This is a genomic window from Mangrovibacter phragmitis, assembly GCF_040429585.1.
In the GTDB taxonomy this organism is placed as follows: domain Bacteria; phylum Pseudomonadota; class Gammaproteobacteria; order Enterobacterales; family Enterobacteriaceae; genus Mangrovibacter; species Mangrovibacter phragmitis.
On the sequence record NZ_CP134782.1, the window covers coordinates 1,610,394 to 2,533,139 of the forward strand.

A 922,746-nucleotide genomic window follows, 5' to 3' on the forward strand; every position below is an offset into this window, starting at 1 on the left:
TTTCTTTCGTTGCCTTACAGTTGGTAAAAAGCCTCGGGGTTGTTTTGGCGGGAGAGTATACACAGGAGATTTATTCATGAAAATTCCTGCCGAGCAAAAAAAATGGTTAAACACATACTACAACATAAACATAATAAACACAGTCTCGATTATACTTTTTTTTGTTGCAGGTGGGATAAAATACATCTTAGATATCTTTCCATAAAGTCTTTATGGAAATTTAAAAAGCAAAATGATTACAATACTCCACACAAATAAAATAGAAAAACACAGATTATCGTTCAAAAGTAAAATTTAAAGTTGCTTGTATTTTCGCTGAATCATGACAGTGAAAATACAAGCTATTCATCGCGCAGATAACAGCAGTAAATTACAGGTGGTTTGCTGAATATCAAATCTCACAAACCAGTTAATTACCGTCTATTAATCTTGCATGGTATTGATAAACGAATCAGTAAGTGCATTTGTATCAGAAAGCCAAAATTCATCCTTTAACCATGCCCAATGCGGCGCATACACCCTCAGCCATGTACTCCGGTTCACCTCAAGCATTCGCGCCAGTGCAGCGCCAGAGTAATCACGGTACGTATCATTACCGAGAGATATCGCCACTTCTTGCCCGGCCATCCATGACGGGCGGCTCCATGTAACCCAGATTAAAACCGGAGCAATGCTGGCAATACCGCTTTCGCTGGAAATTAGCAGTACGCGCCTTTCCTCTGTCATTGACCGGTGCAGGTTGGTAAGCCGTTCTGCTTTTCTTATCAGCTCCGGCATCAGGAAAAACAGCCCTGATGGTTCAGTACATCCAGACAGTCTGACCAAAGGTTTTGTTAAAGCCCGAAATATGTCGGGAATTCAGTTTAATGACAACCCGCCGAGTTTTCATGAAATCAGGACCTTATCTGGCCGACTTCACGAAGAACAACGAGGCAAAGATTTTGCGCAAAAGTTGTTCGGGCATCGTTCAGAAAAAATGACAGAAAAATATCTTGATGTGCGTGAGAAAGTGTTTACTCTGGTTTGAGGCGAAAGACCGGATATGCAATTTCGTGCATTTTCGTGCAATCACCTCTAAGTCATTGATATATAAGGCGACAAAAAAAGACCGAATACGATTCCTATATTCGGTCCAGGGAAATGGCTCTTGGGAGAGAGCCGTGCGCTAAAAGTTGGCATTAATGCAGGCTATTTGCCTTGCCTTTTAAGAATAGATTACCGCGTCAGCTTTTCCAGTGTTTGGCAAAACTGGAGTATAAAAAACATTAACTGACCGGGACTGGTCGCGAAAAAGCCGTAACAGAACAAACTCTGTTACGGCTTTTCTTTTATTTATGGCATCAAAAAATCAACCAGTTAACCACAGAGGTGGCTTGCCCGTTCGATAAAGGGCTGTAATGACATTTTTTTACCTGGATGTTGAGGATCATCTATTCGAATGGTCGAAATTGGCTGCCCCGACACTTTCCCTTCGGCCACTTGTTGCTCAGCAACCTGATTCAGAGGATATTGCACCAGTGTGCTGGGATTAATGACATACAGCGCATTACCTGGTCGGCAAACCAGCATCACTTCTTCACGGTTGAAAGCCCATTTATCCTTGCCCACCTGAAACCGGCTTACCGTTTGTATTTCAGAAGACGCCTGTGCGACAAATGCTGTGCCCAATAACATCAGCCCAATCGTTAATTTTCTCATTTTGCGTGCTGCTCTCTTCAAGCCCGGGAAGCTGAGGAACTCAGAAAGCCCGGTTTGTTACCCAACAGAAATTTTTACCAGACTATAACGATTATTCACCGGCTGCGTCACTCTTGATGCGGTAAAGAATTTCTATGTAATGTATAAGGCTGCTGCAACACTTCGCGTTATCCCCGGGTTTATGATTCATCTATTACAGGGTACACTTCACGCATTATCAGGAGACTATATGAACACTAACCTTGCAAATCTTCCTCAAGAAGACATGGATAAAATCAATGTAGACCTTGCAGCCGGAGCGGTTGCGTTTAAAGAACGCTACAACATGCCCGTTATTGCCGACCAGGTTGAGCGCGAACAACCCGAATCTTTGCGTCCATGGTTCCGTGAGCGCCTGGCTGCCCATCGTCTGGCATCAGTAAATCTTTCTCGCCTGCCTTATGAACCAAAGTCGAAGTAATGATTACATCCAGTAGCAGTTAGTTACGTTCTGTCCGTTACTCTTCCTTATACAGATTTTCCTGATTGAAATATCTCACCCTGGCCGTGCCGGGGTGGTTGTGTAAGAAGTGTACTATGCATCAATGGAGTGGTGGTCTGTTGCCGAAATGATGAAATGTGGCAGGGAGAGACTCTGCCACTGGTTAACTGAAAACGGACAGGCTAACCCAGCCGTTGTTCAGCAAGTCCAATAAGGAAAGCGCACTCAAGTGCCACGGTATCGTAATACTGATAGCGACCTGATTTACCACCATGGCCAGTATCCAGGTCAGTCCACAATAACAGAAGGTGGTCATCTGTCTTCAGTTCTCTTAACCGGGCCACCCACTTTGCAGGTTCCCAATACTGAACCTGGGAATCGTGTAGACCTGTGGTGACCATCATATGCGGATACACTTGAGGTGTGACCTGGTCATAAGGGCTCCATGCCTTGATGGCCCAGTAATCTTCGGGGATATGTGGGTCGCCCCACTCTTCATATTCACCGGTCGTTAGCGGCAGAGATTCATCGAGCATCGTGGTCACAACATCAACAAATGGAACTTGTGCCAGAATGCCACGGAATAATTCAGGCCGCATGTTCGCCACGGCCCCCATCAACAACCCCCCTGCACTTCCGCCCATCGCATACAACTGCCCAGGTGCGCCCATTCCCCGGACCAGCAACGCTTCACACACATCAATAAAATCATTAAATGTATTAGGTTTGTGCGATAACTTGCCCTCTTCATACCAGGATTGCCCCAGCTCACCGCCGCCCCGTATATGAGCTATGGCGTATACAAAACCACGGTCGAGCAAACTGAGCCGTGTAGTGCTGAAATCAGCGTCGATACTCTCGCCATACGCACCATAGCCGTATACCAGTAAAGGGTTCTGCCCCATTCTGAACTTATCTTTACGCCAGACCAGGGAAACCGGCACCTTAACCCCGTCCCGTGAGTCAATCCAAATCCTGTCGCTCTGGTAATTCTGCGAATCAAACCCGAACACTTCCTGCTGCTTCAATAAACGCCGTTCGCCAGTGAGCATATTCATTTCGAATACTGTTTGTGGGCGGGTCATTGAGGTATAAACATAGCGCAGCCATTCATTGTCTGGCTCATGATTATTACTGGTCCAGACAACCCAGGCAGGGTCATCAAGTACCAGTCGCTGCTGGCGGCCATTTCTGTTGTCAATCAGGCGTAACTGCGTCAGTCCATTTTCACGCTCCTCAATAACCACCCAGTGAGTAAAGAGCGTAAAATCCTCGACCATTACGGTATGGCTTGCAGCCTGCACAACTGCCCATGTATCCCGTTTTGTTTCCGGACTGCAGTACAACCCAAAATTTTTGCCATCCTGGTTTGAACGTACCCAAAATTGCCCCTGGAAATGGTCAATGTCATACTCATGCTGCGTTTTACGTGCAAGAAAACATTGCGGTATGGCGGATGAATCATTGGCATCCAGTAACCAGGCTTCACTGGTTGTGGTGCTGTGCAGGGCAATAATCACAAATTCCGTTGAGCGAGACTTATAGATGCCAACATAAAAACGATTATCTTCCTCTTGATAGACCAGTTCGTCATTTTCTGTCGCGTCACCCAGCCTGTGGCGCCACACCTGGTAAGGCAGCAAAGTCACTGAATGCTTTTTGACATAGTAAAACGTGGCGGAATCATTCGCCCATACCACACTACCAGAAAGCTCAGTGACAGTGTCATTCAGCCATATGTCATTAGCCAGGTCTTTCACATGTAATTGATACTGGCGGCGAGAAACCCGGTCTTCCGTCACTGCCATCAGACGATTATCCGGAGAGACACTTAGTGCGCCCAAGTCGTAATATGCCCCTCCCTGAGCCCGCCTGTTGCAGTCGAGCAAAATTTGCCACTCATCGTCAACATTCAGCTCTGCTGGCTGACGTTGCCAAACAGGATACTCCGCATTTTCATCAAAACACTGCCGGTAGCGATACCCGTTACGTTGCCAGGGAACACTGCTCTCTTTTTTGGGCAGACGGGCAACCATTTCCTCGTAAAGGGCCTGCTGAAATTGCTCAAGAGGAGCCATAATTTGCATACAGTAATCATTCTCAGCACGAAGATACCCCAGCACTTCGTGTGACTGACGTGAATCATCCCGTAGCCAGAAGTAATCATCATGCCTGACATCGCCATGCCGGGCTAACAGGTGCGGGCGCTTTGCTGCCCGGGGAGGGATAACTGGCGAACGAGCCATAATAACTCCTGAAAATGGCACAACTGCCGCACAGGATATCACGCTAACTGCGCGTGGAGAGGAATTGCCTGTCATTATGAGGACATGCAAACCCAGCTGTACAATAAACCCACTATTGTTTACGTAAAACCGGGCATATATATGCCCGGTTATTCAGCCTAACGCTGGTAATCTGCATTACCTGCTTTGCAATCCACTGTTACCTGGTAGTGCAAATCTTGCTTTTGCCCCCGGACAACTAATGGTACAACCCATGTATCGCCATTGTGGTGCATGTCTTTGACATTGACCCAGGCCACGGGGTCATTCTGCCCCAAGGCTTTCTGGTCGTCAGACCAACGCTGTAACCGGTTTTGCAGGTAATCATTTTTAACTGTTGCGGCAATATTTTCCGCTTTCATGTTCTCACAGGGAATGAGATTTACGCGTTTGGTTACCGCATTCGCCGCAGCGGATACAACCATCACAGTAAATGCCACCATGCATCCTGTCAAAAAGCCTGTTTTATTCACATGCCACTCCGTGATTTATCAAGTTGTGAGAAAAGCATGGTACAAAACAGGCAACCTGCAAGTCGGTTCAGGCAACTTTCACTTTCTTTTCAACGGAAACTGGCAGGTTTTCGGTAACATCTGGTAACCTACCGGAGCGCAAAATACCGCTCAGTTCATCTTTATGTTCCGCAAGCCATAAGGCAAGCTCTTCGCGCAGCCCTCCTTCCAGCAAGACCGGAGAACTTTCCAGATAGTCAGTCAGGCATTCCGCCAGATCTAACATTTTGTCATAGGCATCGGCCTCTTTTTTGCTGACAAAAGACATTTTTTCCTCACCGTCTCTCACGACAACATATTTAACTACGACTGCCATCATGCTGCTCCAATTACTGTATTTATATCCAGCATACGTTAAAACTGAGCTAAAATGCAAACCCGCTGCCAACGCAAACGTTTTCGTATATACTGCCGCTGTTTTTCTCACATCAGGTACTGCGATATGGCTATTTTAGGAACTGCGCTGCGTCCGGCAGCAACACGCGTAATGCTTCTTGGCGCTGGGGAACTGGGCAAAGAAGTGGCGATTGAATGTCAGAGGCTGGGTCTGGAGGTTATCGCCGTAGACCGGTATGCCGATGCCCCTGCAATGCACGTTGCTCATCGTAGCCATGTAATCAACATGCTCGACCCACAGGCACTGAAAAACCTGGTTGCAGAAGAAAAACCTGATTATATCGTGCCGGAAATTGAGGCGATCGCTACAGATATGCTGGTTGAACTGGAAAACCAGGGCCAAAAAGTTGTTCCCTGCGCCAAAGCCGCACGCCTGACAATGAACCGTGAAGGTATCCGCCGGTTGGCTGCAGAAGAATTGGCCCTTCCCACGTCCACATACCGTTTTGCTGATACGAAAGCAGATTTCGTTGCCGCAGCAGAGGAAATTGGTTTCCCGTGCATCATTAAACCGGTTATGAGCTCTTCCGGAAAAGGGCAAAGTTTTGTTCGTGATGCCAGCCATCTGGATAAAGCATGGAGCTATGCGCAGGAAGGCGGCCGTGCAGGTGCAGGCAAAGTGATTATTGAAGGTGTCGTTGCGTTTGATTTCGAAATTACACTACTGACGGTGAGTGCGGCGGATGGTGTACATTTCTGCGCCCCTATAGGCCACCGCCAGGAAGATGGCGATTACCGTGAATCATGGCAGCCACAGGCAATGAGTGAGCTCGCGCTGAGCCGGGCACAGGCCATTGCTGAGAAAGTTGTTCTGGCGCTGGGTGGTTATGGCTTGTTTGGTGTGGAACTGTTTGTTTGTGGTGATGACGTCGTGTTCAGTGAAGTATCGCCTCGCCCGCATGACACCGGTATGGTCACCATGATCTCTCAGGATTTGTCAGAATTTGCACTGCATGTTCGCGCTTTTCTGGGGTTACCTGTTGGCGGTGTTCGCCAGTACGGCCCTTGTGCTTCAGCTGTCATCCTGCCGAACCTGACCAGCACAGATGTACGTTTTGGTGGTCTGGGAAATGCACTCAGTGCAGGCATACAAATCCGCCTGTTTGGCAAACCTGAGATTAACGGTACTCGTCGTATGGGGGTTGCGCTGGCAACGGGTGAAACGACAGAAGATGCAGTCGCCCGGGCAAAATCAGCATCCGGGAAAATACACGTTAAGGGTTAATCCCCGGCTCCAACAACAAAGACGAAAACGGCACCTCAGGTGCCGTTTGTATATGACTCAACCAGTTAACTGGCCTGATTATTTCGCGCCTTCAACAGCTTCACGGGCCAGGCGGGTAATACGGTCATAGTCGCCAGATTCCAGCGCATCAGCCGGAACCAGCCAGGAACCACCGATGCACAATACGCTTTTCAGTGCCAGGTAGTCGCGGTAGTTTGCCGGAGAGATACCACCCGTTGGGCAGAAACGCACCTGAGAGAACGGGCCAGCGATGGCGGATAAAGCTTTGGTGCCACCGTTAGCTTCTGCCGGGAAGAATTTGAACTCACGCAAACCGTAATCCATACCCAGCATCAGTTCAGAAACAGTGCTGATCCCAGGGATCAGTGGAATGGTACCTTCGGTTGCGGCTTTCAACAGGGAGTCAGTCAGACCCGGGCTGATAGCAAACTGCGCACCGGCTTCGGTCACTTCTGCCAGTTGTTGTGGATTGAGCACGGTACCAGCCCCAACGATAGCATCCGGCACTTCTTTTGCAATCAGACGAATAGCATCAATAGCGCAGGCAGTACGCAGTGTAACTTCCAGTACACGTACCCCACCGGCAACCAGTGCTTTTGCCATTGGCACTGCATGCTCAAGTTTATTGACAACAATAACCGGCACAACAGGACCTGTTTTCAGGATTTGTTCCGCACTTGTTTTCCAGTTTTTCATCAGAGAATGTCTCCCGACAACGTTTAGTCAGCGTTACGGCGCAAATGCGCCGGGTGTTAGAATGAAATACAGGTTGCGCCCTGTTCCGCCCCGGATAAGTTCTCGCGCAATGCACCGAATAACTCACGACCAGTCCCAACACGTTGAGCGCTGAGGTCCGGGTGGAACGGTTCACGTTCTTGTAGTTCCGCGCCGTCAACCAGCAAGGTTAGCTCGCCAGTCTGCCCGTTTACGCGGATCATGTCGCCATTACGGACTTTAGCCAAAAGCCCACCAGCATAAGCTTCCGGTGTCACATGAATTGCAGAAGGTACTTTACCGGAGGCACCGGACAAACGGCCATCCGTCACTAATGCAATTTTGAAACGACGGTCCAATAATACACCAAGTGGCGGCATGAGTTTATGTAATTCTGGCATTCCATTCGCTTTCGGGCCTTGATGGCGGACAACGACAACGCAGTCCTTATCAAGCAAACCCGCTTCAAATGCTGGAACGACATCGTGCTGGCTTTCAAAAACAATGGCAGGCGCTTCAATAATCTGATTTTCCACAGGCACTGCAGAAGTTTTCATCACTGCGCGCCCGAGGTTGCCACTCAATACTTTGGTGCCGCCATGTTGGGAGAATGGTTTATCAATAGAGGCAATAATATCGCTATCCAGTGATTCAGTTGCCCCTTCTCGCCAGTCAAGTTTGCCTTCATTCAGCCAGGGCTCCATGGTGTAATGTTGCAAACCAAAGCCCGCAACTGTATTGACATCCTCATGTAACAAACCGCCTTTAATCAGTTCGCGCATCAGAACCGGTACACCACCCGCAGCCTGAAAGTGATTGATGTCCGCCGGGCCATTGGGGTAAAGACGCGCCAACAACGGAACAACCGAAGAAATTTCGGAAAAGTCATCCCAGTTAATAATAATGCCTGCTGCACGCGCCATTGCGACCAAATGCATAGTGTGATTAGTGGAACCACCTGTGGCCAGCAGTGCGACGATGCCATTGACCACCACTTTCTCATCAATCATTTTGCCCAGTGGCATCCACTCATTCCCATTACCGGTAAGGCGTGTTACCTGACGTGCGGCTGCGCATGTCAGCTCTTTACGCAGAGGCGCATCCGGATGGACAAATGACGACCCGGGTAACTGCATCCCCATGAACTCAATCACCATCTGGTTGGTGTTCGCTGTACCATAAAATGTGCAGGTACCCGGCGCGTGGTAAGAGGCAGCTTCAGATTCAAGTAATGCTGCACGGTCAACTTTCCCTTCTGCATACAACTGACGAATACGCACTTTTTCTTTATTAGCCAGCCCGCTCGCCATTGGGCCTGATGGCACAAACACCGACGGCAAATGCCCGAATGAGAGTGCAGCCATCGCCAACCCGGGCACAATTTTGTCGCACACACCAAGGAATAACGCGCCATCAAACATATTATGAGACAAGCCCACCGCCGCTGACATGGCAATCACTTCACGACTGAGCAGCGAAAGCTCCATTCCATCCTGGCCTTGCGTCACACCATCGCACATAGCCGGAACACCACCAGCCACCTGGCCTACTGCGCCCACGGAGTGCAGTGCCTCGCGAATAATTTGTGGATAAGTTTCATAAGGTTGATGCGCAGACAGCATGTCGTTATAGGCTGTAATGATGCCAATGTTGCTGCGCAGCATATTTTTTAAAGAGGCTTTATCTTCTGCCTGGCAGGCAGCAAACCCATGAGCCAGATTGCCACACGCCAGTTCTGCACGGTGCACTGTTTTACTTTTCGCCTGTTCAACGCGGGCCAGATAAGCTTCCCGGGTTGCGTGTGAGCGTTCAATAATTCTATTTGTTACGCGTAACAATACAGAGTTCATAAAAGGTCCTCATAGTTCTGTCTGCCATCGGCAGTTTTGTCGGATATATCAGTGAGATTTAAAATAGCTCTGATTCCTGATATACCGCACTCCAGGGGCAAAATCGCTTCAGTTAGTGTAAATAAAAAAGCCCCGCTGGTGAATCCAGTCAGGGCTTTAATTTAAAAAAAATTACCTGCTTTCTGTGTTAGATCATGTTACCGGTAAAGTTACAGCTAACTGCTCCCCTGCAGAACTTACTCGAACTCGTTCCAGGAACGGCCATCACGGGTGATCATGGCGACTGAGGCTACAGGCCCCCAGGTCCCGGCCTGATAAGGTTTTGGCGCTTCATTATCAGCGGCCCAGGCTTCGGTAATGGAGTCAACCCATTTCCAGGCCTCTTCCACTTCATCGCGGCGCACAAACAGGGCCTGAATACCACGCATTGTTTCCAGTAGCAGGCGCTCATAAGCGTCTGCCAGGTGGGTTTGGTTAAAGGTTTCGGAGTAGCTCAGGTCAAGTTTTGTCGTTTGCAGGTTGTGCTTATGATCAAGACCTGGCACTTTGTTCAGAATCTGAATATCAACGCCCTCATCAGGTTGCAGTCGAATAGTCAGTTTATTCTGTGGTAACTCCTGCCAGGACTCTTTAAACAGGTTCAGTTCCGGATTCTTGAAGTAAACAACTACCTCAGAGCATTTAGCCGGTAAGCGTTTACCGGTGCGCAGGTAGAATGGAACTCCCGCCCAACGCCAGTTATCGATATCAACGCGGATGGCGACAAAGGTTTCAGTGCCACTGCTTTTGTTCGCTCCTTCTTCTTCCAGGTAACCTGGCACTTTTTTGCCCTGTGCAAAACCAGAGGTATATTGACCGCGCACCGTTTTTTCACGCACATTTGAGCGATCAATGCGGCGTAGCGATTTCAGTACCTGAACTTTGGCATCACGGATGCTGTCCGCCGTCAGGTCAGATGGTGGTGACATGGCAATCATGCACAAAATTTGCAGCAGGTGGTTTTGAATCATATCGCGCATCTGCCCGGCTTTATCAAAATAGCCCCAGCGCCCTTCAATCCCCACTTCTTCTGCTACGGTAATTTCCACATGGTCAATGGTCCGGTTGTCCCAGTTATTAACAAACAATGAGTTGGCAAAACGTAGTGCCAGCAGGTTCAGTACCGTTTCTTTCCCTAAATAGTGGTCAATACGGTACACCTGGCACTCTTCAAAATATTTCCCAACCTGGTTGTTAATCTCCTGAGAAGTTTCCAGAGACGTACCCAGCGGTTTTTCCATGACAACACGCGCAGGTTTGGCATTCAGTTTCGCCTCGCCCAGCCCTTTGCAAATAGCGCCAAAAGTGCTGGGTGGCATAGCGAAGTAGTTAATGGTGGTACGGTTTTTCTGATCAAGCACTTTACCCAACCGGGTAAATGCTTTGGTATCGTTGACATCCAGGTTACAGAATTCCAGCCGCGCGCTGAGTTTGTCCCACAACGCTTCGTTGATTTTCTCTTTCATGAAGGTTTCCAGCGCTTCACGAATCACTTTGGTGTACTCAGCTTTGTCCCAGTCAGCACGCCCTACGCCAATAATGCGCGTGTCGTCATGGAGTTGGCCCGCTTTCTCCAATTGATACAGGGAAGGCAACAGTTTCCGGCGCGCCAGGTCACCTTTCGCACCGAAAATAACCAGGTCACATGCCTGAGCTGTTTGCGTTACCGCCATCTTTGTCTCCTCGTTATGTCTGGCCTGATACTCAGCCAGGCGCTTATCTGTAATTTTCTTTCATACTAATGTACTGTGTTTACATCTTTAACAACACTGTACAGATGCCAAAAGGCATTTTATTGACTAAGTTTTAAAGAATTGTCAGTTTTACGCCTCGTCTGGCTTGTTTCTGCGGGCAAACAAGGCACGGTAAAGCAGATTTTGCTGTTATGAAAACAAGACTCTGATCATGTTATGAAAAAAAACAACAACATCCTGCCAGAGGTTGTATCCAATATCTGCTGCAAAAGCGTATATTCATCACAAAATTGACACGGTATCACCAGATGGCGAAATCGTCCTTATCAATGAGTGTGCTGTAATCTATGAACATGCTGGACAAAATTCAGTCTCAACTGGAACATCTTAGCAAGTCGGAGCGAAAAGTTGCCGAAGTAATTCTTGCTTCGCCTTCAGGTGCCATGCACTCGAGTATTGCCACTCTTGCCAGCGAGGCGGGCGTGAGCGAACCGACAGTAAACCGTTTCTGCCGCCGCCTGGAAACACGCGGGTTTCCCGACTTCAAGTTACATCTTGCCCAGAGCCTTGCCAGCGGGACCCCTTATGTCAACCGTAATGTCGATGAAGACGATACGGTTGAAGGGTATACAGCCAAAATTTTCGAATCAGCCATGGCAAATCTGGACCATGTGCGCCAACAACTTGATATGCAGGCGGTTAACCGCGCCGTAGACCTTCTTACCCAGGCAAAACGCATTGCATTTTTCGGGTTGGGCTCATCGGCAGCCGTTGCGCACGATGCCATGAACAAGTTTTTTCGTTTTAATGTCCCGGTCATCTATTCCGACGATATTGTTGTTCAGCGCATGAGTTGCATGAATTGTAGCGAAAATGACGTTGTTGTGCTGATTTCTCATACTGGTCGCACCAAAAATCTGGTCGAGCTCGCACAACTGGCTCGTGAAAACGATGCCATCGTCTTATCAATCACAACCAGCGGCTCTCCACTTTCCTGGGAATCAACACTTGCAATTCTGTTGGATGTTCCTGAGGATACCGATATTTATATGCCAATGGTTTCACGGCTTGCACAACTTACTGTGATTGATGTTCTGGCAACCGGTTTCATTTTGCGCCGTGGCGCAAAATTCAGGGATAACTTGAAGAGAGTCAAAGAAGCCCTGAAAGAATCGCGGTTTGATAAAGGTTTGATGGTACCCGGTGATCAGCATTGAAATTATAACTAAAGCTGTATCAGTCGGTTCGTTCGGTTAATGTTGTCTTTGCGTTACCAGGCGTGCAGAAATACCGGGTTTTATTCACGCAACACCAAGTTGTTTCAGTCAACGGAGTAATAAATGTCCAGACGGCTACGTAGAACCAAAATTGTCACCACGTTAGGCCCGGCAACTGATCGCGATAATAACCTTGAAAAAATTATCGCGGCAGGCGCTAACGTTGTGCGCATGAACTTCTCTCATGGCACCGCCGAAGATCACCAGATGCGTGCAGATAAAGTACGCGAAATAGCAGCCAAACTGGGGCGCCATGTGGCTATTCTTGGCGACCTCCAGGGGCCAAAAATTCGTGTGTCCACGTTTAAAGAAGGCAAAGTCTTTCTTAATATCGGCGATAAATTCCTGCTGGATGCGAACCTGGGTAAAGGCGAAGGCGACAAAGAACAGGTTGGTATTGACTATAAGGGCCTGCCTGCTGATGTTGTCCCGGGCGATATCCTGTTGCTTGACGATGGCCGAGTGCAGCTAAAAGTGCTGGAAGTTCAGGGGATGAAAGTCTTTACCGAGGTGACTGTCGGTGGCCCCTTGTCCAACAATAAAGGGATTAACAAACTCGGAGGGGGTTTATCTGCTGAAGCCCTCACAGAGAAAGACAAAGCTGACATTATTACTGCTGCAAAAATTGGTGTTGATTATCTCGCAGTGTCCTTCCCTCGTTGTGGTGAAGACCTGAACTATGCTCGTCGCCTGGCGCGTGATGCGGGCTGTGACGCTAAAATTTGTTCCAAAGTTGAACGTGCTGAAGCTGTCGCAACAGAAGAAGCAATGGACGACATCATTTTGGCGTCTGATGTGGTTATGGTCGCACGCGGTGATTTGGGTGTTGAAATTGGCGACCCGGAACTGGTTGGTATTCAGAAAACACTGATTCGTCGTGCCCGTAAACTTAACCGTGCAGTAATTACCGCTACGCAGATGATGGAATCGATGATTACCAACCCGATGCCAACGCGTGCTGAAGTTATGGATGTGGCTAACGCAGTGCTTGATGGCACTGATGCCGTTATGTTGTCAGCAGAAACTGCTGCCGGCCAGTATCCGGCAGAAACCGTGGCCGCAATGGCACGCGTGTGTGTCGGCGCGGAAAAAATCCCCAGCATTAACGTTTCCAAACATCGCCTTGATGTTCAGTTCGAAAATGTTGAAGAAGCCATCGCTATGTCTGCCATGTACGCGGCAAACCACCTTAAAGGTGTGACCGCAATTATTACCATGACAGAATCCGGGCGTACAGCACTGATGACCTCACGTATCAGCTCTGGTTTGCCAATTTTCGCCATGTCACGCCATGAACGTACACTGAACCTCACCGCTCTTTATCGTGGGGTAACACCTGTGCACTTTGACAGTGAGCTTGATGGCGTTTCTGCTGCGAACGATGCCGTTAACCTGCTGCGCGATAAAGGCTACCTGATGTCTGGTGATCTGGTTATCGTTACTCAGGGTGATGTGATGAGTACTGTGGGCACCACAAATACCACACGCATCCTTACTGTTGAGTAATATTTTCACTCTCAACTGACGCATAAAATAAAGGGGCCTGAAGGCCCCTTTAATATTTCTGCCAGACAAACAGTATGTTATCTGTGCGGACATGAAAATCTCTGTTACGCTTTGCCTCGCGGGAACAATTCTTTACGCCGGTAAGGTTCTGTCTCACCGGGTTTGCGTGTTTTCAGTAATTTCAGTATCCAGGTGTACTGCTCCGGATTTGGCCCAACCAGTTTTTCCACTTCATCATTCATGCGCCGTGCAATCGTAACATCGTCTGCTTCACGCAAGTCGTCCATCGGTGGGCGCAGGTAAATATCCAGCTTATGGGTTTGTGCGTTATAAACCGGGAACATAGGAACCACGCGTGCACGGCAAACCTTCATCAACCGCCCAATTGCAGGCAAGGTTGCTTTATAGGTAGCAAAGAAATCAACAAATTCACTTTGTTCCGGGCCGTGATCTTCATCGGGCAAGTAGTACCCCCAGTAGCCCTGCCGAACAGAACTGATAAAGGGCTTTATGCCATCATTACGTGCATGCAGCCGGCCACCAAAACGCCGCCTTACAGTGTTCCATGCAAAATCGAATACCGGGTTACCCTGGTTATGAAACATTGCAGCCATATTGTTGCCCTGAGCCGCAAGTACCATAGCGGGTATATCGACAGCCCAGCCATGAGGTACCAGAAAAATCACATTTTCGTGCCTGGAACGCAGTTCCTCGATGATTTCCGCATGATGCCACTGAACACGTTTTTGCACATGCTCAGGGCCACGCAATGCTAATTCGGCCATCAGAACCATAGATTGTGGTGCAGTGGCAAACATCCGGTCAATGACAGCTTCACGTTCTGCTTCCGGCAAATCCGGAAAGCAATAGAATAAATTGATACGAGCCCGGCGGCGCGCCCCACCTGCTAACCGGCCTGCTTTGACCCCAATAAAGCCCAGAAAAGGATCACGTAATTTAGGCGGTACCAGCGCCAGAGCGGCAAATGCACCCACACCTAACCATGCTCCCCAGTAACGTGGATGCAGGAATGCGCGGTTAAACTCAGGGATATATTCATTATTCGCTTTTTTGCTCATTTCCATGCCGTTATCAGCCAGTCCTCAGGATTACTTTTATTTTAGCGGGCTAAATCTACCAGATAAAAGAAAAGCCGGCACTTGATTAAGCACCGGCTTTCAGGCTGGCAAACAATTTAATTAAAGACTAATTGTGGTCTGATTTCACGAACCTGCGCCAGATAAGTGCGGCGATCAGCACCGGTCAGTCCTTCAGTACGCGGAAGTTTCGCCGTCAGCGGGTTTACCGCCTGCTGGTTAATCCATACTTCAAAGTGCAGATGTGGCCCGGTTGAACGCCCGGTGTTGCCAGAAAGCGCAATACGCTCACCACGTTTCACTTTATCGCCTGGTTTCACCAGTAGTTTCTTCAGGTGCATATAGCGTGTTGTATAGGTGCGTCCATGACGAATAGCAATGTAGTTCCCCGCAGCACCATCGTGTTTGGCTACAATCACCTCGCCATCACCCACTGATAACACTGGTGTGCCCTGTGGCATCGCAAAATCCACACCACGGTGCGGGGCTATGCGCCCGGTAACCGGGTTCAGGCGGCGAGGATTAAAGTTTGATGATACACGGAACTGGCGACTGGTCGGGAACCTTAAGAACCCTTTGGCCAGACCATTCCCATTTTGGTCGTAGAATTTGCCGTCAGCGGCACGGATAGCGAAGTAATCTTTACCACCGGTTTTCAAACGCACGCCCAATAAATGACTCTGACCACGCTTGCCATCAAGCTGTTCGCGTGAAATTAACGCAGAGAACTCATCTCCTGCTTTCAGTTTGCGGAAATCCATTTGCCACTGTAACGCTTTAACGACATCGTTAACTTCATTGCCACTAAGCCCTGCTGCTCTTGCGCTGGCAACAAAACTGCCGCTAACTTTGCCCTTGATAACCCGGTTGACCCACTCGCCCTGCTGTACTTCAACATTGCGCTTGAAACCGTTATCAGTACGGTCATAAACACGCGTTTCGCGTCGCGAAACATCCCAGGACAATTGCTGTAAGTTACCATCGGGGGTGAGCGTCCAGGAGAGTTGCTGGCCGATTTTGAGATTTTCCAGGTCCTTATCCGTGCTGGTTAACTGACTGATTTCTCCCATATCAATACCGTATTGATTAAGAATACTGCTCAGCGTATCACCGGTAGAAACCACATAATCCTGAACACCATTGCTGGACGTTGTCTCATCGCTGCCATCCTGTGTCGTTGTGTCATCAGGTGGTAACGCAACATCCACATCATCTGCCGATGTTTGATCAATTGGCTCGCTGGCATCCGGCATCAGCGTATGGACGGGCTTGTTGTCATGAAGATCCAATGCTTTCACAACAGGCGTGGCATCGGGATGGTAAACATAGGGCCGCCATACGGCGACCGATAAAGTGAGTACTGTCAAGGACCCCAGCAAAACGCGATGGGGTCTGGGCAGGCTGTTAAAAGCCATAGCGACAGAGCGGGCTATCTGTTGCACGTACAAAAATCCTCGTTAATCTCCTTCCAGACAGCTCGTGTACTGATGAGACAAGTGGGTTAAAAACTGCATGTAGCTGTCTTTACCCAACGCGATACCACTTCCTAACGGGTCCAGGGTCCCAATGCGCACCCCTGTACCACGGGCAACGGCCTCGACAACGGCTGGTCTGAATTGTGGTTCAGCAAAGACACACACCGCCTTTTGCTCAACCAACTCTGTTCTGATGTTATGTAAACGCTGTGCACCCGGTTGAATTTCAGGGTTTACGGTAAAGTGCCCGAGAGATGTCAGACCGTACTGTTTTTCAAAATAACCATACGCATCATGAAAAACGAAATACCCCTTCGTTTTCACCGGTGACAGCTCGTCTGCAATCTGCTTGTCCGTGCGGGCTAATTCTGCCTCAAATTGCTGCAGGTTTGCGTCCAGTTTGGCTTTATTTTTCGGCATAAGTTCCACTAATTTATCGTGAATTGCAACCGCTGCCAGTTTTGATATTTCAGGTGAAAGCCAGATATGCATGTTGTATTCACCATGATGGTGATCATCATCACTATTTTCGTCCTGTTTGTCATGATGTGCAGCATCACTCTGTACATGTTCATGGTCGTGATCATCGTCATCACCACCTTTCATGAGTAACGGTTTCACTGCTGCCAGAGTGGACAAGGCGATGTTTTTATCACCCGCCTGTTGAGCCACTGGCTTTTGCATAAAGGCCTCCATATCCGGGCCAACCCATACCACTAAGTCACTGTTTTTTAATTTTATTATGTCACCTGGTTTCAGCGCGTAATCGTGTGCGGAAGCGCCATCCGGGAGTAATACTTCTGTCTTAGTTACTCCATCAGCAATCGCGGATGCGATAAAACCCAGTGGTTTAATTGAGGTGACAACATCGGCCTGAGCCACTACAGTGGTGCCCGCCCAAAGTGCAACTGTAAAGCCCGCGCAACGAAATGTCTTTTTATGTAACATAATGCGTTATTCCATCATCATTCCAGCGAAGTTTGTGATATTATAACATTCGTTAACTTCTGCAACGTTTAAATCCATGAACAATCTTGTCTCACTGGAAAACGTGTCTGTGTCATTCGGGCAACGGCGTGTTTTATCAGATATTTCATTCTCCCTTAAGCCTGGGCGTATCCTTACGCTTTTGGGGCCAAATGGGGCCGGTAAATCCACTCTGGTGCGTGTCGTGCTGGGTCTGGTAGTTCCAGATGAAGGAAGAATCAACCGGGACCGTGGGCTGCGTATTGGCTACGTTCCACAAAAACTCCAACTGGATGCCACTCTGCCGCTTACCGTAAGCCGGTTTTTGCGCTTACGTCCGGGGGTAAAAAAATCAGACCTGCTCCCTGCTCTGAAACGGGTTAACGCTGCTCATCTGCTTGAAGCGCCTATGCAAAAACTGTCCGGTGGGGAAAACCAACGGGTTCTGTTAGCAAGAGCTTTAATGAATTCTCCGCAGTTATTAGTACTGGATGAACCGACCCAGGGCGTGGATGTCAACGGGCAACTGGCGCTCTATAACCTGATTGACCAGTTACGCAAAGAACTGGATTGCGCTGTATTGATGGTTTCGCATGATCTGCACCTGGTCATGGCGAAAACCGATGATGTGCTGTGCCTTAATCATCATATTTGTTGCTCCGGCACGCCAGAAAGCGTGTCTATGCACCCAGAGTTTATCGCGATGTTTGGCGCCACAGGTGCAGAGCAACTCGCGGTGTACCGCCACCACCATAATCACCGCCATGATTTACGTGGCCGCATTGTATTACGCAAAGGGAATGGCGCTTCATGATAGAAATTCTGTTACCCGGCTGGATTGCGGGTGTGTTACTGGCCTGTGCGGCCGGGCCCCTGGGTTCGTTTGTTGTCTGGCGGCGGATGTCTTATTTTGGTGACACACTGGCTCACGCCTCCTTGCTGGGCGTGGCTTTTGGTTTATTGCTTAATGTCAGCCCATTCTATGCCGTTATTGCAGTAACACTGGTTCTTGCAGCAGGGTTAGTCTGGCTTGAGAAACGGCAGCATCTTGCTGTTGACACGTTGTTGGGCATTCTCGCACATAGTGCACTGTCGTTAGGCCTGGTGGTGGTCAGCCTGATGGCCAATGTCCGGGTCGATTTAATGGCCTACCTGTTTGGTGATTTATTAGCGGTCACCCCAACAGATTTAGTGACGATTTCACTTGGCGTGTGTGTCGTTATTGGACTACTTTGCTGGCAATGGCGTAGCTTGCTGGCGATGACCATAAGCCCGGAACTGGCGTTTGTCGATGGTGTCCGTATCCAGCGGGTAAAACTGCTGCTGATGCTGGTTACCGCACTAACGATAGGCGTTTCGATGAAGTTTGTCGGCGCTTTAATTATTACATCGTTGTTGATTATTCCGGCTGCGACTGGCCGCCGCTTTGCCCGCACACCGGAGCAAATGGCAGGTTATGCCGTACTGGTGGGCATTCTGGCGGTTACTGGCGGTCTGGCCTTTTCCGCCTTCTATGACACACCAGCCGGGCCTTCAGTGGTGTTATGTGCCGCCTGCCTGTTCATGTTCAGCATGATGAAAAAGACGGTGGTATAATTGCGGTTCCCGTGAATATATAAGCCCTTGTCTGGTTTTGCCCGACAGGGGCTTTACTCTACATAGTAGTTGGTGCCGCTTTGAGAAAGCGCACCACAAGTAATCAGCCGTTCTCCGGTGGTGTAATCCCGAAGTGTTGCCAGGCGCGATTTGTGGCCATACGCCCACGGGGCGTTCGTTGAATAAACCCTTGCTGGATCAGATAGGGTTCAAGAACGTCTTCAATCGTTTCGCGCTCTTCACCAATCGCTGCGGCCAGGTTATCCAGGCCGACCGGGCCACCCATAAATTTGTCGATAATCGCCAACAGTAATTTACGGTCCATATAGTCAAACCCCTGGACATCGACATTCAGCATATCCAGAGCCTGGCTGGCAACATCAGCACTGATCACACCATTATGGCGCACTTCCGCGTAGTCTCTGACCCGGCGTAATAGCCGGTTAGCGATACGTGGTGTACCTCTTGCCCTGCGTGCCAGCTCCAGAGCTGCATCCGCCGCCATATCCAGCCCCATAAACCCGGCGCTGCGGGCGACGATATGTTGCAGGTCACTTACCTGATAAAACTCCAGGCGCTGCACTATCCCGAAACGGTCACGTAAAGGCGAAGTCAGAGATCCAGCCCGCGTGGTTGCCCCCACCAGCGTAAAGGGTGGCAAATCAATCTTGATTGAACGTGCAGCCGGCCCTTCACCTATCATAATATCCAGCTGATAGTCTTCCATTGCCGGATACAGCACTTCCTCCACCACCGGAGAAAGTCGATGGATTTCATCGATAAACAACACGTCGTTAGGTTCGAGATTAGTCAGCATCGCCGCCAGGTCGCCTGCTTTTTCAAGCACTGGTCCGGAAGTGGTACGTAAATTCACGCCCATTTCATTCGCAACGATATTTGCCAGCGTGGTTTTCCCAAGCCCCGGCGGGCCAAAAATCAACAGATGGTCGAGCGCTTCACCACGCAAACGCGCTGCTTCAATGAAAATTTCCATCTGCTTGCGCACTTCTGGCTGTCCAATATATTCCTGCAGCATTTTAGGGCGAATAGCCCTGTCGATGTTGTCTTCCGGGCCCTGGTTGTCTGGCGAAACCAGACGGTCGGCTTCAATCATTATTTACCTCACAGCACTGCGCGCAACGCTTCACGAATCAATGTTTCACTATTCGCGCCAGATGTTGCCACTTTCGAAACCATACGGCTTGCTTCCTGAGGTTTATAACCCAAAGCCACCAGTGCAGCCACGGCTTCAGCTTCAGCGTCATCGGCCGCGGCACTCGCGGGCGCACTCAAGACCAGATCAGCCGCAGGTGTGAACAAGTCACCGTGCATGCCTTTGAAGCGGTCTTTCATTTCAACCACCAGGCGTTCCGCTGTTTTTTTACCGATACCCGGAAGCTTCACTAGTGAAGCCGGTTCTTCCCGTTCAACAGCATTAACAAACTGCTGTGCCGACATCCCTGACAAAATAGCCAGAGCCAGTTTAGGGCCGACACCATTTACTTTGATTAACTCACGAAACAGTGTGCGTTCCTGCTTATTATTAAACCCAAACAGGAGTTGCGCATCTTCTCGTACCACAAAGTGCGTGAACACCACCGCTTCTTTACCTACTTCAGGCAGCTCATAGAAGCAGGTCATTGGCATATGGATTTCGTAACCCACGCCACCTGTTTCCAGCAATACCTGAGGCGGTTGCTTTTCCAGCACAATCCCTCTGAGTCGGCCTATCACACTTTGCTCCTGATCTTTATTGGACGGAATTAATGGCACCTATAATATAAAAAAGGCTGGATAAATATCCAGCCTGATTTATCGCAACCTGCCTCGCGCCAGGTTAAGGCGTGCGGACCCTGCCTGAATGGCATTCTGGCTGATGTGGCAATGTGTAATAGCAATCGCCAGCGCATCCGCTGCATCGGCCTGCGGATTAGAAGGCAGGTTGAGCAACCGGCGCACCATGTGCTGAACCTGCGCTTTCTCAGCACTGCCAATCCCGGTTACTGTTTGTTTAACCTGCCTTGCAGCATATTCAAACACCGGTAAGTCATGGTTAACAGCAGCAACAATAGCCACTCCCCGGGCCTGCCCCAGCTTTAACGCTGAGTCGGCATTTTTCGCCATAAAGACTTGCTCAATGGCGAAATAATCCGGTGCAAACTGGGTGATAATTTCGCTGACGCCAGCATAAATTAGCTTCAGCCGGGACGGGAGGTCTGTCACCTGAGTGCGGATACATCCGCTCCCAAGGTAACTCAGTTGCCGTCCCGCCTGCCGTATTACTCCATAACCAGTGATGCGGGAGCCGGGGTCAATACCCAGTATAATGGACATCGCCCGCCTCCGGCATATGGCGTATTAGCGCAATAATCAAAGGGTCGCTGCGACTTCGTCGGAGATCTCACCGTTATGGTAGACTTCCTGCACGTCATCACAGTCTTCCAGCATATCGATAAGGCGCAGCAATTTCGGCGCTGTTTCCGCGTCCATATCGGCTTTGGTTGACGGAATCATTGACACTTCTGCTGCATCGGCTTTCAGGCCTGCCGCTTCCAGTGCATCACGGACTGCGCCCATTTCTTCCCAGGCAGTGTAAACATCGACAGCGCCATCGTCGTAGGCAACAACATCTTCCGCACCCGCTTCTAATGCCGCTTCCATGATGGTGTCTTCATCACCTGTTTCAAAAGAGATAACCCCTTTTTTGCTGAACAGGTAGGCAACAGAACCATCAGTACCCAGATTACCACCGGTTTTAGTGAAAGCATGACGCACTTCGGCAACCGTACGGTTACGGTTGTCACTCAGGCATTCAACCATAACAGCTGTACCGCCAGGGCCATAACCTTCATAAATGATGGTTTCCATGTTTGTGTCGTCATCACCCCCCACGCCACGCTGAATCGCGCGGTTTAAGGTGTCACGCGTCATGTTGTTTGCCAACGCTTTATCGACAGCAGCACGCAAACGCGGGTTAGACCCCGGATCGCCGCCACCCAAACGGGCAGCCGTAACCAGCTCGCGAATAATTTTGGTAAAAATTTTACCGCGTTTGGCATCCTGTGCCGCTTTGCGGTGCTTCGTGTTGGCCCATTTACTATGACCTGCCATAACTTTCTCCAAAAACGCCTTATTCAGGCGGCATCGATTACAAACTCTTCAATCGCCTGCCGGTTACTCCAGGATTTAGTGAGTACCGCTGCATCTGTCGCGTTCACCCATTTCCAGTCCAGATGCTCTGAAATCACAACAGACCGTTCGTGGGGCAGAGCCAGGCAAAACCAGGACTCTACATTACGCACAATGCCCGGGGCATAGCGATGACGTAAATGTGTAAATATCTCAAACTCCACACGCCGCTGGCAGTCGATCAAGGCCAGTTGCTCATTGGCAACATCAATGGCGACCTCTTCCTTTACTTCGCGAAGTGCGGCATCCACGGCGCTTTCCCCCTCTTCCAGGCTGCCTGTCACAGACTGCCAGAAAGTGGGGTCATCACGCCGTTGTAACATTAACACCCGGCCAGTGTCCTGGGCATAGATCACCACCAGGACAGAGACAGGCCGTTTAAATGCCATGTTACTTATTCTCCTGAGCGTTCTTTTTCACCACTTGCAGGCTTAACTCTTCCAGGGCGGCCGGGTTAGCGAAGCTGGGTGCCTCAGTCATCAGGCAGGCAGCGGCCGTCGTTTTCGGGAACGCGATAACATCACGAATATTTTCCGTCCCGGTAAGCAACATGGTCAGGCGATCAAGGCCAAATGCCAGGCCTGCATGAGGTGGCGTACCAAATTTCAGCGCATCCAACAGAAAACCGAATTTTTCGCGCTGTTCATGCTCATTGATGCCCAAAATACCGAATACTGTCTGCTGCATTTCGCCATTATGAATACGCACCGAACCGCCACCAACTTCATAGCCGTTAATCACCATGTCGTAAGCATTGGCAATCGCAGTTTCTGGTGCGGTTTTCAGTTCAGCCGGAGACATATCACGCGGTGAGGTAAACGGATGGTGCATTGCCGCCAGACCACCTTCACCATCTTCCTCAAACATGGGGAAATCGATAACCCATAACGGAGCCCAGGCTTTATCATCGGTTATTTGCAGGTCTTTACCTACTTTAAGACGCAGCGCACCCATGGCGTCAGAAACGGTACGGGCTTTATCAGCGCCGAAGAAAATCATGTCGCCGTCCTGCGCTCCGGTGCGGGCCAGGATGGCTTCAATAATTTCTGCTGTTAAGAATTTTGCCACCGGGCTATTGATACCTTCGGGACCGGCATCACGCTGGTTAACTTTGATATACGCCAGGCCTTTAGCACCGTAGATCTCAACAAATTTACCGTATTCATCAATTTGTTTACGGGTCAGGTGTGCTCCGCCAGGAACACGCAATGCCGCAACACGACCTTTGGCATCATTGGCCGGGCCCGCGAACACTTTAAATTCAACAGATTTTACCAGGTCTGCAACATCAACCAGTTCCATTGGGTTACGCAGGTCTGGCTTATCAGAACCGTAGCGCCTGTCTGCTTCAGCAAATGTCATCACCGGGAAGTCACCCAGATCAACACCTTTGATTTCCAGCCATAACTTACGGATCATCGCTTCCATGATTTCGCGTACTTGCTCTGCGGACAGGAAGGAGGTTTCCACATCAATTTGGGTAAACTCAGGCTGGCGGTCAGCACGCAGGTCTTCGTCGCGGAAACATTTAACGATTTGATAGTAGCGATCGAAGCCAGACATCATCAGCAGCTGTTTGAACAACTGGGGAGATTGTGGCAACGCATAAAACTTCCCTTTATGAACACGGCTGGGAACCAGGTAGTCACGCGCGCCTTCCGGGGTAGCTTTGGTCAGCATGGGCGTTTCGATATCCAAAAACCCGTGCTCATCCATAAACCGACGCACAAAACTGGTGATTTTTGCACGCATTTTCAGGCGTTGGGCCATTTCCGGGCGGCGTAAATCCAGATAGCGGTATTTCAGGCGCGCCTCTTCAGTATTCACCTGATTGGAGTCCAACGGAAGCGGCTCTGAGCGGTTGATGATATTGAGGTCAGTGGCGAATACTTCCACTTCGCCTGTTGCCATATCACGGTTTACGTTCTTTTCATCACGCGCGCGAACAACACCCGTAACCTGAATGCAAAACTCATTACGCAATTCAGCCGCAGCACCAAAGGCCTGCTGACGATCCGGGTCGAAGAAAACCTGCACGATGCCTTCACGGTCGCGCATATCAATAAAAATAAGACTACCGAGATCGCGACGGCGATTAACCCAACCACACAGTGTTACCTGCTGCCCAACATGGGACAGATTGAGCTGCCCACAATAATCTGTACGCATGAGATATCCCTTAACTTCGCTGCACCGGTACTGTTTTCAGTTAGAGAAAAACACCCCGCAGCGTTGGCTGAAAGCCACAACTGGATGAAAAAAGGCGGCTATTATACTGGAAATTCCGCCTGCCGATAAGCCCATCACACCCTGGCTGATTGATTGCTGTGCACGGGCTTGCATCTACAGGCCAAATTTAACAAAAATAACTAGCCGGGTAACGGCATTAACACCTAAGGTGCCATTCTTTGTAACTTTTGCCATAACCGGTAACCCTGCGTAAATTGGTACGCTCCATTGCAAAGCTAAGCAGGTGCTAAACAGTTATGCTGTATATTGGTTTACCCCAATGGTCACATCCTAAGTGGCGACAATGGGGTATTACATCGCTGGAAGAATATGCGCGCTATTTCAACTGTGTTGAAGGCAATACCACGCTGTACGCTGTACCCTCTGCAGAAACAGTGATGCGCTGGCGGGCAATGAGCCACGATGATTTCCGCTTTTGTTTCAAATTCCCGGCCACTATCAGCCACCAGGCGGCACTACGCGACTGCGCCAGCCTGACTCAGGCATTTTTACAGCGGATGGAGCCACTGGCAGAGCGTGTTGCTCAATACTGGCTGCAACTCCCGGCGGCCTTTTCTCCGCAAGATCTCCCCGTATTATGGGCTTTTCTCGACAGATTACCACAAGGGTTCAACTGGGGCGTTGAAGTGCGCCACCCGGCATTTTTCGAAAAAGGTGATATTGAACGGGCGTTAAACCAGGGACTGCATGCCCGGGGCGTAAACCGGGTAATCCTCGACAGCAGACCTGTGCATTCTGCCGCAGCTTCAACACCCGCTATGGTCGAAGCGCAGCGCAAGAAACCACGGCTTCCGGTTCATGCGGTGCTGACCGGAACCATGCCTCTCGTACGGTTTATCGCCAGTGATGATATGCCGCAAAGCGCCAGTTTGTTCCATCACTGGATTAACCGCCTGTCTGGCTGGTCTGAGGACCATAACCCATTTTTGTTTTTGCACACACCAGACATTGGCGAGGTTCACCAAATTGTGACGATGTTATTACCGGTACTGCAACGCCTGGTGCCTGATTTCACACCGCCGCCAGCCCAACCGGAACAGCCCACCTTATTTTGATAGCCTGGCGACAGAGCAGCACGTTCAGGCTATTATTGTTTAGCTCACGACAGGTCAGGCAAAAAATGGAGTTTTTATGGTCAGTGCACTGTATGCAGTTCTTGGCACATTATTGTTGCTAAAGTTATCTGTTGATGTAGTAAGAATTCGCGTGCAGTACCATGTTGCCTATGGCGATGGGGGGTTTTCTGAGCTGCAAAGTGCTATTCGCATACATGGCAACGCAGTGGAGTACATCCCCATTGGCCTAATCTTGTTGCTCTTTTTCGAAATGGATGGCGCTGCCTACTGGATGGTGCATGCATGCGGCAGCATTTTGCTTATTGGGCGAATCATGCACTATTACGGATACCGGCACCGGCTTTTCCCCTGGCGCAGGGCGGGCATGGCCTGCACATGGCTCTCATTAGTGCTGATGGTGCTGGGTAATCTGTGGTTTATGCCATGGGAGTTGGTTTTCTCGCTCCGTTAACGCACAATACGGCACTTTGTAATTCTCGGATTCCTCGTTATGTCTAACCGCGACATGCTGTTCTCTGCGCCTATCGCAAGCCTTGGCGACTGGACCTTTGATGAACGGGTTGCTGAAGTTTTCCCGGATATGATCCAACGCTCGGTACCGGGCTACTCTAACATTATTTCAATGATAGGCATGCTGGCCGGGCGTTTCGTCACGCCAGCGAGCCAGGTTTACGACTTAGGTTGCTCTCTGGGCGCAGCTACGCTTTCTGCCCGGCGCAATATCAATCATGCAGATTGCCGGATTATTGCTGTCGATAACTCAGCGCCAATGGTAGAACGCTGCCGCCGTCATCTTGACGCTTTCCGTGCAGCCACTCCTGTTGATGTCTTAGAAGCCGACATTCGTGATGTGCCAATTGAGAATGCCTCACTGGTGATTCTTAATTTCACTTTGCAGTTTCTCGCCCCCGATGATCGCCTGGCACTGCTTAGCAAGATTTACCAAGGTCTGAACCCGGGTGGCGCGTTGGTGTTATCAGAAAAATTCAGTTTTCCGGACCAGCAAATGGGAGAACTGCTGTTTGATATGCATCTGGATTTTAAACGTGCCAATGGTTATAGCGAGCTGGAAATCAGCCAGAAGCGCAGCATGCTGGAAAACGTAATGCTGACTGACTCTGTCGATACCCACAAAGCACGGTTGCAGGCCGCCGGGTTCACACATTGCGAACTCTGGTTCCAGTGTTTTAACTTTGGTTCTCTGGTTGCCATCAAATCAGGAGAATCAGCGTGACGAACTTTGGGCAGTTTTATAGCCAGATTGCAACCGGCCCGCTGGCACACTGGCTGGAGACCTTACCAGCGCAAATAGCACAATGGCAGCGTGACGGGCAACATGGCCAGCTCAAACACTGGCAAAATGCTGTTTCTTTCCTGCCAGAGCGCGTTCCTGATCATATCGATTTGGTTAACAGCGTTAGTGCAGGCAGTACCACACCGCTTAGTGAAGGGCAAATCACCGGGTTAACCCGCCTGCTCCGGCAACTGATGCCCTGGCGCAAAGGGCCTTATCACTTTTATGGTGTCCATATCGATACTGAGTGGCGCTCTGACTGGAAATGGGACCGTGTCGCACCGCACATTTCACCGCTGGCTGACCGCCTGGTGCTTGATGTCGGCTGTGGTAGTGGTTACCACATGTGGCGCATGGTGGGCGCAGGTGCAAAACTCGCGGTAGGTATTGACCCTACACAGCTTTTTCTCTGCCAGTTTGAAGCGGTTCGCAAATTACTGGGAAATGACCAGCGCGCACATTTACTTCCTTTGGGGATAGAGCAACTTCCTGCGCTGGAAGCGTTTGATACCGTGTTCTCAATGGGGGTGTTGTACCATCGCCGCTCCCCCCTTGACCACCTGTGGCAGTTGAAAAACCAGTTGGTCAGTGGCGGAGAACTGGTACTGGAAACGTTGGTGATTGAAGGTAATGAGCATGATGTGCTGGTGCCAGGCTCACGTTATGCACAGATGCGCAATGTCTATTTTATTCCATCTGCACTGGCGCTGAAAAACTGGCTCGAAAAATGCGGTTTTGTCGATGTGCGTATCGTTGACCATAACTACACAACGGTCGAGGAACAACGCCGTACCGACTGGATGGAAACTGAGTCGTTGGCGGATTTTCTCGACCCACAAAATCCACATCTGACCTGTGAAGGGTATCCTGCACCATTACGTGCGGTGCTCATTGCCCGCAAGCCCTGACATCCTGCGGCTGTATTACAAGGCCATAAAAAAACGCGCCCGGTTGCGATTCCGTTGCGCGTTTTCTTTTATCGACCGGCAGAATTGTCAGATCGCAATATCCGCCACCAGTTCATCTTCCACCAACTCGCCTTCTGGTAACGGCGCTGTCTGGGTTACCGGCGTGGTGTTATGCACCAGTTCAAGCACATCGCTGGTATAATCCAGAATGTGTTCCGCCATTGCGCTGTCCTCATCCAGTTGATGGCCAAGAGAAGGCAACATGGCCTTCAGTTTGACCTGCCAGTCTGCACTCAGCATTTTATCGGCAAACAGGCTGCGCATCACTTCAAGCATAATGGGCGCAGAGGTCGAAGCGCCAGGGGAAGCACCTAATAAAGCTGCTATTGTGCCCTGTTTGTCGCTCACCACTTCCGTACCCAACCGCAATACGCCGCCTTTCCTGGTGTCACGCTCAATAACCTGAACACGCTGCCCTGCCTGCCACAAGCGCCAGTCTTCTTTTTGTGCCTGAGGGTAATACTCACGTAACGCTTTCAGACGATCTTTATCAGACTGTACCACCTGCCCGACCAGGTATTTCACCAGGCTGAAGTTATCAAGCCCGACATGCACCATCGGCAGCAGATTAGATGGCCGGGTTGTTGAAGGCAAATCCCACAGCGATCCATTTTTCAGAAAACGGGTGGAGAATGTGGCAAACGGGCCAAACAACAGTACACGTTTACCATCCAGAACACGCGTGTCTATATGTGGAACGGACATAGGAGGCGCACCGACAGAGGCTTTTCCATAGACCTTCGCCAGGTGTTTATTAACCACTTCAGGCTTCTCACACACTAAAAATTGTCCACCCACCGGGAACCCTGCATAAGCCTTAGCCTCAGGAATACCCGATTTCTGGAGCAGTTTCAGTGCCGCTCCGCCAGCACCAATGAAAACCGTTTTTGTTTTCACCCGGTGTTGTGTTTTGCTGGCTCTTTCAAGCAGGGTTACTGTCCAGGTATTATCCGGGTTACGGTGTAAATCCCGTACTTCAGTTCCCAGACGCAAATGGAAATTAGCTTTTTTCTTCAGTGAGGCAACCAGCTGACGGGTGATTTCGCCAAAATTGACATCGGTGCCACCTTCCGTCCAGGTTGCTGCAACAGGTTGAGACGCATCGCGCCCTTCCATGACCAGCGGAGCCCAGGTTTTAATTTGTTCGTGATTTTCTGAATAGGACATACCACGAAACAGAACGCGGTCCTTCAGTGCTGTATAACGGGCACGCAGAAAATTAACGTTATCCTGCCCCCAGACAAAACTAACGTGGGGAACACTACGAATAAAGGAACGCGGGTTTTGCAACACACCCTGCCGAACCTGCCATGCCCAGAACTGGCGTGAAATCTGAAACGCTTCATTAATATCAACAGCTTTTTGGGTACTGACCGCACCGTTTTTATCAACCGGCGTGTAGTTCAGTTCCATCAGCGCGGAGTGCCCGGTACCTGCATTATTCCAGCCGTTGGAGCTTTCCTGAGCCACATTATCCAGACGCTCCACCATAGTGATAGACCAGTTTGGCTCCAGCTCCTGCAAATAGGTGCCCAGCGTAGCGCTCATAATGCCGCCACCAATAAGCAAAACATCTATTTCCTGCATTTTTGTTGCAGTGGCAGAGGAAGCCAATCCGTTGTTCCCTGTTCCCGGCTCATATTGCCCGGCAGCGATTTTTTTCATAACTTCATAGCCTTATAACTTTATTATCGCAATTGAAAGCGTTTTCAGAGATTCGGTATGCCATCGAGAGTGATGATGCGCAGGGTTTTGTAGAGGTTAAACGTTTCACGGACCATCACCTGAGTTATTACGTTAACACCAGGCAATGAAAATTTAAATAATTTTTAAATTATAAAGTTTTTTGTTTTATTAATGTTTCTTAATTGTAAAACGAAGCATTCCTGTAAAAACAATCGATTGCATAGTTTTCAAACAACCATTCCCGAGCAATCGACAATAGCATTACCTTAACGTTTGGTGCAACACTCCCTGCAACCTTTGATTTTCCACGCTATTGCCGGATACTGGCAGGTATCGCTATCGCGTTATATTTCATAACCAGAAAAATATGTGAGTGGAACCGCATTCATCATCAATGCATGGTTATGCAGTAAATAAAACTATTTTAATAACAATGATCTGGAAGAAACGCCTGGTCACAGGTAATTAAAAAACACCCGCCGGATTCAGGTGTATCTATAATTTTTGGTTATTTATTGCAGAAGCAGAAATCCAGGCATAAAAAAAGCCCCGACAAAAGATCGGGGCCTGGTACATGCAAACATCATATTGGGCGACATGATGTGCGGCAAAAATCAGTTCTCCTTGTGACCGGACAGAATCGTTTTCATCTCCGTTACCGCAGAAGCACTTACCCGATAACGACGAAATTCATCTGCGTCAGGGTCTGCTGACATGGATACCCCCTGATGCCGGTAACGCATAACCGATGGCACATATTCTCCGGCTGAGCTGTGCAGTTCCTGAATACCGCTCTCAACAAACAACCGTATGTTGGACGGGCGCACACCCGCTCCTGCCATAATAATTGGAGTTCCGGCAATCCCAATAAGTTCCCTCAGCAACGTAATTCCTTTCTCAGCGCTGGCTGCCTGCCCGGATGTCAGTATCCGTGCAACGCCCAGTTCGCCTAACTGGCACAGAGCTTGCTGTGGTGACCGGCACACATCGAAGGCTCGATGAAAGGTGACTGCCATGCTCCCTGCAGCCGACATCACTCGCGACATTCGCTGCAAATCAACCTGGCCATCCTCTGTCAGTACACCCGTTACAATGCCCGGGAACCCGGCATCACGCATCAGGGAAATATCATCCAGCATAATGTCAAAGGAGTGCGCGTCGTAACAAAAGTCGCCACCACGCGGGCGAACAATAGGATGAACGGGCAGTGAAACCAGGCGGCGAACAGCCCTTAACAGGCCTGCTGATGGAGTGAGTCCACCTTCAGCTGGCGCGGAACATAACTCAATTCGGTCAGCCCCAGAGCGTTGCGCCACCATGGCGCAGTCCAGGCTATAACAACAGATCTCCAACAACGCCATTGACATTCTCCTTTTTACTCTTAACCTGGTAGATATCCATTTTGTCATTAGTCTGATTTATCTTTTCAAGCAGGGCAATCATGACATTCAATTTCGATGAGCATACCGACCGCTATCACAGCGACAGCATTAAATGGAATCACTGGCCGCCCTCTGTATTGCCAATGTGGGTAGCGGATACCGATTTTCGCTCCCCGCCTTGCGTGATTGAGGCGTTGCAGGCCCGTGTTGCACAAGGTGTGTTTGGATACGGTAAACATCCGGATGGTCTGGCTGAGGCCGTTGTTAACTGGCTGGCTAACCGTTATGACTGGCATATTGAGCCTGAATGGCTGGTCTTTATTCCGGGTGTCGCAACCGGGTTGAATCTTGCCGTGCGTGCTTATTGCGGCCCGGACCAGGGAACGCTCGCGCCCGACCCCATCTACCCTCCATTTCGCAAAGCAGCGCGTCTGGCGGGGCACACTCAGTTAAATGCCCCCTTGCATCTGCAAAATGATCGTTGGGTGATGAATCTTGAAGAAATCGAACCACAGTTGTTGGGTAACGAACGGTTACTGATGTTATGTAACCCACAAAATCCTGGCGGGACGGTATACCGCCGCAATGAGTTATCAGAACAACTGGCCTTTGCCCAGCGCAATAACCTGATTGTCTGTTCTGATGAAATCCATTGTGACTTGCTGCTGGACGAAGGCGCACACCATATTCCCTTTGCCAGCCTGAGTGACGACGCGGCACAGCGAACAGTCACCCTCATGGCACCGTCCAAAACGTGGAATATCGCTGGTCTGGGCGCGTCTTTTGCGATTATCGCCAATCCGGTATTGCGCCAGCGTTTTGTTGCAACGCGGGCAGGCATTGTTCCTGAGGTGGATATTCTGGCAATTACCGCCGCTGAAGCGGCACTACGTGAGGGGGGCTCCTGGCTGGACGCGCAATTGCAGGTGCTGCGTAACAACCGCGATACGCTCTGCGCAGCCATAAACGCCCTTCCAGGTTTAGCCGTGATTCCTCCTGAAGGCACCTACCTCGCATGGGTCGACTGTTCAGGGCTGCCCGTTGATAACCCGGCGAAATTCTTCCTGGATGCCGGGTTAGGTTTTTCACCTGGACGCGATTTCGGTAATAGCAGCTTTGTACGCATTAATTTTGGTTGCACTCAGGAAACGCTCAACGAAGCTATTCTGCGCATCCAACGCGCGGTTAATGCGCTGTAGTGCTATTTATCCCGTTCACTGCTGATAATGACATCCAGTGGCCATGGGTGGAATTTAATAGTCACAGTGCCATCGGTGACAGCGAGCGTGGGGTTAGGCAAGCGCTCACCTTCACCTGTGGGGGAACTGGTTTTTATGCTGATGCCAGGTCTTGCCAGCCCGGCATCAGAAAGCAGCGCCACCGCACGGGCGTTTAACGTTGACGGGTCGCCGGGAAGAACAATTTCAATATGTTCCCAGCCTTCATGGGGGTAACGCTTTTCACCAGGCCAGGGCAATTCAATCAGTGTGAAAGCCCAGCCCCCGGCTTCCACGGGTTGCTTCAACCGGAACAGGCAAACAGGGCGCCCATTAATCAGCTTTTCAGACAGTAATTCCCCGCAACGCAGAAATCCCGTTTTCCAGCGTTCAGCTGTCGTATTCTGGTGGCAGCGCAACGAAATATGGTCTGCCTCCCGCTTGCCCAGTTCCAGGCCTAACTGGCCGGCCAGTTGCGCCAGAGCCTGCTCAAAACGCGGTAAATCGGCTTTAATATCTGCAAGTTCTTCAATGATCTGCCAGTCGTTCATCGCCCACTCCTGTAAAAAAACGCTACTCTACCTGTTTACCCGGTCCAGGCCAACGCTACTCAGGTGCATTTTTAGACAAACAATACCCCCTGAGCCTGGCACACCGTGGAATGGCGGCGCGCTTACTGACGCCTTCAGACAAATGCAGTATAATCGCGCCCTTATTTCTGTATGTACACGCTTCCTGTCAGGGAATCGCGCAGCTAAAAAAGGTATTCAGGTGAATATTCAGGCACTTCTTTCAGATAAAGTCAGTCAGGCACTGATTGCAGCAGGCGCAAGCACAGATTGCGAACCACAGGTTCGCCAGTCTGCAAAAGTTCAGTTCGGTGATTATCAGGCAAACGGTGTGATGGCCCAGGCCAAAAAACTGGGAATGCCTCCCCGCCAGTTGGCTGAGAAAGTGCTCGAAAACCTGGATTTAACCGGAATTGCCAGTAAAGTTGAAATAGCCGGTCCTGGCTTTATTAATATTTTCCTCGACCCGGTATTTCTGGCGGCCCAGGTTGAGCTGGCGGTCGTTTCAGAGCGTGCGGGTGTCAGCGCCATTGCAACACCAGAAACCATCGTCATTGATTACTCCGCACCAAACGTTGCCAAAGAAATGCACGTTGGCCACCTGCGTTCAACCATCATTGGTGATGCAGCCGCCCGTACGTTGAGCTTCCTTGGGCACAACGTCATCCGGGCCAACCATGTTGGCGACTGGGGTACTCAATTCGGGATGCTGATTGCATTTCTGGAAAAACAGCAGCAAGAAAATGCAGGTGAAATGGCACTCGCTGACCTGGAAGGGTTCTACCGCGAAGCCAAAAAGCATTACGACGAAGATGAAGCTTTTGCTGAACGTGCGCGTGGGTATGTCGTTAAGTTGCAAGGCGGTGATGAATACTGCCGGGAAATGTGGCGTAAGCTGGTCGATATCACCATGACCCAGAACCAAATCACTTATGACCGTCTGAATGTGACATTAACCCGCAACGACGTAATGGGTGAAAGCCTGTACAACCCCATGCTACCAGGCATTGTCGCCGATCTGAAATCCAAAGGCCTCGCCGTAGAAAGTGAAGGTGCCACTGTCGTGTTCCTTGATGAGTTCAAGAACAAGGAAGGCGAACCGATGGGCGTTATCATTCAGAAGAAAGATGGCGGCTATCTGTATACCACTACTGACATTGCCTGTGCCAAATACCGCTACGAAACACTGCATGCGGACCGTGTGCTCTATTATATTGATTCCCGCCAGCACCAGCACCTGATGCAGGCCTGGACCATTGTGCGTAAAGCGGGTTATGTGCCTGAATCCGTTCCTCTCGAACACCATATGTTCGGCATGATGCTGGGCAAAGATGGTAAGCCGTTTAAAACCCGTGCGGGTGGTACAGTCAAGCTTGCCGACCTGCTGGATGAGGCGCTGGAGCGTGCCCGTAAGCTGGTCAGTGAGAAAAACCCGGACATGCCTGCCGATGAGCTTAACGTACTGGCAAATGCTGTAGGGATTGGTGCAGTGAAATATGCTGACCTGTCCAAAAACCGCACCACCGACTACGTTTTCGACTGGGACAACATGCTCGCATTTGAAGGCAATACCGCACCCTACATGCAGTATGCCTACACGCGCGTGCTGTCTGTCTTCCGCAAAGCCGGTATCGATGAGCAGTCAATTACCGCACCTGTCGTGATTGGTAACGAGCGCGAATCTGCGCTGGCAGCCCGCCTGTTGCAGTTAGAAGAAACCCTTGCTGTAGTGGTTCGCGATGGCACCCCACATGTTATGTGCGCCTACTTATATGATGTCGCCGGGTTGTTCTCCGCATTTTATGAGCATTGCCCTATTCTCAGTGCCGAACAACCAGTGCGTGACAGCCGCCTCCAGCTCGCGCGCCTGACAGCCAAAGTGCTGAAAATCGGTCTGGATACCCTGGGTATTGAAACTGTAGAGCGGATGTAATACTGCCGTTTTTCGTTTACCTGAAGCAGCTGGCGGGGCCATATGTCCCGCCAACTGTATTAAAGCTGAACCATCAGGTTTTAAAAATAACGGCGCAGGTATTCTGTCAGGCACAAAATCGCCATCGCCTGTCCATAAGGCATTGATGTGAGCGGAATATCACGGTAAAAATCCAGAGTACTGCCCATCCCGGTACCAAACGACACCTGCAACAGCTCCCCTTCCGGCGAGATATTTTTGACAATAGCCTGGACAGCACGCTCAGCAACTGGCAGATACTCAGCCGCTAAATAACGCTTGCGCACGCCTTTTAAAATACCACAGGCAAACCCTGCTGATGCGGATGCTTCCAGGTAGGAATGCGGGTCATCAAGTAAGGTATGCCACAAACCGGATTCATGCTGGCAGCCTGCCAGTGCCTTCACCTGGCTTTCCAGCACCTGGATAAGCCAGCGGTGCACCGGGTCATGTTCTGGCAAATTTAGCAACTCCAGAAAGTCAGGAATCACGATGGTCAGCCAACTGTTACCCCGCGCCCAGCGCGCCCTGGCAAAATTATGATTTCCCTCAAAGCTCCAGCCATGGAACCATAACCCTGTGGTTTTATCCTGTAAATGCTGAGTGTGAACCATAAACTGGTAAATAGCCTCATTTACCCATTCCGGTTTATGCAATAACTGGCCAATTTTCGCCAGCGGCAGCACGGTCATCATCAGCGTGTCGTCCCACATTTGCTGATGGTTTTCTTCCGCCAGAGTAATGTGCTGCATGCCCCCTTTTTGGGTACGCGGCATTTCGTGCATTGCCCACTCCCCCCAGGTTTCCAGCCAGGGCAATAACCGACTGTCGCCATTTTCCTGGTAACGCAATGCCAGAGTAAGAAACGGCGCCATGGTATTGACGTTTTTCGTTGTCGCGCCTTCCCTGAACCGGTCAGCAAACCAGTCATCAACGATATCACGCATCCGGGTATCACCTGTCTGTTGGTAATACTGCCAGAGGCCGTAAAGCCCCACACCGTGGGTCCATTCCCAGCCAGCCCAGCCTTTAGTGTCAATCACCCGCCCGTCATCCAGCCGCAGTAAAAACTCCCCCGTTTCATCCTGGATATTGACCAGGTTGTCCGTCACTTTGTTGATGAGCTGGCACAGTGTCGTGCGATCAATAAAACGTTCTGGTTGGCGTAACAATGGGCTGTGTTTTACAGGGTAGACTTTCATATACAACCTCAGATGTGTTAATTCCATATCAACCTGTGCCGCTAAAAACCGGCACCGGGTTACTGAAGGTAACGCTAGCGAATTATCCCTGGGCTAACCTTGCAATTTTTGCCAGCAAAGTTAATCCCGTGACAGTGATAAAAAGAGTGACGTCATCTTCATCACTCTTTTTATAAAATTATGTTTCTTTTTATTCAAACCGCATCTCCGAAAATGAGATGTGCCAGAAAAAGGGAGGGGAAATAACGAAAGGAAATCAGCGATAATTAACTATCACCTGGTTCGCACGTACGCGCATTACCGGGTAGAGGACACCCTGTCCATAAACACCCCAAACAAAATAAAAAGGCTGATTCGCGGGCTGGCCAGCAAAAGCGCTGGTAACGCCTTGCTGCCCGTCAACAATAACGCACTGAGTCTGGGTGCAGAGTTTTACTTCCAGACGATCAGGTGGAATAGAAAACAGGCTATAGCGCCAGTATACCTGCGTAATCACACCTTTGACCTTGTGCGGTGGAGCCAGCGGTTTTGATGAAGCAACAACGCCCCGGTGGCTTAATGCCGCGCCCATGCTTTCGGCCTGCCAGGAGCCTTCCCCCGCAGCCTGTACCAGCAGCGGGAGACACAACAGTGTGAAAAGGCTGTCTCTGACCCGCATTATTTACCACCAATGGTAGCCGTCATACGAATCTGGCGGTTATCTGACAACTCGAGATTTGACAACACAACCAGGTCCGGCAAGCTACGGCGCAAAAAACGAGCCAGTAGCGGGCGTAAAGCATGGTTGACCAGCAATACCGGAGGCGCGCCAAGCATCTCCTGGCGTTGCAGCGCTTCGCGGGATTGCTCCAGCAATCTGTCGGCAAGGCCCGGCTCCAGACCACCACCTCCCTGTAATGCCTGGAGTAACAGCCGCTCAAGGCCAGCATCAAGGCCTATCACTTTCACTTCGTCGTTACCCGGGAACCACTGCTGAGTGATTGCGCGGCCCAGGGCCACACGTAGCACGGTAGTCAGTTCTGCCGGGTCAGTTTGAATAGGAGCATGCTCTGCCAGTGTTTCCAGAATAGTGCGCATATCACGAATAGGCACTTTTTCCGCCAGCAAGTTTTGCAGGACTTTATGCAGCGTGGTCAGTGTCACCACGCCCGGCACCAGGTCTTCAGTCAACTTCGGCATTTCCTGGTTAACACGGTCAAGTAACTGTTGCGCTTCCTGGCGGCCAAACAATTCTTGTGCATAGAGGTTTATCAGGTGATTCAGGTGGGTGGCGACCACGGTACTGGCTTCCACCACGGTGAAGCCCTGAATTTGCGCCTGCTCTTTAAGCGCACTTTCAATCCAGACAGCTTCCAGTCCAAACGCCGGGTCAATCGTTTTCTCACCAGGCAAGTTCCCGGCAGCAGTACCCGGGTTGATAGCCAGCCAGCGTCCCGGATAAGCATCGCCGCTGCCAATCTCCACGCCTTTTAGCAAAATACGATAGCGCGCGGGTGGTAAATCCATGTTGTCACGAATGTGCACCACTGGCGGCAAAAAGCCCATTTCCTGGGCGAATTTCTTACGAATGCTACGGATACGCCCAAGCAACTCCCCATCCTGTTGCGAATCAACCATGGGAATCAAACGGTAACCTACTTCCATGCCCAGCGTATCTTCTAACTGAACATCGCGCCATGATGCTTCCACCGCCTGAGGGTTTTCTGCTACCACAACGGGCTGCGCTGTTTGTGGTTCGGCCATTTGGCGACCACGCACCCACCATGCCAGGCCCAGCAACGCTGCTGTAAATAACAGGAAGACAAAGTTAGGCATCCCTGGAACCATGCCCAGCAAGCCAAGTACCCCGGCACACAACAGCATAACCTGCGGGTTAGCAAACAGTTGAGTCACCATCTGCTCGCCAACATCCTGGTCTGAACTTACCCGGGTAACGATAACACCCGCTGCAGTCGAAATGACCAGAGAAGGAATTTGAGCAACCAGACCATCACCAATGGTCAACAGGGTATAACTTTGTGCTGCGTTGCCAACCGGCATACCATGCTGAACTACCCCTACCAGTAAGCCTCCGATAATATTGATAGCCATGATAAGCAGGCCAGCAACCGCATCCCCGCGCACAAATTTACTGGCACCATCCATTGAACCATAGAAATCGGCTTCCTGAGTGACTTCAGCACGGCGGCGCTTTGCCTCATCTTCACCAATTAACCCCGCATTGAGGTCAGCATCAATCGCCATTTGTTTGCCGGGCATACCATCCAGAACAAATCGCGCACCGACTTCCGCAATACGCCCTGCACCTTTGGTGATAACCATAAAGTTGATGATAACCAGAATGATGAACACCACGATACCAATCGCGAAATTACCGCCGACCAGGAAGTGGCCAAATGCTTCAACAACCTTACCTGCTGCAGCCGCACCTGTATGCCCTTCCATCAGGATAATACGTGTTGATGCCACATTCAGCGCAAGACGCAGCAACGTGGTAAATAACAGAATGGTCGGGAATGCGGCAAAGTCCAGCGTCCGCTGGGTAAACATCGCCACCAGCAACACCATTACAGACAGCGCAATGTTAAAAGTAAACAATAAATCCAGCACAAACGCGGGCAACGGCAGTACCATCATGGACAGAATCAGCATGATAAGGACTGGCCCGGCGAGGATTTGCCATTGCCCGGTTTTCATATTTGCGGGCAGACGCAGCATTGCGACCAAATTAGCCATCAGTGTCGTTCTCGTTCAAAAAGTCCAGTGACGCTGGCACAGGGAGGTTGTCAGGTTTCTTCGGCGCAACGCCACCAGCCAGACGCCAGCGACGAAGCTGCCATACCCAGGCCAGCACTTCTGCCACTGCTGCATAAAGCTGACCCGGAATTTGTTGCCCAATTTCGGCATGGCGGTATAACGCGCGTGCCAGTGGCGGTGCTTCCAGCACCGGAATACGGTTTTCTGCTCCGATTTCGCGGATCCGTAGTGCGACCAGTCCCGCGCCTTTGGCAAGTACTTTGGGAGCGCTCATCGTTGATTCGTTATATTGCAAAGCAACTGAATAGTGAGTCGGGTTGGTGACAATAACATCTGCTTTTGGGACATCTGCCATCATGCGCCGTCGGGCCATGGCCCGCTGTTGCTGACGAATACGACTTTTAACGTGCGGGTCACCTTCCTGCTGCTTGAATTCATCCCGAATATCCTGGCGGGTCATACGCAACTTTTTAAAGTAGCTGTATAGCTGGAAAAAAATATCGAACCCGACCATCGGAATAAGCCCGAGAATAACCAACAGACAACAGGTTGCGACCATATTCATTGCCGTCGCCATGGCATTAACTGGCGACTCACTAATTAAGTGGAGCATATCCGGCCAGTTGTGCCACAAGTACGCCCCGGTAACGATGGCAACACAACCTACTTTCAACATTGCTTTTGCCAGTTCTGACAGCGCCTGCATAGAAAACATGCGCCCAAAACCGCTTATCGGATTGAGCTTACTGAATTTAAATTCAAGAGATTTACCACTAAAGACCAGGCCACCCAGGAACAGCGGTGCCGCAATTGCCACCACAACCAGGCCACCAATCAATGGTAAAATTGCCCACATAGCGGTTTCGAGGAGCTGACCAACCTGGCGGATCAGTGCTGAGGGATCATTGATTATGCGATGGTCGAAACGTAGCCCGTCAGACAGCATTCCACCCAACTGATGCGCCAGAGTAGTGCCGCCCACCCAGATGATACTCATGCCAGCGAGCACCATCAGCACCGAGGTCAGTTCACGGGAACGGGGAATTTGCCCTTCTTCGCGCGCTTTCTGGAGTCGGTGGGGTGTGGGGGCTTCTGTTTTTTCCTGGTCGCTATCTTCAGCCACAGGGAAACCTCTATGAACATAATGACCATTGCATCATGCCAGAGGCACGCACAACTAATCCTGCAAGTAGCGCGTTAAAATAGGGTTTGTTTTGACGATTCAGACAGGTGGGTTCACTGTTAGCAGAAAAGCCTCAACAGGATGAGTATGACAATAGCGCCCGACACAGGCCGGGCCAGTGTTGCCAGTTGGCCTCTCTGCAACCAGAGAGACCAGTCTGTTAAAAGCCGAGGCTGTCCAGCAGGTCGTCAACCTGATCCTGGCTGGCAACCACACCTGCCGCAGTTGCATCCACCTGTGGCCCATTAAGCAGGCCTTCATTTTCACGCTTCTTACGGGCTGCAGGTTCTGGCATATTTTCCAGCAATACCATCAGCAATTGGCGCTCAATCTCCTGTACCACATCCATCATGCGCTTAATCACCTGCCCTGTCAGATCCTGGAAGTCCTGAGCCATCATGATTTCCAGCAATTGCGCATTGGTGAATCCGGTATGCTCAGGCACATCAGCCAAAAACTTACGTGTATCAGTCACCAGTTCTTTTGCATCGCCAAGTTCAATGGGGCTTTCAAACCACGCATCCCAGCGTTTGGTCAAATCTTTGGCTTCAGACTCCATCTGCATTTGATGGGGCTGCGACGCCTCAACACAGTTTAACGCACGTTCCGCGGCCTGAGCCGTCATCGTGACAACATAGTCGAGGCGATCACGTGCATCTGGAATAGCTTCTGCAGCCTCAGCAATGGCCTGATCGAGCCCCAGTTCTCGCAGGCTGTCACGCAACATACGTGTCAGACTACCAATCCGGGAGATGATGTCCGTTGCTTGTTGGTCATTTGAAGATGTCATCATCTCCTCCTTACATACCCAGTTTTTCGAAGATTTTGCCCAGTTTTTCTTCCAGTGTGGCTGCTGTAAAGGGTTTCACAACATAGCCACTTGCCCCTGCCTGGGCTGCAGCAATAATATTTTCCTTTTTCGCTTCTGCCGTAACCATCAGTACGGGCATGTTTGCCATTCCCGCATCAGCCCGGATAGTTTTCAGCAACTCCAGTCCATCCATATTTGGCATGTTCCAGTCAGAGATGACAAAACCAAATCCACCTGTCTGCAGTTTGTTCAGTGCGTCAACACCGTCTTCAGCTTCTTCAACGTTGTTAAAGCCAAGCTCTTTTAGCAAGTTGCGCACAATTCGACGCATGGTGGAAAAGTCATCCACGACAAGAAATTTAAGATCTTTATCGGCCATAAACTCTGAACTCCTCAATTAAATGCGTATTGCCTGTCCGGCACTAATTTTTGCCAGCATCTGCTGGCTGATTTGGCTTAAATCGACCACTTCGCTGACGCCACCGGTATTGATGGCCTCACGCGGCATGCCGAACACCACACAACTTGCTTCATTCTGTGCAATGGTCCAGGCCCCCGCCTGGTTCATCGCCAGCATCCCTGCTGCACCATCATTCCCCATACCTGTCAGGATAACGCCCACAGCATTACGTCCAGCATGTTTCGCCACGGAGTGAAATAATACGTCCACTGACGGGCGATGACGGTTCACTGGCGGGCCGTCATGAAGTCGAATCTGGTAGTTTGCACCACTTCTGGATAGCTCCATATGTTTATCTCCCGGCGCAATGTACGCGTGTCCCGGCAGAACCCGTTCGCCATCCTCTGCTTCCTTCACACTTATCTGGCAAATCTTATTCAGACGCTCAGCAAAAGAGCGGGTAAACCCCGGGGGCATATGCTGCGTAATCAATACTGCCGGGCTGGTCAGTGGCAGTGGCTGTAGCACATGGCGAATAGCCTCTGTGCCTCCGGTTGATGCGCCAATCACCAGCAATTTTTCTGAACTAAGCAAAGGACCTGATTTCAATACTGCGGGTGGTGCTGCTGTTGATGAACGAACTGACAATTTTGCCCGCGCCGCAGTACGAATCTTGTCAGCAATCATTTCACTGTATGCCAGCATGCCTTCACGAATTCCCAGTTGCGGCTTGGTAACAAAATCCACCGCACCCAGTTCCAGTGCCCGCAATGTCACCTCTGAACCCCGGCTGGTCAGGGAAGAGACCATCACCACTGGCATCGGCCGTAGCCGCATTAATTTTTCCAGGAAATCAAGACCATCCATACGTGGCATTTCCACGTCCAGCGTCAATACATCCGGGTTGAACTTTTTAATCAGATCCCGGGCAACTAAAGGGTCTGGCGCCGTTGCCACCATTTCCATATCGCTATGACGGTTGATTATCTCTGTCATGATTTGGCGCATCAGCGCTGAATCATCTACTGACAGCACTTTGATTTTCGTCATATTTTATCCTTACTTAGTCCATAAACAGTCTGACCACGCAGCCAGAACTCACGGCTGATATTACTGAAATTCTCAGAATGTCCGGCAAACAACAGTCCTTGTGGTTTTAGCAGTGGTACAAAGCGATGCAGAATATCCTGCTGCGTATTTTTATCGAAATAAATCATCACATTACGGCAGAAAATGGCATCAAATGGCCCCGGAACCTGATATTGTTTATCCAGCAGGTTCACGACATTAAACTCAATATAATTTGCCAGTTCCTGGCGCACCCGGACTAACCCCTGGTGCGGGCCAGTGCCACGCATAAAATAGCGCTGTAATTGCTGTGGTGATAATGTCTTAAGCTCATCCAGCCGGTAGATGCCTTTACGTGCCTTTTGCAGCACTTCAGTGTCAATATCACTGGCAAAAACTTTCCAGCGCCCAGGAGTCTGGCCCAACACATCAGCCAGAGTAATAGCAATTGAATAGGGTTCCTCACCTGTTGAAGCGGCGGCGCACCAAATTCGGTATTCACCTGTACGCTTACGTGCATGGTCCGCAAGTATTGGGAAATGATGCCCTTCGCGGAAAAACGCAGTCAGGTTTGTGGTGAGCGAATTGATGAACGCCTGCCACTCAGAGGTATTCGGATCCGCCTCAAGCATCCCCAGATACCGGCCAAAATCATCAAGTCCCAGATCACGCAAGCGCCGCACCAGTCGGTTATAGACCATGTCACGTTTGTGCTCTGCCAGCACGATACCTGCCCGCTGATAAATAAGCTGGCATATACGACGAAAATGCGCATCTGACAACGTCAGGCGTTGAGCCATCTGTATCAAGGGCGATGGTTGCCCCTTCGGCACAGGTGAGGTCATAGGGCCTTCTTCTATTATTATCAGGGTGAAACCGGCACCACAGAGAGTGCTAAGGTTGCTGACGGTTGCTCCGGTTCTACAGCCGCCAGTTGGAACACAGCCATCAACGTATCCAGATTTTCCGCCTGCTGACCCAGACTACTGGTCAATGAGGAGGAACTCTGCACTAACGCGGCGTTTTGCTGTGTCACTTTATCCATTTCAGTGACTGCCTGCGCCACCTGTTCAATACCACGCCGTTGTTCATCAGAGGCAGAAGCGATTTCCCCCATGATGTCATTCACTTGTTGAACTGAATGAACGATATCGGTCATGGTGCCCGCCGCTGTATCTACCAGAGTGGAGCCGTACTGCACTCGCTCTACTGATTCTTCTATTAACAGCTTAATTTCTTTGGCAGCCTGAGCACTGCGTTGTGCCAGATTACGCACCTCACCCGCTACAACCGCGAAACCACGGCCTTGTTCACCAGCTCTTGCTGCCTCAACGGCAGCATTAAGCGCCAGAATATTAGTCTGAAACGCAATACCATCAATCACACTGGTGATATCGCCAATTTTCTGGGAACTTTCAGCGATATCCTGCATAGTTTTGGCAACATGGGCTGCCTGATCCCCACCACGGCGAGCAGTTTGCGCGGCCTGGTTTGCCAGCCCTGAAGCCTGCCGGGCATTGTCTGCGTTTTGTCCTACCGTGGCCGTCAGTTGTTCCATGCTGGCTGCCGTTTGCGCCAGAGCTGAGGCCTGCTGCTCAGTACGTGACGACAAATCATTATTTCCTGCGGCCATATCAATAATGGCACTACGCATTTCCTGGCTGCCAGAAACGACCTGGCTCATCGTGTTACGTAGCGCTTGTCTCATCGCATCAAGGCTATGGAAGATTTGCCCAATTTCGTTACGTCCGGTAGTTGCCATGTCTTCACACAACTTACCGCTGGCGATAGCATCAAAATGACCACGCAACACAGTCAGTGGCATCACCAGTTGGCTACGCAACCAGTGCAAAGCACCCACAACCAACAGTACTGCCAACAAGGTCACTGCCACAAACACCAGTGCCGACAAGTGGTAATTCTTTAACCCTACAGCCTGTGTGGCCGAGAGATTGTTGTTAATCTCCTGCTGCCAGACCATAAATTGCTTATCAAACGAACCCTGAGCTTCTCCCACTGGCGCGGTCAAAAAATCTGACAACTGGTTGTTCTCAAGCCAGGTTGCCTGGTGCGCCAGTGCATCACGCCAGGCGATATAGCTTGCTCTGGTCTGTTTTGTGAGACTCGCAATATCGCCGACGGACTTCACCGCCAGAAACCCTGCAAATAAGGTGTCCGCTTTTTTTAATTGCTGGCGTGCGGACACCATCAGGCCTTTGATATCTTCCGGCGGGTAACTCAACGCCGTTAATGTGCCTGCTTTGCCTAACTCTGAACTGGCCTGCAGCAATGCTGCCCGGGTTTGCGCAAGGGAGTCGCGTTGTCGGTTGTTATTTTCAACCTTAGTAAAATTCTGGTAATCCCCACGAAACGCCCAAAATGACAAACCATTACTGCCAATCTGTAACACGCCACAGAGAATCAAAATCAAAAAAAGCGTGGTCGATATACGAATATTACTTAACATCCACTCTCCCTTATCCGGCGAAAAGAGCCGGTATTAAACGCTAATTAAACAATCAAAAAGTTTCCCAGTTTTCATTATTGACACTATGCTCTTGCTTTTGTGGTAATAATGCTGCTGCTTTTCTGGCCGCAACGACTGATGTGCTGGCAATACTTTGCGTGCCTGTATTGGTGGTAGTGGTGGCCGCAAGACGAAATGCTGCAACTGCCTTAGCCAATACACTTGCCTGCTCTTCAAGCGCAGCTGCCGCAGTTGCCGACTCCTGTACCAGTGATGCGTTCTGTTGTGTCACCCGGTCCATCTCTGATACCGCAAGGGCAACCTGGTCGATGCCACGGCTTTGTTCATCTGACGCCGAGGCTATTTCGCCCATAATGTCGGTGACTCGGGTCACGGCACTGACAATTTCGTCCATAGTCTCACCGGCGCTTTCAACCAGTATCGACCCAGTATCAACGCGAGAAACTGAGTCATCGATAAGTGACTTAATCTCTTTAGCGGCCTGGGCACTGCGTTGTGCCAGATTACGAACTTCCCCGGCAACTACAGCAAAACCACGGCCCTGCTCACCTGCTCTGGCGGCTTCAACAGCAGCATTCAGCGCCAGAATATTGGTCTGAAACGCAATACCATCAATGACACTGGTAATATCGGCAATTTTGCGTGAACTGGTCGAGATGTCCTGCATAGTCGAGACAACATTTGCCACCACTTTTCCGCCCTTCTGTGCGGTCTCTGATGCATTGAGAGCAAGCTGCGACGCCTGACGCGCATTTTCCGCGTTCTGTTTTACAGTCGCAGTCAGCTCTTCCATACTGGCAGCCGTCTCTTCAAGTGCGGACGCCTGTTGCTCTGTGCGGGAAGACAAATCCGTATTACCCGCGGCTATTTCAGACGTTCCGGCGTAAATAGCATCAGACCCATGGCGTACTGTTGTCACCGTACCAATCAGCTCCGTTTGCATATGCCGTACCGTGTCAGTCAGTTGGGTTATCTCATTACGGCCCGCCACAATAATTTGCGTGGTCAGATTTCCCTGGGCAATTTCACGAATATGTTCAATTACCCGGCTGAGCGGTTGTAACAAGATTCGGCGGATACCGAACCACACCATAATAATCACGGCTATCAGCAGTACTGCCAGTGCTACCATTTGCCATTTCGCAAATAAATAATTCGACTGTCCCTGCTCCCAGGCACTCTGATACAGGCGGTCATTTTCATTGACATACTGGCGGTACGCTTTTTCCATCGCATTCTGGAAACCCTGGGTGGGTTGTGCGAAATAGGCATCCATACGCCCATTTTGTAAATCATCCACCAGTTCGACCAGCGCCTGGTGATACTGGCGATATGTCTCATCCACACTCACCACAGCTTTATCAACATCAGGAGAGATGCTGCCAACGTTTTTAAATGCCGCATAGTGAGCCTCAACCTGGGCCAGGGACTGTTTGGCACTTTCCAGTAAGGCGTTTTTTGCACTGCTTTGCTGGTTGTTGGGATCCATCATCATGCGAGCAGACGAACGGCTCAGGTTAATGCGCGTTTGCAGCATTAATACCCACGCCTCATTGAGTTCAGATTGCTGCTGGCGTAGCGCCCGGTATGTTGCAAAATCGTCCTGGTTATTTTTTAAAGCTGAAAAGAAGAAGCCACCGGAGATGAACTGCAGGCAGGCAAATATGCCCAGAACAGCCATCAGCAAAGTGACAATACGCATCCGGTTAAACATAAAGCAAACACCCTTTTACATTCTTGTTAAGGGGGTTATCGGCAATGGTTGCGGGAACTTTACGTTAGGGAACAGGTAAAAATACGCTATCAGTGTGTACAGACAACGGCTTAGTTGACATTGCTTATCCAGGCATTTCTCCAGGCTGCCCCCCGCTTTACAGAGAATTTTCGCCCTTCGCTTACAAAAAGAACAAAACGTAAAAATATGTTGTATAAGTGAGCCTTATACTTCAATTTATAGCACTGAGGCAGCATGATTGATTATAAAAACGACAAAAAGTCAGCATGTTGTATTATTGTTAAATATGATGGGGTAAATTTCGTGGCAAGTAGTAACAAACTGACAATGTTTATTGTCCTGTTTATGATTGCGGGCATCCTGTGCGGTGCGGCAGTTCATGAATATGCTTCAACTGACAGCATTACCGCCTGGGCAACCAATATCACTCTGTTTACCGACATTTTTCTGCGGCTGATAAAAATGGTGATAGCACCATTAGTGTTCAGCACATTAACGGTGGGCATTATGCGTATGGGGGAAACCTCTACTATCAGCCGGGTGGGCAGTAAAGCTATGGTGTGGTTTATCTCCTCATCTGTGCTATCCATTCTGGTTGGGTTACTCGTAGTCTCTCTTGAGCACCCTGGGCGGGGGCTCAACCTGACAGTTCCAGCCGGTAGCGTAGAAACTGGCCTCGCAGTCAGTGGCATGAGTCTGAAGAACTTTATTGCACATTCCATTCCTACCAGTATTGCCGATGCCATGTCCCATAATGAGATCCTGCAAATTGTCGTATTTTCGATGTTTTTTGGGATTGCCGGCGCGTCATTAGGTGAGAAATTTAACGCACCACTGGTTGCTGCTCTGGATGTCGTTTCCCACATAATGCTGAAAGTGACGGGTTATGTAATGCTGGTCGCCCCGCTGGCAATTTTTGCAGCTATTTCCAGTGTTGTGGCAACTCAGGGGCTTGGCATTCTGCTGAACTATGCTTCTTTTATTGGCGGGTATTATGTCGCTATATTACTGACCTGCCTGGTATTGCTGGGCGTCGGGTATATGGTGCTGAAAAAATCCACCTTTACTCTGCTGAGTATGCTGAAAGACCCCGTTCTGGTGGCTTTCACCACCAGCAGTTCCGAAGCCGCCTACCCTAAAACCCTGGATGTGCTGACACGTTTTGGTTGCTCACGTAGCATCGCTTCATTTGTTCTGCCTATCGGTTATTCATTTAACCTGGTCGGCTCTATGGTGTACTGCTCGTTTGCATCAATGTTTATTGCTCAGGCGTATAACATCCACCTCACTTTTTCAGAAATTGTGGTACTGATGCTGACCCTGATGCTGGCTTCGAAAGGGATTGCCGGGGTTCCCCGCTCTGCGCTGGTTGTACTGGCCGCAACCATTCCCAGCTTTAATATTCCGGTCGCCGGTATTTTGCTGTTAATGGGTATTGATCATTTCCTTGATATGGGCCGCTCCGCCATCAACGTATTAGGGAACGGCATTGCCACGGCAATGCTGTCCAAAAACGAAGGTGAACTGGATGCCGCTGTGGCGAACACTACCACGGAGCAGGAAACTCAGGTTGAAGCCTGACAGTAAACACAAATGATAAAGGGCCGCAATGCGGCCTTTTTTATTGATGGAAAAGAAGGATAAAACGTGGTATTTCCTTCTATTCAGTTAGCAGCCGAAAATTCAATGAATTGATTTTCTATATTTTTTGGGTGGCATCCTCTCGTCTCGCGCGAACATGAGGTAGATAAATAGCCAGCCCATAAAAAACAAGCCCCCCGCACAAAAGCGCGGAGGGCTATGCAGACAACCTTGCTCTGGGTGTTATCAGGCAACCCGGGCGGCAGCGTTATCCAGCAGCGCCATTTCTTCGCTGTTAAGCAGTTTTTCGATATTTACCAGAATCAGCATACGCTCGCCAACCGCGCCCAGACCGGTAAGATATTCGGTTGATAAGGTCACAGCGAATTCAGGTGCCGGGCGAATTTGGTCTGATGTCAGTGACAACACATCAGAAACACCATCCACCACAATACCCACCACGCGTTGCCCCAGTGTCAGAACAATAACGACGGTATTTTCGTTGTAAACAACATCAGATTTAGCGAATTTGATCCTCAGGTCAACGATAGGGACAATTACACCCCGCAGGTTGGTTACCCCTTTGATGAACGGTGGTGTATTCGCGATACGGGTTACCTGGTCATAACCACGGATTTCCTGGACTTTCAGAATATCAATGCCGTATTCTTCATCACCCAGGGTGAAAACCAGGAATTCCTGCCCCGACGCCTCGCCATCCAGGTTTGTGACATTATTTGTTTCGGCCATGTTGTTACCTTTATCTAATCCAGTGGAAATCAGGCGGCAGTTTGCGCCACACGTTGTTCACGGTTTAAACCTTGCAGCGCTGATACATCAACAATCAACGCTACGCTGCCATCACCAAGAATTGTCGCTGCGGAAATACCCGGAACTTTGCGGTAGTTACTTTCAAGGTTTTTCACCACAACCTGGTGCTGACCAATCAGTTGATCCACCAACAAGGCATAACGGCGACCTGCACTCTGCAGAATAACGACGATGCCTTCTGTTGCTTCCGTTTTCGCGCCATCAACTTCAAAAATTTTCCATAATTCAACTAATGGTAAATATTCACCGCGCACTTCCAGCACCCGCTCACCACCAGCAAGAGGATAAAGGTCTTCTTCTCGTGGCTGGAGAGACTCCATTACTGCATTAAGCGGCAGAATAAAGACTTCTCCACTAACCTTAACGGACATACCATCAAGGATAGCCAGTGTCAGTGGCAGTAAAATACGAATTGTCGTTCCGGAGCCCTGTTTGGACGCGATTTCAACATGCCCCCCCATCTCCTGGATGTTCCGCTTCACAACATCCATTCCGACACCACGGCCAGATACATCAGTAACCTGTTCAGCGGTAGAGAAGCCAGGTGCAAAGATAAGCATACCCACTTCATCATCGGTCATATTATCGTGAACAGGTAACCCCGAAGATGCCGCTTTCGCCAAAATACGTTCACGGTTAAGGCCAGCGCCATCATCAGTGACTTCAATACAAATATTGCCGCCCTGATGTTCCGCAGATAACAACAAGTTACCCACCACAGGCTTACCTGCCGCCACACGTTTTTCAGGTGACTCAATGCCGTGGTCAAGGCTGTTACGCACAAGGTGAGTTAATGGGTCGATAATGCGTTCAATCAGGCTCTTATCCAGTTCAGTTGAACTACCAGAGAGTGTCAGCTCAACTTGTTTACCCAGCTTGCCGGCCAGGTCGCGAACCAGGCGAGGGAAACGGCTGAATACATATTCCATCGGCATCATACGAATGGACATGACGGATTCCTGCAGATCACGCGCATTACGTTGCAACTGACTCATGCTGGTTATCAAATCACCATGGATAACCGGGTCAAGCTCATTAGAACGCTGAGCCAGCATAGATTGCGTGATGACCAGTTCGCCAACCAGGTTAATTAACTGGTCCACTTTTTCTACCGCAACACGAATACTGCTATTTTCACCGCGTGAGGCTGGTTTTGCACCTGATTCAGCTTTCGCCGCGGCACGAGGCGCAGCAGCTTTCGGAGCTTCTACCGGTTTAGCGACTGGAGCCACAGGGGCTGGAGCCGGTACGGCAGACTCTTCTGTAGCAACAGATTCATCCCCAGAGGAGGACTCCACTTTAATCTGGTCGGTATCAATCACAAAGCACAGCACGGCAACGATGTCGTCTTCGCTGGCTGTGGTATCCAGTACCACATCCAGCACATCGCCTCGCTGCTCGCTGTGCACCACAGTCCCCAGATTTCCCAGTTCCTCAAGCAGCAACTCATGTTCTTTTTCTTTCAATTTGCTCAGAACAATGTGAAGACCAGCCGGTTTGCCAACTGCAGGCGCACTTTCAACTGGCTGCTCAGAAGCGACTTCAACAGATGCGGCAGGACTCGCTGCCGGGGAGGACTGACCTTTAGCTTCCAGCGCCAACTGACGTAATGCCTGACAGATATACTCGAACGAGGCGGCATCAGGCTCCTGGGAACTTTTATAAGCGTCAAGCTGTTCCTGCATAATATCTTTGGTTTCCAAAAACAGGTTGATGATATCGGTGGAGAGTTGCATCTCACCACGTCTCGCGTCGTCCAGCAGGTTTTCCATTAAGTGGGTCGTTTCCTGCAGGATTTTGAAGCCAAATGTTCCTGCGCCCCCTTTAATAGAGTGTGCTGCCCTGAATATGGCATTGAGCTGTTCGGAGTCCGGCGCCTCAGGCGACAACCCTAATAAGTGCTGCTCCATATCCGCCAGTAACTCATCGGCTTCATCGAAAAATGTTTGATAAAAATCGCTGATATCCATACTCACGCTATCACCTCGTACCTGATTGTGGTGGTATTGAGTTCGCTGCAGGAACCGCCGTTGTTGGGCCGGTTGCCGCCGGTTTCGGGGCCTGCCCCGATGCCACAGGTTGCGTTGCCGCTCCTTGTGGCGAAGCGCTTCCCTGTGCGCCAGTTGGCGCTACAGGTGTTGCTCCACCCGGTGTTGATGGCGCAGCATGTTGTGATGCCGGGCCAACCGCTGGCGTTGCCTGTCCTTGTGGCGACGTTTCCTGCTGTTTCAGAACACTTACTGGCGCATTCTGGCTCTCAGCGTTCTCATGAAGAATCGCCTCCTCAGTCTGTTTATTCAGAACTAACAAGCTGATTCGACGATTCATTGCATCCCCCGCGGTGCTGCCAGGCAAACGCATTGTTGCTGCCATACCCACCACACGTAAAACCTTACCTTCATCCAAACCGCCTACAACCAATTCACGCCGGGATGCATTGGCGCGGTCGGCAGAAAGCTCCCAGTTACTGTATCCCCGTTCCCCCTGCGCATACGGAATATCGTCGGTGTGCCCGGAAATACTAATTTTGTTCGGTATTGAATTCAGAATTGGGGCAATACCACGTAAAATATCACGCATATAAGGCTCCACTTCCGCACTACCCCGTTTAAACATCGGCCGGTTCTGGCTGTCGATAATCTGAATTCGCAAGCCTTCCTGCACTAAATCAATCTTCAAATGTGGGCGCATTGCTTTGAGTTTTGGATCAGCATCAATCAGTTGATCCAAATCGCCTTTCAGCTTCAACAGACGGCTACGCTCCATCCTGTTTTTCAGTTCATCAATTTTTGGTTCTTTTTTTACTTCACCCTGCTTTTGGGTAACATCATCACCGCCACCGGGAATCGGACTCGAGCTGTCGGCGATACGTTGACCTCCCGTAATCGCCTGAGCCAGCGGTGTTCTAAAATATTCGGCAATTTGCGTCAGCTCTTTAGGGCTGGATATTGATATCAGCCACATAACCAGAAAAAATGCCATCATGGCGGTCATGAAATCGGCGTAAGCAATCTTCCATGAGCCATGAGCGCCTTCATGACCTTTATGTTTTCGCTTCTTAACGATAACAATAGGATGCTTATCATGCTTCATGCGTCTTCAGTCGCTTTTTGTTGGTTAGGTGAACGCACTGCACGCATATGTTCATCCAGTTCAACAAAGGATGGTCGCTCAGTGGAGTAGAGTGTTTTACGCCCAAACTCCACCGCAATAGGCGGCGCGTAACCATTGAGGCTGGATAACAATGTCACTTTGACGCATTGCAGCATTTTTGTTGTTTCAGCACTGCGCTGACGTAATACACTCGCCAGAGGCGAGATAAACCCATAAGCCAGCAAAATCCCAAGAAACGTCCCTACCATCGCGTGGGCTATCAAAGCCCCAAGTTCCGCAGCGGGCCTGTCAGCCGAAGCCAGAGCATGCACCACTCCCATCACTGCCGCGACAATACCAAAAGCAGGAAAGGAGTCGCCCATTGCCGCAATACTGCCTGCAGGAACTTCACTTTCTTGCTCATGCGTTTCGATTTCCTCATCCATCAATGCCTCTATTTCAAAGGTATTCATGTTGCCGCTGATGATTAGCCGGAGGTAATCGACAATGAAATCTAACATGACAGGGTCAGCGAGAATCCGTGGATAACTGGCAAAAATCTCGCTCTCTTTGGGGTTTTCAATATCACGTTCCAGAGAAAACATGCCCTGTTGACGCGATTTCGCCATCAGCCGGTACAACAGTGCCAGCAGATCCATATACATGCTTTTGGTGTATTTTGAACGGCGGAACAGGACAGGCAGTGCTTTTAAAGTGCCTTTGATTGCTTTACCGTTGTTGCCGACAATGAATGCACCTACCCCGGCCCCACCAATAATAATAAACTCAGAGGGCTGGTATAGTGCGCCAAGGTGCCCACCCGTCATGGCGTATCCTCCAAAGACGGTAGCAAGCACAACAATATAACCGAGTAAAATTAGCACGACATCACCTTTCCGCTGTGTTAAAAGTCAAGGATAACAGTAGGTTACGTTGCATTCAGGGTAAAAAAAAGCAGCGGCACTTTCGTGTCCGCTGCTGGATTTACGAGCCTGTTACGCTACACAGCCTGTCCGATCTGTTCATCCAGCAGTTGTGGAATAATATCGGCAGCATTTTCGGAAAGTTTACGCCTTTTTACTGCTCTGGAAGGCGGCTGGCACAGGCTGCACACAAAGCTGCCCACTGGCTGATGCGCATGGGTGATAAATTTCCCTTTGCAGCAATTACAATGGGATAGCTCCAACATACCGCTTTCAACAAACCGCACTAAAGTCCATGCACGAGTCAATGCAAGTAATGGGCCATTTTCATCCTGAGGACATTGTTCCAGGTACAAACGATAGGCTTTAATAACTGCATCAACACCATTACATAACCCGGTCTTGAGCAAATACTGCCATGCATTGCAGAACATCGACGCATGAATATTTTGCTCCCATGTCATAAACCAGTCGGTTGAGAAAGGCAGCATCCCCTTTGGAGGCGGGCTACCACGCAACTCTTTGTACAACTTGATGAGGCGACCCCGGCTCAGGGTCGTTTCGCTTTCCAGCATCTGAAGGCGCACGCCGAGCGTGATAAGCTCCATAGCCAACTGAATTTCGCGTGCTTCCTGGACAATACTTTTATCACTCATAATCAGGCCCTTTTTTTCCGGGCTCCGTCTTCACCGGAGGCCTCACTCAGCAAACGACTCGAAAGCAATATTCCGGTGTGGACTTGTTGTAAATCATCCACTCGTGAGTCCTGCGTAAGACGCGTGATTGTATTGTGATCGCTGAAGCGGAACTGACATACCAGCTGATTGGTTTCAGCCAGTTTAACCATTTGTGGCAATGTCAGTTCACCCAGTGTTTGGGCCATTTCCTCGGTCACGCCGAGACGGAACATTGCAGAAGCTTTGTCCTGAGCTATCAAACGCTGAGCAAGCAGCAAATAGGATAAGTTGATATCGTAGATATGTTTCAGCAACTCGGATGTATGCATTTTTCCCATCCCGAATAACCAATTATTATGTTATGCGGTAAATCCGCACCCCGTGATGTCGCCGGGTAAACCCCGGAAAAATAAAAAAAATATAAAAGGCTAAAATGCATTTATTGAATCAGGCTCTGACACCGCGCTCCCAGGTTAGCTACCCCTGCCTTGCAGAGTGCGCTTCAGTCATCTCAGTTCGCTCCGAAAAAAACTAAGAATTTTCCTAATCCAAGGAAACTGTACTCGCCAGATGCCAATCGCACAATCTGGCTTGAGGTTCCTTTTGAAAAAAATGTGATGTGCGTCACACTTTTTATCTTAATATTTACAATAAATCAATCAGCATCACTTTTATGTTGCTCAATAATTAATCAAACATATTGTTCGACTCATGCAATTCTGCGATTGCCCATTCATGTTTATGTGCTATGCGTCATAAAAAATTAATTGAATAAACATCCACTGTTAATGCTTAGCAGACATACTTTACCGTAGGATATTGAGCGATATTTTTAATAAAACTATTTTTAATCAACAAGTTAAGTTAAAACAATTAATTATATTCCAATTTGGAATATATATTCCAAAATTCATTACCACCAGGAATATAAACACTTAATGGTGTTTTATGACCACTCTTTTATGCAGAGCAAGAAAAGTTATTTCATAAGAAATATTAATGTTTGGGCAATAAATTCACTTTTAGCGTATGATGCGCAACTGAAATTTCGAGTTGATAAATAGTGTTGTTCTGCCAGGCATACGAAAACGTTTGCGGCTCACTCAACCTGAAACGTGCCAGTCGCAATTGCTGGCGCACGATGCAGTGAATCACTGTATCACCGGAGTAATTGTTGATACCGAGCGCTTAACCGCACCACCTTATGAAGCTTAACAGGGAATAGTAGCGCCCAGAGGAAGTTGTTCTGTCACACAAACATACAGTGGAAGAGCCTTCCCTGGCTCCCTGTAAATCAGCTAAGGCATTGAACAACCAAGTGATGCAGAGGTGGAATCATTCTGTGTGCAACGTGTCTTTACTTGCTTTAGATCCCGAATAAAGGCCTCCTGCCAGGCGTTAATGTCCTGGTGACGTAACACCGCCATCATTTCGCTGTGGCGGGCAATACGTTCCTCTTTGGGCATAATCAGTGCCCTGTGCAAAGCATTGGCGACATCATCACGGTCATAAGGATTCACCAGCACCGCAGCAGAAAGCTCATTAGCCGCACCAGCAAATTGTGATAAAACCAATACTCCGGGATCACGCGGATCCTGAGCCGCAACATACTCTTTCGCGACCAGGTTCATGCCATCACGTAGTGGTGTGACCAGGCCAACATTGGTGTGACGAAAGACTTTCAGCAGCACTTTGCGGTCAAAATGTTGGTTAAGGTAATAGAGTGGTGTCCAGCCAAGCTGGCCAAACTTACCATTGATTCTGCCTGCTTCTGTTTCGAGTTGATGGCGTATATCCTGGTAGGCCTGCACATCCCCACGCGATGTTGGTGCTATCTGGGTATAACGAATTTTCCCAATATGTTCCGGGTATTTTTCCAGCAATGTCTCAAACGCCAGGAAACGCTCTGGCAGCCCCTTGGAGTAATCCAGACGTTCCACAGAGAAAATATTCTGTACCCGCCCCAGCTCGGCTTTAAGCTGCGCCAGTTTGGTTGGTAGTGGCCCTTTGGCCTGCTCGACAACATCTTCCGTCTCAATCCCAATAGGATAAACATGGGTCTGGAAAGATTTACCATCCGCCATGTGGTGACCATCCATATAGGTTGTTACCTGAGTGTGTAACCCCAGACTGTCGATAAACGCCTGGCGGTCACCTTCAGTCTGGAACCCTAACAAATCATAATCCGTCATTTGTTCCAGCAACGTTTTACCTGGCGGTAGCGCTGTAAATATCTCAGGTGTCGGGAAAGGAATATGCAGGAAGAAACCGATACGGTTATTAACCCCCAATCGGCGCAGTTCACTTGCCAGCGGCAGCAGGTGGTAATCATGAATCCAGATAATATCACCACGTTGAATCAGAGGAGCCAGTTGCTTCGCCATAGCAACATTCACTCGCAGGTAACCTTCCCAGGCCTCACGGGTAAAGTCCACCAAGTCCAGCCGGTAGTGAAAAGCTGGCCAAAGAACCCCGTTAGAAAACTGGCAATAATACTGCTCATAGTCCTCTTCATTGAGATTAAAGGTTACCCATTGAATGTTGCCCTGGCTGACCTTCTTTAGCGGGTCATCAATCTCCCCAGTTTCCCCACTCCAGCCAAACCACACCCCGCCTGAATTCTTTAATGCCCCAAGGATACCGACAGCAAGCCCACCTGCCCCATTTTTCTTCCCATCGGGCAAAGCGACCCTGTTAGAGACTACGACTAAACGACTCATAATCAGCCCTCCTCGACGTTATTGCTCGTTGTTGTTCAAAATAAGCGACCTGACCAGATAACCAGGCCCAGACAGCGGGTACATCTTCCAGCCGCCAGCGCGCACAGGTTGCTTCCTGACCAACTTTGATGCTGACTCCATGATACTGATTGACTGCGTCAAACCCGGCTTCATCGGTTAAATCATCACCCAGAAAGACAGGTATTCGCCCGGAAAACGGTGGCTCAGCCATAAACTGATGCACCGCCTCTCCCTTATTGACTCCACCTGGTTTAATTTCAACCACACATTTCCCTTGTTGCAACGTCAAATCTGCGTACTGTGCAACTATCGCCTCAGCGCAATCATGCACCCAGGACTCACGGTCAGGGGCATGCCGGTAATGCAACGCAAATGCCATCGGCTTCTCTTCAATTTGCACACCATCAATATCAGCCAGCCAGGACTGCAACTGCTGGCGTATCGCGTTCATCTGGTTTGTGGGAAGTGAAAGTATAAATTGCTGACCATTGATATCACGACGTTCCGCACCATGAACCCCTGCCACAGGGTAGTGCTCAGGTTGAGTAAACTTGTCCAGCTCGTTGATTGAGCGCCCTGAAATCAATGCCAGCGCACCCTGGCTAAGATCAGCCAGTTTGCGTAAATGGTGCTGTACGTTATCCGGAAGAGTGACTTGGCTGGGATGCGGTTTTAGTTTGACCAGAGTGCCATCAAAATCGAAGAAGAATGCATACTGGCCGGTCAGTAATGGCGGTTTATTTAATGCAGCTTCCACCCTCTGCCCTCCTTTTAGCTGTTGGTACCTTTTATATTCCAGGATGAGTTTTTGTGCTTTTCAGCCACACCTGCAGACTGGATTATTATTGGTATGATATTTTTGCGTATTTATCACCTGTATAAATGATTAGCTATGTAAGTATAGACAGCATGATGAAAAATGCCACCGGGTGAGCTGCCGCCCCCCGGTAGCTGTAATAGCCTGGTCAGATAAAACCCGCAACCAACGCGGAAATCGCAATGCTTCCCATCAGCAGGACGAACAGGTGACTTTTCCCTTCGCGCCAGCGTGCCATAGCCGGAACGGTGTAAAGTGCATAGACAGGCATAATAAATAAGATAGCGGCAATTACCGGACCACCCAAAGATTCAATAATATTTAAAATCCCCGGATTCAATGTTGCCACCAACCATACAGATCCAAAGAAAAACAGCACAATAGCACGCCGGGTCATGGTTTCATTAATACCCACACCCCGCAGTTGTGCCAGTTTAACAATCACGCCATGCAACCCTTCCCGCGCCCCCAAATAGTGCCCAAAAAATGAGCTGGAAATAGCCAGAATTGCCACCAGCGGGCCAAAGAATGAAATCAACGGGTTATCAAACTTATTCGCCAAATAACTCAGCATAGAGATATTTTGCGCTTTGGCCGCGACCAGGTCGTCGGGGGTGACGCTAAGCACACAACTAAACACAAATAACATAACAAATAGCAGCAGAATCCCTGACGTATTGCGCAATATACGGCTGGCCTGCTCAGCGGCAGTGTCCGGATACGCTTTTCCCACAGCCAGTGAAAAAGATGAGATTGCGGGGGAATGATTAAATGCAAACACCAGTACCGGGATTGTCAGCCATAAAGTCACTGAGAAGTCCTGTAACGCAGGCACCTCTTTAATTGCAGCCAAATTCCAGTGAGGAATAAGATACAGTGAAAGGAATATCAGAATGGCAACCAGTGGGTAAACAAGCCAGGTGGTAATGCGCAACATGCGCTGCTCATCAAGTAACATCACCGACATCAGCAGCCCGACCAGCACAAATGACAGCAACGCTCTGGGCAGAGATGCCATTCCTAACTGGTTCACAATTAGCGAATCAACAGTATTAGTGATACCTACCCCATAAATGAGCAAAATGGGATAAATCGCAAAGAAATAGAGCAATGTGATCAAAATACCAGCACGCTGGCCAAAATGAGCTTCAACCACCTGTGTAATGTCACTGCCTTTCGTATCAGAAGATAAGACAAACCGGGCGAGACCACGATGCGCGAGCCATGTCATTGGCCCCACCAGCAACGCAATCACCACTAACGGCCAGAAGCCTCCCATACCAGCATTGATAGGCAAAAAAAGCACACCAGCGCCCACAGCGGTACCAAACAGGCTTAACGTCCAGGTGCGGGAAAACCGGTGATGGGGAGGTTGTGTTGAGGGTGAGTTTTGATATTCGATTTCCTGACTCATTGAAATATATCTCCATGTTAAATATTTCATGCGGAAATTTATTTCAAAACTGACAAATATAACGTGATAAAAAACTGGTTTTTTAGCCAAAAACCATCAGTTAACCAATGAAAAACGCCAGCTGTTTAGCTGGCGTTAATCCTGGACGATTGCACTACTCAGGCAACGCGCTGCGCTTTCTGTTTGTAACGGTCAAAAATAACTGCTGCAAGCAGGATCAAGCCACGTACCACGTACTGAGCAAATGGCGAGATATTGAGCAGGTTCATCGCATTTTCCACCGTCCCCAATATCAGCACCCCGGCCACCACAAACGAAATTTTACCAATCCCGCCTTTCAGCGAAACCCCACCCAGAACACAAGCAGAGATAACAATCAGTTCATAACCAATTGAGGTCATTGGCTGCCCGCTGGTCATACGCGATGCCAGAATAATACCTGCAGCAGCCGAAACCAGGCCAGACAACACAAAAATAATGATTTTAGTGCGAACTACGGGTACTCCGGCAAGGCGGGCAGCATCTTCGTTGCCACCAATAGCCAGCGTGTTACGCCCGAAAGTGGTTTTATTCAATAAAAAACCGAACAACACAAAACAGACAATGGTAATCCAGATAGGTGCAGGGATCCCGAACCAGTTTGCATAACCCAGTTCAAAGAAGCGTTCATCTTCAATCCCCACCGCTTTACCATCAGAAATGATATAGGCCAGACCGCGAACTATCTGCATCGTAGCAAGTGTGGTGATAAGCGCATTGATCTTCAGACGGGCGATAACAAAACCATTCACAAACCCACTGACAGCCCCCAGTAACAAACCTGCAAAAACCCCTATCCACAGGCTTTCAGTCAGGTTAATCACCACGGCGGTAGTTACCCCTGCACAGGCAATAACCGAAGCCACAGATAAATCAAAATCACCCGAAGCAAGGCAAAACAGCATACCGCAAGCCACCATACCTGACATCGATACGGCAAGACCAAGGCCTTTCATATTGATAAAGGAGGCAAAATTCGGCACAAAAATAGCGCACGCCAGAAACAGCACTGCAAACACCACCAGCATTCCATACTGGTCCCAAATCCGGGAAACTGACAACCCGGCGCGACCGGTTCCTGATGTAGTTAATGAAGACATAAAAAGACTCCTCAATTAGGCAACGGCCTGGCTGGCTTTCGGCATAGCAAGGCTCAGTGCCTGCTTTTCCGTCGCCCCATCATGTGTTAACTCACCCGCAATCTCGCCCTCACACATCACGATAATGCGGTCTGCAACGCCCAGGACTTCAGGCAGGTCACTCGATGCAAACAACACCGCCACCCCCTGAGATGCCAGGGTATAGATAACGTTGTAGATTTCATGTTTTGCGCCGACATCAATCCCACGGGTCGGTTCATCAAGCAGAATCACTTTCATCTCCTCCGATAACCAGCGGCCAAGGATGGCCTTTTGCTGATTTCCACCGGATAGATTCATGATCAATTGATCAGCCCCGGGAGTTTTGATATTGAGCGCACGAATATGGTGGCCCGCATTTTCACTTTCCCAGAGTTTATTGATAAGGCAGCCAATACTGATATGCTTACGCCGTGCACTGATATTGATGTTCTCCTGCACCGAATGCACAGCAATAATACCGTCTGCTTTGCGGTCTTCAGGGCACAGCATCATGCCTGCTTTTATGGCATCTGAAGGTTCACGAATCGTGACCGGGTTGCCATCAATCAACACTTCCCCGCCGGTAATACGTGTACCACCAAACAGCCCTTTCATCAGCTCGCTACGCCCGGCACCCACCAGGCCAAACAAACCTACAATTTCTCCACTTCTCACCGTTAAATCCACCGGTTTGCGAACGCCTGGCGCTTTGACATTATTAAGTGTCAGGCGGGCTTCGCCATACGGTCTGGGTTTCCAGCCGTAGATATCGCCAATATCACGGCCTACCATCGCCTGAACGAGTGCATCATGGTCCACTTTCTGCATATCATCAAAAGTACAGACATACCGCCCGTCTTTAAACACAGTGATAGCGTCACTTAGTGCAAAAATCTCTTCCATGCGGTGAGAAACATACAAAATGACCCGGCCTTCTTCACGCAATTCACGAATAACGCGGAACAGATTTTCGATTTCACGCGCAGACAGAGAACTGGTTGGCTCATCAAACGCAATAACCCGGGCATTGCGTGCCAGCGCTTTAGCGATTTCCACCATTTGCCACTGGCCTATTGATAAATATTTAAGTGGCGTTTCAGGGTCAACATCCAGGCCGAGATGCTCCAGTTGCAAACGCGCTTCATAATTGAGGAGCGACCGGTTAACAATGCCGCCTTTATGCGGAATCTGACCGAGATAAATATTCTCAGCCACACTCATTTCCGGCACTAAATGGAGTTCCTGATATATGATAGCAACGCCCGCGTCCAGCGCCGCGACCGTATTGGCAAATGAAACTTCCTGACCTTTTAAGGTAATAGAGCCGGTTGTCGGCGCATAATTACCACTCAGAATTTTTAATAATGTGGATTTCCCTGCGCCGTTCTCTCCCATCAGCGCGTGCACCTGTCCGCTATAACAGTCAAAGCTGATATCCTGCAGCGCTTTTACGCCCGGAAACGTCTTTCCAATACCACGGAACGAGAGATACGGTGTTTGTTGTTGCATATAGCCTCCAAACCTTCCCCGGTAAACGGGCGTTCTGCACGCCCGTTATCTACCTGGAACGATTACTTGCCGCCCAGGCCTTTTTTAGCCAGTTCTTCTTTGAAGTTGTCACGCGTTATCAACACAACATCGGTGACTTCGGTAAATTTCGGTGGTTCAACGCCTTTGGTAACCCAGTTGTAAAGCATTTGGCTGGATTTATAACCATGCACATCCGGGCTGGGAAGCAGGGAGCCATAGAAGCCGGTTGCTTCTGCTTTAGACAGTTCGTTAACTGCATCCACCCCGTTGATACCGATACCAATTACGTCCTTCGCTTTGAACCCCTGGCCTTCAGTTGCCCGCACGCCGCCAAGTACTGTATTGTCGTTCATCCCGACAATCAGCCAGTGTTTAACTTCCGGGTGCTGCACTAATAATGAGTTACCGGCATCAAAAGCCCCCGGGATATCATTAGATTTTGTTGGCACCTGGTAAATTTGTTTAGCAGGGAAACCCGCTGCTTTCAGTGCATCCATTGAGCCAGTAGTTCTGCGCCGGGCAGTGTCAAGTTCATTAGCAGTGATAGCCATCACCCCAGTTTTACTGACATCCCAGCCACGTTTCTGCATCTCTTTGTACAATTCCTGCCCCTGGCGCTCACCAATTTTGGTTGCCGCCATCATAACCAATGGAACAGAAGTCATCGGTTTACCTTTGGCATTCACAAACTGGTCATCCACAGCAATCACTTTCATACCGTAGCCGCGAGCTTTTGCCACAATGGCAGGGCCCAGTTTTGGATCAGGGGTACAAATAACAAAACCTTTCGCGCCATTTGCCGCCAGGCTGTCAATAGCATTCAGTGTTTTCTCACCATCTGGCACGGCAATTTTAATCACTTCAAAGCCAAGATCCTTGCCTGCCTTGTCAGCAAAACGCCACTCAGTCTGGAACCAGGGTTCTTCCGGCTGTTTTACCAAAAAACCCAGTTTCAGATTTTCCGCCATAGCGGATTGTGACATAACTGCAGCAAGGCCAATTGCCGCCAGCGCTTTAGTAAATTTGTGCATGGTAAACTCCAGCATTTATTTTCTTGTGTGCAGGGTTGTGAACAGAAAATGTTCTTTTTTTCAAACGGTAACAGCGAAACAAAGTTTTTTAGCCCGAAACGCTGATAACGCAAAATAGTTTTAGCGGGAAATTAAAAATCCATAAGAGAGCAAAATCACACAGCTGAATTTTAGTAATTCTGTACATAGATTCAGCAAATAAAGGCATAAAAAAACGTCAATATGTATGACAAATAAGAACATGCTGAGCAGAAAAATCCATATGCTCAGCAACGAAATCCCTGTTACGTGTTACTCAATAGCAAACCTAATCTGTTCCTTGCTTCAGATTAGGTTTGCATATATTGACCACAAGAACGCGCACAATCATCTGCAAGATATTTCTCATAATAATTAATTAAATTTTTACAAAAAATTATCATTGATACAGAGAAAAGCTTTTCAGCACATTATATTTTACCGCGCGAATTTCCATTCTGTTTTATAAGCAAAACACTGCGGCATGGCACAGACGCATACAGGATAATAATGTTAACCAGAGTTAATTTATTTATTACGGTGGCTAAAACACTTTAATAATAAACAAACAACAAGTAATAGCCTACTCAAATAATCAGAAAATATCAGCAACCAGAAAGAAATAAACTAATTATTATCAATACGATACAACACAAAGCACACTTGCATTACAACAACACACTCACTTATTAGCCCGCGAATAGTACACCGAGTAAATAAAGTAATTAATCGTAAAAACTCACATTGAGAGTATCCTTATTTTAAATATGGCTGTATGCTAAGAAGAGTTAAACAAGGAATAACTGCTGATATGCATTATCCAGTTATGTTGAGGGCGATGGTACAGTGAACTGTTATGCCATTGCTCAGGCGATGATGTTTAAAATAATGCCGTAAAAAATAGATTCAGCTGATGATAAGCCTGCAGCATTTATTCAGTTTCTTCGTGAATTAGCAAAATCACAGGTTTCCAGAAAATAAGGATATTGTTATGGCCGTAACTGATATTGTTTCGAAGTTGAATGTACAAATGAACCGTGAGTTTTACTCATCTAACCTTTACCTGCAATTAAGTGCATGGTGCATTGAGCACGAACTGAACGATACTGCGCACTTCCTGAGAACCCAGGCGCAGGGGACGGTAACACTGATGATGCGTTTTTTCGATCATTTGAAAAAAATGGGAGGAAATCCGGTAGTGCAACCAATACCTAGTGGGTTAAAACCCGGTTGCAACTCACTGGCAGTGTTGTTTGAAAAAATGTTAAATGACTACCGTTTCCGTGCCGAAAACCTGGTTCAATTGCAGGATGAAGCAGTAAGCATCAATGATATGTCCACGCTGTTATTCTTGCAGGAAGTTGAAAAAATCCAGCGTAAAAACGGTGCAGTGTTAGTGAAAATGCTCGCGATGGTGCGCGAAGCTGATGCATCGGGAATGTGCCTCATGCAAACCGACCATATTCTGGCTAAGGCTGCAACGGCATGATGCATGATATGTAAAATGCCATAAGCAGCAGTGCAGGACACCCTCACTTAATTCCATCAGGCCAACCCCAAACCTCTCCCCGGGGTTGGTCATTTTCAATACAACCTGCCAGCAGAACACCCCTTATAACCCAGGGCTTTAGTGCGCATCGGTTGAGCGGGAAAACTTAAGTTCAATCAATGCAATGGCTTTTTGTACCGCACGCAATGTAACCGGATCAGCTGAGGGGTGACCAGCAAAGTCAATAGAACGAAGTTGCGTTGCCATTTTTTCCCGAACTTCCACAGGAGCGATAACATCAATGACATCCAGTATTTGTTTAATCACTAACTGGCATGCAACCACATCAGAAACCAGTTCATCTTCTTTGCTAAAGGAGCCAGACATTATTTTTTCCTCGTAAAAGCGCATATGGTACCGGGATACGGGTCAAAACGGTAGTTCAGCAGGAGAAATCCGTGTGATGGCAGGATAATGTCGGTATTTAGTTGAAGCAGTTCGCTAACAAGTGAGTGGAATGGCGGTATTTTTATTTCTTTATTGCGTATTACAACATAACCCAGCTACGTTCGCCGGGTTTAGCAGGCGGGAAACTTGAAGATATCAGCCCGGAAGCCCTCCGGGTAATTGAACAGAGGGTCGGCTACCCTTATGAGAATTGCTGGGGTAAAAGCAAATTGCTCAGTAAAGATAAGGCAAATACTACTGGCTCTGCATTCGCCGCTACGTCGGCTGTTTCATCACGCCATTCGTACCCTGTGATGCAAGCCGGGCATAAAAAAACCTGCTTCATGATGGAGCAGGTTCTTTTTATCAAAACATTGCGCCCGGCGGGACGTCTTTGAATGTTTTGCAGTAGTTTTCAAACATGCTTTTCAGAATGCGACGCAGACGCAGCTTCATGGTCAAACCTCATATATGTTATGCAGGTGTTGCTCTATCCGCACATATAATATGACCACCATCACAAAAATCAACTGATTTGTGATGCGCATCACAAAAAACCTCAAACTACACTATGCAATATTATTGTGACGGTACTGAACCATGAAAATCGCTAACAGAGAGCATATGACAAGGTATAGCTTTTTATCAGGTAGCAAGCCGTACTCAATACCAGGCACAACTGCATAACCACGCGGCTTCGAATGATTGTTTGAGGCATGAAAAAAGCCAGCATAAGCTGGCCTGCGAAATCATCGTATTGTTACTTAGCCAAGGAGTTCACGAACAAACGCTTCAATTTCTTTATCCTGGCAATGCTCAAAGAAACATTTCTGGAAACGTTCGCCAGACACCGCTGTTTTAACCAGTTCAGGATCCACTGCGCGTAAACCTTCCAGGTAATCTTTTACTAAAGCACCTTTCACCTGGTTGAGAATACCAGCGTTACGCACTTGTGGCTCTTTACGCTCTGGTGGGTAACCTTCACCTTTACGGCCAGTGAACGCTTTTTCAAAAATAAAGCGCACATTCAGTTCAGCACCCCACCCAAAGCCTTTAGCGAAAGGTAAAGAAAGCGCGTTACCATTGTTGATCTGGGCAAACAAGAAAGCATCTGCCGGATCAATACAGTAACCGCAAACCACTCCCGGGTGAATGTTCAGCGACATCAATGCGCCCTGGCCTGTGCCACACCCCGTCACAACGAAATCAACCGCTTTTGAGTTCAACAGCAGGCTTGCCATAATACCTAAATGAATATAGGTCAGGTGGTGGTCTTGTTCATCGCTCATGCCCACGTTGAAAACTGACAGACCTTTTTCATCAGCAACCGCGTTCAACTCGTTAAGGACGACGGCATTCTTGCTTGCCTGACTGTTTTCCATCATCAGTGCAACTTTCATTCTATTCTCTCCTGAATCGTAGCGTGGTTAACCCACCAGATTTGCGACTTGATGAGTTAACAATACCACTCCATGAACATACTTTCAAATTTAATAAAATATTGTTTTAAAAATTACAATCTGGTTCACAATTTACTTCCATGATACCGGTAATGCAAGCCATTTACGCAGAACAGACTGTCATGTTGCCTGCCCTATCACTCACGGAAAACACCTGCTTTAACCTGTTCATCAGGCAAGGCACAACGCCCTGATGCCTGCTCCACAGCCATCACATATTGAGTAATAACTCACTGGCAGAGCCCTTTTCCCCTTTATTCAGTCGATTGCCCCGACTGCCAGTCACCTACAATCTTTTTTATTTGTCACAGGCACTCGGCATGAGAACAATAATTTTAGCGGTTTTATGTGGGTTGGTAGCGGGTTGTACCATAACGAAGACACCTGAATTTGTCGGCGGTGACCGCACCAGTGGAGTTGTCCGCCTGGCCTATGACCTGCCGCCACTGCAAAACGCTCGGGTAGATCAGTACATGGCGCAGAATAACGCGAACAGGGCCTGCCAGGCATGGGGTTATGCCACAGCGCAGTCATTCGGTAACCCAATAACCACCTGTACGACAACCAGTGCGTCTGAGTGCCTGAATGAACAAGTAACAACATCCTGGTTATGCCAGGGACAATTGATTCAGAGTAATACAGCAGGCTATTAAGAGAGAATACCCGCTTCCCGTCACCAGGTAGTGGGCACCGCTCCGTGGCTAAGCACCGTTATAACCCGCATTAGTCACATTTTCTGAATGTTATCCGGTTTACCCGGGGATAGCACGGAAGCACTAAAGCAGTGTGTTCTTTTAAATTGTGGACCTTATCAGCCACACTTTACGCACGGCATCTATACTTAAACCTGTCCAGGGAAGTCGTTTTTCAGGTCTGATGACATTAAAAAAATCATTATGTTACAAGCCGCATTACGGCCCGGATGACGACATGAATGAAGATAATGAACGCCAGAAATTCTACTTACTAGAAAGGAATAAGCTCCTTTATGGCAATGCCTTTAACGGGCTGGCAATTAGCGGGTTGGCAGCCCTTACGCTGACACTGAGTTTTCTTACGCCAGAAAACCGCGCGGGAAAAATCACCTGGCTTACCGTGATGCTGGTTATTTTGGGTTTACGCTGTATTGGTATTTTTATCTGGCGTCATCTTCCGGCAGATCAACAAGGTGAAGGGCGTTACCACCGGCGCTTCAGTATTGGCGCCTTAATTACTGCAACCGTCTGGTCTGCTTACAGTCTGTGCTTCTACCAAAGCTTCAGCTCGGAAGAATTTACCTGTCTGGTGATTATTTTATCCGCCATGGCAGCGGGGGCAACCTGCATACTCTCGGGCCATCCATTGCTGGCGACCTTGTACTCCTGCATAATGTTACTTCCCTGCTCACTGATTCTGTTGATGTTTTCAGACAGTTATAAAACTCACCTTGGGTTCCTTGGTATTTTCTTCACGCTGGCAATGGTGTTTTCAGCGCTTACAGTCTCCCGTTATATTCGCAACGCAATTTTTCTCAAATACAAAAACCAGACCATGCTGGAACATATGGAAGACCTGGTGCGCCAGCGCACTCAGGATTTATACAAACTTTCAAGGATGGACCCATTAACAGGTCTGTATAACCGCTCAACTTTTCTGGAGCAGGCAAACCAGTTGACGGCACTGTTCCACCAGCAGCGTATTGATGGTTATAGTGTTTTTTTTATTGAACTGGATAGTTTTAAACAAATTAACGATACCCTCGGACATACATACGGCGATGCGCTCCTGCGCAAATTCAGTGACCGCTTACGCGAATTTTCCGATGACAATACCTGGTTTTGTCGTTGGGGCGGCAATGAATTTATCTTTGCCACTGCGCTGACCGACCCCGGCGAATTATACTGGATAGCTGACGCTATGCTGGTGCGGTTTAGCATGCCATACCGCGTTAATGAACAACAGATTACCCCTCGTTCAACCATTGGTATTGCCGTCTGCCCAGAGCATGGCGATAACATAAACAAGTTGATTCAACTGGCCGATATTGCGATGTACGCGCAACAAGATCACGTCCATGAACGTATCGCGTTCTACAACAAGTCACTGGAGCACAACCTGCTGCGCCGCACAGCGTTACTTGAAGCGTTGCGCTCAGCACTGGCGGTCGGGTCCCTGAGCCTGGCATTACAGCCTATTGTCAGCGCAGACAGCCAGCGTATTGCTGGCTTTGAGGTGTTACTACGCTGGAAGCACAATGGCGAAAACATTTCTCCGGCGGAATTCATTCCGCTGGCGGAGCAAAGTGGATTGATTGTCCCTGTCGGCTATTGGGTGCTGGAGCAGGCCTGCCAAATATTGACCGTAATACCTCACGCCACCGCCAGTCTGTCAGTCAATGTTTCCGTTATCCAAATACAGGATCCACATTTTGTCACCAATGTGGAACAATTGCTTAATAAACATAATATAGCGCCCTGGCGACTGCACCTGGAAGTGACAGAAACGTTCTTTCACCAGGCGCAACATGGTGTGAAAGAAACAATCAGCCGTCTACACCTGTTGGGAGTGAAAATTTCTATTGATGATTTTGGCACGGGCTACTCCAGTCTTTCCGTGATTCAGAACCTCAATATTGATTACGTAAAAATCGACCGCGCCTTTGTAGCTAACATCTTCGAGAAAGGTCAATCGATTGTTGCCGCGGTAATGACCATTGCCCACGGGCTTAATTTTCAGGTGGTTGCTGAAGGTGTGGAAACGCCTGAACAAGCCGCGCAGTTGGCTAAGCTTGGCGTCCATTTTATGCAAGGCTATTACTTCAGCAAACCCGTTCCCGTGAAACAGGCGCTGGCGTTATTACCACAACAAAGACAAGACAGTGCCTGATGCAGGTTGTTGATTTGATGAGCAGACGCACCACAATAGCATGTTGAGGAGCAGATTTGTGTTATATTCCGCATTCTTTATTGTCAGCGTTATTGGCTTTCCTTTCCGAATGACGCGCTGTTTTATGGCATGACGCAGCTATGCAAATCTCATCACGCACTAAAATTGTCGTTCATTTATGTGGTTTTCTGGTTCTCCTTTATAGTCTTTCGATGATCCCTCCCATGCTGCTGGCCCTGATTGATAAAGACCGCAGCCTGTTTGCATTTTTAATCACTTTTGTCTGTTTTTCCGTGCTGGGTGGTTTTTGTTGGGTTACCACGCGCCAGGAAAATGTACAACTTAAAACACAGGATGGCTTCATTATCATCGTCCTGTTCTGGTTACTGTTTTCGGTCATCAGCGCCATGCCTTTATGGCTTAACGACAGTCTGCATATCAGTCTTGCTGACGCATTGTTTGAAGGTGTTTCCGGAATAACAACCACGGGTGCATCGATATTCAATAATGTCAGTCTGTTACCCCGTTCCATACTGTATTATCGCGCCCAGTTGAATTTCATTGGTGGCCTGGGCGTTATCGTACTGGCTGTTGCTGTACTGCCTTTACTGGGTATTGGGGGAATGAAACTTTACCAGTCGGAAATGCCCGGCCCATTTAAAGAAGAACGGCTGACACCAAGGCTCGCCGATACATCACGTAATCTGTGGTTTACCTATTTGCTGCTTGGGCTGGCCTGCACCATTGCCTACATGTTTGCCGGGATGCCGTGGTTTGACGCACTGTGCCATGGCTTATCGACCGTCTCGCTGGGAGGGTTTTCTACCCGTAGTGAAAGTATTGGTTTTTTTGACAACCAGACAGTCGAACTGGTGGCCGGGGTTTTCTCACTACTGTCAGGAATCAATTTCACCCTCTACTTTGTTGCCATAATACGCCGCAGTATTCAGCCTTTTCGCCGTAACCCTGAATTGCGTTTTTACTTTACTGTTGCCGCTATTCTGGTCACCATCGTGGCCTTCGAAGTCTGGCGGGCCGGGATGTACTCACCAGGAGACTCGCTGGTTCATGCCTTTTTCCTCACCAGTTCAATGCTTACAGATAATGGTCTGGCTACCGGGGATTATGCCCACTGGCCCACGCACACAATCGTGTTACTACTCTGTGCCAGCTTTTTTGGCGGATGTGTCGGCTCTACCTGTGGCGGGCTGAAAATGATGCGCCTGCTGATTTTACTCCGCCAGAGCCGCCATGAATTACACCAACTTGCCCATCCGCGCGCGCTAATCAGCATTAAAGTAGGAAAAACCGTAATGAGCGACCGGGTTGTTCGCTCTGTGGGGAGTTTCTTTTTTCTCTACGTGGCCTGTACCTGTCTGTTCATCTGGTTACTGAATTTAATGGGCTACGACTTGCTCACTTCATTTGCGACCGTCGCCGCCTGTATCAACAACATGGGCCTGGGTTTTGGAGCGACGGCCAGCGGGTTCGGCGGGCTGTCAGAGGGCGCAAAATATTTGATGTGCGCTGCAATGCTGCTTGGCCGCCTGGAAATCTACCCGGTTCTTATCTTGTTTTCACGCACCTTCTGGCGCAGTTAATGCCCCCGGCTGGCTTTGCGTTGCCAAAGGTAGCGTAAAGCGGAAGCAGGCTCCCGGGCAGGGAACCAGCTCAATCCGGCTACCATGCAACTGCAGAATTTGGTGAACCACCATCAACCCCAACCCGCCCCGGGACAAGCTTTCCCCTTTCAGCAATGCCGGGCGGGTAAACAACTGACTACGTTTCTCTGACGGTATACCTGGCCCGTTGTCAGCAACCTCAATCGTAACATTTTCTGATGACAGCCAGGCGCGGACTGCAATTGTGCTCCTCTCCGGCGTATGGCGAATCGCGTTATCCAGCAGGTTCGTCAGCACACGTTCAATCATGCCCATATCCGCACAGACCACTGGCAGCCCGGCAAGTGGCTCAACCTGCAAACGCTGGTTACGTGTTTGCGCCGCCAGCGTCATTTTTTGCATCACATCCTGTACCAGATCTTCCAGAGAGAACGGCGTTTTATCCGGTGTTATCACGCCGTACTCCAGGCGAGCCAGCTCAAACAACGACTGCGCCATTTGGCTCACTTTGCGGCTTTCTGACAACGCGATTTCCAGATACTGACGTTTCTCTTCATCCGAAAGGTTGTCACTCAGCAACAGGATGGATTCAATATAACCGTGGATGGCGGTAAGCGGTGTGCGTAAATCATGAGAGACCGTTGCCAAAAATGCCCGACGTTCCTGGGTCTCCTGGGCAAGCTCAGCCCACTGACTGGCAATTTTCGCCTCCATCAGCGTGACCCCTTGCCACAGGCTTACCAGTTCCTGCGCCATACTACGGGTATCAGGTTCTTCAGCCGGTGTAACGCGTGGTTGCGCCAGACTGATTTGCCTGACCCGCCTCTCCAGCGCCCTGACGGGCCTGGCAACCCAATGATAAGTCGCGCCCCCCAGAATCAGCAGCATAATAAGCAGTAACACCAGAGAAGCTGCAACCATGACACCAATATTATGCTGCCAGGCCATGGCATGCAGTGCGCTGTAATGCTCTCCTTGCAGGATAACGTAGACATACCCGCGAACTTTACCCTGGGTAATAAAAGGGGCTGCACTGAATACTTTTTTCCCGTGTAGTTGACGGGGATCATCACCATAAACCGGGAACGGGTCGCCATGCAAAAAAGCAGTTACCGGCTCAACAGACACTTTCTGGCGCTTAAGATGCCCGGGTGGTGCGGCATCGTTAATGATCATCCCCTGGGGGTCTATCAGGTATAACTCCACATTTGGGTTAACCGCCATCAGGTTATTAAACAGCGCCCGGGTTTGTTCCCCTGCCATACCTTCATCCGCAAGGCGGGGATACTGGCGTACCAGATGTTGTGCCAGCCCGGCAGAAAGCTGCTGAACAACTGCATTACCGTAGTTACGCGTCAGCGAAACCTGAACACCAGCCAGCAATGCGCCGCCGGACACTAATAATAAGAGAAATAGCGCAGCCAACCTGCGTGATAACGTGCCAAATAGCCGGGTCATTCTCAACCCTCACTGCCTGGCGGCAGAAACTTATATCCCTGCCCCCATACAGTGACAATTAACTGTGGTTGTGACGAGTCAGTTTCTAATTTAATACGCAGGCGGTTAATGTGCGTATTCACCGTGTGTTCATAACCTTCATGCTGGTAACCCCACACCTGGATCAATAAATCCAGCCGGGAAAAAATTTCCCCAGGATGACGGGCGAAGAAATAGAGCAAATCGAATTCACGCGGTGTCAGATCCAGCAACTGTTCGTGCTGTGTTGCCTGGCGGCTTAGTGGGTCCACCGAAAGCCCGGAGAAATGCAACACCCCGGCGTCGCGTTTGAGTGTATCGCTCATGGCTTGCTGACGGCGAAACAGCGCATTAAGGCGGGCTAACAATTCAGGCGCCGAAAACGGTTTAGTCACGTAATCGTCAGCCCCCAGATTCAGCCCCTGAATGCGTTCAGTTTCCCCTGAGCGGGCACTGACGATGATAATGGGCATATAGCGTGCCTGAGTCCGTGCCTGGCGGCAAATCTCAAGGCCATCAATTTCAGGTAGCATCAGATCAAGAATCAGCGCATCCCAGCCGCCGCGGTTAAGTAACTGCACGCCACGCGCTCCTTCAGTTGCGAGCGTTGTTTCATAGCCCGCGTTGCGCAAATGTAGTTGTAACAAACGGGCAATATGGGGGTCATCTTCAATGACTAATACGCGCCTGGTCTCACTCATGAGGCCTCCTGCTTACCAATATCCCCTGAGTTTACACAAATCCTCATCGCAGATTTATCACATTTTATTTAACTTTACGCCAGGTCGCTTATGCGGTTGCCTGGCGAAAAAATGCCATTTATTCCCCACACAACCGGGAAATAAATGCATCTTATTCTTTTTTTATTTTATGAGTCATTATCAGTCCCACCGATAATGAACAGGTGTCTGTGGCAATAACCACGCAGGATTATCCGATATTAACTTCCTGCAATGGTATGTTGCTGAACAGGCCGAGGAAGAGAAACTATTTAAATCTGTTATTGATAAACTACGCCTTGTTGGCAACAGCGGTGAAGGGTTGTAATTCATTGATAAGGAACTGGCCACGCTGGATACCCAAGCCTGCTTCATAGCATAACACGATGCCAGTAAGATGATACTTGTGGGCATCGTAGTTTTACAGGTATGCGACCATCCCTTGTTTTGCGTTAATGCATTCTTAATGCTGGCAAATTTTATCCGGGCTTGTGGTAAAGCCCTGCCCTTCATCAATGAACTTCCCTTTCTGCGCCAGAAAAGCGACCAGGGCTTCAGCATCAAGGTCACGGGCAGAACAGGTGTGATACCGAGTCTGCTCGCCAAATTTTTCTTTGATTGCTGCTACCAGCGTTGCTGCAGTCCAGGCTGTTTCTGACCCCAGCATCATCTTCAATACTTCATGACCATGAACAGATTCCATCAAATATGCCTCATCAAAAATGAAGGATTTTACGTAATAACACCGACTACAGCGTTGCGCCAGAACAAAGAATGAAAGAATGGAGAAAACCCGCCAGTGTAAAAATTTCCGTTAGGTTATAAAATACAGAATGGAATATGGGGTGTTTTTTAAATAAAAAAACTGGCAGTTCGACATCGAAACTGCCAGCCAATCACAAACAGAGATATTGAGTAGGCTCTTCCTTAAGTCGAACTATTTATACAGGCTGACACCATACAGGTTCAACAAAATATTTTTGTGCCATAGCCTGATTAATCAAATTAAAGAAATTTGACCATAAAAAACATATGGTTAAATACAAAAAGCAATATAGGTATCACTATATAATCAATAAGAGGTATTGTGTATCCCACTAATGTTTTATCAGCCATTATCATTCATTGCGCTTACATAAAAAACAAACCAATAATCACATAATATTTAATCTGCAAGTAATCACAGGCGATATCATTTTAATCATTACTTAATGCCCATCTACATAAATTATTCAGGGCACAGAAGTGCCCCGGAATACAATGTGACTAAAAGCAGCTTTACCACCGGAGCAACGCCATCACAGCCTGAATATCAGTCAGTACATTATCTGCCACGGGTTGAAGTGGTCGGGGAAGACCATCACAAGGCGTTATTCCGGCCAGATGTGCCATAGCGGCGACTACTCGCAAGCTGCCATGCTGCCGGAACAGCTGCCATACAGGTTCAAGCTGCCTGTTTATCTCCTCTGTTTCTGCCTGAGCGCTGCGAAACAATGCCTGGCTAATCGCCGGATATAACCCGGCAAGTACGGAATACCAAATATCAAAACCCCCCGCTATTGCAGCCCACGCATGAGCATCGCCGCTAACGCCTAAAGTGACCCGCTCAGGTAACAGACCACGCCAGTACTGTGCAACACGGTTAGCTTCACATTGTTCTGCAGCGATACCCGGTAATTTAATCGAAGCAATATTGGGCAACCGGGCAATTTGTGTGAGCAGCTCATCACTAAAATCAAAATGAGTGGTACGTGGGTTAACGTAGACACAAACAGGTACAGATGACGCCTGGCTTACTGTTTCATACAGCCCAAATACTTCTCTGTCGGATAAGGGCTGGTAAGATAACGGAGCAAGCAGAACAGACGAAGCTCCTGCATGTTGGGCGTCATAAAGGTGTTGTAAAACATCACGCTGGCGATTGGCCCCAATTCCAACCATCACAGGGGTACCTTGTGCGGCTTCAACCGCCAACTTCACCAACAGAGCTCGCTCTTCGCGATTAAGATAGGCGTAGCTTCCTGTCGAACCCGCCACACAGATACCATCAATTTTCGCCGCAGAGAGTTGGCTAATAATCTGTGTAAATGCCCCTAAATGAAGTTGTTGTTCATCAAGTGGTGTTAATGGAAATGCGTACAGACCTGACAGCATAGTAACTCCTTCATTCAAGGTTACCCTTCGTCAATACGGCGAAAAGAAATCACATACAATTGCTGCTCACCCGGATATATCTGGCTGATAACATCCTGTAATTCTGCCAAAGACATATTTTCCTGCCTGGCATGGTCATTTGTTAAATCTCCAGGGGCGACAGGCACAACAGAAATGACCTCGATAGTGCAAAAAATGCTGCTATCGTCTTCGTACCCTACACGTAATTGTTCACCAGGGTGAAAATGTGATTCTGTTTTATCGCGAATAGTAATTATTTTCTTATCGCTTAAGATATCGGCGGCAAAGCGCCGGTAAAAAGTGATATCAGGTTTCATCGTTATCCTTATCAGGCAGACTCAGTCTATTCCGGCGAGTTTTATTACGTAATTACACTATGTTACGCCACTTTCATCTCTGCCGACGTACAAATTATGTAAATAATAATGCCTCACATTGTTAAAATAACCACTTATTTTGTGAGGATGTTCACGGTTATCCTTGCTTAATCCCTTTACATTGCGTGGGCATGTTCAGCCAGCGTTGCTGCTATAACGCAAATATTCTCATTTAAAACAGTGGGCTGCATAACTATTGCCGCAGTAAAGCAATAGCTGTAACTCAGTTTGCAACAGCATCCGGCCTGGGATTTTTGCTAACAACGGAAGGTACCGCTGCCTGTGCACCATGTTATTACTCTCATTAATGAACAGGGGAAGATCAATGTCGACATATTATTTCCTGCCCACCCGTAATGTATTTGGCGAAAACAGTGTTCAGGAAGCCGGGGTTCTGGCAAAAACACTAAATGTTAAAAAGATCCTTATTGTTACCGATGCTTTTTTAGCCAAAAACGGGATGGCAGACAAAGTTGCGGCCATTTATAAAGATGCCGGAATTGATGTGCATATTTTTGGCGGCGCAGAACCCAACCCGACTGATAAAAATGTGGAAGAAGGCATCACCTGTTATCGCGAACATGGATGTAACGCCATTGTTTCTCTGGGTGGCGGTTCTTCTCACGATTGCGCAAAAGGCATTGGGTTGCTTGCAGCAAATGGTGGCAATATTCGTGACTACGAAGGGGTTGATAAATCCAAAAACGACATGATCCCGTTAATGGCGATTAATACTACGGCAGGTACTGCCTCGGAAATTACACGTTTTTGTATTATCACTGATACAGAACGTAAAGTGAAAATGGCCATTGTTGACTGGCGTGTCACCCCGCAAATTTCTATTAATGACCCGGTACTGATGGTCGGCATGCCTCCTTCACTGACTGCTGCAACCGGTATGGATGCCCTGACCCATGCTATTGAAGCTTATGTGTCCACTATGGCGAACCCACTGACAGATGCTGCGGCGCTGAAAGCCATCACCATGATCACCCAGTACCTGCCTAAAGCCGTCGCTAATGGCGAATATATGAAAGCCAGAGACAATATGGCTTATGCGCAATACCTGGCGGGTATCGCATTCAATAATGCCTCTCTGGGATATGTGCATGCTATGGCTCATCAGTTGGGAGGTTTTTATAACCTGCCTCACGGGGTATGTAACGCTATCCTGCTGCCTTATGTCGAATCATTCAATTTGATCAGCAACCTGAACCGATTCCGTGATATAGCCGAAGCAATGGGAGAATGCGTTGAAGGCCTTTCTACTGATGAAGCTGCGGCAAAAGCTATCACAGCAATTCGCCGTCTGAGCAAACAAGTTGGTATCCCCGACTCACTTAAGAGCCTGGGTGTTAAACCAGAAGATTTCGCCATTATGGCTGAGAATGCGAAGAAAGATGTTTGCCAGTTGACTAACCCGCGTAAAGCCACCAAAGAACAGGTGATTGAACTTTACCGCCAGGCGTATGAAGGCGAATAACCCGAATTCTGTATGGGCTTATTACCTATGATAATAAAAAGACCTGATGCCTGGCGTCAGGTTTTTTATTGTCTTTGACTTTACACCTCCACGACATATCAATATTTTCTACTAATTAGCAAAGTTATAACGAAATAATAAAGATATATACATCATCACATCCCAGTTTATCGAATTTTATTCGACTTTCATAAACAACAAGAAGTACACTTACACGCTTATAGTTAGTTCGCGTTACTAACTGTATGCAAGAATAAAGTACATAGCAATATTGTCTTATAATAAGAAAGGATGCTAAGAGTGGGTAAATTGTTAAGAAATTATATTATTTGTTTAAAAAAGTATTTCACCTTTAAAGGCCGTGCCCCACGCGCAGAATTTGTAACATTTACATTAGTCAACCTGGTGCTGGAATCAGTCCTCAAATTGTATAGTCCGGATTATTATATTCTTTTGGATATCTTTCTGTTCATTCCAGGATTAACTGTATCCGTTCGCCGCCTTCATGATCTCAATCAGTCAGGATTACTCATCCTCGGGCCAATAGGTTTTGCCTTTGTAGGTTTTATTGCTTTGTTATTCAGTTATTCTTCGGCCACCAGTATCCCAGGAACCGTTATGCTTCTTCTGTCTGTCGTATTCACTCTGGGTTTGTTCATCTGGTCGCTGTTTTATCGCGGTACCAAAGGGAATAATCAATATGGTGAAGATCCGTTACAGTGTTAGGGGAATCCCCCCGAACAACCAGTGCTGCAGTAAGTAGAATTTCCCCCAGGGCTGAATGCAGGAGTCTGATCTGGGGAATATTCTTGTGCTACAGCCGATTATTATTGGGCACAGCACGATAATAATGGCAATGCGATATGCACACTTTGCCCCAATTCACCTTGATGCTGCAGTAGCGTTAAATCCGTTTGGTAGTATTTCAGAAAGTGCAGTGTTGGAAACCGATAATTAGTATCGCCACACTGCCCTGCCCCCGTTGCGGGAGACTGCCCCCGCCACCTGCGCGCATCACACTTGCGTGTTTTTGTGCAGTGGTGGAACTGGTCGCGGGCAGCGCCAGTGCAGGCGGTGCGGGTGCTCTTCGGGGGTAAAAAATTGTGCAATTCTGTGCACTATTGCGCGACAGAAAAAGAAAGCCTGGAGGGAAGAAAAGCCGCCTCAAAAGGCAGCTTCTCAGATTAGTGGGGGATTAACGGAAAGTCGGCGCAAAACAGAAGCAATATCACCGCTACTCAATGATCCCATCGCTGCGGATACTGTCAGCTCTTCAAGTTCGTCACCTTCATCTCGGATATCAATGTCGTTGCGCTTTAAAAAAGCCATCGCAACGAAAAAGGCAGTTCGCTTATTGCCGTCATTGAAGATTTGACCACGGGAAATAGCGACAAGATACGTTGCAGCGAGTTCGTGAATATCCTCAACGCCTTCATAGTAAAGCTGGTTCTGAACACGATAAATGATCGCTTCTGCTCTTCCCGGCTCTGGCATTCCCTGAACGCCAGGCAAAGCTGCAAGCAGACGGTCATGAAACGCTATCACCTCCTGAGCGCTAATCCATTTCATCTGTCGGCCAGCGCCTTAATAGTTCGACCATGCCGCCCCATAATTTCGGCAAATTCAGCATCCAGCTTTGCCTTCTGCCACGCGTTGAAATCATCCCGACTGATAAGCACAGCGGCAGAGCCATCGCGACGAGTTATTTCAACAGGCTCGCCAGCCGTAGCCGCTTCCATTACCTCGGCAATATTTTGCCGGGCCTGAGATATGGTATAAGTTCGCATATAACCTCCTTTGATGTACGTTTTAAATGTACAACATAGATGTACAACATAGATGTACAACAGGCAACGGTAAAAAATATTACTCTGTGTCAACCTCGTTAAGCGCCACCATGATCGCCAGCCTTTCAGCAGGTGTAAGGGCTGAATATTTCGCGCACCAGCGCTCAACCTTGCGCTTTATACGGTGCCGATCGTTGTAGTCTTTTCCGGCAAACGTGTGGGAATATGCGCGCCCTTCCGGGTAGTTCATCCAGATTTTTTCTGTTCTCACGCCGCCGCGTGTCTTGGCTCTTGAGCCCCGTAAGGACTACAGAAATTACTCGTCTAAAGTGCATATCCTTTTTGGGAAAATGAAATCTGAAAATATAAAACCTGAACATATCAGGCAGTATATGGATAAGCGGGGAGTTAAGAGTCGTGTACAGGCTAACAGGGAAAAAGCATTTATGTCGCGGGTAGTTAGGTGGGCATATGAGCGAGGTAAAGTGAAAATGAATCCATGCCAGGGAGTAAAGCAATTTAAAGAACAGGCCTGGACAGAACACCTGCATAAAGCAATTCAATCTGCTGAGTTACTGCTGCTGAACGCTGGAATGAGCAGTATTTATGTACTGCACCAACCGTCAGGATTGCGTTATACAAGAGCCGCATTCAAGGCGCAGTGGATGAAAGCTAAGAAAATGGCTAAAGAAAAATATCGGGATATGGATTTCCAATTTACATGCCATGATCTGAAAGCTAAGAGTATCTCCGATCTTAGTGGTTCCCTGAATGAAAAACTGGAAATATCAGGCCATAAAAATGTAAACCAGACTGCTCGCTACAACAGGAAGATTTCGATAGTACCGATGATCGGGGGGCTGTATTGCAATCTTACAGTGACGAAATCGAATGGCGAAACAATGGTGAAATGAGATTTGAGCCATAAAAAAACCGCCTGCTTGGGCGGTTTTAACGACACTGCTTTTCATTGATTTTATTCTTGATTTTCCCATGGTACCCGGAGCGGGACTTGAACCCGCACAGCGCGAACGCCGAGGGATTTTAAATCCCTTGTGTCTACCGATTCCACCATCCGGGCAGGGAAATTGGAGGCGCGTTCCGGAGTCGAACCGGACTAGACGGATTTGCAATCCGCTACATAACCGCTTTGTTAACGCGCCAAATTTTTGCCTTTATAGCTGATAACCGCTTTCGCCATTATCGATAACTGGAGCGGGAAACGAGACTCGAACTCGCGACCCCGACCTTGGCAAGGTCGTGCTCTACCAACTGAGCTATTCCCGCACATCGAAATAAGATAATCATTTGATTTTCTTACTAACCGGCGAACCGTGCCGCCGTTCGATGCGTTGCATTCTACTTACCTGACGCACTGAGTCAACGAAATTTTCTCATTCCCTGATCGTTTGCTGAATTTTGCGCCGAATAGATCACGGTTCGAGCAAATCGCCGCGCGCAGCGTTCAAATACTGGAACATTGACCAGAAAGTCAGAATGGTGGCAATGAACAGCAACCCAATACCGGTATATTCGACCCAGGCATTTGGCCGCCAGAGCATACCAATCAGCGCCAGCATTTGAGCCGTAGTTTTGACTTTACCTACCCATGAAACAGCAACACTGCTGCGCTTACCAATTTCTGCCATCCACTCACGCAAAGCAGAAATAATGATTTCCCTGGCTATCATCGTCGCCGCTGGCAGTGTTACCCACCAGCAATGGTAATACTCCGCCACCAATACCAGTGCTGTCGCCACCATGACTTTATCGGCCACTGGGTCAAGAAACGCGCCAAAGCGTGTACTTTGGTTCCAGAGACGGGCAAGAAAACCGTCGAACCAGTCGGTCACTGCGGCGAGGCAGAAAATAAATGCACACAAAAATGGTGCCCATTGGAACGGCAAATAGAACGCCAGAACAAAAAACGGGATCAGGATGACACGAAACAGCGTCAATAATGTTGGTATATTAAATCGCATAGCGTCGCTAACTGTTTGTCGTAAGTGAGAATTTGCTCTATGTTGCTACAGAGGCCCTAATGTTTCAATGCATAGAAAATCTTTTCTGCCAGTGCGTCTGATATTCCTGGCACTTTTGCAATCTCCTCAGCTGACGCATTACGCAAAGGCTGCAATCCACCCATGAATTTAAGCAACATCTGCCGCCGTTTTGGGCCGATCCCTTCAATAGATTCAAGGCTACTGGTACTTTTTACTTTCGCCCTTTTTTTACGATGCCCACTAATAGCGTGATCATGTGACTCATCACGAATGTGTTGTATCACATGCAATGCCGGTGAATCCGGTGGCAACGAAAAACCTTCCCCTTCGGGTTCGAAAAATAAAGTCTCCAAACCCGCCTTACGGTCACTTCCTTTTGCCACGCCCAACAGTAATGGATGCGTTTTATCCCAGGGGACATCCAGTTCAGCAAACACCGTTTTTGCCTGACGCAATTGTCCTTTTCCACCATCAATAAAAATCACATCTGGAATTTTGCTGTCATCAATCGCTTTACCATAGCGCCGGCGCAGTACCTGGTTCATTGCAGCATAATCATCGCCTGGCGTGATGCCGGTAATATTGTAGCGCCGGTAGTCGGCTCGTAATGGCCCACTGGTATCAAAAACCACACATGATGCGACAGTTTGCTCCCCCATAGTGTGGCTGATATCAAAACATTCCATTCGTTTGATTTTGGGCAACTTCAGAACTTCAGCCAGTGCTGTAAGGCGCTGGTGAATGGTTGACTGTTGTGACAGCTTAGTGACCAGTGCTGTCGCAGCATTAGTGCGGGCGAGTTTCAAATAACGCGCCCTGTCACCGCGTGGACGTGTTTGTACATGTATTTTACGCCCGGCAAGTTCCGACAGAGAATCACTCAGTAACCCGGGTTCAGCCAGATTGAAATCCAGCAATATCTCACCAGGTAAAGTACGCGACTGGCTTCCCTGCAGGTAAAACTGCCCAACAAAGGTTTCCACCACTTCGCTCAGCTCTGTACCACCCGGCACTTTTGGGAAATAACTGCGGCTTCCCAGCACCTTGCCCTGGCGAATAAACAGTACATGGACACAGGCCATGCCAGCATCAAATGCCACGCCAATTACATCCAAATCATCGCCAGTATTGGAAACAAATTGCCTTTCAGTAACCCGGCGTACAGCCTGGATCTGGTCTCTTAAGCGCGCCGCTTCTTCAAACTCAAGCGCCTGGCTGGCGGCTTCCATTCGCGCCACCAGCATCCGGATAACCTGGTCGTCTTTGCCAGACAGGAACAAACGCACATACTCAACTTGTTGCGCATAATCTTCATCGCTGACAATGCCTTTAACACATGGCCCCAGGCAGCGGCCAATTTGATATTGCAGGCAAGGCCGCGAGCGGTTGCGATAAACATTATTTTCGCACTGGCGTACAGGGAACACCTTTTGCAGTAACGCCAGAGTCTCGCGAACGGCATAACCATTCGGGAAAGGCCCGAAGTACTCGCCTTTAGCATGCTTCGCCCCACGATGCATCGCAAGCCTTGGGTGATGGTCGCCGCTCAGAAAGATAAAAGGATAAGATTTATCATCACGCAACAGCACGTTGTAACGTGGCTGATAAAGCTTGATGTAGTTGTGCTCAAGAAGAAGAGCTTCTGTTTCTGTATGGGTGACAGTGACGTCAATTTGGGCTATTTGAGCTACCAGCGCTTCGGTTTTTCGGCTGGAGACCTTAGTACGGAAATAACTGGATAACCGTTTTTTCAGATCTTTCGCTTTCCCAACATAAATGACTGTAGCCTGGTCATCATACATCCTGTAGACACCAGGCTTGTTAGTCACGGTCTTTAAAAAGGCTTTTGCGTCGAAATATTCACTCACTGACTTGCCAAAGGCTCCGTGTTACAAAGACCATGACGGATCGCCAGGTGGGTCAACTCGACATCGCCACTGATATGAAGCTTGCTGAACATCCTGTAACGGTAGCTGTTCACTGTTTTTGGGCTGAGGTTGAGTTGCTCTGAAATTTCATTCACCTTTTGTCCGCGCGTTATCATCAACATAATTTGCAATTCGCGTTCAGATAAAGAAGCAAAAGGTGATTCTGTTTTCTCCGGCTCTATCTGGCTGAGCGCCATTTGCTGAGCAATATCTGAAGCAATATAGCGTTGGCCTGAGTTCACGAGGCGAATGGCATTCACCACTTCTTGTGGTGCGGCACCTTTGCTCAAATAACCTGAAGCCCCTGCCTGCATAACTTTTGCGGGAAGCGGGTTTTCAGTATGGATTGTTAACATGATGACTTTAACTTCAGGCGTGGCGCGCACAATTTTACGGGTGGCTTCAAGTCCACCAATGCCCGGCATGTTCATGTCCATCAGGACAACGTCCACCGGGTTAGCACGGCAGAACTTAACAGCATCTTCACCACAGGCAGACTCACCCGCAATACGAATGCCTTTAACATCTTCCAGAATGCCTCGTATCCCTGCGCGCACCAGTTCATGGTCATCAACAAGAAACACGTTGATCAAGGGAGTATCTCCAGAAAAGGGATAACGCTTCATGCCCTTCACATTTCCAGTTGCCTGTACTGTGTATTGCCAGCACACAGGCTGTTGCCCTCAGCAACTCGATTTATTCCGGGTATATACATCATTTACTGTTTCATAGTACCGGGTTTTACAGCAACTTGAAATTGCTAAAAGAGACAACATCAGTTTTTTATGCCAATTGTGAAATTTTATCATGAGGCATAAGATAAAAATGCAACATAGTGGTTAAAAGCAACACAATTATGTAAGTTTGTAACACCAGGCACAAATTTGCCTTGTCAGGCTTTCCTCCACTCTTTTTTTCCTGCGCCTGTGTGAATGTTTTCCCCGCACTTACACATATCTGCGCGCATTTGTTCGTCAAGATGAAAGAAAACGATTATCGTTTATTGGATTAAACATGTTGAGATACAGTTTTGCTGACAGAAGGAATATAACTTTCGTGAGCTATGCTATAATGCGCGCCTTTCGTCACATATTGTGATTGATACATTGTATCATTTTTATGAGGTATCCAATGAGCCAACCTGATTTATCCACTAGTGAAAACCTCCAGGAAATTGCACTGGAAATCACCTGCCTGAAAGCAATGGTCACCCAAATGCTGAAAGCTATGGGCCAGGCCGATGCAGGGCGCGTGATTATTAAAATGGAAAAGCAGATTGCAGAAATGGAAGATCCGGCTCAGGCGGCCGTATTCACCAATACAGTTAAGCAAATTAAACAAGCTTATCGCCAGTAACCCTCTGCCATAAAAGAAAAGGCCGGTGGATATTGAGATCCCCTGCCGGCCTTTTCGCTTCTGTCTGCACGCAGAACAATGTTGCCTTTCAGATAAGCCCGGTTGCCGCGGCATAACAGGCTATTTGGGTTTTATTCGGCGCATTAAACTTCTTCTGCATATTTTTTTGGTGAAAATTTACTGTATTTTCTGAGATAGATAAAATCATGGCAATTTCTGCAGAGGTTTTACCTTCCGCAGTCCAAAGCAAAATCTCCCTTTCCCTTTTGCTCAGCTTGTACTCAACAGACTGCTGTACCTGTTCATCAAGACGATTAAGGGTAACCATGCTCAATTCAGTCAGTAACTGAAGATGCAATGATGTTTCATCATCGCTCAAAGCCTGTTTACGCTTACATTCCGTTGATACAGACAAGAATCCAATGGCCCTGCTCGGCGCAATCAGGCACTGGGTGACGCCAAATCGCAGGCCGTGCGCCTGCGCAGATGCCCAAAACTCGGGGACATCGCGGAACAGTGACTCATTCCACGGCAGATAGCCAAGATTATAGTTCTCTGGCCGTAACACCGGGTCTATATCAAAGTAGTTATTCGAAATATATTCATTCTGCCATTCCTGACTGTAAGTTGAATAAACAGTTAGCTTAGGTCTGGTAAAAGGAACCGGATAGCGAATACACAAAGCGAAACAATCATAACCTATCAATTGAGTCTCTTCAGTTAACAAATCCCACAGCTCCTGAGTTTGTTGTACTGAATTAAAGCGAGACTTCACTTCGCATCGCCAACTAAAGAAGTTGGTATTTCCCATTATTTTTCTACATCTCCTAATCTGCCACCTGGACCGACATGGATAAAATACCATACAAATAGGAAAACGTTAGTGTAAAAGGCATTTTTCTCAGGAAAAATCTTATTGATTATTGGGTGATTGTTCTACTCGCCTGTATTGACAGTATTTATACTCATCACGCTAATAATTACTCATATCGACAGTATTAAATCACTTAAGAGCCATCTTACCACTGCTTAATAATCTCATGCACACCACAGGCCATTTGCATTATGTACTGTTTGGGCTTCAGTATGACAAAGAGGAATAACCTATTGGCAGGCGAGTTGAGGGTGTCTGGTACGAGGAGGAAAATTGCCAATGGAAATGATACCTGGAGTCAATTCAGATAAAACCAGCGCACCAGCCGGCGCGCCGATAGTACTGGTTAATTGACTAAAAACTTTTCCAGAAACTGACGGGTTCTCGGATGTTCCGGATTGGAAAACAGTTGATGCGCAGGCCCCTGTTCAACGATGTTTCCCTGGTCCATAAATATCGCTCTGTCGGCGACATCCCTGGCAAACGACATTTCGTGAGTCACAATGACCATGGTGCGTTTTTCTTCAGCAAGCGCGCGGATTGTCGTTAACACCTCGCCCACTAGCTCTGGGTCCAGCGCTGATGTCGGCTCATCAAACAGAATTACTTCTGGTTGCATGGCTAATGCGCGGGCAATCGCCACACGCTGCTGCTGCCCACCACTCAGGCGCTTCGGGTACTGGTTTTCTTTGCCCGTCAACCCGACTTTTGCCAGCAGTTCACGGGCGACAGCAATGGATGACTCCCGCGATTCACCCTTCACGATAACCGGACCTTCGATAATATTCTCAAGCACAGTACGGTGAGGAAACAAATTAAAGTTCTGGAAAACAAAACCAACATGTTGGCGCAACTGACGTATTTTAGCGCGCTGGCGGCTGATGCCAGTCTGTGCATCAACCAGAATATCCCCAACTTTGATTGTGCCACTGTCCGGGATTTCCAGTAAATTGATACTACGCAACAAGGTTGTTTTCCCGGAACCACTTGGCCCGATAATTGCCACAACTTCACCGGGGCGGACATCAAAATCGATTCCGTGTAACACAGTCTGACCATGAAAGGTTTTGACCAGTTTTTTCACTTCAATGGCGCTCATTTAGGGTCTCGCTCCTGGCGGTTTAACTGGTTTTCAAAATAATTCTGCAGTGCAGACAGTACCGTAGCCATGACCCAGTAGATAACTGACGCTGCCAGGTACATAGTGAACACTTCCAGAGTGCGTGATGTAATTAATTGCGCCTGGCGAAACAGCTCAGGGACCTGAATGGTGGCAGCAAGTGATGTGTCTTTTACCAGGCTGATAAAGCTGTTACTCAGTGGCGGCAGAGCGACTCTCGCCGCCTGAGGTAAAATAGCGCGACGCATTGTCTGCCAGCGCGACATCCCAATACTTGCCGCAGCTTCCCACTGCCCTTTGTCAATAGAACCAATAGCGGCGCGCAAAGTTTCTGCTGCATAGGCCGCCGTGTTGAGTGACAGGCCAATCATAGCGGATGGTACAGGATCCAGCTCAATACCAAATTGAGGGAGACCGTAATAAATCATAAATAGCTGCGCTATCAGTGGAGTACCACGGAAAATGGAAATATAAGCCCGCGCCAGCCAGGACACAGGCCATACTGGCGACATTCTCATTAGTGCCAGTACAAACCCCAGAACCAGGCCAAAGAACATGCCACCGATACTGAGCTGAAGTGTAAATACCGCGCCTTTAAGTAGATAAGGCAGGGATTCCAGTATTAACTGAAGACTTTCTTGCATTATTATTGTTTACCCTGAAAAACGTTATACATGAGGATGATAGGCGAATAGCGCTGGCGCTCCACCGGTGTGAATAAACAGTACCGGGCCTTCATCTTTGAAGCGTTTCTGGTTGATACCGTCAATCAACCCTGCCATTGCCTTGCCGGTATACACCGGGTCCAGCAAAATGCCTTCCAGTTCAGCCACCAGTTTCACTGCATCATTGCCCGCCTGGTTTGGCATACCATATTCTGGAGCAAAATAGTCATCCCACAGTAAGATATCATCACTGACCTGGGTATCCAGCAACGTAGCCACTTCGTGTTGTAGTTTTACGACTTTGGGCCTCTGTTGCTCTGCAGTACGCGAAACTGTAACACCAATCAACTCCGTACCCGGCATGGCCAGTTCAAGCCCGACAGCAAGTCCCGCATGAGTGCCGGCACTACCCGATGCCACTATCACCGAAGAAATACGCGCGGCTTCATCACACTGCCCGGCAATTTCCAGCGCACTTTCGACATACCCCAGAGCGCCCAGCGCATTAGAGCCACCAACAGGCACAACGTAGGGACGAAATCCCTGAGCTTCCAGGCGTTCAGCAATTTCTGCCAGTTGTGCGTCAGGCGCATCCAGCGCGGCACACATTTCCACCTGGACATTAAAGAGATCCAGCAACAGCCGGTTACCGTTTGTCAGGTAGTTTTCTGCCTGAGTGCCGATGGGGTTTTCCAGTAATGCGACACAATGTAACCCCAGTTTTGCGGCAACAGCGGCCGTCTGGCGAACATGGTTGGACTGAATGGCACCGGCAGTCACTAATGTGTCGGCACCTTCACGCAGGGCTTCTGCCGCCAGAAACTCCAGTTTGCGCAATTTATTCCCGCCCATCGCCAGCGGCGTGGTGTCATCACGTTTGATGAAAATTTCCCGGCCAAGGTGGTCTGATAAACGTGGCAGGTATTCCAGCGCGGTTGGCGCACCAATCAGTTCAAGGCGAGGGAAACGAGTAAGATTTTGCAAGGACAAATTTTGCTGGAGCATAGTGCCTCCGGGTTACCGGTAAAAGAGTCATGTTATTGATTATGCTACAGGGATAAGCTAACCAACAGTTCCATAGCCAGAAACGATAAAAAAAGGTGCCAAAGGCACCTTTCAGAGATAATTCGTGCGGATGCGTCCTTACTTCGTGACGTCGGCACCAAACCATTTTTCTGACAGCGCTGGCAGGCTGCCATCTTTTTGCATATCGGCAATCGCACTGTTAATGGCTTTGAGCAAATCTTCATTACCTTTGCGCAATGCTACGCCAGACTCCTGACGGGAGAACGGCTGCCCGGTCACGGCCAGAGTATCGTGAGTTTTCTTGACCAAATCCAGTGCCGCCAGACGGTCGACCAGAATGGCATCTATACGCCCTACACGCAGATCCTGGTATTTGGTCGGATCATCATCATAGGTACGGATATCAACACCCGGTACATGTTCACGCAACCATTGTTCGTAGTTAGTGCCCAGGCCAACGCCCACTTTTTTACCTTTGAGGTCTGCGGCGGTTTTAATTTCCCCGGCATTCTCTTTTTTCACCAGCGCCTGAATACCTGAAACGGTATAAGGCGTGGAGAAATCATATTTTTTCTCACGCTCAGGTGAAATCGTAACCTGGTTAATGACCACATCAATACGCTTTGCATCAAGGGATGCCAACATGCCATCCCATTTGGTCGGTTTCAGGTCAGCTTTTACGCCAAGGTGATGCGCCAGGGCTTTAGCAAAATCGACTTCGAACCCGGCAAGCTTGCCATCCGCATCCTGAAAACTGAATGGAGGATAAGTGCCTTCAAGCCCGACACGCAGGGTGCCGCGCTCTTTAATCGTGTTGAGCAGGTTTTCAGCGGCAAAAGTTTTCACACTCATACCAGCGACCAGCGCAACTGCCATCATTCCCATCAAAGCCTGTCGGCCGAAGGTTGTTAATTTCATTATTAATCTCTTCCCAATGTGTAAATTGTGATGCAGTTTAGTGCCTGATTCAGATAAATCAAACACACTCTGCTACAACTTATGCCTTTTTAATATATAGCGGAAGTCGATTTGTTTTCAGCCTGGCTATCCGGCAGCTGGTTTTTTTGCCGTAAATACTGTGCGTACTTACGCAAGGCGATACGGTAATTGTTCGGGCTGGTTGCCGGTAACCACTGCTCCAGGGCTTCATCCGGCGTGAGATCACAGGCCAGCTCTTTTGCCACACCTTGCTCAGCCAGATGCGTCGCCAGGCGGCGCAGGCGCACAACATACTCGCGAATGGTGCCATGGCTCATATCGGTTTGTTCAAAAAGGTACTGTTTGAAGCCAATAATATCAAACCAGTCATTATGTTCGTTGCAATGCAAATCACTGCAAAAGCGGCACAATGCAATCCAGTCCTGTTTGACAATTTGCCATGTCGCTTCATCAATCAACGTATCCAGTTGAGCGATGGCGGTTTTATTGACGATTTCATCACGCCTGACCAGTGTTATTCTGTCCAACAACTTGCCACAGTGAGCACAGTGGGTTTGCGAGTGTTTGAAATCTTTAAGATAGCGGCTTAGCGGCCGTCTTTTGGGTTGGTGCACCGTCATGATAACTCCCTGGTATTAAAGGTCTATGGGGCGGCTCTACCAGGATCATGACGGTGTGTCAGAATCTATAACTTACCCAGCTTAGTGCGTAATCGTTTAATCGCCTGACTGTGCAACTGACTTACCCGTGATTCACCGACTTCCAGTACAGCGCCAATCTCTTTGAGGTTGAGCTCTTCCTGGTAATACAGCGTCAACACCAGTTGTTCGCGTTCCGGAAGTGATTCAATGGCCTCAGCCACGCGCTCCCGTAAATCGCTGTTCAACAATTGTTGCAGCGGGTTCTCTTGCTGGTGATCATCAGTCACCAACTCAATGCTATCGCCATGCTCTTCACGCCACTCATCATAAGAAAAGAGTTGGCTGTTATTTGTGTCGAGCAGCATCTGACGATAATCTTCGAGCGAAATATTCAGGCGCTCTGCAACCTCGATTTCAGTTGCGTTACGCCCTAACTCCTGCTCCAGTTGCCCAATCGCCTGCGCGACTTCTCATGCGTTACGCCGGACACTGCGCGGGACCCAGTCCCGACTACGCAGTTCATCCAGCATAGCACCACGAATACGTTGCACTGCGTAAGTGGTAAAAGCCGTTCCTTGCAGGGCGTCATAGCGTTCAACCGCACTCAACAACCCGATGCCGCCCGCCTGCAGCAAATCATCCAGTTCAACGCTCGCCGGCAATCGCACCTGCAGGCGCAATGCTTCGTGGCGCACCAGAGGTACATATCGCTGCCACAGCGAGTGTTTATCCATTACACCATCAGCGGTATAGAGTGAATTCACGATAAACAGCCCTGCGTTAATGAGTTATCGGCACCATTATCTGATTCTGGAGGGCATTTAATCCGAGGAATAGTGGGATAAATGGGGTTTTATTTGCGCCTTCCAGGGTGACACAAACAAATTCGCCTCACAATCAGCTAATTACCTGAACATGACGGGTTAAATAACTGACTAAATCATACCCGTCCCAAAGCAAAGAAAATTGCATGCTTTGCCCCAGTGGAACAATTCTGTCCACACCACGGGGATGTGTTTGAGACATAAAGCAATGAATATCTTCCACTGCGACACCAAAGGTAGTTATGGTCTGGCATTTTTCACCACACAATGGCGCAATATCATCCAGCGAATGAGCCATATATTCATAGAAATACCCGGACTGATGATGATCACGCAATTTATCCGCATCGAGGTGGTCTGACTCAACACGAAATACCATATTCTCGTGCCGGTTCACCAGGCGGCTACCAGAGTTTTGTGCAACATCCTGGCAAAAATGGGTAAGATTTTTTACTACATTAGCCGCGACCAACGTGTATTTATCCTGCAACCAGGCCGTATACATCTCCCAGAACATAGTGCGGGCCAGTGGTGTCCTGTTGCCTAACCACACAACCAACTTACTGGCTGAACAGGCCTGCTGATCGGTCAATAAAGTATCATTATAGAAATCTTCCAGTATGCGTGCTTTATTTTCCGCCGCCAGCCAGGCATCAGCATTAATGACTGAAAAAGAATAACGGTCGGCAAAAGCAATATCGATAGCACGCGCAGGCAATGGTGAGCGACGAATAGCCGCAATGGTCTGGTCCCCTCCCCAAATTAATCTTGCATGACACAAACCAGAAAAGTAATCCGTTATTTGTGATTCATGACCATAATTGACCAGAATAACCCGATGCTGCTGTGCGGAAAATTCAGTAAGGCATCGGCGCCATGCGTCACAAATTATTTCAACCTGAATAAAAGGCTTAGAAGGAAGTCGTACGATATTCGCATTGCCCGTCAATAACCCGGCCACCAGCGAATAGGCAAAATTAACTGCAACATTTGATGGCGCAATATGAAAGGCCAACCCACGACCTGTCTGGTGCTGAGTTACCGGGAATGCCCCTTGTTGTTGCTTTAGGGATGCCCGGCGGCACCAAAATGCAAGGCTCATTACATCCGGCCATTCACGCGTGCGGGGATCTTCTCGCAGGCAAGCGGAAAAACGTGCCACCAATGCCATCGTTTCTTCACTGAACGGGCGGCAGGGGTGCGCAGACAGTGCCTGGTGGAGTTGCTCTTCTCCACCGATACGAAAAGTAACACCTTTAAAATTGTGCGGCATATGTATCACTACATCCTCTTAATTCAGCCTGAGGTAGGCGCCCAAGAATTTTGAAATATTTCCCTGCCCGCCCGCACGGGCAATCATCTTCACCGAGCAAAACGCCTTCATCTTCTGTCAGTAAGGAATGCCCGGGATAGGATTCCGGGATTACCGACATCACCTGGACTATTCCGGGCTTACCGGGTGGGCACACAGAAAAATCGCGAGGATCACGAATGATGATGTCAGAAAACACACTGGCATGAAGATGTCCGTGTTCACATTGCATGTAAATACAACCTGTTTGCTCCACCATGCCGTAATAATCGCACACACGACTAATACCGCTTACAGCATGAAGCCTGCTGGCAAACTCACCGGGCGTAACGGCCTGATTGTGCAATTTTTTCCAGCCACCACCATGAATTAATATACCTGCGGATAAATCGACTTTACGCCCGGAGCCAGCCAGTGCCTGGTAAAAGTGCTGCCAAACCATAAAGGTAAAACCGAATAGCAGGACTGGCTTACCTTGATATTTTTTTGCAAACGCTTCCACAGCCTCCAGGTTTAACGTCATATCATCATTCAGCGCCCAGGTGCGGTCAGCGCCAAAGATTGAAAAACCCAGAATGCCCGCCCCCCGTGCCGAGAACATATTGCGGTCTTTCATTACCGAAGGTGCATCAATAATCAGCATAGGCATACGGGCAGCCCCGGTAAACGCGCTGACAATTTTCACCAGCACTTTTTGCTGGTTCGCCGCAGTCAGTTTATCAAGGTATATCTTTGATACCGCCTGACCTGTTGTGCCGGAAGATGTCATCGTTTTGACAATGTCTTGTTGTGCAACACTTGCCAGAGACAGTTGCTTAAACAATGAAACCGGAATAAACGGAACGGTTTCTGGCGAAACAATGGACTGAGCAGAAAGCCCCAACCCATCAAGGATCCGCTGATATGGCTGGCAGGCTGCATAATGTTGTGCTGTCAGCCACCGCATTCTGTCTGTTATCCAGGCACGTTTATCATTGCGCAGTAACGAGAATGGCGCATAGTTCAGCCAGTGCTGGTCATCCACTATAAAGCCTCCAGTTGCGCATACAGCGTCTTGCCTGCGGCATTTTTCGGGATAGTTTCTATCTGGCGAACATCGAATGCAGAATGGTGGAACTGAAAAATACCTGTCAGAAACTGTTTGACCTCACCTGGTGAGTATGACTCTGTTATCCATACCCGAATATGGTCATCCTCTCCGCCTGCGGCACATTCGATGCCAGCGAAACTGGCTTTGATGCGGTGTTCAATATCATCCAGCCCAACGCGGTTACCAAAAACTTTCAAGAACCTTTTTTTACGCCCAACGATGGTATAGATGCCCCCGGCATCCCGGCTTGCCATATCTCCCGTGACAAGACGCCCCCGGTTATCATCGCCACGGGCTAAATCTTCACGACAGATGGCGTAACCCAGAGAAACATTGTCGCCATAATAAACCAGTTCCCCCACCACATCGTTTTGGGTAATAACCTGCCCCTGCGCATCAAGCAGTTCAAAACGCCCACCGGGAATAGCCTGCCCCATGGCACCATTTTTATCGATACACAAATCCGGGGGCAAAAATCCCATTCGGGAAGTGGCTTCACACGCACCATACATCACAAAAAAGCGCTTATTCTCTTGCTTAGCCCAGTGCGCAAAAGCGTCCTGTAACACCGGTGCCAGTTTCCCTCCCGCCTGGGTTAAGGTGGTCAGGTGCGGTAATGCCATACGCATAAACCGCAGTTTATTCAGCATTTCAAAAGTATAAGGCACCCCGGAGAGCGATGTAGCCTGATGGGTTTTGATAAACTGCCAAAACTGGCTTTGTAATGGGCTGGCTTTAGTCAGTAGCAGTGTCGCCCCAACCGCCAAATGGCTGTTGATAATCGACAACCCAAACACATAATTCATGGGCAAATAGGCCACCGGCCTTTCATGCAAAGAGATATCCAGGTAATCGACAATGCTGTCGCAGTTTGCCTGTAAATTACGATATGTCTGCCTGACAAGCTTGGGGCTTCCCGTTGAACCCGAGGTTGTCATCAGTAGCCCTAACTCATCCGGCATTTCTGGAGACGGCTCACCCGTGGCAACCAGAACATAACCGGCATGGTTCAGTATCACCTCACCAGACACAGCCCGGTTTACGGGCTGCCATACATAACCGGGCTTCCAGACTGCGAACAAGTCCTGTGCAAGAGTGGCATCCAGCGCGTTATCCAGCATCAGTGGCACAGCCCCCGCGCGCAAACATGCCAAATACCCTACCAGCGCACCTGGTGTGTTTTCACACAGACAGAATAGTAAGCTACGCGGCTTCAGGCAGGCCGCCAGCCGGTCAACCAAATCAGATAACTGCAGATAAGAGAGTTGCTGTCCTTCATCGTCAATCACTGCGGTGCGCAGATTAAATTCAGTTGGCCATTGCCAGAATGGAAGCTTACTCATAGCAAGTTTCCTGTATTTTCCTGCTGACATGGCTGGGTGTCAGACCATGTTGTTCCAGCATCCATTGGTAATCACCTGCGTGGCCATAATACTGTCCAATTCCAATGGGAAGCACTCTTGGCCCGTGGGCCTGGAAACTACGCCATTCAGCAACCGCGCTCCCCAGTCCACCAATTGTACTGTGCTCTTCAATCGTCACCAGCCAGTTAAAATGCTGGTAAGTGGCCAGTATCTCAGTATCCAGTGGTTTCAGGGTATGCATATCAATCACTGCGACCTGCTTCCCTTGTTCTGCAAGATTTTTTGCCGCGCCCAACGCAACAGCCACCATGCTCCCGGTTGCGATAATCGCAACACTTTCCCCTTGCTGGAGAATATTTGCTTTGCCAGGAATAAATGTTGTCGGTTCGCGATACACCACCGGCGCACGCATTGCACCCGTTAAACGCAGATATACAGGCCCGTCCAGATTAGCAGCGACCTCGGTTAACTGTGCCGTCGCTGTTGCATCAGCAGGCGATAAAATCGTCAACCCTGAAATAGCGCGCAGTGTTGCGATATCTTCAATGCCGTAATGTGTAACCCCAAACATACCCATCGCAAACCCGGAAGCCAGCCCCACAACTTTGACATTCTCCTGAAGATAGCCAAGGTAGTGGCGAACCTGTTCACATGAGCGCAATGCAGCGAAATTGGCAAACGTAGTGGCAAACGGAATGGTTTGTTGTGACGCCATTCCGGCGGCGACCCCAATCAGGTTCTGCTCTGCGATACCGACATTAAAAAAACGTTCCGGATAAGCTGTACTGAAACGTTCAAGGCCCGATGTCAGCGCCAGATCCGCCGTCAGCGCAACAATGCCAGGATTTTCTGCCGCCAGTCGTTGCAAGGCCATGCCAAACGTCCCACGGGTTCCCATCATCGACCAGGCGCGAATATCAGCAGGTGAAATAGCCAGGCTCATTGCGCGCCTCCTAATTCTTGCAGTGCCAGCTCATACTGAGCACGGGACATTTTATTGCGGTGCCAACCGTTGTTATGCTCCATAAAAGAAACACCTTTCCCTTTGACAGTTCTGGCAACGATGGCTTTGGGTTTCCCATGAGAAGGCATAGCCAACGCGTCCAGAAGCGCATCAAGATCATGACCATCACATTCAATCACATGCCAGCCACAGCCTTGCCAGAGCGCCGGGAAATTCATCTCGACAGTTTCTCTGCATGACCAGTCAGACTGGAAGCCATTGCAATCAACAATCGCGGTAATGTTGCTTAATTTTTGGTGTGCCGCAAAAAGCGCACTTTCCCATATGGAGCCTTCATTACACTCACCATCACCCAGAATCACATAGTTGTGCCAGGGTTGCTGGCGTCGGCGCTGAACCAGCGCTATCCCACAAGCGTAGCCAATGCCATGGCCTAACGAGCCACCGGCAAAATCGATACCTAGCGCTGGATTCATTGGCGTCAGCGCGGGTAACAATGAGCCACTATGGTCAAATGTGGCAAGCTGCTCATCAGACAAAACACCGTAGTGGTGTAAAGTGCAATACAACGCCAGTGCAGCGTGACCTTTACTTAACAGCAGACGGTCACGCTCTGGCGAACCCATGTCAGTTGCCTGATAACGCATCACTTGCCCATACAGTGCTGTGGCAATTTCCACCATGGACAAAGCGGGTCCCAGATGAACACCATCAACGGGAGCCTGCCAGGCTGTGTGAATAATCGACTGACGGATTTGTTGTGCCGCGGTTTGCAACACATCTGCTGTACTTTTCATCGTAGACCACCATCCACCCGAATCACCTGCCCGGTGATATAACTGGCAAGATCGGATGCCAGAAACAAAGCGGTTTCGGCTATTTCTGAGGGCAACCCGGCACGACGTAAATCGGCCGTATTTTTTGCCTGCTCAATAATGTGTTCTGGCATGGTAGACAGCATATCGGTCTCCGTGATGCCGGGCGCTATGCAGTTAGCCCGAATACCCGACTCACCCAGTTCAGCAGCTATCGATTTGGTCATCGCTATCATTGCCGCTTTAGATGCACCATAAGCCGACTTACCCGGGTTACCATCTTCACCTGCCGTTGAAGCAATATTCACGATACTGCCGCGTTTATTTCTTACCATCAGTTTGCTGATGTACTGGCTGAATAAGTAAACAGAAAAGAAGTTCACCTCAAACTGCTGGCGCAACTGTGTTTCACTGGTCATCTGAAACAGGCTGTTAAGAGTGATACCCGCATTATTTACCAGGGCGTCAATCGGCCGCTTGTCAGCCATAATTTGTTTAACCGCCAGTTTCATCGCGCTGGTGTCGGTCATATCAAAGAACAGTGGGAAGATTTGCACACCATAACGTTCTGCCGTCAGTGCCAGTGACGCGATATGCTCACTGTCTTCTTCACGCGCGTGGGCATAAATTGTGGCACCGTTGGCGGCAAACACATCAACCATTGCCCGGCCCATACCACGCCGGGTGCCTGTAATAATTACTGTTTTCCCTTGTAAACACATGAACAAATCCTCCGGGTTACGCCATGCCGCCATCAATACGAATCGTCTGACCGGTGACATAACTGGCCGCGTCACTCGCCAGCCATACCATTACACTGGCAACCTCTTCCGGCAAACCCAGACGCTTCAGTTCACAACGGTTTAACTGCCGGGACATCGCTTCTTCAGGCAAGCCTTCCGTCATCGCAGTTTTGATGACACCAGGCGCAACCGCATTAACCCGGATCCCCTGAGGGCCGAGTTCCATAGACAATGTTTTGGTCGCAGCAAGCCATGCGGCTTTGGAGGCAGCATAGGCCAGTTGCCCACTGTTGCCATCCAGCGCCGATATGCTGGAAGTATTGATAATGCTGCCACGCTTATTACGCAGCATCAGACGAGTCATATATTGCGTAAAAGCAATTTGCCCAAAAAAGTTAATTGCAAATGTCTTTTGCAACTGCGCCTGAGTCATCATAGGGAACAACGCATCGAAATTCGCCCCGGCGATGTTCACCAAAATATCTACAGGCACTTTACTTTTCTGAATGACGCCTGCGGCCTGTTTAATTGCCGTATCATCCAGTAAATCGAAAATTACTGGAGTAATCGTGACGTTACAGGTTTCAGCGAGTGCTGCCATTTCAGCAAAAAATTGCGCATCTTCGTGCTGACAGCAGGCGAAAACATTCGCCCCCTGCTTTGCGAAAGCTTCAACGGTTGCTTTACCAATACCTTGTAAGGCACCAGTAATTACTGCATGTTTACCAGCCAGTAGCATGTGACACGCTCCCGTTTATCAGGCAATTTCGACATCGTATTTCTGCAGAATTTCTTTCCCTTTCTCCCAGGAGGAAAAATCGATGATGTCATCGGTATCCATCATGATATCGAAAGCATCTTCCAGTGCGGCAATCATGGTCATATGCCCCACAGAATCCCAGGCTGGCGTATCCTGGTATTTGTAGCCTGGTAGCATTTCCTCTGTCACTTCAAAGGTTTCAATAAAGATGCTGTTGTACTTCGCCAGATTGCTCATGGTTAACTCCTGAAAAATGACTCACCGCTGCGGTGAAGATTTAAAAACTTTGCCCTGATCATTGTTGCGCATGGCGCGTGCCGGATTTCCCAGTACAATTGTGGACTCGCTAACCGGGTTAAAAACCGCTGACCCCATGCCGATAATCGCGTCTTGCCCTATCGCGGTTTTCTCTTTGATGGCGCTGTTCATACCAATAAACACACGGTCCCCGGTTGTGCACCCACCCGCCAGCATTACCTGGCTTGATACCACACAGTGCTGCCCTATTTTAGTGTCATGCCCGACACAGGCTCGTGGCTGAACTAATGAATTTCGCCCCAAAACGACATTGCAGGAAATAAAAGCGCCGGTGCATACAATGCACCCGGCTTCAATCACCGTTGACTGAGGGATAAACACATCAGGATGTATCAGTGTTGCCAGTTGAAAATCGGCACTGAGTTTATCTGCTAACTGATGACGCAAAGCAGGCTCACCCAGCGCAATGACAATTTCTGTATCGGTGGGTATATCACCAACGCGTAATACCGGGCTCCCATTGACCTGTTGCTCTGCGGTCACATCATCAATAAAGAACACGCAAGACCAACGGCCTGTGTGCGCATTGATTTGTAACGCAAGTTCCCGCACTTCTCGCCCCAGCCCACCGGCGCCATAGATACCCAGATTCATAACGTGTGCCCTGTTGAATGCACCACCGCCGGGTCACTGGCACAACGAATATGGGCCGCCTGACGTAATACCGTGACAACCCGGTCCTGATCTTCGTGGGTGAGATCCGGGTAGATGGGCAGGCACAAAATACGGGCTGCGATATCTTCCGCGACCGGCATACGTCCCGGTTGTGCAGAAGGCAAATGCCGGTACATAGAAAAGGAGCTTATCAGTGGGTAGAAATAGCGGCGGCTGTAGATATTTTCCGCCTTAAGTGCATCGTAAAGTGCGTCGCGGCTTACAGGGAAATCAGGAGCGACCAGTACAGGGAAGTAAGCATGATTCCACTCAACGTTAGCCGGCGCATTGAATACACTCAGACCGGGAATGGTTTCGAGCGCATCACAATAACGCTGATAAATGGCTGCACGCTGTGCAAGAGCGGCGTCAATATGGTTCAGTTGAACTAACCCAAAAGCGGCCTGCACCTCATTCATTTTGGCGTTGATGCCTGGTGCCACTACTGTGGTCTCATCGGCAAAGCCGAAGTTTTTCAAATAATCAATTCGCGCTTTCATACGCGCATCAGGGCAAATAATCGCGCCGCCTTCAAAGGTATTAAACACTTTGGTGGCGTGAAAGCTGAGAATAGACAAGTCGCCACAACGCAGGATACTTTCACCATCTTTTTTCACGCCAAAAGCGTGGGCCGCATCGTAAATAACTTTCAGTCCCCAGGCATCAGCAATTGACTGGATTTTGTCAACATCGCAAGGAATACCGTAACAATGGACAGGTAAAATGGCAGTCGTTTGCGGTGTAATTAATGCTTCAATTTTTGCCGGGTCAATATTGCAGGTAATGGGGTCAATATCTGCAAAAACCGGGGTAAGACCATTCCACAGCAACGTATGGGAGGTCGCCACAAAAGAATAAGGCGTTGTGATAACTTCACCACTGATACGCAAGGCCTGGAGTGCCGTTAATAATGCCAGTGTGCCGTTAGAAAACAGGCACAAATGAGACACACCCAGGTATTCAGCCAACGCCGATTCCAGTTGCTGATGAAAAGTGCCACCATTGGTGAGATAACGGTTTTCCCAGATTTTTTCCAGGTAAGGCGTAAACTCCTCCAGAGGAGGTAACAGTGGGCTGGTAACAAAGATATTTTTATTCATGGTAACCTCACCATCATCGGGCAGACAGTCGTCGAGTTATTCACCCAGGGTAAACGACTGTACAGGTTCACCGTCAGTCCAGATTTGCCACACTTTTGTCAGCATGCGGGCAAAAACTTCAGCGGTGTCATGTTGTTGTTGTAAATCAGCCAGCACCCTGCCACGCAACTCACGGCGAATTGTGCTTAATGCCTCAGGGCGTGAGGCCCACTTCACGGCACACGCGACATAATCGTCCAGCGACTGAGCAACAAAATCACCAAGGCCATAGCCATTCATAATGTCCACACCCTGGCGTGATGCCATAGTTTGCCCGGCAAGGGTAATCGTTGGTACACCCATCCATGCCGCATGGTTAGTAGTTGTTCCCCCGGTGTAAGGGAAAGCATCAAGCAACAGGTCCACCTCTTTGTGCATCACAAGGAAATCTTTCAGCGGCTGCGTTTCACGGAACATCAACCTACTGGCATCAATTCCCTCATCGGCGAAGCGCCTGGTGAAGGCCTCGACCATGTCACGGTTTGCCATAAACCCAATCAGCATTTTGGCAGTGGGAACGGCATGCAGCACTTTTGCCCACTGAGCAACAACCGCCTGGCTGATTTTCATCGGACGGTTAAAACTGGCGAAAGTGAAATAACCATTAGTCAACGCAGGTAGCGGTGTGACATCCGGACAATCTGGTTCAGGGGTGAACTGACGCGGCAGTGAGACATATAACAATTTTTCTGAAAATTGCGGCTCAAGCAGCCCTTTTGGCGCAAGGCCAGGGCTGATGATTCGATAGTCAATTTCAGACAACCCGGTGGTTCCCGGGTAGCCAATCCAGGCCATCTGAACAGGCGCGGGCCGTAAAGCAAATGTCGTTAGCCGGTTATGCGCTGTATGGCCGGACAAATCTATCAGGATGTCGATTTCATCCTGTTTGATCATCTCTGCAAGTTCGATAAGACTTTTTTGGATAACTTCCCGAAACGCATGCGCCGATTGACGAAACCGTGCAGTGACGCTGTCATTTTTCCCCGAGGTGTTATATCCATAAATATCAAACCGACGACGATCAAGGCCTTCCCACACAGGCAACAAAAAGTTGGATACCGGGTGGTGGCATAAATCTCCTGACACAAAACCAATGCGCAACCGTTCATGTTGCGGATGATTATGGTGTTTATATCTTTGGTAATTCTGTTTGCGGATCCACTCATTGACACATTTTGCGAACTTAACATGCTCGGCAAAAAGTGCGTCAGGAGTGATATTCATGTTGTGGGTTAAATCAAACAACATTGCCGACCAGATATTAAAACTGAATTTATTGATAGTTAAAGCCTGACGCAATAATCCCAGTGCTTCCTCACTGCGCAGGTTATCGCTCAATAATGAGGCGCGGTTTGATAAAATCATCTCACTATGTTTTTCAAGGTCACAGGCCTTAACATAGCAGTACTCTGCCCGTTTAGTTTGTGATGCCAGAGTATGCAAGCGCGCCAGTAAATCCCAGGTGAACGCATTTTCAGGATCGCATCGCAACACTGCTCTGCAGACCTTACCGCATAGCCAGAAATATTGACGAAGATAATAGAGCGTTGCCAGTTCATAATAAACTTTCCAGCTCTGAGATTGCCAGACAAGCGTATTATACATTGCAGCCAGCCCTGGCTCCCGATTACTGGTACGAACATAAAAGTTTGCCAATAAATAATGGGCATGAACTTTATTGGGGAATGATGCAACCTGGGACAGATAAAGACTTTCCGCTTTAGCAAACTCACCGGCAATATACAGGTCCCGCGCTTTCTTCTGCACGGTTTCTGCCACCGGGGTCATATCAGGCTCTGAGTGACGCGGGTAACGTTTTGCCAGTTGCTGCTGGGTCTTACTCTGAAAGCCGCCAATATCTTCCGAGGCAGAAAAAACAATCAGCGGGAATATCAAACGCGATTTCAGCTCATCATCAGCAACAAAGAGTTGGGCCTGCAGATAACGTTGCCACGCAAACGGTTCTGCCTGCATCAACCCTTTAAAACAAAGCTGATCATGCAATGCCACACTATTTGCTGACACGGTGTAATCACCCTGTTCGAGAAAGGCACGCTCTTCCCCTGTCAGGGAAACAGGTTCATTCCAGATATTAGTAGGTACGTCACACTGCCATCCGGAGAAAGGAATAATCTGGTCTGCATCCACACTTATCGGCGGTAAAAACCCTTTCCGCCTGAATTGCAAGCCAGGCACGCCTTTTTCAAATAACGCAGACAATGAACGTAACAGATGGTTTGCGTCCATTATCCCCGGATCATCTTCAGGGAGATCAGGAATATGGGTCAGGGACAGAATCCGTTGAAAACTCAGGCTGAATGGCCACGCTTCCCCCAATACATCCATCACAGATAACGTATTGTCATCCGTAATGGTTATCGGTGTACCGTCATGAATACGAACCGCATTACAGGCGTTCATATCTTCCATAATACGGCGGAAACTGCCTGCCCATTCCATCTCACCTAATTTAGCTTTATCCGGGAAAACAGATAAATTTTCGGTACGAGCCTGGTGCCCCAACAAGCTGAAACGGGTACCGCGGTTCGTTGCAAAGTCCAGGTACTGTTGGCTCAGGATTTTGTTTGGCTCAGGGCAAATAGTAGACAGCATCTGGCTGATGCGAGAACTATAGTGCTCTGGCAGTTCAGTCCAGGGATTAAGATCACCTACATACCCCAACCCCAGTGCATTAATTTTGCCATTAAATTCAATTAAATACTGACCTTCATTCTGCCCAAGCAAATAGCGTTCAGTCAGCAATGCATCGGAGAGATTATCTGATTCCTGTAGTGCGGCTGACGCCAGAGGTGTCGTCGCCTGACCTTCATTAGTTAACGAAAACCAGGACAACATGCCGTGAACGCAATCTATTTGCTGTTCCAGACTACCGGCCATCGCCGCATGCATTTGTACTGCATCGCGCAATACTTCGCGGTTTTTTGCCCCCGGGTTACACGCCCAGGCCAGGGCGATTAACCCTTGTTCTGAGAGACGTTCCTGGCAATATTGCAGCACACATTCCAGCTTATGATTGCTGAGCATACTGAATGTATTATGTACAATAATATAATCATACTGCCCGATATCGGTATTGAGTAATTGCTCAAGCGTTGCACTGCATAACGCCAGGTTTCCTGTGCCCTGCGCCATTCTGCTGCTTTGACCGTCTTGCTTATTTTCAGACAGTAACTCTATTCCCGACCATGTAGCTTCAGGCCAGCGAGAAGCCTGCAACGCTAACCACTCCCCGTCACCACATCCCAACTCGAGCACCCTTGCCTGCACCGGCATCACTGCATCAAAACCATACAACCAGGCCATCGAGCCGATATAATCAGGTGTAGCCATCGCGAGTGTAAGGTCCGGGATAGACTCCCTGTGTTGAACAGCTGTTTGCACGTCATTATCCTTAGCAGAGGGAATTACCTTGTTACTTTACCCGCAACCCTCGTTGTTAATGGGGTGAGAAAGGGGTGAAATTTCCTTTAATTCGTTTTATTTCATCAATAACAAAAACAAAAAAAACCAGCCCGAAGGCTGGTTTTTGTATTCCTGACACTAAAGCGATTATTGCAGCAGAGACAGGGCGCTCTGAGGAACCTGGTTGGCTTTAGTCAGTACGTTGGTACCTGCCTGTTGCAGAATCTGTGCACGGCTCATGTTGGACACTTCCGTTGCGTAGTCTGCATCCTGGATACGAGACTGAGCAGCGCTCAGGTTGGTAACAGTATCGTTCAGGTTAGTGATGGTAGAATCCAGACGGTTCTGAACCGCACCCAGGTCTGAACGCTGGTTATCCACTGCTTTAATGGCGTTGTCGATGCTGGACAGTACGGTAGAAGACAGAACGTCGAAGCCACCGCTGTAGATTGCGACAGAACGGCTGGTGATCGTTGCGTTAGTGGTACCTGCTGCTGTGGTTTCAGAGCCCACAGTCTGGCCAGCCAGTTTGTTCCAGCCGCTGTTAGCGTTGATGGTGATCCCGATGGTCTGACCATCGTTTGCACCAACCTGGATGCTGATAGTGGTTGCAGAAGAGGTGCTTGCCAGAACGTTGATGCCGTTAAACTGAGTTTGACCAGCAACACGGTTGATTTCAGCCAGACGTTGGTTAACTTCAGACTGAATGGAGTCGATATCAGACGCTGAGTTTGTGCCGTTCTGTGCCTGAACAGCCAGCTCACGGATACGCTGCAAGTTGTTGTTTATTTCGTCCAGTGAACCTTCTGCGGTCTGGGCGATAGAAATACCATCGTTAGCATTACGAGAAGCCTGAGTCAGGCCGTTGATGTTAGACTGGAAGCGGTTAGCAATTGCTTCACCAGCTGCATCGTCTTTTGCGCTGTTGATACGCAGACCAGAAGACAGACGCTCGATAGCGGTGCTCAGAGCAGACTGAGATTTATTCAGGTTGTTCTGAGTAGTCAATGACATCAGGTTAGTATTGATGACTGCCATAATTATTTTCCTTCATGAAATTGGGTCTAGGTTCGGTGCCTAACACTTGCGGCGTCTCTCACCGTCACTTTGGGTATCGGCGCACCTGCCAGCAACTTTAGAAAATTAGTTCAAAAAAAATTATCTTATTGAAATTAAACATCTATTTTTGCATACATTTGATATTAACGTTATTCAGCCTGATTCCCTTAAATCAAATATAAAAAAAACCCGTGGCAGAACATGATATTTTTCTTTCATTAATATAAATTGTTTTCCATTTCCCTGGCCTCTAAAAGCAATCCCGCCATAAACCCCCATCACTGACTTCTATTCAACGGATTATTTTTTATCTCCTCATATAAACTTTTAGTGTCAGATGCCGATATGAGTCAGGACGACCATTGCAATCCATTGCTATGAAGGAAAAGACCAATGACAACCACTACAGCCAGTAGTAGTTTGCTTAGTAATCTGGGGGTTGGTTCAGGGCTGGATCTGACAACCCTGTACAACAACCTGCAAACGGCGGAAGAAACGAAATTAACTCCAATTTCGGATCAGAAAACGTTGTTTACGACAAAGTTGAGCGCATATGGACAAATTCAGAGTGCGTTGTCGAGTCTGCAAACAGCGACCACCGCACTGTCAACGGCATCTGACTGGAATGCAACCAGTGTAACCAGTAGCAATACCGCATTTTCTGCGACCACCAGCAGCAGTGCGACAACGGGCAATTACACAATGAATGTGAAGCAACTGGCCACTGCTCAGGTGTTGATGAGCGGGAGTTTTTCCAGCCAGACGTCACAACTTGGCGCGACTACCGGTGGAACACGTACGATTACGATTTCTCAGGCAAGCTCATCTACGCCGCTGACTGTGACATTAGCAGATTCCGATACCACGCTTTCAGGTATCGCCAGTGCGATTAATAAAGCCAATGGCGGGGTAACAGCCACAGTGGTGAAGGCCAGTGACACTGATTACCGTCTGATGCTGACCTCCAATACCACGGGGGCTAACTCTGCAATGACTGTAAGTGTGACTGGAGACAGTACATTGCAATCGGCTATTGGTTATGACTCTACGTCATCCAGCAATGGAATGTCCGTTCAGACTGCGGCACAGGACGCCATTGTTACCCTGAACGGCGTTTCTATCCAGCGTTCCAGCAATACTATCTCCGATGCGCTTCCGGGTGTAACGTTGAATTTGAAATCGGTCAGTACCGCCGATGAAACGCTGGCAATTAGCCGTGCCACAGATCAAAACGCCGCCGCAATTAATAACTGGGTCACTGCGTACAATAACGTGCAAAGTACTTTATCCAGCATGACACAGTACACTGCTGTTGCCGCCGGCTCATCCAGCCAGTCATCCAGTAATGGCCCTCTGGTCGGTGATGGTAACGTCCGTGCAATTCAGAACCAGTTGCGTGGATTATTAACTAACGTTCAAAGTGGTGGGTCTTATGCCATCATGGCACAACTGGGCATCACACAGGACCCCACTACAGGCAAGTTAAACGTGGACAGCACCACGCTAAATACTGCATTGACCAATGACCCCAGTGGCGTAATGAACTATTTTATTGGTGACGGTAAAACCACCGGATTTGCTACCCAGATGGGTAACACGCTGACCAGTATGTTGAGTACAGCCACAGGTAATTCAGGGATTATTCAGAACGCAGAAGACAGTATTAATGCCACACTGAAAACGCTGAATGACAAGTACACTGAAGTACAAAATCAGATCGATGCAACTATGGCGAACTATAAGTCCCAATTTACAGCGCTGGATACCCTCATGAGTCAGTTATCTTCAACATCAAGTTATCTGACCAGCCAGTTCAGTTCTTCATCTAACGGTTAAGATATATAGAGGCGCTCCGTATGTATAACAATACTGGTGCAAAGGCGTACCAGAAGGTTAGCCTTGAAAGCGCGGTGATGAGTGCCAGCCCACACCAGCTTATTGTCATGCTCTTTGATGGTGCCCTTAGTGCCCTTGTCAGAGCAAAGCTTTTTATGGAACAAGGCGCTATCCCTGATAAAGGAAAAGCATTATCTCATGCAATAAACATTATTGATTCGGGTCTTAAAACTTCTCTCGATACGAGTGAAGAAGATGAGCTGACCAATAACCTTATCGCCCTTTATGAGTATATGGTTCGTCGTCTTTTGCATGCAAATTTGCATAATGATATCGCTGCCATTGAAGAAGTTGAGCGCTTACTGACTAATATTGCTGATGCATGGAAGCAAGTAAAACCGACCTATCAATCACTTCAGGGTGCCAGCTAATGAACACCATCAACTCATCCCTTACTCTCTGGCATAATTTATATGGCCTGAGCAAAGCCATGCTCAATCTCGCCCATGAAGGAAAGTGGGATGAGTTGATTGAACATGAAGTCAGTTACGTTAAGCTGGTAGAAAACATTGCTAAAAACCCGATCCCGTTGGAGCAAACCCGACAAGTCGAAGAGGCTCGCCAGTTGTTGCATAAAATTCTGGAGAATGAAGCCCAGTTAAAAGGCTTGCTGCAAGAAAGAATGACAGAACTGCGTAAGCTGATTGGCCAGACGGGTACCCAAAAGTCAATTGCCAACACTTATGGTAAGTTTTCTCATGATATTCTTATTCCAACCAACCTGAATCAGTAACCGTCATGATGGTTTATAAGAACGGCAGCATTCAAATATAAATAAAGGCGCATTGTGCGCCTTTATTCTTGATTGCCACCAGGTTCCCACTACCCAGCACTTTCTGACCGGTGTGTTTATTACCCTCTTTACTTCACACTCAGCACTTCAAACTGCGCCAGTTTTTTCATAGCGGCCTGGCACTCAACAGTGGGTTTAGCCACACGTTTTAGCTTCATACCCGCATAATCCAGTTGCTCACCATTCTGTTTCACAGAATAAACATCGCGTTTCTGCGTAACGTTATACAGAGCATCATCCCGCTGCATCAGCTTGCCGGGCTCAGCTATCACCCGTTGCCACTGGCGGCAGTCCAGGGTATCGCCATCGCGTGTCACAACCAGGCTGGCAATCGCTTCCGGGCTTACCATTTCAGACTGCGGCCCTTCAGACTGCCAGTAGCCCACCAGCCACTGGGGCGCGGGGGCTTTAACCACTTTGGTATAATCATCAACCTGAACGCAACCGGCAAGCATAAGTGCAGCGATAGCGGGTAACAGTGTGATTTTTTTCATCATATTTCCCACATAAAAGAGAGTGCGTGTATTCTGGCACTAACCTGCAACGGATACCAGCCTGCAGCCTAACCACACTCTTACCGCCACGCGTTATTCACGTTTTACTGGCATAAACTGGCGCAGGCCAAAATGCAGTAACCCCATCGCACCATGAGCAAAGATATAGACCTCTATCAGGCCGGTTAAAAATTTATGCCAGTGGATGACATTGAAGCCAACAGTGTACCCCATCAGATACAGCGCCACGCCAGTAGCACCAGACAGCGCCACTAACAACAACGCACCTATGCCTAACCCCTGAACAGTGGCGGGTATCCCTCCTGGAGCTGTCTCAGGCAGACGAAATTTCGCCAGGGTGCGTAAATCTGCAATAATTCCGGAAAAATCGCCCAGCAGCCAGGCAAAATAATAGCGAAAACCGCGCAGCGCCAGGACATAAAACAGTATTGCAAACCCCAGAATCACCAGTATGGAACCGGCAATAATGTGCATCCAGGTAGATAAAAATACCAGTAACCCGGCACTCACATCAGTTATTGCATCTAGCTGAGTCGCATTGCTGTTTATTATTTGCGCTACAACCAGAACAGCTATCAAAATATGTATTACCCGCAATAACCGGGGCTGTGTTTCACCAAGGTAATGCCAGAATGTCCGTAACATTGTCGTGCCTCATCATGCTCTTATTGTGTGTAGAGAGTGACGCAATAAACTTAAAATAAGCTTAGCACTCGATGAAATTATCCAGCAGGGTTTCTTTTCAAACAGATAAGCCAGTAAATGGGGGAAGATACAGAGTTTGTGTGTGTTTCACTGGGAGTGCAAAGAGGACTTCTACGACAGGGATGATAACTTTGCATCTGGTGCTATAACAGATTAAATATGCAGAAGAGGCATTGACATAAGACGAATAAAATACCGGGAAGGTAACAGCCACCATGCGTGTTGCACCTGCCCGATATGCTATGCCGGTATCGCTGAATACTACACCTGCATGGACATGATATCCTGGTAGGCTGACACCAGCTTGTTACGCACCTGAACGCCCATTTGCAAAGAAATATTGGCTTTTTGCGCATCCACCATCACGTCATTCAGTGCCACGCCTGGCGTACCCAACTCAAATTTTTGATACTGAGCGCGGGCGGCATTCTGTGTGTCACTGATACGGTCCAGCGCAGACTTCAATTCACCAGCAAAACTGACGCCACCGTTTTGTGCCGTGGTGTCCACATCTTTGTTTTCCGCGGCGATGGCAGTGGCCTGAAGCTGCTGCAATACGCTTTCGATGCCCTGAATTGCCATGACTGACTCCTGATTACCTTTATGAGTGTTGGCAAGACTAACATGAGAGCCTGAAGATAAAAGCGCTAAATAACGTCAAAAAGTTCAGCTTATTGAGGCATCGAATTCCCCATAAACGCAAATAATAACATAGCCATTATTGTGGAACTTTTGTCGTGTTGCCGACCCGGGAGTTTGCTTTGTTTTATTACTCGAATAACTTTGACACCGCTGAGAAGAGAGGCGAGCAATGAATGCCACAACCTCCACTCAATCGCCGCAAGCCAAACCTCTCGAATGGCTTAACCGCCTGCGTGCCAATCCAAGGCTCCCCTTGATTGTTGCAGCGAGTACCGCTATCGCGATTGTGGTTGCATTGATTTTATGGGCAAAAACCACGAACTACAGTGTCTTATTCAGTAACGTTTCCAACGAAGATGGCGGAGCCATCATTACACAGTTAACCCAGATGAATGTCCCTTACCGCTTTGCGGATAATGGTTCTGCGATTCTGGTGCCAGAAGATAAAGTGTACGACTTGCGGTTACGCCTGGCTCAGCAAGGCTTACCCAGAGGTGGTGCTGTCGGATTTGAGTTGCTGGACAACGAGAAATTTGGCATCAGCCAGTTCAGTGAACAAATCAACTACCAGCGCGCCCTTGAAGGCGAACTGGCACGCACTATTGAAACACTTGGCCCGGTGAAAAGCGCCCGTATCCACCTTGCCATGCCAAAACCATCTTTATTTGTTCGCGAACAAAAATCCCCCTCTGCGTCAGTCACATTAAACCTCGAACCCGGACGTGCGCTGGACGATGGGCAAATTAATGCTATCGTTCATATCGTTTCCAGTGCTGTTGCCGGTATGCCGCCAGGCAATGTCACTATTGTTGACCAGGCAGGGCATTTATTGACCCGTTCAGACACCTCTGGCCGGGGTCTGAATGATGAACAGTTAAAATATGCCAGTGAAGTTGAAAGCCGTGTTCAACAACGAATTGAAGCTATCCTTGGTCCAATCGTTGGTACCGGTAATGTTCATGCTCAGGTTTCTGCTCAAATTGATTTCAATGCCAAAGAACAGACTCAGGAGCAATACGGTCCGAACACGAATCCGGCACAACAAGCGATTCGTTCTCAGCAATTGAATAACAACGTACAGTTGGGTGGTTCATCTGTGGGCGGTGTACCTGGCGCTTTGTCTAACCAGCCAGCGCCTGCCAATAGTGCGCCTATCGCGACACAGAATAATGCGCAAAATACGCAACAGGCTGGTCAGACCGGCGCGAATGCGCAGACGAATGCACAGAATGGTCAAACAGCATCAACCAATAACCAGGTTGTGCCAAGTAATACCACTCATGATGAAACCACGAATTACGAAGTTGACCGCACCATCCTGCACACCAAAATGAATATTGGTGATATTCAACGCTTGTCTGTTGCTGTCGTCGTAAACTATAAAACAGCCGCAGATGGCAAATCATTGCCACTGACTGCTGAGCAACTGAAGCAAATCGAGGATCTGACCCGCGAAGCAATGGGTTACTCCGCCAAACGTGGCGATACCGTTAACGTAGTTAACTCGCCATTCACGGCACCAGACAACAGTGCGGATAATATTCCGTTCTGGAAAACACCAGCCTTTATTAACCAATGTCTGGAAGCTGGTCGCTGGCTGCTGATTGCTCTGATTGCATGGATTCTGTGGCGTAAAATGGTACGGCCACATGTCGTGCGCCGTCAGGAAGCGATTAAAGCTGCGCAAGAACGTGCCCGTCAGCTTGAAGAAGAGGATAAATCAGTCACGGTTACCCTCAGTAAAGATGAGCAACAGTCTCAGCGCCGCAATAATCAGCGCCTGAGTGCTGAAGTAATGAGTCAACGTATTCGCGAAATGTCCGATAACGATCCACGAGTGGTGGCCCTTGTTATCCGTCAGTGGATGGGGAATGAACTATGAGTGATATGACCGGTACTGAAAAAAGCGCCATCTTGCTGATGACCATTGGTGAAGACCGTGCGGCTGAGGTGTTCAAGCACCTCTCTGCGCGGGAAGTACAACACTTAAGTGCCGCGATGGCGAACATGCGTCAGGTCTCAAATTCGCAGTTAACTGAAGTATTGAAGGAGTTTGAATCCAACGCGGAACAGTTTGCCGCTCTGAGCATCAACACCAACGACTACCTGCGCTCTGTGCTGGTCAAAGCGCTGGGCGAAGAACGCGCAAGCAGCCTGCTGGAAGATATTCTGGAAACCCGTGATACGGCTTCCGGCATCGAAACACTGAACTTTATGGAACCACAGAGTGCAGCCGATCTGATTCGCGACGAGCATCCGCAGATTATCGCCACCATTCTGGTACACCTCAAACGCGGCCAGGCAGCCGATATTCTTGCCCTGTTCGACGAGCGTATGCGCCATGATGTCATGCTGCGTATCGCCACCTTTGGTGGCGTACAGCCTGCCGCACTGGCTGAACTGACTGAGGTACTCAATAGCCTGCTCGACGGGCAGAACCTCAAGCGCAGCAAAATGGGCGGCGTGAGAACAGCAGCAGAAATTATCAACCTGATGAAAACCCAGCACGAAGAAGCTGTCATTGGGGCAGTTCGCGAATTCGATGGCGAACTGGCACAGAAAATTATCGACGAAATGTTCCTGTTCGAAAATCTGGTGGAAGTGGACGACCGCAGTATCCAGCGTTTGCTGCAGGAAGTGGAATCCGAATCGCTGCTTATCGCACTGAAAGGCTCCGAACAGCCATTGCGGGAAAAATTCCTGCGCAACATGTCGCAACGTGCTGCCGATATTCTGCGCGATGATCTGGCCAACCGTGGGCCAGTTCGTCTGTCTCAGGTGGAAAACGAGCAGAAAGCGATTCTGCTTATTGTTCGCCGCCTGGCCGAATCTGGCGAGATGGTAATAGGCAGCGGAGACGATGCCTATGTCTAAGCCTCAACCGAGTTGGCAAGTATGGATGCCAGATGACCTCAACCCTCCAGCCGCAGTCTTTGAAAGCCTGGTGGCGGAAAAAAAGCGTAAGCCGAAACCGGTTACTGAAAATGAACCGGTCAGCGAACCTGTTCAACCTCAGGAACCTTCGCCAGAAGAGATAATGGCAATGATGCGCGATGCCGCGCGTGAGCAAGGTTTTAATGCCGGTTACGCTGAAGGCAAACAACAAGGTTTCCAACAGGGGCACCAGGAAGGCCTGGCCCAGGGCCAGCAGGCGGGAATGGATCAGGCGCTGCAACAACAGGAGCCAATTAAAGCGCAGATGCAGCAACTGGTCAGCGAATTCCAGAACACGCTGGATGCCCTCGACAGCGTAATTGCATCCCGGTTGATGCAACTCGCACTGGAAGCGGCACGCCAGGTTATCGGGCAGATGCCGGTAGTGGATAACAGTGCGCTGATTAAGCAGATTCAATCCTTGCTGCAACAAGAGCCCATGTTCAGTGGTAAACCGATTTTGCGCGTTCACCCAGACGACCTGCAACGTATTGAAGAAATGGTGGGTGCTACACTTAATCTACATGGCTGGCGTTTACGCGCCGACCCGAGCCTTCACCCGGGAGGTTGTAAAGTCTCTACGGACGAGGGCGATTTAGACGCCAGCGTCGCCACACGTTGGCAAGAATTGTGTCGCCTTGCGGCGCCCGGAGTATTGTGATGACTGCCCGACTGACACGCTGGCTTAACACCCTGGATAACGTGGAAGCACGGATTGCACAACTACCCAAAGTACGCCGCTATGGCAGGTTAACCCGCGCGACCGGATTAGTTCTGGAAGCCACCGGGCTGCAGCTCCCACTGGGTGCCACTTGTATCATTGAACGCCAGGATAACCTGGGCACCACCGAAGTGGAAAGCGAAGTGGTCGGTTTCAACGGCCATAAATTATTCTTAATGCCGCTTGAAGAAGTTGAAGGTATTTTACCTGGCGCACGCGTCTACGCCCGCACACTGACAGGTGACGGATTACATAGCGGCAAACAACTCCCCCTTGGCCCTGCCCTGCTTGGCCGTGTGCTGGACGGCAGTGGGCGGCCACTTGATGGTCTGCCTTCGCCAGAAACCGGGTTTACCGGCGCACTGATAACCCAACCATTTAACCCACTACAACGTACTGCTATCGACCATGTGCTTGATGTCGGTGTCCGGGCTATCAATGCATTACTGACTGTGGGGCGTGGCCAACGCATGGGCTTATTCGCCGGCTCCGGGGTGGGGAAAAGCGTACTGCTTGGCATGATGGCGCGTTACACCCAGGCCGATGTCATTGTGGTAGGGCTGATTGGCGAACGTGGCCGTGAAGTTAAAGACTTTATTGAAAACATTCTTGGCGCTGAAGGCCGGGCCAGGTCAGTTGTGATTGCTGCGCCAGCCGATGTCTCCCCATTATTACGTATGCAGGGTGCCGCCTACGCCACCCGGATAGCAGAAGATTTTCGTGACCGTGGCCAGCATGTTCTGCTCATCATGGATTCACTGACCCGTTATGCCATGGCACAGCGTGAAATTGCCCTCGCTATTGGTGAACCCCCGGCGACCAAGGGATACCCACCTTCCGTTTTTGCCAAATTACCGGCACTGGTTGAACGCGCCGGGAACGGCATCGACGGCGGGGGTTCTATTACCGCTTTCTATACCGTATTGACCGAAGGCGATGACCAGCAGGATCCGATTGCAGACTCCGCGCGTGCCATTCTTGACGGACATATTGTGTTATCCCGCCGGCTGGCCGAATCCGGGCACTACCCGGCGATTGATATTGAAGCGTCAATCAGCCGGGCTATGACATCACTGATTTCTGAGACACACTACGCGCAAGTGCGTCATTTCAAACAATTACTTTCCAGCTTCCAGCGTAACCGTGATCTGGTCAGCGTAGGGGCATATGCAAAAGGCAGTGACCCATTGCTGGATAAAGCGATAGCCCTCTGGCCGCATCTGGAGGCGTTTTTACAACAAGGCATTTACGAACGCGCAGGATGGGAAGAATCATGCCAGTCTCTGGACCTGATTTTCCCGACAGTTTGAGTTAACAAGGGGAAGTGAAAATGAGTCAACACAGTGCGTTAGACACATTACACGACCTGGCTGCCAAAGAAGTTGACGACGCCGCCATTCGTCTTGGTGATATGCGCCGTGGCTGTCAACAGGCCAAAGAGCAGCTAGAAATGCTGCTTAATTACCAGAATGAATATCGTAATAATCTGAATAATGATATGTGCCAGGGTATCGCAAGTGAGCGCTGGCGGAATTACCAGCAATTTATTGCCACACTGGACATTGCCATAGAACAACATCGCCATCAGTTGGAACAGTGGAATAACAAAGTGGAACTGGCTCTGAATTTCTGGAAAGAAAAAAAACAACGGCTCCAGGCCTGGGAAACCTTGCAGGAACGTAAAGCAACCGCCGCCCTGCAAGCAGAAAACCGCCAGGATCAGAAAAAAATGGATGAGTTTGCCCAACGGGCCACACTGAGGAAAAGCGAATGATGACGTTACCCAAAATTGCCGTTACAGCAACAACGGACTCCGGCCAGGCGACTTCTGCTGCCAGCAAGGGCAAAGGTCTCAGTACGGATTTCCTCGCCTTGCTGGGCGAAACCCTGGGCCACAAACTCACGCTTGCCAATGGTAAAACAGTCTCACTGGCGCAACTGGCGCAAAGTTCCGGTACAAAAACCACCGGAACCAGTGATGACGAGACCCAAACTTCATTGAGTGCCCTACTGGAACAGTTTGATAACGCCACAAATGGTGATGCGCAAAGTTTGATGGCGCTACTTGGAGCGAAAACCGCTACGCTGACCACCCGTGAAGGTGTAACTACCGGTGAAACGACAGCAACAACCGCGGGAAAAGGCGCCACGCTTTCTGATCAGCAAGTGTCTGCGCTGAGCGCATTGTTTGCGATGTTGCCGCAGCAAACGCAGGCAACCCCGTTACAGGCCAAAACAGCTGACGACAGTGCAACAAGCAAAGTCTCTGGTGAGGGTAGCCTCTCCACGTCATTAGCCAGTATTTTGACTACCGGTCAAAACACGGCAACCAAGCCGCATACTGCCGTTAGTAGCAATGACAAACATGTGACGGACAACACTGCTGCGATAAGTGCTCAGCAAAACGCTTTTAACCCAATGGCCGCGCAGGCTGACGTGGATACATCTGCACAAACCGCTATAGATAACAGCGTACTTAAAACCGATAAACTGGCCTCTGCGGTAAGCCAGGCAACCAGCCAGCACGCAGCCACAGCGTCCGTTTTCAGCAGCACGAATATCCTCCAGCCTCAGTCTACCGCTCAGGCAGTGGCTCCAGCGACAGCGCAAATCAATGCGCAGTTAGGTACGTCCGAATGGCAACAAAATATTGGTCAGCAAATCACATTATTCACCCGTAATGGGCAGCAAAATGCAGAATTACGCCTGCACCCTGCAGAGCTGGGATCGGTACAAATTAGCCTGAAACTGGAAGACAACCAGGCTCAGTTGCATATGGTCGCGGCCCACAGCCATGTGCGCGCCGCACTGGAAGCCGCACTGCCAACCCTGCGCACACAACTGGCAGAAAGTGGTATACAGTTGGGCCAGAGTAGCATTAGCAGCGATAACTTTGCCGGGCAGCAGCAACAACAGTTCAGTCAACAAAATAGCGGCAGCAACAGTAATCAAACTGGGTTTATGGCCGATAACAGTGCCGACCAGGCAATCATCGCCCCGGTCAGTCTCACGGCAACAGGCTCTGGCAACAATGCCATTGATATCTTTGCTTAAACGTTGAAGTAGCGCGAATAATCGCGTCTTTTCCCGCTATTGTTCACCGGTGAAGACGCGATAATGAAATGACGCAGTACAGACACAGGAATAATTCGCCAAATGACTGATACAGTTACTAAAGGTAAAGGAAGCAAACGTAAAATCTGGATACCTTTACTGGTCCTGATTACTCTGGCTGCCTGCGCAGTAGCCGGTTACAGCTACTGGCGTATGCAACAGGCACCTGCGGGTAATACCGCGCATGCTGAACCGCCTCCGCCACCTCCTGCACCTGTTTTTTTCCCGCTGGATACGTTTACAGTTAATCTGGGCAATGCAGATCGTGTGCTGTATATCGGTATTACGCTGCGCCTCAAAGATGAAGCGACGCGCCAGCGTATCAGCGACTTTCTGCCGGAAGTACGCAGTCGTTTGTTGATGCTGCTTTCACGCCAGGATGCAAATGTGCTCGCAACCGATGAAGGTAAGCAAAAATTGATGGAAGCTATCAAACAAACGCTTGCTCCTCCTCTGGTGCCGGGGCAACCCCAACAGGTTGTCACTGACGTGTTGTACACTGCCTTTATTTTGCGGTGATGTGATGGGTGACAGTATTCTTTCTCAGGCAGAAATCGATGCTTTGCTCAATGGTGGCAATGACAGCAGCGATGAGCCAAAAAAAACCGGGTCAGAGGGTGATGTTCGCCCCTATGACCCCAATACACAGCGCAGGATGGTACGTGAGCGTCTCCAGGCACTGGAGATAATCAACGAACGTTTTGCGCGCCAGTTCCGCATGGGGTTATTTAACCTGTTACGTCGTAGCCCGGATATTACAGTTGGTGCGATTCGTATTCAGCCCTATCTGGAATTTGCCCGTAACTTACCGGTTCCAACTAACCTCAACCTGATTCATTTAAAGCCGTTACGCGGCACCGGGCTGTTTGTTTTTTCGCCAAGCCTGGTGTTTATTGCGGTAGATAACTTGTTTGGTGGCGATGGCCGCTTTCCTACCAAAGTTGAAGGCCGTGAGTTTACCCATACCGAACAGCGGGTTATCAACCGTATGCTGAAACTGGCACTGGAAGCCTACAGTGACGCCTGGAAAGCGATTTATCCATTAGATATCGAGTATGTTCGTTCTGAAATGCAGGTGAAATTCACTAACATCACCACATCACCGAACGATATTGTGGTTAACACGCCCTTCCATGTGGAAATTGGTACGCTGACCGGTGAATTCAATATTTGTCTGCCTTTCAGCATGATAGAGCCGTTACGTGAAACACTGGTTAACCCGCCACTGGAAAACTCCCGTCAGGAAGACCAGTCATGGCGTGAAACACTGGTTCGCCAGGTTCAGCATTCTGAGCTGGAACTGACAGCCAACTTCGCCGATGTTTCGCTACGCTTATCAGAAGTACTGAAATTAAAACCTGGCGATGTACTGCCAATTGAAAAACCGGATCGCATTATCGCCCATGTGGATGGTGTACCGGTACTGACCAGCCAGTACGGCACCCTCAATGGCCAGTACGCGCTGCGCGTTGAACATTTGATTAACCCGATTTTGAATTCGATGAATGAGGAACAGCCCAAATGAGTGATACCAACCAACCGTCCGATGGAAAAGAAGGCTCAGTGGACGATCTGTGGGCTGACGCGCTGAACGAACAAAAAAGTACAGAATCGGCCGATGACCCATGGGCGGAAGCACTGAACGAACAGAAAGAAGCGGAAAGCAAACCAGCCGCCAGCAGCGACGGTATTTTCCGTTCCCTTGAAGACAAAGACGTTACCGGCTCTTTACAGGATATCGATTTAATTATGGATATCCCGGTCAAACTGACCGTTGAACTGGGCCGTACCCGCATGACCATTAAAGAGCTGTTAAAACTGACACAAGGTTCTATTGTATCACTGGAAGGTCTGGCGGGTGAGCCGCTGGATATTCTGATAAACGGCTACCTGATTGCACAAGGGGAAGTCGTGGTTGTGGCAGATAAATACGGTGTACGTATTACTGATATTATCACGCCTTCTGAACGTATGCGTCGCCTGAGCCGCTGATGGCAAACCAGACCAGCACGGTAGTCGCGCAGGATGTCAGCTCACCTGTCACATCTCTTATCCAGGTGAGCGCAGCGTTGTGCGTCATCATCATTCTGATTCTGGGCATTGCGTGGTTTGCCAAACGCTTTGGTTTCACCCCGAGGCATAGTAATGCCCGGGGGCTGAAAGTTACTGCCAGTGTTACCGTTGGGCAGCGTGAAAAAGTGGTTATCGTTGACGTAGAAAATGCCCGTCTGGTTTTAGGCGTAACCGCCACGCAAATAACCCATTTACACACCCTGCCTCCGGCCATACCGGATGAAGAAGAAACCCATGCGGATGGTTCACCAGCGCCACGCAAACCGCAGAGTTTTCAGGATGCACTAAAAACAATTCTTAAACGTCAGGGGAAGCAGTGATGCGTCGTTTACTGCCTTTCGCTTTAGCGGGTTTATGGTTTGTCATGCCCGCCGCTTTTGCTCAGTTACCTGGTATTATCAGCCAGCCACTGTCCGGTGGTGGGCAAAGCTGGTCTCTACCCATTCAAACGCTGGTTTTCATCACCTCACTGACCTTCCTGCCAGCGGTGCTGCTGATGATGACCAGTTTTACCCGTATCATTATCGTATTTGGTTTACTACGAAATGCACTGGGTACCGCCTCTTCGCCGCCAAACCAGGTATTACTGGGTTTGGCGCTGTTTCTGACCTTTTTTATTATGGCACCGGTGTTCGATAAAATTTATACCGATGCCTATCAGCCTTTCAGCCAGAATCAGATTTCAATGGAGCAGGCAATTGAAAAAGGTGCGCAACCTTTACGGCAGTTTATGTTGCGCCAGACGCGTGAAGCAGATCTGGCGCTGTTTGCCCGGTTGTCCAAGTCTCCGCCTATCCAGGGGCCAGAAGACGTGCCGATGCGTATTCTGTTGCCTGCTTATGTCACCAGTGAGTTAAAGACAGCATTTCAAATTGGTTTTACCATTTTCATCCCGTTTCTCATCATTGACCTGGTGGTTGCCAGCGTATTGATGGCACTGGGGATGATGATGGTTCCACCTGCTACCATCTCACTGCCCTTTAAACTCATGCTATTTGTTCTGGTGGATGGCTGGCAATTGCTGGTCAGTTCACTGGCTCAAAGTTTTTACAGCTAACCAGGAGACCCTGCGATGACACCTGAATCGGTCATGATGATGGGTACGGAAGCAATGCGTATCGCCATTATGCTGGCAGCCCCGCTGCTGTTGGTGGCGCTGGTCAGCGGATTATTGATAAGCATGCTCCAGGCAGCAACTCAGATAAACGAAATGACGCTGGCCTTTATTCCTAAAATTCTGGCTGTGTTCCTGACGATTATTTTTGCCGGGCCGTGGATGCTGAACCTGCTGCTTGATTATATGCGCACGCTGTTCACCAATTTACCTTATATTATTGGTTAAGAATTATTTATGGTTGAGGTCACCAGTTTACAGTGGGCCGAGTGGCTGAACCTTTACTTCTGGCCATTGCTGCGCATTATGGCACTGGTTGCGACTGCCCCCGTTTTGAGCGAACGGGCGATTCCACGCCAGGTTAAACTGGGGCTGGGATTGATTATTACCGTGGTGGTCGCCCCGTTGTTACCTCCCTTCCCGATGATTCCCATTTTTTCTGCTGAAGGTATTTGGACAGCATTTCAGCAAACAATGATTGGTATTGCTATGGGCTTTACCATGCAAATTGCATTTGCCGCTATTCGTGCCGCCGGGGAAATTGTTGGTTTACAGATGGGTTTGTCGTTTGCAACGTTCCTTGACCCGTCCAGCAATATGAGCATGCCTGTGCTGGCACGGTTTATGGAGATACTGGCACTACTGCTATTCCTGACGTGGAATGGCCATCTATGGATGATTTCCCTGCTGGTTGATTCCTTTCACACACTGCCCATCGGCCCATCACTGATCAACGCCAATGTTTTTATGTCTCTGGCCCGTGCAGGAAGCCTTATCTTTATCAATGGCGTCATGCTCGCACTACCGCTGATTACGCTATTGCTCACGGTCAACCTCGCATTAGGCCTGCTGAACCGCATGACGCCGCAATTATCTGTTTTTGTGATTGGTTTCCCGATCACGCTTACCACAGGTATGATCATCATCGCTGTTTTGATGCCGCTTATCTCCCCCTTCGCCGAACGTCTGTTTGCAGATTTGTTTAATTTGCTTTCTGAAATCATTAGCAATCCTGGAGTACCGATGTCCTCCTGACGTATTCGGAACCTAAGGAAAATCTTAAAATAAAAATAACCAAACACCCTCAATCGTAAAGCGGGCCTGCTTTAAAAGGTTTTAGGCTCTTCATATAACAAAACATTCTCTTTACTTTGAGAAGATTCCTGGCAAATTATACAGAACTTTACGGGATAGTGACTTTACCTGAAATACAGAGATACTTCTGGTGAATGGCTTGTCTGCTGAATGTTTATTTGTGTTGCACAACACGCCCGTCAGGAAACAGATTTGAATGCACTGTATCCCAACTGCTATTCAGATGGTTGCAGTTCAGGAAAATAATGTCTGGAGATGTGGAGCATTTTCAGTGCTTATGTGTGCGCATGAGATAACCGTGCTAACAGGTATTTGTTTCAATCATAAAGAGCACAAGCAAACAGCCATTTTTGTCTTTCAGGCACGCTAATCCAGTATGGATTTTTGTTTAGCGTCACGACGCCAATGGTTAACATACGTTGTGCTTTAACGGATAACACGTTTAGTGAGGGTTTGCTATGTCGACAATTATCATGGACTTATGTAGCTATACCCGGCTAGGGCTCACTGGTTACCTCGCCAGTCGGGGGGTAAAGAAGCGACATATTTTGAATGTTGAAAATGTCGGTGAACTTGCCGTCTCTTGCCAGTCCGCCCAGCCTAATGTGGTATTTATAAATGAAGATTGTTTTATTCATGATGCAGAAAGTAGCCAACGGATAAAGCAGATCATCAATCAATATCCATCCACACTGTTTATTGTGTTCATGGCCATTGCCAATATTCATTTTGACGAATATTTGCGCGTTCGGAAAAACTTATTGATTAGTTCTAAATCAATTAAGCCTGAAGCACTGGACAGCATTATTGGTGATTATTTAGCAACCGAAAATCAGTGTATTACACAGATATCCGTTCCTACTTTATCGTTAAGCCGCACTGAATCCCATATGTTAAAAATGTGGATGTCCGGGCAGGATACCATTCAAATTTCTGATCAGATGAATATCAAGGCTAAGACAGTCTCATCCCACAAAGGGAATATTAAGAAGAAGATTAAAACACACAATAAGCAGGTGATTTATCATGTAGTACGTCTGGCTGATAACGTCACAAATGGCATTTTTGTTAATATGCGCTCGTAGTCATTACAACTCTTTACCCTACACGAAAATAATAGATAACCTGTACATCAACGGCATGTGTTTGACCCGTTAATCACATTGCCGTCGGCGGCACGAAAGTTACCGCAACAACCTGAATAACCATGAATAACCATGAATAACAATCAGTTAAAACCCTTCCCCTAAAAATATCCCAAAAAAACAACAGCCATTCAAAAACGGCAAAAAAAACCGGGCAGCATAATAGATAACCTGGTAGTGGTATCCCAAAGAGGATCAGGCGGTTTTCTCAACAAATATGCCATCCGGGTGGTCTTTTTCATTAAAGAACCAAATACCCAAGGGGTAATCTTCCAGTGAAACCAGATACATGGTGCCTTCACTGAATTGCTCCACTGCCAGCACAACCCCAGGGCGTCGCGGACCACCATCTGTTTTCACCGTCACATGATCGTTAATATTCATACCACCCTCCGAATCAATGTTGGGTTTAGTTTAGATGAATTTGCCAGACCAGGTAACCCCAAAAAATACAGCTATACTTTAACTGGCTAATTGGCGTTCAGAGGGGTAACAGAAATGACTTCCCGTAACACTGGCAGTAACGCTGTCGATGTGGATGCTTTACTGGCAGCCATCAATGAAATTAGCGAAAGTGAAGTGCGTCGGGCTGACAATGCGGAACACCCGCAGCGTGTGAGTGTTGACGGACGCAACTTTCACACCTGGCCTGAGCTTGCTGATGCATTCGAACTGGATATTCGTGATTTCAGCGTAGCCGAAATTAACCGTTAAAATAAAGCGCCCCGGCTATAGGTTTTATTCTATGGCCGGGGCGAACTCTTGCCTGCGCAAGCAGCATCATAAATTCGTTACACCAGAAAAACCGGTGCCGCAGGAAAACATAACTACAGATTCCCCTTAAAACAAGGATATATTCTATTGCTCCTGTCTTTACAAAGTGAAATACGCCGCAGGCTATGTATTGTTGCTGTTTTATCCATAAGAAAAACGACTGTCTGAACCGGCTGGAATCAGCGTATTCTTAGGAATAACCTGGCGACATACGCTGTCCCAATTCTGTAACCGTAATACAGCATGCTTTCTGTGTTGTAGTGGGCGATAAGGAAAGGAGGACAACATGCCGCATCTTCATCAGCCTTTGCTGATTTTTAGTGACCTCGATGGCACCCTCCTCGATCACCATACTTATGACTGGCAACCTGCTGCCAGTTGGCTGGCACGCCTGAAGCAACATGACGTGCCAGTGATATTGTGCAGCAGCAAAACTCCCGCCGAAATCACCCGGTGGCAAAAAATACTGGGTTTAACCGGCTACCCGTTTATCGCAGAAAATGGTGCGGCGATTCAGTACCCGGGCCCGGACAGTAAACCAGAACCACTGACCCACAATGGCATTACCCGGGCAAACATCGGCGAACAACTCCATTCACTGCGGCGGAATTTCCGGTTTACAGGGTTTCTCGATGTGGGTGTCGACCAGATTTGTAGCTGGACCGGATTAAGCCCTGAACAGGCCGCTCTTGCCATGCAGCGCACCGCATCGGAACCCCTGATATGGGAGGATACGCCCGAACGCCTCGGCCAGTTCCGTGAAGCGTTAAGCTGTGTTGGCCTTGGCCTGACTCAGGGCGGGCGTTTTTGGCATGTTGCTGATCTTGATGCAGGGAAAGGCCGGGGGGCGCAGGCCATCATTACTTTTTACCAGCAACATGATGGTATTCACCGCCTGACATTAGGGTTGGGTGACGCGCCAAATGACGTCAGCCTGCTTAATCAGATGGATTATGCCGTGATTATTAACAGTCACGGCGCGGGCACACTCTGCCCGGAACAAGAACAACGACAACCTGACCGTATTTTGCGTACCACGCACTACGGCCCTGAGGGCTGGCGAGAAGGCCTGGATCACTTTATTTCAGTTTCCGATTGAGGAGGAAATAATGACCGACTTTCACCAAAATGGTGTCATCACAAACTTTCATAACCTGGTTAAACGGCCAACGGAATCGCTGGAAACCGCTCTGCGCGGCTTCTCCCGTAAACATAAAATGGGTCTGATACTCCCCTCACTTTTTTCTGAGCTGGAAGGCCCCGCGTTAAAGAATATTATTACCCAACTGGCAAGCGTAGACTGGCTGGAGGAGGTAGTGATTGGTCTGGACAATGCCAGCAGGGAGCAGTTTCTCTACGCCCGCGAATTTTTCTCCCAACTACCTCAACATCACCGGATTTTGTGGAATGACGGGCCACGCCTGAAAGCTCTTGATGCCGAACTGGAAAAAGAGGGGCTCGCCCCCGGTGCTATGGGCAAAGGGCGCAATGTCTGGTTTTGCACCGGTTACACACTGGCTTCAGATAAAACCCAGTGTGTTGCCCTGCACGACTGCGACATTCTCACCTGGGATAAAGGCATGCTGGCACGGCTTTTTTACCCGGTTGCCAACCCGTCGTTTGACTATGTTTTCAGTAAAGGGTTTTATGCCCGGGTTGCCAATAACAAACTGAATGGCCGTGTGGGTCGTTTGCTGGTCGGCCCATTACTGCGTTCTTTACGTATGATTTATGGCAACAGTGACTACCTGGAATACCTGAGCAGTTTCCGTTACCCGTTGTCTGGTGAGTTCGCCATGCGCACGCAAGTTTTGAAAGGCATTAAAATCCCGGGAGACTGGGGGCTGGAAATTGGCGTGTTATCTGAAATCTACCGCAATTATGCAACCCGGCAAACCTGCCAGGTTGAAATTGCTGATAACTACGATCATAAGCACCAGAACCTGACGGGTGAAGACGGTAGTGGGGGTTTACGGCGTATGTGTAATGACATTGTCCAGTCATTACTGCGCAAACTGGCAACCCAGGGCGCACAGGTAACCGGGGATTCTTTTCGGGTACTTAAAGCGACCTATTACCGCAATGCGCTGGATGTCATTGAAATGTACCGCCATGATGCGGTGATGAATGGCCTGTCGTTTGACCTGCACAACGAAGAAGCCGCCGTTGAGATGTTTACGCAGGTGATTCTTGAAGCAGGCCAGGCCTTTGTAGAACGGCCTAATGACAAACCTTTCATTCCCAGTTGGAGCCGGGTTCAGTCCGCCTTTCCTGACCTGCTGCCACGGCTGTATGACGCAGTTGAACAGGACAATAAAGGCGAGGTTTAATGGCTAATTAATCTTCTGCGCAAACCCGGTTCCGGCCGCCTTCTTTAGCGGCGTATAACCGCTTGTCTGCAACGGATTGCAGATGTTCAAAGTCATAATCGCCTTTTTCTGTTGAACTGCTGACACCAAACGATGCGCTGATGGCAATAAGCACTTCCGCACTGTACACCACAGGCTTACTGGCAAGCCTTTCACGAATACGTTCAGCTGCCTGTGTCGCATCAGCGATACTGGCTCCTGGCATCACAATACAAAATTCCTCGCCCCCTACCCGCCCGGCAATATCCTGTTTGCGCACCGTATTGCTGATAACTGCTGCGGCATGTTTCAGCACTTTATCCCCGGCCTGATGCCCCCAGGTGTCATTGATGCTTTTGAAGTGATCAAGATCTAACTGGATCACCGAAAAAGGCTGTGTATTCGGGCGGCAACTGGCCGACAACTGCTGAGCCTGGTCTATAAACGCGCCACGGTTAAACAGACGCGTCATTGTGTCGTAGTTTGCACGCCATGAAAGGGTGTTTTGCATCACGGACATATTGATGACCAGACGGCGGATAAAATACCAGGTTCCTGTCAGCAATACGGTGAACATGACCCAGACGAAAAGCAGCAGCATAATGATATGCCCAAAATCGCCCTGAAACCCCTGGTAGAGATTATGCTCCCGAATCAGAACGCCATCGAAACTGTCCAGTTTCGCCCAGGTAATAAAACGGTTTTGCATCCGCAGAGCACCAACAGTATTGCTGCTCATATCCTGCGCCAGGCGTGCCTGATCAACAGGGCTCATCACCAGGTGCTCACCATGTCGCCCCATACTGGATGTCAGTGCAGTTAGTTTGCTGTCCAGCAGGTAAACCGCACCATCAGTAGTTGAATGTTGTTCAGCAATACCTTTAAGGTAGCCATGCAACACATCCAGCGTGAAATCCATGCCAATCACGCCATACCAGTGCCCTTCGTAATCCAGTGGGATACTGGCTGTTACCACCTGATACTCCGGGTTTTCCTTATCCTGATAATAACTCCAGCACACTGCGCGACCTGGGTTATTCGCCAGGGATTGCCGGGCAAAAGATGGCCGGGACAACATGCGCTGGAAAGTGGTCTGTAATGACTTATCCAGCACATGCCCGTTGCTGGAAACAAACATCCCGGCACGGGAAATATACCAGGTGTTGAACTGGAGCGTACTGGCATAACGCGATAGCGGCAGCAAGTAGCTCAGTTCCAGCGCGGCACTCAATTCTCTGTCGATGGTGTTGTTGTTACGCATTAAATCGCTGTGTTGCTCAACAAACGCTTCAGATACCCCAAACACAGGAATGGTACGCCGCTGGTCATAACTGACAGACCACCAGGGTTTATGGCGTTCGCGATTAAATGCTTTCATGCCTGGATGGGTGTTATTCGTAATAAAAGGCGTATCCAGTGAAAACTCCATTGCCTGCTGATAAAAAAACAAAATATCAACACTGTGCTGCAGTTGCTTGTCCAGAGAAGAGGCAATGTTATCCAGGGTATTACGCTGGTCGCTGATATAGGCCTGCTCCAGCATCGCGCCTTCACGCCACATCAATAGCGACGCCCCAAAAAACACAAGGGTAAAACAGAGCGTAACAAGTTTTTGGGGGTTTTTGATGGTGGTTAACTTAGCGAACATGCGGCCTCACTGGCTCCATCCGCTCTGCGTACTGGCAAAAATACGGTGCAACTGCCGTACTCAGATGCTGCGGAATCCCTTCATACATCAAATTGCGGCAACAACGGCAACTACGCCGGCGGTATTGATTTCCGGCAGCATCCATTTTCCGCAAAAAAGCAAAGCGGACACTGCATCGCAGACAGACATGCATAACAATTGAAAATGTTGGGTATGGACAGAATCACCGGCGTTACCGCCCACAGAAATGGAAATGGCGTAAAACCGGAGAAGATTTGCGCGATATCATATAGTCCGTGCCATTATCGGTAAATACGATATAGACTAATCCTGGATAACCGGCAGCCCATACGGGACTGCCGGGTACTGTTTATTTCTTTGCACTGGATAACGCGGAATGACAGCTCGCTAATCCATTCCACCAGCAATTAATTCATCCTCATGGAAGGCTTCACGTTGTACGCAAAAACCATCGTACCAACGGCACTCCACCATGCCACTGGCATAACCCGTGACTATCATCCGGGGTCCGCCTGATTTACGCCGCACTTCATCACTGACGAAAAAGACCATCTTTGCCTCCATTATCAGGGTGAATACCAACAGATAATGTATAGCAAGAGTTCTGGCAGTTTGCGCACAAAAAATGCGCAATTATTCTCCGTTTATTTACCCGCTTTAATGCGGTTCACCAGAGCCACGGCCCCGACAACCAGAGTGCCAAGCAGCATTCCCACAACCAGCGTAGCTACCGGGGTGATTAACCAGCCCGGTAATTTTTCAGATAATGCTGAAAGCGCCTCAATGTGATGGTGTAGCCAGGGGACACCATGAACCAAAATACCGCCACCCACTAAAAACATGGCAAGAGTGCCCACCACGGACAACACTTTCATCAACCAGGGGGCGAGTATCAATAACCCTTTACCCAGAATTTGTGCCAACACTGAAGGGCGTTTTTCCAGCCACCAGCCCATATCGTCAAGCTTAACGATAACGCCCACTATGCCGTACACCCCAACAGTAACCAGCAGCGCAATCCCTGCCAGTATCACTATCTGGTTCACTAATGGCGCACTGGAGACAATCCCCAATGTCAGCGCGACAATTTCTGCCGAGAGGATAAAGTCAGTGCGTATGGCGCCTTTTACTTTCGCTCGTTCGTACTGCATTGGATCCTGGTTCACCAGTTGGCTGAGCCGCGCCTCGCGCTGTTCATCTGAGTTTTCATGGCGTGATGCCAGGCTGTGCAGCACTTTCTCCATGCCTTCGAAGCACAAAAACGCACCGCCCAGCATTAATAACGGTGTAATTGCCCAGGGAATAAATGCACTAATAAGTAAGGCAAGAGGTACCAAAATCACCTTGTTGACCAGCGACCCTTTTGCCACCTGCCACACCACGGGCAATTCCCGGTTGGCCCTCACGCCAGTGACTTGTTGCGCATTGAGCGATAAATCATCACCCAGCACACCTGCCGTTTTCTTCGCGGCAAGTTTCCCCATAACAGAAATGTCATCCAGTAATGTTGCAATATCATCCAGTAAGGTTAATAAACTACTTCCTGCCACAGGTATCTGTCCTCATCATTATTATGTCTGTACATCGCTTGACCGCCAGGTGAAAAGAAACGCCAGCGCTGGCGCAAACAGGCGCATCTCACCCACTCGCAGCAGGATTACCCTGCTGAAACCGTGCATATGTCAACACAAAAATAACACCAATGACACAAGTAAATTACTCGCCAGTCAGATGCTTTTCCGGTTAACTATCAGGGTACTTATTATTAGTCGGATTTTGCGAGGGATTATGCGTATTGGCAATTTGTTGCCGTTAGTCGGTGCGTTGTTTGCGCTCTATATTATCTGGGGTTCAACCTACTTTGCTATTCGGATTGGCGTTGAAAGCTGGCCGCCACTGATGATGGCAGGAACGCGTTTTTTATGTGCGGGTATCTTGTTGTTAATTTTTTTATTGATTCGTGGGCATCGCCTGCCGCCTGTACGCCAGATTTTTAATGCGGTGCTGCTGGGTTTTCTGTTGTTAGCCGTAGGAAATGGCCTGGTTACGGTCGCAGAACACCAAAATGTCCCTTCCGGTATTGCCGCGGTAATGGTAGCTACGGTGCCGTTATTCACCCTGTGTTTTAGTCGGTTGTTCGGTATCAAAACACGGAAAATAGAATGGATGGGCATTGCCTTCGGTCTTGCAGGTATTGTGCTACTGAACAGTGGCGGCAACCTGAGTGGTAACCCCTGGGGCGCACTGATGATCCTGATTGGTTCATTAAGCTGGGCATTTGGCTCAGTATATGGTTCACGTATTACTCTGCCGCAAGGGATGATGGCCGGAGCCATTGAAATGCTGGCGGCGGGCGTTATTTTACTGTTTGCCTCGGCACTTTCAGGTGAACACCTCACCGCTCTGCCCTCAGCCTCCGGATTCTTTGCCATCGCCTACCTGACTTTATTTGGGTCGATTATTGCCATTAATGCTTATATGTACCTGATACGTAATGTCTCCCCGGCCATTGCGACCAGTTATGCTTATGTTAACCCGGTGGTGGCAGTCTTGCTCGGAACAGGATTTGCCGGTGAATCACTCTCAGGCAAAGAGTGGCTGGCGCTGGGGATTATTATTTTCGCCGTGGTGCTGGTGACACTTGGGAAGACGTTGTTTCCGGTAAAAACCGCCGCAGAACCTTGCCCGGCAGAGAAGTAACGCCATCTGGTCAGGCGGATACACTGCCTGACCGGTCATGAATGCCCTGCGAGTCAATTTCCGCCAGGAGTCCACCACCAAAAAGCCACTCCTCCAGCCGCGTGGAGAGTTGTTCGTCATTTAGTTTTTCTTTCCCGCGTAACGCACACTCCCATACCCACAATACCCGCCAGCCACTGGCAATTAATTGTTGGCTGTCACGCGCATCCCGTTGCACATTTTTACCCAGTTTGTCGAGCCAGAATTCGGTACGCGTTGCCGGAACCTTAAACAAATGGCAATGATGACGATGCCAGAAACAACCATGGGTAAACACCACACACTGTTGCGCATCAACAACAAAATCGGGGCAGCCTGGCAATGTTTTATCCTGCACACGGTAATCGAAACCCAGGCTGTCAAGCAGCCCGGCCAGGCGCTGTTCTATTGCTGTATCCCGGGTGTGAATGGCCTGCATATTTTTGCGCCGTACCGCTTTGCTGTGAACATCTGCCATCGTTTTTCCCTGTAGGTAAAAATATGTGCAACATGCTGCCAATAGGCGAAGCGTGCCATGTGTGGTAATCTTCGCGCACTTTCTGCGGATAAGATTGCACCATGGACGCGACTGAATCACTGATTACGCCAACAGCATTTACTGGCACAGATGCAGACTGCCTGCAGCATGTGCTGGCTGTTTATGATACCAAAACCGTTCTTGCGGCGCTGAACGAAGTCAGCCCTGGCCGCTGGAACCGCCCCAAACTACAACAGGCTTGTCAGCACAACGGCCAGGCATTAACCGAGGCAGAAATAATCCGGTTAGCCGCCATGCTACCTTCCCCCCCGCCGACACCGAAAGACCGTTTTCGCTTTATTGACCTGTTTGCCGGTATTGGCGGCATTCGTAGTGGGTTTGAAGCAATTGGTGGCGAGTGTGTTTTTACCAGTGAATGGAATAAACATGCGGTAAAAACCTACAAAGCAAACTGGTACTGCAGCCCTGCGCACAAATTTAACCATGACATTCGCGATATCACCCTGAGCAACCAGCCGGAAATCAGCCAGCAGGCTGCCTGGCAGCATATCGACGATAATATTCCCGACCACCATGTATTGCTGGCCGGTTTTCCCTGCCAGCCATTCAGCCTGGCGGGGGTGAGTAAGAAGAATGCGCTCGGGCGTGCACACGGTTTTGAGTGTGAAACCCAGGGGACACTCTTTTTCGATGTTGCCCGCATTATTGCGGTTAAACGCCCGGCTATTTTTGTGCTGGAGAATGTTAAGAACCTGAAAAGCCATGATAAAGGCAACACATTTCGGGTTATCCAGAACACCCTTGATGAACTGGGTTACGATGTAGCAGACAGTAGCGACAACAGTGCCTCAGACCCGAAAATTATCGACGGGAAGCATTTTCTGCCTCAGCACCGTGAGCGAATTGTTCTGGTCGGTTTTCGTCGCGATTTAGCCCTGGCTGATAACTTCACCCTGCGTGATATTACACAGTTTTACCCGGAACAACGCCCAACATTCAGCAATCTGCTGGATGATGAGGTTAACCCGAAATACATCCTCAGCGAAATCCTGTGGAAGTACCTGTATAACTACGCACGCAAACACCGGGAAAAAGGGAATGGCTTTGGTTTTGGGCTGGTTGACCCGCACAACCCCCATGCTGTTGCGCGAACACTATCAGCACGTTACTACAAAGATGGCTCCGAGATTCTGGTAGACCGTGGCTGGAACAGTGCATTAGGTGAACAGGATTTCGGTGATAAAGGCAACCAGGCGAATCGCCCCCGTAAGCTGACCCCCCGCGAATGTGCACGCCTGATGGGCTTTGAACAACCTGGTGAAGCCCGGTTCCGTATCCCGGTCTCAGATACCCAGGCCTGGCGCCAGTTTGGTAATTCAGTGGTGGTTCCGGTCTTTGCTGCAGTGGCAAAATTACTGGCATCGCGCATTGATAAAGCCGTTGAGCTGACACGCAAGCCATAAAAGAACCCGGCTTAGCCGGGTTCTTTATTAATGTACAGAGCAGTCTTCACAGAATAATCGCGTTATTCATTCTGCGAACGTTTCTGTTGCAACTCACGGTACCAGCGCGGGTGATGTTTTTTCGCCCAGGTACTGGTCACCCACCCTTCCACCATAGCCGTAATTGTGCCTTTCACCCACAGTGCTGCATAGATATGCACCATAATAACCACAATCAAAGTCACCGCAGCGAATGAATGCACCAACAGCGCCAGGCGAATAACCGGAATAGGGAAATACGGTGCAAACCATGGACGCCAGATAACCACACCACTGACCAGCAACAAAAGCAGGAGTAAGATTGCGCCCCAAAAGACACATTTCTGCCCAAAGTTATACCGCCCGGTGTCGCCCACCTCCTGGTTTTGAGCAATTTTATGGATATTTTTTGCCCATAAAATATCATCACGCGTCACCAGATTATGGTGCCAATAGCGGAAGAACATCAGGATAAACGAACAGAACATCAGCACCCCGGCAAAGGGGTGAAGAATGCGTGCCAGTTGTGGTGTGCCAAAAATATTCATCAGCCAGTTAAACGACGGGAAAAAGAACCCCAGGCCACTAATAGCGACAAACAAAAAGCAGAACGCGGTGACCCAGTGGTTAATACGTTCCGGTGCTGTGTAGCGAATAATCTTGTCTTCTTTCTTCATTATTCAGCCCCTTCCTTCTCTTTGTGTCCCTTGTGCTCTTTTCCCTTAGTTTCACCATCCCCTTCATCTTCCGGTTCTGCCCTGTTCGGCCCAACACCCACATAATGGAATATGCTGGCGGCGAAAGTGGCAGCAAAACCGATGGCTGCCAACGGTTTCCAGATGCCTTTCCAGAATTTCACCGTCTCGCTGATAGCGGGGTTTTCTGGCAAGCCATGGTAGAGCCCCGGCCGGTCGGCATGATGCAGCACATACATAACATGCGTACCACCCACGCCCTGCGGGTCATACAACCCGGCATTTTTGAAACCACGCGTATTCAATTCTTCAACACGTTCCTGCGCCAGTACCTGCATCTCTTCTTTACTGCCAAAGTGAATAGCTCCGGTTGGGCAGGTTTTTACGCATGCCGGCTCCTGGCCCACCGTGACGCGATCCACACAGAGTGTGCACTTATACGCACGGTTATCTTCTTTGTTAATACGCGGCACATTGAACGGGCAACCGGCAATACAGTAACCACAACCAATGCAATGTTCTGACTGAAAATCCACAATGCCATTAACATACTGAATAATGGCCCCTTCTGACGGGCAGGCTTTCAGGCAGCCCGGGTCACTACAGTGCATGCAACCATCTTTGCGAATCAGCCACTGCAGGCGGCCATCTTCCACCACTTCAGAAAAACGCATCACGGTCCATGATTTGGCACTGAGATCCATCGGGTTGTCGTACACCCCATGGTTGCGCCCCACTTCGTCGCGAATGTCGTTCCATTCCGAACACGCCACCTGACAGGCTTTGCAGCCAATACAACTGGTGACATCAATTAACTTCGCCACTTCCTGTTTGTGGTCACGGGCCTGTGGTGCGGGCGTCAAACCATTGGTTGCCGAGCGGCGTAAAATATCCTGAGATTGATATGACATTATTTATTATCTCCCTTACACCTTTTCCACATTCACGAGAAACGCCTTATATTCTGGCGTTTGTGAATTGGCATCCCCAATGCTGGGTGTCAGGGTATTTGCCAGAAAACCTTTACGGGTAGTGCCTTCGAACCCCCAGTGGCAAGGCACACCAATGGTATCAACTGTTTTGCCATCAATTTTCAGGCGCGGGATACGTTGCGTCACAACCGCTTTAGCTTTGATATAGCCACGTTTTGAGCTCACTTTCACTTCATCGCCCGCAACAATGCCCTTCTCTTTCGCCAGTTCACTGCCAATTTCTACAAACTGCTCTGGCTGAACAATCGCATTAAGCAGCGCATGCTTGGTCCAGTGACGGAACAGTTCGGTAATAGAGTAGCTGGTGGCGACATACGGGAAATCGCTGGCCGTGCCCATCATGGCTTTATCACTGGCGTAAAGGCGTGCCACCGGGCTCCAGGTGACTGCCGGGTGAAGCGGGTTAGTACCAATTGGCGATTCAGTAGGCTCATAATGTTCAGGGAATGGCCCATCGGCGAGTTTATCCAGCCCGAATAAATGCCCCATGCCATCCTGCATCATGATAAATGGCCCGACATTTTTCTCCGGCGCAGCTGTCACCGGGTAATCCGGCACATCCAGTCCCACCCACTTTGTGCCATTCCATTCAATCAGAGCACGTTTCGGGTCCCAGGCTTTACCCTGTGTATCTGCCGATGCACGGTTATACAGAATGCGCCGGTTAAGCGGCCAGGCCCAGGCCCACCCGGCAATTGCGCCAAGGCCGCTTGGGTCGGCATTATCACGCCGCGCCATCTGGTTACCCGCCTGAGTCCAGCTACCACAGTAGATCCAGCAGAAACTGGCCGTTGAGCCATCGTCTCGCAGTTGAGCAAAACTGGCCAACTGTTCACCCTTTTTCAGGCTGGTTTGCGTGGACACATCCTGAATATCCAGAACAGCATAGCCACTGGCCTCACGCGCCACTTCCTCAGGCATTGGGTCGCGTGGGTCATTGTACGCCCAGCGGGTATTCAGTAGTGGTTCTGGCGCAACGCCGCCTTCCTGCTGGTACAGCTCACGCAGGCGCATAAACAAGTGACCAATAATTTTACCGTCGTTCCAGGCTTCGCCAGGAGGCTGTGCTGCGGCCCAGTGCCACTGAAGCCAGCGCGAGGAATTAGCAACAGAGCCATTTTCTTCAGCGAAGCAGGAAGAAGGCAAACGGAAAACCTCTGTCTGAATAGAAGCTGAATCAACCGCATTCATTTCGCCCTGGTTTTGCCAGAAGCTGGCGGTTTCAGTGCTTAATGGGTCAATTACGACCATATATTTCAGTTTTGAAAAAGCCCGTTGCGCTTTGTTCTTATCCGGAAATGCAGCCAGTGGGTTAAAACCCTGAACCAGGCAGCCAGTGAATTTCCCTTCCGTCATCATTTCTGCCTGGGTAAGGCAGTCGTAGCTTTTATCCCACTTCGGCAGCCAGTCGTATCCCCACTGGTTGCTGGCCTGCGCCGCATCACCAAACATGGCTTTCATAAAGCTGACGAAAAATTTCGGTGTATTACTCCAGTAATTAACCTGGCCTGGCAATAGCGCGTGCGGGGTATTTTCCCCAAGATACTGCTCCAGCGAGATTTGTTTTTCTGATGGCAGTTTCAGGTAACCAGGCAGGCTTTGGGAAAGCAGCCCCAGGTCAGTAAAGCCCTGTACATTGGAATGACCGCGCAACGCATTGATGCCGCCGCCAGGCATACCGATATTCCCCAGCAACAACTGGATCATTGCCGCAGCACGGATAATCTGTGCACCATTAGTATGATGGGTCCAGCCCAGTGCATAAAGAATGGTTGCCGTTCGGTTTGGTACAGCGGTGGTGGCCAGTTGTTCACAAACATGCAGGAAATCTGCCTGTGAGGTACCGCATATGTTTTCGACCATTTCTGGTGTGTAACGTGCGACATGCTGTTTGAGCAGATTAATTACACAGCGCGGATTTTGCAGAGAGTCATCACGTTGCGCCATACCGTTGGCATCAAGCGCGTAGGCCCAACTGGTTTTATCATACTTGTGATGTTTTTCGTCGTAACCACTGAACAGCCCGTCGTTAAACGAGTAGTCGTCACGAACCAGCAATGCCGCATTGGTAAAGGCTTTCACATAGTCATGATGAATAGCGTCATGACTGAGCAGATAGTTAATCACCCCAAGCAAGAACGCCGCATCCGAACCTGCGCGAATTGGCGCGTAGCGGTCGGCAACAGACGCACTACGGTTAAAGCGTGGGTCCACCACCAGCAAGGTGGCTTTATTATGATTCTTCGCCTCGACAACCCATTTGAAACCAACCGGATGCGCTTCTGCCGGGTTACCCCCCATCACTAATACCACATTGGCGTTTTTGATATCGTTCCAGTTATTGGTCATGGCTCCACGACCAAAGCTGGGTGCTAATGCCGCTACAGTGGGCCCATGGCACAAACGTGCCTGGTTTTCCACGGCCAGCATACCCAGAGCCCGTGAGAACTTTTGGTCCAGAACCCCGGTTTCATTACTGGCGGCTGAAGAACAAAACATGGCGGTGGTGAGCCAGCGGTTAACTGTCACACCTGCACTGTTTGTTACCTGGAAATTTGCATCGCGGTCCGCCTTCATCAGGCGTGCAATGCGATCGATTGCGTCTTCCCAACTAATACGTTGCCAGGTGTTGCTGCCTGGTGCGCGGTATTCCGGGTATTTGAGCCGTTGTTCACTATGAATATAATCCACCACCCCGGCACCTTTCGGGCACAGCGAGCCGCGGCTAACCGGGTGGTCAGGGTCACCCTCAACATGGAATATTGAGGAGGTGGCATTTTTCGCACCATCACCCAGACTGTAAATCAGCATGCCACAACCTACTGAACAGTAGGTGCAGTTGTTGCGGGTTTCTTTGGCACGAATCAATTTATATTCACGGGTGCTGGCATGTGCAGTAATGGGTGTAAACCCCAGTGCAGCAAGAGTGGTGCCAGCCATTCCCCCGGCACAGACTTTAAAAAATCCCCTGCGATTGACTTGCATCCTTTTACCCACATTATTTTTATTGATTAACGTGGGGATACAGTATCAGCCAGTAGAAAATGTAAATTGATTGTAATCAAATTACGTAAAAAAATTTTCTACTGTTACCGAACCTGATGAAATATTAATCAATGCATTATGCCCTTAACATAAATTACGCTATGAGGATCAGGAAACGGAGGTCAGGCGTTCTGCCAGGAACAGCCTGACCGTTATATTACGCAGAAAACTAACAGGCAAACTGCTGGCGAATGTGCTCATCAACGCCGAGCAGTTCCCCATTCAGTTCAGCACATAATTTTGCCATGTAATCAACCAGGAAGTTTGCATTATGACGTGCCAGGCTGCGCCCGGTTTCTGTTTGCATTTTTGCCGGAAGGGCGAGAAGTTTTTTGCGGAAATGGTCCAGTGCAAAACGGGTATCATCCAGTTCGCGGGTTTCAGCCATTGGGTCTTCTGCATCGAATAAAGGCCGCCCCAGCGCACCAGATACATAGAAAACCCGGGCCAGCCCAATAGCCCCCAGGGATTCAAGCCGGTCTGCATCCTGCACAATTTTTGCTTCTGTTGTTTCAGGCACAATCCCGGCACTGAAACTGTGCGCGGCTATCGCATGAGCGACGGCATCATAACTCTCCGCCGGAAAGGCCGGAAAATGGGTCGCCAGAATGTGCCGGGTTTTATCGGCAGCCATTCTGGAAGCAAGATGGCGTTCCGGGTGATTTTTAGGCAAATTAACCACATCATGAAAATAACATGCGGTTAACACAACCAGTGCGTCCCCGCCGTGGTGGCGCAACATCTTTTGTGCCGTAAACCAGACCCGGCGGAAATGCGATAAATCATGAGCGGCATCATCCTGAGGCCCATGCTGCGACAACCATTGTTCAAACTGTAACTGCCAGTCTTGTAATAACATTTACGCTCCAGAGTTGCACATGTGGCTATACGTTGCCAGCCAATGATGACACTAAAGTGACATTCTAGCGGTGACTGACAGGCCGGGTATACCAAACAACAGCCCCCAGTATCAGGGCAATAGCACCCAATACCATTCCCCCAGCCAGGGCGTCCAGTAATTTGTCGGAAAATGTACCATGAACATTACCAGGAACAGGTTGCACAGCACTGACTACCCAGAAATAACGCAAAATAGCCCACAGGGCATAAAGGCAAAAAATCCAGAAAGCAAATAACGCCAGTTTGCCGCCCAGGTCGCGGCGCGGTTTATCATCCATAACAGTATGTTTCTCATGCAAAATTATCAGTCAGCAGCCGGTTGCCGCTCAATGTGATTTATATCACATTTTATGTTCAGTGAAGCCGGTTTCTTCCCTTCTGGTAAAGAAACCGGATTTTTCTGTGCTTCCGTTTTTCCATTCCTCCTGCGTTAAACCATAAAATGTCGAAATATTACAGACAGCATCCATTTTTTATTCATCATTTGAGTTCCAGGCATGATTTCATGCTGCAACCACTTCATTAAACGGAATAAATATTATTTTTGCATTTTGTGCTTTACAGATACTGTTCACATAAACATTTTCATGGAATAATCAATTCGTTATTGCCTTTTTATTCCACTGTATATTCCTGACGATTCAACTCCGCTTCAGGTCTACTGGCTCAGCAGGTGGCTCGATTACCACAGGGTGAGTATTACCTGGGCAAGTTGTATCCGTCAGGTGATTGTGATTACGCCAGCTGGCGGGCCTGCGCATATACTGGCAGGCTGATTGTTTGTTTATTTTTTATAATGTTTTCGTTTAGTGCCCCACACCAAATTTACCTGCTGCAAACAGCCTGCAAAAAATCCTGACAATAAAAAATACAGTTACGCAAATTTAAACATGCGTAAAAACAGTATATTCCCTGACCAATATTCTTTAATCTCCTGCATGCTTATTATATGGAGAGCAAAATAAATGATTTTACGCACTGGAATTGCTTTGTTTGGTGTAGTTGCTTCAATGACTGGTATTGCAGCAGAAAAAGTCGCATGCACTGATACCGATATCCCGCAGATAGAAGCGCGTTTTACTGCCTGGAATAACGCATTACAAACCGGTGATGCCCAACAAGTTGCGGCATTGTATACTGACGATGCCGTCTTGTTGCCAACGGTCTCCAACCAGGTACGCCTCACTAATGATCAGCGAATAGATTATTTTGAACATTTTTTGGAAAAAAAACCGGTTGGGGAAATCAACCAACGTACTGTACGCCTCGGTTGTAATACGGCAATAGACAGCGGTATTTATACTTTTACCTTTAGTGATAACACGAAAATTCAGGCACGGTATACATTCACCTACGACTACGTTGATAACCAGTGGTTGATTTCCTCTCACCACTCATCCGCCATGCCCGAAGGGCAGTCCTGAGCAATGTTGCCTGGTCTGGCATAATTCGGTTTCCCACCAGGTAAGGCGTTACGGGCACACATTTGTGCCCGTTATTATTCAATAGCGTTAATAGTTGGCTGGCAGAGTAATACCCGGGTTGGTTGAGGTGCACTGCAATACACAATGCCATACCGGCGAAACGCATAAGTTTATATAATGCGGCTTAACAAAATACCTTTCCGTGCTCTCATTTCGGTAAAATGAACAGAACAGATCCTCTGCGATAATATCGGGAGTACCGGCTCTTTCATTCCTGCCTTCCCTGCATAACAGTTTACTTAAAAAGCAACTTTATCCTGAAACTGTGCTGTTTCTATTCCTCTCAGTAAATATTTGTTACCTGAATTTCCCTGCAAAGTGATAAAAACGGATTATCATCTGTTACTTCGTTGCACAGCACCAGCCAGGTGATGTCCATTTTCTGAGCGTTGCCTCCCGGGCGGCAAAGTACACACCAGCAATAGCGTGAGGTGTGAAGTAGATCAAAGGCCAGACAATCGCCCTTACACAGCGATTGATATTTGCCACAAATCAGGGGATAACGACCCGTGGCTCTGGGCTGCGTCAGTGAGATGAGGCAAAAGAACAGCAACAACGACACACAATGGGCAATATAGGGAATGTGACCGTAAATCCAGTCTGGCAGGTATTGAATGAGAATAGCAGGCTTTACTTATGCACCGGTAAATTACGGTTTCGCATTTTCTCAACAGATTATCTTAGCGGGACTTTTTTCACTGAATAATGCAGAGTAACTGTTTGAATACTGGCGGAGAGAGAGGGATTTGAACCCTCGGAGGGGTTACCCCCTCAACGGTTTTCGAGACCGTCCCGTTCAGCCGCTCCGGCACCTCTCCGCGTCAATGGTTGCCATGATGCACCGGTTTTTGGCATTTTAACAGTCCCCGCTCTCCGCTTTACGTTTAACTGACGAGATTGCGAGCAAATAACGATGATTAAATGGCCATGGCAAGAAAGCGATACATCACAGGTACTTTCTCCCTTGTGGGAAAACGCACTGGCAATCCCGGTACTTGCCCCGTTGAATCCAGAAGAACAACAAAAACTGGTGCGCCTTGCCAGCCGCTTTTTGCAGCATAAACGCCTGGTGCCTTTACAGGGGCTTGAATTAAGTGAAGAAAACAGCGCCCGTATCGCCCTACTGTTCTGCCTGCCAGTACTGGAGCTGGGGTTTGAATGGCTTGATGGTTTTCATGAGGTACTCATTTACCCCGATCCTTTCGTTGTCGATGATGAATGGATTGATGACTTTGGTCTGGTTCACCACCAGCATATAGTGCAGTCTGGCCAGAGCTGGCAACAGGGGCCGGTGGTTCTCAACTGGCTCGATGTTCAGGATTCTTTTGATGCATCTGGCTTCAACCTTATTTTTCATGAAGTGGCACACAAACTGGATGGCAGAAACAATGGGGTAACCAACGGTGTGCCGATGATAGCGTTACGTGATGTTGTCGGTTGGGAACATGATTTGAATGCCGCCATGGCAACCATCCAGGAAGAAATTGATTTGGTGGGTGAAAGTGCTGCCAGTATTGATGCATGGGCTGCCGCCGACCCTGCTGAATGTTTTGCTGTTTTAACAGAGTATTTTTTCAGTGCACCAGACCTGTTTGCGACCCGGTTTCCATCACTTTGGCAGCGTTTCTGCCAGTTTTACCGCCAGGACCCGCAAAAGCGGCTTCAATCCGGTAGCGGCCCCCATTATCCCGTGCAATAAATATGCAAAACGATTGTTAATTAATCAATTGAATCAGTGAGTTAATCGGGGTGTTGACACATAACTACGGGCTCAGTATTATGCGCCCCGTTCACACGATTCCTCTGTAGTTCAGTCGGTAGAACGGCGGACTGTTAATCCGTATGTCACTGGTTCGAGTCCAGTCAGAGGAGCCAAATTTAAGAAGCCCGCTTAAGGAAACTTAAGCGGGCTTTTTGTTTTTTTATTAACCATTACTTTATACAGCCCCAGTCAGCAAACGCCAGGCAGCCACTTCTTCATCTATCCACCCCATAAAGAGAGCCGCCTCAGGCTTCATCCTGGTTAACTGAGGTGTCACCATCCAGTAAGGCCAGGGATACGGTGCGGTAAAAGGAGTCAGCTGAACCAGTTCACCACGAGTGATGGCATCCTGAACCAGAGAGCGTCGTTCCAGCGCAATACCTTTGCCGAGCCTGACAGACTCGAGGACTAAGTTTGAGTCGTTAATGCATAAACCGCCTGGTACAATATCTTTTTCAAGCCCTGCATTGAAACACCATGTTTTCCACGACTCCATGGAGAATATTATTTGGCTCTTAGCCACCTCAGTCGGCGTCTTTGGAAGGACGCCGCCGTTATAACCGGGCGCCGCAACAACAATCAGTTCATCTGAAAAAAGATAATGGCAGTCACTTCCTTCCCAGTTTCCTTTCCCCATCCGTATCGCAATATCTATCCCTTCCTGCTGCATGTTGGTGATGGTCAGGCTGGCCTGGATCCGTAACGTGATATGCGGATATTTTACCCGAAACCGTTCCAGACGCGGCAATAACCAGTGGCACCCAAAAGACGGCACCACCGCCAGCGTCAATTCTTGTATTCTTGGTTTCACCTGCACTAAACGGGTGGCATCTGCAATATGGTTTAGCGCATCGCGAACCTGTAAGGCATAGAGCCGCCCTTCTTCGGTGATCTGCACCCCTCGCCCATGACGGATAAACAGATTCACACCCACCATTTCTTCCAGCACTTTAATCTGCTGACTGATGGCGGAATGGGTCACATGGAGCGCTTTCGCCGCAAGCGTTACGCTACCAAGACGAGCGACGGCTTCAAAACTACGCAAACTTGCGATAGGTGGAAAATCCGACATGAAACTACTCCCTCAATATACTTAATCTTATAAACGGCAACCGGCCAATATGTCAGTAATACTAACCTGGGCCGTAAGATACTGATGATATTCGTCATAACGAATTTATTGTAATGTCTGTTTATCGTTTTCAATGAAGCGTTCTTTCACACAGACAGGAAAACAGGAATCATGATAAAACTGATTGGCATGATGGATTCTCCTTATGTACGGCGCGTGGCGGTCTCTCTGGAACTTTACGGCGTAGCGTTTGAAAGCCTGCCGCTGTCGGTATTTAGTACATTTGAGGAATTTTCCCGGATCAACCCTGCGGTAAAAGCGCCAACGCTGATTCTGGATAATGGAACTCGTCTGATGGATTCATCGCTGATACTGAATTATTTTGAGGCTCAGGCCACCCCCGAACTGAGACTCCTGCCCGTAGCGCCGGATGCGCTGGCAAACGATCTCCAGACTCTGGGCTTTATCCTCGCCGCCGCCGAAAAAGCCGTACAAAATGTGTATGAACACAACCTGCGCCCGGCGGAGAAGCAGCATAATCCGTGGATAGAACGTATCACCCTCCAGCTGCTGGCCGCCTGCCGGGAATGGAACGCGCTGCTGGAAACGCGTCCAGAAAACACGGTGGCCGATCAGGTTGCGGTCACCAGTACGGTTATCTGGACATTTATTCAGTCCATGATCCCTCACGTCGTTAACGCCGGTGATTTTAAAAATATTCAGGCAGTTGCCAGCGTTTTCGAAAGCCAGGCGGCATTTAAGAAATACCCTTTTAGTTAACACTTCATTTGATGTGTTATGGGGCTTTGCAGCCCCATTTTTTAGGCCAGAAGCGACAGACCTGTGTATGGTCTGGTGACATTTGCCCGAGTGCGCTGTTATGTTACAACGTCTCTCCTGGCTCAGCCCCCAGAGTGCCCACCCTTATGGCCGATGCCACGATGGCCCTGCCCTGTATGGCGCAAACCCGCCCCGTAACGCCAGCCACCACTCGCCATGAAGATAGTTCATGTTGGCGTGAAATTAACTCTCTTTCTCTCGTTCACCTGCTCTGGCATAACTATGCCTATTAACTTATTGATAACATGATGACCGCGATGAATAAAGAATTCACCTTTAAGATTAAAAGCAGTCGCTTTGACGAAAATTACAATCCGTCAGAAAACACGCGTATTACCACCAACTTTGCCAATCTGGCTCGCGGGAATAACCGCCAACAGAACTTGCGCAACACGCTGGTGATGATTAACAACCGTTTTAATAACCTGGCGTATTGGGATAACCCTAAAAGTTGTCGTTATTCTGTGGAGCTGGAAATTATTTCAGTTGAGATGGCTATTCCGGATACCACCACCACTTTCCCGGTAATTGAGATTTTGAAAACAACGATTGTTGATAAAAAAACCGGGCTGCGCATTGACGGTATTGTGGGCAATAACTTCTCTTCTTACGTAAGGGATTATGACTTCAGTGTATTACTGCCAGAGCATAATAAGCACCATGCTAATTTCAGTATTCCGGAGCACTTTGGTGAGTTACACGGACAGATATTCAAACATTTTGTTAATTCCAGTACATACCGGGAAACGTTCAAAAAAACGCCGGTAATTTGCCTCAGTGTTTCAAGCAAAGACACCTATCAGCGCACCGGAAACCAGCATCCGGTTCTGGGTATTGAATACCGGCCAGGCAGCACATCGTTAACTGAGAAGTACTTTGCAAAGATGGGATTACAGGTGCGCTACTTTATGCCGAACAATAGTGTCGCCCCGCTGGCGTTTTATTTTTCCGGCGACTTACTCAGGGATTACACAGACCTGGAGCTTATCAGCACCATCAGCACGATGGAGACGTTCCAGAAAATTTACCGGCCTGAGATCTATAACGCCAACTCAGCCGCCGGGCATTATTACCAGCCTAACCTCAGTCACCAGGATCATTCACTCACCACTATTGTTTATGACCGTGAAGAGCGGACGCAACTGGCGATTGAACAGGGTAAATTTACTGAAACATATTTCATTAAACCCTACCAGAATATTCTTGCGCAGTGGTCTGCCAGCTATGAAATTTCTAACTGCTTAATTTAATTAACGAAGAATAAAAGGTTCACTATTATTATGAAAAAATTGCTACCCACCTCCACGGCTGGCAGTTTGCCCAAACCGTCCTGGCTCGCGCAACCAGAAACCTTGTGGTCGCCCTGGAAACTGCATAACGGTGAGCTGGCTGAGGGGAAAAAAGATGCCCTGAGTCTGGCACTGTATGATCAACTGCGGGCAGGGATTGATATTGTCAGCGACGGCGAACAAACTCGCCAGCACTTTGTCACCACATTTATTGAACACCTCAGTGGTGTGGATTTTGAAAAACGTGAAACGGTCAGAATTCGTAACCGCTATGATGCCAGCGTTCCCACTGTCGTGAGTGCCGTAGAGCGCCAAAAACCGGTGTTTGTTGAAGATGCCAAATTCTTACGCCAGCTCACCAGGCAGCCAATAAAGTGGGCCCTGCCAGGGCCGATGACCATGATAGACACACTGTATGACAACCATTACAAGAGCCGTGAAAAACTGGCCTGGGAATTTGCCAAAATTCTCAACCAGGAAGCCAAAGAGTTAGAAGCGGCAGGTGTCGACATTATCCAGTTTGATGAACCAGCGTTTAATGTCTTTTTTGATGAAGTGAATGACTGGGGAATCGCCGCGCTGGAAAGGGCCATTGAGGGGCTTAAATGCGAAACAGCGGTGCATATTTGCTATGGCTATGGTATCAAAGCCAATACTGACTGGAAAAAGACTCTGGGCTCTGAATGGCGACAGTACGAAGAAACATTCCCCAGGTTGCAGTCATCGGGTATCAATATTATCTCCCTGGAATGCCATAACTCCCATGTCCCACTTGATCTGCTTGAACTGATTCGAGGCAAAAAAGTCATGGTAGGCGCCATAGACGTGGCAACCAACGCGATTGAAACACCAGAGGAAGTTGCCAGTACATTGCGTAACGCACTGCAGTTTGTAGATGCCGACAAGTTATACCCGTCAACTAATTGCGGTATGGCTCCGCTATCACGTCAGGTTGCCAGCGGTAAGCTCAATGCGTTAAGTGCAGGGGCGGAGATTGTCCGCCGGGAACTGGCCGACAAATAATTACGCCCACAAAAAAGCCTGCGCAAAGCAGGCTTGAGTCTCATGACAAACCTTATGTCCGCACAGAACGAGAGGATGTAACCCAATAAAAAACCAGGAAAATCAATTTATTGATTTTCGGCTGCTAACTAAAAAGAAGGAAAAACCACGTTTTTTCCTTCTTTTTCATCAATCTTAAGCCTGCACTAAGCAGGCTTTTTACTTCTTGAAGCTTATGTAATTACGCTTTCGTAAGCCAGGTGCCAGTTACCGCTTAATGGCTTTCGTCTTCATGATTACGGGTAACAATCAGCGGTTCAATATCACTCTCTTTTTGAATCACCAGGGTTTCATCTCCGCGCAGGCAGGCTCCGCCATAACTGCCACCAACAGTAAATGTGCACACCTGCAAATAGCGCCCTGAGACTTTCGGCAGGCACCACAATTGCTGGTAGATATTTTTCCGGTCAACAAATTTGCCCTGAGTCTTATCCAGCACTTCATCCTGCCCGCTGATAAGGTCAATATTACTGCCGCAACGGCCTGATATGGGCTTCACCGCATAACCTGTTTTCGCCAGTTCTTCGTTAACGTGAAAATCTGTATCCAGTAAATAGCGGTGGTGAGGGAACAACGACCACAGCACCGGCAAAATCGCTTTGTTGCCCGGGATCACCGTCCATAATGGCTCAAACACCATCACTTCTGGGCGCAACAACACATCTATCAGCCGAACTTCATTTTGTGGGTGGCCGGTACGAATAGGAACCGCGGCATATTCGGTTTCGCTGACCTCTCGTATCTGCTCAATCGCGGTTTCCCATGCCCAGGTTTTCCAGACACAGTTAACCAGGCGCCCTTCATCATCAATCAGTTCCCCGGCACTGTTCCAGCTCAGCGAAGAGAGCCCGCAAACGACCTTGCACTCAAACCCGGCATTTTCCAGCGAGCGCTGCATAAACATCGCATGGTATTTTTCCTCCACGTCATCATCCAGCATGATATGAACAAACGGGCGCACATCACTGTGTTTCCAGGCGCCGGAAAGTTCATCAAGCAATCCTTCCGCCGGGTTATACCCCATGCCCGGATAACCTTTTTTCGCCCATTCGCTGAGGATCAACCCACCTTCGGTGTGGCAGGAAGCCGAATCCGCATTGTATTCATAAACTTTTATTCCCCTCTCATCCATGCAAAAGTCCAGCCGCCCGGTAATCATGTGATGACGGCGTTGTTGCCATGACAGGCGCAAACGGGGCCAAAGAATTTTTGGTATATCAAACAACTCCAGCAAACTGTCGTCTTTAAGCACTTTATCTGTCGCATGCAAGTACATTAAATGCAGTTCATTGGTTGCTTTAATCAGCTCCTGCTCAGCATCTTCGCTAATGGTGAAATAACGGTAGGGATCCTGATTAATGCTGTAACCATTGGCTGCAATGTACGCTTCCTGCAGCGGGTCTTTATCATTAAGCCAGCGGCCATTAAACTGCCCCTGCTCAGAAAGTCTTGCGCCAGTAATCGCCAGTTTTTTTGCGGGAATTTCCGGTTGTGGCAGTGTGCCCTGCGTGTCATCGCTCTGAACCATCCACCCCAAAATGGCGGTGTCATCAAAGGTATCTTTGACTGTGTAGTGGCCGTTTTTAACTTCCAGCACCAGTTCCCGGGTCCATTGCTGGCCTGCCGGTAACGGTGAGTGAATAACATTCTGCTCCGCGATACGCACTTTATTGCCCAGAAGTTGCGTGATGACCGCAACATGGCCGGTGTGTTTAAATTCTCCACCCTTCTGCCAGATAAGCAATGCCCCCGCAACTGGAGGCCGGGTGGCACCATTAGCTACAGCCTGCAATGGTAGCAAATTGTCGTTTACCACCTGGCGCAAAAACCGCAGAGAAAATATCTCATACGCCATGCCCACATCAGTAAATACCACACCATAGTTCAGGAACATAAAACGCCGCGCAAACTCTACGCATTGCCATTTATGCCCCATATATTCGTTTCCGATATAACTACGAAATGCCGCGTCATCCGGAAAACTCTGCGGATCCAGACTGCTGTAATTAGAGGAATAGATAGCAACCCCGCCAGGTGCATACCCTAACAATGTGCCAAATGGCGCATCACACCCGGTTGTTCCTTTACTCATGTGCTGACCTTACATAATACGGCCTGAGTCACTCCCTTTACCCTTCCGTCATGCTCTTCGGCTCAGGCGCTGTCCAGACGGAGAAGTGATTATCATAGCACTGCGCATCTTTTTTCCAAGCCGTGGCCCGGCTACAACACTCGGACATTTTACATGCTTATTTGTATCAGTTTGTCACAGGCCAGTGAGATTAATTCCCCCCACGGGATGAGAGTAAAAACACGGATATTCAATTTATTACAGCCATTTTATGGGCCGGGATTATTTCAGTTCTCATATAACACGTCGAAAAAACCGCACAATTAGGGCAACGCGCGCTGAACAATCACCTATGGTTATTGGAATTGCAGGTTCCATAACCCAAAAGGAGCAGACACATGTCAAAAGGTCTCGATGGTAAAGTGGCCCTGGTAACGGGCGCGGCGCAAGGTATTGGCCGTGGAATTGCACTGCGACTGGCCGAAGAAGGAGTGAACCTTGCGCTGGTTGATCTACAAAAAGAAAAACTGGCACATGTCCTGGACGAAGTCACGGCGAAGGGGGTGCGGGCCACAACATTTGGTGCAGATATCAGTCAACGCGAAGATGTTTATGCCGCCGTTGACCATGCGGTTCAAGAGTTAGGTACGCTTGATGTCATGATTAACAATGCCGGTATCGCCCAGGTTAAACCCATTGCCGATATCATGCCCGGTGATCTGGAAAAAATACTGAACATTAATATTGGCGGCGTGACATGGGGTATTCAGGCGGCTGCAGCAAAATTTAAGGCGTTAGGTAAGAAAGGGAAGATTATTAGTGCATCGTCCATTGCCGGTCATGATGGTTTTGCAATGCTGGGCATGTATTCAGCGACTAAATTTGCCGTTCGCGCCCTTACCCAGGCTGCGGCCAAGGAGTATGCCAGCGCGGGCATTACGGTAAATGCTTATTGCCCGGGGATTGTTGGCACCGATATGTGGGTAGAAATCGATAAACGTTTTTCGGAAATAACAGGGGCACCGGTGGGGGAAACCTACAAAAAATATGTCGAAGGTATTGCTCTCGGCCGTGCGCAAACGCCTGCAGATGTGGCGGCACTGGTGGCATTTCTCTCCAGTGATGATGCCGATTATATTACCGGCCAGGCCATTCTGACCGACGGTGGGATAGTTTACCGCTAATCAACTGACTACAGCCGCTTTTTACTACAAACACAGGCTGCATACGCAGCCTGTTCAGTGCTCATCCCACAAAAAAAGTTAACGCAGATTGGCAGACTTCGTGCCATTCAGTACGTCTTCAATGGCCGAGCTCAGTTCATTGATTTCAAACTTCGCTACATAGCCATCGGCGCCCACTTTGCGGACATGGTCTTCGTTTGCTGAACCCGACAATGATGAGTGAATAATGACCGGAATACGCTTCAGTGACTCTTCTCGTTTGATATTACGGGTCAGCGTAAAGCCATCCATTTCAGGCATTTCAAGGTCCGTCAGGACCAGGCCAATTTTATCACTGATCGGCACGCCTTCTCGCTGAGCTTCATCCATAATTTTCTTAATGCGGTTCCAGGCTTCAAGCCCGGTTACATTAGAAATAAACGGAATCCCCATTGCATTCAGCGCCTGTTCCAGCATGGAACGCGCAACTTTTGAATCCTCAGCAACAATCGCTACCGCACCGGGCTTCAGGTTAAACCGCTTCGCTTCCATGGTATCTTCATGTACTTCACGCGCGGTTGGAATAATGTCACACAGGATCTGTTCTACATCCAGCACCAGTGATAAACGGTTACTTGCCGGGTCAGTATCCAGACGGGCAATACTGGTAATGTAACTGTTGCTCACCCCCGCCTCTGCCGCATGTACCTGGCTCCAGTCAAGGCGCACAATGTCATCCACTGTTTCCACAGCAAATGCCTGAGTACTACGGGCATACTCCGTTATCAATAAAATGTTCAGCCCGGTTTCTGGCTTACAGCCCACAACCGCAGGTAAATCAATAACCGGAATTACCTGACCACGAATATTCACCATTCCCATCATCGGTGGTTGCATACCAGCCGCTTTAGTCAGCACTGGCATGGGCACAATTTCTCGTAACTTAAACACGTTTATGCCAAACAGTTCCGGTGGCTCTCCCGGGCCGGGCACACCCAGGCGAAACAGCAACAACTCGAACTTATTGGATAGTGTGAGGTTTGTTCTTTCCTCAATCTCTTTTTGAAAGTTATCCATGTTTTCCTCAGTGTGGTCGGTGTTGGGTGAGATAACAAAACAACACGAGTGATTGAGACAAAGACGTAACAAATCTCCTCGCCTTCACTTCACGTGCTAACGGCAATTTTGTCCAGTTATCACTCTTTATCGGCAGCCTCCGGCAAAATTACAGTTGTTAATCCACCTTTTTCAATTTTCGTTAAGCTGCACAACATTTTTATTGTTATGCCCTAATTACTCAGCGGAAAACATACCTCTGGCGAGGTAACTGACGGGAGGTGACACACAGAATTGAGGTATTCAGAAATGCAAAACACCGCCCTGGGCGGTGTTTCAACTTAAAGCGCTGCTTATCCCAAAAAATTAGCCTACCAGCATCAGTTCGTTGCTTTCCAGAGACGGGCGGGAGACCAGGGATAACAAAATATCTTTTACTGCCTGAGCCTGAGGCGACAACTGAGCGCGAGCCGACAGGTTTAATGATAAAGGCAGGTTCATTGATGGTGTGGTAATACGGGCCATCCAGCCATTAGATGCACTGACTAAAGAGCGGGCCGCAGACTCAGGCAGGACTGTCACGCCCATACCACTGGCAATAGCCGCAGTCAGAGTAGAAATAGATTCAATTTCACCAATAATTTTGGCAGTCAGGCGGCGCAGTGAAAATGCTTCATCAACCCGCTTACGCACAGCACTGTAATCGCGTGGTAAAAACAGGTTCATTTCTGCAACAGCGGCGAGGTCAACGGTTTGCCCCGGGCACTCACTGGTGCCAACCAGATATAACTCTTCTTTCAATAGCGGCTGGCTGGTAATTCCGGCTGTTGGCGCACGGTCATATAATACAGCCATATCCAGTTGCCCACTGAGCAATTTATCATTCAGTACCGAGCCACTATTTTCATGGAGATAAACCAGCACATCGGGTAATTCGCTACGCACAGCCTGCAACAACGGCATAATAATGGACGACGCTGCTGTACCTGGTGCCAGACCAATGGATACCTGCCCGCTTAAGGTTTGCCCTACATTGTTAACGGCAAGCTGTGCCTGTTCACACTGGCGCAAAATAGTACGAGCATGGGCGTAGAGAATTTTTCCGGCTTCTGTGGGTGTTACTCCACGTTTCGTGCGGATTAACAGTTGCTGATCCAACTCCCCTTCCAGGGTAGCCACCTGCTGGCTTAGCGCTGGTTGCGCAATGTGCAAGACTTCAGCGGCCTGAGTCAGGCTACCAATATCGACGATTTTCACGAAGTACTTCAGTCGTCTTAAATTCATTTTGCCTCCTGTACGGAATGCCCTTGCCATGTCGGCAGCTATCATGTCTCTGAATGTATAGCAATATACTTGCCAGTTTTCTGGAACTCCGCTTTTATGAGCTAACAGGCTGGATAATAAGAGAAACTAATCGACTCCCCCATTATCATTACTAAAACGCGGGAATACCCCTGCCCCATAAGAGACACTTATGCACCATAGCAGTGCGCATGATGCCTGTTTTGGGCAAAAAAAGACCAACTGCTGAAATAGCCAGCAGTTAGTTTTAAAATTGCTTTCCAGGCTTTGACAAGCTGTTACACCCTCGTTATTATGCGCCCCGTTCACACGATTCCTCTGTAGTTCAGTCGGTAGAACGGCGGACTGTTAATCCGTATGTCACTGGTTCGAGTCCAGTCAGAGGAGCCAATTTCCTGTTTTCATGCATCCTTGCGAATCATTATATGATGTTGGTTCAACAGGTTAGCGTGAAAATTCTTCCCGGTGCATTTTGATTTTACCCTCCGCATCGGGAAAAATTGGTGGTCAAATCTGGGGTCAGGTTAGTTCGATAATGGAGTGACCCCCATATGTCCCTTACCGACGCGAAAATCCGCACTCTCAAGCCTTCTGATAAACCCTTTAAAGTCTCCGATTCCCACGGTCTGTATCTGCTGGTCAAGCCGGGTGGCTCACGTCACTGGTATCTCAAGTACCGTATTAACGGTAAAGAATCCCGCATTGCGCTGGGTGCCTATCCTGCCGTCTCCCTCTCTGATGCGCGACAGCAGCGTGAAGGTGTCCGTAAAATGCTGGCGCTGAATATCAACCCGGTACAGCAGCGGGCTGCTGAACGTGGCTCACGAACACCGGATAAAGCTTTTAAAAACGTGGCGCTGGCGTGGCATAAAAGTAACCGGAAATGGTCGCAGAACACCGCTGACCGTCTGCTTGCCAGCCTGAACAATCACATCTTTCCGGTTATCGGGAACCTGCCTGTATCAGAACTTAAACCCCGTCATTTCATTAACCTGCTGAAAGGGATCGAGGAAAAAGGTCTGCTGGAAGTTGCGTCCCGCACGCGGCAGCACTTGAGTAACATAATGCGCCATGCGGTCCATCAGGGGTTAATCGATACTAACCCGGCAGCAAACCTTGGCGGCGTGACCACACCTCCTGTCAGACGGCACTATCCTGCCCTGCCACTGGAGCGGCTGCCTGAACTGCTTGAACGTATTGAGGCATATCATCAGGGCCGCGAACTTACCCGGCTTGCCGTCCTGCTGATGCTGCATGTGTTCATTCGCTCCAGTGAACTGCGTTTCGCCCGCTGGTCAGAGATTGATTTCACAAACCGGGTCTGGACGATACCCGCGACGCGAGAACCCATTATTGGCGTGCGTTATTCCGGGCGCGGGGCCAAAATGCGAATGCCGCATATCGTCCCCCTCTCAGAACATGTCATCGCCATTCTGAAACAGATTAAAGATATCACCGGTAATAATGAACTGGTCTTCCCCGGCGACCATAACCCGTATAAGCCAATGTGTGAAAACACGGTCAACAAGGCATTGCGGGTGATGGGCTACGACACAAAAAAGGATATCTGTGGCCACGGCTTTCGGGCGATGGCATGCAGTGCGCTGATGGAATCGGGTTTATGGTCAAAGGACGCAGTAGAACGCCAGATGAGTCATCAGGAGCGCAATACCGTGCGCATGGCTTATATTCACAAGGCAGAACATCTGGAAGCCCGCAAGGCGATGATGCAGTGGTGGTCCGATTATCTGGATATATGCCGTGAAGCCTACGTTCCACCATATTTCCTTATCAGAAAATAAAGCATTACGCCAGATAGTTCATGAACTATCTGGCGTAACAAATCAACACCATATCGGCGTCAATTGATATGGTTTTTTTTAGTTTAAATCCCATGACTGCGAAGGAGTAATGACTCCTGTAAGGTATTTGCTTTTGAAAAAGGCTATTGCGGATGTTCTCTACAGAACATTCCATAGTCTTAAAACGGCCGACAAAGGAAAACTCTAAGAAATGCAGATCAGGCTCCTGACGTATCGAACACGCTGCTGGTTTAGGGCGAGAAGGTACTCGGCTATTAACTTGACGTGAACATTACTGTGTTTGCTTCCCAGCCCCACTCATTCTCCCGGTAAAACCGGAATGTTATCAAGACTGATTAAATAGCAAATAAAAACAACTTTCTCGTGAAAGATTGCATTCACTTTAACGGAATTGAAAACATCACACGCAAAATATCATGTAACTTTCATGGTTTCATGTGATAAGCTAACTCATGTCCTTTGTAAAGTTACATGAGTTTATCTTTCCGATGCGAGTTTGCAACGTCTTATGGTGCGCACACATCACAAAGTAACGCAGGTAAACGCTGTGACATGTAGGGGCCAACAAACAACTTAACTTTACCTTTATAACCACATGATTTTTGGAATGATTTATGACTGTATCGTTCAAACTTCGCATGTTGTGCTTAACCGGTACACTGGCTGTCATCGGGCTGTTCCTTTCAAAACAGAGCGTCATACCCGGCGCGTATGCACTTGAGACATCAAACTTTAAAACGGTGCGAACTACGTCCGCAGTTGTTCATACGGTAAACGACTGGGTCGAATTCTCGGGAAAACTGGAAGCCACCGATGAGGTCACTGTACGTTCAAAAGTTACAGGCTCGATTGTGGATGTTAAGTTCAGGGATGGTCAGTTGGTCAGGAAAGGCGATATTTTATTTATTATCGATCCAGCCCCTTATAAGACTGAACTGGCCCGGGCTCGTGCAGCATACGCGCAGGCAAAAGCGAAGCAGGACCTGGCATTGCTGGATCTGTCCCGGGGTAAAAAACTTATCGGGACCCATGCTATCTCACAGCGCGATTATGACGTTCTGAACAATGCCGCCCGGGAATCGAAAGCAGCCAGGGAGATTGCCGAAGCTGAGGTCGAGAGCGCCAGGCTCAGCGAAAGCTATACCCGGATCACCGCACCGGTAACTGGCCGTATTTCCAGAGCAGAACTGACAGTCGGTAATCTGGTCGCAGCCGGTATTGACAGTCCAGTTCTTGCATCCATTGTTGCTCTTGATCCCTTGTATGTCGCTTTTAATGCGGATGAACGAACCTATCTTAATTATATCGACAAGCTTTCAAATAAAGACAAACCTGAAGTGCTGGTAGGACTGGCCGATGAAAAAGATTATCCACATAAAGCCATTCTTCATTCTGTGGATAATCATCTCAGTACTGAAACCGGCACTATCAGGATGCGCGCACTTCTTGATAATCCATCATCAAGGTTGCTTCCCGGTTTACAGGCCCGGGTCAGACTCCAGGCAAGCAAATCTTATACAGCAGTATTGATTGACCAGACACTGATCCGCACCGACCAGGACAGACGCTATGTTCTGGTAGTCGGAAACAATGACAAAGTTGAATATCGCCCCCTCGAACTGGGAAACAGACAGGGGGAACTGATTGTTGTGAAAAAAGGCCTCAATAAGGGTGACAGAGTTATTTCCGGTGGGGCGCAGTTGGTCAGTCCCGGTGAAACAGTCGTTGTCAGCAAAGACGAATCCCCTTCGTCAAAATCCCGGGAAGGAAATAAGTCATCATGAAAGTATCAAAATTCTTTATCGACAGGCCGGTTTTTGCTGGAGTACTGTCTGCGTTGTTCATTCTGGCAGGGATTATCGCCATATTTCGTCTACCGGTATCGGAATACCCACCGGTTGTCCCCCCATCCGTTATCGTTCATGCCCAGTATCCTGGAGCCAATGCCACCACGATTGCACAGACGGTTGCAGCTCCAATAGAGGAAACTGTGAACGGCGTAGAGAATATGCTGTATATGCAGTCACTTTCAAATGAGGATGGCAATCTCTATCTGACAGTGACCTTCAAACTGGGCACAGATCCCGATCAGGCTCAGCAATGGGTGCAGAACCGGGTGTCGCAGGCTCTGCCCCGGTTACCTGAAGATGTCCAGCGACTGGGTGTCACAACGAATAAAAGCTCGCCGAATATCACACTTGCCGTTCATATGATATCGCCTGATGGCAGATATAACGATAATTACATCAGTAATTACGCCATACGTAACATCAAAGACCAGCTCTCGCGTATTGAGGGAGTTGGCCAGGTATCAGTATGGGGCCCCGGTGGTTACGCGATGCGAATCTGGCTTAATCCTGATGCTATGGCTGCTCGCGGACTGACGACATCAGATGTCGCCTCTGCTATCCGTGAACAAAACGCCCAGTCACCAGTGGGAAGCGTTGGCGCAGCCCCTATGGCAGAAGAAACACCGTTACAGTTGTCAGTTAATGCCAGCGGTCGGCTTAAAACGGCTGAAGAATTTGGCAACATTGTGCTCCATGCCCGACAGGATACCAGAACGACATTATTGAAGGATGTCGCCCGTATTGAACTGGCCGCTGAAAATTATGCCATGCGTACTTACCTGGATAAAAAGCCTGCGGTAGCGCTGGCCATACAGGAGTCTCCGGGCGCAAATGCTCTGGAAATTGCCTCACAAGTAAGTCGCACAATGAAAGATCTGAAAAAACAGTTCCCTGAAGGACTGGATTACCAGATAGTTTATAATCCAACCAAATCAGTCAGGGCGGGTATAGAAGCTGTGCTTCATACTCTTTTTGAGGCCATACTCCTCGTGGTACTGGTTGTTTTTCTTTTCCTTCAGACCTGGCGAGCATCAATCATTCCTCTGCTGGCTGTTCCCGTTTCAATAACCGGCACAATGGCATTTCTGTACCTTTTTGGATTTTCAATCAATGCCCTGAGCCTTTTTGGCCTCGTCCTGGCTATTGGCATTGTCGTTGATGATGCCATTGTTGTTGTTGAAAATGTAGAAAGAAACATAGAAAGAGGCATGACGCCATATCATGCCGCCTGCAAGGCTATGCAGGAAGTCAGTAGTCCCATTATTGCGATCGCGCTGACGCTGAGTGCCGTATTTGTTCCGCTGGCTTTTATGAGTGGCCTGACTGGGAGGTTTTATCAGCAGTTTGCAGTGACAATAGCAGTTTCAACGATTATCTCCGCTATTAACTCCCTTACGCTCTCACCGGCTCTCTCTGCCATGCTGCTGAAGTCACGTGATTCAGACAGCGACTGGCTTACGCGCATTATGCATCGTAGTTGTGGACGGTTCTTTACTGTTTTCAACCGCCTGTTCAACAGTAGTGCCAGGCGATATGAAAAAGGTGTTGGCGCACTTGGCCAGCGCAAGATTCTGATTATGGTGATTTATGGCATTCTGCTGGCAATTACGCTGTTACTGGGCAGGTCTGTACCCGGGGGGTTTATCCCTGCTCAGGATAAAGAATACCTTATCAGTTTTGTTCAGCTTCCTGCTGGCGCATCATTGTCCAGAACAGACCGGGTACTGGAAAAAATGAATGAAATAGCACGAAGTGAGCCAGGAGTATCTTCCACATCTTCTTATGCTGGATTGTCCGTAAACGGCACCACCACAAGCCCTGGTTCCGGCCTGACATTTGTCCTGCTCAAGCCTTTTGAGCAACGGCCTAGCATCAGCGCAGATGATGTTGCCGCCTCTCTGAATGCCAGATATCAGTCACTTCCTGGCGCAGATTTTGCGGCCGTTTTCCCGGCACCACCCGTTATGGGTCTGGGTTCCCTGGGGGGATTCAAATTGCAGCTTGAAGACAGAGGAAATATCGGTTATGACGGAATGGCCGAAGTACTTCGACGCTTTCAGGCAGAAGCAGCTAAATCACCTGTGCTGACGCCACTTTTTTCAACATACCAGAATAATTTTCCACAAATTAATGTCGATATTGACCGTAATCGCGCCAAACAACTTGGGGTGAACATCAGTGATATCACCGAGACATTACAATCCTATCTTGGCTCATATTATGTAAATGATTTCAATATAATAGGTCGTGTATATCAGGTAAGAATGCAGGCTGACGCAGAGTTCAGGGCAACCCCGGAGGATATACTGAAACTACACACCCGAAATGCCGCTGGCAATATGGTACCGCTGTCTGCCATAGCCCGTATTGAGCCGACACACGGTCCTGAGCTGGTTACCCGTTATAACGGTTTTACAGCGGTCGATCTTAGTGGCGCGCCTGCTCCGGGCTATTCTTCAAGTCAGGCGATGGAAGAGATTGAACGTATAGCGAAAAAAACACTTCCACCCGGCGTAGAGTATGAGTGGACAGACCTGACCTACCAGCAAATTCTTGCAGGCAACAGTGCCGTCTGGATTTTTCCACTCTGTGTATTCCTGGTATTCCTGGTACTTGCTGCCCAGTATGAAAGCCTTACGCTCCCTTTGGCTGTCATTATGATTGTCCCAATGAGTATCCTTTCTGCACTTACCGGGGTGTGGCTGACTCATGGGGACAATAATATCTTTACGCAAATTGGATTTATCGTCCTGGTCGGGCTGGCATCTAAAAATGCCATTCTTATCGTTGAATTTGCCCGAGAACTTGAGCTTTCAGGTAAGTCTGCCTGTAACGCAGTGAAGGAAGCATGCCGTCTCAGGCTGCGTCCAATTCTGATGACCTCACTGGCTTTCATCATGGGTGTAATCCCCCTGATGGTATCGCATGGAGCAGGCGCTGAGATGCGTCAGGCAATTGGGATATCAGTATTCTTTGGCATGCTCGGCGTCACCCTTTTTGGCTTGTTTATGACCCCCGTGTTCTACCTGTTAGCCCGACAAATATCAGGGAAACCACTGCACTCGGCCACTTTACCGGACGCGCCTGAGGAACGGCCGATAACAGAACAGGCTTCAGACTAAAATTTATGGTGACCTTTCAACAGCCGGACATTATATGATGCCCGGCTGTTGAATTTATTTATGTTTAAGGACTTCCGGCACAAGCTTATCAAGGGTAAGTTCAGCAAAGCGGTTCGTAATCAGACGTCTTGCCTCTTCAAGCGTATCACTTATTTCATTGTTAACTGCATCCTCTATCTGGCATTTGTCATGTTCAGTCGCCCAGCCTATTGAAAAAAGTTCAGTGCTGCCAATAGCGTGGAAAACCTGAAGGAGAGTGATGTCTCCGAGAGGTTTCTGGAGTGTCCAGCCACCTCCATGCCCTTTTTCAGAATGAATGATACCCGCCTGTTTGAGCCCCTGGAAAAGGCGTCTGACCACAACCGGATTCGTATTGATCATCGAGGCTATATCTTCGGAGGTAACGGGATCGCGGATTTTATCCATATGTATCAGCACGTGTAATGCACGGGACAGCCGGTGGTCTTTTCTCATTTTTTATCCTGTTTTCTGCGAAGTTGCTTATGAAACTTTCGTTGTTGCATAAGTGGCGCGATTTCATGTATCTTATACTATTACATGAAATCCATACAGAGAGTATTTTTTATGTCATTCGATAATGTGTTAGAACAGTTATGGGTCTGCCTCGTCATTGCACTGATGTCCAGTTGCATTTCAATCACCGTCACGCAGCAGGAAATGTTTCGCCCGTTGCGTGAATGGATGGTCAAAAAAAATGCCATGATAGGCTACCTGTTCAGTTGTTTTTATTGTTTTAGTCACTGGGTGGTTTTTGCCGGTGTTGCAATTTACAGGCCCGTTCTTGTTCATTCCGGATTCTGGTTAATTGACCTTGCGGTTACGGCATTCTTTACCATCGGTTTAACGGCTATGTTCAGCGGGATCATTCTGAAAGTAATGAGAAACGCTATCGCCAAAGCAATTGAAGAAAAAGAAATGAAAGACAAGCTGGGTTTGTAAATCGAACGGAGCCTGAAAACCTGGTGATGAAAACAGGACGGTTAGCCCGGCAATCTGCGCATATAAATGGCACTACTGCTTTACGCTTTCGCACCAGGTTTTGCGATGTTTTTACGTTCGTCTTCCACGCAGCTCACAGAGGTACAGGTACATACTGGTTCTTGCTGCCGATGTTGATGTGCCGGCAGGTGTTGCTGACATTTTTGTTACGAACGAAAATCCCACAGGTTATTCAGATAATCTTAATATCAGCATGAACTGTTAGCGTCCTGGAGTCTCAGTCCGGTTTACAGTGAACATTTGCGCATGAATATCGACAGTTGCAGATTAGTGTGTCGATGTCGCTGCTTCGAGTTGCGCAGGTTCCATCAGTGCGAATGCTGTGCGCATTTTACGCGTCTCCTCTCCGGGGCTGCGACCAAACAGTCTTTTGAACTCCCGATTGAACTGCGACGCACTTTCGTAGCCGACCCGCGCTGCTGCCCCTGCTGCAGTAACGTTGTCCCGTATCATCATCAGTCGCGCCTGATGAAGACGCACTGACTTGATGTACTGGATGGGAGAAGTCGCCGCAACGGCTTTGAAATGCGCATGAAAAGCCGGAACGCTCAGGCCAGCTTCGTGCGCAAGTGAAGCCACATCCAGTGGCCGGGCGTAATCGAGGTGGATACGCCGTAACGTACGCGCAATACGTCCAAAGTTGCCATGACAGGCCAGCGCAGCACGAATGGCTCCGCCCTGTTCACCCAGCAGAACACGAAAAATCAGCTCCCGCACAATCCCCGGCCCCAGAACCCGCGCTTCAAGTGGTGAAAATAATACCTTCAGAAGACGAACTGTCGTATCTGCCAGCGTGTCGTCAAGTGGTGTGGAGACAATGCCAACGGGTGAACCTGATGCAGTGGCATGGTGATCGACAGCCATAACCAGGTCTGCCACCGCTGTCATATCCAGACGAATGGACACAGCAAGCAAAGGCTCTGCCGGACTGGCATCTGTCTCGCTTGAAAATGGCAGAGGTACTGACAGCACCAGGTAGTGCAATGGGTCGTAGTGGTAAACCCTGTCAGCCAGGTAACCTCTTTTGTGCCCCTGACAGACAATAACAATGCCTGGTTCGTACAACACGGGGGTACGCCCCAGCGCGCCGTCAGCACGCATCAGACGCACGCCATCCAGCAACGTACGGGTGTGACCTTCATGAGGGGCGAGCTGGCAAATCATAGCCGCCATTTCGGACTGTTGAGATATGGAGGGCAATCTTTCTGGCATACAGCAGACCTGCTAATTGAATTTAATGATTATATTTTCACTCCCTGCATGCTTAAAAATCAATAAAGAAAATAGGATTAGGCAATGATGCAAGAGTGTCAGGCCTGTCGTCGTATGTGCCCTCTCTTTATGATACCTGCCTGTTTGATATTCCAATGACATTCCCTGTCCCGCTCGGTGACAGGCAAGGAGGAGTGATGAAAACAGTGGTATCAGAAACGTCTAAGGTGGTCATTCTTACCGGTGCCAGTAGTGGTATAGGTGAGGCCACAGCCCGTCATCTTTCCCGGAAGGGGCATCATTTGTTTATCGGTGCCAGACGTATTGAAAAACTGACCGCACTGGCGACAGAGTTGCGGGCAACGGGGGGTAATGTTGATGCCATGGCAATTGACGTCACGCGACCAGAAGATTTGCAACGCATCGCAGCCAGGGCGCTGGAGAAGCACGGACGCATTGACGCGCTCATAAATAACGCTGGCGTTATGCCACTCTCACCGCTGGCAGCGTTGAAGGTCGAAGAGTGGAACCGCATGCTGGATGTCAATGTTCGGGGCGTTCTGCACGGTATAGCCGCCGTCCTGCCGATCATGCAGGAGCAGGGTTATGGTCACATTATTAACATTGCCTCCACAGGCGCGTATACGGTCTCGCCCACAGCCGCTGTCTATTGCGCCAGCAAGTTTGCCGTGCGCGCTATTTCTGACGGACTGCGACAGGAGACCGACGCGATCCGGGTGACGCTGGTCAGCCCGGGAGTGGTCGAGTCAGAACTTGCCGATCATATTACGGACGAAACCGCCCGGGCTGCCATGCGCGAATTCCGGCGCATCGCCTTGCCTCCGGAGCCCGTGGCGCAGGCAATCGCCTATGCCATCGAACAACCCGCTGACGTTGATATCAGCGAACTCATCGTCCGCCCTGTGGCCAGTCCTCATTAACCGTAAGCATGTTTTCATTTATTCAGGAGTGTTCATGTCAGAGTCAGGCTCTTTTTCCAGGGCTATGCCCTTTGCAGGCCGTGTTGCGATCGTCACCGGTGCCGCCAGCGGTATCGGCCTGGCGACCGTCGAACTGTTGCACCGCCAGGGAGCACGTATCGTCGCAGTTGGCCGGGGGGAGAATGTCAATGCGCTTGCACGTGAAGGCATTGTCCCCGTTGTCGCCGACGTGACTCAGGAAGCCAGTGCGGAACTGGCCGTGCGGACTGCAACAGAACAGTTCGGTCGCCTCGACGTCTTAATCAACAACGCTGGCATCATCATCAACCAGCCGGTGGCAGAAATGACGCTCAGGGAATGGAACCAGGTCATGGCTGTTAATGCCACGGGCGCATTCCTTTTCTCAAGGGAAGCCATGCGCCCAATGATGGCGGCAAAATCGGGTGCAATCGTTAATATTGGTTCTTACGCCTGTTATCAGTCTTTTCCCGGTATCGCCGCCTATGCAGCTTCCAAGGGGGCGCTGGCACAGTTAACCCGTACACTCGCGCTGGAAGCTATCGCTCACGGTATTCGTGTTAATGCAGTCGGCTCCGGAGATGCGGTGACAAACATCACGAATACAATCCAGCCCGACGGGCAGGCATATCTGGCAGAGCATGGTCGTAAAGCGCCTGTTGGCCGTGCAGCCCACCCCGATGAAATCGCAGAAGTCGCCGCCTTTCTGGCGTCAGACAGGGCCAGTTACATTGTCGGCGCAGTGGTTATGGCCGACGGTGGTATGAGTGTCGCCATTCAGTAATGCAATTCATTTTTCAACAACAGGAGTCTCCATCAATGCAACAACAAACCTCCCCTGCAAAAGTCTGGTTTATCACCGGCGCTGCTCGTGGTATTGGCCTTTCGCTGGCACGCCAGTTACTGGCGCGAGGCGATGCCGTAGCCGCAACCTCCCGCACCCTGACCAGTCTGCGTCAGGCATTCGGCGACGATAACGCGCGACTGCTGGCGCTGGAGGTGGACCTGGTGAACGAAGCTAGCGTTCAGAAAGCCATCGACAGCACCATTGCCGCCTTCGGGCGCATTGACTGTGTGGTCAACAACGCAGGCTACGGCCAGCAGGGCACCATTGAAGCATTAACCGACAGCGAATTGCGTCGCAATTTTGATGTTAACGTGTTTGCTCCCCTGCATGTACTGCGCCATGCCCTGCCGCATATGCGTACGCGGCGCAGCGGCCATATCTTCAACGTGGCGTCGATCGTGGGCTTTCAGGGCGGTTACGCGGGCTGGGGCAGCTATGTCGCCAGCAAATTCGCACTGGCCGGTCTGACCGAAACCCTGGCGGCCGAACTGGCCGAGCTGAACATCAGAGCCACAGTGGTCTATCCTGGACCGGTGCGCACCGGGTTCCTGTCGAAGGAGACACTGGTCGTGGCCCAGCGCACAATCGCTGACTATACCGAAGCTCAGGCCTCGCTGGAACTCCATCTGAACGGTCTGGACGGCAAACAGGCTGGCAATCCTGATAAAGTCGCTTCTCTGATACTGCAGGCGGCCAGTGCTGACGCCCCACCCGTGCATCTTTTTGCAGGTAAGATTGCCAACACTCTTGCTGAACAAAAAATGCATGCATTGAGTCAGGACCTTGATGTCTGGCGAAGTGCGTCAGATGCCACGGATTTTGAAGAGTAATAACCCATTCCCCGGGGACATGTGAACCACACTGTCCCTGATCTTCTTTCTGGAGGATATCTCATGCATGACAGCCTGCCTGCGGAAAAAGCGTACCGTATTCTTGAAGCTGGTCCCGTTATTCTGGTGTCCACGAGGGGAACAGATGGCCGGACGAATCTGATGACCGCAGGTTTTCACATGATGATGCAGCATGCCCCACCGCTGGTCGGTGTGATTATCGGCCCCTGGGATTACAGCTATCAGGCGCTGTCAGATACCGGGGAATGTGTTCTGGCTGTACCGCCAGCCGGGATGGCAAAGGCCGTTGTGGACATCGGTAATTGCTCGGGAGAAACAGAGGACAAATTTGCGCGTTTCGGCCTGACCCCCGTTGCCGCGCAATCGGTCAGAGCGCCTCTGGTAGATGAATGCCTGGCTAACCTGGAGTGCAGAGTGGTGGATGACCGACAGGTGCGGCGCTATAACCTGTGGGTGCTGGAAGTTCGGCGGATTTGGCTTGACAGCGCATGGCAGGGACTGCGCCTGCTCCACCATCAGGGCGATGGCCGTTTCAGTGTCGACGGAGAGACACTTGACCTCAGTGACAGGATGGTAAAATGGCGCGATCTGATGAACTGAATTTTGCTCCATTCTGACTACAAGCGCTTGTTGGCAATACATTACCGGCAAAAACCGGTAATGTATTGCCATGAAAAAGGACGCACGACTGGTGATCCATCCTGTATCAGCAGGTGACGGCCAACAGAAGGAAAATGTACGCTAAAAAAAGTTAACTCTCTTTTTACGGACGATTATCCGGATGACTTAACGTTGCTCTGCTCCAGTCATAAAAAGCGCGAACCGAGGGCGGTATATACTGGCTATACGGATATACCAGGGATAGAGGTAACTCAAAGGTATAATTCTCAAGACAGGAAACCAGCTCCCCGCTTTGCAGGTAAGGTGTAACCAGATAACTGGCAACACGGATTAACCCAACCCCAAGTATTCCGGCCTGAATATAAGCATCAGTATCGTCAACAACCAGTGTTTCTCTCATACGGATTGCCCGGTCCCCCTCCTCAAGCGTAAAAAACCATTCAGTGGTGCGCCCGGTGCGGTGATTCAGATAGCCAACCGCGTAATGCTTTTCCAGTTCATCCAGCTTTTGCGGTTTTCCAAAGGTGTCAATGTAAGCAGGCGCGGCCAGAACAACCCAGGTAAAGTTGGGTAGTGGGCGGGCAACCAGAGTAGTTGAATCTTCGATCCTGCCGGTGCGGATCACGCAGTCATATCCTTCCCGAATGATATCTTCGACATTATCGCTTGAGCACAGAATCACTTCCAGTCCGGGGTACTGGCGGAGAAACACCGGGAGTTCAGGGATAATGCAATGCCGGGCGAGAGACTGGGGCATCCCGACTTTGAAACGACCGCTGGGCTGCTCAGAACGGATGGAAAAAGACGACTCCATGGCAGCAATATCCGTCAGTATCCGTTTGCATTCATTATAGTAGCGCTGCCCCCCCGCCGTGACGCTGAGCTTGCGGGTGGTACGCTGTAAAAGTTGGATCCCAAGCCAGGATTCCAGTTCCCGGATAACCCTGGAAACCGTTGAACGTGGCAGGCCAAGCACTTCTGCTGCCTTTGCAAAGCCATGCGAGTCCACCACGCTGACATAGACCTGCATTGCTCCCAGTTTATCCATCCCATCCCCTCTTGTCTGTACACGTTTATTATCCCATAACAGCGAATAGTCTAACCCGATTCCGTGATCTTATCGAAGGTACATCGCTGCCTTACACTTACTCCCACACAATGAACAAGTCTGAAAGCGTATAAGGAACCAATATGGCAGAGCATAAATTACACTCAGGTGAAAAAGTACTGGTGCTGGGTGCCGGACAACTCGGGGCGGCTGTACTGCGGCATCTGCTTCCGGCAGTCACTCAGCGCGAGGGCACTGTGTGCGTTATCGTTTCGCCTCGTGCCAGGGATGAACAAGGTCAACTGCGGGCTTCCACGCATCAAAAATATGTGGATGCCGGTGCAAAATTAATCCCTCTGGATATCGCCGCCTGCACGACGGAATCCCTGAAGGATCAATTTAAAGAGTTTGATACCGTTATCAATTGCATGGGGTTTGTTGCAGGCGCAGGTACTCAGATAAAAATCACCCGCGCAGTGCTGGAAGCCGGAGTTAATCGCTACTTTCCATGGCAGTTTGGTGTTAACTACGATGTCGTTGGCAAAGGCAGCGGCCAGCCGGTCTGGGACGAACAGTATGATGTAAGAACCCTACTGCGAGAACAACACAATACCGAATGGATCATTATCTCCACCGGTATGTTTACCAGCTTTCTCTTCGAGCCTGCATTCGATGTGGTGAATTTATCCGCACGGACTATCAATGCGCTGGGGCGATGGGACACACAGGTTACAGTAACTTCTCCGGAAGATATCGGCCGACTCACCACCGACATTTATCTACATCAACCGCGTATTGCCAACGAAGTAGTGTTTGTTGCAGGAGAAACGACTTCCTATGGTGAACTGGCAGAAACGGTCGAGCGAGTGACACAACAAACCTTTGCAAAAAAGGTTCTGACCCTGCCGACCCTGCTGGAGGAATTACAGGCCAACCCGGATGACCAGATGCTTCGCTATCGTGCGGCCTTCGCCCGAGGAGACGGTATGTGGTGGCCGATGAACGACACCTGGAACGTGCAGAACAATATTCACACGCAGAATATCGCAGCCTGGCTTAAGTCATCCATTTAATTATTAATCAAGGGATTATCAATGAAAAATATCATGACGTTATTCGTCTCTATAATCCTGCCTTTTTCAGTCTGTGCTCAAACCGAGACGGCAACAGGCGATACACTGGAGCAGACGGAAGAAAAAATTCGCCAGCAGGCTGACAAGCTGGGTGACAGGGATTATAAAATCACGGAAGCCCGCATGGGAAATAAAGTACATATCACAGCAGAAATCCTGCCGGAATAAATAGAACTGGGTGATACAGCACTCTTGAATTTACCTGGTAAGACTGTCGGCGCAGTCAAGGATATTTATATCTGTATTACATACTAAAGGTTTTTTATTTTGATTCATCAATAAATTTATAAAGTATAACGGGTGGGTAACTGAGAGTTTTACCGTCCGTATCAGGTAAAACTCCCCCACCATCATGTACAGCAACGCCAGTCTCCCCCTGGCTGCGGCGGATACCTAGTCCAGAAAAATGCGAATAACTTATATACCCGGCATTTCTGAATGACCTGTTCTGAATGCCAGGGGACTACTTACAGGCAGATATCATTACGTAACTAAAAAAGTCGCATAGGATTTTATCCTGAATAAAAATCAGTACGTAAGATGCCTGTTAAAAAAATAACGATTTATGGAAACCACATGATGTTTAGTTCTGCAATCTGATAATTCATAATAATTTGTACGACTGTAAAATTTAAAAAATTACCGTCAGGCAGAGAGGCGAGTAACTGGCGGGGCTACTCACCTCATACCCGGTATATGAATACTACAGGATACTGATAGTAATTTTCTCGTGGCTCAAATTTTCAGCCAATTAAGTCCTGCAACTCACTGACCGTATTGTGGCTTGAATACCTGTCAAGCTGACCAAACAACGGGTCCCATTCATGGATTTCAAGTTTAGCGATGAGACCTTCACGAGCAAAAGGGTCCGCACTGATCATGGACTGGACTTCATCGCGCGTCTCAGCCCTGAAAATAAGAAATCCCGCCCGCAGCGGCGTGTTTTTGAGCGGACCGGACGCTAACAGTTTGCCCTGTTCTATCAGCCCCTTCAGATAAATCACATGCTCACGCACAAAGATATTCCACCCGGTGCCATCCGGATGGTCCATTCTGACTATATAAATCTGCATCATTTTCGCTGTCCTGTTCATGAGACAAAAAATAAGCATAATAAGTATTAGCAGTTTTTAAAATTCGCCAATATTGAGTTCTGAAACAACCAGGAGTAGCGAATGCTGGATAAACTTACCGGAATGCGGGCCTTCGTTGTTGTTGTTCAGACAGGCTCTTTTGTCGCGGCCGCAGACCGGCTCGGTATGTCGCCTCAGATGGTGGCCCGCCATATCGCCACACTTGAGAAGCAGCTTGAAACGCGTCTGCTTAACCGAACGACGCGCAGGCAAAGCCTGACGCCGGCAGGCTCGCTGTACTACAGGCGTTGTGAAACAATTTTACAAGCCATCAACAGCGCAGAACGGGAAGCAAGCAGTACGAGCGAGGTTCTTGCAGGTACGCTACGGCTGAATGCGCCGGTAACATTCGGCCGTTATGTCTTAGTGGATTTTTTGAGCATATTTCTTGAGCGCCATCCGCAAATGCGCATTGAACTTACTCTTTCTGATGACGTTATTAATCCTGCTTCAGAAGATTTTGACCTGGTGATACGCATCGGCGAGCTTGATAAGAAACTCCGGCTTGCGGCAAAACCGTTGCCGCCATACCGATTTATTGTATGCGCAGCTCCTCAATACCTGACAAAGTACGGTCATCCAGAACAACCTTCTGATCTGAAACATCATGAGTGTCTGGTTTTTGCGCCCTGGTCTGCGGGATTAAGCCATTACTGGCCTTTTGCCAGTAATGAAGGACCTGCTGAAGTGATGGTAAACTCTCGCCTGGCGATTAACGACTGGGGAGCAATGCTTGAGGCTGCATTAAGGGGCACAGGTGTGCTGGTTGGTTATGAAAAAGGGCTCAGGAAACTTATCAACAGGGGAAAACTCATTCCTGTTCTGGAGGACTTCACTATTCCCTCACGGGAAATGCATTTATTGTACGACCCTTCTCGGGCTAACGAAAACCGGTATAAAGTTTTTATTGACGAATTGTATGAACATCTTAGCTAATTATTCCGGCAAACCTTTTAATAACAGCAATCTCACTTAGTATCATTGCTGTCAGTCAATTTCACAGCAGATGAGCAATAGCCTATCTCATTGGGCTATTTCTTTTGCCATTAAGAACGGACATTCGCCTGAAAGCTGAGATGAAATTTCTTTTTTTATTTAAGACACCTGTCTTGTCTTGAAGTAAGACTATCTCCTCTGTTCAGTTGGTTAAATTCAATCTGCCATTACAAAACGAGCTGAACGGTGTTTGAAGTGAGGGATTTTTGAAGTGCCCCCCCTCCCTGGACATTCCCCAAATGGTTAGTACCTGCCAACTTATCCCCGGAACAGGCATCTGCCTTAGACTGGATTCGTAGTGATCAGTAAGGATATATCTTCGGAGGTAACGTGATCTCGAAATGTATCCATATGAAACAGATAAAACCATGCCCGCGAACCCGCAGACGCATATTGCGGGTTCAGGGGGGCTGAAGGCAGATGCTAAGGCAGGGTTCAACGAGCTGTATCGCGAGTGACATATAAAGGAAGCGACAGCTGGGCTTACGCACAGCGAAAATCCACGACGTGCACGTGCGCACCCCGTCGGAAAAAACGACCGAAGCACTGCATCGCATCGGTGAACTGTACGGCATCGAAGCCAGTATCCGGGGTAAAAGCGCAGCGGGCAGGCTGGATATCCGCCATGAAAAAGCAATACCGCAACCGAACGCCCTGGAAGGTTGGCTACGTAAGAAACAGAAAATGCTCTCACAGCACTTGGATTCGGTTGCTGGAAATGCGGCTCATGATCCCGCCCCTGCGGATGAAAGTCGGATCCTCTGCGTATGCAAGAGGCTACGAGAGCTATTCGCCGTTCAGTAGGGAGTACGCACGAATGTTTGGATGTCACAGAAGCAGGATGCAACCATCGGTTCCCTGGCACTGGAGGATTATGTGGTAAAAGCACACGCCTAAGCAGGCGTTCTGCACCTCCGCAGAGAATGGGTTTGGTCGACCCGCCTTGATTGCCGTCAGCATAAACGGTCCGGTAGCGCCGTCAGCACAGGCGTGCCTTTTCATTTTAGGGAGAGGATCATTCCTGCTGCCCCGGCGATAAGAACCGCATCGATGAGAAACTCGAACGTGTGCATCTGGAGCCGCTGGACGAGACGTTTCGCAATCATCGACCCGGCGAGCAATGCGATGCCGATGGCAAACCCACGTGTGATGACGGCCGGTGCAAGGACGCCCGATATACCGAATGTACCGAGCTTGCCTGCGTAGAGCAGGATAGCGCTTGCCGCCTCCGATCCAAGAAACGCGCTGCCACTCATTCCGTACCCGGTGAATACCGGCACGCTGAGCGGCCCGGTGGACAGCACGAACCCCGTCAGGAACCCGACAATCGCCCCGGCAAAACTCAGGTGCCAGAGGTTCAGATTGAGGTTCGATCGTCTGATGAGGCGGCGCAGCGGGATCATCGCAAGGAAGAAAGCTGCCAGGAACATGTCCACAGTGGCAGGAGAGATCGTCAGCAGCGTGTGCGCCCCGAGCACAGCCGCAGGAACTCCCGCCAACGAATAGGCAAACACCGGCCGCCAACGGATCTCATGCCACCAGGCAATCACCCGCCCGATGTTGCCGAACAGGGACGCAATCGCCATAACAGGTACCGCGATCCGTGGCCCGTACAGAGTGATGAGGACGGGCAGCATGATGAGCGACGAGCCGGTGCCGACGACGCCGCTGAGCACTCCAGCTCCGAAGGCGAGGAAGAAGAGAAGTAATAGCGTGATCATCTGCCTGGGGTCAACCTGGACCATCGCTCGCAGCCGCAAGAAGCGGCACCAGGATATCACTGATCGGCGTTGGAATGCTGTGAACCCGGCCGCGACGCGCAATGACGCCGTTGCGGATATCCCATTCGAGCGGTCGGCCAGCTTCTCGATCCGTGAGGATGGAGGTGCTCATGTCTGCAGGAGCCGCCCGGAACTTATCGAGGATCTCCTGCGGCACTTCGTCGCCGAGTTCAGCGCCCTCTGCACGTGCCACGGCCAGGCATTCCTGCAAATAAGCCAGCGTAAGCCTGGCGATATCAGCACGGCCGAACATGCCTGAGCGGCGGTGCGTGAGTGCCATGAGTCCAGCCACCGCATTCTGCATCAGCTTGCGCCAGGCCAGGGAACTGAAATTTGCGGCCAGGTCTACGGAGCACCACGTGCCTTGCAGCGCTGCGGCCACTACACGGGAAGCTGGTGTGTCTGGCACGCTGAGGAGCGCCTCACCACGCAAGCGTACCGAGCCATCGGACTGCGCTTGCGCAGGGAACCATACGACAGCGGGAACGATCTGTCCGGGCAGAGGGTACGTAGCGAGCCTGTCCAACTGTTCGACTCCGTTCTGGAGCACGCAGACAACCGTCTCCGGGCCAATCAACGACTTGAGCCATTCTGCTGCCGCGTCGATTTGTGTGGACTTGACTGCCAGAAAGACAAGATCAGCCTTGCGAGTGATTTGCGCCGGATTCGTCTGTACCGGACCGGGTACGGTGATAAAGCGGTCGCCATCTTGCAGCGTCAGGTGATCGCGGGGAGTACGTCCACACAGCAATGGTGTGCGGCCGACTTCTTGTAACGCCGCCGCGACTGTGGTGCCGATGGCACCTGGCCCCACAACAGCGACAACCGTATTGATTTCAGTGTTCATGAATGCGGACTCCTTGCAACAGAATCTACTTACGTGGTGGTTGTGCCCTTCACAAAGGGTATGTAATATATTACATATGAAAAAAGAAATTGGTAATAGAATTTCAGAAGGTGAGCAGCGGTTACAGCAATGGCTTGGCAGCATTCACGCCCGAAGCGGCGACCTCGCTGCAAGTGAGGCTAAAGTTGTCGATCTCCTGCTTGTCGATCCTTTGTTTGTCGGTACCAGCACGACAGCACAGGTTGCCACCCGTGCTGGTGTATCACCGCCGACAGTAATACGCGCTGCACGAGCGATCGGGTTCACCGGGTTCACTGAACTTAAGATAGAGATTGCCCGGGCTCGTGGTACTGCCCGATTCTTTGCACCGCCTGACGTTCTCACAGCGGATGCGACGTTGGCATCGGTGCTGGAAACATCAGTTCGTACTGGTGTAGACGCGCTGACTGCGATCAGCGGTGCTATCGAAATCTCCGCCCTTGATGAGGCGGTCGATTTAATCCAGAGCGCACGCCAAGTATTTGCATTTGGTGCTGGCCCCTCGGCTACGGTTGCCGCTGATGCTGTTTTTCGTCTGCGAACGGCTGGTGTGATAACCATCAGTATCCAGGATTATTTATCAGCGATGATTGCTGCTCGCCTCCTCGGTCCAGGCGACGTGATGATCGTCGTCAGTTCAACAGGTCGCACATCATCCACACTCGCCATCGCTGATGCCGCATCCTCGGCCGGAGCATCGCTTATCGCAATAACTAACCAGTACGATACCCCACTGGCGACACTCGCCAACGTGTCGCTCATTGTTGGCGGAATGCCACTCCCGGCACAGATGGCTGCTGCCGGGAGTCGACTGGCCCAGCTCATCGTTATTGATACGCTGGTCGCTGCTCTCACTCTGCGGGATAAAGAACAAAGTCGCCGCGCTGAACGGGCGGGGATTGATTTGCCGGATATGTCCTGATGCAGCTCAGCACGATTGCGATGATTCTTACTGCTGCGGTAGCTCATGCAGTATGGAATATTGCCTCAAAATACAAGAGGGAAGACACACTTGTGTTCGTCTGGGCGTACAGCTGTGCCTCAGCATTGCTGTGGCTCCCGTTCAGCCTCATTCTGATAGTTGAGGGACAACAGGAGCGCGACTGGCGACTCGCAGTCGGCGCAGTTATCTCGTCTGTACTTCATATCGCTTATTCTCTCATCTTGCAGGCGGGCTACGAGCGCGCCGAACTGGGTGTTGTTTATCCGATTGCCCGGGGAAGTGGGCCGGTTCTGACGATACTTTTTGCAACCCTTCTCATGGGAGAACGGCTTTCACCAGGAGCTTTAATCGGCGCTTTTATCGTTATCGCTGGGATTTTCGTTGTCACCGGCAATCCGCTCAGGAGCGGAAACCGACCACTACAGGGAATGCTTTGGGGGGCAGCAACAGGCACCGCCATCGCTGGCTATACCCTCTGGGACGGTTATTCGGTAATCTCTCTGCACCTGGATCCAGTGAGTTACTACGCCAGCACACTCCTGCTACAGAGTTTGATTCTGACCCCTGGTGCGATGCGACGACGCTATCGAATTCCAACGGCTGTACGTGTGGATATCGTTCCAATCTTTATTATTGCTGTATGTTCTCCACTTGCCTACATCCTTGTGCTGACAGCTATGCAGAGCATGCCACTTGCACTCGTCGCTCCTCTCAGAGAATCTTCCATCATTGTCGGCTCTCTTCTCTCGTACTGGCTGTTTCGTGAAAATCATCTGGTGCGCCGCATTGCCGGTGCAGTGGTGGTGCTGGCCGGAATCGCAGTGATTAGCCTTTGAACGCTTTGTTGGATGCCGATACTACGAGTGGATTGTTATGGTCGTTAAAGGCAACAGCGCAGGAGAATGTCACCTCGCAGGAAAATGCCTGTGTTAAGGAATCGATACACAGCGAATACAACACCAAAAATTCCCCAACCCAAAAGTTGAGATCTAGGGTTTGAATCCAACAGCCACAAACGCATGTCGTGTGATGGCTTCCAGCGTGTTTCTTTCAGGATGGGTCTTTGCCAGAACATTAAGCCCTTGTGTCGTGCAAACCAGGAATGCGGCAGCTTCGGAAGCATTGACATCCCTCACAAGTTCCCCTGCTCGTTTTGCCCGCTCGATCGCACCGGATAACGCTGTCTCCAACCTGGCGAGGTGGAGTTGAAAGGCTTCACTGATTTGTGGGTCACTCATGGCAAATTCCACAATGGAATTCGTCACAAGGCATCCCCATCGCCGCTTGCCATCAAGCATCGAATCAACGAGCGCTGCGTAGTAATTTGTGATCCCTGCCCGGCCAGAGGGCGTGCTGTTCAGACGCTCGATTGTCTCTCGTGATGCAGCAGCCATATAGCGCTTGAGCGCTTCGATGAACAGCCCGTGTTTGTCGCCAAACGCTGCGTAGAGACTGCCGGGGTTGAGTCCAGTCACACGACAGATTTCTTGCATGCCCGCACCCTCATAGCCCCATTCCCAGAAAGTGTCCATCGCATGCTCAAGTACGTTTTCGAGATCAAAACTTCGTATACGTCCCATAAAAATGATGACTCATCAATCAAAAATTTTTCCGTTAGCTCAATCATACATTGCCATGATAGCAACTTGAAGCTATAGTTTTCTTGAATTTGAATTCAAGAAAAAATCCAGTGCCCCAGAGTGAAGCCCATAAGGGCTGGAGCTACTTCGTGGACTGGTTGACTCTCTTGCAATTCTGCTATCTGCAAAATTTTTGAGGCTCTTGCCGATATTTTTCCAGAACTCTCAACCTTAAGAAGGTGATGCTATGAATAAGATTATCGAAGATGGCTTTCTAAACATCGCAGGTAGTCGTGTTGCATATTCCCGTTACGGCCATGGAAGTCCTGTTGTTCTGATTCATGGCATCCCTACAAGTCGTCATCTCTGGAGAAATGTCATCCCCTTTCTTGTTGAATCGGGGCATGAGGTTTTTGCTATTGACCTACTCGGTTATGGCGATTCCGGGAAACCTACAGATGCCGACCTTGGAATCAGAGCTCAGTCAGAAATCGTTTTTGCGATGCTTTCAGCTTTGGGATGGGAGTGCGGGACGATCGTTGGTCACGATATTGGCGGGGGCATTGCTCAACTTTTGGCTATCAACCATCCAGGCATGGTGGATCACCTCGTCCTGATTGATTCAATCCTCTATGACTCCTTTCCCGAGCCAGGGATCTCCAGACTCAAAGATCCAATCTGGGATGAGATTCTCGGTGCGCCGGATTTCGATCTCAAGACAGGATTCGCTAAAGCTTTTCACCGTGGAATGTTCCACACGGAGCGGATTACCCCCGAGTTTATCGACGCCTATGAACGACCTTTCCATGGAATCGAGGGAAGGCACTCTTATCTTCGTGCTGCCCGGGCTCTGCGAACGGAAGAACTTTCGGCTATTTGCATTCTGAGGTAGGATCGCAGATTTAACCTGAAAATGGAATTCAGCCTCTTTTGTGCAAAACATGGTTGACGATCATGTTTAGGTTATAGTACCGTTTCGTGCAAAAAGTGGTTGGAGACCAGAATGAACGACTTTACGGGATCGGCAGCTTCACAGGCTGATTTTATTTGGAAGAACGCGGAAGATCTGTGGGGGGACTTCAAGCATACGGACTTTGGCAAGATCATCTTGCCGTTTACCCTGCTACGCCGTCTGGAGTGTGCGCTGGAGCCGACCCGCGAGGCGGTGAGAGAGGCATACGCCACTTTCAAGAATGCCGATGTTGAGCTGGACACCATTCTGCGCTCAACCGCTGAATACCCCTTCTTCAACACCTCAGAATACTCCCTTGGCACCCTGGGTAGCACCAAGACGCGCCGCAATCTGGAAGACTACATCGCCCTGTTTTCAGATAACGCCCGCGCTATCTTCGAGGAGTTCGATTTCGGCAATACCGTGATCCGGCTGGAGAAGGCTGGCTTGCTGTACAAGATTTGCCAGAACTTTGCCAAGATCGACCTGCACCCTGAGGTGGTGCCGGATCGGGTGATGAGCAACATCTACGAACATCTGATTCGCCGCTTTGGTGCTGAGGTCAATGAAGGAGCCGAGGACTTCATGACGCCGCGTGACATCGTTCACCTGGCGACCGCGCTTTTGCTTGACCCGGATGACGCCCTGTTTGAGGCCAGCCCCGGTTTGATTCGTACCCTGTATGACCCGACCTGCGGCACGGGTGGGTTCCTCACTGATGCCATGAACCATGTGGGTGATTACGGTGGCCGCGACAAGGTGCCGCCGGTTCTGGTGCCGCACGGGCAGGAGCTGGAACCGGAAACCCATGCGGTTTGTGTGGCCGGTATGCTGATCCGCCGTCTGGAGTCCGACCCTGGCCGTGATCTGTCGAAGAACATTCGTCAGGGCAGTACGCTGTCCAATGACCAGTTTGCCGGTGAGCGTTTCCACTACTGTCTGTCCAACCCCCCGTTTGGGAAGAAATGGGAGAAGGACAAAAACGCCGTCGAAGCGGAACACAAAAAAGGCGAGCTGGGCCGATTTGGGCCGGGCCTTCCGAAAATCAGCGATGGCTCTATGCTGTTTTTGATGCACCTGGCCAGCAAGCTGGAGCTGCCGAGCAATGGCGGTGGCCGCGCCGCTATCGTGCTGTCCGGCTCGCCACTATTCAACGGTGGTGCCGCGTCTGGCGAATCGGAAATCCGCCGCTGGTTGCTGGAAAACGACCTGATTGAAGCGATTGTGGCCCTGCCTACGGACCTGTTCTTCCGCACGAATATCGCCACCTACCTGTGGATTCTGTCCAACAAGAAGCCGCAGGAGCGCAAAGGCAAGGTGCAGTTGATCAACGCCACCGACCTTTGGACTTCGATCCGCAACGAGGGCAACAAGCGCCGTATTGTCAGCGATGAGCAACGCCGTCAGATTTTGGACATCTACGCCGCTGGGGAAACCGATGCGCTTTCCCGGATGCTCGACTACCGCACCTTTGGCTACCGCCGTATCAAGGTACTGCGCCCGCTGCGCATGACCCTGGAACTGGATAAGGCGGGCATGGAGCGCCTGGAAGCCGACCCCGCTTGGGAAAAGCTCCCTGACGCGCATCAGGCATTCTGGCGCGACGCCCTCAAGCCGCTGATCGGGCAAACGCAGACCTATGGCTGGGCAGAAACCTTTGCCAAGGACGCGATCAAGTCCGACGAAGCCAAGCAGCTCAAGGTCAAGGCCAACAAGACATTTATCGCCGCGCTGATCAGCGCCTTTGGTCACAAAGACCCGGAAGCCGAGCCGGTCACGGATGCCAACGGCAACCTGGTGCCGGATACTGATTTAACTGATTACGAGAACGTCCCTTATCTGGAGGACATCGACGACTACTTTGCCCGCGAAGTGCTTCCTCATGTGCCGGATGCCTGGATGGATGAGAGCTTTACCGATGCCAGGGATGGTCAATTGGGCCGCGTTGGCTATGAGATCAACTTCAACCGCTTCTTCTACCAGTACCAGCCGCCGCGCAAGCTGCAAGATATTGATGAAGACCTGAAGCAAGTAGAAGCCGAGATTGCCGCGCTACTGGCGGAGGTGGCCAGCGAATGAGCCAGTACAGAGCATATCCCGCATATAAGGATTCCGGCATTGAGTGGATTGGGCAGGTGCCTGAGCATTGGCAGGTAAAAAGGCTGAAGCATTTAATATCCCAATGCCAGAATGGCGTTTGGGGTGATGACCCACTGGAAGATGGCTCGGATACATTATGTATTCGGGTTGCAGATTTCGATAGGGATAACAACGTTGTCATTTATAACCCCTCAACGTATCGGCAGATTACCAAGGAACACCAAGATAGCCGGTTAGTTTCCAAAGGAGACATTCTCCTTGAGAAGTCAGGAGGCGGTGCACAAACATTAGTTGGTGCAAATGTGTGCTATCTGGGAGAAGAGCCTGCCGTTTGCTCCAACTTTGTAGCAGTTATAAAGCCGTCAAAAATGGCCGAGTCCGCATGGCTAAATTATCTAATGGCATCTATGTATGCGCTCAAGATAAATCTACGTTCCATTAAGCAATCTACAGGGATTCAAAATCTGGATTCTGAGCAATATCTTGATGAGGGCGTCGCTGCTCCTTCTCTTGACGAGCAGGCCACCATCGCAGCCGCCCTCGACCGCGAAACCGCCCGTATTGATGCGCTGATCCAGAAGAAAACCCGCTTTATCGAGCTGCTGAAGGAAAAGCGTCAGGCGCTGATTACCCATGCGGTCACCAAGGGCCTAGACCCCAACGTGAATATGAAGGATTCCGGCATTGAGTGGATTGGTAAGGTGCCGGAGCATTGGGATGTTAAGCCGTTCTTCGCTTTGGTGACAGAACTGAACCGAAAAAATGTGGGCCTAGTTGAAACCAATATACTGTCCCTCAGCTACGGAAATATCATCCAGAAGCCTGAAACTAGAAATATGGGGTTAACGCCTGAGTCTTATGAAACCTATCAAATCGTAGAGTCTGGCGAAATTGTATTTAGATTCACCGATCTGCAAAACGACAAACGTAGCTTGCGTTCAGCCCAGGTTACGCAAAGAGGAATCATTACCTCTGCGTATATGGCCGTGAAACCGCGCAGTATTGATTCTACATATTTTGCATGGTTGATGCGTTCATATGACCTTTGTAAAGTCTTTTATGCAATGGGTGGAGGATTAAGGCAGTCATTGAAGTTTGAAGATGTCAGAAGGCTTCCTGTACTTATCCCTCCTGTCGATGAACAGAGTGAAATTACCAATATAATTAATGCAGGAACTGCTCGCATTGATGCTCTAGTCGAGAAAACAGAACAAAGTATCACCCTGCTCAAAGAACGCCGCGCCGCCTTTATCACCGCCGCTGTTACCGGCCAGATTGATTTGCGAGGAGAACAATAATGCAGGCATCTGCCCATCAGGAAAAACACTTCCAGCAATACATCATCGACCGATTGGTAGAACAGGGCTGGAAGCTGGGTGACTCCAAGTTCTACGACACTGAGCGAGCGGTGTACCCCAAAGACCTGGAAAACTGGATCAAAACTAGCGGCCAGCAGGAAAAGTGGGACAAGCTGGAACGGCTCAACGGGGCCAAGACCCTTGAGGTGCTGATGGCGCGGCTGGACAAGGCGCTGGAAAAGCAAGGCACCATGCAGGTGCTGCGCCAGGGCTTTTCCATAGCCGGTTGCGGCCTGATCGAGATGACCGAGGCCGCGCCGGAAGACAGGCGTAATGAAGCGGTGATCAAGCGCTATCAGGCGAACATCCTGCGCGTGGTGCCGGAGCTGAAGTATCACCCCGCTCGTGAGTTCGCCATTGACCTGGTGCTGTTTATCAACGGCCTTCCCGTGGCGACCGTGGAGCTTAAAACCGACTTCACCCAGTCGGCTGAAGCGGCGATGGATCAATACCGAAATGACCGTTTGCCCTACGACCCCAAGACCAAGCGCAGAGAACCGCTACTGACATTCAAGCGCGGGGCGGTGGTGCACTTTGCCATGTCTGACTCCGAAATTATGATGGCAACCAAGCTGGACGGGGAAAATACCTTCTTCCTACCGTTCAACAAGGGTCGCAAGGACGAAAGCGGCGCGGTACATGCGGGTAACCCGCCCGGTGAGATCAAGGCCGATGGCACCCAGGAATACCCGGTAGCCTACTTCTGGGAGGCGGTCTGCCAGCCTGATGCCTGGCTACGGATTTTCCATAGCTTTGTCTATGTCGAGAAAAAGGACGTGGTGGATATTCAGGGCAACTGGTCGAAGAAAGAAACCCTGATTTTCCCGCGATTCCACCAGTGGACGGCAGTGAACCAGATGCTGGCCGACGCTCGCCAGAACGGTGCGGGCATGACCTACCTATGCGACCACAGCGCCGGTTCCGGCAAAACCAGCACCATTTCCTGGACGGCCCATGATCTAGTGAAGCTGCGCGAAGACAACGGCGACGCGGTATTCAACAGCGTGATTATTGTCACCGACCGCAATGTGCTGGACGGCCAGCTCCAGGATGCGGTGAAGCAGATTGACCACCAGTTTGGCGTGATCGCCGCCATCGACCGGCAGAAATCGTCCAAGTCCAAGAGCAAGCAGCTTTCGGAAGCTCTGTTGTCTGGAACACCGATTGTGGTGGTCACGATTCAGACCTTCCCCTATGCGATGGAAGCCATCATCACCGACAAAGCCCTGAAAGGGAAAAACTTTGCGGTGATCATTGATGAGGCGCATAACTCGCAGACCGGCGCTACCGCCGCCAAGCTGCAAGCCGCACTGGGGATGAGTGGGCAAGGCAAGATGTCCACCATGACGGTGGATGAATTGCTGGAACAACTGCAAAAATCTCGGGCTCGCCCGGACAATATCAGCTATTTCGCCTTTACCGGTACGCCGAAGCACTCCACTTTGATGCTGTTCGGTCGCCCAACAGACCCGAGCCAGCCAGCCTCTAACGATAACCCTCCACAAGCCTTCCACCTGTACACCATGCGCCAGGCCATTGAGGAGAAATTCATTCTCGATGTGCTGAAAGGCTATGTGCCCTACAAAACGGCCTTCAACCTTTCCAAGCAGCTTGAAGACAGCAAGCGGGTAAGCGGCAAGGCCGCCAAACGCGCCCTGGCACAGTGGATGTCATTGCATCCCACCAATGTGACCCAGAAGGTACAGTTTATCGTTGAGCACTTCACCAAAAACGTCGCCCACCGGCTGGATGGCAAGGCCAAGGCGATGGTCGTGACCAGCTCCCGCGCCGCTGCCATTCGCTACAAGAAGGCGTTTGACCGCTATATCGAGCAGCACAGCGAGTACGGCTTTATTCATTCACTGGTGGCCTTCTCCGGCAAGATGACCGGTAAGCAGGTGATGCACCAGGATGACAGCGAGTTCAAGGATGATGTGTTTATCGTCGATGAGAACGAAGAGTTCACCGAGCAGAGCATGAACCCGGATGTCCAAGGGCAGGATTTGCGCTTTGCCTTTGACCGACCTGAATACCGGGTGATGTTGGTGGCCGACAAGTTCCAGACCGGCTTTGACCAGCCCAAACTGGTAGCCATGTATGTAGACAAGAAAATCGCCAACCATGTGGAGATTGTGCAGACCTTCGCCCGCCTCAACCGGACGGCCCCCGGTAAGGATGAGGTCTTTATCATCGACTTTGTGAACGACCCAGAGAACGTGCGTCAGGCCTTTACCACCTATGACAAGGGTGCTCACATCGACGAAGTGCAAGACCTTAATGTGGTCTACGAGATCAAGGAGCGCTTGGACGAGCACGGCCTGTACGACGATAAGGACTTGGCCGCGTTCAAGGAAGCTCGCTTCAAGACCATTCGGGACATCACCCATACCAAATCGCCGCAGCACAAGGCGCTGTATGCCGCCACTGCTGGAGCGACGGCCTTGTATAACGACAAGATGAAAATGCTGCGTGATGGCATGGCGACCTGGGAAGCGGCTTTTGAGAAGGCCCGTGCCAAGGGTGATGAGGCAGGTATGAAGTCTGCCGATCACCATCAGGATGAGTACGCCGAGCAAATCAAGGCGCTGATTGGCTTCAAGTCGGATTTGGGGCGTTTTTGTCGTACCTACTCTTATATCGCCCAACTGATTGATTTTGGCGACCCGGAGCTGGAGAACTTCGCCGCGTTCGCCAAGCTGCTGCAAAAGCGTCTATTGCACGAAGCTCCGGAAACGGTGGACTTGACCGGCCTGGTGCTCACCGGCTTTGACATCAATGCTCGTTCAGATAACGCGGAAGACGAAGGCGAAACCCCGGTACTTCAACCGATAGGTGCAGGCGGTGGTGGCGTGGCTGGCGACAAGCCGAAATTCGTCAAAGAGATTATCGAGAGGCTCAACAGTCTGTTTGGTGAGGCGACGCCGATCCAGGATCAGGTGGCTTTCGTTAATCAGATTTCAGCGATTACCGGTGAAAGCGATGTCGTCATGGCTCAGGTGGAAAGCAACACCCGTGAGCAGGCTATGAAAGGCAACCTCCCCGGTGCGGTTCAGCAAGCGGTGGTTCGTGCTTTGTCCAGTCATCAGAAGCTGGCAACCCAGGTGCTCAAGTCTGACCGTCAGGGCATGACCGCATTGGTTGATATGGTGTATGACCTGCTGCGCGAAGGCAAAGACATCGACCTGGATATGGATTAAGCCGATGCTTGACCTGCTGAATCTGCCAGGCATCAAGCCTGTCGATATGCGCCACGAAGGCAAGTGCCTTGTGATAGTTGCTGAGCCGGTAACGGTCGATGTGCCATTATGTGGGGACTGCAACACCCCTATGCACAGACACGGTACGCGCAAAAACAAGTTCATGGACACGCCGTTGTACATGGAGCCCGTCCGCCTTGAAGTTCAGCGCCCGCGCTTTCGCTGTGAGTCGTGCGGAAAAATGTCCATGCCGGAGTTGAGTTTTCTGGATGACAAACGCCGAGCTACCAAACGGCTGGTCGATGTTATTCGGCAACAGTGCTTGGGAACCACCTTCCATGCTTTAGCCGAGCAAACCGGTGTGGCGGTGAACACCGTCAAGAACATCGCTCACGATCTCATTGAGGAACTCTCCCAAACCGTTCGTTATGAAACCCCGGTCATCATGGGTATCGACGAAGTGAACCTTGCCGGCGGGTATCGCTGTGTAATCACCAATCTGGCAACCAACAACGTCTTTGATATGTTGGAGCATCGTACTCAAGAGCACCTGAAGCCCTTCTTCAAGGATTTGCCGGATGCTGACAAGGTTGAATGGGTCTGTACGGATATGTGGCGACCCTTCAAACGTTCCTTTGCTCAGCATCTGCCCAACGCCAAACTGGTGATCGACAAGTTCCATGTCGTCAAGATGGCCTCTGAAGCCCTGGAAGCGGAGCGCAAGAACTATCAGGCACAGTTAAGCAAAGAAGATCGGATTTATGTCAAAAAGTCCATTCGCTGGCTAACCCTGAAGCGGCCCGGCAACCTGACGCCCGCGGAGCAAAAGGCGCTGGAAGTCGTGAAGCAGGCGATCCCTGAGCTTGCCGTAGCCTATGATTTCAAGGAAGCCTTCTTCTGCATCTACGACGAACCCGACAAGCAGAGCGCTCAGAACGCCTTTGAGGCTTGGGAGAACAGCCTGCCGCCTTATGGCATGGAGCCTTTCAAAAAACTGGTGAAAACGGTACACAACCATTACGACGACATCTTTGCCTACTGGGATGCGCCGTTCTCAATCACCAATGGCTATACCGAAGGGCTCAACGGCTTGATCAAGATGTCCAACCGGTTAGGTCGGGGTTATAGCTACCCCATCATTCGGGCAAAAACGCTGTACTCCAAAGAAGCCCGCAAGGTCGGCAGTGGTATTCGAGCAGGACGAGGCAAGGTCGAGTATGGACCGCACATTCCGACATTGTTGAAGCAGGCAGAAGGTGGAGAGTTGGATTAACGCGAGATAGGGCGCGACTGAGAATCCAACCAATGTTAGATTTTCTCAGAGTGGTGAAAAACAGAAAAATCCAACCAGAAGCTGCTTTTTGTCCGACTAAGAATCTAGGGTTAGAATAGATGAATTCCAACCCTAGAATGCAAATAGCCCAAATTTATAAGACTCTTGGGCGTATTTCTCCATGATTCAAACCCAGCCCCACCTTTCATTCCTACTAGTCCGCCAGCAAAAGAACCTCCTAACGCAAACCATTTCTGTCCGTCACTCCCTTCTCCGTATAAATGACCACCTATAAGGTCTCCAGCATATCCACCTCCTAATCCTCCAGCGAATCCTAACAAAGCAACAGCTGGCCCGACTAAAACTACTGATGCAGCAAGACCGGCGCATAGTAAAACAGTATTTACCCATTCAGGTATTTCGGGGTTTATTGGATCTGTTTGAACTTTCGCTCCTCCAATAAAAACGTTTGAGGAACCGGTATGTATTGATGCGCTACAAGTTAGTAAATCACCAATTCTCGCAGCAGGGAACCCATTGATATTGACTGAACTCGACCCTTGAGCAACTTTCTGTACATTAGGACTGTGCTCACTACATTTTCCAATGGATTGATGAGCTATAATAGCCGGCTTACCATTGATAAAGACATTCAATGACCCTTTATAAAGGTTTCCTGTCTCATGGGTAGGAGCCCACGACATGCTACCTAATACTTCTCCAAGTCCTCCACCACCTGCTGCACCTGCTATAGTTGCAGCAACAACAGCAGCACCAACTCCACCCGTCGCAATTGTGAATGCAGCCCCTACAATGGCCCCACCAATTAAGCCGACGACAAGCCAGCCCTTGGATGAAGAGTGGGTGATAACATCCTCTTCTCTTGCAGCCCCCCATACTTCTGAGCTGCTCATTCTTGATTCATCCTTTTAACTATATAAGACTCAACATCATTAATAGTTTCAATACCCGGTATCCCTCTTACACTTTTAGCCAGCAACAAACTATCAACAAGATTGGTTCGCTGTTCTCCATCTATTTCCCATAATCCATATCGTTCTGAATCGTCACCTGAATTCACTGGTGCCAGCATAAGGGAATGACCATCCTTATCAAAAAACAGATAATCTCCATGTTTAGCTCGTGTGAGGTTTACTCCACGGTAAAGGTCTGGAATTCCTGAAAATACAGATAACTCCCGGGAGTCCCGATCGAAAGTAAAAAATAATGATGTACAATCTGAAGGTATCTGCTTTCTCAGGTTATTGGATAGGTTTGTATTTGAATCGAAACGAATACTGTCAGTTATGCTATTGAAAACCTTATTGTGATATTCATTAAATGCATCTGGACATGTACCTATAAAGCATATTATTTTTTTACCCAGACCATTATCATCAACCAAAACAACTCGTTGCATTTGGAATATCGTACTTTGACCTGATTTGAACCGATAAAATATTTCAGAACCATTCTTACCTGATAGGCATATTTCCTTTGAGTGAATGAGTGAAAACTCGTTCATACTTGTCTCTAGCTCTTCGACAAGCCTTTTAGACATAGATATTACATCTTCTCCAACGTGTGCTGTTGCTCGAGATATTACAAAAGTGAATTCATTCGCGTTTGTATGACTCAGCGTAAAAAGATTCATAGTTCTATCATGAAATACTTCTGGAACTGTAACGGTACAGTCCTGGAGAGTGTACTCAGGCATCTTATTTCATCAATCCATATCAATTTACATGACTATCTAAAACGTATTAATAGAATACGTTTAAACATGATTGCGACATTAATATTCAGTAAAACACATTAGGCATTTGTAGAAATGCGAGTGCTCAACAGGCTAGTAACTGTAATAAGTATGGTGTTACTAGAGCAGATGAAAATTTTTTTTCTAAACTAACATTGTTTAATGGCTTGATGTTTAAGATTGCTCTTAAAACTTTATGCTTGCGGGATTCAATTTGCGGGCTGCTGTGTTATTCAATTCGTGGATATTATTTTTATAATTTCCACTGACTACTTTACCTGTATTCCGATTCACCCAATATTCTATCCCTGCTCATAACGTATGCCTGATATAGCGACATTTCATTTTATCAAAATCACATACGGTCTTTGATTTACTTAGTCATGATAATCCATCGACAAGAGTAGCTGATTTCTGAGTTACACCATTTTCAAACTGATACTCCCTAGCCTATAAAACAATATACTTGGCGATTTCACCGTGAAATTACATGAGTAATTTTAGTCTAAACAGTTAGTTAGCTTTGAAATCATGATGGCGAACATGGTACTTGTTCGCCATCATGTACATGACATCAGGATAGCTGCTTTTTCAGAACCTGCTCTATGGCACTATCCAACTCATCCTGCAATTCTTTAGGCAGCCTGTTAAATTCATAGCTAAACATTCTTCCTTTCGAACGTTTTCGTGCGTATCTATCCTTATCACTAAATGTCCACAGCATTGTTGTTATAGACTTATCTTTATCAGGTTTGGATGCAAGAACGGATGCCTCGCGAGAAATAACCTTCAGAATTCGGTTCTTAACTTCATCCTCAGCAAGCACTTCATCAGCTAAAAGAACATCAACTTCCGGTCCAACATTATCCACTAACTGGTCATAACCAATGTTTTTGCTGTCCAGAGACTCAGTAGCCGAAATCAGTACTTTGTAATCCGAAAATGCTAATTCGGACTGAACTGGGAATAAAGAAATTAAATCCTGGGGAACACTTGCTGCCTGAAGTGCCCTTGTAACTTTGGCCTGGGACAATCCTTCCTGCTCGGCAATCTCTTTTTGACTCAGACCAGCATTTTTCAATGCCAACAACCTGAAACCAATTTCGCGAATATTATGCTCACGAGCAGTCTGAATGTCTCTTGCAAGTTTCCTGGCATCTTCTGATGAAATTTGGTTATTAGTCACCATAACATTCAAACCAACGTGACAAAGAATCGCTGATGCCCGACGTCGGGAACCATCGATGATCTCGATTTTGTCTCCTGACTGAACACCAATGCATGGGAAAAATTGCTGAAGTTTCAGTGTTCTTGTAATGTCTTTCAGGGACTCTGGAGTTAATGCTGACTGGTCTCTTCCATTTGTTTCCTGCACAACAAATGTCTTTTCGATGACCTCATTAGCTGGAATATTACGTAAACTGAATGAAGCTCGCTTGCCGGAAGCAAGGACAAATGTCTGGTTTAATGATTCAGGGTTGGCCCGTTCTGAATTCAAAGATGTTTGATTCAATGTTCTGCCGATTGTGGCTCTTTTACCGTTCATGGGTCACCTCTAATATTAATTCGTTCTCAGAAACTCAATTCGATCGAATACAGCTTTAGCAAAATCCTCCGCTGCAGATCTCGCATTCTTCAATGCTTCACTACTCCCCACATATGTTGACGGGTTAGCAGATATAACTGTGTCAAATGATTCACCGCAGCGCTCAAAACCATCAAGACGAGGAATAGCAACATCCAGCATGTCACCACCAAAGATTTCTTTAGCAAGACTATGACAGAGTTTATGGTCTGCTTTATTTGAAAGCTTGGACATGAATCCTATGTTTCCAATCAGACGGCAACCATGGCCAGAATGCTCAATTAAGCCAACTAATTCAGGCAACCTTGTTAGATACTTCAGCGTTGAGTGAAAATCCACCTGGGCCGGAGGTATGGGAGTTAACAACAAATCTGCCGCAGCAATTGAGTTATTAAGAAATGCATCTAAATGGGGACCGCTATCGACAAAAATAAAATCATACTCACTTTGCAGCTTGTCGATAATATTCTCCCTTAAAACAGAGTGAATGTTTTGTCCAGGAAGATGCTTCTTGCATAAGTCTTCCCAACTTGAAGCAATGAATGCATCATCAATGGAAGCTGGTATAACATCAACACCAGGAACGACAGATGGAACGATGAACTCATTCAACAATTCTTCTTTCGTAACGTTCTGAAGCATAGCTTGTGCTGCCGTCTCCTCAACAATACCTATTGCACGAGTATGATTGAGAAACATTGTTGCCGACGACTGAGGGTCAAGGTCTATAACAAGAATTCGCAGGTCTTCATACAATAAATGGGGATGAGTACGCAGAGCATGCGCCAGAGAAACTGTCGATACAGTTTTAGAAACACCACCTTTTAAATTACCAACAAAAATGGTAAATGCGTCTGCGTAGCGATCTCTGTATTTAGGAACACCTCGATGACAATAAATATCGATGATATTTTGTATAGACATTGCGTACTTAGTAGATGAGCCTGCAGGGCGTTTATCGAAAACATATCCCTCAGCTTCCATCTCACTTACTGCATAATCTACGTTAGCCCTTGTTAATTTAGGTAGCTTAGAAAGCGCTGCTTTCGCATAAACCTGATAAAATTCATGTTCATTCAGCTCTTCTCTTTGCGACTGAATCTGCTCAGTCAGTGAAACTAGCATTTTTCCAGAACGTTGAGCCACTTTCTCAAGCTGATTCAACTTATCCATAGATATTTTCCTTTTATGCAGGATTTATGAATTTCATCAATATTCCTGCATAAAATTCTTTTTGTAAACAGATAAGTTCAAAGAAGCCGAATAAATTGTAAACAACATGACCGGACACATTTATAGAGGTGACACCTGAAAATGCTATCATGAAGCGAATGCTTAGGTAGAAGTGGTGATTTTCGATATGGTGTATGCTCGTAACCACGAGGAGTGTATTGACCATGTCACGGGAAGATCAAAATAGGCTTATGCAAAAAGAGGGGAGAATAACAACGAGACAATATCCCCTCAACATAAAACGATAGTACATCAGGCGGAAATTATGTTTGTGGTTAACGGTTCCATAAGTGTGACAATCAGCCCTCAGTATAAGACTCGGTGAACCGGTACATCCTCTGTAGCCCATCCGTGACAACACACCCTCAGTTTGCAACGCCGTAACTGTGACAATCTGCCCTCAGCATCAGACACGGTGAACCGGTACATCCTCCGCAGCCCATCCGTGACAACACACCCTCAGTTTGCAACGCCGTAACTGTGACAATCTGCCCTCAGCATCAGACACGGTGAACCGGTACATCCTCCGCAGCCCACCCGTGACAACACACCCTCAGTTTGCAGTGCCGTACTGTGACAATCGGCCCTCTATATCAAACACGGTGAACCGGTACATCCTCCGCAGCCCATCCGTGACAGCAAACCCTCAGTTTGCAGCGCCGTACTGTGACAATCTGCCCTCAGTATCAGACACGGTGTACCGTTACATCCTCTGGTGCTCATCCGTGACAACTTACCCTCGGTTTACGGTGCCACAACTGTGACAATCGGCCCTCAGCATCAGACACGGTGAACCGGTACATCCTCTGGTGCTCATCCGTGACAACTTGCCCTCGGTTTACGGTGCCACAACTGTGACAGTCTGCCCTCAGCACCAGACACGGTGATACCGCTACATCATCCGGTATTCGTCCGTGACAATTTGCCCTCGGGTCACGGTGCCACAACTGTGACAGTCTGCCCTCAGAACCAGGCACTGTGTACCAGTACATCCTCAGGTGCTCATCCGTGACAATCTGCCTTCAGTTTACGGTGCCACAACTGTGACAATCAGCCTTCAGTACCAGACACGGTGATACCGACACATCATTCACAGGCCTTCCGTGACAACAGACTCTCTGTTTACAGACTCCTAACTGTGACAACTTGCCCTCAATTCTATATAAAATTGCACCAGCACACCTGCCATAACTATAAGTGACAACTCACCCACTGTTTTCAACACAGTAGAGTGGCATCATTATGAACTCAGCTAAGGCAGGGAAATGAGGTGGTATAAACAAGTGCACAGATAATTACGCAAACAGTGACACATAGCCCTTAAACACCTAAACGGTTCAACGTATAGAAAGTAGTCAAGCACTACAGATTAAAGGACTCTTTACAGGAAATCTGTTTAAAAACAACAAGTCATGATGAATGGGGTAGGTTGACATTCTGAGAAAAGACTAATAATTCAATGAATTATTAGTTAATGGTAACAACAAACCCTCAAGCGCTGTCATACACCTGATTCAATAAAAGTAAAAACTATATGAGTCGTTTGGCGGCCTTTCTTTTTCTCAATATAAGAGACACGCATCGGTGTTCTGCTATTAATTTCGTCTACAACAGGTTGAAGAAAACGTCGTCTAAAGTCAGGCATGCGAAGGTAACTCTGAGGAAGCTGGTAACGTTCCATAATCCAGCCAATCTTCAAAGAAACAACACCAGAACCGTCAGGTTTGCGATACTGGCAAAGAGACTCATACAGCCTCATCGCGTAAGGACTGGTGATCTCCTTTGTCTCACTCAGCCTGAATTGCGTAAAACGGTTCTGTAAGCCAATAAAAAAAGGAATGAGATATGGATTGATGTGGACACTGTAAAGACCGCGAGAAGGGCTCTGAGCACGCTTAATGAACCATGGATATGATTCATATCCCTTCTCATCACCAGCGTCCTCTTCTGGACGGTAAAACACGACCTCTTTCCCGGCGAACCCCTTTAACGCCTGTCGAATATCTTTACTGGCTTCAGCAGAGGTTAATCCAAAAGTTTCAGCATATTGCGAAACCTGAATCTCACATATTCCATCATGTTCATTCAGTGAACCATCATGACGACGGATTTGTTCAACAAACAGATATAACATACGCTTCTGATCTCGAGAAAGACTATACGCAGCTTCTGTTAATTCGTTAGACTGAACAATACGGGGACTGTTCTTGCGACGCTTATCTCTGATAATTGCTAAGTCAGACATTTCAGTTCCGTAATGAGATTCGTGACAAGTTTCAAGATTGTCACTCTTGCATATTGGTTGTCAATAACTATGTGTTTTATATGAGCAATAGAGGGCAATTTGTCACAGGGTTAAGGGTTAATTGTCACAGTAAATAGCCGTTAAGGAGGGCAATTTGTCACAGACAGAGGGTAATTTGTCACATCAACTAGTCTGAAAGCCTTGTAATTACTGTTCTCAGAGTACTTCTAAAAAGAAGATCTAAAAAATGATCTTAAAAAAGATCTTATAAAAATAGCCAGTGTATATGTGGATAACTTTCTCAGTATTATTGTTAAACAAGTGCGTAAGCAGAATATGCTCATCTTGGATGACCTGGTGCTTCCTCGGCATGACAGACTGCGCTAGTCATGCCTTGCGGCGAGCACTGCCTTCTTTTTCAACCAGACAATGATCATCTCAGCATGGCCACAGGAATATCTGACCAGCGGGTCATCCAGGACGGGGATAACTGTTCCCGTTTCATCTGCCAGTCAGGCTGTATCCCTTTGCCCGCAAACCCAATCTGCCCCAATCCCGACTGGTTTATATGGTCAATCACCTTCATCAGCTTTTCACTGCCTGCCCGGGGCTGACTGTCGTCGAACAGGTTGAGCTGGACAACCCCGCCGGGGCTTAAATCATTGAGCATCACACCCGCTGCAGCATAACGGTGTCCCGGGACCCAGATCCGCGCCAGAGAAGCCGTGGCGGTACGGATGATATCCCGGGTATCCCGCGTGGGGACGGACAATGGTTCGCCCGCCTGGTTGCTGTAATACACCTCACCCGGCGTGTACGGAGACGTCCGGATGAACACACCCACGTAGCGGCAGTACTGGCCATCCTGGCGCAGTTTCTCTGCTGCCCGTTCAGCATACTGACAGATGGCCTGATGCAGGGCCTCTTCGTCCGTGATACGGGCACCAAAGGACCGGCTGCTGATAATCTGCTGCCGGGGAGGAGGCGCCTCCTCCATGGAGATACAGGCTTCACCATTCAGTTCCCTGACGGTTCTCTCCAGCACCACACTGAAATGCTTCCTGATAAACGCCGGTGGTGTTCTGGCCAGCTCCAGCGCGGTGGTAATGCCCAGTTGTGTCAGCTTTTTCGCGGTCCGCCTTCCGACCCCCCAGATTTCCTCCGCCGGCTGCCGGGCCAGCAGTTTTTCCGTTCTGGCCCGGGTGGTCACGGCCAGTACGCCCCGGAACTGGGGCCATTCCTTTGAGGCCCACTGGGCGGATTTGGCCAGGGTTTTTGTCAGGCCGATACCGACCCCCACGGTCAGGCCGGTATGTTGCAGAACGGCAGCGCGCAGTGCCCTGCCAAAGTCTTCCGGAGCCTGACAGGCACGGATACCGGACAGGTTCAGAAAGCACTCATCAATGGAGTACCGTTCAACGCCGGCGGCCAGACTCTCCATCACCGAGACCACCCTGCCGGTCAGAACATGGTACAGGGCATAATTACTGGAGAACGCGTAAATCTTCTCCGGAAAAGACTGCTCCCGGACCCGGAACCAGGGTTCGCCCATCCGCACATATTTTTTGGCGGACCGGCTGCGGGCAATCACACAGCCATCGTTATTACTGAGGATCACGATGGGTTTTCCGCGCAGGTCCGGACGGAACACCTCTTCACAGGAGGCATAGCAGCTGTTGATATCGGCCAGGGCAAACATCAGCGGCGCGCCCGTGTGCGGTGTATGAAGTGGGTGACCACCCCAAAAATGACCAGTTGTTCCGGATCAGGATATATCACCGGCCAGGCGGGATTCATGGGCTGCAGGGCCAGACGCGGGCGTAACAGCAGACATTTGACCGTGAATTCACCCTCCGTTTCGGCAATCACCACATCGCCGTGCCGGGCCTGCAGGGATCTGTCCACGACCAGCAGGTCACCGTCATGGATGCCAATATCCTGCATACTGCTGCCGGACGCCCGGACAAAGTAGGTGGCTGAAGGGTGCCGGATGCAGTAGTCATTCAGATCCAGCTCCGCCTCAACATAGTCCGTCGCGGGTGACGGAAATCCGGCCGGACACCGTTCAAGGAAAAGTGGCAGAGAAAGCCCGGTGGAGCCGGTGGCGGGAGACAACACGGTCAGGGACATAATGAATCCTCGTAATACTGTTTATTTATACAGTATATTCCGGCATTCAGGGATGGCAACACTCTTTTTATTTATCTCATATTTATCTCTAAATGGTCTCTTCTTGCTGTGGTCTTCTTTAATTAATACCTTTTTTATCTCTAAAATATCTCAAATATTTCTCAATAAACTGTTTATTACTGTGCATTCAGTCAGTATAATTGTTTTTGTTCTCTTATTTATCTCAAATATATCTCTTATTCAGTCAGGTAAACACACCATGAAAATTTTCATTGATGACGGATCGACCAATATCAAACTGCAGTGGGAAGTGGAGGGCGTGGCCCGGCAGGCCATCAGTCCGAACAGCTTCAAACGGGAATGGGGCGTGGCCTTCGGGAGCGAGCCGGTGTTCAATTACACCCTGAACGGCGAAAATTACAGTTTCGACCCCATCAGCCCGGAAGCCCTGATCACCACCCGTATCGACTGGCAGTACAGTGACGTGAATGTGGTGGCGGTACACCATGCCCTGCTGAAAACGGGGCTGGAACCTCAGCCCGTGGATATCGTGGTGACCCTGCCCCTGACCGAGTTCTACAACCACGACAATCAGCCGGACCAGGCGAAAATCGCCAGAAAGCAGGCCAGCCTGATGCGCCCGGTCACCCTGAATGGCGGGGAAACCTTCACGGTACGCAGCGTGCAGGTCATGCCTGAGTCCATCCCGGCCGGATACCGGGTACTGAAGGAGATGGATGACCTGGACTCCCTGCTCATCATTGACCTCGGGGGAACCACCCTGGACATTTCCCATGTCCGGGCGAAAATGCGCGGGATTTCCCGGATTTATGGCAGTTCCTCACTGGGCGTGTCCCTGATGACCGGGGCCGTGACGGAGGCCCTGAGTACGGCACGCACGAAAGTGAGCAGCTGGATGGCCGATGTGTTCATCATTAACCGTCATGACGATGATTTTCTGCGTCAGCGCATTAATGACGTGTCGTGCCTGGAGAGTGTGAAAGCGGCGCTTTCCGCCTCACAAAACCGCCTGATTAACCGGGTGACTGATGCGGTAAACACCTTCAGCGGGTATTCTCATGTTATGGTAATTGGCGGCGGGGCAGAGCTTATCGCCGGAGCGGTCAGGGAACACTGTGGCCTGCGTGATGACCGGTTCATCATGAGTGAGTCATCCCAGTTCGACCTGGTCAGTGGCATGTACGCAATTGGTTAATGATGAATATGGACACGCGACGCAAGATCAACTTTTATCTCAATCCGGAACGCAATGAAGCAGATCGCTATGTCTGCGAAGTGATTGACAGTCTGCCCCAGGGAGAGCGCGGGCAGGTCTGGCGCGCGGCCATGCTGGCCGGTTTTGCCCTGCGCAAGCAGGACAGCCGGCTGCCAAACCTGCTGGCAGAGCTGCTGACGGCTGAGACCTCGTTTGCGGATATCATCCAGCTGATGCGGGCGGTTTTCCCGGAAGAAATGGCCCGGACAGGCTGGTCTGTGCCGGCCGGACCGGTGGCCACGGCGCCACAGACCCCACCGGTGCCCTCTGTGGAAGATGAAACCCGTGACAACGCCCGGCAGATGTTCGGTCAGGCGGTGCCGGGAGGGAGCCATAAAGCATGAATATAACCCCCGTGATGAAACAGCGCCTGACGTCAGCCGTCAGTACCGTGCTGGTCCGGTGGGGTGTTCCCCGGAACCAGCTGGATGCGCGGATTAAAAAAGTGGGCAGGGGCTTCCTGCTGGTTTCCATTCTGTTTGTGGTGCCGTGCGCGGTATGGACAGACAGTCTGTCGTCGCTGGTGAAGATTGTCCTGCAGCTGGGGTTTGCACTGTGCATGTTCGCCGGTGTACTGCTGGCATTCGATGACGGGAAGCTGCCCCCGCGCTGAGTGGTGAGCCCTGCGAAAGACCTGCCTCCCGGCAGGTTTTTTTTGCCCGGTGGTCAGCCGGCTGCGCCGGCGCACCGGCACCCGGCAGGCCCGCCGGGTGTGATGACGTCCCACCCTGCGGTCGTGCCGGGCTGAAGCCGGTTCCCCTGTCTGCCGCTGATATCCCGCCGTTCCTGTCACCGCGCAGGAGCCTGGCACCCGGTCACCCCCCGTCAAAGGCCGTTTCACTGAAGGACTGCACCCGGTCCCTCCGGGCTGCGGCTTTGCCCTTCGCCTGTGACGGTGTGTTTTTCCCGGTCGCCCATTCCTGCTGATGCGGCGAAGGAACTCGGGGAAACATCATCTTAATCATGCAGGAGAAACAACATGCTTCAGAACAACGTCAACACCGCAGCAAAAGAATCTGAGGAATCATCTCTCACGGACAGTCAGATACAGGACCTGTTCAGCTGGGTGGTGCACAACACAGTGCCGGAGGGGCAGCCGGACGATTTTATCCCGACAGAAGGTCTGCAGGAACTGACGTCATTCACGGCAGAGGGGCCGGATTTCATCAGTGTCTGGCTGGATGAGACGGGCTGGCCCGTGGCCGCCACGGCTCCCATGGACACGTTTTTCCGGGTGATGCACAGGGAGGCGTGCTGATGAGGGCGCAACATCAGATAACCGGGCTGTCCCCGACCATGGCCCGGGCGGAATTCCTGCGGGTGTTTGAGTGCACGGCGCGCCACCACGGGCGGTGGCAGGTCTTTCATGACTTTGTCACGCTGGCCGCCAGTGAGCTGGATATGGCCCGGGTCTGCACGGCCGACAGCCGGGCCCGCATGGCGGCCCTCTGCGGGACGTATTCCCCGGCGGAACAGGCCGCGCTGCAGCAGCTGTTCTGTCTGATGACGGACGCCCTGTCCGGGGGCTTTCAGGATTTTCTCGGCAGTGTGTTCATGGAACTGGAGCTGGGCAATGACCGGGGCGGCCAGTTTTTCACGCCCTGGAGTGTGTCACGGATGATGGCCGGTCTGCTGGTACCCCGGCTGAAGGAGGCGCTGGCCCGTGAGCCCTTTGTGTCAGTGACTGAACCGGCCTGCGGGGCAGGGGGGCTGATGATTGCGTATGCGGCAGCCCTGGCGGAGGCGGGCTTTAACCCTGCGACACAGCTTCTGGTCAGTTGCACGGACATCGATGCTGTGGCGGCGGACATGGCATTCATTCAGTTGAGTTTGCTGGGCATGGCGGCCCGGGTTGACACCGGCAACACGCTGGCCGGGACAGTGACCCGCACCCGGTACACGCCAGTGTGGTATCTGGAAGGGTGGAATGACCGCCTGAAGACCCGGGCGATGCTGCAGGCATTCCGGACCCTGATGACCTGACGAATTTGTCCGCTCCCACTGCAGGTTATCTGCACTGAGTCAGCGTTAAAAGCACTGACCCGGTGCCTTCAACGGGAGACTGACAGTCTGCTGTGAGCGAAAAGCGGAAGTTGGCACTCTGGTTCCCACAAGAGTGGCCACTGAAACAGTCGCAATTCACTTTGCTGACTTTGGTTTGTGACAAATGAGTCAGTGGATACTGAAATGAACAAGGTATCTGCCATATTGTGCTTCAATGACAAACTCTTCGTGCAGAGAGCCATACCACACTGGTGGGCTGGTGATAAGAGTAAAGAACTCTGCAATACCGGTCATTTCATTGAGAGCATCTGCAAAATTGGCGAGAAGGTTCTGCTTGAGTGAGGAGGGCAGAAGTTGCATGTCCTCATGCTCAAAGAACCATAAAGCCACTCTCTCCATAAATATTTTTTGAGAGCATGCTTGAAGTTGTGGGTGCCAGTATGCGGACGGAAACTTATCTGTGATGGATGAGTGATACATCGCCAAAGACGTCAGCATGCTGTCACTTTCCTCAAGTCTAATCACAAAATAGTCAGATACGCGGTTTGCCGCATCATTCATACAGCCTACAGCCAGCATAAATCCTGTGAGTCGTTCCGCATATTTATCCATTTTTCCTCTCTAAGCGCGTTGCCCTATCTGAATTCACATATCTGGAGTAACGTTTCAGGACATTACAGCATGTCTGCAGGTGTCCATGTTAAACAACGCGAGGGGATAGTAAAACCTTGAACCGCCCCAAATGACCAAGACAAACTGCTGTAACAACTTCCTCTTTTGGCACTCAGAGGACATTAAGTAAATAAGCCACCAGGTTTGTTCTGAGCAAAAAAGAGGTACGCATATGCTGAGAATCACATTCCGGGTGCTTCAGAACTCATAACAAGGATGTCGCGTTGCTCCCCGTTATATTCCGCCTCCCGGCGGGATCTCCACTGCCCGTAGCCATCGTGCCCCGTCAGGCGGTCACGGGGCGGGCGGCTTTTATGGCTCATGTCTGTCGCCCCGGCTATTTTGCGCCATCCCTTCGCGGTCTGATGATCGCCCTTCAAGCTGCTTTCGCGGCATATCCTCGCCGCCATTAAAGACTGACGGCTGCGGTATTCCACGGTCAGCCTGACCCGTTGCCTGACGGTGCCTTGAGGCTCCGGGCAGCAGGGAACGGGCATCGTGGCGATGCCCTCCTGACGCCCCCTGTCACCGGAGGAGTACCGTTATGTCCCGTTTTGTCCTGGGTAACTGCGTCCAGATCATGTCCGGCTTTCCGGATAACGCAGTCGATTTCATCCTGACTGACCCGCCGTATCTTGTCGGTTTCCGCGACCGTTCCGGGCGTTCCATTGCCGGGGATACCACGGATGAATGGCTGCAACCGGCCTGCCACGAAATGTACCGCGTACTTAAACGCGATGCCCTGATGGTCAGTTTCTACGGCTGGAACCGGGTGGACCGGTTCGTGAATGCCTGGAAAGCGGCCGGATTCAGTGTTGTCGGCCACCTGGTATTCGCCAAAACCTACGCCTCAAATGCGTCCTGGCTGGGCTACACCCATGAGTGTGCCTATCTGCTGGCAAAGGGACGGCCCCGCAAACCCCTTAAACCGCTGGGTGATGTGATCCCCTGGCAGTACACCGGAAACCGGCATCACCCGACGGAAAAACCGGTGGCCAGTCTGCAACCCCTGATCGAATCCTTTACCGCGCCAGGGGGCATTGTCCTCGACCCGTTTGCCGGGTCCGGCTCCACCTGTGTGGCGGCGGCACAGGCCGGGCGGCGTTATATCGGCATAGAACTGCTGCCGCAGTACCACGCTGCCGGACTGCAACGCCTGGCGGCCGTCCGACGCGCCCTGCACCTGCCGGCGGCCAATGACGACTGGCACCACCCGGAGGCCGCCTGATGAATTACACCGGTCATGAGGACCTGCGCGCCGCCGTAGCGGCGCTGACAAACAGCATGTGTGACCTGCGTGACACCCTGAATGGTCTGGAAAGACAGTACCGCTATGACGCCCCCGCCCTGACGGAGCGGCTGGCCGGACAGACGCTGCGCCGGATTAACACCCTGTATCTGGCGGCATACCAGGAAGCCCTGGAACTGGACGAGAGCTTTAAAGACTGACACCCGGGCCGGGCTAACCGGCCTTCATGAATGAGGAAATACCGATGTTTGGAACCCGCGAAGAACTGTGTCTTGAACTGGAAAGAATGTTCACCCCCTCTGAACCTCTGCTGTTGTTGGTCTGGACCCCCGGATCGGTGGAGGCCGCCTGTGACCCGGAAGAACAGGGGGTGAGCGATGAAGAACTTCCGTCACTGATGGCCGCCCTGGGGGATATTCCCATGGACACGTACCAGGAAGAGGGTGTTACCCGGGAAGACGTGCGCCGGCTGCTGCGCTTCATGCGCGTGGCGTCCCGCCGGCAGGTGACGGTCCCGGCGGCGCTGCTGAACCGTGTCATTGACTGGGCCGTCCGGGAGGTGACGGCCCGGGAAAGCCAGTGTTTTGAGGCCGGTCAGCCGGTGCCCTGTTCCGTGACCCTGCTGGGTGAGGATCTGCGGACCCTGAAAGCGCGGGCCGCATGACCCCCGGCCCCGGGTGTCCGGGGCCATTTCATTAAGGACCGGTGCGGCACACCGCACCGCCATACCTCCGTCCCCGGCGTTGCCGGAAACGGCCGGGTTTCACCGCCGTGCCTTCACGGTAGCCCGGCGGCCTCGTCTGCAAGGGTTCGCTGTCGCCATTCTCCTCACCCGTTCCCGCCGTTCACGGTGCGTTCAGCCCGCTCACGGCGCGCGTGCGGCTTCCGGGAATGCCCCTGCTTCCTCAGCTTTTCGCCGGGCTTTTGTGGCGGCACGGCGATGGCCGTACACGAGCAACCTTAACTGAGGAGTCACATTATGCCGAACTGGTGTGCCAACCGGCTTTTGATCACCGCCCCGGATCTGTCCGGAATTCATGCCCTTGTCCGTGGTACGCAGACCCCGTGGTATGCGCAGGCTGTCGGGGAGGGAAGACAACTTTTTGCGGCCGGCTGTGCCGGTATCCTCCGTCCGGTTGAACCGGTAAACCGTGCGCCTTACCCCGCGTTATGCACGACACGCCCCGGTCAGGACACGCCGGAAAACCGGGCCTACAGTGACTGGCTGACCCTGCTGATGAACGGGGCTGAACTCACCCGTGACCGGTGCGGACACCTGCATGACCTGTGGCTGGGCAGTGGGCTGGCTGCCCGTCACTGGGAAAGCCTGTCCGGGGAGGAACAGGCGGAGGTGGAACGCCTGTTTCGGAACAAACGCCACGACTGGGGCACAGCCGGGGATACGAAGGTGGAGCTCTGGTGGAACAACCGGTGCCGGAATACGCCGCAGGCTGAGGGGCAGGTGATGGACATGCTGTTGTTACTGCCGACCCGGCTGGATGTGGAAGTGAACGGTTTTAACGGCAAACTGCTGGACGGGGTGCCCTCCGGGTATGACTGGTACAGCACCCGTTACGGTATTAAATGGCCGTGCGGATTCGAGGCCGGTATCACAGAGGTCAGCGGGAACTGTCTTCAGGTGGATTTCGACACGCCGTGGTGTCCGCCGTCAGGGGCGGTGCTCGCCGCCCTCAGTGCGCAGTATGGCTGCACCGTGAAGCACTGGTATGCGGAATGTGGCTGCGACTTCTGCGGTTTCAGTGAATATTCGGGCGGTGAACTCACGGAGTGGCTGGAAGACGCGCTGGAGTGGGGCGACGAAGATGAGGACGGCGGCTGTGATGTGTGCGGGCCGGACTGGCTGGTCGGGAATGTGGCGCATTTTGGCGGCTGATTAACAGGACGCACGGGCGGGGTGCCTGCCCGTGCGGGAGAACAGAATAAGGAGCAAACGATGAATGATATGACTGTGGGCGGGCTGATCCGCCGTCTTCAGCGCTGGCCGGAAGAGGCGCTGTGCTGCGGCACATTCTGGCTGGCTGATGATTTTCTGGCACTGGATGAGACACTCACGCCCGAAGAAATTGCCTGTGCGATGGACATTGCCACCGACCGGCATGACGCCAGTGTGGGGTTTAACTGGGATCACCTCGCTGCCGCCATTGCAGAAATGAAAGGGGAGGACTGACCGGCCGGGCAGGGACGCCTGCCGGTTTCACGCAATAAGGAAGTCGCCGGCTCCGCTTCTCTGCCGGCGCCACCCTCCGGGCAGCACCGGGGAACTGTCAGCCTCCGTGCGGTGACGGCCTTAGCCGTGCCGTTACTTTAGCCCGGCCACTGCGGCTGCAAGGGTTCGCTGTCGCCGACATCCTCACCCGTTCCCCCCGTAAACGGCGCATTCAGCCCGTTTACGGCGCGCATGCGGCTTCCGGTGTCGCCCCTGCATCCTCCGCTTTTCGCCGGGCTGGCGTTCCGTCACGGCTCAGGCCGGAACTGTTATCCCCTTTAACCGTGGAGGAAAAACCATGACCACAGCACAGGCTGCTGACAACGTATTGCTCACCGGGGCACAGCGCCTCACTTTTTTGCCGGATTTGTTTGGCAGCGATTTCATGCTGTCGGAGGCGTCCGTGTACGGCTATGCGCAACGTTTTTGCCCGGACTATCCGGGTGGATTCTGGCAGTTTTATCGTCTGCCGGACGGCGGCGGCTATATGGCACCGGATGTGGACACCCTGACATTCTGCAACACGGATAACGGGTTTGAGCAGACCGTGAGCGGGGACGTGGCGGGGATCATCCTGACCGCGCTTGTCCTGAATCACCGGAGCTGGCACCACAGCCACCATGACCGTGAGGAGCTGTGCCGCCACTTCTGCCGCCGCTATGAACAACTGATGGCATTTGCTGACACGCACCCGGATGCCGCCGTTATCTGGCGTGCGCTGGACTGACATTCGCACGGGCGGCACGGCCGCCCGTATTCCCGACAGAACACAGGAAAAACACCATGTACGGCACCACGACAGAAATCTGCATTCACCTGCTGACACATTTTATCCCCGGCGAAAACATGACCGTGCTTGTCCTGACGGAGGATGATATCCGGGAACTGACCCCCGGCATGCACCCCACGCCCGACGAAGCACGGCAAATCCTCAGTCTGATTGCCTCCGCCGACGGTCTGGAGTTTGGCGTGTCTGAAGACACGGTCATCACCCTGCTGTCATCACTGCGTGAAGCAGAAACCGGCCAGACGGTTACCGTTCCCGCACAGATGTTACGGGCGGTGATGCACCTGGCCGGGCGGGAAATGGAACGGATTGCGGATTGCGCGCGCGAGGGGGGCGGGGACGCGGAAGACTCCCTGCGCGAAGAAAACCATATGATGGCGACGCTGCATGGCGCGCTGGGCGATTAAGGGGAACAAATGAAACTGGCACCTGAATCACGCGACATTCTGCGTCGTTACCGCAGACTCATCAACGAACGGCGGGCGGCCGACGGGCTGACCCCACTCAGGACGGAGCAGGTGATTGATGACCTCTGCTATTTTCTGTCCTGCCAGAGCACGGTTTACCTGTGCGGGCAGTTTATTCGTCAGGGGGAAGCCGTCCGCTAAACGGACTCAGGCAGAGGGAACTGCCTGTTTCCCGTGATGCTGACCGGACGACACACGAAGTCTGGCTGTCATGAAAAACGGGAAGAGGATGTCGCTCAGGCGCTCCACTGTACCGGCGTCCTTCCACGATGTTCCAGTCCGCTTCCGGCGTACCGTGCCTGCCTGCGGCAATCGCCGTGCCTCTACTTTAGCCCGACCGCTGCCAATACAAGGGTTCGCTGTCGCCGCCACCCTCACCCGGTCGCAGTGTTTTAAGGCCGGTCGTCAGTCTTCCCGTCGTTACAGGCCTCAATATTCGGCCAGTAACCGTCCAGCCTGTCTCCGTTATTTATCTGCGCTGCGGCTTCCGGTGTCGCCCCTGCATTGTTCGCTGTTCGTCGGGCTGTCGTGTCGGCACGGCGAAAGCCGATCCCCGGATAACCCAGACTAAGGAGACGTTATGGAACACATTACCACCCCGGCGATTTATGTTGGCACCTGGCACAAATACAACGCCGGGAGCCTGTATGGTCAGTGGTTCGACCTGACCGAATTTGATGATAAAGACGATTTTTATGCCGCCTGCTACGCGCTGCATGCCGGTGAAGCTGATCCGGAACTGATGTTTCAGGATATCGAAGGGATTCCCGGCCAGTTCGCGTCTGAATCGTCCATAAGCTGGTCGTTTATCGACGCATGGAAACAGGCGTTTGAGGACGGGAATGCGGCAGCATTTGTCGCCTGGTCCGGGTATACGGGGCGCTGTGACTATGATGCCTTTGAAAATGCCTACTGTGGTGAGGCAGAAAGTGAAGAGGCGTTTGCCACCGGACAACTGGAGGATTCCGGCGTACTGAATGAAATTCCAGAGGCTCTACGCGGATATTTCGACTATGAAGCCTGGGCCAGAGATTTGTTTCTCAACGAATATGACCTGGTCGACGGATACGTGTTTTCACACTGACAGGGCACGGCTTACCTGTGCGGGCAGTGTATTCGCCAGGGGGAAGCCGTCCGGTAAACGGACTCAGGCAGAGGGAGCTGCCTGTTCGTGCGCCTGAACCCCTCCCGCAGGCCTCCGGCCTGCCGGAAACAGGCAGGCCGCGCCAGTGGCGCTGCTGCCAGTCTCCGGTCGGGGTGTGAAGGGATGCCCGATCATCCGGATGTCCCGGTATCCGGGATGGGGGTGACGGTGTTGGCCATCCGGGGTTTGCTGCTGTTTGATGTTCCTGATGTTCCTGATGTTCCTGATGTTCCTGATGTTCCTGATGTTCCTGATGTTCCTCTTACTTTTCCTACTGTGGTTCCGGAAAATGCACGGTCAGGGGCTGACTCTCCGGGCGTCCGGGCGGCTGTCATGCTTCGCACAGAGCCAGCGGGGCTGTCTCTGCCCGGGCCCGTTCCGGGCCAGCGGGTTTCCATCCTGACGCAACAGCGGCTTGCAGTGTCCGTTGACGGACACGCCGCCCTGTCGCGCCGGGGGCGGCGCTCCCTGCAGCCCGGTACTGCCAGGCTGTAAGGCGCAACGCCGTTTCGCTGCCGCGCGCCGTCGTTGCGGTGTCTGCCTGCTCATTCCCTGCCCGTGACCGTCACTCCCGTGTGAGTCCCTTCGCCCGGGCTGAGACAGCCACAACCCGTCTGGCTGTCCAGGGTAAATAAACGGACACGAAACTTTTTTGCAGGCAAAAAACTGTCGTGTCCGCCCCGGACATCTGCACCGGGCCGTGCCGGTTTACGCCCTCGCGGCGAGGGTTCTCAAACGGGTGACAGCAGTCACCACCGGCGGGAAACATCAGGAGGAAGAGAGGCAGGCCCGCGAAGCGACGGTGCCCGCCGCCGCACTCGAAATTGCGCTCAGGGTGGCGTGGGATTTTATGCGCCTTGAGGACGCACAGAGCGGCAAGGGGGCGGCCGCGCGGCTGTATCCGCACGAAACACAGGCGCTTTTACGTGTCAGCGCCGCGCTGAAAGCGCAGACAGACGAATAACCGCCCAGCGACAGCGCGGGGGTGGCGCAGCCACCCCCGATAAGGAGCCAAAAAATGTACGGAACCGTCAGCCAGCTTTACCACCGCCTGAAAACCGAATTTCAGGGCGAGGAAAAAATCACGCTCATCATCTGGCGTAAAGAGGATGTGATGAAGGTACTCCATGACGAGCACCTCACGGAGGAAACCGCCGCCGAAATCGTGTGCGACATCTCGACATGGGACAGGGATGCACAGCACGAAGCTGGCGTGGGCGCTGAAACCGTCCGGTTTATCGCCAGTGCCGTCCGGCACGCCGCAGCACGCGGTAACCGGCCAGTGACCGTTTCTGCCAGCGACCTGGAAATACTGGCTGAAGCCGCAGGCCGGCTGCTTGAAACCGGCGGAGATGATGATCCGCGCGCCATTGAAGAAGCGCTCAGTCGTGCCTGGGAGGCCATTAACCCGTAAACGCCGGGAGCAGGGCAGGGAAGCCCGACGCCCTTTCTGGCCCGGGCGAAAACACCGCCGCCTGCGGCGGCAGAACGGCAGAAGACGCGCCTGGCGGCGCGCTTCACGCCGTACTGCTGGTTCATACTGCTTGCCTGAGTTCAGGGAAAATAAAACCAGGTCGTTGAGATGAGAACATCGTTGATTTCAAAAACGGCAATGCTTTCAACCGGAGAGGGTGACTGACATGCCAGACCTCTTATTTTTTGAATTAATATGTTTTCTATTAGCATTAATATTCATTAGTGAGAGTTATTTAATAACACCTTTTTCAGGCCGCGCCAGTTTAACAGCTAAAGATCCTTTACCCCGGGCGTCCGGGCGGCTGTCATGCTTCGCACAGAGCCAGCGGGGCTGTCTCTGCCCGGGCCCGTTCCGGGCCAGCGGGTTTCCATCCTGACGCAACACCGGCTTGCAGTGTCCGTTAACGGACACGCCGCCCTGTCGCGCCGGGGGCGGCGCTCCCTGCAGCCCGGTACTGCCAGGCTGTAAGGCGCAACGCCGTTTCGCTGCCGCGCGCCGTCGTTGCGGTGTCTGCCTGCTCATTCCCTGCCCGTGACCGTCACTCCCGTGTGAGTCCCTTCGCCCGGGCTGAGACAGCCACAACCCGTCTGGCTGTCCAGGGTAAATAAACGGCCACGAAACTTTTTTGCAGGCAAAAAACTGTCGTGTCCGCCCCGGACATCTGCACCGGGCCGTGCCGGTTTACGCCCTCGCGGCGAGGGTTCTCAAACGGGTGACAGCAGTCACCACCGGCGGGAAACATCAGCCGGCAGACACAAAACGTCAACACCGCGGCTCCGGAAACTCAACGGGTGACGGGGTGTTAAAACCACAACAGAGGGGGATTTATCATGGCATCACGGGGCATCAACAAAGTGATTCTGGTCGGGAATCTGGGGCAGGACCCGGACGTGCGTTACATGCCGAACGGCGGGGCCGTGGCCAACCTGACGCTGGCCACCTCAGAGTCCTGGCGGGACAAACAGTCCGGGGAGCTGCGTGAGCAGACCGAATGGCACCGGGTGGTGCTGTTCGGAAAACTGGCCGAGGTGGCCGGGGAATACCTGCGCAAAGGCGCACAGGTTTACATCGAGGGCCGGATGCGTACCCGTAAATGGCAGGACCAGAGCGGTGCAGAGCATTACACCACGGAAGTGGTGGTGAATACCGGCGGCACGATGCAGATGCTGGGTGCCCGTCCGGCACCTGCCGGGCAGACCGGCCGGAAAGGCCGTCAGGACACGACCCCGGCTCCCCAGTCTGCCCCGGACATTCCTCCGGCAAACCCGGCAGATTTTCCGCCTTTTGATGATGAGGTGCCCTTTTAATTTCCCTTTTTCCGGCCCTGCCTGGCAGGGCCTTCACTGACACAGAACACGGAGAAAAATATGGCCTTTCCCCACCTGCCGGACGGTGAGTTTACCCGTCAACAGGCCGAAGCCCTCACGGAGCGGTTTCATAACGTCACGATTGAAGATGATCAGCGCAGCCATTTTCGCCTGGTGGTTCGTGACCGTGACGGTGTGCTTGTCTGGCGCGCCTGGAATTTTGAAGCCGGTGCCGGGGTCATGCTGAACCGCTATATCAGCCGCTACGGCGTGGCAAAACAGTAATCAGAAGGTGCCGGACGCAGCCACGTCCGGCATGAACAGTCATTAACACAGCGAGGTATTAATCATGTCCGTCACAGAGTCTGCCGTAAAAACCCCCCGGAAAGCAAACAGGAAGAAGCCTGATGCCGCACAACGGACGGCGCTGGATGAGGCCGTCAGTGCGGCTGAAACACGCCTGGTGCCGCTGTCAGCCCTGCGTCCGTCACCGCTGAATGTGCGCACCCTGCCATACAGCGTGGACAGTATCCGGGGGCTGGCGGAGTCCGTCGCCACCACCGGTCTGCTGCAGAACCTGACCGTCCATGCCCTCCCGGACGGATTGTATGGTGTGGCAGCCGGGGGGCGTCGTCTCAGTGCCCTGCAACTGCTGCGTGAAGCGGGGCGTATCAGCCCGGATTATCCGGTGGCGGTAAAAGTGATCCCGGAAGCCCTGGCAACGGTGGCCTCCGTGGCGGAGAACGAACAACGGGCGGCAATGCACCCGGCTGAGCAGATAACCGGGTTCCGCACACTGGCAGAGCAGGGGCAGACGCCGGAGCAGATCGGGGCGGCACTGGGGTTCGGGGTGCGCCATGTCCGGCGCATGCTGAAACTTGCCGGACTGGCGCCCTCACTGCTGGCCCTGCTGGCTGAAAACAAACTGACCGTGGAACAGGGCCAGGCACTGTGTCTGGAAAGTGATCCGGTTCGCCAGATGGAGATTTACGCGAACGTCACCGCACAGTGGTCAGGCGCCCCGGTGCATGCCCTGAAACGTGCGGTGACGGATACCGAAATATCCGTCACCCATGCTGCGTTCCGGTTTGTCGGTCGGGAGACTTACGAAGCCGCCGGGGGCGTGGTGCGTGAAGACCTGTTCAGTGCCGAAGAGGGGGCCGGTACGGCAGACAGTGGGCTGGTTTTCCGCCTGTTTCAGGAAAAGCTGGACGGGCTGGCCCGGGACATTCAGCAGCAGGAGGGCTGGGCGTGGAGTCTGGGCAGAAATGACCCTGTCCGGCAACACGGCGAAGACCGGGAAACCTTCCTTGTCCAGGAGGCCCCGGACCCGGTATACACCCGGCATGAACAGGGACGACTGGATGAACTGCAGGCGCGTTACAGCACCTTTGACACAGAGTGTGAGGAAGCGGCTGAACTGGCGGCAGAGATTCTGGCACTGGAAGAAGCCGGTGAAATCTGTGCCTGGCCGGAAGCGGTGAAGGCGGTGTCCGGGGTGGTGGTCAGCATGTTGTCTGACGGGGAAATCCGGATCCAGCGTGGCATTCGTCGCCGGGCCGACATGACGGAAGAGGAAAACAGCCGCCCGGTGGCGTCAGTGCTCAGTACCCGACAGCCCGATGCCGCAGAAGGGGTCAGTGTGCCGTTGCTGACAAAAATGTCCTCGGAACGGACGCTGGCTGTTCAGGCCGCGCTGATGCAGCAGCCGGAAAAAGCGGTGGCACTGATGACCTGGCGGTTGTGTACCAGTGTGTTCGGCGGGTATGTGTCCACCGCACATCCGTTCCGGCTCAGTGTGACTGTGTCACACGGTACCCTGACCGCAGAAGCCCCGTCCGGGAAGAACGGCGCGGCATACCAGGCGCTCATGGCAGAAAAACACAGTCTGGAAAACCTGTTACCGGCTGGCTGGGAAAAGGACTTCACCACCTTCTTCACCCTTGACGGCAGTGTGCTGATGGCGCTGCTGGCCTTCTGTACCGCCTGTTCCGTGGACGGGGTTCAGACCCGTGACTGCGGTCATACCTCGCGCAGCAACCTTGATCCGCTGGAAAACGCTATCGGGTTCCACCTGCGTGACTGGTGGCAGCCGGGGGCGGAGAACTATTTCCGCTCCCTGAAACACAGCCAGATTGTGGATGTGCTGAATGAGGCCGGGATGACCGGGGCCGCCCGGGATGCGGAGAAGATGAAAAAAGGGGAGGCGGCAGACCTGGCGGAAAGCGTGATGGCTGGAACCCGCTGGGTACCGGCCTGGCTCTGTGCGGCGGATCCCACGGCCCGTCCGCGCAGCACTGACACTGACACCCCGGCACACGCCGCCTGATGATGCAGACCGCCCCCGGAGGGGCGGTCATAAGGAGAACCCCATGTATTCCCTGACCGACCTGAATAATTTTTCTGCCTGTGATTTTGAAGCCATCCGTGAAAGCGGCGAGGTGACCCGCCAGTCCCTGACCAGCGATGTGCTGGCGACCATTATGATCCCGGAAGGGTGGACGGTTATCCCGGAATGCCGGGGTGAATTTGGCGGGCTGTTCCCGGTCCAGTGCCGGTTCTCACCGGTCGATAACCCGGCGGTGGTGGTGTGCCTGTGCAGCCCCGGCGAACTGAGCGGAACCTGGTTGCTGCTGCTGGCTTCGCCGGACGGCAGTGTGCTGCGCCCGCTGATGTCCGGCGAACAGCTTGAACCGCAGCTCACCGCGCAGTGGCTGGCGCGGGTGGCCTCCCTCTGCCGGTTCGGCTGTACCCCCCGCACGGTGGCCTCTCTGCTGGATGAGGAGGTGGTCGCATGATCCCCGTCAACCGTTCACTGACCTCCCTGCATCCTGCCCGGCAGGCGGCCCTGCAGGCCATTACCCGGGTGGAAGAAGACCGGCAGGCCGGGAACCGGCTGCCTGAACATCCGTATGCCCGGACTTTCCTGCGCCTGCTGACCGGGTCGGGCAGACTCAATGCCACCAACGCACGGGCCATTCCCGCACTGGTCTGGTCTCCCCGCAACGGGCAGGGAACCCTGAAAGAGGTGGAAAGCGCCCTGGATGAGCTGCTCGCTTCGCAGGGCGAACACTGCCCGCTGCCGCTCCCCCTCGCGGTCGCCGGTGCGCTGTTCCCGGATGTGGCGTTCCGCAAACGTACCCGCCTGGAGCGTCAGGCCGGACTGAAACGGCACAAGGCCGGCCGCCAGGAAGATAACCGCATGGCGCAGGCTGCCCTGCAGCAACAGAACCTGGTCAGTCAGGCCCGGACTGAACTGAATTTTCATTCCCCGGACACCGTGGGGGCCTGGTACGAACGCTGGCAGGATGACCTGAATGAGCGGGAACTGTCCGGGCTGTTTACTGCGTGGTGCAGCCGGTTCGCATCACTGGCTGACGTGGTCTGGCTGGAGCAGGCCGGTGATCCACTCTGGAGCCGGTTACTCGCCGTGCGGGATATCGTGGCTGCCTCATCCGTCCGGGTGCGCATGGCTGAACGCTGGCAGGTGCCCAACAAACTGACGTTCAGGCGGGAGGCCGCATGAAGAAAGTGAACCCGTGGCGGGAAGAACTGGCACTGGCCCGGCGGCACCGCCGCTATCTGACGAACGTGGTGAACCGGCTGACCGGCTCAATGACATTGTGGCCAGCCGTTATCCGGGGATGCTGCCGCCACGGGTCTGACTGTTATCAGTGTAACCCGTTGTAAAAAGATAAAAAAAGGAATGACTGCCCGGTGTTTTGGGGCGGTTTTTCCTGGTCGGTCAGGGTAAAGGGCGGTATAATGGCGGTGGCGCTTGAGGCTTTTTGCCTCATGACGTTTCAGGTGGTTTGTGCCGTTGTTGTGAGGCAGAAAGAAGAAAAGCCCCGTAGGAAGTTAATTTTATTAACCAACCACACGAGGCCATCTGCTTGACTAGACACCAACAGAATAGCCTCTTAGCTGCCGTAAGGCAAGGAGAAGAAGGCCATGAAACTGCCACGAAGTACCCTGATCTGGTGCGTATTAATTGTGTGTCTCACACTGTTGATATTCACTTTCCTGACCCGAAAATCGCTCTGCGAAATACGGTACAGGGACATGAACAGGGAGGTGGCGGCTTTTATGGCTTACGAACCCGCTAAGTAGCCAACCCCGGCGGGGGGAAACCCCCGCCATTCAGGGGCTGATGATGTCCTGTTCTGCCACAAGTGCCTTATGAAGGGGTTGCCGGTTCGCTGGCAGCCCCTTTTTCCTGCCTGCAGCACGGCGGGAAACCCCTGGCCCCTGCGGGGCCGGAAAAACCGGGATGCGCCTGCGGCGCTCCCCCGGCTCCTCCCTGTCTGTGTCGTTTCCCCGGGTGTTCTGTACCGGTACGCTGTCTGTCACTGGCTACGGTGTCGGGGTTTTCTGTTGTTATTCCTGTTCGTCATTTTCCTGTTGTGGCGGGGGCATCCCGGTCTGTGACACCGGGCGTCCGGGCGGGCTGTCATGCTCCGCACAGAGCCAGCGATGCTGTCTCTGCCCGGCCCCTCCGGGGCGGCGGGTTTCCATCCCTGACGCAGTGGCCACACCCTGTCGCTCACACCGGCTGGCGCCGGCGTCGCTTTCACTGCCCGGCGAAGAAGCCGCCGGGCGCTGAGGACGACACGCCCTGGCGTGTCGGGTGCGTTCATCCTGTTTCCGCCCCCCGGGTGGCCACTCACGTCAGTGCCTTACGCGGAGGGCTTTGTGTAGCACCGTCGCGTCGTCATCCAAGGGGTATATAAACTCCGCCAACAGTTTTTGCCCGAACGGCCGGACAAAAACTGTTGTCTCCGCCCCTTTCCTTCCTCCTTGCGCCGTCGCTACCCCGCCCTTTGCCGCGAAAGGTCCCGACGAGAGATGGCTTAACCCCCAGAGAAGGAGACACCAGGATGAACACACACAACGTCAACACCGCCGCTCAGGAGCCCTCGGAAAGATGGGGGGTAAAACCGTACAGACCCGCAGGGACCGAAACCGGTTATCTCATTCTGATGGCGGCAGGGAAGAAAGGCACCGCAGACGAGGATATGGATGTTTATGAGTTCCGGTCTGTCGCGCAGCTGAAAGCCTTCAGAAAGCGCTGGCCAGAGAAAATGTGTGAGCAGTATGCCTACCTGCTCAGTGCCGGTACTGACCGCCACGGGCACCATGTGGCGGTGGCGACGGGAAAGCACTTCCGCCCGTTCCTGCGTGAGATTAAACGGGCCGGGGTGGACATTTTCCCCCGGAAAACGCCGGACGCCGGGCATTAAAAAAGCAGGGTTGCCCCTGCTTCCTTAATCCGGATTCAGTGAGCCCTCACTGGTTCCGGGTTCATCAATCACTCACAAGGAGTACACCGATGAATTTCGACCCGCAAATCGTCTCACAGGCGAAAGCGTTTGTAAATGATCTCCATGCCGGGAAACCGGCCCGGGTTCCCCGTATGCCGTTCGCGCAGTGGCAGGTGTTTATGACCACGGTACAGGCCGAACAGGCTCACGCCATGGCAACCCTGCGCCCGGCATGGCGCGCGTTTATATCCACCCTCCCGGCCAGCCCGGTCATTCACTGAGGAAAACAGAATGGACGCATTACAGCGAAAATCGCTCTCCGGCCTGTGGCTGGTGAACCTGGAGAACGGCGCACGGGGCATCATTCTGAACGGGGTGGCCGTCACCGGCTGCCGCGACCAGGACGGCGCACCGGCGGTGACGCAGACGGGCGAAAATCTGGCGACGGCACTGGGGCTGATGCTCTGCTCTGTCAGCTGGAAAACCCCGCCACTGATGCAGTGGGAATGGTCAGACATTGCCGAAGACATGGCCCGTTGTGTGACGCTCACGGAGAGCCAGCGCCGGGATGTCACCGTGATCCACTCCCGGCTGTCGGGTGGCGAAGCCATACACTTTACCGGTCATGACGTGCTGAGTGGGGCAAATAAAAACCTCTGGTTTCCGGTGCCGCAGGAAGCAGACCTCTTTGAGTGGGTGGAGCACATCATGGTGATGAACCACCAGGCGGAGAACGTTACCAGCATGGAACCCCGAATCCATGGCGGGAGCTACACCGACTACCAGGTACGTTACAACGCGAACCTTCCCGGCCTGAAACAGGCCTGATAACCCCGGCGACCCTGCACCGGCAGGGCCGCCGCTTCAGGAGAACATGACATGACACAGAAACAGCATGATGCGGTGTGCCTTTGCCCTGGCGACATGGCACCGGAAGAAATCCCTGCCCGTGTACTGGAAGCGATCGCCGGGCGCGCTGAAGGGCGTGAAATCCCCCTGCGTATTGACGGAAACAGTGACCGGGCCGGGCTGGCTGCGCAGGCGCTGTGGCAGTATGCCGGAATGACCGGGCTGGCACAGGACGGTGAAACGGTCTGGACCGTGATGATCGACTTTCTGGCGAATATGATGCACCTGGCCGCCGAACTGGACATGATCACCCCGGAAAATAGTCTCTTTAACGACATCGTGGAAGCGGCAGACTTTCATTATTCAGCAGAAGACGGGAGCGAAAGCTGACCGGTGCCGGACTGCGGCCCGGTACGCCGGGCACGGTCTGTGCGCCCGAAAGGCCTGCAGCTCCCTGCGGGAGCCGGGAGACAGGGGGCCTGCGGCCCCCCGCATTCCCGTCCGCGTGTGTTATCCCTGACTGGAGACCGGGCAGGGTGTCTGCCAGTTCTGTCTGTCAGTGTCCTGGCTGTCCGGCGGGATTTTTATCTTTCTGTCGTGGTGATGGTGTGTCACGCATGGTCGGTGACACCGGGCGTCCGGGCGGGCTGTCATGCTCCGCACAGAGCCAGCGGTGCTGTCTCTGCCCGGCCCCTCCGGGGCAGCGGGTTTCCATCCCTGACGCAGGGGCCACACCCTGTCGCTCACACCGGCTGACGCCGGCGTCGCTTTCACTGCCCGGCGAAGAAGCCGCCGGGCGCTGAGGACGACACGCCCTGGCGTGTCGGGTGTGTTCATCCTGTTTCTGCCCCCGGGTGGCCACTCACGTCAGTGCCTTACGCGGAGGGCTTTGTGTAGCACCGTCGCGTCGTCATCCAAGGGGTATATAAACTCCGCCAACACTTTTTTCCCGAACGGCCGGACAAAAACTGTTGTCTCCGCCCCTTTCCTTCCTCCTTGCGCCGTCGCTACTTCGCCCTTTGCCGCGAAAGGTCCCGACGAGAGATGGCTTAACCCCCAGAGAAGGAGAACACCAGGATGAACACACACAACGTCAACACCGCCGCTCAGGAGCCCTCGGAAAGATGGGGGAAACGGCTGATGGCCCGCTTTCGTTCCGCAGTGGATGAGGCGGAGTTTAATGCTGCCTGTGGGGAAGAATCTCACCGGCACTACGGGGTGAAATTCAGTGCCTTCGACAATGTCTGGTATCTGTTTCAGGGGTTTAAGAACGGTCTGCTCCGTCCCCGTCAGGTTCCGGCAGACAAAACCACGCATCACGAAAATGGAAAGAGATAGTGACCGCAACACACAGGAGACTGATATGACTGATTTACTGATGGGAGCGGCCCCGGCGGCCTGCACGGATATGACGGAAGCGCAGACACTGCACAGCGCTGGCACGGAACTGATCCCCTCCGTGGCGATTGAACGCATTCTTGCTGACCGTGACGCAGGACTCAGCAAGTACGCGCAGGCCCTGACCCTGCTGCGTGATGCCCGTGAAATTTTTCTCCGGGCAGCAAATAAGGAGTGGCTTTCAGGTTATGACCTGCTGGTCTCTCAGGCCGTCATGTCAGCCAAAGGCCCACAGGCCGACCGCCGGGCGCTGTGTCACCTGGTTGACGGCAAAATCTGGGATCGCCTGATGAGTGATACGGGCATGTATACCCTGATGAGCCAGAAGCAGCGGGATGAGTGGGATCGCCAGCTTGAGGGGGAAAACCTGCCAGAAATCACCCTGGATACCGTTCTGGCCACGTTCCGCCAGCTCAGTGAAAACAGCGATGAAACTTTTGCGCAGGGGCTGGTTGACGTGTTTCGCCAGTTGTCCTGGGATTACAAAACCAATAACCCCTGTCGCTTTGGAAAACGCATTGTGGTCAGCCGGTTGCTCGACGTACAGCGGTACGGCACCAGTTTCAGCCATACCGGACAGGCGAAGCTCGATGATCTGGCCCGGGTTTTTTATCTGCTCGAAAAGAAACCAGTGCCGGATTTTCGGGTAGCCGCCGGGGCGCAGTTTGACGCCCATTTCCGGGCGAACGGTTTCGACGGGGACACCGTCTGGCCGGGGACATATTTCAGTGTGCGGTATTTCAAAAAGGGCACGGCGCACATCACGTTTAACCGACCTGAACTGGTTGACCGGCTCAATGATATTGTGGCCAGCCGTTATCCGGGGATGCTGCCGCCACGGGTCTGACTGTTGTCAGTGTAACCCGTTGTAAAAAGATAAAAAAAGGAATGACTGCCCGGTGTTTTGGGGCGGTTTTTCCTGGTCGGTCAGGGTAAAGGGCGGTATAATGGCGGTGGCGCTTGAGGCTTTTTGCCTCATGACGTTTCAGGTGGTTTGTGCCGTTGTTGTGAGGCAGAAAGAAGAAAAGCCCCAAAGGTAATTTTTCAATTAACCAGTGAGGCTCATCTCTATGTCTCGACAACATCAGAGTAGCCTCTTACCTGCCGAAAGGCAAGGAGAGAAGGCCATGAAACTGCCGCAACAGCCCGTTATCTGGTGCTTACTGATAGTGTGTCTCACACTGCTGGTATTCACCTTCCTGACCCGGAAATCACTCTGTGAAATCCGCCTGAAGGACGGAGATCGGGAGGTCGCTGCCGTGCTGGCCTACGAACCTGGTAAGTAGCAACCCGGAGGCGGGGGAAACCCCGCCTTTTCAGGGCTGATGATGTCCTGTTCTGCCACAAGTGCCTTATGAAGGGGTTGCCGGCTCGCTGGCAGCCCCTTTTTCCTGCCTGCAGCACGGCGGGAAACCCCTGGCCCCTGCGGGGCCGGAAAAACCCGGATGCGCCTGCGGCGCTTCCCCGGCTCCTCCCTGTCTGTGTCGTCTTCCCGGGTATTCTGTGCCGGTGCGCGGTTTGTCACTGGCTACGGCGTCGGGGCTTTCTGTTGTTATTCCTGCTGTTGTTATTCCTGTTCGTCATTTTCCTGCTGTGGCGGGGGCATCCCGGTCTGTGACACCGGGCGTCCGGGCGGGCTGTCATGCTCCGCACAGAGCCAGCGATGCTGTCTCTGCCCGGCCCCTCCGGGGCGGCGGGTTTCCATCCCTGACGCAGTGGCCACACCCTGTCGCTCACACCGGCTGGCGCCGGCGTCGCTTTCACTGCCCGGCGAAGAAGCCGCCGGGCGCTGAGGACGACACGCCCTGGCGTGTCGGGTGTGTTCATCCTGTTTCCGCCCCCCGGGTGGCCACTCACGTCAGTGCCTTACGCGGAGGGCTTTGTGTAGCACCGTCGCGTCGTCATCCAAGGGGTATATAAACTCCGCCAACACTTTTTGCCCGAACGGCCGGACAAAAACTGTTGTCTCCGCCCCTTTCCTTCCTCCTTGCGCCGTCGCTACCCCGCCCTTTGCCGCGAAAGGTCCCGACGAGAGATGGCTTAACCCCCAGAGAAGGAGACACCAGGATGAACACACACAACGTCAACACCGCCGCTCAGGAGCCCTCGGAAAGATGGGGGCGTAAAACCACACTGCGTACTGATGGTTTTATTCGCAATATTCCTTCCCGCAATCCGGTGACCGGAATTACCTCACTGGTTGTACTGGACAACGAATCCCGCCAGGACTGACCCGGCCCGGGAACCTTCAAATTTCATACACACAGGAGAATTATTCATGATTTCATTTGCATCCCGTTACCGTACCGGCAACACCATCCGCAAAGAACGTCCGCTGACCCGGGACGAACTGGCGCAATTTGTCCCCAGTGTCTTTTCGGAAGAAAAACATGAGTCCCGCTCAGACCGTTATACTTATATTCCCACCATCACCCTGGTGGATAAATTATTTGAAGAGGGTTTCGTCCCTTATTTCGCCACCCAGGCGCGGGTGAATGATGAATCCCGCCGTGAATATACCAAACACCTGTTACGCCTGCGCCGTCATGACCAGGTGAACGGGCAGGAAGTCCCGGAAATTATTTTATTAAACAGCCATGACGGCTCCAGCTCGTATCAGATGATCCCGGGCATGTATCGTCAGGTTTGTACAAATGGTCTGGTGTGCTGGAAGAACTTTGCGGAAATAAGAATTCCGCACAAAGGGGATATTGTCGGGCAGGTCATTGAAGGGGCCTATGAGGTTCTGGGAATATTCGACAAAATTAATGATGAAATGGAAGGGATGAAAGCCATTACCCTGTCAGAAGATGCACAACGTGCCTTTGCCGAATCCGCACTGGAATACCGTTACCCGGACGGTGAAAAACCGGTGACAGCCACGCAGGTGTTAAATTCCCGCCGCTGGTATGACAACAGCCCGGATTTATGGACCACGTTCAACCGTGTTCAGGAAAATATGATACAGGGCGGATTACGTACCCGGACGAAAAAGGGAAAACTCACCCGGACACGCGCGATAAAAGGCATTGACGGTGACATTAAACTTAACCAGGCATTATGGCGACTGGCTGAGGAAATGAAAAAAATCATGTCCTGAACCCTGTAAAAAGACCTGCCCGTATCCGGCAGGTCTTTTTATATTCACACAGTGCGGAGCGTTAAAAGTGTCATTCCCCCGGCGATGCCGGGGTTTTATTGTTCATTACCGTTTTAACATCATTCGCCGGGTGAGGGTGTGGTGACAGCAGCGCCTGCCTGGTCAGCAGTATGGTATAAATACTTTTTATTTTTTTGGCATACTCCCGACGAATGCCGATGTTTTTCACCGATGCCCCCGCATTATACATTCCAACACTGTCCCAGTTTTTCCCGTAAGCCTTAAAGTTTCTCGCCAGAACCCATGCCCCCGTGTACACACACAAACAGGGGTCATGTAACAGGGTGGCGCGGGAAATATTAAATTTCTTCAGCTCAGGATAATGAGAACTGTTTATCTGCATTCCGCACACATCTTCACTTCCGTTTTTGTTCGCCTTATTCACCGCATCGGGAATAAGTCTGGATTCCTGTATGGCAATAGCGGTCAGCAGTAGCGGGTCAATATGAAAATCCCGTCCCGCCTGGCTAAAGCACATTTGCGGCGCGGCCTGAACGGAAACAGAAAAGGCCAGCAGGGCCAGGAGTGATTTTTTCATTTCAGTGACCTTTGTCAGACGTCGTAAAATTGCCGCTGTTGAATCGTCCGTAAAATACCCCCGCCGATCACGCTCCGCAAGACTTTTCCTCACAAACGCGCCGGAAGCGCTTTTAATCATGGCCTTACAGCCAGGGCTGAAATATAAAATCAGGCAATCTGGGTTTTTAAATCTGCCGCTCTTTACTTACCTCCAACTACCTCACACCCCACGCAAGGCTTCGCCTTGCAGATAAGATGTTTAAATTCAGTGAGTTGATATTGATATATGTGCGCAATTTTGATGTATCACGTTAAAATATCGTAGCTTCCTCCGACATTGTAGTGTCGGATTGTACGATACTGTTGGTGTCAGGATGTCGTACAAATGTCTCACAATGTAGATACCGTTAACTATCATTGAGTTTAATATCGCACAGTGTCACACTGTGCGATATCTTAGTGTCGGATTGTACTACCTGTATAAGACCTGATGGTGTCGGATTGTACGATACGCGTGACCCGTGTCCGGGATGTGATTTCCTGGCAGATTTAATACTGACAGTGTCGGACCCGACACTGTCATCCGGAGAGAAAAAATATGGGAAGACTGGGGATTTACGTCAAGGATAAAATAGAGCGCGAGATACGCGACATTGTACAGATTGAAATTCAGAATGGAGCGACACCATCTGAGGTTAATGTGTCTTCCATGTGTAATGAACTGCTGCGCCTCGGATTGCTGGTTTATAAAAGCCGGGAAGAGAAAGGTGCGTTTGACCTGGAAGGATGGCGACGCGACCTGATAAAAAAAGTGACCGGTTCACGGGAAGGAATAATGATTCTTACGGCACTGGTCAGTGAAATGTACCTGAAAATGAACGGGGACAACTCGGTCGACAAAATTGATGACCTCATCAGTGGGAATATCACCGCCATCAATGAAGCCGAAGCGGCAGCAGAGAGACTTCATTTTTTGAAGGATGAATGATTTTCTGTCAGGCCAGCCTGCGGGCTGGCGCTGAGAACAATATTTATTTTTCTTTTTTATTCCAGGGTAACGCCGCTTTCTCGACGGATTCTGTTTGTTCTCTGATAAACTTATCAAAAGATAACGCCAGTACCTTGAGGGCCGTTATGTCCTTATCCCGCCCCACCCAGGTTTCCGTAAAATAATGCAGGGAGTGCATCAGCCGGGTCAGTATCTCATCATTGATACTGCGCTGGTTTATTTGTGCCATTAACCGGAGTTCTGTCGCCAGATTTTCCGGAATTCGCATACTGTACTGCTGTGTCTTTCCAGGCAACAGGACCCGCCTTTCATCTATCCAGGCATGTGTGGATTCGTCTGCCGTGGATTCCGCCTCCGGTTTAGGGGGTATTTCCGGATGAGTTTCTGTTATCCATTCATAGAATTTTCTCGACAACGCCTGCAGTTGTTGCCCCTCAACCGTTTTAATTAAGGGCATGTCAGGACGGTAATTCAGTGACTCCATCAGGCGCTGCATTATTTCATCATTCATGCTCCGCTGCCGTGTCCGGGCAAATATCCGCAATTCCATTAAGAGGTTTTCGGGAGCACGAATATTCCATTCCGTAATATCCCCGGCTTTGAACTTCCGGGGTCGCCCACGCTTTTCGTAAAGGTTCTCTTTAACTTTCATGTCGTTATCCATTTTTATTGCAGGGTTTTTTCCTGCCAGACCAAGGGTACAGGACGGGCATGTTCGGATAATTCCTAATAACACGTAAAAATGTGACATAGATCACAGTTTTTTTTTTTTACTTTCATGGGAAAATCGCGGTGCGTAAACAAAGACTTACGTAAATTCACTTTTCCTGAACATTGTGGAGATTTCCTGAATGCACTTAACAGGTAATGCCCTTCATACCAGAAAGGGATGGGCGGTAGCGTCGGTATTTCGCACCGTCCGTAATAAAATTGCAATGACCCTGAGCGGAAGTATTACCGGAGGTGGCAACAGTCTGTCTGTTTCTTCTGTTCTTCCCCGGATTCAACATAACCGCACGCAATATAAGGAGGCCCTGAAAACTCTTGCGGCTTTTGGTGGTGTACTTGCCCTGATGGTGGCAATGATGCACCCGGCACTGGCCACTGATTTATTATCGTCTCAGGACTCCAGTGTGACGGCGACATTTGGTCATGGCTCTTCGATTGAAAAGTATTTTTATTATGGCGAGATTTTTATTGCGGTATTTACCTATATTAAATCACGTTCGCCACTGTCATTTGTCGGCCTTGCTGTCATGATATTGTTTACCCGCATTGGCTTCCAAATCGCCGCCGGGGGTTAACCATGGACGGGGAAGTGGATAAATATGACTTCCCGGAAACACTGAATCAGCCGGACCGTATTATTGGTCTGCCAAAGGATGAATTCTTTGTCGTGGCACCGGTCATTGTTATCGGTATTGCTTTTAATATGGCCTTTGTCATGTTAGTGGTTGCCGGGACACTTTGGTTTGCTGTCAGGTATTTTAAGAAAGGGCAGGGCAGTTACTGGTTGCTTAATTTTTGCTACTGGTATTTACCCACCGCACTTTTCCGCACTGTCTTTCAGGCCCTGCCTGATTCCAGTTTCCGACACTGGAGGGCATAGCGGATGAAATACCGGATTCAGGGGAGTCGTAAGAAGTCCCTCGGATACGCATTCATGATTTTGTGTGCGTTACTTGTCCTCAGTATGACATCCACTGTCATCACCAGCCTTCTGGCCTGGCACTTTGCCTCCACCCAGCGCACCGTCACCACGCCCATGGTGTACAACCAGCCATTCTCCTCTGATGCGAAAAGCGGCGACTCAAATTTAATGAGTATGCTGGCGACCTCGTTCGTCTATCTTCGCCTGACCGTCAGTCCGGAAACCATCGACAACCAGCAAAAACTTCTGCTCAGTTACGTTCCGGCCGCCTCCCGGGATGCCATGAAGAAGGTGCTGGATGTTGAGGCTGAATACATCAGACGCAATGGTGTCACCACGGTTTTCAATATCGCTGATATTACGACCCTCGCGCCGGGTGACATGCTGGTCACGGGAACGCTGTCCGCTTCAACGACCAACGGTCGCCTGAATACCGGGCAGGCCACGGTCCCGTCACCGCTCAAGCCGGAAGAGAAAACCTACCGTCTGAAAATTCAGTACCTGAACGGTACGCCTGTTCTGCAGGAATTTTCGGAAGTCATTAAACCCTCCAAACAGAAATAACCAGGAGTCAGCCTGTGAAAAAACGTTTTTCTCCGGCGGCAGTCACTGTGTTGCTTCTGACCGGAACCTTTGCCGGCGGCCTTCGGGCCGCCTCCGGTCCCGCCGGCATTCCGTTTGACAACAACGCCCAGGTCCCGGTCACCCTGAGTGACACCAACCCGAACAAAATCGTTATCGACGGTCAGCTGATTACCAGTATCAGCGGTCCCGCCGGTGCGTATGACAAAAAGAGCACCACGGACGGTGCCCTGATTATTTCGCCGCTGGTCGGGCAGGATTTCACCATTTTCCTGCAGACCGATAAGGATGCGGCTGTTTCACTGAATGTTCATCCCCGCCCGGGTGCCGGCCGTACCATCCGCCTGACACCGCAGTCACTTCCGGTCCGCCAGAATCCGGAAGCCAGAGCCTGGGAAGAGGGGCAGTCCTATGAGAAAACCCTGGTGGATATCGCCCGCGCCGCCACAAAAGGGGATGTCCCGGATAATTTCGATGTGTATCCCGTCAGCCGCAGTACGGAGTACACCCCGCCCGTTCCGGTCACACTCACCCCCGAACAACAGTTTGTGGGGGCTCACCTGCGTATTGTCCGCTACCGCATGCGTAACAGTGGCCAGGTGACACAAGCCCTGCATGAAAAAGACTTCTGGCAGAAAAATGTCCGTGCCGTGATGCTCTCAACCCGCCAGCTGTATGCATCCGGTGAAGGCTATGTCTGGGTCATTTTCTCTGATGACGGAGTACGCCACTGATGGGACTGAACATTAATGTCACCACCCGCCGCAAGCAGTTGGCTGTCCTGATTTCCGTTCTGGTCATCGCCGGTGCGGCCACTGCCGGCATCATGGTCTTCGGCCGTGACGACGGACAGACCCGGGCAAAATCCGCCCCGGCCACCCCGAACATGGTGGGCGTGGTGACCGCCACTTTTGATGACAAACTGCAGACCTCCGCCATGCAACAGCAGCAGGCCGCCACCTCCGCGCTGGAGCAGCAGGTGCAGCAACTGGCGCAGCAGATAAAGCAGAACCATGATGATTTCACGCGCAAACTGCAGGAGAAAGACCAGCAGATTGCGCAGCTGCAGCAGGGTAAAAATACGGGCAGTGCCGCCCCGGCAGGCAACAGTCAGACCACCACCACGCCAGGTAACACTCCGTTACCGGGACCACTGGCCACCGGGCAGGCCAGACCGGCTGAATGGCATGTGCAGCCCACAGGAACCGGAAACCGGGCTGGTGTGAATCCGGCGCAGGGCGCCGGGTTTTATCCGGGCACCGGGAACTCTCCCCGGCTGACCGGCGGGCTGGACAAGACCGATTTCACCTATGACAGCCTGAAGAAGAAAAACGAAACGCACCTGCCCTGGATACCCTCCGGGTCGTTTTCAGCCGCTGTCATGATTGAAGGGGCGGATGCCAATGCCTCGGTCACCGGCAACCAGAACACCACGCCGGTGACCATTCGCCTTATCGGGCAGGTGCAGATGCCCAACAACCATGAATACGACATGAACGGCTGTTTTGTCAGTGGTGAAATTTACGGTGACATTTCCAGTGAACGCGGTGAAGTCCGGACCAGCAGTATCAGCTGCATCCTGAAGAACGGCAAACATGTGGACATGCCGTTTGAAGGGCATGTGAGTTATCAGGGTAAGGAAGGCATTCGTGGCAAACCGGTCATGCGTAACGGCAAGATTATCGGTTATGCCGGCGCAGCCGGTTTCCTCTCCGGGATTGGCGACGGCATCAAATCCGCGTCCACACCGACTGTGGGGCTCGGTGCCACCGCGTCCGTCAGTGGCCTGGATGTGCTGAAGCAGGGCTTTGGCGGCGGGGCAGAGAAAGCGGCCGACACCCTGAGCCAGTACTGGATAAAACGGGCTGAACAGTATCACCCGGTGATTGATATCGGGGCCGGAAATCTGGTGACCGTGGTGTTCCAGAAAGGCTTCCGTCTGGAAACGCTGGAAGATGCCGACGCGAAAAAGGCTGAAGCGACTGTGCAGAAAGCGGGGGAGACCGTCAGTAATGCCGTCAGCAGCACGCCGCCGACACCGTCAGGCAGTGCCGGCACTCTCAACCCGGATGAGATTTTGCGCCAGGCCAGACAGCTGCGCCTCGGTGACACCATTAACTGAGGAGACGGACATGCAGGGCATTCTGTCAAAACATCTGACTTCCGTTGTCCGGGCCATGACCTGTCCGCAGGCCAGAACCGGTCTGCGTCATATGACCATTCCGGCGCTGGTGTATGCCGCAGAACTGGTGATATGGGCACGGTTAATCCATACCGGGGTGGCGGAATTCATGATGTGAGCCGGGCAGACTCATTGCTCAGGGCACTGAACATTACAGGAGGCAGCACAATCCATGTTTAACTCTGATAATACCTGGAAAATTACTGTATGGACTCTGGCCGGCATATTGGCTGTGTATGGCAGTATTGCAATATGGATTCAGGAAAAACAGACCACTGCGCAGGAAAACCGGATACGGCATGAGTGCAGGCTGAAAATCGCAGGGGCCAGACCGCCAGGCTGGTTTTCATCCGGGGAGGATGCCTGGGTATGCCCGGATGGTGCCACCTGGTATATCTCAACCATCAAAAAATAATTCGTTCTTCATTATCACATCAGTTCGTTCCCGGCTCTGGCCGGCGTCACTTATCAAATTCGTCAGAAAGAGGTTATGCCAATGCTGTACAGCAATGCCCCGCATGAGGGGGAAGCAGACTCCGTCAGAAATCTGGATAAGCTCAGGCTTCGTATTATTTTTTCGGGGATGGCCTTTATTATTCTGGCTGTTCTCGTGTACCTGTCATCCTATACCGTAAACCAGGGCGACCGGGGTGTGGTACTCCGCCTGGGTAAAGTGGTCAGGATTGCGGAACCCGGTTTCGGGCTTAAATATCCCTTCATTGAGTCAGTCGTGGACATCCCGGTGCGTCACGATGCCATGCTTTACGACAATATGGGGGCTTACAGCCGTGACCAGCAGCCGGCAAAAATGACCGTATCCGTTAACTTTCATATTCTGCCATCCGAGGTGGCGCGGGTTTATGCCAGTTACGGAACAGTTGCGAATATGAAAACCAAACTGATAGCCCGCCAGATACCCACACAGCTGGAGAATATTTTTGGACAGTACACGGCTATCAGTGCCGTTCAGGACCGGGCAAAACTGGTACTCGACCTGCAGAACGCCCTGCGTAAGTCCGTTGCCGGGCCGGTCGTTATTGATTCCGTCCAGATTGAAAATATCGATTTTTCTCCTGCCTATGAGAAATCTGTTGAGGATCGCATGAAAGCGGAAGTTGCGATTGCGACCCGGGAACAGAATCTGCAGACGGAAAAAATCCAGGCTGAAATTGTGGTGACACAGGCTCAGGCTGCAGCGAACAGTAAACTGGCCACGGCAAAGGCTGATGCTGAATCCATCAGACTGAAAGGGGCCGCTGAAGCGGAGGCCATCAGGGAGAAAGGGGCCGCCATTAAAGACAATCCGGGGATGCTCAGCCTGACCACCGCCGAACGCTGGGACGGTAAACTGCCTTCCACCATGATACCGGGGGGTGCCGTTCCCTTTATCAGAACACCGGACACCACCAAATAACAGCGCAGGGTGGCGGCAGTGCGACACACCGTCCGGTGTGGTGTAAGGATAACAACCGGTACCCTGTTTTTATTGTTATCCCTGTTCTCATAATCTCATAAATCACCGCCCTGCAGGCGCTCACTGACCTGCCACTGACCTTAAATCTGAACCGGAGAATTCCGCTCATGCATAAACTGATGGGCGCTGCACTGCTGTGCGGCGCGTTAACCGGCTGCGCCGGTATGAATTCTGATTTTGACTGTAACAAAACCGCGACTGACCAGTGCCTCAGTATGACGGATGCCAACAAACTGGCAGCCCGGGGCAAAAGCCTGGATGACCTCAGCACCACGGAAGTTACCCCGGCAAAAAAGCCTGTAACTGAACCCCTGCCGGTCCTGACCAACACCCGGCCACTGGTCAGCCCGGACCGCCCCCTCTCAGTGGCGGCCGTTCCGGCCCGGGCCACAACGACCGGCAGTCTGCTGACACCCCGGACGGTGGCCGGCACCCGGCTGACCACCGGCTCCGCCCTGACGCCCACACCGGTATTACCCCCGTCAGCCCTGACGGCTTCATACATTCCGGTCCGGTCCCGTCAGACGGACAACGCCGGTCAGGTGGCTGCCGTGCGGGTACCTGATGCGGTCCAGCGCCTGTGGATTGCCCCCTGGGTGGACACGCAGGACAACTTTCATCAGCCCGCCGTGGTGGAGTTCGTGAAGAACAAAGCGCACTGGGATGACAACTTCCGGGTTATCGGGGAGGAATGATGAGTATCAACCGACTGAACACCACCGCCCGGCTGGTTCTGCCGGAAGCGGACGGCATGGACCTGGAACGGTTCTTTCTGGTCACTGGCCGGGGCGCACAGGGGCGGTTGTCCCTGCCCGGTAACCGGGTGTCCCACACAGACCGTCTGGAACTCATCCGCGAAGCTGATGCCCGGATACGTGACCGGCGGCGGGGGCACTGAGATGAAAATACTGACCGATCACCCGTTCATCCCTCTCGCCTGGCGGGATGAACGGTTCACTGAATGCCTGTTGCGCCATCTGCTGTCCGGACTGCGCCAGGCGCTGCTGGCGGAGACAATAACTGATGAGCAATGACCTGCTGGAATCGATACTGGATGCGGTCAACAGTACCCGCAGAAAGGACGGTGCCCGGGAAGCCCGTAATAATCTGGAGCAGACCTGGGGATACCCGTCCATTACCGCTGCGCTGCCATACCGCTATTTCGATGATGAAAATGAACTCTACATCAATGAGGGTTCGATTGGCTTTATCCTCGAAGTGGCTCCGCTGCCGGGAGCCAACGAGCAGATTGTGACCGTGCTGGATGACATGCTGCGAAAAAAACTGCCCCGCAAGACGCCCCTCAGTGTGTTTCTTGTGGCCAGCAAATGTGTGGGCCGGCGCATTGAGGACGGTGTCAGCCCGGACATGTGGAAGGGCGCTATGGCCGGGCACCTCAACAAAATCACCCGGGCCTACTGGGAAAAGTCTGCACTCGACGGCATCAGCAATAAACGGGAATACCCGCTGTACCTGCGCAATTACCGGGTGTTTATGGTGTATGCCCGGCCCTGCCGGCGGGTCACGTCGCGGGTGACGGATGAAATCAAACAGTTGCGCAGTACCCTGCGTGTTTCGCTGGAAGCAGCCCGTATCCCGACAGTGAACAGCTCCGTGAATGCGTTCCTTTCCCAGGTGCGTGAGCTGATGAATTACCGTAATGCGCAGGTCATGCCGTCCGATGACAGCTGGAATGAGGAAGAGGAACTGCACCGTCAGGTGGTGGACCCCGGCATTGACATTCAGGTGCACCCGTCTTACCTCCGGGTGGAACTGCCACCGGACCCGCTGGCTCCGCGCCGGTCGGGAGAGGACCCGGCCAGCCGGACCGCCTGCCGGGTGGTGAATCTGGAACTCAGCAAATCACCGAAACGGTTTGCCCTGTGGCAGGGGGCCGATAATCTGCAGAACCTGCGTTTCCCGGACCTCGGCATTCCCTGTCCCTTTGTCCTGTCCTGGTGTGTGGAGCTGGAAGAACAGACCCGCGCCCAGAGTGAGTCCTTCCGCAAGGACATGGATTTGCAGAAAAAAGCCGCGTCGGCCTATGCCATGCTGTTTCCCGGTGTGAAACAGGCAGCACGGGAGTGGCAGGCCCTGCGCCAGGGGCTGGCTGACAACACGGCCGCGCTGGGGCGCTGCTACTTTAACGTCACCCTGTTCACCCCGGATGATGACCAGGAATCCCTGTCCTGTGAACTGGCCGCCATCAACGTCTTTCGCAAGAACAACCTGGAAATGAACGCCATCCGCTTTCAGCAGATGCGTAACTGGCTGGCGAGCTTCCCGTTTGTGCTGCAGGAGGGCATGTGGGAGGACCTGAAAAAAGGGGGTTCCACCCTGCGCTGCAAGAGCTTCAATGCCGTCAACCTGATGCCGGTGGTAGCAGAGCGTCAGTTGTCGCCACTGGGCATGCCGCTGCCAACCTACCGCAACCAGATAGCCTTTTTTGACATGTTCAGCGAAGACAACGGCGGGACCAACTTCAATATCGCGGTCACCGGCACGTCCGGGGCCGGGAAGTCCTTTCTGGTGCAGGGCATTCTGCGGGAAGTGTTCAACTCCGGGGGTTATGCCTGGGTTATCGACATGGGGGACAGCTACAAGAACTACTGTACCCAGGCCGGTGGGGTGTACCTCGACGGGGCGCAACTGCGTTTTAACCCGTTTGCCGGTGTCCGGGACATCAATGAATCGGCGGAAGGGATTGTCCGCCTGGTGGCGGTGCTGGCCAGCCCGGCGGGTGACCTGGACGAAGTCTGTGAAGCCATTCTGCAGAATGCGGTGGTGGCCGCCTGGCGGAAAAAGTGCAACCGGGCGCGGATAGATGACATTCATGCCTATCTCACCAGTGAGACGGTGCTCGGTGAATACCGCGACAAACCCACCATTCTGGCCCGTATTGCGGAGCTGGCCCTGCTGCTGGAACGCTACTGTACCTGGGGGGCTGACGGGGTGTACTTCAATTCCGACAACCCGACCCTCAATGATGAGACGAAATTTGCGGTACTGGAAATGCTCAGTCTGGAGGACAAACCCAAACTGCTCAGCGCGGTGCTGTTCTCCCTCATTCTGGCCATTCAGGAAAAGATGTACCACACACCGCGCAGCCTGAAAAAGGTGGCCATCATTGATGAGGCCTGGCGTCTGCTCAGTGGCTCCAACAAACATGCGGCGAAGTTCATTGAGACCGGCTACCGCACGGTCCGCCGTCACCGGGGGGCATTCATCACCATCACCCAGGGGATTAAGGACTTTACCAGCAGCCGCGAAGCAGAAGCCGCCTGGAACAACTCGGCCACCAAAATCACCCTGCTGCAGGATGCGAAAGCCTTCAAAAGTTACCTGTCAGACAACCCTGACCAGTTCACCCCGGTGGAGCAGGAAGTCATCCGTTATTTCCAGAAAGCCGAAGACACCTGGTTCAGTTCCCTGCTGATTTCGTCCGGGGAACAGAGTTCCTTCCACCGGATGTTTGTCGATCCGGTCACCCGGGCCATGTTCAGTTCCCGGGGGGTGGACTTCGAATTCATGCAGAAGGCCCAGCAGGCCGGGGCAACCAGTGAAGAAGCCGCCTACTTACTGGCGCAGAACAAATTCGGACCGGAGCTTGAGGCCCTGGAGAACTGGATCAAAACCGATAAAGAACAGGAGCGTGCCGCATGACCCTGAAAGACGATGAAAAACCCACACCACCGGCGGATATCACGGTACCGGCGGCCGGTAACGCGCCGGGGAATGCGTCCGGTCAGCCTGGCTGGGTCCGGTGGCTGACGGGCGGACTGACACTGCTGCTTCTGATGGTGTGTGTCAGTCTGGTCACCGTGCGGATGACCACCCCTGACGTGGTGGCGTTTGACATGAAAGGGACCATTGACCTGTTCATGCAGCAGATGATGCAGCAGAAACTGGATGCGGCCCGTGTCCGCCATCAGACGGCACGGTTCAACGATGCCATGACCGCCAGCCTGACGGCCTGGCAGGACGGGCATCATGCCATCATCCTGGTGGCCCCGGCCGTGGTGAGTGATGTCCCGGACATCACATCGGCCATCCGCACGGACATTGCGCAGCGGATGCAGGCACCGGTACGTTAGTGGGGGACCCCAATGCGAAAACTGATAAGTGCCGGACTGCTGCCGGCATTGCTGGCAGTCACCCTGACAGCCGGTGCAAAAGACCTGGGTACCTGGGGCCACCTGTTCCCGATAGCTGAACCTGACCTGCTGGCCTTCATTCAGCACAGGCTGACGACCATGAAGCAGGATGGTGAACTGGCCCGGCTGCAGAGCGAAGCCATTGCACGGGTGAAAGCCCATGCCGTGCGCCCCCCACCGGTGGCCGGACTGACACCCGCCCGTGTGGACCGGCACTGGGACTATGACCCCACCTTTACAGTGGGACAGACCATCACGGATATGCAGGGCCATGTCATTGTCCGCAAGGGCGATAAGGTCAACCCGCTGGATAAAGTCGCGTATGACGAAACCCTGTATTTCATCGATGGTGACAACAAAGACCAGATGGCCTGGATACGGCAACAGATTAAAGGGCAGGTGAATTTCAAAATCATTCTGGTGAAGGGGAACATTCCGGACACCAGTTATGCGCTGGATGAGCGGATTTATTTCGACCAGGCCGGTGTACTGACGACAAAGTTTGGTTTTCAGCATACGCCGGTGCGCATTACCCGCGACGGCCGTCAGCTGAAGGTGGAAGAAATTGCCCTGAAAGGTGGACCGCATGAGTAACGAAAAACCCTCCCTTCCTCCACGTCCGGGCCGGTTGCTGCAGGACCTGTACCCGGAGCTGGGCGACATGTCGCCTGCGTTTCTGACCCGTCTGTGGAAACGGTATGCCATCACGCACAGGGATAAGCCGCACGATATTCATCAACGGGAAGACGGGTTCAGCGAGTGGATCTTCAGTTTCCTTGACCAGCTGGAGAATGACACTCCCCTCCCGGCCTGACGGCCCAACCCTTTCGTCCCGCAGGCTGTTCGGTGCTCACGGCGTTGCGCTCCGCCTCAGCCTGCAGAACGGCAGGGTTTTCTGACGAACAACACTGTTTCCCTTCCGGCTCCGGGGTCCCCGGGTCCGCACGTATTAAGGAATATCATGCAAAAATCTGTCCCCCTCCGGGCGGTGCCGGTTGTCCGTGATGATGACGGCTTCTGGACACACCCGGATTACTTTTCCCCAGCCGGTGACCGGGAATACGGTGCGCCGGGTGAGTTTGAACAGTGGCTGGAACGGCATCAGCTGGAGTACCTGATCTGCTGGATGGTTGATGAAGTCACTGACGAGGTTATGGAGCGCTATGCCCGCTCCGGGTCACCGGACTGCCGGGTATGGACACCGGAAACACCCGCAGGACCTGGCTGGTTTACCGGCAGTATTCATGAAACGGAAGATGACGGGCCGGTCTGTGTCTGGTTGCGCCCGCTGGAGGCCTCATGCGACGACTGCTGATTCTGGGGTGTCTGCTGGCCACCCTGTTCACCGGACTGATGAGCGTGAGTCTGCCGGCCCGGGCGGCTGCCTCCGGTGCCGGTGAGGGCCGCTGGGTGAACCCGATTTCGGACGTGTGCTGGAAATGCCTGTTTCCGATGACACTGGGGAATATCCAGCTGGCCTCCGGGCCACAGCCGGACACCACCAACCCCTCCATGCCCATCCAGATGTGTCCCTATGGCATCATTTATCGTCTCGGTCTGGCCATTGGTTACTGGGAGCCGGTGGCGATGACTGACGTAACCCGGGAGCCGGGTGTCATGGTGAACATGGGCGGCTTCAAAATTGACCTTGGCCGCACGGGGACGGGGACCGGGGGGCAAAGTGACCGGCCAGAGCCAGGTGCGTTTTATCATGTGCACTGGTACAAGTACCCGCTGATTTACTGGCTGAACATCATGACCAGCATGGGGTGTTTTCAGCAGGGGGATATGGACATTGGTTACCTGTCTGAAGTGGACCCGATGTGGAATGACAGTTCCCTGTCACTGATTATCAACCCGGAAGCTGCCCTGTTCGGCAACCTGATTGCCCAGGCGGCCTGCGCGGCTGATGCCGTTTCCAGTTCTGCCGGTTACCCGTTATCTCCCCTGTTCTGGTGTGCCGGCGCGCAGGGTTCCATGTACCCGTTTACCGGTTATACCAGTAATGAATTCTCGCCACTGGAAGCCTCCCTGCTGGTGACTGAGCGCATGGATTTCAAGCTGCACCGGGAGGGGCTGGTTCAGGAGACGGTGGGGGCGGATGTTGCTGTCTGTTATGAATACCCGACGCCCATCCTTCCGAAAGAACGCTGGCGCTATCAGATGGTGAACATGTATCCGGAAACTTCCACCTGTCATGCCTTCGGGGCCAGTACCCAGTTGTGGGGGGCCACGCATAATGCCCCGACATCCCGTAAGAACTTTGGTTATCTGCTCTGGCGCAAACGTAACTGCGTCTATCTGTGAGGACACCATGACCCGAACGCTTTTTCGGGCACTGCTGGTCAGTGCCCTGGCTGGCTGCACGCTGACGGCGGTGGCCAGTCCGGCCGTGTCACCGAATGATATGGCTTTTATGAAGCAGCAACAAAAAGAACTGGAAGCCTTCAAGGCACAACTGCCCCGGTCACTGGCCGGGATGGACGGACTGCCCCTTCCCCAGGAAGAACGGGTACAGGCGTTTGCCAACAGCATTCGCCAGAGTCTGCCACCGGCAGAGCAGGGCGGTGACAAAATGCCCCGGGCGATCTATTTCGTTAGTCTGAGTATTCCCACCGAAGGGCTGTTGCCGATGCTGGCTGATGCCCACCGTTATGGCGTCCCGGCCACCCTGCGGGGTCTGGTGGATAATGATTTCCGCAAAACGGCGTCGGCCATCTTTAACCTGTCGAAACAGAACAAGGATATCGGGGTGCAGATTGACCCGGTGCTGTATCAGCAGTTTGGTATCACGGCGGTACCGGCACTGGTGGTGACCTGTCCCGGTCACCATGATGTGGTGCGGGGCAGCCTGCCGCTGAAAGACGCACTGGAAAAGGTGGCCACCGGTGGCGACTGTGCGCAGACAGCAAAAGCCATTCTGGGAGGTAAATCATGAAACGAGTGCTCACGGCTCTGGTGCTGTTGCTGGTCAGTGCCGGTGTGATGGCCGATGACATGAATGACGCCTTTAATACCGGTTCCTCATACGGAAAGAGCAATGCCGGGCAGGGTACCGGCAGTCTGAATAATACGGATGTGATAGCCGGGGCTGTTCCTGGCTATACCAGCAGTCCGTCACAGAGCAGCAGTTACGGGGGGGTGACGGGAGGGGACGGCGGTATTGCGGATAAGGGGCAGCAGGCCCTCAGTACCGATGATGCCGCATCCGCCGTGATAAGCTCAGGGAATACCAATCCGGCGGTCAGTATTGACCCGAATGCTCCCTATATTACCAATGGCAAATCTGCTGAAAACAATGCCGACAGTATTGCGGATGGCACCAACAGTCAGTGCACCGATACCACCGTCTCCAAATCGACCTTTGAGAACTACACCTGCAGTGCAGATGTTGCGGTTAGCCAGACCTGTGTCCGTAACGCCACGCCGGGTGTGGAAGGGAGTACGACCGAGGTGAAACAGACACTGGATTTGGAACATGTTTCTTTCTCCCAGGATACCTGGACATTTTATTTTAATGTGACTGCCAACATCACGGGGACGATCACCCGTGCCACCTATTCCTACAACCTGAACAGCGGGAATGATCATTATTACTACCCGGTACCCGTGCGGATTACATTCCTGGGAGCAACATTAACCCCCACCTACCGCAGTACAGGAACTGATATCCCTTTTACTCCGACACAACGAAATATCACAGCCGGGCAAATCATTCCGGTGACGGAGGTCAAGATGATTAAAGTCAATAATGGTCTCATTATAAACAAGACCCCCAAACCGGTCACCGTCACGCTGACGATAGAACAGAGTACCGCGAAACCTGTGGTGACCTGGAATGAAGTCTGCCCGGCACAGAAAGCGGGGACCCTCAGCTCATCGGTCTGTACGCAGGCGGGCGGAACCCGGACGGTGTCCAAAGACGGCCATACTTACTCAGTATCCAGCAGTTGTTGGCAATATACCGACACGTATGTACTCAGTGAGGCGACAGAGGGCACCTGTGGTTCGCTGGAAAGTAATCCAGCCTGTACTCAGTCCGGTTCAACCTGCACCGAAAATGCGATAAACGGTGCCTGTTCACATAAGGATTATACCTTTCAGTGCCAGAAGACCTATTCCTCATCCGGCCTGTTATGTGGCGGCTCCTATTTTTGCCAGACCGGTGACTGCAGCGACACGAACGGAGCCGGGGACAGTGGGTTTGATACGGCGGTGGCCAAACTGGCCGGTCTGGCGTCAGCCGGGGAAGATGTTAAAAATGACCAGGTGAATATCAAAGCCTTCACCGGTGAGGCAATGAGCTGCCGTAAGGCTGCTGCAGGCTTTTCCAACTGCTGCAAGGACAGTGGCTGGGGGCAGGATGTCGGGTTGAACAAATGCAACAGCGATGAAAAAGCCCTCGCGGCGGCGAAAGCCAAAAAAATTACCGTCAGTGTGGGTGAGCGTTGTGACCACAGTGTACTGGGCGTCTGCATCCAGAAAAGTCAGGTGTACTGCGTCTTCGGTGGCAAGCTGGCCCGCATCATTCAGGAACAGGGACGCCGTGACCAGTTAGGTATTGGCTTCGGTTCCGGGGATTCCCCTAACTGTTCAGGCATTACCGTGCCACAGTTACAGGCCATCAATTTTGACAAAATCAACTTCTCGGATTTTTATCAGGACCTGATGGATAACCAGAAAATCCCGAATACAGACAGCATGGTGGCGCAGGTGAAGCAAAAAATAGCTGCCCAGGTTAACCAGACCACCGGAGGGACCACAAAATGAAACGCGGTTTACTCCTGCTGTTACTGTTTTGCAGTGCCGTGGTTCAGGCGGATGAGGACATTACGCCCCCGGCAAAACCTTTTACCGGCTGGCACTGGTATAACGAACCGAAACCGGCAGACACACCGAAGCCCCCGAAAAAGAAACCGGCACCACCTGCCATTCCTGACTTCAGCAAAATGACACCGGTGGAACAGACGAAGGTCCTGCATGAGTACACCATGGAAGCCCTCAACCGTGCCATTCTGTACCCCAGCAGTGCCAATACCGCCCGGTTCCTGCGCTGGCAGAAGTTCTGGACGGACCGGGCCTCGATGTTCAGCCAGTCCTTTGCCGTGGCACAACTGAATAACCCGGACCTGGACTACAACCTGCAGTACCCGCACTACAACAGCATGGCACCGGTGATGCAGGCCCGTGATCAGACGGCGCAGAAAGATGCGATTGCGGATATCGCCGCGCATTATGGCCTTTTTTACTTCTATAAAGGTGCTGACCCGATCGGTGTGCAGATGGCCGGCGTGGTGAAGGACTTTGCTGCCCTGCATCATATTTCGCTGATCCCGGTGTCGGTGGACGGCCAGGTGGCCCCGTCAGTGCCGGACAGCCGGCCGGATAACGGTCAGTCGCAGGCGATGCATATCCGTTATTTTCCGGCACTGTTTCTGGTTGACCCCTCCGACCGGCAGTATCACCCGCTGGCCTACGGTTTTATGACCCAGGATGACCTGTCCGCCCGCTTCCTGAACGTGGCCACGGGTTTCCGTCCCAATTTCTGAGGTATTTCCATGACTGACTTACACAATGGTGTGCCGGCACGGCGCACCCTTTCACGTTGTCTGCGTTCTGTCTGGTTTGTGGCAGATTCGCTGATGAACGGCTTTATTGTCTTTCCCGGTATCTTCCTGATGCTGTTCATTTTATTTTCATCCCGGACCGGGCCTGCCGGGCAGTTTCTGGATGAGGCGGAGGCGCTTGTCCGCCATACCCCTGACGGCATGGTGAGGGGCTGTGCCCCGGAGACAACAGCACCGCCAGCCACCCGCGATGAACCGCTTTCCCGGATTGGTCCGGCCCCCGTAACGAACCTGAAAGTCTGTCAGCCGGTACTGCTCTCCCGGGCGGTCTGGGTGGCGAAACAGAATACCCGGTGGTTCCGGCTGTGGGTGTTCTGGGGGCTGTTGTTCAGTTTGGCCAGTGGCGGACTGCGCTGGCTGTGGGCTCGGAGGGTTCGCCATGCCGGTCGCCCGTGAGTCACCCGGACCTGTCCTGAAGGTCATGTTGTCGTGGGCGCTGTATGCCTTTATCTGTGGGCCGGGCAGTCTGGTGATGTGTGTCTGGCTGACGCTGACACTGGCCAGCCCGTTTTCCCTGCCGCAGGTGCTGCTGACCCGTGCCGAATACCTGGTGCAGGGCGTCAGCCGGGGGGAGGTCCGTCACTGCACGGACTGGCACCTGGACGGTGACCTGCCGTGGTACCGGATGGGGTTACCCCGCCCGGAGGAATACAGCCCGCCGGATGAGGTTAAGCCATTGGTGGTAATGGCACACCCCCGGTTTTACCGCACGGTTCCGCCCTGTGAAAAAGCCCGCGAATCGCACAACAGCTGGGTCAGGGATACGGAAAAGGCCCTGATGGCTGCGTATGTTGTTCTGGTTGCCATCTCGGTGCTGATGCGCCTGATGGCTCACACACTGATATTCCCAGGGAGGAAGTCATGAGTACAGCCGTGAAAGTGGCCGGACTGATTGCGTCCGGCGTGGTGGTTCACTGCGTGACCGAACTGATTGAATACAGCCCGGGCGTGGCCACCGGGACGCTGAATGTCGTCACCGGCATTCTGTGGGTAATGGCCGGTCTGTGGTTTGTCAAAGGTCTGCGGGACATGAGTCATCCGCAGCCACCGGTCCCGGATAAAAAAGACGAGGTGCCTCATTCATGAAATGGACTCCTTTAGTGGCAGCGCTACTTTTGTTCCCGGTATGCGTGATGGCCAGTGTTCGCGATGAGATTGCCGCGATGGAAGCCGCCAAACCTGCTCCGGGTCGCCCCATGGCCCCGGTGTCCACCCGGGCCGTGAGCGCTGTGCCGGGCAGCATCATGCAGTTGCCGGACGGCCGCAAGGTGAGCATGAAGGATTACGGGGTGGTGCTGTTCATGCAGGCGCACTGTCCTTACAGTGCGAAATTTGACCCCACCCTGAAAAAGTGGGCCGATGCACACGGTATTCATGTGTGGGCTTACACCCTTGACGGGGGCGGGGATGTGTCCTTTCCGACGCCGATGATACCCCGCCGGTACACCCCGGATGAGCCGCTGGCCGATGAAATCCTGACCTTTTTTGGTAACGGCCTGCCGATTGCCACGCCCACGGCCTTTATGGTGAATGTGCATACCCTGAAAGCCTATCCGCTGACCCAGGGTGTCATGGATATCCCGACCCTGGAAAGCCGGTTTGCCACGCTGATCCAGGCCGACCTTGATCATGCTGACCCGCAGTCACTGCCCCCGTTACCGGCCAGCTCGCAGGTCACTCCGCAGTAATCCTCTGAACAGGTTTTACATCATGAAAACATCTTCCTTTGCGCTGTCGCGTGCAGAACGCGGCTGGCTGATGGTCAGCCTCGCTTTTTTGTCCTCCGCCCTGATTTACGGCTGGATGTTACGCCTGGTCATCCGGGCGTATGCGTCCGCCGGACTGATATGGATACAGCTGGTGACGGATGTGCCGGTGCTGTTCCTGCTCTCCCTGAGCCTGGGCTTTCTGGCCGCCACGACCGGGCACTATCTGTACCGGATTGCCCTGGTTCCGGAAAAAAAGGAGGTGGTGCGTGGCTAAATGCCTGTTTACCGCCATCCTGTTTCTTGCCACCGGTCTGGTTATGCTCCCGGCCCGGGCAGACGTCAACAGTGACCTGAACAGTTACTTTGGCAGTCTCGGATACAGCGGAAATGTCTCGAAAGCCCAGGCCTGGCAGGGGCAGGCCGCCGGTTATATTACCGGTGGCTCGGTGTATCTGCGTGACCCGGTCAAGAACGTGCAGCTCATTTCGATGCAGGTGCCGTCACTCAACGCCGGCTGCGGCGGCATTGATGCCTATCTGGGCGCATTCAGTTTCATCAACGGTGCTGAACTGCAGCGCTTTGTGAAGCAAATTATGAGTAACGCGGCCGGTTATGCTTTTGACCTGGCGCTGCAGACGGTGACCCCGGAACTGAAACAGGCCAAGGATTTCCTGCAGAAACTGGCGACCGATGTTAACTCCACGAACATGAGCAGCTGTCAGGCCGCGCAGGGGATTATTGGCGGTCTCTGGCCGGTCACCCAGGTATCACAGCAAAAAATCTGTCAGGACATTGCCGGACAGGACAACCTGTTTTCTGACTGGGCATCATCCCGTCAGGGCTGTACCGTGGGTGGCCAGTCTGACAGTGTCACCAGCCGGGCGGATGCCTCGGAAAAGGACCAGGTACTGAAAAACAAAAACCTTATCTGGGATGCCCTCAGCGTCAACCACCTGTTTGACGGGAATAACGAACTGAAAGAGCTGGTGATGAGTACCGTGGGCTCTATCGTGTTCAACCAGCAAGGCCAGGTGACCATCCTGGCTCCTCTGGTGGATAACCGCGACCTCGTCAAGGTGCTGATGCAGGGCGGGTCGGCCAAAATCTACGGCTGTGACACGATGGACCTGTGTCTGGGGCCAGTGGTGACCACCATCACGATTGACAGTAACCACGGACTGGTCACGCTGGTGAAAAACCTGATGCTCTCCATTCAGGACAAGCTGACGGAAGACACCCCCCTGACTGACCAGGAAAAGGGGTTTATCAACACCACCAGTGTGCCGGTGCTCAAGTACCTGACCAACTCCCAGAGCATGGGCATGAGTGCCACCTACCTGATGCAGGTGTCCGATTTTATTGCTCAGGACCTGATGATCCAGTATCTGCAGGAACTGGTCAAACAGGCCAGCCTGTCGCTCTCGGCCAAAAACTTTCCGGAAGAAGCCGCCAAAGAGCTGCGCCAGAACGTGGTGCAGGCACAGGGGTTGTTGTCAGACATGAAACTCCAGTCTGCCGCTGACCAGAACGCGCTGGACGGCATTGACCGCAACATGCAGTACCTGCAGCAGCAGGTTTCCACCATCCTGTCCACGTCCTACCAGAGTAATTACCACTGGGGAAAATGAGATGACTGAAATTTATACCATTTATGGTGGTGACATGTGGCGTGAGGCCCTCAATGGTATCGTCACCATCATCGGAACCAGCAGTTTTAAAACCCTGCTGCGCATTGCCGGCACCTTTTCGGTGCTGGGTACCGCCGGGGCATTTGTCAGTAAGCGCAACCCCATGGAGTTTGTGAAATGGCTGGCGGTGTTCGTCGGCCTGACGTCCGGGCTGTTGCTGCCAAAAACCAGTGTCCAGATTGTGGACATCACGGACCCTGCTGCGGTGTATGAAGTGGATAATGTGCCGGCAGGGCTCGCGGTCATCGCCCACCTGACGACCAGTGTGGGCTACGGAACGGCACGACTGTATGATATGGCGCTGTCCCGTCCGGATTCGGTCACGTACACCAAATCCGGGATGCTGTTCGGTTCGGAAATAGTGGCCCAGACCACCGACTTCCAAACACAGAACCCGGCGCTGTCACAGATGCTGCCGGACTACGTGGAAAACTGTGTTGTCGGGGATATCCTGCTGAACCACAAGTACACGGTCAATGACCTGCTGAACAGTCAGGACCCGCTGTCGCTCATTACGCGTAACCCCAGCCCGCTGCGGGGGATTTATACCAGCAGTGGTAACAGCCGGGTGTTTGAAACCTGTCAGCAGGCTGCGGGGCAAATCCAGACGCTGGTCGGGCAGGATTCACAGCCCGGCAGCAGTACCTTCAGCTGGCTGACCAGCCGGATTTATGGCCGTCAGGTCAACGGCCAGGCGCTGCTGGCGCAGGCCATGAATGACAGCTACGGGTATTTCTACAGTGGCGGCCTGACGGCGGCGCAGGTGATGAAGAACAACATTACCAACAGTGCCATCCGGGACGGTATCAAGGGGTTTGCGGCCCGGTCTGATGACACCGCCAACCTGGTGAATCTGGCAGCTGAAACCTCCATGACCAAACAGCGTCTGGCCTGGGCCACCATGTCCCGCATGGCCACCCGGTATCTGCCGTTCGCCCAGTCCCTGTTGATGCTGATTCTGGTGTGTCTGTTTCCGCTGGTTATCGTGCTGGCCGCCACCAACCACAGTATTTTTGGTGTCACCACCATCAAATACTACATCGGCGGGTTTCTGTACTTCCAGATGTGGCCGGTGATGTTTGCCATTCTCAATTTCGCGGCCACGTTTTACCTGCAGACCAAAACCGGGGGCACGCCCCTGGTGTTGTCCAACTATAGCCTGGTGGGGCTGCAGCATTCTGATGTGGCCAATATGGCCGGTTACCTTTCCATGTCGATCCCGGTGCTGTCTTTTTACCTGACCAAGGGAGCGGCGAGTGTGGGTTCCCAGGTGGCCGGGAGTGTGTTCAGCTCGATGGCGTTTGGTTCGGCTTCTCAGGCCGGCACGACAGCTGACGGCAACTGGTCATTCAATAATATGTCCATGGACAATGTGAACCAGAACAAGCTGGACACCAACCTGTTACAGCGTCAGGGGCAGCAGACCTGGCAGGCCGGTAACGGGTCTTCCCAGACCCTGACCAGCGATGGCCACCATGTGTTTGACAGTTCCGGCGCGATTTCGAATCTGCCGGTCAACCTGCGGCTCAGCCAGCTGGCTTCCAGTGGTTTTCAGGAGCAGGCGCGTAACGCAGAGGTGCAGGCACAGTCTTCACTGGATGGTTACAACCACAGTGTGGCCAGTGGCTGGAGTCAGTTATCTCAGCTCTCACACCAGACCGGGAACAGTGACAGCCTGACGCAGGGCACGGACAACAGCCAGACGCTGAATGCCACGAAAGGGGCCAGCCTGATGATGAATGCCGTGGAGAGTTACGCAAAATCGCACAATGTCTCGCAGCAACAGGCCTACAATGACCTGATGACCAAGTCAACGGAGGGAAGTGTGAATGCCGGTGTTGAGGGACGGTTTGATTCAAATAAAAGCCTGTGGGGTAAGGCCGGGTCATGGGCTACCGGACTCAGTGCTAATGCGCATGTGGGCGCAGAGCTTAAAGGCAGTACCGGACATACTCACGGCACACAGGATACAAACAGCAGTTCCACTGATTTCAGAAATGATGAGAACAGCCAGCAGGTTCGTGACTTCCGGCAGGGTATGGATATGGTAACCAGCAGCAGGATAACGGATTCCGGTAATCATACGGATAACACGTCCTCTGGCGAACTGCAGCAGTTTGGTGCCACCCTGAATGACACCAAAAGTCAGTACCATCAGTACACTGACAGCAATACCCGCAGCCGGGAATACAGCCGGATGGCGTCTCTGGCTGAAAATCAGAGCGCCAGCCTGGATGCCAACTACAATCAGGAATTTGTGAACTGGGCTGAGCAGAAATACGGACCTGATGCACAGTCAACCCTGACCAATGTAACCTCAGCCCGGGCCGCTGCCGCTGAGTTCGTCGAAGAACGGCTGAAGCCGGAGATTATGGGCGACTACCAGCAGGGGCGGGCTGATGTGCAGAGTGGCGGAACCCACGATGCCTTCCGTGGGGAAACTTCCCGGGTCAGACAGGGCATGGTGAGTGATGAAAGCAGCCCGGTATCGGTACCTCAGGTACCTCATGAACGTCCGACCATTCGGGCACACACGGGGCAGGGAGAACAGGTTATACGGCAGGGAAGTGAACAGATTACAGGGACTGACGGATTAAACCGGGGCACGATGCGTGAGGATTTTGAACGTAACCAGTCCGCACTGCCCGGAGCAGCCGAGTCCTTTAAAGGCGGCGGAGATATTTCCCGTAAAGTGGCAGAACAAAGATCTGCCAACGGTCAAAAAATCAGTAATTCTTCTGAAGAAATAGAGAAAAATAAATCCACTGTTCAGACATCCAGTGATATTATTAAAGGAGTAGATGAAAGTGCAAAAGGGCAATTCCAGAGGGGATACTCAACGGAGCAGGATAAACAAGGTGTTGATGATAATGGAAAGACCAAAAATGAGATGGATTTGCAAGAGCGTCTTAAACATCTGAGAGAAAGAAAAGTCGGGTAATCGATTCAGGAGTTGATATGTTAATAACACATGGCGAAGTTAATAGTGAGCTATCCTCTATCCTTGAAGCAATTAAATGTCCTGATAGGGAAGTTGCCTCCCCACTGCAGGCTTTAAAAATTAGTTCTGCTTTCCCATTGTTAATGTTGTGTTCTAACTTATTAACATGGGTCGTTTTTTATCTGTGGGAGGTTTTTTCCACGGGAGGGTTTGGATTTAAATGGGGTTTATACGTCGATGCAGTAGGCATAGTTATGGCAGATGAAGGATGGTATACCTTATTAGCTTCACTTGTTATTTCAGTATTAGCTATTCTCATTTTTTACCCTCAGACATTGATGCTTGTTTCTATCCCAAATGAGGTAAGATCTACATCACGTATCATAAGAAAAATTTCTTCCGGGTATAAAAAAATACTCTTTTCTCTTTGGGGAGTGAGTGTTTTTCTTGCTGTTATTGGCCTATGCACTGACAATTTCATTCTACTGTATTCCTTTCCTGTTGTAACTTTTATGTCGATATTTATATTTAACGGATATATTAGTATGGAGAGTGTGAGATATGGTCTGGGTCCATTTTTAGAGTCTGCAAGCTCTATTCTTAATAAGAAATAGTCTTTGTAGATCTAACTATCAACACACGATTACTTACCCCCAATTTCTGGTAGGGTTTTTGGTCCTCAGAAACCCTCAATAATTTCAATAAATTGCCGATAACCGTCTGGTTAATGGTCTGCCATTAATCAGGATGGTCTTTTGGAATTTTCAGGAAAAAATATATGACATTAAAACACGCAGCCGTGGCTGTTATGGTCACTTCCGTTTTTGCCCTTTCCGGTTGTGGTGCGATGAGCACAGCTATTCACAAGCGTAATCTTGAAGTCAAAACACAGATGAGCCAGACCGTATGGCTTGAACCCTCCTCACAGAAAACCGTGTATATCCAGGTGCGCAACACCTCCGATAAGGACATGTCTGACCTGCAGACCCTCATCAGTCAGGATCTGAAAGCCAAAGGCTACCAGGTGACGTCCAGCCCTGACCAGGCGTATTACTGGGTACAGGCTAATGTCCTTAAAGCCGACAAAATGGATCTGCGTCAGTCCCAGGGGTTCCTGACCAGTGGCTATGAAGGGGCAGCGATGGGGTCGGCACTGGGCGCGGGAATCACGGCCTACAACGGTAACTCCGGTGGTGCAGTACTCGGCGCGGGTCTGGCTGCAGGTCTGATTGGCATGGCGGCGGATGCCATGGTCGAAGATACGAACTACACCATGGTGACTGACCTGCAGATTTCAGAGCGGAGTAAAGCGTCAGTAACCACAGACAATGTGGCGGCCCTGCGTCAGGGAACGTCAGGCGTCAAACTGCAGACCAGCACGGAGCAGGGCAACCGGATGAAGTACCAGACCCGCGTGGTGTCCACCGCCAACAAAGTGAACCTGAAGTTTGAGGAAGCCCGCCCGGTACTGGAAGCCCAGCTGGCCAAATCCATCACCGGTATTCTGTAAACACGCCAGCGACTGAACCCGTAAATTTGTCAGGGCATACACTATGCGCTAAATTATGCGCATAGTTTCTGTTCTCTGCGGGAGAGGTTCCATGAAATCATCCGTCTCTGTTGTCACAAACCTTACCACGCCGGCGGTCGCAAGACGGTCCGGGAAACGCAGCACGAATGTATACCTGACGGCAGAAAACGTGGATGCGGCGCGCCGGATGAATATCAACCTGTCCGCGACGCTCGATGCCATGCTGGCAGAAGCCGTCAGACAAAAGCAGCAGGAAACCCGGAAAGCGGAGTTACACGCCGGTATTCAGGCGTTTAATGCCTTTGAGCGGGAAGCCGGGCTGTTCACGGACGATGATGAATACGGGGTTCTCTGATGGCGCAGTATGCTGTTTACGTCAACCGGTCGCCCAAAACCCGGCAACAGTACCCTTTCATCATTGATATTCAGTCTGACCTGCTGGATGAGTATGATTCCCGTGTGGTTATGCCACTGGCACCCATGACAGCGCAAAACTCACAGATCCGGTCACTGACTCCGGTTATCTCCGTGAGTGGCCAGCGTTATGTGGTCATTGTTAAATCTGTCACGACCGTCAGTAAAGACAAACTGAAAGAAGCGGATGTGGTGGCTGTTGTCCCTGAGATCCACGCTGACATTCTTTCCGGCCTGCATGGCATTGTGTCCGGCATCTGACAAACCGTCCCCGGCCGTTCACTGACCGTTTCTGTTCCACCTGACATTTATCTGAAACCCTCTCTCGTCCCGGGTCCGGGGCGTTGGTGCCCGTTTTAACTTTCATGCCCTTCCGCTTCCTCAACAGGACAGATTCACCGCCCTGCGGTTCACTCATCCTGTCTGCGGCGAGCGGTCCGTTTTTTTTCAAGGATTTCATCATGCAACACTCAGTATTCAAAGCCGTTACCGTCGCGGTGTTTTATATGGCCCTTTCCCTGATGTACAGCGCTGTACTCCTGCTGTCCCACGGAAGTGACGTCATTAAGTGGTACATGACCCATGCCTGGCTGTTCACAGCAACGCTTGCCGGGTCTGTCACCCCGGATGTGTGGGGATGGACCACGGCATTAAATACGCTCGCTGTGGCACTGATTTTCCTGGCCGCCGGGGGCTTTTTATCCGTTGCCACGGGGGTGCTGATGGTGCTGCCGGGCAGGCTTCTGGCCCGGGTTCGCTGGCGGCACTCCCTGCGCCGTTGCCGGCGCGCATCACTGTCCCTGAACTGAGTCACTTTCTCCTGCCCGGCCGCCCCTGTCGGGCATTTTCCTGAATGTATACGCACTGACGGTGTTCTGCCGCCGGTTATTTCCACCGGATATCCATCATGAATAAAAACGCCAAATACCTTACCCAGGGTGGCCAGATGACGGCCTACCGCTGGCGAATGTTCCTGCAGGTCAATAACTGGATAGGCTTCTGGGTGGCCATCCTGTTCCTGCTGCTCGCCGGCGCCCTGTTTTTCATTCTCACGCCAAAGGAAACCCTCGATAACGGGCTGTGGTACTGGTATGCCAGCCTTAACCACAGTTTCATCCAGCTGATGTCACCCGGTGCCGGGCGGTTCTATACCATTACTTACTGGTATGCCCCGACCGCCACCACCTACCACCTGAAAATGACGCTGGAGCAGATGCTGACAGACCCCTACATGCAGGCCATGGGGGCCCGTCTGTATGGCCACCTGAAAACCAGTGCGCTGGCCGCCGGCGTATTCTGCGCGACCGTTTACTGTCTGGTGGCCTGGTATGTCACGGCGGTCGGGCGCAGGGAGAGTGAAGATGAATTTATCTCCGGGATGAAACTGACAGACAACCCGGGCGAAACCAACCGGCTGCTGCGCAAAAACGGTGAACTGTCAGACCTGCGTATTGGTGACCTGCATATGGTGCGTAACGCGGAGGTGATGAACTTCCTTATGCACGGCACCATCGGGGTGGGGAAATCCACCCTGATCCGCTGGTTGCTGGACTGGATACGCAAACGTGGTGACCGGGCCATTATCTATGACTCCGGCTGTTCCTTTACCCAGACCCATTACCGCCCGGAGACTGACCGGATTATGAATCCCTTCGATGCACGCTGTGTCCGTTGGGATATGTGGGGCGAATGTGAGGATTCGGCGGATTACCAGAACCTGGCAACCAGTCTGATCCCGGAAGAAGGGGAATCCGATCCGTTCTGGGTGGCCAGCTCCCGCACGATTTTTGCGGACCTGGCCATCCGCATGTCGGCTGAACCGGACCGCAGTATTGAGAAGTTCCTGAAAACCCTGTTGTCCCTCAGCATGAAAAGCCTGCGTGACTATCTGGCCAACACGCCGGCGGCCAACCTGGTGGAAGAGAAAATTGAGAAAACGGCCATCTCCATCCGGTCAGTGGTGACCAACTATGCCAAGTCCCTGCGCTACCTGCAGGGGCTGGACGAAAAAGGGGGGGGAGCCGTTCACCATCCGTCACTGGATGACCAGCCCGGAGTATGACAACAGCTGGCTGTTTATCTCGACAAAATCCCGCCATCGCCCCAGTATCCGGCCACTTATCTCCATGTGGGTGTCACTGGCCACCCTGTTCCTGCAGAGCATGGATGAGGACCCGGACCGGCGGGTGTGGTTCATCCTGGATGAAACCCCCAGTCTGCAGCGTATTCCGGACCTGCCCGGTACGCTGGCAGAGGCCCGCAAATTCGGGGGTTGTTTTGTCATCGGTGCACAGAACATGCCCCAGCTTGTTCATGTCTATGGCCAGCAACTGGCACGCAGCATTTTTGACCTGCTGAACACCCGGGCCTATGGCCGCTCGCCCAGTGCGGAAGTGGCCCAGATGGTTGAAAAAGAGCTGGGACACCAGCGCAGGAAGGAAGCGCGCGAGCAGAACTCCTACGGTCTTGACCAGGTGCGCGACGGGGTGTCACTGGGCAAGGACAAGGTCAATAACCCGGTGGTGGATTACGAGCAAATCATGTCGCTCAGTAACCTGCAGTTCTACGTCCGTCTGCCGGGGGATTACCCGGTCACCCACCTGAAGCTGAAATACCGTAAACCGAAGGTACTGCAGCCCGGTTTTATCTCCCGTGACTTCCACGATGTGCTCAGCCCTGAACTGGAAAAACTTATCCGGAAAAATGAGCAGGCCAGCCGGGCCAGCGGCCTGACATTCCCCGAAGCTGAAACCGCCCCGGTCAGTGAGGTGACGGGTTCCCCGGTGACGCCCGAACCGGAGCGAAAAGAAGACACTCAGGCAGGTCCGGTAGCCCCGGTGAATACCCCCTGGCCGTTACCTCAGCCTGTGCCGGGAAAACCGGCCCCGGTCGTTCCCATTACTTCCCGCCCCCCGGTGATCCGGCCGTCCCTGACCGTGGTGCCGGGCGGGACGGCCGTGAATGATCCGGTCGGAGATGCGGCCCGTTCCCGGCAGAACCCCTCCACGGAAAAACCGGACACACCGCGCCGGCCCCTCCCTGAACTGACCCGCCAGGCCGCGCCGGACGGCACGGCGGTATCAAAACCCACCGCCCTCGATGCGCTTAACCGGGCCAGACGGTCACGCAGAGAGAATGCGGCGTCAGACAGTGACGATGCAGGGAACGGGGAAGACCCGGAAAACCTCAGTCTGGATATGAAACTGGAAACCCTGCCGGATGGCCAGCTGCAGGTGACCACCGCCGGTAAAACGCCCGCCAGAACGGCAGATGACACGCCCGGCCCGAAAGGCGCGGGCAAACAGATGCTGGACGATGAACAGACCATTCTCCGTCACCGCGAGGCGCAGTACGAACAGTACCGCAGCCAGCAGGACGGCCTGGACGATATGGAGCATGACTTATGATGAGTGTGGCCCCCATTGCCTCTGCCGACGGGGCAGCGGGTTATTACAGTAACAGTGATAACTATTATTTTCTGGGCAACCTGCAGAGCCTGTGGATGGGTGAGGGTGCCCGGGAACTGGGACTGGAGGGTGCGGTCAGGGGCGAAGCCCTGACGGCGGTTCTGGAAGGCCGTCTGCCGGACGGTTCCCGGCTGGGAAAGGAAATTAACGGAAATCATGTGCACCGGCCGGGTCATGACCTGACGTTCTCCGCCCCGAAAAGTGTGTCCCTGCTCATCCTCATTGGGGGGGATAAGCAGCTGCTCGAAGCCCATAATCATGCCGTCCAGGTGGCGGCGTCTTATATTGAAAAACTGGTCTCGGCCCGGGACACCCGGGACGGTATCACGTCCATTCTCCCGACCGGGAAAATGGTGGCGGCGGCGTTCACCCACGATACCAGCCGTAATCTCGACCCCCAGGTGCATACCCACCTGCTTGTGGCCAACATGACCGAACTGGACGGGAAATGGAAAGCGCTGGCCACCGACTATATTCACGGTGCCGGGTTTATCGAAACCGTGATGAAGATGCAGGTGACGCTGGGGAAAATTTACCGCAACACCCTGCGTGATGATGTGGAGAAGCTGGGGCACCGGGTGGAGGAAACCGGGAAAAACGGGCTGTGGGAAATCGCCGGTGTGCCGGAAGCCGTGCGGGAAGAATATTCCTCGCGGGGACGGGAGATTGAGGGTGCGGTGGGGGCAGAGGCCACCCTGCGCAGCCGGGATGTGGCGGCAAAAGACACCCGTCAGGCCAAACAGGACCCGTCACGCCTGCGCCTGATGGAGCGCTGGCTGGGCCAGATGCGTGACCTCGGGTTTGACATGAAAGCGTACCAGGCTGAAGCCCGGGAGCGTGCGCCGGAACCGGACCTGCATACCACGGTGGCCGTGCCGGAACCGGTCTCCCGGCAGCAGGACCGACCCGGACAGACGGTCCCCCGGGGGAAAGATAACGGCGTACAGCCGGGCGTGACGCTACCAGGTTCAGCAGAGCCTTCTCCCCGTCCGGCAGGCCCTGCAGTGCCCGGGCAGGATGTCCCGGCGTTGCGTCAGTCTGGTGAACCCGTTCCCGTTCGTGGTCATGAGACTGCTCCGGTCACGCCCGGCAGGGAAAACAGCTCACCGGCGGTGAATGCGCCGGATGCCCCGGCAAAAGCCCCCCGGTCACTGAAGGACCTGGCCCCGGACCTGTCAGTCGCCCTGCAGCAGGCCATTTCTCAGCTCAGTGACCGGCAGACCCGGTTTACGTGGGGGGAACTGATGCTGACCGCCATGGAATACAGTGACGTGATGCCCGGGGTGGATGACCTGCGCGCCGGGATGGATGCGGCGATGCATGACGGGCTGATTGTACCGCTGGATGCAGAGAAAGGCGTGTTCACATCGCGTATTCATCTGCTCGATGAGTTATCCCTGCAGTCGGTCACCCGGGACCTGGTGGCCGGAGGCCGGGTGGTCAACCGGGTCACGCCCCGGGACAATGTGCCCGGCAGGCTGTCGCCGGTGGTGACAGAACCGGTGGTGCTGTTCAGTGCCCCGGCCAGTGTGCCGGCCATCCGCAGTCTGGCGGAAGAGATTGCCGGGGTCAGCCTGTCTCACGGGCGTCAGGTACAGGTGCTGGCCAGCAGTGCTGAACGGGCCGGTTCCCTGGGAAAATCGGACAGGCTGAAGGACAGGCTCATTTCCCGTCAGCAAATTCTGTCCGGAGACGCCGGTCTGAGGCCCCAGGGCACGCTGATTGTGGAAGGGGCGGAAAAACTCGGGCTGAAGGAAACCCTGTTGCTGACGGCGGAAGCGCGGGCAAAGAACACCCAGCTGATTTTTCTCGACAGTGCGGGCCGGCAGGCCAACGGGAATGCCATGACGGTGCTGACTGAAGCCGGGGTGTCGCGCTCAGTGCTGTCTGAACCGGTGCCGGGGCTGGAAACCCGGGTGGTCAGTATTGCTGACAAACGTGAACGGTATGCGGCACTGGCGGAGCGCTATGCTGAACTCAGTGCCGGCAGCGAACCGGTCACGGCGGTGGTGAAAGGGGCGCGTGAGCAGAAAAACCTGACCGGACTTATCCGTGATGCGCTGCAGAATGCCGGACAACTGGCGCGTGACGGTGTCACGGTGGAAACCCGCACACCGGTCTGGCTCGACAACAAAACCCGGCGTCTGCCCTCCTCCTACCGGGCCGGACAGGTGCTGGAAGACCGGACACAGGCAAAAGAGACAAAACACTGGCTGATAGACCGGGTGCATGAAGACACCCGCTACCTGACCCTGCTGGATACCGGTACCGGGGAAATCCACCGGCAGAAAATCAGTGAGATGACACCGGACTGGCGGCTGTACGAGCGGGAGGAAATCAGTGTGAATGCCGGGGAGAAAATGCTGAGTCTGGCGGCGGACAAACGCCACGGACTGAAAGCCAAAGACCGTCTGACGGTGACTGCCACCGGGCCGGAGGGCGTGACGTTCCTGCGCGAAGGCGGGAAGGGGAAAGGAGACACGTTTACCCTGCCGGCTGACCAGCCCCTGTACATGACCCACAGTTATGTGGCCGCACCTGGCAGCCGTGACAATGAGCAGGGCGTGGTACTGGCTTCCCTCAATGTGCGCGATATCAGTGGCCGGATGGTGAATGACCTGGCCCGCAGCGGTGACCGGGCGGAAATTTTTACCGCCGAAACACTGGAGCGGGCCGAAACCCGGCTGGGGAGAATGCGTGATGTCGACACCCCGGTGCAGATGGTGTCACGGCTGTCCGGGCAGGACACGGTTGACCGTGCCGTCAGTACCCTGCGCGATAACGTGATGAGTGAGGCCCGTAAGGCCGTCACCCGGGCTGTCGCAGAGCAGCGGAACATCAGTTTCAGTGAACTGGTTCTGACGGAAACCGCCCAGAAACTGGCGGGCGGGAAAGGTGACGTCAGGGCGGAAATTGCCGCACAGATAAAATCCGGTGAACTGATTGAGGTGGTGGTACGGGGAGAATCCCGCCTGATACACCACGCCACCTGGGAAATGGAAAAGTCCATTATCAGCATGACGGAAGCCGGCAAGAATACCCGGTCTCCCCTGATGGATAACGTGGCCCCGGCCCTGCTGGCCGGCCTGACCCGGGGGCAGCAGGATGCCGCCACACTCATCCTGTCCAGTACCGACCAGTTTACCGGTATTCAGGGGTATGCCGGGGTGGGTAAAACCACCCAGGTGCGGGGGGTGCTGACGGCCCTGAACACCCTGCCGGCAACGGTCCGCCCGGAAGTCACCGGGCTGGCCCCGACGCACCGGGCTGTGAAGGAGCTGAACGATGCCGGCGTGGTGTCGCAGACCGCCAAATCCTTCCTGGTGGAGCATGACCGGCAGGTGGCCGCAGGGGAAACACCGGATTACGGCAACCGCCTGTTCCTTATTGATGAAAGTTCGATGGTGGGGCTGCAGGACACGGCTGCCGTATATCAGGCCATCCGGGACGGCGGGGGGCGGGCCGTCTCCATGGGGGACGTGGACCAGTTTGAATCCGTCGACAGCGGGGCGCCGTTTAAGCTGCTACAGGAGCGCAGCCCGATGGATGTGGCCATCATGAAGGAAATTGTCCGTCAGAACGACCGCCAGCTGAAGGAGGCGGTGTACGACATTATTGAAAACCGCCCGGCGGCAGCCATCAGCCGGCTGCAGTCCGTCAGTCCGGAGAAAGTGGCCCGTGAGGCGCAGGGTGAGGTGCCGGCGGCATCCGTGATGGAGGTGGACTCTCCGGTGGATGCCGTGGCCCGTGACTGGGTCGGACGCACACCGGAAGCCCGGGCACAGACCATCATCATCAGCCAGCTCAATGCAGACAGAAAAGCCATCAACCAGGCCATTCATGACAGCCTGGTCAACCGTCATGAACTCGGGAGCAAGGTCGCAACGGTGCCGGTACTGGAAAAAATCAGTCACACCCGTCACCAGTTTAACCGCACCGGTGCCTGGGAAGCCGGCATGGTGATGAAGCGGGGCGACAGTTACCAGGACGTGGTCGCGGTGGACCGGAACGGCGGCCTGATATCCGTGCGCAATGAGGACGGGAAACTGGCCCTGTATTCCCCCCGGGAGTTGCTGACCGGGGACGTGGAACTGTTTAAACGCGACAGGATGGAGGTGCGTGAAGGGGATGAACTGCGCTTCACCCTGACTGCCCGTGATGCCGGGCAACTCGGTAATGACCGCTTCCGGGTGACGGCGGTCCGGGACAGCGGTGAGCTGGAGCTGACCGGAAAGGACGGAACCCGGGTGATTAACCCGAAGGAGGTCCGCCATGAACAGCATATCGATTACGCCTGGGCGGTAACCGGCTATGGCGCGCAGGGGGCCAGCAGTCCGTTTGTGATTGCCCTGGAGGGAACGGAAGGGGGCCGGAAACAGCTGGCCACGATGCGGGCGTTTTATATCACGGCATCGCGGGCGAAAGACCATGTCCAGATATACACGGACAAACTGGACAAATGGCTGAGCCGGGTCAAATCACCGGAAACGGAACCCAAAACCGCCCATGACGTGCTGAAACCGGAGACCGAACGTAAGCAGGCCCGGGCCATCTGGGCGATGGGCACGCCCCCGGCAAAAACGGCGATTGGCCGGACCTGGCTGCGGCATCAGGCGATGAAGGATACGGCACTGACGGCGCGGGTCATCCCGGCCACCCGGCGTTTTCCCGACCCGGCACTGGCCTTTCCGCTGTATGACCGTAACGGGAAGTCAGCCGGCCTGTCACTGGTCTCCCTGGTTGCGTCACCGGAAGGCCGCCTGACACTGGGTGACACCCGGATGGTGGCCACACAGGGTGCGCAGGGTGCGGTACTGCAGCGCAGCCGTAACGGACAGACGGTGATAACCCGGAGTCTGGAAGACGCCCTGGCGGCGGCGAAAGCCGATAACCGCACCGGTGTTATCTGGCAGGTGGGTGACACACCACCCTCGGAGTGGATGGTGAAAGTCACCCGGGGTGATGTGAGGGAAAATAATGCACTGTTTCAGACGACTGACACTCAGGACATTCGTATTCCCCGGGAAGAAAACCATCAGGATAAAGAGGACCTCAGCAGGCGCTCTGACGTTGTCAGGTCGCAGAGAATGGAGGAACAGCAACGGGCGGATCTTGCTGCGCGCAAGGCAACTCCTGAAGAAAATCAGACCGCCCTTGTTGAAGTGAATAATCCCCCTGATGCAATCACGTTAAGGCGTATTGCAGGTGAGGAAGCGGCCGGTGGCGATATGCCATTGCCCCGGGTCTCTGTACCTGAACAGGAGCAGGCTCTCAGGGATAAGGAGGCAGCCTCACAGGTCAGAGCCGATATGCTGAATGAACAGACGGGACGTGCCATCCTGTCTGTCCGCGAACAAAACCTGCCAGACAGAACGATTGAACATGATGAACCGGCCCATACCCGGGCCATTCAGAAAGAACGTTAATACATCAGAGAGACAACCCCATGAAACTGACATTCAGCACGGTGGCCATGCTGGCCACACTGACCGGCGTGGCGCATGCACAGGCCCCGGCTTCCGCTTTTACCCCTGAACAGCAGGCCCGTATCGGGCAGATTGCCGGTGACTACCTGCTGGCCCACCCGGAGATACTGGTGCAGGTCAGTCAGAAACTGCAGGTGCAACAGCAACAACGGGCGCAGACGGCCATGGCCGCCCGGGTGATGGATAATCAGACAGCACTGCTGTCTGACCCGTCCACGCCGTCTGTTGGCCCGAAAGCGGCCCGGGTGGCCGTGATTGAGTTTTTTGACTACCAGTGTGTGTTCTGCAGCCGGCTGGCCCCGGAACTGGAAAAAGTGATGCAGGGCCATCATGAGGTGCGTTATGTCTTTAAGGACTGGCCCATTTTCGCTTCCCGCTGGCCGGCCTCCCATGATGCGGCGGTCAGGGGGCTTAACATCTGGAAGACAAAGGGCCCGGCCGCCTATATGGCGTTTCATAACGGCATTTACCGGACCGGTCATGATGAGGGCGCTCTGACCCCGGCGGATATTGATGCCGTCACCCGCACGGTGATGAAGGGCACTCCGCTGGCGTCCGGCGCAGACAGTGACAGCGTTTTGGAGGCCAACAACCAGCTGGCGCAAAAACTGGGACTGACCGGCACACCGGGCCTGATTGTGATGCCGGTGGATAATCCCACGCCGGACACGATTACGGTATTACCGGGTGCCGTACCGGTGGCTCAGATTGAGGCGGCCATCAGGCGGGCCGGCGGCAAAGCCACGAAATCGTAAATTCAGACAAAGACTATTGTTGTGGAGTATGTAAGGCGATGAAATCCCCTGTATTCACAAGGGAATACAGGAGCAAATACGGACCGTGAGACTCCACACATATCAGGCAAAATCTCTGGATGATATCTGGCTGGATGATATTCCGAATATCCGCAACCCGGCTGCGGCCGTTCAGGACCTGGAATATACCGCCAGCCCTGAGCGACGGATTCAGGAATGGGATCTGCCGGATGGCTACAGTGTTTATGTCAATAAATACCGGGTCTTTCACCGTCAGTTTACCTGGATGGCATACCGTGATGTGCTGAATGATGTCCGGCGCGGCAATGTTGTGCTGCTGAAGAGACACGATTCAGGGGACGAGATGGCCCGGGTGGTGACATCATCCGGGGCGTTGCGCGGTGACTTGCCGGTGGCGCTGCACACCCGGCTCAGTTATCTCATCCGCAACCAGTTACACCGCCCCCGATACATTACCGGTACCATCAACAGTAAAGCGGCAGGAAGACTGCTGGCTGCCGGGGGGATTTATAACGGTAATCCGGACGGATTCAGGAATACGGCCAGACAACTGGGAGGTGATGCCCCGGCCGGGTATGACCAGGTTATGAACCCCCGGACGAAAGGACTTATTATTGCCGGCGCATCCGTTGCTGCAGGACTGGGTATAGGGCGTCTGAATCCGACAAGTGAAGTTCAGGCACTGACCGATTTACCACAAGCAGCAAAAACTTTACCATCCGAAAATGTCAGTATCGCTCAAAAGCAACTGGTAAAAAAGTTCAACATGCTGTTGATTTTAACGTGACGCAAACGCCCAATGCTCAGGGGCTTTCATCCTATGAAAGTGCCCTGAAAAGTCATATAGATGATCCTCTCACCACACAAATAACGGGTAAGTACCGTGGAGCCAGGATGTCCTTCACTATTACAATCCAGAAACTAAACTTAATGTAATGACTAAACCCGATGGAACGTTCATTTCTGGCTGGAAGCTATCCGATACACAGGTAACAAGTCTGACAGGTGATGGCAATGTCTTTTAACACACATGAAGTCGCGATAATTAATCTGATTGATGCATTTATTTCGCAGGATATTAGTGCCCCAGAGTTTGAGCATAACTATTTAACAGCCTGGCGTACTTATCGGGATTCATCGGAAGATAAACGTGCAGATCTCAGGACCCAACGGTTTTTTGATACGGTATTTTCGCTGGTAGACAGTTACTGCTCAGACCCGGACCTAATGGATGACGATGATTTGAACGACGACGACTTATTTGAAGCCGTGTATGAACTACAGACTGCCTGGCGTGAGTCTGTTATGGTTTGAAACCGCTGTTTTGAACATACATGACCTGTAAGTTTTGGATGAGGTAGCCATGGTGAAGCATGAGCTTACATCACAGATAACCAGCCTGCCGGACAGGGAAAACGTTGTTTTTGAAATTTATGCTGGTAGTGAACAGGTGGCTGAAATCTCAAATGAGCCTGGAGAAGGCCTCCGGATTGAAATATTTAACTGCCCTGATGGGGCATGGAGTTTTGACCTGGATACATTTTCTTCACTTGTCGAGCAGGGTAAAAAAAGCATCATCTGAAGGGGCGTTAAGGGTTCTGGAACAAGTGAGGGTCAGCAACTTGTTCCAGTCCAAAATAAAAACATTGCGACAATTCCAAATTTCAAATCCCATTCAAGCCCCTGACAACGCATTTCATAAGTCGGGTCCAGCCCTCCCGGTATGCTAACGATAAGTTATTAGGCGTAATGATACGAAAAATTTACTGATAAACTGGTTGGCGGAAGCAGTTATCACAGTTAAGCTAATACACTTTGTAACAGCGAAGTGTAAGAACAACTGTCAGTATTTCTTATATATTATCACCAGGTGATTGAACATGGGTCTTTATAGCATATCGAATAAAATCCTCACGCCATTGGAAAAAACAACTTACAGTATCGAAGGGTTACAGGAACGTTATGACCTTCAGGAGGCAATTAAGAATAACATTGAGATATTAGCTCCTGAGTCTCTGGTAATATCTGAGGAGTTTTCTGACTGGGAGGATAGTAAAAGAAGAATTGATATTTTGGCTATTGATAAACAGGCTAATCTCGTTGTTATTGAACTAAAACGAGATGAAATAGGAGCACATATGGAACTTCAGGCTGTCAGGTATGCCGCTATGATTTCCACAATGAGCTTTTCTAAAGCATGTGAATATTACCAAAACTACATAACAAAAAATAATTTGGGTATTGATGCCAAGGAGCGAATACTGGAGTTTGTTGAGTTGGAAGATACTGAACTTGTTGATTTTGGAAAAGATGTAAGGATTATATTAGCCTCCGCAGGATTTAGTAAAGAACTCACGACAACAGCTATTTGGCTCAGGGATAAAGGTGTTGATATCAGTTGTGTGAAAATAACACCATACCATTTTGATGGTAAGGTGCTTATAAATTCGGAACAGATAATCCCCGTTCCTGAGCTTGACGAGTATCAGGTTAAATTTAGGGAGAAAAGAATTGAACAGATATCCAGTTCTAATAAATCTGATCGCGACTATTCTCGTTATAATTACAAAGGTGTGACTTATAATAAGAGGAATCTGGCTCTTGTGGTTATTACTGACTGGATAGAGAAGCATAATCCTGAAAATCTTGAAACTCTTAAACACAAACTATCTCATGTCATAAAGCAAAGGACAATAGCATTAGTTGAACAGATTACAGGATATAAAAAGAACAGGTATCATATTAATGATGATGACATCATTGAACTTTCATCTGGTGAAATGGTGGCTATATCCAACCAGTGGAGTATCGGTAGTTTGGATAGATTACTTAAGTTTGTTAGGGAAGATGGTTTCATTATTGAACAAATAAAAGATTAAATTGATGAATCTGTCAGTTGTTGACTGGTAAGTTGATCGTTTGTGGCTTGTATCTAAAGCTGTATGTTCTGTTCGTAGAAAAAGGAATGTCCAAATTACGTGGGTAGGATTAGGTTGGCTGGCTCAAAAATATTGCAAACGGAGAGTTTTCCCCGGAAAAAGTGAACCTGAATTATTACACTCACGAATGTCGTGAGTATGAGCGTTATTGCCATTTGGGGGGGGAACCGGTGAACCTGAAGGTGCCGCTGGCTATGAATTATGGAGCAATGCGCATACAGCAACGCAGGAAGATTATAAGCTGAAAGACAGTGATGTATTTCACCCGGATGTATACAAATGAAGCCGACTCAAACCGAACTAAATGTCTTAAAAGTGATGTCTGAAAAAGATACAGACTGGAACTGGATGGTTCTGGACAGGATGCTGGCCGTAAATCAAATCTCTGGTTTTGGCAATGTGGCCAACATTGTACTCAGTCTTGTAAAACAGGGGTTTGTGAGCGTTGTGCCCGGGGACACACCGTCAAAACCCCGTTACCGGGTGTCAGAACAGGGCCGTAATTACCTGTTCGATGTGGGGATTATCTCCAGAACCTGACCAATTCTTTTTACCTGGCTTTTCTGGAAGGGGGCAGTTTGGATATCGAAAATTATTGTACGTTAAGCGCATTATTTAACCACCTTGATCTGTAATTGATTGATTTAGTCTCAATGCCTATACCTTCCTCGTGTTCCTCTGCAAGGCCTTGCACTACCTCATTTACTCATTTGAGTTTATGAGTAAATGAGGTAGTGCAACTATTTTAACTATCTCTGCCGCCAGAACTTCAACTTCGGCTTTGGTTTCTCCGTCATTCGTATCAAACACGCCGTGTGTGTATTTCGTATGTTTTGTTTGTTTCGTTTATTGCGTTTTTCGTTTGTTTCGAATAATCTATTAAGTAACAGCTGCTGTAACACTAGAACTGAAATCGCATATTGAAACCATAAACTGAAATCGCATATTGAAACCATAAACTGAAATCGCATATTGAAACCATAAATTTATACAATTAAATCAACTAAATAACTGGAATACTAAAATGACAAACTCAATTCTTGATAGCCTTAGCCTTCCGGCTAAAGGGGAGATTGAGGCAGCTGTTCGTGGACAAAGGGAGCTTGCTGCCTACCTCTCCACAAAAATGGAAACACAAAAAATTGCAATTCAGGACGTAGATAACATAACCCACCAGATCGAACTGCCAACGTCTTCTCTGACGCTGCTTATGTCGATTTTAGGTGAACTGGCCCTCGGTAACGCGGTCCAGGTTGTTCCTGTACATGCAGAATTAACAACGCAGGAAGCAGCCAATATTCTGAATGTCTCACGCCCTCATATGGTGAAACTTCTGGAAGACGGGAAGCTACCTTTTCATAAAACTGGTCGCCATCGCCGCGTACTTTTCGCCGATTTGATGAATTACAAAGATCAGCGAGACAGGGAAAGCAACAAAGCAATGCAGGAGTTGGCAGATCTAAGCCAGGAGCTTGGACTTTACTAATGGACCATACACCTTATCCCGTAGTTTTAGATGCCTGCGTACTTTACCCGTCATTTCTACGGGATTTACTGATCCGCTTAGGGCAGACGGGGCTGTATCAACCGAAATGGTCAGCCATTATTGAAGATGAATGGCAGCGGAACCTTTTGGCAAACAGGGCTGATTTAACCTTGGCACAGATTCAACGCACAGCCGTACTGATGAATACAGCGGTTCCCGATGCGATGATTACCGGTTTTGAACCGCTAACTGAAAGTGTCGATTTACCTGACGTTGATGATCGCCACGTCGTCGCAGCTGCAGTTCGTAGCAACGCTGAAATCATTGTGACATTTAACCTTAAAGATTTTCCGGCATCGACACTTGATGCTTTTGGTATTGAAGCGTTGCATCCTGATGATTTTTTGATGGATTTGTTCGATTTAAATCGCGCTTTAGTACTCTCGGCAGTAACTACGCAGCGTAGCAATCTGAGAAAGCCGCCAATGTCAGCTGATGACTACTTAGAAGCCTTGCTACGTCAAGGCATGGCGCAAACCGTAAAAGAGCTAAGCAAGTATCGCTCGCTAATCTAGTCTGCTTAGTGGACGATAAGGCTACTGACTACGGTTACAGCCGATAGTGAAGGGGTACACTAGGGAAACTGAGAATATCATACGATTACGTTATCGCAGTAGGATACACCCTATTGCTATCGGTGATCTGAATGGTTAGATTTTCTCTAATATTGTGAGGACTACTCAGCAACAAACAGGAAGAATCATTAATGAATAATAAGAAAATCGAATGGATAGAACAAATCCCTGAAAACATTGATGAGTTAAAAAAGAAAGCGGGTAACAAAAACAACTATCATGACAGAATCAGCGCCATTAACTCACTCAAAAAGTTTAAGTGCAGACAGTCTATAGACATCCTTTGGCGTCTGATGATGAACGACTTGGTCTACACAGTCAAAGAAGAGGCATTCCGCGCATTACAAGCATTTGGTGAAAGTGTTAAATTGCCCAAAAAGAAAAAGGGTCATTTAATCAAAGATATAAACAAAAAAGTAATAGCAGTGGGCAATACGTTTAACGGTGATTTTGAGATTGAGGAATTCAAAACAAGATTCAAACAACGTTACCCTGAAGCTTATGACGTGTATCAGTTTGAAAAGAAAAATAAATTTGAAGAGTGGATTATCAATACTTTGAAGTCAGCCCCTAAAAAGTAAACTAATTTTTACCAGATTAAGGGGGTTATACGCCGTAACCCCCTTAACGTATAATAATTTTCGATATCCAAACTGACCCCTGGAAGGCCAGGTAACCGCACGAACAGCCAGTCATGCAGATGCTGCATTGATGATTTCTCCTTTCCCTGACACAGACACTTTTCCACACTTAGTTAGAACGGATCTGTCTGAAGTGTCAGGTATATATGAAGCAGAAATTACTGAAACCATTATGCGGATGTTACGATGAATTTCCTGAAAAAATGGTTGCGATGGCAACTTCGGTATTTTGCAAGTACCTTGATCCCGGTAGGGCTAATCATATTGTTTGGTATGCTGGCGGTGTCATTCTGGCCTGCGTTTGCCTGGGGATCAACAGCCATTTTCGCGGTCATTGTCTTTGGTGTGACGTTCTGGCTGGTCTGAGCATCGTCCACCTTTTTCTGACTGTATTTTCACAACAAACCCGCTTTAAATACACTTCCTTCACCCCGATACGGACTCACTGCATAACCCGCCAGTTATGCAGCTAACGACGTCCGTGCGTCAGGTATTCCCTTATACTGTGGTGCCTTTCCGCTTCCTCACGCAGGCCGTCATCGTCCTGCGTCTGCGGCGAGCGGTGTCATATTTGTTTGCATATCCGGATAATCCTTTTCCTGGAAAATTCTGAATTGTGACGGTATGCTAAGGCCTGTAACGGTATTTGAGCGGAAATGCCGTTGAAAATTCATAAGCTGCGACTTAACACACACTGTCAGGCCGGAACGGGTGAGGCGACCCGGACCGGATGCGGACTGGCAGGTTAAGTCACAGGTGTGTCCTGCGTCCGATAAAATGCGGCCGGGCGGGGGATGGAAGGAATCAATGGACGGGGCGTGTCCGTAATACGCCCGGGTGCAGGGTGCCCGTGTACGGGACCTGAATGCAAAAACCCCCTGAAATCTGTCGTGAACTTGGCGGAACAGGTCAGATATTCAGGGGGCCAAAAGCAGGCGCGTTGCCTGCAAAGGATTATAACGCATGTTCAACATAACACAATACACCCCCGCCATAAGTGCAGCGTGGGGTGACTGACCAGATAATTCTGCGCGCGGATAAGCGCCACCGTGGTACCCATTCCACGGCCTGCAAATGCCCGTTCCCGGCGTATCACCGCCCGGCGGGTTTCAAAAAACTGCCCAGTGTGCTGCAGTTTGCCGTCAACCGTATGGTCAGCCCCGAACGACCGGACGGGATACGTCCGTCAGCCCACCCCCTGGTGGTGCAGCGTATCCGGGCATACCGCCGGCGCGGAATGTCGGCCATGTCCCGGCGGCTGTTCGATGCCCTGGCGCTGGCGTTCCTGAATCATGTCAACATTGTCACCGGCGTGGTGACCCTCAATTATGGCCAGCTGGCCGGGGCCCTGAGTCCCCGGGATGAACACGGTGAGGTGATGGAGTCGCAGGCGGTGACGGCCCGGCGTATCAGCAATGCCATCCGGCTGTTTTACCGTACCGGTATTGCCGTGCCGCCGCCGGACCTGGCGGATAACTGGGACAGCATCAACAAAACCCGTCTGCCCCGTTACATCACACTGACTGATGAAGGTTTCCGGATACTCGGGGTGCGTGAGGACGACCTGATTCAGGCCCGCGAACAGCGACTGCATAACCTGCGGAGCGAACGTGAGGACTGGAGCCTGGATGCGGAGAGCCTGCGGAAGGACTGGTATGCGGATGCGCGGATGAATGCCCTGATTTCACGCCGGACCCGGGCTGCGGACGGCAAATTCCGCCGGCGCATGAAATCCCTGCCGTTTGAGGAGCGCAAGCGCGAAGTGGCCAGCCGGATACTGCGGCGCCACGGCCCGGAAGCCCGGCACATGCCCGCGAGACGGTTCGAGAAGATGGTGTGGGACAACCTGTACCAGCTCGACCTGGTGGACTTCGGCACACCGCCGCCCCTTCACTGACCCTGCTTTTCAGCCATCCGCCTGACGGCGGAGGCGTCCCCACGTCCGTATCCCGCCACTGTTCACTTCCTGTACAAATCCCTGCCAGTCTGACTCCCCGACAGACGTCATTCTGACGCCCGTTACCCCGGTTTCACCTGCCCGGAAAAGTTATCCACCCTTAACTGCAAATAAGCAGAAGAGGTTAGCGGCAACTGTCACGGGCGTTAACCGCAAGACCTACATAACCCCCTCATATAACAATAAAGAACAGTTATACAGGCCGCAGAATCTGTGAATAACGGGGACAACCCCCGACATCGGAAAAGGCCTTCGCCTGCAGCGTCCTGACGGACGCGCCACTCAGAAAAAAAGCAGATGCACCTCCCACCACTGCGTGGCGGGCCCCAACACCAAAATAGTTACAACATACGCAAAGAACCAAATCCTCCCCCACCTGACACACCTGCGTCCATTCTGAGGCACCATTGCCCACGAACACCCACAGAATTGCCGTACCTGCACCATCGTGCCCCTCTCCCCCTCCTGCAAAGGCCGCCCCCGCCCCGGGCCTCTGGCCCGGAACAGGCGTGGCTTTCAGAAGGATGTTGTAACTAGGTGGTCTTGTGTGGCTGCTGGTTGTGTGGCTTTTGGGTTCGGTGTACACGCTCGTAAGCGCCCTAAAAGGGCGCATAACGCGGAGATACGCCACGGCTGACGCCGTGACCACTCCGGCCGCGTAAATTAAGTTTTGCGTGGCTTTGAGCGGGTAGGGCTTATCAGGGTGGGGGATGGGCAAGGCAGAACCGGTTGATTTCGTACCGGCTGCGCCGGGCTCCGGCGGTTTACGTTCAGGGCAGTCTGTCACATCGGTGCGGCCGCCTTACATGCCCTGACGGGCACCGGAGGGAAATATCGTAGATTTTTGAATGCTTATTTCATGTTCAGCCAGCAAACCGCGTCATTGCCTAACTGTAAGATTTACTTTGTGCTGCATCAAAAAACACTCAAACATGTTTGATGTGAATCTCTATATATCGACACTAAAATATAATCCTCAACTACATCTGGTAGTAATCATCTTATATAGTAGTGCTTAACAGGACCTTACCCCCGATGCCAGTCGGATTCCTGTCGAGGTAAGGCCATTTAACCCGGTGGCAGATCTGAAAGGTCTTTGCTCAAATGGATAGGGATTCGTGCAGGAAGCGGATTCTTATCCGGCCACCTCAGAAATGAGGAGAGAAATAATGAAAAGATGGCCGCTCTTCAAAGCCTGTATTGTTGTTCTGGCACTGTGGTTTTTGCCAGTTTTACACCAGACAGACTTTAACTTAACCATCAGTAATCTCAGTCTTTCTTTATCACACTGATACATAAAAAAAGAAACCACCTGCCAGGGTGGTTTCCTCTGCCCCTCAGATTGAGTATCTGAAAGGTCTTTGCTCAATACTGATTATGCTTTTTCCTGGAAAACCAGGCAATACGCCTGTGCGAGTTTTCTGATTCAACACAACAAATCAGCACTTTTACGTAATCCTTGGTAACCGGATCTGGCAATCTTCATATTTATCTCAACTATATGTTATATATGAATTTCTCAGGTTACCTGAAACGTCTGATTTCCCGTACTCCGGAAAACAGGATGACTGTTCAGACAAAGTCCTCTGGCTTCAGGGTGGATTTAAAGACCGCCTTTTTCGCCCGGCGTGCCGGTAGCGTACAAAAAAACCACGCCGCCATAAGAAGGGTGGCCCCGGCTATTTTCAGGGTGATATCGACCCACCCCAGCAGCCACGGGACGACAGAACAGGTCAGCCCCTCAGTGGCTGACGTACAGGCGATTTCTCCCAACCCGGGGGTAAACATGTCGTACAGGGCCGACCCCGTCAGCCAGAGGCTCATGCCTGGCACCAGGAGGTAGTCAAGGACAAAACTGATCCCCACCCAGCATTTCCGGAACACATTATTCATTGTTATTGCGCCTCATCAGATTCTGCCATTACCTGCCGGTCAGTTTATTCATAAACGCTGAGCACAGCCCGGAACTGGCTTCCGGGTGTGTGAAGGGTTGCCGGCTCCCGCAGGGAACGGAGGGGGTTATGGCCAGTCCATCACTTCACTGATCGCATCGTCCTCCGTTACATACGGAAACCTCACCGGTTCATTCGGGGCAAAGGTATACTCCCGATCCAGTACCCGCTGTTCGTACCCGGACAGATCCATAAGGTCACCGGGATGCTGAAGGTAACCCTGCTCTGCCATAAACTGTCTCACCCGGCTGAAGAACCGGTCCACCTCCGGCGAAAACCAGACCGGCGTGATGTACGGAATGGCCTCCGGTGTCGCCAGCAGGGCGCTGAACAACGCGTCGAGGGCCAGCTCACCCGTTTCCGGGTCCACCATATCGGCCTGGAACAGGCTGTCAAACAGGTATTCCGTGCAGTAACTCAGTTCGCAGAGATATTCCATGCTCACGCCCGTTTCCCGGTGATACCACAGCAGGAACTCACCCCCGGTTTCGTCCGTCTTCAGCTGAACCGCCATCCAGCGCAGCTCCGCCACTTCCCGGGGATTATTCATATCGATGAATTCCCGGAGTTTCAGGACCCGCTTACACTGCAGGGCTGGCCGCTTGCGCGGGTCACCGGACACCCGCCGGCCTGTTTTCTTCTTCATCGTCATCTTTTCCTCAGCGTACCGGTGGCCGGGCCGGATAAGCCCGGTCAGAAAGGGTCTCCCTCACCCTGCATGTCCTGTGACCAGCCGGACCAGCCCGAGCAGCAGCAGGTGCCCGGCATAGACCCACCAGAAGAATGACCGTGGCATGAACCGCCGGCCATCCGGCGCGTGACCGGACACGGCCGTCAGGACACAGGACGGCAGCATCACGGTGGGGAGTACCGCCATCAGCAGAGTGGCCATTGGCCACAGTGGCAGCAGCGACAGCCCGTTGAGGGTCAGCAGGGAGACGCACAGCCCGCCGGTCAGCCACCGCCGGTAACGCACCCTTGCGGGGTGAAAGTACAGCGCGGCACAGAGTGCCAGCACCAGCCCCTGCAGCCCGTAACTGGCCGGGGTCAGTGGCCACAGCAGCAGCACCACAATGGTCAGCCCCGCCAGGGTTCCCCGCCAGCCTGCCCGGTCGGTCAGGGCCAGCAGCTGGGTGACGCCGGCGAACACGAACAGGATGTTCAGGGCATACCAGGGCACCAGTCCGTAAAAGGCCAGGGTGAAGCCGGGCTGTGTCACCACCGCCCACAGCCAGCAACGGTTTGCCCGGGCCTGCAGCGACCTGCCCGGGCGGTTCAGGTTGACGGCCCACATCAGGGTGAACAGGGGAAAGGCCATCCTCCCCAGGGCATACAGTTCCGGCCGCGACGGGGACAGAAACAGGGTGTTGATATGGTCGACCAGCATCGCCAGCAGGGCGACCAGTTTCACCACATCCAGTTCCCGGGGGCTCAGGGTGGCAGCCAGTGACAGCACCGGCGTCCGGGGACGGGGGGGCAGGGAAAGCGATTTCAGCATTCAGGCGCTCCTGTTGTTGCCGGCATTCACGCAGAATATAGTCCTGTACCCAGCGCCAGAATAAACGCCCGGACAGGGATGACACCCTGACCCCGGCTTTTTCCAGGATTTTCCGGGCAACGGATTCGCGTTTGTCCCGTAAAATCAGCATGGCCTGGTGTGAATTTCCCTGCGCAAGGCACAGGTGAAAAATATGAAAGTCATTCATGTATTATTCTCCCTTGATAATATTATTTATCGGCAATAATAGATATTTTATAAAGAGAGAAGTGTTTAATATTGTATCAGTTTTCACGGGAAGTATTACGTTAATAATGTCAGCATTAAAATATTGCCACAACGGCCAGATTACGATACAAAAGAGAAAATAATATATTATTTAAGCGTATTTATTACCGGGGGCTGAATATGAATAAAATGGATCTTATCCGGCAGTTAAGAAAAATTAAATCTGCCGACAATCTGGATAAAGTGGCGGAACATATGGAAATGAAACTGTCGGGGGATGACCGGTTTATCCTCCGGGAGGCCGCTGACCACCGGCGGGCAGAAATTGCCCTGAACCGGTTTTTTGACCGGGTACCCAAAGAGGCCTGGAAGTATGTACGCTGACCGGGGAGATGACGCAATGAACCTGAAAAACGGGCTGGCCGTGATGGTCACGCTGTCACTGAGTCTGTCCCTGCCACCGGCGGTGGCCGGACAGATCCGGGTGGGGTTTTCACCGGAAGGTTCAGCCCACGCCCTGGTGCTGGACACGATTGCCGGTGCCCGGACGTCTGTCCGGATGATGGCGTATGATTTCACCGACCGCTCCGTCGCCCGGGCACTGGTGGCAGCCCGGGAACGGGGGGTGGATGTCAGGGTGGTGATTGACGAAAGGGGAAACCGGAGCCGGGCCAGTCAGGCCGTCATGCAACGACTGGTGTCTGCCGGTATCCCGCTGCGCACGGATGCGGACTTTAAGATCCAGCACGACAAAGTGATCATTGTTGACGAAAAATCCGTGGAAACCGGCAGCTACAACTATACGATCAGCGCAAATAAAGCCAATTCAGAAAATGCCATTCTGATTGAGGATGACCCGGCCCTGGCCACACAGTATCTGGCACACTGGCAGGACCGCTGGCAGCGGGGTCAGGATGTGAATACCCGGAACTGAAATGATGATAAAAACAAATAAGCATAACGTCCGGATTCAGTTTATTGCTTTCTGCATTCTGTGGATGTTTTCCGCACCGGGGGGCCTGTACGCGCTTCAGAATGAAGCCGGGTATCCTTTTCTCTTCAGCCACCCCGGACTGTCTTATATACTTGTCCATATCGTTACCCTTGTTATTCTTCTGAGAGGTTACGGCGTTATCCGGGACTGTCTGGGGTACCGTTTTGGTCTGTGGATTAAAAATAAGGAAGGAATAAAGAATATTCATTCCCGGCTCTGGTTCAACCTGCAGGGGAAATACATATTCCGCCGGTTTAGGCACTGTTGCAAAGTTAGCGATGAGGCAGCCTTTTGTCTTATTCAAAGGCCTTACATTTCAAAAACTCTGCTTACCAGGCGCATTTCGCCCAGGGGATCACCATAATAAAATGCTGAGGCCTGGCCTTTGCGTAGTGCACGCATCACCTCAATACCTTTGATGGTGGCGTAAGCCGTCTTCATGGATTTAAATCCCAGCGTGGCGTCGATTATCCGTTTCAGTTTGCCATGATCGCATTCAATCACGTTGTTCCGGTACTTAATCTGTCGGTGTTCAACGTCAGACGGGCACCGGCCTTCGCGTTTGAGCAGAGCAAGCGCGCGACCATAGGCGGGCGCTTTATCCGTGTTGATGAATCGCGGGATCTGCCACTTCTTCACGTTGTTGAGGATTTTACCCAGAAACCGGTATGCAGCTTTGCTGTTACGACGGGAGGAGAGATAAAAATCGACAGTGCGGCCCCGGCTGTCGACGGCCCGGTACAGATACGCCCAGCGGCCATTGACCTTCACGTAGGTTTCATCCATGTGCCACGGGCAAAGATCGGAAGGGTTACGCCAGTACCAGCGCAGCCGTTTTTCCATTTCAGGCGCATAACGCTGAACCCAGCGGTAAATCGTGGAGTGATCGACATTCACTCCGCGTTCAGCCAGCATCTCCTGCAGCTCACGGTAACTGATGCCGTATTTGCAGTACCAGCGTACGGCCCACAGAATGATGTCACGCTGAAAATGCCGGCCTTTGAATGGGTTCATGTGCAGCTCCATCAGCAAAAGGGGATGATAAGTTTATCACCACCGACTATTTGCAACAGTGCCCAAATATCTGCTCCTTCGAGATCGCCATGTCGGGCCTCCTTTGGCCGGTTGTATGTTGTAGCGTGAAGCATACTACAACATACAACACTACGCAAGCGGTTTAGCTGAACTTTTTTTAGCGGCTAAAACGCGGGCAAAAAAAGCCCCGCTCGATGGCGGGGCGATGGGTGGGGGTCGGTGGTCGGCGATGCCCGGCGCTGGGCGTGTCAGCCCTCCAGCAGCGCGACAAGCTGCACGGTGCCAAGGTCGGCCTCGAACTCCTGGCCGTCATCCTCGTATTTGAGCCAGGCCCAGCCCTCGGCCGGGGGCCGGCGGTTGAGGATCAGCCGTGCCGGCCGGTCGTCGTGCTTGACCTGGATGATGGCCTTCTTGAGCTTGTCGGGGTCGGCCTCCTTCGGCTCCTTCTTCCCCTTGGCGTCATCATCCTGCGGCCCCTGCTCGCCGTCGCCGGCCTCGGCGTCGGTCTTGCCGGTCAGCGCATCGACGGTGTTGGGATCACGGTCGCCGTCCTCGTGACTGCGCTTGTCCTCCAGGAACTCGCGCAGCAGCTTCACCGAGCCGCGCGTCAGCTCCTGGCTGTCGTCGGCCAGCCAGGCGGCCACCTCGTCGGGGTTCTTCTTGTAGGCCGTCACCAGCTCGTTGATGACAGTCACGTCCTTGCCCCGGCCGCTATTGAACGCCTCGGCAATGGGTTCGGGCAAGTCCAGCAGCGTGACGTGCTGCGTGACGAAGGCCGGCGACTTGCCGATCTCCTTGGCGATCTCGCCCTTCTTCTTGCCCTTCGCCAGCTCGCGGCCGATGAAGTCGGCGATCTCACGCGCCGTCAGCTCGTTGCGTTGCAGGTTCTCGATAACCTGGTCGGCCTCGTTGTAGTCGTTGTCGATGAAGGCCGGGATCGTGGTCTTGTGCGCCCACTTCGAGCCGCGATAGCGCCGCGCGCCGTGGTTGATGAGGTAGCGCCCCGGTGCGTCCGGGTTCTCGCGCACGCTGATGGGCGACTTCACGCCGCGCGCTTTGATCGTCTCGCCGATCTCCGCGATGCTCTCCGGCGAGAAGCCGGGGTTGTCGGCCGTGCGCGGCTGGTGCGGGTCTTCGTCGATCAGGTCAAGCGGCAGCTCCTGCGGGCCTGCGCCGCCGGCGTTGGCCGCCGGCTGCTCGTTCAGCAGGCCGGCCAGGTCGCCCAGCCCGTCCAGGCCCAGCCCGGACGATTGCGGCTTGTCCTGCTCCTTCTTCTTGGCGTTGGTCTTGGCGCTCATTGCGCGATCTCCATCTTCGTGAACACGTAATCCGCCAGCGCACGCACCTCCTGGGTGGCCTTCCGCGCGGCGGTCTTCTTGATCTTCCACACCGGCATCTGCTCGCCCAGCGCCTCGGCGATGCTGTCACGCGCGCCGATGCTGAACGGCAAGATGAGCTGCGGGTATGCCTGCTGCAACGTCGCCAGGTTGTTGACGTGGCGCGGCTTCCGCGCGTCCACCTTGTTCGGCACCATGCCGAGGAAGCGCAGCTTGGGGTTCTGCTTGCGCAGGTTGCTGATGACCGCGACCATCTTCTTCATGCCCTGCAAGCTGTACGCCTCCATTTCGATGGGCGACAGCATGTAGTCGGCCGTCAGCACGGCCGCCGTCATGGCGACGCCAAGGGAGGGGGCCGTGTCGATCAGGCACACGTCGAAGAACTCGCCCAGCGCGGCCACACTGGCCCGCAGCGCGGCGGCCGCCTGGGAAAGCTCCATCTTGTCCAGGTTCGCCAGGTTGGCGTCTGCCGCGATCAGCGCCAGGCCGTCATCCTCCCGGTCAGCGAACCAGGCGCGCAGCTCGTCGCCGCCGGCGGTGAACATGCGACTGGCGGGATAGCCCGAGTCGTGGCCGGCCAGCGTCCAGCTCGCATTGCCCTGGGTGTCCAGGTCGATCACTGCAACCCGAAGGCCGCGCTCCTGGAAGTCGAACGCCAGGTGGCAGGTTGCGAACGTCTTGCCTTGACCGCCTTTCTGAATTGCCGTGACCAGTGTTTTCATGAGTTGGGTTCCTGTTTCCTCTTTCCCTTGGCGTCGGCTTCCCAACGCTTGACGATGAACGCTTGATGCTCCGGCAGTACCGCCGTCACCCGCTCGAAGCCCTGCGGGAGCACTTCCCCCGCCACTGCCCACACGCGGCTGACCGCTTGCGATACCGCCCCCTTGGTCAGCCCCAGCGAGGCCACAAACTCGGCCTGGGGCCTTCCATCGACCAGCACGCCGCGCGCTATGTCGATGGTCTGTTGCCCGATCTCCAGGCCCTTGATCGCCGCCTGGAATTGGGCTTCGGTTAGCCGTTTCTTCATGGAGAACACCCATATAAACTCCACACCCGGTTGTTGAACAAAAGGCGGTGCCAGCCGCCGACCATGTGCAGAAGTTTAGCTAAACTCGCCGCCCGCGTCAAGCGTTTTAGCGGCTAAAAATGGGCGCGTGATCTTCTTTCTTGGCGTTCAACCTGGCCGCGTCAACGGCACTCATGAAGAACGTCATCAGCGGGCCGACCGTGCGGCTCGAACCGTTGGCAAAGCACACGTCGAACTGACCGCCGGCGGTGTGCGGATCGACGCCTTCCACCAGTCGCCAGGGGTCAAGGCCCCATTCCTCGGATTGCGCGCTGTACCAATAGGCCGGCGCATCGCCGTTCAAGTCGCTGGCCGCGTACTCGCGCACCAGGACGGCCACCCGGCCGGTGTTCGGCTCCACGAATCCCGGCGGGTAGGGTAGGGTCTGTTTTTTCATGTCAAAGCCCCTTCGGCTTGTAGATCGAAACGAAGTAGGTGATCGCGGTCAGCACCGCGAAGTACGCCAGGAACGACCAACCGGCATACACGCCAGGCGTGTTCCAGTGGTAGAGCATCCGCACGAACTGGAAGAAGGTGGCAATCGACAGCACCCACTTGAGGATCGGCCAGACCAGCACGGTCGCCACCCATACGAACTTGACCAGGCCGGCCAGCAGGCCAGCACCGGGGGCCTTGTTGGGGGCAGCAGACGCGGCGGCAGGCTCCACCGGCGCGGGCGCGGCGGGCTGCTCGATCTCCTTGGGGAACTTGATGATGTTGGACATAGCTTGACCCTCCACGCGCTTACGTGTTGAATGCTGGGTGCTCCCACTCGGAAGCATGGTTACGGTGTGCCAGCACCAGGCCAAGCGCCCCGGATCACTCCGGGGCGTTCCTCCACCTGGGGCCGCCCTTGATCTTGCCTCGGCTCACGCAATACTCCTTCTTGGCGTCCTCGATAGGCCCGGCCGTTGCCGACCGGGCCATGTGCTCTTACCAGCCGGCCCGGCGCTTGGCCTGCTCGACGGCTTCCATCGACCAATGGCCCTTGGCCTGCCCCTCCAGGGAGCATCCGGCGAAGTACGCCTTGCCGCGCAGTTCCTCGGCTTTGCACACCAGCTCGGCCGCCTCGGCCATCATGGCCGCGATCTCGTCACGGCGGGCCGGGAAGTCGGTCGCTGCCGCGCCCTCCAGCTCGTCAATCCAGGGCATAATCTTGTTGTCGCTCATCGGACTTTCTCCGGTAGTTGACCTGGGCAATGTGCCCGGCCTTCAAGTGCTATATTAGGGCAAAATGCCCTAGCCTGTCAAGCACTTTAGCTAAACTTTTTTCGCTTTACCGGAATCCGAAGGCTAAACTTTAGCCGCTAAAACCTTTCCCTTGGCGTCAATCCTCTTTCCAGATCACGCCCAGCCCGGCCTGGTCGCACAGGATCGCCCATGCCGCATAGGGAATCGGGGTGTCCTCGCCGATCCAGCGGCGGATCGTGCGGTCGCCCTTCGCGCCCAGCCCCAGCGCCTTCGCGGCCTTGCTGCCGCTGAACCCGGCCAGGCGCAGCACCTCTCGGACTTCCTCGCCGGTCGGTTGCGCCCAGCGTTCGGCCGGCTTCAAGCACTCCAGCCGGATATTGGCGTCGTTCGTCATTCGTTCGTTCTCCTGGTCAAGTGATAAGCCGCAACTGGTCGAAGCCGTAGATCGACTGGATGCAGCTCGGGTCTGAATCGACCACGCGCCGGCCTGCGCGATTGGTCTTGTACGTTACCGGCCTGTCGTCGTGCGCCCACACCTGGCGGGTGTCGGGATGCACCTTCACGATGATGATGCGCTTGCCGATGTAGCGGTCGAAAACCGGGTGATGGACGCTCACGATCTCGCACCGCTGGCCGGGCTTGAACTCCACCAGGTCGGCCGGGCCTCCATCGCCATTCCTGGCGATGCTGCAGGTTGCCGCGCTCGCTCGCGGCATCGTTGTTTCCGGCGATACAGGCCCGCCCTCGCCCGGCTCGGCATCGTCGGCTTTGACGATGCTGCAGGTCATCGTCGTTTCTGGCGATGCGGGATCTCGCTCCGGGCCTGCGCCGGTGATTTTTCCCTTGGCGTCCAACCCGGCGGCCCTGGCCGCCTTGATCCTGGTCGCGGCCTCGGCCGCCCAGCGCCTGGCGATGAAGGCCCGATGCGAGGGCAGCACCACATCGACCAGGACGAACCCCGGCGGCACCAGGACGGTCGCCGGTGCGCGCCGCGCCGGCGGCTCCAAGCCGGCCAGCCAAGCGGGCAGGGGAGCATCGGCCAGGCGGTCGCGGTAGCTGGCCTCGACCATCACCGGGCGCTTCTTCTCGGCTCGCTGCGCAGCCAGGATGCCGCGCGCAACCTCGTCCACCGTCATGCAGCCCTGCGCCGTGTCGAAGTGCGAGCGGTAGCCCGTTTCGGAGATAAACGGCCTGTCCAGGTCGATGACGTGGAACTGGAAGTGGGCACCCAGCGGCCCGCCGTAGCCGGCCTCGTACTCCACCAGGGCGCGCATGTCGCCATCCGCGACCAGGAACTGGCCGCGCTGGCCCCACAAGGGCACGTCGCCAGGCACCGCCGCGCAATGGCGCTCGATGACCTGGCCGGGCGCGTCGTGGTCGGCCATGCTGCCCACGTGCGTTCCGCCGTTCATCTTCCAGATGACGGCCTCGTATCGGTCGCTGGCCGCCTCGGCGGCCGCACCGTCACCGCGCATGATCGCCGCGTCGATCTCCACCACGGCCGCCACGGCGGCGGCCAGCAGCTCGTCGCGGTCGGTGGGCAGCTCGGCCAGCAGCTCGGCCGCCGGCGCGTTCCAGTCCTGGCCCGGCTGGGCCGGCGTCTTGCGTTTCTTCGCCATCGGCCGGCCCCTCAAGTGTCAGCACGCCGCCACGCGATCACGTCGCGGGCTTCGTAGCCGTGGCGCTTGCAGTCGTCGCAGAATCCCGAGCTGAACCCCTTGTGGTTCGTGCCGATCCATGCGGCCGGCTTGCCGCATTCGTGGCCGTAGGTGCCCGGCTCGGCGTTGTGGCACTTGCCGTCCGTCGCGTAGCTGTTCGTCGGTGCCTGGGGAGCGTTGTTCCTGGTCATGGTCGCCTCCTGGAAGCCCCGGCCGAAGCCGGGGCCGCCCCTCATCAGTCAATAGCCCGGTAGATCGCGGCCGCCTCGGCGTGGCTGGCTGCGAAGCCGCGCAGGAAGTGATAGCGGTCGATCAGGGCATCGCCGGCGTCCGTGTCGGCGGCCTCGGCCGCGAGCTGACCCAGCGCGAACAGGGTTGCGACAATGCCGGCGGCGTCGGCCGACAACTCGCCTCGGAAGCCGTTGCCGTCCACCTCGATCTCCAGGCGGTCGGCCAGGTCGGGGGCCATGTAAAAACCGCCGTCCGACAAGGTGTAGTAGTGCCAATACGCGCCGCTGTAGCGTTCGCAGAGCCGGCGAAGCCAGGCATACACCAGGGCCTCGCCGCGCATCATCAGACGCGGGCCGAAGTAGGCGGGCAGGAAGTCGAGGCGCTGGGCCTCGGCGACCAGGGAAGCGGTAACGGGTTGCTCTTGGGTGTTCATCGGACTTTCTCCGGTAGTTGACCTGGGCGAAATGCCCGGCCTTCAAGTGCTATATTAGGGCAAAATGTCCTAATCGTCAAGCACTTTAGCTAAACGTTTTAGCCGCTAAACCTTGCCCTTTCCCTTGGCGTGCATTACAATGTAATTCACGAACCCAACCGGAGAACCAATCATGGCTGCAAACCAGCTCGTACAAACGCGCATCGACGGCGCGATCAAGGAAGAAGCGGCGGCCGTCCTGGCCGCGATGGGCCTTACCGTGTCCGACGCGGTGCGGCTGCTGCTCACGAAGGTGGCCCAGGACAAGGCGCTGCCCTTCGAGCCGCTGATTCCGAACGCCACCACCATCGAGGCGATGAAGGAAGCCCGCAAGGGCAAGCTGCCGCGCTTCGCCACCGTCAACGATCTGATGGCCGATCTGCATGCGGCAGATTGAGCGCACCGGCCAGTTCAAGCGCGACTACAAGCGCGAGGCGAAAGGGCAGCACCGGGCCACGCTCGACGCCGACCTGGTGCCCGTCCTGGTCGCGCTCGCCGACGACCAGCCGCTGGAACCTCGGCACCGCGACCACGCGCTGACCGGGGACTGGAAGGATCACCGGGATTGCCACGTCAAGCCCGACCTGGTGCTGATCTACCAGAAGCCCGACGCCGACACGCTGCGCCTGGTGCGCCTCGGCTCTCACTCCGAACTCGGCTTGTGATCGGCGCGGGCCTGGCCCCGCGTCTCACGTTTCATTGACACTTGAGGGGCGCTTTCCGCGCCACCGGCCGAGCTGGCCGACCCCCTTCCTTGGCGTAAAACCTGCGGCGGTGGAGTTGCTGCGATGCTTGAGGATCGCGCGGCCGGTCGAACCGCGGCGACCTGGTTGGGGAGTGTGAGGGGGCTTTGCCCCCTCGCAAGCTCTCGAACTTACTGCCTTCCGCCAGGCGCTTGCGCCTGGCTCTCCTAAGCCGTAGCGCCGAAGGCGCTCCATTGTGGGGTGAGGCCGCAAGGCGGCCGAGGGGCGTAGCCCCTGGGGGGATGGGAGGCCGCTTGCGGCCGGGTGGGATCGAGAAGGGGGGTTTCCCCCCTTCGGCGGCCGGTCATGCTGCGCGGTAGCTTGGGCCGTGTTGCCGTTTTTTTCGCCAGCCTCTGGTTAAAACTACCTGGTTATATAAAAAGGTTATAAAGACGGTTAAAAACCTGGTTAGCATGACCGAAAAACGCGCGTAAACCGTTGTCACGCCAAGGAAAAGCGCGAAGAGGCCGCCCCTCAAGTGTCAATGGATAAGCCCCCCATGTGTCAATACGCTGCCCCTCAAGTGTCAAGAACCGCGCCCCTCAAGTGTCAGTAGGGCCGCCCCTCAAGTGTCAATACCGGGGCAGGGTTCCTAACAGGGTTATCCACAACTTCGGTGGATAACTCCATGCCGATCAGGCACTTAGGCCGCCTCGGCGGCCGCCTGGACGGCTCGACCAGGCCGAAATCGGCCGCTGCCCCCCAAGTGTCAACATCGCGCCGGCCCCGCTGCCCCTCAAGTGTCAACGTCAGGGCTGCGCCGGCCGGCCTCGGCCGACTTGTCCCGAAACTGTCCACAACGGCCGCGCCGGTGGGGCAGGGCAGGGAAGGCCCCGGAAACGGGCCAGGAAGGCCCGTCAGGGCCGCAAAGCCCAGCGGCGAGGGCCACCGGCCCGGTGAGCGTCGGGAAGGCGCTGGAAGCCCGCCAGGGGCGAGACGGGCGGCTCTGCCGCCTGGCTCGATGCGCAGCACGACATAGCCGGTTCTCGCGGCCGCCGGCCGGGAGAATCCCCCGCAGCTCGGCCCCTCAAGTGTCAAAGGGTGGATCTCATCGTCAGAAGCGGCGATGCGAGATCCAGCGCCGGCGTCGGCCGTCATCGTCGGAACTGGCGATGGGGCCCTCGGTTCATCGTCAAAGGTGGCGATGGTCGACCGTGGCCAGGACGTGGCCAGCCTCGCCGGAAGTGACGATGCTGCAGCTCGACGTGCGCGAGCTGGTGCGCGGTACTGCCTGGGGTCGCCTCAGAAAACGGAATCTATGGTCACTCCCGTTTTTGCAACACCGATTTTGACGACAAGTTGGCTTGCTTGAATCTATCCGGCGTCTGAATGGGATTTTATTCCCGCGCCTTGATGAGTTCCGCGCCTGATGAACCTCCAGAAAATATACGGCTTCAATGAGCCTTTCCGTTTTACAGGTTCCTCAACAGGCCGGTGGGCCGTTAGTATCATCAATATCAGTATTCGCAAAACCAGATCAGTAATTCTTTAAACCGGTGTATTTCTGCCGTTATGCTACATAAGTTTGCTGTCGTGCCGTTAGGGCCCAGGCTATTCTGGCCAGCTTGTTTGCCAGAGCACAAGTGACGACAAAGTTGCTTTTCCGGCACAGTAAATCCCTGACCCAATCGGCCAATTTTCCAGACTGGTGTTCCAGTTTTTGTATGAATACCCTGGCACATTGAACCAACAAAGTTCGGATCTTTTTATTACCTCGCTTACTAATTCCCAGCAATGTCGTCCTACCTCCCGTGCTGTACTGCCGAGGTACAAGCCCTGTTGCCGCCGCAAAGTCACGGCTGCTGGCGTACTGCTTCCCGTCGCCAATCTCAGTTGAAATAGTACTCGCTGTCAGTGTTCCGACGCAGGGAATGCTCAGCAAGCGCTGTCCAACCTCATCTTCGTCCAACTTTCGTTTCAACTGGGATTCCAAATCTTTAATCTGCTCAACAAGATAGTGATAATGCTGTTGTAATTTCAGCAATAACTGGCTGAGGTAAAGAGGCAAACTATTGTCCTCAAGAATGGTACTCAGTCGGCTAATAACGGCAGCTCCTCGGGGAACGCTAATGCCAAATTCCAGCAGAAAAGCATGCATTTGATTGGTTGTTTTTACCTTATCCTGAACCAGGGATTCACGGACACGATGCAGAGCCCGCATTGCCTGCTGAGATTCCGTTCTGGGCTGCACAAAACGCATAGACGGACGCGATGCAGCTTCACAAATAGCTTCGGCGTCGACAAAGTCGTTTTTATTGCTTTTAACGAACGGGCGGACAAATTGTGGTGATATCAGCTTTGGGGAATGCCCCAACTCTTCCAACTTGCGTGCCATAAAGTGAGAACCGCCACAGGCTTCCATTGCGATGGTTGTAGCGGGGCATGTCGCCAAAAATTCGATCAACTTTGGCCGGGTAAATTTTTTACGGTAAACAGCCTTCCCGCGACGATCCTGGCAATGAATATGGAAAGAGTTTTTACCCAGATCGATACCAATGAGCGCAATGTTTTCCATGATAGTTCTCCGAATGAAAGCCTGTCCTCAGCATAGTACCGGGAAGGAGGGAGTGACCATCTCATTAAATAAAGCACGCTAAGCCGGTTGCAGCGGTCGTAGCGGCCTGAACTTGCCCGCGCCGATCATGGCGCTGCTGCGCCAGAGGTAATCGCCGGTGAGGTTGATGTGCTCCCAACCGAGCGGCGACAGGTACTGCAACAGCGCGTCATCAACGGCATGGCCGTTGCCACGCAGCGCGTGCGCAGCCCGTTCCAGATAGACCGTGTTCCACAACACGACGGCAGCCGTTACCAGATTGAGGCCGCTAGCCCGGTAGGGGTCTCCTCGTTTTCAGTGCAATAAGTGACGGTACGAAAAGCTAGCACTGGCGCGGAGGTGGTGTTGGTAGATCGTTGATTTCATTGACTTTCCTGTTCACTTTCAAATCTGCGATTCGTGGCGTCAAACCGTGGTCGGTTTCATCCATTGGTGCCAGTTATCGATGCATTTGGCCGCGAAGGCAGGATTTGGTCAGCATAGCGGTCAACCGGGAAGCGAAACACACCCCGCAAGTTGATGCTCTCCAGCCTGGTGGGCGCAATCTTCTCGATCAGTTCCGGTGGAATGACCTGGCGGCGGTTCGACCAGCGATCCAGGACCGCCTGCATCTGTGAGGTATTCCACGCCATCACGATGTTGGCCATCAGGCTCAACGCATCGGCCACAGCCTGCATTTCATCGACACGTTTGGCCTGCGCCGGGCTGATCCGGCCGGTATAAATGGCGCGCTTGAGGGCGTTAACAGCCTCGCCCCGATTGAGCACCCGGCGCAACTCGTTCCTGAAAGCGTCCTTGACAAAGTAGTCAGCCAAAAACGCCGTACGCAGCAACCGCCCCAATTGCACGCCAGCCTCATAGATTGGATCGCCCTGGGCGGCAGAACCGAACCGCGCAAGAGCTGCCACCGCACTGGCATGTCCGCTCATGACCGAGGCTGCCAGGTGCACCAGACTATCCCAATGCTTTTCGATCAAAGCGACGTCGACATTGGCTTCGCACACCGCAGCGATTTCTGCGGGCACTTTGGTGCCGCGTGGCACAAAGAGGTGGCGCTGTTTGAGTTCCTTCAACCGCGGGCAAAGATCAAAACCAAGCAAACGGGCATGTGACATGGCAAAGTCGGTGTAGCCATGGGTATCCACAGCAAGCTGGCTGGTCTCCAGCTTTTCTTGGCGGATGACACCTTCAATGGCCACGCCCGCCTGGCGCTCATTGAGCACAAAGGGCTGCGCATGGAAGATGCCCCACCGGTCTTTTACATGGGAGTAGATTCCAATGGAAGGTGTGTTGCGCCGAGGATCAAGCCGGGCTTGCCACACCCGTTTGGTGGTCTCCATGGTCATCATGTCAGAAGATGCCAAATCGGACCGCCCCCAGGTGGCGGCAATCGGGTGTCGCTGCATGAATTCCAGCACAGCCTGGCAGGCCTGGCTCAGACGCCGTTCGTCCCGCGCCCAGCGCATGGCCTGGCGAATGCTGGTGGCAGACAATTGCGGAATCATGCGCGCGCATTCGACCGCAGTCAGACTGGTGCCGTGGGCCATGATGCCGGCATAGACCATCAGCAGCTCGTCGGTAGAGCGCGGCTCACGTCCGAGCATGATCCAGCTAAAGCGCACCTGGGCGTCAACGGCCAGAATCACTTCCGGCAATTGAACCTCACCGATGCGGTGATCCAAAGCCGCGCGCAGCTTGGTCACTTCTGGGTCTTCGTCCTCTGCGGGCAATGGCGACAAATGGAGTTCATCATCCACGCGCAGTACGCCACTGCGGGCTGCAGCGGCCACCGCATCGACACCGGCAGTTACTCTGGCCAGCAAAGGCTTCAAGAAAGTGGCAGCCTTGCTGGGTAACGATAGACGGGCATAGTGTTTCTTGGACTCTGCCTGCCAACGCTCGTCCGTGAAGAACAAGCGCGCACGACCCCGAAAGCTCAGGCTGTGCTCAATCCAGACCGAGCCATTGCGCACCGCGCGGCGCAGGGCAAACAGGGTGGCCACCTCCAACGCCTGAAACGCCCGTTCCCGGTCTGGGCTGGAGATCGAAACCTGCCAGATCATTCCCAGACTTGGTGCCACCACTTCAACTGGCAGCTTTCTGGATCCTTTGAGATATAAAGCTTGCAGCTTGGCAAGGTACTCGATGGCAGGATGCTCGCCGGTGGCCTGCCAGGGCAGCTTTGCAATGGCGACGAGCAACGACCGCACGGGGCGAATTCCATCAATCAATCCCTCGCGGACCAGGGAGGCCCTGCTCGGTGGTTTGCGTTTCTGGGTTTCGGTGATCAAGGCTTCAAGACGGGCACGCAACTCAGCATCTGGCACCGCACCTTGCGCGCTCAAGGCAACAAGTTCGCCGAGCAGCGTTTTGTACATTGCGGCCCAATTGACGGTAGCGGGGACATCGGCGGCAGCCTGACGCCACAGATCGGCGATCCGGCGCTGCACCATAAGGATCAACTGGTCTGTGGTGGTGAACAGGCAATACCGAAGAAAGCATGCGACCTCCACGGTGCGCGCTGGCTCTTTGATCTTGGCTCCGGCTGAGGGCGGCCTGGAGACAAGTCGGCGCGCGTAGCGGCGCAAGATGAGATCGGGGATGTCTGCCAGGTGCTTATGAACGTCCAGCGTGTAAAGCAGGTCGATGCGCTCCAGTACCTCGCTGATTTGGCGGGTTGAGTGTTTCGCCGGTGCAGCCCATAGCCAACTCTGCTGGGTTTGTCCATCTGGGCGCAGCTCTGAAACTGAGGCTCGCCAGCGATCAAGTGTTGCTGGATCAACGCTGGCGGCGATGGCGGTGCCTGTTTCAACTTCAAGCTGGGCAAGTGCCGCCGCAATCAGTGTCCGAATTGCCCGCTCGTGCACGATCACCAGCTTGTTCTTGTACAGCCATTGACGCGCCCGCACGAGTAGCTGATCGCGGTCGGCGCAGCGCGCCACTTCGTCGCGCAGTTCACGTACCAGTGAGCGGCGCTGGTGCTCGCTCATCCACTGGAATCCAAGGACCGTGCAGGCTACTTGTTGGTGATCGAATAGCGTGCGCCCGCGTTCATACATGGCTCTCAGCGAGGCGACTTCTGGTGCTGCAATGCCAAGCTCGTTGCCAAGGTGGCGCCACAAGGCTACTGGAATTACCCGAAAGGCACCGAGCAAACGCCCACTCATGCGCAGGAAACCAATATGGAGCGCCAGACCAAGCTTGTGGGAATCACCTCGGCGTGCATTGATTGCGTCGCGCTCGGCACCATCGAAGGTGAAAAATGCGGCACTGTTGCAAAGTTAGCGATGAGGCAGCCTTTTGTCTTATTCAAAGGCCTTACATTTCAAAAACTCTGCTTACCAGGCGCATTTCGCCCAGGGGATCACCATAATAAAATGCTGAGGCCTGGCCTTTGCGTAGTGCACGCATCACCTCAATACCTTTGATGGTGGCGTAAGCCGTCTTCATGGATTTAAATCCCAGCGTGGCGCCGATTATCCGTTTCAGTTTGCCATGATCGCATTCAATCACGTTGTTCCGGTACTTAATCTGTCGGTGTTCAACGTCAGACGGGCACCGGCCTTCGCGTTTGAGCAGAGCAAGCGCGCGACCATAGGCGGGCGCTTTATCCGTGTTGATGAATCGCGGGATCTGCCACTTCTTCACGTTGTTGAGGATTTTACCCAGAAACCGGTATGCAGCTTTGCTGTTACGACGGGAGGAGAGATAAAAATCGACAGTGCGGCCCCGGCTGTCGACGGCCCGGTACAGATACGCCCAGCGGCCATTGACCTTCACGTAGGTTTCATCCATGTGCCACGGGCAAAGATCGGAAGGGTTACGCCAGTACCAGCGCAGCCGTTTTTCCATTTCAGGCGCATAACGCTGAACCCAGCGGTAAATCGTGGAGTGATCGACATTCACTCCGCGTTCAGCCAGCATCTCCTGCAGCTCACGGTAACTGATGCCGTATTTGCAGTACCAGCGTACGGCCCACAGAATGATGTCACGCTGAAAATGCCGGCCTTTGAATGGGTTCATGTGCAGCTCCATCAGCAAAAGGGGATGATAAGTTTATCACCACCGACTATTTGCAACAGTGCCCTCTTAAGTATCCAAAGATGTACATAAGCCCCTCAAAGTGACATTTAGATTATGATCTAAACAAGTGTGACAAATAGGTTATGACAAATCTACTTTTCGTGTCAATTTTTACGTGTGACTTATAAGTATACTTCATTGTCATACGAAGATCGTGATTTGATTTTGAATTTTAGTTGACCTATTATTGGTGTGTTAATTATTCACACATGTAGGTGGAAATATGTCACGCACAACTAGTGTTACGATTGGGTCTCAGCTAGATGAGTTTGTCGGCCAACTCATAGCGACTGGTCGCTATGGCTCAACAAGCGAAGTAGTTCGTTCTGCATTGCGGCTACTCGAAAGGCAAGAGAAACAAACCACGGCTCTAAAAATGGCGATTGAAGCCGGAGAGCAGAGTGGTCAATGCTCATTATCACTTCATGACATTGCGACTAAAGTAAAGCAGAGACACAATGTATAAACTTTCCAACCTCGCCGCAGAAGACTTTGAGCATATCTTTGAATACACCCTATTGAACTTTGGCATAGAGCAAGCAGATGCTTATACAGACAGTATGCATGACGTTTTGCTAACGCTTGCAGAACAACCTTTGATGGGTTACGAGTGCCCCGAAATTGCCGAAGGGCTTCGCCGCCACGATCACCATAAACATGCTATTTTTTATCGCCCACAACCTCATAGTATTTACATAATCCGTATTCTTCATCAGCAAATGGAACCATTGCGGCATTTCCATCCAGATATTTATTAAAATTCCTCATGGCTTACATGCCGGAAATGGGAAAACAATACGTCACTGATTTGAGTTTGTGTAACCAATAAGAGGTTTTGGCTATGCCCGTAGATTTTTTAACCACTGAACAAAAAAATAGTTACGGGCAATTTAATGGGGAGCCGAATGATGTTCAATTGGCGCGGTACTTCCATTTGGACGAGGCTGACTTAGCTTTTATTACACAAAGACGTGGTGAACACAATCGATTTGGAGTTGCGCTGCAATTAGGTTGTGTTCGCTTTCTTGGTACTTTCTTGATCGATTTAAATCAAATCCCAACGAATACCCAATGGTTTGTCGCAAGGCAACTGAATATAACCAATATTGGTATTTTGTCTGACTATTCTCAGCGCGAAACCACACGCCGCGAGCATACCGCTCTGATCCGCAATCAGTTGAAGACAGTGCCTCGGTTGAGCAATATTTACCGAATAAGATATGCCACTGCGGTGGGTGTGTTATTCCAAATCGAAAACCTTATAAACGACACCAAATCTTTGACTTGCCAGATATCTCATACACGCTTGTTGAACATCAAATCTTTAAAGGCGAGTGCGCATGGTGTGGTGATAAACACCAAGCGGAGCTTCCAGAGTATGTGCCCGATGTTCAAATGGGGCCAAATCTACATAGCTTTATCGCAATCCAGGCGACGCAGCACCACCAAAGCATAGGTAAAATACAATCTATGTTGAAAGACGTCTTCCAGCTTAACTTCTCAACAGGTGCAATATCAGCGGCGCAAGGACGAGTCACTGAATACTTAGCCGATACTCATACTCAAATTCATGAAACAGTCAAAGCATCTAAACTGATTATGGCTGATGAGACTTCGCATCAGCGCAATAATGATAAACGCTGGATGTGGGCCGCACTCAGCAATAACGTAGCCTTTTTCCAAATTAACAGCGGAAGAAACCAACATGCTGCCAAACGACTACTTGGTGAAGCGGTTTCACACCTTTTAGTGACTGACCAATATTCTGCCTACAAATATATCGACGAATCTAAGCGCCAATTATGCTGGGCTCACATATTAAGGAACGTCATCGCTATCGAGGAAAGCGTTTGTCCTGAAAACCAAAAAATCGGAGAAAAACTCGCTTTAATCGCTCATAGCGTATTCAGGTGTCATCACCGATATATCGAAGAAGAAATTACCGAAAGCCAATATTACCGCCGACTCAGGCGGTTACGAAAGAGCTGGCTTCATTGGCTCAAATTGGGTAGTTATCAATGCTCAAAACGATATCGAGGTAGATGTCGAAACCTCATCGCTGATGATGCCATGGTCTGGCGGTTTATGGACGACTCCGAGTGCCCGTTAACAAACAACGCAGCGGAGCGAGTTCTCCGTAATTACATACTGATGAGGAAGTGTTGTTACGTGACTCGCTCATATCGAGGCGACCAGTTCCGCGAACGAATGTTCTCGCTGATAGAAACAGCCAAACTTCAGCAGGTCTCTGCTTATAAATGGCTGCGTGAAATCGTCGAACATCACATGTTGAAAGTTGATTATCAGGCGCCAGTATTTTTAGCGTAAACCGTCGTCAATAGCTCGTGGGTGAATAGTTACTAGTACATGATGGGGTCGATGGGCTGTATCACGCTACCAGTGAAGAATATGACTTAATCCTCCTCGACATTATGTTGCCTAAACTCGATGGTTGGCAGGTGCTTAATACATTGCGCAGTAGTGGGATTCACACCCCAGTGATCATGCTGACAGCGAAGGAGCAAGTGGAAGATCGCGTGCGCGGTTTTGAGCTGGGTGCCAATGACTATGTCGTAAAACCTTACGCGTTTGCGGAGCTACTGGCGCGTATTCAAAACGTATTTCGTCATCATATTTCCGCGCAAGTGGTCGCATCGCCGCAAACATTACGTGTGGCAGATTTAGAACTTGATATGATCAAACGCGTTGCCACGCGCGCGGGGCAGTCGATGTCGCTTACCGCCAAAGAATATGCCCTGCTTGAGTTGTTGATGCGCAAAACTGGCCAAGTGCTTTCACGTACCACTATTGCGTCGTTAGTGTGGGATATGAACTTTGACAGCGATACCAATGTGATTGATGTGGCGGTCAAACGTCTGCGTAGCAAAGTGGACAAACCGTTCGATAAACCACTGATTCACACTGTCAGAGGGATGGGCTACAAACTCGAAGAGAGTTGTGATGCCTAAGTTTTCGCTCCCTTTTTCCATGAAAAATAAGCTCGTGCTGATGTTTGTTAGCATGACGTTCGTGACCTATTTTTCTTTGGCTTTCATCCTACAGTACGCCATTGAGCGCCACTTTTATTCGCAAGATTTCAGCTATATTTCCAGTAAGTTCAACGCCATTGAGAAAGCGTTAAAACGCTCGCCAGAGGATGTGTTCAAGCAAGCGAATAACAGCACGCTCTACATGTGGGTGTTTGAAGGCAAGCAGAACGTGTATCAGAATTCGAGCCTGACGATTCCTCAGAACCGAGCCTATAGCATTAGCTCACCTCAGGTTTTAAATCACGAGCGCGCCATCGAATGGAGTGAGGACTCGCTGAATATCCGCGCGTTTGCGTTTCAAGCTGGGGAGTATCAGGTGGTGCTCGGCATGAGTATCAACCACCATATTTTGTTTTTGGATAAACTCGACTGGATTTTGTTTTGGGCGCTCGGTTTGGCGTTTGTGATTTCTTCCGCGTTGAGCGGTTGGATTGTAAAACGTGGGTTGAAGCCGATTGTGGGGTTGAATCAGCACATTCAACAGATATCCCCAGAGCAAATGGGCATTCGTCTCGACCCCGATTCGTTGCCAATAGAACTGCGCGAGTTAGCCAACAAACACAACGCGATGCTCGATAGGTTGCAAACTGGTTTTCGCCGCTTGAGCGAGTTTTCTTCTGATATAGCACATGAGTTAAAAACGCCACTCACCAACATTACTACGCAAAATCAGGTCATTTTAGGTGCATGTCGAACGCCTGAGGAATATCAGGATGCGATTGCCTCAACGTTAGAAGAACTCAACCGCATCACGAAAACCATCAACGATTTGCTCTACATTGCCAAGGCTGAAAACAAGCTCATTCATCGCCATGACGAAGTGTTTGCGGTGCGGGAGGAAATCGACCGCTTGGTCGCGTATTTTGAAATATTGGCCGAAGATGCCGAGGTTCGAATCGTGAACTCAGGCGACGGTCAGCTCTATATGGACAAAAACATGTTTGAGCGTGCGGTGGGCAACTTGCTCTCCAACGCGATTCGCCATGCGTATGCTGATTCAACCATTGTGATTGACGTTCAAGAGGTTGATGAATGGGTTACGATATCGGTCAGCAACCAAGGTGACTCCATTGCCGAGCAAAACTTACCGTACCTTTTCGACCGATTTTATCGCGCAGATAAATCTCGCCAACATGTAGGTAGTGTCGGTGCAGGGCTAGGTTTGTCGATTACCCAATCTATCGTGCAAGCGTATGAAGGACAGATAAAAGTAACATCAGATAAAGACAAGACGCGGTTTGTTTTGATGTTGCCATCGGCAGGTGTCAATGGAAGTGATAAGTCCGTTGAAGCATAAAAGGCAAACCTTGGCTTGCCTTTTGAGACTCAAACTCGTTTTTATTTGGGTTATTGGCCCAGTTGATGAGCGGTTAGAATTGCAGAGTAGACATTTTCTGCCGTCACTGGGAATGGCATATTGTGGATGGTTTCTCCCTCGGCCGTTGAAGCTTCGGCGACCTCGCGCAATTTATCGTGATTAAGCTCTTTAACGCCCATATCAAATAAGTTGGTTGGTAGACCTACCGATCGGCAGAAGGCGAGAACCGTATTAATCTCTTCCATCGCTGCGTTTTCTAGCACCAGTTGAACAAGTGTGCCGAACGCGACTTTCTCACCATGATAGAGATGGTGACACTCTTCGAGCTTGGTTAGGCCGTTATGAATAGCGTGAGCGCCTGCTAGGCCACTGCTTTCAAAACCTATACCGCTTAGGTATGTATTGGCTTCAATAATATTTTCTACCGCTTTGGTGCTCACACCATTTTCTACCGCAGCTTTTGCTTTTACACCATCTTCAAGCAAGGTTTCATAACAGAGCTTCGCAAGAGCTTGCGCTGAACGCGTCGCTAAACCACCTGCCATTGTTGCCTTACCAGAGGTCATGTTGGCACGAGCTTCAAAGTAGGTGGAGAGCGCATCGCCCATCCCCGATACCAGTAGGCGAACAGGGGCTTTGGCGATGACTGATGTATCCATGATGACCATGTCTGGATTTTTAGGGATCATCAAATATTCTGCAAACTCACCTTCAGGTGTGTATATCACCGCAAGAGCAGAGGTTGGCGCATCAGTCGAGGCAATCGTAGGAACCATCACGACAGGAATTTTGGTGTAAAACGCAACGGCCTTAGCTGTATCTAAGGTTTTACCGCCACCAATACCGACAATGACATCGTGTTTTTGAGTGGCACAAATGTCCGTTATGCGTTCAATCTCAACGCGTGAACATTCGCCACCAAAAATGTTCATAGTGAGTAGAAGCTTTTCGTCAGCAAAGCTTTGTTTGACGTCATCACCAACCAGGTTAGTCACGAACTCATCGGCAATGACTAACGGACGTTCACCTAATGTTTTCACATAGTGAGCGATAGATGTAAGTACTTGTTCACCTTGGACGTATTTGCTTGGGCTGATAATAATTTTGTCCATAATTCAAACCTTTAACCTTTTTTATGTGTGTTTTGGACTGCAATGAAAATCCATTGTAGCGATAAGGTTTATATTAGGTTTGGTGAGGTAAGTGGTGAAGGATATCTCTGGTTTTGTTCCAGCTTTTATGACCTCGGTGTCAAACCGACTGTCAGAAGTAATAAGCATTAGTATGCTTTATGGCGCCGATCACTATTCAAGCGAATTCGTCGTTTTTCGTTTCATATTGAAACAAAAAATACCGAAGTCGTTGTTTCAATATGAAACGGATTGATTTTTGTTGAGCACGTTTTTTCTCTGTTTAAGATGAATTCATACCCTACATAAAAATATAAATGGAATGAGATAGAACGATGAAAAAGTTAATTAACCAAGTCGATGATGTTGTATTGCAGCAAATGGAAGGCCTGGCATTGTCCCGCCCTGAGCTAAAAGCCAACTACGAGCCTCATTACATGTGGCATGAGGAAACGCCGGGGCAAGTGGCATTGGTTTCTGGTGGTGGCTGTGGTCATGAACCTTTGCACGCAGGTTTTATTGGTAAAGGCATGCTGACAGGCGCCTGCCCTGGTGAGGTATTTACTTCACCTACGCCTGATCAAATGTACGAATGTGGCAACCAAGTGAATACTGGAGAAGGCGTGCTATTTATCATTAAAAACTACACCGGCGACGTATTGAATTTTGAAACGGCCGTGGAGCTGCTTCATACCGATGGCATCAAAGTTGGGTCGGTGTTGGTGGATGACGATGTTGCGGTCAAAGACAGCTTGTATACCGCTGGTCGCCGTGGCGTTGCTGGAACGGTATTGGTTGAGAAGTTAGTTGGGGCTGCCGCGAACAAAGGTTATTCGTTGGAGCAATGTGAAGCTCTGGCTCGTCGCGTTAATAATCACTGTCGCTCATTTGGCGTGGCGCTTAATGCTTGTGTTGTGCCAGCGGCGGGTAAACCATCTTTTGTTCTGGAAGATGATGAAGTGGAGTTTGGTGTTGGTATCCATGGTGAACCAGGTATCAAGCGAGTGAAATACACCGATGTCGATACGTTAGTGGATGAAATGTTTGCTGAAGTTGCTGAAAACACACCTTATCAGCGCACTTTGCGTATTTGGAATCGTGACGAAGGTGAATGGGGTGAAGTGGAATCCAGCATTGAGCCTTTTGCTGCTGAACACGACTACATTGTGATGGTGAATGGTATGGGTGGTACGCCAACTTCAGAGCTTTACGGGGTGTACCGCCGTCTTGCTCATAACTGCGAGCAAGCGGGGTTCCGTATCGTGCGTAATATGGTTGGTAACTTCTGTACGTCACTCGATATGGAAGGCGTTTCAATTACGTTGCTGAAAGCAGATAAAGAGATGTTGGAGCTGTTTGATGCTCCTGTCGATACGGCCGCGATCAAGTGGTAACAGGGGGGAGCAAACATGCAAATTGAAAAACAACATATCGTTCACTGGTTAGAGCTATGTGCAAAAACGTATCAAGAGAATCAAGATTTTCTGACCGACCTTGATCGTGATATTGGTGACGCAGACCATGGTCTCAATATGAACCGAGGCTTTAAAAAAGTCGCGGAAAAACTGCCGCAATTTGCGGACCAAAATATCGGCAGCATTCTCAAGAATACGGGCATGACCTTGCTTTCTAGTGTCGGTGGGGCAAGTGGCCCGCTGTATGGCACGCTGTTTATTCGCACGGCTGCCGCTGTCGGAACTCGAGAGCAACTAACGTTTGAAGAGTTGGTTGATGCACTAAAAAGCGGTGTGGATGGCGTGGTGTCTCGTGGTAAAGCGGAACTGGGTGATAAAACCATGTGTGATGTTTGGTTACCCGTTTTAGTTAGCGTGAAGGCGTCGTTAGAAAATGGCATGAGCGCTGACCATTTATTGAATGAAATGGTTGAGCTAGCAGAAACGAACGCGGTTGCCACGATTGAAATGTTGGCGAAAAAAGGGCGAGCAAGCTATTTAGGTGAACGTAGTATTGGTCACCAAGACCCCGGCGCAACCTCTTCTTTGTTAATGATTAAAGCACTACAGCAGGCAATAGCAGGTAATTAAGATGGTGGGAATTGTAGTTGTATCTCATAGTCGTCGCCTTGCAGAAGGGGTGGCCGAACTTGCCACCCAAATGACGCAAGGCAAAGCCAAGCTTGCGATTGCGGCTGGGATTGATGATCCAGAGAACCCGATCGGAACCGATGCCATAGCCGTGATGGAAGCGATTGAGCAGGTACATGATCAACAAGGGGTTGTTGTGTTGATGGATCTTGGCAGCGCGTTGCTTAGCACGGAAATGGCTCTGGATCTGATTGATGATCATGTGAGGGAAAATGTCACCCTTATCTCGGCCCCCATTGTTGAAGGGACCATGGCGGCGTCGGTGGCTGCTGCTGCCGGGCTACCTTTATCGACGGTAGTCGAAGAGGCACAGAATGCGTTAAGCGTAAAACGGGAGCACCTTGGTGATCAGCCACTAACATCCGCTGAGATAGCGCCAGTATCAGAGAACTTTGAGCAAGAACGGACATTTGATTGGGTAGTGCAAAATCCGAATGGATTACATGCTCGTCCCGCTGCGGCCATTGTTGGTGCACTCGCGCCTTTTGACTGCCAATTATGGTTGAAAAAAGGCGAGCGCCGTGTAAACGCGAAAAGCTTAAACAGCATTGCGAAACTTGGCGTTCGTAGCCAAGAGACGATCACGCTGTGCGCACTCGGCTCTCAATCCAGTGAAGCAATCAAGGAATTTGAAGCCTTAGCTAGTGAGCACTTCGGAGAAAAAGAGGCGGTTGAGCAAGGCATTATCGAATCTGAAGAGAGCACGGATACTTTGCTCGATGACATGGTCCCTAATCAGATTGAAGGTGCTGTTGTTGGTCTTCGAGTCAATGACGGTATCGCTACTGCTCCAGTTGTCCTTTTTACTCATGAAATGCCAGTTGTGCCTGAACGTGATTTCCAAAGTGAACAAGATGAAATTGAACGGGTTAAGCATGCGATAGGCGTGGTTGTTCAACATTTGCAGGAGCAAGCGAAGCAGCCGAAAGGGGAAATATTTTCTGCTCATAGCATGATGCTCAGTGACCCAGAATTATGGGCATCGGTCGAGTCGCGAATTCAAACGGGCATGATAGCCGAGCAAGCTTGGATAGAATCACTGCAAACGTTAGCCGACGAGTTTCGCCAGGCTGAAAGCCAGTACATGCGGGAACGCGAAGCTGATGTGCATGATATCGCACGCCAGGTTATGGTTGAAATGACAGGTGTAACGCCTAATGCCATCGACATTAAGGAACCGAGTATTTTGTTGGCCCGCGATCTGATGCCTTCTGATGTGGCCGGGCTTGATAAATCGAAAGTGCTTGGTATCTGTTTGAGTGAGGGAGGGAAAACCTCTCACAGTGCGATTCTTGCTCGTGCGATGGGGATTCCTGCCATCGTTAAAGCTCAGGGCTGCCTTGATGCTGTGCGTGCTGGTCAAGTGGTGACTATTGATGGCTTTCGAGGGCATTTATGGTTCTCTCCTTCAGATGCCGTACAGCAGGAATTAGAAGCTCAGCAAATTGAGTGGCAAAACTCCCGACAAAGTGCACTAGCGAGTGCTCAGCAAGCCGCAGTCACCTGTGATGGTGTCCATATTCCAGTATTCGCCAATATTGGTGGACCGAAAGATATTGATGATGCACTAACATCAGGAGCTGAGGGCGTTGGTCTATTCCGGACTGAGTTTCTATTTCAAAACAGTGATGAGTTGCCGACTGAGGAAGCGCAATACCAAGTGTATCGTGATATTGCCGCCGCACTTGGTGATAAGCCACTTACGATTCGTAGTCTAGATGTTGGCGGTGATAAGCCTTTAGTCGCTTACCCTATGCCAGCGGAAGATAATCCATTTTTAGGTCTGAGAGGGGTGCGGTTGTGCCTTCAACATGAGTCATTGTTTACCGCCCAACTTCGAGCCATTCTGAGAGCCTTTCACGAGCAACCGAATATTCAATTGATGATACCGATGGTGGCTCAGGTTGAAGAAGTGAGAAAAGTAAAAGCGCTGTTGGCACATCAAGCAAACCAACTCGGCTTGGATGCGACTCATTTGCCTGTCGGTATTATGATTGAGGTACCCGCCGCGGTATTAAATGCAGATGCGTTAGCACAAGAAGTCGACTTTTTCTCTATTGGCACCAATGATTTGACTCAATATGTTATGGCAGCCGATCGAGGCAACGCTGCCGTTGCTGAATTGGTGAACTACTTTGAACCATCGGTACTAAAAGCCATTGAACTCACTTGTGCAGCAGGCGATCGCGCGGGCATACCGGTCAGTATGTGCGGTGAGATGGCTGGTGATCCAAATGCCACAGAAACATTACTTCGTGTTGGGTTACGAAAATTCAGCGCCAGTTCGAGTCTGCTACCGGGACTAAAAGCGCAGATTCGTCAGTTGTCTGTCGATGTTTAATCGATACCTTTATCGTTAGTACATGTATACCGGCGTGCTTACGCCGGTTTTACTTTTATAGGAACGCCACTTCTTGGCTTAATACAGCTTCATTTGCTCCTTCAGCCCAAACTTATTAATTTTTCTCCATAAGGTCGTGCGGCCAATTTGCAATGCTTTCGCCATATCATGCATTTTGCCATCACACTGATTCCAAGCCTGAACGATAGCTCTTCTCTCGGCTTCTTCTAACGTGATTACTGGCGTATTTTCTGCGGTATGGCGAGAATTCAGTTTAATGTCTTCAGGAATATCGTTCAGCTTGATTAAGTTGGAACTGCGGTTCAGCAAAATTCGCTCAGTTCGGTTTCTTAATTCAGAGTTGTTGCCTGACCAACGAAAATTCATCAACGCTTCCAGTGCGACTGCCTCTATCGAGATCGTCACATTGTGGCGGCGTTCATAATGGCTGATAAGCTGCTGGACGAAAAATTCAATGTCTTCTTTACGCTTTCGTAGTGGCGGAATATGCAGTTCGTTCGAGGAGATTTCATAATAAAGTTGCCGACCAAATGAGCGCTGAGTGACATACTCGCTGATCTCTGAAGCGGTGCTCGTAATAAGTTGAAAGTCTACGGGGATCAATCGCAAACTGTCGCTGCGGCTGACGAGCCCAGTTTTTAACAACTTAAGTAACACGGCTTGTAAATCGGGCGACAGATGTTCCACCTTTTCTAGAAAGAGCGTACCGCCATGGGCGAGTTCAAACTTAGAAGGCATGCCTTGTCCTTCGTCGTAGCCTAGGGTTTCTTTGACCAGCTGCTCTGTATTGATAGAGCGACAGTTGAGCGTAATGAATGGCCCTTCTTTGTAGGTGCTTTCGTTATGAATCGCCATGGCGAGAGTGGCTTTTCCTACACCTTCTTCACCTGTAATTAGAATCGGTGATTTGGACTTTATGGCCCGTTTTGCCACGGTAATGACATGCTTCATTTTTCGTGAAATAACAGGCAAAGTGCTGAATGTATAGCGCGCACTGCCACCTATTTGTTGTTGAGCAAGTTCGCGAATTTTATCGATGGGGTGCAAAAACAATAAGTGCGTGCCGTCGTTGAGTGGACGCAAGGTAATGATCGCTTCAACAAACTCGCCACGAACCTCTACCGTTGTGAGCTTGCGGTTGATGCTTGCACCCGACTCAAGACTATTGAGGACATTCGGCGGGAAACGTAAAACCGAAAAGACTTCTTTATCCAAAACCTGACTGGCTTCAATGTTTAACAAACGCTCTGATTGATGATTTACCATGGTAATACGGCTTTCTTTATCCCAGGCCAGAAGGCCATCATCCATGCATTCTAACGTTGCGTTGTGCGCACAAGTGAGGCGGTTAATGTTTTCTTGTTCCGACTGAATATGGATTTGCAAACTGACTTCTTTCGCGCTCGACGCGATGATGACTAAGTTTTCTTTCTTATAGCTCTCTGCTTTTTTGAGAAGGCATGTTGTGCCGCGTAACTTGCCAAATTGGTCGAAAACAGGTGCTGCTACAGAGGCATAAGAATGTAAGTGGCGATTGAAATGTTCTGCTGCGAAAACTTCACTCGGGATATGAGTACTAATACAGAGATTGACCGCATTTGTGCCAATTTTTCCTTCAGATAGAAAACAGCCTTGTTTAATGCCGAGCGCCTGCATCTCTTGCTGCATAGAGTGATGTCCCACAACGGAAAGAACGCAGCCGTTGCCGTCAGTTACCATCAATAGCAGGTCTTCGTCTCCTAGCATGTCGTAAGTGTCTTCAAGTACGGTCGTGGCGCATTCGATGAGGTGCTCGTTGCGTTTCATCAGAGATGAGAAGGTAAATCCAGAGGCAATATGTGGCTTTGACCAGGTGTAAGGACTGCATTGCTTTATGCAACGCTCCCACGACTCAAGTACGGGAGTGCGGGAAAATTCTGGAGATACCCAATGGTGTTTCTGGAAAAACGCCCATTTGGTTTTAGTGTCTTCGATTGAAAGCATGCCATACCGTTTCAATACTAGCGATAGATTGGTCTGATATTACAGAGACATACGAATATGGACTGTGATGGCTTTCACGTACGTCATACAGAAAGGACACGTAAAGAAAAGGTAACTATTCACCCAGGAGCTATTGACAGCAAATTTATGTGACTGAGTGCGTATTTCGGTGATTGCGAACGCTTGTTTCGGTTTATTCCGAACACCTGAACCAGCACTTTTTCTCTTTCCCTATTTTTACTCTAAGTGTTCGGATTGTGCCAGTTTTCTCATTGATTCTCCTCCCAGTTCTATTCGATGACTATTGTGAACTAGACGATCCATTAGAGCGTCAGCGACAGTGGCGTTGCCGATCATGTTGTACCACTCTTTTACTGGTAACTGGCTGATGACGATTGTGCTGCTGTTTTGGTAACGGTCTTCAAGCACTTCTAACAAGTGACCAGCATGCTCTTGAGTCAGTTTTTCCATCCCCCAGTCGTCGAGGAGTAGTAAGCCTTTCTTAGCCAGCGACTGAAGTTGTTTTTGATAGCTACCATCCAGACGACCTGCGGTCAGATCATCAAGCAAGCGAGTTAATCGGTAGTACCTGACGGTTTGCTGTTGGTCGCAGGCACTGGTTGCCAGAGCGCAACCAAGATAGGTTTTGCCTGCACCTGTTGGGCCTGTGATCAAGATATTCTGATGCTTGTGCAGATAACTGCCTGTTAACAGTTCGCTCATCTGTTTACGATTGAGATTTCGTCCCTCTTTGTAGATGAGTTGGCTTGGCTGGGCATCCACTCTCAGCTTTGCTTGTCGCTTCAAGCGTTGGATTTTGCTCTGATTACGGTTCAAGATTTCACTCTCCAGGAGCAAGCTTAACCGCTCCTCGAAGTCCAGCTCTGCGTAGGTGGTCAGTTGCTCTTGTTGCTGCTCTAACGCTTTCGCCGCATGACTTAAGCGCAGGGTTTTAAGTTGGTCATTGAGTGCGTTCATATCCTTTCTCCTAGTGATAACAGTTCGGGCCACGAACATTGCTGTGAACAAGGTTCGGCGTATTCGCTTTATCTTTACTCAGGTGCCCCTCACGATTGTTCTTGAGTAGATTGTTGACGAAGGTGTAATTGGGTTTTGTTAGCATCAGTGCATCTTTACAGGCTTGCTCTAAGCGCGATTCGCCATGCGCTTTGCTCAGATTGAGCAGCCCAAGGCAGGAGCGATACGACTGCTCTGGATGAGGCTTGGAGTTCAGCATCTTATTGACGACTTCCCGTGTGGCGGGGCCGATATTGGCTCCCCAGTTGAGTAAACGTCCAGGCGACCACTTTTGATGTTGATGATTACTCGGCATGTGCTCAGGTTGAGTGCTGTTTCCGCGCTCCCTTTGGCTACGTGGGTGCTGGGCGATCAAGTTACCTTGATGGTAGATTTGCACCAGACGGTTGGAGGCTTCCAGTTCGACATGGTGGCCAACAAGTTGATGGGGAACCGAGTAGTAGTGACGGCGATATTCGATGTGATAATCAGGCCCAACCTTGGCTCGCTTGGTTTCAGTATATAGATATCGCTGCTTAGGAAGGGGCTTTAACGCGGGTTTATCAAGTTTGTCGAACAGCGCTTTGCGGCTTGCACCATAATGCTTCATCTCACGTTCGTTTAAGTCATTCATCAGCTCACGGATGGCAAGGTTCAGCTCTTTGAAGGTATAGAAGGTTTGATGGCGAAGTCGCATCATGATCCAACGTTCCACTAGGAGGACTGCATTTTCTGCTTTGGCTTTGTCTTTCGGTTTGTAGGGGCGAGCTGGCATCACGGCAGTTTGATAATGATTTGCCAGTTTTTGATAGCTTTCATTAAGCCTCGGTTCATAACGGTTAGCTTTGCTGACCGCGCTGCGTAGATTATCGGGAACCAAGAGCCGTGGTACACCACCGAAGTGTTCGAGCGCATTGGCATGCGCCTCTAACCAGTAAGACTTACCTTGACTCGGGAAGGCTTCCACATAGGTGTAATTGGACGCTCCTAAGGTCGCCACGAACACTTCTGCTTCGCGCACTTCACCTGTATCAGGGTTGACCACTTGAAGCCGAGGCCCACAGTAATCGATAAACAGCTTATCACCTGCAACATGGAGCTGACGCATACTGCGCTTTTGGGTTTTGAACCAACGAGTGAAGTGCTCGCAGAACTGAGTGTAAGCGTAAGCTTGCTCTTGATATTGCTCATGGTACTCCTGCCACAACAACATCTTTGTCATGCCTTTACGCTTGAGTTCGACAGCGTACTGAGCGAAGTCTGGCATGACCTTGTCTCGACTGGCTTTCTTCGAATGATAAAGAGATTTAGTAAGGTCTGTATCACTGTAACCTTCTGGAAGAGGCCAGCCTATCTGACTTTGCTTAAAACGAGCGACAAGTTCAGAGACTGTTGCAAGACTGACATTGAGACAACTAGCAATACTACGGTAGGACAACCCACACTCGTACTTAAGGCGTAATATCTCTTTGATTTTGTTCATTGGAGTTCTCTTTTTAGCCATTGTCGCTTCCTTACGTTCTTGTTTAAGAAGTAAAGAATAGCGAGCTATTGATTTAAAAGAGAAAAAGGAAGGATTTCGGGCATTCCGAACGCGGTTTTCGCTATTCCGAACGCTGATTTCGGAGTTCGCTTAAAAGTGTTCGGATAATCGCGGAATGTGCGTTCGGATTAAACCGAAATAGGTGTTCGGGTCATACCGAAATGGCTGTTCGGAATGCTCCGAAATACGCAGTAAACGAAATGAAAACAAAAAAGAACCGGCTTTCGGTTCTTTTTTTGTTTGATATAACCTCTAGTTCTTTATTCGCATGATAATGTCAGACATAGGCGTTGCTTTATCGGTACTAAGCAACCTACAGGCAATTCCAACTCTGAGAATATGCCTCGTCTCACAGAGGAGAGAGAGGTTTTGTCGAAAAACTTGAAAAAGGTCATAAGAGTTCTTTCTGCCTATAACCAGCGGTTTTATTGCGCGTTCAGCACGATTATTGTCTATCGATAAGTGACCGTCATCGATATAGCGGCTCAGCTTCGGCCACTGACCGAGCGTGTATTTTATCGCTTTACCCAGCGGGCTAGACTCAAGCACTTTCTGAGTTGTCATCCATTCATAAAGCTCATCCAGTATCGGCTTAGCATGCTCTTGGCGCTCTGCTTTCCGTTTTTCGGCACAGGCACCTTTTAAGCGTGATTCTATTCCATAGAGTTTCTGGATTTTAGCCAATGCACTATCCGCTTTGCCTGACTTGCCTTTGCCTTGCAGCTTTTTCGCCTCCATGAACTTGCGCCGAGCATGCGCGAAGCAACCGACATTGGTGACGAGATGAAGCCCATCATAAACACCATAGCCATCGGTTTGCAGATACCCATCATAGTCGCCCAAGAAGGCAACGGGGCACGCCCTCGCGCGACTGTTTTGATAGTCGTACAAGACGATATTTTTCACATTGGGGAGTGCGGCATCTGGCGAGTCTGCGCCCGAGCAGTAAAGCCACATATAACACTGTTTATCTTCTTTGAGGACATTGAGCGGCGTTTCATCCGCCTGAATCACCACTTGCTCAAGTAGGTGCGCTTTCAAGGCCGCGTAAAGCGGGGCGAACTTCTCACTGACTTGGATAATCCACCTTGCCATCGTGGTTCGTGAGAGTTCGATACCTGACTGGGTAAACAACGACTCTTGTCGATAAAGTGGCATCGCGTATTGGTATTTGCCGAGGATGATATTGGCCAACAAGCTTTCTGTGGCGAAGCTCTTCGGGATAATGCTTTGCGGCGCTGGCTTTTGAACGATGCGATTGTTGTCTTCAGTTTGCTCGCACTGGCGGCAAGCATATTTAGGACGAACATATTCCAGTACTTTGAGTACGGCTGGTGTGAACTCCAGCTTTTCACTGCGGTCTTCACCGATTTTATGCAGACTATGCTGGCAGCAAGCACATTGCTTTTCATGGTCGTCTAAATCAAGTTCGATAACCTCACGAGGCAAGGTCTTTGGAAGTGGCTTGCGTTTACCGCGTTTCTTCGTTGTGGTCGTCGTCGTGACCTCAACCTCTTCTTCTTTAGCGGCTTCACATTCCACTTCGTTGAAGAGGTCACCTTGAGATTCATTGTAAGGCTTTAACGCCTCTGAGCGTTTAGCGAACTGGCGGTCGAAGGCCAGCTTGAGCTGTTCAAGTAGCGACTGGCGCTCTTGTTTCAATTGGATTTCTGACGCCATCAGCGCTTTCACCATCGCTTGTAGCTCGGCAACATCTTGGCTTTCTGGGTTGATATTTGGCGTCTTTTTCATGGCATTGATTATACTAAAATCATGCCGTTAATGCTTGGTGGATATGGCTATATTATCGCTTAAGTCATTGTAAAATCGTTTATTCTAACGGGTTTATGGCCGATAATCGTGAAGCCAGAAAGCAGTCTATCAAGCTCGAATTGAGTTAGGGTAAACACCTCATTTTGCTCTTTTGATGGCCACTTGTACTTGGCTTTTTCAAGGCGCTTGTACCAAAGAGCAAAGCCTGTTTTATCCCAGTACAGCACTTTGATTTTGTCGCGCTGTTTGTTGGTGAACAGGAACAGTGCGCCGCTGCCCAAGGGCAAGTCGGTGTCATTTTCGATAATCGCAGCGAGGCCGTTGATGGACTTTCTAAAATCGACGCTTTCGCGATAGAGATAGATTTCGGGAGCACTGAGCATACGTTTCATGACAGCGCACCGATAAGCTCTGCGAGATAGGTCGCTGGCGTGCCTTGTGGGATGCTCAGTTCAACATCATTGACGAGCAGCGTCATATTGGTAACGACAACGTGAGTGGCTTGATACTTTGTGGTCTTTTCAACGACTTCTGCTTTAACAAAGCCAACCGTGTTCGGTTTTTCGATGTGCTTTAACTGTTGGCGCTTAGCGTAAAAAGTGGAGAGGCTCAGTCCGTTACGTTCACAGAATAATCGTTGTGATAGTTGGCTGGATTCATAGTGTTCGAACAGGGTTCGCCATTCTTGGTTAGTGCGTCGTTTGGCCATTTCAAATCTCCTTTGGGTTGGAGGTTTGATCTTATTATTCGGGCTAGGTGATTAGAATGCGGTGTTTATGACGCGCTTACAATATATCCAAATGATTTTGTTGAACACGACAGGGAGCCCAGAGCCCATTTTGACTGCTCCCCTCCCTAAAGGAAGGGGATTCCCAATTCAATGAAGCGGAACGCACGCTGCGTGGCTATGTGCTATGGCGCAAACGGAGCTACGGGGTGTGTCGTGGGGAGTTGTTTCGTCAACGGATACTCTCGTTGGTGGAAACTGCCAAACGCTTGGGGCGTGCTGCCCCCAGGAGTGGCTGCGCGCCATCGTCCGAGCCTGCATCGAGAAGACGGATTACCCGATCCCCTCAGAGTTGTGTAGTCTGAATAGGGGTTTCAGTATGGCGAATTTTATACTATTTTATGCTACTTAAACCCTTTTTGTTATGGTTAGACCAAGTTAGACTGTGTTTCATCTTGGTTTGTTACCTAGGGAAGGTGCGAACAAGACATGTTATTAGCGCAAACCGCGCTGAATTGTTTCTCTGAATTATAATTTAAATCTAAGAAGGTAAATTATGAGCTATCGTATGTTTGATTACCTGGTGCCGAATGTGAACTTTTTTGGCCCGAATGCTATTTCCGTCGTGGGCGAACGCTGCAAACTGTTGGGCGGTAAAAAAGCGCTGCTGGTGACTGATAAAGGTCTGCGAGCCATTAAGGACGGCGCGGTTGATAAAACCCTCGAACATCTGCGTGAAGCCGGTATTGACGTGGTGGTGTTTGACGGCGTCGAGCCAAACCCTAAAGACACCAACGTGCGCGACGGCCTGGACGTTTTTCGTAAAGAGCAATGCGATATCATCGTTACCGTCGGCGGTGGTAGCCCGCATGACTGCGGTAAAGGCATCGGCATCGCAGCGACGCACGAAGGCGATCTCTATAGCTATGCCGGGATTGAAACCCTGACCAATCCGCTGCCGCCGATCGTCGCGGTGAATACCACCGCCGGTACCGCCAGCGAAGTCACCCGTCACTGCGTGCTGACCAATACCAAAACCAAAGTGAAGTTTGTGATTGTCAGTTGGCGCAACCTGCCGTCGGTTTCCATTAATGACCCACTGCTGATGCTCGGCAAACCTGCGGCACTGACTGCGGCAACAGGAATGGACGCCCTGACCCACGCCGTTGAGGCCTATATTTCAAAAGATGCCAACCCGGTTACCGACGCCGCCGCTATCCAGGCAATTCGTCTGATCGCCCGCAACTTACGCCAAGCCGTAGCACTGGGCAGCAACCTGAAAGCTCGCGAGAATATGGCCTATGCCTCTTTGCTGGCGGGTATGGCCTTCAACAACGCCAACCTTGGCTACGTTCACGCGATGGCGCATCAGCTTGGCGGTCTGTACGACATGCCGCACGGCGTAGCAAATGCCGTCCTGCTGCCGCACGTGGCGCGCTATAACCTGATCGCTAATCCGGAGAAATTTGCCGACATCGCGGAGTTTATGGGTGAGAACACTGACGGTCTGTCCACCATGGATGCTGCCGAGCTGGCGATTCGCGCCATCGCTCGCCTGTCAGCCGATATCGGTATTCCGCAGCATCTGCGCGAGCTGGGCGTCAAAGAAGCCGATTTCCCGTATATGGCGGAAATGGCGCTGAAAGACGGCAATGCCTTCTCCAACCCGCGTAAAGGGAACGAGAAAGAAATTGCCGAGATCTTCCGTCAGGCATTCTGATCAATAAGGGGGCGCAATGTCACTTTCATCACCGGGCGTACATCTGTTTTATCACTCACTCTGGCAGGATACGCGCGTGCTTGATGAACTATGCTGGGGGCTGGAAGAGCAAGGCGTCCCTTGCCGGACAATCTGTTGCGACGAGCATGACTGCGCGCTGGCCCTCAGCAAGCTGGCGGCTAAGGAAGGTGCGAATAAGCGGGGAAATTCTTCTCGGCTGACTCAGTCATTTCATTTCTTCATGTTTGAGCCGTTTTTTCTCCCGTAAATGCCTTGAATCAGCCTATTTAGACCGTTTCTTCGCCATTTAAGGCGTTATTCCCAGTTTTTAGTGAGATCTCTCCCACTGACGTATCATTTGGTCCGCCCGAAACAGGTTGGCCAGCGTGAATAACATCGCCAGTTGGTTATCGTTTTTCAGCAACCCCTTGTATCTGGCTTTCACGAAGCCGAACTGTCGCTTGATGATGCGAAATGGGTGCTCCACCTTGGCCCGGATGCTGGCTTTCATGTATTCGATGTTGATGGCCGTTTTGTTCTTGCGTGGATGCTGTTTCAAGGTTCTTACCTTGCCGGGGCGCTCGGCGATCAGCCAGTCCACATCCACCTCGGCCAGCTCCTCGCGCTGTGGCGCCCCTTGGTAGCCGGCATCGGCTGAGACAAATTGCTCCTCTCCATGCAGCAGATTACCCAGCTGATTGAGGTCATGCTCGTTGGCCGCGGTGGTGACTAGGCTGTGGGTCAGGCCACTCTTGGCATCGACACCAATGTGGGCCTTCATGCCAAAGTGCCACTGATTGCCTTTCTTGGTCTGATGCATCTGCGGATCGCGTTGCTGCTCTTTGTTCTTGGTCGAGCTGGGTGCCTCAATGATGGTAGCATCGACCAAGGTGCCTTGAGTCATCATGACGCCTGCTTCGGCCAGCCAGCGATTGATGGTCTTGAACAATTGGCGGGCCAGTTGATGCTGCTCCAGCAGGTGGCGGAAATTCATGATGGTGGTGCGGTCCGGCAAGGCGCTATCCAGGGATAACCGGGCAAACAGACGCATGGAGGCGATTTCGTACAGAGCATCTTCCATCGCGCCATCGCTCAGGTTGTACCAATGCTGCATGCAGTGAATGCGTAGCATGGTTTCCAGCGGATAAGGTCGCCGGCCATTACCAGCCTTGGGATAAAACGGCTCGATGACTTCCACCATGTTTTGCCATGGCAGAATCTGCTCCATGCGGGACAAGAAAATCTCTTTTCTGGTCTGACGGCGCTTACTGCTGAATTCACTGTCGGCGAAGGTGAGCTGATGACTCATGATGAACCCTTTTTCATGGCTCCAGATGACAAACATGATCTCATATCAGGGACTTGTTCGCACCTTCCTTAATCGAACTACCAGATAGAGAACTTTAGTTGCAGCTAAAGTCTGGGTCTCACCTTACCCGATTGGAGCACTTATTATCCATACAAAGCATTTAAGAGGGACAATCAACGCGTGGCATTTTTTGGTTTGGATGAGCATTTGAGGTGACGGCTGGTTAGTTTTAGTGCAGTTGTTTACGTTGCTTGCCCCTTAATGCGGCGTTAGCTGTTTACAAGTTCTCATGTTCCATTAGCTGTACAAGTTTGTTTTTTAGTTATATACTTGTCTCATTAAACGTACATGTGGAGGTTTTATGAGAATTGTATCTTTTACCGAAGCTAGAAATAGCTTGAAGAGCGTTTTGGATGCTGTTGTTAATGACGCAGATACAACCGTGATCACACGTCGTGATTCTGAAGATGCCGTTGTTATGTCACTGGATTATTACAATAGCTTAATGGAAACGGTTCATTTACTTCGTTCTCCGGCAAATGCTGAGCACTTACATCGTTCAATTGCTCAATTTAAAGCGGGTAAGGTGAGCCAAAGAGATTTAATCGATGAGTAGTCGTTTATTATCTTGGACTGATGAATCTTGGAATGATTATGTTTATTGGCAGACACAAGACAAGAAAACACTTAAACGTATAAATAAACTCATCACGGATGTTAAGCGTTCTCCTTTCGAGGGCATAGGTAAACCTGAGCCACTAAAAGAAAACTTATCTGGTTTTTGGTCGCGCCGAATAGACGATGCGAATAGGTTAGTTTATGCGGTTGATGATAGTGCTATCACGATTATTTCTTGCCGTTATCACTATTAATTTAGGCTTTATCGTCAGGCAGCTAACAAACAAGGATAAGTATCGCGCAGCCGACACTTTATCTGGGTGTTGAACAAGCCCAAGCCACTTATATAGTAAATTGCAGATTCGATGTTTAGGGGTCTGAAGCCCAATGGAACGAAAACGTACTATAAGGACTTCCTCCCGATGTCAATGGGTGCTCTGAACGCAATCACAATGAAGATTAAGATGCAGTACTATAAGCGGTCATACTGGAATATTCTGTTCCGGACCAAAATGAAAGACGCTCGCAAGAACCTCATACGCTAATCGGATATTTAACATCCTAACGTTTTCTCAGGCACCTCTTGCGGGGTCTTAACCCTTATCATATTTGCGTTGTCATCATTGGTGGTAAGAGATTTATTTAGGTTGAATAACAATTTTCGAATGATTCACCATAGTGAAGTATTGCCCAACAGTGTCGTGCATTTTTTGCAGCTAAAGCAATAGCGGCTCGCCAGTAACCACGGCGATCTTTGACATCACAGACCCACTTACTGAGCGGATCGTCTTTTCGTCCGGCGCTAGCCATCATTGAACGCGCCCCCTGCACAAGCAGACTACGAATATAGTTGTCACCAGCTTTAGTAATTCGCCCTAATTTTGGTTTCCCTCCGCTGCTGTATTGAGAAGGCGTTAAACCCAACCAGGCCGCCAATTGACGGCCATTACGAAACTCTTTTCCGTCAGAGATCGCTGATACTAGAGCACTGGCTGTCATAGGTCCAACCCCCTTTAGTTGCATCAATAGTCGGCATCGTTCATCTTGCTCTGCCGTCTCTTTAATCAGTCGGTCGAACTTTAAAAGCCTGCGCTCAATGTTGTCTATATGAAGAAATAATTCATCCATGCAAGTTGCGGCTAAGGTTGGAAGGTGAACCTTCATGCTCTCGAACTCGTTACGCAATCGCTCCGGTGATAAAGGAGCAATCACACCAAACTCAGCGAGCAAACCACGAATGCGGTTGCATACTGCCGTCCTTTCTTCATTTAGGCCCTGCCTAGCTCGGTGCAAACATTGAATCGATTGCTGCTCTTCTGACTTGATGCTAACAAATCGCATATGAGGACGTTGAACTGCTTCACAGATAGCTTGAGCATCAGCAGCATCATTTTTCCCTGCTTTGCCAGACAGTCGATAAGGAGAGACAAACTTAGGAGCGATGAGGCGAACTTCGTGGCCGACATTTTTGAATAATCGGGCCCAAAAATGAGCGCTGCTACATGCTTCCATTCCAATCAGACACGGTGGCATATTGGCTACCGTTTCTAACTTGTCAAAGGGAATATTGTAGTGATAAAAGTATGTTACTTCACAAGAAGCTAATACACGGTAGAACACCAGCAAAGTTGAATAATGCGTTTTACACGCCTAAAAATGTGGCCTATGCCGCAATCCTAGTAATTTTATAACTCTAAAAGGTCTTAGTAACTGGATTGCTACCCCTCGATAAAGCCTTTGTAAAGTTTGTTCGCTAGTGATCCAGTTCATCTTTCGAGTCTTAAAGGTAAAAGGTGTTCCTTATTGGAACATTTAAACAAGAACTTTATGTCCCATTATGGAACATTCTATGTTTTTTAGTTATCTGAATTCCAAGTGGCATTATCAAGTCTATCTGTAGTGATCAATAATTTGCTTGGAGTAGAACATGAATAAGTTGTTTATTAACAACAAAGACACCTTAGTAGACGATTCGATTGAAGGTGCAATTTATTGCAATAAATTTAATAACTTAACTAGACTTGAAATAGATCCTAAGATAAGGGTTGTCTGTCGTAACGACTGGAACAAAGACAAGGTAGCACTAGTTTGTGGAGGGGGTTCTGGACATGAACCTGCACATGTTGGGTTCATTGGACGTGGAATGCTTACGGCAGCTGTATGTGGAGACGTTTTTGCTTCGCCAAGTGTTGATGCGGTGTTAAACGCGATTGTGAATGTTACAGGTGAAAAAGGCTGTTTAGTCATTGTAAAAAACTATACTGGAGATAGACTAAACTTCGGCTTGGCTTGCGAAAAAGCTAAGAAAATGGGGTACAAAGTGGAGATGGTTATTGTTGATGATGACATCTCAATTGAGGATAACCCACAGCCAAGGGGTATTGCTGGAACGGTATTTGTTCATAAAGTAGCTGGGCACGCTGCAGAACAAGGAAAAACATTAGAGGATGTAAAATCAGCGGCATTATCGGCTATTCAGAAGGTTTCAAGCATAGGGGTGGCAATCACCAGTTGTACATTGCCTGGAGATAGTTCTCAAAACAGAATTGCACCAGGAGAGGCTGAGCTAGGTTTAGGAATACATGGTGAGCCTGGCGTGAGAAATATCGATTCGTCATCTTGTAAGTACATGGTTGATACAATGGTTGAGCAACTTTATCGTACTCTTTCTAGAAATACTTCGAAGGTAGCGGTAATGATTAACAATTTAGGTGGGGTATCCCCTATCGAGATGGGCTTGATTACGAAAAATGTATTGGAATCTAAGCTTGGTGAACGTACTGCATTAATTTTGGGACCATCTACATTTATGACAGCATTGGACATGAAGGGATTTTCAATATCTTGCCTTGAGTTAGATATGGACTTAACACACTCTCTCTTATCTACTGTCGAAGCTGATGCATGGATAGAACCAGTCCAGAAAACAACATTGGATAAGAGAACCATTAGTAAAGTTCCTTCAACTTTGTCAGTTGAGCCATCAGAGAATGCAAAAATAGAAAATATTGTACGTATAGCGGCAACAACTTTGGTTGAAGCTGAGAATGAGTTAAACGCTCTTGATTCTTTGGTAGGCGATGGTGATACAGGCACGACATTTGCCGCAGGTGCGAAAAAGATACTTGCTGAGTTAGAAGGCAATAAATTACCTCTAGATGATACTGGTGCGTTATTTAGCGTAATTGGAGAAGAGCTATCTACAGTAATGGGAGGATCTTCTGGTGTATTGTTGTCGATTATGTTTACCGCTGCAGGTAATCACTACAATAATAGTAAAAACCTTGTTGAATCACTACAAGTCGGCTTAAAGCAAATGATGGCCTATGGGGGAGCAAGCCTAGGTGATTGTACTATGATTGATGCGATTCATCCTGCTTTGGAAGCATGGAAGAATGCTGGATTAGAAGAAGCAATTATTGCAGTACAAAAAGGTGCTGATAGTACTGCCTCTATGACTCAGGCTAAAGCCGGGCGCTCTTCTTATTTAAATAGTGAAACGCTAAAAGGTGTCAAGGATCCTGGTTCCGCGGCGGTTGAATTAGTTTTTTTGGCGTTTAGGTAAAATAACAGGATATTGGCCAACTCTGGGCAATATCCTTGCCCCATTTATACCTAGATTTTAGCACTATACGCTACACTTCAATAACGGTAGAAAATAGGACGTATGTACGATATGAACTACAGGAAAACTATTGATTGTAAAGTATGGCGTCAGTTTGTGGACTCAAGTTATAGAGAAGACAATTACCTAAACCTAGAACCCCATTTATTTGATGAATGGAATAGGTGTAAAGAAGAATAACATATGACCATTGGATTACGCCTCATAAGGCTAAAGGTGCTACTTACAATTCTATTCAGAAAAGAAGTGGCCAATTAATAAATATATCTTCTCCTATAATGGAAGATATATATGAATACTTGGAAAATGAAGATTGTATCTTATTTCTTTGTGATGAAACTGGTTGTACGCTAAATATGATTGGTTCTGCCTCCCTACAAGATAAAGTTGGGAAGCTTGGATTTGAGAAAGGAACCTATTGGAGAGATGGCATTATAGGGAATAATGCGATAAATAGCTCGCTAAAACTAGCTCATGAAATATCTACAGAAGGAGCTGAGCATTATAGTTTATCACTTCACGAATATTCAATATACTCAGCTCCAATTTTTAGTAGTGAAGGAAGGACGATTGGTTGTATCGCAATTATTTTGCATGAACGTAGTTCATCTTCTATTTTCCTGTCATTGATGCACTCAGCTGCTTTCTCAATAGCCAGTCAGATTAGTTCCGAAGACGTATTATTCGAATCAAATCAACACCTTTCTGAACTTAATATTTTGCTTGAAGGGGTAGAAGAAGGCGTTTTAGCATGGCGTAAATCTGGGAAAATACATTATATAAATAATAAGGCCAATGATCTTTTAGGGCTGAGTACTAGCGATCAAGGAAAAAATATTAGCTCTATTCTAACTCTCTCAGCAAGATTAAAAAATGCTATTAGGCTTGAGAAAAAACTAGATTTTTTTGAAACAACCATAGAATCAAAAGGCAAGTTAATATCTTTAATTGCTTCTTTAAAATTGTTTAAAAACAACAATGGAGAGGTTGAGAGATATATATTGCTATTATATCCTGTTAGGCAAATAAGAAATATTGTAAATCAACACTCTGGAAATAAAGCTAGATTGAATTTTGATGACTTGGTTTTCAGCTCCAATGAAATGTCATTTGTTATAAAGAAATGTATACAAGCAGCTAAGGGTCGAGGACCAATATTGCTTCGAGGTGAAGATGGATTAGATAAAAACCATATTGCACAGGCCATTCATAACAAGAGTGACAGATCAAGTGGTCCATTTATTTCAATAGATTGCCAAGCGATTCCAAAGCAAGCTATATCGTCTGAGTTTCTGGGTGATATCATAAACGATGAGAATTCTAGTCCTTCTAAGTTTGAGTTGGCACATGGTGGTACTATCTTCTTAGAAAATATTGAGTACATAAATACGGAGGTTCAGGCAGGGTTGCTTCACCTTTTAAAAACAGGCTTGTTAAACCTCCTAAATAGAAAAATAGTTCCTATTGATGTTCGTGTGATTGCAACTTCAAACATTGATTTGGAACACTCAGTTTCAGAAAAACTCTTTAGAAAACAACTTCTAATTGAACTTCAAACGTTCGATATTTCTATACCACCACTTAGAGAACGACTGGATGATATTGAATCAATTGTGACGCGAAAACTGTCTTACATAGAATCAGAAAAAAGAAGAAAGTTCACTATAAAGAAGCACGTTTTAGAAGCTTTGAAGCTCTACCCATGGCCAGGAAATCATCGCGAACTTAGAAACGTGATAGAAAGAGCTGCCAATTTTACTGAAAGTGGTGAAATAGATATAGGTGACTTACCAAATATCATTATACGTAAGGTATCTAACCAAGGTTCAGATGAAATTTCAAAGTCGAACAATCTTTCTGAAATTCAAAGTAAAGCGATTATTAGATCTGCAAAATCAAACAAAGGCAAGGTGAAAGACATGTGTTCAGATTTAAATATAGGAAGAACAACATTATGGAGGAAACTAAAAGAATACAATATTGATCTATCTCAATATAAGTAGGAGTATTTATAGCTCGCTACAATTGAAGGCAAATTGTGCGATTCATAGACATAATTTCAACTATACTGGGTGTCTATGGACAGAGAAATCCAACAAAGACTACTGTGGGTAAAAATGTATGAGGAATGTGGTGATGCAGGCCTAGTATGTCGACGCTGTGGTATTTCCAGACCAACATTACACAAGTGGGCTAAGCGATATAAGCAGTGTGGAATCGCTAGTCTGGAAAGCCAGAGCAGACAATTTCTTTCATCTCCAGATACCAAACTCAGTGATGAGCTAAGAGCATTGATCCTTACGATACGTGAGAAACGCAATTCAGGAGCGCGGCGTATACAAACGGAATTAATCCGACTTCACCAAAATACACCTAAGCACAGCAACACTCCATAAAGTTTTATCCGAAGCATCAGTCAAACCCATCGTAACTTACCGACGAAAAAAAGATTTCCAAAGATATGAGCGCCCAATTCCAGGTGATAGAGTCCAGATGGACACCTGCAAAATAGCGCCTGGGTTTTACCAATATACAGAACTGACGATTTCACCGCAGTTGTATGGTGTTCAAACCAAATATGCCAAGCAAAGAACCATTGAAATATCAGCTGAGCTACTAGCCCAGTTAAATGAGAAGTGGCCCCCAATTTTCGGACATGACTTTAAGTGGTCGATCTGTTTTGATAGTACCCAACAATACAGGGACAGATTATGACTAGAAAACGTAGAAACCACTCTCCTGAGTTTAAAGCTAAGGTGGCTCTCGATGCCGCTAAAGGCGATAAAACCGTCGCTGAGCTAGCTCAGAAATATAACCTGCACGCTAACCAGATCTCAACATGGAAAAAGGAGCTGCTTGAAAACGCAGCCATGATTTTTGCCACCGAAAATCACTCAGGAAAAGAGAGTTCCGAAGAAGTGGACAAACTTCACGCCAAGATCGGTCAATTGACCATGGAAAATGATTTTTTGGCCAAAGTGCTCGGTCGTTAGACCGAGCCCAGCGAAAGAGTTCGCTGGTTAAATCCACCCCATTGCCGATAAAGCGCCAATGTGAGCTGCTCAATATTGCTCGCTCTACCGCTTACTATCAACCCATCGGACTCTCTGCTGAGGAGATCACGTTACGACGAATGATTGACGAAATTCATCTGCAGTATCCGTTTATGGGCAGTCGGCGCATTCGAACTGAGCTGGCTAAAAATGGCCATAGCGTTAATCGTAAGCGTGTTGTTCGACTCATGCGCGATATGGGGATTGGGGCGATTTACCCCAAGCCCAAAACGACGCTGGCGAACAAAGCACACAAGGTGTATCCCTACCTGTTGCGTGATATCGAAGTCACTTACCCAAACCAAGCTTGGGCGATTGATATCACATATATCCCAATGGCGAAGGGGTTCCTGTACCTCGTTGCGATTATCGACTGGTATAGCCGCAAAGTGCTGGCTTGGCGACTATCCAACACCATGGACACGAGTTTTTGTATCGAAGCGCTTGAGGAAGCGCTGAAGCATTATGGGCCACCTGATATCTTTAACTCAGATCAAGGCAGCCAGTTTACCAGCACAGAGTTCACACAGAAGTTAATTGAGCATAACGTACGTATAAGCATGGATGGGAAAGGCCGCTGGGTTGACAATGTTTTCATTGAGCGATTATGGCGAAGCCTGAAATATGAGGAGGTTTACTTAAAGGCTTATACCACGCCCCGTGAAGCCGAGCTTGAAATCGGCAACTACATGGTGTTTTATAATGAAGAGCGTAACCATCAAGGACTCAATAACCTCACTCCTGATGAGGCCTACTTCGGTAGGCAAAGATACGCAGCATGAGCTGGGTCAACCACTTAAGAAATGAGCTTATGTGTCCAACCGTTGGGGTCCACTTCTGTCATAGGTCCAACCCCCTTTAGTTGCATCAATAGTCGGCATCGTTCATCTTGCTCTGCCGTCTCTTTAATCAGTCGGTCGAACTTTAAAAGCCTGCGCTCAATGTTGTCTATATGAAGAAATAATTCATCCATGCAAGTTGCGGCTGAGGTTGGAAGGTGAACCTTCATGCTCTCGAACTCGTTACGCAATCGCTCCGGTGATAAAGGAGCAATCACACCAAACTCAGCGAGCAAACCACGAATGCGGTTGCATACTGCCGTCCTTTCTTCATTTAGGCCCTGCCTAGCTCGGTGCAAACATTGAATCGATTGCTGCTCTTCTGACTTGATGCTAACAAATCGCATATGAGGACGTTGAACTGCTTCACAGATAGCTTGAGCATCAGCAGCATCATTTTTCCCTGCTTTGCCAGACAGTCGATAAGGAGAGACAAACTTAGGAGCGATGAGGCGAACTTCGTGGCCGACATTTTTGAATAATCGGGCCCAAAAATGAGCGCTGCTACATGCTTCCATTCCAATCAGACACGGTGGCATATTGGCTACCGTTTCTAACAGCTTGGCCCGACTTACTTTGGGTTTGCATAAAATGGTATTGCCTTTGTGGTCAACACCATGCAATGCGAACACATTTTTTGCTAGGTCGATACCTAATACAGTCACAGCCATGTTGTTATCTCCGTATGAAATGGTGAATTTATCATCTCAGAACTAACGGCTGAGTGATAGGGAGGAAGTCCATTCCATACGCTAAGAGCATAACCTTATATTCCTAAAGGAAAAATTTGCTTCGATTAATTCCTTCTTACAAAGTGAAGTCTTTGTCAGAGTTACCCTGCTTTTTGACCTTTGCAATAGTTGATCGGCTACAGCCCAAAAAGTGTTGAATCTGAGACCAACTTTTCCCCTCACTAAGCAAAAGTGCTACATTTTCTCTCAGCTTGAGATCTGGTTTTCTTCCTTGGTACTTACCCAAGGCTTTTGCTTTCTGTATTCCTTGTGCTTGTCTTTTACGTCGAGTCTCATAATCATCCCTGGCCATTGCCGCAGCGAGATCAATCATAAACTCAGTGAGCACTTTTGAAATCATAGAACTTTCGGCGTTACCGCTGAGGGCAGCATGAGTCATTGGCTGGTCAAGAACAACAATATGAAGTCCCGCATCAACTAATTGATGTTTGAGCAGCTTCCATTGTTCATATGGTAATCTTGATAACCTATCAACCTTTTCGATAAGCAAAATATCATTTTGGTGAGAATCACCTATTAAACGTGATAGCTCAGCTCTTTCTAGTCTAGAACCTGATTGGTTTTCAATATAGAAACTGGCAATACGTACACCTTTTTGATTAGCAAACCGCTCTAATTCAGCTTTAGCACGATTAGCATCCTGTTCATCAGTTGATGCTCTTAGGTATCCTCGTATGAACATTTTTGTTACTTCGGTCTGTTTTAAGTATGGTATTCAATATTAGTTCACATAGGGTATAAAACCAATAATAAACGAACCAGTTTTTCAAAGATGCGATATGGTTTGCTTGAGGTGTACCCAATTCAGACTGTTTTATTTCAACCGAGGCATTGCTTAACCATAGAATTTGCGTTTGTTATTTGTAGGGCTGAGTGATTGTATATAGACAAAAATCTATATAGAATATAATCTATACTAAGAAAGCAAAGATAAAACATGTGGAATGTAGTAACTAGACCGCTTTTTGACGAGTGGTTTCTATCACTAGATGAAAGCGATCAAATTAATGTCCGCGCATGCATCCAGGTTCTTCTTGAAAGAGGACCGCAGCTGAGCAGACCATACGCTGACACTGTGGAAGATTCAAAGCACAGCAACATGAAAGAGTTGCGAGTGCAAAGCAATGGGAAACCTATACGGGCTTTCTTTGCTTTTGACCCAGAAAGAACAGGAATTATCTTATGTGGCGGTGACAAAACTGGCGATAAGAGATTCTACAAAAAGATGATTCCGATTGCTGATGCAGAACTTGATGAGCATTTAGAGGAACTTAAAAATGAAAAGTAACCCATTAAGCGTACTTGACGCAAAAATGTCACCAGAAGCACTTGCTGCCGCTAAAGAAAAAGCAGCAGATATGCTTCTTGACATTCGACTTGCCGAGCTTCGAGAGATCACCCATCTATCTCAAGTAGAAATAGCTAAAGCTATGGGCATTAGCCAGCCATCAGTTGCCAATTTAGAGAAATCTGGCAAAGATTTACGTCTTAGCTCTCTAAAGAAATACATCGAAGCAACTGGTGGTAAGCTTCGCATTGATGTAGAACTCCCAGACGGAAAGCATTTTGGCTTCCCAGTGTAACGCTGGAATGCTTGCCTGAGTTGCATATTAGATTGCTTTCCCTGCTTGTAGGGACGCAAGTGCGGTAACAAATCATATTAAAATGGCAGCGAAGCATCGGGACGCTGCCATTTCTAACTTAAAAATGTCCAAAAACGATTCTGAGATTAAATATCCTTTATAAGGAGCAGTGCTTATCCTGTAAGCACTGCTCCTTATAAAGTTTCAATCTTTAATGTAAAAGTGGCGAACTTTATCGTCAGAGTTTCGATCTTTGTTGTCCACCGACAGCTAAAAATACTGGTGCCTGATAATCAACTTTCAACAGATGATGTTCGACGATTTCACGCAGCCATTTATAAGCAGAGACCTGCTGAAGTTTGGCTGTTTCTATCAGCGAGAACATTCGTTCGCGGAACTGGTCGCCTCGATATGAGCGAGTCACGTAACAACACTTCCTCATCAGTATGTAATTACGGAGAACTCGCTCCGCTGCGTTGTTTGTTAACGGGCACTCGGAGTCGTCCATAAACCGCCAGACCATAGCATCATCAGCGATGAGATTTCGACATCTACCTCGATATCGTTTTGAGCATTGATAACTACCCAATTTGAGCCAATGAAGCCAGCTCTTTCGTAACCGCCTGAGTCGGCGGTAATATTGGCTTTCGGTAATTTCTTCTTCGATATATCGGTGATAACACCTGAATACGCTATGAGCGATTAAAGCGAGTTTTTCTCCGATTTTTTGGTTTTCAGGACAAACGCTTTCCTCGATAGCGATGACGTTCCTTAATATGTGAGCCCAGCATAATTGGCGCTTAGATTCGTCGATATATTTGTTTATCACCACACCATGCGCACTCGCCTTTAAAGATTTGATGTTCAACAAGCGTGTATGAGATATCTGGCAAGTCAAAGATTTGGTGTCGTTTATAAGGTTTTCGATTTGGAATAACACACCCACCGCAGTGGCATATCTTATTCGGTAAATATTGCTCAACCGAGGCACTGTCTTCAACAGGGTGAAGCAGTCGGCGATGGCCTTTATGACCTGGTTGAGCTCCTTGCTTTTTTCCAGATTTCTTCCGATTTGGCGAAGTATTCTTAGCTTTATTATGCAGGGGTTGTTGAGATGATGGCACAGAAGAGTTTCGACTATTTTGATTTAGTCGGTCTTCAAGCTCTGCCAGCTTATTCCATAAAAAGTGGATGATGTCTTTCGCCTCTTCAGGCGAATCGAAATCTGGCGGTGGAGGTAATGTTTTCTTATTCATACCTCCAGATTGCCACCACAAAAAGATCACTCAAGTTGGATGTGGGATCAAGTTAACTCAGTCACATAAATTTGCTGTCAATAGCTCCTGGGTGAATAGTTACCTTTTCTTTACGTGTCCTTTCTGTATGACGTACGTGAAAGCCATCACAGTCCATATTCGTATGTCTCTGTAATATCAGACCAATCTATCGCTAGTATTGAAACGGTATGGCATGCTTTCAATCGAAGACACTAAAACCAAATGGGCGTTTTTCCAGAAACACCATTGGGTATCTCCAGAATTTTCCCGCACTCCCGTACTTGAGTCGTGGGAGCGTTGCATAAAGCAATGCAGTCCTTACACCTGGTCAAAGCCACATATTGCCTCTGGATTTACCTTCTCATCTCTGATGAAACGCAACGAGCACCTCATCGAATGCGCCACGACCGTACTTGAAGACACTTACGACATGCTAGGAGACGAAGACCTGCTATTGATGGTAACTGACGGCAACGGCTGCGTTCTTTCCGTTGTGGGACATCACTCTATGCAGCAAGAGATGCAGGCGCTCGGCATTAAACAAGGCTGTTTTCTATCTGAAGGAAAAATTGGCACAAATGCGGTCAATCTCTGTATTAGTACTCATATCCCGAGTGAAGTTTTCGCAGCAGAACATTTCAATCGCCACTTACATTCTTATGCCTCTGTAGCAGCACCTGTTTTCGACCAATTTGGCAAGTTACGCGGCACAACATGCCTTCTCAAAAAAGCAGAGAGCTATAAGAAAGAAAACTTAGTCATCATCGCGTCGAGCGCGAAAGAAGTCAGTTTGCAAATCCATATTCAGTCGGAACAAGAAAACATTAACCGCCTCACTTGTGCGCACAACGCAACGTTAGAATGCATGGATGATGGCCTTCTGGCCTGGGATAAAGAAAGCCGTATTACCATGGTAAATCATCAATCAGAGCGTTTGTTAAACATTGAAGCCAGTCAGGTTTTGGATAAAGAAGTCTTTTCGGTTTTACGTTTCCCGCCGAATGTCCTCAATAGTCTTGAGTCGGGTGCAAGCATCAACCGCAAGCTCACAACGGTAGAGGTTCGTGGCGAGTTTGTTGAAGCGATCATTACCTTGCGTCCACTCAACGACGGCACGCACTTATTGTTTTTGCACCCCATCGATAAAATTCGCGAACTTGCTCAACAACAAATAGGTGGCAGTGCGCGCTATACATTCAGCACTTTGCCTGTTATTTCACGAAAAATGAAGCATGTCATTACCGTGGCAAAACGGGCCATAAAGTCCAAATCACCGATTCTAATTACAGGTGAAGAAGGTGTAGGAAAAGCCACTCTCGCCATGGCGATTCATAACGAAAGCACCTACAAAGAAGGGCCATTCATTACGCTCAACTGTCGCTCTATCAATACAGAGCAGCTGGTCAAAGAAACCCTAGGCTACGACGAAGGACAAGGCATGCCTTCTAAGTTTGAACTCGCCCATGGCGGTACGCTCTTTCTAGAAAAGGTGGAACATCTGTCGCCCGATTTACAAGCCGTGTTACTTAAGTTGTTAAAAACTGGGCTCGTCAGCCGCAGCGACAGTTTGCGATTGATCCCCGTAGACTTTCAACTTATTACGAGCACCGCTTCAGAGATCAGCGAGTATGTCACTCAGCGCTCATTTGGTCGGCAACTTTATTATGAAATCTCCTCGAACGAACTGCATATTCCGCCACTACGAAAGCGTAAAGAAGACATTGAATTTTTCGTCCAGCAGCTTATCAGCCATTATGAACGCCGCCACAATGTGACGATCTCGATAGAGGCAGTCGCACTGGAAGCGTTGATGAATTTTCGTTGGTCAGGCAACAACTCTGAATTAAGAAACCGAACTGAGCGAATTTTGCTGAACCGCAGTTCCAACTTAATCAAGCTGAACGATATTCCTGAAGACATTAAACTGAATTCTCGCCATACCGCAGAAAATACGCCAGTAATCACGTTAGAAGAAGCCGAGAGAAGAGCTATCGTTCAGGCTTGGAATCAGTGTGATGGCAAAATGCATGATATGGCGAAAGCATTGCAAATTGGCCGCACGACCTTATGGAGAAAAATTAATAAGTTTGGGCTGAAGGAGCAAATGAAGCTGTATTAAGCCAAGAAGTGGCGTTCCTATAAAAGTAAAACCGGCGTAAGCACGCCGGTATACATGTACTAACGATAAAGGTATCGATTAAACATCGACAGACAACTGACGAATCTGCGCTTTTAGTCCCGGTAGCAGACTCGAACTGGCGCTGAATTTTCGTAACCCAACACGAAGTAATGTTTCTGTGGCATTTGGATCACCAGCCATCTCACCGCACATACTGACCGGTATGCCCGCGCGATCGCCTGCTGCACAAGTGAGTTCAATGGCTTTTAGTACCGATGGTTCAAAGTAGTTCACCAATTCAGCAACGGCAGCGTTGCCTCGATCGGCTGCCATAACATATTGAGTCAAATCATTGGTGCCAATAGAGAAAAAGTCGACTTCTTGTGCTAACGCATCTGCATTTAATACCGCGGCGGGTACCTCAATCATAATACCGACAGGCAAATGAGTCGCATCCAAGCCGAGTTGGTTTGCTTGATGTGCCAACAGCGCTTTTACTTTTCTCACTTCTTCAACCTGAGCCACCATCGGTATCATCAATTGAATATTCGGTTGCTCGTGAAAGGCTCTCAGAATGGCTCGAAGTTGGGCGGTAAACAATGACTCATGTTGAAGGCACAACCGCACCCCTCTCAGACCTAAAAATGGATTATCTTCCGCTGGCATAGGGTAAGCGACTAAAGGCTTATCACCGCCAACATCTAGACTACGAATCGTAAGTGGCTTATCACCAAGTGCGGCGGCAATATCACGATACACTTGGTATTGCGCTTCCTCAGTCGGCAACTCATCACTGTTTTGAAATAGAAACTCAGTCCGGAATAGACCAACGCCCTCAGCTCCTGATGTTAGTGCATCATCAATATCTTTCGGTCCACCAATATTGGCGAATACTGGAATATGGACACCATCACAGGTGACTGCGGCTTGCTGAGCACTCGCTAGTGCACTTTGTCGGGAGTTTTGCCACTCAATTTGCTGAGCTTCTAATTCCTGCTGTACGGCATCTGAAGGAGAGAACCATAAATGCCCTCGAAAGCCATCAATAGTCACCACTTGACCAGCACGCACAGCATCAAGGCAGCCCTGAGCTTTAACGATGGCAGGAATCCCCATCGCACGAGCAAGAATCGCACTGTGAGAGGTTTTCCCTCCCTCACTCAAACAGATACCAAGCACTTTCGATTTATCAAGCCCGGCCACATCAGAAGGCATCAGATCGCGGGCCAACAAAATACTCGGTTCCTTAATGTCGATGGCATTAGGCGTTACACCTGTCATTTCAACCATAACCTGGCGTGCGATATCATGCACATCAGCTTCGCGTTCCCGCATGTACTGGCTTTCAGCCTGGCGAAACTCGTCGGCTAACGTTTGCAGTGATTCTATCCAAGCTTGCTCGGCTATCATGCCCGTTTGAATTCGCGACTCGACCGATGCCCATAATTCTGGGTCACTGAGCATCATGCTATGAGCAGAAAATATTTCCCCTTTCGGCTGCTTCGCTTGCTCCTGCAAATGTTGAACAACCACGCCTATCGCATGCTTAACCCGTTCAATTTCATCTTGTTCACTTTGGAAATCACGTTCAGGCACAACTGGCATTTCATGAGTAAAAAGGACAACTGGAGCAGTAGCGATACCGTCATTGACTCGAAGACCAACAACAGCACCTTCAATCTGATTAGGGACCATGTCATCGAGCAAAGTATCCGTGCTCTCTTCAGATTCGATAATGCCTTGCTCAACCGCCTCTTTTTCTCCGAAGTGCTCACTAGCTAAGGCTTCAAATTCCTTGATTGCTTCACTGGATTGAGAGCCGAGTGCGCACAGCGTGATCGTCTCTTGGCTACGAACGCCAAGTTTCGCAATGCTGTTTAAGCTTTTCGCGTTTACACGGCGCTCGCCTTTTTTCAACCATAATTGGCAGTCAAAAGGCGCGAGTGCACCAACAATGGCCGCAGCGGGACGAGCATGTAATCCATTCGGATTTTGCACTACCCAATCAAATGTCCGTTCTTGCTCAAAGTTCTCTGATACTGGCGCTATCTCAGCGGATGTTAGTGGCTGATCACCAAGGTGCTCCCGTTTTACGCTTAACGCATTCTGTGCCTCTTCGACTACCGTCGATAAAGGTAGCCCGGCAGCAGCAGCCACCGACGCCGCCATGGTCCCTTCAACAATGGGGGCCGAGATAAGGGTGACATTTTCCCTCACATGATCATCAATCAGATCCAGAGCCATTTCCGTGCTAAGCAACGCGCTGCCAAGATCCATCAACACAACAACCCCTTGTTGATCATGTACCTGCTCAATCGCTTCCATCACGGCTATGGCATCGGTTCCGATCGGGTTCTCTGGATCATCAATCCCAGCCGCAATCGCAAGCTTGGCTTTGCCTTGCGTCATTTGGGTGGCAAGTTCGGCCACCCCTTCTGCAAGGCGACGACTATGAGATACAACTACAATTCCCACCATCTTAATTACCTGCTATTGCCTGCTGTAGTGCTTTAATCATTAACAAAGAAGAGGTTGCGCCGGGGTCTTGGTGACCAATACTACGTTCACCTAAATAGCTTGCTCGCCCTTTTTTCGCCAACATTTCAATCGTGGCAACCGCGTTCGTTTCTGCTAGCTCAACCATTTCATTCAATAAATGGTCAGCGCTCATGCCATTTTCTAACGACGCCTTCACGCTAACTAAAACGGGTAACCAAACATCACACATGGTTTTATCACCCAGTTCCGCTTTACCACGAGACACCACGCCATCCACACCGCTTTTTAGTGCATCAACCAACTCTTCAAACGTTAGTTGCTCTCGAGTTCCGACAGCGGCAGCCGTGCGAATAAACAGCGTGCCATACAGCGGGCCACTTGCCCCACCGACACTAGAAAGCAAGGTCATGCCCGTATTCTTGAGAATGCTGCCGATATTTTGGTCCGCAAATTGCGGCAGTTTTTCCGCGACTTTTTTAAAGCCTCGGTTCATATTGAGACCATGGTCTGCGTCACCAATATCACGATCAAGGTCGGTCAGAAAATCTTGATTCTCTTGATACGTTTTTGCACATAGCTCTAACCAGTGAACGATATGTTGTTTTTCAATTTGCATGTTTGCTCCCCCCTGTTACCACTTGATCGCGGCCGTATCGACAGGAGCATCAAACAGCTCCAACATCTCTTTATCTGCTTTCAGCAACGTAATTGAAACGCCTTCCATATCGAGTGACGTACAGAAGTTACCAACCATATTACGCACGATACGGAACCCCGCTTGCTCGCAGTTATGAGCAAGACGGCGGTACACCCCGTAAAGCTCTGAAGTTGGCGTACCACCCATACCATTCACCATCACAATGTAGTCGTGTTCAGCAGCAAAAGGCTCAATGCTGGATTCCACTTCACCCCATTCACCTTCGTCACGATTCCAAATACGCAAAGTGCGCTGATAAGGTGTGTTTTCAGCAACTTCAGCAAACATTTCATCCACTAACGTATCGACATCGGTGTATTTCACTCGCTTGATACCTGGTTCACCATGGATACCAACACCAAACTCCACTTCATCATCTTCCAGAACAAAAGATGGTTTACCCGCCGCTGGCACAACACAAGCATTAAGCGCCACGCCAAATGAGCGACAGTGATTATTAACGCGACGAGCCAGAGCTTCACATTGCTCCAACGAATAACCTTTGTTCGCGGCAGCCCCAACTAACTTCTCAACCAATACCGTTCCAGCAACGCCACGGCGACCAGCGGTATACAAGCTGTCTTTGACCGCAACATCGTCATCCACCAACACCGACCCAACTTTGATGCCATCGGTATGAAGCAGCTCCACGGCCGTTTCAAAATTCAATACGTCGCCGGTGTAGTTTTTAATGATAAATAGCACGCCTTCTCCAGTATTCACTTGGTTGCCACATTCGTACATTTGATCAGGCGTAGGTGAAGTAAATACCTCACCAGGGCAGGCGCCTGTCAGCATGCCTTTACCAATAAAACCTGCGTGCAAAGGTTCATGACCACAGCCACCACCAGAAACCAATGCCACTTGCCCCGGCGTTTCCTCATGCCACATGTAATGAGGCTCGTAGTTGGCTTTTAGCTCAGGGCGGGACAATGCCAGGCCTTCCATTTGCTGCAATACAACATCATCGACTTGGTTAATTAACTTTTTCATCGTTCTATCTCATTCCATTTATATTTTTATGTAGGGTATGAATTCATCTTAAACAGAGAAAAAACGTGCTCAACAAAAATCAATCCGTTTCATATTGAAACAACGACTTCGGTATTTTTTGTTTCAATATGAAACGAAAAACGACGAATTCGCTTGAATAGTGATCGGCGCCATAAAGCATACTAATGCTTATTACTTCTGACAGTCGGTTTGACACCGAGGTCATAAAAGCTGGAACAAAACCAGAGATATCCTTCACCACTTACCTCACCAAACCTAATATAAACCTTATCGCTACAATGGATTTTCATTGCAGTCCAAAACACACATAAAAAAGGTTAAAGGTTTGAATTATGGACAAAATTATTATCAGCCCAAGCAAATACGTCCAAGGTGAACAAGTACTTACATCTATCGCTCACTATGTGAAAACATTAGGTGAACGTCCGTTAGTCATTGCCGATGAGTTCGTGACTAACCTGGTTGGTGATGACGTCAAACAAAGCTTTGCTGACGAAAAGCTTCTACTCACTATGAACATTTTTGGTGGCGAATGTTCACGCGTTGAGATTGAACGCATAACGGACATTTGTGCCACTCAAAAACACGATGTCATTGTCGGTATTGGTGGCGGTAAAACCTTAGATACAGCTAAGGCCGTTGCGTTTTACACCAAAATTCCTGTCGTGATGGTTCCTACGATTGCCTCGACTGATGCGCCAACCTCTGCTCTTGCGGTGATATACACACCTGAAGGTGAGTTTGCAGAATATTTGATGATCCCTAAAAATCCAGACATGGTCATCATGGATACATCAGTCATCGCCAAAGCCCCTGTTCGCCTACTGGTATCGGGGATGGGCGATGCGCTCTCCACCTACTTTGAAGCTCGTGCCAACATGACCTCTGGTAAGGCAACAATGGCAGGTGGTTTAGCGACGCGTTCAGCGCAAGCTCTTGCGAAGCTCTGTTATGAAACCTTGCTTGAAGATGGTGTAAAAGCAAAAGCTGCGGTAGAAAATGGTGTGAGCACCAAAGCGGTAGAAAATATTATTGAAGCCAATACATACCTAAGCGGTATAGGTTTTGAAAGCAGTGGCCTAGCAGGCGCTCACGCTATTCATAACGGCCTAACCAAGCTCGAAGAGTGTCACCATCTCTATCATGGTGAGAAAGTCGCGTTCGGCACACTTGTTCAACTGGTGCTAGAAAACGCAGCGATGGAAGAGATTAATACGGTTCTCGCCTTCTGCCGATCGGTAGGTCTACCAACCAACTTATTTGATATGGGCGTTAAAGAGCTTAATCACGATAAATTGCGCGAGGTCGCCGAAGCTTCAACGGCCGAGGGAGAAACCATCCACAATATGCCATTCCCAGTGACGGCAGAAAATGTCTACTCTGCAATTCTAACCGCTCATCAACTGGGCCAATAACCCAAATAAAAACGAGTTTGAGTCTCAAAAGGCAAGCCAAGGTTTGCCTTTTATGCTTCAACGGACTTATCACTTCCATTGACACCTGCCGATGGCAACATCAAAACAAACCGCGTCTTGTCTTTATCTGATGTTACTTTTATCTGTCCTTCATACGCTTGCACGATAGATTGGGTAATCGACAAACCTAGCCCTGCACCGACACTACCTACATGTTGGCGAGATTTATCTGCGCGATAAAATCGGTCGAAAAGGTACGGTAAGTTTTGCTCGGCAATGGAGTCACCTTGGTTGCTGACCGATATCGTAACCCATTCATCAACCTCTTGAACGTCAATCACAATGGTTGAATCAGCATACGCATGGCGAATCGCGTTGGAGAGCAAGTTGCCCACCGCACGCTCAAACATGTTTTTGTCCATATAGAGCTGACCGTCGCCTGAGTTCACGATTCGAACCTCGGCATCTTCGGCCAATATTTCAAAATACGCGACCAAGCGGTCGATTTCCTCCCGCACCGCAAACACTTCGTCATGGCGATGAATGAGCTTGTTTTCAGCCTTGGCAATGTAGAGCAAATCGTTGATGGTTTTCGTGATGCGGTTGAGTTCTTCTAACGTTGAGGCAATCGCATCCTGATATTCCTCAGGCGTTCGACATGCACCTAAAATGACCTGATTTTGCGTAGTAATGTTGGTGAGTGGCGTTTTTAACTCATGTGCTATATCAGAAGAAAACTCGCTCAAGCGGCGAAAACCAGTTTGCAACCTATCGAGCATCGCGTTGTGTTTGTTGGCTAACTCGCGCAGTTCTATTGGCAACGAATCGGGGTCGAGACGAATGCCCATTTGCTCTGGGGATATCTGTTGAATGTGCTGATTCAACCCCACAATCGGCTTCAACCCACGTTTTACAATCCAACCGCTCAACGCGGAAGAAATCACAAACGCCAAACCGAGCGCCCAAAACAAAATCCAGTCGAGTTTATCCAAAAACAAAATATGGTGGTTGATACTCATGCCGAGCACCACCTGATACTCCCCAGCTTGAAACGCAAACGCGCGGATATTCAGCGAGTCCTCACTCCATTCGATGGCGCGCTCGTGATTTAAAACCTGAGGTGAGCTAATGCTATAGGCTCGGTTCTGAGGAATCGTCAGGCTCGAATTCTGATACACGTTCTGCTTGCCTTCAAACACCCACATGTAGAGCGTGCTGTTATTCGCTTGCTTGAACACATCCTCTGGCGAGCGTTTTAACGCTTTCTCAATGGCGTTGAACTTACTGGAAATATAGCTGAAATCTTGCGAATAAAAGTGGCGCTCAATGGCGTACTGTAGGATGAAAGCCAAAGAAAAATAGGTCACGAACGTCATGCTAACAAACATCAGCACGAGCTTATTTTTCATGGAAAAAGGGAGCGAAAACTTAGGCATCACAACTCTCTTCGAGTTTGTAGCCCATCCCTCTGACAGTGTGAATCAGTGGTTTATCGAACGGTTTGTCCACTTTGCTACGCAGACGTTTGACCGCCACATCAATCACATTGGTATCGCTGTCAAAGTTCATATCCCACACTAACGACGCAATAGTGGTACGTGAAAGCACTTGGCCAGTTTTGCGCATCAACAACTCAAGCAGGGCATATTCTTTGGCGGTAAGCGACATCGACTGCCCCGCGCGCGTGGCAACGCGTTTGATCATATCAAGTTCTAAATCTGCCACACGTAATGTTTGCGGCGATGCGACCACTTGCGCGGAAATATGATGACGAAATACGTTTTGAATACGCGCCAGTAGCTCCGCAAACGCGTAAGGTTTTACGACATAGTCATTGGCACCCAGCTCAAAACCGCGCACGCGATCTTCCACTTGCTCCTTCGCTGTCAGCATGATCACTGGGGTGTGAATCCCACTACTGCGCAATGTATTAAGCACCTGCCAACCATCGAGTTTAGGCAACATAATGTCGAGGAGGATTAAGTCATATTCTTCACTGGTAGCGTGATACAGCCCATCGACCCCATCATGTACTAGTAACTATTCACCCACGAGCTATTGACGACGGTTTACGCTAAAAATACTGGCGCCTGATAATCAACTTTCAACATGTGATGTTCGACGATTTCACGCAGCCATTTATAAGCAGAGACCTGCTGAAGTTTGGCTGTTTCTATCAGCGAGAACATTCGTTCGCGGAACTGGTCGCCTCGATATGAGCGAGTCACGTAACAACACTTCCTCATCAGTATGTAATTACGGAGAACTCGCTCCGCTGCGTTGTTTGTTAACGGGCACTCGGAGTCGTCCATAAACCGCCAGACCATGGCATCATCAGCGATGAGGTTTCGACATCTACCTCGATATCGTTTTGAGCATTGATAACTACCCAATTTGAGCCAATGAAGCCAGCTCTTTCGTAACCGCCTGAGTCGGCGGTAATATTGGCTTTCGGTAATTTCTTCTTCGATATATCGGTGATGACACCTGAATACGCTATGAGCGATTAAAGCGAGTTTTTCTCCGATTTTTTGGTTTTCAGGACAAACGCTTTCCTCGATAGCGATGACGTTCCTTAATATGTGAGCCCAGCATAATTGGCGCTTAGATTCGTCGATATATTTGTAGGCAGAATATTGGTCAGTCACTAAAAGGTGTGAAACCGCTTCACCAAGTAGTCGTTTGGCAGCATGTTGGTTTCTTCCGCTGTTAATTTGGAAAAAGGCTACGTTATTGCTGAGTGCGGCCCACATCCAGCGTTTATCATTATTGCGCTGATGCGAAGTCTCATCAGCCATAATCAGTTTAGATGCTTTGACTGTTTCATGAATTTGAGTATGAGTATCGGCTAAGTATTCAGTGACTCGTCCTTGCGCCGCTGATATTGCACCTGTTGAGAAGTTAAGCTGGAAGACGTCTTTCAACATAGATTGTATTTTACCTATGCTTTGGTGGTGCTGCGTCGCCTGGATTGCGATAAAGCTATGTAGATTTGGCCCCATTTGAACATCGGGCACATACTCTGGAAGCTCCGCTTGGTGTTTATCACCACACCATGCGCACTCGCCTTTAAAGATTTGATGTTCAACAAGCGTGTATGAGATATCTGGCAAGTCAAAGATTTGGTGTCGTTTATAAGGTTTTCGATTTGGAATAACACACCCACCGCAGTGGCATATCTTATTCGGTAAATATTGCTCAACCGAGGCACTGTCTTCAACTGATTGCGGATCAGAGCGGTATGCTCGCGGCGTGTGGTTTCGCGCTGAGAATAGTCAGACAAAATACCAATATTGGTTATATTCAGTTGCCTTGCGACAAACCATTGGGTATTCGTTGGGATTTGATTTAAATCGATCAAGAAAGTACCAAGAAAGCGAACACAACCTAATTGCAGCGCAACTCCAAATCGATTGTGTTCACCACGTCTTTGTGTAATAAAAGCTAAGTCAGCCTCGTCCAAATGGAAGTACCGCGCCAATTGAACATCATTCGGCTCCCCATTAAATTGCCCGTAACTATTTTTTTGTTCAGTGGTTAAAAAATCTACGGGCATAGCCAAAACCTCTTATTGGTTACACAAACTCAAATCAGTGACGTATTGTTTTCCCATTTCCGGCATGTAAGCCATGAGGAATTTTAATAAATATCTGGATGGAAATGCCGCAATGGTTCCATTTGCTGATGAAGAATACGGATTATGTAAATACTATGAGGTTGTGGGCGATAAAAAATAGCATGTTTATGGTGATCGTGGCGGCGAAGCCCTTCGGCAATTTCGGGGCACTCGTAACCCATCAAAGGTTGTTCTGCAAGCGTTAGCAAAACGTCATGCATACTGTCTGTATAAGCATCTGCTTGCTCTATGCCAAAGTTCAATAGGGTGTATTCAAAGATATGCTCAAAGTCTTCTGCGGCGAGGTTGGAAAGTTTATACATTGTGTCTCTGCTTTACTTTAGTCGCAATGTCATGAAGTGATAATGAGCATTGACCACTCTGCTCTCCGGCTTCAATCGCCATTTTTAGAGCCGTGGTTTGTTTCTCTTGCCTTTCGAGTAGCCGCAATGCAGAACGAACTACTTCGCTTGTTGAGCCATAGCGACCAGTCGCTATGAGTTGGCCGACAAACTCATCTAGCTGAGACCCAATCGTAACACTAGTTGTGCGTGACATATTTCCACCTACATGTGTGAATAATTAACACACCAATAATAGGTCAACTAAAATTCAAAATCAAATCACGATCTTCGTATGACAATGAAGTATACTTATAAGTCACACGTAAAAATTGACACGAAAAGTAGATTTGTCATAACCTATTTGTCACACTTGTTTAGATCATAATCTAAATGTCACTTTGAGGGGCTTATGTACATCTTTGGATACTTAAGAGGGCACTGTTGCAAATAGTCGGTGGTGATAAACTTATCATCCCCTTTTGCTGATGGAGCTGCACATGAACCCATTCAAAGGCCGGCATTTTCAGCGTGACATCATTCTGTGGGCCGTACGCTGGTACTGCAAATACGGCATCAGTTACCGTGAGCTGCAGGAGATGCTGGCTGAACGCGGAGTGAATGTCGATCACTCCACGATTTACCGCTGGGTTCAGCGTTATGCGCCTGAAATGGAAAAACGGCTGCGCTGGTACTGGCGTAACCCTTCCGATCTTTGCCCGTGGCACATGGATGAAACCTACGTGAAGGTCAATGGCCGCTGGGCGTATCTGTACCGGGCCGTCGACAGCCGGGGCCGCACTGTCGATTTTTATCTCTCCTCCCGTCGTAACAGCAAAGCTGCATACCGGTTTCTGGGTAAAATCCTCAACAACGTGAAGAAGTGGCAGATCCCGCGATTCATCAACACGGATAAAGCGCCCGCCTATGGTCGCGCGCTTGCTCTGCTCAAACGCGAAGGCCGGTGCCCGTCTGACGTTGAACACCGACAGATTAAGTACCGGAACAACGTGATTGAATGCGATCATGGCAAACTGAAACGGATAATCGGCGCCACGCTGGGATTTAAATCCATGAAGACGGCTTACGCCACCATCAAAGGTATTGAGGTGATGCGTGCACTACGCAAAGGCCAGGCCTCAGCATTTTATTATGGTGATCCCCTGGGCGAAATGCGCCTGGTAAGCAGAGTTTTTGAAATGTAAGGCCTTTGAATAAGACAAAAGGCTGCCTCATCGCTAACTTTGCAACAGTGCCGTCGAAATCGGCTACAAACCCGGCGCGTGGTACGGCCGTTCGGCATCGCCTTATTGGTTTTAGCGCGGCCTTCTTGCTGGGGGTCAGTTTGGATATCGAAAATTATTGTACAAAAGTGGTAAAAACCAAACAAACTGCCACTTTTACGAAACAAAACAGCGAAAAACTGACACAAATTACCAGTTTCGCAGAACAAGCAGCAAGAACTGGTAAAGTTTTACTACTACAAGTTGCCACTTAGCAGTATGAAACTTTATTGCTTAGGATGATACTTTATTATATGGGATGAAACTTTATTATCCGCATATAAATCTCTCGTCAACCAGTGAGTAAAGAAAACCCTCGTTTTATTAACCAACTCGCATAGTCCTGAAAGGCAACGGAGTTACAATGCAAACAAAGTAAATATACTCGGTTAATATTTCAATGTTAATATACCTCCTAGAGTTAAGAGTAATTTAACTTTTACGAGCGATGACCGGATAGCTGCGACAACTGCCAACGTTTTAGATCCGGTGGGAGCACCTAAAAATTTGTAAAGTTAGCTGGAGAGTGAGAAACACATGCTGGTTGGTTATGCGCGGGTCTCGACCGACGATCAGAACCTCAACTTACAACGGGATGCTCTCGACCAGGTCGGATGTGAGCAGATCTTCGAGGATCAGCTGAGCGGTGCCAAGGCAGAGCGTCCAGGGCTGCACCGGGCTTTGCAGTACGCGAGAGCCGGTGACACCCTAGTGGTTTGGCGAATGGATCGACTGAGCCGGTCACTCAAAGACTTGATCGAGATGGTGACATTGCTGGAATCCAAGGGAATCGGATTGAAGAGCCTCCAGGAAGCCATCGACACGTCTTCCAGCTCAGGCAAGCTGATCTTCCATATCTTCGGGGCGCTGGCCGAGTTTGAACGCACCCTTATCCGTGAACGTACTCAGGCGGGCCTCCAGGCTGCGCGAGCGCGTGGCCGCAAAGGTGGCAGGCCTAAGGCACTCAATAAGGACAAACAGGCACTGGCCGTAAAGCTTTACGACGAGAAGAAACACACGGTAAATCAGATCTGCGAAATGATGGGGATCTCAAAGCCCACGCTCTACAAGTACATTGAGGCGGCCAAAGGCAGGTGAATTTCGTGCAGGCATTTACGGTTTGGGTTGGCTCTGCGAGGGCGAAACCGTAAATTTCTGTTCAAATGCCCCCGCTACTCCATATAGTGTGATTCGTGCTCGTTGGAACCGATGATCCGAGCATTGAGGGCGCTGTGGTTGGCCACCAGTGTCATGGCCGTGATCCCTTTGTTGGTGCCGAAATACTTAGAGGAGTACCGGGTTTTAAAGGTTTCCAGATGGGTTTCGAATTTCTGACCATCCGCACTGGCATGCAGCTGGTCCTCCTGAATATGGTAGTGGCGGAAGATGGGTAGCGCTGCAACCGCATTATTGATCACGTCGCTGGCGTCATGCAGCGTTTCAGGCCGGATATAGTTGGCCTGCACCGTACTCAGGTGTTCATAGCTTCGATCGGAGATCTGCGCCATGCCATACACACCACGGTGAGTGGCGTTGGCAATCAGAATGGCCAGTAAATCATCCTGATGAGTGAACCCTTGTTTTTGTATCGGAAGTACATGAGTCAGACATTTCATGAACCCGGTTTCGCGCTCTACATACCGCAGTACATCCGCGATACCGACCGGTTGCATTCGCTTAAAAAAGGGATTGTTGACCAGAGATGTAGCGCTTTTGGTCGGCAGACGCCAGCGGGTACCGGTACGATTTTTCATGATCACATTTCGATTGTCTCCCTCATCAATATGGAGAGCAACGTCTTTGAGTGCACTTTCCAGCCGGTGTTGTTTCTCCTGTAACAATAACTCTGCGGGCTGTTTTAGTCTGTCCAGTGTTGATGAGGCCAGCAAGGTATCCTGCGATGTCTGGGGGATCAGGTCGTCTTCCAGTGCGCGGTATTTGGTAACATTTGGCAAATAAATGCGTCCATTCAGTCGTGAGGTTAACTGCCGGTAGAGCAGCCATTCGTAACGTTGCGGGTTAACGTTATCCTGTTTAACCAACCATGGGAGGTGCTTTTTCGGGATGAGCGACGTATCCATCGTCTTCAGTGGTCCACCGAATGCGATTTCCGTCTGCATCTGTTGAAGTTGGGCGACGACGGCTTCTGAGCCTTTACCGGCCTCACATTCAAGGCACAAGAACACCTGCCTTAACAGTTGCTCCAGGAGATTGCATTGTTCATCGTAATGTTGCCACTGGTACTCTTCCACGGTCCGTTTCTGTTTTTTCAGGTAAAGGCAGAGGGTCTGGATATCCCTGTCATTCATGACCTTCAATGCCTGTTGTCTGACTACTGAGAAGGGTTGATTATCATCAATGTTCTCATCCACAAACAGATGCAGTAACTCTGCCGCTTTCGTGACATTGTCCGCGGCTGACTGCCAGGACAGGAACACTGCTTGTTGTGCAAAGGTGTTGGCAGCTTCTTGTTGCTTGCGGATATGGTAAATGAACCCATCAGTTAACCGTTCCAGTGCCAGTTGTATCCGCTCTGTCAGGTGACATAGCAACCATAGATGCTGCTGTGCGCGTTTGAATCGTTTGAGTTTACTACCGTAATAGTTGATGAGCTCACCGAAGTGTTGTCGATTTTTAAGAGACAGATTAAGCCCATCGATAACGCCATTGATTTGCGTGCGCCATGGCGCTAACTGATGATAAAGGGCAAGCTCTTTTTTAAGTTCAGGTACGGTCAGACTTTTTGCACCGCCTCTGAGCTGGTTCAGGCTTAGTCCGTCATCAATGGCTGTTATGCTGTCCAGAAAGACGTGAAGTTCAGGACTGGTGAGTTGATTAAGTTGGTGCGCCAGGTCTTTTCTGACCTGCTGCATCGCTCTGCTTATCAGTCTCTGGAGTACGGTGTACCTAGGGATAGCAATGCTGTGACTGGTTAGGAATTCAATAGCAGTATCAAAGAGGTAACGCGGCTCCAGCCAGGCATTGCCCACCTGAACAAGGTGGTCGAAAAGAGAATTGAAGTGCTGACTTTCGTCCCATTTGTGATAACCAGCAAGGTCTAATACTTTTGCGTAGAGTCGATCTTTTTGTTTTTGTGAGGGAGTGAATGGTCTGAGCCCCTTGCCGCCAAGCAGCTCTTTACTGATGAACATTAAATCCTTAGAAACCTGCGAGTAAGCGATATCTAGGATGACGGGCTTTGATTTGAAGTATCCCAAAATCGCGACAAAGTAACATCTATGAGCTCTGAGACGAATTGACCGAAAAACTGCCAATTCCGCATCGTTCAGAGAAAAGTACAGACGTTGTTCTTCGATTGAAAAAATGGGTGGGGAATAAAGATTTGCCTGTTCTGCTCTCGTGAGAATAGTAATTTCGTTTTTGATGGCCATATCAGGGCTGTTCCGTATTAAATGTACGATATTTACCTAATTTGCCACACTTATAAGTAGTAACCCACCTCCGCAGCCATTTATTGGTGTGGTCTACAGAGGATTATGTCTTTTTAGAGGGGAAAATCCCTAGAACCCCATTTTGGTCCGGAACAGAATATTCCAGTATGACCGCTTATAGTACTGCATCTTAATCTTCATTGTGATTGCGTTCAGAGCACCCATTGACATCGGGAGGAAGTCCTTATAGTACGTTTTCGTTCCATTGGGCTTCAGACCCCATCTGCTGGTCCCCGGCCAACAACAGGTCGTGTTTCACCTTTGAGTTCAAGAAGGGCGTTTGCCACTAGGGAAACGTTAGGGCCAAAGCGGAAGCTATGAGTGAGATAGAGTTGGTCGGCGTTCATGAGCTCTTTGCTATCAAGGGCGTTATTTGCGCCTCTGAACCTATAGATCTGCTGGTGGCGATCTCCAACCAGGATTACCTTGCAGTTCTGCTGTAGGACGATGCTACTTGTTACGGGGTTAGCGTCTTGTGCCTCATCAAAAAGAATGGTGGTGTACCGGCGAGACAGATTCGGCATCCCGAGCTGATACTGTTTGAGGTAGCAGTCGTGTACGGTCGGGAACGGATCTTGAACGTTTGTCATCCGTTTCCATATGAGCTCAGCACCTTCGACCACCTGGATTTGGTATCTCTCCTGTTTGGACGTAAGCACTTTACCCGTATCGGCGCGAGCAAAATGCGTATAAAGAATCCGCATGTCTGCACTGCACATAAAGGCGTTGAGCGTATCGAGAATATCTTTGGCAAACGTCCAGTTCTTGGTATTCACCGCTTGGGCAATATCGGTGAGCCTTAGGTTGCCGGAGAGTTTGTGCTGGTAGCCTCTTCCTATAGTGGCGTAGGCAAGCTGGTGGGACGTTTTGCAGTCTACGTTTGCAGGAAACTTTTCTCTTGCCTCGTCGCGGATAGCCCGGTTGTATGCCAAGTAGAGGATACGTGAATCGAGGTTGTTGTGGGCGTACTTCACCAGTGTCGTGGTTTTACCCGTTCCAGCGTAGGCCTTAACGACAAGGCGAGGCCCTTTGTACTGAGTGATCAGTGATTGTTCTGGTGTGTCAGGAGGAAGTTGTTTCATGATGCCCCCTACGACAAACACATCTGGAGAGTGATGCGCTTCTTTTGTGTCGAGAGGAACGTACTGATCCGCTTTTCTTCTCGGGGGAGGGATACTTCACAATCCAGATCTGTCCACCAGTCTGGGGCTTTACCTTGAGCCACCTCCGTAACCCAACTATGGAGACGGTGTAACCAGCGATAGTCGCCAATAGATGAGGTGGCTAGTGTCATAGCCTCCTCAATCTTGGTTTGAAGAGCCGCAGCTCTGTGTCGCCACTCTTCTGAATATTTAGCCTTTCGCGCCATCAGTTTTCCTCTTTCTTTTTCCCTCCCTTACCAGCTTTAACGAGCTCTTGCTCCAACCCAGAAATTTTGGTCAGTGCATCATTGAGTCTTTGTTCGAGGCTCTTGGCCTGCTGGTCTTTTTCCTGCAACTGACCAGCCATCATGCCTTTGTCTTGAACAAGAGCGCGAGCTTCTGCTTCGGCGCTGGATAATTTGGCGTCCAGCTTTTCTACCTCTCCAGATAGGCGCTGGCACTCTCGTTCAGCGGATTCGCCATGAGCTTTGGCTGTGGCAAGGGAGTCCTGTGATTGGGCCAGTTTGGCCTGTACATTTTCGAGCTGCTCTTTCAACGATGTATTTTGTTCCTGAGCGGCCCGGAGCTTTTCTGTCTGCTCTATATTCTTGCCTTTTTGCACCTCCAACTCACCCTCTGTAGTTGCCAATTTTTGGCTCAAAGAGCGATTTTCGCTTTCAGCTTGCTCCAGGTGATCCTGTGCTCGGGTCAGATCTGCGGCTTTCGCCTCCAGCTTGTCTTCCAACTCAACGATCCGCTTTTCCAACTTATCAATGTCAGCCAGTGAGCGTTCTAGCTCCGCAGACTTGAGGGATAGCGAGTTTTCCGCCTTACCTAGGGCCGCATCGAGCTCTGTTTTTTTGTTGGTGAGAGCTTCAAGTTGTTCTTCCAGTAGTTCAGCCCGTTCGGTGGCATCATTTGCCATGTCCACGGCTTGCTGCATATCTTCCTGGTACTCAAGCTCTTTCTGTCGTAGCAGTTCACGCTCGCGCTCAAGCTGCTCATCGGCGCTTGCTTTGGCTACCGTATAGATCTTCTGTAGGAAGAGCTCAGCATCACTCATAACCGATTCTGGAAGGACTACCTCTACCGGCTCCTCATCGAGGGAGTGTTCCTCTGACCACTGTTTGAGATACGTTGAAATGGTGGTAAAGCTCCCCTTGCCAATGATGTCTCTGATAGCGATGACCGTTGGGCGTTTACCGGCATCCTTGAGCTTCTGGGCCGCAGCCGCTACATCGTCAAACTCAACCAATTTTCTTGCCATGAGAACGTTCCTTTTAATTTGTAATATTTATGATAATTACGGTAATACGGTAATTATCATAAATATATATCATGCTGCTGTCGATTGGAATTGTTTGGGTGGTACAAAGCCCTTCCGCCTGCGGAAAAGCCTTGTTACGTGGTCACGCTGGTTCATCCAGGGAAGGATTCGATGGTGACTCCACCGAAGGTGCCAAGGATTTCCGATGCCGCTTTATCAGATCGGGTTTTGCGTTGTTCTGAGGCGTCAAAGCTACGAAGCAATTTGAGCTGAACCTCCTTGTCCTGGAGCACGATCAGAGGCATTGGTGCGGTAACGGTTTTGAGTACCCCTGCGGCCATGACGTTTGCCACCGGCTGAACCTTTACTTCCCTTCGTTCCCGGAGATAAGGCTCCGGGGTGCTGGCGATCTTCTGGATAAGCTGCTCCAGGGGAAGTTGATAGTCTGGCCCAGATCGCTCCAGCTCCTCTCTGATGCGTTGCAAAAGCTCCTCTTTTACGGGCTTCTTCAAGGAGTCCTTCCGTTGCCAGGTGAAGCGGATAGAGTCGATGTCGCCATTGGTATAGCACCGAATTTGTCTGTAAAGGTGGAGAGTCATGACGCCAGGGCAGTCCACTCGAAGTGCTTCAAACCTTTCTTGCCTGGTGGGGTACGTCGAGATAATGAACTCCTCGATACCAGCTTTGGCCGCGTTGATGCGTTCAACCGTCGCCGCAATTTCGTCAGCTACACCAATCCTGGAAGGGGAGAACCAGAGTACCCCCACGGTGCGCCTGGCAGACTTCTGCGAATAGTCTGGGTTGATGTGAAGATCTCTGTAGCTGTGCGCTGCCAGTTCAAGAGCTTCGCGGCCAGTTTGTTCAGTTACGACAATCTTGTTGACGGGCTCGTTCTCCATTCCTTTTCTGGTAGGAGGGATGGCCGCAACTTTTGCGTACCGTGGCGGTAGTCGTTTGATAAGGGAGGACAGGTTCGTTAAGTCGCGGCACATGGCCGAGAATTGTTCTGATATGAAGTTTTTAGCCATGTTGCCGCCTATGGGTGAGTTTGTTCTAACAGATCATTGGTTACATAGTAGACAGCTTTAGACCATCATGCAACGAGGGGGAGGGGCAAGAATACGCCTCCGCTTCGCGTCGGCGGGTGTCCTGTTTGACCTTCGTGTGTGAGATTAGATTGAGAAAGAGAGAGAAAAAGAGAGAAAGAAGAAAAGCGCGGGGCAAGCCAGAAATGTGGCCGAGGGGGACTGCGGGGGTGGGGCTGGCACCCTCTATACCCCACTTTGCATGATGGTCTAAGTTTGTGGTGTTGGGACTCTTTCTAGGGTGCCTTGGTATGTGCGATTAGGACAGATTGCGGTCCATCCACGCTGATTGACGCAGCAGCGCGATGGCATCAGAAGGGGTAACTTTCCATGCGTTGGAGAGCTGGCGAACTGCGAAGACTGCGAGCTCCATCCGGTCGTCATCATTGATGAAATTCTGGAGCTGGTTTCCTCGCTCGCTCAGGATGATCGCAACACCGGCCTTGCCGTTGTTGTAAACCGCAAAGCTCTTATTCTTCGAGTCCCCGTGATAGGAACCCTCAGCCTTGCTACGCAAGCCAAAGAGAACGCTGCAAAACGCCGTCAGTTCGCCACGAGTGAGCTGCACCGTGATCTTGCTTTTCCAGTCTGGGCTGGACCCCGAAGCCCTGATCGGCGCAATCTCGATGCTGACCGTAGGATACTCACCTCTGGTTAGCGTGTGTTGCACATTCAGGCCGGTGCGTTTCGCGGGGTCCTTCTGCCAGTCTGAGAAAAATTTGATGCTATCGCCGTAGGATTGTTCTGTCATTCCAAATTACCTTTGCTTTGAAGCTCCTGGAGCTGGACCACGAGGTCACGTTGGACTTTGGCTATCTCTGTCACCAGGTCGGCGGTGGCAATAGCGTCGGTCGCTGCTGAATGGGCTCGACCTTTCCAGCTCACACCAGCCTCGCAGGTGGCATCGGCAAGTGAGATTGTGCCGTGCCGGTTGGTTGAGCCAAAGGCATCAGCCGCCAGCTTCATCGCGCATAGACAGTTCTGCTCTTGCCACCAAGAGAGTTGGTCTCCAAATGCACTGGCTGTTTGTCTCAACATCCTGCTGTCGAAACTGGAGTTAAATATCACCAGATGACGGCCCGACAAAAGCCGGGCGAGAGCTGGCGCAACTTGATTCCACGTAGGCTCATTCGACAGCTCTGCCTCGTTGATACCATGAACACCCATTGCCTGAGGGTCAATTTCCACGGTTGGCCGCAATCTGGTGCAGAGGAGAACAGCGCCTCTGATGTCTGTAACAGCCAGCTCGATCACCTGGTCTCTTTCACCAAGTCCGGTCGTCTCGGTATCGAGTACCAGAGGTTCCAGAGCGACCCACCTTTGTGCCAAGACAGAGGCCTTTGCTAGGTTGCTACGCATTCTTGCCTTGACCGAAAGGATGGATTGCGCCCGTATTTGCTTTTGTGATGCCGGTGAACAGCCCCTTCTCCGCATTGGTTGGCAATCTGCTATCCGGTACACTCCAAATTGGCCGCCATACCCGTTTTTGTAGAACGAAACTGGCTCTACTCCTGGCTTAGGCTTCATCCGAAATTCGTCCCTGAGCCGTCCTTTTGAAAAGCACCTATCGGCTTTCATGGCTTCGGCTCTGGCAAGTTCGAGTTCTTCATCATTCATGCTGTTAATCCGCTATATCGAGGCGTTGGCTTGCTCTCTTCAAGCGCTCATCGCCGCGCCTGTCATATTTCTGGGTAGTTGCAATGCTTGAGTGGCCCATTGCGTCCTTCACGGTCACAATATCCTCACCGTTATCCAGCATCGAGGAGGCAAAGGTGCGTCGCAGGTCATGGGGCGCAAACTTCTCCAGACCGGCTTCTACTCTTCTGGTCTCCAAGATGTGGTAGATGGCCTGATCCGACATCCGCTCTCCAGTCACATCATCAAACCGCCTGATCCTCGGGAATAAAGGCCCTTCATGCGTTCCTCGAACCTCTTCAACCCACTTATCCAGTCTTTTCCATGCGCCACCAGGCACATACGCCATTCTCTCTTTGTTGCCCTTGCCAAGGACCTTGAGAGCGCGGTCCTTGTAAATCATGCTTTCCATGTCCAGCGCAACGATTTCCGAGCGGCGCAAGCCACACCCGAGGAGCACCCCGAGAATGGCCGCATCCCGAAGCCCTTTGGCGCTTGAATCACTTTCACATGTGAAAAAGAGGCTGCGAATCTCATGGCGTTCAAGTGCTCGCCCTTTTGGGAGTCGAGATCCACGTACTGAACGGACTTGCTTAATGTGCTGGAAGCTGTCCGTATCAATTTGCTTCATCGTCCAGGCTTCAAGAGCCACCCCTTTGAGCGCTGACAGGTAGGTGTTGATCGTTGCCGGAGCCTTCCCTGCATCCCCCAGCATTTCCAGCACCGCCAATATGTGGTGCCGCCTCATTGAGCTCCATGCACAGTCACGAAGGTTCTGAAACCCGATCATCTTGGCGACAATGCTGAGAAATGAGCTCATTGTCTGCCTGCTTCGCTTTGACCCGAGGCTCACCAGATAGGCGACGGCGGGGTTGTCCTGGATGTTCCGGAGCGAGCTCGATGACGGCAACAGTTCACCGCGAATGGTTTGTTCTGCCGGAACATTCACTTTCGCATGTGAAACTAGCTCTTCCTTGTCATTGTTCGTGTCGTGCAAAGTCACCTCCGAAGTCCGACCGCAACGAGAAGCAAATCCCATATTTTGAGATGAAGAGGCAGCTCCTCCTCTATATGCTGCGTTTCGTAGCTTTGTATCAGCGGTTCAAACTTGGTTGGATTGCACAGCAATTCGTAAACTGTTCGGTTGGGCTTGGTGATCGGCTTATTCGGAGTGAATCCATGTTTGTTCTGGAGGTACAGAGTTACCGCGCCACTTCTGGATTCTCCGTAATAGCAATGAACGAAGATCTGATCGATACCGCTACCAACCAATCCATCCAGGAAGGTGGACAGCTTTTCAGCCTGGGATGAGTCAATGTAAGAGGCGTAATTCATCCGGAACGCTGCCTTCAACGTGTGGATGGTGTTCTCAGAATAGCCGCCGTCATAGAAGCTATCGTGGTACAACTGCTCCCACTGTCCGAGAGTGGCAGGGGACTTGTCTGGGTCAGTTATGGAGATCATGGCCGCACCGGCAACTGGCTCCAGCCTTTCGGCCTCAGACTGGCTGATAAAGGTAACTTTTTTCATCGGCCCCTCCTACATCATACGACGAGCACAAGGATGAGAAGCCATAAGCTCACGGGCCTGGCGCTCGCCTTCATCAGTACCGACCGGAGCGGTGGTATAGACACCACCATGCCTCAGGTCCACTATGTTGCTTCGGCAGCACTGACCGACGTTCTGCACCTTACTATCTGCATCCAACCCACCAAATGTGTGGCAAGGCCCAGAAAACGGCTTTTTGCACACTGAGCATCGGTTACTGTTCTTGTTGATGACTCTCGCCAACACCTTTTCAAATTTGTTTTTGTTTAACATCGAGTTCTCCACACAAAGTTACTGGCTGAGCATCCCAGCCAGGGCGGTCTGCTGGCCTTCGCTACAAGGTGCAAATCCGGCAAAAGTACCGGCATTAACCTTGAGCTCATCAAAGCGTCCATCGGTGTCCCGGTAGTACACCTTACGTTTTCCAATTCCACCTTCGAGGTTTGCGGCCAACCAGGCGATCACTGCATCAGCATCGTTCGTAACTGATGCTCCCTGATCCAGATCGACAAGTACCAGGTGGGTGTCAGTCTGGAGTGCTACCTCGAAGGTCGCTCTTACATCAAAAATCACTGATCGCGCTCCTTGTAAAAAGTGGGTATTCGGCACCACCTATCCTATTCCAAAAGCTCTACTTTTTCAAAGATACATTTTAATAAGTAGAACAAACCACGCAGACTTTACGATTGTTTACCGTAATTATCATAATTACGGTAATGCGATAATTTTACAGGTAACGACAAAACGGTATAATGTCGCGATGGAACATACTTGCGAGGGATCGGCTTAACAGCGATAGTGGATACATAATGTGCAGGTGCGAGAAATAATATGTATAAGAGCCTTGAAGGGCACTGTTGCAAAGTTAGCGATGAGGCAGCCTTTTGTCTTATTCAAAGGCCTTACATTTCAAAAACTCTGCTTACCAGGCGCATTTCGCCCAGGGGATCACCATAATAAAATGCTGAGGCCTGGCCTTTGCGTAGTGCACGCATCACCTCAATACCTTTGATGGTGGCGTAAGCCGTCTTCATGGATTTAAATCCCAGCGTGGCGCCGATTATCCGTTTCAGTTTGCCATGATCGCATTCAATCACGTTGTTCCGGTACTTAATCTGTCGGTGTTCAACGTCAGACGGGCACCGGCCTTCGCGTTTGAGCAGAGCAAGCGCGCGACCATAGGCGGGCGCTTTATCCGTGTTGATGAATCGCGGGATCTGCCACTTCTTCACGTTGTTGAGGATTTTACCCAGAAACCGGTATGCAGCTTTGCTGTTACGACGGGAGGAGAGATAAAAATCGACAGTGCGGCCCCGGCTGTCGACGGCCCGGTACAGATACGCCCAGCGGCCATTGACCTTCACGTAGGTTTCATCCATGTGCCACGGGCAAAGATCGGAAGGGTTACGCCAGTACCAGCGCAGCCGTTTTTCCATTTCAGGCGCATAACGCTGAACCCAGCGGTAAATCGTGGAGTGATCGACATTCACTCCGCGTTCAGCCAGCATCTCCTGCAGCTCACGGTAACTGATGCCGTATTTGCAGTACCAGCGTACGGCCCACAGAATGATGTCACGCTGAAAATGCCGGCCTTTGAATGGGTTCATGTGCAGCTCCATCAGCAAAAGGGGATGATAAGTTTATCACCACCGACTATTTGCAACAGTGCCCAGAACCGAACCGCGCAAGAGCTGCCACCGCACTGGCATGTCCGCTCATGACCGAGGCTGCCAGGTGCACCAGACTATCCCAATGCTTTTCGATCAAAGCGACGTCGACATTGGCTTCGCACACCGCAGCGATTTCTGCGGGCACTTTGGTGCCGCGTGGCACAAAGAGGTGGCGCTGTTTGAGTTCCTTCAACCGCGGGCAAAGATCAAAACCAAGCAAACGGGCATGTGACATGGCAAAGTCGGTGTAGCCATGGGTATCCACAGCAAGCTGGCTGGTCTCCAGCTTTTCTTGGCGGATGACACCTTCAATGGCCACGCCCGCCTGGCGCTCATTGAGCACAAAGGGCTGCGCATGGAAGATGCCCCACCGGTCTTTTACATGGGAGTAGATTCCAATGGAAGGTGTGTTGCGCCGAGGATCAAGCCGGGCTTGCCACACCCGTTTGGTGGTCTCCATGGTCATCATGTCAGAAGATGCCAAATCGGACCGCCCCCAGGTGGCGGCAATCGGGTGTCGCTGCATGAATTCCAGCACAGCCTGGCAGGCCTGGCTCAGACGCCGTTCGTCCCGCGCCCAGCGCATGGCCTGGCGAATGCTGGTGGCAGACAATTGCGGAATCATGCGCGCGCATTCGACCGCAGTCAGACTGGTGCCGTGGGCCATGATGCCGGCATAGACCATCAGCAGCTCGTCGGTAGAGCGCGGCTCACGTCCGAGCATGATCCAGCTAAAGCGCACCTGGGCGTCAACGGCCAGAATCACTTCCGGCAATTGAACCTCACCGATGCGGTGATCCAAAGCCGCGCGCAGCTTGGTCACTTCTGGGTCTTCGTCCTCTGCGGGCAATGGCGACAAATGGAGTTCATCATCCACGCGCAGTACGCCACTGCGGGCTGCAGCGGCCACCGCATCGACACCGGCAGTTACTCTGGCCAGCAAAGGCTTCAAGAAAGTGGCAGCCTTGCTGGGTAACGATAGACGGGCATAGTGTTTCTTGGACTCTGCCTGCCAACGCTCGTCCGTGAAGAACAAGCGCGCACGACCCCGAAAGCTCAGGCTGTGCTCAATCCAGACCGAGCCATTGCGCACCGCGCGGCGCAGGGCAAACAGGGTGGCCACCTCCAACGCCTGAAACGCCCGTTCCCGGTCTGGGCTGGAGATCGAAACCTGCCAGATCATTCCCAGACTTGGTGCCACCACTTCAACTGGCAGCTTTCTGGATCCTTTGAGATATAAAGCTTGCAGCTTGGCAAGGTACTCGATGGCAGGATGCTCGCCGGTGGCCTGCCAGGGCAGCTTTGCAATGGCGACGAGCAACGACCGCACGGGGCGAATTCCATCAATCAATCCCTCGCGGACCAGGGAGGCCCTGCTCGGTGGTTTGCGTTTCTGGGTTTCGGTGATCAAGGCTTCAAGACGGGCACGCAACTCAGCATCTGGCACCGCACCTTGCGCGCTCAAGGCAACAAGTTCGCCGAGCAGCGTTTTGTACATTGCGGCCCAATTGACGGTAGCGGGGACATCGGCGGCAGCCTGACGCCACAGATCGGCGATCCGGCGCTGCACCATAAGGATCAACTGGTCTGTGGTGGTGAACAGGCAATACCGAAGAAAGCATGCGACCTCCACGGTGCGCGCTGGCTCTTTGATCTTGGCTCCGGCTGAGGGCGGCCTGGAGACAAGTCGGCGCGCGTAGCGGCGCAAGATGAGATCGGGGATGTCTGCCAGGTGCTTATGAACGTCCAGCGTGTAAAGCAGGTCGATGCGCTCCAGTACCTCGCTGATTTGGCGGGTTGAGTGTTTCGCCGGTGCAGCCCATAGCCAACTCTGCTGGGTTTGTCCATCTGGGCGCAGCTCTGAAACTGAGGCTCGCCAGCGATCAAGTGTTGCTGGATCAACGCTGGCGGCGATGGCGGTGCCTGTTTCAACTTCAAGCTGGGCAAGTGCCGCCGCAATCAGTGTCCGAATTGCCCGCTCGTGCACGATCACCAGCTTGTTCTTGTACAGCCATTGACGCGCCCGCACGAGTAGCTGATCGCGGTCGGCGCAGCGCGCCACTTCGTCGCGCAGTTCACGTACCAGTGAGCGGCGCTGGTGCTCGCTCATCCACTGGAATCCAAGGACCGTGCAGGCTACTTGTTGGTGATCGAATAGCGTGCGCCCGCGTTCATACATGGCTCTCAGCGAGGCGACTTCTGGTGCTGCAATGCCAAACGATCGGCCGCTGCGCGATCAAGGCGCTCATCAGCCGGTGGGCCGGCATCCGGTCGGTCCCCCACTCCTTGGTGGCCTCCACGCCCCACGAGGGGGCCCTCACCTCCCAGTCCGAGCCCGAGAGTTGCACGACCTTCACCTGCCGGTGCCGGTCGTTCAGCAGCTCGGACAGGAACCGCTCGTGGTCGGTGTCCGGGATCCACACCGCACCGAGCCGAGCAGTGATGTCCCCGGCACCGATCGGCTCAGGCTGGACCTGCTCCAGAGCGACCACCTGCCGCGACCAGCGGCCCGGTTCGGCCACCTCCGCAGCCTGGGCTGCCTCCAGCTTCTCCCGCACGTTCCCGGACAGGTAGTGGGCGCGGGTCTGCCATTCCTCGCCCGGTCCCGGCACCTGGAACACCTGGTCGCCCAGCTCGGCGATCGCCTGGTCACGGTCGACGCCCATCAACCGGGCGATCTCGTCGACATCGACCCTGCCGAGTCGGTCCAGCACGACAGCGAGCCCATCGGCGGCAGAGTCCACACCCTCGACCGGCCGGCGGGGCACAATCAGCCGGTGTCGCAGCAACGAGGCGGGCTCGGCGGTCTGGGTGAGGTCGTCGAACACCTCCAGAGCTGCGACGACGGTGCCAAACGTTGAGCGGGTCACCAGCCGCACCGCCGGCGGCATCACCCGGGACTGGATCGCTTCCCCCGTGTCGGGATCAACCCGGCCCGTGGACCGCAGCGTGTACCGGTTGATCGGGCCCCATGCGGCCACGTAGGTCCGCCAGGACGTCGCCAGCCGGTCCCGGGCTGCGTCGAGGTCCGCAGTGTCGTCCAGGGTCGCCGCCTCGGCGCCGATCAGTGCGCGGGCCTGGTCGCGCAACTCCAGCAGCGCGCGCACTTCCCCCGCCTGGGTCCTGGGCACGTTGATCGGCACTTCGCCGCCGTCCTCCACCACGGCGAAGCTGCCATCGCTGCGGGCAACCAGCTGGCCGTCGACCGTGCCGGCCACCGCCGGTACCCAGCCTGCCACTGCGGACTCCTGCTCCCCCGTCCGTGCCGACATCAGCAAGCCGTGGGACGCGGCGGCCGCAGTGTCGGCCGCCAACCGGTCCCGCAACTGGTCAGACACTTGGTCCAGCGGCATCGTGGCGGCGATCGTCAACCCGGGCACGCCGTGCATGCCGATTTCCACCGCGGCGCTGCCCAGAACGTGGTCGGGGTTCAGCTGCCAGTACTCGTTGACCCGCACCTCCTCCTCTCCTGAAGGGCCGGGCACCCGGATCGGGCTGGTGACGATCCAGCGCTGGTCCGCCGGCGGACGGTTGGGTTCACGCCGTCGGACAACCAGCAGATCGGTGATTGCCTCGGTGCCCGCGGCCCGCCAGTGCGCCTTGGACGGCAACCGGACCGCTGTCACCAGGTCGCCCAGCTCGGCCATCGCGCGACGCGCCGACGGGTTGGTGGCGTCCATCGTGTACCTCGAGGTGAGCACGGCCACCACGCCGCCGGGACGCACCAGCTCCAGCCCCTTGACGATGAAGTGGTTGTGCATCGCCAGCCGGCCACTGTTGTAGCGCGGATCGTGGAGCACAACGTTGCCGAACGGCACGTTCCCCACCACGGCGTCGAAGTGGCCGGCCGGGAACCGGGTCTCGGCGAAGCTCTCCGCCCGGATCGACGCCTGCGGGTACAGGTAGCCGGCGATCGCCGCAGTGGTCGGGTCCAGCTCGACACCGGTCAGCTGAGCCCCACCAGGTGCCAACCCGATGAACGTTCCCGACCCGCAGCCCGGCTCCAACACTCGGCCGGATTCGAACCCCAGATTCTCCACCGCCCGCCAGATCTCGGCCACCAAGGCAGCGTCGGTGTAGTGGGCGTTGATCGTGGTCAGGCGGGCCGCTTCGTAATCCGCCGCCGGCAACAGCTCCCGCAGCGTGGCCCTGTCGCCGGCGAACTCTGGCCGGTCGTCATCAAGGATCTGCGACAGCCCCTGGGCGCCCCAGCCGCCCCACCGGGCCAGCACCTGCTGCTCCGCCGGCGTCGCCGGCCGGTCCGCGGCCTGTAGCTGTCTGAGTGTGGTCAGCGCCTCCACGTTCGCTGCGAGCCTCGCCCGAGTCCCCGAAGGCGCAAGATCGGCCTGGCTGCCCGGCCGGAACGTCGGCCCGACCGGACGGGTCGGGGCCGGGGCTTCGGGGGTTAGCTGTCCTCGTCCAGGACGGACCGCCATGCCTGCATCACGTCGCCCAGCGGGCCGGGATCGTCGCCCTCGTCGGGCTCCTGCAGTTCCTCCGGTGGTGTCAGCAGCTCGGCTCGGATCATCTCCTCGGCCTGCATCTTCGCCGCCTCGATCCGGCCCGCCTTGCTGAACAGGTTCTCCCCCGGGCTGTCCGGGGTCAGCAGCTGCGGCCACAGGCTCGCCCACTGGCTCTCCGCTTCCTCCCCCAGCTCCGAAAAGTGCCGGCTGGGATCCGTAATCTGAGCGAGGGCTGCCGGCGCCAGGGTCTGCCACGACTGCAGCGCGAACCTGCCGAACCTGTTCAACTCGCGCCTCCTCCGGCTCGAACCACCACGCTTCCAGCGTGGGCTGTGCGTCAACACGTCGCCGAACCATTCTGGCCCCTTCCGATCCGCCGGCACGGACAGATTCGGGCGGAGCAACCCTGCATCGAGCACCACAACCACCGCCTTCCCCCAGCCGGGCCGGACCGCCCAGCTCGCCGTCCTGACCCCTTATGCCTGCGCAGGACTCCGATCCGGACACTTTCCGGGGTCACAGTGGCCCGCAACGGACGCGCTTTGTCTTCGGTGAACTGGCCGCTCCGCCAAGGAGCGGCGGACCGACACCATGAGGAGGACCCAGCCGTGGCCGTGCCCAACCGCAACAATGAGACCCCGCGGCCTATCCGGCCAACGCCACCCTCGGGAAGGAGGCATCGACCCGTGACAGTGACGGTCCCGCCGCCTCCTGCACCGCTGGCCGGCACCGAGCCGCTCACCGGGGCCAATCGGCGGCGGATGGTTGCTGTGGCCCGGAGCCGGCTGCTCGAATCAACTTCCATCAAGGTCTTCTGGTCGGTTCTGGCCGCTGCCGTCGTGGCCGGCGCGATTGGGTTTGCCCTGCTGCTGCACGCTGACCCGGCTGCCTTCGCCGGCGTGGCGATCGCCGGCATGGTCGGCTACGCCATCTTCCTGTGGTGGGTTCTCAGCCCGCTCGCCGTGAGGCTCAAGATGCGGGCCATGGGTCGGGGTGGCTGGCTAGTCGGCTACTTCGACCAGACCGCAACCCAGCTGGTCCACCCGCGACGCGGCGGCTGGGAACTGTCCGCCTCGACCCGCACATGACCCAACTCATGGCTCCGGACGGCCCGTTCAAGGGCTGCGACCCAGAGCGTGGACACCGCCGCCGACAAGCAGCTCAACTGCCCGGGACACCCCCGGCCGGGTTGTTCTAGCCGCTCAATCCAGTGACGGAAACTGCTACACGCCCAACATCAAGCCCTACTGACACCTCAAAGGGGACTGCTGCACGAGAAGGTGACAACTAACCTGTGGGGCCGCGGGGCCCTACTGGAAGGATGTCTGCAATGCCGAAAGCCCATCCCAAAGAATTCCGCGACGATGTCGTGGCCGTTGCCCCCAAGGGCGACGCGCCGATTCCTCAACTGGCTAAGGACTTCGGGATCTCCGAGTCCTGCCTGCGTAACTGGCTCCGCATCGCTGATGTCCAGGACGGCAACCGATCCGGTCGGGCAAGACGAACTCGGATGGGGTGGGCGGTCACCGCTGAAAGAGCATTGCGTACCGCGCGACGGTGGCTTACCTCCGTTGTTTGAAGTGTACCGGAAGCTACTACCACACAACCAAGGACCCCCGCCGCGGCTTGGCAGGAACCACAGGGTCACCCCACCGAATACATGAAGTTCCCGACTTCTTCACCGGTCAACTCCCGCACGAAAACGAAGTCACCACGATATAGGGTCTGCCGTTCGACGATCTCGAACCGGATCGATCCCAGCTAAGCGAATCGCGTCCTTACCAACGCTCCGTCGGTTCATTCTTTGGTCAAAAAGCGGATGATGCGTTCATTGATTTCTTTCGGCTTCTCCACTAGCATGAAGTGACCTACACCATCGATGAGTTCGCTCTCGGAACCATTCCCGCCGTAGCCTGCAATTCGCTCAACTTGCTCCTGAGTGACCGTATGGCAACCATCCGTTGTGCCATGAAGGTAGAGCACCGGCTGTGACGCACGTCCGCCCCATGCTGCTTCTTGTTCCGCGACCCATGCTGGGGTGCCGAATCTGACGGGATCGAAGTTGCCCCAGTAATAACCCATTGCTGCTCTGAGATGCATCCGATCCCCTAGAGCTTCTCGAATGTAGGTCATATCCTCGTCATTATCGTAACCAGGCGACCAATCGCCCCACAGATCCTTGATGAATTCCAGTTCGTCTTGTGCCACGCGATCTTCACTGACGCCTACCATCTGGAAATACCAGTAATAAAAGCTGCGTTTGATTTGGTCGTAATGCGTCATATTTTCTGTGAAAATATCGAGTGGAGGGATATCCATTATCACCGCCCGCTTCCACGCGTCGGGAGCATGAACCAAGGCTCCCCACGCAGCCGTTGCATTCCAGTCGTGAGCGATGAGGACGGTGTTCTCGTCACCACCGAGGGCTTGCTGGAGGGCAATCTGGTCCTGGACCATTACGCTGGCGTGCACATGCTGCCTGAGCGCTGGGAGTTCCGTGGGTGCGTATCCGCGAATGAAGGGTGCGACAGCGTGAAAACCTGCGTCCGCCAGTTCAGGAAGGAGGTAACGGTAAGTATAGGGGGTATCGGGAAACCCATGGAAACACAGAGCTAGAGGCCCTTCTCCTGCTTCGAGATACTCGAAGGTGAGCCCATTTGCTACTACTTGGCCTCGCTTGAAATTCGGCATGAAACTTCTCCTCTCCGCTTTTTGCGGTTTTAGGTTAAAAACTGATAGGAACTGTCATTTCGGGATTTTTGCGGTTTTAGGTTAAAATTTTCGGTTTTTCCCTCGAACTATGACTTTTGTCAGCCCGAACAACTGATCCTATCACATTTTTTCGGCAACGCCGACTCTGCGAAGTATAATCCCAGTCAGTTTGTGCCGTCAAGCCCTGATTCGCGCGAATTTCTCAGAGCCTGAGTTATTGTCAAATCCTGTGTACGGCAAGTCAGGCGGCAGTCCTGTCTGACTGATCGGTCAAGGGCTCGCCGTCCTTGAACTGGACGTTGTTCACGACCAGCTCCAGCTTGTTGAACCCCTTGATCCGCTTCCAGCGCTTCTGGGCGCTCTGAAGCAGCTTGAAGACCATCGCCAGGGTCGTCGCTCTGGAGCCGCAGTTCCGGCTGCGCTTGCTCCGCAGGCGGACCGTGGCGAAGGTCGACTCGATCGGGTTGGTGGTGCGGATATGCACCCAGTGTTCTGCCGGGTAGTCATAGAACGCCAGCAGCTCCTCCCGATCCTTGGCCAGGCACTCCATGGCTCTGGGGTACTTGGCCTCGAAGCGTTTCACCGTGCGATCGAAAGCCTTGTGCGCCTCATCGCGGGTCTCGGCCATCCAGATCTCATGGAGGTCGGCCTTGACCTTGGGCTGCACGGATTTCGGCAGTTTATTCAATACGTTGGCAGTCTTGTGGACCCAGCAGCGCTGGTGCTCGGTCTCTGGATAGACCTTGCTCAACGCCGCCCAGAAGCCCATGGCGCCGTCGCCAACCGCTAGCTTGGGGGCCGTCGTCAGCCCGCGCTCGCGTAGCCCCGTGAGCAGCTCTTTCCAGCTGGCTTCTGACTCACGCTGGCCATCTTCGACGACGACCAGTTCCTTGCGACCCTGCTCGGTGACGCCGATGATCACCAACAGGCACAGGCGGTCATCCATGCGCACGTTGCTGTACACGCCGTCCGCCCACCAGTAGACGTAGCGCTGCTCTGCCAGGTCACGCTTTTGCCAGTCGGCATGCTCGTCCTCCCACTGCTTCTTGAGCCGCGACACGGTGTTGGCCGAGAGTCCCTTGGCCTGGTCACCCAGCAGGGCCGACAGGGCCTCCTGGTAATCGCCGGTGGAGACTCCCTTCAGGTAGAGCCAGGGGATCAGCTCATCGATACTGCGGGCCCGCTTCAGGTAGGGCGGCAGCAGCGCGCTGCTGAAGGTCACCCCGTCGCCACTGCGGTCACGGACCCGGGGCACCTTGATCTCGACATCGCCGATACCGGTCTGCACGGTGCGCTCCGGCAGGTAGCCGTTGCGGACGACGGCTCGACGGCCGTCTTCCAGCGTCTTGTCGGCATATAGCTCCAAGAACGTACTCAACTCCGCCTCCACGGCCTTGGCGATCAGGTCTCGGGCCCCTTTGCGCAGCAACTCATGCAACGGATCAGTAGCGCCGGCGTCTGGCTGCGTCACGGCTTGGAGAGTAGAATTGCTCATGGCGTATCCATCCTATGCTGGTTGTGATCTGGCGTGATCAATCAGCAGGATACGTCACCCTCTCGACTTCCCTCCATACACAAGACTTGAGCTTAACTCTCAGAGCCTAAGGATATATCTTTCCCAGGTCGCTGTATAAGCAACGATTTTGAGGTGTTATCATGTTCCGCATAAACTTCGTTTTTGGGTATTATACCGACACCAGAGCAAGCTCAGGAGGTGAACGAGCACAGACGGCCACTGGATGCTCCCGTTCCTGCTGCTTTGCCCAGGTAATAATCTTGGCAAGCTCCTTGGGATCCTCGATTATCGCCACAACCGACATTATCCCCTGGCACTTCGGGCACACGAAAGGATCGACCTCGTAGACTTTTTGTAACAACCGTGCCCAGCTTTGCCGCCGCAGCTTAGACCAAGCATCGGGAGCTTGGTCAGTTTCCTCGCTTTCTTGCGGCGATTTCTGCACAATCAGAGACTTGTCAGGATGCCTTTTTTGCCAACCCTCGGGTGCAAGGCGGTTAATACTGGGACGTTCTTGCCACTGCTTACGAACTTTTCCTGCATATACCCCATAACGACGAACCAGTTGCACTCTTCGCGGTGGTAAATGGGCCACAAGCTGGTCAACGAATTCAAAACCCTTGAAGGTCTCTGTTTTTCCTTACGGATAGGAAATTCAACCGCATGAGGCCAAGTATGGCACGAGTTTTGGGCCTCGAAACACGTTCGGCCAAGGAAGGTTGAGCGCTCGCTTGCCGCTCAATGGCAAGAGCTTGGGAGGCAGTATGCATTTGGGCCTGGCGCGCGCGCAGCTGCTTCCCCGCAGCGATGGATACCGCCGCTTCACTGGGTCACCAATTGACGCGCTGGTCTACCTCGTCGGGTTGAGCTGCCAGATCCCAATCCGGCTCGCCTTGCGCACCATCATCCACCGGCGCGTCGCAGCCCTCCCACAGCGGTGGCCCGCGTGCCGGGGTGATGTGCGGGGGGGCAGACTCCACCCCGATGTGGTTCAGGATGTGGCGGATTTCGGCGCTGTGGGTGATGAAGGCAATGATGCGCATCTGCCCACCGCACATGGGGCACAGCAGCGGAAATGCCTCGTAGATGCGGGCAATCAGCACCGCCCACAAGTAATGCGCCGCTCGCTTCGGGCGTGCTTCAGGTTCGGGTGTGGGTGTGGCCGCGTTGCCCGGCGCCGCCACCCCAGGTACGCCCGCGCCAGGTTGTGCAGTCTCCACCGTGGCTGGTTGCGACGCAGCAGGCTGAGCCAGCGCCGTTACCGCCGCTCTCAGCGGCGAGTTTGGTGCCAGCACACCAAAGTAGCGGTGCCGGTGGGTGCGTGGCGGTGGCACCAGCGCGGCGATGCGGTCGATCAGTTCCAGCGGTGTGAGGTGCAGCTCATCTGCCTTGGCACCACGCTTGTCACTGGTGGGCTCGCTGCGCTGTTTGGCACAGCGGTACACCAGTTTGCTTCCCTCTTTGCGTAGGCGCTCCATGGAAAACGGTGGACGCGCGCAATAGCGCAGCAGCCGCTCCAGCGCAGCGCGGTCGTGGGCTTCGATGCAGACACCGGCGTCCACCGAGAAGCCGCTGTGTTTGTAGCCCAGCATGTCTTTGGCGTCACAGTTCTCCAGCAGGCCCCGAGCAACGAAGGCGCGCAGGATGCGTTTTTGCAGTGTGGTCTGCACTGGGGCCACGGTAGCCGCATCGATGCCGGTGGCCGCGTGAAAGATGACACCCGGCGATGAGATTCGAGGGGTCGCATCAGCATCGCCCTCGCCCTCCACTTCCTCAAACACCCCGTCCACCACACAAACGTGGAAGTGGACGTGTTCATTGAGGCTGGAGCCGAATCGGTGAATGAAGGCGATGGCACCGATGTGCAGGCCTGCCTTGTCCATATGGGCCGCACCGGGGCTGTGGGTCTGCAGAGTTTGTGCGATCACCCGCAGAAAGATGCGCAGCACCATGCTCAGCACCGCTCCGTCGCGTTGCATGAAGTACCGCAACCTCTTGGGCACGGAGAGCACCCACTGGCGCACCGGCAGGCGGGGGAAAACGTGGTCGCTCAGGTGTGCCGCCGTCTCCACCATCCGCCGCGTGGTGCACGAGGGGCAGACTCCCCGGCCTTTGCAGGAGAAGGCTACAAAGTAGTCGTGCCCACAGTCGCCGCAGCGAGCGCGGGCAAAGCCATGGGCAAAGATGCCGCACTCAAGATACTTGGCAAACGCTTTGCGCACGAAGGGCTTGGGGGTGTGGTGGTCGCCCTGGCCGTCGAACTGACCCGCGCTGGCCAACTCTAGCCAGGTCTCGTAGTGCTCGGCTACCATTTGGTAGAGCAGCGTGCGTTCGGGGTGGCGTGGGTTGTAGAGCTTGGGCTTGGAAGTGGCTGACATGAATACTGTACAAATGCACAGTATTCTGCGGCGATTGTTTGGGTACGCAAAGCAGAGGTTGATGTGCTCCCAACCGAGCGGCGACAGGTACTGCAACAGCGCGTCATCAACGGCATGGCCGTTGCCACGCAGCGCGTGCGCAGCCCGTTCCAGATAGACCGTGTTCCACAACACGACGGCAGCCGTTACCAGATTGAGGCCGCTAGCCCGGTAGCGCTGCTGCTCGAAACTGCGGTCGCGGATTTCACCCAGGCGGTTGAAAAACACTGCCCTGGCCAGCGCATTGCGCGCCTCGCCCTTGTTCAGGCCGGCATGCACGCGGCGGCGCAGTTCCACGCTTTGCAGCCAGTCCAGGATGAACAGCGTGCGCTCGATGCGGCCCAGCTCGCGGAGCGCCACGGCCAGGCCGTTCTGGCGTGGGTAGCTGCCGAGCTTTCGGAGCATCAGGGAGGCCGTCACCGTGCCCTGCTTGATCGAGGTGGCCAGCCGCAGGATTTCGTCCCAATGGGCGCGGACGTGCTTGATGTTGAGCGTGCCGCCGATCATGGGTTTCAGCGCGTCATAGGCGGCGTCGCCCTTCGGGATGTAGAGCTTGGTGTCGCCCAGGTCGCGGATGCGCGGCGCGAAGCGGAAGCCCAGGAGGTGCATCAGGGCGAAGACGTGATCGGTGAAGCCCGCCGTGTCGGTGTAATGCTCCTCGATCCGCAAGTCGGACTCGTGGTACAGCAGGCCGTCGAGCACGTAGGTCGAATCGCGCACGCCGACGTTCACGACCTTGGTGTGAAATGGCGCGTACTGGTCAGAAATGTGGGTGTAGAACGTCCGCCCTGGGCTGCTCCCGTATTTCGGGTTGATGTGGCCGGTGCTCTCGGCCTTGCTGGCACTGTTGCAAAGTTAGCGATGAGGCAGCCTTTTGTCTTATTCAAAGGCCTTACATTTCAAAAACTCTGCTTACCAGGCGCATTTCGCCCAGGGGATCACCATAATAAAATGCTGAGGCCTGGCCTTTGCGTAGTGCACGCATCACCTCAATACCTTTGATGGTGGCGTAAGCCGTCTTCATGGATTTAAATCCCAGCGTGGCGTCGATTATCCGTTTCAGTTTGCCATGATCGCATTCAATCACGTTGTTCCGGTACTTAATCTGTCGGTGTTCAACGTCAGACGGGCACCGGCCTTCGCGTTTGAGCAGAGCAAGCGCGCGACCATAGGCGGGCGCTTTATCCGTGTTGATGAATCGCGGGATCTGCCACTTCTTCACGTTGTTGAGGATTTTACCCAGAAACCGGTATGCAGCTTTGCTGTTACGACGGGAGGAGAGATAAAAATCGACAGTGCGGCCCCGGCTGTCGACGGCCCGGTACAGATACGCCCAGCGGCCATTGACCTTCACGTAGGTTTCATCCATGTGCCACGGGCAAAGATCGGAAGGGTTACGCCAGTACCAGCGCAGCCGTTTTTCCATTTCAGGCGCATAACGCTGAACCCAGCGGTAAATCGTGGAGTGATCGACATTCACTCCGCGTTCAGCCAGCATCTCCTGCAGCTCACGGTAACTGATGCCGTATTTGCAGTACCAGCGTACGGCCCACAGAATGATGTCACGCTGAAAATGCCGGCCTTTGAATGGGTTCATGTGCAGCTCCATCAGCAAAAGGGGATGATAAGTTTATCACCACCGACTATTTGCAACAGTGCCCGCAGCATGGTCTCCAGCGGATAGGGCCGTCGGCCATTGCCCGCCTTGGGATAAAACGGCTCGATGACAGCGGTCATATTCTGCCATGGCAGAATCTGCTCCATGCGGGAGAGGAAAATCTCTTTTCGGGTCTGACGGCGCTTAGTGCTGAATTCACTATCGGCGAAGGTGAGTTGATGGCTCATGATGTCCCTCTGGGATGCGCTCCGGATGAATATGATGATCTCATATCAGGAACTTGTTTGCACCTTCCCTTATGTTGAGGCAATGTAGCATCGGTAAGCATGTTTGCGACCCCAACATTTTTATATGTACTGAGCAGATAAGATAACGTATTATAATTTCTTCACCAGGGCATAACTATCCATTCTAATACAAGCAGCTATATCATGTCAGTTCCGGGATATCTTTCCAGCATATCTACTTTCTCCTGATAGTTCCCGGTTCAGTCAACGCCAAGTTTATTATGGTATTTTCTCATCATACTGCCCAGTTTCTGTGCTGCAATTTTCCCAGCGTCAAGACCTTCCTTTTCAGCGGTACTTTCAACAGCAGTTACCTCATCAATCAGAAGTGACATACCTGCAACATACGTTTCCCTGTCATACCCCTCTACCGGGCCGTTCAAGATGGACTCTGCTGTTGATTTCAGATCCTGCATATCTTTCCTGAAAGATGTAACGTCCTCCTCCTTAAGTGCTGCGCGGTAGCTTTTATTCATCATCTTCATGGCATGTTCAACACCGTCAGAACCAGCTATTACACTGGTAGATAAAACAAGGGCTGTTCCTATTATAACACTATGCATAATTTTTCTCATAATAACCCCACATTGTTTACTATCATTTAAAAAAATCACAATCCGAAGACGTAACATTGAGCAAAGAAAATAATTATTTGCCAATTTCCCCGAAGAAAATCAGCATTAAAATTATTGTTTATGATTATTTACACTTCCATAATCAAGGCCACTTACCTCCTTAAAAAAAGGGTCAACATGCGTCATGACATTTAATACATGATGATTATCTAAAACTGATTTCCTGGCTAAAACAGCAATGTCATGCCCTACTTTCACTGATAAATTACCATTAATTTCCAGATGAACATCAACAACAACAAGATCTCCCATTTTACGGGTTTTGAGATCATGGATACCTTCAACTCCAGGCGTTGACAATAATGTGGTTTTTATTTTATTTTCAGTTTCAATATCCACGGATCTGTCCATCAAGTCATGAAGCGAATCTGACATAAATGAATATCCCATTCTGGTTACAATCAGTCCGACAACCATTGCAGCAACTGGGTCGAGTAATTTAAAACCTGATAAGTTCCCAATAATACCAATAGCCACAACCAAAGACGAAGCGGCATCAGAGCGTGCATGCCAGGCATTAGCGACCAGCATAGTGGATTTTACTCGGGTTGCTACGGCAAGCATATAGCGAAAAAGAAGCTCTTTGATAACCAGTGCGGCTAAAGCCACCCACAGAGCAACAATATGTACCTGAGGAATATCATCTGGTTGTTTCACTTTATTTACTGCTGACCATAACATGCCGATGCCAACAATAAATAAAATTGTCCCCAGAATTAATGATGCACCATTTTCATAACGATGATGACCGTAGTGATGGTCATCATCGGGATTTTTTTTACTTTTATGGTTTGCAATGAGTACAACAAAGTCTGAGACTAAATCAGACAGGGAATGAATACCATCCGCGATAAGTCCCTGAGATCCAGAAAATATACCAGTAATCACCTGCCCGGATGTCAGAAAACAATTAACAAGCACACTAACCCACGTACTTTTACGGGCCGCGATGAAACGCTCATGAGAACTAATATCAATATCATCCGTAAATTTGTTTACCTGCATCAGAAACTCCTTATAACAGCATCAACAGTTAATACTAAACAGACTATCCTTCCCGGACAGGTTCTGTGGCGAAAATATAATAATTGGTGAGATTTATTCCTGTAAAGGACGTGCCATGTTTGTGATGACATTCATTTATCATAATTTTTAAACATTAATTTATTCTTAACAGAATATGAAAAAATTGACAGTTACCACTGACCTGCCCCCAGGACTAGATACAACTTTCAGTTAGTAATGTCGGTTGATTTTTCTTCATATTTCCCGTTTCGCCAGCCCGCTGCAAATTCAGATGGCGTTAGGTAATCCAGCGATGAATGTGGACGACACTCGTTATAATCCTGCAGCCAGTCATTAATCATTTTCCTGGCGTGAACGATATCGCTGAACCAGTGTTCATTGAGGCACTCATCTCTGAATCGTCCGTTAAAACTCTCAATAAATCCGTTCTGGGTCGGTTTGCCCGGCTGAATAAGCCGTAGTTCCACGCCATGCTCAAAGGCCCATTGGTCCAATGCGCGGCAGGTAAATTCCGGTCCCTGATCGGTTCTTATCGTCGCCGGGTAGCCACGAAACAACGCGATACTGTCGAGAATACGCGTGACCTGTACGCCTGAAATCCCGAATGCGGTGGTAATTGTCAGGCACTCCTTCGTGAAATCATCCACGCAGGTCAGGCACTTTATCCTGCGACCGGTGGCCAGTGCGTCCATGACGAAATCCATCGACCAGGTCAGGTTCGGCGCCTCCGGGCACAGAAGCGGAGACCGCCCGGTCGCCAGCCCTTTACGGCGTCGTCTGCGTTTTACACTCAGTCCGTTAAGGTGGTAAATGCGATAAGAGCTCGGAGCGGCGCTCACCTTCCTGAAAATGCCTGACTGCTGCCTGGGACAGGAGCGATTCTACACCCAATGCCTCGACACGGTACCTGCTGTCGCTCAGCATGTCAACAACACTGCCTAATGACCGCTTTGGGGGTGCGGACGATTTCCTGGACTCTCAGGAGATAATTTATGTATTCAAAAGCTGAGCGCCTTCGTGCTATTGAGCTCTATTTTAAATTCGGTAGAAAGATCACCTCTGTTATTCGTGAATTGGGCTACCCCACAGAGCGCAACCTCCGGCGATGGGTACAGGCATGGGAAGCCAGCGGTGGCAATATCAGTTCCCTGCCCCGCAAAGAGCGCTACTCTGATTCGCAGAAACAGGCCGCCGTCGACCATTACTTTACGCACGGCTGCTGCCTTGCCCATACCCGAAGGGCGCTGGGATACCCCTGTAGTGCACTTCTTATTCGCTGGATAGATGAGCGTCATCCCGGTTGGCGACGCATCCACACCAGTGTGCAAAACGCCAGCGCGCCCTTTAAGCCTGAGGTTAAGCTGCAGGCCGTCAGGGATCTGTGTACCCGGACAATCCCCGCCCAAAAAATCGCACAGGACGTGGGTGTCAGCCAGCAGGTGTTGTATAAATGGAAAGACGAGGCTATCGGCGACGAGACTTACCTGTCCATGCGAAAAAATGACGACCCCTCTTTTATCCAGGAGCGTGATGCGCTACGGGAAGAACTTGCCCGGCTCACTCAGGCGGTAAAACGGCAGCAGCTGGAGCTGGATATTCTGAAGAAGGCGGAGGAAATAATAAAAAAAGACCCGGGCATCAGCATCAGCACCCTGACAAACAGGGAAAAGACGAAGATCGCTGATGCCCTCAGAGACACACATCCACTGCCGGTGCTGCTGAGCACCCTGAGGCTCGCCCGCAGCAGCTATTTTTATCACCGTGCAGCACTGCGAGCCGGTGATAAACATGCCGGTGTGCGTGTCAGCCTGTCGGAGATCTTCCACGCCAACTACCGCTGTTACGGCTACCGCCGCCTGCACGCAATGCTCCGTGATGAAGGCGTACGGCTCTCTGAAAAAATTGTGCGCAGGCTGATGTCAGAAGAAAAGCTTGTTGTCAGCATAACCCGTCGGCGGCGGTACAGCTCTTACTGCGGAGAAATCGGGGTGGCCCCTGATAATCTTCTTGCGAGGGACTTCACCGCCGGGTTGCCCAATCAGAAATGGCTGACGGATATCACGGAGTTCCATCTGCCCGCAGGCAAAGTGTGGCTGTCACCGGTCGTGGACTGCTTCGACGGTAAGGTGGTGAGCTGGTCGTTGGGTACCCGGCCCGACGCGATGCTTGTCAACAGCATGCTGGAAAGCGCGATCGGCACGCTAAAACCGCACGAACGTCCGATAATACACAGCGATCGCGGCGGGCATTACCGGTGGCCGGGGTGGTTACAGAGGATATCCTCCTCGGGCCTGGTGCGCTCTATGTCGCGCAAAGGCTGCTCTCCGGATAATGCGGCGTGTGAAGGGTTCTTCGGGCGGCTGAAAAATGAGATGTTTTATGGTCGCAACTGGTCAGGTGTAACGCTGGATGACTTTATGAAGCAGGTGGACGGCTACATCCGATGGTACAATGGTCATCGGATCAAGCTGTCGCTGGGCGCAGTGAGCCCTGAAACGTACCGGAAAAGACTGGGGTTAATCTAATCAATCAGTCCAGGAAATCGTCCGCACCCCCTTTCCGGTCTTATATCAGTGTTGCTGACAAGCACAAGGTCAAGGGCCAGCAGAATAGTGCTTTTCCCGGACTCATTGTCACCGACCAGAATGTTACGGTCATGAGTGAAGTGCAGGTCCAGTTCCGGAAACTTTTTAAAGTTTTGCAGCATAAGTCGCGTGATCAGAGGCATCTTTAATTCCTTTATATACCGCTGACTGAAAGAGTGTCCGGCAGCGCCAGACCGCCTGTTTTGTATTACAGCGTTATCTTACCCAGTCTTCCAGAACAAGATCCGGTACCCGCACAAATTCCCGCGTATTATTGGTGACCAGCACGGCGCCGGCCGCGATGGCATGCCCGGCAATGGCTGTGTCATTCGGGCCGATCGGCGTGCCTGCGAGGCGCAGCGCCACCCGGATGTCCGTGGTGGCGTCGACTGCAGCGCGGTCCCAGGGCAGGATGGCATCAAGACGGGCACAGAACGCGTCAACCAGCGGAAGATGGCGGGGTGAGGCCTTCGGACCGGTGGCCCCGAAGCGCATTTCGGCATAGGTGATGGCCGAGACCACAATACGGTGGTTACGCAGCACCGCCTGTTCAAGTTTTTTTATCACGGCTTCCGGCTGCTCGCGCATGATGAATGAGCAGATGTTGGTGTCCAGCATGTAGGTCCTGGTCATAAGTCAAAGCGTCCTTCGTCGCTGACCACGTCCCCGCGCTCCGCCATAAAGTCCGGGTCGGCTTTTTCCAGACTGGTAAACGAGCCCCAGGTCGGACGGACGGGACGCAGGATGATGCTGTCCCCGTCGCGGACAATCTCCAGTTCGCTGACGCCCTCAAAATCCAGATCGCGGGGCAGACGGATGGCACGGTTATTGCCGTTTTTAAAAATAGATACGGTTCGCATGATGTCCTCCTGGTTTCTGGCCTCATGGCCCATCTGCATATGCTCAGTATAGGCTGATGTGCTGCTTATGTATAGGGTCACCATATGCAGATGTGAAGGCTATGCGTATACATGGCATATGCATATCACTGACATATGGATATGCTGTACATATCCTGAACTGTCTCGTTTCCGTCTGAGATCCGAAAACCTCCAGTTCCGGATCTGCGTTCCTGCTCCCGGCGCGCAGCGGCCCGGAAATACCACATGTGATGCTGAATTCCCGTTCTGATCACCACATACTGTGTTATGCACACTTACCGTGAACCGGTCAGCCAGAGTGAAAAAGGGCGGTATGTGTATTTTCTCACCGTGGTACACTTCCGGAAAGTCGCTATACGCCAGAAAGTCGGATCTGGCCGGAACGGCCCTCCGGTAATTTATATATGTGGTTATATGTTCGCTTATTATTAGTAGAGTGATGATTTTATTCTGAGACATTATCCGGCGTGACCATCCCGGCTGAAGGGGGGTGAGTGATAACTACTCAGGACTATTAAAAGAGAAATTAAATGGCTACAGACAGGATTCAGTTCAAGATCGAAACACTAATACCCGTACTCACATCCTTAGGTCATACCAAGCTCTGGTTCCGAACAGTCAGTTACGGTTCCGGATATCAAGAGCTGGAGTTTATAGTCAACCAAGAAAATGAACGTCTTGCACAATGGAGCCCGAAATGTGAAGGGTGGATTGTGACTAACAAGATCCTTTGCATAAACCTGGGTGCCAGTCAGTCTGTTCCCGACGGAGTTCTAATTGATGAAATATGGGAGTTTAATAAAACGTTACTAGAACCACTTTCATCAGACAGCATTTAAGGCGGGATTTCTCAATAATGCAGCGTAACCAGTAAGGAGTTAAGGATGGGACGTTCCACTAAGGTGATTATCAGGGAGAGAACGTTTGCTTCCAAAAAAGCAGCCGTCGACTACTTCATGGATCGGCGTGAAGAAGTTAAAGCCTGCGGGCAGGTTACTGAAGGCGCGTTCTTTGACGAGCTGGCAGATCTCTACAGCCGCTACTGCAGTACTTCACCTGGCTGGGGACTGAACGGCCGCAACATCGTTGCCTTTGTTGTCGATTACGAACTACGGCAGAACGGGCAGTATGCCCAGTACCTTTGTTATAAAGTCCGGTTCAGCAATCAGGAGCTGCGCCCTTTTTCAATCGATAAAGCCCTGAGCGCAATCGTCAGAGCGGATGCCAGACACGCAAACGAATAATGAAGCAGGAGAACACAATGGACGTATTTGTAAAAGAATTCAGTACCATGCGCAAGTACGGCATGAATATTATCAACGTCACACAGGTTATGGCCACAGATTCTTACGTGAAATCCGACCCAAGGATGCCGAGAACACGGCTGCGTCGCTACCTGGGGCAGTACGGCCTGCGCGGTGAAGCGCTGAGCAGGGAAGTCAGACGCATCGTTGCGGGACCTGAGCGGCGGGATAACACGCTGAAAGACGGGATTTACTGTACGTGGCCCTATGGCTGGGAGCCTGCGGATTTCACACCGATGATGCGCCGTATTTTTCACGGAAAAAGCAAGCGTCATGTAATGATGTTTGATGAGGTGCCACTCATGTATCAGAACACAGAAGGCAGGTAATAGTGATCATCAGCAGATTACGGTCTGAACCGGAGCGGATGCCATGACCGCTGTCGTTCCGTTGTGGATGCCGGTGGCCTCAGCACTGGGGGGTATGGTCGGCGCACTGGGTAGCCAGTTTCTCTACCATTATTTCACTGCCGGACGCGAAAAAAAGGCTGCAGATAAAAAGCTGGCATCAGAGCGCGCATACCTCGGTAGCCAGCTTATGATCCTCCTGGCAGGATACCGGGAGCAGTGTCATGAGTTTTCACTCTCCCCGGTTAAGGACGATCATGTTCCGTCACGGCCCGAGGTCCCGGATTTCAGCAGGGTAAAGGGAGACTGGACTGTTCTGGATGGTGTGCTTCAGCTCAGAATTCACAGGCTGGCTTTTGTCCGAACTCAGCACGAGGCGCGGCTTGATGCTGTATTTGAACATTACTCGGATGGTCCCGAATACCGTGAAACCGCCTCAGACTTATACCAGAAACTGGTCGGTGAGTGTGACGGTATCATTCAGGAACTCAGCACGCTGTGTGCTCTTCCGTCCCCCTGGTCCCTGGATGAATAATTCCGCTTCCGACAGGAAAATAACATGACCCAGCTTGTGAACTACGGTTCGCCACCGGTGCAGCTGCCGGTGGTCATCGATTATCCGGCTGCACTGGCACTGCGCCAGATGGCCCTGGTGCATGATGAACTGCCAAAATACCTGCTGGCACCGGAGGTCAGCGCCCTGCTCCACTACGTCCCGGATCTGCACCGCAGGATACTGCTGGCCACCCTGTGGAATACTGGCGCACGGATTAATGAGGCGCTGGCGCTGACACGGGGGGATTTTTCGCTGGCACCGCCGTACCCGTTTGTGCAGTTGGCCACCCTGAAGCAGCGTGCGGAAAAAGCGGCCAGGACAGCCGGGCGGGCGCCTGCCGGCAGTCCGGCGCACCGTCTGGTTCCGCTGTCCGACAGCCAGTACGTCAGCCAGCTGGAGATGATGGTGGCCACCCTGAAAATTCCGCAGGAACGCAGAAACAAGCGCACCGGCCGGACGGAAAAGGCGCGTCTGTGGGAGATCACCGACCGGACGGCACGGACGTGGATCAGTGAAGCCGTGGACGCCGCAGCGGCCGACGGCGTGACGTTCTCGGTGCCGGTGACCCCGCACACGCTCCGGCACAGCTATGCCATGCACATGCTGTACGCCGGTATTCCGCTGAAGGTGCTGCAGAGCCTGATGGGACATAAAAGTATCAGTTCGACGGAAGTGTACACGAAAGTGTTTGCGCTCGATGTCGCGGCGCGCCACCGGGTGCAGTTCCAGATGCCCGGCGCGGATGCCGTGGCCCTGCTGAAAGGTCACTTATAAGTGGCCACCGTTGCAGGGGTAACAGATGAGTGGTTCATTTGACGGGTGTACCCCAGATCCCTGCAACAGTTCAGCAGCTCACATTAAGCATACCTATATGTTGCAGAAAGACACTACCAGCCAGACAAAAGCACGGAATGGTCGAGGTCAAAAAGCTGAATACAATGACCGGCTATACAACAGAACGACGCCGTGCCTGGAATGCCATGACGCCCCGCCCTTAAATGGATTACTTGTGTATTACATTTGTAATGCTATAGTACGTCAAATGTAGCTACATAAGTAATCCATTTGCATCCGTTAAGGAGCTGTCATGGCAGGTCAAAAAGCAGGATCTGGTGCGAAAATTTACGCGGTGATGAACAACAAAGGTGGCCCGGGTAAAACCAGCACCGCAACCAATCTCGCCGTCACACTGGCCAGAAGTGGAAATAAGGTTCTTCTGGTCGATTCTGATCAGCAGGCCAACTCAACGGAAGTGCTGGCCAACGGCAAAAAATATTATTCCATGTACGGTTCAACCATCTGCGATCTGTACAATAATCCTCGCAGCGACATTCGGAACGTTATCATTCCAGCCGTTGCCGGTGAACTCCCGATACCGAATCTGGATCTCATCCCGTCAGACCCGACGTTTGAAAAAATCATTGAACAGACCCTGACCCGCAGCCACCGTGAAAAAATCATGGCCAGACACCTGGAAAAAGTGCGGGATGATTATGACTACATTATTTTTGACTGCGCACCAGGACTTAACATTGCCACCGGCAATGCCATTTTCGTTGCTGATCATGTTCTGGTTCCCGTTGATGGTGGCAGTTTTTCCCTGAGTGGTCTGGAAATCATGCTGGATTACATGGATGAAATTTCCGAAGAGGATTACTCCCGTTTCAGCGTGTTCCGGAATAACTACAACGGCGCCAACAAAAAAATCAACGCCTTCATCGAGAAGGCACTGACGGAACACCCGCGTATTTCTGCACGGTTGCTGGAAACCCGCATACGAACTGACCAGGCGATTGTTCAGTCTCAGGTGGCCTGTGTACCGCTCTATTATTTCCAGAAAAGTGCCATGGCACTGAATGACTACAGCAAGCTTGCCCGGGAACTGGATGAGCTGATGGCAAAAGAGGTTGCGTAAATGAGCAAAGAATTAACCCGCCCCAAACTGGAAAAACCGGAACGAAGCACAACGGACAGCAACAGCAGCCGTCTCACCAGTTTCAGTACCAAAAAGAAAAACACCACCGGTGAAAGCCCAAAGACAGTAAGGATGACCCCCGCTGAGAAAATGCTGGCACAGGAGCTGGTTGAAGAAATTCAGGCCTTAACCCACAAAAACATTACCGTATCAACCTTATTGCGGGCAGGACTTTACCTTGCCCGGTCAGCAGGTCCTGACAAGGTACTGAAGGCAATCAAAGAAAATATTTAATGAATTACAAATGAATGACTTTTGTACTACACGGGTGATGAACATTTATACCGTTAAGGTTATAGCAATATAATAAAAAAGGCTCTTAAAATTAAGAGCCTATATTTTTATTTAACTTTATGCGCCAATTGGCGTCTGCGTACTCGGGCAGTCTGAGGACGTAATCTCATACGTTCTTCCTTCCGTTTCCCAGGTATGAACGTGACATATTCACATTCTTCTTCTTCACCTTCACCATCCAATCCGATGAGTTTGAGTGTGGATTTTATGCTAACCGTCACAGCTTGATAACCTTCAGAAAGACCATGCCCTCCTGCTAGGTGAAAAATTTGTCCGCTCGCTGATTCATTCATATTTCGGGCCATTGACTCAATGAGGGCCTTCCACTGTTCAGAATTAGGCGCTTTACCGTCAAAACTATTAGAGGGCTTAATACCTGTTATGAGAGTTGCTGGTATCTCATTCCACCACTTGGCCAGATTATACTCTACCTCGCGAGCTCTATAATGCGATGGTATATGACTGTTCCAGTAGACACCCGATTCGATACTCTCCGAGCTAGGCGTATGTACGCTGCCTGAATTTATTTCTGTTTCTGCCGAAACAAATTTTTCAGAAAAAATAACTCTGGCAAGATCCTGAGCAGCAAGTTCACCCGCCCTTTCAAGATCCACTTTCCCGGTCTCGGTCAGGTCGTCTCCGAATAAATCCCTCAGAGACTTTTTCTTTTTCTGAGTTGATTCATTAGTTTTGAGTGACATAACCCCTCCGCTGCAGTTGTACTATTATTATACAGCAATTTGTTCAAGATCTGAAATTGAGTAATTGAATGGCACTACCGAATCCAGCGTGTCTGCGGTGATGTTCTCATGAATGGTCTGGCTGAAAGCCGCTTGCCCTGGTATCTCTTCATATACATAAGCCCGGCAGCGCAACAACTTCCCCTGGAAGTCCGGATGCGAAAGCACATCTTTGATGGTCTGACGGACACGTAAAAAATTGTTGCAGAATACGTCAGGCCTGATTTTCCTGTCCCGCCTCATAGCATGCTTCCAGGCTATTCGGGGGTCCAGATATACATACATAATCTGAACCACATAGCTTCGCATGAGCGCTGTATGGACATTTCTGACAGCAGTCTCATAATGAGCAAAATTCGTATCATGAATGATATTAAAGCCCCCCTTCACCGCTTTATCAAAACAGCGTGACATTATTTTTGTGCAATATTTTTGGTAAACATCTGCATTATTTCCTGAATAATATGGAAATAATCCTCTGAATTCATCAGGATCAATATGTACTGTGTCCGGATATTCGTTGAGAATATGCTTTACGGTTTCACTTTTACCGCAGGCAGGCGCACCGGCGGTAAACATGATAATTGGACCTTCTGAAGCAGAAATCCCTTCTGAAAGATACTTAAACACATCATCTCTAATATGGGTGGCAACCTTATTTGATAGCCCCTGAATGTCATCCAGAAAGTCCTCAGAGATTTTAGTCAGTATTTCTTTTTTATGATTTTCGTTCATGACCCGTCACGTATCTTTCCTAGAAGCTGTGCTGAAAGTCTATCACAGGTCATTCATCTTATAACCCCCCTGAAACTGTGGCAGACCGCACAGCGAAGTTGCTTAGTCAGTTAGTGGAGTACCACTTCTGGTTCCGCAACAGATTCCGTTTTCGGTAATTTCCGGAAAACGCCCCCGGCGGGCGGGCTGATGCCCGGAAACCCCCTCATCCTGGGATATTTCCGCCTGCCGCCCCCCATATCCGGGTAAACCGGAGACCCGGGTTGTCCGCCGTGCGGACGGGGAACCGGTTATTGCTTTCCGTTTCCGGCTATACTGACAGAAAGCGGAAAATCCGCGCCCCGGGCGCAGCGGTTTTTTTCAGTGGCATCACGGCCCGTGAACCGGGAAAATGGGGGTGATATCTCACCGGATTGCGCTGCGCGAAAAATCCGGCACAGGCAGGGGCATACTCCTGCAGATTTTACACAGCGTGATCAGCGGCACAAATAAAGGAAGGACATGACACAGACCGCCCCCCTGCATTCCTCCGCCCTGCTCCCGGAGACGGTCCCGGTGCCGGCGGATTACGGCCGTGCACTTTCGCTCCGCGCCATGGCCCGGCACTACACGGAACTGCCCCGGTACCTGCTGGCTCCGGAAGTGGCCGCCCTCCTCCACTTCCTGCCTGACTGGCATCAGCACGCTTTCATCAACACGCTGTGGAATACCGGTGACCGGCTCACCGGCGAACGTCGCGCCCTGCCGGTCTGGGGGATCACGGACAGGACAGTCCGCAACTGGCTTGACCGGGCCGTGGACAGCGCCACCCGGCGGCGTCAGGTTCAGTATTGCCATCAGCCCGCACACTTTTCGTCACAGTTTTGCGATGCACCTGCTGTACGGACACGTCCACCCGAAAGTGCTGCAGGGGTTACTCGGCCATGAGAAATTCACCTCCACTGAAGTCTATACCCGCCTCTTTGCCCTGGATGTGGCCGCCAGTCAGCAGGTCCGGTTTTCCATGGATACACAGGGAGCCATCAGGCTGCTGATGGACAAAACGGGGAATACATAAACACCATAAAGATAGTCTGTTATGTTTATTTATGTATTACATTTAGAATACTAATGAACTACTGATGTAGTGCATAATAAATAAAAAAGAATGGCAAAAGGATGACTGATGGCACCTGTACTGTACCTCAACATGTATGAGCCGGTGAGGCGAGAATTCATCCGGTGCAACAATTTCTTTTATGACCAGTCAACAGAACGCCTGCTGGCGTCCTTCACTGATGACAGCATTGACGTTGCAGCGCAACAGGCCGCACAGGACCGTCTTGACCGCCTGAGCATCCACTTTGATCCGGAGACAATGGACCCGTCGGACGGTTTTGAGGAAGCGAATAATGAAGAAATCACCATCTGGCTGCAGCTGGATGCGATGCGCACCAGCACCCGGATCAGTATCGTCGCCGGGATGTTCCAGGAGTTCGAGAAATCCTTACGGGAATGGCTGGCGGACCAGTTGGCCGGGTGTGGCGTGCCTTACCATGAGGGAATATGGACGATGGTATTTTCAGGGCTGCTTGAGCATCTGAGTAAACCGGAATGCTGGAACATGCAGACCCAGCCGTTCTGGGAACGTCTCAGACAGGGCCTGATTCTGGTCAATGCGTGGAAGCACGGCAAGGGGCCGTCCTTTGATAAACTGTATCACGAATATCCCAGGTTCATCGATGTGGATGACCGAAGCCGGGCATCCATCGGCCCGCACAACCTGTCACTCCCTGCCTGGTGGGCACGGAGACTGACCGTGCAGCCCCGGGACCTGAAATCTTTTTCAGAAGCCATCAATGCTTTCTGGGCTCATATCCCGGAAGACACTCCCTCTGACCAGTTTTTATTTTTAAAAAAAAGAAATAATAAAAAGCTGAAAAATAGCCCATTGCAGCGTTTAAATGAATGACATTAATCCTCTTTTTGTATTCCAAATGTATTACATATGAATTACAGGCAGTATCTGTCTGTATGGCGAATTCCGGAGGTAACAGACAGCAATGAATAAATCAGAGAAAGCCGCCGGTGATGTTCAGGCACTGATGACTAACGGACTGGAGTTTCTGGAACGTGCCCGTGAGGCAATCGACACCTCTCCCAAGGATTCCGTCGTCAGTTTCTGGACCGGTGTCGAACTGCTCCTCAAAGTGCCCCTGCTGCAGGAGCACTGGACGCTGGTTTGCAGCAACAGCGGAAAAGGAATTGTCTCCCGGGAGAAATATCTCCGGGGAGATTTTCAGTCGGTCAGCTTTGATGAAACCTGCAGCCGTCTTGAGAAGGTGCTGGAGCTGCCCATACCGGAGAAAACCAGGGCGCTGCTTAAAACGGTCAGCGATCACCGTAACAGGGTGGTGCATTTTTATCATGACGGACTGATGGATAAGGCCCAGCGCGGGCAGATACTGAAAGAGCAGGCCGAAGCCTGGTTTGCACTCAACAGGATAATCCGGGACGGCTGGAAAAAGCTGGAAAACCATCATCTGGAACGCCAGATTGCCCTCCAGGAGACCCGTCTGCTGACCGGCAATAAGTACTATGCAGAGGTAAAATTCCGGGCTGTCAGGCCGGAACTGCAAAAACGACGTCAGGCCGGAGAAACCATAAAACCCTGCCCGACCTGTCACTGTGAATCAGCGGTCATCAGTCCCCGGATAATGCCGAAGGACACTCACTGGCTTACTGACATCCACTGCCTTGTGTGCTTTCACAGTGACCGGAACCTGCAATTTAAGTGTCCTGAGTGTGGCACAGAGAGCTGGCTGAAGTCCGGGGACGAGGATTTTGAATGCACCAATCCTGACTGCGGGCATCAAGACAATCGTTTTACTCTGCTGCAGGATATCTTTTATAAAAATGATGAGTGGTGTCTGGCACCGGTTCCTGCAGACTGCGAGGAGTGCGGAGGAGCCGGTTCAGTGTGTGAATTCAGCGGTGGTTACCTTTGTACCCACTGTTTTGACTTTTCAGAGACTCTTCCTGGTGAACGGCTTGCGTCTGATTACTTGGATGAAGATGATGCCTTAGACTTGCCTGCTGAACAGGATAACTAGCCGGCCCAGACACCTTTATAAGGTTACACGAGTAATGCATTAAGAGTACAAATGTAACACATTTGTATTCATTAAGAACTACAAAAGGATGCGACAATGAAGCTGGTATGGCGGAAGACCCCCCGGGGAACCGTTGAACGAAGCCTGACACAGGCCGAAACAGAGGCGCTCTGTGATACCTATGGGGCAGGGCGAACGGCGACCAAAGAACAGCAGGATCTGGTCAGAGACATAACCGGGCAAATGATTGAAGACAGTCTGTGGCTGCAGTGTTCCTGCCATCCTGACTTCCCGCCCCTGAATACAGTGGTGGATAAAGCCTCAGGTCGCCACCTGCGTCACCTTCACCAGTCCGGCCGTCATTCTCCTTCCTGTCCGCTGTTCCGGGTAAAAAAAACCGGCACGGATACGGAAACCGGACACCGGGAAGGTCACAAACATGCTTTCGCACCACTGGATGTGTCGGCCTTCATCACCCTGAAAAAAGAAAGTGGTAAAGGCACCGGTGTCCGTGACCTCACTCCAGGTTCGGGGGGCAAAGAGGAACGAATTAAAAAGGTTCCGGCACTGGGCAGAAAATTACTGACACTGCTCGATATGGCGGCCATCCATCGCCTCACCCTTATCCCTAAAACTCCTTCCGGGTCGATGCTGGATACATTGAAAACGATAAAACGCGTGGCAGGCAGCGTGAAACTTCACGGTGACCGGGTACTGGCCGATGTCATTATGACGCCCCCCTGGCTGACGCAGCAGGACCTTGAAAACACCATGACCGCCCTGGAAATGGATAACAAAGGCTGGCCCGCCCGCACCCGTATCGGCTTTTATCTCATTGGGCTCACCCGTGAAGTTGACCGGCAGACAGTCACCTTCAACACCAAAACAAGGGCCTACACCTGGTCACCGGCTAAACGCATGACGGTCAATGGTGAGCACAATGCCCTGCTCGGCAGCCGGGCACCATACTGGGTCATTCTGTCATTTTTTCGTGACGAGGCAGGCAAAGTCATCTGTGATGAAGGCTATGCGCACAGCGCCTGGTCAATGGTCAATCCGATCCCTGTAGACAGTCTCAAAGAGAAGGACACACTGGAAACCATCGTCCGTGAAGTGGGTAAGCTCCGGAAAAAACCGGCACGACTGACACTGGAAAAGCCCTTATTTGACATAGAATCCGGGCCTGATGGTGAAGAACTGGCACTGCCGGTGCTTCCCGATTTTCTGGTTCGTGTTCGCCCGGATACCGGCCCGGAAGAAGCGCTGTTCTGCATCGAAACAATGGGCTACGACTCTGAAGAATATCTGGAAAGGAAAAAAAGAACGCATGCGGAAATGGCGAAACTTGGCAAGGTGATCACTGATCCCGACCTGAGAGCAGGGAAAGACTTCAGCAAAACCCTGCTGGGATATATTGCGCATGCAGACACCTGGGCTGAAAAACAATGATATCCCCCGGACAGGCCTGGCGTGTGGGAAAAGCATCAACATGCGGCGCTGTGGGAAACACCTCAACTTACGGCGCGGCCGGGCACTGTGGGAAACACATCAACTTACGGCACGGCCGGGCACTATGGGAAACACATCAACTTACGGCGCTGCCGGGCACTGTGGGAAACACATCAACTTACGGCGCGGCCGGGCACTGTGGGAAACACATCAACTTACGGCACTGCCGGGCACTGTGGGAAACACATCAACTTACGGCACTGCCGGGCGCTGTGGGGAACGCGTTAACTTGAGACGCAGCCGGGCGCTGTGGGAAACGCGTCAACTTGTGGCACTGCCGGCGCTGTGGGAATCGCATCAACTTGTGGCGTTACCGGCGCTGTGGGAATCGCATCAACTTGTGGTGTTACCGGCGCTGTGGGAATCGCGTCAACTTATGGCGCGGCCGGGCAGTGTGGGAAACGCGTCAACTTCCAGCTCTGTCAGACGTTGTGGGAAATGCGTCAACTTTCTGCACTGGCGGGCACTGTGGGAAAAACATCAATATCCGAAAGGTCTGGTATCTGCAAAACGTTAAAGGAAGAAGGTATCCGCCCTGGGACAGGCGGATAATCAGGAAAGATTCAGAGGTTTATCAATTATGTTGAAAATAAAACGACCGTCATCCGCCGTGTTATAGGAGACCTTTAGTGGTGTCTTTTCATTAATTTTTTTGATGGCAGGCTCAAGAAATGTCCTTTTCATTTCTGCTGAATTGTTCTTCTGAGACGCTGGCAGCATAAAACGCTCACACATCCAGTCATGAGAGGTGATCCAGGCCCCGGATGCCCTGAACTGACATAAACTCTCATAAAGGCGGATCACTCTTACGCTGTTCAGCTGCCCGCAGTCATACAGGGAATATGTTGTAAACTGAGAGGACAGACCAACCAGGAAAGGCATTACCTTGTAATTGAACTCCAGCTGCCAGGTACCCCGTCCACGTTTCAGACCCGCTTCAGCCAGCCAGGGGCGTGTCACTTCTTCAAATTCACCGTCTTTGGGGTAAAAGGTAACGGTGGACTCGCCCAGAGCCTTTATACCGGATTTTACATCCCGGCTTGCCACGGCCGTGGCCACATTAAAATACCGCACGTAATCAGAGACATTAACCTTAAAAACCGGTAACGAATCTGACTCATCATCAGATGAACTGTCGCTAAAATAAGCCTGCATCAGGCACAGCCACAAAACACGCTTTGCCTGGAGGGGCAGGTAATACGCAGCTTCAGTCAGTTCGTTTGACTGCTTTATGCTGACTTTTTTTTTGAATTTCTTAGGTACCGCAACAGCCTGGTCAGTTGTCATCCATTTCACCACTGTGGGTAAATTTTTATTCACCCATAATGGCATCGTCTGCACAAATTGCAATAAATAATCGAGAGTTATCAACAGGTGAATAAGTAAACTGAGAAGTTGATGTGTTTCCCATAACTAGTTGATGCATTTCCCATAGTTACTTGACGTCAATCCCACTTCAAGTAGTGGTATTTCCCACAGAGAGTTGACCTGTTGCCCATAAAGGGAGAGGTGTATCCCACTAATACCAAGGGACAGGCGTGGGCTAAAAAGCTTAAAAAGCATAAAAGACCTGTAAAATGATCTTAAAAAGATCCTCTGTGAATATGTGCAGAAACTGGGAAATTTGGCATCAGGAGCGTAAGCAGAATATATCTGTCGGGGGTTACCTGGTGCTTCCTCGGCATGACAGACTGCGCTAGTCATGCCTTGCGGCGAGCACTGCCTTCTTTTTCAGCCAGGTCACAATTATCTCAGCATGGCCACAGGAATATCTGACCAGCGGGTCATCCAGGACGGGGATAACTGTTCCCGTTTCATCTGCCAGTCAGGCTGTATCCCTTTGCCCGCAAACCCAATCTGCCCCAGCCCAGACTGGTTTATATGGTCAATCACCTGCATCAGCTTTTCACTGCCTGCCCGGGGCTGACTCTCGTCAAACAGGTTGAGCTGGACAACCCCGCCGGGGCTTAAATCATTGAGCATCACACCGGCTGCAGCATAACGGTGTCCCGGGACCCAAATCCGCGCCAGAGAAGCCGTGGCGGCACGGATGATATCCCGGGTATCCCGGGTGGGGACGGACAATGGTTCGCCCGCCTGGTTGCTGTAATACACCTCACCCGGCGTGTACGGAGACGTCCGGATGAACACACCCACGTAGCGGCAGTACTGGCCATCCTGGCGCAGTTTCTCTGCTGCCCGTTCAGCATACTGACAGACGGCCTGATGCAGGGCCTCTTCGTCCGTGATACGGGCACCAAAGGACCGGCTGCTGATAATCTGCTGCCGGGGGGGAGGCGCCTCCTCCATGGAGATACAGGCTTCACCATTCAGTTCCCTGACGGTTCTCTCCAGCACCACACTGAAATGCTTCCTGATAAACGCCGTTGGCGTTCTGGCCAGCTCCAGCGCAGTGGTGATGCCCAGTTGTGTCAGCTTTTTCGCGGTCCGCCTTCCGACCCCCCAGACTTCCTCCGCCGGCTGCCGGGCCAGCAGTTTTTCCGTTCTGGCCCGGGAGGTCACGGCCAGTACGCCCCGGAACTGGGGCCATTCCTTTGAGGCCCACTGGGCGGATTTGGCCAGGGTTTTTGTCAGGCCGATACCGACCCCCACGGTCAGGCCGGTATGTTGCAGAACGGCAGCGCGCAGTGCCCTGCCAAAGTCTTCCGGAGCCTGACAGGCACGGATACCGGACAGGTTCAGAAAGCACTCATCAATGGAGTACCGTTCAACGCCGGCGGCCAGACTCTCCATCACCGAGACCACCCTGCCGGTCAGGACATGGTACAGGGCATAATTACTGGAGAACGCGTAAATCTTCTCCGGAAAAGACTGCTCCCGGACCCGGAACCAGGGTTCGCCCATCCGCACATATTTTTTGGCGGACCGGCTGCGGGCAATCACACAGCCATCGTTATTACTGAGGATCACGATGGGTTTTCCGCGCAGGTCCGGACGGAACACCTCTTCACAGGAGGCATAGCAGCTGTTGATATCGGCCAGGGCAAACATCAGCGGCGCGCCCGTGTGCGGTGTATGAAGTGGGTGACCACCCCAAAAATGACCAGCTGTTCCGGATCAGGATATATCACCGGCCAGGCGGGATTCATGGGCTGCAGGGCCAGACGCGGGCGTAACAGCAGACATTTGACCGTGAATTCACCCTCAGTTTCGGCAATCACCACATCGCCGTGCCGGGCCTGCAGGGATCTGTCCACGACCAGCAGGTCACCGTCATGGATGCCCATGTCCTGCATACTGCTGCCGGACGCCCGGACAAAGTAGGTGGCTGAAGGGTGCCGGATGCAGTAGTCATTCAGATCCAGCTCCGCCTCAACATAGTCCGTCGCGGGTGACGGAAATCCGGCCGGACACCGTTCAAGGAAAAGTGGCAGAGAAAGCCCGGTGGAGCCGGTGGCGGGAGACAACACGGTCAGGGACATAATGAATCCTCGTAATACTGTTTATTTATACAGTATATTCCGGTGCTCAGGGATGGCAATACCCTTTTTATTTATCTCATATTTATCTCTATATGGTCTCTTTCGGTTATTGCTTTCTTCAATCAATGTCTTTCTTATCCCTAAAATATCTCAAATATTTCTCAATAAACTGTTTATTACTGTGCATTCAGTCAGTATAATTGTTTTTGTTCTCTTATTTATCTCATATATGTCTCTTATTTAGTCAGGTAAACACACCATGAAAATTTTCATTGATGACGGATCGACCAATATCAAACTGCAGTGGGAAGAGGAGGGCGTGGCCCGGCAGGCCATCAGTCCGAACAGCTTCAAACGGGAATGGGGCGTGGCCTTCGGGAGCGAGCCGGTGTTCAATTACACCCTGAACGGCGAAAATTACAGTTTCGACCCCATCAGCCCGGAAGCCCTGATCACCACCCGTATCGACTGGCAGTACAGTGACGTGAATGTGGTGGCGGTACACCATGCCCTGCTGAAAACGGGGCTGGCACCTCAGCCCGTGGATATCGTGGTGACCCTGCCCCTGACCGAGTTCTACAACCACGACAATCAGCCGGACCAGGCGAAAATCGCCAGAAAGCAGGCCAGCCTGATGCGCCCGGTCACCCTGAATGGCGGGGAAACCTTCACGGTACGCAGCGTGCAGGTCATGCCGGAGTCCATCCCGGCCGGATACCGGGTACTGAAGGAGATGGATGACCTGGACTCCCTGCTCATCATTGACCTCGGTGGAACCACCCTGGACATTTCCCATGTCCGGGCGAAAATGCGCGGGATTTCCCGGATTTATGGCAGTTCCTCACTGGGCGTGTCCCTGATGACCGGGGCCGTGACGGAGGCCCTGAGTACGGCACGCACGAAAGTGAGCAGCTGGATGGCCGATGTGTTCATCATTAACCGTCATGACGATGACTTTCTGCGCCAGCGCATTAATGACGTGTCGTGCCTGGAGAGTGTGAAAGCGGCGATTTCCGCCTCACAAAACCGCCTGATTAACCGGGTGACTGATGCGGTAAACACCTTCAGCGGGTATTCTCATGTTATGGTAATTGGCGGCGGGGCAGAGCTTATCGCCGGAGCGGTCAGGGAACACTGTGGCCTGCGTGATGACCGGTTCATCATGAGTGAGTCATCCCAGTTCGACCTGGTCAGTGGCATGTATGCAATTGGTTAATGATGAATATGGACACGCGACGCAAGATCAACTTTTATCTCAATCCGGAACGCAATGAAGCAGACCGCTATGTCTGCGAAGTGATTGACAGTCTGCCCCAGGGAGAGCGCGGACAGGTCTGGCGCGCGGCCATGCTGGCCGGTTTTGCCCTGCGCAAGCAGGACAGCCGGCTGCCAAACCTGCTGGCAGAGCTGCTGACGGCGGAGACTTCGTTTGCGGATATCATCCAGCTGATGCGGGCGGTGTTCCCGGAAGAAATGGCCCGGACAGGCTGGTCTGTGCCGGCCGGCCCGGAGGCTACGGCACCACAGACTCCTCCGGTGCCCTCCGTGGAAGATGAAACCCGTGACAACGCCCGGCAGATGTTCGGTCAGGCGGTGCCGGGAGGGAACAGGAAAGCATGAAGATAACTTCCGTGATGAAACAGCGCCTGATGTCAGCCGTCAGTACCGTTCTGGTCCGGTGGGGTGTTCCCCGGAACCAGATGGATGAGCGGATTAAAAAAGTGGGCCGGGGCTTCCTGCTGGTTTCCATTCTGTTTGTGGTGCCGTGCGCGGTATGGACAGACAGTCTGTCGTCGCTGGTGAAGATTGTCCTGCAGCTGGGGTTTGCACTGTGCATGTTCGCCGGTGTACTGCTGGCATTCGATGACGGGAAGCTGCCCCCGCGCTGAGTGGTGAGCCCTGCGAAAGACCTGCCTCCCGGCAGGTTTTTTTTGCCCGGTGGTCAGCCGGCTGCGCCGGCGCACCGGGTGTGATGACGTCCCGCCCTGCGGTCGTGCCGGGCTGAAGCCGGTTCCCCTGTCTGCCGCTGATATCCCGCCGTTCCTGTCACCGCGCAGGAGCCTGGCACCCGGTCACCCCCCGTCAAAGGCCGTTTCACTGAAGGACTGCACCCGGTCCCTCCGGGCTGCGGCTTTGCCCTTCTCCTGTGACGGTGTGTTTTTCCCGGTCGCCCATTCCTGCTGATGCGGCGAAGGAACTCGGGGAAACATCATCTTAATCATGCAGGAGAAACAACATGCTTCAGAACAACGTCAACACCGCAGCAAAAGAATCTGAGGAATCATCTCTCACGGACAGTCAGATACAGGACCTGTTCAGCTGGGTGGTGCACAACACAGTGCCGGAGGGGCAGCCGGACGATTTTATCCCGACAGAAGGTCTGCAGGAACTGACGTCATTCACGGCAGAGGGGCCGGATTTCATCAGTGTCTGGCTGGATGAGACGGGCTGGCCCGTGGCCGCCACGGCTCCCATGGACGCGTTTGTCCGCGTGATGCACAGGGAGGCGTGCTGATGAGGGCGCAACATCAGATAACCGGGCTGTCCCCGACCATGGCCCGGGCGGAATTCCTGCGGGTGTTTGAGCGCACGGCGCGCCACCACGGGCGCTGGCAGGTCTTTCATGACTTTGTCACGCTGGCCGCCAGTGATCTGGATATGGCCCGGGTCTGCACGGCCGACAGCCGGGCCAGGATGGCGGCCCTCTGCGGGACGTATTCCCCGGCGGAACAGGCCGCGCTGCAGCAGCTGTTCTGTCTGATGACGGACGCCCTGTCCGGGGGCTTTCAGGATTTTCTCGGCAGTGTGTTCATGGAACTGGAGCTGGGCAATGACCGGGGCGGCCAGTTTTTCACGCCCTGGAGTGTGTCACGGATGATGGCCGGTCTGCTGGTACCCCGGCTGAAGGAGGCGCTGGCCCGTGAGCCCTTTGTGTCAGTGACTGAACCGGCCTGCGGGGCAGGGGGGCTGATGATTGCGTATGCGGCAGCCCTGGCGGAGGCGGGCTTTAACCCGGCGACACAGCTTCTTGTCAGTTGCACGGACATCGATGCTGTGGCGGCGGACATGGCATTCATTCAGTTGAGTTTGCTGGGCATGGCGGCGCGGGTTGACACCGGCAACACGCTGGCCGGGACAGTGACCCGCACCCGGTACACGCCGGTGTGGTATCTGGAAGGGTGGAATGACCGCCTGAAGACCCGGGCGATGCTGCAGGCATTCCGGTCCCTGATGACCTGACGAATTTGTCCGCTCCCACAGTAGATTATCTGCACTGAGTCAGCGTAAAAAGCACTGACCCGGTGCTTTCAACGGGAGACTGAAAGTCTGCTGTGAGCGACAAGAGGACTTAGTCAATTTTAGGGCTGTTTTTTTCGTAATAGAAAAACTGCGGCTGCCGTCAAAATGCCTATCAACGGCATCGTGCCAGCACCTGCTAAAAAGTTACGCTGATCTATCCGATTATCTGTACGAATGTTAGAAAGACGCGCCAGTGCGCTTTTTTTCGAAGTAGCACTAACCTCTTCAAATTGCTTTTCATAGCCCTGATTAATTAGTTTAAGAGCCTGGTTTTCTTCCGAACGTTCTAACACAACTATCTGTTTACCTTTTTGATAGAACTGGTAGTCAGGCATCTGGTCGTCCTTACAGTGAAAATTGATGAGGTGCTTCAGCTCTCAAGTTTAGCTATCTATAAAAAACCCGTTTTCTCTAAGCAGGTCAACACAAATATTATTCGCAATGTCTGCTCTTGGCACTCAGCGGGCAAGCTAACAAAACTGCAGGTCCGCTGTGAGCGAACTATAGTCATTCGCACCTTACGATAGTCTCGTCTATATTAACGATCGCATTCAGGGCTGGCAGGTAAAACAGACGCGTGACTCGCTATTGAGATGGTAAATTTTTTTGAAGATAATTGAGGAGATATATGGGCCGGGCCGATTATTTAACAGATATCAATGGAATTTTTTATCGGGCGATAGATCCTGCTTATCGGAACTTTTCTTTATCGGGGTCCAGGGCGCCGGGCCGTTACTCAGACAGTAATCAACCCACGCTGTACCTCAGTTCATCGCCGGAAGGCGTAGAAGCAGCCATGAAATCCCACAGTGGCAGCAGGAGTGCCAACCTTGAAATAGTCAAAGTAAGGGTTATCACTGAGAAAATTTTTGATTTAAGAAATGCAGAGGCATTACTGGCGGCAGATATTGATCTTAATGATGCCATTGCGCCATGGCAGGAAATTGTGCATGAGGGCGGCATTCCCAAGTCTTGGAAATTGCGTAATCGCCTCGAGTCACTTGGCATAAATGGTTTAATAGACCCTTCCCGAAAAGCACCGGGTCTTTGGCATTTAGTTCTTTTTTCCTGGAATCAGAACAGTACATCTCATGCATATATTCTTGAATGAACAAATGAGATTGACATCCTTGCAAAGGTTAAGTGTAGGTACAGAGGGTATGTAACCCTCAGGGTTCGAATGACTATATCTGGCACTAATCGGACAAGCTAACTGAGGTCCGCTGTGAGCGAAAAGCGGAAGTTGGCACTCTGGTTCCCACAAGAGTGGCCACTGAAACAGTCGCAATTCACTTTGCTGACTTTGGTTTGTGACAAATGAGTCAGTGGATACTGAAATGAACAAGGTATCTGCCATATTGTGCTTCAATGACAAACTCTTCGTGCAGAGAGCCATACCACACTGGTGGGCTGGTGATAAGAGTAAAGAACTCTGCAATACCGGTCATTTCATTGAGAGCATCTGCAAAATTGGCGAGAAGGTTCTGCTTGAGTGAGGAGGGCAGAAGTTGCATGTCCTCATGCTCAAAGAACCATAAAGCCACTCTCTCCATAAATATTTTTTGAGAGCATGCTTGAAGTTGTGGGTGCCAGTATGCGGACGGAAACTTATCTGTGATGGATGAGTGATACATCGCCAAAGACGTCAGCATGCTGTCACTTTCCTCAAGTCTAATCACAAAATAGTCAGATACGCGGTTTGCCGCATCATTCATACAGCCTACAGCCAGCATAAATCCTGTGAGTCGTTCCGCATATTTATCCATTTTTCCTCTCTAAGCGCGTTGCCCTATCTGAATTCACATATCTGGAGTAACGTTTCAGGACATTACAGCATGTCTGCAGGTGTCCATGTTAAACAACGCGAGGGGATAGTAAAACCTTGAACCGCCCCAAATGACCAAGACAAACTGCTGTAACAACTTCCTCTTTTGGCACTCAGCGGATATTAAGTAAATAAAGCCACCAGGTTTGTTCTGAGCAAAAAAGAGGTACGCATATGCTGAGAATCACATTCCGGGTGCTTCAGAACCCATAACAAGGATGTCGCTTTGCTCCCCGTTAGATTGCTGGTCTGGTTGATTAATGCTAATGTACACATACATTAGCATTAACAGGGCTTCAGCTTATGCGGGATGAAACGAAAAAAGCCATGCGGTTGTTTCTCGGTGGCAGATGTTACACGGTGGCGAACCTCGAAAGGGATTACCTGGCCGAAGTGGCCGGGTACAGTGACGATCGCTGGGAAGCGCCGCAGCGTGCTGCACGCCTGGCGGCGGCGGTAAAACGTTACAAGACCTCTGAAATGTTGCGCTTTATTTTTGCCACCATCGCCTACGATCCCGACCCGGACTTAACTCCGCTGGCCGTGAAGCGGTTATGTAATGCCCTGTTCGGCAGAACGGGGAGCCAGTGGCTGATTGTGGAAGTGTTCGGGGAGAAGGGGAGGCAACACCGCAGTGCCGACAGCCACCCGGAGGCCGTGGAAAAAATAGCCGCCAGATATCGGCGTGATGCCGGTCTGCACTGGTCGGCAACGCTGGCCGAGATTGAGCGGGTAAAGCGGCTGTATCAGGCGGGAATTCGGGCTTCCAGAGAGGAAGAGGGCTAACCACCCTGTTATTAATGCTAATGTACGCATACATTAGCATTAATACTGCTTTTAAATATGCCTTTTGAGGAGTTTCCCTGGTGACTATATCGTCTGGGTCGAGACTTCGGTTAACTTCCGGTAAAACCGAATACCGTTGAACGGTATAAAAAAACGCCTGGCAATCATTCTCTATGAAAATCAACCTCACTAGCTTAAAATTTAAGGAACTACCAGAAACGGTAATTCCTTCGCTTAAACACCTCCATGAACCCATTGAACGCATGAAATTAAATGATGAAGAACAAAAAATATGGGAGAAATTATTACGTGAGCATATTAAAACCACGCAGCGCTGCTCTGGTGATGAGTATATGAAATAATATTGCCGCTTATTTCGTCCCGCCCTGGACGTTCAGGTTTTTCTGTCCAGTTCTGCTGGTAGCGGGAGAACTGGCCTGATATTATTGGGTAATAACGACAGGAGGTAGACATGACATTTTTTCTTATTATTGCGTTTGCTCTGATAGTCGTCGGTAGGCTTCTGCTGCGAAAGAGCCTGAATAAACTCCACAATGAGTATTACCGCCGTGCTGACGAGCGGGGATGTGCTGAACGTTATGAATCCATCGTTCGCCTTTACAACTCCAGAGATCCCCGCGTTTTAGAAACTGCTTATATGGAAGCCATTTCCTGCACTAAGGCCGCTTAAGCGGCCTTTTTTACGGTGTAGCTTATGTGCGTATCACCTGTGGAAACTTATAGCCCTGAAGCTGATCTGCTCTCGGTATTTCATACCAGGGTATATTGTCTTCTCGTGCCTGCGTTAACGCAACCATATTACTGTTTCTTAGTCAGGCGACTTCAATAGTGCCGCAACTGAAAACCAGGCTCCGGGAAAAATTATGAACCCTCTTTTTCCCTCTTAGCATTACCGCCAGAATCACAGACTTCACTTTTCAGGTGTTTTAAGCCGGTAGACACCTTTCCACCATGAATCGAAAGAAATACCATCATCACAGCGCATAAACGTGCCGTTACGCTTGGGTGTGACAGTAAGATAACCTCTATTTTTCCCGCAGGTCTTATAAAAAAATCTTTTGCTTTAATGAAATTTTCAGCGCCAATAATTGAGGGGGATGTTAAATCCTTAGCCAACCATGTAGGGTAACTTTCCGCATTAACCCATATCAGGCGATCAATGAATGAAAAGATTACACATGCAAGGCCAATAGCCCAGAGTGTATTAATAAATAATCTTAAAACCCTAAGAGCAAAATATTTTGAGCGCTGCAACGGTGAGACTATAAAAGGCAATGATATGATGGCAGTAGTTACTACTGCACAGGAAAGTAAAGTGTATAACACTGCCCATGATTTTAAATATGCAGAAAATGCCACCATCATTGAAAGAACTATAACTATTGGCACGCAGATTTTTATGTTTTTTATTTTTATTTAATAAGTCCTAATTAAATCCATCTATTGTTTAACGCCATTTTATTATGTAATAAATGGCGTGTATTTAAAATTATTCATTATTTGCAATGATGATAATACCACCGAACATACAAAATATTATAATAGCTATAGTACATAATACGAGTGCAAGATCAGTTGGTGTTTCGTCTGGTGTGTTACAGAATATAGATATAAATACCCCAAGCAAGAAAACAAGAGAAAGACCAAATTTTGTACACAAAACACAAAATGTATTGTGTTCTTCAGTGCCGTCTTTTGTTTTTAAAATACAGAAAATCATATACCAAAAAATAATAATTAACACGGATGTTAGAACTGATATGAAAATTCTAAATGCATGGTTGTAACTTATTTGCAACCAGAATCCTCCCTTACCAATTAAATACATACCACCGAAGAAAAGAGCGACTGCACTTGTTACAAGGAATACAAAAGCAATACCTTTCATAAGGATAATTAAAACGTCCCTCATTACTGATATTTCTGTGTCTGTAACGCTATGAGTAGTTTTCATTTTTTAAACTCCATGAGACTCAGAAGGGAAGTTGCTGTATGCGCTGTCATATCACTATTCATTATTCTGGCGACTTCAGTAGTGGGACACATTCACGATCTGTGATTTGTATAAATTCTTCTCTCTGCTTTTCAATTTTCCGTCTTAATTCAAAATCTGCATATCTGTTTTTTTTGTGGGTATCTGTATCTATCTGCGAGACGAGTTCAAACCACAATGAACGCACCCCCCATGCGGCGTTATGATACATTTCCGCAACGCCTTTTGAGTCTGTATTAACCGCTTCGTTCATATAGTCATTTATACGTTCAGCGGTAATTTTTGTTATTTCATCATAATTCATGAATTACTCCCTGAATGACGGGAAGTCATCCCGCCGTCGGTTTACAGACTAGCCCATGACGATTTTGATACTGGCACCGCAGGCCGCAGCATATCTTTCCAGTGTTGAGATACTGGCTTTGCTGGCATTTCTTTCCAGTTTACTGACGGCTGGCTGCGTAATGCCCATACGTTCAGCTACCTGAGTGCTGTTAATGCCAGCTCTGCGCCGCAGGTCAGCAAGCAGTTCCTGTAGCTCTTCTTCCTTCTTTTCTGCGAGATAAGTGGCCATTACATCCGGGTTCTGTAATGCTTTTGCTTTTACATCTTCAAAGGAAATACCTTTAACTTTCATCTGTCAGTTCCTCCAGTCTTTGCAGTGCCAGGGCTATCTCTGCCGGTGGTGTCCTGGGCGTCTTTTTGACAAACGTTCGCAGGATATAAATTTTTCTTCCCTTAGCAAAGGCGAAAAAAGTCCGTGTAATGTCTTTCTTTCCCGCCCGTAACTCAAAAAGACCGTCCTGAATGATATCCGTATGCGGATACCTTAACTGGTTGCCCTGTAACTCCAGCTTATCCAGTGCGGCTAACGCCTTACCCTGAATCACACTGTCCAGGTCGAGTATTTCCTGTTGTGCTTCCGGGTGAAAAATCAGTTCAAACACGTTGCGGCCCCTTTCCTGTGCGGCATCGCATCAGATGGTCGTTCCATGTGCACAATCATAACCTACAGGTTATTATAACTCAAAGGTTATTTACAACCTTTGGGTTATTCACAGGAAAATGAAATGTTCCGGATACTGCGCGGAGTAGGGGCGGGTGTCGGGAAACTATCTGTAAAACCGAATACCGGCAAACGGCATAAAAAACCGCCTGGCGGCGGGATCTCCACTGCCCGTAGCCATCGTGCCCCGTCAGGCGGTCACGGGGCGGGCGGCTTTTATGGCTCATGTCTGTCGCCCCGGCTATTTTGCGCCATCCCTTCGCGGTCTGATGATCGCCCTTCAAGCTGCTTTCGCGGCATATCCTCGCCGCCATTAAAGACTGACGGCTGCGGTATTCCACGGTCAGCCTGACCCGTTGCCTGACGGTGCCTTGAGGCTCCGGGCAGCAGGGAACGGGCATCGTGGCGATGCCCTCCTGACGCCCCCTGTCACCGGAGGAGTACCGTTATGTCCCGTTTTGTCCTGGGTAACTGCGTCCAGATCATGTCCGGCTTTCCGGATAACGCTGTCGATTTCATCCTGACTGACCCGCCGTATCTTGTCGGTTTCCGCGACCGTTCCGGGCGTTCCATTGCCGGGGATACCACGGATGAATGGCTGCAACCGGCCTGCCACGAAATGTACCGCGTACTTAAACGCGATGCCCTGATGGTCAGTTTCTACGGCTGGAACCGGGTGGACCGGTTCGTGAATGCCTGGAAAGCGGCCGGATTCAGTGTCGTCGGCCACCTGGTATTCGCCAAAACTTACGCCTCAAATGCGTCCTGGCTGGGCTACACCCATGAGTGTGCCTATCTGCTGGCGAAGGGACGGCCCCGTAAACCCCTCAAACCGCTGGGTGATGTGCTGCCCTGGCAGTACACGGGCAACCGGCATCACCCGACAGAAAAACCGGTGGCCAGTCTGCAACCCCTGATTGAATCCTTTACCGCGCCAGGGGGCATTGTCCTCGACCCGTTTGCCGGGTCCGGCTCCACCTGTGTGGCGGCGGCCCGGGCCGGGCGGCGTTATATCGGCATAGAACTGCTGCCGCAGTACCACGCTGCCGGACTGCAACGCCTGGCGGCCGTCCGACGCGCCCTGCACCTGCCGGCGGCCAATGACGACTGGCACCACCCGGAGGCCGCCTGATGAATTACACCGGTCATGAGGACCTGCGCGCCGCCGTGGCGGCGCTGACAAACAGCATGTGTGACCTGCGTGACACCCTGAATGGTCTGGAAAGACAGTACCGCTATGACGCACCCGCCCTGACGGACCGGCTGGCAGGACAGACCCTGCGCCGGATTAACACCCTGTATCTGGCGGCATACCAGGAAGCCCTGGAGCTGGACGAGAGTTTTAAAGACTGACACCCGGGCCGGATTAACCGGCCTTCATGAATGAGGAAATACCGATGTTTGGAACCCGCGAAGAACTGTGCCATGAACTGGAAAGAATGTTTACCCCGGATGAACCGTTGCTGCTGCTTGTCTGGACACCCGGATCGGTGGAGGCCGCCTGTGACCCGGAAGAAGAAAGGGTGAGCGATGAAGAACTGCCGGCACTGATGGCCGCCCTGGGGGATATCCCCATGGACACGTACCAGGAAGCGGGGCTCACCCGGGAAGACGTGCGCCGGCTGCTGCGCTCGATGCGCGTGGCGTCCCGCCGGCAGGTGACGGTCCCGGCGGCGCTGCTGAACCGTGTCATTGACTGGGCCGTCCGTGAGGTGACGGCCCGGGAAAGCCAGTGTTTTGAGGCCGGTCAGCCGGTGCCCTGCTCAGTTGCCCTGCTGGGTGAGGACCTCCGGACCCTGAAAGCGCGGGCCGCATGACCCCCGGCCCCGGGTATCCGGGGCCATTTCATTAAGGACCGGTGCGGCACACCGCACCGCCATACCTCCGTCCCCGGCGTTGCCGGAAACGGCCGGGTTTCACCGCCGTGCCTTCACGGTAGCCCGGCGGCCTCGTCTGCAAGGGTTCGCTGTCGCCATTCTCCTCACCCGTTCCCGCCGTTCACGGTGCGTTCAGCCCGCTCACGGCGCGCGTGCGGCTTCCGGGAATGCCCCTGCTTCCTCAGCTTTTCGCCGGGCTTTTGTGGCGGCACGGCGATGGCCGTACACGAGCAACCTTAACTGAGGAGTCACATTATGCCGAACTGGTGTGCCAACCGGCTTTTGATCACCGCCCCGGATCTGTCCGGAATTCATGCCCTTGTCCGTGGTACGCAGACCCCGTGGTATGCGCAGGCTGTCGGGGAGGGAAGACAATTTTTTGCGGCCGGCTGTGCCGGTATCCTCCGTCCGGTTGAACCGGTAAACCGTGCGCCTTACCCCGCGTTATGCACGACACGCCCCGGTCAGGACACGCCGGAAAACCGGGCTTACAGTGACTGGCTGACCCTGCTGATGAACGGGGCTGAACTCACCCGTGACCGGTGCGGACACCTGCATGACCTGTGGCTGGGCAGTGGGCTGGCTGCCCGTCACTGGGAAAGCCTGTCCGGGGAGGAACAGGTGGAGGTGGAACGCCTGTTTCGGAACAAACGCCACGACTGGGGCACAGCCGGGGATACGAAGGTGGAGCTCTGGTGGAACAACCGGTGCCGGAATACGCCGCAGGCTGAGGGGCAGGTGATGGACATGCTGTTGTTACTGCCGACCCGGCTGGATGTGGAAGTGAACGGTTTTAACGGCAAACTGCTGGACGGGGTGCCCTCCGGGTATGACTGGTACAGCACCCGTTACGGTATTAAATGGCCGTGCGGATTCGAGGCCGGTATCACAGAGGTCAGCGGGAACTGTCTTCAGGTGGATTTCGACACGCCGTGGTGTCCGCCGTCAGGGGCGGTGCTCGCCGCCCTCAGTGCGCAGTATGGCTGCACCGTGAAGCACTGGTATGCGGAATGTGGCTGCGACTTCTGCGGTTTCAGTGAATATTCGGGCGGTGAACTCACGGAGTGGCTGGAAGACGCGCTGGAGTGGGGCGACGAAGATGAGGACGGCGGCTGTGATGTGTGCGGGCCGGACTGGCTGGTCGGGAATGTGGCGCATTTTGGCGGCTGATTAACAGGACGCACGGGCGGGGTGCCTGCCCGTGCGGGAGAACAGAATAAGGAGCAAACGATGAATGATATGACTGTGGGCGGGCTGATCCGCCGTCTTCAGCGCTGGCCGGAAGAGGCGCTGTGCTGCGGCACATTCTGGCTGGCTGATGATTTTCTGGCACTGGATGAGACACTCACGCCCGAAGAAATTGCCTGTGCGATGGACATTGCCACCGACCGGCATGACGCCAGTGTGGGGTTTAACTGGGATCACCTCGCTGCCGCCATTGCAGAAATGAAAGGGGAGGACTGACCGGCCGGGCAGGGACGCCTGCCGGTTTCACGCAATAAGGAAGTCGCCGGCTCCGCTTCTCTGCCGGCGCCACCCTCCGGGCAGCACCGGGGAACTGTCAGCCTCCGTGCGGTGACGGCCTTAGCCGTGCCGTTACTTTAGCCCGGCCACTGCGGCTGCAAGGGTTCGCTGTCGCCGACATCCTCACCCGTTCCCCCCGTAAACGGCGCATTCAGCCCGTTTACGGCGCGCATGCGGCTTCCGGTGTCGCCCCTGCATCCTCCGCTTTTCGCCGGGCTGGCGTTCCGTCACGGCTCAGGCCGGAACTGTTATCCCCTTTAACCGTGGAGGAAAAACCATGACCACAGCACAGGCTACTGACAACGTATTGCTCACCGGGGCACAGCGCCTCACTTTTTTGCCGGATTTGTTTGGCAGCGATTTCATGCTGTCGGAGGCGTCCGTGTACGGCTATGCGCAACGTTTTTGCCCGGACTATCCGGGTGGATTCTGGCAGTTTTATCGTCTGCCGGACGGCGGCGGCTATATGGCACCGGATGTGGACACCCTGACATTCTGCAACACGGATAACGGGTTTGAGCAGACCGTGAGCGGGGACGTGGCGGGGATCATCCTGACTGCGCTTGTCCTGAATCACCGGAGCTGGCACCACAGCCACCATGACCGTGAGGAGCTGTGCCGCCACTTCTGCCGCCGCTATGAACAACTGATGGCATTTGCTGACACGCACCCGGATGCCGCCGTTATCTGGCGTGCGCTGGACTGACATTCGCACGGGCGGCACGGCCGCCCGTATTCCCGGCAGAACACAGGAAAACACCATGTACGGAACCGTTAACGATATTTGTGAACAACTGCACCAGCGCTACAAATCCGATGAACTCATGACGCTGATTATCTGGACGAAAGAGGACGTGCTCAGTGTGCTGGATAACGCACGGATCACCGACGAAACCGCCGACGAAATTTTGCAGCAAATTGACGGGCTCGATTCGCAGCACGAATACGGCGTGAGCCTGGAAACGCTCCAGGCTGTACTGGATAACATCGGCGAGGAAGAGAAGCAGGCCCGCGAAGCGACGGTGCCCGCCGCCGCACTCGAAATTGCGCTCAGGGTGGCGTGGGATTTTATGCGCCTTGAGGACGCACAGAGCGGCAAGGGGGCGGCCGCGCGGCTGTATCCGCACGAAACACAGGCGCTTTTACGTGTCAGCGCCGCGCTGAAAGCGCAGACAGACGAATAACAGCCCAGCGACAGCGCGGGGGTGGCGTAGCCACCCCCGATAAGGAGCCAAAAAATGTACGGAACCGTCAGCCAGCTTTACCACCGCCTGAAAACCGAATTTCAGGGCGAGGAAAAAATCACGCTCATCATCTGGCGTAAAGAGGATGTGATGAAGGTACTCCATGACGAGCACCTCACGGAGGAAACCGCCGCCGAAATCGTGTGCGACATCTCGACATGGGACAGGGATGCACAGCACGAAGCTGGCGTGGGCGCTGAAACCGTCCGGTTTATCGCCAGTGCCGTCCGGCACGCCGCAGCACGCCGTAACCGGCCAGTGACCGTTTCTGCCAGCGACCTGGAAATACTGGCTGAAGCCGCAGGCCGGCTGCTTGAAACCGGCGGAGATGATGATCCGCGCGCCATTGAAGAAGCGCTCAGTCGTGCCTGGGAGGCCATTAACCCGTAAACGCCGGGAGCAGGGCAGGGAAGCCCGACGCCCTTTCTGGCCCGGGCGAAAACACCGCCGCCTGCGGCGGCAGAACGGCAGAAGACGCGCCTGGCGGCGCGCTTCACGCCGTACTGCTGGTTCATACTGCTTGCCTGAGTTCAGGGAAAATAAAACCAGGTCGTTGAGATGAGAACATCGTTGATATCAAAAACGGCAATGCTTTCAACCGGAGAGGGTGACTGACATGCCAGACCTCTTATTTTTTGAATTAATATGTTTTCTATTAGCATTAATATTCATTAATGAGAGTTATTTAATAACACCTTTTTCAGGCCGCGCCAGTTTAACAGCTAAAGATCCTTTGCCCCGGGCGTCCGGGCGGCTGTCATGCTTCGCACAGAGCCAGCGGGGCTGTCTCTGCCCGGGCCCGTTCCGGGCCAGCGGGTTTCCATCCTGACGCAACACCGGCTTGCAGTGTCCGTTAACGGACACGCCGCCCTGTCGCGCCGGGGGCGGCGCTTCCTGCAGCCCGGTACTGCCAGGCTGTAAGGCGCAACGCCGTTTCGCTGCCGCGCGCCGTCGTTGCGGTGTCTGCCTGCTCATTCCCTGCCCGTGACCGTCACTCCCGTGTGAGTCCCTTCGCCCGGGCTGAGACAGCCACAACCCGTCTGGCTGTCCAGGGTAAATAAACGGCCACGAAACTTTTTTGCAGGCAAAAAACTGTCGTGTCCGCCCCGGACATCTGCACCGGGCAGTGCCGGTTTACGCCCTCGCGGCGAGGGTTCTCAAACGGGTGACAGCAGTCACCACCGGCGGGAAACATCAGCCGGCAGACACAAAACGTCAACACCGCGGACTCCGGAAACTCAACGGGTGACGGGGTGTTAAAACCACAACAGAGGGGGATTTATCATGGCATCACGGGGCATCAACAAAGTGATTCTGGTCGGGAATCTGGGGCAGGACCCGGACGTGCGTTACATGCCGAACGGCGGGGCCGTGGCCAACCTGACGCTGGCCACTTCAGAGTCCTGGCGGGACAAACAGTCCGGGGAGCTGCGTGAGCAGACCGAATGGCACCGGGTGGTGCTGTTCGGAAAACTGGCCGAAGTGGCCGGGGAATACCTGCGCAAAGGCGCACAGGTTTACATCGAGGGCCGGATGCGTACCCGTAAATGGCAGGACCAGAGCGGTGCAGAGCATTACACCACGGAAGTGGTGGTGAATACCGGCGGCACGATGCAGATGCTGGGTGCCCGTCCGGCACCTGCCGGGCAGACCGGCAGGAAAGGCCGTCAGGACGCGACCCCGGCTCCCCAGTCTGCCACGGACATTCCTCCGGCAAACCCGGCAGATTTCCCGCCTTTTGATGATGAGGTGCCCTTTTAATTTCCCTTTTTCCGGCCCTGCCTGGCAGGGCCTTCACTGACACAGAACACGGAGAAAAATATGTCCTTTCCCCACCTGCCGGACGGTGAGTTTACCCGTCAACAGGCCGAAGCCCTCACGGAACGGTTTCATAACGTCACGATTGAAGATGATCAGCGCAGCCATTTTCGCCTGGTGGTGCGTGACCGTGACGGTGTGCTTGTCTGGCGCGCCTGGAATTTTGAAGCCGGTGCCGGGGTCATGCTGAACCGCTATATCAGCCGCTACGGCGTGGCAAAACAGTAATCAGAAGGTGCCGGACGCAGCCACGTCCGGCATGAACAGTCATTAACACAGCGAGGTATTAATCATGTCCGTCACAGAGTCTGCCGTAAAAAACCCCCGGAAAGCAAACAGGAAGCAGCCTGATGCCGCACAACGGGCGGCGCTGGATGAAGCCGTCAGTGCGGCTGAAACACGTCTGGTGCCGCTGTCAGCCCTGCGTCCGTCACCGCTGAATGTGCGCACCCTGCCATACAGCGTGGACAGTATCCGGGGGCTGGCGGAGTCCGTTGCCACCACCGGTCTGCTGCAGAACCTGACCGTCCATGCCCTCCCGGACGGATTGTATGGCGTGGCAGCCGGGGGGCGTCGTCTCAGTGCCCTGCAACTGCTGCGTGAAGCGGGGCGTATCAGCCCGGATTATCCGGTGGCGGTAAAAGTGATCCCGGAAGCTCTGGCAACGGTGGCCTCCGTTGCGGAGAACGAACAACGGGCGGCAATGCACCCGGCTGAGCAGATAACCGGGTTCCGCACACTGGCAGAGCAGGGGCAGACGCCGGAGCAGATCGGGGCGGCACTGGGGTTCGGGGTGCGCCATGTCCGGCGCATGCTGAAACTTGCCGGACTGGCGCCCTCACTGCTGGCCCTGCTGGCTGAAAACAAACTGACCGTGGAACAGGGCCAGGCACTGTGTCTGGAAAGTGATCCGGTTCGCCAGATGGAGATTTACGCGAACGTCACCGCACAGTGGTCAGGCGCACCGGTGCATGCCCTGAAACGCGCGGTGACGGATACCGAAATATCCGTCACCCATGCCGTGTTCCGGTTTGTCGGTCGGGAGACTTACGAAGCCGCCGGGGGCAGGGTGCGTGAAGACCTGTTCAGTGCCGAAGAGGGGGACGGTACGGCAGACAGTGGGCTGGTTTTCCGCCTGTTTCAGGAAAAGCTGGACGGGCTGGCCCGGGACATTCAGCAGCAGGAGGGCTGGGCGTGGAGTCTGGGCAGAAATGACCCTGTCCGGCAACACGGCGAAGACCGGGAAACCTTCCTTGTCCAGGAGGCCCCGGCCCCGGTGTACACCCGGCATGAACAGGGACGACTGGATGAACTGCAGGCGCGTTACAGCACCTTTGACACAGAGTGTGATGAAGCGGCTGAACTGGCGGCAGAGATTCTGGCACTGGAAGAAGCCGGTGAAATCTGTGCCTGGCCGGAAGCGGTGAAGGCGGTGTCCGGGGTGGTGGTCAGCATGTTGTCTGACGGGGAAATCAGGATCCAGCGTGGCATTCGTCGCCGGGCCGACATGACGGAAGAGGAAAACAGCCGCCCGGTGGCGTCAGTGCTCAGTACCCGCCAGCCCGATGCCGCAGAAGGGGTCAGTGTGCCGTTGCTGACAAAAATGTCCTCGGAACGGACGCTGGCTGTTCAGGCCGCGCTGATGCAGCAGCCGGAAAAAGCGGTGGCACTGATGACCTGGCGGTTGTGTACCAGTGTGTTCGGCGGGTATGTGTCCACCGCACATCCGTTCCGGCTCAGTGTGACTGTGTCACACGGTAACCTGACCGCAGAAGCCCCGTCCGGGAAGAACGGCGCGGCATACCAGGCGCTCATGGCAGAAAAACACAGTCTGGAAAACCTGTTACCGGCTGGCTGGGAAAAGGACTTCACCACCTTCTTCACCCTTGACGGCAGTGTGCTGATGGCGCTGCTGGCCTTCTGTACCGCCTGTTCCGTGGACGGGGTTCAGACCCGTGACTGCGGTCATACCTCGCGCAGTAACCTTGACCCGCTGGAAAACGCCATCGGGTTCCACCTGCGTGACTGGTGGCAGCCCGGGGCGGAGAGTTATTTCCGCTCCCTGAAACACAGCCAGATTGTGGATGTGCTGAATGAGGCCGGGATGACCGGGGCCGCCCGGGATGCGGAGAAGATGAAAAAAGGGGAGGCGGCAGACCTGGCGGAAAGCGTGATGGCTGGCACCCGCTGGGTACCGGCCTGGCTCTGTGCGGCGGATCCCACGGCCCGTCCGCGCAGCACTGACACTGACACCCCGGCACACGCCGCCTGATGATGCAGACCGCCCCGGGAGGGGCGGTCATAAGGAGAACCCCATGTATTCCCTGACCGACCTGAATAATTTTTCTGCCTGTGATTTTGAAGCCATCCGTGAAAGCGGCGAGGTGACCCGCCAGTCCCTGACCAGCGATGTGCTGGCGACCATTATGATCCCGGAAGGGTGGACGGTTATCCCGGAATGCCGGGGTGAATTTGGCGGGCTGTTCCCGGTCCAGTGCCGGTTCTCACCGGTCGATAACCCGGCGGTGGTGGTGTGCCTGTGCAGCCCCGGCGAACTGAGCGGAACCTGGTTGCTGCTGCTGGCTTCGCCGGACGGCAGTGTGCTGCGCCCGCTGATGTCCGGTGAACAGCTTGAACCGCTGCTCACCGCGCAGTGGCTGGCGCGGGTGGCCTCCCTCTGCCGGTTCGGCTGTACCCCCCGCACGGTGGCCTCCCTGCTGGATGAGGAGGTGGTCGCATGATCCCCGTCAACCGTTCACTGACCTCCCTGCATCCTGCCCGGCAGGCGGCCCTGCAGGCCATTACCCGGGTTGAAGAAGACCGGCAGGCCGGGAACCGGCTGCCTGAACATCCGTATGCCCGGACTTTCCTGCGCCTGCTGACCGGGTCGGGCAGACTCAATGCCACCAACGCCCGGGCCATTCCCGGCCTGGTCTGGTCTCCCCGCAACGGGCAGGGAACCCTGAAAGAGGTGGAAAGCGCCCTGGATGAGCTGCTCGCTTCGCAGGGCGAACACTGCCCGCTGCCGCTCCCCCTCGCGGTCGCCAGTGCGCTGTTCCCGGATGTGGCGTTCCGCAAACGTACCCGCCTGGAGCGTCAGGCCGGACTGAAACGGCACAAGGCCTGCCGCCAGGAAGATAACCGCATGGCGCAGGCCGCCCTGCAGCAACAGAACCTGGTCAGTCAGGCCCGGACTGAACTGAATTTTCATTCCCCGGACACCGTGGGGGCCTGGTATGAACGCTGGCAGGATGACCTGAATGAGCGGGAACTGTCCGGGCTGTTTACTGCGTGGTGCAGCCGGTTCGCATCACTGGCTGACGTGGCCTGGCTGGAGCAGGCCGGGGATCCACTCTGGAGCCGGTTACTCGCCGTGCGGGAAATCGTGGCTGCTTCATCCGTCCGGGTGCGCATGGCTGAACGCTGGCAGGTGCCCAACAAACTGACGTTCAGGCGGGAGGCCGCATGAAGAAAGTGAACCCGTGGCGGGAAGAACTGGCACTGGCCCGGCGGCACCGCCGCTATCTGACGAACGTGGTGAACCGGCTGACCGGCTCAATGACATTGTGGCCAGCCGTTATCCGGGGATGCTGCCGCCACGGGTCTGACTGTTGTCAGTGTAACCCGTTGTAAAAAGATAAAAAAAGGAATGACTGCCCGGTGTTTTGGGGCGGTTTTTCCTGGTCGGTCAGGGTAAAGGGCGGTATAATGGCGGTGGCGCTTGAGGCTTTTTGCCTCATGACGTTTCAGGTGGTTTGTGCCGTTGTTGTGAGGCAGAAAGAAGAAAAGCCCCGTAGGAAGTTAATTTTATTAACCAACCACACGAGGCCATCTGCTTGACTAGACACCAACAGAATAGCCTCTTAGCTGCCGTAAGGCAAGGAGAAGAAGGCCATGAAACTGCCACGAAGTACCCTGATCTGGTGCGTATTAATTGTGTGTCTCACACTGTTGATATTCACTTTCCTGACCCGGAAATCGCTCTGCGAAATACGGTACAGGGACATGAACAGGGAGGTGGCGGCTTTTATGGCTTACGAACCCGCTAAGTAGCCAACCCCGGCGGGGGGAAACCCCGCCATTCAGGGGCTGATGATGTCCTGTTCTGCCACAAGTGCCTTATGAAGGGGTTGCCGGCTCGCTGGCAGCCCCTTTTTCCTGCCTGCAGCACGGCGGGAAACCCCTGGCCCCTGCGGGGCCGGAAAAACCCGGATGCGCCTGCGGCGCTTCCCCGGCTCCTCCCTGTCTGTGTCGTCTTCCCGGGTATTCTGTGCCGGTGCGCGGTTTGTCACTGGCTACGGCGTCGGGGCTTTCTGTTGTTATTCCTGCTGTTGTTATTCCTGTTCGTCATTTTCCTGTTGTGGCGGGGGCATCCCGGTCTGTGACACCGGGCGTCCGGGCGGGCTGTCATGCTCCGCACAGAGCCAGCGATGCTGTCTCTGCCCGGCCCCTCCGGGGCGGCGGGTTTCCATCCCTGACGCAGTGGCCACACCCTGTCGCTCACACCGGCTGGCGCCGGCGTCGCTTTCACTGCCCGGCGAAGAAGCCGCCGGGCGCTGAGGACGACACGCCCTGGCGTGTCGGGTGCGTTCATCCTGTTTCCGCCCCCCGGGTGGCCACTCACGTCAGTGCCTTACGCGGAGGGCTTTGTGTAGCACCGTCGCGTCGTCATCCAAGGGGTATATAAACTCCGCCAACAGTTTTTGCCCGAACGGCCGGACAAAAACTGTTGTCTCCGCCCCTTTCCTTCCTCCTTGCGCCGTCGCTACCCCGCCCTTTGCCGCGAAAGGTCCCGACGAGAGATGGCTTAACCCCCAGAGAAGGAGACACCAGGATGAACACACACAACGTCAACACCGCCGCTCAGGAGCCCTCGGAAAGATGGGGGGTAAAACCGTACAGACCCGCAGGGACCGAAACCGGTTATCTCATTCTGATGGCGGCAGGGAAGAAAGGCACCGCAGACGAGGATATGGATGTTTATGAGTTCCGGTCTGTCGCGCAGCTGAAAGCCTTCAGAAAGCGCTGGCCAGAGAAAATGTGTGAGCAGTATGCCTACCTGCTCAGTGCCGGTACTGACCGCCACGGGCACCATGTGGCGGTGGCGACGGGAAAGCACTTCCGCCCGTTCCTGCGTGAGATTAAACGGGCCGGGGTGGACATTTTCCCCCGGAAAACGCCGGACGCCGGGCATTAAAAAAGCAGGGTTGCCCCTGCTTCCTTAATCCGGATTCAGTGAGCCCTCACTGGTTCCGGGTTCATCAATCACTCACAAGGAGTACACCGATGAATTTCGACCCGCAAATCGTCTCACAGGCGAAAGCGTTTGTAAATGATCTCCATGCCGGGAAACCGGCCCGGGTTCCCCGTATGCCGTTCGCGCAGTGGCAGGTGTTTATGACCACGGTACAGGCCGAACAGGCTCACGCCATGGCAACCCTGCGCCCGGCATGGCGCGCGTTTATATCCACCCTCCCGGCCAGCCCGGTCATTCACTGAGGAAAACAGAATGGACGCATTACAGCGAAAATCGCTCTCCGGCCTGTGGCTGGTGAACCTGGAGAACGGCGCACGGGGCATCATTCTGAACGGGGTGGCCGTCACCGGCTGCCGCGACCAGGACGGCGCACCGGCGGTGACGCAGACGGGCGAAAATCTGGCGACGGCACTGGGGCTGATGCTCTGCTCTGTCAGCTGGAAAACCCCGCCACTGATGCAGTGGGAATGGTCAGACATTGCCGAAGACATGGCCCGTTGTGTGACGCTCACGGAGAGCCAGCGCCGGGATGTCACCGTGATCCACTCCCGGCTGTCGGGTGGCGAAGCCATACACTTTACCGGTCATGACGTGCTGAGTGGGGCAAATAAAAACCTCTGGTTTCCGGTGCCGCAGGAAGCAGACCTCTTTGAGTGGGTGGAGCACATCATGGTGATGAACCACCAGGCGGAGAACGTTACCAGCATGGAACCCCGAATCCATGGCGGGAGCTACACCGACTACCAGGTACGTTACAACGCGAACCTTCCCGGCCTGAAACAGGCCTGATAACCCCGGCGACCCTGCACCGGCAGGGCCGCCGCTTCAGGAGAACATGACATGACACAGAAACAGCATGATGCGGTGTGCCTTTGCCCTGGCGACATGGCACCGGAAGAAATCCCTGCCCGTGTACTGGAAGCGATCGCCGGGCGCGCTGAAGGGCGTGAAATCCCCCTGCGTATTGACGGAAACAGTGACCGGGCCGGGCTGGCTGCGCAGGCGCTGTGGCAGTATGCCGGAATGACCGGGCTGGCACAGGACGGTGAAACGGTCTGGACCGTGATGATCGACTTTCTGGCGAATATGATGCACCTGGCCGCCGAACTGGACATGATCACCCCGGAAAATAGTCTCTTTAACGACATCGTGGAAGCGGCAGACTTTCATTATTCAGCAGAAGACGGGAGCGAAAGCTGACCGGTGCCGGACTGCGGCCCGGTACGCCGGGCACGGTCTGTGCGCCCGAAAGGCCTGCAGCTCCCTGCGGGAGCCGGGAGACAGGGGGCCTGCGGCCCCCCGCATTCCCGTCCGCGTGTGTTATCCCTGACTGGAGACCGGGCAGGGTGTCTGCCAGTTCTGTCTGTCAGTGTCCTGGCTGTCCGGCGGGATTTTTATCTTTCTGTCGTGGTGATGGTGTGTCACGCATGGTCGGTGACACCGGGCGTCCGGGCGGGCTGTCATGCTCCGCACAGAGCCAGCGGTGCTGTCTCTGCCCGGCCCCTCCGGGGCAGCGGGTTTCCATCCCTGACGCAGGGGCCACACCCTGTCGCTCACACCGGCTGACGCCGGCGTCGCTTTCACTGCCCGGCGAAGAAGCCGCCGGGCGCTGAGGACGACACGCCCTGGCGTGTCGGGTGTGTTCATCCTGTTTCTGCCCCCGGGTGGCCACTCACGTCAGTGCCTTACGCGGAGGGCTTTGTGTAGCACCGTCGCGTCGTCATCCAAGGGGTATATAAACTCCGCCAACACTTTTTTCCCGAACGGCCGGACAAAAACTGTTGTCTCCGCCCCTTTCCTTCCTCCTTGCGCCGTCGCTACTTCGCCCTTTGCCGCGAAAGGTCCCGACGAGAGATGGCTTAACCCCCAGAGAAGGAGAACACCAGGATGAACACACACAACGTCAACACCGCCGCTCAGGAGCCCTCGGAAAGATGGGGGAAACGGCTGATGGCCCGCTTTCGTTCCGCAGTGGATGAGGCGGAGTTTAATGCTGCCTGTGGGGAAGAATCTCACCGGCACTACGGGGTGAAATTCAGTGCCTTCGACAATGTCTGGTATCTGTTTCAGGGGTTTAAGAACGGTCTGCTCCGTCCCCGTCAGGTTCCGGCAGACAAAACCACGCATCACGAAAATGGAAAGAGATAGTGACCGCAACACACAGGAGACTGATATGACTGATTTACTGATGGGAGCGGCCCCGGCGGCCTGCACGGATATGACGGAAGCGCAGACACTGCACAGCGCTGGCACGGAACTGATCCCCTCCGTGGCGATTGAACGCATTCTTGCTGACCGTGACGCAGGACTCAGCAAGTACGCGCAGGCCCTGACCCTGCTGCGTGATGCCCGTGAAATTTTTCTCCGGGCAGCAAATAAGGAGTGGCTTTCAGGTTATGACCTGCTGGTCTCTCAGGCCGTCATGTCAGCCAAAGGCCCACAGGCCGACCGCCGGGCGCTGTGTCACCTGGTTGACGGCAAAATCTGGGATCGCCTGATGAGTGATACGGGCATGTATACCCTGATGAGCCAGAAGCAGCGGGATGAGTGGGATCGCCAGCTTGAGGGGGAAAACCTGCCAGAAATCACCCTGGATACCGTTCTGGCCACGTTCCGCCAGCTCAGTGAAAACAGCGATGAAACTTTTGCGCAGGGGCTGGTTGACGTGTTTCGCCAGTTGTCCTGGGATTACAAAACCAATAACCCCTGTCGCTTTGGAAAACGCATTGTGGTCAGCCGGTTGCTCGACGTACAGCGGTACGGCACCAGTTTCAGCCATACCGGACAGGCGAAGCTCGATGATCTGGCCCGGGTTTTTTATCTGCTCGAAAAGAAACCAGTGCCGGATTTTCGGGTAGCCGCCGGGGCGCAGTTTGACGCCCATTTCCGGGCGAACGGTTTCGACGGGGACACCGTCTGGCCGGGGACATATTTCAGTGTGCGGTATTTCAAAAAGGGCACGGCGCACATCACGTTTAACCGACCTGAACTGGTTGACCGGCTCAATGATATTGTGGCCAGCCGTTATCCGGGGATGCTGCCGCCACGGGTCTGACTGTTGTCAGTGTAACCCGTTGTAAAAAGATAAAAAAAGGAATGACTGCCCGGTGTTTTGGGGCGGTTTTTCCTGGTCGGTCAGGGTAAAGGGCGGTATAATGGCGGTGGCGCTTGAGGCTTTTTGCCTCATGACGTTTCAGGTGGTTTGTGCCGTTGTTGTGAGGCAGAAAGAAGAAAAGCCCCAAAGGTAATTTTTCAATTAACCAGTGAGGCTCATCTCTATGTCTCGACAACATCAGAGTAGCCTCTTACCTGCCGAAAGGCAAGGAGAGAAGGCCATGAAACTGCCGCAACAGCCCGTTATCTGGTGCTTACTGATAGTGTGTCTCACACTGCTGGTATTCACCTTCCTGACCCGGAAATCACTCTGTGAAATCCGCCTGAAGGACGGAGATCGGGAGGTCGCTGCCGTGCTGGCCTACGAACCTGGTAAGTAGCAACCCGGAGGCGGGGGAAACCCCGCCTTTTCAGGGCTGATGATGTCCTGTTCTGCCACAAGTGCCTTATGAAGGGGTTGCCGGCTCGCTGGCAGCCCCTTTTTCCTGCCTGCAGCACGGCGGGAAACCCCTGGCCCCTGCGGGGCCGGAAAAACCCGGATGCGCCTGCGGCGCTTCCCCGGCTCCTCCCTGTCTGTGTCGTCTTCCCGGGTATTCTGTGCCGGTGCGCGGTTTGTCACTGGCTACGGCGTCGGGGCTTTCTGTTGTTATTCCTGCTGTTGTTATTCCTGTTCGTCATTTTCCTGCTGTGGCGGGGGCATCCCGGTCTGTGACACCGGGCGTCCGGGCGGGCTGTCATGCTCCGCACAGAGCCAGCGATGCTGTCTCTGCCCGGCCCCTCCGGGGCGGCGGGTTTCCATCCCTGACGCAGTGGCCACACCCTGTCGCTCACACCGGCTGGCGCCGGCGTCGCTTTCACTGCCCGGCGAAGAAGCCGCCGGGCGCTGAGGACGACACGCCCTGGCGTGTCGGGTGTGTTCATCCTGTTTCCGCCCCCCGGGTGGCCACTCACGTCAGTGCCTTACGCGGAGGGCTTTGTGTAGCACCGTCGCGTCGTCATCCAAGGGGTATATAAACTCCGCCAACACTTTTTGCCCGAACGGCCGGACAAAAACTGTTGTCTCCGCCCCTTTCCTTCCTCCTTGCGCCGTCGCTACCCCGCCCTTTGCCGCGAAAGGTCCCGACGAGAGATGGCTTAACCCCCAGAGAAGGAGACACCAGGATGAACACACACAACGTCAACACCGCCGCTCAGGAGCCCTCGGAAAGATGGGGGCGTAAAACCACACTGCGTACTGATGGTTTTATTCGCAATATTCCTTCCCGCAATCCGGTGACCGGAATTACCTCACTGGTTGTACTGGACAACGAATCCCGCCAGGACTGACCCGGCCCGGGAACCTTCAAATTTCATACACACAGGAGAATTATTCATGATTTCATTTGCATCCCGTTACCGTACCGGCAACACCATCCGCAAAGAACGTCCGCTGACCCGGGACGAACTGGCGCAATTTGTCCCCAGTGTCTTTTCGGAAGAAAAACATGAGTCCCGCTCAGACCGTTATACTTATATTCCCACCATCACCCTGGTGGATAAATTATTTGAAGAGGGTTTCGTCCCTTATTTCGCCACCCAGGCGCGGGTGAATGATGAATCCGCCGTGAATATACCAAACACCTGTTACGCCTGCGCCGTCATGACCAGGTGAACGGGCAGGAAGTCCCGGAAATTATTTTATTAAACAGCCATGACGGCTCCAGCTCGTATCAGATGATCCCGGGCATGTATCGTCAGGTTTGTACAAATGGTCTGGTGTGCTGGAAGAACTTTGCGGAAATAAGAATTCCGCACAAAGGGGATATTGTCGGGCAGGTCATTGAAGGGGCCTATGAGGTTCTGGGAATATTCGACAAAATTAATGATGAAATGGAAGGGATGAAAGCCATTACCCTGTCAGAAGATGCACAACGTGCCTTTGCCGAATCCGCACTGGAATACCGTTACCCCGGACGGTGAAAAACCGGTGACAGCCACGCAGGTGTTAAATTCCCGCCGCTGGTATGACAACAGCCCGGATTTATGGACCACGTTCAACCGTGTTCAGGAAAATATGATACAGGGCGGATTACGTACCCGGACGAAAAAGGGAAAACTCACCCGGACACGCGCGATAAAAGGCATTGACGGTGACATTAAACTTAACCAGGCATTATGGCGACTGGCTGAGGAAATGAAAAAAATCATGTCCTGAACCCTGTAAAAGACCTGCCCGTATCCGGCAGGTCTTTTTATATTCACACAGTGCGGAGCGTTAAAAGTGTCATTCCCCCGGCGATGCCGGGGTTTTATTGTTCATTACCGTTTTAACATCATTCGCCGGGTGAGGGTGTGGTGACAGCAGCGCCTGCCTGGTCAGCAGTATGGTATAAATACTTTTATTTTTTTGGCATACTCCCGACGAATGCCGATGTTTTTCACCGATGCCCCCGCATTATACATTCCAACACTGTCCCAGTTTTTCCCGTAAGCCTTAAAGTTTCTCGCCAGAACCCATGCCCCCGTGTACACACACAAACAGGGGTCATGTAACAGGGTGGCGCGGGAAATATTAAATTTCTTCAGCTCAGGATAATGAGAACTGTTTATCTGCATTCCGCACACATCTTCACTTCCGTTTTTGTTCGCCTTATTCACCGCATCGGGAATAAGTCTGGATTCCTGTATGGCAATAGCGGTCAGCAGTAGCGGGTCAATATGAAAATCCCGTCCCGCCTGGCTAAAGCACATTTGCGGCGCGGCCTGAACGGAAACAGAAAAGGCCAGCAGGGCCAGGAGTGATTTTTTCATTTCAGTGACCTTTGTCAGACGTCGTAAAATTGCCGCTGTTGAATCGTCCGTAAAATACCCCCGCCGATCACGCTCCGCAAGACTTTTCCTCACAAACGCGCCGGAAGCGCTTTTAATCATGGCCTTACAGCCAGGGCTGAAATATAAAATCAGGCAATCTGGGTTTTTAAATCTGCCGCTCTTTACTTACCTCCAACTACCTCACACCCCACGCAAGGCTTCGCCTTGCAGATAAGATGTTTAAATTCAGTGAGTTGATATTGATATATGTGCGCAATTTTGATGTATCACGTTAAAATATCGTAGCTTCCTCCGACATTGTAGTGTCGGATTGTACGATACTGTTGGTGTCAGGATGTCGTACAAATGTCTCACAAATGTAGATACCGTTAACTATCATTGAGTTTAATATCGCACAGTGTCACACTGTGCGATATCTTAGTGTCGGATTGTACTACCTGTATAAGACCTGATGGTGTCGGATTGTACGATACCGGTGACCCGTGTCCGGGATGTGATTTCCTGGCAGATTTAATACTGACAGTGTCGGACCCGACACTGTCATCCGGAGAGAAAAAATATGGGAAGACTGGGGATTTACGTCAAGGATAAAATAGAGCGCGAGATACGCGACATTGTACAGATTGAAATTCAGAATGGAGCGACACCATCTGAGGTTAATGTGTCTTCCATGTGTAATGAACTGCTGCGCCTCGGATTGCTGGTTTATAAAAGCCGGGAAGAGAAAGGTGCGTTTGACCTGGAAGGATGGCGACGCGACCTGATAAAAAAAGTGACCGGTTCACGGGAAGGAATAATGATTCTTACGGCACTGGTCAGTGAAATGTACCTGAAAATGAACGGGGACAACTCGGTCGACAAAATTGATGACCTCATCAGTGGGAATATCACCGCCATCAATGAAGCCGAAGCGGCAGCAGAGAGACTTCATTTTTTGAAGGATGAATGATTTTCTGTCAGGCCAGCCTGCGGGCTGGCGCTGAGAACAATATTTATTTTTCTTTTTTATTCCAGGGTAACGCCGCTTTCTCGACGGATTCTGTTTGTTCTCTGATAAACTTATCAAAAGATAACGCCAGTACCTTGAGGGCCGTTATGTCCTTATCCCGCCCCACCCAGGTTTCCGTAAAATAATGCAGGGAGTGCATCAGCCGGGTCAGTATCTCATCATTGATACTGCGCTGGTTTATTTGTGCCATTAACCGGAGTTCTGTCGCCAGATTTTCCGGAATTCGCATACTGTACTGCTGTGTCTTTCCAGGCAACAGGACCCGCCTTTCATCTATCCAGGCATGTGTGGATTCGTCTGCCGTGGATTCCGCCTCCGGTTTAGGGGGTATTTCCGGATGAGTTTCTGTTATCCATTCATAGAATTTTCTCGACAACGCCTGCAGTTGTTGCCCCTCAACCGTTTTAATTAAGGGCATGTCAGGACGGTAATTCAGTGACTCCATCAGGCGCTGCATTATTTCATCATTCATGCTCCGCTGCCGTGTCCGGGCAAATATCCGCAATTCCATTAAGAGGTTTTCGGGAGCACGAATATTCCATTCCGTAATATCCCCGGCTTTGAACTTCCGGGGTCGCCCACGCTTTTCGTAAAGGTTCTCTTTAACTTTCATGTCGTTATCCATTTTTATTGCAGGGTTTTTTCCTGCCAGACCAAGGGTACAGGACGGGCATGTTCGGATAATTCCTAATAACACGTAAAAATGTGACATAGATCACAGTTTTTTTTTTTTACTTTCATGGGAAAATCGCGGTGCGTAAACAAAGACTTACGTAAATTCACTTTTCCTGAACATTGTGGAGATTTCCTGAATGCACTTAACAGGTAATGCCCTTCATACCAGAAAGGGATGGGCGGTAGCGTCGGTATTTCGCACCGTCCGTAATAAAATTGCAATGACCCTGAGCGGAAGTATTACCGGAGGTGGCAACAGTCTGTCTGTTTCTTCTGTTCTTCCCCGGATTCAACATAACCGCACGCAATATAAGGAGGCCCTGAAAACTCTTGCGGCTTTTGGTGGTGTACTTGCCCTGATGGTGGCAATGATGCACCCGGCACTGGCCACTGATTTATTATCGTCTCAGGACTCCAGTGTGACGGCGACATTTGGTCATGGCTCTTCGATTGAAAAGTATTTTTATTATGGCGAGATTTTTATTGCGGTATTTACCTATATTAAATCACGTTCGCCACTGTCATTTGTCGGCCTTGCTGTCATGATATTGTTTACCCGCATTGGCTTCCAAATCGCCGCCGGGGGTTAACCATGGACGGGGAAGTGGATAAATATGACTTCCCGGAAACACTGAATCAGCCGGACCGTATTATTGGTCTGCCAAAGGATGAATTCTTTGTCGTGGCACCGGTCATTGTTATCGGTATTGCTTTTAATATGGCCTTTGTCATGTTAGTGGTTGCCGGGACACTTTGGTTTGCTGTCAGGTATTTTAAGAAAGGGCAGGGCAGTTACTGGTTGCTTAATTTTTGCTACTGGTATTTACCCACCGCACTTTTCCGCACTGTCTTTCAGGCCCTGCCTGATTCCAGTTTCCGACACTGGAGGGCATAGCGGATGAAATACCGGATTCAGGGGAGTCGTAAGAAGTCCCTCGGATACGCATTCATGATTTTGTGTGCGTTACTTGTCCTCAGTATGACATCCACTGTCATCACCAGCCTTCTGGCCTGGCACTTTGCCTCCACCCAGCGCACCGTCACCACGCCCATGGTGTACAACCAGCCATTCTCCTCTGATGCGAAAAGCGGCGACTCAAATTTAATGAGTATGCTGGCGACCTCGTTCGTCTATCTTCGCCTGACCGTCAGTCCGGAAACCATCGACAACCAGCAAAAACTTCTGCTCAGTTACGTTCCGGCCGCCTCCCGGGATGCCATGAAGAAGGTGCTGGATGTTGAGGCTGAATACATCAGACGCAATGGTGTCACCACGGTTTTCAATATCGCTGATATTACGACCCTCGCGCCGGGTGACATGCTGGTCACGGGAACGCTGTCCGCTTCAACGACCAACGGTCGCCTGAATACCGGGCAGGCCACGGTCCCGTCACCGCTCAAGCCGGAAGAGAAAACCTACCGTCTGAAAATTCAGTACCTGAACGGTACGCCTGTTCTGCAGGAATTTTCGGAAGTCATTAAACCCTCCAAACAGAAATAACCAGGAGTCAGCCTGTGAAAAAACGTTTTTCTCCGGCGGCAGTCACTGTGTTGCTTCTGACCGGAACCTTTGCCGGCGGCCTTCGGGCCGCCTCCGGTCCCGCCGGCATTCCGTTTGACAACAACGCCCAGGTCCCGGTCACCCTGAGTGACACCAACCCGAACAAAATCGTTATCGACGGTCAGCTGATTACCAGTATCAGCGGTCCCGCCGGTGCGTATGACAAAAAGAGCACCACGGACGGTGCCCTGATTATTTCGCCGCTGGTCGGGCAGGATTTCACCATTTTCCTGCAGACCGATAAGGATGCGGCTGTTTCACTGAATGTTCATCCCCGCCCGGGTGCCGGCCGTACCATCCGCCTGACACCGCAGTCACTTCCGGTCCGCCAGAATCCGGAAGCCAGAGCCTGGGAAGAGGGGCAGTCCTATGAGAAAACCCTGGTGGATATCGCCCGCGCCGCCACAAAAGGGGATGTCCCGGATAATTTCGATGTGTATCCCGTCAGCCGCAGTACGGAGTACACCCCGCCCGTTCCGGTCACACTCACCCCCGAACAACAGTTTGTGGGGGCTCACCTGCGTATTGTCCGCTACCGCATGCGTAACAGTGGCCAGGTGACACAAGCCCTGCATGAAAAAGACTTCTGGCAGAAAAATGTCCGTGCCGTGATGCTCTCAACCCGCCAGCTGTATGCATCCGGTGAAGGCTATGTCTGGGTCATTTTCTCTGATGACGGAGTACGCCACTGATGGGACTGAACATTAATGTCACCACCCGCCGCAAGCAGTTGGCTGTCCTGATTTCCGTTCTGGTCATCGCCGGTGCGGCCACTGCCGGCATCATGGTCTTCGGCCGTGACGACGGACAGACCCGGGCAAAATCCGCCCCGGCCACCCCGAACATGGTGGGCGTGGTGACCGCCACTTTTGATGACAAACTGCAGACCTCCGCCATGCAACAGCAGCAGGCCGCCACCTCCGCGCTGGAGCAGCAGGTGCAGCAACTGGCGCAGCAGATAAAGCAGAACCATGATGATTTCACGCGCAAACTGCAGGAGAAAGACCAGCAGATTGCGCAGCTGCAGCAGGGTAAAAATACGGGCAGTGCCGCCCCGGCAGGCAACAGTCAGACCACCACCACGCCAGGTAACACTCCGTTACCGGGACCACTGGCCACCGGGCAGGCCAGACCGGCTGAATGGCATGTGCAGCCCACAGGAACCGGAAACCGGGCTGGTGTGAATCCGGCGCAGGGCGCCGGGTTTTATCCGGGCACCGGGAACTCTCCCCGGCTGACCGGCGGGCTGGACAAGACCGATTTCACCTATGACAGCCTGAAGAAGAAAAACGAAACGCACCTGCCCTGGATACCCTCCGGGTCGTTTTCAGCCGCTGTCATGATTGAAGGGGCGGATGCCAATGCCTCGGTCACCGGCAACCAGAACACCACGCCGGTGACCATTCGCCTTATCGGGCAGGTGCAGATGCCCAACAACCATGAATACGACATGAACGGCTGTTTTGTCAGTGGTGAAATTTACGGTGACATTTCCAGTGAACGCGGTGAAGTCCGGACCAGCAGTATCAGCTGCATCCTGAAGAACGGCAAACATGTGGACATGCCGTTTGAAGGGCATGTGAGTTATCAGGGTAAGGAAGGCATTCGTGGCAAACCGGTCATGCGTAACGGCAAGATTATCGGTTATGCCGGCGCAGCCGGTTTCCTCTCCGGGATTGGCGACGGCATCAAATCCGCGTCCACACCGACTGTGGGGCTCGGTGCCACCGCGTCCGTCAGTGGCCTGGATGTGCTGAAGCAGGGCTTTGGCGGCGGGGCAGAGAAAGCGGCCGACACCCTGAGCCAGTACTGGATAAAACGGGCTGAACAGTATCACCCGGTGATTGATATCGGGGCCGGAAATCTGGTGACCGTGGTGTTCCAGAAAGGCTTCCGTCTGGAAACGCTGGAAGATGCCGACGCGAAAAAGGCTGAAGCGACTGTGCAGAAAGCGGGGGAGACCGTCAGTAATGCCGTCAGCAGCACGCCGCCGACACCGTCAGGCAGTGCCGGCACTCTCAACCCGGATGAGATTTTGCGCCAGGCCAGACAGCTGCGCCTCGGTGACACCATTAACTGAGGAGACGGACATGCAGGGCATTCTGTCAAAACATCTGACTTCCGTTGTCCGGGCCATGACCTGTCCGCAGGCCAGAACCGGTCTGCGTCATATGACCATTCCGGCGCTGGTGTATGCCGCAGAACTGGTGATATGGGCACGGTTAATCCATACCGGGGTGGCGGAATTCATGATGTGAGCCGGGCAGACTCATTGCTCAGGGCACTGAACATTACAGGAGGCAGCACAATCCATGTTTAACTCTGATAATACCTGGAAAATTACTGTATGGACTCTGGCCGGCATATTGGCTGTGTATGGCAGTATTGCAATATGGATTCAGGAAAAACAGACCACTGCGCAGGAAAACCGGATACGGCATGAGTGCAGGCTGAAAATCGCAGGGGCCAGACCGCCAGGCTGGTTTTCATCCGGGGAGGATGCCTGGGTATGCCCGGATGGTGCCACCTGGTATATCTCAACCATCAAAAAATAATTCGTTCTTCATTATCACATCAGTTCGTTCCCGGCTCTGGCCGGCGTCACTTATCAAATTCGTCAGAAAGAGGTTATGCCAATGCTGTACAGCAATGCCCCGCATGAGGGGGAAGCAGACTCCGTCAGAAATCTGGATAAGCTCAGGCTTCGTATTATTTTTTCGGGGATGGCCTTTATTATTCTGGCTGTTCTCGTGTACCTGTCATCCTATACCGTAAACCAGGGCGACCGGGGTGTGGTACTCCGCCTGGGTAAAGTGGTCAGGATTGCGGAACCCGGTTTCGGGCTTAAATATCCCTTCATTGAGTCAGTCGTGGACATCCCGGTGCGTCACGATGCCATGCTTTACGACAATATGGGGGCTTACAGCCGTGACCAGCAGCCGGCAAAAATGACCGTATCCGTTAACTTTCATATTCTGCCATCCGAGGTGGCGCGGGTTTATGCCAGTTACGGAACAGTTGCGAATATGAAAACCAAACTGATAGCCCGCCAGATACCCACACAGCTGGAGAATATTTTTGGACAGTACACGGCTATCAGTGCCGTTCAGGACCGGGCAAAACTGGTACTCGACCTGCAGAACGCCCTGCGTAAGTCCGTTGCCGGGCCGGTCGTTATTGATTCCGTCCAGATTGAAAATATCGATTTTTCTCCTGCCTATGAGAAATCTGTTGAGGATCGCATGAAAGCGGAAGTTGCGATTGCGACCCGGGAACAGAATCTGCAGACGGAAAAAATCCAGGCTGAAATTGTGGTGACACAGGCTCAGGCTGCAGCGAACAGTAAACTGGCCACGGCAAAGGCTGATGCTGAATCCATCAGACTGAAAGGGGCCGCTGAAGCGGAGGCCATCAGGGAGAAAGGGGCCGCCATTAAAGACAATCCGGGGATGCTCAGCCTGACCACCGCCGAACGCTGGGACGGTAAACTGCCTTCCACCATGATACCGGGGGGTGCCGTTCCCTTTATCAGAACACCGGACACCACCAAATAACAGCGCAGGGTGGCGGCAGTGCGACACACCGTCCGGTGTGGTGTAAGGATAACAACCGGTACCCTGTTTTTATTGTTATCCCTGTTCTCATAATCTCATAAATCACCGCCCTGCAGGCGCTCACTGACCTGCCACTGACCTTAAATCTGAACCGGAGAATTCCGCTCATGCATAAACTGATGGGCGCTGCACTGCTGTGCGGCGCGTTAACCGGCTGCGCCGGTATGAATTCTGATTTTGACTGTAACAAAACCGCGACTGACCAGTGCCTCAGTATGACGGATGCCAACAAACTGGCAGCCCGGGGCAAAAGCCTGGATGACCTCAGCACCACGGAAGTTACCCCGGCAAAAAAGCCTGTAACTGAACCCCTGCCGGTCCTGACCAACACCCGGCCACTGGTCAGCCCGGACCGCCCCCTCTCAGTGGCGGCCGTTCCGGCCCGGGCCACAACGACCGGCAGTCTGCTGACACCCCGGACGGTGGCCGGCACCCGGCTGACCACCGGCTCCGCCCTGACGCCCACACCGGTATTACCCCCGTCAGCCCTGACGGCTTCATACATTCCGGTCCGGTCCCGTCAGACGGACAACGCCGGTCAGGTGGCTGCCGTGCGGGTACCTGATGCGGTCCAGCGCCTGTGGATTGCCCCCTGGGTGGACACGCAGGACAACTTTCATCAGCCCGCCGTGGTGGAGTTCGTGAAGAACAAAGCGCACTGGGATGACAACTTCCGGGTTATCGGGGAGGAATGATGAGTATCAACCGACTGAACACCACCGCCCGGCTGGTTCTGCCGGAAGCGGACGGCATGGACCTGGAACGGTTCTTTCTGGTCACTGGCCGGGGCGCACAGGGGCGGTTGTCCCTGCCCGGTAACCGGGTGTCCCACACAGACCGTCTGGAACTCATCCGCGAAGCTGATGCCCGGATACGTGACCGGCGGCGGGGGCACTGAGATGAAAATACTGACCGATCACCCGTTCATCCCTCTCGCCTGGCGGGATGAACGGTTCACTGAATGCCTGTTGCGCCATCTGCTGTCCGGACTGCGCCAGGCGCTGCTGGCGGAGACAATAACTGATGAGCAATGACCTGCTGGAATCGATACTGGATGCGGTCAACAGTACCCGCAGAAAGGACGGTGCCCGGGAAGCCCGTAATAATCTGGAGCAGACCTGGGGATACCCGTCCATTACCGCTGCGCTGCCATACCGCTATTTCGATGATGAAAATGAACTCTACATCAATGAGGGTTCGATTGGCTTTATCCTCGAAGTGGCTCCGCTGCCGGGAGCCAACGAGCAGATTGTGACCGTGCTGGATGACATGCTGCGAAAAAAACTGCCCCGCAAGACGCCCCTCAGTGTGTTTCTTGTGGCCAGCAAATGTGTGGGCCGGCGCATTGAGGACGGTGTCAGCCCGGACATGTGGAAGGGCGCTATGGCCGGGCACCTCAACAAAATCACCCGGGCCTACTGGGAAAAGTCTGCACTCGACGGCATCAGCAATAAACGGGAATACCCGCTGTACCTGCGCAATTACCGGGTGTTTATGGTGTATGCCCGGCCCTGCCGGCGGGTCACGTCGCGGGTGACGGATGAAATCAAACAGTTGCGCAGTACCCTGCGTGTTTCGCTGGAAGCAGCCCGTATCCCGACAGTGAACAGCTCCGTGAATGCGTTCCTTTCCCAGGTGCGTGAGCTGATGAATTACCGTAATGCGCAGGTCATGCCGTCCGATGACAGCTGGAATGAGGAAGAGGAACTGCACCGTCAGGTGGTGGACCCCGGCATTGACATTCAGGTGCACCCGTCTTACCTCCGGGTGGAACTGCCACCGGACCCGCTGGCTCCGCGCCGGTCGGGAGAGGACCCGGCCAGCCGGACCGCCTGCCGGGTGGTGAATCTGGAACTCAGCAAATCACCGAAACGGTTTGCCCTGTGGCAGGGGGCCGATAATCTGCAGAACCTGCGTTTCCCGGACCTCGGCATTCCCTGTCCCTTTGTCCTGTCCTGGTGTGTGGAGCTGGAAGAACAGACCCGCGCCCAGAGTGAGTCCTTCCGCAAGGACATGGATTTGCAGAAAAAAGCCGCGTCGGCCTATGCCATGCTGTTTCCCGGTGTGAAACAGGCAGCACGGGAGTGGCAGGCCCTGCGCCAGGGGCTGGCTGACAACACGGCCGCGCTGGGGCGCTGCTACTTTAACGTCACCCTGTTCACCCCGGATGATGACCAGGAATCCCTGTCCTGTGAACTGGCCGCCATCAACGTCTTTCGCAAGAACAACCTGGAAATGAACGCCATCCGCTTTCAGCAGATGCGTAACTGGCTGGCGAGCTTCCCGTTTGTGCTGCAGGAGGGCATGTGGGAGGACCTGAAAAAAGGGGGTTCCACCCTGCGCTGCAAGAGCTTCAATGCCGTCAACCTGATGCCGGTGGTAGCAGAGCGTCAGTTGTCGCCACTGGGCATGCCGCTGCCAACCTACCGCAACCAGATAGCCTTTTTTGACATGTTCAGCGAAGACAACGGCGGGACCAACTTCAATATCGCGGTCACCGGCACGTCCGGGGCCGGGAAGTCCTTTCTGGTGCAGGGCATTCTGCGGGAAGTGTTCAACTCCGGGGGTTATGCCTGGGTTATCGACATGGGGGACAGCTACAAGAACTACTGTACCCAGGCCGGTGGGGTGTACCTCGACGGGGCGCAACTGCGTTTTAACCCGTTTGCCGGTGTCCGGGACATCAATGAATCGGCGGAAGGGATTGTCCGCCTGGTGGCGGTGCTGGCCAGCCCGGCGGGTGACCTGGACGAAGTCTGTGAAGCCATTCTGCAGAATGCGGTGGTGGCCGCCTGGCGGAAAAAGTGCAACCGGGCGCGGATAGATGACATTCATGCCTATCTCACCAGTGAGACGGTGCTCGGTGAATACCGCGACAAACCCACCATTCTGGCCCGTATTGCGGAGCTGGCCCTGCTGCTGGAACGCTACTGTACCTGGGGGGCTGACGGGGTGTACTTCAATTCCGACAACCCGACCCTCAATGATGAGACGAAATTTGCGGTACTGGAAATGCTCAGTCTGGAGGACAAACCCAAACTGCTCAGCGCGGTGCTGTTCTCCCTCATTCTGGCCATTCAGGAAAAGATGTACCACACACCGCGCAGCCTGAAAAAGGTGGCCATCATTGATGAGGCCTGGCGTCTGCTCAGTGGCTCCAACAAACATGCGGCGAAGTTCATTGAGACCGGCTACCGCACGGTCCGCCGTCACCGGGGGGCATTCATCACCATCACCCAGGGGATTAAGGACTTTACCAGCAGCCGCGAAGCAGAAGCCGCCTGGAACAACTCGGCCACCAAAATCACCCTGCTGCAGGATGCGAAAGCCTTCAAAAGTTACCTGTCAGACAACCCTGACCAGTTCACCCCGGTGGAGCAGGAAGTCATCCGTTATTTCCAGAAAGCCGAAGACACCTGGTTCAGTTCCCTGCTGATTTCGTCCGGGGAACAGAGTTCCTTCCACCGGATGTTTGTCGATCCGGTCACCCGGGCCATGTTCAGTTCCCGGGGGGTGGACTTCGAATTCATGCAGAAGGCCCAGCAGGCCGGGGCAACCAGTGAAGAAGCCGCCTACTTACTGGCGCAGAACAAATTCGGACCGGAGCTTGAGGCCCTGGAGAACTGGATCAAAACCGATAAAGAACAGGAGCGTGCCGCATGACCCTGAAAGACGATGAAAAACCCACACCACCGGCGGATATCACGGTACCGGCGGCCGGTAACGCGCCGGGGAATGCGTCCGGTCAGCCTGGCTGGGTCCGGTGGCTGACGGGCGGACTGACACTGCTGCTTCTGATGGTGTGTGTCAGTCTGGTCACCGTGCGGATGACCACCCCTGACGTGGTGGCGTTTGACATGAAAGGGACCATTGACCTGTTCATGCAGCAGATGATGCAGCAGAAACTGGATGCGGCCCGTGTCCGCCATCAGACGGCACGGTTCAACGATGCCATGACCGCCAGCCTGACGGCCTGGCAGGACGGGCATCATGCCATCATCCTGGTGGCCCCGGCCGTGGTGAGTGATGTCCCGGACATCACATCGGCCATCCGCACGGACATTGCGCAGCGGATGCAGGCACCGGTACGTTAGTGGGGGACCCCAATGCGAAAACTGATAAGTGCCGGACTGCTGCCGGCATTGCTGGCAGTCACCCTGACAGCCGGTGCAAAAGACCTGGGTACCTGGGGCCACCTGTTCCCGATAGCTGAACCTGACCTGCTGGCCTTCATTCAGCACAGGCTGACGACCATGAAGCAGGATGGTGAACTGGCCCGGCTGCAGAGCGAAGCCATTGCACGGGTGAAAGCCCATGCCGTGCGCCCCCCACCGGTGGCCGGACTGACACCCGCCCGTGTGGACCGGCACTGGGACTATGACCCCACCTTTACAGTGGGACAGACCATCACGGATATGCAGGGCCATGTCATTGTCCGCAAGGGCGATAAGGTCAACCCGCTGGATAAAGTCGCGTATGACGAAACCCTGTATTTCATCGATGGTGACAACAAAGACCAGATGGCCTGGATACGGCAACAGATTAAAGGGCAGGTGAATTTCAAAATCATTCTGGTGAAGGGGAACATTCCGGACACCAGTTATGCGCTGGATGAGCGGATTTATTTCGACCAGGCCGGTGTACTGACGACAAAGTTTGGTTTTCAGCATACGCCGGTGCGCATTACCCGCGACGGCCGTCAGCTGAAGGTGGAAGAAATTGCCCTGAAAGGTGGACCGCATGAGTAACGAAAAACCCTCCCTTCCTCCACGTCCGGGCCGGTTGCTGCAGGACCTGTACCCGGAGCTGGGCGACATGTCGCCTGCGTTTCTGACCCGTCTGTGGAAACGGTATGCCATCACGCACAGGGATAAGCCGCACGATATTCATCAACGGGAAGACGGGTTCAGCGAGTGGATCTTCAGTTTCCTTGACCAGCTGGAGAATGACACTCCCCTCCCGGCCTGACGGCCCAACCCTTTCGTCCCGCAGGCTGTTCGGTGCTCACGGCGTTGCGCTCCGCCTCAGCCTGCAGAACGGCAGGGTTTTCTGACGAACAACACTGTTTCCCTTCCGGCTCCGGGGTCCCCGGGTCCGCACGTATTAAGGAATATCATGCAAAAATCTGTCCCCCTCCGGGCGGTGCCGGTTGTCCGTGATGATGACGGCTTCTGGACACACCCGGATTACTTTTCCCCAGCCGGTGACCGGGAATACGGTGCGCCGGGTGAGTTTGAACAGTGGCTGGAACGGCATCAGCTGGAGTACCTGATCTGCTGGATGGTTGATGAAGTCACTGACGAGGTTATGGAGCGCTATGCCCGCTCCGGGTCACCGGACTGCCGGGTATGGACACCGGAAACACCCGCAGGACCTGGCTGGTTTACCGGCAGTATTCATGAAACGGAAGATGACGGGCCGGTCTGTGTCTGGTTGCGCCCGCTGGAGGCCTCATGCGACGACTGCTGATTCTGGGGTGTCTGCTGGCCACCCTGTTCACCGGACTGATGAGCGTGAGTCTGCCGGCCCGGGCGGCTGCCTCCGGTGCCGGTGAGGGCCGCTGGGTGAACCCGATTTCGGACGTGTGCTGGAAATGCCTGTTTCCGATGACACTGGGGAATATCCAGCTGGCCTCCGGGCCACAGCCGGACACCACCAACCCCTCCATGCCCATCCAGATGTGTCCCTATGGCATCATTTATCGTCTCGGTCTGGCCATTGGTTACTGGGAGCCGGTGGCGATGACTGACGTAACCCGGGAGCCGGGTGTCATGGTGAACATGGGCGGCTTCAAAATTGACCTTGGCCGCACGGGGACGGGGACCGGGGGGCAAAGTGACCGGCCAGAGCCAGGTGCGTTTTATCATGTGCACTGGTACAAGTACCCGCTGATTTACTGGCTGAACATCATGACCAGCATGGGGTGTTTTCAGCAGGGGGATATGGACATTGGTTACCTGTCTGAAGTGGACCCGATGTGGAATGACAGTTCCCTGTCACTGATTATCAACCCGGAAGCTGCCCTGTTCGGCAACCTGATTGCCCAGGCGGCCTGCGCGGCTGATGCCGTTTCCAGTTCTGCCGGTTACCCGTTATCTCCCCTGTTCTGGTGTGCCGGCGCGCAGGGTTCCATGTACCCGTTTACCGGTTATACCAGTAATGAATTCTCGCCACTGGAAGCCTCCCTGCTGGTGACTGAGCGCATGGATTTCAAGCTGCACCGGGAGGGGCTGGTTCAGGAGACGGTGGGGGCGGATGTTGCTGTCTGTTATGAATACCCGACGCCCATCCTTCCGAAAGAACGCTGGCGCTATCAGATGGTGAACATGTATCCGGAAACTTCCACCTGTCATGCCTTCGGGGCCAGTACCCAGTTGTGGGGGGCCACGCATAATGCCCCGACATCCCGTAAGAACTTTGGTTATCTGCTCTGGCGCAAACGTAACTGCGTCTATCTGTGAGGACACCATGACCCGAACGCTTTTTCGGGCACTGCTGGTCAGTGCCCTGGCTGGCTGCACGCTGACGGCGGTGGCCAGTCCGGCCGTGTCACCGAATGATATGGCTTTTATGAAGCAGCAACAAAAAGAACTGGAAGCCTTCAAGGCACAACTGCCCCGGTCACTGGCCGGGATGGACGGACTGCCCCTTCCCCAGGAAGAACGGGTACAGGCGTTTGCCAACAGCATTCGCCAGAGTCTGCCACCGGCAGAGCAGGGCGGTGACAAAATGCCCCGGGCGATCTATTTCGTTAGTCTGAGTATTCCCACCGAAGGGCTGTTGCCGATGCTGGCTGATGCCCACCGTTATGGCGTCCCGGCCACCCTGCGGGGTCTGGTGGATAATGATTTCCGCAAAACGGCGTCGGCCATCTTTAACCTGTCGAAACAGAACAAGGATATCGGGGTGCAGATTGACCCGGTGCTGTATCAGCAGTTTGGTATCACGGCGGTACCGGCACTGGTGGTGACCTGTCCCGGTCACCATGATGTGGTGCGGGGCAGCCTGCCGCTGAAAGACGCACTGGAAAAGGTGGCCACCGGTGGCGACTGTGCGCAGACAGCAAAAGCCATTCTGGGAGGTAAATCATGAAACGAGTGCTCACGGCTCTGGTGCTGTTGCTGGTCAGTGCCGGTGTGATGGCCGATGACATGAATGACGCCTTTAATACCGGTTCCTCATACGGAAAGAGCAATGCCGGGCAGGGTACCGGCAGTCTGAATAATACGGATGTGATAGCCGGGGCTGTTCCTGGCTATACCAGCAGTCCGTCACAGAGCAGCAGTTACGGGGGGGTGACGGGAGGGGACGGCGGTATTGCGGATAAGGGGCAGCAGGCCCTCAGTACCGATGATGCCGCATCCGCCGTGATAAGCTCAGGGAATACCAATCCGGCGGTCAGTATTGACCCGAATGCTCCCTATATTACCAATGGCAAATCTGCTGAAAACAATGCCGACAGTATTGCGGATGGCACCAACAGTCAGTGCACCGATACCACCGTCTCCAAATCGACCTTTGAGAACTACACCTGCAGTGCAGATGTTGCGGTTAGCCAGACCTGTGTCCGTAACGCCACGCCGGGTGTGGAAGGGAGTACGACCGAGGTGAAACAGACACTGGATTTGGAACATGTTTCTTTCTCCCAGGATACCTGGACATTTTATTTTAATGTGACTGCCAACATCACGGGGACGATCACCCGTGCCACCTATTCCTACAACCTGAACAGCGGGAATGATCATTATTACTACCCGGTACCCGTGCGGATTACATTCCTGGGAGCAACATTAACCCCCACCTACCGCAGTACAGGAACTGATATCCCTTTTACTCCGACACAACGAAATATCACAGCCGGGCAAATCATTCCGGTGACGGAGGTCAAGATGATTAAAGTCAATAATGGTCTCATTATAAACAAGACCCCCAAACCGGTCACCGTCACGCTGACGATAGAACAGAGTACCGCGAAACCTGTGGTGACCTGGAATGAAGTCTGCCCGGCACAGAAAGCGGGGACCCTCAGCTCATCGGTCTGTACGCAGGCGGGCGGAACCCGGACGGTGTCCAAAGACGGCCATACTTACTCAGTATCCAGCAGTTGTTGGCAATATACCGACACGTATGTACTCAGTGAGGCGACAGAGGGCACCTGTGGTTCGCTGGAAAGTAATCCAGCCTGTACTCAGTCCGGTTCAACCTGCACCGAAAATGCGATAAACGGTGCCTGTTCACATAAGGATTATACCTTTCAGTGCCAGAAGACCTATTCCTCATCCGGCCTGTTATGTGGCGGCTCCTATTTTTGCCAGACCGGTGACTGCAGCGACACGAACGGAGCCGGGGACAGTGGGTTTGATACGGCGGTGGCCAAACTGGCCGGTCTGGCGTCAGCCGGGGAAGATGTTAAAAATGACCAGGTGAATATCAAAGCCTTCACCGGTGAGGCAATGAGCTGCCGTAAGGCTGCTGCAGGCTTTTCCAACTGCTGCAAGGACAGTGGCTGGGGGCAGGATGTCGGGTTGAACAAATGCAACAGCGATGAAAAAGCCCTCGCGGCGGCGAAAGCCAAAAAAATTACCGTCAGTGTGGGTGAGCGTTGTGACCACAGTGTACTGGGCGTCTGCATCCAGAAAAGTCAGGTGTACTGCGTCTTCGGTGGCAAGCTGGCCCGCATCATTCAGGAACAGGGACGCCGTGACCAGTTAGGTATTGGCTTCGGTTCCGGGGATTCCCCTAACTGTTCAGGCATTACCGTGCCACAGTTACAGGCCATCAATTTTGACAAAATCAACTTCTCGGATTTTTATCAGGACCTGATGGATAACCAGAAAATCCCGAATACAGACAGCATGGTGGCGCAGGTGAAGCAAAAAATAGCTGCCCAGGTTAACCAGACCACCGGAGGGACCACAAAATGAAACGCGGTTTACTCCTGCTGTTACTGTTTTGCAGTGCCGTGGTTCAGGCGGATGAGGACATTACGCCCCCGGCAAAACCTTTTACCGGCTGGCACTGGTATAACGAACCGAAACCGGCAGACACACCGAAGCCCCCGAAAAAGAAACCGGCACCACCTGCCATTCCTGACTTCAGCAAAATGACACCGGTGGAACAGACGAAGGTCCTGCATGAGTACACCATGGAAGCCCTCAACCGTGCCATTCTGTACCCCAGCAGTGCCAATACCGCCCGGTTCCTGCGCTGGCAGAAGTTCTGGACGGACCGGGCCTCGATGTTCAGCCAGTCCTTTGCCGTGGCACAACTGAATAACCCGGACCTGGACTACAACCTGCAGTACCCGCACTACAACAGCATGGCACCGGTGATGCAGGCCCGTGATCAGACGGCGCAGAAAGATGCGATTGCGGATATCGCCGCGCATTATGGCCTTTTTTACTTCTATAAAGGTGCTGACCCGATCGGTGTGCAGATGGCCGGCGTGGTGAAGGACTTTGCTGCCCTGCATCATATTTCGCTGATCCCGGTGTCGGTGGACGGCCAGGTGGCCCCGTCAGTGCCGGACAGCCGGCCGGATAACGGTCAGTCGCAGGCGATGCATATCCGTTATTTTCCGGCACTGTTTCTGGTTGACCCCTCCGACCGGCAGTATCACCCGCTGGCCTACGGTTTTATGACCCAGGATGACCTGTCCGCCCGCTTCCTGAACGTGGCCACGGGTTTCCGTCCCAATTTCTGAGGTATTTCCATGACTGACTTACACAATGGTGTGCCGGCACGGCGCACCCTTTCACGTTGTCTGCGTTCTGTCTGGTTTGTGGCAGATTCGCTGATGAACGGCTTTATTGTCTTTCCCGGTATCTTCCTGATGCTGTTCATTTTATTTTCATCCCGGACCGGGCCTGCCGGGCAGTTTCTGGATGAGGCGGAGGCGCTTGTCCGCCATACCCCTGACGGCATGGTGAGGGGCTGTGCCCCGGAGACAACAGCACCGCCAGCCACCCGCGATGAACCGCTTTCCCGGATTGGTCCGGCCCCCGTAACGAACCTGAAAGTCTGTCAGCCGGTACTGCTCTCCCGGGCGGTCTGGGTGGCGAAACAGAATACCCGGTGGTTCCGGCTGTGGGTGTTCTGGGGGCTGTTGTTCAGTTTGGCCAGTGGCGGACTGCGCTGGCTGTGGGCTCGGAGGGTTCGCCATGCCGGTCGCCCGTGAGTCACCCGGACCTGTCCTGAAGGTCATGTTGTCGTGGGCGCTGTATGCCTTTATCTGTGGGCCGGGCAGTCTGGTGATGTGTGTCTGGCTGACGCTGACACTGGCCAGCCCGTTTTCCCTGCCGCAGGTGCTGCTGACCCGTGCCGAATACCTGGTGCAGGGCGTCAGCCGGGGGGAGGTCCGTCACTGCACGGACTGGCACCTGGACGGTGACCTGCCGTGGTACCGGATGGGGTTACCCCGCCCGGAGGAATACAGCCCGCCGGATGAGGTTAAGCCATTGGTGGTAATGGCACACCCCCGGTTTTACCGCACGGTTCCGCCCTGTGAAAAAGCCCGCGAATCGCACAACAGCTGGGTCAGGGATACGGAAAAGGCCCTGATGGCTGCGTATGTTGTTCTGGTTGCCATCTCGGTGCTGATGCGCCTGATGGCTCACACACTGATATTCCCAGGGAGGAAGTCATGAGTACAGCCGTGAAAGTGGCCGGACTGATTGCGTCCGGCGTGGTGGTTCACTGCGTGACCGAACTGATTGAATACAGCCCGGGCGTGGCCACCGGGACGCTGAATGTCGTCACCGGCATTCTGTGGGTAATGGCCGGTCTGTGGTTTGTCAAAGGTCTGCGGGACATGAGTCATCCGCAGCCACCGGTCCCGGATAAAAAAGACGAGGTGCCTCATTCATGAAATGGACTCCTTTAGTGGCAGCGCTACTTTTGTTCCCGGTATGCGTGATGGCCAGTGTTCGCGATGAGATTGCCGCGATGGAAGCCGCCAAACCTGCTCCGGGTCGCCCCATGGCCCCGGTGTCCACCCGGGCCGTGAGCGCTGTGCCGGGCAGCATCATGCAGTTGCCGGACGGCCGCAAGGTGAGCATGAAGGATTACGGGGTGGTGCTGTTCATGCAGGCGCACTGTCCTTACAGTGCGAAATTTGACCCCACCCTGAAAAAGTGGGCCGATGCACACGGTATTCATGTGTGGGCTTACACCCTTGACGGGGGCGGGGATGTGTCCTTTCCGACGCCGATGATACCCCGCCGGTACACCCCGGATGAGCCGCTGGCCGATGAAATCCTGACCTTTTTTGGTAACGGCCTGCCGATTGCCACGCCCACGGCCTTTATGGTGAATGTGCATACCCTGAAAGCCTATCCGCTGACCCAGGGTGTCATGGATATCCCGACCCTGGAAAGCCGGTTTGCCACGCTGATCCAGGCCGACCTTGATCATGCTGACCCGCAGTCACTGCCCCCGTTACCGGCCAGCTCGCAGGTCACTCCGCAGTAATCCTCTGAACAGGTTTTACATCATGAAAACATCTTCCTTTGCGCTGTCGCGTGCAGAACGCGGCTGGCTGATGGTCAGCCTCGCTTTTTTGTCCTCCGCCCTGATTTACGGCTGGATGTTACGCCTGGTCATCCGGGCGTATGCGTCCGCCGGACTGATATGGATACAGCTGGTGACGGATGTGCCGGTGCTGTTCCTGCTCTCCCTGAGCCTGGGCTTTCTGGCCGCCACGACCGGGCACTATCTGTACCGGATTGCCCTGGTTCCGGAAAAAAAGGAGGTGGTGCGTGGCTAAATGCCTGTTTACCGCCATCCTGTTTCTTGCCACCGGTCTGGTTATGCTCCCGGCCCGGGCAGACGTCAACAGTGACCTGAACAGTTACTTTGGCAGTCTCGGATACAGCGGAAATGTCTCGAAAGCCCAGGCCTGGCAGGGGCAGGCCGCCGGTTATATTACCGGTGGCTCGGTGTATCTGCGTGACCCGGTCAAGAACGTGCAGCTCATTTCGATGCAGGTGCCGTCACTCAACGCCGGCTGCGGCGGCATTGATGCCTATCTGGGCGCATTCAGTTTCATCAACGGTGCTGAACTGCAGCGCTTTGTGAAGCAAATTATGAGTAACGCGGCCGGTTATGCTTTTGACCTGGCGCTGCAGACGGTGACCCCGGAACTGAAACAGGCCAAGGATTTCCTGCAGAAACTGGCGACCGATGTTAACTCCACGAACATGAGCAGCTGTCAGGCCGCGCAGGGGATTATTGGCGGTCTCTGGCCGGTCACCCAGGTATCACAGCAAAAAATCTGTCAGGACATTGCCGGACAGGACAACCTGTTTTCTGACTGGGCATCATCCCGTCAGGGCTGTACCGTGGGTGGCCAGTCTGACAGTGTCACCAGCCGGGCGGATGCCTCGGAAAAGGACCAGGTACTGAAAAACAAAAACCTTATCTGGGATGCCCTCAGCGTCAACCACCTGTTTGACGGGAATAACGAACTGAAAGAGCTGGTGATGAGTACCGTGGGCTCTATCGTGTTCAACCAGCAAGGCCAGGTGACCATCCTGGCTCCTCTGGTGGATAACCGCGACCTCGTCAAGGTGCTGATGCAGGGCGGGTCGGCCAAAATCTACGGCTGTGACACGATGGACCTGTGTCTGGGGCCAGTGGTGACCACCATCACGATTGACAGTAACCACGGACTGGTCACGCTGGTGAAAAACCTGATGCTCTCCATTCAGGACAAGCTGACGGAAGACACCCCCCTGACTGACCAGGAAAAGGGGTTTATCAACACCACCAGTGTGCCGGTGCTCAAGTACCTGACCAACTCCCAGAGCATGGGCATGAGTGCCACCTACCTGATGCAGGTGTCCGATTTTATTGCTCAGGACCTGATGATCCAGTATCTGCAGGAACTGGTCAAACAGGCCAGCCTGTCGCTCTCGGCCAAAAACTTTCCGGAAGAAGCCGCCAAAGAGCTGCGCCAGAACGTGGTGCAGGCACAGGGGTTGTTGTCAGACATGAAACTCCAGTCTGCCGCTGACCAGAACGCGCTGGACGGCATTGACCGCAACATGCAGTACCTGCAGCAGCAGGTTTCCACCATCCTGTCCACGTCCTACCAGAGTAATTACCACTGGGGAAAATGAGATGACTGAAATTTATACCATTTATGGTGGTGACATGTGGCGTGAGGCCCTCAATGGTATCGTCACCATCATCGGAACCAGCAGTTTTAAAACCCTGCTGCGCATTGCCGGCACCTTTTCGGTGCTGGGTACCGCCGGGGCATTTGTCAGTAAGCGCAACCCCATGGAGTTTGTGAAATGGCTGGCGGTGTTCGTCGGCCTGACGTCCGGGCTGTTGCTGCCAAAAACCAGTGTCCAGATTGTGGACATCACGGACCCTGCTGCGGTGTATGAAGTGGATAATGTGCCGGCAGGGCTCGCGGTCATCGCCCACCTGACGACCAGTGTGGGCTACGGAACGGCACGACTGTATGATATGGCGCTGTCCCGTCCGGATTCGGTCACGTACACCAAATCCGGGATGCTGTTCGGTTCGGAAATAGTGGCCCAGACCACCGACTTCCAAACACAGAACCCGGCGCTGTCACAGATGCTGCCGGACTACGTGGAAAACTGTGTTGTCGGGGATATCCTGCTGAACCACAAGTACACGGTCAATGACCTGCTGAACAGTCAGGACCCGCTGTCGCTCATTACGCGTAACCCCAGCCCGCTGCGGGGGATTTATACCAGCAGTGGTAACAGCCGGGTGTTTGAAACCTGTCAGCAGGCTGCGGGGCAAATCCAGACGCTGGTCGGGCAGGATTCACAGCCCGGCAGCAGTACCTTCAGCTGGCTGACCAGCCGGATTTATGGCCGTCAGGTCAACGGCCAGGCGCTGCTGGCGCAGGCCATGAATGACAGCTACGGGTATTTCTACAGTGGCGGCCTGACGGCGGCGCAGGTGATGAAGAACAACATTACCAACAGTGCCATCCGGGACGGTATCAAGGGGTTTGCGGCCCGGTCTGATGACACCGCCAACCTGGTGAATCTGGCAGCTGAAACCTCCATGACCAAACAGCGTCTGGCCTGGGCCACCATGTCCCGCATGGCCACCCGGTATCTGCCGTTCGCCCAGTCCCTGTTGATGCTGATTCTGGTGTGTCTGTTTCCGCTGGTTATCGTGCTGGCCGCCACCAACCACAGTATTTTTGGTGTCACCACCATCAAATACTACATCGGCGGGTTTCTGTACTTCCAGATGTGGCCGGTGATGTTTGCCATTCTCAATTTCGCGGCCACGTTTTACCTGCAGACCAAAACCGGGGGCACGCCCCTGGTGTTGTCCAACTATAGCCTGGTGGGGCTGCAGCATTCTGATGTGGCCAATATGGCCGGTTACCTTTCCATGTCGATCCCGGTGCTGTCTTTTTACCTGACCAAGGGAGCGGCGAGTGTGGGTTCCCAGGTGGCCGGGAGTGTGTTCAGCTCGATGGCGTTTGGTTCGGCTTCTCAGGCCGGCACGACAGCTGACGGCAACTGGTCATTCAATAATATGTCCATGGACAATGTGAACCAGAACAAGCTGGACACCAACCTGTTACAGCGTCAGGGGCAGCAGACCTGGCAGGCCGGTAACGGGTCTTCCCAGACCCTGACCAGCGATGGCCACCATGTGTTTGACAGTTCCGGCGCGATTTCGAATCTGCCGGTCAACCTGCGGCTCAGCCAGCTGGCTTCCAGTGGTTTTCAGGAGCAGGCGCGTAACGCAGAGGTGCAGGCACAGTCTTCACTGGATGGTTACAACCACAGTGTGGCCAGTGGCTGGAGTCAGTTATCTCAGCTCTCACACCAGACCGGGAACAGTGACAGCCTGACGCAGGGCACGGACAACAGCCAGACGCTGAATGCCACGAAAGGGGCCAGCCTGATGATGAATGCCGTGGAGAGTTACGCAAAATCGCACAATGTCTCGCAGCAACAGGCCTACAATGACCTGATGACCAAGTCAACGGAGGGAAGTGTGAATGCCGGTGTTGAGGGACGGTTTGATTCAAATAAAAGCCTGTGGGGTAAGGCCGGGTCATGGGCTACCGGACTCAGTGCTAATGCGCATGTGGGCGCAGAGCTTAAAGGCAGTACCGGACATACTCACGGCACACAGGATACAAACAGCAGTTCCACTGATTTCAGAAATGATGAGAACAGCCAGCAGGTTCGTGACTTCCGGCAGGGTATGGATATGGTAACCAGCAGCAGGATAACGGATTCCGGTAATCATACGGATAACACGTCCTCTGGCGAACTGCAGCAGTTTGGTGCCACCCTGAATGACACCAAAAGTCAGTACCATCAGTACACTGACAGCAATACCCGCAGCCGGGAATACAGCCGGATGGCGTCTCTGGCTGAAAATCAGAGCGCCAGCCTGGATGCCAACTACAATCAGGAATTTGTGAACTGGGCTGAGCAGAAATACGGACCTGATGCACAGTCAACCCTGACCAATGTAACCTCAGCCCGGGCCGCTGCCGCTGAGTTCGTCGAAGAACGGCTGAAGCCGGAGATTATGGGCGACTACCAGCAGGGGCGGGCTGATGTGCAGAGTGGCGGAACCCACGATGCCTTCCGTGGGGAAACTTCCCGGGTCAGACAGGGCATGGTGAGTGATGAAAGCAGCCCGGTATCGGTACCTCAGGTACCTCATGAACGTCCGACCATTCGGGCACACACGGGGCAGGGAGAACAGGTTATACGGCAGGGAAGTGAACAGATTACAGGGACTGACGGATTAAACCGGGGCACGATGCGTGAGGATTTTGAACGTAACCAGTCCGCACTGCCCGGAGCAGCCGAGTCCTTTAAAGGCGGCGGAGATATTTCCCGTAAAGTGGCAGAACAAAGATCTGCCAACGGTCAAAAAATCAGTAATTCTTCTGAAGAAATAGAGAAAAATAAATCCACTGTTCAGACATCCAGTGATATTATTAAAGGAGTAGATGAAAGTGCAAAAGGGCAATTCCAGAGGGGATACTCAACGGAGCAGGATAAACAAGGTGTTGATGATAATGGAAAGACCAAAAATGAGATGGATTTGCAAGAGCGTCTTAAACATCTGAGAGAAAGAAAAGTCGGGTAATCGATTCAGGAGTTGATATGTTAATAACACATGGCGAAGTTAATAGTGAGCTATCCTCTATCCTTGAAGCAATTAAATGTCCTGATAGGGAAGTTGCCTCCCCACTGCAGGCTTTAAAAATTAGTTCTGCTTTCCCATTGTTAATGTTGTGTTCTAACTTATTAACATGGGTCGTTTTTTATCTGTGGGAGGTTTTTTCCACGGGAGGGTTTGGATTTAAATGGGGTTTATACGTCGATGCAGTAGGCATAGTTATGGCAGATGAAGGATGGTATACCTTATTAGCTTCACTTGTTATTTCAGTATTAGCTATTCTCATTTTTTACCCTCAGACATTGATGCTTGTTTCTATCCCAAATGAGGTAAGATCTACATCACGTATCATAAGAAAAATTTCTTCCGGGTATAAAAAAATACTCTTTTCTCTTTGGGGAGTGAGTGTTTTTCTTGCTGTTATTGGCCTATGCACTGACAATTTCATTCTACTGTATTCCTTTCCTGTTGTAACTTTTATGTCGATATTTATATTTAACGGATATATTAGTATGGAGAGTGTGAGATATGGTCTGGGTCCATTTTTAGAGTCTGCAAGCTCTATTCTTAATAAGAAATAGTCTTTGTAGATCTAACTATCAACACACGATTACTTACCCCCAATTTCTGGTAGGGTTTTTGGTCCTCAGAAACCCTCAATAATTTCAATAAATTGCCGATAACCGTCTGGTTAATGGTCTGCCATTAATCAGGATGGTCTTTTGGAATTTTCAGGAAAAAATATATGACATTAAAACACGCAGCCGTGGCTGTTATGGTCACTTCCGTTTTTGCCCTTTCCGGTTGTGGTGCGATGAGCACAGCTATTCACAAGCGTAATCTTGAAGTCAAAACACAGATGAGCCAGACCGTATGGCTTGAACCCTCCTCACAGAAAACCGTGTATATCCAGGTGCGCAACACCTCCGATAAGGACATGTCTGACCTGCAGACCCTCATCAGTCAGGATCTGAAAGCCAAAGGCTACCAGGTGACGTCCAGCCCTGACCAGGCGTATTACTGGGTACAGGCTAATGTCCTTAAAGCCGACAAAATGGATCTGCGTCAGTCCCAGGGGTTCCTGACCAGTGGCTATGAAGGGGCAGCGATGGGGTCGGCACTGGGCGCGGGAATCACGGCCTACAACGGTAACTCCGGTGGTGCAGTACTCGGCGCGGGTCTGGCTGCAGGTCTGATTGGCATGGCGGCGGATGCCATGGTCGAAGATACGAACTACACCATGGTGACTGACCTGCAGATTTCAGAGCGGAGTAAAGCGTCAGTAACCACAGACAATGTGGCGGCCCTGCGTCAGGGAACGTCAGGCGTCAAACTGCAGACCAGCACGGAGCAGGGCAACCGGATGAAGTACCAGACCCGCGTGGTGTCCACCGCCAACAAAGTGAACCTGAAGTTTGAGGAAGCCCGCCCGGTACTGGAAGCCCAGCTGGCCAAATCCATCACCGGTATTCTGTAAACACGCCAGCGACTGAACCCGTAAATTTGTCAGGGCATACACTATGCGCTAAATTATGCGCATAGTTTCTGTTCTCTGCGGGAGAGGTTCCATGAAATCATCCGTCTCTGTTGTCACAAACCTTACCACGCCGGCGGTCGCAAGACGGTCCGGGAAACGCAGCACGAATGTATACCTGACGGCAGAAAACGTGGATGCGGCGCGCCGGATGAATATCAACCTGTCCGCGACGCTCGATGCCATGCTGGCAGAAGCCGTCAGACAAAAGCAGCAGGAAACCCGGAAAGCGGAGTTACACGCCGGTATTCAGGCGTTTAATGCCTTTGAGCGGGAAGCCGGGCTGTTCACGGACGATGATGAATACGGGGTTCTCTGATGGCGCAGTATGCTGTTTACGTCAACCGGTCGCCCAAAACCCGGCAACAGTACCCTTTCATCATTGATATTCAGTCTGACCTGCTGGATGAGTATGATTCCCGTGTGGTTATGCCACTGGCACCCATGACAGCGCAAAACTCACAGATCCGGTCACTGACTCCGGTTATCTCCGTGAGTGGCCAGCGTTATGTGGTCATTGTTAAATCTGTCACGACCGTCAGTAAAGACAAACTGAAAGAAGCGGATGTGGTGGCTGTTGTCCCTGAGATCCACGCTGACATTCTTTCCGGCCTGCATGGCATTGTGTCCGGCATCTGACAAACCGTCCCCGGCCGTTCACTGACCGTTTCTGTTCCACCTGACATTTATCTGAAACCCTCTCTCGTCCCGGGTCCGGGGCGTTGGTGCCCGTTTTAACTTTCATGCCCTTCCGCTTCCTCAACAGGACAGATTCACCGCCCTGCGGTTCACTCATCCTGTCTGCGGCGAGCGGTCCGTTTTTTTTCAAGGATTTCATCATGCAACACTCAGTATTCAAAGCCGTTACCGTCGCGGTGTTTTATATGGCCCTTTCCCTGATGTACAGCGCTGTACTCCTGCTGTCCCACGGAAGTGACGTCATTAAGTGGTACATGACCCATGCCTGGCTGTTCACAGCAACGCTTGCCGGGTCTGTCACCCCGGATGTGTGGGGATGGACCACGGCATTAAATACGCTCGCTGTGGCACTGATTTTCCTGGCCGCCGGGGGCTTTTTATCCGTTGCCACGGGGGTGCTGATGGTGCTGCCGGGCAGGCTTCTGGCCCGGGTTCGCTGGCGGCACTCCCTGCGCCGTTGCCGGCGCGCATCACTGTCCCTGAACTGAGTCACTTTCTCCTGCCCGGCCGCCCCTGTCGGGCATTTTCCTGAATGTATACGCACTGACGGTGTTCTGCCGCCGGTTATTTCCACCGGATATCCATCATGAATAAAAACGCCAAATACCTTACCCAGGGTGGCCAGATGACGGCCTACCGCTGGCGAATGTTCCTGCAGGTCAATAACTGGATAGGCTTCTGGGTGGCCATCCTGTTCCTGCTGCTCGCCGGCGCCCTGTTTTTCATTCTCACGCCAAAGGAAACCCTCGATAACGGGCTGTGGTACTGGTATGCCAGCCTTAACCACAGTTTCATCCAGCTGATGTCACCCGGTGCCGGGCGGTTCTATACCATTACTTACTGGTATGCCCCGACCGCCACCACCTACCACCTGAAAATGACGCTGGAGCAGATGCTGACAGACCCCTACATGCAGGCCATGGGGGCCCGTCTGTATGGCCACCTGAAAACCAGTGCGCTGGCCGCCGGCGTATTCTGCGCGACCGTTTACTGTCTGGTGGCCTGGTATGTCACGGCGGTCGGGCGCAGGGAGAGTGAAGATGAATTTATCTCCGGGATGAAACTGACAGACAACCCGGGCGAAACCAACCGGCTGCTGCGCAAAAACGGTGAACTGTCAGACCTGCGTATTGGTGACCTGCATATGGTGCGTAACGCGGAGGTGATGAACTTCCTTATGCACGGCACCATCGGGGTGGGGAAATCCACCCTGATCCGCTGGTTGCTGGACTGGATACGCAAACGTGGTGACCGGGCCATTATCTATGACTCCGGCTGTTCCTTTACCCAGACCCATTACCGCCCGGAGACTGACCGGATTATGAATCCCTTCGATGCACGCTGTGTCCGTTGGGATATGTGGGGCGAATGTGAGGATTCGGCGGATTACCAGAACCTGGCAACCAGTCTGATCCCGGAAGAAGGGGAATCCGATCCGTTCTGGGTGGCCAGCTCCCGCACGATTTTTGCGGACCTGGCCATCCGCATGTCGGCTGAACCGGACCGCAGTATTGAGAAGTTCCTGAAAACCCTGTTGTCCCTCAGCATGAAAAGCCTGCGTGACTATCTGGCCAACACGCCGGCGGCCAACCTGGTGGAAGAGAAAATTGAGAAAACGGCCATCTCCATCCGGTCAGTGGTGACCAACTATGCCAAGTCCCTGCGCTACCTGCAGGGGCTGGACGAAAAAGGGGGGGGAGCCGTTCACCATCCGTCACTGGATGACCAGCCCGGAGTATGACAACAGCTGGCTGTTTATCTCGACAAAATCCCGCCATCGCCCCAGTATCCGGCCACTTATCTCCATGTGGGTGTCACTGGCCACCCTGTTCCTGCAGAGCATGGATGAGGACCCGGACCGGCGGGTGTGGTTCATCCTGGATGAAACCCCCAGTCTGCAGCGTATTCCGGACCTGCCCGGTACGCTGGCAGAGGCCCGCAAATTCGGGGGTTGTTTTGTCATCGGTGCACAGAACATGCCCCAGCTTGTTCATGTCTATGGCCAGCAACTGGCACGCAGCATTTTTGACCTGCTGAACACCCGGGCCTATGGCCGCTCGCCCAGTGCGGAAGTGGCCCAGATGGTTGAAAAAGAGCTGGGACACCAGCGCAGGAAGGAAGCGCGCGAGCAGAACTCCTACGGTCTTGACCAGGTGCGCGACGGGGTGTCACTGGGCAAGGACAAGGTCAATAACCCGGTGGTGGATTACGAGCAAATCATGTCGCTCAGTAACCTGCAGTTCTACGTCCGTCTGCCGGGGGATTACCCGGTCACCCACCTGAAGCTGAAATACCGTAAACCGAAGGTACTGCAGCCCGGTTTTATCTCCCGTGACTTCCACGATGTGCTCAGCCCTGAACTGGAAAAACTTATCCGGAAAAATGAGCAGGCCAGCCGGGCCAGCGGCCTGACATTCCCCGAAGCTGAAACCGCCCCGGTCAGTGAGGTGACGGGTTCCCCGGTGACGCCCGAACCGGAGCGAAAAGAAGACACTCAGGCAGGTCCGGTAGCCCCGGTGAATACCCCCTGGCCGTTACCTCAGCCTGTGCCGGGAAAACCGGCCCCGGTCGTTCCCATTACTTCCCGCCCCCCGGTGATCCGGCCGTCCCTGACCGTGGTGCCGGGCGGGACGGCCGTGAATGATCCGGTCGGAGATGCGGCCCGTTCCCGGCAGAACCCCTCCACGGAAAAACCGGACACACCGCGCCGGCCCCTCCCTGAACTGACCCGCCAGGCCGCGCCGGACGGCACGGCGGTATCAAAACCCACCGCCCTCGATGCGCTTAACCGGGCCAGACGGTCACGCAGAGAGAATGCGGCGTCAGACAGTGACGATGCAGGGAACGGGGAAGACCCGGAAAACCTCAGTCTGGATATGAAACTGGAAACCCTGCCGGATGGCCAGCTGCAGGTGACCACCGCCGGTAAAACGCCCGCCAGAACGGCAGATGACACGCCCGGCCCGAAAGGCGCGGGCAAACAGATGCTGGACGATGAACAGACCATTCTCCGTCACCGCGAGGCGCAGTACGAACAGTACCGCAGCCAGCAGGACGGCCTGGACGATATGGAGCATGACTTATGATGAGTGTGGCCCCCATTGCCTCTGCCGACGGGGCAGCGGGTTATTACAGTAACAGTGATAACTATTATTTTCTGGGCAACCTGCAGAGCCTGTGGATGGGTGAGGGTGCCCGGGAACTGGGACTGGAGGGTGCGGTCAGGGGCGAAGCCCTGACGGCGGTTCTGGAAGGCCGTCTGCCGGACGGTTCCCGGCTGGGAAAGGAAATTAACGGAAATCATGTGCACCGGCCGGGTCATGACCTGACGTTCTCCGCCCCGAAAAGTGTGTCCCTGCTCATCCTCATTGGGGGGGATAAGCAGCTGCTCGAAGCCCATAATCATGCCGTCCAGGTGGCGGCGTCTTATATTGAAAAACTGGTCTCGGCCCGGGACACCCGGGACGGTATCACGTCCATTCTCCCGACCGGGAAAATGGTGGCGGCGGCGTTCACCCACGATACCAGCCGTAATCTCGACCCCCAGGTGCATACCCACCTGCTTGTGGCCAACATGACCGAACTGGACGGGAAATGGAAAGCGCTGGCCACCGACTATATTCACGGTGCCGGGTTTATCGAAACCGTGATGAAGATGCAGGTGACGCTGGGGAAAATTTACCGCAACACCCTGCGTGATGATGTGGAGAAGCTGGGGCACCGGGTGGAGGAAACCGGGAAAAACGGGCTGTGGGAAATCGCCGGTGTGCCGGAAGCCGTGCGGGAAGAATATTCCTCGCGGGGACGGGAGATTGAGGGTGCGGTGGGGGCAGAGGCCACCCTGCGCAGCCGGGATGTGGCGGCAAAAGACACCCGTCAGGCCAAACAGGACCCGTCACGCCTGCGCCTGATGGAGCGCTGGCTGGGCCAGATGCGTGACCTCGGGTTTGACATGAAAGCGTACCAGGCTGAAGCCCGGGAGCGTGCGCCGGAACCGGACCTGCATACCACGGTGGCCGTGCCGGAACCGGTCTCCCGGCAGCAGGACCGACCCGGACAGACGGTCCCCCGGGGGAAAGATAACGGCGTACAGCCGGGCGTGACGCTACCAGGTTCAGCAGAGCCTTCTCCCCGTCCGGCAGGCCCTGCAGTGCCCGGGCAGGATGTCCCGGCGTTGCGTCAGTCTGGTGAACCCGTTCCCGTTCGTGGTCATGAGACTGCTCCGGTCACGCCCGGCAGGGAAAACAGCTCACCGGCGGTGAATGCGCCGGATGCCCCGGCAAAAGCCCCCCGGTCACTGAAGGACCTGGCCCCGGACCTGTCAGTCGCCCTGCAGCAGGCCATTTCTCAGCTCAGTGACCGGCAGACCCGGTTTACGTGGGGGGAACTGATGCTGACCGCCATGGAATACAGTGACGTGATGCCCGGGGTGGATGACCTGCGCGCCGGGATGGATGCGGCGATGCATGACGGGCTGATTGTACCGCTGGATGCAGAGAAAGGCGTGTTCACATCGCGTATTCATCTGCTCGATGAGTTATCCCTGCAGTCGGTCACCCGGGACCTGGTGGCCGGAGGCCGGGTGGTCAACCGGGTCACGCCCCGGGACAATGTGCCCGGCAGGCTGTCGCCGGTGGTGACAGAACCGGTGGTGCTGTTCAGTGCCCCGGCCAGTGTGCCGGCCATCCGCAGTCTGGCGGAAGAGATTGCCGGGGTCAGCCTGTCTCACGGGCGTCAGGTACAGGTGCTGGCCAGCAGTGCTGAACGGGCCGGTTCCCTGGGAAAATCGGACAGGCTGAAGGACAGGCTCATTTCCCGTCAGCAAATTCTGTCCGGAGACGCCGGTCTGAGGCCCCAGGGCACGCTGATTGTGGAAGGGGCGGAAAAACTCGGGCTGAAGGAAACCCTGTTGCTGACGGCGGAAGCGCGGGCAAAGAACACCCAGCTGATTTTTCTCGACAGTGCGGGCCGGCAGGCCAACGGGAATGCCATGACGGTGCTGACTGAAGCCGGGGTGTCGCGCTCAGTGCTGTCTGAACCGGTGCCGGGGCTGGAAACCCGGGTGGTCAGTATTGCTGACAAACGTGAACGGTATGCGGCACTGGCGGAGCGCTATGCTGAACTCAGTGCCGGCAGCGAACCGGTCACGGCGGTGGTGAAAGGGGCGCGTGAGCAGAAAAACCTGACCGGACTTATCCGTGATGCGCTGCAGAATGCCGGACAACTGGCGCGTGACGGTGTCACGGTGGAAACCCGCACACCGGTCTGGCTCGACAACAAAACCCGGCGTCTGCCCTCCTCCTACCGGGCCGGACAGGTGCTGGAAGACCGGACACAGGCAAAAGAGACAAAACACTGGCTGATAGACCGGGTGCATGAAGACACCCGCTACCTGACCCTGCTGGATACCGGTACCGGGGAAATCCACCGGCAGAAAATCAGTGAGATGACACCGGACTGGCGGCTGTACGAGCGGGAGGAAATCAGTGTGAATGCCGGGGAGAAAATGCTGAGTCTGGCGGCGGACAAACGCCACGGACTGAAAGCCAAAGACCGTCTGACGGTGACTGCCACCGGGCCGGAGGGCGTGACGTTCCTGCGCGAAGGCGGGAAGGGGAAAGGAGACACGTTTACCCTGCCGGCTGACCAGCCCCTGTACATGACCCACAGTTATGTGGCCGCACCTGGCAGCCGTGACAATGAGCAGGGCGTGGTACTGGCTTCCCTCAATGTGCGCGATATCAGTGGCCGGATGGTGAATGACCTGGCCCGCAGCGGTGACCGGGCGGAAATTTTTACCGCCGAAACACTGGAGCGGGCCGAAACCCGGCTGGGGAGAATGCGTGATGTCGACACCCCGGTGCAGATGGTGTCACGGCTGTCCGGGCAGGACACGGTTGACCGTGCCGTCAGTACCCTGCGCGATAACGTGATGAGTGAGGCCCGTAAGGCCGTCACCCGGGCTGTCGCAGAGCAGCGGAACATCAGTTTCAGTGAACTGGTTCTGACGGAAACCGCCCAGAAACTGGCGGGCGGGAAAGGTGACGTCAGGGCGGAAATTGCCGCACAGATAAAATCCGGTGAACTGATTGAGGTGGTGGTACGGGGAGAATCCCGCCTGATACACCACGCCACCTGGGAAATGGAAAAGTCCATTATCAGCATGACGGAAGCCGGCAAGAATACCCGGTCTCCCCTGATGGATAACGTGGCCCCGGCCCTGCTGGCCGGCCTGACCCGGGGGCAGCAGGATGCCGCCACACTCATCCTGTCCAGTACCGACCAGTTTACCGGTATTCAGGGGTATGCCGGGGTGGGTAAAACCACCCAGGTGCGGGGGGTGCTGACGGCCCTGAACACCCTGCCGGCAACGGTCCGCCCGGAAGTCACCGGGCTGGCCCCGACGCACCGGGCTGTGAAGGAGCTGAACGATGCCGGCGTGGTGTCGCAGACCGCCAAATCCTTCCTGGTGGAGCATGACCGGCAGGTGGCCGCAGGGGAAACACCGGATTACGGCAACCGCCTGTTCCTTATTGATGAAAGTTCGATGGTGGGGCTGCAGGACACGGCTGCCGTATATCAGGCCATCCGGGACGGCGGGGGGCGGGCCGTCTCCATGGGGGACGTGGACCAGTTTGAATCCGTCGACAGCGGGGCGCCGTTTAAGCTGCTACAGGAGCGCAGCCCGATGGATGTGGCCATCATGAAGGAAATTGTCCGTCAGAACGACCGCCAGCTGAAGGAGGCGGTGTACGACATTATTGAAAACCGCCCGGCGGCAGCCATCAGCCGGCTGCAGTCCGTCAGTCCGGAGAAAGTGGCCCGTGAGGCGCAGGGTGAGGTGCCGGCGGCATCCGTGATGGAGGTGGACTCTCCGGTGGATGCCGTGGCCCGTGACTGGGTCGGACGCACACCGGAAGCCCGGGCACAGACCATCATCATCAGCCAGCTCAATGCAGACAGAAAAGCCATCAACCAGGCCATTCATGACAGCCTGGTCAACCGTCATGAACTCGGGAGCAAGGTCGCAACGGTGCCGGTACTGGAAAAAATCAGTCACACCCGTCACCAGTTTAACCGCACCGGTGCCTGGGAAGCCGGCATGGTGATGAAGCGGGGCGACAGTTACCAGGACGTGGTCGCGGTGGACCGGAACGGCGGCCTGATATCCGTGCGCAATGAGGACGGGAAACTGGCCCTGTATTCCCCCCGGGAGTTGCTGACCGGGGACGTGGAACTGTTTAAACGCGACAGGATGGAGGTGCGTGAAGGGGATGAACTGCGCTTCACCCTGACTGCCCGTGATGCCGGGCAACTCGGTAATGACCGCTTCCGGGTGACGGCGGTCCGGGACAGCGGTGAGCTGGAGCTGACCGGAAAGGACGGAACCCGGGTGATTAACCCGAAGGAGGTCCGCCATGAACAGCATATCGATTACGCCTGGGCGGTAACCGGCTATGGCGCGCAGGGGGCCAGCAGTCCGTTTGTGATTGCCCTGGAGGGAACGGAAGGGGGCCGGAAACAGCTGGCCACGATGCGGGCGTTTTATATCACGGCATCGCGGGCGAAAGACCATGTCCAGATATACACGGACAAACTGGACAAATGGCTGAGCCGGGTCAAATCACCGGAAACGGAACCCAAAACCGCCCATGACGTGCTGAAACCGGAGACCGAACGTAAGCAGGCCCGGGCCATCTGGGCGATGGGCACGCCCCCGGCAAAAACGGCGATTGGCCGGACCTGGCTGCGGCATCAGGCGATGAAGGATACGGCACTGACGGCGCGGGTCATCCCGGCCACCCGGCGTTTTCCCGACCCGGCACTGGCCTTTCCGCTGTATGACCGTAACGGGAAGTCAGCCGGCCTGTCACTGGTCTCCCTGGTTGCGTCACCGGAAGGCCGCCTGACACTGGGTGACACCCGGATGGTGGCCACACAGGGTGCGCAGGGTGCGGTACTGCAGCGCAGCCGTAACGGACAGACGGTGATAACCCGGAGTCTGGAAGACGCCCTGGCGGCGGCGAAAGCCGATAACCGCACCGGTGTTATCTGGCAGGTGGGTGACACACCACCCTCGGAGTGGATGGTGAAAGTCACCCGGGGTGATGTGAGGGAAAATAATGCACTGTTTCAGACGACTGACACTCAGGACATTCGTATTCCCCGGGAAGAAAACCATCAGGATAAAGAGGACCTCAGCAGGCGCTCTGACGTTGTCAGGTCGCAGAGAATGGAGGAACAGCAACGGGCGGATCTTGCTGCGCGCAAGGCAACTCCTGAAGAAAATCAGACCGCCCTTGTTGAAGTGAATAATCCCCCTGATGCAATCACGTTAAGGCGTATTGCAGGTGAGGAAGCGGCCGGTGGCGATATGCCATTGCCCCGGGTCTCTGTACCTGAACAGGAGCAGGCTCTCAGGGATAAGGAGGCAGCCTCACAGGTCAGAGCCGATATGCTGAATGAACAGACGGGACGTGCCATCCTGTCTGTCCGCGAACAAAACCTGCCAGACAGAACGATTGAACATGATGAACCGGCCCATACCCGGGCCATTCAGAAAGAACGTTAATACATCAGAGAGACAACCCCATGAAACTGACATTCAGCACGGTGGCCATGCTGGCCACACTGACCGGCGTGGCGCATGCACAGGCCCCGGCTTCCGCTTTTACCCCTGAACAGCAGGCCCGTATCGGGCAGATTGCCGGTGACTACCTGCTGGCCCACCCGGAGATACTGGTGCAGGTCAGTCAGAAACTGCAGGTGCAACAGCAACAACGGGCGCAGACGGCCATGGCCGCCCGGGTGATGGATAATCAGACAGCACTGCTGTCTGACCCGTCCACGCCGTCTGTTGGCCCGAAAGCGGCCCGGGTGGCCGTGATTGAGTTTTTTGACTACCAGTGTGTGTTCTGCAGCCGGCTGGCCCCGGAACTGGAAAAAGTGATGCAGGGCCATCATGAGGTGCGTTATGTCTTTAAGGACTGGCCCATTTTCGCTTCCCGCTGGCCGGCCTCCCATGATGCGGCGGTCAGGGGGCTTAACATCTGGAAGACAAAGGGCCCGGCCGCCTATATGGCGTTTCATAACGGCATTTACCGGACCGGTCATGATGAGGGCGCTCTGACCCCGGCGGATATTGATGCCGTCACCCGCACGGTGATGAAGGGCACTCCGCTGGCGTCCGGCGCAGACAGTGACAGCGTTTTGGAGGCCAACAACCAGCTGGCGCAAAAACTGGGACTGACCGGCACACCGGGCCTGATTGTGATGCCGGTGGATAATCCCACGCCGGACACGATTACGGTATTACCGGGTGCCGTACCGGTGGCTCAGATTGAGGCGGCCATCAGGCGGGCCGGCGGCAAAGCCACGAAATCGTAAATTCAGACAAAGACTATTGTTGTGGAGTATGTAAGGCGATGAAATCCCCTGTATTCACAAGGGAATACAGGAGCAAATACGGACCGTGAGACTCCACACATATCAGGCAAAATCTCTGGATGATATCTGGCTGGATGATATTCCGAATATCCGCAACCCGGCTGCGGCCGTTCAGGACCTGGAATATACCGCCAGCCCTGAGCGACGGATTCAGGAATGGGATCTGCCGGATGGCTACAGTGTTTATGTCAATAAATACCGGGTCTTTCACCGTCAGTTTACCTGGATGGCATACCGTGATGTGCTGAATGATGTCCGGCGCGGCAATGTTGTGCTGCTGAAGAGACACGATTCAGGGGACGAGATGGCCCGGGTGGTGACATCATCCGGGGCGTTGCGCGGTGACTTGCCGGTGGCGCTGCACACCCGGCTCAGTTATCTCATCCGCAACCAGTTACACCGCCCCCGATACATTACCGGTACCATCAACAGTAAAGCGGCAGGAAGACTGCTGGCTGCCGGGGGGATTTATAACGGTAATCCGGACGGATTCAGGAATACGGCCAGACAACTGGGAGGTGATGCCCCGGCCGGGTATGACCAGGTTATGAACCCCCGGACGAAAGGACTTATTATTGCCGGCGCATCCGTTGCTGCAGGACTGGGTATAGGGCGTCTGAATCCGACAAGTGAAGTTCAGGCACTGACCGATTTACCACAAGCAGCAAAAACTTTACCATCCGAAAATGTCAGTATCGCTCAAAAGCAACTGGTAAAAAAGTTCAAACATGCTGTTGATTTTAACGTGACGCAAACGCCCAATGCTCAGGGGCTTTCATCCTATGAAAGTGCCCTGAAAAGTCATATAGATGATCCTCTCACCACACAAATAACGGGTAAGTACCGGTGGAGCCAGGATGTCCTTCACTATTACAATCCAGAAACTAAACTTAATGTAATGACTAAACCCGATGGAACGTTCATTTCTGGCTGGAAGCTATCCGATACACAGGTAACAAGTCTGACAGGTGATGGCAATGTCTTTTAACACACATGAAGTCGCGATAATTAATCTGATTGATGCATTTATTTCGCAGGATATTAGTGCCCCAGAGTTTGAGCATAACTATTTAACAGCCTGGCGTACTTATCGGGATTCATCGGAAGATAAACGTGCAGATCTCAGGACCCAACGGTTTTTTGATACGGTATTTTCGCTGGTAGACAGTTACTGCTCAGACCCGGACCTAATGGATGACGATGATTTGAACGACGACGACTTATTTGAAGCCGTGTATGAACTACAGACTGCCTGGCGTGAGTCTGTTATGGTTTGAAACCGCTGTTTTGAACATACATGACCTGTAAGTTTTGGATGAGGTAGCCATGGTGAAGCATGAGCTTACATCACAGATAACCAGCCTGCCGGACAGGGAAAACGTTGTTTTTGAAATTTATGCTGGTAGTGAACAGGTGGCTGAAATCTCAAATGAGCCTGGAGAAGGCCTCCGGATTGAAATATTTAACTGCCCTGATGGGGCATGGAGTTTTGACCTGGATACATTTTCTTCACTTGTCGAGCAGGGTAAAAAAAGCATCATCTGAAGGGGCGTTAAGGGTTCTGGAACAAGTGAGGGTCAGCAACTTGTTCCAGTCCAAAATAAAAACATTGCGACAATTCCAAATTTCAAATCCCATTCAAGCCCCTGACAACGCATTTCATAAGTCGGGTCCAGCCCTCCCGGTATGCTAACGATAAGTTATTAGGCGTAATGATACGAAAAATTTACTGATAAACTGGTTGGCGGAAGCAGTTATCACAGTTAAGCTAATACACTTTGTAACAGCGAAGTGTAAGAACAACTGTCAGTATTTCTTATATATTATCACCAGGTGATTGAACATGGGTCTTTATAGCATATCGAATAAAATCCTCACGCCATTGGAAAAAACAACTTACAGTATCGAAGGGTTACAGGAACGTTATGACCTTCAGGAGGCAATTAAGAATAACATTGAGATATTAGCTCCTGAGTCTCTGGTAATATCTGAGGAGTTTTCTGACTGGGAGGATAGTAAAAGAAGAATTGATATTTTGGCTATTGATAAACAGGCTAATCTCGTTGTTATTGAACTAAAACGAGATGAAATAGGAGCACATATGGAACTTCAGGCTGTCAGGTATGCCGCTATGATTTCCACAATGAGCTTTTCTAAAGCATGTGAATATTACCAAAACTACATAACAAAAAATAATTTGGGTATTGATGCCAAGGAGCGAATACTGGAGTTTGTTGAGTTGGAAGATACTGAACTTGTTGATTTTGGAAAAGATGTAAGGATTATATTAGCCTCCGCAGGATTTAGTAAAGAACTCACGACAACAGCTATTTGGCTCAGGGATAAAGGTGTTGATATCAGTTGTGTGAAAATAACACCATACCATTTTGATGGTAAGGTGCTTATAAATTCGGAACAGATAATCCCCGTTCCTGAGCTTGACGAGTATCAGGTTAAATTTAGGGAGAAAAGAATTGAACAGATATCCAGTTCTAATAAATCTGATCGCGACTATTCTCGTTATAATTACAAAGGTGTGACTTATAATAAGAGGAATCTGGCTCTTGTGGTTATTACTGACTGGATAGAGAAGCATAATCCTGAAAATCTTGAAACTCTTAAACACAAACTATCTCATGTCATAAAGCAAAGGACAATAGCATTAGTTGAACAGATTACAGGATATAAAAAGAACAGGTATCATATTAATGATGATGACATCATTGAACTTTCATCTGGTGAAATGGTGGCTATATCCAACCAGTGGAGTATCGGTAGTTTGGATAGATTACTTAAGTTTGTTAGGGAAGATGGTTTCATTATTGAACAAATAAAAGATTAAATTGATGAATCTGTCAGTTGTTGACTGGTAAGTTGATCGTTTGTGGCTTGTATCTAAAGCTGTATGTTCTGTTCGTAGAAAAAGGAATGTCCAAATTACGTGGGTAGGATTAGGTTGGCTGGCTCAAAAATATTGCAAACGGAGAGTTTTCCCCGGAAAAAGTGAACCTGAATTATTACACTCACGAATGTCGTGAGTATGAGCGTTATTGCCATTTGGGGGGGGAACCGGTGAACCTGAAGGTGCCGCTGGCTATGAATTATGGAGCAATGCGCATACAGCAACGCAGGAAGATTATAAGCTGAAAGACAGTGATGTATTTCACCCGGATGTATACAAATGAAGCCGACTCAAACCGAACTAAATGTCTTAAAAGTGATGTCTGAAAAAGATACAGACTGGAACTGGATGGTTCTGGACAGGATGCTGGCCGTAAATCAAATCTCTGGTTTTGGCAATGTGGCCAACATTGTACTCAGTCTTGTAAAACAGGGGTTTGTGAGCGTTGTGCCCGGGGACACACCGTCAAAACCCCGTTACCGGGTGTCAGAACAGGGCCGTAATTACCTGTTCGATGTGGGGATTATCTCCAGAACCTGACCAATTCTTTTTACCTGGCTTTTCTGGAAGGGGGCAGTTTGGATATCGAAAATTATTGTACGTTAAGCGCATTATTTAACCACCTTGATCTGTAATTGATTGATTTAGTCTCAATGCCTATACCTTCCTCGTGTTCCTCTGCAAGGCCTTGCACTACCTCATTTACTCATTTGAGTTTATGAGTAAATGAGGTAGTGCAACTATTTTAACTATCTCTGCCGCCAGAACTTCAACTTCGGCTTTGGTTTCTCCGTCATTCGTATCAAACACGCCGTGTGTGTATTTCGTATGTTTTGTTTGTTTCGTTTATTGCGTTTTTCGTTTGTTTCGAATAATCTATTAAGTAACAGCTGCTGTAACACTAGAACTGAAATCGCATATTGAAACCATAAACTGAAATCGCATATTGAAACCATAAACTGAAATCGCATATTGAAACCATAAATTTATACAATTAAATCAACTAAATAACTGGAATACTAAAATGACAAACTCAATTCTTGATAGCCTTAGCCTTCCGGCTAAAGGGGAGATTGAGGCAGCTGTTCGTGGACAAAGGGAGCTTGCTGCCTACCTCTCCACAAAAATGGAAACACAAAAAATTGCAATTCAGGACGTAGATAACATAACCCACCAGATCGAACTGCCAACGTCTTCTCTGACGCTGCTTATGTCGATTTTAGGTGAACTGGCCCTCGGTAACGCGGTCCAGGTTGTTCCTGTACATGCAGAATTAACAACGCAGGAAGCAGCCAATATTCTGAATGTCTCACGCCCTCATATGGTGAAACTTCTGGAAGACGGGAAGCTACCTTTTCATAAAACTGGTCGCCATCGCCGCGTACTTTTCGCCGATTTGATGAATTACAAAGATCAGCGAGACAGGGAAAGCAACAAAGCAATGCAGGAGTTGGCAGATCTAAGCCAGGAGCTTGGACTTTACTAATGGACCATACACCTTATCCCGTAGTTTTAGATGCCTGCGTACTTTACCCGTCATTTCTACGGGATTTACTGATCCGCTTAGGGCAGACGGGGCTGTATCAACCGAAATGGTCAGCCATTATTGAAGATGAATGGCAGCGGAACCTTTTGGCAAACAGGGCTGATTTAACCTTGGCACAGATTCAACGCACAGCCGTACTGATGAATACAGCGGTTCCCGATGCGATGATTACCGGTTTTGAACCGCTAACTGAAAGTGTCGATTTACCTGACGTTGATGATCGCCACGTCGTCGCAGCTGCAGTTCGTAGCAACGCTGAAATCATTGTGACATTTAACCTTAAAGATTTTCCGGCATCGACACTTGATGCTTTTGGTATTGAAGCGTTGCATCCTGATGATTTTTTGATGGATTTGTTCGATTTAAATCGCGCTTTAGTACTCTCGGCAGTAACTACGCAGCGTAGCAATCTGAGAAAGCCGCCAATGTCAGCTGATGACTACTTAGAAGCCTTGCTACGTCAAGGCATGGCGCAAACCGTAAAAGAGCTAAGCAAGTATCGCTCGCTAATCTAGTCTGCTTAGTGGACGATAAGGCTACTGACTACGGTTACAGCCGATAGTGAAGGGGTACACTAGGGAAACTGAGAATATCATACGATTACGTTATCGCAGTAGGATACACCCTATTGCTATCGGTGATCTGAATGGTTAGATTTTCTCTAATATTGTGAGGACTACTCAGCAACAAACAGGAAGAATCATTAATGAATAATAAGAAAATCGAATGGATAGAACAAATCCCTGAAAACATTGATGAGTTAAAAAAGAAAGCGGGTAACAAAAACAACTATCATGACAGAATCAGCGCCATTAACTCACTCAAAAAGTTTAAGTGCAGACAGTCTATAGACATCCTTTGGCGTCTGATGATGAACGACTTGGTCTACACAGTCAAAGAAGAGGCATTCCGCGCATTACAAGCATTTGGTGAAAGTGTTAAATTGCCCAAAAAGAAAAAGGGTCATTTAATCAAAGATATAAACAAAAAAGTAATAGCAGTGGGCAATACGTTTAACGGTGATTTTGAGATTGAGGAATTCAAAACAAGATTCAAACAACGTTACCCTGAAGCTTATGACGTGTATCAGTTTGAAAAGAAAAATAAATTTGAAGAGTGGATTATCAATACTTTGAAGTCAGCCCCTAAAAAGTAAACTAATTTTTACCAGATTAAGGGGGTTATACGCCGTAACCCCCTTAACGTATAATAATTTTCGATATCCAAACTGACCCCTGGAAGGCCAGGTAACCGCACGAACAGCCAGTCATGCAGATGCTGCATTGATGATTTCTCCTTTCCCTGACACAGACACTTTTCCACACTTAGTTAGAACGGATCTGTCTGAAGTGTCAGGTATATATGAAGCAGAAATTACTGAAACCATTATGCGGATGTTACGATGAATTTCCTGAAAAAATGGTTGCGATGGCAACTTCGGTATTTTGCAAGTACCTTGATCCCGGTAGGGCTAATCATATTGTTTGGTATGCTGGCGGTGTCATTCTGGCCTGCGTTTGCCTGGGGATCAACAGCCATTTTCGCGGTCATTGTCTTTGGTGTGACGTTCTGGCTGGTCTGAGCATCGTCCACCTTTTTCTGACTGTATTTTCACAACAAACCCGCTTTAAATACACTTCCTTCACCCCGATACGGACTCACTGCATAACCCGCCAGTTATGCAGCTAACGACGTCCGTGCGTCAGGTATTCCCTTATACTGTGGTGCCTTTCCGCTTCCTCACGCAGGCCGTCATCGTCCTGCGTCTGCGGCGAGCGGTGTCATATTTGTTTGCATATCCGGATAATCCTTTTCCTGGAAAATTCTGAATTGTGACGGTATGCTAAGGCCTGTAACGGTATTTGAGCGGAAATGCCGTTGAAAATTCATAAGCTGCGACTTAACACACACTGTCAGGCCGGAACGGGTGAGGCGACCCGGACCGGATGCGGACTGGCAGGTTAAGTCACAGGTGTGTCCTGCGTCCGATAAAATGCGGCCGGGCGGGGGATGGAAGGAATCAATGGACGGGGCGTGTCCGTAATACGCCCGGGTGCAGGGTGCCCGTGTACGGGACCTGAATGCAAAAACCCCCTGAAATCTGTCGTGAACTTGGCGGAACAGGTCAGATATTCAGGGGGCCAAAAGCAGGCGCGTTGCCTGCAAAGGATTATAACGCATGTTCAACATAACACAATACACCCCCGCCATAAGTGCAGCGTGGGGTGACTGACCAGATAATTCTGCGCGCGGATAAGCGCCACCGTGGTACCCATTCCACGGCCTGCAAATGCCCGTTCCCGGCGTATCACCGCCCGGCGGGTTTCAAAAAACTGCCCAGTGTGCTGCAGTTTGCCGTCAACCGTATGGTCAGCCCCGAACGACCGGACGGGATACGTCCGTCAGCCCACCCCCTGGTGGTGCAGCGTATCCGGGCATACCGCCGGCGCGGAATGTCGGCCATGTCCCGGCGGCTGTTCGATGCCCTGGCGCTGGCGTTCCTGAATCATGTCAACATTGTCACCGGCGTGGTGACCCTCAATTATGGCCAGCTGGCCGGGGCCCTGAGTCCCCGGGATGAACACGGTGAGGTGATGGAGTCGCAGGCGGTGACGGCCCGGCGTATCAGCAATGCCATCCGGCTGTTTTACCGTACCGGTATTGCCGTGCCGCCGCCGGACCTGGCGGATAACTGGGACAGCATCAACAAAACCCGTCTGCCCCGTTACATCACACTGACTGATGAAGGTTTCCGGATACTCGGGGTGCGTGAGGACGACCTGATTCAGGCCCGCGAACAGCGACTGCATAACCTGCGGAGCGAACGTGAGGACTGGAGCCTGGATGCGGAGAGCCTGCGGAAGGACTGGTATGCGGATGCGCGGATGAATGCCCTGATTTCACGCCGGACCCGGGCTGCGGACGGCAAATTCCGCCGGCGCATGAAATCCCTGCCGTTTGAGGAGCGCAAGCGCGAAGTGGCCAGCCGGATACTGCGGCGCCACGGCCCGGAAGCCCGGCACATGCCCGCGAGACGGTTCGAGAAGATGGTGTGGGACAACCTGTACCAGCTCGACCTGGTGGACTTCGGCACACCGCCGCCCCTTCACTGACCCTGCTTTTCAGCCATCCGCCTGACGGCGGAGGCGTCCCCACGTCCGTATCCCGCCACTGTTCACTTCCTGTACAAATCCCTGCCAGTCTGACTCCCCGACAGACGTCATTCTGACGCCCGTTACCCCGGTTTCACCTGCCCGGAAAAGTTATCCACCCTTAACTGCAAATAAGCAGAAGAGGTTAGCGGCAACTGTCACGGGCGTTAACCGCAAGACCTACATAACCCCCTCATATAACAATAAAGAACAGTTATACAGGCCGCAGAATCTGTGAATAACGGGGACAACCCCCGACATCGGAAAAGGCCTTCGCCTGCAGCGTCCTGACGGACGCGCCACTCAGAAAAAAAGCAGATGCACCTCCCACCACTGCGTGGCGGGCCCCAACACCAAAATAGTTACAACATACGCAAAGAACCAAATCCTCCCCCACCTGACACACCTGCGTCCATTCTGAGGCACCATTGCCCACGAACACCCACAGAATTGCCGTACCTGCACCATCGTGCCCCTCTCCCCCTCCTGCAAAGGCCGCCCCCGCCCCGGGCCTCTGGCCCGGAACAGGCGTGGCTTTCAGAAGGATGTTGTAACTAGGTGGTCTTGTGTGGCTGCTGGTTGTGTGGCTTTTGGGTTCGGTGTACACGCTCGTAAGCGCCCTAAAAGGGCGCATAACGCGGAGATACGCCACGGCTGACGCCGTGACCACTCCGGCCGCGTAAATTAAGTTTTGCGTGGCTTTGAGCGGGTAGGGCTTATCAGGGTGGGGGATGGGCAAGGCAGAACCGGTTGATTTCGTACCGGCTGCGCCGGGCTCCGGCGGTTTACGTTCAGGGCAGTCTGTCACACCTGTGCTGCCGCCTTACATGCCCTGACGGGCATAAATGACAGCCAAGTAAAAATCAGAAAAAACTGTGGTATTACGCGGGGCGTAACCATGTTAAAGAAATCTCTGAACCGAACTTCTAATAAATACTCACTTAAGGAGAGAATATTGTGTTTTTCTATATCGCGATCATCCCCCTTGTTTTGCTTGCCGTTATCGCTTATTTGTTAGCCGTTATATCGTCAAAAATTAATGGGTTATATACGAACACCGAGGCTGGAAGCCTTTATAATGCAAGACTGGAACATCAGAAGTACATTCTGAATGACGCACTGGCAGAACTTGAAAATATTAAAGACAGTATTGAGCGCAATAATGAAACGCTCAATGATATTAAGTACGTCACTGATATTATCCTGAAATACAAACTTCCGGATGCCAGTGAGCGCAAGATGCTTGATGAGGTCAGACTTAATGAAGAAGTGTGGGACGGAATAAATCAGGCCAGAAATGATGCTTAAAGAGTGTCAGTGGTATTAGTGCTGTTTATCGTCCACTCATCTTTCATCGCTATTGCAATTCATAAACGCTGAGCACAGCCTTGGAACGGGCTTCCGGGAGTGTGGAGGATTGCAGGCTCCCGCAGGGAACTGTGGGGGCAGGGATAGTCCCACATTCACACCCGTTTCCCCGCGATACCACGGCAGGAGCTCGCCCCCGGTTTTATCCGTCTTCAGCTGGACAGCTATCCAGTGAAGCTCCGCCACTTCCCGGGCACCGGAACTCTCTGGGCTTCAGGACCCGTTTACACTGCTGTAAGGCAGGCTGAACTCTTTGATAGAGTCAAAAATAACAGACCTACCTCAGTACTTTTCCATCACTATCATCATCAAAAATCTCAGCCTTATTTTGAAGTGTTGGTTATTTTGCCCTTGAAATAAGATAAATCGGACACATCTTATTTAAATCTTTCTTTCCGAACGGGAGTAAGCAATGACTGATGTAAACAAGGCCAATCAAATTGGCGTGCGGATACTGAGCCTAAATGGTGGTGGTGCGAAAGGGATGTTTACAATCAGTGTGCTTGCTGAGATTGAGAGAATTCTAGCCCTCATGCACCCTGACCATGATGTCAAAATTGGAGACTACTTTGATCTCATCACTGGAACATCTATAGGTGGGATACTGGCGCTAGGGCTCGCTAAGGGCAAGAGTGCTCGGGATTTGGAAAATGTTTTCTACGATAAAGCGAACGATATTTTTCCAACAAAATGGGGTATAACCAATCTAATAAAGTCACTCGTTGCACCTATTTACAGTAGCACTCCTCTCCGTAAAACCATTGAAACGATGATCGGCAGTGAAACCACCTTTAATGATCTGACCAGGAGAGTGATGATTCCAGCGGTGAATCTTTCAACAGGAAAACCTCAATTTTTCAAGACTCCGCACAATCCCGATTTTACACGCGATGGCAGACTTAAACTGATTGATGCCGCGCTCGCAACCTCAGCCGCACCAACATACTTCGCCCCACACTATTGTGAAGATCTAAACACTCATTTTGCGGATGGCGGTTTGGTCGCTAACAACCCCAGCTATATCGGTCTGCTAGAAGTTTTCAGGGACATGAAGTCTGATTTTCCTAATGTTACTCATAAAGATGTACACATACTAAACATTGGTACAGCCGGTGAAGAGTATTCACTCAGTCCGAAGCTGCTTAGTAAAAAATGGTGGAATGGATACTGCCGTCTTTGGGGTACAGGTAAACGACTGATCCTTACAACAATGACAGCTAATCAACACCTCCAAAAAAACATGCTCCTGCGTGAACTTACACTCTACGATGCGTTAGGGAAGGTGCGAACAAGTCCCTGATATGAGATCATGTTTGTCATCTGGAGCCATGGAACAGGGTTCATCATGAGTCATCAACTTACCTTCGCCGACAGTGAATTCAGCAGTAAGCGCCGTCAGACCAGAAAAGAGATTTTCTTGTCCCGCATGGAGCAGATTCTGCCATGGCAAAACATGGTGGAAGTCATCGAGCCGTTTTACCCCAAGGCTGGTAATGGCCGGCGACCTTATCCGCTGGAAACCATGCTACGCATTCACTGCATGCAGCATTGGTACAACCTGAGCGATGGCGCGATGGAAGATGCTCTGTACGAAATCGCCTCCATGCGTCTGTTTGCCCGGTTATCCCTGGATAGCGCCCTGCCGGACCGCACCACCATCATGAATTTCCGCCACCTGCTGGAGCAGCATCAACTGGCCCGCCAATTGTTCAAGACCATCAATCGCTGGCTGGCCGAAGCAGGCGTCATGATGACTCAAGGCACCTTGGTCGATGCCACCATCATTGAGGCACCCAGCTCGACCAAGAACAAAGAGCAGCAACGCGATCCGGAGATGCATCAGACCAAGAAAGGCAATCAGTGGCACTTTGGCATGAAGGCCCACATTGGTGTCGATGCCAAGAGTGGCCTGACCCACAGCCTGGTCACCACCGCGGCCAACGAGCATGACCTCAATCAGCTGGGTAATCTGCTGCATGGAGAGGAGCAATTTGTCTCAGCCGATGCCGGCTACCAAGGGGCGCCACAGCGCGAGGAGCTGGCCGAGGTGGATGTGGACTGGCTGATCGCCGAGCGCCCCGGCAAGGTAAGAACCTTGAAACAGCATCCACGCAAGAACAAAACGGCCATCAACATCGAATACATGAAAGCCAGCATCCGGGCCAAGGTGGAGCACCCATTTCGCATCATCAAGCGACAGTTCGGCTTCGTGAAAGCCAGATACAAGGGGTTGCTGAAAAACGATAACCAACTGGCGATGTTATTCACGCTGGCCAACCTGTTTCGGGCGGACCAAATGATACGTCAGTGGGAGAGATCTCACTAAAAACTGGGGATAACGCCTTAAATGGCGAAGAAACGGTCTAAATAGGCTGATTCAAGGCATTTACGGGAGAAAAAATCGGCTCAAACATGAAGAAATGAAATGACTGAGTCAGCCGAGAAGAATTTCCCCACTTATTCGCACCTTCCTTAGATAACTACACCAATCTTGATGAAGTGATTCCTAATGAAGCAGCCGGTGATATCACGCTGGATAATGCCTCAAAGAGTTCCATGGATAACCTGAGCGCAAGGGGAAAACAACTTGCTAATGTACAGTTCGCCCAACTCCGGAAGCTTAAACACTTTTTCACCACACCTGCAAAACCCTTTAAGCGCACAATCGTGTAGGAGATACTCTGATGCATTGGGACTTTAACAATTACTATAGCAACAATGTCGATGGCTTAATTAGTAAGCTCAAGCTGAGTAAAGATGAATCCAATCAACTTAAAGCGCTTCGTCAGATAATTCGTGAACGAACCAGAGATGTGTTTCAGGAAGCCCGCGAAGTCGCTTATGACGTGAGAAAACAAGCACTGACGCTCGAGAGCGTCAGATTAAAACTAGAGAAAACAAATGTTCGCTACCTCTCCCCTGCAGACCGTGCCAATCTCGCGAGACTCATATTTGAAATGGAAGATGATGCCCGCGATGACTTCATCAAATACCAGCCTCGTTTTGCCACACAAGGGAGCTTTCAATATGATACGTTGAACAGGCCTTTTCATCCGGGGCAGGAAATGGACATTGATGATGGTACCTACATGCCCATGACAGTATTTGAATCGAAACCCAGCATTGGACACACTCTGCTGCTATTGCTTGTAGATACGTCACTGAAATCGTTAGAAGCAGAGAATGCAGGATGGGCATTTGAAGAAAAGAACACCTGCGGTCGCATCAAAATCCCTCATGAGAAAACACACATCGACGTTCCTATGTATGCAATTCCCAAAGATAAATTTCAGGAAAAGCAAACAGCAGCAGATTCTGCACACCTCATAAAAGCAGACTCAATGATTGAGTCTGCAGCTTTGAACCGAGCTGGGCTTGAGTCATTTGTCGTTGAGTCGGATAAAGTGAATTTAGCAATACGTGAAGGGATCAGAAGATGGTCGATCAGTGACCCAAAAATTGTAGAAGACTGGTTCAGTAGCAGTTGCAAACGTATTGGTGGACACCTTCGGTCTATTTGCCGTTTTATGAAGGCCTGGCGAGATGCTCAATGGGATGTTGGAGGTCCATCATCAATCAGTCTGATGGCTGCGATTGTATATATCCTCGATAGAGAGGCTCATAATGGTGCTGACCTCGCCGGGACAATGAAACTCGTTGCGAGGTTACTGCCAGGAGAGTTCAATCGTGGAGTAGAAAGCCCCGACGATACTGACGAAAAGCTATTGTTCCCTGCTGATAGTGATCAAAACAAACACCAGAGAGCCATAGTTGAAACCATGAGAAACTTACACGGTATTTTGCTTGATGCAGAGAACGCAGAAAGCAGAGAAGATGCGTTACGAAAAATCAATGAAGCGTTTGGTAAACGTGTAACCAATGCTTCGTTAATTACGTCAAGTGCTGCAGCTCCGGCATTTCTCAATTCGCCATCCAAAGAGCCAGCATCTAAAAAAATTAATGAAACGATGGTAAGTGGCTAATGGAGGACGGGCAACTCCATCAAGTGATGATAGGATGCGGGTATCGCTATACGCGTGCCCGCAATCTCCCTGAAAAATCTATTCTGCATAGTAAGGAACGCGGTGCAGGTTATTACACGAAAAAATACGCGACCGATGCCGGTGACTTTAATGTTGCTCTGGTAATTCGTCCCGATCCCTTCATAGAACTGCCAACAGCTTTCATTATTGAACTACCTGAGCAGTTCAAAAGTTGCCTTATGCCACACATCGCTCAGGAAGGGTTCCTCTGCTATGTTGATCAGATGGAAGCAGACTGGGATTCCAATGATCTGGAAGGGACATACAAAGAAATTGATGCACAGATACACAAGACCCTCATTAATTCGGTATCTGCAGCTACGAAAGGGCTAAATGATAAGAGAGAACTGGAAGGGGAGTTTGCCGCATACTGGCACCCCAGCGAGAAACTTTTTCTTCTGTCAAACGCAAGCCGAAGGACCAGACTTAAAACCTTTCTAGCAAAATCACTAAAAGCAGATGGAACTACCAGACAGGAGTACATAACGGTTGAGGAATCATCCTCAGAGGACTCAGAAGTAGTTATTACCAATTGGTTAAAACAAAGATATTTCCCCCGGAGTTCGTTAAATGAGATTCCCATTAACACGCATTACATTTCTGTAAACCCTAGCAGCCTTGCCGGGATGAAATGGCCACCGGCTTCATTCCGGGACTTACTGGAATGGCTTGAAAAATCAGACCACAATGCCAGAGACAGAGTCATTGAACACATCAAAGCCGAAGGGAAGAAAAGATACATTTTTCTATTTGATATTTTAAACCAAGACATCTTTGCTATCTATGTTGAGTTCAATACGCAATCTGTTGATTTCAGAAGGCACAGGAAGTCAGCCAAAAACTCAACAGTCAAACTCGCCGCGATGCTGTGTGGCAAAAGTGTTTGCACAGAATATCAAAGGCTGGGCGTCATTCGTGCTGACATTACGACGCTTCTTAGCCGGAATACACGACGGAAGGGTGCAGTAAGTCTGTCAACAAAGCGTATTGCGTTGATAGGCTGTGGAACAATTGGTGGATATCTGGCTGAATTATTACTCCGCAACGGAGCCGGATGTGGTAAAGGTTTTCTACATCTTTATGATGATGATACGTACAAACCCAGTAATTTTGGTCGCCATACGCTATCATCACATGATTTCGGGTGGCCTAAATCTCTTTCACTTGCAGCCAGACTCCAAGACTCTGTGCATTTACAAACAAAAGTTGTTGGATTTAATGAACAATTCTGTATCAGCACAGAATTAATGCAGAAGTACGACATCATTATCGATGCAACAGGGCGCCCTCCTGTATCAAAGCGCATCGCTGCAGTGGTTAGACAGATTCCTCTAGAGCAAAGACCATTTATTATTCACGCGTTCAATGATGGCAACGGCAGGGCATCAAAAGTATTTATTGATGATGGCCGAAGCTGTTATGGGTGTATGGTTTCTAACCCGGCAAGATACCATAACGGAGCCGATTCACGGTTTATTGGTCTTGATATATCAGGTGAAAAAAATAAAAGCTGTGGCAGTACTTACACCCTTTATGATGCAGCAGTTAGTAGCATAACATCATCTCTGGCCCAGATGGCTGTGTTAAGTACCCTCGAACCAGAGTTAAAGTGGACTTACAATGAATATGTCCTTGAGGGGGGGCGGTCGCTTAGGCCTCAAGTGTTGCCACATCAACCTAATTGCCCTGTCTGTAATGAACATAAATGAATTAGTATTCATCGATAATTTTGACAACCATGTAGTGATTATGAGCAAAGTCACACGACTGCTCCATTCATATCGCCAAGAGCATTATTCTTGCACTGAAGCCGGTGGAACCTTAATAGGGGAACGCCGTGGACAGCATATTGTAGTCACTGACATTTCAGAACCAGATTTGGATGACATCAGAACACGTAATCGATTTGAAAGAAAAGGCTCTCACCATCAACAGAAAGTAGATGAGCTTTTTAAACAGTCAGATGGCTTTCTTGTTTATTTAGGAGAATGGCATACTCATCCCGAAGATTTTCCTCAGCCATCGTATACAGACATACAATCATGGCTGACAGGAATTAAAGCAACAGAACCAATGGTTCTGCTTATTGTAGGCACAAAAGGAGAATGGCTAGGCATAAAACATGGCAATAACATTAAAGTATTAAATGAAAAAGAGGATTAAATTTAGGCTCACGATTTAACATTTATTCTTGATTCACTTCTTCAATTGTATTAGTCGCGATTTGATCCGATAGAGGTCAGTTTGGATACCCGACTGCTGCGTGGTCAGACAAAATCTTCCGGCTTCAGCGTGGATTTAAATACCGCCTTTTTCGCCCGGCGGGCCGGTAGCGTACAAAAAAACCACGCCGCCAGAAGAAAGGTGGCCCCGGCTATTTTCAGGGTGATATCGACCCACCCCAGCAGCCACGGGGCGACAGAACAGGTCAGATCCTCAGTGGCTGACGTACAGGCGATTACTCCCAACCCGGGGGTAAACATGTCGTACAGGGCCGACCCCGTCAGCCAGAGAATCATGCCTGGCACCAGGAGGTAGTCAAGGACAAAACTGATCCCCGCCCCCCATTTCCGGAACACATTATTCATTGTTATTGCGCCTCATCAGATTCTGCCATTACCAGCCGGTCAGTTTATTCATAAACGCTGAGCACAGCCCGGAACTGGCTTCCGGGTGTGTGAAGGGTTGCCGGCTCCCGCAGGGAACGGAGGGGTCAGGGCCAGTCCATGACTTCACTGGTATCATCCTCCTCTGTCGCATACGGAAACCTCACCGGTTCATTCGGGGCAAAGGTATACTCCCGATCCAGTACCCGCTGTTCGTACCCGGACAGGTCCATCAGGTCACCGGGATGCTGAAGGTAACCCCGCTCTGCCATAAACTGTCTCACCCGGCTGAAGAACCGGTCCACCTCCGGCGAAAACCAGACGGGGCTGATGTAAGGAATGGCCTCCGGTGTCGCCAGCAGGGCGTTGAAAAACGCGTCAAGGGCCAGCTCACCCGTTTCCGGGTCCACCATGTCGGTCTGAAACAGACTGTCAAACAGGTATTCCGTGCAGTAGCTCAGTTCGCAGAGATACTCCATGCTCACCCCTGTTTCCCCGTGATACCACAGCAGAAACTCGCCCCCGGTTTCATCCGTCTTCAGCTGGACAGCCATCCAGCGCAGCTCCGCCACTTCCCGGGGGTTCTCCATATCAATAAACTCACGGAGTTTCAGGACCCGTTTACACTGCAGGGCCGGTCGCTTACGCGGGTCGCCGGACACCCGCTGGCCTGTTTTTTTCTTCATCATCCTGTTCCTCATTTAACGGGTAACCGGGCCGCGCCAGACCGGTCAGAAACGGTATTCAGTACGCTTCACAGGACCAGCCGGACCAGCCCGAGCAGCAGCAGGTGCCCGGCATAGGCCCACCAGAAGAACGACCGGGGCATAAACCGCCGGCCATCCGGTGACTGTCCGGTTACGGCCGTCAGGACACACGGCGGCAGCATTACGGTAGGGAGTACCGCCATCACCAGGGTGGCCAGTGGCCACTGTGGCAACAGCGACAGCCCGTTGAGGGTCAGCAGGGAAACACACAGCCCGCCGGTCAGCCACTGCCGGTAACGCGCCAGGCCGGGGTGAAAATACAGCGCAGCACACAGTGCCAGAGCCAGTCCCTGCAGCCCGTAACTGGCCGGGGTCAGTGGCCACAGCAGAAGCACCAGAATGGCCAGCCCCGCCAGGGTTCCCCGCCGGCCAGCCCGGTCTGTCAGGGCCAGCAGCTGGGTGACGCCGGCAAACACGAACAGGATGTTCAGGGCGTACCAGGGCACCAGGCCGTAAAAGGCCAGGGTGAAGCAGGGCTGTGTCGCCACCGCCCACAGCCAGCAACGATTTGCCCGCGCCTGCAGTGACCTCCCGGGGCGGTGCAGGTTGATGGCCCACATCAGGGTGAACAGGGGGAACGCCATCCGTCCCAGAGCATACAGCTCCGGCCGCGACGGGGACAGAAACAGGGTGTTGATATGGTCGCCCAGCATCGCCAGCAGGGCGACCAGTTTCACCACATCCAGTTCCCGGGGACTCAGGGTGGCGGCCAGTGACAGAACCGGTGTCCGGGGACTGTTTTTCAGGGAGAGCGGGTTCAGCATTCAGGTGCTCCAGTTGGCGCCGGCATTCACGGATAATATAGTCCTGTGCCCAGTGCCAGAATAACCGGCCGGACAGGGAAGGAACCCGGACACCGGCTTTTTCCAGTATTTTTCTGGCAACAGATTCACGTTTATCCCGTAGGATCAGCAAAGCCTGGTGTGTATTCCCCTGTGCAAGACACAGGGTTAAAATATGAAAGTCATTCATGCATCATTCTCCCGTGATAATATCATTTATCGGCGCGTATTGATATTATATAAGGAGAGAAGTGTTTAATATTGTATCTGTTTTCGTGGATGTTATTACTTTAAAAATCAAAGTATTTAAATATTGCCATAACAACCACCGTAAGATACAAAAGAGTAAAGAATGTATTATATAAATGTGTTTATTACCGGGGGTGTAATATGAACAAAATGGATCTTGTCAGGCAGTTACGAAAAATTAAATCTGCCGACAATCTGGATAAAGTGGCTGAACATATGGAAATGAAACTGTCCGGGGATGACCGGTTTATCCTCCGGGAGGCGGCAGACCACCGGCGGGCAGAAATTGCCATGAACCGTTTTTTTGACCGGGTGCCCAAAGAGGCCTGGAAGTATGTGCGCTGACCAGTGGAGATGACGTAATGAACCCGCCCAAATTTTGCCACCTTTTAGACAGGATGTTTGATTACGTCCTTTTGCTACGTAAATCATCTTTCATCGCATCAATCATGTCTTTTTCTAAAATTTCATTTTTCCTGGCTTCATCATCAGTATAAACAGCTTCACTTATAAGACTGGCAACTTTGTCTGAACCAAATAGCCTGACCTTCATGTGTGCAAGCCCAAAATCTTTAGATGTCTCATGATTTTTTATGACTGATATCTTATGTAACGCCAAAAGAATCCCGATATATGCGTCACAAGTTTCAGCATATTGAGTTTTATTGCTACCAGATTTTTTATTTAAAAAATAATCCACAATTGATTTTAAAATGGCACCTAAACCAACCCCACCTAAAATCGCTAAGAGAGAATCCATTTTTATCCTTAAAATCATGTAGTTAATTTGATAGTTAAGTCTGAAATTACATTAAATCACGCCTGCCCGGCCATATTACGAGCAAGCGTTCGATAACCAGTGGGTGTGGTGGCGGTCAGTCCCGGCTCTCATTCACCTGGACAGTGACCGGCAGGCCTGCATCAAAACAGGCCTGATACCAGTCAGCCACCTGCAGGGGATCTCCCTCCTTCATCTGGCGTATGCCACCGGCATCCGTCAACTGCAGACAGGTGGTACCGTTCAGACGGACCACATAAGCCGCTTCCCGGAGGGTGTAATGTTCATCACCGAGCTGCAACGCCACCACGTCACTGGCAGCCGTCTGGCGTAATGGCAAACACCGGACTTCTGTCTGGCGTTGTCGTGCAGTTTCAGCATCGAGTGCTTCCTGGTAGAGCGGTTCTGCAATCTTGCGGCCGGCATCCGTCAGTTCGACGGCCAGCTGCAGGTTCGGGGCGCGCAGGGTGCGCAGCCAGCCCGCAGCTTCCATCCGGCGGCAGGAGGCCCGCAGGTTCGGCCCGTACACCGGGGCTTCCCCGGCCTGCGCCAGCATCCGCTCTATATCCCGCGTGGCTACCGGCCCCGGTCGTTTTGCATCGAGGGCGGCCAGCACAATCAGTATCCTTTTCTGCAGTGGCGACGGCCGGCGGGCGTTTTCTGCCGTCACGCATCCTCCCTTTTGCCAGCTTTCATGAGTGAAGCCAGATACTCAAAGTCCCTGTTCACGCGTTCAACGTCAGGCAGGAGCGGATAGCCACGCATCACGAGCGTATGCCAGAAATGCAGCAAGTCATGGGCTTTCGTCAGCGCCTGGACATAGTGGTCGGTGCCCTGGCGAAGATCACATCTTTTAATCTCGTTTTCAGTTACCTCTAAAAGCTGCTCGTAGCTGAGTGAAAACGTCACGTCGTTATCCATCCTGCACACTCCGTCTGATAATGCTGAATCCGGACTGATACCATGCCTGATATGATTTAACAATAATATGTTTATATAACATCAGATATCATTAATGTATAAAATGACAAATATCATATCTAATATGATTTTATTTCATTCATCATAAAATCATATTATGTACCGGTTTCCCGCCGCGCAGATCCGAAAACCGGCATTACCGGGTATCAGTATGATCACGCACAGGGCCTGGCCTGTGCGATGGCCTGTGCTGCAGCCACGGTGGTGCGCAACTATCTCGTCCGGGTGGGGGGACAGACCGGCCAGACACGAACCGCCCAGCTGAATACGCTGTCAGACCTGACAGGGGCACTCGGCATTGACGGGCGCTGTATTATGCAGAATGGCTACGCACTGATATCCCAGGGGTCAGCAGCAACACTGATATAAGACCAGAAAGCGGTCATTAGGCAGTGTTGTTGACACAGGACACGGTTCAGGCGGCCAGACGGCATATCACCGCCCAGAATGAAATGGCACAGGATACCCTGCGTCGCAGCTGCGTGTGGGTCTGCATGCTGGTACGTAGGTGACCATCCCGGTCACACTGGCAGCACAGCGGGTCACTTAGGTGCTCTGTTCTGCCTTAACCACGCGCCTGGGTTCAGTGGTAGGGCGTGTTGGCACGCTAAATACAAAGGGACTTTATGCCTCTTTGTTAAAATTTTCAGCCCTCTTTTTTTCACCTTTTTCATCCCCATTTATTATAAGCTGTTTCGCTGGGGATTAATCCCCTTTCTTCTGACAAGGCATAGCGTGGGGGCTTTATGAGTGATGATATGATTAGGAAAAAAGTCGGGGACTTAGTTGTTGAAATACCTTCTTCAATGATTGTCGACGGTGAAGAATTACCTTTATCCCCTTCTGACTTAGAGCCTGTATTTGCGGAAAACGGAGATCCAGATGACAACACTCCTATTGGTTTTAATTTAGTTCATGAAGTGCCTGGCAATGGAACTGTGAATAACGGTATCTATGTTGATGATTGGGGTGAAACCCATGTAACACCAGGGCCATTAGACGAACGTGATGAGTACGAACACCCTGATGATAGTCCGATAGATACCTACTTTACTCCTCCTGATGATTTTATTCAAAACGTCAACGTGTACGTCGAATACGATGACGAGGAAGAAGAAGAAAGCTATGATGAAGATCTAGACGATTAATCCAGTCTTATTCAAAAGGGCCCTGAAGGACCCTTTTCTTATCTGAAGATTATCACTTCTTAGCTGTTAATTTATCAATCTCTTGCTCAATAGCATGAGCCTGCATAGAAGTGAGTTCAATCATCGTTCTACGGAAATTAGCTCCGCCTCCGGTTAACTCTTTAAAGCGACGCGCGGAGATAGCCTTGAAGCCGGTTTTAAAATCTTTGAGTGGTTTAGCGTATTTATCATCAGCTATGCCGTAATGCTCGCTTTTCACAAGCTCACCATCCACAACACCAGAAGCAATGATGCCTACGCCACTCTGATACATAAAGACCTTATCACCTTTAGAAAGCTGGCAGATGTACTCCTTCCAACCTTCGCAAAAAGCCGCAGCCTCTTGGTTTTTAACCATATCGAAATGCGCTTCAACATCGTTGTTGTAGTTCGTATTCAACATGAAGGCTTTCCTATCAAGGAAGCTGGCTGCGCTTTCTTCACGCTGATCAACTAGCTGCTCTTTCATTTCAGCACTAATCAGAGAGTGCTCCTTTAGTAGCTCATTAGCAGTAACGACCCCGGCCTTGATAAATTCGCTGATTAGCGAGCTCTTAGAGCGATCAAGACTTAAAGATAGTTCGTCCAACTCGTTGTTTAAAATGGTAGGAAGGCGGATAGATATAGGCGCAGAAACGCTATCATCAACTTGATTAAAAAGACTATTTTTTAAAATCTCTTTCAGATCTGGCATGGATTCAATCTCGCTACCTGTATAACTACAAATTGTATTCATTAAATTATAATACAAATTGTAGTTATCTTCAATCGGGTAACGGTATGGCGGCAACCGAGCTGCCACACATAGCTGACGTGATGCAGAATCTCTGTTCCGGACTCTGGAATATGTGCCACAGTGGCCGTCGTCAGGGTTTAGAACGCTGAATGAAGCACGCAGTGGTTACCCACTGGTACAATGAAGAGCACCGGCACAGCGGGATACAGGATGTGACGCTGGGACAGCTCACTGTGGAGAAGATAATGCCCTGCTGAAGCGGAGTGATGAGCTGTACCGGACAGCACAGAAAGCGCATCCTGAGCGGTGGTCAGGCAGAACAAGAAACTGGCAGCAGGAAGGCCCGGTAACCCTGAATCCGGAGCGGGAAACACAGGCGGCTTAAATTAACACGGGTGCCAACTACCTTGACACTTACCGTTATAATTGCCTTCTAACTATCTTGACTTTGTCATTTCCTATGTAAAAATACAGAAAATAATTGAATAAGACAGAATAATGGAATTAAAAAAAAGTGCTTTTTATTTTGATAAAGTTGATTTTTTATCTAAGTGTATTAGCTTTGCAACGTTTATAATTTCATGCCTGTCGATCGCTGGAATTTTCTTAAATTCTCATTGGCTCTACAGCATTGCTACCTTCACTTTTTTAATACAACTTATCACCTGGATCGCAATGTATTATAAAACTGATTATGCAGCAAAAGCCATCTCAACAAAAAGATTAGAAATGTTGAGAGGAATTATAGGTGAGGATAATTTTTATCGTGAAAGGCTTTATATTGATGGCGATGCGGAAGATGATAATAATCATCATTATGAGAAATTAACACTCCTCATACAAGAAAATGCATACTGGAACTCTATTTTATATATCAAAACTTTCCATGATAAGCTATGCTATCTTTTGGTAACTATATTTGCACTAATATTAATCATCATTATAATGTATGCCTCTGTGACTGATAACTTAGATTTTCAATACAGCAGAACAATATTTGGAATATTGGTTTTCAATAATTTTTATAATTTATTTTCAGAGGCATCCGGTTCTCTTAGGGCTCATCATGAGATGAAAAAAATAGATGACTTTATAGAAATCAATAAACACAAATCTCCAAATTTCGTCTCTTATATTTATTCAAAATACGAACATGAAATATTCGTAGCGCCTAGTATTAATAAAGGAATCTATCAGAAAAACAATGAACGTATAAGGCACTCATGGATCCAGAGACTTTATAACAAAAATAATTTTCAAAGCGAAAAATTTATCAATGCAGTCACAGGATTAACATCGCTACTACAGCCCATTACAGACGAATGGAATATTACCGGAGGGGCAAATAGGTATTTACGAGGTGTCCAAATTTATGCCAATGACATTGATATAATCACAACAGAAAAAGGAGCCAATGAAATATGCAAATTAATCACTCAAAATTTCAATGGGAATTTATATAAAACAACATCAGGAAACATAAAATCATACTATTTTACTTTTACGTATAAAGGTATCACCATTGAAATAATGGGGGACCCAGAGAATAAAGATGAATTAGGATGGCATAAAAACAAGGAATGGGAAAAAAATCAAGATTATATCTTATTAAATGGCATTAAGGTTCCTTGTGTAAGCTTGGATTATGAAATTGAAATAAATAAACAAATTGGCAATTATAATGCATTCAAAGATACTGGTTTTATGGATTTCCATAGGTGATGAAAATTTTATGCATATCCTAATGATAGGATATCATTGTGATAATTTACCAGCAATCACTACATATTTTCAATAATGACCATCACCTTGAGTAGGCATTCTAGGTAGTAAGCTAAACAGAGGGAACTCAACTTTAATTTATTAATCTCCAGGATGGTGGGTAAGCATCCCGGAGTTGATAAAAAAGTTAATCAGGCAAATGAAGTTCTTTTAAATTTAATTCGAAATAATCGTCATAAACCTGTTCATTTTTAAACTTCATAGTGCGCTGAATTCCGTTAGGCACAGGAGGACAGGAAGCTCGGTAAGAGAAGATTTCGTCCTGAATATTTCTCAAGGTGTAACCCAAAGTGTCATAATCGACCCTGCCGGACACCTTTATATTTGATAATTCCTTCTCAACATACTTTTTCAGCTTCTCGCTTCTTTTCATACTGCTGCGGTTATCCAGAAACTGAAGCAAGAAATAACGGATGACCGGCAAAGTGAATACCACATAGAAAAGGATCTCATTCAGTCTGGATTTCATGGCGATGCCGTAAACAAGCATCGCGACAGGCGAGACAATGAAAGCTGAAAGATAAAACACATGCAACACTTCCCTGAGCGATTTATCCCAGCCGAGGTTTTTTCCGTGACACAGGAGCGCCATTACGGCCAGCGGCGCGTCATACACCTTACTTACATACCACCCCTCTTCGCCAAATCGCTTTCGTGCTTTTTCCGGGCTGTCTCTGAAATATGCAGCTGCCCGGATGATGTCATCCTGTGAAATATCCTCCACCTTCAGTTCATTGCGCCGGATGCCAAGTACCCTGCAGTCGTACTTTTCCTGGATTGAGGCTGCCTTCCTGCGCATTGCCGAGATGTGTCCGCTGATGATAATGTTAAAAGCAAGTACTAGGAGTCCATACATCCCCAACAGCGAAGACAGCAGCTCTGAATCGACAAATCCCCGGCTCCGATTGTATACGGTAACGAGCGAAAGCAGGAGCGGCACGATGATGCTGAAGATAAAATTAAGCCTGTTCCAGCTTTTAACCCTGTCGTAGACACGGGCCTGAGCATACAGTAAATCCAGGTTTTCCCTAGTCGACTGGTTTGTATAAATGGTATTCATATTTCACCCGTAAGCTGGAAAATGAGGGCCGAACACTTCCTGCCACTTGTTGATGGATTTTTCATAATCTTTATCCCTCTCGAACTGTCTCGCTTCCGCAGCCTTCTGCGCATCGAGATAGCATCTATCCGAAATTTTCTGACGAGCTTCCATCGACAGGGTATTTATATCGCCCTGAATACCCTTAGGGTCGTTAACAGAATACTTAACAGAAAGACCTAGATGATTGAAAAGGGCCTGAAGCTCCATATCGATAAACTTTGAGCAGTCTGTCTTGTTTGTATAATAATCCAGTATCATTGTTTCCAGCAGATAGGAGCTCATCGCAGGCATCGTAGGCCGCCGCTGCCAGTATTTAACTGCTCTGATGACGTTAAGGACATTCCCGTCATTTTTAACATTGATTTCCGAAACCCTGTTTCGGTCAACTCGGGGATCGGTTTTCTTCCAGTGCCCTTTTCCGTCAGGTATCAGGTAATAACTCTTACCAAACACATCTGCCGTAGAAATAAAGCAGGGCACGATGTCAAAATTCCAGTCCTTACTGCTCAGATTGAGAGTAACGGCCTCCTGATTACGTCTGATTTCAGCCTGTGCGTACTGAGAAACACCTTGTAGTCGGTTCTTAAAGGCATTCAGGATCCTTACAGAACAGATGGTATTTTCTCCAGTATGCCTGTACTGGTGAAGCCGCGTATTTTCTCCGGAAGAATTCAGCGCTATGTGATCGCTGTATATCGTGTGTGTCGCCGATTCCGCAGATAACCCGAGCATCAGATCGATATCGTCAAGCGGGCGTATTTTAGTCCTTCTGGCAAAAGAGCCGAATGGAATGTGTATATCCGGATAGTTAACCGGAAATGTTCCGTCCTTCTCAAAATCATTAATCTTACCGATAAGCCAGTCGCGACTTGCACGTGCGTCATCGGTATCTGCCTTTTTGAGATTCACGGTATCTTTCATAAATTCGTTAAAGGCAGCTATTACTGTGGTCGGCATGTTCAGTCCTTTAATTTTTTAGTGCAAAAGGCGCAGGGCTCTGTCGTACATCTGAACACTCCCGCTTCCTAGAAAGGTTGGGACAGTTTATTCTTAGTTCCGCAAGTTCACTACCGTCTCGCTCTCTACAGGGGCTTATAATTAACATGGGAATAAGAGTCTCGCACTTTTATTGACATTTATGTAAGTTGTTTCAATTATTGATGCCAATTACTCAATAATGCGATTAGGTTCAAAATCTATCTGTAGTATTGCATTTTCAGCACAAATCCTTCTACATTCCTCCTGAGATCCGATTTCCGGCAAAACCGGAAGTGAGTTAAGCAATGACAGAACAGGATGGGATGACAACATCAGATTGAGGCAGGAAAAAAGGCACCTTCAGCATCAGTGCCTGTGAGGATTATTTGCTCAGATAGGTCAGAGCTGTATGCACTGCACCGGATATCATGGGCATGGCACCTGCGATAGTGACGACACTGGCAGCATCTGTCAGCAGGGCCGAAATTTTCTCTCCGAACTGGCTCCCTGTGCCTTTGCTAATCTCATTACGATATTCGGGATACAGAACTGCCAGACCTAGTGTAGACTGAACAGCGTCCATTACCGGCTCCACACCGGAAATACTGTATGACTCCAGCGCCTCCTGAATCTGCGCTATCTGTTTCAGCAGCAGTGTTTTCATTGTATCGGAAAGCCCGCTCTCCCGAATTTCACGACGCAGTTGCGTTATCCGCTCCAGTAAGGCATCAATTTCATCTGCCGCTATACCGGCATGTGCCCCACGAGTTTCAAACAGATCGGACAGCATGCTAAGTTCTGTGATTGTACGCTCATCAATGTTATCCCGGAATGTATACCAGCCATCATTTAAGTTTTGTGAGAAAAAAGCCTTATCTACGTGACTTTTCCAGTAATTTGATTTGCCACGGAGCGTGGAAAAGTTGTCTTCCCTGACCTGGATTATGCGTCTGGACAGTGCCATAGCGCATGCCAGTCGGTTGATAAGATAATGTTCGTCCATACCTTCAACCTGCAGTATTTTTTGCCAGACGCTGCGACAGTTTTCTGTCCTCTGATATTTGTTTCCTCTCTCAAGTAAATCCAGCAATCTCTGGGCTGGATTGTCAATTTTCAGTTCACTCATTCTTTAAATTTTCCGTCATTATTTCCTGATATTATTTTACCCAGTCTTCCAGCTCCAGGCCCGGCACACGCTCAAATTCCCGCGTATTATTCGTCACCAGCACGGCACCGGCGGCGATGGCGTGCCCGGCAATCGCCGTGTCGTTCGGGCCGATCGGGGTGCCGGCCAGGCGCAGCGCCACCTTAATTTCCGTGGTCGCATCCACCGCGGCTCGATCCCAGGGCAGGATGGCATCGAGGCGGGTGCAGAACGCGTCGACCAGCTGGATGTGGCGGGGCGAGGCCTTCGGGCCGGTGGCGCCGAAGCGCATTTCAGAGTAAGTAATGGCCGAGACCACAATGCGGTGGCCGCGCAGCACCGTCTGTTCCAGACGTTTAAGGACGGCTTCCGGCTGCTCGCTCATGATGAACGAGCAGATGTTCGTGTCGAGCATATAAATCCTGTTCACAGGTTAAATCGCCCTTCATCGCTGACCACGTCCTCACGCTCCGCCATAAAGTCCGGATCGGCTTTTTCCAGGCTGGCGAACGATCCCCAGGACGGCCGGACGGGGCGCAGGATGATACTGTCCCCTTCCCGGACAATCTCCAGCTCGCTGATGCCCTCAAAATCCAGATCGCGGGGAAGTCGAATGGCCCGGTTATTTCCGTTCCTGAAAATAGATACTGTTCGCATTTTTTTATCTCCCGCCCGTGTGGGCTGCTGGAAAACTTTAAGCATATGTCAAGTATATGTGCCTTTCCGTTGTTTGTATAGGGTAAGCATATGCAGATGCCAAGGATATGCATAGGTAATACATATGTTAATTTCTTTCTTTTTCATGGCAGATCCGAAAACCCCAAGTTCCGGATCTGTCAGCGTGGCACCGGGACGCAGCGGCCATGAAACACAAGATGTGCCACGGCATCATCTGATTTTTCTGCTATATGTTGTGTTTCCCCCTGCCCGTGACCGGCCGCTCACTCCCATAAAAGGGCGCTTTGCTGATTCCCTGACCGTATCCCACTTCCAGAAATCTGCTAAAATGGCAGAAGTCGGATCACAAGGTAACGGGCTCCAGGTAATTTACCTTAGTTGTTATCTTGTGGGATATTATAAGTACGGTAATATCTACGACAGTGATAATAATTTGTATTACTGTGTATGATGCTGCATCACCATAATTTCAAAAGGTGACTATTCAATGAGGTTAGAACTTACTGAACTGTACCAATCTCTGACGATTCTCGGACACACCCATATCTGGTTCCGTGGAAATAGAGAACTTGGTCTGCCTGATTACTTTGAAGTGATTAGCTCTGACGAACGTGAGCTCGCTTGGTGATGTGCTTGTAAGTATCCCTGTAATCCGGACCATTCACTTTAAGAGATCTTACGACATACTGAATATGTCCCCTGAGGAGATCACCATGCGTAAAGCCCGATTCACCGAACACCAGATCATTGCTGTTCTGAAGTCTGTCGAAGCCGGACGTACCGTCAAGGATGTCTGCCGTGAAGCCGGTAACCCTGAATACGGAGCGGGAAAAACAGGCCGCTTAAATTAACCCGTGGTGCCAACTACCTTGACACTTACCGGAGTGATAAATTCTTTATGTTGTTCAGCGTTACATAATTTTGATAACTTCAAAGGCTAATAAAAATGTACTTTTGGCATACCCTAAGTTTTAAATTGTAGTGATATTAGTTGGTGGCGCTAAACTATTTTATTTTATCAAATTTTGTAATGGATTATCTAAACAATGAACCTTTATGTTTCCCTCGACTATTCTAATATAAGTAAAATTGAGAGGACTTTGTCTGCTATTTTAAAGAGACACCAACAATTTAGAAATTTGTGTTCTGGTCGTAATCCTGAAGAATTACTATACGAGTTGCTTTTCCCAAATAACATGCCAATTACGGGTTATGTTTCCAATAGGCAGAGAGACAAATCGAATCCACGATATGCTCAGATGGCAATTAGGATTAATGCAGAGGGAAGAGAATGGCCCTTTCGGGAGGGATGCTCCTTCATCGCCACGGGAAGCTGGCCCACCGAATCACCTTCGCCACTCTTCCTAATCAACGGTTTTATTGAGACGGCTGACCTGCCTGCGCGCTCTTTCGAACGTGAATTCACTGCATTTGCGGTGCATGACAGCTTGCAATCGGCGCAGGGCCAGCAACGCATTCAGCGCGTCAATAACCTACTCACACCGCAATTGCTGGCCGACTTGCCGCCAATCACGCAGCAAACCGAAAAGCAGTTGACCGAGTGGACCGAATTTCTTCGATGGAAAGAAAGCCTAATTCGCCACAAGGCGCGAGGTTTGCGCTACATCAGCCGCGAGTGGCGTGACGAACAGTTGGTTTTTTCCTTGATCTCGCACAATGCTCAGACCATGCAAAAAGACCGCAAGGCCTTGGGGCGGGATGATCTGGTAGCGTTTCAGACTATGCAATCCAAAGACCCATGGATATTCGGGTTGCCTGAAAGGGAGGAGCGTCGCCTTCCCCGACTGGGGCAGGCAGGCAAACTCTCGAAGCCCGCACCGTTGCCGAAAGAAAGTAAATTACCCAAGGACGAAAACTTGCCGGAATGCCCTTGGCCTACGCCCGTGCTTGCCGAGCTGATTGTCTCGCTGACTGAAGAATACGCGAACGATCTTGCTAATGCCGAGGAACCAGAAGTTGTGCGCGAGCGCATTCTGAATCAAATTCCGGAGTCCGGCTTTCTGTCCATTTCAACCGCAGGCGACATGAGCCTGATCAAACGCCATCAACAGGCGCTGCGACAGTTGCAGGAACAAGGTGGTTATGCGCCATACCTGACTGATTATCTGTTCGAAGCTGCTCAGGTTTCCGTGCCACAGCGTCTGGAGCCAGTGGCGCAGTGGGCTAACGACAAGCTCAACCCAGCACAGAAAGAAGCCGTGGTTAAAATTCTTTCTGCGCCGGATTTGTGTTTGGTTCAAGGGCCGCCGGGCACGGGCAAGACCACGGTGATTGCCGAGGCCATCGTCCAACTAGCTCGGCGCGGGCAGCGGGTGTTGCTGGCATCGCAGGCGCATACCGCCGTAGACAACGCACTGGACAGGCTGAGCCATGACGGTTCATTGCGCGTAGTGCGTTTGGCACGGAACGAACGCAAAGTGACCGAAGATGGCGCTGCCTTCGCGGGGCATGCATCCTTGCAGCGTTACTACAAGGCTTTGGCAGCACAAACAGAAGATCGCCTCACAGTGTGGAAGCGTGTTGATGAAGACTTGCGCTTCTTGCGAGAGTGGTATGACCGCGCAGCCTTTGTGCTGCACGACGAGAAGGAGTTGTACGCCAAACGCGGGAAACTTGAAATGGATTTGGAATCAGCTCGCAGTCAGACAAGGCTGGCTCAGCAGGTGTATGACGCTGCTTGCGCGATGCTGGATGAAGACAAAGCCAAGCGTCTGCGCCTGCAAAGTGTTCAGCTCTTCCTGCGCGGTGAAGCAGATACTCTGCATGGCGACTTACGCGATGTAGAGATACCCGCCAGAAATCTTGTGCAAGGCCTTGCCTCTTGCGAGGTGGCAGGATTGCTAGTGCGATTTTCTATGGATGATTGGCTGGCTCACGCGGGCAGTCGGGGCGGGATGCTAGCGCATATGCTCACCCGGTGGCGGCGTTTCACGAATGTGCGAGAAGCCATTGCCGCGGATATTCGACGCCTGCGTGAAGCAGCGGATGGCCCCATTCAGGATGCAAACACCCGGCTACGCATTGAATCGCTCCGAAATGAGGTTAGCGCTTTAATGGAGCAGATGGAGAAGGACGATGCTTACGTAGGAGCTTGGAGAGCTAAGCGCAATGAGCTTAAAGAGTTGGAGCAGGCTGGCGTTGGCTTGGAGCTCAGCCGTTATGACGGCCTATTTCGCCAAGCTTCTGAATGGTGCGCCCCGATTAAAAGCGCCACTCAACTGGCTGACGACATAGATGCAAGCCTGCGTGCGCTAGAAAGTATGCAGCCGGTTATCGAACAGGCGACGGAAAGCCTGAACCAATCCTTGCGGACACAGTTGGCGCAGCCAGTGCCTGAAGCACCGAACAATGGCCTTGTGCAAGCAGCGAGGAACCAAGAACGCAGCGCTCAAAGCAACATGGACAGCTGGGAAGAACAGCATTGGCAGCATGAGCAGAAGGTTAAGTCTCTGTTACAGGAAGAGGCGATCACGCAAGGCAACCGCTTGCCGACAGAACCTGCAGCAACTTTGTCACAGCGCATCGGAAGCGTTGACCAAGTCATTAGGGCCTTGGAACAACGCCAGGCTAGCCAACAATATGAACGCCAGACATGGGGGTTGTTACTGGAAGATTGGATGCGAGATTTGAGCCGTAGCAATGCTGGACAGGAAGACTGGCAGAACTTGGGCGCCGATTTTCTGGCAAGTTGCAATGTAGTGGCCATTACCTGCAATGAAAACGAGCGCACGCTTGATGAAGCCGGGCAGACGAGTTTTGATGTCGCAATCATTGATGAGGTGAGCAAGGCTACGCCGTTGGAATTGCTGATGCCTTTGATGCGTGCGCGTCGCGCTGTGCTGGTCGGCGACCACCGTCAGTTGCCTCCGCTGTTCCAGGAAGGCGACGAAGCTCGTAGCTTCATGGATGAAGTAGAGGAAAACGAAGCCAATGCTGAGGAGAACGGAACAGGCAATGTTGCAGAAGCGCAAACTTTACTGACTCACGACAACTTGCGCCGCTTCGAGAAGATGGTCACTGCCTCGCTGTTCAAGTCACATTTCGAGATGGCGGACGATTCCAACCGTGCACGACTCAATGTGCAGTTCCGCATGCATCCGCAAATCATGGCGATGGTGAACCATTTTTACGAAGGGCAGTTGGAATGTGGCCTCCTTCGGCCTGATGATGACCCAGACCCGAAGCTTCGCCGTGTTCACGGACTGACATTGAAGAATGTTGACGGTGGCTCATCTTTGCTCACTCCGGGTGACCACGCGTTGTGGGTGGACACAACCTACAACCTGCACAACCAGATTCATCGTGAGGACATGGACGGCAGCCAGCCACGGCGCACCAATAAGCTGGAAGCGGAGTTGATCGCCGAAACGCTAGAACAAATCGAACGGCAATCCGCTGCGCAAGGCTACTCACGAACAAACAAACGCAAAGTCGGCGTGGTGTCTTTCTATGCCAACCAATGCCGAGAAATTCGTGCCGCGATCCGCCGCCGCAGACCCAAAGAGTCAAACGGGCGATTTGAATGCCTGGATGTGGAAGTCAATACCGTGATTCGCTATCAGGGCAAAGAAAAGTCCATCGTGCTGGTTAGCCTAGTGCGTCATGATGGATACGACCCCTTGCGTTCAGGCAATCAACCCCGACGTCGTTCCAGCAAGGCCAATGTTGCTCGGTTTGAGTTTATTAATGTGGCATTTTCGCGTGCGCAGGAACTGCTGATCGTCTTTGGTGCGAAAAGTATGTATGCCTCTTACGAGGTGGACTTGCCGCGCATGGACAGCGCAGGCAGTGTCAAGCGAACTGTTTACAAAGACATCCTGGATCAACTGGAGCGCGATGCACGGCTGGTTCCGGCAAGGCAATTGATGTCGCCTGACATGCTACCCCAACAGCAAGAACAGCAGCGCGGCAGGTCTAGTGCCCCGACTCATCGGACGGCTGCGCCCAAAAACGACAAGTATGGTAGCCGGGGAGGTCGAGCATGAAGCTAGCAGAAATTTCCGTTCCTTTGCCCTTGTATCGCATTGAATCCGATGTGACCTATCACACTGAGCGCAAGCCCACAGTATTTGAACGGATGGTGTTGCGACTGTGTGATCCTGGACTCCATTTGCCCGACAAACAGAACTTGTCTTTGTTGGGTGTTTTCCGCGATCAACTGGGTGCAGGTGATGTGCGTGAACTGCTGGAAGGCTGCGTATCTGAACTTTCCGCTTTGGGAGCACTGCCCAAACGTTACGCTCAGGATAGGCTTGAGATGCCTTTAACTGAGCTTGAATTGACTGCCGACGGCTTGCAGTTTTTGCGTAGCGACAGCCTGCCGGTTCGCTCGCGCACGGTTAAGGTCTGGCACCGCTATGACCCCATCAGCGACGAGATTAAACCCACACAAAATGATGTAGCTCGTCTCAGTCAGCGTGATTTCAGTCGCGTCAGTGTCGCGGATCAGGCTTTAAGGCCGCAAAATCCACTGCCGCAGGTTGAGCGCGCCATAGCACAGGAAACGTATGACTGGAAAAACCCTGCGACAGTTATAGACCGCATCGCGCCCGTGGTGCAGCCTGCGGCATGGGGAGAGCGCCGACTCGAGTTATCGTGCAGCGAGGATGGCGCATTGTCTGCGAGTGCTCCGCGTGATGCAGCATTGCAGGGTTGGCTGGAGCAAGCGCAACCAGAACTGGTATGGGAAATTTTGCTTGCTGATGTTCTGACAAGCGAGACAGATTCCTTGCTGCCCAACGTTGACTCTTCTGTTTTACAAGAGGCCCGCACTGCTTGCCCCATTGCCGCAACTAAAGCGGTAACAGCCAGGGCGCGGTTCAGCATCGTTGCGCAAGGGGTTGTAGCGGCGGATGCAACAACACCCACTATCGTTTTATCGTCCGAAGTGAACGCACCAGAACTGGTTGCCAATGGCAAACAACCGACCATGTTCACATTGCTCGTGCCCACCCCAGCAGGGATTATGCCAGGATTTCGTAGCTTGTCTCTGCCACAGAACGACGCATTGAGCGTGCAAGTAGAAGTGGCCGGTATCTTCCGCCTCTACTGGGCCGGACAACCGCGCTTATGCGGCTTGACGGTTACATTGAAAGACCAATCAGCAACTGCGTTTTGGGCAACGCTACGCAAAGAATTAGAGCTCTCTTGTAAGCCATCCGATGATCCGCTAATTGCGTTGATGCCCGTTGCATGGCGTAGTTCCGATGAACTCGGAGAAACAGTTTGGCCATGGCTTGCTATGCGCGCTGAGAGGCCATTGGATGAGCTGATGGCGCTGGTGGAACCTGCGAAACAAGCAATTGGTTTGTGGCGCTCAGGTAGGAAAGATTGGAAAGCTGCTTGGGAAGAATCTCTGTCGAAAGCTATTGAAATGTCGCTGAAACATACGCACTATCAGCTTGATCCTGAAAATGTCGTTTCCCTATTAATTCAGATAGCTCAGGTCTTGTCTGCCGACAAGGAGGCCCCGCTGCAAGCCGCGCTGCTGCGTCATGTAGCGCCCATTCTCGCCTTGGACTCATTGGCAAAGTTGCGATCGGCTTTGCCTTCATCCACTGAAATTCCAGAAGAATTGCTTTCCATTGAATTACGGCAAGTGTGGCTGGAGCACGCATTGCAGCGCAAAGAGTTGAAGCTGTATGGCCCACACGCCATACAGCAACCAATGCAAATTATTGAGACAGCAGTCCAGGATATTTACCGGAGTATTGGCGATCAGGCGTTGAAGGCGGCGGGTAATGGCCAAATAGATGTGCGCACTCTGACCCCAGGTGCATTGAATTCCGTGCGCGCTTGGCGCAAAGCAGCTGAGCATTTCCACGCTTTAAATACATCATCGCCCCTCTGGGATGCGTTGAATAAAACAGTGGAAAGCTGGAATCTTCTGGCGCAGGACAAGCTGGCCCCGGTTGAGAATGGGCACCGCTTCGTAGTGTTCGACACCAGCGCTCTGATGGAAAGACCTGAGCTTTTGCAGGATCTTCGTTCAGATGATATTCCGGTTGTTCCCCATCGGGTCCTGAGCGAATTGGATGGTTTGAAGGCCAGTGAAGATGATACTCGTGCGGTCAAGGCGCGCGCAGCCATTCGCCAGTTAGATGCGACCTCATCTCGCATCCGCCATGCAACAGAATATACGGCCTTGCTGCCTGCAGAGTGGGATGCCAAGCAGCCTGACCATGCAATTCTTTCAACTGCATTGTTCTTCCGACTGAATGAAGTTTTGTTTGTAAGTAATGACATCAACCTACGCAACAAGGCGCAGTCGCTTGGCATTCACACACAAGACTCCAAGACATATGCGCCTTCGCGACTTGTACCCGCTGCCTCGCCAAGTATGCATACACAGAAGCAAGACAACAGAAAAAACAAAAGGAGATGAAAACATGAGTCGGGCAGACGAATATCGCTACCAAATTCAACGGCAACGTAAGCAAGAGCTTGATCGACAGCGTGTGCGCGAAACAACGCGTCCATTCCTTGAACGCTACCGCAGCGTATTGAATGATGTCATCGGTCAAGAACTAGATGCCGTAGTTCCGGAAGAGTTTCGTGAGTTGAGCATCGCTCTTGACCGAATGGAGATTTTGTTGGACTCCGACCCGTTTGCTGCCAGAGATATGAGCCGTTCCCTAGGGGGGCGATTTCATGGATTACCAAGATTTGCGCGTGAGCAGCGCCGTTCCCGTCAAGATGCGGAGCTAGCCGCCGCCGAAGCATTCCGCAAAGCGCAGCAAGCTGAAGCAGAACGACAGTTGCAGATGAGGTCTGAACTTGAGGCGGCATGGCGCGAGGGCTTGAGCGGCTGGAGCACTCCTGTCGCAATCAACGCAGCGTTTGCTGAGTTGCAGCAATTACGTGCGCGACTACTTGGCGATCTCACCAGCAACATGACCTCAGCGCAAATTTCAGCCGCCTTGCGCGAAGTTCGGCTGCGCTATGAAGATGATGCTGAACGTCAGTTGCAGGAAATGAAAAATCGTGCCCAGCGTGAAGCGGTTACCGATGTACTTACGCTGCAAAGAGAGCAGTTGGAGCAGGAAGCGAAAAAGAACGGCGGCGAGCGCGCCGCCAAGTTGCGCGAGGCGTTGGCTCATGCGACGGGACTTGCTCCTGAAGAGCAGGCTGAAGCCTTGCAGCAACTGGCGCAAGAGCAGGATGAAGTTGCCGTAGACGAAAGTCAGCGTCGTGAAGTCGTGCGGGCGGTTTATCTGTCACTGCAACAAGCTGGCTTTGTCGTGGATGGCCCCGAACATCTCACATCACAAGGGCAAGACGAAGTGCTGATTCGCGCCCGTCGTCCTGCTGGCGCGCAAGCAGATTTCCGTGTCAACCTGAGCGGGCACCTCAGCTACAAATTTCATCAATACAAAGGCAAAACGTGCGAGAAGGATGTCGCCCCCGTCATGGCAACGTTGCAAGATGCTTACGGGATTAGTCTGAGCGACAAGCGCGTGATTTGGGTCAATCCCGATGATCAAGATCAGGATGCTCGCCCTTACCCTGATGCTACACAGGAGAGAAGCAAATGAGTTCAGCTCTGTTGACTTGGCAGGAAGATTTTCGCCGCGAATGTGGCATACGGCGCGGTGTGATATTGCATGGCAACACGGGTGATTTGACCTCCGATCCCGAAGCGCCCGGGCAATGGATTTCTTTGCCTGCCGCGTTAATGCACCTGCTCCGTCAGCGAGGGTATCAGCATGTAGTTTTCTGGAACCGCGTAAATGGTGTCAGCGGCGTTGATGCGAGGACCTGGGGGGAATTGCAAAGCTCAGTTGCACCACATGCCGTGAAAGCCAGCACCTCCGAGGGGAGCGCCTATGATATGGGCGAATTGCCGACTACATCGGTGCCGAGCCCCGCATCCAGCGGCATTTCGGCAAGCGCGGATGACTTGCTGGCTGTTGCTGCGCAATGGCTGCGACAACCGCGTGGGGAAAAACCGGTAGCTTTTGTTCTGGACTGGACGCAATACTTGTTTGGTAGCGTCAACTCTTTGAGTGAAAACGAGCGCGGCTGGCTGCTGCGTCTGGGTCAGGCGACTCGTGATGCTGCCGTGGTTCGCAATGCTGAAAGCATTGGCCAACCTCAATCACTGCTGGTGCTTCTTTGCGGTGGCTTGAATGTGTTGCCACCATCGCTCTATCTGAATAATCCATTATTTAGGGAAATAGCAATTCCCTTGCCGACAAGACAGGTTCGCGAGTCTGCTGTACTGGGTTTGAAAGAAGTGTTTCGGTTGCAGCCCCCTTTGCAGCAAGGAGGGCGTGAATTGGCTGACTTCGTGGACGGTTTGGAAGGCCAGAGTATCCGCGACATTCACAATCTGGCACGACTGTCACGACAGGAGACTGAAGTCTCAAGTGCCTTGTCTTTACTAAATCTTTATCGCCACGGACGCAGACACAGTCCTTGGGAACAACTGGATCATAAAAAACTTCAGACCATTGTCGAAACACTAGGGCGTCGGGTCAAAGGTCAAGTGGAAGCCATTGAATCGGTAAGGCGCATCCTCGTGCGTGCCTTCACGGGGCTATCGGGGCTTCAACACTCCTACAGGCAACGCACTCCAAAGGGCGTGTTGTTTTTTGTTGGCCCAACTGGTGTCGGTAAAACCGAACTGGCAAAGTCCATTGCCGAATTCCTTTTTGGTGACGAAGAAGCCTGTCTTCGCTTCGACATGTCAGAGTTTAATCACGAACATGCCGATCAGAGGTTAGTGGGCGCTCCTCCAGGATATGTGGGTTACGAAGCAGGCGGACAGTTGACCAATGCGGTCAAACAAAGGCCATTTTCCCTGTTGCTGTTTGATGAAATCGAGAAGGCGCACCCGCGCATTCTCGACAAGTTTTTACAGATTCTTGAAGATGGGCGCTTAACGGATGGCAAGGGTGAAACGGTAATGTTTTCAGATACCGTCATCGTATTCACTTCAAATATTGGCGCAGCCGAGGTTAGTTATGAAAGCCAGGATGTGCGGAATGAATTCATCCAAAAGGTGCGGCAACATTTCGTGCAAGAGCTAAAGCGCCCAGAATTGTTGGGACGAATAGGCGAAGCTAACATTATTCCATTTAACTTTATGCGTGACGATAGTTTTCTGATTGACATCGCTCGCGCCAAGCTGGAGCAATTGCGCAAAGGGTTGAAGGATAAATGGGGCGTTTCGGAATTGAAGTTTGTTAAGGAGGCCGAGATACTGGCCTTGCTGGTTAAAGATGTGGATCGCGGGACGGGTGGTCGCGGCGTCCCCAACGCGCTAACAAATAAACTGATTGATCCATTAGCCGATTTTCTATTTGAACAAATAGGTGGTTCTAATCAGATTCGAAGCAAAGTGATTGAGGTTCATATCGCAGGTGGCAACTTGATATTTGAGTTGGAGTGAAATTATGCATTACCTGAATATAGCATCTCGCTTAGCTTGCACCGAGGCTGAAGGGCCAGGGCGCAGAGCAGCCTTGTGGGTGCAAGGTTGCAACAAGCGTTGCCTTGGTTGCTGTAACCCTGGATATCTGCAGCTAGTTGAACGTGATCTTGTTTCGGCAGAATCTGTTCTCGAATGGTTGGAGAATGCGTACCAAACATATGATCTTGAAGGGGTGACCTTTCTCGGTGGCGAGCCCATATTGCAAGCACAAGGTTTGGCTGTCGTTGCACAAGGAGCCCAGTCGCTGGGACTTTCGGTGATGGTATTTAGTGGATATACCCTAAAAGAACTAGATGAGTTGTGTTTACCAGGGACGGATCGGCTACTTAGATATACGGATGTTTTGGTCGATGGGCCTTATGACTCAGATTTGCCTGACAATAGTCGCCGATGGGCAGGTTCCTTGAACCAGCAATTTAATTACCTGACAGGGCGTTACGATATGAGGATTGAGAGTAGTGGAAACGTTGAACGTAATCTTGAAATTCGCCTGAGGGCAGATGGTTCAGTGTTTATAAATGGATGGCCAGAAAAAATCCTTAGGTAGCGCTGTTACGTGTACATGAGTTGAGTGTTCAGCGCTTTACCGAAATTACAGATGAGAACTTGCAAGATCTCTTTTGTGTTAAAAACGCTGAAAATATGCAATCGTTTCGAGCTCTCTATCCACAATGGCTACCTTGGGGCATCGCGGGTCTGGCATTCCTATTGTTCCCGTTGTTTGATAACCGCTCCCCAAGCAGCCTCCGCGACATAGTCTAAAATAGCGACATGCGTTGCAAGCTGGATGCTTGACTTGAACACTTGGCGGCTTTGTGAGAATAGTATCGAGGTCTGAAAGATACAAATTTCCCATAGGCTTATCTTTGAAGCAGGTGCATGGGCATACGTCCCCGTTGGTATAGACATATACCTTGGCTGTGCCTGCTCCACAATTTGTGGCGGACGGGGGTAATTCAAGTGAATTTAGTGCATCATCAGAAAGTGAATCGAGTCGATTAAAGTCATACATCGGTGCTATTTTTAGAAGAGTTTTTGTCGGCAGTGCTCGCAAGCGATAAACGTGTTCGTTCCATTTTTTACCATTCACGTCGATGCCGCTTGCCGCTCTGCCTGCATACGTAGCTCGTTTGATTGCAATATGCGCCAGCCCAATAGTATCCAGAGATGCAATAAAAGTATCGGCACGGGTCATGAAGTCGACATCTACGACCGTCGTTGAGACACTGCAGCGAACTCCATTATCAACAAGCCGCCTCAAAGTTCGCACCGCTTTACGATAGGAATTAGGGCCTCGAATTGAATCATGCATCGCTTCATCGCCATCTAGAGACACCTGAACAGATAGACGTGAATGCTGGGACAGTTCCTTCAGCGTTGAATCTTTAAAGAACGAAGTTACACCATTTGTATTTATCGTCATGGTTAGCCCAAGATGAAGGCCAAAATCAAGTAACTCCCGGAAATGGCGATGTAGCGTGGGCTCTCCACCACTCATCAATACTAAACTGTCTGGATGACTTCGCACAATCTGTGTTAGAGCCTTTTTGATCATGCTAGCTTCCGCAGTTTCATTGCGGTTAGGTGAAGAGTCTCGGATGCAATGTGAACATGTTAGATTGCAGCGTTCGGTGATAATGAAATAAAACTGTTCCATCATTCAAGCTCGATATACGGTCGTGGCTGAGTTAGCGGGGAGATTGGGCGCTTGGCTTCAATACGCAACATATCAATAAATTTGTCGAGTGCGTGGGCGTTTTGAATGGAAGTTGTTTTCATACCTGGTTGATGCACGTACTCCTCCAGTAGTTCTCCTATTTCAGGATGCGACTCTAATTTCTTGAGCCAATCCCCAAGCGTCAACGGATACAAACCGACTGCCAAATGAGCGGAATGATCTTCTTCTGTATGGGTAAAATGCCAGAGCCCGCGTGGGCAATAAAATACGTCACCCTGTTTCAATAGTACGGACTGCCACCCAGTAAAACTATCATCTACAGGCGGAACAGATTGGTGGCGCATCGCTCTTGATAATACATGAGAGTCCTCTCGATAGAACCAACGTTTACTACCATGGATTTGGATAGCAAATACATCGTGTCGGTCGAAGTGAACATTGACACCTTTTGTTTGCCGCGCGGTATAGTAACCATTGATACTCATGCGAGTCTGAATTTCCTCGCTGAGTTGATCAATAAAATTCTCAAGTGGCAAATGGAATTCTTGGATCCGGTCGTATACAAGGGTTCCTCCACGTGAAATAGCGAACAGAATCTTTTTACGATTCAATTCATTGTTAAGGTTGTTGCTGTAGCGATCCTTGTCATCTATAAGGTCATATTTATGGATTGTATTAAGATGATCCGTAACACGAATTCGGGGATATTGCAACGATGAAAAGTTCAGAATTGCATTTAGGACTTCCAGTGAAAACAGATGAGAAAACTTACTCGACGACCCTGGAACGTGAAGCGGGTGCTTATTATAAATTTCACTGAAAAAAAACTGTGAAGGTATATCACCTAACAGGAACTGCAAAAGAGAATTGTTGTTTTCACTCATTATAAAATTAAACCAGGTCGAGTAATTAACGAAACGCTCTGAGCGCGTAAGTGAGAGAGCTGTGTTGCCGGAATCTGATTCTCTATATAACTAATATCTATTTCATGTAAATTTGGCATAGAAAAGAGCCATTCAGGCAAAGTTGAAAGCTGAGTCCTGGCCAACCCCAGACGTCTCAAGGTGACACAGTCACTTAGCGTATCGGGTAGAGATGAGATAGGGTTTGCTCCAAGGTTTAGGTTCTCAAGCATCGTTTGCCCTGCTGGCCAATCGAAAACCTCTACTCGATTTCGATATATACTCAGTGACTTTATCCTTTCCACATGACTGAGCGTTGCGGTAAATTCACAAATATCATTTTTGTGCAAATAGAGTTGTTCAATATTTTTTGAAAGAAGCGGTAGCTGAATCTGCGTAAGGCTGTTCGCCGCCAAGTTAAGCCAGCGACATTGCCTCACTTTCGGAAGAAGCCTATCCCATGAAAAATTGTTACTCCCAAGATCAAGCACATTAGCATGTAGTGAATCACCCAGTTCATCTAATGTTCTATCATTTAAAGCTGCATGAGTTATCTTCAAAATCTGTGGGCTGATTGTTTGAATATGCGCTGCGATGCGGTTAAGTGCAGCTCGCTCGATATGTTTCAACAGACTAACACCAGAGTGTGGATCGTAAAAATCAAGCAGGCGCTTGCGCACTAGCCATTTCGGTGCCCTAGATAAAATTTGAGTAAGTCTGTTTAGTTCTAACACATCACGAATGTTCGTTGCATTGCCATAATCATAAATTTCTCTAGCAAGGGCAGTTGCAGTAAACTGATCCAGTTTTTTTTCCAACAACTCGAAGTTTCCGAAACAACTGAACAAGTGACGAACTTTAATGCTGAATGGAGTATCACGCGTAACAAACTCATCGGACTCATGGCGATCGCCTTGCGCGACTACTACAATGCTGCACTTCCGATAACTATCAAGAGATGTGATCTTTGCAATGCCATTACGCACTTCATCCGTTAGGTCGTTATCACCCAAGATAGGCAAAATAACAACAACGACAAGATGTTCTACGGTATCCGTTACTAGGCGTTTATCGTACAGACTATTAAAACTTAAATCGATGCCCAGAGCTTTTAGGGCATCGATAAATATTGCCTCACCAGAGCTTCTTCGAACCAAGCCTGATATAACATGTAAGGATTCAAGCATTCGATAAAAATTAGCGAATGTCTTTATCGCAATGATCTGCTTCAAACCACATACCGAACATCTTTGATACATCGGACAATAATTCAGAGTCTAGCTCGCTCAACTTCAATACTTCTCGAGTAAAAGTGTCTCCTGCAGAATCAGTCTTTGGTGTAATTGTGTTATTTAAATCACTGTGCATAGCCCTTCTCCTTTATGCTATCTTCACGTATAAATTAATCTAACTAAGCTTAATACGCTACCGGTTATTTGCCAAATAGTCGTATTTTGGATTCAGTAGTGGAGGTCGTGTTGTAAGCAGCCCGGTAAAACGAACCATTCACTTTTAGAGATCTTCCGACATACTGATTATGTCCCCTGAGGAGATCGCCATGCGCAAAGCCCGATTCACCGAGCACCAAATCATTGCCGTACTGAAGTCCGTCGAAGCAGGCCGGACCGTTAAGCGGGAATATCAGAGGCCTCGTACTACATCTATGGACTGATCCTACCCACGTAATGTGGACATAGCCCTAAGCGAGGTTTTCGTTTTCAAACTGTTCCGGGCTGAGGCCGCCACAGGCACTGTGACGACGCCACCGATTGTAATCACACTCGATATAATTAAACACCGCCGTCCGCATTATTTCACGGCTGATAAAGCGTTCACCGTGGATACATTCCACTTTCAGTGAATGAAAGAAGCTTTCCGCACAGGCATTATCGTAGCAACAACCTTTTGCGCTCATGCTGCCACGCAGACTGTGTCGCTTCAGCAATGCCTGATAATCCGCTGAACAGTACTGTCCGCCACGATCCGTATGAACGATAACGTTTTTCGGGCATTTACGCCGCCAGAGCGCCATCTGTAACGCATCGCAGGCCAGTTTCGCCGTCATTCGTGAGGACATCGACCAGCCAATAACGGCACGGGACCACAGATCAATCACCACCGCCAGATACAGCCAGCCTTCATCCGTGCGAAGATACGTGATATCGCCTGCCCACTTCTGATTCGGGCCACTGGCGATAAAGTCCTGCTCCAGCAGGTTTTCCGATACCGGCAGACCGTGTTGACGATAGCTGACCGGGCTGAACTTCCGGCTGGCTTTTGCCCGTAATCCCTGACGGCGCAGGCTGGCGGCGATGGTTTTGATGTTGTACTCCGGCAACTCATCAGCAAGGCGTGGCGCACCATAGCGCTGTTTTGCCTCAGTGAATGCCTGACTGACAGCAGTATCACAGATTAAACGGAACTGCTGGCGTGGGCCGGGTTGATGGCGACGTCTGAGCCAGGCATACCAGCCGCTTCGGGCAATCCGAAGCACACGGCACATGGCTTTGACGCTGAACTCAGCCTGATGCTTTTCGATGAAGACATACTTCATTTCAGGCGCTTCGCGAAGTATGTCGCGGCCTTTTGGAGAATGGCCAGCTCCTCAGCCTGTTCCGCCAGCTGGCGTTTGAGACGGGCATTTTCGGCCGCCAGTTCATTCTCGCGCTCTGAGGCGGTCATCTGTTGCTGTTGTTTACTGCGCCAGTTGTAGAGCTGGGATTCATACAGGCTGAGCTCGCGGGCAGCGGCAGCGACGCCGATGTGTTCAGCGAGTTTCAGGGCTTCATCGCGGAATTCGGGTGTGTACTGTTTACGGGCTGTTTTGCTGGTTGATGCTGGTTTTGTCATGAGTAATCACCTCTTACTTGAGAGTTTACTCACTTAGTCGCGTGTCCACTAATGGTGGGTAAGATCAGACTACCTCCGTTTTGCAAGTACTGAATCTGGTTTTAGGTTGTTGCTTACATCTATCCGGCATCAGGGATACTGACCTGTGCCCAAATGGGTAATCCGCACACAATCGCCTCAACAACTGGACGGCCTCTGAGGCCAATATAATAGTCAGGTTCCGATCGTGCAGGTGCAACCTGTCACCATTTTTCAATACTCTGCAACTTTTTCCGGCAAGCTTTAAATCACAACAGATTGATATTCTGTATTATTTTTCAACATCGACCAGACAATCCGGGCATTCTTGTTTGCGACTGCAACAGTAGTTTTATTAGCGCCTCTTCGTTCTTTTAATTGATTAACCCACTGATTCATTGCACTATCATTATTATTCTCTGCAACCCTGACGACGGACCTGGCCCCATGGATAAACAAGGTCCTCAAATGCTTATCGCCTTTTTTAGTCATATTCATCAGTACCTGTCTGTCTCCGCTCGAATACTGTCGTGGGACAAGCCCGAGCCAGGCGGCAAAGTGGCGGCCATTCTTAAATTCTGAGCCTTTTCCTATAGCAGCTACCACAGCTGTCGCTGTTTTGGGACCAATACCTTTTATTTTTGCAATACGCTGGCAGGGTTCGGACTGTCTGAATATGGCCTCTATTTCTTTATCAAAGAAAGTAATACGACGTCCCAAATCCATAAACAGATCAAAGAGCTCAGCGACTGTTTTACGCATCCTGGTACTTAATCCGTTCTCAACATCTTCAATAATAAGAGGAACGGCACGCTTTACTCTGGAAATAGCTGCACCAATAGTGAACCCCCGATCCAGTAATAATCCCCTGATCTGACAGACAGTTGCTGTACGATGGTTAACAATGCGTTGTCGGGCTCTGTGGAGGGCCTGAATATCCTGTTGCTCCGGACTTTTGGGGGGAACAAATCGCATCGTCGGCTGCATAAGGGCAATGCCGATAGCCTGCGCATCATTCCTGTCATTTTTTTGCCCCCGGACGAAAGGTTTTACAAACTGAGGGCTAATAACTTTGACATTATGGCCCAGCTTTTCAAACTCACGTTGCCAGTAAAATGCGCCTGTTGAAGCTTCGACTCCAATCAGGCAAGCCGGGATGTTGGCCACGGTCTGGAGCAAAATCTTTCGCGAAACCCGTTTACTGTATACCGGTTTTCCGGCCTGATTCAGTCCACAAAGCTGGAAAACATTTTTAGCCAAATCGATACCCAGAAATTTGATAGTCATGGTTATTCTCCCGCTGAATGTATTTTATTCAGTTAAGCGCAGAGGGTGGAGGTAGTCCATCCCATTAACTGGAAAGCAAAGTACGGCGGTATGGAAGCGTCTGATATCAAGAAGATGAAAGACCGGGAAGATGAAAACCGGCGCCTCAAACAGATGTTTGCCGATCTCAGCCTTGAATGCCGGGCACTGAAAGATGTTATCGAAAAAAGCTTTAAAACCAGCGATAAAGCGGGAGCTCGTCAGCTATCTGACGGCACAATTTGCCATGAGCATCCGCCAGGCCTGCAGGACGTTATCGCTGAGCAGGACGGTCTATGTTTACCAGCCCGATACCCGGCGTGATGAACCGGTGATTCAGGTGCTGACTGAGCTGGCGGAGCACTACCCGCGGTATGGTTTTAAGAAGCTGTTTCAGTTGCTGCGCAGGCAGGGTAACGCCTGGAACCATAAACGCGTTCACCGGATTTACTGCCTGCTGAAACTGAATTTTCGCCGTAAGGGAAAACAGCGCCTTCTGGTGCGTAATCCGGCTCCGCTGGCGACACCAGAGGCGATGAGCCAGAGCTGGTCCATCGATTTTATGCTCGACGCGCTGGTCTGCGGCAGACGCTTCCGGACCTTCAATGTGGCGGATGATTTTAACCGTGAAGTTCTGGCGATAGAAATCGATTTGAATATCCCGGCTCAGCGAGTCGTCAGGGTGCTGGACAGGATCGTGGTAAACCGCGGCTACCCGCTGAAGATGCGGATGGACAACGGACCGGAACTGGTCTCACTGGCGCAGGCACAATGGGCTGAAGAACATGGCGTGCAGCTCGAATTTATCAAGCTGGGTAAGCCAACACAAAACGCTTTTATCGAACGGTTCAACCGGACATACCGGACAGAAATCCTGGATTTTTACCTGTTCAGAACACTGAATGAAGCACGGGAAATTACAAGCGCTGGCTGATGGAATATAACAACGAGCGGCCTCATGAATCTCTGAACAACCTGACGCCGGAAGAGTACCGGCTGATGGCTGAAAAACCGGAACTCTCAAAAAGTGCGTGGAACTATACACCCGGCCAGTCCGCTGTCCGGGTAATCCCCCCGTAACCTACTGTAATCGCGTGCCAGAGCATTAAATTGAATGCCATTGTAGGACGTTTTCGTAATAGATCGTGAACTGGATTGTATGATGGAAGAAGAAAGTGCCGACCAGAGTTTCACTTTCTCATGCCATGACCTAAAGCTATATCTTGGTTCGCTGTATCATTCGAACCATCTTGCCATCCTTATCAAACAAAACTGCAATATGCGCCCCTGAGCCGCCAATCAAAGATCCCTGAGAATATATCCATTGCAATAAAGTTCCCCCACCAGGAGCCGCCGATATCGATGTTGGTTTTCCCAGTGAGGTTGATGCATCTTGGAGCGTTGTTACCCCCGGTTGCATCGAATCCAGGACATTAGGATCAAACTTACTGCCTACGGTCATACAGGCCGTAAGCGTCAGAGAAAGGACACACGGGACTGCAAATTTTTTGATAATCATTTTGGTTTTCCTATTAATGCCATAAATCAACGAACTCATTAGGACGCAAATCAGCCCAAATAAAACACCTTACATAGACTATGTCTCACCTTGTTAGACGTTTCCCCTGCAATCGTAAGTGCAATGAGCTATAGAAATACCACCGTAACACCTACGTAATGCACCCGTATTTTGCTGTTTTATTCACTCTTATAGAAACAAAGAGCTGATGCAATGGGAAGCTATCTACATCGAACTTCCATTTTATTATTACCTAAAAACTGTAACTTACTAAACCAGACATCTATAACAACATACAATGCTACCAGCGATATAGTATAAAGATTTGACGGTGAGGAATAATAAATCCTGTCAGGTCAACTTTATAAATTGCTTCGATTATTCTAAACTATCGATTACTTCACCCCATTTATCAGCATTATTAAAACTACCACTCGATATACAATTATTATGATAGTGAACGGCATATTTAATTCTTAAGTTTTTTATTATCTCTCTATGCTCATTACAAAAAATGAGGTAAACAAGGGCTACGATTACTTGCTCAGGGCCAGTTCCAAGATGCGAAACAGCCTTTAGAAAAGAAGGGGCAACATCTTCTAAAAGGTAAGCCACCCCAGGGTTTTTCTTGCCGACATATGACTCTTCTGAACGACGGCCTGCATATTCCATATCCAATAAATTCATCGGTAAGCTTTTTAGTATTTCTTGTGCTGCACTATTGAACCCATTCGTTCTATCAAAAAACTCGATCACAAACCAATAGATATCTTGTTCCGTTGGTAATTTCTGAGTCAACTTCTGCGTAATCTCCGCTACTAGCCTCATAGTTTGTTCATCAGTTTCTGGTAATTTAGTTTTGACGCCACCAATAATAAAAATATCTTTTTTAAGCCCAAATAAACTACTTAATCCCATACTATCTAACCTTTGCGATTTATTGGTCAAAATTCCATTATGCGGAGGATTCAAAAATACATTAACGCTGTGTAACTGAGGGGCTGAGGATGCATATTTTGATCGAGAAATAATATATGAAACAATGGTGCATCTTGCCATCAGACAAATTTCATCTGCGTAACCCACCTGCTTCATGCTCATAAATAATCGATTCAGACCCTCAGTTATTTGATCGGCCGCATCCCCCTCTTTTAATCTGTGTAAACCACCTGAAAACTCTAATTCTGGAACGCCGCAACGTTTAATGAAGCTTTGGATATACGCATGTTCACTAGAACTGGCCGCATCCAATTCATAATTGATGACCTGCTGGGTTGCATCTGTTGCTTTGCACACCGCTGCATAGAAACGGCACCCTGTAATCATAACCAAGTATGGAAGCATTCCATCGACAGGCGGAGAATTAAGTGCAAGGTTGGCTAAATGCGTTGTTCCCATCCCAGCTCTATCCGCAGCCTCAAGCATAAACAGATTTTGTTGAGCACTTGGATGTCCTGCATGCGCAGCTTTGTAGAAACATTCAGCTGCAAAATCCACATCTATCGGTTCTAACACACCCGATCCATGTAATATGGCAAGATTGTATAATGCCGATATATGACCATCCTCAGCAGCCTTTTTAAGATATTGATTAGCTTGACCATAATCTTTTTCAGCTAAGAATCTGACACCGATTTCATACTGCCTTTCAGTAAAATCACTATCGCTTTTGAAAAATGGATTTTGAAAAAGTGCCATGCCCCTTCCTTAATGTTGCATCTGTCTTTTTAAGAAAAGACTACGGAATAGTGGGTGATCGTAGTTCCCGATTTTACTACTTAATACGACCTGCATTTCAAGGTTTTTCACACTTCTAGAAGAACCTGGAACTCTTGTTGTTATGGAGGCCTGCGCCACTTCGTATTTCTGGAGGTGAACCTTCGCATCTATGGGCTATTGCGTCAGACTCATCCCCACACAATACGTAAAAGCTTTTGTCCATAGCCAGAAAAATGATGCCAATGATGCGCTGGCAATTTGCGAGACAGCATTTCGCCCGGGAATTCACTTTGTTTCTGTAAAAACCACAGAACAGCAGGATATCAAGGTGCTTAGGAACACACGTCAACTGGTGGTTGAGCAGAGAACGATGCTGGCCAACCAGCTTCGTTCTCTGCTCGCTGAATATAGCTTCACCATTCCTGTCGGGATCCTGCGTCTCCAGCAACAGCTACCGGTGCTGATTGAAGTTTCCTCAACAGTCTTACACTCACTCTTCGTCGGCTGCTGTCCTCGCTGCTGGAAGATATGCAGGCATTAAATGAACGAATTACAAGTTTGGATAATGAGAACTGTTCAGGGAGTCTGACATCAAGAGCGCGGTAGCTTTTTTATTATATCTATTTCAATACGTTGAAGCCTTTTCTTCAGATCGAGTATTTCAATCTGATCTGACGTCATTGGTGAAGCTGAAGGGGATTTTCCCGCCCTCGCTGCCTTTAACTGGCGGACCCACTTATCCATCGTGGATTTACCAACATTCATTACCGTTGCAGCAGCGGCAATGCTGTAATGCTGATCGAGTACAAGCAGGCCGACTTCCAAGCGAAACTCTGGGCTAAAATTTCGTCTGCTAAGTCCGGTCATAATGTCACCTGTTTTTAATATATTCACACTAACACATACGATATATTCTATTGAGTAGAATATTCATGTCACACAATCTAGCTGTATGCAGCATCACAGAGCAGAAAAGAATGGTTAAAAAATGGGCCCCCTCATTTTGGGGCCGACAATTAACAGGCTCCCCGGATTGGCGTTTGCGCCTAGAGGGACTGGAACTGTCTCTGACAGTTGCGGATCATACCTATAGGGTAAACGTCGAGGAAGAAACGACATATCGCATCACCCCGGGTCGGTTCTGGACGGATATTACTTTACATAGCCAGCAAAAAAACGAAATAAATGTTGATGGGCTACCTAACGTTAAAAGTGCGGGTCTGACTCAGGCGCTGAATTGCGCACTAGCCAGGAAACACCTCCGTGAAGACGAAGAATTTCTCAGCAATACGTACCATATCCTATCTAGTTGGCTGATATACAAAAACAATCAAGAGCAGGCCGCGACCTCTGCACGACGGTGGTTCACCCATGAAATGCAAAGTTCGGTTGAAGCTGCCCGCCCTTCAATTGATACTCTCACTGTTGTTGAACTACTGAAAAAGCCTGAAGTAAAGGCCTTATTAGGTAAAAAAGCTCAGCAATTGGCAGATTTACTATCAACATGGAAGCTCGACCAACATATTTTCTGGACCGCTCTAAACGAAGCACATACTAAAAATGAGCTAAATGCCTGCAAGGAGCTATTTGACCGAGTGGAAAGCAAACCACTAACTGAAGAACAGGCTCGCGCTGTTATCTGCTTCGACAATCGCGTACAGGTCATTGCTGCGGCTGGCTCTGGAAAAACATCCACCATGGTTGCAAAAGCTGCATATGCAATCTATCGCGGTATCGTGGATCCAGAGCGAATTGTATTGCTGGCGTTCAACAAAAAAGCGGCAGAAGAGCTCAAAGACCGCGCAAGAAAGTCTTTTGAGCGCTTAGGTATGGAAGGTGTGAGTGTCGAAGCATCCACCTTTCATTCCCTGGGACTGCATATTATTGGCAAAGCAACAGGAGAGAAACCTGACATCCCTGAATGGGCTACTGCTACCAGCCCGGAAGGTTTTAGAAAATTGAACGATATTGTTAACCAATTGAAAGATCGTTCTCCTATTTTTTGTACACAGTGGGACCTATTCCGCTTTGTGTTTGGTAAACACCTGAACATGTTTGGCTCACCAGAAATTGCGGACGTGTGGGATGAGCAAGGCAACGGACGAATCTGCACCATCCGTGGCGAATCAGTGAAAAGTCAAGAGGAGTGTATGATAGCTAACTGGCTTTTTTACAACGGTGTCGAATATCACTATGAAGAGCCTTACAAATATCAGACTGCCAACGAAGATTATCGCCAATACAAGCCTGACTTCTACTACCCTGAAATAAAACTTTACCACGAGCACTTTGCTCTCGATAAGCAAGGATTACCTCCTGCTAATTTCGACGGTTATCTTGATGGAGTTCATTGGAAACGGAAAATACATAGAGAAATGGGTACGGAGTTATTCGAAACTACTTCTTATGGGCTCAGGGAAGGTAACGATTTCAAACGGATAGAATCCGAACTAACGAAACGAGGAATTATTCTAAAACCGAACTCGGACAGGGAAGTTCCTAAAGGTGGGCAAAAGCCCATGGAATCACAGGCTTTGATTGGATTAGTGTGCACATTTATTAGCCATCTCAAGAGCAACTGCTTGACGATACCAGCCATATACCAACGGCTGGATGACATGCCTGAAAGCACCGATAAATATCGCTACCAGATGTTCCTGAATATCGCCGTGCCCATCATGGAAGCACGTGAAGCAGCCCTGGCAGCCGAAAGCTGCATCGATTTTGAGGACATGCTCAACCTAGCGGCTGAGTACCTCGAAAGCGGCCGCTGTGAGGCTCCATATGAGCTAGTGATGGCTGATGAGTTCCAGGATTCTTCACAGGCACGGGCCCGCTTGTGCCGAGCTTTGGTTCAGAAACCAGGGCGATTCTTATTTGCCGTAGGTGACGACTGGCAGTCTATTAACCGCTTTGCTGGCGCTGATGTGTCGGTGATGACCAGATTTTTACAGTGGTTCGGACACGGTCAAGTGCTTAAGCTCGAACGGACCTTTCGTTGTCCTCAAGTGCTGTGCAACGTGTCCAGCACGTTTATTTCTAAAAATCCAAACCAAATTCCCAAACAAGTACATTCGCTTACTCCAGCACAAGGTCCTGTGCTCACGGCGTTCCAGGTGGACAGTCAGGATAAAATGGCTGGTGCGATAGACCAGTTCGTAATGAAGCTGGCTGAAGGAATACGAAGTGGAAGTATTCAGCCAGGCCAGCTGGGAAAAGTGTCGGTATACATTCTTGGTCGTTATAACAACGATAGACAATACGTGCCTGGGCGCCAAGCACGTTTCAATCGATGGGTGGATGTGTCTTTCCTAACGATCCACCGCTCTAAGGGTAGCGAAGCGGACTATGTCATTCTTCCGAATATGGTCAGCTTCACCCGTGGGCGCAGTTTCCCCAATACCCAAGCTTATGACCCGGTCCTCACACTAGCTATGCCGGACGATGACAATTTTCCTCTAGGGGAAGAAAGGCGATTATTTTATGTAGCGTTGACTCGTGCACGGCGCAGTGTAGCGATGTTCACCGTCAAGGGCCGATATTCCACGTTCCTGAATGAACTAAAAGAAGATGGAGCAGTGTCGGTCACTGATACTGAGGGAAAGGTGATTTGTGAGGAAAACTGCCCTGTTTGCAAACAAGGCGTTCTTGTGCTGCGTTCTGGAGCATATGGGGAGTTTCGATCTTGTTCAAACTATCCGGCGTGCAAATTCAAGCCCAAGAAAAGTAGAACGACCCGCCCCCTGAATATAAAACAACAAACAGTTCATAACATCGAGTCAAGTAGTCCCCCTAGTTTACTGACCGGCGTATCATCTTCTGCTCCGGTTAAAAAACCAGGACGCCTATCATTCGGGACTTTAATGCAATCTGTTATGGATAATGTAGAGAATTTCAGTAGAACAGCAGCGCATCTCAGTGCAGTACAAATTTCGACTTTAGATTTGAAACAGAACCTTAACACTGAACGGATCATCATTGAAGCCGCGCTTAAGGGGGCAAAAACAACCATAAGATTGGAAGAATATATGAAGGACCCACTATTCAAAGCCAATTACCAGCAGCTCAGTAATACCGTCGATTTCAAACGTGAAGTACCTCAGATGGAATATTATCCGGTTCCCAAATTTCAACGTGCTCAAAAAAATTCCGATCCTGAGACCGAAGCGGCCATTCAACGCTCGATAGATATTCTTCGTAAAGAACGAGAATCGTTCCTTACGGTTGTTCACGATCAGTTGTCCGCCGACCCTATCCTGAGAGAGTATTTTATAAAGAAAATAAATGAGTTGGGTGGGGCGCACTATTTATCCGAGCTGGACCCAATCAATTCATGGTCAAAACAATAAAAAAATATGGAACAATAATAATTGCTACCTACAAAGAATTCAGCAATAGCTGTGTATTTAATTAAGCCTCACTTATTGTGATGCGGTCAGTATTAGGGATTTTGTGGCATGCCCAGTTAATTTACAAAATGGTGTATTATTCTATGTTTCACATCAATAAATAATCAATTCTGGACTAGGATTACATGAAAACACTCAAAAGAATTTTGTTGTACATAGTCGTATTCATCGTAGTTAAAGTATTTTTTCATATTATTAATTATTCAAACCGCATACAGATTGAGCAAGATATAAAATCAAATAATTACAACGTAATACAAACACCGAAAGATCAAGAGATATCCGGATCTGACAAGCCAGATACTACATTGTCACCTGCCTCAACAAAACCGACCACTGTCAATGATGTACCAAGACCTGGCTATTATCGATATATCGTTGGAAATGGCATTAGCGTTGAACTACCGGAAAGTTGGTCATTATTAACCCATGACCAAATTATGGGTATAAAGAAAAAATCAGGAACTTCGAATGAAGCTCCGAGCAACACGACAATTGCTGCGAACTCAAGTCAGTATGCAAATCGAAATGAAGGGGTTTTCAGAGCATCTTTTACGGGTGAGAGCCTGAAAGCTGAAGACCTTAAAGCTGTCAGTAGAGCTGACCTAGATGCTTTGTGTCAAAGTATGAATGATATTTTAGTTAAAAACATGGCAAAACAAGGTGTTTCTTTAACACGAAAGGCTTATTGTTCCATAACCACAATATCCAATAAAAATGCACTCTTAATTAGTTATCAGCGAACTGATTTGAATGCACATGGACTCTGGGACGTATTTATTTACCAAGTACCTGTAAACGGACAAGCCGTCATGTTCACAACATCCTATAAAAAAAATGCAAGTCCACAGGTACAGACTCAAATAATAGATATTCTACACAGTATTAGATGGAATTAAGATAATAAGCTGTATTTTGGTGATAACCAACCGATTTAGAGGTAATCAGATGACCAACTCCTTATATATCTATTTATCAAATAAACGGCCATTAGGCCGTTTGTTGGAGCCACATGAATCTCAACGATTTATACTCACTCGTTAAAATCGATTTTCTATTGCCACAGTGAGTATCTGTAAATGCTCTGTGGAATTGTTCCATATGTGCATACTTCTATTACTCTACTTATTAAAATGTACCTTTGAAAAAGTAGTGTTTCTGAAGTAGGATTAATCAGTAAGATTACCTACAATTTTTAATGTAGCTCTCTATGAAAATTTAACATTTGCCATTAAGAATGGGATGACATGAGCAAACTATCCGATGAAAACTTACCTCTGATTTCCGGTCATATCATCGATGGTGATTTGTCTCTGATTCCCCCATCATCTAGTCAGGGAGTGATCAATCCTGCTCAGGCATATTTGTTATCGCTTAACTCTCTACGTAGTCGTCAGACAATGTCCTCATTTCTCGGTATTATTGCCCATATGCTTGGCTCAGACAGCAGCCATACCTTCCCCTGGGGTAGTCTTCGCCGGCACCATGTTCTTGCAATTATAGAGTTACTTAGAGATTCCGGTAGAGCCACAGCTACCGTTAATACTTATTTGTCTGCATTAAAAGGAGTTGCAAAAGAAGCCTGGATGCTCCACCAGATTGATGTGGAAAGTTACCAACAGATTATTTCAGTACGAAATTTACGTGGAAGTAAGTTGCCAAGAGGAAGAGCTCTCCACCGTGACGAGATACGTAAATTATTTCAAGTTTGTGATAATGACCACAGCTGTAGAGGACCTCGGGATGCAGCATTATTAGGGGTACTTCTTGGTTGTGGCCTGCGGCGTTCCGAGGCTGTTTCTCTGAGCTTAAAAGACATTATAACTGCAGAGCGGGCAATTAAAGTTCTTGGAAAAGGTAATAAGGAGCGGATAGCATTTTTACCTGAAGGCTCATGGCAAAGATTGCATATCTGGATAGACCAGGTTCGTGGTGAAAACCCAGGACCAATATTCACCAGAATTCGTCGACATGACGATGTAACACTTGACCGCTTAACAGATCAAGCTGTCTACCACATACTTGACGTACGTCAGAAACAAGCCGGCATTGATAAATGTGCACCACATGACTTGAGAAGAACATTTGCCACAGCATTGCTCGATAATGGCGAAGATTTAATAACTGTAAAAGATGCAATGGGCCATGCGAGCGTAACAACCACACAGCAATATGACCGAAGGGGTCAAGAGCGTTTGCGATCTGCTCGTGACCGTCTCAACTTTGAGGACTGACATACTCATAAATTGTATTGGCTCAGTCATGGTCTGATACATCGGAAATGGATGTCACGTTACTAAACGTTTTACTATATTTAGTTTTGTTTGTATTAGTTCAGATTTGGCCTGACAGAGCTATAGCAGAGAGCATAACCTAATCTGGCAGGCAGCCCTGTGCCAGAAAAAGAGGTGGCTAACATCAGCCTATTTTAATCAACAAGGAGATAGTCAGATAGTGCATAAAATAGTGAGATATGAATTCAAGAGAGTTTCGATGAGTAATCGTCAGTATTTTTCATTGATCCTTGAAGAAGCCAGACTCTGGCAACAGCAGCAGGGTTCAGAAGGGTGGAATTATCCATTTAATGACGAATGGCTTTTGCCTAGGATCAGGCGCAACGAGCTCTGGTTGGTGTTTGATGGATATCAGCCAGTTGCTGCATTCCGGGTACTTATGGAAGATATGCCATTTTGGGGTGAAAGGGAAAATGGGAAAATGGGAAAAGCATTTACCTGCACTCGTTTGCCGTATCGCGAAAGGTTGCAGGTCAAGGTATAGGAAATGAAGTTATATCCTTCGTTCGTGATATGGGCAGTGCACAACAGCGACAGTTTATTCGCCTGGATTGTTCAGCCTCAAGTAAACGACTGATTCACTGGTATGAGAAGCAAGGGTTCTATTTTGTTGATACAGTGATAGTTAACAGTAAGAATATGCTGCTAATGGAAATGTCTTGTTAGGTTACCTGGCAAAATGTCCGTTCCTCGCTCAAAGCAGACAGCCAGTGAAAAGCATCTGTTCAAGTCTGAGCTAATATAATTTATACAAACTGAATTACCATATGAGATCCCTTGGTCTTCTTGAGTGCTTCTTGGATATATTTCTCTTTAACTTCTTCAGTTACTAATTCATTTTCAAAAGGTGGTTCATACCTTTTCATTGTATTTTTCTCCGCAACAAATCCCCCAACAATCATCTCACCCTCAACTTTGATTTTTCGCCCATTGTAGTCGAGAATGATATAGGAGTTAGTTCCAGTAATTTTCACTTTAATTTCCTCTCTCAAATATAACTTTTGATGTTTGATTTAATGGGTCAATAGTTGTTATTTTTGTAACGCTATCATTACTCATCAACCTGGGTAATTCTACATTTTCCCAAATATTCCCTTCCCTCAATGACTCTCCAACAACAGCCCTTATCTCACCAGACACTTGTTTAGCATAGGATGCCGAAACATCTTCCCAGGCTTTTATACTTTGAGGATTATCAAAATCCCATTCAGGCATCTCAATACCTTTGTCTTTGATCGTTGATTCTAATGTAACACCACCACGAGATCTAGCTATTGACTCAGCTACATCTGCACCACCTATACCATCGGTACGGCCAGACCAGAAAAAAGCAGTATCAGGGTCGGTTGCGAGCTGAGGTTCTATTTCTTCCAAATTTAGGCTATTTGCATTCTGAGGTAGGATCGCAGATTTAACCTGAAAATGGAATTCAGCCTCTTTTGTGCAAAACATGGTTGACGATCATGTTTAGGTTATAGTACCGTTTCGTGCAAAAAGTGGTTGGAGACCAGAATGAACGACTTTACGGGATCGGCAGCTTCACAGGCTGATTTTATTTGGAAGAACGCGGAAGATCTGTGGGGGGACTTCAAGCATACGGACTTTGGCAAGATCATCTTGCCGTTTACCCTGCTACGCCGTCTGGAGTGTGCGCTGGAGCCGACCCGCGAGGCGGTGAGAGAGGCATACGCCACTTTCAAGAATGCCGATGTTGAGCTGGACACCATTCTGCGCTCAACCGCTGAATACCCCTTCTTCAACACCTCAGAATACTCCCTTGGCACCCTGGGTAGCACCAAGACGCGCCGCAATCTGGAAGACTACATCGCCCTGTTTTCAGATAACGCCCGCGCTATCTTCGAGGAGTTCGATTTCGGCAATACCGTGATCCGGCTGGAGAAGGCTGGCTTGCTGTACAAGATTTGCCAGAACTTTGCCAAGATCGACCTGCACCCTGAGGTGGTGCCGGATCGGGTGATGAGCAACATCTACGAACATCTGATTCGCCGCTTTGGTGCTGAGGTCAATGAAGGAGCCGAGGACTTCATGACGCCGCGTGACATCGTTCACCTGGCGACCGCGCTTTTGCTTGACCCGGATGACGCCCTGTTTGAGGCCAGCCCCGGTTTGATTCGTACCCTGTATGACCCGACCTGCGGCACGGGTGGGTTCCTCACTGATGCCATGAACCATGTGGGTGATTACGGTGGCCGCGACAAGGTGCCGCCGGTTCTGGTGCCGCACGGGCAGGAGCTGGAACCGGAAACCCATGCGGTTTGTGTGGCCGGTATGCTGATCCGCCGTCTGGAGTCCGACCCTGGCCGTGATCTGTCGAAGAACATTCGTCAGGGCAGTACGCTGTCCAATGACCAGTTTGCCGGTGAGCGTTTCCACTACTGTCTGTCCAACCCCCCGTTTGGGAAGAAATGGGAGAAGGACAAAAACGCCGTCGAAGCGGAACACAAAAAAGGCGAGCTGGGCCGATTTGGGCCGGGCCTTCCGAAAATCAGCGATGGCTCTATGCTGTTTTTGATGCACCTGGCCAGCAAGCTGGAGCTGCCGAGCAATGGCGGTGGCCGCGCCGCTATCGTGCTGTCCGGCTCGCCACTATTCAACGGTGGTGCCGCGTCTGGCGAATCGGAAATCCGCCGCTGGTTGCTGGAAAACGACCTGATTGAAGCGATTGTGGCCCTGCCTACGGACCTGTTCTTCCGCACGAATATCGCCACCTACCTGTGGATTCTGTCCAACAAGAAGCCGCAGGAGCGCAAAGGCAAGGTGCAGTTGATCAACGCCACCGACCTTTGGACTTCGATCCGCAACGAGGGCAACAAGCGCCGTATTGTCAGCGATGAGCAACGCCGTCAGATTTTGGACATCTACGCCGCTGGGGAAACCGATGCGCTTTCCCGGATGCTCGACTACCGCACCTTTGGCTACCGCCGTATCAAGGTACTGCGCCCGCTGCGCATGACCCTGGAACTGGATAAGGCGGGCATGGAGCGCCTGGAAGCCGACCCCGCTTGGGAAAAGCTCCCTGACGCGCATCAGGCATTCTGGCGCGACGCCCTCAAGCCGCTGATCGGGCAAACGCAGACCTATGGCTGGGCAGAAACCTTTGCCAAGGACGCGATCAAGTCCGACGAAGCCAAGCAGCTCAAGGTCAAGGCCAACAAGACATTTATCGCCGCGCTGATCAGCGCCTTTGGTCACAAAGACCCGGAAGCCGAGCCGGTCACGGATGCCAACGGCAACCTGGTGCCGGATACTGATTTAACTGATTACGAGAACGTCCCTTATCTGGAGGACATCGACGACTACTTTGCCCGCGAAGTGCTTCCTCATGTGCCGGATGCCTGGATGGATGAGAGCTTTACCGATGCCAGGGATGGTCAATTGGGCCGCGTTGGCTATGAGATCAACTTCAACCGCTTCTTCTACCAGTACCAGCCGCCGCGCAAGCTGCAAGATATTGATGAAGACCTGAAGCAAGTAGAAGCCGAGATTGCCGCGCTACTGGCGGAGGTGGCCAGCGAATGAGCCAGTACAGAGCATATCCCGCATATAAGGATTCCGGCATTGAGTGGATTGGGCAGGTGCCTGAGCATTGGCAGGTAAAAAGGCTGAAGCATTTAATATCCCAATGCCAGAATGGCGTTTGGGGTGATGACCCACTGGAAGATGGCTCGGATACATTATGTATTCGGGTTGCAGATTTCGATAGGGATAACAACGTTGTCATTTATAACCCCTCAACGTATCGGCAGATTACCAAGGAACACCAAGATAGCCGGTTAGTTTCCAAAGGAGACATTCTCCTTGAGAAGTCAGGAGGCGGTGCACAAACATTAGTTGGTGCAAATGTGTGCTATCTGGGAGAAGAGCCTGCCGTTTGCTCCAACTTTGTAGCAGTTATAAAGCCGTCAAAAATGGCCGAGTCCGCATGGCTAAATTATCTAATGGCATCTATGTATGCGCTCAAGATAAATCTACGTTCCATTAAGCAATCTACAGGGATTCAAAATCTGGATTCTGAGCAATATCTTGATGAGGGCGTCGCTGCTCCTTCTCTTGACGAGCAGGCCACCATCGCAGCCGCCCTCGACCGCGAAACCGCCCGTATTGATGCGCTGATCCAGAAGAAAACCCGCTTTATCGAGCTGCTGAAGGAAAAGCGTCAGGCGCTGATTACCCATGCGGTCACCAAGGGCCTAGACCCCAACGTGAATATGAAGGATTCCGGCATTGAGTGGATTGGTAAGGTGCCGGAGCATTGGGATGTTAAGCCGTTCTTCGCTTTGGTGACAGAACTGAACCGAAAAAATGTGGGCCTAGTTGAAACCAATATACTGTCCCTCAGCTACGGAAATATCATCCAGAAGCCTGAAACTAGAAATATGGGGTTAACGCCTGAGTCTTATGAAACCTATCAAATCGTAGAGTCTGGCGAAATTGTATTTAGATTCACCGATCTGCAAAACGACAAACGTAGCTTGCGTTCAGCCCAGGTTACGCAAAGAGGAATCATTACCTCTGCGTATATGGCCGTGAAACCGCGCAGTATTGATTCTACATATTTTGCATGGTTGATGCGTTCATATGACCTTTGTAAAGTCTTTTATGCAATGGGTGGAGGATTAAGGCAGTCATTGAAGTTTGAAGATGTCAGAAGGCTTCCTGTACTTATCCCTCCTGTCGATGAACAGAGTGAAATTACCAATATAATTAATGCAGGAACTGCTCGCATTGATGCTCTAGTCGAGAAAACAGAACAAAGTATCACCCTGCTCAAAGAACGCCGCGCCGCCTTTATCACCGCCGCTGTTACCGGCCAGATTGATTTGCGAGGAGAACAATAATGCAGGCATCTGCCCATCAGGAAAAACACTTCCAGCAATACATCATCGACCGATTGGTAGAACAGGGCTGGAAGCTGGGTGACTCCAAGTTCTACGACACTGAGCGAGCGGTGTACCCCAAAGACCTGGAAAACTGGATCAAAACTAGCGGCCAGCAGGAAAAGTGGGACAAGCTGGAACGGCTCAACGGGGCCAAGACCCTTGAGGTGCTGATGGCGCGGCTGGACAAGGCGCTGGAAAAGCAAGGCACCATGCAGGTGCTGCGCCAGGGCTTTTCCATAGCCGGTTGCGGCCTGATCGAGATGACCGAGGCCGCGCCGGAAGACAGGCGTAATGAAGCGGTGATCAAGCGCTATCAGGCGAACATCCTGCGCGTGGTGCCGGAGCTGAAGTATCACCCCGCTCGTGAGTTCGCCATTGACCTGGTGCTGTTTATCAACGGCCTTCCCGTGGCGACCGTGGAGCTTAAAACCGACTTCACCCAGTCGGCTGAAGCGGCGATGGATCAATACCGAAATGACCGTTTGCCCTACGACCCCAAGACCAAGCGCAGAGAACCGCTACTGACATTCAAGCGCGGGGCGGTGGTGCACTTTGCCATGTCTGACTCCGAAATTATGATGGCAACCAAGCTGGACGGGGAAAATACCTTCTTCCTACCGTTCAACAAGGGTCGCAAGGACGAAAGCGGCGCGGTACATGCGGGTAACCCGCCCGGTGAGATCAAGGCCGATGGCACCCAGGAATACCCGGTAGCCTACTTCTGGGAGGCGGTCTGCCAGCCTGATGCCTGGCTACGGATTTTCCATAGCTTTGTCTATGTCGAGAAAAAGGACGTGGTGGATATTCAGGGCAACTGGTCGAAGAAAGAAACCCTGATTTTCCCGCGATTCCACCAGTGGACGGCAGTGAACCAGATGCTGGCCGACGCTCGCCAGAACGGTGCGGGCATGACCTACCTATGCGACCACAGCGCCGGTTCCGGCAAAACCAGCACCATTTCCTGGACGGCCCATGATCTAGTGAAGCTGCGCGAAGACAACGGCGACGCGGTATTCAACAGCGTGATTATTGTCACCGACCGCAATGTGCTGGACGGCCAGCTCCAGGATGCGGTGAAGCAGATTGACCACCAGTTTGGCGTGATCGCCGCCATCGACCGGCAGAAATCGTCCAAGTCCAAGAGCAAGCAGCTTTCGGAAGCTCTGTTGTCTGGAACACCGATTGTGGTGGTCACGATTCAGACCTTCCCCTATGCGATGGAAGCCATCATCACCGACAAAGCCCTGAAAGGGAAAAACTTTGCGGTGATCATTGATGAGGCGCATAACTCGCAGACCGGCGCTACCGCCGCCAAGCTGCAAGCCGCACTGGGGATGAGTGGGCAAGGCAAGATGTCCACCATGACGGTGGATGAATTGCTGGAACAACTGCAAAAATCTCGGGCTCGCCCGGACAATATCAGCTATTTCGCCTTTACCGGTACGCCGAAGCACTCCACTTTGATGCTGTTCGGTCGCCCAACAGACCCGAGCCAGCCAGCCTCTAACGATAACCCTCCACAAGCCTTCCACCTGTACACCATGCGCCAGGCCATTGAGGAGAAATTCATTCTCGATGTGCTGAAAGGCTATGTGCCCTACAAAACGGCCTTCAACCTTTCCAAGCAGCTTGAAGACAGCAAGCGGGTAAGCGGCAAGGCCGCCAAACGCGCCCTGGCACAGTGGATGTCATTGCATCCCACCAATGTGACCCAGAAGGTACAGTTTATCGTTGAGCACTTCACCAAAAACGTCGCCCACCGGCTGGATGGCAAGGCCAAGGCGATGGTCGTGACCAGCTCCCGCGCCGCTGCCATTCGCTACAAGAAGGCGTTTGACCGCTATATCGAGCAGCACAGCGAGTACGGCTTTATTCATTCACTGGTGGCCTTCTCCGGCAAGATGACCGGTAAGCAGGTGATGCACCAGGATGACAGCGAGTTCAAGGATGATGTGTTTATCGTCGATGAGAACGAAGAGTTCACCGAGCAGAGCATGAACCCGGATGTCCAAGGGCAGGATTTGCGCTTTGCCTTTGACCGACCTGAATACCGGGTGATGTTGGTGGCCGACAAGTTCCAGACCGGCTTTGACCAGCCCAAACTGGTAGCCATGTATGTAGACAAGAAAATCGCCAACCATGTGGAGATTGTGCAGACCTTCGCCCGCCTCAACCGGACGGCCCCCGGTAAGGATGAGGTCTTTATCATCGACTTTGTGAACGACCCAGAGAACGTGCGTCAGGCCTTTACCACCTATGACAAGGGTGCTCACATCGACGAAGTGCAAGACCTTAATGTGGTCTACGAGATCAAGGAGCGCTTGGACGAGCACGGCCTGTACGACGATAAGGACTTGGCCGCGTTCAAGGAAGCTCGCTTCAAGACCATTCGGGACATCACCCATACCAAATCGCCGCAGCACAAGGCGCTGTATGCCGCCACTGCTGGAGCGACGGCCTTGTATAACGACAAGATGAAAATGCTGCGTGATGGCATGGCGACCTGGGAAGCGGCTTTTGAGAAGGCCCGTGCCAAGGGTGATGAGGCAGGTATGAAGTCTGCCGATCACCATCAGGATGAGTACGCCGAGCAAATCAAGGCGCTGATTGGCTTCAAGTCGGATTTGGGGCGTTTTTGTCGTACCTACTCTTATATCGCCCAACTGATTGATTTTGGCGACCCGGAGCTGGAGAACTTCGCCGCGTTCGCCAAGCTGCTGCAAAAGCGTCTATTGCACGAAGCTCCGGAAACGGTGGACTTGACCGGCCTGGTGCTCACCGGCTTTGACATCAATGCTCGTTCAGATAACGCGGAAGACGAAGGCGAAACCCCGGTACTTCAACCGATAGGTGCAGGCGGTGGTGGCGTGGCTGGCGACAAGCCGAAATTCGTCAAAGAGATTATCGAGAGGCTCAACAGTCTGTTTGGTGAGGCGACGCCGATCCAGGATCAGGTGGCTTTCGTTAATCAGATTTCAGCGATTACCGGTGAAAGCGATGTCGTCATGGCTCAGGTGGAAAGCAACACCCGTGAGCAGGCTATGAAAGGCAACCTCCCCGGTGCGGTTCAGCAAGCGGTGGTTCGTGCTTTGTCCAGTCATCAGAAGCTGGCAACCCAGGTGCTCAAGTCTGACCGTCAGGGCATGACCGCATTGGTTGATATGGTGTATGACCTGCTGCGCGAAGGCAAAGACATCGACCTGGATATGGATTAAGCCGATGCTTGACCTGCTGAATCTGCCAGGCATCAAGCCTGTCGATATGCGCCACGAAGGCAAGTGCCTTGTGATAGTTGCTGAGCCGGTAACGGTCGATGTGCCATTATGTGGGGACTGCAACACCCCTATGCACAGACACGGTACGCGCAAAAACAAGTTCATGGACACGCCGTTGTACATGGAGCCCGTCCGCCTTGAAGTTCAGCGCCCGCGCTTTCGCTGTGAGTCGTGCGGAAAAATGTCCATGCCGGAGTTGAGTTTTCTGGATGACAAACGCCGAGCTACCAAACGGCTGGTCGATGTTATTCGGCAACAGTGCTTGGGAACCACCTTCCATGCTTTAGCCGAGCAAACCGGTGTGGCGGTGAACACCGTCAAGAACATCGCTCACGATCTCATTGAGGAACTCTCCCAAACCGTTCGTTATGAAACCCCGTCATCATGGGTATCGACGAAGTGAACCTTGCCGGCGGGTATCGCTGTGTAATCACCAATCTGGCAACCAACAACGTCTTTGATATGTTGGAGCATCGTACTCAAGAGCACCTGAAGCCCTTCTTCAAGGATTTGCCGGATGCTGACAAGGTTGAATGGGTCTGTACGGATATGTGGCGACCCTTCAAACGTTCCTTTGCTCAGCATCTGCCCAACGCCAAACTGGTGATCGACAAGTTCCATGTCGTCAAGATGGCCTCTGAAGCCCTGGAAGCGGAGCGCAAGAACTATCAGGCACAGTTAAGCAAAGAAGATCGGATTTATGTCAAAAAGTCCATTCGCTGGCTAACCCTGAAGCGGCCCGGCAACCTGACGCCCGCGGAGCAAAAGGCGCTGGAAGTCGTGAAGCAGGCGATCCCTGAGCTTGCCGTAGCCTATGATTTCAAGGAAGCCTTCTTCTGCATCTACGACGAACCCGACAAGCAGAGCGCTCAGAACGCCTTTGAGGCTTGGGAGAACAGCCTGCCGCCTTATGGCATGGAGCCTTTCAAAAAACTGGTGAAAACGGTACACAACCATTACGACGACATCTTTGCCTACTGGGATGCGCCGTTCTCAATCACCAATGGCTATACCGAAGGGCTCAACGGCTTGATCAAGATGTCCAACCGGTTAGGTCGGGGTTATAGCTACCCCATCATTCGGGCAAAAACGCTGTACTCCAAAGAAGCCCGCAAGGTCGGCAGTGGTATTCGAGCAGGACGAGGCAAGGTCGAGTATGGACCGCACATTCCGACATTGTTGAAGCAGGCAGAAGGTGGAGAGTTGGATTAACGCGAGATAGGGCGCGACTGAGAATCCAACCAATGTTAGATTTTCTCAGAGTGGTGAAAAACAGAAAAATCCAACCAGAAGCTGCTTTTTGTCCGACTAAGAATCTAGGGTTAGAATAGATGAATTCCAACCCTAGAATGCAAATAGCCGAACTTTCTTCATGTATGGAGCGTATCGAAAAGCTGGCACTACCAACGCTCATCATCTGGGGCAAAAAGGACACGTTCCAGCCGCTACAACTCGGAGAGCGTCTGGCCAGAAAAATGGTTAACGCTCAGATAACCATTATTGAAGAGGCAGGACATTTTCTGCCGGAAGATGCACCAGAAGCGCTTGCCGCGTGCATAACGGAATTTTCAACACATAGAGAGGAGCTGCATTGATGTCTCTTCATTCTAATGCCTCAACACGTTCCCAGGTGGGATTTTTTATCACTCTTGTCGCGTCAACCTTCTTGATGGGTTCCAGTTTTGTTGCAGGTAAAATCCTGCTCCAGCAGGGTTTCACGCCCATGATCCTGATCGGCTGGCGTTTCTTTATTGCGGCTTTAGCGACGATTCCCCTGGTTCTGATTGGTGAGCGAAAATTCGTAGCGGCACTTCTACCAGCAAAAGCAGGCTTGCGCGATTTTATACTAGTAATATTGATAGGTTTGCTCCAGACAGCTGCTGTTATGGGGCTTCTGTTCTGGGCTATGCAGTTTATATCTGCATCAACCGCCGCCATTTTGCTTTTCACTAACCCAATCTGGGTGGCTGTACTGGGACGTATTTTTCTCGGGGAAAGCCTGCACCGTGCAAGGATATTAGGTCTTCTTTTAGGTGTTGCTGGTGTTGCTCTTGCTATTGGCATCAGGCCGTCCATGTTTTCTGGCGGTACAACACTAACTGGTGAAATCATCGGTATTGTTTCTGCACTTTGCTGGGCGGCTGCGACACTAATTAACAAACGCGCGGCTCTGCCATTTGGTACATGGGCATTAAGCTTTTGGCAAATGTTGATAGGAGCTGTCGCTGTCCTGATTATTGCCTATATCAATGGCGAGCACTGGCCTGCTGTCGTAACGCATGAGCAATGGGGCTGGTTTCTCTGGCTTGCTATTCCAGCATCTACGGGGTCTTTTGGCCTTTGGTTTGTTGCTTTGAGGAAAGGAGGTGCAACAAGGACCAGTGGATTCCTATTCCTGGCCCCCCTATTCACCGTCATTCTTGCTTTTTTCATTTTGAATGCATCCATTTCCTGGATGCAGGCTATTGGTGGCATTCTTATTGGATTGGCACTGTGGCTCGTTAACCGGGAAGTACCTGCAAAGAACCAGCGCGAAAGAATTAACGAGGTGCTCGCTGAGGGGGAACAGTGATGTCCAGCTAATTCATTATGAGGTTGGTGAATTTTAGAAACGTTTTTAATATGTAATTACGTCATTTGCATTGCTTTCAGATTGTTCCTGAAGGGGCTACTTCACCGGTGTAGCGGAACGGCTATATTTGAGCAGTCGCCAGTGTTGCGCATATGAAGGTTAAACTTGGCCTCAGCTGTTGCTGTAATTACATTTACCGTCTCTATAGCCTTGATATCCAGTTTAGCCTGATAGGCTGCGTGATAATGTCTGTTATAACCAAGCGTCGACACTGTGTAAATCAGGACACACGCTTAACCGAGACATAACAGTACAGCATGTGCCCGTCCATCTACCGGCAGGGCACTGCAACGACCATTTTTAATCATCCACGCAAATGAATCAATGCATTTGTAATTCCCCGGCCTGCGCCAGGTATAACGGTTTATAAGTAACAACACCGGTAACGCTTTTTCGCCTTTATTCAAACAGGGACTCGTACAAAACCAATGTTCAACTTAATGGTTCAGGTGCGTTTAATCTAATTTTTGGTGCTATGGCTGTCACTGTGATTGTGACATCTGGTTTGGCTTTAAGCGCATTTATTGGGGGCCAAGAATATTGCCTTAAATACTGACTCAATGCTTATAGCACGAGCTAAAATTAATGCCACACAGACCTGTTATTATGTTTTTAATTTCTGTATGGCATCCTAATAAATCACTGCCCATTTATTAACAAATAAATTTCATGCTTAGTTTACCCCCCCACTTTTCTTTTTGTTTTATATTCTAGGTTAATGCTTCATTTCATGTCTATATAAATTAAAAAAGTCAAGCCTTTTAATTCCACACAGGGAATATCACTAAGAACATATCTGATAACTCCATCTGTTTTCATCAATAGTTTCCGAGAAAGGAGATGTGTCATGTCAAAGAACAATCATAATCTTGCTGTCAGAAAAAGTATGTCTGAGTGGTTTACTATAAAGGAAGCCATTCAGGTGGCAAAGAGAATGGCAAAGATAGAATTAACAGAAGGCGACATATATAGATATGCATTAAGTAGATATATTTATCTTTCCATCTATTTTCAATCACCAGTACTATTAAGGAAGGTAAAAAAGATTAATCAGAAATTAAAATTGCGGCCGTCAGGGGATTCTTTGATACAACAACTTTGCATGCTTGAATCATCAAGTTTCACCAAAAAGAGAAACTTGATGTTCAGTACGAAAGGAAAATATTTCTTTTCTTCCCAAAGAGTAATTGATACTGACTTATCAGGGCATGAATATGTTCTTGTACAAAGATTACTTGCTTTATCATTGCACCTTCCATTACCAGTGACAGGAGCTAATGAAAATAATTTTGGTATCATTGTATATATAGATGGTGAATCATTTCAGATTTTTGAAAAGACGACATGGCTCAAAAGGATAGGCCATCAACTTAGCCTATTATCAGAACCAGTAGCTCAGGATATTACCGAAAAAATATCAGAATATAAAAATGAGCAACATCACCGTGCAGGTTATTTCCCTCTGTATGACTTACCAACTGACGCCTGTTTTGTAATCCGTCACTCTGAACTGGATAAACTTATCGGCTTATATAGAGGTAGCTCGTCAGCATCTTCAACTGTCACACGCATGTCAACGCCATTATCCCGCCTGTTCTGGCTGGCCTGCAAACATAATCAGGCGATCAGCCCACTAATCCGGCAACCCTACAAACTTCTGTCCATTTTTGAGCAGTGGGCCTCGGATGACGGTATCACCGATCGTCTAAGTGGCGATACGTTGAAAAATGCGCTGGAGCGGGGTTCTCCTTCTTCTGCATCCTTGCCTCACTAACTGGATATTTATCCGTTCCAATACATAACCCGTATTAAGGGATTACCTGCCCTTAATACGGGTTCATTAGCTTTTCCTCCACCTTCCGCCGTGTTTTTTTGTTATCTACGGGCATACCCGGTTTATTTCCATTACAGGAGAAAACGATGAAAGCACATCAGTTATTGCGTCTGAAACAGGTTGAAGAAAAAACCGGCCTGAAACGCTCTCAGATTTACCTGTATATGAAAAATGGCGATTTTCCTCGCTCCATTAAAATTGGCCCTGCCAGCGTGGCGTGGCTGGAATCTGAAATTGATGAATGGATCAACATTAAATTAACCAACCGCTGAAAATATTTAAGGGAGATACAGAATTATGATCCCGTCATTGAATTATGACGTATTAACCGACGTCCTTCATGCTCTGAAAGAAGGCAATATTCGTTACTGTGAATCCCTCGGATTCACTTTCGACGAAATGAATGCTCTTAATCAGTTATCACTCGATGAACTGTTTGCTGTCAGCCGGGCGGCGGCTCCCTTTGTTTCGGTCAGTGTCCGCCATGATGTTCTGCATCATTTACTGGCGCAGGCCCGACAGGAATACCGACAACAGCAGCAGATTAACCGGGCTATCCGGCTGGGCGGTTCTATTGCGTTGCTCAACCACTACTTTGGCCTGACGTCTAATGACGTCTGCCTTCGCCGACGGTTGCTGGGTGTCAGCGTGCCATATGGACGTACACCTGAGCCGGATGAAGAGACGGATGCCAGGATCTGGCGGCAATGGCAGCAATGCCGGGTGGGAAACCTCGAATCGCCTGACGCACTGATTGCCATGATGCAGATAACGGAAGCCCTGAAGCCTAAGGTCGAAGGGCTATCACTCACCATGGTCTGGAAACGTATCGCGCAGTGTGAACAGGACGTCATCGCCAACAGGAGGACGCCATATGCCGGATGAGATCGACCGCGATCAGGAATTTAATGAGCAGCGCCTGGAGGAGATGATTGAACAGAGTCGTTTTAAGCCGGGGTCAGCACCATCATTATTTCACTGTCGTGTATGTGGTAAACCCATTCCTGAAAAGCGACGGCAAGCACTGCCGGGAGTAACCACTTGTACAGAATGTCAGGAAAAACTTGAACGTAGTAGCCGCTGACAGGATAAAAAGGACGTGTAGAGATGTTATATCTCTGCACGTATTTATTATTCACGGTGAATGTTAATACCACTCTGTCGTGTTTTTTAAATCCTCATTACTCTCACTGCATCTTAAATACTCCGCTATTTTTCTCTCTTCTTTTTGTTTTGAGTTTCTCATTTATATCCCTCGCCATATATTCGATTCTGAAAACACCATTACAGCATGGTTGCCATGATAGGCGTTAATTCGTCCGGTCCGGGCATTGCTCTTTAAAAAATAGATCGGGCTGTCACGTAACCACAATTCAGGGTGCCGCTGAATGTTCTCGCTGACCCGTTAAAACCGGAATGCAGAACCGGAATGTGATCGTTTTATTTCATTCACTGCTGTTTTGATTCAAGGAGACTCCATGAGAAAACCCGTTTATCACGTGTTTGTCACCCAGGAAAGCCAGCCCGATGCACAGGGTGAAAAAAACACGTACTGGACAAAAGTTGGTGTTGCCTTCGCTCATAACGGCAAGCCCGGCCTGAATATCGTGCTGATACCCGGTATTGCGGTTTCCGGCAGGCTGGTGCTGCTCGAACCAAGGGAAGAAAGTGACATTTCACAGGATGCCTCTGCCGCTTAATCCATTTTCTCTTCCTCTCCTCCGGCGGCGTATTTTTCTATAAGCCGCCGGTCTCTCTCTGTTACGAGGCCAGCATGCTTTCCACCACTGCCTTTCTGGCACTGGCGGTGCAGTGCGCCGCCAGTATTCACCCGTCCACGTCGCTTGATGTCGCACGGGTCGAATCCGGTTTCCACCCTTACGCCATTGCTGAAATTCTGCCAGACAGCCGGGGCGTGATTTCACATTTCCCCATGAGCCTGCCGGAGGCGATCCGCCTCACCGGACGGCTGGCAGCACAGGGCAGACGCTATTCGGTCGGCCTGATGCAAATCACCAGCACCAATTTCCGCCATTACGGCGTCACGGCCAGCGACCTGCTTAACCCTTGCATCAATCTGTCGGTATTTGAGCACATTCTCGCCGACTGTTACCGGCGCGGCGGCACCCTGAAACGAGCACTCAGTTGTTACTACTCCGGCAACTTTGAAACCGGCCAGCGACCGGAATCCGCCTTTAACCAGACCAGCTACGTGCAGCGCATTGGCTATGTCGTCCCGTCCACGCGGGAAGACCGGCAGCGTGACCCTGACCGGAACGTTCAGCCGTCTGTCCGTTATCCCGCCGTTGTGCTGCGCGGCGCTATCCCTGTTATCCCTGATGAGGAGAAATGATCATGCGTAAACGCCGTTACTCCATTGTCACTTCCGTCCTGCTGTCCGCCCCCGCGCTGGCGGCGGACAGCGGATTTAACAAGGCTAATGAGACCCTGAGCAATACCTCGACCGGCCTGCTGGGACTGGCCGCTGTCACTATCACACTGGCGACCATGTGGGTGGGCTACAAGGTACTGTTCGATGGTAAGAGCCTGCACGACATGCGTAACGTCATCATCGGCGCGATCCTTATTGTCGGCGCATCCGGCTTCGGTGCCTACTGGGCGTCATAAGGGGGGCAACGATGGCTACGCTGAATAAAGCGCTTACACGGCCTGCCGCCATTATGGGGATTCCTCTGGTGCCGTTCGTTCTCGTCAGCGGGGCCATCGTCCTGCTGGCGGTCTATGTCAGCTATTACCTGGCGGTTCTGCTCATTCCTACATGGGCGGAAATGAAAAATAAAACCCGAAAGGACATTCATTATTTCAGTCTGCTCTGGCTGGCGTTTAAAACCCGTGGACGACTTTTCACCAATACCCATTTTGGCGCGAATGCCCTTCTGGCAAACCAGTACGATAACATTGATGTCTCGGAGTTTATTCAGAAAATGAAATTAAACGAACGTATTACGCTGGATAAATATATTCCGTATTCCTCCCATATTCACCCTTACGTCATCAGAAATCGTCACAGTGATTTGGTTGCCACCTGGGAGCTGGGTGGGACGGTCTTCGAATGTGAAGATGAACATCACCTGACCCTGATGGCCACGTATCTGAACAATATTATCCGCTCGTATGAAGGTCTGCCGGTAACATTTTATATTCATCGGCTCCGTGAAAAATATCATGATGTCTTTGAGGTGGATTCCGGCATTCCCTTTTCCGATGAGGTAACACGTCGGTATTACCAGCAGGTAAAAGAAAAACCTTTCTGGCGGCACCGGCTGTTTTTCACCGTCTGCTACGCACCGTTCTCTCAGATTGAGAAGAAAACCATGAAAGCGCAACCGCACGGTAAACGCCAGGCAGCACTGGATGACGCGCTCAAAGTCATGCTGGAATACCGCGAAGCACTGGAATCTTCATTATCCCGCTATATGGCAATGCCGCTGGGGATATATGAAGAAAACGGGCGGGTATATTCCTCGCAACTGGCGTTCTTCCACCGCCTGATCACCGGCCAGTGGCAGAAAGTGGCCGTAACGCGCTCGCCGTTTTATGAAACGTTAAGCACGCCGGACGTGTTTTTCACCACCGACATCGGTGAATGCCAGACGGTCAGCGGTTCCCGCTTCTTCCGCAGCCTGGAGATTAAGGATTATTCCCCGGAAACCCATACCGGTATGCTGGATGCGCTGCTGTACGCCGAAAGCGAGTATGTTCTGACGCAGTCCTTTACCTGCATGGCACGGGATGAGGCGCAGAATCATATCCGGCTGGCGGAAAAACGGCTTAACTCCACTGACGACGACGCGACTTCCCAGCGCGAAGAGCTGATTGTCCTGCGCGACCTGCTCCAGTCCGGACATGTGTCGTGCGGTAAATTCCACTTTTCCCTGCTGGTCTCCTCAGACAGTGCCCTCCAGGTGGTAAAAGACACTAATGCGCTGGCCCAGCCCTTCGCCGATCTTGGTATTATGACGACGCTCTCCACCCTGTCACTGCCCGCCGCATATCTGGCGCAACTGCCGGGAGTCTATACGCTGCGTCCCCGGCTGGTGGCCGTCAGCAGCCAGAATTTCGCTGATATGGCCTGCCTGCATAACTTCCATGCCCACAAACGCAGCGGTAATCCGTGGGGGGAAGCCATCGCCATCCTCACATCTCCCGGCGGTGGCGGGTATTACCTGAACCTGCACGACAGCCAGGCCGGACGGGATGACACCGGTGAGAAAACGCCGGGGAATACGGCGATTATCGGGAAAACCGGTTCCGGAAAAACCCTGCTGATGACCATCATGCAACAACTGATGCAGAAGTACCGTAACCCGGCGTCGTTTGCGCCTTCTGCCACCATCAAACGGCTGACTACAGTGTATTTCGATAAGGACCGGGCGGCGGAGATGGCGATTCGCCAGGTGGGTGGACGATACTTCCGCATCCGTACCGGCGAGCCCACCGGCTTCAACCCGTTTGCGCTGGAGCCAACCCGCCGGAACATCAGTTTCATCAAACGGCTGGTACGGATGCTGTGCCGCCGCAACGGTAAGTCGCTCGATCCGCGCGATGAGGAGCGGATCAGCGCCGCCGTTGACACCATCATGCTGGACTATCCGCCGGAGTACCGCCGGTTCGGGATCACCCGGCTGCTGGAAGTGCTGCCGGAGCCGCCGACCACAGACGCCCGCACCAACGGGCTGCGTATTCGCCTGAAACAGTGGGCGCAGGGGGGCGAGTTCGGCTGGGTGTTTGATAACGAGGCTGATACTTTCACCATCAGCGATGTCGATAACTTTGGTATCGACGGCACCGAATTTCTGGATGATGACGATATTCGCGGCCCCGTGACCTTTTACCTGCTGTACCGTGTGACCAGCCTGCTGGACGGTCGTCGCCTGGTGATGTTTATGGATGAGTTCTGGCGCTGGCTGGCCGATGTCGAATTTTCCCGCTTCTCGCTCAATATGCTGAAAGTCATCCGCAAGCTGAACGGTATCTTCATCCCGGCAACACAGTCACCGGATGAAATCGTCAAACACCCCATCGCCCCGGCGATTATTGAGCAGTGCGGTACCCAGATTTTCCTCGCCAATCCGAAAGCCAGCTATGCGGATTACGTGGAGAAAATGAAAGTGCCGGACAGCGTTTATGAGACGGTCAGGAACCTGGATCCGGGCGAGCATTATATGGTCATCCTGAAAACACCGTTGCAGGCCGGAGAAACCCGCCCGTTTGTGGCAATGGCGAAAATGGATCTGTCCGGACTGGGTAAACTCACCCGGCTTCTCAGCGGCAGTGAGGACAACCTGAAAATATTCGATGCCATTTATCAGGACGGTATGCGACCTGATGAATGGAAAGACGCTTTCCTTGAGCGGGCAATCTGAAAGCCAACCGGAGGTAATATCAATGCGTACCCGGGATCATCTTCTGGCATTATCGTTATTTTTCTCGACGCAGGCGTCCAGCGCCGGAATACCGGTTTTCGACGCCGTGCAGAATACCGAATCCATTAACCAGTGGATGCAGAAACTACAGCAATGGGAGGATACAGTTACCCATTATAAAAGTGAACTTGATGCATATAAGAAGCAACTGGCTACCGCAACCGGCGTGCGGGATATTCAGGGTTTTCTCAGTGATGCCAGAAGCCTGAAAACCGATATTGATAATCTCCGTAAGAGCGGTATTTCACTGGATGATCTGCTGACCACGCAGAACAGTTCATATTCTTCTGAACTGCAAAACCTTTACAGTAAATACAAATCGTTCAGCGTATGCAGCGAGGAACAGGAAGGAATAAAATCTCAGGCCCTGGCCGACAGTTGTAAACAGATGATCCTCAATCAGGCAATGGCGATTGAGAATACCACTGACGTTGAAAACAGGATCAACAGCACACTCAGCGATATATCAGACTTATCTGACCGTATATCGAATGCGCAGGACTCGAAAGAGTCTCAGGATCTGGCTAACGCCATCGCGGCGAAAAGCGTACAGTTAAATGCGCTGACGAATCAGTGGGAGATGTCTGTCAGACAGGCTGAACAGCGAACGACATTGCTGGAACAGCAAAGACAGAAAGCCTTTGAACAGCATCAGCTAACGGCACCTGTTGCTGACCTTAATAATTTATAAGGAGGTTATCCGTGCTCAGATCCTTATTCACCTTATGCACACTCTCAGGCGTGATATTACTGTCCGGCTGCAAGGAAACCAAATCCGAAGCCTGGTATAAGCAGCATCCTGACGAAACTTATGCGGTTTATACGCAATGCCTGAAGGATGGCGAGGCAAGCGATAACTGCGAATTTGCCCACCGGGCAGCACTTATGTTTGCACAGGAAGGCCAGCCCGGGGTTAAGGAGAAATTCGGGGCGATATTTCAGCAGGAAGCTGAAAAACGAAATGCAGTGACACAGTAATAATTTTTCCTCCAGCAAAACAAGGAATTCTCCCTGTTTTTTATTTCCTTTCTTTATATATCAGGTGAGGCACCATGTCCGGTGGTATTTTTGTTGGTATGGACAAAAACATCATGGATGGACTGAATGCCGTACTGGAAGGTCAGTCTTCCACTTACGGCACGATGATCAGCGTCATCATCGTCAGCTCTTTTACCTTATTTATACTGTATCGCGGTTACCAGACACTGGCTGGCAAACTCCGGGCCCCGGTTGAAGATGTCGTCTGGGATGTGGGGCGAATGTTGATGATCACCACCTTTGCGTTAAACCGGGATGGCTGGCTGGATATGGCGGTAGCGGCTATCCAGGGACTCAAAGACGGTGTCAGCGGCGATGATAATGTCTGGGCGCTGCTCGATACTGTCTGGGAAAAGGCACAGGCGCTGGGGCAAAAGTTATTTAATATGGACACCTCAACTTACGTCAAACTGAATGGCGGCCTTGCCGAAGTGCTGGTATGGGGCGGCTCTATTGTCCTGCTGATGGCAGCCACCTTTGTCAACCTGCTCGCCGAAATCACCATCCTGTTAATGACGACCACCGCGCCGCTCTTTATTTTCTGCCTGCTGTACGGTTTTCTTAAGCCGATGTTTGATAACTGGCTGAAAACGATTTTCGCGGCAATATTAACGATCATGTTTTCCGCCTTATCCATCCGTATCGCCATTAATTACCTGGATAAAATACTGGATGTTGCAACAAAAAAATCCGCTGAAACCAATATGGTCACGCTGGCGGCGCAGTGCCTGCTGGCCGGGATTGCGGCGGGTGTGGTGGTCTGGTTCTCCGCGAAGCTCGCCAGCGCACTCAGCGGGGCCGCCGTACAGGCGGTGCTGCAGGGTGCAGCCATGAGTGGCCTGAGCGGACTGGCAAAGAAATCCGCCGACCTCACCGGTCCGGGTGTAAAGGGTGGTGCCCGCCTGGCTGCGAAAGGCGGCGTGGCCGTCGCCGCGGCGACCGGCAGGCTCACCGGCGCAGGCGCGGGTAAAACCGTGAGTGCCTGGCAGAAACGCACCGCCGCCATCGAAAGTATGAAACGACTGAACCGGCAGCGTCACCGTTAATCCTCCCGATCCTTAATTTCCTTTCCCCGTCACGCCGTGGCCTGCGCCACCGGAGGGGCATTCCTGCATCCATACGATAAGGGGCTTCCATGAAATTCAGCATCATCCTTCTGATGCTGTGCGCGCTCACGGGCTGCGCACGGCATCAGGGCGACCTCCCGCCGGTATCCGGCGAACCCGAGCCGGTGAATTCCCCCGCCATCATTCAGGAGCTGACTCACCATGTCTGATATTCAGAACATTGTTAATGTTTCCCGCTCTTTTGAATCCATCCTGCTGGAAAAGGAAGAGCGTTCCCGAAAAACCGCCTGGCGGGTGGCTGCTGCCGGACTGATTCTGGCCGCAATGGCGATTGCGGCCATTATTATCCTGCTGCCGCTTAAAACCACCGACACTGAATTATGGTCAGTGGATAAACAGACCGGTCGCTATGAATATATGACCCGCGTGAAGGAGCGGGATATTTCATCTGAAAAAGCGCTGGCACATTCACTGGCAGCACACTATGTCAGACTCCGCGAGGGATATAATTATTTCTCCCTCCAGCGTGATTATGACGACGTGCAGTTATTTAACAGCGACAGCGTGAACCGGGACTATCTGGACGAGTTTAACGGCGACCAGGCCCCGGACGTGATTTTTAACAAGGCGGAATATGTCGTTTATATCGACATTATTTCCAATGTGCATGCGCCTGCCACCGGGACGGATAATCTGGCAACACTGCGTATTAAGCGCACAATTCGTCGTATTGCTGATAATTCCGTGAAAACGGATGTGTGGAATATCCGCCTCACTTACCGCTACGTTCCGCACCGGCAACTGACCGACAGCCAGCGCGAAGTGAACCCGCTGGGTTTTATCGTCACCAGCTACCAGCGCGACAAAGAGCTGAGGGGGGAATGATGCTGAAACATACCCTGCTCCTCTCTGGCTTAATGATGTCATGCGTGGCATGGAGCGCAGCGACACCGCGCGGCAGCGCGTATGACAGCCGGATGCAGAACGTCACATACAACAACCAGAACGCCACGGTCGTCAGTACCCGCCCCGGCTACGTCACCATGCTGGTGTTTGACGATGATGAAACCGTTATCGATGCGCAGGCGGGTTTTCCCAGAGGCTGGACCGTGACGAAAAGCGATAACCGGGTGGGCGTCAGCCCGAACCCGATTACCCAGCCGGTCACGGATGCCAGCGGCAACAACGTCAGCCAGGTGTTTCTGCCGACGGCAAAAGACTGGAAAACCAATCTGTTCGTGGTGACATCGAAGCGCGATTACAGCCTGGAGCTGAACGTGCTGGATAAAGACTCGCCCGCCCAGGCCTTTGTCATCCGCTACCTCTATCCCGATGAGCAGAGGAAAAAGTCAGCCGCCGCCAGCGCCACCCGCCAGCAACGACAGCAGGAAACACTGGACCGGCAGCGGATAGCGACGGCATTCGGACAGGCCACCATGCTGCGCAACTGGCACTATACAAAACGGGTGGCAGCCGGTTCCGCCGCCATCGCCCCGGACTTTACCTGGGATGATGGTCGTTTTATGTATATCGGTTTTTCCCCCACGAAAACCCTGCCTTCCGTTTTCCGGGTGGTTAACGGCCAGGAGCAGGCGGTCACGCCCCGAACCATTAAACAGGGCAACCACACCGTGATGGCGGTTCCGGCATCGCCGCAACTGGTTCTGCGTTACGGCACCTCGGTGGTGGGGATCGAAAACGACGGATCCGGGCGTATTCCGCTGACCAACAGTGACACCGTTTCACCCTCCGTTATGCTGGAGGCAAAATGACCGACAAATCTTTCCCGGACGAACCGGAAAAAACCACCGCAGAGCGGGAAGCAGAAGCCCGTGAACGCGCCCGCGCGGCAATGGCATATCAGGAGCCGGAACAGAAAACGCCGCCCGGCCAACCGGAAGTGACCCGTTTCCGTAAAGCGTCCGGTCGCCGCACGCTGATCGTCAGCCTGCTGAGTCTGGTCCTGGTCATCGCGCTGGCATCCGGTGGCGATCGTTTTCTCAGCGCCCTGAAAAGGGGTGATGAGAAAGAATCTGACACCGCGCCGCCCTCCTCCTCCGGGGCGGTGCAGCAGGAGCGTAAGAATCTGGGCATGGACAGTAACCCGTTTGGCCTGTTCGGGCAGCGCAAACAGCAAAGCGCAGACCCGGCCAGTCAGACCGTCACTACCGCTCCAGCTCTGCCAGCGGAACCGCCCGCCCTGAACAAGGCGGCAGCACTGGCAGAGGGGCTGAACAACGGCAGTACAGGGTCAGGCGACAATACACGCATGTCCCGAAGCGGAGTGCACAGCAACACGGAAACGTCGGGAAGACCGTCAGACTCCACGGCGTACACATCCTGTCAGTCGGTACTGGTCAGTGGCGAAGATGGACGCCTGCGCTGCCCGGATACGACAGCACCGGCAGGCAGCAATAACAACGACAATCCGGGCGTTGCCCGCGTCACCGGTGTCAGACGGCTGGGCCTTGATCCCGATCTCTATATCCCGGTGGACCGCTATATTCCGTGTTCGATGATGCGGCGCTTCGTATCCGATGTTGGCGGTCATATCTCCTGCCTGATCAGTGAGAATGTCTGGAGCGCCAGTAACCATGTGAAGCTGATCCCGGCAGGAACGGTCGCCCGTGGCGTCTACCGCACCGGGGCACTGCAACACGGGCGCAGCCGGATGTTTGTGCTGTGGACGGAGCTGCGTACGCCGGAGCCCGGCAGCCTGCAAATCCCGCTCACCGATACGCAGGCCACCGGCCCGCTCGGCGAGGCAGGGATCGCGGGCTGGATCGACAGCCATTTCTGGGAGCGTTTCGGCAACGCCCTGATGCTGAGTACCGTGCAGGACGTGGCGGCAGCGGCATCGGATGCCGCACCGGGGAAAGACCGTAATACCGATTATACCGAAAACACCCGCGCCGCCACGGCGGAAATGGCGATAACGACGCTGGAAAACAGCATCAGTATCCCGCCCACGATGTACCTGAACCAGGGCGATGTGATCGGCATCATGACCGGCACGGATATTGATTTTTCCTCTGTTTATCAACTACGGCTGAAAAAGAAATGATATGAGCGCTGAAAACCTGTCACTGGATTTTATGAAAAACCGGCTGTTTGGTGATTTTCTTGCTCAGGATGGCCTGACAGAAATTGCGGTTAACCGACCGGGTGAGCTGCATACAAAAATTCGGGGAAAATGGCAAAAACAGGCATCCCCCATCACGTTGCGTCAGTGTCATGCTTTTGCCAGAGCGCTGGCGTCCTGGCATGACGATAATATTGACGATACATCACCCATCCTTTCTGCAACATTAGGATCCGGCGAACGTATTCAGGCGATTATTTCTCCGGCCTGTGAACGTAATACGGTGTCCATTACGCTGCGCAAACCCTCGTTTGAGCAGAAAACACATCAGTCATGGATTGATGCGGGATTTTATCAGCACGTAGCCGGTCAGGAAAAAATGGAAAGTCAGGATAATGCACTGATCCGGTTATATCACAGCGGGGATATTCCCCGTTTTATGGAAAAGGCGGTGGAATACGGCAAAACGATTTTTATTGTGGGTGAAACCGGCTCCGGCAAGACCACCTATATGAAAACGCTGCTGCATTATATTCCGCTGCATCTCCGGCTGGTAACGATTGAGGATAATCCTGAAATCCGTTTTTATCACCATGCCAATTATGTTCATCTTTTTTACCCGGCGGATGCCGGGGATAATGCTATTGTCACACCCGGCAAGCTAATCCGTGCTAATTATCGAATGAACCCTGACCGGATATTACTGGCGGAAATTCGTGGGCGGGAAGCGTGGGACGCGCTGAAAATTATCGGCTCCGGGCATGAGGGGTTAATCACTTCCCTGCATGCTGGCAGTCCGGAGGAATGTATTGAAGGGATCATTGACCGCTGCTATGAAAACCCCGACTGTCGGAATATTCCTTTCGACGTATTGTTGCGCAAGGTGCTTAAAAGCATTGATGTGATCGTCAGCATGGATATTCACGACGACGTGCGCCGGATGAGCAATGTTTATTTTAAGCCAGTCCATCTGAATAATATGAGGGAGGCATTCAGAAAATAACCCCGGTAAATAACACTCCCCAAAACACGTAACCTTTCATTAATCATAACGGTGACTGAAATGAAAAAAGCAATATCCTCCGTATTATTGTTTTGCGTTATGGCGTCATGTTCAACATCTGTACTGGCTGCTGATGCCTGCGAGGTGATGTTATGTATGTACGGTAAAGCAACCGGAAATGGCGGCGGCAGTGAATGTCATTCCGCTGAACGTGAATTCTTTAATATCGTGAAAAAGAATAAACACGGCTTTCTTCCTGACCATACGGCCGATGCCAGACAATCATTTTTAAGTGAATGTGATTCGGCAGACCCGGCGGCTATCAGTCAGGTCATCAGTAAATATGGCCGCGTTCGTGGTTAATACTGGCGAGACGGGCACAGAGCGTGACGGTTTTCAGGTTTTTACGGCTTCTGTTTTTCGCGGATTAAGGAGCGAAGAAACAGGGGCCGCAAAAATGAGGCAGCGGACAGAAATATTTTCGCGGGTTAAGAAGCGAAAATAATTCAGGTACCGCACCTCACCTGCAAACAGCCGCGCCCACGCGGATTTTGCAGGCCGGGGGAGCCGGATAAATTTCGCCGCCCCAGCGAGCGAAAAGCTGTCGCCCACGACAGCGGTTTACCCGGGGGGCACAGCCCCGCACACCGTCGCAGCTAAGTCTCCGGCCAAAAGCCGGTAGCGTGGCGCGACCACCCTCTTTAAAGGTCAGCTTCCCTTTTATTCCCGCTGCGAGGAACGAGCAAAGGGAAGAAAAAGGCGAAAGCGACCGTCTTAAAGGGGGTGGTCGCGCGTAGCGTGCGACGGTGTGCCGCCTTTGACCCTGGGGGTTTTGGCGTGGCGTCCAGCCGCGACATTACCCCCATGCGACAGGCAATAAGGGCGTCCAGCCCGCATGTACTGGCGCACGCCGTTTCGTGCAGGGAAGCATGCTTTCCGGTACATGGCCGCACAGCGGTTACCTTCTTTACCCCATACGCTCGCCCCGTCTTTTCGCCCGACACCGTGGGGCGAATTGATGGGGCGATGTCATGGGGCGAATCGCTGACGAAGGAGGCATGATGATTTTAAATAAGCTTACCGCTTCACTGTCCCCGATAGTGAACGGGATGCTGGCGGTGCTGGCTTTTGTGCAACAGAAACAACTGGTGCTGGCATTATTAGCGGGGCTGACGATGCCGTTTTTTGCATCAATGAAAAGCGATGAACGGCAGAAAGCCCCGTTATGGAAAAGGTTGATTATCGCTTTTTCCCTGCTGTGTTTTCTCTCTGGCACACTGGCCCCGATAGTTATCGGATCCTTCCAGTGGCTGTATAAGACCAGACTCACCAGTGATAATACGGTACTGGTCTGGTCAGTACGGATTGCTTTCACTGTAACCGGAATTATTTTTCATATTATGCTTCGCCGGGTATTCACGCCGGAACTGGACAAAATAAAGAAACATCTTGTTAAAAAAACTACCCTTGAACGCGAATTGCGCACCGATGTCCGCACCGTAAAGTCCCTGCTGCCGGAAACACTGCATTATGATCCGCTGGATTATATTGACCTGAATAAAGGCATTTTTACTGGCATGGACAGGGAGAACGAACCAATGTATCTCCCGTTAAAAGACTGGCAGAAACAACACGCGGATATTATCGGCACCACTGGAGCTGGGAAAGGTGTTGCCACCGGCATATTGCTTTATCAAAGTATTCTGGCCGGTGAAGGTGTGTTTGTTATGGACCCCAAGGATGATGAATGGGCTCCACACCTTTATCGGAAAGCCTGCGAGGATGCAGGAAAACCCTTTGCCTTAATTGACCTGCGAAAACAGCAATACCAGCTAAACCTGATTGAAGATATTACGCCAGATGAACTGGAAGAATTGTTCGTTGCAGGTTTCAGTCTGGCGGAAAAAGGTCAGGAATCTGACTTTTATCGGATCGACGACCGGAAAGCCGCCCGTATGGCCGCACAATTTGTCAGCGATAATCCATCGACAACAATCCGGGATGTTTATAACGGTGATTACGTTCAGGGTATTGCCGAAAAAATCAAAGCATTTTTTGGCAAGATTGAGGAGCTGGCATTACTCAATGCCATTAATTCACCGGAGGGTTTTTCACTCAAAAAAATATTTGATGAAGGTGGCTGCTGTTATGTTATCGGCTCCATGCGAAACAGCAAAATCATTACCGCTCAGCGTATGCTGCTGGTTCGCCTTTACCAGTTAGCAGAAAGGCGCGAACGTGTAACAGACGTACCCCGCCCCATTGCTATTTATCTTTCCGAACTGAAATACCATTTATCCAGGCCAGCGCTGGAAGGTTTAGGCGCGGCTCGGGATAAAGGCGTGCATATTATTATGGATCACCAGTCCATTGCCGATTTAAAAGACTGCCCGGCAGATTTGAAAGGCGACGCCGTTGTCGGTGCGGTCGTTGAAAATGCCAAATTTAAACTGGTTTACCGGGTTATGGATCCGGATACAGCAGACTGGATAGCGAGAATGTCAGGAACGATTCTGGTGGATGACGAACTCCGTAAGGCTAAGACGGATAATATGCTCACTGAAACCATCGACAGTGAGCGCACAATCCGCCAGGCCGAGCGTTTTTTTATTGACAGCAATATGATCCTGAACCTGCCTGATTTTGTCAGTTTTATCTTTACGACAACAACGCTACCTTCTGCCTCCCTGATTTCACCGATAAAGGTCAGAAAGCGCCGGTTAAAAACCTTTTCTGTTTCCCCTGATATTGCCGCAGCGGCGGCACCGGTGAAGATCGCACTGGATTTTGGCGACGATGATAAACCAACCGCGCTGGATGTGATGGCATCGCACCCGGCTCTTTTCTTCGACAAAAGCGAAGTAAAACCGACAAAGCCAAAACCTGATGATGAAAAAGACCTGTCCCCGCTGGATTTTTAAGGAGCGGTTATGCTGATTTCGACATATCAAGAGCGCCAGACACGCAACAGAGAAAAAATAAAACAACTGCTGAACTTCCTGAAAGAAGAAACCTACAGCGATTTTAAAACGCTGATACTGCTATTTGGTTTCCGGGATCATAAATCGCTTTATACCCTTCTTTCAAAAGTCGAGAGAATGGGGTTAATACAAAAGCATGTCCTGGTATCACGCACAATAAAAATTTCATTGTGGGGCATAACCAGTGACGGACTGGCCGTTGTGTTAACCCCCGACGATGCGCTTTTCCCCGCACGATTTGAGCCTTCAAAGATTACCGGCTGGACGCTGGAACATCACCTTGATAATCAGGCGGCACGGATCATCCTTGAGCAAAAAGGCGCGTCCGGCTGGATAAACGGCGATCGCACGACCTTCCTCAGCCGTTATCAGGTCAATCACCGGCCAGACGGGCTGATCACTCTCCCTTGCGGAACCGTGATCGCCATTGAGACCGAGCGCCGTCTGAAAACCAGAGCTCGCTACCAGTCAATCATCGCAAGCCATTTACTGGCCCGGACCCGGAAAGACTGGATTTACGTTTTTTATATCGTGCCGGACCCGCAGAAAAAGCGCGGCCTTGAACGGCTGTTTGACAGCATCAGACACGTTATCGTTAACCATCAACACATCCCGCTGGAAACCCGCCACCGGAATGTCTTCCGCGTCTACACGCTCGACGAGTTGCAACGGCTCAACTTGGATAACAATATATAGCTACGGTCTCACCGATTACGCTAGATGCATGCACCAATCATAAGTCGCTCGAACCAGAAATCAGGTAGAAATAAAGTCGTCCGGTCCTAAATAATCGAACATGGCACGACCATTCTCATCATCCACCTCAACTCTAAGAAGACCTCTTCTGTTTGTGTTAATTCTGCCATTTATACTTCCCAGAGGAGTGCCATCATCAGCCAGCACGTGATGAATACCATCAACAGTGTAAAGCTGCAATGGTGTGCCGATCACTGCCGGAGTATCTCTCCAGTCCACCATTCCGTTATAACGATGACGACTCCAAACCTGGCTGCCTTTGGGGCTGAGACTACCCAAGAATTCCAGCCACATCACTCTGGTTTCAGGTGTAGGCCAGTCATGATTATCCGTGTGGCTTATCACTTCTTCAGAGTTCAGCCACCTTCTAAGCTCCTGGCCGGATTGAAAATCGGCAGTAGTGTCTGTAACCACTTTTATGGCTGCAAGCCTAGAGCTAAAACCCGCCTGAATAAGCAGTGAAGACGAACGGCTCAAGGTACCTGTTTCAACAGCAGCAACCGCAAAACCTAACTCATAATCGTCTAGCGTGGTATCTGTATCACCTATGAGGTCTCCATTAGCTGTTGCACGTACCCTAATAGCCTCCATTGCCCACGGAAGTCGATACACCAGCCCATTCTCGACGAATTGAAGCGTTTCAGACGCCTGCGTATTCGCGACGTTAGTCATGGGTTCACCCAATAGCCAGGAACGTAAAATACCTCTCCAGTCGCCAGGCAATGGATCGGGTATAAACGGATAGAAGGTAAAGACCTCTTCAGCGAGCGCCGTGATAGCAGCAATTGCCTCTTCGGCATCACCGCCCATTATAGCCGCATTCGCATCAATCAATAGTTGGTTGGCCTTAGCGGCAATAGCATCAAGTCGTAGCCCGGTTGTAAGTCCTACCCCCGACAGGAAATACCCCCGGCGCCCTGCTGCCGTTGAGCGCTGCCAGATGTAGCGGCTGCGGGACAGGAGTCCCGATTTCAGCAAAATCCGTTCATTCTCATCCCTATAACGCTGCAAACTGCGTTGCCAAAGTGAAGACTGAAGAATGTCATCAAGAGCAGTTTCAATCTGGTCATCCGGGATATCATTCTCACCAAGAAGGCTCAGAATAGCAGTATCAAGCGTTGAAAGTTGTTTTTCCCAGATGGCCTGCGCAATATCTCTTTCTTGCGGAGATTCGGTCATAATTTCTGGAAATTCCCACGCTACGGCGTTGTTGGTCACATATTCAGTGAGTGCTTTTAAATCCCCACCAAGCCGTGTATGCATGCGAATCAATAACACACAGACAAGCTGTATTAGTCCGCTCTCCATCTCACGGGCCCCCGTGTCAGATGTGAGGGTATGCCAGTTAGTCTGGCGTTTATTTACTTTATCGAATATTGGATAAATCACCAGCCCTTCAACATCTACATATGCGCGCCCTGCTCTGCCTATGACGTTTCTGAACTCGGACACTTTGATAAGCTCGCGATTCCGATGAAGAGAATGCATGACGATAGCTGTTGCCGAAAGATTAAGACCTTGTGCTAGCGTCGGTGATGAGATCGTCACTTTAAGTACCCCATCTCGCAGCAAACGTTCGATTTCTTTGCGGTAAGCCGTAGGCAATGCGCCATGATGAAGAGCCACGCCCAACCGTAGGCAGGCAAGTATCGGGCTGTGTGCCCCCAACCATTCTTCTCCCAGCGAGATAGCCGTATCCAGAATGTCCGGGGCAGCATCAAATAAAGATGGCAGTAGTCCGCGCTGATGCAGATCGACAATTGTCTCGGCAAACGGTTCGACGCTCCGGCGAAGTGGGCAGTAGATAAGTACGGTCTGTCCATCTTCAATTAGACGCCAGGCTGTCGCTAAGCAGAGCTCCTTGTTATCAGAGGGAAACATTTTTGTTCGCTGCTTTTTATTAGGTAATTTAACCTTTGGCGGTTGTCTGCTGACGATAAAACGCGATACCCAAGCCGCCTCATAACCGACGCTGAGATTAAGCCGACCTGCTGGAGCGGACCATATGACCTCGCCAAACTGCAAGCGGGTCGGTCGCCAATTATTTTTGATTGGTCCTCCGGGCTTGTCACGACGGAGCCAACCGGCAAAATCATCGAGTTGCTCACCATCAGGTAGAATTGCCGAGAGGCAGACAATTCTGCGCGTATCGGCATCCTGTCTGCGCAACAGCCGTTGAATTTGAACTTCATACCGAACCTCTCGTTCATCGGCCCCAATCATGTGCCCCTCATCAAAAATAAAAAGTCCTACATCATTAATAATTGACGGGTCATTCCGGAGAGCAAAGTCAAGTTTTTCAGGCGTGGCGACGACGATGTCACGCTGGCGAATTGCATCCTCATCCATACCACTTACGCCAATGCTGCCATACAGCATTGATATTGTTTTCCCAAGCGGCCCAAATGTTCTGGAGAGAGTGGCTTCTGTTTGTGCAGAAAGCGCACGAAGCGGGGTGATGAAAACAACACGCTTGCCACCCGCCAGACAGCGAAGAATACACAATTCAGCAATACGAGTTTTTCCAGCGCTGGTTGGCAACGAAACAACCAAATCGTCATTGTCATTAACAGAGCGTCCGGCGGCCTCTCTCTGCGATGGCCAGAGATCAATTTCGGCTCGAGGTCGTCTTTGAAGCAGTGCAATAAACAGTTCCCGAAGCGCGGGCCATTCAGCAGCGTCACCACCAACTGGAACCAGTGGCAATCTTTCATGGAATGTATCTGACCAAAGGTCAGATAACAGATGAATGGTAATAAAGTTTAGCCACCACTGGGGTAGCATATTAAACTGAGCACATATACTTAGACTAATTCTTAATTTTTCAATAGCCCTGGAAAGCAAACGTGATTCTCCCCTTTCTACAGCGAGAAGGTAGAGAGAAATGGCCGACATATAGGCGTCAGTCAGTGCCAAATCAAGCCCATCAAAAAGGATGTCCTCCTCTGACTCACTGTCACCGTTCTCGTCTTGCGGCAAGTTTAGGCGAGCCTGGAGGATTTCAGTAATTTTCACGTCACTGCCATCACCTCTGAGCCGAAAGCCCAACGCATTATCGCGCAGAGTACGCAAATCACGCCGGATCAGTTGTATAAGAGCCCTCTCTATTGGTGAAAAATTATCATCCTGACCAACCATTGCGAGTAACGAATAGGCTCGTGCTGAAAGATGCGCAAGGTGATAGCTTGCAGCAGCCATTACGAAGTGAAAATCTGTATCCCGGCTGTCGCGTTTTCCTTTAGCAATAGCCGACTCGAGTGCGGTTCCGGCCTGTTCAAAAGCAATTCGCGCATAGGCGTCGTCTCCATTAAGTTCTCGAAGACGAAGGCCGAGATCGATTAGGGCATAAGCATAGCCTTGAAGGTCCTGACTGAGCAGTGCGCTAAACTCCGGTGCATCCGGCGGCAAGTCACCGTCTCGCCAGATCACCGACCGGGCTTGCCCGCGTGCAATCAGGCGCCCGCGAAAACCTACAGCTGAAGCTTCCTTAATAGCTTCGATAATTTCATCAGCTGTTGCTGGCATCGCTAATCACCTTTTCAAAAGTTGCGGCAATAAACTCACCATGGCGAGCAATTCTTAGACAAACACCCCACTGATTATTTTGACCTGTATACTTTTCAATTGAAGTGGTCAGCATAGTTTCTGAAGAGTTGCCCGATAATAGAAAGATAAGATGCCGGACGCATCCTGGAACAATTCCTTGCCGAAGCGTTGCATTTAAGATCGCTTTAGCCAAAAGCTCCTCACCCTGTTCATTCAGGCGATCTGCTATGAACATTAGGGCATGTGAAGATGGCAGCCCTTGCTCTTTATTCAAGTTATCGCGGGCTTCAGAAACCACCTCTCCCGTCATTTTGGCGCGACTTTTCGCTTCGGTTTTAAGGAAAAAAAGTTGTTGAGAAGACTGATCTATGTAAATACCAATGACGTCCTCACCACGCATCGACATATTGCGATGATCTTTCCAGCGCAATCTTTTTATAGGCGTTTTATAGCCATTGCTACGTGCATTTATCCATTCAGTTGCAAATATCTCACCCAAATCACCGGAACGAATCTGTTTCGTTTCAGGCAATTTTCCAGCAATGTATGCCGCCAGCCCCGGTTTACCTAGAGCTTCAAATGCGTTAGCGATATTTCTTGGTGACGCATAGTGTTCAGGTATTAGCGCGGCCATAACCTGAACGCCGAACATACACTCGGCATCCCTGGCCGTTATTGACTGCAAATAATGGTCGCTGATATTACGCTCTGTCGAATCACACCAGTCCTCGAAATTTGCCATACTAATTCCTCTATATGGTCTTCTTTTTGGTAGTACGGAACCAAGGAGGGAGAAACACCAGAATATCTTATTGTCAACCGTCCGATCAACATAACTTCAGAGCTTCAACTCTCAGATTTAAAAGAAGTTCTAATGCCAGACACCATAATCAACGCATAGAATGCACTATTCCGCTGTAGAGGTATGATTGTTCGGTGCTCGTTCCGACTCCGCTCCGTCTCACTCATACCTCTACAGCGTTACCGGTTAAGCCTATCCCAGCACGGAAAGCCACACTCCTTTGCGGTCCTGAGACCTTGCGGCTCAGATTTTGTCCATCAAATAACGATGTGCTTTAGAGGCTGCGCTGACCGCTTTGAAAATATAACGCTTGTCGTTTTTCAGCTCTTTCAGCCAGGAAGCAATATAGCTTTCATGTTGTACCTCTCCCTCAATGCCAAGATCAGCCATCAGAAAGGCACTTCCCAGCTCTGCTATCAGTTCTTCCTCTGCATAATCCGCACTGCCAAACTTCCCTTTCATTTCACGGTTCAGACGTTTTTTGCCACCACTCCAGTGAATCAGCTCATGCAGACCTGTAGCGTAGAAATTAGCCGCATCTGAAAACAGATGGCGCTCCGGTAGCCAGACTTCATCTGTTGATGGGCTGAAAAAGGCGTTTTGTCCTTTCTCGATGATGTTTGCGCCACTCTTCCGTAACAGGTTCTCAACCTGCGGCACCGGGTCAAAGGTTGCTTCCGGGCTGACAGTTTCAGTTGTCAGGGCCAGGCCGTCGATTTGCTGAACGTTAAACACGGTAAAGGTTTTCAGCATCGGAATATGTTCAACTTCTCCGGCGGCGTTTTCCTTCTCCAGGGTGGTGTAGAAAATGGCTGTTGTGCCACGTTCACGTGTGCGAACCTGTCCACCTGCTGCCTGTGCCTGTTTGTAGGTCATCCAGCGTGAATCGCTGAAACCCTGTTTTGATGCACTGCACCATAGCAACATGATATTCATACCGCTGTAGGCTATGCTGGTGGCGTAATTCGATGGCAGACCAGACATGCCGGATACACGCTGCCACGGGCATGACCAAGGTTTCACACCGGCTTCTAGCGCTGCAATGATGCTGTCGGTAACGGTCTGATAAATATCCGTTCTGGTTTTAGAAAATTTCGTTTTTGAGGAGCCTGACGGGTCCAGCGGGGATATGCTGGTCGCCGCTGCGGTGTTAGGGGCGCTTGTCCGGGGATTATGCAGGGAAATTGTCATGATTTTTTCTCCGTCAGTGTGTTTTTTTCGTCTTCGTATCGCCTGACGGTTCGCTTTCCCGGCATCGTTCTGTCCTGCAAGGGCGCAGCAAGCGTGCCATTTACCCTTGCAGGACGGGTTGTGTTGGGAAACGATTAACAGGAAGCCGATACAGGAACGAAAAGCGCACAGGAGAAAAACTGCCCCTGCATAGCCGGGCGTAGCGCCCCTTACTTCGCAGTGGTGAAAAGTAAATTGGTGGTGTTGAGTCTGGGGCCTGCACTGACAGGGACTTCATGTAGGTGTTAGCATGCTTTCCTGCCGGACGAGACGATCCTGCTAACCGGGGGCGGTTTGTTCTTAAATTAATTGTCTCGTTCCGGCATCACTTACAACCGGACCCGGGCTGTCTCATTATTGAACGCAGCATCCAGTCTATCCACCACCACCTAGATCTGGGGTGAGAGATTTCTTGGAAATGGCCACAGCACCGTAACCGGAGAATCATTCTCAAAGGGCTTAACAGGTATATTATTTCACTTAATTATAATGCCAATGTCATGAGAAATCTTTAGTGTAAAGATTTAATAATTATCATTTAAGTGTAGATTACAAGCAGAACAATTGAATTAATCGCCACATTGAACATATAAAACCTCAACACACTTGATGTATTTAACAAGACATAGGATTAAACCCATTAAAATTAAAAAAATTTAAAATACAAACCTCGCTTTGGCCGGGTATAAATACAATTTAAACCGCAACGTTTTTAAGTAAATAAATTCATTTGCAACTAAGCATTCAGGGTTGATATAATATAACCACTTAGATAATAATCCATGTTAGTTTGGAGTTAATATGTACATAGCGATAGATGGCGATGATGTGGGGAGAAAAATAACCTCATCATACTTATCCAACTCAGAAGAGAGGTTGACATACATAAGCAACAAATTAAATGATACCACAAAAAAAATATCTAAAATGCTTTTATCCAATGGATTTGAGATAATTTTCCAAGCCGCAGATGGTGTTACAGCGAAAACAGACAACGAGGTCAATCTTAACTTTGTTTTTGATAAGATAAAATCCTATTCCTTTGACGAAATTACATTTTCAGCTGGTGTGGGAGCGAATCTAAGAGAAGCCTATGTTGCACTGTTAAATTCTAAAAGCAACGGTAAGAATATGATTTCTATTTACAAAGACATATTATAATGGTGCGAAATGTTTAGAATAATAAGATTTGACTGGTTGTTAAAAACGGTATCACTAATCTCTTTGTTTGTCACAATACTTTCATTTTGGATCTTTAAGACAGTTCTGTCTTCTGACTTAAGCCTGCTCAAATTGTTATCAATATCATCATTAGCATCCATTATCATAAACTTCTTTCTCCTTTCATCAAAGATATCAAGACTAATATGGGGAACAATAAGGTTTTTCAAGAAAGACATATATCCTGACTTAAATGGAATTTGGGTTGGACATATAATCACAGAAACAAATGATGAATTTGAAGTCCGCGCAAAAATAAAGCAAGCACTCCTTGTAACAAAGATAGAAATGCACGGCCCCACAGTTAAATCTGTTACGCTAGAAGCAACACCAACTAAGGAACTGGATAACAACAAATTGTATTATGTATATAAATCAACCCCTAAAAACCCTAGTTGGAGCGAGTATATTGGCTCGACTATATTCGACGTAATTGAAAGTAACAATGCGCTCCAACTTTCCGGTCGATATTATACAGACAGAAAATCCGTGGGGAGAATATCAATAAAAAGAATATCACTTAACACTGACTCCGATATATCTTTTTATTAACTTTCGGAATGTTTAATTACCACATCAGCCATGTTCGTTCTTTTAAAACAGAAGGATAATTCGCGCTACTGATATATTAATCATGGAAAAACTCCTTTCAGTAGCCATTTTCCCTAGAAAAATACCCCTGCATACCTCATATACTCCATCGAAACTGATTATTATGGGAGACTCCACTTATAAAGAATTGCGAGGGAAATTCGAGTGGTGTTTTTTTCGTCCTCTCCCCATTAGATGCCCCCAAAATAGCCATCATATTAAATTTATTTTAACACATAAACTATACTGTTAAAAATGACTAATATCTGAAAAATGAGTGCAACTCAACAATTTCATCTATTTTTTTTACTTCTCTCTTATACTTTTTATATCATTTCCGTTTTTTATTCCTACCCACTCAGATTTTCTGCCTACAATAATCAGGAGCATTGTCTCTGTTGCGATCAGTCCAGTCAGCCAAGATTTCATGTCTGTATAAGACGGTTGAGGAAAATCTTCGGGATGTGTATGCCATTCGCCTAAATAAACAAGAAAGCCATTTGACTGTTCAAACAGTTCATCTACTTTCAGCTGATGATGGTCACCTTTTCTTTCAAACCGATTACGTGTCCTGATGTCACCCGGCCCTGGTTCCGAAATGTGAGTAATAACGATGTGAGGTCCCCGGCGTTCTCCTATCAGAACCCCTCCAGCTTCTGTGCTGACATATTGCATTTGGCGATATGACTTGAGCAGTCGAACGACTTCGCTCATGACCACTACATGATTGTCAAAATTATCGATGAATACCAATTCATTTATGTTCATTACACACAGGGCAATTCGGCTGATGTGGCAAAAATTGAGGTCTGAGCGAACGCCCCCCCTCAAGGATATGTTCATTGTAAGTCCACTTTAACTCTGGTTCTAGAGTACTTAACACGGCCATCTGGGCCAGAGATGACGTTATGCTACTAACTGCTGCATCATAAAGGGTGTAAGTGCTGCCACAACTTTTATTTTTTTCGCTTGATATATCAAGATCATTAAACCTTGAATCGGTTCCTTTATGGTATTTTGCAGGGTTAGAAACCATACACCCGTAACAGCTTCGGCCATCATCAATAAAGACTTTTGATGCCCGGCCGTTGCCATCATTGAACGCGTGGATAATATATGGTCTTTGCTCCAGTGGAATCTGTCTAACCACCGCAGCGATGCGTTTTGACACAGGTGGGCGTCCTGTCGCATCAATAATGATGTCGTACTTCTGCATTTCATCTGCGCTGATACGGAATTGTTCCATAAATCCTACAACCTTTGTCTGTAAATGCACAGACTCCTGTAGCTTTGCCGCAAGTGAAAGGGATTTAGGCCACCCGAAATCATGTGACGATAGGGTATGACGGCCAAAATTACTGGGTTTGTAGATATCATCATCATAAAGATGCAGATAACCCTTACCACATCCGGCTCCGTTGCGTAGTAATAATTCGGCCAGATACCCTCCAATTGTTCCACAACCTATCAACGCTATACGCTTTGTTGAAAGACTTACTGCCCCCTTCCGTCGTGTATTCCGGCTAAGGAGCGTCGCAATGTCAGCACGAATGACACCCAGCCTTTGATATTCCGTGCAAACACTTTTGCCACCCAACATCGCCGCAAGCTTGACCGTTGAGTTTTTGGCTGACTTCCGGTACCTTCTGAAATCAACAGACTGCGCATTGAACTCAACATAGATAGCTAAGATGTCCTGGTTTAAAACATCAAAGAGAAAAATGTACCTTTTCTTCCCTTCGGCTTTGATGTTTTCAATGACTCTATCTCTGGCATTGTGGTCTGATTTTTCAAGCCATTCCAGTAAGTCCCGGAATGAAGCCGGTGGCCATTTCATCCCGGCTAGACGGCTGGGATTTACAGAAATGTAATGCGTGCTGATGGGTATTTCTTTTAACGAAGTTCTGGGGAAATACCTTTGTTTGAGCCACTTGGTCATAACGGCTTCCGAGTCCTCCGGGGATGATTCCTCAACCGTTATGTACTCCTGTCTGGTAGTTCCATCAGACTTAAGTAATTTTGCCAAAGAGGTTTTAAGTGTGGTCCCCCGACTTGCGTTTGACAGAAGAAAGAGTGTCTCGCTGGGACGCCAGTATGCAGCAAACTCCCCTTCCAGTTCTCTCTTATCATTTACCCCTTGCGTAGCAGCGGATACCGAATTAATGAGGGTCTGGTGTATCTGTGCATCAACTTCTTTATATGTTGCTTCCAGATCGTTGGAATCCCAGTCTGCTTCCATCTGCTCAACATAGCAAAGGAACCCTTCCAGGGCGACATGGGGCATAAGGCAATTTTTGAACTGTTCAGGTTGCTCAATAATGAATGCTGTCGGCAGTTCTGTGAAAGGGTCGGGATGAATCACCAATGCAACATTAAAATTACCGGCATCAGTCGCGTATTCTTTCGTGTAATATCCTGCACCTCGCTCCCTGCTGTGCAGAATCGATTTTTCAGGAAGATTGCGGGCACGCGTATAGCGATACCCGCATCCCGTCATCACTTGATGGAGCTGCCCGTCCTTCATCAGCCACTTACCATCGTTTTGTTGATTGGTTTAGATGATGGCTCTTTGGATGGTGCATTGAGAAATGCCGGAGCTGCAGCACTTGACGTGATTAATAGGGCATTAGTCACACGTTTACCAAATGCTTCGTTGATTTTACGTAACGCTTCTTCCCGACTTTCTGATTGCTCAGCGGCAAGTAAAATACCGTACAGACCTTCCATAGTTTCAACGATAGCTCTATGGTGCACGTTATGGTTACTTTCCGCAGGGAACAATGGTTTTTCGTCAGTATCGTCGGGACTTTCCACACCGCGATTGAATTCCTCAGGCAGCAACCTGGCAATAAGTTTCATCGTCCCGGTGAGGTCGGAGCCATTATGAGATTCTCTATCGAGGATGTTGACGACTGCAGTCATCAGACTGATTGATGAAGGGCCCCCAACTTCCCATTGTGCATCCCGCCAAGCCTTCATAAACCGGCAAACTGAACGCAGATGCCCGCCGATACGTTTACAGCTTTCGTTGAACCAGTCTTCAACAATTTTGGGGTCGCTGACTGACCATCTTCTGACCCCTTCGCGAAGTGCCAGGTTCACTTTGTCGGACTCAACGGCATAAGCCTCGCGTCCCCCCCGGTTCAATGCAAAAGATTCAAACACCGAATCTGACTTTATGAGGTGTGCTGAATCTGCTGCTGTTTGTTTTTTCTGGAATTGTTCTTTAGGGATCGCATACATCGGTACATCAATGTGTGTTTTCTCCCGATAGATTTTGATGCGTCCGCAGGTATTCTTTTCTTCAAATACCCAGCCATCGTTTTCAGCTTCTAGTGATTTCAGTGATGTATCCACGAGAAGGAGAAGCAGAGTGTGTCCAATGCTCGGTTCGGATTCAAACACCGTCATGGGCATGTAGGTGCCATCATCAATATCCATTTCCTGCCCCGGATGAAAAGGCCTGTTTAACGTATCGTACTGAAAACTTCCTTGAGTCCAGAAACGAGGCTGGAATTTGATGAAGTCATCGCGTGCTTCATCTTCCATTTCAAAAATAAGTCGCGCTAGATCAGCACGTTCTTCGGGGGAGAGGTAGCGAACTTTTGTTTTCTCAAGTTTTAATCTGACACTTTCAAGTGTCAGCGCTTGCCTTCTCACGTCAATTGCGACTTGGCGAGCTTCCTGAAATACATCTCTCGTCCTTTCACGTACGATCTGACGAAGTGCTTTGAGTTTATCGGATTCAGTCTTGCTCAATTTGAGCTTACTGATTAAGCCATCCATATTGTGACTATAGTAATTGTTAAAATCCCAAGGCATCAGAGTTTCTCCTGCGCGATTGCGCGCTTAAAGGGTTTTGCAGGTGTAGTGAAAAAGCTCTTAAGCTTCTGGTTCTGAGCGAACTGCACAGTAGCGAGTTGTCTTCCCCTTGCGCGCAGGTTTTCAATGGAACTCTTCGTGGCATTATCCAGAGTGATGTCGCTGGCTGCTTCATTAGGGATCACTTCATCCAGACTGGTGTAGTTATCGGAGGCACCATGGAGCGTAAGCTCGCGCAGGAGCATATTTTTATGGAGATGTTGGTTAGCCGTCATGGTTGTAAGGACCAGTTTTTTACCTACGCCCCAAAGTCGGCAGTAGCCATTCCACCATTTTTTGCTCAGCAGCCTTGGGCTAAGTGAATACTCTTCCCCGGTAGTACCGATATTAAGTATGTGTATGTCTTTATGAGCAACATCAGGAAAATCAGACTTCATGTCCCTGAAAACTTCCAAAAATCCGATATAACTGGGGTTGTTGGCGACCAGACCTCCATCAGCAAAATAAGAACCAAGGTCTTCACAATGGTGTGGTGCAAAGAACGTCGGTGCAGCGGAGGTTGCGAGTGCGGCATCAATCAATTTAAGTGCACCGTCGCGGGTAAAATCTGGGTTATGTGGTGTCTTGAAGAACTGAGGTTTTCCTGTTGAAAGATTGACTGCCGGGACCATTACTCTCCGGGCCAGGTCATTAAAGGTAGTCTCGCCACCGATCATCGTTTCAATTGTTTGTCGAAGTGGTTTACTACTATAAATGGGAGAAACAAGTGATTTAAGGAGATTGAATAGCCACCATCTTGGTGGAAAAATATCATTCGCTTTATCTAAGAAAACACATTCCAACTCGCGAGCACTCTTGCCTTTAGCAAGGCCGAGAGCCAAGATCCCACCTATCGATGTCCCTGCGATGAGGTCAAAGTAATCGCCAATTCTGATTTCTTGGTCAGGGTGCCTAGAGGCAAGTATCCTCTCAATCTCAGCAAGCACACTGATTGTAAACATCCCTCTGGCCCCACCACCATTTAGGCAGAGTAGCCGTACTCCATGGTCATTGACTACATGCAATTCAGACATTGAAAACCCCATAACCAGAGAATATAGCTATAAGATATGTCTGTTTTTATTCTTTTCAATGTACAAATAATCAGTGTTTTTGTAATTAGTATAAAACACTTTTAATTCTATAAAACATACTGATTTAACCTGTAAAGTTAGAATTTTTACATTTTATATCCAATCAAAGGAAGGTCTTCATTTGAAACGAAGAAGAATCATTCGATGACTCTTTGCGGTACGTGACATCCACTGGCACTATCAGGCAGTGTCCGATGAACCAAACTCTTGAAGCCTGCCTGACCTAAAGTGAAGCCCCCACAGGCAAGATAATTCCTAACGATAAGGCCAACGACGATAACATCCCTACTTACACCAACAAACGTTAGGCCATGATATTGGCACGAGGTACCTAATATTGACATCACGCAACGGTATTCGGTCAGTCTATGAGATAGCTTTCGTCCATCTCTGGGTCAACTTCAAATCTCTCAGTTTCAAAATAGATAAGACCTACTTCTTTTGGAACGGCATCTAGTTTGTCGAGTACGGCATTAATTCGAGCGCATTGCTCAGCGTTGATATAGAAGCGATGGTCGTTTAACCAATTCCGAGAATCATGATAGTTGTCGAGCGTTGCCGCCTCCAGTGTTACGACACATTGTTCTATTTTTGAACGACTGCACAGTCGCTTGATTTGAGGAATGATATCGACTGTTCGATCATCCGACACGACGATCGCAAGCCTTCGAGTGCCGCTCGTTTGTACGTAACGCACTCCGGAATTATACCGAGATCCCCTTGATGGCGTACACTCATCGGTCGCTTCACCGTCGAGAATAATCCCGATAGCATGGCAAAGACCAGCAGGATCAAGCAGTATTGTGCCATCAATACCGCTGACACTTCGAAGGAGTGATTCAGTGAGCTTAGTTGGCACGATTCTAGTACCTTGCTTGCAAAGTCGATTCGCCTCGCAGGCCGCATCTTCCGCAACAACAATCATGCTCCCATGCCCCTGACTGGTTTGGGTCATCAGAAGGTTCCACAAGTGCAATCCACTATCTTGTGAAGACAACGGAAATAGTCTCGCGTAATTTGCCAGGAAGGCAGCTTTGTCAAAAGGCTCCTGTGGAAGTTTGGGCACAGCATATTGACTGAGAAGCAGTGCTTGGTTACCGCAGTACAACTGCCAGTGATAATGATCTATAAAATCTACCGTGAACGCATCTTGTGCACTGGGATCGTGCGACTCCTTCAGTCTCCCAAGTCCATAGATGTACTGACTATTTGCGATAATGCCGACACCTGATGCCGCCATCTGCAAGACTTTCCGAACCCATCGTGGCTCACGAAAGGGAACTGGCTCAACAAACTTCGCCAGGAACTCAACCGCCTCGTTATCTGGATCGACGAGAATGAGCTGACCTATGCCTTTCGCCCCCTCGTACATAAGAGAGGAGACAAGGTTCAAAGCATCGAAAAGATCAGTATGAATGTATCTTCGTTCGATCGAGAGGCCTGCGGTGTGCAGAAAGTCCTTTGCAGCAATCCGTATTATTTCCTCGGCATCTCTCATACTGCCATGGATAAATCTTCCTGGATCAGGGTTATGCAATTCCTCAGTAGCCTCACGAAGAAGCGCATACATCGCTGCATGTATCAGACTACGAAATCCATGTCCTTGTTGGCTTTCGTCAACAGACTTGGAGAGCAAAGGAGGGAATTTCTCGAAAGTGTCGTTTGGAATCTGTATGACTGGGGTGACATAATAGTCGTCTATTCGCCTAGACTCTCCGCAAAATGACGTTACGTTATGCTCGGTATCAAAAGCATCAAGTGCCTTACTAACCGATGTTCGCACTGAGTCGCGACGTATCCACTCTGGCTTGTCGCGCATGCTTGGCCCATCACCAAAAATCATACTCTGTAACCGATGATTCTTGTAAATCGATTCAACTGAATCCAGCAATCCTTCAAACAAAGATAGATGCCACTTACCATCTTCTGGCTCTACGCATATCGGATTCGCATTTTTACTGCCAAGGCGGCGAGCACCAACAAGTAGCACTTCTGCATCAGCCGGTGCACCCAATTTTTTCAGTACATTACGTGCCAGAATCTGGATGTGAATTCTGTAGCTGTCCTGATATCCCCACATAAAAAGGTTAATGATGCTACCTGCCACCTCGATTTCTCCTGCTTGCTGTTTGCCGTGCCCTAAGACCAGCAGTTTTGTCGACTCACTTCACCATTCATTCCACATTTTTATTGCAGCGTCGATAAACGCTTCCGCATCGGCTTTCTCCCATGAGGTATGTGTCCCCTCCCAAAGCAAGTAATACTGTTCATTGGCGCATACCAGCTTGTCTTTATCTGCTTCTGTCTGAATCCAATTCATGGCATTGACAAAACAATCAGCATAACTGGTGCCAAACTTTTCATTTGGCACGTTGTAGAGTAGACCTTCAAGGTAATAGGAAGGTGCAAGTCCTGACTTCAATTTTCCGTCAGCAATGAGTTTACTTCGAAGGTTCTTCAGTACGCGAACCATGGGCTTTAGCCATTTATTACTGGCCTGATGTTTTAAGGTGAGATTTTCTGAATGCTGCTTGGGGTAATTGGCAATCCGTTCACCAGCGCCATTAAAGAAACAGATGCCCTCATCGTATTGTGAGTCGTAATGCCCCTTGAATTTCCAATAACGACGAAACTGCATTGATGCGATAACGTCAGCTTTGCGCCTACTTCCATTTGCCGCTACAACTATGGCCTTATCTCCGACCTAAACATCAGACCCGAAGCGCTCTGTAAGAGCCTCAAGCACATCTTGCTTAAATTGAGTATACGAGTAGGTTGCAGGAACAAATGCACGGTCATACGCATCTTTGTCTTCTGGTGATAACTGTGTGAGGTCACTGTAGTAGACATCATCAAGACATATGACTACATCAACGTCACTTTCAGCATAAATGTTAGTATCGTTTCCATAGGAGCCCTGAAGGAATACTTTAAAATTCTTTCCATGATACTTAGTGTTTGCGCTCTCTAATGCATTCTTTATAATGCTATAAGTCGAGGCAGACTGTGCAATAGATCCTTGGTGGGACCATGTATCGAGCTGTGATTCAGGTATTCCCATATTATTTCGCCTCACTCATATCAGAAACTCTCTTAATTGTGCCTCACGAGCTCCAAAAGACTCCCTACCACGCTGTCGAAGGGTATTCAGTTTATCTAAATTGTACTCAAGTAAATCTGTCGCCATCTCAGGCCGTTCGAATGTGTCGCTGATCCGAATCGTCGGAATATCTTTGAATAGAATGTCGCGTAGTTGATCCATCGATTGTGTATTGATCTCTAAAGTTTTTTGAAGCAGCTGGACTGCGAGCCATTTCTTAGCAATCCGCATAAGGAGACCTGGTTTAGGTTCTGGATAGATACCAACACCGACATTTATAACCCGGATATCCTTGTGATCTTTTTTCAGAGCGACAGTGGCGTCGGCGATTGCAAACAAGGTGGGGTTGTTTGCGCAGTAACCTCCATCGATCAACTCAACCTTATCTCCTGCTGCGGTAACAATCACTTTCCTTTCGAAGAACGGATAAGCCGAGCAAGACGCTTGCACTGCATCAGCGATGCTGACCCCGAATCCTGGACTGAAGGTTCCCTTGCGACCATGGGCCTGCACAACATTACCTTTGAAGATCATTGGTCTTTCGGTCATCCATCGAGTTGCGACGATGCCAATACCCATCAGAACATCTTCGAATGTCTTGTCTTGAAAAACTTCCTTAGCCAAATCCTGGAGCGCCATTGTTCTTGCCGCAGCCGACCGGCTGGACATAACTCGTGGTACATGTTCGGTGTACAGTGCGTGTATTTGATCTACTTCGTATCCTAGAGCGATGAGCGCGGCAATAATCGCACCGGTGCTAGTACCAAATACAAGATCAAACCTCTTATATAATGGGCACCCAAGCATAGCCTCAATTTCCTTGAGGACACCCAGCGTATAAAAGCCCTTTGCACCGCCACCATCAAGTGCGAGAACACGGCATATGTTGTCGTTGCCGTACTCGGTGAGTAGTGATGACGGCGAAACAGAGTAAGTCATTCTTTTGCACTCCTTGTTCACTACGAGGATATCCAACTAGTACCGAACAATTTATAAAAGCTGGAGACTTCAAGTAGTCCGAAACCTGCATAAACCAACAGCGTGAGCGGATGGATCTCCATCAAATCGCATAGTAGGCTAACTTGTTCGAGGTAGGACTTTTAAGGTCGCGTTCCATCGAAATAAGGTAGATAAAATACCTCTTGACTCACACCACGGTCTCCCTCATCTGTTGCAGAGCATTGGGCAACGATGCTTTAAGCGTCTTCATTCTGTACTTTACCTAAACACCTAGAGTTGCGGACATATTACACAATAGGGCCTAAACCTATACTATTCATTGATCTATTTTTACGCATTTGCCACTTTAATAAAATCCACAACTGCGGCTTCACTCAAAAGTGGAGAGTCCGGCCAGTATTTACTGCATTACGTGCGTCAATTGCTGTACCCATACGGTTCTGCGAATAGATAACTTTCATATCCACCCCATCCATGGAACACCAAAGTAACGATCAGCATATCCGAGGTTCACTCAACCCAGCCTTACGTAACCCGCTACTATTGGTGGTCATTTTGGTGGTCTTGACAGAAAGTGGATTCAGGTTTAGCTTGAATATTAGCCAGTTACTGGCAAAGGCGATCCCAGTCAGAGGAGCCAAATTTGAAGAGCCCGCTCAGGGAAACCTGAGCGGGCTTTTTGTTTTTCATGCAACTCTGCGAATCCTTATGTGATTCTTATTCAATAAGCCAGCGTGAAAAGTCTTCCCGATGCGTTTTCAACTTTCCCTCCGCATCAGTTGAATTTAGTGGTCAGATTTGGGGTCAAGTTGGTTGGATGGCAGAATGCCCTCAAATGTCTCTTAACAACGCGAAAATCCGCAAATTAAAGCCATCCACAAACCCTTCAAAGTTTCCGCTTCTCGCGGCCTGTAACTTTTAGTTAATCCAGGCGGTTCACGTCTTAGGTATCTCAAACAGACCTGCTACCCATACAACAGAACGCACAGGCCCGTGGTTTACACCACAAAATCGTAGTGCGTGCCGTCTGGCAATTCGATATCCAGGCGCAGTTTGCCACCTGCTGCTTCCACATAACGTTTCAGTGTGGAGAGTTTCAGGTCCCGCCCGGGTTTCTCCATACCGGCAACGGTAGGCTGGCGAATGCCCAGGGCCTGAGCCATTTCCACCTGAGTTTTCTGCACTTTTTCACGCAGTTCTGCCAGGTGGATATTCAGCATAATGTCTGCTGCCTGTGCCTGTGCTACAACGCCCTTTTTCTCTGCAGCAATAATTTGTTCCAGTGTTCTGCCCATCGCATTACTCCTGTGGCTCTGGTTTTCTCAACCAGTCGTTAAATTCACGGTCAGCAAGCGAAACCATCACATCATAAAACCGCTTACCAAATGTTGCCTTATGCCCGGCGCACAGCACAGTTCTGAGTGCACCGAACCACAACCGGATTAATGCCGGGCGTTGTTATACAAATTTTCTTAATGAGTGAATAAATGTGAGGAAGATCACTTTACTGCAGCGTATGCTAGTGCGGCCTCAGACCGGGTACAAAACAACGGCTGGGCAATTTACACCAGAGAGGTCAAGGCCGCGTAATGAATATTATTGAAATAATAATGAGTGCGGGTAAATCCGCAGTGAATGTTTCTCTTTATACTTTACTGCCAATAATGGTTGTTATGCTGGCAATCATGCGGTTTCTTGAAGCCAAAGGCGTGCTGGAAAAAATCGTTAAAGTATTTGGCCCGTTGCTTAAACCGTTTGGGCTTGGTGGCATGAGCCTGTTTGCCATAATCCAGATGAACTTTGTCAGTTTTGCGGCACCCATTGCCACGCTCACCATGATGGATCGCCAGGGCGAATCAGACAGACGCATGGCTGCCACCCTTGCCATGTCTTTTGCTATGGGACAGGCCAATGTGTTTTATCCGTTTATTCCCCAGGGCCTGCACTGGTTACCGGCAATTGGTATTTCAATTTTGGGTGGTCTGGTTGCTGGCGCTGCCACCTGGCATATTTTTGGTCGCCGCCTCTCCTCAGAAAACTTTCGCACTGCCAGCACCAAAAACCGGGTAACACATAAAAAACAAGGTTTGCTTGCCATCATCAATCTTGCTGGCGCAGACGCCATTCGCTTGTCTGCCGGTGCCATTCCCATGCTGATTATTTCCCTGGCAGCAGTCAACATGCTGGAAGCCGTTGGCTTTGTGCATTTACTGGAACATTTATTGTCACCGCTGCTGGCCCTCGCCGGGATCTCCCCGGTATTTATTCTGGCTACACTGGTAAAAACCATGGCAGGCGGGACTGCTTATTTTGGCGTGGCATCAGACTTAATCGCCCAGGGAAAATTTACGGTAAACGAATTAAATGCCTCAGCCGGGTTGCTGGTGCAAACCCTGGACTTACCGGGCATTGGCATTTTCCTGGCCGTCAGTTCGCGCTTTGTTCGCCTGTTCCGCTATGTGCTGCCTGGTGCACTGGTGGGGATCGCGGTGCGTACCTGCCTGCATATCCTTATCTATAGCTGACACCCAACTCCCAAGGGGTTATGGTAAAATCTGTGCCGCCATAACCCACAAGGAAGATGATGTTTGATTTCATGCCCTCTCAACCAGGCCCGGGGTTTATTCACCGGTTTCGTTGCGGCACAGTCAGCCACTGCCCGGAAATAACTGTCTGCCAGGCGTTTTTTGACACCCGTTTGTGGCAGGATGATTTATATTCTGCCTCCGGTATTGTGTTCCCTGCCAGGCTGGTTAACGCAGCCACAAAACGCAAAGCGGAATACTTTGCCGGGCGTTTTTGTTGCCAGCAATTACTGGCAAACCACGGGGTACATACCGCAGTACTGTCTCACCAGGACCGCTCCCCGGCCTGGCCTGCCGGGTTTTGCGGCTCAATTTCGCATACGCAAAACCAGGCCGTGGTTCTGCTGGCGCCAATAAATTCCGGGTTCTCTCCTGGAGTGGATGCCGAAACACAGGCATCACGCATCATGCGGGAAACTGCAGATATGTTTACTTCCCCACAGGAACAGACAAGGCTGCAACACTGCCCACTGGACTGGGAACAGGCGCTGTTAGTCACATTCTCAGCCAAAGAAGCACTGTTTAAATCGTTGTACCCGTTGGTGAAGCGCTACCTGGATTTTGACTGTGCGGAAATAAGTGAACTGGATGTGCGCCGGGGCAGTCTGACATTAACCTTAACCCAGGTGTTGTCTGACTCATTCCCTGCCGGGTACCATTTTTATGGCAAGTGGCAATTCGCGGGCGATGTCGTAACAACGTGCTTTTACCCACAAATACTCCAGTAAAATACTGACAATTTATACAGTATTATGCCAAAATAATGACCTCCGCCACTTACTGGAGCCCAACATGCCAGATTATTGCCTGATGCCAGATACCCCAGCCGGGCCTCTGCTGTTACAGGCCAGCTCACAAGCGCTGGAATCCGTTCGGTTTTTACGCACTTTTTCTCTCAGTGAAGAAGAGAGTATTACTCAGGCCACTCACCACCCGGTATTACACCAGGCGTGTGAAGAGCTGGCAGCCTACTTTGCCGGGCAACTCACCCACTTCACTACGCCTCTGGCGCCAGGCGGCACCGTATTTCAGCGCAAGGTGTGGGAAGCCCTGCGGCAAATCCCCTGGGGTGAAACCCGCACTTATGGCGAAATTGCACACCAGATTGGTAACCCGGCCGCCAGCCGCGCGGTTGGCCTGGCAAATAACCGCAATCGCCTGCCCTTTTTTATTCCCTGCCACCGCGTAATTGGTGCCAGTGGGAAGCTGGTGGGTTATGCAGGCGGCCTGGATGTGAAGCAGGCATTGCTGTCACTCGAAGGTATTCGCATCGCGTTGTAAACCAGCGCCAAAGCGGGAAAGGTAAGCGTTGCGCAAACTTATGGCTACCGGGCCGGGGCGGCCATCTCCAATGAGATTGCCGTCGAGCCTGGTCACTGGCATCACAAATGTGGTGGCAGAAGTAATAAAGACTTCCCGTGCGCCACACGCTTCTTGTGGGCTGAAAGCACGCGTTTCAATTTCCAGATGGTGCTGCTGGCAAATTTCCAGTATTGCCGCACGGGTGATGCCGGGCAAAATTGCCTGGCTTAGCGCCCGGGTAACCAGTTTCCCGCCAGGTGTCACCATAAAGCAGTTTGCGGAACTGGCTTCAGTTATCAGGCCGTCTGTAACAAAGACAGCATCATCCGCACCCTGCGCCTGAGCAGCCATTTTTGCCATGCTGGCCGCCAGCAAACTCACTGTCTTGATATCGCACCTTTGCCAACGAATATCCGGGCAGGTCACCACAGACAACCCACGCTCCACACGAGCATCCTGCAAGATATTGTGAGACTGGGTGAACACAACCAGTGTGGGTGGAACCGATACATCCGGGTAATGGAAATCACGCTTACCCGGGTTACCACGGGTAATTTGCAGGTAAACACTGCCCTCATGCAGTTGGTTACGGGCAACCAGTGTTTCATGTATCTGCTGTAATGTTTCCACCGCCCAGGGGAACGCCAGTTCCAGTGCCCGGCAGGAGCGCTGCAACCGTTGCATATGCGCATGGAAATCCAGCAATTCCCCGTTAACCACGGCTGTTACTTCATACACACCATCGGCAAATAAAAAACCGCGGTCAAAAACCGACACCCGGGCCTGGTCCGCCGGGCAATAATCTTCATTCAACCATACCCATGATGACATGCTTCCTCCCTGGTTTCTGTTCATTGTGGCTGAACAGCTACGCTAGCACGCTTCACCTATGTTTTTTCCGAAAAGTTCGTGTGACCGGCCACAAACTGAATAGAAACAACTGCCAGGCCAACTTTTCCCCCGGCCATTTAATCGCATTCTGCTTTCGTTTCTTTGCTGCCGTGACATACTGAGCATCAGGGGAATACAGGTTCACTACAGGAAAAATAAGGAGAGAGAGGATGCAAACTCATCGCACAGATAAAAGCCTGACACCTGAGCAGGCTATCGAACAACTGGAGGCTATGTTTAATGCCTCTGTCAAAGCATTACGCAAAGCGATTGCGCTGTATATCAACACAGGCACACTACCCGATACCGCGGCAAGGCAACAAGGCTTGTTTGTTTACCCGGCACTTCAGGTCACCTGGGATGGCGTGGCGCGCAACCCGAAAAAAACTCGCGCTTATGGGCGTTTTACCCACCCCGGGTGCTACCGCACGACCATTACACGGCCGGCACTGTTCAGCGCTTATTTAACAGAGCAGCTTACCCTGTTGCAGGAAGATTACGGTGCGCACATCAGCGTTGTCCCTTCCGACCAGGAAATCCCTTACCCTTATGTTATTGATGGCTCTTCACTGTCACTCGACCGCAGTATGAGCGCCGGGCTGGCTCGCCATTTCCCCACCACCGAGTTATCACAAATTGGTGATGAAACGGCTGACGGCCTGCTGGAGTCCCTTGATTTTTCGCCGTTATCGCATTTTGACGCGCGCCGTGCGGATTTCTCCCTCGCCCGCCTGCGCCATTACACAGGCACCCCGGTGGAACATTTCCAGCCCTTCGTGCTGTTCACCAACTACACCCGTTATGTGGATGAGTTTGTGCGCTGGGGTTGCAGCCAGATTTTAGACCCGGCTTCACCTTATGTTGCGCTGTCCTGCGCCGGTGGTGCCTGGATAACCGCCGACACCGAAGCCCCGGAAGATGCCATTTCTGATCTGGCCTGGAAAAAGCACCAGATGCCCGCCTGGCACCTGATCACGGCAGACGGCCAGGGTATTACCCTTATCAATATTGGTGTCGGGCCTTCTAACGCCAAAACCATTTGCGACCATCTTGCGGTGCTGCGCCCGGATGTCTGGTTGATGATAGGCCACTGCGGCGGTCTGCGCGAAAGCCAGACCATTGGCGATTATGTACTGGCTCACGCCTACCTGCGTGATGACCATGTGCTGGACGCGGTACTGCCACCAGATATTCCGGTACCCAGTATCGCGGAAGTACAGCGCGCCTTGTATGACGCCACCAAAGAAGTCAGTGGTATGCCGGGTGAAGAAGTCAAACAGCGTTTACGTACCGGCACAGTAGTGACAACAGATGACCGTAACTGGGAGTTGCGTTATTCCGCTTCGGCTTTACGCTTTAACCAAAGCCGCGCTGTTGCTATTGATATGGAGAGTGCCACCATTGCCGCGCAGGGCTACCGCTTCCGCGTCCCCTATGGCACATTACTCTGTGTCTCAGACAAACCTTTACATGGCGAAATTAAACTTCCCGGCCAGGCAAACCGATTCTATGAAGGCGCAATCTCAGAACATTTACAGATAGGTATCCGCGCCATTGATTTATTACGTGCTGAAGGTGAGAAACTCCACTCACGTAAATTACGCACATTCAATGAACCGCCTTTCCGTTAACCGGAAAGCCTGACGAACTGACACAGGTACAACTATGGCCGCCTCTACCCCGTTATCTGATTTGCGACATACGCTGTTGTCGCGTGGACTGCAAGGCATGTTGGTTCCGCGCGCTGATGCTCACCAGAGCGAGGACTGTGCCCCCCATGATAATAAACTGGCCTTTTTAACCGGTTTTACCGGCTCTGCCGGTCTGGCGCTGGTATTACAGGACCGCGCGTTGTTATTTGTTGATGGGCGTTACCAGGTTCAGGCGCGCCATGAAACCGATTCTGCGCTGTTTGAAATTCACCATTTACATGACGAACCCGTCGCTGAATGGATTGCTCAGAATTTACCTGCCGGGCAGCGTATTGGTTTTGAGCCCATGTTGATGGTCAACAGCCAGTACCAGGCGTTGCAAAACAGTGGTTGTGAGCTGGTGGCACTGTCTTATGATCCTTTCGATACCATCTGGCATGACCGACCGGCACCCCCGCAAGGGCCGGTCAGCCTGATGCCACCGGACATTAGCGGGGAACTGACCACCACCAAACGCACCCGCCTGGGGGTGAAATTACAGGAACTGGGTGTTGATTATTTGGTGGTAACTCAGCCAGATAATATTGCCTGGCTGCTCAATATGCGCGGTTCCGATGTTCCCATGAACCCGGTGCCCCACTCTTTTGCCCTGGTTAAAAGCAACGGTGCAGTTGAGTGGTTTGTCGACCCGGTGAAACTTACACTGGTACCGCCTGTGTGGTTGATGGACATCAGCCTGAAAGCGCCTTCAGCCTTGCTGGCCCGCTGCCAGGAAGTTGCTGCAGGTAAACGTATTCTACTGGATGCAGACAACGCACCTGTTGCGGTGAGCTTTGCCGTGGAAGCGGGTGGTGGAGAGGTGTTCTGGCAGCCAGACCCGCTAACGTTCATGAAAGCGCAGAAAAACCTGACAGAGCTGGAAGGTTACCGCCACTGCCACCTGCAGGATGGTGTCGCCTGGGTGAATTTTCTGGCCTGGCTTGCGCGTGAAGCCCCTGCCCGGGCACAGTCAGGAACGCCGTTAACAGAACTTGAAGTTCAGGCTCAGCAACTGGCTTACCGCCAGCAGCGTGAAGGTTTCCTGGAACAGAGCTTTGCCACGATTTCCGCAGCAGGCAGCAACGCAGCCATGTGCCACTACCATGCCACCCCGGCAACCAATGCCGCGATTATGCCGGGTAATTTTTACCTTAATGATTCCGGCGGCCAGTATGTTAATGGCACAACAGACGCCACCCGCACCCTGGCGTTTGGCGAAGTTTCGCCAGAAATGCGCCGCCACTATACCGCTGTGCTGAAAGGTTTTCTCGGGCTGATTACCTTACAATTTCCCTCTGGCACACAAGGCCACCAGTTGGATGCGTTTGCCCGACGGGGGCTGTGGGAATTAGGGCTGGATTATGACCATGGCACCGGTCACGGTGTCGGCCACCGCCTACAGATCCACGAGCAACCCTACCGGATGGCAAAAAAAGTCAACCCGTGGCCGATGCTCCCCGGCCAGGTTATCACCATTGAACCCGGTTATTACCTGGCAGATAACTATGGCATTCGCATTGAAAACCAGGTTGAAATTATTTCCGGTATGCCCGGTTTTTGCCGCTTCAATTCACTGACGCTGATCCCTGTCGACCTGCGCGCAGCAGAACTGCACTTGCTTACCGAACAGGAAATTGCCTGGCTGGACAGTTACCACCTTCATGTACGTAACGAACTGTCTCCGTTAGTGGAAGTAGAAGCGCGCCCCTGGCTGTTTGAAGCCACTGCTCCGGTACATGCCCGCTCAGACTACCCCGGCTGACAGGTATATTGCCGGGTTAACAACCTGAGAATGTGGAATTTATCAGCAAACGAACAATATTGTGAAATCAGGCTTTGACACACTACTCCGGGGCCAGTAATATGCGCCCCGTTCACACGATTCCTCTGTAGTTCAGTCGGTAGAACGGCGGACTGTTAATCCGTATGTCACTGGTTCGAGTCCAGTCAGAGGAGCCAAATTTAAAAAGCCTGCTTACGAGCAGGCTTTTTGCTTTTGTGCGCTAATGGAAAAGTGCTTCCGGCACTGCGGCAAACCGACAAACAAGACTAAAATCCGGCGAACTGATTTCCGGGTTTCTTTTCCCCACCATCTGTATCGCAATATCTCTCCCTTTCCACTAAATGCGCGAAGAAACAATAAAATCATTCCTGTTCTGAGATCAATCCTCCGTTATTGCCATATCATTTCTTATTTTACTAATTTCATGATAATCATCGCTTTTAAGTCAAATCAGAAATCAGTTAGTATGCAAAAAATTAACCATGGAAATTACAGGGAAAAGGAATGAAGCGTCAATACAACAAAGACCAGGACATGAAACGGTTGGCAACAAGGGAGCCACAGCGTTACGGCGGAACAACTGGCCTGGATAAATGCTGCAGTGCTTACGTTAATACCCCTTGCAACGAAACATAACAGGAAATTAGCGCATGGATAGCAACAAAAGCCGTTCTTACCACCGGCCGGTATGGGATGACAATGGGCGGTTTCATTTCGAGCTCACTCCCCAGCCGAAAGGAAAAAATCATGTGTCTGTTTGCCTCGTGCCGCCTGAAAAAGTGATCCCGGTGATTTTTATTCCCGGAGTGATGGGTTCAAACCTGAAAAATGAAGGCAGTGAAGTCTGGCAGTTCAGCTTTCGGTCACTCAAAAAATGGCTGTTTGCCAACGCAGAAAAAAGAAAAAAGCTTCTGGATCCGAAAACTACGATGGTGGATGACAGAGGTAAGATTGTTAATGACGGTGCGGACGGGAAAAAATTCCCCTCCCGGCGGAAACGGGGATGGGGATGTGCATTTTATAAGAGCTACGGGGAAGCCCTTGACCGGCTACAGTACCTGCTCAGCGATGACGACATCCTGACGGATAATTACTTCAGGAAAGAGCAACTACAGACAGCGCGGCAGCGTTTTACCGGTGTCAGGATAGGCGACGAGCAGGCGGAACAGGTGCTGACGGAAGCAGAAACGGTGCACGGCCACCGGTTTTTATACCCGCTGCACGTTTTTGGTTACAACTGGCTGCAGTCCAATGCGGACTCGGCAGCTCTGCTGGGCACCTATATTGGCGAGGTACTGGAGGATTATCAAGGCCGCCTGGCGGTGAACAAAGTCATTCTGGTCACCCACTCAATGGGCGGTCTGGTTGCCCGGCACTACTCAGAAATCATGAACGGACAGGAACATATTCTGGGAATTGTGCACGGTGTGATGCCAGACCTTGGCTCGCCGGCAGCCTACCGGCGGATGAAAACCGGTGAGCGGGGAATCACAGGGATAATTATCGGAGATAACGCTGAAAAGCTGATGCCGGTACTGGCCCAGTCCCCCGGCCCGCTACAGCTCTTGCCTGGTACAGCATACGGGCCAGGCTGGTTAAGAGTCGAGGGGAGTGGTTCCCGCCAGTCCCTGCCGCTGAATGACCCGTATCAGGAAATTTATCTGAACAAAACGGACTGGTTGCGGCTTTGCGAGCAGGATTTATTGTTGGATGATACGCAAACAGAGTGGGAGACCTATCAGGATCGGATAAAAACAGATGTACAAGAATTCATTGAGGAATTGAATGGCAAATATCACCCACAGACCTGGCTGTTTTACGGCGCGAGTGCGAATAATCCGTCGGATGCGTTCCTGACATGGAAAGAGCGGCCTGCTCTGCGGCCAGCTCTGCGGCAAGCGCTGCAACTCGTGCCAGTGATGGGCTACCCGGAACCGTCGTCGCCAACATACAGGTATGATGCAGGAAAAACTTTTGAGCTGATTTCCGCAGGAACACCCGGCGATGGCACAGTGCCTGTGACGTCCATTCGGACCACGTCGCCCCATATTCGTGGGGTGCTTGCGACCAACATTGACCATGAAGGAGCCTTTGCCGTTACCCCGGTGGACCGCTCCCGTTCAGTTTACAGCGACCTGTCTGATGCGCTGATGTTTACGGTACGCTCCGTGATAAAAATCGTGCAACAGGTGCCGGCACCATGAAAAAATTTCCGCTCCTCCTGCTTGTTCCGCTGGCAATGCTACTGCTGGCTGCCGGGCTTTATATTCATCACTATGTCACATTTGTGCATGCGCCTGCGGCGTTAACCGACAAGGAAAAACGTATGGTCGATACCCTGTTTGCCACCACCAAACTCCAGTGCGTGGGGCGCTATGTGTTTGAGGTACCTGCCTCTTTTGAAAACACCCTGACGGACCGCGCCGAAATTAATGAAGTCCGCATCAGTAGCAAACGGCTCTACCGCCCGGCGTTTGAACAACGTATCCGCCTGCGGGAACAGGAGCTGAAAAGCAGCCATACCGTAGATCCGATAGATCAGCCTTTTCTCAAGCAGGTATACCGGGTCAGTGAGGATGCGGTGATATTTGACCGTAACCGGAACGGGAGTGAGGGCGGATATGGTCGTACTCTGGAAGGGCATGTGTACGTTGACGGAGTGGCGTTTACCCTTATCCAGGAAATCATAGATTTATCTGACCCTAAATATCAACAAGATAAGGAGGATTTTATCAGGGCCGGCGTCAGAGTCGGTTCGCTTAACACCAAACCTGCAAAACTCGCGGAACTGCAAAGCTTAATGTCCCGCCTGTCCGGGCGAAAAAACGATGAAGTCCCCACGCAACCGGGAACCTGTATTTCAGAAGGGTTTATCCGCGACGGGGGCGGGAAGCTGAATGAAGATATCACCTTTGTCTACCCGCATAATCAGGTCTTTTCCCTGTTGGTTTCCACCAATACATCTCTTGGCGATACATCAAGCATGCTGGAGCGGAGCCATGAAATTCAACCGTATCTGACAGCAATTAAGGCGAAGACGCTGCGGAAAGGTAAAACGCAAATAGCGGGATTTGAGGCCGACGAATGGCTTAACACCGCTCCGTCAGAAGAAGCCCCCCGCCATCCGTCCGGGCAGCTACTTTTTAACGCCATCGCTAATGAAAAAATAGTGGATTTTCGGCATCCGATTATTGACCTGACATTAAGCAACTATGCACTGCCACCACCGGCTTACAGCGATGCCGAACTGGTGGAAATATGGGACCGTATCACACGCTCTTTCCGTATCAGAAACAATGCGTTCTGAGCAAAATATCCTGGCATACAGAAAAGTTCTTCCTGACTCACTGCATATTCAACACTTGTGACCCGCTGTATCTTCCTGAAGTGTCATTTATGGCACGTCAGGACCCTATTTGAGCCATACTTTTGCTTCCCGACGTTCATTCACTCAAAGTGACAAAAATCCCCCTGAACAAATCAAACCAATACTGCAAAACCAGCTCAGGCAGACAACAACGCAGAAGAGAGCCATTCTTAACTACATTGGCGACTTCCGGGTAGCTGGCAGGTACTTTTGCCCGCTATACCGCCCCCGACATTCCCTTCCCCCTGGTAGCCATATGCCTAATCAAAATTGGTCGCACGCGAATGTAGCGATTTTCCACCGATTGGCACGCTACTATCACCGCTATCATAAACAGTGAAATCAATGCACTGAGAGGACAAGTCATTGCAAACACTTTCTGGGCCGCACCCCAGCCATGGAATCGCGGCGACACTCGACCCAACAGAGTTCCTGGGTCTGGCGCCCTTTTTACGCATGAGTATTGCGGGTGAGGAATTTATACAATTCGCACAAGACCTCGTTGTGCAGGTACAGCAAAATCCGGATAACGCGATACTGTGGATGAACCTCGCTACCGTTTTGCAATGCCTTGATGACACAGAAACAGGCCTTGAAACTCAACGCCAGGCACTGGCAATGCAACAGGTGTACACCTATCCGGCGAAGCAACAACCCGCAAAACTGCGCCTGCTGATGCTGATGGTTCCCGGCATACTGTCTGTGAATGTACCTCTCGACTGCCTGCTGGAAAACAGCGATATCGAGCTGATTTATTACTATATCACCCCAGAAGCGCCCTTTGAGGCTCCAATACCCGAGCACGACCTCCTGATGGTTGGTATCAGTGCCACTACAGAAAATCAGTTTCTCCTGCAAGAACTGGAAAAAATCACCAGCCAGTGGCCTGTACCGGTGATTAATACCCCGAAGCATGTACAAAATTCCGAGCGGCTCACAGCCAGTACCTTGCTGCAAAACAAGCCAGGGCTGACGATTGCTCAGGCTCACCCTGCTTCCCGTGAAGCATTGTCTGCAGTGGTCAGCAAACAGGCTGCCTTACCTCGTTGTGATTTCCCGATTATCCTGCGCCCGGCGGGTTCCCACGGTGGCCACGGGCTTGAGAAAATCACTAACCGGGAAGAACTGGCCAGCTACCTGGAACGCGTTCAGGTCGATACCTATTTTCTGTCGCGGTTTATTGATTACAGCAACGAAGACGGGCAGTTCCGCAAATACCGCCTTTCACTCATTAATGGCGTGGCTTATGCCTGCCATATGGCTATTTCAACCAACTGGATGATCCACTACGTTAATGCCTCCATGTACCAGGATGCCTGGAAGCGTGCAGAAGAAGCTAAATTTTTCAATGAATTCGAACAGTTTGCTGCCCGCCACCAACAGGCGCTGCAAGCTATCTACGAAACCACTCAGCTTGACTATTTGGGCATCGACTGTGGCGAAACCCGGGAAGGCGACCTGCTGGTGTTTGAAATAGACCCGGCCATGGTGGTCCACGCGATGGACTCAGAAGAGATGTTCCCGCACAAACAGATCCACATGAACAAAGTTAAAACTGCCTGCCGCGATTTGCTGCTATCCCGTGCCTTTGCACACCAACACCCGGCAGATAATGGGTTAAAAGGATAAGAAAAAAGATGATTTCACGTAACGCTTTAAATTTCTCAGGTGGCCCTGGCGCTTTACCGGAAACGGTTCTTGCTCAGGTTGAGGCGGCCATCAAAGAGGTTCCAGGCGTTGGCCTGTCTATCCTCGGTATCAGCCACCGTTCAGACTGGTTTGCCAGTATTGTTGAAGAAACAGAAAACAATATCCGCACTCTGCTTGGCTTATCGAAAGATTTTCATATTCTGTTCCTGCAAGGTGGCGCAACCCAGCAGTTCTCAATGGTCCCCATGACACTATTGCGTGGTCAGAAAAACGCGGCGGAATACCTTGATACTGGTTACTGGAGCAGTAAAGTTGTCACAGAAGCCCGCCGCGAAGGCCCGGTAAAAGTATTGTGGAGTGGTGCCGACTGTGGCTTCAACCGCCTGCCAGGCGACGACGAACTCGACTTTTCTCCAGAAGCACCCTACCTGCACTATGTGTCCAATGAAACGGTGGAAGGGTTGCAATTTCAGCGCGTCCTGGGGCGTGATGATGTGCCGCGCGTCTGTGATATGTCGTCTGATTTTCTGTCCAAACCCTGCGATGCCAACAAATTCTCGGTCATTTATGCGCACGCGCAGAAAAACATCGGCCCGGCAGGGGTAACCATTGTGCTGGTACACGACAGCGTGGTTAAAGCTTCCTCAGACGAACTGCCTTCATTTCTTAATTACCGCCGCCAGGTTGAGTCACACTCGAACCTCAACACACCGCCGGTATTCGCAATTTATGTCGTGTTGCTGGTTACCCGCTGGTTGCTTAATGATGTGGGTGGTCTGGAAAACATGGCGCAAATCAACCGTCATAAAGCAGAACTGCTTTATGCCATGCTGGATAACAGCGATGGTTTTTACCATGGCTGGAGCCGGGTGGAAGACCGCTCACAAATGAACGTGGCATTTAAACTTCCCAATGACACACTGGATAAAAAATTCCTTGCTGAAAGCCAGCAAGCCGGGTTCTCGGGCCTGAACGGGCACCGGGCTATCGGGGGGATTCGTGCATCGATTTACAACGCCCTCTCAGTTCCTGCCGCAGAAAAACTGGTCAACTTTATGGATGATTTTCTGCGTAATAACCGCAAATAGTCATCTGTATTTTTCAACTGCATCCCCTGCTGCCTGCAGGGGATGTTATTCAGACAACCCCACACACTTCAGCAGTAAATATTTCACCAGTAATACTGATGTAAATAAATACATCACTTGCCAGGCTGCAATCAGCACCACTGCAATTTTATTATACAGCTCTAAATAAAATATCGCTTCCAGAGTCACAGTTACCTTTCGAAACACAATAAAATCATATAAAACAATCATATTATTATTTTGCAAACCTCACAAAATGAGAAAAAAACCTCATTTCCAGGTGCTAGCATATTAAGTGTGAAGCAATTGCGCTCATGTCTTAAATAAGGACATCCACTATGAAAAAAATTATTCTTTATTCTGCTTTGTCACTTGCCGGTTTAACTTCCACCATTGGTGTGGCGAATGCCGCTACAGGTGACAGCAGTGCGACTATCAGTTATGCCCAGAGCCATTTTAACCATACCCGCGGTAGCGATGCCAAAGGTGTTCAGTTGCAGTACCGTTATGAACTGAATGACGACTGGGGTGTAATGGGCGGCATGACCTATACCGGTAATAACTACAGTGATTCTGGCGATGGCGACCACCACTACTTCTCAGTGAAAGCCGGCCCGACTTACCGCATTACCGACTGGGCCAGTGTGTATACCGATATCGGCTACGGTTATGCCAAAGACAAGTTCAGCCGTAACGGTGTTAACCAGGACCACGACACCTCAATGCTGGTTTATGGCGCAGGTTTGCAGTTCAACCCGTATCAAAATATCGTGCTGGATGCCGGGTATGAATATGGTTCAGCAAGCCATGTTCAGGTAGGCACCTGGAACCTTGGTGTTGGTTATAAGTTCTGATTTTACACTTGAATATAAACAGAACCTAAACAAAACCTAATTAATGGCGAAAGTCACAGCTATGTCTTTCGCCATTTTTCCACACACGAATCATCAATTACTGCGCCAAAGAATTATTTACACCCGGCTATATTTCGCACACATTAGAATTATTTTTCCACTCAAGAAAAATCTAATTACACTAACAAGCCCGCGAAGCATGTCATTCGCACAAAATAACAAAAAAAATCACTCACTGCAGAAAACTCACCACCCCCGTTAATAATAAACAGGGTGCTTCGTCTGTGTTAATTCCGGTAGCTATAATGCCAAAATCATTTCAATACAGTACAAGTTTTGTTGTGCAAGTGATGAATAGTAAGTTCGTTCGCCCTGGCTTTCAAACCCGTGTTTTTCATAGAATGACTGTGCATTCGGAGTGGATGACAAGCTGAGTACTGCCATGCCCCGCTGGCGGGCTTCCGCTTTAACCGTGTCAAGAATCAGGCTGGCAGCGCCCAGGCCTGTGTATTCAGGTAAAGTAAAAACCGCTTCAACACGCTGTGCATCAACGTCTAAAAAACCGGTTGCCACCAGCCTGCCGCTCTCATGTTCTGCTACAAAGAAAGGAAACGCCTCAATAACCTCGCTCTGCCCTGCCGGAACCGTATCCGGTGTCCATGCCGCAATCACATCTGTTGCATAGCTATGCCTGCACCCATGGCGAATCGCCTGGTTACGAATGTTCCAGCATTCCCCGGCATCTGCAACCTGAGCCCGTCTTATTTTCATCTACATTATCTCCGGTATCGCGCTGGTGCAGGTAAATGAAAAGTCACCAGAACCGTGCTCAATTTATTCACATAGCAGGTTAGCCAGACAAACTGCCAGACTTGATAGTTCAGATTTACCACCCGGAAAACAGAATGATTGTATTGTACTGATCGGTAATATAGGATCTTTTGCCACTTAGCGTCCTGTCATGCAGGGTACCACAAACCGGCATGGCAAATGCCAGCCAGTTTATTAACACATAGTTATAGTGAGCCACATATGTATTCTCTGACGCATCTGGAAAAAGCCTGGTCGCCCTTAATGTGTGAATCCAGGGTTTCCGAAGCCGTTGGTCTGCTTTTTTCAACGATGGTTAGCATGCCATCAGCCGCAGAACCAGCCTGAGAAGTGGCCTGCTCCACCCTTGATTGACCGGGTAACTACCGGGTTATACATCTACATCAGAGGAAAGCAACCATGCTCGTCCAACCACGTATCAGAGGTTTTATCTGTATTACTGCCCACCCAACCGGTTGTGATGCAAACGTCAAGCAACAAATTGATTACGTTACCGCACGCGGCAAAGTGGAAAATGGGCCGAAAAAAGTTCTGGTCATTGGTGCTTCTACCGGTTACGGGCTGGCAGCTCGTATTTCAACGGCATTTGGCAGCGATGCCGCCACACTAGGGGTGGTTTTTGAACGCCCGGGCAGTGCCAAAAAAACCGGTACTGCTGGCTGGTATAATACTGCGGCGTTTGAAAAATATGCCCATGAGCAAGGGTTGTATGCCCGTACCATTAATGGCGATGCGTTCTCCGACGAAATCAAAGCGAAGACGATTGAAACCATTAAAAACGATCTCGGCCAGGTTGATTTAGTCATTTACAGTCTGGCTGCCCCGCGCCGTACCCACCCCAAAACCGGGGAAGTTTACACCTCCGTGCTCAAACCTCAGGGTGCTGATATCACCCTGCCAGGCATTGATACCGATAAAAAAGAAGTCACACAGTTCAGCCTGACCGCAGCCACAGATGAAGAAATCGACAACACCATCGCGGTGATGGGTGGCGAAGACTGGCAAATGTGGATTGACGCGCTCAGTGAAGCAGGTGTACTGGCAGATAATGCCAAAACCACTGCCTTTACTTACCTTGGCCCGGAAGTCACTCACCAGATTTACTGGAATGGCTCTATTGGTGCTGCGAAAAAAGACCTGGATAAAAAAGTTTTGGCTATCCGTGAATCAATGAAAGCGACCGGTGGTGAAGCTTATGTTTCTGTACTGAAAGCCGTGGTAACCCAGTCCAGTTCCGCTATTCCGGTTATGCCGCTCTATTTGTCCCTGTTGTTTAAAGTCATGAAGGAACAGGGCTCTCATGAAGGCTGTATTGAGCAAATAGCTGGTTTACTGCACGATTCCCTGTACAGCAGTACGCCCATTACCGATGACGAAGGCAGGTTGCGTGCAGATTACCCTGAGCTTGCCACTGAAGTGCAGAGTTATGTTTCTCAACACTGGAACACTGTCACTACCCAGAATCTGGACGACGTAGCGGATTTCGCAGGTTACCAACAAGAGTTTCTGCGCCTGTTTGGTTTTGGTATTGAAGGTGTGGACTACGACCTGGATGTTAACCCAGAAGTTGATATCCCCGGGCTGATTGGATAACCCGTAAAACACTGCGCGCGAGGGTGGCATCAGGCCACCTTCGCAATACAGCTCTCTCTCAGTAACACGCTTGCCGCCAGCAGGTTAACTCCCCAAATACACCATGCGAGTGACTGGCGCTATCTGGTGACCTTTTTTTTGTGCGTCAAACAGGCGCTGAGATGAATCAACTTTCCAGTGAAACTCACCATTCCAGCCCGTATGAGCCACCAGTAAATCCGCATTGTCACTTTTCACCAGGTTAGCGTAATGCAGTGGCTGATATCCACTGTCATTATCCTGTTGCCAAATTTTGAAATGGGATTGCAGGGTATGAATCTGTTCAGAAGTCATGCCTTTATCCTGCTTTTCGGCTTCGCACATGCCTTCAATCAACGTGATTTGGGTACCCAGTTCCACTGCGGATAACATGTCAGGCATGTCGTTCACCTGCATTTCAGTGGCATAAAATACCGCAGTTTCATAGCGCTGGTCGCACTGGTTCATTTCAAGGTATGCCGCAATGCGTTCTGCAGAAGTCAACGCACCTGAAGTATTCCAGGCAATTAATGACAGTGCCTGACGGCTCAGCCCGGCAAACGGATTAAGCCCTTGTTTGCCGCGTAACAATGCTTTGATATACACCACGCAACCACCAGACAGCGCCAGGCGTGCTTCATCTTCTGTATCGGGAATGTCGTTAAGAAACTCTGGCCGCAGACTGCGGGTATTTTCAAACGCCTTAACCAGTACCGCGATATTTTGCAGGTTTTCACCCTGCTCGCTGATTACCCGGTTATCCTGAATCATTGCCAGGAAGCTCTGATAACGCCCGGAGTCTGACAAAGATACCGATGCGCTTCCGGTGTCATTTTGGTTATCAGCATAAGCCGACAACCACCGGTCAGTGCGATTATGCGGGTCTTCCAGCAACGAGCGTCCGTATTGCAGAATATCTGAAATGGGTTTTACATTACTCATACCTGCTCCTTCTGTTCCACTCATGCCGGTACCGGGTTACTACTATTATCGGCCCAGTGGTGGCACGTTTTACGCATATCAATCCTAAATAGCCGATGTTTATCTCGTGGTAAGTGAATTTATTGTTGCTTTACTTCTCTGCCCGGAATATTTCAGCCTCATGCCATGTTACACACCGTCTCACATCATCAATGCATACATTGCGCAATGCGTAAAACGGCCCGGCGCAGCATCTGCTTATTAGTGAGTGCTTAGCCCCAACAGGCTGTAGAACAACGTTTTCAGGAAAAATCCAGGTGCTCAACACCCCATATTGCTAAAACAAAGTCCGTTGCGGGCAGCTATGCTTATTAGTCACAGAGCAGCCATTGCTACCTGCATTACGCTGTCTTCAGGGGTTTCCCCTCTCTTTTCACTGTGCCGCAAGCAAAACCAGGCTCAGTGACCAAACAGGAATGTCTCCCTCTTTACATCACAACATGGGATCAATAACGTTATGAAAACTGTCGGATATGCCGCCCATTCTGCGGACTCAGCGCTCAAGCCTTACCACTTCGAACGTCGTGACTTACGCCAGAACGATGTCGCAATTGAGATTTTGTATTGCGGTGTATGCCACTCCGATTTACATACCGTCAATGGCGACTGGGGCCCGCAACATTATCCTCTGGTGCCAGGCCATGAAATTGTCGGTGTTGTGCGTTCTGTTGGCCCGGATGTGACCAAATATAAAGCCGGCGACCATGTTGCCGTGGGTTGTATGGTGGACAGTTGCCAACATTGCGACCAATGCGAACACGGTGAAGAGCAATACTGTCGCCATGGTATGACGCCCACCTACGGCTCGCCAGACCGCATTTCTGGTGAAATTACCCAGGGCGGTTATTCAAAACATATTGTGGTGCGTGAAGAATTTGTACTGCGTATTCCTGAAAACATGGATATCGCCAAAGCCGCGCCAATTCTGTGCGCCGGGATAACCACCTTCTCACCTCTGCGTACCTGGAACGTGACCAAAGGCAGCCGTGTGGGTGTTATCGGGTTGGGTGGGTTAGGCCATATGGCAGTGAAACTGGCTCATGCCATGGGTGCAGAGGTCACCGTCATCAGCCGTTCCAAAGCTAAAGAAAAAGAAGCGATTAATTTGGGTGCCAAAGGCATTCTCGCGTCTTCTGATGCTGCCGCAATGGAAGCCGCCACCGCGTCATTTGACCTGATAATTGATACCGCACCGGTGAAGCATGATGTCAGCATTTATGCTCCTTTGCTGGATGTCGATGGCACACTGGTGGTGGTGGGCCAGGTGGGCCCGCTGGAAGAAGTGATGACGCTGCCGCTGGTATTTGGCCGCCGCCGTATTGCCGGTTCACTGATTGGTGGTATCGCAGAAACCCAGGAAGTGCTGGATTTCTGCGCCGAGCATGATGTGTACCCGGAATGCGAAATGATCAACATCGACCAAATCAACGATGCCTTTGCCCGCTTAGCGAAAGGCGACCTGGCGCACCGTTTTGTGATTGACATGGCGTCATTAAGCGCCTGAAAATCTGTGTCTGAATAATCAAAAACCGCAACGGCGAACCCATATGGATTCGCCGTTTTTCATCATGCCACTCACTCTTCGTGTTCAAACCAGTCCGGGTTTTGCTGGTCTACCGGCACTATGGTGTTTCTCAACAATAGCAAGTGAGAACGGATTGCGGCCTCCGCTTCATCCGGATTACCGCTCGCCAGTGCATCAAAAATACGGTAGTGCTGAATAATCAACCCCGCAGGCGGCGATACCTCGCGCAACGTCAGAAAGCGAACCCGGTCCATTGCTGCTTTGATATTTTCTATCGTTTCCCAGGCCATCGGGCAACCGGCGATTTCGGCAATTTTTTGGTGAAACTGGTCATCCAGCGCCAAAAACTCCATTGCATTTTGATTTTGTGCCGCCAGCTTTTGCTGGTTAAGCAGCAGTTCCAGCGCAGCGAGATCTTCTGGCGTAACATTTTCCGCCGCGCGCCGTGCAGTGGCGCATTCAATCGCACTGCGAATAAAACGCCCGTCATTCACCTGACGCACAGAAATACGCCTGACCAGTGTACCGCGCTGAGGGCGAATCTCCACCAAACCGCTTTCGGCCAGCTTGATAAATGCCTCACGCACTGGCTGGCGCGAAACCCCAAACCGGTTGGCAGTCTCTTTTTCAGATAACAATAAACCCGGCGGGATAACACACTCGACGATCTCCTTACGTAAATGACGATACACCTGCTGATTTACTGGCTGGCTATTTAGCAGAACCGGTCGGGGTAATGACATGGCGTTCACAGTGGACATGGGCATTCAGGCATCAGGGGAGAAGTCAATAGAGTAACATACTTTATCACGGGCTTTCAGTGAGTAAACCCGCCTAATTACAGCACGTTAACCAGTTCGGCAACGCTACCACTCCGCGTCTAAAAACCAGCCTGCGCCGTTTGCCATACATGTGGCTGGAGGGATAAAAACAGCAAGTATTGCCAGACAAGCAGCCTGCGTTCTTCGCAGGCTGCACTCAGCAACAATGCCAGGCTGTCAGTGTTGTTTCTCTAATGCTTCCCACAAACCCAGCAGGTAGGTTACGCCCAGCGCACGGTCATATAAACCGTAGCCTGGACGCCCGGTTTCCCCCCAAATAAACCGGCCGTGATCCGGGCGAATATAGCCATCAAACCCGTTGTCATGCAGGGCTTTCACAACCTGGAACATATCCAGCGAGCCATACTGTGACGGGTGGGCGGATTCATAAAAATCTTTCCCCTGAGTAATTTTGATATTACGCACATGGGCAAAATGAATACGCTTGCGGCGGGTGAACTCGGTCAGAATTTCGCACACATCGTTTTCCGGGTCTTCGGCAATGGAACCGGTGCACAGTGTAATTCCGTTGGCCGGTGAATCCACTACATTACACAACCAGTCCAGGTCATCACGGTTTTTGATAATGCGTGGCAGACCGAAAATTGAGTACGGCGGATCATCTGGATGAATCGCCATCTTCACACCCACCTCTTCACACACCGGCACCACAGCTTCCAGGAAGTAAACCAGGTTTTCACGCAGTTTGTTCTCGTCAACATCCTGATAACGGGCAAACAGTGTTTGTACCTGTGCCAGGCGTTCCGGCTCCCAACCCGGCAGGGCAAACCCATTGGCGTTTTCCAGCACTTCACTCACCACTTCTTCCAGCGTTTTATCAATCCCTTGTTTCTCAAACGCCATGGTCAGTGAGCCATCCGGCAACACATACTGCATGTCCGTTTTCATCCAGTCGAACACCGGCATAAAGTTATAGCAAATCACTTTGACGCCAAACTTCGCCAGGTTACGAATGGTTTGCTGATAATTGGCAATCCACTGGTCACGAGAGGAACAACCAATTTTGATATCATCATGAATATTGACACTTTCAATAACTTCCATTGAAAGCCCTGCTGCATGCACCTGCTCTACCAGAGCGCGAATTTTTTCTTCCGCCCAGACTTCCCCGACCGGTACGTCATACAACGCACCGACCACACCTTCCACGCCTGGCACCTGGCGGAAATACTCCAGCGGGATTTTGTCCTGGTCCGGACCAAACCAGCGCATCGTCATTTGCATAATTAGCGTCACCTGTTGTCTCTGTTACTTCACCTACCATACTAGTTAATCATCAAATGTAATCTCCAAATCCATCAAACATTGATAGACATCACAAAATTTAATGTCCCCCACCACTTTACTGCGTTAAATTAACAAACAGAAACGCAGCATAACCAACTGAATATTAACTATCACTCATACCAATAATGGTTAAAAATCAGTATGTAACAGCAGTTCCTTCATTGCGAGTTAATTCACAAATGCGACCCAGGCCAGCATGCAAACCTGATTAGACTTGTATGGTAATAATCAAAAATCAATGAAGCTGGCCTGTATCAAAGGAAGCCGTACCATGAGAAGTGTTGTGACAGAAAGCCCAGGCCAGCATATGTACTTCTGATGTTCACATCTGGCACGGGGCACAATCCGTTTGCAAGATACCCGCGTGCTATTGGGCACGAATTTTTCGCTATTATTTTACCCGAGGGGATACCCCGGCTCCGGGCTTATTTGTCCGGTAGCTTCACACATTGTTGAGCGGCCTGCAGGCCGCCAACATCACGCTACCCCGCCAGTCAGTGTAACAACCCAGGCTGAAACAGCAGCGCTCTGAGTCAGTGCATTGCACCAGACCAGCTCACTTGCTCTGTGTCTCGGGGCTACCTTTTTTCTGCGCGCTCCCCTCCTCCTTCGGATAACGAGACGGCCAAATATCCTGCGGCCGGACTCCAAGCGCATCCGCTATCAGACGTTCACCTTTCGGCCAGCGCCGGATAACTGCATTTGCCAGTGTCGACGATGACAACCCGGCGGCGCGTGAGACAGCCGCCATGGAGGTCCCTTTTTTACGTAAACCGGCAATAATATCTGCCGGGTGCCAGTCTTGTTTGTCCATATCTGGAATTCCTTCTCAACTCTTTGTTTATTAAAAACTTTGCAGGCGGCATCGCCTGCCACATGTTATTTTCGGCTTCCTGAATACCGCCAGCTATTATTGCTGGTTCAGGTAACCGGATGTCACCAGCGTTCGCCGGGCCGTCTACAAAGCCACACCAAAGAAAACACCAGGCTGATGGTTTTCAGCCTCGGGTTGCTACCCGACGCCATCACACCAGCGCGCAATGGTATTCATAAAACCTGCAAACTACTGACCTGTGCTAACCCCTGTGGGCGGCTGTTTTGTTTCCTCCTTCGTTAGTGATGACCAGGGCATGCTTTTTGCATTATTTACCATGGATTAACATTGGAGTTACATACCATGGCAAACCCTGAACAATTTCTGCCGTTCCAGCCTGCGCTGCAAAATTCGCATCAGCTGAAGAATTACCAACAACAGATGCAGAACTGCCGGGGAATTTCCCATTTCTATTCATTTACCACGGATAACAACCTGAATAATGCCCTGGTCATTCCGGATAATTGTATTGATATTTTATTTGACTGCAATACACATCAACCGACCGCTCGGGTATATGGTACAGTATCTCGTTACAAGCCCGTCGAACTTATTTCTGGCCACCGTTATTTCGGCATCCGCTTTATGCCAGGCATAATGCCAGACTATATTGACCTAATACCAGAAGATATGCCAGATCATGAATATAATTTTTTAGATATTATTCCAGGAGCCACATCAATAATTGAAGACATCGCGTTACGGGAAAACTTTACGCAACAAATTAAAGTGTTCAATGAAAGCATGGCAAATAAAGCACTACGCCAGTCATCGCAAATAACACAATACTTAATTACCGAAGTAATGCGTAATAATGGCAATATAAAAATTGGCGAACTGGAAAAAGATATTGGTTATTCAAGCCGTAACATCTACCGCATCTTCCTGAATGACACAGGTGTCAGCCTGAAATTATTCAGCCGTTTCCTGCGTATGCAAATCGCCATCAACATGATTCGCCACCCAGGCAAGCCTTCCCTGACCGACATCGCAACCGAATTAGGGTTCAGTGATCAGTCTCATTTCATTAAAGATTTCAAAACACTGACAGGTGTCAGTCCACGTAAAATGAAAGCCCAACTCAGCCAGCCTTCTGGATACCTGACCCAGGCCTGACGCCAAAAAATACTAAACCACGCAACGTTACCCTGCGTGGTTTAGTGTGATAATGAATGGAGCGTGATAGCGAATGAAACCCTTGTGGTATTCAGGCCCAGGCGCGTTTTTTGTGTTTTAACTTATATTTAGACCACATATACCCCAGTGGGATAACCAGTACTATCAGCACCGGGATAATATCCACGACACTGGAATCACTGCCGGTCAGTGCCGTCAGATTATTCATCACCAGCAACACCGTTGCCCCCATCGTCAGTAATGATGCTACCGGAATGTACAATGTATTGAGTTGGCTTTCCTGGTGCCGGGGCTGGCGGCGGAAGTAGAGGATAACCGCCAGTGAAACCCCTGCCTGCAACAGCAAAATGCACAAGGTGGCAATGGCTGAACCGAATGAAAAGACAGCAAGAATAGGATCAAGCCCGGCGGCACCAAAACCAATAATCAGTAGCAACATAATCACACTGTGCACATGGCAGGCGTTGTGCGGGGTGCCATTTTGTTCATGAACTGCGCACAACTCCTGCCAAATCAACCCGTCGCGCGCCACACTGAAAATATAACGAGAAATATTGTTATGGAAGGCCAGCGCCGCTGCAAACAGGCTGGTAATTAACAGGACATTCATAACATCCACTGACCACTGGCCAAGATACTGCCGGGCAATAGTGAACACAAAATTGCCCGGGTCCCTGGCGGCAATAGCTTTAATCTCACTGGCCGGGTAAACCTGAGACAGGCACCATGCAGAGAAACAGAAAAAAAGAGCTATCACCACCAGGGAGATAAGCGTCGCACGCGGTATGGTTTTTTCTGGCTCCCGGCACTCTTCACCATAAATCGCAGTGGATTCAAAACCAATAAACGAGGCAATCGCGAAGACAAATGCTATCCCCAGATTGCCGTCAAGAAACACCGATGGGCTAAAAGCAGCAAACGAGAGCGGCTGGCCGGTCTGTGTCAGTACCGCGCCGTCCAGCACGAGTGTTATGGCAATCTCGCACAACATCAGCACGCCCAGTAATTTGCCCCCGACTTCAATTTTACGCACACTCATTACCCATACCAGTAACAATGACAGCGCACTCAGGATCCACCAGGGAATATCCAGGTGAAAATGCGCCTGTACAAACAGGCTCAGAAAAAAACCCGCCATTGCCACTACAGCCAGTTGCACACAGATATAAGCAAACAAAGCAATAAATGAGGCCGACGAACCAATATTCTCGCCCATCCCCGCTGCAATATACGCATAAAATGCGCCAGTGTTATTCACGTAACGGCTCATCGTAATATAGCCGACCGAGAACAGCCCAAGAATAATACTTGCGGCAATATACGTCGTTGCCATCCCGGCACCATTACCGGATAAAATAGCAATTGGCAATCCGCCTACGATACCCGTTAATGGTGAGGCTGCCGCCACCACAAAAAACACCAGCGCAAACACACCCAGTGTATTTTTCCTCAACCCCTGAACTTCGGTTTCATTATTCATATTTCACCTTACACGATGATGTAATAATGCAGGCATCCACTGAACTCCGGTTTCAGGCATCAATATGCTGATATCTTGTTACCGGTTGTCTTATATGGGACGATAATTTTAATTTTTCACACTTGCCAAAAAGAAAATAGAAAAATTCAGACAACCACACCGTGCAGCACATGCGCAATATCGGTGCATATCTTTAACAAAATGCTATCAAAGTGTTATTCAAGACTGTTTATGCCAGTAAGTACATCAGGCAGCAAACCGGCTGAACTGATATGGCGCAGGGTCCACCACCGGTGTGGTATTGCTGATTAAATCTGCGGCCAGTTGCCCTGCAGCCGGAGAAGTGCCAAAACCATGCCCGGAAAACCCTGTTGCCACAGTCAGCCCTGGCAGTTGCGATACCGGGCCAATGACCGGGTTGGAATCGGGGGTGACATCTATCATTCCCGCCCATGACCAGGCAACCTGTACATCACGAAACACCGGCCAGGCCGCACTCAGGTTTGCCAGCGCATCCTGGTTTAACTGGTGGTTTACTGGCGGGTCCATCGTACGTATTTGCTCAAAAGGCGAAAGCTGGTTACTGCGCCAGCGCCGCTTCAGCGCCAGGTCATGGAAGAAATGCCGCCCCAGTGAAATGCGTAAATTCCCGCGGGCAGCACGTAATTGCGGTAAATAGCGGTGCCCGAGTAATAAGTGATCCAGGCTTAACGGTGCGTCCAGCGCGCCACGCTGGGTAATCACAAACCCGCCATCCTGGTGGCGGCGGAATGAAAAATCTGGCGCGCCGACAGCGATGTCCGTCGGGCCATCCATGGGTTTGGTGCGTAAAACGGAACAAATTAATGGCAGGGTTGGTAAAGCGATACCGTGATTTCCGAGGAAACGGCGCGACCACAGGCCTCCGGCCAGTAAAACCTGGTCACACTGTACTTCACCTTGTTCCGTAACCACTCCGCTCACTCTGCCTGCTGACGTGGCAAGCGCACGCACGGCACAGTTTTCAACAATAACCACACCTTTCGCCATTGCGGCTTTTGCTATCGCACTGGCGGCAAGTGTTGGTTCAGCCCGGCCATCAGACGGGGTATACACACCTCCGGCCCATTTCTCCACACCACCGGGCACATGGTCGCCAATTTGCCGGGTACTGAGTAACTGGCTGTCCAGCCCAAGGTGCGCAACCGATGCCAGCCACTGTTCATGCTGGGCCAGTTGTGCCTCATTGCGGGCAATAAACATGATTCCGGCCTGGCGGTATCCCACATCACTACCGACTCTTGCAGACATTTGCGCCCACAGCTTATCTGCTGCGCGGGCCAGGGGCACATCCTCAGCCAGGCGGCTGGTTTTACGTACCCACCCCAGGTTACGTGAAGACTGCTCTGCTGCAAGATGACCTTTTTCAATCACCACCACTGGAATCTGGCGTTCTGCCAGTGTCAATGCGGCGCACAGACCGACAATTCCGCCACCAATCACTACCACGGTGGTTTTTTCAGGCAACCGGGTTGCGGTTTGCACCGGCGTTACGGGTGGAACCATAATGTACCTCTTGTTTATTATTCAGGTTGCGCGGGGTAATCCGCTAAATGCAGCCGGTTTGGGCTGCGTTCCCGTAACAGCTTCAGCGTAAGGCCGGGGTTTCCCACAGATTCAGGCTCACACCAATCCCTTTTTTTACTGCGTTGCGGTACACCACCGTCCCCCAGGCAACATCTTCAACTGGCATTCCGCCCACCGACATAATGATAATTTCCTCATCGTTCTGGCGACCAGGCGCATCACCAGCCACAATACGTCCAATATCCTCCAGTTGCCCTGCCGCCATTTGCCCCTGAGCCACCATGTCCATAAAACGCACACCAATAACCGGAATATGGTGATGAGCAGGTTTGGGGACTTCCTCAAACCAGGCGCGATACAACCCGGTGTTATCCAGCACCTTGCGTACATCGTCCTGTTCCATACCTTCATCAAGCCGGCAGGCGGCGGGCATGGCTAAAAACGCACCAGGTTTAACCCACTCCCGTTTCACCACCGGATAGGTTGCCGGGTCACCCACTTCGCCGGAACTGCAATAGGTGACAATATCCGCGCCCCGCACCACTTCCTCCAGGCTGTTGACCACCTCAATGGTGGTAATTTGCGGCCAGGTTTCCGTTACCCAGGTAATAAAGTTATCCAGGCTATGGCGCCCACGGCCTTTCACTTTGATGGTATGAACACTCGGGCATACGGCAAGAAACGCGGCTACAGCGGTTTTTCCCATCACACCCGGGCCAAGCAACCCAATCACTTCAGCATCTTTGCGCGCCAGGTGCCGGGCCCCAACCCCCGGTACCGCCCCGGTGCGGTAAGCTGAAAGTAAATTTGCCGACATATGCGCCAGGGGTGCGCCCGTGTCGGCGTCGCTGAGAGTGAACATCAAAATGGACCGGGGCAGGCCTTTTTCCCGGTTAGCGATATTTGAGCCATACCATTTCACGCCTGCGGTACCGAACTGACCACCCAGATAAGCGGGCATCGCCATTAACCGACGATCTGCCGTAGGTTTTGGCATGGAGGGGAAAGGTGAATGTTCAGGGAATGTCACCATGGCACCATGCGAGTCGTTATTGGCACCCGCCATCCGGTAATCACCGTGGTACAACAGGCCAAACATGGCTTCCATGGTATCCACACAGGCAGCCATATCGGTAACACCAGCGCGGATCATGTCCTGCTCGGAGAGGTAGAGAAAATCAATGCGCGTATTTTCAGCCATAGTCCTGTTCCTTGTTTGCAGTGGTTTATTGTTATTGCTGTTGCGATGTCTTACTGTTCCACCAGCTATTTGCCAGGCAAAGCATTAGCGGGTTTCAGGCATCATTCACGAGCAGCAAACAGAAAAATAGAAAAAATCGGACAACGAAAAACAGCACTGACAGGCACCACGAAAATAGCCGTAAATTATTATTCGTGACACAGAAGCATTAACAAGACAGGGAAATGAACACTAAAATAGCAAAAGCATGTAAATACAGTGATAAAGTCGACAGCCAGTATACAAAAGTCGGGATCATTTTTATTGCGGGGAAAACATCCCCAATGGCGGCCAAACCAGACAGTCACCAAACCTCTGCCCAATTAACCTTATCAACATGACGTAACGCCCGGTAACAACTGTGGATTAATCATGAAACTTGTCGTTGTCTGATTGAGTCTGGCAGTTCACGCCCCTACTATGCCATTAAGGATATACCCGCAGTGTTCGCGCCCTGCCCGTTTTTGGCAAGGCAAACGTCCAGGGTATAGCACACGGTGCTCCGCAGTACAGGACGCGTCGTATTGACAAAGGCAGGTTGTATATGAAAAAGATTTCTTTGCTAATGCTGTTTACCGCAGCACTAACCAGCCTGGCTCCGCTCGCCCAGGCTCACCCGGGTCCATTTTTTGCCCATGGCCCGGATCCATTTTTTCACCATGGTCCGGCACCTTTTTTTCACCCCGGTCACCGGGTGGATATCCTGCCGGGTATTGCCACTGCACTACTGATTGGCGGGCTGACATACTATGTGGTAAACGGTATTTACTACCAGCGCCAGAATGACCACTATGTTGTAGTAGAGCCACCGGCCACTACCGTCGTGGAAGTGCCGTCATCAGGTGCACTCCACCCGCTCGATTTTAATGGCCGCCGTTATTACGTAAGTGACGGTCACTACTATGAACGGGACGTGGCAGGTCATTATATTGAAGTACCACGCCCTGCAGGCCTGTAACCGCCAGGGTTTTGGAGCAATTACCGGCTGCGCGCCAGCGCAGCCAGAATAGTGCGTTCAGAAATATTCAGGTAGGTTTCAAGGGTAGCCGCCGCATTATCATTCTCACCCGCTTTCAGCAATAAAATTATCCCCGCGTTTTTCTCCACATAGGGTGAATGCAGCATCTCTTTATCCGCCAGTTGCCCAAAGGCCAGGCGTAACTCTGCGGAAATATGCTGGTACAGCCGCATCAGGCGCTCGCTGTCTGAAAGTGCAACAATGGCTGCATGAAACTGCATATTCGCGGTGCCCACTTCCCCCCAGTCTTCGTCCCGCAAAGCACGACGCGCGTCATCAACAGCACGCTCCATCATGGTAATCGCCGGGTGGTATGGGTAAGCATTACGCAATGCATCACATTCAATCAACCGCCGGATGCGGTAAATATCTATGATATCGGCATCTTTGGGCACCGCCACGCAAACGCCCCGGTTTGGCTGGTAACGCAACAGCCCTTCCTGAGTAAGCAAACGAAAAACTTCGCGTAACGTGTTACGCGAAATATCCAACTGACTGGTTAATTCCCTTTCCGAGAGGCGGGCTCCAGGCAGTAACTCGCCGGCAATAATTTTCTGACGTAATGCCTGAGCAATCATTTCGCTCAGTACAGGCTCTGCAGGTTCTCTCATCTGCCTCTCACCAACGGGGAACAAGCGGCAATATTCCCATAATCCAGCAGGAGCAGCAACTTACCCGCCCACCTCCCCGGCATTATTGCAGACAAAAACAGCGCACAACGCACCAGGCCAGTGCATCCAACGCCTCATTGCTGTGCACCGCTATTTTTGTGTGTTGCTTCACTCTTTCAAAACCATGCATTAACAAATATTTTACATCTGCATTTTTTCCGCTATGGTCAATATTGTTCAACAATTTATTTTTTATTGATGAACAATAAAATAAATTTAACCCAACAATGGAATGATTTTTGCTTAACAACATGACATCCCCCCGACTGGAGTGCATGCAATGGCAGTTGATAACATTAATCAGCAACAAAGCTTTGTTCAAAACCGGCGTTCATCGCTTCTCGCCGCCATATTCCTGATGGCCACCTCGGCAATCGGCCCGGGTTTTATTACCCAAACCGCTACCTTCACCGCTACCCTGGGCGCGGCATTCGCGTTTGGTATTCTGGCATCTGTCGTGATTGACTTTGTCGTACAGCAAAATATCTGGCGCGTGGTAACACTGACACAAATGAACGCAGCAGCAGTAGCTAACCGGGCCATCCCAGGCAGTGGCTACCTGCTGGCGGTGCTGGTTATCTTTGGCGGGCTGGTGTTCAACATTGGTAACATCGCAGGTGCCGGTTTAGGGCTGAATGCCTTGTTTGGCCTGAGCCCTAAACTGGGTGGGCTTATCAGCGCAGGTATTGCGATTTATATTTTTGCTTCACGCCGTGCCGGTGTGGCGCTTGACCGCATGCTTATTGTGCTGGGAATTGTCATGATAGTGCTGACACTCTATGTGGCACTGGTTTCACACCCACCATTAGGCATGGCACTGCGCGAGACGGTATTCCCCAGCAATATTAACTTTGCGGCAATCACCACCATCGTTGGCGGCACGGTTGGTGGTTACATCAGCTACGCGGGAGCTCACCGCCTGCTGGATAAAGGTATCAGCGGCAAAGAACATATCAAAGAAGTCTCTGCAGCCGCCAACCGCGGGATTATTGTGGTTGGTATCATGCGTTATGTGCTGTTTCTGGCTATTTTTGGCGTAGTCGCCAGTGGCGTAACCATTGATCTCTCCAGCCACAATGCGAACCCGGCTTCTCAGGCTTTCCTGGCAGCGGCCGGTAACGTTGGCCTGCGCATTTTTGGCGTTGTACTGTGGGCAGCCGCGCTTTCCAGTGTGATAGGTGCAGCATGGACATCCGTTTCCTTCATTTCCGTTTTCCGCCCGGGGATTACTGAGCGCCAGCGCAATATCGCCACACTGGTATTTATTGCATTCACCCTGGCCGTGTATCTGTCCCTGGGTACAGCCCCCACCGCCCTGCTGGTGTTTGCTGGCGGGTTCAATGGTCTGGTGCTTCCACTGGGCTTAACCTTATTTCTGTGGGTTGGCTGGCGTCGGGCAGACCTGATGGACGGTTACCGCTACCCACGCTGGTTGCTGTGGCTGGGTCTGATAACCTGCATTATGACCTGGTATATGGCTATCATGTCGGTTTCCACTATTTTTAATTTCCTGAAAATTGCATAAGGCTGCCTATGAATACCATTGATATTAATAGCGATCTTGGCGAAAGCTTTGGTCAGTGGCATATGGGTGATGACGCACGCATGCTGACTGTGGTGAGTAGCGCAAATATTGCCTGTGGTTTCCATGCCGGTGACCCGGCGGGGATGCGGGCCACACTCAAGGCCGCTGCCGCCAATCAGGTGTGTTGTGGCGCGCATGTGGGCTATCCGGATTTACAGGGTTTTGGCCGCCGGGAAATGAACATGGCAGATGACGACCTGACTGCCAGCGTAATTTACCAGATTGGCGCACTGGCGGGCCTTGCCCGTGCAGCAGGTACCAGAGTGAGCTATGTCAAACCCCATGGGGCGTTATACAACACCATTGCCCACGACAGGCGCCAGGGCATGGCAGTCATTAATGCGATTAAAGACTATGATGCCCGTTTACCACTGGTGGTGCTTGCCGGTTCTCCCCTGGCACAGCTTGCCCGCGAGCAGGGGTTGCAGGTTGTAGCTGAAGCCTTTGCCGACCGGGCCTACCACCAGGACGGCACGCTGGTTTCACGCAGGGAAGCCGGTGCCGTGCTACACGATACACAGGCCATTGCCCGCCGTATGGTGCAACTGGTGCGTGAAGGCGGCGTGGTGTCAGTTGAAGGTGTGTTTACGCCCATATCCGCCCAAAGTATCTGCGTGCATGGTGATTCCCCGGGTGCCGTAGAGATGGCAATTAAAGTGCGGGCAGCGCTGGAGCAGGAAGGTATCCACATTGCGCCTTTTTGCCAGGGAGAGCAGAGATGAACCTGAATTACCCTGCAACACCGCAAGCGCTGGAAGAAGCGGCACAGGCACGCCTGCGTATTCGTAAAGGTTACGACAAACCGACAGCCGGGATGGCGCCGGGCATGACCCAGGCAAATATGATAGCCCTGCCACAGGACTGGGCATTTGATTTTCTGCTCTACGCGCAACGCAACCCACAAAGTTGCCCGGTGCTTGATGTCCTCGAAGCCGGGCAATGCCACACCATGCTGGCAGCCGGAAGCCGGGTGGATACGGACATTCCACGTTACCGGGTATGGCGCAATGGTGAACTGACAGAAGAAGTCACCGATGCCCGGGAAATCTGGCAAAGCCACCCGGACCTGGTCACTTTTTTGATTGGCTGCAGCTTCACATTCGAGACACCACTGATACAGGCAGGTATTGATGTCCGCCATATCAGCGAAGGTTGCAATGTGCCGATGTACCGGACCAACCGCCCTTGCCGTGAAGCAGGCAGGCTGAAAGGCGAACTGGTGGTCTCCATGCGGCCGGTTCCGGCTCACCAGGTTGCCGCTGCTGTCACTATCACTGCCCGTTACCCGGCCGTACACGGCGCACCAGTACATATTGGTGAACCACAAGCGCTGGGTATTCAGGACATCAGCAAACCTGACTTTGGCGACGCGGTAACTCTCCGCCCGGGAGAAGTACCGGTGTTCTGGGCCTGTGGCGTAACACCGCAGGCGGCGGTGATGGCATCGCGGGTGCCATTTGCTGTAAGCCATGCCCCCGGGCACATGTTTATCACCGATATTCCGGACGCCGCCTGGCAACAATAATAAGGATGTAACGTGCGATTTTTACCTTGCAGCCTGTCCAGTTTTTTAGTGGAGCTGGACACACTGGATGACACGCTGGCTGTGTTCGCCGCCTTACAGGCTACGCCATTGCCGGGTGTGGAAGAAATCATTCCTGCAGCCCGTACCCTGCTTATCCATTTTGATCCAACACTCACCCAGGGCCGCCAGTTATCTGCTGCCATTCGCCAGCTCGACGGCCAGGCGCAAGTTCAGCGCGCAGGCAAAGTAGTCAACATACCCGTTCAATATACTGGTGATGATTTGGGCGAAATGGCGGAATACCTCGGGTTAAGTGTTGAGACACTCATTCAGCGCCACACTGGCTCTTTGTGGCAGGTGGCCTTTTGTGGTTTTGCTCCGGGCTTTGCTTACCTTGTTTCTCGCGAAGCCGGTATCCAGGTTCCCCGCCGCGCCAGCCCTCGCACCCGTATTCCGGCAGGCTCCGTTGGCCTTGCCGGGGAATTCAGCGGTATTTACCCTCACGCAAGCCCCGGAGGCTGGCAATTAATTGGCCGCACAGCAGAAACACTGTTTTCCCTGGACAGACAGCCGCCCGCGTTATTGCAACCCGGCATGCAGGTACAGTTTGTCGATGCCACTCGCTCTCCGGTCTGTGTGCCGGTGGTAAAACCACAGCCCCTGCAACAACCGGTTTCCGGTAGCGCAGTAATGTCAGTGACCTCACCAGGTTTACAAACCCTGTTTCAGGATGCCGGGCGCGCAGGCCAGGCAAGCATGGGGATATCCCCTTCTGGCGCGCTTGATCAGGCCGCCTGGCGGCGCGCCAACTGGCTGGTTGGCAACGCAAGCCACCTGCCCGCACTGGAAATTACTGCCGGTGGGTTCAGCGCCAGTATTCTTGCCCCAATGGTCGTTGCGCTGACAGGCGCACCCTGCCCGGTCATGGTTAGCTGTGCAGACGGCACACATTTTACCGCCAGCGCAGAAGCGCCCCTGGCACTAGAAGCTGGCGACCAGTTACGGCTGGGAACGCCAGCACGCGGCGTGCGTAGTTACCTTGCGCGCCGTGGCGGCTGGGCCGTTACGCCACAACTGGGCAGTGCCTCGCGTGATACTCTCGCGCAAGTCGGCCCGGAACCATTACAGGCTGGCACTCACCTGTATGCAGGCAACACGCCGCCACACAGTGCGGTACAGCCTGCAGCCATGGGCCTGCCTTTATTACCTGCACCCAGTGAGACTATCACGCTGGATATCATCCCCGGGCCACGCTGCGGCTGGTTCAGCGACGAAGCGCTGACCCGGCTCACCAGCCAGTACTGGCAGGTCACGCCACAATCCAACCGCATTGGCCTGCGGTTACAGGGCGAGTTCCCCCTTACCCGCAGTGACAACCGCGAATTGCCCAGTGAAGGTACTTGCATTGGTGCCATCCAGGTTCCGGCGAACGGGCAACCGGTTCTGTTTCTGGCAGATCACCCATTAACCGGCGGTTACCCGGTGATTGGCGCGGTCGCCCACTACCACCTTGATATTGCTGGCCAGTTACCGCCAGGTTGCCGGATTCGCTTTCGGGCCATTCGCCCTTTTACTGTTTTTGAGGAGTATGAAGAATGAGTGCTGTTGCCACCGTTCCCCCGCACAAAGTGCTCGTCGCTAACCGGGGCGAAATCGCGGTTCGCATTATCCGGGCCTGCCATGAATACGGTTTTTCCAGTGTCGCGGTCTATTCAGACCCGGATGCCGACAGCCTGCATTGCCGCCTGGCCGGTGAAGCCTGGGCATTACCCGGAAGCAGCCCGGCAGAGACTTATCTGAATATCGAACAGTTGATCGACGTTGCCCGCCGCTGTGAAGCCACCATGGTGCATCCGGGTTACGGCTTTTTGTCTGAGCGAGCTGAGTTCGCCCGTGCCGTGGAAGCCGCCGGGCTTATCTGGATTGGCCCGCGCCCGGAAACCATCGAGCAACTGGGAGATAAAGTCCAGGCGCGGAAAATTGCCATGGCGGTTGGCGCGCCGCTGGTTAAAGGTACGCCAGACCCGGTTTCTTGCGCAGAAGACGTGATTCACTTCGCCGATGAACACGGCCTGCCCGTTGCCATCAAGGCCGCCTTTGGTGGCGGCGGGCGTGGGTTGAAAGTGGCGTGGCAACGTGAGGAAATCAGCACACTTTACCAGTCAGCCGTCAGTGAAGCGCTGACAGCCTTCGGGCGCGGTGAATGCTATGTTGAACAATATCTCGACCGCCCGCGCCATATTGAAGCGCAGGTTATCGCCGATGAACAGGGCCATGTAGTCGTAGTGGGAACCCGCGACTGTTCCCTGCAACGCCGTAACCAAAAGCTGGTAGAAGAAGCCCCGGCCCCTTTTCTCAGTGCTGAAATCGAATCACAGATTGCCAGTGCAGCACAGGCTATTTGCCAGCGTGCCGGTTACCGCAGCGCAGGCACGGTAGAGTTTTTGCTGGGTGCCAATGGCGTGTTGTCGTTTCTTGAAGTCAATACCCGTTTGCAGGTTGAACACCCGGTAACTGAAGAAACCAGCGGTCTGGATCTGGTCAAAGAACAGCTACGCGTTGCCCAGGGGTTACCATTGAGTATCACCACGCCACCGGTTCCGCGCGGCCACGCCATTGAACTGCGTATTAATGCAGAAGACCCGGCAAAAGGTTTTCTCCCGGTACCAGGCACGATTACCCGCTTTGATCTGCCTGGTGGCCCAGGGGTGCGCGTAGACAGCGGCGTTACCCAGGGAGACACCATTTCTGGCTTCTATGATTCACTGATGGCGAAACTGGTTATCTGGGCGCCCGACCGCGACCAGGCGCTGGCGCGCGCCCGCCAGGCCGTCAACGCTTTTCGTATCGAAGGCGTGGCATCGGTGCTTCCTTTCCATGAAGCGGTACTCAATTCTCCGGATTTTACCGGAACCTTTAGCGTCCATACACGCTGGATTGAAACTGATTTCTCTGCTGAGCTTGCCGTACAGGTGCGCCCTTTCCCCCCCGGCAATGCCCCACTACAGCGTTGCTGGATTGAAATTGACGGGCGCCGCCATCAACTGGCTCTCCCGGCCAGTTTTCAGGCTGCCTCCAGTGCTGTTCCGGCAAGCGCCGGTGAAGCGCCCCGTGCATTACAGGTTGCCGGTGCAGTCACTGCGCCCATCTCCGGCCTTGTGCAGCGCTGGCTTAAAACCTCCGGCGAAACAGTCAGTGAAGGCGAGACCCTGGCGGTAATGGAAGCCATGAAGATGGAAGTGCCGGTACTTGCAGCCAGCAGCGGAGTGCTGTCAATCCAGATTGCTGCCGGTGAAAGCTGCCAGCAGGATAGTGTACTGGGTAAGGTTACACCCTGATTCTGGTGTTAACAGCTTAGGGTTATAGCCACGCATTTGTGCCCTTTCCGGCATAGGTGCGTGGCATCACTGCATTACCGTCACGTTACCTGGCGTTTTAAACATGCTATTGCTGTTTTCCTCCCGGGCCACGATGCTTATTAAGTTAATTACCTGAATTAACCACCGCAATAAATGTATATTTTATTTCTCGCACAGTTAATCCCTTCGGAGATTTAAATAACCCCAAAGCAGCACAAATAAATAAAAACTGCCGGGTGTTTCACCGGCAGATAATCTGCGGACACAGAAAGAAAACCATGATTAGCCAACAATAAACCAGGCTAACAAAGGGTAATAATAACGGAGAAAATAGTACTCCCACACCCTGCGTAAATATTATCAATCTGTGCGCCATCGCCCAATTTGAAATAGTTCCACATTATTTTTATCAATGTGTGCGAACATTCTAAATGATTGTTTACTTAACCTGACACAGAATGATAAATCTGTGTCTGCGAAATAATCGCCATGCACAATTCGTATTATTTTATGATTCTTTTGCAATCAACGAATATGTGCAGCCCGGATATTTATAACTGCAGGAATTACAGCCATGAATAGTGCTAATACCGCTATTCTTGTGCCTGCTTTTATCGAAATCGGGGAAACACATCAAATAAAACAGTGGCAATAATCAGAGGGTTAAATATGAAACGTAAGGTTCTGGGCGTACTGCTCACCAGCCTGATTGCAGCTCAAGCGGCACATGCAGCTGAAATTTACAATAAAGACGGCAACAAACTGGATCTGGATGGTTTCGTTGAAGGTATGCGTTATATCTCTAATGATAATTCACAGGATGGCGACCAGAGCTACATGCGTCTTGGTATTAAAGGTGAAACCCAAATTAATGACCAGTTGACTGGTTATGGCCGTTGGCAAATGCAGGCAAATGCCAATACTTCCGAAGATCAACACGACCAGATGTTTACGCGTTTCGCCTACGCGGGTTTGAAATTTGGCGATTATGGCTCTCTGGATTATGGCCGTAGCGACGGTGTGCTGTACGATACGCTGTCTTACACCGACATGCAGCCAGAGTTCGATGGCATGACCTATAACTCTGACCAGTTCATGTTCCACCGTGGTAATGGCCTGCTGACCTGGCGTAATAACGATTTCTTCGGTCTGGTTGACGGACTTAACTTCGCCATGCAGTACCAGGGTAAAAATGGTGGCGCAGGCGAACCGGGTGCGCGTGACGTGCTGCGCCAGAATGGTGACGGTTACGGCATGTCCCTGAGCTATGATATTGGCGCAGGTGTCAGCGTGGCGGGTTCATTCTTCTCTTCTGACCGTACTACTGACCAGAATAATGCAGCGGTAATGGGTAACGGCGACCGTGCGGAAGCCTACGCTGCCGCCCTGAGATATGAAGCCAATGGCGCTTACCTGGCTGTTATGTACACCCAGGCCTACAATGCCTCCCGCTTCGGTTCTTCTGATAGCGATGTCTATGGTTACGCGAACAAATCCCAGATTTTTGAAGCCTACGCGGGTTATACCTTCGACTTCGGTTTAACTCCGTTCGTTGCGTACAACCAGACTCGTGCCTCTAAACTGGGTGCATCTACCGGCACCAATGGTGTTGCTTATGGCAAGCAGGACTTGATCAAGTTTGTTGACCTGGGTGCCAGCTACGCGTTCAACAAAAACATGAATGCGTTTGTTGACTACAAAATCAACATGATAGACGACAGTGATTTCTCCCGCGCTGCCGGTGTCAGCACCAGCGATGTCGTGGCAATGGGCGTGGTTTACCAGTTCTAAGTTAAACCCGGCTCACGCAACGTTATCACTCCCCCTGCCTGCAGGGGGTTTTCTATCTGAATACCGAACATCTTTCCCCTCTGTTCCTGCCATCATTAACAACGAAATCCCCTAATCTTCACTAAAATAACGTGACACACTTATTTTGCATTTTTGCTTGTGTAGTTCAGCGACTTCAGTAACGCTTACACGCTGGAAATCATTATTCGCATCTCCATGCGATTATTTTTTATACAAATATTTTCACAGGTAATAATGAAAAATGCCTACGGCGCATAAACCGTCTCTGCCTGCTGCAATTATGGCTTCTGCAGGTATCGTTTTTGGCGATATAGGGACCAGCCCACTTTATACACTCAAGCAGTGCCTGTCAGTTCTTCCTAATGGCGCACCAACCCAGGCGGGTGTCATGGGATTTCTTTCACTCATTTTTTGGGCACTTACACTTATAGTCACTATCAAATATGCTGGTTTTGTCATGCGGGCTGACCACGATGGTGAAGGCGGGATCCTGACACTAATGTCACTGGCCCAAAAAACGATTACCGGAGCGGCAGGAAAAGTTATCCTGCTGGCCGGGTTGACTGGCGGGGCGTTTTTTTATGGAGATGGCATTATTACGCCAGCAATCTCCGTGCTGTCAGCAATTGAAGGTGTGGAAATTATTGCACCTTCCCTGGCAACGTATATCATTCCGGCATCAATTTGCATCCTTGCCGCACTGTTTCTTGTCCAGCGTAATGGTACTGAAAAAGTCAGTAAAATTTTCGGGCCGATTATGCTGGTATGGTTCGGTTCGCTGGCGGTGTTAGGCGTGCGGGGAATACAAATTAACCCAACCGTCTTACACGCCCTCAACCCCATTTACGCATTTGAGTTTTTCCGCCTGTACTCGTCATTATCCCTTGCCGCTATCGGGATGGTGGTGCTCGCAGTCACCGGTGCGGAGGCACTTTATGCAGATATGGGACATATTGGTAAAAATCCCATCCGGCTGGCATGGTTGCTGATTGCAATGCCTGCGCTGGTTATCAACTATTTTGGCCAGGGTGCGCTGGTCCTGCATAATCCGGATGCGGTACAAAACCCTTTTTACCTTCTGGCACCAGACTGGGCACAAATCCCATTATTGATTATCTCTACCTTTGCCACCATTATTGCTGCTCAGGCAGTCATCTCCGGTGTTTATACCCTGACTTATCAGGCCATTCGCCAGGGCTTTTTACCACCAACCCGAGTGGTATTTACTTCCTCAAGAGAGGTCGGGCAAATCTATATCCCGGTGGTTAACTGGATTCTGTTCTCCGCTGTCACGGTTGTGGTCGTGGTCTTCAAGTCCTCTTCGGCACTCTCCTCTGCCTATGGCATTGTGGTTACCGGTACAATGGTACTGACAGCCTGCCTGCTTGTTATCATTGCCCGGCATAAATGGCGCTGGCCTGGATTTGTTACCTCTCTCATGTTGATAACCATGTTGGCTGTGGATATTCCACTGTTTTTAGCCAACCTTGGGAAATTATTTTCCGGTGGATGGATCCCTGTCGTACTGGGATTATCCATGCTGGCCATCATGCTTATCTGGTATACCGAGCGGGCGCGCCTTATCCACCGGCTGGGAAATGACCCACAACGTCTCCAGAATCTGGTCAATTCACTGGAGGAATCACCGCCAAAACGGGTTAAAGGAACGGCTATCTTTTTGGTGCGCAAGCCTTATGAGATTCCCCAGTCACTGTTGCACAACCTGAAACATAACCGGGTATTGCATGAACGGGTTGTCTTTTTGCACATCAACACAGCCAATGCCCCAAGAGTGGCTAACCAGCAGCGTCTGGTTATACAAAAATTGTCATCCAGCTTCTGGCTGGTTACAGCCTCCTATGGCTGGCAGGAAACCCCTGCAATGCCAGAGATCCTGCACTTGTGTGGTCTGGAGGGGCTTATCATGAAATTAAACGACACTTCTGTCTTCACTGCGCATGACACGCTTGTAATGAAAAAACGCGCAGGGTTACGCAAGTTACGTGGAGGGATATTTTTATTCTTGCAACGTAATGCCTTGCGTACTCACGAACAATTCATGATTCCGGTAGACAATGTCATTGAGTTGGGCGGGCAGAAGGAGTTTTGACAAGCGCAGTCACTGCTGTGGCTCACACACATCTGGCAGCAGGCGCTTATTCCGGCACCACGCCCTGCTGCCACTCAATAAAAAAACAGATACGGTTCGTTTGCTGTTAATACCTTAGCAGAGCATGCAATAAACCATACCGCCAGCCCAATTTACGGAGTGCTTTTTACTAAAAAACGTTGCTCCAACTACCACAGAGCAACGTTTCGTTTTCCCGGTTTGTTTTATCGGTTAAGCGGTCACCTGCGGCAATTACATCTTCTCATCTTCGTCATCAACCGGGCGGGGACTGTTAAACCGCCTGCGTACAATGACAAAGAAGACAGGCACAAAGAAGATTGCCAGCACTGTTGCCGTTATCATCCCGCCAATCACCCCGGTTCCTACAGCATTCTGTGCCCCTGAACCTGCACCGTTGCTGATAGCAAGGGGAAGCACACCGAGAATAAAGGCCAGTGAGGTCATCAGAATTGGGCGTAAACGCATGCGTGATGCTTCGATGGTTGCCTCAAGTAACGACTTGCCTTCTTTTTCAATCAGGTCTTTGGCAAATTCAACAATCAGGATTGCGTTCTTCGCTGACAGCCCGATGGTGGTTAACAAGCCCACCACAAAGTAGACATCATTGTTAAGCCCGCGCATAGTGGTTGCCAGCAACGCCCCCACCACGCCAAGGGGAACCACCAGCATCACCGAGAACGGAATCGACCAGCTTTCATACAGCGCGGCAAGGCACAGGAAAACCACAATCAGTGACAAAGCATACAGTGCCGGCGCCTGGTCTCCGGTCATTTTTTCCTGGTAAGACATCCCGGTCCAGCGGTAGCCAATACCCTGAGGTAATTGTTTCGCCAGTTGTTCCATCATCGCCATTGCTTCGCCCGAACTCCGCCCCGGAGCCGGTTGCCCCAGAATTTCCACCGAAGACAACCCGTTGTAACGCTCCAGGCGCGGTGAACCGTAAATCCATTTAGCCGAAGAGAAACTGGCGAAGGGTACCATCTCGCCATTGCTGGCGCGCACATACCAGTCATTCAGGTCATCTGGCATCATGCGGAAATGCGAATCGCTCATGACGTAAACACGCTTAACCCTGCCGCCATCCACAAAATCGTTCACATAGTTGCCGCCCCAGGCGGTAGACAAGGTGGTATTGATGTCCGGGAGCGATAACCCCAACGCACGGGCTTTTTCCTGATCAATGGTCACTTTATATTGAGGTGTATCATTCAGGCCATTGGGGCGCACTGCACTTAACACATCCGGGTGTTGCGCTGCCATGCTCAGGAGCTGGTCACGCGCCGCCATCAACGCTTCGTGCCCTAACCCGGCCTGGTCGGTTAACTCGAAGTCAAACCCGGTGGCATTGCCCAGCGCAATAATGGCTGGCAGGTTAAATGCCACAACATTACCATCCAGAATTTTGGAGAATGCCGCATTAGCACGCGCTACCATTGCGGGAACGTGGTTGTCTGAACCTTCGCGCAGTGACCAGTCTTTCAGGCCAATAAAGGCAATCCCAATGTTCTGACCACGCCCGGCAAAACCATAACCGCCAACAGTCAGCACAGACCGGACATTTTTACGCTCGTCGCCAAGGTAGTAATCCGCAACGCTTTCAAGCACCTTCTGGGTACGTTGCTGTGTAGCCCCAGCGGGTAAAATCACCTGAGTCGCGATAACGCCCTGGTCTTCGTCGGGCAGGAATGCGGTTGGCAGGCGCATAAACAGTACGCACATCCCGCCGACAATAAACAGATAGACCACAATATAGCGCCCGGTGGCAGAAAGCATGTTGCTGACAGTCGCAGTATACCGGTTAGCGCTGCGCTCAAACTGGCGGTTAAACCAGCCAAAGAAGCCTTTGTGTTCAACATGCCCGCCTTTGGCAGGCTTCAGCAATGTTGCACACAATGCAGGGGTCAGAATCAGTGCCACCAGTACGGAAAGCACCATGGCAGACACAATGGTGATAGAGAATTGCCGGTAAATAACCCCGGTCGAACCGCCAAAAAACGCCATGGGTACAAACACAGCAGATAACACCAGTGCCACACCCACCAGCGCGCCCTGAATTTGCCCCATGGATTTACGTGTTGCCGCTCTGGGTGACAGCCCCTCTTCGGCCATCACCCGTTCGACGTTTTCTACTACCACAATGGCATCGTCCACCAGCAAACCTATTGCCAGCACCATCCCGAACATGGTCAGGGTGTTGATACTGAACCCACAAGCCGCCAGCACACCAAATGTCCCCAGCAATACTACCGGTACGGCGATAGTAGGAATCAGTGTCGCCCGCAGGTTCTGCAGGAACAGGAACATGACCAGGAACACCAGCACAATGGCTTCAAACAGGGTTTTGACCACCTCATGAATGGAGATCTGGATAAACGGCGTGGTATCCCACGGATAAACGACTTCCATGCCTGCCGGGAAATAGGGTTTCAGGGCATTCAGCTCATCACGCACGGCTTTTGCGGTATCCAGTGCATTTGCCCCGGTTGCCAGTTGTATCCCCAGAGCAGAGGCGGGTTTACCGTTGATCCGTACAATATACTGGTAATCTTCACCGCCACGCTCAATGCGCGCCACATCTTTCAGGCGCACCTGGGAACCATCGCTGTTCACTTTCAGCAGGATATTGCCAAACTCCTCCGGCGAGGTCAGGCGGGTTTGCGCAATGATAGAAGCGTTCAGTTGCTGGTCTTTATCCGCTGGTGTGCCGCCCAACTGCCCGGCGGCAATCTGGGTGTTTTGCGATTCCAACTCACTGACCACATCCACAGGAGTCAACTGGAAGCTGTTGAGTTTTTCCGGATTCAGCCAGATACGCATCGCATATTGCGAACCGAACAACGTGGTATCACCCACACCATCAATACGGCTGATCGGGTCTTTGATATGCGACCCCACATAGTCGGAAATATCCTGCTGAGTCATGTGGCCGTTGTTATTGGTAAAACCAACAACCATCATGAACGTACTGGAAGATTTACGTACCGAAATCCCCTGTTGCTGAACTTCAGCAGGCAATAACGGCATAGCCAGTTGCAGTTTATTTTGTACCTGAACCTGAGCGATATCCGGATCGGTGCCGTTTTTGAACGACAGTGTCAGTTGCAACACGCCAGAAGAATCACTGTTGGAGGACATATAAATCAGCCCGTCCAGCCCGTTCATGTTCTGTTCAATAACCTGAGTGACGGAGTTCTGCAGTGTGGTGGCATCGGCGCCAGGGTAAGTGGCACGGATTTGCACTGCTGGCGGTGCCACATCCGGGTACTGTTCAACAGGCAGGCTCAAAATCGAGATCCCCCCTGCCAGCATTATGATGATAGCCAGCACCCAGGCAAAAATGGGACGGTTAATAAAGAATTTAGACATAAGAGATCCTGTTACCCCTGGTTTGCCTGAGTGGGAGTAGTGACGGGCTGAGGGTTCACCAGTACGCCTGGGCGGAGTTTTTGTACTCCCGAGACCACCAGGGTATCGCCTGCTTTCAGGCCACTTGATACCAGCCAGTTATCTCCCAGCGCCTGCTCAACATCGACCTGGCGAGTCTCGGCTTTGTTCTGGCTGTCTACGACCCAAACTGATGCATCGCCACGCGGTGTATGGGTGACCGCTGCTTGCGGCACCAGCAATGCATCCGGGCGAATACCTTCATCAACCCGGCCTTTTACAAACATGCCGGGCAACAGGCTGTGCTGCGGGTTCAATATTGTGGCGCGTAGCGTGATAGTCCCGGTGGTTTTATCCACAGTGACATCGGCGAAATCAAGCTGACCATGCAGAGATTGTGGGTGCCCATCCACCAGCACATCGACCGCGGCTTTACCCTTCCCGGAAACTACCTGCCCACTGGCATTTGCCTGACGCAGTGCCAGGAAAGCATTACCGGGCTGGGTCATATCCAGGTACACCTGGTCAATTTGCGAAATGGTCGCCAGCGCATCGCTTTGGCCGTTCTGAACCAGCGTGCCTTCGGTAAACAAAGACCGGCCAATACGGCCAGAAACCGGGGCAGTAACTTTGGTTCGTTCGAGGTTAATTTGCGCACTGTTCACAGCAGCCTGAGCGGCGGCAACTGAGGCATCGTCCTGTTGTGCCGCGGCACTTGCCTGGTCATATTCCTGGCGGCTGACATACCGGGCGCCCAATAATTTCTGGTAGCGGCTGAGTGTAATGTGTGCGATACGTGCCTGCGCGCGAGCCTGCGCAAGGCTTCCTTGCGCCTGGTTCAGTGCGGCTTCATAAGGTGCCGGGTCAATCTGGTACAACATGTCTCCAGCTGTGACATCACTGCCCTCAGTGAAGAATCGTTTCAGCACAATACCAGAAACCTGCGGGCGTACCTCTGCGGTTCGGTAAGCCACTATACGGCCCGGTAATGTGGTAGTCACAGGTATGGTTGAAGCACTTAACCGGGTCACCCCGACATTAACAGCCTGCCCCTGAGGTTCTTCTGGTTGCTGCCTGTTACAAGCCACCAGCAAGATGGAGGCAACAAGTAAACTTAACCCAAAGGCAGTCCTGGGATAATTCACCCCATATCTCTTCATGGTCATCCTCAATGTGAATCTGTGCGATAATTATTCTTGTGAGTGATACTGGTATTTCTTCCGCCATGAGCCTGGCGGCATATGGTATTTCCTGGAAAATGTACGGGTAAAAGATTGCTGGGAATCAAATCCATAACGGAATGAAATTTCCAGAATAGATTGTTCAGGATCTTTTAAGTCATTCGCCGCATATTCAAGTTTTCTGTCGCGGATATAACTGGCGAGTGTCTGGCGTGTTTCCTGATAAAACAGCCGCTGTAAATGCCAGCGGGAATAGCCAGACCTCCGTGCCACATCGTCAATCTTCAACGGCTTGTCTATATTCTCATCAATCCACGACATAATCAGATGAATAACATCATGTTGTAGCGCCATCATATCCACCTTCATTATTCAGGAAATTAAAATGAAGCGCGCAGCCTGAGCCCTTTCGCCTGATTAACAGCAAAATGGCCCCTTCTGGCCTGCGCCAGTTTTTCAGTCAGATAAGGTTATTGGTAGAGTTCAGCGACACCATTTAAGGTATTTCTGCCACCAGCAGAAACAACGCGAAATGATGAGGCTCCAGCGGCCTGTGCTTTATGGCTCAATGCGGCTGTTAAGTCATCCAGCGTTAACTCGCCTGAAGCACTGACACTGCCCATGGCAACCCGCCCTTCACATGACTGAACCTCTTCAATGGCGAACGCGTGACCAATACTGGTGAATACCAGCATTGCTGCCAGTAATAATTTGATGGATTGCATTATTCACTCCCTAATCAAAAAAAATTATAAAGCACAAAAAGCAAAAAATAATTATCAGTTGAAGTATCTTAGCATAACAATAAAAACCGATTACCCCCTGGCAATGGAACAATGTTATGCATAAAACTCATTAATTCGATTATTCATCACCCACATAATCTGCCACGAATAGTTTTTCTCCCGTTGCACAGCTCTGCTCACAACGGCAGGTATTGAGTGGGATATTCTTATTTACCACAACACAGAAATACAGGTTGGCAATCAGTGCGCTTAAGTATTAATTACCCACAAATTTTATCATTTAATGCTTTATTGAGAAAAATCAGAAAACAGGTATATATTAAACAAGCGGTAGACAGACTGTAATTGACAAAATGTGGGGTATATTAGCGTACTCAAATTAATTTGGATTACTGGTAACAACACAGATGTAATTTACAGTATGAGAGTATAAGCAGGCTGTCCACTGCTGAACAACACCCATTCCTGCGAAAACTTTGCCTGATTCTGCAAAACAGCCAATATCCATAGGGCGCATCAGAATGAAATGAAATACGGCCGGAATAAGCGTGCCTCAATAGTTTTTGCGCCAGGGCGAACAGCCCCTGAACAAAAATTTAAAAAAGCCTGTTTTGGTATAGCGCCCGGCCAGAGCTGGCTTTATGGTAGGCAGGGTCTGACAACCAATAAAGCAGGTAAAGCGATGCGAATTCTTGTAGTAGGTGCAGGGGCTACGGGCGGGTATTTCGGTGCACGTTTGGCGCTGGCAGGCCGGGATGTCACCTTTTTAGTGCGTGAAAAACGTTGTGCGCAATTACAGAAAACGGGTCTGATGCTGAAAAGCCCGTATGGAGATGTCACACTGGAACCGAAGCTGGTCACCGCGCAACAACTGAGTGGAACCTGGGATGTGATTCTGCTTACGGTTAAAAGCTTTGGCCTTGAGCAGGCGATGGCAGATATCGCACCAGCAGTGGGTAAAAACACGCTGATTATCCCCATTCTTAATGGCATGCGGCATATTGAGACTCTTCAGGAACGGTTTGGCAAACATGCAGTTATTGGCGGCTTGTGTAAAATCCATGCCACTCTGGGTGAACAAGGTGAAATTATCCAGCTTTCGCGCCTGCACACGCTGTTCTATGGCAACCTGCCGGGCAATAACAGCGAACGCCTGCAACAGCTGGATGCCCAACTGCGCGACTGTGGGTTTGATACTGTTTTTTCTGAGGCAATTCAGAGCGACTTATGGGAAAAATGGCTGCTACTCAGTACACTCGGTTCCGTAACCTGCCTCGCCCGTGGCAACACACAACAAATTGCCCATGCACCCGGTGGGCGCGAATTTATTGAGTCGGTATTTGCGGAAGTGCTGGCGGTGATTGAAGCCTGTGGTTACCAAGGCCGCGAGAAAGTTATTAACTCAACACGAGAATTTCTCACCAACCCGGATACCCCGCTGACTTCTTCGATGTACCGCGATTTAACCCATGGTTTTACTATTGAAGCGGAACAAATCATTGGTGACCTGGTGCGCCGGGCGGCACAGCATGGTGTGGTTACACCGTTGCTTAATGCCGTGAATGTACACCTGAATGTTTACCTGCAAAACCGCGCCTGACACACCACAAAGTGCCACCGTTTCCTCCTGACAAAATTGTCAGGTTACTGTCAGCGAGGTGACGGTCAAACCAGGTTACAATAGCGTGTTTTAATTCCCCAGGTGAATGGCATGCGTCTGCTTCTCGTTGAAGATGAGGAAAAAACCTCGTCATATATTAGCCGGGCTCTGAGTGAGCTGAGTTTTTCCGTTGATGTCGCACATGACGGCATTGAAGGGCTGTACCTGGCATTGCAGTATGACTACGATGCCATTGTGCTGGATGTCATGCTGCCGGGACAGGACGGGTATTCCGTGCTGGAAAAGTTGCGTGCCAGCAAACAAACGCCCGTGCTGATGCTGTCGGCCCGCAGCTCCGTAGACGAACGAGTACGTGGCCTGCGTTGCGGTGCTGACGATTACCTGCCAAAACCTTTTTCTCTGATTGAGCTGGTCGCCAGAATACAGGCGTTAATCCGCCGTCGTGGCAGTGATAACACCGATCCTACCCATATCAGTATTGATGATCTGCATATCGATCTTATCTCACGTAAAGTGTCACGCAATAACGAACGTATCGACCTGACGGCAAAAGAGTTTGCCCTGCTGAGCCTGTTGGCGCGTCATCAGGGCGAGATCTTGTCCAAACTGATGATTGCAGAACAGGTATGGGATATGAATTTCGACAGCGATGCCAATGTGGTGGAAGTCGCCATTAAGCGCCTGCGTAATAAAATTGATACCCCTTACACAGTGAAACTACTCCACACGGTACGTGGTATGGGTTATGTACTGGAAAACCGAACTGCGGCAAACGCATCATGACACTGAATCTGAAACAAAGCTCTATTTCCGGGCGGCTGACCCTGTTATTTGTGGTACTGATGGTGGTAATTTTGCTCGCCATCGCCCTGTTTTTGCGCACCACGCTGTTCTCTTCACTGAAAAACCAGATGCATAATGAGCTGGCGTTTCGCAATTCACTGGTAGTGCCATTCATTGAACACGAGGGTACAACACAGTTGTGGGGCCGGGTTGTGCGCAAACTTACCACACTGACAGAAAACGAAGGGGGTAAAGTACAATATCTGGTGCTGAGTGATGATCCGTTGTATACATTTGGCGGCGAAATGGAAAAAGCAGTTGCCGCGCACAACCCTCCGGAAGGCTATTCCAGCGTCTACCTGCATGCCAATAGCTGCCCGTATTACCTGCTGGTCAAAACCATTCCGGCGCACGGCGAACGCCCACCAGTGAAATTTGTTGTTTCAATAGACTCAACAGCCTATTACAAGACCTATACCGAATTTACCGAAGCCCTTATTTTTATTTCTCTGGCCGGGTTAATCCTGGTCGCGGCGCTGAGTTACGCCGTTTCACGTTATGGCCTGAAACCTGCGAGACAAATGAGTGAGCAGGCAAACCAACTGGCTCCGGGAAATGTGGGGCAGCGGCTTAATACTGCCAGCCTGCCTGATGAGTTGCGCACCCTGGCCCAGGCATTTAATGGTGTGCTTGAACGCCAGGAAAAAGCCTGGCAGCAACTGGACAGCTTTAATGCCGATGTTGCCCACGAATTACGCACTCCTCTGACGAATTTAATAGGCCAGACACAGCTTGCGCTGTCCCGCCAGCGAGATATCCAGGAACTGGAAGATTTACTGGAATCCAACCTGGAAGAACTGGCCCGTATGACATCCATTATTAATGACATGCTGTTCCTTTCCCATGCAGAGGCCGGGCAGCGGGCAATTGAGCTAACGGATATTTCCCTGCAAGAAGAAGCGGTCAAAACGGCAGAATATGTGGAGCCTTCATTACTGGAACATGAACTGGTGGTTACTATTGGTGGCGATGTGCGCGCCTGTGTGGACCGGCGCCTGTTCCACCGCGCGCTGGCTAATTTGCTGGAAAATGGCGCGCGCCACGCCAGCACCGGCAGCGCCATTGGTGTCAGCCTGTCCCGCGAAGGTGACTTCGCGAAAATTGCCGTGTCCAACCAGGGGGATCCCATTGAGCCTGGGCATTTATCACGGTTGTTTGAACGGTTCTACCGGGTGGATGCAGCGCGTAACGGCAGTAATATGCACCATGGGCTGGGGCTGGCGATTGTCAAAGCTGTTGCACTGATGCATGACGGTAAAACTTTTGCCTACAGCTACCAGGGCGTTAACACTTTCGGGTTTACTTTGCGCCTGAATACCCCTCATGCGCAGCCCCTGGCAGGCCGAGGTAAAACAACGGTTACCCCGCTGGGTACAGATACCGCCGCCACCTGAAAACGGGCCATAGCGCAGAATTTACTGCCAGGTAAACAAAACAACAACCAGGGTTATGTGCAATAACGCTATGTGCATAACCCTGGTTGTAATCATTGAACCTGATTCAGGTTTCCCTGCCAATACCTTCCCACCCATCCTGAGAACAGTTATAAATTTCTGGAAAATAAAAATCAGGCAATAAAAAACCGGCCAGTAATGACTTACTCTGGCCGGCCAAATAACAACACAATCACCAATAAGGGTATTAGTTACAGAATCACAGAGTGGGAATTAAAACAACACAAGAAAAGTCTTATTTATATAATTCAGCCACACCGAAATACTGGTTATTACCATCTGCAGAGATAATTCTAAAGCTGGATGCACCCGCTGCCTGTGCTTTTTCCTGCAACGCCTGGGTCACATCCGCCAGTGTCTGCTGGCCACTGGTACTGACCACCCCATCAGGAGTGCGTCCATGACCAGAAGCCACTTCCTGGGCAGCAAGTGAACTAAAACTGACCGCAGCCAGCGCCAAAATACCGGGTACCAGAAAACGTTTTTTCATTGTGCCACCTTCTTAACCTGAAAAATAAAAAAATAAGCTTAACGAAAAGAATTAACGCCTTTCGATAAGCTTATTTTACGTGCGCATTGCTGACTATTGAGTGACAGGAAAATAACAATCCTGTCAGCTACAATGTTTTACATTCTTGCATTAGATTTACGAAATGCCCGAGGTGACTGATTAAACACACGCGAGAAAACACGGGTAAATGTTTGCTGAGAATCAAACCCGTACCGGTCTGAAATAAAGCATACTGAATAACGTGTGTTTTTTAATTCCTCTGCTGCCAGCGCCAGTTTACGGTTACGGATATAACTGCCTAATGTTTCCGCCGTGACATCCTGGAAAACCCGTTGCAGATGCCATTTGGAGTACCCTGCTTTATGGGCAACATCTTCTATTTTAATCGGTTCGTGAACATGTGCTTCAATCCACTCTTTCAGTGCCTCTACAAGAGCAACATGCTTTTCCACAATTTTTTGCATAGTGAATGTCCCCGTCTTGTCCGAAGGCTGCGCCTTCGTATCCTTTCTTTTCGCCTGGTACCGCCCGGAAGACGGCACGCCCGCAGATCAATAAAATCGACAGGGTTCACTATAAGAGGTGCTCGCTGACCTCAACATGACACCAAAATAACATTTTTGTCAGGAAGCTGTGCGTTGCGCAGGAAAGGCCAGGCAATCCCCGGCAATCAGACAGGGAATTGCCGGGATAACACAGCTGATAAATCAGGCAGGTTTGCTAACAGAAATTATCAGCATCATGGGGCGGCGCAGTTCATCCTGCATACCCGGAACGGTTGCCAGTAAGTGCGCGGACGGCTGTGGCTCACTCAGCCCGTTAACATGCAGTTGCAACGCGAATAATGGAGCCAGCCAGTCTGTCAGTGTGCGGTGGTATTTCACCACAGATTCCCCCAGAAAACAGGTTTCACGGCGCCCGGTAGAAAAATAGTGGTCAACCGGCCAGTGCAGTGGCTTGCCTTCGTCATCACAATGCCAGGCCTGAGTGCCCGCTGCAGTAAAAACAGGGTGCTCCACACTGAATACAAAACTGCCGCCTGGCTTCAGCGCCTGAACAACCTTACGGCACAGTGCTGGCCAGTCTGCCACGTAGTGAAACGCCAGTGAACTGAGAACCACATCAAATGCCCCGGACTCAGGATGATAGTCCTCCATTGCCGCCTGTCGCCATGAAATGCGCTCTGCGCCGGGAGCCTGCTGTGCGCGGGCCAGCATTTTAGCTGAGATATCCACACCGGTTACCGCAGCCGCTCCCTGAGCCTGAGCGTAAAAACAGTGCCAGCCGTAACCACAGCCTAAATCCAGTATATGCTTACCCGCCAGGGGTGGCAGCATGGCCTGAAATGCCGGCCATTCCCCCGCCGCGCTTAACCCTTCAACAGAGCGTGCCATTGCTGCATATTTGTCAAAAAACGCCGCATCATCGTACTTATTCTGCTTCATCTGCTTAACCTTCCCTGATGTTTATCATTCATAATATAAAATGTAGTTTAACGATATCCCTCGCCACAGTCCTGCCGTTTTCTTAACACCTTTGCCCGGCTGGCGAGAAACTGTGAGCCGGAGCAAAGCATTCATGCCAATAAACAACCGATCTATTGAGTAATAACCGGCACCAGACGGAAGCATTTTCCCGGCAGTTTTTGCTGTTATGCTGAGGGTGTATCTCGTTCCGGCAGGGTGAGCGTTGAGGGTAAAAAAAAAAGCTGCCCTGATGGGCAGCAAGGGGAATGAGTGAGCATGAGTCAGTCACCACTCACTACAAAACTGCATCACATCAACTTGCCGTCACACCCTGCCCAGCGCCTTATCAAATTCGGCCCAACAGGCAGTTAAATCCACCACACTGTGGGTTTTACGGGCTTCATCAATTTTGATGGCCGTTAACCCGGCTTCCAGCGCATCCACCACCGATACCTTAAGCGGCGTGCCTTGTTTCAGGTGGCGCACCACTTCTTCGGCCATCAGCGCATCGGCACCGTAATGGCCATCGTATGCGCTGCCATCGTAGGTTTTATCCGTCAGCGCAGCGCGGGTGCGGGCGTTATGAACACGAAAATAGTTACGCACAAAATCCCCTTCCGCCTGCCCATCCGTACCCATTACGCAAAAACGGCGGAACTCATCCGGCACATTGAGGTTGGCGTGAAACGCCATCGTGGCACCCCCTGCGTATTCCACAATTGCCGTCTGGTAATCGACAATATCTGCGTCGCTGTCAAACACATGCTCAGTGCTGGACCAGCCACTGGGTTTTTCGTGGTATACAGCGGAATCAGGTGTTACCTCACCCACCGGCGTATGCTGCGGCGTAAAAGACTTGCGCCCGCCGAAACTGGCGACCCGCACAGGGCGTTCGCCCACCAGCCCCTGGTAGAGGTCGATATCATGGCAGCACTTTTCAAGAATATAGGGCCCGGCATAGCGCTCAAAGCGCCGCCAGTCGCGCATGAAGAATGCCCCGTGGAAAGGCGGAATATGCTCGGTGGCTTCAATGGAGGTAATCTCCCCCAACTCACCGGCCGCTTTCGCTGCCACCAGGTCCTGGTATAGTGGAGAGTAGCGTAGCACCAGGCCAACAATCACTTTATCTTCACCATAACGGGCAATCAGTTTCGCCAGCGCCATACTCTGGGCTTCACTGGTTACTACCGGTTTTTCAGTAAACACGGTGTAACCTGCGGCCAGCCCGGCTTCAATATGCTCAAGGTGCATAAAATTCGGCGAACCAACCATCAGCAGACTGAACCCGCCCGCCGCCAGCATCTCATCCAGTGATGCAAACGCCTTACCGGGAGAAATACCGAAGGTTTCCAGGTTTGGCAGACCGGCCGGAGCCGGGTCGACATACCCTGTTATGGTGAATTCCGGGTCGGCTTTCTTAAACTCTTTTGCCACATGCGACATACGAAACCCTAACCCGACAATGCCTACTTTCATGTTCAACCCTGCCTGCTCAAGAAATATGTCTGATACTCAGAATCTGGTCATCTGGCGGTATTCTGCCAGCTACATCCGCCAGAACCTGCTCACGGGATGACGCGTTGTGTTATGCCGCGCCGCTGTTTAATTTTACACCGCCAACTTATTACGCCAGAAAAACTAAAGTCAATAACCAAAAAACCATCAATTTTCCGTTATTTTTTATCTAATTGTTTTTAAACATAAAAAATAAAAACGATGTTACATATTTATTTGTTATTGCGATTTAAGTTTTTTTCTCCTATCTTTTCGCTCAGAATCAGGTCTGTTGTGGCGACAAGCCGGCACTGATCAACAGGAGAATGGCATTGCAAACAGCGTATTTCATTGGCGTCGATGGTGGCGGCACACAGTGCCGAACCCGGTTAACCAACCAGAATGGTGATATTCTGGCGGCCTGTACCGGCGGCCCGGCCAATATCTGGAGCCAGTTCGATAGCGCCATGAAGCGAGTCTGCCAGTTGCTGGATGAAACCCTTCACGCCGCAGGATTTGGCCCTCGTGAAGCCCGGCAAACCCACGTTGTTCTGGGCCTTGCCGGGGGGAATATTTCGCGTGTACGCGTGCAGGCGCAAGCCTGGCCCCAGGCGTATGCATCGTGGCAGGTGTTTTCCGATGTCGAAATTGCCTGCCCTGGCGCGCATCATGGGCAACCAGGCGCCGTATTGATAACCGGCACCGGGAGCCAGGGCGCAGTCTGGGACGGCCAGGCGTTTCGCTGCGTGGGTGGCTGGGGCATGTCTTTATCAGACCAGGGCTCAGGGGCATGGCTGGGGCAACAGGCATTACGCCTGGCGCTTAAAGCCCATGAAAACCTGGTGGAGCACACCCCACTCACCCGGGCATTAATGGCAAACTTTGATAACGAACCGGAAACCTTGCTGGCCTGGTCGGTGCAGGCAACACCCGCACAGTGGGGACAGTTTGCGCCACAAATTTTCCAGGCAGCCCGTGAACAAGACAACCACGGTGTCGCGCTGTTGGCGGGCTGCGCACAGGAAGTCAGCGCACTGATTAGCAACCTCAGCCAGAATGGGCGCTACCCGGTAGCCATGCTTGGCGGCCTTGCCCTGCCCATTCACCCCTGGCTCAGCGCTGAGATTCAGGCCATGCTGGTTCCTGCCGGGGGAGATGCCCTTAGTGGTGCATTACGCCTTGCCCGCCTTTGTGCCTGAGGTGAAATTTTCAGGCAGGGTTAATTCAGGTGCCAATAACACGGCGTCCTGCTTACTGACTTCTGGTTAACTTAATGATGATGACTGCGCCTTCCATCACTACCCGCATTTTACGGCTGATTGTTGAGCTTTCCCCCGTCAGCCAGTCTGACCTGAAAGCCCGCAGTGGGCTGAGTATGTCCACTGTGTCTCAGGCAACCAACCGCCTGCTGGATCGGGGCATTATTCAGGAACTGGGGCTGCGCCGCGTTTCTATGGGGCGGCCGAAAACCCTGTTAGGGCTTAACCCGGATTACGCCAATGTGGTCGGTATCCAGCTCAATGCTGAGCGCAACCTGATTGTCATGACGGACCTCGCAGGTAACCTGGTGGGGGAACAGCAAATGTCATCAGGGGAACTGACCCCGCGCCAGTTAGGTGATGCGCTGGCAAAGTTTCTCAAAACCACAGGCGACAGGCATGTTGGCGCCATTGGACTGGCGCTTTCTGGCCTGGTGGATGCACAAAGTGGCTACTGTGTGCGTTCTACCGTACTCAACTGGGACAATGAACCGGTTGTGGAGCAACTGCAGGCCCGCTTTCACCTGCCAGTATTCATTGAAAACGATGCCAACGCCATGGCGCTGGCGGCACAGGTTTTCGGCCAGTTAGGCCAGTCGCGCACTGCAATTGTCGCCACTTATGGCAAAGGCATTGGGGCGGGAATAATACTTGACCGCCAGTTATACCCTGGCCGCCATGGTACCGCCGGGGAAATTGGCAATGCTTTCTTAACCGATGGCAGTGGGAGAACACTGGAGGACGCTGCTTCGTCAAAAGCGATTCTGCGGGCGCTGGCTAAAACCGGGGCAACACACCTGGCCGCCCTTGACGAACGCCCTTCCCCACAAACTCTGGAAGTATTGCGGGAAGCCGGCGAGCACCTGGGCAGTGCACTGGCAAACCTGGCAGTGGCATTTGACCCGGATGTGGTTTACCTAGCAATGGAGCCCCAAATGGCTTCACGAATATTGCTCGACCAGGTGACCCAGAGTTTCCACACTTACCGGCTGAAACTCACCCCACAACTCACCCCGTTGCAATTTTTAACGGAGTCCAACCGGATGTGGGCACTGGGTGCCGCCGGGCTCGCCGTTGACCGGCTGATAGATGTGCTTTCTACGGATGCTGAAGCCGAGCGCAATGATAACTAACCCGCCAAAAGACGGGGAGTCTGATGACAAACCTCATGTCCGCACAGAACGAGAGGATGTCACCCAATAAAAACCAGGGGAATCAATTCATTGATTTTCGGCTGCTAACTAAAAAGAAGGAAAAACCACGCTTTTTCCTTCTTTTTCATCAATCTGAACCCGCCAGACGGCGGTTTCAGATTGATTTACCAGGCCCGCTACCACGCAACGTTAGCGTAACCGCAACCCGTTTTCACGAAACAGCAGCAGGCTGGGCTGTGACAGTGCCAGGCTCATCTCCTGGCGCGTTTCAACATTGTCCCCATCACGCAGTTCAACCACCAGCATCTCTTCCCGGCCAATATCCAGGTAGACATAATTGGTGTGCCCGAGTTTCTCCACCCAGGAAACCGGTGCGATGAATTGCGCGATGCCTTCACCATTGCAAATTATGTGTTCCGGGCGCACACCCAGCCACAGTGTTTCCCCTTCTTCCACCGCTTCTGCCACCGGGCACACCAGGTTTTCCAGCGCCAAATCCGCCACCCGCAGTTGCACTTCACCCGGCTTTATCGCAGTAACTGTGGCAGGCAACACATTGATTTTAGGCGAGCCAATAAACCCGGCGACAAACAGATTATCGGGGTTGTGGTAAATTTCCAGCGGTGCCCCTGTCTGTTCAATTTTCCCCTGGCGCAGAACCACAATTCTGTCAGCCAGAGTCATCGCTTCCAGCTGGTCATGGGTGACATAAATCATGGTATTACCAAGTGCTTCATGCAACCGGGCAATCTCAATGCGCATTTTCAGGCGCAACTCTGCATCCAGGTTGGAAAGCGGCTCATCAAACAAGAACACAGATGGCTCGCGAATAATCGCCCGGCCAATGGCCACACGCTGGCGCTGACCGCCAGACAATGCGCGCGGCAGGCGGGCAAGGTATTCTGACAGGTGCAGTTTTGCCGCCACCTCGTCCACTTTGCGGTTAATCTCCGCTTTCGGGCGTTTCGCCATTTCCAGTGGGTAGGCCAGATTATCCCGCACCGACATATTGGGGTAGAGCGCATAAGACTGAAAGACCATGGCGATGCCCCGCTCAGAGGCAGACTGATGCGTCATATCCGCGCCAGAAATAAGCAGTTGCCCTTCCGTTATCTCTTCCAGCCCGGCTATCATGCGCAGCAATGTGGACTTTCCGCACCCCGACGGGCCAACAAATACCACAAACTCACCACTGTTGATGGTAAGGTCCAGCCCCGGGATAACAGTGACCTGCCCCCAGCGTTTTGTCACATTCTTCAATTCCAGACTGGCCATTTCTTCTCCCCTTACAACACCTGACCCATATAAATGGCATTGCGGCGGAAAATATGCCGGAAGCCCATTTTTTCATAAAACGCGCACACACCTTCGTTTTGCAGGCTGACGCCCAGGTGCACCCCAGGCACGCCCGCATCGCGCAATGCAGCCAGTTGCCGGGTTACCAGCCGTCGCCCCCAGCCGCCCTGCTGTGCAACTGGCAGCAGGTTAATATGCAGGTGTGCGGGCCAGCGGCCTGTCAGCTCTTCACTGGCCTTACCCGGCGCCCGGATCTGCCCCAGTACTTTCATATCCAGTGGCGCTTCACTGGTGCGCTGTGCATAGCGCGCCTGCAACACGGGCCACCAGCTCTGCGCCAGGCGGGCTTCAAACGCAGCGGTATCTGGCGTGGCAACCACGTACCCCACCACTTCACCAGACATTTCCAGAACAAACGCGAAATCAGGCTCAAATTCCGCATAAGGCAGGACATACAGCAAACCGGGGTAATCGCCATCGCTGTACAAATCAGTGGCATCTTTCCCGGCATTGGCTGTTTTAAGGCAAATACGGCTTAACGCTGCGCGGTCTTCGGCACGCGCCGGACGAATAACATCGGTGGATTCAGGCATCATGAAGCGCTCGCTGGTTATTGGCGGATTATGCCAGGGTAATTAAATCGTACTTTTTTTTCAAGATAGAATAATTACCACAATGGTTATTTTAACGCGTAGAACATATCGTCAGAATTGCCAGTAAGAGTTTCCCCTTATATTTAGCATCCCACAAACATACAGTGGATATTGATTTTGCTCACATTCTTTTCCGCACTCTCATTCCACGGGCTGAACCTGGCCTGAAACATAGGAAATTATTATGTTATCTCATTGACTGCAAAGGATATTATTTTCAACAACAGAATCACCTTACAATACAAAAAATACCCCGCCATATTACTGGCATTGCTCCATGAAAGCAGTTTTATATGCTGTTCACCTGTTTCGGTATTAGTTTTTCTGTGACAGAGGTAGCGTTATTTTCCTGTTAAAAATGCTGTTTGACTTTATTTTTTATATAAAGTAAGTGTAATACATGATGCAATTTTCAGCATCGTGTCACGCTGCGCACGGGAAGTGCCAAAAGCAATAATGCACGGAGGCGGGCCTTGTTTGGTGTCCAGAAGAGGTTTGATTCATGCGTCATTCACATCAGGTTCGTTTTACCCGCAAGACACGTAGCGCTTTACTCACAGCACTCACCTGTAGCGTGTTATCAGCACCATTACATGCACAAACACTGACTATCAGTGCCTGGGATATTTATAACTACCCGGAACAAAGCGCGGTGATTAATAAAGCCATTAAGGATTTCACCGCCGCCAACCCGGGCATTCAAATTAATCGCTCCATTCACGCATTTGAAGACACCCGTATTCCACTCAAGCTGGCACTCTCTTCTGGCGATGGCCCGCAAGTGGCTCAGGTGAACCAGGGTGGCGGTGATATGGGCGCACTGGTTAAAGAAAAATTGCTGGTTCCAATGGACAGCTACGCCACCACATACCACTGGACCACGCGTTTCCCGGATTCCATCCTCAAACGCAACCGCTGGTCTGAAAAGCAGGATTTCGGCAGTGGTCATTTGTATGGCGTAGCAAGCCTGGGTGAAATGGTTGGCCTTTATTACAACAAAGCATTGCTGGATAAAGCCGGCATCCCGGTGCCGAAAACTATGGCAGAATTCGAGCAGGCGCTGGCGAAGCTCAAACAACAGGGCACCGCCGGGCTGATGCTGGGGTTGCTGGATGGTAACGCCGGGCAGCAAATGCTCAGTACATTATGGGAAGACCAGATTGACAGCAGCGACCGCAAAGCACTTGATAACCTGATTTATGATGTGGGTGGCAGCTTTAAAGACGCGAAACTGGAAAAAGCCGCGCAGTTAATGCAGAAGTGGAACCACGATGGTTACTTCTTCCCGGGCTTCCAGGGCATTGGGCATGATGATGCCGCAACCCTGTTCCAGAACGGCCAGGCCGCATTTTTTATCAGCGGCACCTGGTACATGGGCCAGTTTAAAGCCAATAAAGACATTCATTTTGCAGCACTGCCAGCATTCCCTGGCGTGAAAAAACCACTGATGGTTGGCGGCACAGACCTGCCATTTTCTATTACCAGCACTGCGAAAACCAAAGCACAGCAGGATGCCGCGGCAAAATACATTAACTATATAGTTTCCGACAAAGTGGCAAATGACTGGTTGCAGGCCGGATTCCTGCCCGCATCTTCTTCGGCTTCCGCCACATTACCCAAAGACAACCCATTGTTGAGCGATGTCTATAAAGTGTGGGTGACCGTGAACCACAATGACGCGCTGGGCCACTACCTGGACTGGGCAACGCCGACCATGCTCACCACCCTCAACCAGAATGTACAGCTACTGATGGCCGATAAAATCACGCCACAGCAACTGGCTGAAAATGCAGATAAGGATTACCAAAAATACCTGAGTTCCTTAAAACACTAACTGCACGAGGTGTGGAAACAGCATCATGCTCAATCGTTCACGTTTACGTAATGCACTGTATCTTTTGCCTGCGATGTTGGTGTACAGCATTTTTCTGCTGTTCCCGCTGATGGCTTCACTGGGTATTGCTTTCACCGAATGGGATGGCAGCACCCGCCCACTGTTCATTGGCCTTGGCAATTTTGTGCAGATCTTCCGCGACCATGAATTCTGGACCGCGGTAGGTAACAATGTGGTATTGATGCTGTTCTACACGCTTCTGCCAGTGAGTCTTGGGCTGGCACTGTGCAGTTTTCTGAGTGAACTGCGCCGCCCGCGCGAGCTGACAGTGCTACGTTGCCTGTTTTTCTTGCCGTACATTATGCCCATGGCGGTTCTGGGTGTGGTGTGGCGCTGGTTATATAACCCGGCCTTCGGGCCGATTAACCAGTTTCTGCGTGCTATTGGCCTGCCTGACCTGGCGCTGGCCTGGTTGGGTGATTTCACCTGGGCACTGCCCGCTACCGGAATGGTAGCCGTATGGTACTTTTTCGGTTTTTGCCTGATCTTGTTTATGTCTGGTATTCAGCGCATGGACCCGTCGATTAACGAAGCCGCCGCGCTGGATGGTTCGTCCCGCTGGCAAAAGTTCCGCCGGATTACCCTGCCCGGGTTGCGCCCGGAAATTAAAATAGCGCTGATCCTCACCGTTATCGCCAGCCTGAAAGCCTTTGACCTGGTATATGTGATGACCCAGGGCGGGCCGGGTACCTCAACACTGGTTACCAATATGTATATGTACCAGCAGGGGTTCGACCTGCGCCACTTTGGCTATGCCTCGGCCGTTGCCATTGTCAGCCTGTTTATTGTCTTTGCCATTAATGGCGCGCTGCACTTTGCCATACGGGAGCCAAAATCATGATAAACCGCACGCCCCTGCTTTCCCGGGCATTATTATGGTGCCTGGCGTTAATGACCATCGCCCCGTTTTTAATGGCTTTTCTCACTTCATTTAAAACCCAAATGGAACTGTTCCAGGGCGTATTTGCCCTGCCCCACACGTTCAGCCTGGCCAACTATCTGTCGGCCTGGGAAGACGGCCATTTCAGTATCTATTTTATGAACTCAGTTCTGGTGGTGTTCCCGGTGGTGATACTCAGTATCCTGCTGGGGATTTTATCGGGCTTTGGCTTTGCTTTTTTACGAGTGCCGGGCAAAACCCTGTTCGCCCTGTTGATGGCATTGGGTATGGTATTGCCCTCTGAGTCGTTTATCATTCCCCTGTACCATGAACTGCGCTGGATGGGGCTGACCAACACCTATCTGGCCCTGATCCTGCCGCAGGTGGCGTTGTCCATTCCGTTCACCACACTGATGGTCGCCACTGCTCTGCAACAAGTTCCGAAAGAGCTAATTGAAGCAGCAGTGATGGACAACACACCACGCTGGCGTTTGCTGTGGAAAATTCTGGTACCGGCCATTTGGCCCACCCTTTCTACGCTGGCGCTGCTACTGTTTATCTGGACCTGGAACGAATTTTTAATTCCGCTCATTTTGGTTAATCAGGAAGATTTACGAACCCTGCCGATTGGGATGATGTTTTTCCAGAACAAGAACACCATTAACATTCCGGTACTGATGGCAGGCGCAATGATTGTTATTCTGCCGTTAGTGGCTGTGTTTCTGGTGTTCCAGCGCAAATTCATTAGCGGCGTGACACAAGGCGCGGTGAAATAAATGCAACTGACTCTGACGCTCCCCAAAGGCCACCCGGCCAGTTCCCCGGTAACCGGGATAATTCAGCAGGCCATAGATGAAGTCAACAACGCTGGCGGCGGAACACTGGTACTCCCTCCGGGGCAGTATTTAACCGGTGCCCTGGTTCTGCCTTCAAACTTCTGCCTGCATTTTGAACCAGGTGCTGAACTGGTTGCCAGCAGCCAGTATGAAGATTACCTGCCAGGTGAAACCCTGAGTGTGGCCGAACAATCCAACCGGGCACTGATCTACGCCCGTAACCAGCACAACATCAGCCTGACTGGCCAGGGCCGCATTGATGGTAACGCCACTGCCTGGTTCTCTGCCACCAAAGACGCCTTGGGTTACCGTATGCCTGCGCAGGAGCGGCCACGCATTATTGTGTTCGAAGGCTGTAATAATGTGCGCCTGCAAAGCGTGCGGATACATGACGCGCCGATGTGGACCGTCCACCTGGTTGCCTGTGAGCAGGTGTTTATCAGCCAGATGGTTGTTGATAACGATATGACCATGGCGAATACCGATGCGCTGGATATTGACAGTTGCCGCTATGTACATATCAGCGACAGCCATTTCAGTGCCGCCGACGATGGCATTTGCCTGAAAACCACCCGTAAACCCGCCCCACTGGCCGGCCCCACCCAACATGTCACGATTAGCGGCTGCACTCTGCGCTCCGCGAGCAGTGCATTCAAAATTGGCACTGAAACAGTTGATGACATTGAAGATATTGTTATGACCGGGTGCACCATCTACGACAGCAACCGTGGCATCGGGATTATCAGCCGTGATGGTGGCGCACTGCGCCGCCTGCGGTTCAGCGATATCACTTTTAACTGCCATCACGCGAACCCCTGCCACTGGGGGCGCGCAGACCCGGTATTTATCTCCTGCCGCGCGCGTGACCCCAAGGTTCCCCCCGGCCCCATCAGCCAGGTCAGTTTTAATGGGATAAGTGGCACTGCTGAAGGAGCCATTAACCTGCACAGCGAGCAACCCGGAGACATAGCCTGGGTGCGACTCAGCCAGGTCCAGCTTCGCCAGGTGGCATGCAATGACCCGCAGCAAGGCAGCTATGATATTCGCCCACCCTGCAACCCCGAACGCCCCACAGGCACCGGGCTGGACAACGCATTTTTGATTAACCCGGCAAGCGGTGAGCCGTGGGGTGTGGAACGTTACCCTGGCGGAATGCCTGCTATTTACGCCACTGGCGTGTTGCACCTGGCGCTGGATAACCTGTCCATTGAACGTCCACACCCGCTTCCCGCAGGCTGGCACCCACAAGCGGTTATACAATCATAGCTGCATATAAATGCGAATAAGTATCATTTATTTTACTAAGCTAAAACACGAATGATACACTTGCTCCCTCCTGCGGCAGGCCATTGCCTGCCGCCAGTAACTGACAGGTGAGCATGAAAACGCAGCAACCGCTACCCCCGCCACAACTGTTCTCCGTGGCGCATTTTCTTGACTTTGGCGCACGCTACAGTATTGATTACCACTTCCCGGGTCTTGGCATGACACCTGCGGCAAACGCTGCCCGCACCGTGATGCGTGGCTATGTGGATGAACTTACCCTGCCATCGGGGATTTTTGCCACCTGCTCTGATTTACAGGTGATTGAACCCTGGCACTCCACATCACTGGGGTGTGCACCGTTATATATTCTGGTCGTACTGGAAGGGAATGTGCAGCTAAACCTGAATGGCAAAGCCTGGCGAATCCAGTCGGGTATGGCACTGGCAACCCATCTTGGGGAACAGCAAGTGCTGCGCGCCTGCCACCAGAGCGATGAGCGCCTGGTGACTGTTTCACTGGCGCTGCCAGCGGCAAGCGCTGCCGCTCACCCGGCAATTGCCGCGCATGTCTCCGCCTGGCAGCAACTGGGGCCACTCACCACGGCCTGGCCGGTAGCCAGTTATGTTCTGAGTGGGTTACGCCAGGCACAGCAGTGCACCACCTCGCCACTGGCCCGCCAGCTCACTCTTGAAGGTGCCTTGCTGCAGTTACTGGGCCAGCAAATGCAGGAAAGTGCCACCAACAACACAAACCTGCGTGGAGAACGCCTGCGGCTGGAACAGGTGCGTATTATACTGGAAACCGCCCCGGAACAACCCCATACACTGGAAGCCCTGGCGCGCACCGCCGCCATGAGCACAGCCAGCCTGCGCAGTAAATTCCGCCAGGCCTATGGCGACTCGGTGTTTAATTACCTGCGCGATTGCCGGCTGGCTCTTGCCCGGCGCTATCTTCTGGAAGGCGACAGCGTTCAGGAAGCTGCATGGAAAGCTGGCTATGCCCATGCCACCAATTTTGCGACCGCCTTCCGGCGGCGTTACGGTATTCCCCCCAGCGATGTTCACCCGGTGCAGTAAGGCCGGGTTTTAGCATTGCGCATACACAGTCTGTCATCCGGCATAGTCTTGCCCCGGCATAAAACCGTAATAATAATCACTTTCATTAAATAATAATTCAGGACAGGTTCAGATACATGGCAAGGTCAGGGACATTCTCTTTTTCTTTACTGGCTGGCAGTATTGCCACCAGTTTTTTCCCCGGCGCACAGGCTGCCACCACAGCGGCAGGTTCCCAGGAAAGCACTATCGTTGTCAGCGCCACACATGGTGAGAGTAGTAACAGCGTGGCGCCTTACATCAACAGCGCCACCAAATCAGCACTACCGGAAAACCGCACACCACAAACCATAGATACCATCAGCCACAGTGAAATGGCGCAGCGCCACCCGCAGTCGCTCAATGAAGTGCTGCGCTATGCCGCCGGGGTTTCAACCGAAATGCGCGGTGCCACCACCTATATGAGCGAATATAAAATCCGTGGTTTTAATGCAGAACATGAATACCTCGACGGGCTGCAACTGCCCTATAACGTGAGTGGCAACACCAAAGCGAATATCGACCCCATTCTTATGGAACAGGTTCAGATCCTTAAAGGACCATCTTCGGTGTTATATGGCAATGCTTCTCCCGGCGGGCTGGTGAATATTCAGAGCAAAATGCCCGAGAAAACACCTCACAACGAAATTGGCTTTAATACTGGCAACCGGAATTTAAAAGAAGGCTGGCTGGATTCCACCGGGCAAATTGCCAACAGCGACTGGGCATACCGGTTAATTGGCAAAGCCAGTGAAGGCGATGACCAGGCCCGCACCACCAAACACGAAAGCTACCTGATTGCGCCTTCTGCCACCTGGCAGCCTTCCGGCCAGACCCGGCTGACGGTTCAGGCGCTATACCAGAACCAGCCCAGCCTGACCCCATCCAACCCGTTACCACTGGCTTACCTGCGCAGTGGCTATGCCTCGCGCCGGGATTTTGCGGGCGACCACTGGAATGGGTTTAAACAACGTGAAGGCATGCTGGGTTACACCTTTGAACACCAGTTTGATAACGGCTGGGGCATGGTACAAAAAGCGCGTTATTTCAGTGTGGATACCCACCAGCGCAGTATTTACTCCACCGGCATCGGGGCCAGTAATACTCAGCTTTCCCGCTTTGGTTACACCACCGATGAAGACCTGGACAGCTTCAATGTGGACAACCAGGTGAGCAAAACTGCCCACTGGGGCGACTGGCAGCACCACCTGTTAGCCGGGTTCGACTACCAGCACCTGAACTCCCATATGAGATACCGCTATGGGACCGTGAACCCGGGTATCGACATGCAACACCCGGATTACAGCCAGGTAACCAGCAACAACCTGGGTTTGTATACCGCCACGAAGCAGCGCCTGAGTTTTTACCAGCAGGGCTGGTATTTACAGGACCAGGTGGTATTCGGCGGGCTGAACCTGGTCGCCAGCATTCGCTACGACAACTATCACTCCACCACTACCAATAATCTGGATAACGACAGCAAAAGCTGGGTGAGCCAGCAGCGTGTCACCAAACGCCTGGGCGCGCTGTACCAGTTCGACAATGGTATTGCGCCTTACGTCAGTTACTCCGAAGGGTTTTTGCCGGTTTCACCGCAGGGTACACTTACCGCACAGCAAGTTAAACCCACCACCAGCGAGCAACTGGAAGGCGGTGTGAAGTACCAGATAGCAGACTATGCCACCACACTGACCGCGTCTGTTTTCCGTATCCGGCAAAAAAACGTAGTGACTACCGACAACACCTACACTGCCGATTACCAGTTGAATTACTGGCAAACCGGGGAGATAACGTCGAAAGGGGTTGAATTAAGCGCTATCAGCCGCCCAACAGATAACATCAACCTGGTGGCAAATTACGCCTGGACCGACGCAGAAAACACCAAAGATGCGCTCTACCAGGGAAAACGCCCGACCCAGGTTCCTGAGCATGCCGCCAACCTGTGGGCCGATTACCACTTCAGTTCCGGTAGCCTGAATGGGCTGATGATTGGTGCCGGCGCGCGTTATACCGGTAAAACAGAAACAACTCCGGATAACAGCCTCCCGGCGCTGGGTGGTAATACACAGTACGATATGGCGGTAAGTTACGATATGGGCGTTATCAGCCCGTCTCTGGCGGGGCTGACGCTGAAAGCCAGCGGCCAGAACCTGACCAATAAACTCACCTGGACCTGCTATGACGCCAACTATTGCTGGATTGGCCGGGACCGCACCTGGCAGGTGGGTGCCAGCTACCAGTTCTGACAACTAACAACTGTGTAATCAACATAAAACAGGCCCGGCGCGCCAGAAGTGCGCCGGGCCTGTTAATCATTATGCGGGGAATTACTGCCCGGACCAGGCGCGCAGGTTATTTTCGCGTACCTGCAATTTTTGCTCTGGTGTCAGTTTAAAATAGCCCGGAGCCATGCCACTTTCCCAGTCGCCATACAACGGGTTCGGCAACACAATCAGCTCGGTGCCAAAGCGGGCATGGTTATCACTGACAAACTGGCGACGAGCCGCGTTGTCTTTGTGGTATGTCGCCGCCCCAAAGTCATTGAGATTGTCGCCAATATATAACACCACATGGTAGCCACTGGCTTTTACGCTGTCGAAGCGTGCCTGTTTGTTCGAGCTGTCTGTTTTCAGCAACAGGGTTTTGTCATTGACACCCGGGAAACCCAGCGCTTCAAGATTGGCTTTGGTCGCCGCGCTGTCTTTGGCATCACGGTTGGAAATATAGAACATCGTACCGCCATGGCTGTTCACGTAACGGGCAAACTGCACCGCGCCAGGTACAGCCACTGCCTGTTTTGCCTGAGTCCATGCAGACCAGGTTTTATCACTAAAAGGCTGCCCGTGTTTGGCCTGCCACGCGCTATATGCGCTGTTATCCAGCATGGTTTCATCCAGGTCGACAATGACTGCCCGGCGGCCTTTCACTTTATGGGCCGAGGCATCAAATGCCAGGCGCGCACTGTTAAAAGCCTGCCACGCCAGCGCCTGGTATTCACCAGACTGCTGGAACCAGTTCACCGCCAGTACAGACTGCCCGGCCAGTTGCTGCTGAGCCTGTTGCTGCATGGATTGTTGTGACTGGGTTGACTGCTGTTGAGCACCTTGCTGTGGTGCGGCGCACCCGGCTAAAGCCAGAATGATGGCCGCGCCAATACCCTGCAAAATCGGTTTTTTCATGGGGCTACCTTTATCCTTATTTTCGCCACGAGAAAGCACGTTAAGTTTCGGGAGCGCAGTTTAAAACTGCGCGCAGTTAACGTTAGCAATCTGAGCCAGGAAAGCCAGTGTGTTGTGCAGAAAATCCTGAAAAATCAGTAAGCATTTATTCCGGTGTGGTGGCAAACAGCACAACCCCTATGACAGTTTCCTGACACGGGAGTTGTGGGTTACCTGGAAAGCGGAGTTACTTCGTGAGTTCTGCACGGGCTTCGGCCAGTTCAGCCTGCGCCTGGGCCAGTTTGCGCTGGCGTTTTTCTATTTTGTCTTTCTGGCCGGAAGCCTGTGCTTCTTTCAGTTCGTGAGTACGTTCTTTTACCTCACGCTCTTTTTCCTGTACTTTCACCTGGCGGCTTTTCAGCAGGCCGTCGTCTGTACAGTGGTCTTGCACATTTTGCAGCGCTTCTTTAAGGCCGCTTACCCGCCCGGCATTACCCTGCTCCCTGGCATGAGTTAGTTGCTGTTCAATTTCGTGCTGCTTCGCGGCACAACCGGTAAGCTGGCTGGTTGCGGCCTGCGCCAGCCCTGAGGCCGCAAGAACAGGAACAGCCAGCATTATTGCGGTTACCCACCTGGTGGTTTTGTTACTCATCATCATCTCCTGATAGTTACTGCATTTACCGGCCACTCATTGGCAACGGTTTACTGAGTCTGTTCCGCAGGCTGTTGTTCAATCGCCTGCTTCGGTGGCCTTGGGTATTTCCACAACCATTTGCCACTCGCCATACGCCAGTAGAAACAAACAGCGCGTACACACCAGTCGAAGAACATCCCCAACCAGACACCAACCACACCGAATCCAAGCACAACGCCCAGCACGTAGCCCACCACAACCCTGGCGCCCCACATGCTGAACATAGAAATCCACATAGCAAAGCGGGCATCACGCGCCCCTTTCAGGCCCGCAGGCAACACCCAGGACGCAGCCCAGACCGGCATAAACGCCGCATTCAGCCAGAGCAGTATTTTCACCACATCTTTTACATCCTGTTCATGGGTGTAGAACGATGCCAGTAACCCGGCAAATGGCGCACTACCCCAGGCAATAATGGTCAGCCCGACGGTGGCCAGCCAGAACACATGGCGCAACTGGCGCTCTGCCTGCCCTATCTGGCCTTTACCCAGACGTTTACCGACAATAATAGTGGAAGCAGACCCCAGGGCGTTACCCGGCAGGTTAATAATCCCGGCAACAGAAAAAGCAATAAAGTTACCGGCAATGACATCTGTGCCCATCCCGGCGACAAAGACCTGAGTTAGCAACTTGCCGCCATTAAACAGGACAGACTCGATACTGGCCGGAATACCAATCCCCAGAACTTCCACCAGAATGCCAAAATTCAGCGGTTTGAAATAACTCTTCAGGCGAATACGAATGGCCGGAGTGAACCCCACCATCAGCACCCAAATAATGGCGAAGGCACCAATATAACGGGAAATGCTCAGCCCCAGCCCGGCACCAATAAAGCCCAACCCGTGCCAGGAAAAACAGCCGTAAATCAGCAAGCTACTGATAATAATATTCAGGATATTCATACCGCCATTGATCAACAGCGGTATTTTGGTGTTGCCTGCTCCACGCAATGCGCCACTGCCTATCAGGGCGATGGCTGCGGCCGGATAACTCCAGGCGGTAAGTTGCAAATAGGTCAGTGCGAGCGCTTTCACCGAAGGTGCGGCTTCACCGGCAATCACATTAATTATGTGTTCGCCCATAAGGTGAATCACCGCTGCCATCAGCACCGCAATAATGGTCATTAACACCAATGACTGGCGTGCCGCAGCCCGTGCGCGTTTCCGGTCGCGTTTACCCAGGCTGAAGGCCACCACCACCGTGGTACCGAGATCCACCGCAGCAAAAAACGCCAGGATAACCATGTTGAAGCTGTCTGCCAGGCCCACGCCTGCCATCGCTTCTTTACCCAGCCAACTGACCAGGAATGTGCTCAGCACACCCATCATCAGTACACAGGTATTTTCAATCAAAATGGGGATAGCGAGCGGCGTAACTTCCCGCCAAAACAAAACGCGATAACTCTTACGATTACGGTACCAGTGAGTTGCCCTCACGCGGTGGTTCATTGCGGAAAGTACTTTCAAATTGGACTCACAAACAAAATGTTGAAACCCAGTTTTAAATGATGAGGGAGTATTCATATTCCTGCAAAGGATTTTCAGGTTTATTTGTCTGATAATCCAGCGAGCTGCTGAGATAATCGCCACTTAGCGTGGATTTGGCGATTTAGGTTTGACAATTGTTTTTTCGCCGCTATGATTGCCTCCACACGATTCCTCTGTAGTTCAGTCGGTAGAACGGCGGACTGTTAATCCGTATGTCACTGGTTCGAGTCCAGTCAGAGGAGCCAAATTTAGAGAAGCCCGCTTAAGGAAACTTAAGCGGGCTTTTTGTTTTTTTGCGAATCTTTATGTTATTTAGATTCAAAAGATTAGCGTGAAAAGTCTTCCCGATGCATTTTCAGTTTACCCTCCACATCGGGAGAATTTGGTGGTCATATTCGGGGTCAGGAGTTTACTAATACGGGAAAAGAAACAAAATAATTCTAAACTTTTCCTATTTCTTGTGTTTGTGCTATTCGATAACCCATGACTCTGCATCCGCGCAGCCTTTTATCCCACATTCGAAGCAAGGCTCGATGCCCGAGATTATGAGCACTGTCGCGGGCAAGCGACCAACTGTCCGGAAATTCCTGAATGCTGGCCACCAGCGGAACGAAACCATGCCCATTACGGCCCCGCCTTCTTCGCAGCAGAAAGCCGCTCGTAGACTTGATTACCAAGCCATTTCGATACCAACTCCTGCATCTCCGGCTTGCCCATGTAGTCGGTGAACAACTCCTCGTTCAATTCAATGCGCTCGATGAAGAGGGACTCTAGCACCTGCCTGAAAACCAGTTGGAACTTGTCGAGGGAGTTAACCTCGGCCGCCTTCTGCAGAGCTTCGCTTCGGCTGGCCGCCTCGGCGATCTGATCGAAGAACAGTTGATCTGCTTCGTTTAGTTCGCCCCCAAAACGATGATTGATGATATCGATGAGGCGCGACAGCGAAACATGTTCCTCGCGCACCATTCCAGACCCAACCTCACGCGGGCCATCCAGCGGTTTAGCATAACCCTCATTGAGGCTGATCGAGCCTTCGCTGATCTTCTGCAATCGATAATAGTCGAGCTCGATCTCCTCATCAAATTGATATCCCGGTCCACTCTTGCGCTTAGGCAGCTTCAACGCGAGGTGCCGTAGGTACGTAAAGAGCTTTTCCAAATCGCTGTCTTGATAGGGGATCACCTGACTCAAAAAACTGTAGAGATTACGAAAGGCTTGTAGTTTGCCGCGCCACAGCTCAGCTTCCGCCTCCTCCGTGTTCTGAAACTGCACGAAGCGCGCGACTGCCTGATCGAGAATCGCGTTCATCGCCTTGTGGTCGCCGGGGCTTTGGCGGCGCTTTGGCGCGAAGAACACGCGCGTGAACTCGGCCACCTCGGTCTGCAGATACACGCCTGACGCATCTAGCTCGGCTTTCACCTCGTAGAGCTTGTCGGGATCGACTTGCTCACCCATCACTGAGCCATCGTAGTACTGGCGGAAAGCCTCCTGGATCTCGCCGGGCTCATTGACGAAGTCGAGCACGAATGTGTCGTCCTTAAGCGGATGAGTACGGTTCAAGCGTGACAAAGTCTGCACCGCCTGAATGCCTGCCAAGCGCTTGTCCACATACATAGTGTGCAGCAACGGCTGATCGAAGCCGGTCTGGTATTTCTCGGCCACCAGCAGAACGCGGAAATCCGGCTTGGCGAAGGTGTCGGGCAGCTCTTTCTCTTTTAGGCCGCCATTCATCTCGACCTCTGTGTACGACTTCTCCGGAGTCTTGTCGTCCTCCACTGCGCCTGAGAATGCTACCAGGCTTTTGATCGGATAGCCCTTCTCCCGGATGTAGCGGTCGAACTCCTGCTTATAGCGCACGGCCTCCAGCCTTGACCCAGTCACCACCATCGCCTTGGCATGCCCGCCTATCTTGTGTCGAGTGAAATGCTGAAAGTGTTCAACCATCACCTCAGTTTTCTGGCCGATGTTGTGCGGATGCAGGCGCATAAAGCGCGCTAGCGCCTTGGCGGCTTTCTTGCGTTCGACGTTGGGGTCTTCCTCAGCCTTCTTGATCAGCTTGTAGTAGGTCTTGTAGGTAACGTAGCTCTTGAGCACGTCCTCGATGAAACCCTCCTCAATTGCTTGGCGCATGGTGTAACAGTGGAAGGGCTCTCCGTTGCGGCCGAAGATCGCCAGCGTCTTGTGCTTGGGCGTGGCGGTGAAGGCGAAGAAACTCATGTTCGGTTGATGGCCCCTCTTGGCCATGGAGCGAAACAGTCGCTCCAGTTCGACTTCGCCTTCCTCCTCGGCCATCTCTTGCGCCTTGCAGCGCAGCTCGGCACCGCCCAGCACGCCCTTAAGTTCGGTTGCTATCTCGCCTGACTGTGAGCTGTGCGCCTCGTCGATAATCACCGCGTACTTGCGCGTTGGTAGATGACTATTGCCGCCTTCACCGCGCTCCTCGCTCAACTTCGCAAGTTGGGCCGACACAAACGGGAACTTCTGCAGCGTGGTGATAATGATCGGCACGCCATCTTCAAGCGCCTCTGCGAGCTGGCGCGAATCTTCGTCGATTTTCTGCACCACACCTTGGCGGTGGTCAAACTGGTAGATGGTGTTCTGCAATTGTCGATCCAGCACCACGCGGTCGGTGATGACGACCACAGTGTCGAACAGCCGCTCGTCGCGTGCATTGTGCAAGCTGGAAAGGCGATGCGCCAGCCAGGCAATGGTGTTGCTCTTACCGCTGCCGGCCGAGTGCTCGACTAGGTAGTTATGTCCAATCCCCTCGGTAGCTGCAGCCGAAACCATCTCACGCACCGCTTGCAACTGGTGATAGCGTGGAAAGATCAGGTTTTCCTTACGTACCTTTTTTCCATCGTTTGTAGTTTTTTCTTCAATGTTCAGATGCAAAAAGCGGGCAAGTAGATCAAGCAAACTGTCGCGCTGTAGAACCTCTTCCCACAAATACGCTGTTTTGTAGTTGCGATCGTCCCGGTCGGGCGGGTTGCCCACACCGCCATTAAAACCCCGATTGAACGGCAGGAAATAGGTGGAGGTCCCGGCCAAGCGAGTGGTCATGTGCGCTTCTTCCGTATCCACTGCAAAATGCACCAAGGTACGCTTGGTGAACTCGAAGATGGGTTCACGCGGATCGCGGTCGTGGCGGTACTGGTGGAGGGCGTTCGCCACCGTCTGGCCGGTCAAAGGGTTCTTGAGCTCCAGCGTAACCACCGGAATACCGTTGACCGACAACACCACATCCAGCGACTTTCCCGACTTCGGGCTGAAATGCAATTGGCGGGTCAGCCCCAGCCGATTGGCCTGGTAGCGCGCCTCCAGCTCAGGATTCAGGCCGTGGGCCGGGCGGAAAAAGGCAATTCGCAGCGTCTTGCCGAAACACTTGAAGCCGTGGCGCAACGTGGCCAGCGCACCATGAGTATCGAGCCATTTGCACAGAGACTCCAGAACGCGCGTACCGGTTTGCTCACCGTGCAGGACTTCCAGCTTTTCCCACACCTTGGTTTGGGTAACACGGATGAAGGCCAGCGCCTCATCGGGGAAGATCGCGCGCTCGCGGTTAAAGCCTTTGGTGTCGAGCCGGGAGTAACCCTCGCCCAGCAAGACCGCCTCTATGGCGGTTTCAAATGCGGCTTCACTCGTGGATTTCATGCGCCCCCCCTAGAGATTCTCTTTTGCAACCAGAACACCATCACCTGCGCGAATTCAGGAAGATCCCCAGCTTGAGTGCCATCCCATTTCTTGAGTTCTTGTACAGCGTTAAGAGTCCCTTTTCCTAGCCGCAGCTTAAACGCATCAAGTACAGCTTTACGGTTATTTACGAGACGGTACCAGTTTAGGTTTAGCACGTCATTCAAGGCATCGTTCATTGCTACGTCGTCAGACTCGATTCGCCCATCCCCCAAGAACTTGATCTTTCGCTCAATGGGATGCGCCGGGTCGCATACGCTGAAGCACAGCACGTTATTGCCCTTTCGCGTGTCACAATGTTGCTCGCGCGCAGGGCGGCCCTGCCCGCCGAGACAAGCGCCTAGCAGGTTGCTGTAGTCTAATTGACGTGCGGGAAAGCCAGTCTGGCTCTGCCAGTGCTCAATTTTCATCTCATCTTCGTTAGCGCGGATTCTGGACTGGCAGTAACAACACAGCCCCCGCTGTTCCGTCACCAACGCCTGTCGCAATGCGTCTTTGCCTGTATTCAGTACTTTCGCGCCCGTATTGGCATCTACACTGTTGGTGTAATTGTCATAGTTCGCGTGTGGTTGTTGCCGATGTCTTGTCAAACAGGGCGGCTCTGATCCTTTGTAAATGGTCCGCATCTAATCTGAACCTTCCAGAAAGTGGATCAGCGAACTGGCCCGGGTTAACTCGGGTTCATCCTCGCCGAGCTTTTGTTCAAGAGCCGCAATAGCGGCACGGGCTTCGTCGAAACGCTCCTGGTCGATCAGCTCGAAGAGGGCATTCAACTTCCCCTCCACCTCACGGTTGCGCACCGGTGCGCCCATGAGCTCTTGCAGGATACGATTGGCATCCATGCCATAGGCCTCAGTGGGAACGGTAACACTCACTTTGCCATCCACAATTTCGAGGAAGCGTACGCAGCCTGCAGGCACCTCCCCCAACACTAGTGGCGAATGAGTGGTCACAACAAACTGGCAAGCCTTGAAGGTGTCGCGAAGACGTTGCAGCACCTCGCGTTGCCACCTCGGATGCAGGTGCAGCTCGATCTCGTCGATCAGCACCAACGCCTCACCTTCTGCTATTGGGTTTGAGAGATTAGGATTGGCGACAGCAAGACGGCGGGTTAGGTCAAAAACCAAAGCAATCAATCCACGTTCGCCGTCGGATAATTGCTCCAAAAATAACTGCTTTCTCGCTTTTTTACCGCGGGCCTGTTCATCTATCGTCGCATCTTTCACGACGGAGTAACGAGGTGGGTTTTCTTCATGAAACCAGAATTCCTTGATCTGGGGCATGAGGCTAGAAATAGCTTCCTGAAGCAGCTTCAAAATCCGTTCCCCATACTGCACAGCTTCTTTTCGAAGCACGCGGGTCGAGAATATGGCACGTTGCCACTTGGCAAATTCGTTCAGCGATATCTCAAGTTGCGTCAGCGATTTTGAGAATGCCGCCCCCTGCTTAAAAGGCAATGTGCCTTGAAGTTTTGGCGGAAGCCTTGAAAGCAAGCGGTGTGTTGAGTAATAGACAACCAGTGGTTGTGTCGGGCTGCTTTTTAAGTAGCGTTTCAGCCTTGCTTCTGTTTCATGAGTGTCGGTAAACAACCAGTTCAGACGCTTCTCAAAATTTCCTTCTAGTCGCTTGTCTATCCAAGTGATCTCGTTTTTTAGGTTTTTGTAATCAGGCGTCCCCTTTTCCAGAAGAGCCAGATCCTTCTTCATCTGGGCTTGCTTATGCTCAAGAGTCAGCTTTTCACTCTTATCAAGGCTTTCCTTGGACAGGAAGGTGATCAAGTATGCAGCTCCTAAGTCACTACTTCCTATTTCAATGATGCAGGTGGACTTTCCTTGCTGGATATCGGCATCAAGTACCGGAAGTGCTTTCTCTCGCGAAACTGTAAAATCTGGTAAGGAGTGGGAATATGCTATCGCAATGGCCTGTAAAATAGTTGATTTGCCAACACCATTGACACCGGCAATTACGGTCAACCGCTCGTCAAAATCAATGTCAAGCCGATCAAAACCTCGGAAGCTGGTCAACCCTAAGCTATGTAGTTTCATGATGTTATTTCCTCCGGCGGAATCTGCCCAGTAACGGCGGCAGTAATCAGCGCGGTGCGACGCTCCAAGAGTAAAGATAAAGAAGAAGAGACCTCCCTCGTGATTGACTGAAATCGCTCTTCGGCGCGCTCAAGGCACTCCACGATCTCAACTTGTTCGTTGAGTGGAGGAAGAGGTGTAAGCCAATCCAAAACGTGGCCTTGCGATACCTTGACCATTGTTCCACTTGAACCTCTTGCGTCGCGACGAATCTGAACGCGCGCTGCTGCTGTCGTTAGGAACGATGTCAGGTACTCAGGAAGAATTTTCTTCTCGTGAACCCGGAGCCTGTAGATAAGGTCTGGGAGCAACAGGTTTGGCTCGGCATAGGGGACGCATGCGACGTCAGCCACGAGCTCCGGTGTGTTGCCCCGTGTTATGAGTACATCTCCTTTGCGTAGCGAAAGTAGTTGCTCTTCTTCATCGGTTCCGCGCAGCGCCTTGTTCTCCTCCCGCTTGAATCGACCTTTTGAAACGGCGCTTAGCTTCAACACTCCCAACTCGTCTGGCCCTGCCGGCGTGTTGGCTGCAATTGGCGAACTGCCTTGATCTATTGAGATAATGACATATTTAATGCGCTGTAGTCCCCAATGCGCCGGAATCTCGCCCAGCCATTCCTGACCGGATGGATTGAGCGGGACATTGGGCTCGAGGCCACGAGTGACAACACGGCTGATGAGGGCGGCGCGCTTTTCTTCTAGCAGCGCCAGCATGCGTTCTTTTTCAGCGATCAGCCCGTCGATGCGGACTATTTCTCGGTCTAGGTAGATAGCGATTCGACTTTGCTCATCAGGATTAGTTGGACATGGCAATTTCAAGTTTTTTAGGAATTCGCCATCAACATGTGGTATTCCCATGCCATTTGTAAATGTCTTCAGAACAGGCTCAACGGCTTTACAAATCCAAAAAAGAAACTGCCGATCAAACTGCAGAGGTGTGACGAGTGAGGTAGTGGAGGAAACAGCACCATGTTTAGCTTTCAGAAACTCTCCCGCATTTGAACCATCCCATAGTAATAAAACATCGTTATCCTCTGCAGTAAGCATTCCCTGTGCAGGCACATATTGGGAAGCTTCCGTATCACCACGTAAATACTCCATTGACAGATAAGGGAGAACATCGACAGTAACATCCTCCTCTTCCTTTGCAGGTAATCGCCCCTTGGATGTAGCTGCAATGTATCTAAATCTTACTTCACGCCAGTGGCTTGGCAGAGAGGTTGCAATGCTGATTGGATTCACTCCGTCACCTCACCCAGTAAACCCAAGATCCGCTTTTCCACCTCCGCCAGCTCGGCATCAATATCGCGCAGGGGGCGTGGCCGCAGATACTGAAAGAACACACGGTTGAAATTGATCTCGTAGCCGACTTTGCCAATGCCACCGTCCTGCTCATCCAGCGCCTCGCGGTCGATCCAAGCATCGGCCACGTAGGGGCGCACCTCGCGCAGCACGTAGCTGATGATGTCCTCCTTCAGTGGAATGTTCTCCGTATCCTTGAGTGCCGGGTCGGGTTCGTATTCCACCAGGGCTTTGCCCTCGGTGTGCAGCCCGAGCAGCGCATACAGCTCGCCGGAACTCATCGTCGGAAGCGACTGGCGCGGGAACAAATCCGTACCGATGGTAACATCGCCCTTTTTGTGGCGCTTGGCAATCACCGGCGCGGCTTCGGGATCCGCCACGGTGAAGCAGTCGCGAAAGATTTTCTTTTGTGCCGAACCCTTAGCCCCCTTGGCCCAGCCTTCGACGTCGTTGGGCAGGTCTTTGAAAACCCGCTGCACGGTGTCCCAAGTGTCGTTCCAGTCCAATAGTGGTTCGCTGCCGAGTGTGTCCTGCACGGCCTGCAGGGCGTCGTACAGTTCGGGGCAGGTATTGAGGAAGCGCTCGCGAGCCTCATCGGTGATCTTAAAGCGCAGTCGCAGTGGACGCAGCACGGTGATGCGGCGGTAGCCGAAGTCGGTGTTGTCGAACACGCGGCTGGTCTTGCTGTTCTCCATGGCGCCGTGTTCGCGCGTGACGTCATCAAGCGCCGCTTGGTCGACGTAGCGGCGCTTGTCGCCCAGGCTGCGCTTCATCGGCGTGTAGCGCTCGCGGGCGTCGATGAGCTGGATCTTGCCTCTGCGGTGTTCGACCTTGCGGTTGCTGACCACCCAAATGAAGGTGCCGATGCCGGTGTTGTAGAACATCTGTTCGGGCAGGGCGACGATGGCTTCGAGCATGTCATGCTCAATGATCCAACGACGGATCTCGCTCTCGCCGCTGCCAGCGCCGCCGGTGAACAGCGGCGAGCCGTTGAACACGACGGCGGCGCGCGAGCCGGGCTTGTTGCGGTCACCGGCCTTGTAGTCCTGGAACTTGCTCATCATGTAGAGCAGGAACAGCAGGGCGCCGTCGTTGATGCGAGGCAGCTTGCCGCTGTAGCCACGGAAATTGGGCCAGCGGTCGATGATCTTCTTCTCGGCTTTCCAGTCCACGCCGAAGGGCGGGTTGGCTAACAGGTAGTCGAAGCGATGGTCGGGAAACGGGTCGTCGATGAGGGTGTTACCCAGTACTACTTGGCCATCCTTGTGGCCCTTGATCAAGAGGTCGGAAGCGGCCACTGCGTAAGAGCGTGGGTTGTAGTCCTGTCCAAAGACCTTAACCGTGGCTTGATCGTTGTGGGCGCGAATCCAGTTCTGCGCCTCGGCCAGCATACCGCCGGTGCCGCAAGCAGGGTCGCAGATGGTAACGATGACACCTGCCTGGGTGAGCACGCTGGTGTCGGGCTCCAGCAACAGGTTGACCATCAGTTGGATGACTTCGCGCGGGGTGAAGTGATCACCAGCCGTTTCATTGGCGGCTTCGTTAAAGCGCCGGATCAGGTCCTCAAACACCAAACCCATGGTGATATTGTCGACGTTACGCGGGTGCAGGTCGATCTCCGCGAACTGAGAGACCACCTGATACAGGCGGTTGGACTCTTCGAGCTTCTCGATTTCTTTGTCGAATTCGAAGCGCTCGAAAATCTTTCGGATATTTTCGGAAAAGCCCGCGATGTAGTCGGCCAGGTGCCGACCGATGTTGTCCGGGTCGCCCTTGAGCTTGTAGAAGTCGAGCTGACTGTGGTTGTGGAAGCCCAGCGGCGTGCCATCTTCATCTTTGGCCAAGTTGTTGAGGATGGCGTCGATGTTGGCAATGCCCTTGCTGCTCAGTTCGGTATAGCGCTTGAGCACGGCATCCTTGCTAGGAGCCAGAACAGCATCAAAGCGGCGCAATACGGTGAGCGGTAGCATCACGCGCTCGTATTGTGGTGGGCGGTAAGGGCCGCGCAGCAGATCGGCGACAGACCAAATGAAGTTGGCAAGTTGTTGGAAGTTGGCACTCATGGATGCGTCCTGGAGTTCGATGGATTCTGTTTTGCCTCTATCGACCGACCAGTACTGGAGGTGGTCGATATAAGACTTTGATTTATTTGGCCTGCGTAGGCGTATCGCACAGATACTATCGCTCGGCTATCACCGATGATGACATCCACGTCACTGCGCGGGATATGCAAAATAGTCTGTGTTTCCCAAGGCAATGTGCCACGCTCACTGGCCAGCCGCATCACGTCATCACCGGTGACTGGCTTGCTTTGGTCTGCAACGCGAGGGAAGCACCGGACATCGGTGGTGGACGCTACTGCCATGGCGCTCGGAATGCGTAATTCGATGTACCGGCCGCCATTCGGGGCGGTAACAACATCAGGCAAAACGGATACGTTAACGGTACGCTCGGCCAATTTTCGTCGCACTGTATCTAGCCAGCCTGACGAGATATGTTGGTCGGTCGGTGGTGTGCTTTGACCATTCTCCATGCCAAGAAGCAGAAGACCGCCGGTTGCATTCGTAAAAGCAATGCAATCCTTAGCTATTTCATTCCAGTCTGTCGTCATGCTGGTCAGTGCCCGCAAGTGCTTCTGGTCTAGGAGCTGTCCTTGTAGGCTCACGCGAGAGATTCCCATGCTGAATTCATTTTTGTTCGCTCCTGTATTCTGTGTTTTCATCGGCGCCGCCAGCACGCACCCACTCGTCCACCTCGGAGAGCTGGAATTTCCACAACCGCCCAATCTTGTGCGCAGGCAAACCTTTGCGCTCTCGCCAGCGATACACGGTGTCTTTCACCACGCCCAGATGCCGAGCGACATCAATTGCAGTGACCCACGGTTCAGAGTTCATGGCATTAGCGCTCACAGAGGGATTAAAGTCGTTTTAAATCGCCATCAGTCTACCAGACAGTCGGAGTAGCGGCCATCCTGAAATGGCCAAGGTTAGCGGAATGGCTATTCAAGGTAATAGTCTTTAATTTGGGGAAAGGTCAAATCGCACCTAAAAAGTCTGTTCGATTCAACTGGGGGCAATTTGTAGTTTTAAAAAGCCAAATTAGCTCACTATGCATTGGACAAACCTCAACGCCCAGCTTTCAATAGACTCTAATGGAATATTCCCAGCCTCAGCCCTCTGATGCTTCGGATGGTTGATGCCAATGTGGTTAAGCTCACCAAACAGGCAATCTAATAACTCATTTGGCCAGCTAATTGATTTTGCGACAACGCCCTTGCGGATCTGCAGGAACTGGTCAATCCAATCCTGCAGTTCAGAGCCAAATAGCACTTTGGTTGAAAGCATCTTAATTCCATCAGAAGTATCGACTTCCAGTAGTACAGCCTCCGTTGCTTTATAACGGATCCTGACGGCTTTAATAGCCCGAGGCGATTCACATCTATCTTTGGAAACAATCTCGCATAGATCAGACTTTTTTATGCTCGTTCAAGCGACCCTTCCTTTGCAGAGAACGTCGTAGAACGATCAACCCATGAAGCGAAGTATTTAAACCGGCTTTTAGTAACCAGCAACTGTTGGTGGTCATTCTGGTGGTCTTGACAGGAAAGCGATCCTGATTTAGCTTATTTATTAGCCAGTTACTGGCAAAGGCGATCCCAGTCAGAGGAGCCAAATTTAAGAAGCCTGCTTACGAGCAGGCTTTTTGCTTTTGTGCGTCCCTGATGTTAACTCAGAATTGCATCCAGCCTGGCAAGCACCTCATTTACAACGGCGCCAGGTATGCGTTCCAGCCGCATGCCGTTCCGGGCAGCCATATCAATGGTTCTGGGCTGGTCGCAGCGAATAACGCCCGTTGTTTTTGTCCCCGCCCCATCCAGTGAAACGGTGAAACCCGCTGTACGTGCAAAGTTTCCGCCGCTGGTGACGGGAACCACTACCGGTAGCCGGGCCAGCTTGTTAAACGACGCCTTCGATACGATGAGTACCGGACATTTTCCACTTTGCTCATGGCCAGCAATCGGATCCAGTGAAACAAGCCAGATTTCCCCTCTGTCCATTTACAGGATCTCCTTGCCTACCGCAGGCGCATCAATCCATTCCCTCTCCTCTTCGCTCATTTCAGCGTGCGGATCGCACTGTGCCAGCAGCTCCTCAAGCGAATAATGAGGCCGTTTCTGGGGTTCAATAATCAGGCAGCCATTATTAATGGTCATGCCGACTTCGCTGTCCGTCGATAGCTCCAGCGTTTTCAGCACGGCGGGTGGAACCGCAAGCATGATGGATCCGCCGACCTTTTTCAGGCGAGTTTTATACATAGTGCACCTCCGAATATTATATTTTAATATAACATTTATGGCGGGAGGTGCGCTATTATTCACCAGATTCATGGTAATTTCCTTTTCGTAATGAAGTGTGCAGAAAGCCGTTATCCATCGAAGGACGGTACAGGTACAGGTGGGAACGAAGTGCGTAACTAAGAAGGCTGATAATAGAAAACTGTTTTTGCGGTTCAATGGATTATGGCGGATAGGATAAACGGAATGCGAGGCGGCTTCCGGCCCCGCCTGCCATCTCACCCAGTTTTACCGCCCATGTTCCTGGCGTAATGGCTCTTCCCCCTACCAGCCCAAGAACGCTGGCACCTTTAACAGCCACCTGAGCATTAGCAGCACTTGTTGCTGCACCCGTTGCCCGCTGATATATCATCTATGTAACATGAAGCTAATTTTTAAAGCCCGGCTTCCCATTCCTTTGACGCCATTCTTTGACTTCTTGAACAACGCCTTCAGGGCTATCATCTTTCCCATCCTCTGGGTAGAAGATAAGGTCGGAGCCTGATGGATGTTCAGCAAGTCGCCTAAACTCCCTGACTCGGCGATTATCGTCCTCTTCTGTTGGCCCTTCAGCATTATAAATTTTACGAACCAAATCTAAAAATTCACTTTCTGTATAATCAGATAATAATTTTTTATCACCCATATTATTTACTTTGCCTCACTGAATGAATATCAATATGCCGTTTAGGTGAAGTTATGCCCATATTATCGACATTATAAACATCCCCACCTTTACTTATTGGAATAATATGATGGATTTCATAGCGCTCTCTTCCTCCGGCACGATCCTGTTCTCGTGTGAAAGGAGAGTTTCCATTGCGTATATGAATTTTGTTACTCCCCCGGAACTGGCTTGATACCTCAGAGGCTTTTGAAACCTCTAACACGCACCCTGTCTTTGCCGGGTGGTGTATGCCAGCCATGAGGAACCACATTACCGTTACTGTCGCTTTCCCACGTATAACGCACACGGCCTGGCGCTTCACGCATCTGTTCCAGACGCATACGGTCAATAAAGTCCTGTTCACCGTCATTGAGTCTGCCGGGCATCATTCCCATCACGACTGCAGCGATGGGCCCACTGGGCCGCTGGCGGCTATTCTGGCGGCTATTCTTCCGGCCCCGCCTGCCATCTCACCCAGTTTTACCGCCCATGTTCCTGGCGTAATGGCTCTTCCACCTACCAGCCCAAGAACGCTGGCACCTTTAACAGCCGCCTGAGCATTAGCAGCACTTGTTGCTGCAGCCGTTGTCCGCTGATATATCATCTATGTAACATGAAGCTAATTTTTAAAGCCCGGCTTCCCATTCTTCTGACGCCATTCTTTGACTTCTTGAACAACGCCTTCAGGGCTATCTTCACGATCTTCTCGAGGGTAGTAAATGAGATCTGAACCATCAGGATGTTCAGTCAATCGTTTAAACTCAAGGATGTTTTGGATATCTTCAGCTTCTGTAGTGCCACCGACATCAAATAACTTACGGACAAAATCTAAAAACTCATCCTCTGTATAATCACTAATTTTTTTCATATTATCCGCCTCTGTGAATATCAATATGACGTTTCGGAGTCACTATGCCCATATTATCAACATTATAAACTTCACCACCTTCAATTATTGGTTTAATATGATGAATATCATATTTTACCTTTCCTCCGACCTGCTCACTTTCTCTCGGTGCTGGGGCCTTACCAACCTTGATATTACCGGCGTTGCCTCGTTTAAATTGTCTTGATAGCTCAGGGGCTTTTGAGACTTCTAACCAAAACGCTTTACGGAACTGGTCAAAATTCGCAAACGTTCGCCCACGCAGCCTGTCAGCAATCTGGGTTGGAACCGGGGAGCCATTTCCTGTATTCGCATCCGACAACCAAATACCGCTAACTTTCTGGCCTTTCCCCGTTACCTTTCCAGCACTGTTTCGCAGATATATATAAATCGGCGGAATATCCGATACTGGCAGGATAAGAATATAATCCGCAAATGTCTTTTCTTCCGGTGCCGGAGTGGTTGTCGCCTCAATACGGGTATTTTCCGGCAGCGGTTCAACAATAACCGGGTTTGGTATCCTTACCGGGTTCTGGTTGCCTGTATTTGACGGAACATTGACTCCTGAACTGTCTGGCGTCCAGATAATCGTAATACGCGGAGCTTCCTCTGTGGTGAACGTATACGCCTTCCCGTGCCCCCGCCACATCATACCAGCTCATCGTTTCATCCCCGGTCAGTATCTTTCCCCCGCAGGTAGTCGAATCGCCCACCCGCAGGTAAAACCCCCGTCGCCCCCATTAGTCCGTTCTCCTGTTCTTAAAAACATGACCTGACGAAATACCGGAGGGAAGTTCACTGGTATATTGACGACGCATTTCTTTTCCTTGTCATATTTGTGGTTAAACTGATGCAATACTAACCGATTTGTAATTTGACTTAAAATCGTTGTTTGTTATTAAGTTAAGAAAATTAGAGACCTGGCGACACATTCTGTTTATGGCATTTATGAAGTTATCGTTTCTTCACTCATCTGGCTGAATGTTCGAAGGGACAAGGAATGAAGCAGCACCCTGGATTTGCCGTGCTGCTTTTAGAAGAAGAGTAAAAGCTACCAACGAAGATCTGAAGTTGGGAGGAAAGTTATGGCTTCAACTTTATCTTGCATGTCGTAACGAATTTGCATTGTTATTGGGATATGAAAATCTTCAACAGCAAACCTATCAACCCATCCCATTGATATTTTCATTACGGTTTTCGGGGGAACAGACTTATCTGGTTCACCAAAAGTATCATGCACCCATTGACGAGTCATATTTTTTTGCAATGGCGATGGAAGTTCATTCGGAAAAACCCAATTTTTAATCGGACCATGCTGGATTCTTAACGTAATACTTTTGAGAATTCTACCTGTACGTTTGAATGATAAAAAAATGCCTTCCCTGGCCATTTCTAAACCTAAATTAGGGGATCCCGGAGCACCTGTCGGTTTTGTTCTGTATGGAAGAATCCCTGCATCAAGTATGTTTTCATAAGTTTCCCCCAGGCAGCGAATTAAACTCTCTACATTTACTGTCATTTGTATAACCCCAGTTCATTATTAATCTTATGTATTTTAGCTCTCGCTTCTTTTAACTGTGTGTCTGTAGCGCCATGCTCTTTTAACGCTGGTGTTTCAATATCAAAATCTTTATCTGCTGCTGTTCGAAGGTCATAGGAATCATATTCCTTTTGTGTCTGATTACGTCCTCCATAAGTTGCACTAATTTTCTGATGAACTTCCGCAGGAACTATGACAGCAGCAACTTTACCTGATAATGCTTTAATTTGATCAGAATCTAACTCGGGATATTCTCTCTCAAGATACAGCTCTACAGCCGCTCTTGATGGAATATGATCCGCATGATATTCCCCTTACCGCGAACGGTTATTAAAATCATCGTAGGGTTCCACCTCTAAAAACTCAACAGGTGGCTTGCTCAGATATATATAAATCGGCGGAATATCCGATACTGGCAGGATAAGAATATAATCCGCAAATGTCTTTTCTTCCGGTGCCGGAGTGGTTGTCGCCTCAATACGGGTATTTTCCGGCAGCGGTTCAACAATAACCGGGTTTGGTATCCTTACCGGGCTCTGGTTGCCTGTATTTGACGGAACATTGACTCCTGAACTGTCTGGCGTCCAGATAATCGTAATACGCGGCTCTTCCTCTGTGGTGAACGTATACGCCTTTCGGTTGCTGTCCCACTCCATTTTACGCACACGCACCCTGTCTTTGCCGGGTGGTGTATGCCAGCCATGAGGAACCGGATTGCCTTTATCATCCTGTTCCCATGTATAACGCACCCGTGTTGGTGCTTCACGCATCTGTTCCAGACGCATCCGGTCAATGAAGTCCTGTTCACCATCATTGAGCCTGCCGGGCATCATTCCCATCACGACTGCGGCGACGGGCGCACCGGGGCCGCTGGCGGCTATTCTTCCGGCCCCGCCTGCCATCTCACCCAGTTTTACTGCCCACGTTCCTGGCGTAATGGCTCTTCCACCTACCAGCCCAAAAACGCTGGCACCTTTAACAGCCGCCTCAGCATTAGCAGCACTTGTTGCTGCGGCTACCGCTGCATGATAATCCATTTCCTCATGGTTACCGTTCAGCCATTTATACAGGGCGCTTCGCTGCTTCGGCTTTGGAATATCTTCACCAGGTTTCTTTTTCCTGGCAGTCTGAGCATATTGAGGAACATCCGTATCTGATGCGGGTTCGGCAGGAGGAACGGACTGATAAAATGCCATTTCGCCAAAGTTGATATGGGGCTCTGGCGCTTCACCGGCATCATTACAGCCCTCACCCCGAAGGCAGGATTTGGCAAAGACACGATTACGATCACGTTCTTCTGCCAGTCGTTTTTCCCCGGTCTCCTGCTGTTCCAGCTGAGTAACAGGCGCAGGCAATGGTGCCTTTTCTGCCTGCTCTTCGGGCGTATCATCTCTGATATAACAATCCGGGATTGTGTGTATAAACCGTGCACCGCACGGACAGGAGCTTACACTGTCCAGTGTTCCTGCCAGCCTTCTGCCGTTGTCCCATGAATCCGGTGTACCACCCAGAATTCTGTACACTCCCGGATGCTGGCCGCACGATACAAGGTCACCTTCCCGTGCCCCCGCCACACCATACCAGCTCAGCGTTTCATCCCCGGTCAGTATCTTTCCCCCGCAGGTAGTCGAATCGCCCACCCGCAGGTAAAACCCCGTCGCCCCCATTAGTCCGTTCTCCTGTTTTTAAAAACATGACCTGACCAAATACCGGGGGTAAGTTCACTGGTATATTGACGACGCATTCCTTTCCCTTGTTGTACACACTTGTCCTGGCAGGATATTAACTGAATTATTATTTTATTTTAAAGTGACACAGGTCATGAAACTGGATTATTTATAATAATATATGATGCTGTTTTATTATTTATCGTTATTTACTTCAGTAAACAAACATCGGGAATTATTTGGTTGTAAAAATATAAATACCGAGCAATTAACCATAGTTAAAAACGACAATAGCTAATAACCAGTTATCACCAGAACTTGTTATGCATATGCTGAATACCAGTAATACAGCCACAGGCAGCATCAGCTACGTAGCTGTATTTTATTAAGGTATAGAAATGTTTTATGCAATCAGAAAAAATACTTTACCCCAAGGCGAATCTGGTTCTGTTCTCTGTGGTAAGGCTCTGCATATCTGTCCAGCCAGCGTAGTTCAAAATAGGGTAACCAGTGCTGGTTTACCCGGTATTTAAAGGTATTAGTGATTTCCCAGTGGTGGTTCTTACCATTACTGCTATGAAAATCATTCAGCCGAATGAAGTAGTGGGGTTCAAAAGTCCAGGAAAATTTATCGGTAATAATAAAATTCCAGTAATTACCAATTTCATAAGTGTCGTTATTAGCCAGCTTATTATTTAAGTCAACCGAGCTATAGTTATTATGGTTATACCTGTTACGCACTGTCAGGTTAAACCAGGGAGTAAACTTATAGTTCACATCCAGATACACCGCACCACTGGAGCCAACACTTTTATCCGTAACCAGCCCACCGGGCTGGACCGTTAACCCTGGCATAGGCCTAAAGAGCGGATACCACCCTTCTATTTCATTATAGCCATGTTTTAACTCATCTTTACGCCGTAAATTATACGTATTGGTTAACATAATACCGGCACCCATATCAAAGTTATAACCCACCCGTAGCATAATTTCTTGCTGGTCATTAGCCAGGTTATACGCTTCTCTGTTTTCTACATAAGCACCTGCATAAAAAGAGGTTGATATTGCAGAGGATAATATCATCATTAATTTTATTTTTTTCATCATATTCTCATTATTTCAGGAACAAAAAGCCGCCACCCATCAGGATGGTAATGGCGGCAGTTATTATCAGATATTTACGGTAGAGACTTTTTCTTTACTGCTCAGTTTTTCCTGCTCTTGGGTGAATTTCTTTCTCTGGCTTAATTCTTCAATAATACTGGCAAAGCGTTGTTCATTAAGTTTATAAAACAGGCTCATGGTGAGCGCGGCAATCACTGCCAGACCACCTGGCCAAATAAACATGAGCTGACGTAACCCCATTAACGTATCGCCGCTTTGGGCAATATTGGGAATATAACCAATCTGGGTAAGCATTATCCCGGGCAGGAAACCAGCCAGTGCCGCGGAAATTTTGCGCGAGAAGGTATACCCGGTGTACACCGAACCTTCGGCGCGAATGCCTGTTTTCCATTCACCGTACTCCACGGTATCTGGCACCAGTGCCCAGTTCAGGCTGTTCACAAATGCAGTGCCGAAAAAAGCCACACAGGAAAACGTAACAAACAACACCGAAGTGCTTCCCCAAAAGAAGTTCAGCAAATCCCCTGCTGCCCACAAAAACAAGCCACCAAGGTACACCTGTTTTTTACCAAAACGCCGGACGCTGGCAGGCACCAATAACACCCCAATCAGAATGCATCCCATGCTGAAAAACCCCATCCACGACAGCAGATGGATATCATTCAGCACATATTGTGTGTAATACACCTGAATCGCCAGCTTGATATTAAATGCCGCCAGAGTACATAAATTAGCAATGCACAGTACCAGCAGTGGCGGATTATTAAAGATAGCGCAGAAGGACTTCAGAATTCCCGGTTTATGACCTTCAGGCAACACCTGAATATAGCGTTCTTTCACACCGCGAAAGCACCACCACATACTGAATAACCCGCACAACGAAAACAGCAGCGCTGTCAGTAAATACCCCGCAGATGACGACCAGGTAATCAGTGATTTAATGGGGATAAAGGCAACAGTACACAGCAACAGCCCCAGCGTTGCACCGCCCTGGCGCCAGGCGGCCAGTTGCGCACGCTCATGGGGATTTTTAGTTATAGCCGGAACCATCGCTCCATAAGAGCAGTTCATCAGGCTGTAAAACAGGCCAAATAACATAAACAAAGCTGTCGCCAGCACCGTTTTAACCGCCAGCGGGAATTCTGTGGCTAAAAACTGTGCAGTGGCAACCAGTGCAACAGGAAATGAGGCATATAAAATAAACGGCCTGAACTTTCCTTTTGCCCCGATATTGCGCCGGGAATCCAGTAATACCCCCGTAAACATATCTGTGGCCGCAGTAAAAAACTTGGCAACCAGAAAAATAATTCCTCCGTAATAAGCGGGCATCCCAAGCTCATCTGTATAGAACTTCAATAAATACAGGGTGCCAATACACAGCATCAAATTTGAACCAAAATCCCCCATTCCATAGGCAAATTTTTCCCGCAAACTCAATTTTAACGTGAGTGCATCATAATTGGACATAATCGCCTCGCATAACGCCCCGCAGGGCGTTATCTCCAGGTTTAAACGGTTTGTTTTCTGGCTTCGATTTCTTCCACAATTCGCACATACATTTTTTCGTTCAAATTGTAGAAGCAGCCCATGGAAATAATGGTTATAACCGCCAGCGCGCAAGGGTAAATAAAGATCAGCTGGCGTAACCCTTCAATGGTATGCGCAGACTGCGCCACGTTCGGGACATACTCTATTTGGGTAAGCATCCAGCCGGGGAAAAAGCCAGCCAACGCCTGCGACACTTTTCGAAAGAAGGTAAAACCGGTGTAAACCGTGCCTTCTGAACGCACGCCGGTACGCCACTCACCGTATTCCACGGTGTCGGAAACCAGCGCCCAGTTCAGGCTGTTGACAAAGGCTGAGCCAAAGAACGCCAGGCAGGAGAAGGCCACAAAACTGACAGAGCCACCACCCAGGAAATAGTTCAGTAAGTCGCCTGCCACCCAGATAAGCAGGCCGCCAATGTAAACCTTTTTCTTACCAAAGCGCCGGACCATGCCCGGCATCATAAAGACCCCGATGAAGATACAACCCATGCTGAAAAATCCCATCCATGACAGCAGGATTGGGTCGTTCAGTACGTACTGGGTGTAATACACCTGAATTGCCAGCTTCACATTGAATGCACCCAGAGTGCACAGGTTGGCGATGCACAGAATAAACAACGGGCGGTTACCGGCAATGGCTCTGAATGATTGCAGCAAACCAGGCTTGTGATGCGCGCTGGCAGGTTTGGCTTCGGAATAGCGCTCTTTCACCCCGGCATAACACCACCACATAAAGAACAGGCCGAACAGGGAAAACAGCGTGGCGGCGAAGATATAGCCCAGTTGGTCGTTGCCCTCTATCAGGTTCATGACCGGAACAAAACCGACAGTACACAGCAATAACCCCAGTGTCGCACCACCCTGGCGCCAGGCAGCAAGCGAAGCGCGTTCATCCGGGTTTTTGGTAATCGACGGCACCATGGCACCGTATGAACAGTTCATCAGGCTGAAGAACAGGCCATACATCATGAACAGCACCGTTGCCATCACCGTTTTGCCGGTGATTTCAAAGGGTGTTCCAACGAAATTGGCAATTGCCAGCAGAGTGACCGGAAAAGCGGCATAAAGTACAAAGGGGCGGAACTTGCCTTTTGGGCCAATGTTACGCCGGGAATCCAGCAGAATACCGGTACCCATATCGGTAAATGCGGTGAAAAACTTGGCGATCAGGAAGATAATCCCGCCGTAAGTGCCGGGTAACCCTAATACGTCGGTATAAAATTTAAGTAAATAGAGCGTACCAATATCCAGCAGGATATTAGAGCCTAAATCACCCATTCCATAGGCGAGTTTTTCTTTAAAGGGCAAGCGCAGGGTTGCCGGACTGGCATCGGGTTGAGTCATTATCGTTCTCCATGTGCCCGCAACTTACGCTGCGGGCAAGCCTACTCAGATAGTGCGTAAAGAAGCAAACAGCGGTGCCCACTCACTTTGTGCCCGCCAGAACACTGGCGGTTTACCGAGTGGGGCCGCAACCGTCACTTCACCGCCCCGGCAGGTTTCCCCTGTCCACATGTTTACCCAGTTGTCTTCAGGCAAGTACAGCGACCACTCATCACGCCCCTGTTCATAAACCGGTGCCACCAGCAAATCCTGCCCCAGCAGATACTGGTATTTCAGGGTGTAGGTGTGGGCATCGTCTTCGTAATGCAGGAACAGCGGGCGCATTACCGGTAACCCGGTGGCCGCGTTTTGGGCCACTGCCTGGCGTAAGTAAGGTTTGAGAGTGGTGAAAATGGTGGTCATACGCGCGAAGTGCGCAATGGTTTCGGCGTCGCTGTCAAACTGCCAGTTATCGCCCGGGCGGTTGCCTTCATGGGTACGCATCATTGGTGTGAACGCGCTGAAATCACACCAGCGCAACAACAACTCTTTACTGCGCTTCATGTCGAACAGCGTGGTGTAACCACCAATATCGCTGTGGTGCAGGCCGTGGCCGGTCATCCCCAATGAGAGTGCCGCAGGCACGACAGAGGCCAGGCCATCATCCAGGCTCCAGTCCACATTCTGGTCACCGGCCCACATCATGGTGGAATAGCGCTGGCTCCCGGTATACCCGGCACGCATGAAATACATCAGCTCACCGAGCTTGCCGGTTTCCTGCAGCGCTTCGTAATTACATTTGGCCCACAGCGCAGGCCAGGCATTGTGCATAATTTCCGCGCTGACACCGTTGTGCAGGAAGGTGTCTGTTGGCAGGTATTCACCAAAATCCGCCATCCAGCCACTGCAACCCAGTTCAATCATGTTGGTTTTGATAACCTCTTTGAACCAGGCGTAAGCCGCCGGGTTGGTGAGGTCGACTACACCACCATAAAACTCGCCGAACTCGACCAGGTAATCGCCGCCCGCTGCATCTTTGGCCAGGTAGCCCTTTTGCGCCGCTTCTGTACACAGGTCTTTATCGCTGGCAACATAAGGGTTGATATAAGCAAGGAATTGCACGCCCTCTTCTTTCCACTGCTTAATGCGGCTGTCCAGTTGCGGGTAATTGTCGCTGTCCCACTTCCAGTTCCACATTACGCGTTTGCCAAAGGAAGTCATGCGGATGCCGGACCAGTCCTGTGCCCAAATGCCATTCACCTTCACGCCTGCCTGGCGCAGGGTATCGAGCTTCTGCTGGCATACATCGGTTCCGCCCTGAATACCCAGCGTAACGCCGTCATACACCCAGTCAGGCAGTTCTGGCTGGCGGCCCAACAACGCGGTCAGTTTTTCCAGCAACGCGATATAAGAATCGGCACATTCGAAACGCAGTGTCGCCTGGTTTTCCCACAACGCTAATTCGTGGTAATCCGGAGCACTGAAATCGAAATTCATGTAGCAGCTGTTATCCGCATGGCAATAATACTTCTGGGTGCTGACGAATGTCGGCTGTGGGAAAAAGGTCCAGTAATAATCGCCACCGGCATTTTCTTTGCAGTCTGCCTGCCAGGTGACATAGCTATTTTTATTGCGCCCAACCCCCTGTTCGCTGGTCCACAACGGGAAGGGTTTGCCACGTAAATCAAAATAAGAGAACTGTTCACCGCAACCATAAATATGGTCTTCCGGGTTTGCTGCCAGGCGCAGCCAGATGCGGTTATGGTACTGGTCTTCGTTATGCAGGTTCAGCACCAGCCGCCCGGCTTCATCCACCCCAATTTGCAGGGTTGCCCGGATACAGTCTCCCCGGCTGAAATCTACCTGCCAACCTTCGGGGCACTCGCGTACTCTGGCCTTGCTCAGTGCAATTTTCTCATTCAGCTTATCTTTAATGCTGAAGTTACCGCGGAACATATTAATATCTGCGGTACCACACCCCACCCACAAACAAGGTTTTTCAGTATTGTGTTGCAGTATCAGGCGTTGCTGATAATACACACTGAATCCCTGGGAGGATTGGGTTAACTGAACCGCAGCCAGATACGGGTTTAACCTGCTCATTGATAATATTCTCCATGTAATCGGTAAATACCAAAATATAAAGTCTTATAATACCCACATTAATAAACCAGGTTGTGCATTCAATGAAAACGCCATTATTCACCCGGCCAACACTTAGTTAATTACTTTCCCTCTATTGCGTTGCGCAGTGCAGAGATTCGTTTCCCAAACAGAGCCTGTAATACAACCAGTAATGCAAAGGGAGGCACAAGTGCAGTCAGTGCAGAAATGCCTAACGCACCTTTAATTAACATAGCCCCGGAAGCAATCAGTAATATAAAAACCAGCACCCGGAAAACCTTAACGGAAATATGTTTATGAACATATTGCCCAACCAGTGAGCCGAGGATCATCGTCGGAATACAAAACACCACCAGCTTCACAACCGAAATAGTCAGAATACCGCTGGTCGCTAACCCGCCAACAACAGCAATATTATTCGCGGTAAAAAATGCGTTCAGTGTGCCGCGAAACGCTGCCGGGCCCAAATTGCGCAACATGCCGTACATCACAACCGGCGGGCCATTGGTTGAGAATGCTGCACCCAATGCACCACCGATTGCCCCCAAAGGTGCGGCTATCCAGCGCTTGTCATAAACCGGCAACCGGGGAATAAACATGCTGTAGAATGAGTAAAGAATAAGGAAGCCCCCCAACCCCATTTTCATAATATGGTCGGGAAAGTATGAGAGGGCGTACAACCCTACCGGAATACCTAAGAATGAGAATGCAATCAGTACTGCTGCCGAACGCCAGTCGGTTTCTTTACGCGATAGCCAGGTTGCGTAAATCGCCGTTGCAGTGCCCACAATCACAGATAATGGCGTTGCCATTTTTACTGGCAACATTAGCGTAATTAACGGCATAGTAGTTAAACCGCCACCAAAGCCTGCGCAGATCCCAACAAATGTATAAAGAAACATTAATGCGATGACGATACAGACAATATTCGTATCCAGTACCAGGCCATCAGGGGTAATGATATTAAAGAAATCCATAATATTTCCTTTAGCGATTCAATTAATCCATGAAAAGTGAATTGCGAAGCTTATAAAACCAGAAAAGCTATAACCCAGACTCTTCACATGGTTAATTCACTTAGTAAAGTTGTTCTTCGAAAATATTAAAAAACAGGCAGTATTGCTGGCCTGGGGATAACTCAATCAAATTAATTTTTGAATTGAACGCATCGGGCGGACAACTCATCGGCTCAACAGCCAGGCCCTGGCGGTTTAATTTTTCACCGCTATAAATCTGTATCCATGGCTGGTCTGAACGCATATTTACTGAACGGCCCAATTGCGCGTCAATGAGCTTCACTTCCCATTGTTCGCCTGATGCCCTGAACGTATGGTCAATCTGTTGCTCACCAATTTGCCTTGCCTGGGAATAATCCATATGCAGAGCGCCAGCATCACACAAATCCCCTCCTTGTGTGGCAATCACCTGTCTGGCAGGTAACTGCAATAAGCACTTATCGACAGGCGTTAAATTGCAGGTCAAATAAGGGTGAACACCGGCACCATAGGGGGCTTTCTGGTCGCCACAATTTTCACTGATAATACGCACCGACAACCCTGAATGTTCATTTAACGAGTAAATGGCCTGAACCATTAATGAAAACGGATAGCCGTAGCCCGGTGGCAAAAACAGCGCCAGAACCACTTTTGTGGCTGTTAACTCGATCACCTGCCAGTCACGCCAGGCAACAAGCCCGTGAATTGCGGCACCAGAGCCCGGCTCATTCACCGGTAACTGGTACGCCTGCCCGGCATATTGATAACGCCCTCCGGCAAGGCGGTTCGGCCAGGGCAGCAACACTTTTCCCAGGTGTGCCAGCGGCATCACGCAAGGGTCATGGGGAATCACCAAATGGCGCGCTTTACAGGTCAATTGTGCAAGGCCGGCGCCAACAGAAACAATTTGCGCCCGGTAGTCGCCGGCCAGCAGCGTGATAGTTTCACCACCACTGTGCCTGGATATTTTCTGCATTTATGAAGTCCTTATAAAAGAACGGCATACCAGCAATAAATGTACAGATATGCCGCAGGTTCTTCGTTTTATCTTGCGTTAATATCAAGCAATCCAGCGGCAACGGCAGGTGCCAGGCCAGGTGCGAGTGGAATACGCGGAATAACCAGGCAGTGCAGCAAGTGGTAGATATCCTGCTTACCATCCCAGACTTTGGTCGTCACTTTGTTTTCCGCATCTAACTCCTGCCACCAGGAGCCATTCTCGTAGTCCATCAGGTAAGTAATGCAGTAATCCCACCATTTCTGGTACCAGGTTTCATACTGCCTGTCGCCCGTTACCACCCATAAGGCATAGGCCGTACCCATCGCTTCCACTATGGGCCAACGCACACGTTCACGGACAATAGGTTTGCCTTCCCAGTCCACGGTATAAACAATGCCGTCAGCGCCATCTGGTGCCCAGGCGTCACGTATTGTCGCGTTGAACAACCCTTTGGCATCTTCCAGCAACCAGGCTGGGGGTTGCTCACTGCGGGCTTCAAGGGCGGCATGGATGTGCAGCATCAGGCGCCCCCACTCAATCCAGTGGCCCGGTGTGCCACCATAGGCGCGGAAGCGGTGAGCAGGGTTATCTTTGTTGTAATCGCGCAGGGGTTTCCAGTTAACATCGAAGTGTTCGTTTACCCGGTATTCATTATTTCTGGCAACATCATGAATAATGACTGAGGCTACCCGGATAGCGCGGTCCAGCCATTTTTTATCATGAGTGACATCGTAAACAATCAGGAAGGCTTCCACCGCGTGCATGTTGGCATTACCGCCGCGGTAGTCTTCTGTTTTAGTGAAGGCTTCGTCCCAGGACTCCAGGCACATTTGCTCTTCTTCACTCCAGAAGTATTTTTCAATCACGTCGATGGTGTAATTGAGCAGCTCACGAGCTTGTGGGTGCCCGGTAGTCACCGCACTGGCCGCGCCAAGTAAGGCAAAAAAGTGCTGATACCCTTGTTTTGATGCATCAATAACGCCTTCATCATTTACACAGGCATACCAGCCACCGTATTTTTTATCACGCAAAGCGCCGTTCATCGCTTTGATGCCATGGTCTACCAGCGCATATGCCCCTGGCCGCCCCATTGATGCAGCCACAGAGTAAACATGGAGCATACGCGCCGTGATCCACAGGTGGGTACCTTTATCTTCCTTGATTTGCCCCTGGTTACCGAGCCAGCCAAATCCTGTCGGCACCGCAGACTTTTTGCCAAAATCGAAGATACGGTCCGTTTCTTGCTCCAGCCAGCGGTTGTGGCTCAGGGTATTAAACCATTTCATTCTTTTTCCCTCACATTAATGGCGTTTCGCCATCATTTCATCGACGATTTCACCCAAACGTTGCAATTTGGGTACAGAGATATCACGCAGCATCAGTTCGGTATCCGGCAGGCCAATTACCGACGACCACACGGCCCGCCCGGCCAGGAAGCCAGAGGCCCCCGCCGTCATCGCCACGCGTACCGCACGCGGGAACAATTTTTCGTCCACCCCGGAAGAGAGGATCACCCACGGCATATTGATGTGTTCATTCAGGCGGAGTGATGCATCCAGCAGTGCCTGCTGTGACCCTTTGCCATACAACGGCATTTCAACTTTGTAGAGGTCTGCCCCGCTATCACCGAGCTCTTTGGCGGCATCAATAATGGCCTGCTCACGGTTGAAGTTGTCGCCGCAACGTGGCGGGCGTACCACCGGTTCAATAATGCTTACCAGCCCATTGCTGTGGCACAATTCATTGAATGTTCTGACCATTTCCAGGCGCTGTTGCGCGTCTTCATCGCTGCGCCAGAGCACCAGCAGTTTTAACGCTTTGGCGCCATCACGTTTCACGGCTTGCGGGTTAACGGATTTGTCGATTTCCACGCTATCGACCGGCATACCGTTGCCGGGAATAAAGGCATCTGCCGCCACAATCGTGGCGCAGCTTTTGGCAACCGCCTGCTGTTCAACCACCTGGCGGTAGCAAAATTGCTGGTCGACCAGAATGGCCGAGGCATATGGCGACAGGATCTTCGCCGCGTTCACTTTAAAATTTGTCAGTACGCTGTCTTCCACAGGGGAAGGCACGCCTGCCGCCGCGAACATTAAGCGCATTGCCTCGCGCTGGTCTACTGCCAGCATGGCAAAGCCGCCTGACGGGCGAGTAATATCTTTAAGGGTGAAACTCTTCATGCCATTTTCCTTTACTGTATTTAAGCCATTACATTTTCTGTTTCATCGCCAGCCCGGCGCTGTTACGTACCTGTTCCAGCAGGGCTGTCCAGTCCTCACGGCCGCGCCCGGCGGCTCGAGCCTGGTTATAAACTTCGCGGGAAGCAGCACCGAGCGGCATCGGGACATGCAACTGGTTGGCTACATCCAGTGCGATGCCTAAATCTTTGTGGGCCAGGTCAATCATAAAAGCGGGGGAAATATCGCCTTTGAGTACTTTGTTCGGCCAGGTAGTGGTGAAATGGCCTTTGCCCGCTGGTGTGCCGTTCATTACCTTCAGTGCCACATCGAACGAAAGGCCCAGAGCTTCGCACAATACAGCCGCTTCAGCAGACAGCGCATTCAGCGCTATGCTCATGTAATTGTTGATAAGCTTTACGCGGATCCCCATTCCCGGGCCGCCTGCGGGAATTAACTCGTTGCCCATCGCCATTAATACCGGCGTGGCGCGTTCAATTTGTGCTGATGTACCACCAGCCAGTAGCAGTAAAGTCCCGGCCACAGCGTGGTCTGAAGTACGCCCTACGGGCACATCCATCATGCTGAAACCTCTTTCGCTCATAGCGGCAATCAACTGGTCGGTTTGCAGTGGGTGAATGGTGGACATATCAATCACCAGTGCTTGTGGAGACAGGCTCTGGCACACACCTTGTTCACCAAACAACACATGGCGAACCAGGTCACCGTTTGGCAGCATGGTGATAACAAATTCGGCTCCTTCCGTTGCCGCCGCTGGGCTGGTAGCGGCCTGCGCACCTTTTTCCACCAGGCGCGCAATGGCTCCCTGGTTGATATCAAACACATGGAGCTTGTGCCCTTGCTTTAACAGGTTGCCCGCCATGGGCGACCCCATCTGCCCGAGTCCAATAAATGCGATAACCGCCATAACACTCTCCCAAGACATTTCTGTCACTTTTTGTCATTCGTGATTGGTCATTTCTGTCTGTTTGTGATCTTATTTGTAATTTTTGGTCAAAAAATTGACAGTCATCACTTTTTAAACATTTCGTGAAATTAAAATGTTGGTATCTGAAAACAGCTAAGGAATGACCATGATTCGCATTGCTTGTGTCGGCATTACCGTGATGGACCGGATTTATTACGTGGCGGGTTTACCAACTGAAGGCGGTAAATATGTAGCGAAGCACTACACTGAAGTGGGTGGTGGCCCGGCAGCAACCGCCGCAGTAGCCGCAGCAAAGCTCGGGGCTCAGGTCGATTTTATTGGCCGCACGGGTGATGATGACACCGGGAACAGCCTGCTGGCGGAGCTTGAGTCTTTTGGTATCAACACCCGCTATACCCGGCGTTACAGCGCAGCAAAGTCCTCGCAGTCTGCCATTCTGGTGGATGCTCAGGGCGAGCGCATTATTGTCAATTATCCCAGTCCGGACCTGCTGCCAGATGCCACCTGGCTCAGGGAGATAGATTTTTCCCAATGGGATCTTGTGCTGGCCGATGTTCGCTGGCATGAAGGTGCCAGGCAGGCTTTCTCACTGGCGCGCCAGGCGGGTGTGATGACACTGCTGGATGGCGACACCACGCCGCAGGATATCAGTGAGCTCGTCACGCTGAGCGACCATGCGGTATTTTCTGAACCCGGCCTTGCAAAGCTAACAGGCATCACAGACCCACACCAGGCACTTAAAAAATCGCAAACGCTCACAAACGGACATGTATATGTCACCCGTGGCGCAAGGGGCTGCGAATGGCTCGCGAATAACCAGTTACAGAAGCAGCCTGGTTTTTCAGTAGATGTGGTTGATACCACTGGTGCAGGCGATGTATTTCATGGTGCTCTGGCATTCAGCCTGGCATCCGGGCTCGCGCAACCAGAGGCGGTGCGCTTTGCCAGTGGCGTGGCAGCACTGAAATGCACCCGGCCAGGAGGGCGCGCGGGTATTCCGGATTATGATCAAACATGTTCTTTTTTGTCACTTGCTGTATAAAATGACAGAACTATGGTTTTTCGAGGACATTTCATGAGTCTTACTGAACTGACCGGTAACCCGCGACACGATCAGTTGCTGATGCTGATTGGTGAACGGGGTTATATGAATATTGACGAGCTGGCAGGCTTGCTGGATGTTTCCACGCAAACCGTGCGCCGTGATATTCGTAAACTCAGTGAGCAAGGGCTGCTTACTCGCCACCACGGCGGTGCGGGCAGAGCGTCCAGTGTGGTAAATACCGCGTTCGAGCAACGTGAAGTCTCCTGGACGGAAGAAAAAAAAGCCATCGCGCAAGCGGTGGCTGATTATATTCCTGACGGGTCTACCATATTTATCACCATTGGCACTACGGTTGAACAGGTTGCCCGCGCACTGTTAAACCATAACCACCTGCGTATTATCACCAACAGCCTGCGTGTCGCGCATATTCTGTACAACAACCCACGCTTCGAAGTCATGGTGCCTGGCGGTACATTGCGCGCCCACAACAGCGGTATTATCGGCCCTTCAGCCAGTGCATTTGTGGCTGACTTCCGGGCGGATTATCTGGTAACCAGTGTGGGAGCTATTGAAAGCGATGGGGCGTTACTGGAATTTGATGTGAATGAAGCCAGTGTTGTCAAAAGTATGATGGCGCATTCAAGGCAAATCCTGCTTGCCGCGGACCACACCAAATACCATGCGTCTGCTGCGGTGGAAATAGGCAATGTCGCTCAGGTAACAGCCCTGTTCACTGATGAATTGCCCGGCCCGGCACTGCAAAATTTATTGCAGGCACAGCAAATAGAAATTGTTCAGGTTACGCCTGATCAGGATGACAACCCGGACGCATAAGTAACACTTCATACTTATGCAATCAGGTCTGTCAGGTATGAACTCAGTGTCGCCCCGCAGGGCGGCACGTTACTCTTCACGCGCCAAAATAGCCGCCAGATGCTGCTCAAGGTGATTACGCTGCAAATAAGCCGTTAATTCACGCTCCCAGTTCTTGCCATCGCCCAGTATTGCTCGGCTGTGAGTGGGGGCGTACAGGTAACGGGTGTCGTACAGGTTAAGCAGTGACTGGTTCATGGCGTCGATATTGGCACCGGTTTTCTTACATTTTTCTTGCTGAATTGCCAGTGAGCGCAGCACCCGCTCGCGAGCCTGTTCATCGGGTTCCCAGCGCTGTTCACCCAATTCACTGAGCACCAGAAACTGTGGCTGAATACCTTCCGCAATGGCCGCCTGCAGGCGGTCATGTCCGTCGAGGATAACAAATGAAGCCAGGCCAGCAATAAACCACACCAACACGGGCGGCAGTGCCCCTTCCCGGCTTTTTTTACGCCACCATTTCACTCGCCCGCTGTGCAAATCTACCGGGTAGCGCGCCAGCAACAGGTGCCCGCCCCACCACCAGTCAACAAACCGGACAATCTCCGGGCTTTGCAGGTCAGGGAAATCTTCACTGTACAGCGCCCAGGGCACTGAAATATTGGCGCTGCTGGCAGGTGTTGTGAACCGCCATTGCCCGAATGGCACCGTTTGGTTGAGTGCATAAGGTGCCTGTGGTTTCACTGCTTCCATTGGGCGTAATAACCAGCGGCGTGGTGGCAACAACGGCGTGGGCGCTTCCATAAGCTGCCGGGCAAAATAGCGGCACCAGCCGCTCAGCCACTGGCTCTCTCCTGCGCGTTTCGCGCGCTCCACATCGGCAGAAGTAATGGCAGGCAACAACAACTCCTGCGCAGGATGTTCAGCATTAAACACCAGCCAGACGCCGCAGTGGTCTTTCAGCATGGTTGCCCAGAACAGGGTTTGACTATTGATTTGTAGCGCCATGCGGCCGTTGTGCCCGCTGAGCATCTCCATCGCCGGGCCGCACCCTTTACGAACCTGCAATTCCAGCCCCTGCCAACGGCCTTTCTGGTCAAGAAGATCCTTTCACCAGTAATCTGTCATCACCTTCTCCTTTTGCGTTGGGGAATTCTGAGCCGGGAGAAAATACCATAAAGCGAAACGTGGGTTCTCCCCCGTAAATTGGCAGGCGAAACATCAGCAGCCGTAATTACCCGGTGTTGTACAGCAAAAAGCCTGCGCACTGGCAGGCTTGAGTTGAAACAACTGGCTGTGGGTTACCAGCTTTTCAATCGAATTGTATGCATAAGCTGTTCTCCAGATAATGGCTATTTCCCCTTTGCCAGAAAGCAAGGAATATACAAATTCTCTTTTGCTAATAAACGGCGCAGTTCTGCTAACAGGTGAATATACTTACAACACCATATTCAGCATTAAAATAAATACCAGCCCAGAGATTGAAACCAGTGTAGACATGAGTGTCCAGGATAATAATGTTTCTTTGGTTGTCAGGCCGAAGAAATCTTTAATCATCCAGAAACTGGCATCATTCACATGCGAACAAATACAAGAACCCGCACCGGTTGCCAGTGTAATGAGCGCTAAATTGGTGTGGCTGTAGCTTGCCAGTAACGGAATCACCAGGCCAGAAGTTGAGATAGCGGCAACTGTAGCGGAGCCCAGGCAAATACGCAAAAATGCAGCCACACACCATGCCATAATGATGGGGTTAATATTCACACCTGAAACCAGAGTTGAAATATAAGTGCCAACACCGGAATCAATCAGCACCTGTTTAAATGCCCCACCGCCGCCAATAATCAGCAACAACCCGGCAATACCGGCAATCGCCTGGCCACATGAGCCCATCAGTTGGTTGATATTTTTGCCCCGGCTCAGTCCCATGGTGTAGATGGCAACCAGTAAAGAAACCAGCATGGCGATAGTCGAGTTACCGAAAAACAACACAACATTGTAGAAAATACCGGCATCGCCCGATGCTTTGAGGTGCATCATTTCAATTATCGTCACCACCGCCATTAAAATAACTGGCAACATGGCGGTGAAAAAGCTGATGCCAAAGCCCGGCATTTCTTCTTCTGTGAAGTGGTGTGTGGCACCCAGTGAAGCCAGGTTGCCTTCTTTGCGGAACGCTTCCGGGATCAGTTGCCTGCACACTTTATTCATCAATGGGCCGCACAAAATAAGCGAAGGGACCCCTACTGCAATGCCATACAACAGCACTTTACCTACATCTGCACCGTATTCACGGGCAATCACCGTCGGGCCGGGGTGTGGCGGCAGAAAACCATGGGCAATTAATAACCCTGCCAGCATAGGTACACACATAGTCATTGGCGAAATTTTGGCTTCCCTGGCGATGGCAAACAGTATTGGCACCAGCAAAATCAGGCCGACTTCGAAAAATAAAGCAATGCCCACAATAAATGCAGAGCAAACTACTGCCCAGTCGAGCTTTTTGGCACCAAAATAGTTTAATAAGGTTAATGCAATACGCTGAGCACCACCGGCATCGGCTAATAACCGCCCCAGCATAACACCAAAGCCAAAAATAAGACCGATATGCCCCAGAGTGCCTCCAAGCCCGGATTCAATAGTGGAGACAACTTTATTTAACCCCATCCCACTGGCTATTGCGACTCCAATAGAAACCAGTATTAATGAGATAAATGTATTTAATTTAACTTTAATTGTCAGCAACAGTAGTACAGCAATACCTACTGCTATGATTAACAGTGGCATAATATCCTCACATGTCAGGTAAGATGTTAGTGGCCAAAGGCCACTCAGATTGATGGAAAAGAAGGAAAAAGCGTGGTTTTTCCTTCTTTTTAGTTAGTAGCCGAAAATCAATGAATTGATTTTCCAGGTTTTTTATTGGGTGACAACCTCTCGTTCTATGCGGACATGAGGTTTATCATCAGACCCAGTGGCCACTATTATTTATTCATATATTCTTTTAATGCTGTGGTGATTTTATCAACGTCATAAACGCACCCACGCCATGTTCCGCCACTGACCGCCTGTAATGCGGCCCACAAACGCGTGTCATCCGGTAATTCCGGGTCTGGGCCTAATCCGGGGTGAACCGGGCGCGCATTCAACACACGGGCAGCCTCTTCAGGCGTGGCACACAATTTCTGTGCGTTTTCCCCAAGGAAATTCACTTCTCCCTGTAAATTGCGGCAATCAATCTTTATTTCCACAATATCACCGGTGCGCAGCTTGCCTACCGGCCCGCCAGCCAGTGCTTCAGGGCCAACATGCCCAATGCAGGCACCCGTTGAAACCCCGGAGAAACGGGCATCGGTAATCAGTGATACCTGTTTGCCATAGGAAAGGTGTTTCAGAGCACTGGTCACCTGATAGGTTTCTTCCATGCCCGTGCCAGATGGCCCGGTACCAATGATAACCAGAATATCGCCTGCTTTTACCTGCTCATGCTTGATGTCATAAACTGCGGCTTTTTCACTGAGGTACACTTTTACGGCGCCTTTATGGTAATACAGGCCGTTTTCATCAATCACGCTGGTATCAATGGCGGTTGATTTAATCACGGAGCCTTCTGGCGCAATATTCCCTACCGGGAATGTGATGGTGGATGTTAACCCACGCAGGCGTGCCTGCTCTGGCGACATAATGACGTCATCCGGCTCGACCTGTTCCTGCTCGCGCAGAATCGCTTTGAATTTACTGCGCCGCTCTGAGTGTTCCCACCAGTCAAGGTTCTCCTTCAGGGTATGGCCGGTTACTGTCATGACATCTTCATGGAGTAACCCCAGTTCCCGCAAATAGAGCATTACTTCCGGCGCACCGCCCGCCATAAATGCGCGCACCGTGGGGTGATAAACTGGCCCATTGGGTAACACACTGACCAGCCGTGGCACCTGGCGGTTAATACGGATCCAGTCATCCACATCCGGAATTCGGCAACCGGCCTGGTGGGCAATCGCCGGAATGTGCAGCAGCAGATTTGTCGAGCCGCCAAACGCCGCATGAACCATCATGGCATTTTCAATTGCTTTATCTGTCAGGATATCTTTAGTGGTGATACCCAGGCGTATCAGGTTCAGCGCCGCAGCAGCCGAGGCCCGGGCAATCTCTGACCATACAGGTTCGCCAGAAGGTGCCAGTGCCGAATGAGGCAGAGCCAGCCCCAAGCCTTCTGCCACCACCTGCGAAGTGCCTGCGGTACCCAAAAACTGGCAGCCACCACCAGAAGAGGCACAGGCTGAACACCCCAGGCGGCGGGCACTTTGCAGGGTCAGTTCACCATTGGCAAACCGGGTGCCAATAGTTTGCACTTTTCCGTTATCTTCGCCATTCAGCGCAGGCAGCGTTGCACCACCCGGCACCAGCACCGTGGCTTTATTATGCTGTGAAGCCAGCGCCATCATAGTTGCCGGTAACCCCTTATCGCAGGAAGCAACCCCGATAATGGCTTTTGCATTGGGCAAAGAGCGAATTAACCGGCGCATCACCATTGAGGCGTCGTTGCGGTACGGCAGTGAATCAAACATACCTGTTGTGCCCTGCGTCCGCCCGTCGCACGGGTCAGAAACATAGACGGCATAAGGTAATGTGTGCTGGCTTTTAAGTTCCTGTGCTGCTGCCCGGAGTTGAATGTCCAGCTCGTAGTGCCCCTGGTGCAATGCCAGCGCCACCGGTTTGCCCTGAGGCTCACGCAGCCCACCCAGCGTGCTGAGTAACAGCACGCTGTCCTGGTCCAGTTCTTGTGGAGCCCAGCCCATCCCGGCATTCATGGTCATGCCAAAAATATCACCACTCGGACGGTTAATGAGCATGTCGGCAGTGAGCGGTAATTCCCCCTCAGGGCCTTTAGCATGTGTTCTTACCTGGTAAATCGTATTATTTTGCGGATACAGTTCAGTAAATAACATACAGCCACCTTATTGTTTTAACAGCCCCTGAGCCGCCAGTAGTTCACGCACTTGCTGTTTTGCTGTTTCCGTTGCTTCCATTACCGGCGGGCGGCACCAGGTGTTGACTGGCAGGCCCACGCACTGCATTGCATACTTAATTAATGAAATAAACGGTGTTTCCAGTGCATACAGGCCAGGTAATTGCATGAGTTTTTTATTCAGCGTAACAGCCTGGGCATATTCACCTTTGCAAAATGCATCATAAATGCCTACAGATAATTCGGGTGCGAAATTTGCACTGGCGGAAATTGCGCCATCGCCACCTAGTAGCAAGGTATTAAATAAGTGGTCGTCATAACCGCAGAATACAGAAAAATCGGGCCGAACTTCTTTTACGGTATTTATCATGCTGCGCAAGTGGCCAACGCTGTCGATGGTGTCTTTAATGCCAACAATATTGCTGTTTTGCAGTACCAGTTTTTTGACCATTTGCGGTGACAAATCCTGTCCGGTTAAATCCGGGAAGTTATAGATAATAACTGGTAAAGAAACACTGCGGGCAATTGCACTGTAGTACAACTCAATATTTCGTTGCGCCACTTTCCAGTAGAACGGGTTGATGACAACCACCCCGTCAGCCCCGATTTTTTCTGCATGCTGAGCCAGAGCGATGGCTTCTTCCATTGATGTTGAACCCACGCCAATTAACACGGGCACCCGCCGCTCTACCGCACTCACCGCAGCCTGAGCAAACGCCATCCGCTGCCCGGTGCTCATTTGGCTGAATTCGCCACCAGTGCCGAGGTAAAACAGGCCATCCACACCCCGGGTTATCAGAAAATCCGCCACCCGCTTAATTGCCTCATGGTCGATATTGCCTTCAGCATCAAAGGTGGTAGAAACCGGAGGTATAATGCCTTTAAACTTTGTAATCATAAACACTTCCCTTATTACTAAAACGCGGTTGTTTTTTAAAACCGAGCCCTTCAGATATTTGTTCTGAACATTGTTTCAACAGTGATAAGTAATGCTCTTTTTTCTTTCCCGAGAAAATAAATGGATTACCGGATAACGAAATCACGTAATTTACCCGGTGGTACAAATCAAATATCGGCATACTCAAACAAACTGCGCCATATGCAGATTCTTCATTATCAATTGCCCAGCCACGGGAGCGCGTTTTCTGCAGTTCGCTAATAAATGCTTTCTTATCAGTAATGGTGTTTTCGGTATATTTTGCCAGCGCCAGCGTTCCCATAAAGTAGTCAATTTCTTCTTTGGACTTCCATGCCAGCAAGGCCTTACCCAGAGCAGTAACATGTAATTCCAGTTTTTTGCCGATCCAGCTTTTACGAGTGGGAGCTGTGCCCGGGGTTTCCACTTTATCTAAATAAATGGCGTACCCATTCTCAATGGTTCCCAGATGGCAAATCAGCCCGCTTTGCGCAGATAACGCCTGCATGGGCCGTTTGGTCACTTCGAAAATATTTTTTCTGTGTAACGCCTGGCAACCCAGTTCATAATTTTTAATCCCCAGGGTGTATTGCCCCTGGCTGTTTTTAACCAGAAACCCGCACTCCACCATGGTATTCAGTAAATTCAGCAGGCTGCTTTTTGGGTACTGAAACTCCCGGAGCAATTCCATAAACCCCACGGCACCGATATAGGCGATGTAGGTCAGAATTTTTTCTGCACGGATTAATGATGTACACCCGGTCCTGCTCATTGGCGGCTCCTTCTGGTTGAAAGTGAGTCTATCGGCATCAATTGCAGCAAAATACTGCCAGTTCAGCATGCTGAACCAACCACCAGGCGTAATGTGAGCAAGCCCAAAGAAAAGGAATTACAGCAAAGAAAATACCGGGGAAAAGCAAGAAAACCGCCATCAGAGCGTGTGCGGCCTGGGTTGGATACAAGAAGAGTGGTACTGGATGGTGCCCGGCCACCAGCCTTAATGGCTTATCCGGCAGAGCGGTACTATTAGTTAGTACAGGTTTTAGTGGTAGTTAGTACAGGTTGTGGTGGTGGGAGCAGTGGCTGGTTGTTCTGCCATTTGCAACAACGCACTGTGGAAAGAGGCATTAAATACCTGGCCGTGAGTCAGCCCCGGGTAAAGCCTGGCGCTGGCATTAACCCCGCGCGCACGTAATGTGTTTATCGCCTGTTCTGCCTGCTCCAGCACTAAGGCAGCATTCACCGGCGCATTACTGTCTGTTGCAGGCGCCTTGCTTCCGGTACCTTCCATATACTCCAGTTGCTTGTGGCAAAACTGCGCCGGAGTGAGGCTTACCAGGCGTTTCAGCACAGCAAAGTTATCCCGCTCCAGTGACGGGCTGGCGGAGTAGTAGTAGCTAAAAAACCGGGAAGAGAGATAAGTATCGATTACAAATAACCCGCCAAAAGAGTGCCCCCACAACCCGCGTGCTGCCGGGTTTATATGAACCCCTTTCTCCATGGCTGGGGCAATTACGTTTTCCAGCAGGTGGCGAAACTCTGCACTGCCGCCACCTTTGTGCCCAAAGCGCGTTGCGCTGGCTTTTACCGGTTCAGGCGTGTTTTCCGGCGGAATGTAATCCCAGGCGCGGGCGGTTAAATCAAACGGTAGCCGGGTTTGGTAGCCAACGGCCACAATAACCAGCGGCGTTTTAGCTGAAAGTTGCTCAAGGAACGCCTCCGACAGGCGGTCCATTACCGCATTGCCATCCAGCATATACAGTACCGGGTAACCCGCAGGTGGCGGCGGCTGGTTGGGTATGGCAGCCCACACGGTATAGTGCCGCTGCTGGTCTGCAGAATTGAACTGCTGCACGTTGAAGTGAAACCTGCTGGAGCCTTTATCGGCAATGTTCTCCCCCAGCGGTTGCATATCGGGCCTGGCGTAGCCACTGGCGGCAGGCAGAAGAATAAGCAATAAAGCCACCCACAGTGCCGAAAACAGCTTCGTTCCCGGGTACGGTTTTATCGTGTTCCAGCCAGCCATACAGTGTGCCCCACGCTTTTATCGGCGACGTCAGCAGCTCTTGCTCGTCAAAAGAGAGATAATTTAATGCGAATGATTGCTAATTTCAATACGATGGTTATGGTGAATTGCCAGTCAGGGGAGCCTGAATTATTCCCAGCAATTGATACTCCGTATCGTGCATTTCCGGTTCGATGGGTAACTGTCAATGATGATACACCGGGATGGGAGGATGCCTGGGATATTATTGACCTGTCTGACGTAAACGGTGATGAGGAGGCAAGTGATAGCTTCTATTATGAATTTAATCGATACAAGGGAACCAGGGTCGGCAGATATCCGATGGAGATACTACATGGTGTGGGGATTCAAGATTTTGTCTTTCAGGTGGGGGCCGAAGAAAAAGTAAACTGGATGCGGGCAGACAATGGTATCGGCTACTTTCATAAGTCACCAGAGGGGCTCTGGGCGTTTTCGTGTCCGTTTCACGAGATTGTCGAGCTGGTGCAGGCTCACCAAACACCAGGAGCAAGTGATCCCGGTATATAAGTCGATTCGCAACATGAGCCCGCTCCTCGTTACTCAGCGATTAGCGATACCCGGCGCGGCGCGCACGAACGTTTTATCCGTGACCTGGTCCACAAGAAACTTAGCCAAATTGCCTCTGGACAGTTTCATGCTGAGCCTGGTCCGCCCGTACCAGCCCACATCAACATTGCCATTTGCAGGACCATCCCTGAGGTTCGGAATTCTCACCAGTGTCCAGTCGAGGCCGGAACTGGCGATGAGTTCACCCGTCGCCCTGATGTCTTCATAAGCCCTGGGCACAATCACCCTGAACAGCAACACAAACGCATGTGTCCCAAGAGTGAACCCATCCCTGGGATCGCGATATGCGGCGGTGGAGATCTGGATGAGGCGACGCACGCCCATTTGCTCCATCGCGGAGATGATATTGGACAGACCATGCATGACCGGTTTGTTCCCCTGGACCTTCAGGCTGTCAGGACCGAGTGCGCTGATTACTGCATCAGCGCCGCGAACGCACTTCGCAATTGCTTCATAGTCCTGCAAGTCGCCAACGATGACTTCGGCCTTTCCCGCGAACGCGTCAACCTTTCTGGCATCGCGCGTATAAATAGACAGGCTGTAGCCCTGCCTGAGAGCTTCTTCGATAATGTATTTTCCGGTCGGACCGGTCGCACCAAACAGAGAGAGTTTCATTTTTAATTCCGGGTAAACAGATGTTGTTTGCTCTTACACGCGGGGGCGCTGCCCACAGCCTAAGGTCTGGAGGGCAATTCGAACCGAAGACCGATTAACTTCTCGGTTTCGACCCACAGGCGCTTTGCGGTCTCTTCATTCTGCGCACGTTCATCGATACGCGCACGTACCGGAGGGCCTTTGTGCCCGAAGAAGCGTGCAGGCCCCCAGTAACTGCCCGGTGGTGCATTCGGATCAGTTGCTGCACGCATTGTATTAAGCGCCCCCTCAAACGTCCCCAACTGGAGAATGGGGTTAAGTACGCTTGCCATGACGCGTTCGTGCGGACGCAAGTGGCGTTGTAGCTCGCTTTTTGTCCACCCCGGATGAGCAGACGTGACCAGTACGCCGGAACCACATGCAGCCAGACGTCGCTGAAGTTCAAGAGCGAAGAGGAGATTCGCAAGCTTGCTTTGCTGATAGGCCTTCAGTGCGTTATATGGCCGGTCATTCCAGTTCAGGTCGTCGAAGGCCATGTGACCGGCGTGATGGGCCAGGCTTGAAACAATGACAATTCGCGCATGTGGCGTGCGGAGCACAAGCGGCATAAGGCGCTGAGTAAGCGCTGCATGGCCGAGGTGATTTGTGCCGAACTGAAGCTCAAAGCCTTGTTTGGTACGTAATAGGGGTGGAAGCATCACGCCTGCGTTGTTGATGAGCAGGTCGAGCCTGTCATGCGTTGCAGTGAACCGTTCTGCAAAGGCTGCGATGGAATCAAGATCCGCAAGATCAAGAGCCTCCATGGTCGGTAACGTAGAGGGCTTCTCATCAACAACTCGCTTGAGCGCGCATTCACCTTTGCTGAGGTTTCGGCATGCAAGCACAACCTTCGCGCCACGGACTGCAAACATGCGAGCCGTTTCGAAGCCGATTCCGGTATTCGCGCCAGTGACTATGACAGTCCGGCCGGTCTGATCCGGAATATCATCAAAGGTCCACGTACTCATCAGAACCACCTCCACCGTTAAGCCGCAGGTAACGACAGAAGCATCTCTGCGTCGAGCGTGGGGACAGAGTTGCATGCAGTGACCGTACCTGCACCAAAAGAACGACAGTTTTCTTCATTGACATGGTCATGCCACCTTCGCTAAAAGGGCCTGCACAGCCGCCCCGGTACTGGCGATGGCAGCTTTTGCCGCATCCGGGCCTTGTACCGTGCCCTCGATGCGGATGAGTTCGACGTCAGTCAATCCAATGAAGCCGAGCACATGCAGAAGATAGTTGGTCTGGAAATCGAAAGGTGCATAGACTCCCTCCGAGAAAACACCTCCGCTAGCAGTGACCAGATAAACCTTCTTACCAGTAAGCAGTCCCTGGGGGACGCCTGTCCCGTAACTGAAGGTGACTCCCGGCCAGGTGATGTTGTCAATCCACGCCTTGAGCTGTGAAGATGGAGCGAAATTCATCATGCCGGACCCAAGCACAATCACGTCGGCCACACGCAACTCATCAACCAGTTCCATGGCATCTTCGACAGCCTTAGTCTCTTCTGCCGTACGGGCATCAGGCGCCATCACGCGACCCTTGATATAGTCTTGCGTAATGTGTGGCGCCGGGTTAGCAACAAGGTCGCGAACGGTCAGTGAGCCCCCGGACTGCATCCTGATGCCATTGGCAATTTCCGTGGCGAAGCGTGTGGAAAGACTTTCAGTTCCTCGAGGGCTGGATGTAATCAGCAGGATTTTGCTCATAGTGATTCCTCATTTGGTATAAAATAGATACCAGGTAACATTTTCATCCCTGGTTATCTATCGATACAGAGGATACTAAGATTCCTGTCTGCATTTAACAAGAAGGCACATCCATGTCACTGAGTCACAAAAACTTGCCCGAAGAATTGCCATCCCCTGATTCGGGAGGCTGTCAGGCTACCCGCGAGATACTGGATCGTATCGGCGACAAATGGAGTCTCTACATTATTGCCTCGCTGGCCAACGGGAAGCGGCGGTTCAATGAGTTAAGGCGCAATATAGAAGGTATCTCCCAACGGATGCTGACGCTGACTTTGCGAGGAATGGAGCGCGACGGTATTGTTACCCGGACGGTCTATCCGACGATTCCGCCACGCGTTGAATATGAACTCACCGAACTCGGCCGGACGCTGTTAGTGCCTGTGATGGCGCTCGTGAACTGGGCAAACGATAACCGGCTGGCCATTGCCGAAGCACATAAACGCTTCGATGACGCGCGCGAGCCAGACGAGAGATAAGCCTGGAGCATGATTACGGCAGTGATTGAAGCCATTTGCTGGCCGAAACAGAAAAATTGTACATCGGAGCGCCAATTACGATGACGTCACTCGCCTGAAACTCTTCAACCAGGTCATCAGACAGGCGATGCTGAGTGACCACATCATCGCTGGATACGCTGACAGGTAAGGCACGGAAAAGTGCTGCGATTTCACCGGTCAGGTGCGGAATTTCGTCCTGCACAACGTCACGATAGCGGGTAACAACTTCAGGGAATTTTTCCTCCAGCTGACGTACGGTTTCGAAGGACAACAACCGGGTCAGCTTTCCTGTAAAATGCCTGAATCAATATGTTGGATTTGAGCTATAACCGTCTCCTGATGCAATGAACAATGTTTAAAAGTGATATTCCTGTTATTTAAATGAACGTGCTGCACGTTCAATAAATGTGGCAACCTCTGCCGGATGAGAAATCATTGACATATGACTTGAGGAGATTTGTTCGGTCACTGACCCGGTCATTTTTACGATCTTTTGCTGCACCGGATAGGGCAGCGCGCGATCGTCTTTCGTCATCAGATACCATGTGGGTTTCTCTTTCCAGGCTGCATGGCTGACAAGTCCGTCAAATGCGCTGGCAGAGATGGGCTGCTGTGACGCTGTCAGCAGTTTAACTTTCTCTTCGGGAACATCACCTGCCATCACGCGTCGAAAATCAGCCGGGTTATCCAGCCAGATCAGCCCGTTTTTATCGGCCTCCATCCCGCCCATGGGCGCACCCAGCCGCGTTAATAAACCTGATACGGACTCCCCACTATCCGGAACGAGTGCCGACAGGTACACTATTCCCCGAACCCGTGAGGCATTGCCCGCCTGTGTCACCACAGCGCCTGCCCAGGAATGGCCAACCAGCAGGACATCGCCATGCTGACGTGCCAGCACCCTTTCTGTTGCTGTTACATCGTCTGCGAGCGATGTCAGGGGATTTTGCACCGAAGTGACGTGAAATCCTTTTTGTTGCAGCCTTTCCGTGACTTCAGACCAGCTTGAACCATCGGTGAATGCGCCATGAACCAGCACGATATTTTTTACCATTTCAGCTCCTGATAAATTGGATGCACCCAGGAGTGCAGTGAACATTAATGTGGCAAACGTTTTGTTCTTAAACATATAGTTGACGACCCTTATTCACATCCGAGTTTCACCGTCGTTTAAACCCGATCAACATCGACCTGGTTCTCTATGGTGGTAAGTTTAAAAGGAGCAGGACGCGGGAGTAAGGTGTGGCAAGGGACTTTAACCATGTTAAAAGCGACAAATTAAGACCGGAGTATACTTCGATGCGCATCGCCTTACTGGCCCTTGAGGGCAGCCTTCTGTCGGCAATTGCCGGGCTTTCCGACATATTCTGGATAACCAATCAGGTCGTTCTTGGGAGCCCGGAGCATGCTGGTCGCTTCAGCACGCCCCCCTTTGAAACCGTGATCGTTAGTGCAGACGAAGGCCCAGTATGGGATGCACAGGGCAGATTAATTCCCGTCGACTGCTCATTTCTTTCAGCCGGTCAGCCTGACATTATCATCGCCACCGGTATGGCGCTGGATGTAAGTCGCATGCCAGTCAACAGCGAAAGCATCAGGAAAGCGGCGGTCTGGATAAGGCGACGTTATGAGGAGGGAGCCAGGGTCGCAGGTGCCTGTGCAGGCGGCTTTATCCTGGGTGAAGCCGGGCTGCTTGACGGCCGGAGGTGTACCACCACATGGTGGCTGTATCATACGCTTCAGCAACGTTACCCCAATGCCAGGCCAGTGTGGGGAAAAGCGCTTGAAGAGGATGAACGCGTGCTGACCAGCGGTGGGCCTCTTTCCTGGGTAGCGCTTGCTCTGCATATCATTAAGCGAGAAGCGGGTGCGGATGTTGCCAGGCTGACGGCAGACATGGCCGTGGCTGACAGCCAGCCACTGTCTCAGCAGGTGTATGCCCCTCCGGGATTCATTAATACCCGACACCCTCTGCTGATGTGCGCCGAAGAGGTGATCCGCTATCGCAACCCTGGTATCAGCGCTGAGGGCCTGGCTACGGCGTTGAATATGACAGAGAGAACACTACAGCGGAAAATCAAAAAACTGACGCAGGAAAGTCCCAAGGAGTTCATTACCCGGGTCAGAATTGAGTCTGCCTGCGTGTTGCTGGCAAACCCTGTCACCAACATTCGTGAGGTTGCCGCAGAGTGTGGCTACACCGAAGATACCGCTTTCCGTAAAGCTTTTGGGCAGGTGATGGGAATGACGCCTTCTCAATATCGTAAATGGATTGAAGAGCGCAGCAGTTTAAATACGGTATCAGATTTAAAATTAAATAAGTAAAAGTACCAAGCCTGTAGCTAAGGTTTCGATGACAACTTGTAAATAATGCTGTCGATAAGGAATATTTAATATTTGTACCTTTTCAGTCGATCTATAAATAGTTTGAATGCTGCTGAATTGTCTTTTCGTTCCTGATAGTAAATGTGATAGCCCGGAAAGCTCTGGCGCCAGTCATCTAACATACGAACAAGTTTACCTGCTCTCCCTGCACAGCAGCATCAATAATCAGATCGATAAAGTCTTGATTACACATTTTCATGCTGACCATCATGCTGGCGAGGTAGTTCTGCCTCTACTCCTCGCGGTCTGCACCATATGCCACGGCTTTTATGGCCTGCAGTGCATCCATGCGAATTTTCAGTGCCGCCTTAATATTGTTATATGCCGAGCTCCCCAGTGGAAGGCGCAGAGGAGGGTTCGCAGCATCAGCCGCAGCAATCATCGCTGCCACAGTTTTTACCGCATCGCCAGTAATCGCAAATTCTCCTGATAACAGCGCTGCCCTTAACTTCCCGGACGCCGTATCACGGTAAACGGGCAAGGCTTCGGCAATATCCAGCCCGGCAGCAAATTTGGTCGCCGTTGGCCCCGGCTCGACCAGCAAAAAGTCGATACCAAATGTCGAGACTTCCTGGCGGACAGCTTCGACAAACCCCTCTATTCCCCATTTTGTGGCGTGATACAAGCTGAAGTCAGGGTAAGCTATTTGCCCGCCTTCGGAAGAAACCTGCACAATACGCCCGCCACCTTGCTGCCGCATAAATGGAATCACCGAGCGAATCAGTTGAATTGAGCCGGTAAGGTTGGTGGCAATTTGCCGTTCAATTTGTGTATCACTCAACTCTTCTGCCGCGCCAAATAAACCGTAAGCCGCGTTACTCACCACAATATCGATATGCCCGGCCTGCGCAAATGCAGCCTCAACAGCAGGCCTGATTGTTGCGGTATGGCTGAGATCAAGTACCAGCACCTGTAAGCGTTCGCCATATTTTTCGCGCATGTCGTCCAGTACAGTTTCACGCCGAACACTTGCAAACACCCGGTCGCCACGGGCCAGAAGCATTTCACACATCAGCCGGCCGAGCCCGCTGGATGCACCGGTAATTAGCCAGGTTTTCATTATGGTCATCTCCATTTAGTGAACAGGATTTCATCATAAACGGAATAATTGGTGGCATAATCTCCACAAAATGGCATGAGATGGTGGGGAAAATTCAACAATGAAGCGACCTTCCTGGAGTGAATTACAGGCGGTGAAAACCATTGCCGAACAGCACAGTTTTCGGCTTGCTGCGGATGTGCTGGGGCTTAAGCGTTCAACGCTCAGCCATACCATCAAAGGTCTGGAAGCAACACTTGGCGTGCGGCTGTTTCATCGTACTACGCGCAGCGTAGCCTTAACCGATGCAGGTGAAATGCTGCTGTCACGCCTGTCGCCGCTGCTGGAAGAGATGGATGAACTGCTCAATGACGTGACTGCCAGTGGCCACCAACCCTACGGTACACTGCGTATCAGCGCCAGCGATGCTGCTATCAGCCTTCTACTGGAAAAGGTATTACCGGCGTTTATCCAGCAAAAACCAGGGATTGAAGTTGATCTCGCCGCGCAAGGCCAATTGGTTGATATCGTGGCACAAGGATTTGACGCGGGCATTCGGCTTATTGAAGATGTCCCTAAAGATATGGTGGCGATACCCCTGAGCGGCCCCATGCGCTTTGTTACTGTAGCATCGCCGGGTTACCTGGCTTCGCGGGCGAAAATCAAACATCCTCAGGATATTATGCAGCACACCTGTTTGCGCCAGCGCCTGCCCAGTGGCAAGCGTTATCACTGGGAATACCAGCAAAATGGGCAACAGTTTGCACTGGATGTACCGGGCAGCCTGACTCTGGACAACAGTGCGTTAATGGTTGAAGCCGCCGTAAGTGGGCTGGGCCTGGCATATGTGCCGGAGCGCTACGCACAGCCGTGGGTCGCTAACGGGCAGTTGATTACATTGCTGGGCGACTGGGCAATTTCGTCTCAAGGTATTGCGCTTTACTTTCCACAAAACCGGCATATGCCCGTCGCACTGCGACTGTTTGTCGATACAATTAAAGCAACATTACAAGCACAAGATTAATTCACCTGCCAGCTAACGGCTGTTCTGGCGGGTATTACGGATTACGGCGAAGAGAACTTCTTATATCCTGGGTAACGCGCTGTATGGCAATATTGCCGCCGAACGGGTTGTGCTTTGAGGAACCGGACATGACTAACTTTTATCAACTTACTGCTACCAGCCTGAGTGGCCAGCCCATCTCTATGGCCGACTACGCAGGCAAACTGGTTCTGGTGGTAAATACCGCCAGCCATTGCGGTTTTACACCACAATACGCGGGCCTTGAAACGCTTTACAAAAAGTATGCCGCGCTGGGGCTGGTGGTGCTTGGTTTTCCCTGCAACCAGTTCGGTAAGCAGGAACCCGGCGGTGCGGACGAAATTGCTCAGACCTGCCATGTCAACTACGGTGTGAGCTTCCCGATGTTCGCAAAAGTTGAGGTCAACGGCGCTGCTACGCACCCGGTGTTTCGTTACCTGAAAGCAGAGTTGCCCGGTGTGCTGGGTGGGCGAATTAAATGGAACTTCACTAAGTTCCTGGTAGGGCGAGACGGCCAGCCAGTCAGGCGTTTTGCACCGTTCACCACCCCAGAGAAAATGGAAGCCGTTATCCTTGCTGCACTTGAAATCTAAGTATTCCGGTTATTCGGGCCATTCAGGTTCAGAGTGCTTCTCTTGCCAGAATTGATACGTTATGGCACGTCAAATATCACAGGCAGTAGCAGGCATTTTTTCATGGAATAACCACAGCAGAAGATGTGTTGGCATGGCTCAGCGAGTCTCTTGCTGTGACGCTGAATCAGTTTGTTAATCTGTATTCATTATTTTTTCGGGCTAATGGTGTCATTTCTGCTTTTGGCACTCAGGTCTTCGCGAGTTGGACCTTGAAAGTAGATATTACTTATATGGCAACTACGCGGTTGAGCCAGTACAAAACAAATCGTTTCCCAGATTGATCGTCCATTCAGTAGACGTTCCCCCATTTTGGCCTGGCTATCAACAAACGTCTCTAACCCGGTAAGTTCGAAATCCGGTGGGTACAAACTGGTAACACGTATATTTTCTTCGGACAACTGCTGTGACAGTTTAGTTGTGAACCCGCTAAGGCCATGTTTGCTGGCGAAAAAAGCAGGGTGCGCAATTGAATCCGTAAAATTCGCAACCCCGCATGAAGATATAATTGAGACGATATCAGCACTGTCTGAACGCCTTAACCCAGGCAGCAAAGCCTGAGTCAGAAGAATCGAACCTGTCAGTCCAGAACTGACTGTATTGATAATTTCTGTGTCAGGCTGATCGTCTAACCTCCCAGACAACCACTGAGCAGCATTGAGGATTAAAATGTCTATGGGCTTATCTGAACTTAACAACTGTAAAGAAAACTGAGAAATGGATTCCGGCTGGGTTAAATCACAGATATACCCTTTTGCCATGCCGCTTTCAGCAGTGATAATGCTGCAGGTTTTTTGAATATCATCTTCCCGCCGCGCACAAAAATTCACCTCGACGCCCTCGCGTGCCAGCCACACGCACAGCGCCCGGCCAAATCCCCTTCCTCCACCAGTAATAACGGCTCTTTTGCCTCTCAGCATCTTCATGCATCCTTTTCTTAATGACTCTGTGTGGATGTAGATATACATGAAGAGGTGGAATGACATCTTTCAGTGAGTGCCATTTTTACATGAAGAGTATGAATGATTTTCACTGTAAACTATTTAATAGCATGACAGGGATTAGCAATATCAGCTTTGGCATTCAATTTCAGTGTGCCACTACATTGTTAGTTAATTCCGCGTTAGTTAATTCCGCGCCTGGCTCGAAGCCGGCAGCCTCAGGGGTCCACTGGTATGCTGTGGTTGAGCAATAGATGGTCCCCGAAGCCACAACAGGCTTCAGGGTTGTTCATTCCGCATAGCAAATGTCGCTAAACGCTGATGATCCAACCGGAAGTACTGTTTCTCTTCTATCAGAGACGCCCCGAGTGACAAGTAAAATTCGGCTGCTTTGGGATTGGTAGTTTCAGCCGTCCAGTCGAATCTTGTGCATCCATGTTCTATGGCAAAAGCAGCTATAAATTGCATTAGTGATTTACCTACTCCCTGGCCTCTCACTGCTGCTGATGTGAAAAGATCTTTCATATACGCTTGCCCGGAGCACTTTGGTGCCGGGAACATCAGAGTGAATGTAGCAAATCCGACGAGTACCCCGTTTTTCCATGCTCCCAGCACAGTCACACCCGAATAAGCAGAGAAAACTCTGTGGGTCAGATAAGAGAGCATTTCGTCATGGCTGGCAGCCTCATTCCCGAAGTAATACGATTCCATTTCGACAAAAACCTTTGCCAGCTCTGGAATATCAGACACATCACAGACTTCAATTTTCATACGCTTCCTTTAATTTTGCCTGGTCGGTAACTCACGCTAACTTATCATGTCAGTTCTTGATATAAAGTAGGCTATCGTCATATCAAAAAGTCCCTGTATGCCCGGTCAGTGACAAACAGCAGTCACTCAACCTGGGTATTTCCCCCAATATATTACGGTAGTGTAAGCACAAAACGGCACATACCTGACTGGTAATCTGCCATGCTAACCACAGTTACCAGAATATGAGTAACAGGCAGGTAAGTAGCAAATGAAATCAGAGAAAAATATTCAGCTTAAGTCGCTTATCTGAAGCCAGGTTCACTATGGGAGCATTCAGCAAAATGATTACTTTATGCAAGACTTGTGGTACTTCGTATGAGTTTCCCGATTCTCCCCCCAAATGCTGTGAAATCTGTGCAGATGAACGCCAGTATATACCTGTAACCGGCCAGCAGTGGGTTGACTGGCCAACCCTGATTACCACACATACCAATAAGTGGAAGCAGTTTAGAGACAATATTTTTAGCATTACAACTGTTCCTGATTTCGCAATTAATCAGCGTGCATTCATCCTGAAAACAGCTGAGGGTAATATTCTCTGGGATTGTATCGCTGTTCTTGATGATGCCACAAAAACGCTTATTTCTTCACTGGGTGGACTAAAAGCAATCGCCATATCTCACCCACATTTCTACACCTCAATGCAGGAGTGGGCTGCTGAATTTAACGCTCCCATTTATCTTCACTCCAGCGACCGGCAGTGGGTAATGCGTGGTAGCCCGTATATTACTTTCTGGGATGGCGATGCACTTCAGTTAACGCCTGATGTTCGTTTGATTCACCTTGGGGGACATTTCTCTGGCGGTAGTGTTCTCCACTGGGAACAGGGTGGCGGGATCCTGTTTTCAGGGGATATTGTTCAGGTGACCCCGGGTGGCAAAAACGTATCATTCATGTGGAGCTACCCTAACTTCTTGCCCTTACCTGCAGAGACAGTCAGAGGCATAATGAACCGCCTGAGCTCGGTTAAATACTCGCAGATATATGGTGCATTTGAAGGGCGAGAAATAACCGAATATGCAGACGATATTGTCCAATTCTCCGGACGTAAATATATTGATTGTCTGAAGTAAGCGGTGCTGATAACGAGTTGATTTTTCCTCACAAAATCAACTCAGAGTTTTCTTTTTCAGCAATCCATTCAACCAGTTCTGCTAACTGAGTATCAGAAAACACAGCGATACCATGAGCAGAGAGTAACACTGCCGCTACGCCCGCCCACAATCACAGTTAACATTGTGGTTATTTTTCGGTTATGCCCTCTATCCAGTTCTTAAATGACTAACTACTGTGGCAATATCTTTTGGTAATCATTAAATTAAGGAGCCGTAATGCCTGGAATAACCCTTACATTGTCTGGCGACAAGAACCCACAGTTAACCAAAGCGTGTGTTACTTTAGCCACGCAAATCACCTGCGACATATTAAAGAAAAACAGCTTTGAAACTATGGTGATAGTCAGGCATGTTGCTGATGACGACTGGTTTATTGACGGTAGAAGTCTGGCTGAATGGGGGAAAAACTCATTCAGACTTGAAGTGACTGTGGTAGATGAAACCTGTAGCAAAGATCAGAAAGCCGCATACCAAAAAGCTATCTACAACGCGATGGAACAGGCAATAGGTAACTTACATCCACAATCCAACGTACATGTTATTGATTGCAAAGCAGCGTCCTACGGGTACACCGGAATAACACAAGAATACCGGTACCAGCATAAAGACGAGTTTTACTGAGAACGAAACCGAATATCCGCATAACCCTGCCCCTGCTGCATTAAACTACCAGTATCACGCAGCAGGCGCACATACCCCTTCTTCTCGCGACCAGTTTGCAAATTCACTTTAAACATCCTGGCAATTGTGAGATTATTTAGGAATCGATTATTTCCTAAATGGTATAAATCATGCCACAGCAATCACGGGGTGTGCGCGGGCGCCCCCGCCAGTTTGATACGGACAACGCACTTGATCTCGCAATGCAGGTATTTCGCTCCAAAGGCTATCACAGCGCGTCAATCAGCGACCTGAGCGAAGGTATGCAACTCACTGCGGGCAGTATTTACAAGGCCTTCCATGATAAACGCAATTTGTTTTTACAGGTGTTTGCACGTTATACCTCGCTGCGTAACACCGCGCTGAGCCAGCGGTTAGCAGCATTACCAACTGGCCGGGAAAAAATAGCAGCCCTGCTGCACTTCTACCTGGAATCAGCCAGTAGTGTTGAAGGCCGCCGTGGGTGTCTGGTCGTGGGTAGTGCCATTGAATTGCAGCAGTTCGACCCGGAGCTTTCCGGTCTGGTGACAACCGCACTACAGCGAAATCAGCAAGGTATTCTGCAACTGATTCAACAAGGCCAACAGGACGGTTCTGTAAATCCGAAATGCAATGCAGAAGCACTAACGAGCGTGCTGTTATGTCTGGTGCTGGGTATGCGTGTCGCCGGGAAACTGAATGACCTTCCCGCCCGGGAAGAGGTGGTGTCAACGGCACTGGCACTGCTCGATTAAAATTTTTTCATCATATTGGAAATGATCATTTCCCAAATAACAGGAGAATGCGATGACTGATAACATAATGAACTGCACCTGGTCACAGCCCGTTAGCGGCCTGCCCGGCTTTTCCCACCATTTCGTTACTGTAGACGGCGTGCGCCTGCACTATGTGAGCGGTGGCAACCCACAAGGTGAACCTCTGCTGCTGTTAGCTGGCTTCCCACAAAGCTGGTATGCATGGCATAAGGTGATGGCGCAATTAAGTGACCGCTACCGAATTATCGCTCCCGACCTTCCCGGCCAGGGCGATTCAGACAAGCCTCAGTCTGGCTACGATACACAATCTCTGGCTGAAAAGATTCACGGGCTGATGCAACAACTGGCCGTGGAGCACTATTACCTGGCCGCTCACGATGTGGGTGCATGGGTAGCCTGGCCTTATGCCATGCGCTACAGCCAGCAGGTGACCCGGCTGGCGTTACTGGACGCAGGTATTCCTGGTATAACGTTACCGGATTTCCTGCCTGCCACACCGGATAAAGCCTGGAAAACCTGGCATTTTGCTTTTCATTTATTGCCCGACCTGCCGGAGGCATTAATCACCGGGCGTGAAGACATTTACCTGACATGGTTTCTGCGGCGCAAAACAGCCAGCCCGATGGTATTCAGCGATAACGATATTGCCGAATATGCCCGGTTATTGCGGCAAAATGGCGCTCTGCGGGCCGGGCTTGCTCCTTACCGTGAAATCACCGCTTCAGCCAGGCAGAACCAAACACTACGGGAACAGGGGAAACTCAAGGTACCACTGCTGGCAATCAGTGCAGACCAGGGTTCCATTCCCGATATGGCCGCACCGCTACGCGAATTCGCGGATGACGTGACCGGAATGACAATTGCCAACAGCGGCCATTTTATCCCTGATGAACAACCATATGCGTTATCTGAAGCACTGGCATTATTCTTCCGGTAATAGCTTCCGGTAATAGCTGGAAAGGCCCCAATTCACGCTGCAATGAATTATCCACCCATGACCAGCATCCGGTTGTGGGTGAGTACTTCTCTCACGCACCTGGGACAATGAGCAATGTATATTCACTTAACCAGGAGGTGGGCCATCGGCTCGCCCGCCCGGCTTTTTCTCTTTATACATCGCGGTATCAGCCAGTTTTACAGCATCATCTACAGAACAATTTTCAGGTGAAACACAAACCACCCCTGCACTTGCGCCTTCATACCATAAGCACAAATTGCCAAAGGTGTACTGCCCACGCAATGTGGTATGAATTCTGTCCTTGATAGTTCGGATAACAAACTCCTGGTCAGTCTCTTTTTCAGGCCCAAGGCAGGCCAGCAGAAACTCATCGCCGCCTATCCGGCCAACAATATCTTCCTCGCGCACAATATGATGCAACCGCTGGCCAATCTCTTTCAACAGTGCATCCCCGGTATCATGCCCAAGGTCATCATTAATCTTTTTGAATTCATCAAGATCAATATAACTGATTAATACTGTGCGGTTGATTCGTTTCGCCAGAGAAAATAGTGCGGGCAACCGGTCGAATATCGCCCGTCTGTTCGGCAGTTGAGTCAGGGAATCGGTATAAGAATGTAATGCCAGTTGGTAATTATCTTCTTTGAGTTGCTCAATAACCAACAGCTCTTCAGCATAACGGGCGATGATTTTCGCCAGTGAAACCAGGCGCGCCACAGTTACCTGGCTGTCTTGTTTGTTCTGCTTACTGACTGAGTTCACTGAGCCATAGAGCGTACCATCACGCAATATAACAGGCACACTAAGGTGCGTGCACATTCCTGCAACTTCCAGTTCAGGAAACTGGCTGTAAAACCCGGACAACTCTTTCAGGCAGTAAATACCTTCTCTCAGCGTTTGTCCGGACAAAACTTGCTGCCAGGCCGTGTGTTTATCGCCCGAAATAATATGGTAATGGCACAATGGTGCTGAACCAGGTGCAGTAACAGGTGCGCTTTCACGGTCCAGCACCATCACCCAGGGCCAATGCAACCCTGAGGCTGTGCTACAAAACTGCATCAGTTCTTTGATAAAACTGCTATCAGCATGAAGTAAGGTAACACCACCACGCGTGAAATTGTTCATTTTCACTCCAGGGCAATCGTTATTTTTATTTTTAAATCAGCGCCTTTAATGAACCGCGACAGAAACGCACATAACATTGATAACTCAGAATACCATTACAATTAATAAACGTAATCTATCAACTATATTTTTGAATCCAGCTCACATTTTCTTTTTTATCGGCACAGAACTGCGTCTTTTTAGTGTATTCGCAGTCACTTCAAGCCCGTGTACTAAGCTATCAACAGGGTTGATTAATTTTGTAGAATTGATAGATATGAATGATATTAAAGCGCCGGATGCATTGTCAGAAGAACCCATATCACACAGGCAGCCTGCTCTTTAGCCGGTTTATTGTCAGCACCATTTACAGATAAAAAACGCCAGGGAAAGCATGACAGCAATTACGATTAAACCCGCACAACCTGAACATATAGCTGCATTAAGAGCCATTGAACTTGCTGCATTTGAAACACTACGCCGCGCTGGTGCCGTAAACGGTTCCCCTGTCGCCACCAGTGAGGAACAATTCGACCAGTTACGCCTTGAAGGTGTGCTGCTTGTCGCACTCTTGCCTGGTGGTATTCCTGTGGGGTTTGCCGGGGCAATTATCACAGAAAACTGGCTGCATATTGCCGAGATGGATGTTCACCCTGACTGGCAACAGCAAGGTACAGGCCGCAGGCTTCTCAACGCAATATTGTCGGAAGGTAAGATGCGGGGTTTACAGGGTGCGACTTTAACCACAGACCGCTTCGCGCCATTTAACGCCGTCTTTTATGCTGCGCTGGGTTTTATACCAGTGGAAGGCGATGACTTGTCACCCCGGCTGCAAACCTTACTTTTGGAAGAAACCCTTGCCGGGCTCGACCCCAAACGCCGGATTGCCATGCAACTGGTGTACGGTCAGGCCACCTGAAAGCAAACTGGCTGCCAGAAGTGTGGATTGTTGCCACAGGGCACCACCAACAAGACAGATATTTCCCCGCCACCGGAGAGGCTAACCCCGGCACCTGATTACTTGCAGATATTCCTGAGGTGGCAATTAGCAGATGAAAAGAACTGCACGCCATTATGGATAACTGAATCCATCCAGCAATATTTTAAGAAAATCCTTATGTTTACCCCGACAGATATGAGGACTAGAATCATTTTGATACAAAAAATGCACATTTTATTCATAATCTTTATTTTTGAATTATAACAACCATCTGTTACAGATTCTTTTAAAAGGAAGCTATAACTGACAACGCAGCCAGCGCGCTTAACATTATATTTACTACCCGTAAATTATTCTGCGCATAACAAAGGATGATATTCCCCCGGAGTATATATACCCACAGCAAACATGCACGCCATTTTGAGGCAAAACAGAACCATCATTGTAATCTCATAGAGAAAGGGAGATGGTAATATCAATGAAAAATATAATTATTAATCAACAAATAAAAAATAACCTCCGGTCGATTAAGCGGAGCATTAATAACATCAATAAAAAGTGGAAAAACAGGAGTAATTTTAAATCTGATACACTATGGATCTCCATTGGTGAAAATTGCCTTGCTGATGACATTCTGAGAAGGCATAACAGAAAGTCGTTCAGTTCCGTTTTTTCCTCTGGCCGCTCCAATATTGAGTATATCCTGCAGATGGAGAAGGACAGCTACCGTCATCTTCTGGAGAAAGACCAGCTACAACCGTTCCCGGATGGCGATCATTACGTGGTGCGCTCAACATACTATAAAAACTGTACCGGGCAATACAACCCTCGTCACATGCTGGGTTTTGAGTTCTCCCACCACGACCCACTCAGAGTAAAAGAAGATGCGCGTGCATTAAAACGACGCATTTACCGCCAATTAAAATATCGTGGTGTGAAAAACTTCATTTTCCTGTATCACCACCGCATTTCAGACCTGTCAAATATTTCCTTGCTGCGATCTCATCTCAATGAATTTTTGTCGTTATATAATATTAATAACTGCCACTGTAAAGTAATCCTGTTCTATCAAAAAATAATTGACACCAACACTGAGAAATTTATCGACTTCATCCCTCACAATACAGGTTTACTCGAGTTTGTCTGCCATACCCATGCTATTTGGGCCGGTGATGATCTTGATACTTTCTGGGCAAAAAAAGATGACTCTTTGTTTACATCTATGTTCAGTATTGTTGATGATGTAAGGCACAGAGAACTCAGCACTCCCTCAGAATAAGAGGTAAAAATGAAGCAGGTCAGAAATTAGCACCATCTCACCGTTGATGCTACCGACAAATACCAGATCCTACGCATACTGGCGTAATGATTAACTCCGGTAACCATACCGTTAGCGGAGTTAATACAGGGAGCCTTGCGTGAGATATTTTCTACAAAGCAGTCATTAAGTTACGGCACTACCCTGTTATGAATAGCAATACTCATCCCACAAGGCTGGGTTATCACTGCACCATGTGCTGTAACCAGTCGCGTAGCGCAACAATCTCCGCCCGGTATGCCACCTCTTCTAAAGCCAGCAGGTAATAATTCGCCCCGGGTAAAGACCCGGCATAAGGCGCAACCAACATTCCCCTGGTGATTAAATCCCCCACCAGCAATTCACTGGCAATCACCGCACCATGCCCGGCCACCGCAGCCTGTAAAGCATGGGTTTCATCGCTGAAGTGCAGGCCTCTGGACAAATTCAGGCCTTCCGGCCCATAGCGCTGCTTCCAGTGTTGCCAGTCCGGGGACTCTGCAGGAATATGGCGGTTATCTACATGTAACAGTGTCGTTTTATTTAAATCAGCAGGCCTTCGCAAATTCAGCGCCGGGCTGGCGACGACAATAAAACGGTCCTCACAAAGCAGTGTGTTGTGTAAACCATGTTCCGCGCTTTCCCGATAGCGGATGGCGACATCTACGGTTCGTTGTTTAAGGTCAACAGTTTCCACACTGGTATGTAAATGCACATCAATTTGTGGATACTGCGCTTTAAAATCCGCCAGGCGTGGAAGCAACCAGTTGGTTAAGAAGTTGGAAGTCGTTGTCACTGTCAAAGCTGGTGACTCTGTAAGCCGGTCTATTTTTTTTACAGCATCCCCAAGGGAGGAAAAAGCATTCTGCGTTGCGGCATAGAGTAACTGCCCTGCTTCCGTCAGCCTGACTTCTTGCGCACTGCGCTCAAACACCCGGCACTCCAGTACAGATTCCAGCAGGCGAATTTGGTGGCTTACCGCCGTGGCACTCACGCTAAGCTCTGCGGCTGCCCGCTTAAAACTCAGGCATCCGGCCACAGCATCAAACGCACGCAGGGTACCCAGTGGTGGTAATCGCGATGTTTTCATGATGAGTTATTTTCATCCACAGGTGAAAAGTATGACTTTGAATACACCATTATATAAGCGATACGCTTAATACATAACCTGATGAAGATGAGTTTTTCTTCTTCTCTATGAACACATGTTACGAGGCGTATTGCGACCATGACAGCTTTATCTGCTCCCCCATCCTTTGCCGAAAAAACACGGTTCACCGCCACAGCACTGTTGTACAGCGGGCTGGCCGCCCAGATTGTGCTTCTGCTGAAGCGTTCCATTCAGGAAAGTATGGTGGACGCCATCACACTGGTATTACTGCTTGTGATTTCGTTTACTGGTGGTTATTTAGGGTCGCGCTGGCCTGTATTCCGGCGCAAAAACTGGCTGAACCGGCTGTACTATGGGTTTCTGGTGAGCTCAGCCGGTATGTTGTTTTTGGTAATGGCGTTGCAGGGGGCATACCACTGGCTCTCGCTGGTTACCGGAGTGCCTATTTCCGGGCTGGGACAAGGTATTGTTGCTATGGCAGCTACAGATACAGACCGCAATCACCATGCAGCAATGCGGCCACTATCCAGAATCTTATTAAGGGTGGCAGGCCCACTACTGGCCATCGTGGTCTGCCTGCATATTCAGGGGCAATTTAGCGGAATAACCGGGTTTCCGTATGCCTTTGCACTGTTGGTTGACCTGGCCTTATTAGGCGCACTGCATGCAAAAATCACCTGGGCAGACCAGGGATATTAATCCGTTTTTCCAGGCCAGGCCTTTGCACCACAGGTTGAATATTATGCCCGGCAGAGTATGATTTTCTTTCAACCCGGTATAAACAGAACATACCTGAACAGTAAACTCGCAAGGCTGTGGTTTAGCCACCGGGAAAAGACGTGATGTAATTAAGAAAAGGATATTTATGACAGAGTTATCCACCCTGCCCGATGAAAACACAAAACGATTTATTGCCGTATTAAATAAAAAGGTTGAAATGGGCCGTTTATATAACGCGCTCGGCCATATGACGGCGGGGCTTGTCGCGCATATCAATAACCCGGAAAGCTTGTGTTTCTTGCAATATACAGACAAAGATGGCGGTGTTCATCCCGCAATTTCGCACTTTCCTTTTATTGTTCTTAAGGCAGATAACTCTAATAAAATCAGGAAAGTTCGCGAAGAACTGCTTCAGCGTGATATCCCGTTTACAGATTTTACTGACACCATGATAGTTGGCTCTTCGGCCGCGCAGTTAAACGCCACATCTGAAACACCAGAGCAGGACCTTGAGTATTTCGGGATCTGCATGTTTGGCGATACCAATATACTTAAAGAGTTTACCGGGAAATTCAGTTTATTTAAGTAATCATCTTCCCCCTTGTGCACCGGCCCTTTACCGGCACACAAGGGGGATTAATTCTGGACAGGTTAATCCATGCCAGCTTGCAGATAAAACCAGAAAGGGGAATCGTTGTCCCCACAATGCATTACTTATTAATCACTAAAATTACCGTACAACCATTAATGCAACAACCGTTCAGGCCGTCTTACTATTGCGACAGCCCCGGGATTTCAGTTAATTCCCGGTAAATGTGCATTCCCCGCTCCAGCCCAATAATGACGTCATTATCTGCCCCATTCGACTCACCGGGTATCCGTAAAATAGCATCGCAGTGGTAAATCAGGCGGTGAGCGACCGGGTACAGGAAGGATTCACTGATTTCATCACCCATCATTTTTGAACCTGCTGCTTCGGCAAGGGGTACCGCCAGCCATTCACCAATCACTGGCGTGTGCCCTTTTTCATACACTTTTAGCGCATACTGTTCCATAACAGACAGGTTCTGTTTAATGCGTTCTATGTCACCGTTAGTGCCACTTCTTACCGGCCCGGCAATTAAAATAAGCATGATTTATACTCCGCCCGTAAATACTGAATTAAGTGCCAGGTGTTGAAGTAACATAATGGTCTTCGCATCCTGGATTTCCCCACTTTTAATCGCCGCCATTGCTTTTGCAAAAGGCCATTCAAGCACTTCGATATCTTCACCTTCCTCATGAAGCCCTCCGCCGCCATTCAGGCGATCCTGATGCGAATATTCAGCAATAAAGAAGAAAAGTTTTTCAGTCACCGAGCCAGGGCTCATCCAGGCTTCAAAGATTTTCTCTGGCGCAGAAACCGTAAACCCGGTCTCTTCCTGTGCTTCTTCAACAATGCGCTTTTCGGGGGTTTCGTTATCCAGTAGTCCGGCGGCGGCTTCAATCAGCAGACCGCAATGGCCATTGATATAAACAGGCAGGCGAAATTGCCTGGTAAGCACGACGGTTTTTTGGGCTTTGTTGTACAGCAGAATGACTGCGCCGTTACCACGGTCATAAGCTTCGCGGCTCATTTCCTGCCATTTGCCATCCCTTCGCAGTAGCGCAAAGGTGTATTTTTTGAGGATATACCAGTCATCAGAGAGCAGTTGTTCCCGGATAAGACGGATTTTGGGCGGTTCTTTTTGCATGTTTATTCCTGATTTTAGGTGACAAAAAAAACATAACATGCATAATCGTGCACGATCAAGATAAAACGTGAATGGTGAAGTAATGCTTTCAGGGCAAAGAAAACAACTTATTCTCGACATCCTGGCGCGCGATAAGCAGGTTCTGTCAAAAGAGTTAAGCCAGCGATTTAACATTTCAGAAGATTCGATTCGCCGTGATTTACGGGAGATGGCCGCAGAGGGGCTGCTGCAGCGGGTTCATGGCGGCGCACTGGCGGTATCGGCTGCCACTGGCACACTGGAAATGCGCAAAAGCGTGCAGATTGAGTCGAAAAAGAGAGTTGCCCAGAAAGCGGTCGGGCTTATTCAGCCAGGAAACATCGTTATTATCGATGGCGGGACGACATCACAGGAGCTTATCAAACTGCTGCCAGGTGACCTCGCGTTTACTGCCGTTACCCACAGCCCAACCGTTGCTGTCGGGTTACTTAACCAGCCTTTGGTTGATGTTATCGTCATTGGCGGCCAGTTATACAAACATTCAGCCGTAACCGTTGGCGCATCAATGATTGAGTCAATTAACCGAATTCATGCGGATCTCTTTTTTATGGGTGTTACAGGCGTGCATGAAACAGCAGGTTTTACTACAGGTAACTATGAAGAAGCCAATGTGAAGCGTGCACTTTCGCAGCGTGCTGCGGAAACGGTAGTGATGGCCTCTGCGGAAAAAATTAACTCGGCCTCCCCCTTTGCGATTGGCGAGTTGAGTATTGCCAGCACCTTGCTGGTTGATGGCACTTTGGATGAAAAAATGCGTACAGTGTTTAACAAGCTGAATATCACTGTGTTGTAAATGATTCACGCCTGTATTGAAGTCATTCAGATGCACAGAGTCATAAAGCTGGTTTGCTGTGCACGTCACCGGCCACTTCCTGGTTTGAAGAGGTACTTACCCATCAACCGGGAAGTGGCTGATTCAGGTGTCTTCGAGATATACCCACATTTATGACTTGCAAACCACGCATAGCTTCAAGCAGCGAATTATTTTTAGGAATAATTTATAAGATATTTCTAATAATTAAATGAAAAACGTCGAATAATAAAGTCACCGCAGCCACACAGGTAATTAATTACTTTTCTTTACTTATTCTTCAGGTGAACAAGTTGCATTTCCCTTACCTTTCCATTAACCTTTCGCAAAAAAAATTGTGTGAGAAAAGTAATGGCACTATCCTGTTCTGGTGAAAATTTATAATTGAACCACATAGTAATATGCATAATCCTGCATCATATGTAACACATCAGCCATAGCCAATGTACTGAGGTTCTATTCTCATTAGCTAAACAGAGTGTCCAGTTTTCCATTAACATACAAAAACTCATTCATACTAAGTTGGTACCCGCACCAACTCACTGACCTGTATCAGTAAGGAACATGGCTTATTGTAATAGCGCCAGCCTTCCTGTTAACCGTCCATCTGTCTAATCCTGAGGGAACTTTTCGCCATGCGAATAATGGGAAAAAAAATAGATTCAAAGATTTTTGATAGTTCTAACAAAAAAACCTTAATGAAATGGGGTGATGTATATAACTGTACAAAAAGCCTCATCCCGCAAGCACTTATGCTGATACATACAGTGCGTCATGTGCATACTCAGGCAAACCGAAGTCCACTACTTAACCAGGATGCTGAAAGTGCTTTTAACAGTTGGGATGTAATCAGCACTTCCTTAATCGAGTACCGAAGCAAATATATAAGATCGCAATGGGCGAATGTAGGCTTATTGTTAGCGGTGCCGCCACAGAATATTATCGGAACTTTCTCTGAGGATGTCAGTTTTCAGAACCATGCGGGGATAAAAGAAAACAATTCATTTGCATTAGCTGAAAGCTATTTCAATGGAACGCCCAAGCTTTTTGAAGGAAAGAAAGCGAAAGAAAGATTTAACTATATAAGAGAATACCTTCTACCCAACAAAAGTTATGCGCACATCACCACACCAGAAAATTTAATGATAAATAGTAAGCATAAAAGATATAATGAGGTTCTTGTAGTAGGCAAATCAAATGTAAATATTCATGCAGGCTTTCCCCCTACAGGCCATATCACTGTATGTGGGATCTATCACCTTACTACGTTTGGAAACAAGACAGATCCAGATGATGAAAAGCTTATCGGGCAACTCAAGGTATTAAATCCTAATGTGCCAGTAATCCGGCAGGAAGTTTATTAAACTATCTGTATCACTGTACTCATGCCCTATGACAGTCAGTATGTGTTCTGTTAGAAAATGCCCACAGTGTCGTGGGCACTCTTTTTCAACTCACCAATACAGACTTGCGTATCAGTCATTCATCACTTTGGTTGCCGGTAACCGGGCTCCTGCCCACAGGCTGAACAGCGCATACAAACCACTGGCACAGACAAAAGTGACCGGTGCTGAGAATGCCGCCACAGATGGGGTGGCGTGCATTAATGCAATACCAATTGCAACGCTGATAAACCAGGCACCGAGCCCCGTCAGGTTGATGGCGCTATTTTCGCGTTCTGCCTGTACATTGCGGGCAATGCCGGCAAGGGCAACACCCACCCAGGCCACCACAAATACTCCCTGGTACGCCAGTGCCTGCAACAACCAGGCGAACACATCTGCCAGCATCAGAATATAGACCACCACACCCACCACACAGGCCCACACCACTTTAGGGAGCTTCACCTTAAACAGGCTGTGGAAAAACACCTGCATATTCACCGTTGCCAGGTAATAGTTCGCGGTATTAATCCGGGTTTGGGTTACCCAGACAAACCCCAGCCCGGCCAGCCCCAGCAGGTTGAGAATTGCCACCACAACCGACGTTTCATTTAATGCCGTACCGGCAGCAAACGTGCTGGTGAGGTAGATCCCCGCCATGCCGTTGAGCAAGAAAGTCACCAGGTAAAACGGCATCCCAAAATTGAAACGGGCGTGGTACTGGCTGTCTTCCTGTTTACCAAAACGCGCGTAGTCAAAGGTGTACATCATCAAAACCCAGACACCCATATAAGAGGTAAAACAGTTCCACCAGCCCCAGGGGGATGGCGTGGCAGGCCCCAGCTGCAGCCAGTTTGCCTGGTAACCGTGTAACTCCACTGACATCACAATAGTTGCCAGTAAACCCAACAAGTAAAATGGCAGCAGCACGCCATTAAATTTATCCAGCCAGTGCTGCACACTGCCAAAAATCAGCGGCACACTGTAAACCACCACCAGCGCAGCGGCAGCCCAGTACACCAGCCCCGGGTACAGGTGGTTCAGTGCAAACGCAATCACCGAGCCTTCAAACACAGCATAGTAAATGGCCGTGGAGAAAAATATCAGCGTGGCCAGCGACGCACCTAACTGGCCAAACAGGCGGCGCGAAAACTGAGCAACAGATAACCCACTACGAATGGCAAAACGGCTGATAACACCGTTAATCAGGCCATAGGTGATAACCGAAAGCACCATGCCAATAATGGCGTTAACCGCGCCATAGGCCATCGCCAGCGATGCACCCACCACAATGTAAAACACTGCACTACACACCGCCCACCATGCCATGGTGAGTGACAATTTGCCCATCTGTGCCGGTTCTGCCGAATTTTGCACAGCACGGGATTGTGGAGCTGAAGCCATAGCAACCTCCTGAAACGAGTAGAGACCAGTGATATATGCCGCGGGGCTTGCACCCCGGGCAGGGTTAACGCAACGCCTGAGTAAGCTCAGCCAGCCGGTGTTGTGATGCGCGACGGGCAGCCAGTGCCTCTTCCAGCGTGACAGGGATAAATTGCACCTGTTGATTAGGCTGTAATTGCCCAAGGATGGGCAGGTCACAGCTAATCACCGTACCCAGTGTCATATATCCGCCACCAGAAACGGCATCACGTAGCAGGACAATGGGCTCCAGCCCGCCAGGCACCTGCACAGAGCCAATAGGGTAACAGGCATCAACAATGTTAGAAGGGTCTGAGCCTGCGCCAAAAGGCGGCTCTTCTGGTTTAAACGTTAACGGCGTGCCACCTTTCAGCCGGTAGCCGGTTCGGTCGGCTTCGGTGCTGACATGCCAGGTATCGGCAAAAAAGTTATCAACAGCGGTTTCAGTCAGGCGGTGGATATACAACCCGGGCAGCATCCGCAATGTGACTGATTTCGGGAATGCCTTAAGTAAATCTTCCGGCACTGTTTTGCCCTCAAGCTGCAAGCGCTCCGCCGTTACTGGCAACACGGGCAACGAATCCCCTGCGGCGAGGCGCCTACCCTGGTAACCACCCAGCGCACCGAGCGTATAGGTTGAACGGCTACCTGACACCAGGGGAACATCAATTCCCCCCGCTACCGCCAGATACGCCCGGCAACCCTGGCGCGCCGGGGCAAAACGCAGGCGCTGCCCGGCGGCGATAAGTAAGGCCGTATTATTGTTGGCTGGCTGCTTATCCACCATGGGCACCATGTCCGCACCGCATACAGCAACCAGGGTATTTTCAGTAAACTGCAATTCCGGGCCCAGCAGGGTCATTTCCAGCACGGCGTCATCCGGGTTGTTGCCCACCAGCAAATTCGCCATCTGCATGGAATAGGGGTCCAGCGCGCCAGAAGGCGGTATCCCCAGGTGGTAGAACCCTTCTCTTCCGGTATCCTGCACTGTGGTGGCAAGGCCAGGCTTGATAACATTAATGGTCATACAGCCCCCTTTTTAGTTGCTGAGGATACCCTTGCGGATCGTCAAGAAAATCAGCCAGCGCAAAAGTCACTTCACGGATTTCTGGCGTGAACTCGCCGCGTTGAACCTCTTCGCACAGTGTGTCATAGGCTGCACGGTCCACCGGGCGAAATTGCACAATGTCCCCCGCTTTGAAAAACACCATGTCCTGTTTGAGATACCCCAACCGTTGCGCCGGGTCATAGATAGGCATTGGCGTAATGCCAAACAACTGGTAGCCACCTGCGCCGCGTACCGAGTAAATGCAGCCGAAACACCCGCCATGGCCTAAAGACAACCCCGGTGTGTCGGTGCGTGGGCGCAGGTATTTCGGCACCTGTAACTGCTTTTGCCGTTCAACCATTTGGTACATAAATGGCAGGCCAGAAACAAACCCCACCATCGAAACAAACCAGGGCGTGTTGCTGTGAGCGGCGATGAATTCTGCGCTGTCTGCAAACCCGTTAATCTCTGCAGCGTAATCCAGATCACTGCCTTCCGGTGCCTGGTGGCGGTCACGAAAGCGCATCAGCGTTTCGTGTGTCCAGGGGTCGTTGTAAAATACCGGAACCTCAATGATCCGGGTTTCCAGGGTGTCGGCCTCCCCACTACTTCCTGCTTCCAGTGCCTGGAGTTGTTCCAGCAGCACATAAGGGTCGAGGGCATCCGGGTTAAAACGTACCTGAAAAGAGGCATTCGCCAGGCAAATATCCAGTATGCCGGGTAACTGAAGGGCTTCCAGCGCCCGCGTCAGTTTCAGCCCCCGGAAAAAAGCCTGCAAAGACATTTTCCGGTCAATTTCGGCGAAAAGGTGTTCATCACCGCCAAATGAGTAACGAATTGGGTTACTGGCCATAACGGCGTACCTCCCCGGCAGGCGTGGACGTACTCTGGTTGCGTTCAGCCAGCCACTGTTCGAGCGTAGTTGTGGTAAATTCGCCAGCCTCCAGTTGTGGAAGGCTCAGCAACCATTTATGCAGCGAAGCCGTGTTTTTCACACCGCGCAGTTCCAGAGAACCCAGTGCCTGCCGGGCTCGCTCCAGGGCCTGCGGGCGGCTCTCTCCCCAGGTAATCACTTTCGCCAGCAACGAATCATACCAGGGAGGAATGCGGTAACCGCTGTACACATGGCTGTCTACGCGTACACCTTCACCGCCCGGCCAGACTACGCCTTCAATCACCCCCGGGCAGGGCAAGAAGTTTTTGTCCGGGTCTTCGGCGTTGATACGCATTTCACAGGCGCTGCCATGCAGGGTGATATCCGCCTGCGCCAGCGTCAGAGGTTCACCATTGGCAATGCGTAACATCCACTGCACCAAATCCACACCAGTAACCATTTCCGTTACCGGGTGCTCTACCTGAATACGGGTGTTCATTTCAATAAAACAAAATTCGCCGCGCACCTCATCAAACAGGTATTCCAGGGTACCTGCGCCCCGGTAACGCAAGTGCCGGGCTAACTGCAGCGCACTGTCACACAAGGTTTTTCGTTGTTCGTCATTGAGTGCCGGTGAAGGCGCTTCTTCGAACATTTTTTGCCGCCGCCGTTGCAGAGAACATTCCCGGTCAAACAAGTGAACGACATGCTTGCCATCCCCCAGGATCTGCACTTCCACATGGCGGGCCCGGGCAATAAACCGCTCCAGGTACACCGCGCTGGAACCGAATGCCGCTTTGGACTCACTTTGTGCAACGGGGAATTCCCTGGCGAGAGCTTCATCGTTGTCTACCACGCGAATACCTCTGCCACCACCACCAGCCGCCGCTTTGATCATGCAGGGGTAACCAATCTGTGCAGCATGGGCCTGGGCTGCCTGGACCGTTTCCAGCACTCGTGAACCCGGTACCACAGGTACACCAGCTTCAGCGGCTGTACGGCGGGCCGCGGCTTTATCGCCCATCACACGAATCGTTTGCGCATCCGGACCCACAAAAATCAAGCCGGCCTGCTCCACGCGCTCTGCAAACTGCGCATTCTCAGACAAAAAACCGTACCCGGGATGAATGGCGTTAGCGCCACTTTGGGCTGCAGCGTTCAGTAACGCGTTAATATTCAAATAGCTTTGTGCGGCCTGCGCCGGGCCAATAATCACTGTTTCATCTGCCAGGTGAGCTGCAAGGCTGTCTTTATCTGCTTCACTGCAGGCCGCAACCACAGGAATACCCAATGCTTGTGCTGCACGAATAATGCGCACAGCAATTTCTCCACGGTTAGCAACCAGCAGTTTTGTTATTTTGCCTGCCATATTTCCTCCAGGGCGGTTATGCATTATCGGTTTTTATTATGGCTATCGTTTGCCCGGGCTCGATGGCATCACCATTTTGTATAGTTATTTCTGCTATCGTGCCTTCCACTTCAGCAAACACTTCACTAAATTGTTTCATCACTTCAATTAAGCCAATAACCGTATCTGCAGACACTACCTGACCGGGCTCAACAAAAGGTTTGGCGTCCGGTGATGGCTGGCGATAAAAAACACCAGGCAGAGGTGATACAACTTCAAAATCAGACATATTTTTCTCCAGATGATATTTATTTCGCCGCACTCGGGGAGGTAATTTCCACACCGTGGTGAATGAGTGCCGTTTTTACTGCACTAATAATTTCCAGAGCACCGGGGGTGTCGCTATGAATACAAATAGAATCAAAATTAATTGAGATAATATTACCGGTTACTGTTTTCACTTTTCCTTCAAGGCATGCCAGGAGAACTTTATCGACAATATCCTGTACCTTCAGGTAACCGGTATTGCGGGTGAAAACGATAACGCCTTGATCATCATAGGCCCTGTCTGCATAGAACTCGGTAACCACAGGCTGCCCCAGTTGCTGCGCCGAGCGCCAGACAGCGGTATTCTTCATGCAATACAGACAGAGTTTGCTGTCCAGTTGGTGTAATGTTTCCACAAACTGTTGCGCCGCAACTTCATCACGCGCCAGGTGCATATACAATGCACCGTGGGGTTTTATATGCTGCAATGGCAAACCAGACAAACTGGCAAATTCCCGCAACGCACCCAACTGATAAATAATATCGTTGATTAACTCACCTGCAGGGATAGATAAATGGCGCCGCCCAAAACCCTGTAAATCACGAAACCCAGGGTGCGCGCCAATTGCCACATTATTTATTTTCGCCTGTTCAATTGTTTTGCGCATAATATTTGGGTCACCAGCATGAAAACCAGTAGCAATATTAGCAGAGCTGATAACTGACATTAATGCGTCATCGACACCATCGCCAATCACCCATGAACCAAAGCTTTCACCTATATCTGAGTTAATGTCTACTCTTTTCATCATATATATTTCTTATTTATCGCAGGAGTTGTTTATTTAATATATGAGTATTTATTTTCATTCGGAAAGTAGTATTTTTAGATGGCGTAATATCAGAAAATCAGAAGGCTTAACATACTCAGCCTTTTAAGCCATGTGCCCCATAATACAGAGGAAGATGTTGATGCTAACCTTGCGCCAGGTTCGTTATTTTGTTGCCACCGCAGAGATGGGGCAAATCTCACTCGCTGCCGTTCACCTGAATATTTCGCAGTCAGCAGTAACGGGAGCCATTAAGGAACTGGAGCAGTTGTTGGGGAAAAAGCTGTTTTCCCGCTCTGTGCATGGCATGGTGCTGACCGGGCACGGCAACCACTTTCTCAACCATGCCTACACCATTTTGCAAACCGTCGATAATGCGGTGCGCAGCGTGCCGGTTAACGATAACGGTGTACGGGGAACCCTGCGCCTGGCAGCCAGTTACACAGTTATTGGTTATTTTTTGCCTTTCCATTTGCAGCGCCTGGCGCAGGACTATCCACATATCGATATTCAACTGTTTGAGTATGAGCGCCAGGATATTGAACAGGGGTTGCTGGGCCACTCACTGGACATGGCGCTGGTACTGACCGGTAACTTACGCCACCAGGATATCTACGCAGAAACGCTGTTTAACTCCACCCGGCGTTTATGGTTGCCTTCGCACCACCCGCTCTGTGCTAAATCACAAGTTACGCTGGAAGACGTTGCTGGGGAGCCATTTATCATGCTGACAGTAGACGAAGCCGCGGACAGCGCCATGCGCTACTGGGAGGAAGCCGGGTTTCGCCCGGATATCATATTGCGCACCAGCTCCGTTGAAGCCGTACGCAGCATGGTCGCAAACGGTTCTGGCATCGCAATTTTGTCTGACCTGGTGTACCGCCCGTGGTCTTTAGAAGGCCGACGAATTGAAACACGCTCGCTGGTGAATAACGTGCACCCGATGGGGGTTGGACTGGCCTGGCGAAATGACACCGAGTTCACGCCTGCCATGCTGGCGCTGCGCGAATATTTCCGCAGTGCGTTTATTACCCAGCAAATTAACATGGTGAGGCGTTAATGGAGGTGCCGGTAGTGGGCAGGTAACAGGCCTTCCTGCCCCGGAGCTGCATCTGCATTTATGCAAAATTAGACAGTTTTTGCCCGGCAAGTATCAGTTCGTCCAGCAGCATTTTGCGACGTTCTGGCGAAGTGTCACGGCTAACCATAAAACAGACGGCGGCAACGGCCTGGCCATGACGCGAACAGACGGGCGCTGCCATACAGCAAGTAAAACTCTCAGATAGCCCTTCGGTAAGGCAATACCCCTGGTGGCCGGCACGATGTACATCGTCAAGAAAAGCCTGTTTATCCAGCACCTGCCCACCGGCAAGCCGGTAATCCTGTTCTGGGATCAAATCAAGAATAGCGCTGTCAGACCAGTGGCTGAGCAACAAACGCCCGGTCGCTGTCCAGGGAATGGGTACACGGACACCAATATCCGAGGTAATTTTAAACGGATGGGCATTACTGCTTTCCGACAACACGACGGTGTACTTATTCCCCTCAAGCATGCACAACTGCACTGTTTCACCATGCTGTGCAACAAGTTCAACCATCAGTTGATGCGCTCGCCTGATCAGATCGTTATGCGCCATGTAATCCGCACCATAATAGTGCATTTCCCGGCCAAAAAAGACATTGCCATCCTGGTCCTGTTCAACCAGGCCGGCCTCACTGAGCAAACTGACCAGCTCGTAAACACTGGAGCGTGGAGCGCCAGTTGCCTGAATCAGGGAGCGAACAGGCATAGGTTGACGGGCAATATGCAACTGCCGAAAAATATCGATAACCCGGTCAACACCACGCGCCCGTGACGATTTTTCATCCGGCATAAACTAACTCTCCTGTTGTAATGGTACCAGGGTAATACACTAAAAAAGAGAAGCATCATACACTGCCATCGGCATATTACACACCTTGGAGCCATATTTTATTTATGTCGCACAGGTCACAGAATTGCCTTATGCTCTTTATTGGTGCCTCATTTTAGTGCTTTTATAATTAAACCTCAAAATCCATCTATTTAAATGAAATTACCTGCCTGATTGCTCCGGTTATTATTTTATTCCATCTGATAAAAATTAATTAATTTCACCTGAAGCTATTGCAAAAGAAAAATAGCTGTGCAAACCTTGCTCTATCCGGTATCGCAGACATGAGTCTGGTATATCAGACAATGAAATATACAGTTAATTCTGGGCATATTTTTCCTGTCATGAAAGGAGCGAATTTGCATGACAATAAAACGTTATGGCATTGAAGGTGGCACTGGTACCGGCGGGCAAAAACTGCCTTTTGCCCGCGCTGTTGAAGCCGATGGTTGGTTATTTATTTCCGGTCAGACCCCTATGCGCGATGGGGAAGTGGTTGAAGGCAGTATCATTGAACAAAGCAGGCTGGCCTTTGAGAACTGCCTCACCATTATGCGTGAAGCCGGGTTCCAGGTAGAAGATGTGGTACATGTAACGGCTGTACTTACTGACGCTCGTTATTTCAGTTCGTTCAACAAGGTATTCAGTGAAATATTCAGTGGCACACCTCCTGCGCGCATCTGCAGTGTTCAGGATTTGGTTGTTGACTGCAAAGTAGAAGTGGATATGAAGTGCTTCCGCTCAGACCGTAAATAATTATTTTTATTAAATTTAACACCAGCATACTTTTAATATATTACGCCAACACCAGGGCACCCTTTGGATTTTATAATTATCTTTACCAGTTGTTTTGATGATTTTCATTTTGCTGTGAAATAATTTTTTATATCACCTCCATCCAATAAGAGAGCATAAAAATGAATATACCATCCCTGAAAATCAGTGCCACTGTGGTTGCCAGCGCATTGATATTAGTAACACTGGCAGGCTGCACACCCACAGAAGAAAAAACGGGCGACAATGCCCAGCCGCAATCTGCGTTAAAAACAGTTCTGCAACGCGGCACTTTGCGAGTGGGCGATTGCCTGAGTTTTGCACCATTCGGGTTCTACGACAAACAAGGAAACCCGGATGGTTACGATGTTGACCTGGCAAAAGCACTGGCAAAACAGATGGGGGTAAAACTGGAAGTGGTGAATACCACCAGCGCCAACCGCATTCCTAATCTGCAAACCAATAAGGTCGATGTCGTTTTCTGCAATTTCACCCGCAATCTTGAGCGTGCGAAAGAAATCAGTTTCACACAGCCTTATGTTGTTGCCAGCGAGGCCATGCTGGTTCGGAAAAATAGCGGTATTCATTCTGCTCAGGATATGGGTGGAAAAACGATTGCTACCGTTAAAGGCTCAACAAATGGCGATGAAGTCCGCAACCTGGGTATTAATGTCAAAATTCAGGAGTACGACTCATCACAGGCAGCCATTCTGGCTGTGAAACAAGGCCAGGCCGACGCCATGATTGAAGATAACAACTTTCTGGCTTATCAGGCGAGCCTCGATCCTACGCTCACGGTAACCAACGAAGCCCTGGTGCCTTTGGAATACAACGCGTTTGGCGTGAAACAAGGCGACCAGGTTTGGGTTAATTATTTAAATGAGTTTCTGTTTGAAATTAATGCCTCCGGCGAAAACAGCAAACTTTATCAAAAATGGTTTGGCAGCAAACCACGTTACCCTCTGAACCCACAATATTGACCTCATGTGGCGCACAACAAGTGCGCCACAGTAAGGAGTGAAGAATGAGTTATCAATGGCTGACGTTGTGGCATTACGGGAGTACGTTTCTTTCCGCAGCATGGCTGACATTACAAGTCACCCTGCTGGCTTTTGCGCTATCGCTACTGCTTGGCATAGTGGCGGCGCTGGCCAAATCATCAGCATTCGCACCTGTTCGTTGGGTGAGCCACTGTTATGTAGAATTTATTCGTAATACCCCGGTTCTGCTGCAAATATTTATTGTGTTCTTCGGGCTGCCCTCTCTGGGCATCACCATGAGTGCATTCACCGCCGGTGTTCTGGCTCTGGGTATTAACATTGGGGCATATCTGTCTGAAGTCTTCCGCGCCGGGTTCCAGTCTGTATCCAGGGGGCAACTGGAAGCCGCATGGGTTCTGGGGATCCCCCGGCGGCAAATTTTCCTGAGCGTAGTGCTGCCCCAGGCACTCAGGGCGGTGTGGCCCGCCATTATCAATAACCTTATTCAGTTGTTGTTAGGCACTTCACTCCTGTCAGCTATTGCCTTGCCGGAACTGACCGGAACAGCCACTGTAATAAATGCCCGCACCCTGCTCTATGTCCAGACGTTTACCATTGTTGCCGCAATTTATTTGTTACTGAGCAACCTGTTTTCATGGGTTGGCAACCAGGTGGGTCGCCATATGTTTAATCCCCCGCTGGTGTCTCCGGTAAAAAAGCCCACAGGCAATCTGTTAAAACTAAAGCGCATTAATCCATTTAAACGGGGGACAGCATTATGACAGATATTATTCTCAGTGCATTTCCCATGCTTCTGAAAGGGTTAGGCACCACACTTCTGCTCTCTATTGCCGCAATAATTGGTAGCACGCTAACAGGCCTGCTTGCCGCTATTTTACGCACCAGCCAGTTGCCGGTTGCGAAACAGATTGCCTTGCTTTACACCGAGCTTTTCCGTGGTACACCTGTGCTGATTACGCTGATGTTTATCTACTTCGGTGTGGCCTATTTCGGCTATGAGATAAACCTGCTCGCAGCCGGTATTTTAGGGCTCAGTATTTATACCGGCGCCTATATTGCCGAGATATTCCGGGCAGGGATTGAAGCTGTACCAAAAGGTCAGTGGGAAGTTTCATGGATTCTGGGCTTATCCAAACGCCAGACATTCTTCAGCGTCATTCTGCCTCAAACACGGGGAATCGTATTACCACCATTAGTGGGCCAATACCTGTCGTTGATTAAGGATACTTCTATTATCAGCATGATAGGTATGTCTGAATTGATGCACCAGGGGCAAGCCATTGTCGACCGCATCGGCCAGCCCGTGGTGATTTACAGTCTGGTTGCCCTGTTCTATTTCATTATTTGTTTTCCGTTTTCTTATTGGGTTCAGCATCACCAAACCAGGAGCCAGTTATCATGAATAAATCTGCTATCAGCCTGAGCCGCATCACCAAATCTTTCGGTTCGACACAGGTACTGAAAGAGATAAGCCTCGATGTTATGCCCGGTGAAGTATTGGTGCTGATTGGTGCGTCCGGCTCAGGGAAAAGTACGGTATTGCGCATTATGAGTGGCCTTGAACATGCCGACGGCGGTGAGATCTGGGTCAACGATGTTCCCCTTCATGACAGTAAACGTAGCCGTGAGATTTGCGGACATGTTGGTATGGTTTTCCAACAATTCAATCTGTTTCCACACAAAACCGCATTAGGCAACGTCACACTGGCTCTGATTAAAGCGCAAAAAATGCCTGAATCTGAAGCAAATAAGCGTGGTATGGCTGCACTGGAGCGTGTTGGCCTTGCTGAACGCGCTAACCATTATCCGGCGCAGTTGTCGGGGGGGCAGCAGCAACGTGTCGCCATTGCGCGGGCTCTGGCCGTCGAACCTAAAATCATGTTTTTTGACGAAGCAACATCAGCACTTGACCCTGAACTGGTTGGTGAAGTGATGGAAGTGATGCGCAGCCTTGCCCGCGATGGAATGACCATGGTTGTCGTCACACACGAGATGGGGTTTGCAAGGAAAACAGCAGACCGGGTGGTATTTATGGATCAGGGCATCATTGCCGAGCAGGGTTCACCTGAGCAACTGTTTGTTAATCCGCAGAACCCTCGCACTCAGCAATTTTTATCGCGCGTACTTGAACATTGATTCCGGGAGAAACTATGTCGATTACATTTCCACTACAGGTTGACGGGCAACTGGACCCAATTCAGGAAGCGCCGCACTTCAAATCTGTTGCTGGCGCAGGTAATACCCCACTGGTTCCCGGCACACAGGTTCTGGATGGCAGCGCCACCTTTTCACCCATGATGGTGATGAAACAAGTCGCGCTGGAGAACAACCTGCAACAACTCGCCGCTTTCTGTAAAGAAAATGGCGTATTGCTGGCGGCTCACGGTAAAACATCGATGGCTCCGGCAATTTTACGGCGCGCAATTACTGAAGGTGGTGCCTGGGGTTTGAGTGCAGCAACCCCCGCTCAGGTGCGTGCATTACGCCAGTTTGGTATCCGTAACGTTTTTCTGGCAAACGAACTGGTTGACCCGGCAGGCATTCGCTGGATTGGGCAATGGCAGCAGCAACACCCTGATCACAGTTTTCTCTGCTATGTTGACTCATTGCGCGGAGTGCAGTTGCTGGAACAAAACCTGGGCACGACGCCAGTTTCCGTGCTACTGGAAATGTCTGTCTCCGGGGGGCGAACTGGTTGCCGCTCTCAACAGGCGGCGCTGGAAATTGCCCGGGCCATCCAGTCCAGCCCGGTACTTAACCTGGTTGGTGTGGCGGGATATGAAGGCGCACTGGGAGCCGGGCGTAACGCTGAAGGTATTGCGCAAATACAACAGTATTGTGAAATGCTGGTAGATACAGCACGCGTACTGGCGCAATCCCAGTTATTCAGTAGTGATACCATCATTCTGAGTGCCGGTGGCGGCGCCTGGTTTGATGTGGTTACCCACTGTTTTAAAAATGCCAGCCTGCCACTGCCTGTGGTGCCATTAATTCGGTCTGGCGCTTACATGGCCCATGATAATGGGCTGTATTCCCGTATTGCACCTTTCGCACAACCCGGCGCCACCCACCACTTTATGCCCGCGCTGGAAATTTGGGGGCGGGTATTGTCACGCCCGGAGCCTGGTCTGGCATTTGTTGATTTTGGCCGCCGGGATGTCCCCTTCGACCAGGATTTACCCAACCCACTATGGTTGCGTGACAGTAACGGCGCAAATCCGCGCAAGGCTGAACACCTGCGCATTAGTGAAGTCAACGACCAGCACGCTTACCTCATCCTGCCGGAAGGTGAAGTGTTGCAACCTGGCGACTGGGTGGGTTGTGGAATTTCGCATCCCTGCACCGCCTTTGACAAATGGCGTTATCTGCCGATGGTGGATGAAAATTATTGTGTTACCGATACCATAGAAACCGCCTTCTGATGCGGTCTGTTCCCGGTGAAGGCCCGGTTTTACCCGGCGCCTTTCACACCAGTGGCAGTTTATGATTTTCCCATGTTTTGCAGAACGCTTAACGCACGCTCCGCATCTTCAGCAGCAACAAACAGGTGGTCGTGATAAAACCCGGCCACCACATTACAACTTATTTGCTGAGCGGCTAACGCGCGAGAAAACGCAGCCGTCAGCCCAACGGCCTCCAAAGATGAGTGCACTTCAAGAGTTATCCATGCTGCCACGTAGTCGCACGGGAAGCCGGATTCACGGGCAACATCTTCCGGTAAAACCAGCGTAATACCTTCCTGCTCACGCACCACAACCACTGCGTGAGTCGCTAACTGTTCCGGTAATGTATTGGTCGTGCAAAAAACATAACGGCCAGGGTTATGGCGTGGTGATGCAGAAGCCAGCAGGCGCTCCAGGTTGGTTTCTCCAGACATTGTCTCTCCTGTTTAATCACTTTCTATTCAGTGACAGTAAACATAAACCGCATGGTATGCCACCCGTTAACACAAAAATCACCGTTAACAGTAATCAGCTAAGAAACCGGGCGGGAGGTGAGCCAGGTACCATTGCAACGGGCAGGTTCCCCACTTGCCTTTTCTGGCAAACGTTTTAATATCGCCCTGTTCACCTGAACCCCTGGATCAGCAGACAGGGCATAACTGAGCTGGCTCACCCTTTGTTTAACAACGCGTATTTTGCGCGTGAATACAGACAGGAGCCACTCATGGCCGCTCAACGTATCTGGTTAAAAAACCCGCTGGCAATCGCCCTTCCCGCTCACTGTGATGGCCGCGGAGGTATCGTGGTGGAAGGTAACCTGGTTGATGAAGTCATCCCGGCGGGTGGGCAACCCGCACGCCCCTGTGATGTCGTGTTTGATGCCCGCGAGCATGTGGTTCTGCCTGGGTTAATTAATGCCCACCACCACTTTTACCAAACCCTGACCCGCGCCTGGGCACCCGTGGTTAACCAACCCTTGTTTCCCTGGCTGAAAACGCTGTACCCGGTTTGGGCACGGCTGACACCAGAAGCACTGGCACTGGCAAGCCAGGTGGCAATGGCAGAGTTATTACTTTCCGGTTGTACCACAGTGAGCGACCACCACTATTTATTCCCCGGTGGGCTGGAATCTGCCATTGATATTCAAATTGAAGCCGTTAACCAGTTGGGTATGCGCGCCTTACTGACGCGAGGCTCCATGAATCTGGGCGAAGATCAGGGTGGCCTGCCACCGCGCCACACCATTCAGGACAGCGATACCATTCTGGAAGACAGCCTGCGCTTAGTAAAACGTTACCACCAGCGTGGGCCAGGTGCCCGTATCCAGATTGGTCTTGCTCCCTGCTCCCCGTTTTCGGTTACCCGTGAATTAATGCAGGAAATTGCCCGCCAGGCAGAAGTGCTGGATGTACGCCTGCATACCCATCTGGGTGAAACCAACGATGAGACACAATATTGTCTGGCCCATTTTGGGCAACGCTGTGTGGATTACCTTGAAGATGTGGGTTGGCTGAGTTCCCGGGTCTGGCTGGCGCACGGCATTCATTTCAATCAGCAAGAAATTGCCCGGCTGGGTGCTGCTCAGGTGGGGATTTGCCACTGCCCGGTGTCCAATATGCGCCTGGCCTCAGGGATTTGCCCCACAGTGGAACTGGAGCAGGCTGGCTGCCCGGTAGGCCTGGGCGTGGATGGTTCGGCTTCTAACGATGCGTCCAACCTGATGTCCGAAGCACGCCAGGCATTGTATTTGCAGCGCCTGCGCTATGGTGCCGGGGTTATCACCCCAGAGCGAGTCATTGGCTGGGCAACAACCGGCTCAGCCCGCTTGCTGGGGCGCACAGATATAGGCGAAATTGCGCCAGGAAAACAGGCAGACCTGGCACTCTTCCGCCCACAAGGGCTGGCATTCAGCGGCAGCCACTCGCCCCTGGACGCCCTGATATTGTGTGGAGCACAACAGGCAGACCGCGTGATGGTTGCCGGGGAGTGGCGTGTTACCAATGGCGAAATTATCGGCCTGGATATTCCTGAACTTATCAGTAAACACCAGGCTGCCGCCAGGCAGATAATTCGCCAGATTTAACCCGGTTTGTTTATTCCCCGGCAATGGTTAACCGGGGAAGCCCGAACGGTTACCCACATTAATGGCTGGCAACGACTGACGCAGCCATTGTTTTATCCAGAGGGCGATAAAAGTACCAGCCCTGAGAAAAGGCTTTTGGGATCTCACGGGAGATAAAATGCACCTGATAAAGATGTTCCACACCTTCAAAAACAATGTCTTTTTCTATTTCCCGTAACAGCACAATCAGGTTCATCAGGGTTTTGTTATTGATTGAATCTGTACCGATGGCATCGGTAATAAATTTATCAATTTTAATTTTGTCGTAATTGTTGCTGGTGAGCCACGAGATATTGGAATAACCGGTGCCAAAATCATCGATAGCGATATTGAAGCCGCGGTTACGTAATACACGCATGCCCACATCCACATCTTCTGTGGATGCATTAGCACGCTCTGTGATTTCCAGCACGACCTGATGTGGCGACAAGCCAACGACATTCACTAATTCGCTCAGATAATCAATAAATGTGACATCGCGAATATCATCCGGAATCACATTAATGCTGACAAACAAGTTATGTTTTTTCAGTGTCTCGCTAATTTCACGCAGTGCCATCTTTGTCACTATACGGGTAATTGCCTGCGCCTGCCCGGTCTGCTCTGCAAGGGGAATAAAGATATCCGGCGAAACATCACCCAGCAATGAATCACGCCAGCGAATCAGTGCCTCAAACCCCACTATTTCACCGGTTACCGTGCGGACAATCGGCTGGTAGACCAGTGAAAAGTTTTCATTCCGGATGGCTCTTTTCAGCCGAACATCCATAGACACCCGGCGGCGGCGGTAGAAAAACAGCAGATAACTGGCCGCCAGACCTGCTCCCAGCCCGGTACAAATCAGCGCAACCTGGCCCCAGGCAGGTAAATCTGTCACATCGTTAAGGACAGCACTGATTCGCACGCACATACTACCTTTGGGCCCACAGCGTTCGATCCCATAGACATCGCGCTTCAGACCCAGCCTGTCATACAAACGACCGACAGGCAGCGTACCAGACTGACGGATGACTTTGCCGGTTTCTTCCTGAACCAGTGAGAGCATCAGGCCATGCTCACGCACATTTCGGTCCATCGTTTCCATCATCATCGGGGAAACAAACAACACAATGTCACCACGGGTTATCACATCAGTAGCTATTCCCTTGCCCAGCAAAGACGCGTTATTGAACATCAACCCAGTGCCAATTTGCGTGACCACCTGGGGAACGGGCACCTGAACAGGCGGAAGCACCGCACCAGACGATGTGCAGGTCATCAAACCATGGTGCGAGATGCCAATTTCACGAATAAACTCATACTTCCATAAATCATTTTTTAGCTGTCTGACTGTATCCGGGGTACAACTCACATCGCTATATTTGTTATTGAGATGATTTAACGCACTACGAAATTCTTCCGCCACTTCCGAAACACGGTTAAGAATAATAACCGCACTGTTATCAATGACTCTTTGTTGGAGTACCCGGTATCCCCAGGAAACAACACACATAAAAACAACGAACACGCATAATGGGAAAACTGAAAACAGAAACCGTTTTTTTGCCCGCCATTTTCGCGCTTCGGACATATCTGTATCCCCTTTAAACAGAGAACTTATTAGTGCGCATCTGAATAATGATGCTTTAACACCCAATAACCAGCCAGGAGTTGTCAAAACACGAAGTTGTGATTTAACCACACTCAGCAACTTTTTCGAGATTTTTCCGCAAATCAGGCAAACACCACCCGGCATGACACACTCAAGGTAAAACGCCTGCTGGTAAAACGCTACCACTACGCGGTAAAGGGCGACATCATACAAGCCAGTTGCTGAGTTGAGTAGCCATAATCAATGAAAGGTTTTGGCTTGTTGGCCACCTACGCCTATTTTGGCGATTTTCTCCGCATGCAGAAGTGTTTACATTAAAACACGCTGCATTTTTCGGCTCACACGTTATTTTCCTTTGCCATTTTCAGTCTTTAAAAAATGCATTAACTCTTACCATTAACGGAAATCCGGCACCTGGCGGGATTTATTCGCTAAAACTGTTTTCTCTCACGTCCAGTCAGGGTAGTCTCATAAGCAAGCCTTATTTTTTGGCAATAACTTTGTGAGTATTTACGACACCAATCAAAACCTATAACTACAAATGATGTAACAAGACAGGATAACTATGGATACAACACTTGCCTCTTCTGCTTATGAAGAGCATACCGTTGCATTGTCACGCGCAAAACGGGCAGCCTGGGGGAGTTTCGCAGGCGCAGTGGTAGACTGGTATGACTTTTTACTCTATGGCATTACTGCGGCACTGGTTTTCAACCATGAATTTTTCCCGCAAATAAGCCCGGCGATGGGTACTCTGGCAGCATTTGCCACCTTCGGCGTGGGCTTTCTGTTTCGCCCGCTGGGCGGTATTATTTTTGGGCATTTTGGCGACTTACTTGGCCGCAAACGCATGCTCATGCTTACCGTCTGGTTGATGGGCTTGTCAACCGCCTGTATTGGTTTGCTGCCGTCTTTTGGTTCTATCGGTTGGTGGGCTCCTGCCCTGCTGGTATTGCTGCGTGCTATTCAGGGTTTTGCCGTTGGTGGCGAATGGGGTGGCGCGGCGCTGCTGTCTGTTGAAAACGCACCTGTTGGCAAAAAAGCCTTTTATAGTAGTGGTGTCCAGGTAGGTTATGGCGTGGGGTTATTGCTCTCTACGGGCCTGGTTTCTCTTATTAGCCACTTCACCAATGACAGTCAGTTCCTTGAATGGGGATGGCGTATTCCGTTCCTGTTCAGTGTGGTTCTGGTACTGGCCGCGTGGCGTATTCGTAACGACATGGAAGAATCTGTCGAATTTGAAAAACAGGCGGTAACAAAACCGGCCTCTGCCCGCCGCACGTTGCCGGTAATAGAAGCGATTCGCCGCCACCCGGGGAGTTTTTTACTGATTATCGCCCTGCGGCTGTGTGAATTGCTGACGATGTATATCGTTACTACCTTTGCGCTGAATTACTCCACAGTTAACCTCGGCATGCCCAGGGAGCTGTTCCTGAATGTTGGGTTGTGTGTGGGGGCGATCAGTTGTTTCACCATTCCACTGTTCGCCCTGCTGGCCGATAAATATGGACGTAAACGGATTTATATAACCGGGGCACTGATTGGCGCGGCCAGTGCGTTTCCTTTCTTTATGGCTCTGGAAGCTCATTCGGTTGCTGGCATTATCATTTGCTCCCTGCTGCTGGCAAACCTGGCGCATGATATGGTGGTGTGTGTTCAGCAACCCATTTTTACTGAGCTGTTTGGCGCCAGCTACCGCTACAGTGGTGCCGGTGTTGGCTACCAGGTTGCCAGTGTGATTGGCGGGGGCTTTACGCCGTTTATTGCTGCGGCCCTGGTCACCTTCTCACAGGGTGCCTGGCACAGTGTGGCAATTTACCTGATGGCCGGTTGCCTGTTGTCTGCCGTGGTTGCGTTTTTGATGAAAACACCGGCGACCAATAACGAGTAACATGCCGCCCCAGTCAGGCTCATTGCCCTGGTAACAATGCGATATTTTTAGTCTGATGGCACAGGTTTTTCTTTCGATAAACCTGTGCCCGTTCAGCTATTTCCCACTCAATGCGCCTAGCTGTATTTCTGACTGGCTAACCAGCTCAATACTGAATTGCTCAACGGTTTTTTGCTGTTCCATTGCCAGGGTTCTTAACCTGCTGTAAGCCGAGTTTTCATCCAGCGTAAAGTGGCGCATAAGTAACAGTTGTGCAGAAAAGACAAAGCGCCTGGCCTTAAGGCGCTCTTCCATTTTCTGTACACTGGCTTCAAGCAACTGGCGATGTTGCCAGTTATGCAACGCCAGCGAAACCGCAGTCAGTAGCCCATCGTAACGCACGGGTTTACGCATATGCCCGTCAATCCCCTGGGCAATCACCCATTGCAGGCGGGATGGCGTTTCGTTGCCAAGCAGCGCGATTCGGGGCAACACAGGCCAGGGAAAAGCGTCGCCACCGTTCAAATCCGGGTTATCACTGTCAAAAATCAGCGCATCAACTTGCGCGCTATCGTTGTCAAGGGAAGATGCCACCAACCGCCGGGTTTTCATACCCAAACGCAGGCACTGTTGCTCAAGGTTCTGTGCTGTTTGCTCATCACACCCCACCAGCCCGAGAGACAACCCACGCACTCGCCAGGTATTTTTTCTCATCCGCCCTCCTGCTCCAGCGGAGACGGGTTCTCCACCAGTTCATTCAGGTCAACCCAGGTTAGCCAGGGGTCGGGTTTCACGGGCTCAGGTGACTGCCACAAGATCTGAAAACGGCCATCGGCACCGCAGCGTGCAAGGCGGGGCGTTAGCCAGGCATGGTTATTTTCCGGGTCAATTCGTGTACACCCTCCTGGCCCTTCAATTACGTCCTGATACACAGCCTGGCGTACATCAGCGACATCGGCAGAATGTGCCCGGGCAATGGCCCGCGCCAGAAAATGCCCGCTCAACCAGGCCGCTTCGGAATCCACGGAAGGCGAGCTGTGCTCACCAAAACGCTCGCGATAACGTTGCAAAAAGCGCTGGTTTTCTTCGCGCTCAATACTCTGGAAATAAACGGCAGATACCAGGTAGCCCTCCAGTGCGGCGCTGCCCACGATATCCACTTCAGGTTCACAGAGTGTGAGGCTCAGTTTCACGCGTTCCGGAGAACGCAGCCAGGCATGCTCTGCTGCCGCTGCGTGCCATGCCTGGTAGAAACGGTATGCAGTGACACCCACCAGAGTGACCAGTACCACAGGCGGGCGTTTTTCAATGATGTCATCAATCACGGCCTGAACATCGGTTTCACCCAGCGCCAGCAGGCGGCTTGCCAACAGCTCCCCTCCCACTGGCTCTATTGCCTCGCGGGTGATACGGTCAATTTCCCATGACCAGACGTAATTGGAACCAACGTGGTAAATTTGAGGTTCATATTGCTCCAGCACATATTTAATCATGGGGATAACGTGCTGGTTAGGTGCGGCACCAAGGTACATCACATTGTTGCTGCTTTCGAAACCTTCATAGCGTGCTGAATGCCATAACAACGCATCGGCACTTTCAATCAGTGGCAGGATCTGCTTGCGTGATGCCGAGGTATAGCAGCCCACAATGTGTTTCACACCATGGCGATGCAATAATTCACGGCAGTATTCCGCGTATTTTTCCAGCGAACCGGCCGGGTTAAGCACCACCGGAGCCAGGGTAAAATTGTAGTCAGGCGACGCATTCGCCTCTTCTATTGCCAGCAGAATGCCATTAAGCATCTCACGCCCGATAACACCGTAATGTCCGGAAAGGGAATAAAGGATCCCTACCGGCACAACGGTTTTTTTCTCTTCTGCCTTCAATGAATCGGGGGTTGAAATCACGAATCCTCCGGGTAAAAACAGGCCGGGGCATAGCGCCCAACGGCCCAGGGTAACACCCGCTTACAGCGGTTCCTGCCTGGCTTTAATCAGTGGCAGGTAGCCATTTGTCTGGCGCATCGCAACCAGGTCCTTGCGCCTTACCACATTGGTGGGGTAAGGCGTATCCAGGTTGCTGGTATCCATAGTTAAGGTTACCAGCCCCTGCTCATCCAGCAACAGGCTTTCATGGCGCGGGAACGCAAAGGTATCCGGGCCAAAAATACCACTCAGGCCCAGGGATTTACCGGGCTGGTAACTGTTCGCCCAGGCCAGGTAACAGTTATTTTCCCCGGCACGCACGCGCGGAACCAGCCAGTGATATTTATCGGCACCGCGCGGGATGGGGTAATTGTGTGGTATCTCTGAACCACCATGAGCGCCCGGCGCGGGCTCGCCCATTGCCGCCGGGCAGGCAAGCAGGTCGCACCCCCGCAGAGCCAGAATACGCCCGGCTTCCGGGAAAGTAATGTCTTCACCAATCAGTAGCCCCATCCTTCCACAGGGGATATCCACCGTCACCCATTTATCACCGGGTATTGCCCAGGTTTTATCTGCTTCGCTGAGGTGGATTTTGCGGTAAGCACCCAAAATACCCGCCGGGCCAACCGCAACCGCGGTGTTGAAGCATTGCCCGGCATCAGCTTCAACCAACCCGGTAACCAGTGTCATTTTCAGGCTGACAGCCAGTTGAACCAGTGCTGCCACTTCAGCCCCGTGCAGGTGTAATGCCTGCGCAGGCCCCTGGTATGGTCCCGAGAGTGAAAACTCAGGGAACACCATGACTTCAGCCCCTTTTTCCTGTGCCGCAGTCGCCAGGTGGCGGATATGCGCCAGGTTATGTTGCACATCATGTTGTGGGGTAAACTGCCCGACAGCAATTTCAGAGACTTTCCCGTCCGGCAGTGAAGGGCGCTGGTAAAGGTTGAAAAAATCCAGTGGGTTCCAGGTGTAACTGTCATTCATCAATTCCAGGTACTTTTCCGGGCGGCGCTGGCAGAGACGAGGGGCTTTTTCGCCACGCCCCGGCGTTATCTCACCCAGCACAATACCGTCGCCACTGTCGGTACAGGCCTGAATACTGCCATCCGGGTTTATCACGCAACTGCCGCCGCTGAACTGCACACCGCGCTCCAGCCCCCAGCGGTTGCTTTCAATCAGGTAGCAGTCATTTTCCCAGGCCCGGTTAATCCAATACGGTGCCGGTGTCCGTTCCGCCAGCCAGTTGCTGATATGGCAGATAACATCGGCATTCTGCACCCCGGCCAGGCGGGCTGTTTCAATAAAATGGATATCCATGCAAATCAGCATGGCAATACACCCGACGGGAGTTTCAAATACTGCATGCCCTTTGTCGCCATTTGCCGCCCACTTCGGCTCAGAAATATACGGGTGAGTTTTACGGTGAGTGCCAATTACGCCGGACGGACCAATTAGCGCCGCCGAGTTGTAGTACAACCCGGTTTCGACATCCACTTCTGGCATACCCAGTACCAGGTAACAGTCATAACGTGCTGCCAGCGCGGCAAAGCGCCGGGTTGTCTTGCCAGGGATAGTGTCCACATAAGGCGCAATTTCTTCACGGTTTTGCCAGCAGTAACCACTTACCCCCATCTCTGGCATAACCAGCAGTTTCGCGCCCTGCTCTGCGGCCTGTTCACATAAAGCCAGCAACGCCTGAATATTTTCTTCCTGGCGAAACATCGTCGGTTCAAACTGAATCGCTGCAACCTTTACTGTCATTAGTTCATCTCCGTAGCAGACTGTTTATTGGGAGCCGGACACAGGCTGGACTGTGAAGGTGACCAGTTGGTTACGACATCCTGCGGGAATTGTGTGAAGTAGTAGCGGCCACGGGTTGCTACGCTGAAAACAACATGCAGCACCGGGCCAGCCAGCATGGAGATAAACGAGGCGTAATACATTGGGTAAGCGCCCAGAATACCGGCGGCACCAATTGCCACGGCAATCAGCAACGCGAACACTCCAGCCGGGTTCCATGAGTGCAGGTACTCTTTGCGGTATTCCACAAAATCAGAGGGAGCAAGGTTCAGTAATTTACGGCAAACCAGGTAGTCCGCCAGAATAATAAACACCCAGGTATTCGTTAAAATACCGGTAATAGACAAGAAGGTACCGGTATACTGCAGAATATTGCAGATGTAGAACACCACACCAAGCAACCAGACCAACAGCATCCACCACTGGCGTCCTGGGCGGTAGTTAAATGCCATATCCATGGTATTGGACAGTGCTATTGAACCGGAATACAGGTTCAGCACGTTAATACGAATTTGCGTAATCACCGCAAACACCACACCAACCAGTGCCAGGATGAACGGGAACACAAATCCCGGGTCCATTGCGAGCGAGAACGGGTTGGGGTTGTCGATATGCGGCATCAGCGTGTACGCCAGAAACGCACCAAACAGCATCACTACCACTATGGGCAGCAACATCCCCAACATAATGCCCGCGGTGCCTTTATGAGTCACACCAGGCTTTGCAAAGCGTCCATAGTCCGTTGCCATCAACCCCTGGAAAACAATCTGCCCATTCGCCATATTCATAACCAGCCACAACGATGTGCTGTTCACTTCACCACTGGCATGCCAGCCTGATGGCCCGACGGCATCGTAATGATGAGTCAACTGGTAGATACAAAACCCGAACAGCAGAATAAAAATGGGCACGCCCCAGGTTTGCAAGAACTGCATTGATGACATGCCTTTCCACACAAACCAAATTGCCACCAGGCCTGTGCAGGCAAAGATCATCACACCAGCCAGTGAATTCACTTCCACCCCGGAGTAATTAGCAATGGCATGAGAAACAATGGTGCCTTCAAACAGGAAGTAGAAAATGAAGTTGATGGCATAAATGGCCGAGGTAAACGCGGAGCCCATATACCCAAAACCGAGGCCCCGGGTCATAAGATTCAGCGATAACCCTTCTTTGCTCGCCAGTTTCATGATGCAGGAACCAATAATGGTTGCGAACACCACCATATAACCAATCGGCAGTAACATAGTGGGCCAGCCCACCAGGTTGCTCATATCTGCCCCAAGGCTGAACCAGAACATAGCAGTTGAGTTACCCAACAACACCAAAATAATGGCAGGTATTGGCCAGCGGTAGTGCTTTGGCACCCGGCCAACGGCGTAATCTTCCACCGCTTCGGCTTCAGTAATATCTTGTGGCCCCTGGAACCACTGTTTAAGTTTACTCATATTTGTCACTCCAAAGGCATAAAAAAGCCCCGCCAGCTCATTGAGCTGCGGGGCTTCTTTGCCTGAATTCTGTTAGTTTCACTGCGCCTTACAAAGACGCCAGCGTGGAGGTACAACGGCATGAACGGCGACGCTGCCTGCCAGGCCCAAAACGGGGCGAGGCCATGCAACCCGACTAAAGCAAAAGTAATGCCAGTTAACAGGTTTTTTCTTTAGTGATATGTTTCTAAAATCTTTTTCATAGTTTCGTACATATTCCATTTATTGCCACTACACTACCGGGGTGCACCACTGTAGTGCGTGATGGTGTTATGAAAGTGCAGCGCCACGGACGCCTCAATAATTTAGAGACCACACTCCACACCCGTCTGTAATATCTCAGCAAAAACATCAAAAAGATGTACCGGACACAGGACTTACAGCCACTCAGCACAACACAAAAAACCCCGCTACTTGCAGCGGGGACAGTTCGCGTAAGACCGGTGAACCGCAGAAAGGAAGACAAGGTTATTCCGCCCGGACGGCGGAATAAGGCGAACCGAGGCATGGATGCCGAGTCGAGCCGGCCGCAGACTGACTGCCCGGAGGTGAACGCAGTGCGCAGCACCGGTCGCCCGCGAAAAACCGGATTGTTAAGGGGCGGGCCCCTTAACACGTTCACAGGCTGTGAAGCCACATTGAGCGCATCACTTCAGGTGAACGGAAATAACCACCCCCGGTGAGCGTACTACACTGCACCGCTCGCCCGCGAAAACGGGGATTGCAAAGGGGGCGAGCCCCCTTTAGCCCGTTCACTGACTGTGCAGCCACATTAGCCACTTAACTTCAGGTGAACGGAAACAACCACACTGCAAGTGAACGGAACAGTCACCGCAGTAACAGTCATCTGCCAGCACTGAGCAAATTGCGCGCCGTGTCAGCAACACTGCTTTCTCTCACCCACTTCGCCCGGCGCCCGCAGGGGGCACTGGCCCCCTGCACCCCCTTTTGTGGCCGGCAAAATCGCCGCTGCGCGGACATTCGGCTTACCCCGGCGGCCTGTTCGGGTACCGCTCCGAGTCGGCATCCTGCCTCCCGTCGCTCTGCCTGCGTCCTGCAGGCAGCCCCGGCCCGCCAGGCACGCCTCAACGATTTAGAGGCCACACCCCACACCCGCCTGTCATATCTCAGCAAAAATAAAAGAAAACAGACAACGCACAAATCCTCCAGCCACACCAGACAACACAAAAATCCCCGCCACTTGCAGCGGGGACAGTTCGCGTAAGACCGGTGAACCGCAGAAAGGAAGACAAGGTTATTCCGCCCGGACGGCGGAATAAGGCGAAACGAGGCATGGATGCCGAGTCGAGCCGGCCGCAGGCTGACTGCCCGGAGGTGAACGCAGTGCGCAGCACCGGTCGCCAGCGAAAACGGGGATTGCAAAGGGGGCGAGCCCCCTTTAGCCCGTTCACAAGCTGTGTAGCCACATTAGTCACCTCACTTCAGGTGAACGGAAACAACCACACTGCAAGTGAACGGAACAGTCACCGCAGTAACAGTCATCTGCCAGTACTGCGCAAATTGCGCGCCGTGTCAGATGCACTGCTTTCTCTCACCCACTTCGCCCGGCGCCCGCAGGGGGCACTGGCCCCCTGCACCCCCTTTCGTGGCCGGAAAAATCGCCGCTTCGCGGACATTCGGCTTACCCCGGCGGCCTGTTCGGGTACCGCTCCGAGTCGGCTTCCTGCCTCCCGTCGCTCTGCCTGCGTCCTGCAGGCAGCCCCGGCCCGCCAGGCACGCCTCAACGATTTAGAGGCACACCCACACCCGCCTGTCATATCTCAGCAAAAACATCAAAAAGACATACCAGACACAGAACATACAGCCACACCGAGCCACACAAAAAAATAGCCACTTGCAGCGAGGGCCTGCTCGCGTAAGACCGGTGAACCGGAGAAAGGAAGACAAGGTTATTCCGCCCGGACGGCGGAATAAGGCGAAACGAGGCAGGACGCCGAGTCGAGCCGGCCGCAGGCTGACTGCCCGGAGGTGAACGCAGTGCGCAGCACCGGTTGCCCGCGAAAAACCGGATTGTTAAGGGGCGGGCCCCTTAACACGTTCACAGGCTGTGAAGCCACATTAACCACATCACTGGAAGTGAACGGAACCTTCACATCAGTCCAGGTGAACGGAAACAGCCGCACTGCAAGTGAACGGAAATCCCCCCGGTGAGCGTACTACACTGCACCGGTCGCCCGCGAAAACGGGGATTGCAAAGGGGGCGAGCCACCTTTAGCCCGTTCACAGGCTGTGCAGCCACATTTACCACGACACTGGAAGTGAACGGAAACAACCACACTTCAGGTGAACCTAAACAACCCCTTACTTTTTACCCCGCACCGCTACAACCTCCTGCGCCACATTATCCGGCGCCTCGGCATAATGGTGAAACTCCATACTGAACGTGGCGCGCCCCTGAGTCATGGAACGCAGAATAGTTGAATAACCGAACATCTCCGATAGCGGCACATCCGCCCGGACAATGCGGCTCCCAACCAGCTCTTCCATCCCCTGAACCAGGCCGCGGCGTGATGACAAATCCCCCATCACGTTACCGGCATACTCTTCCGGTGTTTCCACTTCCACATGCATCACTGGCTCCAGTAACACTGGCGATGCACGGCGGGCGGCTTCGCGAAACGCCATACTACCCGCCATGCGAAATGCCATTTCCGAGGAGTCCACCTCGTGGTAAGAACCAAAGGTCAGCGTGGCTTTTACATCCACCACCGGGTAACCTGCCACCACACCGGTTGCCAGTGCATCACGAATACCTTTTTCCACAGAAGGAATGTACTCTTTCGGCACCACACCGCCTTTGGTGGCATCGGCAAAGGCAAAACCCGCGCCAGGTTCCTGAGGCTCAACGCTGATAACTACATGGCCGTACTGCCCTTTACCACCAGACTGGCGAATAAATTTACCTTCCACATCGCTTACCGCTTTACGCAGCGTTTCACGGTAAGTGACCTGCGGGCGGCCAATTCGGGCTTCCACACCAAACTCACGTTTCATGCGGTCGACGATAATATCCAGGTGCAACTCACCCATGCCGGAGATAATCGTCTGGCCAGATTCTTCATCTGTCCGTAACCGGAATGACGGGTCTTCTGCCGCCAGCCGCTGTAACGCCAGGCTCATTTTTTCCTGGTCGTCACGGGTTTTCGGCTCAATTGCCAGTGAAATAACCGGTTCCGGGAACACCATGCGCTCCAGAGTAAGTACCGCGGCCGGGTCACACAGTGTTTCCCCGGTGGTGACATCTTTCAGGCCCACACAGGCAGCAATATCACCGGCATACAGCACATCCACCTCATGGCGGTTATTGGCATGCATTTGCACAACACGGCCAATACGCTCTTTTTTGCCAGTCCCCGGAATGTACACCTGGTCGCCTTTATGCAGCGTACCGGAATACACCCGGATAAAGGTTAACTGCCCCACATACGGGTCGGTCATCAGCTTAAAGGCCAGTGCAGAGAATGGCGCATTTTCATCGGCGGCACGGGTTACCGTTTTTTCCTGCTCATCCAGCCCACTCACTGGCGGAATATCCAGCGGCGACGGCATTAATGTCACCACTGCATCAAGCAGCAGTTGCACACCTTTATTTTTAAACGCGCTACCACACAATACCGGCTGAATTTCACTGGCAATAGTGCGGGCACGCAGGCCATCGAAAATAGCCTGTTCAGGTAACTCACCGCTTTCCAGGTAGCTGTCCATCAAGGTTTCACTGGCTTCAGCCGCCGCTGCCAACAGGTTTTCCCGCCACTCACCGGCTAACGCCTTAAGCTCCTCTGGAATGGGTTCATAACGGAACGTCATCCCCTGGCTTTCTTCATCCCAGTACACTGCGTGCATCTTGATTAAGTCCACCACGCCGGTGAAGCGCTCTTCACTGCCAATGGGTAACGTAACCGGCACCGGGTTAGCATGCAGGCGGTCTTTCATCATTTGCACTACACGCAGAAAATCAGCACCCTGGCGGTCCATTTTGTTAACAAACGCAATGCGCGGCACATGGTATTTATTCGCCTGGCGCCACACAGTTTCAGACTGGGGCTGCACCCCGCCCACGGCGTCATACACCATAACGGCACCATCCAGCACGCGCATGGAACGCTCCACCTCTATGGTGAAATCCACATGGCCTGGGGTGTCGATAATCGTAATATGGTGTGGCTCGAAATTGTGGTCCATACCCGGCCAAAAGCAGGTAACAGCAGCCGATGTAATGGTGATTCCACGTTCCTGCTCCTGGGCCATCCAGTCGGTTGTTGCCGCGCCATCATGAACTTCGCCCAGTTTATGGCTCAGGCCAGTGTAAAACAGGATACGTTCCGTGGTAGTGGTTTTACCGGCATCAATATGAGCCGAGATACCAATATTGCGATAACGTTCGAGGGGGATGGGTCGGGGCATAATGCGTCCTTAGTCTGTAAGACCAGTTTTTCGCGCAGAAACCATTTTCTGCGCTTCATCAATGAAACACATCATAGTACAACTGTACGAGTATAATCGAACTATTATTATCATTGTTGTTATTTGTCAAAACTCACCACCCTGCATACATAGCAAGAGACAGGGTGTTCAGGTATATTACGCCCTCGCCGCTCGCGGCGGGTAACAGACCACAGGAAGCCTATGAAGCACCATCCCGAACGAGAACAAATTCGCCTTGAAAATGTCCTGCTGGCGCTGGGCAACCCTATCCGTCTTGATGTCGTGAAAAGCCTTGCTGAACAGGGTGAACAAGCCTGCGGCACACTGCGGCGTGATGTGGCGAAATCCACTATGACTCACCACTGGCGCGTACTGCGCGACAGCGGCATTATCTGGCAGCGCCCACAAGGGCGGGAAAATTTGATTTCATTGCGCCGGGAAGACCTGGATGCGCTGTTTCCCGGCTTACTGGAAACACTACTGAAAATTATTTAACTGCAGGTTTTGCCCCCTGAACCCGCACCTGCAACTGATGGCGTTCATTGTAGAAGCGGCGGTATGCCAGGTACCCGGCAAGAATAGTTGAGAGACTCGCTGTCGATAGCAGCATAAATGTCACCATTATCTGGTATTTAATTGCTTTTACCGGGTCAATACCGGCGAAAATCAGCCCGGACATCATACCAGGCAAGCTCACCAGCCCCACCGTTTTTGCTGAATCCACCGTTGGAATCAGCGCGGCACGAATACTGTCGCGAATTAATTGCGCCGACGCCTGTTTCGGGGTCGCGCCCAGGCTGAGCATTTCCTGAATCCGCTGTTGTTCTGAAGAGAACCGCTGGCCGAGGTTGTTGTAGCATAACCCCACCGCCACCATCGCGTTACCGGCAATCATCCCGGAAATCGGAATAACCTGCATGGGCACAAAGGCAATCGACCCGGTAAACACCAGCACACTGAGCGTCAGCACTGCCCCACTGGTAATGGCCACGAACGAAATGACAAAGGCCTTATCAATATATTTACTGCGCTTTTTGGCATTCCACGCCGCATTCAGGCAGATAAATAACACCATCAGTACCGTCAGCAGTGCGTGGTTGACATCAAATATGTATTTCAGCACATAGCCAACGGCTACCAGTTGCACAATAGCCCGGGCAATGCTCCACACAATATCCCGCTCCAGCCCCAGCTTTTCTCTGTTACTGATGACTATTGCGACCACCACCAGCACCAAAGACAGCGCCAGCGATTCATTGGTGATGTTATGCTGATTCATGGCATCCCTCCTGTTCGCTCTGTTCCTTAAGGCGTGCCGGCAACGTAATTACATCGCCCAGTTCACGCAGTTCGCTGGTGTCGTGCGTCACCCATAACACGCCCAGGTGTTGTTCTTTTACCAACCCGGCAATCAGCTTATGTACTGTTTGTTTGTTCTCTTCATCCAGTGCGCTGGTAATTTCGTCCAGCAGTAATACCTGTGGCAAAAATTGCAGGTTACGAATCAGAGAAACACGCTGCTTTTCCCCACCAGATAACGACTGTATTGATTTTTCCAGGGTATCGTCCGCCAGGTTTACTGTTGCCAGGTCGGCGCGTAAACGGGCTTTATCCGGCTTTTTCTGGCGCAAAACCCAGGGAAACGCCAGGTTGTCATACACCGTGTCGCCAAACAGAGCCGGGGTTTGGGTGCAATACCCCACCGCCTGGCGCCAGGCTTCCGGCGTAAATGCGTCACTGGCGCGCCCGTTCAGTACCAGCGTGCCGCTATCGGGCATGAGTAAGCCACCAATGATTTTCAATAAAGTGCTCTTGCCGCACCCGGAAGGGCCGGTAATCAGGCGGCATTCACCCGCCTGCACCGCAAGGGAAACGTCGTCCAGAATAGACTGACTACCGGACTGATAACTGACATGCTGCACCGCCAATAAAGGAGAAGACGCCATTTTTCACCTGTTTTTACTGATGTTTTTCATCAGTATACCCGTGGTATGAAGCAAAATCTCTGGCGTTATTGAACCCGTTTTATGACAAAAGCAGGGGAAATCCTTGCTATAGTTATCGCGCGATGGTGGAGTCGCGGGCTTCACTGCCCCACACGCCACCATCAACAGCGCACACTGTTGATTTCATTTTAAGAAAGCCGGGAGGATATGCGGTGAATAAAGATCTTTTGCCTGCAGAGGGCGAATGCCGGTGCGGTAAAATCGCCATGCGTATTGATGCTCCGCCGATACTGACTATGGCGTGTCATTGCAGTGGCTGCCAGAAAATGAGCGCCAGCGCTTATTCTCTGACGGCCGCTATTCCACGAGATGCATTCTCTGTGACCCGTGGGGAGCCTGTTATTGGCGGGCTTCATGGTGAAGACGCGCGGCACTTTTTCTGCCCGTACTGCATGACATGGCTGTTCACCCGGTTAAACGACAGTTTGCCTTTTGTGAATGTCCGCCCCACTCTGTTTGCCAATCTTGCGTGGTCAACACCTTTCATTGAAACCTGGACCCGCGAAAAACTCCCCTGGGCGAAGACTCCGGCGGTACACAGCTTCCCGGAGTTTCCACCACCAACCTCATTTAAAGGCCTGCTACAGGCCTACGCGCAACATGTTCAGGCGCAGGCATAAGCAATGTGAGTCCGCATGGCTGCCGCAGGTGTCTGCGGCAGTATGTTGTTTATTGTTCAGCCTGTTGTGCTGGCCGTTATAAGCCAGGTTGGTTGGGTAATTTTTTAATATTAACAGGCAATATTTTCGGCGGGAGTATTACGCATTATTTGCACGGTCTTTTTCATTTCTGGTGCCAGCCACCGGTCCTCAACCCAAAAGGCTACTTCGCGGCGCAGCAGTGTAACGGCCTGAACCGTACCCGGAGCCAGGCGGGAGGTACCAATCAACTCCAGCGCCTGCGCTGCCAGCAAATATTCAATGCCCAGAATCTGCCAGGTGTTATCGCACACCTGCAGGAGCTTGAGTGCCGCACTGGTGCCCATACTCAGGTGGTCCTCCTGTAAACCCGAGGTAATGTAATTATCCAGCACTGCGGGTTGTGCCAGCCGCCGGTTCTCGCCACACAGAGATGCCGCCACATACTGGGCTATCATCATGCCAGAGTTAACCCCGGGTTTTGCCACCAGAAAAGGAGGTAGTTCACTAACCAGTGGGTTAATCAGCCGGTCAAGGCGGCGCTCTGCCACACTGCCGGTCTCCGCCAGCGCAATTGCCAGCAAATCTGCGGCCATCGCCACCGATTCACCATGTGGGTTCGCCTGAGAAACTACCTGCCAGTTACCTGGTTCGCCCAGCACCAACGGGTTGTCGGTTGCGGCATTGAGTTCCTGATTCACCTGAGTTTCCACATGACGCCACTGCGCACGGCAGGCACCATGAATTTGCGGAACAGAGCGCAAACTGAGTGCATCCTGGGTACGTACCCCCTGGTTTTCAGCCAGCCAGGCACTTCCATGAAGCATTGCACGTAACCGCTGGCCAGTGGCACTGACATCCGGGCTGGATTTCAGCGCCAGCACACGTTCATCGAACGCTGCCAGTTGGCCCTTCAATGCTTCTATGCTCATGGCCCCGGTGACATCGGCCCAGTCCATTAACTGTTTCGCTTCACCCAACGCCAGGCAACTCAGCCCTGTCATGCAGGGTGTGCCATTCACCAGGCACAGGCCATCTTTCGCCCCCGGGTTCACCGCATCAATACCCTGCTCTGCCAGCGCATCGCAGGCCAGCCAGCGTTTCCCTTGCCAGTTCACAAAGCCCATGCCCGTCAGGGCCAGACCAATATGCGCCATATGGGTCAAATACCCGACAGAACCCTGGGAAGGCACTTCCGGGGTAATGCCCTGATTGATAAATGCCAGCAACGCCCGGACAACATGGGGAGAAATACCGGAATACCCCAGGCTGTAGTTGGCCACTGCTGCACACATAATGGCCCGGGTCTGCACCACACTAAGTAACGGCCCGACACCACAAGCGTGGCTCATCAGCGTGTTACGCGACAACTGGCTTAATGCCTCTGGCGGTAAAATCACATTGCATAACGCTCCCAGCCCGGTATTAATCCCGTAAGCGGGCTGGCCGCTGGCGACAATTTCTTCCACGATTTGCCGGGCATTTTGCATGCGCTGCCATGCTGCTTCACTTAACTGCAGTTGCGCACCATGCTGTGCTACGGCAACCACGTCCTGCCAGGTGGCAGGTGTGTCGCCCCACTCTCTTATTTCACTCATTAATCTTTACCCCATTCGGGAAATAAACTGGTCAAAACGCGGGCTGACATGCCGGGTAAACAGCGTATCCGGGTCTCCTTCGCACTCAATATTGCCTTCATGCATAAACACCACCCGGTTTGCCACATTGCGCGCGAAGCCCATTTCGTGGGTTACGACCAGCATGGTGCGCCCTTCATCGGCCAGAGCACGCATGACATTGAGCACTTCGCCCACCAGTTCCGGATCCAGTGCCGAGGTAGGTTCATCAAACAAAATCACTTCCGGATCCATTGCCAGCGCACGGGCGATGGCCACCCGTTGTTGCTGACCACCAGAGAGTTGTTCCGGGTAGTAATCTTTGCGGGCGTACAGACCCACCTGGTTGAGCAAATGTTCAGCCTGCGCTTTACACTCCGCCAGCGGGCGTTTCAGCACATAGCGCGGGCCTTCCATGACGTTTTCCAGCACAGTGCGGTGCGACCACAAGTTAAAGCTCTGAAACACCATGGCAACCCGGGCACGTAACTGCTCAATTTGGCGACGGCTGGCAGAGTGCCCGTGCCGGTGTGCTTTGGCATCGACAATAATGGTTTCCCCGGCAACCTGAATTTCACCGGCATCAGGTACTTCCAGCAAATTAATGCAACGCAAAAAAGTACTTTTACCGGACCCGCTGGCACCCAGAACGGAAATAACATCGCCTTTGTTGGCAGACAGTGAAATGCTTTTTAAAACAGCATGGTCGCCGAATGACTTGCGGATATTCTGCACAGCCAGTACCGGCTGCTGGATGGCGGTCATGATTTTTCTCCCTTACTGCTGTTCAGCCCGGCAGGTGCATTGGCCGCAGCCCGCGCCTGAGCCCGACGAAAATTCGGTGTGAGGGCGTTTTCCAGCGCACGCCAAATTTGCACTATCAGGAAATTCAGAATCAGGTAAATCAACGCAGCACAAACAAACACCTCCATGGTTCGGTAGGTGCGCTGAATTATTTGCTGAGCCACGCCAGTGACATCCCACACCGTAACAAGGCTTGCCAGCGCAGTGGATTTCACCAGTAAAATCGCTTCTGTAGACCAGGCAGGTAATGCATAACGCAGCATCACTGGCCCAATTACCCGGCGAAATAACAGCCAGTGCGACATGCCACAGGCTTTCCCCGCTTCAACCTGCCCGGGGGGAACTGCCAGCAATGCGCCACGCAGAATTTCCGCTGTATAAGAGGCGGTACACAATGCCAGCGCCAGCACGGCACAGGTAAAAGGTTCACGCAGAACCGGCCAGACAAAACTGTGGCGTACTGCGCTGAACTGGCCCAGGCCGTAATAAATAAGAAACAACTGGATGAGCAATGGGGAGCCACGAAACACCAGAATGTACAGCCGGGCGAACCCGCTAAACAGCCAAAAGCGGCTCATCCGCATGGCAAGCACTACCAGTGCCAGGCAGCCGCCTACTGCCAGTGAACTGAAAAACAACCCCAGGGTGACCGGTAAAGCCCCCAGCAGTTGCACAAAGGTTTCGCTGAGAAACGCAAAATCAATCATCGCCACTCCCGTTAATACTGTGCGGCGCCATGGCCTTGCCAGCCACGCCCCATGCGCTGTTCAGCCCGTTTAAACGCGCTGTTGGATAACACCGTCAACACCAGGTAACAGCCGCCACCCACCAGGTAGAAAGTGAAATAGTGGTGTGTGGAACCTGCCGCCACCTGGCTTGCCCGCATCAGCTCAACCACCCCGGTCACTGAAATCAGCGCGGAATCTTTCAGGGTCATTTGCCAAATATTGGACATAGCCGGTAAGGCATAACGGATAATTTGCGGTGCAACAATGCGGCGGCGAATACACCAGGGCAGCATGCCCATGGCCTGCGCGGCTTCAATATCACCGTGGGACACGGCGAGGCGCGCAGCACGGAACACTTCCCCCTGATACGAGCCAGAAATCAGGCCAATTGCCAGTGCACCAATCAAAAAAGGCGGAACTTCAATAAAACCGCTGGCACCAAACAGATGGCCCGCCCAGGTCACAACGCCCGAGCCGCCGAAATAAAACAGGTAGAGAATCAGTAGTTCGGGGATACCACGAAACACCACCGAGTACCCTTCTCCGGCGACACGCATTAGCTTAACGGGTGAAAGCTTGGCGGCGGCAACACCACTGCCCACCACCGCACCAACCACCAGCGCTGCCAGCGACAACAACAAGGTCGTGCAGGCAGCGCTTACAATCAGCGGCCCCCAACCATTTTCGCCAAAACCTAATAAGGCCATCATGTTTGTGCCCCTCTTACGGCGTCACGTCCGTTTTAAACCATTTCTCACTGAGTTTTTTCACCGTGCCATCAGCAAGCGCGGCTTTGATTGCGGTATCCAGTTTCGCCTTCAGGTCGGTATCGCTTTTACGCACGCCCATCGCTTCCCCTTCACCCCAAATTGGCCCACCCAGTTTCGGGCCACTGAAGGTGAGATCTTTGTTTTCCGGTTTACCCATAATCGAGTTGGCGAACGTGACATCATCAAACACGGCATCAATACGTTCCGCCTGCAAATCGAGAATAGCGTCTGCTGAACTGTTGTATTCACGTACCGTGGCAATATCTTTGAAGTATTTGTCGATAAATGGCGTGTAGACCGTACCGGAGGCAATTCCGATGGTTTTGCCTTTCAGGGCCGCACGCAGCCTGGCTATGGCCGGGTTAATTTCTGCCGGATTGTCGTGCAGTTTAATCAGTGCATCTGCCCCGGTGGCTTCTGGCAACAGATTCCCTTTCAGGGTAATGAAGCTGGCCGGTGTCTGTGCGTAAGGCACCGTAAAATCAATGATCTTTTTACGTTCCGGGGTAATAACAATGGAATCCATGATGACATCGGACTTCCCTGCCTGCAGCCCGGCAATCATCCCGTCCCAGTTCTGCACGCTCAGTTTGCAGGTCACTTCCATGCGTTTGCATAAATCCGCCATCAGTTCGGGCTCAAAACCGCTGAGCTTCCCGCCCGGCAACGTCATATTCCAGGGTTCATAACTCCCTTCGGTGGCGACAGTAATCGTTTTCCACTCTTTTGCCATTGCTGGCGTGCCGGAAAGTAGTGCCGCAAGCGCCGCGCTACTCAGTAGTAAACGGTAAACAGAAAGTACGTTCATCTGATGCTCCTGAAATAACCGGGTCGCTGACGCCGGTAACAACTGAAATGGGCTGGTGCCTTAATTTCCGGCACAAATGACTAAACATGTATATACAAGAAAAAACACAAAAAAGGCATTAACTCATAACCACTTGGGTTAATGCGCACCTGAGTGTGTCTTTACTTGTACATACAACTTAGCAATTGATATGCCACTTCGAAGAAACCATCTTATTTCATTGAAAAACCGCGGGTTCCCAGGTGAAGGTGCACCACCGGTTGCCAGTCAACCCGGTAAAAACGCACCAAAGAAACGCATCCGCACCATAACAAAGCAGTAAAAATGGCGCACAACAGGGCAAAAAAGTGTGCCCCCACCATCCAGACTGGTGGTGGGGCGACAAACAACAGGCGGGGTTATCTGGCGTGAGATTCTTCCACTGCGCGCGCACTGGTAACCAGAGTTTCAAGCAGGGATTTCAGTACTTGCTGAAGTGCGGCCGCACGCTCTTCCTGCCAGGCGAATGGCGGGGTTTCATCCATATAATTACATTGTGCCAGTTCAAGTTGCACGGCATGAATATGGTTAGCCGGGTCGCCATAAGCGCGGGTGATATGCCCACCTTTGAAGCGGCCATTGATTACCCAGGTGTAAGCCGACTGGGCTTCACAACACGCACGCAGCGCCTCACTGACAGCAGGTGCGCAACTCGCGCCATGGTTGGTGCCAATATTCAAATCCGGCAGCCGCCCGTCGAACAGGCGGGGAATAACCGAGGCAATAGAATGCGCGTCAAACAACAGCGCATAGCCAAAACGGGCTTTGATAGCAGCCAGCGTATCGGCCAGTTGCTGGTGGTAACTCTGCCACACCTGCTCCAGGCACCACGCGCGGTGCGCTTTATCTGGCTCCTGCCCCGGGCGAAATACCGGCTCGCCATCGAACAACGTATCCGGGAACAGGCCAGTGGTGGCACTCTGGTACAACGGCGTGTCATCAGCCGGGCGATTCAAATCCACCACAAAACGTGAATAATTAGCCTGAAGAATACTGGCCCCCATTGCGCTGGCAAAAGCATAGAGCGCCGGAATATGCCAGTCGGTATCGGGTAATAACCGGGCACGGTCTGTCAGCCCGGCTTCAACTTCCGGCGTCAGCGACGTACCGGCATGAGGCATGCTAATCAGCAGCGGAGTGGATCCTTCATGAAATAACCAGGGTGTCATACACTTTCTCCACGGTAAACCACCTGGCAGGGTAACTGCCCGCCAAGCCAGTAAGCCAGTTCAGCGGGTTGCTTAACTGGCCAGTGAACAAAACTCGCCAGTTTCCCGGCTTCCAGAGACCCACACTCATGTTCCCTGCCCAGCGCTTTTGCCCCCCAAAGAGTAACCCCCGCCAGCGCCTCTTCCGGGGTCATGCGGAATAATGTGCAGGCCATATTCAGTATCAGGCGCAACGACAGCACTGGCGATGTGCCAGGGTTTAAATCACTCGCCAGCGCCATTGGTACGCCATGCTTGCGAAATAACTCAACCGGTGGCATTTGGGTTTCACGCAGCATGTAATAAGCGCCAGGCAACAATACCGCCACAGTGCCACTTTGCGCCATGGCAATGACGTCGTCTTCGGTAGCATATTCCAGGTGATCGGCAGAAATAGCCTGGTAACGGGCCGCCAGGCTGCTTCCGCCCAGCGAGGAGAGTTGTTCAGCGTGCAATTTAACTGGCAGGTTCAGTTCACGGGCAGTATTAAATACCCGGGTGATTTGTTGCGGCGAGAATGCCAGATGTTCACAAAAACCATCCACAGCATCCACCAGCCCTTCCCGGTGCGCGGCAGGCAATAAGGTCTGGCAAATGTAATCAATCCAGCCATCCGCATTGTTCTGGTATTCCGGCGGAACGGCATGAGCAGCAAGAAACGTCGCCTGGATATCGACAGGCTCCAGTTGCGCCAGTTGGCGAATTACCCGCAACATGCGTAACTCACTGTCACTTTCCAGCCCGTAGCCAGATTTTATCTCCAGTGTGGTAACGCCTTCCTGGCGCAGGCAGCGCAGGCGCTCACGAGCCGTGGCAAGTAACTCTGCTTCACTGGCCTGGCGCGTGGCGTTCACCGTGGAAATAATCCCCCCACCGCTGGCGGCGATTTCAGCGTAACTGGCACCATTAAGGCGCATTTCAAACTCACCACTGCGATCACCACCAAATACCAGGTGAGTATGGCAGTCAACCAGACCGGGGGTAATTATCCCGCCATTCAGCCGTTTAACGTGCTGTGGCTGGCAATGGCCTGCGTCCCGTTCTTCGCCCACCCAGACAATACGCTCGCCTGCCACCGCAATCGCCCCTTGCCTGATAAGGTGGTACTTACCGTCTTTGAGCGTGACCAGGTCCGCACCGGTCCACAGCGTTTCGCATTGCAACATTGTCTTGCCGCCTCCAGATGAGTGTGAATGATAGTGACTCAACATAATTCGGGTGCAGGCAAACGGCAAAACAGTGCGTAATCCATGTATAACGAATTAAGGCAGCGCCCGGACGGGCTCCCCGACCGCTGCACAGACTGAACCGGCTCAAACAACCTGCCTGCAATTAAACTATGAAGGGTATACAGCACAAATCAAAGTATGTATATGTATATACAACCACAGAGACAGGGGATCAAGCATGGCAAGTTTTTATGCTGCACGGGCATTGTTGCCCGAGGGCTGGCGAACGGCAGTACGCATTGAGACAGAATCCGGGCGGATAACCGCCGTCACACCAGGCAGCCACAGTGATGGCGCCACGCCGTTACAGGGGCTGGTAGTACCGGGTATGGCTAACCTGCACTCCCATGCTTTTCAGGCAGCCATGGCCGGGCATGCTGAGGTGGCGGGTAACCCGCAGGACAGTTTCTGGACCTGGCGCGACGCCATGTATCACCTGGTTGGCCGCCTGACCCCGGAACTGATGGCTGATGTCGCCACCTGGTTGTACATCGACATGCTGAAAGGAGGTTATACCCAGGTTGCGGAGTTTCATTACCTGCACCACCAGCCCGACGGCACGCCTTACCCACAGGACGACATGCTACGGGCACTGATTCAGGCAGCCACCACGGCAGGTATCGGGCAGACTATGCTGCCAGTACTTTACCGCTATGCTGGTTTTGGCGCACAGCCGCCGGTTGAAGGGCAACGGCGGTTTATTCAGAGCACGGAAAGCTGGCTGGAACAATACCAGCGCCTGTCATCTCTGACTGCGGGCAACCCGCTGCTTAACCAGGGCGTGTGTTTCCATTCGCTGCGCGCCGTAACCCAACAGGACATGGCACAAGTTCTGGCCAATACCCCGGCTGATGCCCCCGTGCATATTCATATTGCTGAGCAGCAAAAAGAAGTCAATGACTGTCTGGCAAGCTATGGTGCGCGCCCGGTCGCCTGGTTACTGGAGAATATGCCGGTAGATAAACGCTGGTGCCTGGTTCATGCCACACACCTGGACCAACAGGAAATTACCCGGCTCGCCGCTACAGGTGCTGTTGCCGGGCTTTGCCCCACCACCGAAGCCAACCTGGGCGATGGTATTTTCCCGGCGACGGACTGGCTGGCAGAACAGGGCCGCTGGGGGATTGGTTCCGACAGCCAGGTTTCACGCAGTGTGCTGGAAGAATTACGCCTGCTGGAATACAGCCAGCGCCTGCGTGACCAGCATCGTAACCGGCTGGCTCAGCCTGGCGCGCCCAGCGTGGGAGATGTGCTTTACACCCAGGCCGCTATGGGTGGCGCACAGGCCTGTGGCGTTCAAATGGGCCAGCTGGCACCCGGTATGCGCGCCGACTGGCTGTGCCTCAATGCCGACTACTGGCCGCAAAACCGCCCGGACGACCAACTGATAAGCCGCTGGTTATTTGCCGGGCAACGTAGCGAGATTCGTGATGTCTGGGTAGCCGGGCAGGCCGTAATTCGTAACGGGCAACACCCGCAGGAAGCCATTTATGCAGCCCGGTTTCGCAACGCACTGGAGGCACTGCAATGATTCAGGTGTGGTCGGTTGAAAACTTACCCGTAACGCGCTGGCGCAATGGTGGCGGGGAAACCCGAGAAATTATCGCCACCCCAGGCCCTGAAGGGAGCGACTTTTTGTGGCGGGCCAGTATTGCCACACTGGATAAAGACGGGCCATTTTCCCACTTCAGCGGTATTGACCGGGTAATTACCCTGCTGGAGGGCACGGGTGTGACACTGACAGTGGATGGTAAAGACATTCCCCTGGCGTTACACACTCCACTGGCTTTTTCCGGCGACAGCACCTGTACGGCACGCATCACCGGGCAGAGCCAGGATTTTAATATTATGACCCTGCGTGGAGCCTGCAACGCACATGTGGAAGTGGTAAACAGCGCACAACAGAGCCACAGCGGTGTTTGCCTGGTGCTCAGTGGCGAGTGGCAGTTAAATGGCAGCGAACTGGTTGCCGGAATGGGTGCGTGGTGGCACAACGAGCACAGCACTATCCGCCCGGTGTCTGCGGGCGGAAAGTTACTGTTTTGCCGTATTGAGGAAGGTTAACCGTGGCCTTTAAACCGGCCCAGCAGTTTGTAGCGTGTACCCGGGTACAATAACCGGGCATAAGTGACCACACGGTTATCACTCCAGGTCTGGCGGCGAATCAGCAGGCAGGGTTCCGCCGCATTCATTTCCAGCAACTCGCGCTGTGCGGTGTCAGGCATTATCGCCTCAACAATATGTTCCCCTGCCGTTAATGGGGCCACCTGCATCAGATAAGTGTAGGGCGTAAGCGCCATAAAATCTTGCGACAGGTAATCCGGTGCCACCAGTGGGTTGACCAGGCGGTCTTCCATTTGCACCGGAACATCGTTTTCGTAATGCACAATTACCGAATGGAAAATCGCCTGGCCGGTTGCCAGGCCCAGGACCGCCGCCTGAGCCGGGTCTGCCTGAATTTCGCTCATGCCAAGCACCCGGCAACTGTGGCGATGCCCGCGCTGAGTAATTTCTTCGGCAATGTTGTGCACTTCCAGCATGGCAGTGTAGCCTTTCATTTCGGCCACAAATGTCCCCACGCCCTGCATACGCAGCAGGTAGCCTTCACTGGTCAGTTCACGCAGCGCACGGTTGATGGTCATGCGGCTGACTCCCAGCCGGGCGACCAGTTCACTTTCAGAAGGCACGCGCTGGCGCGGCTTCCACGCCCCTTCGTTAATCTGGCTGATAATCGCCTGTTTCACGCGCTGATAAATGGGCGCGGGTTGGTCACCCATGGCACTGACCAGTTGTGATACGGCGGTTTGCTCTGTCATAGCGGTTCCCTGCATTGTCCGGTTGATACGAGTGTAATCCCCTTTATTGAAGATGTATATACATCCACACAATGTAGGTACATACCCTTCCTGCCCCGTTACTGTGCAAGTGCGCATCATTGTGGCGCAACCTGACTCGCCACCAGACAGGAGGGAAAGCTGCGGCCCTTGTCACAAGCTGAACACAGAGAAATAAAAAAGCTGGCGTGGCTTTTGCTAAATACTTTACCAGGATGTATATACAAGACTATACATGGCTAACACCAAAATTTATCCGCGGCAATTACGCGATACCAAGACAGAGGAAATGAATATGAGCAAACCCACCAGTCAGTCCGTTGCCCGCCCGGTCCACGCCCCTAAGGGCACTGAGTTGCATTGCGCTAACTGGCTGATTGAAGCACCGTATCGCATGATTCAGAACAACCTCGACCCGGATGTTGCTGAACGCCCGGATGACCTGGTGGTGTATGGCGGTATTGGTAAAGCGGCCCGTAACTGGGATTGTTTTGATGAAATTCTTGCCAGCCTGCGCCGCCTGAAAGCAGACGAAACGCTGCTGGTGCAGTCTGGCAAACCGGTGGGAATCTTTCGCACTCACACCGATGCCCCCCGCGTGCTGATTGCCAACAGTAACCTGGTTCCCCACTGGGCAAACTGGGAACACTTCCAGGAGCTGGATAAAGCCGGGCTGATGATGTACGGCCAAATGACTGCTGGCTCGTGGATTTACATCGGCGCACAGGGCATTGTGCAGGGCACCTATGAAACCTTTGCCGAAGCCGCACGCCAGCATTATAACGGCAGCCTGCGCGGTAAATGGATCCTGACGGCGGGCCTTGGCGGCATGGGCGGCGCGCAACCGCTGGCAGGGGTGATGGCTGGAGCCTGTGTACTGGCTATCGAGTGCCAGGAATCACGTATTGACTTCCGCCTGCGCACCCGTTATGTCGACCATAAAGCCTACACGCTGGATGAAGCCCTGAAGTTGATTGAAGACGCCACGGCCAAAGGGGACGCCATCTCGGTTGCGCTGCTGGGTAATGCGGCCGAAATTGTGCCGGAGCTGGTAAAACGCGCCAAAGCCGGTGGCCCGAAACCGCACATTGTTACCGACCAGACGTCAGCACACGACCCGCTCAATGGCTATTTGCCGGTTGGCTGGTCCGTTGAAGAGTGGGAAGAATTACGCAAAACTGACCCGAAAAAAGTGATGCAGGCCGCGCGTGCTTCCATGGCAGAACATGTTAAAGCGATGCTCGATTTCTGGCATATGGGCGTGCCTACGGTGGATTACGGTAATAACATTCGCCAGGTTGCCAAAGACGAAGGGGTGGCAAACGCCTTTGATTTCCCGGGGTTTGTACCGGCCTATATTCGCCCGCTGTTCTGTGAAGGCAAGGGGCCTTTCCGCTGGGTGGCACTGTCTGGCGACCCGGAAGATATCTATAAAACCGATGCCAAACTGAAAGAACTGTTCCCGGACAACCACGCACTGCACAACTGGCTGGATATGGCTCGTGAGCGTATTGCTTTCCAGGGGCTGCCTTCGCGTATTTGCTGGCTGGGGCTGGGTGAACGCCATATTGCTGGCCTGGCGTTTAACGAGATGGTGCGTAACGGTGAACTGAAAGCGCCAGTCGTGATTGGCCGTGACCACCTGGATTGCGGCTCGGTTGCTTCTCCTAACCGTGAAACAGAATCCATGAAAGATGGTTCAGACGCGGTTTCTGACTGGCCGTTACTCAATGCATTACTCAATACTGCCGGTGGCGCGACCTGGGTCAGCCTGCATCATGGTGGTGGCGTGGGTATGGGCTTCTCCCAACATGCCGGGGTGGTAATTGTGTGCGATGGTAGCGAAGCCGCTGATGTGCGCCTGGCACGCGTCTTGTGGAACGACCCGGCAACTGGCGTTATGCGCCATGCTGATGCCGGTTATGAAACAGCTATTGCCTGCGCACAAGAAAAAGGGCTGGACTTGCCGGGTATTCTGCCAAAAGCGTGATTCACGCCCGTTAAATTGCCCGCTATATGCGGGCAATTTCCCCCACAGTTAATGGCTTTCCGGCAACACGATATCGCTGCCTGCCAGCGTGCCCATTTCGTTGTATATCGCACAGGCGGCATCCACCAGTTGCATGGCCAGCGCCGCACCACTGCCTTCACCGAGGCGCATATCCATCACCAGGTATGGGTCCAGCCCCAAATGGCTGAGTGCGACACGCGCGCCACGTTCAGCGGATAAATGCGACGGGATCAGGTACGGTTTTACTTCCGGCGCAATACGGCAGGCCGCTAACGCGGAGGCATAAGAAAGAAAACCATCCAGCACCACCGGCAGGCCACAGCTTGCCGCGCCAAGCATTACCCCGGCCATGCCGAGCAAGTCAAACCCACCCACTTTGGCAAGCACATCCAGGCCATCTGTCACATCAGGTTGGTTTACGTGAATCGCTTTGCGCACCACATCCACTTTATGGTGTAACTTCGCCAGCGGGTAGTTCGCGCCCACGCCTACGGTTTCCATTGGGTCTGCACCGGTCAACACGCTGACCACCGCAGCGGCAGGTGTGGTATTGGCAATGCCCAGCTCGCCAACACCAAACAGCGTCACGCCATCGGCCGCCAGTTGGCGTGTGAATGCGATACTTTGCTCCAGCAGGGTTTGCGCCTGCTCACGGGTCATCGCAGGCTCTTTGGCGATATTGCCGCTTCCCCGCGCTACCCGCATATCCACCAGCCCCGGAATCGGCTCGTAATCAATACCGGCATCCACAACATGCACCTGTGCGCCAGCCTGGCGCGCCAGCACACATACGCCAGTGTTGTGGCGGGTCATGTTGATAGCCTGAATCCAGGTGACCGCTTTGGGTGATACCGCAATACCTTCTTCATAGACACCGTGGTCTGCACACATTACCACCATCGCTTTACTGCGCGTGTTGATTTCACCTTTTAACCCCGGGCAACCGGCCAGTTGAACGGCCAGTGCTTCCAGGCGCCCCAGGCTGCCCACCGGTTTGAGCAGGCCATCAATGTAAGCCTGGGCTTCATGCTGACGCGCACTGTCCAGCGCCGGAATGGCCAGACGTATTTCAGGGAGTGTTTGCATATTCTTGTTCTCGATTTGCTCAAAGGACACTGACTTACAGCAACGCCAGCAGGAAAATCACTTCACCGGCTTCAATTGCCGCCCCCAGGGTATCGCCGGTTTGCCCGCCGAGGGTACGTTTCAGCGCCAGGCCCAGAACATATACCACAGCGGTCGTGATAAAAAAGGCCACCAGCCCGCGCCAGGAAAGCAGCACAGAAGCTAACACCAGACCGGCCCCTAATGTGACCAGAGTTTGCACCCCATTAACCTTACCAATGAATAAGTTACCCAGGCCATTTTCCCGGGCATAACGCTGGCGGAACATCAGCAAAACAACCGCGCTGCGCCCGGCCAGGCAGGCACTGGCAAGCACGGGCAGTACCGGCTGCCCACGCAAAGCCAGTTCGCTAATCACCAGCACTTTCGCCAGCAAAATAAACACCAGCCCCAGCGCGCCATGAGTGCCCAGGCGGCTGTCTTTCATGATCTCCAGCATGCGCTCACGGCTACGGGCAGAAAAAACAGCGTCACAGGTATCTGCCAGCCCGTCGAGGTGAAAGCCCCCGGTAAGCACCGCCAGCGCCAGTACGGCGAAAAATGCTGCCAGCGGAGTGCCACTACCGGGCTGCAATACCAGAAACACCACTCCCGCCAGCGATCCCAGCAGCAACCCCACGAGAGGAAAAGTTACAATTCCGTTCACATACTGCTTCACGTCCAGGCTCTGATACCAGCGAGCACGCACTGGCAGGCGGCTCATAAATGCGAGCATCGCCAAATACAACTGAATCATTTAATTTTTACTCCAATCCCTGACACCACCAGCCAGACGCCATCTGCCGCCTGAGCCAGCCGTTGATTAACCCGCCCTGCGATATCCCGAAAATGCCGGGCCAGGCGGTTTTCCGGCACAATGCCCATACCTACTTCATTCGTCACCAGAAATATCGGTGCCGGGCAGGCTGCACAGGCCGCGATAAGCTGGTCGATTTGTTGGTGTACTGCTGCTTCAATAGCGGCATAGTTCCATGTTTCCGGGTCCTGCTCCCCTCCTTCATCAAACATCAAATTGGTGACCAGCGTTGTCACACACTCCAGCAAGATGGCTTCACCTGGTGGGTTAGCCGGGGTAATAAAGCGCCCCAGGTCGCGCCAGGCTTCCACCGTGCGCCAGTGTGCCGGGCGCAAGGCCTTATGGTGTGCCACTCGTTGCGCCATCTCGCCATCAAAAATTTGCGAGGTGGCAATGTACAGCACCCGTGAAGCGGCCTGGGCTGCCAGCTCTTCTGCCTGGCGGCTTTTGCCACTACGGGCACCGCCGGTTATCAGCATCATACGACTGGCTCCTGGTGTTGGTTCATGATGTGGTAAATTTTTTCGATATCAATGTGCTGGCGCATGGCGGCGGCCAGTTGGTCGAACTGCGCCTGCTTGTGGCGGGCGTAGTCCGGTATTTCACCTGGTAAAGGTGCCAGGCCCTTACGCTGGCGCAGGTTATCCAGCAACCGGCGGGTAAAGGCGGCGTTATCAAACACACCATGCAGGTAAGTCCCTGCCACGCGCCCGCAAGCACTGACAGCGCCATCAAGAGCAAGCCCGTGCTCTGCGCCCAGTTGAAAGACAGGCTGAGCCTGGTTACCGCGCTGGCTGGTGCCCATATGGATTTCATAGCCACTGACGGGTAAATCGCCGCAACCCGCCAGAATACCGGGCAGCGCCGCCAGGCAATGGCCGCTGGCCTGCACGGTCACTTTGTCATGGGCAAACTGGGTAGTGATATCCAGCAGCCCTAACCCCGGCTGGCTCCCCAGCCTGGATTCCACCTGGTCAACAATCGTGTTGCCCAACATCTGGTAACCACCACACACGCCGATAATCGCGCCTCCGGCCTGGTGCCAGGCGAGAATGCGTTTCGCCATACTGCTCTGGTGCAGCCATGCCAAATCCCCCAGGGTATTTTTGCTCCCCGGCAGAATAACTAAATCTGGCCCGCCAAAATCTTCCGGGTCGCGCACATAGCGCACCTGTACATCGGGCTGGAAAGCCAGCGGGTTAAAATCGGTAAAGTTGGAAATATGCGGCAAATGCACCACCACAATATCCAGTGCCTTATCCTGGCCGACCTGGTATCTGGCACGTTCCAGCACCACGCTATCTTCATCTTCCAGGTCAATATCCAGCCAGGGCATCACACCAATGACGGGTACACCGGTCAGGGCTTCTATTTGCTCAAGGCCAGGTTGCAACAGCGCAACATCACCACGGAATTTATTAATGATGACGCCTTTGACCCGGGCGCGCTCTTCGGGTTGCAGCAACGCGAGCGTGCCATAAATCGCGGCGAAAACGCCGCCCCGGTCGATATCTGCCACCAGCACCACCGGGCAGCGGGCAATTTCTGCCATGCCCATGTTGACGATATCCCGGTCACGCAGGTTGATTTCAGCCGGGCTGCCCGCACCTTCCAGCACAATGGCGTCGTATTCTGCCGCCAGGCTGTGCCAGACATTGCTGATTTTCTGGCGCAGACGCGGTTTATACTCGTGGTAAGTTACGGCGTCCATATCCTGCGCCACCTTGCCCATCAGCACGACCTGGGCTTTGCGGTCACTGGTGGGTTTGAGCAATATGGGGTTCATGCGCACATCTGGCGCAATACCGGCGGCTTCCGCCTGAAAAATCTGTGCGCGCCCCATCTCTTTGCCGTCTGGCGTAACGCCTGAATTCAGCGCCATGTTTTGTGATTTAAACGGCGCACACGCCAGCCCGTCCTGCACCAGGATACGGCACAGCCCGGCGACCAGCACACTTTTCCCGACATCTGACGCCGTGCCCTGCAACATAATGGATTTACTCATGCCATCTCCTTAACCGCCACAGACGGGTGCCGGGTAAAAATCCCCCTGGCGTAATGTCATATCCAGTGCGGTTGTCATTTGCTGGTCACACCGCATCGCCAGGTTGAATAACAATGAAACCCCGATTGCCAAAAAACGGCAGACACAAGGGACGTTACGATACCCAAACCGTAATGTCTGCGCACGGTAAATTGCCGCGGGTTCGTTCTGCAGAATAAAAATACAGCGCCAGGCAAGTGCCGGACCACTAAAAGGCCGCCGTTTTACCTGTTGCTCCATGATTCACTCCTGATATCCCATTGCTTATTGACCAGAATGGTCGAAAAGTAGGGAAGCGGTTCATCGTCCGGCACCGCAGACAAATCACGCCAGCTACGCTCACCTGGCAAGGTGGCTTCGGCCATCATCACTGCATGGTCAATAACACCGCAGGACTGCAACAGCGCTTTCATTGCCGGAAAACGCCCGTAGACCTTCATCATTACCACGCAATCGTGGTTATTCAGGGTAGTGCGCAGGTGTTGCTCGCTGTCGGAACAGGCAACAATGGCCAGTGACTGCTGGTCCATTGCCAGCGGCAGCGCGGCGGCAGACGCAATGGCTGAAAACGAGGTCACGCCCGGAACAATTTCCAGCCAGTCCGGGCGGCCAAGGCGTGCCAGTAACCACACCCAGGTGCTGAACAACATGGCGTCGCCCAGGGTAATAAACCCTACCTGTTTGCCCGCCTGCGCTTCGCGAGCCAGCGTGCCGGCCACTTCATCCCAAACCGCTGCTTTGGCATCGTTATCTGCACTCATCGGGAAATGGCAGGTGTGCACTTCGGTGGTTTCACTCAGCCAGGGGCGCACAATACTTAGCGCCAGGCTGTCTGCGCCTTTACGCCCGGCCGGAGCATACAGGCAATCCAGCCTGCCAAGAATGCGCGTTGCCCGTACCGTCATCAGGTCGCTGGCACCAGGGCCGGTGCTAATGGCATATAACCGCCCACTCATGCCGCCACCTCCTGGGTACCCGCCGCCAGCGCCTGCTGCAAATGGGTAACAAACTGGCTGCGGATCGCCGGGTTTTCCCCCAGCCCTTGCAGGCACACTTGTGCTGGAATGCCTGCCGCGGCAAAACAACTTTTCCATGAATCGGGTGCATCGGAAGCCATATCGTTAATGGCGTGGTCACCGGCCACCAGCATTAGCGGCATCAAAACCACCCGGCGTACCCCCTGCTGTTGCATGCTGTGAACCAGTTGCCCCACTTCCGGGTAACTTTCCACCGCGCCAACCCGGGCAGGGAAATGGCAGGCCTGCATCATATGATCAAGGCAGGCATAAGCCGCAAACGCATGGTGGCTGGCACCGTGCCCCATAAACACCACTTGTTCGTCGTCCGCTAATGGCGGCATCTGGCTGCGCAGTGCCGCCATCAGTTGCTGGTAATCTTCAAAGGTGCTGAGCAGTGGCGAGCCAAGCACCAGTCGTGCGAAATGCCCCTGCCACAGAGCGGTATCCCGCACCACTTTTTCGTACTCGTCGCCATTAATAATATGCAGCGACTGAATGGCGACATCCTGGTAGCCTTGTTCCGCCAGTTGCTGCAAGGCCTGCGCGGGTGACGGTATCACCAGCCCGTCGCGCCTCGCCAGTTTGCGGATAATCATGCCGGAGGTAAAAGCGCGTAACAGCGTGCGGTCCGGGCAACTGGCCGCCAGCGCCTGTTCACAGGCAACAATATTTTTTTCCAGTGTATCTGGGTAGCTGGTGCCAAAACTCACCACCAGTAATGCTTTTTTCATACTGTTGTTCTCCTGTTACTGAGCGCACTGGGTTGCGGGTTAACGGGTGATGCCAGCCAGCCCTGCAGCTTGCGGGTAAATGCTTCCGGCCCGTCCAGCACCAGGGCTTCCGGCACAGTTTCCCGTGGCCGCGTCACCACAATGCAGGGAATGGCGGCCTGAAGAGCCGGTACAATTTTGTCGAGGTAGCCGCCCTGAATGCCAGACTCTTTGGTAATTACCACATCGGGTGCGCAAAACTGATACAACGCCTGGTTAAAGGCTGCGTCGAACGGGCCTTTCAGGGCAAAAATATTCTCCGGGCCAAGCCCCAGTTGCTCACACTGTTCAATGACAGAAGCCACGGGAAGAACACGCACCAGCAGGTGTTTGCCCGGCAACCCTGCCTGCCAGCGGGCCAGGTCTTTACTGCCTGTGGTTAACAACACGCGCGGGCCAAGCGCACCGGCAACACCACAGGCTTGTTCAATATTTGCCACCTTGTGTAATAACGGGTGAGAAACGCAATCCAGCTGGCTGGGGCGGCGATAACGGCTGTAGGCGATACCGGTTTGCTGGCAGGCCAGCCAGGCATTACGGCTGATTTCCTGGGCATAGGGATGGGTGGCATCAACCAGCCAGTTAACCCTGCGGCTTGCAAGTAATTCAGCCAGTTGCCCGGCATCCAGCCGCCCGCACAACACGGAACCTGCGCGCACCGAAGCCAGCCGGGCTCCGGCCTCCGTCGCGACAGACAGAGTGTAAGGCACCGCCGCCATTTCCAGTTGCTGGCAAATCGGCGTGGCATCGCTGGTGCCGCCCAGAACCAGGACATGGTTCACAGGCGGTAACCCCGCGGGGTTATCATCAGCCCGTCTTTGACATAGGTAGTGGCATTCCCCACCACCACCAGGCTGGTCATATCGACAGGGGCGTAATCCATATCCGCAAGGGTTGTCAGCCATTTTTCTTCTTTCTTGCGCCCGGCGGCCTTCACCACCCCAACCGGTGTGGCCGGGTTTTTCACCGTCATCAGCAAATCAAAGGCGCGCGCCAGGTGGCCCTCACGCCCGCGGCTGCGCGGGTTATAAAAGCAAATCACAAAATCGGCTTCCCCGGCAGCAATAATGCGTTTTTCAATCACGGGCCAGGGCGTGAGTAAATCGCTCAGGCTGATATGGCAAAAGTCGTGCATCAGGGGCGCGCCGAGCAACGCAGCCGCCGCAATGCTGGCAGTCATTCCGGGCACTACCCGCACTTCAATACCGGCCTGTTGCTGGCTCACCAGCTCTAAAATCAGGCCAGCCATTCCGTAAATACCGGCATCACCGCTACTGACCAGAGCCACATTATGGCCTGCTTTGGCAAGGTCAATTGCCGTTTGGCAGCGCTCGATTTCTTTGCACATACCGGTTTTAATTACCTGTTTATCGCCAGTAAACGCTTTCACCAGGTGGGTGTAGGTTTTGTAGCCAACGATAATATCTGCCGCCGCCAGCGCTTCAGTGGCTTCGACGGTCATCATGGCCTGGGAGCCCGGCCCTATTCCGATTACGGTTAACATCAGTGTACAACCCCTAAAGTCAGGGTAACGCCTTGTTCACGCAAGGTTTCCCCCAGTAAATGACCACCACTCATCAGCCAGGCGACCGGGCCGGAAACACTGCCAACGCCCGCGACTTCGCGCACAAATGCCGAAACAGGGAAATGCGCTTCGCCGGGTTGTAGTTCGCTTGCGGAAAAAATTTCAAACGGCACCTGGTAACATTGCGCAAGTGCCTGCAGGCCGGGTTCGTCCTGTTTCAAATCGATACTGCCAATAGCCCGTAATGCGAGTGAATCCAGGCGGCGGGCCTGCAACTGTTCAGCCAACAGCTTGTGCAGCACAGTGAAAGGCGTATTCCGGCGGCAACCAATACCCGCGACAATGCGGCGGGGAACCAGTTTAAAGACCGGGCAGTTAACTTCTGGCAGCCTGGCGCGCAGCGTGACACACACCAGCGCATCGAGCCGGGGTAACGCGCTAAGCTCGGCCACGTTGATAAACCCGTCAGTGGTCACCTGGTGCTGTTGGCTGGCAAAGTCATCATCCCACCACAGCCCCACCTGCTGCCCGCTGACCAACATTTGGTTGATGGTTTTTACTCCATCACGCAGGTTTTCCATCCTGGCGTCCAGTTGGCTTGCCAGGGTGTCAAGAGCCGCCAGGCCATTCACATCTGTTGCCGTGGTAATGACCGGGTCTGCGCCCAGTACACCAGCCAGGTAGCAGGCCAGAGCATTCGCCCCGCCCATATGCCCGGAAACCAGACTAATCACATGCTGGCCGCGCTCATCAATCACCACGACCGCCGGGTCAGACATTTTGTCTTGCAGCAGTGGCGCTATCATGCGCACCGCAATGCCTGTCGCACCAATAAAAATCAATGCGGAATGCACCGGGTACGCGTCTTTTACAGTTTGAGCAAAACTGCCCATAAACGGGCGAAACCCTTTTTTCAGTAGCGGCTCACTGGTAAAGCAGGTTACTGGCAATACAGCCCGCAGCCGTTCTGCCAGCGCCACGCCACCTGGCGTCAGGCAGAACAACACCAGGGATTCAGGCCTGACGGTATTCATGGCTAAACCCGGCATCATAAAGTTTGGAGTAATGGTATTCCTCGCCCAGAAACGCCCCCACCAGTATCAGTGCGGTTTTGCGTATTCCGGCGGCCCTCACCTTTTCGCTGATATCCGCCAGCGTCCCCCGCACTACCCGGCGCTCCGGCCAGGTGGCTTTGTACACCACCGCCACTGGGGTTTGTGGTGGGTAACCGCCTGCTGTCAGGCGTTCTGCCACCCGGTTAATTCGCTGCACGGACAAAAAAATCGCCATGGATGTCTGGTGTGCGGCAAAACTCTCCAGTTGTTCTTTCTCCGGCACGGGTGTGCGCCCTTCCAGGCGAGTGATTATCAGGCTCTGGGAAACTTCCGGTACGGTGTATTCCACGCCGAGATCCGCGGCGGCCCCCAAAAAGGCACTGACTCCCGGCACCACTTGCCAGCTAATGCCCCGCGCAGACAGCATTTCCCCCTGCTCACGCACTGAGCCATAGAGCGATAAATCCCCGGTTTGCAGGCGCACCACACACTTGCCATTGCGCACACCGTCTTCCATCAGGCCAATAATGGCTTCCAGCGCCAGGCTTGCGCTGTCGTGGCATTGCGCCTGAGGGCACCACTCAAGCAGTTCCGTATTAATTAACGAACCTGCATAAATGACGATATCGGCCCGCTGTAACAGCCGGTAGCCCTTCAGCGTAATCAGCTCTTTGTCGCCGGGGCCTGCGCCAACAAACCAGACGCCCGGAAATACCGGTTCAGCCATGGTTGCCCTCCTTCAGGCAGGAAATCACAAAGGTTGGGTTGTTCGGTTTGAAATAGTGCCCTTCTCCCAGCGCCACCATGGATGACGCCTGGAGCTGAACACACTCCAGCGCACAGACGGGCAGGCTGCCAAGCAGTGTGAGTGCCTGCATCAGGTTCTCATGCAGAATAAAAGTCATGACCAGGCGACCACCGGGAACTAAATGCTCCAGCGACCAGTGCAGCAATGCCGCCAGTTGCCCGCCACTACCGCCAATAAAAATGGCATCGACCTGTAAATCGCAATTAACCGGGGCCTGTGCTGCTATAACCTGCACATTTTCGCAACCGAAATGGCTGCGGTTGGTGTGTAACAACGCCAGCGCCGCCGCATCCCGTTCAATAGCAATCACCTGTAGTCCAGGCCAGGTTACCGCAGCTTCCAGCGATACACTACCGGTGCCTGCGCCCACGTCCATAAAGGTTTCAGCACTGTGCAGTTGCAGGCGGGAGAGGACCAGCGCCCGCACCGGCTCTTTGGTCATGGGTACGCGCTCACCGCGTAAAAAATGGGCATCATTCATTGAGGATCACCACAACATTCATATCAAAGTCTCCGGTTACCACGGATGCGGGCAACCGCCGGATACGCTCATTCTCCAGCGAGAGGTTTTCACCAATGATCATGGTGCGCTGCCCAGCGCCCCAGGCCACCAGGTGCCGGGCGATTTGCGCCGGGCCATTGTTGCGGTCTGTCACCAGGGCCACTTTGTTGTGGCGCAGCAGGTTTTCGTAATCCACTTCCCGCCCGTGGCTGCTGGTCAGCCAGATATCGTTCATGTCCACTCCAGCTTTGGCACACAGATATTGCATGGCGCTTACTCCGGGGATCACATCAATATTTTCACGCCCAAAATGGTCGCACAGGCGTTTACCAATCCCGAACAGCATTGGGTCTCCAGACGCGAGCAGCACGATATCCTGCTGCTGCACGCCTTCCAGCCACACCACCAAAGCGGCGATATCTGCCGTGAGAAGGTGTGTTTCGCCTTCAAATGCTTCAAACAATTTGAGATGCCGCCTGCCGCCAACCAGCACACCGGCGCAGGCGATGGCCTGGCGTGCCTGTTGTGTCAGCAATGCAAGGTTACCAGGCCCAATGCCCACGACAGTAATCACTGGAATGCCTCCTGAATCACCGCCAGCGGGCGGCTGCAGCCAAGCAGTTGTTGTTCAAATGAGAAAAGAATGGCGTCGCACTGTGGGGGAGATTGTGTGAAGCGCAACATTTCCTGGACACGGGCACAAACCCGTTGTGCCAGCTCAGGGTAAATCCGTGCGTAACCCGCGCTGCCAATCAGTGGCAGTGCGGCTTCTGTGGTGTCGCATTCACTGACTGCGCGCAACAACGCCAGGGGCGCACCCATCAGCGCCAGGTGGGCGACCAGCACTTCCATGCGGGCATCGGCAATATGGCTGTGAGTATGAAAAATACCGGCGGCGACTTTGATCAACTTGCCCGGGTGCCCGACCAGCAACACGCGTTTAAACCCCAGCCGCACGGTTTCCTGAACCATATAACCCACAAAGTTGCTCATGGTGACCACCATAGCCGGGTCAAGGTGCAGGCTTTCCCGTACAAAACGCTCACCGTGGTTACCCGGCACCAGAATGACATTTTCCCGGCCTTCCGCGCGTTTCTGCTCCAGCTCAATCACCAGCGCCCGTTTCCAGCTCTCTTCAGACATTGGCGTCACAATACCCGTCGTGCCGATAATGGAAATGCCCCCCAGAATGCCGAGCCGGGCATTCATGGTTTTTTTTGCCCGGTCTTCCCCTTCCGGTGCGAAAATTTCGACTTCTGCCCCACGTTGCGGCCCAATCACTTCACGCACCGCGGCTTCTATGGTTTGCCGGGGCGTGCGGTTAATTGCCGGTTCCCCTGGCGCCAGGCCAGTTCCCGGGCGGGTGACCACGCCGATACCTGCGCCGCCTTGCAGCGTGATAGCCCCCGAGTCATTCAGGCGAACCCTGGCAAAAATCAGCATGCCGTGGGTGGCATCGACATCATCGCCCCCGTCTTTACGAATGGCGGCGGTGGCCTGCTGGCCTTCAATTACCGGTAATTCCACGTTCAAATGCAGGGTGATGCCAGACGGCGTGGTAATAGAAACCTGGTTAATTACCTGCTGGCGCAACACCATTAACGCCGCAACCCGGGCGGCGGCGGTTGCGCAGGAGCCGGTGGTATAGCCTTTACGCAAGGCTTTGCCGTTGTGCCAGACGGTACCGGCCAGGCTGAAATCAGTCATCACCCGCCTCCATGGTGTAAAGCACGGCGTTGACAATAGCCGCAGCCACATTGCTGCCGCCTTTGCGCCCACGGGCTGCAATACCTGGCAGGCCGCTGTCTGTCAGGGCCTGTTTGGATTCAGCCGCGCCGACAAAACCCACCGGTACGCCAATGACGGCGGCAGGTTGTTCACCACTTTCCAGCAGGCGGAATAACGCAGTAGGCGCATTGCCAAAAACAAAGATTTTCTCGCCCGGCATAGCCAGAGCGACATCAACCGCCGCCATTGAGCGGGTAATACCTTTTTGTTTTGCCACTGCCGCCACTTGCGGGTTGCTGATAAAACAGTGGCTGGCAACATGGTGCCGGGCAAGACGGGCCTTGTTGATACCGGCGAGCGCCATGGTGGTGTCGGTAAACAGTGTGCAACCACGGCGCAACGCGGCATCCAGCACCGTAATGATGTGTGGTGAAAACCATAAAGTTTCAAGCCAGTCGAAATCTGCCGTGGTGTGAATCACCCGTTTGATAACCGCTTCCTGGCGTGGGTCACTGCACTGCCAGCCGGGGTGTTCAGCGGCAATTATCTCGCTAATTATCTCGAAGCTGCGGCGTTCAATGAGCAAAGGCTGTTGAATGTAGTCCATCGGGTTCTCCTGCCATCACACCGTGAGCGTGAAGACGATACGGATAAGGGCAAACAGCACCAGTGCCAGGCCGGAAGCGACCATCAGCATGCGCACGGACGCCGGGATGTCATCCGCGCTTATTTCGCGCAGGTTATCGCCAATCCAGGGTTTTTCTACCCGTTCGCCAAAATAGTTATTTGGCCCGCCAAGGCGCACCCCCAAAGCCCCGGCCACCGCCCCTTCAGACCAGGCGCAATTCGGGCTGCTGTGCTGTTTTCTGTCGCGCCAGCCAATACGCAACGCGTTGAGGCCGTTGAACTGGCTGAGCCAGGCTGCCGCACTGAGCAACAGCCAGCCAATGCGTGCGGGCAGGTAATTGGCTACGTCATCCATACGTGCAGACACCAGGCCGATATCTTTGTAACGCGCGTTTTTGTAACCCACCATGGAATCCAGGGTATTCACGGCTTTGTACGCCATTGCCAGCGGCGCGCCGCCCAGCATCAGGAAAAACAGCGGTGCGATAACCCCATCAACACTGTTTTCCGCCACCGTTTCGACCACTGCCCGGGTAATTTGAGGTGGCTGGAGTTGAGAGGTATCACGCCCGACTATCCAACTCAATTTTTCCCGGCTCAGCGGCAAATCCCCCTTGCGCAGCGCCTGCTCAACTTCCCCGGCGCTTTCTGCAAGGCAGCGCCCGGCCAGCAGAGTAAAGATCATCCAGGTATTGACCACCCAGCCAAGCAGAGGATGAAATCGTTCTGCCAGAGCCAAAACACCCCAGCTCACACCACCCGTAACCGCAACCACCACCAGCCACATCACACCGCCTCCCCAGCGCAATGCCCGGGGTGAATGGCAAACGCGGCGAACAGCGCGCTGCAGCAGGTTTATCAGGTTGCCCATCCAGCGCACCGGGTGAGGCCAGTGCTGCGGGTCACCCAGCCAGTAATCCAGCAGAGCGGCAACACACCAGGCGGAAAGCCAGGAAAACAGTGACATCATTGCAGGCTCCTGGCGGTAGTGAACCAGCGGTTAAGCATGGCCGGGCGCTGGGCAAAATGGAGGTGCAGGTAACTGGCAAAGGTGTTGCCCTGCTGCCAGCCGCCTTCCCACTGGCGCACCACCTGGCCGTCGCGCACTTTGCGGCACTGTTGGCTGGCGGGCAGTGAAGTGGTGAACTCAGAATAGTGGAATTCATGACCGCGCAGTGTTTCACCTGCCGCGGCGAGCAGAGTGTCGTGGCTGGCAGTTGCTTCGCAATACCCAAACCTTTTCAGCTGGTTACCCATGGTACTGTGCCCTGCCAGCACGCCGCACATGGGGTGCGTTTGCCCTTCGGCATCTGCCAGTGAATCCCCCAGGTACATTAACCCGCCGCACTCGGCATACACCGGCACACCGCGTGCCGAGAATTGTTTAACGGAAGCCCGCATGGCGCCATTCGCCGCCAGTTGGCTGGCAAACATTTCCGGGTAGCCGCCCCCCAGCCACAGCATGTCGCAGGCTGGCACTTGTGTGTCTGCCAGCGGGCTGAATGGCACCAGCCGGACACCGGCCTGTTCAAGCATGTCGAGGTTATCCTGGTAGTAAAAATGAAAGGCATCATCCTGCGCGATAGCCATGCTCAGCCCGCCAGCCAGTGCCGGGTTGGGGAGTGGTAGAGTGGCTACGGACAGGTTGCGCAGAGGCTGGCAACAGTTGAGCAGCGCCGGGAGATTAACTGTTTTTTCCAGCACGGCAGCCAGTTGCTGCCAGGGGGCCAGGTTAATTGCTTTGCCCGTTGCGCCCACTAACCCAAGATGGCGGGATGGCAGGTGGAGTTCAGGCAGTTCAGGGACATAACCCAGCACCGGAACGCGGCAATAGCGGCCAAGCGCGGCACAGAGTTGGCGGAAGTGATTATCAGTATTGACCCGGTTGATAATGACCCCGGCAATATTGACACCCGGTGCAAAATCGCAAAAGCCATTGAGGGTTGCCGCCAGGGAAGTGGATACGCCTTTGCCGTCCATCAGCAGAATGACAGGCACACCCAGCAAACGCGCCATACCGGCGGTTGAGGCGCAAAACGGGTCAAGGCCCAGGCCATCGAACAGGCCCATAACCCCTTCAATCACCCCCAGTGAGGTGGTTTCCATAGCCCGGCTGAACAATGCCCGAACGGTATTATCCGGCAGCATCCAGTTATCCAGGTTACGTGATTTGCGACCAGCAATGGCGCTATGCCAGGTGGTATCGAGGTAGTCCGGGCCGACTTTGAATGGTTGGGGAGCAAAGCCTTGTTGCCGCAAAAGTGCCAGCAAGCCAAGGGTTAGAGTGGTTTTACCACAACCGCTTGAAGTGCCTGCCAGAATGAATGCCTGTTTTGCGCCTGTGGCCATTTTTACTTCCTTTTTGGCGGAAAATGGGCGCAACAAGCCAGGCGCATTCCCTTCAGGGCAATACGAGGCTGCAGACGCCCTTCCCTCCGAAGGTGTCATTTGCATCATCAGGCCGGTCTTCTGGCTTAGCGTCTTTCTTGCCCGCCCTTCCCAATCAGTTGATCAGTGGTATTGCGGGGTCGTCAGCATCACAGCAGCGGGGGCTGCGAGGGGTTTGCACCCTCTTCCCTACCTGTCAGGTAAAACCTGATGATGTCGGTTAAACTTTTTCGTGTCGCACTTTTTCTGTGTACTGCACCCGTTTTATGCACTGGGGTGCAGTGTGCAGGCTCAGCACCATAATGCAACCACACTTCACTCTGGTAAATATCTACCGGGAATGTGCTTTTTTACTGTCACTGACTATATGCCACTGAAAAAATAACTACTGATGCAGTTTACGGCCGGAATAACAAATAATTGTTGAGCTATAACAAATTATTGCCAGTTCCGTCAGACATATCTCAATCACAATAAGCACTTAACCAGAAAAACTCTGCCAGGCAGGCAACAAAATATTGCTGCCCGGTAAACTAAACCCTGCGTAGTCCACTCAGATATTTTCCGGGAAATAATAGGGAAAGTACAATGCCATGCCACCCGCATAAAACGACTATTGTGCCGGGTATTAGCGCTGCATATTTACTGAATACCGGTTAATCTGCATCTTTTATTGTGAGTGAGCGAAACATTGTGGTGTAAGCAGATAAGTTTGTCGGCATACTTTGCAAAAAAATTGAGTTTGCGAAAAGCCAACGCGTAGCGCAATGCTGGCTATGCCCCCGTCACTATGGCGCTGCATTTTTGCATGTTTCATACAGTGGCTGGCCCGCACCACACCAGGGAGACGAAACTGGCCGAAGCACGCTGCCCTGCCTCTTGCGGGGAACTCCTGCAGGGCTGGATCCTGGGAGGTGAAAAACTGGTGTCCTGCCCGGTAGACTGGTTCAGTACTGTCTGTGTGACAGACGGCAAGCCCCTGCCTGCTGAACGCCCACTCATGCGTGCCGCGCTGGGTGCTGTGTTGCGTTATGCCGGAGCCCCGCTACAGCGGGCAAACACGCTGCGCATAACATTCGACTCCACTATTCCGCTGGCAAAAGGCATGGCAAGCAGCACGGCAGATATTGCCGCGACAGCAGTTGCCACCGCACGCCACCTGGCCATCCCCCTGCCCGTAGAAGCACTGGCGGCTCTGTGTGTGAGCCTGGAGCCCACCGACAGCACTCTGTTTCCCGGCCTGACCCTGTTTGACCACCTCACCGGCAAAACTACTGTGCCTTGTGGCGGCTTACCGGGCTGCGAGATCTTACTGCTGGAAAGCCCTGACCAGCTGCGTACGGCAGATTTCCACCAGCGCGACCTGCGCGCAATTTTGCAGGAAAGCGCCCCGCAACTGAACCGCGCCTGGCACCTGTTGCAGCAGGCCTGCAAAACCAATAACCCCTGGCTACTGGGCGAGGCCACTACACTGAGCGCCGTTGCCAGTCAGCAATTCCTGGCAAAGCCCGGCTTCGACACACTGCGCAACATTGTGGAAAGCAATAATCTCTACGGCATCAACGTGGCCCATAGCGGCTCGGTCGTGGGTTTATTACTGGACAGCCACCACCATGATGTAGAAAAAGTCACCTGGCAGATTGCCCACCATGCGGCACTGGCTTACCACTGGCCACGGCACTATTTGCTGCGCCTGATTGCAGGCGGCGTGGAGTAGTGCTGGGAAAGTAGCAGCTGACAATTCGGTTGCCAGACGCCTTATCCACCCCTATATTTATCTATTCAAATATCTATTCATTTATCTATTCACTTAGTGGTTAACACGATGCCCGTCAGTTCCGAAGAATTACGCCGGTTGCTCAGCCAGGGGCCAGCAACAACAAGGCAACTTACTGAAAAATTGGGGGTTAGCCAGCCAACCCTGTCCCGCGCGCTAAAAAAACTGGGTGACGAAATCGTGCGCACAGGTGCCGGGCCATCTATTCAAAATACCCTGCGCGATAACCACCGGGGATTCAGCGCCGCACCTATTTACCGCATTACCGAAGAAGGCCAGGTAAAAAAGCTGGGTGAACTTATCCCTGTTTACCCGGACGGGTTTGTGATGGTGCAAACCAATAACGCCAGCATTCATAGCGATGGTTTACCCTGGTGGTTGTTCGACATGCGCCCACAGGGGTACCTCGGGCGGGCGCTGGCAACGGTATGGGCTCCCAGGCTCGGTCTGGACACCAACCCGGAACAATGGGCCGATGCAGATGTTGTGCGGGCGTTACTGATGTACGGGCACGATGCCACAGGCAACCTGCTTATTGGGGAACGGGCCAGAGCCCATTTTCTGGAAATGCCCGTGCCCACGCCGGTTGAACGCGCAACAATGTTCCCGGTACTGGCAAAAGCGGCTGGTGCGGGTGAAACCCCTGGGTCATCTGCCGGGGGTGAGCAACCGAAGTTCTGTACCTTTACAGATCGGGGGCATGTGTTAGTGAAGTTCTCGGCACCAGACGACAACCCGGTAAGCGAGCGCTGGCGTGACCTGCTACTGGCTGAACACCTGGCGCTGGGCGTGCTGGGTGTGCAAACAGAGGTATTTGATTTTGCCGGGCAGCGATTTCTGGAGATCCCCCGTTTCGACCGGGTTGGGCAACTGGGCCGGGTTGGCGTTATTTCACTGCGGGCGCTGGATGCGGAGTTTGTTGGTAAAGCCAGCTCCCCCTGGCCCGTGCTGGTCGAAAACCTGGTGAATGCGGGGTATGTACACCCGGAAGCGCTCCCTGCCACCGCCCGGTTGTGGGCATTCGGCAAGCTGACTGGCAACACAGATATGCATAACGGCAACCTGTCGTTTGTCAGCAGCCATGGGCGCCCGTATCAACTGGCTCCGGCATACGACGTTCTGCCCATGGGGTTCGCCCCCAAAGCAGGAGGCGCGCTGGCAAACGAACTCAGGCCGGTGGCACTTTCAGATGTGGTTACTGCAGATACCTGGCGGGAAGCCCTGGCGCTGGCAGAAAAATTTCTGGCCGAAGCCCGTTGTTGCGCGGGCTTTTCTGCAAACTTTGCCCCCTGCATTGCGGCCTTACACCACCATATTGGCGAAGCAAAGGAGCGCATTGCCCGGCTGGGGTAAACCGCTGGCTGTGTAAGGTTGCCCGGCGAGATCTGCCCACCTGAACCAACATGGCGAACACCCACAGGCAACCCTTACAGCAGCAAATGCCCTGCCCCGGCTGGCAGGGGTTCAGGCTTGTGTATCAGGCATGTGTTTTTTGCAGAAACGCGTACACTGCGGCCAGGTCCTGCTCGCCATACCCTGCATCAACAGCCTGTTGCCACAAAGACGCAATGTTTTCCAGCCCCGGCATTGCCACCCCGGGCGCGGCCTGTAGCGCCAGCCGGGCATCTTTCAGCGCCAGGCTGAGCTGCATTTGCGGTGTGTAATCACCACTGGCAATCATGTTCAACTTCCCTTTGGCATAAGGTGCAGCCAGCGGACCGCCTTCCAGCACCTGCCACAAATCGTCTGTGGAGAACCCCAGTTGTTTTGCCAGGCTCATGGTATCTGCCAGGCTTTGCATCATGCCTATCAGCCAACTGTTGACCACCAGCTTCATGCGTGAACTGGCTCCGGCTTCGCCCAGCCATTGTTGCTGCTTACCAATGGCAGCAAATACCTGCTCTGCCGCCTGTGCCTTACTGCGATCACCACTTGCCATCACCAAAATTTGGGCGTTCTCCGCCGGGGCTTTAGTGCCAGACACCGGCGCATCCACAAACACCACATCCGGCCTTACCCGAGCTAACTGGTAAATCAGCTTTTCGGTTGCCGCCACACCAATCGTGCCCATCTGGCACAATACCGCGCCGGGTTTCATGGCAGAAAATACAGGTTCCAGCACATTGTGCGTTGTGTCGCCATCGGTTAATACACTCAGCACGACATCTGCGCCTTCTGCCGCCTGCTGCGCCGTGTTGCACAGCACCAGCCCGGTATTCACCAAATCTTCGCCACGGCTGGGTGAACGGTTCCAGCCACGCACGGTGAAGCCATTTTTTAACAAATTTGCGGCAAAAGCATGCCCCATAGCCCCAAGGCCAATAACAGTTACCACTGGCAATTGCGCCATAATTCCTCCTCTCCGCCTCTGTACCAGAACCGGGATAGCTGAAGATTAATGATTGGGTTATCTACTGCCCGGTATCATACGAAATAATGGGTAAGCAAAGGCCAAAAACATGAATTTCAATAAAAAATAAAATACAGCAATATTTGCTGATATATAAAAACATGCCTCGGGGCTGTGCAAAGAAACAGACAGGCTGGCTATTTACCTGCTGAATAGCGGAGGGAGAAAAGCGGGTTAATACGGAAAGATGGCTAAATATTTTCTGTGTGCATACCGGTGCCAGATACACATCACTCTGGTTGTTCAAAGGCCCGACATGTTGCTTGCCAGGCCTTTGGGGTAATACAAGAATCAGTGTTTGTTAGCTGAGGTTATTCTGGCTACCGAATTACCCGGCAAACCCGAAACCGGCAAGGATGCCAGTGAGCCAGGTTCACTCTCTTGTTCAGCAAAATGGTCTACTGCGTTTCTGAGGACCGCAGCCTGGTTTTCCAGCGACTGAGCCAGCGTTGAGATCTGCTGAACCAGTTGATAGTTTTGCTGCGTAACGCCATCCATTTCATTAACAGCGATAGTGACCTGGCTTATTCCTTTGGCCTGCTCATCAGATGCGTTCGCAATTTCATCGATAATATTTTGTACCGATTTCACGGCAGAGGTAATGCTCTGCATGGTTTCACCAGCCTTACCTGCCAGCGTTACCCCATTTCCCACGCGCTCAGTGGATTCCTGAATCAGCGAAGCAATATCTTTTACTGCACTGGCGCTGCGCTGGGCAAGGCTGCGCACCTCTGAAGCCACAACCGCAAACCCCCGGCCTTGTTCACCGGCTCTGGCCGCTTCCACAGCCGCATTCAGGGCAAGGATATTAGTCTGGAATGCAATACTGTTAATGATATTAGTAATTTCACTAATTTTCCGGGAGCTTTCGTCAATCTGGTTCATAGTGTGAATAATTTCACCAACCAGCGCTTCACCCTTAGAGGCGATATCGTTGGCATTATTGGTGAGCAATGTCGCCTGATGAGTATTATTCGCGTTATGTTTCACTGTAGCCGTGATCTGCTCCATGCTGGCTGCTGTTTGTTCTAATGCCGAGGCCTGTTCTTCGGTACGTGAAGCCAGATTAATATTGCCACTGGAAATCTCGTGGGCACCATCATGAACGGCATTACTGGCCTCTTTGATATTAGCGACAACGCCTTTCAGCCTGGCTTGCATGGTATTAAGTGCAAAGAACAGGCTGCCTGTGTCCTTACTGTTCACAGAAATGCGGTTGCGTAAATTTCCGTCGGCGACTGACAAAGCAATAGCGGCTGCTTCTGCCGGTTCCCCACCCAACGGTTTGAGCACTTTCCGGCTGAAAATCATCCCCAGCACCGCACTGACCACAACAATACTGATAACCATTAAGATCAGCGCCTGGATCAGTTGACTGTGCGCTGCGGCCATGACACTACTGACCGGAGCAACAATGCCCAACGACCAGTGTTCGTTGCTGTTACCTATTTTAACGGGGGCCCAGACAACATACGCATCCTCTTTCAAAAAGCTGTCGTAACGCTCGGACAGTACGGATGAAAAGGTGTCGCTCTTTTCAGGCCAGTCTTTACCTGCCAGTGCCTTGTCAGGGCTGGCTACCACCTTATTTTTGCTGGAAACCAGCACCGCATAACCCACACCATGCCAGGGCTTGATTTTATTGACTTCGGCCTGGAGCGAGGCCAGTGAGATATCAGAGGTGACCACGCCCCACAGTTTGCCATCTAATTGTATGGGAGACGCCACAGAAGTGAGCATTGTTGGTACGCCGTTATATGCATAGTTATAAGGCTCAATCAACGTATCTTTGCGGCTCGCCTGAGGAACCAGGTAATAATCCCCTTGCCCCGGTGTAAGGTAGGAGAGTAGCGGACTCATGTGATATTTTCCCTGCCCCGCATGTTCCACAAACCAGGCAAACCGGCCTTCTGGCGGCTGCCCCGGTTTTCCGGCAAATTCCGCATCTTTTCCATCAAATGCATTGCGTTCAAAAATAACTGAAATTGATAAATAGTCCGGGTTATCTCTAAGGGCATATTCCATTATTTTACTTGCAGTATCACGGTCTTTAACACCGGCGACAGACAACCCAACCAGAGATACTCCCAGGTTATGTGCCACATCCCGGTCGTAACTGAGTTTTTGCTGTATTTTCCCCGCCTGGTTACTGGCAATCTCGGTTAAATAACTGACCGCTAACTTCTTTTGCTCACGGCTTGATTGCCAGCTAAGCACACCAATAGTCACTGCAAAGCCAAGTATGATAACCAATGACCCACTCAGGATCATGAGCGCACGCGTACTCATTTTATTTTTTTTCATTGCACAGTACTCCTGGTCACTGATGGAGAAAACACATACCCGCAGACAGGTGTAATGTTTATCGTCCTTTTTTCTCCCGACTTTAAATAAAACCAGAGGAACTGTGGCGTGGCTGCAGGTGTTCTCATGGCAGTCATTATTTTTATTCCGCCAGAGACAATCACTATGCAAATGTTTTGTAGGGCATGCAGGCACATGCCAAAAATGGTTTTAGCGAATATTAACGGCAGAACATGGCTAACGCCCCTGCCAGTGCACCCGGGTTTTCCCAGGACATACAATGCCCGCACTGTGGCAACACTACGGTTGGAATACCGGCATCCTGGAGCGTAGTGAAATCATTATCTGGCAAAGAGTGCTCGCCAAAGATCAGTTGTTTTGCCACAGGTAACGCCATAAAGCGTGTAAGCCAGTTACTGCCACTGACCAGGCTGGACGCACCACGCCAGACAGCCCAGGGCGCATTTACCGCAAGGCTACCTGCCCAGGGGCTGTTTTCCTGCTCCACCATATGCTGCCATGCGGTGCTTACAAACTCACTTTCGCTGTAATGGCAAATTTGCTGGCTGGAGAAGCCACCACCGGGGTGAAAATTGGGTTCAGACACTACCAGGCCGAGCAGGCATTCCCCCAGCTGTTCTGCGGCTTCAATACTGATGCTGCCCCCCATGCTGTGCCCGTACACATAGCACCGGGTTAACCCCAAATGCACAACCAGTTCCACCACTACTTTTGCCTGGTCACTAATGGAGTAACTGTAACCCTGTGGTTTTTCGCTGTAACCGCAGCCGGGTAAATCCAGCAGAATGGCGCGCTTGCCGGTAAACATTGGGTCTGCCACCACACGCGGGTATTCATAAGATGATGCGCAGCCCAGGCCATGCACAAAGACCACAGGCACACCGCTGCCTGGCAAATCCTGAAAGCGTACATAGCAGCGCGCTGTAGGAGAATAGAAACCTTGCATGTTGTTAACTTCCTTTATTACGGGCTATTTTTACACCGGGCCACGGTGAAACAGAATTGAGTGAATAACAAAACAGCGGGCCGTAAAAACATGCCCGCTGCCAGTTTGATTAAGCCAGGGCCGGTTCAGTGCTGCGTAATTCCTCCACTAACAGCGCCACCAGTTCATAAAGCAACCCCACCAGCCCGGAGACATGCTCGTCAGTGCTCTCACGCGGTAGTAACAGTAACTGGCTGGCAAGTGTTGCGCAGTAGTGGCACAAGCTCACCGTTTCTGGCTGCCAGCCAGGTTCAGGCAACACAAGTACTGAGTCACCAATGGGTATAGCAGTGGTTGATGCCATAGCCGGATCACTGCCTGCGTTTTGTTGGGTTTTATCCGTTTCATACTCACCTTCAGTGGTATTGCATGATGCAGACATACTCACCAGTAGCTGATAATGCAGGGTATCAAGGTAAGCCAGCAAGCCACGCAGAACCGAGTGAGCAGCCAAAAGGCTTTCGCTGTCCAACAGAATTTCACTGAGCAGTTCACAGCGCTCAGCCAGCGCCAAAGAACCTGGTGTGCCGTGGTTGAGTTCGGTATAAAGAGGAAGGTCATAAAGCGGAGTTTGTAGTTCGTCCATTGCGTATTCCCTGATGAGGCGGTGATATCTTCCTTGCTGTTGGCCTGTTGCATTAAAGCTGACCAGACGATACAAGGCCTGTTAGTTGGGCGCTGTATTCGGGCAATTTATACACGAACAGACAACACCCCGTGATTTACACCTTGTATTTTCAGGACGCCAATCCTGGCAATGCGTTACATTGCCCGGATATAATACTGGACAAAAAAACAGCCTGACAGTACCAAAAGCAGAAAATGCGGCAGAGTACGCAAAGAAAAATCTAACATTGCAAAAATTTTCAGACTGATCAGCGTAGTGGCACAATTACCTAATTGTTTTCATTAAGTTGGCCCCAACAGTACAGGTTACGCAGTTCCCTATTTGCATCGGGAACTTCATTACCCATTAATTACTTCTCTATTATTCATTTTGTTTACACTGGCCCGCTTAATAGAATTACCCACCTGTTATCAATGGAGAACGGAAGTGGAATGAATGGCATGGATTTAATGCACGCAGCCAAAGCAAAAATATGGCAAAAAATGATTTAAATCAAAGATGGCTTATTTTTTTAAAATGGAGTACTTCATAATGTAACTCAATAAATGTAGCCCTCCTTAATTCATTATAAACGCAATATTAAAAATGAATAATTTCAACTAATTAAAGAAATTATTTTTTTCCAAAAAAAATTGCCACTTAAATAAATACAGTCTATCTATTGATAGAGGGTACCTTTTTGATGTTTTTTTATACATTACACAGTGCATATAGTGGAGTGAGATGATGATACTAACAAAAAAATTAAAACAGCATGCTAAATATGAATTTGAATTCGCAGGCTTCTGTATGGATCTGAGCTCCTGGTGTTTCAATAACAATATAATCGAATCTGGAAATTCGTTAAGAATGATTACTCAGTCCTCCATTTCATCAATGATGAACATTTACAACAAACTGGCAGAAAAAGGTGTTTCCTGTGATTTCTATAGCAATGAAACACTACATCAAAGAAATATAAAATCACCCGGTTATTTAATGGAGAAAATATTAACACACCATAACATCAGAATCATTAACATTGAATCCATCCTGAATTCAGCATTAAAAATAGCCAACCTGCCTGTTATAAACATATGCCAAAATATAAAAATCACACATCAAAATGATGGTTTGCACATGCTGAATATCATTGAAAGGATGGCCTGTGAGAATGTGTTGTTAAGGGAAGTGGAAGGGTACAGAGGAGTTTGAGGGACAAAAAAAGCGTTTTTGTATGAGAACTGAGAGTTTATTTTCTTGTTGTAGCTGTTCCGGCTAAATAACAACGATTTTTAGCCGGAATGCACACTTAAGTTGCATGAATAGCAGAGGATAGTGAGTTACATAGTTCACAACCGGGTTCTGTTGAACTTGCCAGTAACCATATTTTGGGTATGGGTTGTGTCTGCAAGGTTATTTGTAATGATGAGTATACTTCTGAGAATATTAAGGTCAGCCTGAAAACTTAAGCCAGCGAGATTCCAGGATGTCGTGTTCACCATATTGAGCGATGCAGAAAAATACAACAGATATCCTCTCGTTACCACAATTGAAAACCTGGCGACGCCAAGTGACCTCTTCTGTGTATGGCAACAGCCAGTTTTAGCCAGAAACGGTGACAGTAACACCTTCGGTGATACTGGTTTTATACCGAGTGGAGATTGAATCTACATCAACTGCGATTAACTATATTAAACAACAACTCAATCACTTTATGTGACATTGCGATGATGCGATTTTAGTCATAACAATCATACTGTTAAAAACACATTTGATCAGACAGTAATCGATTAGTGATTCAACTTCATCATAGAAGGGAGTTGACAATACTCCTGAAAAGGAAGAATCATCACCCTCCCCATGAATAAATATATCAGTAAAAGAATAAAAAATTACAGTTAATGATATCGAGATTTATCGCAATAGCTTTACTCCTTAAGAAAAGAGCCTTTATCGGTCACAACGTAATTCGGTAATCCCCCCGAAAAACCGGTGTGTTTATAAGTAGAATTTTCTCGTAATCTGAACCGGGGAGATCTCTATGAAAAAGTCACGTTTTACCGACAGCCAGATCATGTCCATTCTGAAGCAAGCTGAGGCCGGAACACCGGTGGCTGAACTGTGTCGTGAACATGGCATGAGCAATGCCAGTTTCTATAAGTGGCGTTCGCGTTTTGGCGGGATGGATACCTCCATGATGACCCGTCTGAAAGAACTGGAAGATGAAAACCGCCGCCTCAAAAAAATGTATGCGGAGGAGCGCCTCAAAGCCGAAATCATTCAGGAAGCCATGGCAAAAAAGTGGTGAAGCCATCGAGTCGAAAGCAGATGGCGCAGGATGCAGTCAGGAGCCGGAATATCAGCATAAGTTTTGCCTGCCAGTTGTTTGTTGTCAGCGAAAGTTGCTATCGCTATCAGCCTCAACTGAATGAGGAAAATGAGGTCATTGCCGACTGGCTGCTCCGCATCACTGGCAGTCAGCGCAACTGGGGGTTTGGTCTGTGCTTTTTGTACCTGCGCAACGTAAAAGGCTTCCGCTTCAACCACAAAAGGGTGTACCGAATTTACTGTGAACTGTCGCTGAACATGCGAATAAAGCCGAAAAAAAGACTGAAACGGGATAAACCTGAACCGCTGACGGTGCCAGAAAGTCGCAACGAATGCTGGTCGATGGACTTCATGCATGATCAGCTATCAGATGGTCGCTCCGTCCGTTTACTGAATGTCATTGATGACTTTAATCGTGAAGCACTGGCGATTGAAGTGGATTTTTCCCTGCCAGCAAATCGTGTAGTGAGGACTCTCGAGCAACTCATTGAATGGAAAGGTAAACCGGCAGCAATACGATGCGATAACGGGCCAGAATATACCAGCAAGGTACTGATGTCATGGGCAGCTAAGCAGAATATAACGCTTCGTTTTATTCAGCCTGGCAAACCTCAACAGAATGCCTGGATTGAGCGATATAACCGGACGGTACGTTATGACTGGTTGGGCCAGCACCTGTTTAACTCACTGGACGAATTGCAGGGCTATGCCACGCAGTGGCAATGGTTTTATAATCATGAACGTCCGAATATGGCACTGAATGGCTTCACGCCGATGCAGCATATTCAACGCATGGCCTGATTCTACTTATCACCTCCGTTAAAAATGGGGGGATTACCATTCCAACCTGCCTCAGTCTTTTCAAACTGAGGCAGCTTAACCTTCTTTATATTTTCATCATAAGAAGGATAATTGAAAGTAACGAAATATTGTATTATACCGAGAAGATAACAATGATCCTGTCAATAACTGGAGTTTCACTGTTCTCAGTCTCTGGTTCACCCATCGATTCACAGCTCACAATTTCTTATGGGAAAGCGGCCAGTAAATATAAGAAAGTTATATTATATTTATTATTAGCCTTAAAATTTAATTTTCAAACAGCGCCATTGAATATATCCATGATGGAGTAATTACTGATTTTTTATCATAAACATTGTCTTTTTCCTTACAGAAATGTTCCAAATTATAATTAAAAGCAACCAGGCCTGAATGGATGAAATTTTTATCAATAAATGCCGTAGTACAAAAGAAAGGTTTATTTTTCGCTTCAGTTACTACTTTCTCAACCTTTTTCTTATCAGATGATTTTATCAAAACTGGCACATCGCCATACTCTTTAGGGAGCAATCCCGACTTGAACTCAAAATCCTCATCCTTCAACCCGGTCTTTGTGAAGAAACTTGAAGGAAAAACGCCATTTTCATAAAAATATTTATTAAGCGCTGGCTTGTGATCACCATAAATCACAATAACAGCATCAGGATCAATTTTTTCTAGCTCTTTAGTAAACTGAGTCAGCCTTTCTATGGCCTCATTTAGTTCGTAACTATAAACACCTTCACCAGAATCATTAATATGCATATATGGTCCGTGAGTGGACATAGTAATTAGGTTCAGGAATATATTTTTCCCATCCGCATGGGATTCTTTTATTTTCTGCAAAGCTGAATTGTAAAGTAAATAATCATCAGCTTGCCATTGCCATGGTTTTTTATTTCTCGCATAGACTTGGGGTAAACTCCCCATATCAGAAAACCCGTCAAATTGTTCAAAGCCAAACTTTTTATAAATCACGTTTCTGCGCCAAAATGTCTTACTATTATTATGGGCTGCATACGTGTTGAAACCTTTGAGTTTTAACGAACTTGCCAAAGAATCTGAGTTATCCTTAATAGCATCGGAATATTCTTGATATATAATTCCAGATAATACATTTGAATTACTTGGTAGGCCAGTTAGCATTTCAAATTCTGAATTAGCAGTGCCTGCACCATACACAGGAGAAATCGAGCGAAATCCCGTATAACCATTACTAAGGAGAGGCTTGAAAATATCTTTAAAGTGAGATTCATCATACCAGCATGATTCACACAGAATATAAACTATAGTTTTATAGTTTACTGGTTGTGACGAATTATTTTTCTTTATGTTGAGATATGCATTACGCTCATCATCTGTTACTTTTGGTACAGATTTCCTAACACTTGTTTGAATTAAATGCATTGCTAATCCATGATCTTTCACATTTCCTACGGGATCCCATGAAAAATAGACAACATCTCGCTTTCGGGCCTGATCCTGTATAAAATTAGCGAAGCCATTTCCCTCACCGAATATCTCTTCAGCATAAGGAGAAAATGAATAGGGGAAAATCATTAACAATAAAAAAATTATAAAAATATAATTACTGCGTGTGTCAATAACTATTTTACTCAATGGGACTAAAGCCATTCCACCTAAGACACTAAAAACACCAACAATAAGTAACTTAAAACTAATATACCTATATGCCACTGTAATATTAACTGTAGAGACAATATCATTATACGATAGAGGCTGATCTGTTAATGACATTTTTGTATTATTAGCAAATGATAATAAAATTATAACAAGACAGACAAAATAAAAACAGAGAAAAATAGGAAGCTTACATGCTCTTAATGTAAAATAAAAGAATAACAAAGGAGATGAAAGCCATAAAAATTTAATTACGGCATCAGGGAAGTTTTTATTTAATATGATATCATGACTTGGAACCAACGTTTTTGTTGATATGTAAAGTATTAACAACGAAAAAAAACAATCCAAAACTGACGCATTAATTTTTGTATTAATAATTTTTTTATGAATAAATGAGAGTATGGTTTTAGACATAGCTGTAGATATCAGTAATTGTATATTGATTATTTACATATCAATAGATCACTACGTTTAGATAAATAAACAATCAATTTAAAAGTAGAATGAATTTTTAGTAGTTACTTCCAGGGGGCTACAACTTTTAATAATTGTATATATAGTATGGAAAATGACATATATACTGTACAAATTATTCGTTCTGCCGTTACCCTGGTGCTAAGATAACTTCATTATTAACAAAGAATCATACGTTTGCGAAAAATCAGTATCACTAGCTCTATCAGAGCTGTAAGTTTATAGTCATCATATAGCATATTAGAAAACCATTATTAGGCTTAATGGTAAATTTTTATCAAACTATCTTTGTTAATAGAGGATAGAAAGAACTTCCTGCCAAATGAAGAATACATTGAATTCAAATGGCAGGTTATTTTTCTTTATTTAGCTCGTGCTCTAAATGCGTTCCTGATCAGTACGTATGTGGAACCTAAAATCCCACCCAACAAAACTGAAATAACCAGAATTAAAGCGCGCTTAGGGCTGTCTCTGTGAACAGGGATGCTCGGTTCCATAATATAACGAAACGTAGATATTATACGTTTATTGTCATTTAAAGATTGTACTGAAAGTAAATTTTGTACTGTTTTATAATAATCCTTATCCAGCGGTAATGGAGCATTTTTGTAATTTGCTATCATCGCATTGAGCGCTTCACTACCAACAGCAAACAACGTATCATCATCCAGCCCCGTTGAGTTACTCAGCATTGGTTTGTCGATATTTGCATGTTGTGCAATTAAAAGAGCCTGATTGAGTATATTCAATCGATTACTTTTCTTTTCCTGTGCCACTTTTTCCAGTGAAGAAATGGTGCCTTTTAAATCTTCGCTCCGGGATTTTATATTTAAATTTAAATCGCTATCTATTCCGGTAACAATATTACTATCAATTTTCTTCAGATAATCATCGAGAGTATTTTTAGCCGCCTGCGCACTCGCACCAGTGTAGCTTATTTTTAATTGGTCTGGTTGTTCAGGGTTAAGTACGACACTGGTTAAATTCTCGGGCTTCTCCTGATTTTGCAATTGCAGAGACAAGGCAGCCAGCCCACCTTTAAAACGGCTAAATAATGATGTCTGGATATCATCGATCTTTGGTGGATTATCAGGATACAAGACTCTTTCAACCTGAGAATACGCAACAACCTGCCCTGAGTCAGGCAAGGTAACAATAGCCACTGAAGACCATTTTTGTGGCGCCAGGAAAGCATAAAGAGCGGCAATCACAACACATACACCGACAAAAATAGCAATCGTTTTTTTCCCTGCCCACACCTGCTGAATGATATCGATCAGATCGACCTGATCAGATTGAGTGTACCCATTACTGCTCACTACTACATTAGTCTCTTTACTCATAATTGCTTTTCAGCCCACTTAAAGATGCCATTTTTTGAAAGTTTCGTAACAACAGCGTAGTTAACAACGAGTTAATTATATAATCCACCAGGAAAAAACTGAAAACAAATAATAGATAACACAGTGTAGGGATGATTTATAGATTTTGCCTGCAAAAAAGCCCGGTAAACCGGGCTTATCAGTAATAACCTATTACCTGAAACGGATTAATCCAGCCATTCAGTGTGGAAAATTCCGTCTTTATCAATACGTTTATAGGTGTGCGCACCAAAGTAATCGCGCTGGGCCTGAATCAGGTTAGCGGGCAACACTTCTGCACGGTAGCTATCGTAGTAGGCAATTGCGGCAGAGAAAGTTGGGGTTGGAATACCGTTCTGCACAGCGTAAGCCACTACATCGCGCAGTGCCTGCTGGTAGTCATCTGCCGCTTTTTTGAAGTACGGGGCCAAAAGCAGATTAGCGATAGATGGGTTCTGTTCGTAGGCATCAGTAATTTTCTGCAGGAACTGAGCACGAATAATGCAACCAGCGCGGAAAATTTTCGCAATTTCACCGTAGTTCAGGTCCCAGTTGTATTCTTCAGAAGCCGCACGCAGCTGAGAGAAGCCCTGTGCATAAGAAACGATTTTACCCAGGTACAGGGCACGGCGAACTTTTTCTGCGAATTCTGCTTTATCGCCACTAAAGGTTTTTGCCTGCGGACCACTCAACACTTTAGAAGCGGCAACGCGCTGCTCTTTCAGGGAAGAGATATAACGGGCAAATACAGACTCAGTGATTAAGGACAGCGGTTCGCCCAGGTCCAGAGAGCTCTGGCTGGTCCATTTACCGGTGCCTTTATTCGCTGCTTCATCCAGAATGACGTCTACCAGGTAGTTACCATCTTCATCTTTCTTAGTGAAGATATCTTTGGTGATATCAATAAGGTAGCTGCTCAGTTCGCCTTTGTTCCACTCCGTGAACGTCTCTGCCAGTTCTTCGTTAGACAGGTTCAGGCCCTGTTTCAGCAGTGAATAAGCCTCTGCAATAAGCTGCATGTCGCCGTATTCAATGCCATTGTGCACCATTTTCACGTAGTGACCGGCACCATCTGCACCAATATAGGTAACACAAGGTTCACCATCTTCGGCTACGGCAGCAATTTTGGTCAGAATAGGTGCAACCAGCTCATAGGCTTCTTTCTGGCCGCCAGGCATAATGGAAGGGCCTTTCAGTGCGCCTTCTTCACCACCAGACACACCAGTACCAATGAAGTTAAAGCCTTCAGCAGACAGTTCACGGTTACGGCGAATGGTGTCCTGGAAGAATGTGTTACCACCATCAATAATGATGTCGCCTTTATCCAGGAACGGCTTCAAAGATTCAATGGCTGCGTCTGTGCCAGCGCCAGCTTTAACCATTAACAGGATACGGCGAGGAGTTTCAAGAGATTCAACGAACTCCTGCACGGTGTAGTAAGGCACCAGTTTTTTACCCGGATTCTGGGCAATCACTTCCTCGGTTTTTTCACGGGAGCGGTTGAAAACAGAGACGGTATAACCACGGCTTTCAATGTTGAGCGCCAGGTTGCGCCCCATTACGGCCATACCGACCACGCCGATTTGTTGTTTGGACATTACAAACTCCTGTCTGGTGTGAATACCCATGCGGTGTGTCTCCGCCGGGATTAAGTAAAAGTAATGTTAACTCAGGAATACCCTGGTCTGGTAGCAATAGATGCCACTTTGAAACGCACAGCAGGTTACCTGAACCTACAGTACAAATCTGATCAGTATGCACCATCGCGGTGAAGTACCACTTTAACCGTCTTAAATAAAATGGCTATATCGTTCCACAATGACCAGTTTTTAACATACCACGAGTCAAAATATACACGCGTTTCGTAATCAACATCATTACGACCACTTACCTGCCATAAGCCCGTCATGCCGGGTTTTGCCATCAGATAATAATCCACATCCTGATCATAACGTTCCAGTTCTGCTGAAATGATAGGCCTTGGCCCTACCAGACTCATTTCACCTTTCAGAACATTAAACAGTTGCGGAAGCTCATCCAGACTGGTTTTACGAATAAAACGCCCAACAGTGGTTATTCTTGGATCATTTTTCAGTTTGAAATCTTTGTCCCACTCAGCTTTCGCTTCGGGGTCGGTCGCCAGCAAATTAGCCAGTACCTCCTGGGAATTCATTACCATTGAACGGAATTTGTAACATGGGAAAAGCTTTCCGTGCCGCCCCACTCGCTGGTGCCCATAGATAGCTGGGCCACCGTCCCGGGTAACTTTATACCAAAGGACTACAAGCAAAGGCGAAGTAGTAATTAATATTAAGGAGGCGCAAACGAGATCAAACGAACGTTTAAGAAAACGTGACGTGCGTTTGGCAAGGTTATTATTAATACGCAACAGCATTACTTCATGGCTAAATATGAAAGACATATCCGTATTATATAACGGTAACCCACGCAATGAAGGAATAACAGTCACGGAGTGGCAATGATGCTTTGATAGTTCTCGCAACCAGGCTATAGTCTGGTCTATTTTTTCAGAATCGAATGCAAGAATGAAATGAACATTTTTAATGTCACGAGTATCCCAGAGATACTCCACATTCTTTAGAACCGGGCAGTCAAGCAGGCTATTCTCAGTAGAGGACTCATCAAAAAAAGCAACAACTTCAAATCCCAGCATTTCCTCACTATGCAATGCAAAATAGGCTTCACGCGCATTTTTACCACAGCCCAGAATAATTGTTTTCTTTTTCCAGATCCCCAGCCGGTTGAGTAAAGACTTGGTGGCAAAGCGAGAAACAGGGACAAGAAAAATAGCAAACCCCCAGCAGAAAACCCAGACATAACGCGAAAACTGCCATTTAGTAAATGCTATCAATGCCAAGTCAAAGATAGCAAATATACTGATTGTGCGAAGAATTTCTTTAAGTTCGTACCAAAATGGTTTCCGGTAAGAATAATGGCGGAGTCGAATTAAAAACCATGCAACACAGGCCAGTGATAAAATAAAATGAGAAACAAGGCGGTATTGAAACTGTTCCTTTGGTATAAAACGCTGTAAGTCGTCAAACAGGAAATAAACCAAGGCCAGTGACAAAACCAGCGAAAGATTAAAAAAAACAAGGTCAGACAGTGCAAGAGCAAACTGACACACAAACGGTTTATAATTATTTTTCACAGCCCGAATATCCATCATTCCCTCACGATACCTGTTGAATAATAAACCGCGACATACTAGCCATTAAAACTTGCCTTCAATATTAGATAAAACGATCTTAACCAGTTCAACTGATTTACCCGGTGCTGCTGATTCTGCATAGCATCTCAGTTCAGGTGCATTTCCTGATGGCCGGAGGTGAACAATAGTCTCGTTACTCAACTTAAGCCGAATACCATCCGTTGTATCACAGTCAGTAACATGAGCATCCAGGATACCTAAATCGTTTAGTACTGCTGCGGAATCACCATGAAGTTTTTTAAGCAGCTCAGCACTCCTGGCTGGTGAAAAATTTTGTAGCCTGTCAGAAGCAGTATAACGAGGAGGCAAGTCAGAAACTTGTTGTGATATCTTCTTATTCTGACTGGATACTAGCAAAGTCAAGGCTGGCAATAAGGCATCTCGAGTTGGTAATGCCTTTAATATACGCCCAGCCTGGGTGATATCACTGGCTAACAGAAAACCACCATTGGCTTCAAAACCTGCAATATTCATGAATGTCTTCCGCAGAGTATCAAATGCCGCAATTACATAGGGCGAGCCTATTTTCGTGAGGGTAACATTGGGAATCAGGCCACTTGTGTGCACAACACTGTTCGAACTAACAGGCACAGCCGCAGCCTCAATACCGAGATGGACTGAGCACAGCAACCCCAGTATATCTCCACGGAGCCACAGCCCTTGTTCATCACTTAATAAAGGCCGATCACCATCACCATCTGTTGAGAATATGGCATCAAGATTTAACGCTTGTGTCCACTCAATCGCCCGCTGGCAATCCTCCTCAGACACAGCCTCAGTATCAATAGGAACAAACTCATCACTACGACCAAGAGAAACAACATCAGCACCTAAACTTGAAAACAGCAATGAATATATATCACGCCCAGCGCTCGAGTGTTCATAAATGCCAATACGTAACCCTTGAAGGCAACTCTCTGGGAAAAAAGACCTGTACCTGTCAATATACTCAGTTGTTGCAGCAGTACTAATCTCCAACTCAGGAAGAACACCAGAAAGGCTGAATGGAATACTCCCTTCAATAATTGCCACTTCATCCTTTTTGGTAATTTCACCATCTGGATGGTAAAACTTCATCCCATTGCGATCAAAGGGGATATGACTCCCCGTAATCATAATTGCGGGAATCTTATTCAGCAATGCATAATAAGCCAACCCTGGCGTGGGAATGACGCCACAATAAAGAGGTCTGAACCCCATATATTCTATAACTGCGGCACAGGCCCGAGCCATATTATAACTACTTGGGCGGTTATCGATACCAATAGCGACTGTATCGAACGAATAATCTTTGGCTGTTACATTTAAAAAATTTGCAGTAAATGCCCCACAAACTTCTGGAGTAAAATCTTTAACCAGCCCACGAGCACCACTAGTACCAAATTGGATATTTGAAGCCTCGATAACCGAGTTGCTTAAAAAATCTGACATGCTATTTCCTCCCTGAAAAAGTGTTTTCAACACGAACAATATCGTCTTCGTTTATGTTCTTACCAGACTGAATTTCAATAATCTCCAGTGGCTGTAAACCTGCATTAGATAATACATGTACTACTCCCGCAGGAATAAAAGTCGACTGATTTTCTTCAACATTATATTCGCGATCTTCTAAAATAACCGTCGCTTTACCTGATAAAACAGTCCAGTGCTCAGACCGGTGATGATGAATTTGAGCTGCCAATTGCATTTCAGGGCGTAGCGTAACTTTGCGGACAAGGTATTCATCACCATGTACCAGCGTTTTAATACTTCCCCAAGGACGATAGATCTCTTTATGTTCACAATGTTCAGTCCTGTTATTGGACTTAAGATAGTCGACTACCTTTTTAACATTCTGAACATGGTTTTTATTGGCAATTAATACTGCATCGCAAGTCTGGACTATAATGGTATTGTCCAATCCCAGGGTCGCTACCAACGCATCTTCAGAATGAACATAAGTGTCGCGGCAGTCAAACTGTACTACATCCCCTCGGGTCACATTACCTGATTCATCTTTATTCGAAATATCCCAAAGCGAAGACCATGAGCCAACATCAGACCAACCGGCATCCATAGGAACAACAACAGCATGACTGGTATGCTCCATTACTGCGTAGTCGATGGACTCGGAGGGACATTGTGCGAACGCTTCCTCATCAATACGGACAAAGTCTAAATCTTCATTAGTTTGCATAACCGCACGTTCGCACTGCTTGTAGATATCAGGGCGGAATTCTTTTAATTCTGCCAGATAACTTTCAGCCTTGAACATAAACATGCCACTGTTCCAGTAATATTCACCGCTGGATAAATAATTGCATGCAATGTCATAATCAGGTTTTTCAACAAATTCATGAACAATGAATGCATCACTTCCATCTTGTTGTCCTCTGCGAATATAACCATAACCAGTTTCAGGATGAGAAGGGACAATACCAAAAGTAACTAACTTGCCATGCCCGGCATAAGGTATAGCTTTAGGGAAGGTGCGAACAAGTCCCTGATATGAGATCATGTTTGTCATCTGGAGCCATGAAAAAGGGTTCATCATGAGTCATCAGCTCACCTTCGCCGACAGTGAATTCAGCAGTAAGCGCCGTCAGACCAGAAAAGAGATTTTCTTGTCCCGCATGGAGCAGATTCTGCCATGGCAAAACATGGTGGAAGTCATCGAGCCGTTTTATCCCAAGGCTGGTAATGGCCGGCGACCTTATCCGCTGGAAACCATGCTACGCATTCACTGCATGCAGCATTGGTACAACCTGAGCGATGGCGCGATGGAAGATGCTCTGTACGAAATCGCCTCCATGCGTCTGTTTGCCCGGTTATCCCTGGATAGCGCCTTGCCGGACCGCACCACCATCATGAATTTCCGCCACCTGCTGGAGCAGCATCAACTGGCCCGCCAATTGTTCAAGACCATCAATCGCTGGCTGGCCGAAGCAGGCGTCATGATGACTCAAGGCACCTTGGTCGATGCTACCATCATTGAGGCACCCAGCTCGACCAAGAACAAAGAGCAGCAACGCGATCCGCAGATGCATCAGACCAAGAAAGGCAATCAGTGGCACTTTGGCATGAAGGCCCACATTGGTGTCGATGCCAAGAGTGGCCTGACCCACAGCCTAGTCACCACCGCGGCCAACGAGCATGACCTCAATCAGCTGGGTAATCTGCTGCATGGAGAGGAGCAATTTGTCTCAGCCGATGCCGGCTACCAAGGGGCGCCACAGCGCGAGGAGCTGGCCGAGGTGGATGTGGACTGGCTGATCGCCGAGCGCCCCGGCAAGGTAAGAACCTTGAAACAGCATCCACGCAAGAACAAAACGGCCATCAACATCGAATACATGAAAGCCAGCATCCGGGCCAAGGTGGAGCACCCATTTCGCATCATCAAGCGACAGTTCGGCTTCGTGAAAGCCAGATACAAGGGGTTGCTGAAAAACGATAACCAACTGGCGATGTTATTCACGCTGGCCAACCTGTTTCGGGCGGACCAAATGATACGTCAGTGGGAGAGATCTCACTAAAAACTGGGAATAACGCCTTAAATGGCGAAGAAACGGTCTAAATAGGCTGATTCAAGGCATTTACGGGAGAAAAAACGGCTCAAACATGAAGAAATGAAATGACTGAGTCAGCCGAGAAGAATTTCCCCGCTTATTCGCACCTTCCTTAGTCACAGAGGAAACAAAAGCATCTTCGTTTTGAATAAGATGATCAGCAGCCAGTACTAATAATAGCGAATCTTTATTTTTTTGTTTTTGTAAAACAGTGAAAGCTGTGAGTGCAATTGCCGGGGCAGTATTTCGGCCAAAAGGTTCTAATATTATATTATTAGATAGCTTATTAATTGAGCGTAATTGCTCGGCAACAAGGAACCGGTGTTTTTCGTTACAGATAACCACTGGAGAATCAGCACGCAATTTATCCAGCCGTTGAATTGTATTTTGCAGCATGGTCCCGTTATTTTCCACGCCCAAAAATTGCTTTGGGAACATCTCACGTGAAAGTGGCCACAACCGACTACCGCTACCACCAGCCATGATAACTGGTATTATCTTATTCATAATATTACCAATATTAAGGTTTTACTTGCCGAAAATCGCAAAACTCTTTCCATTTGGATTCAACATATGCCTGAAACTCACGATCAAAACGTTCTTGTGAAAAACGTTCAGCATTCTTCCTGCAAGCATGGGGAGAAAAAATACTCAGCTTTTGTTCAAATAATTCTACTGCAGCAATAATTGACTCCCTGGTCTGATGTGCAAAAAACACACCAGTTGGGTCATCATGTTCATCAGAAATGACAGTTTCAAGCGCACCTCCTTTGCCAAAGGCAATAACAGGCGTTCCACAGGCTTGTGCTTCGACAGGAATGATACCAAAATCTTCTTCAGCGGCAAAAACAAAAGCTCGCGCTTTTTGCATATGTTCGCGGAGTACAGAAAATGACTGATAGCCCAGTATGTTAACATTACTGGCAGCAGATGCTTTGATCTTTTTCATTTCAGGACCATCGCCAATTACAATTAGCTTTTTGTCCGGCATTGCACTGAACGCTTCAACTATCAAATCGATTCGTTTGTATGGAACCATCCGTGACGCAGTTAAATAAAAATCATCTTTCTCTGTCACAAGAGAAAAGTCATTAACTGCAACTGGAGGATAAATAACATCTGCATGCCGCCGGTATACTTTGTGTATTCTGCGTGCTATGAACTTAGAATTAGCAATAAAATAATCAACTCCATTAGCAGTCCGGCAATCCCAAATGCGCATTTTATGAAGTAACCATTTAGCTAACCAACCTTTAACACCGCGATTTAAACCAGATTCTTTTAAATATTGATGCTGCAAGTCCCATGCATAGCGTATTGGTGAGTGGACATAACTAATATGAAGTTGGTCTGGCCCAGTAATAACTCCTTTAGCAACTGAATGCGCACTGGAAATAACAATATCAGCGGATGACAAATCTAATTGTTCGATTGCCAATGGCATCAATGGCAAATATTTTTGATAATGTTTTTTCGCACCCGGCAAGTTCTGAATAAAAGTTGTGGTAGCACTTTTACCCAAGAATTTTTCTCGCTGTTCTGGAGTAAGAAAATCCACAACTGAATACAAATCAGCATGAGGAAATGTTTTTAAAATTTGCGCAGAAACTTGTTCTGAACCCGCATAACTTAGCAACCACTCATGAACCAGAGAAATATTAATATTCTTTTTCATTTCATTTATACCATGCAATCACTGCATAACTTTGCGAATAATTCTATATATATAGCGTGCTTTCTTTCCTAGCGTACAATTGATTATATAGAAAAAAATTGGCATCGGATGATTCATTAATCCCAAAGCAGAAAGCTCTGTTTTTAATTCAGTATTGACCTTAACGCTTTGTCCTGCATTCATCTCAAAAATATGAAATGACTGCCTGGTCATAAGCTCATGTTTTAATGAATCATAAAGTTCAACTTTATTTTTTTCGCCAACAATTTTAGCTATTTTAAGAACGCCGCTCCACATGGTTGCACGGCCTCGTGCAGTATAACTACCAGGCACATGAAAAGCTTTATCATCATCAGCATGACCAAACATTGGGGGATTATCTGCGCGCCCACCAATAATGGGGGTGGCTATATACCCAATCCCCTCACCTATGAATGCAGACGCTGCCAGGTATATTTGATAATATAAGGAACCATCAAATTCTTCAGTATGTAGTGACTTAGCAAAAGCAACATTGACAACTAATCCACCTACAAAACCTGCAGTTCTAAAAATCATTTTTGGATCTGATTGTTCTATTTTATAAATAGTATCTTTATTACTTAAGGTAGACAGACCAATTGGACTTTTAATATTGTTGTTGAACCGGATAAAACTACGAGAAATAAAGTTAACCTGAGAATTTCTACCAATATATGATTTTACATCTTCAATAGCATTGGGTAACAACAAATCATCATTACCCATTATTAATGCCCATTGCCCAGAAGCACTTTCTATACACTTCCGCAAATTTTTATCATATCCCAGATTTTTTTCATTAATAATGAATGTAATTTCTATATTTTTTTCTCTAAAACTTTCTCTGAAAGAATTAACCATTTCCTGGATATTAAACTTTTCAGGAGAGTTATCTTCACAGATCAAAACCTCATCAGGTAACACAGTCTGAGTAAGCACTGACTCAAGTAGCTCTTTTAATTCAATTACTCGATTATAACTGGGTATGACCACTGATATTGATGTTATTTTAGACATTAGTCAATTTCCTTATAAATTTCGCTGGATTTCCACCAATAAGGCTATTTGCTTCAAAACTTCCTTTCACAACAGAATTTGCAGCAATTACGGAACCATTACCAATAGATGCACCAGCAAGAATTACTACGTTATCACAAACCCAGACATTGTCCCCAATAGTGATTTCGGCTATATCGTCAAGATCTCTTAATGCAGGGGGAATATTCGCTTCAAACCTACCCAGTCTCGTAGAACCATGCGAGTGGTCACCTATATAAATATTAGAACCCAATAAGACATTATTCCCAAGTGTAATTTTTTTCACAGCTGAGATATGAACATTACAGCTCATCATCACCTTTTTTCCAAAAACCACTTCAGGATTAAATTTTTGTTTCTTATAAGAGTCTACAGCTTGTATCCAGCAATTATCCCCAATAGAGCAGGTATCCATCTTTATATATTTGGCACCAAATATTTTTGGATTACTTCCTAGGGAAGGTGCGAATAAGCGGGGAAATTCTTCTCGGCTGACTCAGTCATTTCATTTCTTCATGTTTGAGCCGTTTTTTCTCCCGTAAATGCCTTGAATCAGCCTATTTAGACCGTTTCTTCGCCATTTAAGGCGTTATTCCCAGTTTTTAGTGAGATCTCTCCCACTGACGTATCATTTGGTCCGCCCGAAACAGGTTGGCCAGCGTGAATAACATCGCCAGTTGGTTATCGTTTTTCAGCAACCCCTTGTATCTGGCTTTCACGAAGCCGAACTGTCGCTTGATGATGCGAAATGGGTGCTCCACCTTGGCCCGGATGCTGGCTTTCATGTATTCGATGTTGATGGCCGTTTTGTTCTTGCGTGGATGCTGTTTCAAGGTTCTTACCTTGCCGGGGCGCTCGGCGATCAGCCAGTCCACATCCACCTCGGCCAGCTCCTCGCGCTGTGGCGCCCCTTGGTAGCCGGCATCGGCTGAGACAAATTGCTCCTCTCCATGCAGCAGATTACCCAGCTGATTGAGGTCATGCTCGTTGGCCGCGGTGGTGACTAGGCTGTGGGTCAGGCCACTCTTGGCATCGACACCAATGTGGGCCTTCATGCCAAAGTGCCACTGATTGCCTTTCTTGGTCTGATGCATCTGCGGATCGCGTTGCTGCTCTTTGTTCTTGGTCGAGCTGGGTGCCTCAATGATGGTAGCATCGACCAAGGTGCCTTGAGTCATCATGACGCCTGCTTCGGCCAGCCAGCGATTGATGGTCTTGAACAATTGGCGGGCCAGTTGATGCTGCTCCAGCAGGTGGCGGAAATTCATGATGGTGGTGCGGTCCGGCAAGGCGCTATCCAGGGATAACCGGGCAAACAGACGCATGGAGGCGATTTCGTACAGAGCATCTTCCATCGCGCCATCGCTCAGGTTGTACCAATGCTGCATGCAGTGAATGCGTAGCATGGTTTCCAGCGGATAAGGTCGCCGGCCATTACCAGCCTTGGGATAAAACGGCTCGATGACTTCCACCATGTTTTGCCATGGCAGAATCTGCTCCATGCGGGACAAGAAAATCTCTTTTCTGGTCTGACGGCGCTTACTGCTGAATTCACTGTCGGCGAAGGTGAGCTGATGACTCATGATGAACCCTTTTTCATGGCTCCAGATGACAAACATGATCTCATATCAGGGACTTGTTCGCACCTTCCCTAGAATACGAATTGATAGTCGGCGAGTGAAATTATAATACAACGCACGCAGTCTGCACTTAATTTTATAAATCAGCATAATTTATCTCTGCCAGCATATTCTAAATATGGTTCTCTGTTTTTAATTACCGTTTCGCTATAAATTATAAAGCACACTATCCAAAATATAACAGAAAGAACGCCCGCCTGTAAGGACGAACTCACAGCGGCAGACAACCAGTATAAGAAGAATAGCGCAAAGAAATACCGCCTGTTATTACGGGTGTTAGTGTAAAAATTTTTAAACTGATATAAAATTAAAAGTTGAAAAATTACCCCACCGAATATACCAGCTTCAAGCATACTGTGAAATATAAAATTATCTGTATTTATTCTCTCTGTTTTGGTTGATAGTGTACTGCCCGCGCCTTGCGAACCCAGTCCTTCACCGAAAGGGTGATTACCAAGGAAATGAATAGACTCCAAAGCCATGTCATAACGGAGAGTAGTGGATACTCGTGAACCCTTGTCGCTATCAGTAAATCGACCCATAAATATATTAGAGTAGCTACTTAATGATACAGCAAGCAAGAGCAAAAAACCCATAAGGATAGTATTCACTTTAACTACCGTATTACTCCGGTATATAAATATCATTGCTGCAATAACTAGTGTAATAATAGCTCCACGAGTAATTGACAAAACACAGGCGATAGACGTCAATACAACACCGATGATATTTAAATAAAGTTTACCATATTTCTTATTTATATTATAAACGAAGAATATAAAGCCAATTGCCATCAAGTAGCCAAAAGCTAACGCATCAGCAAAGCCACCATTAGCACGAACAAGGCTATAATATCTATTAATCAATGAAAAATTATCACCGCCATAATTAGGGTCATAACCCAACATGAGAGTGAAATTACCATCCGTAATAACATCAATAATTGCTATTACACTAGTTAAAAGAAATATTATCGTCAAAGTTCGTTTTAGAAGTAAATTAGTTTTAGTCCAATTCACCTTCCCATAGCTATTATTAAAATAACAAACCAGAATACTAAAAACCATTGGATAAAATACTAACGCATGTAAACCAAGAATAATTTGCAACACATTTGATTTATTTTCAATCGCAGATAAAATTGCACCCACAGCCAATAAAATAAGAAGAGCAAAAATGACTATACTGACTCTTATACGACCCGACAATATAAGTGCGTAAGCCAATACCGCATAAAATAAAACTATTGCTGAAAACCGAAACAATGGACCGATCGGCATATCAAAGACTTTTGGCAACCATGAGCTAAAATAAGGTGATCCAACAATAGTTATTATTAGAAAGAGTATTATTCTTTCGAGAGTTGTTTGCTTTAACATTATTCGATTTACCATGCAATTAATATGTAAGATATGCTATTTTCGCATTATTTTTTTTATCAAAGGCTTTAGTTTCTGTGAAAATTTAAGGAGCACAGGATATAAATAAAAAAATCGGAAGCAATATTGATAGATATTCAAATCACTAAAAGCATAATCGCAATCAGGTAAATAACTTTCCTCTCCAAAACCTCGAGTTTTATGTGAGTTATTCAAAAAGTTCATCAAAAAAAACATCGAACTTTTTCTAACTCTTATGCTCGTATAATCTTTACGCTTATAAAAAATATCCAATATCATTGACAAATTCTTTGAAAATACACGAAATAATCTATATCCACCAGAGTTATCAGGAGTCGCATATATTATATTATTATTTATAATAGCAAATCGCCCACCATGTTTTAGCAAAGGAAGTTGCCAATATAAATGCATCAGAAAACTACCTTCAAGCATCGGAGCTTTATTATTATCAGGCAAATCAAAATATCTATCCCTATTGCAAATCATACCTGATATAAATGTAAACATAATCCCTACATGTTTTATAAACTCATCTCTCGATGTGATTTCGTTATAACCAAAATCTTCTTCTAAAGCACTTTCATTTATAGTAGAAGATACATAGATTAGATCATAAGAGTGATATCCATTTAAAATGGATATTACATTAGATAACGCATGTTCACTTAGAAAATCATCATCACCTAGCATCCAGAAATATTTAGCAGATGCAGATTCAAAGCATTTTTAAAATTACCATCCATTCCCAAATTACTGTCATTCTTGATAAATTTAGCAAATGGCACTTTATTTATAAAATCATTTACCACTTCAACAGTATTATCAGTGGACGCATTATCAATAATAATAATTTCTAAATAAGAACTAACTTCTATTGCTTGTCTGGATATAGAATCTAACAAACGCTTTAAGTATCCTGCACGATTGTATGTTGGGATAGTAAGTGATAGTATTTTCCCTTCCTTAGACATAATTCTTTTTAAACTCCTTAAAAATTAAAAATGAATGTGGGACGAAATATATCCATACTATTAGGCAGTATACAATTATATATAATTTTTCCTGATGAAAAAATGCTACCAAGCTCATACAACTCGTTGTCAATGTTGCCATAATAAATGACACCATAGCCATCTTCTCAACTTTATGAGCCCGAATATAAGTCGCCATACAGGCAACTAAATGTGATCCTAATATTGATAAACTAAGAATCGAGAAATCTACTGGTGAAAAGAAGCGATGCGTAAAATTAAAATTTAAATAATTCAACAAAACTATACTGAAAACAGCGCCAGTAAGACAAATAAGCACGAAACCAGCTGATTGTATTGTCGATGTTCGGAATGATATATCCAGTTCATGCCGGTCACCCATCGAGATTAATCTTCCCCATCGGGGAAACCTGGTTGATATCCAGGCTAATGCAGTTGCCATAATCATATTGCAAAGTGTGAGTGACATTCCCAACTTACCAGCATAAACTGGACCAAAGTATTTAAATGCAATTGGCGTCATTGCAAAAAAAATAAAATATCCAGACATCCAACTTAATGCAATGCGCCATTGCATTGGTAAAATTTCTTTTTTCCATGAAATCCCAGTAATATTTGCGGACTGATTTTTTCTCGCTAAATATGACTCTTGTATAGTGCTCCAGAAGTATCTTACGGTAAAGATACAGTAAACGATACAACCAGATATTGCTATTGATGCAGTAGCGAATAGACCATGACCACTGATTAGAAATATTATTGATAATAATGCAGCTATTGATGCCTGAATAGCTCGCATTTTATTCACCTTTACTACTAAACCACAGCCTTCTGCTATCGAAACAATAGAAATAAAGAAAACATTAATTGCAGTTGCTGCTGTCAATGTTATCCAGGCGCTTTGCCAATGTATATTTGTGTTATTTTCAAAATTAAAGAATATATAGCCAATTGGCCCTACGCATAATATTATAGCAAGCGCAATAGCGCCATACCATCTTACTGAAAAACTCACAATGGAAAGGATACGCCTTTTATTATGTAACTCACCTTCAATATCTTTCTTGTCCATCTCATATTTAAGAGCGGACATTTCGTGGCTTACGAATTGTATAATAACAACAGAGAAACCAAGTTCAAATATAATTTGCAATGCTACTATTGAGTTAAATGTATAATAATATCCCTGTAATTCTGGACTTAAATAATGTGGAATCAATAATATTATTGATAATCCTGATAATATAGATATGCATTTTCCAAACAATACATACATCACTGCCCTGTCAATACCAAATCGGTGTAATATACTCAACTTATCTTCTCTTTATTCAACATTTTTTTCACACCATCCTTCAAACTATACACAGGATGCCAACCTAATTTATTGAGATTATCTATATTTGCTTTAGAATCTAATATCTCATCATTTCTCAGCTGGATAGCCCCGTATTTTACTGGCGCATCACTCTTAAGTTGTTCTTTTAATTCTTCAATCATTTCTTTCAATGAATGCGATTCACCTGTACCAACCTCATACTCTACAAGTCTATTTGAAGGATGATATTTGAGAACATAAATAAAGGCATTTATAACATCTTCAACATACACAAAGTCACGACGCTGTACTCCACTTGTGCATTTGATTTGTTCTTTGGAAGTTTTTAATGCATGAACAATGAATGGAATAAATTTTTTACTACCATCACCTTCTCCATAAACATGCTCTAATCGAAGATTAGCAAATCCTGTTGCTGAATCACGAAGAAGCTCTTCTGCTAGCTCTTTAAAATGCTTTTTTGATAAAATATAAGTTTTCATGTACGAATACTCGTATTTACCAAAAAAACTATCTGCAGAAATGAATAATGGTATTTTTTTCAACCTGGCCAATTCTACAAGACGTAATGGCAAAAGGACATTGCACATATATTGCGAGATAACTCCTCCTTCATCACTACGCCCATAATCAGTCGCAAGGTGGATTATTGCATCAACGCCACCATTAATGAAACTATGATTTTCCACATCATTAATGTTGGCCCAAATTAGATTTTCTGCACATACGACTTTATTACTTTCAGGGCGTTTTAGTGCTAAAACATGATAGTTATCCTCTAAAAGCTTAGTGAGTAGATGCTTGCCAATAAAACCACTTGCACCTGTAAGAATAATTTTTTTGCTCAACATAAAACGCCCCAAATACAACTAGAAATTCAAACCAAAGAATTCTTCAAATTTCGATACAACGAAATCTAAATGTTCTTTAGTCAAGCCAGGATAAATACCAATCCAGAATGTCTGGTTCATAATACGATCAGTATTGGTCAACTCACCAACAACGCGGTATTTAACATTCGCGAAGTAAGGCTGGCGGATCAGGTTCCCGGCAAACAACAGGCGAGTGCCAATTTTCGCTTCATCAAGGAATTTAACCAGGTCAACACGCGATACACCGCTGGTTTCTTTCAGTGTAATCGGGAAGCCAAACCATGAAGGATCAGACTTATCCGTTGCTTCAGGAAGCTCAAGAAATTCAGCGCAAGACTGCAACCCTTGTTTCAGGTAAGCAAAGTTCTCTTTACGTAAGCGTACAAACTCATCGATACGTTCTAACTGAGCCAGGCCACATGCTGCCTGCATATCGGTGATTTTGAGGTTATAGCCCAGGTGGGAATATGTGTATTTGTGGTCATAACCGAATGGCAAAGATCCGAGTTGTTGTCCAAAACGTTTGCCACAAGTATTGTCGCAACCCGGCGCGCAATAGCAATCACGGCCCCAGTCACGGAAAGATTCAATAATTTTTTTCAGTTCAGCAGACTGAGTGAATACAGCGCCACCCTCACCCATAGTGATATGGTGCGCCGGATAGAAGCTTACAGTACCAATGTCGCCAAAGGTTCCCACCATTTTACCGTCATATGTGGTTCCCAGGGCATCACAGCAATCTTCTACCAGCCACAGGTTATATTTATCTGCAATACGGCGAACCTCAGTGAGGTCAAAAGCGTTACCCAGCGTGTGGGCAATCATAATTGCTTTTGATTTCTCAGAGACAGCAGCTTCAATCAAAGACGCGTCAATGTTGTACGTCGGGATATCTACATCAACAAATACAGGGATTAAGCCATTCTGAATCGTTGGGTTAACCGTGGTTGGAAAACCGGCAGCAACCGTAATAACTTCATCGCCAGGTTTTAACGCACGATCACCCAGTTTAGGTGATGTCAGCGCCGTTAACGCCAGCAGGTTTGCAGAAGAACCGGAAGTTGTAGTCAGTACGTATGGAACACCGATAAACTCACCCAGTTTCTTCTCGAAAGCATCGTTAAAACGCCCCGTCGTCAACCAGCCATCGAGTGATGCTTCAACCATCAGTTGTAATTCTTTAGCACCAATAACCTTGCCTGATGGAGGGATAACACTGCTGCCAGCAACAAACGGCTTTGGACTCAGCGCTTCGTCAGCATATTGGGCAACTAATTGAGAGATTTGCTCACGCAGATTGTTTGCGCTCATTGCTTTATTCCTGTTATTCAATTATTTCAAAGAAGTATTCATATATTCGCTGATTTCATTCCGGGTACGTATCAGCATATCTTCACCCGCAATCCACGCTTTATGCCATTTAACAATGCGCTCCAGCGTTTCAACCAGGTTCCAGCGGGGTTGCCAGCCAAGGCGCATACGCGCTTTTGAGCAATCAAGCTTCAGGTAATGCGCTTCGTGTGGATGTTCATCGCCATCCAGTAACCACGCTGCACCCTCACCCCAAATTTTCACCATAGCCTCAACAATAAATTGTACAGGCATGGCATCATCTTCGCGCGGCCCGAAATTCCAGCCTTCAGCAAAAGCTGGGCCTTCATTATAGAGTCGCTGGGCAATAGCAATGTAACCTGATAACGGTTCCAAAACATGTTGCCATGGGCGAATAGCATGAGGATTTCGAATGATAACAGTTTGTTGGTTTTCAAACGAACGCAGAATATCCGGAATTAAACGATCTTTTGCCCAGTCACCGCCGCCTATCACATTACCAGCCCGCACCGATGCCAGAGCAACACCATGCCGCGCATAATCTTTTTCATTAAAAAATGAATTTCTGTATGCCGATGCGACAAGTTCTGCACAGCCTTTGCTGTTTGAGTAGGGATCATATCCACCCATTGCTTCATGTTCGCGATAACCCCAAACCCATTCACGGTTCTCGTAGCATTTATCGCTGGTAATATTAACAACCGCTTTCACACCTCCAACGCGTTTCACTGCTTCCAGCAGGTGGACAGTTCCCATTACGTTGGTCGAGTAAGTTTCGACAGGCTCATCATAGGAAAGCCTGACTAAAGGTTGCGCTGCCATATGAAAAACAATTTCGGGTTTAAACTCCGCAATGGCAGCATGTAATTTTTCAAAATCACGGATATCACCAATTGTTGAATCAATCAAATCATCAACAGAGGCGCTTTCATATAAAGACGGCGTTGTGGGTGGATTGAGCGAAAAGCCTTTCAGCTCCGCGCTCATTGACTCTAACCAAAGCGTCAACCATGATCCTTTGAATCCCGTGTGACCGGTAATAAATACCCGTTTACCTTTCCAGAAGGATGCATCGATCATTGTGTTACTCCCACGTTTTCCAGGGTGCTGTTCCTTTATCCCAGAGACCTTCCAAATAGATTTTATCGCGGAGCGTATCCATTGGTTGCCAGAAGCCAGGGTGTTCAAAAGCCATCAATTCCCCCTGTTCAGCAAGCTGCATCAGCGGTTCCTGCTCCCAGGTTGTTGCATCATTATCGATAAGATCAATCACCGAAGGATGCAGGACAAAGAATCCACCGTTAATCATTGCACCGTCGCCTTTCGGTTTTTCTTTAAACGAACGTACCTGTCTGTTCTCAATATCCAGAGCACCAAAGCGACCAGGTGGGAAAGTTGCCGTTAAGGTCGCTTTTTTGCCGTGTTTACGGTGGAAGTCAATCGTTGCACTGATATCCAGGTCGGATACACCATCACCGTAAGTGAAAAGAAATGCTTCATCATCTTTCACATAATCGCGTACACGCTTAAGGCGACCGCCAGTCATTGATGCTTCCCCTGTATCAACCAGCGTCACATTCCAGGGTTCTACGCGTTTCTGGTGGACCTCCATGCGGTTTTCCGCCATATGGAAGGTAATATCCGACATATGCATGAAGTAGTTAGCAAAATATTCTTTGATAACGTACCCCTTGTATCCGCAGCAAATCACAAAGTCGCGAATACCATGTGCAGAGTACATTTTCATTATATGCCACAGAATTGGCTTTCCACCGATTTCAACCATTGGCTTTGGTTTTAGTACCGTTTCTTCACTTAAACGTGTACCCAGGCCACCGGCTAATATCACGGCTTTCATATTTTTGTCCTCAAATTATTTTGATACGGTAAACGCGTCTGAATAAAAATGTTTAGCTGGCAAACCCAGAGTTATCAAATCCTTTCGACAAGCTTCGATCATCACCGGTGAACCACAAGCGTAAACATCGAAATCTTCTAAGCTCTTAAAATCTTCTACAACCGCATTATGAACAAAACCTTTACGACCTTTCCAGTTTGTATCATTACCAGATACCACTGGAATAAAATGGACGTTAGGGTATTCTGAATCCCAGGCCAGAGGTAAAGAAGAATAAAAATGATCTTCTTGCTGCATTCCCCAGTAAATGTAAATATCCTGTTGTACTTTTTCTGAAAGCAACGACTCAACCATTGCTTTTACCGGAGCAAAACCTGTCCCACCCGCAATAAATATTAGCGGCCGAGTATTTTTGCGGATAAAAAATGTGCCACATGGCCCTTCCATTCGCATCAATGTGTTTGCGGCCAGGCCATTAAAAACCAGTTGACTCATTTGCCCATTCGGTACATTTCTAATATGTAACTCAACACCGTCTTTTCCATTGGCGTTGGCAATAGAATAACTGCGGGTAACTCCCTGGTATTGAAGGTTAATATATTGACCAGGTAAATAATTAAGTTGTGTTGTTGGCGGAAAGCGCAGCACCAGCTTAATCACATCAGCAGAGACATTTTCAGCAGAAACAACTTTGCAGGGCGTTATCTTTTTTACCTGACCAGCAAGTTCAGGATAGTAAGTTGCACGCAATGCAACATCACCCACAGGGCGACAACTACAGGTCAGAATATTATTTCCTGCGGTAATAATACCGTCCTGTTTATCCAGAACTTCACCGGTCAGTATTTCGGCCTCGCAGACACCGCAGCTGCCATTTTTACAGCTGTGTTCAAGGTGAATGCCAGCTTCAAGAGCAGAATCAAGTAGTGTTTTTTCATTTTCACCCGAAAACGAAATATCCGCCGGAAAAATTTTAATTAAATGAGACACAGTAATTACTCGTACAGTTCTGCCAGAGAAAATGAAAGGGCGGAAGCATCTTTTGCTGAAAGATCAGGTGCGCCAGTAATTGGCCACTCTATCTCCAGTTCAGGATCATTCCAGATAATGCTTCCTTCGGACTGCGGTGCATAATAATTTGTCGCTTTATACAGAAACTCAGCCGTTTCGCTCAATACCAAAAACCCATGAGCGAAGCCTTCAGGAATCCATAGCTGGCGTTTATTCTGTTCAGACAAATGTACGCCAACCCACTGACCAAAGTTTGGTGAGCTTTTACGAATATCGACTGCGACGTCAAAAACCTCGCCAACTACGCAGCGAACCAGCTTACCCTGTGCGAAAGGGTCTCGCTGGTAATGAAGCCCCCGCAACACTCCCTTGCTGGATTTTGAGTGGTTATCCTGAACAAACTCTACTTTGCGCCCTACGGCTTCATCAAATACTCGCTGGCTGAAACTTTCAAAAAAGAAGCCTCGGTCATCACCGAATACTTTAGGTTCAAAAATAAGCACATCTGGAATATCAGTTTTAATTACATTCATTACTTAATGACCTTTAACCATGTTCAGTAAGTATTTACCGTATGCATTTTTAGTGAGCGGCTGAGCTAATTTTTTGACCTGTTCAGCACCGATAAATCCTTTCCGGAAAGCGATTTCCTCCGGACATGAAACTTTGAGCCCCTGGCGTTCTTCTATTGTGGCAATAAAATTGCTGGCTTCAATCAGGCTTTGATGAGTCCCAGTATCAAGCCATGCATATCCACGGCCCATCATTGCCACCTGAAGTTTACCTTGTTCAAGGTATAACCGGTTTATATCAGTAATCTCCAGTTCTCCGCGTGCGGACGGCTTAAGAGCTTTTGCCATTTTTACAACTTCATTGTCATAAAAATAAAGCCCCGTTACTGCATAATTACTTTTAGGTTCAAGTGGTTTTTCTTCAAGACTGATTGCCATGCCATGTTTATCGAACTCAACTACACCGTAACGTTCGGGGTCATTTACATGGTAAGCAAAAACAGTTGCTCCACTGGATTTATTCACCGCAGCTTCTAACTGTTTAGGAAGGTCATGTCCATAGAAAATATTATCGCCAAGAACAAGCGCGCAATCGTCATCACCAATGAAGTCTTCACCGATAATAAAGGCCTGAGCAAGTCCATCCGGACTGGGCTGAATTTTATATTGCAAATTCAGTCCCCACTGGCTTCCATCCCCCAACAATTGTTCGAACCGGGGCGTATCCTGAGGTGTACTGATTATCAGGATATCCCGAATACCCGCCAGCATCAGCGTGGATAATGGGTAATAAATCATGGGTTTATCGTAGATTGGCAGCAACTGTTTGCTTACAGCCATTGTCACTGGATAAAGGCGAGTACCAGACCCACCAGCGAGAATAATACCTTTACGCGTTGTCATATTATTGTCCCTGTATTTCTTGTTCTCAGGAAAATAAACCTGATTTCCGTCAGAATGTCGTTGTAGTAAACAGCTCTTCAAGCATACGTTTCACACCGTGCTGCCATTCAGGCAAAACCAGGTCAAACTGCTGTTGAAAGTGTGCAGTCGACATTCTTGAGTTATGAGGGCGTTTAGCTGGTGTTGGATAAGCGGATGTAGATACAGGAGTGAGCGTTTTCAACGCCAGTACAATTCCCGCTTCCCGTGCTGTGTTAAACACAAAATCCGCAAAGTCGTACCACGTTGTAGTGCCAGAGGCTACCAGATGATAAAGCCCGGCAACATCGGGTTTATTCATTGCAGTACGAATCGCATGCGCTGTACAGTCTGCCAGTAACTCCGCACCGGTAGGCGCGCCAAATTGATCGTTAATTACCGATAACGTGTCGCGTTCTTTGGCTAATTTAAGCATGGTTTTTGCAAAATTATTGCCTTTACCCGCATAGACCCAGCTGGTACGGAAGATCAGGTGTTTCGCACAATGCTTCTGCACGGCAAGCTCACCTGCCAGTTTTGTTTCACCATAAACGTTAAGCGGCCCGGTCTGGTCGTTTTCTTTCCACGGTGTTTCGCCATCTCCCGGGAAAACATAGTCCGTTGAATAGTGAACCAGCCATGCACCTACTTGCGCGGCCGCTTTTGCAATGGCTTCAACACTTGTGGCATTCAATAATGTAGCGAATTCAACTTCACTTTCGGCTTTGTCTACCGCGGTATGCGCTGCAGCATTAACAATTACATCAGGTTTGCAACGCAGAACAGTCTCTGCCACGCCCTCAGGATTACTGAAATCACCACAAAAGTCGGTGGAACCCACATCAACCGCAATTACAGTCCCCAGAGGAGCCAGTGCCCGTTGCAATTCCCAACCAACCTGCCCTGTTTTACCGAAAAGCAAGATATTCATTTTATTTGCGCTCCCCGTAGTTTTGTTCAATCCAGGACTGGTAGGCACCGCTTTTTACGTTATCCACCCATTGTTGATTGTTCAGGTACCACTCTACCGTTTTACGAATCCCGCTTTTGAATGTCTCTTCTGGTTTCCAGTTGAGTTCATGCTGAATCTTATCCGCATCAATGGCATAACGGCGGTCATGCCCCGGACGATCACTAACATAGGTAATTAGCTCGTGGTAAGACGTTGCTTTTGGCACCATTTCATCCAGCAAATCACAGATGGTCTGAACCACGTCAAGGTTCTGCTTTTCGTTGTGACCACCAATATTGTAGGTTTCCCCAATATGGCCTTGAGTTACCACGCGATAAAGCGCGCGCGCATGGTCTTCAACATACAACCAGTCCCTGATTTGGTCGCCTTTGCCATAAACTGGCAAAGCTTTACCTTCCAGAGCGTTCAGGATCACAAGTGGGATCAGCTTCTCTGGAAAATGATAAGGGCCATAGTTGTTAGAGCAGTTTGTGACTATGGTTGGTAAACCATATGTACGCATCCAGGCACGAACTAAATGATCGCTTGAAGCTTTCGAAGCAGAGTATGGGCTGCTCGGTGCATAAGCTGTTTTTTCAGTAAACATCGGCAATGCTTCACCACTTTCCCACTCATCCGGGTGTGGCAAGTCACCGTACACTTCGTCTGTTGAAATGTGGTGGAAGCGGAAGTTATCTTTCTGGCTACCTTCCAGCGCATTCCAATAATTTCTGGCTGCTTCGAGCAATGTGTAAGTGCCCACGATATTGGTTTCGATAAAGGCAGCAGGTCCGGTAATTGAACGGTCTACATGGCTTTCAGCCGCCAGGTGCATCACGGCATCAGGTTTATGTGCCGCAAAAATACGGTCCATTGCAGATTTGTCACAGATATCCGCATGTTCAAATGAGTAACGCGCGTCAGCACTCACTTCAGCTAAGGATTCAAGATTGCCCGCATAAGTTAATTTATCTACATTAACAACCTGGTCCTGCGTGTTCTTGATAATATGCCGAACCACTGCAGACCCAATAAAGCCAGCCCCACCTGTCACCAGAATTTTCACGTTTTAAACTCTCTGATTATTTTTACTGGTTGAATATGTACTTTATATATATCAATACCAGAAGTGTCATTGCACACGCACAAGGAAAACAGAGGCACGCTACCGCCCCTGGCTCTACAGCTACCAGTGTACTGCTTTCATCAAATTATCTTGCTCTACAAACTAAAAAAGCGAAGGACCACTCAAGCCTGGCAGACTGGTGGTCACTTCGCATCAGCAATTTTTACTAACTGTCAGGTTCCATAGATGTCAGGAGTTCGCCAACATCTTCTCAATGCTCTTACGGAACTTCTGCCCTTCTTTCAGGTTGCGCAGCCCGTAGTTCACAAATGCCTGCATATAGCCCATTTTCTTGCCACAGTCGTAGCTTTCGCCTGTCATCAGGGTGGCTTCAACTGGCTGAGTCTGGTTCAGTTCGGCAATGGCGTCGGTAAGCTGAATACGGCCCCAGGCACCAGGCTGAGTACGGGCGAGAATTGGCCAGATATCGGCAGAGAGCACATAGCGGCCAACGGCCATCAAGTCTGATTCCAGCGCCTGAGGTTCGTCTGGCTTCTCGATAAAGTCCACAATACGGCTGACTTTACCTTCGTTTTCCAGCGGCTCTTCGGTTTTGATAATGGAATATTGCGATAAATCGCCGTCCATACGTTTTGCCAGCACCTGGCTGCGGCCATGCTCATTGAAGCGGGCAATCATGGCAGCAAGGTTATAACGCAACGGGTCTGCACTGGCGTTGTCAATCACTACGTCTGGCAGAACCACAACAAACGGGTTATCCCCAATGGTTGGGTGGGCGCACATAATAGAGTGCCCCAGGCCAAGGGGTTGTGCCTGGCGAACGTTCATAATGGTTACGCCTGGCGGGCAAATAGACTGAACTTCAGCAAGCAACTGGCGTTTTACACGCTGTTCCAGCAGGGCTTCAAGCTCATAGGAAGTATCGAAGTGGTTTTCTACGGCATTCTTTGAGGAATGGGTAACCAGAACAATCTCTTTGATCCCTGCGGCCACAATCTCATCGACAATATATTGAATCATGGGTTTGTCGACGATAGGCAGCATTTCTTTAGGAATTGCCTTAGTGGCTGGCAACATTGCCATTCCTAAACCGGCTACCGGAATAACGGCCTTCAAATTACTCATGTTCACTCCCACCTCATCTGGTTGAGGAATTATAGTCCTTTGGCACTATCGTGCCAGCACGTTTTGTTAATAGTGCCTGGCTCGCCATCTTAGCGCCCGGCACAATCGAAATAAATTGAAAAATTTGCTTTTCAGCATTATCCGTACAGGGCATAACCAGTTGTCATGCCAGCTGTGCCAATATTGGCAGTAACTAAGCGCCATCATGGTGTGGCAGAGCAAAATTCAGTTGATTAGTGTTCACATGCATTTGGTCGATACGGTCAATATCCACCGAAGCGGCGCCATGGGTGTCAACCGCATGCACATTAGCCATGGATAACAGCGTGTCTTCCCGCGCCGAAAAGTGCCCACGCACATCTTTACGTAAATCGAAATGCAATTTTAATGCCGGGCCGTCTGCCCGGTCGCGAACCACGTTGATATCGCGCAAAAACAGGTGCTGCGGCTTGTTATGCAACTCTACCCCGGCCTGTTGAATATCCAGGTTAGTTATCGCCACAAACGAAGTCTCGTTACCGGAAGAAATTTGAATGCCACGCAGCGGAAGTTTTGCCTGGCGGTTATCCAGCCGCACGTCATTCAGTTTGAAATTCTGTGGAATAGATAAATACTTGCCGCGCACAGTACCGTAACCAATCAGCATACCTGCGCTATTCACCATATCTATGTTATCTATCACGAAATCATCACAACCATAAATAGCGACGGTGGCGTTATCAATACCCGCTGTGCGGCTGAACAGTGGGCTGATATTGCGTGCTTTCACATTGCGAATCACAAAGTGTTTGCCGTTTTCCACATGCACTAACTGGCGGCAGTTGCTGCCGGTAATATTCGCCACCACAAAACGTTTTACCGTTTGGCTTTCCGGGTACTTGTTGTCATAGGTACTGCCCGCAAGCCCAATACCAATACCCCAGTTAATTTTACCGTTGGTGCAGTTAATGTTGTCGATAACATGGTCGGAAATGACAATATCGCTGTCGTTAATGGCGACATTCCATTCCACGGCATCGCCCTGCAAGTCATTAAAACGGCAGTTGGTAATGCGCACGCCTGTCATCTGGTTATGGAACCCCTGGCGCAGAATGGCATAGTTAGCGTGGTGAACATGCAGGTTATCTATGGTGAGGTCACGCATTTTGCCGGGGTTACGTCCGCCAATATAAATCTGCATTATCGGGCCGAAACCGGTCATTTCCAGGCCGCTGATTTTGTTCCCTGAACCCCGCACATCGAGAATAACATTGTGCAAATGGCCGCCGTTTTGCCCTGTTATATGGCAGCCATCCTGCAACACAAACCGGCCTTTGCCACTGCCTTTAATTTCACCGCTCACCAGCAACTTTTTATTGGTGGGGATAAACACCGCGCTGTTGAAGTCGTCGCAGGTGAGTCCGGCGGGAACCTCCACTACATCCGCTGCGGCAAATGCCTGCGTAAAGGCTTCCGGCCAGTTGCTCTGGTAAAAGTTTTTGACACTCACGGTAGATGTGCCCGTGGCGCGGGCATAACGGGAAAGGAGTGGTAAGGAAGCCAGTGCTGCGCCGGTCTGGATTAACCGGCGGCGGGAAAGCGTTGATTTAAGTACAGGCATAAATCCTCAGTTTCGGTTTACAGCGTTTGCAACAGGTCGGCAAGCTGGCGATAAATACGCTGCTGGTTAAACTCACCTTCCACTTTAGCGCGGGCGCGGGCCAGTACCGGCCCCAGTTCCGCTTCACCTACATGGGCAAAAGCCTGCAGCCTGTCGGCCAGAGCTTCGGCATCGTGCTCCGGCACCAGCCAGCCAGATTCACCGGATTCAATCAGTTCAGGAATACCGCTGTGCAGGGTAGAAACCACCGGGATCCCCACAGCCATTGCTTCCATTAATGCTACCGGTATCCCTTCCATGTCGCCGTCTGCGCCTGTTACCGAAGGCAATAAAAACAAGTCGGCTTCATCCAGCATGGCTTTCACTTCGTGGCTGGGTTTAAACCCTGGCATAAAGACCTGGTCGTCAAGCTGGAATTGTTCAATCAGGGTTTTCAGGCGGCGTTCCCACGGGCCAATGCCCAAAATATGGTAGCGGAACGGTACACCGCGCGCTTTCAGAATACGGCAGGCTTCAATAGCGACATGCAGCCCTTTTTTCTCGGTAAGCCGGGCCACAGAAATAATGGACAATGGTGTGCCGGGTACTTTCAGTGGGCGACGGGAAAATTTCTCCATATCTACGCCCATGCGGGAAACTGTGATTTTGCCTGGCGGGCAGCCCATGTCTTTCAGGCGGCTGGCCCACAATTCGCTGATTGGCAGCATCATGTCGCCACGGTTAAACAGTTGTTGGTATTCCGGGGTGTAATGTTGCAGCACTTCTCGGTGGGAGATATCAATACCATGGAAAACGGTGGCGATTTTGCCGTGCAGCGCCCCCAGTTCACGCAGTTTCGCGGCACTGACACCCGCCGGGCCAAAGTGGGCAATGAACACGTCGGCTGTAATGGGTTCAGGCAGGCCACCGCACACTGCAGACAAAATCAGGTTACGGGCTTCGTTGCCATAGCGCTTCATGTTGAGCGCCCGCCAGGTGCTGGCTCGCCCCAGGCCTTTCAGGGTTTGCGACAGCCGGTATTTCATTTTGGCACCGCGCCCTTCGGGTTCATCCAGCAGGTAGTGGGTTTTCGCCGCCAGATTATACTGGGTGTAAGCCGCATGGGTGTTTTTGGTGTCTCCCTTCGCCAGGGAGACAATTTCCACTTCGTAGCCCATTTCTATAAAGGCGACGATTTGGTTGAGTACAAAAGTTTCCGAAGCAAGGGGAAACTTCAGCAAAAAGAAGCAAACTTTCATGGTTTATCTGGCCTCTCGTACCCGGTCAATCACGCTTTTCACCATGGCCATGCCACTGGCTCGCTCGGCATCCACCGCCGGTTTAAGCCGGTTATTCAGGCGGTCGAGCTGGCCCAGGGTATCTGCCACTAATCCGGCCAGCGAACCATCCAGCAACTGGCGAATATCAACTGCCATTTCTGGCAAGCCCAGTTGCTGCATAATGCCGGCGGATTTATGTTCATAGTTGATGGCAATCGCCGGGGTGCCAAAGTTCATGGAGATAATGGCGGAGTGCAGGCGGGTGCCCACTGTCAGCGAACAGGCGCCAAGGATTTTGCCCATTTCCAGGTCGTTCAGTTCATCCATAACTACATGGTAGTTTTCTGGCTGGTTTACATAAGCCGCCAGTTTCAGCGCCACCATGCGGTCATCTTTGTTGTAACTGTCAATGCCGGTACAGGTAGATAACGCCACCACCTGGAAGCCCTGGTCAATAATGCGGTTCACTACGTTGGCGAACGCCTGTTCATAGGCTTGCTGGGTGGTGCCAAGGCGCTTGTCGAACGGAGCCAGCTCACGCAATGTGACGGCAACCGTTGGTTTTTTCCCGATGGTACTCAGCCAGTGCTGAACAGCGTAGCTGGGGGCAAAACTGTCAACCTGGTGGTCTACCAGCCAGGCGGTGTCTACCCCGGCTTCTACTTTGCGGATGTCAATGTTGCTTTGCTTCATCAAATCCAGACTAACGGATTCACGCAAAATCAGTGCATCACAATGGCTGAACACATAGTTTGCCAGTTGATTAAACTGCGGGTCCTGGAACGGGCCCACACTGTGGCCAATCATATATACTGGCTTTTTCGCCATCAGGCTGCACAGCGCATGTTCAAACTGAGGCACACCGTACAGGTCGACAAAGAAAGAGCCGCCCACCTGAATAATGGCGTCGTACTCTTTAAGGGCGCCAACAAAGTCAGTAAACCCGCGCGGCAGTGTGATGTTGCGCATGCGCCCGGTGTTGGTCACTTTTGCCAGTAACACCTGGTGCTGGTAGCGGCGGCGCAGTACTTTTTTCACCCGCCCCATCAGGCCGCTGGCGCTCAGGTGTTGTTTCATTTGTTTGTATAGTGGGTCGCTCATTACTGGCCTGTCCAGCAACCATGCGGAACTGACAGGGTAACGGCTCATGACATCCACATCGGCCTCGGGCGCAGTGGTGGCAATGGCATCAATCAGTCCACGTAAAATGGCACTGTCGCCACGGTTACCACAGGTGTGATTGCCAAGAATCAGTAATTTCATACAGACCTCTTAATGGGGTTCTTCCGTTCAGCATCGGGGTGTCCTCACCCCGCCCGAAATCCGGGAACATGCCTAAAGTAAAAAATCAGGGGAAATCAGCCAGGTGATCAGTTCACCTGCGTTACTGTGCCCGCAGTAATGTTTTCAGGCGCTCTGTGCGGCAAAACTGCCGTTTCAGCTCCACCACCAGGGGGTTACGCGAAATCACCAGTGTGGCGATGAACGCCAGCACTCCCGCGCTAACTTGCGCGCTAAACACCACACCCAGCGCGGCATGGCCGCGCATTGCCAGCCCAAGGGCGTAGCTCACCACAATGGTGGGCAGTGACAGGTAGAACGGCAGCCAGATGCTCAGGGCATACTCTTTGTAACTGGAACCCAGTACAGGTTTGATCATCACGAAGTAGCTCAGCACCGTGTTGATGACTTGCACCAGTAAGAAGCCCAGCGTTACCCCCAGCGCGCCACCCAACATGCCGCCAGCGATAATGGCCGGAATAAAAAGAAAGGTTTTGAATACGTTGAATTTAAAGCTGATATCCACACGGGCTTTTGCCATCAGCAAGGAGCCAATCGGGTTACCTATCGCCCGCAACAACCCCACAATGCACAGCAATTGCAAAATTGGGGTTATGAACACCCATTTTTCACCGAACACCAGCGGTACAAAGGTGCCGGAAACCACCATCAGCCCCAACAATGCCGGGAAGTTAATAATCCCCACCACCGAGAGCAACTTGTAGAAATTAACCCGCAATTTTTCCGTGTCGTCCTGGATTTTGGCAAATGCCGGGAACAGCACGCGGGTAATAATGGGGTTCAGTTTCATAGGCGGCACCACCGCCACGTTGTATGCCAGGTTGTAGCCCCCGGCTACGCTGGCACCCAAAATACGCGCCAGCACCAAAGTGGAAAGGTTGGTGTTCAGGTAGTTGATAACGCTGTCTGCTGTCAGCCATGCGCCAAATTTAATATTCGCCGAAACTGATTTCAGGGAGAACATGAGCCCCGGGCGGTAAATTTTGCGGCCAAGAATACCAAACAGTGTGGTGCGCACCGTGGTGTTGACCAGGTAACCCCAGATGGCGGTCATCGCCACCGGCCAGTAATGGGCGCTCACCACAGTGAAAGTGAACCCGGAAAGTACCGAGAACGATTCCACCGCGCCAATCTTGCTGAATTCCAGCTCTTTTTGCATCAGCGCGCGGAACTGCTGGCCGTGGGGGATTATCACAAAGGCCACGGACAGCGTCTGGATCAACGGCGCCAGGTCCGGGTTATGTAGCACACCGGCAATCACATGGCTCAGTGAAAACACAGCCACGCACACCACAATACCTATGCTCACATTCAGCCAGTAGAGCGTAGTCAGTTCTAACTGGCTGATGTCTTTGCGCTGAATAATCGAGTTGGCAATACCAAAATCAGAGAGGGTATCCGCCAGGGCGATAATCACCAGGGAAATGGTCAGCAAACCAAACTGGTGGTTATCGATGATCCGCGCCAGCACGGTCATCTGAATCAGCCCCAGGCTGATAATAGTCAGCGTGGAGATAGCGGACCACTTGGCTCCGCTGATAGTTCTCTCTCTCAGGCTCATTAGTAGGCCGCCTTATTCACAAAGCCCTTAAACACAGTCAGAAAAACGATTTTGATGTCCAGCCACAGGCTCCACTCGCGGATATACTCCAGGTCGAACTCAATACGTTTTTCCATTTTTTCCAGGGTGTCGGTTTCCCCACGCCAGCCATTAATTTGCGCCCAGCCGGTAATGCCGGGTTTCACTTTATGGCGCAGCATGTAGCCTTCAATCAGGCTGCGGTACTGTTCGTTGTGCGCCACCGCGTGGGGGCGCGGGCCAACAATCGACATGCCGCCAGTCAGCACGTTAATAAACTGCGGCAGTTCATCCAGCGAGGTACGGCGCAGGAAGCTGCCCACGCGGGTGACGCGCGGGTCACTGCGGGTGGCCTGGGTAACCACACTGTCGTTTTCCATGACGCGCATTGAGCGGAATTTCCACACTTTGATGGGCTTGCCATCCATGCCGTAACGAGTCTGGCGGAAGATAACCGGCCCCGGTGAGCTCAGTTTCACTGCCGCCGCAATGCAGCACAGCACCGGCGAAATCAGCAGCAAAATAAAGGCCGACAGGCAGATATCTTCAATGCGCTTAATCACGCTGTTCACCCCATTAAGCGGGGTATCGAATACCGAAACGACCGGTACGCCGTTTACGTCAATGGTGCGTGAATGCAGGATGTTAAACGTGAACACATCCGGGATAACCATAACGGAGCAGGTGGTGTCCGCCAGTTGGTGAACCAGCTCTTTAAGCTGCATTTCATCTTTCATTGCCATGGCAATGTAGACGTTGTGAATTTTGCCGGCTTTTGCGTCATCTACCAGTTGTGCCAGGGTTCCGGCCCAGCGGTCGGGTACCCCTCCCGGCTCCGGGTCGTGGTATACGCCAACCACATCAAACCCCATCCAGGGTTCGTTACAGAAGGTTTCCACCAGCGCAAGCCCGGCAGGCATCGCGCCTGCTACGGCCACACGCCGGGTGTTGTACCCACGGTTACGCAGGAAACCAGCAGCATAGCGAATGGCTGCACGGCAAAAAACCAGCCCCATTGCGCCCAGCACATACCAGCTTAAATACACCCAGAAAGTGCCGCCAAAATCGTTATTGAATGCCAGTAAACCGGCGCTGAAAATAATGCTGAGAGTCCAGTTCTGTAATAACAACCCAACTTCGGTGCCAAAACGCACACCGCGCCAGGAGCGGTAAAAGTCGGTAATTCCCCCAACCATCTGGAAAACGACCAGGGTAACCAGCGCCATCAGCAAATGCATATAAAAGAAAGGCAGCGCAAAAAGTTTACAGACAGCCCATAAGCCAACAAACATGATGGTGATATCTGAAAAACGCTGCACCATAGAGATCAACGATGCGTTCGTTTTTATACGGTCGCGTTTTGTGAGACTTGTCATCGTTTTACCTGTCTGCGCAGAAGTGCGCGTTATAGCGGCAGAGTAAGTTGTTTTGTCCATCACCGATCTCCAGTTTGATTCGTCCGTTTCCCCTCAAGCCACGCAGCATCCCTGCTGCGGCAGGTTGAGGGAGAGGGCCTCAACCCACTCTGCCTGGCGGGTTACTGATTCAGCAGCGCCAGAATTTCCTGTGTTCGTGCTTCCATAAGTGCGGTATCCCCACGGGATTCCACATTCAGGCGGACTACTGGTTCGGTGTTGGAGCTGCGCAGGTTAAAGCGCCAGCCCTCCATTTCCATGCTGATACCGTCTGTATGGTCAACGGCATCGGCATGGGGGGCGAAGTGCTGCTCCACACGGGAAATCGCCACCACTGGCTCAGCCAGTTTGCTGTTGATTTCCCCGGATGCCGGGAAGGCAGCCATGCGGTCACGCACCATTTCGCCCAGTGATTTGCCTTTCACGCTTAACAGTTCAGCCACCAGCAGCCACGGGATCATGCCGCTGTCGCAATAGGCAAAATCACGGAAATAGTGGTGGGCGCTCATTTCACCGCCATAAATGGCGTCTTCCTGGCGCATACGCTCTTTAATAAACGCATGGCCGGTTTTAGACATCACCGGGGTGCCGCCAGCCTGGGTGACAATGTCAACAGTGTTCCAGCTCAGGCGCGGGTCGTGGATGATTTTCGCCCCGGGCTGTTTTTCCAGGAATGCTTCGGCCAGCAGGCCAACAATGTAATAGCCTTCAATGAACTGGCCGGTTTCGTCGAACAGGAAACAGCGGTCGAAGTCGCCATCAAAAGCGATACCCATGTCAGCACCGTGCTCAATCACCGCGTTGCGGGTGTCGTCACGGCATTCCGGCAACAAAGGGTTGGGGATCCCGTTGGGGAAGTTGCCGTCCGGCGTGTTGTGCACTTTGATAAAGGTCACTGGCACATTCAGTGCTTTGCAGCGTGCTTCAATGGCATCCACCACCGGGCCTGCTGCCCCGTTACCAGAGTTCACCACCAGTTTGAGGGGTTTGATGTTTTTCACATCAATGTAAGAGAACAGGTGGTCGAGGTAGGCTTCACGGGTTGCCACCTGCTGGTAGCTGCCGCGTTTGGCCGGGTCAACCGGCGGGAAGTCGTTAGCTTCCGCCAGGCGCTGGACATCACGCAGGCCGGTGTCGCCACTGATTGGGCGGGCACCTTCGCGCACCAGTTTCATACCGTTGTAGTCCATCGGGTTGTGGCTGGCCGTCACTTCAATGCCGCCATCCATACCCAGGTGCCAGGTGGCAAAATAGATTTCTTCGGTGCCAGACATCCCAATATCCAGCACATCCACGCCAGCGTCTTGCAGGCCGCGCGCCAGTGCCAGTTTCAGGCTTTCACTGGTGAGGCGAACATCGCCGCCCACCACAATACTTTTCGGTTTGAGGTATTCGCCATAGGCCCTGCCAATACGCCAGGCAATATCTTCATTCAGTTCATCACCCAGGCGGCCACGAATATCATAGGCTTTAAAACAGGTTAATTTGCTCATCGTTTTCCCTTCTTCAGGCAACAGTCGGCCTTCCGCAGTCGCGGTGCGCACTGCAGTTGAATAACGCTTTTTATTTAAATTCGCCCGTAACGGTCGGCTAACCGGATTACGTCGTCTTCTTCAAGGTATGCGCCACTGCGCACTTCAATCAGATCCAGTGGGATCTTGCCGGGATTTTCCAGGCAGTGTGTCATGCCCAGCGGAATGTAAATGGATTCGTTTTCACCCAGCAGTTTTACGTCTTCGCCCAGAGTCACTTTGGCGGTGCCCGCCACCACAATCCAGTGTTCGGCGCGGTGGTGGTGCATTTGCAAAGAGAGCCCTTCTCCGGGTTTCACTGTAATGCGTTTCACCTGGTAACGGTCACCGGCATCGATTGAGTCGTATTTGCCCCACGGGCGGTAAACCTCGCGGTGAACCCGGTGTTCCTGGCGGCCAGTCTGCTTGATTTGCTCGACGATTTTTTTCACGTTCTGCACATGGTCGCGGTCGGCAATCAGTACGGCGTCTTTGGTTTGCACCACAACCAGGTCTTTCACCCCCACGGTGGTGACCAGGCCGGATTCGGCATACACATAGCTGTCCTGGGTTTCATGGCAGATAACATCGCCGTGGCGCACATTGCCATCTTCCCCTTTCGGGCTGATTTCCCACAGCGAAGACCACGAGCCGACATCGCTCCAGCCTGCGTCCATTGGCACCACCACTGCATCGGCGGTTTTTTCCATTACCGCGTAGTCAATGGATTCGTCGGGGCAGGCCAGGAAGGCTTCTTCGGCAACGCGGATAAAGTCCAGGTCCGGGTCGACGCCGTTCATTGCCTGCTGGCAGGCATCGAGAATGTCCGGGCGGAATTTTGCCAGCTCTTCCAGGTAGCGGTCGGCGCGGAACAGGAACATCCCGCTGTTCCAGTAATATTCCCCGGTATTCACGTAATTTTGCGCGGTTGCCAGATTCGGTTTTTCGACAAACTGCGCCACGTTAAATGCCACGGCATCGGTTGCGTCATTAGTCAGGTTATGCACTTCGCCACGGCGAATGTAACCGTAACCGGTTTCTGGCTGGTCCGGCACAATGCCGAAAGTCACCAGCTTGCCTGCTTCGGCAAATGGCATCGCGGCACGCACAGCGTCACGGAACGCGTCTTCATTCTGAATAACGTGGTCTGCGGCCAGCACCAGCATTAGCGGGTTGTTGTCCGGGCACTGGCGTTTGGCGGCCAGCGCGGCCAGCGCAATGGCAGGCGCGGTGTTGCGCCCGGCGGGTTCCAGAATGATGTTTTCTGTCAGCATATGCAGCTGGCGCAACTGCTCAGCAACGATAAAACGGTGCTGCTCGTTACAGATAACCACCGGGCTTTCACAGGGAATGCCGTCCAGGCGGTGCAGTGTGGACTGTAACATTGTCAGTTCCCCTTTCAGGCAAAGGAACTGTTTAGGATAAAGTACCCGGGACAGTGGCCACAGGCGGCTACCGGAGCCCCCGGCCATAATGACCGGATAAAGTAATGACTGACTCATGATTTAACCCCGAATATCAGCGAGAAATTGGCTTAACACGTTCTCTTTTTCGAGCGTGCGTTCGGCATATTGACGTGCCACCGTGTTGTCCTGCGGCATGTTCAGGGCATGAATAATCCCTGCTGCCAGTGCGTCCGGCGATTCTGGCTCCACGCACACGGCAATACCCGGCACACTGGAGCATAACTGGCCCAGTTCGGTTTCCGGCTCGGCGGTTATCACCGCGTTACCGCCAACGGCGAGAATATTGGTGAGTTTGGAAGGCAGTACCGCATCCGCCGCGCCACGGCGCTGGATAACCAGGTGGCAATCCCCCATGCGCAGCAATGCAGGCAGCGCTTCATAGGGTTGCAACGGGAAAAACCGCATATTGTGCAGGCCGCGCTCTTGTGCCAGCGCCTCCAGGCGTGCTTTTCCCCCACCCTGGCCGACAATAACGAATATCCAGGGTTTATCGGTGTAGCGTGCAGCCACCTCAATCACGCTTTCCAGCCCCTGTTTTTCGCCAATATTGCCGGAGTAGAGCACCACTTTGTGCCCGTCTGGTATGCCCAGTTGTTCACGCAATGCCTGTGCGGCCTGGTCATCCACCTGGCGAAAGCGTGCCACTTCAGACCAGTTGGGGAAGAAGATAATCCGCGCCGGATCCACACCTTTTTCCTGCGCTTTATTCATCATCGAGCGCGAAATGGTGGAAACCCGGTCAACATTGAGCAGGCCGCTGCGTTCAAACAGGCTGGCAAATTTTGCCAGTTTGCCGCCTTTGCCCTTCCCTGCCATGCCAAGGCCCAGCATGGCATCCACTTCGTAATCCTGAATATGCAGTACTGTGCGTGCCCCGCTGAGTTTTGCCAGCAGACGCATGCCCGGTACACAAAACAAGGTGGGAACCACACCAATAATCCGGTCCGGCTTCCAGCGGCGTTGCGCCATCAGCGGGAAGAACGAACTCGCGGCAAAACTCCCCAAATGCAGCAGGCGTTTCACCGTTGACGGTTTTGCCGGAACATACAGTGGGCACCGCCATACGGTTGCGCCGTTGCGCTGTTCTTTTTGCCAGCACCAGGCGGAATACTCGCCCTGTACTTTCCACTGCGGGTAGTAAGGAGGTGCGGTAATTACCCGCACTTCGTGGCCCTGGCTTACCATCCAGTCCACCATTTCACCGGTGTATTTGCCAATGCCGGTCAGTTCCGGTGCATAGTTGATGCCATAGACCAGAATTTTCATAGACCGGGCACTCCGGCATGGCGTGCTTTGTCGAAATAGGCCAGTGTGTTGCTGTGAACGTCTTCGCTGTTGAGGACGGTTTCAGGTTTTTGCCAGCGCCAGTCGGCATGCTGTTCGTCTGGCAGGTGCAAGTCACTGGTGTTCACTTTCAGGCGGAAACCCAGCACGATGTAATGGGTGGTAAACGCATCCCCGGCGAAGTTGTCGTCGTAAAAATGTTGCCAGACGCCATAAAACTGCCCCTGGTCCATTGGGATTTTGCAACCCAGCTCACCTTCGGTCAGGCGTTCAAACGCATGGGCGAGCGTCTCGTCTTTTTGCACCCGGCCGCCTGGCACAAACCAGTAGCCCTGTGCCGGGCGGTTGTTACGCCGCCCTAACAGGTATTCGCCGCGCTCGTTCTCCACGACCAAATCAATGGAGATAAGCGGAGCGCTTTCCACCACTGTGGCAAACGCTTCACGACTTAAAAACATGGTTACCCCCGGAAACGATCCTGGTGTTCAAGGAACCACGCGTAGGTACTGGCAAGGCCTGCTTCAAGGCCAATTTCGTGGTACCAGCCCAGACTGTGCAGGCGGCTCACATCCAGTAATTTACGTGGGGTGCCATCCGGTTTGCTGGCATCAAAGACAATACGGCCTTTGTAGCCCACCACCCGGGCCAGGGTTTCTGCCAGTTCACGAATGGTGCAGTCCACGCCCGTGCCCACGTTAATGTGCGACAGCATCGGTTCGGTGTTTTCCTGCCACACTTCCGCGTCCAGTTCCATTACATGGATACTGGCGGCTGCCATGTCATCCACATGCAGGAATTCACGCATTGGGTTGCCACTGCCCCACACAGCCACTTCCGGCGCTTCCTGAATACGGGCTTCATGGAAGCGGCGCAGCAGAGCCGGGATCACATGGGAATTGCTCGGGTGGAAGTTATCGTACGGCCCGTACAAATTGGTTGGCATCACAGAGCGGTAGTCGCGCTGGTACTGGCGGTTATAAGATTCGCACAGTTTGATACCGGCAATTTTGGCAATGGCGTAGGGCTCGTTAGTTGGCTCCAGTTGGCCCTGCAGCAGCTCACTTTCTTTCATGGGCTGGTGCGCCAGTTTCGGGTAAATGCACGACGAGCCAAGAAACAGTAATTTATTCACGTTGTTCACATGGGCCGCGTGAATAATGTTGCTTTCGATCATCATATTTTCGTAGATGAAATCTGCCGGGTAGGTATTGTTCGCCACAATACCCCCCACTTTGGCCGCCGCCAGGTAGACCTGGTCGATGCCTTCTTCGGCAAAGAAGGCATGTACTGCGGCGGAATCGAGCAGGTTAAGCTCGTCCCGGCCACGCAGCACCAGCTCCACATCTTCACGCGGCGCGAGCTGGCGGGCGATAGCCGACCCCACCATTCCGCGGTGGCCAGCTATAAAGATACGTTTTTTTGTCATGCTCAGGACTCCAGGGCGATTGCCACCTCATAACCGTGAGATTTAAGCAGTGCGTGTTTCTTCGCCGCTTCCAGGTCTTTGGCAACCATTTCAGAAACCATTTGTTGCAGGGTGGTTTCTGGTTTCCAGCCCAGAACTTGGTGTGCTTTGGTTGGGTCACCCAGCAGGGTTTCCACTTCAGCGGGGCGGAAGTAACGCGGGTCAACAGCCACAATCACATCGCCTGGTTTCACTGCCGGTGCATCGTGGCCAGTCACTGATTCGACAATGCCCTTCTCTTCCACGCCTTTGCCTTCAAAGCGCAGTTTGATACCCAGTTGTGCCGCCGCCATTTCCACAAACTGGCGCACGGAATACTGCACACCGGTGGCAATAACGAAGTCTTCCGGTTTGTCCTGTTGCAGCATCATCCACTGCATTCTCACGTAGTCGCGGGCATGGCCCCAGTCACGCAGGGAGTCCATGTTCCCCAGATACAGGCATTTTTCCAGGCCCTGGGAAATGTTGGCGATAGCGCGGGTAATTTTACGGGTCACGAAAGTTTCGCCACGGCGCGGGGATTCGTGGTTAAACAGAATTCCGTTACAGGCGTACATGCCGTAAGATTCACGGTAGTTTACGGTTATCCAGTACGCGTACAGTTTTGCCACCGCATACGGAGAACGTGGGTAGAACGGTGTAGTTTCTTTCTGCGGGATTTCCTGTACCAGGCCATACAGTTCAGAGGTGGACGCCTGGTAGAAACGGGTTTTCTTTTCCAGGCCGAGGAAGCGAATGGCTTCCAGCAGACGCAGGGTGCCCATGCCATCTACATCCGCGGTATATTCCGGAGATTCAAAAGACACAGCTACGTGGCTCATTGCCCCCAGGTTGTACACTTCGTCCGGGCGAACTTCAGAGAGGATGCGCGTCAGGTTGGAGGTATCCGTCAAATCACCGTAATGCAGGTGGAATTTCGGGTTGGTGGTGTGCGGATCCTGGTAGATGTGATCCACGCGCTCAGTATTAAACGAGGAAGCACGGCGCTTGATACCATGAACTTCATACCCTTTGTCCAACAGGAATTCAGCCAGATAAGAGCCGTCCTGTCCGGTTACGCCGGTAATAAGAGCCACTTTACTCATATTCATTTTCCTCTGTGAATAATTATCGGACTTCGTTGGGAGTCTCAGGCTGCGCCTTCCATTGAAGACACAGGTTGGGTATCCACGCGTTTGCGTATCACCACTGCCGGGTTGCCACGGCAAATTGCGTTACCGGGCAAGGATGCAAAAACACTGCTGCGCGCACCCACTACGGTGCCATCGCCAATCGTCAGGCCTGGCGCGACAAATACGTCTGTCGCCAGCCAGCATTTTTCGCCAATCACGATGGGGTGCGCGGAAATATCGAAGTAGTCACTCATGTAGTCATGGCTGCCGGTGCACAGGTAGCACTTCTGGGAAACCACGGCGTTAGCGCCAATGGTGATATCACCCAGGGTATATAACACGGCGTCGTCACCCACCCAGGCGTAATCACCCAGGGTTAATTTCCACGGATAAGTAATTTTGACTGAAGGGCGAATTACCACCCCTTTGCCAATGCGTGCGCCAAATAAACGCAGCAAGAAAGCACGCCAGCGGTACATTATTTGTGGTGACCAGGCAAATAAGGTGGCCTGTACAGCCCACCACAATTGAACTTTAATGCCACCAGCACCACGAAACCCCGCCGGAACGGTGAAGTTTTTTAAATCCTGCATAGTTAATCCTCAGCGGTAGAGTGCATGGGAAACCCTTCATATCCTCAGGTGATTATTGCTAAACCCTGTGTTATATGAATTATTTTCAGTGGCAACCAGGCACTTCGTTTTAATCAGGCCAGTTTAATTATCAGGCTTTGTTATATAAGGCCTTAGCTTTACCTGTCGTTCTCAGGCGCAGTTGATAGGATAATTCCGCCCAAAAACCAGGAACATGCAGTATCTTGCGTTGTACATTTTTTGCGTCTTGACATAATTCAATGTTATTAGAGGTTGAGACACCTCCCATTGAAAATTCAGAAACCAAACATTTAATACGTTTAAACCGGTAACCTAATTTATACATACGCGCAGTGAGTGCATAATCTGACGATACGCGGTATTTCAGGTCATACGGGTATTGTTTTAACCCATTTACCGGGAAAAATATTGCCTGATGGCTTGCTGGCAGACTGTGGTAAATATACCAGCCATGTTTCGCAGTGCGGCGTAATTTATTACCATCGCCAAAATCAAGCAGAGCATCGCCAAGATACATTACGTTGTCTTTATTACTGTCTTGTTGCATTTGGCGAACAAATTGCGCCACATTTTCATGGAACACATCACCGGAGTTCAGGAAGATGGCATAGCGCCCCTGAGCCATAGCAATGCCTTTATTCATGGCATCATAAATGCCTTTATCTTTCTCGCTTACATAGCGCAAGTTGTACTGACCATTACAGTTTTCGAGAAACTCTTCCGTACCGTCTTGTGATAAGCCATCTACCACAATCCACTCAAACGGAATACCCGCCTGTTCCAGATGAGCCAGAGATTGCCAGGTTTTTACCACACCTGCGTAATTTCTGAAAGCAACAGTAATCACACTTAAAAACGCCATAGCGAACCTCTTCAGGATACTGTCTGTGCCAGCGCTTTGCGCAAAATAAACGGGCAGACAATTAAAAATGCATATTCCGGGCTAAAAATCGAACCAGTAAAGAACAATGACAAGGGCATAAACAAATATAACTGCACGCGATAGTTACGGTTATTACCGAATGCCGCGGGTATCATTTTTACCACTTTGGTCATATACCAGACTGTTAACGCAACTGCGAACCAGGAAAAATAAATAATCAGCAGATACAGCCCATTGTCTATGGTTTTACCCACATCCGCACCGTTAAAAATTCCGAATGATGCGACATATTCGTAAAGCGAGCCAAATCGGACTATTCCGTCAATATTGGTTAATGAATAACCCACCATTACCAGTGGACCAATAATACGGTAGTACGAAGAAGACCCGGCTGTTCCCAAATCACCAATACGTTCTGCTATATAAGGGAAGCCCAGTACCAGTCCAACCAGGAAAACCGCAAGAGAAATAATTGCCAACGGCAGCTTCTTTCTGATTGCGCTTTTATTCAGGTACTTAAATGCCCACTCCAGTAAATAAAACATGATAAACGTCATTACACCGGAAAAGGACCCCGAGAGAACAATCCCTGCAAGAATCATAACATCAGTTTTCGGCGTTTTGATACCAAACTGCTTGATGCTGAGCCAAATTGAGATTAGTGCCAGGGCGAAGAAAGCCGGTTCAAAATACAGTGCTGTGGTTCTTTTCCCACCAAAGCTAATAAAATTGAGTACATAGCTGTTACTGTATATGAGAAATTTGGATATATTCTCAATCAGGCTACTGCCACCGGTGAGTAATATTTGCGCCATTTCTGCCGCCGCGATCATCACAATAATGCCCACCACCAGGTAAAACGCCCGCAGCAGTTTGCGGTGGTTACGCAGCGAAATTGGTTTAAAGCGGCAACTCCATGTCATACCGATTATCACCACGATGTAAACAAACAACAGCGTTGATGTGATGTACTTACTGGCATCCAGTGATTTGCCGAAAATATAGTTGTAAATTGTCAGCCCGGTGCCAATACCCAGTGCGATAAACAGCTTTTTCAGGCTGATGCGCTCTAAAAACAACAGCAAAATGGCAGGCATAAATGTCACTACCGTTATTGGGAAGCTGGCACCAATTTGCGCCAGCTTCACATTCACCACCAGGTAGGTGAACGGCAGAATAAGATAGCTACAGACTCTGATAGAACGAGACATATTCCTCCAGCATCTGTTGCCCACTGAACGCCGCACGGCTGCGTTGTTTGAAATCACTCAGGGATGCGCCAAACAGGGTTTGCGCCAGTTCGCTCCGGCGCTGTGCCGCCAGCCCACTCGCCTGCGCCTTATCCACCGTTACGCCCTGCACTTTGCTGAGCACTTCCTGCGCGGCTTCACTGTGGGTGGCAATCACCGGTAAGCCAATCGACAGCGCCTCACACAGAATTAATGGGTAGTTATCTACCCGTGAGCTGAACAGCAGCGCATCCAGTTGGTTGAGCTCACGCATCAGCGCGGCTTTATCTGTCAGAAAACCGTGGTTCACCACATTCGCGCCTGCAAAAGGCGAGAATTTGCCAAAGGTGTGCACCTCCACGTCGCCGCGGGCAATAATGTCGCTCACCAGTTGCTGGTCAGTTTTGCCGTCGTAGCGTAAATCATGCGCCACCACCGCCAGCCGTGGTTTACTGTTTTCTGTCTGCGCATCCGGCAGGTTCGCCAGAATGGTTTCGGTAGCCAGATCTATACCGTTATTGATAACCTGGCAGCGCCCTGCTCCGTACAGGCTGTTGAATGCCTGAGCCACATGCTGGCTGGGGGAAATAAACTGGCAACCCAGCGCCAGCATGGTATTGATCAGGCTGCGCTTCTTGTCGATGCGTTTCGCAGCCAGGTCGATTTTTACCGGCGGGTAGTTATTCAGCCCCGGGCACGCCTGGCAGCCGGTTTTCCAGCCGTCGCAACCATCCAGAAAAGCGCAACGCCCGGTAATACTCCAATGGTCGTGCAAGGTCCAGACCAGCGTGGCATCGGGTTTGGCCGCTTTCAGGCGGCGGCAAAAATCCACCACAGAAGCAAAGTTCAGCCAGTAGCTGTGCAATACGTGAAAATGCAAAACCACCGGGCCCCTGGTCGCCAGCAGGCGGCCATACAAATTGTTCAGGTTGCCGAACGGGTCGCGGTTCAGGACCCGAAACAGCGCCAGGTTAAGCATGGATACCAGTTGCGGTGTGTGTTTTTCGGCATGGGGAATGCTGTCGTGGCTGACACTTTTTTTGCCGCCCTTGCCGTAACCATAAATAAAGCGCGACTGCCAGCCCTGCTTCAGCGCACGCTGGTGTAAGTCAAGCGCGACCCCGGCCGCACCGCCTTCTGCCAGGCGTACATTAAATTGCAGAATATTCATTTAATAACCTTCACTCGCGCTTTTTCACCCGTTACCAGCGCGTTATCCGGAATGCTGTCCAGTACGACGCTTCCCGCGCCAATCGTCACATTGTTGCCAATGCTGATATCGCCTATCAGGATGACACCTGCGCCCAGTTCCACACCGTTACCAATTACCGGGCAGGCCAGGCTGTCTGGCCCGCGGTTACCAATAGTGACGCCGTGGCGAATGGTGAAGTCATCTCCGGCAACCACAAATTTATTGATAACCACTGCGTAACCGTGGTGAATGGTGAAACGGCGGCCAATGGTGGCGGCAGCCTGAATTTCATAACCAAACAGACACTCAGTGATAAAGCGGTACAGCAGAAGTAACGGTGCGGCCCAGATATTGTTAAGCACGTTTTTTTTGCGCCACACGGAGCAAAAGTGAGCGAAACGGTACGCCACCACCATGCAGCACGGGCGCAGGCTCCAGCTATTTGCGCGTAAATCTTCCAGCAGCATTTATTTTCCTCGCAGCCCATACGCCAGACGGCGTGAATTACGCACAGAGAACAGTGCCAGCAATGTACGCAGTGACATCCGTTTGTTGCGGATTTGATACAGCGTGAACAGCTGGTATTTCTTGCTGGCCTTGTCGAATTTGTTTTTGTGTTTGCGGTAGAAATTGAAATAGCCGGAGAACTGTTTCGGCGATTTGGTTATCTGCATTTCGCCGTGGTTGACGTGCAGAATTTGTGTGGCTTCTTCCACTTTCCAGGGTTCGCCCCAGGACATCACCATGCGCAGGAAGATGTCGTAATCCTGTGCGGCACGCAGTTGGGTATCAAACAGGCTTTCTTTAAAGCGGTTTGCCAGCGTGAAGACCTGGTTGCCAATAATATTGCGCTTGAAAAACAGCTTGCGGGAATACGGCGATTTTGGGTACAGCGGCAGGCTGTTGGGCTGGGTGTACACTTCGCCCTGGCAAAGGTAATCGTTCGCGTATAAAAATGCGTGGCTCACCAGTTGGTGTTTTTGCGCCAGAAATGAGGAAAGCCGGTTTGGCATCCACTCATCGTCGTCGTCAATGCCGGTAATGTAAGAGCCCTGAGCGCGCAGAATCGCCTGGTTACGCACGGCACAGGCACCACTGTTGATGTCGTTGTGAATATAAATCAGGCGCGGATCGTTAAGCGATTCGATAAACGCCTGTAACTGATCCCAGGATTCGGAACAGTCATCCACGATGATCATTTCCCAGTTGTCAAAATCCTGGCGCAGCACCGATTTAATAGCGCGAATTGCCAGTTGCTGACGGTTCCACGTCGGCATATAGATAGATACCAGAGGGCGCGATGGTGTGGTCATCTTTCCATTCCCCATTAGCTGATAGTGAGTGTCAGGTTGGTGTCCGGTTGCGGGCAACGGCACCGCCCGCCGGCGGTACCGGTTCACAACAGCCGGTTATTTGGCATCCGATTTATATTCGTATTCGTAGTAACCGTAATCCTGGTAGCCCGATGCACGACGGAAGATAGAGTTCAGAATCACCCCTTTCACCTGAACGCCGTTCTGTTCAAAGCGACCAAGGCTGGTTTCCACTTCTTTCAGGGTATTAACCGCATAACGCGCCACCATCAGGGTGGTACCGGCATGGCGGCCAACAACGGCGGCATCAGTGACGGCAAGGATTGGCGGTGTATCAATCAGTACCAGCTCGTAGTGCTTGCTGGCCCAATGGATAAGCGCTTCGAAACGCTCACTCATCAGCAACTCTGACGGGTTCGGTGGGATTTGCCCACGCGGGATCAGGTCAAAGTTGGCAATGGTGGTTGGGCGTGCGGCTTTTTCCAGCGGGCTGTTATCCGCCAGTACGTCCGACAGGCCATGCTGGTTACTGCACCCCAGTAGTTCATGGGTGTAGCCTTTACGCATATCACAGTCGATAAGCAGCACTTTCTTGTTGGTCTGGCTGATAACCGCCGCCAGGTTGGCACACACAAAGGTTTTACCAATGGACGGGCTGACCCCGGTCATCATCAGCACATTGTTGGGTGCCTGCATCATGGCAAAGTGCAGGCTGGTGCGCAGGCTGCGCACTGCTTCAACGGCCAGGTCAGTTGGGTTACCCACCGCCAGCAGTTCACTCTGTTTATGGCGCTTGCTGGTTGAGCTACCTTTGAAGTGTTTAACTTTACTGCCACTTTTTACAGCGTTATCTCGCGCTTTTTGCCATTCAGATAGCGGGATACTGGCGTAAACACTGATACCGGCTTCTTCCAGCACTTGCGGGCTTTCAATACCGCGGTTAAGCAGTGAACGCAGCAGAACGCCAACAATGGATAACATCAGCCCCAGAATAATGCTGCCGAGGATAACCAGCGCGCCACGGGGTTTAACAATGCCCGGTTCGGTGACTGCCGGGTCCACGATACGCACATCGCCAACGGTACTGGCTTTCTGAATTTTCAGTTCCTGCTGGCGGTTCAGCAACTGCATGTACACTTGCTGGCCGGACTCCACATCCCGGGTTAACTGCACCACTTCCTGCTGGGTTTTCGGCATGGCTGCAATGCGTTTTGCCAACTGCGCTTTTTCGTTTTCCAGCACCTTACGTTGTTCAAGCAGGGTTCGGTAAGACGGATGCGCTTTCGTGTACAGCTTGGAGATTTCCGCTTCTTTGAATGTCAGTTCATTCAACTGGGAATCGATGTTCACCATCGAATCCAGCACGGACTTCGCTTCCAGCGAGAGATCCACGGAGTCTTTCTGCTGGCGATAGGTGTTCAGCTTGCTTTCTGCGGCATCCAGGTGCTGGCGTACCACAGGCAGTTGTTTTGCCAGGAAGTCGAGGCTTTTCGCCGCTTCTTCAGATTTACGCTCAACATTCTGCTCAAGGTAGTTACGGGTAATGCTGTTGAGAATTTCGCGGATCTGGTCGCGGTCTGCCCCGGTGTAAGTCAGGCTCAGTACGCCAGTATCTTTGCCGTTCTCAGTCACCGTCAGGCTGTTGGTCAGTTGGTTAATCATGCCCAGCGTGGAGTATTTTGTAACCGTAAACTCGCTGCCCTGGTGGGCATTAATACCGGAAACCATCAGGGTCAGGCCGTCTTTAGTTAATGGCTGCCCCACCTGCCCTTCTGCACTGAAACCGTTGTTGCTGGTAAAGCGGTAGTGAGTTGGGTTCAGTACCTCCAGCGTAAACTCGTCTTTATGCATGGCTTTCGGCACGTTAAAGGTGCTGACAGTGACGCTTTCGTTCTGCCGCCCCATTAACCGGTCCCAGCCAGCCCCAAAAACAGGGAAGGTTTTCTTTTCAACGTCAATATCCAGATTCAGGTCATCAACAGTTTTCCCCAGCACCATACGTGAGGTAATCAGTTGCATTTCTGCATCGGATTGCGGCGCTTTGTTTTGCAGTGCAGAGTTAATATCCTGCACCAGCGAGCTGCTGCCGTTCTGTTCGATTTGTACCAGTGCGTCGGCTTTATAAATCGGCGTCGCGAACATGACATACGTCACCGCAATCATGGCAAACAACGCAGTGATGCCAAGCACCCACCAACGGGCTTCAATCACGGTACCAATCAGACGACCGATATCAATCTCGTCGCTGCCATCAGACGAGGCGGAGGCGTGTTTAATGCGTTCTGTCATTGTTATCCCTGCTGAACTGTCAGTGCGTCCGCCCACTTGCGGGCAGAAAGGTCAAGAAGCTCATACACCGCTTCAAATGCCTCCTGGCTTTTGCGCCAGGGGTCCGGAATTTCACGTTCACTATCCCAGTGACCAAACAGCATCACTTTGCCACGCATTTCTGGTGCCATTTCGCACAGTGCAGCGATATGGCGGCGTTCCATAGTGAGGATAAGGTCGTAGTTACGGCACATTCTGCCTGATACCTGGCGGGCGCTGTGCCCGTCCAGAGAGAGGTTGTGCATCCGGGCGACTTTCGCCGCCGTCGCATCGGCATGTTTGCCAACCAGGGCACCTAACCCGGCAGAATCCACGTTAAGTTCTGGTTGGTACGCTTTCAGTAAACGTTCTGCAGTTGGGGAACGGCAGATGTTCCCCACACACACCACTAGAATTTTATTGAACATAAGCGGTTACCAGTTATGAATGTCACTCGCCGAATTAATCATGTAGCGAACGCCTGTTATTGTCGGTACCAGTTGGTTAACCAGTCGGCCCCAACGCGCTACTGGCGCTGTCGTGACATACACCACATCGTAAGGTTGCAGGCGGAATTCTGTCGCCATCACCAGCGAGGTGGCATCAGACATATCCAGTTGATAGATATTGGCAATTTTTCCATCTTTGCTGTTACGAATCGGACGAATCACGAAAATACCGCTGGCATTGGCGCTGGTCAGGTCGATACCTTCCGCCTGGCCGAGTGCTTCAGTCAGTGTCATGCCGCTGAAGTCCATTTTGAGCGTGGTCTGTTTTTTCACTTCACCCATAACGAAGACTTTCAGGTCATCGTTACGTGGCACAAACAGAATGTCGCCAGGATACAGTAAATGGTTCTGGCTCAGGTCGCCGTTTTGCATCAGCGCCTGCAGTGAAATACGTTGTTCGCGCCCGTTATGGGTGAGTACCACATTGCGCCAGTCGGCCATGTCAGTCAGGCCGCCTGCCGCATTCACCGCATCCAGAATCGTCAGTGGCACATTGGTGATTGGCTGCTGCCCGGATTTCAGCACCTGGCCGGAGACATAAACTTTCTGCGAACGGAACGCAGCGACATTAACGTCCACCTGCGGGTCAGTGATATATTTCGCAAGGCGGCCGGTAATATCACTACGTATTTCACTCAGGGTTTTCCCTGCTACGTGAACTTTGCCGATATAGGGATAAAAGACCGTGCCATCGGGTGCAACCCAGTTACCGGTGTCGCTGGAGCTACGGTACTGGCCTGCCGGTGTGGTCAGTTCGGGGTGGTCCCAAACAGTGACGTTGAGTACATCACCCGGGCCAACCCGGTACTGGTAATTCGCCATTTCCTGGTCAAGAGACGCGTTGGGTTGTGCCACTTCCGGGCGTGGGCGTAATTCTTCAACCAGACGAGGCGTCAATGGATAGACGTTTACTAACTTATCCAGATCAAAGTCAGCGTCCTGTTGTTTTATCACATCTTTTCCCATTGTAGACATGTTGCTACCTGGAAATACTGTACAGCCACTCATCAGGCCCACTGATACCAGGAGGGGCATCAATTTTAGTCTGGATATCATCATTGAATATTAATCACTATGGTAGAGTAATTATCCTGAACGCTGCTGATAGCAACATTACCGCTAACTTAAAAAGAGAATGCGATGCTTATACATAAAATATAACTGGCATCAGTCCTAAAATTCGCTTATTCACCCTCAGAACATTGACAGAATAATTATTGGACATTAGGGGCTTCAGGCACGCTACCGCCCTTGGCTTGCAGTTACCAATCTACTGAAAATTCATTGCCTTGCAATGCACGCAACGGTGCTGAGATGCACAAAGATACTGCAGTGAAATATCCGTCTTTACATCTGTTAAAAATATCAACTCTGGGTGTTCTTAATGCAAAACTCATTTAACACCAGATGGATTGTTGCAGCTAAGGAAGGTGCGAACAAGTCCCTGATATGAGATCATGTTTGTCATCTGGAGCCATGAAAAAGGGTTCATCATGAGTCATCAGCTCACCTTCGCCGACAGTGAATTCAGCAGTAAGCGCCGTCAGACCAGAAAAGAGATTTTCTTGTCCCGCATGGAGCAGATTCTGCCATGGCAAAACATGGTGGAAGTCATCGAGCCGTTTTATCCCAAGGCTGGTAATGGCCGGCGACCTTATCCGCTGGAAACCATGCTACGCATTCACTGCATGCAGCATTGGTACAACCTGAGCGATGGCGCGATGGAAGATGCTCTGTACGAAATCGCCTCCATGCGTCTGTTTGCCCGGTTATCCCTGGATAGCGCCTTGCCGGACCGCACCACCATCATGAATTTCCGCCACCTGCTGGAGCAGCATCAACTGGCCCGCCAATTGTTCAAGACCATCAATCGCTGGCTGGCCGAAGCAGGCGTCATGATGACTCAAGGCACCTTGGTCGATGCTACCATCATTGAGGCACCCAGCTCGACCAAGAACAAAGAGCAGCAACGCGATCCGCAGATGCATCAGACCAAGAAAGGCAATCAGTGGCACTTTGGCATGAAGGCCCACATTGGTGTCGATGCCAAGAGTGGCCTGACCCACAGCCTAGTCACCACCGCGGCCAACGAGCATGACCTCAATCAGCTGGGTAATCTGCTGCATGGAGAGGAGCAATTTGTCTCAGCCGATGCCGGCTACCAAGGGGCGCCACAGCGCGAGGAGCTGGCCGAGGTGGATGTGGACTGGCTGATCGCCGAGCGCCCCGGCAAGGTAAGAACCTTGAAACAGCATCCACGCAAGAACAAAACGGCCATCAACATCGAATACATGAAAGCCAGCATCCGGGCCAAGGTGGAGCACCCATTTCGCATCATCAAGCGACAGTTCGGCTTCGTGAAAGCCAGATACAAGGGGTTGCTGAAAAACGATAACCAACTGGCGATGTTATTCACGCTGGCCAACCTGTTTCGGGCGGACCAAATGATACGTCAGTGGGAGAGATCTCACTAAAAACTGGGAATAACGCCTTAAATGGCGAAGAAACGGTCTAAATAGGCTGATTCAAGGCATTTACGGGAGAAAAAACGGCTCAAACATGAAGAAATGAAATGACTGAGTCAGCCGAGAAGAATTTCCCCGCTTATTCGCACCTTCCCTAAATAAATAGCAAGCAAGGCACGATACCCTGCACCGATAGTTTTTAAGAATAATATTAAGCACTCATATTTTAATTTTTCGGATTTTCTTTATATTGACACAAGGCGATAAGACTAATTTTCACTCAAAATCAAACCAATCAGAACAATGCCTGTATGGTATTATTCCTAAAATATATTCATTCCACGCTAATATCATTTTTAGAAGCTGATACACCTATTTTCTATAAATTCATTAACCTGTATTTTTATTATTAAGACAAATCTCAGACATTGATTGCTTTTTTGACAGGCTTTCTCCATGATTCCGAAAGAAACGACATAATGGGGTAATTAACTGATTATGGAATGGTTGGCAGACCCTTCAATCTGGGCCGGGCTGGTAACACTGGTAGTGCTTGAACTGGTGCTGGGTATTGATAACCTGGTGTTTATCGCGATTCTGGCCGAACGGCTGCCACCACGGCAGCGCAACCGGGCACGTATCACAGGCCTGTTTTTCGCCATGCTGATGCGCCTGGTGTTACTGGCCTCACTCTCCTGGCTGGTGACACTGACCCGGCCACTGTTCACCTGGCACACGTTCAGTTTCAGCGCACGGGATCTGATTATGCTGGGAGGCGGTCTTTTTCTGCTGTTTAAAGCCACCACGGAACTGAATACCCGGCTTGAAGGAAAAGAGAACAATTCAGATACCCACCGTCGTGGCGCATTTTTCTGGGCCGTGGTGGCTCAAATTGTCGTGCTGGACGCGGTTTTCTCTCTTGATTCGGTCATTACGGCAGTGGGCATGGTCAATGAGCTGGGTGTCATGATGGCCGCAGTGGTCATCGCCATTACCCTGATGATGCTGGCAAGCAGGCCACTCACTGCCTTTGTGAACCAACACCCCACTATTGTTATTCTGTGTCTGAGTTTTCTGCTGATGATTGGCTTTAGCCTGGTGGCCGAAGGGTTTGGCTTCCTGATCCCGAAAGGCTACCTGTATGCCGCGATTGGTTTTTCTGTGCTGATTGAGATTTTTAACCAGATAGCGTGGTTTAACCGGCGGCGCTTTTTGCAGGCAAACCGATCACTGCGCCAGCGTACTGCCGAAGCAGTAATGCGCCTGCTGCGTGGGCGCAAACCCGACGACGTACTGGATGAAGAAGCGGCAGCACTGAGCGAGGACGTTCCGGCCCCGATATTTAACCCGCAGGAACAAATGATGATTTCCCGGGTGCTGAACTTAAACCACCGCAGTGTATCGAGCATCATGACGTCCCGCCATGATATTGACCTGCTGGATGTCAATGAAGCGGAGCAGGCCGTGCGCGACAGGTTACACAAGAACCAGCATACCCGCCTGGTGGTCAGTGCAGGAAATGACGAGATTATCGGTGTTGTGCATATTATTGATTTACTGAACCAAAGCCTCAGTGGGCACCCACTGGATATTCAGGCTCTGGTACGCCAGCCGTTGGTATTCCCGGAAACCCTGGCGCTATTAAGCGCGCTGGAGCAGTTCCGCTCAGCACGTACCCATTTTGCGTTTGTGGTGGATGAATTTGGTTCCGTGGAAGGTGTGGTGACCTTAAGCGATGTGATGGAAACCATTGCCGGTGATCTGCCTAATGAAGCAGAGGATGTTGATGCCCGCCATGACATTGAACGGCACGAGGATGGCAGCCTGACGGTTAACGGCCATATGCCACTGGATGACCTGGTCCACTACCTGCCGGACCTGCCACTGGAGGAAAAACGTGATTACCAGACTGTTTCTGGTTTGCTGATGGACGTGCTCCAGCATATTCCTGTTGCCGGGGAAGTGGTGCGCCTGGGGAATGTGGTGTTCACCACGCTGCAGGTTACTCACCACCGTGTGGAGCGGGTTCATGTTGCTACCGTGCAACCAGACGAATCACCGGAATATGAGGTGTAGTGTGATTCACTGGCAACGCCTCCGCGCACTGCCAGTGCCGGAAATACGCTTCTCTGAGGCATCAAGGTTACCGCCCCGCCATAATATCGGCCTGCGGGGCGAGTAGCGGTTATTTATTGAGCAGCTTTTTCAATTCCTGGGTTTTACTGCTCTCTTTGTTACGCTCAGCCCAGGCTTTTAACCGGTCGCGTGCTTCGTTTTGCAACTGGTTACGCAGCACCTGGTTAACATCCAGCGAATAATTCATTGATTGCCACGGGCCATAAATACGCAGCGGAATAGCAGTCTGGCTCAGGGTTTGCGTCAGTTTACTGTCGCCTTTCCAGCCACCGGTAATACGAATCATAAAGTTAGCGTCAGACGCTTCTTTTACCAGATCCATACTGCTGTCTCCGGTAATGCTCATCACGGCAGAAGAACCCTGAATGTTGCTCAAATCAAGTGTGCCACTGTCTAATACCAGGTCGGCACGGAAATCAGCCAGGGTTGTGTCATCGCTATTTACGCTATCACTGCTCTGAATTCGGCTGTCAGACCGGGCAAAAGCCTCGGTTACCAGGCGCTGGAAATTCATCCCCAACAGGCGGCTGTGAGTCATAGAGAGCGACCCCTCGCCCTGCCAGTTGCGGCGAAACGCTTCGGCATCCAGTTGGTGCCCGGAAAAACGCCCGTGCAGAGAAATCGCCCCTTCCAGAGCAATGGGGTAGTCAAACGCGGAAAGTATCGGACCAATTTCTACATTATTGATTACCGGGTTGAAAGTCAGGTTCGCAACATTTTTCCTGACATCCACCGTCCCCGGGAGGGAGAGCGTCCCCTGGCCTAATTTGCCCGTTAGCTGGTTAACCGCCAGAACGCCATGCTGGTTTTCCATCTCTGCCGCGACATCGGTGAAATCCAGCCCACGCCAGAGTACTGAATCTGCGGACAGTCTGAAATTAGCATCAAAACTCCACAGGCTGGTGAAGGGCCCGTCAACCACATCTCCGGCGATAACCGGCCGGGGCAGAACCGCCTGCCCGGCAGTATTACTGTTTTGCTGAGCGGCGGGCGCATCCCCGGTATCTGGTGCGCCAATCAGTTCATCCAGGTTCAGACGGGCAAAATGCAATTGGGTACGGATATCCGGTTTTTTGCCCATTTTCAGTGTCAGCCCGCCGTCCACCTGGCTGCTGTTTGCCGTCAGTTTCAGTGCCGACACCGCCACCTGCTCCGGGAAACTCTGCCAGCCGAGGTGCAGGCTGCCCTCACCGCTTACCCCTTTTGCCGGCAAATCGGCGCCGCTGAGTTGGTAATTCAGTTGAGTGATACTGGCGCTGAAGCTATGAGGCAGGTTTTGCACATCGACTGTGCTTTCCAGAGAAACTGACAGATCACGCTGGTCGCGGTTAATCCGGCTGGAGAGCGATACACTGGCGGTACGCAATGCCTTGTCAACGGACATATCCAGTTGCAAGTCACGCACGGTTACCGGGCTGCTGTTTTTGTCCTGAGGCTGGAAAACGAGCAGGCTGTCTGCCAGTTTAAGTTTTGCCAGGCTGAGCACCCAGTTCTGGCTGGAGTCAGCGGATTCAGGCTGGCCTTGCGGCGCCACCGGAGCACCTTGTGGCGCGCGGGCAGCGGTATCAGGCGTAACCTGAATCACTGCGCCTTTCAGCATAATTTGCCGGACATCAAGCTGGTGAGACAACAACGGCAACAGGCCGACATCCAGCCGCATATTATCGGCTGTCACCACGGGTGCACTGGCACCTGGCGCTTTCAGCGAGATGCGGCCAGATAAGATGCTAAGTTGCGGCCAGACATGCCAGCGCAATGGCCCGTTGAGTGAGAGCTGGTAGCCACTGCGTTCCTCAACCTGGTGAACCATATACGCACGAAAGTCATTAGGGTTAACCAGCAGCACTAAAGCTGACAGGCCAGCCACAATCACAACCAGCAAAATCATCAACGTTGTTAAAAAACGTCTCATGCTACCCTCATTCGTTCCCCCGGGCGTTATCCCCGGGGGCACGCGCGTCTCAGTCTTTATCGATTCGGCTGGCGACCGCACCTTGCTGGTCGCGATACTTGGCATCCTGGCGGCGGTTATAAGGCCGGGATGCCGGGCCGGAAAGCGGTTCAAAACTTAACGCGCCAATTAACATTCCCGGGCGCAACGCCAGGGGCAATTTACCGGAATTATAGAACTCCAGCACAATACACCCTTGCCAGCCGGGATCAATACGGTGTGCGGTGACGTGCACCATCAGCCCAAGGCGAGCCAAAGATGAACGGCCATCAAGCCAGCCAACTAAATCTGCTGGTAAGGTGACAGATTCCAGGGTTACCGCCAGCGCCAGTTCACCGGGATGCAGGAAGAAGGCTTCCCCTTCGCCCAACACAATTTCATCGCTCATGACCCGGTCCAGTGCGGCACTGACTTCCTGTTTCGGGCCACTCAGGTCAATATATGCTGCGGTATGCCCACGGAACGTGCGGAATTTATTCCCCAGACGCACGTCAACTGTCGCGCCATTAATACGCTCAACCGGTGGACGCGGTGTAATGGCCAGACGACCTTCATCAAGCCACATTTCAATATCACGATCGCAAAGACGCATGGTCATTCTCCTTTCGCGCTTTTTTGCTGACTCCTCAGTCATTCAGGCTGCAGACTGGTTGCCCTACTGTAACCTGAATCACTTAGAGTAAATACCCTGTGCCTGATTATGCGTGTTCGCCTGCCTTAACTCTAAGGCGCGCTGACCACTAGCAGTAACACATTAAAAGGCGATACTCAGCCCTGCCTTCGCCAGGCACCGGCGCGGAGCAACCCGCAAAAAAAGGGGTTTATTCAAAGAACTGGCTGATTTTTGCCTTAAGAATATCAATAGCGATGCGGTTTTTCCCCCCACGCGGCACAATAATGTCGGCATATTGCTTGGATGGGTCAATAAACTGCAAAAACATGGGACGCACAGTTTTCTGGTACTGGGCCATCACAGAATCCATGGAGCGCCCGCGCTCATTGACGTCGCGCTTAATACGGCGCATCAGGCAAATATCCAGTGGCGTATCAACAAAAATAGAAAAATTCATTTCCTGACGCAGCCGCGCATCTGTCAACAACAGGATCCCTTCCAGAATGATGACTTTCTTCGGTTCAATATGCACAGTTTCCACCATCCGGGTATGCTCAACATAGCTGTATACCGGAAGCTCAATGGGTTTGCCTTGTTTGAGCATTTGCAAGTGCTGGAACAGCAGGCTGTGGTCCATTGCACTGGGGTGGTCATAATTTGTTTTCACCCGCTCTTCCATGGAGAGGTGGCTTTGATCTTTGTAGTAACAGTCTTCCGGAATGACACCAATGTGTTCATCACCTACCTGATCGCGCAGCTCACGATAGAGAGTACTGGCAATAAGGCTTTTACCTGAAGCCGATGCACCGGCAATCCCGATGATGACGCACTGATGAGACTTGTCAGTCATAAAATTAACGACCTGATAACAGAAAAATGAAGGAAGGGAAACACGGCACTGTGCCGCAAACGCGCCAATTATAGGGATTTCCCCTGGCTGTTGCCAGTCACCCGCTTTATCAGTGAACGAAAAGTATGCAAAATACGGGACTTATCGAGAATAATTAATAGGGCGATGCCTATTTTGCCTGTCAGCGTGTATATTTTTTGCTTGAAACATTCTAATGTTTACTTCTTGCATAGGAATCAGTAACAGGTTGTACTAGCATGATTTCTTACTATTTCGGTGTTCTGGCCGGGTCTTTCTGAAGCAGTTGGTGCGGATTGCGTGGTAATGACGAAAAATAATAATCATCCCCGGGGGTTCCTGGCTTCTCAGTTAAACCAGTTTTTCGGACTGGGGATTGTCAGCTTTCTGTTTACCGCCTTTTCTGTTGAACTGCTCTTATCAACGACCAATCTTGCGCCGGTGTGGTTTCCCAGTGCCATTATGATGTGCGCTTTCTGGCGCTTTCCTGTGCGCCTGTGGTTTTTCCCTGCCGTGGCCTGTATTGTTGGCACTGTATGTGCCTCCACGCTGTTGCTGCCCAGGGTTCAGTTAAACTTCATATTTCCGGTAATCAACCTGGCAGAAGCGGTAACAGGTGCACTGTTACTGAAATATTTACTGCCCAACGATCATCCCCTTGAGTCACTGCCGGACTGGCTGAAAATGGTGGTTGCCAGTGCAGTGGTTCCGCCAGTATTTGGCGGTTTGCTGGTATTACTGGCAACCTCACCTCACAACCCGCTGAATGTTTTCTTTGTCTGGGTGGTCGCAGAAGCCATCGGCTGCCTGGCAATTATTCCTATAGGGCTACAGTTTTCACCCCAAAGCCTGAGCAGTATCCTGCGAGCCCGCAGTTTATGGGAAACCCTGGCAACCATAGCAGCAACATTGTTGCTGAGCTACCTGGCGTTGCATTTTCTGCCGTGGCCGTTCACCTTTGTGATTGTTTTTCTGATGTGGAGCGCCATTCGCCTGCCCCAGGTTGCGGCATTTACCGTGGCACTGGTAAGCATTATGGGTATCTCCCTGATGTTTGCTTTCGGCCAAAGCCCGGTTTCCCTGATTACCGGCTCTGAAATTAATACCCATGCTCCCTGGCTGCCTTTCTTGCTGCTGTTATTAACTGCACACATCATGACTATGGTGATGCACTCTTTCCGCGAGGAACGTAAAAATATCACCGCCAGCGAAACCCGTTTTCGTAATGCCATGGAACATTCAGCAATAGGCATGGCACTGGTGGGGGTTGATGGCCGCTGGTTGCAGGTCAACAAAGCATTGTGCAAGTTTCTGGGCTATACCCATGACCAGTTAAGCAATCTCACCTTCCAGCAAATTACCTTCCCGGAAGATTTGCACACTGACTTGCAGTACATGGACAAATTGCTCAGTGGCGAAATTAACAGCTACTCCATGGAAAAGCGTTATTACAACAGCAGGGGCAATATTGTCTGGGCTTTACTGGCAGTTTCGGTTGTGCGTGATGCCAATAACACGCCACTGTATGTGATTGCTCAGGTTGAAGACATTAACGACCTCAAGCATTCAGAGTGGATGAACAAACGCCTGATGGAGCGGATTACTCTGGCAAATGAAGCGGGCGGCATTGGTATCTGGGAGTGGGATATGCTGAACGACCAGATTAGCTGGGATAAACGCATGTTTGAGCTCTACGGCGTGCCCGGCCACCTGAAGCCTTCATTTCAGTTATGGATGGATTGCCTGGTTGAAGATGATCAGCCAGTGGTCAAAACAGAAGTAACAGATGCATTGCGGCGCAAAGAGCCATTCAAGGTGGAGTACCGGATTCAGGTTCAGGAAGAAATCCGCCATATTCGTACTCTGGCAAACCGGGTGCTGAATAAGCAAGGTAATGTTGAACGCTACCTGGGTATCAGCATGGATATGACTGAAGTTAAACAACTTCACGATGCGCTCTACCAGGAGAAAGAACGCCTGCATATCACCCTGGATGCTATCGGTGAAGCCGTTATTTGTACCGATGTTGATATGCGTATCACCTTTATGAACCCGGTGGCAGAAAAAATGAGTGGCTGGCCGCAGGAGCAGGCGTTTGGTCAGTATATTCTTTCTGTGCTGCACATCACCTTTGGTGAGAACGGCCCACTGATGGAGAATATCTACAGTGGTGATGCCACCCGTTCGGCCATGGAGCAGGACGTGATTCTGCACTCCCGCTCAGGCGACAGTTTCGATATTCACTACTCGATTACCTCACTCAGCACACTGGATGGCGAAAGTATTGGCAGTGTGCTGGTTATTCATGATGTTACTGAATCACGCAAAATGCTGCGCCAGTTGACCTACAGTGCGTCACATGATGGCCTGACACACCTTGCCAACCGCGCCAGCTTTGAAAACCATCTGAAACGCCTGTTAACCAGCGCTGTGGAAAATCGCCAGCAACATGCACTGGTATTTATTGACCTGGACAGATTCAAAGCGGTGAATGATACAGCCGGACACGCGGCGGGCGACAGTCTGTTACGGGAACTCTCCACGCTGATGCTGAGTTTATTACGTAATAACGACTTCCTGTCCCGTCTGGGCGGCGATGAATTCGCCCTGTTATTACCCAACTGTTCTGTGGAAAGCGCCCGTCATATTGCCGAACATATTACCAGCATGATTAATGACTACCACTTTATCTGGGAAGAGCAGACTTACCGGATTGGCGCCAGTGCGGGTATCACGATTATTGATGAACACAATTATGACGCCAACGAGGTACTGTCTCAGGCCGATATTGCCTGTTATGCTTCGAAAAATAGTGGTCGTGGGCGCGTTTCTGTTTTTGAAGCGAAAAAACACACCAACCAGCGTAAGAAAAACCAGCTGTCTGCTGAAGAACAGCAGGCAATTATTGCGCACAACCCGGTACTGATTACTGCGCGGCCAGTGGCCTCTCCCCGTATACCGGAAAGTTGCAGTTTCTATTTACTGGGCGTACAGCTCTGGAATAACGCTGGCGACATGATAGAAGAAAGCCAGTTCCGTGCCGGGCTGAGCAGTGCGGAGCAGCACAAGGCACTGGACCTGCGCATGATTGAACTGTTCTTTAAAGAACATGCGCGCCGGGTTATGGTAAAAGGCTTTACTGTCGCGCTCCCGCTCTCCGTTGCCGGGTTGCACAGTGAAACTGTCGTAGAGGTTCTGGTTCGCTTATTGCGTGACACCCACTTCCCACCAGCACGGCTGATGATTATTGTCGAAAATCAGGTAATTGGCCGGATAGAGGGTTCTGTTAAAAAAGGGCTTGAGCAACTGGTTGATGAAGGTTGTGGGTTAGTTCTTAGCCAGGTGGGCGACGACCTCGACATCTTTAACCATCTCCCTCGTCACTTATTTAAAGCGATATTACTGGAACCGTCGCTGGTGCAACATGTGCATGAAAACCTGATGGATGAAATGATGGTGACCATCATTCAGGGCCATGCGCAACGCCTGAAATTACAGACGATTGGTGGCCCGGTAGCCCAGGCGATAACCATGGATACCCTTTCGGGGATTGGCATGGATTTGATCTTTGGCGACAGCATCGGCCCGCAGCAGCCACTGGAAGTACTGCTTAACGGCAGTTATTTCGCGATTAACTGAGTTCTGGCTGCCAGCCAGCATTGTTCCAGATATGCAGTAGCGCCAGTGAACGCCAGGGTGCCCAACGCCGGGCATACTGGCGGATTTGCCCGGGTGTCATACCGGCAAAGCGTTGTTTAATCAGGTAGTCATCTTCCAGAAATACATCCTGTGCGCCCCACCCGCGTAAAGCGAAATAGCTGGCTGTCCAGCGGCCAATTCCCGGCCAGGACATCAGTTGCTTCAGGCCTGCTGCAGTATCTTCCGGTGGAGTCAGCGGAAAACTCCCCGCTACAACCGATTGTGCCAGAGTAATAATAGTTTCCGCCCGGCGTAACGACATCCCCACACTTTTCACTGCCAGTGGGTCGCAATCTGCAAGAACCTCTGCCTGAGGGAACAATTGCCCGTGAGGGCTGGCTGTTCCGAAAGTGTGAGCCAGGCGGGTGGCAAGCTGCGCTGCCATTTTCACACTCACTAACTGGCCGAGAATTGCGCGTACCATTTGCTCAAAAGGACAAATGCAGCCAGGCATACGAATACCGGGGTTTACCGCGGCAAGAGGCCCCAGTACCTGACTAACTTCTTCCGGGTTCAGGCCAAGGTTCAGCCAGTGGCGCACACGCGCCAGTACGGTTTCAGCAACCGGTACCAGGCTGGGGCTGAGAGCCACCTGTACGCGATGCTGTTGTGGTTCAGGCCGGGCAATCACCAGCCCGGTAACACCACCAATGGCCATGACGCGGCTAAACGATTCCTGAGTAACGTCTTCCAGACCATTTACTGCACGAGCAGCAAGAAACTGACTCATCCACACCCAGTCATAGGGTGGCTTATATGGGAGGAAAAACAGGGAGTCATTTTTAGCAGCATGTTCGGCAGAGCTCGATGGCGGCATGAAGGCTCCTTGGGGCCAGTTGAAAAAACAGGGGGAATACAATCAGCACTACTATACCCGAAATCCCCCGGATTGCAGGCAGGTGGTGAAACCACATCATGGCACAACCAGGGTAGCGGGTTGTGCCTGTACATTGCATAAATAAGCGTTAATCACAGAGGCAATAAATCCCATTACATTGACACTGCCCCAGCTTTTCCGTTTTCCACCGTGATAAACTACCCAAAAGCATCAACCGTTAGCCAGGGTAGTTCGTTTTTTATTGTCATTTATGGACTACGCTTGCTACGGTTTACTCATAGCCGCCAATCCCCCTGTCAGCGACAACGCAGTGCTGTTGAATAATTCATGAGAAAGCTAAAATTCTGGTATCACTTCTCTGTGATGAACACAATTACTCTGGCGATGCTTTGCCTGAGCGCACTCGCATTCACCGGGATGTTTATTAGCGAACGCAGTGCGGAAAGCATTCAGGGGAACGCACACACCATCAACCGCATTGGCGCGGTGCGCATGCAAAGCTACCGGATATTGTCGATGCTGCCGCTGACACCGGACAATATGAATGAAGTGAACCATCTGGAAGATGAACTGCATTCGCCGCTGTTTCGCGATGTTGTACGTACTGAAGGCTTTCATCGCGCTTATCAAACTATCACAGACAGCTGGTATCAACAGGTGAAGCCGCAACTGCTGAAATCACGCACGCCGGAACAGGGCCGCGCCAGTGTTGAGAAGTTTGTGGCAAATCTGAATGTGCTTATTTCACAAATCGACCGCCACACGGAACAGCAAATTACCGAGATAACAATAACGCAGCGCATTTTTACTGTATTAACGCTGTTGTTTTTGTTTATTGCCATTCTGACTTTACGTAAGCGTCTTTTTCAACCCTGGCGTCAACTGCTTAATATGGCCAGCGCGATTCAGGCTGGCGAGTTTTCCCATAAGCTGGATACCCGCAACTATAAAGATGAAATGGGGGAACTGGGTAATGCGCTTAACGCCATGGCCGCTGAACTGAAAACAACCTATGAGAATCTGGAACAACGCGTTGAGGAAAAAACCGCGCAATTACAATTGCAAAACCGTTACCTTGATTTTCTCTACCGGAGCGGCCGCGAATTTAATCGCCAAACGCATACCTGTAAAACACTCGCCCCTTTGATTGAAGAATTGATGTCGCTGACGCCGCTGCGGCAAATTCACCTGACATTTACCGATATTCAGCAATCCAGCCAGTTTGAAAACCTGACTTTTGGCGGTGCCCGGCCTGAGTTTTGCGTTGACAGTGCGTGCCAGCGCTGCCTGCACACGCCAGATAATGGTTCAGAGGCAACGCAGGCCCAGGAGTGGCTGCTGACCGACTGCAACAAAATTTATGGCACGTTGTCTGCACATATTCCGGAAGACTGTTCTCTTCACTATGAAGAACAAAAACTGATTGCAACCTTTTGTGACCTGCTCACGCAGTACCTTGCCCTTTCCCGCCAGGAGCAGCACCAACGCCAGTTACTGCTACTTCAGGAGCGCAGCACCATAGCCCGGGAACTGCATGATTCTATTGCCCAGTCGCTCTCGTATTTGAAAATAAAGATGGGTATCCTGCAACGTCACCAGGATAATTTGACCGGGAAGCAACAAACCCTGATTGCGGATATCCGGCGAGAGCTGGACGTCACTTATAAACAACTCCGCGAATTACTGACCACTTTTCGTTTACAACTCAGCGGCGTTGGATTATTACCCGCTATTGAAGGTTGTATTGCTGAATACAGCCAGAAACTCGGTTTTCCGATAGAATTCAATTATCAAATCCCGGCAAATAAAGTGAGTCCACCACAGGCTATTCACCTGTTCCAGATTATTCGTGAAGCACTTCATAATGTTTATAAACATGCGAATGCCAGCCAGGTAACCGTGTCACTGACCATGGACACCCCGAATAATCTGGTGCACCTGAATATTACCGACAATGGTATTGGCCTGGACAAGCAGGCGTCACACCTCAATCACTACGGGCTGACGATTATGGCCGACCGTACTGCATCGCTTCTGGGCGGGAAACTGGATATTCAGTCTGAAGCACAGCAGGGTACCCAAATTCATGTTTGTTTCACACCGACTAACGAGATGTAATTATGTCACAGCAAAATACGCCCACCGCGAAAGCCGCCACAGTATTATTGATTGACGATCATCCGCTATTACGTAACGGCATCAAAGAGCTGCTGGAGCTGAACAGTGAGATTAAAGTTATTGCACAGACCAATAATGGTCACGAAGGTGTGGCACTGGCTCAGCAGCATGATCCCGATTTAATTTTGCTGGATATCAACATGCCGCAGGTTGATGGACTGGAAACACTTAAGTTACTGCGCGCACAAGGTATTACCAGCCGCATTGTTATTTTCACCGTGTCAAATTATGAAGAAGATGTGATAAAGGCAATGAAACTGGGCGCCGACGGCTATCTGCTCAAAGATATGGAGCCGGAAGATATGCTGGACGCCATTGAGCAAATTTGTTTGGGAAAAGTGGTGGTAAGCCCGGAGGTGATAACCATTCTCGCCACCAGTCTGCGCAGCCATAAACCCAGTAGCGCGCACCCGCTTGAAGATCTGACTGTACGTGAAAAAGAGATCCTGAAGCTCATTGCCGAGGGGCTGGCCAATAAACTGATCGCACGTCGGCTAAAAATTGCCGAAAGTACCGTGAAAGTTCATGTTAAACACTTACTCAAAAAACTGAATCTGCGTTCGCGGGTTGAAGCGGCAGTCCTGGTACATCAGGAAGGGGGACTATAAGTATTAACAGCGGTTGACTGGGCTAACCAAACCAACCGCTTTACTGAGCTGTCGGTTACCGACGTGAGCGTACTATCTGGTAGCGGCGCGTGAGGTATTCAACCGGTACACTCCAGATATGCACCAGCCGGCAAAACGGGAACAAAACAAACAGGGTCATCCCCAGCACGATATGTACCCGGTAAATCCATGCCACACCATCGAGCCAGGCACTGGCACCGGACTGAAACGTGACCACAGCCTGCGCCCAGTGCACTAATTTCATCATTTCCTGGCCATCCATATGTTGGGCGGAAAAAGGAATCGTTAATAGCCCCAGGCACGCCTGAACCACCAGCAATGTCAGAATAAGGATATCGGCAAACGAAGACGTTGCCCGAATCCGTGGGTTGGTCAGGCGGCGTTTCAGTAACAACCCACCACCCACAACTGTCATCACACCGCAAATTCCGCCAGCAATCATGGCGAGTTTTTGCTTGGTAGCGATGGGCAGAAACGATTCGTACACCCAGTGAGGAGTGAGCAAACCAAAGAAATGACCGCCAAGGATACCGATAATCCCAATATGGAACAGGTTAGAAGCCAGGCGCATACCGCGCTTATCCAGCATCTGGCTGGAACCGGCACGCCAGGAATATTGCCCATAGTCATATCTGAGCCAGCTCCCCACCAGGAAGATAGTCGCAGCCAGATAAGGATAAATATCAAAAAAGAATCCATTGATATAGTTCATTTCTGTTCTCCGGTTAACATACCGACATGCACATACTGAGGGTGAACGCGCTCATTTTGCTGGTGTCGGAGCCCGTGGGATTCATTACCGCCACAATTCGCTTCACTCATAAAACTCACCTGCTCTTCTTCCCAGACTTTATCAAGCGCTTCCGGGGTGTCATCCCGCGATTCCTGGCGTACTTTTTGCCGTAAGGCGTCATAGTCGACATCAACGGTGTCTCCGGCGAGCTCACCAAGGAGCGTGAACAGGGCAGCATAGCCACTCCCCCGCTCATCAAGGCGTGTTGCCAGTAATGCCAGAATCGGCGCAATATCCACCAGCCCTTGTCTTGCTTCGTGGCTATCAAGACTCGCCAGGTATTCAAGATACAAGGGTAAATAATCTGGTAACTCCCGGCTGTCTAATGTCAGGCCGGCGCGCTGATACTGGTTAAGTAAGTCCACCATCGCCTGGCCGCGTGCGCGTGAGTCACCATGAACATGCTCGAATAATAAGAGCGACAAAGCGCACCCACGGTCGAACAGTGCACAATATTGCGCCTGAGCAGCCAGCAATGAACCGGCGAACAGTTGGTCCATAAATGCATGGAGGAGCTGTTTATGTCGTACTGACAACGGGCATTCTTCTACAGCACAACGCAGTGCCTCCTGATGCTGCCAGAGCGCTTCATCCGGGTAATCCATGAGCCGGGCAATAATTGTCAGCGTTGTCATGAGCGATCCTTTTTGTCTGCGGTAATGTCAATCGCGTCAATGCGCTTGCTGTTAAACAAGTTGAAGCGGGTATCACTGCCATGGCAGCCATCGCCAAAACTGAAGCCGCAACCTTTGCTTTCCGGGAACGCCTCACGCGCCAGTTCACGGTGTGAAGAGGGCACCACAAAACGGTCCTCGTAGTTCGCGATAGCCAGATAGCGGTACATTTCCTGTGCCTGCTGCTCACTCAGGCCTACAGCATCAAGGGCACGGGTATCTGTACGTTTATCAACGGTTTCTGCCCGTTTGTAATGGCGCATCGCCAGTAAGCGTTTCAACGCACGCAACACCGGAGCGGTATCACCCGCCGTTAACAAGTTTGCCAGGTACTGAACCGGAATACGCAGGCTGTCGACATCCGGTAAAATACCGTCATCGCCCAGATAACCGGCATCTGCGGCAGACTGAATCGGTGATAAAGGCGGGACATACCACACCATGGGTAACGTGCGATATTCAGGATGCAGCGGTAAAGCCAGTTTCCAGTCCATTGCCATTTTGTATACCGGTGAACGTTGCGCTGCTTCTATCACACTGAGCGCAATCCCTTGTTTACGGGCCTCTTCAATAATCGCCGGGTCGTGAGGATCGAGAAAAACATCCAGTTGACTTTCATAGAGTTTCTCCGGATCTTCCACTGAAGCCGCCTGGGCGATTCTGTCGGCATCGTAAAGTAATACGCCCAGATAGCGAATGCGCCCGACACAGGTTTCTGAGCAGACCGTTGGCATGCCCGATTCAATACGCGGATAGCAGAAAATACATTTTTCGGATTTGCCGCTTTTCCAGTTGAAGTAAATCTTTTTGTACGGGCAGCCTGTCAGGCACATCCGCCAGCCACGGCATTTGTCCTGGTCAATCAGTACAATGCCGTCTTCTTCACGTTTATAAATCGCGCCGCTCGGACAGGTGCCCACGCAGGCCGGATTTAAGCAGTGTTCACACAGGCGAGGCAGATACATCATGAATGTATTTTCAAACTGCCCATACATCGCTTTTTGCATTTCGCCAAAGTTGTAGTCAGCCGAACGTTTGGCAAATTCACCACCGAGAATTTCTTCCCAGTTTGGGCCGCCATTAATTTTGTCCATCCGCTGGCCTGTTATCTGCGAACGGGGCCGCGCTGTAGGCTGGTGCCGTCCTTGTTTGGCATTGTGCAAATGTTCGTAGTCAAAGGTAAATGGCTCGTAGTAGTCATCAATAGTGGGCATATCCGGGTTATTGAATAAGCGCGAGAGCACACCCACACGATTTCCCATTCTGGGTTCCAGTTTGCCTTTGATATTGCGTATCCAGCCGCCTTTCCAGCGTTCCTGGTTTTCCCAGTCCGTGGGGTAACCTGTTCCGGGTTTGGTCTCTACATTATTGAACCAGGCGTATTCCATGCCTTCACGGCTGGTCCAGACATTTTTGCAGGTAACCGAACAGGTATGACAGCCGATACATTTATCCAGGTTAAGTACCATGCCGACTTGTGAACGAATTTTCATTCTGGCTTCTCCTGCAGTGTTGTTGAAGAAGGATGCTGAACCACATCGTTTTTCTCGTCATCAAGCCAGTTAACCTGATGCATACGTCTGACCACCACGAATTCATCGCGGTTTGATCCAACAGTGCCGTAGTAGTTAAAGCCATAAGCCAGTTGAGCATACCCGCCAATCATATGGGTAGGTTTGGGGCAGACACGGGTCACTGAGTTATGAATCCCACCACGCTGCCCGGTAATTTCTGAACCTGGCAGGTTCACCAGGCGTTCCTGCGCGTGGTACATCATCACCATGCCTTGTGGGATACGCTGGCTGACCACCGCACGCGCTGTCAGCGCGCCATTTTTATTGAACGCTTCTATCCAGTCGTTATCGGCGATACCCAGCGTTTTGGCATCGGTTTCACTTATCCAGACAATTGGCCCGCCGCGTGACAATGTCAGCATTAACAGGTTTTCACTGTAGGTTGAATGAATGCCCCATTTCTGGTGCGGAGTAATGAAATTCAGTGCCAGCTCCGGGTTACCATTGCTCTTCGCCCCTATCATACCGGCCACACTTCGGGTATCGATGGGCGGTCGCCAGGCTATCAGACTTTCACCGAAGTCACGCATCCAGGGGTGATCCTGGTAAAACTGCTGGCGGCCTGTCAGTGTGCGCCAGGGGATCAACTCATGCACATTGGTATAACCGGCATTGTAGGAAACATGCTCATCTTCCAGCCCTGACCAGGTAGGGCTGGAGATTATTTTGCGTGGTTGTGCCTGAATATCGCGAAAGCGGATTTTCTCTTCTTCTTTGTTACGTGCCAGATGCGTGTGATCACGCCCGGTTATCTGCCCCAACGCCTGCCAGGCTTTTACGGCAACCTGGCCGTTGGTTTCCGGCGCAAGCGTCAGGATCACTTCTGCGGCATCAATAGCGGAATCAATTCTTGGCCGCCCCTGACTTGCCCCTGTTTGCTGGACGTAATTGAGCTTTTTCAGCAACGCCACTTCGCTCTCTGTGTTCCAGTTAATGCCTTAACCGCCGTTACCCTGTTTATCCAGTAATGGTCCAAGTGAAGTAAAACGCGCATAGGTGGCCGGGTAATCGCGCTCGACCGCAATCAGATGCGGGGCCGTTTTACCCGGAATGAGATCACACTCACCTTTTTTCCAGTCCTGGACGTTATATGGCTGGCCCAGTTCGGCCGGTGAATCATGCTGAATTGGCAACGTCACCAAATCTGTTTCAACGCCCAAATGCCCCGGGCAAAGTGTTGAAAAAGCCTGAGCGATGTCTTTATATATTTCCCAGTCTGAACGCGCTTCCCAGGCCGGATCAACAGCCGCGCTGAGCGGATGAATAAATGGATGCATATCCGAAGTATTCATGTCGTCTTTTTCATACCAGGTCGCCGTTGGCAGCACAATGTCTGAGTACAAACAGGTACTGGACATACGAAAATCCAGGGTGACAACCAGATCCAGTTTGCCTTCTGTCGCGTTATCCTGCCATTCCGCCTCCTGCGGATGGCACTTGCCTTCCTCGCCTAAATCACGCCCCTGAATACCGTGTTCAGTGCCCAGCAGATACTTGAGGAAGTATTCATGACCTTTGCCCGATGACCCAAGCAGGTTGGATCGCCAGATAAACAGGTTCCGGGGATAGTGCTGTTCCGGCTGCTCGGCAGCAAAGCGAATTGTGCCTTCTTTGAGCGCCTTCACGGTGTATTCCTGAATGGATAACCCGGCCGCACTGGCCGCACTGGCAATATGCAGAGGGTTAACATTTAATTGCGGTGAGGAGGGCAACCAGCCTAACCGTTCCGCTTTAATATTCAGGTCAATCAAATGCGCACTGTAGCGCGTAGCGTCTGCCAGGGGAGATAACAGTTCATGTGCATTGAGCGATTCATAGCGCCACTGGCTGCTGTGGTTATAGAAAAACGAGGTGCTGTTCATATGGCGGGGAGGTTTTTGCCAGTCAAGGGCAAAAGCCAGCGGCTGCCAGCCAGTTTGTGGGCGTAATTTCTCTTGCCCCACATAGTGCGCCCAGCCGCCACCGCTCTGCCCGACACAACCACAGAACACCAGCATATTAATCAGGCCACGGTAGGCCATGTCCATGTGATACCAGTGGTTAAGCCCGGCACCAACAATAATCATCGAACGCCCGTGGGTTTTCTCTGCGTTATCGCCAAATTCACGGGCAATACGAATGATCTCCTGACGAGGAACGCCGGTAACCGCTTCCGCCCAGGCAGGAGAATAGGCTTTCATGTCATCGTAGCCAGATGCGCAGTTAGCATCATTAAAACCACGGTCAACCCCGTAGTTTGCCAACATCAAATCATAAACACTGGTAACCAGGCCCTGTTCGCCATTGGCCAGTTCAATACGTTTTACCGGCACCTGATGAACAATGACGTCGCTGAGTGCAACCGAGGTAAAATGTTCATGCTCAGTCGCGCCAAAATACGGGAAAGCGACTGCAACCTGTTCCCCGGACGCCACACCCAGTTGCAACGTAACCGGTTTTTTCTGGTGGCCGGCAGTGGCTTCCAGGTTCCATTTACCTTGTTCACCCCAGCGGTAACCGACTGACCCCTGAGGCGCGACCAGCTCACCATTGTCCTGGTTAATAGCCACTGTTTTCCATTCAGGGTTATTGGGCTCATCAAGGTTATCCACTAAGTCTGCCGCGCGCAGAAAACGCCCTGCCTGATAGACACCTTCAACTGAAGGGTCGAGCATAACCAGCATTGGCATATCTGAATAACGACGCAGATAATTCTGGAAGTACTCACTCTGGCGTTTAACGTGAAACTCACTGAGTAATACATGCCCCATAGCCAGCGCCAGCGCGCTGTCTGTTCCCTGTTGAGGACGGAGCCAGTGATCGCACAGCTTGGCGATTTCGGCATAATCTGGCGTTACCGCAACGGTTTTTGTGCCCTTGTAGCGAACTTCAGTAAAGAAGTGTGCATCGGGTGTACGGGTTTGCGGCACATTTGAACCCCAGGCGATGATATAAGAAGCGTTATACCAGTCGGCAGATTCAGGCACATCGGTCTGTTCTCCCCAGGTTTGCGGGCTGGAAGGCGGCAGGTCGCAATACCAGTCATAAAAACTCAGGCAGGTTCCACCAATTAATGACAGGTAGCGTGCGCCGGATGCGTAAGAGACCATCGACATCGCCGGTATTGGCGAGAAACCGGCCACGCGATCGGGCCCATGGGTTTTCGCCGTGTACACGTTCGCCGCCGCAATGAGCTCATTCACTTCCTGCCAGTGGCTACGCACAAAACCGCCACGGCCACGCGCTTTTTTGTAACGCGCCGCTTTTTCTGGCTGTGTGACAATCGCGGCCCAGGCATCAACAGGATCCGGATGCTGTTGTTTCGCTTCGCGCCACATTTCAATCAGGTTTGAGCGCACCATTGGGTACTTTAATCGGTTAGCGCTGTAGAGATACCAGGAATAACTTGCGCCACGAGGGCATCCTCGCGGTTCATGGTTGGGCAGGTCCGGGCGGGTTCGCGGGTAGTCGGTCTGCTGGGTTTCCCAGGTCACCAGGCCATTTTTGACATAAATTTTCCAACTACAGGACCCGGTACAGTTAACACCGTGTGTTGAACGTACTATCTTGTCATGCTGCCAGCGGTTACGGTATCCCTCTTCCCAGTCCCGGTTGACAGACAACGTCTGCCCGTGATCACCAGAAAAAGTGTCACCCAATTGTTTAAAATAGCGAAAGCGGTCCAGAAACTTACTCATCTGGCTTTCTCCGTATTGTCAGTGCCAGGCACATAGGGTTTATTGATGACGATGCCGGTGGCATGGTCGATATTTCCCACATTAGCGTCTGTGAGGGTTATAAAATTGACACGGATCAAAATGAACCTGGCAGGGAAATAACGCTTCAGGTTGACTACTCCCTTAGGGGTAGTTATTTTTAATATTCAATATATTGATTTAAATGGTTTTTTTATAAAACAGATTATTTATTACACAATAAAAACACACCACAACTATTGAGTGGTAGAACGTCTAAAAATAGACTGCCAGCACCACTGATTAGCCCCTGTGTATTCGCAGAGCTGAGATTATTGTGACTTCTTATCTTATTACTCATTCTTTCCGGAAATAATAATCGTATCATTCTGCAATAGAGAATCATTTTAATCCCGATGTAAAAGCAAGTTATTATTCACACAAATAATTAATACATTAAAAAACAAAAAACGGGCTTTTCAGCCCGCTATATTTTGTCACTTTATTAATAACACAGGGTTGTGCGTTATGCTTTTTGTCTGGTCGCCATGCCCTGGTTGATACGCCGCCCATATACGCACCATGTAATGACAATACAGACCACGTAAAACACCAGAAATACTTTCAACGCGCCCAGGGGAGACCCCGTCCAGCTCAGTGACAAACCAAACGCCCGGGGAATAAAAAAGCCCCCGGCTGCGCCGATGGCAGAAATAAAGCCCAGTGCCGCCGCAGTATCGGTTCCTGCCCGGCGTGTTGCATCTTCTTCGGGCAACCCTTTATTCAGTGCATGTTGCATCACAACTCGGCGGAAAATGACTGAAATCATCTGGAATGTCGAACCACTGCCTAATCCGGCGGTAATAAATAAACACATGAATACCGCAAAAAATAACCAAAAGCTTCCGTGTGTATTTCCCCCAGGCAAAGCAAAGAAGACCAGCCCGGTAAATAATGCCATTGCAATGAAATTGACAGTCGTCACCTTAATGCCCCCCAGCTTATCCGATAAGCTTCCCCCTATCGGCCGGGCCAGTGCGCCAATCAATGGGCCAAAAAAGGCATAATGCATCACCGCAATATCCGGAAACTGCGTCTTCGTCAGCATGGCAAATCCGGCAGAAAAACCGATGAATGAACCGAATGTGGCCAAATACAGAATACTCAGGATCCACAAGTGGGGCTGTCTGAGTACCGGCAACTGTTCCACAATTGATGCCTTCGCACTGTGCAGGTCATTCATGCCAATCCAGGCCGCAATTGTCGCCAGCAGGATAAAGGGCACCCAAATCCAGGCGGCGTTTGCCAGCCAGAGGCTACCCCCATCCGCCAGCGGTGTGGCTTGAGTAAAGGAACCAAAAACCGCCACGGAGATAACCAAAGGCACCACCAGTTGCATCACGCTGACACCCAGGTTACCCAGCCCGCCATTTAACCCCAGAGCCTTACCTTGCTGGGCTTTCGGGTAGAAAAAGCTGATATTTGCCATGCTGGATGCAAAATTCCCCCCTGCCAGACCACACAACAGCGCGATGATGATAAAGGTTTGAAATGATGTCTCAGGATGCTGAACCGCATAGCCGAGCCACAGGCAGGGTATGGCAAGAATAAAGGTACTGATAGCCGTCCAGCGGCGCCCGCCGATAAGTGGTACAACAAAGGAATAAGGTACTCTCGCCAGAGCACCGGAAACCGAAGGTAGTGCGGTCAATAAAAACAACTGATCCGTCGTAAAGTGAAACCCGGCCCGGTTAAGATTGACGGCGACTGAAGAAAAAATCATCCAGACACAAAATGATAACAGTAAGCAGGGAATAGAAATCCACAAATTGCGGCGGGCTGTTCTTTCTCCCTGATTTCGCCAGAATGTTTCATTTTCTGGCGCCCAGTTAGCTAAAACAGCCCCATTAGCTGACTTTTGAGTCTTAGGGGGGTTCGCTTGCATAAAGACATCCTCATAAATAGCGCATCACTTAAGCGCTTTTACGTTTATCCCGTAGCCTTTATGTTGATATGTATCAAAATCATGCCAGGCCCTGCCGGGAGCCTGCCCTGGCTCTACTCCCCATGGCTAACCACAACTTATCTTGTAACGTTATGATTTAAAACGATTATAATTTTTCAGCAGTTATCAACCTGATAGCCATTATGCCCCCTGACTTATTGGGAGTACTCATTTAGGAGTAGTCGACCAAAATACTCACTATTTGCGTCAGGCAGCAAAACGCCCTCTGCAGCGGTTATTTCAACCCAAGCCGTTTTGCCAGCCGGTGCAAGTTTGCCACATCCAGTGAAAGTGCACGGGCGGCTGCAGCCCAGTTATGCTGGTGACTATTGAGCGCCTGGCGAATAATATTGCGCTGAAAGTCATCAGTAGCCGCGCGCAACGGTCTGCATGTTAACAATGCAGGCCCGGATGGCTCACCGAATGCGACCGCATTGGCGGGCTGGGTACTTGTTAGTGAGAAATGGGCCGGCGTGAGCATCACTTCCGCGTCACCTCGGGTGGCCCGTGCAATGAGCACGGCCCGATAAATCGCATGTTCCAGTTCACGCACATTGCCAGGCCAGGTATGAGCGCTCAGTACAGACAGGGAATCAGGGCTTAATGCGACAGACTGCAACCCAAATCGCCCACGGCACCGCTCACAAAAAAACCCCGCCAGTAAAGCGATATCCTCTCCCCGTTCCCGCAATGGCGGTACCCGTACCGGGAACACACTAAGGCGATGAAATAAATCCGCCCTGAAACGCCCGGCCAGCACTTCCGCTTTTAAATCGCGGTTTGTGGCGGCGAGCACTCTCACATCCACCTGTGAGTTTTTGTCGTCCCCGACGCGCTGAATATCGCCATATTGCAGTACCCGCAGCAATTTAGCCTGCAAAGATAATGGCAGCTCACCAATCTCATCGAGAAATAATGTACCGTTATTGGCCCGCTCAAATTTCCCCTGTCGGTCACTGATTGCGCCAGTAAACGCACCTTTCACATGCCCAAAGAGTTCACTTTCCGCCACACTTTCCGGTAAAGCGGCACAATTTAAATACACCATGGGCTGGTGAGCCCGGTCAGACCCTTCATGGATAGCACGCGCCACCAACTCTTTGCCGGTACCGGTTTCGCCATTAATAAGCACCGTCAGATCAGATGCCGCCACCACACTGATTTCGTGACGTAACTGAGTAACAGGTACTGAAAGCCCCACTATCTCCGTACTCTCTTCTGTGGAAGACAAGGGAGGCAGTGCTGCCTCGTTACTGCTCAGGCTCTGGCTTTCCAGTTGTTTTATTAACAAGGCATTCTTAAGTGTGTTCGCCGCCAGTACCGCAATCAGCCACAGTTCATCGTTGCTGAGGTGGTCAAAGCACGCCGCATTCATACTGTCCAGCGTCAGCGCGCCCACCAGACGTTCATCATCAAACAGAGGCAACCCGACACAGGCGTGGACTTTTAATTGTTCCTGCCCAGGAATCAGTCCGTCATAAGGGTCGGGTAACCCGCTGTCAGCCGGAAAACGCACCACATTCCCGGCCCGAGCTATGGCCTCAAGGCGCGGGTGGCTGGCAGGATCAAATCGCCTGCCCAGAACATCGGGCGAAAGACCATGAATCGCCAGTGGACGAAACTGGCGATGTTCATATAACAGCAACGCACAGGCATCGCAGACAAGAACACGCTGCAGCAGGTTAACCAGCCGCTGAAAGCGTACCTCACAGGTTCCCCCCTGGTTTAACTCCCCGGCAATATCCGCTAACTGGCGAATCTGAAGCGGCATAACAGTCTCCTGGCGTAGTCATTATGACAACTCATACTGTCATAATGACTTTTTAAATGATAGTCAAAAAGACTACCCCATTGAACACTGCAAACACAAAAATAAATAAAAACAATAAGTTAAAAATTGGCACAGGTATTGCTATTTATCTGGTCATAACAGACACACAATGATATTCACTGAGGGTTTTATGACTGTTCATGTAAAAAATAACATTTTTTGGGTTGGTCAACGGGACTGGGAAGTCCGTGATTTTCACGGCACGGAATACAACACCACCAAAGGCAGTAGTTATAACAGTTATCTGATTAAAGAAGAGAAAACCGTGCTGATTGACACGGTTGATCATAAATTCAGCCGGGAGTTTGTACGCAACCTCCAGACTGAGACAGACCTGCGTTCTCTGGATTACATCATTATTAACCATGCTGAAGAGGATCATGCTGGCGCACTCACTGAGCTGATGGCTCTGATCCCTGACACACCTGTCTACTGTACCGCTAATGCAATTGATTCTATTAATGGCCACCATCACCACCCGGAATGGCATTTCAACGTCGTCAAGACAGGCGATACGCTGGATATTGGCAATGGTAAGCAACTGGTGTTTGTTGAAACCCCGATGCTGCACTGGCCTGACAGTATGATGACTTACCTGACTGGCGATGGGGTGTTATTCAGTAATGATGCTTTCGGCCAGCACTACTGTGATGAACATTTGTTTAATGATGAGGTGGATCAAACTGAGCTGTTTGAACAATGCCTGCGTTATTTTGCCAATATCCTGACGCCGTTCAGCCGCCTTGTTGCGCCTAAGGTAACAGAGTTGTTGGGATTTAACTTACCCGTCAACATGATAGCAACCTCACACGGCGTGATTTGGCGCGATAACCCGGCACAAATTATCGAACAGTATCTGCAATGGTCTGCCGATTTTCAGGAAGACCGCATTACGCTGTTTTATGACACCATGTCCAACAATACCCGCATGATGGCGGATGCCATTGCTCAGGGGATCCACGAAGCTGACCCGCGTGTAACCGTCAAAATTTATAATGTTGCCCGCCACGATAAGAATGAAATTCTGACCAGTTTATTTCGCTCCAAAGGCATCCTGGTAGGCTCCTCCACCATGAATAACGTCATGATGCCCAAAATCGCCGCAATGCTGGAAGAAATCACCGGGTTACGATTCAGAAACAAGAAAGCTTCCGCTTTTGGCAGTTATGGCTGGAACGGTGGCGCAGTGGATAGAATTCAGACCCGGTTGACAGATGCCGGTTTTGAAACTGCATTATCCTTAAAAATCAAATGGCGCCCTGATGACACTCTGCTGGAAACCTGCCGTGAACATGGGCGCAAACTTGCTCACTTATGGGCACTTTCCCCCCTACCGTCCAGGGAATCCGCCCCCCTGGACAGCGCGCTGACTCCACAGCAAACAGAAGAAAATAGCACCTGTATGCAATGCAGTGTTTGCCAGTGGATTTACAACCCCCGACTGGGTGAACCCGTGCAAGGCATTGCGCCAGGAACACCATGGGACCAGGTACCCGAAACCTTTCTCTGCCCGGAATGTGGGCTGGGGAAAGCCGTATTTGATGAGCTCTGTGTGGAGGCGTTATGAGTGACAATGTCGTCATTATTGGCTCCGGTTTTGCCGCCAGACAACTGGTCAAACACATTCGTAAGCTTGATGCTCATCTGCCGGTAACACTGATTGCCGGCGACAGTGCTGACGAATACAACAAACCCGAGTTAAGTCATGTTATTAGCCGTGGGCAACACGCCGATGATTTGACGCGCCAGACAGGTGCGGCATTTGCCCAGGCCTTTAACCTTACACTGCACGCCCACACCCAGGTGACAAGCCTCGATCCGCAACGAAAAACGGTGAGTGGTGGCGGGCAAACCTGGGCGTACAGTAAGCTGGTGCTGGCAACAGGCGCCAGGGCGCGAATCCTCCCGGTGCCTGGCGGTGAGGACATGATAACGCTGAATAGCCAGGCTGAATTCCGTCGTTACGCAACACGGCTCTTTGATGCCCGGCGCATATTGGTAGTCGGAGGAGGATTAATTGGTTGTGAGCTGGCAATGGATCTGTGCCGCGCCGGTAAGCAGGTGACCCTGGTTGATAAAGCACCGTCGATACTGCCTGCGTTACTGCCCGTTCACCTGAGCGCCCCGCTTCACTGTGCACTGACGAAAGCCGGAGTCACAGTGCTCACCGGGCAACAATTACACTGTATTGAGCCGCATGCCGACGGGCTTCGAATAAGCCTGGAAAAGGGGATTCAGTTTAGCGTTGACGACGTTATTTCCGCGACCGGGTTGCAGCCTGAAACAACACTCGCCAGGCAAGCGGGTTTAGCGGTTAATCAGGGCATTCAGGTCAATCAAAAATTGCAAACCAGCGACCCGGCTATTTTTGCTCTTGGCGACTGCGCGGAAATCAATGGGCAGTGCCTGCCCTACCTCCAGCCAGGCCAACTCAGCGCACTAACCCTGGCTCAAAACCTGACAGGTCAGGATGTGGCGCTTTCCCTGCCACCAGCGCTGGTGAAGGTAAAAACGCCGTTGTTACCATTACAGTTAGCCGGGCAGCCATTACGGGAAGATTTGCACTGGAAAATTGCTGTCACAACCAACGGGATGGCTGCACAAGGCTACGATAACGATGAAACCCTGTGTGCTTTTGTCGCCAGCGAGGAACGGATACCTGAATCCTTTGGCTGGTTACGTCAACTGGCTGGTGCATAAACCACGAGCGTTCACCACGCAATGCAAAAACGTTAAATATACTCAGTGGGCAGGGATTGGCCTGCTCCACTGGGTGAGCCCCTGACTGCGGATGCAGGGTACCGCACTGGGGTAAACATCGGACTTTTTACGCCCGCGCTTTTTTACCCCACGCCGCCATAATCCATTTGCCGCAAAGCTGACATTCCGCTAAAGTCCTGCCCCTTCTTCACTGGCATGGGGATAATGAGACATATGTTTATTGGTTTTGATTACGGTACAGCGAACTGCTCCGTGGCGGTGATGCGTGATGGCAAACCCACAATGTTAAAACTGGAAGGCGACAGCGCTTTATTGCCTTCTATGTTGAGTGCGCCAGCACGAGAAGCCGTCAGTGAATGGCTCTATCGCCACCAGAATGTGAGCTTTGAAGACGCAGAGTCTGCGGCTTTGTTACGCCGGGCTATCAGTGCCAACCGCTTAGAAGATATCGAAGTGACTGCGCAGAGTATTCAGTTCGGGCTGACATCACTGCACCAGTATATTGAAGACCCGGAAGAAGTCTGGTTTGTCAAATCACCCAAGTCATTTCTTGGCGCAAATGGGTTAAAACCCCAACAAGTCGCGTTTTTTGAAGATCTGGTGTGCGCCATGATGTGCCATATACGCCAGCAGGCCGAAAGCCAGCTACAGGAAACGGTCAACCAGGCCGTGATTGGACGCCCGATTAACTTCCAGGGGTTGGGTGGCGAAGAAGCCAACCAACAGGCTCAGGGTATTTTGGCCCGTGCAGCGGCGCGTGCTGGTTTCAGCGATGTTGAATTTCAGTTTGAGCCTGTTGCCGCCGGGCTCGATTATGAAGCCTCACTGAACCATGAACAGCGCGTGCTGGTCGTGGATATTGGTGGAGGTACCACCGACTGCTCTTTCCTGTTAATGGGCCCGCAATGGCACAACCAGTCTGCGCGTGAATCCAGCCTGATTGGGCACAGTGGGTGCCGCGTTGGGGGCAATGATCTGGATATCATGCTGGCATTTCGCCAGTTAATGCCCGCTTTGGGAATGGGTGGGCTCACCGAAAAAGGCATTGCGCTGCCCATTCTGCCCTGGTGGAATGCCGTTGCGATAAACGATGTTCCGGCACAAACAGAGTTCTACAGCAAAGAAACCGGGCGTCTGTTGCAGACCCTGATTCGTGATGCCCGCGAACCTGAACAGGTTACTCGCCTGTTGAAGGTGTGGCGCAACCGCCTGAGTTACCGCCTGGTGCGCAGCGCGGAAGAAGCAAAAATAGCCCTTTCCCAGACTGATGAAACCGGTACAACACTGGACTTCATCGCCAACTCGCTGTCTGTGGGCACCCATAAAACCGAACTGGAAAATGCGATAGAACAACCGCTGCAACGGATCCTTGAACAAGTCAACCTGGCGCTTAGCCAGGCTGATACGCAACCGGATGTGATATACCTGACTGGCGGCAGCGCACGCTCGCCCATTATTCGCCAGGCGCTGCAACAGGCACTGCCGGGCATTGCCATTGTGGGTGGCGATGACTTTGGCTCTGTGACAGCCGGCCTTGCCCGTTGGGCAGGGGTTATTTTCCGCTAAGTGCCCTGCCCCCGGCCCGGAGAAAGCTAATCCGCTCTCCGGGCCTGAAATACACTCACCGTTATGCATTTTGGGCTGCCAGCAATGCGTTTTGCGAGCCAGGCCGACTCTATTTTTGTGATATAAAACTGTGTTCCAGACTGTTCCATACAGTCTTCCATTTTTCCTTCATTTTTATAGGTTCCCGGCTCTTTAAACTAGTATGATTAACGCCCACTGGTTTTAAGGAAGAGACAACGATTTCATGAAGAGCGCGACAAAAACACGCTGGTATTTTGGTGCAGGACTAATTTTTGCCATTATTATTGCAGCCGTTTGGTACAACCGGCATGAAACAAATACCCATGGAGAGACCGGGGCTAAAACCAGCCAGTCACGCCCGGGGAGTAATGGGCGCCATGGCATGCGCCCTCTTGCCCCTGTACAGGCGGCAACCGCGCAAAGCAAGGCAGTTCCCCATTACCTGAGCGGCCTTGGAACCGTAACTGCCGCTAATACCGCAACAGTGCGCAGCCGGGTAAATGGGCAGTTAATTGCCATTTATTTTAAAGAAGGCCAGCAAGTGAAAGCGGGCGACCTGCTGGCAGAAATTGACCCGAGTGAATTTACCGTTGCACTGGAGCAGGCTGAAGGCCAACTGGCAAAAGACCAGGCAACGCTGGCAAATGCCCGGCGTGACCTGGCCCGTTACCAGCAACTGGCAAAAACCAGTCTGGTTTCCCGCCAGGAGCTGGATACCCAACAGGCACTGGTTGCAGAAAGCGCCGGTACGGTAAAAGCAGACCAGGCCGCGGTTGACAGCGCCCGGTTACAACTGAGCTGGAGCAAGATAACGGCCCCAATATCCGGGCGCGTTGGTCTGAAACAGGTGGATATCGGTAACCAAATTTCCACCAGCGATACCAGCGGCATTGTGGTTATCACCCAAACCCATCCCATTGATGTTATTTTCACGCTCCCGGAAAGCGATATTGCGCAAATTGTCGCCGCACAACATGCAGGTAAAACCCTTGAAGTGGATGTGTGGGATCGCACGAACACCCGAAAGATTGCCAGTGGCGAATTGCTGAGCCTTGATAACCAGATTGATGCCACGACAGGCACTATCAAACTCAAAGCCCGTTTTACTAACAGTGACGACGCCTTGTTTCCCAACCAGTTTGTCAACGCACGCATGCTGGTCGCTACTCAGCAAAATGCGGTTGTTATTCCGGTTGCCGCCCTGCAAATGGGCAATGAAGGCAATTTTGTATGGGTGCTGAACAGCGAGAATAAAGTCAGTAAACACCTGGTCACACCAGGGATTCAGGATAACCAGCAGGTGGTGATTACTGCCGGGCTTTCTGCCGGAGACCGGGTGGTAACAGATGGCATTGACCGGTTGACGGAAGGTGTCACAGTTGAAGTGGTCGCCCCGCAAACCACCACACAGGAAAACGCCACACAGGCTGAAACCAGAAAAGCGCACTCAGGCCAGCATAAAGGAGCGCGTTCCTGATGCAGGTATTACCACCCAGTACTACCGGAGGCCCTTCCCGGCAGTTTATTCTGCGCCCGGTCGCCACCACGCTGTTTATGGTAGCAATATTGCTGGCCGGGATAATTGGTTACCGTTTTCTGCCGGTTTCTGCGCTACCAGAAGTGGATTACCCCACTATTCAGGTGGTCACACTCTACCCGGGTGCCAGCCCGGATGTTGTGACATCGGCGATTACTGCGCCACTGGAGCGGCAATTTGGGCAAATGTCTGGCCTGAAACAGATGTCATCGCAAAGCGCCGGGGGCGCTTCAGTAGTGACATTGCAGTTCCAGTTAACGCTACCGCTTGATGTCGCGGAGCAGGAAGTTCAGGCCGCAATTAACGCCGCAACCAGCCTGCTGCCCAGCGACCTGCCCAACCCGCCGGTTTACAATAAAGTTAACCCGGCAGACCCACCAATAATGACACTGGCGGTAACTTCTTCTGCCCTGCCCCTGACTCAGGTGCAGGATTTGGTGGAAACCCGTATTGCCCAAAAAATTGCTCAGATAAATGGCGTAGGTATGGTCGGGGTGTCTGGCGGGCAACGCCCGGCGGTGCGGGTTAAACTCAATGCCCAGGCGCTGGCCGGGCTGGGTATCAGCACAGAAACCGTGCGCAGCGCTATCAGCAATGCTAACGTGAATTCTGCCACTGGTAGTCTGGATGGCCCGGAGCGTGCAATTACTCTTTCCGCCAACGACCAGATGAAAACGGTACAGGAATACCGCGACCTGATTATTGCCTGGGTTAACGGGGCCGCCGTGCGCCTTGGCGATGTCGCCACCGTTGAACAGGGGCCAGAGAATGCCTGGCTGGGCGCATGGTCAAACCATGAACCGGCTATTGTCATGAATGTTCAGCGCCAGCCCGGCGCCAATATTATTGAAACCGCCGACAGTATTCGCGCACTGCTGCCCGGCCTGAAAGAAAGCCTGCCTAAATCTGTTCACCTCGCGCTGATAGCCGACCGTACCAATAATATTCGGGCTTCAGTAGAGGATACCCAGTCGGAGCTGATGCTGGCAATTGCGCTGGTTGTCATGATTATCTACCTGTTTTTGCGCAATGTTCCGGCCACCATTATTCCTGCAGTAGCCGTACCACTTTCCCTCGTGGGGACTTTCGCGGTCATGGTGTTTCTCGATTTCTCCATCAACAACCTGACACTGATGGCACTGACCATCGCTACCGGGTTTGTGGTGGATGACGCAATCGTGGTGATTGAAAACATCTCCCGGTATATCGAGAAAGGCGAAAAGCCACTGGCTGCGGCACTGAAAGGCGCCGGGGAGATAGGCTTTACCATTATCTCTCTCACTGTGTCATTGATTGCGGTACTCATTCCATTACTGTTCATGGGCGACATCGTTGGGCGGTTATTTCGGGAATTCGCCATCACCCTCGCAGTGGCAATTTTAATTTCGGCGGTGGTTTCACTGACCTTAACGCCGATGATGTGCGCCCGAATGCTCAGCCATGAATCCCTGCGTAAACAAAACCGTTTTTCGCTGGCCTGCGAGCGTTTTTTTGAATGGGTTATTGCCGGTTATGGCCGTGGTCTTAACCGGGTGTTACAACACCCCTGGCTCACATTGGGTGTGGCATTTGGTACCCTGGCGCTGACCATTTTACTGTGGGTCTGGATACCTAAAGGATTCTTCCCGGTGCAGGATAACGGTATTATCCAGGGTACCTTGCAGGCCCCACAGTCGTCTTCTTTTGCCAGTATGTCGCAGCGCCAGGCACAGGTGGCAGACCTGTTGTTGAAAGACCCGGATGTGGCGAGCATGACCAGTTTTATCGGGGTGGATGGCACCAACCCGGCGCTGAACAGCGCACGCATTCAGATAAACCTGAAGCCGCTCAGTGAGCGTGATGACAGAGTTTCAGAAGTGATTCAGCGCCTGCAAAATAAAGTAGCAACACTGCCTGGTGTCACGCTGTACCTGCAACCGGTACAAGACCTGACCATTGATACCACCGTCAGCCGCACGCAATACCAGTTTACCCTGCAGGCCAACACGCTGGATGCGCTGAGCACCTGGGTGCCCAGGCTGATGGCTAAACTCAAGACACTGCCTGAACTGGCCGATGTCAGCAGTGACTGGCAGGATCAGGGCTTACAGGCCATGGTGAAAGTGGATCGCGACAGCGCAAGCCGCCTGGGTATCTCGATGGCAGATGTAGACAATGCACTGTACAACGCCTTCGGCCAGCGCCTGATTTCCACTATTTATACCCAGTCGAACCAGTATCGTGTTGTGCTTGAACATGATACCCACAACACACCAGGCCTGGATGCGCTCAACGGTATCCGCCTGGAGAGCAGTAATGGCGGAATGGTGCCGCTGAGCGCCATTGCTCAGGTTGAGCAACGTCATATGCCGCTGACCATTAACCACCTGGATCAGTTTCCTTCCACCACTATCTCTTTTAATGTGGCAAAAGGCTCCTCATTAGGTGAAGCCGTGGATGCCATACAGGCCGCGGAAAAAGGGATGGATTTCCCGGCGGACATTATGACTGCATTCCAGGGCAGTACACTGGCGTTCCAGGCGGCACTGAGCAGCACGGTGTGGCTGATTATTGCCGCCATTGCCGCAATGTATATTGTGCTGGGTATTCTGTACGAAAGCTTTATTCACCCAATAACGATACTGTCCACTCTGCCTACCGCCGGGTTGGGCGCTTTGCTGGCGTTTCTGGTTTCAGGTTATGAACTGGATGTCATTGCGATAATCGGCATCATTTTGCTGATTGGTATCGTGAAGAAGAACGCCATCATGATGATAGACTTCGCCCTGGCGGCGGAGCGTGAGCAAGGCATGGCTCCACGCGAGGCTATTTACCAGGCCTGCCTGTTGCGTTTTCGCCCTATTCTGATGACCACGCTCGCTGCACTGCTTGGCGCGCTACCGCTGATGCTCAGTACCGGCGTAGGTGCAGAACTGCGCCGCCCGCTGGGAATAGGTATGGTGGGTGGTTTGCTGGTCAGCCAGGTGCTGACCCTGTTTACCACCCCGGTTATCTATTTGCTGTTCGACCGCCTTTCTCACTGGCTGCGTAGCCGTTTGCCGCGCCACGAGGAGGCCTGAGTGCGCTTTTTTGCTCTGTTTATCTACCGCCCTGTTGCCACCATTCTGATTTCGGTGGCAATAACGCTGTGTGGGGTTCTCGGGTTTCGGTTGTTGCCCGTCGCCCCTCTGCCACAGGTGGATTTCCCGGTCATTATGGTGAGTGCGTCACTGCCGGGCGCATCACCAGAAACCATGGCATCGTCAGTAGCCACACCACTGGAACGCTCATTAGGCCGGATAGCCGGCATCAACGAAATGACGTCCACCAGCTCTCTGGGTAGCACCCGAATCATCCTGCAATTTGAACTCAACCGGGATATTAACGGTGCGGCACGGGATGTACAGGCAGCGATTAATGCCGCGCAAAGCCTGCTGCCAACCGGCATGCCTTCACGGCCAACTTACCGCAAAGCTAACCCGTCAGATATGCCCATTATGATTCTGACGCTGACGTCCGACACGTTGTCGCAAGGGGAGTTATATGATTTTGCTTCCACACAACTGGCGCAAAATATTGCCCAGACAGATGGCGTTGGCGATGTAGATGTGGGCGGCAGCTCACTGCCTGCGGTGCGGGTGGATTTAAACCCGCAGGCACTGTTTAACCAGGGGGTTTCACTGGATGCCGTGCGAAAAGCTATCAGTAACGCCAATGTGCGCAAACCTCAGGGCGCAATCGAGGACAACACCCACCGTTGGCAGTTACAAACCAATGATGAACTGAAAACTGCCGCTGAATATCGCCCGCTGATTATTCATTACAACAATGGCGCAGCTGTGCGGTTAGGTGATGTGGCAAATGTGACTGACTCCGTGCAGGATGTACGCAATGCCGGGATGACCAACGCTCAGCCCGCTATATTGCTGATGATTCGTAAACTGCCTGAAGCCAATATTATTCAGACGGTTGACCGAATTCGCGCCCGCCTGCCTGAACTGGAGCAAACCATTCCTGCGGCGATTAAGGTTCATATAGCCCAGGATTCCTCTCCCACGATTCGTGCTTCACTTGCCGAAGTGGAGCAGGCGCTGTGTATCTCGGTAGCGCTGGTTATCCTGGTGGTATTCCTGTTCCTGCGCTCCGGCCCGGCAACATTAATTCCTGCTGTGGCGGTGCCTGTCTCCCTGATAGGCACCTTTGCGGCGATGTACTTGTGCGGTTTTAGCCTGAACAACCTCTCGCTGATGGCGCTTACCATTGCGACCGGGTTTGTGGTGGATGATGCCATTGTGGTGCTGGAAAATATTTCCCGGCACCTGGAGGCTGGGGTTAAACCGTTACAGGCTGCGTTGCAGGGCGCTCGTGAAGTGGGTTTCACCGTGCTTTCCATGAGTGTCTCGCTGGTCGCTGTGTTCCTGCCATTATTACTGATGGGCGGGTTGCCCGGCCGGTTATTCCGTGAATTCGCCGTCACACTTTCGGTGTCTATTGCGATTTCGATGGTCGTTTCCCTGACACTCACCCCCATGATGTGCGGGTGGCTGCTTAAAAACCCTAAACCGGGTGCCAAACAGCAAGGTGCCGGGCGCCTGATGCTGGCTGTGCAGGGTGGATACGCCCGCTCGCTCGCGGTGGCACTGAAATACAAACGCCTGGTGGGTATTGTGCTGCTGGCAACTATTGGGCTCAATATCTGGCTGTATATCGCCGTGCCCAAAACCCTGATGCCGGAACAGGATACCGGGAGAATAATGGGGAATATTCGCGCCGACCAGAGCATTTCGTTCCAGGCAATGCGCGGCAAACTGCAGGACTTTATGAAAATCATCCGTGAAGACCCGGCTGTGGATAATGTGACCGGTTTTACCGGGGGTTCCCGGGTTAACAGCGGTATGATGTTTATCTCGCTCAAGCCACGCAGTGAACGCAAAGAAACCGCGCAACAGGTGATTGACCGCCTGCGGGTAAAACTGGCGAAAGAGCCAGGGGCCACGCTGTTTTTGATGGCAATGCAGGATTTAAGAGTCGGTGGGCGCCAGGCAAATGCCAGCTACCAGTATACGCTTTTGTCAGATGACCTCAGCGCCCTGCGCACCTGGGAGCCGAAGATTCGCCAGGCACTGGCCGCCCTGCCAGAACTCACGGATGTCAATTCAGACCAACAGGATAAAGGTTCAGAGCTGGCGCTAACCTATGACCGGGCAACGTTATCGCGGCTGGGGATAGACGTGGCGGATGCCAATAACCTGCTTAACGATGCCTTCGGGCAACGCCAGATTTCAACCATCTACCAGCCGATGAACCAGTACAAAGTGGTGATGGAGGTTGATCCTCGCTATACCCAGGATGCAAGTTCACTGGATAAAATGTTTATTATCAACAGCGAAGGCAAGCCGATTCCACTGTCCTGGTTCGCCAAATGGTTGCCTGCCAATGCACCGTTGTCGGTAAATCACCAGGGGCTTTCAGCTGCTTCAACCATCGCCTTTAACCTGCCCGATGGCGTATCGTTATCACAAGCCAGCGATGCCATTGAACGTACCATGACAGCACTGGGTGTACCGTCCAGTGTGCGCGGCACCTGGGCAGGGACGGCGCAAATATTCCAGCAAACAATGAACTCCCAGCTCATTTTGATTCTGGCCGCAATTGCCACTGTCTATATTGTGCTGGGTATGTTGTATGAAAGTTATATCCACCCACTCACGATTCTTTCTACGCTACCTTCCGCCGGAGTCGGCGCATTGCTGGCTCTGGAGATGTTCAGCACGCCTTTCAGCCTGATTGCGTTAATTGGCATTATGTTACTGATTGGTATCGTCAAGAAGAACGCCATTATGTTGGTTGATTTTGCCCTTGAAGCCATGCGTAACAGCGATATTTCCGCGCAGGAGGCTATTTTCCAGGCCTGCCTGCTGCGTTTCAGGCCGATTATGATGACCACACTGGCATCTATTTTGGGTGCACTGCCTCTGGTGCTGGCAACCGGCGATGGTGCTGAATTACGCCAGCCGTTGGGGATGACCATTGTCGGTGGTCTGGTAGTCAGCCAGCTATTAACACTGTATACCACCCCGGTGGTGTTTTTGTTTTTTGACCGTTTGCGGCCTGGTAGCCGGGCACGAGAAGACCGACATGTACAACTGGCTGGTGAGTAACTCTGGCCTTTTCACCCGCACGGCGTGTAACGCCGTAGCGGATTAAGACTTAACTGGAGCCCTGTATGAAGTTCTGGCGCCTGGGTATTACTGGCAAATTATTTATTGCGATTCTGTCCACCTGCATTCTGTTGCTTATCACAATGCACTGGGCAGTACGTGTCAGCTTTGAACGGGGTTTTATTGATTATATTAAGCACGGTAACCAACAGCGGCTGGTACTGCTGAGAGACACCCTGGCGGAACAGTATGCCATTCACGGAAACTGGCGCTTCCTGCGCCACAATGACAGGTTTATGTTCCAGCTTTTGCGCTCCTTCGACCGCGATCTGAGCGGTGCGCCACTGCCCCCTCCGCGCCCCGGTGAACGGAATATGGAGCAATATACGCCTGCTTTGGAAGCCAGAAATGGCAACGAGGATGCCATGCCCGATGGCGGCGGGCCTGGCAACATGAACATGGATCATGGGCAACCAGATCCTTTCGTACCCAACAGCGAACCACCCCAGGTGGACGATGGCGTTCACCGTGAACCGGGGCCGGGAATGGATCCGCTCCATGGCTGGCATACACAATTTTGGGTACTGGACCAAAAAAGCCGCCTGCTGGTTGGCCCACCCTTCCCTATTCCACCCGACAGCAACCGGGAGCCAATTAAATTCAACGATACCACTGTTGGCTGGGTGGTGGCGTCCCCCATTGAACGCCTGACCCGAACCACAGATATCAGCTTTGACCGCCAGCAACGACGTACCAGCTGGTTGATAGTCGCACTGGCAACATTAATGGCTGCCGGAGCGACATTCCCGCTGGCCCGTGGTTTACTGGCACCGGTCAAACGCCTGGTGGAAGGAACACACAAGTTAGCAGCAGGTGATTTCAGTACCCGGGTGGAACGAAGCAGCAACGATGAACTGGGCAGGCTTGCCAGTGACTTTAACCAACTGGCCAGCACCCTTGAGAAAAACCAGCAAATGCGCCAGGCCTTTATGGCTGATATTTCCCACGAACTACGCACACCACTGGCGGTATTACGTGGCGAACTGGAAGCGATTCAGGATGGTGTGCGGAAATTTACCCCGGAATCAGTGGCTTCTCTGCAGGCCGAAGTGGCTACGCTGACCAAACTGGTTAATGACCTGCACCAGCTATCCATGTCGGATCAGGGGGCACTTGCTTACCAGCGCCATCATATAGAAGTGATCTCTCTGGTGGAGACGGCCACAGGCGCATTTCGCGAGCGCTTTAACAGCCATGGGTTGAGCATCAGCCTGAGTTTACCAGACAGCGCCACATTGTTTGGCGACCCGGACCGTTTGATGCAATTATTCAACAACCTGCTGGAAAACAGCCTGCGCTATACTGACAGCGGTGGCGGGTTGACCATTACTGGCCGCATCCAGAATGGCGCACTTCACCTGCAATTCGCAGACAGTGGCCCGGGGGTAACCGATGAACAGCTTGCACAATTATTTGAGCGGTTCTACCGTGCTGAAGGTTCGCGTAACCGGGCCAGTGGCGGTTCGGGTTTAGGTTTGTCTATTTGCCAGAATATTGTGGAAGCCCATGGTGGTAAAATTTCCGCCGGGCACGCCGCTGCCGGGGGCATCAGTATTGATGTCACCTTACCTTTAGAAAATGAAACACAGAGAAGCGTATGAGCGAATTCCCGATTGATGAAAATGCACCACAGATCCTGATTGTGGAAGATGAGCCGAAACTGGGTCAGTTGCTTATCGATTATCTGCGGGCAGCCAGTTATGCTCCAGTTCTGGTTAACCATGGGGATCTGGTTGTGTCTTATGTGCGCCAGACTCCACCGGACCTTATTCTGCTGGATCTGATGTTACCGGGTACTGATGGCCTGACTATTTGCAAAGAGATCCGCCGGTTTTCCGATGTGCCCATTATTATGGTTACCGCGAAAATTGAAGAGATAGACCGCCTGTTGGGGCTGGAAATTGGCGCGGATGATTATATCTGTAAGCCCTACAGCCCACGGGAGGTTGTCGCCCGGGTAAAAACTATTCTGCGCCGTTGCCAGCCCAAAGCGTTTCACAGCGACACAGATAACGGCCCAACACTGAAAATCGATGAAAGCCGTTTCCAGGCCAGCTGGAATAACAAAGCGCTGGATCTCACCCCGGCTGAGTTTCGGCTGCTAAAAACCCTTGCCCATGAACCGGGCAAAGTCTTTTCCCGTGAACAGTTGCTGAACCATCTTTATGATGATTACCGGGTGGTCACGGACCGTACTATAGACAGCCATATCAAAAACCTGCGCCGCAAGCTGGAAGCACTGGATGAAGAACAGCCATTTATTCGCGCTGTTTACGGTGTAGGCTACCGCTGGGAAGCCTACCCCTGCCAGTTTCTGTAACCCCGCCGGGCGTACTGACGCCCGGGTTTATTTCCCCTGCCGCAAGCGCTACAATGCCCGCCCTGAAAGTGTGGCATTACGCCGCATACCTGCCGTTTCACCTGGTGAAACGGTTCTGACCTGACATCAGAAAGAGCCCAATATGTTTAAACCGGAATTACTCTCTCCGGCGGGAACGCTGAAAAATATGCGTTACGCCTTCGCTTATGGCGCAGATGCCGTTTATGCGGGACAGCCTCGTTACAGCCTGCGGGTGCGTAACAACGAATTCAACCACGAAAACCTTGCCCTGGGGATAAATGAAGCCCACGCACTGGGGAAAAAGTTTTATGTCGTGGTAAATATTGCCCCTCATAACGCCAAACTGAAAACCTTTATTCGCGACCTGAAACCCGTTGTGGATATGGGCCCGGATGCGCTCATCATGTCTGATCCTGGTTTAATCATGATGGTTCGTGAAGCCTTCCCGGAAATGGCTATTCACCTTTCCGTACAGGCGAACGCGGTGAACTGGGCAACGGTAAAATTTTGGAAACAGATGGGGCTGACCCGGGTCATTCTTTCCCGCGAGCTTTCTTTAGAAGAGATTGCTGAAATTCGTGAACAGGTTCCGGAAATGGAACTGGAAGTATTCGTACACGGTGCATTATGCATGGCTTATTCAGGCCGCTGCCTGCTTTCCGGTTATATCAATAAGCGCGACCCGAATCAGGGCACCTGCACTAATGCCTGCCGTTGGGAATACAAAGTTCAGGAAGGCAAAGAAGACGATATCGGCAATATCGTACATGTGCATGAACCCATTCCGGTACAGAATGTTGAACCTACGCTGGGTGCTGGCGCGCCAACCGACAAAGTATTCATGATTGAAGAGAGCCAGCGCCCGGGTGAATATATGACGGCGTTCGAAGACGAACACGGCACCTATATTATGAACTCCAAAGATTTGCGCGCCATTCAACATGTTGAGCGCTTAACCCAGTTAGGTGTGCATTCGCTGAAAATTGAAGGGCGCACCAAATCGTTTTACTACTGCGCCCGTACCGCTCAGGTGTACCGCCGCGCCATTGATGATGCCGCAGCAGGGAAACCTTTCGACCCGTCGTTACTGGAAACACTGGAAGGCCTGGCACACCGTGGCTATACCGAAGGTTTTCTGCGCCGCCATACCCATGACAGCTACCAGAACTATGAATACGGGTATTCGGTTTCCGACCGCCAGCAGTTTGTCGGGGAATTCACCGGCGAGCGTAACGGCGAGCTTGCTGCAGTAGCGGTAAAAAATAAATTCAGTAAAGGCGACAGCCTGGAGTTAATGACGCCGCAAGGCAACATCAGCTTCACGCTGGAACATATGGAAAACGGCAAAGGCCAGCCAATGGACGTGGCGCCGGGTGATGGCTACACAGTCTGGCTGCCCGTTCCGGCGGACCTGGCGCTGGAATATGGCCTGTTGATGCGCAACCTGGCGGGGCAAACCACCCGTAATCCACACGCAAAGTAACAACCAACGGCTGTTTATGGTTACCAGCGAGCTAACCTTAGAACTGGATCACATACGTGACGGTTTAATATGGATATTATTAGCACGCTGAAAAACATAACCCATAAATGCTAGTTGTACCAGGAACCACCTCCTTAGCCTGTGTAATCTCCCTTACGCAGGCTTATTTTTTTGTGTATTTCACTTAACGCCCAGATTGCTGGTACCAGGCTTTTTGTGTATAGCGTGGTGTCTCTTTGCATTTCCTGCCCTGCCCAGCCAGGTAATGTTTCTGTCTGTTTTAAATATCAGCTGGCAATTCTGAATAGTGTTTAACGATCGATAATATGCCCTACATCTCACACCATACCAGGGATACATCGTTAAATGCGCAACTAAAATAAAATCAACCAGTTCTCTATTTAATATACTCTCTCATACTCTGGTTGAATGATCATGATATTAATTATCATTACATGTGATATTGCAATAAAAAAGATAGTGCATTCATAATTATTCAATCTTAATGTGAGATTAATACTGAAAGAATAAATTATTTTGCATAACAGCTTTTATATATTAGTAATGTGTGATGTTTAATCATTGTAAAAAGGAAAACTGATATATGCATCTGGAACTACACAGTATCGAAAGAGTGGGATGGTTAAGAGCTGCCGTATTAGGTGCAAATGATGGTATCGTCTCGACAGCGAGTCTTGTCCTTGGTATTGCCTCGGCAGGCAGCTCATCATCCGGTATTTTACTGGCAGGGATTGCCGGGCTTGTTGCCGGTGCCATGTCGATGGCGACAGGAGAATATGTCTCAGTTTCATCTCAGACAGACACGGAAAACGCCGCTCTCGCGCAGGAAAAGAAGGAGTTGATGGCTGACTATGAAGGCGAGGTTAATGAACTCACTTCTCTATATATACAGCGTGGTGTTGAGCCAGACCTGGCTCACAAAGTTGCATTACAACTTATGGAAAAGGATGCGCTGGACGCTCATTCCCGTGAAGAATTGGGAATTACAGAAACCAATGCGGCACAACCACTCCAGGCTGCAATTTTTTCAGCCGGAAGTTTTTCCGCAGGCGCAGTATTGCCTTTAATTGTTGCATGGTTAGCCCCCCCGGCACTGGTTTTTCCATTTGTCATTCTTTCCACTCTCGTTTCACTGACTTTCCTTGGATATATTTCATCCGTTGTGGGTAAGGCATCACCACTGAAAGCCATGCTCAGAATCACCTTCTGGAGCGCAATGGCAATGGCTTTATCTATGGGAGCGGGGGCACTCGCGGGGCAGGTTCTGGCTTAGATATTGTTTCATCTGCAGAAGATGCCTCAAGGTATGCGTATTGTCTGATAGAAAACGAATTAATAATGCGGATTTTTTAACAGTGCAGGCAGCATACAGGAGGACAAAAGTGTACCCTGAGAGTAATTGGTAACTTTTTAAACCGACCATCAGGCATCTTCATGCCGCTGTTTAGCAAACGGGTTACACCTGGTTATATTAAGTTGAAATACTTTTTTTCTTGCATTCTTAGACAGTGCATTTTTTAAAAAAAAAGCAGTTTGTTAAGCTATCGTTTAACTTTGTCACCTGTTATTTGTTGCGAATGATCTGATGGGCGAGTAGTTTATTCTGGCATGAACAATTCGTGCTTTTTAACAGGAGACACCTTCTCCATCCTCTAACTGACAATCTTGTTGTTTTCTATTTTTCCGAATGTGATCAGGTAGAACAGTTTTCTGAGTATTTCAAACGCAGTATTCAGTCATAGACGGCCGAAGAGTAAATTTTTTAACAGTCTGGGAAGTATCTCCCCGTTAGGGTAGTCCATATTACAGATGCTTACATTTTGTAATGTGCGGTGTGTTAATCTATTAATCAAAGTGATAGCAAAAAATGAGTAAATTATTGATAACGGGTTGTACCGGGTTTCTTGGTGGTTGTGTTTTAAGTTATGCACTAAAAAAATATAATATTAAGGATATTTTAATATTATCCAGAACAGCAGGAGACTACCAGGCATTAACACGAGTACAAGATAACCTCGCTCGTTTTGGGCTTTCTCCCGAAATAACTGGCCAACTCACTGATAGCAATATTATTGAAGGCGATTTAGCACAGCCCGAACTGTTTCTGAATAACCCGTGTTTGAATGAAGTCACTCATGTGATTAACTGTGCTGCAGTTGCATCATTTGGTAAGAACCCAATGATTTGGAAAGTAAATGTAGAAGGTACATTTGCTTTTGCAAAAAGAATGTCAGAAGTACCCTCGTTGCAGCGTTTTGTGCATGTTGGCACCGCCATGTCCTGCTTACCAGAACCGGGCCACAACATTAAAGAATCACTCATCACAACCGATGATTCGGAGCATATTGTTGATTATACTCGTGCCAAAGCAGCAATTGAGCGAAAAATGCACGAAGAGTTGCCAGGGCTCCCGTTAGTTATTGCCCGCCCGTCAATTATTGTTGGTCATTCAGAGTTAGGCTGTAAGCCTTCGAGCAGTATTTTTTGGGTGTTTAAAATGGCACTGACTCTGGGTAAATTTATGTGTAATTTGCAGGACAAAATTGATGTAGTACCCGTTGATTTTTGTGCCGAAGCCTTACTGACATTAACAGAAAGTGAAAATGTAAAAAATGGTGTATACCATGTTTCTGCAGGGCCAGAATACAGTGTAAATTTTGCTGAAATAGACGAGGCAATGGCCCAGGCTGGGGGAACAAAACCGGTAGCAGACAGTTATAGTATGGTGGATATGGGGTATTTTATGGGGATTCGTAAATCCTTCCCAACACTTTTTGGCGAGTGCAATGAGCGAATTATACTCAGAGCAATTAATCTTTATGGCCAGTTCTCCCGCCTGAATGTCACTTTTGACAATACTCAACTGCTCCACCTGGGTGTTTCCGCTCCCCGGAAGTTTACATCCTACATAGATAAGTGTGTGGATTCGACTCGTGGGCAAAGCGTAACGGAAATGATGGCCTGCGATTTTAAATAACCGTACCTGGCTACCCGGCAACAGGCTACCTGCCTCTTAAGAGAGGTAGCCTGTTGAATATCTGAGTAAACCGTTGTTCAGTGCCCCTGTGCCAGTCTCGAGTGATGAAAGCATTAGTTGCAGACCAGGCAACGGCTGGAATGACCACCATTCAGGTATATTTTCTGTCAGGAATAACTAAACCCTGACACAAGCTTATTTTTCCCTCCAGTTTTCAGGCTGTTCTGACGATAACAATCTCTATATAGCACTACACTTTGGGTGTGGAGCACTTTACAGGGAATACAAGCCATGAAAACACTTGCCTCTTCCATGCTAATTCTTAATGGCAAACTTGCTAATGATCCTATTTTGCGGGATACCATTCATCAGTTTCGTGAACGAGGGTTTGATCTCCACGTCCGGGTGACCTGGGAGTTTGGAGATGCAGAGCGGTTTGTTAATGAAGCTCACAGCCTGAAAATCGAGAACGTCATTGCCGGTGGTGGTGACGGTACGCTGAACGAAGTGGTCAATGGTATTTTCAAGCTGGAAGAAAAATCACGCCCAATTCTGGGGATTTTACCGCTGGGAACCGCCAATGACTTTGCCACAGCAGCCGGGATACCCGATGCGCTGAATAATGCACTGATGCTGGCAATCAATGGTCGTCCACGCCAGATAGATCTTGTCCAGGTGAACCGTGGTCGCTGCTTTATTAATATGGCATCTGGCGGGTTTGGTACCAAAGTGACTAATGATACTCCGGAAACCATGAAAGCTACGTTTGGCGGCGTGTCCTACCTGATCCATGGGATCCTGCGGCTGGATAAACTGTCTCCGGACCATTGTGAAATTCGTAGTGGTGATTTTATCTGGGAAGGGGACGCCCTGATTGTGGGGATAGGCAATGGCCGCCAGGCCGGGGGTGGGCAGTTGCTTTGCCCCGGTGCGTTGATTAACGATGGAATGCTTAACCTGCGTATTTTTACCGGAGAGTCTTTAGTTCCCACGCTACTCAGTACCCTGGCGCGCAGTGAAGATGAAGAACACATGATAGAGGCCAGTGGCAGTTGGTTTGAGATTCGGGCTGAACACACTATGACATTCAACCTGGATGGTGAGCCCATTAGTGGCAACCAGTTCTCACTGGTTGTAAAGCCGGGCGCTGTTTTCTGCCGCCTGCCTCCGGACTGCCCGTTACTGAAATAACACCCTCCCGCCCCGGTATCTTACCGGGGCGCTTTCAACAATATCACCTGTTCCGTTTTTGCGTGTGAGCAACTCAGGCGATAGTGACCTGTTTACTGAGGTAAACATCCTGTACGGCATTAATCAGTTTTACCCCGTCTGCCATAGATTTTTTGAACGCCTTGCGCCCAAGGATCAGCCCCATGCCACCAGCGCGTTTGTTAATCACGGCAGTACGCACAGCATCAGCTAAGTCTGTTTCTCCACCTGCTGCACCCCCTGAGTTAATTAACCCGGCACGGCCCATATAACAATTTGCCAGTTGGTAACGCACCAGGTCTATGGGGTTTTCCGTAGTGAGTTTGCTGTAGACACGCTCGTCGGTGTAACCGAAGTTAACAGCTTTATAGCCGCCATTATTTTCTGCCATTTTCTGCTTAACAATGTCGGCGCCAATCGTCGCTGCGATGTGGTTTGCCTGGCCGGTAAGGTCGGCGCTGGCATGGTAATCCACACCATCTTTTTTGAAAGCAGGGTTACGCAAATACGCCCACAGCACTGTTACCATCCCCAGTTCATGTGCCCGTTCGAATGCCGCTGAGATCTCCTCTATCTGGCGGCGGGACTCTTCTGAACCAAAGTAAATCGTAGCGCCTACCGCAACAGCCCCCAGGTTAAATGCCTGCTCTACGCTGGCATACAGAGTCTGGTCATAAGTCGTTGGGTAGCTCAGGGTTTCGTTATGGTTCAGTTTCATCAGAAACGGAATACGGTGGGCATAACGGCGGGAAACCGCAGCCAGCACGCCATAAGTCGAAGCTACGCAGTTACAACCCGCTTCAATCGCCAGTTCAACAATGTTTTTCGGGTCAAAATAGAGAGGATTGGCGGCAAATGATGCACCAGCAGAATGTTCAATCCCCTGGTCAACCGGCAGTATCGACAAGTACCCGGTACCAGCCAGGCGGCCTGTGTTATAGAGAGTCTGCATGTTACGCAGTACAGCAGGTGAGCGGTTGTTGTCCACCATAACCCGGTCCACATAATCAGGCCCGGGCAGGTAGAGCTGTTCGGCGGAAATTGTCATACAACGGTGTTGCAACAGGCTATCGGCGTCTTTTCCAAGAAACTGAATAATATCGGTCATCATACACTCCATTATTTGCCTCTGTTTGCCAGCGAATAATGCCCTGAAGCTATCAGGCTCACCGGAGTTTACCGCGCAGAGTTCGCATAAACTCCGGGTAGCAGCCTGAGCCCGGCTATTATTCACTGAGAAATATAACCGTAGCAGATTTTTGGTGAAGCCCCTTGTGTAAAAATGACATCCAGTAACTTGCTGTTAGCCCTGGTTTCAGGGAGAAAATGTCACTGGCTGATGGCGAAAAGAAAAGTAGTTACGGCTGAAAAATGAATAGGGATTACGGCTGTTGACCTGAAACTCGCGTTTCTCGGCAAAAAGTGCGGTGAGCTTGTCATAAATGCCAAAACGCAAGGCCTCCGAACAGAGTTCTGTTATTTTTTCTGGCGTAAAATTCCCGGTCATCGGGCCGATGAAACTCTGCACTGGCAGCCCGGTTTTACGGCACAATTGTGCGCCAAAGGCATCATTTCCCCCATCACCCGAATAGCAGGTTAGTGTACGAATGATGGCATTTTGGTACAGCGGATAGCGTGTTTTGAGCAGCAGGCTCAGTTCCTCTGCGGAAACATGGCGTACATCATCGCCAAATCTGCCATTCTGAAAACCTGCCACCACCATGCTACCTGTTTTGCCCACCAGACACCCGTGGGCGACCACATTCAGCCGCTGTTTCCCTTCCCACTCATCATTGAAGGTGTACATACCATTCATTAATAAATCGAGATTTTTCATTTTCTTCCTCTGAAAAAGGAAGACAGTATCGGGGTTCAGACTTTCAGGGAAAAATCGTTTTTACCAGGGGTATTAACACTATTATTTACGATTAATACCAGTTATCCCCTTCCGCGAAACCCGCCGGGTGTCATACCCGTTGGCACTGTGTTTCCACGGTAGCAACACACTTTACACCCCCCCGTCAGGGCCGGTTGGTGTACAGCAAAACTGTTACATTGATCAAGTAATCACCACAAAGGTATTTTAAAGGTATTATTGAATGGTATTTTAAAGGAGTACCTTACCTGACATGAAGGATTAAACAATGAAAACGAAAGTCCAACTGTCATTCATGATGTTTGTTGAATGGTTTATCTGGGGCGCGTGGTTTGTGCCGTTGTGGTTGTGGCTCAGTAAAAGCGGCTTTACTGCTGGTGAAATTGGCTGGTCATATGCCTGTACTGCTATTGCTGCAATCCTCTCGCCTATCCTGGTTGGCTCACTGACCGACCGCTTCTTCGCAGCACAGAAAGTGCTGGCAGTATTGATGTTTGCCGGTGCTGTACTGATGTACTTCGCTGCACAGCAAACCCAGTTCAGTCACTTCTTCCCGTTGCTGCTGGCCTATTCCCTGACTTATATGCCCACCATCGCACTGACCAACAGTATCGCTTTTGCCAACGTGGATGACGTTGAGGCCAACTTTCCACGTATCCGGGTGATGGGCACCATTGGTTGGATAGCCTCCGGACTGGCGTGCGGTTTTCTGCCCCAGATGCTGGGCTATAGCGACATTTCAGATACCAATATTCCCCTACTGATGACAGCGGGAAGCTCCGCATTGCTCGGAGTTTTTGCCTTATTCCTGCCGAATACACCGCCAAAGAGTACCGGCAAGCTGGATTTCAAAGTCATGCTCGGGCTGGATGCACTGATTCTTCTGCGTGACAAAAACTTTCTGGTGTTCTTCTTCTGCTCATTCCTGTTCGCAATGCCGCTGGCGTTTTACTACATCTTCGCCAACGGTTATCTCACAGAAGCAGGCATGAAAAACGCCACTGGCTGGATGACGCTCGGCCAGTTCTCAGAAATCTTCTTTATGCTGGCGCTGCCATTCTTCATCAAACGCTTTGGTATTAAGAAGGTCTTACTGTTGGGCCTTATCACTGCGGCTATTCGCTATGGTTTCTTTGTCTACGGTGGTGCAGAACACTATTTTACCTACGCCCTGCTGTTCCTTGGCATTTTGTTACACGGTGTGAGTTATGACTTCTACTACGTAACGGCATACATCTATGTGGACAAAAAATCGCCGGTACATATGCGCACTGCCGCACAGGGTTTGATTACGCTGTGTTGCCAGGGCTTTGGCAGCCTGCTGGGTTACCGCCTGGGTGGTGTGATGATGGAGAAAATGTTCGCCCTGAATCCGCCAGTAAATGGGCAAACCTTCAACTGGGCCGGGATGTGGACATTTGGCGGCGTCATGATTGCCATAATAGCCTTACTATTTATGCTGTTTTTCCGCGAATCGGATAAAGAGATCACCGCAATTGAGGTGGTTGATGGCGATAACGCGCTGACACAAGGGGAAGTGAAATGAAACATGAACGTGTTCTCGGTGCTCTTTATGGGCAGGCGTTAGGGGATGCGATGGGTATGCCGTCTGAGCTGTGGCCAAGAAAGCGCGTTAAAGCGCACTTTGGCTGGATAGACCGTTTTTTACCGGGCCCCGCAGAGAACAATGCCGCCTGCTATTTTAACCAGGCTGAGTTTACTGACGACACCTCCATGGCGCTTTGCCTGGCTGATGCCATTATCGAATGTGACGGGCAAATCAATGCCGATGTCATCGGCAAGCATATTTTGCGCTGGGCAGAATCCTTCGACGCCTTTAACAAAAATGTATTAGGCCCAACCTCTAAAATTGCACTTAACGCCATTCGTGACGGAAAACCGGTGAGCGAACTGGAGAACAACGGTGTGACCAACGGCGCAGCAATGCGCGCTTCACCATTGGGTTGCCTGTTACCGGCCACCCATCTGGCACAGTTTGTTGACCAGGTGGCGCTGGCCTCCAGCCCAACGCATAAATCTGACCTGGCGATTGCCGGTGCAGTGGTAGTTGCCTGGGCGATTTCCCGCGCGATTGACGGCGAGCGTTGGCAAAGCATTGTTGATGCCCTGCCCGGTATCGCCCGTTATGCGCAGGAAGCCAAACCAACTACTTTCAGCCCATCACTGGCGGCCCGCCTGGAACTGGCACTCAAAACCGTCCGCGAAGCAGACGGCACAGAATCCGCCAGCGAGCAGGTTTATCAGTTAGTTGGTGCCGGTACCAGCACCATCGAATCCGTTCCGGCCGCCATTGCGATGGTGGAGCTGGCCGGTACCGACCCGAACCGCTGTGCAATTTTATGCGCCAACCTGGGCGGCGATACAGACACCATTGGGGCAATGGCAACCGCCATTTGCGGCGCGTTGCACGGGGTCCAGGCGATTAACCCATCCTTCAAATCAGAACTCGACGCCGTTAATCAGCCCAATTTCACCAGGTACTGCGATGCACTGTTGCGCTATCGGGAGCAAAGGGAGGATGTATGAATTCAGGTTTTGCCCACCAGATTGAAACATTACGCGCCATTCGACCGCTCACGGTACTGGGCGCGGCCGTGATTGACGTGATTGCAGACGCCTGGGCTTTGCCGTGGAGCGGTTGCGATATTGAGCTAAAACAGCAAGGGGTTAATATTGGTGGCTGTGCACTGAATATCGCCATCGCCCTGAAACGGCTGGGTATTGCCGCGCAAAACGCCCTGCCCGTGGGGCACGGCGTGTGGGCCGATATCATTCGCAACGCAATGGCAAAGCAGAGTCTTCATAGCGTGGTAGACGCTGAAACGGGTGATAACGGTTGGTGCCTGGCACTTGTTGAGCCGGACGGCGAACGTACATTTATGTCCTTCAGTGGCGTAGAAAACCAGTGGCAACCAGCGTGGCTGGCTAAACTCGATGTGCCCCCAGGCAGCCTCGTCTATCTTTCCGGCTATCAGTTGGTATCGCCGTGCGGTGAACTGTTGACGAACTGGCTGGAGGGGTTGCCGGAGGTAACCGCGTTTATTGATTTCGGCCCGCGTCTTGCTGATATCTCTGATGCGCTGATGGCACGGATTATGGCCTGCCGCCCCGTGGTGTCTCTGAACCGCCAGGAGGCGCAGATTGCCGCCGGGCGGCTGGGCGTGGCAGAGGAACAATTGGGAGAGGTATGGCAGCAACGGTTTGCCAGTGCATTGATTGTTCGCCATGACAAAGAGGGAGCCACCTGGTATGACGGTACTGAATCAGGTTATGTCCCGGCATTTCAGGCGACTGTTGTGGATACTATCGGCGCAGGCGACAGCCATGCCGGAGGAACGCTGGCGGGCCTTGCCGCGGGTTGGTCTCTGGCTGATTCAGTCAGGCTTGGCAACGCAGTGGCCGCCTGGGTTGTCAGCCATCGTGGCGGGGACTGCGCTCCGACGCGTGAGGAGTTACTCCTCGCACACAAAAACGTATAGATCGCTGCGGCAGTAGCTGATGCTGTACTCAACCGGCCGGTGTTGCTGGTCAAGCGCCACTTGCTTAATCACCAGCACCGGTATTTTGTCATCCATACTGATATGTTCCTGAAATTCGCTGTCCGGCATGCGGGCGCTGACGCGTGAGCGGGTGCGCTGAGGGAAAATATTCTGGCTGCGAAAATAGTCATACAACGAAATACCAATCGCATCGGGGTCATGGATTAACCCCGCCGGCACCCAGGACTCCTCAATTGAGACAGCATCTTCATCAACATAGCGAATACGCTTAAGCAAAAAAACATCGCTTTGCGGCGCAACCGACAACTGGCTGGCTACCTCTTCCGGGCATTTCACCACCCGCTTATTGACCCACAGAGTATTCGGTTTCTTACCACGCAACACCACCTGCTGAGAAAAACCGCGCGCCTCTTTCAGGGAATATTCAAATATATTATTGATTTGCGTACCATAACCACGAGCACGGGTCACCACGCCCTCTTCTTCCAGCGCCTGCATCGCTTTGCGTACTGTGATTCGCGACACCCCGGTTAACTGGCTCAGGTCACGCTCACCCGGCAGGATATTTCCGTGCTCCAGCAGGCCACTGCGCACCGCGTTTTTGACCGTTTCGGCAAATTTAAGGTACAGCGGCGTGTTATCGGGCGCGGCAATCCGTTCATTAAGGTGGGCAATTAACCGGGTATGCGCTTGTTCCATCTCTGTTTTTCTCTGGCCGGGGTTTCCTGCCAGTATACCCTAAATAATGCGAATTGCAGGAAGGTTGCAAGGCAGTACCCCCGGCAGCTTATATTAAGTATCTACCGGGGTGAGGTGCAGCTAACGCACCTGCAAGTTGCAACATGACAGATATATACGGCTACCACCACTCATGAAAATGGTGAACCGGCCCAATCCCGTGCCCTACTTCCAGAGTATCCGCTTGCGCCAGCGCAGCGGAGAGCCAGTTTTTAGCCTGCTGCACCGTATCTGCCCAGGTACTATGCCGTGGGCGTAACGCTGCAAGGGCGGCAGAGAGTGTGCAGCCTGTGCCATGGGTGTTTTTAGTCTGCACGCGCGGTGCAGTAAAACGCCATTCACCATCACGGGTAAAGAGCCAGTCCGGGCTTTCAACATCATTCAAATGCCCCCCTTTCATGAGCACTGCGCCGCACCCCATTGCCAGTAGCGCCTGCCCCTGCGCTTTCATTTCACCTTCAGTTTGCGCAGATGGCGCATCTAACAGTGCTGCGGCTTCTGGCAGGTTTGGGGTGATAAGCGCCACCTGCGGCAGCAATTTTTTACGCAGTGTATCAACGGCAGAGGCTGAAAGAAGCGGGTCGCCACTTTTGGCCAGCATCACCGTATCGAGAACGACGTTGTGGTTCTGATAGCGCCGCAGTTGCTCTGCAACCGCCTCCACAATGTCAGTCTCTGCCAGCATGCCAATTTTCGTGGAGTCGATACGCACATCGCTAAGCACTGAATCCAGTTGTGCGGCGACAAAATCCGGCTCAATGCGGTAGACCGACTGCACGCCGCGTGTATTTTGCGCCACCAGCGCAGTGATAACCGAACACCCGTAAGCTCCCAGCGCAGAAAAGGTTTTTAAATCGGCCTGGATGCCTGCCCCACCACTGGGGTCCGTTCCGGCGATTGTCAGTGCATTAACTCTTCTCATGCCAGAGCCCCTTCATTGAGGTTCCACAAGGCATCCAGCATGGCAGGAACAAAACTGCCCGGGCCCCGGCTTGCTGCAACAGCGAGCTCCCCGGCACAAGACATAATCCGGCACGCGCCAGCGACATTCACCAGCCTGTCACCCGGTAACGCGCAACTGGCGGCAACCACAGCAGAAAGCGCACACCCGGTGCCCACAACATACGTCATCAACACATCGCCTCCGGGGACAGCCAGAGTGCGTTCACCATCGGTGACATAATCCACCTCACCTGTCACCGCGACAACAGCCCCGGAACTCCGGGCAAGACGCACGGCGGCATCTATTGCCTGCTCTGCTGGCTGCAACGAATCCACTCCGCGCCCGCCTGTACCGCTACCTGCCAGCGCCATAATTTCGGAGGCATTGCCCCGTATCGCTGCCGGGCGTAATTCGCATGCCTGATGGGCAAATGTGGTACGCAACTGCAACGCACCCACCGCAACCGGATCCAGCGCCCAGGGTTTACCCGCGTTATTGGCTGCATGAATCGCTGCCATCATGCCTGCAGCTCGCGGTGTGGTGAGTGTGCCAACATTAATCAGTAAGGCATCTGCCAGGGCCGCGAATTGTGCGGCTTCCTGCTCGTCCGGCACCATCGCGGGGGACGCACGCAAAGCAAGCAAGGTATTGGCAGTAAAGGTTTGTACCACGTCATTGGTCAGGCAATGGACCAGTGGGCGGTGAGTACGGAAGTGTTGTAAAACGGTGGCGGCTTGATTGCCGCACAGCAGGTCAGGTTGCATTTCAGGCTCCTGTCCGGCGTGAAGAAGCGATACCGGACAGGTATCTGACTTCCCTACGCTGGCATTATCCAGATCAGGTAATACGGGTATTTCTCAGCCCATCTATGATGGGGCACCCCGAGTCAAATAAAACAAAATCAAAAGCTTGCGATTAATGCTCCTCATTAATCCCTGATCAGGATAGTAATGCCAGCGGGAAGTCTTGTAAACGGTAAAAGCGGCCCTTTTGGGCCATGTGTGACAGGATGAGTGACAGTTTGTATGGCACAAGAAACCATCCATTATTACGGCATAACGGTTTTTGAGCAACTTGAAAATCTGTTCCTTGACCCGCTACTCACTGCGTTAGACGAATACGGAATACCCACTCAGATCTCGACCCAGCTCAAGAACCTTATTTTGCCATCAGAACATCTTTCGGGCTCTATCTCACAGAGTAGAACAGCTCCCACTGACTGGCTTTGAGAAAACCTTAATGCGTTGGGCTGTGTCTGAAATGTAGCTTAATCTAATCCGCTGGCCCTCTGTTTATGGCTGAGTTTTTTTTCTAACGCCTTCAAACCGTCCGTTTCTCGCTCATATCTCAGGAACACAGACGCAGAATAGACCAAAAGTTACTGTGCCACCCGTACACTCTCCGCAGCTACTTTATTCGTTCATGTCTTACTTAAGTGGTTTCTTATAAAATCTTTTTTTGTTGTCTTCGACCTTATTGCACGTAAAATGACCAGACATATTCATGAAAGGAGTCTTTATGGATATCGCGCTGCTCAACAGGGGCTGGAACAGAACATGGTCTGATACAATGGTGAATCTGGAAGCCCGGAAACTCGTCGAAACAGCAAACCGGCTGTCAGCATTCTATTTGCAAGATGGCCTAACACGTATCAAGTTTATCGAAGAGATAAAACAGGTCGTAGAAAAGGAGTTCGAGGCAGCACGGCGAGCTAAAACAGATGAAGAATGCATCGTATGCATCAAAAATCTGCGTGTCGAAACGGATAATCTGCACGAACAAGAACGTCTGTTAAGAACCAGAGCCGCACAGCTTTACGCGAAGGTCGAGTTTGTTAAGGAAAATAATAAAATCGTCGGTTATGTTATATCCGCTGTAAATGTGGTGCTATCAGGCGTGGTTCTCTTTGGTGGCTTTATGATGTTATCCACTATGGGGCCGATTGGTATGCTGGCTGGGGCAGTTCTGATTGCCGATGGAATGAACGGATTAACGAAAGAAGTGCTCAACTTTGATCAGCCAGCAGGACATAAACCCTCGCAAGGTATCATTGCTGACTCCGCGATGCATACGGCCCAGTTCATGGGATTTAATCCTAACACGGGCCTGGCTCTCTATAATGGTGTTACTCTTGGCGCCAGTCTATACAGCATTGCTGGACTAGCTCGAAAAACTGGAGCCTGGAGATTATTCCGCTGGCTTCCACACGATTACTATCGCAAAGTCAGCACAATGAGCACTCCTAAGCTAACAATGAAGATTGTCGGTTATGGCGTTAAAGCAAAAGTGATTTTCGACCTATTGACAACAGAAAATGGAACCCGTTAATCCTTGATAGTTTTTCGGTAACGCCATGATTTATAGGAAATTACCGGCGGCTGTGCGAAGGACATAATGGCAACCCCAAAGATCATCGCCAGCCCCCATGCTACTGCTCTATCAGGTGAGCTGAAGACGATAAGTAGCAGCAGGATAAAGGTACACACAACCACCACTCCCGCCAAGGTAACAAATCGTCTAGCGAGGTCATTTATGGCCTCTCCAGGCGTTCCTCCATATTTTTCAATATTGCTTTTTATCTTCTGCAATTCGGACTGCGTAAACCCTGAACGTAACAATGCCTCGTCAGTCACTTTCATATCGTCCCTTATCTCCCAGAAGCGTTTTCTCAATCGCTGATTGTGCAAACAATCATACTGATGAACTTTACAGCAATCCAGCCGAAACTTTGCGGCAGACTCTACCTCCCTTTCCTTAGTCCTGGTAGTACCAAGACGTTACAACCAATCCAACCCATCTATCACATAACAAACTGAGCGTAACGGAAAGGTGTGCAAATAGCGTCTAGTAATACCTGAGCCACTCTTCTCATAACCAACTACCTGTTGCAGGTGTGCCAGGTTGCCAACCCAACCAGCTAAATAGCCAGAAATCATCATATGCCGAAAGCTATGCACCAATCGCCGCTGCCCATAATCATCAAGATAAGGAATGCCAAGCTGATCTCGAACATCTGCTAAGACCTTGCCGATCTTCGGCATGTTTTGCCAGAGACAGGGGAAAAGATTTTCTCTTTCCATTGTCGATTAACGAAATCAAGAAAACCCCACTCGATCAGTTTGGGATGGATTGCCACCTGCCTTGTAGCGTTCTCGGTTTTACCCTGCCCTCCTTCCGCGATCAGGAGTAGTGCCGCTGGCTATCTTCATCAAATTTGATCTGTGATTTCTCCAGCCTGGCGATCTCCCCTCTTCTGGCTCCCGTATACGCCAACAACAAGGTGATCCATTTCTGCCAGCCATCAGGCTGCTTGAGCGCCCACCCTACAAACTTTCTCATTTCTGCTGCACTGTAAGCTCCAAACCTCGCTTTCGACGGTGCGGCGACTACTCCATCTGTCGGAGACTTCTCCAGAATATCTTTATTATCAGTCAGGAAGGTTTTGAAGAGCGATTTGTAAATCTTTAAATGCTTGTGGATAGACTCACCGCAAACCAAATCTTCAGGTGGCACATCATCACACTCGATCAATTGCTGAACCGTCATTGACCGATAAGGCTGCACTACACGCTTAGGCAAGTTTTCAACAACTTCCATCACCTGCTTAATGTCCTGCTTGGTGATCGTCATTACATTTGTAGATGCGCCCAAGACAATCAGCAGAACTTCCATAAAGCGTTCATTGGCCTGCGAGATTCCCTTCGTCCAATTCCGGGCCTTCTCCTTTTTGTACATATTCCAAGCGCCAGCCAGCGTTAGCACTTCTTTTGGTTCACCTTGCTCTTCTTGCTCTGCAACGATGGCAGAGGTGACCACCTCCCGATACTCCTGCACAACTAGCGGCTGGGGTTTACGGAAGTCGTCATTAAAAAATTGCTGGGTTAACCAATTTTCATTCTGTTGCTTTAAGTGGTTGCCGTATTCAGACAGGCGATCCCCAAACTGGTTCGGGTGGATGACTCCACGCTGAACCAGAGGAATCACAGGAGAAGCAAAAGACATGAGCAACTGCGCCTGGGTGTGGCTGTCAGTCTCCAGTGATTTGCGGAAATATTTATTACCGGTCAGGCGGAAACGAACGTAATAAATCCCGTTGCGTGTGGTGGTGTGGCGTATGGTTCTGTGGCCCATTCTGAAAGCCTCATTGAGTAATGAACTATCAAAACAGGACGTTAAATCTAGAAATTTCTTTTGATTTTCAATGGATAACGGCCAGACTACGCTGGCATTATCCAGATCAGGTAATACGGGTATTTCTCAGCCCATCTATGATGGGGCACCCCGAGTCATTTAGCGTAAATATCTGCTGGTGCCAGATTAGAGGAAGAGGCTTGCCAACACAAGCATATGTAGCTGGTATTACTCCTTCATAAGCAGTAGCAGCTCACATGCCGCGAGGCGGATTGTCGCCTGCTGCCAGAAACAGGTACAAAGTCATTTGATGTAGTAAAATCATCTGTAAATCGGTTATAGCTCTCTTATTCCCATTTGTATGGTCACTTTCTATTGTTAATTAGGAAAATATCATGCTAGACCTCTGCTTAGGGTACTTAAAAGAAAGGATGAACCAGTCAATAAAGAATGTTTTTGATTTATCAAATGATTTAGTAATTGTCTCACCGCCTGTAGATCTGGATGGTTCTAAATCACACGAAATACAAAACAAGGTCCTCATTTTCATTAGCAATATCGAAAAAGACACGTTTTCCAAAAGTTACCGTCCGGACAACAATAGCAACAGAACAACCCTCTCTTCGAAACCACTTTTTATCACGCTGACGGTTACCATCGCCGCTAATTTTAGCTCTGCCCATTATTCAGATGGGTTAAAAGTCCTGTCGCACTTACTGGCATTCTTCAACCGCAACAGCAATTTCACCCACCAAAACGCCCCTGATTTACCTGAAAGTATTGAACAAATTAACATGGAGCTGGAATCCATACCGGGAGAGCAATTAAACCATATGTGGGGTGTATTCGGCTCACACTACCTGCCATCATGCGTTTACCGGGTGAGAGCACTGGTACCAGACAGTGAAGCAATTCTGTCCCAGGTGGGCAACATTCATATTTCCAATACAGACATCACCAAAAGGGATAACTAAATGGCAGACTATCAATCCATCTTAAGCATTAAAGTGCAGCATGAGTATTACAATTCATTTAAAGATGAACTGGCACCTTTTGATATCATTGCGGATGAAAATACAGAAATTTTATTCAGGCAATACGGTATTCTGGTGAAATCCAGACCAGGAACCATACAACTTGTGGTGGATGCAGAATCATTTACCGATTTAGCTGCTTTAACCCAAGAGTTTAATCTGATGTTTTACCTCGTAAGTACCGACTCTGTAGTCAGAAGCATTACCGGGATGCCGAATGCATTTGATATTGCTAGTATAAATGCTGAGTTTACACAGGGAAACTCCATGCAGATCAGTGTTGACAACTGGATTAATTGTGACCAACTCAATGAGTTCACACAACATCAAGGAACAACCATTTATAATAAAAATTTCATCGGGATACTTAGCATTCACATCCCAAAAAAGTTATTTAACTTAGATAAAAAAACCATCACTCTTCAATTCAACACCATATCAACTTACTGGAAATATTATCTTTGCTCATTAAATTCCACAGCCAATATCAACATAGCGGGCTCATCTGGTATAGCCAGTTCGTTTACTGAACAGGCCAATGAACAGATCTTAAATCAAACTGCACGGGTTTTTATTTCAGACCACCGAATACCCTTAATGAAAGTATGTGCAGAATCTTTTTCATTGTTAAGTGACAAGAAAACAATTGTTAAGTTACTTCCACTTCCTGATGCAAATAATACCTCAATACAACTTATTGATGGTAGCATGCGTTTAACTTCTCATATCTATGTGGCCTGTAACTAACATTTTTTATAACCAAAAAATCATAGAATAGATACCAGGGAAAGCAGGCATTGAGTCGGCACACACCATTGAAACCGAATGGCTCAACTCAGGGGAAACCACTATTTAACGCGGAAATCATTATATCTCACTGTATTTATTTAATAATTTCATTACTGATTTGGTGTTCTGGCAACAGAATAATCATCATTGACCAACCCACAGCTAAAGTTCTGGCAGAAGCATGTAAATCTCGCCGCCCGCCAACATTCCCCAGTAAAACCCGGTCAATATTGCCTGCCAGATAACAAAAAAATGAACCACAGGGTATTATTAAAAAATTCCAAAACCTGATTAGATTTTATTGTCAATCGGAGTTGACAGAAAACTGAGCAGACGCTATACCATGATTGTCAATAGTAAAATACTCTTAACTTGCCTGAATGCCTTTCTTAACAGTGTATTTCACAGTGTGTTTTCCTGTGTGTTAATCATGGGCATGGTTGCCAATCAATTACATGAAGGTCCAAACTATGGGCGTAATGAAAACACCTGGCGTATATATTGTTGAGAAGAATGCATTTCCAAACTCTGTTGTGGAAGTGGCTACTGCAGTACCCGCATTTATTGGATATACAGAAAAAGCGGATAACGGTGGCAAATCGCTAAGCAATCAAGGGTGGCGTATTACTTCAATGTCAGAGTATCGGCAATATTTTGGCGGGGAGCCTCAACATACATTCGAAATAGCAGAGGTACCTGAAAACCCCGATACCAATATCAGAGAGGCATTTAAACAGGCAGGAAAAGCTTACCAAATAACCCAGTCGAATACCCGCCATCACCTTTACTACAGTATGTTACTTTTTTTTCAAAATGGCGGCGGCCCTTGCTATATCGTATCAGTAGGTAGCTACGCCGATGATATCGATGCAGATGTATTAAAAAACGGTATTTTGCCTCTCATTAAAGAGGCAGAGCCCACCATGCTGCTCATACCGGAAGCAATACAATTGAAAGAAGATGACTGTATCAACGTTGAGCAAGCCATGTTGGGGCACTGTGGCGGAAAAATGAAAAACCGTGTCGCAATTTTAGATATTTGGAACGGTTACAGAGACCGCCAGCATCCCGATGGTGACTGTGTTGAAAATTTCCGGTCTAAGCTTGGTATTAACTATCTCGATTATGCTTCTGCCTACTACCCCTGGCTCAATACATCAATTGTGCAAGACAGTGATGTGAGTTTTCGCAATGTCAGCAATATAGATAAACTGGTCGAACTCCTGAATGCCGAAGTTGCCGCCATGTTCAGTGATTTAGATGGTCTTTCCCCGGAAGAGCTCAGTACGGGAAGTAACAAGTTAAGAGCGACACGCAAACAAGGCATGCTGGACGAAATTACTAAGTTAAGCGGCGCAATATCCAGTTCGGATGCCGTTCTGCTGCATAAAACGCTTTCAAACATGAGCCCGTTATATCAAACCATTATGGCGGACATCAAATTCCAGCAAAATATCCTGCCACCATCGGCTGCTATGGCGGGTATTTACACCATGGTGGACAACTCCCGTGGAGTATGGAAGGCACCCGCGAATGTCAGTGTTAATGCAGTGGTCTCACCAACCGTAAATATCAGCGACGATGAACAAGAAGATTTAAACGTGACAACCCAGGGAAAATCGATTAATGCCATCAGGCCATTCATTGGCGAAGGTACATTAGTCTGGGGTGCAAGAACGCTTGATGGCAATAGCCTGGACTGGCGTTATATCAACGTCCGGCGCACGATGATTATGCTGGAAGAATCTATCAAGCTCGCTTCAAAAGCCTATGTTTTTGAGCCCAATGTCGCCAACACCTGGGTGTCTATGGAAAGTATGCTGGGTAACTTTCTGTATGGTATCTGGAAACGCGGTGGTCTGGCAGGGGCGATTCCGGCTGATGCCTATAATGTTAGTGTGGGTCTGGGTAAGACAATGACTTCCAACGATATCTTAGAAGGTATTCTGCGTATTACCGTGCTGGTAGCGATTGTCCGACCTGCAGAATTTATCGAAATCACCTTCCAGCAGAAGATGCAGGAATCGTAGATGCGTACCTGATGTCTGTATTTGGTTAGCATTTAATTTCGGCGAATATAACGTGGTTAGTTATTTAGGAGAGCCCCATGGCAGACGATGGTTCAGCACAATCCCAAACTGTATGGCCCATGCCCAAATTTCATTTTGAAGTGAAATGGGACGGTGGTGCAGGCGCAGGAATGGTTTCCGCATTTCAGGAAGTATCAGGGCTTGATTCGGAAGCACAACCCATTGAATATCGCGCAGGTAATAGCCCGGTATTCTCAACTATAAAAATGCCCGGTTTGATAAAAAGCGGTAACGTCACGCTTAAGAAAGGTATTTTTAAAAGTGATAATAAATTCTACGAGTGGTATGCAAAGATCAAAATGAATACCATCGCCCGAACTGCCGTCACAATAAATTTGTTAGATGAAGGCGGCAAGCCAGTAATGAGTTGGAAATTAAAAAATGCCTGGCCAACTAAAGTCACGGGTACTGACTTAAAATCAGATGGCAATGAAGTTGCGGTTGAAACCATTGAGCTCGCCCATGAAGGATTAGAAATCTCCGTGTGATTTCTATCACTAAGCAAGGGCTTACCCGTACTCCAGAGGCAGGACTTATTATCCCGAACGAGTGAATAGTGAAATTATGGAAAAAACCATGGGAGCAACTCAAGGTGATGGCGACTGGCCTCTTCCTGCTTTCTACTTTAGTGTTTCCATCAGTGGGTGTGCCGGTGATACAGCTTTTCAGGAGGTGTCCGGGTTAGAATTCAGTATAGAAACTGAAGACTATTTTGAAGGCGGTAATAACTTAGCTTACCACTTACCGAAATCAATCAAAAATAGCAACCTGACATTAAAAAGAGCGGTAACTGAAAAGACATCTAAGTTACTCACCTGGTGTCTGGGTATTTTAGATGATCAGTTTTCCAAACCGATCCCGACGAAAAGCGTGTCGATTAATTTACTAAATGAAAATGGTGTTACCTGTAAAAGCTGGACAGCATCAAATGCATACCCGGTAAAATTGAAGATGGAACCTTTTAATTCAACAAAAAATGACATCGCAATAGAAGAAATTGAAATTTGCTTTAACCATCTGAAAAGGAACTTATAACTGTGCCATTAGAGATAAGACAACTGGTCATTAAATCAAAAACAATAAGCGACGATAGTAAAGATGACTATGCGGATACTTATAATCCGGACCAGGCTTCAGACCAGAGCCCGGTAGAGAAAAGTATTGTTTATCAGCTTATTGGTGCTTCTGACGAATTAAGAGAAAGGTGAGTGAATTACGTTGAGGACATAGGGAATGGAAAGAATTATAATAAAATCAGTTACATCAAAAGGAAGTGTCGCACAAACATTCTCAGCCACGCTGAATCCTAATAGTGTTAAACATGTTTATGGTATTTCTTATACAAATACAGGATTACAACAACAGGGTGATATCTCGCCAAAGACAGCTTTTAAAGGATATCAAAGCGAAAAACTCGACTTTCAGTTGCTGCTGGACGGAACCGGAGTTACGGGTAAAACAAGCACTGCAACCGTGCAGAAGCAACTTGCAACACTGAAAAAAGTGGTTTACGCATACAATGGCGAACAGCATGAACCCTACCCGGTAGTAATAACATGGGGATCATCGGTAAACTTCAGAGGCCGCTTAACATCTATAAATGTAGATTACTCACTCTTTGATTCTTCTGGCAATCCATTACGTGCCACAGTAGCACTTAGCTTTACTAAATTTTTAACCCAAAAAGAGAAACAGGCATTAAAGAAACAGTCTTCACCTGACCTGACTCATATTATTGAATTTAAAGCCGGGGATACTCTCCCCATGTTATGTTATAAAATTTATAATGACAGTAGTTATTACCTTGAGGTTGCACGCGCTAATAACCTAATCAGTAGCAGGCAAATAGAGCCGGGCACCAAACTGTACTTTCCACCACTTGCGTAGCTATCAGGCTTATTATGGCAATATCTCCTTCATCCAATAGCACTGGCGTAACAACCTTTACCATTAAGGTTAATGGTAATGCAATTGACAGTTCTATTGGCATTATATCAATTCATATCCATTACAAAATAAATCATATCGCATCTGCAGAGATAACTATTAGCGACGGTGATATAGCCTCGCAGAAATTTGATGTCAGCGATGCAGAAACCTTTAAACCAGGTTCAACCATTTCTATTTCTGCAGGGTATGAAAGTGATGAAAAGAACATTTTCGACGGAATTATTATTGGTCATGGTATAGAAATAGCATCTGATAACAGCACATGCCTTAATATTGTTTGTAAAGATCAGGCGATTGCGATGACGATCGCCAAACATAGTCAGTGTTTTCTTGCAAAGTCTGACAGCAATATAATCAGTAGCCTTCTTGCCAATTACTCCAGTCTGACAAGTTCCGTAGGGAGTATTACTGATACCCATGCTGAGTTGGTTCAGTTCAACAGCACTGACTGGGATTTTATTCTCACTCGTGCTGAAGCAAACGGTTTTGTTGTCACCAATCAATCCAATAAAGTGACCGTCAATAAGCCTTCGGTAAGTGGTTCAGCTGCGCTCATTGTCACATATGGAACTGATTTAATGTCATTTTCAGCAAAAGTGGACGCACGAAATCAATTGAGTAGTGTAACGGCAACCGCATGGGATTCTACCAAACAAGATATGGTTACAGGCACAGGCCCGGTTCAATCTATTTCGGGTCAGGGTAATTTCACCAGCCAGGATTTAGCTAAAGTATTGGGTATCAGTGATTATACGTTGCAAACTGCGTCAACCATCAGTTCAGACTCGCTCACGAGCTGGGCTAATGGCCAGCAAGTGAAAGCAATGCTGAGCAAAGTACGCGGAAATGTCACTTTTCAGGGAAACGCAGACGCCAAAATTGACAGTTTAATTGAACTGGCTGGGGTTGGAGAACGTTATAATGGAACACACTATATTGGCGGTATTCACCACCGTATTGAAAAAGGCCAGTGGATTACCACGGCGGAACTGGGAATATCACCAATGTGGTCGGCAGAGCACCGTGACATTGGCGCACCACCTGCCTCGGGGTATTTACCTCCTGTTGATGGCCTGCAAATCGGGGTGGTAACTAAATTAGATGAAGACCCGGATTCAAATTACCGGGTTCAAATTAAAATACCCATATTAAATAGTGAAGCTAATTTAATATGGGCACGCTTAGCATCCTACTATGCATCTTCTGGCTATGGTAATTTTTTCATACCAGAAGTAGGAGACGAAGTTATTGTGGGCTGTATCAATCAGGACCCTGGCAATCCAATTATTCTGGGCTCACTGTACAGTAGTAAAAATAAGATGCCAGAGGATCTAACGGCTGAAAACTACATCAAGAGCATCGTAACCAAAAGCAAGCTGAAAGTTATATTTGATGATGAGAATATTGTGATGACGTTACAAACACCTAATGGCAATTCCATCGTGTTAAGCGATAAAGGTAAATCAATCACTCTGACTGATCAAAACAGTAACTCAATTAGCTTAGGGGAAAGTGGTATTAGTATAACCAGTAGTAAAGATATCACTATCACAGCGAAGAACTCTGTCAGCGTTGAATCCACCAGTAATACAACCATCAAGGCTACTGGTGATGCACAAATATCAGGTCTTAATGTTTCAGCACAAGCCAATACGGGGTTAACGTTGAAAGGAAATGCAACGGCTGAACTATCCTGTTCGGGGATAACGACCATTAAAGGTGCGCTGGTTAAAATTAACTAACTGTTTCACAGCGGAGTTAACTTATGCCTTTTGCAGCGAGAATTACCGACTTACAAATCTGCCCAATGGCAACCCCCGGGCTTCCCCCAGTGCCTCATGTTGGTGGCCCCATCATAGGACCTGGGGTACCAACTGTATTAATAGCCAACCTTCCGGCTGCAGTCCTTGGTGATAACTGCACCTGCGTGGGGCCACCCTCTACCATCATTAAAGGTTCAGCTACCGTAATGATTGGCGGCAAACCGGCTGCCCGAATGGGAGACACAACAAACCATGGGGGAACCATCACTTTAGGGTGCCCCACTGTCATTATTGGCGGTTAAACCCCAAAAGGATGCACGCAATTTATGGCAAACGACAACGCGTTTTTAGGGACCGGCTGGGCATTTCCACCCAGATTTGATGGTCCAAATCATGACGTGGTCATGAGCTCTGATATTGAGGATATTGAACAGAGCTTAACAATTTTACTCTCCACAACCCCCGGAGAGCGACCCATGGTGCCTGATTTTGGCTGCCGAATTAATCAATTTGTATTTGAAGAACTCACGCAGACAGTACTGACGCAACTGGAGTCCGAAATTCGTCTGGCAATTTTATTTTTCGAATCACGTATCAATGTGGAGGATATCTATATTTTACCAGAGCAGATTTCGGGGAAATTACTCATTCAAATAGACTTTAGTGTTATCACCACCAATACGCGTAGCAACATGGTTTATCCATTCTATTTAAACGAAGGCACATTGATATCCTCTCAATTACTGCCACTACCTGATAAATGGGATAAAGCATAATGACATCCCGACAGCAGCGGCTGGATGATGCAATTAATGCATCTATGGTTAAACCACACGAGCTGAGTTTTGAACAGTTAATTTCCTGGGCGCAACAATTTGCTCAGCAGTTACCCTTTCGTAACCAGCGAGATCAGATTGAGGGTGACTGGGGAAGTTTATTTCAAAAAAGCGAAATTGTGGTATGTGCTGCAATATCAACCAGTAGTATCCAGCAGATTCAGGCACAGTTTAAACATGCCATGGGCCAGAGTGAAGTCGTTACTGCTGAATTTCTGTTTGTCCTGCTAAAACGGTTACAGGCATGGTATCAGCACCTGCCTTCTACCCCAGATATAGCATACCAGTTTAGGTACTATTTACTGCATGAATATCAATATCACCTTTCACTGCCACTTAGCCTGATGGTTAGCCGGTTGCCAGAGCAATTCAGGCACAATGTGCAAGAGCTGGATGAGTTATGGAAACTTGACCAACAAAAATTAGCTACTGCATCTCGTGCGTTGCAACATGATAGTTTTATTGACCACATGCGCCATTGCTTTGCAAAAATAGTCTATGTCATCAAACAAATAAAAAAACACAGCCAGAAGGTATTACAAACTGCATTAATGCACCAGGATAACGCCCCACAACAGGCACTCTACTTTTCTTTTCTGAAATTATTTAAGCTGGCTCAAAAAAAACTCAATACTTTTACTGAAAGACACTTGCAGTTTTATTACCAACAAGTTCTGCAACAAGAAAAAAAACCTGCGGAAGATAATTCCATATTTCTTAAGCTGTCATTAAACAGCCAAACTAAAAATACGATTAAGTTTGATCATGGAGCCGAATTCAGCCCTGGTGATGCTCCTGACTTTAGTCCAATCATTTATCGCAGCTGCTACCCGATTGAGATTACCAATGCCGAAGTATCGCATGTCTTCAACCTCACATTACAGCGTGACCCATTAGTTTCGCCCGAAAAAGAGACTGGTTTAGTGTGCGGAGTTAGTGGGCAAAAACTAAAAGTAACAGCGAACGCAACGGGTGATAACTTCCCATTTGAACAACGCTTCAATATATTTAGCAATAAGCACAAACATGGTAATAACACACAACCAATGGGGCTTATAATTACTGACCCAATATTTTCCATGCAGCAAGGGAACCGTGTTATTAATATAGTGTTCCACCTCAAAGAGGTGCGCTCCAACATTATTTCTCAAGAATTACTGGCGGTTAGTGAAAATACTACAGAAGTATTAACAAGAGTTTTCAGTCTGTTACTCAACGTGCATGCACATCTGTTCGAAGATTGGGTAACCAGAATAAATGCCAGTAGCCTGGTAAAACAAGTTTCGGCAGAACAACTCAACGAGTTACAAAAATTAAAGCAGTCACAGAGAGTTTGGGTAGCTTATAAATTATTTTACTCACAGCTTGTACATTTTATTTGTTCAACGACAGATAAAGGCGAGCAATATGGTTTAGCTAAAATTGATTTCCTGTTTCGTGTTATTGGGCAGATAACAAGCCGGCGCTGTCTTTACAATGTTCCCTGGTTAACCGAAGCTGATATCAGTGAAATCCTCACTACTATAGAGCCACTTCTTACCGAAGAACCAACCGCTTACACCACCATAAAGGAGTTACTCAGTTACTCTCCCATTGCCGCTTTTTATCAACTCTTTCAGGGGGTATTTCAGATTGATGTTTCAACCGAAAATGGCTGGGAAACACTCACTGACGTAGAGATTAATCCTTGCGAGTCACATGAATGCAAAATTGGATTAAAGGTAAAATGCAATATTGATACTGGCTTTAAGCCTGTCATTCCTGTGGACGACAGTTTGCCACACAGCGCTTCACTAAAAATCACCCTGAAGCGGCAAAGTAATTGTTTCCCTTATGCAATATTCCGGGATTTTGAATTAGCAAAACTCGCAATAACAACTCAAGTGGCTGGGGTTACACAGATGCAGTTGTTTAACCCTGAAGGACAAGTGGACTCTGCACAACCCTTCTTCTTGTTTGGTTCACTCCCTTATATTGATGCTTACGCGGTAATTGCTAATGAAGAGATTGCCAGAAAAACTGTCAGCCAATTATCTCTGCACCTTGATTGGGGTGACTTGCCGCGGGGTTCAGATGGTTTTCAACAGTACTACGCTCAGTACCCTTACCATTACACTAATGCAAGTTTCCAGGTCACTCCGGAAGTGCTCAAAAATGGGCAATGGACTGAATTCGGCCCATCTCAATTACCCTTATTTACGCCCGGGAGTGGTGTGCTTCACCATGGTAGAGTTTTTCGGTTTACTAACATGAATAACTGTTATACCCCCGTTACCCATAGCTGGCCAAAAACACCTTACAGTAATCAGTCTGGCTTACGTAATGGGCTGTTTAAATTAAGGCTGACTGGCCCGGAATACGCATTTGGCCATAAAGATTATGCCCCTTTATTGAGTGACATACTGACTCATAACGTCACAAAGAAGCGTAAGAAGTCACTCCCCAACCCACCTTACACACCATTAGTTACCCATATTTCTATAGATTATTCGGCAGAGTCAACAATTGACTTAATCAGTGCCAGTGACGATAACGCAATGCAAAGCAAAGTCGTTCATTTGCATCCTTTCGGTGAAAGGGTTATTTATCCGCGCGCGCAAACTCGCCAGCTTATGTGGCCACGATTCTTTCCCAATTATAAGGAGGACAGTCACTGCTTCATTGGCATCACCGCCACAGAACTATCAGGCTATTTAAACCTGTTCTTTGTATTTGATGGAAGCTCAAAACTATTGATGCCTTATCCGTCAACTTCCTATACCTGGTATTATCTGGTTGATAATGAATGGCATGCATTTAATCCTAACCAAATCATTCACGATACCACTCTCAACTTTCTTACTACCGGTATTGTTACCTTAGATATCCCGAGCGAAATTAATACCGGGCACAGCGTAATGCCATCGGGTTTGTTCTGGTTACGTGTCAGTACAAATAAAGGGGTTGACCATTACCCTGACTGCCTGCATGTTGCCACGCATGTGGTGACCGTGGCTGGCAAAGGTGCGCCCCTGTCTGCGGACGGTGTCACTGTAATGCCTTTTTCTGCATGGCGCAGCACACCACGCAAGGCCAATTTGGCAACCATTGCCCAATTAAATGCAATGAAAAAAACACCTGAAATAGAAAGTGATCACGCATTTCAGGTACGCGTAAGCGAAAGTTTACGCCATAAAGGTAAAGCCTTAACTCCCTGGGATTATGAACATCTGGTTCTGGAAAACTTCCCTGAAGTAGGATCCGTACACTGTTTTCCCACACGAACATTTTCTTCACAGTGCCCGGTGCCCGGACATGTACTCATTATCGTCACCCCGTTACATACCACTTGCGACCACTCGCCTTGTATACCAAAACAACTGGATTCATCTTATCTTCTCAATATTCGGCGTTTTCTACTCGCCATTTCACGCCCGCAAGTACAAATAGAAGTACGGAATCCTGGATACGAAAAAATCCAGATTAGATGCAAAGTCACCTTAAAAGAAGGTGTGAATCATGGCCCCGTATTGCGCAGGCTCGAATATGCCATAAAAACACAATTGTGCCCCTGGGAGCAGAATACGCTTAATACTGGTTTAGGATTCTGCTTATCACTCGAAAAGCTGAGTGCTTTTATACGCAGGCAAGAAGATGTTGTTGAGGTCAGTGCGTTATCAGCCCTGAAAATCAGCGTGGATGACGATACTGACTATACATTGCTCGATAGTGCGGTAAATAGCCACCCCATCCGCGCGGCTTATCCATGGTATTTATTGATTCCTGTGGAGCATCACTACATTCAAATTTCCCCCGATAACCTTATTCATGACCCCGTGGCCGTTGGTATTGGTGAATTGGTGATCGGTGAACAGTTTATTGTCAGTACATCAACGACTTCGAATCAAAAAGGGACGAAAAAATAATGTCAAAACGTAATCGAAGTACGCTTAAGAACTATTTTCGTCATGGAACTATGCCGTCAGCGGAGCATTTTTCTGACTTGATTGATTCCTGTGTCAACCAAATTGACGAGGGGTTTATCAAGCCCCCAGAAACGGGGCTTCAGCTTAGAGCATTAGACCAGAAGCATCTGTTGAGCTTTTATCAACAAAATAGCCCTGATACCCCGCTATGGCATGTTGGGTTTGCCCCTCAGGATATTAATCTGCACATTTTTGCAAACCCAGAAGCCGATATAACAGATGATAACCCGGACAATACCGCGACAACACAGGCTATCAATCTCGCACTAACCCCTCAAGGTAATGTGGGAATCAATACAGCAACCCCGAAACAAACTCTCGATGTCAATGGCACCGTTGCTTCGCAAGGAAGAATGGGCACCACACTCATTGAAACTCCTGTCCCAGCCGATGGTGAATGGCACGACATTACTCCTGAGCTGGAAGGGTGCCATATGTTAGAAGTGGTGGCGGGAATTGGTATCCGACACAGTGGACGTTATGCGCTGGTTCATGCTGTCGCCATTAATACCTGTGCCCCTAACAAGCACTGGTGGCAATGGCAGGATAAAAACCCCATTCATATGACGCAGGCTTACTTCCACTCTTCTGCAGATAAGATTCAATTACGCTGGCGGCAAAAAAACCATAAAGGCACAGTACGCCCCTATTTTTTACAAATTCGCACCAATACATCTTTTGGTGAAAATCAAATTATCCAGTACCACATTACGCACTTATGGAATGACCAATTTATGCAGCGCTGCCAACAAACGGCTGCGGAGGATTAATCTGACGAATGTCTAAGACTATTTCGAAAAAACGCCATGGTGATAACCCGAATAGTTTTGAACATCTTTATCAACTTGGCCTGACGTATATCCAGCAGCTGAGTGGTCATATATGGACTGACTACAATACGCATGATCCAGGTATGACTATCCTGGAGCAGGTTTGCTATACCCTGACGGACTTGATTTACCGGTGTGAGTTTGATGTCGCTGACTACCTGAGCGACACCTCCGGGAATATTGATTATCCGGCACATGGGTTAGCGTTAGCACAAGATATCATCCCGGCCTGCCCACAGCAGCCTGAGGAATACGAAGCATGGCTATTAACCCGGCTTCCTGAGCTCGACAAAGTGTGGTTTCGCTGGAGTGAAAACGCTCCGGGGCTTGGTATTTACACAATTAACGCCCAACTTAACCACTTTTACGCATTAAGCCAGTACCGTTCTGATGCCGGCAGCCATTCGTTTTATACCCAGCAACATGCCGCCCTCAGCCATATTCGCCGTGAGTTCTATCGTGTTCGTGCTCCAGGTGAAGACCTGGCAGATATTGCGTTAACCGGGCAGCGCCCCCTGACACTTACTGCAACCATTCATATTAGCGATGATGTTACTGATGTCACCTGGCTTACTGCCAACCTCTACCACCGGATCAGCCTGTGGCTGGAATCGACTGTCCAGAACACACCTGTTTATGTGGTAAAAGAAGCGCTGCTCGCCGAAGATGGCATTCAACAAATCGGGCAACTGCAATTTACCCAATACAACGATAATGCAGGCCACAGCACACCCATTCCTGTTGAAAATATTGCGCCCTTTTCTTATTTGAAACTGCCGGAGTCTGCGGCTGATTCCGGTATTGAGATAATCCAGTTTCAGCACCCGGTGAATATCGACTACGCAGATCTTGCTATTCAACTTGAACAGATCCAATACTTGCGGCGTGCAGAACGGCTCAACACCACCAACGCGCCCATTCTGCCCGCGGGGCGCTATTTTGATTTCAGCCGTTATGAATCTATTCAAACCCTCTTCCCCAGAAACTACCATCTGGCACCGGGAATACCGAATCATTACAACGCGCAACAACAAGCTCAGCGCCATCAGCTACGCGGTTTTTTACTGCTGTTTGACCAACTCATGGCCAATTTCTGTGATGACATAGCAGGGTTAAACACACTGTTTTCGTTGTCATTAGACTCAGAAGCAACCTACCACACGCATCTGTTACAGGATGATGAGTTTCATAATATTGACCAGCATTATCCGCAAAATGCCCGTGCCCGGCTGGAGCACCTGCGCAAGAAATTTGATGATTACCCGGAGAGAAAAAACCGCATTTTTAATTATTTTCTTGCGCTTTACAGTGAGCGTTTTCCGGATTTTCTACACCGCCAGTTTAACCCTTATTTTTCTGCCGAAGAGGTGGAAAAACAGCTGTTGAAATATAAACAGGCTTTTATCCTGAATATAACCACGATGACTAATGGCCGGGGGCTTGGTGATAATTTACTCCAGCCAGAGCACCAGGGCGGTTACAGCCAGCGCCTTTCGTTACTCATTGGGCTGTTTCCTCATGCGCTTTCACCTCTGGGCTACACCCATGCCATTACTCAGCATGCACTGGACCTGGTACCCAATGAACCCTGGTGCCAGAGTGATATTGGCAAGAAAATAGTGCAATTGCTCCCCCCCGAAATACTGGCAAGCCTGCAACCTGTGGCGGATAACAACACGCAAGAAGGCGTGGATGAGGAGCAGGCCCGGAAAATGAAGTTAGCCATGCCCCTGTTCAGTGCGCAGACACTGCCCGACGTATTGCTGCAATTGGGTATTGATAACCGCAGGTACCGCCTGCTTCACCGTGCGGAACATAGTGATTACCAACTGTTTTTTAATGCCAGCGGTGAAGACCCACAGCAGTGGTTATATATTGCCAGCCACAATAACAAACAACAGCTCACTCAGTTTTGCCACCAACTACAACGCTGGCTGATTCAGTTAAACCAAAACAGTGAAGGGCTGTATATTGTCGAACCTATTTTACTGCGTACCGAGGAAAATAACGCGTCATGGCGCGATTACGCCAACCGGGTAACGGTGGTATTTCCCGGCTACACCGCGCGCTTTAGTAACCTGAAGTTTCGTGAACAGGTTGAGCAATTAGTCATTGAAAACAGCCCGGCACACCTGCTGGTTCAGTGTCAGTGGCTTGATTTCTCTGCGTTCAGCCAATTTGAAACGCTGTATACCAGGTGGCGGCAGGCCAAATCCAGAGCATTGCAACGCAGAGAAAACCAACCGGAATGCGATGCCATTGCCAAACAGTTATATCCGCTGATTCAACCCCCTCAGGATGCAACAAATGAGGCGTTGAAGATATGAACCAATTGCACAAGATTAATCAGGCCAGTATCGAATTCGACTTCACTGAATTTTCAGATGCGGAGACTTTTGAGTTGCGCGCCGCTCAGTGGGTCACCCAACAATTACTTCCGGTAATTGAAACGATATTCGATGATGTGTGTCCTGAGCATCAAACCCTGGTTATCGACACACTGACACTCGACCTAGGTGAATTTAACTCAACAACGTTTTACACACAGGCACCTGAAAAACTCAAATATCTGCTACAAGAAAAACTGCGCGCTCAACTCCGAACAGCTACACAGAATTCCTCCAGTCTATGGACCACGAGCGCAAAAACAGGGGATAACCAGGCACACCCTGAACCCAATACAATGGTGGTGTTAAGCCAGCAGCAACTGCGCTGGAGTGAACTCTGGCAGTTCCTCAACACGGGCATTCTGCCGTGGACTTCCAGGGGTGAACAGTCACTGGAGTCACTCGGCCTGGTTAATGAATTGACCGGCCATATCGCGCAATTCATTCATGCACTCAATAATGCACGCCAGCCTGAACAGATACTACGCCGGGTGGTTCTGCAATTTCCCGCCTCCTGCATTGAGGCTTTATTTGCGTCGTTAACAACCGCGTATCAGTGGGAAATAATGACGTTTTTATTAACGCACCCCAAAAGCCTGACAGGTGAATTACACACTCGCCTGGCACAGGCCTGGTACTCTCAATTTATACAGTTGTTAGCGCAGCACAATTTAATGCCCCTTCGCCCTTATTGGGCAAAAATTATGCGCCAGTTTGCTCCACAACTGATTAACGCTCTCTGGCAACGTCACACAGACAACCAACTGCCCGGCAACCTGGTGCGCGATTTGAATGAAACTGAGCGCCTGTTACTGCTGAGCGTACTGACGCCGCAAGAATATCCTTTTCTGGCCGCAATATTGCAATCACCTGATTTGTGGAAAAAAACGAGCCAGCCTGGCAACAGGCGGCCCGCACACCCGCTCGCACAGGTCACAAACGCCGGTGAGCCCAACACGGCATTACCCCCATCACAAGTTCACCAGCAGGTGTGGCTTTTTACACTCCACTACCTGCTGGTTGACCGCGGCAGTGCATTCAATCGCCAAAGTTATATGTCCGGCCTGATTATCCATATGGCAAACGCACAAAATCAAAGCGCGGATACCCTGCTGGCATCGTTGATTTCCGCAATAAGCAACACCACCACAGACAGCACACTGCAAGGGCAATTACTGGATTTACTCCTGACTATTCAGCCCACAATGACTTCTCATGCAGGGTCAAAACCGCCGGAACCAGCCGAAACAATTTTACCCATTTCAGCAATTCAGGAGACAGACAGTGATAACACAAACCAGCCAATAAACGCTGACCAGTTGCACCATATCAATGAACTGGTGGTTGCGCTCTGTTCAGGTACTGAAAACCAACTTCTGCAGTTTTGGCCCGGCAATTCGCAAACATTCGCGGCCTTACTACGTTGGTGCGGGCAACTTGATAATGTGCGCCGCCACTGGTCTGAAACATACCCGGATAAAACCTTACTGGCGTTAGTGGACGTACTGGAGCCCCTTGCAACTCTGGCTGTACGTATTCTGGTTGTGGAAAAACGCCTGTTGGCAGTGAGTCAACCTGCCACCACGTCAGAGCGTGCTGCAGATGTTCGTTTATGGCGCTACACCTTCGCTTTTCTTATTGTGGAAAAAAGTGGCGCGTTTAACCAAAAGAGTTATCTCCAGTACGTAATACAGAGGATGGCAGCCCGGCTAAATGTCTCTTACACCAGCCTGTTAGCTGCGATGCTGGAAAACATAGCCACTGCCGGTGGATTCTTTCTCCCGGGCACGACAATACGCAATGTTCTGGAAGAGCTTGTTGTGGCAACTCACCCGCAAACTACAACAGACAACAGTGGTGAGCACTCATCTCTTCTGTATTCATTACCGCAGCCGGATTCTCTCACAGTTACACAACTGGCTGATATTGAGGACATCATCGCCACGCTGCAACGGGGTGAGCAACCCTTGTTGGGCAGTCACATTAACCCGTGGAGACATGATTATGGCCAGCACCTGCCACAAATTATTCGCCAACAAGGGTGTAACCCTTCATTGTTGAAGCACTGGGTAACCCATTTCGCTGATTCAGCCTTATTCACCATTACCGCCATCCTCAACCCTCATGCCACAGAGACAGTACGCAGACTTATTGATGAGCGCCAAACAATAGACACAGCCATTCAGCATGCGTCAGGCCAGGCTGGCTCAACCCATGCCCGCAACGCGTTATGGGAGTTGACGCTACATTATTTAATTAGCCGCCGTGGTAGTGAATTTAATCAGTACCAATTTTTACTCAGCATTACCGAACTGCTTTCCGCCCGTTACCAAATTAATGCTGAGGTATTAATTAATGAATGGCTGAAGCTGAGTGGTCGTGGTTTCTTGTGGCGCCAACAGTTGACTGCGCTTGCCACATATCACAAACACCCACCTGTAGCAGCGCCTCAACTGCTCGGGGAGATTCAATCCGCCACGCAAACGGTCTTAAGTGAGCAACAGAGAACCCTGTTACAACACTATGCCACTATCAACGCCACCAGGCTGGCAACACAATTGCAAACCTGGAATACGGCGCAGCTGGCACGCATGGTAAACCTCATGCAACCGCAGCTAAGTGAGCGTGTCATTGTTCTGCTGCCTTTGCTGCTGTCCATCGTTCATGAATTTAAACTGGCTCCTCACTGGTTTTATCAACGGTTGTTAAGCGCCGACTGCCCCACAACACCCGAACAATGGTTGCAACGTTTATTGCACCAGATAAACAAGTACACGGCATCGCAAGACCTGGCGCATTATCACCAACTTGTACAATGCGTTCTCAGTAGTAATGACATTCATCAGGATCTGGCTGAGCGCCATCGGTGGTTATATAGCATTGCCCCCGAAGAAGACATCCGGGATAAGTTACAACAGTGGCTCGATAGTAAAGCGCCAGTTCCTGAACAGGCTTTACGGGCCTGCTTAGCGTCTTCGGCTGCATACAAACAGCCTTTGATACACTGGTTAAAGCGTATGCTGACCAACCCGCCCGTTCTACAACGCTGGCTTGATGCGTTGTCACCCGAAACGCATCAGGCACTGTTGTTACCTACTGTCACCAGCGCCACCCTCTCATTACTGGCGTTACGCCATGCGTTTTGCCAACTTTTTGAATCCCCAAAACAGGGGGAACGGCTGTTCTGGCAAACGCTTTATCGCCAGTTGTGGTTTAAAGGCGTCACATTGTCCGGCAGCGCATTAATCAACCACTTGCTGATTGAGTTAAACCAACTATGGGTCACTCACCCGGAGCAGGGAAAAGCATTACCCTCCGCCAAAGTGGCCGGGCTGATTGAACGTTTATTGCCATCAGTATCGTCTGCCTCTTTGCGAAATACATTAACCCAAATTGCGCGCCAGACTGAGCCTCGCACACCAGAAATACCGCTATCAGTGGCGCAATTAAATCACCAGCAACCAGAAATTAAACAGCTGGTTGATGCTCTTGAAATACCCGGCAAAACGGTGAAGAAAAGCCCGGCATTTCTCCGGGAAAAGCCCCGGGACGACGCACAAGCATGCAAGGAACCGGTGACCATACACAATGCGGGGTTAGTCATTGCATCTACCTGGATCCCGGTTTTATTCCAGCGGATAGCGCTTACTGACGGGAATAAATTTGTTGATATTCAGGCCCAATACCAGGGGCTGTTCTGCCTGCAGTGGATGACAAACCATACCAACAACGCGCCTGAATACCAGTTACTGCTGAATAAAGTTTTGTGCGGCATTGCGCCATCCTGGCCTGTACCGCAACAAGTCCCTTTACCAGATGGGGCAGAAACCGTTATCGACGGTTTGCTCACCGCCATCATCGCCCACTGGAAGGTCTTAGGAAACACCTCGATAAGTGGGTTGCAATCTACCTTTATTCAACGTGAAGGTCTGCTCACTTTCACCCCCAAACACTGGCAACTGAATATCATCCCAGGCACGTTTGACATGCTGCTCGACCACCTGCCCTGGCGTTATCAGACCATTAAATACCCCTGGATGGACAAACCCCTGTTTGTTTCATGGCGTTAAGGACGAAATCAATGATAAACCCTGAATTCAGTCTGTTATCACTTATTCGTAAACCGGTACAACAGTTCTCCAGGCGTATTCCTTTCTGGTTATTGTGCTGTGGGTTGTATGTCGGGCTGCCAGGCGGCTTCCCCATGCCCGGTTATTCGGCCCAAAACAACCTGGTCGAACCGCTGAAGGCATATAAAACATGCAGCCAGCAGTTAACACCGAATGATGACCGTTACCTGGGGAGAGTCATTCAAACCCAGCTCGCGTCTCTTTACCAGAAAAATGAAGACTTTCAGGCGCAACTGAAAAAAAACAGCAGGCCGCTCACCGACGGCATCGTTGGCCCAACAACCCGCTACTGGCTGGACTATTTCTGCGGTGAATTTGCGTTCAGCGCGCCCGCGTCATCAACCAACCAGCACCAGTATTTTATTGAATCTTTACTGATTGACTTAAGCCGCGCAGCTCAGCTAAATACACTATTCCCGACATGGCGTACGGTAATAAAGCCACCGGAACTGCTCCATTTAACGTCTGCCGAAATAGTGAAAAGGCTCACCCAGAGCACGCCACACGCTGATAACGGAGGAGGGACATCCACACCCGCAACCTCACCGGGTGAGGACAGGCCAGACAGTGATACCGAAGCCTATTATTATCAACTGACAGAAAATGATTTCGCCAGCCTGGCGTTACGCCAGACCGTGCTGGAGGAATTTGCAAAATTAGAAAAGCAACAATTTGACCAACGCAGCCAACTTTATAATCAACTTAGTGGGTTATTTACTCAGTTGAATATTCCCATCACCCCACAACTCAATCTGGATAATTTAATTGACTCTTACACCATAGAGGTACATCAACCCAGCACCAGTTCGACAACCAGTACCAGCACCAGCCAAATTACGAGCAGTGCTAATAATGATGCCAGTACCGGTAATAATGACACCAGTACAGGGACTTCAGCCGCCAATACAGATAGTAAGAACACCACTGCAAACAACACATCCGGCACGACCGACAAGGTAAACGCTGACAGCAACCAGACCGGTACGGAGAATTCAAACACCACCACGCCTAATACATCCAATCAGGTGGTGGAAACCAGTACGCAAAGTAACACGGAAACAACCGCACAACAGTTAGTGTGGCAGGTGAATTCTGAAGAGCTCAGTAAAACCATCAAACAATCAGGTATTACCGCATTATCTAAAGAAGAGTTGAAAGCACTGACACCACTGCAGGATGAAGTTTTCCCCAGCCTTTATTTATTAAAAACAGCCGTAAAAGCATCAGGTATTTCACCGGCCAGCCTGCAGGACAAAGGCGTATTTACCTTAGCGCGGAAGACAGGCCTCAGCCCTGTTCATGCCATCCCTATGCAATGGGTGGCCCCTCCGGACTGTAATTGCCAGGATAGTGTCCGCTCGGTATTTAATGTGGGTACCTTTTATGGCTTTTACCCGTACTGGCAACATCTTAGTAAGGGGCAAACTCTTGATTTTAGCCGTCTGGATCGTATTGGTTATATTGGAGCGGTAATGAAGCCTGAAGGGAATGGCAATACGTTAGTGCTGCCACAAAACTGGTTGGCCGACCCAAGGTTTAGCCAGTTTATTCAAACCTCCCACCGTTATCGCACAAAACTCGATTTGGTAGTCACCACACCACGAAATTTGTCGCGAGCCCAACTGACTGCGCTTTTTACAGACGACATGGTGAAACGCCTGGTTGCATCCGTCACTACCCCAATGGATAAATACTTAATTAACAATGTGCAACCCTGGATAAGTTTTGGCATAGAAACTGTTCCAGCCATGGCTGATGGTATTACTTTGGATATCGACCTTTCTGTTTTAAATACTCCGGAAAGCCAGCAGGCCTTCTTTTCGTTTCTGGATAAGCTAAAGATTGCATTACGCCAGAGCTACCAGCCTAAATCTGTCGCCAGTGACTTAGATTATCCGGCCCAAAGCAACGATGAATATTATTTAAATATCATTCTTCCCATTAAAGATATGGTGACGCCGGGTAATAATTTTTATAACTTTAAAAATATCGATACATTAACACACCTGACCAATCTCCTGGTCGTCAGGCCTGGTTCGCCTGAAACCAGAGATAACGCAAAAGATGCACTCACTCAAATAAAAGAATTACAACAGTGGTTAAGTAATCAGACAGACCAGTCAGAAGTGCAGCAGGTCTATAAGCGACTGGTACCGATGCTGATCACTGAAGATAACCGCAACCAAACACAAGCGCTGACTCAACTGGTTAATCTTTCAAGCTGGAGCTTCCTGGGGGCGGCATACTGGCCATTGCCATTAAGCAGCACTAATGAGAAACTGATCGAAAAAACCTTCTTCCCGTCAGCCACTCAATACCCTAAACCCATTAACCAGTTGCTCAACAGCATTAACAGCTTGTTAAACTGGTTTTGTATTTATCGCCTCGAATTACGGGCAGGTTTATTTGTATCCTTTGTGTTTATTATCGCATTCCTGGTTGCCTGTATTTGGTGCTTCCCACTGAGAAAACACCTGAGCCGGGTGCCTTTTGTTGCACTGACATCAATATCTATCAGTGGGTTAATGCTGGTGTTCGTGGCCGACCCGGCATTCCAAAATTACCAGGGTCCAATTATGTTAGTTTCTATTGTGGTGATTGGCTGGATATTATTTGCGGTGCGAATGGTAAGGAAGGAAGGGGATAAGCCTTAGGGGGATTTTTTAGCTGCGGTTTGGTGCTGCGCTGTTATTTTTAATATACAGATGCAGCACAAACCACAAACCAGTTTTGTAAAAGCTCAACACTTTTTCAATATTGTAATAAACAGAGTAAAAGCTGGTACAACTCATTTTAATAAAACTAAGGTGGACCATGATTTAACCAACTTTATTTGTATATAAAATCGCTTACTTTCATGCAGTTAAGCGAAAATCCTCAATACGCATGCCCGTATCTCAGTCCCACTACTGGTTGAGTAAGTCGTCTACAGTCTTTGATATATTCTCTTCTTCATCGAGTTCTTTCTTAGACTCTCGTTCTTCACTATAACTTTCAGGTTCCGGACCTGTGTAAGGTTTTGGCTCAAAGGAGTCATAGGATTCATGTATTGGTTTTTTTCCGGCATTTTCTTTGGTTAAAACCAATTCAAATTCCTCCCCTTCTTTTACTTCAACTTGCTCATCTTTAACCTTGAAACCCGATTTTGTATAAGAGGTCTTTGCTGAGAATGCTGAGGTAACTTCTATTTCATTCGGCGTATCCTTCTGTTGTAATAATTTCTTAACCGCTGCCAAAAGTGCGCTTCCCCCTCCCCGTATTTCTGGGTTACCTATCATCCACCTAAGGTAAAGTGGCTCATTTTCTCTTTCCTCTACAATTAATACACCTACTAAATCTTCAGTACCCTTCATGACCGCTTTAATTCGCCATTGCCGCATACTGGGTTCAAAACGCTTGTGGTTTTCATATGCCATATCCAATGCCACATCCCAACCATCATCCTCTTGTTCCCAATATCTCCCAGAAGCCTTTTTTCTGCTACCTTCACGGTCTTCCTTATTAATCTTTATCACCCCTATACTTCGGCTCCTTTCACGCAGCCCCTTCCCTCCCCATTTTTTAGCTATCTCTCCCAGTTTTCTCGGTATATCTTCTTTATTCCAATCTGAGATATTTTTTAATTCAATATCATTTGTTGTAGTGTCTTGTTGTTCCTCATCCTTATCTAATTGAATTGTTTCTTTGCGTACATAATATCTTTCTGCATTATCTTCCAGGCTTGTTACCTTGCCAGTCTGAGGAATTATCTTCAACACTCTAACCCATTCATACACCTTATCACCCTTTTCATCACTCTGCCTTTTGTCTTTATTTTCCTGGTTTGACCCACGCCGTGAAATAACTACTGGTGTAGTATCAACAATCAGCCTGTCTCCTTTTTTCAACTGACCGCCATTATCGGGATTTAATTCATTAGCCAGTGCGTTCTCACCACCAAATAATGATTTATCTGTGTACGCGACGATGTGTGTAACCCCCCACGTTACTGTTGCGTCCTTTTGCACCCGCTGAACCGGTGATACATTAGCCGTACTATCCGATACCGTGTGCTGATTGAACACTTGCTGCTGTATTTCTCTTTGCTTAATAGCATCAGGACGATTGTCTGCAAGATGGAAGGGAGAGTTATTACTTTTCTTTACCGGGGGAATAGAGTCAAAAACAGCTCTACTTCTGTTTTCTTTTGGTTTATCTGACTTTTTATACATACATCAATCCTTTTAACTTATTGTTAGAAGATGCTATAGCATTTTTTCTTTATTTGAGTAGTATGATAAAAACATCTTAACGACCTCCTGACTTTATTAAAAAGTACGGAAATTTATTTTTATGAAATCATCATACATCCACATTAATTAATATAACCATGAAGCCCCGTTGTTAATTGTAACATTCCACGAAATCAAAAAACCATTTCAAATAAACTACTCCACTGTTATGTTATTAACTCCTGTAATTTCTTTCATATTTTCTATTGCTTGTTCCTTAGAGTCCTTATCTAACTCAGCATTTGCTATCACAATTTTGTCAACATCGTTTTTATAAGAAACATCTCCATGTATTTGAACCTCAATAAAATTCCAGTCGGGATTATTAGCATCCTCACCTGAAGTAACAATTTCACTTTGGCCTTGAGTATCTAAAGACATCCAGTTAAGTCCCTGTTCTTTTTTCCTACTGCAATACTCAACTAATCCGGCTATTCCATTCTCTGTTAATGGAAATGCCAAACCAGCCAGTCCGCCGGCATCACCTAAACTATCACCTCCAGTGATGGTACATCTTTCTTTAATTTTATCTTTAAATTGCATATGGCTATGACCATAATACTTTGACGGCGCCGCACCCTGGCTATAACCAGCAAAATTTAAAGCTGCATATTTTGGCCTTAAATTAGGGGGCACTTTACTATTCAACCTCGTGGCTTTTTCTTTATCGTCAGTAATTTCTCTAATACTACTATTGATTCCTCTTCGAATGCCAAATTGCTCATTTTCTATCTCATCTCTTTTTTCTACATAACCTTTCAAATTCCCCGACATCACACCATGATGTTTTAATACTTCAAAAGAATTAAGCATTCTGGGCATAGTCCATTTATTTGTAGTAGCATAGTTAAAGTTAAATGTTACTCGCGCGTTATTCATTTTATTAATTAATTTTTTGGCTTTTTCGTTGTCGATATTTTTTCTTCCATCGCCCAACTCCATATCACTGTGTTCTTTTGCAAACTTCACTTGTTTTTTAGCTCGTACTAAGCTACGTTCATACTGCATATCCGGATCGAATATTTTTTTAACTTCTTCAGTTGAAGATTTTTTAGCTAAGTCATGAGCACGAACCATCGCATCAAATGAATTACCACTTGTTAAGATTTTCTTATATATTTCAAGACGCTCACGTTGCTCACCGTCAATTTCACCCTTGAGTTTATTATTTATTCCCTCAAGACGAGCTGAAACTCTGAATCTTCCTTTTTTCTCTATGTGATCTGGTGCAGGCCCAAAAAGTAACGTGTCGATATTCTCAACATTAGATCTTTGAATGGCGAGACCTGGCCGATTATCAATAAATGCAAAACCTTTCCTCTTGTTATTGTGAATAACAGAGGAATCCACTGAGCAATGTTTATTTTTCTCTGCCAGCAAACTATTATTTTGAGGTTTTGCAACTTGTTTATACATACAGGCCTCTTTTAAATATGCTCTTATTCTCTATTAGGTTCACCAGTCTTTTAATTCAACCATTTCTACTTTTATTGTCAGGATGTTAAATGGCTAATATCCACACTGACATTGCCAGTTGCATCAATATAGCTATCACTCTTTTCATCAAATTTACAGTTAGTTACTGACCATTTGCCACCCAGGTACTTCTTATTATTTGCAACTTTTGCTGTTACATTCCCTTTCGTTCCAATAGCTTCCCATCCATTTACCTCAACTTTGACAAGCCGTTCCTCCCAATTATCAGATGTATCTCCATAATCCTCACCCGACCATTCTCCTGCTGGCGGAACAAGCGCATCACTGTTATCAATTGCACTTTCCCAGTCGGCCCGTTTTGCGAGATTGTTTGGGGCAGTACCCGCCACAATTCCGGGAGGCCCGCCTGTATCAATTCTGGCTTCGGTAACAGACACCGCTTCTCCAATATTGTTGGCGACATGTTTAGTGATGAATTCTTGATTAAGAGTATAAGGTACCGGTTTGTCTTCCTGTGCAGTTCCCTTCGCTCCCTTCAAACGTTGAACAACTTGATTATCAAAAAGTCGCGCTACCACTGCGGTTCTCACTGAAGATGATTGATCCTGGCTGGCAACCTCTTGTGACTGCCGTTGTTTTATAGTTTCAGCCCGATTATCCACAAGCTCATGACCATAATTCTCAGTGTTTTTCTTCTGAGTAACAGCCCTTGTTTGAAGCTTTCTCGATTTCTCAACATGTGTAAACATACAGGAAAACCTTTCAGATTTAAGCAACATTAATTACACATCATATTGGTTATGAGAGATAAACTTATATTTAGCAATACTGTTAAGTATAAACACCCTTTCAAGAAAATTCACTTGTTAGCTGTTTTATCATATTAAATAATGCTCTGACCACATAAAAACCGTTGTCAGGATTTTCATGAACATTAGTCAGCGCCTTAGATAGTTTTTGAGCTGTAAGGCCATAAACGTCAAGATCTTTTTCTTTTTTGTTTTTAGAGGAAAGTAAGCTTTGATAAAACTGCTCTTCCATTTGAATCAGAACTTTGGCTTTGGCATTAAGAAATTCATTTTTTTCTTCATTATTTTTCATTTTATTCCAGTGAGTAACCCAGGAAAAGGTTTGATCAACTCCATAGGATACACGTTTAGGGCCAGCAAACAGGTTTTCATTGCATAATACATTATGATATTCCAATAGCAGTACTGTAGTATTGTCACTATTAAATCCAGAGACTATATTTTGTTTATGATGCCCCAGTTCATGCAGAAGATTTCGTTGATAATTCGCCATTTTTTCAGTTATAACAACGGCACCAATTTTATGATTATAAGCGGCCCCACCTAATAAACTAAGCAAGTCTTTAGCTGTAGCTTCGGTATATTCTTTCTCCTGGCCAGGCCCTTGCTGCATAGATGTTAGAGATTCTTTTTTCTCTTCTTCGGAAAGACCAACAACGTACCCTTCGGGATAGTCCTTAAACTTGGTATTAGCCATAACTTTATCGGGAACTTCAATTATTTTATTTCCCTCAAAAGGAATCTTCAATTTTTCACACGCACTTTTAACTGCTTCATAATCTATTACACGCTGAATAATCAATCTGGATGATAAGGTATTATGAGCAAAAGTGCTTTTTGCATATAACTGAACAATATCAGCTGCTTGAGGATTATTGTTAATAAGCTTTTTAATTTTTCTTTGAAACACAGAAGCATCCCGATTATCACTAAGCCAACTCTTTGATTTTTCCTTATTTTTATTTTGAGCAATGGGATGAGCGGCCACTCTTTTTTGGTCTTTTCGCTCTTCTGTTTGTGCATACATATCTCACCCCTGTGCATTTTTCTATGTTATGACTCATTCAGTGGCTGTAACAACCGTGGCGCCGTGGGCATTTTTAAACACCTGATCCCATTGTTTTTCACCGGTCTTGAAACTTACTTTTTCCACAGCCCCTAACCACCGCGCAGCGCCTTAGCCCCCATCACATCCGCCTCATGCTCTAACGCAGGGTTATCATTCACTGCCATGCCTGCAACAGAGGTGGTTGGGGCAACACGCCCCTGGGCCTGCTGCACTACATGGCCCAGTTCGTGGGGTAAGTGTTTTTCCTGGCCGGAAGCAAGGTGGATATCACTGCCCTGGGCATAAGCATGGGCCTGCACGGCAGCGGGTTTTGCCGAGTTGTAATGCACTCTGACGTGGTCCAGGCTCATACCGCTGAGATTTTCCATGCCGCTTTTTAAATTATCGGGTAGCCCGGTTTGATTGGCCTGCCGTTGCACGGTTTCCCCCCGGTTATCTTCCAGTGCAGCGGCCTGATTCTCTTTACGCTGCGATACTGCTGTCTGGGAAACTGCCTGCCGGGTTGATTGCTGTTGTTCTGTCTGGCTGGAAAACATAAGCTGCCGCCCTCGTTCTCAATCGTGTTGTATCAAACAGAAAACCACCCTGTTCCGCTTTCTCGCACCAACAGTGCTGAACTTATTCACTCAAAAAACATTTTGTTATCTTTTCTGAATTCCTGGCGAATGCTGGCAATAATGTCGCCCTGGGTCACTGTGCGCTCATCACGCTGAATGGCGGTTAATGCGCACTGGCGCAGTACGTTGATAATCTGCCCCCCGGAAACTTCATAGCGGTCTGCAATGGCGGGCAAATTGACATCCCCGGCGAGTTCACACACGCCATTAAAAGCGTTCTGCCATAGCTGTAAACGCTCCTGCGGGCCGGGAATGGTAAATTGCACCATACTCTGAAAACGCCGGGTAAAGGCTTCATCCATATTGGTTTTTAAGTTGGTGGCAATAATAACCGTACCGGGGAAGTCCTCTATTTTTTGCAGCAAATAACCGGTCAGTTGGTTGGCATGCCTGTCATTGGAGGAACTAACTTCAGAACGTTTACCAAACAAGGCGTCGCCTTCATCAAAAAACAGGATCCACTCTTTATAGCTGGCTGCTTCAAACACCCGTGATAAGTTTTTCTCGGTTTCACCAATGTATTTCGACACCACCATGGATAAATCTACGCGGTAGACTTCCCGCCCGGTGGCTTTACCCAATAATGCCGCTGTCAGGGTTTTCCCCGTCCCCGGTGGGCCAAAAAATACAGCGCGGTAACCCGGCTTTACCTTTTTCGCCAGTTGCCATTCTTCCATCAACTTATGGCCATAGTTGAGCCACGCATGGAGCTCTTCAACCTGCGCCATAACTTCCGGGTCGAGTACTAAATCGTGCCATTCAAGTGGGGATTCCAGTATATGCGCCGGGAAGCTGGCGCTTAATTCCGGGCGCAACCGCTGCCCGGTCATAAAATAGTGCAGCCACTCTTCGTTTAGCCGATAAACACCCGCCCATTTAGGTACGCCGTCATCAACAGATAACAGTTGCGTGACCTGTTCGGCCATCAGGCGGTGTTTATTTGAAAAGATTTCCTGTGTGTAAATGCGCCAGTCGGGGTTATTGGCACTGATCAGAAAATTGAGCGTTTGCCCGGTCGGAATAAAACCACTGAAGGCTTTGTCACTGACACCGCCAAATTCAGTAAAAGGGCGGTCTGTCAGGCTGTTAAGACCAAAGAAAATATCAAGGGTATCGGGTTTTACACTGGGTGCCATGGCAAGCGCCAGCCCCAGGCGTTCAAAAATGGATAATTGCCAGTCGGTAACCAGATCCGCATAGGGTGCCCCTTTTACTAATTCCGGAGGCGGAATATCCAGCCAGTGGCGTTCATGCCCTTCTTGTTTAAGGTAGCTGCATATAACCTGATTAATAACCTGCGACAACCACGCCATTTCGCGCCAGAGCACAATGACATTGGTTGTTTGCAGATAGTTTTCGGCATTTGCTGGTTTGAGCATGGCACATCCTTGCAAAGAGGTGCATCAGGCTGAGTTCTGCTGTTTGCCAGCAGCGTACACAACGAACCAATTATAGCACGCAACTCATTCAGGCTACTTTTTAAACACTTTTATTCACGATATGCCATTGGGCGCTCATTCCAACATTGGACCGGAATACCCAGGCAGCACATTCAGCGCTTAACTGATTCTGAAGTGGTCAACAAAAACTGGCCACGGCTTCAGCGTTTTTCCCACATCGGCTTTCCGATTCGTTTTACCGGGATGCTTATAAGCAACAATTGGTGTCCCCTGGCTGGATGTTCGGGGGGATAAGGAATGAAGCAGCACGCAAGGTATGTTGTGCTGCCTAATTAAATCAGCGTCAATTGTTATTTGACTGTACGTCCTTCAGTATAGGCTTTAGGGGCGTCATTCAAACTCATGACATTAGCCCCACCACCATAACTTGGATTTTCTTCTTGAACAGGATCATCTGCCCAATTGCAAACCGGACAATTTTCATAGTTCCTAATATCCGAAAATTCATATTTATGGCAACAAGGGCATAAATATACTGGACTATTCATTATTTCATCCAATTGCTATTTTAATTTTCGATATTAGTTCATCTTTATCCCATCCCACACTATATTTAGCCTCGGGAGCATCCCAACAACTATTAGCTATTCGATTAATAATAAATTCGCCATTCGTTTCAAACGCGGGATACCAACCAACATCAACAATAACCCCAGACTTAAATGATAATTGTAACAAATCCTCATCTAAGACCATTACTTGTGATTCTATACCCTGCGAAAAATCAATAGCCGATAATTCATCAAATATATTTATAAGTTCAAGATAAAAATCGGTTCCTAGAATACTGTATTTTTTCATCATTTCAAAAGTTTCCTTGCTACGTCAGCATCTATTGGGTGAGAGTGTATTGTGTCTTGCGACTCCTTTGTCACAACCCACGAGGTTTCCTTACCTTTATAAGCTCCTTGAACAGTATCAAACTCTTTTACCTTCCAATTTTGACCATTTGTAGTCGGTGTTCCTGTTTCCCATACATCATGGTCAATACTTGCAATATCTGCACCTTGTTTAAATTTAGCTGGCCCTGTTTTTGTGCTATCAATCACATCTTTCCACGATTTATTCTTTGGTGGATGATGTTTATATCCATGAGCAAACGACGTTTTATTTTCACTAAGGTAAATATAAATCGGCGGAATATCCAATACTGGCAGGATAAGAATATAATCCGCAAATGTCTTTTCTTCCGGTGCCGGGCTGGTTGTCGCCTCTATACCGGTATTTTCCGGCAGCGGTTCAACAATAACCGGGTTTGGTATCCTTACCGGGCTCTGGTTGCCTGTATTTGACGGAACATTGACTCCTGAACTGTCTGGCGTCCAGATAATAGTAATACGCGGAGCTTCCTCTGTGGTATCGCCCCCATTAGTCCGTTCTCCTGTTCTTAAAAACATGACCTGACCAAATACCGGGGGGAAATTCACTGGTATATTGACGACGCATTCCTTTTCCTTGTCATATTTGTGGTTAAGCTGATGCAATACTAACCGATCATTAATTTGACTTAAAATCGTTGTTTGTTATGAATTTACAAAAAACAAAAAAACAATGATGACGCTTTCAGCTTAGGGCATTAATGAATTGACGGTCACTTTACCTATCTCGCTGAGTTCAGAAAATAACCTTCTGTAGCTGTTTATCATTTGTTCTCTGTCCAAATCATCGTCAGCTTCTGACAGGAGGTAATAGCCGTAATCTTTAATGCAGATGCTTTCACCACTTTCTAAATAGCTACGCAGAATAGTAGATCACTTTGAGGGAACTCAGCCCGGAACAATTTGAAAACGAAAACCTCGCTTAGGCTGTGTCCACATTACGTGGGTCGGGTCACATCAGTTAATTTCCACGTATAGGTGACGCGAACAACTTTCTGATTACCGTTGCCCAGCACGGTCCATTCTTTGACTTCATCAACAATACGGCGACCAACACAAACACCTTCTTTGGCATCCCGGATTTTGGCTTGTTTACCTTCATCTGTTATCCCAAGCGTATTGTTATCCCAGTCTTCAACAAGGCCATTTTCATCTATCCACTCATATAACAGCTCTATTTCCTTCGGTATTTCCATATTATTTGATAGTTTCTTAAATTCTTTCTGCGGGTCCAAAAACAAATCACTCACAAATTAGCCATCAAGATAAAAATCATATTTATTAGGAACATTAAATCCTAAGATAGAAAAGCAGCACATGTATTAATGCACTGCTCAATATATGGTTTTATAATAACTTACTTTCAAGATATAACATAAATTCTTTTACCTCATCAATAGTAGTGTACCACTCTGATACTTTTTCACCTTCTGAATACGCATCATATTCCCCTGCATATTCATTTAACTTATGAACAGAAAAATCTTGTATCTCACCAGCAAAAATCATTTTATTTTGAATGATAACTTGTGCATCTTTATAATAAAGAACCCATGAGAATATAAAATTAACTGTTTCTGGACTGTACATAGATACAGCCAGAACTGAATGATCGCGTTTTTTTAAACCCTGTTTAATATTTTCAATCCAGCTCTCTTGATATTGCTTAATACTCCAATATGTTAATGGTATTTGCATCCCTTCATCAAAATTTCCAATAACTATTTTAGCTGGCAAAACTATTTCATTAAATGCCGATTGAATAGCTTTATTTTCTGTAAAAATACCGAACATATTATCACCCCTTTATTCTATTTAAATCTTTGTCATATGTTCCTAAACGAACGCCTCTTTTACTGATTTTTTTCCAACCATAAGATACGTTGTGTCCATCAACGTCAGGAGTTATATAATCTTTTCCATTAAAGAACGCTGGTTGTCCATGAGAGTTAAATGGCACTTTATTCGCAGAAACGCGGCGGTCATACCCAAGCTTTCTAGCTGCTTCCGCTGCTTCCTTCCCTTTAAGAACAGAGCTAAGATATATATAAATCGGCGGAATATCCAATACTGGCAGGATAAGAATATAATCCGCAAATGTCTTTTCTTCCGGTGCCGGGCTGGTTGTCGCCTCTATACCGGTATTTTCCGGCAGCGGACCAACAGTAACCGGGTTCGGTATCCTTAACGGGTTCTGGTTGCCTGTATTTGACGGAACATTGACTCCTGAACTGTCTGGCGTCCAGATAATCGTAATACGCGGCTCTTCCTCTGTGGTGAACGTATACGCCTTTCGGTTGCTGTCCCACTCCATTTTACGCACACGCACCCTGTCTTTGCCGGGTGGTGTATGCCAGCCATGAGGAACCGGATTGCCTTTATCATCCTGTTCCCATGTATAACGCACCCGTGTTGGCGCTTCACGCATCTGTTCCAGACGCATCCGGTCAATGAAGTCCTGTTCACCATCATTGAGCCTGCCGGGCATCATTCCCATCACGACTGCGGCGACGGGCGCACCGGGGCCGCTGGCGGCTATTCTCCCGGCCCCGCCTGCCATCTCACCCAGTTTTACCGCCCATGTTCCTGGCGTAATGGCTCTTCCACCTACCAGCCCAAAAACGCTGGCACCTTTAACAGCCGCCTGAGCATTAGCCGCACTTGTTGCTGCGGCTACCGCTGCCTGATAATCCATTTCCTCATGGTTACCGTTCAGCCATTTATACAGGGCGCTTCGCTGCTTCGGCTTTGGAATATCTTCACCAGGTTTCTTTTTCCTGGCAGTCTGAGCATATTGAGGAACATCCGTATCTGATGCGGGTTCGGCAGGAGGAACGGACTGATAAAATGCCATTTCGCCAAAGTTGATATGGGGCTCTGGCGCTTCACCGGCATCATTACAGCCCTCACCCCGAAGGCAGGATTTGGCAAAGACACGATTACGATCACGTTCTTCTGCCAGTCGTTTTTCCCCGGTCTCCTGCTGTTCCAGCTGAGTAACAGGCGCAGGCAATGGTGCCTTTTCTGCCTGCTCTTCGGGCGTATCATCTCTGATATAACAATCCGGGATTGTCTGTATAAACCGTGCACCGCACGGACAGGAGCTTACACTGTCCAGTGTTCCAGCCAGCCTTCTGCCGTTGTCCCATGAATCCGGTGTACCACCCAGAATTCTGTACACTCCCGGATGCTGGCCGCACGATACAAGGTCACCTTCCCGTGCCCCCGCCACACCATACCAGCTCAGCGTTTCATCCCCGGTCAGTATCTTTCCCCCGCAGGTAGTCGAATCGCCCACCCGCAGGTAAAACCCCATCGCTCCCATTAGTCCGTTCTCCTGTTCTTTAAAACATGACCTGACCAAATACCGGGGGGAAGTTCACTGGTATATTGACGACGCATTCCTTTTCCTTGTCATATTTGTGGTTAAACTGATGCAATACTAACCGATTGGTAATTTGACTTAAAATCACTTTATCTTTATGTGATTACAAAAAAATTTGTTATTTATTTAATATAAAAGCACCAAATAAACACACATGAATGGCAAATGACATGGGCTGATACCACAGCATACGATTTAGATTATTTAGCAGAATTTGTTCCTGACACACTCAACACGGAGAGTGCAGAAAACGATTTAATCCACGCTGATGAGGGTAGATATCATCCTGGCAAACCAACTATTCTGTACAAAAAAGAGCCCCGGATACTTCCCGTGCTGCACCTGGTTTATCTGCAAAAAGGTAAAGTATGCATTTCACTTCGTCCCGCTTACTGCTGCGCCCCGTCATCCCCGGTGATGTCGATTGTCTGTTTCGTATTTATGGCGACCCGCAAACCCAGCAATTCAACCCTGCCGGGCCTTATCCTTCCCTGGATTATGCCCGGGGAATATTGCGTTCCTGGCTGGAACACAGCAACCAGCCCGGGTTTGGGCACTGGGCAATTCTTCTTCAGGAAAACCCGCATGAAATTATTGGCTTTGGTGGGTTAACACCGCGTGTTGTCTGCGGTTACCACATCAATAATCTGGGCTACCGCTTTGCCCCGCAGTGGTGGGGAAAAGGGCTGGCAACGGAATTTGCCCGGTCAGTGGTGGCATGGGGTTTTGAGCAAGGTAAGCTTAGTGAAATTTCAGCAGTAATACGCCCGGGGCACAGTGCTTCACAACATGTACTGGAAAAAACCGGCTTTCATTTTGAACGAGAAGTAGCAGACCCGGAATACCCTTCTGCGCGCCTGTTCTTCACGCTAACAAAGGCGCAATGGCGCGCCAGCCAGGGGGCTGACGCAAAATGATTACACAACTGCGGGTTGCCCCGCCAGGTAGCCTCCGGCCAGCCGCGTTACCCGGTCAATCGCCTGGTAAAGCGCCTGCGGTGTTACTTTTCCTGGCATATTTTGCATATCTGGCGCGATAACCGACTCCTGAACAATGGCGTCCAGTTCATTCGGATTAAGGTCGGCAATTTCAGCAAGGCGCAGCGGTACGGCGCAGGCATGGGCCAGGGCGATGGCCTCCCGTATCTCCTCGTCACTGCGGTTTTCCAGCGCCAGCAGGCACAGGTTGCCAAAACCCACTAATAAACCATGGCCGAATTCCCGGGTTTTGTCGCAAACAGTAAAGCCTTCATAAATTGCGTGTGCGGCAGCAGCGTGTGCGCCACTGCTCATTAGCGATGTCAGCCCGGCGAACATAAAAATGGCATCCAGCACTTGTTCCAGCGCTGCGTTCGATTGCCCGGCACGGGCAGCTTTACAGGCTTCGGCGCCAAACGTGGCAATCAGGTCATAACAAATACGGCTGTTAGCGCTGGATGCGCTGGCAATCCCACTCAGGTGAGTATGCTGTTCGCCAATAGCGCGGAATTCGTACCATTTTGCCAGCGTGTCGCCCAGTCCTGCAGCCAGCCAGCGCAGAGGTGCCCGCGCCAGTAATTCGCTGTCGATAATTACGGCATGAGGCGCCTGGCTCAGTGGGTAGAGATCGCGGAAATGCCCGTCATCATGGTAACGAATGGTGAGTGGGGTAACCGCCGCACAAGTGGCTGCAATGGTAGGTACGGTAATCACTGGCACATGCGCCGCCACGCCTGTTGCTTTACAGGTATCGAGGGATTTTCCACCACCAACGCCAATAATGACATCTGCCCCCAGTGTTTCGACACAACCCGCAAGGCGGGTGATATTGCTTTCGCTTGACTGCCCACCAAACCACTCACAACCCACCAGGGCTACACCACTTGAGCTAAGCTGTTCACGAATAGTGGACTCAGTGGCCGAAAGGGCCTGATGCCCGCCAATCACTAATGCCCGCTCACCCGCCTTAGCACATATTTCGCCAAGCTGAGCAATCACTCCCGGCCCCCGCAGTATCTGGGCCGGGAAAATGATGTTTTGAGCGCTCATAGTATTTCTCCCTAATTTGTATGTTTGTGTATGACAATAAAAGTCATCGCATACTGGCCTGAACGCACCCCGCTGATGCTCACCACGCACTGCTACCAAACAGCGCCTCAAACAGGCAACCCTGCGTAGATAAAGCGCGGGTAAGCAGGCAGCGAATCACCTCACAAGAGCGGTGACTGAGCAGGCGATAACCTAAAAAAGCAAGGGTTGTGCCACAACTGGCGCAACCCCATCAGGAAACAAACAATGCGGTTACAGGCAATCAGGAACTATAGCCTGGCAGCAACGCAGTAATGGCTTCCGGCCACTGTTCACGGGAAGCCCACAGGCGCATATTTTCGATATCTGGCGCCATCAGGCGGTCTTTTTCCAGGAATGGCACAACAGCGCGAATCGCCGCCAGTTCCGCTTCCAGGTAGCTGGCGCTGTGTAATGGGCGGTGGAACTCAATCCCTTGTGCGGCAGCCATAGCTTCAATGCCCACCACCACGCTGGTGTTAAAGCACATATCTCGCAGGCGGCGGGCGGCACCGGTTGCCATTGAAACGTGGTCTTCCTGGTTTGCTGAAGTAGGCAGGCTGTCCACACTTCCCGGGTGCGCCAGTGATTTGTTTTCTGAAGCCAGTGCAGCCGCGGTCACCTGAGCAATCATAAAGCCGGAGTTAACCCCGCCATCTTTTACCAGAAATGGTGGCAGGCCAGACAAACCGCTGTCGAGCAGCAATGCCATACGGCGCTCAGAAATCGCGCCAATTTCTGCTACCGCCAGCGCGATAATATCTGCAGCAAAGGCAACTGGCTCCGCATGGAAGTTACCACCCGAAATCACATCACCGTTATCGGCAAATACCAACGGATTATCGGATGCGGCATTGGCTTCAATACGTAAAATACGCGCAGCGTGCGTCAGGTTGTCCAGGCATGCGCCCATCACCTGTGGAACACAGCGAATAGAGTACGGGTCCTGAACCCGGCCACAGTGAACATGAGAAGCCACAATTTCGCTGTCAGCCAGCACTTCACGCAATGCCGCCGCCACAGCGATTTGCCCGGCCTGACCACGCGCTTCGTGAATACGCGCATCCAGCGGTTTCACGGAACCTTTAATCGCCTCCAGCGAAAGTGCGCCAGCCATCAACCCGGCAGCAAAAACACGTTCCGCTTCAAATAACCCGGACAACGCCAGTGAAGTGGAAACCTGAGTACCGTTCAGTAATGCCAGCCCTTCTTTCGGCCCCAACTCGAAAGGCACCAGCCCGGCCAGCGCCAGCCCTTCAACGGCCGGGAGCTTTTCACCATTAACCCGCACATGGCCTTCGCCAATCAGCATCAGAGATAAATGCGCCAGAGGCGCCAGGTCACCAGAAGCGCCAACCGAGCCTTTTTCCGGAATACAGGGCATAACGCCGGTATTAAACAAACTAACCAGTGCATCGACAATCTCCGGGCGAATACCAGAATGGCCGCGCGCTAAGCTCAGCACCTTGGTTGCCATCACCAGCCTGACTACGTTATCCGGTAAATCACTGCCCACGCCAACACTGTGAGACAACACCAGATTGCGTTGCAATTCAGCCAGGCGGTCTGCCGGAATACGGGTTTGCGCCAGTTTGCCAAACCCGGTGTTAATGCCGTAAACCACCTCACCGGTATCAACAATATCCAGCACTCGTTGTTGTGCAGCCTCAATACTGGCCCGGGCGCCTTCTGCCAGTGCCAGTTGTACATTACCCTGGTAAATCTGGCGTAATTCTGCCAGCCCTGCCTGGCCTGGGTGAAGTTCACAACGGATTAAGTGCGGGGTAGTTGCAGCCATAGTCTATTCCTGTATATACAAGTTTGGCGAAAAAAATCGTTTAGTTTAAACGCCCTGCGAGCACCCGCTCTCAGGCAACCTGCGCTACGGGCCCACACTAACATGCCGGTGAGCCAGTACCACTCAGTTAGTGTGCCAGCATGGTTTCTGCCCGAATTTCTTCAGTTACGCGCGCCTTGAGCGCCATAAACTCTGGCGATGTTTTCAGCCGGTAATCCCGTGGATGTGGAAAATCAACCGGCACTTCCGTCTTGATTCGGCCAGGACGGGCGCTGAAGATAGCTACTTTATTTGCCATAAAGATGGCTTCGTCAATATCGTGCGTGACAAAGAGTACGGTTTTGCGCGACGCCTCCCAAATTGATAACAACAGCTCTTGCATCATGACCCGGGTTTGGTTATCAAGCGCACCGAAGGGTTCATCCATCAGTAGCACTTTCGGGTCGTTCGCCAGTGCGCGGGCAATCGCAGTACGTTGTTGCATACCGCCAGATAACTGGCGCGGGAAGTGCTGTTCAAAGCCACGCAGCCCCACTTTATGAATAAAATAATCACTGCGGGCTTTCTGTTCCGCCTTGCTGATGCCGCGTTCCTGCAGACCGAAACGGATGTTTTGCTCAACTGTCAGCCAGGGAAACAGCGTGTAGCTTTGAAAGACCATTCCGCGGTCTGCCCCCGGGCCTTCCACCCGTTCGCCATCCAGCCACACTTCCCCATTTGTTGGGGTATCCAGCCCGGCAACAATGCGCAGTAAAGTCGATTTGCCACAGCCGGACGGGCCAAGAATGGTAATGAAATCGTTTTCATTCACCGGGTAATCTACCGGCAACAGCGCCTGGGTTTGCTCCCCGTTTGGCCCCCGGAATACCCGTTCCACCTGGCGAATGCTGAGTTTGGGATAGTGCATTACAGTGAGCTCCACATAAACAGGCGACGGTTAACCGCTTTGAACACCAGGTCAGACAACAAGCCAATAACGCCGATAACAATAATCCCGAAGATCATTTGCCCCGTGTTGAGCAATGCCTGGCTGTCCACAATCATATGGCCTATCCCGCTGGATGAACCAATCAGTTCAGCAACAATAACGTAGGTCCATGCCCAACCAAGTACCAGGCGCAATAACTCGGCAATTTCCGGTGCTGCTCCGGGAATAATCACCCGGCGCACCACACTTTTATTGGTGGCACCGAGGGTATACGCCGCTTCAACCAGGTCACGGCGGGCAGCACCTACCGTCACCGCCACCATCAGGGTTATCTGGAAAAATGACCCAATGAAAATAACCAGTACTTTCTGTAGTTCCCCTACCCCGGCCCACAGAATCAGCAGTGGAACAAAGGCCGATGCGGGAAGATAACGGCAAAATGAAATGAAGGGTTCGAAGAACGCTTCAACCATCTTCCAGGAGCCCATCATGATGCCCAGTGGAACCCCCAGTGTTGCTGCCAGGATAAAGCCTGCCAGTACCCGGAAAATAGTCATGCCCACATCACCGGCAAAACCATAATCCCGAAACAGGTAAAACCCTTCTTCCAGCATGGTGGCTGGGTTGGCGAGGAATGTGGGTGAAATCAGGCCGGTAAAAGTCGCCAGCGCCCACATGGCGAAAAAGAGAATAAAAAAGCAAATACCCAGTAGAATACGGTGGCGCACATTCACCGGGCGCAACGGCACCATCAGTGGGTTATGCCACACCTTTTTACTGGCCGGCAACGGAGCCGGCTCAGCAAAATGGGATATGCTATTGACGTTAGTTTCTGCGACCTGGCTTGCAGGACTTGTCATATCACGGTCCTTCATTACTTGTTCACATACTGCGCATCGTACAGGGTGCTGATATCCGGCGTTTTACGCAGAATTTTCATTTCAGTCAGCAGGTGAGCGGCTTCATTACTGAAGGTGGTAATCTCACCACTGAAGAATTTTTTATTCGCGGCGCGATCCTGCCAGCGCAGGTAACTGGCTTCTTCAGCAAACTGTTTGCCGGTTTCTTTCACTGCAGCGCCCATAATTTCATTTGCTTTATCCGGATTGCTTTTGATCATATCCAGTGCGTCGAAATAGCTGTCTACCAGCCCCTGAGCCGCTTTCGGGTTGTTTTTCAGCCAGTCTGGCGTACAACCCAGCGTATCCATCACCACCGGGTAATCCAGTGTGGTAGCAAGAATTTTTCCTTTTTCCGGGTTCTGGCGAATAGAAGATAAATAAGGCTCATAACTGACTGCGGCATCGTTCTGCCCGGCAATAAATGCGCGGGCTGCGGCATCCGGGCCCAGTGTTGCCAGTTTGACATCTTTCATGCTCATACCGTTTTTATCGAGGATCCATGCCAGCAGAAAGTAAGACGATGTTCCGGGCGCATCCACACTAATGGTTTTGCCTTTCAGGTCAGTGATTTTATTGATGCCGTTACGCACAGCGATACCATCCGCCCCATAGGATTTATCCAACTGGACAATTTGCTTAATCGGTACGCCGCTGGCATTCCAGGTCAGGTAGGTTTCAACGGTAGTGGCGGCACATTGCAGTGCACCGGAAGCAATCGCAAGATGGCGGGATTGCTGTGGCACCATTTTCAATGTCACGTCCAGGCCGTGCTTTTTAAAAATGCCGGTTTTCTGTGCCAGTGTCAGTGGTGCAAACCCTGTCCAGCCAGAAATACCAATGACGACGGGTGTATCGGCAGCCTGTGCAAGACCACCCGTTACCGCACTTATTGCCAGCGCTACGCCACATGCAGACAAGACGCGCTTCAATCTGTTTTTTGCATTTTTTTTGTTCATCGACCACTCCTGAGAAAACAACCTGTTATTGGAAAGTGATAACCCCAAATGCTGTGCTGTACGCCTGATATTACAATCCGCAAATACGATAAAGGCGAACGCGTATAGTCTTGTCTATACAAGCTACAGTCACAAAGTTGCAATGCGTGTGCCAGCTTTTTCAACCCCGTTACAGACGGGATATCCGGCAGAAGAGAAGAAAGAAATGTGCATAAAACAGGGCAAACGCCCTAATGGAGTGCATGCCCTGCGCAAAGGCAGGGCATGGAGGGACTGATTAACCTCACCAGCTGCTTATCAGGCCGGGCGGGCTTCCAGCGCAGGAAGTGCATTTTCGCTGTACTCACGGAGCGTATCACTGGATTTGAGGGTAAAACTGTTAACGCTTTCCAGTAATGCAGCGGCATGGTGATGCAACTGGCTGGCCGCTTCGCTCGACTGCTGAGACAATGTGGCGTTCTGTTGCGTGGCTGAATCCATATGTGTCACCGCAAGACTTACCTGCTCAATACCCGCACTTTGCTGGTTACAGGCAACAGAGATAGTTTCAACCAGTTGCGATACCTGGCGAATATTATTCAGCATCTGTTTCATTGCCACACCGGCTTCCCCGGCCAGGTCGTTCCCTTGCGCAATGCGGCTTGAAGTGCGGCTTATCAGGGTATTAATTTCTTTCGCAGCATTGGCCGAACGTTGTGCCAGCGCCCGCACTTCACTGGCAACAACCGCAAATCCACGCCCTTCAGTACCCGCCCTTGCCGCTTCAACTGCGGCGTTAAGCGCCAGAATGTTGGTCTGGAATGCAATACTCTCAATCACTGTCACAATGCTGTTTATCTCAGTGGAAAACCGGTTGATGTCGCCCATCGCTTCCACCAGGCGTTCAACAGAGTGGTTCCCTTCCTGTGCCATGACATCGGTATTCTGGCTGAGTTTATTGGCCTCAGCCGCGTTGTCAGCAGTATGTTTCACAGCGGAAGTCACTTCTTCCATGGAAGCCGATGTCTCAATTAACGCACTGGCCTGCGCTTCATTGCGGGTAGACAGCGCCTGGCTGCCATCAGCAATGCTGGCGGATGCGCCGGCAATATGCTCTGCACCATCAATCACCTCACGCACAATACGCGCCAGGCTGTTGTTCATGGTTTGCAGTGCTGCCATCAGGCCGGCAATTTCATCCTTCCCGGAAACTTCAATCGTGGCTCTCAGGTCACCAGAAGCAACCTGGCGGGCAATCTGTACCGCCTGAGCAACAGGGTGAGTAATACTGCGGATAATAAGCCAGGTCACCACACCGCCCGTCAGCACTGCCAGCACAATCACCAGTGCAATAATAGTCTGAATTTGTTGGTAATGGTGGGCATTTTCCGCATTAATTTCCTGGTGGAGAATTTGGGCATGTTGCAGCGTTTTCTCGACCACATCGTCAATCATTTTGGTCGGTGCGCGGTCAATACCGCGCACCTGTTTATCGACTCTGGCCGGGCTGTTTACATCAGCGATGTTGTAAGATTCCAGCGCGCTGAGGTACTGGCGGAGTAATTGCGCGTGCGCTTCCCGTGCAGCTAAAACATCCTGATTACTCATACCAAGTTCAGGCAATTGCTGGCTGAGGGTATTCAGTAACGCCTGGGTTTTATCATTCTGCTCCAGAAACGCTGCTTTATATTTGGCGAATAAACCATCGCCCTGAACACCGCGCAGTAAAGTATCTTTCCACTCCTGAACCTGAATTTTGAATTGCACCTGTGCATTGCGTGCTGTGTCAATTGACTGTTCAATCAGCATTTCACGGGCAATAAATTGTTGGCTGCTTTTGGTCCAGTGGTAATTCACATAGCCACCAATAGCGCCAGCACACAGTGTCAGCGCCAATAGCAGAACAGATAACAGCCATAAACGTGGCCCAATACGAAACTGGTTTAATCTCAGAGCAGAAAGCATAACGGTGTTCCTTAACGACAATACCTGCCTGTGTTATCGTCTCTTCCGCTTATTTCTTCACCACTAAATCGGTTTAAGTGAAAAAGAGTGAACCCTTTCTCATTACGGCTTCAACTCAGTTTCGCCTGTATTATTTTTTTATGACGGAGCGCAACAACCAGCCACCCAGGTTTTATTACCCACCAATACGTGGGCATTGAGAAGGCAGAAACTCAAGGCCACAATGCGGGCATTTTAAAACATTATTCTTACGAAGTTTGGCTGCGCGCTGGTTGGCAATATGGGCGCATTTTGGGCACTTTACGGGGACTGGTCGTTCACCAAAATGGCGCAGACCCTGGGTATATGACATATGCGAACACCTCCGGGGTATTGAACGGCTAAGCAATAGCAACCCGTTTGTTCTGCTTGTTTTTCACTCAAAGAATAAACCCACAAAAAAGGAATGGCAATAACCGGCTACGGGCTCAATTTACCTTACAACGCGGGCTTGCCTGCGCGCAGATGAGTGCGCACAAGCATGGACTCCTTAATCACGCCACATCCCGTAATGTGCTGAGATCCAGGGTGATGGCAACTTGCTGCCCGTCAGAGAGTAAGTCCGCCACACTGCGGTTCAGTACATCAACGCGTAATTCAACCCCTTGCGCCACTACCCGGTAGCGCACCACGTTGCCCAGTAAACTGCGGTCAAGAATAGTGGCAGGAATGCCCTGGCCTGGAGCGCAAATAGTGATGGATTCCGGGCGTAACGCACACTGCCCGTGGTGTTCAATGCCGCTCAAACGCGCCATATCCTGAGCACTGAGTACGTTGTAGTTACCAATAAAATTCGCGGCGAATAAATCGGCAGGCTCGGTGTACAGCGTTTCGGCACTGCCATTCTGAATGATATTGCCCTGGTTCATCAGGATTATCCTGTCAGACAGTGTCAGTGCTTCTTCCTGGTCGTGGGTGACAAACAGAGTGGTCAGGCGCAACTCCTGCTGAATACGGCGAATTTGTTCACGTAAATGGCGGCGGATACGCGCGTCCAGCGCAGAAAGCGGTTCATCCAGCAATAGTAAACGTGGGCGGGTAACCAGTGAACGCGCCAGGGCAACACGCTGGCACTGACCTCCAGACAACTGGTGAGGGAAACGGTGGCTGTAAGCTGACAACTCCACCAGTTCCAGCACTTCGTTCGTGCGTTGTTCAATTTCACTGGCCGGGATTTTTTGCATTCTCAGGCCAAACGCCACATTCTTTTTCACTGTCATGTTCGGGAACAGCGCATAGCTCTGGAACACCATGCCAATGGCGCGTTTTTGTGGCGGAAGCGGTACAATATTTTGCCCGGCAATTTCCACCGAACCGCTGTCCGGGTCAGTCAGCCCGGCAATACAACGCAACAACGTAGATTTACCGCAACCACTTGGGCCAAGTAAGGTAACAAACTCGCCTTCATCCGCACTGAAATCTATATTTTCAAATACCCGGGTTGGGCCATAGTGTTTATTGAGTTGTGAAATTTTTAAATAAGACATAACACCCTCACTTACGGTTCAGCGCACTGGCAAGCCAGGTAATCAACAGCACGACACAGAAATAGGAAATCACCAGCGCACTGGTAAAGTGACCGCTGCCGTTACGCATGTTGTAGAGATAGACCTGCAGCGTTTCGTAGCGTGTGCCCACCAGAATGTTGGCAAACACAAACTCACCTATCAGGAAAGAAAACGAGAGCAATACGGCAACCATGACCCCTTTACGCAGGTTCGGCAATACCACCAGAAACGCCGCCTGGAATGTGCTGGCACCCAGCAGGTTTGCGGCGCTCACCAGTTCTTTAATATTCACCGCCTGCATATTGTTGCTGATTGCCCGCCAGATAAACGGCAGGGTTATCGTGAAATAACAGGCGATAAGTATCCAGGGTGTGCCTGTAAGCACCAGCGGGCCGGATGCATAAAGCTGCAATAACCCCACGGAAGAGACAACCGGTGGAATAGCAAAAGGCAGCAAAATCAGTACATTCATGATGTTGCCCAGCAACGGGAAGTACCAGACAATCACAAACATCACGGGCAGCACCAGCACAAAAGAAAATGCCAGCGCACCAAAACAGATAACCAGTGAACGCCCCAGCGCGGCCAAAAAACGCGGGTCATGCCACAGCTGTGAAAACCACTCAATCGTCAGGCCATCGGGCAGAATAGTGGCACCCCATTCAGTTGCCAGCGCGTACAGCAGTGTTGCCAGTAAAGGAACAACAAGAATCAGTAATAACAAACCAATCACCACACGGTGATAAACATATTCACTTTTCGTCATGGGTACCGCTCCTTGATTCAGCGCGCATTAAGGTAACCGCGGCGCTGGATCCACTGCTGGATAACTGTAATCGCCGACATCAGCACAACCAGTAACATTGCGAGGGCACTCCCCATATTAGGATCAAGAGAGATATCCCCGGACACCAGCGCGGCAATACGTACCGGCACTACGTTGAAGTTGCCAGAAGTCAGTGCATAAATGGTGGCATAAGCCCCCAGCGCATTTGCCAGCAGGATGACAAACGTGCCAATCAGCGCGGGAGACAATACAGGTAGCCCAATGTGCAACCAGTAACGTATCCGGCTGGCCCCCAATAAGGCGCTGGCTTCTTCCCAGTCTTTTTTCAGCCCGTCGAACGCCGGAAACAGCAGTAATAACCCAAGTGGAATTTGGAACCAGGTGTACACCAGAATCATGCCGTCAATGGAATAGAGCCGGAAATCGCCCAGCAGCCCATATTTACGCAGCAGCAGTGTGATACAACCGTTCAGGCCCAGTAAAATAATGAAGGCGAACGCCAGAGGCACACCGGCAAAATTACTGGTCATATTGGTGAATGACATAATAATGCGCTGCAACTTGCCATTGCCGATTTGGTGCAGGGAGTAACCACCAATCAGCGCAATAATCAAACCATACAAACTGGATAAAATGGAGATTTTCAGGGAGCTGGTAATAGCCTGCTGGTAAAACGGCGAGGTCAGAATGTCCTGGTAGTTGCCCAGCCCCCACGCCTCCATGCTGTCACTCCAGAAACTATTCACCACAATCCAGATAAGGGGGGCAATCTGGAATGCGAGGTAAAACAGCGTAAAAGGTAACAAACATAGCAGCGCAAGCCATTTTCCTTTCATCATCAGTGCCACTCCTGCTTCGGTGCCAACAGCGCCCGGCAAACTGGTTTATCGTGCGCCACGCCTAATAGCTCACAAACAGTGCCGCACAAAGTGGTTTGGGGAATGGTTAAATCAGGAAGTTTTGAAAAACCGTCACCAAATACAAACAAAGGCACACTGGTTTCTTCTTCCAGAACTCCGCCATGGCTGCGGTCATCGTTCATACCGTGGTCGGCGGTTACCAGCACCTGGTAGCCTTCGGCAAGCCAGACGGGCATCCAGTGGGATAAATAACCGTCTGCGAAACGAGCTTTGTTACGGTATTGCGGCGATGAAAGGCCAAATTTGTGCCCGGCATCGTCAATGTTCATAGGGTGAATGAGCAGGAAATCCGGGTCATGGCACAAGCGCAGGCTTTCCGCATCTTCAAACAGGTGTGAATCCGGGTAAGTGTCATCAGAATAAAAATGACCATACTGCACAGGAAGTGTTGGGTCCTGAACATGGCGGTCACGCGCGGGGTTAAAAGGTGTACGGTTGTACAACTCACTGACCCAATGATAAGCCGCAGCCGCTGTAGTTAACCCCGCAGCACGCGCATAGTGAAAGATACTCTGTTCGCGGCTCATTCGGCTCACCCCATTATGAATAATGCCGCTTCTCACCGGCGGAATACCGGTGAGAATGCACTCATAAAGTGGGCGGGATAACGACGGCAACTCACAGGTCAGCGAATAAATCTGCCCTTTTCCCTCGGCGCATTCTGCTTGCAGGTAGCCCATTGCATGTGATGCCACCTGGTTGCTCAGGCCATCGAGGATAACCAGAATCGTTTTCATACCGCCCTCAAACTTATTGCTGCATATTGATCATGACATTTTCCTGCCACAGACGCGGCAGCATTTTGGCGCTCTTTTCCCAGGCCTGCTGGTCGGCAATCGGGCGCGCATTTTTATATTCACTGTCTGGCAGCATTTGTGCTTTCACGTCTGCCGGGTAGGTAAGATGCTCAGCACGGATAGGACGGGCAAAACCGCGGGCAAGGTTTATCTGCCCGGCATCAGAGAAGATATATTCGCGGGTCAGTTTGGCTGCATTCGGGTGCTTGCCGTATTTATTGATAATTGTGGTGTAACCGGAAGTAATGGAGCCATCTGAAGGGATAACCACTTCAAAACGTTTCGGGTCGATTTGTTTGCGATAGTTCAGGCCATTGAAGTCCCACACTACGCCAACCTGAACTTCACCTTTTTCAATGTTGGCAATGGTCGGGTCAGTGACGCCCAGGCGCCCTTGTTTTGCCAGCTCAGCAAAAAATGCCAGAGCGGGTTTGAGATTCTTTTCATCGCCACCCAGTGCGTAGTTAGCCGCCAGCACGCCAGACGCGGCCTGAGAAGCAACCCCAACATCACCGATATCCACAACATACTTACCTTTTTTCAGGTCTGCCCAGCTGTGAGGCGCATCTTTTACTTGTTGTTTATCAATAATAAACGCAATGGTGCCAGTGTATGCCACTGCCCAGTAACCATCTTTATCTTTCGCCCAGGCGGGTATCTGATCCCAGGTGCTGGGTTTATACGGCAATGCCAGCCCCTGTTTTACCGCGATTGGGCCAAAAGAGATCCCCACGTCACCGATATCGGCAGTTGCATTTTCTTTTTCCGCTGCAAACTTGGCTAATTCCTGGGCTGAAGACATGTCCGTATCCATATGTTTCAGGCCATATTTAGACAGCATATCTGCCCAGGTCTCTTTCCAGTTTGCCCAACTGTCTGGCATACCCACGCTATTCACTTCGCCTTCACTCTTTGCGGCTTTTTCCAGCGCAGTCAAATCTGCCGCATGGACATTGGCGACCTGCAACGCCACGAGCAATGTACTGGCTAACAAAGATACATACATGCGTTTCATAAATGCTATGCTCCAGTGATGTGGTTGTTATTGGACTAGTCCAGCAAAATCGTTGTTGCAAAACACAGGCCAAAACAGAACAACGAATTAAGAGACTGGAGCTTATCGCTGATTTATAAACTTTTTATTACAGTAACGTGACATTCTGGCAGCAAGTTGTTTCCAGGCTGGCGTCAACTCGTGGATCAGGGTATGCACTATTTTGGCTATTTGGCACATTTTTAAGGCTGGGAAAATGGCGAAGAAAACCGTCGAGGTGATTTGTGAAATACTGTCAGAACGCATTCAGCATGGTGAGTTTGACGAAGACCGGCGTTTACCGTCCGAGCGCACGTTAAGCCAACAATTTATGACTACCCGTATCACGCTGCGTGAGGCACTGCGCCAGTTAGAAGCACAGGGTGTGATTTACCGCGAAGTGCGTCGTGGCTGGTTTATTGCCCCGCCCCGCTTAGTTTACAACCCACTGCACCACTCCCACTTTCGTGAAATGGCTCAGGCTCAGGGGCGCCACACCAGTACCGAACTGATTAGCGCGGGCCTGCAACCAGCCAGCAGTGATGTCGCTCACCAGTTAGGCATTACCCCCGGCAGTGAGATAATTTGTATCCGCCGCCTGCGCCATGTTGACGGGCGTGCCGTGTTGTATGTCGAAAACTCCCTTAACCCGGGTTATTTCCCAGGGTTATTAGAGAAGGATTTGACCGGCTCATTAACTGATTTATACCAGCGAGATTACGGCCTGCACTACGGTGGTGTGCGTTTTACCGTGTTCCCCGGACCACTCCCCGCCTTTGCGGCCGGGCGCCTGCATGTTTCACCCGGCAGCCCGGGCTTATTTATTGACCGAACTAACCGCGACCAGTATGGGCGTATTATTGACTGCGACCATGAATACTGGCGCTATGATGCCTTGTGTATTGATGTCGCGGTTGGGTCAGGTTCCGATACAAACTGGCCACCCTTTCATACCCGCACAACACAAGGTTAACAGTTGCAGAACTGAAGTGTGGGTCAGGCGTGCAGTCCTCAGGGAGACCTGATGACTCACACGCCTGAAGAGCAACAAAGCGCTACAATTTCCCTTCTTTTATGCGCCGGGCCAGCAGTACACGCCGTAATTGCAATTCACGCAATTCGAAAGTGACATCCAGGCTGACCGGGGGATAATCGGCTTCTTCCTGGGGATTACTGGATGCGGCTTCTTCCTCGCCACTGGCGTACACGTTTTTTTCAATCAACCTGAACGCTTCTTTTTTACTGAGCCCCTGCTTTTGCAGGAGCTTCGACAGCATCTTATCAACAGCCGTATATTTTACTTTTCTTCGAAACATACTTTTTCTCTGACACAGGCCTGGTTGCAGATCCTGCCAATCGGTTTAACGCAAATTTTATCGTCTGCGCGCCCGCAAGTTAAGCAGTGATAGCGCTTTGTGACAATCTCTGACAATTAATTAATGGTTGCCATGCACCGAATGCTCATTAAAGCAGCGCAATGGTGTTTTTTTGTGCGGGATTCATTCAGAAGCAGCAAGAAAAGCCATAAAGGCGGGAATAACGAAGAACAGGAAACACACCGGGTACGGTTGTTACCCGGTGTGTCACAGTGTCAGAAGCGGTATTGCAGGCCCACTGTCGCCGTGTAGTTCTTATTTTTCAACCCGGCAGCATCACCACCAAAATAGTCATGGGTACCGTTATCCCGGTCAATCATTTCTGTACCACCTTTACCTTCTTCATATTTGTTCCAGGCTACTTCAGCAAATACTTTGGCATTCTGTGTTACGTAATACCCGACATCCATTGCCACACCGTAATAATTGCTGTGCCCGCCGTTATCACGGAAAGTCAGGTCACGCATGTAATGTTCGTCGTTATCTTTTGACTTAACCCAGCCACTGAATTTAAACGCGCCATTGACTTCAAAATTCTGGTAGCGGTATTGTCCAACAAGGCCAATATATGGCATGGAGAAACGCTGCTGATAACCAATCCCTCTTTCGCCAGGTGTGAAACTCCCAACATTGGTACCGTTGTCGTAATTATAATCCCCGCCAAATGCCGTCCAGCTAAACCGGGTTTGCTGGTAACCCGCTATCGCCCCTACTTTGTAGGTTTCGCCACGCAGTATCCAGCCTTTAAGGTTCAGGTCAAATTCATTGGCATAATTCAGGTTAGTATTTTCATGGCTGGAATGGTCAGTCCAGCCAGACTGGTTATTATTGAGCCAGTCATAATCGTCCATATGACCAGAGCCGGAGGCCAGTGTACTCCAGCCACGGGCGTTCAGGGTAAGCCAGCTATAAGCATCCCAGGAGATATCCCCTTTAATAATTGCCGCATTTTTTATCTTCCAGTCTAACTGACTGACTTTGCGGCCCCCCTCATAAACCAGTTCATGCGATTCCCCTCCCAGGTACCCCATAGATGCTGCCACAGAGACACTTTCTGGTGAGAAGTTTGGCATTGCCGGGTTCATATCAGCCACAGCGACACCAGAGAAAGACACAGCCATTAATGCAACTATTGTTTGTTTTTTCATTTTCATTCCATTTATTGTTATCCCTGAACACTCATAGGGAAGGTGCGAACAAGTCCCTGATATGAGATCATGTTTGTCATCTGGAGCCATGAAAAAGGGTTCATCATGAGTCATCAGCTCACCTTCGCCGACAGTGAATTCAGCAGTAAGCGCCGTCAGACCAGAAAAGAGATTTTCTTGTCCCGCATGGAGCAGATTCTGCCATGGCAAAACATGGTGGAAGTCATCGAGCCGTTTTATCCCAAGGCTGGTAATGGCCGGCGACCTTATCCGCTGGAAACCATGCTACGCATTCACTGCATGCAGCATTGGTACAACCTGAGCGATGGCGCGATGGAAGATGCTCTGTACGAAATCGCCTCCATGCGTCTGTTTGCCCGGTTATCCCTGGATAGCGCCTTGCCGGACCGCACCACCATCATGAATTTCCGCCACCTGCTGGAGCAGCATCAACTGGCCCGCCAATTGTTCAAGACCATCAATCGCTGGCTGGCCGAAGCAGGCGTCATGATGACTCAAGGCACCTTGGTCGATGCTACCATCATTGAGGCACCCAGCTCGACCAAGAACAAAGAGCAGCAACGCGATCCGCAGATGCATCAGACCAAGAAAGGCAATCAGTGGCACTTTGGCATGAAGGCCCACATTGGTGTCGATGCCAAGAGTGGCCTGACCCACAGCCTAGTCACCACCGCGGCCAACGAGCATGACCTCAATCAGCTGGGTAATCTGCTGCATGGAGAGGAGCAATTTGTCTCAGCCGATGCCGGCTACCAAGGGGCGCCACAGCGCGAGGAGCTGGCCGAGGTGGATGTGGACTGGCTGATCGCCGAGCGCCCCGGCAAGGTAAGAACCTTGAAACAGCATCCACGCAAGAACAAAACGGCCATCAACATCGAATACATGAAAGCCAGCATCCGGGCCAAGGTGGAGCACCCATTTCGCATCATCAAGCGACAGTTCGGCTTCGTGAAAGCCAGATACAAGGGGTTGCTGAAAAACGATAACCAACTGGCGATGTTATTCACGCTGGCCAACCTGTTTCGGGCGGACCAAATGATACGTCAGTGGGAGAGATCTCACTAAAAACTGGGAATAACGCCTTAAATGGCGAAGAAACGGTCTAAATAGGCTGATTCAAGGCATTTACGGGAGAAAAAACGGCTCAAACATGAAGAAATGAAATGACTGAGTCAGCCGAGAAGAATTTCCCCGCTTATTCGCACCTTCCATAGCTGGCACTATTTTTCGCCAGCAATAACCATTCAGAATTAGTGCGAATAAGCCACTTGCCCGCCGATATTAATCCTGTAGCTTTCAACCAACAACAATCAATATTAGTAGGTTATTTTTATCTTTTACAACCTGGCAAACATTCAATAACGGGCAGAGAGTGCCCCCGAAAAACCGGGTTGGAATAACAAGAAGAAATCGCGTAATGCGGGATAAAGAATATATTTTTATCGCGTTCTGAATAAAGCCTGCCGTTTGATAACATTAATAGTGCTATAACCGCATGCTCCACAATAAGCATAAAAAAGCCCGCCAGTACGGAGATACTGGCAGGCAAGGAGGAAAAATGTGGCGTTACTGACCGAGTGGTTTGCGAACAAATACCCCAAAACTAATGGCGCCCAGCATCAACAAAGCCGCGCCCAACAAGAAGACATCAGTAAATTTGCCCGTGGCATCCAGAATAACCCCGGTTACAATCGGTGCCATTGCGGCACCCAGAAAACCGCCAAAGTTTTGAATAGCGCCAAGGGAAGCGACCTGGTCTTTTGGCGCGATATCGGTTGCCAGTGTCCAGAGCGCCCCTTGTGGCATCTGGGAACAGAAATACCCCAACGATAACAGGCCAATTGCCAGCGGTGTACTGCTGACAAACGGAATGGGGCCGACAAAGCAGGCAGCCAGTGCTGCACCCAGTACAATCGGTACCTTACGAGAAGTAACAGGTTTAAACCCACGGCGTACCAGCCAGTCTGACAATGTGCCCCCAACCAGTACACCAAAAATACCTGCCAGGAAAGGAATTGAAGCAATCCACCCGGTGGCTTTCAGGCTGAACCCGAGTGATTTTTCCAGGTAACCCGGCAACCAGGTAAGGTAGACCCAAATGGTAAACATGATTGAGAAGTTACCAATCACCATAAACCAGGTGGTGGGATGACGGAACAGGCTACCCCAACTGGTGGTTTTCCCGGTATTTTTACTGGCTGTAGTGAGCCCGGCATGAATCAACGCATCTTCACGCGCCACCGGATCGCGGTAAAATTTCCACCAGGCGAGCAGTAATGGCAGCCCCATTAACCCAATCCCGATAAACATGCCACGCCAGCCAAAACTGAGTAACAAAATAGTCAGAATGGGCGGAGCCACCGCGTTGGCGATTTGCGAACCGGTATTGATGATTGCAGTAGGCAAACCACGTTCTGTTTCACCAAACCAGCGATGGGTAATTTTAATCCCGGAAGTGAAGAAGGGTGATTCAGCCACACCCAGCATCATGCGCAGGCCATAAAAGAAGCTGTAACTATTTACAAAAGCCGCCAGCACAGTACAACCCGACCACAGGCACAGCGCCCAGGAAAACATCCGTTTGGGACCAAATTTGTCAACCAGCCAGCCAGCAGGAAGGTTGGCAAGGGCATATGGCCAGAGAAATGCAGAGAGCAATAAGCCCATTTCGGTTTGAGAGAAACCGAATTCTGCCGCAATGGTAGTATTGGCAATACTCAGGTTTGCCCGGTCGAGGTAGTTCACTATCGCCGCCAGTAATAGCAGCAGGATGATGCCCCAGCGCAGCCGGGTTACAACCACCGGCTGGCTGGCAGTACCCTGGAAACCTTTCACGCCAGGCCGGCTATCCTCAGGCAGGGTTGAGGTAAGTTCTTTCATTGTTATGTCACCTGGTTATCCCCTGTTACAGGGAGGGTTGTAGGGAAAAGCCGCTAACGTCTGGTTAGCAAGCGGTTTTGGTTTGCCACAGTGCAGTACCCTGGCGAATTTGGTCGAGAATGACGCCAAGCCCCCAATATTTTTCCAGCACATCGTCTTTGTTCACCCGGCAGAATTCGCTGGAAAATGTGCCCATTTGCTGGTGATAAATCTTGGCGTTTTTCGGGTAACCCAGGGTTTCCGTGACAGCGGACAGGGAGAGGAATAACGAGAGTTCATGCGCCAGCGCAGGTTGTTGCTTACCGTTTTTCCACAACCAGACGTACAGCTCCGGGTGAAAATTGGTAAATACCCCGCTAAACCCTTTGGAGCCCGCCTGAATAGCAGGCCAGGCAATCGCTGCGTTAGCATTGATGACATTAAGCGCAGTGCCTTGCGCCAGTTTGACACGGCGAATCACTGTGGGCAGATCGCAACTGACATCTTTGAGTACAACAAAGCGTCCGCTGTGCGCACAGAAACTGAACTCTTCATCGCTCAGCAGGCGGCGCCAGGGAGCCGGGCATTCATACAAACCTAATGGCAGGTCTTGTGGCAAAGCTTCGAACAAAGTTGCCAGCGTGGCCTTGAACGTTTCCGTACCTTTGTTTTGCGGATCCAGGTGGTTGGTCACCAGCACCAGAGCATCAATGCCAGTCTTCGCCATTGCCTGTAATTCTTCAATTTGCGCATTCAGGTCATCGCTGATATGCCCGGAAGCAATCACCGGCACCCTGCCGTCTACTTTCTCAACCACAAAACGGGCAAGATCCGTACGCTCATCCAGCGACAGATATTGCATTTCGCTGGACTGGCATACCGCGAATAATGCATCCACTCCCGCTGCAATGTACCAGTCAACAAGCCGTTCAAGCCCAGTCCAGTCAATCTGGTTTTCTGCTGTAAATGGGGTCAGCATGACCGGAACAATACCTTCAATGGACTTCATAAGTTCTCCTGATCCGCCAGCCAGGCGGTAATTGCATTCAAAAAACAACGCGTGATGTCAGCGTAACGCCAGGCGTGATATCACCTGTTGGTACGCTGGCATGTTGGATGCGCCTTCACGTTCAACAGCCAGGGAAGCAAACGCCGAAGCAAAGGTTGCGGCCTGAGCAAGGGTTTGTCCGTCGGCTATTGCAGCCGCAAGAGCGCCGTTAAAAGCATCGCCAGCACCGGTGGTATCCACACTCAGCGCCGGAAAAGCCGGAATATGTTGAAACTGTTGGTTGTCATAAATCAGCGCCCCATGACTGCCCATGGTGATAATCACCCGTCTGGCTCCACGCGCCACTATTGCCAGAGCAGCGGCTCGCGCACTTTCCAGGTCAGTAATTTCCACACCCGATAACAACGACGCTTCGGTCTCGTTCGGGGTAATGATGTCGATAAGATCGATACACCCCAGAATATCGGGCGAAAATGGCGCCGGGTTCATAATCACCTGTACACCCAACGCCCTGGCAAGCTTCATTGCGTTTAGCGTGGCATCAAAGTTGTTTTCCAGTTGCACCAGCAACACATTGCTGCTGGCAAGCTCAGGGGACATGCTCGCTATTTCATCGCTGCTCAGGGTTTTATTGGCACCGGAATAAATGGCAATCATGTTTTCACCATCATCCTGCGAGACATAGATCAGCGCATTACCCGTAGGCTCCCTCTCAGACTGGTACAACCGAAAAGAGTGGATCCCGGAAGACGCCAGGTGATCAAAGGCAAACTGGCTGAACTGATCTTTGCCCACTTTGGCAACAAAGTGCACCTGGGCACCCGCCTTGCTTGCCGCCATCGCCTGGTTAGCACCTTTACCACCCGGCCCCAGTGAGCTGCGTTGGGCCAGCAAGGATTCTCCACCGCGTGGGAAACGATGCACCCACGCGACAATGTCCACATTGAACGCGCCCAAAATACACACCTTCCCTCTTAGTGCATGGGGTGATACCTCGGGGCTGCGAACGGGCTCGTGCTCAGAAAGGCGTTTAAGTAACACTTCGAAGTTGTCACCAGTTTCGCTGATTAACCTGGACTGCAAATTACGCCGCACAATCATGGCACCGCCATGGCAACGCCGAATCAATCCTTGTTTCACCAGAGCAGCCAGGTCACTACGAATGGTTTCTTTAGTGACAGCGAAGTGCCCGGCCAGCCAGTCCACGGTGACACGTTCATTTTTATCCAAATGCTCAAGAATTTTGTTACGGCGTTCTTCGCGAAACATAATTTTCCTCTCCGGTACACAATTGAGACTAAGAAATACCCTGACCGTAAAAAGTGATTTTCTTCAAACCTTGCAGAGCAAAACAGAAGCAAACAAAAATGACCAAAAACCTTGTATTAAAAAAAACAAAAACACCTGCTATTTTTTCTTAATTCATTTCCTTGCAGTCATTTATTTGACATTTGTCACACTAAAACCACAATAAAATAATGGATAAAAAATCCAACCATGACACAGGATCATTTCAATTCATTGATTAATAATGTATAAAAAAACCGACTGACTACTGCATTCGTAGCAGCACACCACAAAGGTTGATAACCAGCAGTCGTCGTAAAATTCACTGCCAACTGCACATCAGAAAATATTTATTGGCTAACAACAAAAAAATACAAAGACCAAAAACAGAAACCTCCCCACAAGAAAAAACGCCCCCACATGCAACCTGATGGTTTTATTTAAAATTTAAATAAAAAATTGAATAATATACTCTGAAAAACCAGAAAGAATGCGCCTTGCATTGATTATTACAACGCCAACTACCCCCACAGAAGTATTTCCCCAGCAGAAAATATGTTGATAATAAATAACAATCGCACCCTGAAAAGTCCGATATAAAATACAGGCAAGAGAAACAGAACAGCATCAATGGCTGACCAGAGCAGGCATGCTCCCTTGCACCTTAGAGGGAATACTCATTTTTGCTTCTCACGGGGGTCATATGAAGCAGTGGTCCTTTGTTATTTCGCAACAACACTCACTTTCCCAGATATGGGAGGCAAAAGGCCTCCAGGCGCTGGTGGCAAGCCAACACCCCAAACTGGTATTTATCTATACAAGGTCAGGCTTCGACGACTTGTATGCTTTTGTGCAACGCTGGCTGGAAGAAAAACTGGATAATGTAGAAATTATTGGCGTGATAACGGGTGGGCATTTTATGGATAGCAGCCCAGGCAGCCAGCAACTCATGGTCAGCATTACGCTGTTTGAACAGAGCTATATTCAGGTTTTACCTGTGAATATGCAGTTATCCCCCCTGAGCACACTCACCATTAATCAAATTCTGCACCACACGCCTAATCTGAGCCTGGTTATGTTGCTAAGCACCCTGGTGGATGATTCGCTCCTCGACGTAGTGTTAAACCTGCAACTTCCGGAACAAACTCAACTGTTTGGTGGGGTTGCGTCTCCAGTACATCCTGCCGGGTTGTTATGTGGCCGCGACCCGCTACAAAAGGGGTTTGTGCTGGTGTTGATACAGAGCCAAAATTTGCATTGCCACACATTCAGTTACACAGGCTGGTTGCCCATGACCAAAAACCGGCGCATTACGGATGCTCAGGGGTCGTGGATCAAATCTATCGATAATCAGCCCGCCTTTGAGGTTTACCACAATTACACCACGATAGAGAACGACAACCAGTTTGCTCATGATGCACTGGCATTCCCGGTATTGCTCCCTCGCCCGTCGTTATTGCTTTCCAGGGTTCCAGTTGAAGTGAATAACGCTGGGCATATTCGCGTTGCCGGCGATGTGCTGCCAGGGGAAAGTATCTCATTTGGTTATGGTGATGCACAACGCAGTCTGGCGCAAATGGATAACTGGTGTGCAACACTGGCTGACTTCTCCCCACAAGTGCTGTTTGGTTATTCCTGCATGATTCGTAATATGTTGTTTGCTGATTATGCATGGCAAGAAACCATGCTACCAGGTAGCCTTGCACCGCTGAGTGGTTTTGTCACCTGGGGAGAGTACAGTTCCGTAAAAGGTAAAGTGACACTGAATAACACATCGCTGTTGATGGTAGCCCTGCGTGAAGGCGATGCACAACCGGTTCAGGCCAGAACGGCCTCTGTCCCGGTACCACAAACACGCCCTTCCCTGATGTCGCGCCTGGTGAATTTTATGTATGTTGCCAGCGAAGAACTCCGGGAACATAACCAGCAACTGAGTACACAGGCCCAGACCGATAAACTCACCGGGTTATATAACCGCTACCGACTGGACAGCGAATTATTGTCACTTATCAACCAGGCCAGCCCTGCACGAAATTTTTCGCTGGTGCTGATGGACATCGATCACTTTAAACAGGTTAATGATGCTTACGGCCACCTGACAGGGGACAGTATTCTCAGACAAATCAGTGAGCTGGTATGCAACCAGTTACGCTGGCAGGATATTGCCGGTCGATGGGGTGGAGAAGAGTTTATGTTACTGATTACTGACAGCGATAACACCCAGCTCACCGCAGTACTTAAACGCCTGCAACAGGCTATCGCTCATGCCACCATGCCCTTTGAACTGACAATTACCTGTAGTTTTGGTGCCACATACTGGCAATCCGGCGACGATGAGCGGAGTATACTCCAGCGCGCTGATATGGCACTTTACAACGCAAAAGCCCAGGGGCGTAACCGGTTTGTGATTGGTTGAGATCAGGCGGCGGGGCTGTAAATTCACAGCGCTTACTGCGCCATCATATGGCGTTTTTGGGTTATCTCCACGGCTGGCGAAGTCACGTTACCCAACCCCCATGCAAAAGAAATTTCGGTTTACGACGGCACAGTAAATATCGTTGATGTGTATTAGTTCAGATTTGACCTGACAGAGCTATGGCTGAGAGCAAAACCTAATCTGAAAGGCAGCTCTGGGTCATGAGCGGACATGACTATCGATAATATGTAATTTTCACCGAAGAGCAGAACATACCCCGTTGACACCATGCAATGAATGATCTGATACACAGGCGAAAAATTGATAAGCTATTTTCAGTAAAAGTAACAAATCTTGTTTCTGCTTTGGAAAGTTGAAACACTAATGATTAAAAAGATATTGATTGCATAAAACCTCACGGCATCCGGGTTCCTGTGAGCGACCTACATTAACAAAGGCTAATATGAAACAAATTACGTTCAGTGATCTACAAGAACAAAGCGAACAGGCTGAAAATTCCCCTCGCTTACGTGCCCATCGTAATCTCCACCCTGAATTGAGCGATCCTGTTCAGCGCCTGGCTATCGCTATGGAACCGGGTACCTATGTTCGCCCTCACCGCCACCCGCACACGTTTGAGCTGCTGACATCCCTCATCGGACGCTTTTTGGTATTGAATTTTGATGATGAAGGCAACGTGACCCACCGCGTTGTGCTAGGTGAAGACTGCAAGGTGCTGGAAATGGATGCAGGGACCTGGCATGCAGTGTTGTCGATGGATAAAGGAGGCGTTATTTTTGAGGTAAAACACGGGGGTTACCAGCCAGTATCTGAGCAAGATATGGCCCCATGGGCACCCGCCGAAAACGAGCCGGGAACGGCTGAGTTGATGAAATGGTATGCACTGGCGCAAGTGGGTGATGGTGGTTTTACCCTGTAATTTTTGCTTTGAACGGAGTGCTTTTACATGACTTTTTCAAAAAACACCACTGTATGGCCGAAAATGCAGAGGCACTGGTGATCTGTAAAGGATAACGACAAGGACCAAATGGGTGCCGCAATGACTGCGGATAACATGGTACTTAACCTGTTTAATGCGGGTAGCAGTGCAAGAGCAGTAACTGTATGCCCGCCGGTAAGTTGAATCGACACGGCATCGGTAGTCATCTTTTTAGCGCCAACTTCCGCTTCATCGCTCAGAGCGGCCCCCGGGTTCCTACAGGTGGTTCGCTCCGTGCCAGAAACGGCTGTTAATGATATAGATAAACCATCCTCGCGGCATTCTCGCCAGGAAAGGTGGACAGATGAGCCGTAAAAAACACAGTGCTGAGATATTTCCGGCTCCCTGCTCACCAGGGAGTTCTGCCGTCAGGCCCCATAAACTCTCCTGATTCATTCCCTTCCAGCGCATATTTAACCGGCAGCTTCGCCCCCTCGCCTGGCGTCATTGTTCCGTAGCCCGTGAGGTCCGTTTTCACAAACCCTGGACTGACGGAATTAACTCTTATGGCAGTGCCCTTCAGTTCCTCGCTCAGTTGAACGGTAAGCATATTCAGAGCGGCCCTGGAGGCATTGTAGCCAATAAATTGTGAGGAATAATATGTGGAGGCCGGGTCACCGTTAAGCGTAAGCGAACCTAAAGAGCTCGACACGTTGACTATCCGGGCAGCAGGTGCGGCCCGTAGCAGCGGCAGCATTGCCTGGGTGACTGCAAGGGTCGCAATAAAATTCGTTTCCATCACATGACGGACTGCCTCGATGGAAGCCTTGCCCGGGGGACCATCTGCATGATCAAATACACCAGCGTTGTTTACCAGAATGTCCAGCCTGTCAAATTCAGCTTTAATCAATGAAGTCGCAGCGGCAATGCTGTCATGCCGGGTGATATCGAGTTCACAAGGTTGCACGGACAAGCCCTGAGTCTTCAGCACTTCTGCAGCCGCGTTACCCCCGCGCCCCCATGATAACAATCACTCCAGCCTGCGCCAGCTGACGTGCAATCTCAAAACCAATGCCTTTATTAGCTCCGGTAACCAGAGCGATGCGTTGCTCATTCATCGATTATTTCCTCCGTATGCGGTAAGGAGATAATATATGAAGTATCATTCAGCTTTGGAATTCGCTTTTGACTACATCCAGCCACACCTCCCTGAAGCCCCGCAGAATGCCGCGTCAGGCCCGTGCAACAGTGACGATGGACGCCATTTTTGAAGCCACCATTCAGCTTCTGGTAGCGGACGGCATACATCGTCTCACCACCACTCGCGTCGCCGAGCGGGCAGGCGTGTCCGTAGGAACGATGTATCAGTACTTTCCCCACAAAGAATCCCTGGTTTATGCCCTCAATGAACGCTATTTAGCAGCGCTTGCCGACAGGATTGAAATTACCTGTCGGAACCATCGTGGCGCGAAGGTTGGCGCCATGATTGAGGCATTAATCACAACACACCGAAAGCGTGCTCCGGCAGCTCATCATCATGTGCAACGCCTATCTGGATACCTTCAGGACCCGTTAAAATACCCTTCTGCGGAAATGGCACCGGATCCGGTAAGCCGGGCGCCAATGCGGGCGGCTTTCATACTGCATTCTGGACACACGGAAAATCAGTAACATATGAAATAAAAGCGAAAGGTGACATGCTCAGCATACATGGCTGCAATAAATGCTGTCCGCTCCGTGCCAGAAGCTAACCTTGCAAAGATCATTGTTTCAATAAGCAGATAACGGGTTAGACCATGTGGACGTCATTGACCGCGCTCCATCAACTCTAGCGTCTGTCCATCGGGGCTTTGTAAATATATCACTCTGGTTCCCTGCATGGGGCCTGATAAGACTGTCTGAGGTTTACCTGGTGTTTTCCAGCCATACTCCGATACTTTGCTCAAGAGCGTATCAAGATCCTCAACTATAAACGCAAGGTGAGCATAGCCAGGGATGTAGGGTGCTGAGGGTTCTTCTGGCTGTTTAATGTTATCGTATTGCAGTAATTCAATTTTGATACCAGCCAGCTCAAGCAACGCCATTCGTACATCAGCCCCTCTTGCGCCTGTGACTTCATCAATGATTGGCCCAGACATTTTCCCTTCGCGTAATAACTCCCCTCCAAGAATATGAGTCCAGAAGAATAATGACTCTTCAATGTTTTTAACTGAAAAACCGACGTGGTCCGCTTTTTTTATCATGAAATTACCTGCTGAGTTTCAACAAATGAGCACCAGACTATCTGAAATCTCTACTTTAATACTTCACGATAGGTGCGGGATTAATTTACTCATTAAAACATATAGTTAAGCCTTGTCTGAATGATATATTTATGATTATCCACCGTGAGAGCTATGCACGTTAACTAATCCCTGTGGAAAAAATACGCGACTGCGTTGACCTGCTCACCATTGATTAATAATCCGCGATGTTAGCAATGCCTGCTCCTCGCTCACAGCTACCCGTCATGCCAGCTCAAAAAACAGGCTTAACGTAGGATATTTAATGAGATGGTCACTCCCTCCTTCCCGGTACTATGCTGAGGACAGGCTTTCATTCGGAGAACTATCATGGAAAACATTGCGCTCATTGGTATCGATCTGGGTAAAAACTCTTTCCATATTCATTGCCAGGATCGTCGCGGGAAGGCTGTTTACCGTAAAAAATTTACCCGGCCAAAGTTGATCGAATTTTTGGCGACATGCCCCGCTACAACCATCGCAATGGAAGCCTGTGGCGGTTCTCACTTTATGGCACGCAAGTTGGAAGAGTTGGGGCATTCCCCAAAGCTGATATCACCACAATTTGTCCGCCCGTTCGTTAAAAGCAATAAAAACGACTTTGTCGACGCCGAAGCTATTTGTGAAGCTGCATCGCGTCCGTCTATGCGTTTTGTGCAGCCCAGAACGGAATCTCAGCAGGCAATGCGGGCTCTGCATCGTGTCCGTGAATCCCTGGTTCAGGATAAGGTAAAAACAACCAATCAAATGCATGCTTTTCTGCTGGAATTTGGCATTAGCGTTCCCCGAGGAGCTGCCGTTATTAGCCGACTGAGTACCATTCTTGAGGACAATAGTTTGCCTCTTTACCTCAGCCAGTTATTGCTGAAATTACAACAGCATTATCACTATCTTGTTGAGCAGATTAAAGATTTGGAATCCCAGTTGAAACGAAAGTTGGACGAAGATGAGGTTGGACAGCGCTTGCTGAGCATTCCCTGCGTCGGAACACTGACAGCGAGTACTATTTCAACTGAGATTGGCGACGGGAAGCAGTACGCCAGCAGCCGTGACTTTGCGGCGGCAACAGGGCTTGTACCTCGGCAGTACAGCACGGGAGGTAGGACGACATTGCTGGGAATTAGTAAGCGAGGTAATAAAAAGATCCGAACTTTGTTGGTTCAATGTGCCAGGGTATTCATACAAAAACTGGAACACCAGTCTGGAAAATTGGCCGATTGGGTCAGGGATTTACTGTGCCGGAAAAGCAACTTTGTCGTCACTTGTGCTCTGGCAAACAAGCTGGCCAGAATAGCCTGGGCCCTAACGGCACGACAGCAAACTTATGTAGCATAACGGCAGAAATACACCGGTTTAAAGAATTACTGATCTGGTTTTGCGAATACTGATATTGATGATACTAACGGCCCACCGGCCTGTTGAGGAACCTGTAAAACGGAAAGGCTCATTGAAGCCGTATATTTTCTGGAGGTTCATCAGGCGCGGAACTCATCAAGGCGCGGGAATAAAATCCCATTCAGACGCCGGATAGATTCAAGCAAGCCAACTTGTCGTCAAAATCGGTGTTGCAAAAACGGGAGTGACCATAGATTCCGTTTTCCAGGCGGACCGCATATATTCACTCAGCAAGACATTCGGAACATGCGGCAGTGGTTCCTGGACTTGCGTGAGCAAGGTTCGTTTAATTGCCCGCTCCACTGTGTATAAAATTCTGGAAGACGAAAAGGTCACATAAAATATTTATTTTCATAAAATGATGTATTTGATAAATAATGATTTTTGTATATTAAAAACCGTTTTTGGAGAATGAGAACAAATTACCTTATGATTCTTTTCGATGTAGCTCAATCGTAAAATCATAGTAATCATTCAGGCACCATGTCCGGGTGTATTCCACCGGCTTATCTTCATGAGTGAAGCCTGTGCGGGTTACCAACAGGAGTGGTTCATGCTCCCCGATGTTCAGATAGTGTGACAGTTTACTGTCCACTGGCACTGCGCGGAAGCGCTGACTCGCCCGCAGCACTGGAGCGCCTTTCTTCTCCAGATGCAGGTACAACGACTCATCCAGTTCGCTGATTTTATCCAGCAGAGCGGCAGGTAAAATCGCTGTCTGAAGGGAAACGGCAATACCGTTAATCTTCCGCAGTCGGGTTAGCTCCACAACCTCACTTTTACCATCTGTCAGTTGCAGGGCACGACGCTCTTCCGGCGCAGATGCCCGACGCTGATACCCGACCAGTTCGCTTTGTGCTTCCCCACCACTGGCAACGGCCATTTCACTGAAACTTTCCAATAACGGCAGAGATTGACGTACATGTGGAGCAACAAATGTACCAGAACCCTGATTACGCACGAGAACGCCCTCTTCCAGCAGTTGCTGCAATGCTTTACGGGCTGTGCCTCGCGCAATGTTCAACGTCTCTACCAGTGTCCGTTCTGACGGCAAAATGTCACCAGGATGCAGTCGACCTTCCGCTACGGCTAACTTAATGGCATTAACCAGTTGCATATACAGCGGCATCGCGCTGGATTCATCAAGATGAAATTCGGGGTGCGGAGTTTTTTTCATCGTTCCTCTTAGCAGGTTATATCTGGTTCAATCTCTGTGTACCAATTCTTAACCAGTGAACGTCCATTGTCATCCTGGAAATCACTCACAGAAGAAAAATGAAGCCCGTCAGGTCACAAAACAGCTATCTATCAGTAGGTCTTTTTAGCCAAAAAACATTATGGTTTATAAATGGTACATAAATGGTTTATTGTCTCATACAAGAAATGAACAACGACTACTGAGGTAAATTTATGCAGGGGAATTTTTTCGTCATCATGCAGCACCGGGGCAAGGCACTGATGCTGCCTATTGCTGTATTACCCGTCGCCGGGTTGCTGCTACGTCCTGGGCAGCCCGATGTTTTCAATATTGTATTTGTAACAAAAGCAGGGCAAACGCTGTTTGACAACTTACCACTACTGTTTGCCATAGGTATCAGTGGGGGTTTTGCAAAAGACAATCACTGTGCTGTCAGCCTGGCAGTCGCAAACATGGACATGATTCAAGAGCCAGAACTCAGGAAACTCGGTGCCATGGGCGTTGTAAAACGCGGAGATACCGGGCTACAGGGCATTGTTGGAACCCGGGCAGAAATTATCGCGGGTGAAATCAGTGAACTGGTTAATCAGCAAGGAGGCGCTCAATGACCAATAAACGCCTGCTGGACTGCTGTGCTTCCGATTTTGTATCGATGGATAAGGCCAGGCTTCTGTACGCTATTCGTGCCAGTGAAGGCCGTGTTATAGTTAGCGAATCCATCGCGATTACCCAGCCATTACTGAACAATGTCACGAATGCCGAACTTGCTGCATCACAAGGCGCAGATATTTTACTGATTAATATGTTTGACAGTGAAAATCCGTATATTCAGGGATTACCCGCAGGTATTGCACCAGAACAAACGCTGCATGAACTGCAACGCCTGACAGGCCGTATCATTGGTGTGAACCTGGAGGCCGTAGACCCTGAATTTGCTGTTGCTCATGACGATATCTGGAAAATGAAATCAGGGCGGGCAGCAACGGCTGACAATGCCCGTAAGTTGGTTAATATGGGCGCAAAAATTCTGGTGCTGACAGGTAATCCTAATAACGGGGTCAGCAATTGCGCTCTGGGGTTGGCTGCAAGAGATATTCGCGAGGCAGTTGGGGATGTTGCCGTGATTATTACCGGAAAAATGCACGGTGCTGGAGTGGTGCATGAAAGTGGCAGCAGCATTATCAGCGAGGAGGATGTTATCTGGTTTGCCTCTCAAGGCGCAGACATTGTGCTGATCCCGGCTCCAGGCACGATACCCGGAATGAGTCAGCAGCGTGTGACATCGCTTATAGATACCGCACATGCTCATGGTGCACTGGCGATGACTGCTATTGGCACGTCTCAGGAAGGTGCTGATATCAGCACTATTCGTCAAATAGCGTTAATGAGCAAAATGGCGGGGGCTGATCTGCACCATATTGGTGATACCGGCTATATGGGGATGGCACTACCGGAGAACATCCTGGCTTATAGTATTGCCATTCGCGGAGTCAGGCATACATACACCCGCATTGCACGTTCGATTTATCGCTAAACGTGAATTAATGGGATTACGCCGCATCTAATCCGGGAAGGTTAAACCCTCCCGGACTCAACGTATAAGCTATTTAAAAACAAAGAATTACTCTCTTAGTGTACGTTTTCGTTCCACTGGACCTCAAACCCCGAGATGGCCGAAAAAGGTAAGTGGGACCCGGACCAGGTCATGTTTATGGCTGTGGCCATCGAACGTCCGGAAACACCACCCTGTAATCACGTATAAATGACAACCAGGGTGAGTGACCGGGTATCTGTGATAACTGCCAACTTTTCTCCCCTCCAACTTCATACATACCCGGTCACTTCCCCTATAGGGCATTTCCAGGGAATTTGACCTTCATCGATAACCTAAATGCGACACCTCGAAAGCGATAGCCGCTGACACAAATTCAATCAAAATTCCGCGCTCCAAACTGCCCCCTTGCTGAAGGCTTAAAATTAAAACGAACGTTTTTTGTGCATTCCTATGCAAGAAATGCATGTAAAAAATATTTATCTCTATTTAACAGTGTGTTGAGCTCATCGATAATTAACAATAAAAAAACATTTGTTCGTTTTGTTTTGATAATGTAGATTTATTACGAACAGGAGGTGTTGTATGAGAATCATTGATTCACAGGAACATGATGAGTTAACTCAGATTGCGCTTTTTTGGACCGCATCCTGGAAATATCCACAGTGGATTGCGGTGAAAGACTCCAACCATGAGATCAGTTATGGCGAGCAGAGAGACTGGATGCTCAGAATTGTTCAGTTCCTGAAGGATGAAGGTGTTCACGCTGGTGACCGGTTTGCAATAGAGCCGCCACCTGGCTTCGGGTTAATTGCCTCTATTCTGGCGGTTCAGTTCATTGATGCTGCTTATGTACCGCTGGATCGTAATGCACCAGTAGCGCGTAATAGTCTGATACTGAATGATTCTCAGCCTCGCATGATTATCAATGAGAGCGGGCATTCAAACTTTGCCGGCTTTCAGGCGAAAAGCCTATACCAGATGCTGTGGTATCTGTTATTACGGATTCATTACTGAATGCGGCCTCTTGATGTTAGTAATCAGCTATCAGGCTATGGCGAATTACTTCTCTGTGGCACTCAAGTCACTCCAGGATACATGAACCAGAATAATGAGACCAATGGTGAATTTATTTTAGCTGAGAAAAATAATATTACCGAGCGGTATTATTGTACAGGGGATCTTGTTAACTATGATTTCTCAGGTTAGTTAGTTTATATGGGCCGTTGCGATAAGCAGGTAAAAATAAATGGTTATCGTATCTAAATTGGCGAGATTGAGTCTGTGCTTGCAAGGTGCGAATCTATTATCGAAATTTCCGTCATAACGTCTCATTCAGAAAACCCAGGCCATCATTTGGTTTGTTATTTTGCTTCAGCTGAAAATAAAGAAGCTGTTATTAAACAGCCACATAAATCGGCGAAGGAGTTACTGCCATTGCACTTAATGAGCGGGTGCGAAATGAATTCAATTTAACGTTATCCATGGAGCGTCTGTATAACAGCACGCACTTCCCTTGTTTTATAAAATAAGGATTATCGTTATGCAACAAAATCAGTGTTATCTGGAAGACACTTATCGCTTTAATATATTAAGCGATGTCATTGCTACCGGTGCTGATGAAGGAGGGCAATGGATTGCCCTGCAGGATAATATTTTTCATCCGCAGGGAGGCGGGCAGCCCGCAGATCTCGGGTGGGTTAACGACATCCCAGTGGTGGTAAAAAAACAGGAGTCAGGTTTAGTGGTCCTTTATCCGCAGTCTCCTTTTGCACCGCCGGTAGAAACAAAGGTTTCTTCAGCTGTATCGGCAGATGCCCGCGCTTACCATGCCGCACTGCATACTGCCGGGCATTTATTGAATTTGGAAATGCGTCAGTTCGGGTGGATGGCTGTCCGGGGGCACCATTTCCCCGGTGAGTCGCGGGTGGAATTTAGCGCCATTGATCCTTCAGTCGTTCCTGCCGATCGCCTGGATGCGACTGAAATTGAGCGCATTATTTGCCAGCGTGTGCAGAAGGGGGCGGAAATCCGTAGTTGGTTCGAGGGTTCTACCCGGCTATGTCAGATTAACCAGTCAGAGGCTATACCTTGTGCCGGGACGCACACGGATGATCTGGCAAAAATTAGCTCATTTAGCATTAAAGCGATAAAGTTTAAAAAGGGTACGCTACGGATAAGCTATGATGCCGGGCATATCCCGCTAAAGGCATGTCATGTCTAATTATTCTGTTCTTGCGCCACGCAGCCAACTTTGGATAATTGACCTGGGATTAGTGACCGTTGCCCTCTCATGGGGGGCCAGTTATTCCTTGATGCAGCTTATTATTCACGCAGGGGTAACCGTACCCTTGTTTTTAATGCTGAGGTTCGCGCTGGCTGTTCCCTTTATGTTTGTTGGCACTCGTGTCAGATTAAACAGCTTCACTCGTGGTGAAGTGGTTAATGGGATTGTGTTTGGTGTGCTTCTGTATGCGATTCTGACACTTGAAACGTTTGGCGTTAAACACACCTCTGCTGCTAATGCGGGTTTCCTGATTGCATTATCGGTGGTGTTAGTTCCCTTTTTTGAACGTTTTATCGGCAGGAGAAAACAAAGCAAATTCATCTATTTCACCTGTTTTATGTCTCTGGCAGGCGGCGGCATGTTAAGCTTTACGGCCAATGGTAATATTGAGTTCAATCAAGGCGATATTCTTATCTTATCGGCTGCGGTGATTCGCGGTTTTCAGATATTTATGTTTGGTCGGCAGACCACTGGTAAGGATTACTCGCTAATCAATATTACATTGACTGAATTACTGGTTGTCGCTGCCCTTGGGCTGGTTACTATTGTGCTGACCGAACCAACAGCGTTGCAATATATTCCTGAAATATCTCTTTCGACATGGGGGTTGATTCTCTTCCTGAGTCTGCTGGCGACGGCATTTGCATTCCTGATGCAATTATATGCTGCTAAAACTACCAGTCCGACGCGCGTCGGGTTGATCCTGTCTCTCGAGCCGGCCTTTGCAGCTATGTTTGCCATCACCATCATGGGTGAAACCCTGGGTTTGCTGCAGGCAATAGGGGGCGGGGTCATTATATGTGCGGCTCTGTTGGGGCGTATTGCTGAAGGGAAGCGCTATGAATGAACTGTCACATATAACTATGTTTCATCATGCCGGAGGGAATGCTGCCGCTCTTAATGTGCTGGAAAAGTATTTTTCAAACTTCAATGTGAGTAAGTTTGAAATGCCTGGCCGTGGACGTCGACGTCAGGAGGCGTTGCTAACTGATGTCAATTTGGTGATTAAGGATTTTTTCCACAATTGCCGCGCCATTGCCCGATAATTTTTATGGGGCATAGTCTCGGCGCCTGTATCGCTTATGTGATGGCAAAAACATACCGTTTCTATGATACCCGACAGAAAAGTATGCTCGGGGTGATTGGGAACGAGCCAATCCATTGCCGTAAATTTTTTGATTTTACTGAATCCAGTGAAATAGCAAAAGATTCATTACTTAATTTTGCTAATCATCTCGGGCAATTATTATTTCCTTCTCCACCGGAACGATGGCAAAAATGCACTCTCCAGCCATTCAGGCTGGAGAATATCTCTGGAGGGCATTTTATTTCAGAGGTACAGGCTCATGAGATTAGCGTTCTAACAATACATTTTATACGGGAGAATAAGGTCTTTAATATTTAAATAGCGTAGACAGGAGAAGGATAAGACAGTAATTCCGCTAACCTGCCGAATTAACCTTGGGTACTGTAAGACATGATAACCGTCGCACTTACTGCATCATCTGCACAAATATAGGCATGTTTAACATCACCGGAAAAGGCATAAAAATCCCCGGGCTGAAGAATGATGCTTTCACTGTCAGATATTTTCATAAGTAATGTGCCAAGGTGGACGATGATATGTTCATGCGTCCCGGAAACATGAGCTGGGCTTTTGATGACCACACCTTTTTTCATTTGCAAGTGCCATATTTCGGTGATATTCCCCTGGCCGATGCGAAACTTCATTACCTGGGAATAATCACCTTTGTAGTCAGCATTTTTTTCAATATATGGATAGCGCTCGTTATTATTACCGAGCAGATCGCCTAATGTAAGTCTTAGTGCGCTGGCGATAGAATCCAGCGTATCTACGCGAGGATTAGAACCGCCTGATTCTAGCGTGGACAGCGTAGCTTTGGAGACACCGGAAAGTTTTGCCAGCTCATTAAGTGAAAGATTTCGAGCTATTCGTAACTTTTTTACGTTGTTGCCAATGTTGGTGTAGGTTTTTTTTAAGCGTTCTTCCTGTTGCTCATTACTCATTTTTTAATCTTCACTGTCGGGATAAATTAGTAGCATATTAACATTTAAGGAAGAAAATGGCTTTAAAAGTGACATATGGATTTAAACGCAGGTTATCAGTCTGATTTTTCTCATTTGTCAATGTATCAGAGGTTGAAATGTTACCGAATGACTGCATTAAAATTATGGTTTCTGGCATGTTATTGCTTGTAATGCCCGCCCCAACCAATACTCTACTCCTTTTCTCAGGGCACGCCAGTGGCATCAGGCCAAGTATAAAAATGATCATTGCAGAATGGGGGGATACTTTTGTGCAATCACCTTTAGGGGCATTATTGTGAGTATTTTAGCTCAACATGGCACGTTTTTACTCGGTATTATTAAATTATTATCAGCATTCTATGTTGCCTGGCTGGCCGTTAAAGTCTGGGGATTTTCATTACAGACATTGTCACACGGGTAACAGTGACAGGATAAAAAGGTATATTAATGGTTGCAGAACGGGTTATCTGTTTCAGTAGCAACCACCTCAGCAGCGGGAAGATCAATCAGATGAAAATGGCAAATATCCCTTTTGGGGTAACAAACTGGGAAAACATAGCACCAAAAACCCACGATGGCGAACAAGGCCAGGCTATATGGCGAACAGCAACGTTTGATGGCATCCGGGTAAGGATGGTTGAATATTCACCCGGGTATATTGCAGACCACTGGTGCTCTAAAGGCCATATTCTGTTGTGCCTTGAAGGTGAACTACAGACTGAACTTGATGACGGACGCACCTTTACTCTCACGCCTGGAGTCAGTTACCAGGTTGCGGATGGTGCAGAGGCACACCGCTCGTCCACGGTATCCGGTGCAAAGTTGTTCATTGTTGACTGACTTCGCCAACAGTTCAATGCCTGCGTAACTTACCACCAGCGGCTCCTCACCAAAGGTGAACATACAGGTTCTGTATGTTCACCTGTAAGCAACGTTTCGGGTCACCCTCCTGACACTGGCAAAAATAACGGTTAACGCGTCAGTTGCTGGAGTGTGGTTAATTGAGCAACGGCTTCCTGCATGGCATCCATTCCTTTTGCCACCACTTTCAGGCGCTCCAGGCTTTGGGCGACATTATCTTTTTCATGGCTGTTTTGCTCACTCATATGGGCAATCTGGTCTGCCGCGTGAATGCTCTGGTCTGCCATATGTTGGGTTGCTGATACCGTCTCCCGGGTAACCTGGCGTATGCGACCAATGGTTTCAACAGATTCGCCAATACTTTGTGCGGTTGCCGTTGCCTGTTCTTTGGCTTTGTGAGCAAGACGGCGCACCTCTTCTGCGACCACAGCAAACCCTCTTCCCGCTTCACCGGCCCGGGCGGCTTCAACGGCTGCATTCAGCGCCAACAGATTGGTCTGGTCTGCAATACTGCGAATCCCCCCGGTAATTTTGGTTATCTCCTCTGATATCGATTCCAGTGACTGCAACCCGTCTTCCAGGCGTTTTTGCGCCTGCTGGGTTTCACCGGCAGAGGTACTCATGGACCGAATGCTATTCTGGGCAACCTCCAGGGCATCACTTTGCCGGTGTGTGGCATCTTCCAGCAGAGGTAACGCCGAAAGTAACGGGCTGAGTTCCTGCTGGTAGTTAATCACCTGGTCAATAACCCGCGACTGTAAACGGTGTAAAGCTTCCCAGCGCCGTAAAGTGCGTTGTGCGTAATGCGCAGCATAAGCCGCATACTCCACAGGGAAATGGCGCATTGCATGGTTGTCTTTATCAAAAAACACCAGGGCTGAGAGTGTCTGGTTAATGGGTACCCCGAGTATTTCGCCAAAGCTTGAGAACCCGGCTGCTGGCAGGTTGCCAAAAAAACGCGCGGCAGGGAGTTGCGCCTTATTACCTACACGGCGCAATACGCAGTCGTTGAGGATCATGCCGGAAGGCGAACCATATTCGGCAACAAACGCCTGCCAGTCTCTTTGGGTGTGGCTGATAAAATCGGTCGCTTTCAGTAAATAGAGCCGGTCACCAAACTCAAGGTCACAGAAAAAGTGAATACTGTCCTGGGTGATTTGCGCCACCGAGCGAATAAAAAAGTCATCACCTACTTTCACACCAAAGGTGTAACCTTCCAACCCGCTAGCGAGAGCATCCGGCGCACAGCCAAGTTGGCTGGCAAGATAAGGCACAACGGGGTGTTCATGCCCTGTGTCGTCAAACACTGAAGAAACAGTACGGGCAACAGGGTCGGCATGGGCAATCAGCCAACTACTGCGGGTTGGCTCAAAATTCTGGCTTTTAAAGGGAGCGAAAGATTTCCCTTCTGCAATACGGCAAAACACCACCACAGCCTGGCCTTGCAGAACCTGGCCTTTACTGCCAATCCAGGTGCCACTGAAATCCAGCTTACCACCAGCAGAACCACCGATGGCAAGGCAGGGAAAGCGCCCGGCTTTATACCAGGCCTGCATCAGGAAACCTTCAGATGCCGATAAACCATCGCAATAAACCAGAGCAAAAGTATTCTCTGCAGAAAGCGGAATATTAACCTGCAACGCACTCAGTTCGCGCGAAATGGCATCAACGCGGGTGGCAACGGTATGGGTATCACTGGCATGCAGGTTCACATGGTGTACTTCATGTTCCTTAACCAGCGTTTGAGGTAAAAACAACCAACTGCCTTCCAGCCCTTCTTCGTCGGCATATAAACACTGTTTTTGCTGGCACAATGTTCCAGTGGAAGAAAGCACCAGCACACTGCGTGCGGGGGTACCAAAACGTTGCCAGGCTTCACTCACCTGGCGGAAGTTCGCCTGAGGTGGAACAAACACCATTAATATGCCGCCTTTATCAGGCACACCGGCCTGGCGCAACGACGCTGGTAATTTTTGGCAATTAAACACCCCGCTGACTGGGTGAGCCCCCGTTAATGCACGGGCTGGTGCGGATACAAAAGAAGATAATATTCCCATAGCGGCCTCATCGTTTTTTATTGAACCAGGAAACCCGCGTTATCAGGAGGAGAAGTGCAATCTGTCACTGTTATTATCGCCAATATGTAACCGTCTTTAAGCAAAATGTTATATGAATATTGTCAGTTGTGGTAAGGATCGCAGTTTCATGCAACGGCCAGGAGAAAATTTGACACAAGGAAAGCAAACCATGCGCAGCCTCTCTTTTCTTCTTATAGTGACGCTCTGACTTTGTTTCAGCTATCAGAGGTAGGCTCTATACCACTGAAGTATAAGCTGTTTTACAGTGAGACCTGCATCACAATCTTTTCTTTCTGGTACGTTATAAATAGTGCCATTCAGGTATGACTTTATTACCTGCGTATCAGGGGATTTAAGGGGTTAATAAGTTCTACAAGCTGTCTGTCAACTTATTCTTTCGTTCAGTGGTTGTAGTGGTCGTCGCTGTTACTACTGTGTTGTTGATATAGATGTTGTGATTACTGTCGTTGTTCGTTGTTCGTTAATCTGTTGCGGTAAAAAGTAATAACCGTAGTCTCTGAGTTATGTCATGTCATTTCGTTAAAGCTGTCGTGTTAAGCCGTTTCGTTGAAGTCGTATTATCTGTGAAATTGGGTTGTACCCGCTGTAACCAAAAAAGGCACCTGCTTTTGCAGGCGCCTTTTTTATACTCAAAATACAACAGGGGCAGGCTGAAACAGAACAACCAACACACCCGTCATTTAAAGAGTGAAGAACAGAACACTTACTACGCTGTAGCAGACTCTGTATGCTGCGCCCCACGCACACGCCACAACACCACCCAACGTTGCAATGCCGAAACCAGAATTACCGCACCCAGCACCACCATAATGACAGAAATCACCCCGTTGAACAGGTTGTAACCTTTTGCTGCCGGGTTGAAATAAACATATTTCACCATCCAGTACGCGGCATAGTTTACAGTGACATACAGATACGCCAGCGGAACCAGGCAGGTAAGGATGTAAATACGTTTTTCAGACAAGCGCAGAATAATCGTCGCACCAATAATCAGGCCAATTGACGCCATTAACTGGTTAGAAACCCCGAACAGCGCCCAGACAGAGTTGATATCCCCGGAGTTCAGTAAATACCCCCATAACGCACAGGCAACAACACTACAACCAATAGCACCAGGTACCCAGGTGGTGCGTTTTAACGGTGGCCAGATATCTCCCAGAAAATCCTGTAGCAAATAACGGGCTACGCGCGTTCCGGAGTCAACGGCAGTCAGAATAAACACCGCTTCAAACATCACCACAAACTGGAAGAAGTACGATGCAAGGTGGCTGAACCAGGGAACCCGGGTAAAGATATCGGCCATCCCAACCGCCAGCGTCACCGCCCCACCCGTGCGGCCATACAGATCCAGGCCAATTTCCTGGCTCAGTTTCGGCAGATTAACAACATCCATTCCCAGGCCAGCAAATGTGGCGGGAGCTGAGTTAATTGCAAAATAATCGGCCGGATGTAACGCTGTTGCGGCAATCAGCGCCATTACGCCAACAACGCATTCCGCACACATGGCACCAAAAGCAACAGGTAAAATATCATTCCATTTATCAATCTGTTTTGGTGTGGTGCCTGATCCAATAAAGGCATGGAAACCTGAAATCGCCCCGCAAGCAATGGTGATAGAGATAAACGGCCATACCGGGCCTGCCAGCACCGGGCCATTACCGCTGATAAACGAAGTCACAGCCGGGAACTGAATTTCCGGGTTAATAAACACCACACCAATAACCAGCGCGCCAAATACCCCAATTTTCATGAAACTGGAGAGATAGCCGCGCGGGGTCAGTAACATCCATACGGGTAATGCTGTGGCGAAAAACGCGTAGCAAGGCAACACCAGGCTCACTGTGGTTGTTTTCAGGCTCAGCCACTCGCCAAATGCAGATTCCTGAATATAAGGCCCGGCCACCACACAGGCAAAAATCACCGCAATCCCTACCCAGGTTGCTGCCCGCATATTACCGGTATAGCGTTCCCATAAGCCAACACCAATCGCCACAGGAATTGTCATAAAGACGGCGAAGGTGCCCCAGGGGTTACGCTCCAGCGCATGAACCACCACCATTGACAAACCCGCCATCGTAATGGTGATGATAAATAACATTGCCAGCCCGGTACACCAGCCAGCAACCGGCCCCAGTTCGGCTTTCGCCACCTCGGATAAAGATTTACCCTGGTGTTTCATTGATGCGAATAACACAACCGTATCGTGAACCGCGCCGCCCACAACACAGCCTACCAGTAGCCATAAAAAACCCGGAAAATACCCGTATTGTGCCGCTAAAACCGGGCCAACCAAGGGGCCAGCGGCAGCGATTGCCGCAAAATGGCTACCAAAGTTGACCCATTTTTTTGTAGGTACGTAATCTTTTCCGTCTTCCAGCAAATGCGACGGTGTGACCTCACTGTTATCTGTATTCAGCACTTTACGGACGAAAAACACGCCGTACAACCGGTAACAGATAGCGAGGACGCACAGCGTTGCAATAACAAAAGTCAATGCATGTGACATAGCCCAACTCCAAAGGTAAAGAAGTTCATGGCTATCTTTTCACAAGGAAAGTTGGCAACGGAGAGGTTTACCAGCGAGCGGTTATAACCGGATTTAAGTGGCGCTATAGCGTGCTGAGCGGTGAAGCGCGGTTGAGTAACAAAGCGCCAGGAGCGAACCCGCCACAGGGAAAATCCATTACAGGTTCACGCCATCAGGCCTTCAGGCCAAGCGCCACTTTCAGGTTTTTCAGGTAGCGACGGCTGACGGGCACACTTTGCCCGTCACGCAGTAATAACTCCGCCTGTCCGCCTTCATCAAAACGGATCTCTTTCAGGTGCGCCATATTGACCAGATATTGCCGGTGGCAACGCAACAGCGGTGTGCGGGTTTCCAGAGTACGTAACGTCAGCTCAGTAAACCCTTCTTCACCGTGGGCACTGGTCACAAATACGCCGCTCAGGCGGCTGTTGACATAACTGACATCTTCAACCGGTAACAGATAAATACGGCTGTGTCCGGTACAGGGGATATAACGCAGATTTTCACTGACCAGAGGGAGTAATTCCGTATCCTGCTCAGTGCGTTCGTGGCGCAAACGGTGCAAGGTTTTTGCCAGACGGCGGGCCTCAACTGGTTTAAGCAAATAATCAAAAGCATGTTCTTCAAAGGCCTGTACTGCATATTCGTCCCAGGCGGTAAGAAACACAATCCATGGGCGTTTTACCGGGTCGAGCATGCCCACCATTTCCAGGCCACTGATGCGCGGCATTTGAATATCCAGAAATACCACATCCGGGTGATCCCGGTGTACGGTGCCAATCCCTTCCACTGCATTGCTGCACTCACCAATCACCTGAATGTCGCTTTCCTGTTCCAGCATAGCGCGCAAGTTTTCCCGTGCCAAAGGTTCATCATCCACAATCAATACAGTAATCATGGCATTTCCTCCAGCGGCAGACGCAGTGTTACCCGGGTAAAACATTCTGGCTGGCACTCCACCTGAATGCCACAGGCGTCTCCGTATCGCGCCCGCAGGCGTTTATCAACCAACGTCATTCCCAACCCCTGAGCATCTTGCCGGGGTTGATATAACCCGGCGTTATCTTCAATAGTGAGCACCAGCCATTTATCCTGGCTGCTGGCGTTAATAACTATCTCCCCAGTGCCCAGTAACTGCGAGGTGCCATGTTTAATGGCGTTTTCGACAATAGGTTGCAGCGTAAATGCTGGCAGGTGTTGCAGGCTCAGGCTCTCCTGCAAGCTAAGCTGTACATGCAACCGCGACTGAAAACGAGCCTGCTCTATTTGCAGGTAAGCATTCACATGGTCCATTTCATCGGCCAGGGTGACAACTTCCGCCGGGCGCTTGAGGTTTTTACGAAAAAAGGTGGATAAGTACTGCACCAGTTCGCAGGCCTGGTCTTTATCACGGCGAATCACCGCCACCAGGGTGTTAAGTGCATTAAATAAAAAATGGGGGTTAACCTGGGCATGCAGCAGTTTGATTTCAGACTGGGTGAGCAGCTGTTTTTGGCGCTCATACTGACCGGCAAGAATTTGCGCCGAGAACAGGCGGGCAATGCCTTCACCCAGTGTGCGGTTAATGGAGCTGAATAAACGGTTTTTAACTTCGTAGAGCTTAATGGTGCCCACCACTTTGCCATTTTCGCCATGGAGGGGAATCACCAGGGTGGAGCCCAGTTTACAGCGTGTGTCCAGCGAACAACGGTAAGGAACTGCATTGCCATCGGCATAGACTACTTCACCGGTTTCAATCGCCCGTAATGTCAGTTCTGAGGAAATAGGCCTGCCCGGCAGGTGATGGTCGTCACCCGTGCCGGTAAACGCCAGCAGTTTCTCGCAATCTGTAATGGCAACTGCACTGATATCCAGTTCCTGGTAGAGCACATGCGCCACCCGCATGCTGTTTTCCTGGTTAAAACCGTTGCGCAGTATACCTTCAGTCAGAGCAGCCACTTTCAGTGCGGTAGTGGAAAATGCAGAGGTATATTTCTCCAGCATGGCGCGTTTATCCAGCAGAATACGCATGAACATAGCGGACCCCACAGTGTTGGTAACCACCATTGGTGCGGCAATGCTCTCCACCAGATGCAGTGCTTCGTTATACGGGCGGGCAATCAGCAAAATAATCCCCATCTGGAGCACTTCGGCAACAAAGGTGGTTGCCCCCGCCGTTATTGGGTTAAACAACAGGTCTGCACGCCCACGATTAACCAGAATACGGTGCATCAGGCCACCCAGCAGCCCTTCAACAATGGTGGATATCATGCAACTGAATGCCGTCATACCGCCCATGGCATAACGGTGTAAACCGCCTGTCAGCCCCACCAGGCCGCCAACCAGCGGCCCACCCAACAGGCCCCCCATCACCGCACCAATCGCCCGGGTATTGGCAATAGAATCTTCAATATGCAGCCCAAAATAGGTGCCCATAATGCAGAAAAAGGAAAAGGTGACGTAGCAAAGTAATTTGTGCGGTAAACGGACCGTAACCTGGGTTAACGGAATAAACAGGCGGGTTTTACTCATTAACCAGGCAATAACCAGGTAGACACACATTTGCTGGAGTAACAGCAGAACAAGATTGAACTCGTACATATACGCCCGCAGAAGTCATCAGAATGAGGACGGCTACCTTAGCGCTTAGCGGGTTCGCTTTCTTTGAAGGCTTTCAACTATTTTTGATTTGGCAGAATAAAATGCAGTAAACCATAACTTAGTTGCATGCAGGCCGCTAAAAAAGGGCCCGCATGCAACGGACAGCTAACTACCGGTGCGGCATTACACCGCGCGGAAGGCGATATCCTCAGGAATAACTTCACCCTGCCAGTACATCTGGGCGGCAACACGGCCAGCCAGTTGACGGTAGATAGTGGTGAACTCACTTTCCGGGCGACTAATAACAGTTGGTGTGCCACGGTCCAGGTCTTCACGCAGAGTAATATGCAACGGCAATTGCCCCAATAATGTGGTGTGGTATTGTTGAGCAAGTTTTTCAGCACCACCGGTACCGAAGATGGGCTCATGGTGACCACACTGGCTGCAAATATGCATGCTCATGTTTTCAACCACACCCAGCACTGGTACTTCAACTTTCTCAAACATCACAATGCCTTTGCGGGCATCAATCAGGGCGATATCCTGAGGTGTGGTGACCACCACGGCTCCGGTAACCGGGATATTTTGCGCCAGCGTCAACTGGATATCCCCCGTACCAGGCGGCATATCCAGCACCAGATAGTCGAGATCCGGCCACAAAGTTTCCTGCAGTAGTTGCATCAGGGCTTTACTGGCCATTGGGCCGCGCCACACCATGGCGTTGTCATCAGTAACCAGGTAACCAATTGAATTGGTCGCCAGGCCATGAGCCATAACCGGTGCCATATGGGTGCCATCAGGGGAACTGGGGCGTTCGGCTTCTGCGCCCAACATGGTGGGAACAGATGGCCCATAGATATCGGCATCCAGAATCCCTACTTTTGCCCCTTCTGCCGCCAGCGCCAGCGCCAGGTTCACCGCAGTGGACGATTTACCCACCCCGCCTTTGCCCGAACTGACCGCAATAATGTTCTTAACACCATTAATGCCGGGATGATTTTTCACCCGCTTCATGGTGGCAATATGGTGCGTCAACTTCCAGTCCACCGCTTTCGCGCCGGTAATACGCAACAGGTCTGCGCTGCATTGCTCTTTCAGTTCTTCAAATGCACTGGCCCAGGCAAATGGCATCTGCAATTCAATATGCAGCGTGTCATCAAGCCAGGTGACATGGCGCAATGCTTTCAGCGCTGTCAGATTATGTTTAAGCGTTGGGTGCTGAAAATTAGCCAGCGTCCCGGCCACCATAGCTCGCATGGCTTCAGGGGACTTAACCTGGGATTGAGAGTTCATCCCGACTCCTTTGCTTTATTCTTGTGATGTGAACCGGCAGGCCGCAAAAGCACTGCACAATGGCCTAAGCATACCAGAACTCCAGCCTGCTCCGGGTAGTGGTGTAAAAATTTCTCATACATTTGCATGCAGCTGCGCATTTGTCTGTTCAATCTGTGTTCTGTTGCGCTTTTATCCCCGTGCGGTTACGGAAAGTCGCCGTTTCACCCTTACCAAACGCCTCCCTTTCGGGTAACATCGAAGCCCCTTTTTACAACTAAAGATGTAATTGTCACTATGGCTCAAGTCGCTAAAAAAATTCTGGTAACGTGTGCGCTGCCGTACGCTAACGGCTCCATTCACCTGGGTCACATGCTGGAGCATATCCAGGCTGATATCTGGGTTCGTTACCAGCGAATGCGCGGCCACCAGGTCAATTTCATCTGCGCGGACGATGCGCACGGCACTCCCATCATGCTCAAAGCGCAACAGCTGGGTATCAGCCCGGAGCAGATGATTGCCGAAATGAGTCAGGAACATCAGACCGATTTCGCCGGTTTTAATATCAGCTATGACAACTACCACTCCACACACAGTGATGAAAACCGTGAATTGTCGCAGTTGATTTACACCCGTCTGAAAGAAAACGGCTTTATTAAAAACCGCACCATTTCTCAACTGTATGACCCGGAAAAAGGGATGTTCCTGCCGGACCGTTTTGTGAAAGGCACCTGCCCGAAATGTAAATCACCGGATCAGTACGGCGATAACTGCGAAGTGTGCGGCGCAACTTACAGCCCGACGGAGCTTATCGACCCGAAATCGGCGGTTTCTGGCGCCACGCCAGTCATGCGCGAATCAGAACACTTCTTCTTTGACCTGCCTGCTTTCAGCGAAATGCTGAGTGCCTGGACCCGCTCTGGCGCATTACAGGAACAAGTGGCGAATAAAATGCAGGAGTGGTTCGATGCCGGGCTGCAGCAGTGGGATATCTCACGGGATGCGCCTTACTTCGGCTTCGAAATTCCTGATGATCCGGGCAAGTATTTCTACGTGTGGCTGGATGCGCCTATTGGTTATATGGGTTCATTCAAGAACCTGTGCGACAAACGTGGTGACCTGAACTTCGACGACTGGTGGAATAAAGACGCCGATTCCGAGCTGTATCACTTTATCGGTAAAGATATTGTCTACTTCCACAGCCTGTTCTGGCCTGCCATGCTGGAAGGTAGCGGTTACCGCAAACCAACCAACTTGTTTGTGCACGGTTATGTCACGGTAAATGGCGCGAAAATGTCCAAGTCACGCGGTACATTTATTAAAGCGAGCACCTGGCTTAACCATTTCGATGCCGACAGCCTGCGCTATTACTACGCAGCGAAACTCTCTTCCCGTATTGATGACATCGACCTGAACCTGGAAGATTTCGTGCAGCGTGTTAACGCTGATATCGTCAACAAAGTGGTTAACCTGGCGTCGCGTAACGCTGGTTTTATCGCTAAACGTTTCGGCGGACAACTGGCTGAAAACCTTGCTGACCCGGTGCTGTTCAAAACCTTTACGGACGCGGCTCAAACCATTGGCGACGCATGGGAAAGCCGTGAATATGGCCGGGCCATTCGCGAAATTATGGCGCTGGCCGACCAGGCTAACCGCTATGTCGATGAGCAGGCGCCCTGGGTGGTGGCAAAACAGGAAGGCCGTGATGCAGACTTACAGGCAATTTGCTCCATGGGTATTAACCTGTTCCGGGTGCTGATGACCTACCTGAAACCGGTGCTGCCGGTACTGGCAGAGCGTGCAGAAGCCTTCCTGAACACTACGCTGAATTGGGATGAAGTGGCGACACCATTGCTGGCTCACCAGGTGAACAACTTCAAAGCGCTGTATAACCGTATTGATATGAAACAAGTGGAAGCACTGGTGGAAGACTCCAGACAGGAAACCGCACCGGCTAAAGTAGTGACCGGACCGCTGGCAGATGACCCGATTCAGGACACCATCACGTTTGATGACTTTGCTAAAGTCGATATGCGTATTGCGCTTATCCAGAACGCGGAGTTTGTTGACGGCTCCGATAAACTGCTGCGCCTGACACTGGATCTCGGCGGTGAAACCCGCAATGTCTTCTCTGGTATCCGTTCAGCTTACCCGGACCCGCAGGTACTGACTGGTCGCCTGACCGTTATGGTTGCCAACCTGGCACCACGCAAAATGCGCTTTGGCGTATCTGAAGGCATGGTGATGGCCGCAGGCCCTGGTGGGAAAGATATTTTCCTGTTAAGCCCGGACAGCGGTGCCCAGCCAGGCCAACAGGTAAAATAAGCAACCCAGTTAATCAGTGCCGGGCAGGTATAATTCCGCATCCGGCACACTGAAACTGAGTACCAAACCGGAAAGGGAGAATGCGTTCTCCCTTGAGTCTGATGGCAAACCTCATGTCCGCACAAAACGAGAAGATGCCACCCAATAAAAAACCAGGAAAATCAATTTATTGATTTTCGGCTGCTAACTAAAAAGAAGGAAAAACCACGCTTTTTCCTTCTTTTTCATCACGCTGAAGGGGGAATACGTTCTCCCTTTTTTATTGCCACCTGTTTTTGCTGCCTGCTCCGCGGCCTTTCCGTTCATCCACATTTCGCTGGCTTACGAAGCATTCACTGCTCCGGTTTCTTACACTGCTCGCCATAATACCCCAATGGAGAGCCTCATGATTGCCGTACTTTTTGAAGCCGAAACGCACCCTGATGCACAACCACGTTACCTGGAACTGGCTGAAGCCCTGAAACCGGAACTAAAAAACATTGATGGTTTCATTGCTATTGAACGTTTTCACAGCCTTAGCACACCAGGCAAGATTTTGTCACTCTCCTGGTGGCGCGATGCCGAAGCAGTGATCACATGGAAAAACCATATGTCACACCTGGCTGCACAGGAGGAAGGACGCCAGACAATTTTTGCCAGTTACCGAATTCGGGTGGCGGAGGTATTACGTGATTACTCGTTAAACGCAGGAGCACAACATAATGTTTGATATCCATCTGGTTCTGAATAATACGTCCGGCGCACTGGCAGCCATGGGTAAAATACTGGGTGAAAATGGAATTGGCCTGGAAGGCGGAGGGGTGTTTGCGGCTGAACGCATCAGCCACGCCCATTTTTTAGTTGAAGATGGTGAACAGGCGCAACAGGTACTGCAACAGGCCGGTTTTACCGTACTGGCAGTAACCCGGCCAGTGATTAGAAAATTAAAACAGGAAAAACCTGGCGAATTAGGTGCCATCGCCACAGTATTGTCAGACCATGACATTAATATTCTCGTGCAGTACAGTGACCACCATAATCGCTTAATTTTGCTGACAGATAACAATGCACAGGCCCGGGAAGTGACAACGCAATGGGATACCCCCACACCATGACACAAGCACAGGCAATACAGCCCAACACACTCTCTGTCGAACAACGTATTGCAGAGGTGGCCAGCGCCATCTCTGACGCTTCCCGTGCCACGATGCTCTGTGCCCTGATGGACGGACGAGCATGGACAGCAACCGAACTGAGCGCCACCACACATATTGCGGCATCGACCGCCAGCGCTCATCTGGCAAAACTGTTAAAAAGTGGGCTGGTGCAGTGCGTCACTCAGGGCCGCCACCGGTATTACCGGCTGGCCGGGCACGATATTGCGGCACTGCTCGAATCCATGATGTGCATTTCAACACAGCAGGTGCAGGCACCTGAAAGCCGTGCGCCGGCGATGTTGCGCCATGCCCGTACCTGCTACGATCACCTGGCGGGGGAGGTTGCGGTAAAGATTTACCAGTTCATGCGCCAGGCAGAATGGATAACCCCGGATGGCTGTGCATTAACCCCTAAGGGAACCCAGGCCTTTTTGCAGGCAGGGATCACGCTCAATACCGCCAGCAGGCGTAAACCCTGTGCGGCATGCCTGGACTGGAGCGAGCGGCAGTTTCATGCTGGTGGTGAAACTGGCGCGGCATTATTGCGTACTTTTGAACAAAACAACTGGCTGGTGCGTACGCCAGGTTACCGTGAAGTGACCATAACGCCTGCGGGGGAAAAAGCACTGCGGCGCATTTTTTACTTCTCCTGACCATCGCTACCGCACAGGCCGTTTTTATTACCATACCGCCTGTTTGCCCCTTCTGGTACACAAAGCCTTATGTAACGCGCCTGTTTCACTTTATAATCGCCCTGTTAACATTAAGGAGCCCAATAATGAAAGTAACGCGATTTTTTCTGATTGCCGGTATGGTTTTGATGGCGCTTGGCGGTATTGGCGGTGTGATGCTCGCCGGTTATACCTTTATTTTACATAGCCAGTAAGCCTGCGTTGCAGGCACCCGAACACCTGGTCCACTATTACTGCAGCCAGCGCTACCAGCACTGCCCCCTGAATAACGTAAGCGGTATTAAAACCGCTCAACCCCACAATAACCGGGGTGCCCAAGGTTTTCGCCCCCACTGTTGAGGCAATAGCAGCGGTACCAATATTGATAATGACCGATGTGCGGATACCTGCAATAATCACGGGTGCAGCCAGAGGTAACTCCACTTTCAGTAACACCTGACTGGGGCGCATCCCCATCCCCTGAGCCACTTCTTTGACTTCTGCCGGTACTGCATTCAGCCCGGCCAGTGTGCCCTGCAAAACCGGCAATAAACCATACAGAAACAGAGCCAGCATCGCGGGTTCGCTACCAAACCCCATTACCGGCACCGCTACTGCCAGCACTGCTACCGGGGGAAATGTTTGCCCTGCCGCCGCCAGTGTTTGAACCAGGTGACGAAAAGGCTCACCGGCCGGACGGGAGACCAGAATCCCCACGCCTCCCGCAACGAGAACAGCGCAGGCACTCGAAATTGCCACCAGAACCAAATGCGCCCATGCCAGTGAGATAAAGCTGGATTGCTGCCATACCGGGCGTTCCAGCGCCGGGAACAGGTAATGAAACAGCGGGCCACTGTATGGCATGCCAAACAACAGCCCGAGAAACAGCAGTACCAGCCAGAACAGAGGTGAGCGCAGCAGTGTGTTCATGGTGTCACACCCTGGTGAATCACATCCTGCAGATGCAGATTCCCTACTACTTCACCTGCGTCATTAACCACAGGCAGAACGGACCGTGCCTGCTGAATGAATGCAGACAACGCTTCACGCAAAGATAACGCCACAGTAACAGGCTGCCCGTCACTGGGTGCTTCCCCCTGGCGTACCAGGTTTTTCACCCGGTACAAACCTAACAGGCGAATACCCCGGTCGCTGTCACCAAAAAAACCACGAACAAAATCGCTGGCAGGCTGGCGCAACAAGGTATCCGGCGCACCCTGTTGCACCACTTTGCCGTTGTCCATCAAGACGAGATGGTCGGCAAGCGCCAGCGCTTCGTCAATATCATGAGTGACCAGAATGATGGTGCGCCCCTGGGCACGTTGCACCCGCAGGATCTCCTGTTGAAGGCTGCTACGGGTAACAGGATCCAGCGCGCCAAAAGGTTCATCCATTAATAACACTTCCGGGTCGGCTGCCAGTGCCCGTGCCACGCCAACCCGTTGTTGCTGGCCGCCTGAAAGCTGATGGGGATAACGCTGGTAAAACACCGCCGGATCCAGATTAAGTAACTCCAGTAACTCTATAACCCGGCTGTGTATTTTTTTACCCGACCAGTTCAGCAAACGTGGCACAGTGGCAATATTTTCAGCCACGGTCCAGTGAGGAAACAAGCCAATAGACTGAATGGCGTAACCCATACGCCGACGTAAAGTGGTAACCGGATGGCGGGTTACCGGTTCACCGGCAAAGCGAATCATGCCACTGTCAAAATCCACCATACGGTTAATCATTTTCAGCGTAGTGGATTTACCTGAACCGGATGTGCCCACCAGCACACTGAATGCCCCCTCGGCAAAATTCAGCGAAACATCACTGACAGCCGCTTTGCCATGAAAGGCTTTGGTGACATGTTCAAATTCAATCATGGTGATTATGCTCCAGCCGGTGAATAAGCAGGTTGAAAATGCGGTCGGCCAGCACTGCCAGTGCCACTACAGGGATAACGCCCAGCAGGACCAGTGACTGAGCGCTGGCAGATAACCCCTGAAAAATCAATGCGCCAAACCCACCAGCGCCAATCAGTGCCGCCACTACTGCCATGCCTGTAGTCTGCACTGTGACCACGCGTAAATTACGTAACAACACGGGTAATGCCAGCGGGACTTCGACCTGTACAAAACATTGCCATGGTGTCATACCATTTCCCTGTGCACTCTCTTTCACCGCCTGTGGCACTTGCTCCAGCCCTGCAACCACACCGCGCACCAGTGGCAACAACGCATATAACACCAGAGCGATGATCGCAGGCGCCACGCCTATGCCACTCACCCCCAAAGAGCCTAACCACGGCAATGCACTCCCCAGGGCCGAAAGTGGCGCTATCAGTAGTCCAAACATGGCGACAGAAGGTATGGTTTGAATCACATTCAGCACGCCGAACACAGAAGACTGCGCCTGCGGGGTACGGTGCAGATATAAACCCAGTGGAATGCCAATAACCAGCGCAGGCAGTAAGGTGCCGAATGTCAGTACCAGATGGCGCAGTAATGCATCATCAAACACAGATTTACGGTTGGCGTACTCTTTCAGCAAAGACAGGCCATCAAAATGGCCGGTATATAACAAGGCCAGCGGAATCAGCCACAATTGCAGGTAGAGTATGGCGCGCAGGGCGGGTTTCATGGAAAGGGTGCGTGCTGATTCACTAAACCCCATCAGGCTGATTGCCAGCACCAGCCAGGAGCCGCTTGCCAGTGATACTCTGGCATAAGGATGAGCCTCGCCCGCCAGGTGGTTCGCCCAAAAACCACAAGCGAACAGCCAGCCAACAAATAACACTTCGAATAACAGCAACACCACCGGGCGATGGTGCGGCAAGCTGAATACCAGCAGCACAACCGCTACCAGAAACAGCGCGGCTGTTGAATATGGCACCAGCCCGTCCAGCATTACAGGCTGGCCGCTCAGCAGGCGGTTGGGTGCCATGGTGAGTACAGGCAAACACAGCACGGTAATCACTAACAATGCCACCAGAACCCAGAGCACCGGGTTCTGACGAAAACGGCCAATAACGTTATGCCACAACCTAGTCAACAAAATGATGAGCCTTAAGCCAGGTCTGCGCCACTGTACCTGCATCCACACCTTCCACTGCAATACGGGCATTGAGTTGCTGCAAAGTTTTTTCATCCAGCGCGCCAAATACCGGTTTTAACCAGGCGGCAATACCGGGGTGTTCTTTAAGTACCGCTTCACGAATAACCGGAGCAGGTGCATAGACAGGCTGCGTACCTTTTGGGTCGCTCAGGGTGCGCAGCCCCAGTGCAGCTAACGGGCCATCGGTGCCATAAGCCATCGCGGCGTTCACACCTGAAGTATTTTGGGCGGCCGCTTTAATAGTCACGGCTGTATCACCACCTGCCAGAGACAATAACTGGTCTTGTGACAGGGTAAATCCATAGGCTTTTTCGAAAGCAGGCAGGGCATCAGGCCGTTCAATAAATTCGGCAGAAGCCGCCAGTTTGAATGTGCCCCCCTCTTTCAGGTAACGACTCAGGTCATTAAGGGAGGTGAGATGGTTTTTCTCGGCTACATCGTCACGTACCGCAATGGTCCAGGTATTGTTCGCCGGAGCGGGTGTCAGCCAGACCAGGTGGTTTTTCGCCGCATCCAGTTGTTTGACTTTTTCATAACCCTGTTGCGGGTTTTTCCAGGCAGGGGAACTGGCCTCATTAAAGAAAAAGGCACCGTTCCCGGTATATTCAGGGTAAATATCCAGCGCACCTGAGATAATTGCGCCACGCACTACCGGTGTTGTTCCCAACTGGATTTTATTCTCTGTTTTCACACCATGAGCATTCAGTACTTGCAGAATAATATTCCCCAGTAATGCGCCTTCCGTATCAATTTTCGAACCGACTTTCACCGGGCCAGCTGCCTGTGCGGGTAAAGCCATAACCAGTACAGTGCCCAGTAAACATGATGACCACAGGGTGCTTGTTTTCATTTTCTCTCCGTTTCTCTGTTCGTCAACTGCATGAAAAATAAGGATAGCGGAATATCTCTGTAAGTGGACGCCGGGCAGAAAAATCTGTGCGTAAAACAAAACGGGCCATCACCTGGCACGGTGACAGCCCGTTACTAACGGTAACGCCATGGTTTACAGCAAGTCAAATGAACCTTGTTTCACCCGCTCAGAATCCAGGCCGATAAAGACGTTGAATTTGCCCGGCTCCGCGACATATTGCATGCGGGCATTCCAGAACTTCAGTGCATTGATATCGACCGGGAAGCTGACGGTCTGGGTTTCGTGAGGTTTGAGGGTTACTTTCTTAAACCCGCGTAACATTTTTACCGGGCGGCTCATACTGGCGGTAACATCCTGCAAATAGAGCTGCACTACGGTTGCCCCTTCCCGGTCGCCGGTGTTGGTGACAGTCACACTCGCCGTAACCGTTCCATCCCGTTTCATAACCGGTGAGGACATTTTTACGTCGGACACCTGAAACGTGGTGTAACTCAGGCCATAGCCGAAGGGGAACAGCGGGCCGTTTGCTTCATCGAAATAGTGTGACGTGTATTTATCCGGTTTTTCCGGGTTATAAGGCCGGCCAGTATTCAGGTGGCTGTAATAAACTGGAATTTGCCCAACTGAACGCGGGAAAGACATGGGTAATTTGCCTGAAGGGTTGTAGTCGCCAAACAGCACATCAGCGATGGCATTGCCCCCTTCTGTTCCGGCGAACCAGGTTTCCAGCATCGCATCTGCCTGCTGTTGTTCTTTCACCAGCGCCAGCGGGCGGCCATTCATCAGAACCAGCACCAGCGGTTTACCGGTTGCTTTCAGCGCGGCAATCAGGTCGCGCTGGCTTTGTGGAATGGTAATATTGGTTCTGCTGGATGCTTCATGAGCCATTCCCTGCGATTCTCCCACAACCGCCACGACAACATCGGCGCTTTTCGCTGTGTTCACGGCTTCGTCTATCATGGCCTGTGGTGAACGCGGGTCCTGTTGCACGGCTTTCTCATAAGAGTTCAGGAAATCAATAATGCCCTGGTGGTTAGAAATATTGGCGCCACGCGCGTAAACAATGTGCGCACTGTTGCCTGCGGCATTTTTAATCCCCTGCAATACACTCACTGACTGGCTGGCGACACCTGCAGCCGACCAACTGCCCATCATGTCTCGCTGGCTGTCGGCCAGTGGTCCAATAACCGCAATGGTACCCTGTTTTTTCAGCGGCAGTGTGTGCAGGCGGTTTTTCAGGAGCACCAGACTTTCACGAGCAACTTCCCGGGCTTCTTTGCGATGCAGACGGCTTTCTGCGTTGGTATCGACCGGGTCGCTACCTTTCGGGCCAAGGTGAACATAGGGATCGTTAAATAACCCCATATCATATTTTACGTTCAGCACATGGCGTGTAGCGTCATCGAGCTCCGCCATAGTGACCGCGCCACTTTTAATCAGACCGGGTAAGTATTTACTGTAGTATTCATCTCCCATGCTCATGTCTATACCGGCTTTGAGCGCGATGCGCACGGCGTCTTGCGGATCACTGGCCACGCCGTGGTTAATTAACTCTTTGATTGCACCATGATCGGAGATAGTAATGCCCTTAAAGCCCCACTCTTTGCGCAGCACATCTTTAAGTAACCAGGAGTCGGAAGTCGCCGGGGTGCCATTCAGTGAATTCAGGGCAATCATCACCCCGCCACTGCCGGCATCCAGCCCGGCTTTATAAGGCGGTAAATAGTCGTTGAATAACCGCTGAGGGCTCATATCCACTGTGTTGTACTCTTTACCACCCTCTACCGCGCCGTATGCGGCGAAGTGTTTCACACTGGTCATGACTGAGTAACGGTCTGCCGGGCTTTTCCCCTGCATAGATTCAACCATGGTGCTGCCCATTATGGATGTGAGATAAGTATCTTCACCGAACCCTTCGGATACCCGCCCCCAGCGAGGGTCGCGGCTCACATCCACCATAGGCGCCCAGGTCATATTCAGACCGTCATCGGCGGCTTCCCAGGCAGAAATACGCCCCACAGTCCGCACTGCGTCAAGGTCAAAGGTGGAAGCCAGCCCCAGGCTTATTGGGAAGACGGTGCGCTGACCATGCACCACATCATAGGCAAAAAACAGAGGGATTTTCAGGCGGCTGAGTTGCATCACCTGATCCTGCATTTTACGAATATCCGGGCGGGTTACTGTATTAAAGATGGCTCCTACATGCCCTTCTTTAATCATTTCACGAATTTTTTCTTTTGGGTTATCTGGCCCGACGCTAATCAACCTGAGCTGGCCGATTTTTTCATCGACAGTCATTTTCTTGAGCAGGCTGGTGACAAAAGCATCACGCGCCTGGGTGGTCATGGGATGGGGACCAAACAAATCATCGGCCAGTGCAGGTTGCAGAGCAAGGCTTACTGCAATCCCAACAGAACAAAGCCATTTCATAAGTTGACTCTCAGGTTAAGGCGGAGCCTGGCTGACGCCGCACAGAAAAATAAAAAACGCAGTTTGCCACAAGCTGGAATGAGTAAGAAATAAGATAATCCAGATATATCCATCTGTTTTGCAAAATCACTCTCCACAAATTGATTTTTTCGGCGCTATGCTTAATGCCGATATTTGTTCATCACAGGAGTGGGACATGTCTTACGTTGTAAAATCGAAACACCTGGCCTTTATAACTGAACTCAAACATCTGGTAGGCGCTCATCATGTTCTTACTGATCCGGCACGCACGGCGCGCTACCGTAAAGGCTTCCGTTCTGGTGAGGGAGAGGCTCTCGCCGTGGTGTTTCCTGGCTCGCTCCTGTCTTTATGGCAGGTACTCAAGGCTTGTGTCGCCACTGACAAAATCATTCTGATGCAGGCAGCCAACACCGGTTTAACGGAAGGTTCCACCCCAAATGGTAACGATTATGACCGTGATATTGTCATTATCAGTACCTTGCGTCTGAACAAACTTCACTTACTGGATAACGGCCTGCAAGTAGTGGCCTGGCCGGGAACCACATTGTACCAACTGGAAAAAGCACTGAAACCCCTGGGGCGCGAACCCCATTCTGTGATTGGATCTTCCTGTATTGGTGCATCGGTTATGGGTGGTGTGTGCAACAACTCTGGTGGTTCCTTAGTGCAACGCGGCCCGGCTTACACCGAAATGGCTTTGTATGCGCAAATTGACAGCCAGGGGCAGTTGCATTTGGTTAACCACCTGGGTATTGACCTGGGTGAAACACCTGAACAAATTCTGTCGCGCCTGGATGATGAAAAAATCCCCCCCGAACGAATACAACATGATGAGCGGCGTGCTTCTGATAACGACTACCAACACCGGGTACGCCAGGTCGATGCCAACACGCCTTCACGCTACAACGCCGACCCTGACCGGTTGTTTGAAGCTTCCGGTTGTGCAGGGAAACTGGCGGTTTTTGCTGTGCGTCTCGATACCTTTGCCGCCGAAAAACAACAACAGGTGTTTTATATCGGCACCAATCAGACACAGGTGCTGACCGAGTTACGTCGCCATATGCTGGCTGAATTTACCCACCTCCCGGTAGCCGGAGAATATATGCACCGGGATATCTACGATATTGCCCAAACCTACGGTAAAGATACCTTCCTGATGATAGACAAACTGGGCACCGATAAGATGCCAGCGTTGTTCAGCCTCAAGGGCCGTACCGATGCCATACTGGAAAAACACCACCTGTTTAAACCCCATTTCACTGACCGTTTTATGCAAAAAATCAGTGGTTATTTTCCCAACCATTTACCTTCAAGAATGCAGGAGTGGCGCCAGAAATATGAGCACCACTTGTTACTAAAAATGGCCGGTGATGGTATTGCCGAAGCGCAAAATTTCCTGGAACGTTATTTTCACGATGCCGAAGGCGACTTTTTTGTCTGTACCCCGGAAGAAGGGGCGAAAGCCTTTTTACACCGGTTTGCAGCTGCCGGGGCGGCGATACGTTACCATGCGGTTCATGCAGATGAAGTTGAGGATATTCTGGCACTGGATATTGCCCTGCGCCGTAATGACACCGACTGGTTTGAACACCTGCCAGCAGAACTGAACAGCCAGATACTGCACAAGCTCTACTACGGGCACTTTATGTGCCATGTGTTCCATCAGGACTATATTGTGAAAAAAGGCGTTGATGTCCACGCACTTAAAGAGCAGATGCTGGTTCTGTTACGTGAGCGTGGCGCGCAATACCCGGCAGAACATAATGTTGGGCATTTATACGCAGCACCACCTGCCCTGCAAGCCTTCTACAAGAAAAACGACCCTACCAACAGTATGAACCCGGGGATTGGTAAAACCAGTAAACTGAAAAACTGGCAGGCTCCACAGAAAACACCCAACGAGCAAGGTTAAGTTGATACACCTGGCGGTTACCCGCCAGGTGCCAAACAGCTTATTCCTCTGTCTGAGTCAGTTCGTTACTTGCCATATCGGTAGCTTTCTCTTGCTTATAAGCCAGTGCGGCCGCAGGTACTGGCATCGCCTTCCCGGTCTCCAGCCAGGTACGAATCCGGCTGGCATCAGCAAAGTGGGTGTATTTCCCGAACGCATCCAAAACCACCAGCGCCACCGGACGCTTATTGATTACAGTACGCATCACCAGACAGTGGCCAGCTTTATCGGTATAGCCGGTTTTGGTGAGCTGAATATCCCAGTTATTCCGGAAGATAAGGTGGTTAGTATTACGAAATGGCAGGCTGTAGTTCGGGTGACTGAACTGCGCTTCATCTTCCTTTGTGGTGCTGAGTTCACCAATCAGTGGGTACTGGCGGCTTGCCATCACCAGCCTGGACAGATCCCGTGCGGTTGACACGTTGCTCGGCGATAACCCGGTAGGCTCTACATAATGTGTGTGGGTCATACCCAATGCCCGCGCTTTGGCATTCATGGCGCGAATAAAAGCATCGTATCCACCCGGGTAATGCGCGGCAAGACTTGCTGCGGCACGGTTTTCTGAAGACATCAAAGCCAGTAGCAACATATTGCGACGGCTGATTTCACTGTTGAGCTTGACCCGTGAAAAAACACCACGCATTTCCGGTGTATGGCTGATATCCACAGACAACATATCATTCATGGGCTGGTGGGCATCCAGTACCACCATCGCCGTCATCAGTTTGGTGAGCGACGCAATAGGCCTTACCTTGTCCGGGTGGCTGGCATAAAGCACTTTGCCATCGGCAAGGTCAACCACCATGGCGCTCCCTGAGGCAATTTGTGGCTGGCTGGCTGCCACGGCATGAGAGACTGGTTTGGCTCGCGCAGTGGCATGATGTGCAGTGGTACGCGCCACTTTATGTGATGCGTGGTGTACCGTTTTCTTTGCCTCCGCCTTTTTGCTGGCAGTGGCGTGTTTTGTATGAGCTGTGTGATGAACTGTTTTATGTGTTTTTGTATGGGTAACAGTGCCTGTTGCCTGCCCGGCAAACACATAAGGCACCGCACTAAAAAGAGCGACACTAAGCAAAGTAAGGCGAATATTTTTATGCATGGCAACAAATTCAACAGGGTTATCTCTGCGCGATACTACGCACACCGCGCTCTGGAAAGGCGCTGGCGCCAGAATAATACTCCGCAGTCTGTGGTAACCGCCAGCGAAGATTCGTTATTAAATACTGCAATTTATTCTCTAAAAAACAATTTGAGCCAGGGCGTCAGTGTCAGCGCCTGGCGCGCCCCTGGTTGGCGGAGTATAAAAGCGGAATTCGGGGATAAAAGCTGTGCAGCACAACAGGCGAAAACAGGTTAACCGGGGCCAGACAGCCCCGGTATAAACAACGACTGGCACTAACTGAATAACCGGTAACCATAGCCCCACAGCAGGACGGTAATAGCCAGTAACACTTCGAGCACCAGTATCCCTATTGCCAGCGTGGAACTGGAGAAGTTAATCCCTTCAGATTTACTGATATTCAGGAACGCAGGAATGCCCACATAGAGCAGATAGCCTGTGTAAAACAACGCAACCGTGCCAATTAATGCACATAACCAGACGACCGGCCACAACCCAACCACGCCGCTTAACATCAAGGGTGTCGCCACATAACCGGCAAACACCATACAACGTTTAAATGCTGGCCTGTCCGGATAATAACGGGCCATCCACCAAATAACTCGCCCCATTAATGCCACACCCGCCAGGATAAGAGCATAGAATACCACCGCCAGTACCAGGGCGGTTGAAGGCATTAGTTTTACGGCAATATCATTTCCGAAACGCCAGCCAAACTGAGTGGTACCAATAAATGTGCACAAAACGGGTACAGCGGCCATTAATAAGACATGGTGTGTATAATGGTGGGAGACAGTTTCATTTTCCTGTTTAATCGACTGCATTTCGCGTTCGGGATGGGACATCAGCCCCCAGACATGGTTCATAAATCCCCCTGATGTACTGGAACGATAAACGCGCTACCCTTATCAGGTAAGCAGCTTCAGGGCATAACGCCAAACGTTGCCCCATAGACTGCATGTATCATTAGTATAATGCATGTTGAAATTTTGTTTATTTTTTGCACATATCTGGTTAATAGTAAGAAACGATGGGCCCGGTATGGAAGAACGAGAACCCCTAACACGATGGATATACATAGTCTTATCAGTCAGTACGGTTATGCGGCACTCTTGATTGGCAGCCTGGCAGAGGGAGAAACCATAACCCTGTTAGGCGGCGTGGCGGCGCATCAAGGGTTGTTAAAATTTCCTTTCGTTGTGCTCTGTGTTGCCCTTGGCGGTATGCTGGGTGACCAGGTACTCTACCTGGTAGGCCGGCATTACGGAACACGCGTGCTCTATCGTTTTCGAAAACACCGCAAGCATATCTCACGCGCCCGCAAGATAATAATCAACCACCCGTACCTGTTCGTGATTGGCTCTCGCTTTATGTACGGGTTTCGCGTTATTGGCCCGATACTGATTGGCATCAGCCGTTTGCCACCGCGTATTTTTTTCCCTCTGAATATTCTTGGTGCGGCTATTTGGGCAACACTGTTCACCACGCTGGGTTATCTGGGTGGGGAAGTTGTGATGCCGTGGTTACACCAATTTAATAGCCAGATAAAACACCTGATTTGGCCTGCGATGCTCCTGGTGGTTGTCGCGCTGATTATCTGGCGGTTCTGGTGGCAAAAAAAACGCCATAAGCATGCCAAAAAATAATCACCAGGGATTGATTGCCGCAGAGCAGCAAAACATTGCATCCTGGCGGTATGCGCGCTAGCATCACCACCACTAATGGGAGGCGATATGACTATCAAAGAAAATGATTTCAGAAAAATTGATTTGAACCTGTTAGTGGCTTTTGCTGTGCTTTACCGTGAGCAAAGTGTTTCTCTGGCCGCAGATAAGCTGCACCTGGGGCAGCCTGCAGTAAGTGGTTCGCTGGCAAGGCTTCGGGAAATGTTTGATGACCCGCTGTTTATTCGTAGTGGGCACCGGATGCAACCCACTGCCCGGGCGGACGCACTCCACTGCGAATTAATGCCCCTGCTGGAGCAGTTGCAGTCAACGCTATTCCACCCGTCAGATTTTAACCCGGCAACGGCCAGGGCTACCATTACGCTTGGCATGGCAGACTGGGTTGAAACCTGGCTGATGCCGGTATTATTCCCCCTGGTTCGCCAACAGGCTCCAGGGTTCCAGTTAAACGTAATCGCCAGCGACTCGTTCACCGACCAGAGCAACCTGGAAGGGGGAGAGATGGATATGGTGGTGAATATGGCTGAAGGCGGGCCACGCTGGCTGGAAAGCACACCTTTACTGGCAATACCTTTTGTCGCGCTCTGGCACCCACAGCAAGTGCCGTTGAAGGGCCCGTTAACCCAGGACGATTACCTGGCGTGGCCGCATTTTGCCGTGAGCAACCGCGAAGCAGTCAGCAGCCAGGTTGATACCCGGCTAGCCAAACAGGGTCTGGCCCGCCAGATTAGCTATACCACAGCGCATTTTGCCGCACTGCCCGGCCTGCTGTGCAGCCAGCCAGGAATTGCGACTGTCCCTGCGGCGCTGGCTCCGCTCTGGCAGGCGCACTGGGGTCTAAGCGCCAGCCCGGTTCCGGTGGACATTCCCCCGGCACAACTCGCCTTAAGCTGGCACCAGCGCCATAATAGCGACCCGGCACTGATGTGGTTGCGGGACCTGATGAGTCACCATTTGGCGAAGTATTCATTAAAGCAGGCGGCCTGAGCGCCTGATGAAGTTATAACTGTTCAATCGCCTGGCGAATAGCCGCGGAAGTGTTCAGTGTGCGCACGGTCGCGAATAATTCACTGGCCTGTGAGTAATTTTTCCGCAAATAGCCCAGCCATTGTTTGATTCGCGCGACATGGTACATTCCGGTATCGCCCTGCTTTTCCAGACGGCAGTATTTTTTCAGTAACTGGATAACATCTGGCCAGGGCATGGCGGGCTCCCCGTATTTAATCACACGGCTAATGTTCGGTACATTCAGTGCCCAGCGCCCCACCATAATAGCGTCACACCCGGTTTGAGCCATACAGGCAAGGGCACTGGCCTGGTCACGTATTTCGCCATTAGCAATAACCGGAATATGCAGCCGTTCACGAATCCTGCCAATGGCGGCCCAGTCTATACGTTCTGCCCGGTAGCCATCCTCTTTGGTTCGCCCATGCACCACCAGTTCCGTTGCGCCAGCCTGTTGTACGGCATCAGCAATTTCTATGCTGTGTTGCGATGAATCCCACCCCAGGCGAACTTTAACTGTGACTGGCAGGTGCGCTGGCACCGCTTCCCGCATGGCTTTCGCCCCCAGGTAAATCAGCTCCGGGTCTTGTAGCAACGTTGCCCCACCGCCACTGCCATTCACCACTTTAGACGGACATCCGCAATTCAGGTCAACGCCCCAGGAGCCCAGTTCAACAGCGCGCGCCGCATTTTCAGCCAGCCATTGCGGGTACTGCCCGAGCAACTGAATACGCACCCGGGTGCCAGAAGGTGTACGGCTCTGGTTAGCCAGTTCCGGGCAAATGCGCTGGAATGATTTTACTGGCAGGCAACTATCCACCACACGTAAAAACTCCGTGATGCATAGATCATAATCATTCACCTCCGTAAGCAGTTCCCGCACCAGTGCATCAAGAACCCCTTCCATTGGTGCCAGTAAAACGCGCATAGTATCATCCACCCAGCCAAAGAGGCGCTATGTTAGCCTGACACCTGGTGGGTGACAAACCGGAAATGCGCTTCGTTAACACCTGGCTGAGTTGTTTCTTTGAAAGAGTAATTAATACTGTCCTTTTGCGACTCCAGAACAGATAACATACCTGAGAGGTTTCATGAAAATAGGCGCTAAAAATGAAAATGGGGAAATACAGCATCTGGAAGTGTCATCGTTGATTATCACGCTCAGCAATGGTGAAACAATTGAAATAACCGATGAGAACAAAAGTCGTCCCATCGATGTACCTGAAGGTGTGATAGTGTGGGGAGGTAAAATGCCTGAGGAGGGTGCAACTTTAGATAAACTAAAAAACACGACCCGCGGTTTGGGGGTATATCCACTGGCCTCGAATATGGTGCACATATTCCCCTATTCTTTCAGGAAGTAAACCCATTCTGTTGAATTCCGGTAGATTAACAGTATGAATACGGGTATTTTAACATGAGGTTAATTGTATCAGGCGCAGCTTTATCTGGCGTTCGGCCTTAAAAGGTTGAGAGTTACCGGTTTTGATATGGGTGTCGAATCCTTATACAAAACACGAGGTAACTCTCATGCTTCATACTACTAATCCCGTCATCAAACACAAAGCCGGTTTACTCAATCTGGCTGAAGAACCCAGTAACGTATCGAAAGCCTGCAAAATCATGGACGTTTCGCGTGATACGTTTTATCGTTACCGCGAACTGGCCGATGAAGGCGGTGTGGATGCGCTGATTAATCGTAGTCGCCGCGCACCTAGCCTCAAGAACCGTGCCGATGAGGCAACTGAACAGGCTGTTGTTGATTACGCCGTCGCTTTCCCGGCACACGGACAGCACAGGACCAGCAACGAGCTGCGTAAACACGGCGTTTTTATCTCCGGCAGTGGTGTCCGTTCTATCTGGTTACGCCATAACCTTGAGAATTTCAAGAAACGGCTGAAAGCACTGGAAGAAAAAGTGGCCCGTGATGGCATTGAACTGACCGACAGCCAGATCGCAGCACTGGAGCGTAAAGCCAGTGATGACGAAGCCTGCGGAGAAATCGAAACTGCTCATCCGGGATATCTGGGTTCGCAGGGCACGTTCTATGTAGG

Annotated in this window: 861 protein-coding genes, 8 tRNA genes, 45 pseudogenes and 3 riboswitches (2 of these 917 running past the window's edge); of the genes and pseudogenes, 463 read left to right on the forward strand and 451 right to left on the reverse strand. The window is 50.8% G+C overall.

The genetic code is table 11. The features are described 5' to 3' along the window. Together MPHASIOC01_RS07635 and MPHASIOC01_RS07645 are read left to right on the forward strand one after the other, a co-directional pair. A protein-coding gene (locus MPHASIOC01_RS07635) for a hypothetical protein (RefSeq protein ID WP_156518970.1) crosses the window boundary here: on the forward strand, positions 1–205 show its final stretch. Its footprint begins 218 nt before the window's first position; 205 of the gene's 423 nt are visible here — the last part of the coding sequence; the start codon falls outside the window, past its left edge; the stop codon is at positions 203–205. Between the two features lie 420 nt (positions 206–625). Beyond that, a pseudogene (locus tag MPHASIOC01_RS07645) lies at positions 626–1,027 on the forward strand (tyrosine-type recombinase/integrase); the annotation flags it as partial. Positions 1,028–1,356: 329 nt separating this feature from the next. Here the strand turns inward: MPHASIOC01_RS07645 and MPHASIOC01_RS07650 are convergent. Then, the gene (locus tag MPHASIOC01_RS07650) at positions 1,357–1,674 is read right to left on the reverse strand and encodes a YebY family protein (protein ID WP_369934880.1); all 318 of its coding nucleotides are present in this window, start codon (positions 1,672–1,674) and stop codon (positions 1,357–1,359) included. Positions 1,675–1,927: 253 nt separating this feature from the next. Here MPHASIOC01_RS07650 and MPHASIOC01_RS07655 point away from each other — a divergent pair, with 253 nt between their 5' ends. Further along, entirely contained in the window at positions 1,928–2,158 is a 231-nt protein-coding gene (locus MPHASIOC01_RS07655; protein WP_064594158.1) for a DNA polymerase III subunit theta, read from the forward strand. 203 nt (positions 2,159–2,361) lie between these two features. Here the strand turns inward: MPHASIOC01_RS07655 and MPHASIOC01_RS07660 are convergent, their stop codons facing one another. The 3 genes from MPHASIOC01_RS07660 to MPHASIOC01_RS07670 all read right to left on the reverse strand — a co-directional run bounded on the left by MPHASIOC01_RS07660 (position 2,362) and on the right by MPHASIOC01_RS07670 (position 5,292). Further along, entirely contained in the window at positions 2,362–4,407 is a 2,046-nt protein-coding gene (locus MPHASIOC01_RS07660) for a prolyl oligopeptidase family serine peptidase (protein WP_353614907.1), read from the reverse strand. A gap of 176 nt (positions 4,408–4,583) precedes the next feature. Further along, a complete protein-coding gene (yebF, locus tag MPHASIOC01_RS07665; protein ID WP_074388753.1) occupies positions 4,584–4,937 on the reverse strand; it encodes a protein YebF in 354 nt (117 codons plus the stop codon). 67 nt (positions 4,938–5,004) lie between these two features. Further along, complete coding sequence (locus tag MPHASIOC01_RS07670) at positions 5,005–5,292, reverse strand: YebG family protein (protein ID WP_064595465.1); 288 nt, start codon at positions 5,290–5,292, stop codon at positions 5,005–5,007. Between the two features lie 126 nt (positions 5,293–5,418). On the opposite strand from MPHASIOC01_RS07670, the gene purT reads away from it, so the two are divergent. After that, complete coding sequence (purT, locus tag MPHASIOC01_RS07675) at positions 5,419–6,597, forward strand: formate-dependent phosphoribosylglycinamide formyltransferase (RefSeq protein ID WP_353614291.1); 1,179 nt, start codon at positions 5,419–5,421, stop codon at positions 6,595–6,597. 78 nt (positions 6,598–6,675) lie between these two features. Here the strand turns inward: purT and MPHASIOC01_RS07680 are convergent, their stop codons facing one another. The 3 genes from MPHASIOC01_RS07680 to zwf all read right to left on the reverse strand — a co-directional run bounded on the left by MPHASIOC01_RS07680 (position 6,676) and on the right by zwf (position 10,894). After that, on the reverse strand, positions 6,676–7,314 hold the full coding sequence (locus MPHASIOC01_RS07680) for a bifunctional 4-hydroxy-2-oxoglutarate aldolase/2-dehydro-3-deoxy-phosphogluconate aldolase (protein ID WP_064594162.1): 639 nt from the start codon (positions 7,312–7,314) through the stop codon (positions 6,676–6,678). A gap of 56 nt (positions 7,315–7,370) precedes the next feature. Continuing rightward, positions 7,371–9,182, reverse strand: coding sequence for a phosphogluconate dehydratase (gene edd / locus MPHASIOC01_RS07685; protein WP_064594164.1), 1,812 nt, complete (start codon positions 9,180–9,182; stop codon positions 7,371–7,373). Positions 9,183–9,418: 236 nt separating this feature from the next. Continuing rightward, the gene (zwf, locus tag MPHASIOC01_RS07690) at positions 9,419–10,894 is read right to left on the reverse strand and encodes a glucose-6-phosphate dehydrogenase (protein ID WP_064594166.1); all 1,476 of its coding nucleotides are present in this window, start codon (positions 10,892–10,894) and stop codon (positions 9,419–9,421) included. A 368-nt stretch (positions 10,895–11,262) separates the two neighbouring features. On the opposite strand from zwf, the gene MPHASIOC01_RS07695 reads away from it, so the two are divergent. Further along, entirely contained in the window at positions 11,263–12,132 is an 870-nt protein-coding gene (locus MPHASIOC01_RS07695) for a MurR/RpiR family transcriptional regulator (protein ID WP_064594168.1), read from the forward strand. A gap of 123 nt (positions 12,133–12,255) precedes the next feature. Continuing rightward, positions 12,256–13,698, forward strand: a complete 1,443-nt coding sequence (gene pyk / locus MPHASIOC01_RS07700; protein WP_064594169.1) for a pyruvate kinase — start codon at positions 12,256–12,258, stop codon at positions 13,696–13,698. A gap of 104 nt (positions 13,699–13,802) precedes the next feature. Here pyk and lpxM read toward each other — a convergent pair whose 3' ends face one another. The 3 genes from lpxM to znuA form a co-directional block, all read right to left on the reverse strand. Then, positions 13,803–14,777 (reverse strand): lauroyl-Kdo(2)-lipid IV(A) myristoyltransferase, encoded by a 975-nt coding sequence (lpxM, locus tag MPHASIOC01_RS07705; protein WP_405027770.1) that lies wholly within the window; start codon positions 14,775–14,777, stop codon positions 13,803–13,805. 116 nt (positions 14,778–14,893) lie between these two features. Continuing rightward, on the reverse strand, positions 14,894–16,237 hold the full coding sequence (mepM, locus tag MPHASIOC01_RS07710; protein ID WP_064594173.1) for a murein DD-endopeptidase MepM: 1,344 nt from the start codon (positions 16,235–16,237) through the stop codon (positions 14,894–14,896). Between the two features lie 15 nt (positions 16,238–16,252). Continuing rightward, positions 16,253–17,218 (reverse strand): zinc ABC transporter substrate-binding protein ZnuA, encoded by a 966-nt coding sequence (gene znuA / locus MPHASIOC01_RS07715; RefSeq protein ID WP_353614292.1) that lies wholly within the window; start codon positions 17,216–17,218, stop codon positions 16,253–16,255. A gap of 76 nt (positions 17,219–17,294) precedes the next feature. On the opposite strand from znuA, the gene znuC reads away from it, so the two are divergent. Continuing rightward, on the forward strand, positions 17,295–18,050 hold the full coding sequence (znuC, locus tag MPHASIOC01_RS07720) for a zinc ABC transporter ATP-binding protein ZnuC (RefSeq protein ID WP_353614293.1): 756 nt from the start codon (positions 17,295–17,297) through the stop codon (positions 18,048–18,050). Further along, on the forward strand, positions 18,047–18,832 hold the full coding sequence (gene znuB / locus MPHASIOC01_RS07725; RefSeq protein WP_353614294.1) for a zinc ABC transporter permease subunit ZnuB: 786 nt from the start codon (positions 18,047–18,049) through the stop codon (positions 18,830–18,832). The genes znuC and znuB overlap by 4 nt, the downstream gene beginning before the upstream one ends. Before the next feature lie 103 nt (positions 18,833–18,935). Here the strand turns inward: znuB and ruvB are convergent, their stop codons facing one another. From ruvB to aspS, 6 genes are all read right to left on the reverse strand, one after another. Next, complete coding sequence (gene ruvB / locus MPHASIOC01_RS07730; protein WP_064594182.1) at positions 18,936–19,946, reverse strand: Holliday junction branch migration DNA helicase RuvB; 1,011 nt, start codon at positions 19,944–19,946, stop codon at positions 18,936–18,938. Between the two features lie 8 nt (positions 19,947–19,954). Further along, positions 19,955–20,566 (reverse strand): Holliday junction branch migration protein RuvA, encoded by a 612-nt coding sequence (ruvA, locus tag MPHASIOC01_RS07735; RefSeq protein WP_064594186.1) that lies wholly within the window; start codon positions 20,564–20,566, stop codon positions 19,955–19,957. 78 nt (positions 20,567–20,644) lie between these two features. After that, entirely contained in the window at positions 20,645–21,166 is a 522-nt protein-coding gene (gene ruvC, locus MPHASIOC01_RS07740) for a crossover junction endodeoxyribonuclease RuvC (protein WP_064594188.1), read from the reverse strand. Positions 21,167–21,202: 36 nt separating this feature from the next. Further along, positions 21,203–21,943: a YebC/PmpR family DNA-binding transcriptional regulator gene (locus MPHASIOC01_RS07745; protein ID WP_064594190.1), complete on the reverse strand. Its 741-nt coding sequence runs from the start codon at positions 21,941–21,943 to the stop codon at positions 21,203–21,205. A 23-nt stretch (positions 21,944–21,966) separates the two neighbouring features. Beyond that, entirely contained in the window at positions 21,967–22,410 is a 444-nt protein-coding gene (gene nudB, locus MPHASIOC01_RS07750; RefSeq protein ID WP_064594192.1) for a dihydroneopterin triphosphate diphosphatase, read from the reverse strand. A 1-nt stretch (position 22,411) separates the two neighbouring features. Beyond that, the gene (aspS, locus tag MPHASIOC01_RS07755) at positions 22,412–24,190 is read right to left on the reverse strand and encodes an aspartate--tRNA ligase (protein WP_353614295.1); all 1,779 of its coding nucleotides are present in this window, start codon (positions 24,188–24,190) and stop codon (positions 22,412–22,414) included. 317 nt (positions 24,191–24,507) lie between these two features. Here aspS and MPHASIOC01_RS07760 point away from each other — a divergent pair, with 317 nt between their 5' ends. From MPHASIOC01_RS07760 to cmoB, 4 genes are all read left to right on the forward strand, one after another. Further along, positions 24,508–25,326, forward strand: a complete 819-nt coding sequence (locus MPHASIOC01_RS07760) for a DUF72 domain-containing protein (protein ID WP_353614296.1) — start codon at positions 24,508–24,510, stop codon at positions 25,324–25,326. Between the two features lie 76 nt (positions 25,327–25,402). Further along, a complete protein-coding gene (locus MPHASIOC01_RS07765; protein ID WP_353614297.1) occupies positions 25,403–25,798 on the forward strand; it encodes an MAPEG family protein in 396 nt (131 codons plus the stop codon). Between the two features lie 39 nt (positions 25,799–25,837). Then, positions 25,838–26,581 carry a carboxy-S-adenosyl-L-methionine synthase CmoA gene (gene cmoA, locus MPHASIOC01_RS07770; protein ID WP_064594200.1) on the forward strand — a complete coding sequence of 248 codons (744 nt, stop codon included), beginning with the start codon at positions 25,838–25,840 and terminating at the stop codon, positions 26,579–26,581. Then, positions 26,578–27,549 carry a tRNA 5-methoxyuridine(34)/uridine 5-oxyacetic acid(34) synthase CmoB gene (gene cmoB, locus MPHASIOC01_RS07775; RefSeq protein WP_064594202.1) on the forward strand — a complete coding sequence of 324 codons (972 nt, stop codon included), beginning with the start codon at positions 26,578–26,580 and terminating at the stop codon, positions 27,547–27,549. The genes cmoA and cmoB overlap by 4 nt, the downstream gene beginning before the upstream one ends. Before the next feature lie 87 nt (positions 27,550–27,636). On the opposite strand, the gene mqo is transcribed toward cmoB, so the two are convergent. Together mqo and cutC are read right to left on the reverse strand one after the other, a co-directional pair. Then, a complete protein-coding gene (mqo, locus tag MPHASIOC01_RS07780; RefSeq protein WP_353614298.1) occupies positions 27,637–29,274 on the reverse strand; it encodes a malate dehydrogenase (quinone) in 1,638 nt (545 codons plus the stop codon). 635 nt (positions 29,275–29,909) lie between these two features. Beyond that, complete coding sequence (gene cutC / locus MPHASIOC01_RS07785) at positions 29,910–30,656, reverse strand: copper homeostasis protein CutC (RefSeq protein ID WP_064594206.1); 747 nt, start codon at positions 30,654–30,656, stop codon at positions 29,910–29,912. Between the two features lie 80 nt (positions 30,657–30,736). Between cutC and MPHASIOC01_RS07790 the strand changes: the two genes are divergently transcribed. Then, complete coding sequence (locus tag MPHASIOC01_RS07790; protein WP_064594208.1) at positions 30,737–31,876, forward strand: MalY/PatB family protein; 1,140 nt, start codon at positions 30,737–30,739, stop codon at positions 31,874–31,876. 2 nt (positions 31,877–31,878) lie between these two features. On the opposite strand, the gene MPHASIOC01_RS07795 is transcribed toward MPHASIOC01_RS07790, so the two are convergent. Further along, positions 31,879–32,445, reverse strand: a complete 567-nt coding sequence (locus MPHASIOC01_RS07795) for a VOC family protein (protein WP_064594210.1) — start codon at positions 32,443–32,445, stop codon at positions 31,879–31,881. A gap of 220 nt (positions 32,446–32,665) precedes the next feature. On the opposite strand from MPHASIOC01_RS07795, the gene argS reads away from it, so the two are divergent. Next, positions 32,666–34,396 carry an arginine--tRNA ligase gene (gene argS, locus MPHASIOC01_RS07800; protein WP_064595466.1) on the forward strand — a complete coding sequence of 577 codons (1,731 nt, stop codon included), beginning with the start codon at positions 32,666–32,668 and terminating at the stop codon, positions 34,394–34,396. Between the two features lie 80 nt (positions 34,397–34,476). Here the strand turns inward: argS and MPHASIOC01_RS07805 are convergent, their stop codons facing one another. The 10 genes from MPHASIOC01_RS07805 to MPHASIOC01_RS07850 form a co-directional block, all read right to left on the reverse strand. Continuing rightward, a complete protein-coding gene (locus MPHASIOC01_RS07805) occupies positions 34,477–35,616 on the reverse strand; it encodes a glycoside hydrolase family 105 protein (protein WP_064594212.1) in 1,140 nt (379 codons plus the stop codon). Between the two features lie 256 nt (positions 35,617–35,872). Then, on the reverse strand, positions 35,873–36,274 hold the full coding sequence (locus MPHASIOC01_RS07810) for a flagellar protein FlhE (RefSeq protein ID WP_064594214.1): 402 nt from the start codon (positions 36,272–36,274) through the stop codon (positions 35,873–35,875). Continuing rightward, positions 36,274–38,352, reverse strand: coding sequence for a flagellar biosynthesis protein FlhA (gene flhA / locus MPHASIOC01_RS07815; protein WP_064594216.1), 2,079 nt, complete (start codon positions 38,350–38,352; stop codon positions 36,274–36,276). The genes MPHASIOC01_RS07810 and flhA overlap by 1 nt, the downstream gene beginning before the upstream one ends. Next, complete coding sequence (gene flhB / locus MPHASIOC01_RS07820; protein WP_064594217.1) at positions 38,345–39,496, reverse strand: flagellar biosynthesis protein FlhB; 1,152 nt, start codon at positions 39,494–39,496, stop codon at positions 38,345–38,347. The genes flhA and flhB overlap by 8 nt, the downstream gene beginning before the upstream one ends. A gap of 220 nt (positions 39,497–39,716) precedes the next feature. Next, complete coding sequence (gene cheZ / locus MPHASIOC01_RS07825; RefSeq protein WP_369934736.1) at positions 39,717–40,349, reverse strand: protein phosphatase CheZ; 633 nt, start codon at positions 40,347–40,349, stop codon at positions 39,717–39,719. Between the two features lie 7 nt (positions 40,350–40,356). Further along, positions 40,357–40,746: a chemotaxis response regulator CheY gene (gene cheY / locus MPHASIOC01_RS07830; RefSeq protein WP_353614299.1), complete on the reverse strand. Its 390-nt coding sequence runs from the start codon at positions 40,744–40,746 to the stop codon at positions 40,357–40,359. Between the two features lie 18 nt (positions 40,747–40,764). Beyond that, positions 40,765–41,817 (reverse strand): chemotaxis response regulator protein-glutamate methylesterase, encoded by a 1,053-nt coding sequence (locus MPHASIOC01_RS07835; protein WP_353614300.1) that lies wholly within the window; start codon positions 41,815–41,817, stop codon positions 40,765–40,767. Further along, a complete protein-coding gene (gene cheR / locus MPHASIOC01_RS07840; RefSeq protein WP_064594224.1) occupies positions 41,814–42,680 on the reverse strand; it encodes a protein-glutamate O-methyltransferase CheR in 867 nt (288 codons plus the stop codon). The genes MPHASIOC01_RS07835 and cheR overlap by 4 nt, the downstream gene beginning before the upstream one ends. 20 nt (positions 42,681–42,700) lie before the next feature. Continuing rightward, entirely contained in the window at positions 42,701–44,302 is a 1,602-nt protein-coding gene (locus tag MPHASIOC01_RS07845) for a methyl-accepting chemotaxis protein (RefSeq protein ID WP_353614301.1), read from the reverse strand. A gap of 52 nt (positions 44,303–44,354) precedes the next feature. Beyond that, positions 44,355–46,037, reverse strand: coding sequence for a methyl-accepting chemotaxis protein (locus MPHASIOC01_RS07850; protein ID WP_064594228.1), 1,683 nt, complete (start codon positions 46,035–46,037; stop codon positions 44,355–44,357). A gap of 324 nt (positions 46,038–46,361) precedes the next feature. On the opposite strand from MPHASIOC01_RS07850, the gene MPHASIOC01_RS07855 reads away from it, so the two are divergent. Continuing rightward, positions 46,362–47,639, forward strand: a complete 1,278-nt coding sequence (locus MPHASIOC01_RS07855; protein WP_064595468.1) for a dicarboxylate/amino acid:cation symporter — start codon at positions 46,362–46,364, stop codon at positions 47,637–47,639. Positions 47,640–47,885: 246 nt separating this feature from the next. Here the strand turns inward: MPHASIOC01_RS07855 and cheW are convergent, their stop codons facing one another. From cheW to MPHASIOC01_RS07915, 12 genes are all read right to left on the reverse strand, one after another. Beyond that, positions 47,886–48,389: a chemotaxis protein CheW gene (gene cheW, locus MPHASIOC01_RS07860; RefSeq protein WP_064594230.1), complete on the reverse strand. Its 504-nt coding sequence runs from the start codon at positions 48,387–48,389 to the stop codon at positions 47,886–47,888. A gap of 29 nt (positions 48,390–48,418) precedes the next feature. After that, positions 48,419–50,440, reverse strand: coding sequence for a chemotaxis protein CheA (cheA, locus tag MPHASIOC01_RS07865; RefSeq protein ID WP_353614908.1), 2,022 nt, complete (start codon positions 50,438–50,440; stop codon positions 48,419–48,421). Positions 50,441–50,450: 10 nt separating this feature from the next. Beyond that, positions 50,451–51,563 (reverse strand): flagellar motor protein MotB, encoded by a 1,113-nt coding sequence (motB, locus tag MPHASIOC01_RS07870; RefSeq protein ID WP_353614302.1) that lies wholly within the window; start codon positions 51,561–51,563, stop codon positions 50,451–50,453. Next, positions 51,560–52,447 (reverse strand): flagellar motor stator protein MotA, encoded by an 888-nt coding sequence (motA, locus tag MPHASIOC01_RS07875; RefSeq protein ID WP_064594232.1) that lies wholly within the window; start codon positions 52,445–52,447, stop codon positions 51,560–51,562. The genes motB and motA overlap by 4 nt, the downstream gene beginning before the upstream one ends. A gap of 116 nt (positions 52,448–52,563) precedes the next feature. Then, positions 52,564–53,142, reverse strand: coding sequence for a flagellar transcriptional regulator FlhC (gene flhC, locus MPHASIOC01_RS07880; RefSeq protein WP_353614303.1), 579 nt, complete (start codon positions 53,140–53,142; stop codon positions 52,564–52,566). Between the two features lie 2 nt (positions 53,143–53,144). After that, positions 53,145–53,492: a flagellar transcriptional regulator FlhD gene (flhD, locus tag MPHASIOC01_RS07885; protein ID WP_197499246.1), complete on the reverse strand. Its 348-nt coding sequence runs from the start codon at positions 53,490–53,492 to the stop codon at positions 53,145–53,147. A 969-nt stretch (positions 53,493–54,461) separates the two neighbouring features. Beyond that, positions 54,462–55,883: an alpha,alpha-trehalose-phosphate synthase gene (gene otsA, locus MPHASIOC01_RS07890; RefSeq protein WP_353614304.1), complete on the reverse strand. Its 1,422-nt coding sequence runs from the start codon at positions 55,881–55,883 to the stop codon at positions 54,462–54,464. Next, a complete protein-coding gene (gene otsB, locus MPHASIOC01_RS07895; RefSeq protein ID WP_064594238.1) occupies positions 55,858–56,661 on the reverse strand; it encodes a trehalose-phosphatase in 804 nt (267 codons plus the stop codon). Before otsB ends, otsA begins: the two co-directional genes overlap by 26 nt. 208 nt (positions 56,662–56,869) lie before the next feature. Next, positions 56,870–58,135 (reverse strand): aromatic amino acid transport family protein, encoded by a 1,266-nt coding sequence (locus MPHASIOC01_RS07900; RefSeq protein WP_064594241.1) that lies wholly within the window; start codon positions 58,133–58,135, stop codon positions 56,870–56,872. 158 nt (positions 58,136–58,293) lie between these two features. Continuing rightward, positions 58,294–59,274, reverse strand: coding sequence for an L-arabinose ABC transporter permease AraH (gene araH, locus MPHASIOC01_RS07905; RefSeq protein WP_064594242.1), 981 nt, complete (start codon positions 59,272–59,274; stop codon positions 58,294–58,296). 15 nt (positions 59,275–59,289) lie between these two features. After that, positions 59,290–60,804, reverse strand: coding sequence for an L-arabinose ABC transporter ATP-binding protein AraG (araG, locus tag MPHASIOC01_RS07910; protein ID WP_064594244.1), 1,515 nt, complete (start codon positions 60,802–60,804; stop codon positions 59,290–59,292). 62 nt (positions 60,805–60,866) lie between these two features. Continuing rightward, complete coding sequence (locus MPHASIOC01_RS07915) at positions 60,867–61,856, reverse strand: arabinose ABC transporter substrate-binding protein (RefSeq protein ID WP_064594246.1); 990 nt, start codon at positions 61,854–61,856, stop codon at positions 60,867–60,869. A gap of 1,009 nt (positions 61,857–62,865) precedes the next feature. On the opposite strand from MPHASIOC01_RS07915, the gene MPHASIOC01_RS07920 reads away from it, so the two are divergent. Then, positions 62,866–63,363, forward strand: coding sequence for a non-heme ferritin-like protein (locus MPHASIOC01_RS07920; RefSeq protein WP_064594248.1), 498 nt, complete (start codon positions 62,866–62,868; stop codon positions 63,361–63,363). Positions 63,364–63,501: 138 nt separating this feature from the next. Here MPHASIOC01_RS07920 and MPHASIOC01_RS07925 read toward each other — a convergent pair whose 3' ends face one another. The 3 genes from MPHASIOC01_RS07925 to MPHASIOC01_RS07935 form a co-directional block, all read right to left on the reverse strand. Beyond that, positions 63,502–63,750, reverse strand: a complete 249-nt coding sequence (locus MPHASIOC01_RS07925; protein WP_064594251.1) for a DUF2766 family protein — start codon at positions 63,748–63,750, stop codon at positions 63,502–63,504. Between the two features lie 426 nt (positions 63,751–64,176). Beyond that, the gene (azuC, locus tag MPHASIOC01_RS07930; RefSeq protein WP_156518996.1) at positions 64,177–64,260 is read right to left on the reverse strand and encodes a stress response protein AzuC; all 84 of its coding nucleotides are present in this window, start codon (positions 64,258–64,260) and stop codon (positions 64,177–64,179) included. A 314-nt stretch (positions 64,261–64,574) separates the two neighbouring features. Beyond that, the gene (locus MPHASIOC01_RS07935) at positions 64,575–65,210 is read right to left on the reverse strand and encodes an RpiB/LacA/LacB family sugar-phosphate isomerase (RefSeq protein ID WP_064594256.1); all 636 of its coding nucleotides are present in this window, start codon (positions 65,208–65,210) and stop codon (positions 64,575–64,577) included. Positions 65,211–65,590: 380 nt separating this feature from the next. Here MPHASIOC01_RS07935 and yecR point away from each other — a divergent pair, with 380 nt between their 5' ends. From yecR to MPHASIOC01_RS07950, 3 genes are all read left to right on the forward strand, one after another. Further along, the gene (yecR, locus tag MPHASIOC01_RS07940) at positions 65,591–65,923 is read left to right on the forward strand and encodes a YecR family lipoprotein (protein WP_064594258.1); all 333 of its coding nucleotides are present in this window, start codon (positions 65,591–65,593) and stop codon (positions 65,921–65,923) included. A 277-nt stretch (positions 65,924–66,200) separates the two neighbouring features. Next, complete coding sequence (locus MPHASIOC01_RS07945; RefSeq protein WP_353614305.1) at positions 66,201–68,135, forward strand: bifunctional diguanylate cyclase/phosphodiesterase; 1,935 nt, start codon at positions 66,201–66,203, stop codon at positions 68,133–68,135. A 140-nt stretch (positions 68,136–68,275) separates the two neighbouring features. Then, positions 68,276–69,736, forward strand: coding sequence for a TrkH family potassium uptake protein (locus tag MPHASIOC01_RS07950; RefSeq protein WP_064594259.1), 1,461 nt, complete (start codon positions 68,276–68,278; stop codon positions 69,734–69,736). On the opposite strand, the gene MPHASIOC01_RS07955 is transcribed toward MPHASIOC01_RS07950, so the two are convergent. Then, positions 69,713–71,215: an ATP-binding protein gene (locus tag MPHASIOC01_RS07955; protein WP_064594262.1), complete on the reverse strand. Its 1,503-nt coding sequence runs from the start codon at positions 71,213–71,215 to the stop codon at positions 69,713–69,715. The genes MPHASIOC01_RS07950 and MPHASIOC01_RS07955 overlap by 24 nt on opposite strands. A 2-nt stretch (positions 71,216–71,217) precedes the next feature. After that, entirely contained in the window at positions 71,218–71,934 is a 717-nt protein-coding gene (locus MPHASIOC01_RS07960) for a response regulator transcription factor (RefSeq protein WP_064594264.1), read from the reverse strand. Positions 71,935–72,146: 212 nt separating this feature from the next. Here MPHASIOC01_RS07960 and MPHASIOC01_RS07965 point away from each other — a divergent pair. Next, positions 72,147–72,280 (forward strand): annotated as a pseudogene (locus MPHASIOC01_RS07965) (ferritin); the annotation flags it as partial. Between the two features lie 135 nt (positions 72,281–72,415). Here MPHASIOC01_RS07965 and MPHASIOC01_RS07970 read toward each other — a convergent pair. From MPHASIOC01_RS07970 to yqfB, 3 genes are all read right to left on the reverse strand, one after another. Beyond that, positions 72,416–72,655, reverse strand: coding sequence for a YecH family metal-binding protein (locus MPHASIOC01_RS07970; RefSeq protein WP_353614306.1), 240 nt, complete (start codon positions 72,653–72,655; stop codon positions 72,416–72,418). 575 nt (positions 72,656–73,230) lie between these two features. Then, on the reverse strand, positions 73,231–74,106 hold the full coding sequence (locus MPHASIOC01_RS07975; RefSeq protein WP_064594268.1) for a dihydrodipicolinate synthase family protein: 876 nt from the start codon (positions 74,104–74,106) through the stop codon (positions 73,231–73,233). A gap of 20 nt (positions 74,107–74,126) precedes the next feature. Then, a complete protein-coding gene (gene yqfB, locus MPHASIOC01_RS07980) occupies positions 74,127–74,444 on the reverse strand; it encodes a N(4)-acetylcytidine aminohydrolase (protein ID WP_064594271.1) in 318 nt (105 codons plus the stop codon). A gap of 385 nt (positions 74,445–74,829) precedes the next feature. Here yqfB and MPHASIOC01_RS07985 point away from each other — a divergent pair, with 385 nt between their 5' ends. Further along, the gene (locus tag MPHASIOC01_RS07985) at positions 74,830–75,987 is read left to right on the forward strand and encodes an iron-containing alcohol dehydrogenase (protein WP_064594273.1); all 1,158 of its coding nucleotides are present in this window, start codon (positions 74,830–74,832) and stop codon (positions 75,985–75,987) included. Between the two features lie 300 nt (positions 75,988–76,287). Continuing rightward, positions 76,288–76,713 carry a DUF805 domain-containing protein gene (locus MPHASIOC01_RS07990; RefSeq protein WP_353614307.1) on the forward strand — a complete coding sequence of 142 codons (426 nt, stop codon included), beginning with the start codon at positions 76,288–76,290 and terminating at the stop codon, positions 76,711–76,713. Between the two features lie 453 nt (positions 76,714–77,166). Here the strand turns inward: MPHASIOC01_RS07990 and MPHASIOC01_RS07995 are convergent, their stop codons facing one another. The 3 genes and pseudogenes from MPHASIOC01_RS07995 to MPHASIOC01_RS08005 all read right to left on the reverse strand — a co-directional run. After that, positions 77,167–77,556, reverse strand: a complete 390-nt coding sequence (locus MPHASIOC01_RS07995) for a type II toxin-antitoxin system death-on-curing family toxin (RefSeq protein ID WP_064594278.1) — start codon at positions 77,554–77,556, stop codon at positions 77,167–77,169. After that, positions 77,553–77,774: a type II toxin-antitoxin system Phd/YefM family antitoxin gene (locus tag MPHASIOC01_RS08000; protein ID WP_353614308.1), complete on the reverse strand. Its 222-nt coding sequence runs from the start codon at positions 77,772–77,774 to the stop codon at positions 77,553–77,555. The genes MPHASIOC01_RS07995 and MPHASIOC01_RS08000 overlap by 4 nt, the downstream gene beginning before the upstream one ends. 79 nt (positions 77,775–77,853) lie before the next feature. Next, positions 77,854–78,066, reverse strand: a pseudogene (locus tag MPHASIOC01_RS08005) (DNA methylase); the annotation flags it as partial. A 58-nt stretch (positions 78,067–78,124) separates the two neighbouring features. Between MPHASIOC01_RS08005 and MPHASIOC01_RS08010 the strand changes: the two are divergent. Then, positions 78,125–78,688: a hypothetical protein gene (locus MPHASIOC01_RS08010; RefSeq protein WP_353614309.1), complete on the forward strand. Its 564-nt coding sequence runs from the start codon at positions 78,125–78,127 to the stop codon at positions 78,686–78,688. An 80-nt stretch (positions 78,689–78,768) separates the two neighbouring features. Here MPHASIOC01_RS08010 and MPHASIOC01_RS08015 read toward each other — a convergent pair. From MPHASIOC01_RS08015 to uvrY, 6 genes are all read right to left on the reverse strand, one after another. Continuing rightward, positions 78,769–78,855: transfer RNA gene (locus MPHASIOC01_RS08015), tRNA-Leu, on the reverse strand. A gap of 8 nt (positions 78,856–78,863) precedes the next feature. Next, positions 78,864–78,937: transfer RNA gene (locus tag MPHASIOC01_RS08020), tRNA-Cys, on the reverse strand. 48 nt (positions 78,938–78,985) lie between these two features. Then, positions 78,986–79,061: transfer RNA gene (locus MPHASIOC01_RS08025), tRNA-Gly, on the reverse strand. A 146-nt stretch (positions 79,062–79,207) separates the two neighbouring features. Further along, on the reverse strand, positions 79,208–79,756 hold the full coding sequence (gene pgsA / locus MPHASIOC01_RS08030) for a CDP-diacylglycerol--glycerol-3-phosphate 3-phosphatidyltransferase (RefSeq protein ID WP_064594287.1): 549 nt from the start codon (positions 79,754–79,756) through the stop codon (positions 79,208–79,210). A 56-nt stretch (positions 79,757–79,812) separates the two neighbouring features. After that, positions 79,813–81,645, reverse strand: coding sequence for an excinuclease ABC subunit UvrC (gene uvrC / locus MPHASIOC01_RS08035; RefSeq protein ID WP_064594289.1), 1,833 nt, complete (start codon positions 81,643–81,645; stop codon positions 79,813–79,815). Next, positions 81,642–82,298: a UvrY/SirA/GacA family response regulator transcription factor gene (uvrY, locus tag MPHASIOC01_RS08040; RefSeq protein ID WP_353614909.1), complete on the reverse strand. Its 657-nt coding sequence runs from the start codon at positions 82,296–82,298 to the stop codon at positions 81,642–81,644. The genes uvrC and uvrY overlap by 4 nt, the downstream gene beginning before the upstream one ends. A 538-nt stretch (positions 82,299–82,836) precedes the next feature. Between uvrY and MPHASIOC01_RS08045 the strand changes: the two genes are divergently transcribed. Continuing rightward, positions 82,837–83,061, forward strand: a complete 225-nt coding sequence (locus MPHASIOC01_RS08045) for a DUF2594 family protein (protein WP_064594291.1) — start codon at positions 82,837–82,839, stop codon at positions 83,059–83,061. An 88-nt stretch (positions 83,062–83,149) separates the two neighbouring features. On the opposite strand, the gene sdiA is transcribed toward MPHASIOC01_RS08045, so the two are convergent. From sdiA to MPHASIOC01_RS08140, 19 genes and pseudogenes are all read right to left on the reverse strand, one after another. Continuing rightward, on the reverse strand, positions 83,150–83,872 hold the full coding sequence (gene sdiA, locus MPHASIOC01_RS08050; RefSeq protein ID WP_064594293.1) for a transcriptional regulator SdiA: 723 nt from the start codon (positions 83,870–83,872) through the stop codon (positions 83,150–83,152). Between the two features lie 409 nt (positions 83,873–84,281). Then, the gene (gene tcyN / locus MPHASIOC01_RS08055) at positions 84,282–85,034 is read right to left on the reverse strand and encodes an L-cystine ABC transporter ATP-binding protein TcyN (protein ID WP_064594295.1); all 753 of its coding nucleotides are present in this window, start codon (positions 85,032–85,034) and stop codon (positions 84,282–84,284) included. Then, complete coding sequence (gene tcyL, locus MPHASIOC01_RS08060; protein ID WP_064594297.1) at positions 85,031–85,699, reverse strand: cystine ABC transporter permease; 669 nt, start codon at positions 85,697–85,699, stop codon at positions 85,031–85,033. Before tcyL ends, tcyN begins: the two co-directional genes overlap by 4 nt. A gap of 24 nt (positions 85,700–85,723) precedes the next feature. Further along, positions 85,724–86,710 carry a D-cysteine desulfhydrase gene (gene dcyD / locus MPHASIOC01_RS08065; RefSeq protein WP_353614910.1) on the reverse strand — a complete coding sequence of 329 codons (987 nt, stop codon included), beginning with the start codon at positions 86,708–86,710 and terminating at the stop codon, positions 85,724–85,726. Between the two features lie 153 nt (positions 86,711–86,863). Then, a complete protein-coding gene (gene tcyJ, locus MPHASIOC01_RS08070) occupies positions 86,864–87,664 on the reverse strand; it encodes a cystine ABC transporter substrate-binding protein (protein ID WP_064594298.1) in 801 nt (266 codons plus the stop codon). 89 nt (positions 87,665–87,753) lie between these two features. Then, the gene (gene fliZ, locus MPHASIOC01_RS08075; protein ID WP_353614310.1) at positions 87,754–88,305 is read right to left on the reverse strand and encodes a flagella biosynthesis regulatory protein FliZ; all 552 of its coding nucleotides are present in this window, start codon (positions 88,303–88,305) and stop codon (positions 87,754–87,756) included. A 65-nt stretch (positions 88,306–88,370) separates the two neighbouring features. Continuing rightward, positions 88,371–89,090 (reverse strand): annotated as a pseudogene (locus tag MPHASIOC01_RS08080) (RNA polymerase sigma factor FliA). 133 nt (positions 89,091–89,223) lie between these two features. Beyond that, positions 89,224–90,423 (reverse strand): acyl-CoA reductase, encoded by a 1,200-nt coding sequence (locus MPHASIOC01_RS08085; protein ID WP_353614311.1) that lies wholly within the window; start codon positions 90,421–90,423, stop codon positions 89,224–89,226. Continuing rightward, the gene (locus MPHASIOC01_RS08090; protein ID WP_353614911.1) at positions 90,407–91,489 is read right to left on the reverse strand and encodes an acyl-protein synthetase; all 1,083 of its coding nucleotides are present in this window, start codon (positions 91,487–91,489) and stop codon (positions 90,407–90,409) included. The genes MPHASIOC01_RS08085 and MPHASIOC01_RS08090 overlap by 17 nt, the downstream gene beginning before the upstream one ends. Then, complete coding sequence (locus tag MPHASIOC01_RS08095) at positions 91,486–92,895, reverse strand: AMP-binding protein (protein ID WP_353614312.1); 1,410 nt, start codon at positions 92,893–92,895, stop codon at positions 91,486–91,488. Before MPHASIOC01_RS08095 ends, MPHASIOC01_RS08090 begins: the two co-directional genes overlap by 4 nt. Continuing rightward, complete coding sequence (locus tag MPHASIOC01_RS08100) at positions 92,888–93,859, reverse strand: transketolase C-terminal domain-containing protein (protein ID WP_353614313.1); 972 nt, start codon at positions 93,857–93,859, stop codon at positions 92,888–92,890. Before MPHASIOC01_RS08100 ends, MPHASIOC01_RS08095 begins: the two co-directional genes overlap by 8 nt. Then, entirely contained in the window at positions 93,856–94,677 is an 822-nt protein-coding gene (locus tag MPHASIOC01_RS08105) for a transketolase (protein WP_353614314.1), read from the reverse strand. The genes MPHASIOC01_RS08100 and MPHASIOC01_RS08105 overlap by 4 nt, the downstream gene beginning before the upstream one ends. Next, positions 94,674–95,417: an SDR family NAD(P)-dependent oxidoreductase gene (locus tag MPHASIOC01_RS08110; RefSeq protein WP_353614315.1), complete on the reverse strand. Its 744-nt coding sequence runs from the start codon at positions 95,415–95,417 to the stop codon at positions 94,674–94,676. Before MPHASIOC01_RS08110 ends, MPHASIOC01_RS08105 begins: the two co-directional genes overlap by 4 nt. A 16-nt stretch (positions 95,418–95,433) precedes the next feature. After that, positions 95,434–96,177: an SDR family NAD(P)-dependent oxidoreductase gene (locus MPHASIOC01_RS08115; RefSeq protein WP_353614316.1), complete on the reverse strand. Its 744-nt coding sequence runs from the start codon at positions 96,175–96,177 to the stop codon at positions 95,434–95,436. Positions 96,178–96,195: 18 nt separating this feature from the next. After that, entirely contained in the window at positions 96,196–96,435 is a 240-nt protein-coding gene (locus tag MPHASIOC01_RS08120) for an acyl carrier protein (RefSeq protein ID WP_110026418.1), read from the reverse strand. Positions 96,436–96,456: 21 nt separating this feature from the next. Further along, positions 96,457–97,110, reverse strand: coding sequence for an acetyltransferase (locus MPHASIOC01_RS08125; protein ID WP_353614317.1), 654 nt, complete (start codon positions 97,108–97,110; stop codon positions 96,457–96,459). After that, the gene (locus MPHASIOC01_RS08130; protein WP_353614318.1) at positions 97,107–98,270 is read right to left on the reverse strand and encodes a DegT/DnrJ/EryC1/StrS family aminotransferase; all 1,164 of its coding nucleotides are present in this window, start codon (positions 98,268–98,270) and stop codon (positions 97,107–97,109) included. The genes MPHASIOC01_RS08125 and MPHASIOC01_RS08130 overlap by 4 nt, the downstream gene beginning before the upstream one ends. 36 nt (positions 98,271–98,306) lie before the next feature. Next, positions 98,307–101,711 (reverse strand): methyltransferase regulatory domain-containing protein, encoded by a 3,405-nt coding sequence (locus MPHASIOC01_RS08135; RefSeq protein ID WP_353614319.1) that lies wholly within the window; start codon positions 101,709–101,711, stop codon positions 98,307–98,309. 168 nt (positions 101,712–101,879) lie between these two features. Beyond that, the gene (locus MPHASIOC01_RS08140; RefSeq protein WP_353614320.1) at positions 101,880–102,770 is read right to left on the reverse strand and encodes a flagellin; all 891 of its coding nucleotides are present in this window, start codon (positions 102,768–102,770) and stop codon (positions 101,880–101,882) included. Between the two features lie 414 nt (positions 102,771–103,184). Here MPHASIOC01_RS08140 and fliD point away from each other — a divergent pair, with 414 nt between their 5' ends. From fliD to fliT, 3 genes are read left to right on the forward strand one after another with little or no spacing between them, the layout of a single operon-like run. Beyond that, a complete protein-coding gene (fliD, locus tag MPHASIOC01_RS08145) occupies positions 103,185–104,627 on the forward strand; it encodes a flagellar filament capping protein FliD (RefSeq protein ID WP_353614321.1) in 1,443 nt (480 codons plus the stop codon). Positions 104,628–104,647: 20 nt separating this feature from the next. Then, complete coding sequence (gene fliS, locus MPHASIOC01_RS08150; RefSeq protein ID WP_353614322.1) at positions 104,648–105,058, forward strand: flagellar export chaperone FliS; 411 nt, start codon at positions 104,648–104,650, stop codon at positions 105,056–105,058. Continuing rightward, positions 105,058–105,420, forward strand: coding sequence for a flagella biosynthesis regulatory protein FliT (fliT, locus tag MPHASIOC01_RS08155; RefSeq protein WP_353614323.1), 363 nt, complete (start codon positions 105,058–105,060; stop codon positions 105,418–105,420). Before fliS ends, fliT begins: the two co-directional genes overlap by 1 nt. 128 nt (positions 105,421–105,548) lie before the next feature. Here the strand turns inward: fliT and yedD are convergent, their stop codons facing one another. The 3 genes from yedD to fliE form a co-directional block, all read right to left on the reverse strand. After that, positions 105,549–105,974, reverse strand: coding sequence for a lipoprotein YedD (gene yedD, locus MPHASIOC01_RS08160; protein WP_353614912.1), 426 nt, complete (start codon positions 105,972–105,974; stop codon positions 105,549–105,551). 93 nt (positions 105,975–106,067) lie between these two features. Then, complete coding sequence (locus tag MPHASIOC01_RS08165; protein WP_064594317.1) at positions 106,068–106,640, reverse strand: cytochrome b/b6 domain-containing protein; 573 nt, start codon at positions 106,638–106,640, stop codon at positions 106,068–106,070. A gap of 321 nt (positions 106,641–106,961) precedes the next feature. Then, positions 106,962–107,282, reverse strand: coding sequence for a flagellar hook-basal body complex protein FliE (fliE, locus tag MPHASIOC01_RS08170; RefSeq protein WP_064594323.1), 321 nt, complete (start codon positions 107,280–107,282; stop codon positions 106,962–106,964). Positions 107,283–107,511: 229 nt separating this feature from the next. Here fliE and fliF point away from each other — a divergent pair, with 229 nt between their 5' ends. The 14 genes from fliF to rcsA all read left to right on the forward strand — a co-directional run bounded on the left by fliF (position 107,512) and on the right by rcsA (position 119,478). Next, positions 107,512–109,224, forward strand: a complete 1,713-nt coding sequence (gene fliF / locus MPHASIOC01_RS08175) for a flagellar basal-body MS-ring/collar protein FliF (protein ID WP_353614324.1) — start codon at positions 107,512–107,514, stop codon at positions 109,222–109,224. Next, positions 109,221–110,216: a flagellar motor switch protein FliG gene (fliG, locus tag MPHASIOC01_RS08180; protein WP_064594329.1), complete on the forward strand. Its 996-nt coding sequence runs from the start codon at positions 109,221–109,223 to the stop codon at positions 110,214–110,216. Before fliF ends, fliG begins: the two co-directional genes overlap by 4 nt. After that, positions 110,209–110,937: a flagellar assembly protein FliH gene (gene fliH / locus MPHASIOC01_RS08185; protein WP_064594335.1), complete on the forward strand. Its 729-nt coding sequence runs from the start codon at positions 110,209–110,211 to the stop codon at positions 110,935–110,937. The genes fliG and fliH overlap by 8 nt, the downstream gene beginning before the upstream one ends. After that, a complete protein-coding gene (gene fliI / locus MPHASIOC01_RS08190; protein WP_064594339.1) occupies positions 110,937–112,307 on the forward strand; it encodes a flagellar protein export ATPase FliI in 1,371 nt (456 codons plus the stop codon). The genes fliH and fliI overlap by 1 nt, the downstream gene beginning before the upstream one ends. 20 nt (positions 112,308–112,327) lie before the next feature. Continuing rightward, on the forward strand, positions 112,328–112,771 hold the full coding sequence (gene fliJ, locus MPHASIOC01_RS08195) for a flagellar export protein FliJ (RefSeq protein ID WP_064594342.1): 444 nt from the start codon (positions 112,328–112,330) through the stop codon (positions 112,769–112,771). Next, entirely contained in the window at positions 112,768–114,051 is a 1,284-nt protein-coding gene (locus MPHASIOC01_RS08200) for a flagellar hook-length control protein FliK (RefSeq protein ID WP_353614325.1), read from the forward strand. The genes fliJ and MPHASIOC01_RS08200 overlap by 4 nt, the downstream gene beginning before the upstream one ends. A 102-nt stretch (positions 114,052–114,153) precedes the next feature. After that, complete coding sequence (fliL, locus tag MPHASIOC01_RS08205) at positions 114,154–114,630, forward strand: flagellar basal body-associated protein FliL (protein WP_353614326.1); 477 nt, start codon at positions 114,154–114,156, stop codon at positions 114,628–114,630. Between the two features lie 4 nt (positions 114,631–114,634). Further along, a complete protein-coding gene (gene fliM, locus MPHASIOC01_RS08210) occupies positions 114,635–115,636 on the forward strand; it encodes a flagellar motor switch protein FliM (protein WP_064594349.1) in 1,002 nt (333 codons plus the stop codon). Then, positions 115,633–116,103 carry a flagellar motor switch protein FliN gene (gene fliN, locus MPHASIOC01_RS08215; RefSeq protein WP_036102240.1) on the forward strand — a complete coding sequence of 157 codons (471 nt, stop codon included), beginning with the start codon at positions 115,633–115,635 and terminating at the stop codon, positions 116,101–116,103. Before fliM ends, fliN begins: the two co-directional genes overlap by 4 nt. Beyond that, complete coding sequence (gene fliO / locus MPHASIOC01_RS08220; RefSeq protein WP_353614327.1) at positions 116,103–116,504, forward strand: flagellar biosynthetic protein FliO; 402 nt, start codon at positions 116,103–116,105, stop codon at positions 116,502–116,504. The genes fliN and fliO overlap by 1 nt, the downstream gene beginning before the upstream one ends. Further along, positions 116,504–117,241, forward strand: a complete 738-nt coding sequence (gene fliP, locus MPHASIOC01_RS08225) for a flagellar type III secretion system pore protein FliP (protein WP_064594356.1) — start codon at positions 116,504–116,506, stop codon at positions 117,239–117,241. The genes fliO and fliP overlap by 1 nt, the downstream gene beginning before the upstream one ends. Before the next feature lie 15 nt (positions 117,242–117,256). Continuing rightward, a complete protein-coding gene (fliQ, locus tag MPHASIOC01_RS08230; protein ID WP_064594359.1) occupies positions 117,257–117,526 on the forward strand; it encodes a flagellar biosynthesis protein FliQ in 270 nt (89 codons plus the stop codon). A 9-nt stretch (positions 117,527–117,535) separates the two neighbouring features. Further along, the gene (fliR, locus tag MPHASIOC01_RS08235; RefSeq protein ID WP_353614328.1) at positions 117,536–118,333 is read left to right on the forward strand and encodes a flagellar biosynthetic protein FliR; all 798 of its coding nucleotides are present in this window, start codon (positions 117,536–117,538) and stop codon (positions 118,331–118,333) included. 518 nt (positions 118,334–118,851) lie between these two features. Further along, on the forward strand, positions 118,852–119,478 hold the full coding sequence (gene rcsA / locus MPHASIOC01_RS08240) for a transcriptional regulator RcsA (RefSeq protein ID WP_064594364.1): 627 nt from the start codon (positions 118,852–118,854) through the stop codon (positions 119,476–119,478). A gap of 255 nt (positions 119,479–119,733) precedes the next feature. Here the strand turns inward: rcsA and dsrB are convergent, their stop codons facing one another. Then, positions 119,734–119,922 (reverse strand): protein DsrB, encoded by a 189-nt coding sequence (gene dsrB, locus MPHASIOC01_RS08245; protein WP_036102221.1) that lies wholly within the window; start codon positions 119,920–119,922, stop codon positions 119,734–119,736. A gap of 114 nt (positions 119,923–120,036) precedes the next feature. On the opposite strand from dsrB, the gene MPHASIOC01_RS08250 reads away from it, so the two are divergent. The 3 genes from MPHASIOC01_RS08250 (at position 120,037) to MPHASIOC01_RS08260 (ending at position 122,642) form a co-directional block, all read left to right on the forward strand. Continuing rightward, on the forward strand, positions 120,037–120,252 hold the full coding sequence (locus MPHASIOC01_RS08250; protein WP_036102219.1) for a YodD family protein: 216 nt from the start codon (positions 120,037–120,039) through the stop codon (positions 120,250–120,252). A 346-nt stretch (positions 120,253–120,598) separates the two neighbouring features. After that, the gene (locus MPHASIOC01_RS08255; RefSeq protein WP_353614329.1) at positions 120,599–121,411 is read left to right on the forward strand and encodes a mannosyl-3-phosphoglycerate phosphatase-related protein; all 813 of its coding nucleotides are present in this window, start codon (positions 120,599–120,601) and stop codon (positions 121,409–121,411) included. A 10-nt stretch (positions 121,412–121,421) separates the two neighbouring features. After that, positions 121,422–122,642 carry a hypothetical protein gene (locus tag MPHASIOC01_RS08260; RefSeq protein WP_064594371.1) on the forward strand — a complete coding sequence of 407 codons (1,221 nt, stop codon included), beginning with the start codon at positions 121,422–121,424 and terminating at the stop codon, positions 122,640–122,642. A gap of 7 nt (positions 122,643–122,649) precedes the next feature. Here the strand turns inward: MPHASIOC01_RS08260 and dgcQ are convergent, their stop codons facing one another. The 3 genes from dgcQ to MPHASIOC01_RS08275 form a co-directional block, all read right to left on the reverse strand. Beyond that, entirely contained in the window at positions 122,650–124,308 is a 1,659-nt protein-coding gene (gene dgcQ / locus MPHASIOC01_RS08265; RefSeq protein ID WP_353614330.1) for a cellulose biosynthesis regulator diguanylate cyclase DgcQ, read from the reverse strand. Positions 124,309–124,716: 408 nt separating this feature from the next. Beyond that, the gene (locus MPHASIOC01_RS08270) at positions 124,717–124,881 is read right to left on the reverse strand and encodes a YodC family protein (RefSeq protein WP_064594376.1); all 165 of its coding nucleotides are present in this window, start codon (positions 124,879–124,881) and stop codon (positions 124,717–124,719) included. A 92-nt stretch (positions 124,882–124,973) separates the two neighbouring features. Further along, entirely contained in the window at positions 124,974–125,879 is a 906-nt protein-coding gene (locus MPHASIOC01_RS08275; RefSeq protein ID WP_353614331.1) for a DUF808 family protein, read from the reverse strand. A 238-nt stretch (positions 125,880–126,117) separates the two neighbouring features. Between MPHASIOC01_RS08275 and yedA the strand changes: the two genes are divergently transcribed. Beyond that, a complete protein-coding gene (gene yedA / locus MPHASIOC01_RS08280; RefSeq protein WP_353614332.1) occupies positions 126,118–127,029 on the forward strand; it encodes a drug/metabolite exporter YedA in 912 nt (303 codons plus the stop codon). A 10-nt stretch (positions 127,030–127,039) separates the two neighbouring features. Here yedA and MPHASIOC01_RS08285 read toward each other — a convergent pair whose 3' ends face one another. After that, positions 127,040–127,525: a very short patch repair endonuclease gene (locus tag MPHASIOC01_RS08285; protein ID WP_064594385.1), complete on the reverse strand. Its 486-nt coding sequence runs from the start codon at positions 127,523–127,525 to the stop codon at positions 127,040–127,042. Positions 127,526–127,626: 101 nt separating this feature from the next. Here MPHASIOC01_RS08285 and dcm point away from each other — a divergent pair, with 101 nt between their 5' ends. Further along, a complete protein-coding gene (dcm, locus tag MPHASIOC01_RS08290; protein WP_353614333.1) occupies positions 127,627–129,009 on the forward strand; it encodes a DNA (cytosine-5-)-methyltransferase in 1,383 nt (460 codons plus the stop codon). 62 nt (positions 129,010–129,071) lie between these two features. On the opposite strand, the gene fdoI is transcribed toward dcm, so the two are convergent. The 5 genes from fdoI to drpB form a co-directional block, all read right to left on the reverse strand. Beyond that, positions 129,072–129,704, reverse strand: coding sequence for a formate dehydrogenase cytochrome b556 subunit (fdoI, locus tag MPHASIOC01_RS08295; protein WP_353614334.1), 633 nt, complete (start codon positions 129,702–129,704; stop codon positions 129,072–129,074). After that, the gene (fdxH, locus tag MPHASIOC01_RS08300; RefSeq protein WP_353614335.1) at positions 129,704–130,633 is read right to left on the reverse strand and encodes a formate dehydrogenase subunit beta; all 930 of its coding nucleotides are present in this window, start codon (positions 130,631–130,633) and stop codon (positions 129,704–129,706) included. The genes fdoI and fdxH overlap by 1 nt, the downstream gene beginning before the upstream one ends. Before the next feature lie 15 nt (positions 130,634–130,648). Beyond that, positions 130,649–133,699, reverse strand: a complete 3,051-nt coding sequence (fdnG, locus tag MPHASIOC01_RS08305) for a formate dehydrogenase-N subunit alpha (protein ID WP_353614336.1) — start codon at positions 133,697–133,699, stop codon at positions 130,649–130,651. 229 nt (positions 133,700–133,928) lie between these two features. Further along, complete coding sequence (locus tag MPHASIOC01_RS08310; protein ID WP_064594394.1) at positions 133,929–134,618, reverse strand: phosphohydrolase; 690 nt, start codon at positions 134,616–134,618, stop codon at positions 133,929–133,931. Positions 134,619–134,682: 64 nt separating this feature from the next. Then, complete coding sequence (drpB, locus tag MPHASIOC01_RS08315; RefSeq protein ID WP_064594399.1) at positions 134,683–134,937, reverse strand: cell division protein DrpB; 255 nt, start codon at positions 134,935–134,937, stop codon at positions 134,683–134,685. 687 nt (positions 134,938–135,624) lie between these two features. Between drpB and MPHASIOC01_RS08320 the strand changes: the two genes are divergently transcribed. Then, positions 135,625–136,083, forward strand: coding sequence for an SgcJ/EcaC family oxidoreductase (locus MPHASIOC01_RS08320; protein ID WP_064594405.1), 459 nt, complete (start codon positions 135,625–135,627; stop codon positions 136,081–136,083). 788 nt (positions 136,084–136,871) lie between these two features. On the opposite strand, the gene MPHASIOC01_RS08325 is transcribed toward MPHASIOC01_RS08320, so the two are convergent. After that, positions 136,872–136,961, reverse strand: a tRNA-Ser gene (locus tag MPHASIOC01_RS08325). A 95-nt stretch (positions 136,962–137,056) separates the two neighbouring features. Here MPHASIOC01_RS08325 and mtfA point away from each other — a divergent pair. After that, on the forward strand, positions 137,057–137,842 hold the full coding sequence (gene mtfA / locus MPHASIOC01_RS08330; protein ID WP_064594408.1) for a DgsA anti-repressor MtfA: 786 nt from the start codon (positions 137,057–137,059) through the stop codon (positions 137,840–137,842). Positions 137,843–137,942: 100 nt separating this feature from the next. After that, positions 137,943–138,018 (forward strand) — tRNA-Asn (locus MPHASIOC01_RS08335). Positions 138,019–138,080: 62 nt separating this feature from the next. Here MPHASIOC01_RS08335 and MPHASIOC01_RS08340 read toward each other — a convergent pair. Beyond that, positions 138,081–138,977 carry a LysR substrate-binding domain-containing protein gene (locus MPHASIOC01_RS08340; RefSeq protein ID WP_064594412.1) on the reverse strand — a complete coding sequence of 299 codons (897 nt, stop codon included), beginning with the start codon at positions 138,975–138,977 and terminating at the stop codon, positions 138,081–138,083. Positions 138,978–139,148: 171 nt separating this feature from the next. Between MPHASIOC01_RS08340 and MPHASIOC01_RS08345 the strand changes: the two genes are divergently transcribed. The 3 genes from MPHASIOC01_RS08345 to MPHASIOC01_RS08355 all read left to right on the forward strand — a co-directional run bounded on the left by MPHASIOC01_RS08345 (position 139,149) and on the right by MPHASIOC01_RS08355 (position 142,129). Beyond that, complete coding sequence (locus tag MPHASIOC01_RS08345; RefSeq protein WP_353614337.1) at positions 139,149–139,757, forward strand: glutathione S-transferase family protein; 609 nt, start codon at positions 139,149–139,151, stop codon at positions 139,755–139,757. 317 nt (positions 139,758–140,074) lie between these two features. Then, entirely contained in the window at positions 140,075–141,067 is a 993-nt protein-coding gene (locus tag MPHASIOC01_RS08350) for a DUF1852 domain-containing protein (RefSeq protein ID WP_353614338.1), read from the forward strand. A 30-nt stretch (positions 141,068–141,097) separates the two neighbouring features. Further along, on the forward strand, positions 141,098–142,129 hold the full coding sequence (locus MPHASIOC01_RS08355) for a methionine synthase (RefSeq protein WP_064594422.1): 1,032 nt from the start codon (positions 141,098–141,100) through the stop codon (positions 142,127–142,129). Between the two features lie 253 nt (positions 142,130–142,382). Here the strand turns inward: MPHASIOC01_RS08355 and gss are convergent, their stop codons facing one another. Continuing rightward, a complete protein-coding gene (gene gss, locus MPHASIOC01_RS08360) occupies positions 142,383–144,260 on the reverse strand; it encodes a bifunctional glutathionylspermidine amidase/synthase (protein ID WP_353614339.1) in 1,878 nt (625 codons plus the stop codon). A 377-nt stretch (positions 144,261–144,637) separates the two neighbouring features. Between gss and MPHASIOC01_RS08365 the strand changes: the two genes are divergently transcribed. Then, a complete protein-coding gene (locus MPHASIOC01_RS08365; protein WP_064594428.1) occupies positions 144,638–145,423 on the forward strand; it encodes an acetoin reductase in 786 nt (261 codons plus the stop codon). A 78-nt stretch (positions 145,424–145,501) separates the two neighbouring features. Here MPHASIOC01_RS08365 and MPHASIOC01_RS08370 read toward each other — a convergent pair whose 3' ends face one another. Both MPHASIOC01_RS08370 and nac read right to left on the reverse strand, forming a co-directional pair. Next, positions 145,502–146,479 (reverse strand): chemotaxis protein, encoded by a 978-nt coding sequence (locus MPHASIOC01_RS08370; RefSeq protein ID WP_353614340.1) that lies wholly within the window; start codon positions 146,477–146,479, stop codon positions 145,502–145,504. A gap of 345 nt (positions 146,480–146,824) precedes the next feature. Then, entirely contained in the window at positions 146,825–147,742 is a 918-nt protein-coding gene (gene nac / locus MPHASIOC01_RS08375; RefSeq protein ID WP_064594434.1) for a nitrogen assimilation transcriptional regulator NAC, read from the reverse strand. 332 nt (positions 147,743–148,074) lie between these two features. Here nac and MPHASIOC01_RS08380 point away from each other — a divergent pair. The 4 genes from MPHASIOC01_RS08380 to MPHASIOC01_RS08395 all read left to right on the forward strand — a co-directional run bounded on the left by MPHASIOC01_RS08380 (position 148,075) and on the right by MPHASIOC01_RS08395 (position 154,555). Continuing rightward, a tRNA-Asn gene (locus tag MPHASIOC01_RS08380) sits at positions 148,075–148,150 on the forward strand. 161 nt (positions 148,151–148,311) lie between these two features. Further along, entirely contained in the window at positions 148,312–149,562 is a 1,251-nt protein-coding gene (locus MPHASIOC01_RS08385) for a phage integrase central domain-containing protein (protein WP_177332128.1), read from the forward strand. A gap of 635 nt (positions 149,563–150,197) precedes the next feature. Next, the gene (locus MPHASIOC01_RS08390) at positions 150,198–151,367 is read left to right on the forward strand and encodes an efflux RND transporter periplasmic adaptor subunit (protein WP_058679874.1); all 1,170 of its coding nucleotides are present in this window, start codon (positions 150,198–150,200) and stop codon (positions 151,365–151,367) included. Continuing rightward, positions 151,364–154,555 carry a multidrug efflux RND transporter permease subunit gene (locus MPHASIOC01_RS08395; RefSeq protein WP_353614341.1) on the forward strand — a complete coding sequence of 1,064 codons (3,192 nt, stop codon included), beginning with the start codon at positions 151,364–151,366 and terminating at the stop codon, positions 154,553–154,555. Before MPHASIOC01_RS08390 ends, MPHASIOC01_RS08395 begins: the two co-directional genes overlap by 4 nt. A 54-nt stretch (positions 154,556–154,609) precedes the next feature. On the opposite strand, the gene MPHASIOC01_RS08400 is transcribed toward MPHASIOC01_RS08395, so the two are convergent. After that, positions 154,610–155,029, reverse strand: coding sequence for an Rrf2 family transcriptional regulator (locus tag MPHASIOC01_RS08400; RefSeq protein WP_020078429.1), 420 nt, complete (start codon positions 155,027–155,029; stop codon positions 154,610–154,612). Positions 155,030–155,140: 111 nt separating this feature from the next. Here MPHASIOC01_RS08400 and MPHASIOC01_RS08405 point away from each other — a divergent pair, with 111 nt between their 5' ends. Next, positions 155,141–155,515, forward strand: a complete 375-nt coding sequence (locus MPHASIOC01_RS08405; RefSeq protein WP_080924908.1) for a hypothetical protein — start codon at positions 155,141–155,143, stop codon at positions 155,513–155,515. A gap of 327 nt (positions 155,516–155,842) precedes the next feature. Here the strand turns inward: MPHASIOC01_RS08405 and MPHASIOC01_RS08410 are convergent, their stop codons facing one another. Continuing rightward, on the reverse strand, positions 155,843–156,787 hold the full coding sequence (locus MPHASIOC01_RS08410; protein WP_022065304.1) for an AraC family transcriptional regulator: 945 nt from the start codon (positions 156,785–156,787) through the stop codon (positions 155,843–155,845). Positions 156,788–156,984: 197 nt separating this feature from the next. On the opposite strand from MPHASIOC01_RS08410, the gene MPHASIOC01_RS08415 reads away from it, so the two are divergent. The 4 genes from MPHASIOC01_RS08415 to MPHASIOC01_RS08430 all read left to right on the forward strand — a co-directional run bounded on the left by MPHASIOC01_RS08415 (position 156,985) and on the right by MPHASIOC01_RS08430 (position 160,044). Continuing rightward, positions 156,985–157,728: an SDR family oxidoreductase gene (locus MPHASIOC01_RS08415; RefSeq protein ID WP_136027485.1), complete on the forward strand. Its 744-nt coding sequence runs from the start codon at positions 156,985–156,987 to the stop codon at positions 157,726–157,728. Positions 157,729–157,762: 34 nt separating this feature from the next. Continuing rightward, entirely contained in the window at positions 157,763–158,530 is a 768-nt protein-coding gene (locus MPHASIOC01_RS08420; protein WP_353614342.1) for an SDR family oxidoreductase, read from the forward strand. Between the two features lie 35 nt (positions 158,531–158,565). After that, positions 158,566–159,423 carry an SDR family oxidoreductase gene (locus tag MPHASIOC01_RS08425; RefSeq protein WP_353614343.1) on the forward strand — a complete coding sequence of 286 codons (858 nt, stop codon included), beginning with the start codon at positions 158,566–158,568 and terminating at the stop codon, positions 159,421–159,423. Between the two features lie 63 nt (positions 159,424–159,486). After that, entirely contained in the window at positions 159,487–160,044 is a 558-nt protein-coding gene (locus MPHASIOC01_RS08430; protein ID WP_353614344.1) for a flavin reductase family protein, read from the forward strand. A gap of 163 nt (positions 160,045–160,207) precedes the next feature. On the opposite strand, the gene MPHASIOC01_RS08435 is transcribed toward MPHASIOC01_RS08430, so the two are convergent. After that, the gene (locus tag MPHASIOC01_RS08435; protein ID WP_124988794.1) at positions 160,208–161,113 is read right to left on the reverse strand and encodes a LysR family transcriptional regulator; all 906 of its coding nucleotides are present in this window, start codon (positions 161,111–161,113) and stop codon (positions 160,208–160,210) included. A 143-nt stretch (positions 161,114–161,256) separates the two neighbouring features. Between MPHASIOC01_RS08435 and MPHASIOC01_RS08440 the strand changes: the two genes are divergently transcribed. Continuing rightward, complete coding sequence (locus MPHASIOC01_RS08440) at positions 161,257–162,186, forward strand: aromatic alcohol reductase (protein WP_353614345.1); 930 nt, start codon at positions 161,257–161,259, stop codon at positions 162,184–162,186. Between the two features lie 21 nt (positions 162,187–162,207). Then, positions 162,208–162,414, forward strand: a complete 207-nt coding sequence (locus MPHASIOC01_RS08445) for a DUF1471 domain-containing protein (RefSeq protein WP_124988795.1) — start codon at positions 162,208–162,210, stop codon at positions 162,412–162,414. 575 nt (positions 162,415–162,989) lie between these two features. On the opposite strand, the gene MPHASIOC01_RS08450 is transcribed toward MPHASIOC01_RS08445, so the two are convergent. Continuing rightward, positions 162,990–163,322: a YciI family protein gene (locus tag MPHASIOC01_RS08450; RefSeq protein WP_227542025.1), complete on the reverse strand. Its 333-nt coding sequence runs from the start codon at positions 163,320–163,322 to the stop codon at positions 162,990–162,992. A gap of 99 nt (positions 163,323–163,421) precedes the next feature. Here MPHASIOC01_RS08450 and MPHASIOC01_RS08455 point away from each other — a divergent pair, with 99 nt between their 5' ends. Next, positions 163,422–164,315: a LysR family transcriptional regulator gene (locus MPHASIOC01_RS08455; protein ID WP_248192326.1), complete on the forward strand. Its 894-nt coding sequence runs from the start codon at positions 163,422–163,424 to the stop codon at positions 164,313–164,315. 437 nt (positions 164,316–164,752) lie between these two features. After that, a pseudogene (locus MPHASIOC01_RS08460) lies at positions 164,753–165,074 on the forward strand (transposase); the annotation flags it as partial. Between the two features lie 299 nt (positions 165,075–165,373). Here MPHASIOC01_RS08460 and MPHASIOC01_RS08470 read toward each other — a convergent pair. Together MPHASIOC01_RS08470 and MPHASIOC01_RS08475 are read right to left on the reverse strand one after the other, a co-directional pair. Then, positions 165,374–166,096 carry a sulfite exporter TauE/SafE family protein gene (locus MPHASIOC01_RS08470; RefSeq protein ID WP_095033623.1) on the reverse strand — a complete coding sequence of 241 codons (723 nt, stop codon included), beginning with the start codon at positions 166,094–166,096 and terminating at the stop codon, positions 165,374–165,376. Between the two features lie 10 nt (positions 166,097–166,106). Continuing rightward, a complete protein-coding gene (locus tag MPHASIOC01_RS08475; protein ID WP_353614346.1) occupies positions 166,107–167,003 on the reverse strand; it encodes an oxidoreductase in 897 nt (298 codons plus the stop codon). A gap of 76 nt (positions 167,004–167,079) precedes the next feature. Between MPHASIOC01_RS08475 and MPHASIOC01_RS08480 the strand changes: the two genes are divergently transcribed. Both MPHASIOC01_RS08480 and MPHASIOC01_RS08485 read left to right on the forward strand, forming a co-directional pair. Beyond that, the gene (locus MPHASIOC01_RS08480) at positions 167,080–167,964 is read left to right on the forward strand and encodes a MurR/RpiR family transcriptional regulator (protein WP_095032956.1); all 885 of its coding nucleotides are present in this window, start codon (positions 167,080–167,082) and stop codon (positions 167,962–167,964) included. Continuing rightward, entirely contained in the window at positions 167,964–168,821 is an 858-nt protein-coding gene (locus MPHASIOC01_RS08485; protein ID WP_353614347.1) for a DMT family transporter, read from the forward strand. Before MPHASIOC01_RS08480 ends, MPHASIOC01_RS08485 begins: the two co-directional genes overlap by 1 nt. Before the next feature lie 153 nt (positions 168,822–168,974). On the opposite strand, the gene MPHASIOC01_RS08490 is transcribed toward MPHASIOC01_RS08485, so the two are convergent. Beyond that, positions 168,975–169,565: a TetR/AcrR family transcriptional regulator gene (locus MPHASIOC01_RS08490; protein WP_121540919.1), complete on the reverse strand. Its 591-nt coding sequence runs from the start codon at positions 169,563–169,565 to the stop codon at positions 168,975–168,977. Between the two features lie 247 nt (positions 169,566–169,812). Between MPHASIOC01_RS08490 and MPHASIOC01_RS08495 the strand changes: the two genes are divergently transcribed. The 5 genes from MPHASIOC01_RS08495 (at position 169,813) to MPHASIOC01_RS08515 (ending at position 178,445) form a co-directional block, all read left to right on the forward strand. After that, on the forward strand, positions 169,813–170,457 hold the full coding sequence (locus MPHASIOC01_RS08495; protein WP_353614348.1) for an alpha/beta fold hydrolase: 645 nt from the start codon (positions 169,813–169,815) through the stop codon (positions 170,455–170,457). A gap of 111 nt (positions 170,458–170,568) precedes the next feature. Next, entirely contained in the window at positions 170,569–172,596 is a 2,028-nt protein-coding gene (locus MPHASIOC01_RS08500) for a class I SAM-dependent DNA methyltransferase (RefSeq protein ID WP_353614349.1), read from the forward strand. Continuing rightward, positions 172,593–173,915, forward strand: a complete 1,323-nt coding sequence (locus MPHASIOC01_RS08505) for a restriction endonuclease subunit S (RefSeq protein WP_353614350.1) — start codon at positions 172,593–172,595, stop codon at positions 173,913–173,915. Before MPHASIOC01_RS08500 ends, MPHASIOC01_RS08505 begins: the two co-directional genes overlap by 4 nt. Then, positions 173,915–177,172: a UvrB domain 3-containing protein gene (locus tag MPHASIOC01_RS08510; protein ID WP_353614351.1), complete on the forward strand. Its 3,258-nt coding sequence runs from the start codon at positions 173,915–173,917 to the stop codon at positions 177,170–177,172. The genes MPHASIOC01_RS08505 and MPHASIOC01_RS08510 overlap by 1 nt, the downstream gene beginning before the upstream one ends. A gap of 4 nt (positions 177,173–177,176) precedes the next feature. Beyond that, positions 177,177–178,445 (forward strand): ISL3-like element ISKpn25 family transposase, encoded by a 1,269-nt coding sequence (locus MPHASIOC01_RS08515; protein ID WP_353613371.1) that lies wholly within the window; start codon positions 177,177–177,179, stop codon positions 178,443–178,445. Positions 178,446–178,555: 110 nt separating this feature from the next. On the opposite strand, the gene MPHASIOC01_RS08520 is transcribed toward MPHASIOC01_RS08515, so the two are convergent. From MPHASIOC01_RS08520 to umuD (MPHASIOC01_RS08550), 7 genes are all read right to left on the reverse strand, one after another. Continuing rightward, positions 178,556–179,359 carry a PAAR domain-containing protein gene (locus MPHASIOC01_RS08520; RefSeq protein ID WP_353614352.1) on the reverse strand — a complete coding sequence of 268 codons (804 nt, stop codon included), beginning with the start codon at positions 179,357–179,359 and terminating at the stop codon, positions 178,556–178,558. Continuing rightward, positions 179,356–180,099: a DcrB-related protein gene (locus MPHASIOC01_RS08525; RefSeq protein WP_235234565.1), complete on the reverse strand. Its 744-nt coding sequence runs from the start codon at positions 180,097–180,099 to the stop codon at positions 179,356–179,358. Before MPHASIOC01_RS08525 ends, MPHASIOC01_RS08520 begins: the two co-directional genes overlap by 4 nt. 676 nt (positions 180,100–180,775) lie before the next feature. Beyond that, positions 180,776–181,747, reverse strand: a complete 972-nt coding sequence (locus tag MPHASIOC01_RS08530) for a ParB family protein (RefSeq protein WP_353614353.1) — start codon at positions 181,745–181,747, stop codon at positions 180,776–180,778. Positions 181,748–181,762: 15 nt separating this feature from the next. After that, positions 181,763–182,959: an AAA family ATPase gene (locus MPHASIOC01_RS08535; RefSeq protein WP_353614354.1), complete on the reverse strand. Its 1,197-nt coding sequence runs from the start codon at positions 182,957–182,959 to the stop codon at positions 181,763–181,765. A gap of 1,561 nt (positions 182,960–184,520) precedes the next feature. Beyond that, positions 184,521–185,264 carry a replication initiation protein RepE gene (gene repE / locus MPHASIOC01_RS08540; protein WP_036114698.1) on the reverse strand — a complete coding sequence of 248 codons (744 nt, stop codon included), beginning with the start codon at positions 185,262–185,264 and terminating at the stop codon, positions 184,521–184,523. A gap of 433 nt (positions 185,265–185,697) precedes the next feature. After that, the gene (gene umuC / locus MPHASIOC01_RS08545) at positions 185,698–186,963 is read right to left on the reverse strand and encodes a translesion error-prone DNA polymerase V subunit UmuC (protein WP_353614355.1); all 1,266 of its coding nucleotides are present in this window, start codon (positions 186,961–186,963) and stop codon (positions 185,698–185,700) included. Beyond that, positions 186,963–187,394 (reverse strand): translesion error-prone DNA polymerase V autoproteolytic subunit, encoded by a 432-nt coding sequence (gene umuD / locus MPHASIOC01_RS08550; RefSeq protein WP_353614356.1) that lies wholly within the window; start codon positions 187,392–187,394, stop codon positions 186,963–186,965. Before umuD (MPHASIOC01_RS08550) ends, umuC (MPHASIOC01_RS08545) begins: the two co-directional genes overlap by 1 nt. A 259-nt stretch (positions 187,395–187,653) precedes the next feature. Here umuD (MPHASIOC01_RS08550) and MPHASIOC01_RS08555 point away from each other — a divergent pair, with 259 nt between their 5' ends. The 5 genes from MPHASIOC01_RS08555 (at position 187,654) to MPHASIOC01_RS08575 (ending at position 190,653) form a co-directional block, all read left to right on the forward strand. Then, a complete protein-coding gene (locus tag MPHASIOC01_RS08555; protein ID WP_353614357.1) occupies positions 187,654–188,610 on the forward strand; it encodes a plasmid segregation protein ParM in 957 nt (318 codons plus the stop codon). After that, entirely contained in the window at positions 188,610–189,014 is a 405-nt protein-coding gene (locus tag MPHASIOC01_RS08560; RefSeq protein ID WP_353614358.1) for a plasmid partitioning/stability family protein, read from the forward strand. The genes MPHASIOC01_RS08555 and MPHASIOC01_RS08560 overlap by 1 nt, the downstream gene beginning before the upstream one ends. Then, complete coding sequence (locus MPHASIOC01_RS08565) at positions 189,011–189,283, forward strand: hypothetical protein (RefSeq protein WP_353614359.1); 273 nt, start codon at positions 189,011–189,013, stop codon at positions 189,281–189,283. Before MPHASIOC01_RS08560 ends, MPHASIOC01_RS08565 begins: the two co-directional genes overlap by 4 nt. Positions 189,284–189,649: 366 nt before the next feature. Next, entirely contained in the window at positions 189,650–189,928 is a 279-nt protein-coding gene (locus MPHASIOC01_RS08570; RefSeq protein ID WP_353614360.1) for a hypothetical protein, read from the forward strand. Continuing rightward, positions 189,928–190,653 (forward strand): N-6 DNA methylase, encoded by a 726-nt coding sequence (locus MPHASIOC01_RS08575; protein ID WP_353614361.1) that lies wholly within the window; start codon positions 189,928–189,930, stop codon positions 190,651–190,653. The genes MPHASIOC01_RS08570 and MPHASIOC01_RS08575 overlap by 1 nt, the downstream gene beginning before the upstream one ends. A gap of 189 nt (positions 190,654–190,842) precedes the next feature. On the opposite strand, the gene MPHASIOC01_RS08580 is transcribed toward MPHASIOC01_RS08575, so the two are convergent. Then, positions 190,843–191,286 (reverse strand): hypothetical protein, encoded by a 444-nt coding sequence (locus MPHASIOC01_RS08580; protein ID WP_353614362.1) that lies wholly within the window; start codon positions 191,284–191,286, stop codon positions 190,843–190,845. Positions 191,287–191,528: 242 nt separating this feature from the next. Next, positions 191,529–191,843: a hypothetical protein gene (locus MPHASIOC01_RS08585; protein WP_353614363.1), complete on the reverse strand. Its 315-nt coding sequence runs from the start codon at positions 191,841–191,843 to the stop codon at positions 191,529–191,531. 47 nt (positions 191,844–191,890) lie between these two features. Here MPHASIOC01_RS08585 and MPHASIOC01_RS08590 point away from each other — a divergent pair, with 47 nt between their 5' ends. The 12 genes from MPHASIOC01_RS08590 to MPHASIOC01_RS08645 all read left to right on the forward strand — a co-directional run bounded on the left by MPHASIOC01_RS08590 (position 191,891) and on the right by MPHASIOC01_RS08645 (position 198,634). Continuing rightward, positions 191,891–192,574 carry a DNA methylase gene (locus tag MPHASIOC01_RS08590; RefSeq protein ID WP_353614364.1) on the forward strand — a complete coding sequence of 228 codons (684 nt, stop codon included), beginning with the start codon at positions 191,891–191,893 and terminating at the stop codon, positions 192,572–192,574. Then, on the forward strand, positions 192,574–192,795 hold the full coding sequence (locus MPHASIOC01_RS08595) for a hypothetical protein (RefSeq protein WP_353614365.1): 222 nt from the start codon (positions 192,574–192,576) through the stop codon (positions 192,793–192,795). The genes MPHASIOC01_RS08590 and MPHASIOC01_RS08595 overlap by 1 nt, the downstream gene beginning before the upstream one ends. A gap of 44 nt (positions 192,796–192,839) precedes the next feature. Continuing rightward, a complete protein-coding gene (locus MPHASIOC01_RS08600) occupies positions 192,840–193,259 on the forward strand; it encodes a DUF1380 family protein (RefSeq protein WP_353614366.1) in 420 nt (139 codons plus the stop codon). Between the two features lie 315 nt (positions 193,260–193,574). Continuing rightward, complete coding sequence (locus MPHASIOC01_RS08605; RefSeq protein WP_353614367.1) at positions 193,575–194,489, forward strand: DUF1281 domain-containing protein; 915 nt, start codon at positions 193,575–193,577, stop codon at positions 194,487–194,489. 60 nt (positions 194,490–194,549) lie between these two features. Further along, complete coding sequence (locus MPHASIOC01_RS08610) at positions 194,550–194,783, forward strand: hypothetical protein (RefSeq protein ID WP_353614368.1); 234 nt, start codon at positions 194,550–194,552, stop codon at positions 194,781–194,783. Between the two features lie 337 nt (positions 194,784–195,120). Beyond that, the gene (locus MPHASIOC01_RS08615; protein WP_353614369.1) at positions 195,121–195,549 is read left to right on the forward strand and encodes an antirestriction protein; all 429 of its coding nucleotides are present in this window, start codon (positions 195,121–195,123) and stop codon (positions 195,547–195,549) included. 56 nt (positions 195,550–195,605) lie between these two features. Continuing rightward, positions 195,606–196,016, forward strand: coding sequence for a DUF1380 family protein (locus MPHASIOC01_RS08620; protein ID WP_353614370.1), 411 nt, complete (start codon positions 195,606–195,608; stop codon positions 196,014–196,016). A 9-nt stretch (positions 196,017–196,025) separates the two neighbouring features. Next, positions 196,026–196,217 (forward strand): hypothetical protein, encoded by a 192-nt coding sequence (locus tag MPHASIOC01_RS08625; RefSeq protein WP_353614371.1) that lies wholly within the window; start codon positions 196,026–196,028, stop codon positions 196,215–196,217. Positions 196,218–196,656: 439 nt separating this feature from the next. Continuing rightward, positions 196,657–197,160 carry an antirestriction protein ArdA gene (locus MPHASIOC01_RS08630; RefSeq protein WP_353614372.1) on the forward strand — a complete coding sequence of 168 codons (504 nt, stop codon included), beginning with the start codon at positions 196,657–196,659 and terminating at the stop codon, positions 197,158–197,160. A gap of 183 nt (positions 197,161–197,343) precedes the next feature. Beyond that, positions 197,344–197,715, forward strand: a complete 372-nt coding sequence (locus MPHASIOC01_RS08635) for a hypothetical protein (protein WP_353614373.1) — start codon at positions 197,344–197,346, stop codon at positions 197,713–197,715. 244 nt (positions 197,716–197,959) lie between these two features. After that, on the forward strand, positions 197,960–198,184 hold the full coding sequence (locus MPHASIOC01_RS08640; RefSeq protein ID WP_353614374.1) for a hypothetical protein: 225 nt from the start codon (positions 197,960–197,962) through the stop codon (positions 198,182–198,184). A gap of 54 nt (positions 198,185–198,238) precedes the next feature. Further along, positions 198,239–198,634 carry a hypothetical protein gene (locus MPHASIOC01_RS08645; protein ID WP_353614375.1) on the forward strand — a complete coding sequence of 132 codons (396 nt, stop codon included), beginning with the start codon at positions 198,239–198,241 and terminating at the stop codon, positions 198,632–198,634. A 377-nt stretch (positions 198,635–199,011) separates the two neighbouring features. Here the strand turns inward: MPHASIOC01_RS08645 and MPHASIOC01_RS27645 are convergent. Then, positions 199,012–199,219: pseudogene (locus MPHASIOC01_RS27645) on the reverse strand (hypothetical protein); the annotation flags it as partial. Positions 199,220–199,527: 308 nt separating this feature from the next. Here MPHASIOC01_RS27645 and ssb (MPHASIOC01_RS08655) point away from each other — a divergent pair. The 17 genes and pseudogenes from ssb (MPHASIOC01_RS08655) to MPHASIOC01_RS08735 all read left to right on the forward strand — a co-directional run bounded on the left by ssb (MPHASIOC01_RS08655) (position 199,528) and on the right by MPHASIOC01_RS08735 (position 210,612). Then, positions 199,528–200,004 carry a single-stranded DNA-binding protein gene (gene ssb / locus MPHASIOC01_RS08655; protein ID WP_353614376.1) on the forward strand — a complete coding sequence of 159 codons (477 nt, stop codon included), beginning with the start codon at positions 199,528–199,530 and terminating at the stop codon, positions 200,002–200,004. A 60-nt stretch (positions 200,005–200,064) separates the two neighbouring features. Then, on the forward strand, positions 200,065–200,289 hold the full coding sequence (locus MPHASIOC01_RS08660; RefSeq protein WP_353614377.1) for a DUF905 family protein: 225 nt from the start codon (positions 200,065–200,067) through the stop codon (positions 200,287–200,289). A 64-nt stretch (positions 200,290–200,353) separates the two neighbouring features. Continuing rightward, entirely contained in the window at positions 200,354–202,333 is a 1,980-nt protein-coding gene (locus tag MPHASIOC01_RS08665) for a ParB/RepB/Spo0J family partition protein (RefSeq protein ID WP_353614378.1), read from the forward strand. Positions 202,334–202,376: 43 nt separating this feature from the next. Beyond that, positions 202,377–202,802 (forward strand): conjugation system SOS inhibitor PsiB, encoded by a 426-nt coding sequence (gene psiB, locus MPHASIOC01_RS08670; RefSeq protein WP_353614379.1) that lies wholly within the window; start codon positions 202,377–202,379, stop codon positions 202,800–202,802. Continuing rightward, positions 202,799–203,530 carry a plasmid SOS inhibition protein A gene (locus MPHASIOC01_RS08675; RefSeq protein ID WP_353614380.1) on the forward strand — a complete coding sequence of 244 codons (732 nt, stop codon included), beginning with the start codon at positions 202,799–202,801 and terminating at the stop codon, positions 203,528–203,530. Before psiB (MPHASIOC01_RS08670) ends, MPHASIOC01_RS08675 begins: the two co-directional genes overlap by 4 nt. Then, entirely contained in the window at positions 203,527–203,694 is a 168-nt protein-coding gene (locus MPHASIOC01_RS08680) for a hypothetical protein (protein WP_353614381.1), read from the forward strand. Before MPHASIOC01_RS08675 ends, MPHASIOC01_RS08680 begins: the two co-directional genes overlap by 4 nt. A 203-nt stretch (positions 203,695–203,897) precedes the next feature. After that, positions 203,898–204,047: pseudogene (locus MPHASIOC01_RS08685) on the forward strand (DUF5431 family protein); the annotation flags it as partial. Beyond that, entirely contained in the window at positions 203,995–204,114 is a 120-nt protein-coding gene (locus MPHASIOC01_RS08690; RefSeq protein WP_353614913.1) for a type I toxin-antitoxin system Hok family toxin, read from the forward strand. The pseudogene MPHASIOC01_RS08685 and the gene MPHASIOC01_RS08690, both read left to right, overlap by 53 nt. Before the next feature lie 767 nt (positions 204,115–204,881). After that, positions 204,882–205,244 (forward strand): hypothetical protein, encoded by a 363-nt coding sequence (locus MPHASIOC01_RS08695; RefSeq protein WP_353614382.1) that lies wholly within the window; start codon positions 204,882–204,884, stop codon positions 205,242–205,244. An 89-nt stretch (positions 205,245–205,333) separates the two neighbouring features. Further along, positions 205,334–205,546 (forward strand): hypothetical protein, encoded by a 213-nt coding sequence (locus MPHASIOC01_RS08700; protein ID WP_353614996.1) that lies wholly within the window; start codon positions 205,334–205,336, stop codon positions 205,544–205,546. Positions 205,547–205,556: 10 nt separating this feature from the next. Then, a complete protein-coding gene (locus tag MPHASIOC01_RS08705) occupies positions 205,557–206,093 on the forward strand; it encodes a hypothetical protein (RefSeq protein ID WP_353614383.1) in 537 nt (178 codons plus the stop codon). 51 nt (positions 206,094–206,144) lie between these two features. Further along, positions 206,145–206,504: a hypothetical protein gene (locus MPHASIOC01_RS08710; RefSeq protein WP_353614384.1), complete on the forward strand. Its 360-nt coding sequence runs from the start codon at positions 206,145–206,147 to the stop codon at positions 206,502–206,504. A gap of 687 nt (positions 206,505–207,191) precedes the next feature. Then, positions 207,192–207,452, forward strand: coding sequence for a hypothetical protein (locus MPHASIOC01_RS08715; RefSeq protein WP_353614385.1), 261 nt, complete (start codon positions 207,192–207,194; stop codon positions 207,450–207,452). A gap of 70 nt (positions 207,453–207,522) precedes the next feature. Further along, complete coding sequence (locus MPHASIOC01_RS08720; protein WP_353614914.1) at positions 207,523–208,359, forward strand: DUF4942 domain-containing protein; 837 nt, start codon at positions 207,523–207,525, stop codon at positions 208,357–208,359. Between the two features lie 280 nt (positions 208,360–208,639). After that, positions 208,640–208,798 carry a type I toxin-antitoxin system Hok family toxin gene (locus tag MPHASIOC01_RS08725; RefSeq protein ID WP_405027753.1) on the forward strand — a complete coding sequence of 53 codons (159 nt, stop codon included), beginning with the start codon at positions 208,640–208,642 and terminating at the stop codon, positions 208,796–208,798. Positions 208,799–209,579: 781 nt separating this feature from the next. Continuing rightward, positions 209,580–209,744 carry a hypothetical protein gene (locus MPHASIOC01_RS08730; protein WP_353614386.1) on the forward strand — a complete coding sequence of 55 codons (165 nt, stop codon included), beginning with the start codon at positions 209,580–209,582 and terminating at the stop codon, positions 209,742–209,744. 49 nt (positions 209,745–209,793) lie between these two features. Further along, a complete protein-coding gene (locus MPHASIOC01_RS08735) occupies positions 209,794–210,612 on the forward strand; it encodes a DUF932 domain-containing protein (RefSeq protein ID WP_353614916.1) in 819 nt (272 codons plus the stop codon). A 70-nt stretch (positions 210,613–210,682) separates the two neighbouring features. On the opposite strand, the gene MPHASIOC01_RS08740 is transcribed toward MPHASIOC01_RS08735, so the two are convergent. Further along, positions 210,683–211,210: a lytic transglycosylase domain-containing protein gene (locus tag MPHASIOC01_RS08740; RefSeq protein WP_353614387.1), complete on the reverse strand. Its 528-nt coding sequence runs from the start codon at positions 211,208–211,210 to the stop codon at positions 210,683–210,685. A 579-nt stretch (positions 211,211–211,789) separates the two neighbouring features. Between MPHASIOC01_RS08740 and MPHASIOC01_RS08745 the strand changes: the two genes are divergently transcribed. Continuing rightward, entirely contained in the window at positions 211,790–212,179 is a 390-nt protein-coding gene (locus MPHASIOC01_RS08745) for a relaxosome protein TraM (RefSeq protein WP_353614388.1), read from the forward strand. 43 nt (positions 212,180–212,222) lie between these two features. On the opposite strand, the gene MPHASIOC01_RS08750 is transcribed toward MPHASIOC01_RS08745, so the two are convergent. After that, entirely contained in the window at positions 212,223–212,852 is a 630-nt protein-coding gene (locus MPHASIOC01_RS08750) for an Arc family DNA-binding protein (RefSeq protein WP_353614389.1), read from the reverse strand. A 199-nt stretch (positions 212,853–213,051) separates the two neighbouring features. Between MPHASIOC01_RS08750 and MPHASIOC01_RS08755 the strand changes: the two genes are divergently transcribed. The 49 genes and pseudogenes from MPHASIOC01_RS08755 (at position 213,052) to repA (MPHASIOC01_RS08990) (ending at position 253,480) form a co-directional block, all read left to right on the forward strand. After that, positions 213,052–213,504, forward strand: coding sequence for a type IV conjugative transfer system pilin TraA (locus tag MPHASIOC01_RS08755; RefSeq protein WP_353614390.1), 453 nt, complete (start codon positions 213,052–213,054; stop codon positions 213,502–213,504). A 2-nt stretch (positions 213,505–213,506) separates the two neighbouring features. Continuing rightward, on the forward strand, positions 213,507–213,809 hold the full coding sequence (gene traL, locus MPHASIOC01_RS08760) for a type IV conjugative transfer system protein TraL (protein WP_353614391.1): 303 nt from the start codon (positions 213,507–213,509) through the stop codon (positions 213,807–213,809). Positions 213,810–213,812: 3 nt separating this feature from the next. Then, entirely contained in the window at positions 213,813–214,415 is a 603-nt protein-coding gene (locus MPHASIOC01_RS08765) for a TraE/TraK family type IV conjugative transfer system protein (RefSeq protein ID WP_353614392.1), read from the forward strand. A 14-nt stretch (positions 214,416–214,429) separates the two neighbouring features. Next, the gene (traK, locus tag MPHASIOC01_RS08770) at positions 214,430–215,167 is read left to right on the forward strand and encodes a type-F conjugative transfer system secretin TraK (RefSeq protein ID WP_353614393.1); all 738 of its coding nucleotides are present in this window, start codon (positions 214,430–214,432) and stop codon (positions 215,165–215,167) included. Further along, positions 215,167–216,555 (forward strand): F-type conjugal transfer pilus assembly protein TraB, encoded by a 1,389-nt coding sequence (traB, locus tag MPHASIOC01_RS08775; protein ID WP_353614394.1) that lies wholly within the window; start codon positions 215,167–215,169, stop codon positions 216,553–216,555. Before traK (MPHASIOC01_RS08770) ends, traB (MPHASIOC01_RS08775) begins: the two co-directional genes overlap by 1 nt. Before the next feature lie 10 nt (positions 216,556–216,565). Further along, entirely contained in the window at positions 216,566–216,733 is a 168-nt protein-coding gene (locus tag MPHASIOC01_RS08780; RefSeq protein WP_353614395.1) for a hypothetical protein, read from the forward strand. A 54-nt stretch (positions 216,734–216,787) separates the two neighbouring features. After that, the gene (locus MPHASIOC01_RS08785; RefSeq protein ID WP_353614396.1) at positions 216,788–217,030 is read left to right on the forward strand and encodes a hypothetical protein; all 243 of its coding nucleotides are present in this window, start codon (positions 216,788–216,790) and stop codon (positions 217,028–217,030) included. Between the two features lie 168 nt (positions 217,031–217,198). Further along, the gene (locus MPHASIOC01_RS08790) at positions 217,199–218,029 is read left to right on the forward strand and encodes an SPFH domain-containing protein (protein WP_353614917.1); all 831 of its coding nucleotides are present in this window, start codon (positions 217,199–217,201) and stop codon (positions 218,027–218,029) included. Positions 218,030–218,196: 167 nt separating this feature from the next. Next, positions 218,197–218,784: a type IV conjugative transfer system lipoprotein TraV gene (gene traV, locus MPHASIOC01_RS08795; protein WP_353614397.1), complete on the forward strand. Its 588-nt coding sequence runs from the start codon at positions 218,197–218,199 to the stop codon at positions 218,782–218,784. Next, positions 218,781–218,987: a hypothetical protein gene (locus MPHASIOC01_RS08800; protein ID WP_353614398.1), complete on the forward strand. Its 207-nt coding sequence runs from the start codon at positions 218,781–218,783 to the stop codon at positions 218,985–218,987. Before traV (MPHASIOC01_RS08795) ends, MPHASIOC01_RS08800 begins: the two co-directional genes overlap by 4 nt. A gap of 1 nt (position 218,988) precedes the next feature. Continuing rightward, complete coding sequence (locus MPHASIOC01_RS08805; protein ID WP_353614399.1) at positions 218,989–219,123, forward strand: hypothetical protein; 135 nt, start codon at positions 218,989–218,991, stop codon at positions 219,121–219,123. Next, positions 219,113–221,752, forward strand: coding sequence for a type IV secretion system protein TraC (gene traC / locus MPHASIOC01_RS08810; protein ID WP_353614400.1), 2,640 nt, complete (start codon positions 219,113–219,115; stop codon positions 221,750–221,752). Before MPHASIOC01_RS08805 ends, traC (MPHASIOC01_RS08810) begins: the two co-directional genes overlap by 11 nt. Then, complete coding sequence (gene trbI, locus MPHASIOC01_RS08815; RefSeq protein WP_353614401.1) at positions 221,749–222,183, forward strand: type-F conjugative transfer system protein TrbI; 435 nt, start codon at positions 221,749–221,751, stop codon at positions 222,181–222,183. Before traC (MPHASIOC01_RS08810) ends, trbI (MPHASIOC01_RS08815) begins: the two co-directional genes overlap by 4 nt. Positions 222,184–222,195: 12 nt before the next feature. Then, the gene (gene traW / locus MPHASIOC01_RS08820; RefSeq protein WP_353614402.1) at positions 222,196–222,837 is read left to right on the forward strand and encodes a type-F conjugative transfer system protein TraW; all 642 of its coding nucleotides are present in this window, start codon (positions 222,196–222,198) and stop codon (positions 222,835–222,837) included. Continuing rightward, positions 222,830–223,057, forward strand: coding sequence for a hypothetical protein (locus MPHASIOC01_RS08825; protein WP_353614403.1), 228 nt, complete (start codon positions 222,830–222,832; stop codon positions 223,055–223,057). The genes traW (MPHASIOC01_RS08820) and MPHASIOC01_RS08825 overlap by 8 nt, the downstream gene beginning before the upstream one ends. A 147-nt stretch (positions 223,058–223,204) precedes the next feature. Next, positions 223,205–223,558 (forward strand): hypothetical protein, encoded by a 354-nt coding sequence (locus MPHASIOC01_RS08830; protein ID WP_353614404.1) that lies wholly within the window; start codon positions 223,205–223,207, stop codon positions 223,556–223,558. Beyond that, positions 223,543–224,550 carry a conjugal transfer pilus assembly protein TraU gene (gene traU / locus MPHASIOC01_RS08835; protein ID WP_353614405.1) on the forward strand — a complete coding sequence of 336 codons (1,008 nt, stop codon included), beginning with the start codon at positions 223,543–223,545 and terminating at the stop codon, positions 224,548–224,550. The genes MPHASIOC01_RS08830 and traU (MPHASIOC01_RS08835) overlap by 16 nt, the downstream gene beginning before the upstream one ends. Positions 224,551–224,557: 7 nt before the next feature. Continuing rightward, a complete protein-coding gene (gene trbC, locus MPHASIOC01_RS08840; protein ID WP_353614406.1) occupies positions 224,558–225,181 on the forward strand; it encodes a type-F conjugative transfer system pilin assembly protein TrbC in 624 nt (207 codons plus the stop codon). Next, a complete protein-coding gene (gene traN / locus MPHASIOC01_RS08845) occupies positions 225,178–227,013 on the forward strand; it encodes a type-F conjugative transfer system mating-pair stabilization protein TraN (RefSeq protein ID WP_353614407.1) in 1,836 nt (611 codons plus the stop codon). The genes trbC (MPHASIOC01_RS08840) and traN (MPHASIOC01_RS08845) overlap by 4 nt, the downstream gene beginning before the upstream one ends. Beyond that, positions 227,010–227,792, forward strand: a complete 783-nt coding sequence (gene traF / locus MPHASIOC01_RS08850; protein ID WP_353614408.1) for a type-F conjugative transfer system pilin assembly protein TraF — start codon at positions 227,010–227,012, stop codon at positions 227,790–227,792. The genes traN (MPHASIOC01_RS08845) and traF (MPHASIOC01_RS08850) overlap by 4 nt, the downstream gene beginning before the upstream one ends. Positions 227,793–227,801: 9 nt before the next feature. Continuing rightward, entirely contained in the window at positions 227,802–228,266 is a 465-nt protein-coding gene (locus tag MPHASIOC01_RS08855) for a hypothetical protein (RefSeq protein WP_353614409.1), read from the forward strand. Continuing rightward, positions 228,250–228,735 (forward strand): hypothetical protein, encoded by a 486-nt coding sequence (locus tag MPHASIOC01_RS08860; RefSeq protein WP_353614410.1) that lies wholly within the window; start codon positions 228,250–228,252, stop codon positions 228,733–228,735. Before MPHASIOC01_RS08855 ends, MPHASIOC01_RS08860 begins: the two co-directional genes overlap by 17 nt. Continuing rightward, on the forward strand, positions 228,732–228,956 hold the full coding sequence (locus MPHASIOC01_RS08865) for a hypothetical protein (protein ID WP_353614411.1): 225 nt from the start codon (positions 228,732–228,734) through the stop codon (positions 228,954–228,956). Before MPHASIOC01_RS08860 ends, MPHASIOC01_RS08865 begins: the two co-directional genes overlap by 4 nt. Beyond that, positions 228,953–229,558 (forward strand): F-type conjugal transfer protein TrbB, encoded by a 606-nt coding sequence (gene trbB, locus MPHASIOC01_RS08870; protein WP_353614412.1) that lies wholly within the window; start codon positions 228,953–228,955, stop codon positions 229,556–229,558. Before MPHASIOC01_RS08865 ends, trbB (MPHASIOC01_RS08870) begins: the two co-directional genes overlap by 4 nt. Before the next feature lie 22 nt (positions 229,559–229,580). Beyond that, positions 229,581–229,853: a hypothetical protein gene (locus MPHASIOC01_RS08875; protein ID WP_353614413.1), complete on the forward strand. Its 273-nt coding sequence runs from the start codon at positions 229,581–229,583 to the stop codon at positions 229,851–229,853. Beyond that, the gene (traH, locus tag MPHASIOC01_RS08880) at positions 229,846–231,207 is read left to right on the forward strand and encodes a conjugal transfer pilus assembly protein TraH (protein ID WP_369937379.1); all 1,362 of its coding nucleotides are present in this window, start codon (positions 229,846–229,848) and stop codon (positions 231,205–231,207) included. The genes MPHASIOC01_RS08875 and traH (MPHASIOC01_RS08880) overlap by 8 nt, the downstream gene beginning before the upstream one ends. 1 nt (position 231,208) lies before the next feature. Next, on the forward strand, positions 231,209–234,208 hold the full coding sequence (traG, locus tag MPHASIOC01_RS08885; protein ID WP_353614414.1) for a conjugal transfer mating-pair stabilization protein TraG: 3,000 nt from the start codon (positions 231,209–231,211) through the stop codon (positions 234,206–234,208). 17 nt (positions 234,209–234,225) lie between these two features. Continuing rightward, positions 234,226–234,822 carry a hypothetical protein gene (locus MPHASIOC01_RS08890; RefSeq protein ID WP_353614415.1) on the forward strand — a complete coding sequence of 199 codons (597 nt, stop codon included), beginning with the start codon at positions 234,226–234,228 and terminating at the stop codon, positions 234,820–234,822. Between the two features lie 164 nt (positions 234,823–234,986). Next, positions 234,987–235,718, forward strand: a complete 732-nt coding sequence (traT, locus tag MPHASIOC01_RS08895; RefSeq protein ID WP_353614416.1) for a complement resistance protein TraT — start codon at positions 234,987–234,989, stop codon at positions 235,716–235,718. 91 nt (positions 235,719–235,809) lie between these two features. Then, on the forward strand, positions 235,810–236,094 hold the full coding sequence (locus MPHASIOC01_RS08900; RefSeq protein ID WP_353614417.1) for a type II toxin-antitoxin system CcdA family antitoxin: 285 nt from the start codon (positions 235,810–235,812) through the stop codon (positions 236,092–236,094). After that, on the forward strand, positions 236,094–236,414 hold the full coding sequence (locus tag MPHASIOC01_RS08905) for a CcdB family protein (RefSeq protein WP_353614418.1): 321 nt from the start codon (positions 236,094–236,096) through the stop codon (positions 236,412–236,414). Before MPHASIOC01_RS08900 ends, MPHASIOC01_RS08905 begins: the two co-directional genes overlap by 1 nt. 200 nt (positions 236,415–236,614) lie before the next feature. Next, positions 236,615–236,962 (forward strand): hypothetical protein, encoded by a 348-nt coding sequence (locus MPHASIOC01_RS08910; RefSeq protein WP_353614419.1) that lies wholly within the window; start codon positions 236,615–236,617, stop codon positions 236,960–236,962. Positions 236,963–237,060: 98 nt separating this feature from the next. Next, positions 237,061–238,215, forward strand: a complete 1,155-nt coding sequence (locus tag MPHASIOC01_RS27650; RefSeq protein ID WP_405027754.1) for a type IV secretion system DNA-binding domain-containing protein — start codon at positions 237,061–237,063, stop codon at positions 238,213–238,215. After that, complete coding sequence (locus MPHASIOC01_RS27655; RefSeq protein WP_405027755.1) at positions 238,124–239,560, forward strand: type IV secretion system DNA-binding domain-containing protein; 1,437 nt, start codon at positions 238,124–238,126, stop codon at positions 239,558–239,560. The genes MPHASIOC01_RS27650 and MPHASIOC01_RS27655 overlap by 92 nt, the downstream gene beginning before the upstream one ends. Further along, positions 239,557–245,046 (forward strand): MobF family relaxase, encoded by a 5,490-nt coding sequence (gene mobF / locus MPHASIOC01_RS08920; protein WP_353614420.1) that lies wholly within the window; start codon positions 239,557–239,559, stop codon positions 245,044–245,046. The genes MPHASIOC01_RS27655 and mobF (MPHASIOC01_RS08920) overlap by 4 nt, the downstream gene beginning before the upstream one ends. Positions 245,047–245,066: 20 nt before the next feature. Further along, positions 245,067–245,861, forward strand: a complete 795-nt coding sequence (locus tag MPHASIOC01_RS08925; protein ID WP_353614421.1) for a DsbA family protein — start codon at positions 245,067–245,069, stop codon at positions 245,859–245,861. Between the two features lie 85 nt (positions 245,862–245,946). Then, a pseudogene (locus MPHASIOC01_RS08930) lies at positions 245,947–246,576 on the forward strand (hypothetical protein); the annotation flags it as partial. An 89-nt stretch (positions 246,577–246,665) separates the two neighbouring features. Next, positions 246,666–246,818, forward strand: coding sequence for a hypothetical protein (locus MPHASIOC01_RS08935; protein WP_353614422.1), 153 nt, complete (start codon positions 246,666–246,668; stop codon positions 246,816–246,818). Further along, positions 246,785–246,907 (forward strand): annotated as a pseudogene (locus MPHASIOC01_RS08940) (hypothetical protein); the annotation flags it as partial. The gene MPHASIOC01_RS08935 and the pseudogene MPHASIOC01_RS08940, both read left to right, overlap by 34 nt. Then, on the forward strand, positions 246,897–247,196 hold the full coding sequence (locus tag MPHASIOC01_RS08945; RefSeq protein ID WP_353614423.1) for a colicin immunity domain-containing protein: 300 nt from the start codon (positions 246,897–246,899) through the stop codon (positions 247,194–247,196). The pseudogene MPHASIOC01_RS08940 and the gene MPHASIOC01_RS08945, both read left to right, overlap by 11 nt. Before the next feature lie 49 nt (positions 247,197–247,245). Continuing rightward, positions 247,246–247,464 (forward strand): hypothetical protein, encoded by a 219-nt coding sequence (locus tag MPHASIOC01_RS08950; RefSeq protein ID WP_353614424.1) that lies wholly within the window; start codon positions 247,246–247,248, stop codon positions 247,462–247,464. Between the two features lie 298 nt (positions 247,465–247,762). Further along, positions 247,763–248,761, forward strand: coding sequence for a hypothetical protein (locus MPHASIOC01_RS08955; RefSeq protein WP_353614425.1), 999 nt, complete (start codon positions 247,763–247,765; stop codon positions 248,759–248,761). Between the two features lie 122 nt (positions 248,762–248,883). Continuing rightward, positions 248,884–249,104 (forward strand): annotated as a pseudogene (locus MPHASIOC01_RS08960) (hypothetical protein); the annotation flags it as partial. Further along, positions 249,101–249,361, forward strand: a complete 261-nt coding sequence (locus tag MPHASIOC01_RS08965; RefSeq protein ID WP_353614426.1) for a MarR family transcriptional regulator — start codon at positions 249,101–249,103, stop codon at positions 249,359–249,361. The pseudogene MPHASIOC01_RS08960 and the gene MPHASIOC01_RS08965, both read left to right, overlap by 4 nt. A 484-nt stretch (positions 249,362–249,845) precedes the next feature. Then, positions 249,846–250,307, forward strand: a complete 462-nt coding sequence (locus MPHASIOC01_RS08970; protein WP_353614427.1) for a helix-turn-helix domain-containing protein — start codon at positions 249,846–249,848, stop codon at positions 250,305–250,307. Further along, positions 250,307–250,882 carry a PIN domain-containing protein gene (locus MPHASIOC01_RS08975; RefSeq protein ID WP_353614428.1) on the forward strand — a complete coding sequence of 192 codons (576 nt, stop codon included), beginning with the start codon at positions 250,307–250,309 and terminating at the stop codon, positions 250,880–250,882. The genes MPHASIOC01_RS08970 and MPHASIOC01_RS08975 overlap by 1 nt, the downstream gene beginning before the upstream one ends. 191 nt (positions 250,883–251,073) lie before the next feature. After that, the gene (locus MPHASIOC01_RS08980; RefSeq protein ID WP_353614429.1) at positions 251,074–251,523 is read left to right on the forward strand and encodes a HEAT repeat domain-containing protein; all 450 of its coding nucleotides are present in this window, start codon (positions 251,074–251,076) and stop codon (positions 251,521–251,523) included. 246 nt (positions 251,524–251,769) lie between these two features. Beyond that, positions 251,770–251,949, forward strand: a complete 180-nt coding sequence (locus tag MPHASIOC01_RS08985; protein WP_353614430.1) for a hypothetical protein — start codon at positions 251,770–251,772, stop codon at positions 251,947–251,949. 643 nt (positions 251,950–252,592) lie between these two features. Next, complete coding sequence (repA, locus tag MPHASIOC01_RS08990) at positions 252,593–253,480, forward strand: plasmid replication initiator RepA (RefSeq protein WP_353614431.1); 888 nt, start codon at positions 252,593–252,595, stop codon at positions 253,478–253,480. A 1,632-nt stretch (positions 253,481–255,112) separates the two neighbouring features. On the opposite strand, the gene MPHASIOC01_RS08995 is transcribed toward repA (MPHASIOC01_RS08990), so the two are convergent. From MPHASIOC01_RS08995 to MPHASIOC01_RS09005, 3 genes are all read right to left on the reverse strand, one after another. Next, the gene (locus MPHASIOC01_RS08995; RefSeq protein WP_353614432.1) at positions 255,113–255,433 is read right to left on the reverse strand and encodes a hypothetical protein; all 321 of its coding nucleotides are present in this window, start codon (positions 255,431–255,433) and stop codon (positions 255,113–255,115) included. 126 nt (positions 255,434–255,559) lie between these two features. Continuing rightward, complete coding sequence (locus MPHASIOC01_RS09000; protein WP_353614433.1) at positions 255,560–256,138, reverse strand: hypothetical protein; 579 nt, start codon at positions 256,136–256,138, stop codon at positions 255,560–255,562. A 63-nt stretch (positions 256,139–256,201) separates the two neighbouring features. Next, positions 256,202–256,990, reverse strand: coding sequence for a TraX family protein (locus MPHASIOC01_RS09005; protein ID WP_353614434.1), 789 nt, complete (start codon positions 256,988–256,990; stop codon positions 256,202–256,204). A 408-nt stretch (positions 256,991–257,398) separates the two neighbouring features. Here MPHASIOC01_RS09005 and MPHASIOC01_RS09010 point away from each other — a divergent pair, with 408 nt between their 5' ends. Then, complete coding sequence (locus tag MPHASIOC01_RS09010) at positions 257,399–257,602, forward strand: Hha/YmoA family nucleoid-associated regulatory protein (RefSeq protein WP_353614435.1); 204 nt, start codon at positions 257,399–257,401, stop codon at positions 257,600–257,602. Between the two features lie 16 nt (positions 257,603–257,618). Continuing rightward, positions 257,619–258,152 carry a phospholipase D family protein gene (locus MPHASIOC01_RS09015; protein WP_353614436.1) on the forward strand — a complete coding sequence of 178 codons (534 nt, stop codon included), beginning with the start codon at positions 257,619–257,621 and terminating at the stop codon, positions 258,150–258,152. Positions 258,153–258,521: 369 nt separating this feature from the next. On the opposite strand, the gene MPHASIOC01_RS09020 is transcribed toward MPHASIOC01_RS09015, so the two are convergent. From MPHASIOC01_RS09020 to MPHASIOC01_RS09070, 11 genes are all read right to left on the reverse strand, one after another. Then, complete coding sequence (locus MPHASIOC01_RS09020) at positions 258,522–259,226, reverse strand: IS6-like element IS26 family transposase (protein ID WP_001067848.1); 705 nt, start codon at positions 259,224–259,226, stop codon at positions 258,522–258,524. 269 nt (positions 259,227–259,495) lie between these two features. Then, positions 259,496–260,545: a ParB/RepB/Spo0J family partition protein gene (locus MPHASIOC01_RS09025; protein ID WP_011114060.1), complete on the reverse strand. Its 1,050-nt coding sequence runs from the start codon at positions 260,543–260,545 to the stop codon at positions 259,496–259,498. Beyond that, complete coding sequence (locus tag MPHASIOC01_RS09030) at positions 260,542–261,306, reverse strand: ParA family protein (protein WP_011114061.1); 765 nt, start codon at positions 261,304–261,306, stop codon at positions 260,542–260,544. The genes MPHASIOC01_RS09025 and MPHASIOC01_RS09030 overlap by 4 nt, the downstream gene beginning before the upstream one ends. After that, positions 261,303–261,611, reverse strand: coding sequence for a transcriptional regulator KorA (locus MPHASIOC01_RS09035; protein WP_011114062.1), 309 nt, complete (start codon positions 261,609–261,611; stop codon positions 261,303–261,305). The genes MPHASIOC01_RS09030 and MPHASIOC01_RS09035 overlap by 4 nt, the downstream gene beginning before the upstream one ends. 106 nt (positions 261,612–261,717) lie before the next feature. Next, positions 261,718–262,047 carry a DUF2761 domain-containing protein gene (locus MPHASIOC01_RS09040; RefSeq protein ID WP_353614437.1) on the reverse strand — a complete coding sequence of 110 codons (330 nt, stop codon included), beginning with the start codon at positions 262,045–262,047 and terminating at the stop codon, positions 261,718–261,720. A 1-nt stretch (position 262,048) separates the two neighbouring features. After that, positions 262,049–262,375, reverse strand: a complete 327-nt coding sequence (gene kleE, locus MPHASIOC01_RS09045; protein WP_011114065.1) for a KleE stable inheritance protein — start codon at positions 262,373–262,375, stop codon at positions 262,049–262,051. Positions 262,376–262,583: 208 nt separating this feature from the next. Then, positions 262,584–262,820, reverse strand: a complete 237-nt coding sequence (kleA, locus tag MPHASIOC01_RS09050; protein ID WP_011114066.1) for a stable inheritance protein KleA — start codon at positions 262,818–262,820, stop codon at positions 262,584–262,586. A gap of 157 nt (positions 262,821–262,977) precedes the next feature. Next, complete coding sequence (gene korC, locus MPHASIOC01_RS09055) at positions 262,978–263,235, reverse strand: transcriptional repressor KorC (RefSeq protein ID WP_011114067.1); 258 nt, start codon at positions 263,233–263,235, stop codon at positions 262,978–262,980. A gap of 16 nt (positions 263,236–263,251) precedes the next feature. Continuing rightward, complete coding sequence (locus MPHASIOC01_RS09060) at positions 263,252–264,460, reverse strand: hypothetical protein (RefSeq protein ID WP_011114068.1); 1,209 nt, start codon at positions 264,458–264,460, stop codon at positions 263,252–263,254. Between the two features lie 11 nt (positions 264,461–264,471). After that, positions 264,472–264,690: a hypothetical protein gene (locus MPHASIOC01_RS09065; protein WP_012478187.1), complete on the reverse strand. Its 219-nt coding sequence runs from the start codon at positions 264,688–264,690 to the stop codon at positions 264,472–264,474. A 44-nt stretch (positions 264,691–264,734) separates the two neighbouring features. Further along, the gene (locus MPHASIOC01_RS09070) at positions 264,735–265,163 is read right to left on the reverse strand and encodes an antirestriction protein (protein WP_011114069.1); all 429 of its coding nucleotides are present in this window, start codon (positions 265,161–265,163) and stop codon (positions 264,735–264,737) included. A gap of 172 nt (positions 265,164–265,335) precedes the next feature. On the opposite strand from MPHASIOC01_RS09070, the gene MPHASIOC01_RS09075 reads away from it, so the two are divergent. Continuing rightward, entirely contained in the window at positions 265,336–265,599 is a 264-nt protein-coding gene (locus tag MPHASIOC01_RS09075; RefSeq protein ID WP_011114070.1) for a type II toxin-antitoxin system RelB/DinJ family antitoxin, read from the forward strand. Further along, positions 265,586–265,867 (forward strand): type II toxin-antitoxin system YafQ family toxin, encoded by a 282-nt coding sequence (locus MPHASIOC01_RS09080; RefSeq protein WP_011114071.1) that lies wholly within the window; start codon positions 265,586–265,588, stop codon positions 265,865–265,867. The genes MPHASIOC01_RS09075 and MPHASIOC01_RS09080 overlap by 14 nt, the downstream gene beginning before the upstream one ends. A gap of 1,588 nt (positions 265,868–267,455) precedes the next feature. Here MPHASIOC01_RS09080 and MPHASIOC01_RS09085 read toward each other — a convergent pair. From MPHASIOC01_RS09085 to MPHASIOC01_RS09100, 4 genes and pseudogenes are all read right to left on the reverse strand, one after another. Further along, positions 267,456–268,460, reverse strand: coding sequence for an IS110-like element IS4321 family transposase (locus MPHASIOC01_RS09085; RefSeq protein WP_000427623.1), 1,005 nt, complete (start codon positions 268,458–268,460; stop codon positions 267,456–267,458). A gap of 78 nt (positions 268,461–268,538) precedes the next feature. Next, positions 268,539–268,778 (reverse strand): annotated as a pseudogene (locus MPHASIOC01_RS09090) (Tn3 family transposase); the annotation flags it as partial. Between the two features lie 143 nt (positions 268,779–268,921). Further along, positions 268,922–271,765, reverse strand: a pseudogene (locus tag MPHASIOC01_RS09095) (Tn3-like element IS1071 family transposase); the annotation flags it as partial. A 52-nt stretch (positions 271,766–271,817) separates the two neighbouring features. After that, positions 271,818–272,522, reverse strand: a complete 705-nt coding sequence (locus MPHASIOC01_RS09100; protein WP_001067855.1) for an IS6-like element IS26 family transposase — start codon at positions 272,520–272,522, stop codon at positions 271,818–271,820. 283 nt (positions 272,523–272,805) lie between these two features. Between MPHASIOC01_RS09100 and MPHASIOC01_RS09105 the strand changes: the two genes are divergently transcribed. From MPHASIOC01_RS09105 to MPHASIOC01_RS09130, 6 genes and pseudogenes are all read left to right on the forward strand, one after another. After that, positions 272,806–273,048: a type II toxin-antitoxin system ParD family antitoxin gene (locus MPHASIOC01_RS09105; protein ID WP_016151373.1), complete on the forward strand. Its 243-nt coding sequence runs from the start codon at positions 272,806–272,808 to the stop codon at positions 273,046–273,048. Next, entirely contained in the window at positions 273,041–273,340 is a 300-nt protein-coding gene (locus MPHASIOC01_RS09110) for a type II toxin-antitoxin system RelE/ParE family toxin (protein WP_016151372.1), read from the forward strand. Before MPHASIOC01_RS09105 ends, MPHASIOC01_RS09110 begins: the two co-directional genes overlap by 8 nt. A gap of 83 nt (positions 273,341–273,423) precedes the next feature. Next, positions 273,424–273,753: pseudogene (locus MPHASIOC01_RS09115) on the forward strand (DUF4158 domain-containing protein); the annotation flags it as partial. Positions 273,754–273,788: 35 nt separating this feature from the next. Next, positions 273,789–274,910 (forward strand): annotated as a pseudogene (gene tnpC / locus MPHASIOC01_RS09120) (IS66 family transposase); the annotation flags it as partial. Between the two features lie 47 nt (positions 274,911–274,957). Continuing rightward, positions 274,958–275,551, forward strand: a pseudogene (locus MPHASIOC01_RS09125) (winged helix-turn-helix domain-containing protein); the annotation flags it as partial. Then, positions 275,544–276,929, forward strand: a complete 1,386-nt coding sequence (locus tag MPHASIOC01_RS09130) for a heavy metal sensor histidine kinase (RefSeq protein WP_181869500.1) — start codon at positions 275,544–275,546, stop codon at positions 276,927–276,929. The pseudogene MPHASIOC01_RS09125 and the gene MPHASIOC01_RS09130, both read left to right, overlap by 8 nt. 50 nt (positions 276,930–276,979) lie before the next feature. Here MPHASIOC01_RS09130 and MPHASIOC01_RS09135 read toward each other — a convergent pair whose 3' ends face one another. Next, entirely contained in the window at positions 276,980–278,062 is a 1,083-nt protein-coding gene (locus tag MPHASIOC01_RS09135) for a glycerol dehydrogenase (RefSeq protein WP_353614439.1), read from the reverse strand. A 353-nt stretch (positions 278,063–278,415) separates the two neighbouring features. Between MPHASIOC01_RS09135 and dhaK (MPHASIOC01_RS09140) the strand changes: the two genes are divergently transcribed. The 3 genes from dhaK (MPHASIOC01_RS09140) to ptsP (MPHASIOC01_RS09150) are packed head-to-tail and all read left to right on the forward strand — an operon-like array spanning position 278,416 to position 282,526. After that, complete coding sequence (gene dhaK / locus MPHASIOC01_RS09140) at positions 278,416–279,474, forward strand: dihydroxyacetone kinase subunit DhaK (protein WP_213906375.1); 1,059 nt, start codon at positions 278,416–278,418, stop codon at positions 279,472–279,474. Between the two features lie 15 nt (positions 279,475–279,489). After that, a complete protein-coding gene (gene dhaL, locus MPHASIOC01_RS09145; RefSeq protein ID WP_005379705.1) occupies positions 279,490–280,125 on the forward strand; it encodes a dihydroxyacetone kinase subunit DhaL in 636 nt (211 codons plus the stop codon). A 1-nt stretch (position 280,126) separates the two neighbouring features. Further along, complete coding sequence (gene ptsP / locus MPHASIOC01_RS09150; RefSeq protein ID WP_353614440.1) at positions 280,127–282,526, forward strand: phosphoenolpyruvate--protein phosphotransferase; 2,400 nt, start codon at positions 280,127–280,129, stop codon at positions 282,524–282,526. Between the two features lie 78 nt (positions 282,527–282,604). On the opposite strand, the gene dhaR (MPHASIOC01_RS09155) is transcribed toward ptsP (MPHASIOC01_RS09150), so the two are convergent. The 6 genes and pseudogenes from dhaR (MPHASIOC01_RS09155) to tnpA all read right to left on the reverse strand — a co-directional run bounded on the left by dhaR (MPHASIOC01_RS09155) (position 282,605) and on the right by tnpA (position 289,572). Then, positions 282,605–284,530, reverse strand: a complete 1,926-nt coding sequence (dhaR, locus tag MPHASIOC01_RS09155; protein ID WP_353614441.1) for a dihydroxyacetone kinase operon transcriptional regulator DhaR — start codon at positions 284,528–284,530, stop codon at positions 282,605–282,607. Between the two features lie 237 nt (positions 284,531–284,767). Further along, positions 284,768–285,508: an IS21-like element ISVch3 family helper ATPase IstB gene (gene istB / locus MPHASIOC01_RS09160; protein WP_023931200.1), complete on the reverse strand. Its 741-nt coding sequence runs from the start codon at positions 285,506–285,508 to the stop codon at positions 284,768–284,770. Positions 285,509–285,518: 10 nt separating this feature from the next. Next, on the reverse strand, positions 285,519–287,051 hold the full coding sequence (gene istA, locus MPHASIOC01_RS09165) for an IS21 family transposase (RefSeq protein WP_202641176.1): 1,533 nt from the start codon (positions 287,049–287,051) through the stop codon (positions 285,519–285,521). A 438-nt stretch (positions 287,052–287,489) separates the two neighbouring features. After that, positions 287,490–288,842 (reverse strand): annotated as a pseudogene (gene tnpC / locus MPHASIOC01_RS09170) (IS66 family transposase); the annotation flags it as partial. Positions 288,843–288,901: 59 nt separating this feature from the next. Continuing rightward, positions 288,902–289,255 (reverse strand): IS66 family insertion sequence element accessory protein TnpB, encoded by a 354-nt coding sequence (gene tnpB / locus MPHASIOC01_RS09175; RefSeq protein ID WP_019283195.1) that lies wholly within the window; start codon positions 289,253–289,255, stop codon positions 288,902–288,904. Beyond that, entirely contained in the window at positions 289,252–289,572 is a 321-nt protein-coding gene (tnpA, locus tag MPHASIOC01_RS09180) for an IS66 family insertion sequence element accessory protein TnpA (RefSeq protein WP_213906407.1), read from the reverse strand. Before tnpA ends, tnpB begins: the two co-directional genes overlap by 4 nt. A 170-nt stretch (positions 289,573–289,742) precedes the next feature. On the opposite strand from tnpA, the pseudogene MPHASIOC01_RS09185 reads away from it, so the two are divergent. The 3 genes and pseudogenes from MPHASIOC01_RS09185 to MPHASIOC01_RS09195 form a co-directional block, all read left to right on the forward strand. Continuing rightward, positions 289,743–290,002, forward strand: a pseudogene (locus MPHASIOC01_RS09185) (hypothetical protein); the annotation flags it as partial. 144 nt (positions 290,003–290,146) lie between these two features. Further along, entirely contained in the window at positions 290,147–291,310 is a 1,164-nt protein-coding gene (gene dhaT / locus MPHASIOC01_RS09190; RefSeq protein ID WP_213906408.1) for a 1,3-propanediol dehydrogenase, read from the forward strand. A 16-nt stretch (positions 291,311–291,326) separates the two neighbouring features. Continuing rightward, positions 291,327–291,515: pseudogene (locus MPHASIOC01_RS09195) on the forward strand (glycerol dehydratase reactivase beta/small subunit family protein); the annotation flags it as partial. Positions 291,516–291,638: 123 nt separating this feature from the next. Here the strand turns inward: MPHASIOC01_RS09195 and MPHASIOC01_RS09200 are convergent. After that, positions 291,639–292,619, reverse strand: a complete 981-nt coding sequence (locus MPHASIOC01_RS09200; protein ID WP_026141915.1) for an IS5-like element IS5 family transposase — start codon at positions 292,617–292,619, stop codon at positions 291,639–291,641. A 361-nt stretch (positions 292,620–292,980) separates the two neighbouring features. Between MPHASIOC01_RS09200 and MPHASIOC01_RS09205 the strand changes: the two genes are divergently transcribed. Next, positions 292,981–293,235, forward strand: coding sequence for a type II toxin-antitoxin system Phd/YefM family antitoxin (locus tag MPHASIOC01_RS09205; protein WP_009836585.1), 255 nt, complete (start codon positions 292,981–292,983; stop codon positions 293,233–293,235). After that, positions 293,228–293,491 (forward strand): Txe/YoeB family addiction module toxin, encoded by a 264-nt coding sequence (locus MPHASIOC01_RS09210; protein WP_019281448.1) that lies wholly within the window; start codon positions 293,228–293,230, stop codon positions 293,489–293,491. The genes MPHASIOC01_RS09205 and MPHASIOC01_RS09210 overlap by 8 nt, the downstream gene beginning before the upstream one ends. A 388-nt stretch (positions 293,492–293,879) precedes the next feature. Here MPHASIOC01_RS09210 and MPHASIOC01_RS09215 read toward each other — a convergent pair. After that, positions 293,880–294,779: pseudogene (locus MPHASIOC01_RS09215) on the reverse strand (IS110 family transposase); the annotation flags it as partial. A gap of 385 nt (positions 294,780–295,164) precedes the next feature. On the opposite strand from MPHASIOC01_RS09215, the gene MPHASIOC01_RS09220 reads away from it, so the two are divergent. From MPHASIOC01_RS09220 to MPHASIOC01_RS09235, 4 genes and pseudogenes are all read left to right on the forward strand, one after another. After that, the gene (locus MPHASIOC01_RS09220; protein ID WP_353614442.1) at positions 295,165–296,802 is read left to right on the forward strand and encodes a dihydroxyacetone kinase subunit DhaK; all 1,638 of its coding nucleotides are present in this window, start codon (positions 295,165–295,167) and stop codon (positions 296,800–296,802) included. Between the two features lie 293 nt (positions 296,803–297,095). Next, positions 297,096–298,865 (forward strand): dihydroxyacetone kinase operon transcriptional regulator DhaR, encoded by a 1,770-nt coding sequence (dhaR, locus tag MPHASIOC01_RS09225; protein ID WP_353614919.1) that lies wholly within the window; start codon positions 297,096–297,098, stop codon positions 298,863–298,865. 75 nt (positions 298,866–298,940) lie between these two features. Then, positions 298,941–299,403 (forward strand): annotated as a pseudogene (locus MPHASIOC01_RS09230) (helix-turn-helix domain-containing protein); the annotation flags it as partial. Between the two features lie 170 nt (positions 299,404–299,573). Next, positions 299,574–300,697 (forward strand): IS3-like element ISVpa4 family transposase gene (locus MPHASIOC01_RS09235; protein ID WP_114139936.1). Its coding sequence is split into 2 segments (ribosomal slippage): positions 299,574–299,826 and positions 299,826–300,697, totalling 1,125 coding nucleotides; the frame shifts between segments, so codons are not numbered across the junction. Between the two features lie 56 nt (positions 300,698–300,753). Here MPHASIOC01_RS09235 and MPHASIOC01_RS09240 read toward each other — a convergent pair. Both MPHASIOC01_RS09240 and MPHASIOC01_RS09245 read right to left on the reverse strand, forming a co-directional pair. Next, a pseudogene (locus MPHASIOC01_RS09240) lies at positions 300,754–301,425 on the reverse strand (IS110 family transposase); the annotation flags it as partial. A 136-nt stretch (positions 301,426–301,561) separates the two neighbouring features. Then, positions 301,562–302,188, reverse strand: a complete 627-nt coding sequence (locus MPHASIOC01_RS09245) for a recombinase family protein (RefSeq protein ID WP_353614444.1) — start codon at positions 302,186–302,188, stop codon at positions 301,562–301,564. Positions 302,189–302,443: 255 nt separating this feature from the next. Between MPHASIOC01_RS09245 and MPHASIOC01_RS09250 the strand changes: the two genes are divergently transcribed. Next, on the forward strand, positions 302,444–302,794 hold the full coding sequence (locus tag MPHASIOC01_RS09250) for a type II toxin-antitoxin system RelE/ParE family toxin (protein ID WP_025590155.1): 351 nt from the start codon (positions 302,444–302,446) through the stop codon (positions 302,792–302,794). Next, positions 302,784–303,089, forward strand: a complete 306-nt coding sequence (locus MPHASIOC01_RS09255; protein WP_001963940.1) for a helix-turn-helix domain-containing protein — start codon at positions 302,784–302,786, stop codon at positions 303,087–303,089. The genes MPHASIOC01_RS09250 and MPHASIOC01_RS09255 overlap by 11 nt, the downstream gene beginning before the upstream one ends. 238 nt (positions 303,090–303,327) lie before the next feature. Here MPHASIOC01_RS09255 and MPHASIOC01_RS27660 read toward each other — a convergent pair. Then, positions 303,328–304,345 (reverse strand): annotated as a pseudogene (locus MPHASIOC01_RS27660) (DUF6444 domain-containing protein). 214 nt (positions 304,346–304,559) lie between these two features. Here MPHASIOC01_RS27660 and dhaR (MPHASIOC01_RS09275) point away from each other — a divergent pair. Then, positions 304,560–306,485, forward strand: coding sequence for a dihydroxyacetone kinase operon transcriptional regulator DhaR (dhaR, locus tag MPHASIOC01_RS09275; protein WP_353614441.1), 1,926 nt, complete (start codon positions 304,560–304,562; stop codon positions 306,483–306,485). A 78-nt stretch (positions 306,486–306,563) separates the two neighbouring features. Here the strand turns inward: dhaR (MPHASIOC01_RS09275) and ptsP (MPHASIOC01_RS09280) are convergent, their stop codons facing one another. Genes ptsP (MPHASIOC01_RS09280) through dhaK (MPHASIOC01_RS09290) form a run of 3 tightly spaced genes read right to left on the reverse strand, consistent with a single transcriptional unit; the run spans position 306,564 to position 310,674 of the window. Then, positions 306,564–308,963, reverse strand: a complete 2,400-nt coding sequence (gene ptsP, locus MPHASIOC01_RS09280; protein WP_353614440.1) for a phosphoenolpyruvate--protein phosphotransferase — start codon at positions 308,961–308,963, stop codon at positions 306,564–306,566. Between the two features lies 1 nt (position 308,964). After that, positions 308,965–309,600, reverse strand: a complete 636-nt coding sequence (gene dhaL / locus MPHASIOC01_RS09285; protein WP_005379705.1) for a dihydroxyacetone kinase subunit DhaL — start codon at positions 309,598–309,600, stop codon at positions 308,965–308,967. 15 nt (positions 309,601–309,615) lie between these two features. Beyond that, positions 309,616–310,674, reverse strand: coding sequence for a dihydroxyacetone kinase subunit DhaK (dhaK, locus tag MPHASIOC01_RS09290; RefSeq protein WP_213906375.1), 1,059 nt, complete (start codon positions 310,672–310,674; stop codon positions 309,616–309,618). Between the two features lie 353 nt (positions 310,675–311,027). On the opposite strand from dhaK (MPHASIOC01_RS09290), the gene MPHASIOC01_RS09295 reads away from it, so the two are divergent. Further along, on the forward strand, positions 311,028–312,110 hold the full coding sequence (locus MPHASIOC01_RS09295; RefSeq protein WP_353614439.1) for a glycerol dehydrogenase: 1,083 nt from the start codon (positions 311,028–311,030) through the stop codon (positions 312,108–312,110). Between the two features lie 50 nt (positions 312,111–312,160). Here MPHASIOC01_RS09295 and MPHASIOC01_RS09300 read toward each other — a convergent pair whose 3' ends face one another. The 6 genes and pseudogenes from MPHASIOC01_RS09300 to MPHASIOC01_RS09325 all read right to left on the reverse strand — a co-directional run bounded on the left by MPHASIOC01_RS09300 (position 312,161) and on the right by MPHASIOC01_RS09325 (position 316,284). Beyond that, entirely contained in the window at positions 312,161–313,546 is a 1,386-nt protein-coding gene (locus MPHASIOC01_RS09300) for a heavy metal sensor histidine kinase (RefSeq protein ID WP_181869500.1), read from the reverse strand. Further along, positions 313,539–314,123, reverse strand: a complete 585-nt coding sequence (locus MPHASIOC01_RS09305; RefSeq protein ID WP_213906411.1) for a winged helix-turn-helix domain-containing protein — start codon at positions 314,121–314,123, stop codon at positions 313,539–313,541. The genes MPHASIOC01_RS09300 and MPHASIOC01_RS09305 overlap by 8 nt, the downstream gene beginning before the upstream one ends. Positions 314,124–314,179: 56 nt before the next feature. Further along, positions 314,180–315,301 (reverse strand): annotated as a pseudogene (tnpC, locus tag MPHASIOC01_RS09310) (IS66 family transposase); the annotation flags it as partial. Positions 315,302–315,336: 35 nt separating this feature from the next. Next, a pseudogene (locus MPHASIOC01_RS09315) lies at positions 315,337–315,666 on the reverse strand (DUF4158 domain-containing protein); the annotation flags it as partial. 83 nt (positions 315,667–315,749) lie between these two features. Continuing rightward, on the reverse strand, positions 315,750–316,049 hold the full coding sequence (locus MPHASIOC01_RS09320; protein WP_016151372.1) for a type II toxin-antitoxin system RelE/ParE family toxin: 300 nt from the start codon (positions 316,047–316,049) through the stop codon (positions 315,750–315,752). Next, positions 316,042–316,284, reverse strand: coding sequence for a type II toxin-antitoxin system ParD family antitoxin (locus MPHASIOC01_RS09325; protein ID WP_016151373.1), 243 nt, complete (start codon positions 316,282–316,284; stop codon positions 316,042–316,044). The genes MPHASIOC01_RS09320 and MPHASIOC01_RS09325 overlap by 8 nt, the downstream gene beginning before the upstream one ends. Before the next feature lie 283 nt (positions 316,285–316,567). On the opposite strand from MPHASIOC01_RS09325, the gene MPHASIOC01_RS09330 reads away from it, so the two are divergent. From MPHASIOC01_RS09330 to MPHASIOC01_RS09340, 3 genes are all read left to right on the forward strand, one after another. Continuing rightward, complete coding sequence (locus MPHASIOC01_RS09330; RefSeq protein WP_001067855.1) at positions 316,568–317,272, forward strand: IS6-like element IS26 family transposase; 705 nt, start codon at positions 316,568–316,570, stop codon at positions 317,270–317,272. A gap of 5 nt (positions 317,273–317,277) precedes the next feature. Beyond that, complete coding sequence (locus tag MPHASIOC01_RS09335) at positions 317,278–317,565, forward strand: hypothetical protein (RefSeq protein WP_353614446.1); 288 nt, start codon at positions 317,278–317,280, stop codon at positions 317,563–317,565. A 322-nt stretch (positions 317,566–317,887) separates the two neighbouring features. Beyond that, positions 317,888–318,448, forward strand: a complete 561-nt coding sequence (locus MPHASIOC01_RS09340) for a recombinase family protein (RefSeq protein ID WP_353614238.1) — start codon at positions 317,888–317,890, stop codon at positions 318,446–318,448. Between the two features lie 80 nt (positions 318,449–318,528). On the opposite strand, the pseudogene MPHASIOC01_RS09345 reads toward MPHASIOC01_RS09340, so the two are convergent. From MPHASIOC01_RS09345 to MPHASIOC01_RS09405, 13 genes and pseudogenes are all read right to left on the reverse strand, one after another. Continuing rightward, positions 318,529–320,742: pseudogene (locus MPHASIOC01_RS09345) on the reverse strand (Tn3-like element ISShfr9 family transposase); the annotation flags it as partial. Positions 320,743–321,014: 272 nt separating this feature from the next. Beyond that, positions 321,015–321,884 carry a UvrD-helicase domain-containing protein gene (locus tag MPHASIOC01_RS09350; RefSeq protein WP_353614447.1) on the reverse strand — a complete coding sequence of 290 codons (870 nt, stop codon included), beginning with the start codon at positions 321,882–321,884 and terminating at the stop codon, positions 321,015–321,017. A gap of 286 nt (positions 321,885–322,170) precedes the next feature. Then, positions 322,171–323,211: a DNA-binding protein gene (locus tag MPHASIOC01_RS09355; RefSeq protein ID WP_353614448.1), complete on the reverse strand. Its 1,041-nt coding sequence runs from the start codon at positions 323,209–323,211 to the stop codon at positions 322,171–322,173. Positions 323,212–323,363: 152 nt separating this feature from the next. Continuing rightward, on the reverse strand, positions 323,364–324,239 hold the full coding sequence (locus MPHASIOC01_RS09360) for a DNA replication terminus site-binding protein (RefSeq protein ID WP_353614449.1): 876 nt from the start codon (positions 324,237–324,239) through the stop codon (positions 323,364–323,366). A gap of 316 nt (positions 324,240–324,555) precedes the next feature. Further along, positions 324,556–325,047: a hypothetical protein gene (locus MPHASIOC01_RS09365; RefSeq protein WP_011872894.1), complete on the reverse strand. Its 492-nt coding sequence runs from the start codon at positions 325,045–325,047 to the stop codon at positions 324,556–324,558. Next, complete coding sequence (locus MPHASIOC01_RS09370; protein WP_021293848.1) at positions 325,044–325,913, reverse strand: 3'-5' exonuclease; 870 nt, start codon at positions 325,911–325,913, stop codon at positions 325,044–325,046. Before MPHASIOC01_RS09370 ends, MPHASIOC01_RS09365 begins: the two co-directional genes overlap by 4 nt. A gap of 4 nt (positions 325,914–325,917) precedes the next feature. Then, entirely contained in the window at positions 325,918–326,970 is a 1,053-nt protein-coding gene (locus MPHASIOC01_RS09375) for a tyrosine-type recombinase/integrase (protein ID WP_405027756.1), read from the reverse strand. Beyond that, positions 326,931–327,461: a hypothetical protein gene (locus tag MPHASIOC01_RS09380; protein WP_353614450.1), complete on the reverse strand. Its 531-nt coding sequence runs from the start codon at positions 327,459–327,461 to the stop codon at positions 326,931–326,933. Before MPHASIOC01_RS09380 ends, MPHASIOC01_RS09375 begins: the two co-directional genes overlap by 40 nt. A gap of 309 nt (positions 327,462–327,770) precedes the next feature. Further along, positions 327,771–328,052: a hypothetical protein gene (locus MPHASIOC01_RS09385; protein ID WP_353614451.1), complete on the reverse strand. Its 282-nt coding sequence runs from the start codon at positions 328,050–328,052 to the stop codon at positions 327,771–327,773. Between the two features lie 329 nt (positions 328,053–328,381). Further along, entirely contained in the window at positions 328,382–329,086 is a 705-nt protein-coding gene (locus tag MPHASIOC01_RS09390; RefSeq protein WP_001067855.1) for an IS6-like element IS26 family transposase, read from the reverse strand. A 64-nt stretch (positions 329,087–329,150) separates the two neighbouring features. Then, positions 329,151–331,361, reverse strand: a pseudogene (locus MPHASIOC01_RS09395) (Tn3-like element IS1071 family transposase); the annotation flags it as partial. After that, a complete protein-coding gene (locus MPHASIOC01_RS09400; protein ID WP_405027757.1) occupies positions 331,321–333,450 on the reverse strand; it encodes a methyltransferase domain-containing protein in 2,130 nt (709 codons plus the stop codon). The pseudogene MPHASIOC01_RS09395 and the gene MPHASIOC01_RS09400, both read right to left, overlap by 41 nt. Before the next feature lie 104 nt (positions 333,451–333,554). Continuing rightward, positions 333,555–334,034: a hypothetical protein gene (locus MPHASIOC01_RS09405; RefSeq protein WP_353614453.1), complete on the reverse strand. Its 480-nt coding sequence runs from the start codon at positions 334,032–334,034 to the stop codon at positions 333,555–333,557. A 264-nt stretch (positions 334,035–334,298) separates the two neighbouring features. On the opposite strand from MPHASIOC01_RS09405, the gene MPHASIOC01_RS09410 reads away from it, so the two are divergent. After that, complete coding sequence (locus MPHASIOC01_RS09410; protein ID WP_353614454.1) at positions 334,299–334,700, forward strand: hypothetical protein; 402 nt, start codon at positions 334,299–334,301, stop codon at positions 334,698–334,700. A 709-nt stretch (positions 334,701–335,409) separates the two neighbouring features. Here MPHASIOC01_RS09410 and MPHASIOC01_RS09425 read toward each other — a convergent pair. The 10 genes and pseudogenes from MPHASIOC01_RS09425 to MPHASIOC01_RS09470 form a co-directional block, all read right to left on the reverse strand. Continuing rightward, a complete protein-coding gene (locus tag MPHASIOC01_RS09425; protein WP_353614455.1) occupies positions 335,410–336,303 on the reverse strand; it encodes an alpha/beta hydrolase in 894 nt (297 codons plus the stop codon). 262 nt (positions 336,304–336,565) lie between these two features. Beyond that, positions 336,566–337,819: an IS256 family transposase gene (locus MPHASIOC01_RS09430; protein ID WP_353614456.1), complete on the reverse strand. Its 1,254-nt coding sequence runs from the start codon at positions 337,817–337,819 to the stop codon at positions 336,566–336,568. 190 nt (positions 337,820–338,009) lie between these two features. Further along, positions 338,010–338,135: a hypothetical protein gene (locus tag MPHASIOC01_RS09435; protein WP_353614998.1), complete on the reverse strand. Its 126-nt coding sequence runs from the start codon at positions 338,133–338,135 to the stop codon at positions 338,010–338,012. Between the two features lie 535 nt (positions 338,136–338,670). Further along, positions 338,671–341,103 (reverse strand): annotated as a pseudogene (locus tag MPHASIOC01_RS09440) (IS91 family transposase); the annotation flags it as partial. A 46-nt stretch (positions 341,104–341,149) separates the two neighbouring features. After that, positions 341,150–341,854: an IS6-like element IS26 family transposase gene (locus tag MPHASIOC01_RS09445; RefSeq protein ID WP_001067848.1), complete on the reverse strand. Its 705-nt coding sequence runs from the start codon at positions 341,852–341,854 to the stop codon at positions 341,150–341,152. Positions 341,855–341,916: 62 nt separating this feature from the next. Beyond that, positions 341,917–342,102: pseudogene (locus MPHASIOC01_RS09450) on the reverse strand (IS5/IS1182 family transposase); the annotation flags it as partial. Positions 342,103–342,362: 260 nt separating this feature from the next. Continuing rightward, positions 342,363–342,737 (reverse strand): cytochrome b562, encoded by a 375-nt coding sequence (locus MPHASIOC01_RS09455; protein ID WP_011977761.1) that lies wholly within the window; start codon positions 342,735–342,737, stop codon positions 342,363–342,365. A gap of 111 nt (positions 342,738–342,848) precedes the next feature. Continuing rightward, positions 342,849–343,802: a cation diffusion facilitator family transporter gene (locus tag MPHASIOC01_RS09460; RefSeq protein ID WP_353614457.1), complete on the reverse strand. Its 954-nt coding sequence runs from the start codon at positions 343,800–343,802 to the stop codon at positions 342,849–342,851. A 227-nt stretch (positions 343,803–344,029) separates the two neighbouring features. Beyond that, positions 344,030–344,641: pseudogene (locus MPHASIOC01_RS09465) on the reverse strand (IS3 family transposase); the annotation flags it as partial. Further along, positions 344,640–344,747 (reverse strand): annotated as a pseudogene (locus MPHASIOC01_RS09470) (AAA family ATPase); the annotation flags it as partial. The pseudogenes MPHASIOC01_RS09470 and MPHASIOC01_RS09465, both read right to left, overlap by 2 nt. Positions 344,748–344,815: 68 nt before the next feature. Here MPHASIOC01_RS09470 and MPHASIOC01_RS09475 point away from each other — a divergent pair. Further along, on the forward strand, positions 344,816–346,348 hold the full coding sequence (locus tag MPHASIOC01_RS09475) for an IS3 family transposase (protein ID WP_353614458.1): 1,533 nt from the start codon (positions 344,816–344,818) through the stop codon (positions 346,346–346,348). A 59-nt stretch (positions 346,349–346,407) separates the two neighbouring features. Here the strand turns inward: MPHASIOC01_RS09475 and MPHASIOC01_RS09480 are convergent. The 3 genes and pseudogenes from MPHASIOC01_RS09480 to vapB (MPHASIOC01_RS09490) form a co-directional block, all read right to left on the reverse strand. After that, positions 346,408–346,551: pseudogene (locus MPHASIOC01_RS09480) on the reverse strand (AAA family ATPase); the annotation flags it as partial. A 73-nt stretch (positions 346,552–346,624) separates the two neighbouring features. Continuing rightward, positions 346,625–347,041 (reverse strand): type II toxin-antitoxin system VapC family toxin, encoded by a 417-nt coding sequence (locus MPHASIOC01_RS09485; protein WP_353614459.1) that lies wholly within the window; start codon positions 347,039–347,041, stop codon positions 346,625–346,627. Continuing rightward, complete coding sequence (gene vapB, locus MPHASIOC01_RS09490; RefSeq protein ID WP_353614460.1) at positions 347,038–347,268, reverse strand: type II toxin-antitoxin system VapB family antitoxin; 231 nt, start codon at positions 347,266–347,268, stop codon at positions 347,038–347,040. Before vapB (MPHASIOC01_RS09490) ends, MPHASIOC01_RS09485 begins: the two co-directional genes overlap by 4 nt. 905 nt (positions 347,269–348,173) lie before the next feature. Here vapB (MPHASIOC01_RS09490) and MPHASIOC01_RS09495 point away from each other — a divergent pair. The 6 genes from MPHASIOC01_RS09495 to MPHASIOC01_RS09520 all read left to right on the forward strand — a co-directional run bounded on the left by MPHASIOC01_RS09495 (position 348,174) and on the right by MPHASIOC01_RS09520 (position 351,705). Beyond that, positions 348,174–348,533: a hypothetical protein gene (locus MPHASIOC01_RS09495; RefSeq protein WP_353614461.1), complete on the forward strand. Its 360-nt coding sequence runs from the start codon at positions 348,174–348,176 to the stop codon at positions 348,531–348,533. A 17-nt stretch (positions 348,534–348,550) separates the two neighbouring features. Next, positions 348,551–348,922: a hypothetical protein gene (locus MPHASIOC01_RS09500; protein ID WP_353614462.1), complete on the forward strand. Its 372-nt coding sequence runs from the start codon at positions 348,551–348,553 to the stop codon at positions 348,920–348,922. A 43-nt stretch (positions 348,923–348,965) separates the two neighbouring features. After that, positions 348,966–349,475, forward strand: coding sequence for a hypothetical protein (locus MPHASIOC01_RS09505; RefSeq protein ID WP_353614463.1), 510 nt, complete (start codon positions 348,966–348,968; stop codon positions 349,473–349,475). 24 nt (positions 349,476–349,499) lie between these two features. After that, positions 349,500–350,270 (forward strand): site-specific integrase, encoded by a 771-nt coding sequence (locus MPHASIOC01_RS09510; RefSeq protein ID WP_353614464.1) that lies wholly within the window; start codon positions 349,500–349,502, stop codon positions 350,268–350,270. A gap of 313 nt (positions 350,271–350,583) precedes the next feature. Further along, entirely contained in the window at positions 350,584–351,411 is an 828-nt protein-coding gene (locus tag MPHASIOC01_RS09515) for a ParA family protein (protein WP_353614465.1), read from the forward strand. Next, a complete protein-coding gene (locus MPHASIOC01_RS09520) occupies positions 351,412–351,705 on the forward strand; it encodes a hypothetical protein (RefSeq protein ID WP_353614466.1) in 294 nt (97 codons plus the stop codon). It abuts the gene before it with no gap. A gap of 107 nt (positions 351,706–351,812) precedes the next feature. On the opposite strand, the gene MPHASIOC01_RS09525 is transcribed toward MPHASIOC01_RS09520, so the two are convergent. Continuing rightward, positions 351,813–352,466 carry a hypothetical protein gene (locus tag MPHASIOC01_RS09525; RefSeq protein WP_353614467.1) on the reverse strand — a complete coding sequence of 218 codons (654 nt, stop codon included), beginning with the start codon at positions 352,464–352,466 and terminating at the stop codon, positions 351,813–351,815. 27 nt (positions 352,467–352,493) lie between these two features. Continuing rightward, positions 352,494–353,240, reverse strand: a complete 747-nt coding sequence (locus MPHASIOC01_RS09530; protein WP_353614468.1) for a zeta toxin family protein — start codon at positions 353,238–353,240, stop codon at positions 352,494–352,496. A 501-nt stretch (positions 353,241–353,741) separates the two neighbouring features. Here MPHASIOC01_RS09530 and MPHASIOC01_RS09535 point away from each other — a divergent pair. The 5 genes and pseudogenes from MPHASIOC01_RS09535 (at position 353,742) to MPHASIOC01_RS09555 (ending at position 358,358) form a co-directional block, all read left to right on the forward strand. Further along, positions 353,742–354,297, forward strand: a pseudogene (locus MPHASIOC01_RS09535) (tyrosine-type recombinase/integrase). Positions 354,298–354,405: 108 nt separating this feature from the next. Then, complete coding sequence (locus MPHASIOC01_RS09540; protein WP_353614469.1) at positions 354,406–355,191, forward strand: hypothetical protein; 786 nt, start codon at positions 354,406–354,408, stop codon at positions 355,189–355,191. A gap of 91 nt (positions 355,192–355,282) precedes the next feature. Next, positions 355,283–356,332, forward strand: a complete 1,050-nt coding sequence (locus tag MPHASIOC01_RS09545) for a hsdR (protein ID WP_353614470.1) — start codon at positions 355,283–355,285, stop codon at positions 356,330–356,332. 96 nt (positions 356,333–356,428) lie between these two features. After that, a complete protein-coding gene (locus tag MPHASIOC01_RS09550) occupies positions 356,429–357,781 on the forward strand; it encodes a hypothetical protein (RefSeq protein WP_353614471.1) in 1,353 nt (450 codons plus the stop codon). Beyond that, positions 357,753–358,358: a hypothetical protein gene (locus MPHASIOC01_RS09555; RefSeq protein WP_353614472.1), complete on the forward strand. Its 606-nt coding sequence runs from the start codon at positions 357,753–357,755 to the stop codon at positions 358,356–358,358. The genes MPHASIOC01_RS09550 and MPHASIOC01_RS09555 overlap by 29 nt, the downstream gene beginning before the upstream one ends. Positions 358,359–358,393: 35 nt before the next feature. On the opposite strand, the gene MPHASIOC01_RS09560 is transcribed toward MPHASIOC01_RS09555, so the two are convergent. From MPHASIOC01_RS09560 to umuD (MPHASIOC01_RS09570), 3 genes are all read right to left on the reverse strand, one after another. Then, complete coding sequence (locus MPHASIOC01_RS09560; protein WP_405027758.1) at positions 358,394–359,128, reverse strand: replication initiation protein; 735 nt, start codon at positions 359,126–359,128, stop codon at positions 358,394–358,396. A gap of 459 nt (positions 359,129–359,587) precedes the next feature. Next, complete coding sequence (gene umuC / locus MPHASIOC01_RS09565) at positions 359,588–360,853, reverse strand: translesion error-prone DNA polymerase V subunit UmuC (protein WP_353614473.1); 1,266 nt, start codon at positions 360,851–360,853, stop codon at positions 359,588–359,590. After that, positions 360,853–361,284 carry a translesion error-prone DNA polymerase V autoproteolytic subunit gene (gene umuD / locus MPHASIOC01_RS09570; RefSeq protein WP_353614474.1) on the reverse strand — a complete coding sequence of 144 codons (432 nt, stop codon included), beginning with the start codon at positions 361,282–361,284 and terminating at the stop codon, positions 360,853–360,855. Before umuD (MPHASIOC01_RS09570) ends, umuC (MPHASIOC01_RS09565) begins: the two co-directional genes overlap by 1 nt. Before the next feature lie 259 nt (positions 361,285–361,543). On the opposite strand from umuD (MPHASIOC01_RS09570), the gene MPHASIOC01_RS09575 reads away from it, so the two are divergent. The 5 genes from MPHASIOC01_RS09575 to MPHASIOC01_RS09595 all read left to right on the forward strand — a co-directional run bounded on the left by MPHASIOC01_RS09575 (position 361,544) and on the right by MPHASIOC01_RS09595 (position 364,524). Continuing rightward, entirely contained in the window at positions 361,544–362,500 is a 957-nt protein-coding gene (locus MPHASIOC01_RS09575) for a plasmid segregation protein ParM (protein WP_353614475.1), read from the forward strand. Further along, a complete protein-coding gene (locus MPHASIOC01_RS09580; RefSeq protein ID WP_353614476.1) occupies positions 362,500–362,904 on the forward strand; it encodes a plasmid partitioning/stability family protein in 405 nt (134 codons plus the stop codon). Before MPHASIOC01_RS09575 ends, MPHASIOC01_RS09580 begins: the two co-directional genes overlap by 1 nt. Next, a complete protein-coding gene (locus MPHASIOC01_RS09585) occupies positions 362,901–363,173 on the forward strand; it encodes a hypothetical protein (protein WP_353614477.1) in 273 nt (90 codons plus the stop codon). The genes MPHASIOC01_RS09580 and MPHASIOC01_RS09585 overlap by 4 nt, the downstream gene beginning before the upstream one ends. Positions 363,174–363,520: 347 nt before the next feature. Then, positions 363,521–363,799, forward strand: a complete 279-nt coding sequence (locus tag MPHASIOC01_RS09590) for a hypothetical protein (RefSeq protein ID WP_353614478.1) — start codon at positions 363,521–363,523, stop codon at positions 363,797–363,799. Next, complete coding sequence (locus MPHASIOC01_RS09595) at positions 363,799–364,524, forward strand: N-6 DNA methylase (protein ID WP_353614479.1); 726 nt, start codon at positions 363,799–363,801, stop codon at positions 364,522–364,524. Before MPHASIOC01_RS09590 ends, MPHASIOC01_RS09595 begins: the two co-directional genes overlap by 1 nt. Before the next feature lie 119 nt (positions 364,525–364,643). Here the strand turns inward: MPHASIOC01_RS09595 and MPHASIOC01_RS09600 are convergent, their stop codons facing one another. Continuing rightward, positions 364,644–364,919 (reverse strand): hypothetical protein, encoded by a 276-nt coding sequence (locus MPHASIOC01_RS09600; RefSeq protein ID WP_353614480.1) that lies wholly within the window; start codon positions 364,917–364,919, stop codon positions 364,644–364,646. 293 nt (positions 364,920–365,212) lie between these two features. On the opposite strand from MPHASIOC01_RS09600, the gene MPHASIOC01_RS09605 reads away from it, so the two are divergent. Further along, on the forward strand, positions 365,213–365,695 hold the full coding sequence (locus MPHASIOC01_RS09605) for an RES domain-containing protein (protein WP_353614481.1): 483 nt from the start codon (positions 365,213–365,215) through the stop codon (positions 365,693–365,695). Between the two features lie 211 nt (positions 365,696–365,906). Here the strand turns inward: MPHASIOC01_RS09605 and MPHASIOC01_RS09610 are convergent, their stop codons facing one another. Beyond that, the gene (locus MPHASIOC01_RS09610) at positions 365,907–366,350 is read right to left on the reverse strand and encodes a hypothetical protein (protein ID WP_353614362.1); all 444 of its coding nucleotides are present in this window, start codon (positions 366,348–366,350) and stop codon (positions 365,907–365,909) included. A gap of 362 nt (positions 366,351–366,712) precedes the next feature. On the opposite strand from MPHASIOC01_RS09610, the gene MPHASIOC01_RS09615 reads away from it, so the two are divergent. The 3 genes from MPHASIOC01_RS09615 to MPHASIOC01_RS09625 all read left to right on the forward strand — a co-directional run bounded on the left by MPHASIOC01_RS09615 (position 366,713) and on the right by MPHASIOC01_RS09625 (position 367,886). After that, positions 366,713–367,195 (forward strand): hypothetical protein, encoded by a 483-nt coding sequence (locus tag MPHASIOC01_RS09615; protein WP_353614482.1) that lies wholly within the window; start codon positions 366,713–366,715, stop codon positions 367,193–367,195. A gap of 173 nt (positions 367,196–367,368) precedes the next feature. Then, positions 367,369–367,557, forward strand: a complete 189-nt coding sequence (locus MPHASIOC01_RS09620) for a hypothetical protein (RefSeq protein ID WP_353614483.1) — start codon at positions 367,369–367,371, stop codon at positions 367,555–367,557. 110 nt (positions 367,558–367,667) lie between these two features. Continuing rightward, complete coding sequence (locus MPHASIOC01_RS09625; protein WP_353614484.1) at positions 367,668–367,886, forward strand: hypothetical protein; 219 nt, start codon at positions 367,668–367,670, stop codon at positions 367,884–367,886. A 191-nt stretch (positions 367,887–368,077) separates the two neighbouring features. Here the strand turns inward: MPHASIOC01_RS09625 and MPHASIOC01_RS09630 are convergent, their stop codons facing one another. From MPHASIOC01_RS09630 to MPHASIOC01_RS09650, 5 genes are all read right to left on the reverse strand, one after another. Further along, positions 368,078–368,581, reverse strand: a complete 504-nt coding sequence (locus MPHASIOC01_RS09630; protein ID WP_353614485.1) for a hypothetical protein — start codon at positions 368,579–368,581, stop codon at positions 368,078–368,080. Between the two features lie 124 nt (positions 368,582–368,705). Continuing rightward, positions 368,706–369,170, reverse strand: a complete 465-nt coding sequence (locus MPHASIOC01_RS09635; protein ID WP_353614486.1) for a hypothetical protein — start codon at positions 369,168–369,170, stop codon at positions 368,706–368,708. 61 nt (positions 369,171–369,231) lie between these two features. Next, positions 369,232–369,513, reverse strand: coding sequence for a hypothetical protein (locus MPHASIOC01_RS09640; RefSeq protein WP_353614487.1), 282 nt, complete (start codon positions 369,511–369,513; stop codon positions 369,232–369,234). Between the two features lie 48 nt (positions 369,514–369,561). Continuing rightward, positions 369,562–369,846, reverse strand: a complete 285-nt coding sequence (locus MPHASIOC01_RS09645) for a helix-turn-helix transcriptional regulator (RefSeq protein WP_353614488.1) — start codon at positions 369,844–369,846, stop codon at positions 369,562–369,564. Beyond that, complete coding sequence (locus tag MPHASIOC01_RS09650; protein WP_353614489.1) at positions 369,836–370,156, reverse strand: type II toxin-antitoxin system RelE/ParE family toxin; 321 nt, start codon at positions 370,154–370,156, stop codon at positions 369,836–369,838. Before MPHASIOC01_RS09650 ends, MPHASIOC01_RS09645 begins: the two co-directional genes overlap by 11 nt. Before the next feature lie 507 nt (positions 370,157–370,663). Between MPHASIOC01_RS09650 and MPHASIOC01_RS09655 the strand changes: the two genes are divergently transcribed. From MPHASIOC01_RS09655 to MPHASIOC01_RS09690, 8 genes are all read left to right on the forward strand, one after another. Next, positions 370,664–371,347 (forward strand): DNA methylase, encoded by a 684-nt coding sequence (locus MPHASIOC01_RS09655; RefSeq protein WP_353614490.1) that lies wholly within the window; start codon positions 370,664–370,666, stop codon positions 371,345–371,347. After that, on the forward strand, positions 371,347–371,568 hold the full coding sequence (locus MPHASIOC01_RS09660) for a hypothetical protein (RefSeq protein ID WP_353614491.1): 222 nt from the start codon (positions 371,347–371,349) through the stop codon (positions 371,566–371,568). Before MPHASIOC01_RS09655 ends, MPHASIOC01_RS09660 begins: the two co-directional genes overlap by 1 nt. A 44-nt stretch (positions 371,569–371,612) precedes the next feature. Next, positions 371,613–372,032 carry a DUF1380 family protein gene (locus MPHASIOC01_RS09665; protein WP_353614492.1) on the forward strand — a complete coding sequence of 140 codons (420 nt, stop codon included), beginning with the start codon at positions 371,613–371,615 and terminating at the stop codon, positions 372,030–372,032. A 315-nt stretch (positions 372,033–372,347) separates the two neighbouring features. Beyond that, the gene (locus MPHASIOC01_RS09670) at positions 372,348–373,262 is read left to right on the forward strand and encodes a DUF1281 domain-containing protein (RefSeq protein ID WP_353614493.1); all 915 of its coding nucleotides are present in this window, start codon (positions 372,348–372,350) and stop codon (positions 373,260–373,262) included. 60 nt (positions 373,263–373,322) lie between these two features. Next, positions 373,323–373,556, forward strand: coding sequence for a hypothetical protein (locus tag MPHASIOC01_RS09675; protein ID WP_353614368.1), 234 nt, complete (start codon positions 373,323–373,325; stop codon positions 373,554–373,556). A gap of 337 nt (positions 373,557–373,893) precedes the next feature. Further along, a complete protein-coding gene (locus tag MPHASIOC01_RS09680; RefSeq protein ID WP_353614494.1) occupies positions 373,894–374,322 on the forward strand; it encodes an antirestriction protein in 429 nt (142 codons plus the stop codon). 55 nt (positions 374,323–374,377) lie between these two features. Then, positions 374,378–374,800: a DUF1380 family protein gene (locus MPHASIOC01_RS09685; RefSeq protein ID WP_353614495.1), complete on the forward strand. Its 423-nt coding sequence runs from the start codon at positions 374,378–374,380 to the stop codon at positions 374,798–374,800. Positions 374,801–374,854: 54 nt separating this feature from the next. Next, entirely contained in the window at positions 374,855–375,250 is a 396-nt protein-coding gene (locus MPHASIOC01_RS09690) for a hypothetical protein (RefSeq protein ID WP_353614496.1), read from the forward strand. A gap of 291 nt (positions 375,251–375,541) precedes the next feature. On the opposite strand, the gene MPHASIOC01_RS09695 is transcribed toward MPHASIOC01_RS09690, so the two are convergent. Continuing rightward, a complete protein-coding gene (locus tag MPHASIOC01_RS09695) occupies positions 375,542–375,835 on the reverse strand; it encodes a hypothetical protein (protein ID WP_353614497.1) in 294 nt (97 codons plus the stop codon). 309 nt (positions 375,836–376,144) lie between these two features. Between MPHASIOC01_RS09695 and ssb (MPHASIOC01_RS09700) the strand changes: the two genes are divergently transcribed. The 17 genes and pseudogenes from ssb (MPHASIOC01_RS09700) (at position 376,145) to MPHASIOC01_RS09780 (ending at position 387,243) form a co-directional block, all read left to right on the forward strand. Then, positions 376,145–376,621: a single-stranded DNA-binding protein gene (gene ssb, locus MPHASIOC01_RS09700; RefSeq protein WP_353614498.1), complete on the forward strand. Its 477-nt coding sequence runs from the start codon at positions 376,145–376,147 to the stop codon at positions 376,619–376,621. Positions 376,622–376,681: 60 nt separating this feature from the next. After that, complete coding sequence (locus MPHASIOC01_RS09705; RefSeq protein WP_353614499.1) at positions 376,682–376,906, forward strand: DUF905 family protein; 225 nt, start codon at positions 376,682–376,684, stop codon at positions 376,904–376,906. Positions 376,907–376,970: 64 nt separating this feature from the next. Then, positions 376,971–378,950, forward strand: coding sequence for a ParB/RepB/Spo0J family partition protein (locus MPHASIOC01_RS09710; protein ID WP_353614500.1), 1,980 nt, complete (start codon positions 376,971–376,973; stop codon positions 378,948–378,950). Between the two features lie 43 nt (positions 378,951–378,993). Further along, entirely contained in the window at positions 378,994–379,419 is a 426-nt protein-coding gene (psiB, locus tag MPHASIOC01_RS09715; protein WP_353614501.1) for a conjugation system SOS inhibitor PsiB, read from the forward strand. Beyond that, positions 379,416–380,147, forward strand: a complete 732-nt coding sequence (locus MPHASIOC01_RS09720) for a plasmid SOS inhibition protein A (RefSeq protein ID WP_353614502.1) — start codon at positions 379,416–379,418, stop codon at positions 380,145–380,147. The genes psiB (MPHASIOC01_RS09715) and MPHASIOC01_RS09720 overlap by 4 nt, the downstream gene beginning before the upstream one ends. Further along, on the forward strand, positions 380,144–380,311 hold the full coding sequence (locus MPHASIOC01_RS09725) for a hypothetical protein (protein WP_353614503.1): 168 nt from the start codon (positions 380,144–380,146) through the stop codon (positions 380,309–380,311). The genes MPHASIOC01_RS09720 and MPHASIOC01_RS09725 overlap by 4 nt, the downstream gene beginning before the upstream one ends. Before the next feature lie 203 nt (positions 380,312–380,514). After that, positions 380,515–380,664: pseudogene (locus MPHASIOC01_RS09730) on the forward strand (DUF5431 family protein); the annotation flags it as partial. Continuing rightward, entirely contained in the window at positions 380,612–380,731 is a 120-nt protein-coding gene (locus tag MPHASIOC01_RS09735; protein ID WP_353614913.1) for a type I toxin-antitoxin system Hok family toxin, read from the forward strand. The pseudogene MPHASIOC01_RS09730 and the gene MPHASIOC01_RS09735, both read left to right, overlap by 53 nt. 781 nt (positions 380,732–381,512) lie before the next feature. Further along, on the forward strand, positions 381,513–381,875 hold the full coding sequence (locus MPHASIOC01_RS09740) for a hypothetical protein (protein WP_353614382.1): 363 nt from the start codon (positions 381,513–381,515) through the stop codon (positions 381,873–381,875). Between the two features lie 89 nt (positions 381,876–381,964). Continuing rightward, positions 381,965–382,177, forward strand: a complete 213-nt coding sequence (locus MPHASIOC01_RS09745) for a hypothetical protein (protein ID WP_353614996.1) — start codon at positions 381,965–381,967, stop codon at positions 382,175–382,177. 10 nt (positions 382,178–382,187) lie between these two features. Continuing rightward, on the forward strand, positions 382,188–382,724 hold the full coding sequence (locus tag MPHASIOC01_RS09750) for a hypothetical protein (protein WP_353614383.1): 537 nt from the start codon (positions 382,188–382,190) through the stop codon (positions 382,722–382,724). A 51-nt stretch (positions 382,725–382,775) separates the two neighbouring features. Beyond that, positions 382,776–383,135, forward strand: a complete 360-nt coding sequence (locus tag MPHASIOC01_RS09755) for a hypothetical protein (protein ID WP_353614384.1) — start codon at positions 382,776–382,778, stop codon at positions 383,133–383,135. Positions 383,136–383,822: 687 nt separating this feature from the next. Further along, entirely contained in the window at positions 383,823–384,083 is a 261-nt protein-coding gene (locus tag MPHASIOC01_RS09760) for a hypothetical protein (RefSeq protein ID WP_353614385.1), read from the forward strand. A gap of 70 nt (positions 384,084–384,153) precedes the next feature. Then, on the forward strand, positions 384,154–384,990 hold the full coding sequence (locus MPHASIOC01_RS09765; RefSeq protein ID WP_353614914.1) for a DUF4942 domain-containing protein: 837 nt from the start codon (positions 384,154–384,156) through the stop codon (positions 384,988–384,990). A gap of 280 nt (positions 384,991–385,270) precedes the next feature. Continuing rightward, positions 385,271–385,429, forward strand: a complete 159-nt coding sequence (locus MPHASIOC01_RS09770) for a type I toxin-antitoxin system Hok family toxin (protein ID WP_405027753.1) — start codon at positions 385,271–385,273, stop codon at positions 385,427–385,429. A gap of 781 nt (positions 385,430–386,210) precedes the next feature. Further along, entirely contained in the window at positions 386,211–386,375 is a 165-nt protein-coding gene (locus MPHASIOC01_RS09775; RefSeq protein WP_353614386.1) for a hypothetical protein, read from the forward strand. A gap of 49 nt (positions 386,376–386,424) precedes the next feature. After that, positions 386,425–387,243: pseudogene (locus MPHASIOC01_RS09780) on the forward strand (DUF932 domain-containing protein). A 161-nt stretch (positions 387,244–387,404) separates the two neighbouring features. On the opposite strand, the gene MPHASIOC01_RS09785 reads toward MPHASIOC01_RS09780, so the two are convergent. Continuing rightward, positions 387,405–387,839 carry a lytic transglycosylase domain-containing protein gene (locus MPHASIOC01_RS09785; RefSeq protein WP_405027759.1) on the reverse strand — a complete coding sequence of 145 codons (435 nt, stop codon included), beginning with the start codon at positions 387,837–387,839 and terminating at the stop codon, positions 387,405–387,407. Positions 387,840–388,419: 580 nt separating this feature from the next. Here MPHASIOC01_RS09785 and MPHASIOC01_RS09790 point away from each other — a divergent pair. Further along, positions 388,420–388,809 (forward strand): relaxosome protein TraM, encoded by a 390-nt coding sequence (locus MPHASIOC01_RS09790; protein WP_353614388.1) that lies wholly within the window; start codon positions 388,420–388,422, stop codon positions 388,807–388,809. A 43-nt stretch (positions 388,810–388,852) separates the two neighbouring features. Here MPHASIOC01_RS09790 and MPHASIOC01_RS09795 read toward each other — a convergent pair whose 3' ends face one another. After that, a complete protein-coding gene (locus MPHASIOC01_RS09795) occupies positions 388,853–389,482 on the reverse strand; it encodes an Arc family DNA-binding protein (RefSeq protein ID WP_353614389.1) in 630 nt (209 codons plus the stop codon). A gap of 199 nt (positions 389,483–389,681) precedes the next feature. Between MPHASIOC01_RS09795 and MPHASIOC01_RS09800 the strand changes: the two genes are divergently transcribed. From MPHASIOC01_RS09800 to MPHASIOC01_RS10055, 53 genes and pseudogenes are all read left to right on the forward strand, one after another. After that, positions 389,682–390,134, forward strand: coding sequence for a type IV conjugative transfer system pilin TraA (locus MPHASIOC01_RS09800; RefSeq protein ID WP_353614390.1), 453 nt, complete (start codon positions 389,682–389,684; stop codon positions 390,132–390,134). 2 nt (positions 390,135–390,136) lie between these two features. Beyond that, complete coding sequence (gene traL / locus MPHASIOC01_RS09805) at positions 390,137–390,439, forward strand: type IV conjugative transfer system protein TraL (RefSeq protein WP_353614391.1); 303 nt, start codon at positions 390,137–390,139, stop codon at positions 390,437–390,439. 3 nt (positions 390,440–390,442) lie between these two features. Continuing rightward, positions 390,443–391,045: a TraE/TraK family type IV conjugative transfer system protein gene (locus MPHASIOC01_RS09810; protein ID WP_353614392.1), complete on the forward strand. Its 603-nt coding sequence runs from the start codon at positions 390,443–390,445 to the stop codon at positions 391,043–391,045. 14 nt (positions 391,046–391,059) lie between these two features. After that, complete coding sequence (gene traK, locus MPHASIOC01_RS09815) at positions 391,060–391,797, forward strand: type-F conjugative transfer system secretin TraK (protein WP_353614393.1); 738 nt, start codon at positions 391,060–391,062, stop codon at positions 391,795–391,797. Next, complete coding sequence (traB, locus tag MPHASIOC01_RS09820) at positions 391,797–393,185, forward strand: F-type conjugal transfer pilus assembly protein TraB (RefSeq protein WP_353614394.1); 1,389 nt, start codon at positions 391,797–391,799, stop codon at positions 393,183–393,185. The genes traK (MPHASIOC01_RS09815) and traB (MPHASIOC01_RS09820) overlap by 1 nt, the downstream gene beginning before the upstream one ends. A 10-nt stretch (positions 393,186–393,195) precedes the next feature. Continuing rightward, positions 393,196–393,363 carry a hypothetical protein gene (locus MPHASIOC01_RS09825; protein WP_353614395.1) on the forward strand — a complete coding sequence of 56 codons (168 nt, stop codon included), beginning with the start codon at positions 393,196–393,198 and terminating at the stop codon, positions 393,361–393,363. Between the two features lie 54 nt (positions 393,364–393,417). Beyond that, a complete protein-coding gene (locus MPHASIOC01_RS09830; RefSeq protein ID WP_353614396.1) occupies positions 393,418–393,660 on the forward strand; it encodes a hypothetical protein in 243 nt (80 codons plus the stop codon). A 168-nt stretch (positions 393,661–393,828) separates the two neighbouring features. After that, the gene (locus MPHASIOC01_RS09835; RefSeq protein WP_353614917.1) at positions 393,829–394,659 is read left to right on the forward strand and encodes an SPFH domain-containing protein; all 831 of its coding nucleotides are present in this window, start codon (positions 393,829–393,831) and stop codon (positions 394,657–394,659) included. A gap of 167 nt (positions 394,660–394,826) precedes the next feature. Further along, positions 394,827–395,414 (forward strand): type IV conjugative transfer system lipoprotein TraV, encoded by a 588-nt coding sequence (traV, locus tag MPHASIOC01_RS09840; RefSeq protein ID WP_353614397.1) that lies wholly within the window; start codon positions 394,827–394,829, stop codon positions 395,412–395,414. Next, positions 395,411–395,617, forward strand: a complete 207-nt coding sequence (locus tag MPHASIOC01_RS09845) for a hypothetical protein (RefSeq protein WP_353614398.1) — start codon at positions 395,411–395,413, stop codon at positions 395,615–395,617. Before traV (MPHASIOC01_RS09840) ends, MPHASIOC01_RS09845 begins: the two co-directional genes overlap by 4 nt. Before the next feature lies 1 nt (position 395,618). Beyond that, positions 395,619–395,753 (forward strand): hypothetical protein, encoded by a 135-nt coding sequence (locus MPHASIOC01_RS09850; protein WP_353614399.1) that lies wholly within the window; start codon positions 395,619–395,621, stop codon positions 395,751–395,753. After that, positions 395,743–398,382, forward strand: coding sequence for a type IV secretion system protein TraC (gene traC, locus MPHASIOC01_RS09855; protein WP_353614400.1), 2,640 nt, complete (start codon positions 395,743–395,745; stop codon positions 398,380–398,382). Before MPHASIOC01_RS09850 ends, traC (MPHASIOC01_RS09855) begins: the two co-directional genes overlap by 11 nt. Further along, entirely contained in the window at positions 398,379–398,813 is a 435-nt protein-coding gene (trbI, locus tag MPHASIOC01_RS09860) for a type-F conjugative transfer system protein TrbI (RefSeq protein WP_353614401.1), read from the forward strand. Before traC (MPHASIOC01_RS09855) ends, trbI (MPHASIOC01_RS09860) begins: the two co-directional genes overlap by 4 nt. 12 nt (positions 398,814–398,825) lie before the next feature. After that, positions 398,826–399,467 carry a type-F conjugative transfer system protein TraW gene (traW, locus tag MPHASIOC01_RS09865; protein ID WP_353614402.1) on the forward strand — a complete coding sequence of 214 codons (642 nt, stop codon included), beginning with the start codon at positions 398,826–398,828 and terminating at the stop codon, positions 399,465–399,467. Then, positions 399,460–399,687, forward strand: coding sequence for a hypothetical protein (locus tag MPHASIOC01_RS09870; RefSeq protein ID WP_353614403.1), 228 nt, complete (start codon positions 399,460–399,462; stop codon positions 399,685–399,687). Before traW (MPHASIOC01_RS09865) ends, MPHASIOC01_RS09870 begins: the two co-directional genes overlap by 8 nt. Before the next feature lie 147 nt (positions 399,688–399,834). Continuing rightward, positions 399,835–400,188: a hypothetical protein gene (locus MPHASIOC01_RS09875; protein WP_353614404.1), complete on the forward strand. Its 354-nt coding sequence runs from the start codon at positions 399,835–399,837 to the stop codon at positions 400,186–400,188. Next, the gene (traU, locus tag MPHASIOC01_RS09880; RefSeq protein WP_353614405.1) at positions 400,173–401,180 is read left to right on the forward strand and encodes a conjugal transfer pilus assembly protein TraU; all 1,008 of its coding nucleotides are present in this window, start codon (positions 400,173–400,175) and stop codon (positions 401,178–401,180) included. The genes MPHASIOC01_RS09875 and traU (MPHASIOC01_RS09880) overlap by 16 nt, the downstream gene beginning before the upstream one ends. A gap of 7 nt (positions 401,181–401,187) precedes the next feature. Then, positions 401,188–401,811 (forward strand): type-F conjugative transfer system pilin assembly protein TrbC, encoded by a 624-nt coding sequence (gene trbC / locus MPHASIOC01_RS09885; RefSeq protein ID WP_353614406.1) that lies wholly within the window; start codon positions 401,188–401,190, stop codon positions 401,809–401,811. After that, positions 401,808–403,643: a type-F conjugative transfer system mating-pair stabilization protein TraN gene (gene traN / locus MPHASIOC01_RS09890; protein ID WP_353614407.1), complete on the forward strand. Its 1,836-nt coding sequence runs from the start codon at positions 401,808–401,810 to the stop codon at positions 403,641–403,643. Before trbC (MPHASIOC01_RS09885) ends, traN (MPHASIOC01_RS09890) begins: the two co-directional genes overlap by 4 nt. Continuing rightward, positions 403,640–404,422, forward strand: coding sequence for a type-F conjugative transfer system pilin assembly protein TraF (gene traF / locus MPHASIOC01_RS09895; RefSeq protein ID WP_353614408.1), 783 nt, complete (start codon positions 403,640–403,642; stop codon positions 404,420–404,422). Before traN (MPHASIOC01_RS09890) ends, traF (MPHASIOC01_RS09895) begins: the two co-directional genes overlap by 4 nt. Positions 404,423–404,431: 9 nt before the next feature. After that, the gene (locus MPHASIOC01_RS09900) at positions 404,432–404,896 is read left to right on the forward strand and encodes a hypothetical protein (protein WP_353614409.1); all 465 of its coding nucleotides are present in this window, start codon (positions 404,432–404,434) and stop codon (positions 404,894–404,896) included. Continuing rightward, on the forward strand, positions 404,880–405,365 hold the full coding sequence (locus tag MPHASIOC01_RS09905) for a hypothetical protein (RefSeq protein WP_353614410.1): 486 nt from the start codon (positions 404,880–404,882) through the stop codon (positions 405,363–405,365). Before MPHASIOC01_RS09900 ends, MPHASIOC01_RS09905 begins: the two co-directional genes overlap by 17 nt. Next, positions 405,362–405,586: a hypothetical protein gene (locus tag MPHASIOC01_RS09910; protein WP_353614411.1), complete on the forward strand. Its 225-nt coding sequence runs from the start codon at positions 405,362–405,364 to the stop codon at positions 405,584–405,586. Before MPHASIOC01_RS09905 ends, MPHASIOC01_RS09910 begins: the two co-directional genes overlap by 4 nt. Then, the gene (gene trbB, locus MPHASIOC01_RS09915) at positions 405,583–406,188 is read left to right on the forward strand and encodes an F-type conjugal transfer protein TrbB (protein WP_353614412.1); all 606 of its coding nucleotides are present in this window, start codon (positions 405,583–405,585) and stop codon (positions 406,186–406,188) included. The genes MPHASIOC01_RS09910 and trbB (MPHASIOC01_RS09915) overlap by 4 nt, the downstream gene beginning before the upstream one ends. A 22-nt stretch (positions 406,189–406,210) precedes the next feature. Then, positions 406,211–406,483 carry a hypothetical protein gene (locus tag MPHASIOC01_RS09920; protein ID WP_353614413.1) on the forward strand — a complete coding sequence of 91 codons (273 nt, stop codon included), beginning with the start codon at positions 406,211–406,213 and terminating at the stop codon, positions 406,481–406,483. Continuing rightward, on the forward strand, positions 406,476–407,837 hold the full coding sequence (gene traH / locus MPHASIOC01_RS09925; protein WP_369937379.1) for a conjugal transfer pilus assembly protein TraH: 1,362 nt from the start codon (positions 406,476–406,478) through the stop codon (positions 407,835–407,837). The genes MPHASIOC01_RS09920 and traH (MPHASIOC01_RS09925) overlap by 8 nt, the downstream gene beginning before the upstream one ends. Position 407,838: 1 nt before the next feature. Further along, the gene (gene traG, locus MPHASIOC01_RS09930) at positions 407,839–410,838 is read left to right on the forward strand and encodes a conjugal transfer mating-pair stabilization protein TraG (RefSeq protein WP_353614414.1); all 3,000 of its coding nucleotides are present in this window, start codon (positions 407,839–407,841) and stop codon (positions 410,836–410,838) included. Positions 410,839–410,855: 17 nt separating this feature from the next. Further along, positions 410,856–411,452, forward strand: a complete 597-nt coding sequence (locus MPHASIOC01_RS09935; protein ID WP_353614415.1) for a hypothetical protein — start codon at positions 410,856–410,858, stop codon at positions 411,450–411,452. Between the two features lie 164 nt (positions 411,453–411,616). Further along, positions 411,617–412,348 (forward strand): complement resistance protein TraT, encoded by a 732-nt coding sequence (gene traT / locus MPHASIOC01_RS09940; protein WP_353614416.1) that lies wholly within the window; start codon positions 411,617–411,619, stop codon positions 412,346–412,348. A 91-nt stretch (positions 412,349–412,439) separates the two neighbouring features. Then, positions 412,440–412,724, forward strand: a complete 285-nt coding sequence (locus MPHASIOC01_RS09945) for a type II toxin-antitoxin system CcdA family antitoxin (RefSeq protein WP_353614417.1) — start codon at positions 412,440–412,442, stop codon at positions 412,722–412,724. Further along, complete coding sequence (locus tag MPHASIOC01_RS09950) at positions 412,724–413,044, forward strand: CcdB family protein (protein ID WP_353614418.1); 321 nt, start codon at positions 412,724–412,726, stop codon at positions 413,042–413,044. The genes MPHASIOC01_RS09945 and MPHASIOC01_RS09950 overlap by 1 nt, the downstream gene beginning before the upstream one ends. Positions 413,045–413,244: 200 nt before the next feature. Further along, positions 413,245–413,592, forward strand: coding sequence for a hypothetical protein (locus tag MPHASIOC01_RS09955; RefSeq protein ID WP_353614419.1), 348 nt, complete (start codon positions 413,245–413,247; stop codon positions 413,590–413,592). Positions 413,593–413,690: 98 nt separating this feature from the next. Beyond that, positions 413,691–414,845: a type IV secretion system DNA-binding domain-containing protein gene (locus MPHASIOC01_RS27665; protein ID WP_405027754.1), complete on the forward strand. Its 1,155-nt coding sequence runs from the start codon at positions 413,691–413,693 to the stop codon at positions 414,843–414,845. Continuing rightward, entirely contained in the window at positions 414,754–416,190 is a 1,437-nt protein-coding gene (locus tag MPHASIOC01_RS27670; protein ID WP_405027755.1) for a type IV secretion system DNA-binding domain-containing protein, read from the forward strand. The genes MPHASIOC01_RS27665 and MPHASIOC01_RS27670 overlap by 92 nt, the downstream gene beginning before the upstream one ends. After that, complete coding sequence (gene mobF, locus MPHASIOC01_RS09965; protein ID WP_353614420.1) at positions 416,187–421,676, forward strand: MobF family relaxase; 5,490 nt, start codon at positions 416,187–416,189, stop codon at positions 421,674–421,676. Before MPHASIOC01_RS27670 ends, mobF (MPHASIOC01_RS09965) begins: the two co-directional genes overlap by 4 nt. 20 nt (positions 421,677–421,696) lie before the next feature. After that, positions 421,697–422,491, forward strand: a complete 795-nt coding sequence (locus MPHASIOC01_RS09970) for a DsbA family protein (protein ID WP_353614421.1) — start codon at positions 421,697–421,699, stop codon at positions 422,489–422,491. Between the two features lie 85 nt (positions 422,492–422,576). Next, positions 422,577–423,539, forward strand: a complete 963-nt coding sequence (locus MPHASIOC01_RS09975) for a colicin D domain-containing protein (protein ID WP_353614504.1) — start codon at positions 422,577–422,579, stop codon at positions 423,537–423,539. Then, on the forward strand, positions 423,529–423,828 hold the full coding sequence (locus tag MPHASIOC01_RS09980) for a colicin immunity domain-containing protein (protein ID WP_353614423.1): 300 nt from the start codon (positions 423,529–423,531) through the stop codon (positions 423,826–423,828). Before MPHASIOC01_RS09975 ends, MPHASIOC01_RS09980 begins: the two co-directional genes overlap by 11 nt. Before the next feature lie 49 nt (positions 423,829–423,877). After that, the gene (locus tag MPHASIOC01_RS09985; protein WP_353614424.1) at positions 423,878–424,096 is read left to right on the forward strand and encodes a hypothetical protein; all 219 of its coding nucleotides are present in this window, start codon (positions 423,878–423,880) and stop codon (positions 424,094–424,096) included. A gap of 298 nt (positions 424,097–424,394) precedes the next feature. Next, complete coding sequence (locus MPHASIOC01_RS09990) at positions 424,395–425,393, forward strand: hypothetical protein (RefSeq protein WP_353614425.1); 999 nt, start codon at positions 424,395–424,397, stop codon at positions 425,391–425,393. Between the two features lie 122 nt (positions 425,394–425,515). Next, positions 425,516–425,736: pseudogene (locus MPHASIOC01_RS09995) on the forward strand (hypothetical protein); the annotation flags it as partial. Beyond that, a complete protein-coding gene (locus tag MPHASIOC01_RS10000; RefSeq protein WP_353614426.1) occupies positions 425,733–425,993 on the forward strand; it encodes a MarR family transcriptional regulator in 261 nt (86 codons plus the stop codon). The pseudogene MPHASIOC01_RS09995 and the gene MPHASIOC01_RS10000, both read left to right, overlap by 4 nt. 484 nt (positions 425,994–426,477) lie before the next feature. Next, positions 426,478–426,939, forward strand: a complete 462-nt coding sequence (locus MPHASIOC01_RS10005) for a helix-turn-helix domain-containing protein (RefSeq protein ID WP_353614427.1) — start codon at positions 426,478–426,480, stop codon at positions 426,937–426,939. Beyond that, entirely contained in the window at positions 426,939–427,514 is a 576-nt protein-coding gene (locus MPHASIOC01_RS10010) for a PIN domain-containing protein (protein ID WP_353614428.1), read from the forward strand. Before MPHASIOC01_RS10005 ends, MPHASIOC01_RS10010 begins: the two co-directional genes overlap by 1 nt. Positions 427,515–427,705: 191 nt before the next feature. Next, positions 427,706–428,155 carry a HEAT repeat domain-containing protein gene (locus MPHASIOC01_RS10015; protein WP_353614429.1) on the forward strand — a complete coding sequence of 150 codons (450 nt, stop codon included), beginning with the start codon at positions 427,706–427,708 and terminating at the stop codon, positions 428,153–428,155. A gap of 246 nt (positions 428,156–428,401) precedes the next feature. Continuing rightward, complete coding sequence (locus tag MPHASIOC01_RS10020) at positions 428,402–428,581, forward strand: hypothetical protein (RefSeq protein WP_353614430.1); 180 nt, start codon at positions 428,402–428,404, stop codon at positions 428,579–428,581. Positions 428,582–429,224: 643 nt separating this feature from the next. Further along, positions 429,225–430,112 carry a plasmid replication initiator RepA gene (repA, locus tag MPHASIOC01_RS10025; protein ID WP_353614431.1) on the forward strand — a complete coding sequence of 296 codons (888 nt, stop codon included), beginning with the start codon at positions 429,225–429,227 and terminating at the stop codon, positions 430,110–430,112. A 996-nt stretch (positions 430,113–431,108) separates the two neighbouring features. After that, positions 431,109–431,459, forward strand: coding sequence for a hypothetical protein (locus tag MPHASIOC01_RS10030; protein ID WP_353614505.1), 351 nt, complete (start codon positions 431,109–431,111; stop codon positions 431,457–431,459). A gap of 544 nt (positions 431,460–432,003) precedes the next feature. After that, positions 432,004–432,819, forward strand: coding sequence for a CBASS cGAMP-activated phospholipase (locus MPHASIOC01_RS10035; RefSeq protein ID WP_405027771.1), 816 nt, complete (start codon positions 432,004–432,006; stop codon positions 432,817–432,819). Between the two features lie 45 nt (positions 432,820–432,864). Next, positions 432,865–433,845: an IS5-like element IS5 family transposase gene (locus MPHASIOC01_RS10040; RefSeq protein WP_000019402.1), complete on the forward strand. Its 981-nt coding sequence runs from the start codon at positions 432,865–432,867 to the stop codon at positions 433,843–433,845. Between the two features lie 358 nt (positions 433,846–434,203). Further along, on the forward strand, positions 434,204–435,502 hold the full coding sequence (locus MPHASIOC01_RS10045) for a CBASS cGAMP synthase (protein ID WP_353614507.1): 1,299 nt from the start codon (positions 434,204–434,206) through the stop codon (positions 435,500–435,502). Continuing rightward, entirely contained in the window at positions 435,502–437,271 is a 1,770-nt protein-coding gene (locus MPHASIOC01_RS10050; protein WP_353614508.1) for an E2/UBC family protein, read from the forward strand. The genes MPHASIOC01_RS10045 and MPHASIOC01_RS10050 overlap by 1 nt, the downstream gene beginning before the upstream one ends. A 40-nt stretch (positions 437,272–437,311) precedes the next feature. Further along, positions 437,312–437,725 (forward strand): Mov34/MPN/PAD-1 family protein, encoded by a 414-nt coding sequence (locus MPHASIOC01_RS10055; protein WP_353614509.1) that lies wholly within the window; start codon positions 437,312–437,314, stop codon positions 437,723–437,725. Positions 437,726–437,829: 104 nt separating this feature from the next. Here the strand turns inward: MPHASIOC01_RS10055 and MPHASIOC01_RS10060 are convergent, their stop codons facing one another. The 3 genes from MPHASIOC01_RS10060 to MPHASIOC01_RS10070 form a co-directional block, all read right to left on the reverse strand. After that, positions 437,830–438,150, reverse strand: a complete 321-nt coding sequence (locus tag MPHASIOC01_RS10060; protein WP_353614510.1) for a hypothetical protein — start codon at positions 438,148–438,150, stop codon at positions 437,830–437,832. A gap of 125 nt (positions 438,151–438,275) precedes the next feature. Beyond that, entirely contained in the window at positions 438,276–438,857 is a 582-nt protein-coding gene (locus MPHASIOC01_RS10065) for a hypothetical protein (RefSeq protein ID WP_353614511.1), read from the reverse strand. Between the two features lie 65 nt (positions 438,858–438,922). After that, positions 438,923–439,699, reverse strand: coding sequence for a TraX family protein (locus MPHASIOC01_RS10070; protein WP_353614512.1), 777 nt, complete (start codon positions 439,697–439,699; stop codon positions 438,923–438,925). 408 nt (positions 439,700–440,107) lie between these two features. Between MPHASIOC01_RS10070 and MPHASIOC01_RS10075 the strand changes: the two genes are divergently transcribed. Further along, entirely contained in the window at positions 440,108–440,311 is a 204-nt protein-coding gene (locus MPHASIOC01_RS10075; protein ID WP_036114630.1) for an Hha/YmoA family nucleoid-associated regulatory protein, read from the forward strand. 61 nt (positions 440,312–440,372) lie between these two features. Here MPHASIOC01_RS10075 and MPHASIOC01_RS10080 read toward each other — a convergent pair whose 3' ends face one another. The 3 genes from MPHASIOC01_RS10080 to MPHASIOC01_RS10090 all read right to left on the reverse strand — a co-directional run bounded on the left by MPHASIOC01_RS10080 (position 440,373) and on the right by MPHASIOC01_RS10090 (position 441,665). Beyond that, positions 440,373–440,726 (reverse strand): hypothetical protein, encoded by a 354-nt coding sequence (locus MPHASIOC01_RS10080; RefSeq protein WP_036114497.1) that lies wholly within the window; start codon positions 440,724–440,726, stop codon positions 440,373–440,375. A 115-nt stretch (positions 440,727–440,841) separates the two neighbouring features. Then, the gene (locus tag MPHASIOC01_RS10085) at positions 440,842–441,360 is read right to left on the reverse strand and encodes a hypothetical protein (protein WP_353614923.1); all 519 of its coding nucleotides are present in this window, start codon (positions 441,358–441,360) and stop codon (positions 440,842–440,844) included. Between the two features lie 50 nt (positions 441,361–441,410). After that, positions 441,411–441,665: a hypothetical protein gene (locus MPHASIOC01_RS10090; RefSeq protein ID WP_353614513.1), complete on the reverse strand. Its 255-nt coding sequence runs from the start codon at positions 441,663–441,665 to the stop codon at positions 441,411–441,413. A 240-nt stretch (positions 441,666–441,905) separates the two neighbouring features. Here MPHASIOC01_RS10090 and MPHASIOC01_RS10095 point away from each other — a divergent pair, with 240 nt between their 5' ends. Then, positions 441,906–442,094 carry a hypothetical protein gene (locus MPHASIOC01_RS10095; protein WP_353614514.1) on the forward strand — a complete coding sequence of 63 codons (189 nt, stop codon included), beginning with the start codon at positions 441,906–441,908 and terminating at the stop codon, positions 442,092–442,094. A gap of 377 nt (positions 442,095–442,471) precedes the next feature. Then, positions 442,472–442,873 (forward strand): hypothetical protein, encoded by a 402-nt coding sequence (locus tag MPHASIOC01_RS10100; RefSeq protein ID WP_353614515.1) that lies wholly within the window; start codon positions 442,472–442,474, stop codon positions 442,871–442,873. A 52-nt stretch (positions 442,874–442,925) separates the two neighbouring features. Here the strand turns inward: MPHASIOC01_RS10100 and MPHASIOC01_RS10105 are convergent, their stop codons facing one another. After that, positions 442,926–443,606: a hypothetical protein gene (locus MPHASIOC01_RS10105; RefSeq protein WP_353614516.1), complete on the reverse strand. Its 681-nt coding sequence runs from the start codon at positions 443,604–443,606 to the stop codon at positions 442,926–442,928. Between the two features lie 540 nt (positions 443,607–444,146). On the opposite strand from MPHASIOC01_RS10105, the gene MPHASIOC01_RS10110 reads away from it, so the two are divergent. Beyond that, positions 444,147–445,370, forward strand: coding sequence for a nucleotidyltransferase domain-containing protein (locus tag MPHASIOC01_RS10110; protein WP_353614517.1), 1,224 nt, complete (start codon positions 444,147–444,149; stop codon positions 445,368–445,370). A gap of 187 nt (positions 445,371–445,557) precedes the next feature. Here the strand turns inward: MPHASIOC01_RS10110 and MPHASIOC01_RS10115 are convergent, their stop codons facing one another. The 5 genes from MPHASIOC01_RS10115 to vapB (MPHASIOC01_RS10135) form a co-directional block, all read right to left on the reverse strand. After that, positions 445,558–446,490: an S-4TM family putative pore-forming effector gene (locus MPHASIOC01_RS10115; RefSeq protein WP_353614518.1), complete on the reverse strand. Its 933-nt coding sequence runs from the start codon at positions 446,488–446,490 to the stop codon at positions 445,558–445,560. A gap of 3 nt (positions 446,491–446,493) precedes the next feature. Next, positions 446,494–447,489, reverse strand: coding sequence for a nucleotidyltransferase (locus MPHASIOC01_RS10120; RefSeq protein WP_353614519.1), 996 nt, complete (start codon positions 447,487–447,489; stop codon positions 446,494–446,496). 403 nt (positions 447,490–447,892) lie between these two features. Further along, entirely contained in the window at positions 447,893–448,513 is a 621-nt protein-coding gene (locus MPHASIOC01_RS10125) for a hypothetical protein (RefSeq protein ID WP_353614520.1), read from the reverse strand. 154 nt (positions 448,514–448,667) lie between these two features. Then, the gene (locus MPHASIOC01_RS10130) at positions 448,668–449,084 is read right to left on the reverse strand and encodes a type II toxin-antitoxin system VapC family toxin (RefSeq protein WP_353614521.1); all 417 of its coding nucleotides are present in this window, start codon (positions 449,082–449,084) and stop codon (positions 448,668–448,670) included. Then, positions 449,081–449,311, reverse strand: a complete 231-nt coding sequence (gene vapB, locus MPHASIOC01_RS10135; protein ID WP_353614522.1) for a type II toxin-antitoxin system VapB family antitoxin — start codon at positions 449,309–449,311, stop codon at positions 449,081–449,083. The genes MPHASIOC01_RS10130 and vapB (MPHASIOC01_RS10135) overlap by 4 nt, the downstream gene beginning before the upstream one ends. 734 nt (positions 449,312–450,045) lie before the next feature. Here vapB (MPHASIOC01_RS10135) and MPHASIOC01_RS10140 point away from each other — a divergent pair. The 6 genes and pseudogenes from MPHASIOC01_RS10140 to MPHASIOC01_RS10165 all read left to right on the forward strand — a co-directional run. Then, positions 450,046–450,150 (forward strand): annotated as a pseudogene (locus MPHASIOC01_RS10140) (transposase); the annotation flags it as partial. A gap of 228 nt (positions 450,151–450,378) precedes the next feature. Further along, on the forward strand, positions 450,379–454,338 hold the full coding sequence (locus tag MPHASIOC01_RS10145; RefSeq protein WP_353614523.1) for an AAA domain-containing protein: 3,960 nt from the start codon (positions 450,379–450,381) through the stop codon (positions 454,336–454,338). Then, positions 454,335–456,737: a PIN domain-containing protein gene (locus MPHASIOC01_RS10150; RefSeq protein ID WP_353614524.1), complete on the forward strand. Its 2,403-nt coding sequence runs from the start codon at positions 454,335–454,337 to the stop codon at positions 456,735–456,737. The genes MPHASIOC01_RS10145 and MPHASIOC01_RS10150 overlap by 4 nt, the downstream gene beginning before the upstream one ends. A gap of 4 nt (positions 456,738–456,741) precedes the next feature. Continuing rightward, entirely contained in the window at positions 456,742–457,887 is a 1,146-nt protein-coding gene (locus MPHASIOC01_RS10155; protein ID WP_353614525.1) for a hypothetical protein, read from the forward strand. Beyond that, a complete protein-coding gene (locus MPHASIOC01_RS10160; protein ID WP_353614526.1) occupies positions 457,884–459,746 on the forward strand; it encodes an AAA family ATPase in 1,863 nt (620 codons plus the stop codon). The genes MPHASIOC01_RS10155 and MPHASIOC01_RS10160 overlap by 4 nt, the downstream gene beginning before the upstream one ends. Before the next feature lie 4 nt (positions 459,747–459,750). Next, on the forward strand, positions 459,751–460,335 hold the full coding sequence (locus tag MPHASIOC01_RS10165; protein ID WP_241501937.1) for a 4Fe-4S single cluster domain-containing protein: 585 nt from the start codon (positions 459,751–459,753) through the stop codon (positions 460,333–460,335). 78 nt (positions 460,336–460,413) lie between these two features. Here MPHASIOC01_RS10165 and MPHASIOC01_RS10170 read toward each other — a convergent pair whose 3' ends face one another. The 5 genes from MPHASIOC01_RS10170 to MPHASIOC01_RS10190 form a co-directional block, all read right to left on the reverse strand. Beyond that, entirely contained in the window at positions 460,414–461,448 is a 1,035-nt protein-coding gene (locus MPHASIOC01_RS10170) for a radical SAM/SPASM domain-containing protein (protein WP_353614527.1), read from the reverse strand. Further along, on the reverse strand, positions 461,445–462,350 hold the full coding sequence (locus MPHASIOC01_RS10175; RefSeq protein ID WP_353614528.1) for a JmjC domain-containing protein: 906 nt from the start codon (positions 462,348–462,350) through the stop codon (positions 461,445–461,447). Before MPHASIOC01_RS10175 ends, MPHASIOC01_RS10170 begins: the two co-directional genes overlap by 4 nt. Next, on the reverse strand, positions 462,350–463,600 hold the full coding sequence (locus tag MPHASIOC01_RS10180) for a leucine-rich repeat domain-containing protein (RefSeq protein ID WP_353614529.1): 1,251 nt from the start codon (positions 463,598–463,600) through the stop codon (positions 462,350–462,352). The genes MPHASIOC01_RS10175 and MPHASIOC01_RS10180 overlap by 1 nt, the downstream gene beginning before the upstream one ends. Before the next feature lie 467 nt (positions 463,601–464,067). Then, a protein-coding gene (locus tag MPHASIOC01_RS10185) for an IS3 family transposase (RefSeq protein WP_353614530.1) occupies positions 464,068–465,218 on the reverse strand; the annotation gives its coding sequence in 2 pieces (ribosomal slippage) (positions 464,068–464,957 and positions 464,957–465,218; 1,152 coding nt in all). 282 nt (positions 465,219–465,500) lie between these two features. Beyond that, positions 465,501–466,523, reverse strand: a complete 1,023-nt coding sequence (locus MPHASIOC01_RS10190; RefSeq protein WP_353614531.1) for an IS110 family transposase — start codon at positions 466,521–466,523, stop codon at positions 465,501–465,503. A gap of 66 nt (positions 466,524–466,589) precedes the next feature. Here MPHASIOC01_RS10190 and MPHASIOC01_RS10195 point away from each other — a divergent pair. Then, positions 466,590–467,621 (forward strand): annotated as a pseudogene (locus tag MPHASIOC01_RS10195) (IS3 family transposase); the annotation flags it as partial. An 817-nt stretch (positions 467,622–468,438) separates the two neighbouring features. Here the strand turns inward: MPHASIOC01_RS10195 and MPHASIOC01_RS10200 are convergent. Next, positions 468,439–469,758, reverse strand: a complete 1,320-nt coding sequence (locus tag MPHASIOC01_RS10200; protein ID WP_353614532.1) for a hypothetical protein — start codon at positions 469,756–469,758, stop codon at positions 468,439–468,441. A 190-nt stretch (positions 469,759–469,948) separates the two neighbouring features. On the opposite strand from MPHASIOC01_RS10200, the gene MPHASIOC01_RS10205 reads away from it, so the two are divergent. Next, positions 469,949–470,320, forward strand: a complete 372-nt coding sequence (locus tag MPHASIOC01_RS10205) for a transposase (protein ID WP_353614533.1) — start codon at positions 469,949–469,951, stop codon at positions 470,318–470,320. Between the two features lie 22 nt (positions 470,321–470,342). On the opposite strand, the pseudogene MPHASIOC01_RS10210 reads toward MPHASIOC01_RS10205, so the two are convergent. Continuing rightward, a pseudogene (locus MPHASIOC01_RS10210) lies at positions 470,343–470,646 on the reverse strand (transposase); the annotation flags it as partial. Positions 470,647–470,756: 110 nt separating this feature from the next. On the opposite strand from MPHASIOC01_RS10210, the gene MPHASIOC01_RS10215 reads away from it, so the two are divergent. From MPHASIOC01_RS10215 to MPHASIOC01_RS10235, 5 genes are all read left to right on the forward strand, one after another. Continuing rightward, a complete protein-coding gene (locus tag MPHASIOC01_RS10215) occupies positions 470,757–474,128 on the forward strand; it encodes a UvrD-helicase domain-containing protein (protein WP_353614534.1) in 3,372 nt (1,123 codons plus the stop codon). A gap of 185 nt (positions 474,129–474,313) precedes the next feature. Beyond that, entirely contained in the window at positions 474,314–475,087 is a 774-nt protein-coding gene (locus tag MPHASIOC01_RS10220; RefSeq protein WP_353614535.1) for a hypothetical protein, read from the forward strand. Between the two features lie 348 nt (positions 475,088–475,435). Further along, positions 475,436–476,422, forward strand: a complete 987-nt coding sequence (locus tag MPHASIOC01_RS10225; RefSeq protein ID WP_353614536.1) for a tyrosine-type recombinase/integrase — start codon at positions 475,436–475,438, stop codon at positions 476,420–476,422. A gap of 259 nt (positions 476,423–476,681) precedes the next feature. Next, positions 476,682–476,966, forward strand: coding sequence for a hypothetical protein (locus MPHASIOC01_RS10230; RefSeq protein WP_353614537.1), 285 nt, complete (start codon positions 476,682–476,684; stop codon positions 476,964–476,966). After that, positions 476,963–477,148, forward strand: a complete 186-nt coding sequence (locus MPHASIOC01_RS10235; protein ID WP_353614924.1) for a hypothetical protein — start codon at positions 476,963–476,965, stop codon at positions 477,146–477,148. Before MPHASIOC01_RS10230 ends, MPHASIOC01_RS10235 begins: the two co-directional genes overlap by 4 nt. Before the next feature lie 80 nt (positions 477,149–477,228). On the opposite strand, the gene MPHASIOC01_RS10240 is transcribed toward MPHASIOC01_RS10235, so the two are convergent. Continuing rightward, positions 477,229–477,456: an Imm74 family immunity protein gene (locus MPHASIOC01_RS10240; protein WP_353614538.1), complete on the reverse strand. Its 228-nt coding sequence runs from the start codon at positions 477,454–477,456 to the stop codon at positions 477,229–477,231. Between the two features lies 1 nt (position 477,457). After that, positions 477,458–477,934: a hypothetical protein gene (locus tag MPHASIOC01_RS10245; RefSeq protein WP_353614539.1), complete on the reverse strand. Its 477-nt coding sequence runs from the start codon at positions 477,932–477,934 to the stop codon at positions 477,458–477,460. 60 nt (positions 477,935–477,994) lie between these two features. Here MPHASIOC01_RS10245 and MPHASIOC01_RS10250 point away from each other — a divergent pair, with 60 nt between their 5' ends. The 25 genes and pseudogenes from MPHASIOC01_RS10250 (at position 477,995) to mobC (ending at position 504,438) form a co-directional block, all read left to right on the forward strand. Next, complete coding sequence (locus tag MPHASIOC01_RS10250) at positions 477,995–480,022, forward strand: class I SAM-dependent DNA methyltransferase (protein ID WP_353614349.1); 2,028 nt, start codon at positions 477,995–477,997, stop codon at positions 480,020–480,022. Next, positions 480,019–481,341, forward strand: coding sequence for a restriction endonuclease subunit S (locus MPHASIOC01_RS10255; protein ID WP_353614350.1), 1,323 nt, complete (start codon positions 480,019–480,021; stop codon positions 481,339–481,341). Before MPHASIOC01_RS10250 ends, MPHASIOC01_RS10255 begins: the two co-directional genes overlap by 4 nt. Beyond that, entirely contained in the window at positions 481,341–484,598 is a 3,258-nt protein-coding gene (locus tag MPHASIOC01_RS10260; protein WP_353614351.1) for a UvrB domain 3-containing protein, read from the forward strand. The genes MPHASIOC01_RS10255 and MPHASIOC01_RS10260 overlap by 1 nt, the downstream gene beginning before the upstream one ends. Positions 484,599–484,602: 4 nt before the next feature. Further along, positions 484,603–485,870 (forward strand): annotated as a pseudogene (locus MPHASIOC01_RS10265) (ISL3 family transposase). A gap of 119 nt (positions 485,871–485,989) precedes the next feature. After that, positions 485,990–486,253 (forward strand): alpha/beta hydrolase, encoded by a 264-nt coding sequence (locus MPHASIOC01_RS10270; protein WP_353614540.1) that lies wholly within the window; start codon positions 485,990–485,992, stop codon positions 486,251–486,253. Beyond that, the gene (locus MPHASIOC01_RS10275; RefSeq protein ID WP_121540921.1) at positions 486,253–487,230 is read left to right on the forward strand and encodes a DMT family transporter; all 978 of its coding nucleotides are present in this window, start codon (positions 486,253–486,255) and stop codon (positions 487,228–487,230) included. Before MPHASIOC01_RS10270 ends, MPHASIOC01_RS10275 begins: the two co-directional genes overlap by 1 nt. 907 nt (positions 487,231–488,137) lie before the next feature. Next, on the forward strand, positions 488,138–489,064 hold the full coding sequence (locus MPHASIOC01_RS10280) for a hypothetical protein (protein ID WP_248192328.1): 927 nt from the start codon (positions 488,138–488,140) through the stop codon (positions 489,062–489,064). Positions 489,065–489,210: 146 nt separating this feature from the next. Then, positions 489,211–489,396, forward strand: a complete 186-nt coding sequence (locus MPHASIOC01_RS10285) for an AlpA family transcriptional regulator (RefSeq protein ID WP_215722295.1) — start codon at positions 489,211–489,213, stop codon at positions 489,394–489,396. 25 nt (positions 489,397–489,421) lie between these two features. Continuing rightward, positions 489,422–490,009: a DUF2857 domain-containing protein gene (locus MPHASIOC01_RS10290; RefSeq protein ID WP_248192329.1), complete on the forward strand. Its 588-nt coding sequence runs from the start codon at positions 489,422–489,424 to the stop codon at positions 490,007–490,009. Then, on the forward strand, positions 489,999–490,208 hold the full coding sequence (locus MPHASIOC01_RS10295) for a TraR/DksA family transcriptional regulator (protein WP_121540924.1): 210 nt from the start codon (positions 489,999–490,001) through the stop codon (positions 490,206–490,208). Before MPHASIOC01_RS10290 ends, MPHASIOC01_RS10295 begins: the two co-directional genes overlap by 11 nt. 394 nt (positions 490,209–490,602) lie before the next feature. Further along, positions 490,603–490,824, forward strand: a complete 222-nt coding sequence (locus MPHASIOC01_RS10300) for a hypothetical protein (RefSeq protein ID WP_040206867.1) — start codon at positions 490,603–490,605, stop codon at positions 490,822–490,824. Between the two features lie 74 nt (positions 490,825–490,898). Continuing rightward, positions 490,899–491,477, forward strand: a complete 579-nt coding sequence (locus tag MPHASIOC01_RS10305) for a lytic transglycosylase domain-containing protein (protein WP_177332134.1) — start codon at positions 490,899–490,901, stop codon at positions 491,475–491,477. Continuing rightward, complete coding sequence (locus MPHASIOC01_RS10310; RefSeq protein ID WP_177332135.1) at positions 491,474–491,752, forward strand: TrbC/VirB2 family protein; 279 nt, start codon at positions 491,474–491,476, stop codon at positions 491,750–491,752. Before MPHASIOC01_RS10305 ends, MPHASIOC01_RS10310 begins: the two co-directional genes overlap by 4 nt. An 11-nt stretch (positions 491,753–491,763) precedes the next feature. After that, positions 491,764–494,511 (forward strand): VirB3 family type IV secretion system protein, encoded by a 2,748-nt coding sequence (locus MPHASIOC01_RS10315; RefSeq protein ID WP_353614541.1) that lies wholly within the window; start codon positions 491,764–491,766, stop codon positions 494,509–494,511. Between the two features lie 22 nt (positions 494,512–494,533). Continuing rightward, positions 494,534–495,262, forward strand: a complete 729-nt coding sequence (locus MPHASIOC01_RS10320) for a type IV secretion system protein (protein WP_353614542.1) — start codon at positions 494,534–494,536, stop codon at positions 495,260–495,262. 11 nt (positions 495,263–495,273) lie between these two features. Next, positions 495,274–495,549: an EexN family lipoprotein gene (locus MPHASIOC01_RS10325; RefSeq protein ID WP_064170455.1), complete on the forward strand. Its 276-nt coding sequence runs from the start codon at positions 495,274–495,276 to the stop codon at positions 495,547–495,549. Positions 495,550–495,623: 74 nt separating this feature from the next. Then, entirely contained in the window at positions 495,624–496,655 is a 1,032-nt protein-coding gene (locus tag MPHASIOC01_RS10330) for a type IV secretion system protein (RefSeq protein ID WP_353614543.1), read from the forward strand. An 89-nt stretch (positions 496,656–496,744) separates the two neighbouring features. Continuing rightward, entirely contained in the window at positions 496,745–496,885 is a 141-nt protein-coding gene (locus MPHASIOC01_RS10335; RefSeq protein WP_020078407.1) for a hypothetical protein, read from the forward strand. Next, positions 496,878–497,561, forward strand: coding sequence for a type IV secretion system protein (locus tag MPHASIOC01_RS10340; protein ID WP_353614544.1), 684 nt, complete (start codon positions 496,878–496,880; stop codon positions 497,559–497,561). Before MPHASIOC01_RS10335 ends, MPHASIOC01_RS10340 begins: the two co-directional genes overlap by 8 nt. Then, positions 497,558–498,448 (forward strand): P-type conjugative transfer protein VirB9, encoded by an 891-nt coding sequence (gene virB9 / locus MPHASIOC01_RS10345; RefSeq protein WP_248192374.1) that lies wholly within the window; start codon positions 497,558–497,560, stop codon positions 498,446–498,448. Before MPHASIOC01_RS10340 ends, virB9 begins: the two co-directional genes overlap by 4 nt. Next, the gene (gene virB10, locus MPHASIOC01_RS10350; protein WP_353614545.1) at positions 498,445–499,740 is read left to right on the forward strand and encodes a VirB10/TraB/TrbI family type IV secretion system protein; all 1,296 of its coding nucleotides are present in this window, start codon (positions 498,445–498,447) and stop codon (positions 499,738–499,740) included. Before virB9 ends, virB10 begins: the two co-directional genes overlap by 4 nt. Before the next feature lies 1 nt (position 499,741). Continuing rightward, positions 499,742–500,761, forward strand: a complete 1,020-nt coding sequence (gene virB11 / locus MPHASIOC01_RS10355; RefSeq protein ID WP_353614546.1) for a P-type DNA transfer ATPase VirB11 — start codon at positions 499,742–499,744, stop codon at positions 500,759–500,761. A gap of 60 nt (positions 500,762–500,821) precedes the next feature. Further along, on the forward strand, positions 500,822–501,124 hold the full coding sequence (locus MPHASIOC01_RS10360; RefSeq protein ID WP_044173363.1) for a TrbM/KikA/MpfK family conjugal transfer protein: 303 nt from the start codon (positions 500,822–500,824) through the stop codon (positions 501,122–501,124). Positions 501,125–501,822: 698 nt separating this feature from the next. Continuing rightward, positions 501,823–503,682: a type IV secretory system conjugative DNA transfer family protein gene (locus tag MPHASIOC01_RS10365; protein WP_058683320.1), complete on the forward strand. Its 1,860-nt coding sequence runs from the start codon at positions 501,823–501,825 to the stop codon at positions 503,680–503,682. Positions 503,683–503,691: 9 nt separating this feature from the next. After that, entirely contained in the window at positions 503,692–504,438 is a 747-nt protein-coding gene (mobC, locus tag MPHASIOC01_RS10370; RefSeq protein WP_001593446.1) for a MobC family replication-relaxation protein, read from the forward strand. 60 nt (positions 504,439–504,498) lie between these two features. Here the strand turns inward: mobC and MPHASIOC01_RS10375 are convergent, their stop codons facing one another. From MPHASIOC01_RS10375 to MPHASIOC01_RS10385, 3 genes are all read right to left on the reverse strand, one after another. Further along, positions 504,499–508,023, reverse strand: coding sequence for a DEAD/DEAH box helicase (locus MPHASIOC01_RS10375; RefSeq protein ID WP_353614547.1), 3,525 nt, complete (start codon positions 508,021–508,023; stop codon positions 504,499–504,501). Then, positions 508,007–508,786, reverse strand: a complete 780-nt coding sequence (locus MPHASIOC01_RS10380; protein ID WP_001593448.1) for a Hachiman antiphage defense system protein HamA — start codon at positions 508,784–508,786, stop codon at positions 508,007–508,009. Before MPHASIOC01_RS10380 ends, MPHASIOC01_RS10375 begins: the two co-directional genes overlap by 17 nt. 303 nt (positions 508,787–509,089) lie before the next feature. Beyond that, the gene (locus MPHASIOC01_RS10385; protein ID WP_001593449.1) at positions 509,090–510,037 is read right to left on the reverse strand and encodes an ArdC family protein; all 948 of its coding nucleotides are present in this window, start codon (positions 510,035–510,037) and stop codon (positions 509,090–509,092) included. Positions 510,038–510,877: 840 nt separating this feature from the next. Here MPHASIOC01_RS10385 and MPHASIOC01_RS10390 point away from each other — a divergent pair. Beyond that, positions 510,878–511,237: a mCpol domain-containing protein gene (locus MPHASIOC01_RS10390; RefSeq protein WP_001593450.1), complete on the forward strand. Its 360-nt coding sequence runs from the start codon at positions 510,878–510,880 to the stop codon at positions 511,235–511,237. A 9-nt stretch (positions 511,238–511,246) separates the two neighbouring features. Then, positions 511,247–511,849, forward strand: a complete 603-nt coding sequence (locus MPHASIOC01_RS10395) for a hypothetical protein (RefSeq protein ID WP_071549951.1) — start codon at positions 511,247–511,249, stop codon at positions 511,847–511,849. Positions 511,850–512,194: 345 nt separating this feature from the next. On the opposite strand, the gene MPHASIOC01_RS10400 is transcribed toward MPHASIOC01_RS10395, so the two are convergent. The 8 genes from MPHASIOC01_RS10400 to MPHASIOC01_RS10435 form a co-directional block, all read right to left on the reverse strand. Next, the gene (locus MPHASIOC01_RS10400) at positions 512,195–512,602 is read right to left on the reverse strand and encodes a Mov34/MPN/PAD-1 family protein (protein ID WP_223340727.1); all 408 of its coding nucleotides are present in this window, start codon (positions 512,600–512,602) and stop codon (positions 512,195–512,197) included. Between the two features lie 40 nt (positions 512,603–512,642). After that, positions 512,643–514,412, reverse strand: a complete 1,770-nt coding sequence (locus MPHASIOC01_RS10405; protein WP_264865386.1) for an E2/UBC family protein — start codon at positions 514,410–514,412, stop codon at positions 512,643–512,645. Then, positions 514,412–515,710 (reverse strand): CBASS phage resistance system c-GMP-AMP synthase DncV, encoded by a 1,299-nt coding sequence (dncV, locus tag MPHASIOC01_RS10410; protein WP_114262680.1) that lies wholly within the window; start codon positions 515,708–515,710, stop codon positions 514,412–514,414. Before dncV ends, MPHASIOC01_RS10405 begins: the two co-directional genes overlap by 1 nt. Continuing rightward, positions 515,710–516,783, reverse strand: coding sequence for a CBASS cGAMP-activated phospholipase (locus tag MPHASIOC01_RS10415; protein ID WP_032142592.1), 1,074 nt, complete (start codon positions 516,781–516,783; stop codon positions 515,710–515,712). The genes dncV and MPHASIOC01_RS10415 overlap by 1 nt, the downstream gene beginning before the upstream one ends. Positions 516,784–517,204: 421 nt before the next feature. Next, positions 517,205–518,950, reverse strand: coding sequence for a hypothetical protein (locus tag MPHASIOC01_RS10420; RefSeq protein ID WP_117041413.1), 1,746 nt, complete (start codon positions 518,948–518,950; stop codon positions 517,205–517,207). A gap of 60 nt (positions 518,951–519,010) precedes the next feature. Then, a complete protein-coding gene (locus MPHASIOC01_RS10425; protein WP_353614548.1) occupies positions 519,011–519,481 on the reverse strand; it encodes a hypothetical protein in 471 nt (156 codons plus the stop codon). A gap of 66 nt (positions 519,482–519,547) precedes the next feature. Then, positions 519,548–519,904, reverse strand: coding sequence for a nucleotidyltransferase (locus MPHASIOC01_RS10430; protein ID WP_353614549.1), 357 nt, complete (start codon positions 519,902–519,904; stop codon positions 519,548–519,550). 15 nt (positions 519,905–519,919) lie between these two features. Further along, on the reverse strand, positions 519,920–520,882 hold the full coding sequence (locus MPHASIOC01_RS10435; protein ID WP_001593459.1) for a patatin-like phospholipase family protein: 963 nt from the start codon (positions 520,880–520,882) through the stop codon (positions 519,920–519,922). 495 nt (positions 520,883–521,377) lie between these two features. Here MPHASIOC01_RS10435 and MPHASIOC01_RS10440 point away from each other — a divergent pair, with 495 nt between their 5' ends. Next, positions 521,378–521,617 (forward strand): hypothetical protein, encoded by a 240-nt coding sequence (locus MPHASIOC01_RS10440; protein ID WP_353614550.1) that lies wholly within the window; start codon positions 521,378–521,380, stop codon positions 521,615–521,617. Between the two features lie 284 nt (positions 521,618–521,901). Here MPHASIOC01_RS10440 and MPHASIOC01_RS10445 read toward each other — a convergent pair whose 3' ends face one another. Then, positions 521,902–522,198: a helix-turn-helix domain-containing protein gene (locus tag MPHASIOC01_RS10445; protein WP_353614551.1), complete on the reverse strand. Its 297-nt coding sequence runs from the start codon at positions 522,196–522,198 to the stop codon at positions 521,902–521,904. Between the two features lie 294 nt (positions 522,199–522,492). Between MPHASIOC01_RS10445 and MPHASIOC01_RS10450 the strand changes: the two genes are divergently transcribed. From MPHASIOC01_RS10450 to MPHASIOC01_RS10460, 3 genes are all read left to right on the forward strand, one after another. Beyond that, entirely contained in the window at positions 522,493–523,428 is a 936-nt protein-coding gene (locus MPHASIOC01_RS10450; protein ID WP_064594440.1) for a nucleoside recognition domain-containing protein, read from the forward strand. Between the two features lie 59 nt (positions 523,429–523,487). Beyond that, complete coding sequence (locus tag MPHASIOC01_RS10455; protein WP_353614552.1) at positions 523,488–524,216, forward strand: 4'-phosphopantetheinyl transferase superfamily protein; 729 nt, start codon at positions 523,488–523,490, stop codon at positions 524,214–524,216. Positions 524,217–524,280: 64 nt separating this feature from the next. Beyond that, entirely contained in the window at positions 524,281–524,769 is a 489-nt protein-coding gene (locus MPHASIOC01_RS10460; protein WP_353614553.1) for a methylated-DNA--[protein]-cysteine S-methyltransferase, read from the forward strand. Here MPHASIOC01_RS10460 and MPHASIOC01_RS10465 read toward each other — a convergent pair. Continuing rightward, entirely contained in the window at positions 524,740–525,621 is an 882-nt protein-coding gene (locus MPHASIOC01_RS10465; RefSeq protein WP_353614554.1) for a D-amino-acid transaminase, read from the reverse strand. The two genes, MPHASIOC01_RS10460 and MPHASIOC01_RS10465, sit on opposite strands and share 30 nt — an antisense overlap. Positions 525,622–525,851: 230 nt before the next feature. Here MPHASIOC01_RS10465 and MPHASIOC01_RS10470 point away from each other — a divergent pair, with 230 nt between their 5' ends. The 8 genes from MPHASIOC01_RS10470 (at position 525,852) to MPHASIOC01_RS10505 (ending at position 536,114) form a co-directional block, all read left to right on the forward strand. Further along, a complete protein-coding gene (locus tag MPHASIOC01_RS10470) occupies positions 525,852–527,312 on the forward strand; it encodes an AMP nucleosidase (RefSeq protein WP_353614555.1) in 1,461 nt (486 codons plus the stop codon). Positions 527,313–527,346: 34 nt separating this feature from the next. Continuing rightward, complete coding sequence (locus MPHASIOC01_RS10475; protein ID WP_353614556.1) at positions 527,347–529,134, forward strand: aminopeptidase P family protein; 1,788 nt, start codon at positions 527,347–527,349, stop codon at positions 529,132–529,134. Positions 529,135–529,255: 121 nt separating this feature from the next. Further along, a tRNA-Asn gene (locus tag MPHASIOC01_RS10480) sits at positions 529,256–529,331 on the forward strand. A gap of 474 nt (positions 529,332–529,805) precedes the next feature. Further along, a complete protein-coding gene (locus tag MPHASIOC01_RS10485) occupies positions 529,806–531,359 on the forward strand; it encodes a lipase/acyltransferase domain-containing protein (RefSeq protein WP_353614557.1) in 1,554 nt (517 codons plus the stop codon). After that, the gene (locus tag MPHASIOC01_RS10490; protein WP_353614558.1) at positions 531,356–532,462 is read left to right on the forward strand and encodes a T6SS immunity protein Tli4 family protein; all 1,107 of its coding nucleotides are present in this window, start codon (positions 531,356–531,358) and stop codon (positions 532,460–532,462) included. The genes MPHASIOC01_RS10485 and MPHASIOC01_RS10490 overlap by 4 nt, the downstream gene beginning before the upstream one ends. Positions 532,463–532,888: 426 nt before the next feature. Beyond that, positions 532,889–534,151, forward strand: coding sequence for a hypothetical protein (locus tag MPHASIOC01_RS10495; protein WP_353614559.1), 1,263 nt, complete (start codon positions 532,889–532,891; stop codon positions 534,149–534,151). 8 nt (positions 534,152–534,159) lie between these two features. Further along, a complete protein-coding gene (locus MPHASIOC01_RS10500; RefSeq protein WP_064594461.1) occupies positions 534,160–535,260 on the forward strand; it encodes a phosphoserine transaminase in 1,101 nt (366 codons plus the stop codon). 338 nt (positions 535,261–535,598) lie between these two features. Next, positions 535,599–536,114: an Ail/Lom family outer membrane beta-barrel protein gene (locus MPHASIOC01_RS10505; RefSeq protein WP_064594466.1), complete on the forward strand. Its 516-nt coding sequence runs from the start codon at positions 535,599–535,601 to the stop codon at positions 536,112–536,114. A gap of 300 nt (positions 536,115–536,414) precedes the next feature. On the opposite strand, the gene MPHASIOC01_RS10510 is transcribed toward MPHASIOC01_RS10505, so the two are convergent. Then, positions 536,415–536,885, reverse strand: a complete 471-nt coding sequence (locus MPHASIOC01_RS10510) for a GNAT family N-acetyltransferase (protein WP_353614560.1) — start codon at positions 536,883–536,885, stop codon at positions 536,415–536,417. Between the two features lie 459 nt (positions 536,886–537,344). On the opposite strand from MPHASIOC01_RS10510, the gene fabV reads away from it, so the two are divergent. Next, positions 537,345–538,538, forward strand: a complete 1,194-nt coding sequence (fabV, locus tag MPHASIOC01_RS10515; protein ID WP_353614561.1) for an enoyl-ACP reductase FabV — start codon at positions 537,345–537,347, stop codon at positions 538,536–538,538. 84 nt (positions 538,539–538,622) lie between these two features. Here the strand turns inward: fabV and MPHASIOC01_RS10520 are convergent, their stop codons facing one another. Further along, on the reverse strand, positions 538,623–539,498 hold the full coding sequence (locus tag MPHASIOC01_RS10520) for a hypothetical protein (protein WP_353614562.1): 876 nt from the start codon (positions 539,496–539,498) through the stop codon (positions 538,623–538,625). A 496-nt stretch (positions 539,499–539,994) separates the two neighbouring features. Between MPHASIOC01_RS10520 and MPHASIOC01_RS10525 the strand changes: the two genes are divergently transcribed. After that, the gene (locus tag MPHASIOC01_RS10525) at positions 539,995–541,041 is read left to right on the forward strand and encodes an NAD(P)-dependent alcohol dehydrogenase (protein ID WP_353614563.1); all 1,047 of its coding nucleotides are present in this window, start codon (positions 539,995–539,997) and stop codon (positions 541,039–541,041) included. 71 nt (positions 541,042–541,112) lie between these two features. On the opposite strand, the gene MPHASIOC01_RS10530 is transcribed toward MPHASIOC01_RS10525, so the two are convergent. Next, positions 541,113–541,823 carry a GntR family transcriptional regulator gene (locus tag MPHASIOC01_RS10530; RefSeq protein WP_231889142.1) on the reverse strand — a complete coding sequence of 237 codons (711 nt, stop codon included), beginning with the start codon at positions 541,821–541,823 and terminating at the stop codon, positions 541,113–541,115. Between the two features lie 237 nt (positions 541,824–542,060). Beyond that, positions 542,061–543,128, reverse strand: a complete 1,068-nt coding sequence (gene uxuA / locus MPHASIOC01_RS10535; protein WP_353614564.1) for a mannonate dehydratase — start codon at positions 543,126–543,128, stop codon at positions 542,061–542,063. Between the two features lie 362 nt (positions 543,129–543,490). On the opposite strand from uxuA, the pseudogene MPHASIOC01_RS10540 reads away from it, so the two are divergent. Next, positions 543,491–543,587, forward strand: a pseudogene (locus tag MPHASIOC01_RS10540) (alcohol dehydrogenase catalytic domain-containing protein); the annotation flags it as partial. A gap of 160 nt (positions 543,588–543,747) precedes the next feature. Here MPHASIOC01_RS10540 and MPHASIOC01_RS10545 read toward each other — a convergent pair. Then, positions 543,748–544,005, reverse strand: a complete 258-nt coding sequence (locus MPHASIOC01_RS10545; RefSeq protein WP_353614565.1) for a helix-turn-helix transcriptional regulator — start codon at positions 544,003–544,005, stop codon at positions 543,748–543,750. 363 nt (positions 544,006–544,368) lie between these two features. Between MPHASIOC01_RS10545 and MPHASIOC01_RS10550 the strand changes: the two genes are divergently transcribed. Further along, a complete protein-coding gene (locus MPHASIOC01_RS10550; protein WP_353614566.1) occupies positions 544,369–545,181 on the forward strand; it encodes an AraC family transcriptional regulator in 813 nt (270 codons plus the stop codon). Positions 545,182–545,272: 91 nt separating this feature from the next. Here the strand turns inward: MPHASIOC01_RS10550 and MPHASIOC01_RS10555 are convergent, their stop codons facing one another. The 3 genes from MPHASIOC01_RS10555 to MPHASIOC01_RS10565 form a co-directional block, all read right to left on the reverse strand. Continuing rightward, positions 545,273–546,682, reverse strand: coding sequence for an APC family permease (locus MPHASIOC01_RS10555; protein WP_064594488.1), 1,410 nt, complete (start codon positions 546,680–546,682; stop codon positions 545,273–545,275). A gap of 246 nt (positions 546,683–546,928) precedes the next feature. Further along, positions 546,929–548,227 (reverse strand): FAD-binding oxidoreductase, encoded by a 1,299-nt coding sequence (locus tag MPHASIOC01_RS10560; protein WP_353614567.1) that lies wholly within the window; start codon positions 548,225–548,227, stop codon positions 546,929–546,931. 82 nt (positions 548,228–548,309) lie between these two features. Continuing rightward, on the reverse strand, positions 548,310–549,449 hold the full coding sequence (locus tag MPHASIOC01_RS10565) for a tyramine oxidase subunit B (protein WP_064594492.1): 1,140 nt from the start codon (positions 549,447–549,449) through the stop codon (positions 548,310–548,312). 583 nt (positions 549,450–550,032) lie between these two features. On the opposite strand from MPHASIOC01_RS10565, the gene MPHASIOC01_RS10570 reads away from it, so the two are divergent. After that, the gene (locus MPHASIOC01_RS10570) at positions 550,033–550,446 is read left to right on the forward strand and encodes a DUF6515 family protein (RefSeq protein WP_064594493.1); all 414 of its coding nucleotides are present in this window, start codon (positions 550,033–550,035) and stop codon (positions 550,444–550,446) included. 20 nt (positions 550,447–550,466) lie between these two features. Here MPHASIOC01_RS10570 and MPHASIOC01_RS10575 read toward each other — a convergent pair whose 3' ends face one another. Beyond that, entirely contained in the window at positions 550,467–551,117 is a 651-nt protein-coding gene (locus MPHASIOC01_RS10575; protein ID WP_064594495.1) for a GntR family transcriptional regulator, read from the reverse strand. Between the two features lie 82 nt (positions 551,118–551,199). Next, entirely contained in the window at positions 551,200–551,430 is a 231-nt protein-coding gene (locus MPHASIOC01_RS10580; RefSeq protein ID WP_353614568.1) for a hypothetical protein, read from the reverse strand. Positions 551,431–551,457: 27 nt separating this feature from the next. Here MPHASIOC01_RS10580 and MPHASIOC01_RS10585 point away from each other — a divergent pair, with 27 nt between their 5' ends. From MPHASIOC01_RS10585 to kup, 7 genes are all read left to right on the forward strand, one after another. Further along, positions 551,458–552,702 (forward strand): NRAMP family divalent metal transporter, encoded by a 1,245-nt coding sequence (locus MPHASIOC01_RS10585; protein WP_064594498.1) that lies wholly within the window; start codon positions 551,458–551,460, stop codon positions 552,700–552,702. Positions 552,703–552,710: 8 nt separating this feature from the next. Continuing rightward, a complete protein-coding gene (locus tag MPHASIOC01_RS10590; protein WP_064594500.1) occupies positions 552,711–553,484 on the forward strand; it encodes a LamB/YcsF family protein in 774 nt (257 codons plus the stop codon). Next, positions 553,481–554,287, forward strand: a complete 807-nt coding sequence (locus MPHASIOC01_RS10595; RefSeq protein WP_353614569.1) for a putative hydro-lyase — start codon at positions 553,481–553,483, stop codon at positions 554,285–554,287. Before MPHASIOC01_RS10590 ends, MPHASIOC01_RS10595 begins: the two co-directional genes overlap by 4 nt. 12 nt (positions 554,288–554,299) lie before the next feature. After that, entirely contained in the window at positions 554,300–555,886 is a 1,587-nt protein-coding gene (locus MPHASIOC01_RS10600) for an urea amidolyase family protein (RefSeq protein ID WP_353614570.1), read from the forward strand. Next, positions 555,883–557,625, forward strand: a complete 1,743-nt coding sequence (locus MPHASIOC01_RS10605; RefSeq protein WP_353614571.1) for a biotin carboxylase N-terminal domain-containing protein — start codon at positions 555,883–555,885, stop codon at positions 557,623–557,625. The genes MPHASIOC01_RS10600 and MPHASIOC01_RS10605 overlap by 4 nt, the downstream gene beginning before the upstream one ends. Positions 557,626–558,315: 690 nt before the next feature. Continuing rightward, positions 558,316–559,437, forward strand: a complete 1,122-nt coding sequence (gene ompC, locus MPHASIOC01_RS10610) for a porin OmpC (protein ID WP_353614572.1) — start codon at positions 558,316–558,318, stop codon at positions 559,435–559,437. A gap of 262 nt (positions 559,438–559,699) precedes the next feature. Next, complete coding sequence (gene kup, locus MPHASIOC01_RS10615) at positions 559,700–561,568, forward strand: low affinity potassium transporter Kup (protein WP_064594510.1); 1,869 nt, start codon at positions 559,700–559,702, stop codon at positions 561,566–561,568. A gap of 252 nt (positions 561,569–561,820) precedes the next feature. Here kup and MPHASIOC01_RS10620 read toward each other — a convergent pair whose 3' ends face one another. The 4 genes from MPHASIOC01_RS10620 to MPHASIOC01_RS10635 all read right to left on the reverse strand — a co-directional run bounded on the left by MPHASIOC01_RS10620 (position 561,821) and on the right by MPHASIOC01_RS10635 (position 566,879). Beyond that, positions 561,821–564,955 (reverse strand): efflux RND transporter permease subunit, encoded by a 3,135-nt coding sequence (locus MPHASIOC01_RS10620; RefSeq protein WP_353614573.1) that lies wholly within the window; start codon positions 564,953–564,955, stop codon positions 561,821–561,823. A gap of 11 nt (positions 564,956–564,966) precedes the next feature. After that, on the reverse strand, positions 564,967–566,133 hold the full coding sequence (locus tag MPHASIOC01_RS10625; protein ID WP_353614574.1) for an efflux RND transporter periplasmic adaptor subunit: 1,167 nt from the start codon (positions 566,131–566,133) through the stop codon (positions 564,967–564,969). 30 nt (positions 566,134–566,163) lie between these two features. Further along, positions 566,164–566,508: a helix-turn-helix domain-containing protein gene (locus tag MPHASIOC01_RS10630; protein ID WP_064594515.1), complete on the reverse strand. Its 345-nt coding sequence runs from the start codon at positions 566,506–566,508 to the stop codon at positions 566,164–566,166. 116 nt (positions 566,509–566,624) lie between these two features. Then, the gene (locus tag MPHASIOC01_RS10635; RefSeq protein ID WP_082917811.1) at positions 566,625–566,879 is read right to left on the reverse strand and encodes a DUF1471 domain-containing protein; all 255 of its coding nucleotides are present in this window, start codon (positions 566,877–566,879) and stop codon (positions 566,625–566,627) included. 703 nt (positions 566,880–567,582) lie between these two features. Here MPHASIOC01_RS10635 and panE point away from each other — a divergent pair. The 3 genes from panE to MPHASIOC01_RS10650 all read left to right on the forward strand — a co-directional run bounded on the left by panE (position 567,583) and on the right by MPHASIOC01_RS10650 (position 570,758). Then, the gene (gene panE, locus MPHASIOC01_RS10640) at positions 567,583–568,500 is read left to right on the forward strand and encodes a 2-dehydropantoate 2-reductase (RefSeq protein WP_353614575.1); all 918 of its coding nucleotides are present in this window, start codon (positions 567,583–567,585) and stop codon (positions 568,498–568,500) included. Between the two features lie 111 nt (positions 568,501–568,611). Beyond that, entirely contained in the window at positions 568,612–569,304 is a 693-nt protein-coding gene (locus MPHASIOC01_RS10645) for a heavy metal response regulator transcription factor (RefSeq protein ID WP_064594517.1), read from the forward strand. A gap of 8 nt (positions 569,305–569,312) precedes the next feature. After that, the gene (locus MPHASIOC01_RS10650) at positions 569,313–570,758 is read left to right on the forward strand and encodes a heavy metal sensor histidine kinase (protein WP_353614925.1); all 1,446 of its coding nucleotides are present in this window, start codon (positions 569,313–569,315) and stop codon (positions 570,756–570,758) included. Between the two features lie 295 nt (positions 570,759–571,053). Here the strand turns inward: MPHASIOC01_RS10650 and MPHASIOC01_RS10655 are convergent, their stop codons facing one another. The 4 genes from MPHASIOC01_RS10655 to MPHASIOC01_RS10670 all read right to left on the reverse strand — a co-directional run bounded on the left by MPHASIOC01_RS10655 (position 571,054) and on the right by MPHASIOC01_RS10670 (position 574,271). Beyond that, positions 571,054–571,308, reverse strand: a complete 255-nt coding sequence (locus MPHASIOC01_RS10655; RefSeq protein ID WP_064594519.1) for a DUF1471 domain-containing protein — start codon at positions 571,306–571,308, stop codon at positions 571,054–571,056. A 137-nt stretch (positions 571,309–571,445) separates the two neighbouring features. After that, the gene (locus MPHASIOC01_RS10660; protein WP_064594521.1) at positions 571,446–571,793 is read right to left on the reverse strand and encodes a helix-turn-helix domain-containing protein; all 348 of its coding nucleotides are present in this window, start codon (positions 571,791–571,793) and stop codon (positions 571,446–571,448) included. A 243-nt stretch (positions 571,794–572,036) separates the two neighbouring features. Continuing rightward, entirely contained in the window at positions 572,037–572,774 is a 738-nt protein-coding gene (locus MPHASIOC01_RS10665) for a class I SAM-dependent methyltransferase (RefSeq protein ID WP_353614576.1), read from the reverse strand. 345 nt (positions 572,775–573,119) lie between these two features. Then, on the reverse strand, positions 573,120–574,271 hold the full coding sequence (locus tag MPHASIOC01_RS10670) for a Gfo/Idh/MocA family protein (RefSeq protein ID WP_064594525.1): 1,152 nt from the start codon (positions 574,269–574,271) through the stop codon (positions 573,120–573,122). 350 nt (positions 574,272–574,621) lie between these two features. Between MPHASIOC01_RS10670 and MPHASIOC01_RS10675 the strand changes: the two genes are divergently transcribed. Continuing rightward, positions 574,622–575,488: a BadF/BadG/BcrA/BcrD ATPase family protein gene (locus MPHASIOC01_RS10675; RefSeq protein ID WP_353614926.1), complete on the forward strand. Its 867-nt coding sequence runs from the start codon at positions 574,622–574,624 to the stop codon at positions 575,486–575,488. An 80-nt stretch (positions 575,489–575,568) separates the two neighbouring features. Next, positions 575,569–576,681 (forward strand): ROK family transcriptional regulator, encoded by a 1,113-nt coding sequence (locus MPHASIOC01_RS10680; RefSeq protein WP_353614927.1) that lies wholly within the window; start codon positions 575,569–575,571, stop codon positions 576,679–576,681. 210 nt (positions 576,682–576,891) lie between these two features. Here MPHASIOC01_RS10680 and MPHASIOC01_RS10685 read toward each other — a convergent pair whose 3' ends face one another. Both MPHASIOC01_RS10685 and MPHASIOC01_RS10690 read right to left on the reverse strand, forming a co-directional pair. After that, on the reverse strand, positions 576,892–577,977 hold the full coding sequence (locus MPHASIOC01_RS10685; RefSeq protein ID WP_064594527.1) for an ABC transporter ATP-binding protein: 1,086 nt from the start codon (positions 577,975–577,977) through the stop codon (positions 576,892–576,894). A gap of 11 nt (positions 577,978–577,988) precedes the next feature. Continuing rightward, a complete protein-coding gene (locus tag MPHASIOC01_RS10690; RefSeq protein WP_353614577.1) occupies positions 577,989–578,594 on the reverse strand; it encodes a GNAT family N-acetyltransferase in 606 nt (201 codons plus the stop codon). 559 nt (positions 578,595–579,153) lie between these two features. Here MPHASIOC01_RS10690 and MPHASIOC01_RS10695 point away from each other — a divergent pair. The 6 genes from MPHASIOC01_RS10695 (at position 579,154) to MPHASIOC01_RS10720 (ending at position 586,867) form a co-directional block, all read left to right on the forward strand. Further along, positions 579,154–580,485 carry an extracellular solute-binding protein gene (locus MPHASIOC01_RS10695; RefSeq protein WP_064594531.1) on the forward strand — a complete coding sequence of 444 codons (1,332 nt, stop codon included), beginning with the start codon at positions 579,154–579,156 and terminating at the stop codon, positions 580,483–580,485. Between the two features lie 25 nt (positions 580,486–580,510). Further along, positions 580,511–581,386: a carbohydrate ABC transporter permease gene (locus MPHASIOC01_RS10700; RefSeq protein ID WP_064594533.1), complete on the forward strand. Its 876-nt coding sequence runs from the start codon at positions 580,511–580,513 to the stop codon at positions 581,384–581,386. Continuing rightward, positions 581,383–582,201, forward strand: a complete 819-nt coding sequence (locus MPHASIOC01_RS10705; RefSeq protein WP_064594535.1) for a carbohydrate ABC transporter permease — start codon at positions 581,383–581,385, stop codon at positions 582,199–582,201. Before MPHASIOC01_RS10700 ends, MPHASIOC01_RS10705 begins: the two co-directional genes overlap by 4 nt. 6 nt (positions 582,202–582,207) lie before the next feature. Then, positions 582,208–583,527, forward strand: a complete 1,320-nt coding sequence (locus MPHASIOC01_RS10710) for a glycoside hydrolase family 28 protein (protein WP_405027772.1) — start codon at positions 582,208–582,210, stop codon at positions 583,525–583,527. A gap of 113 nt (positions 583,528–583,640) precedes the next feature. After that, the gene (locus MPHASIOC01_RS10715) at positions 583,641–584,603 is read left to right on the forward strand and encodes an AraC family transcriptional regulator (protein ID WP_353614579.1); all 963 of its coding nucleotides are present in this window, start codon (positions 583,641–583,643) and stop codon (positions 584,601–584,603) included. 116 nt (positions 584,604–584,719) lie between these two features. Beyond that, positions 584,720–586,867 (forward strand): TonB-dependent siderophore receptor, encoded by a 2,148-nt coding sequence (locus MPHASIOC01_RS10720; protein ID WP_353614580.1) that lies wholly within the window; start codon positions 584,720–584,722, stop codon positions 586,865–586,867. A gap of 81 nt (positions 586,868–586,948) precedes the next feature. Here MPHASIOC01_RS10720 and MPHASIOC01_RS10725 read toward each other — a convergent pair whose 3' ends face one another. The 3 genes from MPHASIOC01_RS10725 to MPHASIOC01_RS10735 all read right to left on the reverse strand — a co-directional run bounded on the left by MPHASIOC01_RS10725 (position 586,949) and on the right by MPHASIOC01_RS10735 (position 589,921). After that, the gene (locus MPHASIOC01_RS10725) at positions 586,949–587,800 is read right to left on the reverse strand and encodes a 5'-nucleotidase, lipoprotein e(P4) family (protein WP_353614581.1); all 852 of its coding nucleotides are present in this window, start codon (positions 587,798–587,800) and stop codon (positions 586,949–586,951) included. A gap of 226 nt (positions 587,801–588,026) precedes the next feature. Next, positions 588,027–588,431: a DUF1090 domain-containing protein gene (locus MPHASIOC01_RS10730; RefSeq protein WP_064594541.1), complete on the reverse strand. Its 405-nt coding sequence runs from the start codon at positions 588,429–588,431 to the stop codon at positions 588,027–588,029. Between the two features lie 50 nt (positions 588,432–588,481). Continuing rightward, the gene (locus tag MPHASIOC01_RS10735; RefSeq protein WP_064595500.1) at positions 588,482–589,921 is read right to left on the reverse strand and encodes an EmmdR/YeeO family multidrug/toxin efflux MATE transporter; all 1,440 of its coding nucleotides are present in this window, start codon (positions 589,919–589,921) and stop codon (positions 588,482–588,484) included. Positions 589,922–590,129: 208 nt separating this feature from the next. On the opposite strand from MPHASIOC01_RS10735, the gene MPHASIOC01_RS10740 reads away from it, so the two are divergent. Next, a tRNA-Asn gene (locus MPHASIOC01_RS10740) sits at positions 590,130–590,205 on the forward strand. A 379-nt stretch (positions 590,206–590,584) separates the two neighbouring features. Here MPHASIOC01_RS10740 and MPHASIOC01_RS10745 read toward each other — a convergent pair. The 28 genes from MPHASIOC01_RS10745 to yihU all read right to left on the reverse strand — a co-directional run bounded on the left by MPHASIOC01_RS10745 (position 590,585) and on the right by yihU (position 617,347). Next, the gene (locus MPHASIOC01_RS10745) at positions 590,585–593,611 is read right to left on the reverse strand and encodes a type I restriction endonuclease (RefSeq protein ID WP_353614582.1); all 3,027 of its coding nucleotides are present in this window, start codon (positions 593,609–593,611) and stop codon (positions 590,585–590,587) included. After that, positions 593,608–594,276, reverse strand: coding sequence for a retron system putative HNH endonuclease (locus tag MPHASIOC01_RS10750; RefSeq protein WP_353614583.1), 669 nt, complete (start codon positions 594,274–594,276; stop codon positions 593,608–593,610). The genes MPHASIOC01_RS10745 and MPHASIOC01_RS10750 overlap by 4 nt, the downstream gene beginning before the upstream one ends. Beyond that, positions 594,277–595,695 (reverse strand): AAA family ATPase, encoded by a 1,419-nt coding sequence (locus tag MPHASIOC01_RS10755; RefSeq protein ID WP_110269034.1) that lies wholly within the window; start codon positions 595,693–595,695, stop codon positions 594,277–594,279. After that, on the reverse strand, positions 595,692–596,975 hold the full coding sequence (locus tag MPHASIOC01_RS10760) for a restriction endonuclease subunit S (protein WP_110269035.1): 1,284 nt from the start codon (positions 596,973–596,975) through the stop codon (positions 595,692–595,694). The genes MPHASIOC01_RS10755 and MPHASIOC01_RS10760 overlap by 4 nt, the downstream gene beginning before the upstream one ends. Then, positions 596,972–599,098 carry a class I SAM-dependent DNA methyltransferase gene (locus MPHASIOC01_RS10765; RefSeq protein ID WP_110269036.1) on the reverse strand — a complete coding sequence of 709 codons (2,127 nt, stop codon included), beginning with the start codon at positions 599,096–599,098 and terminating at the stop codon, positions 596,972–596,974. Before MPHASIOC01_RS10765 ends, MPHASIOC01_RS10760 begins: the two co-directional genes overlap by 4 nt. Then, positions 599,095–599,757 (reverse strand): hypothetical protein, encoded by a 663-nt coding sequence (locus MPHASIOC01_RS10770; RefSeq protein ID WP_353614584.1) that lies wholly within the window; start codon positions 599,755–599,757, stop codon positions 599,095–599,097. The genes MPHASIOC01_RS10765 and MPHASIOC01_RS10770 overlap by 4 nt, the downstream gene beginning before the upstream one ends. Beyond that, a complete protein-coding gene (locus tag MPHASIOC01_RS10775) occupies positions 599,723–599,929 on the reverse strand; it encodes a helix-turn-helix domain-containing protein (protein ID WP_050084567.1) in 207 nt (68 codons plus the stop codon). The genes MPHASIOC01_RS10770 and MPHASIOC01_RS10775 overlap by 35 nt, the downstream gene beginning before the upstream one ends. A gap of 204 nt (positions 599,930–600,133) precedes the next feature. After that, positions 600,134–600,514: a Tn7-like element transposition protein TnsE gene (locus tag MPHASIOC01_RS10780; protein WP_353614928.1), complete on the reverse strand. Its 381-nt coding sequence runs from the start codon at positions 600,512–600,514 to the stop codon at positions 600,134–600,136. 245 nt (positions 600,515–600,759) lie between these two features. After that, entirely contained in the window at positions 600,760–601,092 is a 333-nt protein-coding gene (locus MPHASIOC01_RS10785) for a type II toxin-antitoxin system PemK/MazF family toxin (protein WP_353614585.1), read from the reverse strand. Continuing rightward, complete coding sequence (locus MPHASIOC01_RS10790; RefSeq protein WP_064594547.1) at positions 601,093–601,350, reverse strand: hypothetical protein; 258 nt, start codon at positions 601,348–601,350, stop codon at positions 601,093–601,095. Positions 601,351–601,552: 202 nt separating this feature from the next. Next, on the reverse strand, positions 601,553–601,741 hold the full coding sequence (locus MPHASIOC01_RS10795; protein ID WP_064594549.1) for a hypothetical protein: 189 nt from the start codon (positions 601,739–601,741) through the stop codon (positions 601,553–601,555). 15 nt (positions 601,742–601,756) lie between these two features. Beyond that, on the reverse strand, positions 601,757–602,014 hold the full coding sequence (locus MPHASIOC01_RS10800; protein ID WP_353614586.1) for a bacteriocin immunity protein: 258 nt from the start codon (positions 602,012–602,014) through the stop codon (positions 601,757–601,759). A 1-nt stretch (position 602,015) separates the two neighbouring features. Next, on the reverse strand, positions 602,016–602,306 hold the full coding sequence (locus MPHASIOC01_RS10805) for an HNH endonuclease signature motif containing protein (RefSeq protein WP_353614587.1): 291 nt from the start codon (positions 602,304–602,306) through the stop codon (positions 602,016–602,018). Further along, complete coding sequence (locus MPHASIOC01_RS10810; RefSeq protein WP_353614999.1) at positions 602,233–602,430, reverse strand: hypothetical protein; 198 nt, start codon at positions 602,428–602,430, stop codon at positions 602,233–602,235. The genes MPHASIOC01_RS10805 and MPHASIOC01_RS10810 overlap by 74 nt, the downstream gene beginning before the upstream one ends. After that, a complete protein-coding gene (locus MPHASIOC01_RS10815) occupies positions 602,430–602,639 on the reverse strand; it encodes a hypothetical protein (RefSeq protein ID WP_353615000.1) in 210 nt (69 codons plus the stop codon). Before MPHASIOC01_RS10815 ends, MPHASIOC01_RS10810 begins: the two co-directional genes overlap by 1 nt. 15 nt (positions 602,640–602,654) lie before the next feature. Continuing rightward, positions 602,655–602,903, reverse strand: coding sequence for a bacteriocin immunity protein (locus tag MPHASIOC01_RS10820; RefSeq protein WP_353614588.1), 249 nt, complete (start codon positions 602,901–602,903; stop codon positions 602,655–602,657). 1 nt (position 602,904) lies between these two features. Then, positions 602,905–603,573 carry an S-type pyocin domain-containing protein gene (locus MPHASIOC01_RS10825; protein WP_353614589.1) on the reverse strand — a complete coding sequence of 223 codons (669 nt, stop codon included), beginning with the start codon at positions 603,571–603,573 and terminating at the stop codon, positions 602,905–602,907. 399 nt (positions 603,574–603,972) lie between these two features. Then, the gene (locus MPHASIOC01_RS10830; protein WP_353614590.1) at positions 603,973–604,440 is read right to left on the reverse strand and encodes a DUF6392 family protein; all 468 of its coding nucleotides are present in this window, start codon (positions 604,438–604,440) and stop codon (positions 603,973–603,975) included. 335 nt (positions 604,441–604,775) lie between these two features. Further along, positions 604,776–606,128, reverse strand: a complete 1,353-nt coding sequence (locus tag MPHASIOC01_RS10835; protein WP_353614591.1) for an S-type pyocin domain-containing protein — start codon at positions 606,126–606,128, stop codon at positions 604,776–604,778. A 411-nt stretch (positions 606,129–606,539) separates the two neighbouring features. Continuing rightward, the gene (ompL, locus tag MPHASIOC01_RS10840; RefSeq protein WP_353614929.1) at positions 606,540–607,232 is read right to left on the reverse strand and encodes a porin OmpL; all 693 of its coding nucleotides are present in this window, start codon (positions 607,230–607,232) and stop codon (positions 606,540–606,542) included. A gap of 66 nt (positions 607,233–607,298) precedes the next feature. Beyond that, positions 607,299–608,720, reverse strand: a complete 1,422-nt coding sequence (locus MPHASIOC01_RS10845; RefSeq protein WP_353614592.1) for an MFS transporter — start codon at positions 608,718–608,720, stop codon at positions 607,299–607,301. 41 nt (positions 608,721–608,761) lie between these two features. Beyond that, a complete protein-coding gene (locus MPHASIOC01_RS10850; RefSeq protein ID WP_353614593.1) occupies positions 608,762–610,144 on the reverse strand; it encodes an MFS transporter in 1,383 nt (460 codons plus the stop codon). A gap of 45 nt (positions 610,145–610,189) precedes the next feature. Beyond that, positions 610,190–612,226 (reverse strand): alpha-glucosidase, encoded by a 2,037-nt coding sequence (locus MPHASIOC01_RS10855; protein WP_353614594.1) that lies wholly within the window; start codon positions 612,224–612,226, stop codon positions 610,190–610,192. A 122-nt stretch (positions 612,227–612,348) separates the two neighbouring features. Continuing rightward, positions 612,349–613,224, reverse strand: coding sequence for a sulfite exporter TauE/SafE family protein (locus MPHASIOC01_RS10860; RefSeq protein ID WP_353614595.1), 876 nt, complete (start codon positions 613,222–613,224; stop codon positions 612,349–612,351). Between the two features lie 100 nt (positions 613,225–613,324). Then, on the reverse strand, positions 613,325–614,218 hold the full coding sequence (locus tag MPHASIOC01_RS10865) for an aldose-1-epimerase (protein ID WP_353614596.1): 894 nt from the start codon (positions 614,216–614,218) through the stop codon (positions 613,325–613,327). A gap of 68 nt (positions 614,219–614,286) precedes the next feature. Then, positions 614,287–615,528 carry a sulfoquinovose isomerase gene (gene yihS / locus MPHASIOC01_RS10870; RefSeq protein ID WP_353614597.1) on the reverse strand — a complete coding sequence of 414 codons (1,242 nt, stop codon included), beginning with the start codon at positions 615,526–615,528 and terminating at the stop codon, positions 614,287–614,289. Positions 615,529–615,543: 15 nt separating this feature from the next. After that, on the reverse strand, positions 615,544–616,422 hold the full coding sequence (gene yihT / locus MPHASIOC01_RS10875; protein WP_353614598.1) for a sulfofructosephosphate aldolase: 879 nt from the start codon (positions 616,420–616,422) through the stop codon (positions 615,544–615,546). Between the two features lie 28 nt (positions 616,423–616,450). After that, on the reverse strand, positions 616,451–617,347 hold the full coding sequence (yihU, locus tag MPHASIOC01_RS10880; RefSeq protein WP_353614599.1) for a sulfolactaldehyde 3-reductase: 897 nt from the start codon (positions 617,345–617,347) through the stop codon (positions 616,451–616,453). 166 nt (positions 617,348–617,513) lie between these two features. On the opposite strand from yihU, the gene MPHASIOC01_RS10885 reads away from it, so the two are divergent. Further along, complete coding sequence (locus MPHASIOC01_RS10885; protein WP_353614600.1) at positions 617,514–618,410, forward strand: sugar kinase; 897 nt, start codon at positions 617,514–617,516, stop codon at positions 618,408–618,410. Between the two features lie 33 nt (positions 618,411–618,443). Next, the gene (locus tag MPHASIOC01_RS10890; protein ID WP_353614601.1) at positions 618,444–619,247 is read left to right on the forward strand and encodes a DeoR/GlpR family DNA-binding transcription regulator; all 804 of its coding nucleotides are present in this window, start codon (positions 618,444–618,446) and stop codon (positions 619,245–619,247) included. 69 nt (positions 619,248–619,316) lie between these two features. On the opposite strand, the gene MPHASIOC01_RS10895 is transcribed toward MPHASIOC01_RS10890, so the two are convergent. From MPHASIOC01_RS10895 to MPHASIOC01_RS10920, 6 genes are all read right to left on the reverse strand, one after another. Further along, positions 619,317–620,300 carry a hypothetical protein gene (locus MPHASIOC01_RS10895; protein ID WP_353614930.1) on the reverse strand — a complete coding sequence of 328 codons (984 nt, stop codon included), beginning with the start codon at positions 620,298–620,300 and terminating at the stop codon, positions 619,317–619,319. Positions 620,301–620,663: 363 nt separating this feature from the next. Then, a complete protein-coding gene (locus MPHASIOC01_RS10900) occupies positions 620,664–622,013 on the reverse strand; it encodes a GntP family permease (protein WP_064594571.1) in 1,350 nt (449 codons plus the stop codon). A gap of 197 nt (positions 622,014–622,210) precedes the next feature. Then, positions 622,211–624,172: a YjhG/YagF family D-xylonate dehydratase gene (locus MPHASIOC01_RS10905; RefSeq protein ID WP_064594573.1), complete on the reverse strand. Its 1,962-nt coding sequence runs from the start codon at positions 624,170–624,172 to the stop codon at positions 622,211–622,213. 9 nt (positions 624,173–624,181) lie between these two features. Next, a complete protein-coding gene (gene dapA / locus MPHASIOC01_RS10910) occupies positions 624,182–625,090 on the reverse strand; it encodes a 4-hydroxy-tetrahydrodipicolinate synthase (protein ID WP_064594575.1) in 909 nt (302 codons plus the stop codon). Beyond that, complete coding sequence (locus tag MPHASIOC01_RS10915) at positions 625,074–625,880, reverse strand: IclR family transcriptional regulator (RefSeq protein WP_064595505.1); 807 nt, start codon at positions 625,878–625,880, stop codon at positions 625,074–625,076. The genes dapA and MPHASIOC01_RS10915 overlap by 17 nt, the downstream gene beginning before the upstream one ends. Before the next feature lie 270 nt (positions 625,881–626,150). Beyond that, on the reverse strand, positions 626,151–627,134 hold the full coding sequence (locus tag MPHASIOC01_RS10920) for an alpha/beta hydrolase (protein WP_353614602.1): 984 nt from the start codon (positions 627,132–627,134) through the stop codon (positions 626,151–626,153). A 66-nt stretch (positions 627,135–627,200) separates the two neighbouring features. On the opposite strand from MPHASIOC01_RS10920, the gene MPHASIOC01_RS10925 reads away from it, so the two are divergent. Next, positions 627,201–627,662: a hypothetical protein gene (locus MPHASIOC01_RS10925; protein ID WP_353614603.1), complete on the forward strand. Its 462-nt coding sequence runs from the start codon at positions 627,201–627,203 to the stop codon at positions 627,660–627,662. A gap of 33 nt (positions 627,663–627,695) precedes the next feature. Here the strand turns inward: MPHASIOC01_RS10925 and MPHASIOC01_RS10930 are convergent, their stop codons facing one another. The 3 genes from MPHASIOC01_RS10930 to MPHASIOC01_RS10940 all read right to left on the reverse strand — a co-directional run bounded on the left by MPHASIOC01_RS10930 (position 627,696) and on the right by MPHASIOC01_RS10940 (position 630,067). Continuing rightward, the gene (locus MPHASIOC01_RS10930) at positions 627,696–628,337 is read right to left on the reverse strand and encodes an NAD(P)-dependent oxidoreductase (RefSeq protein WP_064594578.1); all 642 of its coding nucleotides are present in this window, start codon (positions 628,335–628,337) and stop codon (positions 627,696–627,698) included. A gap of 59 nt (positions 628,338–628,396) precedes the next feature. Further along, positions 628,397–629,323 carry an oxidoreductase gene (locus tag MPHASIOC01_RS10935; RefSeq protein ID WP_064594579.1) on the reverse strand — a complete coding sequence of 309 codons (927 nt, stop codon included), beginning with the start codon at positions 629,321–629,323 and terminating at the stop codon, positions 628,397–628,399. 126 nt (positions 629,324–629,449) lie between these two features. Continuing rightward, entirely contained in the window at positions 629,450–630,067 is a 618-nt protein-coding gene (locus MPHASIOC01_RS10940) for an FMN-dependent NADH-azoreductase (protein ID WP_064594581.1), read from the reverse strand. 113 nt (positions 630,068–630,180) lie between these two features. Here MPHASIOC01_RS10940 and MPHASIOC01_RS10945 point away from each other — a divergent pair, with 113 nt between their 5' ends. Continuing rightward, on the forward strand, positions 630,181–630,585 hold the full coding sequence (locus MPHASIOC01_RS10945; RefSeq protein ID WP_064594583.1) for a helix-turn-helix domain-containing protein: 405 nt from the start codon (positions 630,181–630,183) through the stop codon (positions 630,583–630,585). Positions 630,586–630,598: 13 nt separating this feature from the next. On the opposite strand, the gene MPHASIOC01_RS10950 is transcribed toward MPHASIOC01_RS10945, so the two are convergent. Together MPHASIOC01_RS10950 and MPHASIOC01_RS10955 are read right to left on the reverse strand one after the other, a co-directional pair. Then, on the reverse strand, positions 630,599–630,880 hold the full coding sequence (locus tag MPHASIOC01_RS10950) for an NAD(P)H-dependent oxidoreductase (RefSeq protein ID WP_353614604.1): 282 nt from the start codon (positions 630,878–630,880) through the stop codon (positions 630,599–630,601). Positions 630,881–630,979: 99 nt separating this feature from the next. Next, positions 630,980–631,735, reverse strand: a complete 756-nt coding sequence (locus tag MPHASIOC01_RS10955; protein WP_405027760.1) for an alpha/beta hydrolase — start codon at positions 631,733–631,735, stop codon at positions 630,980–630,982. A 170-nt stretch (positions 631,736–631,905) separates the two neighbouring features. Here MPHASIOC01_RS10955 and MPHASIOC01_RS10960 point away from each other — a divergent pair, with 170 nt between their 5' ends. Further along, positions 631,906–632,931 (forward strand): GlxA family transcriptional regulator, encoded by a 1,026-nt coding sequence (locus MPHASIOC01_RS10960; protein ID WP_064594589.1) that lies wholly within the window; start codon positions 631,906–631,908, stop codon positions 632,929–632,931. A gap of 292 nt (positions 632,932–633,223) precedes the next feature. On the opposite strand, the gene MPHASIOC01_RS10965 is transcribed toward MPHASIOC01_RS10960, so the two are convergent. Further along, positions 633,224–634,051, reverse strand: coding sequence for an SDR family oxidoreductase (locus tag MPHASIOC01_RS10965; RefSeq protein WP_353614605.1), 828 nt, complete (start codon positions 634,049–634,051; stop codon positions 633,224–633,226). Between the two features lie 100 nt (positions 634,052–634,151). Between MPHASIOC01_RS10965 and MPHASIOC01_RS10970 the strand changes: the two genes are divergently transcribed. After that, on the forward strand, positions 634,152–635,054 hold the full coding sequence (locus MPHASIOC01_RS10970) for a LysR family transcriptional regulator (protein ID WP_064594591.1): 903 nt from the start codon (positions 634,152–634,154) through the stop codon (positions 635,052–635,054). A gap of 128 nt (positions 635,055–635,182) precedes the next feature. Then, positions 635,183–635,665: a glutathione peroxidase gene (locus tag MPHASIOC01_RS10975; RefSeq protein WP_064594593.1), complete on the forward strand. Its 483-nt coding sequence runs from the start codon at positions 635,183–635,185 to the stop codon at positions 635,663–635,665. Between the two features lie 188 nt (positions 635,666–635,853). Here the strand turns inward: MPHASIOC01_RS10975 and MPHASIOC01_RS10980 are convergent, their stop codons facing one another. Continuing rightward, positions 635,854–636,624 (reverse strand): SDR family oxidoreductase, encoded by a 771-nt coding sequence (locus tag MPHASIOC01_RS10980; protein WP_353614606.1) that lies wholly within the window; start codon positions 636,622–636,624, stop codon positions 635,854–635,856. A gap of 300 nt (positions 636,625–636,924) precedes the next feature. After that, on the reverse strand, positions 636,925–637,416 hold the full coding sequence (locus MPHASIOC01_RS10985; protein ID WP_353614607.1) for a GNAT family N-acetyltransferase: 492 nt from the start codon (positions 637,414–637,416) through the stop codon (positions 636,925–636,927). Positions 637,417–637,739: 323 nt separating this feature from the next. Between MPHASIOC01_RS10985 and MPHASIOC01_RS10990 the strand changes: the two genes are divergently transcribed. From MPHASIOC01_RS10990 to MPHASIOC01_RS11010, 4 genes are all read left to right on the forward strand, one after another. After that, positions 637,740–638,531: an MBL fold metallo-hydrolase gene (locus MPHASIOC01_RS10990; RefSeq protein ID WP_353614932.1), complete on the forward strand. Its 792-nt coding sequence runs from the start codon at positions 637,740–637,742 to the stop codon at positions 638,529–638,531. A gap of 258 nt (positions 638,532–638,789) precedes the next feature. Next, the gene (locus tag MPHASIOC01_RS11000) at positions 638,790–639,194 is read left to right on the forward strand and encodes a tautomerase family protein (RefSeq protein WP_064594595.1); all 405 of its coding nucleotides are present in this window, start codon (positions 638,790–638,792) and stop codon (positions 639,192–639,194) included. A 170-nt stretch (positions 639,195–639,364) separates the two neighbouring features. Further along, positions 639,365–639,967, forward strand: a complete 603-nt coding sequence (locus tag MPHASIOC01_RS11005; RefSeq protein ID WP_353614608.1) for a TetR/AcrR family transcriptional regulator — start codon at positions 639,365–639,367, stop codon at positions 639,965–639,967. Positions 639,968–640,019: 52 nt separating this feature from the next. Next, entirely contained in the window at positions 640,020–640,925 is a 906-nt protein-coding gene (locus MPHASIOC01_RS11010) for an alpha/beta hydrolase (RefSeq protein ID WP_353614609.1), read from the forward strand. Positions 640,926–641,051: 126 nt separating this feature from the next. On the opposite strand, the gene MPHASIOC01_RS11015 is transcribed toward MPHASIOC01_RS11010, so the two are convergent. Next, positions 641,052–642,071, reverse strand: coding sequence for a GGDEF domain-containing protein (locus MPHASIOC01_RS11015; protein ID WP_064594600.1), 1,020 nt, complete (start codon positions 642,069–642,071; stop codon positions 641,052–641,054). A gap of 373 nt (positions 642,072–642,444) precedes the next feature. On the opposite strand from MPHASIOC01_RS11015, the gene MPHASIOC01_RS11020 reads away from it, so the two are divergent. Both MPHASIOC01_RS11020 and MPHASIOC01_RS11025 read left to right on the forward strand, forming a co-directional pair. Continuing rightward, positions 642,445–642,969 carry a GNAT family N-acetyltransferase gene (locus MPHASIOC01_RS11020; protein WP_064594601.1) on the forward strand — a complete coding sequence of 175 codons (525 nt, stop codon included), beginning with the start codon at positions 642,445–642,447 and terminating at the stop codon, positions 642,967–642,969. A gap of 499 nt (positions 642,970–643,468) precedes the next feature. Continuing rightward, complete coding sequence (locus MPHASIOC01_RS11025) at positions 643,469–644,269, forward strand: DUF1796 family putative cysteine peptidase (protein WP_064594603.1); 801 nt, start codon at positions 643,469–643,471, stop codon at positions 644,267–644,269. 223 nt (positions 644,270–644,492) lie between these two features. On the opposite strand, the gene MPHASIOC01_RS11030 is transcribed toward MPHASIOC01_RS11025, so the two are convergent. Further along, the gene (locus MPHASIOC01_RS11030) at positions 644,493–645,377 is read right to left on the reverse strand and encodes a LysR substrate-binding domain-containing protein (RefSeq protein ID WP_064594604.1); all 885 of its coding nucleotides are present in this window, start codon (positions 645,375–645,377) and stop codon (positions 644,493–644,495) included. Positions 645,378–645,515: 138 nt separating this feature from the next. On the opposite strand from MPHASIOC01_RS11030, the gene MPHASIOC01_RS11035 reads away from it, so the two are divergent. Both MPHASIOC01_RS11035 and MPHASIOC01_RS11040 read left to right on the forward strand, forming a co-directional pair. Further along, positions 645,516–646,097 (forward strand): hypothetical protein, encoded by a 582-nt coding sequence (locus MPHASIOC01_RS11035; protein ID WP_353614610.1) that lies wholly within the window; start codon positions 645,516–645,518, stop codon positions 646,095–646,097. Positions 646,098–646,263: 166 nt separating this feature from the next. Beyond that, a complete protein-coding gene (locus tag MPHASIOC01_RS11040; RefSeq protein WP_064594607.1) occupies positions 646,264–646,707 on the forward strand; it encodes a DUF2000 domain-containing protein in 444 nt (147 codons plus the stop codon). A gap of 184 nt (positions 646,708–646,891) precedes the next feature. Here the strand turns inward: MPHASIOC01_RS11040 and MPHASIOC01_RS11045 are convergent, their stop codons facing one another. Both MPHASIOC01_RS11045 and MPHASIOC01_RS11050 read right to left on the reverse strand, forming a co-directional pair. Then, on the reverse strand, positions 646,892–647,251 hold the full coding sequence (locus tag MPHASIOC01_RS11045) for a hypothetical protein (protein ID WP_064594609.1): 360 nt from the start codon (positions 647,249–647,251) through the stop codon (positions 646,892–646,894). Positions 647,252–647,254: 3 nt separating this feature from the next. Then, complete coding sequence (locus MPHASIOC01_RS11050) at positions 647,255–647,851, reverse strand: NUDIX domain-containing protein (RefSeq protein WP_353614611.1); 597 nt, start codon at positions 647,849–647,851, stop codon at positions 647,255–647,257. 82 nt (positions 647,852–647,933) lie between these two features. On the opposite strand from MPHASIOC01_RS11050, the gene MPHASIOC01_RS11055 reads away from it, so the two are divergent. Beyond that, entirely contained in the window at positions 647,934–648,683 is a 750-nt protein-coding gene (locus MPHASIOC01_RS11055) for a DeoR/GlpR family DNA-binding transcription regulator (RefSeq protein ID WP_353614612.1), read from the forward strand. 653 nt (positions 648,684–649,336) lie between these two features. Beyond that, a complete protein-coding gene (locus MPHASIOC01_RS11060) occupies positions 649,337–650,065 on the forward strand; it encodes a hypothetical protein (protein WP_353614613.1) in 729 nt (242 codons plus the stop codon). A 111-nt stretch (positions 650,066–650,176) separates the two neighbouring features. Here the strand turns inward: MPHASIOC01_RS11060 and MPHASIOC01_RS11065 are convergent, their stop codons facing one another. The 6 genes from MPHASIOC01_RS11065 to MPHASIOC01_RS11090 all read right to left on the reverse strand — a co-directional run bounded on the left by MPHASIOC01_RS11065 (position 650,177) and on the right by MPHASIOC01_RS11090 (position 655,854). Continuing rightward, positions 650,177–651,487, reverse strand: coding sequence for an allantoin permease (locus MPHASIOC01_RS11065; RefSeq protein ID WP_353614614.1), 1,311 nt, complete (start codon positions 651,485–651,487; stop codon positions 650,177–650,179). A gap of 64 nt (positions 651,488–651,551) precedes the next feature. Next, entirely contained in the window at positions 651,552–652,532 is a 981-nt protein-coding gene (locus MPHASIOC01_RS11070; protein ID WP_353614615.1) for a biotin-dependent carboxyltransferase family protein, read from the reverse strand. Then, positions 652,522–653,406, reverse strand: a complete 885-nt coding sequence (locus tag MPHASIOC01_RS11075) for an allophanate hydrolase subunit 1 (protein WP_353614616.1) — start codon at positions 653,404–653,406, stop codon at positions 652,522–652,524. Before MPHASIOC01_RS11075 ends, MPHASIOC01_RS11070 begins: the two co-directional genes overlap by 11 nt. Continuing rightward, positions 653,396–654,796, reverse strand: a complete 1,401-nt coding sequence (locus tag MPHASIOC01_RS11080) for an acetyl-CoA carboxylase biotin carboxylase subunit (protein WP_353614617.1) — start codon at positions 654,794–654,796, stop codon at positions 653,396–653,398. The genes MPHASIOC01_RS11075 and MPHASIOC01_RS11080 overlap by 11 nt, the downstream gene beginning before the upstream one ends. A gap of 16 nt (positions 654,797–654,812) precedes the next feature. Continuing rightward, a complete protein-coding gene (locus tag MPHASIOC01_RS11085; protein ID WP_064594625.1) occupies positions 654,813–655,064 on the reverse strand; it encodes an acetyl-CoA carboxylase in 252 nt (83 codons plus the stop codon). Between the two features lie 19 nt (positions 655,065–655,083). Then, a complete protein-coding gene (locus MPHASIOC01_RS11090) occupies positions 655,084–655,854 on the reverse strand; it encodes a 5-oxoprolinase subunit PxpA (protein ID WP_353614618.1) in 771 nt (256 codons plus the stop codon). 160 nt (positions 655,855–656,014) lie between these two features. On the opposite strand from MPHASIOC01_RS11090, the gene MPHASIOC01_RS11095 reads away from it, so the two are divergent. Then, a complete protein-coding gene (locus tag MPHASIOC01_RS11095) occupies positions 656,015–656,932 on the forward strand; it encodes a LysR family transcriptional regulator (protein WP_064594627.1) in 918 nt (305 codons plus the stop codon). A 58-nt stretch (positions 656,933–656,990) separates the two neighbouring features. Here MPHASIOC01_RS11095 and MPHASIOC01_RS11100 read toward each other — a convergent pair whose 3' ends face one another. Next, entirely contained in the window at positions 656,991–657,746 is a 756-nt protein-coding gene (locus tag MPHASIOC01_RS11100; RefSeq protein WP_064594629.1) for an IclR family transcriptional regulator, read from the reverse strand. 402 nt (positions 657,747–658,148) lie between these two features. Here MPHASIOC01_RS11100 and MPHASIOC01_RS11105 point away from each other — a divergent pair, with 402 nt between their 5' ends. The 6 genes from MPHASIOC01_RS11105 to MPHASIOC01_RS11130 all read left to right on the forward strand — a co-directional run bounded on the left by MPHASIOC01_RS11105 (position 658,149) and on the right by MPHASIOC01_RS11130 (position 662,982). Then, on the forward strand, positions 658,149–658,541 hold the full coding sequence (locus MPHASIOC01_RS11105; RefSeq protein ID WP_064594631.1) for a RidA family protein: 393 nt from the start codon (positions 658,149–658,151) through the stop codon (positions 658,539–658,541). Positions 658,542–658,702: 161 nt separating this feature from the next. After that, positions 658,703–659,539, forward strand: coding sequence for a transporter substrate-binding domain-containing protein (locus MPHASIOC01_RS11110; RefSeq protein WP_064594632.1), 837 nt, complete (start codon positions 658,703–658,705; stop codon positions 659,537–659,539). A 44-nt stretch (positions 659,540–659,583) separates the two neighbouring features. Further along, entirely contained in the window at positions 659,584–660,321 is a 738-nt protein-coding gene (locus MPHASIOC01_RS11115) for an amino acid ABC transporter permease (protein ID WP_353614619.1), read from the forward strand. Next, positions 660,318–660,962 carry an amino acid ABC transporter permease gene (locus tag MPHASIOC01_RS11120; RefSeq protein WP_064594635.1) on the forward strand — a complete coding sequence of 215 codons (645 nt, stop codon included), beginning with the start codon at positions 660,318–660,320 and terminating at the stop codon, positions 660,960–660,962. The genes MPHASIOC01_RS11115 and MPHASIOC01_RS11120 overlap by 4 nt, the downstream gene beginning before the upstream one ends. Continuing rightward, positions 660,959–661,696 (forward strand): amino acid ABC transporter ATP-binding protein, encoded by a 738-nt coding sequence (locus tag MPHASIOC01_RS11125; RefSeq protein ID WP_064594637.1) that lies wholly within the window; start codon positions 660,959–660,961, stop codon positions 661,694–661,696. Before MPHASIOC01_RS11120 ends, MPHASIOC01_RS11125 begins: the two co-directional genes overlap by 4 nt. A 14-nt stretch (positions 661,697–661,710) precedes the next feature. After that, positions 661,711–662,982: an alanine racemase gene (locus MPHASIOC01_RS11130; RefSeq protein ID WP_353614620.1), complete on the forward strand. Its 1,272-nt coding sequence runs from the start codon at positions 661,711–661,713 to the stop codon at positions 662,980–662,982. 59 nt (positions 662,983–663,041) lie between these two features. Here MPHASIOC01_RS11130 and MPHASIOC01_RS11135 read toward each other — a convergent pair whose 3' ends face one another. Beyond that, complete coding sequence (locus MPHASIOC01_RS11135; protein WP_064594640.1) at positions 663,042–663,437, reverse strand: ACT domain-containing protein; 396 nt, start codon at positions 663,435–663,437, stop codon at positions 663,042–663,044. A 290-nt stretch (positions 663,438–663,727) separates the two neighbouring features. Between MPHASIOC01_RS11135 and MPHASIOC01_RS11140 the strand changes: the two genes are divergently transcribed. Continuing rightward, positions 663,728–665,086, forward strand: coding sequence for an 8-oxoguanine deaminase (locus MPHASIOC01_RS11140; protein WP_353614621.1), 1,359 nt, complete (start codon positions 663,728–663,730; stop codon positions 665,084–665,086). Between the two features lie 58 nt (positions 665,087–665,144). Here the strand turns inward: MPHASIOC01_RS11140 and MPHASIOC01_RS11145 are convergent, their stop codons facing one another. After that, positions 665,145–666,695 (reverse strand): EAL domain-containing protein, encoded by a 1,551-nt coding sequence (locus MPHASIOC01_RS11145; protein ID WP_353614622.1) that lies wholly within the window; start codon positions 666,693–666,695, stop codon positions 665,145–665,147. 586 nt (positions 666,696–667,281) lie between these two features. On the opposite strand from MPHASIOC01_RS11145, the gene shiA reads away from it, so the two are divergent. Next, positions 667,282–668,607 (forward strand): shikimate transporter, encoded by a 1,326-nt coding sequence (shiA, locus tag MPHASIOC01_RS11150; protein ID WP_064594648.1) that lies wholly within the window; start codon positions 667,282–667,284, stop codon positions 668,605–668,607. Positions 668,608–668,703: 96 nt separating this feature from the next. On the opposite strand, the gene MPHASIOC01_RS11155 is transcribed toward shiA, so the two are convergent. The 5 genes from MPHASIOC01_RS11155 to fusA form a co-directional block, all read right to left on the reverse strand. Then, the gene (locus tag MPHASIOC01_RS11155; RefSeq protein ID WP_353614623.1) at positions 668,704–669,300 is read right to left on the reverse strand and encodes an ANTAR domain-containing protein; all 597 of its coding nucleotides are present in this window, start codon (positions 669,298–669,300) and stop codon (positions 668,704–668,706) included. After that, entirely contained in the window at positions 669,297–670,493 is a 1,197-nt protein-coding gene (locus tag MPHASIOC01_RS11160) for a transporter substrate-binding domain-containing protein (protein WP_231889146.1), read from the reverse strand. The genes MPHASIOC01_RS11155 and MPHASIOC01_RS11160 overlap by 4 nt, the downstream gene beginning before the upstream one ends. Before the next feature lie 60 nt (positions 670,494–670,553). Further along, complete coding sequence (locus MPHASIOC01_RS11165; protein ID WP_353614624.1) at positions 670,554–672,272, reverse strand: nitrilase-related carbon-nitrogen hydrolase; 1,719 nt, start codon at positions 672,270–672,272, stop codon at positions 670,554–670,556. Beyond that, positions 672,272–673,759, reverse strand: coding sequence for a cytosine permease (locus tag MPHASIOC01_RS11170; RefSeq protein WP_353614625.1), 1,488 nt, complete (start codon positions 673,757–673,759; stop codon positions 672,272–672,274). The genes MPHASIOC01_RS11165 and MPHASIOC01_RS11170 overlap by 1 nt, the downstream gene beginning before the upstream one ends. Before the next feature lie 2,361 nt (positions 673,760–676,120). Next, positions 676,121–678,223, reverse strand: a complete 2,103-nt coding sequence (gene fusA, locus MPHASIOC01_RS11175) for an elongation factor G (RefSeq protein WP_353614626.1) — start codon at positions 678,221–678,223, stop codon at positions 676,121–676,123. A gap of 222 nt (positions 678,224–678,445) precedes the next feature. On the opposite strand from fusA, the gene MPHASIOC01_RS11180 reads away from it, so the two are divergent. Continuing rightward, on the forward strand, positions 678,446–678,739 hold the full coding sequence (locus tag MPHASIOC01_RS11180; protein ID WP_036113737.1) for a helix-turn-helix transcriptional regulator: 294 nt from the start codon (positions 678,446–678,448) through the stop codon (positions 678,737–678,739). Here the strand turns inward: MPHASIOC01_RS11180 and fetB are convergent. Further along, positions 678,732–679,523 (reverse strand): iron efflux ABC transporter permease subunit FetB, encoded by a 792-nt coding sequence (fetB, locus tag MPHASIOC01_RS11185; protein ID WP_064594666.1) that lies wholly within the window; start codon positions 679,521–679,523, stop codon positions 678,732–678,734. The genes MPHASIOC01_RS11180 and fetB overlap by 8 nt on opposite strands. Beyond that, complete coding sequence (gene fetA / locus MPHASIOC01_RS11190) at positions 679,510–680,190, reverse strand: iron efflux ABC transporter ATP-binding subunit FetA (RefSeq protein ID WP_353614627.1); 681 nt, start codon at positions 680,188–680,190, stop codon at positions 679,510–679,512. Before fetA ends, fetB begins: the two co-directional genes overlap by 14 nt. Positions 680,191–680,402: 212 nt before the next feature. Here fetA and MPHASIOC01_RS11195 point away from each other — a divergent pair, with 212 nt between their 5' ends. Continuing rightward, complete coding sequence (locus MPHASIOC01_RS11195) at positions 680,403–680,870, forward strand: GFA family protein (protein WP_353614628.1); 468 nt, start codon at positions 680,403–680,405, stop codon at positions 680,868–680,870. Between the two features lie 110 nt (positions 680,871–680,980). Here the strand turns inward: MPHASIOC01_RS11195 and hutH (MPHASIOC01_RS11200) are convergent, their stop codons facing one another. The 7 genes from hutH (MPHASIOC01_RS11200) to hutI form a co-directional block, all read right to left on the reverse strand. Then, on the reverse strand, positions 680,981–682,486 hold the full coding sequence (hutH, locus tag MPHASIOC01_RS11200; protein ID WP_064594672.1) for a histidine ammonia-lyase: 1,506 nt from the start codon (positions 682,484–682,486) through the stop codon (positions 680,981–680,983). Positions 682,487–682,492: 6 nt separating this feature from the next. Further along, positions 682,493–683,269, reverse strand: a complete 777-nt coding sequence (locus tag MPHASIOC01_RS11205; protein WP_353614629.1) for an ATP-binding cassette domain-containing protein — start codon at positions 683,267–683,269, stop codon at positions 682,493–682,495. Then, positions 683,266–684,015: an ABC transporter permease subunit gene (locus MPHASIOC01_RS11210; RefSeq protein WP_353614630.1), complete on the reverse strand. Its 750-nt coding sequence runs from the start codon at positions 684,013–684,015 to the stop codon at positions 683,266–683,268. The genes MPHASIOC01_RS11205 and MPHASIOC01_RS11210 overlap by 4 nt, the downstream gene beginning before the upstream one ends. Before the next feature lie 11 nt (positions 684,016–684,026). Then, positions 684,027–684,746, reverse strand: a complete 720-nt coding sequence (locus MPHASIOC01_RS11215; RefSeq protein ID WP_064594677.1) for an ABC transporter permease — start codon at positions 684,744–684,746, stop codon at positions 684,027–684,029. A gap of 13 nt (positions 684,747–684,759) precedes the next feature. Continuing rightward, positions 684,760–685,614, reverse strand: a complete 855-nt coding sequence (locus tag MPHASIOC01_RS11220) for a transporter substrate-binding domain-containing protein (RefSeq protein WP_064594679.1) — start codon at positions 685,612–685,614, stop codon at positions 684,760–684,762. A 398-nt stretch (positions 685,615–686,012) separates the two neighbouring features. Continuing rightward, positions 686,013–686,822 carry an N-formylglutamate deformylase gene (gene hutG / locus MPHASIOC01_RS11225; RefSeq protein WP_064594681.1) on the reverse strand — a complete coding sequence of 270 codons (810 nt, stop codon included), beginning with the start codon at positions 686,820–686,822 and terminating at the stop codon, positions 686,013–686,015. Further along, positions 686,819–688,027 (reverse strand): imidazolonepropionase, encoded by a 1,209-nt coding sequence (gene hutI, locus MPHASIOC01_RS11230; RefSeq protein WP_064594683.1) that lies wholly within the window; start codon positions 688,025–688,027, stop codon positions 686,819–686,821. Before hutI ends, hutG begins: the two co-directional genes overlap by 4 nt. Before the next feature lie 241 nt (positions 688,028–688,268). Between hutI and MPHASIOC01_RS11235 the strand changes: the two genes are divergently transcribed. Together MPHASIOC01_RS11235 and MPHASIOC01_RS11240 are read left to right on the forward strand one after the other, a co-directional pair. Then, the gene (locus tag MPHASIOC01_RS11235) at positions 688,269–689,621 is read left to right on the forward strand and encodes a formimidoylglutamate deiminase (RefSeq protein ID WP_353614631.1); all 1,353 of its coding nucleotides are present in this window, start codon (positions 688,269–688,271) and stop codon (positions 689,619–689,621) included. Continuing rightward, positions 689,618–690,154 (forward strand): HutD family protein, encoded by a 537-nt coding sequence (locus MPHASIOC01_RS11240; RefSeq protein ID WP_064594687.1) that lies wholly within the window; start codon positions 689,618–689,620, stop codon positions 690,152–690,154. Before MPHASIOC01_RS11235 ends, MPHASIOC01_RS11240 begins: the two co-directional genes overlap by 4 nt. Here the strand turns inward: MPHASIOC01_RS11240 and hutC are convergent. Then, on the reverse strand, positions 690,151–690,906 hold the full coding sequence (gene hutC / locus MPHASIOC01_RS11245; RefSeq protein ID WP_064594689.1) for a histidine utilization repressor: 756 nt from the start codon (positions 690,904–690,906) through the stop codon (positions 690,151–690,153). The genes MPHASIOC01_RS11240 and hutC overlap by 4 nt on opposite strands. A gap of 313 nt (positions 690,907–691,219) precedes the next feature. On the opposite strand from hutC, the gene hutU reads away from it, so the two are divergent. Then, positions 691,220–692,914: a urocanate hydratase gene (hutU, locus tag MPHASIOC01_RS11250; protein ID WP_064595511.1), complete on the forward strand. Its 1,695-nt coding sequence runs from the start codon at positions 691,220–691,222 to the stop codon at positions 692,912–692,914. A 48-nt stretch (positions 692,915–692,962) separates the two neighbouring features. Here the strand turns inward: hutU and cobT are convergent, their stop codons facing one another. Genes cobT through MPHASIOC01_RS11335 form a run of 17 tightly spaced genes read right to left on the reverse strand, consistent with a single transcriptional unit; the run spans position 692,963 to position 707,283 of the window. After that, positions 692,963–694,021 carry a nicotinate-nucleotide--dimethylbenzimidazole phosphoribosyltransferase gene (gene cobT, locus MPHASIOC01_RS11255; RefSeq protein ID WP_353614632.1) on the reverse strand — a complete coding sequence of 353 codons (1,059 nt, stop codon included), beginning with the start codon at positions 694,019–694,021 and terminating at the stop codon, positions 692,963–692,965. Between the two features lie 34 nt (positions 694,022–694,055). Next, positions 694,056–694,796 (reverse strand): adenosylcobinamide-GDP ribazoletransferase, encoded by a 741-nt coding sequence (cobS, locus tag MPHASIOC01_RS11260; RefSeq protein ID WP_353614633.1) that lies wholly within the window; start codon positions 694,794–694,796, stop codon positions 694,056–694,058. Further along, positions 694,793–695,338: a bifunctional adenosylcobinamide kinase/adenosylcobinamide-phosphate guanylyltransferase gene (gene cobU / locus MPHASIOC01_RS11265; RefSeq protein WP_353614634.1), complete on the reverse strand. Its 546-nt coding sequence runs from the start codon at positions 695,336–695,338 to the stop codon at positions 694,793–694,795. Before cobU ends, cobS begins: the two co-directional genes overlap by 4 nt. Then, positions 695,335–696,861: a cobyric acid synthase gene (locus MPHASIOC01_RS11270; RefSeq protein WP_353614635.1), complete on the reverse strand. Its 1,527-nt coding sequence runs from the start codon at positions 696,859–696,861 to the stop codon at positions 695,335–695,337. The genes cobU and MPHASIOC01_RS11270 overlap by 4 nt, the downstream gene beginning before the upstream one ends. A gap of 9 nt (positions 696,862–696,870) precedes the next feature. After that, complete coding sequence (locus MPHASIOC01_RS11275) at positions 696,871–697,140, reverse strand: CbiQ family ECF transporter T component (RefSeq protein WP_064594698.1); 270 nt, start codon at positions 697,138–697,140, stop codon at positions 696,871–696,873. Next, entirely contained in the window at positions 697,125–697,856 is a 732-nt protein-coding gene (locus tag MPHASIOC01_RS11280; protein ID WP_353614636.1) for a cobalt-factor II C(20)-methyltransferase, read from the reverse strand. Before MPHASIOC01_RS11280 ends, MPHASIOC01_RS11275 begins: the two co-directional genes overlap by 16 nt. Then, the gene (locus tag MPHASIOC01_RS11285; RefSeq protein WP_353614637.1) at positions 697,853–698,650 is read right to left on the reverse strand and encodes a sirohydrochlorin cobaltochelatase; all 798 of its coding nucleotides are present in this window, start codon (positions 698,648–698,650) and stop codon (positions 697,853–697,855) included. The genes MPHASIOC01_RS11280 and MPHASIOC01_RS11285 overlap by 4 nt, the downstream gene beginning before the upstream one ends. Beyond that, entirely contained in the window at positions 698,647–699,471 is an 825-nt protein-coding gene (locus MPHASIOC01_RS11290) for a cobalt-precorrin-6A reductase (protein ID WP_353614638.1), read from the reverse strand. The genes MPHASIOC01_RS11285 and MPHASIOC01_RS11290 overlap by 4 nt, the downstream gene beginning before the upstream one ends. After that, positions 699,468–700,193 (reverse strand): precorrin-3B C(17)-methyltransferase, encoded by a 726-nt coding sequence (locus tag MPHASIOC01_RS11295; protein ID WP_064594706.1) that lies wholly within the window; start codon positions 700,191–700,193, stop codon positions 699,468–699,470. Before MPHASIOC01_RS11295 ends, MPHASIOC01_RS11290 begins: the two co-directional genes overlap by 4 nt. Further along, a complete protein-coding gene (gene cbiG, locus MPHASIOC01_RS11300) occupies positions 700,193–701,248 on the reverse strand; it encodes a cobalt-precorrin 5A hydrolase (RefSeq protein WP_353614639.1) in 1,056 nt (351 codons plus the stop codon). Before cbiG ends, MPHASIOC01_RS11295 begins: the two co-directional genes overlap by 1 nt. After that, positions 701,229–701,996 (reverse strand): cobalt-precorrin-4 methyltransferase, encoded by a 768-nt coding sequence (locus tag MPHASIOC01_RS11305; protein ID WP_353614640.1) that lies wholly within the window; start codon positions 701,994–701,996, stop codon positions 701,229–701,231. Before MPHASIOC01_RS11305 ends, cbiG begins: the two co-directional genes overlap by 20 nt. After that, complete coding sequence (locus MPHASIOC01_RS11310) at positions 701,989–702,558, reverse strand: decarboxylating cobalt-precorrin-6B (C(15))-methyltransferase (RefSeq protein WP_353614641.1); 570 nt, start codon at positions 702,556–702,558, stop codon at positions 701,989–701,991. Before MPHASIOC01_RS11310 ends, MPHASIOC01_RS11305 begins: the two co-directional genes overlap by 8 nt. Continuing rightward, a complete protein-coding gene (cbiE, locus tag MPHASIOC01_RS11315) occupies positions 702,551–703,153 on the reverse strand; it encodes a precorrin-6y C5,15-methyltransferase (decarboxylating) subunit CbiE (RefSeq protein WP_353614642.1) in 603 nt (200 codons plus the stop codon). The genes MPHASIOC01_RS11310 and cbiE overlap by 8 nt, the downstream gene beginning before the upstream one ends. Continuing rightward, complete coding sequence (gene cbiD / locus MPHASIOC01_RS11320) at positions 703,150–704,286, reverse strand: cobalt-precorrin-5B (C(1))-methyltransferase CbiD (RefSeq protein ID WP_353614643.1); 1,137 nt, start codon at positions 704,284–704,286, stop codon at positions 703,150–703,152. Before cbiD ends, cbiE begins: the two co-directional genes overlap by 4 nt. Beyond that, positions 704,279–704,914, reverse strand: coding sequence for a cobalt-precorrin-8 methylmutase (locus MPHASIOC01_RS11325; RefSeq protein WP_353614644.1), 636 nt, complete (start codon positions 704,912–704,914; stop codon positions 704,279–704,281). Before MPHASIOC01_RS11325 ends, cbiD begins: the two co-directional genes overlap by 8 nt. A 15-nt stretch (positions 704,915–704,929) precedes the next feature. Next, the gene (cbiB, locus tag MPHASIOC01_RS11330; protein WP_353614933.1) at positions 704,930–705,901 is read right to left on the reverse strand and encodes an adenosylcobinamide-phosphate synthase CbiB; all 972 of its coding nucleotides are present in this window, start codon (positions 705,899–705,901) and stop codon (positions 704,930–704,932) included. Beyond that, on the reverse strand, positions 705,901–707,283 hold the full coding sequence (locus tag MPHASIOC01_RS11335) for a cobyrinate a,c-diamide synthase (RefSeq protein WP_353614645.1): 1,383 nt from the start codon (positions 707,281–707,283) through the stop codon (positions 705,901–705,903). The genes cbiB and MPHASIOC01_RS11335 overlap by 1 nt, the downstream gene beginning before the upstream one ends. Before the next feature lie 92 nt (positions 707,284–707,375). Then, positions 707,376–707,548: riboswitch (cobalamin riboswitch) on the reverse strand. A 627-nt stretch (positions 707,549–708,175) separates the two neighbouring features. On the opposite strand from MPHASIOC01_RS11335, the gene MPHASIOC01_RS11340 reads away from it, so the two are divergent. Continuing rightward, positions 708,176–709,039, forward strand: coding sequence for a GHMP kinase (locus MPHASIOC01_RS11340; protein WP_064595517.1), 864 nt, complete (start codon positions 708,176–708,178; stop codon positions 709,037–709,039). Between the two features lie 108 nt (positions 709,040–709,147). Beyond that, positions 709,148–710,452, forward strand: coding sequence for a type II toxin-antitoxin system HipA family toxin YjjJ (yjjJ, locus tag MPHASIOC01_RS11345; protein WP_353614646.1), 1,305 nt, complete (start codon positions 709,148–709,150; stop codon positions 710,450–710,452). Positions 710,453–710,576: 124 nt separating this feature from the next. On the opposite strand, the gene MPHASIOC01_RS11350 is transcribed toward yjjJ, so the two are convergent. The 4 genes from MPHASIOC01_RS11350 to MPHASIOC01_RS11365 form a co-directional block, all read right to left on the reverse strand. Beyond that, a complete protein-coding gene (locus MPHASIOC01_RS11350) occupies positions 710,577–711,449 on the reverse strand; it encodes an NAD(P)-dependent oxidoreductase (protein WP_353614647.1) in 873 nt (290 codons plus the stop codon). A gap of 351 nt (positions 711,450–711,800) precedes the next feature. Further along, positions 711,801–713,813 carry a methyl-accepting chemotaxis protein gene (locus tag MPHASIOC01_RS11355; RefSeq protein ID WP_064594724.1) on the reverse strand — a complete coding sequence of 671 codons (2,013 nt, stop codon included), beginning with the start codon at positions 713,811–713,813 and terminating at the stop codon, positions 711,801–711,803. A 220-nt stretch (positions 713,814–714,033) separates the two neighbouring features. Continuing rightward, on the reverse strand, positions 714,034–714,780 hold the full coding sequence (locus MPHASIOC01_RS11360) for an alpha/beta hydrolase (RefSeq protein ID WP_353614648.1): 747 nt from the start codon (positions 714,778–714,780) through the stop codon (positions 714,034–714,036). A gap of 109 nt (positions 714,781–714,889) precedes the next feature. Further along, the gene (locus MPHASIOC01_RS11365) at positions 714,890–715,405 is read right to left on the reverse strand and encodes a hypothetical protein (protein WP_064594728.1); all 516 of its coding nucleotides are present in this window, start codon (positions 715,403–715,405) and stop codon (positions 714,890–714,892) included. A gap of 765 nt (positions 715,406–716,170) precedes the next feature. Here MPHASIOC01_RS11365 and MPHASIOC01_RS11370 point away from each other — a divergent pair. Continuing rightward, positions 716,171–716,641, forward strand: a complete 471-nt coding sequence (locus tag MPHASIOC01_RS11370) for a hypothetical protein (protein ID WP_353614649.1) — start codon at positions 716,171–716,173, stop codon at positions 716,639–716,641. An 829-nt stretch (positions 716,642–717,470) separates the two neighbouring features. Continuing rightward, positions 717,471–718,558, forward strand: a protein-coding gene (locus tag MPHASIOC01_RS11375) for an IS3 family transposase (protein ID WP_353614650.1) whose coding sequence is annotated in 2 segments (ribosomal slippage) — positions 717,471–717,723 and positions 717,723–718,558 — 1,089 coding nt in all. Because the reading frame shifts where the segments join, the coding sequence is not laid out codon by codon here. Between the two features lie 288 nt (positions 718,559–718,846). Here MPHASIOC01_RS11375 and MPHASIOC01_RS11380 read toward each other — a convergent pair. The 6 genes from MPHASIOC01_RS11380 to MPHASIOC01_RS11405 all read right to left on the reverse strand — a co-directional run bounded on the left by MPHASIOC01_RS11380 (position 718,847) and on the right by MPHASIOC01_RS11405 (position 727,820). After that, a complete protein-coding gene (locus tag MPHASIOC01_RS11380) occupies positions 718,847–720,634 on the reverse strand; it encodes an LTA synthase family protein (protein WP_353614651.1) in 1,788 nt (595 codons plus the stop codon). Positions 720,635–721,056: 422 nt separating this feature from the next. Further along, positions 721,057–722,037, reverse strand: a complete 981-nt coding sequence (gene wzzB, locus MPHASIOC01_RS11385; RefSeq protein WP_353614652.1) for an LPS O-antigen chain length determinant protein WzzB — start codon at positions 722,035–722,037, stop codon at positions 721,057–721,059. 206 nt (positions 722,038–722,243) lie between these two features. Beyond that, positions 722,244–723,653, reverse strand: coding sequence for an NADP-dependent phosphogluconate dehydrogenase (gndA, locus tag MPHASIOC01_RS11390; RefSeq protein ID WP_064594744.1), 1,410 nt, complete (start codon positions 723,651–723,653; stop codon positions 722,244–722,246). A 152-nt stretch (positions 723,654–723,805) separates the two neighbouring features. Then, complete coding sequence (locus tag MPHASIOC01_RS11395; RefSeq protein WP_405027773.1) at positions 723,806–725,242, reverse strand: undecaprenyl-phosphate galactose phosphotransferase; 1,437 nt, start codon at positions 725,240–725,242, stop codon at positions 723,806–723,808. Positions 725,243–725,290: 48 nt separating this feature from the next. After that, on the reverse strand, positions 725,291–726,718 hold the full coding sequence (locus tag MPHASIOC01_RS11400; protein WP_353614653.1) for a phosphomannomutase: 1,428 nt from the start codon (positions 726,716–726,718) through the stop codon (positions 725,291–725,293). Between the two features lies 1 nt (position 726,719). Further along, positions 726,720–727,820, reverse strand: coding sequence for a mannose-1-phosphate guanylyltransferase/mannose-6-phosphate isomerase (locus MPHASIOC01_RS11405; protein ID WP_405027761.1), 1,101 nt, complete (start codon positions 727,818–727,820; stop codon positions 726,720–726,722). Here MPHASIOC01_RS11405 and MPHASIOC01_RS11410 point away from each other — a divergent pair. Next, the gene (locus MPHASIOC01_RS11410) at positions 727,819–728,799 is read left to right on the forward strand and encodes an IS5-like element IS5 family transposase (protein WP_026141915.1); all 981 of its coding nucleotides are present in this window, start codon (positions 727,819–727,821) and stop codon (positions 728,797–728,799) included. The genes MPHASIOC01_RS11405 and MPHASIOC01_RS11410 overlap by 2 nt on opposite strands. 150 nt (positions 728,800–728,949) lie before the next feature. On the opposite strand, the pseudogene MPHASIOC01_RS11415 reads toward MPHASIOC01_RS11410, so the two are convergent. The 39 genes and pseudogenes from MPHASIOC01_RS11415 to MPHASIOC01_RS11605 all read right to left on the reverse strand — a co-directional run. Next, a pseudogene (locus MPHASIOC01_RS11415) lies at positions 728,950–729,339 on the reverse strand (sugar phosphate nucleotidyltransferase); the annotation flags it as partial. 13 nt (positions 729,340–729,352) lie between these two features. Continuing rightward, positions 729,353–730,507 (reverse strand): glycosyltransferase family 4 protein, encoded by a 1,155-nt coding sequence (locus MPHASIOC01_RS11420; protein ID WP_353614654.1) that lies wholly within the window; start codon positions 730,505–730,507, stop codon positions 729,353–729,355. 18 nt (positions 730,508–730,525) lie between these two features. Beyond that, positions 730,526–731,545: a glycosyltransferase family 2 protein gene (locus MPHASIOC01_RS11425; RefSeq protein ID WP_353614655.1), complete on the reverse strand. Its 1,020-nt coding sequence runs from the start codon at positions 731,543–731,545 to the stop codon at positions 730,526–730,528. Beyond that, positions 731,538–731,981, reverse strand: a complete 444-nt coding sequence (locus MPHASIOC01_RS11430) for an acyltransferase (protein ID WP_353614656.1) — start codon at positions 731,979–731,981, stop codon at positions 731,538–731,540. Before MPHASIOC01_RS11430 ends, MPHASIOC01_RS11425 begins: the two co-directional genes overlap by 8 nt. Positions 731,982–732,168: 187 nt before the next feature. After that, positions 732,169–733,149 carry an IS5-like element IS5 family transposase gene (locus MPHASIOC01_RS11435; RefSeq protein ID WP_026141915.1) on the reverse strand — a complete coding sequence of 327 codons (981 nt, stop codon included), beginning with the start codon at positions 733,147–733,149 and terminating at the stop codon, positions 732,169–732,171. Between the two features lie 140 nt (positions 733,150–733,289). Then, complete coding sequence (locus tag MPHASIOC01_RS11440) at positions 733,290–734,585, reverse strand: O-antigen ligase family protein (RefSeq protein WP_353614657.1); 1,296 nt, start codon at positions 734,583–734,585, stop codon at positions 733,290–733,292. 36 nt (positions 734,586–734,621) lie between these two features. Beyond that, a complete protein-coding gene (locus tag MPHASIOC01_RS11445; protein WP_353614658.1) occupies positions 734,622–735,299 on the reverse strand; it encodes a glycosyltransferase family 2 protein in 678 nt (225 codons plus the stop codon). After that, positions 735,293–735,580 (reverse strand): glycosyltransferase family 2 protein, encoded by a 288-nt coding sequence (locus tag MPHASIOC01_RS11450; protein WP_353614659.1) that lies wholly within the window; start codon positions 735,578–735,580, stop codon positions 735,293–735,295. The genes MPHASIOC01_RS11445 and MPHASIOC01_RS11450 overlap by 7 nt, the downstream gene beginning before the upstream one ends. Further along, the gene (locus MPHASIOC01_RS11455) at positions 735,573–736,916 is read right to left on the reverse strand and encodes a hypothetical protein (protein ID WP_353614660.1); all 1,344 of its coding nucleotides are present in this window, start codon (positions 736,914–736,916) and stop codon (positions 735,573–735,575) included. The genes MPHASIOC01_RS11450 and MPHASIOC01_RS11455 overlap by 8 nt, the downstream gene beginning before the upstream one ends. Next, positions 736,913–737,791, reverse strand: coding sequence for an NAD(P)-dependent oxidoreductase (locus tag MPHASIOC01_RS11460; protein WP_353614661.1), 879 nt, complete (start codon positions 737,789–737,791; stop codon positions 736,913–736,915). Before MPHASIOC01_RS11460 ends, MPHASIOC01_RS11455 begins: the two co-directional genes overlap by 4 nt. Positions 737,792–737,809: 18 nt before the next feature. Continuing rightward, on the reverse strand, positions 737,810–739,123 hold the full coding sequence (gene rfbH / locus MPHASIOC01_RS11465; RefSeq protein WP_353614662.1) for a lipopolysaccharide biosynthesis protein RfbH: 1,314 nt from the start codon (positions 739,121–739,123) through the stop codon (positions 737,810–737,812). A gap of 21 nt (positions 739,124–739,144) precedes the next feature. Next, entirely contained in the window at positions 739,145–740,224 is a 1,080-nt protein-coding gene (gene rfbG / locus MPHASIOC01_RS11470; RefSeq protein ID WP_353614935.1) for a CDP-glucose 4,6-dehydratase, read from the reverse strand. 4 nt (positions 740,225–740,228) lie between these two features. Then, on the reverse strand, positions 740,229–741,002 hold the full coding sequence (gene rfbF, locus MPHASIOC01_RS11475; protein ID WP_353614663.1) for a glucose-1-phosphate cytidylyltransferase: 774 nt from the start codon (positions 741,000–741,002) through the stop codon (positions 740,229–740,231). Positions 741,003–741,017: 15 nt separating this feature from the next. Continuing rightward, complete coding sequence (locus MPHASIOC01_RS11480; RefSeq protein WP_353614664.1) at positions 741,018–741,992, reverse strand: FAD-binding oxidoreductase; 975 nt, start codon at positions 741,990–741,992, stop codon at positions 741,018–741,020. A gap of 5 nt (positions 741,993–741,997) precedes the next feature. Next, positions 741,998–742,546, reverse strand: coding sequence for a dTDP-4-dehydrorhamnose 3,5-epimerase (gene rfbC / locus MPHASIOC01_RS11485; protein WP_353614665.1), 549 nt, complete (start codon positions 742,544–742,546; stop codon positions 741,998–742,000). A 3-nt stretch (positions 742,547–742,549) separates the two neighbouring features. Then, complete coding sequence (rfbA, locus tag MPHASIOC01_RS11490; RefSeq protein WP_353614666.1) at positions 742,550–743,428, reverse strand: glucose-1-phosphate thymidylyltransferase RfbA; 879 nt, start codon at positions 743,426–743,428, stop codon at positions 742,550–742,552. A gap of 49 nt (positions 743,429–743,477) precedes the next feature. Further along, the gene (gene rfbD, locus MPHASIOC01_RS11495) at positions 743,478–744,377 is read right to left on the reverse strand and encodes a dTDP-4-dehydrorhamnose reductase (protein ID WP_353614667.1); all 900 of its coding nucleotides are present in this window, start codon (positions 744,375–744,377) and stop codon (positions 743,478–743,480) included. A 1-nt stretch (position 744,378) separates the two neighbouring features. Continuing rightward, complete coding sequence (rfbB, locus tag MPHASIOC01_RS11500) at positions 744,379–745,464, reverse strand: dTDP-glucose 4,6-dehydratase (protein WP_353614668.1); 1,086 nt, start codon at positions 745,462–745,464, stop codon at positions 744,379–744,381. A 249-nt stretch (positions 745,465–745,713) separates the two neighbouring features. Beyond that, positions 745,714–746,610 carry a UTP--glucose-1-phosphate uridylyltransferase GalF gene (gene galF / locus MPHASIOC01_RS11505; protein WP_353614669.1) on the reverse strand — a complete coding sequence of 299 codons (897 nt, stop codon included), beginning with the start codon at positions 746,608–746,610 and terminating at the stop codon, positions 745,714–745,716. A gap of 193 nt (positions 746,611–746,803) precedes the next feature. Then, positions 746,804–748,210 carry a colanic acid biosynthesis protein WcaM gene (gene wcaM, locus MPHASIOC01_RS11510; protein WP_064594765.1) on the reverse strand — a complete coding sequence of 469 codons (1,407 nt, stop codon included), beginning with the start codon at positions 748,208–748,210 and terminating at the stop codon, positions 746,804–746,806. Positions 748,211–748,227: 17 nt separating this feature from the next. Continuing rightward, positions 748,228–749,448 carry a colanic acid biosynthesis glycosyltransferase WcaL gene (wcaL, locus tag MPHASIOC01_RS11515; protein ID WP_353614670.1) on the reverse strand — a complete coding sequence of 407 codons (1,221 nt, stop codon included), beginning with the start codon at positions 749,446–749,448 and terminating at the stop codon, positions 748,228–748,230. Between the two features lie 3 nt (positions 749,449–749,451). Next, positions 749,452–750,732, reverse strand: a complete 1,281-nt coding sequence (wcaK, locus tag MPHASIOC01_RS11520; RefSeq protein ID WP_353614671.1) for a colanic acid biosynthesis pyruvyl transferase WcaK — start codon at positions 750,730–750,732, stop codon at positions 749,452–749,454. Between the two features lie 121 nt (positions 750,733–750,853). Next, positions 750,854–752,332, reverse strand: coding sequence for an MOP flippase family protein (locus tag MPHASIOC01_RS11525; protein ID WP_353614672.1), 1,479 nt, complete (start codon positions 752,330–752,332; stop codon positions 750,854–750,856). Next, a complete protein-coding gene (gene wcaJ, locus MPHASIOC01_RS11530; protein ID WP_353614673.1) occupies positions 752,332–753,726 on the reverse strand; it encodes an undecaprenyl-phosphate glucose phosphotransferase in 1,395 nt (464 codons plus the stop codon). The genes MPHASIOC01_RS11525 and wcaJ overlap by 1 nt, the downstream gene beginning before the upstream one ends. Positions 753,727–753,887: 161 nt before the next feature. Next, on the reverse strand, positions 753,888–755,258 hold the full coding sequence (gene cpsG / locus MPHASIOC01_RS11535) for a colanic acid biosynthesis phosphomannomutase CpsG (RefSeq protein ID WP_353614674.1): 1,371 nt from the start codon (positions 755,256–755,258) through the stop codon (positions 753,888–753,890). Between the two features lie 74 nt (positions 755,259–755,332). Further along, entirely contained in the window at positions 755,333–756,778 is a 1,446-nt protein-coding gene (cpsB, locus tag MPHASIOC01_RS11540) for a mannose-1-phosphate guanyltransferase (protein ID WP_353614675.1), read from the reverse strand. 3 nt (positions 756,779–756,781) lie between these two features. Further along, a complete protein-coding gene (gene wcaI, locus MPHASIOC01_RS11545; protein ID WP_064594784.1) occupies positions 756,782–758,008 on the reverse strand; it encodes a colanic acid biosynthesis fucosyltransferase WcaI in 1,227 nt (408 codons plus the stop codon). After that, positions 758,005–758,484 (reverse strand): GDP-mannose mannosyl hydrolase, encoded by a 480-nt coding sequence (locus MPHASIOC01_RS11550; RefSeq protein WP_353614676.1) that lies wholly within the window; start codon positions 758,482–758,484, stop codon positions 758,005–758,007. The genes wcaI and MPHASIOC01_RS11550 overlap by 4 nt, the downstream gene beginning before the upstream one ends. Before the next feature lie 2 nt (positions 758,485–758,486). Further along, positions 758,487–759,452: a GDP-L-fucose synthase gene (locus tag MPHASIOC01_RS11555; RefSeq protein WP_064594787.1), complete on the reverse strand. Its 966-nt coding sequence runs from the start codon at positions 759,450–759,452 to the stop codon at positions 758,487–758,489. Positions 759,453–759,454: 2 nt separating this feature from the next. After that, complete coding sequence (gene gmd / locus MPHASIOC01_RS11560) at positions 759,455–760,576, reverse strand: GDP-mannose 4,6-dehydratase (RefSeq protein WP_353614677.1); 1,122 nt, start codon at positions 760,574–760,576, stop codon at positions 759,455–759,457. 44 nt (positions 760,577–760,620) lie between these two features. After that, positions 760,621–761,196, reverse strand: a complete 576-nt coding sequence (gene wcaF / locus MPHASIOC01_RS11565; RefSeq protein ID WP_036115062.1) for a colanic acid biosynthesis acetyltransferase WcaF — start codon at positions 761,194–761,196, stop codon at positions 760,621–760,623. 130 nt (positions 761,197–761,326) lie between these two features. Then, the gene (gene wcaE / locus MPHASIOC01_RS11570; protein WP_064594796.1) at positions 761,327–762,079 is read right to left on the reverse strand and encodes a colanic acid biosynthesis glycosyltransferase WcaE; all 753 of its coding nucleotides are present in this window, start codon (positions 762,077–762,079) and stop codon (positions 761,327–761,329) included. Positions 762,080–762,090: 11 nt separating this feature from the next. After that, entirely contained in the window at positions 762,091–763,311 is a 1,221-nt protein-coding gene (gene wcaD / locus MPHASIOC01_RS11575) for a colanic acid polymerase WcaD (RefSeq protein ID WP_064594800.1), read from the reverse strand. After that, positions 763,286–764,500 carry a glycosyltransferase gene (locus tag MPHASIOC01_RS11580; protein WP_353614678.1) on the reverse strand — a complete coding sequence of 405 codons (1,215 nt, stop codon included), beginning with the start codon at positions 764,498–764,500 and terminating at the stop codon, positions 763,286–763,288. Before MPHASIOC01_RS11580 ends, wcaD begins: the two co-directional genes overlap by 26 nt. After that, the gene (wcaB, locus tag MPHASIOC01_RS11585; protein WP_156519002.1) at positions 764,497–764,985 is read right to left on the reverse strand and encodes a colanic acid biosynthesis acetyltransferase WcaB; all 489 of its coding nucleotides are present in this window, start codon (positions 764,983–764,985) and stop codon (positions 764,497–764,499) included. Before wcaB ends, MPHASIOC01_RS11580 begins: the two co-directional genes overlap by 4 nt. Before the next feature lie 3 nt (positions 764,986–764,988). Next, a complete protein-coding gene (gene wcaA / locus MPHASIOC01_RS11590) occupies positions 764,989–765,834 on the reverse strand; it encodes a colanic acid biosynthesis glycosyltransferase WcaA (protein WP_353614679.1) in 846 nt (281 codons plus the stop codon). Positions 765,835–765,930: 96 nt separating this feature from the next. After that, a complete protein-coding gene (wzc, locus tag MPHASIOC01_RS11595; protein WP_353614680.1) occupies positions 765,931–768,123 on the reverse strand; it encodes a tyrosine-protein kinase Wzc in 2,193 nt (730 codons plus the stop codon). 2 nt (positions 768,124–768,125) lie between these two features. After that, entirely contained in the window at positions 768,126–768,569 is a 444-nt protein-coding gene (gene wzb, locus MPHASIOC01_RS11600) for a low molecular weight protein-tyrosine-phosphatase Wzb (protein WP_353614681.1), read from the reverse strand. A gap of 6 nt (positions 768,570–768,575) precedes the next feature. Beyond that, positions 768,576–769,709: a polysaccharide export protein gene (locus MPHASIOC01_RS11605; protein ID WP_064594812.1), complete on the reverse strand. Its 1,134-nt coding sequence runs from the start codon at positions 769,707–769,709 to the stop codon at positions 768,576–768,578. A 434-nt stretch (positions 769,710–770,143) separates the two neighbouring features. On the opposite strand from MPHASIOC01_RS11605, the gene MPHASIOC01_RS11610 reads away from it, so the two are divergent. Next, entirely contained in the window at positions 770,144–771,124 is a 981-nt protein-coding gene (locus MPHASIOC01_RS11610) for an IS5-like element IS5 family transposase (protein ID WP_026141915.1), read from the forward strand. A 489-nt stretch (positions 771,125–771,613) separates the two neighbouring features. Then, positions 771,614–773,191 carry a TerC family protein gene (locus tag MPHASIOC01_RS11615; protein ID WP_353614682.1) on the forward strand — a complete coding sequence of 526 codons (1,578 nt, stop codon included), beginning with the start codon at positions 771,614–771,616 and terminating at the stop codon, positions 773,189–773,191. Positions 773,192–773,300: 109 nt separating this feature from the next. On the opposite strand, the gene asmA is transcribed toward MPHASIOC01_RS11615, so the two are convergent. The 3 genes from asmA to udk form a co-directional block, all read right to left on the reverse strand. Next, positions 773,301–775,163, reverse strand: coding sequence for an outer membrane assembly protein AsmA (asmA, locus tag MPHASIOC01_RS11620; RefSeq protein WP_353614683.1), 1,863 nt, complete (start codon positions 775,161–775,163; stop codon positions 773,301–773,303). A gap of 49 nt (positions 775,164–775,212) precedes the next feature. After that, the gene (gene dcd / locus MPHASIOC01_RS11625; RefSeq protein WP_064594816.1) at positions 775,213–775,794 is read right to left on the reverse strand and encodes a dCTP deaminase; all 582 of its coding nucleotides are present in this window, start codon (positions 775,792–775,794) and stop codon (positions 775,213–775,215) included. A 229-nt stretch (positions 775,795–776,023) separates the two neighbouring features. Beyond that, the gene (udk, locus tag MPHASIOC01_RS11630) at positions 776,024–776,665 is read right to left on the reverse strand and encodes a uridine kinase (protein WP_064594818.1); all 642 of its coding nucleotides are present in this window, start codon (positions 776,663–776,665) and stop codon (positions 776,024–776,026) included. A 324-nt stretch (positions 776,666–776,989) separates the two neighbouring features. On the opposite strand from udk, the gene MPHASIOC01_RS11635 reads away from it, so the two are divergent. Further along, positions 776,990–780,322 carry a diguanylate cyclase gene (locus MPHASIOC01_RS11635; protein ID WP_353614684.1) on the forward strand — a complete coding sequence of 1,111 codons (3,333 nt, stop codon included), beginning with the start codon at positions 776,990–776,992 and terminating at the stop codon, positions 780,320–780,322. Here the strand turns inward: MPHASIOC01_RS11635 and alkA are convergent. After that, complete coding sequence (gene alkA / locus MPHASIOC01_RS11640; protein ID WP_353614936.1) at positions 780,315–781,154, reverse strand: DNA-3-methyladenine glycosylase 2; 840 nt, start codon at positions 781,152–781,154, stop codon at positions 780,315–780,317. The two genes, MPHASIOC01_RS11635 and alkA, sit on opposite strands and share 8 nt — an antisense overlap. A 393-nt stretch (positions 781,155–781,547) precedes the next feature. Here alkA and narX point away from each other — a divergent pair, with 393 nt between their 5' ends. Both narX and narL read left to right on the forward strand, forming a co-directional pair. Then, positions 781,548–783,338 carry a nitrate/nitrite two-component system sensor histidine kinase NarX gene (narX, locus tag MPHASIOC01_RS11645; RefSeq protein ID WP_353614685.1) on the forward strand — a complete coding sequence of 597 codons (1,791 nt, stop codon included), beginning with the start codon at positions 781,548–781,550 and terminating at the stop codon, positions 783,336–783,338. 2 nt (positions 783,339–783,340) lie between these two features. Beyond that, a complete protein-coding gene (narL, locus tag MPHASIOC01_RS11650) occupies positions 783,341–784,006 on the forward strand; it encodes a two-component system response regulator NarL (protein ID WP_064594822.1) in 666 nt (221 codons plus the stop codon). A gap of 55 nt (positions 784,007–784,061) precedes the next feature. On the opposite strand, the gene narI is transcribed toward narL, so the two are convergent. The 6 genes and pseudogenes from narI to norR all read right to left on the reverse strand — a co-directional run bounded on the left by narI (position 784,062) and on the right by norR (position 794,518). Then, on the reverse strand, positions 784,062–784,739 hold the full coding sequence (narI, locus tag MPHASIOC01_RS11655) for a respiratory nitrate reductase subunit gamma (RefSeq protein ID WP_064594827.1): 678 nt from the start codon (positions 784,737–784,739) through the stop codon (positions 784,062–784,064). Next, a complete protein-coding gene (narJ, locus tag MPHASIOC01_RS11660) occupies positions 784,736–785,455 on the reverse strand; it encodes a nitrate reductase molybdenum cofactor assembly chaperone (protein ID WP_353614686.1) in 720 nt (239 codons plus the stop codon). The genes narI and narJ overlap by 4 nt, the downstream gene beginning before the upstream one ends. Next, positions 785,452–786,987 carry a nitrate reductase subunit beta gene (gene narH / locus MPHASIOC01_RS11665; RefSeq protein WP_353614687.1) on the reverse strand — a complete coding sequence of 512 codons (1,536 nt, stop codon included), beginning with the start codon at positions 786,985–786,987 and terminating at the stop codon, positions 785,452–785,454. Before narH ends, narJ begins: the two co-directional genes overlap by 4 nt. After that, positions 786,984–790,745 (reverse strand): annotated as a pseudogene (locus tag MPHASIOC01_RS11670) (nitrate reductase subunit alpha). Before MPHASIOC01_RS11670 ends, narH begins: the two are co-directional and overlap by 4 nt. 523 nt (positions 790,746–791,268) lie before the next feature. Beyond that, positions 791,269–792,687 carry a NarK family nitrate/nitrite MFS transporter gene (locus MPHASIOC01_RS11675; protein ID WP_353614688.1) on the reverse strand — a complete coding sequence of 473 codons (1,419 nt, stop codon included), beginning with the start codon at positions 792,685–792,687 and terminating at the stop codon, positions 791,269–791,271. Between the two features lie 295 nt (positions 792,688–792,982). Continuing rightward, positions 792,983–794,518, reverse strand: coding sequence for a nitric oxide reductase transcriptional regulator NorR (norR, locus tag MPHASIOC01_RS11680; protein ID WP_353614689.1), 1,536 nt, complete (start codon positions 794,516–794,518; stop codon positions 792,983–792,985). A gap of 190 nt (positions 794,519–794,708) precedes the next feature. Between norR and norV the strand changes: the two genes are divergently transcribed. The 12 genes from norV (at position 794,709) to yegS (ending at position 814,636) form a co-directional block, all read left to right on the forward strand. Continuing rightward, on the forward strand, positions 794,709–796,145 hold the full coding sequence (norV, locus tag MPHASIOC01_RS11685) for an anaerobic nitric oxide reductase flavorubredoxin (RefSeq protein ID WP_353614690.1): 1,437 nt from the start codon (positions 794,709–794,711) through the stop codon (positions 796,143–796,145). After that, entirely contained in the window at positions 796,142–797,278 is a 1,137-nt protein-coding gene (norW, locus tag MPHASIOC01_RS11690) for an NADH:flavorubredoxin reductase NorW (protein WP_064594837.1), read from the forward strand. The genes norV and norW overlap by 4 nt, the downstream gene beginning before the upstream one ends. A 234-nt stretch (positions 797,279–797,512) precedes the next feature. Continuing rightward, on the forward strand, positions 797,513–798,865 hold the full coding sequence (yegD, locus tag MPHASIOC01_RS11695; RefSeq protein WP_353614937.1) for a molecular chaperone: 1,353 nt from the start codon (positions 797,513–797,515) through the stop codon (positions 798,863–798,865). A 244-nt stretch (positions 798,866–799,109) separates the two neighbouring features. After that, positions 799,110–800,363, forward strand: a complete 1,254-nt coding sequence (locus MPHASIOC01_RS11700) for an MdtA/MuxA family multidrug efflux RND transporter periplasmic adaptor subunit (protein WP_064594842.1) — start codon at positions 799,110–799,112, stop codon at positions 800,361–800,363. Next, entirely contained in the window at positions 800,363–803,482 is a 3,120-nt protein-coding gene (locus tag MPHASIOC01_RS11705) for an MdtB/MuxB family multidrug efflux RND transporter permease subunit (RefSeq protein WP_353614691.1), read from the forward strand. Before MPHASIOC01_RS11700 ends, MPHASIOC01_RS11705 begins: the two co-directional genes overlap by 1 nt. After that, complete coding sequence (gene mdtC, locus MPHASIOC01_RS11710; RefSeq protein WP_064594845.1) at positions 803,483–806,563, forward strand: multidrug efflux RND transporter permease subunit MdtC; 3,081 nt, start codon at positions 803,483–803,485, stop codon at positions 806,561–806,563. It abuts the gene before it with no gap. A 65-nt stretch (positions 806,564–806,628) separates the two neighbouring features. Further along, entirely contained in the window at positions 806,629–808,224 is a 1,596-nt protein-coding gene (gene baeS / locus MPHASIOC01_RS11715) for a two-component system sensor histidine kinase BaeS (protein ID WP_353614692.1), read from the forward strand. Further along, positions 808,221–808,943 carry a two-component system response regulator BaeR gene (baeR, locus tag MPHASIOC01_RS11720; protein ID WP_353614693.1) on the forward strand — a complete coding sequence of 241 codons (723 nt, stop codon included), beginning with the start codon at positions 808,221–808,223 and terminating at the stop codon, positions 808,941–808,943. The genes baeS and baeR overlap by 4 nt, the downstream gene beginning before the upstream one ends. A 142-nt stretch (positions 808,944–809,085) precedes the next feature. Next, the gene (yegQ, locus tag MPHASIOC01_RS11725; protein ID WP_353614694.1) at positions 809,086–810,447 is read left to right on the forward strand and encodes a tRNA 5-hydroxyuridine modification protein YegQ; all 1,362 of its coding nucleotides are present in this window, start codon (positions 809,086–809,088) and stop codon (positions 810,445–810,447) included. 604 nt (positions 810,448–811,051) lie between these two features. Further along, positions 811,052–811,741 (forward strand): VIT family protein, encoded by a 690-nt coding sequence (locus MPHASIOC01_RS11730; protein WP_064594851.1) that lies wholly within the window; start codon positions 811,052–811,054, stop codon positions 811,739–811,741. Positions 811,742–812,335: 594 nt separating this feature from the next. Further along, positions 812,336–813,445, forward strand: a complete 1,110-nt coding sequence (locus MPHASIOC01_RS11735) for an SDR family oxidoreductase (protein ID WP_064594853.1) — start codon at positions 812,336–812,338, stop codon at positions 813,443–813,445. Between the two features lie 291 nt (positions 813,446–813,736). Next, positions 813,737–814,636 carry a lipid kinase YegS gene (yegS, locus tag MPHASIOC01_RS11740; protein WP_064594855.1) on the forward strand — a complete coding sequence of 300 codons (900 nt, stop codon included), beginning with the start codon at positions 813,737–813,739 and terminating at the stop codon, positions 814,634–814,636. 73 nt (positions 814,637–814,709) lie between these two features. On the opposite strand, the gene fbaB is transcribed toward yegS, so the two are convergent. Both fbaB and MPHASIOC01_RS11750 read right to left on the reverse strand, forming a co-directional pair. Then, the gene (gene fbaB, locus MPHASIOC01_RS11745; protein WP_064594857.1) at positions 814,710–815,762 is read right to left on the reverse strand and encodes a class I fructose-bisphosphate aldolase; all 1,053 of its coding nucleotides are present in this window, start codon (positions 815,760–815,762) and stop codon (positions 814,710–814,712) included. Between the two features lie 207 nt (positions 815,763–815,969). Continuing rightward, complete coding sequence (locus MPHASIOC01_RS11750; protein WP_064594859.1) at positions 815,970–816,491, reverse strand: hypothetical protein; 522 nt, start codon at positions 816,489–816,491, stop codon at positions 815,970–815,972. 307 nt (positions 816,492–816,798) lie between these two features. On the opposite strand from MPHASIOC01_RS11750, the gene MPHASIOC01_RS11755 reads away from it, so the two are divergent. From MPHASIOC01_RS11755 to MPHASIOC01_RS11765, 3 genes are read left to right on the forward strand one after another with little or no spacing between them, the layout of a single operon-like run. Beyond that, the gene (locus MPHASIOC01_RS11755; protein WP_064594860.1) at positions 816,799–818,076 is read left to right on the forward strand and encodes a nucleoside permease; all 1,278 of its coding nucleotides are present in this window, start codon (positions 816,799–816,801) and stop codon (positions 818,074–818,076) included. Further along, a complete protein-coding gene (locus MPHASIOC01_RS11760) occupies positions 818,073–819,077 on the forward strand; it encodes an ADP-ribosylglycohydrolase family protein (protein WP_353614695.1) in 1,005 nt (334 codons plus the stop codon). Before MPHASIOC01_RS11755 ends, MPHASIOC01_RS11760 begins: the two co-directional genes overlap by 4 nt. Continuing rightward, positions 819,074–820,030: a PfkB family carbohydrate kinase gene (locus MPHASIOC01_RS11765; protein ID WP_064594865.1), complete on the forward strand. Its 957-nt coding sequence runs from the start codon at positions 819,074–819,076 to the stop codon at positions 820,028–820,030. Before MPHASIOC01_RS11760 ends, MPHASIOC01_RS11765 begins: the two co-directional genes overlap by 4 nt. On the opposite strand, the gene MPHASIOC01_RS11770 is transcribed toward MPHASIOC01_RS11765, so the two are convergent. The 3 genes from MPHASIOC01_RS11770 to thiM all read right to left on the reverse strand — a co-directional run bounded on the left by MPHASIOC01_RS11770 (position 820,004) and on the right by thiM (position 822,496). Next, a complete protein-coding gene (locus tag MPHASIOC01_RS11770; protein ID WP_036114956.1) occupies positions 820,004–820,750 on the reverse strand; it encodes a GntR family transcriptional regulator in 747 nt (248 codons plus the stop codon). The two genes, MPHASIOC01_RS11765 and MPHASIOC01_RS11770, sit on opposite strands and share 27 nt — an antisense overlap. Positions 820,751–820,910: 160 nt before the next feature. After that, positions 820,911–821,711, reverse strand: a complete 801-nt coding sequence (gene thiD / locus MPHASIOC01_RS11775; RefSeq protein ID WP_064594867.1) for a bifunctional hydroxymethylpyrimidine kinase/phosphomethylpyrimidine kinase — start codon at positions 821,709–821,711, stop codon at positions 820,911–820,913. Next, positions 821,708–822,496 carry a hydroxyethylthiazole kinase gene (thiM, locus tag MPHASIOC01_RS11780; protein WP_064594870.1) on the reverse strand — a complete coding sequence of 263 codons (789 nt, stop codon included), beginning with the start codon at positions 822,494–822,496 and terminating at the stop codon, positions 821,708–821,710. The genes thiD and thiM overlap by 4 nt, the downstream gene beginning before the upstream one ends. Before the next feature lie 33 nt (positions 822,497–822,529). Continuing rightward, positions 822,530–822,626: riboswitch (TPP riboswitch) on the reverse strand. A 624-nt stretch (positions 822,627–823,250) separates the two neighbouring features. Between thiM and MPHASIOC01_RS11785 the strand changes: the two genes are divergently transcribed. Further along, a complete protein-coding gene (locus MPHASIOC01_RS11785) occupies positions 823,251–824,060 on the forward strand; it encodes a DUF4225 domain-containing protein (RefSeq protein WP_064594874.1) in 810 nt (269 codons plus the stop codon). On the opposite strand, the gene MPHASIOC01_RS11790 is transcribed toward MPHASIOC01_RS11785, so the two are convergent. Both MPHASIOC01_RS11790 and MPHASIOC01_RS11795 read right to left on the reverse strand, forming a co-directional pair. Continuing rightward, positions 824,057–824,371, reverse strand: coding sequence for a hypothetical protein (locus MPHASIOC01_RS11790; protein ID WP_064594876.1), 315 nt, complete (start codon positions 824,369–824,371; stop codon positions 824,057–824,059). The genes MPHASIOC01_RS11785 and MPHASIOC01_RS11790 overlap by 4 nt on opposite strands. Before the next feature lie 138 nt (positions 824,372–824,509). Next, positions 824,510–825,863, reverse strand: a pseudogene (locus MPHASIOC01_RS11795) (integrase). A 66-nt stretch (positions 825,864–825,929) separates the two neighbouring features. Next, a riboswitch (TPP riboswitch) is annotated at positions 825,930–826,026 on the reverse strand. A gap of 232 nt (positions 826,027–826,258) precedes the next feature. On the opposite strand from MPHASIOC01_RS11795, the gene MPHASIOC01_RS11800 reads away from it, so the two are divergent. The 15 genes from MPHASIOC01_RS11800 (at position 826,259) to MPHASIOC01_RS11870 (ending at position 848,291) form a co-directional block, all read left to right on the forward strand. Further along, the gene (locus MPHASIOC01_RS11800) at positions 826,259–826,837 is read left to right on the forward strand and encodes a DUF4255 domain-containing protein (protein ID WP_353614696.1); all 579 of its coding nucleotides are present in this window, start codon (positions 826,259–826,261) and stop codon (positions 826,835–826,837) included. Further along, positions 826,838–827,644, forward strand: a complete 807-nt coding sequence (locus MPHASIOC01_RS11805; protein ID WP_353614697.1) for a hypothetical protein — start codon at positions 826,838–826,840, stop codon at positions 827,642–827,644. A gap of 512 nt (positions 827,645–828,156) precedes the next feature. Next, the gene (locus tag MPHASIOC01_RS11810) at positions 828,157–829,716 is read left to right on the forward strand and encodes a phage tail sheath C-terminal domain-containing protein (protein WP_353614698.1); all 1,560 of its coding nucleotides are present in this window, start codon (positions 828,157–828,159) and stop codon (positions 829,714–829,716) included. 77 nt (positions 829,717–829,793) lie between these two features. Then, entirely contained in the window at positions 829,794–830,264 is a 471-nt protein-coding gene (locus MPHASIOC01_RS11815; RefSeq protein ID WP_036114928.1) for a phage tail protein, read from the forward strand. Positions 830,265–830,352: 88 nt separating this feature from the next. Then, positions 830,353–830,811, forward strand: a complete 459-nt coding sequence (locus MPHASIOC01_RS11820; RefSeq protein ID WP_064595527.1) for a phage tail protein — start codon at positions 830,353–830,355, stop codon at positions 830,809–830,811. Between the two features lie 2 nt (positions 830,812–830,813). Continuing rightward, positions 830,814–830,984 (forward strand): hypothetical protein, encoded by a 171-nt coding sequence (locus MPHASIOC01_RS11825; protein WP_353614699.1) that lies wholly within the window; start codon positions 830,814–830,816, stop codon positions 830,982–830,984. Between the two features lie 25 nt (positions 830,985–831,009). Continuing rightward, the gene (locus tag MPHASIOC01_RS11830; RefSeq protein WP_064594888.1) at positions 831,010–831,663 is read left to right on the forward strand and encodes a hypothetical protein; all 654 of its coding nucleotides are present in this window, start codon (positions 831,010–831,012) and stop codon (positions 831,661–831,663) included. A gap of 14 nt (positions 831,664–831,677) precedes the next feature. Then, positions 831,678–833,468, forward strand: a complete 1,791-nt coding sequence (gene vgrG, locus MPHASIOC01_RS11835) for a type VI secretion system tip protein VgrG (RefSeq protein ID WP_353614700.1) — start codon at positions 831,678–831,680, stop codon at positions 833,466–833,468. A 23-nt stretch (positions 833,469–833,491) separates the two neighbouring features. Next, positions 833,492–833,791 carry a PAAR domain-containing protein gene (locus MPHASIOC01_RS11840; RefSeq protein WP_353614701.1) on the forward strand — a complete coding sequence of 100 codons (300 nt, stop codon included), beginning with the start codon at positions 833,492–833,494 and terminating at the stop codon, positions 833,789–833,791. 24 nt (positions 833,792–833,815) lie between these two features. Beyond that, positions 833,816–834,265 (forward strand): GPW/gp25 family protein, encoded by a 450-nt coding sequence (locus tag MPHASIOC01_RS11845; protein WP_064594891.1) that lies wholly within the window; start codon positions 833,816–833,818, stop codon positions 834,263–834,265. Beyond that, on the forward strand, positions 834,265–838,230 hold the full coding sequence (locus tag MPHASIOC01_RS11850) for a hypothetical protein (protein ID WP_353614702.1): 3,966 nt from the start codon (positions 834,265–834,267) through the stop codon (positions 838,228–838,230). The genes MPHASIOC01_RS11845 and MPHASIOC01_RS11850 overlap by 1 nt, the downstream gene beginning before the upstream one ends. After that, positions 838,230–839,060, forward strand: coding sequence for a hypothetical protein (locus tag MPHASIOC01_RS11855; RefSeq protein ID WP_353614703.1), 831 nt, complete (start codon positions 838,230–838,232; stop codon positions 839,058–839,060). The genes MPHASIOC01_RS11850 and MPHASIOC01_RS11855 overlap by 1 nt, the downstream gene beginning before the upstream one ends. A gap of 8 nt (positions 839,061–839,068) precedes the next feature. Continuing rightward, positions 839,069–841,447: a hypothetical protein gene (locus MPHASIOC01_RS11860; protein ID WP_064594896.1), complete on the forward strand. Its 2,379-nt coding sequence runs from the start codon at positions 839,069–839,071 to the stop codon at positions 841,445–841,447. Next, positions 841,444–845,577, forward strand: coding sequence for a contractile injection system tape measure protein (locus MPHASIOC01_RS11865; RefSeq protein WP_353614704.1), 4,134 nt, complete (start codon positions 841,444–841,446; stop codon positions 845,575–845,577). Before MPHASIOC01_RS11860 ends, MPHASIOC01_RS11865 begins: the two co-directional genes overlap by 4 nt. A gap of 11 nt (positions 845,578–845,588) precedes the next feature. Further along, positions 845,589–848,291, forward strand: coding sequence for a hypothetical protein (locus MPHASIOC01_RS11870; RefSeq protein ID WP_064594900.1), 2,703 nt, complete (start codon positions 845,589–845,591; stop codon positions 848,289–848,291). A 252-nt stretch (positions 848,292–848,543) separates the two neighbouring features. Here MPHASIOC01_RS11870 and MPHASIOC01_RS11875 read toward each other — a convergent pair whose 3' ends face one another. The 12 genes and pseudogenes from MPHASIOC01_RS11875 to MPHASIOC01_RS11930 all read right to left on the reverse strand — a co-directional run bounded on the left by MPHASIOC01_RS11875 (position 848,544) and on the right by MPHASIOC01_RS11930 (position 859,503). Next, the gene (locus MPHASIOC01_RS11875) at positions 848,544–849,848 is read right to left on the reverse strand and encodes a hypothetical protein (protein ID WP_353614705.1); all 1,305 of its coding nucleotides are present in this window, start codon (positions 849,846–849,848) and stop codon (positions 848,544–848,546) included. A 216-nt stretch (positions 849,849–850,064) separates the two neighbouring features. Continuing rightward, positions 850,065–851,324 carry a DUF3626 domain-containing protein gene (locus MPHASIOC01_RS11880; protein ID WP_353614706.1) on the reverse strand — a complete coding sequence of 420 codons (1,260 nt, stop codon included), beginning with the start codon at positions 851,322–851,324 and terminating at the stop codon, positions 850,065–850,067. A 77-nt stretch (positions 851,325–851,401) separates the two neighbouring features. Further along, positions 851,402–852,094, reverse strand: coding sequence for a hypothetical protein (locus MPHASIOC01_RS11885; protein WP_353614707.1), 693 nt, complete (start codon positions 852,092–852,094; stop codon positions 851,402–851,404). Between the two features lie 100 nt (positions 852,095–852,194). Further along, a complete protein-coding gene (locus tag MPHASIOC01_RS11890; protein WP_353614708.1) occupies positions 852,195–853,181 on the reverse strand; it encodes a hypothetical protein in 987 nt (328 codons plus the stop codon). A 131-nt stretch (positions 853,182–853,312) separates the two neighbouring features. Next, positions 853,313–853,759 (reverse strand): DUF4157 domain-containing protein, encoded by a 447-nt coding sequence (locus tag MPHASIOC01_RS11895; protein ID WP_353614709.1) that lies wholly within the window; start codon positions 853,757–853,759, stop codon positions 853,313–853,315. 86 nt (positions 853,760–853,845) lie between these two features. Further along, on the reverse strand, positions 853,846–855,219 hold the full coding sequence (locus tag MPHASIOC01_RS11900; RefSeq protein WP_353614710.1) for an ATP-binding protein: 1,374 nt from the start codon (positions 855,217–855,219) through the stop codon (positions 853,846–853,848). Between the two features lie 371 nt (positions 855,220–855,590). Then, positions 855,591–855,788: a CPCC family cysteine-rich protein gene (locus tag MPHASIOC01_RS11905; protein WP_074388758.1), complete on the reverse strand. Its 198-nt coding sequence runs from the start codon at positions 855,786–855,788 to the stop codon at positions 855,591–855,593. 4 nt (positions 855,789–855,792) lie between these two features. Then, the gene (locus MPHASIOC01_RS11910) at positions 855,793–856,104 is read right to left on the reverse strand and encodes a hypothetical protein (RefSeq protein ID WP_064594917.1); all 312 of its coding nucleotides are present in this window, start codon (positions 856,102–856,104) and stop codon (positions 855,793–855,795) included. Continuing rightward, positions 856,101–856,784: an S-type pyocin domain-containing protein gene (locus MPHASIOC01_RS11915; protein WP_353614711.1), complete on the reverse strand. Its 684-nt coding sequence runs from the start codon at positions 856,782–856,784 to the stop codon at positions 856,101–856,103. Before MPHASIOC01_RS11915 ends, MPHASIOC01_RS11910 begins: the two co-directional genes overlap by 4 nt. Before the next feature lie 347 nt (positions 856,785–857,131). Beyond that, positions 857,132–857,317: pseudogene (locus tag MPHASIOC01_RS11920) on the reverse strand (hypothetical protein); the annotation flags it as partial. Between the two features lie 208 nt (positions 857,318–857,525). Beyond that, complete coding sequence (locus MPHASIOC01_RS11925) at positions 857,526–857,972, reverse strand: hypothetical protein (protein WP_353614712.1); 447 nt, start codon at positions 857,970–857,972, stop codon at positions 857,526–857,528. 4 nt (positions 857,973–857,976) lie between these two features. Then, positions 857,977–859,503 carry an S-type pyocin domain-containing protein gene (locus MPHASIOC01_RS11930; RefSeq protein WP_353614713.1) on the reverse strand — a complete coding sequence of 509 codons (1,527 nt, stop codon included), beginning with the start codon at positions 859,501–859,503 and terminating at the stop codon, positions 857,977–857,979. Between the two features lie 428 nt (positions 859,504–859,931). On the opposite strand from MPHASIOC01_RS11930, the gene MPHASIOC01_RS11935 reads away from it, so the two are divergent. Continuing rightward, complete coding sequence (locus tag MPHASIOC01_RS11935) at positions 859,932–860,480, forward strand: GNAT family N-acetyltransferase (RefSeq protein WP_064594920.1); 549 nt, start codon at positions 859,932–859,934, stop codon at positions 860,478–860,480. Here MPHASIOC01_RS11935 and MPHASIOC01_RS11940 read toward each other — a convergent pair whose 3' ends face one another. From MPHASIOC01_RS11940 to MPHASIOC01_RS11995, 12 genes are all read right to left on the reverse strand, one after another. Further along, complete coding sequence (locus tag MPHASIOC01_RS11940) at positions 860,481–861,590, reverse strand: iron-containing alcohol dehydrogenase family protein (protein WP_353614714.1); 1,110 nt, start codon at positions 861,588–861,590, stop codon at positions 860,481–860,483. It abuts the gene before it with no gap. Positions 861,591–861,852: 262 nt separating this feature from the next. Then, positions 861,853–863,406 (reverse strand): histidine ammonia-lyase, encoded by a 1,554-nt coding sequence (gene hutH, locus MPHASIOC01_RS11945; protein WP_353614715.1) that lies wholly within the window; start codon positions 863,404–863,406, stop codon positions 861,853–861,855. Positions 863,407–863,533: 127 nt separating this feature from the next. Continuing rightward, positions 863,534–864,313, reverse strand: a complete 780-nt coding sequence (locus MPHASIOC01_RS11950; RefSeq protein ID WP_064594925.1) for an ABC transporter ATP-binding protein — start codon at positions 864,311–864,313, stop codon at positions 863,534–863,536. Continuing rightward, positions 864,313–865,194, reverse strand: a complete 882-nt coding sequence (locus tag MPHASIOC01_RS11955) for an ABC transporter permease (protein WP_353614716.1) — start codon at positions 865,192–865,194, stop codon at positions 864,313–864,315. The genes MPHASIOC01_RS11950 and MPHASIOC01_RS11955 overlap by 1 nt, the downstream gene beginning before the upstream one ends. A gap of 14 nt (positions 865,195–865,208) precedes the next feature. Then, positions 865,209–866,192: an ABC transporter substrate-binding protein gene (locus tag MPHASIOC01_RS11960; protein ID WP_064594930.1), complete on the reverse strand. Its 984-nt coding sequence runs from the start codon at positions 866,190–866,192 to the stop codon at positions 865,209–865,211. A 297-nt stretch (positions 866,193–866,489) separates the two neighbouring features. After that, a complete protein-coding gene (locus tag MPHASIOC01_RS11965) occupies positions 866,490–868,136 on the reverse strand; it encodes a methyl-accepting chemotaxis protein (RefSeq protein WP_231889148.1) in 1,647 nt (548 codons plus the stop codon). Between the two features lie 175 nt (positions 868,137–868,311). Continuing rightward, positions 868,312–868,488: a YnfU family zinc-binding protein gene (locus MPHASIOC01_RS11970; RefSeq protein ID WP_353614717.1), complete on the reverse strand. Its 177-nt coding sequence runs from the start codon at positions 868,486–868,488 to the stop codon at positions 868,312–868,314. A 181-nt stretch (positions 868,489–868,669) separates the two neighbouring features. Then, complete coding sequence (locus MPHASIOC01_RS11975; protein ID WP_064594934.1) at positions 868,670–869,662, reverse strand: ABC transporter ATP-binding protein; 993 nt, start codon at positions 869,660–869,662, stop codon at positions 868,670–868,672. Between the two features lie 7 nt (positions 869,663–869,669). Next, positions 869,670–870,449, reverse strand: coding sequence for an ABC transporter permease (locus MPHASIOC01_RS11980; protein ID WP_064594936.1), 780 nt, complete (start codon positions 870,447–870,449; stop codon positions 869,670–869,672). Between the two features lie 17 nt (positions 870,450–870,466). Beyond that, positions 870,467–871,306: an ABC transporter permease subunit gene (locus MPHASIOC01_RS11985; protein WP_353614938.1), complete on the reverse strand. Its 840-nt coding sequence runs from the start codon at positions 871,304–871,306 to the stop codon at positions 870,467–870,469. 2 nt (positions 871,307–871,308) lie between these two features. Next, positions 871,309–872,127 (reverse strand): alkaline phosphatase family protein, encoded by an 819-nt coding sequence (locus tag MPHASIOC01_RS11990; RefSeq protein WP_353614718.1) that lies wholly within the window; start codon positions 872,125–872,127, stop codon positions 871,309–871,311. A gap of 13 nt (positions 872,128–872,140) precedes the next feature. Further along, positions 872,141–873,202, reverse strand: coding sequence for an ABC transporter substrate-binding protein (locus MPHASIOC01_RS11995; RefSeq protein WP_064594940.1), 1,062 nt, complete (start codon positions 873,200–873,202; stop codon positions 872,141–872,143). A gap of 235 nt (positions 873,203–873,437) precedes the next feature. On the opposite strand from MPHASIOC01_RS11995, the gene MPHASIOC01_RS12000 reads away from it, so the two are divergent. After that, the gene (locus MPHASIOC01_RS12000) at positions 873,438–874,193 is read left to right on the forward strand and encodes a UTRA domain-containing protein (protein ID WP_064594942.1); all 756 of its coding nucleotides are present in this window, start codon (positions 873,438–873,440) and stop codon (positions 874,191–874,193) included. A gap of 82 nt (positions 874,194–874,275) precedes the next feature. On the opposite strand, the gene MPHASIOC01_RS12005 is transcribed toward MPHASIOC01_RS12000, so the two are convergent. Together MPHASIOC01_RS12005 and MPHASIOC01_RS12010 are read right to left on the reverse strand one after the other, a co-directional pair. Continuing rightward, positions 874,276–874,536 carry a hypothetical protein gene (locus MPHASIOC01_RS12005; RefSeq protein WP_064594945.1) on the reverse strand — a complete coding sequence of 87 codons (261 nt, stop codon included), beginning with the start codon at positions 874,534–874,536 and terminating at the stop codon, positions 874,276–874,278. Between the two features lie 275 nt (positions 874,537–874,811). Next, a complete protein-coding gene (locus MPHASIOC01_RS12010; protein ID WP_064594946.1) occupies positions 874,812–875,744 on the reverse strand; it encodes an omptin family outer membrane protease in 933 nt (310 codons plus the stop codon). A gap of 105 nt (positions 875,745–875,849) precedes the next feature. On the opposite strand from MPHASIOC01_RS12010, the gene MPHASIOC01_RS12015 reads away from it, so the two are divergent. Continuing rightward, complete coding sequence (locus MPHASIOC01_RS12015) at positions 875,850–876,830, forward strand: IS5-like element IS5 family transposase (protein ID WP_026141915.1); 981 nt, start codon at positions 875,850–875,852, stop codon at positions 876,828–876,830. A gap of 501 nt (positions 876,831–877,331) precedes the next feature. On the opposite strand, the gene MPHASIOC01_RS12020 is transcribed toward MPHASIOC01_RS12015, so the two are convergent. The 3 genes from MPHASIOC01_RS12020 to rbsK all read right to left on the reverse strand — a co-directional run bounded on the left by MPHASIOC01_RS12020 (position 877,332) and on the right by rbsK (position 880,902). After that, positions 877,332–878,645, reverse strand: a complete 1,314-nt coding sequence (locus tag MPHASIOC01_RS12020; protein ID WP_082917823.1) for an MFS transporter — start codon at positions 878,643–878,645, stop codon at positions 877,332–877,334. Between the two features lie 64 nt (positions 878,646–878,709). Next, entirely contained in the window at positions 878,710–879,633 is a 924-nt protein-coding gene (locus MPHASIOC01_RS12025; RefSeq protein WP_353614719.1) for a dihydrodipicolinate synthase family protein, read from the reverse strand. Between the two features lie 57 nt (positions 879,634–879,690). Beyond that, positions 879,691–880,902, reverse strand: a complete 1,212-nt coding sequence (gene rbsK, locus MPHASIOC01_RS12030) for a ribokinase (RefSeq protein WP_064594950.1) — start codon at positions 880,900–880,902, stop codon at positions 879,691–879,693. 721 nt (positions 880,903–881,623) lie between these two features. Between rbsK and MPHASIOC01_RS12035 the strand changes: the two genes are divergently transcribed. After that, positions 881,624–883,336 (forward strand): diguanylate cyclase domain-containing protein, encoded by a 1,713-nt coding sequence (locus MPHASIOC01_RS12035; RefSeq protein WP_353614720.1) that lies wholly within the window; start codon positions 881,624–881,626, stop codon positions 883,334–883,336. A 463-nt stretch (positions 883,337–883,799) separates the two neighbouring features. Beyond that, a complete protein-coding gene (locus tag MPHASIOC01_RS12040; protein ID WP_353614721.1) occupies positions 883,800–884,276 on the forward strand; it encodes a WbuC family cupin fold metalloprotein in 477 nt (158 codons plus the stop codon). 409 nt (positions 884,277–884,685) lie between these two features. Here MPHASIOC01_RS12040 and MPHASIOC01_RS12045 read toward each other — a convergent pair whose 3' ends face one another. Together MPHASIOC01_RS12045 and MPHASIOC01_RS12050 are read right to left on the reverse strand one after the other, a co-directional pair. After that, complete coding sequence (locus tag MPHASIOC01_RS12045) at positions 884,686–885,267, reverse strand: SDR family NAD(P)-dependent oxidoreductase (protein WP_353614722.1); 582 nt, start codon at positions 885,265–885,267, stop codon at positions 884,686–884,688. Positions 885,268–885,280: 13 nt separating this feature from the next. Beyond that, positions 885,281–885,394 (reverse strand): SDR family NAD(P)-dependent oxidoreductase, encoded by a 114-nt coding sequence (locus tag MPHASIOC01_RS12050; RefSeq protein WP_353614723.1) that lies wholly within the window; start codon positions 885,392–885,394, stop codon positions 885,281–885,283. Positions 885,395–885,461: 67 nt separating this feature from the next. Between MPHASIOC01_RS12050 and MPHASIOC01_RS12055 the strand changes: the two genes are divergently transcribed. After that, on the forward strand, positions 885,462–885,947 hold the full coding sequence (locus MPHASIOC01_RS12055; RefSeq protein WP_353614724.1) for a TetR/AcrR family transcriptional regulator: 486 nt from the start codon (positions 885,462–885,464) through the stop codon (positions 885,945–885,947). Between the two features lie 134 nt (positions 885,948–886,081). Here the strand turns inward: MPHASIOC01_RS12055 and MPHASIOC01_RS12060 are convergent, their stop codons facing one another. After that, positions 886,082–886,519 carry a VOC family protein gene (locus MPHASIOC01_RS12060; protein ID WP_353614725.1) on the reverse strand — a complete coding sequence of 146 codons (438 nt, stop codon included), beginning with the start codon at positions 886,517–886,519 and terminating at the stop codon, positions 886,082–886,084. A gap of 369 nt (positions 886,520–886,888) precedes the next feature. On the opposite strand from MPHASIOC01_RS12060, the gene MPHASIOC01_RS12065 reads away from it, so the two are divergent. Continuing rightward, the gene (locus MPHASIOC01_RS12065; RefSeq protein ID WP_000427623.1) at positions 886,889–887,893 is read left to right on the forward strand and encodes an IS110-like element IS4321 family transposase; all 1,005 of its coding nucleotides are present in this window, start codon (positions 886,889–886,891) and stop codon (positions 887,891–887,893) included. A 487-nt stretch (positions 887,894–888,380) separates the two neighbouring features. Here the strand turns inward: MPHASIOC01_RS12065 and MPHASIOC01_RS12070 are convergent, their stop codons facing one another. Next, the gene (locus tag MPHASIOC01_RS12070) at positions 888,381–889,130 is read right to left on the reverse strand and encodes a GntR family transcriptional regulator (RefSeq protein WP_353614726.1); all 750 of its coding nucleotides are present in this window, start codon (positions 889,128–889,130) and stop codon (positions 888,381–888,383) included. Between the two features lie 233 nt (positions 889,131–889,363). On the opposite strand from MPHASIOC01_RS12070, the gene MPHASIOC01_RS12075 reads away from it, so the two are divergent. The 6 genes from MPHASIOC01_RS12075 to MPHASIOC01_RS12100 all read left to right on the forward strand — a co-directional run bounded on the left by MPHASIOC01_RS12075 (position 889,364) and on the right by MPHASIOC01_RS12100 (position 894,036). After that, a complete protein-coding gene (locus MPHASIOC01_RS12075) occupies positions 889,364–889,759 on the forward strand; it encodes a PTS transporter subunit EIIC (protein ID WP_353614727.1) in 396 nt (131 codons plus the stop codon). Continuing rightward, on the forward strand, positions 889,756–890,685 hold the full coding sequence (locus tag MPHASIOC01_RS12080) for a haloacid dehalogenase-like hydrolase (protein WP_353614728.1): 930 nt from the start codon (positions 889,756–889,758) through the stop codon (positions 890,683–890,685). Before MPHASIOC01_RS12075 ends, MPHASIOC01_RS12080 begins: the two co-directional genes overlap by 4 nt. Positions 890,686–891,288: 603 nt before the next feature. Continuing rightward, positions 891,289–891,720, forward strand: a complete 432-nt coding sequence (locus MPHASIOC01_RS12085; RefSeq protein WP_353614729.1) for an AMP-binding protein — start codon at positions 891,289–891,291, stop codon at positions 891,718–891,720. 526 nt (positions 891,721–892,246) lie between these two features. Continuing rightward, entirely contained in the window at positions 892,247–892,927 is a 681-nt protein-coding gene (locus tag MPHASIOC01_RS12090) for a hypothetical protein (protein ID WP_353614730.1), read from the forward strand. Next, positions 892,920–893,837: a DMT family transporter gene (locus MPHASIOC01_RS12095; protein ID WP_353614731.1), complete on the forward strand. Its 918-nt coding sequence runs from the start codon at positions 892,920–892,922 to the stop codon at positions 893,835–893,837. The genes MPHASIOC01_RS12090 and MPHASIOC01_RS12095 overlap by 8 nt, the downstream gene beginning before the upstream one ends. Next, positions 893,830–894,036 carry a hypothetical protein gene (locus tag MPHASIOC01_RS12100; protein WP_353614732.1) on the forward strand — a complete coding sequence of 69 codons (207 nt, stop codon included), beginning with the start codon at positions 893,830–893,832 and terminating at the stop codon, positions 894,034–894,036. The genes MPHASIOC01_RS12095 and MPHASIOC01_RS12100 overlap by 8 nt, the downstream gene beginning before the upstream one ends. A 409-nt stretch (positions 894,037–894,445) precedes the next feature. Here MPHASIOC01_RS12100 and MPHASIOC01_RS12105 read toward each other — a convergent pair whose 3' ends face one another. Next, positions 894,446–895,018, reverse strand: coding sequence for an XRE family transcriptional regulator (locus tag MPHASIOC01_RS12105; RefSeq protein ID WP_353614733.1), 573 nt, complete (start codon positions 895,016–895,018; stop codon positions 894,446–894,448). 531 nt (positions 895,019–895,549) lie between these two features. Between MPHASIOC01_RS12105 and MPHASIOC01_RS12110 the strand changes: the two genes are divergently transcribed. Next, a complete protein-coding gene (locus MPHASIOC01_RS12110) occupies positions 895,550–895,879 on the forward strand; it encodes a DHCW motif cupin fold protein (RefSeq protein WP_353614939.1) in 330 nt (109 codons plus the stop codon). 131 nt (positions 895,880–896,010) lie between these two features. Here MPHASIOC01_RS12110 and MPHASIOC01_RS12115 read toward each other — a convergent pair whose 3' ends face one another. From MPHASIOC01_RS12115 to apbC, 5 genes are all read right to left on the reverse strand, one after another. Next, positions 896,011–897,888, reverse strand: a complete 1,878-nt coding sequence (locus tag MPHASIOC01_RS12115; protein WP_064595542.1) for a methyl-accepting chemotaxis protein — start codon at positions 897,886–897,888, stop codon at positions 896,011–896,013. 817 nt (positions 897,889–898,705) lie between these two features. Continuing rightward, positions 898,706–900,505 carry a carbon starvation protein A gene (locus MPHASIOC01_RS12120; protein WP_064594958.1) on the reverse strand — a complete coding sequence of 600 codons (1,800 nt, stop codon included), beginning with the start codon at positions 900,503–900,505 and terminating at the stop codon, positions 898,706–898,708. Between the two features lie 193 nt (positions 900,506–900,698). Then, complete coding sequence (btsR, locus tag MPHASIOC01_RS12125; RefSeq protein ID WP_064594960.1) at positions 900,699–901,424, reverse strand: two-component system response regulator BtsR; 726 nt, start codon at positions 901,422–901,424, stop codon at positions 900,699–900,701. Next, positions 901,421–903,106, reverse strand: coding sequence for a sensor histidine kinase (locus MPHASIOC01_RS12130; RefSeq protein WP_064594962.1), 1,686 nt, complete (start codon positions 903,104–903,106; stop codon positions 901,421–901,423). The genes btsR and MPHASIOC01_RS12130 overlap by 4 nt, the downstream gene beginning before the upstream one ends. 183 nt (positions 903,107–903,289) lie before the next feature. Continuing rightward, a complete protein-coding gene (gene apbC / locus MPHASIOC01_RS12135) occupies positions 903,290–904,399 on the reverse strand; it encodes an iron-sulfur cluster carrier protein ApbC (RefSeq protein WP_064594964.1) in 1,110 nt (369 codons plus the stop codon). A 276-nt stretch (positions 904,400–904,675) separates the two neighbouring features. On the opposite strand from apbC, the gene metG reads away from it, so the two are divergent. The 5 genes from metG to MPHASIOC01_RS12160 all read left to right on the forward strand — a co-directional run bounded on the left by metG (position 904,676) and on the right by MPHASIOC01_RS12160 (position 908,725). Continuing rightward, positions 904,676–906,703, forward strand: coding sequence for a methionine--tRNA ligase (metG, locus tag MPHASIOC01_RS12140; RefSeq protein WP_353614734.1), 2,028 nt, complete (start codon positions 904,676–904,678; stop codon positions 906,701–906,703). 385 nt (positions 906,704–907,088) lie between these two features. Continuing rightward, the gene (locus MPHASIOC01_RS12145) at positions 907,089–907,412 is read left to right on the forward strand and encodes an antibiotic biosynthesis monooxygenase (protein ID WP_064594968.1); all 324 of its coding nucleotides are present in this window, start codon (positions 907,089–907,091) and stop codon (positions 907,410–907,412) included. Continuing rightward, positions 907,405–907,797 (forward strand): amino acid-binding protein, encoded by a 393-nt coding sequence (locus tag MPHASIOC01_RS12150; protein ID WP_353614735.1) that lies wholly within the window; start codon positions 907,405–907,407, stop codon positions 907,795–907,797. Before MPHASIOC01_RS12145 ends, MPHASIOC01_RS12150 begins: the two co-directional genes overlap by 8 nt. Further along, a complete protein-coding gene (locus MPHASIOC01_RS12155) occupies positions 907,794–908,492 on the forward strand; it encodes a metalloregulator ArsR/SmtB family transcription factor (protein WP_353614736.1) in 699 nt (232 codons plus the stop codon). Before MPHASIOC01_RS12150 ends, MPHASIOC01_RS12155 begins: the two co-directional genes overlap by 4 nt. Before the next feature lie 125 nt (positions 908,493–908,617). Then, positions 908,618–908,725 carry a protein YohO gene (locus MPHASIOC01_RS12160; protein WP_036114808.1) on the forward strand — a complete coding sequence of 36 codons (108 nt, stop codon included), beginning with the start codon at positions 908,618–908,620 and terminating at the stop codon, positions 908,723–908,725. On the opposite strand, the gene MPHASIOC01_RS12165 is transcribed toward MPHASIOC01_RS12160, so the two are convergent. The 5 genes from MPHASIOC01_RS12165 to bglX all read right to left on the reverse strand — a co-directional run bounded on the left by MPHASIOC01_RS12165 (position 908,706) and on the right by bglX (position 914,910). Beyond that, positions 908,706–909,440, reverse strand: coding sequence for an ABC transporter permease (locus MPHASIOC01_RS12165; protein ID WP_064594974.1), 735 nt, complete (start codon positions 909,438–909,440; stop codon positions 908,706–908,708). The two genes, MPHASIOC01_RS12160 and MPHASIOC01_RS12165, sit on opposite strands and share 20 nt — an antisense overlap. After that, positions 909,437–910,378, reverse strand: a complete 942-nt coding sequence (locus MPHASIOC01_RS12170; RefSeq protein ID WP_064594975.1) for an ABC transporter ATP-binding protein — start codon at positions 910,376–910,378, stop codon at positions 909,437–909,439. Before MPHASIOC01_RS12170 ends, MPHASIOC01_RS12165 begins: the two co-directional genes overlap by 4 nt. Continuing rightward, complete coding sequence (locus MPHASIOC01_RS12175; RefSeq protein WP_353614737.1) at positions 910,371–911,549, reverse strand: ABC transporter permease; 1,179 nt, start codon at positions 911,547–911,549, stop codon at positions 910,371–910,373. Before MPHASIOC01_RS12175 ends, MPHASIOC01_RS12170 begins: the two co-directional genes overlap by 8 nt. Then, positions 911,539–912,459, reverse strand: coding sequence for an ABC transporter substrate-binding protein (locus MPHASIOC01_RS12180; RefSeq protein WP_064594977.1), 921 nt, complete (start codon positions 912,457–912,459; stop codon positions 911,539–911,541). Before MPHASIOC01_RS12180 ends, MPHASIOC01_RS12175 begins: the two co-directional genes overlap by 11 nt. A 153-nt stretch (positions 912,460–912,612) precedes the next feature. Further along, positions 912,613–914,910 carry a beta-glucosidase BglX gene (gene bglX, locus MPHASIOC01_RS12185; protein ID WP_064594979.1) on the reverse strand — a complete coding sequence of 766 codons (2,298 nt, stop codon included), beginning with the start codon at positions 914,908–914,910 and terminating at the stop codon, positions 912,613–912,615. A 196-nt stretch (positions 914,911–915,106) separates the two neighbouring features. On the opposite strand from bglX, the gene dld reads away from it, so the two are divergent. After that, a complete protein-coding gene (gene dld / locus MPHASIOC01_RS12190; protein WP_353614738.1) occupies positions 915,107–916,843 on the forward strand; it encodes a D-lactate dehydrogenase in 1,737 nt (578 codons plus the stop codon). 40 nt (positions 916,844–916,883) lie between these two features. On the opposite strand, the gene pbpG is transcribed toward dld, so the two are convergent. After that, on the reverse strand, positions 916,884–917,981 hold the full coding sequence (gene pbpG, locus MPHASIOC01_RS12195) for a D-alanyl-D-alanine endopeptidase (RefSeq protein WP_269448051.1): 1,098 nt from the start codon (positions 917,979–917,981) through the stop codon (positions 916,884–916,886). A gap of 296 nt (positions 917,982–918,277) precedes the next feature. Beyond that, entirely contained in the window at positions 918,278–918,868 is a 591-nt protein-coding gene (locus tag MPHASIOC01_RS12200; RefSeq protein ID WP_064594985.1) for a Yip1 family protein, read from the reverse strand. A 201-nt stretch (positions 918,869–919,069) separates the two neighbouring features. On the opposite strand from MPHASIOC01_RS12200, the gene MPHASIOC01_RS12205 reads away from it, so the two are divergent. Then, positions 919,070–919,648, forward strand: coding sequence for a DedA family protein (locus MPHASIOC01_RS12205; protein WP_064594987.1), 579 nt, complete (start codon positions 919,070–919,072; stop codon positions 919,646–919,648). Between the two features lie 87 nt (positions 919,649–919,735). Beyond that, positions 919,736–920,674 carry a LysR family transcriptional regulator gene (locus tag MPHASIOC01_RS12210; RefSeq protein ID WP_353614739.1) on the forward strand — a complete coding sequence of 313 codons (939 nt, stop codon included), beginning with the start codon at positions 919,736–919,738 and terminating at the stop codon, positions 920,672–920,674. A gap of 13 nt (positions 920,675–920,687) precedes the next feature. On the opposite strand, the gene dusC is transcribed toward MPHASIOC01_RS12210, so the two are convergent. Next, positions 920,688–921,620, reverse strand: coding sequence for a tRNA dihydrouridine(16) synthase DusC (dusC, locus tag MPHASIOC01_RS12215; protein WP_353614740.1), 933 nt, complete (start codon positions 921,618–921,620; stop codon positions 920,688–920,690). Positions 921,621–921,783: 163 nt separating this feature from the next. On the opposite strand from dusC, the gene MPHASIOC01_RS12220 reads away from it, so the two are divergent. Then, entirely contained in the window at positions 921,784–922,056 is a 273-nt protein-coding gene (locus MPHASIOC01_RS12220) for a hypothetical protein (protein ID WP_064594993.1), read from the forward strand. Positions 922,057–922,222: 166 nt separating this feature from the next. Continuing rightward, positions 922,223–922,746, forward strand: a pseudogene (locus MPHASIOC01_RS12225) (helix-turn-helix domain-containing protein); its annotated part runs 106 nt beyond the window's last position; the annotation flags it as partial.

Coding starts and splice junctions, on each gene's coding strand:
- MPHASIOC01_RS07650 (WP_369934880.1), bottom strand. CDS start 1,674: ATGTTATTGGGCACAGCATTTGTCGCACAGGCGTCTTCTGAAATACAA.
- MPHASIOC01_RS07655 (WP_064594158.1), top strand. CDS start 1,928: ATGAACACTAACCTTGCAAATCTTCCTCAAGAAGACATGGATAAAATC.
- MPHASIOC01_RS07670 (WP_064595465.1), bottom strand. CDS start 5,292: ATGGCAGTCGTAGTTAAATATGTTGTCGTGAGAGACGGTGAGGAAAAA.
- purT (WP_353614291.1), top strand. CDS start 5,419: ATGGCTATTTTAGGAACTGCGCTGCGTCCGGCAGCAACACGCGTAATG.
- MPHASIOC01_RS07680 (WP_064594162.1), bottom strand. CDS start 7,314: ATGAAAAACTGGAAAACAAGTGCGGAACAAATCCTGAAAACAGGTCCT.
- edd (WP_064594164.1), bottom strand. CDS start 9,182: ATGAACTCTGTATTGTTACGCGTAACAAATAGAATTATTGAACGCTCA.
- zwf (WP_064594166.1), bottom strand. CDS start 10,894: ATGGCGGTAACGCAAACAGCTCAGGCATGTGACCTGGTTATTTTCGGT.
- MPHASIOC01_RS07695 (WP_064594168.1), top strand. CDS start 11,263: ATGAACATGCTGGACAAAATTCAGTCTCAACTGGAACATCTTAGCAAG.
- pyk (WP_064594169.1), top strand. CDS start 12,256: ATGTCCAGACGGCTACGTAGAACCAAAATTGTCACCACGTTAGGCCCG.
- lpxM (WP_405027770.1), bottom strand. CDS start 14,777: ATGAGCAAAAAAGCGAATAATGAATATATCCCTGAGTTTAACCGCGCA.
- znuA (WP_353614292.1), bottom strand. CDS start 17,218: ATGTTACATAAAAAGACATTTCGTTGCGCGGGCTTTACAGTTGCACTT.
- znuC (WP_353614293.1), top strand. CDS start 17,295: ATGAACAATCTTGTCTCACTGGAAAACGTGTCTGTGTCATTCGGGCAA.
- znuB (WP_353614294.1), top strand. CDS start 18,047: ATGATAGAAATTCTGTTACCCGGCTGGATTGCGGGTGTGTTACTGGCC.
- ruvB (WP_064594182.1), bottom strand. CDS start 19,946: ATGATTGAAGCCGACCGTCTGGTTTCGCCAGACAACCAGGGCCCGGAA.
- ruvC (WP_064594188.1), bottom strand. CDS start 21,166: ATGTCCATTATACTGGGTATTGACCCCGGCTCCCGCATCACTGGTTAT.
- MPHASIOC01_RS07745 (WP_064594190.1), bottom strand. CDS start 21,943: ATGGCAGGTCATAGTAAATGGGCCAACACGAAGCACCGCAAAGCGGCA.
- nudB (WP_064594192.1), bottom strand. CDS start 22,410: ATGGCATTTAAACGGCCTGTCTCTGTCCTGGTGGTGATCTATGCCCAG.
- aspS (WP_353614295.1), bottom strand. CDS start 24,190: ATGCGTACAGATTATTGTGGGCAGCTCAATCTGTCCCATGTTGGGCAG.
- MPHASIOC01_RS07760 (WP_353614296.1), top strand. CDS start 24,508: ATGCTGTATATTGGTTTACCCCAATGGTCACATCCTAAGTGGCGACAA.
- MPHASIOC01_RS07765 (WP_353614297.1), top strand. CDS start 25,403: ATGGTCAGTGCACTGTATGCAGTTCTTGGCACATTATTGTTGCTAAAG.
- cmoA (WP_064594200.1), top strand. CDS start 25,838: ATGTCTAACCGCGACATGCTGTTCTCTGCGCCTATCGCAAGCCTTGGC.
- mqo (WP_353614298.1), bottom strand. CDS start 29,274: ATGAAAAAAATCGCTGCCGGGCAATATGAGCCGGGAACAGGGAACAAC.
- cutC (WP_064594206.1), bottom strand. CDS start 30,656: ATGGCGTTGTTGGAGATCTGTTGTTATAGCCTGGACTGCGCCATGGTG.
- MPHASIOC01_RS07790 (WP_064594208.1), top strand. CDS start 30,737: ATGACATTCAATTTCGATGAGCATACCGACCGCTATCACAGCGACAGC.
- MPHASIOC01_RS07795 (WP_064594210.1), bottom strand. CDS start 32,445: ATGAACGACTGGCAGATCATTGAAGAACTTGCAGATATTAAAGCCGAT.
- MPHASIOC01_RS07805 (WP_064594212.1), bottom strand. CDS start 35,616: ATGAAAGTCTACCCTGTAAAACACAGCCCATTGTTACGCCAACCAGAA.
- MPHASIOC01_RS07810 (WP_064594214.1), bottom strand. CDS start 36,274: ATGCGGGTCAGAGACAGCCTTTTCACACTGTTGTGTCTCCCGCTGCTG.
- flhA (WP_064594216.1), bottom strand. CDS start 38,352: ATGGCTAATTTGGTCGCAATGCTGCGTCTGCCCGCAAATATGAAAACC.
- cheZ (WP_369934736.1), bottom strand. CDS start 40,349: ATGATGACATCTTCAAATGACCAACAAGCAACGGACATCATCTCCCGG.
- cheY (WP_353614299.1), bottom strand. CDS start 40,746: ATGGCCGATAAAGATCTTAAATTTCTTGTCGTGGATGACTTTTCCACC.
- MPHASIOC01_RS07835 (WP_353614300.1), bottom strand. CDS start 41,817: ATGACGAAAATCAAAGTGCTGTCAGTAGATGATTCAGCGCTGATGCGC.
- cheR (WP_064594224.1), bottom strand. CDS start 42,680: ATGACCTCACCTGTGCCGAAGGGGCAACCATCGCCCTTGATACAGATG.
- MPHASIOC01_RS07845 (WP_353614301.1), bottom strand. CDS start 44,302: ATGTTAAGTAATATTCGTATATCGACCACGCTTTTTTTGATTTTGATT.
- MPHASIOC01_RS07850 (WP_064594228.1), bottom strand. CDS start 46,037: ATGTTTAACCGGATGCGTATTGTCACTTTGCTGATGGCTGTTCTGGGC.
- cheW (WP_064594230.1), bottom strand. CDS start 48,389: ATGGCCGAAACAAATAATGTCACAAACCTGGATGGCGAGGCGTCGGGG.
- cheA (WP_353614908.1), bottom strand. CDS start 50,440: ATGGATATCAGCGATTTTTATCAAACATTTTTCGATGAAGCCGATGAG.
- motB (WP_353614302.1), bottom strand. CDS start 51,563: ATGAAGCATGATAAGCATCCTATTGTTATCGTTAAGAAGCGAAAACAT.
- flhC (WP_353614303.1), bottom strand. CDS start 53,142: ATGAGTGATAAAAGTATTGTCCAGGAAGCACGCGAAATTCAGTTGGCT.
- flhD (WP_197499246.1), bottom strand. CDS start 53,492: ATGCATACATCCGAGTTGCTGAAACATATCTACGATATCAACTTATCC.
- otsA (WP_353614304.1), bottom strand. CDS start 55,883: ATGAGTCGTTTAGTCGTAGTCTCTAACAGGGTCGCTTTGCCCGATGGG.
- MPHASIOC01_RS07900 (WP_064594241.1), bottom strand. CDS start 58,135: ATGAGTCAGGAAATCGAATATCAAAACTCACCCTCAACACAACCTCCC.
- araH (WP_064594242.1), bottom strand. CDS start 59,274: ATGTCTTCATTAACTACATCAGGAACCGGTCGCGCCGGGTTGTCAGTT.
- araG (WP_064594244.1), bottom strand. CDS start 60,804: ATGCAACAACAAACACCGTATCTCTCGTTCCGTGGTATTGGAAAGACG.
- MPHASIOC01_RS07915 (WP_064594246.1), bottom strand. CDS start 61,856: ATGCACAAATTTACTAAAGCGCTGGCGGCAATTGGCCTTGCTGCAGTT.
- MPHASIOC01_RS07920 (WP_064594248.1), top strand. CDS start 62,866: ATGGCCGTAACTGATATTGTTTCGAAGTTGAATGTACAAATGAACCGT.
- MPHASIOC01_RS07925 (WP_064594251.1), bottom strand. CDS start 63,750: ATGTCTGGCTCCTTTAGCAAAGAAGATGAACTGGTTTCTGATGTGGTT.
- MPHASIOC01_RS07935 (WP_064594256.1), bottom strand. CDS start 65,210: ATGAAAGTTGCACTGATGATGGAAAACAGTCAGGCAAGCAAGAATGCC.
- yecR (WP_064594258.1), top strand. CDS start 65,591: ATGAGAACAATAATTTTAGCGGTTTTATGTGGGTTGGTAGCGGGTTGT.
- MPHASIOC01_RS07945 (WP_353614305.1), top strand. CDS start 66,201: ATGAATGAAGATAATGAACGCCAGAAATTCTACTTACTAGAAAGGAAT.
- MPHASIOC01_RS07950 (WP_064594259.1), top strand. CDS start 68,276: ATGCAAATCTCATCACGCACTAAAATTGTCGTTCATTTATGTGGTTTT.
- MPHASIOC01_RS07955 (WP_064594262.1), bottom strand. CDS start 71,215: ATGACCCGGCTATTTGGCACGTTATCACGCAGGTTGGCTGCGCTATTT.
- MPHASIOC01_RS07960 (WP_064594264.1), bottom strand. CDS start 71,934: ATGAGTGAGACCAGGCGCGTATTAGTCATTGAAGATGACCCCCATATT.
- MPHASIOC01_RS07970 (WP_353614306.1), bottom strand. CDS start 72,655: ATGGAATCTGTTCATGGTCATGAAGTATTGAAGATGATGCTGGGGTCA.
- MPHASIOC01_RS07975 (WP_064594268.1), bottom strand. CDS start 74,106: ATGCTGTCAGGTCTGTACGCATTTCCATTAACACCACTTGATGAACAA.
- yqfB (WP_064594271.1), bottom strand. CDS start 74,444: ATGAAACCTGATATCACTTTTTACCGGCGCTTTGCCGCCGATATCTTA.
- MPHASIOC01_RS07985 (WP_064594273.1), top strand. CDS start 74,830: ATGTCGACATATTATTTCCTGCCCACCCGTAATGTATTTGGCGAAAAC.
- MPHASIOC01_RS07995 (WP_064594278.1), bottom strand. CDS start 77,556: ATGAAATGGATTAGCGCTCAGGAGGTGATAGCGTTTCATGACCGTCTG.
- MPHASIOC01_RS08000 (WP_353614308.1), bottom strand. CDS start 77,774: ATGCGAACTTATACCATATCTCAGGCCCGGCAAAATATTGCCGAGGTA.
- MPHASIOC01_RS08010 (WP_353614309.1), top strand. CDS start 78,125: ATGAAATCTGAAAATATAAAACCTGAACATATCAGGCAGTATATGGAT.
- pgsA (WP_064594287.1), bottom strand. CDS start 79,756: ATGCGATTTAATATACCAACATTATTGACGCTGTTTCGTGTCATCCTG.
- MPHASIOC01_RS08045 (WP_064594291.1), top strand. CDS start 82,837: ATGAGCCAACCTGATTTATCCACTAGTGAAAACCTCCAGGAAATTGCA.
- sdiA (WP_064594293.1), bottom strand. CDS start 83,872: ATGGGAAATACCAACTTCTTTAGTTGGCGATGCGAAGTGAAGTCTCGC.
- tcyN (WP_064594295.1), bottom strand. CDS start 85,034: ATGAGCGCCATTGAAGTGAAAAAACTGGTCAAAACCTTTCATGGTCAG.
- tcyL (WP_064594297.1), bottom strand. CDS start 85,699: ATGCAAGAAAGTCTTCAGTTAATACTGGAATCCCTGCCTTATCTACTT.
- tcyJ (WP_064594298.1), bottom strand. CDS start 87,664: ATGAAATTAACAACCTTCGGCCGACAGGCTTTGATGGGAATGATGGCA.
- fliZ (WP_353614310.1), bottom strand. CDS start 88,305: ATGACGGTGCACCAACCCAAAAGACGGCCGCTAAGCCGCTATCTTAAA.
- MPHASIOC01_RS08085 (WP_353614311.1), bottom strand. CDS start 90,423: ATGCCGCACAATTTTAAAGGTGTTACTTTTCGTATCGGTGGAGAAGAG.
- MPHASIOC01_RS08095 (WP_353614312.1), bottom strand. CDS start 92,895: ATGAGTAAGCTTCCATTCTGGCAATGGCCAACTGAATTTAATCTGCGC.
- MPHASIOC01_RS08100 (WP_353614313.1), bottom strand. CDS start 93,859: ATGAGCCTGGCTATTTCACCTGCTGATATTCGCGCCTGGTCGATGATG.
- MPHASIOC01_RS08105 (WP_353614314.1), bottom strand. CDS start 94,677: ATGAAAAGTACAGCAGATGTGTTGCAAACCGCGGCACAACAAATCCGT.
- MPHASIOC01_RS08110 (WP_353614315.1), bottom strand. CDS start 95,417: ATGTGTTTACAAGGGAAAACAGTAATTATTACAGGCACCCGGCGTGGT.
- MPHASIOC01_RS08115 (WP_353614316.1), bottom strand. CDS start 96,177: ATGCTACTGGCTGGTAAACATGCAGTAATTACTGGTGCCTTACAAGGT.
- MPHASIOC01_RS08120 (WP_110026418.1), bottom strand. CDS start 96,435: ATGAGCAATCTGGCGAAGTACAACAGCATCTTTATTGAAACCTTTGAA.
- MPHASIOC01_RS08125 (WP_353614317.1), bottom strand. CDS start 97,110: ATGAATCTGGGTATCTATGGCGCCGGTGGGCTGGGGCGAGAAGTGCGG.
- MPHASIOC01_RS08130 (WP_353614318.1), bottom strand. CDS start 98,270: ATGAATAAAAATATCTTTGTTACCAGCCCACTGTTACCTCCTCTGGAG.
- MPHASIOC01_RS08140 (WP_353614320.1), bottom strand. CDS start 102,770: ATGGCAGTCATCAATACTAACCTGATGTCATTGACTACTCAGAACAAC.
- fliD (WP_353614321.1), top strand. CDS start 103,185: ATGACAACCACTACAGCCAGTAGTAGTTTGCTTAGTAATCTGGGGGTT.
- fliS (WP_353614322.1), top strand. CDS start 104,648: ATGTATAACAATACTGGTGCAAAGGCGTACCAGAAGGTTAGCCTTGAA.
- fliT (WP_353614323.1), top strand. CDS start 105,058: ATGAACACCATCAACTCATCCCTTACTCTCTGGCATAATTTATATGGC.
- yedD (WP_353614912.1), bottom strand. CDS start 105,974: ATGAAAAAAATCACACTGTTACCCGCTATCGCTGCACTTATGCTTGCC.
- MPHASIOC01_RS08165 (WP_064594317.1), bottom strand. CDS start 106,640: ATGTTACGGACATTCTGGCATTACCTTGGTGAAACACAGCCCCGGTTA.
- fliE (WP_064594323.1), bottom strand. CDS start 107,282: ATGGCAATTCAGGGCATCGAAAGCGTATTGCAGCAGCTTCAGGCCACT.
- fliF (WP_353614324.1), top strand. CDS start 107,512: ATGAATGCCACAACCTCCACTCAATCGCCGCAAGCCAAACCTCTCGAA.
- fliG (WP_064594329.1), top strand. CDS start 109,221: ATGAGTGATATGACCGGTACTGAAAAAAGCGCCATCTTGCTGATGACC.
- fliH (WP_064594335.1), top strand. CDS start 110,209: ATGTCTAAGCCTCAACCGAGTTGGCAAGTATGGATGCCAGATGACCTC.
- fliI (WP_064594339.1), top strand. CDS start 110,937: ATGACTGCCCGACTGACACGCTGGCTTAACACCCTGGATAACGTGGAA.
- fliJ (WP_064594342.1), top strand. CDS start 112,328: ATGAGTCAACACAGTGCGTTAGACACATTACACGACCTGGCTGCCAAA.
- MPHASIOC01_RS08200 (WP_353614325.1), top strand. CDS start 112,768: ATGATGACGTTACCCAAAATTGCCGTTACAGCAACAACGGACTCCGGC.
- fliL (WP_353614326.1), top strand. CDS start 114,154: ATGACTGATACAGTTACTAAAGGTAAAGGAAGCAAACGTAAAATCTGG.
- fliM (WP_064594349.1), top strand. CDS start 114,635: ATGGGTGACAGTATTCTTTCTCAGGCAGAAATCGATGCTTTGCTCAAT.
- fliN (WP_036102240.1), top strand. CDS start 115,633: ATGAGTGATACCAACCAACCGTCCGATGGAAAAGAAGGCTCAGTGGAC.
- fliO (WP_353614327.1), top strand. CDS start 116,103: ATGGCAAACCAGACCAGCACGGTAGTCGCGCAGGATGTCAGCTCACCT.
- fliP (WP_064594356.1), top strand. CDS start 116,504: ATGCGTCGTTTACTGCCTTTCGCTTTAGCGGGTTTATGGTTTGTCATG.
- fliQ (WP_064594359.1), top strand. CDS start 117,257: ATGACACCTGAATCGGTCATGATGATGGGTACGGAAGCAATGCGTATC.
- fliR (WP_353614328.1), top strand. CDS start 117,536: ATGGTTGAGGTCACCAGTTTACAGTGGGCCGAGTGGCTGAACCTTTAC.
- rcsA (WP_064594364.1), top strand. CDS start 118,852: ATGTCGACAATTATCATGGACTTATGTAGCTATACCCGGCTAGGGCTC.
- dsrB (WP_036102221.1), bottom strand. CDS start 119,922: ATGAATATTAACGATCATGTGACGGTGAAAACAGATGGTGGTCCGCGA.
- MPHASIOC01_RS08250 (WP_036102219.1), top strand. CDS start 120,037: ATGACTTCCCGTAACACTGGCAGTAACGCTGTCGATGTGGATGCTTTA.
- MPHASIOC01_RS08255 (WP_353614329.1), top strand. CDS start 120,599: ATGCCGCATCTTCATCAGCCTTTGCTGATTTTTAGTGACCTCGATGGC.
- MPHASIOC01_RS08260 (WP_064594371.1), top strand. CDS start 121,422: ATGACCGACTTTCACCAAAATGGTGTCATCACAAACTTTCATAACCTG.
- dgcQ (WP_353614330.1), bottom strand. CDS start 124,308: ATGTTCGCTAAGTTAACCACCATCAAAAACCCCCAAAAACTTGTTACG.
- MPHASIOC01_RS08270 (WP_064594376.1), bottom strand. CDS start 124,881: ATGGTCTTTTTCGTCAGTGATGAAGTGCGGCGTAAATCAGGCGGACCC.
- yedA (WP_353614332.1), top strand. CDS start 126,118: ATGCGTATTGGCAATTTGTTGCCGTTAGTCGGTGCGTTGTTTGCGCTC.
- MPHASIOC01_RS08285 (WP_064594385.1), bottom strand. CDS start 127,525: ATGGCAGATGTTCACAGCAAAGCGGTACGGCGCAAAAATATGCAGGCC.
- dcm (WP_353614333.1), top strand. CDS start 127,627: ATGGACGCGACTGAATCACTGATTACGCCAACAGCATTTACTGGCACA.
- fdoI (WP_353614334.1), bottom strand. CDS start 129,704: ATGAAGAAAGAAGACAAGATTATTCGCTACACAGCACCGGAACGTATT.
- fdxH (WP_353614335.1), bottom strand. CDS start 130,633: ATGTCATATCAATCTCAGGATATTTTACGCCGCTCGGCAACCAATGGT.
- fdnG (WP_353614336.1), bottom strand. CDS start 133,699: ATGCAAGTCAATCGCAGGGGATTTTTTAAAGTCTGTGCCGGGGGAATG.
- MPHASIOC01_RS08310 (WP_064594394.1), bottom strand. CDS start 134,618: ATGTTATTACAAGACTGGCAGTTACAGTTTGAACAATGGTTGTCGCAG.
- drpB (WP_064594399.1), bottom strand. CDS start 134,937: ATGGATGATAAACCGCGCCGCGACCTGGGCGGCAAACTGGCGTTATTT.
- MPHASIOC01_RS08320 (WP_064594405.1), top strand. CDS start 135,625: ATGATTTTACGCACTGGAATTGCTTTGTTTGGTGTAGTTGCTTCAATG.
- mtfA (WP_064594408.1), top strand. CDS start 137,057: ATGATTAAATGGCCATGGCAAGAAAGCGATACATCACAGGTACTTTCT.
- MPHASIOC01_RS08340 (WP_064594412.1), bottom strand. CDS start 138,977: ATGTCGGATTTTCCACCTATCGCAAGTTTGCGTAGTTTTGAAGCCGTC.
- MPHASIOC01_RS08345 (WP_353614337.1), top strand. CDS start 139,149: ATGATAAAACTGATTGGCATGATGGATTCTCCTTATGTACGGCGCGTG.
- MPHASIOC01_RS08350 (WP_353614338.1), top strand. CDS start 140,075: ATGAATAAAGAATTCACCTTTAAGATTAAAAGCAGTCGCTTTGACGAA.
- MPHASIOC01_RS08355 (WP_064594422.1), top strand. CDS start 141,098: ATGAAAAAATTGCTACCCACCTCCACGGCTGGCAGTTTGCCCAAACCG.
- gss (WP_353614339.1), bottom strand. CDS start 144,260: ATGAGTAAAGGAACAACCGGGTGTGATGCGCCATTTGGCACATTGTTA.
- MPHASIOC01_RS08365 (WP_064594428.1), top strand. CDS start 144,638: ATGTCAAAAGGTCTCGATGGTAAAGTGGCCCTGGTAACGGGCGCGGCG.
- MPHASIOC01_RS08370 (WP_353614340.1), bottom strand. CDS start 146,479: ATGGATAACTTTCAAAAAGAGATTGAGGAAAGAACAAACCTCACACTA.
- nac (WP_064594434.1), bottom strand. CDS start 147,742: ATGAATTTAAGACGACTGAAGTACTTCGTGAAAATCGTCGATATTGGT.
- MPHASIOC01_RS08385 (WP_177332128.1), top strand. CDS start 148,312: ATGTCCCTTACCGACGCGAAAATCCGCACTCTCAAGCCTTCTGATAAA.
- MPHASIOC01_RS08390 (WP_058679874.1), top strand. CDS start 150,198: ATGACTGTATCGTTCAAACTTCGCATGTTGTGCTTAACCGGTACACTG.
- MPHASIOC01_RS08395 (WP_353614341.1), top strand. CDS start 151,364: ATGAAAGTATCAAAATTCTTTATCGACAGGCCGGTTTTTGCTGGAGTA.
- MPHASIOC01_RS08400 (WP_020078429.1), bottom strand. CDS start 155,029: ATGAGAAAAGACCACCGGCTGTCCCGTGCATTACACGTGCTGATACAT.
- MPHASIOC01_RS08405 (WP_080924908.1), top strand. CDS start 155,141: ATGTCATTCGATAATGTGTTAGAACAGTTATGGGTCTGCCTCGTCATT.
- MPHASIOC01_RS08410 (WP_022065304.1), bottom strand. CDS start 156,787: ATGCCAGAAAGATTGCCCTCCATATCTCAACAGTCCGAAATGGCGGCT.
- MPHASIOC01_RS08415 (WP_136027485.1), top strand. CDS start 156,985: ATGAAAACAGTGGTATCAGAAACGTCTAAGGTGGTCATTCTTACCGGT.
- MPHASIOC01_RS08420 (WP_353614342.1), top strand. CDS start 157,763: ATGTCAGAGTCAGGCTCTTTTTCCAGGGCTATGCCCTTTGCAGGCCGT.
- MPHASIOC01_RS08425 (WP_353614343.1), top strand. CDS start 158,566: ATGCAACAACAAACCTCCCCTGCAAAAGTCTGGTTTATCACCGGCGCT.
- MPHASIOC01_RS08430 (WP_353614344.1), top strand. CDS start 159,487: ATGCATGACAGCCTGCCTGCGGAAAAAGCGTACCGTATTCTTGAAGCT.
- MPHASIOC01_RS08435 (WP_124988794.1), bottom strand. CDS start 161,113: ATGGATAAACTGGGAGCAATGCAGGTCTATGTCAGCGTGGTGGACTCG.
- MPHASIOC01_RS08440 (WP_353614345.1), top strand. CDS start 161,257: ATGGCAGAGCATAAATTACACTCAGGTGAAAAAGTACTGGTGCTGGGT.
- MPHASIOC01_RS08445 (WP_124988795.1), top strand. CDS start 162,208: ATGAAAAATATCATGACGTTATTCGTCTCTATAATCCTGCCTTTTTCA.
- MPHASIOC01_RS08450 (WP_227542025.1), bottom strand. CDS start 163,322: ATGATGCAGATTTATATAGTCAGAATGGACCATCCGGATGGCACCGGG.
- MPHASIOC01_RS08455 (WP_248192326.1), top strand. CDS start 163,422: ATGCTGGATAAACTTACCGGAATGCGGGCCTTCGTTGTTGTTGTTCAG.
- MPHASIOC01_RS08470 (WP_095033623.1), bottom strand. CDS start 166,096: ATGATCACGCTATTACTTCTCTTCTTCCTCGCCTTCGGAGCTGGAGTG.
- MPHASIOC01_RS08475 (WP_353614346.1), bottom strand. CDS start 167,003: ATGAACACTGAAATCAATACGGTTGTCGCTGTTGTGGGGCCAGGTGCC.
- MPHASIOC01_RS08480 (WP_095032956.1), top strand. CDS start 167,080: ATGAAAAAAGAAATTGGTAATAGAATTTCAGAAGGTGAGCAGCGGTTA.
- MPHASIOC01_RS08485 (WP_353614347.1), top strand. CDS start 167,964: ATGCAGCTCAGCACGATTGCGATGATTCTTACTGCTGCGGTAGCTCAT.
- MPHASIOC01_RS08490 (WP_121540919.1), bottom strand. CDS start 169,565: ATGGGACGTATACGAAGTTTTGATCTCGAAAACGTACTTGAGCATGCG.
- MPHASIOC01_RS08495 (WP_353614348.1), top strand. CDS start 169,813: ATGAATAAGATTATCGAAGATGGCTTTCTAAACATCGCAGGTAGTCGT.
- MPHASIOC01_RS08500 (WP_353614349.1), top strand. CDS start 170,569: ATGAACGACTTTACGGGATCGGCAGCTTCACAGGCTGATTTTATTTGG.
- MPHASIOC01_RS08505 (WP_353614350.1), top strand. CDS start 172,593: ATGAGCCAGTACAGAGCATATCCCGCATATAAGGATTCCGGCATTGAG.
- MPHASIOC01_RS08510 (WP_353614351.1), top strand. CDS start 173,915: ATGCAGGCATCTGCCCATCAGGAAAAACACTTCCAGCAATACATCATC.
- MPHASIOC01_RS08515 (WP_353613371.1), top strand. CDS start 177,177: ATGCTTGACCTGCTGAATCTGCCAGGCATCAAGCCTGTCGATATGCGC.
- MPHASIOC01_RS08520 (WP_353614352.1), bottom strand. CDS start 179,359: ATGAGCAGCTCAGAAGTATGGGGGGCTGCAAGAGAAGAGGATGTTATC.
- MPHASIOC01_RS08525 (WP_235234565.1), bottom strand. CDS start 180,099: ATGAATCTTTTTACGCTGAGTCATACAAACGCGAATGAATTCACTTTT.
- MPHASIOC01_RS08530 (WP_353614353.1), bottom strand. CDS start 181,747: ATGAACGGTAAAAGAGCCACAATCGGCAGAACATTGAATCAAACATCT.
- MPHASIOC01_RS08535 (WP_353614354.1), bottom strand. CDS start 182,959: ATGGATAAGTTGAATCAGCTTGAGAAAGTGGCTCAACGTTCTGGAAAA.
- repE (WP_036114698.1), bottom strand. CDS start 185,264: ATGTCTGACTTAGCAATTATCAGAGATAAGCGTCGCAAGAACAGTCCC.
- umuC (WP_353614355.1), bottom strand. CDS start 186,963: ATGTTTGCCCTGGCCGATATCAACAGCTGCTATGCCTCCTGTGAAGAG.
- umuD (WP_353614356.1), bottom strand. CDS start 187,394: ATGTCCCTGACCGTGTTGTCTCCCGCCACCGGCTCCACCGGGCTTTCT.
- MPHASIOC01_RS08555 (WP_353614357.1), top strand. CDS start 187,654: ATGAAAATTTTCATTGATGACGGATCGACCAATATCAAACTGCAGTGG.
- MPHASIOC01_RS08560 (WP_353614358.1), top strand. CDS start 188,610: ATGATGAATATGGACACGCGACGCAAGATCAACTTTTATCTCAATCCG.
- MPHASIOC01_RS08565 (WP_353614359.1), top strand. CDS start 189,011: ATGAATATAACCCCCGTGATGAAACAGCGCCTGACGTCAGCCGTCAGT.
- MPHASIOC01_RS08570 (WP_353614360.1), top strand. CDS start 189,650: ATGCTTCAGAACAACGTCAACACCGCAGCAAAAGAATCTGAGGAATCA.
- MPHASIOC01_RS08575 (WP_353614361.1), top strand. CDS start 189,928: ATGAGGGCGCAACATCAGATAACCGGGCTGTCCCCGACCATGGCCCGG.
- MPHASIOC01_RS08580 (WP_353614362.1), bottom strand. CDS start 191,286: ATGGATAAATATGCGGAACGACTCACAGGATTTATGCTGGCTGTAGGC.
- MPHASIOC01_RS08585 (WP_353614363.1), bottom strand. CDS start 191,843: ATGCCCGTTCCCTGCTGCCCGGAGCCTCAAGGCACCGTCAGGCAACGG.
- MPHASIOC01_RS08590 (WP_353614364.1), top strand. CDS start 191,891: ATGTCCCGTTTTGTCCTGGGTAACTGCGTCCAGATCATGTCCGGCTTT.
- MPHASIOC01_RS08595 (WP_353614365.1), top strand. CDS start 192,574: ATGAATTACACCGGTCATGAGGACCTGCGCGCCGCCGTAGCGGCGCTG.
- MPHASIOC01_RS08600 (WP_353614366.1), top strand. CDS start 192,840: ATGTTTGGAACCCGCGAAGAACTGTGTCTTGAACTGGAAAGAATGTTC.
- MPHASIOC01_RS08605 (WP_353614367.1), top strand. CDS start 193,575: ATGCCGAACTGGTGTGCCAACCGGCTTTTGATCACCGCCCCGGATCTG.
- MPHASIOC01_RS08610 (WP_353614368.1), top strand. CDS start 194,550: ATGAATGATATGACTGTGGGCGGGCTGATCCGCCGTCTTCAGCGCTGG.
- MPHASIOC01_RS08615 (WP_353614369.1), top strand. CDS start 195,121: ATGACCACAGCACAGGCTGCTGACAACGTATTGCTCACCGGGGCACAG.
- MPHASIOC01_RS08620 (WP_353614370.1), top strand. CDS start 195,606: ATGTACGGCACCACGACAGAAATCTGCATTCACCTGCTGACACATTTT.
- MPHASIOC01_RS08625 (WP_353614371.1), top strand. CDS start 196,026: ATGAAACTGGCACCTGAATCACGCGACATTCTGCGTCGTTACCGCAGA.
- MPHASIOC01_RS08630 (WP_353614372.1), top strand. CDS start 196,657: ATGGAACACATTACCACCCCGGCGATTTATGTTGGCACCTGGCACAAA.
- MPHASIOC01_RS08635 (WP_353614373.1), top strand. CDS start 197,344: ATGCCCGATCATCCGGATGTCCCGGTATCCGGGATGGGGGTGACGGTG.
- MPHASIOC01_RS08645 (WP_353614375.1), top strand. CDS start 198,239: ATGTACGGAACCGTCAGCCAGCTTTACCACCGCCTGAAAACCGAATTT.
- ssb (WP_353614376.1), top strand. CDS start 199,528: ATGGCATCACGGGGCATCAACAAAGTGATTCTGGTCGGGAATCTGGGG.
- MPHASIOC01_RS08660 (WP_353614377.1), top strand. CDS start 200,065: ATGGCCTTTCCCCACCTGCCGGACGGTGAGTTTACCCGTCAACAGGCC.
- MPHASIOC01_RS08665 (WP_353614378.1), top strand. CDS start 200,354: ATGTCCGTCACAGAGTCTGCCGTAAAAACCCCCCGGAAAGCAAACAGG.
- psiB (WP_353614379.1), top strand. CDS start 202,377: ATGTATTCCCTGACCGACCTGAATAATTTTTCTGCCTGTGATTTTGAA.
- MPHASIOC01_RS08675 (WP_353614380.1), top strand. CDS start 202,799: ATGATCCCCGTCAACCGTTCACTGACCTCCCTGCATCCTGCCCGGCAG.
- MPHASIOC01_RS08680 (WP_353614381.1), top strand. CDS start 203,527: ATGAAGAAAGTGAACCCGTGGCGGGAAGAACTGGCACTGGCCCGGCGG.
- MPHASIOC01_RS08695 (WP_353614382.1), top strand. CDS start 204,882: ATGAACACACACAACGTCAACACCGCCGCTCAGGAGCCCTCGGAAAGA.
- MPHASIOC01_RS08700 (WP_353614996.1), top strand. CDS start 205,334: ATGAATTTCGACCCGCAAATCGTCTCACAGGCGAAAGCGTTTGTAAAT.
- MPHASIOC01_RS08705 (WP_353614383.1), top strand. CDS start 205,557: ATGGACGCATTACAGCGAAAATCGCTCTCCGGCCTGTGGCTGGTGAAC.
- MPHASIOC01_RS08710 (WP_353614384.1), top strand. CDS start 206,145: ATGACACAGAAACAGCATGATGCGGTGTGCCTTTGCCCTGGCGACATG.
- MPHASIOC01_RS08715 (WP_353614385.1), top strand. CDS start 207,192: ATGAACACACACAACGTCAACACCGCCGCTCAGGAGCCCTCGGAAAGA.
- MPHASIOC01_RS08720 (WP_353614914.1), top strand. CDS start 207,523: ATGACGGAAGCGCAGACACTGCACAGCGCTGGCACGGAACTGATCCCC.
- MPHASIOC01_RS08725 (WP_405027753.1), top strand. CDS start 208,640: ATGAAACTGCCGCAACAGCCCGTTATCTGGTGCTTACTGATAGTGTGT.
- MPHASIOC01_RS08730 (WP_353614386.1), top strand. CDS start 209,580: ATGAACACACACAACGTCAACACCGCCGCTCAGGAGCCCTCGGAAAGA.
- MPHASIOC01_RS08740 (WP_353614387.1), bottom strand. CDS start 211,210: ATGAAAAAATCACTCCTGGCCCTGCTGGCCTTTTCTGTTTCCGTTCAG.
- MPHASIOC01_RS08745 (WP_353614388.1), top strand. CDS start 211,790: ATGGGAAGACTGGGGATTTACGTCAAGGATAAAATAGAGCGCGAGATA.
- MPHASIOC01_RS08750 (WP_353614389.1), bottom strand. CDS start 212,852: ATGAAAGTTAAAGAGAACCTTTACGAAAAGCGTGGGCGACCCCGGAAG.
- MPHASIOC01_RS08755 (WP_353614390.1), top strand. CDS start 213,052: ATGCACTTAACAGGTAATGCCCTTCATACCAGAAAGGGATGGGCGGTA.
- traL (WP_353614391.1), top strand. CDS start 213,507: ATGGACGGGGAAGTGGATAAATATGACTTCCCGGAAACACTGAATCAG.
- MPHASIOC01_RS08765 (WP_353614392.1), top strand. CDS start 213,813: ATGAAATACCGGATTCAGGGGAGTCGTAAGAAGTCCCTCGGATACGCA.
- traB (WP_353614394.1), top strand. CDS start 215,167: ATGGGACTGAACATTAATGTCACCACCCGCCGCAAGCAGTTGGCTGTC.
- MPHASIOC01_RS08780 (WP_353614395.1), top strand. CDS start 216,566: ATGCAGGGCATTCTGTCAAAACATCTGACTTCCGTTGTCCGGGCCATG.
- MPHASIOC01_RS08785 (WP_353614396.1), top strand. CDS start 216,788: ATGTTTAACTCTGATAATACCTGGAAAATTACTGTATGGACTCTGGCC.
- MPHASIOC01_RS08790 (WP_353614917.1), top strand. CDS start 217,199: ATGGCCTTTATTATTCTGGCTGTTCTCGTGTACCTGTCATCCTATACC.
- traV (WP_353614397.1), top strand. CDS start 218,197: ATGCATAAACTGATGGGCGCTGCACTGCTGTGCGGCGCGTTAACCGGC.
- MPHASIOC01_RS08800 (WP_353614398.1), top strand. CDS start 218,781: ATGATGAGTATCAACCGACTGAACACCACCGCCCGGCTGGTTCTGCCG.
- MPHASIOC01_RS08805 (WP_353614399.1), top strand. CDS start 218,989: ATGAAAATACTGACCGATCACCCGTTCATCCCTCTCGCCTGGCGGGAT.
- traC (WP_353614400.1), top strand. CDS start 219,113: ATGAGCAATGACCTGCTGGAATCGATACTGGATGCGGTCAACAGTACC.
- trbI (WP_353614401.1), top strand. CDS start 221,749: ATGACCCTGAAAGACGATGAAAAACCCACACCACCGGCGGATATCACG.
- traW (WP_353614402.1), top strand. CDS start 222,196: ATGCGAAAACTGATAAGTGCCGGACTGCTGCCGGCATTGCTGGCAGTC.
- MPHASIOC01_RS08825 (WP_353614403.1), top strand. CDS start 222,830: ATGAGTAACGAAAAACCCTCCCTTCCTCCACGTCCGGGCCGGTTGCTG.
- MPHASIOC01_RS08830 (WP_353614404.1), top strand. CDS start 223,205: ATGCAAAAATCTGTCCCCCTCCGGGCGGTGCCGGTTGTCCGTGATGAT.
- traU (WP_353614405.1), top strand. CDS start 223,543: ATGCGACGACTGCTGATTCTGGGGTGTCTGCTGGCCACCCTGTTCACC.
- trbC (WP_353614406.1), top strand. CDS start 224,558: ATGACCCGAACGCTTTTTCGGGCACTGCTGGTCAGTGCCCTGGCTGGC.
- traN (WP_353614407.1), top strand. CDS start 225,178: ATGAAACGAGTGCTCACGGCTCTGGTGCTGTTGCTGGTCAGTGCCGGT.
- traF (WP_353614408.1), top strand. CDS start 227,010: ATGAAACGCGGTTTACTCCTGCTGTTACTGTTTTGCAGTGCCGTGGTT.
- MPHASIOC01_RS08855 (WP_353614409.1), top strand. CDS start 227,802: ATGACTGACTTACACAATGGTGTGCCGGCACGGCGCACCCTTTCACGT.
- MPHASIOC01_RS08860 (WP_353614410.1), top strand. CDS start 228,250: ATGCCGGTCGCCCGTGAGTCACCCGGACCTGTCCTGAAGGTCATGTTG.
- MPHASIOC01_RS08865 (WP_353614411.1), top strand. CDS start 228,732: ATGAGTACAGCCGTGAAAGTGGCCGGACTGATTGCGTCCGGCGTGGTG.
- trbB (WP_353614412.1), top strand. CDS start 228,953: ATGAAATGGACTCCTTTAGTGGCAGCGCTACTTTTGTTCCCGGTATGC.
- MPHASIOC01_RS08875 (WP_353614413.1), top strand. CDS start 229,581: ATGAAAACATCTTCCTTTGCGCTGTCGCGTGCAGAACGCGGCTGGCTG.
- traG (WP_353614414.1), top strand. CDS start 231,209: ATGACTGAAATTTATACCATTTATGGTGGTGACATGTGGCGTGAGGCC.
- MPHASIOC01_RS08890 (WP_353614415.1), top strand. CDS start 234,226: ATGTTAATAACACATGGCGAAGTTAATAGTGAGCTATCCTCTATCCTT.
- traT (WP_353614416.1), top strand. CDS start 234,987: ATGACATTAAAACACGCAGCCGTGGCTGTTATGGTCACTTCCGTTTTT.
- MPHASIOC01_RS08900 (WP_353614417.1), top strand. CDS start 235,810: ATGAAATCATCCGTCTCTGTTGTCACAAACCTTACCACGCCGGCGGTC.
- MPHASIOC01_RS08905 (WP_353614418.1), top strand. CDS start 236,094: ATGGCGCAGTATGCTGTTTACGTCAACCGGTCGCCCAAAACCCGGCAA.
- MPHASIOC01_RS08910 (WP_353614419.1), top strand. CDS start 236,615: ATGCAACACTCAGTATTCAAAGCCGTTACCGTCGCGGTGTTTTATATG.
- MPHASIOC01_RS27650 (WP_405027754.1), top strand. CDS start 237,061: ATGAATAAAAACGCCAAATACCTTACCCAGGGTGGCCAGATGACGGCC.
- MPHASIOC01_RS27655 (WP_405027755.1), top strand. CDS start 238,124: ATGCCAAGTCCCTGCGCTACCTGCAGGGGCTGGACGAAAAAGGGGGGG.
- mobF (WP_353614420.1), top strand. CDS start 239,557: ATGATGAGTGTGGCCCCCATTGCCTCTGCCGACGGGGCAGCGGGTTAT.
- MPHASIOC01_RS08925 (WP_353614421.1), top strand. CDS start 245,067: ATGAAACTGACATTCAGCACGGTGGCCATGCTGGCCACACTGACCGGC.
- MPHASIOC01_RS08945 (WP_353614423.1), top strand. CDS start 246,897: ATGTCTTTTAACACACATGAAGTCGCGATAATTAATCTGATTGATGCA.
- MPHASIOC01_RS08950 (WP_353614424.1), top strand. CDS start 247,246: ATGGTGAAGCATGAGCTTACATCACAGATAACCAGCCTGCCGGACAGG.
- MPHASIOC01_RS08955 (WP_353614425.1), top strand. CDS start 247,763: ATGGGTCTTTATAGCATATCGAATAAAATCCTCACGCCATTGGAAAAA.
- MPHASIOC01_RS08965 (WP_353614426.1), top strand. CDS start 249,101: ATGAAGCCGACTCAAACCGAACTAAATGTCTTAAAAGTGATGTCTGAA.
- MPHASIOC01_RS08970 (WP_353614427.1), top strand. CDS start 249,846: ATGACAAACTCAATTCTTGATAGCCTTAGCCTTCCGGCTAAAGGGGAG.
- MPHASIOC01_RS08975 (WP_353614428.1), top strand. CDS start 250,307: ATGGACCATACACCTTATCCCGTAGTTTTAGATGCCTGCGTACTTTAC.
- MPHASIOC01_RS08980 (WP_353614429.1), top strand. CDS start 251,074: ATGAATAATAAGAAAATCGAATGGATAGAACAAATCCCTGAAAACATT.
- MPHASIOC01_RS08985 (WP_353614430.1), top strand. CDS start 251,770: ATGAATTTCCTGAAAAAATGGTTGCGATGGCAACTTCGGTATTTTGCA.
- MPHASIOC01_RS08995 (WP_353614432.1), bottom strand. CDS start 255,433: ATGAATAATGTGTTCCGGAAATGCTGGGTGGGGATCAGTTTTGTCCTT.
- MPHASIOC01_RS09000 (WP_353614433.1), bottom strand. CDS start 256,138: ATGAAGAAGAAAACAGGCCGGCGGGTGTCCGGTGACCCGCGCAAGCGG.
- MPHASIOC01_RS09005 (WP_353614434.1), bottom strand. CDS start 256,990: ATGCTGAAATCGCTTTCCCTGCCCCCCCGTCCCCGGACGCCGGTGCTG.
- MPHASIOC01_RS09010 (WP_353614435.1), top strand. CDS start 257,399: ATGAATAAAATGGATCTTATCCGGCAGTTAAGAAAAATTAAATCTGCC.
- MPHASIOC01_RS09015 (WP_353614436.1), top strand. CDS start 257,619: ATGAACCTGAAAAACGGGCTGGCCGTGATGGTCACGCTGTCACTGAGT.
- MPHASIOC01_RS09020 (WP_001067848.1), bottom strand. CDS start 259,226: ATGAACCCATTCAAAGGCCGGCATTTTCAGCGTGACATCATTCTGTGG.
- MPHASIOC01_RS09025 (WP_011114060.1), bottom strand. CDS start 260,545: ATGAGCGCCAAGACCAACGCCAAGAAGAAGGAGCAGGACAAGCCGCAA.
- MPHASIOC01_RS09030 (WP_011114061.1), bottom strand. CDS start 261,306: ATGAAAACACTGGTCACGGCAATTCAGAAAGGCGGTCAAGGCAAGACG.
- MPHASIOC01_RS09035 (WP_011114062.1), bottom strand. CDS start 261,611: ATGAAGAAACGGCTAACCGAAGCCCAATTCCAGGCGGCGATCAAGGGC.
- MPHASIOC01_RS09040 (WP_353614437.1), bottom strand. CDS start 262,047: ATGAAAAAACAGACCCTACCCTACCCGCCGGGATTCGTGGAGCCGAAC.
- kleE (WP_011114065.1), bottom strand. CDS start 262,375: ATGTCCAACATCATCAAGTTCCCCAAGGAGATCGAGCAGCCCGCCGCG.
- kleA (WP_011114066.1), bottom strand. CDS start 262,820: ATGAGCGACAACAAGATTATGCCCTGGATTGACGAGCTGGAGGGCGCG.
- korC (WP_011114067.1), bottom strand. CDS start 263,235: ATGACGAACGACGCCAATATCCGGCTGGAGTGCTTGAAGCCGGCCGAA.
- MPHASIOC01_RS09060 (WP_011114068.1), bottom strand. CDS start 264,460: ATGGCGAAGAAACGCAAGACGCCGGCCCAGCCGGGCCAGGACTGGAAC.
- MPHASIOC01_RS09065 (WP_012478187.1), bottom strand. CDS start 264,690: ATGACCAGGAACAACGCTCCCCAGGCACCGACGAACAGCTACGCGACG.
- MPHASIOC01_RS09070 (WP_011114069.1), bottom strand. CDS start 265,163: ATGAACACCCAAGAGCAACCCGTTACCGCTTCCCTGGTCGCCGAGGCC.
- MPHASIOC01_RS09075 (WP_011114070.1), top strand. CDS start 265,336: ATGGCTGCAAACCAGCTCGTACAAACGCGCATCGACGGCGCGATCAAG.
- MPHASIOC01_RS09080 (WP_011114071.1), top strand. CDS start 265,586: ATGCGGCAGATTGAGCGCACCGGCCAGTTCAAGCGCGACTACAAGCGC.
- MPHASIOC01_RS09085 (WP_000427623.1), bottom strand. CDS start 268,460: ATGGAAAACATTGCGCTCATTGGTATCGATCTGGGTAAAAACTCTTTC.
- MPHASIOC01_RS09100 (WP_001067855.1), bottom strand. CDS start 272,522: ATGAACCCATTCAAAGGCCGGCATTTTCAGCGTGACATCATTCTGTGG.
- MPHASIOC01_RS09105 (WP_016151373.1), top strand. CDS start 272,806: ATGTCACGCACAACTAGTGTTACGATTGGGTCTCAGCTAGATGAGTTT.
- MPHASIOC01_RS09110 (WP_016151372.1), top strand. CDS start 273,041: ATGTATAAACTTTCCAACCTCGCCGCAGAAGACTTTGAGCATATCTTT.
- MPHASIOC01_RS09130 (WP_181869500.1), top strand. CDS start 275,544: ATGCCTAAGTTTTCGCTCCCTTTTTCCATGAAAAATAAGCTCGTGCTG.
- MPHASIOC01_RS09135 (WP_353614439.1), bottom strand. CDS start 278,062: ATGGACAAAATTATTATCAGCCCAAGCAAATACGTCCAAGGTGAACAA.
- dhaK (WP_213906375.1), top strand. CDS start 278,416: ATGAAAAAGTTAATTAACCAAGTCGATGATGTTGTATTGCAGCAAATG.
- dhaL (WP_005379705.1), top strand. CDS start 279,490: ATGCAAATTGAAAAACAACATATCGTTCACTGGTTAGAGCTATGTGCA.
- ptsP (WP_353614440.1), top strand. CDS start 280,127: ATGGTGGGAATTGTAGTTGTATCTCATAGTCGTCGCCTTGCAGAAGGG.
- dhaR (WP_353614441.1), bottom strand. CDS start 284,530: ATGCTTTCAATCGAAGACACTAAAACCAAATGGGCGTTTTTCCAGAAA.
- istB (WP_023931200.1), bottom strand. CDS start 285,508: ATGAACGCACTCAATGACCAACTTAAAACCCTGCGCTTAAGTCATGCG.
- istA (WP_202641176.1), bottom strand. CDS start 287,051: ATGGCTAAAAAGAGAACTCCAATGAACAAAATCAAAGAGATATTACGC.
- tnpB (WP_019283195.1), bottom strand. CDS start 289,255: ATGAAACGTATGCTCAGTGCTCCCGAAATCTATCTCTATCGCGAAAGC.
- tnpA (WP_213906407.1), bottom strand. CDS start 289,572: ATGGCCAAACGACGCACTAACCAAGAATGGCGAACCCTGTTCGAACAC.
- dhaT (WP_213906408.1), top strand. CDS start 290,147: ATGAGCTATCGTATGTTTGATTACCTGGTGCCGAATGTGAACTTTTTT.
- MPHASIOC01_RS09200 (WP_026141915.1), bottom strand. CDS start 292,619: ATGAGTCATCAGCTCACCTTCGCCGACAGTGAATTCAGCAGTAAGCGC.
- MPHASIOC01_RS09205 (WP_009836585.1), top strand. CDS start 292,981: ATGAGAATTGTATCTTTTACCGAAGCTAGAAATAGCTTGAAGAGCGTT.
- MPHASIOC01_RS09210 (WP_019281448.1), top strand. CDS start 293,228: ATGAGTAGTCGTTTATTATCTTGGACTGATGAATCTTGGAATGATTAT.
- MPHASIOC01_RS09220 (WP_353614442.1), top strand. CDS start 295,165: ATGAATAAGTTGTTTATTAACAACAAAGACACCTTAGTAGACGATTCG.
- MPHASIOC01_RS09245 (WP_353614444.1), bottom strand. CDS start 302,188: ATGTTCATACGAGGATACCTAAGAGCATCAACTGATGAACAGGATGCT.
- MPHASIOC01_RS09250 (WP_025590155.1), top strand. CDS start 302,444: ATGTGGAATGTAGTAACTAGACCGCTTTTTGACGAGTGGTTTCTATCA.
- MPHASIOC01_RS09255 (WP_001963940.1), top strand. CDS start 302,784: ATGAAAAGTAACCCATTAAGCGTACTTGACGCAAAAATGTCACCAGAA.
- dhaR (WP_353614441.1), top strand. CDS start 304,560: ATGCTTTCAATCGAAGACACTAAAACCAAATGGGCGTTTTTCCAGAAA.
- ptsP (WP_353614440.1), bottom strand. CDS start 308,963: ATGGTGGGAATTGTAGTTGTATCTCATAGTCGTCGCCTTGCAGAAGGG.
- dhaL (WP_005379705.1), bottom strand. CDS start 309,600: ATGCAAATTGAAAAACAACATATCGTTCACTGGTTAGAGCTATGTGCA.
- dhaK (WP_213906375.1), bottom strand. CDS start 310,674: ATGAAAAAGTTAATTAACCAAGTCGATGATGTTGTATTGCAGCAAATG.
- MPHASIOC01_RS09295 (WP_353614439.1), top strand. CDS start 311,028: ATGGACAAAATTATTATCAGCCCAAGCAAATACGTCCAAGGTGAACAA.
- MPHASIOC01_RS09300 (WP_181869500.1), bottom strand. CDS start 313,546: ATGCCTAAGTTTTCGCTCCCTTTTTCCATGAAAAATAAGCTCGTGCTG.
- MPHASIOC01_RS09320 (WP_016151372.1), bottom strand. CDS start 316,049: ATGTATAAACTTTCCAACCTCGCCGCAGAAGACTTTGAGCATATCTTT.
- MPHASIOC01_RS09325 (WP_016151373.1), bottom strand. CDS start 316,284: ATGTCACGCACAACTAGTGTTACGATTGGGTCTCAGCTAGATGAGTTT.
- MPHASIOC01_RS09330 (WP_001067855.1), top strand. CDS start 316,568: ATGAACCCATTCAAAGGCCGGCATTTTCAGCGTGACATCATTCTGTGG.
- MPHASIOC01_RS09340 (WP_353614238.1), top strand. CDS start 317,888: ATGCTGGTTGGTTATGCGCGGGTCTCGACCGACGATCAGAACCTCAAC.
- MPHASIOC01_RS09350 (WP_353614447.1), bottom strand. CDS start 321,884: ATGAAACAACTTCCTCCTGACACACCAGAACAATCACTGATCACTCAG.
- MPHASIOC01_RS09355 (WP_353614448.1), bottom strand. CDS start 323,211: ATGGCAAGAAAATTGGTTGAGTTTGACGATGTAGCGGCTGCGGCCCAG.
- MPHASIOC01_RS09360 (WP_353614449.1), bottom strand. CDS start 324,239: ATGGCTAAAAACTTCATATCAGAACAATTCTCGGCCATGTGCCGCGAC.
- MPHASIOC01_RS09365 (WP_011872894.1), bottom strand. CDS start 325,047: ATGACAGAACAATCCTACGGCGATAGCATCAAATTTTTCTCAGACTGG.
- MPHASIOC01_RS09370 (WP_021293848.1), bottom strand. CDS start 325,913: ATGAATGATGAAGAACTCGAACTTGCCAGAGCCGAAGCCATGAAAGCC.
- MPHASIOC01_RS09375 (WP_405027756.1), bottom strand. CDS start 326,970: ATGGGATTTGCTTCTCGTTGCGGTCGGACTTCGGAGGTGACTTTGCAC.
- MPHASIOC01_RS09380 (WP_353614450.1), bottom strand. CDS start 327,461: ATGAAAAAAGTTACCTTTATCAGCCAGTCTGAGGCCGAAAGGCTGGAG.
- MPHASIOC01_RS09390 (WP_001067855.1), bottom strand. CDS start 329,086: ATGAACCCATTCAAAGGCCGGCATTTTCAGCGTGACATCATTCTGTGG.
- MPHASIOC01_RS09425 (WP_353614455.1), bottom strand. CDS start 336,303: ATGCCGAATTTCAAGCGAGGCCAAGTAGTAGCAAATGGGCTCACCTTC.
- MPHASIOC01_RS09430 (WP_353614456.1), bottom strand. CDS start 337,819: ATGAGCAATTCTACTCTCCAAGCCGTGACGCAGCCAGACGCCGGCGCT.
- MPHASIOC01_RS09445 (WP_001067848.1), bottom strand. CDS start 341,854: ATGAACCCATTCAAAGGCCGGCATTTTCAGCGTGACATCATTCTGTGG.
- MPHASIOC01_RS09455 (WP_011977761.1), bottom strand. CDS start 342,737: ATGAGAAAAATTATGCATAGTGTTATAATAGGAACAGCCCTTGTTTTA.
- MPHASIOC01_RS09460 (WP_353614457.1), bottom strand. CDS start 343,802: ATGCAGGTAAACAAATTTACGGATGATATTGATATTAGTTCTCATGAG.
- MPHASIOC01_RS09475 (WP_353614458.1), top strand. CDS start 344,816: ATGTATTCAAAAGCTGAGCGCCTTCGTGCTATTGAGCTCTATTTTAAA.
- MPHASIOC01_RS09485 (WP_353614459.1), bottom strand. CDS start 347,041: ATGACCAGGACCTACATGCTGGACACCAACATCTGCTCATTCATCATG.
- vapB (WP_353614460.1), bottom strand. CDS start 347,268: ATGCGAACCGTATCTATTTTTAAAAACGGCAATAACCGTGCCATCCGT.
- MPHASIOC01_RS09495 (WP_353614461.1), top strand. CDS start 348,174: ATGGGACGTTCCACTAAGGTGATTATCAGGGAGAGAACGTTTGCTTCC.
- MPHASIOC01_RS09500 (WP_353614462.1), top strand. CDS start 348,551: ATGGACGTATTTGTAAAAGAATTCAGTACCATGCGCAAGTACGGCATG.
- MPHASIOC01_RS09505 (WP_353614463.1), top strand. CDS start 348,966: ATGACCGCTGTCGTTCCGTTGTGGATGCCGGTGGCCTCAGCACTGGGG.
- MPHASIOC01_RS09510 (WP_353614464.1), top strand. CDS start 349,500: ATGACCCAGCTTGTGAACTACGGTTCGCCACCGGTGCAGCTGCCGGTG.
- MPHASIOC01_RS09515 (WP_353614465.1), top strand. CDS start 350,584: ATGGCAGGTCAAAAAGCAGGATCTGGTGCGAAAATTTACGCGGTGATG.
- MPHASIOC01_RS09520 (WP_353614466.1), top strand. CDS start 351,412: ATGAGCAAAGAATTAACCCGCCCCAAACTGGAAAAACCGGAACGAAGC.
- MPHASIOC01_RS09525 (WP_353614467.1), bottom strand. CDS start 352,466: ATGTCACTCAAAACTAATGAATCAACTCAGAAAAAGAAAAAGTCTCTG.
- MPHASIOC01_RS09530 (WP_353614468.1), bottom strand. CDS start 353,240: ATGAACGAAAATCATAAAAAAGAAATACTGACTAAAATCTCTGAGGAC.
- MPHASIOC01_RS09540 (WP_353614469.1), top strand. CDS start 354,406: ATGGCACCTGTACTGTACCTCAACATGTATGAGCCGGTGAGGCGAGAA.
- MPHASIOC01_RS09545 (WP_353614470.1), top strand. CDS start 355,283: ATGAATAAATCAGAGAAAGCCGCCGGTGATGTTCAGGCACTGATGACT.
- MPHASIOC01_RS09550 (WP_353614471.1), top strand. CDS start 356,429: ATGAAGCTGGTATGGCGGAAGACCCCCCGGGGAACCGTTGAACGAAGC.
- MPHASIOC01_RS09555 (WP_353614472.1), top strand. CDS start 357,753: ATGCAGACACCTGGGCTGAAAAACAATGATATCCCCCGGACAGGCCTG.
- MPHASIOC01_RS09560 (WP_405027758.1), bottom strand. CDS start 359,128: ATGACAACTGACCAGGCTGTTGCGGTACCTAAGAAATTCAAAAAAAAA.
- umuC (WP_353614473.1), bottom strand. CDS start 360,853: ATGTTTGCCCTGGCCGATATCAACAGCTGCTATGCCTCCTGTGAAGAG.
- umuD (WP_353614474.1), bottom strand. CDS start 361,284: ATGTCCCTGACCGTGTTGTCTCCCGCCACCGGCTCCACCGGGCTTTCT.
- MPHASIOC01_RS09575 (WP_353614475.1), top strand. CDS start 361,544: ATGAAAATTTTCATTGATGACGGATCGACCAATATCAAACTGCAGTGG.
- MPHASIOC01_RS09580 (WP_353614476.1), top strand. CDS start 362,500: ATGATGAATATGGACACGCGACGCAAGATCAACTTTTATCTCAATCCG.
- MPHASIOC01_RS09585 (WP_353614477.1), top strand. CDS start 362,901: ATGAAGATAACTTCCGTGATGAAACAGCGCCTGATGTCAGCCGTCAGT.
- MPHASIOC01_RS09590 (WP_353614478.1), top strand. CDS start 363,521: ATGCTTCAGAACAACGTCAACACCGCAGCAAAAGAATCTGAGGAATCA.
- MPHASIOC01_RS09595 (WP_353614479.1), top strand. CDS start 363,799: ATGAGGGCGCAACATCAGATAACCGGGCTGTCCCCGACCATGGCCCGG.
- MPHASIOC01_RS09600 (WP_353614480.1), bottom strand. CDS start 364,919: ATGCCTGACTACCAGTTCTATCAAAAAGGTAAACAGATAGTTGTGTTA.
- MPHASIOC01_RS09605 (WP_353614481.1), top strand. CDS start 365,213: ATGGGCCGGGCCGATTATTTAACAGATATCAATGGAATTTTTTATCGG.
- MPHASIOC01_RS09610 (WP_353614362.1), bottom strand. CDS start 366,350: ATGGATAAATATGCGGAACGACTCACAGGATTTATGCTGGCTGTAGGC.
- MPHASIOC01_RS09615 (WP_353614482.1), top strand. CDS start 366,713: ATGCGGGATGAAACGAAAAAAGCCATGCGGTTGTTTCTCGGTGGCAGA.
- MPHASIOC01_RS09620 (WP_353614483.1), top strand. CDS start 367,369: ATGAAAATCAACCTCACTAGCTTAAAATTTAAGGAACTACCAGAAACG.
- MPHASIOC01_RS09625 (WP_353614484.1), top strand. CDS start 367,668: ATGACATTTTTTCTTATTATTGCGTTTGCTCTGATAGTCGTCGGTAGG.
- MPHASIOC01_RS09630 (WP_353614485.1), bottom strand. CDS start 368,581: ATGATGGTGGCATTTTCTGCATATTTAAAATCATGGGCAGTGTTATAC.
- MPHASIOC01_RS09635 (WP_353614486.1), bottom strand. CDS start 369,170: ATGAAAACTACTCATAGCGTTACAGACACAGAAATATCAGTAATGAGG.
- MPHASIOC01_RS09640 (WP_353614487.1), bottom strand. CDS start 369,513: ATGAATTATGATGAAATAACAAAAATTACCGCTGAACGTATAAATGAC.
- MPHASIOC01_RS09645 (WP_353614488.1), bottom strand. CDS start 369,846: ATGAAAGTTAAAGGTATTTCCTTTGAAGATGTAAAAGCAAAAGCATTA.
- MPHASIOC01_RS09655 (WP_353614490.1), top strand. CDS start 370,664: ATGTCCCGTTTTGTCCTGGGTAACTGCGTCCAGATCATGTCCGGCTTT.
- MPHASIOC01_RS09660 (WP_353614491.1), top strand. CDS start 371,347: ATGAATTACACCGGTCATGAGGACCTGCGCGCCGCCGTGGCGGCGCTG.
- MPHASIOC01_RS09665 (WP_353614492.1), top strand. CDS start 371,613: ATGTTTGGAACCCGCGAAGAACTGTGCCATGAACTGGAAAGAATGTTT.
- MPHASIOC01_RS09670 (WP_353614493.1), top strand. CDS start 372,348: ATGCCGAACTGGTGTGCCAACCGGCTTTTGATCACCGCCCCGGATCTG.
- MPHASIOC01_RS09675 (WP_353614368.1), top strand. CDS start 373,323: ATGAATGATATGACTGTGGGCGGGCTGATCCGCCGTCTTCAGCGCTGG.
- MPHASIOC01_RS09680 (WP_353614494.1), top strand. CDS start 373,894: ATGACCACAGCACAGGCTACTGACAACGTATTGCTCACCGGGGCACAG.
- MPHASIOC01_RS09685 (WP_353614495.1), top strand. CDS start 374,378: ATGTACGGAACCGTTAACGATATTTGTGAACAACTGCACCAGCGCTAC.
- MPHASIOC01_RS09690 (WP_353614496.1), top strand. CDS start 374,855: ATGTACGGAACCGTCAGCCAGCTTTACCACCGCCTGAAAACCGAATTT.
- MPHASIOC01_RS09695 (WP_353614497.1), bottom strand. CDS start 375,835: ATGAGCAGGCAGACACCGCAACGACGGCGCGCGGCAGCGAAACGGCGT.
- ssb (WP_353614498.1), top strand. CDS start 376,145: ATGGCATCACGGGGCATCAACAAAGTGATTCTGGTCGGGAATCTGGGG.
- MPHASIOC01_RS09705 (WP_353614499.1), top strand. CDS start 376,682: ATGTCCTTTCCCCACCTGCCGGACGGTGAGTTTACCCGTCAACAGGCC.
- MPHASIOC01_RS09710 (WP_353614500.1), top strand. CDS start 376,971: ATGTCCGTCACAGAGTCTGCCGTAAAAAACCCCCGGAAAGCAAACAGG.
- psiB (WP_353614501.1), top strand. CDS start 378,994: ATGTATTCCCTGACCGACCTGAATAATTTTTCTGCCTGTGATTTTGAA.
- MPHASIOC01_RS09720 (WP_353614502.1), top strand. CDS start 379,416: ATGATCCCCGTCAACCGTTCACTGACCTCCCTGCATCCTGCCCGGCAG.
- MPHASIOC01_RS09725 (WP_353614503.1), top strand. CDS start 380,144: ATGAAGAAAGTGAACCCGTGGCGGGAAGAACTGGCACTGGCCCGGCGG.
- MPHASIOC01_RS09740 (WP_353614382.1), top strand. CDS start 381,513: ATGAACACACACAACGTCAACACCGCCGCTCAGGAGCCCTCGGAAAGA.
- MPHASIOC01_RS09745 (WP_353614996.1), top strand. CDS start 381,965: ATGAATTTCGACCCGCAAATCGTCTCACAGGCGAAAGCGTTTGTAAAT.
- MPHASIOC01_RS09750 (WP_353614383.1), top strand. CDS start 382,188: ATGGACGCATTACAGCGAAAATCGCTCTCCGGCCTGTGGCTGGTGAAC.
- MPHASIOC01_RS09755 (WP_353614384.1), top strand. CDS start 382,776: ATGACACAGAAACAGCATGATGCGGTGTGCCTTTGCCCTGGCGACATG.
- MPHASIOC01_RS09760 (WP_353614385.1), top strand. CDS start 383,823: ATGAACACACACAACGTCAACACCGCCGCTCAGGAGCCCTCGGAAAGA.
- MPHASIOC01_RS09765 (WP_353614914.1), top strand. CDS start 384,154: ATGACGGAAGCGCAGACACTGCACAGCGCTGGCACGGAACTGATCCCC.
- MPHASIOC01_RS09770 (WP_405027753.1), top strand. CDS start 385,271: ATGAAACTGCCGCAACAGCCCGTTATCTGGTGCTTACTGATAGTGTGT.
- MPHASIOC01_RS09775 (WP_353614386.1), top strand. CDS start 386,211: ATGAACACACACAACGTCAACACCGCCGCTCAGGAGCCCTCGGAAAGA.
- MPHASIOC01_RS09785 (WP_405027759.1), bottom strand. CDS start 387,839: ATGAAAAAATCACTCCTGGCCCTGCTGGCCTTTTCTGTTTCCGTTCAG.
- MPHASIOC01_RS09790 (WP_353614388.1), top strand. CDS start 388,420: ATGGGAAGACTGGGGATTTACGTCAAGGATAAAATAGAGCGCGAGATA.
- MPHASIOC01_RS09795 (WP_353614389.1), bottom strand. CDS start 389,482: ATGAAAGTTAAAGAGAACCTTTACGAAAAGCGTGGGCGACCCCGGAAG.
- MPHASIOC01_RS09800 (WP_353614390.1), top strand. CDS start 389,682: ATGCACTTAACAGGTAATGCCCTTCATACCAGAAAGGGATGGGCGGTA.
- traL (WP_353614391.1), top strand. CDS start 390,137: ATGGACGGGGAAGTGGATAAATATGACTTCCCGGAAACACTGAATCAG.
- MPHASIOC01_RS09810 (WP_353614392.1), top strand. CDS start 390,443: ATGAAATACCGGATTCAGGGGAGTCGTAAGAAGTCCCTCGGATACGCA.
- traB (WP_353614394.1), top strand. CDS start 391,797: ATGGGACTGAACATTAATGTCACCACCCGCCGCAAGCAGTTGGCTGTC.
- MPHASIOC01_RS09825 (WP_353614395.1), top strand. CDS start 393,196: ATGCAGGGCATTCTGTCAAAACATCTGACTTCCGTTGTCCGGGCCATG.
- MPHASIOC01_RS09830 (WP_353614396.1), top strand. CDS start 393,418: ATGTTTAACTCTGATAATACCTGGAAAATTACTGTATGGACTCTGGCC.
- MPHASIOC01_RS09835 (WP_353614917.1), top strand. CDS start 393,829: ATGGCCTTTATTATTCTGGCTGTTCTCGTGTACCTGTCATCCTATACC.
- traV (WP_353614397.1), top strand. CDS start 394,827: ATGCATAAACTGATGGGCGCTGCACTGCTGTGCGGCGCGTTAACCGGC.
- MPHASIOC01_RS09845 (WP_353614398.1), top strand. CDS start 395,411: ATGATGAGTATCAACCGACTGAACACCACCGCCCGGCTGGTTCTGCCG.
- MPHASIOC01_RS09850 (WP_353614399.1), top strand. CDS start 395,619: ATGAAAATACTGACCGATCACCCGTTCATCCCTCTCGCCTGGCGGGAT.
- traC (WP_353614400.1), top strand. CDS start 395,743: ATGAGCAATGACCTGCTGGAATCGATACTGGATGCGGTCAACAGTACC.
- trbI (WP_353614401.1), top strand. CDS start 398,379: ATGACCCTGAAAGACGATGAAAAACCCACACCACCGGCGGATATCACG.
- traW (WP_353614402.1), top strand. CDS start 398,826: ATGCGAAAACTGATAAGTGCCGGACTGCTGCCGGCATTGCTGGCAGTC.
- MPHASIOC01_RS09870 (WP_353614403.1), top strand. CDS start 399,460: ATGAGTAACGAAAAACCCTCCCTTCCTCCACGTCCGGGCCGGTTGCTG.
- MPHASIOC01_RS09875 (WP_353614404.1), top strand. CDS start 399,835: ATGCAAAAATCTGTCCCCCTCCGGGCGGTGCCGGTTGTCCGTGATGAT.
- traU (WP_353614405.1), top strand. CDS start 400,173: ATGCGACGACTGCTGATTCTGGGGTGTCTGCTGGCCACCCTGTTCACC.
- trbC (WP_353614406.1), top strand. CDS start 401,188: ATGACCCGAACGCTTTTTCGGGCACTGCTGGTCAGTGCCCTGGCTGGC.
- traN (WP_353614407.1), top strand. CDS start 401,808: ATGAAACGAGTGCTCACGGCTCTGGTGCTGTTGCTGGTCAGTGCCGGT.
- traF (WP_353614408.1), top strand. CDS start 403,640: ATGAAACGCGGTTTACTCCTGCTGTTACTGTTTTGCAGTGCCGTGGTT.
- MPHASIOC01_RS09900 (WP_353614409.1), top strand. CDS start 404,432: ATGACTGACTTACACAATGGTGTGCCGGCACGGCGCACCCTTTCACGT.
- MPHASIOC01_RS09905 (WP_353614410.1), top strand. CDS start 404,880: ATGCCGGTCGCCCGTGAGTCACCCGGACCTGTCCTGAAGGTCATGTTG.
- MPHASIOC01_RS09910 (WP_353614411.1), top strand. CDS start 405,362: ATGAGTACAGCCGTGAAAGTGGCCGGACTGATTGCGTCCGGCGTGGTG.
- trbB (WP_353614412.1), top strand. CDS start 405,583: ATGAAATGGACTCCTTTAGTGGCAGCGCTACTTTTGTTCCCGGTATGC.
- MPHASIOC01_RS09920 (WP_353614413.1), top strand. CDS start 406,211: ATGAAAACATCTTCCTTTGCGCTGTCGCGTGCAGAACGCGGCTGGCTG.
- traG (WP_353614414.1), top strand. CDS start 407,839: ATGACTGAAATTTATACCATTTATGGTGGTGACATGTGGCGTGAGGCC.
- MPHASIOC01_RS09935 (WP_353614415.1), top strand. CDS start 410,856: ATGTTAATAACACATGGCGAAGTTAATAGTGAGCTATCCTCTATCCTT.
- traT (WP_353614416.1), top strand. CDS start 411,617: ATGACATTAAAACACGCAGCCGTGGCTGTTATGGTCACTTCCGTTTTT.
- MPHASIOC01_RS09945 (WP_353614417.1), top strand. CDS start 412,440: ATGAAATCATCCGTCTCTGTTGTCACAAACCTTACCACGCCGGCGGTC.
- MPHASIOC01_RS09950 (WP_353614418.1), top strand. CDS start 412,724: ATGGCGCAGTATGCTGTTTACGTCAACCGGTCGCCCAAAACCCGGCAA.
- MPHASIOC01_RS09955 (WP_353614419.1), top strand. CDS start 413,245: ATGCAACACTCAGTATTCAAAGCCGTTACCGTCGCGGTGTTTTATATG.
- MPHASIOC01_RS27665 (WP_405027754.1), top strand. CDS start 413,691: ATGAATAAAAACGCCAAATACCTTACCCAGGGTGGCCAGATGACGGCC.
- MPHASIOC01_RS27670 (WP_405027755.1), top strand. CDS start 414,754: ATGCCAAGTCCCTGCGCTACCTGCAGGGGCTGGACGAAAAAGGGGGGG.
- mobF (WP_353614420.1), top strand. CDS start 416,187: ATGATGAGTGTGGCCCCCATTGCCTCTGCCGACGGGGCAGCGGGTTAT.
- MPHASIOC01_RS09970 (WP_353614421.1), top strand. CDS start 421,697: ATGAAACTGACATTCAGCACGGTGGCCATGCTGGCCACACTGACCGGC.
- MPHASIOC01_RS09980 (WP_353614423.1), top strand. CDS start 423,529: ATGTCTTTTAACACACATGAAGTCGCGATAATTAATCTGATTGATGCA.
- MPHASIOC01_RS09985 (WP_353614424.1), top strand. CDS start 423,878: ATGGTGAAGCATGAGCTTACATCACAGATAACCAGCCTGCCGGACAGG.
- MPHASIOC01_RS09990 (WP_353614425.1), top strand. CDS start 424,395: ATGGGTCTTTATAGCATATCGAATAAAATCCTCACGCCATTGGAAAAA.
- MPHASIOC01_RS10000 (WP_353614426.1), top strand. CDS start 425,733: ATGAAGCCGACTCAAACCGAACTAAATGTCTTAAAAGTGATGTCTGAA.
- MPHASIOC01_RS10005 (WP_353614427.1), top strand. CDS start 426,478: ATGACAAACTCAATTCTTGATAGCCTTAGCCTTCCGGCTAAAGGGGAG.
- MPHASIOC01_RS10010 (WP_353614428.1), top strand. CDS start 426,939: ATGGACCATACACCTTATCCCGTAGTTTTAGATGCCTGCGTACTTTAC.
- MPHASIOC01_RS10015 (WP_353614429.1), top strand. CDS start 427,706: ATGAATAATAAGAAAATCGAATGGATAGAACAAATCCCTGAAAACATT.
- MPHASIOC01_RS10020 (WP_353614430.1), top strand. CDS start 428,402: ATGAATTTCCTGAAAAAATGGTTGCGATGGCAACTTCGGTATTTTGCA.
- MPHASIOC01_RS10035 (WP_405027771.1), top strand. CDS start 432,004: ATGTTTACAATCAGTGTGCTTGCTGAGATTGAGAGAATTCTAGCCCTC.
- MPHASIOC01_RS10040 (WP_000019402.1), top strand. CDS start 432,865: ATGAGTCATCAACTTACCTTCGCCGACAGTGAATTCAGCAGTAAGCGC.
- MPHASIOC01_RS10045 (WP_353614507.1), top strand. CDS start 434,204: ATGCATTGGGACTTTAACAATTACTATAGCAACAATGTCGATGGCTTA.
- MPHASIOC01_RS10050 (WP_353614508.1), top strand. CDS start 435,502: ATGGAGGACGGGCAACTCCATCAAGTGATGATAGGATGCGGGTATCGC.
- MPHASIOC01_RS10055 (WP_353614509.1), top strand. CDS start 437,312: ATGAGCAAAGTCACACGACTGCTCCATTCATATCGCCAAGAGCATTAT.
- MPHASIOC01_RS10060 (WP_353614510.1), bottom strand. CDS start 438,150: ATGAATAATGTGTTCCGGAAATGGGGGGCGGGGATCAGTTTTGTCCTT.
- MPHASIOC01_RS10065 (WP_353614511.1), bottom strand. CDS start 438,857: ATGATGAAGAAAAAAACAGGCCAGCGGGTGTCCGGCGACCCGCGTAAG.
- MPHASIOC01_RS10070 (WP_353614512.1), bottom strand. CDS start 439,699: ATGCTGAACCCGCTCTCCCTGAAAAACAGTCCCCGGACACCGGTTCTG.
- MPHASIOC01_RS10075 (WP_036114630.1), top strand. CDS start 440,108: ATGAACAAAATGGATCTTGTCAGGCAGTTACGAAAAATTAAATCTGCC.
- MPHASIOC01_RS10080 (WP_036114497.1), bottom strand. CDS start 440,726: ATGGATTCTCTCTTAGCGATTTTAGGTGGGGTTGGTTTAGGTGCCATT.
- MPHASIOC01_RS10090 (WP_353614513.1), bottom strand. CDS start 441,665: ATGGATAACGACGTGACGTTTTCACTCAGCTACGAGCAGCTTTTAGAG.
- MPHASIOC01_RS10095 (WP_353614514.1), top strand. CDS start 441,906: ATGGCCTGTGCTGCAGCCACGGTGGTGCGCAACTATCTCGTCCGGGTG.
- MPHASIOC01_RS10100 (WP_353614515.1), top strand. CDS start 442,472: ATGAGTGATGATATGATTAGGAAAAAAGTCGGGGACTTAGTTGTTGAA.
- MPHASIOC01_RS10105 (WP_353614516.1), bottom strand. CDS start 443,606: ATGCCAGATCTGAAAGAGATTTTAAAAAATAGTCTTTTTAATCAAGTT.
- MPHASIOC01_RS10110 (WP_353614517.1), top strand. CDS start 444,147: ATGGAATTAAAAAAAAGTGCTTTTTATTTTGATAAAGTTGATTTTTTA.
- MPHASIOC01_RS10115 (WP_353614518.1), bottom strand. CDS start 446,490: ATGAATACCATTTATACAAACCAGTCGACTAGGGAAAACCTGGATTTA.
- MPHASIOC01_RS10120 (WP_353614519.1), bottom strand. CDS start 447,489: ATGCCGACCACAGTAATAGCTGCCTTTAACGAATTTATGAAAGATACC.
- MPHASIOC01_RS10125 (WP_353614520.1), bottom strand. CDS start 448,513: ATGGACGAACATTATCTTATCAACCGACTGGCATGCGCTATGGCACTG.
- vapB (WP_353614522.1), bottom strand. CDS start 449,311: ATGCGAACAGTATCTATTTTCAGGAACGGAAATAACCGGGCCATTCGA.
- MPHASIOC01_RS10145 (WP_353614523.1), top strand. CDS start 450,379: ATGAACCTTTATGTTTCCCTCGACTATTCTAATATAAGTAAAATTGAG.
- MPHASIOC01_RS10150 (WP_353614524.1), top strand. CDS start 454,335: ATGAAGCTAGCAGAAATTTCCGTTCCTTTGCCCTTGTATCGCATTGAA.
- MPHASIOC01_RS10155 (WP_353614525.1), top strand. CDS start 456,742: ATGAGTCGGGCAGACGAATATCGCTACCAAATTCAACGGCAACGTAAG.
- MPHASIOC01_RS10160 (WP_353614526.1), top strand. CDS start 457,884: ATGAGTTCAGCTCTGTTGACTTGGCAGGAAGATTTTCGCCGCGAATGT.
- MPHASIOC01_RS10165 (WP_241501937.1), top strand. CDS start 459,751: ATGCATTACCTGAATATAGCATCTCGCTTAGCTTGCACCGAGGCTGAA.
- MPHASIOC01_RS10170 (WP_353614527.1), bottom strand. CDS start 461,448: ATGATGGAACAGTTTTATTTCATTATCACCGAACGCTGCAATCTAACA.
- MPHASIOC01_RS10175 (WP_353614528.1), bottom strand. CDS start 462,350: ATGAGTGAAAACAACAATTCTCTTTTGCAGTTCCTGTTAGGTGATATA.
- MPHASIOC01_RS10190 (WP_353614531.1), bottom strand. CDS start 466,523: ATGACTATCAAATTTCTGGGTATCGATTTGGCTAAAAATGTTTTCCAG.
- MPHASIOC01_RS10200 (WP_353614532.1), bottom strand. CDS start 469,758: ATGGCACTTTTTCAAAATCCATTTTTCAAAAGCGATAGTGATTTTACT.
- MPHASIOC01_RS10205 (WP_353614533.1), top strand. CDS start 469,949: ATGGGCTATTGCGTCAGACTCATCCCCACACAATACGTAAAAGCTTTT.
- MPHASIOC01_RS10215 (WP_353614534.1), top strand. CDS start 470,757: ATGGTTAAAAAATGGGCCCCCTCATTTTGGGGCCGACAATTAACAGGC.
- MPHASIOC01_RS10220 (WP_353614535.1), top strand. CDS start 474,314: ATGAAAACACTCAAAAGAATTTTGTTGTACATAGTCGTATTCATCGTA.
- MPHASIOC01_RS10225 (WP_353614536.1), top strand. CDS start 475,436: ATGAGCAAACTATCCGATGAAAACTTACCTCTGATTTCCGGTCATATC.
- MPHASIOC01_RS10230 (WP_353614537.1), top strand. CDS start 476,682: ATGAGTAATCGTCAGTATTTTTCATTGATCCTTGAAGAAGCCAGACTC.
- MPHASIOC01_RS10245 (WP_353614539.1), bottom strand. CDS start 477,934: ATGTTTTGCACAAAAGAGGCTGAATTCCATTTTCAGGTTAAATCTGCG.
- MPHASIOC01_RS10250 (WP_353614349.1), top strand. CDS start 477,995: ATGAACGACTTTACGGGATCGGCAGCTTCACAGGCTGATTTTATTTGG.
- MPHASIOC01_RS10255 (WP_353614350.1), top strand. CDS start 480,019: ATGAGCCAGTACAGAGCATATCCCGCATATAAGGATTCCGGCATTGAG.
- MPHASIOC01_RS10260 (WP_353614351.1), top strand. CDS start 481,341: ATGCAGGCATCTGCCCATCAGGAAAAACACTTCCAGCAATACATCATC.
- MPHASIOC01_RS10270 (WP_353614540.1), top strand. CDS start 485,990: ATGAATTCCAACCCTAGAATGCAAATAGCCGAACTTTCTTCATGTATG.
- MPHASIOC01_RS10275 (WP_121540921.1), top strand. CDS start 486,253: ATGTCTCTTCATTCTAATGCCTCAACACGTTCCCAGGTGGGATTTTTT.
- MPHASIOC01_RS10280 (WP_248192328.1), top strand. CDS start 488,138: ATGTCAAAGAACAATCATAATCTTGCTGTCAGAAAAAGTATGTCTGAG.
- MPHASIOC01_RS10285 (WP_215722295.1), top strand. CDS start 489,211: ATGAAAGCACATCAGTTATTGCGTCTGAAACAGGTTGAAGAAAAAACC.
- MPHASIOC01_RS10290 (WP_248192329.1), top strand. CDS start 489,422: ATGATCCCGTCATTGAATTATGACGTATTAACCGACGTCCTTCATGCT.
- MPHASIOC01_RS10295 (WP_121540924.1), top strand. CDS start 489,999: ATGCCGGATGAGATCGACCGCGATCAGGAATTTAATGAGCAGCGCCTG.
- MPHASIOC01_RS10300 (WP_040206867.1), top strand. CDS start 490,603: ATGAGAAAACCCGTTTATCACGTGTTTGTCACCCAGGAAAGCCAGCCC.
- MPHASIOC01_RS10305 (WP_177332134.1), top strand. CDS start 490,899: ATGCTTTCCACCACTGCCTTTCTGGCACTGGCGGTGCAGTGCGCCGCC.
- MPHASIOC01_RS10310 (WP_177332135.1), top strand. CDS start 491,474: ATGATCATGCGTAAACGCCGTTACTCCATTGTCACTTCCGTCCTGCTG.
- MPHASIOC01_RS10315 (WP_353614541.1), top strand. CDS start 491,764: ATGGCTACGCTGAATAAAGCGCTTACACGGCCTGCCGCCATTATGGGG.
- MPHASIOC01_RS10320 (WP_353614542.1), top strand. CDS start 494,534: ATGCGTACCCGGGATCATCTTCTGGCATTATCGTTATTTTTCTCGACG.
- MPHASIOC01_RS10330 (WP_353614543.1), top strand. CDS start 495,624: ATGTCCGGTGGTATTTTTGTTGGTATGGACAAAAACATCATGGATGGA.
- MPHASIOC01_RS10335 (WP_020078407.1), top strand. CDS start 496,745: ATGAAATTCAGCATCATCCTTCTGATGCTGTGCGCGCTCACGGGCTGC.
- MPHASIOC01_RS10340 (WP_353614544.1), top strand. CDS start 496,878: ATGTCTGATATTCAGAACATTGTTAATGTTTCCCGCTCTTTTGAATCC.
- virB9 (WP_248192374.1), top strand. CDS start 497,558: ATGATGCTGAAACATACCCTGCTCCTCTCTGGCTTAATGATGTCATGC.
- virB10 (WP_353614545.1), top strand. CDS start 498,445: ATGACCGACAAATCTTTCCCGGACGAACCGGAAAAAACCACCGCAGAG.
- virB11 (WP_353614546.1), top strand. CDS start 499,742: ATGAGCGCTGAAAACCTGTCACTGGATTTTATGAAAAACCGGCTGTTT.
- MPHASIOC01_RS10360 (WP_044173363.1), top strand. CDS start 500,822: ATGAAAAAAGCAATATCCTCCGTATTATTGTTTTGCGTTATGGCGTCA.
- MPHASIOC01_RS10365 (WP_058683320.1), top strand. CDS start 501,823: ATGATTTTAAATAAGCTTACCGCTTCACTGTCCCCGATAGTGAACGGG.
- mobC (WP_001593446.1), top strand. CDS start 503,692: ATGCTGATTTCGACATATCAAGAGCGCCAGACACGCAACAGAGAAAAA.
- MPHASIOC01_RS10375 (WP_353614547.1), bottom strand. CDS start 508,023: ATGCCAGCAACAGCTGATGAAATTATCGAAGCTATTAAGGAAGCTTCA.
- MPHASIOC01_RS10380 (WP_001593448.1), bottom strand. CDS start 508,786: ATGGCAAATTTCGAGGACTGGTGTGATTCGACAGAGCGTAATATCAGC.
- MPHASIOC01_RS10385 (WP_001593449.1), bottom strand. CDS start 510,037: ATGACAATTTCCCTGCATAATCCCCGGACAAGCGCCCCTAACACCGCA.
- MPHASIOC01_RS10390 (WP_001593450.1), top strand. CDS start 510,878: ATGTACATAGCGATAGATGGCGATGATGTGGGGAGAAAAATAACCTCA.
- MPHASIOC01_RS10395 (WP_071549951.1), top strand. CDS start 511,247: ATGTTTAGAATAATAAGATTTGACTGGTTGTTAAAAACGGTATCACTA.
- MPHASIOC01_RS10400 (WP_223340727.1), bottom strand. CDS start 512,602: ATGAGCGAAGTCGTTCGACTGCTCAAGTCATATCGCCAAATGCAATAT.
- MPHASIOC01_RS10405 (WP_264865386.1), bottom strand. CDS start 514,412: ATGAAGGACGGGCAGCTCCATCAAGTGATGACGGGATGCGGGTATCGC.
- dncV (WP_114262680.1), bottom strand. CDS start 515,710: ATGCCTTGGGATTTTAACAATTACTATAGTCACAATATGGATGGCTTA.
- MPHASIOC01_RS10415 (WP_032142592.1), bottom strand. CDS start 516,783: ATGTCTGAATTGCATGTAGTCAATGACCATGGAGTACGGCTACTCTGC.
- MPHASIOC01_RS10425 (WP_353614548.1), bottom strand. CDS start 519,481: ATGCAGTTTCGTCGTTATTGGAAATTCAAGGGGCATTACGACTCACAA.
- MPHASIOC01_RS10430 (WP_353614549.1), bottom strand. CDS start 519,904: ATGGGAATACCTGAATCACAGCTCGATACATGGTCCCACCAAGGATCT.
- MPHASIOC01_RS10435 (WP_001593459.1), bottom strand. CDS start 520,882: ATGACTTACTCTGTTTCGCCGTCATCACTACTCACCGAGTACGGCAAC.
- MPHASIOC01_RS10440 (WP_353614550.1), top strand. CDS start 521,378: ATGGAACACCAAAGTAACGATCAGCATATCCGAGGTTCACTCAACCCA.
- MPHASIOC01_RS10445 (WP_353614551.1), bottom strand. CDS start 522,198: ATGGGCAGAACACTGGAACAAATTATTGCTGCAGAGAAAAAGGGCGTT.
- MPHASIOC01_RS10450 (WP_064594440.1), top strand. CDS start 522,493: ATGAATATTATTGAAATAATAATGAGTGCGGGTAAATCCGCAGTGAAT.
- MPHASIOC01_RS10455 (WP_353614552.1), top strand. CDS start 523,488: ATGTTTGATTTCATGCCCTCTCAACCAGGCCCGGGGTTTATTCACCGG.
- MPHASIOC01_RS10460 (WP_353614553.1), top strand. CDS start 524,281: ATGCCAGATTATTGCCTGATGCCAGATACCCCAGCCGGGCCTCTGCTG.
- MPHASIOC01_RS10465 (WP_353614554.1), bottom strand. CDS start 525,621: ATGTCATCATGGGTATGGTTGAATGAAGATTATTGCCCGGCGGACCAG.
- MPHASIOC01_RS10470 (WP_353614555.1), top strand. CDS start 525,852: ATGCAAACTCATCGCACAGATAAAAGCCTGACACCTGAGCAGGCTATC.
- MPHASIOC01_RS10475 (WP_353614556.1), top strand. CDS start 527,347: ATGGCCGCCTCTACCCCGTTATCTGATTTGCGACATACGCTGTTGTCG.
- MPHASIOC01_RS10485 (WP_353614557.1), top strand. CDS start 529,806: ATGGATAGCAACAAAAGCCGTTCTTACCACCGGCCGGTATGGGATGAC.
- MPHASIOC01_RS10490 (WP_353614558.1), top strand. CDS start 531,356: ATGAAAAAATTTCCGCTCCTCCTGCTTGTTCCGCTGGCAATGCTACTG.
- MPHASIOC01_RS10500 (WP_064594461.1), top strand. CDS start 534,160: ATGATTTCACGTAACGCTTTAAATTTCTCAGGTGGCCCTGGCGCTTTA.
- MPHASIOC01_RS10505 (WP_064594466.1), top strand. CDS start 535,599: ATGAAAAAAATTATTCTTTATTCTGCTTTGTCACTTGCCGGTTTAACT.
- MPHASIOC01_RS10510 (WP_353614560.1), bottom strand. CDS start 536,885: ATGAAAATAAGACGGGCTCAGGTTGCAGATGCCGGGGAATGCTGGAAC.
- fabV (WP_353614561.1), top strand. CDS start 537,345: ATGCTCGTCCAACCACGTATCAGAGGTTTTATCTGTATTACTGCCCAC.
- MPHASIOC01_RS10520 (WP_353614562.1), bottom strand. CDS start 539,498: ATGAGTAATGTAAAACCCATTTCAGATATTCTGCAATACGGACGCTCG.
- MPHASIOC01_RS10525 (WP_353614563.1), top strand. CDS start 539,995: ATGAAAACTGTCGGATATGCCGCCCATTCTGCGGACTCAGCGCTCAAG.
- MPHASIOC01_RS10530 (WP_231889142.1), bottom strand. CDS start 541,823: ATGTCCACTGTGAACGCCATGTCATTACCCCGACCGGTTCTGCTAAAT.
- uxuA (WP_353614564.1), bottom strand. CDS start 543,128: ATGCAAATGACGATGCGCTGGTTTGGTCCGGACCAGGACAAAATCCCG.
- MPHASIOC01_RS10545 (WP_353614565.1), bottom strand. CDS start 544,005: ATGGACAAACAAGACTGGCACCCGGCAGATATTATTGCCGGTTTACGT.
- MPHASIOC01_RS10550 (WP_353614566.1), top strand. CDS start 544,369: ATGGCAAACCCTGAACAATTTCTGCCGTTCCAGCCTGCGCTGCAAAAT.
- MPHASIOC01_RS10555 (WP_064594488.1), bottom strand. CDS start 546,682: ATGAATAATGAAACCGAAGTTCAGGGGTTGAGGAAAAATACACTGGGT.
- MPHASIOC01_RS10560 (WP_353614567.1), bottom strand. CDS start 548,227: ATGGTTCCACCCGTAACGCCGGTGCAAACCGCAACCCGGTTGCCTGAA.
- MPHASIOC01_RS10565 (WP_064594492.1), bottom strand. CDS start 549,449: ATGGCTGAAAATACGCGCATTGATTTTCTCTACCTCTCCGAGCAGGAC.
- MPHASIOC01_RS10570 (WP_064594493.1), top strand. CDS start 550,033: ATGAAAAAGATTTCTTTGCTAATGCTGTTTACCGCAGCACTAACCAGC.
- MPHASIOC01_RS10575 (WP_064594495.1), bottom strand. CDS start 551,117: ATGAGAGAACCTGCAGAGCCTGTACTGAGCGAAATGATTGCTCAGGCA.
- MPHASIOC01_RS10580 (WP_353614568.1), bottom strand. CDS start 551,430: ATGTTGTTAAGCAAAAATCATTCCATTGTTGGGTTAAATTTATTTTAT.
- MPHASIOC01_RS10585 (WP_064594498.1), top strand. CDS start 551,458: ATGGCAGTTGATAACATTAATCAGCAACAAAGCTTTGTTCAAAACCGG.
- MPHASIOC01_RS10590 (WP_064594500.1), top strand. CDS start 552,711: ATGAATACCATTGATATTAATAGCGATCTTGGCGAAAGCTTTGGTCAG.
- MPHASIOC01_RS10595 (WP_353614569.1), top strand. CDS start 553,481: ATGAACCTGAATTACCCTGCAACACCGCAAGCGCTGGAAGAAGCGGCA.
- MPHASIOC01_RS10605 (WP_353614571.1), top strand. CDS start 555,883: ATGAGTGCTGTTGCCACCGTTCCCCCGCACAAAGTGCTCGTCGCTAAC.
- ompC (WP_353614572.1), top strand. CDS start 558,316: ATGAAACGTAAGGTTCTGGGCGTACTGCTCACCAGCCTGATTGCAGCT.
- kup (WP_064594510.1), top strand. CDS start 559,700: ATGCCTACGGCGCATAAACCGTCTCTGCCTGCTGCAATTATGGCTTCT.
- MPHASIOC01_RS10620 (WP_353614573.1), bottom strand. CDS start 564,955: ATGTCTAAATTCTTTATTAACCGTCCCATTTTTGCCTGGGTGCTGGCT.
- MPHASIOC01_RS10625 (WP_353614574.1), bottom strand. CDS start 566,133: ATGAAGAGATATGGGGTGAATTATCCCAGGACTGCCTTTGGGTTAAGT.
- MPHASIOC01_RS10630 (WP_064594515.1), bottom strand. CDS start 566,508: ATGGCGCTACAACATGATGTTATTCATCTGATTATGTCGTGGATTGAT.
- MPHASIOC01_RS10635 (WP_082917811.1), bottom strand. CDS start 566,879: ATGCAATCCATCAAATTATTACTGGCAGCAATGCTGGTATTCACCAGT.
- panE (WP_353614575.1), top strand. CDS start 567,583: ATGCGAATTCTTGTAGTAGGTGCAGGGGCTACGGGCGGGTATTTCGGT.
- MPHASIOC01_RS10645 (WP_064594517.1), top strand. CDS start 568,612: ATGCGTCTGCTTCTCGTTGAAGATGAGGAAAAAACCTCGTCATATATT.
- MPHASIOC01_RS10655 (WP_064594519.1), bottom strand. CDS start 571,308: ATGAAAAAACGTTTTCTGGTACCCGGTATTTTGGCGCTGGCTGCGGTC.
- MPHASIOC01_RS10660 (WP_064594521.1), bottom strand. CDS start 571,793: ATGCAAAAAATTGTGGAAAAGCATGTTGCTCTTGTAGAGGCACTGAAA.
- MPHASIOC01_RS10665 (WP_353614576.1), bottom strand. CDS start 572,774: ATGAAGCAGAATAAGTACGATGATGCGGCGTTTTTTGACAAATATGCA.
- MPHASIOC01_RS10670 (WP_064594525.1), bottom strand. CDS start 574,271: ATGAAAGTAGGCATTGTCGGGTTAGGGTTTCGTATGTCGCATGTGGCA.
- MPHASIOC01_RS10680 (WP_353614927.1), top strand. CDS start 575,569: ATGACTGCGCCTTCCATCACTACCCGCATTTTACGGCTGATTGTTGAG.
- MPHASIOC01_RS10685 (WP_064594527.1), bottom strand. CDS start 577,977: ATGGCCAGTCTGGAATTGAAGAATGTGACAAAACGCTGGGGGCAGGTC.
- MPHASIOC01_RS10690 (WP_353614577.1), bottom strand. CDS start 578,594: ATGATGCCTGAATCCACCGATGTTATTCGTCCGGCGCGTGCCGAAGAC.
- MPHASIOC01_RS10695 (WP_064594531.1), top strand. CDS start 579,154: ATGCGTCATTCACATCAGGTTCGTTTTACCCGCAAGACACGTAGCGCT.
- MPHASIOC01_RS10700 (WP_064594533.1), top strand. CDS start 580,511: ATGCTCAATCGTTCACGTTTACGTAATGCACTGTATCTTTTGCCTGCG.
- MPHASIOC01_RS10705 (WP_064594535.1), top strand. CDS start 581,383: ATGATAAACCGCACGCCCCTGCTTTCCCGGGCATTATTATGGTGCCTG.
- MPHASIOC01_RS10715 (WP_353614579.1), top strand. CDS start 583,641: ATGAAAACGCAGCAACCGCTACCCCCGCCACAACTGTTCTCCGTGGCG.
- MPHASIOC01_RS10720 (WP_353614580.1), top strand. CDS start 584,720: ATGGCAAGGTCAGGGACATTCTCTTTTTCTTTACTGGCTGGCAGTATT.
- MPHASIOC01_RS10725 (WP_353614581.1), bottom strand. CDS start 587,800: ATGAAAAAACCGATTTTGCAGGGTATTGGCGCGGCCATCATTCTGGCT.
- MPHASIOC01_RS10730 (WP_064594541.1), bottom strand. CDS start 588,431: ATGAGTAACAAAACCACCAGGTGGGTAACCGCAATAATGCTGGCTGTT.
- MPHASIOC01_RS10735 (WP_064595500.1), bottom strand. CDS start 589,921: ATGAACCACCGCGTGAGGGCAACTCACTGGTACCGTAATCGTAAGAGT.
- MPHASIOC01_RS10745 (WP_353614582.1), bottom strand. CDS start 593,611: ATGAAATCCACGAGTGAAGCCGCATTTGAAACCGCCATAGAGGCGGTC.
- MPHASIOC01_RS10750 (WP_353614583.1), bottom strand. CDS start 594,276: ATGCGGACCATTTACAAAGGATCAGAGCCGCCCTGTTTGACAAGACAT.
- MPHASIOC01_RS10755 (WP_110269034.1), bottom strand. CDS start 595,695: ATGAAACTACATAGCTTAGGGTTGACCAGCTTCCGAGGTTTTGATCGG.
- MPHASIOC01_RS10765 (WP_110269036.1), bottom strand. CDS start 599,098: ATGAGTGCCAACTTCCAACAACTTGCCAACTTCATTTGGTCTGTCGCC.
- MPHASIOC01_RS10770 (WP_353614584.1), bottom strand. CDS start 599,757: ATGAAAACACAGAATACAGGAGCGAACAAAAATGAATTCAGCATGGGA.
- MPHASIOC01_RS10775 (WP_050084567.1), bottom strand. CDS start 599,929: ATGAACTCTGAACCGTGGGTCACTGCAATTGATGTCGCTCGGCATCTG.
- MPHASIOC01_RS10785 (WP_353614585.1), bottom strand. CDS start 601,092: ATGGACAGAGGGGAAATCTGGCTTGTTTCACTGGATCCGATTGCTGGC.
- MPHASIOC01_RS10790 (WP_064594547.1), bottom strand. CDS start 601,350: ATGTATAAAACTCGCCTGAAAAAGGTCGGCGGATCCATCATGCTTGCG.
- MPHASIOC01_RS10795 (WP_064594549.1), bottom strand. CDS start 601,741: ATGATATATCAGCGGGCAACGGGTGCAGCAACAAGTGCTGCTAATGCT.
- MPHASIOC01_RS10800 (WP_353614586.1), bottom strand. CDS start 602,014: ATGGGTGATAAAAAATTATTATCTGATTATACAGAAAGTGAATTTTTA.
- MPHASIOC01_RS10805 (WP_353614587.1), bottom strand. CDS start 602,306: ATGTGGTTCCTCATGGCTGGCATACACCACCCGGCAAAGACAGGGTGC.
- MPHASIOC01_RS10810 (WP_353614999.1), bottom strand. CDS start 602,430: ATGGGAATGATGCCCGGCAGACTCAATGACGGTGAACAGGACTTTATT.
- MPHASIOC01_RS10815 (WP_353615000.1), bottom strand. CDS start 602,639: ATGATATATCAGCGGACAACGGCTGCAGCAACAAGTGCTGCTAATGCT.
- MPHASIOC01_RS10820 (WP_353614588.1), bottom strand. CDS start 602,903: ATGAAAAAAATTAGTGATTATACAGAGGATGAGTTTTTAGATTTTGTC.
- MPHASIOC01_RS10825 (WP_353614589.1), bottom strand. CDS start 603,573: ATGATGTGGCGGGGGCACGGGAAGGCGTATACGTTCACCACAGAGGAA.
- MPHASIOC01_RS10830 (WP_353614590.1), bottom strand. CDS start 604,440: ATGACAGTAAATGTAGAGAGTTTAATTCGCTGCCTGGGGGAAACTTAT.
- MPHASIOC01_RS10835 (WP_353614591.1), bottom strand. CDS start 606,128: ATGGGGGCGACGGGGTTTTACCTGCGGGTGGGCGATTCGACTACCTGC.
- ompL (WP_353614929.1), bottom strand. CDS start 607,232: ATGAAAAAAATAAAATTAATGATGATATTATCCTCTGCAATATCAACC.
- MPHASIOC01_RS10845 (WP_353614592.1), bottom strand. CDS start 608,720: ATGTCCAATTATGATGCACTCACGTTAAAATTGAGTTTGCGGGAAAAA.
- MPHASIOC01_RS10850 (WP_353614593.1), bottom strand. CDS start 610,144: ATGACTCAACCCGATGCCAGTCCGGCAACCCTGCGCTTGCCCTTTAAA.
- MPHASIOC01_RS10855 (WP_353614594.1), bottom strand. CDS start 612,226: ATGAGCAGGTTAAACCCGTATCTGGCTGCGGTTCAGTTAACCCAATCC.
- MPHASIOC01_RS10860 (WP_353614595.1), bottom strand. CDS start 613,224: ATGGATTTCTTTAATATCATTACCCCTGATGGCCTGGTACTGGATACG.
- MPHASIOC01_RS10865 (WP_353614596.1), bottom strand. CDS start 614,218: ATGCAGAAAATATCCAGGCACAGTGGTGGTGAAACTATCACGCTGCTG.
- yihS (WP_353614597.1), bottom strand. CDS start 615,528: ATGAAATGGTTTAATACCCTGAGCCACAACCGCTGGCTGGAGCAAGAA.
- yihT (WP_353614598.1), bottom strand. CDS start 616,422: ATGAAGAGTTTCACCCTTAAAGATATTACTCGCCCGTCAGGCGGCTTT.
- yihU (WP_353614599.1), bottom strand. CDS start 617,347: ATGGCGGTTATCGCATTTATTGGACTCGGGCAGATGGGGTCGCCCATG.
- MPHASIOC01_RS10885 (WP_353614600.1), top strand. CDS start 617,514: ATGATTCGCATTGCTTGTGTCGGCATTACCGTGATGGACCGGATTTAT.
- MPHASIOC01_RS10890 (WP_353614601.1), top strand. CDS start 618,444: ATGAGTCTTACTGAACTGACCGGTAACCCGCGACACGATCAGTTGCTG.
- MPHASIOC01_RS10900 (WP_064594571.1), bottom strand. CDS start 622,013: ATGCCACTGTTAATCATAGCAGTAGGTATTGCTGTACTACTGTTGCTG.
- MPHASIOC01_RS10905 (WP_064594573.1), bottom strand. CDS start 624,172: ATGTTATTTACTGAACTGTATCCGCAAAATAATACGATTTACCAGGTA.
- dapA (WP_064594575.1), bottom strand. CDS start 625,090: ATGATTACAAAGTTTAAAGGCATTATACCTCCGGTTTCTACCACCTTT.
- MPHASIOC01_RS10915 (WP_064595505.1), bottom strand. CDS start 625,880: ATGAGCAGGACCGGGTGTACATCATTAATCCGTGCAGAAAAAATTCTG.
- MPHASIOC01_RS10920 (WP_353614602.1), bottom strand. CDS start 627,134: ATGGCTGGCTGGAACACGATAAAACCGTACCCGGGAACGAAGCTGTTT.
- MPHASIOC01_RS10925 (WP_353614603.1), top strand. CDS start 627,201: ATGCGAATGATTGCTAATTTCAATACGATGGTTATGGTGAATTGCCAG.
- MPHASIOC01_RS10930 (WP_064594578.1), bottom strand. CDS start 628,337: ATGAAACTCTCTCTGTTTGGTGCGACCGGTCCGACCGGAAAATACATT.
- MPHASIOC01_RS10935 (WP_064594579.1), bottom strand. CDS start 629,323: ATGAGTACGTGGACCTTTGATGATATTCCGGATCAGACCGGCCGGACT.
- MPHASIOC01_RS10940 (WP_064594581.1), bottom strand. CDS start 630,067: ATGAGCAAAATCCTGCTGATTACATCCAGCCCTCGAGGAACTGAAAGT.
- MPHASIOC01_RS10945 (WP_064594583.1), top strand. CDS start 630,181: ATGTCACTGAGTCACAAAAACTTGCCCGAAGAATTGCCATCCCCTGAT.
- MPHASIOC01_RS10955 (WP_405027760.1), bottom strand. CDS start 631,735: ATGTTTAAGAACAAAACGTTTGCCACATTAATGTTCACTGCACTCCTG.
- MPHASIOC01_RS10960 (WP_064594589.1), top strand. CDS start 631,906: ATGCGCATCGCCTTACTGGCCCTTGAGGGCAGCCTTCTGTCGGCAATT.
- MPHASIOC01_RS10965 (WP_353614605.1), bottom strand. CDS start 634,051: ATGAAAACCTGGCTAATTACCGGTGCATCCAGCGGGCTCGGCCGGCTG.
- MPHASIOC01_RS10970 (WP_064594591.1), top strand. CDS start 634,152: ATGAAGCGACCTTCCTGGAGTGAATTACAGGCGGTGAAAACCATTGCC.
- MPHASIOC01_RS10975 (WP_064594593.1), top strand. CDS start 635,183: ATGACTAACTTTTATCAACTTACTGCTACCAGCCTGAGTGGCCAGCCC.
- MPHASIOC01_RS10980 (WP_353614606.1), bottom strand. CDS start 636,624: ATGCTGAGAGGCAAAAGAGCCGTTATTACTGGTGGAGGAAGGGGATTT.
- MPHASIOC01_RS10985 (WP_353614607.1), bottom strand. CDS start 637,416: ATGAAAATTGAAGTCTGTGATGTGTCTGATATTCCAGAGCTGGCAAAG.
- MPHASIOC01_RS10990 (WP_353614932.1), top strand. CDS start 637,740: ATGATTACTTTATGCAAGACTTGTGGTACTTCGTATGAGTTTCCCGAT.
- MPHASIOC01_RS11000 (WP_064594595.1), top strand. CDS start 638,790: ATGCCTGGAATAACCCTTACATTGTCTGGCGACAAGAACCCACAGTTA.
- MPHASIOC01_RS11005 (WP_353614608.1), top strand. CDS start 639,365: ATGCCACAGCAATCACGGGGTGTGCGCGGGCGCCCCCGCCAGTTTGAT.
- MPHASIOC01_RS11010 (WP_353614609.1), top strand. CDS start 640,020: ATGACTGATAACATAATGAACTGCACCTGGTCACAGCCCGTTAGCGGC.
- MPHASIOC01_RS11015 (WP_064594600.1), bottom strand. CDS start 642,071: ATGAACAATTTCACGCGTGGTGGTGTTACCTTACTTCATGCTGATAGC.
- MPHASIOC01_RS11020 (WP_064594601.1), top strand. CDS start 642,445: ATGACAGCAATTACGATTAAACCCGCACAACCTGAACATATAGCTGCA.
- MPHASIOC01_RS11025 (WP_064594603.1), top strand. CDS start 643,469: ATGAAAAATATAATTATTAATCAACAAATAAAAAATAACCTCCGGTCG.
- MPHASIOC01_RS11030 (WP_064594604.1), bottom strand. CDS start 645,377: ATGAAAACATCGCGATTACCACCACTGGGTACCCTGCGTGCGTTTGAT.
- MPHASIOC01_RS11035 (WP_353614610.1), top strand. CDS start 645,516: ATGACAGCTTTATCTGCTCCCCCATCCTTTGCCGAAAAAACACGGTTC.
- MPHASIOC01_RS11040 (WP_064594607.1), top strand. CDS start 646,264: ATGACAGAGTTATCCACCCTGCCCGATGAAAACACAAAACGATTTATT.
- MPHASIOC01_RS11045 (WP_064594609.1), bottom strand. CDS start 647,251: ATGCTTATTTTAATTGCCGGGCCGGTAAGAAGTGGCACTAACGGTGAC.
- MPHASIOC01_RS11050 (WP_353614611.1), bottom strand. CDS start 647,851: ATGCAAAAAGAACCGCCCAAAATCCGTCTTATCCGGGAACAACTGCTC.
- MPHASIOC01_RS11055 (WP_353614612.1), top strand. CDS start 647,934: ATGCTTTCAGGGCAAAGAAAACAACTTATTCTCGACATCCTGGCGCGC.
- MPHASIOC01_RS11060 (WP_353614613.1), top strand. CDS start 649,337: ATGCGAATAATGGGAAAAAAAATAGATTCAAAGATTTTTGATAGTTCT.
- MPHASIOC01_RS11065 (WP_353614614.1), bottom strand. CDS start 651,487: ATGGCTTCAGCTCCACAATCCCGTGCTGTGCAAAATTCGGCAGAACCG.
- MPHASIOC01_RS11070 (WP_353614615.1), bottom strand. CDS start 652,532: ATGACCATTAATGTTATCAAGCCTGGCCTTGCCACCACAGTGCAGGAT.
- MPHASIOC01_RS11075 (WP_353614616.1), bottom strand. CDS start 653,406: ATGGCCAGTAACCCAATTCGTTACTCATTTGGCGGTGATGAACACCTT.
- MPHASIOC01_RS11080 (WP_353614617.1), bottom strand. CDS start 654,796: ATGGCAGGCAAAATAACAAAACTGCTGGTTGCTAACCGTGGAGAAATT.
- MPHASIOC01_RS11085 (WP_064594625.1), bottom strand. CDS start 655,064: ATGTCTGATTTTGAAGTTGTATCACCTCTGCCTGGTGTTTTTTATCGC.
- MPHASIOC01_RS11090 (WP_353614618.1), bottom strand. CDS start 655,854: ATGATGAAAAGAGTAGACATTAACTCAGATATAGGTGAAAGCTTTGGT.
- MPHASIOC01_RS11095 (WP_064594627.1), top strand. CDS start 656,015: ATGCTAACCTTGCGCCAGGTTCGTTATTTTGTTGCCACCGCAGAGATG.
- MPHASIOC01_RS11100 (WP_064594629.1), bottom strand. CDS start 657,746: ATGCCGGATGAAAAATCGTCACGGGCGCGTGGTGTTGACCGGGTTATC.
- MPHASIOC01_RS11105 (WP_064594631.1), top strand. CDS start 658,149: ATGACAATAAAACGTTATGGCATTGAAGGTGGCACTGGTACCGGCGGG.
- MPHASIOC01_RS11110 (WP_064594632.1), top strand. CDS start 658,703: ATGAATATACCATCCCTGAAAATCAGTGCCACTGTGGTTGCCAGCGCA.
- MPHASIOC01_RS11115 (WP_353614619.1), top strand. CDS start 659,584: ATGAGTTATCAATGGCTGACGTTGTGGCATTACGGGAGTACGTTTCTT.
- MPHASIOC01_RS11120 (WP_064594635.1), top strand. CDS start 660,318: ATGACAGATATTATTCTCAGTGCATTTCCCATGCTTCTGAAAGGGTTA.
- MPHASIOC01_RS11125 (WP_064594637.1), top strand. CDS start 660,959: ATGAATAAATCTGCTATCAGCCTGAGCCGCATCACCAAATCTTTCGGT.
- MPHASIOC01_RS11130 (WP_353614620.1), top strand. CDS start 661,711: ATGTCGATTACATTTCCACTACAGGTTGACGGGCAACTGGACCCAATT.
- MPHASIOC01_RS11135 (WP_064594640.1), bottom strand. CDS start 663,437: ATGTCTGGAGAAACCAACCTGGAGCGCCTGCTGGCTTCTGCATCACCA.
- MPHASIOC01_RS11140 (WP_353614621.1), top strand. CDS start 663,728: ATGGCCGCTCAACGTATCTGGTTAAAAAACCCGCTGGCAATCGCCCTT.
- MPHASIOC01_RS11145 (WP_353614622.1), bottom strand. CDS start 666,695: ATGTCCGAAGCGCGAAAATGGCGGGCAAAAAAACGGTTTCTGTTTTCA.
- shiA (WP_064594648.1), top strand. CDS start 667,282: ATGGATACAACACTTGCCTCTTCTGCTTATGAAGAGCATACCGTTGCA.
- MPHASIOC01_RS11155 (WP_353614623.1), bottom strand. CDS start 669,300: ATGAGAAAAAATACCTGGCGAGTGCGTGGGTTGTCTCTCGGGCTGGTG.
- MPHASIOC01_RS11165 (WP_353614624.1), bottom strand. CDS start 672,272: ATGACAGTAAAGGTTGCAGCGATTCAGTTTGAACCGACGATGTTTCGC.
- MPHASIOC01_RS11170 (WP_353614625.1), bottom strand. CDS start 673,759: ATGAGTAAACTTAAACAGTGGTTCCAGGGGCCACAAGATATTACTGAA.
- fusA (WP_353614626.1), bottom strand. CDS start 678,223: ATGCCCCGACCCATCCCCCTCGAACGTTATCGCAATATTGGTATCTCG.
- MPHASIOC01_RS11180 (WP_036113737.1), top strand. CDS start 678,446: ATGAAGCACCATCCCGAACGAGAACAAATTCGCCTTGAAAATGTCCTG.
- fetB (WP_064594666.1), bottom strand. CDS start 679,523: ATGAATCAGCATAACATCACCAATGAATCGCTGGCGCTGTCTTTGGTG.
- fetA (WP_353614627.1), bottom strand. CDS start 680,190: ATGGCGTCTTCTCCTTTATTGGCGGTGCAGCATGTCAGTTATCAGTCC.
- hutH (WP_064594672.1), bottom strand. CDS start 682,486: ATGAGTGAAATAAGAGAGTGGGGCGACACACCTGCCACCTGGCAGGAC.
- MPHASIOC01_RS11205 (WP_353614629.1), bottom strand. CDS start 683,269: ATGACCGCCATCCAGCAGCCGGTACTGGCTGTGCAGAATATCCGCAAG.
- MPHASIOC01_RS11210 (WP_353614630.1), bottom strand. CDS start 684,015: ATGATTGATTTTGCGTTTCTCAGCGAAACCTTTGTGCAACTGCTGGGG.
- MPHASIOC01_RS11215 (WP_064594677.1), bottom strand. CDS start 684,746: ATGATGGCCTTATTAGGTTTTGGCGAAAATGGTTGGGGGCCGCTGATT.
- MPHASIOC01_RS11220 (WP_064594679.1), bottom strand. CDS start 685,614: ATGAACGTACTTTCTGTTTACCGTTTACTACTGAGTAGCGCGGCGCTT.
- hutG (WP_064594681.1), bottom strand. CDS start 686,822: ATGACACCCTGGTTATTTCATGAAGGATCCACTCCGCTGCTGATTAGC.
- hutI (WP_064594683.1), bottom strand. CDS start 688,027: ATGTTGCAATGCGAAACGCTGTGGACCGGTGCGGACCTGGTCACGCTC.
- MPHASIOC01_RS11235 (WP_353614631.1), top strand. CDS start 688,269: ATGGCAAGTTTTTATGCTGCACGGGCATTGTTGCCCGAGGGCTGGCGA.
- MPHASIOC01_RS11240 (WP_064594687.1), top strand. CDS start 689,618: ATGATTCAGGTGTGGTCGGTTGAAAACTTACCCGTAACGCGCTGGCGC.
- hutC (WP_064594689.1), bottom strand. CDS start 690,906: ATGACAGAGCAAACCGCCGTATCACAACTGGTCAGTGCCATGGGTGAC.
- hutU (WP_064595511.1), top strand. CDS start 691,220: ATGAGCAAACCCACCAGTCAGTCCGTTGCCCGCCCGGTCCACGCCCCT.
- cobT (WP_353614632.1), bottom strand. CDS start 694,021: ATGCAAACACTCCCTGAAATACGTCTGGCCATTCCGGCGCTGGACAGT.
- cobS (WP_353614633.1), bottom strand. CDS start 694,796: ATGATTCAGTTGTATTTGGCGATGCTCGCATTTATGAGCCGCCTGCCA.
- cobU (WP_353614634.1), bottom strand. CDS start 695,338: ATGATGCTGATAACCGGCGGTGCCCGTAGTGGCAAAAGCCGCCAGGCA.
- MPHASIOC01_RS11270 (WP_353614635.1), bottom strand. CDS start 696,861: ATGAGTAAATCCATTATGTTGCAGGGCACGGCGTCAGATGTCGGGAAA.
- MPHASIOC01_RS11275 (WP_064594698.1), bottom strand. CDS start 697,140: ATGGAGCAACAGGTAAAACGGCGGCCTTTTAGTGGTCCGGCACTTGCC.
- MPHASIOC01_RS11280 (WP_353614636.1), bottom strand. CDS start 697,856: ATGAGTGGGCGGTTATATGCCATTAGCACCGGCCCTGGTGCCAGCGAC.
- MPHASIOC01_RS11285 (WP_353614637.1), bottom strand. CDS start 698,650: ATGAAAAAAGCATTACTGGTGGTGAGTTTTGGCACCAGCTACCCAGAT.
- MPHASIOC01_RS11295 (WP_064594706.1), bottom strand. CDS start 700,193: ATGTTAACCGTAATCGGAATAGGGCCGGGCTCCCAGGCCATGATGACC.
- cbiG (WP_353614639.1), bottom strand. CDS start 701,248: ATGAATACCGTCAGGCCTGAATCCCTGGTGTTGTTCTGCCTGACGCCA.
- MPHASIOC01_RS11305 (WP_353614640.1), bottom strand. CDS start 701,996: ATGGCTGAACCGGTATTTCCGGGCGTCTGGTTTGTTGGCGCAGGCCCC.
- MPHASIOC01_RS11310 (WP_353614641.1), bottom strand. CDS start 702,558: ATGAATGATGCCCATTTTTTACGCGGTGAGCGCGTACCCATGACCAAA.
- cbiD (WP_353614643.1), bottom strand. CDS start 704,286: ATGACTGATTTCAGCCTGGCCGGTACCGTCTGGCACAACGGCAAAGCC.
- MPHASIOC01_RS11325 (WP_353614644.1), bottom strand. CDS start 704,914: ATGGACTACATTCAACAGCCTTTGCTCATTGAACGCCGCAGCTTCGAG.
- cbiB (WP_353614933.1), bottom strand. CDS start 705,901: ATGTCACTGTTTTCCTGGCTTTCCGCCTGGTGTGTTGCCGCTCTGCTG.
- MPHASIOC01_RS11335 (WP_353614645.1), bottom strand. CDS start 707,283: ATGGCCACAGGCGCAAAACAGGCATTCATTCTGGCAGGCACTTCAAGC.
- yjjJ (WP_353614646.1), top strand. CDS start 709,148: ATGCCCGTCAGTTCCGAAGAATTACGCCGGTTGCTCAGCCAGGGGCCA.
- MPHASIOC01_RS11350 (WP_353614647.1), bottom strand. CDS start 711,449: ATGGCGCAATTGCCAGTGGTAACTGTTATTGGCCTTGGGGCTATGGGG.
- MPHASIOC01_RS11355 (WP_064594724.1), bottom strand. CDS start 713,813: ATGAAAAAAAATAAAATGAGTACGCGTGCGCTCATGATCCTGAGTGGG.
- MPHASIOC01_RS11360 (WP_353614648.1), bottom strand. CDS start 714,780: ATGCAAGGTTTCTATTCTCCTACAGCGCGCTGCTATGTACGCTTTCAG.
- MPHASIOC01_RS11365 (WP_064594728.1), bottom strand. CDS start 715,405: ATGGACGAACTACAAACTCCGCTTTATGACCTTCCTCTTTATACCGAA.
- MPHASIOC01_RS11370 (WP_353614649.1), top strand. CDS start 716,171: ATGATGATACTAACAAAAAAATTAAAACAGCATGCTAAATATGAATTT.
- MPHASIOC01_RS11380 (WP_353614651.1), bottom strand. CDS start 720,634: ATGTCTAAAACCATACTCTCATTTATTCATAAAAAAATTATTAATACA.
- wzzB (WP_353614652.1), bottom strand. CDS start 722,037: ATGAGTAAAGAGACTAATGTAGTAGTGAGCAGTAATGGGTACACTCAA.
- gndA (WP_064594744.1), bottom strand. CDS start 723,653: ATGTCCAAACAACAAATCGGCGTGGTCGGTATGGCCGTAATGGGGCGC.
- MPHASIOC01_RS11395 (WP_405027773.1), bottom strand. CDS start 725,242: ATGGATATTCGGGCTGTGAAAAATAATTATAAACCGTTTGTGTGTCAG.
- MPHASIOC01_RS11400 (WP_353614653.1), bottom strand. CDS start 726,718: ATGTCAGATTTTTTAAGCAACTCGGTTATCGAGGCTTCAAATATCCAA.
- MPHASIOC01_RS11410 (WP_026141915.1), top strand. CDS start 727,819: ATGAGTCATCAGCTCACCTTCGCCGACAGTGAATTCAGCAGTAAGCGC.
- MPHASIOC01_RS11405 (WP_405027761.1), bottom strand. CDS start 727,820: ATGATGAACCCTTTTTCATGGCTCCAGATGACAAACATGATCTCATAT.
- MPHASIOC01_RS11420 (WP_353614654.1), bottom strand. CDS start 730,507: ATGAAAAAGAATATTAATATTTCTCTGGTTCATGAGTGGTTGCTAAGT.
- MPHASIOC01_RS11425 (WP_353614655.1), bottom strand. CDS start 731,545: ATGTCTAAAATAACATCAATATCAGTGGTCATACCCAGTTATAATCGA.
- MPHASIOC01_RS11430 (WP_353614656.1), bottom strand. CDS start 731,981: ATGGATACCTGCTCTATTGGGGATAATTGCTGGATACAAGCTGTAGAC.
- MPHASIOC01_RS11435 (WP_026141915.1), bottom strand. CDS start 733,149: ATGAGTCATCAGCTCACCTTCGCCGACAGTGAATTCAGCAGTAAGCGC.
- MPHASIOC01_RS11440 (WP_353614657.1), bottom strand. CDS start 734,585: ATGTTAAAGCAAACAACTCTCGAAAGAATAATACTCTTTCTAATAATA.
- MPHASIOC01_RS11445 (WP_353614658.1), bottom strand. CDS start 735,299: ATGCTAGGTGATGATGATTTTCTAAGTGAACATGCGTTATCTAATGTA.
- MPHASIOC01_RS11450 (WP_353614659.1), bottom strand. CDS start 735,580: ATGTCTAAGGAAGGGAAAATACTATCACTTACTATCCCAACATACAAT.
- MPHASIOC01_RS11460 (WP_353614661.1), bottom strand. CDS start 737,791: ATGTTGAGCAAAAAAATTATTCTTACAGGTGCAAGTGGTTTTATTGGC.
- rfbH (WP_353614662.1), bottom strand. CDS start 739,123: ATGAGCGCAAACAATCTGCGTGAGCAAATCTCTCAATTAGTTGCCCAA.
- rfbG (WP_353614935.1), bottom strand. CDS start 740,224: ATGATCGATGCATCCTTCTGGAAAGGTAAACGGGTATTTATTACCGGT.
- rfbF (WP_353614663.1), bottom strand. CDS start 741,002: ATGAAAGCCGTGATATTAGCCGGTGGCCTGGGTACACGTTTAAGTGAA.
- rfbC (WP_353614665.1), bottom strand. CDS start 742,546: ATGAATGTAATTAAAACTGATATTCCAGATGTGCTTATTTTTGAACCT.
- rfbA (WP_353614666.1), bottom strand. CDS start 743,428: ATGACAACGCGTAAAGGTATTATTCTCGCTGGTGGGTCTGGTACTCGC.
- rfbD (WP_353614667.1), bottom strand. CDS start 744,377: ATGAATATCTTGCTTTTCGGTAAAACAGGGCAGGTTGGTTGGGAATTG.
- galF (WP_353614669.1), bottom strand. CDS start 746,610: ATGAGTAATTTGAAGGCCGTTATTCCGGTAGCCGGTTTAGGAATGGCA.
- wcaM (WP_064594765.1), bottom strand. CDS start 748,210: ATGCCTGTACTTAAATCAACGCTTTCCCGCCGCCGGTTAATCCAGACC.
- wcaL (WP_353614670.1), bottom strand. CDS start 749,448: ATGAAAGTTTGCTTCTTTTTGCTGAAGTTTCCCCTTGCTTCGGAAACT.
- wcaK (WP_353614671.1), bottom strand. CDS start 750,732: ATGAAATTACTGATTCTTGGCAATCACACCTGTGGTAACCGTGGCGAC.
- MPHASIOC01_RS11525 (WP_353614672.1), bottom strand. CDS start 752,332: ATGAGCCTGAGAGAGAGAACTATCAGCGGAGCCAAGTGGTCCGCTATC.
- wcaJ (WP_353614673.1), bottom strand. CDS start 753,726: ATGACAAGTCTCACAAAACGCGACCGTATAAAAACGAACGCATCGTTG.
- cpsG (WP_353614674.1), bottom strand. CDS start 755,258: ATGAGCAAATTAACCTGTTTTAAAGCCTATGATATTCGTGGCCGCCTG.
- cpsB (WP_353614675.1), bottom strand. CDS start 756,778: ATGAGTCAGTCATTACTTTATCCGGTCATTATGGCCGGGGGCTCCGGT.
- wcaI (WP_064594784.1), bottom strand. CDS start 758,008: ATGAAAATTCTGGTCTATGGCATCAACTATGCACCGGAACTGACCGGC.
- MPHASIOC01_RS11550 (WP_353614676.1), bottom strand. CDS start 758,484: ATGTTTTTAAGTCGTGAAGCGTTTGCCACAGTGGTGGAAAGCGCTCCG.
- MPHASIOC01_RS11555 (WP_064594787.1), bottom strand. CDS start 759,452: ATGACAAAAAAACGTATCTTTATAGCTGGCCACCGCGGAATGGTGGGG.
- gmd (WP_353614677.1), bottom strand. CDS start 760,576: ATGAGTAAAGTGGCTCTTATTACCGGCGTAACCGGACAGGACGGCTCT.
- wcaF (WP_036115062.1), bottom strand. CDS start 761,196: ATGCAGGATTTAAAAAACTTCACCGTTCCGGCGGGGTTTCGTGGTGCT.
- wcaE (WP_064594796.1), bottom strand. CDS start 762,079: ATGGCGTTTTTAAGTGTGATTACTGTTGCTTTCAGAAATTACGCAGGT.
- wcaD (WP_064594800.1), bottom strand. CDS start 763,311: ATGTCTCGTTCTATCAGAGTCTGTAGCTATCTTATTCTGCCGTTCACC.
- MPHASIOC01_RS11580 (WP_353614678.1), bottom strand. CDS start 764,500: ATGAATATTCTGCAATTTAATGTACGCCTGGCAGAAGGCGGTGCGGCC.
- wcaA (WP_353614679.1), bottom strand. CDS start 765,834: ATGACCACACCATCGCGCCCTCTGGTATCTATCTATATGCCGACGTGG.
- wzc (WP_353614680.1), bottom strand. CDS start 768,123: ATGACAGAACGCATTAAACACGCCTCCGCCTCGTCTGATGGCAGCGAC.
- wzb (WP_353614681.1), bottom strand. CDS start 768,569: ATGTTCAATAAAATTCTAGTGGTGTGTGTGGGGAACATCTGCCGTTCC.
- MPHASIOC01_RS11605 (WP_064594812.1), bottom strand. CDS start 769,709: ATGATGATATCCAGACTAAAATTGATGCCCCTCCTGGTATCAGTGGGC.
- MPHASIOC01_RS11610 (WP_026141915.1), top strand. CDS start 770,144: ATGAGTCATCAGCTCACCTTCGCCGACAGTGAATTCAGCAGTAAGCGC.
- MPHASIOC01_RS11615 (WP_353614682.1), top strand. CDS start 771,614: ATGGAATGGTTGGCAGACCCTTCAATCTGGGCCGGGCTGGTAACACTG.
- asmA (WP_353614683.1), bottom strand. CDS start 775,163: ATGAGACGTTTTTTAACAACGTTGATGATTTTGCTGGTTGTGATTGTG.
- dcd (WP_064594816.1), bottom strand. CDS start 775,794: ATGCGTCTTTGCGATCGTGATATTGAAATGTGGCTTGATGAAGGTCGT.
- udk (WP_064594818.1), bottom strand. CDS start 776,665: ATGACTGACAAGTCTCATCAGTGCGTCATCATCGGGATTGCCGGTGCA.
- MPHASIOC01_RS11635 (WP_353614684.1), top strand. CDS start 776,990: ATGACGAAAAATAATAATCATCCCCGGGGGTTCCTGGCTTCTCAGTTA.
- narX (WP_353614685.1), top strand. CDS start 781,548: ATGAGAAAGCTAAAATTCTGGTATCACTTCTCTGTGATGAACACAATT.
- narL (WP_064594822.1), top strand. CDS start 783,341: ATGTCACAGCAAAATACGCCCACCGCGAAAGCCGCCACAGTATTATTG.
- narI (WP_064594827.1), bottom strand. CDS start 784,739: ATGAACTATATCAATGGATTCTTTTTTGATATTTATCCTTATCTGGCT.
- narJ (WP_353614686.1), bottom strand. CDS start 785,455: ATGACAACGCTGACAATTATTGCCCGGCTCATGGATTACCCGGATGAA.
- narH (WP_353614687.1), bottom strand. CDS start 786,987: ATGAAAATTCGTTCACAAGTCGGCATGGTACTTAACCTGGATAAATGT.
- MPHASIOC01_RS11675 (WP_353614688.1), bottom strand. CDS start 792,687: ATGCAAGCGAACCCCCCTAAGACTCAAAAGTCAGCTAATGGGGCTGTT.
- norR (WP_353614689.1), bottom strand. CDS start 794,518: ATGCCGCTTCAGATTCGCCAGTTAGCGGATATTGCCGGGGAGTTAAAC.
- norV (WP_353614690.1), top strand. CDS start 794,709: ATGACTGTTCATGTAAAAAATAACATTTTTTGGGTTGGTCAACGGGAC.
- norW (WP_064594837.1), top strand. CDS start 796,142: ATGAGTGACAATGTCGTCATTATTGGCTCCGGTTTTGCCGCCAGACAA.
- yegD (WP_353614937.1), top strand. CDS start 797,513: ATGTTTATTGGTTTTGATTACGGTACAGCGAACTGCTCCGTGGCGGTG.
- MPHASIOC01_RS11700 (WP_064594842.1), top strand. CDS start 799,110: ATGAAGAGCGCGACAAAAACACGCTGGTATTTTGGTGCAGGACTAATT.
- MPHASIOC01_RS11705 (WP_353614691.1), top strand. CDS start 800,363: ATGCAGGTATTACCACCCAGTACTACCGGAGGCCCTTCCCGGCAGTTT.
- baeS (WP_353614692.1), top strand. CDS start 806,629: ATGAAGTTCTGGCGCCTGGGTATTACTGGCAAATTATTTATTGCGATT.
- baeR (WP_353614693.1), top strand. CDS start 808,221: ATGAGCGAATTCCCGATTGATGAAAATGCACCACAGATCCTGATTGTG.
- yegQ (WP_353614694.1), top strand. CDS start 809,086: ATGTTTAAACCGGAATTACTCTCTCCGGCGGGAACGCTGAAAAATATG.
- MPHASIOC01_RS11730 (WP_064594851.1), top strand. CDS start 811,052: ATGCATCTGGAACTACACAGTATCGAAAGAGTGGGATGGTTAAGAGCT.
- MPHASIOC01_RS11735 (WP_064594853.1), top strand. CDS start 812,336: ATGAGTAAATTATTGATAACGGGTTGTACCGGGTTTCTTGGTGGTTGT.
- yegS (WP_064594855.1), top strand. CDS start 813,737: ATGAAAACACTTGCCTCTTCCATGCTAATTCTTAATGGCAAACTTGCT.
- fbaB (WP_064594857.1), bottom strand. CDS start 815,762: ATGACCGATATTATTCAGTTTCTTGGAAAAGACGCCGATAGCCTGTTG.
- MPHASIOC01_RS11750 (WP_064594859.1), bottom strand. CDS start 816,491: ATGAAAAATCTCGATTTATTAATGAATGGTATGTACACCTTCAATGAT.
- MPHASIOC01_RS11755 (WP_064594860.1), top strand. CDS start 816,799: ATGAAAACGAAAGTCCAACTGTCATTCATGATGTTTGTTGAATGGTTT.
- MPHASIOC01_RS11760 (WP_353614695.1), top strand. CDS start 818,073: ATGAAACATGAACGTGTTCTCGGTGCTCTTTATGGGCAGGCGTTAGGG.
- MPHASIOC01_RS11765 (WP_064594865.1), top strand. CDS start 819,074: ATGAATTCAGGTTTTGCCCACCAGATTGAAACATTACGCGCCATTCGA.
- MPHASIOC01_RS11770 (WP_036114956.1), bottom strand. CDS start 820,750: ATGGAACAAGCGCATACCCGGTTAATTGCCCACCTTAATGAACGGATT.
- thiD (WP_064594867.1), bottom strand. CDS start 821,711: ATGAGAAGAGTTAATGCACTGACAATCGCCGGAACGGACCCCAGTGGT.
- thiM (WP_064594870.1), bottom strand. CDS start 822,496: ATGCAACCTGACCTGCTGTGCGGCAATCAAGCCGCCACCGTTTTACAA.
- MPHASIOC01_RS11785 (WP_064594874.1), top strand. CDS start 823,251: ATGGATATCGCGCTGCTCAACAGGGGCTGGAACAGAACATGGTCTGAT.
- MPHASIOC01_RS11790 (WP_064594876.1), bottom strand. CDS start 824,371: ATGAAAGTGACTGACGAGGCATTGTTACGTTCAGGGTTTACGCAGTCC.
- MPHASIOC01_RS11800 (WP_353614696.1), top strand. CDS start 826,259: ATGCTAGACCTCTGCTTAGGGTACTTAAAAGAAAGGATGAACCAGTCA.
- MPHASIOC01_RS11805 (WP_353614697.1), top strand. CDS start 826,838: ATGGCAGACTATCAATCCATCTTAAGCATTAAAGTGCAGCATGAGTAT.
- MPHASIOC01_RS11810 (WP_353614698.1), top strand. CDS start 828,157: ATGGGCGTAATGAAAACACCTGGCGTATATATTGTTGAGAAGAATGCA.
- MPHASIOC01_RS11815 (WP_036114928.1), top strand. CDS start 829,794: ATGGCAGACGATGGTTCAGCACAATCCCAAACTGTATGGCCCATGCCC.
- MPHASIOC01_RS11820 (WP_064595527.1), top strand. CDS start 830,353: ATGGGAGCAACTCAAGGTGATGGCGACTGGCCTCTTCCTGCTTTCTAC.
- MPHASIOC01_RS11830 (WP_064594888.1), top strand. CDS start 831,010: ATGGAAAGAATTATAATAAAATCAGTTACATCAAAAGGAAGTGTCGCA.
- vgrG (WP_353614700.1), top strand. CDS start 831,678: ATGGCAATATCTCCTTCATCCAATAGCACTGGCGTAACAACCTTTACC.
- MPHASIOC01_RS11840 (WP_353614701.1), top strand. CDS start 833,492: ATGCCTTTTGCAGCGAGAATTACCGACTTACAAATCTGCCCAATGGCA.
- MPHASIOC01_RS11845 (WP_064594891.1), top strand. CDS start 833,816: ATGGCAAACGACAACGCGTTTTTAGGGACCGGCTGGGCATTTCCACCC.
- MPHASIOC01_RS11850 (WP_353614702.1), top strand. CDS start 834,265: ATGACATCCCGACAGCAGCGGCTGGATGATGCAATTAATGCATCTATG.
- MPHASIOC01_RS11855 (WP_353614703.1), top strand. CDS start 838,230: ATGTCAAAACGTAATCGAAGTACGCTTAAGAACTATTTTCGTCATGGA.
- MPHASIOC01_RS11860 (WP_064594896.1), top strand. CDS start 839,069: ATGTCTAAGACTATTTCGAAAAAACGCCATGGTGATAACCCGAATAGT.
- MPHASIOC01_RS11865 (WP_353614704.1), top strand. CDS start 841,444: ATGAACCAATTGCACAAGATTAATCAGGCCAGTATCGAATTCGACTTC.
- MPHASIOC01_RS11870 (WP_064594900.1), top strand. CDS start 845,589: ATGATAAACCCTGAATTCAGTCTGTTATCACTTATTCGTAAACCGGTA.
- MPHASIOC01_RS11875 (WP_353614705.1), bottom strand. CDS start 849,848: ATGTATAAAAAGTCAGATAAACCAAAAGAAAACAGAAGTAGAGCTGTT.
- MPHASIOC01_RS11880 (WP_353614706.1), bottom strand. CDS start 851,324: ATGTATAAACAAGTTGCAAAACCTCAAAATAATAGTTTGCTGGCAGAG.
- MPHASIOC01_RS11885 (WP_353614707.1), bottom strand. CDS start 852,094: ATGTTTACACATGTTGAGAAATCGAGAAAGCTTCAAACAAGGGCTGTT.
- MPHASIOC01_RS11890 (WP_353614708.1), bottom strand. CDS start 853,181: ATGTATGCACAAACAGAAGAGCGAAAAGACCAAAAAAGAGTGGCCGCT.
- MPHASIOC01_RS11895 (WP_353614709.1), bottom strand. CDS start 853,759: ATGTTTTCCAGCCAGACAGAACAACAGCAATCAACCCGGCAGGCAGTT.
- MPHASIOC01_RS11900 (WP_353614710.1), bottom strand. CDS start 855,219: ATGCTCAAACCAGCAAATGCCGAAAACTATCTGCAAACAACCAATGTC.
- MPHASIOC01_RS11905 (WP_074388758.1), bottom strand. CDS start 855,788: ATGAATAGTCCAGTATATTTATGCCCTTGTTGCCATAAATATGAATTT.
- MPHASIOC01_RS11910 (WP_064594917.1), bottom strand. CDS start 856,104: ATGATGAAAAAATACAGTATTCTAGGAACCGATTTTTATCTTGAACTT.
- MPHASIOC01_RS11925 (WP_353614712.1), bottom strand. CDS start 857,972: ATGTTCGGTATTTTTACAGAAAATAAAGCTATTCAATCGGCATTTAAT.
- MPHASIOC01_RS11930 (WP_353614713.1), bottom strand. CDS start 859,503: ATGGGAGCGATGGGGTTTTACCTGCGGGTGGGCGATTCGACTACCTGC.
- MPHASIOC01_RS11935 (WP_064594920.1), top strand. CDS start 859,932: ATGCATTTCACTTCGTCCCGCTTACTGCTGCGCCCCGTCATCCCCGGT.
- MPHASIOC01_RS11940 (WP_353614714.1), bottom strand. CDS start 861,590: ATGAGCGCTCAAAACATCATTTTCCCGGCCCAGATACTGCGGGGGCCG.
- hutH (WP_353614715.1), bottom strand. CDS start 863,406: ATGGCTGCAACTACCCCGCACTTAATCCGTTGTGAACTTCACCCAGGC.
- MPHASIOC01_RS11950 (WP_064594925.1), bottom strand. CDS start 864,313: ATGCACTATCCCAAACTCAGCATTCGCCAGGTGGAACGGGTATTCCGG.
- MPHASIOC01_RS11955 (WP_353614716.1), bottom strand. CDS start 865,194: ATGACAAGTCCTGCAAGCCAGGTCGCAGAAACTAACGTCAATAGCATA.
- MPHASIOC01_RS11960 (WP_064594930.1), bottom strand. CDS start 866,192: ATGAACAAAAAAAATGCAAAAAACAGATTGAAGCGCGTCTTGTCTGCA.
- MPHASIOC01_RS11965 (WP_231889148.1), bottom strand. CDS start 868,136: ATGCTTTCTGCTCTGAGATTAAACCAGTTTCGTATTGGGCCACGTTTA.
- MPHASIOC01_RS11970 (WP_353614717.1), bottom strand. CDS start 868,488: ATGTCATATACCCAGGGTCTGCGCCATTTTGGTGAACGACCAGTCCCC.
- MPHASIOC01_RS11975 (WP_064594934.1), bottom strand. CDS start 869,662: ATGTCTTATTTAAAAATTTCACAACTCAATAAACACTATGGCCCAACC.
- MPHASIOC01_RS11980 (WP_064594936.1), bottom strand. CDS start 870,449: ATGACGAAAAGTGAATATGTTTATCACCGTGTGGTGATTGGTTTGTTA.
- MPHASIOC01_RS11985 (WP_353614938.1), bottom strand. CDS start 871,306: ATGAAAGGAAAATGGCTTGCGCTGCTATGTTTGTTACCTTTTACGCTG.
- MPHASIOC01_RS11990 (WP_353614718.1), bottom strand. CDS start 872,127: ATGAAAACGATTCTGGTTATCCTCGATGGCCTGAGCAACCAGGTGGCA.
- MPHASIOC01_RS11995 (WP_064594940.1), bottom strand. CDS start 873,202: ATGAAACGCATGTATGTATCTTTGTTAGCCAGTACATTGCTCGTGGCG.
- MPHASIOC01_RS12000 (WP_064594942.1), top strand. CDS start 873,438: ATGGCGAAGAAAACCGTCGAGGTGATTTGTGAAATACTGTCAGAACGC.
- MPHASIOC01_RS12005 (WP_064594945.1), bottom strand. CDS start 874,536: ATGTTTCGAAGAAAAGTAAAATATACGGCTGTTGATAAGATGCTGTCG.
- MPHASIOC01_RS12010 (WP_064594946.1), bottom strand. CDS start 875,744: ATGAAAAAACAAACAATAGTTGCATTAATGGCTGTGTCTTTCTCTGGT.
- MPHASIOC01_RS12015 (WP_026141915.1), top strand. CDS start 875,850: ATGAGTCATCAGCTCACCTTCGCCGACAGTGAATTCAGCAGTAAGCGC.
- MPHASIOC01_RS12020 (WP_082917823.1), bottom strand. CDS start 878,645: ATGAAAGAACTTACCTCAACCCTGCCTGAGGATAGCCGGCCTGGCGTG.
- MPHASIOC01_RS12025 (WP_353614719.1), bottom strand. CDS start 879,633: ATGAAGTCCATTGAAGGTATTGTTCCGGTCATGCTGACCCCATTTACA.
- rbsK (WP_064594950.1), bottom strand. CDS start 880,902: ATGTTTCGCGAAGAACGCCGTAACAAAATTCTTGAGCATTTGGATAAA.
- MPHASIOC01_RS12035 (WP_353614720.1), top strand. CDS start 881,624: ATGAAGCAGTGGTCCTTTGTTATTTCGCAACAACACTCACTTTCCCAG.
- MPHASIOC01_RS12040 (WP_353614721.1), top strand. CDS start 883,800: ATGAAACAAATTACGTTCAGTGATCTACAAGAACAAAGCGAACAGGCT.
- MPHASIOC01_RS12050 (WP_353614723.1), bottom strand. CDS start 885,394: ATGAATGAGCAACGCATCGCTCTGGTTACCGGAGCTAATAAAGGCATT.
- MPHASIOC01_RS12060 (WP_353614725.1), bottom strand. CDS start 886,519: ATGATAAAAAAAGCGGACCACGTCGGTTTTTCAGTTAAAAACATTGAA.
- MPHASIOC01_RS12065 (WP_000427623.1), top strand. CDS start 886,889: ATGGAAAACATTGCGCTCATTGGTATCGATCTGGGTAAAAACTCTTTC.
- MPHASIOC01_RS12070 (WP_353614726.1), bottom strand. CDS start 889,130: ATGAAAAAAACTCCGCACCCCGAATTTCATCTTGATGAATCCAGCGCG.
- MPHASIOC01_RS12075 (WP_353614727.1), top strand. CDS start 889,364: ATGCAGGGGAATTTTTTCGTCATCATGCAGCACCGGGGCAAGGCACTG.
- MPHASIOC01_RS12080 (WP_353614728.1), top strand. CDS start 889,756: ATGACCAATAAACGCCTGCTGGACTGCTGTGCTTCCGATTTTGTATCG.
- MPHASIOC01_RS12085 (WP_353614729.1), top strand. CDS start 891,289: ATGAGAATCATTGATTCACAGGAACATGATGAGTTAACTCAGATTGCG.
- MPHASIOC01_RS12090 (WP_353614730.1), top strand. CDS start 892,247: ATGCAACAAAATCAGTGTTATCTGGAAGACACTTATCGCTTTAATATA.
- MPHASIOC01_RS12095 (WP_353614731.1), top strand. CDS start 892,920: ATGTCTAATTATTCTGTTCTTGCGCCACGCAGCCAACTTTGGATAATT.
- MPHASIOC01_RS12100 (WP_353614732.1), top strand. CDS start 893,830: ATGAATGAACTGTCACATATAACTATGTTTCATCATGCCGGAGGGAAT.
- MPHASIOC01_RS12105 (WP_353614733.1), bottom strand. CDS start 895,018: ATGAGTAATGAGCAACAGGAAGAACGCTTAAAAAAAACCTACACCAAC.
- MPHASIOC01_RS12110 (WP_353614939.1), top strand. CDS start 895,550: ATGAAAATGGCAAATATCCCTTTTGGGGTAACAAACTGGGAAAACATA.
- MPHASIOC01_RS12120 (WP_064594958.1), bottom strand. CDS start 900,505: ATGTCACATGCATTGACTTTTGTTATTGCAACGCTGTGCGTCCTCGCT.
- btsR (WP_064594960.1), bottom strand. CDS start 901,424: ATGATTACTGTATTGATTGTGGATGATGAACCTTTGGCACGGGAAAAC.
- MPHASIOC01_RS12130 (WP_064594962.1), bottom strand. CDS start 903,106: ATGTACGAGTTCAATCTTGTTCTGCTGTTACTCCAGCAAATGTGTGTC.
- apbC (WP_064594964.1), bottom strand. CDS start 904,399: ATGAACTCTCAATCCCAGGTTAAGTCCCCTGAAGCCATGCGAGCTATG.
- metG (WP_353614734.1), top strand. CDS start 904,676: ATGGCTCAAGTCGCTAAAAAAATTCTGGTAACGTGTGCGCTGCCGTAC.
- MPHASIOC01_RS12145 (WP_064594968.1), top strand. CDS start 907,089: ATGATTGCCGTACTTTTTGAAGCCGAAACGCACCCTGATGCACAACCA.
- MPHASIOC01_RS12150 (WP_353614735.1), top strand. CDS start 907,405: ATGTTTGATATCCATCTGGTTCTGAATAATACGTCCGGCGCACTGGCA.
- MPHASIOC01_RS12155 (WP_353614736.1), top strand. CDS start 907,794: ATGACACAAGCACAGGCAATACAGCCCAACACACTCTCTGTCGAACAA.
- MPHASIOC01_RS12160 (WP_036114808.1), top strand. CDS start 908,618: ATGAAAGTAACGCGATTTTTTCTGATTGCCGGTATGGTTTTGATGGCG.
- MPHASIOC01_RS12165 (WP_064594974.1), bottom strand. CDS start 909,440: ATGAACACACTGCTGCGCTCACCTCTGTTCTGGCTGGTACTGCTGTTT.
- MPHASIOC01_RS12170 (WP_064594975.1), bottom strand. CDS start 910,378: ATGATTGAATTTGAACATGTCACCAAAGCCTTTCATGGCAAAGCGGCT.
- MPHASIOC01_RS12180 (WP_064594977.1), bottom strand. CDS start 912,459: ATGAAAACAAGCACCCTGTGGTCATCATGTTTACTGGGCACTGTACTG.
- bglX (WP_064594979.1), bottom strand. CDS start 914,910: ATGAAATGGCTTTGTTCTGTTGGGATTGCAGTAAGCCTTGCTCTGCAA.
- dld (WP_353614738.1), top strand. CDS start 915,107: ATGTCTTACGTTGTAAAATCGAAACACCTGGCCTTTATAACTGAACTC.
- pbpG (WP_269448051.1), bottom strand. CDS start 917,981: ATGCATAAAAATATTCGCCTTACTTTGCTTAGTGTCGCTCTTTTTAGT.
- MPHASIOC01_RS12200 (WP_064594985.1), bottom strand. CDS start 918,868: ATGAACCATGTCTGGGGGCTGATGTCCCATCCCGAACGCGAAATGCAG.
- MPHASIOC01_RS12205 (WP_064594987.1), top strand. CDS start 919,070: ATGGATATACATAGTCTTATCAGTCAGTACGGTTATGCGGCACTCTTG.
- MPHASIOC01_RS12210 (WP_353614739.1), top strand. CDS start 919,736: ATGACTATCAAAGAAAATGATTTCAGAAAAATTGATTTGAACCTGTTA.
- dusC (WP_353614740.1), bottom strand. CDS start 921,620: ATGCGCGTTTTACTGGCACCAATGGAAGGGGTTCTTGATGCACTGGTG.
- MPHASIOC01_RS12220 (WP_064594993.1), top strand. CDS start 921,784: ATGAAAATAGGCGCTAAAAATGAAAATGGGGAAATACAGCATCTGGAA.